Source organism: Bradyrhizobium sp. B117, from assembly GCF_038969555.1.
In the GTDB taxonomy this organism is placed as follows: domain Bacteria; phylum Pseudomonadota; class Alphaproteobacteria; order Rhizobiales; family Xanthobacteraceae; genus Bradyrhizobium.
Window position 1 is genome coordinate 8,307,037 of sequence record NZ_CP152414.1, and the last position, 922,746, is coordinate 9,229,782.

Annotated in this window: 761 protein-coding genes, 2 tRNA genes, 1 other RNA gene and 43 pseudogenes; 322 read left to right on the forward strand and 485 right to left on the reverse strand. The window is 61.6% G+C overall.

Annotated elements, in window-relative coordinates; all coding sequences use genetic code 11:
• Window positions 1-536 precede the first annotated feature (536 nt).
• Window positions 537-730 (reverse strand): annotated as a pseudogene (locus tag AAFG16_RS39860) (hypothetical protein); the annotation flags it as partial.
• A gap of 698 nt (window positions 731-1,428) precedes the next feature.
• Between AAFG16_RS39860 and AAFG16_RS39865 the strand changes: the two are divergent.
• The 3 genes and pseudogenes from AAFG16_RS39865 (at window position 1,429) to AAFG16_RS39875 (ending at window position 3,861) form a co-directional block, all read left to right on the forward strand.
• Entirely contained in the window at window positions 1,429-1,824 is a 396-nt protein-coding gene (locus AAFG16_RS39865; RefSeq protein ID WP_342734211.1) for a transposase, read from the forward strand.
• A complete protein-coding gene (gene tnpB / locus AAFG16_RS39870) occupies window positions 1,802-2,200 on the forward strand; it encodes an IS66 family insertion sequence element accessory protein TnpB (protein ID WP_342734213.1) in 399 nt (132 codons plus the stop codon). The genes AAFG16_RS39865 and tnpB (AAFG16_RS39870) overlap by 23 nt, the downstream gene beginning before the upstream one ends.
• 160 nt (window positions 2,201-2,360) lie before the next feature.
• A pseudogene (locus tag AAFG16_RS39875) lies at window positions 2,361-3,861 on the forward strand (IS66 family transposase).
• Window positions 3,862-4,402: 541 nt separating this feature from the next.
• Here the strand turns inward: AAFG16_RS39875 and AAFG16_RS39880 are convergent.
• The 5 genes from AAFG16_RS39880 to AAFG16_RS39900 form a co-directional block, all read right to left on the reverse strand.
• On the reverse strand, window positions 4,403-5,281 hold the full coding sequence (locus tag AAFG16_RS39880; protein ID WP_342734215.1) for an amidohydrolase family protein: 879 nt from the start codon (window positions 5,279-5,281) through the stop codon (window positions 4,403-4,405).
• A gap of 205 nt (window positions 5,282-5,486) precedes the next feature.
• Window positions 5,487-6,293: an ABC transporter permease gene (locus AAFG16_RS39885; RefSeq protein WP_342734217.1), complete on the reverse strand. Its 807-nt coding sequence runs from the start codon at window positions 6,291-6,293 to the stop codon at window positions 5,487-5,489.
• On the reverse strand, window positions 6,290-7,192 hold the full coding sequence (locus AAFG16_RS39890; protein ID WP_342734219.1) for an ABC transporter permease: 903 nt from the start codon (window positions 7,190-7,192) through the stop codon (window positions 6,290-6,292). Before AAFG16_RS39890 ends, AAFG16_RS39885 begins: the two co-directional genes overlap by 4 nt.
• Window positions 7,193-7,200: 8 nt before the next feature.
• Window positions 7,201-8,136 (reverse strand): ABC transporter ATP-binding protein, encoded by a 936-nt coding sequence (locus AAFG16_RS39895; RefSeq protein WP_342734221.1) that lies wholly within the window; start codon window positions 8,134-8,136, stop codon window positions 7,201-7,203.
• A gap of 306 nt (window positions 8,137-8,442) precedes the next feature.
• Window positions 8,443-9,309, reverse strand: coding sequence for an extracellular solute-binding protein (locus tag AAFG16_RS39900; protein ID WP_342741048.1), 867 nt, complete (start codon window positions 9,307-9,309; stop codon window positions 8,443-8,445).
• Window positions 9,310-10,488: 1,179 nt separating this feature from the next.
• Between AAFG16_RS39900 and AAFG16_RS39905 the strand changes: the two genes are divergently transcribed.
• From AAFG16_RS39905 to AAFG16_RS39915, 3 genes and pseudogenes are all read left to right on the forward strand, one after another.
• Window positions 10,489-10,674: a hypothetical protein gene (locus AAFG16_RS39905; protein ID WP_342734223.1), complete on the forward strand. Its 186-nt coding sequence runs from the start codon at window positions 10,489-10,491 to the stop codon at window positions 10,672-10,674.
• Window positions 10,675-12,522: 1,848 nt separating this feature from the next.
• A pseudogene (locus tag AAFG16_RS39910) lies at window positions 12,523-13,071 on the forward strand (aminodeoxychorismate/anthranilate synthase component II).
• A 457-nt stretch (window positions 13,072-13,528) separates the two neighbouring features.
• Window positions 13,529-13,675 (forward strand): hypothetical protein, encoded by a 147-nt coding sequence (locus tag AAFG16_RS39915; protein WP_342734225.1) that lies wholly within the window; start codon window positions 13,529-13,531, stop codon window positions 13,673-13,675.
• Between the two features lie 67 nt (window positions 13,676-13,742).
• Here the strand turns inward: AAFG16_RS39915 and AAFG16_RS39920 are convergent, their stop codons facing one another.
• Window positions 13,743-13,904, reverse strand: coding sequence for a hypothetical protein (locus AAFG16_RS39920; protein ID WP_342734227.1), 162 nt, complete (start codon window positions 13,902-13,904; stop codon window positions 13,743-13,745).
• Here AAFG16_RS39920 and AAFG16_RS39925 point away from each other — a divergent pair.
• The gene (locus AAFG16_RS39925; protein ID WP_342741049.1) at window positions 13,836-14,414 is read left to right on the forward strand and encodes a TatD family hydrolase; all 579 of its coding nucleotides are present in this window, start codon (window positions 13,836-13,838) and stop codon (window positions 14,412-14,414) included. The genes AAFG16_RS39920 and AAFG16_RS39925 overlap by 69 nt on opposite strands.
• A 404-nt stretch (window positions 14,415-14,818) precedes the next feature.
• Window positions 14,819-15,481, forward strand: a complete 663-nt coding sequence (locus AAFG16_RS39930) for an SDR family oxidoreductase (protein ID WP_342734229.1) — start codon at window positions 14,819-14,821, stop codon at window positions 15,479-15,481.
• Between the two features lie 198 nt (window positions 15,482-15,679).
• Here AAFG16_RS39930 and AAFG16_RS39935 read toward each other — a convergent pair.
• Window positions 15,680-16,285: pseudogene (locus AAFG16_RS39935) on the reverse strand (alpha-hydroxy-acid oxidizing protein).
• A gap of 891 nt (window positions 16,286-17,176) precedes the next feature.
• Between AAFG16_RS39935 and AAFG16_RS39940 the strand changes: the two are divergent.
• From AAFG16_RS39940 to AAFG16_RS39965, 6 genes and pseudogenes are all read left to right on the forward strand, one after another.
• On the forward strand, window positions 17,177-18,058 hold the full coding sequence (locus AAFG16_RS39940) for an acyl-CoA thioesterase II (protein WP_342734231.1): 882 nt from the start codon (window positions 17,177-17,179) through the stop codon (window positions 18,056-18,058).
• Between the two features lie 649 nt (window positions 18,059-18,707).
• A pseudogene (locus tag AAFG16_RS39945) lies at window positions 18,708-19,736 on the forward strand (IS4 family transposase); the annotation flags it as partial.
• Window positions 19,737-19,814: 78 nt separating this feature from the next.
• Window positions 19,815-19,970 (forward strand): annotated as a pseudogene (locus AAFG16_RS39950) (transposase); the annotation flags it as partial.
• 302 nt (window positions 19,971-20,272) lie between these two features.
• The gene (gene tnpB, locus AAFG16_RS39955; protein ID WP_342734233.1) at window positions 20,273-20,554 is read left to right on the forward strand and encodes an IS66 family insertion sequence element accessory protein TnpB; all 282 of its coding nucleotides are present in this window, start codon (window positions 20,273-20,275) and stop codon (window positions 20,552-20,554) included.
• Window positions 20,555-20,623: 69 nt separating this feature from the next.
• Window positions 20,624-21,992: pseudogene (locus tag AAFG16_RS39960) on the forward strand (IS66 family transposase); the annotation flags it as partial.
• A 347-nt stretch (window positions 21,993-22,339) separates the two neighbouring features.
• Window positions 22,340-23,449: pseudogene (locus AAFG16_RS39965) on the forward strand (IS630 family transposase).
• Window positions 23,450-23,475: 26 nt separating this feature from the next.
• Here the strand turns inward: AAFG16_RS39965 and AAFG16_RS39970 are convergent.
• The 7 genes and pseudogenes from AAFG16_RS39970 to AAFG16_RS40000 all read right to left on the reverse strand — a co-directional run bounded on the left by AAFG16_RS39970 (window position 23,476) and on the right by AAFG16_RS40000 (window position 31,124).
• Window positions 23,476-24,267: pseudogene (locus tag AAFG16_RS39970) on the reverse strand (IS630 family transposase).
• A gap of 648 nt (window positions 24,268-24,915) precedes the next feature.
• Window positions 24,916-25,308 carry a hypothetical protein gene (locus AAFG16_RS39975; protein WP_342734235.1) on the reverse strand — a complete coding sequence of 131 codons (393 nt, stop codon included), beginning with the start codon at window positions 25,306-25,308 and terminating at the stop codon, window positions 24,916-24,918.
• Window positions 25,245-26,192 carry an MBL fold metallo-hydrolase gene (locus AAFG16_RS39980; RefSeq protein ID WP_342734237.1) on the reverse strand — a complete coding sequence of 316 codons (948 nt, stop codon included), beginning with the start codon at window positions 26,190-26,192 and terminating at the stop codon, window positions 25,245-25,247. The genes AAFG16_RS39975 and AAFG16_RS39980 overlap by 64 nt, the downstream gene beginning before the upstream one ends.
• Window positions 26,193-26,608: 416 nt before the next feature.
• Window positions 26,609-27,430 (reverse strand): ABC transporter permease, encoded by an 822-nt coding sequence (locus AAFG16_RS39985; RefSeq protein ID WP_342734239.1) that lies wholly within the window; start codon window positions 27,428-27,430, stop codon window positions 26,609-26,611.
• A gap of 5 nt (window positions 27,431-27,435) precedes the next feature.
• Complete coding sequence (locus AAFG16_RS39990; protein WP_342734241.1) at window positions 27,436-28,686, reverse strand: ABC transporter permease; 1,251 nt, start codon at window positions 28,684-28,686, stop codon at window positions 27,436-27,438.
• Between the two features lie 214 nt (window positions 28,687-28,900).
• Window positions 28,901-29,962: an ABC transporter substrate-binding protein gene (locus AAFG16_RS39995; protein WP_342734243.1), complete on the reverse strand. Its 1,062-nt coding sequence runs from the start codon at window positions 29,960-29,962 to the stop codon at window positions 28,901-28,903.
• 67 nt (window positions 29,963-30,029) lie between these two features.
• Window positions 30,030-31,124: an ABC transporter ATP-binding protein gene (locus tag AAFG16_RS40000; protein ID WP_342734245.1), complete on the reverse strand. Its 1,095-nt coding sequence runs from the start codon at window positions 31,122-31,124 to the stop codon at window positions 30,030-30,032.
• 479 nt (window positions 31,125-31,603) lie between these two features.
• On the opposite strand from AAFG16_RS40000, the gene AAFG16_RS40005 reads away from it, so the two are divergent.
• The 3 genes and pseudogenes from AAFG16_RS40005 to AAFG16_RS40015 all read left to right on the forward strand — a co-directional run bounded on the left by AAFG16_RS40005 (window position 31,604) and on the right by AAFG16_RS40015 (window position 32,762).
• A complete protein-coding gene (locus AAFG16_RS40005) occupies window positions 31,604-31,792 on the forward strand; it encodes a hypothetical protein (protein ID WP_342734247.1) in 189 nt (62 codons plus the stop codon).
• Window positions 31,793-31,935: 143 nt separating this feature from the next.
• Window positions 31,936-32,163, forward strand: a pseudogene (locus AAFG16_RS40010) (IS630 family transposase); the annotation flags it as partial.
• A 185-nt stretch (window positions 32,164-32,348) separates the two neighbouring features.
• Complete coding sequence (locus AAFG16_RS40015; protein ID WP_342734249.1) at window positions 32,349-32,762, forward strand: hypothetical protein; 414 nt, start codon at window positions 32,349-32,351, stop codon at window positions 32,760-32,762.
• Between the two features lie 29 nt (window positions 32,763-32,791).
• Here AAFG16_RS40015 and AAFG16_RS40020 read toward each other — a convergent pair whose 3' ends face one another.
• The 4 genes and pseudogenes from AAFG16_RS40020 to AAFG16_RS40035 form a co-directional block, all read right to left on the reverse strand.
• Window positions 32,792-33,523 (reverse strand): transposase DNA-binding-containing protein, encoded by a 732-nt coding sequence (locus AAFG16_RS40020; protein ID WP_342741050.1) that lies wholly within the window; start codon window positions 33,521-33,523, stop codon window positions 32,792-32,794.
• Between the two features lie 573 nt (window positions 33,524-34,096).
• Window positions 34,097-35,660 (reverse strand): annotated as a pseudogene (locus tag AAFG16_RS40025) (IS66 family transposase).
• A gap of 50 nt (window positions 35,661-35,710) precedes the next feature.
• Window positions 35,711-36,064: an IS66 family insertion sequence element accessory protein TnpB gene (tnpB, locus tag AAFG16_RS40030; protein WP_342734251.1), complete on the reverse strand. Its 354-nt coding sequence runs from the start codon at window positions 36,062-36,064 to the stop codon at window positions 35,711-35,713.
• Window positions 36,061-36,522: a transposase gene (locus AAFG16_RS40035; protein ID WP_342734253.1), complete on the reverse strand. Its 462-nt coding sequence runs from the start codon at window positions 36,520-36,522 to the stop codon at window positions 36,061-36,063. The genes tnpB (AAFG16_RS40030) and AAFG16_RS40035 overlap by 4 nt, the downstream gene beginning before the upstream one ends.
• A gap of 211 nt (window positions 36,523-36,733) precedes the next feature.
• Between AAFG16_RS40035 and tnpB (AAFG16_RS40040) the strand changes: the two genes are divergently transcribed.
• Entirely contained in the window at window positions 36,734-37,015 is a 282-nt protein-coding gene (tnpB, locus tag AAFG16_RS40040) for an IS66 family insertion sequence element accessory protein TnpB (RefSeq protein ID WP_342741051.1), read from the forward strand.
• Between the two features lie 70 nt (window positions 37,016-37,085).
• A pseudogene (locus tag AAFG16_RS40045) lies at window positions 37,086-37,560 on the forward strand (IS66 family transposase); the annotation flags it as partial.
• A gap of 653 nt (window positions 37,561-38,213) precedes the next feature.
• Here AAFG16_RS40045 and AAFG16_RS40050 read toward each other — a convergent pair.
• Window positions 38,214-39,368: pseudogene (locus AAFG16_RS40050) on the reverse strand (IS3 family transposase).
• 1,576 nt (window positions 39,369-40,944) lie between these two features.
• Here AAFG16_RS40050 and AAFG16_RS40055 point away from each other — a divergent pair.
• Genes AAFG16_RS40055 through AAFG16_RS40075 form a run of 5 tightly spaced genes read left to right on the forward strand, consistent with a single transcriptional unit; the run spans window position 40,945 to window position 45,641 of the window.
• Window positions 40,945-41,346 (forward strand): SxtJ family membrane protein, encoded by a 402-nt coding sequence (locus AAFG16_RS40055; protein ID WP_342734255.1) that lies wholly within the window; start codon window positions 40,945-40,947, stop codon window positions 41,344-41,346.
• Between the two features lie 7 nt (window positions 41,347-41,353).
• Entirely contained in the window at window positions 41,354-41,506 is a 153-nt protein-coding gene (locus tag AAFG16_RS40060) for a DUF5989 family protein (protein ID WP_342734257.1), read from the forward strand.
• 3 nt (window positions 41,507-41,509) lie between these two features.
• A complete protein-coding gene (locus AAFG16_RS40065) occupies window positions 41,510-43,345 on the forward strand; it encodes a carbamoyltransferase (protein ID WP_342734259.1) in 1,836 nt (611 codons plus the stop codon).
• A 54-nt stretch (window positions 43,346-43,399) separates the two neighbouring features.
• Complete coding sequence (locus AAFG16_RS40070) at window positions 43,400-44,401, forward strand: SGNH/GDSL hydrolase family protein (RefSeq protein ID WP_342734261.1); 1,002 nt, start codon at window positions 43,400-43,402, stop codon at window positions 44,399-44,401.
• Window positions 44,402-44,435: 34 nt separating this feature from the next.
• A complete protein-coding gene (locus tag AAFG16_RS40075; protein ID WP_342734263.1) occupies window positions 44,436-45,641 on the forward strand; it encodes an SGNH/GDSL hydrolase family protein in 1,206 nt (401 codons plus the stop codon).
• A gap of 179 nt (window positions 45,642-45,820) precedes the next feature.
• On the opposite strand, the gene AAFG16_RS40080 is transcribed toward AAFG16_RS40075, so the two are convergent.
• The 5 genes and pseudogenes from AAFG16_RS40080 to AAFG16_RS40100 all read right to left on the reverse strand — a co-directional run bounded on the left by AAFG16_RS40080 (window position 45,821) and on the right by AAFG16_RS40100 (window position 54,111).
• Window positions 45,821-46,923 (reverse strand): IS3 family transposase gene (locus AAFG16_RS40080; protein WP_342734171.1). Its coding sequence is split into 2 segments (ribosomal slippage): window positions 45,821-46,662 and window positions 46,662-46,923, totalling 1,104 coding nucleotides; the frame shifts between segments, so codons are not numbered across the junction.
• Window positions 46,924-47,208: 285 nt separating this feature from the next.
• Entirely contained in the window at window positions 47,209-48,948 is a 1,740-nt protein-coding gene (gene atzF, locus AAFG16_RS40085; RefSeq protein WP_342734265.1) for an allophanate hydrolase, read from the reverse strand.
• Window positions 48,949-49,116: 168 nt separating this feature from the next.
• Window positions 49,117-50,112 (reverse strand): alpha/beta hydrolase, encoded by a 996-nt coding sequence (locus AAFG16_RS40090; RefSeq protein WP_342734267.1) that lies wholly within the window; start codon window positions 50,110-50,112, stop codon window positions 49,117-49,119.
• An 824-nt stretch (window positions 50,113-50,936) separates the two neighbouring features.
• Window positions 50,937-51,110 (reverse strand): annotated as a pseudogene (locus AAFG16_RS40095) (3-keto-5-aminohexanoate cleavage protein); the annotation flags it as partial.
• Between the two features lie 1,468 nt (window positions 51,111-52,578).
• Window positions 52,579-54,111 (reverse strand): porin, encoded by a 1,533-nt coding sequence (locus tag AAFG16_RS40100; protein WP_342734269.1) that lies wholly within the window; start codon window positions 54,109-54,111, stop codon window positions 52,579-52,581.
• Window positions 54,112-55,181: 1,070 nt separating this feature from the next.
• Between AAFG16_RS40100 and AAFG16_RS40105 the strand changes: the two genes are divergently transcribed.
• A complete protein-coding gene (locus AAFG16_RS40105) occupies window positions 55,182-55,871 on the forward strand; it encodes a flavin reductase family protein (RefSeq protein WP_342734271.1) in 690 nt (229 codons plus the stop codon).
• Between the two features lie 307 nt (window positions 55,872-56,178).
• Here AAFG16_RS40105 and AAFG16_RS40110 read toward each other — a convergent pair whose 3' ends face one another.
• Window positions 56,179-57,228 (reverse strand): extracellular solute-binding protein, encoded by a 1,050-nt coding sequence (locus AAFG16_RS40110; RefSeq protein WP_342734273.1) that lies wholly within the window; start codon window positions 57,226-57,228, stop codon window positions 56,179-56,181.
• A 726-nt stretch (window positions 57,229-57,954) separates the two neighbouring features.
• Between AAFG16_RS40110 and AAFG16_RS40115 the strand changes: the two genes are divergently transcribed.
• Entirely contained in the window at window positions 57,955-60,126 is a 2,172-nt protein-coding gene (locus AAFG16_RS40115; protein ID WP_342734275.1) for an acetate--CoA ligase family protein, read from the forward strand.
• A gap of 184 nt (window positions 60,127-60,310) precedes the next feature.
• On the opposite strand, the pseudogene AAFG16_RS40120 reads toward AAFG16_RS40115, so the two are convergent.
• The 5 genes and pseudogenes from AAFG16_RS40120 to AAFG16_RS40140 form a co-directional block, all read right to left on the reverse strand.
• Window positions 60,311-60,944 (reverse strand): annotated as a pseudogene (locus AAFG16_RS40120) (IS3 family transposase); the annotation flags it as partial.
• Between the two features lie 79 nt (window positions 60,945-61,023).
• Window positions 61,024-61,476 carry a transposase gene (locus AAFG16_RS40125; RefSeq protein ID WP_342734277.1) on the reverse strand — a complete coding sequence of 151 codons (453 nt, stop codon included), beginning with the start codon at window positions 61,474-61,476 and terminating at the stop codon, window positions 61,024-61,026.
• 546 nt (window positions 61,477-62,022) lie between these two features.
• A pseudogene (locus AAFG16_RS40130) lies at window positions 62,023-62,268 on the reverse strand (transposase); the annotation flags it as partial.
• Window positions 62,269-62,639: 371 nt separating this feature from the next.
• Complete coding sequence (locus AAFG16_RS40135) at window positions 62,640-64,103, reverse strand: 3-hydroxyacyl-CoA dehydrogenase NAD-binding domain-containing protein (protein ID WP_342734279.1); 1,464 nt, start codon at window positions 64,101-64,103, stop codon at window positions 62,640-62,642.
• A 12-nt stretch (window positions 64,104-64,115) separates the two neighbouring features.
• Window positions 64,116-65,009, reverse strand: a complete 894-nt coding sequence (locus AAFG16_RS40140) for a 3-keto-5-aminohexanoate cleavage protein (RefSeq protein ID WP_342741052.1) — start codon at window positions 65,007-65,009, stop codon at window positions 64,116-64,118.
• A gap of 680 nt (window positions 65,010-65,689) precedes the next feature.
• Here AAFG16_RS40140 and AAFG16_RS40145 point away from each other — a divergent pair.
• Entirely contained in the window at window positions 65,690-67,738 is a 2,049-nt protein-coding gene (locus AAFG16_RS40145; protein ID WP_342734281.1) for an MBL fold metallo-hydrolase, read from the forward strand.
• Between the two features lie 119 nt (window positions 67,739-67,857).
• Here the strand turns inward: AAFG16_RS40145 and AAFG16_RS40150 are convergent.
• From AAFG16_RS40150 to istA (AAFG16_RS40160), 3 genes and pseudogenes are all read right to left on the reverse strand, one after another.
• Window positions 67,858-68,417 (reverse strand): annotated as a pseudogene (locus AAFG16_RS40150) (IS5 family transposase); the annotation flags it as partial.
• Window positions 68,418-68,657: 240 nt separating this feature from the next.
• Complete coding sequence (gene istB, locus AAFG16_RS40155; protein ID WP_342734283.1) at window positions 68,658-69,425, reverse strand: IS21-like element IS1631 family helper ATPase IstB; 768 nt, start codon at window positions 69,423-69,425, stop codon at window positions 68,658-68,660.
• Window positions 69,403-71,175, reverse strand: coding sequence for an IS21 family transposase (gene istA, locus AAFG16_RS40160; RefSeq protein WP_342741053.1), 1,773 nt, complete (start codon window positions 71,173-71,175; stop codon window positions 69,403-69,405). Before istA (AAFG16_RS40160) ends, istB (AAFG16_RS40155) begins: the two co-directional genes overlap by 23 nt.
• Before the next feature lie 144 nt (window positions 71,176-71,319).
• Between istA (AAFG16_RS40160) and AAFG16_RS40165 the strand changes: the two genes are divergently transcribed.
• The gene (locus tag AAFG16_RS40165; RefSeq protein ID WP_342734285.1) at window positions 71,320-72,837 is read left to right on the forward strand and encodes an IS4 family transposase; all 1,518 of its coding nucleotides are present in this window, start codon (window positions 71,320-71,322) and stop codon (window positions 72,835-72,837) included.
• Window positions 72,785-73,198 (forward strand): annotated as a pseudogene (locus AAFG16_RS40170) (IS481 family transposase); the annotation flags it as partial. The gene AAFG16_RS40165 and the pseudogene AAFG16_RS40170, both read left to right, overlap by 53 nt.
• Before the next feature lie 276 nt (window positions 73,199-73,474).
• On the opposite strand, the gene AAFG16_RS40175 reads toward AAFG16_RS40170, so the two are convergent.
• The 3 genes and pseudogenes from AAFG16_RS40175 to AAFG16_RS40185 form a co-directional block, all read right to left on the reverse strand.
• On the reverse strand, window positions 73,475-74,524 hold the full coding sequence (locus AAFG16_RS40175; RefSeq protein ID WP_342734287.1) for an extracellular solute-binding protein: 1,050 nt from the start codon (window positions 74,522-74,524) through the stop codon (window positions 73,475-73,477).
• Between the two features lie 1,770 nt (window positions 74,525-76,294).
• Window positions 76,295-76,466: pseudogene (locus AAFG16_RS40180) on the reverse strand (IS256 family transposase); the annotation flags it as partial.
• Between the two features lie 321 nt (window positions 76,467-76,787).
• Window positions 76,788-77,690: an enoyl-CoA hydratase/isomerase family protein gene (locus tag AAFG16_RS40185; RefSeq protein WP_342734289.1), complete on the reverse strand. Its 903-nt coding sequence runs from the start codon at window positions 77,688-77,690 to the stop codon at window positions 76,788-76,790.
• A 1,701-nt stretch (window positions 77,691-79,391) separates the two neighbouring features.
• On the opposite strand from AAFG16_RS40185, the gene nodU reads away from it, so the two are divergent.
• From nodU to istB (AAFG16_RS40200), 3 genes and pseudogenes are all read left to right on the forward strand, one after another.
• Window positions 79,392-81,086: a nodulation protein NodU gene (gene nodU / locus AAFG16_RS40190; RefSeq protein WP_342734291.1), complete on the forward strand. Its 1,695-nt coding sequence runs from the start codon at window positions 79,392-79,394 to the stop codon at window positions 81,084-81,086.
• A 458-nt stretch (window positions 81,087-81,544) separates the two neighbouring features.
• Window positions 81,545-83,076: pseudogene (gene istA, locus AAFG16_RS40195) on the forward strand (IS21 family transposase).
• Window positions 83,077-83,087: 11 nt separating this feature from the next.
• The gene (istB, locus tag AAFG16_RS40200; protein WP_342734293.1) at window positions 83,088-83,819 is read left to right on the forward strand and encodes an IS21-like element helper ATPase IstB; all 732 of its coding nucleotides are present in this window, start codon (window positions 83,088-83,090) and stop codon (window positions 83,817-83,819) included.
• Between the two features lie 663 nt (window positions 83,820-84,482).
• Here the strand turns inward: istB (AAFG16_RS40200) and AAFG16_RS40205 are convergent.
• From AAFG16_RS40205 to AAFG16_RS40235, 7 genes are all read right to left on the reverse strand, one after another.
• Window positions 84,483-85,961, reverse strand: coding sequence for an IS66 family transposase (locus tag AAFG16_RS40205; protein WP_342741054.1), 1,479 nt, complete (start codon window positions 85,959-85,961; stop codon window positions 84,483-84,485).
• A gap of 123 nt (window positions 85,962-86,084) precedes the next feature.
• Window positions 86,085-86,441 (reverse strand): IS66 family insertion sequence element accessory protein TnpB, encoded by a 357-nt coding sequence (tnpB, locus tag AAFG16_RS40210; RefSeq protein WP_342734295.1) that lies wholly within the window; start codon window positions 86,439-86,441, stop codon window positions 86,085-86,087.
• Window positions 86,438-86,869, reverse strand: coding sequence for a transposase (locus AAFG16_RS40215; RefSeq protein WP_342734297.1), 432 nt, complete (start codon window positions 86,867-86,869; stop codon window positions 86,438-86,440). The genes tnpB (AAFG16_RS40210) and AAFG16_RS40215 overlap by 4 nt, the downstream gene beginning before the upstream one ends.
• 1,097 nt (window positions 86,870-87,966) lie before the next feature.
• The gene (locus AAFG16_RS40220) at window positions 87,967-89,577 is read right to left on the reverse strand and encodes a class I adenylate-forming enzyme family protein (RefSeq protein ID WP_342734299.1); all 1,611 of its coding nucleotides are present in this window, start codon (window positions 89,575-89,577) and stop codon (window positions 87,967-87,969) included.
• 517 nt (window positions 89,578-90,094) lie between these two features.
• Window positions 90,095-91,300, reverse strand: coding sequence for an acetyl-CoA C-acyltransferase (locus AAFG16_RS40225; protein ID WP_342734301.1), 1,206 nt, complete (start codon window positions 91,298-91,300; stop codon window positions 90,095-90,097).
• Window positions 91,301-91,396: 96 nt separating this feature from the next.
• Window positions 91,397-93,484, reverse strand: a complete 2,088-nt coding sequence (locus AAFG16_RS40230; protein ID WP_342734304.1) for a 3-hydroxyacyl-CoA dehydrogenase NAD-binding domain-containing protein — start codon at window positions 93,482-93,484, stop codon at window positions 91,397-91,399.
• A 1,358-nt stretch (window positions 93,485-94,842) separates the two neighbouring features.
• Window positions 94,843-96,375: a porin gene (locus AAFG16_RS40235; protein ID WP_342734306.1), complete on the reverse strand. Its 1,533-nt coding sequence runs from the start codon at window positions 96,373-96,375 to the stop codon at window positions 94,843-94,845.
• Window positions 96,376-96,794: 419 nt separating this feature from the next.
• On the opposite strand from AAFG16_RS40235, the gene AAFG16_RS40240 reads away from it, so the two are divergent.
• The gene (locus tag AAFG16_RS40240; RefSeq protein ID WP_271609636.1) at window positions 96,795-97,277 is read left to right on the forward strand and encodes a MarR family transcriptional regulator; all 483 of its coding nucleotides are present in this window, start codon (window positions 96,795-96,797) and stop codon (window positions 97,275-97,277) included.
• 77 nt (window positions 97,278-97,354) lie between these two features.
• On the opposite strand, the gene AAFG16_RS40245 is transcribed toward AAFG16_RS40240, so the two are convergent.
• The 5 genes and pseudogenes from AAFG16_RS40245 to AAFG16_RS40265 form a co-directional block, all read right to left on the reverse strand.
• Complete coding sequence (locus AAFG16_RS40245) at window positions 97,355-98,398, reverse strand: alpha/beta hydrolase (protein WP_342734311.1); 1,044 nt, start codon at window positions 98,396-98,398, stop codon at window positions 97,355-97,357.
• Between the two features lie 761 nt (window positions 98,399-99,159).
• Window positions 99,160-100,341 carry a Xaa-Pro peptidase family protein gene (locus AAFG16_RS40250; protein WP_342734313.1) on the reverse strand — a complete coding sequence of 394 codons (1,182 nt, stop codon included), beginning with the start codon at window positions 100,339-100,341 and terminating at the stop codon, window positions 99,160-99,162.
• A gap of 711 nt (window positions 100,342-101,052) precedes the next feature.
• A pseudogene (locus AAFG16_RS40255) lies at window positions 101,053-102,096 on the reverse strand (CaiB/BaiF CoA-transferase family protein); the annotation flags it as partial.
• A 56-nt stretch (window positions 102,097-102,152) separates the two neighbouring features.
• Window positions 102,153-102,272, reverse strand: a complete 120-nt coding sequence (locus AAFG16_RS40260) for a CoA transferase (RefSeq protein WP_342734315.1) — start codon at window positions 102,270-102,272, stop codon at window positions 102,153-102,155.
• Window positions 102,273-102,281: 9 nt separating this feature from the next.
• A complete protein-coding gene (locus AAFG16_RS40265; protein WP_271609272.1) occupies window positions 102,282-103,454 on the reverse strand; it encodes an acyl-CoA dehydrogenase in 1,173 nt (390 codons plus the stop codon).
• A gap of 346 nt (window positions 103,455-103,800) precedes the next feature.
• Here AAFG16_RS40265 and AAFG16_RS40270 point away from each other — a divergent pair, with 346 nt between their 5' ends.
• Window positions 103,801-104,724, forward strand: coding sequence for a LysR family transcriptional regulator (locus tag AAFG16_RS40270; protein ID WP_342734319.1), 924 nt, complete (start codon window positions 103,801-103,803; stop codon window positions 104,722-104,724).
• 130 nt (window positions 104,725-104,854) lie between these two features.
• Here the strand turns inward: AAFG16_RS40270 and AAFG16_RS40275 are convergent, their stop codons facing one another.
• The 3 genes from AAFG16_RS40275 to AAFG16_RS40285 all read right to left on the reverse strand — a co-directional run bounded on the left by AAFG16_RS40275 (window position 104,855) and on the right by AAFG16_RS40285 (window position 109,439).
• On the reverse strand, window positions 104,855-106,519 hold the full coding sequence (locus AAFG16_RS40275) for a thiamine pyrophosphate-binding protein (RefSeq protein WP_342734321.1): 1,665 nt from the start codon (window positions 106,517-106,519) through the stop codon (window positions 104,855-104,857).
• Between the two features lie 228 nt (window positions 106,520-106,747).
• A complete protein-coding gene (locus AAFG16_RS40280) occupies window positions 106,748-107,974 on the reverse strand; it encodes a pyridoxal phosphate-dependent aminotransferase (RefSeq protein WP_342734323.1) in 1,227 nt (408 codons plus the stop codon).
• 178 nt (window positions 107,975-108,152) lie between these two features.
• Complete coding sequence (locus AAFG16_RS40285) at window positions 108,153-109,439, reverse strand: VOC family protein (RefSeq protein ID WP_342734325.1); 1,287 nt, start codon at window positions 109,437-109,439, stop codon at window positions 108,153-108,155.
• A gap of 147 nt (window positions 109,440-109,586) precedes the next feature.
• Here AAFG16_RS40285 and AAFG16_RS40290 point away from each other — a divergent pair, with 147 nt between their 5' ends.
• Window positions 109,587-110,483: a LysR substrate-binding domain-containing protein gene (locus AAFG16_RS40290; protein ID WP_342734327.1), complete on the forward strand. Its 897-nt coding sequence runs from the start codon at window positions 109,587-109,589 to the stop codon at window positions 110,481-110,483.
• A 589-nt stretch (window positions 110,484-111,072) separates the two neighbouring features.
• On the opposite strand, the gene AAFG16_RS40295 is transcribed toward AAFG16_RS40290, so the two are convergent.
• The 5 genes from AAFG16_RS40295 to AAFG16_RS40315 all read right to left on the reverse strand — a co-directional run bounded on the left by AAFG16_RS40295 (window position 111,073) and on the right by AAFG16_RS40315 (window position 118,007).
• Window positions 111,073-112,254, reverse strand: coding sequence for a M20 family metallopeptidase (locus AAFG16_RS40295; protein WP_271609276.1), 1,182 nt, complete (start codon window positions 112,252-112,254; stop codon window positions 111,073-111,075).
• Window positions 112,255-112,813: 559 nt separating this feature from the next.
• Window positions 112,814-113,515, reverse strand: coding sequence for an aspartate/glutamate racemase family protein (locus AAFG16_RS40300; RefSeq protein WP_342734330.1), 702 nt, complete (start codon window positions 113,513-113,515; stop codon window positions 112,814-112,816).
• A gap of 934 nt (window positions 113,516-114,449) precedes the next feature.
• Window positions 114,450-115,625, reverse strand: a complete 1,176-nt coding sequence (locus AAFG16_RS40305) for a Xaa-Pro peptidase family protein (protein ID WP_271609278.1) — start codon at window positions 115,623-115,625, stop codon at window positions 114,450-114,452.
• A 588-nt stretch (window positions 115,626-116,213) separates the two neighbouring features.
• Window positions 116,214-116,588 carry a cupin domain-containing protein gene (locus AAFG16_RS40310; RefSeq protein ID WP_342734333.1) on the reverse strand — a complete coding sequence of 125 codons (375 nt, stop codon included), beginning with the start codon at window positions 116,586-116,588 and terminating at the stop codon, window positions 116,214-116,216.
• A 27-nt stretch (window positions 116,589-116,615) separates the two neighbouring features.
• Window positions 116,616-118,007 (reverse strand): FAD-dependent oxidoreductase, encoded by a 1,392-nt coding sequence (locus tag AAFG16_RS40315; RefSeq protein WP_342734335.1) that lies wholly within the window; start codon window positions 118,005-118,007, stop codon window positions 116,616-116,618.
• A gap of 632 nt (window positions 118,008-118,639) precedes the next feature.
• Between AAFG16_RS40315 and AAFG16_RS40320 the strand changes: the two genes are divergently transcribed.
• Complete coding sequence (locus AAFG16_RS40320) at window positions 118,640-119,347, forward strand: hypothetical protein (RefSeq protein WP_342734337.1); 708 nt, start codon at window positions 118,640-118,642, stop codon at window positions 119,345-119,347.
• Window positions 119,348-119,664: 317 nt separating this feature from the next.
• Here the strand turns inward: AAFG16_RS40320 and AAFG16_RS40325 are convergent, their stop codons facing one another.
• On the reverse strand, window positions 119,665-120,699 hold the full coding sequence (locus AAFG16_RS40325) for an extracellular solute-binding protein (RefSeq protein ID WP_342734339.1): 1,035 nt from the start codon (window positions 120,697-120,699) through the stop codon (window positions 119,665-119,667).
• A 161-nt stretch (window positions 120,700-120,860) separates the two neighbouring features.
• The gene (locus AAFG16_RS40330) at window positions 120,861-122,081 is read right to left on the reverse strand and encodes a Xaa-Pro peptidase family protein (RefSeq protein ID WP_342734341.1); all 1,221 of its coding nucleotides are present in this window, start codon (window positions 122,079-122,081) and stop codon (window positions 120,861-120,863) included.
• Window positions 122,082-123,218: 1,137 nt separating this feature from the next.
• Here AAFG16_RS40330 and AAFG16_RS40335 point away from each other — a divergent pair.
• Entirely contained in the window at window positions 123,219-124,613 is a 1,395-nt protein-coding gene (locus AAFG16_RS40335) for a M20/M25/M40 family metallo-hydrolase (RefSeq protein ID WP_342734343.1), read from the forward strand.
• A gap of 604 nt (window positions 124,614-125,217) precedes the next feature.
• Here AAFG16_RS40335 and AAFG16_RS40340 read toward each other — a convergent pair.
• The 4 genes from AAFG16_RS40340 to AAFG16_RS40355 form a co-directional block, all read right to left on the reverse strand.
• On the reverse strand, window positions 125,218-126,306 hold the full coding sequence (locus AAFG16_RS40340) for an ABC transporter ATP-binding protein (RefSeq protein ID WP_342734344.1): 1,089 nt from the start codon (window positions 126,304-126,306) through the stop codon (window positions 125,218-125,220).
• A gap of 12 nt (window positions 126,307-126,318) precedes the next feature.
• Entirely contained in the window at window positions 126,319-127,119 is an 801-nt protein-coding gene (locus AAFG16_RS40345; protein WP_342734346.1) for an ABC transporter permease, read from the reverse strand.
• Window positions 127,109-127,933, reverse strand: coding sequence for an ABC transporter permease (locus AAFG16_RS40350; RefSeq protein WP_342734348.1), 825 nt, complete (start codon window positions 127,931-127,933; stop codon window positions 127,109-127,111). The genes AAFG16_RS40345 and AAFG16_RS40350 overlap by 11 nt, the downstream gene beginning before the upstream one ends.
• 160 nt (window positions 127,934-128,093) lie before the next feature.
• Window positions 128,094-129,146 carry an extracellular solute-binding protein gene (locus AAFG16_RS40355; RefSeq protein WP_342734350.1) on the reverse strand — a complete coding sequence of 351 codons (1,053 nt, stop codon included), beginning with the start codon at window positions 129,144-129,146 and terminating at the stop codon, window positions 128,094-128,096.
• Between the two features lie 778 nt (window positions 129,147-129,924).
• Here AAFG16_RS40355 and AAFG16_RS40360 point away from each other — a divergent pair.
• Window positions 129,925-130,401 (forward strand): Lrp/AsnC family transcriptional regulator, encoded by a 477-nt coding sequence (locus tag AAFG16_RS40360; protein ID WP_342734352.1) that lies wholly within the window; start codon window positions 129,925-129,927, stop codon window positions 130,399-130,401.
• Window positions 130,402-131,156: 755 nt separating this feature from the next.
• Here AAFG16_RS40360 and purU read toward each other — a convergent pair.
• The 5 genes from purU to AAFG16_RS40385 all read right to left on the reverse strand — a co-directional run bounded on the left by purU (window position 131,157) and on the right by AAFG16_RS40385 (window position 139,145).
• Entirely contained in the window at window positions 131,157-132,029 is an 873-nt protein-coding gene (purU, locus tag AAFG16_RS40365; RefSeq protein WP_342734354.1) for a formyltetrahydrofolate deformylase, read from the reverse strand.
• A 52-nt stretch (window positions 132,030-132,081) separates the two neighbouring features.
• A complete protein-coding gene (locus tag AAFG16_RS40370; protein WP_342734356.1) occupies window positions 132,082-134,589 on the reverse strand; it encodes an FAD-dependent oxidoreductase in 2,508 nt (835 codons plus the stop codon).
• 595 nt (window positions 134,590-135,184) lie between these two features.
• The gene (gene folD / locus AAFG16_RS40375; protein WP_342734358.1) at window positions 135,185-136,141 is read right to left on the reverse strand and encodes a bifunctional methylenetetrahydrofolate dehydrogenase/methenyltetrahydrofolate cyclohydrolase FolD; all 957 of its coding nucleotides are present in this window, start codon (window positions 136,139-136,141) and stop codon (window positions 135,185-135,187) included.
• 165 nt (window positions 136,142-136,306) lie between these two features.
• Window positions 136,307-137,707, reverse strand: coding sequence for an aminotransferase (locus AAFG16_RS40380; RefSeq protein ID WP_342734360.1), 1,401 nt, complete (start codon window positions 137,705-137,707; stop codon window positions 136,307-136,309).
• A gap of 10 nt (window positions 137,708-137,717) precedes the next feature.
• A complete protein-coding gene (locus AAFG16_RS40385) occupies window positions 137,718-139,145 on the reverse strand; it encodes an NAD-dependent succinate-semialdehyde dehydrogenase (RefSeq protein ID WP_271609306.1) in 1,428 nt (475 codons plus the stop codon).
• On the opposite strand from AAFG16_RS40385, the gene AAFG16_RS40390 reads away from it, so the two are divergent.
• From AAFG16_RS40390 to AAFG16_RS40405, 4 genes are all read left to right on the forward strand, one after another.
• A complete protein-coding gene (locus AAFG16_RS40390) occupies window positions 139,044-139,373 on the forward strand; it encodes a hypothetical protein (RefSeq protein WP_271609310.1) in 330 nt (109 codons plus the stop codon). The two genes, AAFG16_RS40385 and AAFG16_RS40390, sit on opposite strands and share 102 nt — an antisense overlap.
• Before the next feature lie 16 nt (window positions 139,374-139,389).
• On the forward strand, window positions 139,390-139,866 hold the full coding sequence (locus tag AAFG16_RS40395) for an Lrp/AsnC family transcriptional regulator (protein ID WP_283081830.1): 477 nt from the start codon (window positions 139,390-139,392) through the stop codon (window positions 139,864-139,866).
• A gap of 561 nt (window positions 139,867-140,427) precedes the next feature.
• Entirely contained in the window at window positions 140,428-142,041 is a 1,614-nt protein-coding gene (locus AAFG16_RS40400) for an MFS transporter (protein ID WP_342734364.1), read from the forward strand.
• Between the two features lie 375 nt (window positions 142,042-142,416).
• Complete coding sequence (locus AAFG16_RS40405; RefSeq protein ID WP_342734366.1) at window positions 142,417-142,812, forward strand: hypothetical protein; 396 nt, start codon at window positions 142,417-142,419, stop codon at window positions 142,810-142,812.
• A 66-nt stretch (window positions 142,813-142,878) separates the two neighbouring features.
• Here AAFG16_RS40405 and AAFG16_RS40410 read toward each other — a convergent pair whose 3' ends face one another.
• From AAFG16_RS40410 to AAFG16_RS40420, 3 genes are all read right to left on the reverse strand, one after another.
• The gene (locus tag AAFG16_RS40410) at window positions 142,879-144,507 is read right to left on the reverse strand and encodes an IS66 family transposase (RefSeq protein ID WP_194482923.1); all 1,629 of its coding nucleotides are present in this window, start codon (window positions 144,505-144,507) and stop codon (window positions 142,879-142,881) included.
• A gap of 70 nt (window positions 144,508-144,577) precedes the next feature.
• Complete coding sequence (gene tnpB / locus AAFG16_RS40415) at window positions 144,578-144,925, reverse strand: IS66 family insertion sequence element accessory protein TnpB (protein ID WP_080134400.1); 348 nt, start codon at window positions 144,923-144,925, stop codon at window positions 144,578-144,580.
• Entirely contained in the window at window positions 144,922-145,326 is a 405-nt protein-coding gene (locus tag AAFG16_RS40420) for a transposase (RefSeq protein WP_080134401.1), read from the reverse strand. The genes tnpB (AAFG16_RS40415) and AAFG16_RS40420 overlap by 4 nt, the downstream gene beginning before the upstream one ends.
• A 96-nt stretch (window positions 145,327-145,422) precedes the next feature.
• On the opposite strand from AAFG16_RS40420, the gene tnpB (AAFG16_RS40425) reads away from it, so the two are divergent.
• From tnpB (AAFG16_RS40425) to AAFG16_RS40440, 4 genes and pseudogenes are all read left to right on the forward strand, one after another.
• A complete protein-coding gene (tnpB, locus tag AAFG16_RS40425) occupies window positions 145,423-145,614 on the forward strand; it encodes an IS66 family insertion sequence element accessory protein TnpB (protein WP_342734367.1) in 192 nt (63 codons plus the stop codon).
• Between the two features lie 162 nt (window positions 145,615-145,776).
• Window positions 145,777-146,508 (forward strand): annotated as a pseudogene (locus AAFG16_RS40430) (IS66 family transposase zinc-finger binding domain-containing protein); the annotation flags it as partial.
• Window positions 146,509-146,527: 19 nt separating this feature from the next.
• Entirely contained in the window at window positions 146,528-146,938 is a 411-nt protein-coding gene (locus AAFG16_RS40435; RefSeq protein ID WP_342741055.1) for a transposase, read from the forward strand.
• A pseudogene (locus tag AAFG16_RS40440) lies at window positions 146,877-147,053 on the forward strand (transposase); the annotation flags it as partial. The gene AAFG16_RS40435 and the pseudogene AAFG16_RS40440, both read left to right, overlap by 62 nt.
• A gap of 63 nt (window positions 147,054-147,116) precedes the next feature.
• Here the strand turns inward: AAFG16_RS40440 and AAFG16_RS40445 are convergent.
• A pseudogene (locus AAFG16_RS40445) lies at window positions 147,117-148,305 on the reverse strand (IS110 family transposase).
• A gap of 251 nt (window positions 148,306-148,556) precedes the next feature.
• Here AAFG16_RS40445 and AAFG16_RS40450 point away from each other — a divergent pair.
• Window positions 148,557-148,808, forward strand: a pseudogene (locus tag AAFG16_RS40450) (transposase domain-containing protein); the annotation flags it as partial.
• A 43-nt stretch (window positions 148,809-148,851) separates the two neighbouring features.
• On the opposite strand, the gene AAFG16_RS40455 reads toward AAFG16_RS40450, so the two are convergent.
• From AAFG16_RS40455 to AAFG16_RS40490, 8 genes are all read right to left on the reverse strand, one after another.
• Entirely contained in the window at window positions 148,852-149,670 is an 819-nt protein-coding gene (locus tag AAFG16_RS40455) for a Crp/Fnr family transcriptional regulator (RefSeq protein ID WP_342734368.1), read from the reverse strand.
• A gap of 973 nt (window positions 149,671-150,643) precedes the next feature.
• Window positions 150,644-151,387, reverse strand: a complete 744-nt coding sequence (locus AAFG16_RS40460) for an FAD-dependent oxidoreductase (RefSeq protein ID WP_342734370.1) — start codon at window positions 151,385-151,387, stop codon at window positions 150,644-150,646.
• Window positions 151,384-152,103 carry a class II aldolase/adducin family protein gene (locus AAFG16_RS40465; RefSeq protein ID WP_283081839.1) on the reverse strand — a complete coding sequence of 240 codons (720 nt, stop codon included), beginning with the start codon at window positions 152,101-152,103 and terminating at the stop codon, window positions 151,384-151,386. Before AAFG16_RS40465 ends, AAFG16_RS40460 begins: the two co-directional genes overlap by 4 nt.
• A 1-nt stretch (window position 152,104) precedes the next feature.
• On the reverse strand, window positions 152,105-154,783 hold the full coding sequence (locus AAFG16_RS40470; protein WP_342734373.1) for an SUMF1/EgtB/PvdO family nonheme iron enzyme: 2,679 nt from the start codon (window positions 154,781-154,783) through the stop codon (window positions 152,105-152,107).
• A gap of 19 nt (window positions 154,784-154,802) precedes the next feature.
• Window positions 154,803-155,417: a hypothetical protein gene (locus tag AAFG16_RS40475; RefSeq protein WP_342734375.1), complete on the reverse strand. Its 615-nt coding sequence runs from the start codon at window positions 155,415-155,417 to the stop codon at window positions 154,803-154,805.
• Window positions 155,418-155,422: 5 nt separating this feature from the next.
• A complete protein-coding gene (locus tag AAFG16_RS40480) occupies window positions 155,423-156,379 on the reverse strand; it encodes an NAD(P)-dependent oxidoreductase (RefSeq protein ID WP_342734377.1) in 957 nt (318 codons plus the stop codon).
• A gap of 16 nt (window positions 156,380-156,395) precedes the next feature.
• Window positions 156,396-157,133, reverse strand: coding sequence for an iron-containing redox enzyme family protein (locus AAFG16_RS40485; protein WP_283081843.1), 738 nt, complete (start codon window positions 157,131-157,133; stop codon window positions 156,396-156,398).
• A 2,955-nt stretch (window positions 157,134-160,088) separates the two neighbouring features.
• Entirely contained in the window at window positions 160,089-161,183 is a 1,095-nt protein-coding gene (locus AAFG16_RS40490; protein WP_342734380.1) for a KamA family radical SAM protein, read from the reverse strand.
• A gap of 1,296 nt (window positions 161,184-162,479) precedes the next feature.
• On the opposite strand from AAFG16_RS40490, the pseudogene AAFG16_RS40495 reads away from it, so the two are divergent.
• The 3 genes and pseudogenes from AAFG16_RS40495 to AAFG16_RS40505 form a co-directional block, all read left to right on the forward strand.
• Window positions 162,480-162,695 (forward strand): annotated as a pseudogene (locus AAFG16_RS40495) (transposase); the annotation flags it as partial.
• A gap of 187 nt (window positions 162,696-162,882) precedes the next feature.
• Window positions 162,883-163,164, forward strand: coding sequence for a helix-turn-helix transcriptional regulator (locus tag AAFG16_RS40500; protein ID WP_271609295.1), 282 nt, complete (start codon window positions 162,883-162,885; stop codon window positions 163,162-163,164).
• Between the two features lie 136 nt (window positions 163,165-163,300).
• Window positions 163,301-164,236, forward strand: a complete 936-nt coding sequence (locus tag AAFG16_RS40505; RefSeq protein WP_342734382.1) for a LysR family transcriptional regulator — start codon at window positions 163,301-163,303, stop codon at window positions 164,234-164,236.
• A 247-nt stretch (window positions 164,237-164,483) separates the two neighbouring features.
• Here AAFG16_RS40505 and AAFG16_RS40510 read toward each other — a convergent pair whose 3' ends face one another.
• The 3 genes from AAFG16_RS40510 to AAFG16_RS40520 form a co-directional block, all read right to left on the reverse strand.
• Window positions 164,484-165,020: a DUF2285 domain-containing protein gene (locus AAFG16_RS40510; RefSeq protein ID WP_342734384.1), complete on the reverse strand. Its 537-nt coding sequence runs from the start codon at window positions 165,018-165,020 to the stop codon at window positions 164,484-164,486.
• Between the two features lie 46 nt (window positions 165,021-165,066).
• A complete protein-coding gene (locus AAFG16_RS40515) occupies window positions 165,067-165,261 on the reverse strand; it encodes a DUF6499 domain-containing protein (RefSeq protein WP_128931960.1) in 195 nt (64 codons plus the stop codon).
• A 163-nt stretch (window positions 165,262-165,424) separates the two neighbouring features.
• Window positions 165,425-165,697, reverse strand: a complete 273-nt coding sequence (locus AAFG16_RS40520; protein WP_342734389.1) for a DUF2285 domain-containing protein — start codon at window positions 165,695-165,697, stop codon at window positions 165,425-165,427.
• A gap of 658 nt (window positions 165,698-166,355) precedes the next feature.
• Here AAFG16_RS40520 and AAFG16_RS40525 point away from each other — a divergent pair.
• Entirely contained in the window at window positions 166,356-166,727 is a 372-nt protein-coding gene (locus tag AAFG16_RS40525; protein WP_342734391.1) for a helix-turn-helix domain-containing protein, read from the forward strand.
• Between the two features lie 785 nt (window positions 166,728-167,512).
• Here the strand turns inward: AAFG16_RS40525 and AAFG16_RS40530 are convergent.
• On the reverse strand, window positions 167,513-168,400 hold the full coding sequence (locus tag AAFG16_RS40530; RefSeq protein ID WP_342734393.1) for a TauD/TfdA family dioxygenase: 888 nt from the start codon (window positions 168,398-168,400) through the stop codon (window positions 167,513-167,515).
• Window positions 168,401-169,715: 1,315 nt separating this feature from the next.
• On the opposite strand from AAFG16_RS40530, the gene AAFG16_RS40535 reads away from it, so the two are divergent.
• Complete coding sequence (locus tag AAFG16_RS40535) at window positions 169,716-170,624, forward strand: TIGR02391 family protein (RefSeq protein WP_342734395.1); 909 nt, start codon at window positions 169,716-169,718, stop codon at window positions 170,622-170,624.
• Between the two features lie 484 nt (window positions 170,625-171,108).
• Here AAFG16_RS40535 and AAFG16_RS40540 read toward each other — a convergent pair.
• From AAFG16_RS40540 to AAFG16_RS40555, 4 genes and pseudogenes are all read right to left on the reverse strand, one after another.
• Window positions 171,109-171,402, reverse strand: a pseudogene (locus AAFG16_RS40540) (diguanylate phosphodiesterase); the annotation flags it as partial.
• 54 nt (window positions 171,403-171,456) lie between these two features.
• The gene (locus AAFG16_RS40545; RefSeq protein WP_342734397.1) at window positions 171,457-172,029 is read right to left on the reverse strand and encodes a hypothetical protein; all 573 of its coding nucleotides are present in this window, start codon (window positions 172,027-172,029) and stop codon (window positions 171,457-171,459) included.
• A 19-nt stretch (window positions 172,030-172,048) separates the two neighbouring features.
• Complete coding sequence (locus AAFG16_RS40550) at window positions 172,049-172,321, reverse strand: hypothetical protein (protein ID WP_342734399.1); 273 nt, start codon at window positions 172,319-172,321, stop codon at window positions 172,049-172,051.
• Window positions 172,322-172,447: 126 nt separating this feature from the next.
• Window positions 172,448-172,564, reverse strand: a pseudogene (locus tag AAFG16_RS40555) (Flp family type IVb pilin); the annotation flags it as partial.
• 478 nt (window positions 172,565-173,042) lie between these two features.
• Between AAFG16_RS40555 and AAFG16_RS40560 the strand changes: the two are divergent.
• The 3 genes from AAFG16_RS40560 to AAFG16_RS40570 all read left to right on the forward strand — a co-directional run bounded on the left by AAFG16_RS40560 (window position 173,043) and on the right by AAFG16_RS40570 (window position 176,485).
• The gene (locus AAFG16_RS40560) at window positions 173,043-173,549 is read left to right on the forward strand and encodes a molybdopterin-dependent oxidoreductase (protein ID WP_283081855.1); all 507 of its coding nucleotides are present in this window, start codon (window positions 173,043-173,045) and stop codon (window positions 173,547-173,549) included.
• A 36-nt stretch (window positions 173,550-173,585) separates the two neighbouring features.
• Window positions 173,586-176,003 carry an EAL domain-containing protein gene (locus AAFG16_RS40565; RefSeq protein WP_342734401.1) on the forward strand — a complete coding sequence of 806 codons (2,418 nt, stop codon included), beginning with the start codon at window positions 173,586-173,588 and terminating at the stop codon, window positions 176,001-176,003.
• A gap of 230 nt (window positions 176,004-176,233) precedes the next feature.
• Complete coding sequence (locus AAFG16_RS40570) at window positions 176,234-176,485, forward strand: hypothetical protein (protein ID WP_342734403.1); 252 nt, start codon at window positions 176,234-176,236, stop codon at window positions 176,483-176,485.
• 353 nt (window positions 176,486-176,838) lie between these two features.
• Here the strand turns inward: AAFG16_RS40570 and AAFG16_RS40575 are convergent, their stop codons facing one another.
• The 5 genes and pseudogenes from AAFG16_RS40575 to AAFG16_RS40595 all read right to left on the reverse strand — a co-directional run bounded on the left by AAFG16_RS40575 (window position 176,839) and on the right by AAFG16_RS40595 (window position 179,575).
• Entirely contained in the window at window positions 176,839-177,357 is a 519-nt protein-coding gene (locus AAFG16_RS40575; RefSeq protein ID WP_342734405.1) for a 6-carboxytetrahydropterin synthase, read from the reverse strand.
• A 27-nt stretch (window positions 177,358-177,384) separates the two neighbouring features.
• The gene (locus tag AAFG16_RS40580; protein WP_342734407.1) at window positions 177,385-178,098 is read right to left on the reverse strand and encodes a GTP cyclohydrolase I; all 714 of its coding nucleotides are present in this window, start codon (window positions 178,096-178,098) and stop codon (window positions 177,385-177,387) included.
• Window positions 178,099-178,227: 129 nt separating this feature from the next.
• Window positions 178,228-178,359, reverse strand: a pseudogene (locus tag AAFG16_RS40585) (Flp family type IVb pilin); the annotation flags it as partial.
• 311 nt (window positions 178,360-178,670) lie between these two features.
• The gene (locus tag AAFG16_RS40590) at window positions 178,671-178,922 is read right to left on the reverse strand and encodes a hypothetical protein (RefSeq protein ID WP_342734409.1); all 252 of its coding nucleotides are present in this window, start codon (window positions 178,920-178,922) and stop codon (window positions 178,671-178,673) included.
• 263 nt (window positions 178,923-179,185) lie between these two features.
• A complete protein-coding gene (locus AAFG16_RS40595) occupies window positions 179,186-179,575 on the reverse strand; it encodes a hypothetical protein (RefSeq protein WP_342734411.1) in 390 nt (129 codons plus the stop codon).
• 987 nt (window positions 179,576-180,562) lie between these two features.
• On the opposite strand from AAFG16_RS40595, the gene AAFG16_RS40600 reads away from it, so the two are divergent.
• From AAFG16_RS40600 to AAFG16_RS40635, 8 genes and pseudogenes are all read left to right on the forward strand, one after another.
• The gene (locus AAFG16_RS40600; RefSeq protein ID WP_342734413.1) at window positions 180,563-181,723 is read left to right on the forward strand and encodes a hypothetical protein; all 1,161 of its coding nucleotides are present in this window, start codon (window positions 180,563-180,565) and stop codon (window positions 181,721-181,723) included.
• Window positions 181,720-182,565, forward strand: coding sequence for a hypothetical protein (locus AAFG16_RS40605; protein WP_342734415.1), 846 nt, complete (start codon window positions 181,720-181,722; stop codon window positions 182,563-182,565). The genes AAFG16_RS40600 and AAFG16_RS40605 overlap by 4 nt, the downstream gene beginning before the upstream one ends.
• Before the next feature lie 214 nt (window positions 182,566-182,779).
• A complete protein-coding gene (locus AAFG16_RS40610; protein WP_342734417.1) occupies window positions 182,780-183,961 on the forward strand; it encodes a ThiF family adenylyltransferase in 1,182 nt (393 codons plus the stop codon).
• 58 nt (window positions 183,962-184,019) lie between these two features.
• Entirely contained in the window at window positions 184,020-185,138 is a 1,119-nt protein-coding gene (locus AAFG16_RS40615) for a patatin-like phospholipase family protein (RefSeq protein WP_342734419.1), read from the forward strand.
• Between the two features lie 617 nt (window positions 185,139-185,755).
• Complete coding sequence (locus tag AAFG16_RS40620; RefSeq protein WP_342741112.1) at window positions 185,756-186,265, forward strand: hypothetical protein; 510 nt, start codon at window positions 185,756-185,758, stop codon at window positions 186,263-186,265.
• Window positions 186,266-186,744: 479 nt separating this feature from the next.
• Window positions 186,745-187,584, forward strand: coding sequence for a hypothetical protein (locus AAFG16_RS40625; protein ID WP_342734421.1), 840 nt, complete (start codon window positions 186,745-186,747; stop codon window positions 187,582-187,584).
• A 199-nt stretch (window positions 187,585-187,783) separates the two neighbouring features.
• Window positions 187,784-188,532 (forward strand): annotated as a pseudogene (locus tag AAFG16_RS40630) (transposase); the annotation flags it as partial.
• A 4-nt stretch (window positions 188,533-188,536) separates the two neighbouring features.
• Window positions 188,537-188,737 carry an XRE family transcriptional regulator gene (locus AAFG16_RS40635; protein WP_342741056.1) on the forward strand — a complete coding sequence of 67 codons (201 nt, stop codon included), beginning with the start codon at window positions 188,537-188,539 and terminating at the stop codon, window positions 188,735-188,737.
• A gap of 228 nt (window positions 188,738-188,965) precedes the next feature.
• Here AAFG16_RS40635 and AAFG16_RS40640 read toward each other — a convergent pair whose 3' ends face one another.
• Together AAFG16_RS40640 and AAFG16_RS40645 are read right to left on the reverse strand one after the other, a co-directional pair.
• A complete protein-coding gene (locus AAFG16_RS40640; protein WP_342734423.1) occupies window positions 188,966-190,360 on the reverse strand; it encodes an MATE family efflux transporter in 1,395 nt (464 codons plus the stop codon).
• On the reverse strand, window positions 190,353-196,829 hold the full coding sequence (locus AAFG16_RS40645) for an amino acid adenylation domain-containing protein (RefSeq protein WP_342734425.1): 6,477 nt from the start codon (window positions 196,827-196,829) through the stop codon (window positions 190,353-190,355). Before AAFG16_RS40645 ends, AAFG16_RS40640 begins: the two co-directional genes overlap by 8 nt.
• Before the next feature lie 4,149 nt (window positions 196,830-200,978).
• On the opposite strand from AAFG16_RS40645, the pseudogene AAFG16_RS40650 reads away from it, so the two are divergent.
• From AAFG16_RS40650 to AAFG16_RS40670, 5 genes and pseudogenes are all read left to right on the forward strand, one after another.
• Window positions 200,979-201,685 (forward strand): annotated as a pseudogene (locus AAFG16_RS40650) (IS1595 family transposase); the annotation flags it as partial.
• Window positions 201,686-201,966: 281 nt separating this feature from the next.
• The gene (locus AAFG16_RS40655) at window positions 201,967-202,191 is read left to right on the forward strand and encodes a hypothetical protein (protein ID WP_271609451.1); all 225 of its coding nucleotides are present in this window, start codon (window positions 201,967-201,969) and stop codon (window positions 202,189-202,191) included.
• A 181-nt stretch (window positions 202,192-202,372) separates the two neighbouring features.
• Window positions 202,373-203,209, forward strand: coding sequence for a hypothetical protein (locus AAFG16_RS40660; protein WP_342734428.1), 837 nt, complete (start codon window positions 202,373-202,375; stop codon window positions 203,207-203,209).
• A gap of 352 nt (window positions 203,210-203,561) precedes the next feature.
• Window positions 203,562-204,436, forward strand: a pseudogene (locus tag AAFG16_RS40665) (tyrosine-type recombinase/integrase).
• Between the two features lie 12 nt (window positions 204,437-204,448).
• Window positions 204,449-205,649 (forward strand): annotated as a pseudogene (locus AAFG16_RS40670) (IS91 family transposase).
• Between the two features lie 618 nt (window positions 205,650-206,267).
• Here the strand turns inward: AAFG16_RS40670 and AAFG16_RS40675 are convergent.
• The 4 genes from AAFG16_RS40675 to AAFG16_RS40690 all read right to left on the reverse strand — a co-directional run bounded on the left by AAFG16_RS40675 (window position 206,268) and on the right by AAFG16_RS40690 (window position 215,643).
• Window positions 206,268-206,942: a helix-turn-helix domain-containing protein gene (locus AAFG16_RS40675; protein WP_342734430.1), complete on the reverse strand. Its 675-nt coding sequence runs from the start codon at window positions 206,940-206,942 to the stop codon at window positions 206,268-206,270.
• A gap of 1,728 nt (window positions 206,943-208,670) precedes the next feature.
• Window positions 208,671-210,917: a di-heme-cytochrome C peroxidase gene (locus AAFG16_RS40680; RefSeq protein WP_342734432.1), complete on the reverse strand. Its 2,247-nt coding sequence runs from the start codon at window positions 210,915-210,917 to the stop codon at window positions 208,671-208,673.
• Between the two features lie 71 nt (window positions 210,918-210,988).
• Complete coding sequence (locus AAFG16_RS40685; RefSeq protein WP_342734434.1) at window positions 210,989-212,350, reverse strand: hypothetical protein; 1,362 nt, start codon at window positions 212,348-212,350, stop codon at window positions 210,989-210,991.
• Window positions 212,351-212,445: 95 nt separating this feature from the next.
• Complete coding sequence (locus AAFG16_RS40690; protein WP_342734436.1) at window positions 212,446-215,643, reverse strand: hypothetical protein; 3,198 nt, start codon at window positions 215,641-215,643, stop codon at window positions 212,446-212,448.
• A 2,284-nt stretch (window positions 215,644-217,927) separates the two neighbouring features.
• Between AAFG16_RS40690 and AAFG16_RS40695 the strand changes: the two genes are divergently transcribed.
• A complete protein-coding gene (locus AAFG16_RS40695) occupies window positions 217,928-218,311 on the forward strand; it encodes a hypothetical protein (protein ID WP_342734438.1) in 384 nt (127 codons plus the stop codon).
• A gap of 546 nt (window positions 218,312-218,857) precedes the next feature.
• On the opposite strand, the gene AAFG16_RS40700 is transcribed toward AAFG16_RS40695, so the two are convergent.
• The gene (locus tag AAFG16_RS40700) at window positions 218,858-220,663 is read right to left on the reverse strand and encodes a S8 family serine peptidase (protein ID WP_342734440.1); all 1,806 of its coding nucleotides are present in this window, start codon (window positions 220,661-220,663) and stop codon (window positions 218,858-218,860) included.
• A gap of 157 nt (window positions 220,664-220,820) precedes the next feature.
• Here AAFG16_RS40700 and AAFG16_RS40705 point away from each other — a divergent pair, with 157 nt between their 5' ends.
• The 4 genes from AAFG16_RS40705 (at window position 220,821) to AAFG16_RS40720 (ending at window position 237,219) form a co-directional block, all read left to right on the forward strand.
• Window positions 220,821-227,933: a hypothetical protein gene (locus tag AAFG16_RS40705; protein WP_342734442.1), complete on the forward strand. Its 7,113-nt coding sequence runs from the start codon at window positions 220,821-220,823 to the stop codon at window positions 227,931-227,933.
• On the forward strand, window positions 227,930-234,625 hold the full coding sequence (locus AAFG16_RS40710) for a hypothetical protein (RefSeq protein WP_342734444.1): 6,696 nt from the start codon (window positions 227,930-227,932) through the stop codon (window positions 234,623-234,625). Before AAFG16_RS40705 ends, AAFG16_RS40710 begins: the two co-directional genes overlap by 4 nt.
• Before the next feature lie 69 nt (window positions 234,626-234,694).
• On the forward strand, window positions 234,695-236,545 hold the full coding sequence (locus tag AAFG16_RS40715; RefSeq protein WP_342734446.1) for a hypothetical protein: 1,851 nt from the start codon (window positions 234,695-234,697) through the stop codon (window positions 236,543-236,545).
• Window positions 236,546-236,568: 23 nt separating this feature from the next.
• Complete coding sequence (locus AAFG16_RS40720; protein ID WP_283081883.1) at window positions 236,569-237,219, forward strand: hypothetical protein; 651 nt, start codon at window positions 236,569-236,571, stop codon at window positions 237,217-237,219.
• A gap of 217 nt (window positions 237,220-237,436) precedes the next feature.
• Here AAFG16_RS40720 and AAFG16_RS40725 read toward each other — a convergent pair whose 3' ends face one another.
• Both AAFG16_RS40725 and AAFG16_RS40730 read right to left on the reverse strand, forming a co-directional pair.
• Entirely contained in the window at window positions 237,437-237,955 is a 519-nt protein-coding gene (locus tag AAFG16_RS40725) for a S41 family peptidase (RefSeq protein ID WP_342734449.1), read from the reverse strand.
• 863 nt (window positions 237,956-238,818) lie between these two features.
• Window positions 238,819-239,022 (reverse strand): annotated as a pseudogene (locus tag AAFG16_RS40730) (transposase); the annotation flags it as partial.
• Window positions 239,023-239,262: 240 nt separating this feature from the next.
• On the opposite strand from AAFG16_RS40730, the gene AAFG16_RS40735 reads away from it, so the two are divergent.
• On the forward strand, window positions 239,263-240,375 hold the full coding sequence (locus AAFG16_RS40735; RefSeq protein WP_342734451.1) for an IS110 family transposase: 1,113 nt from the start codon (window positions 239,263-239,265) through the stop codon (window positions 240,373-240,375).
• Here AAFG16_RS40735 and AAFG16_RS40740 read toward each other — a convergent pair.
• The 3 genes and pseudogenes from AAFG16_RS40740 to AAFG16_RS40750 all read right to left on the reverse strand — a co-directional run bounded on the left by AAFG16_RS40740 (window position 240,358) and on the right by AAFG16_RS40750 (window position 242,830).
• Window positions 240,358-241,946, reverse strand: a pseudogene (locus AAFG16_RS40740) (IS66 family transposase). The gene AAFG16_RS40735 and the pseudogene AAFG16_RS40740 overlap by 18 nt on opposite strands.
• A 69-nt stretch (window positions 241,947-242,015) precedes the next feature.
• Entirely contained in the window at window positions 242,016-242,369 is a 354-nt protein-coding gene (gene tnpB / locus AAFG16_RS40745; protein ID WP_342734453.1) for an IS66 family insertion sequence element accessory protein TnpB, read from the reverse strand.
• Window positions 242,370-242,479: 110 nt separating this feature from the next.
• A complete protein-coding gene (locus AAFG16_RS40750; RefSeq protein ID WP_342734455.1) occupies window positions 242,480-242,830 on the reverse strand; it encodes a transposase in 351 nt (116 codons plus the stop codon).
• A 572-nt stretch (window positions 242,831-243,402) separates the two neighbouring features.
• Between AAFG16_RS40750 and AAFG16_RS40755 the strand changes: the two genes are divergently transcribed.
• A complete protein-coding gene (locus tag AAFG16_RS40755; protein ID WP_283087081.1) occupies window positions 243,403-243,807 on the forward strand; it encodes an SET domain-containing protein in 405 nt (134 codons plus the stop codon).
• Between the two features lie 734 nt (window positions 243,808-244,541).
• Here the strand turns inward: AAFG16_RS40755 and AAFG16_RS40760 are convergent.
• Entirely contained in the window at window positions 244,542-244,976 is a 435-nt protein-coding gene (locus tag AAFG16_RS40760; protein WP_342741057.1) for a M4 family metallopeptidase, read from the reverse strand.
• A 292-nt stretch (window positions 244,977-245,268) separates the two neighbouring features.
• On the reverse strand, window positions 245,269-245,691 hold the full coding sequence (locus tag AAFG16_RS40765) for a hypothetical protein (RefSeq protein WP_342734457.1): 423 nt from the start codon (window positions 245,689-245,691) through the stop codon (window positions 245,269-245,271).
• Here AAFG16_RS40765 and AAFG16_RS40770 point away from each other — a divergent pair.
• The 5 genes from AAFG16_RS40770 (at window position 245,681) to AAFG16_RS40790 (ending at window position 248,183) form a co-directional block, all read left to right on the forward strand.
• Window positions 245,681-246,076, forward strand: coding sequence for a hypothetical protein (locus AAFG16_RS40770; protein ID WP_342734459.1), 396 nt, complete (start codon window positions 245,681-245,683; stop codon window positions 246,074-246,076). The two genes, AAFG16_RS40765 and AAFG16_RS40770, sit on opposite strands and share 11 nt — an antisense overlap.
• Window positions 246,073-246,327: a hypothetical protein gene (locus AAFG16_RS40775; protein ID WP_342734461.1), complete on the forward strand. Its 255-nt coding sequence runs from the start codon at window positions 246,073-246,075 to the stop codon at window positions 246,325-246,327. Before AAFG16_RS40770 ends, AAFG16_RS40775 begins: the two co-directional genes overlap by 4 nt.
• Window positions 246,328-247,224 (forward strand): secretin N-terminal domain-containing protein, encoded by an 897-nt coding sequence (locus AAFG16_RS40780; protein WP_342734463.1) that lies wholly within the window; start codon window positions 246,328-246,330, stop codon window positions 247,222-247,224.
• Entirely contained in the window at window positions 247,221-247,808 is a 588-nt protein-coding gene (locus AAFG16_RS40785; RefSeq protein WP_342734465.1) for a type II and III secretion system protein, read from the forward strand. The genes AAFG16_RS40780 and AAFG16_RS40785 overlap by 4 nt, the downstream gene beginning before the upstream one ends.
• Window positions 247,809-248,009: 201 nt before the next feature.
• Entirely contained in the window at window positions 248,010-248,183 is a 174-nt protein-coding gene (locus AAFG16_RS40790; RefSeq protein WP_342734467.1) for a hypothetical protein, read from the forward strand.
• Between the two features lie 936 nt (window positions 248,184-249,119).
• Here the strand turns inward: AAFG16_RS40790 and AAFG16_RS40795 are convergent.
• The 3 genes from AAFG16_RS40795 to AAFG16_RS40805 are packed head-to-tail and all read right to left on the reverse strand — an operon-like array spanning window position 249,120 to window position 251,511.
• A complete protein-coding gene (locus tag AAFG16_RS40795) occupies window positions 249,120-250,298 on the reverse strand; it encodes a hypothetical protein (RefSeq protein ID WP_342734469.1) in 1,179 nt (392 codons plus the stop codon).
• Window positions 250,295-251,191: a class I SAM-dependent methyltransferase gene (locus tag AAFG16_RS40800; protein ID WP_342734471.1), complete on the reverse strand. Its 897-nt coding sequence runs from the start codon at window positions 251,189-251,191 to the stop codon at window positions 250,295-250,297. Before AAFG16_RS40800 ends, AAFG16_RS40795 begins: the two co-directional genes overlap by 4 nt.
• A complete protein-coding gene (locus AAFG16_RS40805) occupies window positions 251,188-251,511 on the reverse strand; it encodes a hypothetical protein (protein WP_129146370.1) in 324 nt (107 codons plus the stop codon). The genes AAFG16_RS40800 and AAFG16_RS40805 overlap by 4 nt, the downstream gene beginning before the upstream one ends.
• A gap of 1,515 nt (window positions 251,512-253,026) precedes the next feature.
• Here AAFG16_RS40805 and glmS (AAFG16_RS40810) point away from each other — a divergent pair.
• Window positions 253,027-254,853 carry a glutamine--fructose-6-phosphate transaminase (isomerizing) gene (gene glmS / locus AAFG16_RS40810; protein WP_342741058.1) on the forward strand — a complete coding sequence of 609 codons (1,827 nt, stop codon included), beginning with the start codon at window positions 253,027-253,029 and terminating at the stop codon, window positions 254,851-254,853.
• Window positions 254,854-255,371: 518 nt separating this feature from the next.
• On the opposite strand, the gene AAFG16_RS40815 is transcribed toward glmS (AAFG16_RS40810), so the two are convergent.
• From AAFG16_RS40815 to AAFG16_RS40875, 13 genes are all read right to left on the reverse strand, one after another.
• Window positions 255,372-255,653 (reverse strand): hypothetical protein, encoded by a 282-nt coding sequence (locus AAFG16_RS40815; protein WP_342734475.1) that lies wholly within the window; start codon window positions 255,651-255,653, stop codon window positions 255,372-255,374.
• A 1,040-nt stretch (window positions 255,654-256,693) separates the two neighbouring features.
• On the reverse strand, window positions 256,694-257,386 hold the full coding sequence (locus AAFG16_RS40820; protein WP_342741059.1) for an MIP/aquaporin family protein: 693 nt from the start codon (window positions 257,384-257,386) through the stop codon (window positions 256,694-256,696).
• Window positions 257,387-257,532: 146 nt separating this feature from the next.
• A complete protein-coding gene (locus AAFG16_RS40825) occupies window positions 257,533-259,566 on the reverse strand; it encodes a methyl-accepting chemotaxis protein (RefSeq protein ID WP_342734477.1) in 2,034 nt (677 codons plus the stop codon).
• A gap of 297 nt (window positions 259,567-259,863) precedes the next feature.
• Window positions 259,864-261,123, reverse strand: a complete 1,260-nt coding sequence (locus tag AAFG16_RS40830) for a Glu/Leu/Phe/Val dehydrogenase (RefSeq protein ID WP_342734479.1) — start codon at window positions 261,121-261,123, stop codon at window positions 259,864-259,866.
• Window positions 261,124-261,541: 418 nt separating this feature from the next.
• Entirely contained in the window at window positions 261,542-262,939 is a 1,398-nt protein-coding gene (locus AAFG16_RS40835) for an NAD(P)(+) transhydrogenase (Re/Si-specific) subunit beta (RefSeq protein WP_342734481.1), read from the reverse strand.
• 39 nt (window positions 262,940-262,978) lie between these two features.
• On the reverse strand, window positions 262,979-263,296 hold the full coding sequence (locus AAFG16_RS40840; RefSeq protein WP_014492434.1) for a proton-translocating transhydrogenase family protein: 318 nt from the start codon (window positions 263,294-263,296) through the stop codon (window positions 262,979-262,981).
• 11 nt (window positions 263,297-263,307) lie between these two features.
• Window positions 263,308-264,435, reverse strand: a complete 1,128-nt coding sequence (locus tag AAFG16_RS40845) for a Re/Si-specific NAD(P)(+) transhydrogenase subunit alpha (RefSeq protein WP_342734483.1) — start codon at window positions 264,433-264,435, stop codon at window positions 263,308-263,310.
• Between the two features lie 664 nt (window positions 264,436-265,099).
• A complete protein-coding gene (locus AAFG16_RS40850; RefSeq protein WP_342734485.1) occupies window positions 265,100-265,882 on the reverse strand; it encodes an SDR family NAD(P)-dependent oxidoreductase in 783 nt (260 codons plus the stop codon).
• A complete protein-coding gene (locus AAFG16_RS40855; RefSeq protein ID WP_342734487.1) occupies window positions 265,879-266,199 on the reverse strand; it encodes a hypothetical protein in 321 nt (106 codons plus the stop codon). Before AAFG16_RS40855 ends, AAFG16_RS40850 begins: the two co-directional genes overlap by 4 nt.
• A 282-nt stretch (window positions 266,200-266,481) precedes the next feature.
• A complete protein-coding gene (locus tag AAFG16_RS40860; RefSeq protein ID WP_342734489.1) occupies window positions 266,482-267,537 on the reverse strand; it encodes an LLM class flavin-dependent oxidoreductase in 1,056 nt (351 codons plus the stop codon).
• Window positions 267,538-267,882: 345 nt separating this feature from the next.
• Window positions 267,883-269,508 carry an ABC transporter substrate-binding protein gene (locus tag AAFG16_RS40865; RefSeq protein WP_342734491.1) on the reverse strand — a complete coding sequence of 542 codons (1,626 nt, stop codon included), beginning with the start codon at window positions 269,506-269,508 and terminating at the stop codon, window positions 267,883-267,885.
• 217 nt (window positions 269,509-269,725) lie between these two features.
• On the reverse strand, window positions 269,726-270,460 hold the full coding sequence (locus AAFG16_RS40870) for a GntR family transcriptional regulator (RefSeq protein WP_342734493.1): 735 nt from the start codon (window positions 270,458-270,460) through the stop codon (window positions 269,726-269,728).
• A 305-nt stretch (window positions 270,461-270,765) separates the two neighbouring features.
• On the reverse strand, window positions 270,766-272,286 hold the full coding sequence (locus AAFG16_RS40875) for a porin (protein WP_342734495.1): 1,521 nt from the start codon (window positions 272,284-272,286) through the stop codon (window positions 270,766-270,768).
• Window positions 272,287-272,614: 328 nt separating this feature from the next.
• Here AAFG16_RS40875 and AAFG16_RS40880 point away from each other — a divergent pair, with 328 nt between their 5' ends.
• Window positions 272,615-273,166, forward strand: a complete 552-nt coding sequence (locus AAFG16_RS40880; RefSeq protein WP_342734497.1) for a MarR family winged helix-turn-helix transcriptional regulator — start codon at window positions 272,615-272,617, stop codon at window positions 273,164-273,166.
• A gap of 98 nt (window positions 273,167-273,264) precedes the next feature.
• Here AAFG16_RS40880 and AAFG16_RS40885 read toward each other — a convergent pair whose 3' ends face one another.
• The 23 genes from AAFG16_RS40885 to AAFG16_RS40995 form a co-directional block, all read right to left on the reverse strand.
• Window positions 273,265-274,473: a dienelactone hydrolase family protein gene (locus AAFG16_RS40885; protein WP_342741060.1), complete on the reverse strand. Its 1,209-nt coding sequence runs from the start codon at window positions 274,471-274,473 to the stop codon at window positions 273,265-273,267.
• Between the two features lie 423 nt (window positions 274,474-274,896).
• Entirely contained in the window at window positions 274,897-275,820 is a 924-nt protein-coding gene (locus AAFG16_RS40890) for a 3-keto-5-aminohexanoate cleavage protein (RefSeq protein ID WP_342734499.1), read from the reverse strand.
• A gap of 150 nt (window positions 275,821-275,970) precedes the next feature.
• Complete coding sequence (locus AAFG16_RS40895; protein ID WP_342734501.1) at window positions 275,971-276,849, reverse strand: SMP-30/gluconolactonase/LRE family protein; 879 nt, start codon at window positions 276,847-276,849, stop codon at window positions 275,971-275,973.
• A 22-nt stretch (window positions 276,850-276,871) separates the two neighbouring features.
• On the reverse strand, window positions 276,872-277,660 hold the full coding sequence (locus AAFG16_RS40900) for an SDR family oxidoreductase (protein ID WP_342734503.1): 789 nt from the start codon (window positions 277,658-277,660) through the stop codon (window positions 276,872-276,874).
• Window positions 277,657-278,382: a GntR family transcriptional regulator gene (locus tag AAFG16_RS40905; RefSeq protein ID WP_342734505.1), complete on the reverse strand. Its 726-nt coding sequence runs from the start codon at window positions 278,380-278,382 to the stop codon at window positions 277,657-277,659. The genes AAFG16_RS40900 and AAFG16_RS40905 overlap by 4 nt, the downstream gene beginning before the upstream one ends.
• 167 nt (window positions 278,383-278,549) lie before the next feature.
• The gene (locus tag AAFG16_RS40910) at window positions 278,550-279,464 is read right to left on the reverse strand and encodes a DUF1028 domain-containing protein (protein WP_342734507.1); all 915 of its coding nucleotides are present in this window, start codon (window positions 279,462-279,464) and stop codon (window positions 278,550-278,552) included.
• Window positions 279,461-280,252, reverse strand: coding sequence for an alpha/beta hydrolase (locus tag AAFG16_RS40915; protein WP_342734509.1), 792 nt, complete (start codon window positions 280,250-280,252; stop codon window positions 279,461-279,463). The genes AAFG16_RS40910 and AAFG16_RS40915 overlap by 4 nt, the downstream gene beginning before the upstream one ends.
• 225 nt (window positions 280,253-280,477) lie before the next feature.
• Entirely contained in the window at window positions 280,478-280,987 is a 510-nt protein-coding gene (locus AAFG16_RS40920; RefSeq protein WP_342734511.1) for a nuclear transport factor 2 family protein, read from the reverse strand.
• Between the two features lie 462 nt (window positions 280,988-281,449).
• Window positions 281,450-283,906: a 5-amino-6-(D-ribitylamino)uracil--L-tyrosine 4-hydroxyphenyl transferase CofH gene (gene cofH, locus AAFG16_RS40925; RefSeq protein ID WP_342734513.1), complete on the reverse strand. Its 2,457-nt coding sequence runs from the start codon at window positions 283,904-283,906 to the stop codon at window positions 281,450-281,452.
• Between the two features lie 12 nt (window positions 283,907-283,918).
• Window positions 283,919-284,686: a 2-phospho-L-lactate guanylyltransferase gene (gene cofC, locus AAFG16_RS40930; RefSeq protein WP_342734515.1), complete on the reverse strand. Its 768-nt coding sequence runs from the start codon at window positions 284,684-284,686 to the stop codon at window positions 283,919-283,921.
• A complete protein-coding gene (cofD, locus tag AAFG16_RS40935; protein ID WP_342734517.1) occupies window positions 284,683-285,693 on the reverse strand; it encodes a 2-phospho-L-lactate transferase in 1,011 nt (336 codons plus the stop codon). Before cofD ends, cofC begins: the two co-directional genes overlap by 4 nt.
• Window positions 285,690-286,454, reverse strand: coding sequence for a coenzyme F420-0:L-glutamate ligase (cofE, locus tag AAFG16_RS40940; RefSeq protein ID WP_342741061.1), 765 nt, complete (start codon window positions 286,452-286,454; stop codon window positions 285,690-285,692). The genes cofD and cofE overlap by 4 nt, the downstream gene beginning before the upstream one ends.
• Window positions 286,455-286,695: 241 nt before the next feature.
• Window positions 286,696-287,172, reverse strand: a complete 477-nt coding sequence (locus tag AAFG16_RS40945; RefSeq protein WP_342734519.1) for an Lrp/AsnC family transcriptional regulator — start codon at window positions 287,170-287,172, stop codon at window positions 286,696-286,698.
• A gap of 25 nt (window positions 287,173-287,197) precedes the next feature.
• Window positions 287,198-287,860, reverse strand: coding sequence for an NADPH-dependent F420 reductase (npdG, locus tag AAFG16_RS40950; protein ID WP_342734521.1), 663 nt, complete (start codon window positions 287,858-287,860; stop codon window positions 287,198-287,200).
• 202 nt (window positions 287,861-288,062) lie between these two features.
• Window positions 288,063-288,296: a hypothetical protein gene (locus tag AAFG16_RS40955; RefSeq protein ID WP_342734523.1), complete on the reverse strand. Its 234-nt coding sequence runs from the start codon at window positions 288,294-288,296 to the stop codon at window positions 288,063-288,065.
• A complete protein-coding gene (locus AAFG16_RS40960) occupies window positions 288,293-290,566 on the reverse strand; it encodes a xanthine dehydrogenase family protein molybdopterin-binding subunit (protein WP_342734525.1) in 2,274 nt (757 codons plus the stop codon). The genes AAFG16_RS40955 and AAFG16_RS40960 overlap by 4 nt, the downstream gene beginning before the upstream one ends.
• The gene (locus tag AAFG16_RS40965; RefSeq protein ID WP_342741062.1) at window positions 290,563-291,057 is read right to left on the reverse strand and encodes a (2Fe-2S)-binding protein; all 495 of its coding nucleotides are present in this window, start codon (window positions 291,055-291,057) and stop codon (window positions 290,563-290,565) included. The genes AAFG16_RS40960 and AAFG16_RS40965 overlap by 4 nt, the downstream gene beginning before the upstream one ends.
• Entirely contained in the window at window positions 291,054-291,929 is an 876-nt protein-coding gene (locus tag AAFG16_RS40970) for a xanthine dehydrogenase family protein subunit M (protein ID WP_342734527.1), read from the reverse strand. Before AAFG16_RS40970 ends, AAFG16_RS40965 begins: the two co-directional genes overlap by 4 nt.
• Entirely contained in the window at window positions 291,926-292,966 is a 1,041-nt protein-coding gene (locus tag AAFG16_RS40975; protein ID WP_342734529.1) for an LLM class flavin-dependent oxidoreductase, read from the reverse strand. Before AAFG16_RS40975 ends, AAFG16_RS40970 begins: the two co-directional genes overlap by 4 nt.
• Before the next feature lie 62 nt (window positions 292,967-293,028).
• Entirely contained in the window at window positions 293,029-293,349 is a 321-nt protein-coding gene (locus AAFG16_RS40980) for a hypothetical protein (protein ID WP_342734531.1), read from the reverse strand.
• Window positions 293,331-294,914: a hydantoinase/oxoprolinase family protein gene (locus tag AAFG16_RS40985; protein WP_342734533.1), complete on the reverse strand. Its 1,584-nt coding sequence runs from the start codon at window positions 294,912-294,914 to the stop codon at window positions 293,331-293,333. The genes AAFG16_RS40980 and AAFG16_RS40985 overlap by 19 nt, the downstream gene beginning before the upstream one ends.
• Window positions 294,911-295,987 carry a DUF917 domain-containing protein gene (locus AAFG16_RS40990; RefSeq protein WP_342734535.1) on the reverse strand — a complete coding sequence of 359 codons (1,077 nt, stop codon included), beginning with the start codon at window positions 295,985-295,987 and terminating at the stop codon, window positions 294,911-294,913. Before AAFG16_RS40990 ends, AAFG16_RS40985 begins: the two co-directional genes overlap by 4 nt.
• A gap of 44 nt (window positions 295,988-296,031) precedes the next feature.
• Window positions 296,032-296,763: an IclR family transcriptional regulator gene (locus tag AAFG16_RS40995; RefSeq protein WP_342734537.1), complete on the reverse strand. Its 732-nt coding sequence runs from the start codon at window positions 296,761-296,763 to the stop codon at window positions 296,032-296,034.
• 402 nt (window positions 296,764-297,165) lie between these two features.
• On the opposite strand from AAFG16_RS40995, the gene AAFG16_RS41000 reads away from it, so the two are divergent.
• From AAFG16_RS41000 to AAFG16_RS41020, 5 genes are read left to right on the forward strand one after another with little or no spacing between them, the layout of a single operon-like run.
• Window positions 297,166-298,578, forward strand: coding sequence for an ABC transporter substrate-binding protein (locus AAFG16_RS41000; protein ID WP_342734539.1), 1,413 nt, complete (start codon window positions 297,166-297,168; stop codon window positions 298,576-298,578).
• A gap of 36 nt (window positions 298,579-298,614) precedes the next feature.
• A complete protein-coding gene (locus tag AAFG16_RS41005; protein ID WP_342734541.1) occupies window positions 298,615-299,631 on the forward strand; it encodes an ABC transporter permease in 1,017 nt (338 codons plus the stop codon).
• A complete protein-coding gene (locus AAFG16_RS41010; protein WP_342734543.1) occupies window positions 299,631-300,518 on the forward strand; it encodes an ABC transporter permease in 888 nt (295 codons plus the stop codon). Before AAFG16_RS41005 ends, AAFG16_RS41010 begins: the two co-directional genes overlap by 1 nt.
• Window positions 300,515-301,489: an ABC transporter ATP-binding protein gene (locus AAFG16_RS41015; RefSeq protein WP_271610468.1), complete on the forward strand. Its 975-nt coding sequence runs from the start codon at window positions 300,515-300,517 to the stop codon at window positions 301,487-301,489. Before AAFG16_RS41010 ends, AAFG16_RS41015 begins: the two co-directional genes overlap by 4 nt.
• On the forward strand, window positions 301,476-302,450 hold the full coding sequence (locus AAFG16_RS41020; protein WP_271610467.1) for an ABC transporter ATP-binding protein: 975 nt from the start codon (window positions 301,476-301,478) through the stop codon (window positions 302,448-302,450). Before AAFG16_RS41015 ends, AAFG16_RS41020 begins: the two co-directional genes overlap by 14 nt.
• 646 nt (window positions 302,451-303,096) lie before the next feature.
• Here AAFG16_RS41020 and ald (AAFG16_RS41025) read toward each other — a convergent pair.
• Entirely contained in the window at window positions 303,097-304,209 is a 1,113-nt protein-coding gene (gene ald, locus AAFG16_RS41025; RefSeq protein ID WP_342734547.1) for an alanine dehydrogenase, read from the reverse strand.
• A 220-nt stretch (window positions 304,210-304,429) separates the two neighbouring features.
• Here ald (AAFG16_RS41025) and AAFG16_RS41030 point away from each other — a divergent pair, with 220 nt between their 5' ends.
• Complete coding sequence (locus AAFG16_RS41030) at window positions 304,430-304,789, forward strand: hypothetical protein (RefSeq protein ID WP_342734549.1); 360 nt, start codon at window positions 304,430-304,432, stop codon at window positions 304,787-304,789.
• A 92-nt stretch (window positions 304,790-304,881) separates the two neighbouring features.
• Here AAFG16_RS41030 and AAFG16_RS41035 read toward each other — a convergent pair whose 3' ends face one another.
• The 3 genes from AAFG16_RS41035 to AAFG16_RS41045 form a co-directional block, all read right to left on the reverse strand.
• Window positions 304,882-305,583, reverse strand: coding sequence for a hypothetical protein (locus AAFG16_RS41035; RefSeq protein WP_342734551.1), 702 nt, complete (start codon window positions 305,581-305,583; stop codon window positions 304,882-304,884).
• A gap of 397 nt (window positions 305,584-305,980) precedes the next feature.
• A complete protein-coding gene (locus tag AAFG16_RS41040) occupies window positions 305,981-306,241 on the reverse strand; it encodes a hypothetical protein (RefSeq protein WP_342734553.1) in 261 nt (86 codons plus the stop codon).
• 308 nt (window positions 306,242-306,549) lie between these two features.
• Window positions 306,550-307,089, reverse strand: coding sequence for a hypothetical protein (locus tag AAFG16_RS41045; RefSeq protein WP_342734555.1), 540 nt, complete (start codon window positions 307,087-307,089; stop codon window positions 306,550-306,552).
• A gap of 908 nt (window positions 307,090-307,997) precedes the next feature.
• Here AAFG16_RS41045 and AAFG16_RS41050 point away from each other — a divergent pair.
• The 4 genes from AAFG16_RS41050 to AAFG16_RS41065 all read left to right on the forward strand — a co-directional run bounded on the left by AAFG16_RS41050 (window position 307,998) and on the right by AAFG16_RS41065 (window position 309,149).
• On the forward strand, window positions 307,998-308,201 hold the full coding sequence (locus AAFG16_RS41050) for a hypothetical protein (protein ID WP_342734557.1): 204 nt from the start codon (window positions 307,998-308,000) through the stop codon (window positions 308,199-308,201).
• 57 nt (window positions 308,202-308,258) lie between these two features.
• On the forward strand, window positions 308,259-308,402 hold the full coding sequence (locus AAFG16_RS41055; RefSeq protein WP_271610461.1) for a hypothetical protein: 144 nt from the start codon (window positions 308,259-308,261) through the stop codon (window positions 308,400-308,402).
• A gap of 72 nt (window positions 308,403-308,474) precedes the next feature.
• Entirely contained in the window at window positions 308,475-308,597 is a 123-nt protein-coding gene (locus AAFG16_RS41060; RefSeq protein WP_283081928.1) for a hypothetical protein, read from the forward strand.
• Between the two features lie 267 nt (window positions 308,598-308,864).
• Window positions 308,865-309,149, forward strand: coding sequence for a hypothetical protein (locus AAFG16_RS41065; protein WP_342741063.1), 285 nt, complete (start codon window positions 308,865-308,867; stop codon window positions 309,147-309,149).
• On the opposite strand, the gene AAFG16_RS41070 is transcribed toward AAFG16_RS41065, so the two are convergent.
• Complete coding sequence (locus AAFG16_RS41070; protein WP_342734561.1) at window positions 309,085-309,588, reverse strand: hypothetical protein; 504 nt, start codon at window positions 309,586-309,588, stop codon at window positions 309,085-309,087. The genes AAFG16_RS41065 and AAFG16_RS41070 overlap by 65 nt on opposite strands.
• A 2,484-nt stretch (window positions 309,589-312,072) precedes the next feature.
• On the opposite strand from AAFG16_RS41070, the gene AAFG16_RS41075 reads away from it, so the two are divergent.
• The 5 genes and pseudogenes from AAFG16_RS41075 to istB (AAFG16_RS41095) all read left to right on the forward strand — a co-directional run bounded on the left by AAFG16_RS41075 (window position 312,073) and on the right by istB (AAFG16_RS41095) (window position 317,991).
• Entirely contained in the window at window positions 312,073-313,191 is a 1,119-nt protein-coding gene (locus tag AAFG16_RS41075) for a hypothetical protein (protein WP_271610457.1), read from the forward strand.
• Between the two features lie 348 nt (window positions 313,192-313,539).
• A complete protein-coding gene (locus AAFG16_RS41080) occupies window positions 313,540-313,818 on the forward strand; it encodes a hypothetical protein (protein ID WP_271610456.1) in 279 nt (92 codons plus the stop codon).
• A 667-nt stretch (window positions 313,819-314,485) separates the two neighbouring features.
• The gene (locus AAFG16_RS41085) at window positions 314,486-315,037 is read left to right on the forward strand and encodes a MarR family transcriptional regulator (protein WP_271610455.1); all 552 of its coding nucleotides are present in this window, start codon (window positions 314,486-314,488) and stop codon (window positions 315,035-315,037) included.
• Window positions 315,038-315,713: 676 nt separating this feature from the next.
• Window positions 315,714-317,236, forward strand: a pseudogene (istA, locus tag AAFG16_RS41090) (IS21 family transposase).
• Between the two features lie 11 nt (window positions 317,237-317,247).
• Entirely contained in the window at window positions 317,248-317,991 is a 744-nt protein-coding gene (gene istB, locus AAFG16_RS41095; RefSeq protein ID WP_342734564.1) for an IS21-like element helper ATPase IstB, read from the forward strand.
• 411 nt (window positions 317,992-318,402) lie between these two features.
• Here the strand turns inward: istB (AAFG16_RS41095) and AAFG16_RS41100 are convergent.
• From AAFG16_RS41100 to AAFG16_RS41110, 3 genes and pseudogenes are all read right to left on the reverse strand, one after another.
• Window positions 318,403-318,589: pseudogene (locus tag AAFG16_RS41100) on the reverse strand (zincin-like metallopeptidase domain-containing protein); the annotation flags it as partial.
• An 887-nt stretch (window positions 318,590-319,476) separates the two neighbouring features.
• Complete coding sequence (locus AAFG16_RS41105) at window positions 319,477-321,600, reverse strand: prolyl oligopeptidase family serine peptidase (RefSeq protein ID WP_342734566.1); 2,124 nt, start codon at window positions 321,598-321,600, stop codon at window positions 319,477-319,479.
• Window positions 321,601-322,022: 422 nt separating this feature from the next.
• Window positions 322,023-322,202 (reverse strand): hypothetical protein, encoded by a 180-nt coding sequence (locus AAFG16_RS41110; protein ID WP_271609017.1) that lies wholly within the window; start codon window positions 322,200-322,202, stop codon window positions 322,023-322,025.
• 842 nt (window positions 322,203-323,044) lie between these two features.
• On the opposite strand from AAFG16_RS41110, the gene AAFG16_RS41115 reads away from it, so the two are divergent.
• Window positions 323,045-324,409, forward strand: coding sequence for an MFS transporter (locus tag AAFG16_RS41115; RefSeq protein WP_342734571.1), 1,365 nt, complete (start codon window positions 323,045-323,047; stop codon window positions 324,407-324,409).
• A gap of 1,896 nt (window positions 324,410-326,305) precedes the next feature.
• Here the strand turns inward: AAFG16_RS41115 and AAFG16_RS41120 are convergent.
• The 12 genes and pseudogenes from AAFG16_RS41120 to AAFG16_RS41175 all read right to left on the reverse strand — a co-directional run bounded on the left by AAFG16_RS41120 (window position 326,306) and on the right by AAFG16_RS41175 (window position 344,907).
• Window positions 326,306-328,552: pseudogene (locus AAFG16_RS41120) on the reverse strand (hypothetical protein).
• Window positions 328,553-329,146: 594 nt separating this feature from the next.
• Window positions 329,147-329,500: a hypothetical protein gene (locus tag AAFG16_RS41125; protein ID WP_271609019.1), complete on the reverse strand. Its 354-nt coding sequence runs from the start codon at window positions 329,498-329,500 to the stop codon at window positions 329,147-329,149.
• Window positions 329,501-329,779: 279 nt separating this feature from the next.
• Window positions 329,780-331,021: a cytochrome P450 gene (locus AAFG16_RS41130; protein ID WP_342734573.1), complete on the reverse strand. Its 1,242-nt coding sequence runs from the start codon at window positions 331,019-331,021 to the stop codon at window positions 329,780-329,782.
• Window positions 331,022-331,351: 330 nt separating this feature from the next.
• Window positions 331,352-332,233 (reverse strand): pantoate--beta-alanine ligase, encoded by an 882-nt coding sequence (locus tag AAFG16_RS41135; RefSeq protein ID WP_271609021.1) that lies wholly within the window; start codon window positions 332,231-332,233, stop codon window positions 331,352-331,354.
• A 192-nt stretch (window positions 332,234-332,425) separates the two neighbouring features.
• Complete coding sequence (locus AAFG16_RS41140) at window positions 332,426-333,907, reverse strand: pentapeptide repeat-containing protein (protein ID WP_342734576.1); 1,482 nt, start codon at window positions 333,905-333,907, stop codon at window positions 332,426-332,428.
• A gap of 871 nt (window positions 333,908-334,778) precedes the next feature.
• Complete coding sequence (locus tag AAFG16_RS41145; RefSeq protein ID WP_271609024.1) at window positions 334,779-336,503, reverse strand: ABC transporter ATP-binding protein; 1,725 nt, start codon at window positions 336,501-336,503, stop codon at window positions 334,779-334,781.
• The gene (locus AAFG16_RS41150; protein WP_342734579.1) at window positions 336,504-337,361 is read right to left on the reverse strand and encodes an ABC transporter permease; all 858 of its coding nucleotides are present in this window, start codon (window positions 337,359-337,361) and stop codon (window positions 336,504-336,506) included.
• A gap of 2 nt (window positions 337,362-337,363) precedes the next feature.
• Window positions 337,364-338,353: an ABC transporter permease gene (locus AAFG16_RS41155; protein ID WP_271609026.1), complete on the reverse strand. Its 990-nt coding sequence runs from the start codon at window positions 338,351-338,353 to the stop codon at window positions 337,364-337,366.
• Window positions 338,325-339,947 carry an ABC transporter substrate-binding protein gene (locus AAFG16_RS41160; protein WP_271609027.1) on the reverse strand — a complete coding sequence of 541 codons (1,623 nt, stop codon included), beginning with the start codon at window positions 339,945-339,947 and terminating at the stop codon, window positions 338,325-338,327. The genes AAFG16_RS41155 and AAFG16_RS41160 overlap by 29 nt, the downstream gene beginning before the upstream one ends.
• 101 nt (window positions 339,948-340,048) lie before the next feature.
• The gene (locus AAFG16_RS41165; RefSeq protein WP_271609028.1) at window positions 340,049-341,371 is read right to left on the reverse strand and encodes an NtaA/DmoA family FMN-dependent monooxygenase; all 1,323 of its coding nucleotides are present in this window, start codon (window positions 341,369-341,371) and stop codon (window positions 340,049-340,051) included.
• A gap of 23 nt (window positions 341,372-341,394) precedes the next feature.
• Window positions 341,395-341,787 carry a hypothetical protein gene (locus tag AAFG16_RS41170; RefSeq protein WP_271609029.1) on the reverse strand — a complete coding sequence of 131 codons (393 nt, stop codon included), beginning with the start codon at window positions 341,785-341,787 and terminating at the stop codon, window positions 341,395-341,397.
• A 1,930-nt stretch (window positions 341,788-343,717) separates the two neighbouring features.
• Window positions 343,718-344,907, reverse strand: a protein-coding gene (locus tag AAFG16_RS41175) for an IS3 family transposase (protein ID WP_342734582.1) whose coding sequence is annotated in 2 segments (ribosomal slippage) — window positions 343,718-344,658 and window positions 344,658-344,907 — 1,191 coding nt in all. Because the reading frame shifts where the segments join, the coding sequence is not laid out codon by codon here.
• A gap of 95 nt (window positions 344,908-345,002) precedes the next feature.
• Here AAFG16_RS41175 and AAFG16_RS41180 point away from each other — a divergent pair.
• The 3 genes from AAFG16_RS41180 to AAFG16_RS41190 all read left to right on the forward strand — a co-directional run bounded on the left by AAFG16_RS41180 (window position 345,003) and on the right by AAFG16_RS41190 (window position 347,762).
• Window positions 345,003-345,341, forward strand: coding sequence for a hypothetical protein (locus AAFG16_RS41180; RefSeq protein ID WP_342734585.1), 339 nt, complete (start codon window positions 345,003-345,005; stop codon window positions 345,339-345,341).
• Window positions 345,342-345,761: 420 nt separating this feature from the next.
• Window positions 345,762-346,691 carry a hypothetical protein gene (locus tag AAFG16_RS41185; protein WP_271609031.1) on the forward strand — a complete coding sequence of 310 codons (930 nt, stop codon included), beginning with the start codon at window positions 345,762-345,764 and terminating at the stop codon, window positions 346,689-346,691.
• 168 nt (window positions 346,692-346,859) lie between these two features.
• Entirely contained in the window at window positions 346,860-347,762 is a 903-nt protein-coding gene (locus tag AAFG16_RS41190; protein WP_342734587.1) for a hypothetical protein, read from the forward strand.
• A 350-nt stretch (window positions 347,763-348,112) separates the two neighbouring features.
• Here the strand turns inward: AAFG16_RS41190 and AAFG16_RS41195 are convergent, their stop codons facing one another.
• Window positions 348,113-348,553 carry a VirK family protein gene (locus AAFG16_RS41195; RefSeq protein ID WP_271609033.1) on the reverse strand — a complete coding sequence of 147 codons (441 nt, stop codon included), beginning with the start codon at window positions 348,551-348,553 and terminating at the stop codon, window positions 348,113-348,115.
• Between the two features lie 520 nt (window positions 348,554-349,073).
• Here AAFG16_RS41195 and AAFG16_RS41200 point away from each other — a divergent pair.
• The gene (locus AAFG16_RS41200; RefSeq protein ID WP_271609034.1) at window positions 349,074-350,039 is read left to right on the forward strand and encodes a hypothetical protein; all 966 of its coding nucleotides are present in this window, start codon (window positions 349,074-349,076) and stop codon (window positions 350,037-350,039) included.
• On the opposite strand, the gene AAFG16_RS41205 is transcribed toward AAFG16_RS41200, so the two are convergent.
• Window positions 350,015-350,449, reverse strand: coding sequence for a hypothetical protein (locus tag AAFG16_RS41205; protein WP_271609035.1), 435 nt, complete (start codon window positions 350,447-350,449; stop codon window positions 350,015-350,017). The two genes, AAFG16_RS41200 and AAFG16_RS41205, sit on opposite strands and share 25 nt — an antisense overlap.
• 1,580 nt (window positions 350,450-352,029) lie before the next feature.
• On the opposite strand from AAFG16_RS41205, the gene AAFG16_RS41210 reads away from it, so the two are divergent.
• The 3 genes from AAFG16_RS41210 (at window position 352,030) to AAFG16_RS41220 (ending at window position 354,844) form a co-directional block, all read left to right on the forward strand.
• Window positions 352,030-352,719 carry a response regulator transcription factor gene (locus AAFG16_RS41210; RefSeq protein WP_027563383.1) on the forward strand — a complete coding sequence of 230 codons (690 nt, stop codon included), beginning with the start codon at window positions 352,030-352,032 and terminating at the stop codon, window positions 352,717-352,719.
• Between the two features lie 69 nt (window positions 352,720-352,788).
• Window positions 352,789-354,201, forward strand: a complete 1,413-nt coding sequence (locus AAFG16_RS41215) for a type II and III secretion system protein family protein (RefSeq protein ID WP_271609086.1) — start codon at window positions 352,789-352,791, stop codon at window positions 354,199-354,201.
• Window positions 354,202-354,211: 10 nt separating this feature from the next.
• A complete protein-coding gene (locus tag AAFG16_RS41220; RefSeq protein WP_271609036.1) occupies window positions 354,212-354,844 on the forward strand; it encodes a CpaD family pilus assembly lipoprotein in 633 nt (210 codons plus the stop codon).
• A 196-nt stretch (window positions 354,845-355,040) separates the two neighbouring features.
• On the opposite strand, the gene AAFG16_RS41225 is transcribed toward AAFG16_RS41220, so the two are convergent.
• From AAFG16_RS41225 to AAFG16_RS41275, 11 genes are all read right to left on the reverse strand, one after another.
• Window positions 355,041-356,078 carry an EscU/YscU/HrcU family type III secretion system export apparatus switch protein gene (locus AAFG16_RS41225; protein WP_271609037.1) on the reverse strand — a complete coding sequence of 346 codons (1,038 nt, stop codon included), beginning with the start codon at window positions 356,076-356,078 and terminating at the stop codon, window positions 355,041-355,043.
• The gene (sctT, locus tag AAFG16_RS41230; RefSeq protein ID WP_271609038.1) at window positions 356,075-356,890 is read right to left on the reverse strand and encodes a type III secretion system export apparatus subunit SctT; all 816 of its coding nucleotides are present in this window, start codon (window positions 356,888-356,890) and stop codon (window positions 356,075-356,077) included. The genes AAFG16_RS41225 and sctT overlap by 4 nt, the downstream gene beginning before the upstream one ends.
• Before the next feature lie 677 nt (window positions 356,891-357,567).
• Window positions 357,568-357,843: a flagellar biosynthetic protein FliQ gene (locus tag AAFG16_RS41235; protein ID WP_027563378.1), complete on the reverse strand. Its 276-nt coding sequence runs from the start codon at window positions 357,841-357,843 to the stop codon at window positions 357,568-357,570.
• 1 nt (window position 357,844) lies between these two features.
• On the reverse strand, window positions 357,845-358,510 hold the full coding sequence (sctR, locus tag AAFG16_RS41240) for a type III secretion system export apparatus subunit SctR (protein ID WP_027563377.1): 666 nt from the start codon (window positions 358,508-358,510) through the stop codon (window positions 357,845-357,847).
• Entirely contained in the window at window positions 358,503-359,558 is a 1,056-nt protein-coding gene (gene sctQ, locus AAFG16_RS41245; RefSeq protein ID WP_271609039.1) for a type III secretion system cytoplasmic ring protein SctQ, read from the reverse strand. Before sctQ ends, sctR begins: the two co-directional genes overlap by 8 nt.
• A 5-nt stretch (window positions 359,559-359,563) precedes the next feature.
• Entirely contained in the window at window positions 359,564-360,091 is a 528-nt protein-coding gene (locus AAFG16_RS41250; RefSeq protein WP_342734602.1) for a hypothetical protein, read from the reverse strand.
• Window positions 360,067-361,422 carry a type III secretion system ATPase SctN gene (sctN, locus tag AAFG16_RS41255; RefSeq protein ID WP_271609041.1) on the reverse strand — a complete coding sequence of 452 codons (1,356 nt, stop codon included), beginning with the start codon at window positions 361,420-361,422 and terminating at the stop codon, window positions 360,067-360,069. The genes AAFG16_RS41250 and sctN overlap by 25 nt, the downstream gene beginning before the upstream one ends.
• A gap of 2 nt (window positions 361,423-361,424) precedes the next feature.
• Complete coding sequence (gene sctL, locus AAFG16_RS41260) at window positions 361,425-362,042, reverse strand: type III secretion system stator protein SctL (RefSeq protein WP_271609042.1); 618 nt, start codon at window positions 362,040-362,042, stop codon at window positions 361,425-361,427.
• Window positions 362,039-362,659: a nodulation protein NolU gene (locus tag AAFG16_RS41265; protein ID WP_271609043.1), complete on the reverse strand. Its 621-nt coding sequence runs from the start codon at window positions 362,657-362,659 to the stop codon at window positions 362,039-362,041. Before AAFG16_RS41265 ends, sctL begins: the two co-directional genes overlap by 4 nt.
• A 19-nt stretch (window positions 362,660-362,678) precedes the next feature.
• On the reverse strand, window positions 362,679-363,518 hold the full coding sequence (sctJ, locus tag AAFG16_RS41270) for a type III secretion inner membrane ring lipoprotein SctJ (RefSeq protein WP_342741064.1): 840 nt from the start codon (window positions 363,516-363,518) through the stop codon (window positions 362,679-362,681).
• 32 nt (window positions 363,519-363,550) lie between these two features.
• Complete coding sequence (locus tag AAFG16_RS41275; protein ID WP_342734606.1) at window positions 363,551-364,072, reverse strand: nodulation protein NolB; 522 nt, start codon at window positions 364,070-364,072, stop codon at window positions 363,551-363,553.
• 191 nt (window positions 364,073-364,263) lie between these two features.
• Here AAFG16_RS41275 and AAFG16_RS41280 point away from each other — a divergent pair, with 191 nt between their 5' ends.
• From AAFG16_RS41280 to AAFG16_RS41325, 10 genes are all read left to right on the forward strand, one after another.
• Window positions 364,264-364,965, forward strand: coding sequence for a secretin N-terminal domain-containing protein (locus AAFG16_RS41280; RefSeq protein WP_246790218.1), 702 nt, complete (start codon window positions 364,264-364,266; stop codon window positions 364,963-364,965).
• Between the two features lie 1,530 nt (window positions 364,966-366,495).
• A complete protein-coding gene (locus tag AAFG16_RS41285; RefSeq protein ID WP_342741065.1) occupies window positions 366,496-368,199 on the forward strand; it encodes an HrpF/NolX family T3SS translocon protein in 1,704 nt (567 codons plus the stop codon).
• An 868-nt stretch (window positions 368,200-369,067) separates the two neighbouring features.
• Entirely contained in the window at window positions 369,068-369,364 is a 297-nt protein-coding gene (locus AAFG16_RS41290; protein WP_271609045.1) for a hypothetical protein, read from the forward strand.
• A 71-nt stretch (window positions 369,365-369,435) separates the two neighbouring features.
• Window positions 369,436-369,669 (forward strand): nodulation protein NopA, encoded by a 234-nt coding sequence (locus AAFG16_RS41295; protein WP_271609046.1) that lies wholly within the window; start codon window positions 369,436-369,438, stop codon window positions 369,667-369,669.
• A gap of 113 nt (window positions 369,670-369,782) precedes the next feature.
• On the forward strand, window positions 369,783-370,673 hold the full coding sequence (locus tag AAFG16_RS41300) for a hypothetical protein (protein WP_342734610.1): 891 nt from the start codon (window positions 369,783-369,785) through the stop codon (window positions 370,671-370,673).
• A gap of 33 nt (window positions 370,674-370,706) precedes the next feature.
• Window positions 370,707-371,246 carry a hypothetical protein gene (locus tag AAFG16_RS41305; protein WP_271609048.1) on the forward strand — a complete coding sequence of 180 codons (540 nt, stop codon included), beginning with the start codon at window positions 370,707-370,709 and terminating at the stop codon, window positions 371,244-371,246.
• Between the two features lie 2 nt (window positions 371,247-371,248).
• A complete protein-coding gene (locus AAFG16_RS41310; protein WP_271609049.1) occupies window positions 371,249-371,671 on the forward strand; it encodes a histidine kinase in 423 nt (140 codons plus the stop codon).
• 8 nt (window positions 371,672-371,679) lie between these two features.
• Window positions 371,680-373,797 (forward strand): type III secretion system export apparatus subunit SctV, encoded by a 2,118-nt coding sequence (sctV, locus tag AAFG16_RS41315; RefSeq protein WP_271609050.1) that lies wholly within the window; start codon window positions 371,680-371,682, stop codon window positions 373,795-373,797.
• 31 nt (window positions 373,798-373,828) lie between these two features.
• Window positions 373,829-374,449, forward strand: a complete 621-nt coding sequence (locus AAFG16_RS41320; RefSeq protein WP_271609051.1) for a tetratricopeptide repeat protein — start codon at window positions 373,829-373,831, stop codon at window positions 374,447-374,449.
• A gap of 109 nt (window positions 374,450-374,558) precedes the next feature.
• Complete coding sequence (locus tag AAFG16_RS41325; RefSeq protein ID WP_271609052.1) at window positions 374,559-374,717, forward strand: hypothetical protein; 159 nt, start codon at window positions 374,559-374,561, stop codon at window positions 374,715-374,717.
• 177 nt (window positions 374,718-374,894) lie between these two features.
• On the opposite strand, the gene AAFG16_RS41330 is transcribed toward AAFG16_RS41325, so the two are convergent.
• Window positions 374,895-375,116 carry a hypothetical protein gene (locus AAFG16_RS41330; RefSeq protein WP_271609053.1) on the reverse strand — a complete coding sequence of 74 codons (222 nt, stop codon included), beginning with the start codon at window positions 375,114-375,116 and terminating at the stop codon, window positions 374,895-374,897.
• Between the two features lie 49 nt (window positions 375,117-375,165).
• A complete protein-coding gene (locus tag AAFG16_RS41335; RefSeq protein WP_092218283.1) occupies window positions 375,166-375,351 on the reverse strand; it encodes a hypothetical protein in 186 nt (61 codons plus the stop codon).
• A 1,183-nt stretch (window positions 375,352-376,534) separates the two neighbouring features.
• On the opposite strand from AAFG16_RS41335, the gene AAFG16_RS41340 reads away from it, so the two are divergent.
• The 6 genes from AAFG16_RS41340 to AAFG16_RS41365 all read left to right on the forward strand — a co-directional run bounded on the left by AAFG16_RS41340 (window position 376,535) and on the right by AAFG16_RS41365 (window position 383,353).
• Window positions 376,535-377,245, forward strand: coding sequence for a hypothetical protein (locus AAFG16_RS41340; RefSeq protein ID WP_342734617.1), 711 nt, complete (start codon window positions 376,535-376,537; stop codon window positions 377,243-377,245).
• Between the two features lie 440 nt (window positions 377,246-377,685).
• The gene (locus AAFG16_RS41345) at window positions 377,686-379,038 is read left to right on the forward strand and encodes a pitrilysin family protein (protein WP_342741066.1); all 1,353 of its coding nucleotides are present in this window, start codon (window positions 377,686-377,688) and stop codon (window positions 379,036-379,038) included.
• A gap of 59 nt (window positions 379,039-379,097) precedes the next feature.
• Window positions 379,098-380,471 (forward strand): pitrilysin family protein, encoded by a 1,374-nt coding sequence (locus AAFG16_RS41350; protein WP_271609090.1) that lies wholly within the window; start codon window positions 379,098-379,100, stop codon window positions 380,469-380,471.
• Between the two features lie 807 nt (window positions 380,472-381,278).
• Complete coding sequence (locus AAFG16_RS41355; protein ID WP_092218284.1) at window positions 381,279-382,028, forward strand: hypothetical protein; 750 nt, start codon at window positions 381,279-381,281, stop codon at window positions 382,026-382,028.
• 58 nt (window positions 382,029-382,086) lie between these two features.
• Entirely contained in the window at window positions 382,087-382,806 is a 720-nt protein-coding gene (locus AAFG16_RS41360) for a hypothetical protein (RefSeq protein WP_092218285.1), read from the forward strand.
• Between the two features lie 247 nt (window positions 382,807-383,053).
• On the forward strand, window positions 383,054-383,353 hold the full coding sequence (locus AAFG16_RS41365) for a hypothetical protein (protein ID WP_244553898.1): 300 nt from the start codon (window positions 383,054-383,056) through the stop codon (window positions 383,351-383,353).
• A gap of 143 nt (window positions 383,354-383,496) precedes the next feature.
• Here the strand turns inward: AAFG16_RS41365 and AAFG16_RS41370 are convergent, their stop codons facing one another.
• A complete protein-coding gene (locus tag AAFG16_RS41370; RefSeq protein WP_342734622.1) occupies window positions 383,497-383,724 on the reverse strand; it encodes a hypothetical protein in 228 nt (75 codons plus the stop codon).
• 1,426 nt (window positions 383,725-385,150) lie between these two features.
• Between AAFG16_RS41370 and AAFG16_RS41375 the strand changes: the two genes are divergently transcribed.
• The 5 genes from AAFG16_RS41375 to AAFG16_RS41395 all read left to right on the forward strand — a co-directional run bounded on the left by AAFG16_RS41375 (window position 385,151) and on the right by AAFG16_RS41395 (window position 391,648).
• Window positions 385,151-386,221 (forward strand): cytochrome-c peroxidase, encoded by a 1,071-nt coding sequence (locus AAFG16_RS41375; protein WP_092218288.1) that lies wholly within the window; start codon window positions 385,151-385,153, stop codon window positions 386,219-386,221.
• A 1,147-nt stretch (window positions 386,222-387,368) separates the two neighbouring features.
• Complete coding sequence (modC, locus tag AAFG16_RS41380) at window positions 387,369-388,493, forward strand: molybdenum ABC transporter ATP-binding protein (protein WP_194389705.1); 1,125 nt, start codon at window positions 387,369-387,371, stop codon at window positions 388,491-388,493.
• Between the two features lie 54 nt (window positions 388,494-388,547).
• Window positions 388,548-389,222, forward strand: coding sequence for a DUF2478 domain-containing protein (locus AAFG16_RS41385; RefSeq protein ID WP_092218289.1), 675 nt, complete (start codon window positions 388,548-388,550; stop codon window positions 389,220-389,222).
• 1,316 nt (window positions 389,223-390,538) lie between these two features.
• The gene (locus AAFG16_RS41390; RefSeq protein ID WP_092218291.1) at window positions 390,539-391,093 is read left to right on the forward strand and encodes a peroxiredoxin; all 555 of its coding nucleotides are present in this window, start codon (window positions 390,539-390,541) and stop codon (window positions 391,091-391,093) included.
• Window positions 391,094-391,099: 6 nt separating this feature from the next.
• The gene (locus AAFG16_RS41395) at window positions 391,100-391,648 is read left to right on the forward strand and encodes a carboxymuconolactone decarboxylase family protein (protein WP_271609055.1); all 549 of its coding nucleotides are present in this window, start codon (window positions 391,100-391,102) and stop codon (window positions 391,646-391,648) included.
• 230 nt (window positions 391,649-391,878) lie between these two features.
• Here the strand turns inward: AAFG16_RS41395 and AAFG16_RS41400 are convergent, their stop codons facing one another.
• The 7 genes from AAFG16_RS41400 to nifH all read right to left on the reverse strand — a co-directional run bounded on the left by AAFG16_RS41400 (window position 391,879) and on the right by nifH (window position 399,521).
• Window positions 391,879-392,175, reverse strand: a complete 297-nt coding sequence (locus AAFG16_RS41400; RefSeq protein WP_092218293.1) for a ferredoxin family protein — start codon at window positions 392,173-392,175, stop codon at window positions 391,879-391,881.
• Window positions 392,176-392,214: 39 nt separating this feature from the next.
• Window positions 392,215-393,522: an FAD-dependent oxidoreductase gene (locus AAFG16_RS41405; protein WP_271609091.1), complete on the reverse strand. Its 1,308-nt coding sequence runs from the start codon at window positions 393,520-393,522 to the stop codon at window positions 392,215-392,217.
• Between the two features lie 11 nt (window positions 393,523-393,533).
• Window positions 393,534-394,643, reverse strand: coding sequence for an electron transfer flavoprotein subunit alpha/FixB family protein (locus AAFG16_RS41410; protein WP_092218294.1), 1,110 nt, complete (start codon window positions 394,641-394,643; stop codon window positions 393,534-393,536).
• A 986-nt stretch (window positions 394,644-395,629) separates the two neighbouring features.
• On the reverse strand, window positions 395,630-395,971 hold the full coding sequence (gene nifW, locus AAFG16_RS41415) for a nitrogenase stabilizing/protective protein NifW (RefSeq protein ID WP_092218295.1): 342 nt from the start codon (window positions 395,969-395,971) through the stop codon (window positions 395,630-395,632).
• Between the two features lie 254 nt (window positions 395,972-396,225).
• Window positions 396,226-397,476, reverse strand: a complete 1,251-nt coding sequence (nifV, locus tag AAFG16_RS41420; protein WP_271609092.1) for a homocitrate synthase — start codon at window positions 397,474-397,476, stop codon at window positions 396,226-396,228.
• Window positions 397,477-397,722: 246 nt separating this feature from the next.
• Window positions 397,723-398,487, reverse strand: coding sequence for a nitrogen fixation protein NifQ (locus AAFG16_RS41425; RefSeq protein ID WP_194482998.1), 765 nt, complete (start codon window positions 398,485-398,487; stop codon window positions 397,723-397,725).
• A gap of 149 nt (window positions 398,488-398,636) precedes the next feature.
• Window positions 398,637-399,521: a nitrogenase iron protein gene (gene nifH / locus AAFG16_RS41430; RefSeq protein ID WP_092218329.1), complete on the reverse strand. Its 885-nt coding sequence runs from the start codon at window positions 399,519-399,521 to the stop codon at window positions 398,637-398,639.
• Between the two features lie 795 nt (window positions 399,522-400,316).
• Between nifH and AAFG16_RS41435 the strand changes: the two genes are divergently transcribed.
• The 4 genes from AAFG16_RS41435 (at window position 400,317) to AAFG16_RS41450 (ending at window position 404,083) form a co-directional block, all read left to right on the forward strand.
• Window positions 400,317-400,715 (forward strand): transposase, encoded by a 399-nt coding sequence (locus AAFG16_RS41435; RefSeq protein WP_271608649.1) that lies wholly within the window; start codon window positions 400,317-400,319, stop codon window positions 400,713-400,715.
• Window positions 400,712-401,059 carry an IS66 family insertion sequence element accessory protein TnpB gene (gene tnpB / locus AAFG16_RS41440; RefSeq protein WP_271608648.1) on the forward strand — a complete coding sequence of 116 codons (348 nt, stop codon included), beginning with the start codon at window positions 400,712-400,714 and terminating at the stop codon, window positions 401,057-401,059. The genes AAFG16_RS41435 and tnpB (AAFG16_RS41440) overlap by 4 nt, the downstream gene beginning before the upstream one ends.
• A gap of 46 nt (window positions 401,060-401,105) precedes the next feature.
• Window positions 401,106-402,758, forward strand: a complete 1,653-nt coding sequence (locus tag AAFG16_RS41445) for an IS66 family transposase (RefSeq protein ID WP_342733845.1) — start codon at window positions 401,106-401,108, stop codon at window positions 402,756-402,758.
• A 581-nt stretch (window positions 402,759-403,339) separates the two neighbouring features.
• On the forward strand, window positions 403,340-404,083 hold the full coding sequence (locus AAFG16_RS41450) for an OmpW family outer membrane protein (RefSeq protein ID WP_271609057.1): 744 nt from the start codon (window positions 403,340-403,342) through the stop codon (window positions 404,081-404,083).
• A 423-nt stretch (window positions 404,084-404,506) separates the two neighbouring features.
• On the opposite strand, the gene AAFG16_RS41455 is transcribed toward AAFG16_RS41450, so the two are convergent.
• On the reverse strand, window positions 404,507-404,854 hold the full coding sequence (locus AAFG16_RS41455; protein ID WP_271609058.1) for a (2Fe-2S) ferredoxin domain-containing protein: 348 nt from the start codon (window positions 404,852-404,854) through the stop codon (window positions 404,507-404,509).
• Window positions 404,855-406,251: 1,397 nt separating this feature from the next.
• On the opposite strand from AAFG16_RS41455, the gene AAFG16_RS41460 reads away from it, so the two are divergent.
• On the forward strand, window positions 406,252-407,352 hold the full coding sequence (locus AAFG16_RS41460) for an IS630 family transposase (protein ID WP_342734634.1): 1,101 nt from the start codon (window positions 406,252-406,254) through the stop codon (window positions 407,350-407,352).
• A gap of 37 nt (window positions 407,353-407,389) precedes the next feature.
• Here AAFG16_RS41460 and AAFG16_RS41465 read toward each other — a convergent pair whose 3' ends face one another.
• The 9 genes from AAFG16_RS41465 to nifB form a co-directional block, all read right to left on the reverse strand.
• Window positions 407,390-407,839 carry a Rieske 2Fe-2S domain-containing protein gene (locus tag AAFG16_RS41465; protein ID WP_271609093.1) on the reverse strand — a complete coding sequence of 150 codons (450 nt, stop codon included), beginning with the start codon at window positions 407,837-407,839 and terminating at the stop codon, window positions 407,390-407,392.
• Window positions 407,840-407,859: 20 nt separating this feature from the next.
• Window positions 407,860-408,081 carry a hypothetical protein gene (locus AAFG16_RS41470; protein ID WP_271609059.1) on the reverse strand — a complete coding sequence of 74 codons (222 nt, stop codon included), beginning with the start codon at window positions 408,079-408,081 and terminating at the stop codon, window positions 407,860-407,862.
• Window positions 408,082-408,432: 351 nt separating this feature from the next.
• Window positions 408,433-409,587 carry a DegT/DnrJ/EryC1/StrS family aminotransferase gene (locus AAFG16_RS41475; RefSeq protein ID WP_342741067.1) on the reverse strand — a complete coding sequence of 385 codons (1,155 nt, stop codon included), beginning with the start codon at window positions 409,585-409,587 and terminating at the stop codon, window positions 408,433-408,435.
• 41 nt (window positions 409,588-409,628) lie between these two features.
• The gene (locus tag AAFG16_RS41480) at window positions 409,629-409,898 is read right to left on the reverse strand and encodes a DUF6129 family protein (protein WP_027563341.1); all 270 of its coding nucleotides are present in this window, start codon (window positions 409,896-409,898) and stop codon (window positions 409,629-409,631) included.
• A gap of 34 nt (window positions 409,899-409,932) precedes the next feature.
• Window positions 409,933-410,292, reverse strand: a complete 360-nt coding sequence (locus AAFG16_RS41485; protein WP_271609061.1) for a DUF3024 domain-containing protein — start codon at window positions 410,290-410,292, stop codon at window positions 409,933-409,935.
• Complete coding sequence (locus tag AAFG16_RS41490; protein WP_271609062.1) at window positions 410,289-410,546, reverse strand: nitrogen fixation protein NifZ; 258 nt, start codon at window positions 410,544-410,546, stop codon at window positions 410,289-410,291. Before AAFG16_RS41490 ends, AAFG16_RS41485 begins: the two co-directional genes overlap by 4 nt.
• The gene (locus tag AAFG16_RS41495) at window positions 410,543-410,857 is read right to left on the reverse strand and encodes a nitrogen fixation protein NifZ (RefSeq protein WP_271609063.1); all 315 of its coding nucleotides are present in this window, start codon (window positions 410,855-410,857) and stop codon (window positions 410,543-410,545) included. The genes AAFG16_RS41490 and AAFG16_RS41495 overlap by 4 nt, the downstream gene beginning before the upstream one ends.
• A 356-nt stretch (window positions 410,858-411,213) precedes the next feature.
• On the reverse strand, window positions 411,214-411,438 hold the full coding sequence (locus tag AAFG16_RS41500; RefSeq protein WP_035730299.1) for a 4Fe-4S binding protein: 225 nt from the start codon (window positions 411,436-411,438) through the stop codon (window positions 411,214-411,216).
• Between the two features lie 11 nt (window positions 411,439-411,449).
• Window positions 411,450-413,006, reverse strand: a complete 1,557-nt coding sequence (gene nifB / locus AAFG16_RS41505; protein WP_271609064.1) for a nitrogenase cofactor biosynthesis protein NifB — start codon at window positions 413,004-413,006, stop codon at window positions 411,450-411,452.
• A gap of 456 nt (window positions 413,007-413,462) precedes the next feature.
• Here nifB and AAFG16_RS41510 point away from each other — a divergent pair, with 456 nt between their 5' ends.
• Complete coding sequence (locus AAFG16_RS41510; RefSeq protein WP_271609065.1) at window positions 413,463-413,597, forward strand: hypothetical protein; 135 nt, start codon at window positions 413,463-413,465, stop codon at window positions 413,595-413,597.
• A 13-nt stretch (window positions 413,598-413,610) separates the two neighbouring features.
• Here AAFG16_RS41510 and AAFG16_RS41515 read toward each other — a convergent pair whose 3' ends face one another.
• The 5 genes from AAFG16_RS41515 to AAFG16_RS41535 form a co-directional block, all read right to left on the reverse strand.
• Window positions 413,611-413,793 (reverse strand): hypothetical protein, encoded by a 183-nt coding sequence (locus tag AAFG16_RS41515; RefSeq protein ID WP_244553901.1) that lies wholly within the window; start codon window positions 413,791-413,793, stop codon window positions 413,611-413,613.
• Between the two features lie 401 nt (window positions 413,794-414,194).
• Complete coding sequence (gene nifT / locus AAFG16_RS41520; protein WP_271609066.1) at window positions 414,195-414,419, reverse strand: putative nitrogen fixation protein NifT; 225 nt, start codon at window positions 414,417-414,419, stop codon at window positions 414,195-414,197.
• A 5-nt stretch (window positions 414,420-414,424) separates the two neighbouring features.
• Window positions 414,425-415,597 carry a cysteine desulfurase NifS gene (nifS, locus tag AAFG16_RS41525; protein ID WP_342734641.1) on the reverse strand — a complete coding sequence of 391 codons (1,173 nt, stop codon included), beginning with the start codon at window positions 415,595-415,597 and terminating at the stop codon, window positions 414,425-414,427.
• Window positions 415,594-415,884, reverse strand: a complete 291-nt coding sequence (locus AAFG16_RS41530; protein WP_092218302.1) for a NifU family protein — start codon at window positions 415,882-415,884, stop codon at window positions 415,594-415,596. The genes nifS and AAFG16_RS41530 overlap by 4 nt, the downstream gene beginning before the upstream one ends.
• A gap of 39 nt (window positions 415,885-415,923) precedes the next feature.
• The gene (locus AAFG16_RS41535; RefSeq protein WP_092218303.1) at window positions 415,924-416,244 is read right to left on the reverse strand and encodes an iron-sulfur cluster assembly accessory protein; all 321 of its coding nucleotides are present in this window, start codon (window positions 416,242-416,244) and stop codon (window positions 415,924-415,926) included.
• A gap of 272 nt (window positions 416,245-416,516) precedes the next feature.
• On the opposite strand from AAFG16_RS41535, the gene AAFG16_RS41540 reads away from it, so the two are divergent.
• Window positions 416,517-417,107 (forward strand): hypothetical protein, encoded by a 591-nt coding sequence (locus AAFG16_RS41540; RefSeq protein ID WP_092218304.1) that lies wholly within the window; start codon window positions 416,517-416,519, stop codon window positions 417,105-417,107.
• A 9-nt stretch (window positions 417,108-417,116) separates the two neighbouring features.
• Here AAFG16_RS41540 and AAFG16_RS41545 read toward each other — a convergent pair whose 3' ends face one another.
• Window positions 417,117-417,512 carry a Rieske 2Fe-2S domain-containing protein gene (locus tag AAFG16_RS41545; protein ID WP_092218305.1) on the reverse strand — a complete coding sequence of 132 codons (396 nt, stop codon included), beginning with the start codon at window positions 417,510-417,512 and terminating at the stop codon, window positions 417,117-417,119.
• Window positions 417,513-418,355: 843 nt separating this feature from the next.
• Here AAFG16_RS41545 and AAFG16_RS41550 point away from each other — a divergent pair.
• Window positions 418,356-419,300 (forward strand): annotated as a pseudogene (locus AAFG16_RS41550) (IS630 family transposase); the annotation flags it as partial.
• Between the two features lie 638 nt (window positions 419,301-419,938).
• Here AAFG16_RS41550 and fdxB read toward each other — a convergent pair.
• The 31 genes and pseudogenes from fdxB to AAFG16_RS41705 form a co-directional block, all read right to left on the reverse strand.
• The gene (gene fdxB / locus AAFG16_RS41555) at window positions 419,939-420,235 is read right to left on the reverse strand and encodes a ferredoxin III, nif-specific (protein ID WP_092218306.1); all 297 of its coding nucleotides are present in this window, start codon (window positions 420,233-420,235) and stop codon (window positions 419,939-419,941) included.
• An 11-nt stretch (window positions 420,236-420,246) separates the two neighbouring features.
• On the reverse strand, window positions 420,247-420,447 hold the full coding sequence (locus tag AAFG16_RS41560) for a CCE_0567 family metalloprotein (protein ID WP_092218307.1): 201 nt from the start codon (window positions 420,445-420,447) through the stop codon (window positions 420,247-420,249).
• Window positions 420,444-420,920: a NifX-associated nitrogen fixation protein gene (locus tag AAFG16_RS41565; protein WP_092218308.1), complete on the reverse strand. Its 477-nt coding sequence runs from the start codon at window positions 420,918-420,920 to the stop codon at window positions 420,444-420,446. Before AAFG16_RS41565 ends, AAFG16_RS41560 begins: the two co-directional genes overlap by 4 nt.
• Window positions 420,921-420,926: 6 nt before the next feature.
• Window positions 420,927-421,322 (reverse strand): nitrogen fixation protein NifX, encoded by a 396-nt coding sequence (gene nifX / locus AAFG16_RS41570; RefSeq protein WP_271609068.1) that lies wholly within the window; start codon window positions 421,320-421,322, stop codon window positions 420,927-420,929.
• On the reverse strand, window positions 421,319-422,728 hold the full coding sequence (gene nifN, locus AAFG16_RS41575; RefSeq protein WP_092218310.1) for a nitrogenase iron-molybdenum cofactor biosynthesis protein NifN: 1,410 nt from the start codon (window positions 422,726-422,728) through the stop codon (window positions 421,319-421,321). The genes nifX and nifN overlap by 4 nt, the downstream gene beginning before the upstream one ends.
• A gap of 9 nt (window positions 422,729-422,737) precedes the next feature.
• A complete protein-coding gene (gene nifE / locus AAFG16_RS41580; RefSeq protein ID WP_194389717.1) occupies window positions 422,738-424,384 on the reverse strand; it encodes a nitrogenase iron-molybdenum cofactor biosynthesis protein NifE in 1,647 nt (548 codons plus the stop codon).
• A 94-nt stretch (window positions 424,385-424,478) separates the two neighbouring features.
• Complete coding sequence (gene nifK / locus AAFG16_RS41585) at window positions 424,479-426,035, reverse strand: nitrogenase molybdenum-iron protein subunit beta (RefSeq protein ID WP_342734647.1); 1,557 nt, start codon at window positions 426,033-426,035, stop codon at window positions 424,479-424,481.
• A 66-nt stretch (window positions 426,036-426,101) separates the two neighbouring features.
• On the reverse strand, window positions 426,102-427,604 hold the full coding sequence (gene nifD / locus AAFG16_RS41590; protein ID WP_342734649.1) for a nitrogenase molybdenum-iron protein alpha chain: 1,503 nt from the start codon (window positions 427,602-427,604) through the stop codon (window positions 426,102-426,104).
• 458 nt (window positions 427,605-428,062) lie between these two features.
• Entirely contained in the window at window positions 428,063-429,310 is a 1,248-nt protein-coding gene (locus AAFG16_RS41595; protein WP_342734651.1) for a cysteine desulfurase, read from the reverse strand.
• Complete coding sequence (gene sufD, locus AAFG16_RS41600) at window positions 429,307-430,629, reverse strand: Fe-S cluster assembly protein SufD (RefSeq protein WP_271609069.1); 1,323 nt, start codon at window positions 430,627-430,629, stop codon at window positions 429,307-429,309. The genes AAFG16_RS41595 and sufD overlap by 4 nt, the downstream gene beginning before the upstream one ends.
• Before the next feature lie 16 nt (window positions 430,630-430,645).
• The gene (gene sufC / locus AAFG16_RS41605) at window positions 430,646-431,398 is read right to left on the reverse strand and encodes a Fe-S cluster assembly ATPase SufC (RefSeq protein WP_271609070.1); all 753 of its coding nucleotides are present in this window, start codon (window positions 431,396-431,398) and stop codon (window positions 430,646-430,648) included.
• 64 nt (window positions 431,399-431,462) lie between these two features.
• The gene (sufB, locus tag AAFG16_RS41610) at window positions 431,463-432,959 is read right to left on the reverse strand and encodes a Fe-S cluster assembly protein SufB (RefSeq protein ID WP_271609071.1); all 1,497 of its coding nucleotides are present in this window, start codon (window positions 432,957-432,959) and stop codon (window positions 431,463-431,465) included.
• Between the two features lie 194 nt (window positions 432,960-433,153).
• Entirely contained in the window at window positions 433,154-433,348 is a 195-nt protein-coding gene (locus AAFG16_RS41615; RefSeq protein ID WP_035730311.1) for a 4Fe-4S binding protein, read from the reverse strand.
• Window positions 433,349-434,096: 748 nt separating this feature from the next.
• Window positions 434,097-435,209: an alanine dehydrogenase gene (gene ald, locus AAFG16_RS41620; RefSeq protein ID WP_271609072.1), complete on the reverse strand. Its 1,113-nt coding sequence runs from the start codon at window positions 435,207-435,209 to the stop codon at window positions 434,097-434,099.
• 375 nt (window positions 435,210-435,584) lie between these two features.
• On the reverse strand, window positions 435,585-436,631 hold the full coding sequence (gene hypE / locus AAFG16_RS41625; RefSeq protein ID WP_271609073.1) for a hydrogenase expression/formation protein HypE: 1,047 nt from the start codon (window positions 436,629-436,631) through the stop codon (window positions 435,585-435,587).
• The gene (hypD, locus tag AAFG16_RS41630) at window positions 436,628-437,770 is read right to left on the reverse strand and encodes a hydrogenase formation protein HypD (protein ID WP_342734657.1); all 1,143 of its coding nucleotides are present in this window, start codon (window positions 437,768-437,770) and stop codon (window positions 436,628-436,630) included. Before hypD ends, hypE begins: the two co-directional genes overlap by 4 nt.
• Entirely contained in the window at window positions 437,767-438,000 is a 234-nt protein-coding gene (locus tag AAFG16_RS41635; RefSeq protein WP_271609075.1) for a HypC/HybG/HupF family hydrogenase formation chaperone, read from the reverse strand. Before AAFG16_RS41635 ends, hypD begins: the two co-directional genes overlap by 4 nt.
• A gap of 2 nt (window positions 438,001-438,002) precedes the next feature.
• On the reverse strand, window positions 438,003-440,258 hold the full coding sequence (hypF, locus tag AAFG16_RS41640) for a carbamoyltransferase HypF (protein WP_342734661.1): 2,256 nt from the start codon (window positions 440,256-440,258) through the stop codon (window positions 438,003-438,005).
• Entirely contained in the window at window positions 440,255-441,211 is a 957-nt protein-coding gene (gene hypB / locus AAFG16_RS41645; protein WP_342734664.1) for a hydrogenase nickel incorporation protein HypB, read from the reverse strand. The genes hypF and hypB overlap by 4 nt, the downstream gene beginning before the upstream one ends.
• Window positions 441,211-441,552 (reverse strand): hydrogenase maturation nickel metallochaperone HypA, encoded by a 342-nt coding sequence (hypA, locus tag AAFG16_RS41650; protein WP_092216236.1) that lies wholly within the window; start codon window positions 441,550-441,552, stop codon window positions 441,211-441,213. The genes hypB and hypA overlap by 1 nt, the downstream gene beginning before the upstream one ends.
• The gene (locus AAFG16_RS41655; RefSeq protein WP_342734667.1) at window positions 441,545-442,639 is read right to left on the reverse strand and encodes a hypothetical protein; all 1,095 of its coding nucleotides are present in this window, start codon (window positions 442,637-442,639) and stop codon (window positions 441,545-441,547) included. The genes hypA and AAFG16_RS41655 overlap by 8 nt, the downstream gene beginning before the upstream one ends.
• 100 nt (window positions 442,640-442,739) lie before the next feature.
• Window positions 442,740-443,603, reverse strand: coding sequence for a hydrogenase expression/formation protein (locus tag AAFG16_RS41660; RefSeq protein WP_271609080.1), 864 nt, complete (start codon window positions 443,601-443,603; stop codon window positions 442,740-442,742).
• A gap of 597 nt (window positions 443,604-444,200) precedes the next feature.
• Window positions 444,201-444,491, reverse strand: a complete 291-nt coding sequence (locus tag AAFG16_RS41665) for a HypC/HybG/HupF family hydrogenase formation chaperone (protein WP_027557843.1) — start codon at window positions 444,489-444,491, stop codon at window positions 444,201-444,203.
• A 16-nt stretch (window positions 444,492-444,507) separates the two neighbouring features.
• The gene (locus AAFG16_RS41670; RefSeq protein ID WP_271609081.1) at window positions 444,508-445,089 is read right to left on the reverse strand and encodes a HyaD/HybD family hydrogenase maturation endopeptidase; all 582 of its coding nucleotides are present in this window, start codon (window positions 445,087-445,089) and stop codon (window positions 444,508-444,510) included.
• An 11-nt stretch (window positions 445,090-445,100) separates the two neighbouring features.
• Window positions 445,101-445,810: pseudogene (cybH, locus tag AAFG16_RS41675) on the reverse strand (Ni/Fe-hydrogenase, b-type cytochrome subunit).
• A 4-nt stretch (window positions 445,811-445,814) separates the two neighbouring features.
• The gene (locus AAFG16_RS41680) at window positions 445,815-447,599 is read right to left on the reverse strand and encodes a nickel-dependent hydrogenase large subunit (RefSeq protein ID WP_342734670.1); all 1,785 of its coding nucleotides are present in this window, start codon (window positions 447,597-447,599) and stop codon (window positions 445,815-445,817) included.
• Window positions 447,600-447,612: 13 nt separating this feature from the next.
• Window positions 447,613-448,713 (reverse strand): hydrogenase small subunit, encoded by a 1,101-nt coding sequence (locus AAFG16_RS41685; RefSeq protein WP_342734672.1) that lies wholly within the window; start codon window positions 448,711-448,713, stop codon window positions 447,613-447,615.
• A 348-nt stretch (window positions 448,714-449,061) separates the two neighbouring features.
• The gene (locus AAFG16_RS41690) at window positions 449,062-450,255 is read right to left on the reverse strand and encodes a DUF418 domain-containing protein (RefSeq protein ID WP_271609084.1); all 1,194 of its coding nucleotides are present in this window, start codon (window positions 450,253-450,255) and stop codon (window positions 449,062-449,064) included.
• 690 nt (window positions 450,256-450,945) lie between these two features.
• Window positions 450,946-451,152 (reverse strand): sensor histidine kinase, encoded by a 207-nt coding sequence (locus tag AAFG16_RS41695; protein WP_092216228.1) that lies wholly within the window; start codon window positions 451,150-451,152, stop codon window positions 450,946-450,948.
• 78 nt (window positions 451,153-451,230) lie between these two features.
• On the reverse strand, window positions 451,231-451,920 hold the full coding sequence (locus AAFG16_RS41700; protein WP_194394374.1) for a molybdenum ABC transporter permease: 690 nt from the start codon (window positions 451,918-451,920) through the stop codon (window positions 451,231-451,233).
• A gap of 613 nt (window positions 451,921-452,533) precedes the next feature.
• Entirely contained in the window at window positions 452,534-452,731 is a 198-nt protein-coding gene (locus AAFG16_RS41705; RefSeq protein ID WP_194389725.1) for a hypothetical protein, read from the reverse strand.
• A 355-nt stretch (window positions 452,732-453,086) separates the two neighbouring features.
• On the opposite strand from AAFG16_RS41705, the gene dctA reads away from it, so the two are divergent.
• From dctA to AAFG16_RS41725, 4 genes are all read left to right on the forward strand, one after another.
• Complete coding sequence (gene dctA, locus AAFG16_RS41710) at window positions 453,087-454,397, forward strand: C4-dicarboxylate transporter DctA (RefSeq protein ID WP_092216227.1); 1,311 nt, start codon at window positions 453,087-453,089, stop codon at window positions 454,395-454,397.
• A gap of 1,075 nt (window positions 454,398-455,472) precedes the next feature.
• Entirely contained in the window at window positions 455,473-458,148 is a 2,676-nt protein-coding gene (locus tag AAFG16_RS41715; protein WP_342734677.1) for a PAS domain S-box protein, read from the forward strand.
• Window positions 458,145-458,828 (forward strand): response regulator transcription factor, encoded by a 684-nt coding sequence (locus tag AAFG16_RS41720; RefSeq protein WP_342734679.1) that lies wholly within the window; start codon window positions 458,145-458,147, stop codon window positions 458,826-458,828. Before AAFG16_RS41715 ends, AAFG16_RS41720 begins: the two co-directional genes overlap by 4 nt.
• A gap of 85 nt (window positions 458,829-458,913) precedes the next feature.
• Window positions 458,914-459,291: a response regulator gene (locus AAFG16_RS41725; RefSeq protein WP_027565169.1), complete on the forward strand. Its 378-nt coding sequence runs from the start codon at window positions 458,914-458,916 to the stop codon at window positions 459,289-459,291.
• A 911-nt stretch (window positions 459,292-460,202) separates the two neighbouring features.
• On the opposite strand, the gene AAFG16_RS41730 is transcribed toward AAFG16_RS41725, so the two are convergent.
• The 3 genes from AAFG16_RS41730 to glmS (AAFG16_RS41740) all read right to left on the reverse strand — a co-directional run bounded on the left by AAFG16_RS41730 (window position 460,203) and on the right by glmS (AAFG16_RS41740) (window position 465,815).
• Window positions 460,203-460,541 carry a hypothetical protein gene (locus tag AAFG16_RS41730; protein ID WP_194389727.1) on the reverse strand — a complete coding sequence of 113 codons (339 nt, stop codon included), beginning with the start codon at window positions 460,539-460,541 and terminating at the stop codon, window positions 460,203-460,205.
• Window positions 460,542-460,916: 375 nt separating this feature from the next.
• Complete coding sequence (locus tag AAFG16_RS41735) at window positions 460,917-462,881, reverse strand: beta-L-arabinofuranosidase domain-containing protein (protein ID WP_194389728.1); 1,965 nt, start codon at window positions 462,879-462,881, stop codon at window positions 460,917-460,919.
• Between the two features lie 1,107 nt (window positions 462,882-463,988).
• Window positions 463,989-465,815, reverse strand: a complete 1,827-nt coding sequence (gene glmS, locus AAFG16_RS41740) for a glutamine--fructose-6-phosphate transaminase (isomerizing) (protein ID WP_194394375.1) — start codon at window positions 465,813-465,815, stop codon at window positions 463,989-463,991.
• A gap of 990 nt (window positions 465,816-466,805) precedes the next feature.
• Here glmS (AAFG16_RS41740) and gmd point away from each other — a divergent pair.
• Together gmd and AAFG16_RS41750 are read left to right on the forward strand one after the other, a co-directional pair.
• Window positions 466,806-467,891, forward strand: coding sequence for a GDP-mannose 4,6-dehydratase (gmd, locus tag AAFG16_RS41745; RefSeq protein WP_092218680.1), 1,086 nt, complete (start codon window positions 466,806-466,808; stop codon window positions 467,889-467,891).
• Window positions 467,872-468,849 carry a GDP-L-fucose synthase gene (locus tag AAFG16_RS41750; RefSeq protein WP_092218682.1) on the forward strand — a complete coding sequence of 326 codons (978 nt, stop codon included), beginning with the start codon at window positions 467,872-467,874 and terminating at the stop codon, window positions 468,847-468,849. Before gmd ends, AAFG16_RS41750 begins: the two co-directional genes overlap by 20 nt.
• A gap of 288 nt (window positions 468,850-469,137) precedes the next feature.
• On the opposite strand, the gene AAFG16_RS41755 is transcribed toward AAFG16_RS41750, so the two are convergent.
• Window positions 469,138-470,277, reverse strand: coding sequence for an MFS transporter (locus AAFG16_RS41755; protein ID WP_342734686.1), 1,140 nt, complete (start codon window positions 470,275-470,277; stop codon window positions 469,138-469,140).
• 403 nt (window positions 470,278-470,680) lie between these two features.
• Window positions 470,681-473,791 carry an efflux RND transporter permease subunit gene (locus AAFG16_RS41760; protein WP_342734688.1) on the reverse strand — a complete coding sequence of 1,037 codons (3,111 nt, stop codon included), beginning with the start codon at window positions 473,789-473,791 and terminating at the stop codon, window positions 470,681-470,683.
• Window positions 473,792-478,120: 4,329 nt separating this feature from the next.
• On the opposite strand from AAFG16_RS41760, the gene AAFG16_RS41765 reads away from it, so the two are divergent.
• Window positions 478,121-479,542, forward strand: coding sequence for a recombinase family protein (locus tag AAFG16_RS41765; RefSeq protein WP_342734690.1), 1,422 nt, complete (start codon window positions 478,121-478,123; stop codon window positions 479,540-479,542).
• Window positions 479,543-479,736: 194 nt separating this feature from the next.
• Here the strand turns inward: AAFG16_RS41765 and AAFG16_RS41770 are convergent.
• The 4 genes from AAFG16_RS41770 to mnmA all read right to left on the reverse strand — a co-directional run bounded on the left by AAFG16_RS41770 (window position 479,737) and on the right by mnmA (window position 482,487).
• Window positions 479,737-479,813 (reverse strand) — tRNA-Met (locus AAFG16_RS41770).
• Window positions 479,814-480,030: 217 nt separating this feature from the next.
• Window positions 480,031-480,393 carry a hypothetical protein gene (locus tag AAFG16_RS41775; RefSeq protein ID WP_342734692.1) on the reverse strand — a complete coding sequence of 121 codons (363 nt, stop codon included), beginning with the start codon at window positions 480,391-480,393 and terminating at the stop codon, window positions 480,031-480,033.
• Window positions 480,394-480,645: 252 nt separating this feature from the next.
• Entirely contained in the window at window positions 480,646-481,284 is a 639-nt protein-coding gene (locus tag AAFG16_RS41780; RefSeq protein WP_342734694.1) for a class I SAM-dependent methyltransferase, read from the reverse strand.
• A gap of 21 nt (window positions 481,285-481,305) precedes the next feature.
• On the reverse strand, window positions 481,306-482,487 hold the full coding sequence (mnmA, locus tag AAFG16_RS41785; protein WP_342734696.1) for a tRNA 2-thiouridine(34) synthase MnmA: 1,182 nt from the start codon (window positions 482,485-482,487) through the stop codon (window positions 481,306-481,308).
• Between the two features lie 346 nt (window positions 482,488-482,833).
• Here mnmA and AAFG16_RS41790 point away from each other — a divergent pair, with 346 nt between their 5' ends.
• From AAFG16_RS41790 to AAFG16_RS41825, 8 genes are all read left to right on the forward strand, one after another.
• Window positions 482,834-484,438, forward strand: coding sequence for a flagellar hook-length control protein FliK (locus AAFG16_RS41790; RefSeq protein WP_342734698.1), 1,605 nt, complete (start codon window positions 482,834-482,836; stop codon window positions 484,436-484,438).
• 13 nt (window positions 484,439-484,451) lie between these two features.
• Complete coding sequence (locus tag AAFG16_RS41795) at window positions 484,452-485,159, forward strand: flagellar hook capping FlgD N-terminal domain-containing protein (protein WP_342734700.1); 708 nt, start codon at window positions 484,452-484,454, stop codon at window positions 485,157-485,159.
• A 373-nt stretch (window positions 485,160-485,532) separates the two neighbouring features.
• Window positions 485,533-485,808 (forward strand): DUF1153 domain-containing protein, encoded by a 276-nt coding sequence (locus AAFG16_RS41800; protein WP_002714638.1) that lies wholly within the window; start codon window positions 485,533-485,535, stop codon window positions 485,806-485,808.
• A gap of 192 nt (window positions 485,809-486,000) precedes the next feature.
• Complete coding sequence (gene fliF, locus AAFG16_RS41805; protein ID WP_283082023.1) at window positions 486,001-487,614, forward strand: flagellar basal-body MS-ring/collar protein FliF; 1,614 nt, start codon at window positions 486,001-486,003, stop codon at window positions 487,612-487,614.
• Window positions 487,615-487,657: 43 nt separating this feature from the next.
• Entirely contained in the window at window positions 487,658-488,755 is a 1,098-nt protein-coding gene (fliG, locus tag AAFG16_RS41810) for a flagellar motor switch protein FliG (RefSeq protein WP_342734703.1), read from the forward strand.
• Window positions 488,755-489,378 (forward strand): FliH/SctL family protein, encoded by a 624-nt coding sequence (locus tag AAFG16_RS41815; protein ID WP_283082025.1) that lies wholly within the window; start codon window positions 488,755-488,757, stop codon window positions 489,376-489,378. Before fliG ends, AAFG16_RS41815 begins: the two co-directional genes overlap by 1 nt.
• A gap of 3 nt (window positions 489,379-489,381) precedes the next feature.
• Window positions 489,382-489,732 carry a flagellar motor switch protein FliN gene (fliN, locus tag AAFG16_RS41820; RefSeq protein WP_027560936.1) on the forward strand — a complete coding sequence of 117 codons (351 nt, stop codon included), beginning with the start codon at window positions 489,382-489,384 and terminating at the stop codon, window positions 489,730-489,732.
• A 39-nt stretch (window positions 489,733-489,771) separates the two neighbouring features.
• Window positions 489,772-491,154, forward strand: a complete 1,383-nt coding sequence (locus tag AAFG16_RS41825; RefSeq protein WP_342734708.1) for a sigma-54 dependent transcriptional regulator — start codon at window positions 489,772-489,774, stop codon at window positions 491,152-491,154.
• Between the two features lie 124 nt (window positions 491,155-491,278).
• Here the strand turns inward: AAFG16_RS41825 and AAFG16_RS41830 are convergent, their stop codons facing one another.
• Window positions 491,279-491,611: a GYD domain-containing protein gene (locus tag AAFG16_RS41830; RefSeq protein ID WP_092216794.1), complete on the reverse strand. Its 333-nt coding sequence runs from the start codon at window positions 491,609-491,611 to the stop codon at window positions 491,279-491,281.
• A 344-nt stretch (window positions 491,612-491,955) separates the two neighbouring features.
• Between AAFG16_RS41830 and AAFG16_RS41835 the strand changes: the two genes are divergently transcribed.
• Window positions 491,956-493,206, forward strand: coding sequence for a vanadium-dependent haloperoxidase (locus tag AAFG16_RS41835; RefSeq protein ID WP_342734710.1), 1,251 nt, complete (start codon window positions 491,956-491,958; stop codon window positions 493,204-493,206).
• Window positions 493,207-493,316: 110 nt separating this feature from the next.
• The gene (locus tag AAFG16_RS41840) at window positions 493,317-494,465 is read left to right on the forward strand and encodes a M20 family metallopeptidase (protein ID WP_342734712.1); all 1,149 of its coding nucleotides are present in this window, start codon (window positions 493,317-493,319) and stop codon (window positions 494,463-494,465) included.
• A 240-nt stretch (window positions 494,466-494,705) separates the two neighbouring features.
• Here the strand turns inward: AAFG16_RS41840 and AAFG16_RS41845 are convergent, their stop codons facing one another.
• The 12 genes from AAFG16_RS41845 to AAFG16_RS41900 all read right to left on the reverse strand — a co-directional run bounded on the left by AAFG16_RS41845 (window position 494,706) and on the right by AAFG16_RS41900 (window position 505,827).
• A complete protein-coding gene (locus AAFG16_RS41845) occupies window positions 494,706-494,861 on the reverse strand; it encodes a hypothetical protein (RefSeq protein ID WP_027560941.1) in 156 nt (51 codons plus the stop codon).
• A gap of 85 nt (window positions 494,862-494,946) precedes the next feature.
• A complete protein-coding gene (locus AAFG16_RS41850) occupies window positions 494,947-495,528 on the reverse strand; it encodes a flavin reductase family protein (protein ID WP_027560942.1) in 582 nt (193 codons plus the stop codon).
• 33 nt (window positions 495,529-495,561) lie between these two features.
• A complete protein-coding gene (locus AAFG16_RS41855) occupies window positions 495,562-496,410 on the reverse strand; it encodes an ATP-binding cassette domain-containing protein (RefSeq protein ID WP_283082031.1) in 849 nt (282 codons plus the stop codon).
• 19 nt (window positions 496,411-496,429) lie between these two features.
• Window positions 496,430-497,236, reverse strand: coding sequence for an ABC transporter permease subunit (locus AAFG16_RS41860; protein ID WP_342734716.1), 807 nt, complete (start codon window positions 497,234-497,236; stop codon window positions 496,430-496,432).
• Window positions 497,233-498,390, reverse strand: a complete 1,158-nt coding sequence (ssuD, locus tag AAFG16_RS41865; RefSeq protein ID WP_342734718.1) for an FMNH2-dependent alkanesulfonate monooxygenase — start codon at window positions 498,388-498,390, stop codon at window positions 497,233-497,235. The genes AAFG16_RS41860 and ssuD overlap by 4 nt, the downstream gene beginning before the upstream one ends.
• Before the next feature lie 10 nt (window positions 498,391-498,400).
• The gene (locus AAFG16_RS41870; protein ID WP_342734720.1) at window positions 498,401-498,523 is read right to left on the reverse strand and encodes a hypothetical protein; all 123 of its coding nucleotides are present in this window, start codon (window positions 498,521-498,523) and stop codon (window positions 498,401-498,403) included.
• 3 nt (window positions 498,524-498,526) lie between these two features.
• Window positions 498,527-499,477, reverse strand: coding sequence for a sulfonate ABC transporter substrate-binding protein (locus AAFG16_RS41875; RefSeq protein WP_342734722.1), 951 nt, complete (start codon window positions 499,475-499,477; stop codon window positions 498,527-498,529).
• Between the two features lie 541 nt (window positions 499,478-500,018).
• Window positions 500,019-500,843 carry a fumarylacetoacetate hydrolase family protein gene (locus tag AAFG16_RS41880; protein WP_342734724.1) on the reverse strand — a complete coding sequence of 275 codons (825 nt, stop codon included), beginning with the start codon at window positions 500,841-500,843 and terminating at the stop codon, window positions 500,019-500,021.
• A gap of 137 nt (window positions 500,844-500,980) precedes the next feature.
• On the reverse strand, window positions 500,981-501,937 hold the full coding sequence (locus tag AAFG16_RS41885) for an AraC family transcriptional regulator (protein WP_342734726.1): 957 nt from the start codon (window positions 501,935-501,937) through the stop codon (window positions 500,981-500,983).
• Between the two features lie 57 nt (window positions 501,938-501,994).
• Window positions 501,995-503,161, reverse strand: a complete 1,167-nt coding sequence (locus AAFG16_RS41890) for a cytochrome P450 (protein ID WP_342734728.1) — start codon at window positions 503,159-503,161, stop codon at window positions 501,995-501,997.
• A gap of 223 nt (window positions 503,162-503,384) precedes the next feature.
• Window positions 503,385-504,623 (reverse strand): hypothetical protein, encoded by a 1,239-nt coding sequence (locus AAFG16_RS41895; RefSeq protein WP_342734730.1) that lies wholly within the window; start codon window positions 504,621-504,623, stop codon window positions 503,385-503,387.
• 337 nt (window positions 504,624-504,960) lie between these two features.
• Window positions 504,961-505,827, reverse strand: coding sequence for a L,D-transpeptidase (locus AAFG16_RS41900; RefSeq protein ID WP_342741068.1), 867 nt, complete (start codon window positions 505,825-505,827; stop codon window positions 504,961-504,963).
• Between the two features lie 490 nt (window positions 505,828-506,317).
• Here AAFG16_RS41900 and AAFG16_RS41905 point away from each other — a divergent pair, with 490 nt between their 5' ends.
• Window positions 506,318-506,542, forward strand: a complete 225-nt coding sequence (locus tag AAFG16_RS41905) for a hypothetical protein (RefSeq protein ID WP_342734732.1) — start codon at window positions 506,318-506,320, stop codon at window positions 506,540-506,542.
• A 665-nt stretch (window positions 506,543-507,207) separates the two neighbouring features.
• Here the strand turns inward: AAFG16_RS41905 and AAFG16_RS41910 are convergent.
• The 4 genes from AAFG16_RS41910 to AAFG16_RS41925 all read right to left on the reverse strand — a co-directional run bounded on the left by AAFG16_RS41910 (window position 507,208) and on the right by AAFG16_RS41925 (window position 511,161).
• Complete coding sequence (locus AAFG16_RS41910; RefSeq protein WP_342734734.1) at window positions 507,208-508,122, reverse strand: hypothetical protein; 915 nt, start codon at window positions 508,120-508,122, stop codon at window positions 507,208-507,210.
• A gap of 48 nt (window positions 508,123-508,170) precedes the next feature.
• On the reverse strand, window positions 508,171-509,187 hold the full coding sequence (locus AAFG16_RS41915; protein WP_342734736.1) for an acyltransferase: 1,017 nt from the start codon (window positions 509,185-509,187) through the stop codon (window positions 508,171-508,173).
• 355 nt (window positions 509,188-509,542) lie between these two features.
• On the reverse strand, window positions 509,543-509,890 hold the full coding sequence (locus tag AAFG16_RS41920) for a hypothetical protein (RefSeq protein ID WP_283082043.1): 348 nt from the start codon (window positions 509,888-509,890) through the stop codon (window positions 509,543-509,545).
• Window positions 509,891-510,378: 488 nt separating this feature from the next.
• The gene (locus AAFG16_RS41925; protein ID WP_342734739.1) at window positions 510,379-511,161 is read right to left on the reverse strand and encodes a helix-turn-helix transcriptional regulator; all 783 of its coding nucleotides are present in this window, start codon (window positions 511,159-511,161) and stop codon (window positions 510,379-510,381) included.
• A 394-nt stretch (window positions 511,162-511,555) separates the two neighbouring features.
• Here AAFG16_RS41925 and AAFG16_RS41930 point away from each other — a divergent pair, with 394 nt between their 5' ends.
• Entirely contained in the window at window positions 511,556-511,717 is a 162-nt protein-coding gene (locus AAFG16_RS41930) for a hypothetical protein (RefSeq protein WP_283082045.1), read from the forward strand.
• A gap of 172 nt (window positions 511,718-511,889) precedes the next feature.
• Here the strand turns inward: AAFG16_RS41930 and AAFG16_RS41935 are convergent, their stop codons facing one another.
• The 4 genes and pseudogenes from AAFG16_RS41935 to AAFG16_RS41950 form a co-directional block, all read right to left on the reverse strand.
• The gene (locus AAFG16_RS41935) at window positions 511,890-512,384 is read right to left on the reverse strand and encodes a septal ring lytic transglycosylase RlpA family protein (protein WP_027560958.1); all 495 of its coding nucleotides are present in this window, start codon (window positions 512,382-512,384) and stop codon (window positions 511,890-511,892) included.
• Between the two features lie 215 nt (window positions 512,385-512,599).
• Window positions 512,600-513,805, reverse strand: a complete 1,206-nt coding sequence (locus AAFG16_RS41940) for an LLM class flavin-dependent oxidoreductase (RefSeq protein ID WP_342734742.1) — start codon at window positions 513,803-513,805, stop codon at window positions 512,600-512,602.
• A gap of 106 nt (window positions 513,806-513,911) precedes the next feature.
• Complete coding sequence (locus AAFG16_RS41945; RefSeq protein WP_342734744.1) at window positions 513,912-515,141, reverse strand: acyltransferase family protein; 1,230 nt, start codon at window positions 515,139-515,141, stop codon at window positions 513,912-513,914.
• Window positions 515,142-515,230: 89 nt separating this feature from the next.
• A pseudogene (locus tag AAFG16_RS41950) lies at window positions 515,231-515,620 on the reverse strand (helix-turn-helix domain-containing protein); the annotation flags it as partial.
• A 272-nt stretch (window positions 515,621-515,892) separates the two neighbouring features.
• On the opposite strand from AAFG16_RS41950, the gene napE reads away from it, so the two are divergent.
• The 6 genes from napE (at window position 515,893) to AAFG16_RS41980 (ending at window position 521,486) form a co-directional block, all read left to right on the forward strand.
• The gene (gene napE, locus AAFG16_RS41955) at window positions 515,893-516,078 is read left to right on the forward strand and encodes a periplasmic nitrate reductase, NapE protein (protein WP_342734746.1); all 186 of its coding nucleotides are present in this window, start codon (window positions 515,893-515,895) and stop codon (window positions 516,076-516,078) included.
• A gap of 25 nt (window positions 516,079-516,103) precedes the next feature.
• Complete coding sequence (locus AAFG16_RS41960) at window positions 516,104-516,418, forward strand: chaperone NapD (RefSeq protein WP_342734748.1); 315 nt, start codon at window positions 516,104-516,106, stop codon at window positions 516,416-516,418.
• 16 nt (window positions 516,419-516,434) lie between these two features.
• On the forward strand, window positions 516,435-518,948 hold the full coding sequence (gene napA, locus AAFG16_RS41965) for a nitrate reductase catalytic subunit NapA (protein ID WP_342734750.1): 2,514 nt from the start codon (window positions 516,435-516,437) through the stop codon (window positions 518,946-518,948).
• Entirely contained in the window at window positions 518,945-519,415 is a 471-nt protein-coding gene (locus AAFG16_RS41970) for a nitrate reductase cytochrome c-type subunit (RefSeq protein ID WP_283082049.1), read from the forward strand. Before napA ends, AAFG16_RS41970 begins: the two co-directional genes overlap by 4 nt.
• A complete protein-coding gene (locus AAFG16_RS41975; protein WP_283082050.1) occupies window positions 519,412-520,074 on the forward strand; it encodes a NapC/NirT family cytochrome c in 663 nt (220 codons plus the stop codon). The genes AAFG16_RS41970 and AAFG16_RS41975 overlap by 4 nt, the downstream gene beginning before the upstream one ends.
• A gap of 296 nt (window positions 520,075-520,370) precedes the next feature.
• A complete protein-coding gene (locus AAFG16_RS41980; protein ID WP_342734753.1) occupies window positions 520,371-521,486 on the forward strand; it encodes an ATP-dependent RecD-like DNA helicase in 1,116 nt (371 codons plus the stop codon).
• 323 nt (window positions 521,487-521,809) lie between these two features.
• Here the strand turns inward: AAFG16_RS41980 and AAFG16_RS41985 are convergent, their stop codons facing one another.
• Window positions 521,810-523,495, reverse strand: coding sequence for a caspase family protein (locus AAFG16_RS41985; protein WP_342734755.1), 1,686 nt, complete (start codon window positions 523,493-523,495; stop codon window positions 521,810-521,812).
• Window positions 523,496-523,802: 307 nt separating this feature from the next.
• On the opposite strand from AAFG16_RS41985, the gene msrA reads away from it, so the two are divergent.
• From msrA to AAFG16_RS42005, 4 genes are all read left to right on the forward strand, one after another.
• Complete coding sequence (gene msrA, locus AAFG16_RS41990) at window positions 523,803-524,507, forward strand: peptide-methionine (S)-S-oxide reductase MsrA (protein WP_342734757.1); 705 nt, start codon at window positions 523,803-523,805, stop codon at window positions 524,505-524,507.
• A 30-nt stretch (window positions 524,508-524,537) separates the two neighbouring features.
• On the forward strand, window positions 524,538-524,957 hold the full coding sequence (gene msrB, locus AAFG16_RS41995) for a peptide-methionine (R)-S-oxide reductase MsrB (protein ID WP_283082054.1): 420 nt from the start codon (window positions 524,538-524,540) through the stop codon (window positions 524,955-524,957).
• A gap of 108 nt (window positions 524,958-525,065) precedes the next feature.
• A complete protein-coding gene (locus tag AAFG16_RS42000) occupies window positions 525,066-525,230 on the forward strand; it encodes a DUF3309 family protein (RefSeq protein WP_235543602.1) in 165 nt (54 codons plus the stop codon).
• Between the two features lie 214 nt (window positions 525,231-525,444).
• Complete coding sequence (locus AAFG16_RS42005) at window positions 525,445-525,735, forward strand: hypothetical protein (protein WP_271597491.1); 291 nt, start codon at window positions 525,445-525,447, stop codon at window positions 525,733-525,735.
• Between the two features lie 266 nt (window positions 525,736-526,001).
• Here the strand turns inward: AAFG16_RS42005 and AAFG16_RS42010 are convergent, their stop codons facing one another.
• Together AAFG16_RS42010 and AAFG16_RS42015 are read right to left on the reverse strand one after the other, a co-directional pair.
• The gene (locus AAFG16_RS42010; protein WP_283082055.1) at window positions 526,002-526,559 is read right to left on the reverse strand and encodes a DUF4112 domain-containing protein; all 558 of its coding nucleotides are present in this window, start codon (window positions 526,557-526,559) and stop codon (window positions 526,002-526,004) included.
• 62 nt (window positions 526,560-526,621) lie between these two features.
• Window positions 526,622-527,047 carry a DUF5413 family protein gene (locus AAFG16_RS42015; RefSeq protein WP_283082056.1) on the reverse strand — a complete coding sequence of 142 codons (426 nt, stop codon included), beginning with the start codon at window positions 527,045-527,047 and terminating at the stop codon, window positions 526,622-526,624.
• 146 nt (window positions 527,048-527,193) lie between these two features.
• On the opposite strand from AAFG16_RS42015, the gene AAFG16_RS42020 reads away from it, so the two are divergent.
• From AAFG16_RS42020 to AAFG16_RS42035, 4 genes are all read left to right on the forward strand, one after another.
• Window positions 527,194-527,430 (forward strand): hypothetical protein, encoded by a 237-nt coding sequence (locus AAFG16_RS42020; RefSeq protein ID WP_283082057.1) that lies wholly within the window; start codon window positions 527,194-527,196, stop codon window positions 527,428-527,430.
• A gap of 35 nt (window positions 527,431-527,465) precedes the next feature.
• A complete protein-coding gene (locus AAFG16_RS42025; protein ID WP_283082058.1) occupies window positions 527,466-527,693 on the forward strand; it encodes a hypothetical protein in 228 nt (75 codons plus the stop codon).
• Window positions 527,694-527,951: 258 nt separating this feature from the next.
• A complete protein-coding gene (locus tag AAFG16_RS42030; RefSeq protein WP_283082059.1) occupies window positions 527,952-528,224 on the forward strand; it encodes a hypothetical protein in 273 nt (90 codons plus the stop codon).
• 127 nt (window positions 528,225-528,351) lie between these two features.
• A complete protein-coding gene (locus AAFG16_RS42035) occupies window positions 528,352-528,894 on the forward strand; it encodes a hypothetical protein (RefSeq protein ID WP_342734765.1) in 543 nt (180 codons plus the stop codon).
• A 4-nt stretch (window positions 528,895-528,898) separates the two neighbouring features.
• Here AAFG16_RS42035 and AAFG16_RS42040 read toward each other — a convergent pair whose 3' ends face one another.
• On the reverse strand, window positions 528,899-530,521 hold the full coding sequence (locus AAFG16_RS42040) for a hypothetical protein (protein WP_342734767.1): 1,623 nt from the start codon (window positions 530,519-530,521) through the stop codon (window positions 528,899-528,901).
• Between the two features lie 37 nt (window positions 530,522-530,558).
• Entirely contained in the window at window positions 530,559-531,851 is a 1,293-nt protein-coding gene (locus tag AAFG16_RS42045) for an adenylosuccinate synthase (protein ID WP_342734769.1), read from the reverse strand.
• Between the two features lie 426 nt (window positions 531,852-532,277).
• On the opposite strand from AAFG16_RS42045, the gene AAFG16_RS42050 reads away from it, so the two are divergent.
• Window positions 532,278-533,210 (forward strand): DMT family transporter, encoded by a 933-nt coding sequence (locus AAFG16_RS42050; RefSeq protein WP_342734771.1) that lies wholly within the window; start codon window positions 532,278-532,280, stop codon window positions 533,208-533,210.
• Window positions 533,211-533,218: 8 nt separating this feature from the next.
• Here AAFG16_RS42050 and AAFG16_RS42055 read toward each other — a convergent pair whose 3' ends face one another.
• Complete coding sequence (locus AAFG16_RS42055; protein WP_342734773.1) at window positions 533,219-533,623, reverse strand: hypothetical protein; 405 nt, start codon at window positions 533,621-533,623, stop codon at window positions 533,219-533,221.
• Between the two features lie 66 nt (window positions 533,624-533,689).
• Between AAFG16_RS42055 and AAFG16_RS42060 the strand changes: the two genes are divergently transcribed.
• Entirely contained in the window at window positions 533,690-534,310 is a 621-nt protein-coding gene (locus tag AAFG16_RS42060; RefSeq protein ID WP_342734775.1) for a TetR/AcrR family transcriptional regulator, read from the forward strand.
• A 252-nt stretch (window positions 534,311-534,562) separates the two neighbouring features.
• Here the strand turns inward: AAFG16_RS42060 and AAFG16_RS42065 are convergent, their stop codons facing one another.
• Window positions 534,563-534,964 (reverse strand): DUF1330 domain-containing protein, encoded by a 402-nt coding sequence (locus AAFG16_RS42065; protein WP_342734777.1) that lies wholly within the window; start codon window positions 534,962-534,964, stop codon window positions 534,563-534,565.
• A gap of 93 nt (window positions 534,965-535,057) precedes the next feature.
• On the opposite strand from AAFG16_RS42065, the gene AAFG16_RS42070 reads away from it, so the two are divergent.
• A complete protein-coding gene (locus AAFG16_RS42070) occupies window positions 535,058-535,993 on the forward strand; it encodes a DMT family transporter (RefSeq protein ID WP_342734779.1) in 936 nt (311 codons plus the stop codon).
• A 91-nt stretch (window positions 535,994-536,084) separates the two neighbouring features.
• Window positions 536,085-537,062, forward strand: a complete 978-nt coding sequence (locus AAFG16_RS42075; protein WP_342734781.1) for a tripartite tricarboxylate transporter substrate binding protein — start codon at window positions 536,085-536,087, stop codon at window positions 537,060-537,062.
• 345 nt (window positions 537,063-537,407) lie between these two features.
• On the opposite strand, the gene AAFG16_RS42080 is transcribed toward AAFG16_RS42075, so the two are convergent.
• Window positions 537,408-539,093 (reverse strand): methyl-accepting chemotaxis protein, encoded by a 1,686-nt coding sequence (locus AAFG16_RS42080; RefSeq protein WP_342734783.1) that lies wholly within the window; start codon window positions 539,091-539,093, stop codon window positions 537,408-537,410.
• 260 nt (window positions 539,094-539,353) lie between these two features.
• On the opposite strand from AAFG16_RS42080, the gene AAFG16_RS42085 reads away from it, so the two are divergent.
• The 6 genes and pseudogenes from AAFG16_RS42085 (at window position 539,354) to AAFG16_RS42110 (ending at window position 546,462) form a co-directional block, all read left to right on the forward strand.
• Window positions 539,354-540,397 carry a C-terminal binding protein gene (locus tag AAFG16_RS42085; RefSeq protein WP_342734785.1) on the forward strand — a complete coding sequence of 348 codons (1,044 nt, stop codon included), beginning with the start codon at window positions 539,354-539,356 and terminating at the stop codon, window positions 540,395-540,397.
• Between the two features lie 86 nt (window positions 540,398-540,483).
• On the forward strand, window positions 540,484-541,824 hold the full coding sequence (locus tag AAFG16_RS42090) for an extracellular solute-binding protein (RefSeq protein ID WP_342734787.1): 1,341 nt from the start codon (window positions 540,484-540,486) through the stop codon (window positions 541,822-541,824).
• Between the two features lie 170 nt (window positions 541,825-541,994).
• Entirely contained in the window at window positions 541,995-542,951 is a 957-nt protein-coding gene (locus AAFG16_RS42095) for a sugar ABC transporter permease (protein WP_283082072.1), read from the forward strand.
• Complete coding sequence (locus tag AAFG16_RS42100; RefSeq protein WP_283082073.1) at window positions 542,944-543,840, forward strand: carbohydrate ABC transporter permease; 897 nt, start codon at window positions 542,944-542,946, stop codon at window positions 543,838-543,840. The genes AAFG16_RS42095 and AAFG16_RS42100 overlap by 8 nt, the downstream gene beginning before the upstream one ends.
• 131 nt (window positions 543,841-543,971) lie before the next feature.
• A complete protein-coding gene (locus AAFG16_RS42105) occupies window positions 543,972-544,940 on the forward strand; it encodes an MBL fold metallo-hydrolase (RefSeq protein ID WP_342734789.1) in 969 nt (322 codons plus the stop codon).
• Window positions 544,941-545,080: 140 nt separating this feature from the next.
• A pseudogene (locus tag AAFG16_RS42110) lies at window positions 545,081-546,462 on the forward strand (esterase-like activity of phytase family protein).
• A gap of 256 nt (window positions 546,463-546,718) precedes the next feature.
• On the opposite strand, the gene AAFG16_RS42115 reads toward AAFG16_RS42110, so the two are convergent.
• From AAFG16_RS42115 to AAFG16_RS42140, 6 genes are all read right to left on the reverse strand, one after another.
• The gene (locus tag AAFG16_RS42115; protein ID WP_342734791.1) at window positions 546,719-547,549 is read right to left on the reverse strand and encodes an energy transducer TonB; all 831 of its coding nucleotides are present in this window, start codon (window positions 547,547-547,549) and stop codon (window positions 546,719-546,721) included.
• Window positions 547,549-547,995 carry a TonB system transport protein ExbD gene (exbD, locus tag AAFG16_RS42120; protein ID WP_342734793.1) on the reverse strand — a complete coding sequence of 149 codons (447 nt, stop codon included), beginning with the start codon at window positions 547,993-547,995 and terminating at the stop codon, window positions 547,549-547,551. Before exbD ends, AAFG16_RS42115 begins: the two co-directional genes overlap by 1 nt.
• A 3-nt stretch (window positions 547,996-547,998) precedes the next feature.
• Window positions 547,999-548,775: a tonB-system energizer ExbB gene (gene exbB, locus AAFG16_RS42125; protein WP_342734795.1), complete on the reverse strand. Its 777-nt coding sequence runs from the start codon at window positions 548,773-548,775 to the stop codon at window positions 547,999-548,001.
• Between the two features lie 26 nt (window positions 548,776-548,801).
• Window positions 548,802-549,305, reverse strand: a complete 504-nt coding sequence (hutX, locus tag AAFG16_RS42130; RefSeq protein WP_342734797.1) for a heme utilization cystosolic carrier protein HutX — start codon at window positions 549,303-549,305, stop codon at window positions 548,802-548,804.
• 23 nt (window positions 549,306-549,328) lie between these two features.
• Entirely contained in the window at window positions 549,329-549,661 is a 333-nt protein-coding gene (locus AAFG16_RS42135; protein WP_283082080.1) for an antibiotic biosynthesis monooxygenase, read from the reverse strand.
• A 99-nt stretch (window positions 549,662-549,760) separates the two neighbouring features.
• On the reverse strand, window positions 549,761-552,109 hold the full coding sequence (locus tag AAFG16_RS42140) for a TonB-dependent hemoglobin/transferrin/lactoferrin family receptor (RefSeq protein WP_342734799.1): 2,349 nt from the start codon (window positions 552,107-552,109) through the stop codon (window positions 549,761-549,763).
• Window positions 552,110-552,370: 261 nt separating this feature from the next.
• On the opposite strand from AAFG16_RS42140, the gene AAFG16_RS42145 reads away from it, so the two are divergent.
• Genes AAFG16_RS42145 through AAFG16_RS42160 form a run of 4 tightly spaced genes read left to right on the forward strand, consistent with a single transcriptional unit; the run spans window position 552,371 to window position 555,437 of the window.
• On the forward strand, window positions 552,371-552,577 hold the full coding sequence (locus AAFG16_RS42145) for a hemin uptake protein HemP (protein WP_027560996.1): 207 nt from the start codon (window positions 552,371-552,373) through the stop codon (window positions 552,575-552,577).
• Window positions 552,578-552,583: 6 nt separating this feature from the next.
• Window positions 552,584-553,534 (forward strand): hemin ABC transporter substrate-binding protein, encoded by a 951-nt coding sequence (locus AAFG16_RS42150; RefSeq protein WP_283082082.1) that lies wholly within the window; start codon window positions 552,584-552,586, stop codon window positions 553,532-553,534.
• Window positions 553,531-554,625 carry an iron ABC transporter permease gene (locus AAFG16_RS42155; protein ID WP_342734801.1) on the forward strand — a complete coding sequence of 365 codons (1,095 nt, stop codon included), beginning with the start codon at window positions 553,531-553,533 and terminating at the stop codon, window positions 554,623-554,625. The genes AAFG16_RS42150 and AAFG16_RS42155 overlap by 4 nt, the downstream gene beginning before the upstream one ends.
• Entirely contained in the window at window positions 554,622-555,437 is an 816-nt protein-coding gene (locus AAFG16_RS42160; RefSeq protein ID WP_342734803.1) for a heme ABC transporter ATP-binding protein, read from the forward strand. The genes AAFG16_RS42155 and AAFG16_RS42160 overlap by 4 nt, the downstream gene beginning before the upstream one ends.
• 120 nt (window positions 555,438-555,557) lie before the next feature.
• Here AAFG16_RS42160 and AAFG16_RS42165 read toward each other — a convergent pair whose 3' ends face one another.
• Together AAFG16_RS42165 and AAFG16_RS42170 are read right to left on the reverse strand one after the other, a co-directional pair.
• Window positions 555,558-557,237 carry a mucoidy inhibitor MuiA family protein gene (locus AAFG16_RS42165; RefSeq protein WP_342734805.1) on the reverse strand — a complete coding sequence of 560 codons (1,680 nt, stop codon included), beginning with the start codon at window positions 557,235-557,237 and terminating at the stop codon, window positions 555,558-555,560.
• 171 nt (window positions 557,238-557,408) lie between these two features.
• Window positions 557,409-558,029, reverse strand: coding sequence for a response regulator (locus AAFG16_RS42170; protein WP_342734807.1), 621 nt, complete (start codon window positions 558,027-558,029; stop codon window positions 557,409-557,411).
• Window positions 558,030-558,234: 205 nt separating this feature from the next.
• Here AAFG16_RS42170 and AAFG16_RS42175 point away from each other — a divergent pair, with 205 nt between their 5' ends.
• Window positions 558,235-559,272: an AraC family transcriptional regulator gene (locus tag AAFG16_RS42175; protein ID WP_342734809.1), complete on the forward strand. Its 1,038-nt coding sequence runs from the start codon at window positions 558,235-558,237 to the stop codon at window positions 559,270-559,272.
• Between the two features lie 3 nt (window positions 559,273-559,275).
• On the opposite strand, the gene AAFG16_RS42180 is transcribed toward AAFG16_RS42175, so the two are convergent.
• A complete protein-coding gene (locus AAFG16_RS42180) occupies window positions 559,276-560,487 on the reverse strand; it encodes an NnrS family protein (RefSeq protein ID WP_342734811.1) in 1,212 nt (403 codons plus the stop codon).
• 128 nt (window positions 560,488-560,615) lie between these two features.
• Between AAFG16_RS42180 and AAFG16_RS42185 the strand changes: the two genes are divergently transcribed.
• Window positions 560,616-561,326: a Crp/Fnr family transcriptional regulator gene (locus AAFG16_RS42185; RefSeq protein WP_342734813.1), complete on the forward strand. Its 711-nt coding sequence runs from the start codon at window positions 560,616-560,618 to the stop codon at window positions 561,324-561,326.
• Between the two features lie 86 nt (window positions 561,327-561,412).
• Here AAFG16_RS42185 and AAFG16_RS42190 read toward each other — a convergent pair whose 3' ends face one another.
• Both AAFG16_RS42190 and hemN read right to left on the reverse strand, forming a co-directional pair.
• The gene (locus AAFG16_RS42190; RefSeq protein ID WP_283082090.1) at window positions 561,413-561,610 is read right to left on the reverse strand and encodes a DUF1858 domain-containing protein; all 198 of its coding nucleotides are present in this window, start codon (window positions 561,608-561,610) and stop codon (window positions 561,413-561,415) included.
• A gap of 243 nt (window positions 561,611-561,853) precedes the next feature.
• Window positions 561,854-563,206 (reverse strand): oxygen-independent coproporphyrinogen III oxidase, encoded by a 1,353-nt coding sequence (gene hemN / locus AAFG16_RS42195; RefSeq protein ID WP_342734815.1) that lies wholly within the window; start codon window positions 563,204-563,206, stop codon window positions 561,854-561,856.
• Window positions 563,207-563,365: 159 nt separating this feature from the next.
• Here hemN and AAFG16_RS42200 point away from each other — a divergent pair, with 159 nt between their 5' ends.
• From AAFG16_RS42200 to AAFG16_RS42210, 3 genes are all read left to right on the forward strand, one after another.
• A complete protein-coding gene (locus AAFG16_RS42200) occupies window positions 563,366-563,572 on the forward strand; it encodes a hypothetical protein (protein ID WP_283082092.1) in 207 nt (68 codons plus the stop codon).
• Window positions 563,573-563,939: 367 nt separating this feature from the next.
• Window positions 563,940-565,034, forward strand: a complete 1,095-nt coding sequence (gene nirK, locus AAFG16_RS42205) for a copper-containing nitrite reductase (protein WP_283082093.1) — start codon at window positions 563,940-563,942, stop codon at window positions 565,032-565,034.
• A gap of 51 nt (window positions 565,035-565,085) precedes the next feature.
• The gene (locus tag AAFG16_RS42210; RefSeq protein WP_342734817.1) at window positions 565,086-565,964 is read left to right on the forward strand and encodes an SUMF1/EgtB/PvdO family nonheme iron enzyme; all 879 of its coding nucleotides are present in this window, start codon (window positions 565,086-565,088) and stop codon (window positions 565,962-565,964) included.
• A gap of 184 nt (window positions 565,965-566,148) precedes the next feature.
• On the opposite strand, the gene AAFG16_RS42215 is transcribed toward AAFG16_RS42210, so the two are convergent.
• From AAFG16_RS42215 to AAFG16_RS42225, 3 genes are read right to left on the reverse strand one after another with little or no spacing between them, the layout of a single operon-like run.
• Window positions 566,149-566,784: a GNAT family N-acetyltransferase gene (locus AAFG16_RS42215; RefSeq protein ID WP_342734819.1), complete on the reverse strand. Its 636-nt coding sequence runs from the start codon at window positions 566,782-566,784 to the stop codon at window positions 566,149-566,151.
• Window positions 566,785-566,806: 22 nt separating this feature from the next.
• Entirely contained in the window at window positions 566,807-567,457 is a 651-nt protein-coding gene (locus tag AAFG16_RS42220) for a CoA transferase subunit B (RefSeq protein WP_342734821.1), read from the reverse strand.
• Between the two features lie 15 nt (window positions 567,458-567,472).
• A complete protein-coding gene (locus tag AAFG16_RS42225; protein ID WP_018317833.1) occupies window positions 567,473-568,180 on the reverse strand; it encodes a CoA transferase subunit A in 708 nt (235 codons plus the stop codon).
• Window positions 568,181-568,452: 272 nt separating this feature from the next.
• Between AAFG16_RS42225 and AAFG16_RS42230 the strand changes: the two genes are divergently transcribed.
• From AAFG16_RS42230 to AAFG16_RS42245, 4 genes are all read left to right on the forward strand, one after another.
• The gene (locus tag AAFG16_RS42230; protein ID WP_342734825.1) at window positions 568,453-570,375 is read left to right on the forward strand and encodes an AsmA family protein; all 1,923 of its coding nucleotides are present in this window, start codon (window positions 568,453-568,455) and stop codon (window positions 570,373-570,375) included.
• Window positions 570,376-570,582: 207 nt separating this feature from the next.
• Window positions 570,583-571,968 (forward strand): ABC transporter substrate-binding protein, encoded by a 1,386-nt coding sequence (locus AAFG16_RS42235; protein ID WP_283082098.1) that lies wholly within the window; start codon window positions 570,583-570,585, stop codon window positions 571,966-571,968.
• A 93-nt stretch (window positions 571,969-572,061) separates the two neighbouring features.
• Window positions 572,062-572,934: a sugar ABC transporter permease gene (locus AAFG16_RS42240; protein ID WP_283082099.1), complete on the forward strand. Its 873-nt coding sequence runs from the start codon at window positions 572,062-572,064 to the stop codon at window positions 572,932-572,934.
• Window positions 572,931-573,782: a carbohydrate ABC transporter permease gene (locus AAFG16_RS42245; RefSeq protein ID WP_145680376.1), complete on the forward strand. Its 852-nt coding sequence runs from the start codon at window positions 572,931-572,933 to the stop codon at window positions 573,780-573,782. Before AAFG16_RS42240 ends, AAFG16_RS42245 begins: the two co-directional genes overlap by 4 nt.
• 59 nt (window positions 573,783-573,841) lie before the next feature.
• Here AAFG16_RS42245 and AAFG16_RS42250 read toward each other — a convergent pair whose 3' ends face one another.
• The 7 genes from AAFG16_RS42250 to AAFG16_RS42280 form a co-directional block, all read right to left on the reverse strand.
• The gene (locus AAFG16_RS42250; RefSeq protein WP_342734830.1) at window positions 573,842-575,869 is read right to left on the reverse strand and encodes a methyl-accepting chemotaxis protein; all 2,028 of its coding nucleotides are present in this window, start codon (window positions 575,867-575,869) and stop codon (window positions 573,842-573,844) included.
• Window positions 575,870-575,885: 16 nt separating this feature from the next.
• Window positions 575,886-576,869 (reverse strand): TRAP transporter substrate-binding protein, encoded by a 984-nt coding sequence (locus tag AAFG16_RS42255; RefSeq protein ID WP_342734832.1) that lies wholly within the window; start codon window positions 576,867-576,869, stop codon window positions 575,886-575,888.
• A 102-nt stretch (window positions 576,870-576,971) separates the two neighbouring features.
• Window positions 576,972-577,784: an ABC transporter permease subunit gene (locus AAFG16_RS42260; protein ID WP_342734834.1), complete on the reverse strand. Its 813-nt coding sequence runs from the start codon at window positions 577,782-577,784 to the stop codon at window positions 576,972-576,974.
• 4 nt (window positions 577,785-577,788) lie between these two features.
• On the reverse strand, window positions 577,789-578,703 hold the full coding sequence (locus AAFG16_RS42265; protein ID WP_342734836.1) for an ABC transporter permease: 915 nt from the start codon (window positions 578,701-578,703) through the stop codon (window positions 577,789-577,791).
• Window positions 578,700-579,866, reverse strand: a complete 1,167-nt coding sequence (locus AAFG16_RS42270; RefSeq protein ID WP_342734838.1) for an ABC transporter ATP-binding protein — start codon at window positions 579,864-579,866, stop codon at window positions 578,700-578,702. The genes AAFG16_RS42265 and AAFG16_RS42270 overlap by 4 nt, the downstream gene beginning before the upstream one ends.
• Before the next feature lie 202 nt (window positions 579,867-580,068).
• Entirely contained in the window at window positions 580,069-581,529 is a 1,461-nt protein-coding gene (locus tag AAFG16_RS42275; RefSeq protein ID WP_342734840.1) for a glycerol-3-phosphate dehydrogenase, read from the reverse strand.
• A gap of 136 nt (window positions 581,530-581,665) precedes the next feature.
• Window positions 581,666-584,353: an EAL domain-containing protein gene (locus AAFG16_RS42280; protein WP_283082107.1), complete on the reverse strand. Its 2,688-nt coding sequence runs from the start codon at window positions 584,351-584,353 to the stop codon at window positions 581,666-581,668.
• 202 nt (window positions 584,354-584,555) lie between these two features.
• Between AAFG16_RS42280 and AAFG16_RS42285 the strand changes: the two genes are divergently transcribed.
• Complete coding sequence (locus AAFG16_RS42285) at window positions 584,556-585,659, forward strand: NAD(P)/FAD-dependent oxidoreductase (RefSeq protein WP_283082108.1); 1,104 nt, start codon at window positions 584,556-584,558, stop codon at window positions 585,657-585,659.
• Between the two features lie 111 nt (window positions 585,660-585,770).
• On the opposite strand, the gene AAFG16_RS42290 is transcribed toward AAFG16_RS42285, so the two are convergent.
• Complete coding sequence (locus tag AAFG16_RS42290; RefSeq protein WP_025034152.1) at window positions 585,771-585,950, reverse strand: DUF465 domain-containing protein; 180 nt, start codon at window positions 585,948-585,950, stop codon at window positions 585,771-585,773.
• Between the two features lie 329 nt (window positions 585,951-586,279).
• Here AAFG16_RS42290 and AAFG16_RS42295 point away from each other — a divergent pair, with 329 nt between their 5' ends.
• The 3 genes from AAFG16_RS42295 (at window position 586,280) to AAFG16_RS42305 (ending at window position 587,120) form a co-directional block, all read left to right on the forward strand.
• Window positions 586,280-586,486 (forward strand): DUF465 domain-containing protein, encoded by a 207-nt coding sequence (locus AAFG16_RS42295; protein WP_342734846.1) that lies wholly within the window; start codon window positions 586,280-586,282, stop codon window positions 586,484-586,486.
• 141 nt (window positions 586,487-586,627) lie between these two features.
• Window positions 586,628-586,846 carry a hypothetical protein gene (locus AAFG16_RS42300; RefSeq protein WP_342734848.1) on the forward strand — a complete coding sequence of 73 codons (219 nt, stop codon included), beginning with the start codon at window positions 586,628-586,630 and terminating at the stop codon, window positions 586,844-586,846.
• A gap of 22 nt (window positions 586,847-586,868) precedes the next feature.
• Complete coding sequence (locus AAFG16_RS42305; RefSeq protein ID WP_027561025.1) at window positions 586,869-587,120, forward strand: hypothetical protein; 252 nt, start codon at window positions 586,869-586,871, stop codon at window positions 587,118-587,120.
• Window positions 587,121-587,122: 2 nt separating this feature from the next.
• On the opposite strand, the gene AAFG16_RS42310 is transcribed toward AAFG16_RS42305, so the two are convergent.
• Window positions 587,123-587,842 (reverse strand): GGDEF domain-containing protein, encoded by a 720-nt coding sequence (locus AAFG16_RS42310; RefSeq protein ID WP_342734851.1) that lies wholly within the window; start codon window positions 587,840-587,842, stop codon window positions 587,123-587,125.
• Window positions 587,843-587,983: 141 nt separating this feature from the next.
• On the opposite strand from AAFG16_RS42310, the gene purE reads away from it, so the two are divergent.
• Together purE and AAFG16_RS42320 are read left to right on the forward strand one after the other, a co-directional pair.
• A complete protein-coding gene (gene purE / locus AAFG16_RS42315) occupies window positions 587,984-588,472 on the forward strand; it encodes a 5-(carboxyamino)imidazole ribonucleotide mutase (protein WP_027561027.1) in 489 nt (162 codons plus the stop codon).
• Window positions 588,469-589,575 (forward strand): 5-(carboxyamino)imidazole ribonucleotide synthase, encoded by a 1,107-nt coding sequence (locus AAFG16_RS42320; RefSeq protein WP_342734854.1) that lies wholly within the window; start codon window positions 588,469-588,471, stop codon window positions 589,573-589,575. The genes purE and AAFG16_RS42320 overlap by 4 nt, the downstream gene beginning before the upstream one ends.
• A 36-nt stretch (window positions 589,576-589,611) precedes the next feature.
• Here the strand turns inward: AAFG16_RS42320 and aqpZ are convergent, their stop codons facing one another.
• Entirely contained in the window at window positions 589,612-590,334 is a 723-nt protein-coding gene (aqpZ, locus tag AAFG16_RS42325) for an aquaporin Z (protein ID WP_283082112.1), read from the reverse strand.
• 261 nt (window positions 590,335-590,595) lie between these two features.
• Between aqpZ and rpsU the strand changes: the two genes are divergently transcribed.
• Together rpsU and AAFG16_RS42335 are read left to right on the forward strand one after the other, a co-directional pair.
• A complete protein-coding gene (gene rpsU, locus AAFG16_RS42330; protein WP_027545547.1) occupies window positions 590,596-590,892 on the forward strand; it encodes a 30S ribosomal protein S21 in 297 nt (98 codons plus the stop codon).
• A 221-nt stretch (window positions 590,893-591,113) separates the two neighbouring features.
• Window positions 591,114-591,764, forward strand: a complete 651-nt coding sequence (locus AAFG16_RS42335; protein ID WP_342734856.1) for a tetratricopeptide repeat protein — start codon at window positions 591,114-591,116, stop codon at window positions 591,762-591,764.
• 27 nt (window positions 591,765-591,791) lie between these two features.
• Here the strand turns inward: AAFG16_RS42335 and AAFG16_RS42340 are convergent, their stop codons facing one another.
• From AAFG16_RS42340 to AAFG16_RS42385, 10 genes are all read right to left on the reverse strand, one after another.
• Window positions 591,792-592,760 (reverse strand): hypothetical protein, encoded by a 969-nt coding sequence (locus AAFG16_RS42340; protein ID WP_342734858.1) that lies wholly within the window; start codon window positions 592,758-592,760, stop codon window positions 591,792-591,794.
• A 94-nt stretch (window positions 592,761-592,854) separates the two neighbouring features.
• Window positions 592,855-593,139: a cupin domain-containing protein gene (locus AAFG16_RS42345; protein WP_342734860.1), complete on the reverse strand. Its 285-nt coding sequence runs from the start codon at window positions 593,137-593,139 to the stop codon at window positions 592,855-592,857.
• Window positions 593,140-593,150: 11 nt separating this feature from the next.
• Window positions 593,151-594,248, reverse strand: a complete 1,098-nt coding sequence (locus tag AAFG16_RS42350; protein ID WP_283082116.1) for an ionic transporter y4hA — start codon at window positions 594,246-594,248, stop codon at window positions 593,151-593,153.
• A 60-nt stretch (window positions 594,249-594,308) separates the two neighbouring features.
• Window positions 594,309-595,109, reverse strand: a complete 801-nt coding sequence (locus tag AAFG16_RS42355; protein WP_342734862.1) for an alpha/beta hydrolase — start codon at window positions 595,107-595,109, stop codon at window positions 594,309-594,311.
• Window positions 595,110-595,320: 211 nt separating this feature from the next.
• On the reverse strand, window positions 595,321-596,718 hold the full coding sequence (locus AAFG16_RS42360; protein ID WP_283081893.1) for an NAD(P)(+) transhydrogenase (Re/Si-specific) subunit beta: 1,398 nt from the start codon (window positions 596,716-596,718) through the stop codon (window positions 595,321-595,323).
• Window positions 596,719-596,757: 39 nt separating this feature from the next.
• On the reverse strand, window positions 596,758-597,075 hold the full coding sequence (locus tag AAFG16_RS42365) for a proton-translocating transhydrogenase family protein (RefSeq protein ID WP_014492434.1): 318 nt from the start codon (window positions 597,073-597,075) through the stop codon (window positions 596,758-596,760).
• A gap of 11 nt (window positions 597,076-597,086) precedes the next feature.
• The gene (locus AAFG16_RS42370; RefSeq protein WP_283082118.1) at window positions 597,087-598,214 is read right to left on the reverse strand and encodes a Re/Si-specific NAD(P)(+) transhydrogenase subunit alpha; all 1,128 of its coding nucleotides are present in this window, start codon (window positions 598,212-598,214) and stop codon (window positions 597,087-597,089) included.
• A 145-nt stretch (window positions 598,215-598,359) separates the two neighbouring features.
• Window positions 598,360-598,512 carry an aa3-type cytochrome c oxidase subunit IV gene (locus AAFG16_RS42375; protein WP_008136857.1) on the reverse strand — a complete coding sequence of 51 codons (153 nt, stop codon included), beginning with the start codon at window positions 598,510-598,512 and terminating at the stop codon, window positions 598,360-598,362.
• 141 nt (window positions 598,513-598,653) lie between these two features.
• Window positions 598,654-601,608 (reverse strand): patatin-like phospholipase family protein, encoded by a 2,955-nt coding sequence (locus AAFG16_RS42380; protein ID WP_342734866.1) that lies wholly within the window; start codon window positions 601,606-601,608, stop codon window positions 598,654-598,656.
• Between the two features lie 221 nt (window positions 601,609-601,829).
• On the reverse strand, window positions 601,830-603,734 hold the full coding sequence (locus AAFG16_RS42385) for a M3 family oligoendopeptidase (RefSeq protein WP_342734868.1): 1,905 nt from the start codon (window positions 603,732-603,734) through the stop codon (window positions 601,830-601,832).
• Between the two features lie 127 nt (window positions 603,735-603,861).
• On the opposite strand from AAFG16_RS42385, the gene AAFG16_RS42390 reads away from it, so the two are divergent.
• From AAFG16_RS42390 to AAFG16_RS42400, 3 genes are all read left to right on the forward strand, one after another.
• Window positions 603,862-605,358 carry a sigma-54 dependent transcriptional regulator gene (locus tag AAFG16_RS42390; protein WP_342734870.1) on the forward strand — a complete coding sequence of 499 codons (1,497 nt, stop codon included), beginning with the start codon at window positions 603,862-603,864 and terminating at the stop codon, window positions 605,356-605,358.
• 346 nt (window positions 605,359-605,704) lie between these two features.
• The gene (locus AAFG16_RS42395; RefSeq protein ID WP_342734872.1) at window positions 605,705-607,939 is read left to right on the forward strand and encodes a L,D-transpeptidase family protein; all 2,235 of its coding nucleotides are present in this window, start codon (window positions 605,705-605,707) and stop codon (window positions 607,937-607,939) included.
• A gap of 272 nt (window positions 607,940-608,211) precedes the next feature.
• Window positions 608,212-609,840: a DUF882 domain-containing protein gene (locus AAFG16_RS42400; RefSeq protein ID WP_342734874.1), complete on the forward strand. Its 1,629-nt coding sequence runs from the start codon at window positions 608,212-608,214 to the stop codon at window positions 609,838-609,840.
• Between the two features lie 57 nt (window positions 609,841-609,897).
• Here AAFG16_RS42400 and AAFG16_RS42405 read toward each other — a convergent pair whose 3' ends face one another.
• The 3 genes from AAFG16_RS42405 to AAFG16_RS42415 all read right to left on the reverse strand — a co-directional run bounded on the left by AAFG16_RS42405 (window position 609,898) and on the right by AAFG16_RS42415 (window position 611,201).
• Entirely contained in the window at window positions 609,898-610,323 is a 426-nt protein-coding gene (locus AAFG16_RS42405) for a DUF1801 domain-containing protein (protein WP_283082124.1), read from the reverse strand.
• A 107-nt stretch (window positions 610,324-610,430) separates the two neighbouring features.
• The gene (locus AAFG16_RS42410) at window positions 610,431-610,703 is read right to left on the reverse strand and encodes a DUF2312 domain-containing protein (protein WP_018641571.1); all 273 of its coding nucleotides are present in this window, start codon (window positions 610,701-610,703) and stop codon (window positions 610,431-610,433) included.
• A gap of 192 nt (window positions 610,704-610,895) precedes the next feature.
• Window positions 610,896-611,201, reverse strand: a complete 306-nt coding sequence (locus AAFG16_RS42415; RefSeq protein WP_283082126.1) for a DUF1244 domain-containing protein — start codon at window positions 611,199-611,201, stop codon at window positions 610,896-610,898.
• 173 nt (window positions 611,202-611,374) lie between these two features.
• On the opposite strand from AAFG16_RS42415, the gene AAFG16_RS42420 reads away from it, so the two are divergent.
• Both AAFG16_RS42420 and pyk read left to right on the forward strand, forming a co-directional pair.
• Window positions 611,375-611,971 carry a DUF1036 domain-containing protein gene (locus AAFG16_RS42420; protein ID WP_342734878.1) on the forward strand — a complete coding sequence of 199 codons (597 nt, stop codon included), beginning with the start codon at window positions 611,375-611,377 and terminating at the stop codon, window positions 611,969-611,971.
• The gene (gene pyk / locus AAFG16_RS42425) at window positions 611,968-613,404 is read left to right on the forward strand and encodes a pyruvate kinase (RefSeq protein WP_283082128.1); all 1,437 of its coding nucleotides are present in this window, start codon (window positions 611,968-611,970) and stop codon (window positions 613,402-613,404) included. Before AAFG16_RS42420 ends, pyk begins: the two co-directional genes overlap by 4 nt.
• A 152-nt stretch (window positions 613,405-613,556) precedes the next feature.
• Here the strand turns inward: pyk and AAFG16_RS42430 are convergent, their stop codons facing one another.
• On the reverse strand, window positions 613,557-614,237 hold the full coding sequence (locus tag AAFG16_RS42430) for a TetR/AcrR family transcriptional regulator (protein WP_283082129.1): 681 nt from the start codon (window positions 614,235-614,237) through the stop codon (window positions 613,557-613,559).
• A gap of 344 nt (window positions 614,238-614,581) precedes the next feature.
• Between AAFG16_RS42430 and AAFG16_RS42435 the strand changes: the two genes are divergently transcribed.
• Window positions 614,582-616,012 carry a hypothetical protein gene (locus AAFG16_RS42435; protein WP_342734881.1) on the forward strand — a complete coding sequence of 477 codons (1,431 nt, stop codon included), beginning with the start codon at window positions 614,582-614,584 and terminating at the stop codon, window positions 616,010-616,012.
• A gap of 263 nt (window positions 616,013-616,275) precedes the next feature.
• Here AAFG16_RS42435 and AAFG16_RS42440 read toward each other — a convergent pair whose 3' ends face one another.
• Window positions 616,276-616,440 carry a Flp family type IVb pilin gene (locus AAFG16_RS42440; protein ID WP_128949876.1) on the reverse strand — a complete coding sequence of 55 codons (165 nt, stop codon included), beginning with the start codon at window positions 616,438-616,440 and terminating at the stop codon, window positions 616,276-616,278.
• Between the two features lie 325 nt (window positions 616,441-616,765).
• Between AAFG16_RS42440 and AAFG16_RS42445 the strand changes: the two genes are divergently transcribed.
• Window positions 616,766-618,250, forward strand: a complete 1,485-nt coding sequence (locus AAFG16_RS42445; RefSeq protein WP_342734885.1) for a hypothetical protein — start codon at window positions 616,766-616,768, stop codon at window positions 618,248-618,250.
• A 336-nt stretch (window positions 618,251-618,586) separates the two neighbouring features.
• Here AAFG16_RS42445 and AAFG16_RS42450 read toward each other — a convergent pair whose 3' ends face one another.
• Window positions 618,587-618,904 carry a BA14K family protein gene (locus tag AAFG16_RS42450; protein ID WP_342734887.1) on the reverse strand — a complete coding sequence of 106 codons (318 nt, stop codon included), beginning with the start codon at window positions 618,902-618,904 and terminating at the stop codon, window positions 618,587-618,589.
• A 176-nt stretch (window positions 618,905-619,080) separates the two neighbouring features.
• Window positions 619,081-620,286, reverse strand: coding sequence for an ABC transporter substrate-binding protein (locus AAFG16_RS42455; RefSeq protein WP_342734889.1), 1,206 nt, complete (start codon window positions 620,284-620,286; stop codon window positions 619,081-619,083).
• Between the two features lie 254 nt (window positions 620,287-620,540).
• On the opposite strand from AAFG16_RS42455, the gene AAFG16_RS42460 reads away from it, so the two are divergent.
• Complete coding sequence (locus tag AAFG16_RS42460; protein WP_342734891.1) at window positions 620,541-621,398, forward strand: alpha/beta hydrolase; 858 nt, start codon at window positions 620,541-620,543, stop codon at window positions 621,396-621,398.
• Between the two features lie 122 nt (window positions 621,399-621,520).
• On the opposite strand, the gene AAFG16_RS42465 is transcribed toward AAFG16_RS42460, so the two are convergent.
• The 11 genes from AAFG16_RS42465 to tolQ form a co-directional block, all read right to left on the reverse strand.
• Window positions 621,521-621,664: a hypothetical protein gene (locus tag AAFG16_RS42465; RefSeq protein WP_342734893.1), complete on the reverse strand. Its 144-nt coding sequence runs from the start codon at window positions 621,662-621,664 to the stop codon at window positions 621,521-621,523.
• Between the two features lie 14 nt (window positions 621,665-621,678).
• Window positions 621,679-623,601, reverse strand: a complete 1,923-nt coding sequence (gene ftsH, locus AAFG16_RS42470; RefSeq protein ID WP_283082135.1) for an ATP-dependent zinc metalloprotease FtsH — start codon at window positions 623,599-623,601, stop codon at window positions 621,679-621,681.
• Between the two features lie 294 nt (window positions 623,602-623,895).
• Window positions 623,896-624,966: a tRNA lysidine(34) synthetase TilS gene (gene tilS, locus AAFG16_RS42475; protein ID WP_342734896.1), complete on the reverse strand. Its 1,071-nt coding sequence runs from the start codon at window positions 624,964-624,966 to the stop codon at window positions 623,896-623,898.
• Between the two features lie 64 nt (window positions 624,967-625,030).
• Window positions 625,031-626,107, reverse strand: coding sequence for a tol-pal system protein YbgF (gene ybgF / locus AAFG16_RS42480; RefSeq protein ID WP_342734898.1), 1,077 nt, complete (start codon window positions 626,105-626,107; stop codon window positions 625,031-625,033).
• A 185-nt stretch (window positions 626,108-626,292) separates the two neighbouring features.
• On the reverse strand, window positions 626,293-626,781 hold the full coding sequence (pal, locus tag AAFG16_RS42485; protein WP_283082138.1) for a peptidoglycan-associated lipoprotein Pal: 489 nt from the start codon (window positions 626,779-626,781) through the stop codon (window positions 626,293-626,295).
• A 280-nt stretch (window positions 626,782-627,061) separates the two neighbouring features.
• Complete coding sequence (locus AAFG16_RS42490) at window positions 627,062-627,793, reverse strand: hypothetical protein (RefSeq protein WP_342734900.1); 732 nt, start codon at window positions 627,791-627,793, stop codon at window positions 627,062-627,064.
• A 178-nt stretch (window positions 627,794-627,971) separates the two neighbouring features.
• Complete coding sequence (locus tag AAFG16_RS42495; protein ID WP_342734902.1) at window positions 627,972-630,308, reverse strand: EAL domain-containing protein; 2,337 nt, start codon at window positions 630,306-630,308, stop codon at window positions 627,972-627,974.
• A 258-nt stretch (window positions 630,309-630,566) separates the two neighbouring features.
• Entirely contained in the window at window positions 630,567-631,913 is a 1,347-nt protein-coding gene (tolB, locus tag AAFG16_RS42500) for a Tol-Pal system beta propeller repeat protein TolB (RefSeq protein WP_342734904.1), read from the reverse strand.
• Window positions 631,914-631,954: 41 nt separating this feature from the next.
• Complete coding sequence (locus tag AAFG16_RS42505; RefSeq protein ID WP_342734905.1) at window positions 631,955-632,914, reverse strand: protein TolA; 960 nt, start codon at window positions 632,912-632,914, stop codon at window positions 631,955-631,957.
• Between the two features lie 4 nt (window positions 632,915-632,918).
• Entirely contained in the window at window positions 632,919-633,371 is a 453-nt protein-coding gene (tolR, locus tag AAFG16_RS42510; protein ID WP_235543495.1) for a protein TolR, read from the reverse strand.
• 145 nt (window positions 633,372-633,516) lie between these two features.
• Window positions 633,517-634,233, reverse strand: coding sequence for a protein TolQ (gene tolQ, locus AAFG16_RS42515; protein WP_283087093.1), 717 nt, complete (start codon window positions 634,231-634,233; stop codon window positions 633,517-633,519).
• A gap of 649 nt (window positions 634,234-634,882) precedes the next feature.
• Here tolQ and ggt point away from each other — a divergent pair.
• Entirely contained in the window at window positions 634,883-636,619 is a 1,737-nt protein-coding gene (gene ggt / locus AAFG16_RS42520) for a gamma-glutamyltransferase (RefSeq protein ID WP_342734907.1), read from the forward strand.
• A 132-nt stretch (window positions 636,620-636,751) separates the two neighbouring features.
• On the opposite strand, the gene AAFG16_RS42525 is transcribed toward ggt, so the two are convergent.
• The gene (locus tag AAFG16_RS42525) at window positions 636,752-637,462 is read right to left on the reverse strand and encodes an SDR family NAD(P)-dependent oxidoreductase (protein WP_342734909.1); all 711 of its coding nucleotides are present in this window, start codon (window positions 637,460-637,462) and stop codon (window positions 636,752-636,754) included.
• A gap of 24 nt (window positions 637,463-637,486) precedes the next feature.
• Window positions 637,487-638,254 carry a serine acetyltransferase gene (locus AAFG16_RS42530; RefSeq protein WP_342734910.1) on the reverse strand — a complete coding sequence of 256 codons (768 nt, stop codon included), beginning with the start codon at window positions 638,252-638,254 and terminating at the stop codon, window positions 637,487-637,489.
• 305 nt (window positions 638,255-638,559) lie between these two features.
• Here AAFG16_RS42530 and AAFG16_RS42535 point away from each other — a divergent pair, with 305 nt between their 5' ends.
• Window positions 638,560-639,723, forward strand: a complete 1,164-nt coding sequence (locus AAFG16_RS42535) for a fatty acid desaturase (RefSeq protein WP_342734912.1) — start codon at window positions 638,560-638,562, stop codon at window positions 639,721-639,723.
• 134 nt (window positions 639,724-639,857) lie between these two features.
• Here AAFG16_RS42535 and AAFG16_RS42540 read toward each other — a convergent pair whose 3' ends face one another.
• From AAFG16_RS42540 to AAFG16_RS42570, 7 genes are all read right to left on the reverse strand, one after another.
• Entirely contained in the window at window positions 639,858-640,091 is a 234-nt protein-coding gene (locus AAFG16_RS42540) for a hypothetical protein (protein ID WP_342734914.1), read from the reverse strand.
• Between the two features lie 91 nt (window positions 640,092-640,182).
• Window positions 640,183-640,350, reverse strand: coding sequence for a hypothetical protein (locus AAFG16_RS42545; protein ID WP_283082149.1), 168 nt, complete (start codon window positions 640,348-640,350; stop codon window positions 640,183-640,185).
• Window positions 640,351-640,517: 167 nt separating this feature from the next.
• A complete protein-coding gene (locus tag AAFG16_RS42550; RefSeq protein WP_283082150.1) occupies window positions 640,518-641,006 on the reverse strand; it encodes a DUF2852 domain-containing protein in 489 nt (162 codons plus the stop codon).
• Between the two features lie 121 nt (window positions 641,007-641,127).
• Window positions 641,128-641,880: a TetR/AcrR family transcriptional regulator gene (locus AAFG16_RS42555; protein ID WP_342734917.1), complete on the reverse strand. Its 753-nt coding sequence runs from the start codon at window positions 641,878-641,880 to the stop codon at window positions 641,128-641,130.
• A 126-nt stretch (window positions 641,881-642,006) separates the two neighbouring features.
• The gene (locus tag AAFG16_RS42560; protein WP_342734918.1) at window positions 642,007-642,372 is read right to left on the reverse strand and encodes a hypothetical protein; all 366 of its coding nucleotides are present in this window, start codon (window positions 642,370-642,372) and stop codon (window positions 642,007-642,009) included.
• 57 nt (window positions 642,373-642,429) lie between these two features.
• A complete protein-coding gene (locus tag AAFG16_RS42565; protein ID WP_283082153.1) occupies window positions 642,430-642,834 on the reverse strand; it encodes a YciI family protein in 405 nt (134 codons plus the stop codon).
• Between the two features lie 226 nt (window positions 642,835-643,060).
• Entirely contained in the window at window positions 643,061-643,426 is a 366-nt protein-coding gene (locus tag AAFG16_RS42570; RefSeq protein ID WP_342734920.1) for a nuclear transport factor 2 family protein, read from the reverse strand.
• Between the two features lie 241 nt (window positions 643,427-643,667).
• Here AAFG16_RS42570 and AAFG16_RS42575 point away from each other — a divergent pair, with 241 nt between their 5' ends.
• Together AAFG16_RS42575 and AAFG16_RS42580 are read left to right on the forward strand one after the other, a co-directional pair.
• Window positions 643,668-644,456: an SDR family oxidoreductase gene (locus AAFG16_RS42575; protein WP_342734922.1), complete on the forward strand. Its 789-nt coding sequence runs from the start codon at window positions 643,668-643,670 to the stop codon at window positions 644,454-644,456.
• 161 nt (window positions 644,457-644,617) lie between these two features.
• Window positions 644,618-645,055, forward strand: a complete 438-nt coding sequence (locus AAFG16_RS42580; protein WP_342734924.1) for a hypothetical protein — start codon at window positions 644,618-644,620, stop codon at window positions 645,053-645,055.
• 429 nt (window positions 645,056-645,484) lie between these two features.
• Here the strand turns inward: AAFG16_RS42580 and AAFG16_RS42585 are convergent, their stop codons facing one another.
• The 4 genes from AAFG16_RS42585 to AAFG16_RS42600 form a co-directional block, all read right to left on the reverse strand.
• Entirely contained in the window at window positions 645,485-645,904 is a 420-nt protein-coding gene (locus AAFG16_RS42585; protein WP_342734926.1) for a VOC family protein, read from the reverse strand.
• 34 nt (window positions 645,905-645,938) lie between these two features.
• Window positions 645,939-646,475 carry an SRPBCC family protein gene (locus AAFG16_RS42590; RefSeq protein ID WP_342734928.1) on the reverse strand — a complete coding sequence of 179 codons (537 nt, stop codon included), beginning with the start codon at window positions 646,473-646,475 and terminating at the stop codon, window positions 645,939-645,941.
• A 232-nt stretch (window positions 646,476-646,707) separates the two neighbouring features.
• On the reverse strand, window positions 646,708-648,009 hold the full coding sequence (locus tag AAFG16_RS42595) for an RNA polymerase sigma factor (RefSeq protein ID WP_342734930.1): 1,302 nt from the start codon (window positions 648,007-648,009) through the stop codon (window positions 646,708-646,710).
• Window positions 648,006-648,374 carry a YciI family protein gene (locus AAFG16_RS42600; protein ID WP_342734932.1) on the reverse strand — a complete coding sequence of 123 codons (369 nt, stop codon included), beginning with the start codon at window positions 648,372-648,374 and terminating at the stop codon, window positions 648,006-648,008. Before AAFG16_RS42600 ends, AAFG16_RS42595 begins: the two co-directional genes overlap by 4 nt.
• 144 nt (window positions 648,375-648,518) lie before the next feature.
• On the opposite strand from AAFG16_RS42600, the gene AAFG16_RS42605 reads away from it, so the two are divergent.
• Window positions 648,519-649,484 (forward strand): glyoxylate/hydroxypyruvate reductase A, encoded by a 966-nt coding sequence (locus AAFG16_RS42605; RefSeq protein ID WP_342734934.1) that lies wholly within the window; start codon window positions 648,519-648,521, stop codon window positions 649,482-649,484.
• Between the two features lie 203 nt (window positions 649,485-649,687).
• Entirely contained in the window at window positions 649,688-651,655 is a 1,968-nt protein-coding gene (locus AAFG16_RS42610; protein ID WP_342734936.1) for a methyl-accepting chemotaxis protein, read from the forward strand.
• A 189-nt stretch (window positions 651,656-651,844) separates the two neighbouring features.
• On the opposite strand, the gene AAFG16_RS42615 is transcribed toward AAFG16_RS42610, so the two are convergent.
• Window positions 651,845-652,507, reverse strand: coding sequence for a TetR/AcrR family transcriptional regulator (locus AAFG16_RS42615; protein WP_342734938.1), 663 nt, complete (start codon window positions 652,505-652,507; stop codon window positions 651,845-651,847).
• Between the two features lie 105 nt (window positions 652,508-652,612).
• On the opposite strand from AAFG16_RS42615, the gene AAFG16_RS42620 reads away from it, so the two are divergent.
• Window positions 652,613-653,257, forward strand: a complete 645-nt coding sequence (locus tag AAFG16_RS42620; RefSeq protein WP_283082164.1) for a glutathione binding-like protein — start codon at window positions 652,613-652,615, stop codon at window positions 653,255-653,257.
• Window positions 653,258-653,331: 74 nt separating this feature from the next.
• Here AAFG16_RS42620 and AAFG16_RS42625 read toward each other — a convergent pair whose 3' ends face one another.
• The 12 genes from AAFG16_RS42625 to AAFG16_RS42680 form a co-directional block, all read right to left on the reverse strand.
• Window positions 653,332-654,099, reverse strand: coding sequence for a transporter substrate-binding domain-containing protein (locus AAFG16_RS42625; protein ID WP_283082165.1), 768 nt, complete (start codon window positions 654,097-654,099; stop codon window positions 653,332-653,334).
• A gap of 37 nt (window positions 654,100-654,136) precedes the next feature.
• Window positions 654,137-654,478 (reverse strand): cytochrome c, encoded by a 342-nt coding sequence (locus AAFG16_RS42630; RefSeq protein WP_342734940.1) that lies wholly within the window; start codon window positions 654,476-654,478, stop codon window positions 654,137-654,139.
• Between the two features lie 89 nt (window positions 654,479-654,567).
• The gene (locus tag AAFG16_RS42635; protein ID WP_342741069.1) at window positions 654,568-656,286 is read right to left on the reverse strand and encodes a PQQ-binding-like beta-propeller repeat protein; all 1,719 of its coding nucleotides are present in this window, start codon (window positions 656,284-656,286) and stop codon (window positions 654,568-654,570) included.
• Window positions 656,287-656,592: 306 nt separating this feature from the next.
• Window positions 656,593-657,897 (reverse strand): TRAP transporter large permease subunit, encoded by a 1,305-nt coding sequence (locus AAFG16_RS42640; protein ID WP_342734942.1) that lies wholly within the window; start codon window positions 657,895-657,897, stop codon window positions 656,593-656,595.
• Window positions 657,898-657,928: 31 nt separating this feature from the next.
• Window positions 657,929-658,522, reverse strand: a complete 594-nt coding sequence (locus AAFG16_RS42645; RefSeq protein WP_283082168.1) for a TRAP transporter small permease — start codon at window positions 658,520-658,522, stop codon at window positions 657,929-657,931.
• A 10-nt stretch (window positions 658,523-658,532) separates the two neighbouring features.
• Complete coding sequence (locus AAFG16_RS42650; protein ID WP_342734945.1) at window positions 658,533-659,531, reverse strand: TRAP transporter substrate-binding protein; 999 nt, start codon at window positions 659,529-659,531, stop codon at window positions 658,533-658,535.
• A 34-nt stretch (window positions 659,532-659,565) separates the two neighbouring features.
• Complete coding sequence (locus AAFG16_RS42655; RefSeq protein ID WP_342734947.1) at window positions 659,566-661,224, reverse strand: hydantoinase B/oxoprolinase family protein; 1,659 nt, start codon at window positions 661,222-661,224, stop codon at window positions 659,566-659,568.
• Window positions 661,225-661,226: 2 nt separating this feature from the next.
• The gene (locus AAFG16_RS42660) at window positions 661,227-663,311 is read right to left on the reverse strand and encodes a hydantoinase/oxoprolinase family protein (RefSeq protein WP_342734949.1); all 2,085 of its coding nucleotides are present in this window, start codon (window positions 663,309-663,311) and stop codon (window positions 661,227-661,229) included.
• Window positions 663,312-663,451: 140 nt separating this feature from the next.
• Window positions 663,452-664,270, reverse strand: a complete 819-nt coding sequence (locus AAFG16_RS42665) for an NAD-dependent protein deacetylase (protein WP_342734951.1) — start codon at window positions 664,268-664,270, stop codon at window positions 663,452-663,454.
• Between the two features lie 37 nt (window positions 664,271-664,307).
• Entirely contained in the window at window positions 664,308-665,438 is a 1,131-nt protein-coding gene (locus tag AAFG16_RS42670; protein WP_342734953.1) for a helix-turn-helix transcriptional regulator, read from the reverse strand.
• Between the two features lie 136 nt (window positions 665,439-665,574).
• Window positions 665,575-666,189: a hypothetical protein gene (locus AAFG16_RS42675; protein WP_342734954.1), complete on the reverse strand. Its 615-nt coding sequence runs from the start codon at window positions 666,187-666,189 to the stop codon at window positions 665,575-665,577.
• A gap of 16 nt (window positions 666,190-666,205) precedes the next feature.
• Entirely contained in the window at window positions 666,206-667,198 is a 993-nt protein-coding gene (locus tag AAFG16_RS42680) for a YadA-like family protein (RefSeq protein WP_283082175.1), read from the reverse strand.
• A gap of 648 nt (window positions 667,199-667,846) precedes the next feature.
• Between AAFG16_RS42680 and AAFG16_RS42685 the strand changes: the two genes are divergently transcribed.
• Window positions 667,847-668,953 carry a LuxR C-terminal-related transcriptional regulator gene (locus AAFG16_RS42685; protein ID WP_342734955.1) on the forward strand — a complete coding sequence of 369 codons (1,107 nt, stop codon included), beginning with the start codon at window positions 667,847-667,849 and terminating at the stop codon, window positions 668,951-668,953.
• Between the two features lie 29 nt (window positions 668,954-668,982).
• Here AAFG16_RS42685 and AAFG16_RS42690 read toward each other — a convergent pair whose 3' ends face one another.
• Together AAFG16_RS42690 and AAFG16_RS42695 are read right to left on the reverse strand one after the other, a co-directional pair.
• Window positions 668,983-669,819: a glucose 1-dehydrogenase gene (locus tag AAFG16_RS42690; RefSeq protein ID WP_342734957.1), complete on the reverse strand. Its 837-nt coding sequence runs from the start codon at window positions 669,817-669,819 to the stop codon at window positions 668,983-668,985.
• Between the two features lie 73 nt (window positions 669,820-669,892).
• Window positions 669,893-671,212: a solute carrier family 23 protein gene (locus tag AAFG16_RS42695; protein ID WP_283082178.1), complete on the reverse strand. Its 1,320-nt coding sequence runs from the start codon at window positions 671,210-671,212 to the stop codon at window positions 669,893-669,895.
• Between the two features lie 156 nt (window positions 671,213-671,368).
• Between AAFG16_RS42695 and AAFG16_RS42700 the strand changes: the two genes are divergently transcribed.
• The gene (locus AAFG16_RS42700) at window positions 671,369-672,703 is read left to right on the forward strand and encodes a dicarboxylate/amino acid:cation symporter (RefSeq protein WP_283082179.1); all 1,335 of its coding nucleotides are present in this window, start codon (window positions 671,369-671,371) and stop codon (window positions 672,701-672,703) included.
• 146 nt (window positions 672,704-672,849) lie between these two features.
• Here AAFG16_RS42700 and AAFG16_RS42705 read toward each other — a convergent pair whose 3' ends face one another.
• The 10 genes from AAFG16_RS42705 to AAFG16_RS42750 all read right to left on the reverse strand — a co-directional run bounded on the left by AAFG16_RS42705 (window position 672,850) and on the right by AAFG16_RS42750 (window position 683,094).
• Window positions 672,850-674,466, reverse strand: coding sequence for an ABC-F family ATP-binding cassette domain-containing protein (locus tag AAFG16_RS42705; protein WP_342734961.1), 1,617 nt, complete (start codon window positions 674,464-674,466; stop codon window positions 672,850-672,852).
• Window positions 674,467-674,731: 265 nt separating this feature from the next.
• The gene (locus tag AAFG16_RS42710; protein ID WP_018317734.1) at window positions 674,732-675,079 is read right to left on the reverse strand and encodes a RidA family protein; all 348 of its coding nucleotides are present in this window, start codon (window positions 675,077-675,079) and stop codon (window positions 674,732-674,734) included.
• A 14-nt stretch (window positions 675,080-675,093) separates the two neighbouring features.
• Window positions 675,094-676,215, reverse strand: coding sequence for an FAD-dependent oxidoreductase (locus tag AAFG16_RS42715; RefSeq protein WP_342734964.1), 1,122 nt, complete (start codon window positions 676,213-676,215; stop codon window positions 675,094-675,096).
• Window positions 676,212-677,630 (reverse strand): FAD-dependent oxidoreductase, encoded by a 1,419-nt coding sequence (locus AAFG16_RS42720; RefSeq protein WP_342734966.1) that lies wholly within the window; start codon window positions 677,628-677,630, stop codon window positions 676,212-676,214. Before AAFG16_RS42720 ends, AAFG16_RS42715 begins: the two co-directional genes overlap by 4 nt.
• Window positions 677,627-677,923 (reverse strand): (2Fe-2S)-binding protein, encoded by a 297-nt coding sequence (locus AAFG16_RS42725; protein ID WP_283082183.1) that lies wholly within the window; start codon window positions 677,921-677,923, stop codon window positions 677,627-677,629. Before AAFG16_RS42725 ends, AAFG16_RS42720 begins: the two co-directional genes overlap by 4 nt.
• Before the next feature lie 249 nt (window positions 677,924-678,172).
• Entirely contained in the window at window positions 678,173-679,309 is a 1,137-nt protein-coding gene (locus AAFG16_RS42730) for an FAD-dependent oxidoreductase (RefSeq protein ID WP_342734968.1), read from the reverse strand.
• A gap of 8 nt (window positions 679,310-679,317) precedes the next feature.
• Window positions 679,318-680,127 (reverse strand): ABC transporter permease, encoded by an 810-nt coding sequence (locus AAFG16_RS42735; RefSeq protein ID WP_342734970.1) that lies wholly within the window; start codon window positions 680,125-680,127, stop codon window positions 679,318-679,320.
• Complete coding sequence (locus AAFG16_RS42740) at window positions 680,124-680,999, reverse strand: ABC transporter permease (protein ID WP_283082186.1); 876 nt, start codon at window positions 680,997-680,999, stop codon at window positions 680,124-680,126. Before AAFG16_RS42740 ends, AAFG16_RS42735 begins: the two co-directional genes overlap by 4 nt.
• Window positions 680,996-682,036 carry an ABC transporter ATP-binding protein gene (locus tag AAFG16_RS42745; protein ID WP_342734973.1) on the reverse strand — a complete coding sequence of 347 codons (1,041 nt, stop codon included), beginning with the start codon at window positions 682,034-682,036 and terminating at the stop codon, window positions 680,996-680,998. Before AAFG16_RS42745 ends, AAFG16_RS42740 begins: the two co-directional genes overlap by 4 nt.
• A gap of 23 nt (window positions 682,037-682,059) precedes the next feature.
• Window positions 682,060-683,094, reverse strand: a complete 1,035-nt coding sequence (locus tag AAFG16_RS42750) for an ABC transporter substrate-binding protein (RefSeq protein WP_342734975.1) — start codon at window positions 683,092-683,094, stop codon at window positions 682,060-682,062.
• Between the two features lie 275 nt (window positions 683,095-683,369).
• On the opposite strand from AAFG16_RS42750, the gene AAFG16_RS42755 reads away from it, so the two are divergent.
• Window positions 683,370-684,269, forward strand: a complete 900-nt coding sequence (locus AAFG16_RS42755; protein WP_342734977.1) for a LysR substrate-binding domain-containing protein — start codon at window positions 683,370-683,372, stop codon at window positions 684,267-684,269.
• Here AAFG16_RS42755 and AAFG16_RS42760 read toward each other — a convergent pair.
• From AAFG16_RS42760 to AAFG16_RS42800, 9 genes are read right to left on the reverse strand one after another with little or no spacing between them, the layout of a single operon-like run.
• Window positions 684,266-685,639, reverse strand: coding sequence for an amidohydrolase family protein (locus AAFG16_RS42760; protein WP_342734979.1), 1,374 nt, complete (start codon window positions 685,637-685,639; stop codon window positions 684,266-684,268). The two genes, AAFG16_RS42755 and AAFG16_RS42760, sit on opposite strands and share 4 nt — an antisense overlap.
• Window positions 685,636-687,219, reverse strand: a complete 1,584-nt coding sequence (locus AAFG16_RS42765; protein WP_342734981.1) for an ABC transporter substrate-binding protein — start codon at window positions 687,217-687,219, stop codon at window positions 685,636-685,638. Before AAFG16_RS42765 ends, AAFG16_RS42760 begins: the two co-directional genes overlap by 4 nt.
• A 23-nt stretch (window positions 687,220-687,242) precedes the next feature.
• Complete coding sequence (locus AAFG16_RS42770) at window positions 687,243-687,899, reverse strand: aspartate/glutamate racemase family protein (RefSeq protein ID WP_342734983.1); 657 nt, start codon at window positions 687,897-687,899, stop codon at window positions 687,243-687,245.
• A gap of 8 nt (window positions 687,900-687,907) precedes the next feature.
• Window positions 687,908-688,792: a polysaccharide deacetylase gene (locus tag AAFG16_RS42775; protein ID WP_342734985.1), complete on the reverse strand. Its 885-nt coding sequence runs from the start codon at window positions 688,790-688,792 to the stop codon at window positions 687,908-687,910.
• Window positions 688,779-689,594 carry an ABC transporter substrate-binding protein gene (locus tag AAFG16_RS42780; RefSeq protein WP_342734987.1) on the reverse strand — a complete coding sequence of 272 codons (816 nt, stop codon included), beginning with the start codon at window positions 689,592-689,594 and terminating at the stop codon, window positions 688,779-688,781. The genes AAFG16_RS42775 and AAFG16_RS42780 overlap by 14 nt, the downstream gene beginning before the upstream one ends.
• A gap of 15 nt (window positions 689,595-689,609) precedes the next feature.
• Window positions 689,610-690,374 (reverse strand): amino acid ABC transporter ATP-binding protein, encoded by a 765-nt coding sequence (locus AAFG16_RS42785; RefSeq protein WP_283082195.1) that lies wholly within the window; start codon window positions 690,372-690,374, stop codon window positions 689,610-689,612.
• Window positions 690,371-691,228: an amino acid ABC transporter permease gene (locus tag AAFG16_RS42790; RefSeq protein WP_283082196.1), complete on the reverse strand. Its 858-nt coding sequence runs from the start codon at window positions 691,226-691,228 to the stop codon at window positions 690,371-690,373. The genes AAFG16_RS42785 and AAFG16_RS42790 overlap by 4 nt, the downstream gene beginning before the upstream one ends.
• Window positions 691,225-692,052 carry an ABC transporter substrate-binding protein gene (locus AAFG16_RS42795; RefSeq protein ID WP_342734989.1) on the reverse strand — a complete coding sequence of 276 codons (828 nt, stop codon included), beginning with the start codon at window positions 692,050-692,052 and terminating at the stop codon, window positions 691,225-691,227. The genes AAFG16_RS42790 and AAFG16_RS42795 overlap by 4 nt, the downstream gene beginning before the upstream one ends.
• 32 nt (window positions 692,053-692,084) lie before the next feature.
• Window positions 692,085-693,008 (reverse strand): N-carbamoyl-D-amino-acid hydrolase, encoded by a 924-nt coding sequence (locus AAFG16_RS42800; RefSeq protein ID WP_342741070.1) that lies wholly within the window; start codon window positions 693,006-693,008, stop codon window positions 692,085-692,087.
• A gap of 184 nt (window positions 693,009-693,192) precedes the next feature.
• On the opposite strand from AAFG16_RS42800, the gene AAFG16_RS42805 reads away from it, so the two are divergent.
• A complete protein-coding gene (locus tag AAFG16_RS42805) occupies window positions 693,193-694,119 on the forward strand; it encodes a LysR family transcriptional regulator (protein ID WP_342734991.1) in 927 nt (308 codons plus the stop codon).
• Between the two features lie 29 nt (window positions 694,120-694,148).
• On the forward strand, window positions 694,149-694,862 hold the full coding sequence (locus tag AAFG16_RS42810; RefSeq protein ID WP_342734993.1) for a type 1 glutamine amidotransferase: 714 nt from the start codon (window positions 694,149-694,151) through the stop codon (window positions 694,860-694,862).
• Between the two features lie 208 nt (window positions 694,863-695,070).
• Here the strand turns inward: AAFG16_RS42810 and AAFG16_RS42815 are convergent, their stop codons facing one another.
• From AAFG16_RS42815 to AAFG16_RS42825, 3 genes are all read right to left on the reverse strand, one after another.
• Window positions 695,071-695,538 (reverse strand): nuclear transport factor 2 family protein, encoded by a 468-nt coding sequence (locus AAFG16_RS42815; protein WP_027561108.1) that lies wholly within the window; start codon window positions 695,536-695,538, stop codon window positions 695,071-695,073.
• Between the two features lie 95 nt (window positions 695,539-695,633).
• Complete coding sequence (gene ybgC, locus AAFG16_RS42820) at window positions 695,634-696,083, reverse strand: tol-pal system-associated acyl-CoA thioesterase (RefSeq protein ID WP_254125426.1); 450 nt, start codon at window positions 696,081-696,083, stop codon at window positions 695,634-695,636.
• Window positions 696,080-696,370 carry a type II toxin-antitoxin system RelE/ParE family toxin gene (locus AAFG16_RS42825; protein ID WP_342734999.1) on the reverse strand — a complete coding sequence of 97 codons (291 nt, stop codon included), beginning with the start codon at window positions 696,368-696,370 and terminating at the stop codon, window positions 696,080-696,082. The genes ybgC and AAFG16_RS42825 overlap by 4 nt, the downstream gene beginning before the upstream one ends.
• Between AAFG16_RS42825 and AAFG16_RS42830 the strand changes: the two genes are divergently transcribed.
• A complete protein-coding gene (locus AAFG16_RS42830) occupies window positions 696,320-696,610 on the forward strand; it encodes a hypothetical protein (RefSeq protein ID WP_342741113.1) in 291 nt (96 codons plus the stop codon). The genes AAFG16_RS42825 and AAFG16_RS42830 overlap by 51 nt on opposite strands.
• A gap of 35 nt (window positions 696,611-696,645) precedes the next feature.
• Here the strand turns inward: AAFG16_RS42830 and AAFG16_RS42835 are convergent, their stop codons facing one another.
• The 5 genes from AAFG16_RS42835 to AAFG16_RS42855 form a co-directional block, all read right to left on the reverse strand.
• On the reverse strand, window positions 696,646-697,560 hold the full coding sequence (locus tag AAFG16_RS42835) for a metallophosphoesterase (RefSeq protein WP_342735000.1): 915 nt from the start codon (window positions 697,558-697,560) through the stop codon (window positions 696,646-696,648).
• Between the two features lie 146 nt (window positions 697,561-697,706).
• A complete protein-coding gene (gene ruvB / locus AAFG16_RS42840) occupies window positions 697,707-698,741 on the reverse strand; it encodes a Holliday junction branch migration DNA helicase RuvB (RefSeq protein WP_342741072.1) in 1,035 nt (344 codons plus the stop codon).
• A gap of 20 nt (window positions 698,742-698,761) precedes the next feature.
• Window positions 698,762-699,379, reverse strand: a complete 618-nt coding sequence (ruvA, locus tag AAFG16_RS42845; protein WP_283082202.1) for a Holliday junction branch migration protein RuvA — start codon at window positions 699,377-699,379, stop codon at window positions 698,762-698,764.
• Between the two features lie 178 nt (window positions 699,380-699,557).
• The gene (ruvC, locus tag AAFG16_RS42850; RefSeq protein WP_342741073.1) at window positions 699,558-700,085 is read right to left on the reverse strand and encodes a crossover junction endodeoxyribonuclease RuvC; all 528 of its coding nucleotides are present in this window, start codon (window positions 700,083-700,085) and stop codon (window positions 699,558-699,560) included.
• A 227-nt stretch (window positions 700,086-700,312) separates the two neighbouring features.
• Window positions 700,313-701,059: a YebC/PmpR family DNA-binding transcriptional regulator gene (locus AAFG16_RS42855; RefSeq protein WP_018646706.1), complete on the reverse strand. Its 747-nt coding sequence runs from the start codon at window positions 701,057-701,059 to the stop codon at window positions 700,313-700,315.
• A 205-nt stretch (window positions 701,060-701,264) separates the two neighbouring features.
• Between AAFG16_RS42855 and AAFG16_RS42860 the strand changes: the two genes are divergently transcribed.
• From AAFG16_RS42860 to AAFG16_RS42880, 5 genes are all read left to right on the forward strand, one after another.
• Window positions 701,265-703,007, forward strand: a complete 1,743-nt coding sequence (locus tag AAFG16_RS42860; protein ID WP_342735003.1) for a methyl-accepting chemotaxis protein — start codon at window positions 701,265-701,267, stop codon at window positions 703,005-703,007.
• 180 nt (window positions 703,008-703,187) lie between these two features.
• A complete protein-coding gene (locus AAFG16_RS42865; RefSeq protein WP_342735005.1) occupies window positions 703,188-704,612 on the forward strand; it encodes a methyl-accepting chemotaxis protein in 1,425 nt (474 codons plus the stop codon).
• A 656-nt stretch (window positions 704,613-705,268) separates the two neighbouring features.
• Complete coding sequence (locus AAFG16_RS42870) at window positions 705,269-705,733, forward strand: (2Fe-2S)-binding protein (RefSeq protein WP_283082206.1); 465 nt, start codon at window positions 705,269-705,271, stop codon at window positions 705,731-705,733.
• Between the two features lie 8 nt (window positions 705,734-705,741).
• Window positions 705,742-707,907 (forward strand): molybdopterin cofactor-binding domain-containing protein, encoded by a 2,166-nt coding sequence (locus tag AAFG16_RS42875; protein WP_283082207.1) that lies wholly within the window; start codon window positions 705,742-705,744, stop codon window positions 707,905-707,907.
• A complete protein-coding gene (locus AAFG16_RS42880; protein ID WP_342735008.1) occupies window positions 707,904-709,247 on the forward strand; it encodes a cytochrome c in 1,344 nt (447 codons plus the stop codon). Before AAFG16_RS42875 ends, AAFG16_RS42880 begins: the two co-directional genes overlap by 4 nt.
• A gap of 213 nt (window positions 709,248-709,460) precedes the next feature.
• Here the strand turns inward: AAFG16_RS42880 and AAFG16_RS42885 are convergent, their stop codons facing one another.
• Complete coding sequence (locus tag AAFG16_RS42885; protein ID WP_342735010.1) at window positions 709,461-710,558, reverse strand: cyclase family protein; 1,098 nt, start codon at window positions 710,556-710,558, stop codon at window positions 709,461-709,463.
• A 119-nt stretch (window positions 710,559-710,677) separates the two neighbouring features.
• On the opposite strand from AAFG16_RS42885, the gene AAFG16_RS42890 reads away from it, so the two are divergent.
• The gene (locus AAFG16_RS42890) at window positions 710,678-711,745 is read left to right on the forward strand and encodes a GTP-binding protein (RefSeq protein WP_342735012.1); all 1,068 of its coding nucleotides are present in this window, start codon (window positions 710,678-710,680) and stop codon (window positions 711,743-711,745) included.
• A gap of 364 nt (window positions 711,746-712,109) precedes the next feature.
• Here the strand turns inward: AAFG16_RS42890 and AAFG16_RS42895 are convergent, their stop codons facing one another.
• From AAFG16_RS42895 to AAFG16_RS42915, 5 genes are all read right to left on the reverse strand, one after another.
• The gene (locus tag AAFG16_RS42895) at window positions 712,110-712,934 is read right to left on the reverse strand and encodes a TIGR00282 family metallophosphoesterase (RefSeq protein ID WP_342735014.1); all 825 of its coding nucleotides are present in this window, start codon (window positions 712,932-712,934) and stop codon (window positions 712,110-712,112) included.
• Window positions 712,912-713,508 (reverse strand): 5-formyltetrahydrofolate cyclo-ligase, encoded by a 597-nt coding sequence (locus AAFG16_RS42900; protein WP_342735016.1) that lies wholly within the window; start codon window positions 713,506-713,508, stop codon window positions 712,912-712,914. Before AAFG16_RS42900 ends, AAFG16_RS42895 begins: the two co-directional genes overlap by 23 nt.
• Before the next feature lie 209 nt (window positions 713,509-713,717).
• Window positions 713,718-713,878: non-coding RNA, 6S RNA (ssrS, locus tag AAFG16_RS42905), on the reverse strand.
• Window positions 713,879-714,100: 222 nt separating this feature from the next.
• On the reverse strand, window positions 714,101-714,484 hold the full coding sequence (locus AAFG16_RS42910; RefSeq protein ID WP_060737138.1) for a cell division protein ZapA: 384 nt from the start codon (window positions 714,482-714,484) through the stop codon (window positions 714,101-714,103).
• Window positions 714,481-714,771 carry a DUF4164 domain-containing protein gene (locus tag AAFG16_RS42915; protein ID WP_011084341.1) on the reverse strand — a complete coding sequence of 97 codons (291 nt, stop codon included), beginning with the start codon at window positions 714,769-714,771 and terminating at the stop codon, window positions 714,481-714,483. The genes AAFG16_RS42910 and AAFG16_RS42915 overlap by 4 nt, the downstream gene beginning before the upstream one ends.
• A gap of 410 nt (window positions 714,772-715,181) precedes the next feature.
• On the opposite strand from AAFG16_RS42915, the gene tkt reads away from it, so the two are divergent.
• The 8 genes from tkt (at window position 715,182) to AAFG16_RS42955 (ending at window position 724,746) form a co-directional block, all read left to right on the forward strand.
• Complete coding sequence (tkt, locus tag AAFG16_RS42920; protein WP_342735020.1) at window positions 715,182-717,167, forward strand: transketolase; 1,986 nt, start codon at window positions 715,182-715,184, stop codon at window positions 717,165-717,167.
• A gap of 170 nt (window positions 717,168-717,337) precedes the next feature.
• Window positions 717,338-718,345, forward strand: a complete 1,008-nt coding sequence (gene gap / locus AAFG16_RS42925) for a type I glyceraldehyde-3-phosphate dehydrogenase (protein WP_342735022.1) — start codon at window positions 717,338-717,340, stop codon at window positions 718,343-718,345.
• Between the two features lie 141 nt (window positions 718,346-718,486).
• Window positions 718,487-719,683, forward strand: coding sequence for a phosphoglycerate kinase (locus AAFG16_RS42930; RefSeq protein WP_342735024.1), 1,197 nt, complete (start codon window positions 718,487-718,489; stop codon window positions 719,681-719,683).
• A 53-nt stretch (window positions 719,684-719,736) separates the two neighbouring features.
• The gene (gene fba, locus AAFG16_RS42935; RefSeq protein WP_035998315.1) at window positions 719,737-720,804 is read left to right on the forward strand and encodes a class II fructose-bisphosphate aldolase; all 1,068 of its coding nucleotides are present in this window, start codon (window positions 719,737-719,739) and stop codon (window positions 720,802-720,804) included.
• Window positions 720,805-721,062: 258 nt separating this feature from the next.
• Window positions 721,063-722,088 carry a class I fructose-bisphosphate aldolase gene (locus AAFG16_RS42940; RefSeq protein WP_342735028.1) on the forward strand — a complete coding sequence of 342 codons (1,026 nt, stop codon included), beginning with the start codon at window positions 721,063-721,065 and terminating at the stop codon, window positions 722,086-722,088.
• A gap of 3 nt (window positions 722,089-722,091) precedes the next feature.
• Window positions 722,092-722,766, forward strand: coding sequence for a thiamine phosphate synthase (locus AAFG16_RS42945; RefSeq protein WP_283082217.1), 675 nt, complete (start codon window positions 722,092-722,094; stop codon window positions 722,764-722,766).
• Between the two features lie 8 nt (window positions 722,767-722,774).
• A complete protein-coding gene (locus AAFG16_RS42950) occupies window positions 722,775-723,857 on the forward strand; it encodes a tetratricopeptide repeat protein (RefSeq protein WP_342735031.1) in 1,083 nt (360 codons plus the stop codon).
• Between the two features lie 97 nt (window positions 723,858-723,954).
• Window positions 723,955-724,746 carry an inositol monophosphatase family protein gene (locus tag AAFG16_RS42955; protein WP_342735033.1) on the forward strand — a complete coding sequence of 264 codons (792 nt, stop codon included), beginning with the start codon at window positions 723,955-723,957 and terminating at the stop codon, window positions 724,744-724,746.
• A gap of 174 nt (window positions 724,747-724,920) precedes the next feature.
• Here AAFG16_RS42955 and AAFG16_RS42960 read toward each other — a convergent pair whose 3' ends face one another.
• The 4 genes from AAFG16_RS42960 to AAFG16_RS42975 form a co-directional block, all read right to left on the reverse strand.
• On the reverse strand, window positions 724,921-726,048 hold the full coding sequence (locus AAFG16_RS42960; protein ID WP_342735035.1) for an AAA family ATPase: 1,128 nt from the start codon (window positions 726,046-726,048) through the stop codon (window positions 724,921-724,923).
• A 117-nt stretch (window positions 726,049-726,165) separates the two neighbouring features.
• A complete protein-coding gene (locus AAFG16_RS42965) occupies window positions 726,166-729,327 on the reverse strand; it encodes a multidrug efflux RND transporter permease subunit (protein WP_342735037.1) in 3,162 nt (1,053 codons plus the stop codon).
• Window positions 729,328-729,333: 6 nt separating this feature from the next.
• The gene (locus AAFG16_RS42970) at window positions 729,334-730,527 is read right to left on the reverse strand and encodes an efflux RND transporter periplasmic adaptor subunit (protein ID WP_342735039.1); all 1,194 of its coding nucleotides are present in this window, start codon (window positions 730,525-730,527) and stop codon (window positions 729,334-729,336) included.
• 230 nt (window positions 730,528-730,757) lie between these two features.
• Window positions 730,758-731,777: a cyclopropane-fatty-acyl-phospholipid synthase family protein gene (locus AAFG16_RS42975; RefSeq protein ID WP_342735041.1), complete on the reverse strand. Its 1,020-nt coding sequence runs from the start codon at window positions 731,775-731,777 to the stop codon at window positions 730,758-730,760.
• A gap of 257 nt (window positions 731,778-732,034) precedes the next feature.
• Here AAFG16_RS42975 and AAFG16_RS42980 point away from each other — a divergent pair, with 257 nt between their 5' ends.
• The 4 genes from AAFG16_RS42980 (at window position 732,035) to AAFG16_RS42995 (ending at window position 735,203) form a co-directional block, all read left to right on the forward strand.
• The gene (locus AAFG16_RS42980) at window positions 732,035-733,057 is read left to right on the forward strand and encodes a flagellar motor protein MotA (protein WP_342735043.1); all 1,023 of its coding nucleotides are present in this window, start codon (window positions 732,035-732,037) and stop codon (window positions 733,055-733,057) included.
• A 193-nt stretch (window positions 733,058-733,250) separates the two neighbouring features.
• Window positions 733,251-734,279 (forward strand): peptidoglycan -binding protein, encoded by a 1,029-nt coding sequence (locus tag AAFG16_RS42985; protein WP_283082223.1) that lies wholly within the window; start codon window positions 733,251-733,253, stop codon window positions 734,277-734,279.
• 165 nt (window positions 734,280-734,444) lie between these two features.
• The gene (locus AAFG16_RS42990; RefSeq protein ID WP_283082224.1) at window positions 734,445-734,891 is read left to right on the forward strand and encodes a GNAT family N-acetyltransferase; all 447 of its coding nucleotides are present in this window, start codon (window positions 734,445-734,447) and stop codon (window positions 734,889-734,891) included.
• Window positions 734,892-734,978: 87 nt separating this feature from the next.
• Window positions 734,979-735,203: a hypothetical protein gene (locus AAFG16_RS42995; RefSeq protein ID WP_342735046.1), complete on the forward strand. Its 225-nt coding sequence runs from the start codon at window positions 734,979-734,981 to the stop codon at window positions 735,201-735,203.
• A 155-nt stretch (window positions 735,204-735,358) separates the two neighbouring features.
• On the opposite strand, the gene AAFG16_RS43000 is transcribed toward AAFG16_RS42995, so the two are convergent.
• Window positions 735,359-737,209, reverse strand: a complete 1,851-nt coding sequence (locus AAFG16_RS43000) for an ABC transporter ATP-binding protein/permease (RefSeq protein WP_342735048.1) — start codon at window positions 737,207-737,209, stop codon at window positions 735,359-735,361.
• A 200-nt stretch (window positions 737,210-737,409) separates the two neighbouring features.
• On the opposite strand from AAFG16_RS43000, the gene rpmE reads away from it, so the two are divergent.
• A complete protein-coding gene (gene rpmE, locus AAFG16_RS43005) occupies window positions 737,410-737,637 on the forward strand; it encodes a 50S ribosomal protein L31 (protein ID WP_027553890.1) in 228 nt (75 codons plus the stop codon).
• 204 nt (window positions 737,638-737,841) lie between these two features.
• Here rpmE and AAFG16_RS43010 read toward each other — a convergent pair whose 3' ends face one another.
• A complete protein-coding gene (locus AAFG16_RS43010) occupies window positions 737,842-738,351 on the reverse strand; it encodes a DUF1465 family protein (RefSeq protein WP_283082227.1) in 510 nt (169 codons plus the stop codon).
• Window positions 738,352-739,031: 680 nt separating this feature from the next.
• A complete protein-coding gene (locus tag AAFG16_RS43015; protein WP_342735052.1) occupies window positions 739,032-739,223 on the reverse strand; it encodes a DUF1192 domain-containing protein in 192 nt (63 codons plus the stop codon).
• 112 nt (window positions 739,224-739,335) lie between these two features.
• Between AAFG16_RS43015 and AAFG16_RS43020 the strand changes: the two genes are divergently transcribed.
• The 3 genes from AAFG16_RS43020 (at window position 739,336) to AAFG16_RS43030 (ending at window position 743,864) form a co-directional block, all read left to right on the forward strand.
• Window positions 739,336-740,334 carry an NAD(P)H-quinone oxidoreductase gene (locus tag AAFG16_RS43020; RefSeq protein ID WP_283082229.1) on the forward strand — a complete coding sequence of 333 codons (999 nt, stop codon included), beginning with the start codon at window positions 739,336-739,338 and terminating at the stop codon, window positions 740,332-740,334.
• 153 nt (window positions 740,335-740,487) lie between these two features.
• Window positions 740,488-743,364: an EAL domain-containing protein gene (locus AAFG16_RS43025; protein WP_283082230.1), complete on the forward strand. Its 2,877-nt coding sequence runs from the start codon at window positions 740,488-740,490 to the stop codon at window positions 743,362-743,364.
• A gap of 110 nt (window positions 743,365-743,474) precedes the next feature.
• Entirely contained in the window at window positions 743,475-743,864 is a 390-nt protein-coding gene (locus AAFG16_RS43030; RefSeq protein ID WP_342735055.1) for a hypothetical protein, read from the forward strand.
• A gap of 191 nt (window positions 743,865-744,055) precedes the next feature.
• On the opposite strand, the gene AAFG16_RS43035 is transcribed toward AAFG16_RS43030, so the two are convergent.
• The gene (locus AAFG16_RS43035; protein ID WP_027561145.1) at window positions 744,056-744,319 is read right to left on the reverse strand and encodes a hypothetical protein; all 264 of its coding nucleotides are present in this window, start codon (window positions 744,317-744,319) and stop codon (window positions 744,056-744,058) included.
• 149 nt (window positions 744,320-744,468) lie between these two features.
• Here AAFG16_RS43035 and AAFG16_RS43040 point away from each other — a divergent pair, with 149 nt between their 5' ends.
• Complete coding sequence (locus AAFG16_RS43040; RefSeq protein WP_342735058.1) at window positions 744,469-745,968, forward strand: diguanylate cyclase; 1,500 nt, start codon at window positions 744,469-744,471, stop codon at window positions 745,966-745,968.
• Between the two features lie 122 nt (window positions 745,969-746,090).
• Here the strand turns inward: AAFG16_RS43040 and galU are convergent, their stop codons facing one another.
• Entirely contained in the window at window positions 746,091-746,966 is an 876-nt protein-coding gene (gene galU / locus AAFG16_RS43045; RefSeq protein WP_283082233.1) for a UTP--glucose-1-phosphate uridylyltransferase GalU, read from the reverse strand.
• A gap of 196 nt (window positions 746,967-747,162) precedes the next feature.
• Here galU and AAFG16_RS43050 point away from each other — a divergent pair, with 196 nt between their 5' ends.
• Window positions 747,163-748,557 (forward strand): lytic murein transglycosylase, encoded by a 1,395-nt coding sequence (locus AAFG16_RS43050; RefSeq protein ID WP_283082234.1) that lies wholly within the window; start codon window positions 747,163-747,165, stop codon window positions 748,555-748,557.
• Window positions 748,558-748,727: 170 nt separating this feature from the next.
• Complete coding sequence (locus AAFG16_RS43055; protein WP_342735061.1) at window positions 748,728-750,458, forward strand: DUF459 domain-containing protein; 1,731 nt, start codon at window positions 748,728-748,730, stop codon at window positions 750,456-750,458.
• 172 nt (window positions 750,459-750,630) lie between these two features.
• Here the strand turns inward: AAFG16_RS43055 and AAFG16_RS43060 are convergent, their stop codons facing one another.
• The gene (locus tag AAFG16_RS43060; protein WP_027561150.1) at window positions 750,631-751,002 is read right to left on the reverse strand and encodes a CsbD family protein; all 372 of its coding nucleotides are present in this window, start codon (window positions 751,000-751,002) and stop codon (window positions 750,631-750,633) included.
• A gap of 61 nt (window positions 751,003-751,063) precedes the next feature.
• Window positions 751,064-751,801, reverse strand: coding sequence for an SDR family oxidoreductase (locus AAFG16_RS43065; RefSeq protein ID WP_342735064.1), 738 nt, complete (start codon window positions 751,799-751,801; stop codon window positions 751,064-751,066).
• A gap of 97 nt (window positions 751,802-751,898) precedes the next feature.
• On the opposite strand from AAFG16_RS43065, the pseudogene AAFG16_RS43070 reads away from it, so the two are divergent.
• Together AAFG16_RS43070 and AAFG16_RS43075 are read left to right on the forward strand one after the other, a co-directional pair.
• Window positions 751,899-752,667 (forward strand): annotated as a pseudogene (locus tag AAFG16_RS43070) (SDR family NAD(P)-dependent oxidoreductase).
• A gap of 98 nt (window positions 752,668-752,765) precedes the next feature.
• Complete coding sequence (locus tag AAFG16_RS43075; RefSeq protein ID WP_342735066.1) at window positions 752,766-753,653, forward strand: TauD/TfdA family dioxygenase; 888 nt, start codon at window positions 752,766-752,768, stop codon at window positions 753,651-753,653.
• Between the two features lie 184 nt (window positions 753,654-753,837).
• Here AAFG16_RS43075 and AAFG16_RS43080 read toward each other — a convergent pair whose 3' ends face one another.
• Window positions 753,838-754,482: a YqgE/AlgH family protein gene (locus AAFG16_RS43080; protein WP_283082240.1), complete on the reverse strand. Its 645-nt coding sequence runs from the start codon at window positions 754,480-754,482 to the stop codon at window positions 753,838-753,840.
• A gap of 141 nt (window positions 754,483-754,623) precedes the next feature.
• Here AAFG16_RS43080 and AAFG16_RS43085 point away from each other — a divergent pair, with 141 nt between their 5' ends.
• From AAFG16_RS43085 to AAFG16_RS43100, 4 genes are all read left to right on the forward strand, one after another.
• Window positions 754,624-755,463 (forward strand): protein-disulfide reductase DsbD domain-containing protein, encoded by an 840-nt coding sequence (locus AAFG16_RS43085; protein ID WP_283082241.1) that lies wholly within the window; start codon window positions 754,624-754,626, stop codon window positions 755,461-755,463.
• A gap of 242 nt (window positions 755,464-755,705) precedes the next feature.
• A complete protein-coding gene (locus AAFG16_RS43090) occupies window positions 755,706-756,098 on the forward strand; it encodes a hypothetical protein (RefSeq protein ID WP_283082242.1) in 393 nt (130 codons plus the stop codon).
• A 327-nt stretch (window positions 756,099-756,425) separates the two neighbouring features.
• Window positions 756,426-757,784 (forward strand): flippase, encoded by a 1,359-nt coding sequence (locus AAFG16_RS43095; RefSeq protein WP_342741074.1) that lies wholly within the window; start codon window positions 756,426-756,428, stop codon window positions 757,782-757,784.
• Window positions 757,785-757,970: 186 nt separating this feature from the next.
• Entirely contained in the window at window positions 757,971-758,795 is an 825-nt protein-coding gene (locus AAFG16_RS43100) for a sulfite exporter TauE/SafE family protein (protein ID WP_342735069.1), read from the forward strand.
• Between the two features lie 139 nt (window positions 758,796-758,934).
• Here AAFG16_RS43100 and AAFG16_RS43105 read toward each other — a convergent pair whose 3' ends face one another.
• The 14 genes from AAFG16_RS43105 to cysG form a co-directional block, all read right to left on the reverse strand.
• Window positions 758,935-759,723: a 3-hydroxybutyrate dehydrogenase gene (locus AAFG16_RS43105; RefSeq protein ID WP_283082245.1), complete on the reverse strand. Its 789-nt coding sequence runs from the start codon at window positions 759,721-759,723 to the stop codon at window positions 758,935-758,937.
• Window position 759,724: 1 nt separating this feature from the next.
• Window positions 759,725-760,900, reverse strand: a complete 1,176-nt coding sequence (locus AAFG16_RS43110) for a patatin-like phospholipase family protein (protein WP_342735072.1) — start codon at window positions 760,898-760,900, stop codon at window positions 759,725-759,727.
• A 79-nt stretch (window positions 760,901-760,979) separates the two neighbouring features.
• Window positions 760,980-761,480, reverse strand: coding sequence for a CAP domain-containing protein (locus tag AAFG16_RS43115; protein ID WP_283082247.1), 501 nt, complete (start codon window positions 761,478-761,480; stop codon window positions 760,980-760,982).
• A 149-nt stretch (window positions 761,481-761,629) separates the two neighbouring features.
• The gene (locus tag AAFG16_RS43120; RefSeq protein ID WP_342735074.1) at window positions 761,630-762,625 is read right to left on the reverse strand and encodes a hypothetical protein; all 996 of its coding nucleotides are present in this window, start codon (window positions 762,623-762,625) and stop codon (window positions 761,630-761,632) included.
• Window positions 762,626-762,645: 20 nt separating this feature from the next.
• Entirely contained in the window at window positions 762,646-763,929 is a 1,284-nt protein-coding gene (locus AAFG16_RS43125) for a hypothetical protein (protein ID WP_342735076.1), read from the reverse strand.
• Between the two features lie 159 nt (window positions 763,930-764,088).
• Window positions 764,089-765,123, reverse strand: a complete 1,035-nt coding sequence (locus tag AAFG16_RS43130; RefSeq protein WP_342735078.1) for a sulfate ABC transporter ATP-binding protein — start codon at window positions 765,121-765,123, stop codon at window positions 764,089-764,091.
• Entirely contained in the window at window positions 765,113-766,024 is a 912-nt protein-coding gene (gene cysW, locus AAFG16_RS43135; RefSeq protein ID WP_283082249.1) for a sulfate ABC transporter permease subunit CysW, read from the reverse strand. Before cysW ends, AAFG16_RS43130 begins: the two co-directional genes overlap by 11 nt.
• A gap of 10 nt (window positions 766,025-766,034) precedes the next feature.
• Complete coding sequence (gene cysT, locus AAFG16_RS43140; RefSeq protein WP_342741075.1) at window positions 766,035-766,820, reverse strand: sulfate ABC transporter permease subunit CysT; 786 nt, start codon at window positions 766,818-766,820, stop codon at window positions 766,035-766,037.
• Window positions 766,821-766,907: 87 nt separating this feature from the next.
• Window positions 766,908-767,909: a sulfate ABC transporter substrate-binding protein gene (locus AAFG16_RS43145; protein ID WP_283082250.1), complete on the reverse strand. Its 1,002-nt coding sequence runs from the start codon at window positions 767,907-767,909 to the stop codon at window positions 766,908-766,910.
• A gap of 123 nt (window positions 767,910-768,032) precedes the next feature.
• Window positions 768,033-768,758 carry a phosphoadenylyl-sulfate reductase gene (locus AAFG16_RS43150; protein ID WP_342735081.1) on the reverse strand — a complete coding sequence of 242 codons (726 nt, stop codon included), beginning with the start codon at window positions 768,756-768,758 and terminating at the stop codon, window positions 768,033-768,035.
• Window positions 768,755-769,270: a DUF934 domain-containing protein gene (locus AAFG16_RS43155; protein ID WP_283082252.1), complete on the reverse strand. Its 516-nt coding sequence runs from the start codon at window positions 769,268-769,270 to the stop codon at window positions 768,755-768,757. Before AAFG16_RS43155 ends, AAFG16_RS43150 begins: the two co-directional genes overlap by 4 nt.
• Window positions 769,257-770,912, reverse strand: coding sequence for a nitrite/sulfite reductase (locus tag AAFG16_RS43160; protein ID WP_342735083.1), 1,656 nt, complete (start codon window positions 770,910-770,912; stop codon window positions 769,257-769,259). Before AAFG16_RS43160 ends, AAFG16_RS43155 begins: the two co-directional genes overlap by 14 nt.
• Before the next feature lie 11 nt (window positions 770,913-770,923).
• Window positions 770,924-771,241 (reverse strand): DUF2849 domain-containing protein, encoded by a 318-nt coding sequence (locus AAFG16_RS43165; RefSeq protein ID WP_092216576.1) that lies wholly within the window; start codon window positions 771,239-771,241, stop codon window positions 770,924-770,926.
• The gene (gene cysG, locus AAFG16_RS43170; RefSeq protein WP_342735085.1) at window positions 771,238-772,662 is read right to left on the reverse strand and encodes a siroheme synthase CysG; all 1,425 of its coding nucleotides are present in this window, start codon (window positions 772,660-772,662) and stop codon (window positions 771,238-771,240) included. Before cysG ends, AAFG16_RS43165 begins: the two co-directional genes overlap by 4 nt.
• A gap of 245 nt (window positions 772,663-772,907) precedes the next feature.
• Here cysG and cysD point away from each other — a divergent pair, with 245 nt between their 5' ends.
• The 4 genes from cysD to AAFG16_RS43190 all read left to right on the forward strand — a co-directional run bounded on the left by cysD (window position 772,908) and on the right by AAFG16_RS43190 (window position 778,540).
• Window positions 772,908-773,702: a sulfate adenylyltransferase subunit CysD gene (cysD, locus tag AAFG16_RS43175; protein WP_342741076.1), complete on the forward strand. Its 795-nt coding sequence runs from the start codon at window positions 772,908-772,910 to the stop codon at window positions 773,700-773,702.
• 20 nt (window positions 773,703-773,722) lie between these two features.
• Complete coding sequence (gene cysC, locus AAFG16_RS43180) at window positions 773,723-775,639, forward strand: adenylyl-sulfate kinase (protein WP_342735087.1); 1,917 nt, start codon at window positions 773,723-773,725, stop codon at window positions 775,637-775,639.
• Window positions 775,640-776,043: 404 nt separating this feature from the next.
• Window positions 776,044-778,209 carry a malate synthase G gene (locus tag AAFG16_RS43185; protein WP_342735089.1) on the forward strand — a complete coding sequence of 722 codons (2,166 nt, stop codon included), beginning with the start codon at window positions 776,044-776,046 and terminating at the stop codon, window positions 778,207-778,209.
• A 130-nt stretch (window positions 778,210-778,339) separates the two neighbouring features.
• A complete protein-coding gene (locus AAFG16_RS43190; protein ID WP_008546815.1) occupies window positions 778,340-778,540 on the forward strand; it encodes a CsbD family protein in 201 nt (66 codons plus the stop codon).
• Window positions 778,541-778,646: 106 nt separating this feature from the next.
• Here the strand turns inward: AAFG16_RS43190 and AAFG16_RS43195 are convergent, their stop codons facing one another.
• Window positions 778,647-778,802, reverse strand: a complete 156-nt coding sequence (locus AAFG16_RS43195; protein ID WP_042335954.1) for a Thivi_2564 family membrane protein — start codon at window positions 778,800-778,802, stop codon at window positions 778,647-778,649.
• Window positions 778,803-779,073: 271 nt separating this feature from the next.
• On the opposite strand from AAFG16_RS43195, the gene AAFG16_RS43200 reads away from it, so the two are divergent.
• Both AAFG16_RS43200 and AAFG16_RS43205 read left to right on the forward strand, forming a co-directional pair.
• Entirely contained in the window at window positions 779,074-781,167 is a 2,094-nt protein-coding gene (locus AAFG16_RS43200) for a HAMP domain-containing methyl-accepting chemotaxis protein (RefSeq protein ID WP_342735095.1), read from the forward strand.
• Window positions 781,168-781,539: 372 nt separating this feature from the next.
• Window positions 781,540-783,633 (forward strand): methyl-accepting chemotaxis protein, encoded by a 2,094-nt coding sequence (locus tag AAFG16_RS43205; protein WP_283082258.1) that lies wholly within the window; start codon window positions 781,540-781,542, stop codon window positions 783,631-783,633.
• A gap of 233 nt (window positions 783,634-783,866) precedes the next feature.
• Here the strand turns inward: AAFG16_RS43205 and AAFG16_RS43210 are convergent, their stop codons facing one another.
• Entirely contained in the window at window positions 783,867-784,520 is a 654-nt protein-coding gene (locus AAFG16_RS43210; RefSeq protein WP_342735097.1) for a DUF2865 domain-containing protein, read from the reverse strand.
• A 16-nt stretch (window positions 784,521-784,536) separates the two neighbouring features.
• Window positions 784,537-785,322 carry a L,D-transpeptidase gene (locus tag AAFG16_RS43215; protein ID WP_342735099.1) on the reverse strand — a complete coding sequence of 262 codons (786 nt, stop codon included), beginning with the start codon at window positions 785,320-785,322 and terminating at the stop codon, window positions 784,537-784,539.
• Between the two features lie 207 nt (window positions 785,323-785,529).
• Between AAFG16_RS43215 and AAFG16_RS43220 the strand changes: the two genes are divergently transcribed.
• From AAFG16_RS43220 to AAFG16_RS43230, 3 genes are all read left to right on the forward strand, one after another.
• Window positions 785,530-786,642 carry an AI-2E family transporter gene (locus tag AAFG16_RS43220; RefSeq protein WP_342735101.1) on the forward strand — a complete coding sequence of 371 codons (1,113 nt, stop codon included), beginning with the start codon at window positions 785,530-785,532 and terminating at the stop codon, window positions 786,640-786,642.
• 78 nt (window positions 786,643-786,720) lie between these two features.
• Window positions 786,721-787,092 carry a DUF883 family protein gene (locus AAFG16_RS43225; protein WP_283082262.1) on the forward strand — a complete coding sequence of 124 codons (372 nt, stop codon included), beginning with the start codon at window positions 786,721-786,723 and terminating at the stop codon, window positions 787,090-787,092.
• A gap of 82 nt (window positions 787,093-787,174) precedes the next feature.
• Entirely contained in the window at window positions 787,175-787,630 is a 456-nt protein-coding gene (locus AAFG16_RS43230; protein WP_283082263.1) for a hypothetical protein, read from the forward strand.
• 2 nt (window positions 787,631-787,632) lie between these two features.
• On the opposite strand, the gene AAFG16_RS43235 is transcribed toward AAFG16_RS43230, so the two are convergent.
• Genes AAFG16_RS43235 through AAFG16_RS43245 form a run of 3 tightly spaced genes read right to left on the reverse strand, consistent with a single transcriptional unit; the run spans window position 787,633 to window position 791,142 of the window.
• Window positions 787,633-787,815 (reverse strand): hypothetical protein, encoded by a 183-nt coding sequence (locus AAFG16_RS43235; protein WP_342735103.1) that lies wholly within the window; start codon window positions 787,813-787,815, stop codon window positions 787,633-787,635.
• Window positions 787,812-789,023, reverse strand: coding sequence for a PepSY-associated TM helix domain-containing protein (locus tag AAFG16_RS43240; RefSeq protein ID WP_342735105.1), 1,212 nt, complete (start codon window positions 789,021-789,023; stop codon window positions 787,812-787,814). The genes AAFG16_RS43235 and AAFG16_RS43240 overlap by 4 nt, the downstream gene beginning before the upstream one ends.
• Window positions 789,024-789,033: 10 nt before the next feature.
• On the reverse strand, window positions 789,034-791,142 hold the full coding sequence (locus AAFG16_RS43245; RefSeq protein WP_342735107.1) for a TonB-dependent siderophore receptor: 2,109 nt from the start codon (window positions 791,140-791,142) through the stop codon (window positions 789,034-789,036).
• Window positions 791,143-791,736: 594 nt separating this feature from the next.
• Between AAFG16_RS43245 and AAFG16_RS43250 the strand changes: the two genes are divergently transcribed.
• Window positions 791,737-792,879, forward strand: a complete 1,143-nt coding sequence (locus AAFG16_RS43250; RefSeq protein ID WP_342735109.1) for an OpgC domain-containing protein — start codon at window positions 791,737-791,739, stop codon at window positions 792,877-792,879.
• 276 nt (window positions 792,880-793,155) lie between these two features.
• Window positions 793,156-793,764: a TetR/AcrR family transcriptional regulator gene (locus tag AAFG16_RS43255; RefSeq protein ID WP_283087100.1), complete on the forward strand. Its 609-nt coding sequence runs from the start codon at window positions 793,156-793,158 to the stop codon at window positions 793,762-793,764.
• Here the strand turns inward: AAFG16_RS43255 and AAFG16_RS43260 are convergent.
• The 16 genes from AAFG16_RS43260 to urtA form a co-directional block, all read right to left on the reverse strand.
• Window positions 793,761-795,413 carry an HWE histidine kinase domain-containing protein gene (locus AAFG16_RS43260; protein ID WP_283082268.1) on the reverse strand — a complete coding sequence of 551 codons (1,653 nt, stop codon included), beginning with the start codon at window positions 795,411-795,413 and terminating at the stop codon, window positions 793,761-793,763. The genes AAFG16_RS43255 and AAFG16_RS43260 overlap by 4 nt on opposite strands.
• 300 nt (window positions 795,414-795,713) lie before the next feature.
• Window positions 795,714-796,337, reverse strand: a complete 624-nt coding sequence (gene ureG, locus AAFG16_RS43265) for an urease accessory protein UreG (RefSeq protein WP_342735112.1) — start codon at window positions 796,335-796,337, stop codon at window positions 795,714-795,716.
• A 39-nt stretch (window positions 796,338-796,376) separates the two neighbouring features.
• Entirely contained in the window at window positions 796,377-797,105 is a 729-nt protein-coding gene (locus tag AAFG16_RS43270) for an urease accessory protein UreF (RefSeq protein WP_342741078.1), read from the reverse strand.
• Window positions 797,086-797,727, reverse strand: coding sequence for an urease accessory protein UreE (locus tag AAFG16_RS43275; protein ID WP_342735114.1), 642 nt, complete (start codon window positions 797,725-797,727; stop codon window positions 797,086-797,088). The genes AAFG16_RS43270 and AAFG16_RS43275 overlap by 20 nt, the downstream gene beginning before the upstream one ends.
• Before the next feature lie 14 nt (window positions 797,728-797,741).
• Entirely contained in the window at window positions 797,742-798,041 is a 300-nt protein-coding gene (locus tag AAFG16_RS43280; protein ID WP_283082271.1) for a putative quinol monooxygenase, read from the reverse strand.
• 130 nt (window positions 798,042-798,171) lie between these two features.
• Window positions 798,172-799,887, reverse strand: a complete 1,716-nt coding sequence (gene ureC / locus AAFG16_RS43285) for an urease subunit alpha (RefSeq protein ID WP_342735116.1) — start codon at window positions 799,885-799,887, stop codon at window positions 798,172-798,174.
• On the reverse strand, window positions 799,884-800,432 hold the full coding sequence (locus tag AAFG16_RS43290; RefSeq protein ID WP_342735118.1) for a hypothetical protein: 549 nt from the start codon (window positions 800,430-800,432) through the stop codon (window positions 799,884-799,886). The genes ureC and AAFG16_RS43290 overlap by 4 nt, the downstream gene beginning before the upstream one ends.
• 20 nt (window positions 800,433-800,452) lie before the next feature.
• Window positions 800,453-800,992 (reverse strand): HD domain-containing protein, encoded by a 540-nt coding sequence (locus AAFG16_RS43295; RefSeq protein ID WP_283082274.1) that lies wholly within the window; start codon window positions 800,990-800,992, stop codon window positions 800,453-800,455.
• 157 nt (window positions 800,993-801,149) lie between these two features.
• Complete coding sequence (locus AAFG16_RS43300; RefSeq protein WP_026202067.1) at window positions 801,150-801,455, reverse strand: urease subunit beta; 306 nt, start codon at window positions 801,453-801,455, stop codon at window positions 801,150-801,152.
• Between the two features lie 133 nt (window positions 801,456-801,588).
• Window positions 801,589-801,891 carry an urease subunit gamma gene (locus AAFG16_RS43305; RefSeq protein ID WP_007605424.1) on the reverse strand — a complete coding sequence of 101 codons (303 nt, stop codon included), beginning with the start codon at window positions 801,889-801,891 and terminating at the stop codon, window positions 801,589-801,591.
• Between the two features lie 23 nt (window positions 801,892-801,914).
• Complete coding sequence (locus AAFG16_RS43310; RefSeq protein WP_342735121.1) at window positions 801,915-802,745, reverse strand: urease accessory protein UreD; 831 nt, start codon at window positions 802,743-802,745, stop codon at window positions 801,915-801,917.
• Window positions 802,746-802,779: 34 nt separating this feature from the next.
• On the reverse strand, window positions 802,780-803,475 hold the full coding sequence (gene urtE, locus AAFG16_RS43315) for an urea ABC transporter ATP-binding subunit UrtE (RefSeq protein ID WP_027561193.1): 696 nt from the start codon (window positions 803,473-803,475) through the stop codon (window positions 802,780-802,782).
• A 3-nt stretch (window positions 803,476-803,478) separates the two neighbouring features.
• On the reverse strand, window positions 803,479-804,240 hold the full coding sequence (urtD, locus tag AAFG16_RS43320; protein ID WP_283082277.1) for an urea ABC transporter ATP-binding protein UrtD: 762 nt from the start codon (window positions 804,238-804,240) through the stop codon (window positions 803,479-803,481).
• A 4-nt stretch (window positions 804,241-804,244) separates the two neighbouring features.
• Complete coding sequence (gene urtC, locus AAFG16_RS43325; protein WP_283082278.1) at window positions 804,245-805,411, reverse strand: urea ABC transporter permease subunit UrtC; 1,167 nt, start codon at window positions 805,409-805,411, stop codon at window positions 804,245-804,247.
• Window positions 805,408-807,015: an urea ABC transporter permease subunit UrtB gene (urtB, locus tag AAFG16_RS43330; protein ID WP_283082279.1), complete on the reverse strand. Its 1,608-nt coding sequence runs from the start codon at window positions 807,013-807,015 to the stop codon at window positions 805,408-805,410. The genes urtC and urtB overlap by 4 nt, the downstream gene beginning before the upstream one ends.
• Window positions 807,016-807,097: 82 nt before the next feature.
• Window positions 807,098-808,420, reverse strand: coding sequence for an urea ABC transporter substrate-binding protein (urtA, locus tag AAFG16_RS43335; protein WP_283082280.1), 1,323 nt, complete (start codon window positions 808,418-808,420; stop codon window positions 807,098-807,100).
• Between the two features lie 481 nt (window positions 808,421-808,901).
• Between urtA and AAFG16_RS43340 the strand changes: the two genes are divergently transcribed.
• The 3 genes from AAFG16_RS43340 to AAFG16_RS43350 all read left to right on the forward strand — a co-directional run bounded on the left by AAFG16_RS43340 (window position 808,902) and on the right by AAFG16_RS43350 (window position 811,299).
• A complete protein-coding gene (locus AAFG16_RS43340; protein WP_051378230.1) occupies window positions 808,902-810,503 on the forward strand; it encodes a DEAD/DEAH box helicase in 1,602 nt (533 codons plus the stop codon).
• Window positions 810,504-810,527: 24 nt separating this feature from the next.
• Window positions 810,528-810,818 carry a translation initiation factor IF-1 gene (gene infA / locus AAFG16_RS43345; RefSeq protein ID WP_008546913.1) on the forward strand — a complete coding sequence of 97 codons (291 nt, stop codon included), beginning with the start codon at window positions 810,528-810,530 and terminating at the stop codon, window positions 810,816-810,818.
• A gap of 268 nt (window positions 810,819-811,086) precedes the next feature.
• Window positions 811,087-811,299: a cold-shock protein gene (locus tag AAFG16_RS43350; protein WP_283082282.1), complete on the forward strand. Its 213-nt coding sequence runs from the start codon at window positions 811,087-811,089 to the stop codon at window positions 811,297-811,299.
• 123 nt (window positions 811,300-811,422) lie between these two features.
• Here the strand turns inward: AAFG16_RS43350 and AAFG16_RS43355 are convergent, their stop codons facing one another.
• From AAFG16_RS43355 to AAFG16_RS43370, 4 genes are all read right to left on the reverse strand, one after another.
• Window positions 811,423-812,037, reverse strand: coding sequence for a TadE/TadG family type IV pilus assembly protein (locus AAFG16_RS43355; RefSeq protein ID WP_283082283.1), 615 nt, complete (start codon window positions 812,035-812,037; stop codon window positions 811,423-811,425).
• A 23-nt stretch (window positions 812,038-812,060) separates the two neighbouring features.
• A complete protein-coding gene (locus AAFG16_RS43360) occupies window positions 812,061-812,633 on the reverse strand; it encodes a TadE/TadG family type IV pilus assembly protein (protein ID WP_283082284.1) in 573 nt (190 codons plus the stop codon).
• 210 nt (window positions 812,634-812,843) lie between these two features.
• Window positions 812,844-813,353: a pilus assembly protein N-terminal domain-containing protein gene (locus AAFG16_RS43365; RefSeq protein ID WP_342735130.1), complete on the reverse strand. Its 510-nt coding sequence runs from the start codon at window positions 813,351-813,353 to the stop codon at window positions 812,844-812,846.
• Window positions 813,354-813,520: 167 nt separating this feature from the next.
• Entirely contained in the window at window positions 813,521-814,348 is an 828-nt protein-coding gene (locus AAFG16_RS43370) for a sterol desaturase family protein (RefSeq protein ID WP_235543292.1), read from the reverse strand.
• Window positions 814,349-814,616: 268 nt separating this feature from the next.
• Here AAFG16_RS43370 and AAFG16_RS43375 point away from each other — a divergent pair, with 268 nt between their 5' ends.
• From AAFG16_RS43375 to AAFG16_RS43420, 10 genes are all read left to right on the forward strand, one after another.
• Complete coding sequence (locus AAFG16_RS43375; RefSeq protein ID WP_008546920.1) at window positions 814,617-814,781, forward strand: Flp family type IVb pilin; 165 nt, start codon at window positions 814,617-814,619, stop codon at window positions 814,779-814,781.
• A gap of 70 nt (window positions 814,782-814,851) precedes the next feature.
• On the forward strand, window positions 814,852-814,998 hold the full coding sequence (locus tag AAFG16_RS43380) for a hypothetical protein (RefSeq protein WP_283082286.1): 147 nt from the start codon (window positions 814,852-814,854) through the stop codon (window positions 814,996-814,998).
• A gap of 132 nt (window positions 814,999-815,130) precedes the next feature.
• Window positions 815,131-815,655: a prepilin peptidase gene (locus tag AAFG16_RS43385; protein WP_283082287.1), complete on the forward strand. Its 525-nt coding sequence runs from the start codon at window positions 815,131-815,133 to the stop codon at window positions 815,653-815,655.
• Window positions 815,656-815,784: 129 nt separating this feature from the next.
• Window positions 815,785-816,585 carry a Flp pilus assembly protein CpaB gene (cpaB, locus tag AAFG16_RS43390; RefSeq protein ID WP_283082288.1) on the forward strand — a complete coding sequence of 267 codons (801 nt, stop codon included), beginning with the start codon at window positions 815,785-815,787 and terminating at the stop codon, window positions 816,583-816,585.
• Window positions 816,586-816,596: 11 nt separating this feature from the next.
• Window positions 816,597-818,045, forward strand: a complete 1,449-nt coding sequence (locus AAFG16_RS43395; RefSeq protein ID WP_342735135.1) for a type II and III secretion system protein family protein — start codon at window positions 816,597-816,599, stop codon at window positions 818,043-818,045.
• A gap of 20 nt (window positions 818,046-818,065) precedes the next feature.
• Window positions 818,066-818,800, forward strand: a complete 735-nt coding sequence (locus tag AAFG16_RS43400) for a CpaD family pilus assembly protein (RefSeq protein WP_283082290.1) — start codon at window positions 818,066-818,068, stop codon at window positions 818,798-818,800.
• Window positions 818,797-820,062, forward strand: a complete 1,266-nt coding sequence (locus AAFG16_RS43405) for an AAA family ATPase (RefSeq protein WP_283082291.1) — start codon at window positions 818,797-818,799, stop codon at window positions 820,060-820,062. Before AAFG16_RS43400 ends, AAFG16_RS43405 begins: the two co-directional genes overlap by 4 nt.
• A 21-nt stretch (window positions 820,063-820,083) precedes the next feature.
• Window positions 820,084-821,553: a CpaF family protein gene (locus AAFG16_RS43410; RefSeq protein WP_283082292.1), complete on the forward strand. Its 1,470-nt coding sequence runs from the start codon at window positions 820,084-820,086 to the stop codon at window positions 821,551-821,553.
• 15 nt (window positions 821,554-821,568) lie between these two features.
• Window positions 821,569-822,546 (forward strand): type II secretion system F family protein, encoded by a 978-nt coding sequence (locus AAFG16_RS43415; protein ID WP_283082293.1) that lies wholly within the window; start codon window positions 821,569-821,571, stop codon window positions 822,544-822,546.
• A 9-nt stretch (window positions 822,547-822,555) separates the two neighbouring features.
• Window positions 822,556-823,530 carry a type II secretion system F family protein gene (locus AAFG16_RS43420; protein WP_283082294.1) on the forward strand — a complete coding sequence of 325 codons (975 nt, stop codon included), beginning with the start codon at window positions 822,556-822,558 and terminating at the stop codon, window positions 823,528-823,530.
• Between the two features lie 159 nt (window positions 823,531-823,689).
• Here the strand turns inward: AAFG16_RS43420 and AAFG16_RS43425 are convergent, their stop codons facing one another.
• The 3 genes from AAFG16_RS43425 to AAFG16_RS43435 form a co-directional block, all read right to left on the reverse strand.
• Entirely contained in the window at window positions 823,690-824,505 is an 816-nt protein-coding gene (locus AAFG16_RS43425; protein ID WP_342735139.1) for a tetratricopeptide repeat protein, read from the reverse strand.
• 93 nt (window positions 824,506-824,598) lie between these two features.
• Window positions 824,599-826,101 (reverse strand): metallophosphoesterase, encoded by a 1,503-nt coding sequence (locus AAFG16_RS43430; RefSeq protein ID WP_342735141.1) that lies wholly within the window; start codon window positions 826,099-826,101, stop codon window positions 824,599-824,601.
• Between the two features lie 299 nt (window positions 826,102-826,400).
• Window positions 826,401-826,604, reverse strand: coding sequence for a hypothetical protein (locus AAFG16_RS43435; RefSeq protein ID WP_018454690.1), 204 nt, complete (start codon window positions 826,602-826,604; stop codon window positions 826,401-826,403).
• A gap of 204 nt (window positions 826,605-826,808) precedes the next feature.
• On the opposite strand from AAFG16_RS43435, the gene AAFG16_RS43440 reads away from it, so the two are divergent.
• From AAFG16_RS43440 to AAFG16_RS43455, 4 genes are all read left to right on the forward strand, one after another.
• Complete coding sequence (locus tag AAFG16_RS43440) at window positions 826,809-828,182, forward strand: leucyl aminopeptidase family protein (RefSeq protein ID WP_342735150.1); 1,374 nt, start codon at window positions 826,809-826,811, stop codon at window positions 828,180-828,182.
• Window positions 828,175-829,017, forward strand: a complete 843-nt coding sequence (locus AAFG16_RS43445; protein ID WP_342735152.1) for an NlpC/P60 family protein — start codon at window positions 828,175-828,177, stop codon at window positions 829,015-829,017. Before AAFG16_RS43440 ends, AAFG16_RS43445 begins: the two co-directional genes overlap by 8 nt.
• A 255-nt stretch (window positions 829,018-829,272) precedes the next feature.
• A complete protein-coding gene (locus AAFG16_RS43450; protein ID WP_283082299.1) occupies window positions 829,273-829,554 on the forward strand; it encodes a hypothetical protein in 282 nt (93 codons plus the stop codon).
• A gap of 37 nt (window positions 829,555-829,591) precedes the next feature.
• The gene (locus tag AAFG16_RS43455) at window positions 829,592-829,822 is read left to right on the forward strand and encodes a hypothetical protein (RefSeq protein WP_342735154.1); all 231 of its coding nucleotides are present in this window, start codon (window positions 829,592-829,594) and stop codon (window positions 829,820-829,822) included.
• A 113-nt stretch (window positions 829,823-829,935) separates the two neighbouring features.
• On the opposite strand, the gene AAFG16_RS43460 is transcribed toward AAFG16_RS43455, so the two are convergent.
• The 6 genes from AAFG16_RS43460 to AAFG16_RS43485 all read right to left on the reverse strand — a co-directional run bounded on the left by AAFG16_RS43460 (window position 829,936) and on the right by AAFG16_RS43485 (window position 838,437).
• Entirely contained in the window at window positions 829,936-831,573 is a 1,638-nt protein-coding gene (locus AAFG16_RS43460) for an ABC transporter ATP-binding protein (protein WP_342735155.1), read from the reverse strand.
• Between the two features lie 4 nt (window positions 831,574-831,577).
• On the reverse strand, window positions 831,578-832,756 hold the full coding sequence (locus AAFG16_RS43465; RefSeq protein WP_283082302.1) for an ABC transporter permease: 1,179 nt from the start codon (window positions 832,754-832,756) through the stop codon (window positions 831,578-831,580).
• On the reverse strand, window positions 832,756-833,865 hold the full coding sequence (locus AAFG16_RS43470; RefSeq protein WP_283082303.1) for a microcin C ABC transporter permease YejB: 1,110 nt from the start codon (window positions 833,863-833,865) through the stop codon (window positions 832,756-832,758). Before AAFG16_RS43470 ends, AAFG16_RS43465 begins: the two co-directional genes overlap by 1 nt.
• A gap of 2 nt (window positions 833,866-833,867) precedes the next feature.
• Complete coding sequence (locus AAFG16_RS43475) at window positions 833,868-835,751, reverse strand: extracellular solute-binding protein (protein ID WP_342735157.1); 1,884 nt, start codon at window positions 835,749-835,751, stop codon at window positions 833,868-833,870.
• Window positions 835,752-835,765: 14 nt separating this feature from the next.
• Window positions 835,766-837,667 carry an extracellular solute-binding protein gene (locus AAFG16_RS43480; RefSeq protein ID WP_283082305.1) on the reverse strand — a complete coding sequence of 634 codons (1,902 nt, stop codon included), beginning with the start codon at window positions 837,665-837,667 and terminating at the stop codon, window positions 835,766-835,768.
• A 212-nt stretch (window positions 837,668-837,879) separates the two neighbouring features.
• Window positions 837,880-838,437: a cytochrome c family protein gene (locus tag AAFG16_RS43485; protein ID WP_283082306.1), complete on the reverse strand. Its 558-nt coding sequence runs from the start codon at window positions 838,435-838,437 to the stop codon at window positions 837,880-837,882.
• A gap of 221 nt (window positions 838,438-838,658) precedes the next feature.
• Between AAFG16_RS43485 and AAFG16_RS43490 the strand changes: the two genes are divergently transcribed.
• Window positions 838,659-839,399, forward strand: coding sequence for a 3-deoxy-manno-octulosonate cytidylyltransferase (locus AAFG16_RS43490; RefSeq protein ID WP_342735160.1), 741 nt, complete (start codon window positions 838,659-838,661; stop codon window positions 839,397-839,399).
• A gap of 37 nt (window positions 839,400-839,436) precedes the next feature.
• Window positions 839,437-840,294, forward strand: a complete 858-nt coding sequence (locus tag AAFG16_RS43495; RefSeq protein ID WP_342735161.1) for a prephenate dehydratase — start codon at window positions 839,437-839,439, stop codon at window positions 840,292-840,294.
• A gap of 123 nt (window positions 840,295-840,417) precedes the next feature.
• Here AAFG16_RS43495 and AAFG16_RS43500 read toward each other — a convergent pair whose 3' ends face one another.
• Window positions 840,418-841,431 (reverse strand): LLM class flavin-dependent oxidoreductase, encoded by a 1,014-nt coding sequence (locus AAFG16_RS43500; RefSeq protein ID WP_342735162.1) that lies wholly within the window; start codon window positions 841,429-841,431, stop codon window positions 840,418-840,420.
• Between the two features lie 386 nt (window positions 841,432-841,817).
• Here AAFG16_RS43500 and metF point away from each other — a divergent pair, with 386 nt between their 5' ends.
• Both metF and metH read left to right on the forward strand, forming a co-directional pair.
• On the forward strand, window positions 841,818-842,738 hold the full coding sequence (metF, locus tag AAFG16_RS43505; protein WP_342735163.1) for a methylenetetrahydrofolate reductase [NAD(P)H]: 921 nt from the start codon (window positions 841,818-841,820) through the stop codon (window positions 842,736-842,738).
• Between the two features lie 6 nt (window positions 842,739-842,744).
• Window positions 842,745-846,590, forward strand: a complete 3,846-nt coding sequence (gene metH / locus AAFG16_RS43510) for a methionine synthase (RefSeq protein WP_342735165.1) — start codon at window positions 842,745-842,747, stop codon at window positions 846,588-846,590.
• A gap of 407 nt (window positions 846,591-846,997) precedes the next feature.
• Here metH and AAFG16_RS43515 read toward each other — a convergent pair whose 3' ends face one another.
• A complete protein-coding gene (locus AAFG16_RS43515; RefSeq protein WP_342735167.1) occupies window positions 846,998-847,627 on the reverse strand; it encodes a glutathione S-transferase family protein in 630 nt (209 codons plus the stop codon).
• A gap of 152 nt (window positions 847,628-847,779) precedes the next feature.
• The gene (locus tag AAFG16_RS43520) at window positions 847,780-848,082 is read right to left on the reverse strand and encodes a winged helix-turn-helix domain-containing protein (RefSeq protein ID WP_027561229.1); all 303 of its coding nucleotides are present in this window, start codon (window positions 848,080-848,082) and stop codon (window positions 847,780-847,782) included.
• A 27-nt stretch (window positions 848,083-848,109) separates the two neighbouring features.
• On the opposite strand from AAFG16_RS43520, the gene AAFG16_RS43525 reads away from it, so the two are divergent.
• Both AAFG16_RS43525 and AAFG16_RS43530 read left to right on the forward strand, forming a co-directional pair.
• Window positions 848,110-849,093 (forward strand): threonine/serine dehydratase, encoded by a 984-nt coding sequence (locus tag AAFG16_RS43525; RefSeq protein ID WP_342735170.1) that lies wholly within the window; start codon window positions 848,110-848,112, stop codon window positions 849,091-849,093.
• 13 nt (window positions 849,094-849,106) lie between these two features.
• The gene (locus tag AAFG16_RS43530; RefSeq protein WP_342735172.1) at window positions 849,107-849,529 is read left to right on the forward strand and encodes a DUF6636 domain-containing protein; all 423 of its coding nucleotides are present in this window, start codon (window positions 849,107-849,109) and stop codon (window positions 849,527-849,529) included.
• A 254-nt stretch (window positions 849,530-849,783) separates the two neighbouring features.
• Here the strand turns inward: AAFG16_RS43530 and AAFG16_RS43535 are convergent, their stop codons facing one another.
• From AAFG16_RS43535 to AAFG16_RS43570, 8 genes are all read right to left on the reverse strand, one after another.
• Window positions 849,784-850,377, reverse strand: a complete 594-nt coding sequence (locus AAFG16_RS43535) for a GNAT family N-acetyltransferase (protein ID WP_342735174.1) — start codon at window positions 850,375-850,377, stop codon at window positions 849,784-849,786.
• 116 nt (window positions 850,378-850,493) lie between these two features.
• Window positions 850,494-851,999 (reverse strand): glycerol kinase GlpK, encoded by a 1,506-nt coding sequence (gene glpK / locus AAFG16_RS43540; RefSeq protein ID WP_342735176.1) that lies wholly within the window; start codon window positions 851,997-851,999, stop codon window positions 850,494-850,496.
• Window positions 852,000-852,268: 269 nt separating this feature from the next.
• Window positions 852,269-853,042 carry an SDR family oxidoreductase gene (locus AAFG16_RS43545; RefSeq protein ID WP_342735178.1) on the reverse strand — a complete coding sequence of 258 codons (774 nt, stop codon included), beginning with the start codon at window positions 853,040-853,042 and terminating at the stop codon, window positions 852,269-852,271.
• 157 nt (window positions 853,043-853,199) lie between these two features.
• Complete coding sequence (pimD, locus tag AAFG16_RS43550) at window positions 853,200-854,342, reverse strand: pimeloyl-CoA dehydrogenase small subunit (protein WP_342735180.1); 1,143 nt, start codon at window positions 854,340-854,342, stop codon at window positions 853,200-853,202.
• A 133-nt stretch (window positions 854,343-854,475) separates the two neighbouring features.
• Window positions 854,476-855,666: a pimeloyl-CoA dehydrogenase large subunit gene (gene pimC, locus AAFG16_RS43555; protein ID WP_283082322.1), complete on the reverse strand. Its 1,191-nt coding sequence runs from the start codon at window positions 855,664-855,666 to the stop codon at window positions 854,476-854,478.
• Window positions 855,667-855,682: 16 nt separating this feature from the next.
• Window positions 855,683-856,870 carry an acetyl-CoA C-acyltransferase gene (locus AAFG16_RS43560; protein ID WP_342735183.1) on the reverse strand — a complete coding sequence of 396 codons (1,188 nt, stop codon included), beginning with the start codon at window positions 856,868-856,870 and terminating at the stop codon, window positions 855,683-855,685.
• On the reverse strand, window positions 856,867-858,549 hold the full coding sequence (gene pimA, locus AAFG16_RS43565; RefSeq protein WP_342735185.1) for a dicarboxylate--CoA ligase PimA: 1,683 nt from the start codon (window positions 858,547-858,549) through the stop codon (window positions 856,867-856,869). Before pimA ends, AAFG16_RS43560 begins: the two co-directional genes overlap by 4 nt.
• A 125-nt stretch (window positions 858,550-858,674) precedes the next feature.
• On the reverse strand, window positions 858,675-860,771 hold the full coding sequence (locus AAFG16_RS43570; protein WP_342735187.1) for a 3-hydroxyacyl-CoA dehydrogenase NAD-binding domain-containing protein: 2,097 nt from the start codon (window positions 860,769-860,771) through the stop codon (window positions 858,675-858,677).
• A gap of 129 nt (window positions 860,772-860,900) precedes the next feature.
• Here AAFG16_RS43570 and AAFG16_RS43575 point away from each other — a divergent pair, with 129 nt between their 5' ends.
• The 9 genes from AAFG16_RS43575 to AAFG16_RS43615 all read left to right on the forward strand — a co-directional run bounded on the left by AAFG16_RS43575 (window position 860,901) and on the right by AAFG16_RS43615 (window position 871,121).
• Complete coding sequence (locus tag AAFG16_RS43575) at window positions 860,901-861,767, forward strand: IclR family transcriptional regulator (RefSeq protein WP_283087102.1); 867 nt, start codon at window positions 860,901-860,903, stop codon at window positions 861,765-861,767.
• Window positions 861,768-861,833: 66 nt separating this feature from the next.
• Entirely contained in the window at window positions 861,834-862,631 is a 798-nt protein-coding gene (locus tag AAFG16_RS43580) for an ABC transporter ATP-binding protein (protein ID WP_283082326.1), read from the forward strand.
• A complete protein-coding gene (locus AAFG16_RS43585) occupies window positions 862,628-863,341 on the forward strand; it encodes an ABC transporter ATP-binding protein (protein WP_008135694.1) in 714 nt (237 codons plus the stop codon). Before AAFG16_RS43580 ends, AAFG16_RS43585 begins: the two co-directional genes overlap by 4 nt.
• A 219-nt stretch (window positions 863,342-863,560) precedes the next feature.
• Window positions 863,561-864,439: a branched-chain amino acid ABC transporter permease gene (locus AAFG16_RS43590; RefSeq protein WP_283082327.1), complete on the forward strand. Its 879-nt coding sequence runs from the start codon at window positions 863,561-863,563 to the stop codon at window positions 864,437-864,439.
• 2 nt (window positions 864,440-864,441) lie between these two features.
• Window positions 864,442-865,461 (forward strand): branched-chain amino acid ABC transporter permease, encoded by a 1,020-nt coding sequence (locus AAFG16_RS43595; RefSeq protein ID WP_283082328.1) that lies wholly within the window; start codon window positions 864,442-864,444, stop codon window positions 865,459-865,461.
• 31 nt (window positions 865,462-865,492) lie between these two features.
• On the forward strand, window positions 865,493-866,728 hold the full coding sequence (locus AAFG16_RS43600; protein WP_283082329.1) for an ABC transporter substrate-binding protein: 1,236 nt from the start codon (window positions 865,493-865,495) through the stop codon (window positions 866,726-866,728).
• 116 nt (window positions 866,729-866,844) lie between these two features.
• Window positions 866,845-868,071, forward strand: a complete 1,227-nt coding sequence (locus AAFG16_RS43605; protein WP_342735191.1) for an ABC transporter substrate-binding protein — start codon at window positions 866,845-866,847, stop codon at window positions 868,069-868,071.
• Between the two features lie 242 nt (window positions 868,072-868,313).
• Entirely contained in the window at window positions 868,314-869,543 is a 1,230-nt protein-coding gene (locus tag AAFG16_RS43610; RefSeq protein WP_283082331.1) for an ABC transporter substrate-binding protein, read from the forward strand.
• A gap of 294 nt (window positions 869,544-869,837) precedes the next feature.
• Complete coding sequence (locus tag AAFG16_RS43615) at window positions 869,838-871,121, forward strand: glycerate kinase (RefSeq protein ID WP_342735193.1); 1,284 nt, start codon at window positions 869,838-869,840, stop codon at window positions 871,119-871,121.
• 37 nt (window positions 871,122-871,158) lie between these two features.
• Here AAFG16_RS43615 and nuoB read toward each other — a convergent pair whose 3' ends face one another.
• The 8 genes from nuoB to AAFG16_RS43655 all read right to left on the reverse strand — a co-directional run bounded on the left by nuoB (window position 871,159) and on the right by AAFG16_RS43655 (window position 879,305).
• Window positions 871,159-871,683 (reverse strand): NADH-quinone oxidoreductase subunit NuoB, encoded by a 525-nt coding sequence (gene nuoB / locus AAFG16_RS43620; protein ID WP_342735195.1) that lies wholly within the window; start codon window positions 871,681-871,683, stop codon window positions 871,159-871,161.
• Between the two features lie 3 nt (window positions 871,684-871,686).
• Entirely contained in the window at window positions 871,687-873,195 is a 1,509-nt protein-coding gene (locus tag AAFG16_RS43625; protein WP_283082334.1) for an NADH-quinone oxidoreductase subunit C, read from the reverse strand.
• A 3-nt stretch (window positions 873,196-873,198) separates the two neighbouring features.
• Window positions 873,199-874,638, reverse strand: a complete 1,440-nt coding sequence (locus tag AAFG16_RS43630; protein WP_283082335.1) for a hydrogenase 4 subunit F — start codon at window positions 874,636-874,638, stop codon at window positions 873,199-873,201.
• Complete coding sequence (locus tag AAFG16_RS43635; protein ID WP_283082336.1) at window positions 874,635-875,297, reverse strand: hydrogenase-4 component E; 663 nt, start codon at window positions 875,295-875,297, stop codon at window positions 874,635-874,637. Before AAFG16_RS43635 ends, AAFG16_RS43630 begins: the two co-directional genes overlap by 4 nt.
• Window positions 875,298-875,299: 2 nt before the next feature.
• Complete coding sequence (locus AAFG16_RS43640) at window positions 875,300-876,256, reverse strand: NADH-quinone oxidoreductase subunit H (protein WP_342735199.1); 957 nt, start codon at window positions 876,254-876,256, stop codon at window positions 875,300-875,302.
• Window positions 876,253-878,253: a hydrogenase 4 subunit B gene (gene hyfB / locus AAFG16_RS43645; RefSeq protein ID WP_342735201.1), complete on the reverse strand. Its 2,001-nt coding sequence runs from the start codon at window positions 878,251-878,253 to the stop codon at window positions 876,253-876,255. Before hyfB ends, AAFG16_RS43640 begins: the two co-directional genes overlap by 4 nt.
• Window positions 878,254-878,293: 40 nt before the next feature.
• Window positions 878,294-878,563 (reverse strand): transcriptional regulator, encoded by a 270-nt coding sequence (locus AAFG16_RS43650; RefSeq protein ID WP_283082339.1) that lies wholly within the window; start codon window positions 878,561-878,563, stop codon window positions 878,294-878,296.
• 220 nt (window positions 878,564-878,783) lie between these two features.
• On the reverse strand, window positions 878,784-879,305 hold the full coding sequence (locus AAFG16_RS43655) for a MarR family transcriptional regulator (RefSeq protein ID WP_342735203.1): 522 nt from the start codon (window positions 879,303-879,305) through the stop codon (window positions 878,784-878,786).
• A 177-nt stretch (window positions 879,306-879,482) separates the two neighbouring features.
• Between AAFG16_RS43655 and AAFG16_RS43660 the strand changes: the two genes are divergently transcribed.
• Genes AAFG16_RS43660 through AAFG16_RS43670 form a run of 3 tightly spaced genes read left to right on the forward strand, consistent with a single transcriptional unit; the run spans window position 879,483 to window position 883,025 of the window.
• Complete coding sequence (locus AAFG16_RS43660; RefSeq protein ID WP_283082341.1) at window positions 879,483-880,523, forward strand: branched-chain amino acid ABC transporter permease; 1,041 nt, start codon at window positions 879,483-879,485, stop codon at window positions 880,521-880,523.
• Between the two features lie 4 nt (window positions 880,524-880,527).
• On the forward strand, window positions 880,528-882,297 hold the full coding sequence (locus AAFG16_RS43665; RefSeq protein ID WP_342735205.1) for a branched-chain amino acid ABC transporter ATP-binding protein/permease: 1,770 nt from the start codon (window positions 880,528-880,530) through the stop codon (window positions 882,295-882,297).
• Window positions 882,294-883,025: an ABC transporter ATP-binding protein gene (locus AAFG16_RS43670; protein WP_283082343.1), complete on the forward strand. Its 732-nt coding sequence runs from the start codon at window positions 882,294-882,296 to the stop codon at window positions 883,023-883,025. The genes AAFG16_RS43665 and AAFG16_RS43670 overlap by 4 nt, the downstream gene beginning before the upstream one ends.
• 153 nt (window positions 883,026-883,178) lie before the next feature.
• Here AAFG16_RS43670 and AAFG16_RS43675 read toward each other — a convergent pair whose 3' ends face one another.
• Window positions 883,179-883,802: a pyridoxamine 5'-phosphate oxidase family protein gene (locus tag AAFG16_RS43675; RefSeq protein WP_342735207.1), complete on the reverse strand. Its 624-nt coding sequence runs from the start codon at window positions 883,800-883,802 to the stop codon at window positions 883,179-883,181.
• Between the two features lie 122 nt (window positions 883,803-883,924).
• On the opposite strand from AAFG16_RS43675, the gene AAFG16_RS43680 reads away from it, so the two are divergent.
• The gene (locus AAFG16_RS43680; RefSeq protein WP_342735209.1) at window positions 883,925-884,809 is read left to right on the forward strand and encodes a LysR family transcriptional regulator; all 885 of its coding nucleotides are present in this window, start codon (window positions 883,925-883,927) and stop codon (window positions 884,807-884,809) included.
• Between the two features lie 170 nt (window positions 884,810-884,979).
• On the opposite strand, the gene AAFG16_RS43685 is transcribed toward AAFG16_RS43680, so the two are convergent.
• Entirely contained in the window at window positions 884,980-885,399 is a 420-nt protein-coding gene (locus tag AAFG16_RS43685) for a PaaI family thioesterase (protein WP_342735211.1), read from the reverse strand.
• Between the two features lie 232 nt (window positions 885,400-885,631).
• A complete protein-coding gene (gene pobA / locus AAFG16_RS43690; RefSeq protein WP_342735213.1) occupies window positions 885,632-886,801 on the reverse strand; it encodes a 4-hydroxybenzoate 3-monooxygenase in 1,170 nt (389 codons plus the stop codon).
• Between the two features lie 262 nt (window positions 886,802-887,063).
• On the opposite strand from pobA, the gene AAFG16_RS43695 reads away from it, so the two are divergent.
• From AAFG16_RS43695 to AAFG16_RS43745, 11 genes are all read left to right on the forward strand, one after another.
• Complete coding sequence (locus tag AAFG16_RS43695; RefSeq protein WP_342735215.1) at window positions 887,064-888,080, forward strand: TRAP transporter substrate-binding protein; 1,017 nt, start codon at window positions 887,064-887,066, stop codon at window positions 888,078-888,080.
• 226 nt (window positions 888,081-888,306) lie between these two features.
• Entirely contained in the window at window positions 888,307-888,816 is a 510-nt protein-coding gene (locus AAFG16_RS43700; RefSeq protein WP_342741079.1) for a TRAP transporter small permease, read from the forward strand.
• Window positions 888,817-888,818: 2 nt separating this feature from the next.
• The gene (locus AAFG16_RS43705) at window positions 888,819-890,138 is read left to right on the forward strand and encodes a TRAP transporter permease (protein WP_283082350.1); all 1,320 of its coding nucleotides are present in this window, start codon (window positions 888,819-888,821) and stop codon (window positions 890,136-890,138) included.
• A gap of 218 nt (window positions 890,139-890,356) precedes the next feature.
• Window positions 890,357-890,815 (forward strand): DUF3237 domain-containing protein, encoded by a 459-nt coding sequence (locus AAFG16_RS43710; protein ID WP_283082351.1) that lies wholly within the window; start codon window positions 890,357-890,359, stop codon window positions 890,813-890,815.
• Between the two features lie 44 nt (window positions 890,816-890,859).
• Window positions 890,860-891,048 (forward strand): type II toxin-antitoxin system HicA family toxin, encoded by a 189-nt coding sequence (locus AAFG16_RS43715; protein WP_342735218.1) that lies wholly within the window; start codon window positions 890,860-890,862, stop codon window positions 891,046-891,048.
• A 5-nt stretch (window positions 891,049-891,053) separates the two neighbouring features.
• Complete coding sequence (locus tag AAFG16_RS43720) at window positions 891,054-891,452, forward strand: type II toxin-antitoxin system HicB family antitoxin (protein WP_342735220.1); 399 nt, start codon at window positions 891,054-891,056, stop codon at window positions 891,450-891,452.
• A 189-nt stretch (window positions 891,453-891,641) separates the two neighbouring features.
• On the forward strand, window positions 891,642-892,451 hold the full coding sequence (locus tag AAFG16_RS43725) for a crotonase/enoyl-CoA hydratase family protein (protein ID WP_011090568.1): 810 nt from the start codon (window positions 891,642-891,644) through the stop codon (window positions 892,449-892,451).
• Window positions 892,448-894,334: a feruloyl-CoA synthase gene (locus AAFG16_RS43730; protein ID WP_342735222.1), complete on the forward strand. Its 1,887-nt coding sequence runs from the start codon at window positions 892,448-892,450 to the stop codon at window positions 894,332-894,334. Before AAFG16_RS43725 ends, AAFG16_RS43730 begins: the two co-directional genes overlap by 4 nt.
• 25 nt (window positions 894,335-894,359) lie before the next feature.
• The gene (locus tag AAFG16_RS43735; RefSeq protein ID WP_212426096.1) at window positions 894,360-895,121 is read left to right on the forward strand and encodes an SDR family NAD(P)-dependent oxidoreductase; all 762 of its coding nucleotides are present in this window, start codon (window positions 894,360-894,362) and stop codon (window positions 895,119-895,121) included.
• Between the two features lie 85 nt (window positions 895,122-895,206).
• Complete coding sequence (locus tag AAFG16_RS43740; RefSeq protein WP_061029942.1) at window positions 895,207-895,626, forward strand: thioesterase family protein; 420 nt, start codon at window positions 895,207-895,209, stop codon at window positions 895,624-895,626.
• Window positions 895,627-895,717: 91 nt separating this feature from the next.
• A complete protein-coding gene (locus AAFG16_RS43745; RefSeq protein ID WP_235543200.1) occupies window positions 895,718-896,869 on the forward strand; it encodes an ABC transporter substrate-binding protein in 1,152 nt (383 codons plus the stop codon).
• A gap of 313 nt (window positions 896,870-897,182) precedes the next feature.
• On the opposite strand, the gene AAFG16_RS43750 is transcribed toward AAFG16_RS43745, so the two are convergent.
• Together AAFG16_RS43750 and AAFG16_RS43755 are read right to left on the reverse strand one after the other, a co-directional pair.
• Entirely contained in the window at window positions 897,183-897,911 is a 729-nt protein-coding gene (locus tag AAFG16_RS43750; RefSeq protein WP_342735230.1) for a glutathione S-transferase family protein, read from the reverse strand.
• A 37-nt stretch (window positions 897,912-897,948) separates the two neighbouring features.
• Window positions 897,949-898,209 carry a hypothetical protein gene (locus AAFG16_RS43755; RefSeq protein WP_027565052.1) on the reverse strand — a complete coding sequence of 87 codons (261 nt, stop codon included), beginning with the start codon at window positions 898,207-898,209 and terminating at the stop codon, window positions 897,949-897,951.
• 112 nt (window positions 898,210-898,321) lie between these two features.
• Between AAFG16_RS43755 and AAFG16_RS43760 the strand changes: the two genes are divergently transcribed.
• Window positions 898,322-899,020 (forward strand): YafY family protein, encoded by a 699-nt coding sequence (locus AAFG16_RS43760; protein ID WP_283082356.1) that lies wholly within the window; start codon window positions 898,322-898,324, stop codon window positions 899,018-899,020.
• 5 nt (window positions 899,021-899,025) lie between these two features.
• On the forward strand, window positions 899,026-899,340 hold the full coding sequence (locus AAFG16_RS43765; protein ID WP_283082357.1) for a YkgJ family cysteine cluster protein: 315 nt from the start codon (window positions 899,026-899,028) through the stop codon (window positions 899,338-899,340).
• Here the strand turns inward: AAFG16_RS43765 and AAFG16_RS43770 are convergent.
• Together AAFG16_RS43770 and AAFG16_RS43775 are read right to left on the reverse strand one after the other, a co-directional pair.
• The gene (locus tag AAFG16_RS43770; protein WP_342735235.1) at window positions 899,337-899,735 is read right to left on the reverse strand and encodes a hypothetical protein; all 399 of its coding nucleotides are present in this window, start codon (window positions 899,733-899,735) and stop codon (window positions 899,337-899,339) included. The two genes, AAFG16_RS43765 and AAFG16_RS43770, sit on opposite strands and share 4 nt — an antisense overlap.
• A gap of 281 nt (window positions 899,736-900,016) precedes the next feature.
• Window positions 900,017-900,364, reverse strand: a complete 348-nt coding sequence (locus tag AAFG16_RS43775) for a DUF3307 domain-containing protein (RefSeq protein WP_283087103.1) — start codon at window positions 900,362-900,364, stop codon at window positions 900,017-900,019.
• Between the two features lie 414 nt (window positions 900,365-900,778).
• Here AAFG16_RS43775 and AAFG16_RS43780 point away from each other — a divergent pair, with 414 nt between their 5' ends.
• The 4 genes from AAFG16_RS43780 to AAFG16_RS43795 all read left to right on the forward strand — a co-directional run bounded on the left by AAFG16_RS43780 (window position 900,779) and on the right by AAFG16_RS43795 (window position 904,705).
• The gene (locus tag AAFG16_RS43780) at window positions 900,779-902,224 is read left to right on the forward strand and encodes a TAXI family TRAP transporter solute-binding subunit (RefSeq protein WP_342735237.1); all 1,446 of its coding nucleotides are present in this window, start codon (window positions 900,779-900,781) and stop codon (window positions 902,222-902,224) included.
• A 232-nt stretch (window positions 902,225-902,456) separates the two neighbouring features.
• Window positions 902,457-902,675 (forward strand): hypothetical protein, encoded by a 219-nt coding sequence (locus tag AAFG16_RS43785; protein WP_092220713.1) that lies wholly within the window; start codon window positions 902,457-902,459, stop codon window positions 902,673-902,675.
• Between the two features lie 122 nt (window positions 902,676-902,797).
• Window positions 902,798-903,907, forward strand: a complete 1,110-nt coding sequence (locus AAFG16_RS43790; RefSeq protein WP_342735239.1) for a cyclic nucleotide-gated ion channel — start codon at window positions 902,798-902,800, stop codon at window positions 903,905-903,907.
• Between the two features lie 12 nt (window positions 903,908-903,919).
• Window positions 903,920-904,705: an enoyl-CoA hydratase/isomerase family protein gene (locus AAFG16_RS43795; protein ID WP_342735241.1), complete on the forward strand. Its 786-nt coding sequence runs from the start codon at window positions 903,920-903,922 to the stop codon at window positions 904,703-904,705.
• A gap of 198 nt (window positions 904,706-904,903) precedes the next feature.
• On the opposite strand, the gene AAFG16_RS43800 is transcribed toward AAFG16_RS43795, so the two are convergent.
• On the reverse strand, window positions 904,904-905,548 hold the full coding sequence (locus AAFG16_RS43800) for a glutathione S-transferase family protein (protein ID WP_342735243.1): 645 nt from the start codon (window positions 905,546-905,548) through the stop codon (window positions 904,904-904,906).
• Between the two features lie 87 nt (window positions 905,549-905,635).
• Between AAFG16_RS43800 and AAFG16_RS43805 the strand changes: the two genes are divergently transcribed.
• Window positions 905,636-906,616 carry a YafY family protein gene (locus tag AAFG16_RS43805; RefSeq protein ID WP_342735245.1) on the forward strand — a complete coding sequence of 327 codons (981 nt, stop codon included), beginning with the start codon at window positions 905,636-905,638 and terminating at the stop codon, window positions 906,614-906,616.
• 136 nt (window positions 906,617-906,752) lie between these two features.
• Entirely contained in the window at window positions 906,753-906,992 is a 240-nt protein-coding gene (locus AAFG16_RS43810) for a hypothetical protein (protein WP_027565063.1), read from the forward strand.
• 56 nt (window positions 906,993-907,048) lie between these two features.
• Here AAFG16_RS43810 and AAFG16_RS43815 read toward each other — a convergent pair whose 3' ends face one another.
• The 3 genes from AAFG16_RS43815 to AAFG16_RS43825 all read right to left on the reverse strand — a co-directional run bounded on the left by AAFG16_RS43815 (window position 907,049) and on the right by AAFG16_RS43825 (window position 909,982).
• Window positions 907,049-907,996, reverse strand: a complete 948-nt coding sequence (locus AAFG16_RS43815; protein ID WP_342735247.1) for a fatty acid desaturase — start codon at window positions 907,994-907,996, stop codon at window positions 907,049-907,051.
• An 8-nt stretch (window positions 907,997-908,004) separates the two neighbouring features.
• On the reverse strand, window positions 908,005-909,021 hold the full coding sequence (locus AAFG16_RS43820) for an alpha/beta fold hydrolase (protein WP_342735249.1): 1,017 nt from the start codon (window positions 909,019-909,021) through the stop codon (window positions 908,005-908,007).
• A 157-nt stretch (window positions 909,022-909,178) separates the two neighbouring features.
• Window positions 909,179-909,982: an MBL fold metallo-hydrolase gene (locus AAFG16_RS43825; RefSeq protein WP_283082367.1), complete on the reverse strand. Its 804-nt coding sequence runs from the start codon at window positions 909,980-909,982 to the stop codon at window positions 909,179-909,181.
• A gap of 175 nt (window positions 909,983-910,157) precedes the next feature.
• Between AAFG16_RS43825 and AAFG16_RS43830 the strand changes: the two genes are divergently transcribed.
• On the forward strand, window positions 910,158-911,357 hold the full coding sequence (locus tag AAFG16_RS43830; RefSeq protein WP_342735252.1) for an MFS transporter: 1,200 nt from the start codon (window positions 910,158-910,160) through the stop codon (window positions 911,355-911,357).
• Between the two features lie 12 nt (window positions 911,358-911,369).
• Here AAFG16_RS43830 and AAFG16_RS43835 read toward each other — a convergent pair whose 3' ends face one another.
• Window positions 911,370-912,377, reverse strand: a complete 1,008-nt coding sequence (locus AAFG16_RS43835; RefSeq protein ID WP_342735254.1) for an NAD(P)-dependent alcohol dehydrogenase — start codon at window positions 912,375-912,377, stop codon at window positions 911,370-911,372.
• Window positions 912,378-912,392: 15 nt separating this feature from the next.
• Window positions 912,393-914,006 (reverse strand): acyl-CoA synthetase, encoded by a 1,614-nt coding sequence (locus AAFG16_RS43840; protein WP_342735256.1) that lies wholly within the window; start codon window positions 914,004-914,006, stop codon window positions 912,393-912,395.
• Window positions 914,007-914,222: 216 nt separating this feature from the next.
• Here AAFG16_RS43840 and AAFG16_RS43845 point away from each other — a divergent pair, with 216 nt between their 5' ends.
• Window positions 914,223-915,428, forward strand: coding sequence for an ABC transporter substrate-binding protein (locus AAFG16_RS43845; RefSeq protein ID WP_283082371.1), 1,206 nt, complete (start codon window positions 914,223-914,225; stop codon window positions 915,426-915,428).
• 44 nt (window positions 915,429-915,472) lie between these two features.
• On the opposite strand, the gene AAFG16_RS43850 is transcribed toward AAFG16_RS43845, so the two are convergent.
• Window positions 915,473-915,961 (reverse strand): DUF2059 domain-containing protein, encoded by a 489-nt coding sequence (locus tag AAFG16_RS43850; RefSeq protein ID WP_342735258.1) that lies wholly within the window; start codon window positions 915,959-915,961, stop codon window positions 915,473-915,475.
• Window positions 915,962-915,996: 35 nt separating this feature from the next.
• Window positions 915,997-917,202, reverse strand: coding sequence for an OpgC domain-containing protein (locus AAFG16_RS43855; protein WP_342735260.1), 1,206 nt, complete (start codon window positions 917,200-917,202; stop codon window positions 915,997-915,999).
• A gap of 362 nt (window positions 917,203-917,564) precedes the next feature.
• Here AAFG16_RS43855 and AAFG16_RS43860 point away from each other — a divergent pair, with 362 nt between their 5' ends.
• A complete protein-coding gene (locus tag AAFG16_RS43860) occupies window positions 917,565-917,948 on the forward strand; it encodes a hypothetical protein (RefSeq protein WP_342735262.1) in 384 nt (127 codons plus the stop codon).
• A gap of 70 nt (window positions 917,949-918,018) precedes the next feature.
• On the forward strand, window positions 918,019-918,597 hold the full coding sequence (locus AAFG16_RS43865) for a thermonuclease family protein (RefSeq protein ID WP_342741080.1): 579 nt from the start codon (window positions 918,019-918,021) through the stop codon (window positions 918,595-918,597).
• Between the two features lie 55 nt (window positions 918,598-918,652).
• Here the strand turns inward: AAFG16_RS43865 and AAFG16_RS43870 are convergent, their stop codons facing one another.
• Together AAFG16_RS43870 and AAFG16_RS43875 are read right to left on the reverse strand one after the other, a co-directional pair.
• Window positions 918,653-919,534 (reverse strand): PhzF family phenazine biosynthesis isomerase, encoded by an 882-nt coding sequence (locus AAFG16_RS43870; RefSeq protein ID WP_342735264.1) that lies wholly within the window; start codon window positions 919,532-919,534, stop codon window positions 918,653-918,655.
• Window positions 919,535-919,798: 264 nt separating this feature from the next.
• Window positions 919,799-920,470, reverse strand: a complete 672-nt coding sequence (locus AAFG16_RS43875) for a TetR/AcrR family transcriptional regulator (protein ID WP_342735266.1) — start codon at window positions 920,468-920,470, stop codon at window positions 919,799-919,801.
• A gap of 42 nt (window positions 920,471-920,512) precedes the next feature.
• On the opposite strand from AAFG16_RS43875, the gene AAFG16_RS43880 reads away from it, so the two are divergent.
• Both AAFG16_RS43880 and AAFG16_RS43885 read left to right on the forward strand, forming a co-directional pair.
• Window positions 920,513-921,253, forward strand: a complete 741-nt coding sequence (locus AAFG16_RS43880) for an SDR family NAD(P)-dependent oxidoreductase (RefSeq protein ID WP_342735268.1) — start codon at window positions 920,513-920,515, stop codon at window positions 921,251-921,253.
• Window positions 921,250-922,422: an MFS transporter gene (locus AAFG16_RS43885; RefSeq protein WP_342735270.1), complete on the forward strand. Its 1,173-nt coding sequence runs from the start codon at window positions 921,250-921,252 to the stop codon at window positions 922,420-922,422. The genes AAFG16_RS43880 and AAFG16_RS43885 overlap by 4 nt, the downstream gene beginning before the upstream one ends.
• Before the next feature lie 113 nt (window positions 922,423-922,535).
• On the opposite strand, the gene AAFG16_RS43890 is transcribed toward AAFG16_RS43885, so the two are convergent.
• Window positions 922,536-922,612: transfer RNA gene (locus AAFG16_RS43890), tRNA-Met, on the reverse strand.
• Window positions 922,613-922,746 lie beyond the last annotated feature (134 nt).

Consider the following 922,746-nt stretch of genomic DNA (forward strand, 5'->3'; position numbering starts at 1 on the left):
TTCAGCGAAACGGAATATTTTGGCGTTCCGCGCTGGCATGTACATCTTGCGCCCGCGAGTTCGTCCTGGGCTCATCAGGTCCGGCCTCTTTGTGCACGTCACCGACAAGAAGATGCGGCGCGAGGTCCATCGCAGCGTCCAAAAGTTGTGCGCAGGAATTATGGATTCATTAGTCATTACGACCAAGTCAAAGAACCTCGTCCGGCAACGACACCATTGAACGCCTCTGCAGATATCCTGCTCGAGCGGAGGCATCGTTCAGGGCACATGGCAGCGGACAGATCGATGCGCGATTTCATCGCTTACGGAGTTGAGGATCTTCTTCATTCTGTTGATTAGCTCAGTCCAACTATCAGTACGTTGCTCGGTGAATGCCATGGGTTTGCAACCTCCCACAAACCAGTCATTGTCTTCCGGCAATGCGACCGATCATGGCGACCGGGACGAACTTAGTTGACTGCATGATCAGGGCATTTGATTGAGAGCATTAAGCGTGAGGCGCCCGGTTTGGCGCTGGAGGGTGCGACGGAGACGGCTTATGTCCGCCTAAAGCATGATGGCATTAGCTTATAGCCTGAGTTTTTGAGGTAGGTTGGGGCATTCGTCTGAAGTAAAGGCATCGAGTGCGTGGCTGGCCGATTGCAGAGCAGACGGCGTCGACGGTTCGCGCGGCAGCTTTGCGGACCGAGTGCTTAAGCTTCGCAAAGACCTGTTCGATGGGGTTCAGGTCTGCACGTATTTTGGCAGGAAGAAGAGCGTCCAGCCAGCACGGCGAATCAGAAACCGACTGATTTGGGAATCCAAAATCGATTAGACTAAACCCATCCCGCTTTAGAAGCGGCTGGGGACGCGCTGAAGCTCCTATCATTAGCGCAGAGGGAGGCAGTAGGCACGTCGACGAACTCCGAGCTACTTTTCCGGGATTGTAAATACTCTATCTGCAATAGCATCTGACTTAGCGATGCACGTCTAAGAAGCATCCTTTCCGTGGTACATGTTGATGAAAAAGTCCTCGGAACGACGCGCGTCCAATCCCAGAGGCGATCCGCGCAAAGCGGCTTGAGGAGCAAATCGTCGGCGACGCAGTGACCGCGGCTAATTGAGCCAGGGTCCCGCCTCTTTTTTGGAAGCCGTGCGATGGAGACGTCTGCCGCAGAAGGCAGGGCGGCTCATTCAAGCACGACATCTCCGTGCGAATCGCTGCGGTGCCTGCCTTCATCGCCAAGGCGGACTCTGCCGTCGTCACGATTCCGAGCGCACCACTGGGGGCGTTTCGCGCCATCTCCGCAACGGCACTATGCACTACAATGTCAGCCGGCCAGTCGGAGCGAAAAGCTGCGGAGTTAATGGTAAGCGCTAAGCGGGAACCCTTGCTTCGGGACTGGGATGGCTGTGCGAAGAAGCCTCCGGTTAGGACGGAGACTTCGGATGGGATTGGACAGCAAAAAGGACGTCTATTTGGACGGCTCATCCGCGGGGTCGGTGAGCCGGCTGGAAATTTTTGAAGGGCCGTCAGGACGTCGTGTGCGGTCGGAAGCTGAGAGAGCTCGGATCGCCGCGGAGAGTCTGTTGCCCGGCGTCCAGGTACCCGAGGTAGCGCGCAAGCACGGAGTGACGCGCTGGCAGGTCTACGATTGGCGACGGCGGCTTCGACAGCGAGGTATGTTGCCACCGTGCGAGGCGTCTCCACCAACGTTTGCGCCGCCGGTTGTGGAAGATGCGTTGAAGGAGCGTCAGGCTCCGGTGGTCAAGCTTGAGATTGCGATCGGCGATGTCGTGCTGCGGACTGACACAGCCATAGATGCTGACCAGCTATCCCGGTGATCCGTGCGGTGCGAGCGTCACGATGATCGCGGCCGGTGCTGATCTGAAGATTTACGTTGCCACGCGGCCGATCGACTTCCGCTGTGGCCACGACGGGCTTGCGGCGAAGGTACAGGAGATGCTTCGTCTCGATCCGTTCAGCGGCGCAGCCTTCGTGTTCCGATCGAAACGAGCGGACCGGATCAAGATTTTGGTAAGGGATCGAACGGGTCTGGTGTTGGTGCACAAACGCCTCGAAGGTTGCAAGTTCGTTTGGCCAACGATCGCGGACGGAGTGATGCGCATGTCGCCGGCGATGTTCGCTGCCTTGTTCGAAGGGCTGGATTGGAGATTGGTCCGCCCGGAAGAAGCACGGCGCCCGCAGGTGGCGGGATAACTGCGGCAGAATGACTCGGCAGCTATTTTGATCGTGGCACGGGGGGGCGGCGATGTGCTCGAAATAGCGCATGAGCATCGCGACACTGCGCGACGAAAACGAACGCCTAAAGGCGCTTCTGGCGCAAACGCAGGCGGCCTTGAGCTAGCATCAGGGGGCACTGGCGGCATCGGAGGAAGCGCGGCGTCGGCTGGAGGTCATTCTCGGCGAATTGCGACGCGACAAGTTCGGCTCGAAATCCGAGAAGCTACGACCAGATCAGTTCCATTTGCCGCTCGAAGACGTGGAGATCGCGCAAGGCATTCTGGACGCGGCGCAGGAAAGAGCCGAGAAGGTCATCCAGGGTCGATCGCGCAGCGATCCGGACGATCGAGGCTCCCATTGCAATCGCGGCTGTCTGCCTGGCCATTTGCAGCGAGTGGAACGGATCATCGAGCCTGCGAGCACGCTCTGTCCGTGCGGTTGCGGCGCCATGACGAAGATCGGCGAGGACGTCAGCAAGCGACTCGACGTGATCCCGGCGCAATGGCGCGTGCTGGTCACACGCCGCCCGAAATACATCTGTCGCCGCTGCTCGGGCCCTGTCGCGCAGGCGCACGCACCGGAACACGTCGTGCCCGGCGGGCTGCCGACCGAAGCGGCTATCGCTCATGTGATCGTCTCCAAGTTTGGCGACCACACGCCGTTTTATCGTCAGGCCGAGATCTATCCGCGTCAAGGCATTCGGCTTGATCGGGCGACTCTGGGCAACTGGTCCGGCCGCGCCTGCTTCCATCTTCAGCCCATCGCGGACCACATGCGCCGCCACCTGGGCATGGCGGATCGCCTGTTCATGGACGAGACCACGGCACCGGTGCTTGATCCGGGGCGAGGTCAAACGAAGAAAGGCTACTTCTGGGCGATCGCGTCAGACGACCGTGGCCACAGCGGTCCAAGTCCACCGATCATGTTGTTCCGATATGCCCCCGGTCGCAGCGGCGCCTTCGCGGAGCAGTTCCTGGACGGCTTTGGCGGAAGCTTCCTGCAATGCGATGCCTATGACGGATATGACCGGCTGACCGAAGTCGTTCGACCGCAAGGGCCTTGGACGCTCGTGCATTGCTGGAGCCATTTGCGCCGGCGCTTTGTGAAATTGGCCCGCAACAGCAAGTCGCCGATCGCCGAGGCCGCCATTCGGCACATCGCCCAGCTTTACGCCATCGAAGCCATGGTGCGCGGCGCATCGCCGGACATCCGGCTGGCCGCGCGCAAGGAGCCTCGCTGCCTATGGTCGCCGCGTTGAAGTCCTGGTTCGAGAAACAGCTGTCGATGATCTCCAGCGGTTCGACGCTCGCCGAGGATATCCGCTATGCGCTCAATCATTGGCAGGGGCTGACCCGCTTCCTCGAAGACGGGCGTCTCGAGCTCGACACCAACCCGGTCGAGAACGCCATCCGGCCGATCCGCTTGACCAAGAAAAAGCGCGCTCTTCGCCGGACATGAAATCGGGGCGGAACTGGGCTTTGCTCGCCTCGATCGTCGCCACCTGCAAACTCAACGACGTAAACCCTGCTGCCTACATCGCCGAAACACTCGAGGCAATCATCGACGGCCATCCCCACAGCAGGATCGAAGACCTCATGCCGTGGCGATTCCGCAAAGCGTCAAGCCTGCATCAATAGGGTGACGGCTAAGCGCTTACAGTTAATGGCACGCTGGGAGAACATAAACGCCGTTGTTTACGACATGGTGCGCAAGCCTGGCGGGCCGATTGGGCCGAGCACGGATTGGCGTGCTTAAGCGCCAGGAGTCGCTGCCATTGAAGGACAAGTTACTCATGCGGTTCATCAAGCGGTACTCGAACCGCTCGGGATCATGAATTTCGGCAAAGTACTATGACGATTTAAGATTGTAAGAGCGTCTCGCTGTGGATCGCGGGTCGGGTTGTTCCGAAGTATTGTGCCTACCAGAAATGGTCGGCGCGGACACGCCCATGGTGTTCCCTGCTCTTCGGTGTCTGCCAGCTGCCCAGGGCAGACCGCGGCACCGCTCCGGCGCTGCCTCTTGGAGTGCGGCGAAACCGGAAGCTAACGTCCAGCAGCACTAGGAGTCGGGAAATACGACGTGAAGCGCGGGCCAGCAAACGTTGCGCAGGCTCATTGTCTTGATCCAGCCGAATCCGACCCATACTATCATAAAGGCCGAAATCAGCGGCTCTCCACGCTATTCGCAAGTGAGAAATGGAACGCTCGCAGGTGGACGGAATCGATAAAGTGTCGCTGCCGATCCTTCGAGAATTTGACCTCTGACATCGGCCTCTGGCACGCAGCTGTGAAACCACTGCATGCTTTCGGCATAGGCAGCGCGGCGGTCGAGGGGAGCGCCAATATGCGGCCAGTCGGATCCCCAAACAAGGCGCTCCGGACCGAGAGTTGCGATGAGGCGCTCACATGCACGCGCTGCGTGCAGGGCAGTCGTTCGATACGGTGCAGAGAGTTTGACCCAGACTCGACGAGTTGCGGCTGCTTCGAGCAACGCTTGGAAGCTGGGATCCCTGTCTGGTCCTGCGTCGGGATCGAACATACCAAGATGAGCAAAAACGACGTTTGCGCCGCGTTTCAGCACAAATTGAAGAGCTTTGACGAGCTCGCTCCCGTGCACACCGAGTTCAACATGAATGCCGCAGGATGCTGCGGCGGAGAGCAAATCCGCGTAGGCGTCCCACTGAGGCATCTCACGAGAGTAAAACATCGGGAAGCGCAGACCGGCCACGCCCCGCGCAGCAAGTCCCGGAAGCTCTGCAGGATCGGTATCGGCGTCGAGCCAAATCACGCCACGCAAGTCCTGCGGCCGGCGTGCCAGCTCTTTCAAGAGATCGCTATTATCGAAACCGAGAAAGCTCGGCTGAGTCAGCACGTAACGTTGAATGTTGAACGACTTGCCAAGAAGCTCGAGTTGCGCAAGCGTCGCCGGCTCATCAGGGTGAGGAAAGCGCGGGGATACGACGTCTCTACATGAGCCGAAGACGTGAACATGACAATCGGCCGCCTTATTTGCTGGACGAGCGAGGCAGCGCAATTCGTTGAAAAGGCGTTCATTCATTGCTCCAACACCTATCGAGACCTCTCATAGACGCGCTTGAGGTTGATCGAGCCCATACGTGCGCGCCGCAACATCAGACCGGTCGCGCAAGGTCACTCTCCGCTCACGTCTCCCAGCGCAGGTCGAACGTGCAAACGAACCTTCGTTTTTCCCCAACCAAAATCCCATCATTAGCGCAAACGTTCCCATGAGGATCCCTGTCCTTTTAGACGATTCGCAGTTGCTCGGATCGCCTGCGCAGTAGATGCGTGGTCGCAAGCAGCAAGGCCGCCAGGAGGATCGTCAGCGTCGATACGGCCGCGATTGTGGGATTAATCTCCAAGCGCACATCGTCCCACATGCGCTTTGGCAACGTGACCGCGCCAGATCCGGACAGGAACAGTGCAACGACCACCTCGTCGAAAGAGGCGATAAACGCGAACAGTGAGCCGACGAGCACGCCCGGTCGGATTAGTGGCAAGGTCACTTGCCACAACGCACCGGCAGGCGTGGCGCCCAGACTGAGCGCCGCTTGTTCAAGTCTGGGATCGATACCAGCGAGGCTGGCGGTGACGCTGGTCACGACGAAAGGTACCGCGAGGCAGGTGTGCGCCAACACGATCGCGATCGGCGCACCGACGAGGCCATAGCGAGAGAATGTGTAATAGATGCCGATCGCTACCACGATTACTGGCACGATCAGCGGAGATAGGACGAGGCCGGTCGCGACAACCCGCAGAGGCCGCGGTAGGCCTGTGATGCCAATAGCAGACAGTGTTCCAAGCGTTGTCGATAACAGCACCACGACGGCGGCGATCCAGATGCTCAGCCAGGTTGATTCCAGCCAATCTGTGTTGCCGAAATACGCGGCGTACCATTTCAGGCTGAAGGCGGGTGGTGGGAAGCTCAGGTAGTTCGCCGACGAGAAAGATAGGACAAACACCACGATGATCGGGAAGGCCAAGAAGAGGAGGATGAGGCCGACGATCGTTGTCGGCAGCAAGCGGTCAATCGAATATCGAACGGCACTCATCGCAGGCTCATCCGAAAGGCGTTCCCGACGCCTGGCAGGCGTTGCGCCACCGCAATCAGACCGAGCGCGGTCGCAAGCAGCACAGCGGAGAGAGCCGCCGAATAGCCCCAGTTGAATTGTTCAACCTGCTGAGCGATCAACATCGAGAGCGTAACGTCCCGCGAATCGCCGACCATGGCGGGCGTGATATAGAACCCGAGCGCCAGTACGAACACCAGCACCACGCCAGCGGCCGCGCCGGACATCGATAAGGGCAGAATGACTTGCCAGAAGGTGCCCCGTGGCGTGGCACCAAGTCCCGAGGCGGCACGCGCCAGCGACGGGTCGATCTGCCGCAGCGCATTGGCGATAGGCAAAATCATATAGGGTAACAGGATGTGCGTCATAGCGATCTCGGTGGCAAGCGTTGTGTTGAGCAGGCGGATGGGATGCGCGATTAACTTGGGCGCCAGCAGCGCCTCGTTGATCAGGCCGTGACGGCCCAGCAGCACCATCCAAGCGTAACTGCGCACCAGGACGGAGGTCCAGAACGGCAGCAGGATGACCATCAGGATAAAGGGCGCGGTCGAGCGGGCGCGAGACAGCGCGAGGGCAACCGGGTAGCCGAGCACCAGCGTGGCGAGCGTAACGACGAGCGAGGTTCTGAGCGTAACCCAGAACACCTTGAGGAATACCGCGTCGTTGGGCAGCGCCGTGTAGTGATCAAAGGACCAGGTCGGATCGTTGAGGCTGCGCAGTAGCATTGAGACGACCGGCAAGGCGTAGAACGCCAGCATGTACAGCAGCAGTGGGGTCGTGAGCAGCAGCGGAATGCGCCATCGGATTGCGCCATGCCGCCAGTGCGCTTGCCTCCGTCGAACCGGGACAGGCGAGGGCGGAGCCGTGATCACCTCAACCATTGCTCGCCTTATACAAGAACAGTGTCCGCTACTGACCACGCAATGTCTGTGCGCTCACCGACCGCTCGGCGCCGCAGCGTGGCACTTGAGGGCTCCTTGAGCACCATCGTGGTCCCATCATTGGCTTTCAGCACAAAGCGGCAGCGCTCGCCGGAGAATACAGCCTCGGCCACGGTCACGCTCATGCGGTTAACGGTGGGCCCCGACTCGCCAGGCGTGTCGACGAAGCGCAAGCGTTCGGGCCTGGTCGTGAACGTAAGCTTGCTGCCGCTTGCCGGCTGTACGGAAGAGACGGCCCGCAACAGAACACCGTTCCATTCCGCGAGGACGACGCCTTTTTCGAGGCCGCGCGCGATAACTGGCAGAAAGTTGGATTCCCCGATGAAACTTGCGACGAAGCGATTGCAGGGCCGATCGTAAAGGTCCTCTGGCCGGCCGACCTGCTCTACGTTGCCCTCGTTCATAACCGCGACGCGATCCGACATGGTCAGCGCTTCTTCCTGGTCGTGCGTGACGTAGATAAAGGTGATGCCGAGATCGGCATGCAGCCGGCGTATCTCGAGCTGGAGATTCTCGCGCAGCTGCTTATCAAGGGCGCCAAGTGGCTCGTCCATCAGGAGCAGTCGCGGCTTGAAGACGATAGCGCGCGCAACTGCCACGCGCTGCTGTTGACCGCCGGAGAGCTGGCGCGGATAGCGCGCGCCATAGTCCGGCAGGCGCACCATCTCAAGCGCTTTGCCGACCAGTCTGGTCCGCTCCAACTTTGGTACTCCGCGCTGCTTCAGGGGGAAGCCGATATTCTCGGCCACGTTCAGGTGCGGAAAGAGGGCATAGTTTTGGAATACCATCCCGATATTGCGATGATGGGGCGGCTTTTCGACCACCGACACCCCGTCGATGGCGATGTCGCCCGTACTGGGAAGCTCAAAGCCAGCGATCATCATGAGCGTAGTCGTCTTGCCAGAACCGCTGGGGCCCAAGCGATCATCATGAGCGTAGTCGTCTTGCCAGAACCGCTGGGGCCCAATAGCGTAAGAAGCTCGCCCGAGCAGATGTCAAGCGATACCCCGGCCACGGCCGTGGAGCGGGCGTAACTCTTCGTCAAGTCGGTCAGAGACACCGAAGCGCCACCCATGCGATTGAGGCTTTGAGGCAATGCCCGAGGACGTAATACTTGCTCCATCGAATCCTAAATCCAATGATGGTTTCGTCCAGGGCCTTTCGCTACACTCTCTCGGCCGCAGAGCGGACTAGCCCAGCAGCCACTTATTGAACTTCGCCTGAATCCTGTCGCCATTCTCAATCCACCAGTCGACGTTATGAGTGATCATCTGTTTCTTGTTTTCAGGGGCGCTCGGCAGCAGAGCCAATCGCTGTGGTGGGATGTACTTATTCGCCCCTTCATTTGTAATGCCATATGGAATTGAGAGCGCAAAGCGCGCCTGCGGAATCGGCATGGTCGCAAACGCAACAAATTTCATGGCGTTTGTCTTGTTCTTGGCGCCCTTGAGGATAGCCCAGGCGTCGGCGTTCAGCATCCCCTGATTCCAGCAAATCGCCGCCGGCACGCCTTGCTCCTGCAAGGTCAGCATGCGAGCGTTCCAGACCGTCGTCATGGTGACTTCGCGGTCACTCAGCATCTGTGTGGGTTGGGCGCCGGTCTGCCACCACTTGACCACGTTCTTCTTGATCTTGTCGTAACTAGCCAAGGCCTTATCGACGTCGATTGGATAGATCTTGTCAGCCGGCACGGCAGCGATCAGCGCAAATTCCATCTCCGGGGGGACGTCCCCGATGCCGAACATCGCGCGGTCACCTGGAAACTTCTCGGTGTCCCAGAAATCGACCCAGCTCGCAGGTGCGACACCTTTAAAGGCGTCGGTGCGATAGGCCATCACCTGGGCCCATATTTGCATCTCCACACCGTATTCGAGGCGGTGTTCCTTGGGCACACCGTCGTCGATGAGCGAGTAATCGATCGTCTCGAAATAGTCTCCAGTCTTCATCAGCCTGGCGATCGTGGTGCGGCCGGTGTGGATCACGTCCCATTCGATATTGCCGGTGTCGACCATCGGCTTGATTTTAGCAGTGCTTGCGGGGAAGACGCGAACCTTGATTCCCGTCGCCTTCTCGAAGGGTTCATAATAAGCCTTCTGCTCGGCTTCCTGCGTTGTGCCCCCCCCAAGTGGCGACGCGGAGCTCTCCCGAGCCCTTCAGGATCTCCGGGACGGTCGTCTGCTCGGGCAAAGCGGATTGGGCACTTGCCGACCGCATGACGAACGGCGCCGCGGCTCCAGCGACAATCAGGCCGGTAGCGCGGCGACGACTGATGTTCCGGATTGGGTGTTTATCCATCAAACCCTCCTCCCCTTGTCGGTACAACTACCGGTCCAACCGCCTCGGCAGTTGGTACTGCTCGTACCCATGACACCGAAATGAAGTCCAAGAACGCTTTTGCGATCGCGCTCGATTGTTGAGGCCCGGGTCTAACATGCGGTTCGCCCCCTTCACCGGACACAGAATTGGACCATTATTTGCATAGCGTGCGTAATCGTAAGGGCCTGCTCACGATTAAAAACGCTGAAATTTCATCGAGCGTCAGGGAAATTCTGCGAAATAAGCACGCCTCCCGCTGTTCAGACGCCGATCCATTCACCGCGAACCGAACCCGTCGGCGCCGTACCGATGTTGAGACCTGTGCGTCGCCGCACCGCCCCCTCTCGAATGGAAAGCGCGACAATCACGATCGGCTGGCGATGTCAGATCATCCAAGGCCGATTTAGCGTCGCAATCAGCAGAATTCACTCCGAGATACAAAAGGGGACGATTGCTACGTGGCGTGCAGCCACGATCGTCTCCGCTCGCGCGTCAAATCCGGACGCGCCAGGCAGCCCGCGGTTGTTTCACAAGACTTCTCAAACTCTGGAATGACCAGGCGTTGAGCTCAAGCCGCTTGAACCCTTGCCAGGAACCCGTGTAATTCGTCTTGCAGCCGAGAGCTTTCCTGAGACAGGAGTTCGGCAGATCTCAGCACCTGCATGGAGGCGCCTCCAGTCTCCTTCACGCGCGGCCAGTAAGGGCGCGCTCGCTGCCACTTTCGGTGGTCCTAGCTGCGGCTTCCTGCAAATTAAACGCGATGTGCTTGCTCCTGGCTTCTTACTCCCCGATGGATCGGACCACGGTCATGGCGATCTCTGAGATACGGCCAATGATCGCGCCGATCTGACAGTAGCGGCGACCGATTCAGTTGTAGCAGCCTGGATGCCATCAATGTGCTCACTGATCTCAAGGGTCGCATGTGCGATCTCAGCTGCCAGCATTTTCACTTCCTGAGTGATGACGGCGAAACCTCTACCGCGGCGCGCGCGGCTTCAATCGTCGCGTTTAGCGCAAGCAAATTAGTCTACCGTGCACTTCCGGCTATCAACTGGATCACACTGCCAATCCGCTCCGCCGAGGTCGTCAAACTCACCAATCGCTGATCGCTAAGGTCGGCTTTGCCAACCGCTTCGCCAGCCGACTTTTGCCGCTTCTTCTTGTCGGCCAACATCGGATATGGTTGTCGCCATCTCGCCTGTCTCGGCCGCGCCACACTGGACGTTGATGGATGCCTCGACCGATGAGCAAGCGACTTGGACAGACAGTTGCCGGCTGATCGGCCGTGCAGGTAAGACTCCGTGCCGGAAACCTCAAGTTTCGAGGAGGCGCTTGAGACGATGTCGATCACATTGCCCACGACGATTTCACACTCGCTGGCCAGTCAAGCGAGGCTTTACGCTGCTCTTCGGTGAGACGATCCTGTTCGGCTTTAGCGGCGATCGCGAGACTGGCGCCAATCCTATTAGCAACCTTACTCATTATACCCCTTGAATGAGTTTTGTCTCGGCGTCGTTCGAGCGAGTGCGACCGGCATTCTTCGTATCGAGCTACACAACGCTAATCCGATCTGTTGGATCGATACGAGCAGCCAAATAGATGAGTTGATTTCGAATTCCTGAACCCCACGGTACATGACTGAAGCGCGGCTCTTCAACATGAATTACCTGCGCCGTGAATTGGCTTGTCTGCATCATGCGATGGAGCGACCATTATTGCACAAATGATGCGAAGCATGCGCGATGTTCGCGGCAATGCTGCAAAAGAACTCGACTATGTAGCTGGTCGTGCGCGGGATCAGTACCGGATCACGCGTGTCAGCGGCCCTTCGGGGCGTTTCCTACCTCACTTGGCCGCGCGGAATCTCCGCGCGGCCTTTTTTCAGACGCCGATTCAGGGCTGCGCCCAATTACAAGAGCGTTTTGTGTCTCGGTCCTTCGAAAGGTCCAGATCATTTTCGTGTGGCCAGGTAGTCGGGCAGCATCCTGCGCTCGACCTCATAGGGCATCCAATTCATGCAGATGCAGCGCTGTAGCTTACTCCGATAGTGATGTGTCAAGCAACGTCGCGGGCGAGGCGTCTTGGTTACGTCATTCCCCATCAATATGTCGCTCAACGCGTTTTGCCGTCTTGCGCGTCGATGCTGATTGTCATTGTCTGCGTCTCATCTAACGGGCTCGGGTCTAGTGGCGTGCGGTAGACTTCAGCGCCGTCGCCGCCGGTGACGGGAACCGCACGGCCCTTGGCCTCAGCTGAGGATGTACAACAGACGGTTCGGTCGCAAGCTGGTCTGCTCGATCGGCGGCAAGCTTTATATTATCGAGAATCAGTCCGCCTTGAGGTTCGTACCTCGCCAATCACAAGGTCAAACGAGTAGTACGGCATTCGAAATTCTCCAATTCGCACGATAGGCTCGATCGGATGTGCAGCATCCGCTTTGGGCCGGCAGATGGTTCAGTCGTAAGCATGGAGAGCGACAGCTAGCCGGACCGGCTACTGTTTAGTCCGGCCTCACCGTTCGGAGTGCTTCCATCTTTTGCGGTCATAGTATCGGGCCTCGAAAATCCAATTCGCTGACGCCCGGGCGCAATTTGAAGTAATTCTGCGCCAGCTTGCGAGATTAGAATCCTTTTTACGTGATCGACGCGTCTGGTGCAGGACAAAATGCGCGATTGGAGACTGTACCAATTATGGTAATTTCTCGGTCCATTCGAAGCGCCGATACACCTGTTCGGACCCGCGATTTCGCCTGCGTGTGGCTGCTCCAACTCAGTACGACGTTGTATCCACTTTGATTGAGTCGAGCCACTCCATCCACGCACGGGACTTCAGCGACGCTTCCGGAGCGCGCCCCTCCTGCGGCCCTTCCAAAGGATCTCATCGCCGCGAGTCGGCCGGCCGAGCATTGACAGCGGATTTCCTTGTCGCAAGTGGCAGGTCCGTAAACGGCGGGACTGAACGTGCCACCCTACGAGTCTTTTGTCTTCTACATTGCCCGCTATTTCCACAAGCTTGGTGCAACAACGGAGGTTATCCGGAACGACGGGATCAGCATTAGCGATCTTAATGCCCTCAACCCACGCGCATTGATCTCGCCGGGTCCCTGCACGCCGGTTGAAGCCGAAATATCAACAGCCGTCGTTCGCGAGCTTTCAGGTCGGATCCCTCTTCTCGGCATTCTGCCATGGACATCAATGCATCGGAAGCGTTTTCGGTGACGCATCGGGTGTGTACGACGCCCCATGCACGGTCGGTTTTCACATGTGACACATGATGGTGGAGGTCTGTTCAAGGGGCTTACGTGGCTCCTTTGCGTTGGGCGTTCCCACTCTCTGGCTGTCGAGCTCGACCGGCCATCCTAGCCATGCCTGTCGGTGAAAGGGCGCTCGCAGGAAGGGGAGATCATGGCCCTCGCAAACCGGCATCAGCCAGCATTTGGCGGGCAATTCCATCCGGAATCGATACTTACTCGGGAAAGGCACACGGTGCTGGCGAACTTCTGAAAGGCTGGCTGCCTGTGAGCACATAACCTCGTACTGCTCCAGCCTAACGCGCCGTCCAGCATCCGCGCTCATCCGAACAAGTTGGGGTAGGTTCTGGAGAAAGAGCGGGTGGAAAGCCGAACCCGGGCGCTTTCCGATTTCGTCGGAGCCAATAATCCAGCTCTCAGATCTGAGAAGCGCCCGGCCCACCGCAGAGAAGCGGCGGGTTTCCTGATGTAGCGCAGAACATTTGCTATGGAAGCTCTTATATCGGCGAAATTCGACATGAACGACGGTATATTCTCTTATCAGTGAAACGCAGATGCCTTGTCGGCAAGAAGCACCAAGCGATCGGCCAGTGCCCCAAGCCTGGCGCCGGAGTCGCGCTCGGCCATATCCTCAATGATCGATTCCCACTGCCACCTGCTCTCGGAACGGTACGCGGAAAAGCCGCCGCGGTTGTCGCCCGCGCAAATCCATGGCCGATGCGCGCGCAGCGGGCCTCGCTCACGTCATCGGCATCGCCTGCGAGCGCTGCGAATTGGAACCCTACCTTGCTTTCGCCGCAAGCACCCCCCACGTCAGCCTGGCGGTCGGTATCCACCCGTATTACGCGGCGAAGTGACCTCTTCTCACCGAAGCCGAGTTGGCGCCAAGCCCAAGGACGTCGCTTTCGGCGAAACCGCTCTTGACTATTCTGCCGACAACCCGGCCTTGAAATCCGCCCAGTACGCCGCCTCCACAGACACCTGCAAGCCGCGCAAAAGCCCGGCACAGTCATTTACATTTGGGATGCCGAGGAAGATACCCTCGGCATCCTGGCCGAACACCCCGGCGCGCCGTTCGTTCTCCACTCCTTCACCGGCACCACTGCTATGGCCCAATCCGCCGTGGAGAAGGGAGGCTACGTCAGCTTCTCCGGCGTTATTACGTTCAAGACGTCGCAGGAAATGCGCAACCTCGCCAGCCAAATCGCCCGCGAGCGCATCTTCATCGAAACCGATGCCCCCTCTCTCGCGCCGGCGCCCTTCCACGACAAGCGCAATGTGCCTTCGCCCTTGCCCGCACACCGCGGAAACCCTTGCCAGAGTGCGGCAGGTGAGCCCGAACGAAGTCTCGGAGATCAGTATTCAAAAGACCCGCCGCCTCTTCACCCGTTTGCCGATTGCCTGAGCTCCTCGATGGCTGGAAAAAGCGACGGTTTTAGCTTGTTTAAATCCTTCATCGGCACAGTCGACGGCTTAATCAACGGGATCAAGCTCGACGTCGCCAAGCGCGCGAGAACGCCGCATGGCAAGCCCGCGTGGCCGCACCGTCTCAGCCGGCCCTCTCATGAATGTCGTCCGCGAGCCTGCTCTTCGTAGGTATCTCACTCGTGATCGGCGGCACCGACGAGGGCAGGAGCTAACACGAGCTTATAGAATAGTCCGATGCGACCAAACGCCATGATCTCATCAAAACGAATATCGCCGCCTACAGGCGCGAGTGTTCGTTCTGCGCCCTGCAAGGTCGCGGCCGTTCTGTTCGAACGTACTGGTCCGTCGCGGTTTGCCCCGACGCACCCAATCGCGAGACTACACATCCACAATACCACAAGCTCTGTTGGATGATGATCGCGCCCGCTTTACTTGGCTATCACCTAGGAGAGTAACGAATGCCCAAGCATGACTATGAGAGCCACCAACAGCAGGCCCACCCGCGGGGATGGTCTCTGGAGGGCCGAGTCGCGCTCGTGACCGGAGCGACGGGAGGACTCGGGAAGGCCGTTATGGCTGAACTGTCTGACCGCGGAGCGGACGTGCATGGTGTGGACGTCGTCGGCGATGGTGTGTTCCACGCAGACCTCACCACTGCGAGCGGGAATCGGAACATGGTCGCCCACGTATTGAAGTCCGCTGGACGGCTCGATATTCTTATACTGAATGCTGGATTGCAGTTCATGGCACCATTCGATCAGTTTCCAGACGCCGAATGGGACCGGCTCAATGCGCTGATGTTGGACGGACCGTTTCATGCGCTGAAGGCGGCATGGCCGGTTCTGACGAAGGCCCCGGGTGGCCGGGTTGTAGTAACGGCATCAGTCGCTAGCTACGGCGGCGCGCGCCAGAAAGTCGCGTACTGTGCGGCAAAGCATGGAGTTCTTGGCCTGGTCCGCACCGCCGCGCTCGAAGGCGGTGCGCATGGCCTCACTGTCAACGCTGTCGCACCAGGCTGGATGGATACTGGGCTGATGCGTGGTCAGCTAGAGGCTCAGGCGAAGAATCGAGGCATGAGCAAAGACGAAGTCATGGCGGCTTTCCGCGCGTCGCAACCCGGAAATCGTTTCGTCGACGTTGGCGAGGTCGCTGCGACTATCGGCTTTCTCGCGAGCCCTTGTGCGTCCGGAATCAATGGCGAGTGCATCACAATCGATCTCGGTGCAAGTGCCTAGCCACTCTAGATAGTTCCGCGTTCAACGGTGCCGATCCTCGTCGCGTCTGCAATCGCGACAAGGATCGGTCTTAGTCACGCGTCGTTTTAGATTCGTGCATGTCGCGCACGAGAGATACATCAAGTTCCTCCAATCTGTTAATCCCCAGAAGCGCCATATCGCGATGTATTTCAGAGCGAAGGACTTCTATTACGCGTCTTACTCCCCTCTCACCTGCCACAGCCGCGGCGAAGTTAAATGAACGCCCATTGAAGACGCATCGAGCGCCAAGAGAAATCGCTTTAAGAACGTCCGTTCCCGACGAATCCCCGAATCCATCATCACGGTCAGCTCCGGTACCGCATTCACAATTTCGGACAGAACGCGCAGTGACGTGATCGCGTCGTCCAGCTGCCGCCCGCGGTGATTCGAAACGATGATGCCGTCAACGCCGATGTCAGCTGCCTTTTGCCCATCCTGCCATCTCAGGATCCCCCTAACGATCAGAACGTCTTTCCACATCTTACGCGCTGCCGTCAGGTGCCGCCAGGAAAGATGATCACGTGCTTTAAAATCACGCTCGACATCCGAAGAAAGGATCGTGGCCCCGCGCTCCGCGCGCCAATTCTCGAAATGCGGCTTGCCGTGCTTCGCCAGCGTCCGGTAAACGCACCAAAAAGCCACCGAGAATGCATAGTCCTGTCAACGCCTAAACGTAGGCTCGGACGCAATGGGGTTGAAAAACCCGTTTGCTGCATAGCGCTCTGGGTTGACTTGAACAGGTAAATCGACCGTAACAACGACTGTCTTAAAACCCGCCCTCATAACGCGCTCTATGAGAGCCTCGATGCGCGCATCGTCTCCTGCCACGTATGCTTGAAATCAAGTATTCGGTGCCGCTGATGCAATTGCCTCCATCGGAATCAACGATGCTCCGCTCATGATTGCGGGAATTGCCACTGCTCTGAAAATCATCGAGCGATCGGATCTGTGTCAGGGATGGCATAGCGTAAGGTCCAAGCAGCCAGTCAAACTCGCCATGCAGGTCGTTCTTTCCAAGCGGAGCTGGATTAAGCGTCTGCAGTCCAATAAAACGTGTTGTTACTGAATTGAAGAGTGGCGGCGCGCGATCCGGGCGAGCAAGATGCAAACCGTACCGCTCGTTGTGCGAATGATCACCCTAATGGCAGGGCTTTGAGTTTTTAATCACGAGCCGTCGAGCTTCAACTAGTCCATTGAGTCTTCCAAATCCGAATGAACGTAGCTTGACGACTCCGGCTTCTCCGCTCGGGTCTCGTCCAAATTTGTGCTCGTAAGATAAAAGGAATTAGAAGCCACGTTGCGCTAAAGTGAGCATTTGTGAAGCCGAAATCCTGCACAAACTGCAAGGGAGCGCAGTGCTTCGCTGTATCGGATTAGTTGGCTTTGACGAGGGGCTCGCATCGAGATTGTTGGCCACACGATGCCAAACGAATGCGGCCACACCTAGTATTCGCGCCTGCCAGTTGAGTTGATCGAGGAGAGACGCGCCTAAACGCAGGATTTAGCCGCCAACTCCCTGTTCATTGCACAAATCGAGATCGAGATATCTTTACAGTCAACCTCAACCATAGCGAAGCGTGTCGTTCGAGCGCGCCGCTTCGCTAAGGAGGCGTACACCAGCGTCAAGCTTGTCGGGCTCGAAAAGGCCGCGTCGAGAAAACCGAAAGCAAATCAATGTCGATAAGCCCGGCCGACTTGCTCGCGATCCTCGACCTTAAGTCGATCGAGCCGAACCTGTTTCTCGGCAACAGTCCGGATCCGGGTTTGAACCCGGTATTCGGCGGCCAGCTGATCGCGCAGTCGATGGTAGCGGCTTCGCGCACGGTGGAAGGCCGAATGGCGCATTCGCTCCATGCCTATTTCATTCAGCCCGGTGATCCCAAGGTGTCGATCCACTATAAGGTTGAAGCCCTGCGCGACAGTAGAAGCTATTCGACCCGTCGTGTCACCGCGATCCAGAATGGCAATACCATCTTCTCCACCATAGTGTCGTTTCACGCGGGCGAGCTGAGCGCCTTTGACCACCAGGATGCGATGCCTGGTGTGCCCGCGCCGGAAAAGCTTACAGTCGAGTCGTTATCCAGGCAGGCGATGTTCGCCGAAATGCCGGAACGAATCCGCCGGTGGTACGAACCCGATCGCCCGATTGACGCGCCCTCCCCTCCAATCGAAGTACGTGCGGTTGAGATCGGCCGCTATGTGGGGCAGAAGGTCCCTGACGGCCGTGTTGATTTCTGGATGAGGGTCGCTCAAAAGCTGCCCGACGATCCGGCGCTGCATATGTGCGCGCTGGCCTACGCCTCGGATTGGGCGCTGCTCGACGCGGTGTTGGCGCGCTATGGCCGCACGATATTCGATCGTAGTATGCTAGGGGCAAGCCTTGACCATGCGATTTGGTTTCACCGTCCGTTCCGGGCCGACGACTGGCTCCTCTATGCCGAAGACTCACCGAGCGCACAAAGCGGACGCGGCCTCGCACGCAGCCTGATCTTCAAGCGTGATGGCACGTTGGTGGCGACCGTCGCCCAAGAAGCCGCGATGCGCGAGCGACGCTGATTTTCATTTGCGCACGCACGCGTCTCCTTGGGCGATCAGATCGCTCGGCGCAAAGCGGTAAAGGGCGGCTCACTTGTAGAATGTCCTCGATCCCGAGCGACGCTTTGCGTCAAAACCCGTGAACACCGTTCATTCAATGCGCAGAAGGTCGCGATTGTTTGATCGAAAACGAGTGCTTGGTGGGCAGGCGGAGACCTGTTTCGGCTGCATACGCAGAGCCGCGCCCGTCACAGGGCACCGTGAACGCGTGGCACTGGCGAGCCAGTGCGTACGATAAGCCGCGTGTTCAGGGGTAAGAGCTCTCCGACGGCTAGCGGCCCTGAAGCTGAGTTCGCTGCTCAGGATCGGTTCCGGTGTCGGCTCTTGGTCGTGCTGCCTGGAACGTGCCGCCAATGGTTGTCGAAGAACCTCATTCGAGACAACTGCGAGTCGTAAACGAGGTAGTCGGGCAGGAGCTGCCAGTTCAGGTACCCGCCGGCGATTATCGCATCTGGGCTGCTACCTCTATGGATGCCTAAATTAGGTACCGCGGAGTGCCATCGGGGAACGGCACGGTGGCGATTAGGCCCACGCCTTCGCCCTTGAAAACCCGGTCGCCGACCCGGACCGACGCTTCTTCTCTAACGACCGGGTCAGCGAAGCGGACATTCTGGCCGGCCATTTCCAATCGACACGTGATCGTGCCACCGCCACTGAAGGTCTCGTTCTTGTGCTGCACGATACAACCGAGTTCAGCTATCAACGCGAGAAGTCAGAAGCGATCGGCATCACCAAGAGCATCAACAGTGGACGGGATAAGGCAGGTCGCCTCAGATCGCACACGGTTTGCGGCATCCTGATGCATTCGAGCCTCGCGGTTACAACCGAGGGGGTGCCGCTGGGGTTGGCGGCCGTTAAGTTCTGGACCCGGAAGAAATTCAAGGGGACGGCAGCGCTTAAAAAGAAGATCAATCCGACCCGGATTCCCATCGAGAAAAAAGAAAGCGTCCGGTGGTTGGAAAATCTCAAGCAGTCTACGCAACTCTTGGATCATCCAGGACGATGCATCCATACTGGTGATCGCGAGAGTGACATCTACGAGCTTTTCTGCGCAGCACAGGAGATCGGAACTCATTTCCTGATCAGGACTTGCGTCGATCGCTTGGCTGGAGACGGGGATCACACGATCGTCGACGAAATGGACGAGGTCGCCGTCAAAGGGCTCCATCGCATCGAAGTCAGAGACAGCAATGGCGATCCCGTCCAGGCCGTTCTTGAGATCAGGTATCGGAAGATTCGCATCCTGCCGCCGATCGGAAAGCAGAAGCGCTATCCCGCTCTGACCCTGACGGTGATCCATGCCAAAGAGCCCGGGACGCCGAAGAACAGAAAGAAGATCGATTGGAAGCTGATCACCGACCTGCCTGTTGGTTCCCGCACCGACGCGATTGAGAAGCTGGAATGGTATGGTTTGAGATGGAAGATCGAGGTGTTCCACAAGATCCTCAAATCGGGCTGCAAAGCTGAGGAGTCGAAGCTTAGGACCGCCCAGCGTCTGACCAACCTGATCTCGCTCTTTTGCATCCTGAGTTGGCGGGTCTTCTGGATGACGATGCTCAACCGTTCCGCCCCAGGCGCGACCCCAACCCTCGCGTTGACTGCGACTGAAGTTGGTGTGCTCGATCGCCTCGTCAACGACAAACCAAAAGCAAGACGGAAAACGCTCTCGCACCACCTGACCAAGATCGCCCGGCTCGGCTTTAAGGTCAGGTGGCGAATGCAGGTCAATGTGTTGGGCGCCGCGCGTCGTCGGCGATGGAGTTACGACGAGAAGGTTCGCCTTGTCGAAGAGACGTTGCAGGCTGGCGAGACAGTCTGCGGGGTGGCGCGCCGGCACGGGGTGGCTCACAGCCTGCTGTTCACCTGGCGTCGACAAGCGCGCCAGGGCCGCCTGGGCGGTGATGCGGTGCCAGCTCTGGTTCCTGTCGAGATCACACCTGCGCCGGCACCGGCATCGATCAGCACATCGCCATTAGCGACTTCGCCTCCTGCGCAACGCGCAAGGGCTGGAATCATCGAGATCGAGCTTAGCGGCGGCTGTCGTGTTCGCGTTGACCGCGAAGTCGACGGTGAGGCGCTGCAGCGGGTTCTTGAGCTCCTGCGGCGGCGATGATCCCGATCCCAAGCGGCGTCAGGGTTTGGATCGCCACTGGCCACACCGATATGCGTCGTGGCATGCGAAGCTTCGCTCTTACGGTTCAGGAGAGCCTGAAGCGCGATCCGCATGCCGGCGATCTCTACATCTTCCGGGGTCGCAGCGGCGATCTGGTCAAGATTCTTTGGCATGACGGGTTGGGCATGTCGCTCTACGCCAAGCGCCTGGATCGCGGCAAGTTCATCTGGCCCTCGGCGTCGGACGGCGCGATATCGATCTCGGCGGCGCAAATGGCTTACATGCTCGAGGGCATCGACTGGCGAAACCCCCAACTGAGCTGGCGGCCGCAGAGCGCGGGCTGAGCGCAGAATCTGTAGCTTCTTGCATTTTGGGGAGTCCTATCGCGTTCGATCTGTGATTCACTGCGTCGCATGGATGCCGACCGCGACGCTGTTCCGGATGACGTTGCCGCCCTGAAGAAGGCGCTGGCAGTCGAGCGCGCCAAGGGTTTGGAGATCGCGGCTGAACTCGCGGTCGCCCGCGCGAGAGCGTCAGAGGATGAGGCGCTGATTGCCCAGCAGAAGCTGCAGATCGCCAAGCTGAAGCATCAGATCTACGGCCAAGGCTCAGAGCGTTCGGCGCGGCTGATCGAGCAGTTGGCATTGGCACTCGAAGAGCTGGAGGCCGAAGCCACCGAGGACGAGCTGGCGGCGGAACGGGCCGTGGCCAAGACGACGACGGTGCAGGGATTTACCCGCAAGCGCGCCGACCGCCAGACCTTCCCCGAGCACCTTCCCCGGGAGCGGGTGGGGATTGATCCGCCGGCAGCTTGTGAATGCTGCGGCAGCAATCGCCTGCGCAAGCTCGGCGAGGACGTGACGCGGACGCTGGAAGTGGTGCCGCGCCAGTGGAAGGTGATCGAGACGGTCCGGCAGAAGTTCTCCTGTCGCGACTGCGAGAAGATCAGCCAGGCGCCAGCACCGTTCCATGCCATCGCCCGGGGATGGGCTGGCCCGAGCCTTCTGGCCATGATCATGTTCGAGAAGTTCGGTCAGCATCAGCCATTGAACCGCCCGGCTGAGCGGTACGTGCTGGAAGGCGTGCCGATCGCACTGTCGACCATGGCCGATGCCGTTGGTGCGGTCTGTGCCTCGCTGGATCCCCTGCTGCGCCTGCTGGAAGCCTATGTCATGCGGGCCGAGCGCCTTCATGCCGATGATACGACTGTGCCGGTGCTGGCCAAGGGCAAAACCGATACGGGACGATGCTGGATCTACGTCCGGGATGACCGGCCGTTTGGGGGCACGGATCCGCCGGCGGCGATGTTCTATTACTCACGCGACCGCAAGGGCGAGCATCCGCAGGGGCATCTGGCGGGCTATGCCGGCATCCTTCAGGCCGACGCCTATGAAGGCTACAACCAGCTCTATCTGGCGGGGCGCCAGCCGGGACCGATCCGGGCTGCCTGCTGGTCGCACGGACGGCGCCCGTTTGCATGGCTGACATCGAAGAGAACGCCCGGCGCAAGGCCGCCGGCAAGAAGGAAATCCCGTTCTCTCCGATCGCGATCGAGGTCGTGCGGCGGATCGATGCGCTGTTCGAGATCGAACGCTCCATCATTGGCAAGAGTGTCGAGGAGCGCCTTCAGCTGCGGCAGACGCTGAGCCTTCCCTTGGTCGATGATCTTCAGGTCTACATGCGGGAACAACTCGCCAACCTGGGCATGACCTGGCCAAGGCGTTCAACTACATCCAGAAGCGCTGGACGAGCTTCACCTTGTTCCTCGAGGACGGGCGCGTATGACCGCCTCGATCGCTTCCAGAATATCGATCTCGCCGTGGCCTTGGAAAACCGTCCCCCGCCCACGTCCCCCGGGCCTAAGCCAAATCGCAGGCTCATCGAGCATGACTAGATAGCGCCTACCAGCTGCAAGTGTCTCTTGGAGATGCGGATCGATCCCGGCTCTAGCTCCACGATGAGGAGAGCATCGTTGGACGAAATAGAAGGCGGCCCACAGACGCCCGCCTTCTGCACACTATCGTCAAGAGCGGAGCGGAATTCCACGACTTCCGCAGCGAACCTAGTCATCTGGAACGCAAGTTCGTCACATTAGTTGATAGCTCGAATCTCTACAGAGGAGAGAGCTTGTGGCGAATGCAGGTGAGCGAGGCCGGCCGATCGCGCCGTTGGTGCTTAGTCCGCCGGAGCGGGCGTACTTGGAGAGACAAGTTCGTCGTCATCGCGTTGCCCGATCGCTATCTGAGCGCTGCCGCGCGATCCTGCGGTGTGCGGATGGCTTGCCAAGCAAGTCTGTGGCTGTCGAACTCGGCCTCCACGAACACACCGTCGGCAAGTGGCGCCGCTGATTTTTGAAGGATCGCTGTGATGGCCTGCTTGACGAGGCCCGCCCGGGCCGCCCTCGAACCATCAACGACGATCAGGTTGCTGAGGTAATTGAGCGGACATTGCGTACAACGCCACCCGACGCGACGCACTGGTCGATCCGCTCAATGGCTGCGGAAACTGGCTTTTCCCACACCACGATCCGCCGAATGTGGACGGCGTTCGGCCTGCAGCCGCACCGCAGCCAGACATTCAAGCTGTCGAGCGACCCGCTGTTCGTCGACAAGGTCCGCGATATCGTCGGCCTTTACCTTTCCCCACCGAACCGAGCCCTTGTCCTCAGTGTCGATGAGAAAAGCCAGATCCAGGCCCTGGATCGCGAGCAGCCGGTCCTGCCGATGATGCCGGGCGTACCGGAACGGCGCACGCACAGCTATGTGCGGCATGGTACGACCTCGCTGTTTGCCGCGCTCGATGTCGCCTCTGGATTCGTCATCGGCAAATGCTACAAGCGCCACCGGGCAGTCGAGTTCTTGAAGTTCCTCAAAGAGATCGACGCTCAAGTCCCTGAAGGGATCGATGTCCATATCGTCATGGACAACTACGCCACTCACAAAACACCCAAGATCAAAGCGTGGCTCGCCCGTCGGCCGCATTATCATGTCCACTTCACGCCGACTTCCGCGTCATGGATCAATCAGGTCGAACGCTGGTTCGCTGAGCTCACCCGAAAGCAGATCCAGCGAGGTGTTCACACCTCCGTCAGGCAGCTCGAGGCCGACATCCGTACCTTCATCGACCTGCACAACAAAAATCCCAAGCCCTTCAAATGGACCAAGTCCGCAGACCAGATTTTGGCTTCCGTCAAACGCTTCTGCCACAAAGCCCAGCAGACTTTATGTGGCGAACTTTAGATTCACGTGACTAGAGCGCGATGGCATTAAGTTCGATAGCCTGAATTTTTGAGGTAGTTGGCACATTCCTTGGAAGTGAAGGCGTCGAGCGCGTGGCCGATAGCGGCGCAGTCCGCATGGACGGTTCGTGCGGCTGCTTTGCGGAGCAGGTGCTTGAGCTTTGCAAAGACCTGTTCGATCGGGTTCAGGTCGGGCGAGTATTTTGGCAGGAATAAGAGTTTGGCGCCGATCGAACGGATGAGTTGGCGAACTGCTTTGCTCCTGTGGCTGCCGAGGTTATCCAAGACGACGATGTCGCCGGGCTGAAGCGTCGGCAGAAGAACCTTCTCGACATAGGTGCGAAAGCTCGCGCCGTCGATCGGCCCCTCGATGAACCATGGCGCATCGATCCGGTCATGGCGCAGGGCCGCCAGGAAGGTCATGGTCTTCCGGCGGCCGTGGGGAACCTTGGCGTGAAGTTCGCCAGCCGCCACCTTTTTTGAAGCTGAGCTTCTCGGCATGCACGAAATCCCACACTGAGTGGTAGTCGACCTTCAGGCCGCGACCGGCAAGCTCGGCAACGAGGCCGCGTATGGTGAAATCGCCGTCCTTGATCCGCTGCGACAGCCAGACTGCGTCGTCTCTCCCGAAACCGCCTTCGACTTGTGACCACCCATCTGGCCAGGCTCAACGCTGCCGGTCTTCTCGACCCGCTGCATCCAGCCGATGGCCGTGCTGATCGCCACTCCAAACTGCTTGGCCGCCTGATTGCGGGACATCCCTCCCTTGATCGCAGCCACGACGCGCTTACGAAGATCCAGCGAATAAGGCTTACCCATCCATGCTGGCCTGCTTCCAGCCAGCATGGTGAATCAGAAACACGCTGAATTGATTCAACCTAACCCCATCACGCTTTAGACCCGTTCATCGGCTTGCGGCCGTGAATGCGTTGTTCGGTCCGGTCGACGACCGGCCGACCGGAGGTGCAGGCGTAAGCTGAGCCAGCAACATCATAGGCGCTCCTGCTAGGCACGGCTGCGCCGCCCCGTTGCGATCACCAACGCGTGGTCCTTACCATCGCGCTCGCCGGCGTGGGCCTCGACATAGGCACCGACCTCCGCTCGTGACCAGCATCGACGGCGCTCCCTCGCGGACCAGTATGTCGAGGTCCAGCTCCAGGCCGGACCTTTCCTTGTCCTGGACGACCAAGCTCGGCAAGGGCGTGACTTCTATCAAGGCCTCAGAATACGTCGCCCTCCTCATACCGACCTCGATCCACACTTGCCGGTTATTCCTTCGTCAATCTCCAGAAACTGCCACGAGGGCTTCACAAACAGGTCCCTGCGATACACCATCGATCAGAATCTCAGTGTCATGAATCTTCGACGCGGATCGGCCTGAGACGGCACCGTTGCCCCAAAGCACTATCTCGCCATGTTCCCCCGGCTGTAACGTAATGTGTTCCCACTCCCGATGCGTTGTCCAACCTAACGACGGCAGAAGGCAGCGCTGTAGACAGTCGTGTGCTCGAAATTGTTGCGAAGCTTAATCGTGTAAACGACCTCACTGTTCGGAAGGGTCTCGGAAAGGTATGGCAGCATTCGCGCCCAGAATAGATCAATGAACTGGTTTGCGGGTTCACCCACGATATTGCGGAAAGCAGCCTCCTTGCGTTCGATGTAGTCCGTGTACTCGACGACCCGCGACTGATCCATAGCAATGAGTTCTCCGTGTCCGGGGCATACGAGATCAGGCTTCATCGCCCCGATCACCTTCGCGCAGCGGCGGTGCATCTCCGACTGAAAGCTGTTGCGCATCACCGTAGTCTGCATCGCGATGTCGCGCTCAATTCCGTCGGCCTCGGGATTGAAGAGAACCAAGTTGTCGCCCCAAACACGATCCGCTTGCCATCGATGTGACCGAGAATCATAGCGTGGTATTCGCTTTGACTTGGCGCGCAATGAATCTCGAAGTCGACTCCTCTCCACTGAAATGCCTCACCATCCAGCAAAATCCGTTGCACGTCGATGGGCTTGTGGAAGCAGCACGGTGTACTCGCCCATGCGGCAGGATTGGCAATGACCGCGGCGACACAATCAAGAGCCCAGCACTGGGTGCCGAAGTGTCGCTGAAGGAACGGTATTCCGCAGATATGGTCGTTATGAATGTGCGTGGGAACGACGAGTTCAATGTGCTGCACTCCATAGTCGTCGCGCAGCTGATCGATATGATGTTCGATGAAGCGCAGAGCTTGCAGGCCGTCGTGATAGTTGCCGAAATGAAGATGCCCTACAGAGGTTAATCCGCAGTCGATCAGCATCGCGTGACCGCTGCCACTCAGCACAATGTAAAAATTAGAGCAGGTATACGGTCCGGCCCAGAGCAAGTGCTCCGTCATTGGCTGCAGTCGGCTCTCGCGAATAGTCTGCCAGTCTTTGAAGCCGATACTCCGGCCCGACGTAAGAAGTCTACCTATGCTAGCGAGTGTCTCGAGACTTGATTCTAGTCTTCCAATATCCGCCTTGACCTCAGTGATAAGCTTCCCATGCGATGGATAGCCGACCTCGACGTTTTCCTTCTTCAAGGCCAGGATTGATTGCATCGTGAATTCAACACCCAGAAGATCGCCATAGCTATACTTCATCGCATGAAGTTGATAGAGTTTGCCGCCGCTTGTCATTAGATCGCCTGTAAAGGCGACCCTGTTGCCATCCACGTCCGCGATAAGGCAGACCATGCCGTATGTGTGACCCTTGGCCGGCACGACACGGAACGTAAACTCCTTCCAGACAAACGTGCCATAGTCTTCGAGGACGGCATCGACAGGAAGATTTGTCCCTAGCGAGAAGAACGTGTTGCTGTCGTTGAGTTGTCGTAGATCCCCCCCGCCTGCCAGAGTGCCTCGACATTGTCGAACAGGTGACGTTCGTACTCCGGCACGGCAATTTTTGCGCCGGTCTCCTGAACAATGGACGTTCCCCAGCACTGATCCCTGTGGTGATGGGTGTGTAGAACCCAGTCGACTCGCTCGATACCGATAGCGAAAGATGCTGCATAACAGCGCCGGATCCAGTATCGATCAGCAGGCAATCCGCGCCACTTTTCAGAACGTAGACGTTGCAAGTATCGCGAAACTCCCAAAGGTTTTCGGCGCGTCGGATCAGAGACATCTGATTTCCTTCAGATGCCGCGCAGGCGTTCGGAACGCCGCCGCAGCAGCTCGACGCTGGTCAGCATGGCGATGGAAAACAGAATCAGAACGGTGGCAGCGGCGATAATAGTCGGACTGATCTCCTCGCGGATCCCGGAGAACAGGACCTTCGGCAAAGTGCGCTGCGCTGGGCCAGCGACAAAAAGAGCGACCACCGTCTCATCGAAGGAAGTGAGGAAGGCGAAAAGCGACCCGGAGATCATGCCCGGAAGTATAAGCGGCAGGGTGACCTTGAGGAAGACTGTGATCGGCGGCGCACCCAGCCCAGCTGCTGCGCGGGCCAGTGTATGGTCGAAACCCATCAGGGTCGCCGTCACGGTGATCACGATAAAGGGCGTTGCCAGCGTGACGTGCGCCATGATGAGCCCGGCATAGGTGTTGAGCAGCCCGACCTCGGCATAGAAGAAATACACCCCGACCGCAGTGATTACGATAGGAACGACGAGGGGAGAAATCAGTACGCCCATGACAGCCGCGCGCCAGGGGAAGTTCGGGCGGCTTAGTCCGAGCGCCGCTAGCGTGCCCAGAACCGTTGACAGCAGAGTGACAGATACGGCGACGAAGATCGAGTTATGCAGCGCGCCCTGCCAACGGTCGGTGAAGAAGAACTCCTCGTACCAGCGCAGCGACAGCCCCGCCATCGGATAGGTGAAAAATGGCACGGAGTTGAATGAGAGCGGGACGATGATTAGGATCGGCGCGATGAGAAAGAGCAGCACCGCCCCGCAGATGCACCGGTGCAGGTAGTACCAGCCCTTCTCCATCGGAGACGCATAGACGCAAGCGGCCATCATGCTTATCCCATCTTGATCCGGTCGACGCCGACCAGTTTGTTGAAGACATAGTAGAGCAGTAGCGTTGTGGTAAGAAGGATAGCGCCAAGGGCCGAAGCCATACCCCAGTTGAGCTCCTCGTTCGTGTAGTGCGCGACAAAATAGCTGATCATTTGGTCGGCAGGCCCTCCAACAAGCGCGGGGGTGATGTAGTAGCCGAGGCATAGAATGAAGGTCAGAAGGCAGCCGGCCGCGATGCCCGGCAGGGTTTGCGGGAAGTAGACCTTCCAGAAGGCGTAGAAGGGCCCAGCGCCGAGCGACCGGGCGGCGCGGACAAGACTCGGCGAAATCGGCTTCATCACACCGTAGATCGGCAGCAGCGTGAAGGGTAGCTGGATATGAGTCATTACTACAATGGCCCCGACTCGGTTGAAGATGAGCTCGGCCGGATGCGATATGATATGTAGCCCCATCATCGCTTCGTTGATGACACCGTGCTGCTGCAGGAGCACAACCCAGGCGGTCGTGCGCACCAGTACCGAGGTCCAGAGCGGCAGCACCACCATGATCATCAGCGGATTGCTGATCCTGGGTGGCAGTGTCGCAAGGAGATAGGCCACCGGGAAGCCGAGCAGCAGGGTCGCGGCGGTCACGCCGATGCTGATACCAATCGTGCGCAGGAAGATGTCGCGGAAGATCGCGTTCTCGGGCGGCGAAGAGACGATCTGACTGTCGGGGCCATACTGGTAATCGACTGAACGCAGCAGGTAGAGGGCCGTATAGGATGAACGTCCGCGCTCCAGCAGACTCCAAACGTCGTGCTGACCCCAAAGCGGATTGATCCCGATCAGGCCCGCTTTGTAGGGGCCGGCGGAAAGGGTGCTCGCCTTGCGGGCGCTCCACATCACCTGACTGCTGGCGCCGGGCAGCTCATAGTTGATCCGCTTGCCGATTGCACCCGCGGTCTTGTGGGCCCATGCCTGTTTGAGGTCTCCGACGAGAGCGGCATAGACGCTCTCGTCAGGCAGGTTCTTGCCGTCCCAACGGCTTAGCGCTGCCATGGTTTGTGGCATCAGCGCCGGCAGCGTATCGTCATGAATCGCGTTGAGCATCATCCGGCCGATCGGCAGGACAAAGGCCAGTAGGATCAACAGCAAGAGCGGCAGGACGAGGATAAACGCGCTCAGCCTGCGCCGGCGCTCGACGCGCTGCAGCTTGATCCGGAGCGGAGTGCTGTCAGTACTGTCGACGATTCGTACGGCCAATGTCGCCATCGACATCCCTCCTTCACTTAGCCCATTAAAGCCGGCGAGGAGAAAGAACTCCGTTCGCGGCGACTACTGCTTTTACTTGTTTGTGCACAAACAGCAGACTGACGCCTGCCGTAACGAGACAAGTGTGCAATTTCATCGCGGATGATGACCTCAGTCATGCTCACGCGCGACGGCTAGACGGTGGAAGCCGAACCGCCCATTCCCAGTTATGTTCTTACTTCGCGAGCCACGCAGTAAAGCGCTGGGTGAGCTCGTCTCTTCTTTCGCTCCAGAAGGCGGCATCGCTAAACAGTGTATTGCCCATGTTCTCCGGCGCGGTCGGAAGATTGGCAAGACTCGCCGGATTGACCAGCGCCATCGCCTCCTTGTTGGTGGGCCCGTAAGAGATATAGTTTGGTAAATTGGCCTGCACCTGGGGTGAGCTGGCGAAATCGAGAAACTTGTAGGCGTTCTCTCGATGCGCACTGCCCTTGGGAATAATCCAGACAGTCCTGCTGAACGCCTGGGCATCCCACACGATCGCGAAGTGCTTGCCAGAGTTCTTGTTAGCATCGGCGATGCGGCCGTTATATGATGAGGTCATGACGACCTGACCGTCGGCCAGGAGTTGCGGAGGCTGGGCGCCAGCCACCCACCAGACAACATCCTTCTTGATTGTGTCGAGCTTCTCAAAGGCGCGGTCGACGCCCTGGGATGTCCTGAGGACCTTGTAGACGTCGTTGATTGCCACGCCGTCGGCGATCAGCGCCCATTCGAGATTGTCCCAAGGCCTTTTTGCCAGTCCGCGCTTGCCGGGGAATTTCCTTGTGTCGAACAGGTCGGCGATGATCTTCGGACCGTTCGCCAGCTTGTCCTTGTCAAACGCAATAATCGTGGAACCGGAGAAGGTCGGCACCCCGCAATCCGGTGCGTTGCCCCCTATGAACTTGTCTCGACCGATACTCAGCTTTCTCCAGTCGATCGTCTCAATGATATCCTCGGCGCACATTGACAGCGCGCTCTGCTCGCCGATCTCGACGACGTCCCAGCTCACAGTGCCGGATTGGACCATGGCGCGGATCTTCGCGATCTCGCCGTTGTACTCATCTTCGGAGAACGTGATTCCGGTGACCTTCGAAAAGGGCTCGTAAATGGTCTTGCGTGCGGCCGCCTGTGCAGCGCCGCCATAGGAGACGATCGTCAGATCGGCCGCGAAGGCCGGTTTCGTCGGAACAAGCATGGCCGCTGCCAGGCCGGTGATGGTCAGCGCGCTGGCGATGATCAATGACTTTCTCATTGTATGCTCCTGATATGCCGCCCCAGCATGGAAGCGGCGTTGCTGCAGAGTTGGTCCGCTGTGATCGTTACGGCGCGTCGAGCGCTCGACAATCCTCCGTTTTCCAGCCGATAGTGATGGCCGCGCCGGGCTCAACCTGCGTCACCCCTTCCGAATTCGGCAGCTTGATCACAAAATCATCGTGGCCGCAGACCGAGATACGGGCACGCACGTGGTCGCCTAGATAGATCACGTCCGCGACCCGCGCGCTGAAGACATTGGGCAGCGAGCCCGGCATCGGATTTAGCTTCACTCGCTCCGGTCGCAACGACAATTCGGTAAGCCGACCGACCGCCTCAACGTTGATTGCCAGCGCCTGCACGCTGCCCGCACCCGCTATCTCCACCTTGCAGGTCGCGCCATTCATCGCCACGACCTTGCCGTGCATCCGGTTGTTCTCGCCGATGAACTGAGCGACGAAGGCGTTCTGCGGTCGCTCGTACAGATCGGCGGGCGCGGCGAGCTGCTGAATGACGCCGTCATTGAACACCGCTATACGGTCCGACATGGTCAGCGCCTCGCTCTGATCATGCGTCACATAGATTACGGTGACGCCGAGATCCTCGTGGATACGTTTGATTTCGAGCTGCATCTGCTCTCGCAGATGCTTATCGAGCGCGCCGAGCGGCTCGTCCATAAGCACGAGCTTTGGATCGAAAACGAGGGCACGGGCAAGCGCGATACGCTGCTGCTGGCCTCCAGATAACTGAGCGGGCCGGCGCTTGCCGTAGGAGCCCAGCCGGACCATGTCGAGCGCCCTCCTAATCTTGGCCTCGATCTCGGTCTTGCTGAACTTGCGGACCTTGAGCGGGAAAGCGAGGTTCTCCTCCACAGTCATATGCGGAAACAGAGCGTAGCTCTGAAACACCATGCCGATGTCGCGCTTGTGCGGGGGCATGTTCCCAATCGAGCGCCCCTCCAGGCGGATTGAGCCGTGGGTAGGAACCTCGAAACCCGCAAGCATCATTAGGGTTGTCGTTTTTCCGGAGCCCGAGGGCCCCAGCATCGTCAGAAACTCACCTCTGGCGATGTCCAAGTCGAGATTCTTAACGACCACCGTTTCGCCGTCGTATGTTTTCTGAACGCCTAAAAATTTTACAAAGGCATCGTTCGTGCCCGGCATGCCCCTATTCCCTCCCGAGCGCCCTGGCGCCCACGCAGTGCCCGTTGCAGCTTTCCTGCATGCACTATCGAGATCCACGCTCAAATGCTTGCGTGGCCTCTCCGGTTCTCCAAATGACTATTCCCCACCTGCGGTTTGACTCCGCGCCCTCCAGGACCGCCAGAAGTCACTTGTTGTTGACAGGAAATTAACAGCTGACTGAGCCGATTTTCATCAATTTGGCGCTTGGACAGGTGAAATTCTGCGCAGGTCAGTCGCGCTACGGCGAAGGCCGATCATCATTGCGAATTGGCCCGCGGCGGTGAGGCAGTTTGTGAATTCTGTAGGGGTGCAGGTGTCGGTGATGCGTTCGCTCACACCAAGCCACTGCCGGTCCCACGTTCGGCTGGAGCGGGTCTCGATCAGATTGAATCGTTTGGGATTCCCAAATCAGGCTGGTTCTGATTCAAGCTGTCCGCCGGCGAAGGAGGCCGGTGGGCATGCCGATATCCAATTCGGCCGATCTTTGTAATCGCGTAGTCGCCGCTGTTGATGGCGGTATGTCGCGTCGAGCGGCGGCGCACTTTCGCGTGGGCGCGTCGAGCGCGATCCGCTGGGTGACGCAGGCGCGAAAGACGGGCAAGGTAACGGCGAAGCCGCAAGGGGGATCGGCGTTCGCGGGCGATTGAAGCTCAGGCCAACCGTATCCTCGCGCTGATTGCGGCCAATCCTGACAGCACACTGGAGGAACTGAAGGCGGTGCTCGCCACCGCTGGATTGTCTTCAGCGTCTCCGCCTTGTCGCGCTTCTTCCAGCGCCGGAAGATCACGCTCAAAAAAAGACCGCGCACGCTGCCGAGCAGGAACGGCCGGACGTCGTGAAGAAGCGGGAGGATTGGGCCGGCGGCCAGCTCGCCTTCGACCCCGAAGGCTCATCTTCATCGACGACCAATATGGCGCGTACCCGTGGGCGCACGCCTCTCGGCGAGCGGCTACGCGCTTCCATCCCGCACGGCCATTGGAAGACGACGACCTTTGTCGCCGGCCTGCGACTGTCGGGCAGTATTCCTCCGGCGGCGCTTTCAATTACCCACATCGTCGACGAGTTCTGATTGAGAGGCCGAAGGCGATGTCGTTGAGGCGTGTTAGGCCTCGCCACACCACCATGTTTGCTGGCGGCGGATCGTGGTTGCGCGCGAGGTAGCCGCCCAGCATGGCAATCTGGAGCAAGTAGGTAGTGAGGGTCTTGCGCAAGATGCGCGGCTTGGACCGCGCCGCGTTGATGGCATCGAGCGTCGCGATTTCGGTTGAGGTGAGGACTCGTCTTCGGCGCAGTGTCGGGCTTCACTCGTGCGGACATGGTGAGGAAGAAGATGCGCCAGCTGACCATCGCGATGAGGGCGAGGAACTTGGTCAGCCGCTCGGCGGTCTCAAGCCTCGTTTCTTCGGCGCGGCAGCCAGACTTCATTACCTTGTGAAACACCTCTGCTTTCCAGCGCAAGGCGTACCATTCGAGCTTCTCGATGGCCATGGTGAAATCTCCGACCGGCAGATTGGTCACCAGCTTCCCGTCGATCGGAGGACGGCCCGCAGGCGGGTCGATCTCAAGGGCGTGAATGTAGGTGGGAAGCTGAGGACTGTATCGCTTCTGCTTGCCTAACGGCGGCAAGGTTTGTATTGCGGCGAACTTCACGTGCACGCACGCCGTCTCATCCTGTCCGATCGCGACGTAATGGCGTCCCGCCCAAGGCGTGGCCGAGAGCTGGGCGAAGACCCGATGAGCTCCATCCCGTGGCTCTGCGTCGGCGGGCGCGCTGGCCAATCGGTTGGTCTGCACTCGCAAGAGAAAGCGCGTGCCGAGATCCTGCGCCAGGCAAAAGAGCTCGTAGATGTCGCTGTCGCGGTCGGCCACATGCACGCAGCGTTCCGGCGTGCCCACGAGCGCCATCGACTGGCGCAGGTTCTCCAGCCAGCGATAGCTTTCCTTCGTCTCGATCGTACCCGCGTGGGGTTCACATGCCGCTTGAGCGTCCAGGTCCCCTTGAACTTCGTGCGTGTCCAGAACTTCGCTGGCGTCAGCCCGAGCGGCGTGCCGCCGAGGGTTACGGCCAGGCTGGAATGCATTAGCACTCCGCACAAAGTCACCACGTTGGGCTGACCCGCCTTGTAGCGTCCGGCGTTGATGGTCTTGGTGAAGCCGATCTTACCCGACTGCGCACGGCTGTAGATGAACTCGGTGGTATCCTGCAGAATGAGGATCGGTCCTTCGCTCGCCGCGCAGCGCATGGCGGTCGCGGCAAAATGGCCGGCCAGCATCCCATGCTCGGTAACGCGCTGATTATCGAAGAAGCTATAGGCCGCCTTCGTCGCCGCCCAGTCGCCGCACGCGGCCGGGACCGGTTGGCCAGGTGCCGTCGACATCTGATCAAGCAGGCGGCCAAATCGGCGCGCCAATCGCTTGTCCGGCAGCCCTGCCGAACGACTTCGTCGTCATGCCAGCCTGCAGCACCGGCTCCCGTGTCTCCGCTCATCTGTGACGCCTCCGCGAATCGGCGTCACAAACAGAATCACAGGCGATTCAACCGATGCAAATCCTACGCACGAGATGTGGGTAATCGAAAGCCGGCGGCGACCGGCTTGCGTAGTTTGAGATGCGGCCCGAGGATTTGACCTTAAGTCTAGCTTTTAAGGTCACGTGGCGAATGCAGGTCAATGTGTTGGGCGCCGAGCCTCGTCGGCGATGGAGTTACGACGAGAAGGTTTGCCTTGTCGAAGAGACGTTGCAGGCTGGCGAGACAGTCTGCGGGGTGGCGCGCCGGCACGGGGTGGCTCACAGCCTGCTGTTCACATGGCGTCGGCAGGCACGCCAGGGCGACTGGGCGGTGATGTGGTGCCAGCTCTCGTTCCTGTCGAGATCACACCGGTGGCGGCTCCGATCTCGAGCGACACGCCACGACTGGCGCCTCACCGCCGCGCAGCGCGCAAGGGCCGGAATCATCGAGATCGAGCTTGGCGATGGCTGTCGTGTTCGCGTTGACCCCAGTGCCAGGCGAGCAGCTCGTGCAGTTGATGGCTCTTGGTTCGCCCGGAGACGATGCGCTCCAGCGCGTCGGTCAGATAGGCCTGCGGATCGAGCTCATGGAGCTTTGCGGTGTTCACGAGACGCCAGGATGGCCCAGCTCTCGGCGCCGCCTTCGCTGCCGCTGAACAAGGAGTTGCGTCTTCCCATGGCAATCGGGCGCATGGAACGCTCGACTGTGTTGGAGTCGACCTCGACGCGGCCGTCGCGGAGAAACAGCGTCAGTCCGTCCCAGTGATTGAGCGCATAGTTGATCGCCTCTGTCAGCTTCGATTGGGAGAACAGCTGGCCGACCATCTCGGTCAGTCGCTCATTGAGCGCCGCCATCAACGTTGCGCTCCTGGTGCGGCGGGCGGCCAGCCGCTGCTCCGCACTACTGCCGCGGATCTCCGCCTCGATGGCATAGACCGACTGCAGGCGTTCGATCACCTCACGCGCGAATGGCGACTGCATCGTCTTGTAGACCTCGACGAATTTGCGTCGGGCATGGGCGAGACAAAAGGCGAGCTGGATCGCGCCGCCATGACGGCGGGCCAGCGCCTTGTAGGCAGCATAACCGTCCACCTGCAGAATGCCGGAAAAGTCCGTCAATTGTCCGGCGATCTGCTCCGTGCCGCGGCCGGCCGCGAACACGTAGGCAACCGCCGGCGGCGAGGGCCCGCCCCATGGCCGGTCATCCATGGCATGTGCCCAGAACTGGCAGATGCGAGTGCGATGTCGTCCGGGATCGAGCACCGGCATCGGGGTCTCGTCGCAGAACACGCGCGGCGCGGCCTGGATTGTGCGCAGCTGGAGCTCATAGAGGCTCTTGAGCCACCAGGCCGCACGCTTGACCCAGCCGGCAAGCGTCGACCGGTCAAGATGGACGCCCTGGCCGGCCAGGATCTGAATCTGCCGGTACAGCGGCAAATACCAGGCGAACTTCGAGACCACCACGTGGGTCACGAGGGCCGTCGACGCCATGCCGCCTTCAATCAGGCGCGGCAGCACTTTCGCCTGGACCACGCTATCAGTGCAGCCGCGGCAGCCGTATTTGGGACGGATCGTGCGCAGCACGCGCAGGATCGCCGGGATCACGTCCAACACCTCGCTGACGTCCTCGCCGATCTTGTGAAGCTGGCCCTGGCAGCACGGGCAGGCCGTCACCTCCGGCTCCAGGAACTGCTCACAGCGCGGCAGATGCTTGGGCAGCGCGCCGATGTTGCGGCGCGCCTTCTTGCGTGGCTTATCAGACGGCTTCGCCGCAGGCGCATCGTCGTTGGCAGCCGCAGGCGGGGTGGCGCCGGTCTCAAGATCGTCAAGATCAAGCGCGAGTCGCTCGGCCACGAGCGCGGCAAGCCGCTCCGAGCGCTTCCCGAAGATCAGCTCCTTGAGCGTCTGCATCGCAACACGCAGCTTCTCGTTCTCGGCGTCGAGCGCGAGCACCATCTCGGTTAGAGCGGCTGGATCAGTCGGGAGAACGTCCGGGCGAATCGCCATGAACGGACCATACATCCGCGCGCCACAGGCTCCAGCGAAATCCTCTTCTCTCAGCCGACAACGGCCGGCTGCTTCAGAGGCTTGGGTGAGACGCGCGTCCACTCAAGTCCGTCGAGCAGCATCGCGAGCTGCGTCGCAGTCAGATGCACCACGCGGTCGCGGATCGGCGGCCAGGTGAAACGCCCTTGGTGCAGCCACTTGGTCATCAGCACCATGCCGCTGCCGTCCCACGCCAGAAGCTTCACTCTGTCCATGCGTTTGCTGCGGAACACGAAGACGTCGCCGCAGTACGGGTTCGCGCGCAGCGCTTCACTCACTAGCGCCGACAGCGTGTGCACCGACTCGCGGAAATCGACCGGCCGTGCCGCCAGCACCACCTTGAGGTCGGACCGCAGCGCAATCAACGGATGTCCCGAAGCGCCGACAGCACCGTCGAAAGCGTCGCCAGCTCCACGCCTGACTCGGCCCGGATGCGCGCCCCACTCACCTCGATCTCGATCACCCCGCAGGCCTTGGTCGGCGGCGCGGCGATCTCCAAGGGCCTCGCCTGTGCCGACGAAATACACCCGGGCTCGCCAGCCGCCCCGCCGCCACTCTCGGCACCAATTTGGATCGGCACGAAGCTCGGCGCCTTGCCGGCCACCGCCGCCGCAACCTGGCGTCGCCACACCGTGAGCAGCCCGCGGGAAACGCCATTGCGCCGCGCCACCTCGGAGATGTTCGGACCTTCCTCAAAGCTCTCCGCTGCGATCCGGGCCTTCTCCTCGCCCGTCCACCGCCTCCGTCGGCGCTCCCCAGTGATGACCTCGACGCGACGATAGGAATCGCCTTCCTGCCTGGCATCAAGCATGGCATTTGCCATCGTTCCACCTCCAACGTACCGCTCATGCCAGGCTGTATCGCGCGCAAGCCGAGGGATGGCTAGGTGGGGGCGTCACGCCGGTTACCGTTGACCAGGACGTCGACGGCGAGGCGCTGCAGCGGGTTCTTGAGCTCCTGCGACGACAATGATCCCGGTCCCGAGCGGCGTCAGGGTCTGGATCGCGACTGGCCACACCGACATGCGTCGGGGCATGCAAAGCTTGGCGCTTGCGGTTCAGGAAAGCTTGAAGCGCGATCCCCATGCCGGCGATCTCTATATCTTCCGGAGCCGCCGCGGCGATCTGGTCAAGATTCTCTGGCATGACTGGTTGGGCATGTCGCTCTATGCCAAGCGCCTGGATCGCGGCAAGTTCATCTGGCCCGCGGCGTCGGACGGCGCGGTGTCGATCTTGGCAGCGCAAATGGCTTACATGCTCGAGGGCATCGACTGGCGGAATCCCCAACTGAGCTGGCGGCCGCAGAGCGCGGGCTGATCCAGGAAAATCTCCTAGTTGCCGGCATTTGGGGAGTCCCAACGCATTCAATCTGTGATTCACGCGTCCCATGGATGCGGATCGCGACGCTGTTCCGGATGATGTTGCCGCCCTAAAAGCGGCGCTCGCGGTCGAGCGCGCGAAGGGTTGGAGATCGCCGCCGAGCTCGCGGTCGCCCATGCGAAAGCGTCGGAAGACGAGGCACTGATTGCGCAGCAGAAGTTGCAGACCGCCAAGCTGAAGCATCAGATCTATGGGCAACGGTCGGAACGTTCGGCGCGGCTGATTGAGCAGTTGGCGATGACGTTAGAGGAGCTGCAAGCCGACGCCACCGAGGACGAGTTGGCGGCGGAACAGGCTGTGGCCAAGACGACGACGGTGCGCGGATTTACCCGCAAGCGCGCCGAGCGCCTGATTTTCCCCGAGCACCTCCCCGGGAGCAGGTGGTGATCGATGGTCCGACGGCTTGCGAATGCTGCGGCAGCAATCGCCTGCTCAAGCTCGGCGAGGACGTGACGCGCACGCGGGAAGTGGTGCCGCGCCAGTGCACGAAGACGTCGCCGCAATACGGGTTCGCGCGCAGTGCTTTCCTCACCAGCACCGACAGCGTGTATACCGACTTGCGAAAGTCGACCGGCTGTACCGCCAGAACCACTTTGAGATCAGATCCCAGTGCAATCACCGGATACTCCGAAGCTGGGCAGTACCGTCGAAAGCGTTGCCAGTTCCACACGCGGCTCGATCCCGATGCGTGCCCCACTCAGCTCGATCGAGATGTTTACATCTTCCTCAAAGCTCTCTCCTCCACGATCCGGGTCTTCTCCTCGCCGGTCCAGCGTCGCCGCAGACGTTCTTCGGTGGTCCCGCGACGCAACGACAGGAACCACCTTCCTGGCATCAAGCTGGCATCAAGCATGGCATTTGCCATCGTTCCCACCTCCACCTCATGCCGGCTGTATCGCGCGTTAGCAGAGGGATAGCTGGGTGGGGGCCTTAGGCCGATTATTCAAGGTCTGAGTAACTCGGCCCGGATTACTCGTAATTTTCTAGGCTGCAGTCTCGATAATCTCACAATTCGTGTATCAGACACTAAGGATTCTGATCACATAAGTTCCTGACGAGAAATCGTACGCGCATTGAGGTGGTCCCGGTTGTCTGAACAGCGATTCCGCGTCGATAAGTGGAGCTTCCGCCAAAATTAAGCTGCCGCGCGGAACGGCAGCGGCTTGAAGTAAGCTTGATCCGGGGTGCCGCCGTCAAGGCTCGAGTGAGGACGCCGGCCATTGTAAAAGCCGAGGTATCGGCCGATCGAGGCGCGGGCGTCGGACACGGTGTCGTAGGCGCGCAGATAGACCTCCTCATATTTGACGCTGCGCCACAGCCGCTCGACGAACACGTTGTCGCGCCAGGCGCCCCGGCCGTCCATGCTGATGGCGATGCCGTGACTGGCGAGCACGCCGGTGAACGCCGCGCCGGTGAACTGCGAGCCTGGTCGGTGTTGAAGATGTCCGGCTTGCCGTGGCGAGCGAGAGCATCCTCCGGCGTCTCGACGCAGAATGCGGCTTCCATCGTGATCGAGATGCGCCACGACAGCACCCGACGGGTCGCCCAGTCGAGGACAACAGCCAGGTACACGAAGCCCCGCGCCATCGGGATATAGGTGATGTCCATCGCCCAGACCTGGTTCGGGCGCGTGATCTCCATGCCGCGCAGCAGATATGGATAGATCTTGTGTCCAGGCTCGGGCTTGGTGGTGCGCGGCCGGCGGTAGAGCGCCTCTATCCCCATCCGCCGCATCAGCGTTTTGACATGCCGGCGGCCATTCTTGCTGCCCCCGGCAGCCAGCAGGTCTCGCAACATTCGCGAACCGGCGAAAGGAAACTCCAGATGCAGCCGGTCGAGCCGTTGCATGATTGCGAGGTCGGCGGGCGGCACGGGACGGGGTAGATAATAGCACTGCCACGGCTGATCTTCAAAACTTCCGCCTGCCTGGTGATCGGCAGATTGTGCTCACGATCGATCATCGCTTTGCGCTCAGCAGGCCGGCTTTGCTGAGCGCGCCTTCTAAAAAACTGAGCGGGCGCTGCGCGCCCCCTGTGGGATATAAACGGGTCCCCGATCTTGGCGTGCAGCGCTTTCACGTCCACCGCGGGCTCGCCATTCGGCTGCCTCCGCCAGCACCGAACACATCGGCCGCCGCTTCCTGAAGCTGGGCCTTCCACTGCGTGATCTGGTTCGGGTGCACGTCGAAATGCTCGGCCAGCTGGGCCAGCGTCATCTCGCCCTTGATCGCGGCTAACGCCACCTTCGCCTTGAATGCCGGTGCGTGGTGCCGTCGGGTTCGTCTGCTCATCGTCTCTCCTGATTCGCGGGGTCAATCTTGCCCGCCGTCAGGCAGAAACTCCACTTATCGCCCTGTCCAGAATTCCGGAGCCAGCTCTCATTCTCTGACAATCGAGCACTATCCCTTAAATGTGACCATGTGCGACGATCGACATATCCACGCCTTGTTGACTCTTGCTTGCCGATTCCGGCACTCCGCGACCTGAGTACAACTAGATGCAGCTCAGTCTTACAGAACTACATCGTGCTCCTTCATAGTCGCGACACCCGGCGCAAAGTCTCAAGGTTCTCGTCCGTGTTGTGCAACAAATCGTCTGGCCTGGGAGGCAACATGGCAACGAGGCGTCATTTGCGCCAAGTGTTCAGGCGCGGTTGAAGCGTTCGATCACGCTGTGTTGACCTTCGATTTTCAAGCTCGGCCACGGAGCCCATTTGATCAACTCGCGCTCTTGATGGCCTGATCTTTATTTCGACTGAAGGCTCGCGGCATTCGCCGGTTCCGTCGCGCCACTCACGTGGTGGGGGTGGATAGAGCGGAGAATCCTTCTAGCAAAGATCTAGTTGGTCAGATCACGATAGTGTTTGGCATCGACGTCGCGTTCAGATGGGGCACGACGCGACGGACGCCGCAGCACTCGGCCTTCAGCCGCGGGTTGAGCGAGACCTCGATTCTCGATCCTTGGCTATCCGGTCCATTTGCCTTGGCGGTTACCAGCAAACGCAGACGTTGTTGATCCGCGTGATGTCCGGTTAGCAACAGCGCTCTGCGGCTATGTCGATTTTACAACAACGCTCTGATAGGCCGTTCGCGCGCACTGCCTGCTTTCAGACGCACCCATCCACTGGCGCAGCACTGGCACGATCATTGCTAGCCCTTCCGAGTGCCGTCAACCGCAACAAGGAGCGCTGAGGGGAGCATGAGTGTCGCCACACCTCACACCGCCGCGGAAATCTGGGGCTGCGCCAAGCAACTTGTCCGCAATAAGCTGCTTATCGAGCAAAGGCTAACGGTCTACCTGGAGAAGACCACGAAGAGGTGCGCTTATCATCTCCGCTTCAGTCTTATGCACGGTAACGAGCTAGGCGGCAGGCCTCAGTTCATCCGTTGCTGGGACGCTGGGCAGCGTGGCCTCTCGAAAACGCTCGCAGCGGTCTTCAGAACTCTGCCTTGTGCGGATGCATTCATGCCAACGAGAGTTTTCGTGCAGGACGTTCTGCTAACCGGATTTCGGCATTCTCTGCTTTTTGTGACATTCACAGTTAAGCGATTGGTCAGGACATGGTTTCGGGATCGATCAATTGAATTGGCGCTCCGTCGAGTCTCCCGTCAACTTAATCTATATTCTGGGGTGGCGCCGTTTGGCGGCCGGTCGATGATCTCGCACGGCATCTACCTGTCCGTGCCACAGCGATTCTGCAGCCACCCATTCCAGGCAGGTTCTACTTTAAACGGAACAGTTGCCATGCCAGCCGTCCTTGGAATGATGTTTTTCGGCTTCTGGCTAAGATCTCCATGGTGGCGCGGTGGCGGAGTATGTTTCGCGCGGCCATTCTTTTGAGTCGCTATACATAGCACGGAGGACAGCATGAGGGTTCCGACTAAGCTGCCGACCGATCGACGCTTCGGCTTCACATTCTGCGTCGTATTTCTTGCGTCGGGCGCATACGCGGCCTTCAAGGGACACGGCGCTGCCGCTTACGCGTTGCTCTTTTCGATCAGTGTCGCATTCGGCGGCGTGGCATTGACCGTTCCGCGAATTCTCGCGCCGCTCAACCTACTCTGGTTCTTCTTCGGCGAGTTGCTTGGACGGATAGTCAGCCCGTTGATCTTGGGCATCATTTATTTCTGGCTTCTAGTACCGATCGCCCTCGTCGCTCGCTTGCTCGGGCGCGATGAGCTTCATTTGAAGCGACGACCGGTCGCAAGTTACTGGATTAGTCGTAACCTGCCAGGTCCGACAGGTCAGTCCTTCACACACCAGTTCTGAGGCGCATATGTATCTCTTCATCAAAGAACTCTGGGCTTTCTTGCGCGTTCGCAAAAAGATGTGGCTCGCCCCTCCAATTTTTCTCATGGTTGTCATAGCCGCTCTGCTAATTCTGGCACAAGGCTCTGTCATCGCGCCGTTCGTTTACACGCTGTTTTGACCAATGAACATCCTGGGTGTCTCAGCCTACTACCATGACTCTGCCGCTTGTCTCGTCTCAGACGGCGAACTGGTTGCTGCAGCGCAGGAAGAGCGCTTTACGCGGAAAAAGCACGATCCAGCCTTTCCTGCCTGTGCGGCCCGTTACTGCCTCCAAGCCGGAGGACTATGTCCAGTCGACGTCGACTATGTAGTCTTCTACGACAAACCCTTTAGGAAATTCGAGCGGATATTTGAAACCTATCTAACTTTCGCGCCAAAGGGATTTAAGAGCTTCGCAACGTCGATGCCGGTTTGGCTAAAGGACAAGCTGTTTCAAAGAACGCTAATTACGGGGGCGCTGAACGAGCACGTTGGGGGTGACATTGATTGGTCGACTCGACTCCGCTTTTCAGAGCACCATCTCAGTCACGCCGCGTCGGCGTTCTTCCCGTCGCCATTTCACGAAGCTGCAGTGCTAACGATGGATGGCGTCGGAGAGTGGACGACAACCTCTCTTGCGATCGGCAAGGGAACGGAACTATCGGTCCACAGGGAGATTCACTTTCCGCACTCGCTTGGCTTGTTGTACTCAGCATTCACTTACTACCTTGGTTTCAAGGTGAACTCCGGTGAGTACAAGGTAATGGGCTTGGCGCCTTACGGCGAGCCTAAGTATGTGAATCTGATAAAGGAGCACCTGATCGACATCAAGCCGGACGGGTCATTCCACCTCGACATGAGCTTCTTTAACTACTGTACTGGACTAACGATGACCAATAGTCGCTTCGAGAGGCTATTTGGTGGTCCGGCCAGACGCCCGGAGAGTAAGTTGACACAGAGGGAGATGGATCTAGCGGCCTCCATTCAGGCCATTACCGAGGAAATCGTCCTAAAGCTTGCAAAAGAAATCCGGGCCACAACCGGGCAGAGAAATCTCTGCCTCGCAGGAGGAGTGGCACTTAATTGTGTTGCGAACGGAAAGCTCTTGCGGGAAACACTCTTCGACAACATCTGGATTCAGCCGGCCGCCGGCGACGCGGGGGGCGCAGTGGGCGCCGCATTCGCAGCCTACCATCTCATGCTTGAAAAGCCCAGGAGCATTCATTCGGGCGACAGCATGAACGGCGCGTATCTCGGACCAGAATTCAGTCAGCGCGAAATCGAAGAGAGGCTGGGAAACTCCGGTGCGGTATTTACAACCGAATCCGATGAGGCACTGATTACCAATGTCGCACATGCGCTCGTCGAGGGTAAGGCGGTTGGGTGGATGCAGGGTCGGATGGAATTCGGCCCGCGAGCGCTCGGCGGACGCTCCATCATTGCGGACCCCCGCTCACCGACTGTTCAGAAACAACTTAATCTCAAGGTGAAGTATCGCGAGTCCTTCCGTCCATTTGCGCCGAGTGTTCTGCGAGAGGACTTGTCACAATGGTTTCAGCTTGATTCCGACAGCCCCTACATGCTCCTCGTGGCCGACGTGATGGGCACGAAGCAGTTGCCGATGTCAGAAAAGCAAAAGCAACTCTTCGGCATCGATAAGTTGAACATCGTGCGCTCGGAAATTCCAGCCGTCACACACGTGGACTACTCCGCGCGCGTGCAGACTGTGCACAAGACGACCAACCCGCGCTTTCACAGGTTGATATCTAAGTTCAAGGAGCTCACCGGGTGCCCCGTGCTCGTGAATACCTCGTTCAACGTGCGAGGGGAACCGATCGTTTGCACCCCAGAGGACGCGTTCCGCTGTTTCATGGGAACGGAAATTGAATTGCTTGTGGTCGGCGATTCGCTCCTGCGGAAGGAAGACCAGAGCGGAGTCTTAATGAGGGACTATCGTAGTTCCTATGAACTCGATTAGGGCGTCAAACTGTGCGCTCGGCAACCATCGTGATTTCGAGGGAATGAATCCCACATGGATGTAAAAACCAAAAGTACGATCTTCGGAATACTTTCAGTAGCTACTAGCCTGATCATGGCTGCAGGCGCACTGGAACTCTACGTGCGCTTGATGGAAACAGACGGCACCAATTTTGATATCGAAATGTGGCGATACGCAAAAGAGCTGAAAGAGGTCAGTGGAATACCCGGCGCAGGGCACGAACACATCCCTGGAAAGAGTGGGGTTTACATGGGGGTACCAGTGACAATCAACTCAGCAGGTTGGCGCGATCGCGAGCATTCCTTAGAAAAAGGTAATAGCACTATTCGAATCATGATGCTGGGTGACTCTTTAACGTTTGGATGGGGCGCACGACCGGAAGACGTCACGTCGTACCAATTGGAAGGACTGCTGAACGCGAACGAAAACAAGTTCGAGGTTATAAATACAGGGATTGGAAATGCTAACACAGCAATGGAAGCTACGTATTTCATGAAAAAGGCCTACGTATATGAGCCCGACATCGTCGTATTGAATTATTTTATCAATGACGCAGAACCGACACCGCGAAGGACAAGGAATGTTTTGTTAGAGCACTTTTATTCAGCAGCATTCATCGCGGGCCGTTTTGATGTCGTTATGCGAACATACTTCGGCAAGGCTGATTGGCAGCAGTATTACCGCGGTCTCTACCAAGAGAATCAACCCGGCTGGTTGGTCGCGCAGAGTGCTCTGAAGGAGCTCGCGAACTATTGTAACACTCGAAACATCAAGCTCATTGTAATTAACTATCCAGAACTACACGAGCTGTCCCCCTATCCGTTTCAAGATGTAACGAGTCTTGTTGCCTCCAAAGCGAACGCTCTCGGTATCCCATTTCTGGACCTTCTTCCCTCCGTTGAGAATCAAGCTCCAAATTCACTCTGGGTCACCAAAACAGACGCCCACCCAAATGGTAGGGCGGCGCGACTCTATGCGGACGCAATTAGGAAGTTCCTATTGACCCAATTCACGAAGACTTTCGATCGTCGATAAATTCAAAGGAAGCGCCCGTTAGCGGAAAGCCCCCATGGAAGCAAATGATCCGCTACTGAGAACATCCGCAGCGAGGAAAAAAGCTTTTCGCCTGGTTGCCCTATTGAAGGAAATATGGGCAACCTTTGGTGTTGCTCTTCTATTAATGACGCTTCTGGAAGTATTGCTGACCTCTCACTACGAGAGAGCTGACAAAAAAGAAATTCAAAGTGCCATTAATGCTGCAGCCAATTCTGGCGTATATGCAAATGCCGACCTAGCGGAAGGGTATTTCAAAGAACTCATCGATGCTACAGATTGGCCGTTGCCGTGGGCTTCATATACGCAATCACGCGAAGCAGACTATACGGGTGAATTTATTAATGTAAACGAAGGCACCAGAAGAACGTGGAATTCCGAGGCAATCAACGAGAGTAAGAGTACCAAACTAAAGATCTTCTTCTTCGGCGGGTCCACTGTGTGGGGGTTTGGATCTAGGGACGACTTCACCATTCCCTCTCATGTTGCCAAAAAGTTAGCCGAAAATGGGATCGACGCTGAAGTCACAAATTATGGAGTCTTTGCGGACGTAGCTACTCAAAGCTTGATTCGCCTCATTCTCGAATTAAGAAAGCGAAATGCTCCAGATTTGGTGGTCTTTTACGGTGGATTGAATGAGGCCGCCTCCGCATGCTATGAGGGAAAACCGGGCGTTCCGTATGATAGCTCAACCCTCGAAAGAATATCTTCTGAGTACAAGGCAAAAACGCGTATAGATATAAAGCTAGAGCGCTTGGCGCTGATAAGACTGCTCACCGGCAAAAAACAGCACGTAGGGTGCTCGAAGATATTAGACGAGCTGTCCGACGGAGTTCTGGATGTCTATCTAGGGAATGTTTGGATTATAGAGGCTATTTCAAGGAGTTTATCCTTTAAGACATTATTCTACCTTGAGCCCCAGTTGTCCGATAAAACACACAGGACGAAATATGAAGAGGATCAGCTTCTAAAATCAGAGAAACGGATTCCCGGAAAAAATGATCTTTACTCTCTGATGAGAAGCAAGTTGGTCAAAAGAGAATATGTGAGCTTGGGGCAAAACATGATTCATGACTTGCGTGCTGTCTTTTCCGATGTTGCAAGCCCGATTTATGTGGACGGCGTGCATTACGGCGATGATGGAAATGAGCGGATATCTCAGAAAATTGCAGCCGACATATTGGCGCTATACGCCTCCTCGAAACGAACAACAGCTCGCTGAGTAGCGAAAGTTGAAGTCGATGCGCACCGACACTAGGAGGTCTGTTGACCTTGTGACCTGCGACTGAAGCGGCGGTTCGCAGCGAGGCCGAACTTTGGACCACCCAGAACTAGAGTTTTGCGCTCTTTTGCAGCGAGACCGAACTTTGGACCACCCAGAACTAGAGTTTTGCGCTCTTATCACGTTGGCGGGCTGGTGGCGCCGGCGTGATTTTGCAGCAAAATCGGCGGCCGATTGCCGATGGCTCCATGGGGCCGCTCCTCGTTGTAGTATCTGCGCCAAGTCTCCACCTTTTCCCGGGCGTCCGCAAGCGACAGAAACCAATGGGCATTGAGGCATTCGGCCCGGAAGCGGCCATTGAACGCTTCGATAAAAGCATTGTCGGTCGGTTTGCCCGGGCGTGAGAAGTCCAGCGTGACGCCGCGCTGGTAGGCCCAGAGGTCGACGTCGCGCGACACGAACTCGCTGCCTTGGTCGACGCGGATCGTCGCCGGGAAGCCCACTTCGTTGCAAACCCTTTCCAGCACCTCCACGACATCGGTGCCGCGGAAAGTGTGCCGCGGCTCCAAGGCGGGCGAGAAGCGGGAGAAGATATCGATAATCGTGAGCACCCGGAGCTTGCCACCAGTTGCCAACTGGTCATGAACAAAGTCCATCGCCCAGGTCTCGTTGGCGCGCGTCGCTGGCCTGCGGTCATCGCGCAGCTTAGCCTTGACCCTCCGTTTCGGCGATTTATTGCGCAGTTGCAGGCCCAATTCGCGATAGATGCGACGGGTCTTGTTCTGCCCATGACCCCATCCCTCGCGGCGGAGCAGGACGTGGACGCGGCGATAGCCGTAGCGAACGCGAACATGGCAGATCTCCTTGATCCGAGCTTCGAGAGCGGCCTGGCCGGAGCGACGAGATTTGTAGTGGTAGGTCGATCGATCGAACTCGAGGGCCTCACAAGCCTTGCGGATCGAGACCTGCCACTCACCACAAACCTCATCGACGAGCTTGCGCTTCCGACCAGGCTTCATAGCTTTCGGCGGATCACGTCCTGCAACATCTCCTTGTCGAGCGACAGATCGGCCACCAGCTTCTTCAGCTTGGCGTTCTCGTCCTCGAGCTGCTTCAGCCGGCGCATCTCGGTCGGCAGCAGACCGTCATACTTCTTCTTCCAATTGAAGTAGGTCGCCTGGCTGATCCCGGCCTTGCGGCAGATCTCCGCCACCGCGCCCCCGTCGCTGCCCTGCTTGAGAATGAACGCCTTCTGGGCGTCCGAAAACTTCGAGGCCTTCATCGTCGTCGCTCCTCCCAGCCGAGGGATTTACGCCGCGAAAACTCTAGCCAAAACTGGTCCAGTTTGCCGGCCTCAGATCAATCGACGTCGAACTGGGAGCCGCGATCGGGCAAAACTTTATGGATAATTGGAAGCTCACCTTGCCGCTTACGCTTTAGAGAGCGAGCGTCGTTGAGCTCGGGCTCCGTGCCCCGGACGTGCATAAGCACGGGCCGCCGAGTCCCGAGTCGGAGGCGCGCCACTTCGCGCTGCGCTGGGTCCGGGCAAAAGAGCCTTTATGAAGCCTCAGCGTCCGCCATGAAGGCCCGCCAACCGCCATAGGCGGTGATGTCGTGGGCCCCACCAAGCACTTCTGGCTCGACGATGAAACCCTTCACGCCGCGGCTGTCCGCCAGCTTGACAGTGCCGATTGACAACGGCGGCGGGATGGCATTGACGAACTTGCCGAAGGCCGACGCGGACAGCGACCAGATCTCGAGCTCGATCGCGGCCCCCTTGCCCGCTTCGATGCGCAGCATGCCGGGCTTCGGCGGCTTGGTGTCGAGCGCGTAGAGCTTGTAGTCTGGCGCGGTCCTGGTTGCCTCGATGAGGCGCCCATTCAGCGCCTTCAACTCCGCGTTTGACCGCCATACCCGACAGATGCGCGCCGACCACAGCGATCGGAATCTCATTGCCGCCGCTTGCCGGCAGCGACGCAAGTAGCGGTTGGGCAACACTCCTCGCGCCAACGCTGAGTTTCGTATCGGCATGGAACGCGCGCCCGATGCTTGCGAGCATCGCGTCCCGGCCGGCAGACGCGAGCAAGGTAATGCCGAACGGCACGCCGTCGGGCCGCATCGCAGCCGGCAATGCAAGGCCGCAGAGGTCAAGCAAATTGACGAAATTGGTGTAGGTGCCGAGCCGACTGTTGAGTTCGATCGGATCGGCGAGCACCTCCGCGGTCGAATAGACCGTGGGCGCGGTGGGCAGCACCACCGCGTCCATATTGGCAAAGGTGAGCTCGGCGATCTTGCGCAGGCCTTGCAGGCGGTAGAGCGCGGAAAAGGTTTCGGCGGCACTGAGCCGCGCGCCGGCGGCGGCGATCTCTCGCGTCACCGGATGGATCGAATCCGGCGCGGAAGCGAGCAGGTTGCGGATCACGAGATAGCGCTCGGCGATCCACGGGCCCTCATAGAGCAGCCGTGCGGTCTCATAAAACGGCTCGAGATCGAACTCGACGAGCATCGCGCCAAGCGCGGTCCAGCGCCTCAGCGCCTCGCCGTAAGCTGCTTCCGATTTCCTATCGCCGAAGAAGATCAGTTGTCCGTTGCGCGGCACGCCCAGGCGAAGATTTGCAGGGAACGGCGTGATCGCACCAAGCGGCCGATCGCGCGAGAACGGATCGGACTGGTCCGGCCCCGCCATCACCGCAAGCGCAAGCGCAGCATCGTCGACCGTGAGCGCGAATACCGAGATGCAGTCGAGGGTGCGGCAGGCCGGCACGAGGCCTGTGGTCGAGATCATACCGAAGCTCGGCTTCAGCCCGACGATATTGTTGAGCATTGCCGGCACACGGCCGGATCCTGCGGTGTCGGTGCCGAGCGACAGCGGTACGAGGCCCGCGCCGACCGCCGTCGCCGACCCCGCACTCGAGCCGCCCGGAATGAGATCCTCCCGGATCGAATTTCTGGGAATGCCGTAGGGCGAGCGCACGCCGACGAGGCCGGTCGCGAACTGGTCGAGGTTGGTCTTGCCGATGATGACGGCGCCGGCCTCCCGCAGGCGCTTCACTGCGGTGGAATCACGCGTTCGGCTATAGGAGAAGGCCGGGCAGGCAGCGGTGGTCGGAAAGCCCAGCGCGTCGATATTGTCTTTGACCGCGACCGGCACGCCGTAAAGGGCCAGGCTGGCGGTATCCACGCGCGCGGCGAGTTTTTCGGCTTGCGCGACCGCATCCTTCTCATCGCACAGGCTGATGAAGACTGCGGGATCGCCATGGTCGCGGATGCGCTGATAGCTGCGCGCGATCGTCTGCGCAGGCGTCATTGTGCCCGCGCGGTGAGCGGCAAGAATCGCGCCTACCGTCTCAGGCTGGTCAGCCCCCATGGCAACAAAAGCTCCGGCGACGAATATTCACAGACACTACCAGCTGAGGTTGACATTTATAAAACTCCGAAGATGGATGAAGCTGTCGCTCGCCTGCGCTGTGCGACTTTATTTCGCTTCAAGATACCTGAGCATGAACTCCCGCATGGTGTTGTAAGCGTCCTCGATCTGCGCCGGATCGCCGCCGTCAAAGCAATGTTCCCCCTTGTCGATCGGTCTCAGAATATAGGGCACACCGTGCCGCTTGAATTGTTCGGCCATTTTCAGAGACTCTTCGAAGGGAACGTCCGTATCCTGCGTACCGTGAATCATCAAAGTTGGTGGATACTCGCGTGTGACATTCTGGACGGGCTCGTAGGGCGCTATGTCTCTACCAATTGATTCAGGGCTGAATCCACTCACTTCTTGAGGCCACAATCCGGTCTGGCGATAGTACATATAAATTTTCCCGCTGTCCCCTTTCCGAAAGCTAACATCCGAAATGACGCTTCCATCCGTTTGTTGCATCGCATCCTCCCTGGTAACTTTCTGCATGTTGTATTTGGGATACGGGTTTGGCTTGGTGTACCAATCGGCATTCAATTCACCGTAGCCGTACAGCGCAATGAGGGCCTTGGGTTTTGGGTTCACATGATAACCCGCAAGCAAGGTTAGGTACCCTCCCGCAGAATCCCCAACGACGACCATTCGATTGGTATTGAGATGAAAGCATTTGGCGCCTTCGCCACCCAACCAGGCAAACGCTGCTTCAATATCGCTGACGATAGCGGGAAGTTTTGTTTCCGGTGCGAGACGATAATCGATGGAAACAAGGGCATAACCATTTTCCTCTGCCAAGGAGAGCACTCGCGCTTGGACGTGGTATTCAGTCGTCAGTTGCCGGTTTCCCCTAATTAAGGCGCCCCCATGAATGTAAACGACCACGGGGCATACATTATTGCCTTTCGGCCGGTAAACATCGGCAAGAATCTCATGGCCGCCGACCTTCCGGTAAACCGCGGTCGTTTTTTTCGGGCGCGCCTGCGCCGGCGCCAACTCAGGGAGGCTAGAGCCGAACGTTGATGGCGCACTTGAAATCCCGTTTTGTTGGAAACTATGGGGCACGAGATGGTCTCCAAGTTGGATGATCACGCGGTGAGAAAAGGCTTGCTCGAAGCCAAGTTAATTCTGGCAGGCGATAGAGCGGTGATTTCTCGGCCGCTGCAACATGTCTAAGGTGATTTTCTCGCACTTCTAGCTTGCTCATCGAAACGTAATTGCTTCCCTTCGGCATCGACTACTCTCAGAAGGCCGTGGGGAAGGAGCGGACATCACGGATTAGACCGTTGCAAGGACAGGACTACGATAAGTGTGTCGACCCGGAAATTGAGACGAGGGCTTCACAAACAGGTCCCTGCGACGCACCGTCGATCAGAATCTCGGCGGTCATGAGCCTTCGCCGCGGATCGACCTGAGATGGCGCAGTTGCCTCAAGTGTTATCTCGCCTTGCTTTCCAGGCTGAAGCGTTACGCTCTCCGTCGTTCCATGCGTGATCCAACCTAATGCTGGCAGAAGGCGAGCGCTGTAGACGGCCGCGCGCTCCAAGTTGTTGTGGATCTTAATCGTGTAGACGACCTGGCTATTCGGAAGAGCTTCTGAAAGGTATGGCAGCATTCGCGCCCAGAATAGATCGATGAAACATTTGCGGGTTCACCCACGACATCGCGAAAGACTGCTTCCTTACGCTCGATGTAGTCCGCGTACTCGGCGATCCGCGACTGATTCATCATGATCAGCTCTCCGTATCCTGGGCATATGAGATCGGGCTTCGTCGCCCGGATCACGTTCGCGCAGCGGCGATGCATCTCCAACTGAAAGCTGTTGCGAATGACCGTGGTCTGGACAGCGATATCGCGCGAAATCCCTCTGGCCTCAGGATCAGCGCCGGATCCCGCGAGCCGCGCCGAGTCTCGGGATCACGCACGTGGATGTGCACCACCGCGGCCCCCGCCCGTGCCGCTTCGATCGCCGAGTCCGCGATCTGCTCCGGGGTCACCGGTACATGCGGAGTGCGCGGATCCCCCCCTGTGACCGCACAGGTGATGAACACCTTAGAAATCATTCTCAACTTCTCCACGCCAGACCAGCGACAATTTTCATTTAGAAGATGGTATCGGGCCGCGGGATCTGAATTTAGCTAATATAGCCTCTCGGGAAGCAGAAATTCTGCTTCTGATCGTCAGCCCATGAAGCTTTTATCGTTCAACTTTGGCTCTGGCGCGAGTATGCCACTATTACGCTCGGCTATGCATTCGTAAGGTTTCTCTTGAGCACGTTCTCGACTTCATGAATCTGGCACACAGCAGGCCGTGAAAAAGACGCAACCCCAAGGCAGTTGTGATTGACTGGACTGGGAAGCGACGGGTTGCTGAGCTACGACGAAGGGACGGCCGTTCTATTCATTTCAGTCGCATGTTCGCAAGAGCCATCTGCGTGCGCAACGGGACACACTAGCCACGTTCGCCGGCGAACTTACGAGTGCGTCATTGCAGCTGGGCGCTGCCGAAACTTTCGCCGGCGATGCTTCTGCAGGTTTTTATCCCATACATGAAGTGGACCCTGAGAATCGGACCGGTGACTAATTGCGTATTGGTCGTTCCGTCGCAACAGACGGAGCGGAGCATGACGTAGAGGACGAGACGGACGATTGACGCGGCGCTGAAGGCGAAGATCGCGCTGGAGGCGATGCGGGAGCTTGCCACGGTGGCCGATCTGTCCCAGCGTGATCAGGTGCATCCCGACCAGATTTAGGCTTGGAAGAAGCAGCTACTGGAGCAGGCGGCGCGGGCGTTCGAGACCGGCAGTGGCGACGGCGCAGCCGGGCACAAGCGCTAGGTCAAGAAGCTGCACGCCAAGATCGGGCAGTTGATTGTCGAACGAGATTTTTTGGCGAAGAGGTCCGCAAGACGAGCGCTCTGGACCGGCGTACGCCCATTGACCGCGACAACTGCGGCCTGCCGGTCCGGCGACGACAGTGCCAGCTGGGTGGCATCGCGGGATCGAGCGTCTATCGACCGTCGCCGCCAACAATGACGACAATCCAGCGCTGATGCGGCGGATTGACGAGTTGTTCACAGCCTGACCGTTCCTCGGCTCGCGGCGGATGACCGCAATGCTGCGAGCGCGTTCACCGACTTCGGAATCAGACTCGTTTTTGTTAGCAGGCGTGTGCGTGTAACCACAAGCTTGAGCTCATCCTGCTCGGGACGCAGGAAGCGCGAGGCGCCGAAAGGGTTTCAACATGGTGTGCGAGCAGGATTGAAAGTTTGGTCAACGTTGCTCGACCGTCCATAGGAGACGATATGCAAGCCGGTGGCTTCCTGCAGCCTGGTGCCGAAGCTTTCTTACCGAGGGACCGTCTGCGAATCGGATCAAGCCCAATCGCGGGCAGATATGCAGGTTCAGACGAACTCGAGATTCTGTTCAAATCAGAAGACCTCCGGCGGGCATGCCGGAGGTCTCCTTGGAGGTTTTAGCTAAGCTCTATAGAGCCGCTTCGTGTTCTCCTTTTTGCTGGTCGGACAGAAAACTTACCAGTTGCGCTGAGCACGGAGTAACAGCGTGAGGCTGTTCTGGTCCTTCAGCTCGTAGACAGCTGCCGGCTTGGCAGTGGCAGCGCTGCCCGCGTAAGCGACCGCACCAAAGTATTTCTGGTCCAGGCGGCTCCAGTTGATATCCGCCGAGAAGGTTAGGTTTTTGACGGGGGTCCAGCGCGTGATGACACCGGCCGACATGACATTGAAGTCCGGGTTACACGTCGAGCCGGATACGAGAAGAGCACCCATGGCGGTGCTACCGCAAATGAAGCCCTTCGCCGCATCGGTGTAGCGGACCGCAGCCCACATGCCATAGATGCCCGTATTCCAGTTCGGATCCCAGTTGTGGGTGTAACCACCGTTGAAGCCGTATGTCTTGATTGTCTGCAGTCCAGAGCCAGCGACAAAGACGGCATCAGGTGCACTGGCAAAGCCGACGCTTTGATACGCGCCAGCCAAACCGGTGCCGCCAAACATCGAGAACGCGATGGGGGCCAAGTCCTGAGCATTGTAGCGGGTCGCGCCATCCGTATAGACACCTTGGATGTTGATGGTGTCACCCGCACCAGTCGGGATGTTCTTGATGGACAAGGCCAATTGAAGCGCCCAACCCCATTTGTCGCCGGGATGACCAGTGGTCTCGTCCGCTCCGTAATAACCGGCATGATTGTCGTGCGCCGCTACTGATGCCTGGAAGAGACCCCAAGCCTGGTCGACGCGAACCATACCTACGAGGTCAGGAGACCGTGAACCACCGATGTCGTTCAAGCCATAGGCGCCACCGACGATGCCCGACGATGTAATGCCCGACACGTTGACAAGGCCGGCTTGATAGTACTGGACCTGATCCTGGGCCGAAATCGCGGCCGTTACGCCCTGACCAAAATCGGCGGTGTAGGTGAACTGGTTCACGCCAGTGACCGTGCCCCCGCCGCCCCAGAGACCATCGAAGTTGTTGGCCGGATAATTGGTCCAAGGAGCGCTGAACTGTGAAACGGCCTTACCCACTGTGAAGCCAGCGAACTGGATAAAGGCGAAGTAGACGCCTAGCGAACCGCCGGCGATCGACCCACTGCCGTTCGTGCCAGACGGAGCCGCGTCGTAAGCCGTCGCACCGCCAGTGAGGCCAGTACCGCTCCCAGCATAACCACCCGTCGTCCACGAGAACACGCCATCGAAGAAAGTACGAACTACGCCGTACTCCGTCGCGGTACGCGTATCGATGTTGAAATCTTCCCGCGAGCGCGCCGTGTAATAGTTGCTCAGGCGGTTGTGCGCGCCACCGACGCCACTGCTGGTCCAATTATAGTCACTGTTGGTGCCCAGCGCGACTTCAGCACGCAAGTAACCACCGAGCTTGATACAGGTGTCGGTGCCCGGAATGTAGTAGAAACCGGCACCATAGAGCGAGCAGATCTTCACGTACTCGACCGCTTTGGCCTTCACCGGAAGATCGGCTGCCTGCGCCCCGGTACCCGCCAACATTGCCGCAGAACCGAGGATAAGACTTTTCATCATTGGTTTCATAGATGAACCTCCAAAGCTGGAAATCGCCGTTCAGGGATCCGCTGCGGCTGCCTCACCTGGGCTGGACAGCTCGGCGGAACGACTTCGAGGCGCCCCCTCGCTGTCAAACGGACATCTATTTAGGATATACAATTAATGCAATTAATTAATTTCCACAACTCTTTATCGCCTGCAGTGTGTCTCCATTGAGCAACACAAACCACCATCCGGCCTTCGCTGACGTTAAAATGCAAAAAAGAGCCCCCAGGGGGCATCCCGGAGGCTCTCCTTGGAGATTTAACTATGACCGTCAGAAAAGAGCCTGAACGATCCAGGTGAATTAATAACATATGATAATTATATTTGTCAATCGTTAGGACATGCAGATCGAAGAGTTTTGCGGGCCATGACTAATGAGCCGTCGGAGTGGCCTGTTCCGCGTCGTTGGCGCTCAAGACGCGAAGATGGGAGGGCCGCGAGGAATCACGACGATAGGAGTACCAGGATGCTGACGGATAGCCGGTCCTTGATGTGAAGCGAATCCGCTTTCAGTGCCCGCCTGCGAGCGCTCTAATCAAGGGAATGACATTGAAGAGGCTGGACTTTCTCAAATGGCTTTCGGGAAAAACCACTCGGGCCTAGACGATCGACGGCATGCTTTCAGTACTAGGCCCGCGGGCGCCAACGCGCCCGCCGCCGGACAGATCTTGAAATCGAAGAGTTGTCCCTGCTCCGCATCGAACCAGCCGCACGAGCCGGCACAAAGGCTCACGGCCAGTTCTCGCGCAAACCGGCGCGCCGCGTTCAAAGGCACCTCAGAATCAGATTTACAAGAGGCCGTCTCGAGCGCCATGGAACATACTCTGACTAGGGCGTCGAGCATCTAGCAGTCCCGCCAGTTCGCGCACCGACACGAATTGTTCTTCCCCTGCCTCATTCTCTCGGCTAGGCGGAGAAAGCCGAGATGACGGACGCAACTACTTAATGTAGCCGAAGAACATGCAGGATCGCCGCGACGATTTTTGGTGAGCGGTTGGCGAGCGTACTTCGCAGTTGGGGCAGCCGACGCAACTTCATTGTGGAAACGTGCAGTGTCGCCGGACAAACGCGGAATTTCTGCAATCATGCCGGGCTTTTGCTCCATTTCCGCGGCGCTTTCACGTACCGTTTTCATCATGGAGATTGATGCAAAGACGCTGTCTTACGAGGCGGCTTACAAACTTATGATCGGCTCAGTTGTGCCGCGGCCAATCGCTTGGCTGACAACGGTCTCGCCGGACGGCATCGTCAATGCTGCACCGTTCAGCGCCTACACCATACTCTGCATTCGACCGCCGATGGTGATAGTGAATTGCGCGCGTCGTGATGGGGCGTCGAAGGACACCGCCCGCAATGCGGCCACCAGTGCCGATTTTGTGCTCAATGTCGTGAGCGAGGACCTTGCGGCAGTCATGCACCAGACTTCGGCATTCTATCCGCCCGGGGTGAGTGAGACCGAGGCGCTGGGGATAGCGGTCACCCCAAGCCGCATTGTCCGGTCTCCGCGCATCGCTGCCGCACCGATTAGCCTTGAATGCCGCCTGCATCAGATTCTCGAATTCGGAAGCGACCGGGACGAGAATCTGGTTGGCGAGGTAGTGTGTTTCCACATCGCCGATCATCTCCTAAAGGAAGGCAAGATCGACCAGGCGAAGCTGCGGCCGTTGGCCCGGCTTGGCGGACCAGTCTATGCCAAGCTTGGTGAGTTTGTCGTGATGCGAGCCCCTACGGAACGCCCCTGATTCCAAGTTTAGTCGGAGCGTGGAAGCACCGACTGCGGAGTGCGACTCTGCCCTAGATCCCCCTTCTGCCGTTCGCTCTGGCCGACTGCTGTCGGATGGCTGCGTCTTCGTGCGACGCCTCGGCACGCCTAAGGCTGTTTGGGCGGTCGGCGAAACGCGGCTAATGCCGATGGGATGGTGAGTAGCAGCGCGCCCGCCGGACGATGACAAAGCGCGCTTGCTAGGCGGGTCGGCGCTGATCGGACTGTGCCATAACAGTGCCCGATCAGCGGCGTAAGGCTTCTCGCTCGGCGGATCCAGGGACCACTTAGGTTCGAACGATTTTGTTGAATCGCTCGATGCGATCACTAAAGCCTGCCGAAAACAGTTCCCAATCGATCTTTTTCTTCAAGGCAATGCGCTCGGGAGTGGTGAACAGGAGTTGTTTTCGAAGCTCGTCCGGCAATTTGACGTCGGTGGTTACGTCCTGCCGGGACACTCCAGTTAGTGCGAGCATTCCTTCATCGGAAAGCAGATGCTCTGCAAAGGCGTGCGCGGCTTCTGGATACTTCATGCCGTTCACGACGTTGACATAGGTGAGCGTCGCGTAAATGCCTTTCTCCGGAACAACGAACTCGATAGGAAAACCTTTGTCCCTTAGTTGATTCGCACCGTCGTTCCAGAAGATGCCTGCATAGGCCTCTTCTGCTTGATACATTTGCAGTTGGGGAGTTTGGGATGGCGTGAGGGCGACAATATTCGGCTTCGCCGCTTCAAGGATCTTCCACGCGGGATCCATGTTCGAGACCGAGCCACCGTTTTCCTCGGCAAACGCAAGAAGATAAAGGCTGCTGGTCCTTGTGGTCGCAGCTATGAGGACCACGCGACTCTTCAGATCGGATCGGGCCATATCCGAGTACGATGTCAGCGGCTGCTTGATGTATTTTGGATTATACGCCGGACCGATGGCCGAGAGGCTGAATGGCACACCATAGTCGCCAAATTCGCGGTAACCGGGAAGAATCCGTTTAATATTGGGAACGTCTGACGCCTTGATCTCTTCGATGACGCCGGCCTTGAGGAGCTCGACCATGACAGAGCTGTCACCCTGAAACAGGTCAAAGGGGGGGCTGTCCTTCTCGGCGATTAGCTTCACTGTCTGCGCAGCTGAAGTGCCGACATCCAATCGAATCTTCAGCCCGTACTTCTCCTCTAGGGGGGCGGCCGCGTTCGCAAGCGCTGCGTCCCACCGGCCACCCCACCCATTCATACGCAATGTAATCCCGGCAAATTTTTTCGACTGCGCGTGGACGTAGGGTGCGGCCACAGCACTCGCAGCAGCCGCTGTCGTGAACTTTAAAAATGTCCGCCTTTTCATTTCCCGATCTCCTCGCAGTGAAGACGACAGTTACTTGCTTTGAAAAGTTAGAAGATGATCTTTTTTGGCCAAGCAGCCGCGCCTGCTGGTAAAGGCAGAAAGCGCGGCAAGCGGCGCGAGCAAGGGCTATGATCCTAGGCGAGGGTTTGAAGCCGAATTCGCCAAATTTTGGCCGGTCTTGTCGAAATCGTGCGTGGTATCTGCGGCCTGCGAAGCTTTGATGCGGTCAGGAGCCACCCCCGTTCGACAAAAGGATGCACGTGAGACCATCTGAGCGCGCTACAGTTAACTAGCCGGGCCTCCAACGTGCGCGGATCAGTCCTAGCGAATACAAACGCAACTGTCGTCGGAACGCGCGACTACGGACCGTGCAGGAGGATCGGCCACGGCGTCCTGTCGGCACAGATCCTGCGGGGGCATGCCGAGGCGGACGGCTAGGACGGCTGGGCGCGAAGGACTGCTGGCGCGTGGGCAAGAACGCTAGGCAAGGTCATGCCGCGCTGCACAGCATCAAGGGCCAATCGAGCCCAGGCCACCAGGACCAACAACCTGGCGAACTGGGACGCCTCGACCTGATGCCGCGCGGTACAGATTCCGGCAAGCGCATGTCACACCCCAGGGGCGGCGCGAAAATAATGTACTTCGCAGAATTTCGTCCCATCGCGCCCGAACTTTGCGGTTTCTTGGCATCGACAGGTCTTAAAGTTTCGGTTTCCCGGCAGCTTGATGCAGCCGCCCCATTGCAAAGAGGATGATTCGGTGCTTCCACGCTCCCGTTCCGCGAGATCGACGCAGGCTAGCCAGAGCGGGCTATCGGCACTCTTCCGGCCGAATTCGGTCGCAGTGATCGGCGCAAGCCCGACTTCGGACGTACGTCGTATAGCCCTCGAGCATTACAGGCGCATCGGGTACTCGGGGAAAGTGGCTGGGGTGAATCCCGGCTACGGAACGGTCGCTGGTTACCCGTGCTATCCGTCTCTCAAGGCCATGCCGTTCGTACCGGAGGCGGTACTCATCCTGCGAAACCGCGAAGCAACGCTGGCGGCCCTTGAAGAAGCCGCAGAAGTCGGGGTGCGGGCGGCGGTAATCCCTCAGATCGGATTCGGAGAGTCCGGAACAGAGCAAGGGGCGGCAGCGCAAGCACGGATTGTGGAAATCGCGCGTGCATCCGGGATGGCCGTTCTTGGTCCGAACTCTGGTGGCGTGATCAATTGGGTTGATCGCGTGCACGTCAACAGCGGACCATTCGACGTGCTGAGACCCGGCGGCGTTGCGTTTATTTCGCAAGGCGGAGGAACGAGACTCGCTTTGCTCGGAAGTAGGCGCGGGGTACGTTGGAGCCACGTCATCACCGCCGGAAACGAAGCTGTCACCGGGAGTGCCGATTTCCTTCGTTACTTCGTGGACGACCCGCACGTACGAGTGATTTGCGGCTTCATCGAAGCAATTCATGACCCCGAGCGGTTCTTCTACGAATGCGATCGGGCGCGTGCCGCCGGCAAACCCGTCATCCTTCTCAAACCAGGGCGCACGGAGGCATCTCGAGAGCTCGCTACTGCGCATACGGGCGCACTTACCGCGCCATACCGGTTCTATCGCGAGCTGTTCAAAAGACATGGCGTTGTGCAGGTGGACTCGTTCGAGGAGTTCCTTGCCTCCGTCATTGTTGCACAATCCGGGCGGTCTCCAGGCGAAGGGAGGCTTGGAATGGCCTGTTCGTCAGGTGGCATGGTCCAAATGTATGCGGACGAGTTGGAGAAGTGCGCATCGGTCCGTTATGCTGAGTTTCAGCCGCACACAGTGCAAGCGATTCGTAGCCTCCTGCCCGACAACATGGCCGTCAGAAACCCGCTGGATTTTTGGGGGATCAAGGACCTTGAGGAGGGCTCCAGGCAGATCTTTGAGACGATCGCGAGCGACCCGAATGTTGACATTTTCGCTACCCTGTATGATCCGAATCACTCCAACAGGAACGGCACGATAGCCGACATGTGGGGTGCCTGCGCGGCGGAGGCCGCCGCGAAGACCGGCAAACTCGTCACGCTGATTGCGCCGGTGGATGGTTCGATATCGTCTGAGAAGGTCGAGCATTTTCTGGACAAGAACGTCGTGGTTGTAGGTCAGCGGGAAATTTTTGGGGCTCTCGATCGCGCCGTGACATGGGCGCGGCCCGCGCTGCCCATCGCAGACGAGCTGCCGATCGACAAATTGAGCATGACAAAGCAACTCAAGGATTTCGGGGGAAAGCCGTTCGCGGGAAGGCCGGCCCTGGATTTCTTGGCCGCTGCAGGCATTCCGGTCGTCGACAGCCGTTTCGTAACGAGCGTTGATGCCGCTATTAGCGCGGCAAACGAAGTCGGATACCCGGTCGTTGCGAAGATTGGCGACACGGACGTGCTGCATCGAACCGAGCTATCCGGCGTCATAGTAAACCTGCGAGATGCGCAAGAATTGTCCGCAGCAGCGGCAAAGCTCTTCGCGGCCGGCGCGCAAGTCCTGATCATCCAAGCGTACGTACGGGATGGAATCGAGATGATCCTCGGTCTGGAGACCGATGACGACCTCGGATCATTCGTACTCGTTGGTCAGGGCGGGGTCTGGACGGAGATCATGAATGACGCAGCACTTCGCCCCTCGGGTCTTCGGGTCGGCGAGCCGGAGGAGATGCTCGCTGAACTGCGCGTACAGAAGCTTCTGCGCGGGTTTCGTGGCGCCCCTCCGCTCGACATAGAAGGTCTGATCGGTGCGGTGAGGCGGCTGGATACGATTGCGCGAAACCTGGGTGACCAAATACGTTCGATCGATATCAATCCACTCTTCGTGCGCAAGCAAGGTATCGTCGCCGTCGATGCGCTTGTCGTTCCCGCACCGGCTGGAAATGGCACAGATACGAAATGAGACAGATCTTGGCCGGACGACATCCGAGGTCGCTGTGCCAAATATGCTGAAACTTCGCGCAAGGCGTTGCGGTGCTACGCTTTAACGGCAGAATCAGGACTTCAATGTGGTTGGGACTATCGCCGGCTCGACCAGAGCGGCTTATCAGCGGCACCTCGTTCCGGGCTTCTTGAATTGCAGATCCTGAGCTATATGGGGAATTTGGTCGGATTGATGCAACAGTGCGTCCGGCTTGCCGCGTCGCCAGACGGCCATCAGCAGAGCATTGTCACCAATTGAGCTGTCATGGCGGCGCTCATCGACCAACCCACCACCCGGCGTGAGAACAAGTTGATCACTGCTGCGACGTACAGCTAGCCCTCGGCCGTCCAGAGATACGTAAAGTCGGCGATCCACTTCTGGTTCGGCCGCTCGGCAATGAACTGCCGGTCAAGGAGGTTCGCCGGCACGGCCTCGAGCTGTCGATCGCCGCTGTCCTTCGCCGAGCACCGGCGTCGCGACCGCGCCCGCAAGCCTTGCAGGCGCATCGGCCGTTCGATTTGGTGGAGGCCACAGTCCGCCCCATCGGCAAGCAGATCACGCCACACCCGGCGCGCACCATAGGTGCGGTCGCTCGCCATGAAGCTGGCCTTCACCTTGCCGCCGAGTTCTTCGTCGCTGCGGGATCTGGCGCTGGGCGAACGATTCAGCCGGGCATGGAAGCCCGACCGCGACACCCCCAGCGCATCGCATAGCCATGCCACCGGCCAGATCGCCCGGTGCTTCGCGATGAAGACGAACTTCATGTCGCTTCCTTCGCCAAGAAGGTTGCGGCCTTCTTAAGAAACAGTCACTTGGCCCCCCGGGTCCACTTGCAGGACGAATCCGAGTGACTTGGGACGTCGCCGCAGATCGATATTATTCCTCGTAGCAATCAGCATTCGGATCTTTGTAGGCCATGCCGTGCCTCGGCGTATTGTAGAACAGAACCGCGATTTTGCGCGCGGCCGCCGTCACCGCCTTTGCCTTACCCGCGCGCAAAACCATCTGTCGATAGAATGCGCCAAGCGCCGTATCGCTCCGCCCAACCGTCGTGGCTGCAAGCCGCAGCAGTGCCGCTGCTCGACTGGACGATCGTCGCGTGCGCGAAGATAGTATCTTGCCACCCGAGATCTTGTTACCTGGCGCAAGGCACAGCCAGAAGGTGAAGTGCTTGGCGGTCGGCCAACCCTTCACCTCCGTGCCGCCGTCGCGGATGAGTTTCAACGCGAGTGATGGGCCCAACCCATGGGTCTCAGTCAGATCAACACCGAGGACGCCGTAAACGCAACCGTAGGAATGAAGCTGGCGCAGCCAAGCGGCGTCACTCACATCAGTTTTGCGTCCAGGCACGTTCTTGGCGTAACGTGCGTTGACCAGAATGACCTCGAAACCCTCGCTGCTCGGGGATCTCGTAGACGGGGATCCAATAGACCCCCGTCGATTCCATCGCGACACTGACTATGCCGCACGCTTTGAACCAGTCCGCCAGTTCGTGCACGTCCTGCCTGGATTTGCCAAAAGCACGCACCGGCGTGTCGGTGCACCCTGACCGCTGCCATGTGCATTCTTGACCTAATGTCGATAGCGGCGGCTCCGACGTTGACCGGCTTTAACTCCGGGCGGCCACAGGCAAGCGTCTTCGGCATTGCAACTCCTCCGTCCAGTAATGGGGCTGGAGGGTCTGGGTTATGCCAACCGTCATCTTCCTAATCGGGATCGCCGTCCGAAAGCGTCAGCATTCTCAAGTTCGCATTCCACCCATGGACCACGTTTTTTTTAACGGGGACTGTGCCTCCGCTACCCTCCAGGTCGAGAAGATAGCATCGGCGCTGCCCGTTTCTACCGCGCACAGGCGGGCTTGGGCCCGTGATGGTTTTTTAGGATATCCCGCTCGGCCTTCAACTTGGCGACCTCACGGCGCAACTGCTCGATCTCCTGCTGCTCCGGCTTCATCTGCCCGTGCCGGGAAAGGCCTGCACCGGATCGGAGCCGAACTCTTTCGCCCATTTGCGCAGAACGTCCTCATGACCATCCAGGTCGCGCCCGGCCTGCGCCACCGACACCCCTAACCAGCTTGACCGCGTCGATCTTGAACTCACGACTGAACTTCTTTCTCTTCATCGCCCACCTCCAGCTTCATGAAACACCTAATCTCGGTGTCCATCAAGCCGGCAGCAGCTCACTGGCGCAAGTCGGATAGCCAGCGTATGCCAGGGCGAGCGCTTGACTATTCGGCTGCCAGCCCAATTGAACTGTCACGCCGGTCACAACGACTTCATCAAAGGCGCGGCGATCGTATTTTCCGAGCGGCGCAACCAGGTGATCGGTTCCTCGCGTTGGTGAACCAGCGGCAAGCGCCCCCACATCGCGATCTAGGTGCAATTGCCAGTGATACTAGCTAGAAGCAGGGTTGCGGTAGTCACTCCAGCGAAGGCTCCGGAGTGCAAGCGAGCTTCGCGACGATCGTCGCGTGCCGTCAATGATTTCGTGGCTCAGCGTAAGCGGATGCTCGCGCCAGCGCGTTCCGGACGAGACAGCTCTGCGTGCTTGCGCGCAAGCTCAAGCATGCGCTTGCGTACGCTTCCCTGCGCCGGTCCGCTGCGTCCGCTGCCGGCCTTCACGTGAATCAGCATTTGCTCGCCTGTGGCTGCCGGCTTCTCGTCACCCTCGCGCGTGAGGACGTGAAAGACATGAAGGCGCTTGTCGTCAGCACCGAGGACTTGCGTGAGCACCTGGACGCGTTCCCCGGCGTACAGCTCCCCGAGATGGGACAGATGTGTCTCGAGGGTATAATAACTGCCGAATTTTGAGCGGTACTCGGCGTTGATGCCGACATAAGTGAGCAAGTTGTCTGTGGCGATTCCACAGAGCTGGAGGTAGCGGCTCTCAGTGAGGTGGCCGTTGTAGTCGATCCAGTCAGACGGTATCTGCCGCGTCATCTCCAACTGGCCGGAAGCACGAGTGAGCTGAGGAGCGCGGTCCCTGAGCCCCTTTTCCCAGCGAGCGAGCGTCTCGCCTGCGCCGTAGCCTTGAGCGCGTAGCCCCTGCAGCACGGCGACGAGGCAGTCGTCACGTTTCTGTTGAAGCTCAGGTATTTTCTGGTTATCGTCTCGGGCCTCTGACTGCTCCGCGAGTTTATCTAAGAACGCTTCCGTGAGCTCGGGTGCGTCGGCGAGCTTCCTCCGGGGCAGGTTCAGCGTCACGGGCCCCCATATCGCCATGTGCTGGCGCATGCCGATTTCACCGGCGCCGATGCGGAAGGGGCCAAGGATCGGTGCGCGCAATCCAAAAGAGTAACAAATCGCGTCATCGACTTCCTGGACGGTTGCTAGATCGTCGTGGACGAGCCACAACGCCTCGCGCCATAGCGCCTCCTGCAGTCGATTCGCGACGAACCCGTCCACCTCTTTGCGCACCAGGGCCGGGTGCATTCCTACTGACCGGTAGATCTCGGCCGCCCGCTCGAGCGTCTCGGGCGCAGTAGCTGGTGCTGCGCACAATTCAACGAGTGGCAGCAAATACAGTGGGTTAAACGGGTGCGAGACGAGCAGGCGCTCGGGGTGATTCATCTCTTTCGCAAGCAAAGATGGCCGCAGGCCCGAGGTCGATGAACAAATCAGCGTCTCAGGGGTCGCCGCCCGGCTGGCGGAGGCGAGGAGCTGCTGCTTAAGCTCGAGGCATTCCGATGCGGACTCCTGCACGAGTTCTACGCCGCGCACCGCTTCCGCGACCGAGTTCGCCACGATCAATGCCCCCTCGGCGGGCAGGGGGGCCATCGTCAGCCGCTGATATGCCCGTCGTGCATTGGCTAGAGTCTCCTGCACGCGCTCGACCGCACCAGGCGCGGGGTCATATAGCTGCACGTGCACTCCGTTGAGGACAAACCGCGCCGCCCATCCGCCGCCGATGACCCCGCCGCCCAACAGCCCGATCGCTCGCGCCCGCGCCTCAGACATAACTTCCGCCTCCTACAGCTGGACTTTCAACGCAAGCTTTTGGCGCACTTCATCTGGGCTCATTACTCGCACTCCCATCCTGTCGAGAATCTCGACAGCCCGACCCACGAGCTCGGCGTTGGTCGCCAGCCGCCCGCGAGAGAGGTAAAGGTTGTCTTCCAAGCCTACCCGCACGTTCGCCCCAACCAAAGGGGCCAACGCTGCATATGGAAGCTGCATCCGTCCAATGGAGAAGGCCGAGTAGACTGCCCGGGACGGAAGCTGGTGCACCAGCGCCATCAGCGTGGTCGGATCGTCCGGCGCACCGTAGCGAATTCCCAAGCATAGCTGAATCAACGCCTGATCGTCGATCAGCCCCTCGTCGATCAAGTCGCGCACCAGCACCAAGTGACCGGTATCGAACACCTCGAGCTCTGGACGCACACCGAGCTCCTTCAGACGTGCGGCCATCGCGCGCACTGTCCCGGCGGTGTTCACCATAATGTATTGGCTGCGGGCACCCCAGTTCATCGTGCCGCAATCCAGTGTGCAAATCTCGGGGCGCAGCTCTTCCACATGCACCATCCGCTGAAGCGCGCCCGCCATGTCGGTCCCTGCCGGGTTCGGCGGCAGAGGAGACTCGGGTTCCCCCAATACCAGGTCGCCGCCCATTCCCGTGGTCAAGTTGATCACAGGATTCACATCTGACTTGCGAATCCGCTGCACCACTGCCCGATACAAAGCCGGATCACGCGAGCCTCGCCGGGTTTCGGGATCGCGAACATGGATGTGCACCACTGCCGCTCCTGCCCGCGCGGCCTCAATGGCGGACTCTGCAATCTCTTCCGGGGTCACCGGCACATGCGGGCTACTCGGCGCCTTGCCCCCCCCCGTGACCGCACAGGTGATGAATACCTCGGAGATCATCTTGATCTTCTCCTTCACTGACATGCTGGGAGGATAACTAGTACCGGCCCCGGAGGCTTGATATTCATCTATGTAGGCAGCAGCGAAGCAGAAAATCTGCGCCTTGTCGCCAAAACGGGAAGCTTTGTCTCGTCAACTTTGGCGTTGGCGCGAGCAAGCCACAAGGTCGCCCGACTTTCAGAAGGATCGCCGGCATGACGAGGATCTAGTCCTCGTAATCCAGCGCGGCAGCGGTAAGCCGGCGCTAAGTAGTCCTCGTCCCCGAGCTTCCAGATTTTAACCCCGATCGAGAATGCCTTCGCCAAACTCAAAGCAACTCCGGTCGGCGGTCTATGAGGTGCGGTCGGACCCATCATCGACACCTTACCTACACACTCACAAACCACTTCGCCGGCGCACGTTACTTACAACATGATTGGCTAACGCTTGACTGCCACTGAACTTTCATCCGGCAGGGGTTAGCGTTTCAAGGGTTTTGCAGCGAGACCGAAGCCTCTGACCAGGCTCAGGCGTCCTGCGGTAGAAAACGCCGTTGATACCAAAGCTCGTATTTACCTGATCTTCGCAGAATTTCGGCTGTTTGAGCGCCACATTGATAAAAATCAGCTCTATGGGTGCGTTTAATTCCGTGAAGGACAAAGTGACTTCTGTCGGAGATGTCGCGGAGTCACGCCAACGCGATGCTGATCACAGTCGAGCTGTTGCGGTGGCGCTCGGACAGGCTGCGCGGCATCGCAGTACCTGACGGAGATGAAATGTCTTTGATCCAACGCTCCAAGAACCTTTGGGAGTTTCGGGATACTTGTAACGTTTACGTTCTGAAAAGTGGCACGGAGTGCCTGCTGATCGATACGGCATCCGGCGCCATTATGCAGCATCTTGCTGCTATCGGTATCGAGCGTGTCGACTGGGTTCTACATACGCATCATCACAGGGATCAGTGCTGGGGAACGCCTGTTGTACAGAAGGCCGGCGCAAAAATTGCCGTTCCGGAATACGAACGTCACCTGTTCGACAATGTCGAAGCCTACTGGCAAGCGCGCGGTATCTATGACAACTACAACGACAGCAACACCTTTTTCTCGCTAGGGGCAAATCTTCCGGTCGATGCTCTTCTTGAAGACTACGGCACTTTTACCTGGAAGGAGTACGAGTTCTACGTCCTCCCCGCCAAGGGTCATACATATGGCATGGTCTGCCTGATCGCAGACGTGGATGGCGAGAGGGTCGCCTTTACAGGTGATCTGATGACCAGCGGCGGAAGACTTTATCAACTTCATGCAATGGAGTACAGCTATGGTGATCTTCTTGGTATTGAATTCACGATGCAATCGATCCTTGCCTTAAAGAAGGAGGACGTCCAAACAGCGTATCCGTCGCATGGAGTGCCAGTCGGTGAGGTCAAGGCGGATATTGGAAGGCTTGAATTGAGGCTCGAGACACTCGCTAGTATGGGCAGGCTTCTTACGTCGGGCCGGAACACCGGCTTCAAAGACTGGCAGACTATTCGCGAGAGTAGACTGCAGCCGATTACGGAACATCTGCTCTGGGCGGGACCTTACACCTGCTCAAATTTTTACGTTGTGCTGAGTGGAAGCGGCCATGCGATGCTGATTGACTACGGATTAGCCTCTGTGGGACATCTCCATTTCGGCAACGATCACGATGGCCTGCAGGCCCTCCGATTCATCGAGCATCATATCGATCAACTGCGCGACGACTATGGAGTCCAAGACATCGAAGTCGTCGTTCCCACGCACATTCATAACGACCATATCTGCGGAATACCGTTCCTTCAGCGACACTTCGGCACACAGTGTTGGGCTCTCGATTGTATCGCCGCGGTCATTGCCGATCCTGCTGCGTGGGCGAGTACACCATGTTGCCTCCACAAACCGATCGAAGTGCAACGGACTCTGCGTGATGGTGAGGCATTCCACTGGAGAGGCTTCGATTTCGAGGTTCATTACGCCCCAGGTCAAACCGAATACCACGCACTCGTGCTCAGTAACATCGATGGCAAGCGGATCGTCTTTGGGGGGGATAATCTGGTTCTCTTCAATCCGGAGGCCGGAGGGATTGAGCGCGAGGTCGCCATGCAGACTACAGTGATGCGCAACAGCTTTCAATTGGAGATGCATCGCCGCTGCGCGAACGTGATCCGGGCGACGAAGCCTGATCTCGTATGTCCCGGACACGGCGAGCTCTTTAATATGAACCAGGCGCGAATCGCCGAGTACACTGACTACATCGAACGTAAGGAGGCAGCATTCCGCGATATCGTCGGCGAACCCGCAAACCATTTCATCGATCTATTCTGGGCGCGAATGCTGCCATATCTTTCAGAGGCCCTTCCGAACAGCGATGTCGCTTACACGATTAAGCTTCGCAACAATTTCGAGCACACGGCGGTCTACAGCGCTCGCCTTCTTCCGGCATTCGGTTGGAGTTCGCGTGGACAGTGGGAACACATTACGCTTCAGCCGGGGGAGCATGGTGAGATAGTGCTTGGAGCAACTGCACCGTCTCAGGCCGATCCACGGCGAAGACTCATGACCGCCGAGATTCTGATCGATGGCGTATCGCAGGGACCCGTTTGTGAAGCTCTTGTCTCGGTTCCGGTGATCAACGAACTCGATCTTAGTCCACCCAAGATCAGATATGACCGGTCGGACCGAGGTGCAGAAGCAAAGAGCAGTGTGGCCGCGATCCCCCCTTGGCCAACTTGATCCCACGCTGCTGGCGCGTTTGGGTTGAACATCGCGCTGATCGAAAACCTCAGATTTAATTGCAGCTCTCCGTATCTCCGTATACGGCGCCGAAAGGGGCTCCCGCAGAACACCAAGAAAATCCCGACGACGGCGAAGTAATTTCGCGCCGTCTTTTTGTAGCGAGTTGCAAGGGGCCTGAACAGCTTCAATTTCGAGAAGCAGCATTCGATCAGATGACGCTCGACATAGAGGAGATTATATTTGATTGCCCGCGAAGGGTTGTTCGGAATGACGGCCTGGGCGCCTGTTGCGGCGATCGCGGATCGCAACGCATCGGAATCATAGGCCGCATCGCCTATCACGACCTCGGCTGGCAGCCCGTCGACGAGCGGCTGGGCCTGAGGCGCATCGCCGGCTTGGTCTGCCGTTAGAAAGAAGCGGACCGGGCAACCCAAGCCACGGACCGCCATATGGATTTTGGTCGTCAGGCCGCCGCGCGAACGTCCGATAGCCTGATTTTGAGCCCCCTTTTGCGCCGCTGGCGTGCTGGTCCGCTGGCGTACTGGTGGGCGCGGACGATAGACTCAACGATCAGGTATTCAAAGTCCGGATCATCTGCGAGTGCCTCGAACATAAGCAGCCAGCCCCCCTTGGCGCCCCACCGGCTGAAGCGTCGGAAGACACTGTTCCATTCGCCTGTTTAGTCCCAAGCTTTGTATCCGCCCGGTGAGGCTTTCAATTACCCATAACTTTGATCGCTCGGGCTGATCCGCTGATCGGGGAAATCTTGAATCGAAAGAATCACTTGTGATTCCTTTCTGAGCACCTGATTCGCGAGGGGTGCTCTATGGGCCTGACATTTCCCCGCGGGTCACTTCAAATTCCTCCGGGTATGGTCAGTCAAATTCCTCCACCCCGAGGCAGGACATGGTGATTGTTAGTTTGCCTTTGTTTCCCGGGCAAGAGTTTCAGCGGCCTCTTTGAGCCGATAGCTGCGTCCGTCGAACTCAAGCAGATGGCAATGATGCATCAGGCGATCGAGGATCGTCGTGCTCATGGTGTTGTCCCCCAGGTATGTCCCCCAGTCCTGCACGACGCGATTGGAGGTAACGATGACGCTGCGGCGCAGTTTGTAGCGCTGATGGATCAGGGTCTGCAGCAATGCGCCGGCGTCGTCGGGGATGGCGCGTGCGAGGAACAGATCGTCCAGCACGAGGAGATCGCAGTCGATGATGGTTCGCAGCCGGACCTCGCGTTGTGCCGAGGAGTTCATGGCGTAGCGGTGGAAGAAGTCGTCGGTCTCAAGATATTGGACCTTGTGGCTTTGCAGGATCGCCTGATAGGCAATCGCCTTGGCGATGTAGGACTTCCCGGTGCCAGGTTTGCCGACAAGCAGCGCGTTTTCGCCGGCGGCAATGAACGCCAGGGTGGGGAGCTGGAAGCAGGTCTGGCGCGGCAATCTGGGATTGAAGGACCAGTCGAACTCAGCGAGCGTCAGTTTTTCATCGAGCCCGGATTGCTGGTAGCGCCGCTCGATAAGGCGGGACTGGCGACGATCCAGTTCGTCCTGCAGGATCAAGGAGAAGGTCTCGAGGAAGGGTTGGTTTGCGCCCTGCGCCTGCAGCACGCGCGTCTGCAGCGTGTCGCGGACGCCCGACAGGCGCAGCTGTCGCAGGCAGCGTTCAATTTCCGGCATGGTCATCATGTGGTTTGGTCTCCAGTGTGAGGTGAGAAGCCGCGGGAGCGCTCGTGGCGCCGGAGCTGGCCGGGGTTGCGCAGGCGCCACGAGCGCGGGTTGCAGGGGCGCGGTCGTCGTGAGCCTCGGCCTGCCGGCCATTGTCGCCGGCATCGTGCCGCACGGCACGGCTGAAGAGATCGCCGTATTCGGCTGGAGCGCGGATCAGCGGATGATCCTGGGTGAGCGACGATGCCGGCTGTGGCGTCGCTCCAACCTGCGCGATCGCCTGTTCGAACAACCGCTCGACGGTCGCACGCACGTGCTTGTAGCGGTAGATGCGGTTCTCGACGGCGTGCGCGCAGGCCTGCTCGACCAGCCGTGCCGGATACTTCCGGCCCAGCCTGACAATGCCCCACATCGCGCGCTGTCCGGGGCGCCCCTCGGTGTCGAACACTTGCTGGCACAGCGCCCTGGTCTGCGGCCCGATGCGCTCGGCGCTCGCCAGCAGCACGGCGGTTTGCCGCGACGGATTGAACGGCCGTTCGCTGGTCGGCAGGACGACAGAACCGGAGTGCGTCATCCGGGGATGAACACGCAGCAGCGCATGGGTGTGGCGATCACGGATCTCGATCGTGGAGGCGTAGATCCGCACCACGACCTGACTGCCGATGGGCGCAGGCCGCGCGGCGTAATAGCTGCTATCAACACGCACGGTGGTATCGTCGCAGACGGTCCGAACGACCTCGGTGAAGATGCGGAAGGCAGCCACTGGCAACGGCCGCAGGTGTGGCCTCTCCTCCTGGAACATCGCCTCGACCTGACGACGCGTGCTGCCGTGGATGCGCTTGGAGGCCCAATTCTCTTCCCGGTGCCTCAAGAACTCGTTCTGGGCTTCCAGTGTCTCGAAGCGCCGTCCGGCCAGCGCGGTGCCCTGGGTATGTTGAATCGCACTCTCGACGCAGCCTTTCCGATTGGGATCGGCCACCCGCGCGGGATCGGCGACCACGGCGTAATGAGCCAGCATCGCGCTGTAAATCGGGTTGAGCTCGGGCTCGTACAAATCCGGCTTGAGGACGCCTTCCTTCAGATTGTCGAGCACGACATAGCTGGGGACCCCGCCAAAATACCGGAACGCCTCTTCGTGGAGCTGCGCCCAGACGTGTTGGCTGGACTGCCAGACCACCCGCCGGAAGCTGCGCCGCGAGTAGCGCAGCGTCATCACGAACAGGCGGGGACGGCGGTACCGGCCGCTCCTGGGATCAGTCGTCAGAGCGCCCTCGCCATAGTCGACCTGGGCCTCCTCGCCGGGCAGGAACTCAAGTCGATCAAACTGCTCGGGATCGCTGTGTCGCAACGTGCGCACAAACCGCTTGACGCTCTGGTAGCTGGACGGAAAGCCAAATTGGTCGACCAGGTCCTGGTAAATCGCCTGCGCATTCCGCTTCAGGCGGACCTGTTCTTCGATCCACGTCCGATATGGTTCGCAAGCCGAGCGGGCCAGGCCGCTGGTGACCGTCGCTCCCGATGCCTCAGAAGCCGGTGGTCGGGGTGGAGGAATTTGGCCGTCCACGCTCACCGGGCCGGTGGTCACTTCCCCGGGGGCCGCACCGGCCCGCAGCGCCCGGTAACGCCGGATCGTCTTGCGATCGATCCCCGTCAGCCTGTGGATCTCGCGCTGGCTGGCGTTGCGATCGAGTAGCGTAAATACCGTGCTTTGCAGGTGTGGCTTCAAGACGTTCAACTCCCCGGCCCCTTGCTGGCTAAAGGGACCGAAAATAAACGTCCTGCCTGACCGGTTACCGCTGTTCAGCGGCGCTGACCGCGATCATCAGGTGGGGGAGTTTCAGGTGACCACACCCGGGGGATTTTGACCGACCCACGGGGATTTAGGGATCGATCGGTAAAAGGCTGTTTGCGGTCCTTGGAAGGTGAATGTTGGATTGATCGAGAGAGTAGTGGATGCGAGTTTAGGGATGCGCGGCTCGGCGACAGATTCCGCAAACTGCTCTCGCAGATTGGAAGCGCCATGGGACAAAGCATTCCGCTCGTCTGCCAGGATTGGGCGAATACCAAGGCAGCTTACCGCTTCTTCTCTAACGACCGGGTCAGCGAAGCGGACATTCTGGCCGGCCATTTCCAATCGACACGTGATCGTGCCACCGCCACTGAAGGTCTCGTTCTTGTGCTGCACGATACAACCGAGTTCAGCTATCAACGCGAGAAGTCAGAAGCGATCGGCATCACCAAGAGCATCAACAGTGGACGGGATAAGGCAGGTCGCCTCAGATCGCACACGGTTTGCGGCATCCTGATGCATTCGAGCCTCGCGGTTACAACCGAGGGGGTGCCGCTGGGGTTGGCGGCCGTTAAGTTCTGGACCCGGAAGAAATTCAAGGGGACGGCAGCGCTTAAAAAGAAGATCAATCCGACCCGGATTCCCATCGAGAAAAAAGAAAGCGTCCGGTGGTTGGAAAATCTCAAGCAGTCTACGCAACTCTTGGATCATCCAGGACGATGCATCCATACTGGTGATCGCGAGAGTGACATCTACGAGCTTTTCTGCGCAGCACAGGAGATCGGAACTCATTTCCTGATCAGGACTTGCGTCGATCGCTTGGCTGGAGACGGGGATCACACGATCGTCGACGAAATGGACGAGGTCGCCGTCAAAGGGCTCCATCGCATCGAAGTCAGAGACAGCAATGGCGATCCCGTCCAGGCCGTTCTTGAGATCAGGTATCGGAAGATTCGCATCCTGCCGCCGATCGGAAAGCAGAAGCGCTATCCCGCTCTGACCCTGACGGTGATCCATGCCAAAGAGCCCGGGACGCCGAAGAACAGAAAGAAGATCGATTGGAAGCTGATCACCGACCTGCCTGTTGGTTCCCGCACCGACGCGATTGAGAAGCTGGAATGGTATGGTTTGAGATGGAAGATCGAGGTGTTCCACAAGATCCTCAAATCGGGCTGCAAAGCTGAGGAGTCGAAGCTTAGGACCGCCCAGCGTCTGACCAACCTGATCTCGCTCTTTTGCATCCTGAGTTGGCGGGTCTTCTGGATGACGATGCTCAACCGTTCCGCCCCAGGCGCGACCCCAACCCTCGCGTTGACTGCGACTGAAGTTGGTGTGCTCGATCGCCTCGTCAACGACAAACCAAAAGCAAGACGGAAAACGCTCTCGCACCACCTGACCAAGATCGCCCGGCTCGGGGGTTATCTCGCCCGCGCCAGCGATCCGCCGCCCGGCAATACGGTCCTGTGGCGCGGGCTGTCACGCCTCATCGACATCCCGGTGGGCGCTATGGTCGGAAGGAGAATTGGCGGGCCACCGGACGCGTACCAAGCTTTGATGGTTCAGTCTTATCGCATGATTCGAAGGATGCCCTATGGGACACGCCACCACGACCGACGCAGGCAGTCCGTCGAGCAATACAAATAGTCAAGAGAGCCTGAGAGGTCTCGCCAAGCGCTCCGGGATCAAGCAGAAGACTGTTGCGAAGTGGAAGCAGCGCGAGACCGTCGCCGCTCGTTCGACTGGCCCTAAGGAAGCCAGGTCGACCATCCTTTCCATCGAGGAGGAGACGATCATTGTCGCTTTCCGGCGGCATATGCTGCTGCCACTCGACGATTGCCTCTATGCGCTGCAGCCGACCATCCCGCATCTGATGCGGTCATCCCTGCATTGTTGCCTCCAGCGCCACGGCATCAGCCGATTGCCGGAGGTCGAAGGCGGCAAGCCCTTGAAGAAGAAGTTCAAGGCTTATCCGATTGGCTATTTCCACATCGACATCGCCGAGGTCGAGCGTTGCAACGTTCTTGGAAGCAACGTCGCTGCCAACTAACTAGGAATCTCTCTCGTCTGGACCATGCGCGCTTGACGCGGGGCGATAAGCGTATCGGCGACCACACCCCCTCGTGCACGAAGGGGGATGGTGGTTATTTAGGCCAAGCAGGTAGCAAGATCGCCGAGCGGAATGAGCGCGTTTGCCGGGTTAATGTGCGAGCTGATCGGGGGGCGGTGCCCGCCTCCCCCGATTAGCATCCTGGATTTCTCGGTCGGCGGATCAAGCGACGGCCTAGCTTCGAATGATTCTATTGAACTGCTCGATCCGAGCACTGCGGCCTGCCGTCCACTTTTCCCAGTCAACGCTCTTCTTCAGGGCAATGCGCTCAGGCGAGGTGAACAGGAGGTCCCTGCGAAGGTCTTCCGGCAATTTGACATCGATGGTTACCTCCTGTCGGATCGCCTCAGGTAGAGCGAGCATCCCTTGATCAGAGAGCAGCTGCTCCGCAAAAGCGTGCGCGGCTTCCGGAAACTTCATGCCCTTGACGACGTTAAGATAGGTGAGCGGCGCGTAAATGCCCGCGGCTGGGACCGCGAACTCGATGGCAAAACCCTTTCTCTTTAACTCATAGGCGCCACCATACCAGAATATACCTGCGTAGCTCTCTTCGCTTTGATACATCTGCATTAGGGGGGTATTTCCCTGCACGAGAGTGGCTATATTCGGCTTCGCCGCCTCAAGGATCTTCCACGCTGGCTCCATGTTTGAGATCGAGCCACCGTTTTCTTCGGCGAAGCCAAGAAGGTATAGGCTGGCGGTTGCGGTCGCGGGGTAAAGGGCCACGCGCCCCTTCAGATCTGGCCGAGCCATATCAGAATAAGATGTCAGCGGCTTCTTGATGAATTTTGGATTGTACGCCGGACCGATGGCCGCGAAGCTAAACGGCACGCCATAATCGCCAAATTCGCGGAAACCGGGAAGGATGCGTTCGACATTGGGAACGTCTGAGGCTTTGATCTCTTCGATGGCGCCGGCCTTGAGGAGCTCGACCATCACAGAGCTATCACACTGAAACAGGTCAAACGGAGGGTTGTCCTTGTCCGCGACTAGCTTGACGAACTGCGTTGCTTGTGCGCCGACAGCCATTTCGACCTTGAGTCCATACTTCTCTTCTAGTGGCGCCGCCACGCTCTTCGTAATGGCTTCGTCCCACGCCCCCCCCCATCCGTTCAAACGCAACGTAATGCCCGCAAATTTTTTCGACTGAGCGTGGACGTACGGCGCAGCCACAGCACCGGCAGCAGCCGCTGTCGTGAACTTTAGAAATGTTCGCCTTTTCATTTCCCCGATCCTCCTCCCAGTGAAGATGAAAGTGACTTTGTTCTCGGCAACTTAGAAAATGGCCTCCCCTTTTCGCGGCCGAGGCGTACCTACTCGTAAAGTAGGAACGAGCAGGGTTGTTGATCGTAGGCGCGGGTTTGAAGCCGAATTCACCAAATTTTGTCCGCTTTAGTCGGAATTATGCGTCCGATCGGAGGCGTGCGAAGCTTTAATGCGATCAGGTGCCGCATCATCCCACATCGGGAATGCACGTGAAGCGATCTGAGCGCGCTTCAATTGCCTAGGCGGACCTGTGCGGCGGAGTAGTTTTGGGTTGCCGACTGTAAGTAGACGCGCGCGCTAGACGCGGTGACAATAAGCGTATCGACGGTCGGCAACGCGCCCTCGCGCAAGAAGAGGAGGATGGTGTTAGTTTAGCCAAGTAAATTGACCGCCCGCCGCAGATCGGTGTTGAAGCGGCCTCCCCGATTAGCGTCCTGGGCTTCTATGCATTCCCGAAAGCCACTGAAGGGAACGACGCCATTGGAGGGCAGATTTCCGGCCGCGTGCCAAGCACAGATGTATTTGAGTGACGGGGAAAATTATCAAGAGTCGTGGATCGGCCGGTGATGATCACGCGACGTTCCTTTGGTCTTCTCGACTTTGGTTTCATCTACGAAGGTCGCGCCAGCGCGAACGAGCGCGACCAGGTAGGGGGTTGACCGCTTACCAGCGGTCCCGGCCTGGCTCCCGCAGCTCCGCGCCTGGAGCGACCATCCGGACACAGGGGCACTGTGAACGGGCGGCACTGGCAGGCCGGTGCGTACGATGAGCCGCGAGCTCGGGCTGTTAGGAGTTCCCCGGCAGGAAGCACCCCCTGATGCCGATTTCACTACTCAAGTCGGCACTGGTCTCGGCTGGTCGCCCTTGCGCCGGCTGGGACGCGGCGCAAGCGGTTATCGGAAGCCCCCCAATTCGAGGACACGCGGCGAGTCATAATCGATGTGTCCGGCAGGAGTCGCCAGTTCAGGTGCACGCCGGCGGTTATCGCGTCTGGGCTGCCTGCCGCTGTGGATGCCAACGTACCGCGGAGGGCCATCGGGAACGGCACGGTGGCGACCAGGCCCATGCTTCGCCCCTGAAGACCCGGTCGCCGACGCACACCGCGCCTCGCTCGATGAGGAGCCGCACTCGGTCGGCGAGGAGGCTATTAGAACTCGGCATCCCTTACGCCACCACATGAGTGGGACGGCTTCGCGGTCCGCCCGCCGGCGTCCCTGATGATCGAAAGTTCGTCCGCTCTGGCCGGAGACGCCTCCGCGCTGGATGCCGTTCCATTGCTTGCTTGAAAGAAACAGGATGCTCCGCGTGCGCACCACTCATGTGGAGCCGCTCGTTCTCGCGACGAGCATGGTCTCGGCAAAGAGATCGCTGCAGGGGCCGGAGAGTCTGGGGCGCTTCTTCCCGGGGGCTCGAGGTCAGCCACAAGCCTTTCGCCGTCCATCTCGCTGCGCAGGCCAAGGCCATTCGTGAGGTCGACGTCCTCAATCACGCGGCGTCGATCTGAATGCGGATGGCGCCCATTACTATCGCGGGTGGCCGGAGTCAGAGATGCCGCACGTTTTTGGTCTTCACGATCAGCCTAGACACAGGCGTAAAGAAGCGGCGCCCAACAACCATCAGCAGATGCTCCAAGCTGTGAAGCAACCAGCGATGATCACGCGTCGGCGTTCCTCGCTCGACCTTGATCCCGTCCAAGAAGGCCGCGCCCGCGGGACCAAGTGGGGTGCGGACCGCTCGCCAGCGGTCTCGGAGCGCCACCAGCAGCTTGTAGGCCATCGGTCAGTCCCTCGCTCAGGCTGCCCGCGCCCTCGGTCTTCTTGATGCGCAACCGCACCGTGGCGAAGGTGGACTCGATGGCGCCGGTCCTCCAAAGGTGGATCCGGTGCTCCGCCGGGTACTCAGAGTGGTGAGCAGCACCTCGCGCTCACGCCCGGTGATCCCATTTTGAAGCTCGCACGCAGCAATCCGAATAACGGCATCACCAACAAACCAGCGAGACCCAAGACAATGGCGCCAGCGAGCGCACCGGTTCTTAATGTGCGGGCAATTTCCAAGGAACGGCTTCACAGCGCACGCTCCGTCCCTCGCGCCTACTGAATTCGGCATTGGCGTTGCGTGGCCACCGTGTAAACGCCGCAGCGCGGGTTGAAGCACCTATGTACCGCGCCCCTATCGGGGCCGCGCACACCGCGAGTTGCTGGGAACATCTCTTGAATGCCAGTCAGCTCGCGCCATCGTCAGCCTTAGCCGGCTGTTTGGATGCGGTGCGCGAAGCAACCCATGATGTCTCGGATTCGAATGGCGCGAAGAGTGAGTCACGCCACTTGAATGCTGCTTTCGTACCCTCAGTGCGCTGCAACTCGCGGAAACGCTTAAACTCAGAGTCAGAATTGCTAATGAGCACGTCGGCGATGACGCTGTATCGCAGGGCAGAATCGAGCCCTGCCGCGAGGAGTGTATTGTTGAGTGCCTTCTTGCTCCACACCAGTGTTGGCAGCGCGACCCGAGACATACGCTTCGCGATGCGCGTGACCTCTTCCTCAAGGCGATCCTTGGGAAAGATACGGTTTACGAGGCCCAGCCGGCACGCCTCCTCGGCGTCGAACATGTCTCCTGTGTAAACCAGCTCGCGACAACGCTGACCGATCAGGTGCGACATGATCGGCAGTTCCGTGTCGCCAATTCCCATCCGTGCCTCGATCGCACCGAAGCGCGAATCATCAGAGCAGTAGCGGACGTCACACCACATAGCCAAGTCTAGGGCCCCAGCGAGGCAATAGCCGTTGATCATCGCGATGACTGGCTTGGAGCAGTTGAACACGGAACGCATGATCTTGTTGGCGTGATCGAAATACCTGCTCAGATCATCAAAGGTCCAAGTAGCACGATCCGACGGCCCGAACTCTGCTGTGTCTTGACTCAGGTCGAAGCCGCTGGAGAATGCCCGGCCGCCCGCTCCCTTGATAACGACCACACGCACATCTGGATCACGCTCGGCGATCGCGAGCGCATCTTGGAATTCGCCGCAAAGCTGGAGAGACAATGCATTGCTTTTGCTCGGGCGATTCAAAGCGATCCACGCGACGCGATCATCGGCTTCGTAGAGAATCGTGCTGTACGCCATCAGATTGTTCCTTAAGTTTATCGCCGACGTCAGGCCGATCACTTCATTCGGTCTCTGAAGCTTAGAATCGACCGCGGCCCGCCTTTATATGGGCTGCCTCAAACAGCCGAGCAAGCCAAACTATAGCGCCTGTGCACGCCAATAAACCGCAAATTTCGCGGGCGATTGGAGGAAAATCTGCGAAGTAGAATATTTTGACGCCGCGCACCGGCCCGGACCCAGCGCTTGCATAGAGTCAGTTCTAGTGCGGCATCATGCACGTTGGTCGACACGGCGCACGACCACCTTAGCTTTTCTAACACCCACCACTCTCGAGTCTCTTCGGGTGCCCCAGTGACACCGTGAGGCTCGGGTTCATGGCCCCGTCAAGCCGCGTCAAGCTGCAGTAGAAATGTGGGCACGCGCGGAAAGTTGCCGACCGCTCTCCGCCCCCTTCACGGCAGGCCCCCGGTACCATCCCAGGGCGGGCCATTTCGACCAACCCGGGGTCGCTGCGCCCGGCCGAATTGTTCAGTTCCGGCTGCGAAGGCTCGTCGCTGGTGACCGCATTCACCCACGCCGCGAATAGATTGAGGGGGAATCAGCGTCGCCCGTATTGCGGCGTCGCACTTAGCGGGGACAGCACGATGCGAAGCTGCGGCACCAAGGTAACTATGGACGATGGCAGCTCAGCGCTAGGAGGGCGGCGAGTCATCTCTTATCGGTTAATTCTCTGCGTCGGAGCCGCCAACCCGGTGGTAAGACAACCGAGTGTGCGGTGTCCGCTCGCTGGTCTCCTTCGTAAGCATCGCGATCTCGGCTCTTAGTAATAGTAGCGATTTTCGAGCCGTGCCGGAACAGTGACAGAATCGACGATCAGGCGATGAATCGGCCGGCGATCTCGTTCGGGCGACCGTCTCGGAGCTTGCGCACCAACATGGACCCGTTTTCTATTCTGTCGCGCTCCAAGCCTATCGGATTTGGTAGCTGCTCACGCGGCCTAATCAGTGGTTAAAGTTCGTTTGAAGCAAGGTGACGATCGAGCTGCTCGTAATAAGAACTTTTGGTTTGGATGGCGTCGCCCACTGATCTAAGCAGCTCGGCTGCTTATGCTTCGCGGATGGAAGGAGGGAAGCCGCTCTCCAGTGGTGATCGGCCCACCGGATGTCTTCGGAACATGGTCTACGCCGCCAAATAGGAGCCACCGGTACTCCGATGCAGCGGACGCGGCTAGCCTAATGGCGCCTCAGGGATGATCCCGAGCGGACGCACCTTTGGTTTGAGTGTGAGTTGACCGACGATTGTTGATTCCATGCGATGCTGCGACCTCGGCCACGGCATAATCCCGTGATGGTCACTGGCGCGATCGAGGCGCACTGGGCACGAACCCCGTCGATCTTCTGGCAAAGTTTGTATCAACTCTATCGAAGATGTTCTGCGCACGCCTGCTCGCTTTTTCGAATTAATAGACCCGACACTCTTCTGTTCCAATTGACGGCGGAACTAAGTCGGTCGTCGTTCGAGCGCCTTGCCACTTGTCGCTCGCCTATCGGAAGCTGGTGGTCACTGATGAAACGCGGGTGGAGACGAAACGCGGATAGAGGTCGAGGTGTGATCTGCGCGCAACGGTGTGTACCAACGGACCTTGGGTTTGCTCGCCTGGTTTGTGAATGCGATTCGTCTTTGGCCCAGTAAATGTCGGGCGTTAGACATGGAGGCACTATGCGCATCTGCGGTATCAAACTGACCCATGACGGAGCGATTGCTCTTGTCGAGGACGGACGGCTTGTCTTTAGTATCGAGCAGGAGAAGCGGGGTAATAATCCGAGGTATCAAGCCATCGACAATCTCAATGCAATTGTTGTCGCTTTGGCGGAGCAAGGTATGGCTGCGCGCGACGTTGATGAGTTCGTTATCGACGGCTGGACTGGAGACGCAGAGTCGCAATTCCAGGTTCTCAGTGGGGCCGCGCCTATCACCCTAAGAGGCGGGCCGTATGTTGAACAGCATGCCGAAGGCCTGCTCAATTCGCGCGACGGCTTTGGCCTCAGGCTGGATGGGAGAGACTTCCCTTACAGAAGCTTTCCGCACGTCACGGGCCATATAGCCTCCGCATACTGCACCAGTCCTTTTGCCAAGGCCAGGCAACCCGCGTTGTGCCTGGTGTGGGACGCTGGGATGTTTCCACGTCTCTACTATGTAGAACCCGGCGGCGCCCGGCTCCTTGAATGCCTGTTCCCGATGAGTGGGCGCGCTTATGTGGTGGCTGGTCATCATTTCGGACCTTACAAGAGAGCGAACTACACCGGCTGGGGAGACGGGAGCATCGCCGGCAAGGTGATGGCTTACATCGCGCTCGGCTCTGTTGATGAAGATATCGTGGCGGTGTTTCGGGAACTCTACGAAGAGCGGTTTGCGGGCAATGCGAGGCGTGCGCGTCATTATCGTGGCGACATCAGCAGCATGAACGCCTCAGTTGCGGCTCTACACGGCTTCTTCAATGCCAGCGCGCTTCGGTTGAAGACCAAGTCTCCCGAAGATGTGCTTGCATCGTTTCATTGTTTCCTTGAGCATCTACTCGTTCGCGAAATGGCGATTGCTTTTCATCGGCATTCGGCTCTTCCGGGATCGAGAAATTTGTGTATAGCCGGCGGCTGCGGTCTCAATATCAAATGGAACAGCGCACTACGGGCAACCGACTTGTTCGATGCTGTTTGGGTGCCGCCCTTTCCGAACGACAGCGGCTCAGCGATCGGTGCTGCTTGCTCAGCAATGGCGGAGCACAAAGGTTTCGCGCCGTTGGAATGGTCAGTCTACAGTGGCCCGGCTCTGCAAGCCAGCGGAGTGCCGCCCGAGTGGCAGACCTCGCCGTGCAGTATGCGTGAACTTGCTACCATCCTTGCCTACAACAAGCCTGTCGTTTTTCTTGCCGGCCGTGCCGAGCTTGGGCCACGGGCGTTGGGCGGCAGAAGCATTCTTGCGGCCGCGACATCGCCGGGAATGAAGGATCATCTCAATAGCATCAAACTTCGCGAACACTTCCGGCCAGTGGCGCCGATATGCCTGGAGCATCGTGCGCGGGACATTTTCAGCCCTGGAACGCCGGACCCATACATGCTTTTCGATCACCAGACACGAGCAGAATGGCGAGACAAAATCCCCGCCGTTGTACATCTCGATGGATCTGCCCGATTGCAGACCATTTCCAGAGCCTCCGAGCACAAAGTGGCCGAGCTTCTCGTCGAATATGAAAAGCTTACGGGCATTCCGCTACTTTGCAATACGAGTGCCAATCACCACGGACGTGGGTTCTTCCCGGATGCCGCAGCGGCTTGCCAATGGGGACGCGTTGAACACGTATGGTGCAATGGTCTGCTCTGGACAAAACGTTTGCACAGTGAGCCATCGTCGGCCTAACGGCTTCTTTCGAACTAAATTGAACGTACGTCCATCCCAAAGTTCGGCCGTATCCGCGTAAAAGGCCATATGGCGACGAGATCGTTAGCAATGGGCTTTCGTTGCCATTGCTCTGGGAAAGTGCTTCGCCCTGCGCGATGGCGCGACGATTCGGGTGGAGAAGGCGTATTGCCGGATCTGATGATATTCCCGATAGATCTTTTGTTGCCTCATCGGCATTACGAGCGCGACGTGCGGATTCCGATCGATGTCGCCCAGGATTCCGAGATGATCTCGCCCACCATTCCGATTTGAAGTCGCCCACCCATTCCGGGATGATGTCGCCCACCATTCCGGGATGATGTCACCCGGGTATCGCAAGAGCAAACCCGGGGTGACGAGACCTCTTCTGGCTCCCATAGGGTCAACCCTTTCAGCTTTGCGAAGGGGGACCCTGGATGCCGACGGAGAGGCTTGCGATGCGCCGTGTGCGCGATGTGATCAGGATGAAGGCGGCCGGGCTGCCGAGCCGCGAGATTGCGCGACGGGTAGGAGCTGCGCCCTCGACGGTACGGCTGACGATCCGGCGGTTCGAGGCTACGGGCCTGACCTGGCCGTTGCCCGACGAGCTCACGGACGCGGCCCTGAAAGCCCGCCTGTTCGCCAAGACCGGCAATGGCAACCGGCAGGGTCACCGCCGCATCGCCGAGCCCGACTGGGCGTCCGTGCACCGCGAGCTCAAGCGCAAGCACGTGACGCTGTCGATCCTGTGGGAGGAGTACATCGCGGCCGAGCCCGGTGGATACCGGTACTCGCGCTTCTGTGAGCTCTACCGCACCTGGGAGGGCCGCCTGTCGGTGACGATGCGCCAGGCCCACGCGGCCGGCGACAAGCTGTTCGTCGACTATGCCGGCGACGGCGTGCCGGTGGTGGTTGACCGCCTGACCGGTGAGCGCAGAACGGCGCAGGTCTTCGTCGCGTGCTCGGTGCATCGAGCTTCACCTACGCGCAGGCGACGTGGACGCAGGGGCTCGCCGACTGGATCAGCGCCCATGTTGGCGCCTTCGCGGCGATCGGCGGCGTCCCGGCGCTGCTGGTGCCGGACAACACCAAGGTCGCGGTCATCAAGGCGTGCCTGTACGACCCGCAGATCAATCGCACCTATGCGGAAATGGCGGCGCATTACGGCACCGCCATCTTGCCGGCGCGGCCGCGCAAGCCGCGCGACAAGGCCAAGGTCGAGCAGGCGGTCCTCGTCGTCGAGCGCTGGCTGCTCGGTCGCCTCCGCCATCGCACCTTCTACAGCCTCGCCGAGGTCAACGCGGCGATTGGCGAACTGCTCACCAGGCTCAACGAGGAGCGGCCGATCCGGCGGCTCGGCATGACGCGCCGCCGGCTCCTCGAAGAGATCGACAGGCCGGCGCTCAAGCCCTTGCCCGTGAGCCCGTATGTGCTCGCCGAGTGGCGGATCCGCCGTGTCAGCCTCGATTACCACGTCGAGGTGGAGAAGCATTACTACAGCGTCCCGCATCGCTTTGTGCGCGCCGAGGTCGAGATCCGGTTCACCGCCCGCACCGTCGAGATCTTCCACAAGGGCGAGCGGATCGCCGCGCATCAGCGCATGAGCGGCAATCACAAACACACCACCGTGCCGGAGCACATGGCCTCCAGCCATCGGCGCTACGCCGGCTGGACTATCAGGCGTATCCGTCAGGATGCCGCCGCGATCGGGCCGGCAACCAGCGCATTGTGCGACCTCATTCTCGACGAGCGCTCGCACCCCGAACAAGGCTTCCGCGCCTGCCTCGGCATCCTCAGGCTCGCCGCCTCCTATTGGCGCGAACGGCTGGACGCCGCGGCTGCGCGGGCGATCGACATCGGCGCGCGCACCTATGGCTCGGTCAAGTCGATCCTCGCCAACAATCTCGATCGGCGTCCTGCTCACCAGCGTTCCGCCGACGACGCGCCGATCCTGCATGCCAACATCCGCGGACCGCGCTACTACAATTAGGAGACCATCCCTTGCTCACTCATCCGACCTTCGATCGCCTCAACGCCCTCGGCCTCCACGGCATGGCCAAGGCCTTCGCCGACATCGAAGCCAACGGCCTTGGTCATGCCGAATGGCTTGCGCTGCTGCTCGAACGTGAAGCCTCGCTGCGCCACGACAAGCGGCTCGCCACCCGCTTGCGCTACGCCAAGCTGCGCCAGCAGGCGTGCGTGGAGGACGTGGACTACCGCACTCCGCGCGGTCTGGACCGCCCGCTGTTCGCCAGCCTCGTCGAGGGCCGCTGGATCGACGACCACGTCAATCTCCTGATCTGCGGCCCTGCCGGCGTCGGCAAGAGCTGGCTCGCCTCGGCGCTCGGCCACAAGGCCTGTCGCGACAATCGCTCCGTACTCTACCAGCGCGTCCCGCGTCTGTTCGACGACCTCGCTCTCGCGCGCGGTGACGGCCGACACCCACGCCTGTTGCGCGGTCTTGGCCGTGTTGATCTGCTGATCCTCGATGATTGGGGGCTCGAGCCGCTCGATTCCGGCGCCCGTCACGAGCTCCTTGAAATCCTCGAAGATCGCTACGGTCATCGCTCCACCATCGTCACCACCCAGCTCCCCGTGGATCAGTGGCATCTGCTCATTGGGGATCCCACCTATGCCGACGCCGTGCTCGATCGCCTCGTCCACAATGCCCATCGGCTCGACCTCACCGGTGAGAGCCTGCGCCGAACCCGGCAATCCGCCCGAAAGATCTGAGCGCTGTGGACATGCCGCTGCGCTTGGACAACGCAATCGCGTTGCCCACATGCCCACAGCAACCGCAGAAGAAAAAAGGTTGAAGTCGCGATTCCAGATTGACCGCGCGGCTTGACCGATGCCAGAGAACCAGCCGGCCAGAACGCCTCGTCACCGGGCGAGATCAAATCGGAAAGGTGGGCGACATCGTCTCGGAATCCATGGGCGACTTAATATCGGTACGCCTGGGCGACTTCGTCGGAATCCGCACGCGACGATTTCGCGCTCGGTCCTCGACCGAGCGCTTGCCAGGCCAAAAGGCAGGTGATCGGGCGTGGTCAAGGCTGGCAGCTGCTGAAGGCGGTGGCGCATCGAGCCAGCCTTTCGCACGCTCGATCACCGGTCCACCTCAGACCACCGACCCTGCCTCGAGCAGCGCAGGACTTTGCTGCTGCTCCGCCACGGCTCGGGCTGCCCATTCGCGTAACTGTGGCGTGGCCTTTGACGAGCGGATCGGCGTGTGGTCGCTCTCGCTTCGGCTCGCAAGTGGCCTGTTAGTCGGGCGTCCCGCTCCTTCTTTTCATGCTATTCGCAAGCTCGACAAGAACTGTTCAATCGACGGCGGCGCAGTTGGATGCCCTGCGGCGTCGGTGAGACTTGCCAAGTGCTCCGTAAGCGTCGTTCTCAGGCCACAGCTTTGAGGGCTTGAGCTCGGCAGGCCCAGGGCAGTAGCTGGTCGATGTCTCGGTTTGGATGCCCGTTGACGATCCTGGTCAGGACGTCGGTGAGATAGGCGAGCGGATCGATGTCGTTGATCTTGCAAGTCTCGACCAAGGTTGCGACGACGGCCCAATGTTCGGCGCCCCCGTCGGATCCGGCAAACAGCGCGTTCTTGCGACTGAGCTTGATGCCACGGATTGATCGTTCGACCGTATTGTTGTCGAGTTCGATGCGGCCGTCATCGATGAAGCGCGTTAAGCCTTGCCAGCGCGAGAGGGCGTAGCGGATGGCCTCGGCGAGCTTGATCTTCTGGCTGATGAGAGCCAGCTTGGCGCGCAGCCATACCTCGAAGGCATCGGCCAGTGGTCGGCTCTTCTGCTGCCGCACGTGGCGACGCTCCTCCGCGCTGCGGCCGCGGATCTCCTTCTCGATCGCGTAGAATGCGGCGATGTGCTTCAGCGCCTCGCTCGCGATCGGCGCGGGGCCGGCGGTGGCGAGTTCGTAGAAGTTGCGCCGCATGTGCACCCAGCAGAAGGCGAGCTCGACCTCTCCGCGATCGGCAAGCTTTGGGTAGGCGTTGTAGCCATCGACCTGCAGGACGCCCTTGAAGCCGGCAAGATGGCTGAACAGCCGCTCGGCTTTGCGGTCGGGTGCATAGACATAGGCGATGCCGGGCGGATCGAGGCCGCCCCAGGGCCTGTCGTCGGCGGCATAGGCCCAGAGCTGGCCGGTCTTGGTGCGCCCGCGACCGGGATCGAGCACCGGCACCGTCGTCTCGTCGGCGAACAGCTTGGACCTCGCGCGAAGCACCGTGAGAAGGCGCTGATGCAGCGGACGCAGATGGAAGGCGGCATGCCCAACCCAGTCTGCCAGCGTCGATCGATCGAGAGCGATGCCCTGGCGGCCATAGATCTGGGCTTGCCGATAGAGCGGCAGGTGATCGGCATATTTGGACACCAGAACCTGCGCGACGGTTGCCTCCGTCGGCAGTCCGCCCTCGATCAGCCGGGTCGGAGCCTCGGCCTGCATGACGCCATCCTCACAGGCTCGGCAGGCGTATTTGGGACGTCGGGTGACCACAACGCGGAACTGGGCCGGCACCATGTCCAGCCGCTCGCTCTTGTCTTCGCCGATCTGGTGTAGGTCGCCATTGCAGCAGGGGCAGGTCTTGTCATCGAGGTCGACCACGACCTCGATCCGCGGCAGATGCGCCGGTAGTGCTCCGCGATTGTTGCGGCGCTTGCGTGCGCGCTCCGCCCGGCCTTCCGGAGCTGTCTCGTCCTGGCTCGCTTCCGTACAGGCCGCAACCTGTTGGACGTCCTCGAGACCGAGCAGCATCTGCTCTTCGGGAAGCGACTCTGCCTTCCGGCCAAAGCGATGACGCTGCAGCTCTTTGATGATCTGGCGCAGCCGCTCGCTCTCGTGCCGCTCGGCCAGCAGCATCGCCTTCAGCGTCTCGGGATCATCAGGAAGGTTATCGCTCACACGCAAATCAGAGCATATTCGCGCCCGCCTGACGACGTGCTCGATGCCCCTGATTCACTTCGCCGCAGCGCGGCCCCACAATTATCCGGCCTGCGTCGGGACGACCGTCTCCCGTGCCGCGTGGACACGCCGCCAATCAAGCCCTTCGAGCAGCGCCGACAATTCTGCCGCTGACAAACGCATCACGCCATCCTCGATCTTCGGCCAGCGGAAGACGCCTTCCTCGAGCCGCTTGGCGAACAGGCACAAACCCGTACCATCCCAGAAGATCAGCTTGATCCGGTCCGCCCGCTTGGCACGGAACACATAAACAGCGCCTGAGAACGGATCGGCCTTCATGTGCTCGCGTACCAACATAGCAAGCCCCTCCATTCCCTTGCGGAAGTCGACCGGCTTGGTTGCCACCATCACCCGGACATTTCCGGACGGGCCGATCACCGGCTTGCCTTCAGCGCATGGACGATGGCCGCAATCATCGTCACGTCCGCGCCTCGGCCGACCCGGATAGTGACGCCTTCGGCTTCGATCTCGATGCCCCCGACATCCGGCTTGGCCTTGCGTCGCGCTGTCTTGCGCTCATGGCCAACAGCCACGGCCGGTACCATGGCGTCTACCACCGCAGGCACAAACTGCGGATCGTCAGCCATCGGCGTCGGCGGCCGGCGTGCTTGCCGGCGCCAGGTGAACACTTGTTGGGGGGTCAGCCCGTGTCGCCGGGCAATCTCGGAAACGACCGCGCCTGGTACCAGCGTCTCCTCGACGATCCGGGCCTTGTCGTCCTTGGAGAACCAACGACGTCGTCCCGTCTCCGTGATCACTTCCAGCCGACGCGGCGTTACGTCCGACTTAAGCGTATGGTCAAGCATAGACACAAGCCGATCCCTTCAAAGAGATCGTGAAACTCGCCTATCCCATGCGCCGCGAGAAGGTGGGAGCGGAACGACGCTTACAGTGCTCCTGCACGGTTCCGATAGTAAGGTGGCCGGATCCAGGCTGGCATAGATGTCATGGAGGCGGCGGTGGACGGCACTGAGCGTTCTTGCTTCGGCAACCAGCCGCTGATGGGTAACCGGTATGAGCTCCCACGTCCGCTGATCAGCGGGCGCGTGCATAGAGGATCGGCACCCATTATTGGCGCTAGGCCTCGTCGGCCGCTGGCGCGGCGGCCGATCTGACGAAGCGGTGTGTGTCTTGTCCCACTGGTAGCGACATCGCCGAGCTCGGTGAATTGATCACACAAGCAGGCAACAGCGAGCTCGATGCCGTCCGAGCGGCAAAAACGACCTCCTGTACAACCAGTCAGATCGAAGGTCAGATCAGCAGGAGCAAGGCATCAAACGACAAATGTATGGCAGGGCAAGCTGCCCGCTATTACGTCGACGCATCCTCTTGGCTGCTTGAGAACGATCGGGCAACAATATCTAACTCCGATCGTTCATGCAAAATATGCGTTAGAACCGCTGGTTGATGCTTCACTTCCACCCTGTTAGCCGCGTGGCAGCATTGCCTGGGCTCGCCATGATTGCCTCTTCCCGAACGCACTCCCCAGCGCCTCCGTCATCTCGGCCTCGATCGTCTCCTGCACTGCGGCCCCAATCAGCGGCTTGAGGAGCTCGTTACTCGACTTCAACAACTCTGCGGCACCAGATATATGCGCCCTAATCTTCGTCACGGTCATCATGAGTCCAAGCTCTTCTACGAGCGGTGATCTCTGCAAAACACGGGACTTACCATGGCGGCTTCAGCCTCTCAGTTCTTGCAGAGAATCCCGCAACCTCGCGCGGCCCTCATGGAGCGACTAAGATGACTCGATCGATCCGGCTGGGCAGGTCGGACGGCGGACAGAGAGGATGCCTAAGCCAAGCGGCAGCTGACGATCGGATCAATGGTCGCGAAGGTTGGCCGGACCCGAGCCCTACGCTCTCGACCTTCGTCTCTTCAAGATTGCCTGTCATCATTCCGTTCAGCGCCAGCATTGCTCCTCAGAGTCGTACGCGCCCAAGATCGGATCACCAATATCGATCAGCGCACGCTTGAGCACTTTGTTGCTGGTGTCGGTTCTCGGCAGCGCTGGCGTGAAAGCAATGTACCGCGGCACCTTGAACGGCGCCAGGCGTGCACGAGCATGGCTGAGGATGCGCTCCACCGGCAAATCGGCCGGCTTAAGACCCTCGTGCAATTCCACGCAGATCTTGATTTCCTCTCCGCGCTTAGCGTCGCGAACGGGAACCGCGGCCACGTCGGCGATCTCCGGGATCTCTCGGATGACAGATTCGACTTCGCGGGCAGCGATGTTCTCGCCCGAGCGCCGGATCATTTCCTTTTTGCGTCCTACGATCCAAAGGAAACCAGCATCGTCCTGGCGGAAGAGATCGCCGGTCTTAAACCATTCGCCTTCAAAGCTTTCGGCATTCGTTTCCGGCTTCTTCCAGTAGCCCAAGAACATGCCACGACCTCTCACCCACAGTTCTCCGATTTCACCGACTGGCGTCGGACTTCCGTCGTCGTTGACCAGCCGAGCCTCCCGAAATGGAGAGGGAATCCCGACGGAGCCAGTATCGTCCATCTCATCGAGGTCGTTGGGGAATTGCGTTCCGAATCCGATCTCCGTCATCCCGTAGGCGCTCTGGCCGCGCACGCCGAACCGGTCGCGGAATCGGCGCACCGTATCCGTGCTCCAACCGCCGGAAGTAGCCTCCTTCAGGCATGTCGATGCGATGTCCGCAGTTTCCGCTATCGGGCCCGGAAGCGGGCACCACTCTATTCGATACGTCTTGAGCCAATCAAGAAATCGCGTTGAACTAAGATGCTGCGCCAAGTACAGCGTTGTGCCCTGTAGATATGATTTCATGAAGATCGCTGGTGCCATCACATAGGAGAAGGGCGACCAACAGAGATGTGTCTTGTACGTTTGACGGTCTACTAGGACATATGCGTACCCCTGCACACCCCAGTAGTCATGCGTCAACATGCAGCCCTTCGGAAAGCCGGTCGTCCCGGAGGTGTATTGAATGTTCAACAGGTCGCCCGGGCAGACATCCCCTTCCACCCGCGAAAAGCTCGAGCCCCTGAGCAATTCATCAAGTGTCGTGGTCTCGCCGTCGGAAGGTTGTCCGACAAGGATAACCCGCTCCTTGGCGAGGTTTTGCGGCCAAAGATCCATCGCGGAAAACACTTGCCATACTGAGTTGTCCACGACGGCGAATTTCGCCTCTGAATCGCCCAGGACATATCCGACCTCCCTTGGGGTGTAGCGCATGTTGATTGGGACCAGCACCGCGCCGAGTTTTGCACACGCAAACCACAGAATCGGAAATTCAATCCGATTGGGCAGCATCACCCCGATGCGGTCCCCCTTGCACACCCCAAAAGCGCGCAATGCATGTGCATACTGGTTCGAGCGATGGTCCATCTCCGCGTAGGTTGCGCGCTCGCCGCGCTCGAAGATGTCGATGGCGATTGTTGACCCGTGGGTGCGCGCTCGTCTTGAAACCAGCTGAGCAACGGTAACGGTCTCGTACGCGGACTCCAGCTCTCTGAACTTGCGTAAGCCTTTTGCCACGCGGTCTTTCATCTGGTCTTGTCTCGTGTCTTTAGAGCTCATTGGGAGGATTCCCGTGATAGTTCCGTGCGAGCGACGGCCCCTCAGCGATCAATCGAACGCTTGTGCTCGTGATCGTGGGGAAATGCCGTTTGCCGCCTCGGCCGAACCCACGCCACCACATGAAATTCCGGATCGACGTGCGTAACGCTATCGTCTGCTTGATGGACCTGATCCACGCCCTCATATGCCCTGTTCTGGATTGCGGACGCCGATGACTTGGTTCACTGGGCGGACTCGCCCCGATATCGATTTTTACCCCATGCTTCTGCATGTCCTCGGCGTGGGCGTAATTGCGAAGGTTTCAACCCGAATACCGTAATGCGCAGCCGGATAGCCCCAATCATGCGTGACGGCCCGCAGCGTCCGAAGCTTCTCTACATATCTCTCTCGGCGCTTCATGAAGGAAGCTGCGCTTCCTCCATTCTTGCCATTGCGCAGGGATGCCAGTCCCTTCTAAAATAGCTCCCCCACGTAGTGTCTTCGAGTTTCAGTAGATCTCGAAGAGACCCGCAGCGCCCATGCCGCCACCGACGCACATGGTGACGACGCCGTACTTGGCGCCGCGACGCTTGCCCTCGTACATCAGGTGCGCGGTGCAACGGGCCCCGGTCATACCGTAAGGATGGCCAATAGCGATAGAGCCGCCCGACACGTTCAGCTTCTCGTTCGGAATGCCTAGCTTGTCGCGGCAGTACAGCACCTGGCTGGCGAAGGCCTCGTTCAGCTCCCAGATGTCGATGTCATCGATCTTGAGGCCATTACGCTCCAGCAGCTTCGGGATCGCGAAGACAGGACCGATGCCCATTTCCTCCGGTCCGCAGCCGGCCACCGCAATGCCGCGATAGGCGCCAAGCGCCTCCAGCCCGCGCTTTTCGGCCTCCTTGCGCTCCATCAGGAGCACAGCGGCGGCACCGTCGGACAGCTGGCTGGCGTTGCCCGCGGTGACGTACTTGCCTTCCTTCACATAGCGCCCGCCCTTGAACACCGGGACAAGCTTCTTGAGGTTTTCCAATGTGGTCTGCGGACGGTTGCCCTCGTCGGCAGAAAGGGTGACTTCCTTGTCGGCGGTCTCGCCGCTGTCCTTGTTGACCACCACCTTCGTGACAGTGGTGACCGGCACGATCTCATTTACGAAGCGACCTTCCGATTGGGCAAGCGCTGTGCGCTGCTGGGATTGCAGAGCATATTGGTCCTGAGCCTCGCGGCTGACGCCATAGCGTTCGGCTACAATCTCGGCGGTCTCAATCATCGAGGTCCACAGCTCGGGCACGTGCTCGTTCAGCCACGGATCGGATGCCATAAAGTAGTTCGCTTTGTCGTTCTGCACCAGGCTGACGGACTCGATGCCGCCGCCGATGGCGATTGGCGCACCGTCGTTGACGATGTAATTCGCTGCCATCGCCACTGCCATCAGGCCGGAACTGCACTGGCGATCGATGGTCATGCCCGAGACGGTTTTCGGCAATCCAGCGCACAAGGCCGCTTGGCGGGCGATGTTGTTACCCGTAGTGCCCTGCTGCATCGCGGCACCCATGATCACGTCGTCGATCGCGCCCGGGTCCACGCCAGCCTCGGCCACTACGGCCCTAATCGGTGCGGCACCGAGCGTTGCGCCAAAGGTGTTGTTGAAGGCCCCCCGGTAGGCCTTGCCAATGGGCGTCCGCTTGGCTGCGAGGATAACGGCTTCACGCATGAGAAAATGATCCTTTTGCTATCTTTGCCCGCGAAGTGCGGCAGGACCGCCCGCCCCAGAGCGGACGCTTGAGCGGCTACGTCAGATCGGCTGGGCTTACCGGGCCGGCTGCTTGAGTTCGCCGAACTTCTTGCCCTCAGCAACGAGGTTCTCAAGCAGGGGCGCCGGCTTGAAATCGTCACCCAGACTCGCGTGGAATTCCTTTAGCTTGGCCAGCACCTTATCCAACCCGATCTGGTCCGCCCAATACATCGGTCCGCCACGATAGATCGGCCATCCGAAGCCATACAGCCAGACCACGTCGAGGTCGCTTGGTCGCGACGCGATGCCCTCTTCGAGGATCTTCGCACCCTCATTGATGATCGGGTACATCAAGCGCTCGAGGACCTCATCGTCGCTAACGACGCGCCTCTTGAGCCCCAGGCGCTCGAGCGTCTCGCCAATCAGCCTCTCAACCTCCGGATCGGGCAGCGGCGCGCGCGAGCCCGCTTCATATTTGTAGTACCCCTTGCCCGCCTTCAGGCCGTACCGGCCCGCTTCGCACAGCGCATCCGCGATCTCCGATTTGACGCCTCGCTCTTTGCGTGAAAGCCAGCCGATATCGAGGCCTGCCATATCGTGCATCACGAACGTCCCCATCGGCATGCCAAATTTCGTCATGACCGCATCGACCTGCTGCGGCAGCGCGCCCTCAAACAACAACTTTTCGGCCTGCTTACCGCTTCGATCGTACATGCGATTGCCGACGAAGCCATGGCAAACGCCGACGACCACCGGCACCTTCGCGATCTCGCGCGCGATCGACACCGCCGTAGCGAGGGCGTCCGGGGCAGTCTTTGCCGCACGCACGACCTCGCACAGCTTCATCACGTTGGCCGGCGAGAAAAAGTGCATGCCGAGGACATCCTGCGGCCGCTTGGTCGCCTTGGCAATCTCGTCAATGCTGAGATAGGATGTGTTCGAGGCCAGCACGGCGCCCGGCTTGGCGTATTGATCGAGCTTGCTGAAAACCTCTTTCTTTACCGCCATAGTCTCGAACACGGCCTCGATGATGAGGTCCGCCTTCTTGACGTTCTCTAGGCCAACGACGCCGTTGATCAGCGCCATGCGCTTGGCGGGCGCATCCTGCGGGATGCCGCCGCGTTTTGCGGTTGCCTCCCAGTTCTTCTGCATGACGCCCATGCCCCGCTTAAGCTGCTCCTGGCTGGTCTCGACAAGGGTCACGGCAATGCCTGCATTAGCAAAAGACATCGCAATGCCACCGCCCATAGTGCCTGCGCCAATGATCGCGACGCGATTGACGGGACGCGACTCTGTACCCTCGGGCAGGCCAGCAATCTTTTTGGCTGCCCGCTCGGCGAAGAAAGCATATTGCTGAGCTTTCGACTGACCGCCAGCGAAGAGTTTATTGAAGCCCTCGAGCTCCCTTCTCAGACCTTCCTCGAACGGCAGGTCGATGGCAAAACCGACCGCTCCGGCCGCGACGAACGGCGCTTCCCGACCGCGCGCCTTCTTTGTCATCTCAGTTACTGCGTCGGTAAAGATCGAGCGGTCCGCCTTAGCCGCCGCAAGCTTGGAGTCGTCATCGCGCAGCCGGCGGAGCGGCCGCTTCTCAGCGAGAACCTTGCGGGCAAATGCCTCGCCGCCGGAAGCGGGATCCACGACGATCTCCTCGATCAAGCCGTACTTCAGCGCGTCCGCCGCGCTGATCGGATCACCGCCAACGATCATCTTGACCGCAAGCTCTGGTCCCACCGCGCGCGGAAGGCGCTGTGTACCGCCGGCGCCAGGCAGAAGGCCAAGCTTGACCTCGGGCAGACCGAGCTTGGCGTCCTGCGTCGCGACCCGAAAATGGCAGACCAACGCCACCTCGAGCCCCCCGCCAAGACCGTTGCCGTGGATCGCGGCGACGATAGGCTTTGGTGAGTTTTCCAGCACGGCCATCATCTCGTTCCAAGACGGCGGCTGGGGTGGCTTGCCGAATTCCTTGATGTCATCACCAGCGATGAAGGTACGACCCGCGCACGTGAGGACGATCGCCTTCACCTCGGGATCTGAGATCGCGGCGTTCACGGAGTCTACAAGGCCCCGGCGCACTGCGGCGCTCAGCGCATTCACGGGAGGATAGTTGATCGTGATGATAGCGATGACGTCATGACGATCGAGTTTGACTACTTGATTCACGCTTGGTCCTCTTGAGTCTGCATTTTATCCGCTTTTCCGCTGATGACTTCGCCGAGCGAGGCGAGCCGCCGCAGGTTACTTGTCGCGCCCGGAACAAGGTATCGATCATTGTCACCGCTCGAAATGGCAGCGAACGCTGTATCCCGTCGCGCATCCCAACGTCTCGCGCGCGGACGATTTCCTGATGGGCAACGGTAAGCGCTCCCCGCAAGCACATTCGGGCGCAAGTAAATTCACCCCCAAATGTAGAGCTGCTGGATATTGATTTGCTGCAATCGTAAGCGGCATCCACGCCGAATGACGGCAAAGATAGGGTCGGGATTAGAGAAATTCTGCGGACGAAGTCGAATTCGCGGATTCGTCTCCGTGCCATCCAGCCTTCACAAATTGCGCTTGTCCGCGCGTGCGAAGCAGTGTCGCTGGGCATCGAGACGTCCTGTCCGATGATCATCACCAACGTGCCAGCCTACGGGAACATTAAGCGGCGCCCGAGACCGCATCCTTGCCTAGCCGGCGAATCGTCGGTGTTAGGCAGCCAGTTGTTGGCCCGAAACTCACGGTGACCCACATCGCCTCGGCGACGCTTCGAACGCGAATCTAAATTAGCAAGCTAAGGGACTCAAGCTTACCTGATCGCCCCTCGCCGGCTTCCATCTTCGAGGCCCAAATTGAGCTGGCACGATCGATCAATGATTGGCGCAGACGATCCTCGATCGCGACCGGCCCGAAGGAGAAGTGATTGATCTTCGCGCAGCACATGTTCTCTGACTAGGTCGCGAAGATCGTCAACGACATTCGTTTCCGCGGCGATTGCGGTCGATGATGCGGCGAGCGGACGAGAGCCATCGTAGGCAATATGGAAGGTGGCAGACTTCTCCGGCAGTGAAACTGTCCGCGTACCGGTCGACGTCGTCGGCATTGAGGCGGATGTCGCTAGTTGCATTGCGGGCGCCCGTGCCGAGATTGCGACCATCATGGTCGAACGCACTCTGTTCGGACGCGAACCGCGCGTGAATGCCAGCGATACACCGCTGGTGCCAGTCCGAGGCACTTCGATCGTCGGGCCGCTAATCTGGCGACGCGTGAAACATCATCGCTCGGCTGTGCTGAGGCACGGACCGAAGAGTACCTCCTTCTATCGAAAGGCCGAGTGCGTTTCTCGGACGGCTCCAGGACTTGTAAAAGCTTGGATCTGAGGAGCAAACAACTGTCAATCCTTATGGCCAACAGCTCGCGGCGGACCTGCGAGACCGCTACTTGATTCGTATGTACGACAGATCAAATCGAAATAAAGGCCTCCAGCACGCATGCCGGAGGCCTGTTTGGACGTCGAGAGTAGATCCAGCTTCTTTTAAGAATCACCAGTTGCGTTGAGCGTGAAGCAGCATCGTGAGGCTGTTTTGGTTCTTCAGCTCATAGGCTGCGCCGGGCTTTGCAATATTCGCCTGCAGCGGGAGCGTTACAGTGCTTCCGCTTGCATATTTCTGGTCCAGCATCATGTAATTGAGCTCGGCCAGAAAGGTCAGGCCCTTGACTGGGGTCCAGGACGTGTATGTACCGATCGTCGCATGGTTGAAGTTGGGGTTACACCCAGCAAGCCCGCTCGACAGCGCAAGGTTCGTCACGACTGCACCGCAGATGTAATCCTTGGCCGTCCCGTTATAGCGCACAGCGGCCCACGACCCGTAGAGGCTGCTAGCCCAGTGTGGATCCCAGTTGTGGGTGAAGCCGCCATTGAAGCCATAAGTCGTGGTCAACTCCTGGCCGGCACCAGCCACAAACACGGAGTCAGGAACGCCGGCAAGCCCGACGCTCTGGTAAGCACCCGGCAAACTCGTGCCGCCGTACATCGCAAACACGTTGGAGTTATAGCTTTGGAAGTTATATCGGCTCGCTCCGTTCGTATAGACTGCCGACATGTTGATCGTGTCACCCGGACCAGTCGGGATATTCTTGATCGACAACGACAGCTGACCAGCCCAACCCCACTTGTCGCCCGGATATCCAGTGACCTCTGACACCCCATAGTAGCCGGCATGATTGTCGTGGGCAGCGACCGACGCCTGGAAGAGGCCCCAAGCCTGGTCAACGCGCAGCATGGCGACCAGATCAGGAGCGCGTGAACCGCCAGTGTCATTGGCGCCGTACTGACCAAAGGCGATAGCTGCGGGCGTCGCAGCGCTCACGTTCCAGATGCCGCCCTGGTAGCTGGTGACCTGATCCTGAGCCGAGAAGGACGCCGTGATGCCCTGGCCGAAATCGGCCGTATAGGTGAGCTGGTTCACGCGCTCCCAGCCGCCGCTGCCCGGCATCTCGTACCAGTTCGCCGGATATTCCGCCCAGGGCGCAGAAAACTGCGACTGCGCCCTGCCGATAGTGAAACCGGCAAATTGGATAAAGGCATCATAGACACCGAGCTTACCGCCCGCGATCGATCCGTTACCGTTCGTTCCGGTAGGGGCCGCATTATACGCCGTTGCCCCCCCCGTGAGGCCCGTACCCGCCCCGTTATATCCGCCCGTAAACCAACTGAAGACGCCCTGGAAGTAGGTACGGACCACACCGTATTCGGTCGCGGTCCGCGTATCGATGTTCAGGGCTTCACGAGAAAGCCATACATAGTCGTTGCTGAGTCGATTTTGCGCGCCCGCCAAGCCGCTGTCGGCCGGGTAAGCATACGAATTCGTGCGCAAGCCGACCTCGACACGAAGATAACCACCAAGCTTGACGCAAGTGTCGGTGCCCGGAACGTAATAGAACCCCGCACCATACAACGAGCAGATCTTCACATACTCGATGGCCTTCGCCTTTACGGGGAGATCGGCCGCCTGCGCCCCGGCGCCGACGAACATCGCCGCAGAAGCGAGGACAAGGGTCTTAGTCAATTTCATCGATGAACCTCCAAGTTGAAAAACGTGATTACTTTCCGGATCCGCCGCTGCAGCCGCGCCCAGTGGGTGCGTCTCGACCGATCGACTTCGAGGCCCCCCTCGCTGTCCACGCCTCAGTAATTTCATATATTAATTATTGCAATTAATTAATTTTCGTTCGCGATATTTGCAGCGGAGGAGTGACGATTCGGCAACAGCCGCACGTCAAGGACTGAATGTTTTAAAAATGCGACTTCAGGAGGAACGTTTAGGGGGTAAATCTGTGCGAGATCGCTGATTCAAGCCGATGATAGCAAATATAATTATTCCAATAAATTGAATAAATCAATTAATATATAGATTGCAAAATTGCCCCTAGGCTCTATGTCGGACGGCTAAAGCGGGTCCGGCCGCTATCGCCAGCGAAACGAAAGACCAACATGGCAGAGAATGAATATCCTGAGAGAGCGGTGCGGGATTTCATCTGGAACATTGTCGAGATCAACGCCCATCTCGCAGAAATACATAAGGGTTGGGCGCAGATGCTCGGGATCTCCGAATCGCAGTGGTTGATCCTGATGGCGATCGATGAGCTCGATGAAGGTCGCGGCGTTTCGGGAACAGCGGTTGCGAATAAGCTGCGAATCCATACCGCCTTCGTTACCACCCAAACGAAGAAGCTCGAAAAAATGGAATTCCTCGTCCGTGTGACATCGCCGGATGACGCCCGATTTCTGGAGATATCGCTGACCCAAAAGGCGCGGTCTGAAATCGCCAATCTGTCAATCAAGAGGCAGGCGCTCAACTCGACCATGTTTGCCGAGCTTGATGAGGAGTCACTTCGGTACCTGAACAAACGGCTCACCTCGATTGCCAAGAATAGCCGATTGGCATCTCAAAAACTGACCATAGGCATATTGTAGCTGCCGAATCCACAACGACTGCCCAAACTTGCCTTTCATGGCGTCCCTCGAGAAGGAGCACCACTAAGGCGACCTAATTATGGGACGGCCCGAATGTCGACAGCGTTGGCGAGGTCTTCACCTTTATACCGGCTGCCATGCCTGCGAATCTGAACCGCCGCGAGCTTGTTTTCAAGCCATCCAAATATACGATCGTCCGAGGTGACGAAGTTTTCGATCTCGCCCGTGGGGGTCTGGGCCACCGGTGATACGGCCACCTCAAGGTCGAGGCGCGCAGCGGTGCAGTCGGCTTGGAGGTTCATCGCCTCCGAGGTGCTGACCATGCCGCGCCCCCCAGCAATCACCAGGACCGGACATTTCAAATGTCGCGCGAACCGCAAACGACGGATCGACTGGACGTCCTCGTCTACGATATCGGCTGTCCTCGCCATCCAGCTGACAGATGCCACAGTTGAAGTCCAATTCCAAAGGCCACCGTCGCAGACCGCCGCAGCGATCCGGTGATCAAACACAGCGAAATCGGTGGCTAAAGCAGCCGATAATCCTTCTCCATACACGCCAATCCGAGTGGCATCCACGTCAGACCTGGCTGACAGGTAATCCACACAATAAGAAAAGAAGTTTTCCGGTTGGCGGGGCGAGTGATTTGAGAAGTCGTCGTGACAGACAACGAGGAGTGAAATGTCGCGGCCAACCGCCACGGGCAAGAGCCTTCCGAGCAATGTCGCCCGTGTCTCCCCTTCCCTGCTGATGCAAATGACCCCCGGGCTACGTTCATCGGATTTGGCGCCGGGCAAGAAGTAGGCTTCGAATTCGCCTTGATCAACACAGGCGAATTTTACCCGCTTAACCTTCTTGAGGGACGATCCGAATCTCTGAATGCCAGATTCGACCTTCGCCGAAATTTCTTCGCTTAGCTCATCATCTTCATCGATTAGCCGCCTGGCGACCTCGAAGGCGGTCAGCGCGCTAAGCCAAGCCTCGGCTGCCTCAGTGAACGCTCCCTTTTTGAAATTCAGATCACAAAGCAAGCACTGAGCATCGCCGATCTTGATCCACTTTGCGGCCCAGTTTTGTCGACTGCTTGCTGCCCAGATGCTCTCAAGCTTGTCCAGGAACACCGCGGCACCTCGCCGTGTGGACGCAAGATCCCCCCATATTTGGGGCCAAGCAGCGCAGAACATCCGGTTCGCCTCTTGATACCGAATCCACTATCAGATCACACGAATATTACTTTGCCTTCCCAGCCGAATTTCCTCAATGTCAGGCCTAGCGTTGCCGAAATTCTGCTTCCTATTTCGCAAGGCGCACGCTTTCCGTCTCGTGAGCACGACACGACGTAATCCTCGTTGAGCCCATACGATAAGCTGATGCGGAGACCGGAACGTTCTTGAAGTTCAGCGTCTTCAGGCCAGCGCCCCAGTGCGGGTTACGGCACGTCGCAGGCCAGATCAAGCCGGCGGGCATCCTAGGCGGAGTAGAACCCATCTTGAAAATGATCGCAAGGCGTTCCGCCAGCAGCCTGGAATTGAAGACTGCGCCGGGACAGCCATTCTCTCGAACCATTGCTGCTCGGGCTGGGAGCCCGAAACTGCTAACAGTTGGTGAGCCGACCTCTTTTCCTGTGCTCACGGTGAGGTGAGCCGTTTCGATTCCTGGATTTGCCTTGACGTTTTCACCTCACTCGCAGTCAGACACTTGGCCTTCCCCTTCTCCAAATGGCAGCCCATTCAACCCGGTAGGCGTGCCAGCTCCGTACGGACAGTCGAGTAGCCCCGTGGAGAGCGCAAATTCCTCTTCGATTTGAAAATTACCTTCGAAGCGGCTGATCTACGGCCAAGTCCCTGCTGCAGCGGCACCAGCGTGGATTGCTCGCAATCAGCTATTTGACAATCAGGCTGCGGGGCGTCGAGGTCAAGGACTCAAAACCGTTCTCGGTGACGGCGAAGGGTTGCGTGATGCAGACGCTCTTGTCGTCCAGCCAGAGGGCAGCCATCATGTGGAAGCACATACCTGGCTTAAGCACAGTATTGTCTCCCTTCCGCAAACTGGCCGTACGCTCAGCTGATGCGGGTGGATAGCCTATTCCTTGAGGATAGCCGAGCCTCGCCTCTTTTTCATATCCATGACGCGCGAGCGATTGGGCGTACGCTGCATGGACTTCCGAGCATGTACGACCGGGACGGACGCTTTCGAGGCCCGCATTTAGAGCTTCGACCGCAATCTCCGTGAATTTCTGGTAAGCGGGACTGGGCTTTCCGACGACAATTGTGCGAGCGAGATTGACTTGATAACGAAGACGAACTCCGTGAACTTCCATATAGACGGTTGTTGACGCCGGCAACGGATCGTCGGTCCAGGTCGGATGTGGCGCAAGGGCGCGTTCGCCCGCACCAAAGAACAGACAGGAGCTGTCATAGCCTCCTCCGAATTCTGGGGTACCCGCTATCTGCTGGTGATAAACGGCCGCCGCAATGTCGCATTCACGCACACCGGGCTCGATTGTATCGACGCCGCGTTTTATCATCGCATCGGCGATGCGGCCGGCTTGACGCATGCAAACAAGTTCGGCCGGACTCTTCACGATCCGGATCCAATTGACGAGCAGGTCGGCGTCTACGAACGTTGCAAGGGGCAGAGCCCGCACAAGATCTGCGTGTGCGCGCGCGGAATAATAATAGCCTCCCATCTCCACGCCAATTCGCGCCGCTTCGCCGTCGAGTTCTTTTACGATATCGGCCACAACGTCATATGCCGACAAACCAGCGTGCGAGTTTACATACTCGTCCGGATAGGTCCGGATATTCTCGGCTGCAAGATAAGTTCCCATCATTGCCTGCGGCCGTTCCATGAATCGCGCGATCCACACGGGTTCTTCGTGAGAGAGCGCTACGACCACCATTTGAGGCGTGTAGAACGATAGGCTATCATAGCCAGTTAGGTAATTTTGGTTGGGGGGCTCAGACAGAAGAAGAATGTCAATCCCCCTCTTGGCCATTTCTTTTTTTACCGCCGTCAAGCGTGCTGCGAATTCGGCTTGTTCAAATGGAAGTGGCTTTTGCATTCTGCTGTAGCTCCAGATGTTGATTGACTAGGTACGTGGTCGCATGCTCGCATGAGATCAGACCTAGCCATTAGGACAGAGTGTCGTTGTGAGGGGTTGCCGTCCAAGAGCTGTCCGCGGTAGTTGAGGCGACCACCTCGGCTATTTCCCGGCTGAGCCGCGCGCGAATTCATTCATCGCTTCTCTGTGGTCGAGCTTAGTGCATCGCCCCGCCGTTTTCCTGCTTGGAATAGCTGCCAGGCATATAATTCCTGCGCGGCAAATAGCTGTCTAATTAGTTGGCTGGTCAGTGGGCATCGTGACTATCGAGTTGTCGCCATCAAGGCAATGTTAAGAGGCAGTTCACGTCGAACTAGATCTCTTGGTTTGTGATGGAAGGGACCTGCCTCGCATCTTGCAACGATAGCGAGTAACTGCAGCTCTTTGAAGGGGTTGCGACCCGGCCCGGCGGTTAGGAGTTCGGAGTCAGCCAAAAGCGTATCAAGGCCACAGAGTGTCAAAGCTCGCCGATGGAACTGGTGCGACAAGCGGAGACTCACGTAAAGTTGGCCGCCGACCTCTTTCGGCCAGTCTCAAAATTGCAGGCGATCATGGGTGATGTAGATCTATCAAGCCATGCGTATGCCTGAAGACCGAGGCGAGAAGGTGAGCCTAGTGTGAAAAGCTCCGCGCCTTTGCTCCCGGATGGATCCGTAGGAAGCGCAACCGCGACTAGATGATTCCACGGAGTCTCAGTGTCTCGATGTCATCTTTCGGCACTCCCAACAGCTCGGAAAGAAGCTCCTCGGTATGTTGTCCAAGCACCGGGGGCGCCTGAGCCTCGGAAACTGGCGTAGCCGAAAACTTCATTGGAGAGCCTACGAGGCGAAGGTCGCCTCCGAAAGGATGAGCCACATTCACGCACATCTGACGGCGTCTGACCTGGGGATTGTCGAAGACCCGGTCCAATGTGTTGATCGGTCCGCAAGGGACGCGAGCGGCCTGCAGAACCGTTAGCCAGTGATCGGTCGAGTGTCTTGACGTCAGTGATCCGAGCTGTGGGATGAGGATGCCGCGGTTCTGCACGCGGGCCGCATTGGTCGCAAATCTTGGGTCCGCACACAGATCGGGTCGGCCGGCCACAGCGCAGAACCTGGCGAATTGCCCATCGTTGCCGACCGTAAGGACCATATGACCATCGGACGTCGGGAATGTCTCATATGGCGTGATGTTTGGATGGGCATTGCCGAGCCGGGTTGGTATTCTCCCAGACGTTAGATAGTTCTGAGCCTGGTTGGCCAAAGTTGCGACTTGAACGTCCATGAGCGATAGGTCGACATGCTGTCCATCACCGGTGCGTCGCCGATGTCCGAGCGCAGCAAGCATCGCGACAGTCGCGTACATTCCTGTGAACAAGTCCGTCACGGCGACTCCCGCCTTCACGGGACCACTTCCAGGCACTCCATCCGGAAGCCCCGTAACGCTCATGAGACCGCCCATAGCCTGAATCATGAAGTCGTAGCCGGCGTGATCCTTGTACGGGCCAGTCTGACCGAAACCGGTGATTGAGCAGTAGATCAAGCCGGGGTTCAGCTTGCGTAAATCTTCGTAGGCGAGTCCGTAGTTGGCCAGTCCCCCAGCCTTGTAGTTCTCGATCAGGAAGTCGGATTTCGTCGCCAACTTCTTCGCCAGCTCTTGCCCCGCCGGATCTTTCAGGTCGATGGTGACCGACTTTTTCCCGCGATTGCATGAAAGGAAGTACGCAGCTTCCGATGTTGGGCGGCCCGCGCCGTCTGTGAGGAAGGCTGGCCCCCAATCCCTGGTGTCATCTCCTACTGACGCTCAATCTTAATAACTTCCGCACCGAGATCGGCAAGTATCTGTCCGGCCCACGGCCCCGCAAGAACACGGCTCAGGTCCAGGACGCGAAGCCCGCTCAGGCACCCGCTCATTTGGGACTCCTAGTTGAAGGCCTGGATGCCAGTCTGCGCCCGCCCGAGGATGAGGGCATGGATGTCGTGCGTACCCTCGTAGGTGTTCACCGCTTCGAGGTTCATCACGTGTCTGATGACGTGGAATTCGTCGGAGATCCCGTTGCCGCCGTGCAGATCCCGAGCGAGCCGTGCAATATCGAGTGCCTTGCCACAATTGTTGCGCTTCACAAGGGAGATCATCTCGGGAGCTTCACGACCCTCGTCCATCAATCGGCCGACCCTTAAGGCCGTTTGCAGACCGAGCGCGATCTCGGTCATCATACTTGAGAGCTTGACCTGTACGATCTGATTAGCCGCGAGCGGCCGCCCAAATTGCTTGCGGTCCAGCGTATACCGACGCGCTGCGTGCCAACAGAACTCAGCAGCTCCCATCGCCCCCCATGAGATGCCATAGCGGGCGCGATTGAGGCAGCCGAACGGCCCCCTCAAGCCTTTGACGTTTGGTAGAACGTTATCTTCGCCTACGCGGACGCCTTCCATTACGATCTCTCCCGTAATGGATGCTCGCAGGCTGAACTTGCCTTCGATCTTGGGCGTGCTCAAACCGGCCATTCCTCTTTCGAGCACGAATCCTCGAATGAGGTCGTCATCCGTCTTGGCCCAGACGACGAACACGTCCGCTATGGGGGAGTTGGTGATCCACATCTTCGTGCCAATAAGCTCAAATCCGCCATTCACGGACCTCGCGCGCGTGATCATCGAACCCGGATCGGACCCGTGGTTCGGCTCGGTTAGACCGAAGCATCCAACCCATTCTCCCGACGCCAGCTTGGGCAAGTACTTGCGCCTCTGTTGCTCGGTCCCGTAGACGTATATTGGATGCATCACAAGGGACGATTGGACACTCATGGCAGATCTGTAGCCGCTGTCGACGCGCTCGACCTCGCGTGCAATCAGGCCGTAGGAGACATAGCCAAGGCCAGCTCCGCCATATTCCTCAGGGAGTGTGGCACCGAGAAATCCGAGCGCGCCCATTTCAGTCATGATCTCTCGATGAAAAGTCTCGCGCCGGTTGGCTTCGAGGATCCGGGGCATCAGGTTTTCCTGACAGTAGGAATGGGCCGTTTCGCGGACCGATCTTTCTTCCTCAGTGAGTTGCTGATCCAGAAGAAGCGGATCTTCCCAGTTGACGGTCTGCATGGGGTGCTCCGGAATCAGCGCGTGATGATGCTGAAACCGGACTATGCGCCTTCGTCTCAAACCGGAAGAATAGAATCTCGATGGTAGGCTTCTCGTTATGAGAAAGCTCGCTGGACTGGGGCCGAGCGGTATGGTCGAACTCCTGACCGCGCAAAGAGGCCGCTTTCGGCAGCACCAATTGGGTGGGGTGAAACCAATATTGTGGGTGCACTTAATGATTGCTCCGTATCGCTCCCGGTAAGAAGTCCTTGCCGAAGTATTAGCTGGATTGTTACCAGCTCTTGCGCGATCGGTACGTTTTGCAAACGGCGCAAATGTGCGTGTCACCCACCCTGAGAGTTCGTCCATGGACCTTCGTCAGCTCCGATATTTCGTTGGTATCGTGGAACACGGGTCTATTGCTAGGGCGGCTGATGAATTGCATGTTGCCCAATCGGCCATCAGTCTTCATCTGAACCGGCTTGAGAAGGAACTGGGCTGCAGTCTGGTTCACCGCACCCCCAGGGGCATCGTGCCGACAGAGAGCGGGGTTAGGCTTGCCAGCCGCGCCCGGTCGGTTCTGACCGATATAGGGACAATCTCAGAAGAGGTGCGAGGTATAGAAGCGGAACCGTCGGGCAGTGTGATCGTCGGAATGCCCACTTCGCTCGGCATCGCGTTGACGGTACCGCTTGCAATAACGATCCGCCGCCAGTACCCGCTCATCCGACTTCGTATCGCAGAAGGCTTGTCGGGTCATATGTCTCAATGGCTGCTGGCAGGCCAGCTCGATTTGGCGCTCGTGTTCGGCAGCAACATCATCTCGGGAATTTCGAAGGAGCTGCTCGCCAGAGAGCACTTGAACCTGGTGGGAGCTGAAGGCGCTGAGGCGGTGTCCTCGTGCAGCGAGATGCCTGTATCGGCACTGTTCGATTTACCCCTGATCCTCCCAGGCCGTCCGCACGGGCTGAGAGAGGAGGTTGAGCGGGCAGCATCCCGGCACGGCCACAGGCCCAATGTAGTCATGGAAATCGATTCTTTGGAGAACATAAAATCGTTGGTCGCTGAACGCATCGGATATACCGTGCTCTCTGCGCGAGTGGCCGAACACGGATCGATTTCCGCGCGCCTGAAGTGTCGTCCGATAGCGGAGCCACGCATCGAAAGGTCGATCTACCTGGCGCGCTCGTCCAAGACGCCCCGTTCCATGGCTGCGAGCAGCGTCACGATGGTGCTTTCGAGCCTGTTTGCCCAGTCGAACCGTTCACTGACGGACGACATCGGCGCGTGATCGTGTCGGCCACTTAATCACAGGGGAGATGGCGAGCCCGCTCAAGGCGGGAAGACATTGTGCCCGAGCCAGGCGAGCCTAGAGCGATGGACTGGCAACGATCGAGGTTCCACGGGCCTTGGATCCAGCTTCAGCGTGCTTTCGCCTGCGGCACGAAATCCTTGCCGACCGAGATCGCGCGCGGATCGATGATGCAGTGGAGGATCGCCGGCTTGCCCGAGGCCAGCGCCCGCTCGAACGCCGGCGCGAATTCTTCGGTGCGCTCGACGCGCTCGCCATGGCCGCCGAACGCCTTGGCATACATCGCGAAGTCGGGGTTCTTCAGCTGGGTGCCGACGACGCGCCCGGGATAGTCGCGCTCCTGGTGCATGCGGATGGTGCCGTATTGCGAATTGTCGACGACGATCACGATCAGCGGCGCGTCGTACTGCACAGCGGTCGCGAATTCCTGCCCGTTCATCAGGAAGCAGCCGTCGCCGGCAAAGGCGACGACGACGCGATCCGGATATTGACGCTTGGCCAGCACGCCCGCGGGCACGCCATAACCCATCGAGCCCGAGGTCGGCGCGAGCTGGGCGGCGAAGCTGTGGAAGCGGTGATGGCGATGGATCCAGCCGGCATAATTGCCGGCGCCGTTGCAGACGATCGCGTCCTTCGGCAGCCGATCGCGCAGCCAGGTCATGACCTGGCCGTACTGGAACGTGCCCGGCAGCTCGCGCGCCTTGCCGGTCCAGGCGAGGTAATCGGCGTGCGCCTTCGCCGCCTCGCCCTTCCAGGCCACCGCGCCTGACGGCTTCAGCGTCTCGACCGCGGCGGCGAACGCGGCCGGCGTCGCCTGGATCGCCAGCGCCGGCTGGTAGACGCGGCCGAGCTCTTCCGAGCCCGGATGCACATGGATCAGCTTCTGCTGCGGGGTCGGAATCTCGAGCAGCGTGTAGGACGAGGACGGCATCTCCGACATGCGGCCACCGATCAGCAGAACGACGTCGGCATTGTCGATGCGCGCCTTCAGGCCCGGGCTCGGCCCGATGCCGAGATCGCCGGCATAATGCGAATGGTCGGCATCGATCAGCGATGCCCGGCGGAACGAGGTCGCGACCGGAAGGTCGAACCGCTCGGCAAAGCGCGCGATGCTCTTGGTCGCTTCATCGGACCAGCGCGAGCCGCCGAGGATGACGAGCGGCGCCTTGGCGCTCGCGAGCATCGCGCCGACGCGCTCGAGATCTGATGGCGCCGGCCAGCTCACGGCCGGCTCGATGCGCATGGCATCGGCAACGGCGGCGGTTTCGGTCAGCATGTTCTCCGGCAGCGCGATCACGACGGGACCGGGGCGACCCTGCATCGCGACGCGGAAGGCGCGCGCGACCAGCTCGGGAATGCGGTCGGGCCGATCGATCTCGACCGTCCATTTCGCCATGGAGCCGAACACCGCCTTGTAGTCGAGCTCCTGGAACGCCTCGCGCTCGCGCATGCCGGTATCGACCTGGCCGACAAACAGGATCATCGGCGTCGAATCCTGCATCGCGATGTGGACGCCGTGGCTGGCATTGGTCGCGCCGGGGCCACGGGTGACGAAGCAGATTCCGGGCCGTCCCGTGAGCTTGCCATAGGCTTCCGCCATCATCGCCGCGCCGCCTTCGGCGCGGCAGATCACGACGTCGATCGGGCTGTCATGCAGCGCATCGAGCGCGGCCAGATAGCTCTCGCCCGGCACGCAGGTGACGCGCTCGACGCCTTGGGCAACGAGCTGGTCGATCAGGATCTGCCCGCCAGTGCGGGTATTACGAATCGTCATGACGGCTCTCCCCGTGGAAATATGTTCGAGCGCTTCGCGCAATTGTTGTCTGACGGAAGTAGCATGGAGAAGATGGACAAAATCGCACCCCCCTCGGCACAATGGAAGGCGACCTGTTGTTGGACGACAAGAAGATTGTATCGGCGTCGATCATCCAACTATGGTGCGCGCTCCGGCAAGTACCTTCATAAAGGTGAGAAGCGCGAATATGTGACAATCAGTATGAGACTAGGACAACTGACTTGTCGCAAGGGTGATTCGCTGGCATGCGTCCTCGAGCTGGCTAGCGGATGTGGCGTACGAGATCCGGAAATACGGCGCGAGCCCGAAAGCCGAACCCGGAACGACGGCAACACCAACGCTGCGCAGAAGATATTCCGCAAAATCGATATCGCTGTTGATGCATTCTCCATCCGGCGTCGTCGTTCCGATCAGTGCCGCACAGCCGGCAAAGGTATAGAACGCGCCCTGGGGCACCCGGCAGGTGATACCTTCGATCTTGTTTAAGGATCTAACGACCAAGTCGCGCCGCGCCTGGAAGGATCGGCACCGCTCCGTGACGATGTCCGCGGAACCATTAAGCGCCGCAATGGCGGCAGCTTGGCTGATTGACGAAGGACAGGAAGTTGATTGACTCTGAACAACGGCCATTGCCTGGATGAGGGCGCGTGGGCCGCCGGCGTAACCAATTCGCCAGCCTGTCATGGCATAGGCTTTGGAAACCCCGTTGATCGTGAGAGTCCGATTGCGTAGCGAAGGCTCGAGCGCGACGGGTGTGACGAAACGAAAATCGTCGTATACGATGTGCTCGTAAATATCGTCCACCATCAGCCATACATGCGGGTGCGCCAGCAACACGTCGAGAATGGGCCGGTAATCTGCCTCCGAATAGGCCGCGCCGGACGGATTGGACGGTGAATTGAAGATCACCCAGCGCGTACGCGGCGTGATCGCCCGCACGAGATCGTCCGCGGTCAGGCGGAAGCCATTCGCTTCTTGACATGGCACGAACACCGGCTTTCCGCCCATGATTAGCACGATGTCAGCATAACTCACCCAGTACGGGGTGGGGAGAATTACCTCGTCGCCAGGTTCGAGTGTAGCCATCATGGCGTTGAACAGGACCTGCTTAGCGCCGGCCGATACTGTGATCTCGTTCTGCGCGAACTCAAGGCCATTGTCCCGCTTGAACTTGGCACAGATCGCGGCCTTCAGCTCGGGCGTGCCGTCCAGCGCGGTATATTTTGTTGCGCCGTTATCCATCGCGCACTTCGCTGCGTCCTTGATATATTCCGGCGTGTCGAAATCAGGCTCTCCCGTGCCGAGAACGATAACATCTTTGCCGTTTCGCTTAAGATCGCTCGCAAGGGCTGTGATCCTCAGGATCTGCGACACTCCGATTGATGCAAGACGGCTCGCCAAGCGAAATTGGGGGTTTTGAACTAAAGCCTTCACGTTGTAATCCTTGATCAGAGAACATCAAAGTTGGCGTTCTGAGCGAGCGGCCAACTACGAGCGACAAATGGCCGCGCTCGCGGGCTGGCGCATATCCCCATTCCTTGCGCTGGATCGGGTCTTGTGTCTTTCAAGACTCTTGCTCAGGCAAAGGCGATTTGGGTCGCTCCGATTTGATTCAACGCTTGCTGCCGAAGCCCTCTCTGCCTGCGCATGGAACTCGACTTCGTCGTGGACACCGCACCAAGTACGGTTTCGAACTGCGCCCGGTTGGATTGCGCGGCGTAGTTCTTCTCGTTGTTGCCGAGATTGGACTGGAAGATGCCGGCTGCGCTGACGGGTAGGAAGTCCTCGTACACGATGAGCTGAAATTGCAGAAAAACTCCCTGACCAGTTCATAGACGGCTGCCGCCGCGCCCGGGCGGGTCGATGCCCGCCCGGCCGGAGTTGCCGAATAGCAAGAAGCCAAGCCCCTTGGAATGCAGTCCACCCCCCCAATCGTGCAGCAATGAACGAAAGCGCACCGAGAGCTCGACTCGTAGTTCGACGCGTTCAGACCCGCAGGGTCGTTTTGAACATTTCGGCGTACCGACGCGAGCAACTCATCATAGAACTTGCGTCCCTTTGCCGCCATCGCGCCGCCACGTTGCTTAATCTCGCCAAAAAGCGCAGTGCCTGCCGTAACCTTCTGAGTGCTTTGTCTGAAGACGATGCGCTCCTCGCGCGCCTTGAAGCTGTTCTTGCGCAACAGAACCGGACAGTTCCGACGCGGCGGTCCTTCAATGATTGCCTTGGGAGCGGTGCCGCATCCTGGCATGCCGGCTTGGAGGGCATCGATATCCAAAGTGCGCAGCGTCAGGTGATTGATGTGCGGGCCCTCGAAGCTGACAATGTCCGCGATCAGGCGAAGCGTGCTATGGAGCTTCCTATAAGTGGCAAAATAGACGGTTGGGTCACTGTGCCTACGAAAGGTCTCCAATGCCTCGCGCGCGAACTCTTGCGCTTCCGACAGCGTCAGCGCCCTTTCTGCCTCGAACACTCCAACTAGCTCGAGGACACGCCGCGTGAAGACCCGCCGAGCGGCCAGGATCGCCGCGGCCTCGGCGCGAAGGGCGAGGTCTTCGATCAAGTCGACCCGACGCAGGGGCGTGAAGACCCAGAAGGGATTTCGGCGGAGAGCATCTTCCGTGATCGGGCGAAAGGCGGTTGAGTGAACGGGGGCGCCGGCCACCGAAAGACCGTGATAGCCCACGGGGTCCATGCCCAGAACCGCGAAGAGACGACGAATGTCGTACAACTCTTGCGCAGTGCCGAGCCGGATGACGCCGTGACGCTCGACGCCAAGGACGTCAGCGACAAGCGCCAGGAGGGTCCCATATTGCGGAATCTCGGCGCGATACATGTCGGACATTGCGCGTGAGAACAGGTCGCGAATGTCATCAGGATGAGTTTGCCGCTCAGTCATCAAATCGCTCCGTGTTGGACTCTTCGGCATCCAACGACTTCCGCCAGGACCCATGCCGCTCTGGTATGTCCGACCAGAGATTATTGTTGTGTTTTCACTGCAATCAAACGATCTTTTGTCCTGAGATCATTCTCATGCGGAATGAACATGCATATGCCCCGCCGATTTCTGCCTTCGACCGCTCTGCTGGCCGCTTTTGAGGCCGCCGCCAGAACGAGCAGTATCACCTTGGCGGCCCGGGAGCTCAGCCTCACCCAGAGCGCGGTCAGCCGGCAGATCAAGCTCCTGGAGGGATTGCTCGAGGTCGAGCTCTTTGCACGCGAACGCCAGAGCATCCGATTGACCGCGGCCGGCGAAGCCTACGCTCGCGAAATCCGCGAAGCGCTACGGAAGATCAGCACAGCCTCCTTCAACGTTCGCGCCAATCCCGAGGGAGGGACCCTCAATCTTGCGATCCTGCCGACCTTTGGCACGCGTTGGCTGGCGCCGCGACTTCCCCTCTTCTTCGCGCAGCATCCGGGCATCACCATCAACCTTGCAACGCGCCTGACCTATTTTGATTTCAGGACGGACGCACTGGATGCGGCTATTCATTTTGGCCCGCGGGACTGGCCCGGCGCTGAGATGGCCTTGCTGCGCTCTGAAGAGGTCGTCCCCACCTGCAGCTCCAAGCTGAAGAACCAGTATGATTTTTGTGCAGCGGGCGACCTCAAGAAAGCCCCCCTGCTCGGCATCTCGACGCGGCCGGGCGCCTGGGACCAGTGGTTCTCGGCCCAGAACATCGTGGGCGGATCCGGACAGATGATGTATTTCGACCAGTTCGCGACCGCCGCCCAGGCCGCGATGGCCGGCGTCGGTGTTGCTCTGCTACCGATCTTCCTCATTCAGGATGAGCTAGCGAATGGCAAGCTTGTTCGCGCTCTCGACCTGCCAATTGAAAGCGCTGAGCGCTATTACCTTGTATGGCCAACTGAGCGATCGAGCCATCCCCCCCTTATCGCATTCCGGGACTGGGTGCTCGCGGAAAGCGCTGCAGACCGATGAATAGCTTTGCGTTCAATGGCTACGATGTGAGCCAAGAGATGCAGAAGCTGAAAGTGAACTCGCACGCTTCCCATACTTCGATCCTGAGCCGACTATGGCCTGCTAAAGGATCGGGTGCGTAAGTGCGCGATACTTCGATGATGGCGGAGCACTCATGCGCGATTCCGGCCACCTCACATCTGGCTGCTAATCCTGAGGATGCCTGAAAGAACCTGGACAGAGACCCAAAGCTAACCGACCATATCGCCGCGTTCATGATGGTGACGCTCCTGTCCATTTCCGGAATTCGCAGGTGACCCACGACTCGCTCAAATTGCTGCCTTGCCATTTTCGAACACAGGACCGCTATAGATTGTCCTGTTCACAATTCACCAAGCCCATCATGTTTCGATTAGTAAGAAGACATTGGAGCGCTCAGATCGGCATCGAAAAGGGCCCAGCGACCGTTCGTCGCGGGAGAGACATTATGGCGAACGAATTCGGAGGATTGTGGGAGACGAGCTCCTCTTAGACAGGAGGCGACAGGTTGATCAGGTTGAGCGGCTCGATGGCGGGCATTGGTCAGAATCAGTCGACGGCTGCGATCGACCTACGAGTTCAAGAAATCGAGGAGGTAGCGGACCGTAAGCTCAGTCGTTGGAATGATGAGGTCGTCCGACGCTCCAAATGTCGGCGTGTGAACATGTGACTCGTTGCCGGGCGCGCGACTGCCAAACCAGAAATAGATCGACGGCACGCATGCCGAGTAGAAGCCGAAATCGTCACTGCCCGCGATCTCTTTCCTATCATTGAAGGCGTCGCGACCAACACTCTCGTGAACGAGTTGTCGGAATCGCTTGACCATGTCGGAATCATTGATCACGGGAGGCTCGCCGGTCCGGATGACACAGTCGGCCTGGCCGCGGTGCATGGCAGCGACTCCGTCAGCTACTTCGCGCAGACGTTGCGAGAGCAGCGCACGGCGGTCCGGGCTGCGGGTCCGAATAGTGCCCTTCATGACAACGGAGGGGCAGATGATGTTGGCGGCGGTCCCACCATGTATAGTGCCCACCGTAATGACCGCGCCGTCGTCGGCAGGCATTTCGCGCGAAACCACCTTCTGTACCTCATTGACAAAGGCGGCAGCGATGGAGATCGCGTCGATGCCCTTATGTGGTGCGGCACCATGGGCCATTTTGCCAGAGATGGTGACGGTGAACTGGTCGGCAGATTTGCTTACCGCACCTTCACGGGCACCGAATTTGCCAGCCGGAATTTCCGGACTGACGTGAAAGCCGACGGCTCGGTCGAAGCCTTCGAGCAGCCTTTCGTCTGCCACGGTTTGACCACCGAGAGGCTCAGCCTCTTCGGCTGGCTGGAAGAAGACGCGTACCCTACCCGCGAAGTTGTCCCGCATTCGGTGGAATGCGAGCGCGGTGCCGAGCGCGATCGAGCCGTGCATGTCGTGGCCGCATGCATGCATGACCCCATTGATCTGGGATTGATAGGGCAGATCGTCTCGCGCCTCCTTGATTGGCAACGCATCGATGTCGCCGCGCACCGCAATCGATCGCTTTGGACCCGAGGCAGTGCCCTCGATGTCGACATAGAGGCCTGTATTGTGGAAGACCTTGATGCCCCTGAGGCCGAAGCGCTCCAGCACGCTGCGTATCCGTTCTTGCGTCTTCCATTCCGCATTGGAAAGCTCAGGCTCGCGATGCATGGCATGACGCAGCTCGATCACCGCGTCGCGCTCGGCATCGGATAGGAACGTGTTGCTGCGGCTGTTCATTCGGCTTGACTCCACCACGCCCTTCGACCAGGGCCCGTTTCAGCCGAAGATTACATTGGCTTAAGGAGGAAGATCGGCCAACTGCCTGCCAAGGGCGCATTTGTGAGGCGATTTCTCATCTCTGACGCAGAAGTCCATCGTGGAAATCAGCCATGGCTCGATCCCATCCAATTGATGCGAACAGCTCACCTTCAGCCAAGCGCGATACTGCCGCAAACGTCCGTTACGTCTTTTGGCTCACCGGCCGTAGCGAATGAAGCTAGTGATTGCGGTTGGCAACAGACGACAGCGCGGCCCCTGCTCGACCCCAGAGGTCTTCGCGACCATGACCAGGATTGAGCAGCGTCCCCCTCACCGGCCTTGCCCGTGGACGGTAGTGCCTGAGCCAGCGACGACTGGTTTGCGTCCTTGGCAGCCAGCAGGAGCCCCCTCAACTCGTGGCCAAGCCTAGGAACCACTAAGAGAGCCGTCGGCCTTTCGCGCGATGGCCCCGGATGCCTCGCGCCCGGATTGGCCTGTCGCTCTCCGCTCTTCACTCGGAGGCGCGCAGGCGGTCGCGCTAGATCGACTTGGGAGCTGCCATGTTGCGCCCGCTCATCAATAGCCTCGCATTGGTAACCGCGTCGAACACCGGCAGCTTCGTCTGCTCGCGAACCTGCCGAGCCGCTATTGGAAATCCCGCGCATTCGAAGAGGATGGCCTCGATGTCGTCGTATCGCTTGCGCATCGCCGCGATAGCGGACAGCACATCCTTTGTTAGCTGCTCAACCGTGTAATTGTTTTCAGGCTCTGACATCACCCTCCATGTCTCTGAGTTTTCAATCCCAGCGACGGCTACGCGCTCGCTCGACCTGACGCCGGCAAGTTTAAGCAGATCGGGGGTCAATGGCCTCGAATCGAACGTCAAGATGCCTATGCGCCCTTTGATGGTCGCAATGAGATACGGCAGGAGCAATAGGGAAGACATCGACACTGGCACCGACAGAGCCGCGGTCATTGCCCTCTGGAATTTGAGCGTAAATCCACAATTGCTGGTAATCGCGATTGCGCCCTCACGCACCAAATCCTTTGCCGTGCTTATGTACGCCGCCTCCAATTTGCTATCTTCACCGCCAAAGACGACATTCTTGGTCCAAGCGCCAAGAACAGGTCGGGAAATGGTTGGAAATGGAAAAGTGGCAGGATGGCTGAGCGACCCGTACATGGTCTGCGGAGTATTCTGTAACTGCAATATGCCGAGTGCACCGCCGCTCTGGGTCATGTCCGATCTTCCTCCCGTGAAAACAACGAGCTCATTGCCGTTTGGCGGAATATATGTATCGGCATCGCCGCCGATGGGTCGTCCCCATGAGATCTCGCCACATTGGGAGATCAAGAATGGCTGCCATCTTATAAAATACACGGCTCTAGAGCTGGAATTTAACTGATGTGGCGCTACACAGCAGGAATCCTGCGTCTTGGCGGCAAGGAACGACGTTTCGCGCTGCTGGCGTCTGGCCGGCGGTTAAGCGACAGAGATGACATAAGAAATTAGGTCGGAACTGTGTTCGATGACGCGATGAGCGAGCGCTTAGCCCGGATCAGGCACGCAGAAGATCGAAATGGGACTCGGCGTGTGTTTCCCGTTACAATGGGAGCAAGGTGTTTACCGCCGTCTTCCGAAAGCGAGATCGTTCGCAAAGCCCGACACAGCTGGACGCGCCCGGCGCGCCGTTGAGGAATGCGAATACTATGAAAGAGCCATACAGATCGCTTTTGGAGAGTCTATGCCCTACAGCTGATACGGCCGCCGTCTGCTCTCTGATCCGACAGACGTCGGCAGTCCATCGGAGGTCAATTGGACTAGGAGCGCCTTAGAATTTCGTTCCTTCTTGGCGTGGCCGGCGCACACGGACATCCATCGCATGTGCATTTTGGATCGATCGAGCTGACGTGTAACGGCGGTGATCGATGAGCGCGCGCGACGCGATGCTGAGTTGCGGTATTCGACTGGTGCGGCGACCAACTGGCCACAATGTGCAGCATGAACTCAAGACGACAGCACCGCGAGCAATAATCTCTCGCTGTGTGGGCTTCTGTCGCATCGAAGCGAAAACTCGGGCCTAACGGGGGCGCACCAGTCGCTCAGCGTGCAACTCGCAAATTGACACTAAGTAGACGGAGCGACTTGGCGTCCGAAAGACCCGCATAGACCACTAGACAAGCTCGAAAAGCTTTCGTGACACATTCGTCAAGACTTCGACGCCGGACTCAGTTACCCGCACGCACTCGCTGATCACGTAGCCGAAGTCCTCCGCGATAGCCCAGTTGCCAAGGTGCACATGGAACGTCATGTTCGGTTTCAGAACCGTCTTGTCGCCAACCTTGATGCTGGCGGTCTGCTCCTGCCAATCGATCCCAATAGGATAACCAAACCGGGACTCTTTCTTGACCCCGAACTTCTCGACCGCGCGATCGGCTGCCTCGGCGACCTCACCACAGGTGCGTCCTGCGCAGATTGTGGCAAGCGCAGCTTCCAGCCCGGCGGCCTGAGCTTCATGTACGCGGCGTAATCGGTCGGAAGGTTGGCCGATGGAGAACGTCCGACTGATCGGGGCAGTATAGCCATGGCGCACACCGGCGATTTCTAGATTGATCTGGGAGCCCGGGCGGAAGACATCATCGCTCCACGTGATGTGGCTCGTTCCCGTTCGTGGCGAGGAGCATAAATAGGGAGTTGCGATCCAGGTCCCGGGCTTGCCGTTTGCGCCGCGCGCCAACGTCGACACAATTTCTGCGATCGCATCAGCTTCCCGCACTCCCGCACGAAAGATCTCCGCCGCGCGCGCGACACCGGCGTCGGTAATGGCGGCCGCCTCTTTCAGGACAGATATCTCGAGTTCCGATTTAACCATTCGGATCCAGTTCACGGCGCTGGTGCAATCCACGAGTGTCGCGTCGAGCAGGCGCGTGTTGAATTTCTCTACCGCAGGTGCCGACAGTACACCCCTCTCGAATCCCACAGGGCGGTTAGCCAGGCCAGCCTCGCGCAAGAAATCGATGATCGCGTCGTAGCCGTCTTTGACCGGGTTGCCGACTAGCGACTCTGGATAACCGATGACCTTGTCCTGCTCCAGGAACGTCTGATGAAGCGCGGCGGGCGCGTCCATTTCCCGCATCAAGAACGTCGGCTCCTCCTGGTCCATCGAAACAACAAGGGCCTGGGGGACATACCCCGACCGAGCCGTATAGCCCGTGAGATAGGTTTGATTTGAGCTGTTGCTGACGACGAGCGCCTCGACGTTTCGCCGCGCCATCTCCGATTTCACCGCGGCAAGCCGGCGCATGTACTCGGTGCGAGGGAAGGCCTGCGGTGCTTTGCAGATCGTCATTGTCTTAGCTCCATTGAGATGCGTTGTGTCGAGATTGGAGGGCGGCAGAAGGGCTTCGAATGCGCAATTGAAGAGTCAGCTTCGCAGGACCGCCAAAGACCAGACCACTGGGTCGGCTCGGCAGGTGACTGTATCGTCTCATGCCACCATTATTATCGCCCCCGAATGCCCGATTTCGCTAATGTAGCGGGATTGATGGACGAAACCCTGCGCCTGCTTGGCAGAACGTGTGCCATTCGTGCGGAAATTAAGTCGAACAAGCCATTGCGGCTTCAGAAATGAACGCGCTCGCACGATGTATCCCTTGCCATACCAGCCGCTGCGAGCGAGGAACGGTAAGCTCTTTCCCGCAGTCGAAGCGAACGTCGGCCTGCAGTCGCGTTCTCCCAAAGTGACAGCGCGAAGGTGGCTGCCCCAGTGCAAACGTCCGGTGGATTGCCGGGCGATCTCCAGCGCGGATCACGCCAGCCATAGCTGTCCGGGCTTGACCTGGAGCCACCGAGATAAAGCGCCGACCGAGGTCGGCGCCCAGCAGCTTTGGCGTGATAATGTTTTGCTCCTATTCCGGCCGCAGAGTCCTCGCTCCGATCACAGAGGCCGGTGTATTGCTGGAAGAATGACGTAAACCTTCCTAACCGGCTCAGTAACATTCCACTCGCCATTCGTGTTCGGATGAAAATATATCGAGTCGCCGGCTTCGAGAGAGATTGTCGGGCCGTCGTCAGGTGTAAACGTGCAACGCCCTGATATGAAAGTGGAGAATTCCGCTTCCGCGACCTGACGGCGCCATCTTCCAGGTGAACATTCCCAAACGCCGGCGCTGGTCGCGTCCGTCGAGGACTTGAAGGCGACCTTGCTGCGCATGACGGAGATCGGCTCACCGATCGGGCGAGAAACCGGGCTGATACTGTCGAGTTCGTCTGTAGTCAGCTGGACAGACGCTTTGAGGACAAGCGGAGTCATGATCTGTTCCTGTTATTTTGTGCAATATCAGTTTCGCCTCGAAGGCACGTAGCCGACGGGAGCAAGGTTTGCGATCGCAAGCGTAAGGGGGTCGGGACTTCTGGCCCGATCTTCCAAACCTTCCTTACGGCGCAAGGCTTCGCGCACAACGATTGAGCCGGCATAACGAAAAGGCTCAATCGGGAATCTCTCGACATTCTCGCGCACCAGTCCGCAGTTGGACCATTGGTTCGCTTCGTCAAGAGCGAGTGACGCCAGTATCTTTCCTCCAAGAACGCTTGGCGCGACACCCTGACCGGAAAAGCCGATGCCGAACACTATGCCCGGGTGATTGTCTAAGCGGCCGAAGAACGGGAGACCGTTTACAGATCTGTCGATTGGACCGGTCCATGATGATTCGATCTCCATGTCACCGAGCGCCGGGTAAAGCTTGCGGAAGCTTTCTTCAACTTCGGCGGCTCTGGGTGAGGCCCCGTCGTAGTGATCATCGACCCGGCCGGCGAATGCGAAACGCCCAAGCGATTTGCCGAAGACGACACGGCCATCCGGTGTATTCCGGTAATAATTCAGGAACATCCGGGAATCACAGATCGCGACGCCTTTTCGAAAGCCGATCTCGTTTAGCTTTTCTGGTCTGGCCGTCGTTGCGATCATGTCGCTAGACACGATGGCGACCTTACGTCGCAGATAGGTGAACTGGGCTCCCCAGGCGTTCATGGCCAGAACGACGGCCTTGCTCGTGACCGAACCTTTAGGCGTTATCACCTTGGGCGTTCTGGTCCGCTCTAGACGGATCATAGGCGAGTGCTCGTAGATCGCCACACCCAGCTTTTGGGCGTGGTCTCGCAAACCGAGCGCAAGAATGGCCGGCTGAACCGTGGCAGCGTTCGGTTCGAACACCCCAGCCAGGTTGCGGTCAGTCCCCCCCAAGCGGGCAACATCTGCACCGTCGAGGGCCTGAAAGGGCCGAACATTGTGCTTGTCCAACTCGTCGAGGAGGATATTCCAGCAGCCGATTTGCGGCGCCGAAGTCGCGGTCCATAGCCACCCATCCGCCCGAAACTCCGCGCCGATGCCATTCTCCCGGCAAAAGGCGCCGATCTCCAGCACCGCCTCCGCCGAAGCTTTGGCTATCCTGGCCGCTTCTTCAGTACCGCATAGCTTGTGCAACGAGAGATATTTGGCCCAGTAGCTCGTGACGAATCCGCCGTTGCGGCCGCTTGCGCCCGACCCGCACACATCTCTCTCAACGACGGCGACGTTGAGAGAGGGCGAGCTTTCCTTGATACGGATTGCTGTCCATAAGCCCAAATAACCACCGCCCACGATCGTCACATCGGCCGTGACGTGCATCGACAATGATTGCACTCGTGGCTTTCCGAGACGATCGAACGCTTGTTTCAGCCAGAAATTATCCATTCCACGCCTGCAGCTTTCATCTTTGCGCCAATACTACTGCATGCTCTCGGGTGGTTTTCTCCGATCCTGCGACAGTCAATGCAGAAATTAACCACCTTTTTCCTGGACGACGAAGATTTCAATCACCAAGATGGCGAACGACACCGAGAATCGTACTTTGGTTAATGAACGATCGCACAACCAAATGTCGCGGCCTATTCATGTTGGCTCTGCTGGCACGGCAGCTTCTGAGCGCTTCCGGCGCGATATGCAGAGCCTTAGCAACCCGCGCCATGTGTTTGCGCGCGTGCCGAAAGCGATGCCGTGGGTGACGAGGGCGGTCGCTATTGGAGCGGATCGCTTGGAGCCGCAATACCGTGCACGAGGCGCCTTGCATTAGTAGACAGCAATATAGATAGCAGCAAGGCGAACGGCAGCCAGGAAGCTCCGCGATGCCCCTTCGAAGGTGGCTGCCAGCTTAGAAGTGCTCGTGTTGCGCTTGTCCGGCCAAAACCGGCTTCGGCGTTTGCTTTCTGCCGACCTCACGCAGAATTGCAGTCTGCGGGACGCCCACATTAGCGAAAACCTGCTTAGGGAATGCGATAATAGTTGCAGGAAAGACGAAGCCCTTCATTTCTGGTGGAAATCACGCAATGACATCGCAGATCCCGCGCTCGCTCGGAGTCCTGCTTCTCGAACGAGGGCTGCCGCCCGGGGCCCCGCCCCCACCAGCGGTGCCTGGCTCAATGCGGGATTCGGGCCTGCTCAACTTTCCCATCATCTCGGAAATTGTCCCGGGAGCTTGGGTCGAGAACGTCGTCCGGGGCGATCCAGCGTTGGAACCAGCCTACATCGCAGCCGCCCGCCGCTTGGTCGACCGAGGAGCCGTTGCAATCAGTTCGGATTGTGGCTTCTCTATCCGGCATCAGGAGGCGGTGGCCGCATCGGTAAATGTGCCCGTCGCGATGTCCAGCCTGCTCCTATTGCCGGCCTTGCTTCGCCAGCTGCCGAAGTCTGCCAAGATTGCCGTCGCGACCTACGACTCGACCCATTGCAGTGAGGATCTGCTTGGAGTGAATGACGAGACTGAGCGAGCACGAATTGTGATCGGCGGCATTGAAGGCGGCAAGTACTGGCATGACGGCCTCAAGCGCCCATTGCCACCGGCCGACGTGGCTGCTGTTGAGGCGGATGTCACCGCCTGCGTTGCGCGCCTGCGCGCGGCCCATCAAGGGATCGCGGCTATACTGTTCGAATGCACAGCCTTCCCGCTGGTCGCACCGGCAATCCGACGCACGACCAACTTGCCCGTCTACGATATCACGACCCTCTGCCGGTTGACGGTAGCGTCCGTCGCCTGAGGGCGTGATTATATTCGTGGAAAGGCTTCAGGCAGATCTAGGCATAAGGTGTCGGGCCGAATTGCAGCCTCACCCTTCGTCTTCAAGGGCTGAGTCATCGCCTACGTTTCCTCGCGTTCGTAAGGGGATGATCGTCGCTACGGCGTCCCGCATCATGCGCGCCCATCGCCATTAGCCCACCTCAATGAAGGCCCGGTACGGCTGCTGGGTCAATCTGTCGTTTCATAACCTATATGGACGTACTGACTATGCAGCGACGTTACCCCGATCATATTGAATCGGCGTAACACCGTCACTCCATTGAGCAGCCCGCCGATTTAACTTCTCACTATCTTGTTGATCCGTTCGATCCGAGCGCTTCGCGTTTCATTGAGCTTTTCCCAATCAATGGTCTTTTTCAACTTGTTGCGCTCGGCTGAGTTGAACAGAAGATCATTGCTAAGATTATCCGGCAACTTGACGTCGGTGGTTACGCCATACCGAAGCGCCTCAGGTAGTCCGAGCATGCCCTGGTCCGAGAGCAACTGCTCGGCGAACGCATATGCGGCTTCCGGATACTTCACCCCCTTGATGATATTGAAGTAGCTTGTCGTCGCGTAAACGCCTTTGGGGGGGACAACTGTCACGATTGGAACGCCCTTGGTGCGCAACTCGTGGGCGCGGCCGTCCCAGAAGATTCCCGCATACGCCTCTTCTCCTTGGAACATCTGTACCTCGGCCACATTCGACTGTGCGAGCGCGACGATGTTGGGCTTCGCAGCCGCAAGTATCTTGAATGCCGGCTCCAAGTCCGAGATCGAGCCACCATTTTCTTCCGCTATGCCCAGTATATAAAGACTGCTGGCGATTGTGTCTGCCGTTGGAATGACGGCACGACCGGCGAGATCAGGCCGGGCGATGTCTGAGTACGACGTGAGTGGCTGCTTGATGTATTTTGAGTTGTAGACCGGAACGACAGACGCGACGCTATACGGCACACCATATTCGCCAAATTCGCGGAATCCAGGAAGAATCCGCTTGATGTTTGCGACCTCCGTCACCTCGATTTCTTCAATGATGTTGGCCTTAAGTAGCTCCACCATATAGGAGCTGTCGGCCTGAAATAGATCGTACGGTGGATTGTTCTTGTTCGCGATCAGCTTAACGAGATCCGACGCTGTCATCCCGGCGTTGAATTGAACCTTTAGGCCGTATTTCTCCTCCAACGGTGCGACTACGCTCTTCTTGAGGGCGTCGTCGTAAAGACCGCCGTATCCGTTCACACGCAGCGTGATACCAGCGAACTTCCTGGATTGAGCGTGCACGTAGGGTGAGGCCAGAGCACTGGCCGCCGCCGCTGTCGCGACTTTCAAGAAAGTCCTCCTCTTCATTCCGGTCTCCTTTCGTTTATCCCATCAGCGAAGAATCACGATTTCGAGCCTCTCGCTCGCAACAGAATCACGCCACGCGTTAGAACTCCGTCGGTCGCAGAAAGCGGACGATGGCAGCAGTTATTCTCGCGACCATCCTTGGCTCAATGCTTCGCAAACAGCTTTCGTTCAAAGTTCGTCACGGTCTCGCAGCCGTTCTTTGTCACTAGAACGGTTTCGCTGAGCCCATAATTTGGATCGCCTTTGTTCGTACCGTCTCCGGTCCACATTCCGCATAGGAGGTGGAAGCACATGCCTTCCCGGAGTTCATCTTCCTTTCCTGGCTCTAAACTCGCCGTATATTCGCGCCAAGTCGGCGTATAATTCAGACCAAGAGTGTACCCAATTCGGGAGTGCTTCTTAAAGCCACTCGGTGATAACACGGCTTGCCACGCAGCCCAAACATCGTGACACGTTACTCCCGGCTTCATCGCCGCCATCGCAGCCGCATGACCTTCCTGCACGGTGTTGGCCAGGCGGACCAGGCGGTCGCTCGGTTTGCCGAGGCTAATGGTACGAGCCAGCGTGGCATTGTACCTGAGGTAGCACCCTGACAATTCCAGGACTGTAATGCTGCCGTCTGGAATGACGTCTGTTGTCCAGGGAGCATGGCTTATACCCGCATGCGTTCCGGTCTGAATGAACGGAATCATACACGGGTAACTAGCGCCAAAGTCAGCGTCACCTTCGATCTGCGCTTGAACAATCCGCGCAGCATAATCATTTTCGCGAATTCCTGGCCGAAGCGAATCGACCGCAACCCGCATGACTTTGTCGACAATCTTGCCAGCCCTGCGCATGAACTCGATCTCACTGGGAGTCTTGATCGTTCTCAGCCAATTGATCAAAACCCCGACGTCTACCAGATCGGCCTCGGGCAGACCCTTCTGAAGAGTGAAGAATCCACGCAGACTGAAAAAGAACGTATCCCCCTCATACCCGATCCGCCCGGTGTTCCAGCCGCGACGATTGATCTCGTCCGCGACCGCTTCCATCGCGTGATTCGGACTATTGTCCGCATAGGACTCGGCATAACCGACAATGTTGTCAGCTGAGAGCCAACTTGTGTTGTGCGCAGCTGCAACATCGAGACTGCGGCCGATCCAGACGGGCTCCAGCTCACTGCTCGGCACGAGCAGCGCTTGGGTATTTTGATAACTCCAAGCGTCGTATCCAGAGAGGTAGTTGAGATTCGCTGGATTCACCACCACCAGCAGAGAGAGACCCTTGTCATTCATTTGCCGACGCAAGCGTGTCAGCCGCTGTTCATACTCCACCTTGGGAAACGCGGATGCCATTCTTTCAATTCCTTTCTGCTCGTTCACACCGAGCCATCTCTCGACGCGAAAAGAGTGCACTAGCCTCGCTGAGACGCTCTCTATAAATCCGATCAGCGGGACGATTCCTGGCGTGCTTGGGCACTTGAGCATCACGATCACGAACCACGCCCGCTGATTCGCGGCTCCCGAACAGGTCGGCAGTTAGGTACCTCGTCGCGCGTCTCCATCGTCATCACAGCCGTCGCGTGCAGGTCCCGAAGCGAGATGGAGGCAGAGCCAGGCTTGACGGTACCATAGCCACCGCGATGGTCATGAGCCCATGAGTTCCAAGAGAGAAGCGATTCGCACGATAGATGCCGACCGCACCCTGTCCGCGCAAAGACGCGAGCTGGACAGTAAGTGTTTTCTAGCGCCGACCGTCCATGGATTATGCTCTCAATCAGGAGATCGAATGCGTCTCGAGGTAAGATCGCGCCCTGCCCAGGCTTTGGCAGCATGCCCCAGGAAGCCTCCCGCTCGAGATGGAGGATTCCAGCTGAGCAAGGATGTTGCGCCATCATATCTCGAACCATAGCTGAGATTAATGTCGCTTTCTCCGCTTTTGACGACCCTAGCGCCTAAAATACGCGCCAGATGGAAACACTCTGGAGATTTTATGCCAAGATGAGTCGTCATTGACGTTGGAGAAATGAGGCGGATGCCGGCCGGTCATTCAGGGCACCTCGATCTCGGAGCTCAAGGACAGAAGCCAGATCTAAGGCGCTGACCGTTTTGGCTCTCGGCATGATGTCGCTGATCTCATTTCTGGTTCGCGCCGATCGGCGCGCGCCCGCGCCGGGACATCCATGATCGGCGGTGAGCTCCCTGGAGCCGTGCGCACCGGGCTCGGCGGCCGCGGCTCTTCGAACAAACGTCGCCGCGCACTGATATCGATTACTCCGGGCCCGGAGCCGTCGCTCGCAACAGGGGGGCCACGGGCCGACGCAAAGGCAATCGAGTATGACCAGCCAACAACTGCTATACGTTTCCGCGAGCACATCCACGCGCGGAAGAACATCCCTGACAGCTCCAAAACGCAGCGTCCCTGCGAATATGTCATCCGGATAGGTGTATTCGCTACATCATCAAAGCTATGATTGTTGGCTAGTTTGAGTTGGTTGACTCAGATCGGAAGCGCCGCCGATGAATGTGAATACTATCCAGAGCGAGCGTCCTGAATTATCCAGAGTCTTTGAGCATATCGATGCGAACCGAGATCAGTTCGTCAACCGCTTGCTTGACTATCTGAGACACCCTAGCATCAGCGCGCAGAACATCGGCATGGGTGAGGTCGCCGAACTCCTTGTGAGCATGCTGACCCGGTTGGGGCTCCAAGCACAGATCATCCCGACGTCAGGCTACCCGGTGGTGATGGGGCGTTGGGAACGCGCACCTGGAGCGCCGACGATCCTGCTGTATGGTCATTATGACGTCCAGCCGCCGGACCCGTTGGGAGCCTGGATTAGTCCACCATTCGAACCAACGGTCCGCGATGGGCGCGTGTACGCGCGCGGCGCCGGTGACAACAAGGGCCAACACTTCGCTCAGCTCCTAGCCCTCGAGTCCCATCTGGCGGTCCATGGCCGCTTGCCATGCAACGTCCTGATCGTGCTGGAGGGAGAAGAGGAGACCGGAAGTCCCCACATCGCGGAATTCGTGCGCACGCACCGCGACCTACTTAGGACTGACTTAGTCGTAACAGCCGACGGCCCGCTGCACGAGTCGGGTCGGCCGATCATTACATACGGGGTCCGTGGCATAGCCGCATTTGAACTACGCGCTCGCGCTGCGAACCGCGATGTTCATTCAGGCAATTTTGGTGGGATCGTCCCAAATCCTATCTGGACGCTGGTGCAGTTACTGGCGACAATGAAGAATGCAGATGGGGAGATTACAATCAACGGGTTTCATGACGATGTCATGGTACCAACAGAGATTGAGCGCGCTGCTGCAGCGCAGTTGCCTCAAAATACTGAAGAGATCAAGCGGGACCTCGCACTTGCGGGGCTCGACTATCCAGCAGACAGGCCGCTTGCAGACAGACTCATGTTCTGTCCAACCATGACGATCAACGGACTCCACGGAGGCTATGGCGGACCTGGGTCGAAGACGATTGTACCACACGAGGCGTTCGTTAAATGCGATGCCCGTCTGGTCGAGCGACAAGATCCAGATGACATCCTACGCAAGATAGAGGCCCATGTAGGAAGACATGCTCCGGACGTCGAGTTCGTTCGCGTCGAGTCGACGCCGCCATCGAGAACGCCGCTTGATGCGCCGTTTTCGAGTGTTGTTCAATCAGCCGTGCGAACTGCGCATGGCATAGAGCCCCTCATTTATCCCTCTCTCGGAGCGACCCTGCCGGACTACGTATTCACGAAGATCCTGGGTGTCCCATCGTTCGTCGTGCCCTATGCCAATGCCGATGAAGCCAATCATGCACCGAACGAGAACATCAAAATTGACTGCTTTCTAAGGGGAATACGTACTGGAGCGGCTCTCTTGGACGCGGTGGGCGGAGTTATCCATTCAAGCTGAAAAGCCCCGTCGCGCACGGAACGGGTCCAAACCCGATCAGGCCACTACTAAGTTCCAACCGCGGGATTCTCTTGAACTAAGGAGTCTAGCTGGCGTACTCAACGGATGGCATCCCTCCTGTGTTTTGCAGGAGATGGCGAAGAAGCAATACTGTCCTGAACGTGTGGCGGGAGCCGCTTCTCTAAGTTCTCAATTCTGTCGACGAAATAACCGAGGAACGCTCAGCGGGCCACGTCGGAAACTTCAGCTCTGATTGCCTCCCGAGCTCACCGCGACCGGCCGAGACAAATTGGATACGCGATGAGTTGCCCAACTGAACGGCGAGGCGCACGTAAGATGGTAACCTGGATCGCCTACTGCAACACTGCAACCGTCGGCGACCGCACTTATCACAGCGATAACTACCCTTTTAAGCTGGGTCGTCCACCTCGCGCTGGACAGGCTAGCCCCCGATCAGCTCCGCGGATCTTTCCACTGCCCCATCGATACCCTAGCGTAGAAAACTCCGAGGGCTTGACTGCCGTCGCTCTGCATTGGCGACCTCGCCACGGAGATCGAGGGCATTGACGCAGATCCGCCCCACGCGTTGCTGCGACAGCGCGCGTTACTTTGACTGGATGACGCGAATATCGTCAGCAGAGATCACGATGGCGAGAACATCTCCCACCTTCGGTTGCCGTCCGAACGCGAAGCGATCCTCCATTGTCAATTGCTCCCCATTGACCTCCAGCAGGAGTCGCGTCGCGCCGCCATAATAGTGTGACTGCAGCACGAGGGCCGTCAGTGCTGTCCCTCTCGCTCCGTCGCTGGAAAGTTTGATTTGCTCCGGCCGGATGACCGCCGTGCCCGCGCCGGGACTCCAGTGACCTTTCAAGCGAAGCCCTCCGCCTGACGTGAAGACGCCGTCCGCGTCCACAATTCCGTTCAGCAATGAGCACCAGCCGATGAACTTTGCGACGAACGACGTCGAGGGCGCTTCATAAATTTCGCCCGGTGTACCTACCTGTTCGATCTGTCCGGCATTCATGACGACAATGCGGTCCGACATGGTCAGCGCCTCTTCCTGGTCGTGTGTAACGAACAGGGTCGTGACGTCAACGCCGCGAATGACCTCACGAAGCTCTTCGCGCATGCGAACTCGAAGCTGAGCGTCCAGATTTGAGAACGGCTCGTCGAGAAGGAGTACGGCCGGCCGCATAGCCAATGCGCGCGCAAGTGCAATGCGTTGCTGCTGACCTCCGGAAAGCTGGCTCGGCAGTCGCTGCGCCAGGTGTGGCAGCTCGACCAATTTGAGCATTTCGCTGACGCGCTTCTCACGGTCAACGCGGGCCCATTTCAAGTTTTCCAGGCCGAATGCGATATTCTCGGCTACGGTCATATGCGGAAAGAGAGCGTAGCTCTGGAACACCATTCCAGTATCGCGCCGATAGGGCGGCTGACGCGTCATGTCGACGCCGTTGATGCTCACGGTGCCCGAGGTCGGCTCTACAAATCCGGCAACCATGCGTAGTGTCGTTGTCTTGCCGCAGCCTGATGGACCTAGTAGGCAAACCAGTTCGCCACGACGCGCACTCAAGGAAGCGTTCGCGACAGCAACCGTATCACCATAGTGCTTGGAAACAGAGCGTAGCTCGACAACAAGATCACCGGCTTCTTGCACCGTGGTTTGCTCCTCTTTCGATAAAGCCAGCATCCTCTCCTACTCCTACGTTAGTCGTTCCGCGCCAATTAAGCGCTCGATCGTCAAAATGACGGCCAGTGTCACCAAGATCATAATGCTCGATATTGCCGCAACCATCGGATCATAGCTGGTGTCGATATATGTGAAGATCTGTACGGGCAGGGTTACATTGCCGCCGTAGGTGAGAAACGCTGAAACGGTCGCGTTTCCGAACGATGTCACAAAGGCAAAAATCGAAGCGGACAGCAAGCCGGGCAGAATGAGTGGCAACGTAATACGCCGAATGACTTGCAATGGCTTGGCCCGGAGATTCATCGCCGCATGTTCGAGCTGTTGGTCGTGCAGCGCGAGGCTCGCAAGGATCGTACGAACGACGTACGGAATGGCGAGAACAAGATGCCCCAAGAGCAACGGATAGATCGTCTGCGTAAGCCGCAACCACGAGAAGAGCTGTAACAAGCCTATTCCCAGTACGACGGCTGGAACGATCAACGGCGAAAAGGCCAAGCCCTGCAGGAGTGATTTCCCTCTGAAGGAAAAGCGGTTGATCGCGAAAGCCGCAGCGAAGCCAATCGCAAGGGCCATGATAGCAACGAGAACGGCGATGTATGTGCTCGTCCAAAGCGCCGTCATAAACGGCTCATTTTCCCATACCTTTTGATACCAGCGCAGCGAAAATCCCTTCGGAGGGAATTGCATTGTGTCACCGCTGGTGAACGATGACACAACCACCAGAATCGCCGGTAAGGCAAGCATCGTGTAGACGATAACCCGAATGACTGCGCCGGATACGACCATCACATAGTCGATGGGATCAGATCGCATAGCCGCGCCCTTTCATGATCAAACGTGATGCAGCCAACGCGTTGAACGCCGCCGTGAAGCCAAGTCCGCTAACGAAGAGGATAAAGGCCATGGCCGCGCCCGACGGCCAGTTCAGTTCCGCCATAATGCGCTCATAGATGAGACTTCCAAGCATGCTCACCCGACTTCCGCCAATGAGACGGGGCGTGACGAATGCTGAAATCGACAACACGAAGACAAGATTGAAGCCAACGAGAATGCCGGGAAGCGCGAGCGGAATGATTACCTTTCGGAACGTAACGAAACGATTGGCCCGGAGATTGGCAGCTGCCTGTTCGAGCACCGGATTTATCTGCGTCACGACGCTCATGACGGACAGAATCATGAGGGGAAGAAACTGCTGCACTAAAACGATGATCACGGCAGCTCGAGAAAACAGGAATATTTTCGGCGACGAAAGAATACCGATGTTCACGAGCAGTGCATTGAGGAGTCCGTTGCGGCCAAGAACGATAAGCCATCCGAATACGACAACCACAAGGCTCAGCGTCAGCGGCATGATAACGATGATTGTTCGCCAGCGCCGCGCCAGAGGTGGCTGGCGGGCAAGCGAATATCCGACCGGAAAGCCAAGTGCCAGGCAGATGAGGCTGACAAAAAGTCCATCCACAAATGTTTCAAATAGCACTGACGAGTAATAGGAGTCCGAAAAGAAGCGTACGTAGTGCGTCAAGCTGAAGCCGCCACCATCGAGAAGATGACTGGTTGGCAGAAAACTTGATCGCAACAATCCCAGCACCGGGACGACCAGGAAGCCAATGAGAAGCAAGACCATTGGGGCCAGCAAAAGGGCTGCGGTTGTGCTGCGCCTATTAAGGAGAGGTTCCTTCACACGATGGACCTTTCATAGTTGATATGACGCCTATGGGCGAAGCAGTGGGGGGCACGCAAGCCAGAGGCTCGGCGCAACACCAAGGTCGAACCAATTTTCTGAGCTAGCTTCGAACGATTCGGTTTACCCGCTCGATCATGGCGCTCCGGTTCGCCCACAGGGTATCCCAATCGATCTTCTTTTTCAGATTGCTGCGTTCAGGTGAATTGAGCAGAAGCTCCTTGCTGAGCTCATCAGGCAACTTGACATCGGTTGTTGGGCTGTACCGAAATGCCTGCGGCGTCGCGAGAATCCCCTGGTCAGAAAGCAACTGTTCAGCATAGGCGTGCGCAGCTTCCGGATACTTCGTGCCCTTGACGACGTTGATGTAGTCTGTCGTCGAGTAAATGCCTTTAGGTGGCACAACGGTCACGATGGGAGCGCCCTTTGTGCGCAATTCATGAGCGCGGCCGTCCCAACAGATGCCTGCGTAAACCTCCTCGTTCTGGTACATCTGCACGAGTGCGACCGTTTGTTGCGCGAAGGCAGCGATGTTCGGCTTCGCGGCCTCGAGCACTTTGAACGCGGGCTCCATGTTTGAAACCGAGCCACCGTTTTCCTCGGCGATTGCAAGAAGATGTAAGTTGCTGGCGATTTGTCCCGGCGCCGCAATGACGACGCGGCCTGCAAGATCGGGCCGGGCGATGTCGGAATAAGAGGTAAGCGGCTGCCTGATGTATTTTGAATTGTGGACCGGGACAATGGACGCAATGTCGAAAGGCACCCCGTAATCACCGAATTCGCGGAAGCCGGGCAGAATCCGCTTGAGGTTTGGAACGTCTGACGGCTTGATTTCGTCAACGACACCGGCCTTGACGAGCTCGACCATGAAAGAGCTATCGGCCATGAACATGTCGTACGGAGGCTGGTCCTTGTTGGCGATCAATTTGACAAGGTCCGTTCCCGTGCTGCCGGCGATGAATTGGACCTTCAGTCCGTACTTCTCATCGAGCGGAGCCACGACGCTCTTTTTAAGAGCCTCGTCGTAAAGGCCGCCATATCCATTGACGCGCAACGTTATGCCGGCGAATTTTTTCGATTGAGCGCGGACATAGGGCGCAACCAGGGCGCCTGCCGCAGCCGTCGTTGCGAACTTCAAGAATGCTCGCTTTTTCATTTCACAATTTCCTCGCTTGCCCCTTAGTGAAGTCGAACGAGCCAGTTAGCGTCAGCGGAAGCACGCGCCATGCGGCCCATGCTGCCTACTTACCGCGCTCCGGGCGTTTTGGGCTCCGAGATCCCGAAGACGTCAGCTGACTAGCCGCCCTTTGAGCCGGTAAGATGGTGCGGCGGAGGCAAGGCCGTCCGCAAATCGAAAGAGACCCTCACCAGGCGGCTCGACGCCTGCGAGAAAAATCGATTTCGTCGCGTTGCCCGAGCTGGCGATCGTTAGAACCCCGACGCAAGGACGACGCGCGGAGCAGCAGCACCGATTGCGCAACGTGCTCGCACGTAACCGCGATCTCCTATAGCGATCTCGCAAATTCTACCCCTCTCGCGCGTTGACTCCGCAAGCCTAGCAGCCGGAAGTTCCATCCCTCACGCAAATATTACCTCTCCGCCAAAATTGTTTTCCACTAATATACGGCGCGATGCAGCGGAAATTCTGCGCATTATCGCCGTACCCTGTCGGTTTTGTGTGCCAGTCGCAACGAAGCCGAGAGCGCTCTTTTGGCGGTAGTTTGCCGGGGGATGCAGGCCGACATCGAGTGAAGCAATCGTAGGGGATTGGAGGCCTATCTAGGCAGAGTTGTTACTTCCTACCCGCCGAAAATTGCCTACGCGTTCGGGATATGTCACGTTTGACGCATTTCCGCCGGACTTTCCCGCCGTTCGGATGATTTTCTGCATCTGACAGGCACTCTTCGGCGCATTCACTCAGGGTTGAGCCGAACATGCAGTATGATCAAATAGACGCCCGTATCCTTGAGATAGTGCAGAAAAACAACCGTCTAACCTCCGAGGTGATCGGCGAACTCGCCGGTCTTTCTGCTACCGCGTGTCAACGGCGACTCAAGAGGCTCCGTTCGGAAGGAATCATCGAGGCCGATGTCTCTATCCTGTCGCCGAAGGCGGTCGGAAATCCAATTCAAATGCTCGTGCTGGTCACTCTAGAGCGGGAGCGTTCAGACATCATCGACAGGTTCAAGAAGGCCATCAAATCGTCAGCTGAAGTCGTGAATGGCTTCTATGTCACCGGCGACGCGGACTTCGTCCTTTATATTACCGCGCGTACGATGGAAGACTACGAACAGTTCACACGACGATTCTTCTATGAGAAACGGGACATAAAGGCCGTCAAAACGATGGTCATAATGGACCGCGTAAAATCCGGCTTTGCTATTCCAATCGAGATTCCCCCAGAGGAGTAATGCGTTGACGTCGGCCACGCACCTGCGCTTTTTTGCGATCTCTCATCATGCTCCTCTGGCGCGCGTGAAGAAGCAGCATTGCGACATTAATGTAGACTACAGCTGGTACCGGGAGTGAGCTGGAGTCCTGGCCCAGCGAGCAGGCCGCCGGCTGGCTCGCCACCGAGATGCGGCGGCGCCGTCGTCCGCATGATTCGGGTAGCCACCGATCGTGCTCTTCGGGAATTGGAAGAAATTTACGGCAGCGACTACCTCATTCGGCTTCACGATGCATGCCTTCTACCACGCCATCGAAGTTAGGAGCTCGCCATTGGAGCGGCTCAGACAAGATCAACTGATGAAGAGCCAACTCGCTTCGTACGGAAGCGACGTCGATGCCACCCGGTTCTGAGCAACAGCGATTTCGAACAGGACGAGGGCCAGCAGGTCTTGGCCGACGAGGGCGCACTTTGCCGCGCCGGGTAGATCGTGGGACCCCACAGTTTTGTATAGGACTCGCTAACCCTTACTAAACGGCATCCAGCTTGATCTGCGAGCTTCCAAGATGTTGATCTCGGCGCAAGCAAGCTGGTCCCCAAACGGTGATTGCGACACTTTTAAGGTGTTCCACTGCGCAAAACTGCGGGAAGCCTACTGAGGCGTGGGGCAGGCGTTGTGCGTTCTTGCCTCTCTTTGGCGTCGGGATAGCTGGTGCATGTTCTTGGCCGCGGCATCGCGCTCGAACGGGGCCAATCGGCGCGTAAAATCAGTGCAGATCAGCCGGTGAAGACGACAGTCTTCTTGCCATTCAGCACAACGCGATCCTCCAGGTGATGGCGTACGGCGCGGGCGAGTACACGTCGTTCAATGTCGCGGCCCCTGCGGACCAAATCGTCTGGCGTGTCACGGTGAGAGATTCGCTCGGCGTCTTGCTCGATGATCGGTCCTTCGTCGAGATCGGAAGTGACGTAATGCGCTGTCGCGCCGATCAGCTTGACGCCTCGCTCGTGAGCCTGGTGATAAGGCTTTGCGCCCTTAAAGCCTGGCAAAAAGGAGTGGTGAATGTTGATGCAGCGTCCCGATAACTTGGCCGAGAAGCCGTCCGATAGAATTTGCATGTAGCGCGCGAGAACAACAAGATCCGTATTGGTCTCCTGAACGAGCTCCCAGATTCGCGTTTCTTGCTCCATCTTCGTCTGTTTGGTGACCGGCAAATGGTGGAAGGGAAGCTCGGCCAAATCGCTAGAGGCCAAATGCTCGCGGCCGTGGTTGGAGACGATCGCAGTCACCTCCATTGGCAGTTCGCCGATGCGCCATCGATAAAGCAGATCGGCCAGGCAATGGTCCAATTTTGAAACCAGGAGCATCACCCGCTTCTTTGTGGAACTTTTCCGCAAAGTGAAAGTCATGGCGAAACGTTTGGCGAGCTCCTCGATCGAGGCGGCGATATCTGTTTCAGGTTTGGCTTGCTCGAGACGCTCGAAGACAACGCGCATAAAAAAGTGGGTGGTCCCGGTATCCTCGAACTGCTGAGCATCGAGAATGTTGCAGCCCGACTCGAACAGAAGGCTCGAGACCGCGGATACGATGCCTGGACGATCAGGGCAGGACAACGCGAGGATCATGGAACGGTCGAACATAGCAGTCATTGCCCTACGGGGCCCCTCGTAAACTGCGTTGTGGCAAGCAAAAAGATGAGCATCATTCCCTAGAGCGTACTCTGAGGAGCTCTGGGGCGATGAGGTCATCGAGCTTCCGCCATTCGCCTTTCACTCGCGTACGATTCGAATCGTAGAAGGCACGAAGGGAGGCGATGGCCGCGTGCCGTTCGCCGGCGATCTCGATTTCAAAAGTTCCTTCGGACAGCCATGCGGCGTTCACACCGCTTTCGGAGTGGAGGTACCCCATGCCTACGCCGCACCCGAGGGTGTGGCCGAACCCGGCGGAGCGCAAGTATCCGACGAGCGATCCGTTGCGCCAGACAGGCTCTGTTCCGAACAGGAGCGGCACCGCGCGGGGAGCAGCAAGCTGGACGAGGCGTCGGCGCGGAGTCTGTCCGCGCTGTGTTTCGAGAACCGTCCGCCCAATGAAATCTTCACCCTTGTTCCAGGCGATTGTGAACCCCAATCCAGCTTCGAGCGGCGTGTCCTCATCACTGACGTCCGCGCCCCAGTCGCGGTAACCGGCTTCAAGGCGCAACGTATTGAGTGCCACGTAACCTGCGTGGCGCAGATCGAGATCGCGTCCCGCAGCGACCAGCGCATCGTAAATACCCAGCGTCTGGTCGGTCGGGATGTGCAGCTCCCATCCGAGTTCTCCGACGAAGGTCATGCGGAAAGCAAGGGCCGTACCATGGCCGATCTCGATTTCTCGCGCCGTCGCGAACGGAAACGCAGCTTCAGAAAAATCCGCCGGGCTTACGCGCGTGAGGAGCTCTCGCGAATGTGGCCCCATGACAGAGAGGCAGGTGTATCCGGACGACACGTCCGTGACGAATACGTGGCCGGCGCCTTTGGCATGCATTCGTAGCCAGGCGAGATCCCGGATGCGCTGCACAGCGGCTGTAACGACGAGGAATTCCTCATCTCCCGTTCGCGCGATTGTGACATCGGACTCCATGCCACCCCGCTCGTTGAGCCACGGAGTGTACACGATGCGGCCCACTGGGACGTCAACGTCGTTAGTGGAGAGGCGCTGAAGAAAAGAGAGCGCATCACGCCCCTGCACCAGTAGGTGCGCGAAGGAGGTTTGATCGAAAAGCGTGACACCGGACCGAGTCGCGTCGTGTTCAGCCCCACTCGACTTGAACCAATCGTCGCGACCAAATGTAGCATGGGCGTAGGCCGGCCCCTCGGGAGTGCCGAACCATTGCGCCCGCTCCCAGCCCGCGGCCTCGCCGAACTTCGCGCCTGCGGCCGCTAAACGATCGTGCAGCGGCGAGACCCGCACATTACGAGCCGTCTCAGGTGACTTGTGAGGCCAATGCAGCGCGTAAAGGAGTCCAACCGCTTCACCCGTTCGGTCGCGCAGATATCGCCGATTGCGCTGGAATGGCATCGCTCGGCGGACGTCCATTTCCCAATAGTCATTTGCGGGCATGCCGGTAGACATCCACTCGGCCACCACTTTGCCGGCTCCGCCGGAAGACTCGATACCGCATGAATTGAATCCCGAAGCCACGTAGAGGCCGGCGATGTCGGGGGCGGGTCCTAACAAGAACCGATTGTCCGGGGTGAAGCTCTCGGGGCCATTGAAACTGAGTTGCAACCCTACATTTTCCAGGGCCGGCACGCGCCGCATGGCATTGGCGAGGTGAGGCTCGATGTGCTCGAAGTCGTCGGGAAGCGAATCGAAACTGAACTCAACTGGGATCCCCGCCATCCCCCAGGGCTTGCCCTTCGGTTCGAAAAAGCCGACCAGCAGTTTACCCGCGTCTTCTTTTGCGTAGAAGCACGCATCAAGATCTCGCACAGTGGGAGTATCGGGTGACAAGCCCCCCATGGCCTCTGTCACGACGTAAAAATGCTCCGCCGCGTGCAGCGGCACTGTCCAATTGACATCGGCCGCTAACGTCCGACTCCACATCCCGGCGCAGATGACGACCTTTTCAGTACCAACGATCCCTTCTGCCGTCTCGACACCGACGATCCGCCCTTTCTCGACCACGAGGCGCGTCACTGGCGTGCGCTCCAGTATCTTCGCGCCACCCTGCCGCGCGCCAGTCGCGAACGCGCGCGCTGTGTCCACCGGATTAGTCTTACCATCGGACGCGATCCATGCCGCGCCCAGCACATCGGCCACATCGAGCAACGGCACACGTTTCTTAGCTTCGGCGGCGTCAATGATCTCGACATCAAGGCCAAAAGAGCGCCCCATCGAGGCACCTCGCCTCAACTCCTCCAGCCGAGCGGGTGTCGCCGCGACTGTGATCGACCCACATTGCCGAAAGCCAGTATGCTGACCCGTCAGCTCTTCGAGCTCGCGGAACAATCCCGCGGTGTACTGGGCCAGCTTCGCCATATTCTCGCTGGCTCGAAGCTGGGTGACGAGCCCCGCGGCATGCCACGTCGTACCGCAGGTCAGCTGATCGCGTTCGAGCAGCAGCACATCGCGATGCCCAAGCCGCGTGAGGTGATAGGCAGTGGACAGCCCAATAATGCCGCCGCCGATGACGACGAATTCCGCGTGAGTGGGCAGCTTGCTTTGCATTCCGTGACTCAAAAAAGTGGTTTCAAGCAGGTCTGAGCGTATCCCAAGGATGAACGAGAGGATGGCGCTCTAAGGGTGGCGGCGTGGCGGGTCGTGATATGCAGTTTGGTTGTTGGTTCCGCTGTGAACCTCATGAGCCATCGGACCCAAGCCGAGCCCCTTGCCGGAATGGTCCCGCCCGGTGGCCGCTTACGAACGAGGCGTGCCCATTCGAGCGCGCAGGCTGTACTGAACTATGCAAAACTTGAGCTCCTGCGCGCACATGATCGCGGACTGGTCAGCTGGAAGCGTCGTCTCGCCGAAAATAGTATCGAGCCGTCGATCAGAATTTCGCTATTGTAGCCCTCCATGAAAGAGAAATTCTGCGTCGGATAGAGAAAAGGGGAGATTTTGCGTCTTCACGCCGGTGGTTGACGCGCACAAAGCCACAAGCTTCTCGTCGGTGAGACACGCGGAAAATTGTTAAGTGCACAGGAAGGGAAATTGCTGACAGGGAGCCCGACACGATAAGCGGCGGATGCTGAGCCGCACGCATCTTTGTCCGAATTGTCCGGTGCTCTCGCAAGGACGCTTGAATCGAACGGTCGTACGCGACCTAAGTTGCCCGCTGCAGATCGACGTGCTCGAGCGCCACTCCCGTGGATGATGGCAAAACGTGGCGGACCTCGGGATTGAGCACCAACGACAAGCCTCGCCGAGAAACTGCCGCATTAACTGTGTTTGCGAGCAAATAGGCGACGGTCATGGGCCCAACACCGCCAGGCACCGGAGTTATGTAGCTCGCGCGCGTGCTCGCTTCGGCGAAAGCAACGTCCCCCACAAGCCTGACAGTTCCAGTCGTATCGATCGCACGATTGATTCCAACATCGATGACAACCACACCTGGTTTAAGCCAATCGCCGCGGACCAGTCCTGCACAACCGGCCGCAGCAACAACAATATCAGCCTTTCTACAGAGGTCCGGCAGGTTTCGCGTCTGCAGCTGCGCACCTGTCACGGTACATCCGGCATCGCCGAGCAAAACTGCCAAAGGTTTTCCGACGATATTCGAGCGACCTATGACGACAACGTCAAGCCCATTCAGGTCGCTCGCGACTGTCCTAATCAGATGGGTCACTCCCAGTGGAGTGCAAGGAGCGAGCGCTGGTCGACCCGCGGACAATCGTCCCACGTTGTAGGGATGGAAGCCGTCTACGTCCTTAGCCGGATCGATGGCCTCCAGCACGCGCCAGCGATCGATGTGTCCGGACAGCGGAAGCTGAACGAGGATGCCATCAATGGAATCGTCGGCATTGAGCCGGCCGATCAAATCCAGCAATACGGCTTCATCGACATTGCTTGGCAGCAGGAACTGTTGCGACTTGATGCCTACGGTTTGAGCCTGTTTGGCTTTGGTCTTCACATAAACCGAACTTGCCGGGTCTTTGCCGACCAGCACCACGGCCAATGCTGGTGTGACGTTGTACTCGGCCTGGAGCAACGCCACCTCTCGCGCAATGCGAGCGCGCAGGATCTCAGCGATGGCCTTTCCGTCAATTCGGATAGCACTCATGATTATGTCTAGAGATGTGATGCGACGAGGCTTGACGCTGCAACAACACGCCAAAGGATTCGCGGGCCGCATTCTTTCGATCGGCCCACGCGCAACTCATCAGCAGGGGAAAGGCGCCTATATCTTGCGTGTTTGGCGTTGGCTGCGCCGCACTGGTCTGCACATTCAAGCGATTGCTGACTCTTTCGCAAGTTCGTCCATGACTTGCTTGGTCGCCTGATAGGCCAGATCAACGATTTCGTCTATCTCAGACTCGGTTACAACAAGAGGCGGAGCAAATCCCAGAATGTCTCCATGCGGCATTGCTCGTACAATGAGCCCACGATCACGAGCAGCCTTGGAAATGCGCGGCCCGACCTTGAGCGCAGGGTCAAAGCGCCGTTTCGTCTGACGATCCGCAACGAACTCTATTGCGCCGAGTAAGCCGACACCTCGAACCTCCCCAACGATCTCCATCTGAGCAAAACGCTCCTTGAGTCGACGATGGAAGTGGGATCCGACGATCCTCGCGCGGTCGGTTAGGCGCTCTGTTTTGACAATGTCGAGAACTGCGTTGGCAGCAGCGGCAGCAATCGGATGGCCGGAATAGGTATAACCGTGCGAAAACGCGCCGACACGATCCGCAGCCTCCTCCATAACCGCGTAGACTTTTTCGCCGACGATAGCTGCCGAAAGCGGAACGTAGCCGGATGTCAGACCTTTGGCGACTGTTACCAGGTCTGGCTCAATACCATAGAGCATACTTCCGAAGTCTGCGCCGGTTCGGCCAAAGCCACAGATCACCTCGTCAGCGATCAGAAGAACGTCGTAACGCTTGAGGACAGCTTGAATCTCACGCCAGTAGCCAGTGGGAGGCGGTGTAATCCCGCCCGTACCCAGCACCGGCTCGGCGATGAAAGCACCGACCGTTTCCGGCCCCTCTTGCACAATCAATTGTTCAAGCTCGGCGGCACGCCTGCGGGAAAAGGATTCCTCTGTCTCGCCTGGTTCGGCTCCCCAATAATGGTGCGGCGTGCCGGTATGCAAAATGCCCGGAAAGGGAAGATCCATGTGATCGTGATAAAAGGACATGCCGGTCATTGAACCCGAAATGACTGAGCAGCCATGGTATCCTCGCTCGCGAGAGATAATCTTTTTCTTCTTCGGCTGCCCGCGTAGATTATTGTAGTACCAGACGAGCTTTGCCTGCGTTTCGTTGGCGTCTGATCCAGACAGCCCGAAGAACACCTTGCTCGGCTTGCCAGGCGCCATCTCTACGAGACGACCCGCGAGGATCGCCAGCTCCTCACTCGTGTGTGCCGCATACGTGTGGTAGTACGCGAGCTTGTAAGCCTGCCGGGCGATCGCCTGTGCCACCTCAGTGCGACCGTAGCCGATATTTACACAATAGAGCCCGGCAAAGCCATCGATGTAACTACGTCCCTGGGCGTCTTGAATGCGAATCCCTTGGCCGCCTGTGACGATCGTAGGATCACCGAGTTTTCCCTTCGCAAAGTCCTTGGGCTGAGTGAAAGGATGAAGAACACTGGAGCGATCGAGCTCAGCGATTGTCTTGATATCAATCATACCGTTTCTCCTAAGCCGCTAAATCGCCAAAACACACGTATTTCAGCTCCATGTATTCCGCCAAACCGTGCCGCGAACCTTCGCGACCGAGCCCAGATTGTTTCCAACCGCCGAAGGGAATGGGAGGGCCCGTGAACGACGCCGTATTGACGCCGATCATGCCGCACTCGAGTTGCTCGGACAGTCGGAGCCCTCGACGTAGGCTCTCTGTGTAGACATATCCCGCCAGCCCCATTTCGTTAGCGTTGGCGCGGGCGATAACTTCCTCTTCGGAATCGAACGGAAGTACAGCAGCTACCGGCCCAAATGTTTCCTCATGCGCGATGAGCATTTCTTCCGTGACGTCGGTTAGCAACGTCGGAGGTACAAAGTTGGGCCCCAGCGCCGCGCCGTGATGAGTGAAGAGAACCCGCGCGCCCTTCTTTACCGCATCATCGATTTGGGCCCTGCATTTGTTTGCGACGGCCAACTTGGTCATTGGGCCTATCTCAGTTGCGGGGTCTAGACCGTGACCGACTTTGAACTGGGCGATTAAGGCGGCAAACTCGTCGACAAAAGCAGGGTAGACGCCTCTTTGGACGTAGATGCGATTGGCGGCCAAGCAATCCTGACCCGAGGTCGCAAATTTCGCCTCTACTGCACCCCTGACCGCCTTCTTAAGGTCGACATCATCAAAAACGAGGAAGGGAGCGTGGCCGCCCAGTTCTAGCGACACCTTTTTAACAGTGTCGGACGCCCCCTCAAGTAATCGACGACCCACCTCCGTAGAACCTGTAAACGACAGAACCCGTATTCTTTTGTCACGCAACAGCGGCGTCGAAAGCTCGATCGGATTGCCCGTAAGCACTTGAAGAACGCCAGGCGGAACTCCGGCTTGTTCAGCCAACCGAGCGACGGCGAGTGCGGAGAGCGGCGTCTCGGGAGCAGGTTTCACGATCATCGGACATCCGGCTGCAAGAGCGGCCCCAGCTTTTCGCGTGATCATGGCGACAGGAAAATTCCACGGAGTGATGGCGGCGGCGACACCAATCGGCTGCATCCGGACGTAAAGCAGACTTTCGGGCTTATGGCTGGGGATAGTCTCTCCGTAAGCGCGCTCACCCTCTGCGGCGAACCACTCGAGAAATCCTGCACCGTACGCGACTTCCTGGCGCGCTTCGGCGAGCGGCTTGCCTTGCTCGCTCGTCACGAGGATGGCCAGCTCTTCCGAATGCTGCAGCATCAACGACGCCCAAGACCTAAGAATTGCGCCACGCCTTGCTGGCAAGAGCTCTCGCCACGCGGGAAACGATCGCTCAGCTGCCGCGATCGCCTGGTTCATGTCCGCGGCAGAGCAATGAGCAACATCCGCGATATCTTCGGCCGTCGCCGGATCGGCCACAACATCTCGCTGATCGCCAGAGATCCATCGGCCGTCGACCAGCGCCGCCCCCGCCAAGAAATCGCGGCGGTGCAGACGCTGCAGGTGCCTGGTAGCAAGGCCGACCAAATGCGAACTTTGGTGCCGAACGATTTGATGGGCCATTGGCGGGGTCCAAACGCGTCATTTGTTGAAATTGCCTCGGCAATCAGGATACTGATGTCGCGAACTGATTTGCATCGCATTTTCCTGCCGTCGGGAGGATTTCCTGCATGGCACAGGCACTTTGCGGCGAAGCACACCTGAAGGCTGGAGAGAGATCATGAACTACGATCGAATAGATGCCCGGATCTTGGAGATCGTGCAAAAAAACAACCGCCTAACTTCTGAGGTGATCGGTGAACTGGCCGGGCTTTCTGCGACGGCGTGTCAACGACGGCTGAAGAGGCTCCGCTCGGAAGGCATTATCGAAGCCGATGTCTCAATTGTCTCTCCGAAGGCCGTAGGAAGACCTATTCAAATGCTTGTGCTGGTGAGCCTGGAACGGGAGCGCTCAGATATCATCGACAGGTTCAAGAAGGCAATCAAATCGTCAGTCGAAGTCGTCAATGGATTTTACGTGACCGGCGATTCAGATTTCGTCCTCTACGTTACCGCACACAGCATGGAAGAGTATGAACAGTTCACGCGGCGATTCTTTTATGAGAATGCGGACATTAAGGGCGTCAAGACAATGGTCATTATGGACCGTGTGAAGTCGGGTTTTGCGGTTCCGATTGAGGCCCCTGCCGAGGAGTGAGTGCGTTACTCACGAGCGAACTCTGCGTTTGCGCACTTTTTATCGCTCCCTCGCGCGTAACACCGCAAATTCGGCACGCTCTCATCCGCTCACTGTGGTGTGATGTCCGAATTTAGATGAAAAGTATCAAGGAAGGTCCAGAGGTCGGGTATTGTATGTTGCCTAGTTGCGCGACCCAAACGCGACCTGGTCTTAAAGGACTGAGATATTGCCTACGATGTCCATCCAGAAGGTGAGCGGCATCAACTGGCTGGGACGCTTAAAATTTGCGCCGCATCCACGCACTGGGGCCGATGTTTTCATGCAAATGGTGAGGCATCACAGTGGCTTCCTGCCGCTCAGCTTCTCATGCCGAAAGACAGCGTCTGGCGATGGAGATGGGAATCCCCGATTGCGAGGGATGTCCCGACAAGCGTATCGGCCCCATGGGCGCTCCAGAGGCAAACTTTACAAAGTAGACAAGGTTGGAAACGCGCTAAGGCAGCAGCGCGCCGCGAGCACTCATCGGTCACTGCGAACCCCCGTCAGGATTGATAGGTCGGAAACCAGATTGGAGCTGTGATGACCGATCTGTCCAATGCCCAGGAATTGGCCACGGATCGGATCACTGCTCCGTTACGATTTCCAACATTTCGCCGCATCTGGCTCGCGAGCCTGCTGTCAAATCTTGGTATTTTGATTCAGGGCGTAGGCGCCGCCTGGGCGATGATACAGATGACATCATCGGCCGATAAAGTTGCGCTGGTGCAGACCGCGCTGATGCTGCCGGTCATGTTGATTTCAATGCCGGCCGGTGCGGTCGCCGACATGCATGACCGGCGCATAGTGGCACTCGTGTCGCTGGGTATCACGCTCGCCGCCGCGACTACGCTAACGATGCTCGCCTGGTTGAGCATGGTCACGCCGAATATTCTGCTTGCACTCTGCTTTACCGTCGGGACTGGCATGGCTCTGATGGGACCCGCTTGGCAAGCCTCGGTAAGCGAACAGGTGCCCTCCGAAGCCGTGCCTGCGGCCGTCGCGCTCAACGGTATTAGTTATAATATCGCACGCAGCGTGGGGCCTGCGATTGGCGGCATCGTCGTTGCTGCCGCGGGCGCGGTGGCTGCGTTCGCGCTCAACGCTCTGCTCTATTTACCCTTAATAGCCGCGCTGTTTCTTTGGAAGCGCATCACTGAACCGCCGACTCTTCCGCCGGAAACGCTTATTCGCGCAATGGTTTCTGGCCTGCGCTACATTATGAATTCGCCGCCGATCAAGATCGTTCTGACCCGCTCCATGGTCATCGGTCTGATCGGAGGCGCGATCATCGCCCTGCTGCCATTAGTGGCTCGCGATCTCTTGCATGGAGGCGCAGAAATATACGGTATGATGGCCAGCGCCTTTGGGCTGGGCGCGGTGATCGGGGCGCTCAACATCACCGAGGTCCGCAAGCGCATGAGCGGCGAGGCAGCGATCCGTGCTTGCGCTGTGTCGATGGGCGGGGCGATAGCTGGAGTGGCGCTCAGCCGCGAGCCAGTTTTGACTGCTATCGCGCTGGTGTTGGCGGGCGCCATGTGGATGATGATATGGTTGCTCTTTAGTGTTGGCTTGCAGCTCTCGGCGCCCCGCTGGGTAGCGGGGCGCTCGCTAGCGGCCTATCAGGCCGCTAGCTCCGGCGGGATTGCTATCGGCAGTTGGACTTGGGGCCACGTGACAGATGCGGCCGGGGTCGACGTGGCTCTCCTAGTATCAGCCGCCCTCTTACTTTCTTCGCCGCTGCTTGGGCTTTGGCTGCCCATGCCGCGCATCGGCGCGCGAGGCGAAGAGCCCGAGATGCTCGACGATCCTAAGGTTCGCCTGCCGCTGACCGGACGCAGCGGACCGCTTGTAGTGGAAATCGAATATCGCGTCCTGCAGGAGAATGCACGCGCCTTCCATAATGTGATGCAAGAGGTCCAGCTATTTCGGCAGCGCAACGGAGCCTATGGCTGGTCCATTGCTCGCGACATTGCAGATCCTGAACTGTGGACAGAGCGTTATCATTGCCCAACATGGCTCGATTACTTGCGCCAACGAAACCGCGCGACGCAATCGGAACGTGCGCTGGACCGGCAAGCCAGTGCGTTCCATATAGGTCCTGAGCCCGTACGCGTCCGACGCATGCTAGAGCGCCCGTTCGGCTCGGTACGCTGAAAGCACGAATCCGTGGATCAGGCTGCGAGCGAGGTCTTGCCCGGTGATCACGCCGTGGCTATCTCTGGCCACTACACGCGATCGCCTATCACGCGGGTCGCCGTAGGACCGCTAGGCAGTACGCCACACCAGCCACTTAGTTGCCCGTCGGATGCTGCCCGATGGAAGATCGGTGCGCCCCCTTTGCGAACTTGGACCTACTTGCTTGCCGACTTGGCCTGGTAGGAGAATTTGACGGAAGCCACTTCGCCGCGGTGATTGGGCCAAATCCGCAAAAGTCCGTGGGTACCGGCGTGCGGGTTAGGAAGCCTTATTTGTGATCCCAAACGGGTACGCGCCAGCTGTCAGCTCGGGTTTGCAGGGGTGAGACGAATTGTGCATCAAGCGATTCGCACCGATGAGCACGGGTTGCGGCTGGAGAACTTCGTTCTCGGCTACACGATGCGCGATGGCAGATTCTTGCTATTTCGCAACTCCGCCGCCGAGCAGGTCTCGGTACCCGTGATCTGCCAACCATTTTGCTCGCGCTGCTGCGATGGCGGCGCTCGTTTTGGGCCTGAGCCGAAGGATGCCGCCGATTCCCCTGGCTTCGTACCCGCGATGGTGGTCGCGGAAGCAGGTCCGACGCCCTGTCCAGTCGCGCCGGCTAGCAGCGGCGGGTCGATCGAGATCGAGTTTGCGGCCGGGGCTCGGATGCGGATCACGGGCGCTGTCGACGCGGCGACGCCGAAGGCCGCCGTGGCCGCGCTGGCGGATGGACGCCTACGGTGATACCCATTGCTCCGGGCGTGCGGGTGTGGATTGGTAAGCATCCGGTGAGGACCGCGTAGCGGTCACTCAGGCTGCTTGGTTGACTTGCTTATTTCGGTCGCGCCAATTCCAGGGCAAAAGTTCGTCGAGCCGTTGTACGGGATGTGCAGCGATGCGTGCCAGGACGTCGGCGAGCCAAGCTTGTGGATCCACGTCGTTCATTTTGGCTGTGACGATCAGGCTGTACATCATCGCGGCACGGTCGCCGCCGCGGTCGGAGCCACAGAACAGCCAAGACTTCCGCCCCAGGGCGATGCCGCGCAGGGCTCGCTCGGCGGCGTTGTTCGACAGGCAGATGCGGCCATCGTCGAGGAAGCGGGTAAACGCATCCCAGCGCTTGAGCATGTAGTCCATCGCCTTGGCAACGTCGTTGCGCCGGGAGAGCTTGGCGCGTTGTTCACGCATCCAGACTTTCAGATCGGCCATCAGCGGCGCGCTCAGCTCCTGGCGGACGGCCCGGCGCCGTTCGGGCGTCTCGCCGTTGATGCCTCGCTCGATCTCGAACAAGGCGTCGATCCGACGGACTGCTTCCAGTGCCAGAGGCGAGATCACCGCTGGCTTTTTGCCTTGTACCTTGCGGCGCGCATTCTCCGCCAGATCAGCCATCACGAAGAACGGTCGTCGGGCATGGACCCAACACGCCGCTTCCAGGATCGGACCTACGTTGCGGCTCGGGTCGTAAAGCTTGCCATAGCCGCCATAGGCATCGGCCTGGAAGATGCCGTTGTAGCCGGCCAGATGGGCCTGGGGATGCTCGCCCGCGCGATCGCGCGAGTAATAAAACACTGCTCCCGGCGGGGCCTGCCCGCCAAAAGGCTTGTCGTCGCGTACATAGACCCAGATGCGGCCGGTGTCGGTCTTGCCTTTGGCCAGGACCGGCACCGTCGTGTCATCCCCGTGCAATCGCTCGGCACTCAGCACATGGGCCTCGAGGCGCCGGAACAAGGGCGTCAGCGCAACAGTGCAGCCACCAACCTGGTCGGCGAGGGTCGACAGGCTGATCGGCACGCCTTCCTTGCCATAGCGTTCGGCCTGACGGTTCAGCGGCTGGTGCTGGCCGAACTTCTCGAACAGCACCATCGCCAGTAAGCTGGGGCCGGCCCAACCACGGTCGATGACGTGGAACGGCGCCGGGGACTGGCTGATCTTCTCGCAATCACGGCAGCTGAACTTCTCCCGGACGTGCTGGATCACCTTCCAGGACTTCGGGATCACCTCCAGCGTCTCGGTGATGTCCTCCCCGAGCTTGGACAACCTCGCTCCGCCGCAGCAGGCGCACGCCACAGGTCCCGGCACGAGCACCCGCTCGCGAGGCAGATGGTCCGGGAACGGCTGGCGCGACGGCCTCTTGCGCGTGAACGAGGCCACCTTCGTCGTCTTGGCCGCGGCCATTTCGGCAGCGAGTTCGTCCTCAGTCGCTGAGGCCTCGAGCTCCTCCAGCGTCAGTTCGAGCTGATCCAGCAGCCTTGCGGTACGCTCCGAGCGAGGGCCATAACGATCACGGTTCAGCTTTTCGATCTGCAGCTTCAGGTGAGCGATCAGAGCATGGTCGTCGGACTGCTGGGCGCGAACGCTGGCGAGTTCGGCGCGCGTCGCCAGCAACGCCGCTTGCAGCGCCTCAATGTCTTCCGGCAGCTTCTGGGGACCGTCACCCATGCACCGATGGAATCACAAAAGCGACGATTTGGCGTGCGCTTTTTGCAATCTCACGGGACTATTGCGCAACCTATCCTGCGCTCTGCGGCCGCCAGCTGTGTTGGGGATTGCGCCAGTCGATCGCCTCCAGCAAATAGCCCATCTGAGCTGCGGTCAGCGATACCACGCCATCCACCGTCGCCGGCCAGATGAAGCGGCCACGGTCCAGTCGCTTGGCGTAGAGCGACAGCCCGATCCCGTCGTGCCAAAGGGCTTTGATCAGGGTGCCAGCACGACCACGGAACACAAAGACGTCGCCGGCAAAAGGATCCCGCCCCAGCCCCTCCTGCACCAGCAATGCCAGACCCTGCATGCCTTTGCGCATGTCAGTGTGACCGGTTGCGATCCAGATCCTCGCCCCTGCCGCGATCGGGATCATCGCCGCTCCAGCAGATCCAATACGCGAGACAACGCGGTCATATCAACGCCGGCGTCCACGATCACCCGACAGGCCTTGCCGACGACAATCTCCATGCGTCCGCTCGCTGGCCCCGCTAAAGTTACTGGCGGCGCCGGCGGTTGGTCCGGCATCACCATCGCTGGCACAAACGCTGGCTGAGGTTGTTCAGTATTGCTCGTCCGCGTCCCAAACGATCGTCGCCAAGTCAACAGGAGCGAGCGCGAGATGCCGTATCGTCGTGCTGTCGACGAGACCGCGCGCGGGGCCTGCAAACTCTCCAGAACGATCTTGAGTTTCTCATCATCGGTCCAGCGACGGCGACGGCCAGTCTCGACAACCTCGAACCGTTCAATCTGAGCACTGAACTTATTGCTGTCCATAAGGGCTGTTACACAGCACTGGTATTAACCCGACAAGGCGGCCCTCACCGGAGGGAGACGTGGATTGCGACCGACCACACTGATATGCGTCGCGGCATGAACTCGCTGGGCTTGCTGGTGCAGGAAGCCTTCAAGCGAGACCCGCACGGCGGCGACCTTTATGTGGTCCGTGGCAGGATCGGCAAGCTGATCAAGATCCTTTGGCATGATTGGCTGGGCATGTCGCTCTACGCCAAGCGGCTGGAGCGCGGCCGCTTCCTGTGGCCGTCGCGGCTGATGGCGTGGTGACAATCACCCCAGTCCAGCTTGGCTACCTGCTGGAGGGCATCGATTGGGGGATGCCGCAACACACGTGGCGGCCGCAGTAGCCGGCTGACCGCTGGGATTTTGAATCCGTGGCACGATCAGCAGTCCGGACAGACATTGCGTGTTGTGATTCTCTGGTCGGCGATGGGCGCTGATGGTTCTCTCCCCGACGATGTGACCACGCTGCAGGCGATTCTGCGCGCCGAGCGAGCGGCCCGGTTGGCCGCGGAGGCGGAAGCCCAGGCGGGAACATTGTTGATTGAGAAGCTCAAACTCACGATCAAGAAGCTGCGGCATGAGCAGTTCGGGCAGTCCTCCGAGCGAGGCGCGTTGCTGGACCAATTCGAGTTACAGCTTGCCGACCTGGAGAACGCGGCGCAAGCAGAGACCGCGGCGAAGGTGGCAGCCGAGAAGATTGCGGTGCCATCGTTCGAGCGCCGCAAGCAAGCTCGCCGGCCGCTGCCGGAGCAATTGCCGCGAGAGCGCATTGTCTATCCGGCGCCGGCTACCTGCCCGTGCTGCGGCGACAGCCGATTGCGCAAGATTGGCGAGGACGTAACCGAGACGCTGGAGTTTATTGCGCGCCAGTGGAAGGTGATCCAGCACGTGCGCGAGAAGCTCGTCTGCCGGCCCTGCGAAGCGATGACCCAACCGCCGGCCCCCCTCGCATCCGATTGCGCGCGGGCGTGCAGGGCCCAAGCTGCTGGCCCATGTTTCTGTTTGCCAAGTACGGCTGCACCTCCGCTTCATCGTCAGAGCGATGTCTACCAGCGTGAAGGCATCGATCTCGACGTTTCGACGCTCGCGCAAGGGGTAGGTGCCTACGCGGCGACCCTGATGCCTCTGGTCGAGGCGATCCGGAGTCACGTCTTCGCGGCCGAGCGTATCCACGCAGATGACACCACGGTGCCGGTCTTGGCCAAGGGCAAGATCCGGCGGGCCGGCTCTGGATCTATGTGCGCGACGACCGTCCGTTTGCCGGCCCAGATCCGCCGGCGGCGGTTTCTTCTACTCGCCCGATCGTGGCGTTGCGCATCCGGAGCAGCATCTGGCGCGTTATGCCGGACTGATGCAGGCCGACGCCTACGCCGGCTTCGGCAGACTCTACGAGGCCAATCGCAAGGGCGGTCCATCATCGAGGCCGCGTGCTGGGCGCACGGCAGGCGCAAGTTCTTTGATCTCGCGCGCTCAGCAAGGCGCCGATCGCGGCCGAGGCGGTAAAGCGCATCGATGTTCTGTTCGCTATCGAACGCGAGATCAACGGTTTTACTGCGCAGGACCCTTTGCGTGTGCGCCAGGAGCGTAGCCGCCCTCTGATCATCGAGCTGGAGGCGTGGTTGCGCGAGCAGCGCGCCAAGCTCTCCAGGAACAACGACACGAGCAAGGCGATCAATTACCGCCTCAGCCGGTGGGATGCATTTAGCCGCTTCCTCGATGACGGACGGCTTTGCATGACAACGGATGGTGTTGAGAAGTCCTTAGCTTCAGTTCGTGGCAGCTTTTTTTGGTTTTTCCTTCCAGGCAGCCACCATGCGTTCGTAGGCCTGCTCGACGCGTGCGACGTAACCAGCTTCCCGTTCGCGGATTTCCTTGATCCAATAGTCCCGGCCCGGGCCAGCCTTGCCGTAGGCACGGGGAGCCCCAGCCTTCAGAGCCACCTTCCGGAGTTTCATCGCCGTGAACGCTGGCCGCGCGTAAGCGTAGTCCTTCCCGGTCGTCAGGACGTGCCAGATCATGACTGCGAGCTTGCGCGCCGTCGCGACGGCTGCGACCCCGGCCCCGTGCTTTTTCTGCGTTCGGTTGAAGAATGCTCGCAACGGACCCGGCGCCGTCTTGGCTGACCACGCCGCCTCAACCAGCATCTTGCGGGCGTCACGGTTGCCCTGCTTCGAGATCCGGCCATGCCGTGCCGGGTGCTCGCCTGACTGCCGAACCCGCGGAGTCAACCCGAAATAGCTGCTGAGCTTATCCGGCGACGGGAAGCGTGCGATGTCGCCGATGGAGGCCAGTACACTCGATGCGACAACCGAACTCACGCCGGGGATCGTCATCAGCTTGAGAGAGCCCGTGGATCTCCAGAGCCTGCTGGGCCACGACTTTGTCGATCTCCGACAGTTGCTTCGTCACGCGTTCGAGTTCCACGATCAGACGCCAGAGCATTGCACGCTCCTCCGATGGGAGAGGCAGACTGTCCAGCCAATGCTGTCCGCGCTTGCCGAAGAGATAGCCTTTGTAGGGCGGGATGAGGTTGGCATGCAGGATAGCCTTCATGCGTCCTTTAATCCGGATGATCTGCGCCAAGACGCCAGCGCGCTCGGCCATCTGGCGCCGGCGGCTGTAGGTGTCCTCGTCAGCAACCCAGACCTCCGGCAAGAAGCCGGCAGCATGCAACTTTGCCAGGGTCCCAGCATCGACCTTGTCCGTTTTGACTCGCGCATAGGCAATCGCCCGAACGAGCCTCGGATTGGCGACCGCGACGCGCTTAACGTGCGGGCGCAGAATACGTTCGACAGCCGCGCTGTTGCCCGTCACCTCGATGACCACCTCATCTTCGAGGCTGAGTGTCTTGGCAAAGGCGACAAGCCGATCGTGGACGAGATCTACGCGGAGCTGTCGGATTACTGTTCCGTCCTCCAGGATCGCCACGTGGGCGAACGATCGGTGGATGTCCATGCCGACGATTTGCATGCTTGGTTCTCCTTGTCTCAGGAGCCAGTGGCTTGCACGACATCTACGGATCCGCGCTCGCAGCGCAGCCGGGCAAGTCGTAGGGGGCGGCCAAGTAACAAAGCGAGCTCACAGCTCATGGTCATGGCGGCCTGCCACCGTTTCGTGCTCCAGCGCCCCTATCCCGGCTTCGACAGACTAATCCGGACGACCAGTCCTCTCCACCGGGTTTGAGCGCTGAAAACATCATGCCCTTTAACAATGCTCCCGAGCGTGAGCTACGGGCGCTCGCCGTGGGACGAAAGAATCGGACCTTCGCGGGCTCCGATGAGGACGGCCGACGTGCGGCCGCCATCTACAGCCTTATCGCCACCGCCAAGCTCAATGATATCGACCCGCAGGCTTGGCTTGCCGACGTGCTGGCGCGCCTACCGGATCACCCTGCCAAGCGCATCAACGAACTGCTGCCTTGGAATTGGCAGCCTCAAAGCGTCGCCCACGCCGCTTAAGCACCATCAGCCTTCCGCCTAAGAACGACCCTAGCCAGGGACCTTAGCCGGATGCGTACGATTCGCACGACGCATAAGCGTCTGAAACAAGCCTATAACAACCACATGCCCTTTGCTCGAGGCACTTGCGTTCATCAATCTCTAAGAGACCGCGCCTTTTGCGAATCAACTTCTGTTCTTCGAATTGGCTTAGAGTCTCAGTGACCCCGGCCCGGCGCAATCCCAGGACAGAAGAAAGATACTCATGGGTAACTGGAAGCACACGAGCGTCCACGGCGTCGCTAGCCAGACAGAGCCAACTCGCGAGCCGCCTTTCGCGGCCGTGCCGGACCCCGCACAATCCTGTCTGGGCGCAATGCAGGGCGAGTGCTTGATCGTACCTGGAAAGATGTTCCCGGATTTCAGGACGATCATTCATCACGCGGCGCAAATCCTCCACACGAATCCTGTGCGCATTTCCGGGAAAGAGCACAACAGCTTGATGCGTCGAGATTTGTCTGCCCATTAAAAGCGAAGCACCAATCGCGCCACGATACCCTATTACCGCCACCTCCAGGAGGCTACCTGTCGCGACAATCCTGAGTGAGACGAGCCCCGACTCGACAAAATAGACATGATCAAGGGGCCTTTTCGGCTCCTGTAGCAGGGTCCGTTCTTTCAGGACAATCGGCTCAAGGAACGGCCCTAGGGCCGCCAGGTCTTGAGGAAAACATTTCGCTAGAATTGCGTTTCTGACAAAGGACTGAGGGCCACGAGCCTTTCCAGGCCGGCGAAGCATTTGCTGTGTATCGGACACCTGTTTCAGGACGGCATCCGCGGGGCGGTCGAGCCCTTCCAAGATATCGGGCACGGGGTCGCTCATAGTGTGGCCTGTCTCTTGGCAATTGATCTAGCCGAGCAGCTGACTCTAGCGATTCTGCTATGTTGATTTGCGCAATGAGCCTCGTGGCAACGCCCAAATCCCGCATCAAATCGTCCTTTTCGGTGGATTCAACGCATCGAGCGTGGCCGACGGCCTTGCCGCCTTAGGCAACGCGCGGAGAAGCGCCTCTATGGATACGGATTGGGATAGTCTCCGATTAGCGGCCGACGTGATAGAAGCAGGCCGATGGCGACCTCGTTGAGAACGGGAGCTCAGGAGCATCCTGGACGCCGTGTCAGATTATTGGGCGGCGATCCGGGCTTCCGCCTTCCGCCATCGCCTGCACTTCGACAACGACGGCCGCCTCCACCTGCGCCGAAGGATGCCCACCTGGCGACGAATGGGTCTCCTACCAGAGAGAGTGGTGAGAGCTCGGCGCGTCTCACTCGCTCCGGCAGCCCACAGCAAGACGCAATCGAGATCGACTATTCAGGCGAGGCTTGATGAGGATCCCCAGCGATGTAGATGCCGCACCACTAAGCGCTGCAGTCCGCGACATTGGCAAGCTATGGCAGCGATGATCCCGATGCCGTCTCCCGGATGGATCACGACCCGCCACACCGCCTGGTTGCGTGAAGATCTGAGCAACCGTCGAGCTTCACGCATCCGAAGTTATTCCCGTTTAAGGTACTGGATTGATCAACCGATAAGGGCCGACACGGCGTTTGCGCATCCCCAAGAGAGACTAAATCCGGACCCACCGTGTCCGTAATTATGGACTACGCATGTACCCGTCTCTAACATCTCTCGTTCAAGCCTGAGGCCTGACGGCCTTACTGGCCGCACTCCGACGACGAGCTGCCGAGGCCGTTCGCTTGCACTATGCCGAACCCAAGGAACGTAACGGCCGGCCCGGGCTACCACGTCCGACCACTTGATGGTTTCGACGAGGTCATTCAGGCCAGCCTCCGCACTACCGCCAATCATGACCTCTCCCCCCCCTGGGTATCACGTAGGCCATGCCGTCTGGATGGTCGTCGTCTCCAATATATTCGATGGGCGATCCGTCATTGGATGCGACCACAAAGTATTGCCCTTTGTAAGGTTCAAAAGCTTCGTCGTTGACGAGGGTTGCGGCTCCCAATCCGGTGCAATTAACGACAATATCATGTTGACAGCTGAGATCAGCCAAGCGCTCGACGTGCTGTCGCCTGAACTGCACGTTCCTCCTCTCGGCCTGCTCGACTAGCCAGTTCAGATAAGAGGACATTTTCGCCGCCGGCGCCTTCAATCTGTACCCCCACTTCACAGGGGCATTCGAAAGTGAGCTAATGGAGCCATGGAGCGCGCCTTCCGGCTCATTAAATCTCTGCAGCTCGTCATCTGTTAAAAACGCGAACTCGGGTGGAATATGCGACCAGGCGGGCACATGCCTCCGCTGGGCTCTAAAGAGCTCAACGCCACCAATGATTTCAACGCCGGATTCCGGATAAAGACGGGATATATCAAGCAATCGTTGCAGCGTCACCGAAGACCACTCAAGTACTTCCGCGGTTTCAGGGACGAGATACACGTGCCACACAGCTGTGGCTTTGACCGAATCAGTATCGGCTCCGAACTTGTCAGCGATGATTTGCACTTCATACCGGCTGGCTAGTACGATTGCAGTGGTGAGACCGACGACACCAGCTCCCACGACGCAGATGGACTTTGTCATCGGGAAGCCCTCGTATTTAAGAGCACACGCTGAAACGCCTTGAACAATTTTTCTGCCGCCGCGGCACGATCTTTGCGCAACTCCGTTGCTGTCTGCGTCACAACATGACCCGGAGGCGTCAATGGAGATCCTCCCAGCGAGAGAGCCAGAATCTGCACTCTACATGCAACTTCCATATAGTGCTGCAAATAGACCGCTTCCTCGATGTTTGGGGCCACGACGAGGAGCCCATGGTTGCGCAGCAGGCCAACTCCTCCTGTCTCAAACAGTCGCATGAGGGCAGGGTCAATCTCTGCCTCACGGAACAGTCCCTGATACTCGACACAAATCGTTTCAGGAATGAGTTCGACGGCTGTCTGCGAGACTGGAAGAAGCCCTGCGGCGGTTGTGCCGACAGCCAAGGCATTTTCGGAATGCGTGTGCAACGCGCTACCTGGTCGCGCCCGTACCTTATGGATCAGCCGATGAAGCTTATATCCGTCGGCATTCACACCCAGCTTTTCTGGATTCAGTTTGTCAATTTCATCGAGAGGAACCGTGATCCAGTCCGATGGCGTCATTTCAACGGCAAGAACACCATCGGGATTCATGGAAACAAAGATGCGTCCTCGACCGTCGACCCATGCGGTTGAAATGTGATTAAATATTGCGTCAACGTAATTCAGCTTTCCAAGTATTCGCCATGCATCTGTCATCTTGGCGTTGACAAGGTGCATATCACTTCCCTCGTTCAGCGACGCAAAGTCTTATTCCAAGATCTTCATATGCATTGTATGGAGGATCAAAGCTTCTGAACGTTATTTCCGCCGCTTCGATCTCGGACGATAGCCACGAGGACCCGCGCGCAACCCGATCGTCCAGGCCACAGACGTCTGCTTCTTGCCGGAAGGCCTCTTCAGAGTATGGCTTTGCTTTTGAAAGCGTCCATTCCCAGACATTGCCGACGATATCATGAAGACCACTCGAATTGAACGGAAATAGCCCGACGGCGCAGGGCCGAAGGGCCCTCGCCTCCTCGTTACTTTCTGCGGCCCGCAAATGAGCGTTCTCGTAAGGAGCCCCCTCCGTCCAGGGATAGGGGTTGTCTCCACTCAGTTGCCGGGCCACGCTCTCCCACTCGGCTTCTGTCGGCAGACGTACCTGTTGACCTTTGTCCAGTTTTCCCTCCTTGCGAAGCCGGGCGTCGATCCAGCTCGCATAAGCCAGCGCCTCCCACCAATTCACCCCGACAACCGGTTGATTTGGCCTGTTGTGTGAAGGGGCGGACCAGTACATCGGGGAAGATCGCTTTATCATTCGCTCGCATTGATCCGGGAAGTCTTCAGCAATCAGGCGCTGCCCAAGCACTTCACTCGTGAGGTGCGTCGGTGCAACGTCCCGAGCACGGTTCAGGACGGCATTGCGGAAGTCATCATCACCGCTTGCCCACGTCCATCCTTCGGCACTCTGCCAGTGCTCCCGCTGCTTGTAGCCTCCATCATCCAGGAACTGCTTGTATTCGGCGTTGGTCACCAAGAACGCCGATAACGCATAGCGGCTTAGCATTCCCTTGATGGGAGGTGAGGCAGGAACGCTGGAATATTTCGTTATTCTCGTGATATGGTTGGTCGATCGCCCAATCTGCCTGGGTCCGGTCTCTAGCCAGAATAGCCTCGAACTGAACTCGGCCTCGAGCCTCGGGTCGCCTAACGTGCCCAGAAGATCGCCGTTCCGCATCCTCTTCGAGAACGGCAGCGAACGCCTGCTCAGCCACTTGAGCAACTCGGATTGGGTCGCCAGGATCCTCTGTTTGAGGTCCCGCATCAAGTTCTGACCATGCGTGACGGATACTACTTCGCTGAGCATTTCGGCTCGGGCCAGAGCAGCTTCGATCGTGCGGCTTCCAGGCCCACCTCTCAATTCACCAACGAAGGCGTTTATTTCGTTCTTTCCTTCTTCGCTTGCCGCCCGCAGTCCGGCCCAATACCGGATCGGCGGATGCCACTTCTCGAGCAATGCGTAACCGCGTCGCTGAGTGACCGGCCGCTTGGCTAACGCATAACCGGCCAGCACCTCCCGAAACACGTTGTGCGCGAAGTCGTATTCATTTCGCCGCAGCGGCGGCAAGATGCCATGTCCGCGCCGAATATGAGCCGCAATGCTCGTGATAAGGTTTTCCCGGGTCTCAAAGAGCGTCGCTTCCGAGAGCCGGCACGTGTTTTTTGAGACGCGCCGAAGGTCTTCGTCAGTCAGGATCTTTGTCCCGCCCTGTACGAGCCGTTCTTGCGCCGTGAAGGCGGCTTCCGCAAGCGCGTCCAGTATCCAGCTTGCATGTTCGGTAACGAGAAGCTTCTGTTCGCCGAACAGGTGCTTTTTGATGAAGAGCCGGTCAACAGCTCTGAGGCACAATTGACTCACAGATGAGGGGATATCGCGGCTCTCGTCCGAATAGATCGTTTGCAGGATGTTAAGCATCAACGGCGTCAAGCAAACAGCACCGAGCTCGGAGTTCGTCGAAATTGCACTGGCTACATCGAGTTTGCGCTTCTCCAGATCTGCTGTGTCAAGCCCTTCTTCTGCGCGAAGTCCAATCGCAACGTCGTGCCAGCGAACCACTGCTTCCCTTGCCTGTTCTGGCGAGAAATTGGAGATTTCAAACAGGGCCGCTGGCCTTATCTTGGTTCGATCGTCCTCGTGCCAGTCGGCCACGCGGCTGGTCACAATTGTGCTGAGGCCACCTGTCCGGAAGCTCTCGTTGTTTGGGATGTTGACGCTTCGTATCAAAGCGGCAGCCTCAATCCGTGTAGGTATCTGGTCGCCGGTTCCGTGCGTCAGTGGAAGCTCGTCCAGGCCGTCGAAAATCAACGTGGCGGTCTTCAGGGATTTTTCCAATTCGAGGAGCGCCCCTTCATCCAACTCGAGTTCAACTGCTCGCAGTGCACACTCTACGATCGCCCGCTGATTGGTCCTGTCTTTTAGCTTCAAAGACGCGAGTGGCACGTAGAACGCAAAGCGGTCCAACTTGCTTGCAAGAAATTCTTGAGCAAATCTGGTGGTCAGGAACCGAGCAAGGGTCGACTTGCCATATCCCGGATGGCCAATCACGACCGCACATTGCTCTGTGGTCGTCCAAAGAGCATTTATATCCCGCTCGACATTTCGTTCATCGGCAGTTCGGAATGTCGGCGGCACCCATAGCTCGCGGAGATTGCTACGCCGGGCAGCAGCCCGACCGGACCGATCGAAGACGAATTCGGCAGGGTCTCCGTACTCCAGGCTATCCAGCTTGGCGATCGCTGCAGCCAAATACTGTGCTTCGCCGTCGGCGAGTGATCTTCGAACGGAAGAGGATGATGGCGCTACTCTGATCACTTTCTCTTCAGGAGTTCGCTGCCTTTTCGGGCCATCGCCATCCATCTGTTCCTCGCAATATACTTTACGAACCTCGCATACACGGAAATTGACTCAGCGCCGTCAGAGTCCCGGTCGCGGAGCGTCTCCAACACCCCCCTTCCCGAGACACAAAATACAGGACCGGTTCTGGAATCTGGCTCGGCTCCCGATCGTCCAGCAGCGGCACATTGAATGTGTTCTGGTTGGGCAAAATCGGCCTTTGCGTATCCACCAAGGGCCGGCCCTCAGCTTCGACCCGCCAAACATAGATCGGCGCCTTTGTCAGGTTCTGTATTTCGAGATCCCACTGCCGGCCCCTCACCAGATCTGTGACATCCTCTTGCACGAGCTGCGACGTGAGCCAGAGATAGACCGCGGTCTGTTCATCAATCGACTTCTGTTCTTGTTCCTTCCGATTTTTCCCAAACTGCCAGATGAGCGACACCAACGCGGTCATTACGCCAAGAAACGTCGCGCTACCGGATACAACCTGGCCCCAAGAGCCGAATTTTTGATAATCAATTGCGCCGAGCCGAATGCCCCAGTAATTGACCGTAACCAGCATCAAACAGAAGAAGAGCAGCAGCAGAACAGCTACCCAAAGTAAGGCGAACACGATCTGGTCGGTCGTGCTGCGCCGCAGTTCAGGGCCGCGCATTTCGGTCACCTGACCCTATAGGGGTCCTTGCCAGACTTGATCATGTTGATGATCGACGCGACCGCCCGATTGGCCATCGCATCCCGCGCATCGCTGGTAAGCGAAGCAATATGGCCGGTTATCATTAGTCGTGTCGGTATGAGCAACTTGGCAGCAGCGGCGATCTCGGCCTGCTCGTAAAACCCATCGAAGGCTGCATAGCCGAGCTTTCCTGACAAAAGGGCGTCCAACAAAGCTGTTGGGTCAATGATCTCGGCGCGCGCGCTGTTGATCAGAATGAGCCCGGGCCTGAACCTGTCAAACTGTCTTCGCCCGATCAAACCGCGCGTTTCGTTATTGCCTGGTGTCATGACAATCAGGACGTCGACACTCTCCGAAAGCTCGTCAAGCGGCCGGTAAGTCAACCCAAGGCGCGCCTCCTCGGCTGGCTTTCGCGTTCTTGAGAAGTAAGAGACGGGACAATTAATGCCCCATCTCAGAATTTCAGCAATACGGGTGCCAATGCCACCGAGACCCACGATTCCGACATGCAGATTCGCCAAGTCTCTTTGTTTTTCTTCCTTCCCGGAATTTCCCTCAGAGTACGCCAGCGCGTATTGATGGATGCGGCGGGTCGAGTTCAAAAGCAGGCCGATTGTGAATTCGGCAACGGCATTGCTGAGAGTGCCCGGCGTGTTGGTGACTGCGATCCCACACCTGTCAGCCGCATCGGCATCGATAAATGATTGATACCCCATTCCAAGAAAGGCGATTATCTTGAGTTTCTTTGCGCCTTGAAGTGCCTTTGCTGTTGCAAACTCGTCTCCGCCCAAGAGGTATCCCGCCTTATCGGCCAGGGCTGCCGCGAGTTCATCCTCAGATAACAGATTTGTCGGGTTCTCGACCACAAATCCCGCTTCAACCAGCGGCTTTAGCAATTCCTCGCGAACGCTGGTGCCAGTTACCAAGATCTTGTCTGACATGGTCACTTCCTCTGTGTTAAACGCCCAGCTGCGCCTCGCGCAGCAGCTCGTCATAGTAGCGCACCCTGGCGCTGACGCCGTGCGACGCGCCGGCCAGATACTGCCGCGCGTCATAGCCTAGCTTTTCAAGCGCGGTCGCCGCTTCAGCGATGAGGCGGGTATGCGCCTCGTCTTCTCCAATGTTCGCGTGAAGGAAGCTCTTGTAGTCTGCTGTTGGCAAAGCGGTATCGAAACAAGCCTCCACCGCTCGATATTCGGCGAGAAGCATTTGCTCATTTCCGACGCCAAGAGCTCCAAGCGCTCGCATTGGATCAGCCTCAGTTTGCTGCAACGCCTCGATGAACGATGCTACCGCTTCGGTTACTTTGACCGGTCGATCTGATAGCCCAATGGACCTGCACAACTTCCAAATGAGCCACGGGTGAGAACGATCTGCAATCCCGCCACGGACTGAGCTGTGCTCGCCATCGACGACCGGCATCAGAAGTGAGCGAACGTGAACATTCGCAATCCTGGCAATTACTCGAAGCAGGATCTGCGAAAACGGGTTGGTGACCACAGCCTCCTGGCTCGCCCAAAGTGCTAGAGCATCTGGGTGATTCTTTGCGTACTCGAAAAAGGGATGCACCTCTATTCGAGCGCGCCGCTCAATCGCTTCCGCTTCAGCAATGAATGGGGCAATCGGCCAATGGACAATTGGCTGGAAATATTTGTCCACCGGAAACGCGGTCCTTGGCAAAGCATCGCTATTCATAGCTTCCCTCAGCATTCCGGGCACACCCCTCCGTGCGAGTTCATAACAGGATAAAAATACATATTCACCGCGATTTCATCGTCTTTCGCAGTACTCCAATCCGCTCAAGACTAAGAAGCACGCCCACCATGATAGATTGTAAAATTTGGGCCGCACGGCGCTCTTCATTTAAGATGCATCAACGCAATGGCGAGCGGCTGCGCGCCCCTTACAACAAAATGCCACCTATTGGTCCAATACCGCCTTCCTTGTACCGGCCCAGCCCATCCCGCCGAGCCAAACCGGAAAATGTTCGCAGATGGCTGCTTGCAAGACGTTGCGCAGTTTTGATTTTGATCACGAGATCGAAGCCCTATCTGCAGTCGCTGTTCGACCGAGTCTTTTTAATTGGAACAGCGACGAGAAGTTGCGAGACAAACGGCCACACGGCGCAGGAATTCACCGATTTTTGGGCCTCCGCGCAGCATCGAGGCCAACACCATCGTCTGGAGAAGGTCACGAGCTCGCGAGACAGCGCTCTGTCGGGACGCCCATAGGGAAATCGTGAGTCGAACTAGATGCTGATGAGGGGCGGGCAGCGCTGAGACCAGGTTCGAGGGTGAATCCGCCGCGTTCGCCTCGGGCGCTTCGCGTCGCGCTGAACATCGACGGCTGGCGCGTACGAATGGCGGGTTGGACACCTGGTCCAGATCGGACCATGGACAAGGTTTCGATCGCAGCTTCTGGCAACAGCCCAGCTTTTCATCGTTCAGTACAACGCTGGAGCCGCCCCAACATCTCCGCTATCTCGATTTTCTCAAGGGTGCGTAATGGCGCGCCCCAAGAAGGCGCAGCGCGAGCATCCGATCAACAGCTAAAGATGGAGAAAGTGACATGATAGCCGACTGAAAGACCGGCAGACGACCTGTGCGAGGACGTAAAAACAGGGAATGACCTGCGTTCTCTACTTATCGATCTTTGAGAACGTATTGATGACTGCAACAGAATCGCGGACGGCACGCGCGAGCGTCAAGAGATTGGATCAGACCACGGATATCTTCAAACGGCCCCTGGATCTATGGGGCCTATCCGGGCTGTAGCGAGAAGCCTTACGGTCTACCAAAGGGCTGGGCAAGGCGGGAGAGGATCATCCTTGGACGACCATGCCTGGTCTCGGCTCGCGGCAGCAAAGATCGGGGCTTAAAAAGGGGCACGCGGACCGGGGTGGTGGGACGACAGCAAAGTGGGCGCGTCTGCACGGTGCCCTCGACACCTTCCCTGCCTCTGAATCGAGATACTTGCAGATGCGCAGCGATGTGCGGCTGTGTGAGGCCGCCATCGGCCTGATCTGTCGAGCCTGCGTCGCGGCCCGCCTTAAGCGTTGTTGAGGTAGCCTCCTCGCCTCGCCACCGCGTTGCGCGAGTTCACCAACCGGCACATCCGTGCCAACCGCCATGACCACGTATAAGCCTTCCGAAAACCAGGAGCAGGGTAGTGTTCTAGGCCCAGGCGGGCCGGCGCAGCGCTCGCTGCCCCTAAGGTGCTTTGCGGGGCAACAGCCATGAAACATCCACTATGGACCTGGATAGTTTTCGAAGCGCAACCCGCGATATAGTCTCAGTCACGCGCCACTTCAGCCTCATGAGAGAACAGTCGGGTGGAAGAAGCATTCGCAATAGTTACTCTGCTAGCCATTCGACTTCGCTGAACCCGACGTCCACGTCGAGAGGCCGTTAAGACGCGGGAACGCGACGCAGCGCGGATATTCGCTTCGCTGTGGGGATGCTGTCGCAGCGAGCACGCAGGCAAGGAGACTGGCCGAGGATCAACAGGAGAGTGTACAACGAGAGTACTGCCAACAGCCCCTATGCGTAGGTTCGCGCCCGTCAGTTCGATCGGCCGGGTTATCTCGAATTGCAGGCTCGTCTGAGGCTGAGGCTACGCTGCTCGCTACAACAGTCTGAACGTAAGGAAAAGTCATGCCGGGACATCGTCGTAACGGATGTAATCGCTTCTTCCATGGTACAGATCGAGCGGCGTAATGAGGATTTCGGTGGTGTCATCACCGGCGTCGGCAATAGCCGACCCATTGCTATGGTATCACAGGATTCCCCGACCAAGCGCGCTCTCGGCGGTCGATAGGACTTTCATCGGCAGGACTGCTGTTCCTGGACACGTTCTTTCTGCCAAGGCAATTGCGCGGAAGGGGTTTTGGAAACGCGATCTTGAAGACATTTGAAGAAGAGGGCCGACAGTGCGGCTGTCGATCGACCTTCCTTTACACCGCCAATTTTCCGGATTTCTACATTCGGAACGGATGGAAGGTCTTCGGCCGAACGCCTTGCGACCCGCCCGGAGCATTCCGCGTTTTTATGACCAAGAGCCTGGAAGCGCGCTCATAGCCTGCTTAGGGCCCAACAACAGATGGATAGACCAGATAATTGCCCAAAAGAGCGCCCCACATTGCAAATTCGGATGGCTATGGTTCGCTGTTGCGACTCACAGCTGCGTGGATGTGGTCGGAAGAAGCGCGAAAACAGACGCATGGCGTGTCGGAACCGAACTCCAGAATGAACTGTATGCGTGCGACGAAGGCCTAGGCCGCATGCAGGCCTGAAATCGGATCAAGCCGAACAGGAAATGCACTTCCAAAGCTACGAATGCGGCCTACCGAGTAGGGTCGTCGCGACGCCGCACTCTCACCAGAACGCGTCCCAGCGTGGCAGCTGGAAATCTCACCCCCTGCCACAACTATCAAAGGCCGAAAGCATGTTGTTTCGAAGGACAGCTATCGGGAGCAAAATTCTCCAGCTCGGCGAGAGGGCCAGCAAGGCACATGTCGAGACTCCCGCACTAGTGAGGTGGGTTGCCCAGCACTACGCGACGGAGATTCAGCCGGGCTTGGCCGGCTCCGATGAGCGTCGCGGCGCGCTGCACTCGCTCGAGTTCGTAATCAGCGTTGAGCGCCGTTAGATCTCATTGTTCTGGCAGATCGTCCAACCAGCAGGCAGCCTCGACGTGAGGCCGGGAAAAGATTTGTCCGATCTTCTCGGGAACTTTGTTTTGGTGATATCGCATGTACACGCGGCCATCGTCTCCCAAATCCAGTATTTCGATCTTTCCTGTGTAATGAGACATGATGTATTTGAACGTCTTCTCGATGCCACTAAGGCGCTGGTTGACGCCGCGAGCAATCTCTATTCCCCGTCGGAGCGCAACCTGAAAATGAGAAGCGCCCTTCACGGGCCTCGCTTGAAAGAGGTAGTAAGGGCGCACTCCGGTGTCGTGGCATTTGGCGAAGGTTTCTGCGAGGATTTTGGGATCATCGTTGACCTTCGCGAGAAGTACGGCTTGGTTGAGGAACTGCACGCCTTGCGCCCGCAACGAGCGAACTTTGTGCTCCGCATCGGACGAGATCTCACCAACGTGATCGAAATGCGTGACGATTATTGGAGTTTTGCCTGCCTTGTGAATCCGCTCGAACAGTGTCGGCAGAGCAGAATCTTCAAACCGCCTTGGTTCATAGGCGAGCATTTTTGTGCCAAATCTGATCGAACTCAAATGATTGATAGGCAGCAGGTGGTCAAGGATCCTATTCAGCTTGGCCGTACTAAGCACGAACGGGTCGCCTCCCGATAGCAATACGTTGGTCATCTCAGGATGGCGCGCAATATACTGCGCGACCTGATCGAAGTCTGGTGCGATTTCATCGGAATCCTTGCCCACGATTCGCTTGCGAAAACAATAACGGCAATATGAACCGCAGCGTTCCGTCACCAGCAACAGGCCGGTCTGCGGGTACTTGTGCTGCAGTCCCGGAACGACCGTGTTGTCGTGTTCGCCGCTCGTATCCAAGGTGCCTGGGCTCTCGAACTCGTCCAGTGAGGGCTCTACAATGCGCCTCAGCTGATCGTAGTACCTGCCTTTGGCAATCTGCTCGCGATAGAACTTTGTGACATGATAAGGCGTGATGTTGTTGATTTGCAGTTCGCTCTCGCTAACTACGCGCGTTTCTTCGATGAAGTTCAGTACGCGTGCTTTGCAATCCTGCGGATCAGCTATGGTTTCCATTGCGACACCTCGTCTGTCCTGACCAGCGCGTTTGATGCGATACGAGCTGCTCGTCTACATTACAGCAACAACAGTGGATCGATACCTACCGGGTGTGGTGAGGGCTACCAGAGTCGGGAGTTGAGAGAGGCACTCTGTCCAGCTCAGCCGCACATTTGCAGGCGTCCGGTCGCCGGCGTTCAAGGCAGTCCAAGCAGCGGCTGCAAGCCCAATGCTCTGGTAGGCACCAGGCACGCTGGCACTGCCAAACATAGCAAAGTGCTGCGGAGCTAAGATCAAGATCTGGAAGTTGTAGCGGGTAGCACCATCGGTGTAGACCGCTTGCATGTTGATGGTGTCACCGGAGCCGGTCGGAAGATTCTTGATGGGCGATGCCAGCTGAGCAGCCCAACTCCGCTTGTCGCCCGGATGACGGCTCGGCTCGGTACGCACCGTAGTACGCAACATGATTGTTATGCGCTGCGACCGAGGCCTGAAAAAAGCCCCAAGCCTGATCGGCGCGGGCCGAGCCCTGGATATCAGGAGCCTCGTTGCGCCAAGGTCATTGGCGCCAAAGTTGCCAGAACAGCCTGCCACTGACGTAAGGGCGGCGCCGACATTATATAGGTTACTCTGGTAGTAACGGTCGGATCAACAGCCGAGATCGATGCAGTCCTGCCCTGGCCGAAGTCTGCGCAAAAGAAGTCGGGTCGACGTTTTCCGACGACGTCCAACTACTTTCGCCCCCAATTCATCATGACTTGCGGCGCCCTCTCGAACGCTACCGATGGATCGACGAGCTAACTAGCGTCGCGATACGGATGATTCCGCTCGCGCCAATCATGCCTGATCGAGCTCGTGAGAGGCGCAATAACTTTGTACGAAACGAACAAACGTGCAGGCTGGCTCCTCCGTTGTGATCAAATGGAGACACAACCGTCCGAGGCAACAGGTGACTCGAAAACTCGCTATGCGCTCGGCAACATTGCAACGCGCCAGGTCGGTGATGAGTGGGGGCACATCGATCTGAGCGACATATTGCGGAGCTCTTCGCAGTGTTCTCGGCGCCAGCATACTGATCGCGGTCACTACCAGCTGACGCTATCTGCGCGTGGATCGTGGTTTTGTGACCACAGAGCGTGGGTCCGATAGACCGATGCGCTGCCCCCTCTTGGGCATCGCGATCGCTCTCGATGGCGAACTCGCCATCGCGCTCATTCATGGTTCAAACGACTATCAGCGCTGCCGAATTTTGACCTTGCCCCAGGGGGTTAATCCAGTTTGAAGTTCGTTCTGGTCCACCACAAGAACCGGAGCATAGAGCGCAGTCGCTTCTCGGAAGAGCAGCATCGGGATTTGAAAGGAGCATGAGGCTGGCGTCTCTCGCCGATTTGTGCCGCAAGCATGGCGTCAGCGACGCTACAAATGGAAGGCCAAGTTCGGCGGGACGGGGAGGTATCCGAGGCCAAGCGGCTGAAGACGTTCGGGGACGAGAACACGCGGCTGAAGCGGCGGCTACCAGAGACCGTGCTCAAAATCTGCGCCGCCGCACATTGGTAGGCGGTCGACATACCAGCGCTTGTGCGGCCCGCCCCAGTAGCGTCCGGAACGGCGTTCGGTGACACACATCGAATAATTCGATCAAAACCTCCAGTTTGAGGCGTTTTTAGGTAGGTTATAGCCAGTGGTTTGATGACCATCAAAATGGCTGCTTCCGCGCATGAGAGCTCGTGCGCTTGTGGCTTACAATGTGCGCCGGATCCGCGTCGAACGCGGTATTCCGCAAGAGCAATTGGCCTACGATGCAGGTATTGACCGCTCCTACATGAGCGGACTTGAGCGCCAACAGGCAAACCCGACAATCGATCTTCTCGATCGCCTGGCCGAGACGCTCGGCGTGGCCGTCTCGGAGCTGTTTGTTCGGCCGTCCAAGGGTGCGCCGCCGCCCGCTACCTTACCTAAAGGTCGCAAGCCGAAGTCGGCACGCCGCAAAAAGACGTAGCCCCCATTACAGCACCGAGCTGTTGACGCAGATCTTCTGCGGTCCTGGACCACTATCAGTGGCCTAGCGTGGAGTTTAAGCGCAACCGACCCTTTATAAGCTGCAATCCCCCTGTGGACATCGAGTAATGTGATGAATGTTCATTCTGGCGCCGGAGCAGACAGTGGCGGCTCAAGACAACGAAGTTCCTTTGAACGCCATCCGCGCTTTTGTGACCGTTGCCCGCGAAGGCAGCGTCACGCGCGCCGCCACCACTTTGGGAACAACACAGAGTTCAGTCAGCCGCTATTTGTCTGTACTGCGGGACTATCTGGGTGCTGACCTGATCGAGCGGCGTGGACGGCGCAGTGATTTAACCGAGTTTGGGAGGCTATTCGCAAACGCAGTCTCTGAACCGATCGAAACGGTCGGCTTCACCGCGAAGAGAATGCGACGCCGTGCAAGCGCAGGAGGCAATCGGATTGTGGTCCGCACGTCACTATCGACCTTTGCTTTCTCTCTTCTTATTCCAAATCTGCAGGCGTTCTCTTCTGAAGCCGGTGGCGTGATCGTGGACATCGTCAGCTCGCTGGCGCCGCCGACATCTTCGGATGATTTCGATATTTTGATTACACGGGATCTTTCCGTCATCGAACCCGCCGACAGTTGGGAGATCTACAAAGAGGAGCTGGTGTGTGTCGGCCCGCCAAAGCTCGTCGGGGGCAGAGAGCTCTCGATTGTCCGCTCAACCCCTATACTGAACATCACGTCCCGTCCCGACATCCTGCCGACATGGCTGAGAGCCATGAACCTGTCTTCAAGTGACATACGAGCGGGCGCACGGTATGATCACAACTATCTTGCTTTGCCGGCCGTCATGACAGGAAAATGCCTTCTTGTCGCGCCGGAAATCATCGTCAGTGATCTGGTGCGAGGGGGCGCTTTGCAGATCGTCCCCGGCTCCCGGGCTCCAAGTGGCATGCAATATCGCGCCTATGCTGTGGATCGCAGCGCGCACCCCGAGATTGCACGTTCTTTCTGCCGATGGCTGGCTCGGCTTTGCAAGAAGGTCGCACTTGCACAGGCTGCCTGACGTCTAGCGGTCTCCCTCAATCCGGTACAGCAGGAGATCAATGTTCAAGTCGAGAGCGCTCAAGTTAGAAGCTATTCCAGCATAGCCGTCAAAGCCTACCCAGATGGCGCCGCTCGGGTGCAATAATCAAGACGCCCACAATGAGAGATCTGAGCGCAAAGTCTTTATGCTATCCGACATCGTGCCATGGCAGCAGAAGAATTGGCCGGCAGAACGGAAGGTAGGCCGCTTATCGCGCCGCAACCCTCTACTTGTCATCCCTGCCCCTGCGTTTGTTGAGCAATGCTCGCCAGCGAAGGCGCATGAGGCGACGCCCTAGCTTAACAAGTCGAACGGTTCGGCTGCGCAAATCGTCTGTTTTCCAGGCGCGCTCGGCCACACGATGACTTCCAAACAGGCCTTGCGCAATTTGGCGGTAGCTATTTCCTTCCTGCCATCCATCCACTGCGCGCAGCGCAAGGATCAGCCGACGCTGCTTCAAAGCCGGCATAGCAAGAGGAGGCTGTCCGAGCGGCCGACGCTCGAGGGCGAGCCAAAATCGACGTGCAGCCCCCAAGCGAAGCTCGAAATCGGCGTCGAGCGGAAGATCAAGGACGACAGCATATCCGCTCACTGGAGGCTCCTTCAGCCAAAGGCGATGCTTCGTACCCCCGAGCGGCACGATCGCATGCCATCCATCCGGCGCGCGGCGAAGCTCGCCGCCCGGCAGATTGTCGAAAGCGAGCTGATAGCTTTTGGGTGCAATGCAGTTGGCCGGCCGCACAGCCAGTACGGTCGGCAGCACCTCGGGTGCCCAAAAGACTGAATGCTCGTCGAAAGTCCTTTGCGGGTCAGCAGGAAAACGAGAGCCCCCACTTGCGTCGGAACTGGCCCGCCGCTGCGCTTGAACGTTCGCGGCGAGATAGCCGCTTATAATCCTCTTGGTAGTCGCGATCCCGGCGCAGCCATTCCCAGGCCAGGTCGGCAGCATCCGCCTTCTTCAGGCCGCTGTACGCTTCCTCAGATCTCCAGTCAGTATCCGGCATCGCACCCTTCCCGCATAATCTTCAGACGCGGCGAAATGCACCCGATGATTGTGGCTCTTTCCGGTGCTTCCTTACCGTGTGCGCGCCTTGCACGCACTTAATGGATGGAATGATCAACTTTTGCGATCGCGAGGCATTCGGGCGATCCTGACATCCGCGCTGATCATTGTTTTGGCCAACCGCTACGTAGCAGATCGCGATAGCCGTGGCCCGCTAGCCACTTGGCCCGCTTCAGATGACTTTCGAATGTGCGTCGCGCACGATCCGGTTCAACGGCGGGGTCAAGCCCAAGCACAATTCGCGCGACTTCGCGCCAGTCTGCCTTGTCCGCGTCCGCATCAAGAAGTCGCATGTAGGCAACAGCGTGCTCCTTGTCATATGACGTAAGCTCGTCGACGGTGGGCGCCAATTCTGCGACCTTCGGCTCGGCTGGCACTGCCTGAAAACTCCTACCCAGCTGAAAAATCGACCGAAATCAGAGCAACGATAACTAGTTTGAGGTCGTGTTGGTACCTGCCCAATGGTCGCACGCCAACCTCCTTTTCGCGCCAAGACGGCAATCGCATATCGGCTCACACTGACCTGGTGGCCTCCATCCTGCGCTTTCACGTTTTCATCGCAGTCCATACTGGAAGCGATTGCAGATGTGCCCGATAACAAGGTTGTCCTTGCTGTTCTGTTCCTCGGCCGAAGGCACGGTGGTCCCCAGTGACCGGCCCGGTCGCACTCGTGAAAGGCAATAACCAGAATCGGCCAATTGAAGAATATTCGTTTCTCTCTCGAGCCATATTTGAAGATTCGTCCTATCTAGTCGCGGTCCCGGGAAAACGCCGCAGGTTGCTCTGAACGCGATTTCTTCTCTGCCGCTAATGGCAAGCTATGGCCCCGCGAGAACGCTTGTGATGGTCAACGAGAAGGCGGGCACGCGCTAGCTGCGTCTGCATCTCACCGTTGCCTTACTCCTCGAAGCAATTGGGCAGCACAGCCACTGCTGCTCCGAGCTTATCGTAACAGTCCGGCTATAACCAGTGGTTTCATAATCATCGGAATGGCTGCCTCTGCGCATCAACGCTCGTGCGCTTGCGGCCTGGAGTGTGCGCCGGATCCGCGTAGAGCGCGGCATTCCGCAAGAGCAATTGGCCAATGATGCCGGGATCTACCGCTCATACATGGGCTGCATTGAGCAGAAGAAAGAGAACCCGACCATTGAGCTCCTGGACCGCATCGCCGTGCCCTCGGGTGTTCACTTGTCCGAATTGTTCGCTGAGCCGGTCAAGGATGCGACGCCCCAAGCCCGACGCAAACCGGCGCGCCCCCTGTCAGAACAGGAGGTAATTATTGTGAGAGCGATGTTTCAGCTAACGCGGGGAGAAGCGAGCCGGAGCGGCCCACATGCTTCATCGATCTACAGCCGACGCTTCCGATCTCCTGCTCCAGCCGATGTCGTCCAGCAGGGTTCCGCTTAGCGACCCCCGGGGCAGCCGGTCATAAGGCCGATTCTTCAAAATGAGGGTCGCCCCGCTCGCCGTAAACCTACCGACGGTCGCTTGAAACAGAGGTTTTCGAAGAGTCTGCTTGGAGCTGTGGTCGGCTGTCGGGTGGGGTCCGGGTGATCGCAACGCGGCAACCAAGAGACTTCCGCAAGGGCATGGAGGGACTTGCTACCCTGGTGCGCAAGAGCATGAGAGCAGATCCCTCGTCTAGAGCTGTCGGTCGGAGGATCAAGCTGGTGTGCGGCTTGAGGATGAGACCTCTCGCTGGCCGAAGATCGGGAAAGTGTGGTTTCCTTGCATGGGCGCAATTTAGGCGCTCCTGGAAGGCTCGACCGGCGGTCTGTTTACGGGACACGTAAGACGCCGGCACGATCGCGAGCGGGATAGTTTCAACCGGCGCCGGATGCGGTGAATCAGGGCCCTCCAACGCGTCGCGGGATGGTGGCGAATATGTTCTGAATTGGGTGTGAGCTACCCCCGGCCTGACTATCCCGATACGATGAAGGGGATGCTGCTCGCCGAGCGAGAGCCAACGGTTTCATCAGATCATCAAAAACGCAGTGTCACCGGTTTGACCGGCGAACAGAGACGATGCCTGAAGATTAATGCTATTGGGCCTGGAAGAAGTTGAGCAGGTGGCAGCTGCGCCCGTTAGCCGGTCTGGCGCATAAGAAACCCGGCTCCGCTCGACATTGCAGGGCCGCAACTTAGCGTTAGGTCTCCCGGCGTCTTGCGAAATCCGGGAGATGCGGACAATGTCAGGCAGCCTTTGCGGCCCTAGATTTTGGCCTCTTCACGTGCCGTACGCGGGCGTCAATCGCAAGCTGGTCCATGGCCCAGTGAGGACTGCCGGTATTGTTGACAGGATACGGCTCAGTGACGCGATTGTCCCAGATTACGACGTCGCCTGATTTCCAGTTCCAGCACAGGGTGTTCCGGGGCGCAATGAGATAGGATTGCAACCGTTCAAACAGTCTTTGGCTGGGATCGCGCTGCAGGCCGACGAAGTTGTTCACGGAACGACCGAGCGATAGCATGCGTTCGCCGGTCTCGGGATGAACACGAACAATCGGATGTGTCGTTTCGTAGATCGTTCCGGTGGATACGCCGTACCAACGCCGCTTGTTGGCTTCGCTGGCCCTCTCTGACGCAGTGAGATCAGATGCGACGAAGCTCACAGCCCAGAGGTTATCTGCGAGCATCCGCAGGGGATCGGGAAGATCAAGATAAGCGGCCGCCCTGCTCGACCAAGCAATGTCGCCACCAAAAGGCGGGTCCGCTGCGAGCCGCAGCACCGAAATGGCTGTGCGGACCTGCTCATCGTTCATCTGGTTGAGATGACTGCAGCCGCGATCAGACAGCTCTTGCCGGATCGTTGAACCGCGCATTGTGTCCGCCATTGCGGGATTCGGTATCAGCGAGCCGAGCCGGCGCACAAAGCGCTGCTGCTGTGCATCGTCGAGATGTCCCTGATCACGGAAGAAGATGACCTTATGCTCTAGCAGAAGCCGGTTGAACGCTACGATGACATCGTCAGGCAAATCGTCCGACAGCGCAATGTTCTTGATTTCGGCACCAAGCCGCTCCGCGTGCTTGACGATATCTGCTCGCGGAATGACATTTTCAAGAGCCATTGTTCCACTCATGACGGCGCCTCTTTCTGTGCATGTCCAAACAAGCTCAGTGGTGATCGCGTCTGGTGACAAACCCGGCAAAACCAGCTGGACGTACAGATCCGAATTGTCTGAGCTAGGATCACCGCGCCGCTCAATTAGGCGGCTGAATTCTGATACACACCACCAGCATCTTAGAATCCGACTCCCTCTGCGTGTCGAGACGGCTAGTGCCGTCCTCATCGCAGGACACTCGCATATGAGGCCCCCAGATCGATTTGCAGCCTCATCAACAGTGCAGATCATAGACGCAATCCATGTCCAGTCTATGAAACGAAACCAGCTTTCTTTTCGAGCTCGCGCAACGTTCTCCTCGTTCAGAACTCATGCTTGGAAAATCCTTGAACACGACTGCGCTGGACCTCATTCAACCCGCGCGACCTCATGGGCACGATGAAGATTGGAATGGCCTTGAAAGTTAGCTCTATCTCTAGATGTACACGCTAGCTCTATCTAAAGCTGTATACTACTTCCTCAACTACTTCAACGGGTTCGTAATCATTTTTCTGCGACTTAGAGTTGTTCATTGAGCGGCTTGTTTGATCAGCTGATCTTGCTGTCATCACTTGGAGTAGCGGGAGAGCCGCGCAAAGCGAGGAGGCTGCAACTTCCGATGCAGCTTAACAATGGACTCAATCCCTCCATTTTCTCCGAAATTTGCACTTGGCACGAATGCAGGTGCCCCGGCGCTGACCGCCTTTGGTTCCGCCCGGAGACGGTAGATTTTCCTTACTGAGTGCATGCCGTTTGGCTTTGTGGCAGTTGAGCACACATAATAGAAACAGAGCCCGACCGCCGAGGAATATCGCTCCCCTGAGACAACAAGGCGTCTTTTGCGCTCTCAGACTGCAAGCCGCAAATTCCTACTGGCTGTTTTTGCCTTTACGACACTGAACGCCACGCCAGATTTCAGATTCACAAGCCGGGCTTTCATCTTCCTCATGATCGCCCTCTCTTACTCACCTCCACAATTGTGAAGCACTCTTGTCAGTTTCATACTAAAAAGCACTCGCTGGAGGCTCTCCATAGCGCCGACGCAAAAGGCCCGGTGAACCCGCCGATAGCTCGACGAAACCGGGGAGACGGGCACTGCGACGATGAGGAAATTTAGACTGGACAAACTCGATCACGGCGGCGCGATGCCGGTACGCTGACTGACCAGGCGCTCGCGGGTCGGGCGCCTTCGCGTCTACTCCTCTACCAGTTGCGATGCTATCTTGGCCGTCAGCGCAGTGGCCGGGTTGTCTGCCTCAAATCGGCAATGTCGCTTCATTTGAAGGACTCCTGATTGACGACATCTAAATCAGCAGCCGCACGCCATTTGTCGCCCAAACGCTTGCACCCTCGTTTGGGTGAAGCCTGGCGCTCATTTAAGCACGAAGACTACGGCGCCGGGGTCTTCCTTGCAATGAAAGCCGTTGAAGTGGCCGTGCGCGACGCTGCTGGTATGTCGCCCAGCGATCTAGGGATGTCCTTGATGCGCAAGGCGTTCGATGTTTTTGGCGGCCCGCTGTCGGATTATAGTGCAGAATCTGCCGAACGACAGGCCCGCAGCGACCTTTTCGCCGGAGCTATCGGCTCTTACAAGAATCCTCATTCGCATAGAGACGTATTGCTCGACAATCCGGCTGAAGTAGCCGAGATAATGATGTTCGCGAACCACCTATTGCGAATTGTCGATGCAAGCGCAGCTCGCACGTTTGCTTCGATCGCCTCTCAGCCGCTTACCCCGCAAGAGGAGAGAATTTTACGCATGTGGTTTACGATCGACATGAACGATGGGCGCTCGCTGAAAGAAATAGGTTTACAATTCGGATTAGCGCCGAGAGAGGTTCAAACGATCATTCACAAGGCGATGCGAGAATTGAAGCATCGCTCCGTCTATAACCAGCTAATAGCGGCGCTTGCTAACACGAACCTAAAGGATATGCAGGGTTTGCTGGACAAGCTCGAGCAGTCCCAGCTTGGTAAGCAAGTATCGTCGTGGCTCGGTAAGGGCAAGAACTTGCCGATCACAGCTGATCAGCTTCGCGCAGCATTGGGCAATGATCAGGTCCAACAGCTAGCGATGTACTTTGATTTCGCGATGGATAAGATGCTGGCCGTTACCGCTGAGAATCTTCCAGATATCGTGGACAAATTGAGCCCTAACGGAAAGTTACAGCCGCTAGTGGTTGGCTATTGGGCAATGCTTTGATGTGATGCTGTCGAACGATCGGCATAGCCAGGCGACTTTTCGGACCGCAATTTCGCACTGAGTGGCATGACCGAAGTGCACGTTATGGCCCTTCGCGACCGACACCGTCCTATTCGGCTTGGGGCCAATCAAGACGGTTTAGCCTGATCTCTGTCATACCCGGTCTGCCGTCACAGCCGACATCCAGGCGGCGGGCCTGCCGCCGCTGGATGCAAGCATTACCGAACCGGTGACCGGCGCTCCTGGCTTCAGGGAATACGACGGGGTGTCTAGAAGGTTCTATCGTTTACAACTATCAGCCGATGGGATGTTATCTCTCAATTAAGGGGCGACACATGCGTTTGGTATCTGCCCATTTGTCGGTGGCTAACGCTCTCGCGGAGCGAGAGCGGCTTGCGGGCAGCTCTATCATTTCAGACGGTTCCAGAAAAATGAAATGCCCACTCGCGAAGCGGACCGGGCTTACTTTTGTCGGAGTTTTATCCACGCGCTCGCGCAGCGTGTCGGCGGCAACGGGCGTGTGAGCGGCGGCAACATCGCAAGGCCGTATTCCTTGCCCACCTGCTGCACCGCCTCCACGATGATTGAAGCGCGCGCGCCATAACGAGCACCTTGCCCTCGAAGTCCTCCCGCACCAGAATTTCCAAGGATTGACCGAGCTCGAGGCGGTAGGCCGCGATGCGAGCAGGATCAGGTCCGGCAGATCGGTGGCGAGCCCGGCCTGCAGCTCGTTCGCACTGCTGCACGCGCTGGTAACGAAGCGTCGTGCGCTGCTCACCTGCTATCGGCGAGCTTTCGAGGCTACCACAACCTTCAACATGTCGTACCTGCCTTATCTGATAGCCCAGGATCGCAAGGCAGTGACATCCGTCAGGCCTCGATCCATCAGCAGCGAATTCCACCTCGAAGTGACTTGCATCCGTTGTCTTCTCGATCGACAGGTCTCCAGCCGCCACATGCCCACATTTATGCAGGAGAAGAAACTGGATCGCGAAGAATCTAAGGTTGCTCCCAGCCTCAAGTGGGTACCGCCGGACGTCGGTGACAAGGGAATTGCGCCAAGTTTCCAGATCACGTCCGGCGTGTCAGCTGTCCCGAGGTGAACGTACCAGTGGATCATCATTCCGAACTGCCAGCCGATCTGTTTAGAGAACCGCTTGGCGAGGTAGGGCGGGGCATCTACGTCCCATTGCTTTCGTTCGGGTGCCGGCGGTACCGACTCCTTGTCGTCGAACCACAGCAAGATCAGCGTCTGGTCCCATTGCCCCAGATGACGGGTGTCTTCGATGAGCGCCCCGTCACGCTCCCAATCCTCGAACCGCGCATCAGGCTCGGCTTCCTCGAGGCCGGATAGGCTCTCGCCGGCGCGGACACGCACGCTGTAGGAATCGGCCGGCAGAGGCACACCCAGTCTGATCCAGACCTTAGCCTGACGGAGGCGCGCGCGCCGATCGGGCGCTGCAGCGGATCTTGCCCCCTTCCGAGACGACAAAGGCGCAAAGTTCGCGCGAGAAGGTCGCGAATCGCGAGCCGGTGGAAAGCAGCGACGCGTCGAACTCGTCGGCCAGTTCGCCGATCGCGGCGAGTCTTGTGCCGGCGCTGTCGACCCTGGCTTGAACCACTGGTAGGGCAGCAGCAGTTCGGCGGTGAAGACGTCGAGCGATGTCGCCCGGCGGTCGGCGCGCATACAGGCGCAAGAGTGACGCCCTATGACGAGGAACACTTCCGCTAAAGATCCCTAAGCAGCCCTAGTTGTCCCTGAGCGGGGACCGCTCCTTTGCTTTCGTAGTGGGAAAACGAAAGGCCGCCAAACCAAGGCGGCCTTTGATTATTTGAGAACTACTAATCGAACCGAACTTCGTGCTGAGTTTCGTGCCCAGCCCATTCACAGCTGCAATGATAGCAAGTGAGATACCCGCCGCTATCAACCCATATTCTATGGCGGTAGCTCCAGACTCATCGCGTAAACAAGAACTAGGATTTTCACGGTGCGCCCCTTCCCAAGGTTAAGCCTCAGGACTTTTCCAGCAATTTGTTAAAGTCAGCAAACGCTCGTTCGTTATTGGCGTGCAAACTTTGTACGGAACGGACCGAGATATGCGCGCGCTCTGTAAGGCCGCGGTCAACCTCTTATCGGCGAAGTCATAGCCGTAATTTGGTACAGGTGGCAATTTCGGGCTGGCCAATTCGGGCTTGTCGCCCAAGCAGCTCCGAGGCTCGAGGCTGCATTCAAGTAGCCGCTTTCGCGGCGACACAGAAGTGATGCGGCTTTGTCGACTTCGCCTTAGGAAACGAGTCACTCTCAAGTGCAAAAAGCCGGCACATGAGCGGCGCCTTTAGCAATTCCAGCAGAGGCGCAGTGTTAGTTCATCGCTACGTTTAACCAACCGCTCCGGGAGATCCCGCATGCCGACTCAGATGCGCCGCGTCGCAGTTAAAACGTTCGTTGTTACCGCCTGCGTGGCGTTCGCCTTCACTTGCTTGCCCAAGGCCGGCATGGCGCAGGAACAGCCGATCCTGACCATCAGCGGCAAGATCAATGCCTCCGACGCCGAAGCGGGTCTCACCTTCCGCCGCTCCGACCTCGAAGCGATGGGAATGGTGAGCTTCGAAACCAGCACGCCCTGGTACAAGCAGCCCGTCAAGTTCGAAGGCATTCGACTCGACAAGTTGATGCAGAACGTCGGCGCCACTGGTCAGCGTGTGATCGCTATGGCGCTGAATGACTACAGCACCGAGATTCCCGTCGAGGACTTCGCGAAATACAATGCTATCCTTGCAATCAAGCGCGACGGCGAATATATGCCGATCCGCGACAAGGGGCCGCTGTTCATCGTCTACCCATACGATTCGGACCCAGAGCTGCGAAGCCAGAAGTTCTACAGCCGCTCGGCGTGGCAGGTGAACCGCCTGATCGTGAAGTAACATGCAAACTCACGTGTCGCTCGACTGATGACAGCCATGTCGAACCTTCGCACGATCAAGATCTTGCTCGCGCTGGTCATCGGCGTGTTCGTTGCCGCCACCGTCTACATCTCCGCATTGGTGATAGAGCGCCAAAGCGCGCTCGAGCGCGTCTCGCGTTACAATGTCGCTTGGTTGGTCGGTCAGGCGACATCGGAGTACACGCGTCTCCAGCAACGGGTAAGCGCCTTTGGCCTCCCGGACAGCAAGGTCAGCGTGGACGAGGTGCGCCTGCGCTTTGACATCATCGTCAATCGACTTTCGCTCCTGCGCACGGGCGAGGTCGAGCAGTTCGTGAAAGAAGATGCGGAATACGCCGCGACCATCGACGCGCTCGCGCGAGCCCTTGATACCGTCCAGCCGTACCTCGACGATCTGAAGCCGGCGCATGTTCCGAGACTGCTGGAGATCCTGCTGCCGCTGGATGCCCGTCTCGCCCAGCTTGCTGCCGCTGCCAATCGCGTCGGCGGCGACCGCGTCGCGGACGATCAGCGTCAGCTGATCCGCCTGCACTGGAGCTTCTCGGCAATGGCGGCGGGGCTGATCGTGTGTGGAATCGCACTGATCATCTTGCTTGCCTGGCACAATCGCCTGCTACAGAGAGCCCACAACGAGATGCAAGCGCTCACCAACGACCTCCGGGTCACATCGGAAAACCTGGCAGAAGCTCATCAGAAGGTGCAGTTCGCCAATGCCGAGCTGGAGCGGCAGAACGAGACGCTTGTCCGCCGCGATCGTGACCTGCGCACGCAAAACGAAAGGTTCGAGGCTGCACTCGGCAACATGTCGCAGGCACTTTGCCTGGTGGACGCACAGCAGCGACTCGTCATCTGCAACCAGCGCTATCAAGCCATGTTCGGTTTCGACAAGACCCTCCTCAAGGCCGGCACGCCGATGCGTCATCTCGCTGAATTCCTTTCCGCGAGCGGCGAGAATGGCGCCAGCCTGTACCAGGTTTATGCCAATCAACAGCCTCTGATCCGTGAGAACCGCCCCCGGACCTACTTCGAGGAATTGGCCGACGGCCGGACCGTGGGCGTATCACATCAACCCCTCAGCGAGGGAGGCTGGGTGGCAACATATGAGGACCTGACGGAACGGAGGCGTGCCGAGGCGCGGATCGCGCACATGGCGCACCATGATGCGTTGACCGGTCTGCCAAACCGCACGTTGTTTCACGAGCGCATGATTGCGGCGCTTGAGCGTGCCGAAGATGGCGGAGCGTTTGCAGTCATGCTGCTTGACCTCGACCGTTTCAAGACGGTGAATGATACGCTTGGCCATCCGGTCGGGGATGCGCTGCTGAAATCTGTGGCGGAACGCCTGAGCGAGACCGTGCGGCCCATCGATCTGGTTGCCCGGCTCGGCGGAGACGAATTCGCCGTGCTGGCGATCGATGCATCGAATCACGACATTTCCCAGTGTGCCGACCGAATACTTCGGGCGATGGCCGAACCATTCGAGACCGGTGGACACCACATCAACATCGGAACGAGCATCGGCATCGCGCTCGCACTCGCCGACGGCAATGCTCCTGATGAGCTGCTCAAGAATGCAGACCTCGCCCTGTATCAGGCGAAGGCAGCGGGCCGGGCGACCTTCTGCTTTTTCGAAGCAGAAATGGATCTGGAGCTGCAGGCGCGCCGGCAGATCGAGTTGGACTTGCGGGTTGCGCTGGCGGAAGGTGAATTTCACCTCGTGTACCAGCCGCAGGTCAATCTGACCTCGGGCCGGATAACCGGATGCGAGGCGTTGCTTCGCTGGAACCACCCGGTGCGGGGACCTGTGCCACCGTCCGAATTCATTCCCATCGCTGAAGAAGCGGGCTTTATTCCTGCGATCGGTGACTGGGCGCTGCGTCAGGCCTGCCATGAAGCGGCTGGCTGGCCATCCGATGTCAAGATCGCGGTCAACATGTCACCTGCGCAGTTCAAGAATCCGAACCTTCCACACAACGTCGTGATGGCGCTGGCGGCCTCAGGTCTCCCAGCCGAACGGCTAGAGCTCGAGATCACTGAATCGCTACTACTGCAGGATAATGACACCACGATGGCTACCCTGCATCGGATGCGCGAACTCGGGGTCGGGATCGCGCTTGATGACTTTGGCACCGGATACTCATCGCTCAGCTATCTTCGGCGCTTTCCGTTCGACAAGATCAAGATCGACCAGACATTCGTCCGCGAGATGACCACCGATGCCGATTGCATGTCGATCATTCAGTCCGTAATCGATCTCGCGCACACGCTGCGCATGAAGACAACTGGTGAGGGAGTGGAAACGGTGCAACAGAAAGACAGCCTGCAAGCGGCCGGCTGCACCGACGCGCAGGGTTTTCACTTCTTCCGGCCTATGCCAGGCAAGCAGATTGCAGATTTACTGGGGCCTGGTGCGAACCACGGGGCGGCGGCCTAGGCGGAAGTTGGCGGGGCGGCGCTTTGCCCCGCCGCGTTGCACGGTTACTCAAGTCTACTCGCGATCGAGACAGCTTTTTGTGAAGCTGACGTCGGAATATATCTGCGCGCTGGGCAACAATGCCTCCTTTATTTGGCGAATCGATGGGCGCGCGCAGTAGCATTCAGCATTTGAATGGCTCATAGCGACAGCATTTGGGACGAGTATCTCGGCTCGATTATTCCGTCGCGTTGAAACTGCATCTCTACCAATACGTTTCGCGCATCGCCGAAGGTTACAAGCAATACAAGAGCAGTGGCCTCAACTACGATCCGACATTCCATTGGCTATCAAGACTTGAGTCCCTGGAACTTTACGTCCGGCACACCCGACCGGCGTTGAGCGATGTGCTCCGGCTCGTCCTGCCGTTGCTCGGTCCGGTACGCTATAAACTCTCGATGAAGCAGTTCGCTAATTATTATGAACTCTGGCGCGAGGCGTGAGCCATTGCGTGGCAGCATGCGGATGGAACTGGACGGACTCCTGGGCATCAACGTGCTTGCGATCGCGGCCCCTTGTGAAGTCAACGACTGTCCAGCCCAGCGAAGTCTACAGTCTCGACCCGGAATGCAAGTTCGATCGAAAATGTGATCCTCTCGCGTGATGGGCGTCTCGAGGAAGGACTAGGCGGCTTGCGGAGACGAATTCTAAGAGGATAGTCCCTCGTTTTTTCATTGGTTTCGTCCGCTCGCGACGGAAGTCGTGCGCCCTCTCGGGACATGACTCGGCGCTGAGCGCCGCCCACGGATTCACGCGAAGATGTCGTGCCGTCCTGAACGTTTGCGTCGCTGTGGCGTCAGGCTCCGGCCGGATTGCAGTAAATCGCGGAGTTGCCGCTATGTTCGCGGACTTCCACGCTTTCAAGCCACACCCTGGCCGAGGTCTTCTTCACGACATAGTCCGATACGTGATCGAAAGCGTACCTTGCAACCGCTTCGCACCCCACCGCCGGCAACACGCGAAGCTCTGCCAACCCCGCGCGCTGCAATGATTCAAAGGCGGTCAGGTGCGGATCGTCCGCCGCGGCCAGCGTCGTGTGATCGAACATGTGATGGAGCCACGCCTTGACCTCCTTCAGGCCGCCGAAATCGAAGCACCAGTTGTGTTTGTCGAGTTCGCGCGTGGCGAAGACAAAGGCGAAGGACAGAGCGTACCCATGCAGCAGGCTGCAATGCGAGTGCGTCGCGCGCCATTGCCGGAAGCAGCATGACAAGCCTTCGCTGTGACCGTACGTCTTGGTCGAACGGTAGATCGGACCGGCAGCGGCGGGTGCAAGCGGCGGCGAGGAAGGTTGAGACAGCTGGCCAGTTACCATGCGCAAGTCCTTGTCTTTGACGGACGCTCATGCGACGATGCGCCGTTCCAGCGCCAGCGCCTCGTGTAGGAATTCGTTCTTCAGATCTTGATTGTGCAGCATCTCACCGAAGAAGGCGCTGTTGATCATCCGGCTCTGCTCGCTCGCGCGGACCCCGCGGTGGGTCCTACACATGTGAACTGCGCTGATCCGGATGGCGAGCCCCTTCGGCGCGGTCGCGTCGACGATGTAGTTGCCAATCTGGGAGACGAGCTCCTCCTGGATCTGCAGTCGCGCGCAGAAGTACTCGACGATGCGGTCGTATTTCGACAGGCCGATGATCTTGCCCTCCGGCGATGGAAGCACGCCGACGAAGGCTTGTCCGTGGATCGGCAGGAGGTGATGCGCACACGTCGAGCGCACGTCGATTGGGCCGGTGATAATCAGACGATCATAGCGTTCGACGTTTTCGAATTCGGTGATTTTCGGCGGCGCATCGTAACGCCCGCGCAGCACTTCCTCAACGAACATCTTGGCGACCCGTCGCGGCGTATCGCGGGTGTTATGATCGTTGACATGGTCGATACGCAGAACGTCGAATAACTCCTCCAATTTCTGCGACGCTTCCGCGATCATCGCGGCTTTCGCCGCTCGATCGGCAAATCCCTCGATAGCTTCGTTGCAAAGTGCGGCGCCGTGCGGCGGCGGCCGCAATTTCTTGACACTGTTATCCATGCTATCCCCTACTGCGTTTCGTGCCATCCCCGGCTGCCGAGGAATGTCACTCGCGTAATCTGGCCGAACCCTTTACGGTTCAGTTTACGAGGCATCGGTTGATTCGGCGCGAGCGAGCCGGCGGGCGCCACCGGTCAGAAAGTTGCTCGAAGCGGACTTCGTACTGAGTTTCGTGCCCAGTCCATTCACAGCTGCAATGATAGCAACTGAGATACGCGCCGCTATCGACCCATATTCTATGGCGGTCGCTCCAGACTCATCGCGCAAAAAGCGAGCTAGCGTTTTCATGGTGCGCGCCCTTCCAAAGCCAAGCCTCAGGATTTTGCCGGCAATTTGTTAAGATCAGCAAAATCTCGGTCGTTATCGGCGCGCAAACTTTGTACGGAACGGACCAAGATATTGCGCGCTCAGTAAGTGGCGCGCTCAACCTCTTACCGGCGCAGCCGTCGCCGCAATCTGGTGCATGTGGTAATTTCGGCGGGTGGCCAATTCGGGGCTTGTCGCCCCAGCAGCTCGAGCTCGAGATCACTGAGTCCGTCTTCCTGCCCGAGACGGATGCTAATCTCGCCACCCTGCATCAGCTGCGCGGGCTCTTTTGGTCAAATGCTGCGCCAGGGCTGTTCGACAGCAAGCCTCTGCAATGCGCCGCGGCCCTTTTTGATCATGCGGCCCAGACGTCCGCTCAAGGAAAGGTCTGGGGGCGGCTTGGCGGATTCTAAGATGTGCATGAGATGCTGGCGGTCGGTGGGGATGCTCTTGATTTCAGTATCGACCGCGCTCTCCACCGCCACCATCAAATTATGCAGCCGCTTCCCCCAATCCGAACCATCAAGATCGATGCGCTTTCTCACCGCTTCCTCGATTCCATAGATTTCGGTGAGGCTCTCCTTCGCCTGCGCAATGCGATTGTGCTTGAACGCGTAGGTTAGTAACAGGCGTTGCTCGTCGAGCTAATCGAGCACCGTCGGGACCACAATGGCATAGGGGTCGCTGCAATCTCCGGCGCGCGGCGAGCTTTGTCGCGAGGTGGACCAGCTGCCACGGCGTTCCAGCCGCCTCGCGATGATCGTCAGCGCGAACGGCACGGCTTCGGCACGCTTCGCATGAAGCACATTCAAGAGATCGAAGACCTTGGCGAGCGTTTTCCCTCGAGATCGGCTATCTTAAATGGAAGCGCACGGGCGACTTCAGCAAGCTCCTGGCGGGCGTGCATCACCCGAATCATCTTGATCAGATCATCGAACGTGGCGCGCGAACTCGTACAGGCCTCAAACCCGGCGCACAAAGCGGTGATGCCGTCGTCGGTCTCGAGCATTCGGTCGAGGTAGGTCACGACCTTCTTTTGAAACGCCGCCACGATCCGCCGCGCCTCGGCTTGGCCGTTGACCACCATGACCTTTTGCGCGGTTGCAACGTACTCCCGGGCCATGCTCGGCAGCAGCTCTTCGGCCACAAGATTCCAGATCGGCGCAAGCGATCCGCTCGCAGTGGACTTGCCGATCATAGCCGCACCCGTGGCCACCTGGCTCCGCCGCCGTGTGCGCTCGAGCCCCAGCCGGGGCTGGCGCGGCTGGGCCTTCGGATGCGTGGTGCCCGTGTTGAGGCGGACACGGCCGAAGTCTAGCCGGCTTAAAGCGGTGCTTTCCGGCGAAACGATCCGCAACTAAGACGGAAAACGGCACGCTTTCTATGCGATACTTCACCTCGATCCCCTCCGGGATTGGCGGCGGCGAGGTCCGGCTGGGTTAGCCTCTGTTGCCGGGCCTCGCTTCCGGTCCTCGTGTTCGCTGGCGTGATCTGCGCAGCTGTTCTTGTCCGGGGCGAGTGAGGCGCATTCGAGCGCCAAACGCTGGCTGCCGCGAAGAATGCGAAGAAATTCCGTGTCACCGGTTGACTTGACAGATTTGCCGATCCGCGGACAGAAATCGTCGATAAGCTTTTCGGTTTTGCCGATAGCTTGATGCCAGCGGCGATATTGTCTGGAGAAACCTGGATGCGCACGCCTTGGCAGGTCAGCGGATGCCCTGGACGCTGAGGCAGATGGCTGTTGTGTAGAACAGCGCGCCCCCCCCGCAAACGCTGGCGCTGCGCTATGCCGAAGGCTCTGCGCCAGCTCCCGTCGCTCCCATCGCCCAACCGGGCAAATCCAACGACCGGGGCGAACTCAGAACCGGACAACACTTGGGGGCAAGGTCAATCGATATTACCCCGAGTTTCAGGATTTCTTCCGCAATGCGGATTCCGATGATCTCGCCTGGGTGTACCGGTTTGATCTCGCCCCCGTGGGGCCGCAAGGCCTGTGCCGAGTCCGGCCGCCCGCACCATTTTTCCACTGGACATCTGGCACTTTCTGCGCCACTGGCGTGGCTTGTATCTACGAAATCGATGTATATTTTTTGGCTGGCCGCAGCCGACCGTCCCATGGGAAACGCCCGCCTTCGCGCTGCCGGATTGCTTGAAAATCTAGTGCCAGCTCGGCCAAGGAGACGTGATGTTTTCAGACGTGAAAGGACCATCCTTCATTTTTTGGCCTGTTGGCTGCGGAGACAGCACGACTATTGTCATCAGTGAATCCGAAGTGCTCCAGATTGATTTGAACGACAAGGTCATGGCAGAGGACGACGATAACGAGCACATCCCGCTAGTTGATGAACTGGTCGCGAAGCTCCCCCAGCGCGACGGGAAACCCTACTTGTCTTGCTTCGTGCTCACGCATCCGGATCAGGACCACTGCCGTGGCTTCGCCGATCTGCTCAAGAGGGTTGTCATCGGGGAGCTATGGCATAGCCCGCACATCTTCCGGGAGTATGAAGACGAGAAGGTCCTGTGCGAGGATGCGGAAGTATTCCGTAAGGAAGCTCATCGTCGTTCGGCAACGACGATTAAGGTCGGCGGCGATCCCGGCGCCGGGAATCGCGTGAGAGTCATCGGTTACAACTCACTGTTCGAGCCTGGCGAAAAATACCATGATCTGCCGAAGCAGTTCTATACTCGCCCCGGCTCTTCAATCACGGTGCTTGATGGCGCGGACGTCAGCGACCGATTCCACGCCTTCATCCACGGCCCCTTCAAAGAGGGGGAAGCCGATGCCCGCAACGAGACCAGCGTCACGATGCGCGTGATCATCGGGTCTCAGGACCACCCGATGTACGGACTGTTCCTGGGCGACGTCTCCTACCCGACCTTGATGCAAACCTTTCAGCAGACGCACGATCACAACAATGATCCCATGTTGAATTGGAACGTGCTGCTTGCCCCGCATCATTGCTCGAAGAAAGTCATGTATGAAGACGATGTGCTTCAGCAGGACGCGATAGATGAGTTGCAAACGCCTCAGCTCGATATCGGTTACATCGTCGCCAGCTCGCCGGAATTCCCGGCGTCGAACTCCTCTGGCGACAACCCGCCACACGTAAAGGCGAGAAACCGCTATGAGGAGATCGTCAATACCGCTTTCCTGTGCACTGGCGAATACAGCACGCCTGAAAATCTGCGGCCGATTATCTTTACCGTGAATGAGAACGGCGTTTTCCTCGACGACGATGAATACGAGGTCTCTGATAGCGCGCGAGAAACTTTGGCAGCGGCCGTGGCAGCAGCTCGCGGGCGTGCAGCACCTCCAACCGCCAAAGTTGGTTTCGGCCGCGAATGAAATCAGAAGGACAGGCTTGGGCCCTCGGCCAATTAGCTGAAATTGCTCAAGCCTCCTCCGGATCGCTCGAGATTATCGAAATCGTCGAGCCGACCGCCCAAGGCGAGATGGTTTCCATCTCGCTGTCGGTGGATTGCTCAGGATATCCGCGCAAAGAGGGCGGCATTCCCCTTAAGGCGCGGGAACGCTTGCTTCTCAAGCTTCCGGCCAATTTCCCATTAGAATTGCCGCGCTTGCACTTCGCGCACACGCGCTATCGCGACTTCTCGCACGTACAGTGGGGCAACTATATTTGCCTCTATCAAGCGACGGATAGTGAATGGCAGCCAGAAGACGGGCTCTTCGGCTTTATGCAGCGGGTCGATGATTGGCTTCGAGCCGCCGCCGCGAACGAGTTAGATCCGGCCGGGATGCCGCTCCATCCGCCCGTCACCTATGGAGTCAGCGGCGTAAAGGTCGTCCCCTCACAGAATACACCCACGCCGGAACCGCCCTTCTGGGCAGGCTATGCCAAGATCACGCGCGAGAACGAGAACCGCATCGAACTCGGCCAATGGATTGAACACTCCGGAACTATCCCTGAGGGCCGGTTGGCCGCCGTCGTGCTTTTGCCAACAGGGATGCCGCACGAATATCCAGACACGCTCTCGGGCCTCCTGAAGGAGCTTAAAGCTCGTGATGTGCCCGTCGAGGTTATTCGGTTGATGATCCAGCTCGGCGTGCTGAGAAGTGAAAGCGGCAAGCCACTAATCTTCGTTTTGGGCGCCGCCATGCGAGGCATTGCTGGTGGACAACGTCTGCAGCACCTAGCCTGCTGGCAGATCGACGAAGCGCGTCGATGAAATCCGCGAGGCTATTAGGGCTCCTACGGACGATAGCCCGGTTGATATTGCCGATTTCTATATTTGGGCCGAAAAGGCCAAAATCGAGTGGTGCAGCGTCCTTGAGGACCGGCCCGAGATCGTTACGAGAAGGGATGCCGAAAGCGCTTCGGCATGGTGGGCTGGACGCCATGTTGTTCTGTTTGGTTGCGGAGCGATCGGGAGCGCTGTCGCCATGCTGCTTGCTCGGGCAGGCGTCGGCAAGCTGCAGCTGTATGACAAGGACTCGGTCAAGCCGGGCATCTTGGTCAGGCAGTTGTTCGACCGATATCAGATCGGCGTCAACAAAGCGAAAGCGACTGCTGAAAACGTCCGCTTCGCGAATCCTTCTGTCGAGGCTCTCCGGTCGACCGCGGATGTCGTTAGATTGCTTGAAAACGCCGAGAGACTGGCAGACGTCCTGGCCGCTGACGTAATCATCAATGCAACGGCATCGACGATGGTCGCGGCCTCACTCGAGAAGCAATATCGAGGCTGGCCCAAAACACACCCGCCAATCATCTCCATGGCTCTTGGGCACAACGCCGATCAGGCGCTAATGACGATGGCAGTACAAGACGCCCCCGGCATTACGCTGGACATTGACCGCCGTACAAAGATTGCCTTGTCCAATCTCCCCAAAGCAAGGCACATCCTTGACGAATTCTGGCCCATAAGTCCCGATCGAACGCGCTTGTTTCAGCCGGAACCTGGATGCTCCAGTCCGACATTCCGCGGTTCCGCTGCTGACGTTATGGCGCTTACGGCGCAAATGACAAATGTTGCGAGCCGATGGTTGGCAGATCCATCGGCCGTCGCCTCGCGCGCTCGGTCCTTTGATCTGACAGGACAACGCACAGGCGCTCTCCATGAGTTCGAGTTTGGCTGGCCGAGCGACGTCATTCTTCCCGACGGCCGTAACGATTACCAAATCCGAGTAAGTCAAGCCGCCCTTTCCGGAATGCGCTCATGGATGCGAAGATCGGAGCGGGTTAATGGTCGGCACGTTGAGACAGGCGGTATCCTGTTTGGCCACACCGATGAATTCTTGAAGATTATCTGGGTCGACGAGATCAGTGGGCCGCCACCGGACAGCATTCAGTCTGCCGCCGCCTTCATCTGCGGCACAGCGGGCGTTTCTGAAATGAATGCGGAAAAGATCAAGAGGACCAGGAAATCTGTCGCCTTTGTCGGAATGTGGCACACACATCCGGGGGGAATGCCGCTTCCAAGCCGAACGGATTATAGCGCGATGGCAAATCTCCTCACCGGGGATGAATTCCAGGCCAAGCGATTTCTAATGATGATCATCGGGGCTGACTCGTCGCGACCCCTCATTTCGGGGGCGGTCTTTGAGCGCGCCGACTACCAGTCCTAGTCCGCAGCCGAAGCGGCTGTTTATCGGACTCGCCTTGTCCGGAGGGGGCGCGCGCGCAATGGCGTTCCACTTGGGATGTTTGCGCGCACTTCACGACCGGGGCCTTCTCGACAAAGTGAGAGTGGTCTCCACCGTCTCGGGAGGCAGCGTGATCGGTGCGTGCTATGCCTACAGTTCGGATGATTTCACTACATTCGACAAGAAGCTGGTCGAGCTGCTGCAAAAGGGCATCCAGCGGATGATCGTGAAAGAGGTGCTGCTAAGCTCTCAGATTGCGAAAATCCTCCTGACGTTGATCATAACCGGACTGCCGACCCTTGCCCTGTGGTGCCTATCATCACTCTTCGCGTTACTGCGAATTTTCACCAGAATTCCGACGAGAGGGATTGAGCGTCGCCTGGCAACGTTTCGACAATCCCTACCCGTTTGGGGCAGTCTCACGACGGCGTTCGAGCAGGCTCTGAGCAGGCTCTTCGGATCGAAGACCGTCCGCGATGTTGCGCGCCCAGGATTGCATGTGGTCATAAATGCCTGTGACCTGAAGACGGGCACGGCGTTCCGATTTGGCTCGCAAAGGTCTGGAGGTTGGCGTTATGGCCAGATCGACGGTGTGGCTCCGACAGTCGCGAAGGCGGTCGCCGCTTCAGCAGCCTTCCCGATCATTCTGCCGCCGTTGATTGAAACCTTGCCGTTCACCAAGGCTGGTCGCACACAAACGCAGACCGTCGTCCTGACCGATGGCGGGGTGTTCGATAACTTGGGCGTGGCTGTACTGGAACCTGGTCGGGATAGCGACATTACTGACACATACCCCGTCACGCACATCATCAGCCTGAACGCAGGGCCCGGCCAGCTCGACGGAGGCGACCACCCGTTCTGGTGGGCCAGCCGTGTCTCAAAGTCTTTCGAGGCTGTGCATCGGAAGTCCCAAGACCACGTTTACTCCCGGCTTCACCGCCATGTTGAGACGGGCGACCTAGAGGGTTTTGGAATGGTCTATCTCGGCCAGCAGGACCGACGGTTGCCCCATCGTCCGGCTGACTTGGTGAGCCGCGACGAAGTGCGCCAGTATCCGACAGACTTTGCGCCTATCCCGGCCAAAGATCTGCATCTTTTGACCAAACGAGGCGAGCAGCTCACCCACATCATCATCGATCGCTATATGCCTCATCTCTGAAAGGCACTGGAGGCGGTCGCCGTGACAGTGCGGGTTTTCATTGTTGAAGCCTCCGAGCTAGGCGTCCTCTTGGCTTCTTTCTGTTAATGTACATGTTTTGTTCTTTACCGGCATTTGGGCTCGTGAGTACATACCCGCCGAGAGGTCGTCGAGTTCATCCTCGACCTTGTCGGCTACACCCCCGACAAGGCACTCCACGAGTTCCGACTTTTGGAGCCTTCAGTAGGTGGAGGAGACTTTCTCTTCCCGGCATTGGAGCGACTCTTGAGCGCTTACCGGCGGGGCAAGAACGCCGGAGAAGCGGTTTTCGCATTGAAAGACTCGGTACGCGCCGTCGAGCTCAATCGAGACGCCTACAATGCAACGCGGGACAAGTTGCTCTCGTTTCTCGATGGTGAAGGGCAAGAAGGTCGCGGCGAAAGCCCTCGCCGATGAATGGCTGCAGCAAGGAGACTTCCTTCTCACGAGCTTCTCACACGAGTTCTCCCACGTAGTAGGCAATCCCCCTTACATTCGTCAGGCGTCCGTCCCAGACATCCTCAAGAGTACCGCAGTCGTTTTTCAACCATCTAGACCGGGCGGATATCTACATTCCCTTCATCGAGCATGGTCTCTCCATGCTCGCAGCTAATGCCAAGTTGGCCTTTATCTGTGCCGACCGCTGGATGAAAAACAAGTATGGCCGCCCTCTACGGAAATTGGTTTCTCAGCATTTTCATCTCGAAACCTACGTTGACATGGTGGACACGCCTGCCTTGCTGTCGGACGTCATCGCCTATCCGGCTATTTTCGTCCTATCCAATCAGAAACCCGGTCACACCAGGGTTGCTCATCGTCCTGCTATCGAAGAAGCAGCTCTTTCCGCGCTTGCCTCGGCGCTTACGACCAAGGGCAAGATAAAGCACGACGCCGTGCAGGAACTTCCTCACTTGGCGCAGTCCGACGAGCCATGGGCCCTACGAACTTTGAGCAGGTCGCGATTGTTCGTAAGTTGGAAGAACAATTCCCCTCTATTGAGGTCGCTGGATGCAAGGTTGGCATCGGTGTCGCGACTGGTGCCGATCGGGTCTTTGTTGCGCCATTCGACGAGCTCGATGTCGAGGACGACAGAAAGCCCTCACTCGTAATGACGCGAGACATTAAATCGGGCCAGGTCGAGTGGCGCGGCCTCGGTGTCCTAAACCCGTTCAACGACAATGGCTCGCTCGTTCGATTTGAAACTGTATCGGCGCCATCCGCTTCCGCGTCGAGCAGTGCCAGATACGTGGTCAGGTGCTCCTTGTCATAGCTGGTCAGGTGGTCGGCCGTGGGGGCTGCGTCGGCAACTCCGGGGAACAGAGGGACATGGGGCCTCCCGCAGCTGAGGCAAGCAGCGTAGCTCGCCCGACTGTCCCGCATAGATACTCTTTCGGCACCACGTGGTGCTCTACGGCACCGCGCGCCCGGCTGGCCCCTATGCAACGTTGGGTAGCCTCGCTAAAATAGTGATCTTTATGAGCGTTGCGGTGGAACCACGCTCGCTGTTAGTTGCCTGGCTTTTGATCTACTGCCCGTGCGTCTCCGCGACGACGCTCCGATCACGATACGATTGAGCATAGGTGTCAACATGCAGAAGATGGCCGTAGTACGCCTGTCACTGCCGAGCACACTTCCTAGCGCAACCAGGAAAGACTTTTGGACCAACTATTGGCAGAGCAACAGCCCGCCTCTTCCCGAACGCGACGCTGGCGAAAATGAACGGGCGCTGATTGAAGACTTCGGACCAAAGCTTGCGCGGTTGCTTTCCCGTGCCGACGAGAGTTGGAGGGTCGAAATCAAAGTGCGCGGTATCCGGTATGGCTTCATCGAGTTAATGCTACTGGTCATCGGCGGGGAAGAGCTATTAAGCGAGATGTTTTGGACGGTGCTCGAATTCAGCGCGCCGGAGGCTTTCAACGAAACTGTGAATGGCAACGCCCCGCTGCAACCGCACGTCCCGCCGGGGCAAGGAGGCGGGCATGGCGGGGGCGCCGTCGGAGGACATGTAGCCAATCGAGTCCTTACGGCGGTCAGGACGCCGCTGGTCGCCCTCATACTCGGCGCCGTGATCATCATCTATCTTTTGATGTGGAGGCTGGAATCGCTCGAAAAGGAGTACATCGAGTTACACCACGACCACACCTCGGTGGTGAACAAGTTGACCGAGCAGAACAGTGCGCTGATTACAGGGCTGATGCTGAAGCTGGGCATTCCCGTGCCTCCTGGGAGAGACGAACACAAGCAAGAAAGTAAAGCTGAACCTTCACCCCCTCCGATTGCGTCGCACGGTGAGCAGAAGCGGTCTTCTCCCGTCTCTTCAATACCGTCTCCAGTGGTATCGCCGCCCACGAAGACGGAGACATCACCGTGCCCATCGCCGAAGGTGGACCCATCTCCTGAAGGCGAAAAACGCGGCGAGTCCCATTAATCTTGCGGACAGCGCGGCGGCAATTTGTATAGAGCGGCGTTGCAAAGCTACTACGCGAGTGCGTGCTAAATCAGCACCCTAGATGCCGTAATGGGCCCTGCTCCGAGCACGGGGTGATGATGGTGGCTGTGCCCCCATAGATGATGAAACGGGGTCACGACCTGAGTCGGCCCCAAGCATCTAGAGACGGAGGACAGCCGTGGAGAACTATGCCGGAATTGACGTGTCATTGGAACTGTCGAGCGTATGCGTTGTGAATGCCCAAGGTAAACTCCTGAAGGAAGCGAAGGTCGCGAGCGAATCCGACGCCTTGGTTTAATTTTTCGAGACGCTTGGCTTTGCAGTGAAGCGAATTGGGCTGGAGGCTGGGCCGCCGTCGCAATGGCTGCATGCGGGCTTGAAAAGAGCAGGGTTCGAGACGGTTCTGCTCGAAACGCGACATGTGAAGGCCGCATTGTCTGCAATGACGGTGAAGACTGATCGCAAGGATGCGCGCGGGATCGCCAGTTGATCGGGATGGGATGGTTCCGGCCGGCAAACGCAAAGTCGGTCGATGCGCAGGGGATCCGGCGCTCCTGACCGCACGTCGGGCGGCTGATCGACGTGGAGTTGAGTATCCGCGGGATTTTGCGTGGCTTTGGGCTGAAGGTTGGCCCTGTGACGCGAAAAACCTTCGAAGCGTGGATCCGAGAGTTAGTTGCGGGTCAGGCGACATTGGAGCGCGTTGCTACAGCGATGCTTTCGGCACGATCGGCCTTGAAGGCAGAGTACGGAAGGCTACACAAGGCTGTGCTGGCAATTGTGCGTGACGATGCGGTTCGTCGCCGGCTCATGACCGTGCCGGGCGTTGGTCCCCTGGTGGCGGTTACCTACAAATCGGCGATTGATGATCCTCGTCGCATCGTAAAATCGAAGGCGGCGGGCGCGCTGTTCGGGCTCATGCCCCAGGGAACTGTCGCAGGTCGCCGCGGCCAAGCTCGTGGAGATGAAACAGCCAGACCTCTCCAAGCTCCTCCGAGGTCAGCCCCAGCTGGTTTCGGTGGAAAAGCTGCTGCGGATGCTTACCGCGTTCGACCAGGATGTGGAAATCACGGCAAAGCCGCATCGTAAGCGCGGCGAAGCTGGCCGGATCACCTTCATTCCGGCAGCATAGAGGTAGACAAGGGGGGCTCATGAATTTGAAAGCAAGGGCCCCGCGCATGTTGCGTATGAGCCCAAGCCCGCAGTCGACCTGAACTCTTCGCTTAATCATTCCAAACGAACCAACCAACGTCGTTCTCGCCTAAGACGGCAACGACTTCGGCAACCAACAGCCCGGAACGGATGAGGGCTGGCTATTTCGCCCGCGAGGAAAGTATCAATTGGTCGGACTGATGCCTGATCAAGTCAAGGAGCACTTCCTGGCTGAATGTGCTGGTCCTCCCCGCCTGAGCTCAGCAAACTGGCGCAGCATGACGAATAGCGCGATTATTCCAGCGCCGACCTCAGCAATGGCTTGACTGGCCAACAATCCACTGAAGCCCGATATGACAGGGAATAGAAGTACCGCCGGTATGAAGAGATATCCTTGCCTCGCGAAAGATACGACCGCACTGAGGCGTGCTCTGCCAAGCGACTGAAGCATTGTCGTCACGAAACTCTGAATACCGTAAAGTCCAAAAAACAGGTGAAAGGCGATGCAGGTCAAGACGGCGATATCGGTGACCTTGTCGCTATCGCTGAACAACCTGACCAAAGGCCGGACAAAAAGCATGACGGCTGCCGAATATGCAAAGGAAAGCGCAACCGTGATAGAGAGCATGAACTTCGCAACCTTCAGCACACGGGCAAAGTCGCGGGCGCCCCAACCGAACCCCAGGACAGCTTGAGAGCCGATACAAAAGCCGGTGATCGGCATCGCCCCGATTGTCAAGATTCTTACAGCTATTCCCACGGCCGCAACGAACTCGTCGCCGAATCGGGCAGCGGCTCCGTACAAGAACATACTGGCAAGAGCCGATAAGATACTCGTCATCGTCGCCGGCGCTCCAATGAACGCGAGCTCTCTGATGCGATCCACCCGCAACGAGACCTGAGACATTCTGACGAAGGCAGTGCCGCACCGCTTGGTAAAATATCCGATGTAGAGGCTTATAGCGGCGATCTGAGATAGCAACGTCGCTAGGGCTGCGCCTCGCACACCCAAGTCTAGTAAGAATATAAAAAGGGGATCAAGCAAGGCATTCAATACGAAAGCGCTAAGCATGGTCCACATACTGAATCGTGTGTTGCCTTCAGCTCTCGCGATGAAGCCGCTGACGATGTTTAGGAGCATCAAAGTAGACCCCGGCAAGAGGATCGTAGCGTAGTCGAGCGCGATGGGCAGGATGGTTGGGGTTGCCCCGAGTGCGACGAAGATGCCTCGTAGGCTCAAAAGCAGGGCGACGGTCATGATCACGCCGATCGGAGCGGCGAGCGCGAGCGCCGTACTAGCGCCTCGACTCGCTTCTAACTCATTACCAGCGCCAAGATGACGGGATATGAAGGAGGCAGTGCCCACACCGATCCCCTCTCCCACCGCCGCAAGCAGAATAATGACCGGCATAGTCATGCTGACGGCCGCGATCGCCTGCGCACCAAGTGAGCCAACAAAGATAGCGTTGAGGAGCTGCTGTAGGGCGTTGATCGACAACCCGATAACAGATGGAATGGCAAGCCGCAGAAGAAGGCTTGGGAGTCTTTGGTCCGATAGATCCACGTACCGGTTTTTCTTTCGCATCGCATCGCGCTCATTCATGGTTGACTCTCGTGAGCGCTGCGAATTCATCGATCGTCTGCAACAGCTCTTGTTGCAAGACCGTGCAAAGATGGCGGGTCACCTCATAACCGACCTGGCTTGGATCATACCTCATATCAATCTGTAGACGGCCGGATTGATATCCGACATCGAACCAGAAGAGGTGGATCGCCGCCGCTTGAGCCATGTGTTCGCCGATCCAAAGTGGAGAAGGGTCTGCGTCTAGAAAACGGCGCGCGAAATGGCGCTGCAGACCGGCGCGATAATTGACCCCAATTCTGGGCAGTGGCAGGCGATCGAGCCGGCACCGCACGGCTGGATCTCGGTTTAGGAATTTTAGGGCTCGAAAGCCTATTCCCCCACGCGGCAGCGCATTGCGCTGCCGGTATATTGAACGAGCACGGCCGGAACGCGACTCCCTTCCGGTGACATTCAATGGAAGCGGGACGAGCTCGCTGATGAGGCCAATGATCTGAGATGAATCGCAATCGTCAAACAGCCGACCTCGTGTCGAGGTCAGGCTATCAATCCAGAGCGAATAGTTGCCGAACAGGGCTCCAAACGCACCGGACATCGCAGCAAGAAACACATCAAAGTCCTGACAATGCGCTGATCTGGCTCCAATACTGAGGAGACCGGCTGTCGCCTCCCCATCGATCTCAAGATGGTACTTGGCCTGATCTACCCGAAGTGAACGGCCGTTCGAAACCTCCCGCCGACCTCCGAGACTTGGATCGTGAAGCTCTCTCGCGCTTTCTTCGGCGACACTCGGGCCGCGCCATGATGCGTCGCTGACACGCAAGTTGAACTGATCGTAGTCAATGCCCTCCCAGTGCTTGAGTTCGTGTAGTGCTTCGCTGTTCGCGTAGTGCTCAAGGCGCTTCAACCAGGGAGAGAGCCTTTGTACGGTCTCAGGACCATTCACATCATGGCCTGCAGCAAGAGCGTTGTATGCGTCCTCCAATGCTTCGAGGAATAGCCGATAGCCTATTCCATCCACTACGAAATGATGTATCAGCAGCAGCAGATAGTAATCGCCGCTTTCCGAAATACGGAAGGCCGTAACGTGAACAAGAGGCGTGTGGCCGTCAAACCGAAACATGTGTTGACGTCTTGCCGAGACACTCTCGATTGTCCTGCGCTGGTCTGGGCCGGTCATTCGGACCAGATCGATCTCCTCCACGATGCGCTCGGCCGGACAAGGCCCAATTCCCAGCCGGAGTCCATCTTGGGTTCGGGCAACGCGCAGCCTGAGGCCTTCGTGCCGCTTGATGATATGGGCGAGAGCGCGGTCCAGGATCTTGATGTTCAGGATGCCACCGGGCAAGAAGAACAGATCCCCGATGTTAAAATGCTCGTCAAAGCCGACAAGAGAATTCCAATACGATATTACGGGAGGCACAGGCAGTAAGCCGTCCGCGAAATCGACGTTGTGGGGTGCCGCCTCCGCTTCCCCCGCCGCCAAATCCCTGATGGTCGGTGTTCGATAAAGTTGGTTGACGGTGAGATTAAGCCCGGCTTTGCGCGCCAGCGTGACGCAACGTACGCTCAGAAGAGAATCGCCTCCGATATCAAAAAAACTGCTGTCGATTCCCACCCCCTTGGCGCCTAATAGATCCTCCCAGATCCGAGCAAGAACTCGCTCGTTCCTGGTGCGGGGCTCAGCAGATGGATTGGTCTCGATCTCGCGGTAAGGAACGGAAGATAGGCGAGCTCGCTCTATCTTTCCGCTCGTCGTCAGGGGAATACTGTCGACCAACCGAAAGGCTGCGGGAATCATGTAAGATGGCAATTTTTTGCGCAGGTGGGCGAGAATCTCTCCAGAGCTTAGATTCTCCCGAGCAGGCACCACGCTCGCCGTCAAGCGGCGATCGTCATCGATGCCTTCTGCGAAGACCGCGGCCTTTGCGATTGCCGGATGAGACTCAAGGGCGCCTTCTACCTCCTCCGGCTCGATGCGAAAGCCCCTCACTTTGATCTGGTTGTCGGATCGGCCGCAAATCTCGAGAAGGCCGCTGGCTGAGATGCGTGCGATGTCCCCACTCCGATAAAGCACGTTGTATTGTCCGCAATCATACGGATTCGGCACGAAACAGCGGTCAGTCCGATCTTGATCCTGCCAGTACCCAGCGCTCAGACAGCGGCCCGCGATGCACAGTTCGCCGGGGGCTCCAACAGGCACTCTCTTCAATCGTGCATCGAGCACGTAGAGTTTGACGTTGTCGATTGGCCGCCCCACTGGGACAAGCGCCGAGTTGTCATCCGCATCCGATGTTTCGTGCACGGCTGCATTGGACGCACATTCCGTCGCACCATAGAAGTTCCACAGCGGCACACCCGGAAAAGACCTACGCCAGCGAGCGGGCAGCGAAGAAGGCATCGGTTCGGCGCTGCTTGTGACCAATCTCAAGGCGGTGCTTTGCGGTTGCCGTTCCTGAGCCCCGATGAGACCGGACAGGAGTGGTGGAGAGGCTAAAAAGCGTGTCACGCGATGTTTTGCCAAACTGCACAACAACAAATCCGGAGCTAGCACCTGCCCTTGGGTGAGGATCAGCGTGGGCACACCTCTCAGAAGCCCGCCAAAATACTCCCAAGCGGACGCAACAAGGCAGGCGGACTTCTGGACAACCATGACGTCGGTGCTGTCGAAGGGAAAGCGTCGCCACATCCAGTTCAGTCGATTAAGTATGGCCCATTCCGGTATAAGAACCCCCTTCGCCCGGCCTGTTGAGGAGGACGTGTATATGAGGTTCGCAATTGGGTGATCTGACGGTGTGTTGCTGGGCGCGAAATCATCCCTCGACACACTGCACGTTTCTAAGGCCAACAGACAAATCGAAGGTATCTCAAAGCCAGGCTCCGTGATATTCGCGTGAACCAAGAGCTTTGCCTGACTATCTCGCAGGATATGTTGGATCCGATCACGCGGATAATCCGGCGATATCGGCACAACGACAGCATCCAAGCCTCGCGCCGCAAGCATGATAGCGGCAACGTCCGGCGAGCGGTCAACAAGCATGGCGACCAGATCGCCGGCCCCCACCTCCATATTCCGCAGTGACGAGCGGATAGCGGCGACGCGCTCACGCAGCTGGCCGAATGTGACCTCCCCGAACTCGCCAAAATATGCTAAATTGCTCTGATTGGACAGGCTGATCTGCTCGAAGGCTTCAACAAGCGGACATTCAGATTCATATCGCTGGATCGACCCATCCAGCGAATCCAGTATAGTGAGGTCTGAGGAGCTGAGGCAGTTTAGTTCCTCAATGGGCACAAGCGGCTTATCAACGCAGGCGGCAATCAGACAGCGCAGAGTGTTGGCCATGCGAATAGCCAGATCACTCGAGATTATGTCTTCCGCATACGCCAGTTGGAGTGCAATTTCATCGCCCAGATCTTGCGCGTACAGTGTTAGGTCGAATTTGACATAGCCTGTGTCGTACTCGCGGAATGTCAGAGCCAACTCGTCTTGACCGAGTGGCTCGGCGCCTTCGGAGTACATGTTGAACATGACTTGGAAGATCGGTGATCGCCCCGGTTCGCGACATAACCTACTATCCCTGACCATCCATCCGAATGGATAGGCCGAATTTGCGATGGCATCGCTGACCAGGCCCTGGATGCGCGTGGCATGAGCAGCAAAGCATTCACCGCCATCGACTGTGGCACGGATTGGCAGCATATTCAGGAAAAAGCCGACGATGTCGGCGCTGCCAGGTTGATCCCGTACAGCGTGTGGTATGCCGACGACAATATCGTCCTGACCGCTATACATTCGTAGCAGTAGCTTGAAGCACGCCAGCAGTGTTGTCGACGTGGTGCAGCTGTTTCCGCGCGCAAATTCTCTTACGCGACTGGAGAGATCGTCGCCAAGCAGCACTGGATGCGAGGCGCCGCGGTATGAATTTGTCTGAGGGCGCGCTCGTCCCGTTCCAAGCGAAAGCACCGGCGGATCATCACCAATCTGACGACGCCAATAGTGACGTTGGCTCTGCAGCGCTTCTGGAGAAGCATGTTGTGCTTCCCACGCCGCGTAGGCCGAGAGTGATGCCCGGTTCTCTGGCCAAGGCGCCACGGCATCTAGATATTTTCGCTGAAGATCTCTGAGCAGAATAGAGATCGACCAGGCATCGAGGATGATTTCATGAGCGGTGATCAATATGAGATGGTTGTCGGGACCAGACCGGACCATACGCGCGCGAAACAAGCGGCCTTGTCGGAGGTCAAAACCGTCTTTCACCTCCGTTCGCCGCAGCTGTGCGATGAGCTCTTCAGCCTCGGAGGAGGTGAGATGAGATACATCGGTCAATCCAAGGCTAGTAGATGGCGGAGCATCGAAGCATTGAACCGGACCGTCTTCGTCGATGAAGCGCGCCGAAAGTGCCTGGTGGGAATGAATGACCTCGGCCCAGGCGCGAGTGAAGCGAGCTAAATCGATGTTTCCCCTAACTCGCAGGCCCCCTTGAATGATGTAGTTCCTTGCAGATGGATCGAGCTGCGAGAGGAACCATAGGTGCTCCTGGAGTCGTGTCAGAGGCGATCGGTTGAGCTTTCGGTATGTAAAAGCTGCGCGGGAATTGGGCTCGGCACTGTGCGCGATCGAAGCGGCAAGAGATCGAATGGTTCCGTGCAGGACTAGCCTGAAATCAGCTCTCACTCCGAGCAAAGTCTGCAACTGTCCCAATATGAGCATTGCGCGGAGCGAATCTCCGCCGAGGCTCATGAATTGGTCATTCACACCTATCTGGTCGATCCGCAAAATACCGGACCAGATTTGACGCAGCCGGACTTCGAGGCCTGTGCGCGGCTCCTCAAATGGCGTTGACAATGGAGGGCGAACAGTGGCCGGGTCAGGCAACGCTGCAAAATCGACCTTTCCGTTCCTGGTCAGTGGAATAGCGCTGACGTGGATGATTCTTTCCGGAAGCATGTAGCTGGGGAGTGCCTCAGCAAGAAAATTCTGAAGGTCGCTTTCCGCCAGTTCAGCTGGAGCTGACACATACGCAACTAGTCGCCGCGATCCGGCTTGCGCCTCGGCCCCACCTATATCTCGCGCGGTAAGCTTTACGCCTGCGCAGACAGAGGCGACTGCGACGGCGCCATGCACCAAGTGATGAGCGGACAAGCGAGCCTCGATTTCCCCCAGCTCGATTCTGTGCCCGCGAATTTTGACCTGACGATCCCGTCGACCGAGACATTCCAAAAGGCCGTCGGAGCGAAGGCGGCCAAGATCACCTGTCCGATATAGGCGCCGGAAGGACAGGTCGTTTGAGAACGGGTTTGGCCCAAACGCATCCTTGGTGCGGACATGGTCATTGACGTAACCGGCAGCGACGCCAACGCCGCTAACACAGATTTCGCCGACCTCTCCTACGTTGCAGAGCCGTGGTCCGTCCGCGATATAAACCTGAACGTTTTCAATTGGCCTGCCGATCGGTACATAAGGCTCCGCTAGCGCAGGCGGCACGGAAACCAGATGATGCGTCACGCCGTCCGCGCACTCGGTCGGCCCGTAGTGGTTGAGAATGGAAACGCGGGGATACAAGGCAAGCCACGCGCGCGCCAATCCCGGTGTTAGAGGTTCTCCGACGGTAGAAATAATCCGCAAGCCGTCCATGGCTCGCTCGGCCGCAGCAAGCGACTGCAGATACTCAACAAACACTGCCAGCACCGACGGAACGAATTGCACAACCGTGGCGCCGCACCGTTGAATTGCTTGAAGGAGCGATGACGGCGACCTCAGTGTCGCATCATCAATAATTGCCGTAGAGGCTCCGACGCAAAGCCCAGAAAGAAGCTGCCACAGCGAGATGTCAAAGCAGTGCGATGCGGTTTGCGCGATGCAATCCGTCTGAGTGAGACTTAAAGCATCGACCTTCGCCGCCAAATGATTGCTTAGGCCGGCGCGCTCGATCATTGCGCCCTTAGGCTGCCCTGTCGAACCAGACGTAAACAGAATATAGGCAAGTCCATCCACGTTCGGCGATGGCACAACAGACGAGGTCTGTACCCTGCGCAGTGCCGCCTCTATAGCTACGAATGGAGGGGCTCCTTTGCTGCTCTCCTGGGATAGGCTGAGCGACTCCGGCCGGTCTCGGCCTATCAGCAGAGCGCAGCGGCTCTGCTCGATCATGAATGATGTGCGGGAAGCCGGCAGCGATGGATCGAGCGGTAGGTACGTTGATCCAGCATTCAAAATTGCGATGACCGCCGTCGCCCAGTTGAGGTCGCGCCCCCCCCAATAGCCGACAACCGCCCCGCGAGCACCCTTCTCTCGTAAGGTCCTCGCAAGGGCATCCGATCTTGACCGTAGCGCCTCATATGTGAGTTCGTCTGCGCCGTGCCTCAGCGCAACTCTCTCCGGATCCGAACCTGCAAGCCGATTAATCGCCGTGATCGCGTCAACCGGTTGACGTTCCATAGACTGCTTCTTGCCTGATTGATTTTCCGTAGGCACGCGACCCGCCATTCGTCGCCTTCTGCGGCGCCCAAGTCGGAACGCCGAAGCTCGTCTTGTGCATGCGCAGCCACCCTGGCTTTCGCACGTCGTAAGGTTTTGTCCGTATGACCTTGTCGGTGTTCGCTTCTGGCTCGATGATCAGCAGAGGGACAGGAGGACGCTACGAGCCTGAATCCACTTTGGCACCTACCTACTCTTGTAGTGGACCTGCCATCGTCTGCATGGCACCCGTAATCAACGCGCCCACAGGCGCGTTACGGCTTGTGATTAGCGTAATTGTCCGATTTCGCGGCACTTGAGCCGGCACCACCTATCCCGTCGAAAGCGTGTTCGCCACCGGGTATACAGTTTGTCCGGGCAAAACGCTCCTTATCGCGGCCACCGCCAGACCGATGGTGTTCAAACGCCGATGATCGTCGCATCAAGGACCCGGCGGCGCTCAACACTAGAATGAATTATCGAAGCGTGAGCTGCCAGTCCGGCGGACGGCATTGAGGTCATCCAAGGGCTGGCACCGGCGAAGAAAACGCCTGATCACCTCCTCACCTAAATCCGCATAGCTCAGCCTATTTGGCCGTCATTCAACTGAGATTTCTTTATGACTTTGGATAACGAGAAGGACGCCCCACCTATCCACAGATGCGCCCTATATGCTCACCAAGCTATGGGGAGCGAAGATTCTCGATGATCCGGAGCTTGCGGAAAGCGCAATCCGAAAAGCCCTTCGACAGCGAGGGCGACACTACTCCACCTTCATGTTCACAAGTTTTGCCCCGGTCACGGCGTCTCCGCAATAGCCTTGTTGGCTGAAACGCTCATGACCCTACATACTTGGCCTGAAAGGTCTTCGGCCGCCGATGTGTTCGTATGTGGCGACAGTAATCCTCCGAACGCCGCGCCAGTTTTGGTGGACCGTTTCAGCCCGAACGTTCGTCGCTTCCGGAGAAGTGTGTCAAGCAAGCAAACGGGATGAAGGAGTGGTCGGTCACTTGGTATAGCCGCTCCTTTTTTGACTGTAGGCCATCTCCGAAGGTGGCTGACGGCGAGAAAAGGCGGCATATCGTATAATCACCCGCGACGACCTGCGTGAAGAGCGCGCAAGTCGGATCGGCCAAAGCGATCATCGTCTCAACGGATTTCTCGTCTGCGGCCGCACTGATACTAGGTCGCAGCAGTCCAGTCCGCCGGTACTAGATGTGATTGCGACCCTGGGTGGGCTGGGGGAGACTTGACACGTTTGGCGTTGGGCTGAGACTTTGTCCGCCAGCCAAACGCGCAACCTGGTGGCAGATTTGGTGGGGCAGCGCCAGCTGCTCGCATGGAAGGTGGTCGATGTCACGGGGCCTAAATGCCGCAGCGGGATCTCTCCCGGGCGATCGCGGCAAGGCCCAACATCACGTCGCGGTTGATGCCGAAATGGAGGCGATAGAGCCACCAGATTGCGCAGCACCGGTCGAGATCGGAGATGGCCCGAGCGCGCTTTATTGCTGCGGCCGTCCGCGCTATCGGCTTCATGCCACGTCTCATCTGGAAACCTGAACGTCTCGGGACCGGTGCTCTAAATTTGCTGAGTTTTTGGTCGGTGACGGCCCGCTCTCGCGCGCGTGCATCGGTAAAGAATTGGGAGCTGATATTCATGTTCGCTGTGGCACTGCTTTGCGCGTCTCGAAGCTGGATGGGAACACACTCATGTGCATCCGAACCTTTCCGTAACCTTACGATGCAAGTACTGCTTCCCAAACGCCCAGATCTGGTAGTGACAATTGACAGCGCACTTATGCGATAAGTACGCGGTGGCGCGCGTCAGCTCGCAGACCGGATGCTGGCGCATCGAATGGTTCGGAGTCGATGGCGTTGGCCGCAGCTCGGAAAACGGCGTAGGCTCTGGCGGCGCGGGCCAGGAGCCATGCGATATCGCCTCGACTCATCCATGGCCGGTTGACGGTCCTGAGCTTTATTCGCGCGTGATGAACCCGCCCCTCGCGAGCTGGCCGTTATTTGGAGGCGGTGATCCACTGCGACTTCATGCCGCTGTGGACGACGGGGTCAAGGAATGTGCATTCGCCATTTGAACAACTCGCCGGCCGACCACCCAACCGAATGGACACGCGATATAGCCAGGGTATACGGCAAAGCTGCGCGCCCATAACATTGGTCCGGCGCGGTCAACAGCACGTTGCGCAGCTTGAGCGGCCTTCGAATATTGAGGCCAAGCCAATACGAAGCCGTTGCGCACCACCCACCCTCTGAAGTCGAGCCCTTCAACTGCATATTACCAATAGATTATCATGCTGTGCGCACACGCATGCGCCACTTTTCTGGTCACCATGATTGGGGTTCGATGAGTCTGTACTTGCGGCGTCTATACCGCAGAGGAGATCCTTTGTGCCAGGCCTGTGAGCGAGCGGGTCCATTTCTGGCTGCGCGGCGATGGGGCAGTTCAGCGGCCGCCCGTGAGCATGGTCCGCAAGCGGCCACAAAAGCTGCTGTTCGTTTGTGAATTGCTGCACGGGTTTCGTCAGCTTTTGGAAAGCTAGCCTGAGTACAGACGCGCTGGGGTTAGCGACGTGGTAGAGACAGCGCCTTACCAGAATGGGACAGCGCCGAGTCACGTTCCTGCTAACCTCAATCTGCAGCGCAGGCGCGGCAGGGACGCTCCGATCTAGCCCCAACCGACCGGCGCCGAGTCGCGCCCGCGCTGCTTCCGGTGGCCGAGAAATGTCTCGTGCTGGCAGCACCGTCATGCTCGTTCCGGCATCGACAGCCGGTCAGCTTGTGCCGAGGGAGGCTGACGATGTTAAAGTTTGGGGCGCTTGTGGTCTTTCAAGCGTTTGCTTCCATGCCTCCCGTCTTACCCCGCCAGCATTCTCAACTCTGTCATGAGCGGCAGCGCGCAAGCCTTTTTCATGCAGCCGAGCGGTTTAGTATGCGGACATCTCCAATTTCTTCACGAGGCAGCGGACCAGCTTAAAAGTAGCAGACGATCCGACCAATTCAGGTAGGTGATTGGCAGTCGTGCTAAGCCTACAACTTGGGGCACCCCAGGGGGGCGAAGTGTCAGCGTTGATACCGAATGGGACAAGGCTGGCACCAAAGTTAGCGGCGCGTGGCAGGGACAGCGCTTTTCAGAGCCTTGAGCGCCGAGTCATGTCGCCGCTAACCTTTGACGTCGCTGGTCCGGTAGGGACAGCGTCGTCGTTAACGGCTTGCCCACCACTCCAGGTAGGTGCGCTTGCGGTAGCTCTCAACGATCAATTGGTAGCACTGTTGGGGATTGCCCCTCACGGGAGCAAAGGTGGCGGGCATTGGCCGACCACAGAGGCTTGCGGCATCTGTTAGGAACCTCGCTTCCAGGACCAGCGCTTACAGCGGGTTCACAACGCGAGCGCCGAGGCTACCCCCGCTGGTTTCGCTGGCATAGTGGGCTAGCAGGACCAGCATCGGATTCTCTCACATGGCGCCAGTCGCCTCGCGCGGCTCCCCGTCTCCCGCAACAACTCTTTCCTGACACCCTCATCGCTATTGCACATGGGCGTTTTTTTTAAATCGGACTTTCTCAGCTGACCGAGCTTGGCGTATGCCGGCTCCGCCGCGCTCGATTGGTACGGACCCGGCCAAAGGCGAAATCGCTTCGCCCTGGTCTCAACCCGGCGCTGAGTCGCAATTTGTCCAGGCTCAGACGTCATGGGAGCAAGGATACGCGTCGCTATCTGCTCATTTTGATACTGGCGGATCCAACCGCGACGTCTGCCCCCTTGCGCTCGCGCTCTCGCCTTGGGCGTTCTGAAGTCGCCACTGCGGGACTTTGGTCAGACCGCCGCTGTTGTGCAGTCAATAGCTCCCGCCAAAGTAGCTTGCGACTTGCCGTACCGGGTTCGATCTGAATTGGTCGTTGTAATCGGTAACCCAACCGTCGCGCGTTCCTTTTTTCAGCTGAGAGACTTCACCGTCTTGCGTTTTGAGCGGACGGGAGACGCTTAGCAATTCATGGACATGGTGCAACCATTCAGTATGTGCAGCTTAGTGGTTTCCCGCTGATGCAGGGCTGAAAACCCCTCTAACGTTTCCCGAACGGCTGTCGCTGCGATCTCAAAGCCTGGGCCGGTTCGTTCCTCGGGGCTGCAACTCGATTTTGTTGAACAGGCCACCACCAAGAGCGTGATGGAGAGCAGCCATATCAAGTTGCACATTGCAGGCGTTCTACCTGATGGCGTCCAGCAAGAAGGGCATTAGCGCCCACCAGCTCCATCGCATGCTCGGCATCACCTACAAGTCGGCTTGGTTCCTCACCCATCGCATTCGCGAAGCGATGCGCGCGGGCGGCCTGCTCCCGCCCATGGGCGGCGGCCGCAAGCCGGTTGAGGTTGAGGAGACTTTCTACAGCCGCCTTCAGGGTATGCCGAAAGGGCCGTTACGCTTGGGCGAACAAAAGCGTTTTGCTTACGCTTGTGGAGCGCGGCGGCGCTGCGCGCAGCTTCCACATTGACAGCGTTCGCGCTGGAGAACTCCTGCCGATCATCCGCGCCAACCTCAGCAAAGAGGTGCGCCTGATGACGGACGAAGCCAACGCCTACAAGTACATTGCCGAAGTCGAAGGTCTCAACCATGAGACCGTGAACCACTCCAAGGACGAGTACGTTCGCGGCGACATCAGCACCAACACGGTCGAAGGCTACTATTCGATCTTCAAGCGCGGCATGAAAGGCGTCTATCAGCACTGCGCTGAGAAGCACTTTGACCGCTACCTCGCGGAATTTGACTTCCGCGATTCAAACCGCTCTGTACCGGCGTCGGATGGGGAACGTGCGGACCTTGCCGTCAAGAGCGCGGTTGGCAAGCGTCTGACGTATCGTCAATCTCACTAAGCGCGATCTATCACGGCTGGCGCGGCGCTTCCTGCGCTGGCGAGCGAAGAAGTATCCGCCAAAGAAGCTGCGGAAGTGGTCTGCCACCACCTAGACTCGCAGCGGAGAATCGGTTCCACTTCTCCGTTGAGTCGAAAAGCCCGCCCTTCGCGGGGGCGGGCTTCCGATACCGCAATCAACATTAGGGGTCGATCGCGGTCCAATAGGGAATTCACATCTGGAAGAGACTCCAGATTCTCCTATGCAGTCAAGGTCGGCCCGGCATTCAGAAAGGGGCCGGAATGGCCTTCAAAGTGCAGAACATCAACGTCGATTTGATGAACGAACAAGCAACACTGGTTGCCTTCGACAATCCGACATCGCCCACTCCGGGCAATCCACCCCATATGCCAAAAATGCTCCAAGTCACCTTTCCGTTTGATCCACCTGCGCGAGAAGGCAAGGAGAAGGATCTGGCGATTGCGGAAGCGAAGAAGGTTCTTCAGCAGGCGCTGAACGAAATCTAAGCTGTCTTTCGAGTAACAAAACCCGGCTTTCCAAAAAGGAAAGCCGGGTCCTTTCGAGATTACCCATCACTCTGCTTCCGTATTTTTTGATGCTGCCTTTCTTCGCAGCCGTCCGGGGCTTTTCCTTCAGCGGCTCATGAGGCGTCTTGAGTGCGCCACTTAGCGCAGCCTAGAAACGCTTTTGAGCCTCCTTCTCGTCGTATGTGCCGTTCTTATCTTTGCTCATAAGGCCCTTACATGCCTCGCAATCGCGGAAAAAAAGGCGCGCGATAAGCGCGATTTCGTCACCAAGGAACTTACGCTCGAAGAGCGTAACGCCATGCTAGACGCCATCCTAACACCGCCGGTGGCCATCTCGTACGCCCTAATCGGCGCGCTAGCAGTCGAGCACGAACTAGAGCTTTCAATCAAAGCCAGACTTCGCCGCATTTCCCAAAACGAATGGGAAGCCATCCTTTCCGATAAGGACGGCCCGCTCGGCACGTTTGATCGCAAGATCAAGTTCGCCAACTACCTCGGCATTCTAGACAGCAGCATGCGCGCGAACCTGGATGTCATCAGGAACATACGAAACAAATTCGCTCACACCAAACGCCTCATGGACTTTGATCATCCATTTATCGCAGATGAACTAATCAAACTTTCGGCGCCGAAGGGGCAAAAGCGAAATTTCGCAAAGTCCAGCAAATACCCGCTACAATGGCGCTATGTATCGCTCTGCCTCCATGCCTTGCGGCTGATGAGCAAGAAGCGACACGGCAACAGATCGGCGGCATTTAAGGCGTGGTCGAAAAGGCAGGAAAAAAGAAACAAGCAGTCCTTCGGACTATTGGGAGGACTTTTTGCCTCCTCAGCACCTAGCGGAAGCTTTCCTGCGCCGCCCCCTCCTCCATCGCTTCTAACACCCACTCCGCCACTTCAGATGAAGAAAACAGAGTTCGATCCCAGCAATCCAACTCCCTACGGATTGCTTTCAGGACTACTTCCCTATCTCGAAGATAAAAAGGGAAAGACATAACCGCGGGCGCGCCGTGGACGGCGCCGAAGCACCGTCCACGGCGCCAGAACTAGATTCTGCGTGTCAAGTATATAATCTCCGGCTGAGCTCCGGCCAGCGCCCCGGAAAACATGCGCCGCAAACTGATAGACATTCGGTGCCGGCGGCGTGATGCGACTAAAGCAATGTCTGCTTTGCCCCCACAGCGACCGACTTCGTGCGGCAGCACAATATGTCGCGATGGGCCAAAGGACTAAACCGCTCGCGCGGTAGGACACTGCGGCGGGCGACACAGCCAAGAGGATAGCGCAACGGAGGCGTCCTGTTTTGAGATGAGGGGTTCGCAACCTTCACTCAAAACAGGAGCATCCCCATGACCGACGAGGCAGTGAGCCCGCTGCGCCGGCGCATGATCGAAGACATGACGATTCGCAAGTTCGCGCCCCAAACCCAACATGACTATGTGCAAAGGGTCAAGAACTTCGCGGCGTTTCTCGGGCGATCACCGGATACAGCGAGTTTCGAGGACGTGCGCCGCTACCAGCTCATCTGGCGGCGAGCGGCATTGGCGTGCCGACCATCAATCAAACGGTTTCGACGCTGCGGTTCTTCTTTAAGGTCACGCTGAAGCGCCACGAGATCGTCGAGCATACCCATGTCATTCACGAGCCGCGCAAGCTGCCAGTGGTGCTCCGCGTGGAGGAAGTGGCGCGGCTGCTCGATGCCGCACCGGGGCTCAAGTACAAGGCGGCGCTGAGCGTGGCCTACGGTGCGGGACTTCGTGCCACGGAAGTGGTCTCGCTCAAGGTCTGCGACATCGATAGCAAGCGCATGATCATTCGCGTCGAGCAGGGCAAGGGCGGCAAGGACCGGAACGTCATGCTGTCGCCGAGCCTGCTCGAGTTTCTGCGCGCCTGTTGGAGGGCGGCGCGCCCGCAGGGGTGGCTGTTCCCGGGTCGCGATCCGGCCCAGCCGATGACCACGCGCCAGCTCAATCGCGCCTGTCATGCCGCCGCCCAGATGGCGGAGATCAACAAGCGCGTCTCGCCGTACACCCTGCGGCACAGCTTCGCCACCCACCTCTTGGAGCAGAACATCGATGTTCGCGTCATCTAGGTGCTGCTCGGGCACGCCAAGCTCGACACCACGGCGCTCTATACCCGCGTCGCCACCAAGATGATCAGCGAGGTCATGAGCCCGCTGGAGCACATCGCCCTCAAGCTCAAGGAGATCCGGCCGCCCGGCTGACGCGCGGCGCTGGTGCCGCGCCCGGCCTTGGAGGTTGCGGATATCTTCCGCAGCCATGGCGCAGCATGGCGTCACGCCCATGCCGGCCATGTCCAGCCTCGAGAAACTGAAGGTGATGTCGGCGATCGAGCGCTGCCGCACGGCGGAGTTCGGCGGCCATGTCGCGCGCTGCGCGGACTGCGCCTACACCACCATCGCCTACAACTCCTGCCGCAACCGGCACTGCCCGAAGTGCCAGGGCGCCGCCGCAAAGGACTGGCTTGCCGACCGCGAGGCCGAGCTGTTGCCCGTGCCGTACTATCACGTGGTGTTCACGCTGCCTGCGGCCATCACCGACCTCGCCTACCAGAACAAGGCGGTGCTCTACGAGCTCTTGTTCAAGGTCTCGGCCGAGACCATGCTAACGATCGCCGCTGATCCGAAGCATCTGGGTGCGCGGATCAGTATCACCTCGGTGCTGCACACCTGGGGCTCGGCCATGACCCATCACCCCCGCGTGCACATGATCGTGCCGGGCGGCGGCATCTCCCCCGACGGCGAGCGCTGGGTGTCCTGCCGGCCGGGATTCTTCCTGCCTGTGCGCGCGCTCTCCCGCCTGTTCCGCCGGCTGTTCCTGCAGAAGCTCGTCGCCGCCCACCAGGCCGGCCGCCTCAGTTTCTTCGGCGGCCACGCCGATCTTGCCGATGCGCAATCCTTCGCGGCCTTCCTGGCGCCGCTGCACACGGCCGAGTGGGTCGTCTACTCAAAACGGCCGTTCGGCGGCCCTGAGGCGGTGCTGACCTATCTGTCGCGCTACACCCACCGCGTCGCCATCGCCAACAGTCGCCTGATTGCCTTCGACCAGCAGCACGTCACCTTCAAGTGGAAGGACTATCGCATCGAGGGCCGCGATCGATACAAGCGCGTGACGCTCGGGACCTTCGAGTTCATCCGTCGCTTCCTCATCCACGCGCTGCCCAAGGGATAGCACCGCATCCGCCACTACGGTCTGTTCGCCAGAAGCGCGTGCGCTGACAACATCGCACGCGCGCGTGAACTCCTTGCCGCTGTAAAACCGGAAGGCCAGCCCACCGCTGCTGCCGTCGATCCCAACAAGCCGAGCTGTCCATGCTGCGGCGGTCGCATGATCATCATCGAAGTGTTCGCGCGTGGTGCAACGCCATGGCATCAGCCGACGGCTCCACCGAACCGCATCAGAATCGACACCTCATGACCGTGTCACAGTCCGGCAAATCTGCCCCTCGCACTCGCTGGCTCTCGACCAGCCACGACAGAGCACACCCGGATGTCCGCCAGCCGTCGCAAGAGGTCGGACAACTTCTAGGGTCCGATCCCATTCGCCGTGCATTCGTCAGCCGCTTCACCGTCGCACCACTCGTTGCATCGGCTCGATCCAAATCAGCCAGCTCGCCTGCGACGCTCAAATCCCCATAGCGCCTGCCGCACGCCATTCCGTCCCTTAAGCGCGGTTTCCTCCCTTGGAGGTTTTCGGACGCCGGCCGCTGAACACGCGGCGCCGTCTCTCAAGCGGCCGGCATCCGAAACCCTTCACAGAAGGCGACTCCGCCCGGCGGTCACGCGTCGGTCCCGACTTGAATCCTGAAAACGGTCGTTGCCGCGCTCGTCTCCGAAAATGCGAATAGCCATAAGCAGGTCGCGGGCCCGGCCGCCTACGCGCTTTTGCCGTGCCGGTGATAACCCCAGTCCGCTTAGCCGCAGGAAGCGGGCCTCCTCCAGACGACGCGCAACTTCGCGGATGGCCACGAGCAGACATTCGTCGCTGCGCCGTCGCCTCATATCCTCCCTTTCCGAACGAGACGCTCCACGCTGGCTATTTTTGCAAGTCAAAGCTCTGGAGCATTTTCCTATCCAGAATAACAATCTGGCGCTGCGTATTGCCTACGAAACTAAGAACGCCCTCACAATGAAGTCGCGATACAGCCCGCGAGACCGTTTCTAGGGTTAGGCCGAGATAGTCGGCAATGTCGCGTCGAGACATTGGAAGCGACATCGTGTTCGCTCCAGTTCGGGCATCCATTTCGGCTAAAAAGGCGGCGACCCGTTCTACTGCGGTTTTGCGACCCAAGAGCAGCATGTGATTTTCCGCGTGCTCTAGGTTTCTGGTCGTCATGCTGAGCAGGTTGCGCGCGACCACTGCGTCTGCTTCGGCTATGACCTGGAGACTTTCTCGTTTGATCAAGCGGACGGTGGTTTCCACGACAGCTTCTGCCGTAAATCGATGCTTCTCGCCGTTTTCGAGCCCGAAGATATCGCCCATTAGGTGGAATGCCCCGATTTGTCGCCGACCGTCCGCGAGCAGCTTGTAGCTTCGGACGGCGCCACGCTTCACTTGATAGACGTGCTCGGCAGGTTCCTTCTCGCCGTAGATTTCGCAGCCCTTTCGATATGTAAATTCATTCAAGCTGACGGTGTGGCTCGACGCACTCCCGAAGCCGAAATCATCAATAGTATTGAGTTTGCGTCGATCCGAGGTACGCAACAACATAGGTAAGCTCCCCTACATATCGAACGACCGTGTGCGGAATGAGAGACGTTTCCCTGTCGAAGCCGGTCGAAGAAAAGTAGGGTAATCAATGATTGTTCTTTAGATCATTGTCTCAAGGTACAATGTCAGGTTGCTGGCCGGAGCCGGTACTTTGTCCGCTGAGGGTCATTTTCGAGGGATTTGGCAAAGATTGAGAGCTGGTTGATGTCCGCTCCTTTCCGTAAGCGCCGTACCAGGGTCGGGCCAGGAGCGTTGCGTTTGGCCGGACTGCCGTGATTCAACCCTTTGGGCAAGAGGTATTTACCTCGCTTCAGCCGCGAACGATCCCACGTCTTAACTCACGCTCTTCCAGCCTTTGACGGTGCAACACCGAAGCATCGAGCAACAGTCTCACAGCACTTTGCACCAGCGCACGATTGCTAATTTGTGTCGCCCGCACAATGCAGGCCCGCTCTCTCTCCAAGCCAAATAGAATATGGGCGTGCGCTTCCGTTCCGTTTTATTCAGCTAGAATAGTTTACTCGCGCTCGTCGCGTTCCATGCTAACCAAGCCGCCTTGGTACGTTGCGGGCTACTTGTCGATCGGCGGACCTGATTATGATCCCGCTCCGCAAGAGCGGTTGGCCAGTCCATGAATAGTCGGTTTAGCGCGGCTCATGCAGTCTCGTGCGCTTAGCGGATCAGTTTCCAGGACGGCGCGCTCCTTGAATGCTTGGATATCTTGATCATGGATCGAGACTGGCGTGCTTAATCCTGTTTGGTTGAACTGTCGCCGGGTTCGCCAGCATCGCTACTTTCGGGTGATCGACGACGAGCTTGCCGATGCCACATCGAAGGAGCGCTGGTTAACGCTTTCTGTCCGACTTGCCGGAGAACTTCGACGGACGTCTCGCCTCGCCAGGCGGCCTCTAGAATTTTGGAAGCGACATGCGTCCGGGTGCCGGTCTCGTTAGGGGATAGTCCTTGGCAAACCTCGTCCAGAACTCGACGAAGGCAGGCAGTTGTTTCGGAGTCGAGCATAGATGATCTTCTCCAATGGAGGGGTGCAATGACCCCACGGCAGGCGCGAACTTCATGACATAAATATTAGACTGGGCGGCGCCGACGGAAGGAAATGGCTTCTGTACTTCCCTACTTATGGTTGCTAAATCATACAATAAATTGTGTTGCGTGTCTTCTCCCTGATCTCTCAGCAAGATCGCCGACGAATTCCGAAAAGTGTTTCGACTAGTTTAATCTTCTCGATGCCAGGCGGGGCCGCGCGGCTGAAGAGATCGGCTCGCGGCGCTCACCAGTGATCGGCGATTTATTCGATATCGTGAACCCAACAAGCTCCGTTGGCGACGCGGATGACCGCGGGCGCGTCCAGTTCACGTTCCGAAGTGTCCGCGCAACCTGCCTTCCCAGCTCTAGCGCGTGAGCAACTCCTGTAGCAGCACCAAAAAACATCACGGCTCTACTCCTGATCAAGGCTCTAGTTCCGGCCAGCCTTGCTCTGTCTGAATTCATCAGCCAAGCCCGGCGCGGCTTGGCATGACTGGCAATCGACTGAAGAAGCGGCGCCGCCATATGATCCTCGGAGGGAAGTCGAAGTCCGGCTACGCCCGTTCAGGACAGTGAGTGACGCGTCCTCAGTGCGCACTTAGTTTACCTGGATAATGTTCTTGCCAAAAATCGCCCTCACCTAGCGCCCGGCGAGGAGCGCCGCGCATCCAACGTGATGGCCTCTCACAGCGTCTTCAAATACTCAAGAAGCGCCCGCCGCTCGGCGTCGGTCAATTCTGGCCCGATGACCCCCGGGGGCAGCTTCGTTAAATCCGTTTCCCGCCCTTGAAAGGAATGCCCGCGATTGCTGTTGCCAAGCAGCGATACGTTGAAGTCCGTCAGGCCGGCCGGGCAGGCGTCGTTCGCTCGCACTTTCGCAACGAGTCCGACGCTAACAGGATCGAATTTGCGGCTACCAACGCAGAAAGAACTTGGCCGCTGGCCCTGCGGCAATAACATGTCCTTCAGCGTCGGCACCGATCCATTGTGCAGATACGGAGCTGTTGCCCAAACTCCGTCCAGCGGACGTGCCCGGTACTGAGGTTCCAGAGTAAGGACATCTTCGTCCTTGCCGTTACGGCGCACACGCGCTCCAATATATGCTCGCGGGTTTTGGCAGTTCTTCCTCGGCCCCCACATCTGTTGCTTGGCTTTTTCGGAAGAGTTGTTGGCGAGGTTCCATTGATCGATCGTCTTACCCACGACATCCATCAGGGCGAGCACAAACAAGGGATTTGCCGCCTTATCGGCCGGAAGGCCGCACCCCCAAGCTTTGTTCAAGTCATCGATCGGATTGAGACCGAGTGCCTCGGGTAAGTGAACACGCCGCGTCATCAGGACATTGGATTGTTGACGATCGGTGCCGATGACGTTCACTGGTAGCTGAGCAACGTTGAAATAGTGGCGTCCGCCGATCTCCACCCAATTTTTCTCGCCCTTGGCAGAGCGATCTGGGTTCTCCGGCTTCCAGAACGAATCTTCCGGCCACTTTGCATCGAATGCGGGATCGTTGACGGGTCCACGGTGGCATTCAAAGCAGTGCGAGCGATAAAGATCGCGACCCTTCTCGACGAGGTTTTCGTCGATGGCCCAGGCCGGGTCGCCTCGAAACCTGTCCTGCGCATCCTTCCATCGTGGCGCGACAAGCCCGTTGAATTTCCTACCGCTTGCTTCCGGCGACGAAAAGGGATCGGTACCGCGCAAAAGCTCCTCGAAAACCGCAATATCCGACAGATGGATGGATGATTCAAAAAGTGGCCGTCCCGGCGCGGGTGCCCTCATGTTGATTTTCGCGCTGACGCCGAGCGCTTCGCCAGAATTGCGAACAAGCTCGTTGAGAACAGAGGCGTCATACTGCGCCCAAAGGAAGTACGGCGTGTCCCAGATTGGCGGAAAACTCACAGGAGCATCGTTGCGCGCGAAGTTGCCCTTGAGGAGCGGATCTGGGAGTTCTCCGGTCACAGGGTCGAGAAAATTGGTGTAAAAGACCTGATTGCCGATCCGGTTCAAGGCATCAAGTCGACCGAAACCCTCGTCGAGATTCGTGACGCCCTGCCTCGTCAAAAGGCTATCGTTTGCGGCCTTTTGCTTCTTGATCTTTTGAAATGCGAGCTCCAGATCACCTCGAAGCTTCTTGCGGTCGAGGCGTCGACCTTCAATGCTTTCCAGCCGGTCGGCGAAGCGTTCAAACCGCCACGGCAGTTTCAGCGTATAGCCGATTGATAGACCAGTAACCCTTTCAACCTCGCCAAGATTGACCATCGCCGGCCCACCATCGTAGCGAATGCTGACATTCTTGTACTCCAGATGACCCGTATGACAGGCGGCGCAGGTTAGTCCGATCTGATCTTCGTAGAAGCCCCCCGTTGTCGGGTCGACGCCCCCCTTCAGGATCGCGAAACCTACAGGCAAACCATTTGCATTGTCAGGCGTGCTCGCTGTCCAAGTGGAGCTAACGCCCTTGGCATCCTCCTGGTAGCCGTACGCAGGTGAGCTAGCGTCAAAGTCCTTTGAGCTCGGACTTGGGATGAAACCAAGGCGTCGCAGGTACTCGCTGTCCGCCAGGCTCGTGTAACGGACCGACAACTCAGGACGTTCTAAAGCCAAGAACCATCTATAGGGCACAGGAATGGTCGCCGTGCCTTGGGACGTGTGGTGGAACCAGTAACGCTGCCGCGCAGTCCAGTTCTGTGGCAGCCAGTATGCGCTCTCGATCTTCGATGGCGCAGGCAGTGTCGCGGGCAGCAATTGGGCAACCAGATTTGCGGCATTCTTGACCTTGAGCGCCGCGTCGCGCAGCTTCTCGGGTGCGAAATACGCCAGCCCTATTGACGCCACCGCGACGAACACAATGGCGAACAAGAGAGCGACGACATGAGGCCACCGCCTCACCAGTCCACCGATCCATGCGCTGAACGAACGCGCCCCCATAGCAACCTCTCCTTAATCTTAAAGGCGCCTGCAGCCGCGCGAGCGCCTGCCGAGTTCCGACATGGCACTTATTACCTGTTCAGCAATTGGCTATTGATGAAGGTGACGACGTCAGCGGTCTCGGCTGCCGCGCGTCGCGTTATGGTCGCGGCCGCTGGGCCACCATGCAAGAACGAGGGGAACCAACCGAAATTGCGAACATTCCAGTCTTCTTTCGGTAGAACGGCTCGGTTCACGCCGGACACCGCGAAGCCTTGCACTTTCCTGGCGAGTGGCTGCGCGGTTTCGGTGTGACAGCTCACGCAGTCCGTATTGAAGAAGTGGCTCTTCTTCGTATCGGCAATGAGATTGACGATCTCGAGTACGCGGCTATTTGGCACGTTGGCATCGATGAAATCGGCTGTCGAAACACCCTTACGATCGGCAAGAGGCAGGGGAGGCTTCTGCAGCGCAGCGTGGCGACACGTCGTCGGATTCTGGTTGTTCGTGGCAGGTCGCGGGACTACGTGCGTTCCGCCGACGATGCTGAACATCTGTGCGGTATGAAGGCCATCGAGCGTCGGGCCAGGCACTGGTATCAACCCGGCCTGCGGGACCCTTAGCATCGAGACGAACACCCAGGGTTCGGGTGGTGAAATCCCCATGACGGCCATGGTGTTAAGACGCTGCGGCGAGAGATGCTTTTCCAGCAGAGCTTTGACAGCATCACGAAATGTTTTTGCGGATGCACCGACAAGGCCCGGGTGCACGTTCATGTCACCGGCAGTCGAGACCTTGACATTGCCGAACTTTCCAGCCGCAAGTTGATCACGCAAAGATGCAACATCACGAACGATTGCCTTAAAGGCTTGATCGTCGGGTTTAAATCGCGGGAATGGCGCACAACCATCAAGAGGTGACTCCGGTTCGAGGTTGAAACTGAAGATAAGATGACCGGCAGTGTCATGGACCTTGAATCCTTGCGGACCATTGGTCACCGGCTGAATGATGAGGCGGATTTGCGGTTGCCGGCCAAACTGAGCGATGACATCGGCAGATAATCCCGGGGCTCCGGGATCGATCCGGATGCCCGCAACGAACCAGGCATCGACCTTTTTCACGACGTCGGGCAGCTGAATGCGACGCGCGCCCGAGTCCGGCACGCCGTCGCGTTCTGGATTTTCGGCGTTTGCGATAAAACGCGCGAAATCCTCATCGGACAAAAGCCGCTGCGGAGCCCCAGTGGGGCCGGCGAGATCGGACAGCGCGATCAGATTGACGAGGTCTGCTGACGCTTTCGGTGGCGGAAACAGGATGGACACATCGTTGGCCGAAAGCGGCTTGGATGGCGTCTCGGCCCGGGCTATTCCTGCTCCCGAGGCAATGGCGACGATCAGTCCCGCTGCTGTAAACAGGCGACCAAGCTTTGAGCGGCGGATTTCATCTTTTGCCATCGTCGGCAATTCCCCTGTAAGATTGAAAAGTCGAAAGTCCGATCTAGACCGCTTTCAGTCACATAATCTCCGCCCGCGGCCGGGGATCAGGATGCTTACTCGCTGCCGTAAAATTTGCTCTGCAATGTCTTGAGTTGCGTTGGATGTAACGCCTCTTCAATGCAGCCGAGAAACATCAGGCTTCTTGCATTGACACGCTCCCTATCGAGGGGGCCATGCTCCATGTCTGTTTGCAAGGCGCGCACGGCGATCCAGTCCTTCGAGCGATCCTTGAGCAAGTCAAACAGCGTTCGGTTCTGATAGAGATGAAGCCGAAAGTGAGCGAAAGCGACTTTGGCTGAGATCTTCGCATCACGCAGTGCGTCGGGAAGCGCGAGCAGATCAAGCCCCGCCAGTTCTCCGATCTCTTGCATCTGATTCTGCGCTTCCTGATATTGCTCGCGTCCCACTAATTGATACATTCCTCGTGGGCGAAACAGCCAACCGTCGTCCGTTCCCACCTGGTTTCCGAACGGGTTGCCCTCATAACCAAGAACAAAGTTGGCCAACTCCTTGGGATGGTTGAGCAATGCGTCCAAGTCGAGGGGCGGTTTGTTCGCGGCCGCTAGGTCGGCGTTGTTTTTTTCTATCCGATCGCGCCATTTGCGCGGCAGTTGCGCGACCGCGCTGTAAGAGAAGTCTTCGCTGCTGCGTGTAAAGTCGGCGCTGTCGTAGGAAATTGCCCCCAGGATATAGGCCAGGATCCGCGGATCCGTCTCCTCAATGCGGTCCCATTCCTGCAGCAAGGCTTTGACCTGCTCGGCCTGGAAATACGCCATATAGCTCTTTCGATATGGCGGCACTGGCGCAGGAGCCGGCGAATGGTCCTTGATCGACTGCGCCAGCTGGTGCTCGTACGCAGAAACTTTATCCTGGTATTTCTGATAGCCGCGGTCCTGCAACCACTTGCTTTCATAGCAGGCAAGTAACGGCTGCGGTTTAATCTTTGGAGCGGGCCTGTATTCTTGGTCTAACTCGTCAGCGTAAGCTGCCTGGGCAAGCTTGGCTTCTTTGAGCGTTTCAAAGGCGGATGCGACGGAGCCGTTCAAGATATGAAACAACTTCACTTGCAGGCAATCGGCATTGCTCTGCTTCTTGCGGGATTGATCGAAGTCATCGTTCGGCACACAATCCCAAAAGCGGCCGCTACTTAGCGAGATGATATCTTCGGTTTTCTGAGATAGCGTCCAACCAAGCGGCAGGTTGTAAAACGAGCCTGTTATGTCTATTCGGCCGAACGTTGGAAAGCGTTGCACGCTGGGCGTCACATCGCTTGTTGGCCGACGATCAATATTGCTCGCGTGGTTGAGGGCAACATAGGTCCGAGAGCTTCGCGTGCTCAAGAGCGCGCGCACCGGCTCCATGAGCTCACCGAATATGAAAGAGCCGTGATCTCCGAACTGACCGCTCACAAGCGACAGCAGATAAATCCGGAATTTTGGCGCGTCAGAGGTGCCCTTGATGCTGTTGAGCCGCTCAATCAAATCGAGCGCGGTCTCAATTCCGGAATTCTCGACATATCCTCCGTCCACGAGGCGCGCCTGCGGATTGGCGGTAATGCAATCATTCCGCAAGGAGACCGTCGCTGCCGGCGTCACCCATGGAAACCGCGCGCTGGTAAAGGCCGCAGCGCTAAGCGGGATCCGCAGCGAGTGGCTCTTGACAGTTTGATCGGCTCCGGTGCCGGCACGATCAAGCATCGAGAGAATACAGAGGTCTTTGTCTTTGGTGTGAAGCGGGTCGATATCAAAGGGAGAGACGACAACGCGTTTGCCGCTACCGGCATCTGTCGTGTTCAACAACAGCGCCGGCATATTGTTGGAAGGTGTCCAATGTGACTGAAAATCGGCCTTTAGCAGATTGGATTGGTCGCCAGCGCCCTTTTGGTTCTTGAGCATTCTGTCTGCAGCATTCTCCAGCGTGTACTCCAGAAAGCGCGCGCGATCAAAACTTGGGATAGCGAGTGGAGAAAACAGCTGGGTGAAGTCAGTAAACAGAAAGCCGGCAACCAAGGGCGAGAGAAAATCCGTCTCCAAGACACTTGCAACGCGCTGTTCTACCTGCCCAGGGGCATCGATATCCTCAGCCCGGCCGACGCCGGCCAGAAAGTCGGCGATCTTCGGGCATGTCTTTGCGTCGGGAGCGATCGCATCAAGTGGCGCATTGTCGGCATGAAGCGCAGCTGCGAAAATTGCCGAGCCGACGCTCCCTCCGGAGACGCCGCTTATCGCAAACAGATGCTGCCGAAATGCCGGACAGAGATCCTGCATCCTGGCAAGAAAGCGTGCCGCGTTGTTGGCGGCGTAGATGCCGCCGCCCTGGGCAGCTACAATGAATACCGGATATTCTCCGAGCCTCTCGGCCTCGGCCAGGCGCGGTTTTTGCCGAAGCCAATCCCGAAATGCTTCGACTGCAGAAATGCGCATCTCTTCTGATGGGGCGGTTGCTCTGGCCACGCTGCGCAGCCCGTGGTCATCGCCTCCGAACAATGAGGCAAGCAGGAACAATCCGCCAAACACAACCGGTATAAAAGGAAAATTGAACCTGATCGTCAGTAGCGCAAAGTGGGTGGTGAGACCGGCCACGCACATCGCAAAGAGAGCGATTACACCGAACGATCCGACGAATTGTGCAAGTCTGTCCGGAAACAAAACGAACCCGGTCGTCAACAGGGCGATGCCGCCGATCGTGAGCGCGAGAAATCTGTAGCGGATGAAATAGGTGATGTTGGCCCGGTTCGCGAGTGCGGCCGAGCGATGTTTTGACCCCATCTGCCAAGCGAATACAACAAACAAGGCAAGCAGGATCAACATGGCAAGCGCAAGGATGAGTAGCATGTTCCGCTCGAAGGCGAGCCATTGGTCCTGAATGCGGAAGATACTTCCGACTTCCTCGACCTCACCGATCTTTTCAGCCGGGCGCGAGGCGAGTTGACCCGCCGTCGCGGCGAGGATCGGCAGAGCCCCGAGCACAACGGGCGCGGCTTTGCTACAGAAGGCCATGCGTCCCTTAACGGGCGGGATATGAGGCAGGGTTGCGGCGCTTAGCTGAAAAGCGGCCGCCCAGATCGTTAGCGCAATCAGGCCCACGGCGACGAACTCCTTGAGCGTTACCCACCCAATGTCGTCAGCGGCTATCCGGTAGAGCTCCTGAATCTGATCTGGCAAGTACAGCAAAATTGAAATGACGACCGAAAGAACAGCAATCCACCGGAGGTTGCGCAACAATGTAAAAATCTGCTCGCGCACAGTCATCGCGTCAATGTCCCATAGTGTTATCGGAGATAGTCCTGAGCGAGCAATAGGCTTTGGATTCCAGAAATTCATACCGGCCCTCGTCGAAGGCCGGCGTGGTAGATAGCGGGCAGCCCGCAACAAATTGACCGGAGATCTCCTATCGGACACCGCTCTGAAAATTGAGAACGTAACCTACAGTAGTGGCGCGATTTATCTAACGTTCTCTTGAATCGTCAAGAGATTTTCGATGCCAAGAATCAAGACCCGTGATGTCGGCGTTTTTCGCTCTCGATCCGCCACCTTGCGCACTTTTTCTTCTCTCATTCGCTTAGAGCGCAATAAAGCCGCATGACCGCACCTCTCTCGTGATCGGTCGATCGCAGATAGTCATCACCGAGGACACGCGCGCTGTATGCAGACGCCTATGAGCGCAGCAGTTCGCTCTACTACGCGGGTAAACCAGCCTTCGAGCAGATACTGGCCGAGATTGGTAAGTGGACGGACAAGTTATAGCCTAGTCGTTTCGCCGCGCGTTCATGGCGTGTGCCGACCCAGCGTACCATCTTGGTAAGCACGAATGAGATCGGCATCGGGATCGGGGTGCTCGACCAGCGCCCCTTCAAAGATGCCCGAGCGCAGGCATTGTGCCGTAATCACCTCGAGATCATAAAGCGGATCGTCACCGCATTGCTCATAATATTGGTGCTACCTCTCGGAGTCGTAGACACCAGGCGCTCCTCCGTGGATCACCAAGTTGCGCAGCCGAAGAGGAAGTCTCAATCGATTATAGTCGAATCCATTTCCGCCGTTCTGCCCGATCGCATCGATGACTGCCTGGGTCGCGCGGCTTTGAATCCTCGAAAATTGCATCCAACGCCATAAACAGCCAGGGGAGGCGCTCGTGTGAATCAAGCGGCCACGCTCGATAGAAGTATTCGAGCGCGCGATTTGTCATCGCGTTAAATCGTCGGTCGGGCCAATTTGATCGGGAGCATAGTGAGCCAATCGTGATCGGATTGCCGAACAACTATGTCTTCGGACATAGCTCGCGTCCGCGGCTCACCAAATGTGATATTCATGCGCCCTCGTATGTCGAACGAACAGAAGCCACCGAACATGCTTCGCATCGAAAATTGATGCCGGTATTGGAGATGAGGCGTGAGCGCTAGGGCACCAAGACAGCTACTTTGATCTTGTTAGACGCCTGAATGTTGGGTGACCGTATGCCGAGCCAAGATGGCTGCTTTTTCGGTCCTTGCGTCCCAATTAGCTACGGGTGGAAATACTTCGGGCGAGAACCCGGGCACCTTTATGTTATGTCGAGATCACTTTCGCCGACTGAACCGGGCTGAAGGAGAAAAAAGGCGACGAACGAAATTCAGTCTCCACCACGACGGGCACCAGCGAATAGAGCGCAAGGCAACTCTTGGGTTGAATAGTTCTGATGCGGCGAGCAAATCGGCCAGCCTGATCTTTACGTCCTGCCCAATGAGCTCATTGTATGACTCCTCGAATTACCGCAGGAATGTTTCAGTAGCGAAAGAGCCGTGGTGCAAGGATCTGAGCTGGCTTTGTATATCGTTCATGGCTGCCGATCTGAGGTACGGCGGCCCGAGCGGACAAGAGCAGCTCGATGGCTTGCAAATTTGGAGTGTCAGACGTAGCTCCAGAATAGCGGAGTATTGCAGAACCCCCCTGACGGCTCCGTGGCCGAAACGTCGGTTCCCATTGTTGCCCACGCGCAAAAAAGGCTCATCAAATGGCCGCGCCTCGAGTCCTGCCTCTTCGCTCGTTATCGATGAGTGCCGTAACGGTTGCCAGTTCTCGAATTGAGATAAGTCCCGCCACGGTGTGATGAGCCGGATCCGCCCAAATAGCTGCCGCCATGACTGGTAGTGTGATGTCCGCCGCCGTAGCTGACGCGCCCTCCATGTCCTCCGCGTGCGTTTGCTTGTCCGATCACGCCGAGCAGCAACAGACCGGCAACTAATGCAATCAACTTCATATTTCGCCCACCCCTTTCGAATGTCGAAGCCTATCCAAGCGCAGCCGATGAGTGATAACAACCTTTGATACGCGCAAAATGTGCAGCTTTCCGCAGAGAACAACTGGAGCCGAGCCGCTTTCCGGCGAGTAAAGCGCGCGCTTGCCCCCGAAACGTCTCGATCTCCAAATGGAGTCGCTGACCTCGTCTGAATGCCCAATCCGATCGTGCAGAAATACCGCACACGAAGGACCCTCTACGCTGATTATCATCATGGCCCCGATGCTAACATAGGCCTGCTACTTCTCGGGGCCAACATTGTCATCGCAGGAATTTTCCACCCGGTCGACTGCTGCAGCCGATCGGGATCTAACCTTCGTAGTAATTGAGCGTCATCGCGAGCTGTCGGCGCATTACGATGCGGCCATGTCCATATCTGCGAAGCTCGACGGGCCCGAGTTTGATGCCGCCGACGAAATCAGCAGTCAAAGGAACCATGCTCTCGCGGAGCATGCGAATGTGCTCATCCGTTCAACGCCAACGACGATCGCGGGCGTTATTGCTCTGATCCGTTACGTAAGCAGCCTAAGAGAGTGGGAACTTCCCGATGATGATGCATGGTATGGGGTTTTCTTAGAAGGACTGGCAGACGCGGTCGATGGAATCGCCATGGCGCAGCGGCTTGGGCGAGACGGCGATTAACATGGCGCTCGCTGTCATCTTCCGCGGCATACTTTTCTGGGGCGCCATTGCTGCGCTTCTCTATTTCGTGTGGAATTTGCCCTTCTGAAGCCCGACGACTAGGGGCTCGCCCGAACCAGTGTGAGCAATGAGGAGCGGCGATCACTCGGCGGCCCTCAGGTAGAGCATCTCGGGTCGACGCCTGATGTGGATTGTAGTGTCCGCACAACCTCGACAGTGCCTGAGTTGGACACGGTCGCGCGGCTCAAAATCGTCTTAGCGTCAACAAAGACCCACGGCGGCACTATTGGCGCCAGGGCCGTTCCTGCTGTACGACCGGACGGGAAACTATCGTACCGACAACATGAGCGTACACGTCGACTTCAAGCATTACTTCAATCAGATCACGCCGCACCGCCGAGACTTGTTCGCTGACGATATCGAGCTCAATGGGAGAAGGCCAACTTTGGCGGTCGTCTATAGCTTTTTGGAGCTGTGTTCGGGCGGGGCAGGCTCGAGCGTGCCGCAAGGTCGAATTCGCTCCGTCGCGCCAAACTCGTGCTGCGATCAGCTTCCTACCGGTGCTTTCGCTGCGGTCACGGAATTCAGCGCATTGACGCGTCCGCGCCCCCAAATGTTCGGCAATGGCGCAGGCGGGGCGTCGGCATGGTCACCGAGCAGCTTGGCCACCTGATCTTGCTTGAGCGTGGGCTTCACCTGCAGCATTGCCGCAACCACGCCCGCAACATGTGGAGCCGCCATACTGGTACCCTGCTTGGCCGTAAATGGCTTGCCAGCAACATCGAACTCCGGGTGCGGCTCAGCGTTGATGGCCTTCGCCGAAATGATCAACTGACCGGGCGCGCAAAGGGTGGGAAATTGACGGTCGTCCAACGTCGGTCCCTGGCTCGAGAACGCCGCGGGCTTGTGCAGATCGGCGGACGGTCTCGTAACGTATGCTCCAACCGAGATGGCCTTGAGCGCGGTCGCCGGAATCGTACCGGTACTTGCGGCGCTCGTTTGCGACGAGGTGAACGCGGTTGCGGGAATCCCCTTGCGTCCTTTCGGGGCACGCAGATAACCATGATAAACGCCAGCGTCGGCACCGGTCCCCACCGTGACACCCGACAAGGTAATCGACCATGTCCCAGGAGCAATCCGCAGACCGTCCCGACGAATGGCGATGCTGATCCGGTTCTTGTCGTGGCGAGGAACGGCAATGGCGGATGCGAGACTAACGGTCGAGCGGCCGAGCGTGCGCCGCACCGAGCCCCCGCTTGCCGCGAGCGACATTGAAACTCCCGAAGGATCGGTGACAACTACATCGAACCTTTCCGCAGTCGACTTCAGGCCGTACCAGATTTCGATGTCCAGCTCCTTGGCCATCTGCCTGTCATTGATGCGGAAAGTGATCCGATCGGTGGCGCCGCGCGCGACCCTGCCCCGAACGTGCTTGTTCTTGTTTCCATCGTTGCCGGCTGAGACGACGATGGCGCGCCCCTCAGCCCCGAGCGCAGCATCAATCGCCTTTTCATCCAGGCTACGACCGTCGCGCGCGCCCAACGGTTGGCCCAAACTGAGATTGATAACGCAGGGACAGTTGCGCGCTCTCGCTCGTTCCTGGATGTATTCGATCCCCTGCCGTATCAGCGCGAAGTTGAACTTGGTCGCAACAACGATCAGATCCGCGGCCGGAGCCATTCCGACGAAAGCTGTCGCCGGGCCGCCGGGCGAAACGGCGCCATTGCCAGCGGCAATTCCCATGACATGGCTTCCGTGTGGATCGTCAGGCACGTCCTTGGTGCGCAGCGGCCGTCCACCCGTTCTCAACGCGTCATTTATGGCAGTTTCGGTGAATTCCACACCACTGCGAGCCGTACCGTCAACATTGTTTCCGGGAGAACCTTCCGAGGGAAAGCGGGGCGGACGACCCGGTCGTGCCGGCACGGGTTCGAGGCGCTGGTCCCAGATCGAGAGGATTCGGGTCTTGCCATCGGGTTTGCGAAAGCTCGCATGCGTATAATCGATGCCAGTGTCGACGATGCCGATGATCACCCCCTTCCCCACTTCGCTTCCGATCACGGGCTGCAGCACGTCAGCCTTGATGTCGGATCGGCTAACGTCGAATGGCGAGTATAGCGTGCGCGCGAGCTCTATATATTCGATGCCCAGGCGGTGGACCTCGGGCAGGCTCGACAGCGGCATCTCGGCAGAGATGATGCCACCGGCCGTCGCGTGCAGCCGCATTCCCAAGGCAACAAGTTCCTTAAGATCGCCATGCCATTCGAACGTGACCGGCACCCGCGTCGTCGCCCGCTCGTGTGCGGGCGTGTCGTCGTACATCCATTGCAGATGCGGATCGATGACCGTCATGTCGCTTCTCGCAATCGGTGGAGGGTAAGACACGTTCGATATTGACCGATCAAGCGTTCTACGGCAAGTTGCAAGAGGGATCCTTGGACCATTTCGTCCGACCGCATTTCTGGACTTCCTGTTTTCGGCACGACGTTTTTGCTTAGGGGATTGGACCATGGCGGGCGTCGCTGGGCCGGCTAGAATTTCCTTTATCGCCATTCGCGCGATGGAAGACAGGTCGGATGGACCGCTTGAGGCCGTCGTCATCGGCACCAACGATCTGGACGGAACCGACTGGCGCTACGTTTGCTACGATCTTGCGGTCTTCAAAAATCTTCTCAGGGATCGTGACAACCCGTTCGCTCCGAAGAACCCGCTCTACGGGGCGAATGCCCGTTATCACGACGGCAGCGACGCGAACGACCCGCATCTGGGTCACGCCGCCGTCGATGACGATCAAGACCCAGCCCCGCCAGCATCTGCGATCGAACTTCGCGGCATCGCTCTGTTCACGGCATATCGCGCGCCGACCAATTATGCGGCGGAGAAGGATCCGCTCAAGCGGCAGCAGAAGGCCTGGGACGTCTTCGACGAAGGTCCCCTCGCCCGCTTCGATACGATCGCCCTGGCCCGCACGCTGGCCGACAAGCCGGCGCCGCGATGGCAGGTTTCGAAGCTCGTCATTACGCCGGCGACTGGAAAATCCGGCAACTTCAAAGCGCTCGCGATCAGGCTTCAGGTTCGCCTCGCGTTGAACGGCCACTGGATCAGGCCGAAAGTCGCCACCTCAGGCGACCGCTATGACACCCGCTTTCACGTGGGCCTCGATGTGGTCCAGGCGACACCGACACAATCCTTGTGGAAAACCGCCGCCGCGCCGAGAGGCGCGCTTTGCCGGCTTATCCAGATCGCCCTCACGATTGGTCCATGGGATCGTGGAGAACCCGCGCTCAGCATCGTTCCACTACGCTATGCAGATAGCGATTTCATCGACGCGATCGTCAAACCCGATGACGGCAATCTCTCCGCCGATCAGGTCGACGTAATACCCCTGTTCGTCGATCAGGGCATTCCCAGTCAACCGCCCAACCGTCCGCGCCGCGAATTCGGGCTTCGTGCGGTCGAGCACCAATTCAACAAGGACACGGGCTCCCATGACATCATCCGTGTCGCTCTGCGCTTCGAGCTAACCCTTTGGAACTATAGCGGCAAGATCGGCAGTATCCTCAAGCGGTTCTTTTCCAAACCCGAGCTTCTGCCGGTCAAAGGCCGGGTCCGCTTCTCCCAAGAGCAACGCGTCGGTGACATCGGCGCCCGCGCCCTCAAGCCGTTCGTACCGGTGCAATGGATCGTCGCCGCCCGCCTCGATCCACTCAACGTCGATCCTAAAGCGGACCCAAAGCTTCGGCGACCCGATCAGATAACCGACTTCGTCATCGACGCGTTCGATGCCGTCATCGAGGATGAGCATGACAGTCTGCGCAAGGTCCGTGACGGGACGCCACTGAGCGTCATCCCTGCACTGGCCAAACGCAAGTCGGAACGCGGAACGCCGTGGCACGCAGTCGGGTTGCTGCGCGAGAATTCCGCCTGGCGCCGTGTCATCGTGCCGACCACCGGCACCGTCAAGGATGCGGCCGATAAGCGGCGCCAAACGGCTTTCCTATCCTTCGAGCCGCGGTTCATCCCCGATATGTGGCAGGGGGTCACCGCATTCGAGCTCGTCGAGAAAGGCAAGTCGGACGAGGATCCGCGCTTCGCCTCGCCTTGTACGGCGACGTTCGCTCGTATGATCGCAACGGAGGGCACGGCGCCGGTCTGCAAGGCGCGCATCTCCGCGCCGTTCGTCGCCGCGAGCACCGATGTCCAGCCCGGCGCGTGCACGGACGGACCGGCATGGCAGCCTGCTATCACGCAGACCGACGATCTCGGTACTGTGCCGACGATCAAGTTTGGCTTCTCGCTCGAAAGCACCGATGGCTCGGAGATAGCACTCGGCGCACTGGGCTTCTCGCTTCTAAAGGCGCCGGACCTCACGATGGTCACCAAGGCGGATCTGACCGGGCTTCTTGCCCGATCCGGTGGTGACGATCTGCCAGATGCGCAATTGCAGGCGGTCGTTAAGTTCCCGATCGAGCGCGTGAAGCCAATCGGCCAGGACGACCTGCCTCCTCAGATCCGCAGGCAGTTGCTCGGTCGCCCGACGCCCATTTCGGATGACCCTGACGAGCCGCTCCTGCTCGAACTGGACTACCGCGGCGGCTCCGAGCAACCCGATGACGAAAAGCTCATTCAGGCCTTGGTCGCCACGGAATCACTCGCGCCCGGTGAAAATCAGTCGGTCTCCCTTTCGCTGCGCGCGATCAGATCGACCACGACAACCAGCGCCGCTCCAAGGCGGCTCGCCTTGGTGATCGACCCGACCCCGTTCCGGGTCGCCGCCGTGGAGTATGTCGAACCCGCTCGGGCCGCCACCGATCAGAGCAACGAAGTCGCGATATGGAGCGACGAAGGTGACGTGTCCTGGCGCGTGCTTGATCCTTCCGAAGCGGTGCGGATGGTACTGCCGCCTCAGGTCATCGGCGAGGCGATGGAGAAGAACGCAACCGCAATCGTCGGCGCCCCAAAAGATATCGAACCAGGCCGCCCGGCGGCCGCGCGGTTTGGCGCGCACGCACGCCTGGAGGTCGACCCCACCTTTGCGGACACCAACTTCCGCGAGCCAGGCTGGAATCTCCGTCGTAACATGGGCTATCCGACCATGCGAACGCCGGGCTCCCGCTTGAAGGAGCTTCGGCTCGAGCTGCTCTACGGTTTGACGACGAGGATCAGCACCACCGACAAGAGCACCGAGGCCTTCGTCACCGAGATCGGCGCAACGATCGGAGCGCCCGTATCTCCCGTGTCCGATACGGCGAGCGCGTCTCGCGCGACACTAAAGAGCCACCTGCAACTCGCGAGCCTCGTGCTGCGGGCCCAGCGCAGGCGACTTGCCGTCGACAAGCTCTGGAGCGGTCACCCCGATGCCGAGCTGAAGATCGAGGACGGCGTAAGTTTCAGGCTACGCACCGGAGGATTGGACCCGGCGCATGGACCCGCGACCCCTCTTCGCTGGCCCGTACAAGGCGAAATCCCGGCAGATACCGGTGGTCTAATCGAATCGAAGAAGCTCGCGCAGACGTTTTCGACCAGCCAGGACGACCGGGAGAGTTTTCCCGGCGGGGTCGCCTGGGCCTTCGAGAGCGCTAATATCCTGATGAAGGTCTACAGCCGACCGGACGCGGACGGGGGTTCGGCGAAAGGCGTCCACCTCTCCGCGCACGGTGGCTATGGCGGCCAGCGGGCGCTGTTCGACGAGAAGAAGACCGTTGTCGAGACCGAGACCGGCCAGGGCCGCGTCCACCGTTACAAGCTCGAGCGCATCGGGCGCATCGGCGCTCTCTGGAATCGAGCCAAACACGTCATCATCTATGAGCGGTCCGTCGTACCTTCCGCGCAATTCTTCAATTTCGACCCGATCGGCCCGTTGCAGGACGAACACGTCGGACGCCCGATCCTTCGCAAGGTCGAGGAGTACGTCGAGCTGCTGCAGCCGGTGCGCCGCTATCCCGAGGGCGGCAAGTCGATCGCAGCCGCCGGATTTCTCGTCGGCGTCGAGTTCAAGTCGGGCAAAATCCGTGTCGATAGCCGCTGGGGCGGCGATGTGCGCCGTGAAGGCTGGCAAGTGCCTCTGTGGAACAGGGCCTTCGCGACCCTCCCTCCGGTATTGGCCCCCTCCAGGCCAGGCGATCCCCCGATTAATCCGGACGATCCCTCGCTGATCTATCCGAAGCCGCAGATTCGTTTCCTGCTGGCGGGAGAAGGCGACGGCGAAATTTCCGTCGAGGTCGACGAGCCGGAAAAGCTCGTCTTCTACACTTCCGTGGTCCACGGCGAAAGCGGCGACGACACCGATGCATGGCGATCGGTGCGCGATATCGATTTCATCGATCTACCGCCACCGGCCGCCGGCCGCATGAAACCCAACAGCGCCAATCTCACCGACGCCATGATGCCGTCAGAGCCGGCGCACGCACCTGGTTTCGAGCGGATGACCGTCGGCTTGGTCCGTGCGAAGGAGCCGGCTGTCCTCACCCACGGCCGGGCTCCCAGCGGCCCCGGCACGATACTCAAGAACATAACAATTGCCCGCGCCGCACCACTAACCGCCGTCGGCGCCCCAAGCCCAGTGACGATTTTCGGGCAGTCACTGACGCAGCATAGTTCCGACCTACGGGCGGCCATCGATGCCAAGGTCGGCCAAGCGCTCGGCGTCCTCGAGAAACTGGATCCCGAGAAGCCTCTCACCGATGTCAAAAACGACGCCGTCGCAGCCATCGGCGCGGCGCTCGACCATCCGAGTTTCGTCGGCGATCTCAGGTCCGCGACTTCCGACATCAAGAACTCGCTCAAGTCGATCGATCTGAGCAAGGTTGACCCAAAATCACCCTGCGCCTCGCTGGTCAACCGCCTGAAGGATGCTGCCGAGGGACAGGTCGACCGTCTGCGCAAGATCGCCGGCGAAGCGATCGATTCCACACTCGACGGTGGCCTGAGGCCGATCCGCAACATCGCCGGCATCGTTCGCGACGTCAGCGTGTTCCTCGACAGCGAGGATGCATGGCTATCGCCGGACGAACGCGCCGACCTGATCGACAAGCTGTCGGGACTGCAGAACCGGATTGCCACCGTGGCGGACGAAGTGCGAGCGGAAATCGAGCTCCTGTCAAAGCGGGTGACGGCCGATCTCGAGGCCGTCAAGGCAGTCGCCGGCGCCTCACTCGGTGAAGCGCAAGACGTGGCAATTCCGGCCGCACTCGGCAAGATCCACGATGCGTTCAAGACGCTGAAGGACGACGTTGGCACGGCGACGGTGGTCAACGATTCGATCGCGGCGTCCGCACGCGCGACGCTTGACGAGCTTCGCAAGCAAGCCCAGCAAATCGACACCGAACTTTCGCATATCGACGATACGGCAGCTCTCATGGCAGCGCGCCGCATCCTGCCGGCCATCCACGACACGTTGGGACAGGCAATCACCCTCTCCGATGGTCTTACTCACGTCGGTGCTGTGATCAGTGACAACGTGAGAGCGGCTCTCGCTTCCTACGAGGCGTCGCTCAAGCAGTTTGAGGACGCATTGAAAGCCCGTCTCGGTACCGCCGGCGGATCACTCCAAGCGCTCGCCACCAAACTCGATCAAATCATCGCCGAGGCACAGAATGCCGCGCGCGCCCTCGTCGTGTTTCTCGAAGACACGATCGACGCGGGCCTTGATGAGGCAACCAGCATCTTCGATCGGATAGCCGATGCGATCATTGCCCTCTCGGCTCCTGAAGATCCCGACGACGATGCCGATTCCACCGGCGCTATCCATCGGGCGCTGACGGCAATAGCTGACGCCAGCGGATTGATCGAGAAGGCCGTGGTAGCGCAGGGCGAAATTGTTGCAACCGCTCTACGGAAGACACTCGACGCGCTCGCTGCCGGCATCACCGCCGCGATCGACGACGTTGGGAAGGAACTCAAGGATGCCTGCGCGGTATTCGACAACTTTATAGGAGAGATACGGAAGGACGCGCAGAAGGTCGCCGATTGGCTGCAGAATGCCCTCGACGTCGACGGTTACAAGAGACGGTTGGACGATGCGGTAAAGCAAGCCATCAACGATGCACAGGGCTCCGTCGAAGACCTGAAGCGGCGTGCCGCGGAAGAAGCCGAACGCGTCACGCGCGAGGTCGAAAATCGTGCACGACAGATCTCCGGCGCGGTCCAGGAGACTTTGCGCGACGCGCTGGGAACAGATCCAGTGGAATTGGCCGACCAGGCCAATCGGCTCTATCAGGAAGGCAGCGATACCTTACGGCTACTTCGTGCCGTCGGTGACCCACCAAAAACGGATCGGCTCGGTTTCAATCGACCAGAAGTCGCCTACGTGCTCGCCGAGGCCAACAAGGTCGTCGACATGACCCCGGCGATTGCGCTGGTCAACCGGGTTTCGGATACGCTTGCGGCGGCCGACAAGGCCGGCAAGGCGGTCGGCGACATGCTTCAGTCGTTCGGCGTGCGGCTGCCCTCGAGTGGCGTTGCCGAGCAGTTCATTCCCGACAAACTGAAGCAACTGTCCGTGGCGGATCTCATACCGAATATGGGCGGTATCGATTTCCGCGGCCTGCTTCAAAGATTTGCCTTCCCGGATCTTGACGACTCCAAGGCCATCAGGGTTCAGCACGGTTTCAACAACGTCCAGATGCGCGCCTGGCTTCAGACCGACATCGACGTCCCCTTCACTGAGCCCGCGCCCCTCTTGTCGTTCGGCCCCGTCGAGATCGTCGTCGACGAAGCCAAGTTCAATGCCAAGGCGCGGATGTCGGTGGGCCGCGACGGGACCCAAAAGATATTCAATGGCCGCATCTTCGGCGACTGGCGAGTCGTGACCAGCGGACAGGACATCCTCACATTCCGTCAGACCGGCTTGTATTTCGACGACTCCGGCAAAATCGACTTCAAGATCGATCCGGAACGTGTCGAACTCGCCGACGCGCTGGCGTTCCTGACTGATTTTCTTGCCGCTTCCGGCGAGGGGGACGGGCTCGTCATTGAACCGCTGATGCGTGGCGGCGTGCCCGCCGGCATCGCAGCCACGCTCGACATCGATCTGCCGGACCTGCAGCTCGGCGTTTTCGGAATCTCAAATCTTTCGTTGCACATTCTGTTCGGCATCGCCGCAGTTCCTCAATTCGAGTTGATGTGTGAACTGTCGGTCGCCACCAAGACAATGCCATTCACGCTGAGCGTCTGGATCCTCAACGGCGGCGGATTCCTGACGCAGCGGCTATCGTTTCTTCCAATCGCCAAACCTCACCCGATCCTGACCTATTCGCTCGAGGTGGGTATCCTCGCCGGCGTTGGACTAGGCTTCAACTTTGGCGTGGTATCGGGTGGCGTCTGGCTTCAGGTCGGCTGTTCGATAACGATGACGTGGTCGACCGGCCCCGGTGGCAACACCACTGCAATTTCAGTTTTCATACTAGCGCGCGGCAACGTCGACGTCGCAGGCCTGATCACGGCTGCCATTTCGCTGCTGCTGGAGGTTACCTACGACGGCTCGTTGATGATCGGGTCCGGAACGCTCCGGCTGAGTTTCAAGATCAGCGTCTTCTACACGCTGCGCGTCTCCCAGCACGTCGAGTATCAGTTTGCTGGCGAGAAAAAGCAGTCTGAAGGTTATTCCGATTCTTACGCTTGATTTTGTTGTACCCCAAGGACCGATCGTCGATGGCTCCCGATCCGCGCAATCTCAGAATAAAGGTCCAGGCGGATCGTCTGCCGGACGTGAGCAACAAGGCTCAGATCTCGCTACGGGTAAGCGCGGTCATCGATGGTTCCGACGGAGCGCTTCTGACGGACGCGATCGGTGAGATCCTGCCCTGGAAGTGGCGCCTGGCGGATGGCAGCGGGACCTGGAATCCGCATGACGTCACCGCCTGGCGATTCTGGCGCATCGTCGACATCGCAGGAGTTCCTACCGTCCAGGATCTGGACGCCGGAACCACCGTCGCGGCGGCCGCCAATGCGCCGGTGGATTTCGATCTTCCCGGCGCCGACGGAAGCAGGCGCTTTCACCGCCGGCTCGAGGAGGAAATCGCCTCAATCGTCAACACGAGTGGCCTCGAAGCTGCCCTGTGCATGCCGGCGGGTACGGCAGAGGTGACTGGGCGCACCGTGTTTGGGATTGTCGAAAGCCTGACAGGATTGCCGAACCCAGTTCCGATTGCCAACAAGGTGTTCACCGTCTTCACGCTCGACCCAGCGCCTGACAAGAGCACGACTTTCATCGCGGCACCATTGTTCGGTCCGACCGGCGGCGGTACCTACACGCTCGATCCGGCCGGTCCCACCATGATCTCGGATCAAAACGGCGAGTTCTGTCGCGTCGACCTTGTACCGACGCCTGGTCCTGGTCCCGCGCCCATGTTCGCGGACGGATCCGTCGACATGCGACCGAGCTTGTCATGGGATGATCTCAGTCCGTCCGGCGATCCCCAGCGGCTCATCGACATGGAGACCATGCTGATCAAGAGGCCGGCCCTCGGTCACGGCTTGACCGATGAGGACTGGGCCGCCTCCCTCTCAAGACGGATCGCCGAAGTCGTTGATCCGTGGGCCCGTGTGTTCGGCGTGCTGGATGCGACTGTGACCAGTGAAATCACGAAGGTGGCGGGCGGCGACGAGCTGCGGCGCGCGCTTGCCCGGGATCTCGCCTCAGAACTGACGCCAAAGTTTCTCATGGCCCTTGATTCGATTTCATGGTGGGTCGTGGGCAGGCGCAGCGCCGCTTCCGCGATTGCGCTGCCACCCGGCTTCTCGATACTGGAAGGCCTCTCCCTCCGCCAAGCCCACTTCTGGAATCTCACAGCGGCCCTGATCCTGGGCGCCGCTGAACGTGACCCCGGAAGCGTCAGCAACAATCCGCTTCGAGCCCGCTTTGCTTCCGTCAATTCACGCAGGTTGAAGGGGCTGCTCGGTTTGCCGCTCGATCCTCCGGGCTCGGCCATAGCCCCCGAAATCGAGAGCATCGAGTCAGACGATGGCCTGCGGAAGTTCGTGGCACGCAATTGGCTCGGCGGACCGGATCTTTCGTCCGCCGGTCCTCATCCGCTGCTGATCGCTGCGCCTCGCGTGATCGCCGCACGGACATTGACTATTCCCCCCGACGCTCAAGCGTTCGGCCCTGGAGCCACCCAAGCAGTATCGAGCGCTGTGCTGGACCTTGGGCCGGCCGCATCCGCGGCCCCCATCGCGCCGGCGGCACCGACGAAAGTGGCGTTCGATCTCGCTCTCACGCCGCCTGCAGGCGATTTCAAGCTAGTCGTGGCGTTCGTGACGACGCCAGGTCGCCCCATCCCACCCGAAATTCGTATCGCCGGGATGGCGGCGTCTGCCACGTTGGACGTTGCCATCTTTCAGGATGGCGCCTCCGTCATCTCAACGACGCTCGCGCGTGGAGCGGCGATCCGCGTCGAGATTGCGATCATCCGACCCGACGCAAATGCGGCCGTCAGCGTCACGTTATCGGCCGGCGGTTCTGCGCCTGTGCCGGCCGACCGTCTGCTCGGGGCAGCCTTCTATCTGTCGATGAAGGCAGATGTTTCGGACATTCCGGACGTTGGCATCATCATGCCCGACGCGACTGCAACGCCGCTGCGTACCGCGTTGGACCGCATTACGACCGGACCCGGCCTTCGCGCCGATCTCGCATTGGCCGTGATCGGGCCGTACATTCCTGGACTGACGGCCGGACGATTGACATGGGACGCGCCCCAGCCTCAGAACGAGCAAGATGCGGCTGCGCAGCTTCCCCTCGACGAGCGGCTGGTAGCCAGCGTTGCCGCCCTCGTCGGCGCCGAGCGTGCCGACGGCAGCCGTCCCGCCGCGTCATTGTATGATCTGATCATCGGTGCAGCGCTCACCGATGCGGGCCTCACGGCTGCCAGTCCCGGGAGTGATGAGGAGAAACTTGCCAATTTGCTGAAAGCGATCGTCGAGGCCGCTCGCCGCGATGCCGTTCGTCACGCCGGCAGCCTCGTGCCATCAACGACAGACGAGTCAGGAAGCGGCGATGATTCCAGCCGCCGCCTCACCGTCGATTCGCCTCCACTGGTTTTCCGCTTCGACCAGCTCCAGAGCATTGCCGGTGCCGCCGACCTTTGGACCCGGCTGTCTGGTGTGGGAGCCCTGATGGCCCGTACCGACACCTTGAGCGATCCGATCCAAGCGTGGCGTAGCCTCAACGTTGCCACGCTGCATGCCCCCGACACTTCGTCGCAAGGTTCGGCGCGAGCTGCGCTCAGTGAAGCCAACGCGGTGATGGTCCGTAATCTTGCCTGGGCCAGCGGAGCCATCGTTGATCCGGTCCCACTGCAGGTCGGAGAGATTGGCGGCATACGGGCTGCCTTGATTTCATACGACAATCGCTCGCCGGTGGCCGAGATGGTCACCGATGCCGCGCTAGACAACGTTCCATCCTCGTTCGCGCGCCGCATCGAAGCCTATCGGTTTCCGCCGACCACGGGTGATGGCGCCACCGACTATCGCCTGTTCGCGCTATCATTCGGCTATGCCTTCCACGTCGTCCCATACGTCATCGGTCACGGCGGGACCCTACCTCCGATCTTGCGCAATGATCCCAATGATCCATTGACGATCCGGCCGATTGAAACGACCGGGCCGCTCAAGGGACAGGTTAAGATCGCAACAAACACGGATGCGGTGCGTCGGTCAGCGCTCTACCGACGAACACGTCCAATCGGCGCACCAAGGCTTGCGGGCGACCGATCCAAAGCGATTCCCGACGGCGTCGTGCCGCTCGCCGGTGAACTACCGATACGGCCAGCTCCCGTGACCATCGGAGGCGATGTGCAAGGACGTTTCTTCCTCAATCGGGAAGGACGTGCCGGCGTTCTCGAAGTCCGCGCCGGTCCCGACCCGGGTTTGCGGATCGACATCGGCCGCATGGAGTGGCCTGAAACAAACGAAGCGCGCAAGCTGTCCATCACGTTCCGGGGCCGCTCGGGGCCGAGCGAAGCCATCACCGACCTGCTGACATTGACGCACGACGTTGGCAGAAGCGGAGCGATTCGGGTCGAAGCGTTCACGGCCATAACGACGATCGCCGCGGGAGTTGACGAGCCCGAATGGGCCGAGGATGAATTTGATTTTCCGGCGGCAACGCAAGACTTGCAGCAGCCCGCCAGCGACATCGCGCAATGGCGAGACGTCCTGATCATTATCGCGACGGACAAGGACGTCGACATCCAACCCCCGATCGTCACACCGATCGTTAGTCAGCTCGACAGCGCGGGAAACTTCGCAAGCATCGCTGTCGGTAAGCCGCGAATTGCGCCGGAATCGGGCCATCAAATGCGCGCGACCTACGTGCTCGACGGCATCCAGGTCGGCGCCGCGACGGGCGCTCGCCAGATGACGATCCGATTGCAACGACCGACGGTGGAATTTGGTACTTACGGGCGATGGATCAACCCTCCCCTGTTCGACGATCGAGTTGTCGCCAGCCGACCGGTCGTTGCCAAGGCGCTCGACGCCGCGCTCGGCGTAGCAACGAGCCCAAACAAGACCAAGGACGATCGGTCCCTCGATGATCCGGCCGTGACACAATTGTACGGTGAACTGGTATGCATCTTTCCAACTTTTCAGAAGTTCAAGATGGCGGCAGTCGGAGCTGCCTGGACCTCCCTCGAGGACGTGCTCGGCTTCGATGGCTCTGGCCGTCGCCATGTCGCGCCGACGCCGTCCATGACCATCAAGGTCGATCCAAATGGACGGGAAGGTCTGACCGGCGATACTGCCACACTCTTGCCGGGTCGCATCTACGAGTTGCGCGTCTATGCAGGATTGCCGGACAAGCAAGACAAGCTTTGCCCTTTCACGCGCGACCAGCGGCTTTCGCCTGCTGTTAAGGCCACGCTCAGACACTGTCCGATCGACGCGAAGATGCGGCTGGCGGGCCCCCTGGTGCTGACGCTCGAAGTCGCGACCGAAAACGTGCCCGAGATCTTGGGAACACAGCCGCTGAACATCGACCTGCGCCGGGCCCCCGAATATGCCGAGCAGGCATGGATTTCATTGACGGCGGCGTTCACAGGAAGAACGTCGACGTATCCTGCCTTGCGCTATTGCCATCTCGCTGCGCTCGAATCGCAACGCTGGAGCTGGCGCGGCAGGCCGCAGGACGACCAATGGTACCGGCTGGCCACGACCGGAGCCGAGGCAATCGACCAACCCCGGTATCGGGAGCTGTTCGACACATCGTTCTCGGACCGTCGCAACGATGACGTTGGGGAAGTCTTCGAACGTCGCATCGAGCGTGCCCATGTCTATGGCGGATTGAGGCGGCGCAGCGATCCTGGCCCAAGCAACCCCATTCCACGCCTGTTCGACAAGAGCCTCGACTGGCGTGGCGGCATGAATTTGTGGCGCTTCGGTCTTCGCATCGTGAGCCGCTACAAGGCGATGCGGCCTGGACGGCCGGAATTCATGCGCTCCAGTCATCGGGGGCCGAACGGCAGCGCGATCTGGCAGAACAAGGTGCTGGCCGATCGCTCCAATGACCGTCGTCCCAAGCGTCCGGGTCTGGCGATCGTTCTGCCACTGACCGAACGCGCCATGGCGTGGGGAACCGTTCCTCCGCTCCTGGCCTTGTTTAACGAACCGCTCTATCCGAATTTCCATGTCGGAGATGGCATCGACGCCATGGTCGAAATGGCCCGGCATCCGATGACACGAGCCGAACGAAAAACGCGTGTCGCGACGATCGATAAGCTTTTGAATCCATCGGACGGCACCGCTCCGCCGACTGGAGAAGCGCTCGACAGATTGGTTGCGGAACGAGCTGCGCTTCAACGCAATATCGACGCCGGCACCGACGGGCCGACAGATGCCCTCAAATACTGGCAGGAGCACGGCCCGGACTCGATCCGGAGCGGAAGCGGGTCCGGCGGCGCGATCATACCGCTGCGGATCGACGGTCCCATCGGCTACACCTTCGACCTCGCAACAGAGGCCGGGCGTTTCGATCACGCCGGTTTGATGATAACGCCCGTCAAACCCGACGTTGTTCCCTGGTCGTTCGTGAAACTGAAGTTTCGTCGTTTCGAGGCTCCGGAGAGCATCGACCCTGCGACCGCCCTCACTGGCCAGGGCCTCGCTCCAGCATCGTACAATAAATTCTATTGCGAACCGCGCCTTCTGGCGATGAACGATGCATCCAACCGCTTCCGGCTGTCCAACAGCCGCAAGATTATGCGGGACTTTGCGCCGGTAGACTTCAAAGACCTCAAGGACGTCGTCGGCAAGGGCATCTTCCCCGCCGAGCATGAAGGGCTCGCGATCGACATCGCCAGCACGGAAGACCTGGACGGCTCGGCGATCCGCTTTCAATTCACTGACGACAGCGACAGCGAGTTCGTTCGTATCACATTCAGCGTGAAGGGCGACGGCGCAAAACGGAGCATCGCTTTCCAATTCTTCACGCAGTTAGGTGATGCCGGCACCTGGACGCTGGACGTCCCGGCCGGCGGCGACGTGCGTTTACGTCTGATCGTGTCGGCCCGGGACAAACCGGAGAAAGGCGAAACGTACAAGCCGGCCGGTGACATCGCTGTGCGCGCCCGAATCGCACGCGATACGACGGATGAGATTTTGTTACCGACCGAAAATCGTTGGCTATCGGTGGCGTGCCTGCCGCTGACCAGTGCAATCGAGGTTCCCATCAATCAGCCCCTCACGATGGTCATGAAGGCGACGGGAGCTCAGGCGGCCATTTCGCCGGCAAGGCTTTCTACATTTACACCATCGCTGTGGTGGCAGTTTGCCGAGCCCATGTCTCTGTTCGACGCTGTCATCGATGGAGTTGCGTCGACGGTGTCGACGGATGATCTCACCGCCTCAGTGACGGGGACCATAGTCTCAATCGAGCGCAAGCCCACCGCGCAAGGACGGGTGCAGAAACTGCAGTCGCTCGCGCCAGCGGTGGATCAGCAAGCGGGACAGCTCGAGGAAGTCCTCGTGCTGGTGCTGACACGCAACATTCACGATGCGCTCGATCGCGTTCGGGAGCGTCCAGTCGCGGTCAAGCTCTGGGACGGCACGTCCACATCGCTGGACCTCGCCAAACCCGATTGGCCAACATTCGAGGATCCGAACGAGGGGCCAAAGCTCGGCGATGGCGGGAAGATCCGCTTCCTCCGCATTCTGCGTCCAAAGACGCGCGCGAGGGGCGGCTATCTCGAGACCGCGCCGTCGTTTCCGTTGGATTTCTTTCAGTACGAAACGATCGAAGGGGACCTCGACATGAATCCTCCGGACGCCAAAGGAATGGTGCTCGGAATGTCGATGCCGATCCCGTGGAAACACGCGTGACGTGTTCAGGCATTCGTCAATCGTGACTTACGATCGCGAGACTAGCGGCAGAAATCATCGGGGGACCAAATGGCTGACGGGGACGTGGAGAGGCTCGCTAAAATCGTTTTGGGAGAAACGAGCGGATTGACCGCAAAGGGAACGGATTCAGCAAAATCGTTGGAACGCCTCTGGTCGGTCGTCGCAGGCATTGCAGTAGCTGCGCGCTGGAACGGGCTTCAGGATCAAATGAAAATCGCCGGCAACATGCTGCCTGCCGACGAAGCGGCGAACTACACGGTCATGAAGGCCGTTGCCGAAAAGATCTCGCAGAACCGCTACGACGGCGCCGTCGCATTGCCCAAGCAAGCAACGCTCTGGCAAATCGATCGAAATGGCGCGCCGTCGAAGGACGTCGGCACGCCGCCCGACTGGATCTACAAGACCGGCGGGACCGAGGGCCTCGAATTCCAGGACAAATCAGGCCTGACGTACCGCCTCTATGGAACGAGCGAAGAGGCTCCCGGCAAACTTGGCTTCACCTCGTCGTATAGCCTTACCGGCCTGGCGCCGCGATCATGGAGCGTTCCCAAGCCGATGAGGATAGCGGCATGGTGGCTCGGTTCGATCGCGGCCTTGATCTTCGTTTTCGGTGGCATCTCGGCCATATGGTCGGGACAGAGCGACGGCAATGCACGGAGCCAACTCCGAAATCTCGACATACAGTATCGTGTGCTCGACAAGCTGGCCGACAATTGCGTCTCGGATGCAGCTCTGCTTCCCAACTGGAAGCGGAGCGTTTGCAGCTTCCTTGATGCCGGCGGCAAGTACGTGAAGCCAGCCGCAGTTGCCCCTGCCGCGCCTCCGCCGGCCGCCCCACCGGCCGCGCAGGTGCCGCCGGCCGCCGCATCGCCTGCGCCGGCCGCTCCCGCTCAGCCGATCGTTCCGTATGGCCCGAAGGTCGGAGTGGCTCTCGCTACGATCCGGAGCTGCCTCGACCATGGGCCTTCCGCGGCGGACACAAATGCGGCTCCGCCGTCGAAGAAGCCGCCAGAAACAGATGGCGCGGCCGCAACGGACGCGACGCTGTCGTGCGAGCTTGTGGTGCGTAGCGCAGTCGATGCCGGCATTATCGCGATCACGCCGAATACGTCGATTTGGTCCGGCATCGCGAATGCGCTTCTCGGACTGCGAGACACTCCCGGCACGCGGTCGATCATCGTGCAATTTCTGGCGGTGACCCTCGGTATTGCCGGACTCGCCATCGCGCTTGGCCTGGGGACCAAGGGGCGCATGGTCGGCATCTGGGTCGACGAGCGTAACCGGGTATCCCTGGCACGCGCGCAAGTGACGCTCTGGACCATCGTCGCACTTGGCGGCTTCGCCACCGCGGCGCTTTTCAATGTTGGCCTTGGCGGACCAGGTACGTTCCCCCAAATCCCGGCATCCATCGCCGCGGCACTCGGGATCGCCTTTGCCTCACCGATGATCTCCACGTTAATCCTGAATACGAAGGCATTCGGAATGGTCGGCTCTCCGTCGGATCAGATCACGACGATCGGTGGCAGGCCAAAGGACAGTAACGACCAGGCCGATCGTGGCCTGCTGGCGGTGTCGAGTGACTCTTCAGCCGTCGAAGTCCGTTCGGACCCGACGATGGCGTCTCTTGCCGACGTCTTCGTAGGTGAACACGTGGCCGACTCGGGCGACGTCGATATTTCCCGGCTGCAAAATGTCGTGCTCACTGTCACCCTGGTCCTGGGCTATTTCGCGATGCTCGTCGAGCAACTCCGCGGACTCGCACCAGACGTGCTGCTGACCGGAATCCAGAGCTTGCCCGATCCCGGAGGTGCCTTCACGTCGGTGCTGCTGATCAGCCACGCGACTTACCTAGGGACGAAAGCCTACAAGGGAAGCGGGAAAGGCGACACCGCTCACTAGCGTTCACCATTGAGGACCCTGCTATGCCCGACTCGAATGCAGCAGCACTGATCGGTCTGGCTTTGACCGCAGCCGGTTTTGCCTTCGGCCTCTATCAGTATCGGATGAATAGCGAGCAAGCGAACTTGACCCGTCAGCGCGAGCGCGCGCTGGCGGCATCCGACCAAACAAAGGAATTCTTCGAAGATGCGGACGTGCGTTTCGTCATGCGCCTTTTGGACTATGGCAACGCCCAGTTTTGGAAGGAAGACACGCTGAAGGGCCAGACCTTCGGCGTCCGTGACCTGCCCACCGCGCTCGCCGTCCACTGGAAGCTGATGCCAACTGAAATCGAAAAGGAAACATTCACGGACCGAAATCTGGCCGTCCGCTCCGCTTTCGACAACTTTTTACTCTGGCTGGAGCGGATCGAACATCTCATTCGCTACGACGTCATCGGGGCGGTCGGCTTCGGCGAGCTCTTCTCGTATTGGCTGGTCCTGCTCGGCGAAATCCCGCAACCCGGTGACAGGATCAATCATCTCTCCAATGAGGGGCGTGCCGCGCTTTGGGAGTACATTCGAGCCTATGAGTTCAATTCTGTCGTTCGCCTTTTCGCGCGCTACGGTCGCGCCGGCCCCGTCGGAAGAGATGGATTCCTTCCCCGCAAAACGACCTCGAAAGAGGGGGGCTGACCACGTCACGCCGGACACGCTGTCCACTCCCGTCATTGCCTAGAACGATTTACCTAGAGGAGACGCAGCAACAATGCCAAACATAAGCCTGACCGGGAAAGCCATTGATGGCGATCCAGATACGTACTGGATTAATTTATTCGCCGCAGATAGCACCTGGCAGTCGGGCATCCTTGGGAAAGATTAGACTCCAAAACCGCTGAAGAAGCCGATTGATCTACTGCTTGACAGCAGTCGCGAGCAATGCCTCACGATAACCTACGTAACCGGAACGAAGGTCGTCGACGGTGATGTTGTAGAATATGTCTGGCGTCACACCAAGATCTTCAATCGGAGATCCGCTGCTCCGCCAGGCAAGTGTCCAAGTTAATTTGAAATCTGAAATGCCGGCTTTCTTGAAATCAGGCGAAAGTTCAACGGAGCGCACTAGCCCTCCGGCTCCTCCAGTTCGCTGACCAATAATGATAGCTTGATGGTTATCTTGCATAATTGCTGCGAGAAATTCGGCAGCGGAGAAGGATTTTTCATTGACAGCAACGACTACCTTTTTCGTGTAGTGATTTGGCGCTGGTGCAATCTCAGCGATGCCTCCAACGAAGCCCGGCCTCGTGTTCTTCGTCCTAAGTCCACGCCCCTCCTTTAGCTCGGAGAGTACGAAGCACGCGTATGCGACCGATTCAGATGTATCTTCAGATGTTAAACTACCTCGAGCCGTGGCATAGGGCGTGCAGTGCATTTGTTGCGTGGGAATTTCAGTGTCCCGGCTCAGGAATAAAGGGCGCCGCGTATTTTCGTGACACGAGTGTCGTCTTTCCTTGGGACACTCGGCGAGATTTCGTAACAGGTCAATGTAGGAGGAACTATTGAGCCACGAATTAACTCCGCAACGGTCCAGGTTCCTCGTACGAAGAGGGACCATCGGCTGGATGGTCTATGATCGAGAACGCAAGGCGCCGGCGCTGTTAAAGGATCATTGGCCGAGAAGCTGTCTAGGGAACGGGCCGAGCAAGTAAGGCACGCACTGGTTGACGGTTCGATTGACTGTTGGCTATGATCCCTTGAGGCTAATCCTTCGATTCCGGGAAATGAACGTCTACCTTGCGTTCAGCTCCGCTCTGGGGTCTCGACGCTGAGAACATAGCCATTCGTTCATGCGCCCCAGCCGGGGCTGGTGAGTTGCCTATCACCTTCCGACAATCGGCCTTCGAACGGCTCGCGCGTCGGACAAAACGCGTAGTCTTGGCCTTGCTTGCAGCACCAGCCCTTTTGCAAAGCCCCCGTCCGTCGACCGCTAAGCCCCAGACCGAGATGCTGAACCATAGACTCAGCCTCGCCGTGCGTCGCGCCGATGACGCCCATTTCGCCGGCGAAACGCTCAGTGAAGATCTGGCGCCCGCACAGGACGGCGTTGCGGCGGAAGCGGTGGGCGATCACCGGAGCTGTACGACCCAAACGGCCAGCGGCAGATCGGTCATGCGTCACCGCATCGTTCTTGGATACGCCGCGAAATTGTCCCCCATCCCGCAGCGGTTAGAGTCTCGGGCCTTTTGCAGCGAGAGCGAACTTTGGACCACCCAGAACTAGAGTTTTGCGCTCTTATCACGTTGGCGGGCTGGTGGCGCCGGCGTGATTTTGCAGCAAAATCAGCGGTCGATTGCCGATGGCTCCATGGGGCCGCTCCTCGTTGTAGTATCTGCGCCAAGTCTCCACCTTTTCCCGGGCATCCGCAAGCGACAGGAACCAATGGGCATTGAGGCATTCGGCCCGGAAGCGGCCATTGAACGCTTCGATAAAAGCATTATCCGGCATGATGTAGCCGGTGTCCCGTGTTTCCAGACTCGATCTAGCCCATTAGCGTAGACCGATCCGGGCCTCGGGGCACCGGGAGCACGCAAGTGCGGGCAGGCCGTCGCACTGACATGAAGTGCGAGTTCGAGGTCGTTATCTGGCCGCCCCTGCGACTAGCCCGGATGCGCTGCGAGCGCGGATCCGTAATTGTCGTGTTGCCCGCAGCTCCCTTTCGCACTGACCATGGAGGGAGAGATGCGCATCATTGGCATGGACATCCATCGCGTGGCGGCCGAAGCCGTGGCGCCGCTCGAGGGACATCTAACGAAGCTCGGCCGCATTCCCATGACTCGTGACAGCTTGGAGTCTTTCGCCAGGAAGGAACTCACCCATGACGGTCACGTGGTCGTCGAGGCGACTGGCAATGCCGCGGCCGTTGTCGAAGTTCTGGCGCCGTATGTCGACCGTGTTGTCATCGCCAACCCGAAGCAGGTGCGGTTGATCGCGCACGCAAAGATCAAAACGGATGCGATTGATGCCGCCGTGCCCGCGAAGTTGTACGCCACCGGATTTCTTCCGGAGGTCTGGGTACCCGATGAGCGCACTATGGCCCTTCGACGCCAAGTCGCGCGCCGTACGCAGCTCGTGCGGCAGCGGGTACGCTTGAAAAACCTCATTCAGTCGATCCTTCACGCCCACCTCATTCCGCCCTGTCCACACCTCAACCTTGTAGGGATCAGCGGTCGCAGGTGGATCGCCGCCCAGATAGTACCTCCCGACGGGCGTGCCGCAATCGAGCGGCACCTGGCGCAGATCGACCTGATCCAGGGTTCGTTGAAGGAGGTCGAGGCGGATATCGCGTGTGAAGCGATGTCCGATCCGGTCATTCGGCGGCTGATGACGCTCCCGGGTGTGGATATGACGGTGGCTTCGGGCGTGGCCGCGGCCGTCGGCGACATTCGGCGCTTTGCCGATCCGACCAGGCTGGTGAGCTACCTGGGGCTAAACCCGAGCGTAAGGCAGTCTGGCGAGGGCTCCGCCTACCATGGCAGGATCACCAAGCAGGGCCGCGGCCAAGCTCGCGGAATGCTCGTCGAAGCGGCATGGGCTGTAGCCCGTTCGCCGGGACCGCTGCGTGCATTCTTCCGGCGCGTGGCTTCACGACGCGGCAAGCACATCGCGGCAGTCGCGACGGCGCGGAAGCTGGCGATGATCATCTGGCATATGCTGACCAAGAGCACTGACTACATCTGGACCAGGCCGGCCTTGCTGGCGCGCAAGTTCCGGAGCATCGAACTGCGCGCTGGATTACCCACCAGCCATGTCAAGCGTAAGCGCTTAGCCGTCACCCTATTGATGCGGGCTTGACGCTTTGCGGAATCGCCACGGCATGGGGTCTTCGATCCTCCTGTGGGGATGGCCGTCGATGATCGCCTCGAGTGTTTCGGCGATGTAGGCAGCAGGGTTTACGTCGTTGAGTTTGCAGGTGGCGACGATCGAGGCGAGCAAAGCCCAGTTTTCCGCCCCGATTTCATGTCCGGCGAAGAGCGCGTTTTTCCTGGTCAAGCAGATCGGCCGGATGGCGTTCTCGACCGGGTTGGTGTCGAGCTCAAGACGCCCGTCTTCGAGGAAGCGGGTCAGCCCCTGCCAATGATTGAGCGCATAGTGGATATCCTCGGCGAGCGTCGAACCGCTGGAGATCATCGACAGCTGTTTCTCGAACCAGGACTTCAACGCGGCGACCATGGGCAGCGAGTGCTCCTTGCGCGCGGCCAGCCGGATGTCCGGCGATGCGCCGCGCACCATGGCTTCGATGGCGTAAAGCTGGGCGATGTGCCGAATGGCTCCTCGGCGATCGGCGACTTGTTGTTGCGGGCCAATTTCACAAAGCGCCGGCGCAAATGGCTCCAGCAATGCACGAGCGTCCAAGGCCCTTGCGGTCGAACGACTTCGGTCAGCCGGTCATATCCGTCATAGGCATCGCATTGCAGGAAGCTTCCGCCAAAGCCGTCCAGGAACTGCTCCGCGAAGGCGCCGCTGCGACCGGGGGCATATCGGAACAACACGATCGGTGGACTTGGACCGCTGTGGCCACGGTCGTCTGACGCGATCGCCCAGAAGTAGCCTTTCTTCGTTTGACCTCGCCCCGGATCAAGCACCGGTGCCGTGGTCTCGTCCATGAACAGGCGATCCGCCATGGCCAGGTGGCGGCGCATATGGTCCGCGATGGGCTGAAGATGGAAGCAGGCGCGGCCGGACCAGTTGCCCAGAGTCGCCCGATCAAGCCGAATGCCTTGACGCGCATAGATCTCGGCCTGACGATAAAACGGCGTGTGGTCGCCAAACTTGGAGACGATCACATGAGCGATAGCCGCTTCGGTCGGCAGCCCGCCGGGCACGACGTGTTCCGGTGCGTGCGCCTGCGCGACAGGGCCCGAGCAGCGGCGACAGATGTATTTCGGGCGGCGTGTGACCGGCGCGCGCCATTGCGCGGGGATCACGTCGAGCCGCTTGCTGACGTCCTCGCCGATCTTCGTCATGGCGCCGCAACCGCACGGACAGAGCGTGCTCGCAGGCTCGATGATCCGTTCCACTCGCGGCAAATGGGCAGGCAGACAGCCGCGATTGCGATGGGAGCCTCGATCCGGATCGCTGCGCGATCGACCCTGGATGACCTTCTCGGCTCTTTCCTGCGCCGCGTCCAGAATGCCTTGCGCGATCTCCACGTCTTCGAGCGGCAAATGGTACTGATCTGGTCGTAGCTTCTCGGATTTCGAACCGAACTTGTCGCGTCGCAATTCGCCGAGAATGACATCCAGCCGACGCCGCGCTTCCTCCGATGCCGCCAGTGCCCCCTGATGCTCGCTCAAGGCCGCCTGCGTTTGCGCCAGAAGCGCCTTTAGGCGTTCGTTTTCGTCGCGCAGTGTCGCGATGCTCATGCGCTATTTCGAGCACATCGCCGCCGCCCGTGCCACGATCAAAATAGCTGCCGAGTCATTCTGCCGCAGTTATCCCGCCACCTGCGGGCGCCGTGCTTCTTCCGGGCGGACCAATCCCCAATCCAGCCCTTCGAACAAGGCAGCGAACATCGCCGGCGACATGCGCATCACTCCGTCCGCGATCGTTGGCCAAACGAACTTGCAACCTTCGAGGCGTTTGTGCACCAACACCAGACCCGTTCGATCCCTTACCAAAATCTTGATCCGGTCCGCTCGTTTCGATCGGAACACGAAGGCTGCGCCGCTGAACGGATCGAGACGAAGCATCTCCTGTACCTTCGCCGCAAGCCCGTCGTGGCCACAGCGGAAGTCGATCGGCCGCGTGGCAACGTAAATCTTCAGATCAGCACCGGCCGCGATCATCGTGACGCTCGCACCGCACGGATCACCCGGGATAGCTGGTCAGCATCTATGGCTGTGTCAGTCCGCAGCACGACATCGCCGATCGCAATCTCAAGCTTGACCGCCGGAGCCTAACGCTCCTCCAACGCATCTTCCACAACCAGCGGCGCAAACGTTGGTGGAGACACCTCGCACGGCGGCAACATACCTCGCTGTCGAAGCCGCCGTCGCCAATCGTAGACCTGCCAGCGCGTCACTCCGTGCTTGCGCGCTACCTCGGATACCTGGGCGCCGGACAACAGACTCTCCGCGGCGATCCGAGCTCTCTCAGCTTCCCACCGCACACGACGTCCTGACGGCCCTGCAAGAATCTCCAGCCGGCTCACCGACACCGCCGATGAGCCGTCAAAATAGACGTCCTTTTTGCTGTCCAATCCCATCCGAAGCCTCCGTCCTAACCGGAGGCTTCTTCGCACAGCCATCCCAGTCCCGAAGCAAGGGTTCCCGCTTAGCGCTTACTGCCAAGCGTGGATCGGCCTATGATTACAACATCCCCGCGAAGAGGGCTGAGGAACGAGCACGCGTGGAATCCGCCGAGAAGGAGTACACGAGGTTCACGTCCCGGCGGCGGGCAAAGCCGCGATCCCGACGCCGCAAGGCTTCTGCGACATAGGGCTTGTCTACAACATCCGTGTCGGTCGGTTTGCCCGGGCGTGAGAAGTCCAGCGTGACGCAGCGCTCATATGCTCACGTGTCCAGATCGCGCGACACCATTCGCTGCGGTGATCGACGCGGCACGTTACCGGTACTTTCTTGCAGGCCCTCTCCAGCACCTCCACCGCGGAACCCGAACCGTGGCACCAGTCCTGCAGCAATTCCTCCTCGAGCGACAGCCGAGATCCCGATCCTAGCAGCCGCTGCCGAAAACGAATGCAGAGATCGAAGAAAAATCGAGATTGTGACGGGGGACGCGATTAAACGACCCTACCAATTTTTGCAGAAGATTGCACGGCTTAGGTTGGTTAGCTTGCTGATGTTAGTGACTTTGGGAGATATGTCAGTGTTGATTGTCGAAACTATTTTGAAGCCAGACCAGTTTGGCGGTATTGGACTTTTCTCTGCTACTCTTTTGCCTAAAGGTGCATTGATTTGGATTCACAATCCAATCGTTGACATTGCCGTGACACCTGAACAGTACGAAACTTTACCTCGAACATTCCAAGCTTTGCTTGACAAGCATGCCTATCCAAGAGACCTCGACGTTGACGATGGTATTCTAGAATACAATGCCGACAACGCCCGTTTCATGAATCACAGCAGTCAACCAAACACGTACCAAGACGATCATTGCCGAATTTTCACAGCCTGTGACGTACAACCGGGTGAAGAACTCACTTGCGATTACTTGTCTTTCGATCCAAGGTGCGATTTATCGTGGGCTAAAGTGCTATCGCCGTAATGTTGTTGCCGTAGCGGGCTAGGTGGTAGTGGATTGAGTTGCGTCTGCGACTTCGATTCCGTTGGCGAATTTACGCAGGGAGAGTTTTTCGGCAACGGGTTGTGGCCATCGACGCGCCCCAGCTTTTCTTGGCGGCCTCGGCGAGCTTGAGGATTGCAACGAGTCTTGTTCGACAGACATCCTGTGCACGGTGCGGCGACACACGGTCGGCAACGCGCTTCCGACGACGTTGGTCGTCGTCCTACGTAGAGTCCTCCACATGTGTTGTGCCAATCTAAGACTTCGTTACCGGCGCGCTTTTTCGCAAATGTCCACGATGAGTCCGGCAGTGACAACACTGGGCTGCTGTTATGTTCCCCGGTAATTGTCTAGGGGAATTGATGAGGCGCTTCATGAAGAAGCAGATCGTGGACAGCGGGCGCTGCAGCCCGAATAACTTTCGATGACCTCATTGACGAGAGCGACCTGTTCGGGTGATCGACGTATCTCTCGATGCGCTCGGTTTGGCTGAGATGAGCCGTGAGGTAGCGGAGCCAGCGGTTGGCGTCGCGCTCCCTCTGTTCTCCTCGAACTCCGCCAAGAGATGGGTTCTTCGACGCGAAGGCGTCGCCAGCGTGGCAGCAAGTTCAAGGGTTGAGTTCTTGCTGCATGGCGCTGGTTCTCTCCCAATCAATGCGCCAGAGATCCCTCGGCCCGAACGAGATCGGGTCCTCGCCGAGGAAGTCATACGCTTGTCAGTTTACCGAGCCAGCAGCGGTCGGGCCAGAGACACAGACCCAACGCGGTTTGTCTGCAAGCAACATCCCAGCGCCCTGGAATGCAGCCACGGCGCAACTAATCCCTACTTGATCAAATGCAAAGACGGCATCCTTGGTTTGATACTTCAGTTTATCCGCTGCCCGGAGCACCCCTTCGGCACCATTTTCAAACGTGGCGTTCATCGTCCAGTAGTCTTGATTCGCGACAACAAACGCGTGGAATGCCTTCTTGATATCCCAACCAGAGCGCTGCGATAAGATACAAAACACCTTGTTGTAAATTCCACTAGAATGGTGAACGCCCAATTTTTCATTGTATTTGGAGACATGGTCTATAGAGACGCCATCCTGTGGCGGGTCGCACATATATCGCAAGGACGTGCCAGCTTTTTTGGTAACATCCGCCCCCACCGTCAAGTCAGACCCCGATCTTCCGAATGTATCGCCATACTTGTGGAAGTAACGTACTCGGCAGCTTCTCCTGCCATGTCGGAAAACGACTCGTTCATTCCACCTGACTGGTACTTATATTCGAGTTGCGAATTCTGCTCTGTGAACCCGTGCGACACTTCATGGGCAACGACATCCAAGCCGACGAGAGGGTAGTACTTCGTTTCCCCGTCGCCAAACGTCATTGAGCTGCCATTCCAAAATGCGTTCTCTTCGTTGCTACCGTAGTGTACGCGCAAATGCAGTTTCTGCTTCAAAGAACGCCGTACCAGTCCTTATACAAGTCCACAACAACCTTCCCAAAGAATTTGGCATCATTGAGTGGTGAGAACACGCCATTGGTGGGGTCCTCTGCGTTGTTGTAACACCTGAACGTAAAGGGCTTGTTTGTACCATTTTCAGAATTGTGCAAGTGCTCGGTGAAAACATCTGGACTATCCATTTGGCAGGTGCTGCCCTGCTCGCTCACTTCGAAGGGCGGAACAGTTTCACTTCCATAGGTGTACTGGCGAGTCTTGGGATTTCCGCCAGGCCCCGTTCCTTTTTGTGCGTGTTGTATGTTTTCATAGGAATTCACCGTTTCGCCTGTGATAGCGTCGATAAACAATACAGGGCGTGTCGGACGTGGCGCTGCTGCGCCGCTCTCGAGAGTTGTAAAGAACGACGTGCGGTACACAAGCCGCACCTCGCCATCGCTCGACATCCTTGCGCGGGGCGAACAGCCGATCGCGGCTTTCCAAGCATCGCCCAAGGCAGACGGTGTAGCAAGCAGTACCTATTTGGGTTCAGATATCTCTGACGTCACGGAGGCGCGGCCGCAGCAGACACCAAATGGCCCCGGCTACGATCTGAACTTCGAGAACTTGCCCGTCGCCACCGTTCTAAAGGTGATGCTCGGCGACATTCTCGGTCTCGGCTATACCATCGATCCGCGCGAGCAGGCCACAATCAGCCTGGTGTCCGCGCGACCGGTGCCCAGATCTGACATCGTTTTGTGCTCGAGAGCGCGTTGCGACTTTCCGGCCTTGCGCTGGCACGCGATGGCGGCGGATACAAAGTGACGCCGCTCGGCAATGCCACTGGAGCCGGTCACGTCGATGCCGAAGCTCGTCGTTCCGAAGCCGGCTATGGAGTGTCAGTGGTACCGCTGCAATATGTTGCAGCGAAAACCATCCTCAAACTAATGGACAGCTTTGCAACGCGCGCCGGAAGCGTCCGTGCGGACTCCACGCGAGACCTGCTTCTGATCCAAGGGACGGGACCCGAGCGGCGAACGGCCGTCGAGACCGCCTTGACCTTTGATGTCGACTAGATGAAAGGGCAATCGGTGGGCATCTATCCCATTAACAATTCCGCGCCCGAGCCCCTGATCGCGGAGCTCGAGACCATCATCGACTCCGGCGACAACGGGCTTAGCCATGAACTTGTGAAGCTCCAGGTCATCTCTAGGTTGAATGCCATCATGGTCGTAACGCGCAAGCCGCCCTTGCTCCAGACCGTAGCGACTTGGATTCATCGACTCGATCAGGCAGACATGGCTCAAACCGGCGTTCGCGTCTATCGCGTCCACTATGGTGACACCCGCCACTTGGCCAAGGTGCTGACCCAGATGTTCGGCGGCAGCGCCTCGACGTCGACCGACATCGCCGATAAGGAGGTCGCTCGCACGACCTCGGTTGCCGAACGGCTGTCTGCCAATACGTTCCCCTCATCCGCCAGCCTGTCCACCCCCGGGTCGGGCGGCAACGGAGTAAGTACCCCATCCTCATCAGGCTTGAATTCGTCGAACGGAGCGGATGCCAGCAATGGACTTGACACACCAACCGGTGGTGGACCGCCGGCCATGCCCAACGTGCGGATCACCCCTGATGCCGTGAATAACTCTGACTTGATCTATGCCAGTCGCGAAAACTATCGGATCATCAGTTCCACCTTGAAGCAGCTCGATCAACCCGTGCTGCAGGTCGGCATTGAGGCGACGATCGCCGAAGTAAAGCTCACGAACGAGCTGAGTTACGGTGTCCAGAGCTATCTGACCAGCACGCAGGTTGGATTGAAGGCCGACCAGGGGTCTATCCTTACGACCTCGACCAGCGGTGCGGTGAATAAGGCAGCGAACGCTCTGCTAAATCGCACAATTCCGGGCTTCAACTTCTTGATCGGATCGGAGTCCCAGCCGGCCATTATCCTCGGCGCGCTGCACGGGTGACCAGCGTCAATGTGTTGTCCAATCCGTCACTCGTTGTCACCAACAACCAGCCTGCAACCCTTCAGGTCGGCGATGTCGTTCCGGTCGAGACTAGCAAGACGAATTATCTATCGCAAAGCGGCGCCACGGTTAGTACTATCGACTACCGCAACACAGGCATTATTCTTCGTGTTGTTCCCCGTATCACCACAAGTGGAAACGTCGGTCTTGAAATCGAACAGGAGATCAGCCACGTATCCTCGGCCGGTTCATCCGGGCTTACGCCGACCGTGTCCCAACGCAAGGTGAAGAGCGCGGTCTCTGTGGCAAACGGCCAAACCGTGGTCCTGGCCGGATTGATCAGTGAAGACCAGAAGGGGGATCGCAGCGGCATTCCGCTACTTGACGAGATTCCTGGTCTTGGTGATTTGTTTTCACACCAGAGTAAAAAGGGGCAGCGGACGGAGTTGATCATCTTCATTCGGCCCCAGATCATCCAGACCGGCAACGATGCGCATCAGCTGGCAGAGGAGCTACGTTCAAAGTTTCGCGGTGAAGTCGGCGCGAGCATTACAGATGACCTGCGTGTCCGCAACGTCCGCTGATCATTGTCATATGCCGCCGTTTGCTCGACGCAACATTATCTGGCTCGTGCCGGCGCAAATGACGGCTCTGCTTGTCGCGCTAGCGCCGGCACGCGCAGACCCCATTGCATCAGCACGGAGCGCCTATGCACATGGGAACTATCAAAGGCAGTCGGCCAGCTCACCCCACTTGCATTACGGGGCAACGCCCAAGCACAGGCGATGCTTGGCTTCATGTACGAAAACGGCTTCGGCGCACCAAAAGCCTACGATGCTGCAGTCGGCCTATATATTCAGGCCGCAAATGCCGGAATTCCATTTGCCCAGGCGATGCTTGGCCTGATGTATGACAAAGGTCGTGGCGTCCCGCAGGATGTCGTTCTCGCCTATAAATGAATGAATCTTGCGGCAGCTCAGGCCCGCAGCGCTCAAAGGGATTATTTTCTCCGCTTGCGCAACGCGATTGCGTCCAAAATGTCCATGAATGAGATCGCGCAGGGGCAGACATGCGCGCTGGCGTGGACACCAGGTCCATGGTCAGGCCGGACGCGCAGCTCCCCCTTGCAGTTCTCAAAGGACGAAGCGGCGCGCCGCGCAATTCGATCTAGAGGCGCTCGCGGTGGTACAGCCGGGAAGCCCTAGCTGAACCCACAGCGAAGGCGTCGCGCCTTCGAGCCGTAAAGGTCTTCTAGGGGGGGGACGATTGCCGGTTTCGTGCGGATGCGGCGGCACGGTCCCAGCCAATGCTACTAAGCATAGGTCACAAAGCGTCATTCGTGGCGCATCGATCCAGACGCTGGTCGCCGGCCCTGAGACGGCCTCGGCTCGAGCCGCGTCGTCGGACTCCTGGAATTGCTCCGGAACTATTGCTGGAGCAGAGACGCCAGCGTGTCACGCAGCGGCAGAGGAAGTTACCTAATCCGTTCATCTGATGCTTGGCAGTCTTGCCGCCACCTTCCGGGAGCACCCGATCGCGCGTAAGCCTGTCAACGTCAGGTGTGATCTCTCGCTTGCGCGAAGCAAGCAGCGCCCCCCGGCCGCCCTTTCGAACCGGTTCGCGGGTCCGCTGCGGCGTTGCCCCGCCGCGCTTGGAAATCACGCGAAATCTCGTGCCACAAAAGAGCTCGCTGCGGACCATCGAGACTCCAGTCAGCCATGTCATGGCGCCGTCGAGCACCGTGTACGGAGTGTGCGCAGCAGTTTCTCCTTAAGTGCCCCTTGGTCGCGCTCCGGTAAAGAACCGGCGCGCCATCTCCAGTCCAAGTCCTGGCGTCAGGCCGAGGGGCACCGTACCCTACCCAAGATCTCGGCGAATCTTGCTCAATCTCGCAGTTACTCACCCAGCACTTGATAACGCTCGACCAACTCCCAATCCCTGCAAAGATGGCCCGCAAACTGATCCTGATATTCTCTGGTCATGCGCAAATTGTGCCGTTTGACGTCAGAGTCGCAGATGTGCTGTTCACCAACGCTCTTGATGACGATCGCTTGCGGCTCGATCTTTGCCCCTCGGTTCACTTTCGCACGTAACGAAGAGGTAGAAAGCCGCAATGTCGTGAGACCGCGCGCCGCAGCGTAATCGAGGGGCTCGTAATAGCACAAGACGAAATATCTGTAATCCTTCAGATCGCGACTGTAGTCTGCCCCGAAGTAGCGCAAGTGAAGTGCCGTTCCAAAGCGATAGAAAACGGCCAGCCCGGTTATCTCGTTGTTGCACTCGGAAATTGCTGCGGCACCGAACTGCGACACACCCGCCTTTCTCTGCCCGGCGAGTATCCTTTCCATCCAGTCGCGACCCTGGGTGCTTCCGTGTCGAGACCTGTTTTGAGTTATGAGATCAGCGACTATGGAGTCATCGAGTTCTTCGGCTGAGGCCCATCCGATCTTCCCCCCGGCTCGACGGAACGCCGCGACCTCAGACCTGCTTTGATTACGATCATGCGCGCATGAGCGCGCCATCATCCCGGTCACCCCCGTATGCGGCACTTCTAGATAGGCTTCGGCAGAATGCAAAACGACCGTCCCACCGATATGCTCCGCGAACTCCACCGCCGCTGGGTAGGGCATGTACGGCATTACGACGCCGGTATATCCCCGCTCCTGAGCATAGTTTAGAGCGCTGCGTCCAAACTCGCCTAAAGCCTCGCACCTTCGCCTGCCCTGAATGCAGGGTATTTCGTTGTGGGTATTGCGCCGACCACCTAGCCAGAGAAAGCTTTGTTGCCAAGGGCCGGGAATTCCCGCCATGCAATCTGGTAGGAAGAACAAGCCAGGTGATTGGTCTCCCTCCCAAACCGTGCACGCAGCTACAACTCCGGCCGGCCCGCGGACCGCAAGCACGTCTGTTGCGCCGAACGAATGTTCGAGGGCTCGCAGCCACCGGTAGCTGTTATAGAAATTGTTGTCACCGACGAGGGCATCCCATTCATGCTCGTCGAAGCCGCATAGACCTTCCGTGACTGCTGAGGAGAACGGGGCTGAAAACGTGCTCCTGAATGGTACAAACGTCATGGGTGTCGTTCCGCATGGCGTGGGACACGGATGCCTTCAATGATGATGGCGTGCGGGCTTTGGAGATATGCATGCAGCTCCTTGGGAAGCTGATCTATATGGGCGTGCGTTGGCACAAACAGTTCTCGCCATTTCAACGATCGGAACCCGGCTTGTGCTAATGAACTCTCCAAAGAAGGAGCGGGCCAATGCCATGCGAATACCCCGCCTTGTTCTCCATTTTTGCAGAACTCGACCTTGATACGTCCACCTTCTAAATATGGGTTCTCAGGATCGTCCACGACGAGCCTGAAGCCACAGGGTTCGTACCAGTTTGGATGTGGATTGTAAGCTGGATGAGTCGACAACGATATCAAGCGCCCGCCCGGACGCAACAGCCCGCCCATTTCAGCGCACATGCTGTCCAGCTCAGTTTTGGTAGCGGCATAGGGCAGCACATAAGATGCAAGTACCAAGTCGAACTGGGCTGCCATGTTGGCATGGAGATGGGTCACGAAGGAGAGATTGATCGCCTCTTTCTCTGCGCGACGCCGCGCGTAGTTTAGCATGCCTGGCGCCGGATCATATCCTACAACATAGGCTGCTCCGCGTTGCTTAAGTATTCGCGAATATGCTCCTGCGCCGCACCCAAAATCTAGGATGGACAGACCACCAACATCGCCGATCACCTCTAATACGCTCGGCACTTCGATGTATTTCTGAAGGGGCCATTCAGTCATATTCTCGTGCAGGCTTGCAAATTCATCGAATTGGGCCGCGCTGTCGGACACAGACGCAGCTCTCGATTCGCCATACTCATGTTGGCACGAACCCAGTGTTTCTTCTTCGGGGGACGGGCAAGAACCGGCGGATAACGCGACTTTAGGTGTGAGCGGTGAGGATCCGAGACTCATGCTTCGATCCGTTCCGACCAGACCGACACTGTCTTAGATCTGTCGAGATACTTTTCGTAGAGTTCTTCGAGCATTTTCTTGCCGACGACGGCGAGCTCAGCTTGATAGGCTTTGCGATCGGTCACCTCAATGCGCTCGATATAGTCCCACGGCCCGCCTGATATGCCGGCGCCGGTTTCCGTGATGCGGTGCGTCGAATAGCTGACAATGGTCTTCAATTTACCGGCGACGACATAGTCGACCTCACGTTCGAAGCGTTCATACTCCGCTGCGCTGACACCCGGCTTCAGTGCGGCAAATACAAATCGGACAACAGCCATTTTCGATCCTTCTCGTGTCGTGGCATATCAAAGTTCAAGTGGTCAGCGCTGAGCCAAGAGACTAGGCGACGATCGCCTCGCTGCATTCCAGGGCGACGCTCTTGCGCTGCTCGCTTTAGCTGATGGACATCGCTCGGCGAAAGCGCTCGCGCAAAATGCGCAGAGCGCCTCGTCCCCTAAAGGAACAAACCGATGAGGTTGCCCCCGGTAACATGAGCGGTAGTTGGAGCGCGCTCGATGATTGCCGATGGTCGTCCGTGATGCTCGGCGCATTCCTACGCGTCGCTGCCGCTCTCCAGGGCGTAAGTAAGGGCCAAGTCCTGTACGGCACGAACGACAGAAGCAATCGCGGCGCACCCGACCGGTTTTCAATTGACGGCTTGTCGATCGCCTTGATGTGATTAACCGACTAAGCGCCATATGAACTCCGGGCTCGGCTATGTACCAGACGGCCACATTGAAACGAGTTTGCGCAGGGCCTCAGCAAAGTGCGTGCCACAAACGGCTTATGCAACTTGCGTAGCAGGCGGACACAACAACCACTTCCGCCGCACGGCGGAATACTTGGCCGGCCTTGTCGCATTTCGCACGCGCACGTCTTGATCCAGACACGCCTGAATATGACCACGGCGACTGCATGGCAGTCGCACTGCTATTAAGATCGCGAGGCAAGGTCATGGTCAGCCTGATTTCCTACCTCTTTGTCCAGTGCAATGTAGGAAGGAAACGCAAACAGTCGTCGAAAGCGCCGATAGCTGTGTTCCGCCTCAAAACACATCGGACCCACGAGACTCGTCTGCATAGAGAGACAGCTGTGAAGAGGGCGAGGAGAAAACAGTTCGAGGCGGCAAGCGCCTGCTCTCTTGCCCTGTGGATGGCGCTGAGGAAGGAAAATCGCGTTGCGCCGAGGGCGGCTCAGAGGTCTTGTGCGCACGAGGGAGAGTTGTGGACGAGGGTTTTGCCGAGCTGCAGATTTCGGCACGTTCGCCGGCTTCCGCCATGGCGATAAAAGAACAAGGCAAAGTGAGTGGACCGAATGTACCACGCCGGTGAACGTGAATTCCTCTCGGCTACTCACGACTACCGATCGATGTTGGATCGGGGCAGCGATCTCGACAGCGGATGTCGGTATCTGGCCGCGCTGACCGAAGCGTCTGGGCGCTTGCGCCGGCCCTGCTCCATTTAGGTGCCGATTCGTCAGCAGGGTCCCTGTCCGGCTTTGCAAGCCGTGTTACTCGATTGAGGTAGGCACCAGATGATCGGCCAGCGAGCCAGCGCTGTTTCGATTGCTTTCTGCTGAGTGCAGAATGCTTGCACAGCATTATCACATCCGCAGAACAGCGCGTCCGCGACGCGGCCCCGATAGCTTGTAAAGTCGCTCGGTACTGGCATGCTAATTGCTACCTGCGTCAGGCAAATGGGGGAGGAATCATTGACCTGCCAACGCCCTTAGCTTGCCGCCTGCGCCTCGAAAGACGGCTGGTTCAACGTTAGCTGCGGAGCCTATTGACCTACATGTGCGGAATTGTCGGCATTTTGGGACGCGGTCCAGTCTTTGAACAATTAGTCATTTCCCTGAAGCGGCTAGAGTATCGGGGCTATGACTCTGCAGGCGTCGCAACGCTGGACGGCCGTCATTTCTACCGACGGCGCGCCGAAGGCAAGCTCAAGGCGTTAGAGAACCGACTGCGCGCCGAGCCGGTGTCTGGGCATATCGGCATCGGGCATACCCGCTGGGCCACCCACGGAAAGCCGAGCGAGAAGAACGCCCATCCGCATGCGACCGACAATGTGTCGGTCGTTCATAACGGCATTATCGAGAACTATCTTGAGCTGCGCGCTGAATTGGAACGAAAGGGTGCACAATTCGCCTCCGAGACCGACACAGAGGTCGTCGCTCACATGGTCGAATCCCATCTGATTAAGGGCTATTCGCCTGAGGACGCAGTGAAGGCTTCGCTGCCCAAATTGCGGGGCGCGTTCGCGCTGGTTTTTCTGTTCAAGGGCTGCGACGATTTATTGATCGGCGTTCGCAACGGATCGCCACTTGCTATCGGTCACGGCGACGGCGAAATGTATCTGGCATCGGATGAGATTGCACTTGCGCCTTTCACAGATACCATTACCCATTTGGAAGACGGCGACTGGGCCGTTCTGACCCGCAACTCCTTCATGATCTATGACCTGCAAGGCGTCATCGTCCATCGCGAGGTGCTGAGATGTAGAGCGTCGCCGACCCTCATCGAAAAGGCAAACTACCCTCATTTCATGATCAAGGAGATTCACGAGCAGCCGGAAGTCGCCGGCCATACGCTGGCGCGCTATGTCGACCCGGCGGGCGATCGCGTCGCATTGCCTCAGACGCTCCCATTCGACTTCAATGACATTGGTCGAATACTGATCACCGGTTGCGGGTCCGCCAGCCATGCCGGCCACACCGCCAAATACTGGTTCGAGCGGCTGGCCCACATCCCCGTCGAGGTCGATGTCGCCTCCGAATTCCGCTACCGAGAACCGCCCTTGCGCGAGCGCGATCTCGTCATCCTCATTTCGCAATCCGGCGAGACGGCTGATACGCTGGCTGCGCTGCGTTTTGCCAAATCGAAAGGACTGCGCACGCTCTCCGTGGTCAACGTGCCGACGTCGACGATTGCGCGGGAGAGCGAGACTGTGCTGCAGACGCTGGCCGGGCTCGAAATCGGCGTCCCCTCGACCAAAGCCTTCTCGTGCCAATTGATCGTGCTCGCGGCTGTTGCGATCGCCACCGGGAGATCGCGTGGCGAATTGTCCAGGGCCAGCGAGGCCAGGCTCGTGCAAGAGTTGGTCGAAGTTCCTCGCCTGATGACAGCTGCACTTGCAACCGAATCACAAATCGAGAAGCTCGCGCCGCAGGTCGCCAAGTCGCGCGGCGTGCTATATATTGGTCGCGGCAGCTCCTTTCCGCTAGCGCTGGAAGGCGCGCTGAAGCTGAAAGAAATCGCCTACATCCACGCGGACGGCTATGCTGCCGGCGAGCTTAAGCACGGTCCGATTGCGTTGATCAGCGACGGTGTGCCAGTCGTGGTGATCGCCCCTCCCGACCCGCTGTTCCAAAAGACGGTCTCAAACATGCAGGAAGTTGCAGCAAGAGGCGGCAACATCATCCTAATAACCGACGCAAAGGGGGCCGAGGCAGCCTCTGTGAACCCGCTCGCGACCATCGTATTGCCTGACATGGGGACAAGCTTTACTCCGATAGTTTATGACATTCCGATGCAGCTCTTGGCGTATCATACTGGGTTGCTGATGGGCACAGACGTTGACCAGCCACGCAATCTCGCTAAGTCGGTCACTGTCGAATAGGTTGCCTCGATTTTCGCCGATCCGACGCTCATCACCGCTCGGCGTACTTGAGCGGTTGGTGACATCGGTGTTGCGTCCAGCGCGCCACAGCTAGGCTCTCGCCTTTGAACCTAAGCTGAACTGGAAGGCGCCGGACTTGGGCGATCGCCGCTCAGCACTTGCATCACCTAAATCAGCACCGCGCCAGCGCTCCCCTCGGGGCGAGACTATCCAGGATAAAGGTCAAGACTTCGTGGCATCGGGACGCTGTCTTTCGAACGGCGCTCAAAATATTCCGCTTTTCTTGGCCGCATCCGATCCCCCGCGTGCTGGAACTCGCCGGCACAACGGTTGAGGCGTGCTTATCTGCGCGGCGACCTCACTGTCATTCATTCGCTGGACGATGGACCTGGTTCGTAAGGGTGAGCAGCACCCAGAGCGCAAGTTTAAAAAGGCCGCTACGGTATACGTGTCAACGGACGATAATGAGATAGTCGGCCACGTCTGCTGCGGCGGACCCTTGGCTTTATTCAGCCAGGTCAGCACTGCTCCTCGATGAAGCGGCCCTGGCAGCGGCATAATTGAGATTCAATCCGGTACGGATCGATGACGGCGGCGTAAAGCTGCTGCTTGAGAACTGGGGTGGCGAGGCGACGTATTTCTGGCTCGAGGATGAAAGGCTTGAGAAGCTTGTCGCGGGCATGGGACGCGCTCGCATCTTCGAAGTTGCCGTTCCGGTCGAAAAGACCAACCAGTGGCTTTCTGCGGGCCGTGCAGTGGTTGGTGCATTCGCTCGAACGCTTGGCTGTCGGCCAGATCACGGCGCCTTCGACCTGTACACGATGGAGCCGTTAGGGGCGGCCGCGATCTTCGCTGTTCATACCGCCGGCGAGACGACGTTCAAGAGGGTCGGCAGAGGTTACTCGGCAGGATACAGGTCCATCCGCTGAGGTGGCGCGCTGAAGGCCCGCTCGCGGCCGGCCACCGCGAAGGGCCTATTTATGCTGCGCCGACAGGTTTTCCGGCGCCTGCAGTAAAAAGCAATTCCGCAAGAATCTGCCGAATGCGCCCGGTCAGAGCTTCGGATCCAGCTAAATAGTCGGAACGGTCGGTGATCGTCTCCCTCGATTTGAGGCCCAAATCTCTACGATCAAAGGATCTAAACTTGCATACATTTGCATATGGTCTGGTGACCTTGGGTTACCTGATCCTCTTCATCCTAAGCCTGGGCTCCTGATGCCAGGCCGCAGGGCGGCTTCGGGGCCCTAGCTTCCGTTGCGCCGGATATCGGCCGCTGCCGAATCCGGCCGGACACGCCCTGCGTCATGACCAGGAGCAGCTTCAATTCGTCGGGCGAGAAGGAAACATCGCGGATCGACTGTATATCGGTGACCACGCTGCCCTTGAGCGGCCGCACCGAGATCGTTGACGCATCGGTGTGCGCATATGCAGGCGCTCATGGAAGGCCGATTGCGCCTTGCCGTATTGCAGCAGTCTCTCCGGGAAAATGATGCTCTTCCCCCGCCCTCCGGCAAATGGACGAGCATAGGCAACAATCATCGTGGTCGTAAAGGCGATCTGTTGGATCGGCACGCTTCCCCGCCGCAGGAACGACAGGGAATGCCACCCGTCTTGAGGATATACTGGGCGCTGGAACTGGCTATCGCCAGGTCGCAGTGTGAGGCGTGCAATTTCTCATAGAGAGCGCGATCCCGCGGCAAGTCAAGTCTTCAATCATCGTGTCATCCGGGTATCACTTCAGGGCCACTTAGGGAGTTTCCATGACGGACATCTTAATTCTGGTCGATGATCGGCAAGGCCGAGACGATACATCCGTTGGATAGGCCGATCTTCGATCGCCTCAAGAATTCTCTTGGCTTTGACCTGCAGTGCCTGCCTCGCAATTAAACAACCCTGCAGCGAGCGTTGCGGCTGCCATGGCCCCAATCAGTTGCGCGATGATGAAGGGAACAACGCTACTCGGAGCGATGCCGGCAAAGGTGTCGGACAGCGACCGTGCGATCGTCACCGCGGGATTGGCGAACGAAGTGGATGCGGTGAACCAGTAAGCGGAAGTTACATACAAGCCAACGCCGTAAGGGACCGCAGCCGGAGTTCGGCTCGCGCAGCCGAAGATCGTGACGAGCAAACCGAACGTTGCGGCGGCTTCTGAGATCCACTGTCCGGCTCCCGTTCGTTGTGTGAGCGAGACCTGCCAGAGCTGAATATCGAACATCAAATGCGCCGCAAAGACCCCCGCGAGCGAACCGGAAATCTGCGCAAGAATATAGGCCCACATGGCTCGCCACGTCAGTTCGCCGCGCAAAGTCAAGGCCAGACTGACTGCGGGATTGAAGTGCGCTCCAGAGAGCGGACCGAAGACCAGGATCAGGACCACCAGGATCGCACCAGTGGAGATGGTGTTACAGAGAAGCGCGAGCGCGACGTTGCCCCCGGCGAGCCGTTGCGCCATGATCCCCGACCCGACCACGGCAGCGACAAGGAACGCCGTTCCGAGCCATTCCGACACAATGCGCCGTCCCATGGACGGCATCAGAATTGTCCGAGCGGCGCCTTTCGTTGGACCGATCTCCTTGAGTCCGCTCTTTCGCGCCATTTCATCTCGCTGATCATCGGCCTGCATTGACTGTTCCTGCACAAGAGACATTTTGGCTCGTCGATTGCTGCGCTGTAGGCCTTTCACGCTCGTCGCAAGGATGCAGTGAAGCGGCTCAATTCAGCCTTCAACTTAGAACTACCCTTGGACAGCGCCTGCGCCGACTGCAGGACGCCGCTTGCCGCTGTATCCGTGGTTCCGGCGGCATGGGCGACCTGGCTCATTCCGCTCGCAACGTCCGAGGTTCTCGCGACGGTCTGTTGAATGTTCTGCGCGATCTCGCGCGTTGCCAAGAGCTGCTGTTCAACAGACTCCGACACAGCACCGGAGATCTGCGAAATGCGGTCGATCGTTGCGCCAATGGAAGCGATTTCAATCACCGATTTGCGGGCGACAAATTGCATAGAGCCGATTTGCGCAGCAATCTCCGAGGTGGCATCAGAAGTCTGATCCGCCAGAGCCTTGACTTCCTGCGCGACCACCGCAAAGCCGGTGCCGTATTCGCCCGCACGAGCGGCTTCAATCGTGGCGTTGAGGGCAAGCAGGTTGGTCTGGCGTGCCACTTTCGCTATGAGCCGAACGACGTCGCCGATCCGTTCGGCCGCTTCAGTGAGCTCGGACATCTGCCTGTCAGTCTGCGTCGCCTGGCGGACCGCCTCCAGCGCAATTTTCGAGGATTCCTGCACCTGTCGCCCAATTTCGGAGGCGGAGGTCATCATCTGTTCCGTCGCGGCAGCAATGAGCTGGATGTTGGAAGAGGCGCTGTCGGATGCTGTCGAGACGTGGCTCGAAACGCCGGTCGTGTGTTTGGCCGATTGAGTAAGGCCAAGTGCCGCGCTTTCAAGCTGGCAGGAGGCGTTAGCCACCGTCTCAATAACGTTACCGACGGCCGCCTCGAAGCCATCAGCAAGCCGCACGAGCTCCGCGCGGCTTCGCTCGCCCTGCAGGCGGTCGCGCTCCAACTGTTCGGCAAGGTCGCGCTCGGCCTTCTGGCGCATGCCGTGCTTGAAGTCCTCGACCGCACGTCCCATGTCTCCGATCTCATCTTTACGATCAAGGCCCGGCAGAACAATCTCGAACTGACCGGCACCAAGCTGACGCATCGCCGCCGTCATCCGTGAAATGGCACTGCCAATGCGATGGCCGAACAGCATCGCAAAGGTCGCGACCAGGCCCATTGCCCCAAGCACCAGCCAAAACAGGAGATCGCGGGCATTTGCCGCGCGTAAGCCAGCCGCGGCGTTTCGGCGATCGGCTTCTGCGATCGCCTGTGCCAATGCCGGTCGATGGCTGCCATAAACCTTGGCAATATCCTCCATCTCATCGTTCAGCGACTGCTGGACCAACATGAAGGCAGAAAATGCGGCTTGATAGGCCTTGAGAAGCCCCTCGAGTTCAGCGCGAATACCCGGTGAGAGCTCTGAGGTGGCCAGCAGCCCGGCGAACTCGGCGCCAGCCTTGTCAAAATCCTGGCTGTATTTTTCTTCGCCGCGCAGCATGAAATCCTTCTCGTACCCGCGCATGGTCTCCATGAGCGCGGTCAACCTTGGCTGGTCGAGCTCGGCAAGCCGCCCTTTCAGCTGAAGCTCGGCTATGCGCAGCCCGCCCTGCAGCCCCTCCTCGCTCTTAAAACCGAGCGCGCGCTCGGCCGAGACGATGTTCTGAAACCGAGCGGCGTAGAGGTCGATCCCGCTCCGCAGTCCGGAGGAGCTCTTGAGAGGGTCGCCCTCAGGCAATCGCGCCGCAAAGGCTTCGATGTCGCCGAGCATCGCCATTTCTTGCTTGAGCAGCTCCGCATGGCGCTCAATCATTGCATCGTCGCGGCGACGCAAGAATTCGGTCGTCACATGTTGCGATTCCAAAAAGCTCTGGGAGAGCGCCGCAAACCGATCACGGACGCGAGCGGCCTCGTCCGCATCGCGCTGGACCTGCGCTGCGCGATTCAGCCCGACCAGGCAGATCGAGCCGGTCGCAGTGGCCGCGATAATGCCAAGCAGGCCGATCTTTAATTGCAAGGAGGCACTGAATGTTCGGTTGGCCAGACTAGGCTGCTCGAGCAAACGCCACAATGAAGTGCGTTTGAACGAGAGCGCGCGAAGCGTGAGAGCTGAGATCAATGCTTTCTTTCCTTCTAAATGGCGCGGCTTGCTAATCCTGCGGACGATGAAACACCGTAAGACGCGAGACAGTCACTCAACGCTGAAGAATGCTGCTGCGGAGGTCGGCCGCGGCCAGCCAAGTCTAGGCGAAGTGGCAGACAGATCGGCCTGCCAGTGGATTGGGTGTATCGGTGCTCGCAAAGAAAACCATCACGACGAGAGCACAGGCCAGTTAGAGCTCGTCATTCAAGTGGCTTGGCTAGCGGCAACATATCGGGGCCCACGGCGGTTGGGCGCGAGGGAAACACTAGGTTGTTACGGGAACAGTCCGCGTGTTTCCTTGGCACCGCGAACACGCTCGAGGCCTATTGCCATGGCCGCGGTGCGATTGAACAGATTTTCGCCTTTGCTTCGCGCCAGGACGCGATCGAAGGCTCGATCCAGGAGCTGATACTCCCGGCGCATGACTTCCTCCTCCTCCCAGAACAATCGCTGAAGGTCTTGCACCCATTCAAAGTAACTGACGACAACACCTCCCGAATTGCAGAGAATATCGGGAATGACGAACACCTCGTCCTGGCGTGCTTCCAGGATTCGGTCAGCTTCCGGCGTGGTCGGTCCGTTGGCGCCTTCGGCAAGGATCCGGCAGCGCAGCTTAGCGGCCATTCCAGCGTCGATGACCCGTTCGACGGCAGCCGGAACAAGCACGTCGCACGGCACGGTCAGGATCTCCGCAGGATCGAAAGCGAGCTCGTTGGAGTAGCCATCAAGGCTTCCTTGCGAGCAAGCATGCCGGACAAGTTGCGGTATGTCGAGCCCTTGAGGGCGGTAGAGCGCGCCGGTGTGATCGCTGACCGCGATCACTTTCACTCCCATGTTATGCAGCTCAAGCGCAGCGATCGAACCGACGTTTCCAAATCCTTGAACCACGGCCGTTGAGCCATTGAGACGGATTTTGAGTTCGTCCGCAGCGCGTCTGACCAGATGAGCCACACCCCGTCCTGTCGCTTCACGGCGGCCGAGCGTTCCACCGGCGCTGACGGGCTTGCCCGTCACGATCTCGGTGACGGTTTGGCCCTGGTACATCGAATATGTGTCCATGAACCAGGCCATGATCTGCTCGTTCGTACCGAGGTCAGGAGCCATAACATCGGTGTGCGGCCCAACGAACGGGATCATTTCCTGCATATAACGGCGCGACAGCGCCTCAAGCTCCCGCTTCGACAAGGTCGAGGGGTCGACATTGATTCCGCCCTTAGCCCCGCCATACGGCAATCCGACCAGGGCACATTTCCAGCTCATCCAAATGGCGAGCGCTGCAACTTCGCCGAGGTCGACTGTGGGCGCGAACCTGGTGCCCCCTTTTGTCGGGCCAAGCGTCAAATGATGCTGTACCCGGTAGCCCTCGAACACCGCGGTCGTGCCATCATCCCGGTGAATTGGACACGATACTGTGACAGATCGCTTCGGCAGCAACAGGCGCGGTCTGGCATCATCCGGTATGCTCAGGTAGTTCGCGATCACCTCGAATTGCTTTACGGCCATCTCGAACACTGGCCCACGATATGAAGTCACGCTAGCTCCTCAAGCTGGATATGAAAAATTGGATGCTCATGCGTCCGGACGCTTTTGAACCCTGAACGGTGATGTGGTTTCGGGAGGTGGAGATAGTCGGCGTTACCGCAAGAGCGCAGCTTGCGCTCACGCCCAGTAGAGGACTAATGCAACGACAGCGAGATTGATGAGAGTCGCCACGATCGCCAGCAACCAAGTGGTCGCAGGCGAAAGGTCTGGAGCATCTTGCGACTCTGGTATCCAAAGGGGCGGCGGCGGCATCTCAATGTCTCCAAAAGCTTGCATTGCAGCGGATCGAGCAAGCAAGATGAAATTGCCTCATGGCCATCAGGCGAGCCAGTTGCTCAAATCTAGGGCGCGGCCGCGCTGATCTTGATCAAGAGTCGATAGGCTCCAAACCATGCTTAGCTCCTGTCGCTTACATCGCCTTGACGATGTTCTCGGTGACCTTCTTGGCGTCGCCGAGCAGCATCATGGTGTTGTCGCGATAGAACAGCGGATTGTCGATGCCGGCATAGCCGGACGCCAGCGAGCGCTTGATGAACATTACGGTGCCGGCCTTCCAGACCTGGAGCACGGGCATGCCGTAGATCGGCGAGGTCTTGTCCTCTTCGGCCGCCGGGTTGGTGACGTCGTTGGCGCCGATCACGAAGGCGATGTCGGCCTGCGCGAACTCGGAGTTGATGTCCTCGAGCTCGAACACCTCGTCGTAGGGCACGTTGGCTTCGGCAAGCAGCACGTTCATGTGGCCGGGCATACGGCCCGCCACCGGGTGAATCGCGTATTTCACCTCGACGCCTTCCTTCTTCAGGATGTCGGCCATCTCGCGCAGCGCATGCTGGGCCTGCGCCACCGCCATGCCGTAGCCGGGCACGATGATGACCTTGGAAGCGTTCTTCATGATGAAGGCCGCATCGTCCGCCGAGCCCAGCTTGGCGGGCTTCTGCTCGCCGGTACCACCGCCGGCCGCGGCGGTCTCGCCGCCGAAGCCCCCGAGGATGACCGAGATGAAGGACCGGTTCATCGCGTGGCACATGATGTAGGACAGGATCGCGCCGGAGGAGCCCACCAGCGCGCCGGTGATGATCAGCGCGGAATTGCCCAGCGTGAAGCCGATGCCGGCCGCGGCCCAGCCGGAGTACGAGTTCAGCATCGAAATCACGACCGGCATGTCGGCGCCGCCGATCGGGATGATCATGAGCACGCCGAGGGCCAGCGCCAGGACGACGTTGAGCCAGAAGAACACGGGGCTGCCGGTGACGACGAGCCCGACGATGCAGGCGACCAGGGCGACCGCGAGCGCGATGTTGATAAGGTGCCGCGCCGGCAGGATGATCGGCGCGCCGCTCATGCGGGCCGACAGCTTCAGGAACGCGATCACCGAGCCGGTGAAGGTCAAGGCGCCAATGGCGACGCCGAGCGACATTTCGACCAGGCTCTGGGTGTGGATGTTGCCGGGGGTGCCGATGTCGAAGGCTTCCGGCGCATAAAACGCGCCGGCGGCGACCAGCACCGCGGCCATGCCGACCAGCGAGTGGAAGGCGGCGACTAGTTCCGGCATCGACGTCATCGGCACGCGCCGCGCGATGACGGCGCCGATCGCCGCGCCGATGGCGATGCCGACGATGACGAGCAGCCAGGCGAGGCCGTCCGCCGGCGGATGGTTGGCAAGCGTCGTCGCAACCGCGATCGCCATGCCGATCATGCCGAGCAAATTGCCCTGGCGCGAAGAGGCCGGGCTCGACAGCCCGCGCAGCGACAGGATGAACAGCACCCCCGCCACGAGATACAAGAATGCAGAGAGATTGGCGCTCATCTCAGGTCCCCATTGATCCCATCAGCCCGAGGTGGCCGCTTACTTCGACTTCTTCTTGTACATCGCCAGCATGCGCTGGGTGACAAGGAAGCCGCCGAAGATGTTGATGCAGGCAAAGATCAGCGCGACGAAGCCGAACGCGCGCGCCCAGCCCGAGCCGCTCGAGACATTGGCGACGCCGCCGGCAAGCAGCGCGCCGACCACGATCACCGAGGAGATCGCGTTGGTCACGCTCATCAGCGGCGTGTGCAGCGCGGGCGTCACCGACCACACCACGAAATAGCCGACGAAAACGGCGAGGACGAAGATCGACAGCCGGAAGATGAAGGGGTCGACGACCTGTGCAGCATGCTCCATGACGGGTCTCCTTAAACCTTCGGCTGGAAGTTCGGGTGGATCACCGCGCCGTCCTTGGTCAGCGCAGTCGCCTTGACGAGCTCGTCGTCCCAGTTGACGGCGAGCTTCTGCTCCTTCTTGTCGACCATGGTCTCGATGAAGGAGAACAGATTGCGGGCATAGAGGCTGGAGGCCGAGGCCGCGACGCGGCCGGCGACGTTGGTGTAGCCGACGATCTTGATGCCATCGAGGTCGACGACCTCGCCGGCCTTGGCGCCCTCGACATTGCCGCCGCGCTCGACGGCGAGATCGACCAGCACAGAACCCGGCTTCATCGACTTGACCATCTCGGCCGAGACGAGCTTCGGCGCCGGCCGGCCCGGAATCAGCGCCGTCGTGATCACGATGTCCTGCTTCTTGATGTGCTCGGCGGTGAGCGCGGCCTGCTTGGCCTGGTATTCCTTGGACATTTCCTTGGCGTAGCCGCCGGCGGTCTGCGCGTTCTTGAACTCCTCGTCCTCGACGGCGAGGAACTTCGCACCGAGCGATTCCACCTGCTCCTTGGTCGCAGGGCGCACGTCGGTCGCGGTCACGACGGCGCCGAGACGGCGCGCGGTCGCGATCGCCTGGAGGCCAGCGACGCCGACACCCATCACGAACACTTTTGCGGCGGGCACGGTGCCGGCCGCGGTCATCATCATCGGGAAAGCGCGGCCGAAGGCCTCGGCGCCCTCGATCACGGCGCGGTAGCCGGCAAGGTTAGCCTGCGAGGACAGCACGTCCATCACCTGCGCGCGGGTGATGCGCGGCATCAATTCCATCGCGAAGGCGGCGACGCCGGCATCGGCCATCGTCTTCAACGCGGCCTCGTTGCCATAGGGATCCATGATGGCGATGACGAGCGCGCCGCGCTTGTACTGCGCAAGCTCGGACGCTTCAGGGCGCTTCACCTTGATGATGATGTCGGCGTCCTTCAGCGCATCGGCGCTGACGGTGGCGCCGACGGCGGTGAACTCGGAATCCGGCAGGCCCGATTTGAGGCCGGCGCCCGGCTCGACCGCGACCTCGGCGCCCAGCGCCTTGAATTTCTTCACCGTATCAGGCGAAGCGGCGACGCGCGGCTCCGACGGATCGATTTCCTTGGCAACGGCGATCTTCATGAAACCTCCCGGCAAGCGCCGTCTGTTTTCGTACAGCAGTATTCCGAGGCCGCTGGCCTGCAGAACGCCCGAATTGGTTCGTAGTGATGACTTGCACGCACTGAATATAAGGCTCGTTTGGCAGACTCTATCGGGCGCCCTGCGCCGTCCCCTGGGGGCGCCGAGCCTTTCAAGCTCTCTCGACCGAGATCGACTTTGCACCGCTCCCCAGTCGGCCCGATCTGCCGACCACACTGTCAGTCTATCCGCTTCGTCCGGATGAAGAGACAATATTGCCGGCGCGTCATTCATGACAGGTTCATCCCGGCTTGGGCCGAGCCGGGATACCGTCCCTCGCGTCACGGGCGCAACGAAAGCTAGCTCACAATCGCAGCGGATGAGACCCAAGATCAGGCGCCAGTGCTGCGCGCAGCCGCCGATTGTGCGTCACATTCGCCCCCGTCCCATTGCACTTCCCCTCGCGTCACGGGCAAGCTAGCACTGGGAAGGCGTCGTTTCTCGGCGATCTGACTGCCTTCGTTGGAAACTAACGGTGAAATCCTACGAAAGATTGGAGGTGAGCGAACGATTTCTGCGAGATACGATGAATTTGGACCGCGCGATCGAATCAGCGTCGGAAAGCACCCGCGCCGAACGTCGCGCCCTCCTGGCGCAGCCGGGAGACCTAACCCGTCGTCGAGAGGTTGAGTTTCAGCGTGCGCGGCAGCGATCGTCCGCCGTCCATGACGATTGATTGTCCCGTCACCGCGGAAAACTCCGATGTACAGAGAAATGCCACCATCCGGGCGACCTCCTGTTCCGTGACCAGTCGCGCCATCGGCGTTTCCATGACGACGGTGGCCTTGTAGTCGGCCATCGTATCGGTACGCTCGCTGGCGATCTGGCCGGGCACGATCGCATTGACCGTGACGAGCGGCGCAAATTCGAGCGCGAGGCACTGCGTCAAATGGATCAAAGCCTCTTTGGCAAGCCCGTATACCGAATGCGACCTCGCATAGGCCGAGGTTGCGCTCACATTGATGATTCGGCCCCAGCCCATTCGCTCCATGCCTGTGATCGCGCTTTGAGCAAGCTGGTACGGAGCCCTCAGATTCACCGCCATGACCGTCTCCCATTCCGACAGGGGTAGTGACTGAAACGGCGTATCCGAATAGGGACCCGCATTGTTGACCAGGATGCCTAAGGCTCCCAATCGCTCTGTGACCTGGCATACAAGCGCTGCAGCCGCTTCTGGATCTCTTAGGTCAACGGGAAACAAAGTCGCTTTTCCACCGATCGCGGCGATGCGAGCGACAATGCTTTCGCCCTCGCTCAAAGCACGCCGGCAATGCACCGCGACACGCGCCCCACGCCGGGCGAGCTCGAGTGCGATTGCAGCGCCGGCGCCTGACGAGGAGCCGGTGACAAGGGCGACCTTGCCGTTGAGATCGCATTCGCCCGCACTCATGGATCGATTCTCCTAGACCAGATGAACTTCAGCTTCGACTCGTCCAGATACCTGTCGTGTATCAGGTCGATCAGATCCTTGGCGGATGTGGTCAGCTCCGCCTCATAGACGGCGCGATCGGTCACCTCGATGCGCTCGATGTAATCCCAGGGGCCGCCGTCGAACGGCACCGGCTCCGTCAGGCGATGGATCCGATAGCTGATGATCGTCTTCAGCTTTGCTGTAAACGGATAGTCGACCTCGCGCTCGAAGCGTTCGTATTCGTCCGGGTCGACACCGGGTTTCAAGGCGGTCAGGACATAGACGACCGTCGTCATCATTTACTCCTCAGGAATATTGCTCAAAGAGGACGAGCGAGCTTTGACAGCCTCGAAGCCAACCATCCGCCAGGAGATTTCAATGTTTGGATCAGCGGGCGCCGATAAAGTACCTCTGCGCGTCAAGAACGAGCCATTCATCCTCACCATCCCGCTGGTCTCCGGCGCCGAGCTACACGCGTCATCCGTCACATCCCTGGCGGTGCTTCGATCAGCGCGGCGCAAAGAGGCCCGCGAGAAGGGCTACCAGTCCTCTTTTCTGCAAAAAGGCTGGCTCGAGGCTTATGTCTGGCGTTCGCTCGACGCTTTCGCGAAAGCCGCCTTGACCGCCGGCCAGACTTGCATTCCGAAGCGCATGATCACGTCTTCGTAACTGACGCCAGGAGCCGGAACCGGAAAGATGTTGAAGCCGGTGACGCCGGCGCGGCGAAGGTCAATGACGTGCTGGGTCACCTCTTCGACAGTCCCGCAGAGGGTGAGAGCGTCGACATGGCGGTCGGTGACGAGAGGAAATAATGCGGCGAACGGGGCGACGCCGGCAGCATAAGGGACCGGACCAATGGCTTCGACAGCCTCTTTTGGCAACGTAAGTCCCTGTGTCTGAAGCGTGTAGAACCGCGAAGTGGCTTGCGCAATGATCCGCGTCACTGAAGGGCGCAATATATCGCGCGCCTGCTTACCGTCATCGGCGATACAGCAATCAAGGCGCGCGACAAGCTTGATCTCGCCCGGAGAACGGCCGGCCTTCGTCGCTCCCTCGGCGACGGCCGACGCGAAGGCCTTCGCTTCTTCGACAGAGCCGCACCCTTCCATCATCACGCCATCGGCGACTGCACCGCCCATTTTCTGACCGAGCGGCCCATTGCTTGCGACGCGAACAGGGACGCACGCGCGCGGCGGCGTGAAATTCAATCGGCCGCGGTGAAATTGAATGATCTCGCCCCGGTAGTCGACCTCCTGCCCGGCCATGAGCTGACGGATCAGATCGACGGCTTCGCAAATGGCGAGAGGCGGCTTGCGGGATTGGATCCCGAGCTCAGCGAAGCCGGAGACGCCCGCCCCAATGCCGAGAATGGCGCGGCCCTCCGAAATTTCATCGAGGGTTCCCAGGGCCATGGCAGTCAAAGCCGGGTGGCGCGCGAACGGATCGGTCACGCAGGGACCAAGCTTGACGCGTGAGGTTTGCCCGGCCAGATACGACAGACACGAGTAAGTTTCCCGGTAGAAGCGCTCATCCGCAAGCCAGACGGTTTCAAATCCGCTCTCTTCGGCAAGCCTGGTACGAGCGGCAAGGCGGGACACCGGTTGGTCGCCGAGCATCAACAGTTCTATCGACATGAACGTCTCCGAGAATTGCCTCCGTCCGCGCTCAAGCAGCTGATCCGGCCGAGAGGTGATGAAGAAAATGGCTTGACTTGCCGCCTCGCCGATCTCGCGGCTAGGTCCCTAACAGACGACGCATCCGATCCTTGCGGACGAATGCGCAATGACGCCGAGCGACGTATTCGGGCCTCGCCATGGCGCCGGCCCCGGCCTTCACGACGGCGGGATTACCGCGCAACAGATAGGCGAGGAGAAAGCCGATCACGCCGACGCCAAACAGGGTCGGCGCCAGCAGAGAGCTGCTCGGCGAAGCACGAAAGCGAAGAACGACATGACTTTGCCAGCGCGTCCAGGCCGCTCTCAACTCAGTTTCATTTTGTTGAAGCGCTCGAAGGAATCCCAGTACTTCGCAACGCCCGCGAGCTCGGAACGCGTCACCCTCGCCCAATTGTCATACCAAAGCAGACCCCAGGTCGCGTCATCCAGAAGAATCTTCTGCGCCGCCCTGACTGCGGCCATGCGCCTCGCTGGATCAGCCTCTCGGATATTCTCGTCGATGATCTTGTCGAGGGCAGGATTGGCGTAGCCCCCCTTGTTGGTCGCGCTAGCCTTGCTGTGGAAGTTCCAATAGAGATGATAGAATGGGTCGTTGATCCAGGACTGCCACGATTCGATCGACAGCTCGTGCCCGCCGCTCGATGACAGTTGGCGGAAGGTCGCGTCAGTCTCCTTCTCGATGCTGACCCGGAATCCGATCGTCTCGAGTTCGCGCTGAATCCATATCGCTGCTTGCTCATGCGGCGCATAGCCGACACGCACCGCGAGCTTGACCGGGATCGGCGCAGAGCCGAACCCCGCTTCCGCCATCAGTGATTTTGCTTTGGCGACATCATAATTGTACGGCGAGAGCGAACCATCATAGCCGGGCGTTTGCGCTGCAATCGGGCTTTTCATCTGTTCGCCATAGCCGTAGAGCACGTTCGGGATGATCGCGTGGATCGGCATCGCGTAGTTGATCGCCTGACGGACCTTCACGTTATCGAACGGTTTTTTCTTCAGATTCATGCAGAGGAAATTGCAATTGGTGTCGGGCAAGGACACGACGTTGAGGCCGGGCTCGCCCTCAAGGCTCTTGAGATTCTTCGGCGACATCGAGTTCGGTCCGATCACCATGTCGATGGCCTTGCGTTTAAGCAGGAGAATCCGGTCCGCTTCATTCGCCGTGGATTTGATGACGACGCGTCTGAAATAGGGGGGCGCACCCCAATAGCCTTGCGTGGCTTCCAGGACCACCTCGACACCCGGCTCGTTTCTGACGGGTTTGTAGGGCCCAAGCCCAGCCGTGTTTCGCTTGAGCCATTGAGAGGCCCAAGGATCGTCGGCGATCGCGTGCAGCTTGATCTCTTCGGGATCGAGAAGTGCGTTGTTGGACAAGGCCAGCACGTCCAGCAACATGGCACTTGGCGCCGGCAGGTTGATGGCAAAGGTGCTATCGTCGCGCACCTCGAATTGATCTGCCTCCGTGACCCCGATCATGGTCGGAAAGATCAGGCGCATGTATCCAGAGGATTGCAATCCACGGTCAAAGAGATATTTCACCGCGTTCGCGTTCACCGGCCGGCCGCTCGGAAACTTCAGGCCACGACGGATCTTGATGACAAGGGTTTTGTTGTCGTTCTCATATGTCCAGCTTTCGCCGATGCCGCTTGTGAAAACACCGGGCTTGGAAATCGCAAGGTTGGGCGATCCGGCGACTGACTCTGCACCCCAACCCAGCACCGTGTCGTAGATGTTTGCCTGAACGATATAAGCGCCGTCGGACTTGAACTGCGCCGGATCGAAGGAATCGATATCCGTGCCCCAGGCGACCGTGAGCGTCGGAACATCCTGTGCATTTGCAGAGCCGGTACAAAGGCCCGGCGTGAACATCGCAGTTCCGCTTGCCGCCAGCTTGAGAAAGTTGCGGCGTGATTGATGTCCAAACATTCAAGTCCCCCTGCGTAGATTCTGGATTTGCGTGAACAAGCTCGAATGACATGGATAGTTCTGTCTCGTGCGCACGAGTCTTCGAAGACGCTCCAGCAAAGGAGCGACCCAGAAGGTTCCGTTTGCGTCCGTACAATCGACGATCGCGGAGATAAAGGATGCGACTGACGTGCTCAGACGCACAGCTCGGGATAAAGCATGAACCGCTGCAGGATCCTCAGCCAGAGGCGCTTCCGCGCCTGCCTTTTGGAGTGGCAGCCGATCGTTTCTTTTCAGGATTATCGATAACGCGCGACAGGCAATTGGCCGCCTGCATGATGTCATCGGTCACAGCCGCGCGGGCGGCGGGGCCGTCGCGATGCGTCAGCGCATCAAGGATGCGGCGATGAGCATCCATGGAGCGGCGCAGGTGCGCGGCGTCGGGCGCAACGAGCACGAAGCACGGTCCCATCAGAACCCAGAAATTCTCGACCGCACCAAGGATGATGGGCGCTTGGGCGATCTCATAGATTCGCCTATGAAAGGCGAAGTTCGCCGATAAATAAGCGGGCACATCGACCGCATCGGCCGCTGCCTGGAGACGACCATAGAGCTGAGCGATCTCGCTATCATCAACGCCTGTCATGCGCACTGCTGCGCGCTCGGCCAGCAGTCCCTCAAGCGCCACTCGTGCATCGCGCACGTCGCGTAATTGCGCCGCTGACAGATGAACTACGCTCAGGCGCGCCGTGTCGCTGAACTCGAATGCACCTTCAGCCTGCAGACGGCGCAGCGCCTCGCGCACCGGCATCGGGCTCGCCCCCAGCGCCTCGGCAAGTCCGCGAATTGTCAGCCTCTGGCCCGGCGCGAAGCGGCCGGCCATCACGCCATCACGCAAATGTCGGTAAACCTGATCTGCCAACGAATCCCTGGCAACGGACGGCAGCGGCGGCAGCGGATTCTTGTTCTTCACCTTCGCGGGCCCCCCAATCTCTCATTTCGGATATGTGATCACAAATTTACGTCGACGTCAAGTTTGCAGGCTGGCCGCTTCGTCTTTTTCGAACGTGAAGTCCGAGAGTTGGCGGGTTATCGGCCAACGAGAGACTTCGGGCGGGACGGCGAGTGGCAAAGCACCGTGCGTCCCGCGGATCGCGGGCCCATTTCAAAGCCAGTCCTTAGAAAGACCTCCGGCGGGCATGCCGGAGGTCTTATTGGAGGTCAAAGTCGGTTCTAAAAGCCTCTTCCTTTCTGCTTCAAGCTAGTTGCCAAAACGGATCACCAATTGCGCTGAGCTCGCAGGAGCAAACTCACCGTGCTCTGGTCCTTCAACTCGTAGGTAGCGCCGGGTTTGGCGATACCCGTCTGCGTCGGTAACACCACAGTGCTGCCAGCGGCGTACTTCTGGTCGAGCATGCTGTATGCCAGATCGGCTGAGAAGGTCAGGTTCTTGACCGGAGTCCAGCGTGTGATCACGCCTGCGACCGCATAGTTGAAGTCGGGGTTGCAGCCGGCCGCGCCGCTCGAGAGCGCAAGGCCCGCGACGACTGCACCGCAGATATAGCCTCTCGCTGCGCCATTGTATCGTGCTGCAGCCCACGCACCGTAGATGCCAGTGTTCCAGTAAGGATCCCAGTTATGGGTATAGCCGCCGCGGAAGCCATAGGTGGTGGTCAGTTCCTGACCGGAGCCGATCACGAACACCGAGTCAGCGAGACCGGCAAGGCCGACGCTCTGGTAGGCCCCCGCAAGGCCCGAGCCGCCGTACATCGCGTAGGTGGTGGGCACGAGGTCCTGGAAATTGTAGCGGCTCGCGCCATACGTATAAACGCCTTGCACGTTGATTGTGTCACCCGGACCTGTCGGGAGATTCTTGATTGATAAAGCCAGTTGACCCGCCCAGCCCCATTTGTCGCCGGGATGACCGGTCGTCTCATCGGCGCCGTAGTAGGCGGCGTGATTGTCATGTGCTGCAATTGAGGCCTGGAACAGGCCCCAAGCCTGATCGACGCGAAGCATGGCGACAAGGTCAGGAGAGCTTGCACCGGCAATGTCGTTCGCGCCGTACGCGCCTGTTGCAAGACCAGCCACTGTCGCGCCGCTGATGTTCCAGATATTGGTCGTGTAGTATTGAACCTGATCCTGCGCCGAGAATGATGCAGTGATACCCTGACCGAAGTCAGCGGTGTACGTGAATTGATTCACACCTGTAACCGCACCGCCGCCGCCTGGCAGACCGTCAAAGTTGTTCGCGGGGTAATTGATCCAGGGAGTTGAGAACTGGGAGATGGTCTTGCCCATCGTGAACCCGGCGAACTGGATGAAGGCCAGATAGACACCAACTGATCCACTGGCGATGCCGGTTCCGCCATAAACGGTCGAGCCATTAACACTGCCTACGCCGACACCGGTATAGCCGCCCGAGCCCCAGTCGAACACGCCATCGAAGAAGGTACGAAGCATACCGTATTGTGTCGCGGTGCGCGTATCGATCGTCAGATCTTCACGAGCATTGGTGGAGTAGTAGTTGCGCAGCCGATTGCCCGCTCCGGGCGCACCATTCACCGCGCCCTGCGTGTAGATCGAGTTGGTGTTCAACGCCGCATCAACGCGCAGATAACCTCCGAGCTTAATGCAGGTGTCGGTGCCGGGGATGTAGTAGAACCCGGCGCCATAGAGAGAGCAGACCTTCACGTATTCAACCTGCCTTGCCTTGGCCGGCAGGTCGGCGCCCTGTGCACCGCCCATCAAGCTGAGCGCAGCGGCCGAACCGCAGAGCATTCGGATAAACGTCTTCATAAAGCCCTCCAAAATTTTCGGCGGCGCTCCCCCATGGGCGGTTGCCGGAGAATGAACCCAAGTTCACGACTGCTGCTTTTCGTCTCGCGCATCGACGTCTTCGCCATGCGCGAATGGATCGATCTGCTTGACGTGCGACCAAGGGGCGCCCGCGTCACGGCGTGAACATTATATAAGTTACTTATATATGCAACTGATATAAGTTAGCAAAGCGGTTGATCGGGAGAGGGTCGTGACATTCAAGCAACACCGATTGCGCCGCACTGTTGCTGTGTCTTGCAAAGCGGGTTAGGTAAGTAAGCGAAATAATGAAGAGGAGGTCTCGGATATGTCCCGAGATACGACCCGGCAGCAGCCCTCGCCCAGCGCGAAAGGCCACAGGACAAGCAAACAGACCGCGCCGTCAGACCGAATTATCGGAGAAGTCGGTTGGGACATCGCGGCAATCAATGTGCATCTGGAGGACATCCGGCGTACGTGGGCAAAGGCGCTTGGCGTCAGCGGCCCTCAATGGCTGATCCTGATGGCGATTGGGGATCTGGACCAAGGAGCGGGCGTTTCCGTCGGAGATGTGTCTGCGAAGATCAACGTCCGCTCACCGTTCGTGACCGCAGAAACCAAGATGCTGGAAAAGGGAGGCTTCGTAACTCGCACCGCCTCCCCCGCGGATGGAAGGGTCGTGTTGATGTCGCTGACCGAAAAGGCTCGTAAGGCGATTACAAGCCTTGCAGCCAAGCGCAGAAAACTGGATGAGACGATCTTTGCAGAGCTGGGGCACGAAAGGCTGCAAGATTTCAGAGAAGTGCTTTCGACCATCAAGCGCAGAATGGAGAAAGTGGCCCTTCAGCTCGAGCTGGATGCAAGCAAGCCTGACGTGTGAGTGGCTATCTTACAGGAGCCAATTCGGCTCCGAAGAATTTATGAGCAGATTGTGCAGGCTCAAGCGCGAGAGCGATTGATCCCGATTGAATTCGCACTCTAGGCGCTCGACGCAGTGCGAGTATCATTGACCGCCAGCTGCGGAGCGTTCTTTATGCAATTCTTTCGCGTTGGAATGGTAGGCGCCTGGTCCTTTCGATCAGGGCGCAGCTTGTCCCTTAGCCAATCGAAGATAAACTGCCGCCCGATGCTCGGATTGTCGAGTTGCCGGTGCGATGAACCGGTCTCCTCGCCGCTGAAGATCTTGAGATCCATGGGTACGCCCGCGGCGCGGCAGTGCTCATGCAAGGCAGTGATATCCTCCAGCCTGACGTAGTCGTGCTCTCCCACAACGACCAGGGATGGACATTTGATCTGACGGGCAAGCTTACGGGACGGGGATCGTTTTATACCTGCACCGAAGAGGCTGGCGGTGACATATCTTTGCTCGAGATCTTCCCAAAATCCGCCGTCGCAAACGGCGGCAGCCCACCTCATTTCAGTTGCCGCCACGCGCGTGGCGAGGGCTCCTCCAAGACCATCGCCTATCAACGCGATTCGCCTCGGATCGACGTCATCGCGGCTAAGTAGATAGTCCAACCAGCGGCGTAGAGCCGTGCCTTGATAATGGAGAACCGGGGACTCCTGAAAGCACTCGATCTCTTTCGGCAGATCGATAGCGAGCAATGACAGGCCGCTCGCAATGGCATGAGATTGAAATCTCACCAATAGGTCTTCTTTGGTATCTCTTTCCTCTCCGAACGCCACGACCACCGGGGATTTGCGTGGCGCGGCGGATGAACGAATGAGATAGCCTTGGAGCCAATCGGTGCCGAAGCGGATCTCCAGCACCTCTCCGCGCGGAGACAGCAGCTCCAGGAACGCTTCAGCACATGACCGGGCGATGCGAGACAGTTCGGCGATTCTCGGATCGCTGCGAATAAGAAAAGCGGAAGCTGTGCGATAGTAGTTCAAGGCGCGCAGCCATTCGTTCCTTGCCGTTGTAAAGTGGCCTTCTGCGCTTGACAGGCGCGCGCGCTTTGCGATCCGGTCGGCTAAGCCACGCCACTCTCCGAGCCAGCTCTCGTCGTCGCCGACAACGATCTTGCCCGCAATCATGAGGCACTCGGACACGAAGCTTGCGCCCTCTTGGGCATCTCCCAGCAGGCGTCTCAGCTGCGTGCTCTCGACCTCATGATCCGGCCAGTGGGTCCAGCCGTCAGCGTCATATCTGGGCGAGCAGTGGACACTTTTCGCCTGTTCTTGCATCACCCTGCCCTCCCTGTTAGGCCGCGTAGAACGCCTTTGTTCTTGGCGGTCGATCATTTTTTTCATCCGAGCGCTGAATTGAGCACGTGGCGACATGTCATATGGTACGGCGCGCGCTTGCGATGCTATTTGAACTCATGCTCGAATCAGAAGACCCGACGATGTATGCCGGTTGGTCAGATTGGATCGCCGTGGGCTCGGCGCGTGCGACGTGAGACCATTTCGTGTTCGACTACGCTCGGCGGAATCTAGCTGATGACGCCGCAGGCGCTTACTGCAGAGAGCCAGGCGCAATTCACAGCGATATCGCTACACCGAGCTCTCCGGTCGTCGCCTCCGGGCGCTGATCGGGAGCCGCCGGCGGGTGTCGTCAGAGCTGGCGCCGGTCTCATTCGCCCAAAGGGCGCCACACAGATCGGACGGTCAGAAGCCGACATCACTCGTCCCTTTCAGCTTCAGCATGGCCCGAGCCTCGTCCGGCGTTGCCGCCTCTAAGCCGATTCCTTTCAGGATCGAGCGGACTAGCCTTACTTGCTCCGCGCTGGAGGTGGCGAGCTTGCCGGGCCCTGCCCAAAGACTGTCCTCGAGTCCCACGCGGATATGGCCGCCCATCGCTACGGCCATCGCGCCTATGCGCATCTGCGCGGCGCCAGCGCCGAGTACCGACCAGACATAGTCATTGCCGAACAGCCGCTCGGCCGTGCGGCGCATGGTGGCGATGTCCTCATGATGCGCGCCGATCCCGCCGAGCAACCCGAAGACGGACTGGATGAAGAACGGCGGCCGTACAAATCCGCGGTCGACAAAGTGCTTAAGATTATAGAGGTGGCCAACATCGTAGCACTCGAATTCAAATCGCGTACCACCGGGCGCGCATAGTGTGAGGACCTGCTCGATATCGGCGAAGGTGTTGCGGAAAACGAGGTTGCGTGAGGACTCCAGATGCTCGCGTTCCCACTGGTGGGTGAACTCGTGATAACGCTTGAGCATGGGAAATAGGCCGAAATTGAAGGAGCCCATGTTGAGGGAGGCCAGCTCGGGCCTGAAATGTCGGGCGGGCTCCACGCGTTCGGCAACTGTCATGAATGGGCTGCCGCCGGTCGTAATGTTGATCACGGCCCCCGACCTGCGGCTCAACTCCGGCAGAATCTTCGCAAATCCTTCGACCGATTGGTCCGGCTGACCGGTTTTCGGGTTGCGTGCATGCACATGCAGAATCGCAGCTCCCGCTTCCGCAGCTCGCACGCCCTCTTCGATGATCTCCTCCGGTGTCACCGGGAGGTGCGGGGACATTGAGGGCGTGTGGATCGCGCCGGTCAGGGCAGAAGTGAGAATGACCTTGGCCATGTGAAACCTCCAGAGCAAATCGGTGATGGTAAGCGGCGGCCGCGGAATTTTCGGCTTTGACGGCAGGACGGCCGCCAGGACCAGGAGTGACACCGCGCTTGCGCACGATGGATCTCCTCGCCGCTGATTGATGAAGCAGCTTTTCGCGGGTCAGCTGGCGAACCGCGGCTCCGGAATGCCCTGGACACCAAGCCCTTTGATTGCAAATAGGGCCCCGCGCTGCTGTCCGTCATCGGGAAATCGCGGCAAGGGCGGCTTCGCCATGGAGGTCACGTACAGAATGTCGAGGTCGGGACCACCGAACATCACGCTCGTGACCTTGCGCACCGGCATCTCGATAACGCGCTCAACGCTGCCGTCGGGCGCGTAGCGCACGAGCTTTCCATCATAGACGAGCGCTTGCCAAAGAAATCCTTCTGCATCGACCGTGGCGCCATCGGCAGCACCGCCGTTTGAGCGATCAACTGGCGCGAAACGGCGCCGCTTGGTGGCAGCGCCGGTCTCGATGTCATAGTCGTAGGCCCAGACTTCCCCAGTCCAGGTGTCGGCGAAATAGAAGGTCCGGTCGTCCGGGCTCCAGCACGGGCCATTGGACACGATGATCTTATCGTCCAGAACGTGCAGCGAGAGATCGGGATCGAGCCGATAAAGGCGGCCGGAGGCCTCATCCTCCAGCGTATCCATGGAACCAAAGACGAAACGCCCGCGGCGATCGACTTTGCCGTCATTCAACCGATTGCGCGGCAAATGTGCCTCCGGTGCCGCGATCAACTTCAGCTCCCCGCTCTCCAGATCGAGATCATGCACGCCGGATTGTAGCGCGACGAGCGCATGCGTACCGTCACAACGAAGCGCCATCGAGCCGATTTTCGCCCCGACATCCCAAGCGCGAAGCTCTCGTCCATCTGCGGTCGCACGAAAAATGCGGCCATCGATACTGTCTATCCAGTACAGACGCTGCTGCTCGGTGTCCCAAAGCGGACCTTCGCCAAGCGTCGTCTTCAGATCCGCCATGATCTCGATCTGCAAGCCATCCCCCCAATCTTACGGTTCACAGGTATTCCACATTCCCGTCGATGCTGATCGCCTGGCCAGTCACGTTGCGTCCACCTGGCGAGCAAAGGAATAAGGCCATGGCTGCAACGTCCTCGGCCGTCACCATGCGACGCAGCGAGATCTTCTTGAGGTATTCCTGGCGCATCGCCTCGTAGCTGGTCTGGAGCTGCCCGGCGCGCGCGCGGATCACGCCCTCAATGCGCGGGCCCTCGACGATACCCGGCAAGAGCGCATTGACGCGGATGTCGTCGGGGCCGAGCTCGGCGGCAAGCGATTTGACGAGCCCAATGATGGCCCATTTCGTTGCGGCGTATGGGGTACGCCAGGCATAACCGAGGCGGCCGGCAACGGAGGCCATGCAGAGGATTTGCCCATAGCGAGATTGGCGAAGCATCGGGATAGCATGATGGGCGAAGCGGTACTGTGCATTGAGATTGATATCGATCGTTTGCCGCCAGTCGGTCTCTGAAATGGCATCGATTCCGCCGGTCGGTCCGGCAATACCTGCATTGTTGATGAGCACGTCGAGCCCACGCCAACGCGCAGCCTGCGCGCGAAAGACGTCGGCGACCGCGTCGCGGTCCGATACGTCGGCCTTAGTGGCAAGCACCTGCGGATGTTGATTGCGGAAGGTTGCAAGCGCATCGTCGTTGATGTCGCAGATATGCACATGCGCACCAGCCTCAACGAAGGCACCGGCAAGTGCGGCGCCAATACCCGACGCGCCGGCCGAGATCAGGACGCGCAGCTCGGGATGAGGCACAAGACGCTGCAGCACGCTCATGCCGGTCGCCCCCGTCTCGGAACGGCCGCGGCGCGCTCGTTGCCCGCATTATCGAGAATGCGGGACAGACAATTGGCGGCCTGCATGATGTCGTCTGTCACTGCAGCGCGTGCGGCGGGCGCATCGCGGTTCAAGAGCGCATCGAGTATCTGGCGGTGCGCGTCCATGGAACGCTGCAGGTGGGCAGCATCGGGAGCAACGAGCACGAAGCACGGACCAACGAGCAGCCAAAAATGCTCGACTGCGCCGAGAATCGCCGACGCCTGTGCGATTTGGTAGATCCGTCGGTGGAAGGCGAAATTGGTCCAGAGATAAGTGCGGCCATCGACTGCATTAGCGGCGCTCTGCAGCCGGCCGTAGAGTTGGGTCACCTCGGCATCATCGGCGCGCGTCATACGCGAAGCTGCGCGCTCGGCCAGCAGCCCCTCGAGGGCTACGCGCGCATCGCGCACATCGCGCAGCTGTGCCTCGGACAGCCTCCCAACGCTCAGTCGCGCCGAACCGCTGAATTCGAAGGCGCCCTCTGCTTGCAGACGGCGCAGGGCCTCGCGTACGGGCGTCGGGCTTGAACCCAGCGCCTCGGCAAGACCCCGGACCGTCAGCCTCTGACCCGGCGCAAAGCGTCCGGCCATCAGACCATGTCGCAAATGCCGATAGACCTGATCCTCCATCGAGTCCCGGACAAGGGCCGGCAATGGCAGCAAGGCGATGAGATTGCGCAATTCCGACGTCCCCTCTACGTTTGAGATATGTGATCACATCGTAAAAAATCCGTCAAGTATCGATCGGCGAGCCTGTCGGGTATTCCGAATGGCGCGGTGAGGCAGTCGCGGCCCGGCTCCAGCGCCAGTAAAACGCCTCGTAGAGGAGGCAAAGAGGGTTGAGCTTTTCACGCACCGAGGAGTTCGTTCGATGACAGCTGAAGGATGCCGACTGCGTAGAGCCCATCCACGAAGGTCCGGTACTGCGGTCGCGCCGCGGCGATGGCGGCAACGAGTCTCCTCCCCGAGGCAATTTCGCCGGCGCGGATCAGCAGCACGCCCTTCCAGAAGGTTGGCTCTGGGTCAGCGCCGATCAATGCCTGGGCCTCCGTGAGCATGCGCAGTGTCTCTGCAAGCTGCGGACCTGTCGCTGCCGCCTCGCCCGAGAGCAACCCAGGTGTGAAGACAGATGCGCCGAAGATCGTGTGTGCCTGAGAGAGCTTGGCGAGCCTGCGCAATTCGGCGAGTGGCTCGGGATGGTCGTCAACTCGCACATCGATGAGCCGGTTAGCCCAGGGCGTTGGAGCGATGGCGGCGGGCACCAAAAGGAGCGCGGCCGACATCCGGCCACGGGCGTCACCTCCAGCGGCTTCACCTGCATCCATTGCCGCGAGCATTCGGTCGAGAAGTGGGCCGCCAGTACCCTCGTACGCTGCTAGCATGGCGGGAACCACGGCGTCGCTGGCGAGCATATTTCCCAGCACGATAACGTTGCTGGCTTCGAGCTGAGCGCGGTGGGGAACACAGCGATCGCCAGTGAACATTGCTTTGCCGCCGCCGACATCAAGAAAGGCGACTTGGCGCAACTCTCGGTCTTCGTCCTTTGCAAGTAGGCTCGTGAGCGCCGTCGCCGCCGATGCGCCGGAGGCCATGAGATCCAGCCCGTTCGGCCCGTAAGCTGGATTAACGAACGACTGGGTCGCAACAACGCCAACACCGGCTCGCGCAAACGTCACAACGCGCCCGAGCGCGAAATAATGCGATTGGCTGGCAACACCCAATTCACCGGTGATGGGGTCTCGGGCGATAATCGAGTATGTCATCTTCTGGACTCCGCATGCGCAAGGTGTTCCTTGATTGCGGCGATCAAAGCCGGCGGATCCTCCAGCATCGGCAAGTGACCAATGCCTGGCAGGAGAACGTGCGGAGCACGCAGCGCGGCCGCCATTTCTGCGCCGGCTGCGAGAGGGCAGGTCAGGTCGAACTCGCCGGTCAGAACCGTCACAGGACAACTGACGCTGGCCACATGGGCACGGATATCGGCCGCGCAGGCGGCTCTCCACACGCGACGGATGTCGTCCTTTTCGTTTGGATTGCGCAGCGCAATGGTCTTGGCCACCACTTCGGCAGACGCGTTTGGACCGAGTGCATATTTCGGCAGGATGAGCTCAAACATCTCGTCGACGGTGTGATGCTCGAGGGTGGCTAGAACAGCCGCATTGTCAGGATCTTGCGAGTAGAGCTGACTGCCTACCGCGACAACCGAGAGAACCCGTTTGGGCTCGGCAGCGGCGAGATAGACCGAAATCGCTCCACCAAGCGAACCGCCGATGGCGTGGAAGCGATCGATGCCCGCCCGGTCGACGGCATCGATGCAGTCCTGCGCCCACCGGGCAAGGTCGTATTGTTCGGCCGGCGGCGAGTCACCGAATCCACGCATGTCGGGGACAATCGTGAACCGGTCGGCGAATGCCGGCACGATCTCCGCCCAGGCCCCGCCCTTGAGATTGATGGGATGCACGAACAGAATTGGCGGCCTGCTCGCGTCGGCTTCCCCATGGTAAGAAACCGCAATCGGACCGACCGGTCGCTTGATAGTGAGCCGCCTCATGAGTCCTCCACGGTCACGACGCTCCGAACGGCCGAAAGGACGCTCGATTGCGTGTCGCTTTTCCTTTCCAGTGAGGCTCGCGCACTACGGTCCATCCGCTTCTCGGAGGCCACATCGGGCGGCAACTTCAGCTGGAAAATCTTCTCTGGATGTTTTTCGCCCCGGCGGTCAGTCCGTCCGCCGGGTGCAGGATGCGCGGCCAGCCCGGCAGGGCGCTCGCTTTGATTACGGCCCTTGGTCGTCCGTAACCGAAAAGCTCTTGCCGAAGCGGGGCGGCAGATAGCCCACGCCGCGGCTGGCATAGCTATCGCCGAACGGCTGCCGGATCTTGTCTTTGGGCGCCATCTCCGAGCAGTGGAAGTGCCAGATCTTCCACTCCGGCTGCCCCTCTCCGTCGTTGCGCACGTAGATTTCGGTGCTGCGCAGGTACTGGTCCGGTTTGTCGGCTTCTTCGAAATTGCCCTCGCAAAGCAGGTAGGCCATGTCGCCATGGACGTCCAGACGCCAGATGTGCATGACCGCAGGCTTCGATCGCGGCCTGCCCTTGAACGACTCCCAAAAGGCGGTCAGCTCCTCCCGCCCGAAGTACGGATCGCCGCTAAGGTTAAAATTTAAGAACGCGGTGCCACTCGGGAAGCAGGTTCGCATCAAGGGGATATCCCACTTGTGATTGGCAATCCACCAGTCGCGGTGCACTTTCAAAATGGCTGCTCGGTCCTCATCTAAAGTCGGCATGGATGCTCCTGGGTGGTGTGATCGTAAAATTGGCCGCCGGGGAAATCCTGCTTTTATCGGCGGCCTCATCGGCCTCGGGTGCAAAGACCGAGGCAGATTCTCGTGCTTGATCCTCGGCCGCCGGCAGTCGCTTCGGGACAGCAGTTCTGAGCGGTTCAGCTGAGGGCGCGCCAAGGAGACGCAAAATCGCGAGAGCTAAAGCGGGACGACGCTGCTGTTCCTCGTGATCGACTAATGTCGCCGGCGGTTAGAATGCACTGGGACCGCTCACCAGTGCGCCAAACGCTGGCAGACTGAAGCTTGCTGGGCAATCAATGCCCAGCCGAAAGCGTGCGCTCGCATGATAATGTGGCTCACTCCAAGGCCCTCCATTTCTGATATGTGATCACAAATCAAATTACACGTCAAGACGAGCCCCGCACGCACTGGCATCGTCTGAGGCTCGCGCGCGACGCGCTCCGGCTAAGTCATTTCAAGAGCGCGGGGCCGAGGGATGTCTCCTCCATCCCGATGGGCGTCCAGTCCCGTAAGAATCGGAGTGAGCGGCGGAGGGTTCAGCGAGGCGAGATAACGATCATCAGCCACTTCGCCATAGAGCGTCGTACGTTGGCGCGGCAGGCGTGCCATGGCCCGGATGAGCTCTTCCATTTGTTTTGGAGCCATCTCGTGGCCATGCTGGGCGCCCGCTGAACGCGAGATCGTTTCGTCCATCAGCGTGCCACCGAGATCGTTCACACCAGCCTCAAGGCAGGCGCGAACGCCTTTTTCGCCGAGCTTCACCCAAGAGGTCTGGATGTTGGAGATTTTCGTGTGAAAGACGAGCCGTCCGATCGCATGCATGAGAACGACCTCGCGGAAGGTCGGCCCCTTGCGCGAGCGCCCCTTCAAGTAGATCGGGGCTTCCATGTGCACGAACGGCAATGGGACAAATTCAGTGAAGCCACCGGTCTCGGTCTGAAGATCCCGGATGCGCAACAGATGCTTTGCCCAATGCTCGTAACGGTCAACATGACCGAACATGATTGTTGCGGTGCTGCGCAATCCCGCTCTATGGGCCGCTGTCATGAGCTGCAGCCATTGCGCGGTGTTGATCTTATCGGGACACAGAATCGCGCGGACCTCGTCGTCCAGGATTTCTGCAGCCGTCCCTGGCAATGTACTAAGACCAGCGTCCTTCAATTCGCGCAGAAACTCCTCGATCGAAATTCCGAGCGTTTTGGCCCCCTGGAACACCTCGAGGGGCGAGAAAGCATGGATATGCATTTCGGGCGTGAACTGCTTTACGGTCCGACAGATCTCAACATACTTTGCGCCGGTGTAGGCGGGATGGATGCCGCCCTGCATGCAGACCTCGGTCGCGCCGCGCTCCCAGGCTTCGCGCGCGCGCCGTCCGATCTCATCCATCGAGATATCATACGGCCGCCCGCGCAAGTTCTCGGCGAGCTTTCCCTTCGAGAACGCGCAGAACTGGCACCTGAAGTAGCAGATATTGGTATAGTTGATGTTGCGGTTGACGACATAGCTGACCCCATCGCCATTGACGTCCCGGCGCAACTCATCGGCCGCGCGGCACACGGCTGTGAAATCGCGCTCCTCGGCAGCGAACAGCGATGCGATCTCCGCCTCATCGAGCCGCGCCCCAGATTGAGCCCTTGCGACGATTCTGCGAAAACTGCCGGTTAGGATGGCGGGCAAGCTGGTTTCTTCACGTAGCATCGCGAGGTCGCCGGCGGGCGGATCACACCTCGTTCCAGGGCACCATTCGTCCCGCCGCGGCCAGCCATGTCCGTCGACAAGACCGAGCAGGTTCTTCTGCAGCGAGGTGTCAGTCCAACGAGCATATTGACGCGCATAGGCTGGATAAACTGCGAGGCGTTCGACGAGCGTCTTGCCGCATTCAGCAGTGGCCTCGGAGAGACGTGCCAGATGCGGCCAAGGCGCCTCCGGATTGACATGGTCCGGTGTAACCGGGGATACGCCGCCCCAGTCATTGATGCCCGCGGCCAGGATCATGTCCAGTACGCCCGGGCTGAGATTAGGGGGCGCCTGGATGTTCATGTCGGGCCGGAATAGCAATCGCGTGAGCGCAATGGTCCACAGATGCTCTTCCATCGTCGGGGCGGCCGCGCCCCTCATGCGGGTATCCGGCTTCGGCTTGAAGTTCTGAATGATGACTTCCTGAATGTGCCCGTAGCGTTCGTCCAGATTGCGCAATGCAAGGAGCGACGAGATTCGCTCAAGCGGGGTCTCGCCGATCCCGATTAGCAATCCGCTCGTGAAGGGCACCGAGAGCTGGCCTGCCAGTTCAATTGTCCGCAACCGACTTGCAGGCTCCTTGTCAGGTGAGCCGAAATGTGGTCCCCCGGGCTCGCACAGCCGTGCCGAGGCGCTCTCGAGCATGATCCCTTGCGAGATGGAGACCTTGCGCAAGGCTTCGATATCCTCGGCCTCCATCAAACCTGGATTGAGGTGCGGCAACAAGCCTGTCTCGCGGAAAACCACGCGCGCCGCTTCCTGGAGGTACGTGAGCGTCGATGCAAAGCCCATCTCGTGCAGCTCTCGCTCGGCCTGGCGGTAGCGCAGCTCAGGCTTGTCGCCCAGCGTAAACAGCGCCTCCTTGCAGCCGGCCTCATGGCCGGCACGGGCTATTGCCAGCACCTCATCGATGGTGAGGTAGGCACGCTGCCCTTTTTGCGGAGGATGGGCGAATGTGCAGTAGTGGCAGACATCCCGGCACAGCTGCGTTAGCGGAATGAAAACCTTTCGCGAGTAGGAGATCTTTCTGCCGTGAGCCTCATCCCGCTTTGATGCCGCCATCCGCATGAGATCGGGAAGCGACACGTCGCTGACGAGAGACAGGGCCTCGGAAGCGGAAATGTCACTTCGCCTCAACGATTCCAGAAGCATCCGATCCACCATTCTCAGAACTCCTCACGCTCCGCGAAAAACGGCGGAGCTCTCTGCATTTTTGGCAACCAATCCCGAGCTCAACTCGGCCGCCGCATCGACGCTTGCGCGCCCCGTCTGGTCGGCGCCCATCCTCAGCCGCCTTTGCCCCAGATTAATCGAACGCAAATAGCGATCGGTGGCGGTGGACGTATTCAGGTCAAGAAAATCAAAGAGATCGGCGGGAGCATCGAGATCAAGCCCAATCCTTGCATTGCGGCACACGATAGGCTCAATGCCGAGCCGATCGGCTGCGGCCATGTGGCGGGCGAAGCTGTCGGGGCCGAAACACGGCTGCAACGGTCGGGCCAACGTGAATGCAACCGCGTTGGTGCCGCCATCGCGTGGCGCTGGGACGATCACTACGGCGTTGCCTTGCGCGGCTTGGAGAAGCGTCGAAACGTCCTCGCTCAAGATTGCCGGGACGTCACTCGGCAGAACAAGGACGAGTTCGTCCCCACGACTTTCGACGGCGGCGAGCCCGGCTGCCACTGCGGCGTTGGTTCCGTCCGCACCGCCGTCATCAATCACGACAGTCCCCAGACGAGCCGCCTCTTGAGCGACATCCTCAGCATTTGTTACCACAACGATATGATTCAATTTTATCACGCCGCATGCCGAGCTCAGAACATCGGCCAGCATCGACCGGGCCAACAGGGCGCGCTCGGATGGCGTCAGCAATGGAGAGAGCCGCTGCTTCGCGCCCGAGAACGATTTTGCCGGGATGACTACCCATGCATCACGTGTCGTCATGATGCGCCTCCCTTCGAAGGGGGCCTGCTCCGCCGTTCGTGCGTTGCGCGAAGGCTCTCGCCGAAGGCAAGCGCATGCTCGGCGAGCGTGATCTTCGACTGCAAGTCTGTCATGAGCGTAGGTGCCGGGTGTACATCGACGCCAAGGTCGGCCGAACCTGCGGCGTCCGCCGAGTCTATGACGAGACCATCGAGCAGCCCCGCATAATGCCTGGAAATTTCTGCGTTTGACGGCTCGAGGCCGAGTTCGTCCATGATCTTGCGCGTTGGCCCTTTGATTGCCTGACCGCCAATAATCGGGGAAATGGCCACAACGGGAACGCTGGTCGCACGCAGTTTTTCAGCCATCCCTGGAACAGCCAGGATTGGATCGATGCTGAGATACGGATTGGAAGGACATAGGATGATGAGCCGGAGATCCTCGGCATCCAATGACGCAAGCACCTCCTCGCTCAGGCGAGCGTTTTGCGCCCCGTTGAACCAGATCTGCTTGATAACGGGTTCGCAGCGACGTCCCACGAAATAACGCTGGAACTCGAGCTCGCCTTCCGAGCTGTCGACCATGGTGGAAAGCTTGTCATTGGTGACGGGCAGCACAGCCGAGCGAACACCGAGCCGGCGTGCAATGTCGCTGGCAATGGATGTGAGACTTTCGCCGCTTAAGCGACGGCGGGTCCGCTCGATATGCATCGCCATATCACGATCGCCGAGCAAGAACCAGGTCTCGCCGCCGATCTGCTTCAAAGCCTCCATGAAGTTCCAGGTCTCATCGGATCGGCCCCAGCCGCGCTGCGGGTCGCTGAGACCTGCGAGCGTATAAAGGACTGTGTCCAGGTCCGGTGAGATATGGAGTCCGAGATGCTCGAAATCGTCGGCCACATTGACGACCACGGTCAATCGTTCTCCGAGCACGTGCTGCAATCCAACAGCAAGCTTTGCTCCTCCGACGCCACCGCAGAGCGCCACAACACGCACCTCTCCCGGCAAAGACTGTGACCGTCCGTTCATCTGAACATGTCCCGTTCTTTCGCACGCAAGAGCGCGGACGCCGAATTGATGGGGGCACGAGAGGAGAATCCACGAACATGGACTACAGGTTGGCCTTCGGCCGCCTGTCCCATCAAGAGTGAGGCAGCGGCGGCCAGCTCATCCGCCACCGCGATCTCCGTCACCTGCATCGGCCGCCCGAACAGATCTGGCTTGCCTATCATGCTCTGAAGGGCAGGAATTCCAGCACTTCCGAGCGCCACACCTACGACGCCGTTGCGCCATGGGCGGCCGAAGCTATCGTTTATGATGACGCCGACATCGACCCCGAATTGTCGATCGAGACCGGCCTTGAGGCGCCGGCAACTGTCATCCGGATCCTCCGGCAGCAACAACAGGCGATGGCCGCGATCCTGCTCGATATTGGATTCATCTATGCCGGCGTTCGCCATCACGAAGCCGAGGCGGTGCGCAACGATGATCACATTCTGTCTTGCGCGAAGGACCTCGGTGGATTCTGAGAGCACCACCTCGATGTGCCGGGGATCCTTGCCGACCGTCTTTGCAAGCTCCTTGGCGCGGTCGGAAGGGCGCACATCATCGAGATAGACGTACCTGTTTTCCGCCTTGGACACGATCTTTTGTGCGATGACGAAAATATCGCCGGATGCGACGGCGATCTCTCCGGCCCTCGCGCCATCCGCGATGACAGCAACCAGATCGTCGCCGGCACCCACCAGAGGGATCCCGGGAAGGGCGGTGTATGTGATGCTCCTCGTCATCGCGACTTCTTCCTCCTTCGCTGCCCACATGTCTTGTTGTTTCTGGCGCGTGGGCATCTCTCCTCGAATATGATCGCTACGAGCCGTACCCGAAATCAGTTCTGCATCCTATCTGCTTCTCCTTAAGCAGGCCTAGCTAGCACACCTCCCGGATAAGGTCTTCGACGTTGGGATCCTGCAGGCGGCGCGTTTCCGCGCCATCTCCTGCCTTATTCCGAACTCCGCTTCGCAACCGGCGAGACTAGCCATGAAGCGCCGCCGGAGAAATTGACCGCTTTATGACGGTGCGCATTGCAAAGCTCGATTGCAGTCTTGCCACGCCTGGCAGACGTGACAGGTGCTGCTTATGAATGCGTTCGTAGTCCTCCATGTCGCGCGCCAGCACCGAAAGCCGATAATCGTCCGTACCGGACATCAGATGGCAGGCGATAACGTCGGCGCATTTTTGAATTTCGGCCTCGAAAACCCTGAGCGCGTCCTCGCTTTGGCGGTCGAGCGTGATGTGGACGATCACGGTCAGGGGAAAGCCAAGCGAGTTTGCATCGATCTCGGCTGAGTAGCCTTTGATGATCCCGGCTTTCTCCATTTGCAGCACGCGCCTAGCGCAAGACGTTGCCGAGAGGCCGACCCGTTCGGCCAACGCCAGCTGGCTTATTCGGGCGTCCCGAATGAGTTCGCTTAGGATTTTACGGTCCAGAGGATCGAGGGCTGTGAGCATCGCGAATGCCCGTGTGGTTTTCCATTCACGTCAGGCCGGAAATCGTGATGCCGGCACCCTTCACCTTGTATTTGCGGTTGATCGCGATCAGGACGGAGGTGAGAGCCTCGGCTGCAGCCGAGTTCGCGAGCGCACCGCCATCGATCCCGCGATTGCTCACCGCATCCGCCAGCAGCATCACCTCCTTGCGGGCCTCAGGATCATCGCTGAACACGAGAACGTCGCAGTCCGCCTTGCCTCCGGCATGGAGCTTCTGTGAGCCGACATTGTGAAACGCTCCGACCACCCGCGAGCTCGGATCAAGCTGCGATTGCGCGATCAGCGCAGCCGACCCGGCGCTCGGGAGTTGAACAACAGAGACCTTCGGCGGCACGAGCGGCACGACCGCGGTGACAACGATCTTGCCCTTGGCCGCGTCCTTGATCTCGGCCAAGCTTGTCTCATAATTGGAGAATGGCACGGCAATGACGACAATATCGCTCTTCGCTGCGGCAGCAGCGTTGGCGTCGCCGGTCACATTGGCGAACCCGTCGGATTTTAAGAGCGCGACTGCATCCTGAGCGCGCTCAATCGAGCGCGATCCAAGAATGACGGAGTATCCGGCGCGACTCCAGCTGCGCGCAAGGCCGGATCCGAGATCTCCAGTGCCGCCGACGATCGACAAAGTCGGAAGGGGCGCGTTCGACATTTGGCTTACACTCCTTTGCTTGCGGCATGACGTCTTGACGGTGAAAACTCTGCTTCGCTTGAGCGTGCCGGACCGTATTCACACCAGGCCGAACACTCAATAGGTCAATTGGCACCGCCTCTTCACGTGAACGATCTAATTCAAAGACGGCTCGGTCGCAGGTCAACAATTCTCGGCCCCTCGCCGACCAAAGAAGTTCATGCTAGCCGCCTTCAAGATAGGGAAAGAAATTGAGCTCGGCTCCCTCTTTGACTTCAGCCGATAACGGCACGACCATGTCACCAATCGAGGCCAGCCAGACCTCATGCTCAGCGCTCAAGCAGCCGATCACGTTGAGAACCGTCGCTCCCTCGGGGAGGTCAAGCTGAATGGATCCAACTCCATCGGGCAAGAACCGGCGAAGATTTCCATGCATGTTGACCTCGACGCGGATCATGAGTGCTGGGCTCGCATTGTGGCGGCAATCTTTTCAGCGGTCATCGGCAGCGAGTTCGGCCAGCAGCCAGTCGCCGCCGCGATCGCATTGCCGATTGCAGCGGGTGGCTCGATGCATGGAGGCTCTCCGACGCCCTTGGCACCGTAAGGACCGGCAACGGAGCGGCATTCGACGATAATGCTCTCGATCTCCGGGACATCCATCGCCGTCGGCATCTTGTAATCGGTCAGGTTCGCATTCATGACGCGACCATCTTGATAGACGATCTCTTCCGACAGGGCCTGGCCTATACCTTGCGCCACGCCACCCTCGATCTGGCCCTCGATATAGGTCGGATTGATCGCATATCCGACGTCCTGGGCCACGACATAGCGATTGATCGTCACTTTGCCCGTGGCTTGATCGACCGACAGGTCGACGGCGTGGGCATGGTAGCTCGGCGTATTCCAGACGGGGAGCGGATGGTTCTTGACGCGTGTCGGATCGTAGGCTGGCGCCGGCGAAATGGCCGTGCCATGCGCGATGAGCCCGCCACCGGCAAGACGCGAGATGCGCGCCAGCTCCGCGATCGAAATCGACTTGTTGCCGGCGACCACGTGCTTGTCCTGCAGCTTCATATCCTCAATCGGTGCTTCCAGCTGCTTGGCCGCGAGTTCGAACATCTGGCGCCGCAGCTCTTTAGCTGCGGCAAGGCACGCATTGCCGACAGAAAAGGTCGTGCGGCTGCCTTGAGCACCGTAGTCGAACGGCGCGGCCTGAGTGTCCACCCCGGTAACGTTGATGTCCGTCAAGTCGAGAGACAGCTCCTCGGCCAGCACTTGAGCAGCTCCCGTGATCGCGCCGGTGCCGATTTCGACGGCGCCGCTGACGAGCGTCGCACTCCCATCGGGATTGATCTTGACATAGACACCGGACGAGCCACCCGTCGTCATCCACCAGCTGCAGGCGATACCCTTGCCGCGTCCTGGCTCGGGATTACGATCCTGCCAGCCGATCGCATCGGCTGCCTTGCGCAGACATTCCTCGATGCTCACGGAGGTGTGCGTCTCGCCCGAAGGACCTGGATCCCCCTCCTTGACGACGTTGCGCAGGCGCATTTCGAGAGGATCCAGGCCGAGATCCTTTGCGATCATGTCGATCTGGCTTTCCATCGCGAAATTCGCCATCGGCCCTGCCGGAGCACGGAACGAGCCCGAATGGACCTTGTTGGTGTAGACAGCGATGCTTTCGAACGCGAGCGCTCCGGTCTTGTACGGACCTGCCATGACCTGAAGTGCGATTGCAGCCGTGCCTGGACCTGAGCCGGCATAAGCGCCACAATCCACGATGACCCGGCCGCTTCGGGCAAGAAGATGCCCGTCCTTGTCGACGGCAGTTTTGAGCAGAACCACGGAGGCCTGACGCGGAAGCGCGGCTGTGAGTTCCTCTTCGCTCGTCGACATGACCTTGACCGGGCGGGCGGTCTTGCGCGCCAGGAGAGCTGCGAAGTGCTCGACACCGATCCTCAGCTTGCCACCGAAGCCACCACCAATTCCTGGCACTGTCACGCGCACCCGCGCGGCCGGCAAATCGAGGATTTCGGCCAATGTCGTTTGCGTGTCGAACGGCAATTGGGTGTTGCACCAGACCGTCACGATTCCGTTCGCATCCCAATCCGCGGTCGCAACGCGCGGCTCGGTGTATCCTGGATGCTGCAGCGAGGTCGTGAACCGATGCTCATAGATCTTATGAGCCTTTGCGAAGGCTCCTTCGACATCGCCGACGTGAATACGGGCTTGACCTGCGATGTTGTCCTTGCGCGAAATGATCGGGAGCGCCTTGTAGGTTTCCCAATCAGGATGGATGCGGATATCGCTTGTGAGCGCCTCCTCCGGATCGTACAGCGCCGGTAGATCCTGGTATTCAACCTTGATGGCTTCAATCGCGCGCTCGGCGATCTCGCATGAAGTGGCAGCTACCGCGGCGATTGCATGTCCCATGAACAGGACACGATCGGTTGCAAACACGGTCGTGTCGCGCACCGCCGTTCCATAGCGGACCTGCGGGATGTCAGAGGCGGTGATGATGCCGCGCACGCCTGCGATCGCAGCCGCGCGCGAGATGTCGATGTTCTTGATCAGAGCGTGCGCGCGAGCACTGCGCAGGATCTTGCCGTAGAGCATACCGGGCAGCTTGAAATCTGCAGCATAAACGTGCTTTCCGGTAACTTTGCCGACACCATCCCGCCGCGGCAGGCGGTGACCGGCAACGCGATGGGTTTGAGCGTTCATTGCTTGGCTCCCGAAAGTGCGATGCGGTCTGCCGCGGTTTCCACGGCATCGATGATCTTGCGATAGCCGGTACAGCGGCACAGAGTTCCTGCGATGGCTTCCCTGATCTCGTCGCGCGAGGGCCGGCAGCCCGGATTTTCGTCCAGAAATGACTTTGCGGTCAGGATCATTCCCGGGATGCAGTAGCCGCACTGAACGGCACCGCATTCGATGAATGCTACCTGAAGGGGATGCAGATGCTCGGGATCGCCGATCCCCTCGATCGTGGTGATCGAGCATCCCTCAGCTTGGCCCGCGAGCAGGATGCAGGAATTGACGGCCCTTCCATCAAGCAGCACCGTGCAGACCCCGCACTCTGCTTCCAGGCAGTTCTCCTTGGTGCCCATCATGCCGATCTCGTTGCGCAGGACCTGCAGCAGCGTCCAATGGGGCTCAATGAGCAGCTGATGACTCTCGCCATTGACAACGATATTGAGAATTTTTCGGTTCATTGATCCTGTTCCCGAATTCGTTGCAAACACGTCTCAAGAACGCGCTCGACCATGACCGCGACAAGACCACGGCGGTAGCCGGCCGACGCGCGGACGTCGGAGATCGGACTGGACGCCTCTGCAGCGAGCCTGCCTGCCTCCGCAAAGCTTTCCTTCCCGGCGGACTGGCCAAGGAGATAGCGCTCCGCCTGTTCGGGACGGAACGCCTTTGGGCTTGCAGCGCCGATGGCGAGGCGCACGGAGGAGCAGCGCGAGGTGGAAGCCTCCAGCGTCAAACAAGCAGCAACACAAACCACCGATATTTCCATGGCGCGCCGGCGACCTTCCTTCAGGAAGGCGGTTGCGGATCTGGCCGGAAGCTTGGCAAACCGGATGTTGGTCACGATTTCGGCGGGCAAGAGACCTGTCTTTCCCGGACCGACGATGAAGTCGCGCAAGGGGGAAGAGCGCCGTCCATTGGGACCTGCCATGTCGACACTGGCATCGAGCGCGAGTAGCGGCGGCACAAAATCGGCGGCAGGCGAAGCATTGACGATGTTGCCGCCGATGGTTGCGATGTTTCGTACCTGATGGCCACCGACGACGCTGGCGGCCTCTTGCAGTGCTCGCAGATTACCTCGAAACGCAGGATGCGTTTCGATCGCACGGTACCTCGTCAGCGCCCCAAGAGTGAACGCGTCGGCAGTCTCGGTTATTTCGTTCATGCCGGGCAGGCACGCGACATCGATCAGATGTACGGGATCGATCTTCTTCCGATTGATCTGGATAACCGTGTCGGTCCCGCCGGCGACATAGCGCGCGGTCGGCGCAAAGCGTTGAGCAAGGTCGATAGCTTCAGTGACGGTGGCCGGCCGATGGAGATCAAAGCTCATGGCATGCTCCCTTGCTGGGCACGGGCGGCAGGCCACACCTCGGAGCCCATTTTGGCGATCGTGTCCTCGATCATCCCCCCTTCGGGAGCGAAGGGCATGATGATAATCCCGTCGACGCCGGCCTGGCGCAGTTCGATCACACGCGCGGTCACCTCCTCCACATTGCCGGCCAAGGTGAAGGCGTTGATATGGCGATCGGTCACGTATGGCAGCAGAGGAAGGTAAGGCGTCACCCCAGCGGCGTAATGGGCGCCCTGGACAGAGGCGAGCACGTCCTCCGGCAAGGTCAACCCCTGCTCTTCGGCTGTCTCAAACTTAAGACGGCCTGCACCGAGAAGTCTTGCAACCGTCGGACGAAGCGCGTCACGGGCGGCCTGACCGTCGGAGGCAACACAGGCATTAAGCCGAACGATCAGCCTGACGGATTTGGGATCGCGGCCCGCCTTCCTGGCCCCTTCGTCCAGTCTGGCACGGAAGGCCTTGATTTCCGGAGCATTGCCGCCCGCCTCCATGAACGCGGCATCGGCGCAAGCGCCGGCCGTCCGTTGGCCGAGCGGACCATTGCTGGCCACATAGATTGGGATATCGGCGCGAACAGGGGTGAAGTTCAGCTTGCCCTCTTTGAACTGAATGACCTCTCCCTCGTAGGTGACGGTCTCGCCGCGCAGGAGCATCCGAATGACCTCGATCGCTTCGCTGATAGCGCGCGCCGGCTTCTTCCGATCGATGCCGAGCTCAGTGAAGCCGGAAATACCGGCGCCGAGGCCGAGAATTGCGCGCTTGTTCGAAATCTCGTCGAGCGTCGCAATCGCCATGGCCGTCAGCGCCGGATGTCTGGCGTAGGGATCTGTCACGCAAGGTCCGAGCCTGACCCGAGACGTATTTTGCGCGAAATATCCCAAGCACGAATAGACCTCCCGATAGAACCGTTCATCGGCAAGCCAGACCGTGTCGTATCCGCTCGCTTCGGCGAGCTTGACGCGATCAAGCATCTTGACCATGGGCGCGTTGCCGAGAATCAGCAGGTCGAGGGTCATCTTGTTGGTGTCCTGTTTGCGCTTACGTCTTGGATCGGGCAGAGCTCAACGCGGAGAAGGGATCATTCTATCTCGTCGCTGACGAAATAGATGTTCTTCGAGCGATCGAGAAACTTGCCATAAAGCTCCTCTCGCAGTGCAACACCAGCCGGTGAGGCAAGGTCCTTGTCGTGTTGCTCCAGGCTCTTGACTTCGATCCTTTCGATGTATTGCCACGTTGAGTTTTCGGCGCCCTGGATGGGGCGGCGAATGCGATGAACCTTGTAGCTCACGTAATTGTCGAGGCTACGCACGAGAGCGTAGTCGCGCTCGCGGACCCAGGCCTCATATTCCGCTGGATCGACTCCTTCCTTGAGCGTGCTGATCAGGAAACGGACTGGCATGTGACTTTCTCCTTGGCTGTTTGCCCAATTCGGGTTGATCGAATATTGCCGACGACTTTGACACGCACGCGCATGGCATTTCCGGGCAGATAGGCGATCGGCGTATCCTCTGCCTCGACCAGGGCGAGCGATTCCGAATCCGCGCCGGCCTCCACTGCCCGGGACTCGGCAAGCTTGCGCGCTGAAGCAACCGCCTCGTCGCGCGTCAGCCCCTGGAAGACTTGATCGACTTCACCACTGACCTGCGCGATGGCTGCGCCAACCGCATTCGCGCAGCCCCCGTGCTGAACGCGGACCACCCGCCCGACACCCTGCAATTCTTCAGGAACAAGAAACGCGCCGCCACCGACCGCAATGAGCGTGACGTCTGAAGCGTTTGTCTTCATCCGGTCGACGTTCTCTTCCAGCATCTCCTTGGAGCGGCGCAAAATCCTCTTCACGTCATCGGCAGTGATGTGTGCCACACGGTTGCGATCGCCAAGGTCGATCAGTCCGGCGGCAACACCGATGTCGGTCGCCGTCACGCGATTGCCGCCAAACACCAGCGCTTCCGTGGACAGACGATATCCGACGCTGAGCGGCCCGATGGTTGCCGCTTCAAGTTCGATATGGCTGCCGCCACCGAGTCCGATCGAAACGAGATCCGGCATACGGAATAGGGTCCTAACACCTCCTATATGTACGACGGTGTTGGCTTCACGGGGAAAGCCGTTCCGCAAGTAGCCAAAGTCCGCCGTCGTGCCGCCGACGTCGACCACCACCGCATCTTTGAGCCCCGAAAGATAGGCCGCACCGCGCATCGAGTTGGTTGCACCGGAGGCGAAGCTGAACACGGGGTAGGTAGCGGCACGCGAGGCCTCCGCGACCGTGCCGTCGTTTTGCGTGACAAAAAGGGGCGCGTTAAGTCCGACCTTTGACTTGGCATGCTCAAAGGCCGTGATGGTTTCCCGTGCAAGCGCAATGAGAGAGGCATTGAGAATGGCCGCGTTCTCACGTTCGAGCAATCCGATCCCGCCGAGCAAATGTGCGCAGGTCACCGACACATCGGGGATTTCTTCGCGCAGGATGGCGGCGACCGCTTCTTCGTCGGACGGATCAAGCGGAGAGAACAGTGCGTTGACCACGACGTATTTGAGGCCGAGATTGCGGATTTCGCGCGCAATTCGCCTGGCTGCCGCAATATCCAGAGGGGCGAACCTGCGCCCGTCGTAGTCGTGACCGCCTTCGATTTGCCAGACCCCGCCATTGGCGAGCTCAGCCAGCCCAGCTGGCCAATCGGTGAAGGGCGGCAAGGAGCTCGTGGCGGGAAGTGCGACCCGGATCACCGCCACTTTCGTCAGATGACGGCGCTGAACGACCGCATTGATGAAGTGCGTCGTGCCGATCATCAGCGCGTCGAGACCGCTCGCATGCTCGGCACTCAGATCGAGTGCCTCGATGGCCGCAGCCACACCACTGGTGACGTCGGCCGTGGTGGCGACCTTCACGCCTTGCACGACCTTTCCGCCGTCGATCAGCACGGCATCCGTATTGGTACCACCTACGTCAATCCCAATGCGTCTCATGAGCAGAATACCGACTTGAAATCGATGTCATAACCAAAGGCGCGGGGGCCGACATGGTCGAGCCCGCGTGGCGAGAGGAAGACCGGAGCCGCCGGCAGCGCGATCACGGTTGTCCGCTGACCGTAGCGAATGGTTTCCGTTCCGATCGCTTCGCCGGATTCACTGTCGAGAACGCAAATGAGGTCGGGCGTCGAGACGAGCGCCTGCCCATCACGCCACACGACGATCCACTCGTTCTGGAAGTCGATCCGGATCTGGCTCCCGTAATCATCGCCAAGCCCCTCCACGACTGTGCGGCCGCGCAGGAAGCCCTCCGTTGTCCGCCGCTCGACTTCAACGATCTTGCCGGAGAACAGGAACTTGCCGGATTCCGCTTTCAGAATGGCTGCAATCGGGTCGGCGTGCTGCCGGTTGGCCTCGGCAACCGCCCGCCCGAGATTGATGGCCTTGGATGTGGTACGGGGAATGGCCCATTTCTTCACCTCAGCACCGGTGCGCGGCGCCTTGCAGGTCGCGACGATGGATCCGAACTCGGTACAAAGCTTGCGGCTCACACGCTCCATCCATTTCCAGGAGGAGGTTTTGCCAACGATGGCCTCATTACCGCGCGGGTCTACGGAGGTCAGCGGATAGGGAGCGAGACCGCCCACCGCAAAGCTCGTCATTTGCGCCTCAGGATAGGCACGTCCCATCGCATCGGCGTCGACAACTGGAATTTTCAGGTGGACGGCAGCGAGCAAGGACTGCATGCCGTTACCGCCACCGATTTCGACTGCCATCACCGCCCTGAACTTGCGACCAAGATGCTCCTCCATGGCCGATACGGCGCGAGCGATCAGCCTGCTGTCGACCAGACGCTCCTGGAAAACAAGCGGCGCGCCCATGATGGAGACAACCGCGATCGCATCATCATCGTCCAGCTCGTCGGGATCGATCAGATCGACGCGAACACCTTCATTGTAGAAGCGCCGCAAGTTCAAAAGCGCGTGATACGGACTACCGCCGCCACCCGTTCCGAGAATCCAGGCGCCGACGGAGAGCGCCTCGATATCCTCCGGACTCAATTGTCTCATCTATAGCCTCCGAGCCGCGTCAGTTGCGGCGATAAAAAACCAGATCACGCAGCAACCGGGCCACCGCCGCCAAGAGCGCGCTGCGCCCGCTGCAAGAGAAACTGATCGCCGAAGCGGTGCGCGATACGCTGAGCGGCAGTCGTAAGCAGCGTGATCGCGCGATTCCTCTCCTCATCGCTCATGTGCGAGGCTGGATAGGAAATACAGAAGCCCACCGTCTCGCGGATTTCTGGATCGGAGACGCTCACCGAGATTGAGCCGACCCCGGGGATCGCCTCATCGAGGGCCTCGGCCCAGCCGAACCGGCGCGGCTGATCCAGCGCCGCCACCAGTTCGTCGACATTTTGAGGAGCGCGCGGCGAAGGCGGAGTGACGCCTTCAGCATGAAGGGAGCGCACCACACTATCCGGAAAGCGCGAGAGCAGACTGCGCCCAATCGCAGTCGCAAATGCAGGAGCACGCTGGCCCAGCGGCGTGAAGACACGCAAGGCGTGGGAGCCCTGATGCATCCGGATGACCAGAACATCCGCACCATCAAGGATCGAGACATAACCGGTGTGCCCGGTCTCTCGAGTGATCTCCTTTACGGCCTCATCGACGGCGTCAATCAGGGAAGAGTTCAGCTTGTAGAGGCGCGAAATCTCGAAAAGCAGATTTCCGACCTTATAGCGCGGCGGATTCTCCGAGCGCGACAGCAGCCCCTCAAGCAGCATCGTCTTCAGCAACCGAGATGCTGAACTTTTAGGCATATTCAACAGCTGCGAGACATCTGTCACCGAGACCTCGAGCCTGCCCGGCCCGAAAAGTCTAAGGATTTGCGCTGCGTTTTCTATTGAGCCCACTTTTTAATCACCTAGTTTCGTATATTGAAACTGAGTTGACAATAACAGAACGATGACAATAATGCAAGCCATCGCGCACCGGATGACCGGCAAATCTTCGCGTAAAGTCAGGAGGGGAATGAGATGACAAGCGACACACGCCGTCGAGATTTCTTGAAGTTTGCCGCAACGAGCGTCGCAGCCCTTACATTCACGAGCACAGCTCGCTTGGCTGCCGCTCAGGAAAAGCGAACGCTGACAGTCGCCTGGGATGCCGATATCGACACGCTCGATCCGGCGTCCTTCAAGACGTCGGCCGGCTACACCGTGCAGGCCAACGTTTACGACAGCCCGCTGATGTGGAAGGTGCAGCCGGTCGACGGAAAGCCGGGGGTGTCGCAAGCAAAGCCTGGCGAGATCGAGGGTGGCATCGCCCAGTCCTGGTCCTTTGAAAATGGCGACGCCACGCTGGTGCTGAACATCCGCAAAGGCTTGAAATTGCCGAGCGGCCGCGACGTCAACGCCACTACCCTGAAGTATCTCCTCGACCGCGGGCTGCAGTCGCCCGGTTATATGCGTCTCCTGTTTCCGCGCCTTCTCGGGGTAACCAAGCCCGAGCAATTCAAGGCGCGCGACAACTTCACGATCGAAATCAACATGCCCTCGCCAAGCCCGATGGCGCTGGACATGATGGCGCTTATGAACAACGCGCTGCTTGATCCGGAAGAGGTCAAGGCGAATGCGACCGCCGATGATCCCTGGGCCGCCAACTGGTTGAAGCGAAACACAGCCGGGCTCGGGCCGTACCAGCTGGTGAAGAACCAGCCAGGCGTCGAGGTCGTGTTGGAAGCGCAGGCCGATCACTGGCGTGGTCGCCCCTATTTCGATCGGGTCGTCCTCAAGTATGTGCCGAACGAAGCTGACCGCGTGCTGCTGCTCAAGCGCAAGGCCATCGACATGGTGGTCGGCAGATCAACGCTATCTCCGCGCAATGTAAAGAGTCTCGAGGCGGAGCCAGGTTTGAAGACCGTCTCCGTGCCGGACACCCTGTGTCACTGGCTTTGCATGAACACGCAGAAGGCGCCGCTTAACAATGTCAAAGTGCGCCAGGCCATCAATTACGCCATCCCGGTGCAAGCCATCATACCGAGCGTGCTGTATGGTTTTGGCACCGAGATGAAGAGCCCTGTGCCGAGTTTGACGCCCGGTTACGACAGCACGATCAGTCCCTACAAGTACGACATCGCAAAGGCCAAGGAGTTGATGCGCGAAGCGGGCTTCGGCAATGAGCCTATTCCGATCGATCTTGCGGTACGCGCTGGATGGCAGCCGCACGAGCAGGCCTCGGTCTGGCTTCAGACCGAGCTGGAGAAGATCGGCTTCAAGCTGAACATCGTCAAGGAAACCGAAGCCACCTTCCGCCAGATCGCAACCAAGGGCGATCACCAGCTTTCGATCGAGTCTTGGCAGTCGTGGATCAACGATCCCTTTTATCACCTGTTCTTCAACTTCCACAGCACAGCGAAAGGAACCAACACCTCATTCTATTCCAATCCGGAAGTCGACAAGCTGATCGATGAGAACATGCATGAAACCGACACCAGCAAGCGTCTGGCCGCGGCAAAACGCCTGCAGGAGATCATTATCGGCGACGCCGTCTGGGGGCATCTCTGGTACGAGAACTGGACCCGCGTCATGCGATCCGACCTCATTGGTATTGAGAAGCGCTGGGATAGTTATGAGCGCTTTTTCAGCATGAAGCTCGCCTGAGCACGTCGTCTTCGTCTCAATAGGGAGAGCGCTTCAATGGGTTTCTTCAATTATGTCATGCGACGGTTTGCGCTGGCTCTGCCGACCTTGTTCGGCGTTAGCGTGATCTGCTTCACCCTCACCTACCTGCTCCCTGGCAATCCGGCCATGGTCAAGGCGGGCCCGTTCGCCACGCCCGAACATCTCGCTGAAATGGAGCACCAAATGGGCCTGGATCGCCCGTTCCCGGAGCAATACTACCGCTACGTATCCGGCATCTTCAAAGGCGATCTTGGTGAGAGTGCCTCGACGGGACGGCCGGTTTCGCAGGACTTTCTTCAGCGCCTGCCCGCCACTCTCGAGCTCAATCTTGCGAGCCTTCTCATCGCGATCGTGATCGGACTGCCTCTTGGGGTCCTTTCTGCGGTGCATCGCGACACATTGATCGACCATATCGGACGCGTGGTCGGCATCATGGGTGTCGCAATGCCGAGCTTCCTGACTGGGCTCCTGTTCGTTTACGTCTTCTTCTACATGCTCAACCTGGCCCCCTCACCGCTGGGTCGCCTGGGATCTGGCATAGAACCTCCCGCACATATAACAGGGCTTTATGTGATCGACTCCCTGCTTACCGGCAACTGGACAACCTTACGATCAAGTCTGAATCAGCTCATGCTGCCTGCAGCGACCCTCGGGCTTAGCGCAATCGCGCCAGTCGCGCGCATGGTGCGGTCCACCATGCTTGAGATCCTCGAGTCCGACTACATCAAGGCGGCATGGGCGGCCGGATTGCCGCGAAGAACTGTGATCTATCGGGACGCGCTGCGAAATGCGCTGATTCCCGTCATCACGATTTCCGGAATTGTTTTTGGATTTCTAATGGCCGGGAATGCGGTCGTCGAAAGCGTGTTCTCATGGCCTGGTATCGGCAATTACGCGGTGACTGCATTGCTTACGAAGGACTCGGCTCCGATCCAGTCTTTCATCCTGTTCGTCGCAGTGACGTGTGTCATGGTCAATTTGGCGGTCGATATTGCGTACGGTCTCATTGATCCCCGGATTAGGTTCAGCTGATGTCCTCATCATTGTCTATCTCCTCTTCGATTTCGCAACCAGCGGCTTCATCACTGGTGTGGCAGCGGCTTCAGCGCAATCCCGTCTCCTTTGCGGCACTGTGCGTGATCGTGCTGATCGCGGCGGCGGCGATATCGGCGCCGATCGTGGCGCCCTACGCGCCCGACGCCACCGACCCCGCAGCCTCTTTGCAGCCGCCTTCCTGGCATCATGCGCTCGGCACTGACGAGTTCGGTCGCGATCAACTCTCGCGGATCATTTTTGCCGCGCGTGTCGACCTCCTGGTTGCCTTTGCAGCAACGTTTGTTGCCGTTTCAATCGGGGGATTGCTTGGAGCGGTCGTCGGCTACAGCCGGGGGTGGGCTGATACGATCGCGATGCGCGTCGTCGATGCTCTGATGGCTTTCCCGGCCTTTGTACTGGCTATGGGCATCACGGCGGGCCTTGGCAATTCCACCACCAATGTCGCAATTGCTATCTCGATCACGCAAATCCCGGCCTACCTGCGGCTGACCCGTGGAGAGATGCTTCGGCTCCGCGAGATGGAATATGCCGATGCTGCTCGCACTCTCGGCAATCCGACCTGGAGGATTGTGTTGATTCACCTGCTGCCGAACTGTCTTCCGCCGCTGATTGTGCAAGCGACGCTCTCGACGGGCTTTGCCCTTCTGACGATGGCCTCGCTCTCCTTCATTGGACTTGGAATTCAGCCGCCACAGAGCGAATGGGGCGTGATGACCGCAGAAGGTGCCTCACAGATCGTTACCGGAGAATGGTGGCTGTTCCTGTTTCCCGGCCTTGCGATCATGACCTCCGTTCTCGCATTCAACCTTATCGGTGACGGATTGCGTGATTTGCTGGACCCGCGCATGAGGGGTTTGAGATGACCGAGCTGCTTGAGATCTCTGATTTGACCGTCCATTTTGAGATCAACCAGGGCGCCATCGAAGCAGTCGACCACATCAACCTGACCATCCGCCGGGGGGAGGTTCTCGGGCTGGTCGGCGAGTCCGGGTCGGGAAAGTCGGTCACGTCTTTTGCCATTCTGCGCCTGATCCGTCCGCCAGGGCGTGTCTCCGGAAGGGTTCACTTTGACGGCGTAGACCTTGGCACGCTTTCTGAGGAAGAGATGCGGCGCATGCGCGGCGGAAAGATCGCGATGGTATCGCAGACGCCGCGAACCGCGCTCAACCCGCTCCTGACCGTTGGAAAGCAGATTTCACGCTTGCTGATGGTGCACGCCGGCTTGTCGCCACGAGAGGCCGACAAGAAGATGCTCGAGATGCTGCGCCTTGTCCGCATTCCGGCGCCCGAAAAGCGAGCCAAGCAATACCCGCATCAGCTCTCGGGAGGAATGTGTCAGCGGATCATGATCGCTATGGCGCTTGCAACCTCCCCTCAGCTCCTGCTCGCGGACGAGCCAACGACCGGGCTCGACGTTTCGATCGCGGCCAAGATTCTTGATCTGCTGCGCGAATTGAGCGCGAAAACAGGTGCGGCGATCATGCTCGTCACGCACGATCTTGGCGTCGTTGCCGAGATCTGCGACCGCGTCGCCGTTATGCATGCCGGCCAGGTTGTTGAATGCGCGCCCGTGCGGGAGCTGTTCCATAATCCGGCCCATCCCTACACGAAGGCGCTCGTCCGATCGATACCGAGGGTCGATCGCGACGTCGTTCTAGAGCCCATACCAGGGTCGGTTCCTTCCCTGGTCAACCCGCCGAGCGGGTGCCGTTACGCAGGGCGCTGTGAGTGGGTGATGGATCGCTGTCGCGCCGCACGCCCTACGATGATCGAGGCCGGTCCCGGCCATGTTGTAGCATGTTATGGATTCGAGGAACGCCGTGGCACTTGTTGAGATACGTGATCTGCAGATGCATTTTCCGCTCGGCGGGGTGGCCGGCACTCTCGCGCGCCTACGCGGTCAGGAACAGCCCGTCGTGCGGGCGGTCGATTCAGTCTCCTTCGATATAGAAGCCGGCGAGACGGTTGGATTGGTTGGCGAATCCGGCTGTGGAAAATCGACCGTCGCGCGTTGCTTGGTTCGGCTAGTCGAGCCGACGGCGGGATCCGTCCGCTATGATGGCACGGACATAGCGAGGCTTGATGCCCATGCCATGAAGCCGTTGCGCCGCGATATCCAGATGGTGTTTCAGGATCCTACTGCCTCGCTCAATCCTAGACTAACGGTGAGACGGATGGTCGAGGAGGCCCTCACGCTCCATACCAAGCTTCCGGCGAAGGAGCGGCGCGAGCTCGTCGAGGAGCTCATGCAGGAGGTGGGGCTCGGCCGCGATCTGTTGGACCGGTATCCGCACGAGCTTTCGGGCGGTCAACGCCAGCGGGTCAATATCGCCAGGGCGATTGCAACGAATCCCCGCTTCGTTGTTCTTGACGAGCCAACCTCCGCACTCGACGTATCGCTACGCTCGCGGGCAATTCTCCTGTTGGAGAAACTGCGCGAGCAACTCGGGTTGTCTTACCTGTTCATTTCACACGATCTGGCCACTGTGAAGTACCTGGCGAGCCGCGTTGCCGTGATGTATCTCGGCAGCATAGTGGAGATGTCGGGCACCAAGGATCTGTTTGCAAAGCCCTTGCATCCCTACTCGCGCGCTTTGCTAGCGGCCGTTCCAGTTCCGGATCCTGACGCAAAGCGCGACGATTTCGCTTTGTCGGGCGAAATTCCAAGCCCTATCGATATCGCGCCTGGATGCAGACTGAGAGGTCGCTGTCCGTTGGCCAAACCTGTATGCGCGGAAAGACCGCCTTTGAAGGAGGTTGCGCCCGGCCGGTTCGTGGCCTGTCACCTGGTCTGATAAGGACGTCTATAAATGTTAGAGCCGCGGTGCTGAGGAGCTCGAGTTCAAGATGGCTGTTGTCCGGTTTGTTTTTGCGGCATTGAAGCCTTGAGGTCAGCGCAGTTGACTATGAACGAGTCGAACGCGACGTGGATTGTGTGTTTCCTTCGAAGTTGAAGTTGATCGTGAGCTATCGCACGCATCGAATCACCGAAACGACCTCTCCTGTGGCCCGCGGGACTATTGAGCGTAGACCGATCGTGCGGTCTGCGAGGCTGAACTCGCTGTCGCAGGCAAGCGAACTGATCGACGAACTTTACGAGAAGCATTTGGTTGGATAAATCGAAGACGGTATCGGTCTGGTCGGAACGTATCGAGCCGTGACACCCGCGACGAGGCGCTTGGTCTGGATGCGTCTGCTTCGGATCTACTCGTTCTGATGCACCTACGCCCTGATCATCCGCGCCGGTTCTGAGGAAGAGCCCGGGGGATGCTTCACGTAGATTCAATCACCCTATAAAAGGGGCCAAGCCAACAAACACGAATTCTCGGCTTCGGCTGGGCAAGGTTGCAGGCCGGATGCCCTTCGCGTCCTTAAAAAAAGGGCCACTCCAAGGAGCGGCCCTTAAGTGAGGGAGGAAACGTCCCATAGGGACTTCTGGGATCAGGCCGCAGCCTGTTCGATCGGGGAGAATGGCAGGCCTAGGCTCTCGGCTACAGTCCTGTAAGTGAGCCGGCCGCGATAGATATTGAGGCCAGCGCGCAGATGCGGATTTTCGAGGACCGCCGCGAAACCCTTGTTGGCGAGCGCCAACCCGAACGGCAGTGTGGCATTGTTCAGTGCTTGGCTTGACGTGAGCGGGACGGCTCCGGGCATATTGGCGACGCAATAGTGAATTACGCCATCGACCTCGTAAGTTGGATCCGCGTGCGTGGTCGGGCGCGATGTTTCGAAGCAGCCCCCTTGATCGATGGCGACGTCAACGATGACGGAGCCCTTGCGCATTGATGCCAGCATGCTGCGGCTGACGAGTTTCGGCGCGCTTGCACCGGGAACGAGGACCGCGCCGATGACAACGTCTGCTGCAAAGACTTCCTCTTCGACGGCGTCTATGGTCGAGAATCTGGTACGAACGCGGCCTTCGAACAGTTCATCCAGCTCGCGAAGGCGCGGGATCGAGCGGTCGAGGATCGTGACCTCGGCACCCAGGCCGGCGGCTATTCGGGCCGCATGAGTCCCAACGACGCCGCCTCCGATCACGACGATGCGAGCCGGCTGCACGCCAGGAACGCCGCCAATCAACAGCCCCCGCCCGCCGGTATAGCGCGTCAGGGCGCGGCCTGCCGCTTCGACCGCAAGCCTTCCCGCAACTTCGCTCATCGGCGCGAGCAGCGGAAGCCCGCCATGCGCATCCGTCACCGTCTCATAGGCGATGGCGGTGCATCCAGATTCGAGGAGTCCCTTCGCCTGTTCCGGGTCTGGCGCCAGATGCAGGTAGGTGAAAAGGATCTGCCCCTCTCGCAGCTCAGTCCATTCGGAGGGTTGGGGCTCCTTCACCTTTACGATCATCTCGCTCGATGCGAAGACCTCACGAGCTGAGCCGACAATCGATGCGCCGGCGTTGCGATAATTGTCATCGCTCGCGCCAATGCCGGCACCCGCATTGGTCTCGACCAGTACACTGTGACCGGCAGCTACATATTCTCGGACGACGCCAGGGGTTAGACCCACGCGGTATTCGTGCGTCTTGATTTCCTTAGGCACCCCGACCTTCATATGCAATCTCCTCGTTGGACGCCCCCCTTCTAGTCGAAAGGCCAAGTTGTTTCTCTGCAAAATCGGGGAGAACGGGCGGCATAACGGCGAGAATCTCCGCTCTCCGAGGGCATCTTGCAGAATTCCAAGCAGTCGTTGTCCTGTCCTTTCTCAGGGGGCGCGGCGCGCGGCCAGAATCGCTCGGGGCTCAGTTCTTGAGGCATGCGCCACAAGCGTCCGATTGCTGCTGATGATACAGCCAAAGGCGAAGGTGCGCCTGCCCGTGGCGTTTTCCCGCCCAGAGCCGGCTCAAGGGCAGCAGCGCCAGCGCAGCGACGCCAGCTGTTCCTGCATGACGGGCTCGTTGCAATCGTGCAGGGGTACCGAGCGCGCGCATGACGACGGCAAGGGCTTCAACGTCGATCTGATCGGCCTACCCGGCGGCGGACGGCGCGCCATCCGCGTGCGTAAGGAAGCAGTGGCTGATCATATCATCAGGAGCCTGAGGACACCGACGTGGCTCTGTGCGATTCTTCCCGGAGCAGCGGCGAGGCCCGCTGTCGTGGCAAGGGAGACCATCCTCAAGCCTTGGAATGGTTGAAGTCCGTTGAGAGCTGATGACCCGCAAGGTCCAGAGCTACTTGCCCCGCATTGGCAATGATGCGGGGCACTTTTGTTGAACTAATTTCGGGCTCAGCCTTTAGGTTCGCTGCATTTCAGAGATGCATCAGAAGTGGTCGCCTTTGCTGGTGAAGCACCTCCGACGGAGTTTTTGAGCAGATCGCCAAATCTTTGTTTCTCCTCGGCAGGGCCGATTACCGCCCAGTACGAGACGATCGTGCAGTGCCCATCCTTGTCGTGGCCCCACCCGGTAAGGTTTCCAATGAAGATGTCGTCGTTATCCGTTTCGAGCCGCTGCCCAACAAATGCGCCCATCCCTAGCTTGTCAGTGCTCGAAATGTACGTGAACATCAAAAGATCTCCGGAACGGGAGCCCTTCACTTTGAAGTTGCGGGGATTCCCTTTTCTGTTGGTACGCTCGGCAACGTCTCGATCCTGGATCATCCTTCCAGAGGCCAGAACGTGCCGGGACACTAGGAATTCGTATTGATCGGCAGGACCATCAGAAGGATCAGTGTAGATGTACAGCGCCTGCTCAAGACTCATCAGCCGTATGAGCCAAGGGATGACGTTTTGCTCGAACGGGTCACGAATAAAGCCGACGACAACGGCTGCCACGACAAAACCTAGCGCTGCTTTCAGGCCCTGACGCGCCAGATCAGGCGCCAGCGGCCGCACCGCGTCGCGAGCCCGCTTCCAATACCATTTTGCGAGCAGAAATCTCGGAGGTAATACGAGCTCTTTGCCAGCTCGTGTCTTGCGCGAATTGCCCATGCTCCCACCCCAAAGAACTTCTCGGGCGCAAAACGCCCGAGAAGCCTTTTGCATCCTTAACCGCCGCAGAGCGTCGAGTTTGCCCTGACGATGACCGGTGCCGACGGACGAGAGCTGCGCATCAGATCCTCCATGCGAGCAGTAGAGTTGCTCGCTCTCATCATGTTGGAAGGCGAAAGGAGCGGTTCAAGAGAGTCGATAAAAAAACCAGAGCTTTCCGGTAAGTGCCGGATATTATTTGCTTCCCATCACCTACCGCATCGCAAACAGCTACTATAGTCCTATGCTTACCGCGACATTACAGGCGCGCCCCACGCCATCTGCCATTCGAAAACAGCGAATACTCGGGCAACTCGAGTCGGAGAATTTCAGGCGTTTCGCCACGACGTCCGCGCTCCTACCAGTTAAAAAATAAAACAACCGTCTGACAAAGAGCCGAAGCACCAGCTGCGCTAGCGGCCAAGGCATTGAAGGTGCTCTGCAGGTTATAGGCAGCTCCCAGGGCGTTGAGCTTTTCAGCCTCTTCCCTCATCCCAATCGTCCCTTTGACTCCAGCAAACTTGTTTCCTGAATTCACCTTCGCAGACAAGAACCACAAACTGGCGGCCAGGATCGCTAGAGCGGCCGTCGCCAAATTGAAGAAGTGCTTCGCTGTCAATCTTTCCCCCGTATGTTTGCGAGCCGCGGGGCCATCTAACGGCAGCGCACCTTCGCATAGATGGTGCAGCCCTGCGTCCCGTCGCAGAACAAGACCTCTTTCCATCCGGAGGGGTCACAGTCGCCCTCCCAGCATTTATGGTTCGGAGGAAGGGTGCTGCAATCCCGGTGCGGGCCGTCGCGCAGAATACCGGCGATGGCTCCCGCCCTCATTATTGCTTGCGCCTCTTCAGGCGTCTTCCGCTCCGTTGCGTAGCCCAGCTGATGCGCTTCCTCGACCGACTGCGGAATCCTTACGGCGCCTGCCATTTACGGCCCTCCTTTGCGAATGGCTGCCGCGACGGCTTGTCCGATCAGTGCGGCGTTGTGGATTGCGGCGGCTTCGGCGGCGGCGGCGTCCCCAGGCGGTGCGATGGTGATTGTCACATCGTGGGTACGTGTGCGCGTAGCGTTCACGAATGGAGAGTCCGGGTTGGCCGTAAACTCCACCAGCTTCCACGTTGGCGTAACCGAACCACCATAAACAACCACGAAGGTCACCTCGTAGCTGAATGCGCTGTAAGGACCAATGATTGTTCCTGGCACGGTCGACAAGAAGATCTTCTTATCCAGGAACTGGCCGATCTTGAGATCTCCCTCGATCAGTATCTCTCCTGGCCTCTCGCACGGATTTACAATCGGCCTTGCTGAGCGCAGCTCCCTGAGCGGGTAAGTGAAGGAGATCGTTTCAATTCTTGTCGCTTCTGAAGAGGCATTCACTCCAGCGCCGAGCGTGAATGACCTCGTATCGGAAAGAGTTCGCACCCACGACAGGCCTGGGTTCGCGCTGCCCTTCTCATCAACGGTCAACTTTAGAGTAACTGTTGCCAACCAGTCTTTGATCCAATCAGCCCTGTTGCCGCTCCGTTGACCCGCCCCATAGTATTTCCGGATCGCATCATCCGCTCCCTTGTGCAGCTCGCACTTGATGTGGTTGATGATACGATTTCTGTAATTTTCTGGCTTTCAGGAGGCTCGTGCCACTCCTGCATCTCCGGGACGTAAGCCCCGCAGCCCCCAAAAAGGGCAATAGCTGCCGCGCAAAGCAGAAGCCCACAAATCCGCATGATGAAAACCGCTCAACGAAAACTAGACTACTGCATGTCGACACAATCTCGGCTTGGTCGCAACGGCTCCCGATCGGGCGGCATCACAGAATCTTCAGTTGTATCAATTTCGCAACATTGGGTTGAGCCCTGCTCAGCTTGCACTTGCGACGCCGCTAAAACGCGAAATCGCATCTGCCGGTAAGACAGAAGGCTCAGGCGATCCTTTTATCGTGGCCTGCCAGCCAACCAGCATCCATCGCACGATCTGAGAAGCCACGCCTGATCGTGCCTTGAGGCCGATTTGATCACCCGCCTCCGCCTACGGTGCGAAACGTTCGGCGGCTTAACGATCAGGGTCCATTCGCAGCTGGGATTCAGTAAGCAGTATCCAGACGCCAGGGCGGCGAAGATGACCAGGTCGGCCTGTCTTCGCCCATGGACCAACAAACTCATTCTGGCTCGGTTCCGCGTCTCAGGCCCACTCCCGTGTGAAGGCTGCATAGAGGACTGGGAATTTGGACCCGAAGCGCATCAGGGCAAGCCATCCGACTGTCTGCCGGAGGGTCCCTCGGTCGGAACCTCCTTGCCCCGCCGCTCATCCTTCGTGTCCTATGACTTCCCGTCCGGCAACGAATGGCGCGGCCGGTTAAACCAGCGGGAGTACGAAAGATGAAACGCGACGAAAATTACCAAGCGCCGCATGGGGTCTATATGGTCGAGGGAAGGCGAAGCCTTCTGGACCAGGATCGGCACAGCATGGCCTCACAAAAACGCCAAGGGATTCAACATCCACCTCAGCAGCTTGCCACTCACGGACGCCTCGTCATCCGTGAGCCGAAGGCAGCCAAGGGCGACGCGGAGGTGGGGCAATGAGCCCCCGCCGCCACGCGGCGCTACCGCGTCCGTCTCAACGACAGGGATTTTCGCGACATGATTGTCCTCGCCATCAGCAAGGAAGCGGCAATCGTCAAGTCAATTGCCATCAACGACCTAACTGGCCTCGGTCAGTTGTCCACCAGCCCGAGCGATGTGGATTGGGATGCGAGCGTTGTCAGCCTGCAGGTGCTCTCATGAGCGACCTCTTTCGCAACACAGTCGTTCACGGAAACTGCATCAATGTGATGCACGAGATGAAAGTCCGCCTGGGTGGACTTCATCCTCACCGCCCCGCCCTACCTGTGCCGCTACCAGTCCCGCGATGGGCGGACCATCGCCAACAACGACCGCGACGGCTGGCTGATGCCTTTGCCGAAATGCACCGCGTATTGAATTGTGCCTAGCTTGTACGGCTGGAATGCCGCCGACAAGCTCATCGGCGCCTGCGCAGCGGGATGCCGAATGGTGGGCCATATCGTCTTCACCAAGCGCTACGCTTCCTCGTCGCGCTTCGTGCTGCGCAAGCAGGAGCGGCCCTACCCGCTCGCCAAGGGTGAGCCCGCGCGACCGTGAAAGCCAATCGACGACGCGCGCGACTGGCGCTACACCGGTAATCGGCTTCATCCAATTCAGAAGCCAATCAAAGTCTTCCGTCCTCTTATTGAAGCGCTCTGTCCAGCGAGCGGGCTGGTGCTCGACCCGTTCTACGCGTCGGTCTTCACCCTGATCGCCGCGCAAATGACGAGCCGTGATTATGCCGACATCGAATTGGATGCGCAGCATTGCGAAACTGTTCGTATGCGGGTGGCCTGCAATGAGTTGCGCAGTTTCGCGACCTTGCCCCGGCTCGCGAGCCGAGGCACATCCTTTGCGTTTCGGTCTAGGAGCGCTCCGAGCACGTCTGCCCGGCAGGCTTCTTGGCAACGTCCGGACGCATCTCCTTAACTGCTTTCGCTAAACTCGCTAACTCCTTATACGCATCTGGGCTGTTTATTTGTCGCTCATCGATGATCGGCTTTATCCTATCAAACTGCTGACAGTACCAATTACCCGATATCTGCTTGAAAGTTGCTAGGTCATAGACGCCGGAATTTACGCCAACTGAAAACGCCTCTAGAGTTCTCAGTTGGGCGCGGAGTTCTTTCTCCGGGGTCTCTTTGTTGAGATGAGGTAAATCGAGCTCGCTTCTAACCTTCATCCAAGCATCTACCGTTGCTTGGATTTTGCGATTGAGGCTGTCTTCCCTAGCTGATTTAGAAAGAATATTTGTTGCTCTGACTAGCAAGGCGGTAGCGACAACCAGCAGCAACGTAGCCACCCCAGTTAAGAACTCTCCCGGATTTGCCTTTGCATGTTCCAGCAGCTTTTCGAAAGACTCCTGCATTGCGCCTCCTGTGTGAGTGCAGTTACAGAGCTAGGATGCCATTATGCGGCTGCGATTTAGCTTGACGCTGTTCTATGGTGCGAGGAGCCGTCTCAACTTTAGCAAGGATCAACGAAATAGCCAACACGATTAGCCCTCGGCGTGTCGCTGCTTCGGTTCGCCACTCGCCGCGCGAATTGCCTGCTGGCACCTTCGTTCCGCGGACCTGAAGGGCGTCCGGGGGCTTTGCCCTGCGAAAACATCGGACAATACATGTCCGCTGAAGGCCATGCGCCTGGGTCCGCTCCCGGCTTCTGACCAACACTCTCTTTTCTGAGCCCTGTTGCAGGATTGCAATGCCAGGAGGCGAGTAAGAGTGTGCAGCAAACGGAATGGCGCACTTATACATCGCTACGCGACATAGATGCACGGCCAGCGCAGGCGCATGGCCGTAAGGCGTCGCTCCGCAAACAGAAGCGGAGCGACATGGCGTCTTATCATTTCTCTGTTCAGCCGGTTAAGCGCTCGGACGGGCGCTCCGTGCTGGCGATGCCGACCTACCGGGCTGGCGAACGGCTGAGGGATGAGCGGCGCTGGATAGACGTTGACTTTTCAAGGCGGCGCGGTGTGGTGCATGCTGAAGTCCTGCACCCGAGGACGCAGCCGAATGGCTGCTTGATCGCGCGTCGCTTTGGAATGGCTTGGAGTGGAAAAGCGCCGTGATGCCCAGCTCGCACAGGAAATCAACATGGCATTGCCTCACGAACTCAGTACGGATGAGCAGCTTCACATTAGCCGCTCGTCCTCTCCGCTATGACCTCATAGCAGGCGCGAGTGGAACATGCGTACCCTGCGCGCAACTTCAAGGCGTCCAGCAAGATGGTGACAACGACTGGGGCTCGCCGAACCACGATGAGGAAGCAACTGGAGAAGTACGAGCCTATCCTGCAGCTATAGACTCCTCCGCCTGCCGCTTCGCCAGGTCGCGTGCACGCCCTGTCCGGCTGGCAAGCGTCTTGTCCTCCGAAGCACCTTGTTATGAACCCGTCCGCAAGCCGCGTGACGAGGCATTGCGGATCATCGACCAGCTGGATCGCCTGTTTCTCGCCCTGCTCGGCGTCCGCGAGTCTCAGCTAATGCGCCACACCAAGTGGGCAAACCGGCTCCGGTGGCGCCGGTCGCATCTCATTGTGTCCCTGCCAGTGCTTGGGCGCTTTCGCAGCCGCTTGCCGTCTTCCTAGGCCAGCTGTCGTACTTGCCCCACTAGTGGACATTGCGCCAGGAGCGGTAGTTGACCTTCCTGGCCAGCAATGCGAACCGCAGTATGTCGGAGCGGTACAGCACGATGGAGCGCTTGCCCGGAAGCCTCAGGACGTCCGATGGGTCGAGCAGGCCATCAGCTTCGCCAGAGCTTGGGCGTCATCCCGCTCATGCCAGGTGCCGGTTCGCACCATGTCGAGCGGATTGAATTTGTCCGAGCAGACGGGTTTCAGGGTGCGAGCGCACGCACCCTACCCCTCTTCCGTCGCTGGCTTCCGTGAAAGCGCGGCTTTCGCCCTTGATGTCCGTGCAGACGACCGAGCCCTTATAGGACAGAGGTTGGATATGACGATGCCTGTTCCTTTGCCCGCGCTCATCGGCGCGAAGACCGGGGACATGCCGTCCTTGTTGAAAGTAAAAAAGAATGGTCGATCCGGCCGACTATTGGTCCATTCTCCCTCCGTACGCCGGATAGCAACATTTCCCAGTTGGTGGCTGTGACGAGAACACGGGCGCGGCTTCCGCTGCCCAACACCACAATAATGATTTTGCCGAAGAAACAATCCCATGCACAAGCAGGAGAAGGGCCAGCAGGGTTTTGCGGAGGCACCACCCCATGCCTCAGCTTGACCGTAACAGAATGATGTTGGCCAGGCCTGAAGACCAATGCGGAAAGCATTTCCGCTTCCAGCCTGATCGTAACGTCCCAACAGTCTGTGGTATTACGGGGGTACCCATCGCAAGGGGCTTAGCATTGGCGCCGATGGCCCCGCTTACAAGAACACGTCGGCGCTCATTTGGGTCTGCATTGCGGATCAGTTTGCGCAGCAAGGGCAATTTCATCCGGAACGCAATAAGTGATGCCATCGTAGAGAGAGGCAATCTTGACCAAATGCTCTGACGCCACGGCTTTTGAATCGCGTTTATGGCTTCCATATCCTCGCGGTGTCGTGGTCGTCCGATTTGAAAAGATAGCTGTACCGGTCCATTTTAACCTGAACGGCTATGCCGGCAAAGATCTGAACTGGTGTTCGCTTAGTTCGCACACGATCCAGGAGGCCCCCGCGAAGGCCGCAAGGCGTGCTAATTGAAGCGCAATACGGCAACTTGCCGCGTTTCTCGAGCAAAGTGTGGAGATCGGGCAGGCCCATTTGGCTCACCGAATTCTCTGGGTGCGTCAGCTTGTCGACAGCTGGTCCTAATAGAGCGAGAACCAGAGAGCGACCCATTCGAACCGAGGGGGACATGGACCCATTTAACCGCATCAACCCATTCGACCCAGAGTTCTCTGCTTACAACCCCGCGGTGCCGCAAGCGCAACAGCAGCAAGCGGAGTTTGAGCCGTACTTGGATGAAGTGCCTCAGCTTGGTACCTCTACCGTCGCAGAGAATCCGGTTTCTCCTGATCCCTACTATCCTCATCTGTCTGAAGAAGGCCTCAGGCTCGCCGAGGCCTTGGGACTTGAGCACCAGAAGGCCGACGGTTCTCATTCCGAACACGCAGTCACCGGACGCGAGGACGCCGCTGCCCTGATGGGCGAGGGCTACGCCTGCCAGTTGAGGCCTACGAAGAGGCAGAGGACACTAAGCCAGACGGAAGGCGATGCCATTGAGCGCCAGCCCACCGAGCCTAGCAATTCAGCCGCTCGCGAGCTGATTGAAGACGCCGGCACACCGTTTCGGGCCAGCGATCCGTTGATCCTTCCTGTGCAAGACTACGATCAGGATCTGCTGTGGGCGATGCTGGGAAACGCCGGCTCATCGTCGTCTCTCGAGGCAACCGCCCCTCATGACCACGCCTTGGATTCAGGAGCGGCCGTTCGTTCCGTCAACTCGCGGCAGGACGACCCGCGCACGTCAGCTGCGCATGAGGGTAGCAGCGTCCCGCCAAGCCAGGACAGCCCACCCGCTCCTTTCATAGTTCATAACGACCGCTTCACGGCGCTGTTCGTACCCGCGGCGGCGATGAGGGGCGGCTCTCCACTCAATCTATCAGGCGCAACCATTCATTTCGGATCTCGCCCGGAAAGCGTTTCGCAGCCGAGCGCACAGCCCGCGAATCGGCTCTCGCCAGCACTGCTTGCGCAGACGGTGGAGCAAGCCGCTCCGGCGTCCGCCAGATCTGAGACGACGCCGCCCGCGGCCCGCGAGATTTACGCCGCATCATTCGCCGTTCCTGAGGGCTTTTCGCACGGGACCCAACCCGCCCCAATCACCATGATCTCAAAGCTCGCCCGCTGGGGCCTCTTGCCGGACGCAGCGCAGCCGATGAAGCAGTACAACATTCGCGGCGAGCGTTACACGGCTCTCTTGGGGCCGGGCGGACCGAACGACGTTCGGCTCATCCACCATCCACAGATGTAGACACCAGGGACAGTCGCTACGTGAGGGGCCAGTCCAGATAGATCAAGTAGCGGATTCGTTGATGGACGATAGCTTGCTTCAGCGACACTTGCGAGCTTAGTGAGGTTCTGCGCGGTGGGGATAAGCGCGGCAGGCCCCGATGAACTTGCGGGCGCCATCGCTCAGCGGCTCCTTGTTGAGCCGAACAGCGATGGCTCCTTTTTGTTTGCGAAGAGCGTGATCACGTTGCGGGCTGGTTGGGGCGAGGTGATAGTGCAGAAAAATCAGAGGTGACTGCCGCCCCCCAGGGGACCGCCGTCGCTAAATGTGTGCCCTCGTGTCTCCACCTTCTTTCTAGCAAGGCACGGAATGGGCATTGACGCATTCGGCCGCTGCTCTTACCGCGAGAAAGTCCAGCGCCGCCGCGCTGAGAGTCCACAGGTCGCGATCGCTCGCCCCTTTGATCGGCGCGGATCTTTACTCGGAATGCGACCGACCTGCAGCCCCTTTTCCAGCATTACCACGATCGCGGTGCCGCAGAGGGCGATCCGGAGCATGCAGCCGAAACGGATCCCGGAGAAAGTCCAAATGGTGATGAAAGCGCGGATTCCCTACCAGTTCGTGCAGGAGATTTCGCAGCTCACGTAGTTAGCTTACCGGGGTGTTAGTGACTTTGGAAGATTTCTTCGGTGTTGATTGTTGAAACTATTTTGAAACCAGACAAGTTTAGCGGTGTTCGACTTTTCTCAGCGACTCGTTTGCCTAAAGGCGCGTTATTTCACAGCCCGTGACGTACAAGCTAGTGAAGAACCTACTTGCGATTACTTGTCTTTCGATCGAGGGTGATCGTGGAATAAGGAGCCATTGTCGACCCCCGACCCTGCTTTCGAAGCAGCGCGGAGCCGGCTCCGACAGGTTAAATCCTGCGCTGTACGCGTTGTTCTGTGATTCAGTGAGCAGCTCTCGACACCCTAAAAATCTCGCCGTCCAATCGCGCGGCGGAGCAGTGTCGCTTTTGGAGCGTACTCGCGACGTTTAGGGCATTACACGCTGTAATCGAGTGCAAAAGCAATTCATGAAGCCAAAATTCTGCACAGGGAAGTTGTTTTTTGAGTGATTTCACCGGGATGAGTGTGTGAAGGTGCTTTGCACCTAGGCAGCTTCGGCACCAGACGTGTCTGCCAAGAGAGTTGGCACGGAAGCGATTGCTTATTGCCACGAGATTCGACGCTTCGAACTCGGCGCATATGTTGTCGCCGGCAACTGCGCTCTGCTCGCCCGGAATAGTTTTAAGATAGAGGCGCCCTGAAATCTGATGCCGTCCAAGCTGCCAGGATTGAAAAGACGAATCCAGAAGTGCCCTGTCGCGAGTCAGGATGTACTCAGGCGATTCACGTGGGAGATCAGAGCCATTAACCTGTGTCTGGACGACCTTCGCTATTTCCAGGCGCATGCGCTGGGCATTGCTGCACCACAAATGATGATCTTGATGGCGTTGATCGACTTGGAACAGGACGACGGAGTTCCGGTCAACGTGGTTGCAAAGTTGATGAAAGTTGAGTCCGCCTTCATTACGAGGCATTCGAAACAGCTTGAGGATAAGCGATTTGTGCGACGTAAGCGCTGCGCGAGCGATGCACGAATCGTCAATCTGTCGCTAACCGACAGCGCTCGCAGACAACTTGCGAGCATCGCGGCGCAGCAGGAAGAACTCGATGAGTTTGTTTCTGGTTATCTCGATATTACGAACTTTGCAAAGCTGGCTAGTTGCCTTAGCGGAGTCAGGCAACGGCTGGAAAAGGCTCGCCTGCACGCAGCGTTAAAGATGCGAGAACCTTCAAGAGAGCAGCAGCTGCGGGACGCCTAGCCGGTCAACAACTTGAGCCTACGAGCCTACTCGCCGCGGCGATCACAACGAGCACAACCCATCCTGGATCGCGAGCTGGATTTACTCTGCCGCCGTGCAACACAGCTCAAGCCGGACCCAAGTGATCAAATTCGGTGCTCCAAGCTATAGCTGTGCGCATGCTGAAGGAGCCATGCGCCGACAGAAGCTGCAACGCAGCGATTTACGTCGACTCTAGCAATCGTTTCTGCATCTTGTTCCGTGAGACGATGATAAGCGATAACTCTGCGGCATTTGGCCAATCCTTTGCTCGGAGGCGCAGTATTCTACTAGCGCCGCCTCAGAGCGGTATGAGCTATCCCCGGGACAGCTCGTCGCGTCGTTCTCGGTTGCGCCGTTTGGACTAATCGTAAGTATGATTTCACCGTCCCGTGCGAGGACAACTGACCGAGATGCGTTCATTTGCACGAGGCAGCACCACCGTTGCTTGATACTTCTCTTCTGTTAAGAACGCATTTGCGGATTCCGCTCGATGTCGCCCAGCATTCCGAGATGATCTCGCCCGCCATTCCGATTTGAAGTCGCCCACCATTCCGGGATGATGTCGCCCGGGTGACGAGGCCTCTTCTGGCTCCCATAGGGTCAACCCTTTCAGCTTTGCGAAGGGGGACCCTGGATGCCGACGGAGAGGCTTGCGATGCGCCGTGTGCGCGATGTGATCAGGATGAAGGCGGCCGGGCTGCCGAGCCGCGAGATTGCGCGACGGGTAGGAGCGGCGCCCTCGACGGTGCGGCTGGCGATTCGGCGGTTCGAGGCCGCGGGTCTGACCTGGCCGTTGCCCGACGAGCTCACGGATGCGGTCCTGGAACTCCGCCTGTTCGCCAAGACCGGCAATGGCAACCGACAGGGTCACCGCCGGATCGCCGAGCCCGACTGGGCGTCCGTGCACCGCGAGCTCAAGCGCAAGCACGTGACGCTGTCGATCCTGTGGGAGGAGTACATCGCGGCCGAGCCCGGCGGATACCGGTACTCGCGCTTCTGTGAGCTTTACCGCGCCTGGGAGGGTCGCCTGTCGGTGACGATGCGCCAGGCGCACGCAGCCGGCGACAAGCTGTTCGTCGACTATGCCGGCGACGGCGTGCCGGTGGTGGTCGATCGCCTCACCGGTGAGCGCAGAATGGCGCAGATCTTCGTCGCGGTGCTCGGCGCCTCAAGCTTCACCTACGCGCAGGCGACATGGACGCAGGGGCTCGCCGACTGGATCAGCGCCATGTTGGCGCCTTCGCGGTGATCGGCGGCATACCGGCGCTGCTGGTACCTGACAACACCAAGGTCGCGGTCATCAAGGCGTGCCTCTACGACCCGCAGATCAATCGCACCTATGCGGAAATGGCGGCGCATTACGGCACCGCCATATTGCCGGCGCGGCCGCGCAAGCCGCGCGACAAGGCCAAGGTCGAGCAAGCCGTCCTCATCGTCGAGCGCTGGCTCCTCGGTCGCCTGCGCCATAGCATTTTCTACAGCCTCGCCGAGGTCAACGCGGCGATCGGCGAGAGGCTCAATGAGGAGCGGCCGATCCGGCGGCTCGGCATGACGCGCCGCCAGCTCCTCGAAGAGATCGACAGGCCGGCGCTCAAGCCCTTGCCCGTGAGCCCGTATGTGCTCGCGGAGTGGCGGATCCGCCGCGTCAGCCTCGATTACCACGTCGAGGTGGAGAAGCATTACTACAGCGTCCCGCATCGCTTTGTGCGCGCCGAGGTCGAGATCCGGTTCACCGCTCGCACCGTAGAGATCTTCCACAAGGGCGAGCGGATCGCCGCGCATCAGCGCATGAGCGGCAATCACAAACACACCACCGTGCCGGAGCACATGGCCTCCAGCCATCGGCGCTACGCCGGCTGGACCATCTCGCGCATCTGCCAGGACGCTGCCGCGATCGGGCCGGCGACCAGCGCGTTGTGCGACCTCATTCTCGACGAGCGCTCGCATCCCGAGCAAGGCTTCCGCGCCTGCCTCGGCATCCTCAGGCTTGCCGCCTCCTATGGGCGCGAACGGCTGGACGCCGCGGCTGCGCGGGCGATCGACATCGGCGCGCGCACCTACGGCTCGGTCAAGTCGATCCTCGCCAACAATCTCGATCGGCGTCCCGCTCATCAGCGCTCCGCGGACGATGCGCCGATCCTGCATGCCAACATCCGCGGACCGCGCTACTACAATTAGGAGACCATCCCTTGCTCACCCATCCGACCCTCGACCGCCTCAACGCCCTCGGCCTCCACGGAATGGCCAAGGCCTTCGCCGACATCGAAGCAACCGGCGAGGCCGCAAGCCTCGGTCACGCCGAATGGCTTGCGCTGCTGCTCGAACGTGAAGCCTCGCTACGCCACGACAAGCGGCTCGCCACCCGCCTGCGCTACGCGAAGCTGCGCCAGCAAGCGTGCGTCGAGGACATCGACTACCGCACCCCGCGCGGCCTCGATCGCCCGCTGTTCGTCAAGCTTGTCGAGGGCCGCTGGATCGACGACCATGCCAACCTGCTGATCTGCGGCCCGGCCGGCGTCGGCAAGAGCTGGCTCGCCTCGGCGCTCGGCCACAAGGCCTGCCGTGACAATCGCTCCGTGCTCTATCAACGTGTTCCGCGGCTGTTCGATGACCTCGCTCTCGCGCGCGGCGACGGCCGCCATCCGCGCCTATTGCGCGGGCTCGGCCGTGTCGATCTGCTGATCCTCGATGACTGGGGGCTTGAGCCGCTCGACGCCGGTGCCCGTCACGACCTCCTGGAAATCCTCGAAGATCGCTACGGTCATCGTTCCACGATCGTCACCAGCCAGCTCCCCGTGGACCAGTGGCATGTGCTCATTGGAGATCCCACCTATGCCGACGCCGTGCTCGATCGCCTCGTCCACAATGCCCATCGGCTCGACCTCGCCGGCGAAAGCCTGCGCCGAACCCGGCAATCCGCCCGAAAGGCCTGAGCCGTGACGCTGTGGACATGCCGCTTCGCTTGGACAACGCCAAGGCGTTGCCCACATGCCCACAGCAACCGCAACAGAAAACACAACAGGTTCAAGCCGCGATTCCAGTTGACCGCGCGGCTCGCCCAGTGCCAGAGAACCTAGGCAGCCAGAACGCCTCGCCCCCGGGCGAGATCAAATCGGAAAGGTGGGCGACATCGTCTCGGAATCGGTGGGCGACTTCATATCGGTACACCCGGGCGACATCGTCTCGGAATCCGCACGCATTATTTTGCAGCCACGACGCGCCATCGAATTGCGGCGAGCACCATCGTCGATGTCTTACAGCAGAGAAGCCGGGATTTCCTGGACAACGGTCCGCCGCGACGGAATTTTTGGCCCGAAACCGATACAGGAAGCCTGCCGCGTCTCGAAGATCGCGCGTTTGTCGTTCTTCAGCACCTTGATCCAAGAGGGGATACAGGAGGCGTGCCCCTCCCTCACCTCCGGTGTCAGGCCGACATCGGCGGACAGGAAGGTCGCGCCAAGCTCTGCGAGCAACTTTTCCAGCGTAGCCTTCATCGCCGAAGCGCTTGCGACCGAACTCGCGATTCAGGCGGCTCTCGTCGCGGTATGTAGTGTCCAACGCCACTCATCGCGCGCGTCGCGGCAGAAATGGAATACGTGGCCCTCGCCTTTTCAGGTGGTGTATCGACCTGCGCCAGAGTACCTGCGATGCTTGTCGAGATGGCCACCGCGATCAGTTGGAGCGAGATGTAAAACAGTGCGGGCGCGGCTCGGTGCTAACCGGACCCGGGGGCTGAAACCAGGCCAACTAGTCCCTACCACATCCGCACTGCCGTTGAGACTAGCGGGAAGGTGACTCGGCGCCGATCGATCTGGAGCAATAGCGCTGTCCCTGCCACATCCCGTTAACCCCAAACGGCTCTGTATCTGTGATAGCTTACCGCAAGCTGACAGGCCTTTTGCGCAGTCGGTCAATGGTACGTGTGAGCTATCATTACCCGCTCAATGTGCCACGGAAATTCCTGCAACCACTCAGACATGCTCTCAATGCAGTCGGCCGTCATGACTTCAGGATCACCCGGAAGGTTCAGGCTGCCAATCAGTGACACATTGTCGGTTGCGGACCGTACCATCGTAGATACTGCACCCGTTAGAGGCAGGTCTCGCTGTGGCGTCAGATCGCGAATTCGGTGCTTTGCGCCCGCCCATACCTCTGCCTGCATATTGTACTGCCATGTTCGTCGCAGTCTGTGTATCGGTCGACTGTCGCAGTACGTTTGTGGAATTCCAGCAAGCCTCAATCTGGGATACTGCGGATTAACGAAAAGCGAGAGAGATAGGCGAGACTGAGGCGTAGCTGATCGCTCGGATTCATCCCCAGGCAGATACCAGAAAATGAGCAAAGACTGGCTTGCCGACGCCCGGCCGATAACGTCGTCCGCCAAGCGTCATCATTGAAGGAGTTCTTAGTCCTCGACATCACTCATCGACAAGCCGCCGGGATGCATAGGTATATTCTAAAGCGATCCGGCGTGCCTGTTCAATGAGGTTGGCGGCGGCGCTATGCCCCCCATCGGTATTCTCATAATAGAGGTACGGTTGGTCCAACGCAGCGAGCCTCGCCGCCGCCTTGCGGGCATGCGCCGGATGCACGCGGTCGTCCTTGGTGGACGTGAGAATGAAGGGGGCCGGGTAGATCTTTCCTGGCACCAACCTGTGATAGGGCGAGTAGGCCTCGAGCCACTTGCGCTGTTCGGGAATGGTGGGATCGCCATACTCGCCGATCCAGGAGGCTCCGGCGCCTAGCTTGGTGAACCGAACCATGTCGAACAGCGGAACCTGTAAGATGGCCGCATTGAAGAGCTCGGGTCGTTGGGTGATTGCGGTCCCTACCAGGAGGCCTCCTTGGCTACCGCCGACGACGCCCAGCCGGCGGGGAGAAGTGATCTTGCGACGGATCAAGTCCTCCGCGACAGCGATAAAATCATCCCATGTGCGTTGCTTCGTTGCGCCTTGAGCAGTCTGGTGCCATTGAGGCCCGAACTCACCGCCACCGCGCAGGTTCGCGACAACATACGCGTTTCCCTGCTCGAGCCAAAGTCGTCCCGTGAGGCCCGCGTAAGAGGGGCAGAGCGGAATCTGAAACCCACCATAGCCATAGAGAAGGGTTGGAGTTGATCCGTCAAATCTTGCGCTCTTGGGTCGTAGCAGAAAGTAAGGAATGCGGGTGCCATCGCGCGAGATTGCCTCGAACTGTTCGACGACAAGTCTCGAGGCGTCGAACCTAGGAGGTGTCGCCTTCAGTGTCTCAAGGCGCTCGGTTGCAGCGTCGAAGTACCAGAGCATCGTCGGGCTAAGAAAGCTGGAGACGGTGAACATCGCCTCGTCCGTTTCATGCGATGCCGCAGCCAGACCGACAGTCGCATTCTCTGGAAGCGGGATCGGCGTGACCTGCCAGGCGCCCTGATGGTACTTGTAGACGAACGCCCTACTCTGAACATTGTCGAGAATCGCTAGGATTAACAAGTTTCTTGTGGCCGTGAATCCGCTGAGCGCTTGTCGAGGCCCAGGCTTGAAAACGAGCGTGGGTCTGGCGTGCAGCGGATCCTGCTTCCATTCGGTCAGGTCATACGAGATGATCGATCCGGCTGAGAAGGGGGTGTCTCCGGACGGTGGCATCCAGTCTTCGTTTAGCGTCACCAGCAGGCGACCACTCGCGATGCCCCCAATGGTCGCCCTCTTTGGCAGATTGAGCTTAGTCGGCTTGGACCCAAAGAGAACATACTCATGCTCAAACGCACTGATGCTGCGGATGGCGCCCGTCGCATGGATCGTGCCTTCACTGTCGCGCAGCACGAATGGTGTGGCCTCGACATCGGTCGGCTCTCCACGGAAGACCTCGTGCGCTTCCACGAGTGACTGAGCGCGCTTGAGCTCCTTCACAACGAAAGGGTAACCAGCTTGCGTCATGGTCCCTTCGCCCCAATCTCGTGCAATTAGGACCGTGTCACTGTTTACCCAAGTGACCTCCTGTTTTCCTTCAGGAAATTCGAAGCCGTTCGTGACGAAGGTTTTGGCGACTGCGTCGAACTCCCGGACGAACACAGCGTCTTTTCCGCCCTCGGACAGGTTGAGCAAGCATAGGCGCTCTTCAGGCGGAAGGCAGCTCACCCCTTTAAGAACCCAGTTCTTCTTGTCCGCGTCAGCGAGAGCATCGACGTCGAGGATGGTCTCCCATCGAGGGCTCTGGGTGCGATAGCTTTCAAGCGTCGTACGCCGCAAGACGCCGCGCACCTGGTTCTCGTCCTGCCAGAAATTATCGAGACCGCGCCGTCCCAATGACACGTACGGAATCCGGTCCTTGGCCTGAAGAACGTAGAGGGCTTCGCCGTAGAAGCGCTGGTAACGTAGATCGGATTGGAGCGCACTGAGTGTCTTGGCGTTCTCGGTGTGAGCCCAAGCCAGTACGCGCGGCCCTTCGATCTCCTCAAGCCAAAGAAAAGGATCCTCGGTGCCGGTCGCAGGCGCTAGCGTCTGGGACAATCCCGCGGCCATCAAACAGCTCATGGATAGCGACGCTGCGAGAAAAAGCGAACTTTTCATGGGAGTCGTCCTGAAGTTAGCCAGCCGGACTTGAGTGTCTTGCTAGGTGAGGGGAAGAATTCGGAAGATGCATACTCGGCAAAGCGCGGGCATGCGGGAATTGCGTCCGCTGGCTGTTGATGGAGCAAGCAGCGTGCCGTTTGAATATTGGAGATTCTCCAGGCGTTTCCGCCTCATGTAAGTGGCGACTTTTGGACGTCCGTCTCAAACCTGACAGTCGGTTCTTAGTAAGGGCGGCATGTTGCGCAGCGGCCGCGTTGCTCATCGTCGCAGTGCGTAGATCCTCGAGGATCGCTTGCGCCGTCCGTTCGGCCACTCACAACTCTGCTAGGCGTGAATTGCCTTGAGCATGTGGCTCACCTCGCAAACGTTGGAAGGGGTATCGCTGGAAGCATTGCGGTAAAATTAAACCATGTAGCGTTTTAGACGCGCATCGAGCAGGAATCGGCGAAGCTCTCGACAAGGCCTCTGTAGCCGTCCGAAATGACCGTTCCGGTTCCGGCAAAGATCGCGGTCGATTTTCTTGAGAGGTAGCGCTCCATGCGGAGCTGTTCGTTCTCCTGGCGCAGGCGGGCGATCTCCGAAGCCTGGTCCGCCGACATTAGCGGCGCATGCGTTGTGGGGCGCCACGCCGCCAATTTCGGCTCCTGCCGGAGCTTATCCACGCAGCGTCGTAGCACCGAGTCGCGCAGACCTAGTTCCTTGCTCCTACTGGCAGAAGTGCTAGAGCAAGTCTCTTCTCTCTGTATTGGCTTTCGCCCAGGGTTTGTACCCGGCTAGTGAATCAAGACAGAAACCGTCCTTTCACGCCGGGAACGCGGGAAAGCTGCGTCGACCTCGATCTACGTGTCTCGGTCAAGCGCGAGCGTTCGCAATTTGGCGCAAATGATGCGCAGCTGAGGAGTAATTTCACGGAGCTCTTCCGAGAAACATGCTGCTATGCACGCAGAACGCGAGAAGCGAACGGGCAAGCATTCTCGAGTAAACGTGGCGATTGGTGTCGCTTGCGCCCGGGCGCACTCCAACCTTGAGCGGCGGCAAGCGCCTTGGCGATGAAGGGCCTAGCCCATTGGCGCCTTAGGGAGCGGACGCAACCTGGCCCGAGGCGGAATGGCTCGAGTCATCGTCAGTGGTGTGCGACGCCCGTCAATCTTGTCGCACACTCGCCACAGCAGCGCAAAAGTCTGCAGCCACCTGACGAATGCAGCAGGTTCGCATATTTGTCTTTGCCGTCCAGGCCAGCGATCAGATCACGGGCTAAATGGTGGCGGAGAGGCCGGCATTTTTATTGCAGACTTTACGGTGAGCTTCGTCGTGACACGCTTCAGCCGACATATTGCCTGGCGAAATGGCCGTGAGGGACGGGAGCGGGCAGCGCAATGCAACGGGGCGTCCTGTCTGGCCAAAATCTTGGGTCGGAATCGCGCTTCAGATTAGGTCGAGGGTGTCGAGGCAATCTACTCGAGAGAGACTGGAGCCGGTCCTCAATCCCGCAGAGGAACGCTTGACGAGCCGCGCCGTGTTGGGCGCAACCATCGGCAATATTCTCGAATTCTACGACTTCGGGACCTACAGCTTTTTCGCGATACAGATCGGCCAAGCGTTCTTCCCGACAACCGACTCTTTCGCTAGCCTCATGCTTTCACTCGCAACTTTCGGCGCAGGTTTTGTAACCAGACCGATCGGGGCCATCGTGCTCGGCTCGTATTCGGATCGGGCCGGCAGACGGCCCGCGATGACCGCCAGCTTTACCATGATGAGTGCCGCGGTCCTAGTGTTAGCTCTCACGCCATCGTATGAGACAATAGGGCTTGCCGCTCCGTCACTGGTCGTCTTCGCACGCTTGCTCCAAGGCTTTGCTCTCGGAGGTGAAGTGGGTCCGGCGACCGCCTACTTGATGGAAGCGGCCCCCGCTGAGGCGCGCGGTCTTGCTGTCTCCTTTCAGCCCGCGAGCCAACAGATAGCTGCGACGGCCGGAGCGTTGGTTGGAGAAATACTCTCGCTCACCATGACAAGCGAAGCGCTCAATGCGTACGGATGGCGGATCGCGCTGTTGCTCGGCGCCGCTACGTTGCCGTTTGGACTTTGGCTGCGGAGCGGCTTACCCGAAACGTTGCACCGGCCCGAGGCGCACGTTCTGGTCACCCGGCCCGAAGGCCAATCGCGTGCCGATCGCCGCATCATGAGCTTGGGATTTGTCATCTTGGCCAGCTGCACGATCACGACTTATGTGACGGGATTTATGATCACCTACGCGATGAACACCCTCCACGTTTCTGCGCCGCTTGCCTTTGCTACCACGCTCATCAGCAATGCGGTCGGAATTGCTGCAGCACTGCTGGGCGGCCTGCTCGCCGACCGCGCAGGCCGTCGTCGCATCATGATATGGCCGCAGGTCACCGCATTGCTGATGACCTATCCGGTATTCTTGTGGATTGCAGAGAGCCGCAGTGCCTTCGCCCTTCTAGGAGGTCTCGGCGCCCTCACCCTGATCGGAACGATTCCGTATAGCGCCTTCTACGTGAGCATGGCCGAAGGTTTGCCCAGGAACATTCGTGGTGGCGCCTTCGCGACGATCTACGCTTTTGCGATAGTGGTTTTCGGAGGCACAGCTCAACCAATCGTCGCTTGGCTGATCCACCTTACCGGGAGCGCACTCGTGCCCGCATGGTACATGCTTTTCGCTGCCGCGGCCGGGCTCTTTGCCATGCTCATGATGCCGGAGACGGCGCCACTCAATTTGACGCCCGACCATAAACGAACCTTCCTAATGCCACGACGGCTACCTCGGCATAGCCGGGAAGAATAGACATCCATGACGTCCGAAATGCGAACCATCGAACCGAAGGGCGCTACGGGCTTGACATGGAATAGCTATAGAAATTCGACTAGTTTTAGATCGAGCTGCGGCTCGCATGGGAACACAGCATCGGGATCTAAAACGACTTTTCCCGTTTACCCAACCTACGCCGATGCGGCGGCTGCGCGATTGGCGGTGGTCAACGATTGGCTGAAAGTGAGCAACCGCTTTGATCAACTTAAGAGAATTAAGATGGCGCCACTTGCACCATCTGCCAGCGTAACCGTGCGGCACGAGGACGCGGCCGCAGTCGGAGCAAGCGGCCGCACGAGGCTCGATCCTCGTTCTCTGCTTGATTTGTTTTCCGTCCTCAGTGTCGCACGCACGAGGGATCGGTCAAACAAAAGAACAGGTCGCAGATACCTTCCAACGGGTCGTCCGCGCACTGAGGATATGATGTATCGGCTACCCCCACCCTGCCGGCAACCGGTTGCGCGGCAACTTTTGCAGCAAAAGGAGGCACCGCCGCCGTTGCAAGCGCGAGGGCGCTCGCCGTCACTAACACAGACTTTTTCATTCGAGAAATCGCTTCCCTAGGTTAGCCCCAACCGTCCTCAAGGGTCTATATGACGACCCTGTAAGCGGTAAAATTGATTTTCTTGATCAGATCTATCTACGGAATGGATAAGCTCGGACATCACCGTATGGCTCAATCTTAACCCGCTCGGAACCTGCAAATCTGCTTCGTGATCGAACGCTCGACGAGCCTCGGAGCCGTCAATGTATGTCTCGTGGTGCTCGAGCAGAGTGTTTTCTTGGATCATTCTTTTCAACGTCCGAGCGAGACCATAGCCGTTTTTCATGGTTGCGAACATGCGCTTCCCCAAACTCACTTGCGTCACGGTTGGACGCACGATTGCTCCTCAGCGCGTGGGAGGAGTGCGAAGATCGTCGAGGCAATGGGCGACGAGTTTCACACGCGGCTTAAACAACGGCTCGCCGAAGCAGGCCTAACGGGGCGATACCGATGCCGAGCGAACGTTAGGACCTCAAGTCGTTAGCGAGATCGCCCGCGAGATCAAAGGCGCGGTGCTGCACCGGGTGCTTAGGGCGCATGGCATCGAGCTGTAAAAGACGGTCAGACCTATTTCGCTGTCGTGAGCTCGGGCCCTGACTCAATGGACAGTCTCCGCCAAGCTGATCGGGCGGAGGCCCTCTTCGGGCGATGCCGCCGGTCGGTCGCTCGTGACGGCGACTGAACAAGGAGCGACATGACTGACCATGCGTTCATGTATTGGGATTGTCGGGGCGGCTCGGCGCGCCATTGCAGTTGAAGCAAAGCACCTTTGACGTCACTCGGCTCGAGACGCTCAAGGAAGAACGACGAGCCCCAGCATCTTTTGGGGGCCAAGGAGGCGTGATGCTGGGGCCGTCGTAGCCCTTTGCAAGAGTAGCAAACAGGCAGCGTTGTTGTGCACCGCCCGGTTTGATTCGTCAAAGCGGCCCGGATAGTCAGCTCCCCTGCACCCGGACCATCCGCGATCTGTTGAAGCTCTGCCGATGGTTTGCGCGCCAGTTTGCCGCGGCCAGGCAGGTGAAAGCACTGTTACATCCGGCGGGCCGCCGGCATCAGGTACATGTTCTCCATCTGCAATACTCGGCGGCCTAACTGCCCGCATCGGCGCCGATGTTCGCCACTGCCCGGAATGGCAGCTTGCTTCCGGAACAACCAACAATCCTCCGGGCCGCCGGCTGGCAACCGTGCCGTGAGGTGTGCTCTCTCCCAGGCGCCGTTCTTCTCCAAGATGGAGCTGAAGGACCAAGGCGCTGCTCAGGCAATGCGCCGAGCCGATTCTAAGGCATGAACGCTGCCACCGAACGGCTCACCGCCGCAAGACAACCAGCTCACTCGATCCGCAGTTGAGCCAGCTGCGTTGAAACGTGCTGCGGATCGGCAAGCGGCTGCCACCGCTGGCCAGCGGCGGTGCTCAACAAGGACCTACAGAACGCAGGGGTGAGCTTGCCGCGGTGGATCACGACATTCTCGTGACCCTCGGCGGCTCGCGCGTTCTGTCAATGCTGATTGTATCCGCGCTGTTCGTCGGACTTCACGTGGCAGGCGGCGAATTCGCGATCGCTAAGCGTTGCCAATTGCCAGGCATGAACCGGCCGCTCGGTATGTATGTGCCCCCACATCGGCCTTGGCATCGCGCCGCTGCGCAGCGCCCTGGGCTGCAGCTTGATCTCGAATAGCTTCCCTGGCTCGCCCTTCAAGGCGCGCGGCGGATCCACTGACTCGAGTTCCCCCGCCGCGCGCAGCTGTTCGAGGTACTTTTGCGATGGAAACGGGTAGGTCTTCATGCAATCACTCGTGATCACTGCTCTCTGCGCTTTCAATGATCTTGCCTGTCCCTGCAGCTCGGACAACATCCCATTGAGCCGGACTATTTTGTCGTGCACTTCGGGAACTTGCGAAGGCGTGAGCAGGCCACGTCGGCGAGGCTCCTGCAGCGCGGTAACACAGGCCCCACTTTCGTCGGCCTGCGTCTGCAAGCGCGTAATGACCCGACCCAAGACGTGTTCGGCATCCTCGGGCTTCATCTGGCGCACCTGCGAGACCGCGCTCTGCTGAGCCGGCAGATCGAACTGCAGCAGCTTGTCCAATCGCTCAAGTAATCCCGCCAGGGCTTCCTTGGACGGCGGCGCCTGCCACATCTGGAGGTGCTCGGTTGCAGCGGATGAGGCGCGTGCTTCCTCCATGGTGGCGAGCTTCTTGGTACCGAGATCTGAGCGCACGATAACCTTGCGCGTCGGAGCCGTAGCGGTATCGGGCCTGGCGAGTTGCGGCTCGGATGAGCTGGCCATTGAACTCCCCTCGCCTGCAGCCGCCGCGCGCCTTCCTTTTGCTTTTGCTTTTCCTTTTCTGCCTGAATTGCCTTGGCTCACCCCGGCAGTATTTTCCAGCAGCTCAGCCCAAGCCGGCGGTTCAATCGTGGCTGGCGTAGTTGGCTGCAATGCCAGCAGCCGCATGACCTCGTTCGCGGTCACCCACGCCCCTTCCTCGATCTCGTCCAGCAGCTGCAGGGGAACTTTAGTTCCCGTTCCGACCTGCCTCAGGCTGGCAACCAAGCCGCTCAGCCCAGATGCAAATTCCGAAAGCCGCTCCATGACTCCTTCCAGAACGGCGCGATGCTCCGCGTCGAGCACTGCTCCATCGCGGTGCAGAACGGCGTCGCACGTGGAGACGAATGCCGGAAAAACATCCCCGACGAAGGTCTCGAGCAGACGCACCCGCCCGCTCTCGTCCATCAGGGCATCGCGCACGTCTGGGTCGAGCGTGCTCGCTCGCGAGTCAATCAAGAGCTCCGCGAGAGCGATCCGCGTTTGCAGATACACGCACCTCGTATTGAGAGCCCAGCCAGTATGCAGTCTTAGTGCGGCCTCTTCGGCCTTGCGCATCTCGGGCGTGCTGCTTGGCAAGTGGGCAGTAGCCGCACAGACAGACTGTATCCACTCTAGGCGCAACACCTTCTTTCCCCACCATTCCATGTGGGCTGCATAGTGGTTCGCCACGCTTTTATACGAGCCGCTCACCTGGACGGGCGTACCGGCGCCTTTGATCCTCTCGAGCCAGCCTAATGCTTCCTTTCTTTTCTTCTCCAGCTCGTAGACAATCTGGGTGGCGACTGCGTTACATTCTTCGGCCGCGTCCAGTGTGTCGTCGCGTAGGCGGCGAGCCCGGTCGTCGGGCAGAATGCGACGCGCCAAATTGGCAGGCAGATCCGCGTAGTACTCCAGAACTGTTGAGCCTGCTTCGACGACTTGATCGATCAGCTCTTGCGCCTCTTGCAAGTTCTGGGCGCGCGTGGCCGCTCGACGACTAGCTTCAAGCTCCTCAAGCAGGCTGCCCATTTTTTGCCTTGCTGCCTTGATCTCGTCCCGCGTTGGCGCCGCCCCATCCGAAGTTGAGTTGCCAAGCGCCGCGATTCTGTCTTGAGGTCCAGAGCGCATCCGCTCCAAGACGGCATCGAAAGATTGACTGCGTGCTCCCGGGAAGAGGCTGGGCTCCATGCTCGAACCGCTCACGTCTTCGGTGTTGCCGGCTCCTACGGCCCCAACTTCCGATGCGCCGGGTCGGCCAATGCCTGTCATGCTTCGTCTTCAATAAAAGTCGCGAATGTGCAGCCTGTCTGGATAGACCGCCTGACTGACGACTAGCTGACCAAAAGCGGTCTTGCGCATGCACAAGAAAGCCGATGTCACCTGAAGTTCCATTTCCGCCGGAGCTCTGATGTTGCTGAACAGAGCGATGCGGGTAACCGCGTCGGTGTAAGCAGCCGAGACGTGACCGCGGCTGAGGCTTCCCTGGCCGTGACGCGATCCGGTACGAATCCTGCCCCTTTTGCCGGCGGCTCCGTCCACGCCAACTGGGTCAACTCGTCCCACAAGTTCGCAGGTAGCCGGGAGAACACTCGCAGCCCAATCGGCTAATGATGGTCAAGCAGAAATGGCCAGCTTATATAGATTGGCAGACCTACGTTCGGCGCGCGCGTGCTGCTAACGGCAAGGCGACTTTGACAGAAGAGCTTAACAACCTAGCGGCCGTACACCGATGACGACGAGATGCAGAAGGTCGATCCAGAAGCGATATTTTCCTCGTTCGAACCGGCTGAATCGATCTTTCGCAGATCCTCACGCTGCATTTCGCAAAAGTGCGGCGCCCATCCGGGTCCGGTGAGATCACCTTCATAGAAACATTGCAGCGAGCACACCAAACGCACCGAGAACCAGCCCAATCAGCGAACCGGCGGTCGGCACGTCTCTGAAGAGCAGAACCGTGAGTATCGGTTCCACGACCAGGATCGCTCCCACCGATATCGCTACAATGATCCAAATATTCTTCAGATGCATGTAGCCTAGCGCGTATCCGAGAACGAGCAGGATGCCACCCAAGCATACAAGGAGAAACATCGGCCAAAGCATCGCCAGATCGCCACCGGCCTTTCCGAATTGCCTTGAGGCAATTAACTCGGCGAATATCGAAAGAGCTTCTCCAAGGAAAATCGCTGCCACAGCTACAATTTTCAACATCAAGGTCATTGGCCTCTATGCTTTCGGCTATTCGAGTGGCCCGGGACCTGCATCGGAGTGGCCGTTGAGGTTCAATTATCGGCATGCCAAGCGTTTGCGAGTCAAGACGCGCGCCTCACCTGTCGCTTCCCGCAGTCCTTCCAAGCGTCTGCCGGCCGGTAATTCGCTTCCGCCATGCAGCATTGTTTCCCGTCGATCATCCCATCTGCATTGCTTGCAGAAACCAAAGATGGTTCAGGACAAGCCCGCCCCGCCGCCTGCCCTCTGCGTGAGCAGAGCAATTTGGGCCTAAGCTGCAATCCGCACGGGGAGAGCGGAATAGCCGTGCACGAAGTTAGATGCAATCCGCTCGGGTTCGCCGACAACCTCGCACCCCAATTGCGCAGACAAAATCTCTTCCCAGAGGACTCTCAACTGAAGTTCCGCAAGATGTCGACCAAGACAGCGATGGATGCCGAATCCGAACGAGAGATGCTGCCTCACATTTTTGCGGTCGATCATGAAATTGTCGGCGCCCTCAATAATCTCTTCGTCCCTGTTACCGGAGATGTACCACATGACGACCTTGTCGCCTTTCCTGACCTGTTTTCCGCCTATGATGCTGTCGATCGCGGCGGTACGGCGCATATGTGCGATTGGCGTCTGGTACCGAATAATCTCGGACACGGCGCTTGAGATTAGCTTGGGATTGTCAATTAGCTTTTGCAGCTCGGAGGGATATTGACTCATGAACAGGAGGCCTCCGGTAATTGAGTTGCGCGTGGTGTCGTTTCCCCCAACGATCAGCAGAATCAGATTTCCGAGAAACTCGCTCGGCTCCATCTGGCGTGTGACGGGCGAATGCGCCATCAGGGAAATCAAATCGAGGCGCGGCTCGGCATTGATGCGCTCGTTCCAAAGCCGGGTGAAATACTCCAGGCACTCGGACAAGATGGTGCTTCGCCTGTCCCAGCTGTCGATTGCATGGCCTGCTTTCGGAGCTGTAACAGCAACGTCTGACCAATAGGTCAGCAGTCGCCGATCCTCAAATGGAAAGTCGAACAGCGTGACGAGCATTTGCGTCGTCAACTCTATGGACACCATGTCCACCCAGTTAAAGGCCTCATTGCGCGGCAAGCCCGCGAGAATCGCCCTGACCCGAGACCGGATTAAGCTTTCGAGCTTCGTCAAGCTTTCCGGTCCGACGATCGGGCTCACGGTATTGCGCTGCTCGGCGTGCTTGGGAGGCCCCATCTTGATGAAGCTCGGGGTCCAGTGCTCGCCAGGCACGTCGACAATAGTGACACCTTGTTCGGACGAGAACGCTTTGTGGTTTGTGTCGACGGCTACGATATCCCGGTATTTCGTCACGGACCAATATGGACCATGAGCACTGTCTTGACAGTAGTGAACGGGATCTTCCTTTCGCAACCGCTCAAAGCAAGCCCACATGCTGTCGTCTTGAAAGCGCTTGCCGTCGCTTACATCCAGCTTACTGAGCGGGATAACACACGAATCCTCAGCCCTATAATCTTCCGATCGCCTTGTCATGATCATCTCTGCAGATTCTGCTCTCGAGAGTTTACGGCGTGGTGCGATTCGTCGCCTTCGAGCTGCCGCAGCGCTTGGCTGCGACGGGCCGCTCGACCAGGCTACCTCACAGTGCAACTAGCCTCGCCCTACCATGTCGGGCAGTAAGGATCGCATTGACTTTCCAAGTCGATGTACTCAATGGATCAATGAGTGCTCTCAGCGCTGGTTAGAGATGGCTATGCGCTGGAGGCAACATCAAGCCGAGTACACCTTCATAAGGTGACGCTCGCTTTGGGATACGGCCGGAACGGATAGCTTTCTCAAGGTCATGGATGAATAATCGTCTGGCTAGAACTGTTCAGGCAGATCGATCCAGATATCCGAAGGACCCTTCACGAGAGTATCTTGATCTGGAACGTAGATATTATCGAAGATCCTGAGACCATGAGCCGTTGCCGCTCCAAAAATGATGAAAGGGAGCTCGACTTGCTCCAGGTCTTCGAAGTTGTCGGCGCCGACGATTCGAACAAAATCGAGATTAAACTGCCGGAACTTGATCTGAGATGTGGCCGACGCGACCAAATCCTTCACACTAGATACCCCTCGGGCGATCTCTTTCCTCGAATGGTTGAGTGCCGTGAAAAGGCACGACAGTTCATCAAGCTCGGAACGGCTAAATCGCCTCAAACGCGACGAAATGGGCACTCCGTTCTTGTATCTCACGGTCGGCACAAACCTTATCTCGCAATCCAGAAGGAGGTCTGCGACGGCGCGCTTCACCAGGATCGCCTGACCGATATCTTTCAGGCCGAAGTAGCTGCGAGTTGGCCTCGCATAGCAGATCCAGCGGACTGCCCCGCTAACGGCTTCCTTCAAATAGGCGTCAGGCCCCCCTAGACGCAAATGACAGTCGCCTTGCGATACAAAGGTTCGATAGCCAGGCGGGAACATTTCGGTGTCGTTCGAGGAAATTACGGCAGTTGCTCCCGAGCGCAATGCAAGTCCAATATCCTCGTCCAAATTGAAGTCGTAGCTCCCACCCGGTCTAAGCTGGATCTTGTTCGGGTAGACTGTGACGATCGCGACGTCATTTTCCGATGCCGCCCTTTTGATCAGTTCTGCATGCCCAAGATGCAGGGCTCCGAGAGTATGTACCGTCCCGATAGTCTGCCCTGTTCTCGCCACCTCCCGGATGAACGCTTTGCCTGCGGAAAGACATGCCAGATGCATTTTCTACTCCAGTCTCTTTGAATGCCAAAAGAGCTTCGGTCGGATCGCAAAGGTCTGCCCTGCCTCTCGTATCCGACGATGCCAGGGAGCCCCATAGCGCTTAAGCGCTCGCTCACAGCACGAACGACCGCCCAGACCTGTCCTAAGCTCGCCGACACTGCATTGCCTTCTATTTTGCAGTCCCCGAATCCGTCAGGTAGACCCTTCTCGACCCCGTCTGATCAAGGATGAGAATTCAGTCAGATAGCTTAATGGCTCGCGTGGCTGATCCCCCTTCAGAGCGGCCTGTAGGCCCGGACATCGGTCTGCAAAGAACGGTGGCTCGAATGTGGTTATCTTAGCGCCCGAAAAGTCCACCTTTACGAAGCTGGCCTGGAACGGCGACATCCCACTCAGGTTCGCCTCGCGCAAGGACGATTGGTTCATGCGAACGTACGCGGCCCGCGTTGCCTCCAGATTGGTTCTCGTCATTCCTGCGGCGAGATATGCCTGAACGAGATTCGATCCTTCGAGATTTGCCTCATCCAGTGCCATTGATTGCGGGGGATCACCGGTGATCATCGACCTGTAAAGGTAAGCATTGGATAGGTCTGCACGTTCGAGATCGCAGTCGCGCACAAAGCTAGAGCGGCCACGAAAGCCCGATAATTTGGCGGCTCGCATTGTGCTCTCTGTTATAGAAATGCATTCGCCTGATGCCAGAGACAGGTCCGCTCCGTCGAGCTCGCAGGAATGAATGGATGCACTGTTAAGCACGGCACCGGCGAGGTTTGCGTTGGACAAGCTTACGGACAGAAGCCGTGCGTCGGTCAGGTCCGTCTGCTCAAGCTCCGCATTTGGAAGATTTGACAAGTGAATATCAGCAAATGGTGCGCACATGCCTCTCGCTGCGATGCGGCCGCTTACCTTTGAGAGTCTCAGATACGGAAGATGAGCGCCTTCCAGGACAAGACCATCGACCGAGGTGGGACGCACAATCGATAAACAGTTCCCCTTTGACTGGAAGAACGAGCAAGACGCCAGATGTGATTTCGTGATCGTGAGTTGGCTCAGCTTGGCAAAGCGGAAGGAAGCGGAAGGAAGGAAACATTCATTAATGGTCGAACCCTGTAGCTCCGCGCCATCGAATACAGCATCACTCGCGTCGCATTGGTAAGCGAGAAGCCCGCTGAGCATGGCGTTATCGAAGCGTGTCCTTTTCATGCTGCAACCGTGAAACAGGCTGCCTGTTGCATCAATTACATTGCGCAGACTGGCATCGTCGAAGTTGCACACCTGCGCTGCAATCGCATGCATATACGCATAATCGAGCTTGGCCCCACGGAAACTTGCCCTCTCTAGCCCCGGACAGATAAGATTCGCCCCAGAAAGGTCTGCCCGATCCAACATTGCTCCGTAGAGCTGCGCACGATTGAGGGTACAGCGTCGCAACGGGAAGTCTGACAGGTCGTGACCGTTAAAGTTCTCGGACGATAGCTGCAAGCCAATCCCGGTCCTTCCGATCGCCTCTTCGGTTCGCCTCCCAACCGCAGCCACCGCGCGCAGCCGATCGGCAGCTCGGCTCCAGTACCGAACAAAGTCGCCATCTGATGATAGATTGTGCTTCGGATCTGACCAGTGCTCTGCCCCTTCATTCGCGGTGCACTCACTATCAGGGCCGATCGTTTGCGACATGACGATTCCGTATTGCCCGGATTACGGGGGGCCTGTTATCGACCTCTCTTGCTCCGCCTTGAATTATGCGACCTGTGGCGAACTCGTCGGCGAAATGACGACACGATGCCTCGATGAGGCGCCTATTGTGTCGGTGACCTCCGCAGCCGGCACGCTTGAGCACGTCATCCGAATTCTAGTCATGCGCCCCCGCTGCAGCGCGCTGACGTTGTTCACCGAGTCCGGCAACGTTGACAACGCAACCGTCTTTTGACATTGACGTCCAGTCGTTGCGATTTGTCTCGTCGGCTCTTCTAGGCAAATCCAATTCGCTCTCCATCAAACCGAATGCGAAAGCTTCAGGGCCTTGCTTGTTTTTCAGAATGGACCCACGGCTTCCGGGGAAAAGTGATCGTTCACAGGGCTGAAGTGGGCCCCTACTCGGCGTTGCCTCATTTCTGATAGCAATGACCGTGCCAGCCGCATCAGTCGCAATTAACGGCTGAATAGGCGTCTTGAAATCATTATTGACGCCGAATGTTTTGAACCTGACAAACACACTCTCGTTGTCAGGGACCGCACCATGATGGCAAGGCTATCGTGAAAGCGAAGATTGCGAGCTCGTTTGCAGGGGCGCAAGAGCCGCCTGTCCTTTGCGAGCACGCAATCGATGACTTGCAATCCGACATTTGCGGATCGCCGAGCTCAGGGTTAGAACTCGACTCGCCCTGCTCCGCGCGCCGACCGGTCCATCTAGTGGGAACCCGTGCCACGGACTGTCCTGTTCGAGCGGTGAATGAGCGCGTAATCGTGACCAACTCGGCGCGCAAAGGCGAATGCCCCGCGATCGGAGATAGACAATTTTATGATAAAGAATCGGATTCGAAGGCGTTCATGCGATGCCTTCTTCGAGGATAGTAGCTGAACGACCTATCTGGTGGTCGCGCACAAGACGCGGCATGGCGGCGATAAGGCTCTTGGTATATTCAGACTCTGGATTGCGAAATATCTCTTCAGTGGCGCCACTATCGACGATTCTCCCCCGGCGCATAACTATGACGCGATCGCTGATGTGACGAACAACACTGAGATCATGCGAGATGAAGAGATAACTTACGCCGACGCGGTCCTTCAGATAGCCGAGCAGGTCCAAGACCTGGGCCTGGATCGAGACGTCGAGCGCCGAGACCGGCTCATCGCAGACGATGACGGCAGGATTTGGCGCGATCGCGCGGGCGATCGCAACGCGCTGGCGCTGACCGCCCGAGAGTTCGAGCGGTCGTCGGTCCAGCAAGGCCTGGGGTAGCCCGACCAGATCGAGCAGCTCGATAACGCGCTCCTGCCGCTTGCGCCGCGTCTCAACGTCGCTCGAAAGGCTGTCGGATATGATGCGTCCGACCGTCCAACGTGGATCAAACGAGCCAAGAGGATCCTGGTAAATGGTCGATAGTGACCGCCGCCGAGCCCGCCGTTCGCGCTCGGCGAGCGCGGTCCAAGGCCGGCCTGCAAACTGAACGGCTCCCTCGTCAGGCTCCTCGAGCGCCAGGACCATGCGCGCCATCGTTGACTTTCCTGATCCGGACTCACCTACGATGCCCAAAGTCTCGCCGGATCGCAGTTCGAAGGAGACGCCGTCCACAGCCGTCCGTAAAGTGCCATCCGGGCCCTTGAAGCGCTTCACCAGACTTGTCGCTTCGAGCAGGATGGGACGAGATTTCGGTGGGGATTGCACTTCTGGCTGCGTTTGCCGGGCAGGCGCACGCACAATAGCGGATGGTGAGAGGCGTGAGCCGCGCGGCCGGCCTGATGGCACGGCGTCCAGCAGCTGCTTAGTATAGGGGTGCTCCGGATCTTTGAATATTTGGCCGGCGTTACCGCGTTCGACGACCTCGCCTTCTCGCATGACGAGGATCTCATCCGCCACGCGGGAGACCACTGCCAGATCGTGACTGATCAGAATCAGAGCCTTGCCCCTCGTTTTGGTCTCCTCAAGGAGCGACAGCACATGAGCTTGCGCCGTCACATCGAGAGCGGTCGTCGGCTCGTCGGCGATCAGGATGCGGGGATCGAGCGCAAGTGCCGAAGCGATGAGAGCCCGTTGACGCTGGCCGCCGGATAACTGATGCGGCAGCTGCTTGGCCTTGGTCTCGGGGTCGGGGACACCGACGAGCTTAAGAAGAGCAATGACGCGCTGCGCGAGTTCCTTGCGCGATGATACCGCGCCGTGGAGGAGCAAGCCTTCACCGATCTCTTTGCCGATCCGGCGAAGCGGATCAAGTGAGACGAGTGCATCTTGTAATACAAAGCCAATCTCGTTGCCGCGGATGCGCCGCCAAGCACGATCGCTAAGACCCATCAGGCTCGTTCCGTCGAAGCTTAGCTGGCGTGCATGAACATTGGCGTAGCGACCAGCGAGGCCTATGAGAGCCCGCGCAGTCACGCTCTTGCCCGAGCCGGATTCACCGACAATCGCGAGACACCGTCCCGGTCGGAGGGAGAAGGATATGCTGCGCACAACCGCTTTCTCGTCGGTGGCGCGACCGAAGGAAACACGCAGCGAATCGACCGTGAGGAGGTCTGGCTGCTGCGCGACAGGCTGTAGGCGACCCTGTGACATTCACGTTTTTCCTTCCAGACGGTCCTGTAGATGGCGCCCGATGATGGTGAGGCTGAGGGCAAACGCCGTAACTGCCAAACCGGGTATGATCTCCAGCCACCAGGCGTAGATTACATAATTGCGCCCGGCATTGAGCAGCGCGCCCCATTCAGGCGCCGGGGGAGCGACGCCGAGACCAAGAAAAGCAAGACCGGAGGCCCATATAATCGCCTGACCTACGCCGATCGTCATCATTGCCGTCAGCGGGTTCATGGCGTTGGGAAGTATATGCCTCCAGACAATACGGGGAAATGGATGGCCCAGCACCTTGGCGGCCTCCACATACCCTGTCCCCTTGATGGCAAGCACCTGGCCCCTGATCATGCGCGCATAGCCTGGCGCTGTGCTGATTCCGACAGCTATGACCTCAGTCAATACCGACGGCCCAAAAACGGTCACGAACACAAGGGCGAGCAGGAGCGTGGGAATTGCGAAGAGCATATCGACAATCCGGCTCAGGATGCTGTCGCATACGCCACCAGAAATTGCGGCGGCGACGCCGAAAACGATCGCAATGGACATGCTCAGCGCCGTCGCGCCTAGTCCAAGAGCCAGCGATTGGCCTGCCCCCTCGACTACTCGAGAGTAAAGATCTCGACCCAATTGATCAGTTCCCAACCAATGGGCGATCGACGGAGACGGCAATGACGATCTCAAATCAATAGCGAGCGGATCGTGCGTCTGCAGCACCTTTGGCGCCACAGCCGCGAGGGCAAAGAGGCCAATGATGATAAGACAGGCGGCAACTCGGAACGGAACATGGCCGACGATTGCCAGGACCTCTTTGAGCGAACGAGACACGGTGGCTTCGGCGAACATGCTTATGTCAACCTGATCCTCGGATCGACCACCCGGTAAGTCAGATCGACAATCAAACTAACAAGAACGAACAGGCCCGCAGAGACCAGAACAGCTCCCGAGACAATCGGAACGTCTCGCGAGGACGTTGCAGCAACAAGGACTCCACCTAGGCCTTGACGGGCGAAAACCACCTCGATCAAAATCGCGCCCGAAAGCAGTTTGCCGAGCGCCCAACCTGATAAACTAATGCCAGGCAATGCGGCATGGCGGAGGACGTGGCGAAGCCTGACGCCGAAATCACTCATGCCTCGGGCCCGCGCGGACGTAACGAACGGCTGCTCGAGCACGCGCGTGAACTCGTTCTGAACGACTTGTCCGAAAAAGCCCGATAGTTCAAGAGCCAACGCAAGTGTCGGCAGAATGAGCCCGGCCGGAGAACTTCCACCGATGACCGGAAAAATGCGCAGCTTTACCGCAAAAACAACCAGCAGAATTGTGGCCAGCCAATAGGGCGGCGCGGTCGCAAAAAAGACCTGCGTGTCATTGAGCAACTTCGCCCACATGTTGTCTCTGCCGGCGATGAACAAGCTCGTCAGGACTGCGATAATCCATGCGAACAGCAGCGCGGTGACCGCCAGAATAATGGTAGGGCCAATCTGTTCCGCGATGATCCCTGCGACAGGCCGATGCTGCTGGTACGACTCGCCAAAGTCTCCATGCAGGCTTCGCAGTATGTATTTTCCGTATTGAACCGCGAGCGGTTGATCAAATCCGTATTTCGCATTGATCGCCGCAAGTTCCGCCGAGGACGCGACTCCGACGTTGCCGCTTGTCGCATTGATGATGATCTGGGCGCGGTCCCCAGGGAGCACACATTGGATCAAAAACGCGAAGGTTGCGGCAGCCCACACCACGACCACACCGGAGAATATCCGGCGCGCGAACCAAACAATGGGATGATGGGCTGCTATTTTCACGGCGTCACTTCCCATCATCGAAATGAGCGTCATAGAAAACGGGTTCGCCGACCGAGCCGCGGTCCAGCCAAACGTCTTTGAGGTTTGGCTTGGTCGCCAACGTTACGTCCAGCACCGTGAGGCCAATCACAGGAGCCTCATCCACGATCTTCCGTTCCGCCTGCTGATAGAGGGCGACACGTTGCGCCCCATTGAGTTCCTGCTCCGCCCTTTGAATGATGTCCCAAAGCGTCAGATCTTGATAGCGTGAGGGATTGAAGCGATTAGTCTCGCCCTTCTGATCGGGCTTCCACGAGATCCGGAATATCTCCGCGCCGGGGGCAACCCAATAGAGGAGAACAATCTCATAATCATCGGGTCCGAGGTTTTTTCCTGCGAAGAAATCAGCTGGATTGGTAGGCTGAAGACGTACGTCAAAACCGGCCGCTCTTGCCTGCTGCTGGATAACTTGCAAGGCTTGCTCGCCATCTGGCTTCAGAAAAGCGTTCGAATAGGACACGCGCACGATGAGCGGGTTGCCATTCTTAACACGAACGCCGCTAGGATTACGCTCGGTCCAACCCGCCTGGTCAAGCAATTGATTGGCCTTCCGAATATCGTACGTATACGACTGCCCGAGCTCAGGCAGGTATTCCGGCGAGCTCTGACTCAGCGCACCGTTGCCTTCAAATGGCAAAGAGCCAAGGAATGATGTGTCGACTGCGGCCTTCCGGTCAGTAGAATAGGCAAACGCCTTGCGGACGAGCACATCGTCAAATGGGGGCCGTGCCGTATACAACGCCAGGCGCAGAGGGGTACCGCCAGTAATGTGCCGCAATAATGGAAAACGGGAATTGGCCTCCTTCCATGCGATAGCTGGGATATCGTATATGGCATCGGTCTCGCCCGCGATGAACGAGCCGTACCGCACGGTCTGATCTGGCAGGAACTTCCAGCTGATTCCGTCAATGTAAGCCGGCCCTTGATGTTTGGCGGTGGCCGGCGCCGAGTTGTAGTCGGGATTGCGGCGGAAGGTGACCTCCCGTCCATGACGCCATTTGTCGACAATGAATGGACCTGAGCCGACTGGGTTCTCGCAGTTTACCGCAAGTCCGCGTTTGAGCGCGGAAGGTGAGAGAATGCCTTGCGAGGATTGAGCAAACACGTTCAGCAAGGGTTGAAATGGCACCTTCAAGGTTACCTGTAACCTCAGAGGAGCGATTGCTGTTGCCGATTCGAAGCTATCGCTAAGATACGGAGCAGCAGTCGGATTACGCAGATCAGGGTCGTTGCTAAGCCATCCGTTGATGTTGTCCGCAATGGCTTGCGCATCCAGAGAAGTGCCATCCGTGAACTTCACATTCGGCTTTATCTCGAATGTGTATATCTTCTTGTCATCGGAAATTGTCCATGACTCGGCCAGCCATGGCACAATCTTGCCATCCTCGCTGCGGGCGACCAGATTATCGCTGTACTGGCGTTGCAGATACCATTGCTGCACCCATCCTCCGAAGAGGCACGCCGGCTCCTGAAAGTGCCCGTAACGAATAACGCCTCCTCGCTTTACGCTCCCGGCTACCCCTTCTTGAGCATGAATACTTGACGGCAGTTGCGACAGGCCCAAGAGCACGAGGAGGGCCGCCTTCACGGTTCTTGCTGGATAGTCCGACTTTCCAGTGAATCGCCTCGTTGACCGCGCATTCGACAAATGCATATCCAGTCTCCAAATCATTTGATGTTGAGGAAGCGTCATAGCGGTGGGCTAGCTGTGGCTCGTGCCGGCCCGAAAGGAATGGAAAGCCCGAAATGCTCTCGCAGCGTCTGCCCACGATATTCTTTGCGAAAGAGCCCGCGCTTCTGCAGGATGGGGACCACATTGTCGACAAACGCCGAAGTGCCATCTTGCAGCACGTCCGGAATGATGTTGAAACCATCAACCGCGCCAGCGCGAAACCATGCCTCAATCGAGTTTGCGATCTGCTCGGGCGCACCCACGAGCGCGCGGTGGCCAAACGCTTGAACGCTGCTAATGATTTCGCGAACCGTCCGACCTTGACGCGCCAGAGTCTCAATCGTGCGATGGTGACCGACAGAAAACGGAACATCATCTGCAGCAGGCAAGATCTCCTCCGGGATTTGCCTTTCGAGGCTGAGCTTCTCGACTGCCACGCCCATGCTTCGTGCAAGAGCAGCGATGGCGCGCTCCATATCGAGGAGTCCGTCAAGGTTTTTCTTGCGACGAACCGCTTCTTCCTCGGTACCCCCGATACAGGTGACAAGGCCTGGCAGGATGAGCGGGGCCGCAGGGCGGCCGAATTGCCGAGAAAGCGCGCGCAGGCGCTCTGCCTCCTGCATCGCCGTTGACAAGTCGCCGGCTGCCGCAAACACGACATCTGCACTGCGGGCGCCAAGCCGTAATCCGGGATCCGAACCGCCAGCCTGAACGATGACTGGGTGGCCTTGAGGCGAAGCGGGATGCGTAAGTGGGCCCCGGATGCCGAAACTATTGGTAGCGGGATCGAGCAGGCGAAATTGGCTCTGATCTGCGTAAACGCCCGCAGCCTGATCGGCGATGACTATCTCGCCGCTCCAGCTCAGCCAGAGAGCACGGACCGTTTCAACGAAGTCCTCCGCACGTCTGTAGCGATCCGCTCGCCCAACCTCTCGGCCGCCAAAGTTCGCAACCGTCGCCGGACTCGACGTCGTGACCGCATTCCACGCAACGCGCCCGCGGCTGATGACATCGAGCGATTGGAAGCGCCGGGCAAGATTGTATGGTTCGTTGTAGGTGGTCGACGCCGTCGCAATCAGACCAATTCGATCCGTTTCACGTGCAATCACAGCGAGAACCAGCGTCGGTTCGAGCCCATTAAGCGGCGGCTGGTGCGTGATGTCGGAACTTATCGCGGGGGTGTCGGCGAGGAATACAGCATCCATCAGACCATGCTCCGCAATCTTCGCAGCGCGGACGTAGTGCTCGATGTCGAAAAAGGCGCTTGGATTCGTCCCCGGCCAGCGCCATGCGGCGGAATGACCACCGGCACCATGAAGATTTAAGCCAAGATGAAGCATGGAGTTACCCGAAGACATAACCGTCACTCATGCGGCGGCATCTGAGCTGCTTGGCCGGCCTTGTGGACAGCCAACCTGCGCTTTCGCGCAAGCGCACCTTGCATGTGCTCCGGGCAGCCAATTTGAGGCATAGACAACAAACAGCCGGCTGATGTGAGAAGAATGTCACCAAAGAAGCTTTTGGTAGGTCTTGCGATCTTCTCCGAGCGGGCGCGGCCAAGAAGAGCTTCGACCACGCTGGTTGCCGATTGACACCGACCTGACAGCTTGTCTCCAGCGGCGGGTTGCTTCCACACGAGTACATTCACATCGGCTCTCCAGAATTCATCAAGAAGCCAGCTCCTTTTCAGGAAGATGTTTGGATGGGATTCGCGATCGAAACGTTTGGACTCCCGACCGAGCGAGCTAATGATCATGCTAGAGGATCTTTAGAGGTCCAGACCATGCAAACGCAATAGTTGAGTATTTCAATCTACTATCGTCCCTTGGCATCCTCTTCTATTGCCGTTTCTAACCTTCCCTCGCGTAATCCCAAGCGTTCTCTGATCAGGCTCACCGAACACGCGCTGCGTAATTGCAGCAGCTGCAATTGGGAGCGCCGGCGCGTCCGCGAAAGAGATAACCGCGATGCGGTCGAGAACACGGCAACTTTGGCGCGACACGATTGGTCGACCGCTTGCTGCCGCGCTGCAAAGTGACATCCGATCAATAAGGCGTCGCCAAGCACCAGCATCTAATAATGCGATGAACCATTCGAGATTATAGATGCCGCGTTACGGCAACGCTTCGAAGCTGCGCTGGATTCGAGGATGCTGGAGCGTCGTTAATTCTCGCGCGCGCGGCGCATGTCCTCGCGTACTCTACGGGTGTGATGACGCACCGCCAAGTTGCCAAAAAGGCCCGTCTTGACGGCCCCACGACCGCGCCGATATGTGCACGGGACTCAGCTACCTTGGACACGGCCGCCTTGAGCATCAAGAATCGCGGCGCATCAACGTCGACGAAATCACCCAGCTGGATATCGGACCGCCTCACTTACCGGCACATGGGAGTGGGACGCCTCTCGGGATGGATCGTTCGTGGTCATGTCACGTCTGGTTGGCGATCCAACGTCTCGCGGCGGATGTCTGGATTGAATTGCATCGAGCGGGTCGTGTTTTGCGACCAGCCTTCACCGCGCCCGCGCAACTCCTCGCCCCAAACAGCAGTCCCAACAAAGCACAATGAGCTTCACGCCAGACCGGCGCAATCACGAGCCCGATGGCTGCGGCATCGGCTACTCGGATCAGAGCTAGCCCCTGGACGAGCCTTTCAACGACATCGACTTGCGCACAATGCAAGCTGACGCAGATAAACTTATCCACCCAGCGCAAGCTCACCGATTGCAGCTCTTTCGCGCACCGCTTCTCCCAGACCATTCACACCGCGCTGCCGTGGAGCTGGACAGGGGCGAAGGGTCCATCTCGCCAAACTCAACTCTGCAATGAACAACAGGCCCGCCAGCACAGCTGGCAAGGGCCCGGACTTTACTTCAACCAATGGGCCTGGTCAGCTATTCGACAGCTAAGCCCTTTAGCATAGTAATATCTCTATCGGACTAGCAGGCCCACTTGATGGCTCAAGACCTGGAGGAGAAGGACCTGGATCCTGGCTCAGCCCGTTCCGCCCCCCTCAACTTACCGTCCGCTGCAATTTTATCGAGAGTTGCGCCCGGCTCAGCCTCTGATCCTCATCGGACCAACTTTGCTCGATGATATTGACAAGGCAACCAGTGAGAATGGAATGGACCCATTTGACAAGGTGAACCCGTCCGCGGCTCGCATCAGTTGCGTCGAGCCGCAACAGGAAGAGACCGCGCCGCAAGCAGACTTTGAGCTGCGACTTAGAGAGCACCGGCCAGTCCTCCCAGCACCAGCTTCAGCCGGCGCTGGATCGACCCGAACTGCAACGGATGGCAATAGGAGAGCGGACCTTATCCCGAAGAACGAACGGTGCACAGCCGCATCCTTTGTAACAGCGCGCGCTCAACTCGCCGTAACGCTGACCTGCGCGAGCCTTGCGGAACTCAGAAGGGAAATCGAACTCGCCGCGCAGACGTCAATGCCATGGTCAGGAGCGACTGGACCGTCGACCGGCGGCGTGGATAGTAGCCGCGTTCACGACGACGTGGTGGCATCCTCATACTTGGAGCTGCAGCGCTTCCAAAACCACGCTAGCCATTGCAAGCCGCGCGGGTTCGCCAATCAGAGTGCAATGGCCCATTTGCGTTCCATGGCGGCTTCGCGTTTCGACGCCGCCCCCTGGAATATCTGGGGAGGCCAACGACTTTGACCTTGCCCCCAAGTTTTATCCAGTTCTGAGTTCGCCCCCGCCGTTGGATTTGCCCGGTTGGGCGGTGGGAGCGACGGGGGCTGGCGCGGAGCCTTCGGCATAGCGCAGCGCCAGATCCCGGCGCGGGTGACAGGTCATCGCGAACTCGGACGGAGTTTTCCATCCGAGCTGCGAGTGTGGTCGTGTGTCGTTGTAATCGGCCCGCCAGCATCCAAGTGTGACGCGGGCTTGTGCCAGTGACGTGAACAACGTCTCGTTCAACAGCTCATCCCGCAGCCGGCCGTTGAAGCTCTCGATGAAGGCGTTCTGCATGGGTTTGCCCGGCGCGATGTAGTGCCATTCGACATGGCTCTGGTCGGCCCATACCAGGATGGCGTTGCTGGTGAGTTCGCTGCCGTTGTCGCTCACCACCATCCTGGGCTTGCCGCGCTCGATCATCAGCCGGTCCAATTCCCGCGCCACACGGACGCCGGAGAGCGAGGTATCGGCCAACAGCGCCAGGCACTCACGGGTGCAATCATCGACGACGGTCAGGATGCGGAAGCGGCGGCCGTCGGTCAGCTGATCCGACACAAAGTCGAGCGACCACCGGTCGTTCGGCGTCATCGGAACCAGCATCGGCGCCCTGGTCCCGATCGCCCGCTTGCGGCCACCACGGCGACGCACCGTCAGCTTCTCTTCCCGATAGAGCCGGAAGAGCTTTTTGTGGTTCATCAGATACCCCTCCCGCCTGAGCAGAACATGCAGCCGCCGGTAGCCGAAGCGGCGGCGCTCCTGGGCGATCGCCCTCATGCGCTGACGAAGGCTGGCATCGTCAGCCTGGGTCGTCCGGTATCTCATGGTCATGCGGCAGCAGCCGATGGCTTTACACGCCCGCCGTTCGCTCATCCCGAATGCCTCGCGCAGATGGACGACAGCTTTCCGCTTCCCTGCGGGCGTCACCACTTCTTTCCCAAAAGATCCTTCAGCGCCGCATTGTCCAGCATGGCCTCGGCAAGGAGCCGCTTCAGCTTCGTGTTCTCGTCCTCTAGCGTTCTCAGCCGCTTGGCCTCGGAGACGTCCATCCCGCCGAACCTGGCCTTCCATTTGTAGATGCTGGCGTCGCTGACGCCGTGCTTGCGGCACAGATCGGCCACCGAAACCCCGGCCTCGTGCTCCTTCAAGATCCCGATGATCTGCTCTTCCGTAAAACGATTGCGCTTCATGCTCTGGTCCTCGTCTTGGGCCAGAGCGAACTTCAAACTGGATTAAGCCCAGGGGGCAAGGTCAACTTGATCTGGGTCGCGCAGCGGCAGAGCACATGAGGGGCGACACCACTTCTTCGCCGTTTGTGTCGCTGTCCGAGGAGGCCTCCCAATTGCTCCTCTCGCCAGACGACGACAACGAGTATGGCGCCAAAGTGATCGCGGAAAATGCGAATGAGTTGCACACGTACACGGTGCCAAGGATCACCGCTTGGACGGCCGACGAGATCGTCAGTATTCTTGAGGACGGGACTGAGGATGATGAACCCAATCTGGCCTGGGTAAGTGATACCCCAACTGAGGAGCGCGAGGTACTGTTTTTGGGCGGGAATCTGGATGACTATCGGACCGCGAGCGCGTCGAATCCCTACAGAAAGTCAGGGAAAGAAGATTAAGGGTGGAGGCTTAGCACAACTTGGCTGTTTTCGATGTTCGGAAATCGAAAGCAGCCTTCGCTCCGTCTATACTGCTCCCGCCGAGCTGGCCATCAGGGGAGGTGGCGCGCGTACCGCACCTGGAAAATCAGAATTTCAGCCGAAGCCTGTACCGTCTTTACGTTCGCCGCCTCGTCGTCGGGTTCGAAAAGGCAGTTGCCGACCAATATTCATTCTTACTTTCCGCCCGGCCAGATCAGGTTTTGGAAAGCTAACGTGGGTAGCGAAAGAACGAGGGAACGAAGCGAGCGGACTGCAGCATGGATCGAAACAACGCGATCAACCCAGCGTATAAAGATTCCGCTACGTCAGATACCACGGTTGAACAACCCAAAGAACCGCAAGCGGTGTTCGAGCAACACTTGCGAGAGGTGCGACAGCTTGGCCCGGTATATTCCCATCGCGGGCTTTATGACATCACCGAACAAAGACGATCGCCTCATCCAGGCAGCGTCTGGTGCTGCCCTTCACCGAGGCCCACCGCCAAATGCGATTACAATTGAAATCTATGACCGTCGGCTTCGCAAATTGGCAGAGCTGCTGAAGCAGTCTGGTCACTCGATTGCTGAGTTCGATGACGACACGTTGCTCGAGCGCTCCAAGACGCTACTGCCAAAAGACAAGGTGATCTTCTCTGCATCGTCAATGGTGAGTAGGTACCGGGAGCCCATCGATACCGCTCCGCCGCTCAGAACACATTATCGTCCGTCCAAGGAAGATACCAATCTCATCAGAGAGGCGACCGAGGCGGCCTTTGGTCGAGCAATGGACGCAAAAACCGCTGGAAATTACGCTAGCAGTCTCCGCAAGCTAGCGGCAGCACTGCGCCCCTTGTCGATTGCCAAGCTCAGCCACAAAGCGCTGCTCGGCTATGCCGATGCTTTGTTTCCGAACGACAAGAAGCTCATCTACGCGTTGAACAGGGTGAACGACTACCGCCGAACCGCGGGGCGGGACAACTCGCCGAGTTACGTGGGCGATTCGCGCCGGTCAATGCAGCCGGCCGCCGATTTGCCCGTCCAGCTTTTCGAACGTGAGCAGCCTTTAGGGAACGCGGACGGGCTCATTGCCGGCGGGCGGCTTCAATGCTCAGCAGTTTTGGGAGAGAACGGGTTTAACCGCTCGCTCTCCCGCGCAACGTGTCGCCCAGAATATGCTTTTCGACGCTGTGCGCCAAAACAATGTGCCTCCACCTTCGATTGCGTGCCGCCCCCTCGCCCCTGCAGAGTTTCGCTCAGGAAGCGCTTTTCGATGCGGCCGATCGCGAGGGCCTGCCGCCAGTCAATGCACCGATGCTTTGGCCGAGCATGAGTTCGGTCGCCTACTCACCCGTGCAAGATGTCGCCCAGGAACAGCTTTTAGGTGCGGCTGATCGCGAGGGCTTGCCGACGACGTTCTACGATGCGCCGGTGCGCTGGCCAACTGCCGGTTCAGTCACCCATTCGCACGTGCAAAGTGTCATCCAGCAAGAGCTTTTCGATGCCGCGGATCGAGACCAGTTTGCGCCTGCTTTCGATCTTCAGGCATCGAAGTTATCGTGTTAGGACCGCGTGGGGTAGCGATCTTCAGCTCATCCATCTGCGCTCTCCTGCTGTTGGCGATACATTTGACGTTTCATTCGCAGTGCCCAACGATTTTTCTCATCGTACCCAGCTCGCTCCCGACATGATGCTTTCCAAGCTGGGCAAGTGGGACTTCTTGCCTAATGCGCAATATCTGCTCATGAACTATGAGATTGGTGGGGAACGCTATACGGCCGTGCTGGGGCCGAGAGGATCCAATGACGTTCAACTCATCCATCACCCAAGGTTCGCTTCGGGGAGTGAAGCTGCGTCGGTGACTCCGATGGCTTCCCCGCATACCTACGACGGCCTCGCATCTGGGCTTGATCGGCCCTCCGGGTTCGAATTGCAGGCGGCGAACCTCCAACCGCCGTCCGCCGCGCCCCCCTCGGGCCACCACCCGCTCCCGCAAGTTCCTGAACTCGGAGAGTGGTTCGGCCTAGACTGGGGGCACGGCCCGCGAGAAGCTTCGACTCTCGTGATTGACATGCTCCAAAACCTGGGCCTTCTGCCGAGCCAAGACTTCCCCATGACCCGCTTTTTGATCCATGGCGAGCCCTACACGGCTGAAAGCCTACCCGGTTGCCGCGTGTTCTCTTCCATCGGCCGCAATCTGGCTGAACGATATGCTGTCAGCACCTCGGGCAGCCCCACAAGCTCCCGAATCCACTCGGATCGCCTATTTTCGGAAATCCGAACCGCGTCCGAACGACAATTGAGACGGCGAGTAAACCCCGTAGCCGCCATTCACAGCATGATCTTAAGCGGGGTGGTTCAATCACCCTGCGGCTGCATTCGGCAGCACGGAAGGTTCAAGTGAAGAACGCCAAAAGACGCGGCATGAAAGATACCGGCTCATCCTGAGCGGGCCGAGGTCGAGCGAAATCATCGCGAGCCCGCCGCTTGATCGGCTTGTAAATACACTCCCAACAGGACCGCGGAGAGCGTGGGGACGTACCTTGCCCCGCTCATCTGGAGCGTTCGACTGAGAAGCCGGGGCTCCAACCCATATGATGACATCCCGAACCGCCGATCCTCCAATCGCTGAGACGAATGGAGATCGACGGCCCTCACGCCCAACGTTGGTCAAACAGCAGCAACTTGGCGCAACTCGGATCCTTCACGATTCGGATCAACTCTTCGGAGCGCCCCTTTTCTCTGTGCTCTTCGTTACCAGATGAACTTTGCGCCATCCGGCAGTTCGCAGATGAATTCGCCTTGGTTCACAAGCTCGGCGGTTCCGACAACAAGCTTCGAAGCTCGCACCGTCAGCTTGCCTTCGCGGCTAAGGCTATGGCGGATGTACTCGGTCACGGCATGTCCAGAGGTGTCGACCGTTTGGTGAGCATTGGAGAAGCTGATTCCATTCTGGACCGTCACCCTGAATGCATTGATAACCAGACCGGCCTGCGTTGCCGATGCAGGTTTGCCGCCCTCCGCGGGGCTACAGTGGCTCATGTCCAGTATGAGCTTCACATTCTTCCCCGCCTGCAGGGCATTGAGCACCTCAGTGTATTTCGGCGAGGGCTCATCGGCTCTCGCCAGAGCGCTAGCGCTTGCGACCGAAAGCAAGGACAACAGGATCGTCAGTCCTTTGCCGGTAATCTTCATATGCTCTTCTCCCTCGATAAGTACTACAGCTTACGTTGTTCAAGATGTCGTGCTCGCGCGTTGTTTGGCTTTCATTCAGCAAGCGCGCTCGCGCCTGTACAAAAACAGCCTGCCGCAATCAGGCGCAAGTAGTTGCGACGGCTATTCCAACATCACAACCTCGTAGGTCAGGTTCTGGGGGCATTCGCCTTGCGGGCGTTGACAACGATTTGTTCGATGGTCGGCCGCTTGGAAACCACAAACGACGAGCGGTCGCGCTGGTCCACCCGGGCGTAATGAGCGAGGACATGCAGCCGTCACATCTGCAGGAGCAGACGATCTACGAAGGAAGCACTCGATCAGCCGCATGCGCTTGCGTGTCCCTCTTAGTCTGCAAGGACTGTCTGCCTTAGGCGACAGGTGAAGCGAACGCAGCGCGGCGGTCGAGGAACCCGGTCTCAGCTTAATCGTTGTCAGCTTCTCGAAAGCTGCACCTGCGACAATCCACGCCGATAGGCGGCACTTCGAAGGGAGTAGAGAGATGAATGTTGATCCACAGAATGCCGCAGACAATTCGTTTGAGGTTCAGCGGCCGCACCACGTCGGTCGACAGCAGGACGAGCTTAGCGCCCAAACCATCGCAGCGAGAAGTTCAGAAGACCAAGCAAACTTTGAGCAGCAGCTGAATGACTTGGCTCTTGATGACTTGGATTCGGTCTACCCCACCGCGGCGCCAGTCTCCTTAGCGGCAGATTCCGCGAGCGCCGCGCCCTCATCTGCGCCAAACGAGGCGATCTCGGAACCCAGTCGATATCCAGCCTCATCATACGTCAGTGGGCGCGCTCAGCTTGCCGCAACACTGACGGGTGCCACTCTTGAAGCACTTCGGAACGAGATCGAACTTGCCGCGCAACAGGCAGCACGCTGGTCATCGGCGACCGACGCTGCCATTGATCGAGATCGCGTATTCGACGACGTGGCGAGGTCATCATATGTCACACTGCGGCGTTTTCAGAATCAGGACACTGATTGCAAGCCGCACACGGAAGAAAACACGAGTGCAATATCTCATGTCCGCAACACGGCTCGAGATCATTCTTCCGTTGGAGATCCTCTGGAGCGGTATCCCCTGGACCGAGCCCGCCAGGCTGGTTGGCATATGCGGGGAAAGACTACAGTCTCAGCCTTCGTATCGTTAGTCGAGGATCCGTCAAAACTTGTCGCCTCTCGCGATCCGTGGGCGAGAGCGATTGCCAACAATGCGGACGCGCTACACACCTACACCGTACCGAAGACCACAATCTGGACGCCCGACGACGTGCTGAGTAGCATTGGGCTTGGAATGAACGCCGAGGATCAGGACACCATCGATGGAGATGTCGATTTGATGTGCTCACTGGGCAGAACGCCGACCCGGGAAACCGAGCGCCTGTTCCTTGGAGGCAATTTGGAAAGCTACCGTACCAGTAGTGAAGCAAATCCCTACAAGCGCGAGAGTAATGAGTAGATGGTCGATCGCGCCATTTGGCAGGTTCGTTGGCGACCAAGCGCCACAACACCCTGCAACGAAGAAAGGCGGCGCATCAGCTCCGCCTCATGCAACAACAGACGGAGCGTAAGGGGGGCGACCGACGGCCCGATGAAGGCGCCGATCGAGCCGTACAGCGGTTGACAGTTCCGACGGAAGGTCAGGAGGACACCGATGTTGTCCCCTCGTCCGTTTCCGCTCGTTGAAGCATCGTGGCATCTTGGGTGCATTGTGTCGCGAGGCAGGAATTTATCAGCCGGCTTCAGGGGTTGGCAGGCGGATTTGGCGAGGTAAGCCGCCGAAAGCGCAGCATCCCTCGCGTTAGCTAACTCTTTCTGACAATGATCGCGCGTCAACCAACAGTGTTCGGCCGCGATGGCATCATACATTCACTCACCCGTAGCAAGCGGCGCTATGGCATTACAGCCGATCCGCAACCTGGATGCGTTCCATCAAAACAATCGATTTTGCCGAGCATGCCTAAAGGCCTCATAGTCGATCGAAATGTATGGAGATCGCATTCAAGATGACGTCTGGCAATCGATTCTCTCCTCAGTCCCCTACCAAACAACTTGGCTCGAGCGATCGGCAGTCTCGCGTCACATCGACGTCCCGCGCCCGCCCCGATTTTCCCACTAAATTGCCGAGTATGAGGCAGATCGGATTGGCCGATCTTTGGCGTCATAGCCGAACGACTGCCTCTTCGCGCGCTTCAAGGCGTTATGGCGCTACGCTTGATTGGACAGACAAATGCTCACGACCTTGGACATAGCGCGATTGACCTTCGCACAGCTCGACAGCATGGCCCCACTGTGTCGTCATTGCCTCACAAGGAGTCCGATGTTGATGGCGCCGATACAAAGAGCCCTTAAAGGCGCTTGAATCTCACCCAGCGTCAGATTGTAGGAATTACGACAGTCTCGCGACAGACTCCACACGCGTGAACTCTTCCTGACAGGTAGCGACAATTGCGAACGTCTCAGAACCTCGATGCTCGGCCGATACGGCTTGGGACACTTCTCGACTGCTCCGATTCAGATCTTGCATCGTTAATCTGCTTTGTGAACGCAAGACGAAGCGCGCTCTTCGCAGTCAGGCGAGGATCCAGCGCGCGAGAACAAGGCGAGCAATCGCCGTACCGATCACAGGCTGAGTCCAAGCTCGAGACTAGATCGTTCTTGCGCCGTTCAACCCGTCTGACGAAATTGAGCCGGCCTCACTGCCTCAGACAATGCGCGACAGCAATGCCAGGCTCAATTTGTTCTTCCTTGGCAGCCTTCGCTCGGCTGGCGCGGAGAAGATCTTGGAAGTAACCGAGCTTCAGGACGGTTGACATCATGTTTGGCCATTATCACCGGCTGGCGAGACAATGTCTAACCCGCCCATGGGCGTGTTGAGCGTTTCATCGCTCTTGGCCTTTTACAGCCTGTCGTCCGCCGCATAGCGCGTAAACTGTCTTAGACGCGGAAAACTTGTATCGTAGTGACTTGACGACACTACGGGCTCAACAGCCTTGCAGGACTGACCGCGGATCAAGACGATTTGGGAGTTCCAATGTCGGTTTCGCAAGTCCGTTCGGCGGCAAATACAGCCGCTCTCGCCTGCGCTTTCCTTTCACTCCGCGAGTTTGGCGCGATCGCCACTGCAGGCGTTCGCGTAATGCATGCAGCCATCGCTATGTTTAGTCCGCAGATGAATCAGCACATCGCCAGGGCTCTCGTCCTCGTGAGAGATTGCCGATCACTTGCCGGCGTAAAGGAGATTTTGAGCCCCGCCGCGGGCTGGAACCATCCGCCGCAGGCCCCCGCCTATCCGCCGACGGCGGACGTGCACTGCCTGCCAACAGGCTCTTGCGTATCGCGCACGGGTTTTCGAATTCACGCCAAAGCGGCATCCTCTGGGTTCCGCCGATCGTCATGGTCAAGCGTGACACGCTCAAGTCCTGCCAAGGATGGAGGAGAGGCGATGAATGCGAATTCTCCTGGTTGATCATCATGCGGACTTTGGCCGCGCCGTGAAGGAAACGCTGCTGAATTGCGGGTTCGCCGTCGACGTGACGCGGACGCTCGATGAGGCGTCGGCCGCGTTGGATTGCGCGAACTACCACATGATACTGCTCGACTCCTTCTTGCCCGATGGAGATGGTTTGGACTGGTTGAAGCAGTTGCGGCGCGAAGGACGATCAATGCCAACTATGATGATGAGCAATCTCAATGATCTCAGTCGGCGGATTGCGATCTTCAACGCCGGAGCGGATGATTTTCTGCCCAAACCCGTTTCTATCGACGAGCTCGTTGCTCGCATGCGAGCTATTCTGCGACGATCAACGCAGATGACGGCGCCGGTGGTGACATTCGGGAATCTGCATTTCGATCCGATCGCGAGACAAGTCTCCGTCGGTGGACGAGTACTGAGAATTGCGCGCCGCGAAGTGTGCATTCTTGAACATTTGCTCAACCGCGCGGGCCGTACCGTGCCGCGCGCATCGCTCGAAGAAAGCTTGTATGCATTTGACGACGAGGTCTCGACCAATGCGCTGGAAGTCGGGATTTATCGCCTGCGCACGCATTTGAGCCAGGCGGGTGCAACGCTCAGGATCAAGACCGCGCGCGGTGTCGGTTACACACTTGAACTAGTTGGCGCAGCATCGGCTGCCTAGCCGATCGAACTTGAAAGCAGCACTTCCTTGAACTTCGTCAACAATGACGCCGGCGCTGATGGACCGTCGATGGTCGCCAGCGGCTCGCATTATGCCGCTTTTCCCCGCCTCTGCTACGCCCTGTGCGCAGTTGCTCTGCTACTTCCGCTTGCTGCCGCGGCTCAGGCAAAGCGAGATGGCAAAGGAGAACCGCCACGAGCCGCGCCTGGCAGCACCACCGGCACGCTCAACCTTACCTCCTCACAGGGAAAGACAGTTCATCTGACCGGACCGGCTGCGAGCATTTTTATTGCCGACCCTGCCATTGCGGATTATCAGGCGCCGTCGAACACCACGATTTTCGTGTTTGGCAAAAAGTCGGGACGGACTAGCCTGTTCGCCCTAAACGACAATGGAGAGGCTCTCGCCGAGCTGCGTGTTGTCGTCACCCAACCGATCGAGGATCTGCGGGCCGCGCTGAAGGCCGAGGTCGGCGACTATCCGATTCAGGTCAGCTATACCCCGCGGGGCGCGATCCTTAGCGGTACGGCGCCTAATGCCGAGGTCGTCGAGACCGCCAGGAAGGTCACTGAGCAGTTTCTTGGGGCTGGCGCGCTGGTTGTCAACAAGATCCAGGTCGCCGGCTCATTACAGGTGAATCTTAGCGTACGGGTGGCAGAGGTCTCCCGCATCGCCGCCAAGGATCTCAACATCAACTTCACCGCCTCGAGCCCAAACGGCGCTTTCCTTGTCACCGGCAAAGGGGGAGGGTCCGGCGCAGCCGGCGGCGGCGGCACGATCGGGATTGGATTTAGCGCCGGCAACACCAACTTGAGCGCTGTTCTGGACGCTCTCGCAAGCGAGCACCTCGCCTCAATCCTGGCTGAGCCGAATCTGACGGCGATGTCCGGCGAAGCCGCAAGCTTCCTCGCCGGCGGCGAATTCCCTATTCCGGTGATGCAGGATAACCGGCAGGTTTCGGTCCAATTTCGCCAGTTCGGCGTGAGCCTCGAGTTCGTTCCAACGGTTCTCAACAATAATCAGATCAATGTCCGCGTGAAGCCCGAAGTCAGCGAACTGTCGAGCGAAGGCGAAGTCAAAATCAATGGCATGGCGGTCCCTGCCCTCTCCACTCGGCGGGCGAGCACCGTCGTCGAGCTCGCCAGCGGTCAGAGCTTTGCAATCGGCGGCCTCATCAGGCGCAACTTCAACACTGATATCGGCGAGTTTCCCTGGCTCGGCGATGTGCCAATCCTGGGCGCGCTTTTTCGCTCCTCATCGTTTCAAAAACGTGAAACCGAGTTGGTCATTATTGTCACGCCCTACATCGTGCGGCCCGGCCCGAATCCGAACCGGATGAGTGCGCCGAGCGACCGCATCTCACCACCCTCAGACGCGGGGCGGATTTTGACGAACACGGTGGCCCGGCGGCCGCGAGAGCGCGATGCGCCTCGCGCCAGCGCACCAGGATCGACCGGCAGCGCGGGCTTTATTATCGAATGAGGATCGCCAAATGACTTTGCGACATCTGTGCTACCCGATCGTTATTGGAACAACATTGGGGGGCTGCGCAAATACTGCCTCGATCCAGCCCGGGCCGGCTGACCAAGAGATCCAGGTCGAGCAGAAGAGTAACGTGCTGTTCCTGCAGAGCCTTCGTGGCTCCGAACGGCATCGGCTGCGAAGCTTTATTGCAGCGACCAGTCGCGGCCGGCTGGATGCCCTCCATGTGGGTGTCATCGGCCCGCCCAGACTCATTGCACAGGTGGCCCACGAGGCTCGCGCCATGGGCGTTGCCACCTACAACATCCGCCTGTCCGCTTCTCGTGTGGATTTGCCGGCTCGTTCCGGGGTGAGGATCGAAGCGATCACTTTCGAAGCCCATCCTCCGGTCTGCCCATCGCTCTCCATCGTCGGTCCTACAGTGAACGACAATTCGTTCAATCCAACCCTTGGCTGCTCAGTCCGGAATAACCTTGCGGTCATGGTCAATGAACCTGGCGACTTGTTAGGCAATGGCGCTGTCATGCCGACCAGTGGTGATCGTGCAGTGCTTCCCATCACCGCACGTGGGGCCACGTCGGGGGGCAACAGGAGCAATTTGGAGGATGAAACGCATAACAGGGTTGCGCCAGAAACCCAATAAGCGGCTCGTAAGACCCGAGCAGCATGAACGTCGGTTGGCCATTCTTGTCCATATCAGTCTTGGAATCGGCCGACGAGCCTCCGGGAATCCAATCTTTGCTCGATCCTTTTCTTGGGATCGTGCAGCTTACAGATCAGGTTTTGGGACAGTTGGATCGTTGACCAGAGATTTGAGCGCATCGCTGTTTTGTGCGACGCTAAACTAGGCCGGCGGCAAAGACTGCCTTTGCAACCCTCTCGAAACACTCCATCGGAACGGCCTTGCCCATCGCACCTTTTCGGATCAGCTGACGCGCCAACACATGATCCTCGACAATGCTCAGACGTTGGGCGCGCGCCTCCGCCAGTAACTGTGAAGCCGTTTCGCCCTCGCCGCGGCACACCAGTACCGGGACGCCGGTCTCGCCCCGAACGTAGCGCAGCCCAATCAATGTCGCTCGCCCCGTCAGTATCAATGTCGCCCGATGGATGCCGAGCGGAGACCCGTTCGCCGACTCCCGACGGAGCCTACGGTGTTCACCCTTGATCTGCGGATTACCATCCTGTTCCTTGGACTCGCGCTTGGCTTCGCTCTGCGTCATGCGCATGTCGCGCAAGAACAACCAACGTTGAATGAGCAGATCGGCCAAGCCGCCAATCAGAAGAGCGCCGGCAGCAATCGCGATCAGCACTTTGAGCTCTTTAAAGACAAAACCAAAGCAGCTCAAATCGCACACAGGCAAGTATACCAGTGCCCTCCAACTTGCGAGCACAGTGAAAACGAACGCGGCGCCAAGAACCAAAACTTTGACAATAGACTTTCCAAGCTCGACAACCGACCGCTGGGAGACAATCCGCTTCAGCCCTTTGACGGGATCCAATTTCTCAAAGCTGGGTTTAAGCGGCTCAACCGAAATCGTCAGCCCCCCGCCGGCCAAGACACCGGCCAGAATCGCCGCGACAACCGCCGCACCTAGGATGGGAGCCGCGGCTGTTATAGAAAGGTCCATAAATCCGACCAGCGCCTGCCGGGCCGCACTGTTGAAGGGCTGTTCCTGCAGCTTGTCGGTGAGCCGCACGGCTTCGCGCCATCCGTCTTGGATCGAGCTGGCCCTGAAGCACAGGCAACCGAAACCAGCGCAAAGGCTTGCCGCGGTAACAAAGTCGGCGCTGCGCGGGCTCTGCCCCTTCTTACGCGCGTCTCTCAGCTTCTTGTGACTTGGTGGAAGGTTTTTCTCTTCGCTCGTGTCGTTCATTTCAAGAACTTCTCGAGCCACTCCAGCACGCCGTTGAACCGAATGATCTCTGCTCCCATATATTCGATGAGGAAGACGGCGTAGCTGACCATAATGATTCCAAAGGCGGCATTCTTGATGGTCGGAGAGAGATCGTTCAGCTTGATTTGCGGCGCAAAGCGCCCGAGCAGCATGAGGGATACGTCAATCAGAAGCAGCAGAGCCAGCACGGGCCCGGCGACCACGAGAGTCGTATGCATGATATGGTCGAGAAGCCCGATAAACTCCATTGCCCCTTGCTGGGTCAGCGGAGGTAGCAGCCGATACACGGGCCAGATCAGATAACTTCCATAGAGGCATCTGACCATGGTCTGCAGACCTCCTGATACAACGAAGATCGTAACCGCGGCAGTCCCGAGAAAGAGCCCCATCGCGGCGGTTTGACTGCGTGTCGCAGGATCGTCCAGCTGGCTGGAGATGCCGCGCTGGGTATCAATGATGTCACCAACGGCCTGGATGCTCCAAAGTGGTATACTAAGCAGAAAACCAAACAGCAGGCCGATAAATATCTCCTTCAAACCGAGGAGCGAGACCGCAACCATACGGGTGCCCGGATCTAGTGTCTGCAAGCCGTTCCTGATCTGCATCAAGCAAGGCAATCCAATCACAATCGTCGCGCTTGCGCGGATAATCCCGCCAATGTGCGGTCGCGTGAATACCGGAAGAACCAGCATAATGCCGAGGGCCCGGGCCGCGCCAAGACCGGCCGCAACGACGAACTCGACAGCAGTCTGAATCAGAGCTTGCGTCTCGGTGGGTGACAAGGCATCCATTTGAACTCAGCTCGTCGCGCCTTCAGCCAATGCAACCGTCGCACTCACGTCGCCATGATGTGAGACGTCAAGAACTCTGCAGATCTCGTGTCCCAGCGGTTGCAGAGCGACAGGCCTCCCAGGGCAGATGACTTCGGCTTCAACTATCCATATGACTACCGCCATCCGGCGCAGAGGTATGGCCATTCAATGAGAGCACCCGCGAAATCGCGCGCGGCCTACAAGCCACGCTTCTTCCGCTCTCACCGGCCGCAGCGCGGTTTGGAGATCTGAGGGCCAATTTCGCAGTCTATGGAGATCGGTCTCGAGCGGCACCTCATTCGCAGGCTCATTCACCAGAATGCCAGAAACTTGGGGCCGCTTGCAATCAAAGCGGTTGCCCGTTCACTTGTGTCGACAACTCGCCAGGCTGTGCATCGAGGACAGGTCTCAGCAGGTAATTCCATTACATCGTAAGCACACCTGAATCGAACGGATAGAAATTCCAAATGGAGTCATCCTTCCTCCGAATACGGCGGGCTCATAGAGCCGAACAGGACAGTTCGGCTGTCTATCCGTCTCATAATAGTGAGGCGAGCTTTCGATAAGATGACGAACTCGCCCTTTTGTGGTTCGCAATGAAGGCCAACAAACGAGACGCTAAGCTGAAACGTAGACAGGCTTGCGTTCCGCGCGCACTAATACCTCGCTGTGAGCGCGGGGAACTCAGTAAAGATACGCTGGGCTTGCTCGATCAGGGGCGCGCTCAGCACCGGAGCAAACAGAACGAGCACGGCGACGACGACGAGGAGCTTCACGGTAAGCGGCAAGGTTTGATCCTGGAGCTGGGTTGCTGCCTGCACGATGCCAATACCCAATCCGGCCACGAGGGCTGCCAGAAGCGGCGGTAGAACCCAGATCATGAACAGGACTAATGATCGGCTCAGGTGGGTGAGAATGCTGGCCTCGTCCATCTCACCCCCCCGGGGATGCGTAGCTTAAGACCAATCCGTGCATGAGCCGCGACCAGCCGTCGATTGTGACGAACAGAAAGAGCTTGAAAGGAACGGATATCATTGTTGGTGATACCATTGACATGCCCATGGCCATCAGAATTGTCGTCACAATCAGGTCGATCGTGATGAACGGAAGATAGAGAAGGAAACCGATTTCAAACGCACGCTTAAGCTCCGAGATCAAAAAAGACGGCACGAGGATCGCAAAATCGTCGGCTGTTGCGTTGGCGCGCATCTCCTCAGACCAGATATGTTCCGTCGACGACAAGAAGAACGTGCGCTGCTCCTCAGTGGTGAACTTTTTGAGATGGGCGCGCAGCGGCTCGCTGCCTTCCTTGGCGGCGGTCAACCAGTCATCGGCGGTTTGGTAACGAAGTTGCGTATCGGTCACGCGGTTGTAGGTTTGCTCGAATACTGGGGCCCCTATGAACACGGTAAGGATCAATGCAGCACCATACAAAACGATGTTCGGTGGTATGGACTGAGTGCCGAGCGCGTTGCGGATCAGGAAGAGAACGACGGAAACCTTGATGAACGCCGTCGTTGTGACAACTGCGAACGCCAGCAGGCCAAGACCGGCGGTCGCCGCAACAAGCGCAAGGATGCTCGGTTGAATGTCAACCATTGACCGCCAACTTGCTCAGTAACCGGATGCCCAACGCTTCACCGACACGTACAATGTCGCCGCGGCCGATCAATTGACCATTGGCAACAATGTCGACCGGACCGTCCACCGGCCGGCCAAGCTCGAACACGTGCCCCTCGTTGATGCTTCTCAACGTACCCAGCGTGATGGGCCAGCGGCCGCATTCGAACACAAGCGTGATCTCAACACTGTCGATGTCGGCTTCCGAGGGCGGGATTGCTTGTTCAGCTTGGGGGCGTATCGTCATATTTGCATACCTTAGAGGATGGGACTGCAGGCGGAATGGTCCCCGAAGGATAAGTCTGTCGCCCGCCACCTGCGCCGGCGCCCACAACTTGTCCGCAGCGAGGATGAGCTGGCCATGGGCAAAGGGAATGACCTCGGGCAGCAGTGCGTCGCCGGGCTGTGCTTGGCGAAGAAGCTTGATGGGCGCGCGCAGCGAGCCGATCTCTCTCGCAATTACGACCGGCAATTCCGAAGAAATCTTACCTAAATCTCGCGGTAATTGGCCGATCAACTCGCCTAAGACACGAAACGCAGACGGTACCCGACCGTCAAGAGGCGCGAACAAGAACAGGCGAGCCTTGGCCGCCAGCGGCCCGAAAGTAACGTCGAACTCCAAATAGGGGTCTTTGGCCGTTGTGTCTTCGACGCGGATCAGCTGCAAATTCCGCGCGAGCACGATCTCTAATGCAGCGAGCCAAGGTTCCAGTGCAAGTTCGAGAAGGAGCGAGCGAGTTGGGTCGGAAGGTAAAGTAAGGCCATGCTGGACCGTTGAAATCAGTGCCTCGACGAGAAGGCGGGGCAAGGACAACACAGCGGTCTCGCCTTCGGCGCAAAATACGCAGTCGAGCACCGACGTGGCATATGGCTCGGCCTGCCAAACAAGCCGGCTCACACGGATCGATAGCGGCTTATCGCCAATGCGGCTCTGCAGAACCGTGCGCGGTGCGGCGGTCTCGTTGAGCCAGGAGACCACTTCATGCGACAGCTTTGCCGCTGGCTGATATAGTGCGGGTTCACCCATGGCATTTATCGACAGGTTCCGCGGGCGCAGCTCGCGTGATATCGGAGCAAAACCTCATCGTCGGCATCGATTTCGGCTGCAAACTCCGAACCGACAGCGGTAGTGCGCTGGACATCGCCCTCAATCTCCTGCCATTTCTGGCTCGCCGCCGAACGCTTGGCCCATATAGTCCGCGCCTCATTCACCGCCCGCTGGGCCTGCTCATGCGCGATGCGCGCCTGCTCACGCGCCTGACGTGCCGATTCGATCTCTGCTGCCAGCCGCCCAAGGACGAGTTGACAGCGACGATCGAGCTCGGTCACGGACATCATCTCGAGCGACGCCAGGTCCTGATAAAGTTCAGCTTCGGCCTTGGCGCGACGATTCTCCGCGCCTTTAAGATTCTCAGACGCTCGCTGCAGCGCTGCGACCGCAATTTGGCGCCTGGCTTCCATGTTCGACAATTCACGAAGCGCGCTTCGCTCTCTCATGTCTTTCACTAGCCGCAATTTCGACGCTTGCACGAGATTCAGGCCGTCAGACGCGACATCCATGAAACGGTCTCCTCAAAGCTCGACGGCTCGTCCTGTGCCTGGCGCAAGAATGCGCGCAGTTCCTCGATTGACTCGATTGCCCGATCAGTCAGTGGATCGTTGCCCGGCTTGTATTCACCGACCTTGATCAGGAACTCAGCCTCATTGTAGCGCGAGAGCAGATCGCGGAATGCGGATGCCGCCTTGCGATGTGGACCAGAGGCGACCGCATCCATGACACGACTTCGGCTCGACAGCACGTCGATGGCGGGAAAATGCTCTCGGGAGGCCAGCGCGCGCGAAAGAATGATATGACCATCGAGAATGCCGCGCGACTCTTCGGCGATCGGATCGCCCGTGCCGTCACCTTCGACAAGCACGGTATAGAATGCCGTGATCGAGCCCCGCTCGCCCATACCGGCTCGCTCCAACAGACCAGGAAGCAGCGCAAAGACGGAAGGAGGAAAGCCGCGCCGGGTGGGAGGTTCTCCGGCGGCAAGGCCGATTTCGCGCATCGCACGGCTAAAGCGGGTCAGCGAATCCATCATCAGAACGACCTGCAGCCCTTGATCACGAAAATACTCGGCGAGTGCGGTCGCCATATGAGCGCATTGCGCCCGCTCCATTGCCGATCGATCGGATGTCTCAACGACAACGATCGTGCGAGCGAGGGCATCTCCAAGATGACGTTCGATGAATTCACGCACCTCGCGCCCTCGCTCCCCTATGAGAGCAACTACGGTGACATCGGCGGCCGCGCCTTTTACAATTTGCGACATCAGCGTCGACTTACCGCAACCGGCATCTCCATAGATTCCGATGCGCTGACCTTCGCCACACGTCAGAAGTCCATCCAGAACGCGAACGCCGAGCGGAAACGGCTGCTCGATGCCACGCCGCCTCATCGGGTTGGGCGCCTTCCCGCGGAGCGGACAAGTGTGGACCGTCCTTAGCGGCCCCTTGCCATCGAGTGGACGGCCGAAGCTATCGATCACGCGGCCGAGCAGGCCAGGCCCGACTGACACTTCCTGCATGCGCCCTGTTGGGAGCACTTCCGCGCGGTGGGACAAGCCTACCATATCGCCAATGGGCGTCAGCAAAACCCCGTCCGGCAGCAAACCGATGACTTCCGCTTCAAGTGACCATCCGGAAGCGTGATCCTGCAATAGGCAAAGTTCTCCAACACGGGCCCCTGGCAACACGGCATGGAGCAAGGTACCGATCGCACGCGTGATCCGTCCCCGCACGGCACGCGTATCGACCTCCTTTGCTGCGAATCTCAGAGATGCTATCGCCGCATGCACATCTCCTTCTCCGCCGGCTTGATCATGGCCTGATTGTTGCGTCGTCACGGTTAGCTTTCCTGAGAAGATGGATCAAGGCCGAGACGCAATGTGCGGAGCTGCGCGGCAAGTCCTAAATCGACACTGCCGAACTCACTCCACAGAACGCACTGGTCCGGCCCCACGGCAGGGTCCGGATCGATTCTGACTTTCGGCCGACTATTCGTTCCATCGAACGCCAGGAATTCATGTCTTAGTGCATCAGCGTTCACAGGAGACACGTGAAGGCATATTTCTGCGCTGCCATATCTTTTCTCGACAGCGTGACGAACGGTTCTTACCAACATCTCACCCGGATCAAAGGAGCCCAACAAATCGGTCAATATCTCAATGACGAGCTGTGGTAACTCCTGTTGCAGAACAGCTTTTCGACCGGCCACATCGGAAGCAGCTCGGGCAATCAGCTGTGCCATTTCGTCCGAGCCTGACCTTAGACCCTCGCAGTGCCCGCGCTCCCGCTCCTGCTGATAGGCCTTCCTTGCCCAACTGCGAACCTGCCGAAGGTATCGCTCGGCTAGCGCGCGCGTCTGCACCGCATCGTACCAGATGCCAAGTTCCGCGGCTGGTATGAGCGGACCGAGCGGCCGTATGTGCGGGCTATATGGCAAGATTGTTTCATTGGCCGTCATGCCGCTGGCTCCTGCGTGGCCAAGTGGGCCACCACCAAAGACAGTAACTGACCCGCTGAGTTGTGGTGTTCGGCTGCTGGAGATTCGGCGGTGGTCCCCACAGGTAAGCGGAGAAGAACGCGCACACGGTCAAGTTCTGATGCGTCCTTGAGCCAAGCGCCAAGGCAGGCAAATCCGTCATTTTCAATCTGGCTCGCGAGCTTCTGCGAATCGTCAATCGATGTGGTTGCGACGGCGCTGGATAAGTGTCGGATTGCGAAAGCATGTGCTTCGGCACCAATGTTTTCGATCAGAATCGCTACATCATGCCTTGACACAAGCTTCAGCACCGAACGGGCATGCCAGATACTGCCAGCGAGCAGCGCCGCCCGACGCGGCTCATGCCCGAGCAGAACGTCCCTACCCCAGTCGGTTCCGCTCGAAACCAGCTCACTACCTAGCAGCAATTCGACCAGTCTTTGCTGCAGTCTTGGAGACTTCTGCAACTGCAGCACTGCGGCGTCCGACAGAAGCCCATCAAGATGGCCGGCAAACCGGCTGGGATGGATCAAAGCGGCAAGCTCGCGCAGGCGATCGGAATGCGGGTTGAGTGAATAAGTTGGGTTAGTGGATGCCATCGATACGGACCTGCTGCCGCTATTTCGGATCGGAGGAGAGCGTTTTGCCGGCGGACTGGCCCGCTGGCTTGCTGGCATCTCTGCCGAAACTTGTCACTTTGAGCCAGGATTGACGAAGCTGTCGCCCACGTGTGCTCAGCAGCACGTAAGATAGAATGCCCAACGCGGCGAGCCCACCTCCTGCACCAATCGCAATGTGGGTTGCAATGAACTTCGTTGGTTCGGTGGAAGCTGCTGCTGGCACAACGGAGACCTCATGCTGAGCCCGCTCAACCGGCACGAACACGACCGCCACCTTGTCGTATGATAGACCTTCGATGCTGTTGGCGACGAGCATCTTGATCTGCGGCAGCAAGGCTGAGAGCTTCGCATTCGAGGCGTATCGAATGAACACCGACGCCGAAGACGGGGTTGCATCCTGTCGCAAAAGATCATTCTTCGGCAGAACGACATGAACACGGGCGGAGAGAACCCCATCGATATCGTTGATCGTGCGCGACAATTCTTCACTGAGAGCATAGACGTAGCGGGCTCGCTCCTCAACCGGAGAGGCAACGAGGCCCGCCCCCTTGAACACCTCACCAAGGCTCTTGAAGGGTTGGCGCGGCAAGCCCTGGTTATTCAGAAGCTCGATTGAGTAGGCGAGCTGCTTTTCTTCCACCTGAATTGTGCTGGTCCCATCCTTACCGACAACACGGATGGCATCGACGCCCTTGCTCAGGAGCAGCCCAAGCATCTCGTTGGCTTCGCGTTCTTGCACTTTGGTATACAGATCAGCTTTGCAACCGGCGAGGGTCAGCAAAAGCGGCAACAGGACGAGAGCATGAAGCCGCTTTCTTGCGGGACAGCCGTTACCGATCTTGTCTTTCGTCAAGACAGCCAATGGCCCGCTCAGCCCGCCGATAGAAGCTTGTTCAGAGATGAACTGACAGCACCTGTCCCCTTGGAGACGAGCGAAACCTGGATAACGCCGTTGTAAACATCCCGCAGATTCGCCAGCGCCGAATCGAAATGATCCGCACCTTCCGGTTTGCCCGCCGGATGTACCTCGACTTGCTGCACACGCAAGACTGGCTGCGCTGCCGGCCCAAGCTGGAGACCCTTGGTAGGATCAGGCTCGCCGACGAGCGTCGGCGAAACTGCACCCGACGGAAATGGTTTGCCCTGATGGATAGCAGAAATGCTCTGAAGGACACGATCGCCGAGCGGGCTCGGCGACATGACTGCGCGCGATACTTCCGGCAGCAATGGAGCTGGCGCGCGCTCGCTCACAGAAGAGGCGGCACCTTGGTTCGAGGCCGCCTGCGCAAGACTCTCATCAAACTGGGCGTGTGCCGGCGAACAGCCGTTGGAGGCACACTCGACGGAGTTGACAGGGGTCGGCGTAATGCCAAACAACATGGAGGAAATCATTTCTGTCACGTAGTGAGGTGAGCCATCAGTTCACACGAACGGGCCGGCACCTTAGAGAAGCAAGCTGACCAAAAACTGACGAGCAGCTGTCATCTAATGATCACGGTCAGCTCCCAATTTTCGACGAGGCAGCGGCTTCCAAATTTTGGGACGAATTCCAGTGCTTGTTCTCAAGCGAAAAAATAGCGGGAATGCTCATTCCATCTACAAGGCGGCACATCTTGAAGAAACTTCTCTATGCTGGTGTTTTCATTTGCTTGGGCGTCGTCGAGGCGCTCGGCGCTCCCCTGGCGCTGCCATCGACGCCTTATAGTTACACAGTTCTGGATCAGGACCTCGCGGCCGCACTGCAGGAATTCGGCAACAACCTAAACATCAGAGTCAATGTCAGCGCCGGGGTGAAGGGGCGGATTCGCGGGCGAATGTCCGATCTCCCACCGCGAGAGTTCCTCGAACGGTTGATCAATCTCTACAATCTTCAATGGTACTACGATGGGATGGTGCTCTATGTATCCGCCGCGCATGAGGCGCAAAGCCGCCTTTTGGTCTTGAGTCCGATCAGCTTTGATGCGTTCAAGGCGGCACTCGATGCGCTCAACATCTCCGACGAGCGTTACATCGTGAGAGCCGTACCGGGAGATGGCCTCGTCTTCGCCTCTGGTCCACCCCGCTTTGTCGCGCTTGTGGAGCAAACACTCAAAGGACTTGCGGCGGAGGCACAGGCACGGCGAAACCCGAGCGGTGACGAAAAGCCACGGCACGAGTCGGTCTTGATGCTGTTTCGGGGATCCTCCAGCGTGGTCGTTCGCGAAGGACGACCGAATGACGCTCCTTCGCCGGAGGCACCACATCAAGACGGCATGGTCCACCTACCCGACGCAGGTAAGAAATGACCTCAGACAACAGGTCGCCTACGAAGAGGTGCAATGCGTCTGTTTATGCCCTCTCTCAGCTTTTCGAAAGCTACTGCTGCCATTGTCAGAGTGCGGATATGTAGATGGCCGATGCCGCGGGGCGGCGCAATAAACGCCCGGCCGGAGCCGCGGATGTGAACCAGAGTCCTGGCCAGCAGCATCGGTGACCGCGCTTTGCCGCTTTAGCACCTCGTGCGAGCTTTTGAACAACTCAACGAACTCTGCCATGCAAAGGAGCTTCGTCGCAAAAGATTGAAAGCCCCTCCGTTGTCCAAAAGGAGGAGCAGCATGGAGTTCAACGCGCTAAGCCCGGCGGACAACAGCCCAGCGCCCCACTCGTCCTCGTCGTCCGCCTGTCCGAGAGAGTCGCATTGATAAAATACCCGAATACAGCCAGGATCTAATTTGGCAGGAACTCGGAGGCAGATTATCGCGTGTCGAGCTATCATTGAGCGGCGGCGAGCGGACCAATTCCCAACAGCCGATCGCTCAGCACCGCGTGGACGCCTCCGATTTCGGCCACGATCCGGGTCACCTCACGCCGGACCGTCTCAAGCGGAGCTCGCGTTGCCGGCACAGGTTGCTCCGCCGGAACTTGGAGATTTCGAGATGCTAAAAAGCCGCGATCTCATACCGACCAGGGCTGCCCGGACAACCATGTTCACCAACCTGGGTGTGCCTCACGGGGCGGAATGGCGAGAAGAAGGTTTTATTCGTCTTAAACCATCGCTAGACGCTGACCTTTGGCCTGTAGGTTCGAGCGAACACTCGCCAAGCGGATAAGCATGATGACATAAAGAATGCCAGGCGCAGCCGAGCTTCGATCCGCTCGGGGCAACATGGTCCGCACAATACCGTTGACTCTTTCGAGCATCTACGCCAGCCAATCTGATACGATCATTCTGTATCTGGCTCATCGGGCAGACGCCAACACTCTCGTTGGGCGCAGGCGAGGTCGCTAGGCGTGGGTGATTTCACCATAAGATGCTGCGGAGACCTGCGACGTTGTTGCAGGAATTAGCGCACGTGACCATCCGCAGAGCGGCAGACTCGGATTCATTAATTCGACCTAATTGGCGTGGAGGCGAGCGATCGAAACAAAGCAGGTAAGCCGATTCCGATATCAAGAACCATGACCGCCTTTCACACTGTCATTTCGCGCTTCGTTATGAAACCTCTGAATGCCGTCAGCTTTTGGAAAGCTAATCGAACCTACCATACGGCGTGAATATCTAGACGGCGATGTGCCTATAGATTGTAGCGGAACTGAGCGCTGGGGCGCACTGAGCAATCGGAAGCAAGTGGTAGGAGCCATCGAATCCCATCAACATTTATTGCTCGTTGTTCGTCGCGATTCTCGGGCTGCGCCACATGACCCGGCTTGTGGTGCGATCTCAAATCAGAGGACGTATAATGTCAGTCAACAACCTGTCGCTAACCGCGAGCTCCACTTTGTCAGGGCTGGCGCCTGGGCCCTCATCGGCGCGGGATCTTTCAAATTTCGAGGCGATGCTGGCTAGTTTCTCGTTGAAAGACAAGGTCGATGACCATTCCGCGCCGCAGGAGCCGACGGCTGCAGACTCAGCCAAGCAGCTGACGGAGGAACTCACGCAGGAGGTACGGAACATCCTCCCGCCGGAGATCAAGGCCGCACTGGACGCATGTCAGCAGGCGCCAGCGCCATCCGCCACGGAGTCCTCCTCCGCTGCGAGCGCACCGAAGATTGCAGAGGCACCCGTACAAAGCTCCAGGATCACGTGGAACAGCGGCACGTTGACTGATGCCGAGCTGGTGATTGTGTCGGTGCTGAACCGACACAAAGACAAATGCCCGCTGGATTGGAAATCTCTCGGCGATCTGGCCAACGATCCCTCCACACCGCCGGATCTAAAGGCGGCGATCGAGGCGTTGCAACAGGACCCAGAGCTCTTCTATGCGATAGGCTCGCAAGGTGACGGCCGCTGCGGCGGGAAGATCAAAGCAGGTGATCTCTCCGGTTTCTCCGATCACCACCCTCAGGTTGCTGCTTTCCAGGAGCAGCGGGCGGAGAGCTATACGCAGAACTATATCCCTTCCGACGGCACCCGGAATGGCGAGCCATCGGTTATGACCCAGACCGATGCAGTGCGCGAGCTCTATCGCTATGCCGACAACCTGCCTAAGAACCTGAGCCTTGCGGATTTCAAGCGGATCGTCGACGGCGAAGCCAAAACCGGCAAATGCCCGCCACAGGTCCTCGCTGCCGCTCAATACTTCCTCGACCACCCGGATGAATGGAAGCAGTTGTACGGTGGCTCGATAGACAAGGTCCACAAAGAGGACTTCCTGCAGGTTGCTTCATCATCGATCAATCTCACGCAAGCCGAGCTCGATACGCTCAATACGATCAGCAAGAACCAAAACGCTTTCTTCGGGAAGGGTGACCTGACCCGGGAAAAGCTGGCGAGCATGGTCGATGATAAGAGCCTCGCGCCCGAGGTGCGAAAGGCGGCCTCCCAGCTGCTCTCCGATCCTGTGTTGTTCGGGTTGATGAACAACGCGATTACGGGCTACAAAACCCACCACAAGTTCTTCGACTTCGGCGGCGGCCATACGGTCGATTCCGGCAACATCAGCAACAGCGACTTCGACCAGTTCTTCAACAACATGTCGGGTGCGAACCGCACCGTTCACCAAGTGAAGACGCATGCCGTCCGAACGCCTGCCGAGCAGGACGCGGTCGCGGAAATGACGACGGGCATGGCAGACCAGCCCGACATCAAGTCTCCCAAAAAGAACGGTGGCGCCTTCATGCACGCACTTAACGACGTGCTCAAAGTTGGCTCTAAGGTATTCGACTGGGCCGCAACAGCAGTCGGTGTACTTGGATTCATTCCAGGCTTGGGTGAATTGGCCGATCTGGCGTCAATGGTGCTCGAAGCCGAGGCGCAAGCTGCAAATCTTCTTCACACTGCCATCAGTGGCGGCAACATAAAGCAAGCGCTGGAAGAAGCCGGGCTGAGCCTTGCGGCACAGGCGGTGGGCTGCATCGCCGGACCTGAGGTCAAATTAGCAATGCGAGAAGGCTTGGTGAAGCAGGCCATTCAAGAAGCCGCGACGGCAGGCATCAACCTGCCGGTTTCGGTGGCCCAGTCCTACGCGGAGGACTATTTAAATAACCTGAAGGCTCGCATCGAGTCCGAGCGCTTGCAAGCTGCAGGCGCTTACGCCTAGGCGGAGCGACGCTATCCTCTCAGGATGACGCTCGAAACTGAGCTTGCGCGACCTCCGCGCGTCGCGCAAGCTCCACCAGCACACTTGAGACCGCCCCCGAATCCGAGGAACTTATTTCGGCCCTTCGCTGCGCACAAACTATGTCGGCCGCACTCGATCGTTCGAATCCGGCCTCAAACCCAGTCTGCCGCTGTGACGTTCCATTGACTGCATACGCCGCCTGTCAACATCGCGATGTATTAACAATACCCTACAGACGGCCACAGCCGAGGAGCCAGCCGATTGCGCAAGGATCGAGAGCACATTGGTCCAGAGCGGTAGAGCCGAAGGGCTCTTTCTCGAGCAGCGGGCTCCTGCTCGGTCTCCCTGAAATGGGTCGCGATTGACGGATCTGCCATGGGCCAGCTAGGGCCGATGGACCGCTCTGGCCGCTGGATCGGCCGTCACTCTGGCTTTCAGCCTCGCTCCCGACGAGGTCAAGCTCCGTGCCGCATCGCCTGACCGCAAGCAAATTGTCGAAAGAGCTCGGAAGCATCGCAAGAGACATGAGCCCGAGATTGCAGCACGTCGACCCCAAAACGCTTTTATTAGTGGCGGCTTTGATATTTCGCCAATTGAACGCTTTCGAAGCGATGAGCAACGTGCTCACCCGATCAAGCTCCACAAACGATTGTTTGTCTTAACCATCTGATCTCCAGCTTTGGCCGGCAACCTTTCAAATACGGTTTGCTGGTGAAACGTTTAATGACGACTCACCATCGGCTCATTGTATTTTCTACGACTCGTCAGCTTGTCGAAAGCTAATATTCGCATAGTGGAGGGTGGAAACTGCCTCCATTGGCACATCGAATTGACATAGGAGAACTCCATGCGCGTTGCGAGCTCTAGCGCCGCTGGACACGTTGATGCTGACCTCCATGCGGCTGGCGGCAAAGGCGGCGGCAAAAAGGGATGGCAAAAGCCTGGCGAGCGCGACGATCATGGCCGATCGCCTGATGCCAACATTCCCGCAAACGGCGGCGCGTCCAATCCGGGCACTAACTCGCATGAAGCCGCTATGCAGCAAGCGTTCAACGTCGCTCTGGGAGCCATTGCTCTCCAATTTGCGAATAGTGCAATGAGCCGTTTCGACGATGTCATGGCCGAGACAGAGGAGGATTCCTGACGTCGCATGTTGCGACGTTAGGAAATAGGAGCCGCACGTGGGCGGCGAAATCGAGCAAACAGGAGAATAGTATGAGTAAAGGAGTTGGTGCGTCTGGTACCTCGACTGCAGGTGGGGCAGCCGGCACCGCTACTGCTGCAGCCGCTTCCGCGGGTGCTGAAGTTGCTGGAGAGGCGGCATTCCAAAAGCAAATCGCCGCTCTGACTGCGACCAGCACAAAGGCTGCTGAGAGGGATGTGGAACTTCGCATTGTCTCGACTGAGCTTTCGACTGTCAAAAAAGCGGCCGATGAGCGGGTGCAGTAAGGGATGAGATGGGGCGGCTTCGCCGCCCCACTTTCCCCGGCTGCTTAGTCTGTGAAGTCGCAAGGGCCGTACGGCTTGCCGTACGGTCCCGTTCACTGTTCAGGAAACCGACCGTGAATGAACCAAATTGCCTGCATTTCGAAGTGCTGTCCGGGTGTTATTCTGGGCTGACAAGTAAAGTGGGGGGCGGATCGTGTCTGATTGGCAGCAGCCTCGACGCAGACTTAATCTTCGTCGAACAAGGCCTCGAACCGCACCATCTTCGTGTTGCCCCGCATTTCAATTCAATCGAGATCGAGGCCCTTGCGAGGGACGTCAGGATCGAGGGGCACGAGACTGTTTTAGCTAATGAGCCCATTGTTGTCTCTCTTCCTGTCGTTTTGCATGCCGGGGCGATGTCCATCCGCTGGACGATCGAGGACTACAAACAAGCTGGCTCCATCGGCCGCCGGCGTATATCGCTCGCCGTTCTCACTTTGGTCCTGATCAGCTCTGCCGCGGTTGGCGCAGTCTCATCCAGTTTTGTCGAGACCGACACCACCTTGGCGTCAAGTCCGTCGTCCCCTGCTACGGACATTGCACCCAAGCTGGCGCTCAGCGCTCCTGATGCTCTGGCCACCGATGCAGCTGCCGAGCGGCTGCAAGAGGAAGTTGATAGAGCGGGTCTTGTCGGCATCAAGGTCGGCTCTGGGGTGGGCGTTGTCACCGCCGACGGCACCGTTACGCCCGCCTCGCTCGCCACATGGCGAGACGTCCAGCAGCGGTTTGATCAAAATAGCAATGGCGCTTATACGCTCGTCAATGCGGTCGCCATCAAGGATGAGAAGACGCCCCCCGCAATTGAGGTCCAAGCTGTTTGGCGCGGGAGCGAACCCTATATTGTCATTGCTGGTCAAAAGTATTTCGTCGGCGCGCTCTTGAGCAATGGATGGACCGTCTGCGGGATTGAGGAAGGGCGTGTTCTGCTGATGCGGGATGGCCGGCTTGCCACCCTACCCTATTAGCGGTTTAGCCCGCAGGTAAGAAAGCAAAGTGCCATGACTAGGCTGCCCCCGAATCCCGTCAAGCCTGGCACCTCTTTTCAGGAGCCAAACGTCGATCATCATGCATCTGCCATCACGCCGGTTAGTTTTCGAGGTAAGTCCATCGGGATTGATCGGAGGCGTGGCAATGATAACAAGAGCCACACCTCAATTTCTCTTCACAGCGACGTGCTGGATCCGTTGGTGGACGCCACGATCGAGAGCGCGCTCGAGCTCAGTTCGATCGATGCAGTTTCGCGCGTCAATCTCGACGAGGCGCGCGCCCCGCCAGGTCAGGTCGAGCCAGGCTCGGAATTCGCTTGGCTTAATGAGCCCAATCTCGCGCACGGTCTGCTCTCCTTCGTGACGCCGCGCTTACGTCACTCGCATGTTCTGCGTCCAGAGCAACACGGCCTTCTTCTGGAGCGTTTGGCTGATACGCTATCAGCTGCGCCAGAGGATTTGGTGTCACGTGAAGGGGTCGCGCTTCTACAACTGGAGCTGCAGCGATTGATCCTGCTCCGGCAGAGTCACAACGGCTTGATCAAAGGCTAGCGATGGACGGGCCAGATAAAGCGCAACACTTCACATCTACACAGCGCGTTTCCGAAGCCGGCGCTGTCGAGCTGATCTCCGGGCCGGAGCGAGATTTGCTCTGCGTGCTTTCTTATGTCTACCTTGCCTGCGGACAGAGCGACAAGAGCCTGGCTCTGTTGCGGCTGGTCGCTCACGAACAGTCCCAAGACATCGGCTTGCTCCGCATCCTGGCCTACGCTCTCATCTCGGAGCGTCGCGGTGACGAAGCACTGTCGGTGTTGGACAAGCTTGACAAACTGGATGACGAGCCGTCTTCGTGTCTGCCCTTGATGCTGATGCGCAGCCACGCGCTGCGTCACGCTGGCTGCATGACCGAAGCGCAAGCCGTCTTCAAACGCTATGTTTTGTTGCGGGGCAGCACAGCTTCAATCGAACAAAAATAAGGCTTCTCATGGCCAACCTTCTACGAAATCTCATCACGCGCGCGCCGGCTCACCCGGACTTGATGGTCGCGTTGATGCTTCTTCTGGCGATCGGAATGATGATCATGCCGATCCCGATCATCGTGATCGATATGCTGATTGGCTTCAATCTAGGGTTTGCCATATTGCTGTTGATGGTAGCCCTGTATCTCAACACGCCGCTCGACTTTTCGTCCCTACCGGGCGTCATCCTGATCTCCACCGTCTTTCGTCTCGCTCTTACCGTTGCAACGACGCGACTGATCCTAGCCGAGGGCGATGCCGGCAGCATCATCCATACGTTCGGCGATTTCGTCATATCCGGCAACATCGCCGTCGGCATTGTCATATTCCTGATCGTGACCATGGTGCAGTTCATGGTTCTCGCCAAGGGCGCCGAACGGGTGGCGGAGGTATCGGCGCGCTTCACGCTCGATGCGCTGCCGGGCAAGCAGATGGCAATCGACGCGGAGCTGCGCAACGGCCATATCGATCAGCACGAAGCCCGCAGCCGGCGCGGCGCGCTCGAGCGAGAAAGCCAACTGCACGGCGCGATGGACGGCGCTATGAAATTCGTGAAAGGCGACGCCATAGCCGGACTTATAGTCATCTGCATCAACATGCTGGGTGGCATCACAATCGGATCACTCTCCAAGGGCATGTCCCTCGAGGAGGCGATGCATCAATACACCATCCTGACGATCGGTGATGCGCTCATTTCGCAGATTCCGGCTCTGCTGCTGTCAATTACGGCAGCAACCATTGTTACTCGTGTCAACGGTCCTTCCAAACTCAATCTCGGCGCCGATATCGTCAACCAACTTACGGCCAGCACACAAGCGCTACGCTTGGCCTCCTGTGTCTTGCTTGTGATGGGGCTCGTTCCTGGCTTCCCTTTGCCCCCCTTTGTCATACTGGCCGCGCTCTTCTCCGCCGCCAGCTTTCTCAAGGTTGGCGTGCAAGAGGGCAAGACCGCTCCCAAAGCCGGCGCCGGTCCCACCGGTTCGGCTCCCGCTTCCGCACAGGGTCAGAAGCAAGCCGTGCCCGCGGAGGCACTTCCAATTACGCTGTTGCTAGCGCCGAGCCTGATGCAGGCAATCGACGTAGGGGAACTTGAGCAGTGCGTCGCCCGGGTTTCGGCACTGGTTTCAGCTGATCTTGGCATCACAATTCCACGCATTCCCGCCCAAAGCGCAAAGCACCTGGCCCAATTGCAATTCCGGGTGGATGTCGAAGGAGTGCCCGTGGAAGAGGGCGCCATTGACCCTACACAACTCTTACTTAATGACGACGTGGCGAACATTGATTTGAGCGGGATCCCCTTTTGGCACGACCCAGACACGAATCGGATCTGGATCAAACAAGTCCATGCGCCTGCTCTCAACGCTGCCGGAATAGGGCACCACCGTCCGAGCGAAATCATCGCCTTGCGCGTCCAGTCAACGTTGACACGCTATGCACAGCGCCTGGTGGGCATTCAGGAAACGCGTCAGTTGCTTGGCCGGATGGAGCAGGAATATGCCGATCTGGTGAAAGAGGTGCTGCGCACGACACCGATCCCTCGCATCGCGGATGTCCTACGTCGCTTACTGGACGAGGGCATCCCGATCCGGAACACCCGTTTGGTTTTGGAGGCGCTTGCAGAATGGAGCGAACGGGAACAAAATGCCGTACTGCTCACCGAATATGTGCGCTCCGCTCTGAAGCGGCAGATCTGTCACCGCTACGCCAACGCCCATCGTGTTGTGGCGGCTTTTATCGTCGAGCGCGAGACCGAGGATATCGTGCGTAGTGCCGTGCGCGAGACAGCTGTCGGTCCCTATCTCGTTTTGGAGGATCGGCAAAGCGAGATGCTGCTTTCACAATTTCGCCAGATCCGTTCGAGCATCGCACGTAGTCAGAACCAGCCAGTTATCCTGGGATCGATGGATATCCGGCGCTTCGTCCGCGGCTTTCTCACCCGCAATGGAATAGACCTACCTGTTCTCTCCTATCAGGATCTCGCCTCGGATTTCACCGTCCAGCCGATTGGCTCCGTCAAACTTGCGCCTGGCAAGGACAAGACTCCTACAGGCGGGCATCGTGACCTCCTCCCTGCGGCCGGCTGACGAGCACAGGTTTGGGGTCGTGAGGTCGCTTATGAATTCATGTAAGATTAACGTTCTGCGGCGCTGGCGTAACATTCGTCGCCATTTGTGCTCGGCCTTTCTTCCCATGCTTGCCATTGTGCTGCTTGCGGGTTGCGTTAACTCGCGCAAGTCGGATCTTTCAGAGCAGCCGACGTCTGCGGCAGAGCTGGTCGGGGCCAAGGAGGTCGATCCAGCTATGCGCGAGCGCATCGCTCTCGCCCTCGGTCCCGATGTTGACGAGAAGGCTTTGCGCGATGCGCTGAAGCAACGACCGGATAATGTTGATGCCGCGATTCCTCTTGCGCGGGCTTTGCTGGCACGCAAATGCCCGAATGATGCGCTTGAGGTGCTCGACGGGATCTTATTGGCAGCCCCTGGCGACCTGCGCGCATTGAATGCCAAAGCAGTTGTTCTCGATCACGAGGGCCGACATCGGGAGGCCCAAGAACTTTACCGCCAAGCTCTCGCAGCGGAACCCGCAAACCCGATGCTGCGCAATAACTTCAAACTGTCCCTCGCTCTTGAAGGTAAGACGGAGACCGGCGGCGCCAACCCAGCACCACAGGCGGACGGCCCGCACTTCGCGGCGCTATCTCGAACGAGCCCATGCGGGACCGGATCGGAACGGTAACGTCTTGATGCTTAGCTATCAGCATGCCGACAGCTAGGCTTACCATCAACGCGGAACACTCAATCGGCGAGCAGCCCCGGCGACCTCGTCGATACAAATGGGAGGCTTCATGTTTCAGCGCACCAGAAATTTATCCGATATCAAATGCGCTTCCGAGGCCGATGAAATGAGAACGCGCGCGACTAATGACTGGTACTACGCGCATCGCCAAAATTTCGCCGGATATACTCTCATTCCTGAATTCGGCGCCATCGAGTTTCTCCTCTGATTCATTTTCGACTGCAGTCCCGCCATACGCACTGGTCGAGAGCCACCAGTGGAGCGCCGGGCTCCTGAGAACGGAAGCCGGAGGATCCTGCCGCAACTTAAGACAAGAGCGGCAACGCCAGGTGTACCGAGAGTGCGGCAAAGCCCGCCAGCGATCCGCATGATGATGAATATGACTTTATGTAGAACGCATAGGCTCTACACGAAGATAACCGATGTCATTGGCCAAATCGACTTTAGGGAGGTCAGCCTCGCATCTCATGCCCTTCGCCATATAATTCTTGATCAATGATTTCTGCATCCGCACGGGATGGCGGAATTGAGCTTGATAAGCGCAGGTTCCGCTTTCCTTGCGCGGCGCAACATCGGAAACTGGATCGTTTGGCGAATTGCCTGTCATGATCCGACCTATTGGCCAGGTGGTGGATACTTTTCATCGTCGAGCGCAATCAAGCAGGACGTGCAGCAGAACAACTGAAGTATCTCTCGATCTCTGCGATCGCGCGCTCCTCCCACTCTGCAGCTTGCGCTAGCAATGAGTCCCGTTGGATTGGCCGAAATGTGGCTGACTGACGGCACAACGAAGCTATCGCGCGATAGCGGCGCACGTTTTCCATAACGGCCGGTCCGCTCATGTGTGGATCTCCTCCCCTGCTATCCCGGGCAAGAACTTGCTCGAAAACCGTTTTCGATCCGTTAGCGGTCGGAGTCGAAGCCGTGAATGGTTGGCAGAACCTTGCCGGCATGACGGGGCCGAAAAAAGAATGTTTTCCACAAGGATCACATCCACATAAAACCGCTCGGCAGTGCTCCATCCGGGCGCTTCTGCACCCGTTGGCTCAGCTTATTGGTTGGATAGCGGAGTTAGCAGCAGCTAGCGCGAGCGAGGCACGTTTCGGCTTGCAATCTCAATCAGGATAACTGTGAACTGGCCTGTCTTTGGGTTCCTCACTAACTAATTTGAGCAATCCGTTTATTGGTGATTTGAAAGACAGAGAGCCGGTGCTTTGTCGCCATCCTTTTTCCTCCATAAACAGCAAACGGCACGCAACTGTGACTTCCTCCGTCTCATCGAAAGCTAGCGAGATTGAGCAGCTGTTTACCTCGCCGGTCGACAACCGAACTGCTGCTTGCGACGGATCCTCTCAACCCTCGGCAATCTACCAGGTAGCGTAAGCTTATCGCATAACTTTCCGAGTCTCTTCCGTAGCTCCGTTTACTTGATTTAGCGGTGCGCTTGCGCGGCCGGAGTGCACAGGGATTTCACTGAGAATTTAGCAGAATCGAAGAAGGCCAGAGATACTCATCGATACTCATGGGAAGTAGTATCGCCGCAATCCCGAAAATTAAAGGGTTATGGGAACGAGACTAACGTTCGGGATCCAGTTGGACGCAGACTACCACCATTGGTCCACACCCGATTGATGCCGGGCCTCCCATCGGATGCCACGTGTGCCGCAAATTGTGCTTCAAAACGTGCCGCAGTCCTACCCCTCAATATGCAGCACCGTCGATCTGGTGAAACTATCGTGACTGTCAGCATGGCGGCCCGCCAGAGCGCCCTCGCGAGGTCAAGTGAGGCCGTTTTAGACCCGGAACTAGCAATGACAAGTGTCCCTGGTTTTGCGGCCGCGTGGATCACAAAAGGCTAATGCGCCATTCAAGGGGACGCTTCAGCCGGCCGAAAGACCTCTGGCCATCAGCCTACCAAAACAAGGAGACGACGGGCTCTTGTTTGTAGCATATGCTCTGCGCTCGTACGGACGACAGCAATTGTGCGCCGGCGCGCTCGCATCCTACGGGTTTAGGGGCACTTGGATGATCACGCCGTTTCGACGGAACTGGAGTCCAAAAGAGTTATTCAATACTCTGACGCCAGCGATGTTCGCCGCCGAGCCGCCGGCTGTCCGCGCACGTTGGGACAAATTGTGGCCTGATCTGTACACTGAATATGACGCCCGGTACTTGAAACAAGAATTAGTCGCGAGAAATCTTATCGCTTCCGATGAAGCTGCTGCATTCTTTAACGCCTGGGCGATTGACGAAGAGCGCCACACCGACGGATTCATCCGGATCATTGAACTTGTCGCCAATGGATCCGAGAGGACTCTTCGGGAGAGATTGGAGGCTCGATCTCATGATTTTGGGCTGATCGTTCAACACTTGAAGGACGAGTTTTCCGTGATGGTTATGATCGCATTTGATGAAATGTGCACTTGCCGCGCCTATGCAGCAGAAAAGCCGTTTTATGACGCCCTTGGGAACATCACGTTCCATCATTGGCTGCGGCAGGTAATTGCTGACGAGGCGGTCCACTCGATGAACGCCGTTAATGTTATCCGCTCGCGCTATCGCGACCGCATTGGCCAAGTCGGCACAATTCTCGACAACCTAATCCGCGCGGCGGATAACCTATGCTATTCTGGCACCTTCGTCCTGGACTACTTCGGCGCAGTGTACTCCAAGGAGCTGCTGGCAGACTCCCGCCTCGCTACCATGAGAAATATTGCCAAGCCACTCATCGTGTAGAGCGAGATCTGTAACCGCGAGCCTACGGACAATTGTTCGGACGTCATACCGCCAGCTCAATCCAGCTCTTCTGCAAGTTTTCCATTGTGCCAGTTGACGCCAGGTTATCCCTGACGCGTTGTCTGTAAATGTCGTGTTGACGACATGTCGACGGTTCACCTTTTGACAGGATGGTAGGTGCCAGTTCCGTTTTGTATCAACTTGGCGTGCGCGCGGCCGTGAGTACACCACTCCAGCAACTGGTCCGGTCTTTGCTCTGCTGTTTGGCAGACAACGAGCGGCTCCGCGCTTTGTCGGATTTGTCTGCCGTGAACGTGGATCAGCATGGAATGAAAGGCGCTACCATGAAGAATCTGATTTCGGTCACCGCCGAGGCAGGAGGTACCGCCGCTAATACTTCCGGCTCGACGACGCCCACCGCGCCGGCGGTCGAGCACAGGATGGATGACAGCACTGACTTATATCTACCTGAAGAGGAGAGCGTCCTTGCCGACAGGGTCAGATCGGATCGACCCGCTTGCTTCACGCTTCAGAACGGCCTCCAGGTGCTCGTGATCCCAGATCATCGCACACCCGTTGTGACTCAGATGATCTGGTATAAGGTCGGCTCCGCCGACGAGCCGCCTGGCAAATCGGGGCTTGCGCATTTCCTCGAACACCTGATGTTCAAGGGCACCTCCAAATATCCGGCTGATGCCTTCTCCACGGCCGTCCTGCGCGCCGGCGGCAATCAGAACGCCTTCACCGGGCTTGACTACACCAGCTATTTCCAGCACGTGCCGCGCGAGCACCTCGGCAAGATGATGGAATTTGAAGCCGATCGCATGACCGGTCTCATTCTCAAAGATGAGGACGTGCTTTGTGAGCGCGACGTCGTACTGGAGGAATTCAATATGAGGGTCGCCAACAATCCACGTGAACGTCTCGCCGAGCAGATGATGGCGGCGCTTTACCTCAACCACCCCTACGGTCGCTCCATTATCGGGTGGCGCCATGAAATCGAAAATCTTACCCGAGAGGATGCGCTTACCTTCTACAAGCGCTTCTATGCACCGAACAACGCGATCCTGATTGTCGCTGGCGACGTCGCCCCCAAGGAAATCCGCTCGATGGTGACGGAGACATTTGGCGGCATCCCCACGCAAGCATCAATTCCCCTGGAACGCCTGCGGCCGCAAGAGCCGACGCCGGCAGCGCCGCGCACAGTGACGTTGGCCGATGCCCGCGTCGAGCAGCCAGCCCTGCACCGCTATTATCTTGTACCATCGGCTCGCACCGCGGCCGCGGGCGAGGGTCCAGTGCTTGACGTGCTCGAGCAGTTGATGGGCGGCGGCGTCAACTCATACCTCTATCGCTCGCTGGTGGTCGAAAAGCAGCTCGCCGTCACTGCCGGAACGAGCTACCACTCTGCCGCGCTCGATCCCTCGCTATTCGCGATTTTTGCCCTACCAAAACCCGGCGTCAAACTCAGCCAGATCGAGCGCGCCATCGACGAGGTAATAGCCGACATTGCGAGTAATCCCCCGAGCACCGAAGATCTCGAGAGGGTCAAGACGCGGCTGATCGCGCAGGTGACCTATGTCCAGGACAATCAGGAAATGCTATCCCGCTGGTATGGCCGCGGCCTGACAACGGGACTATCCGTCGACGATATTCGGGGATGGGCCGACGGCATCCGCGCGGTCGGTGCACAGCAGGTGCACGACGCCGCGCCGAAATGGCTCGACAAGAAACGATCGGTGACCGGCTATCTCATCAAAGAGTCCACCCCAAAACAGGGGGAGAAGCTCTAATGATCCATCCTTGCACACGACGTGAGATCCTCCTCGGGGGAGCCTCGCTCTCAATCGCGATGCTCGCTTCGCCCAATTCGCTTGCCGCCACGAGGACGCTTGCCCGGACCGGGATCAAGCGCCTGGTTTCGTCTTGCGGTATAGAAGCCTGGTTCGTGCAGGATTCCACTGTCCCGTTGATCGCGATGGAATTTGCCTTCACCGGCGGCGCGACTCAGGACCCCGAACAAAGACCTGGCGTGAGCCACATGGTCGCTGGCCTGCTCAAGGAAGGTTCCGCCGGGCTTGACTTCAAGACCTTCCATGAGCGGCTCGACCATCGTGCCATTGATCTGCATTTTCACTCGACCCATGATCACTTCCGAGGTTCCTTGCGCACGCTCAAGGACAACGCAGACGAAGCCTTCGACCTTTTACGGATGGCGCTAACCTCGCCCCGTTTCGACGCGACCGACGTCGAACGGATCCGTGCCACTGTGCTTGCGCGCCTTCGGCACGACTCGACCGATCCTTCGTCTCTGGCCCATCTCAAGTTCCTCGAAGTCGCCTTTAGCGATCATCCTTATGCTCGCCCAGCCGGGGGCTCGCTGGAGAGCGTGCCGAAAATCGAGATCGCGGATCTCAAGGGCTATGCCCGGCGCGTGATCGCAAAAGACACTCTCAAACTTGCGGTGGTCGGCGACGTCCGTCCAGAGGTCCTCTGCAAACTGCTCGACAAGACCTTTGGCAGCCTGCCGACCGAAGCGGAAGCGGCGCCGGTTCCTGAAGTCGTTGCAGCAAAGCCGCCACGGCGGCTCTTTATTCCGCTCGACGTGCCGCAGACAGTTGTGACTTTTGGCGGTCCAGCCTTCCGTCGCAGCGAGCCCGATTTCATGGCAGCCTATGTCGTCAACCACATCCTCGGCGGCGCCGGCCTGACGTCGCGTCTGTTCCGCGAAGTCCGCGAGAAACGCGGACTGGCCTATTCGGTTCGTGAGAACCTGGTCTGGCTGGATCATTCAGCCATGTTTCTCGGGAATAGTGGCACCTGCGCCGATCGTGCCGACGAAACGGTCGAAGAAATCGAGAAGCAGGTCCGCGACATCGCCGAGGAGGGACCCACTCAGCAGGAACTCGATGATGCAAAGTCCTACCTGAAAGGGTCGCAAATACTGGCTCTCAACACATCATCAAAGCTTGCGCGGACGCTGCAGCAGCAGCAGCTTGACAAGCTGCCCATCGACTATTTCGAAAAGCACAACGCCGTGGTCGATGGGGTGACGTTGGCGGACGCCAAGAGAGCGGCACGGCGGTTGTGGGGCGATGGTCTGCTCACAATTATCGTCGGCCGCTCCCCCAGGGACGCAGCGCAACCGACCACCATGCCACCGGCGACCACACCTCCGCCAGGCGCTCAGCAACTAGACGCTTCCCCGACGGCTCCACCGAATTGACGTTTTAGCAGCCCAGGCGCTTGGCAAGCCCCTGGCTGTTGCGCGCAGACTGGGTCTAACCACCGGCTTCAGCCTGCAGAGATATTCGCTCGTGGACAGTTACCATGCGGCCGCTCAAGCATCGTTTTTGCTCAAGCGCGTTGCCAAACAAGCAGTCCGGGTTGAAGTCTTTAGGACAACCAAATGCAAGATAGAAATCGGGGCTCCGCGAAGACTAAGTTGAGGCACTGTCGTCCTGCCATTGGGCAATAGCTCGGACGTGGAGATAACCGCTTACCAAATGGCTTGTCCTAATTCTTTTCATTTCCAGCCCAACCAGCGATGGCCGGATTTTCAGGATCATCTCAGTACTTGTCTGCCGAAAAGACGACGATCTGATCCAGCAGACCCTTTGATGATTGTCCAAGCCATAGTCCTACCGCGTAACACCGCCTTTACTCTTGGCTGAGCTCGCAATCTGACGCTACGTAAGATTCGGTTCCTTTATGCCGATCTAGATAGCGCGTCGATAGATAACCTATGGCGATGCGACGACCACAGGCATACCGCTGGTTCTTGGCGCCTTTTCAGCCGCTTACAAACCTCACGTAGATCACCACCACAAGTGATTCACTCCCCATTCACGGTGTGCGTTGTCGTTGCCATCTAAGGACGTCACTCGCTTGATGTTGACAATGTTCATCGGTTGAAGAGCTCTCGCGTCCGAAGGGTCATTGCCCCTTCTTTCTGCCATGTTCGAACCCAAAGCAGAGACGCGCCGGTTGCGCAATTTGCGCGCGGCAATAGCAAGTGTCTCAGGAGATTTCCATGGTGAAGCCAGTTGTAATTGTGGTAGGTGCGGACAAGGGAGGAGTCGGCAAAACGACCGTATCACGAACGCTACTGGACTACTTCAGCGTCAACAACGTGCAAACACGCGCATTCGACACGGAGTCGCCTCGGGGAACGCTGAAGCGCTTTTATCCCGAGATCACCGAGATCGTTGACATGACGGTGACAGCGGACCAGATGAAGATCTTCGATACCCTGAACTCAGGGCTGTCCGTTACTGTCATTGATGCTCGCGCAGGCTTACTGTCCTCCGCGCTGGCTTCCTTGCGCGACATCGGATTTCTGGACTCGGCGCGGTCTGGCCAGATAACGTTCGCGGTGTTCCATATCCTGGGATCATCCATCGCTTCGTTAGACGAGATCGCGGAGACCGCGACCTTCATGAACGGCGCAAAGTACTACCTAGTCAAGAACTTCATCAACGACACTCAATTCTTCCAGTGGGATCAAGCGACCTATAATTCCTATTTTCACCGCATCAAACATGCGACTGAGTTGGTCATACCGAAGCTTAACGAGATGGCTTATGAGCAGGTGGAAGTCGCATCCGTCCCATTCATAGACTTCGTCGCGAACAAGGGGCGGAACGATGAACCCGCGAACAACTCCTTCGTGCTGCGCGGCTATGTCCGTCACTGGCTGGCAAATGTCTGGAGCGAATTTGATCGCATCAACTTGACGGAATTGGCCGGCGCCAAGTCCGCCACCCGGGCCGGCGAGAAGTAGTCGCATATCGGCGAGCTCAGGTCGGGCCCACGTACGAAACGAAATTGATCTGCCGGCTATGTTAGCGACCCCCATCTACATCATTTGCTCTCCTAGCCCGCAGGTCGGTAAAACTCTCATCGCTCGGGCCATGAGCGAGTTCTTGCTGCTGAAAAATGGCACAGCACTGTCGTTTGATGTCAACTTGAAAGAGCCGTCGTTGCTCGACTACCTCCCCAACATCACGGAGACCGCGGATGTGACCGACACTTATGGCAAGATGCAGCTGATGGACCCTCTTATCATCCACGACCGGGTAGCCAAGGTAATCGATCTCGGCTTTCACGCCTTCGACGAATTCTTCAGGATGTGCGAAGAGATCGGCTTCATGAAGGAGACGGCGCGCTGCTATGTCGCCCCCATCATTCTCTTCATCGCGGGCGCTGACCGCATCTCCTTTCGCGGTTATGAAATGCTGCGGCGGCGAATTCCGGCGGCATCGCTGGTCATCGTCCACAATGAATTCGTGCTTCGTAGCGAATTACCTGAAGCGATGGATGGCGAGCGGGTGCTTCGGATTCCCGCTCTTCCGCTGTTCCTCAAGAGATATATAGACCGGCTTGGCTTTTCATTCACTGGATATCTACGGAACGAGAATGACTGGTCCACCGAGCTGCATCAATGGATTCGACGGAACTACAGCATGTTTCGCGATCTGGATACGAGTGTGATGCTGAGAAAGGTCTATCGACCTCGGGGCACGGATATCGACAGCCTACGTTGCACAAGAGCCACTTGAGATTCCGATCTGCCTACCATCTATTCGTCCGGCCTATGGGTTGGTCTTCGATGGCGCTCTCAACGGTCTCGCACGCATGAATTGCGATTTACGACCCTTCAGTGGACTGCGCATCTTTGCTCACCGAACGAACGGGCGGGAAAGTCGCGAGTCTTCGGATGCAATTATTCGGCAGGAATGCGGGGCCAAGGAATGGCCGCTCGATGACCATCGCTATGCTTGATACTCCAGGGACGAAGCATCTGTGATGACTTCAATTGATGATGCGTTAAGTGAGATCAGATCGCTGCGGAGCGAAATCTGGCGGTGCCGTCGACTCCTTAAAACGGACCTACCTGGCGCGGAGCGCGAGGCCGTTGAGAATCGTCTGGTTGAACAACTTTCTGCCTTTGAACGGCTCTTGTCGACGGCGTTTCCTTTGACCTTGAGCCCGAAACGGTATTCGGCCAAGAGCATCACGATCGGGCAAACTGATTCCCTTGAAGCACCCATCGACAACGCCGCAATGGCATCAAGCAGTTCCTTCGGGAAGTCGATGGGCGGATAACAAAAGAGGTTTCCTGCTCTATCTGTATCTTGAGCCCGGCAGTCGAAATCAGGCTATTCGCCAGCTGAGAAACCTGACGAAGAGCACGACGGAACAACCTCCAACGCTAACGTTCCGGCGATGTTTTGCCAGTTATAGCCGACTTAGCCACCTGCCGGAAAATACTTGGTTGCCGACCACAACGCCATAGATTGATGGGCAGCACAAATTCCTGCAGATGTCCTGCCGTAACCACCGCAGTTACGCAGATTGTCCTTCCGACCAGCTACGACCAAGCCGATGGCAATCTCACGGCGGGCCCAAAGTCGGCGGATCGCTGCAGCGCTGAAGAACGCAACTGCTTCAGTACGAAATTGAAGTTCAGAGCGCATTGCAATCTCGTATCACGCGTGGGCGCACATCGATCGCTGATCGGGGCTAATCGATTCACGGAGCTCAGCCCCCGGATAGATGAACTGCGGCGCGGTCGGCTGATGCTTCAGCCCGATCGACTTTAGGCCACGCTGGCCAAACTCTGGCCCGTAGGTCTGAACACCTCACTGTCGCTCAGTTTCTGCAACTGCCACTCGGACGCCTCACTCTCGATGGAGGACGACCGGAAGCCTATTGAGACGCCGTCTTGGTCCTTCGTTTCTCTCCGCCGCAATTGGCATCATGCGGCGGCATTCGCCGCGTAAATTGTTGAAATTGTCCCTAAGGCAAAAGATGGCTACCTCCACATCGCGAGGCCCTCTAAAGCGGTCACAGAAGCGCATCACGTCTAGTCTGCATGACATTAAGACTTGCTCGGCCCCACGATCTCGCGCACGAGCTTGTTCTGTGCACCACGTGGCTGCGATCGCGATCACGATCGCAGCGAGGGCGGATGCACAGCAATGCGCATTGCAAATCCAGCTCATTCGTCGCTCTTGATTCACCAAACCTGTCTTAAGCCGCATATCCTTCACTATTATTCTTTGCCCCGCGAGCGAAATCTGTTTGCCGGATTGGGCGCCTCGGCAGCCATGATCGAGCCTGCTGCGGGGCAGCCGCAATGATTACGGCCCCCGAATCATCGTCCCGCCACGCGCAACGCGCTCTTGCGAAGACGGAGGTACGACAAGATCGGCCGTTTAGAGCATGTGTGGCGATGCTGTCTCCCCGGTGGCGTTCTGCTTCGCAATGCCTACAACCTGACGCCACGGTCGATTCAAGCACTTTGAGCGTCCGGCAGGTGTGAATACGTGCTGAGACGGGCTTACCCACATTGGTGGCAGTAGGACGAACTCCCGACAACTGCACGCCTGACTGACGGCCTTCAGGTAGGAACGTCACCGATGTTGGTGGCGATTAGCTTAGTGTGGGGGTGGAAGGCTCAAAGCGCACGCATCGAGGCGAGCAGCGACAAGCTGCGCCGGCGCAGCTCGCTTTGTTCGCGGTTTCAGCCAGCTGACCTGCAGAGTCAAATAGTGCCGTACGGGTGAGTTTCCGAGAAGCACGGAGGCTTGGAACCGACAGGCCGGGATTCCTGTGGCTGGATGATGATTTGTCGCACCCGTCACGTACCGTCGATTCGACAGCCTCAAGCCGCTCGCTGCAATTCACAGCGCGCAATTGCATGAAACCAGCCCATCAGGCTTCGCCCTTGGGCCCTGGCACGCCGGTTGCTATAGCACCGGCGGAGCGTCGGCCTGGGTGCAGCCTAGCCTAGCATACGGAAGACACCATTCGTTGACTGCTGCACGTCGTTCTGGGGGCGGACGCGGACCGAGCGCTATGTTTGCGATTCCAGGATCTAGGAGAAAAGCGAGACATCACATGAGGACAATAGTGTTAAGCGAGCTTTCCAGGGCCTGCAGGTTAAGTGTTGTGGCGTCAGCCATTCTGGTTTCCCCAGCAGCCGGCGCCAATGAGGATCTGATGCGCGCCGCCAAGCGGATTTTCAAGCCGATTCCCTCAGTCGTTCCAGCGGTGAAGGACAATCCTATCACCCATGAAAAGGTCACGCTTGGCAAATCCTTGTTTTTCGATTCGAGGCTATCTGCAAGCGGAGTTATCAGCTGCAACACGTGTCATAACCTTGGGACGGGCGGGGTAGATGCCGGCCCGAGATCGATTGGTCATCGCTGGCAGCTGGGGTCTCGTCGTGCGCCAACAGTCTATAACGCAGTCTTCAACGTGGCGCAGTTCTGGGATGGGCGAGCGGCGGATCTCAAGGCGCAGGCAGCAGGCCCTGTCCAGGCCAGCGTCGAAATGAATGCGACGGCCGATCGCGTACTCAGCACATTGAATTCAATGACCGATTATGTCGTTATGTTCAGTAAGGCTTTTCCCAACGAAGCGGTGCCCCTTACGTTTGAAAACTTCGCCAAGGCCATCGAGGCTTTCGAAGCGACCTTGATTACTCCCCACGCCCCCTTCGATCAGTACCTCGAGGGCGATGAGTATGCTCTCAACGATCAGCAGAAAGCCGGGCTAAAGCTATTCATCGAAAAGGGATGCTCCTCTTGTCACAACGGAATCAACGTCGGCGGACAGGATTATTTTCGCTTCGGCATCATCAAAAGGCCAGCCGAAAGCCAGCTTCCAAAGGAGGACAAAGGCCGTTTTGCCGTCACCAAGGACCTCGGCGACGAGTATGTTTTCCGCTCGGCGCCGTTGCGCAACGTCGCATTGCGTCCGCCCTACTTTCATTCTGGTCAGGTTTGGAGTCTTAAGCAAGCGGTCGGCGTGATGAGTGAGGTTCAGCTTGGAGCAGAGCTCAGCGATGAAGAAACTGACGAAATTGTCGCCTTTCTGAATTCGCTCACCGGACAGCTGCCGAAGATCGAGTACCCGATACTGCCCACGCGCACCATTGCAACGCCAAAGCCCTCCTTAGACAAATAGGCCTTCAGGATAGCGACACGCTATGCGGTCCAAGCTGGAGCATTCAGCAGGCCCCAAATTGCGGGCGTCGAGCCCCAACCCGTTCGTCGCCGACGCCAGAGTTCCTTAGGGGCAGGTCAAATCATCCCATCTTGGGCAGCTCAATCCTTCGTCGACTCGCGAGTCGACGAAGGCCCGCGCGCCCTGAAATATGTCCGTAACCCGTGCTGCTAGCAAGACGTTCTGCCGTAGCTCGCGGGCACCGCATATCATCTCACATCAGCCCTTTTTTCAAGCGCCCGGCCCCCGACCTTCTCCTCCGCACAGATCGGAACGTGCGCCAGATCGGATGGCATGCACTTGTCCCTCATTGAAGAGTTTTACGCTCATGTTCGCCACAGCACCATCCCCAATCCAAAAGGCGACGGATCATCCTCAGCTTCCATGTGGTAGCTCCTACATGTGCGCATGGCGACGCGAGCGTCCACAGTCCTACAATAAGATGCGGCGACTTAAGACGTCGGGTGAAGACCGATACAAAACCTCGCTTGCCGCAAGACGCGCAGAAATTCCTTGAAACGGCACGCGGATTGCTGGGTAGGAATCAACCAGTCGCCGCCAAGGAAGGAGCGCGGGGAGAGTTTCAATGAGATTTATCCGATTCATCCTGATCGATCTGGCTTTGATGTGCTCGCACCCGAGAATGCAGAAGCCATGACCGTGGCTCCCGGCGCAAACTTCAAATCGGCTAGCAAAGCCGTGGGATCCTTGATGCGGATTTCCGGCTCCGAGCCAGTATTCAGCTCTGGCCTGAGCCGACATCTTTACCGCCAAACCTCTCAAGCCGCGCCATTTGGACATTCAGCAGAAGCCGCCGGACCGGCGAAGCAGGCTGAAAACCTCGCGCTAAGGGACAGGCGCTTTGCCTCTCATTGGCAAGCGCACTGGGCAGCGTCCGACTGTCACGATCGTCGCGGCGCGGAGATGCTCAAGAAGCCTCTGATCTTAACACAGATCTGCAGTCCGCCGCCGCAGCTTACGCCCTCAGGCGAGCAGAGACGCCGTGCTGGAGCGGCACAGGCCGGATTATCTGAGGCATGGCGATCATCTCTGTTGCAGCGATTGTGCTCGTGACTTGGATGGGAAGACACAGCACAGGCGCAGGTTCATGAGAGAAGCAAAAGCGGGCTACATTGAGGTTGCGTTCAACGGCTCTCTCGCGAACATTCCGTTAGATGCGCAATTCAGGCTGCCGGCCAAAGGCGTCACGGCAATTTTTGGTCCGCCCGGGTGCGGCAAGACCACACTCGCGCGCTGCATCGCTGGCGTGCAGCATGTGCCGACTGGATTTTGTGCGGTCGATGGAGAGATTTGGCAGGATGAGACGACCTTTCGACCGCCTCATCTGCGTCCCGTCGCATATCTATTCCGACCACCAATTCCTCTTTCTCATTGGTCTGTACGGCGCACCCTCCTATACAAGGCGTCAACATCGACACCAACACTAATCGATTTTGATGGAGTGGTCGAATTGCTCGACTTGTCACCGCTGCTCGAGCGTTCGCCGTCACATCTTTCCGCGGCCGAGCGACAGCGACTTGCCCTTGGCAGCGCGCTGTTGGGCCAGCCCCAGCTACTTTTGCTAGACGATCCACTCATTGTGCTCGATCGCGCCGCCAAATGCGAGATCCTGCCATTTCTCGAGCGCATGCGGGAAAAGCTCCCATTGCCGATGATCTACATCACCCAGGATTACGCTGACATCGAGCGTTTTGCCGATCATCTTGTCATGATGAAAGATGGCGTCGTGACTGCGGCCGGGCCGCTCAACGTCGTTCAGAGCGATCCGGCGCTAGCCGGGCGCGGCGAAGCGGCAGTCTGTCTTGATACCTTGGTCGGCGGTTATGACGGGCGCTATGGGCTGATCATGCTTCGCCTCAACGGGGCGCGCCTTCTGATACCTGGAGTGCCGCTTAGACCGGGCGCGCAGCTGCGGCTGCGCATCGCAGCCGGCGATGTCAGCATCGCGTGCGAGCCCCCACGTGCAAGCTCTATTCTCAATGTATTTCCGGCACGCATCAAAGCCTTTCTGCCGTTCAACGAGGCGGAGGTCACCTTGGCTCTGGCTCTTGAAACTGGCCGTTCCGGCGTGCCGCTTTTGGCGCGCATCACGCGCCGCTCCTTTGATGCGCTACGGCTCAGCAATGGGGCGAACGTTTTTGCGGAGGTCGCGCGCGCCGTTCCGCTAGCGGCTGCCGAGCGGTGCTTGCAACGCCTGCCACGATCCGCATGAGAGCGTTCGACAGCATTGCCCCGATAGGAGAAACACATCAACAGGAACCCGGCCGTGATCGATAATCTGGATGAGATAGATCCGAATAGTGTGGGGGCTATTCTCTACCGTCCAAAAGACGATGTGGATAGGCTACTCGCCGATTTCGCGCAGGATATCGCGCAGCAAGGGGTACGCATCGGCGGCATCGTGCAGCGACACGCGAGATGCGCAAATGGCACGCACGTCATGCTCGCAATCGACGTTGCGACAGGACAAGAGATCTCGATTTCCCAGCCACTCGGCAGCGGAGCTATGTCCTGTAATCTCGATACAAATGGGCTTGCCGAGGCCGCAGCTGTCGTTTCCCAGGCACTTCGCAAAAAGATCGATCTTCTCGTGATCAACAAATTCGCCAAACAAGAAGCCGCTGGCCGGGGCCTGCGCGCCGAATTCGTTGACGCGATCACCCAAGGCGTACCAGTCCTGACAGCCGTTCCGAAAAAACGCCTTGGCGACTGGCGAACCTTCACCGCGGGCGTTAGCACGCTGCTGCCTTGTGATCGTCAATCCTTGGAGCAGTGGTGGCGCGAGATCTCAAGGCGCCGGGCGCGCGGGGCCATCAGCACCAGCTCCGGTTATTTGGGGACGATGATACCGGATCGCTTGATGACGACGATGAGACTGTCGACAACTTCGTCCCCGAAATCGCCCATCGGGCTCTTTCGCCGCCTCCGAAAACAGCCTTAGCTCTTGCGTCCGCTCCCACGCTCTGCGTCCCGCGATGCCTTGCGAACGTGCCGATTGCGGACCTTCTATGGCGAGAGTTCAACCAGCTGCCCGTTCAGCGGCGCTGTGTAGCGCATGCTGCTGAACGGCCTTGTCCCGCAAGTCAGATTGGTAATCGGTTGCGGCCGAGCCAAGATGAGCGTGCGGAACATCGACGCTATAACGCGTGCTGCTGAAGGAACTGTACCGCAGGTTGGACCTTGGCGGCACCGGAATCGAACCACCAATATCCTTACGGCGGATATTTTCATGCGACCGGGCGGCTGGAGCCTCGGGGGAACTCGCCTCAGGCAAACTCTGCTCAGAAGAGCGGAGCTGCAGCTCGCCAACTGCTGCTCGAAGCCAGCTTGATCCGGAGGCTCGGCATCGGCCTCTTGCGCACGCTGCTCATGTTGCTCGGCGCACCAGCGCATCCAATAGTTCGGATCCGCAAGACCGCATGCCGCACATCTGGATCGAGATTGGGCTGATCAATTGCCGCTGGAAGACCCACCGTGATTTGATACTTGCAACGGAACGTCCCGCTTCGCATTCGATTCTTCACGCCAATGCCCTCAAATCCCCGACAAATCGGGTCGTGCCTGCACAGCCACATGCCTAACGCACCTAAGATCTTGAGACATTGAGGTCTCTCCTTCTCATAAAGGAGCTTCAGAGTGATCGCCGCATGTATGATCCAGACTGTACAACCTGACGCCACGTAGAGTCCAAGCCCCAATCGCCGCCGAAGGCGAGCCCGGTTGGCTTTGAAGCGTTTCAGGATCCGGCAAACCCTCGAGCCTGGCGATCTAGCGCCGCTTGAAGCGCCTCAATGCGCGAAGCGCCGTAGCCTATGATTACTCGCACCTTGTTTGGTAGCCGCGAGCATCTGGCCTTACTGGCGCAATCTGTTGTCGCGGCGATACAGCCGCTCTTGTTTGCGCTAGATGCTACGAACCTCGCGCCTCGTCAGGTTCCATATTTCCATTAGATCTCGGCAGGCCGGCAATCAATTATCACATTGATGGCGAGATGAGGAAGTTTGCTCTAAGGGACGCAGAACGGTCTTTGCCCAGACGCTTGCAGTGCGAACATCTCAGGCGGCCGCGCAAAGCAAGACTGTTTTCATGAGCCTTGGTAAGGAAGCGCTTGGCTACAGATTTTTCTCGGATCGACGCTCCAAGCGCCCGGGTATGCCTGTATCAAAGCCGCTGGACTCCACTCCTGAGAACGCATGGCACATAGCTTGCTTCAACAGTGAAGCCACCTTCTACAGAGAGCGAATTTGTGAGGACAGCATGCTCGGAATTGGAAGTCAGTTGCCGCCGTTCGAAATCACAGGCGTGAAGCCCGGTTTTCAAGCGCAGGAAGAAGGAGGACAGAGTGCATTCGAGACGCTGACCGAAGCGAGCTTTCCAGGAAAATGGAAGATCATCTTCTTCTATCCCAAGGATTTTACCTTCGTCTGCCCGACAGAGATCGCTGAGTTTGCCCGGCTTTCCAAGGAATTCGCCGACCGCGACGCGGTGGTACTGGGTGGTTCGACCGACAATGAGTTTTGCAAGCTCGCTTGGCGGCGCTCACATGTCGACCTACACGAACTTCCAATCTGGCAGTTTGCCGACACAAAGGGAACGCTCGTCGACGGTCTTGGCGTGCGTTCACCCGAAGGGGTTGCCTATCGTTACACCTTTATTGTTGACCCCCAAAATACGATCCAGCACGTCTATGCGACGAATCTCAGCGTCGGGCGCAGTCCTAAGGACACGCTCCGCGTTCTAGACGCGCTGCAAACCGACGAGCTCTGTCCCTGCAACCGCGAAATCGGCGGCGAAACCTTGAAGGTTGCTTGAGGCAGCATGTCGTCGATCAAACAACTAAGCGACCAGATTCCCGATTTCGCGAAGGATGTCAGGCTGAACTTGACCTCCTTGATGGCCGATGAGACGCTTTCGCCACAACGAAAATACGGGCTGCTGCTGGCGAGCGCGATTGCCACTCGCAATGCAGTCCTGATTGCCGCTATGGAATCGGCTGCGTCCGCTGTGATGACATCTGTGGCGATTGCCGCAACGAAAGCCGCAGCCAGCCTCATGGCAATGAACAACGTTTACTACCGCTTCGCTCACCTTGTCTCCAACCCGGAATACAAAACGATGCCGCCACGGCTGCGTATGAACGTGATCGGCAATCCCGGCGTGGACAAGTCCGATTTCGAGCTGTGGTCGCTTGCGGTCTCCGCCATAAACGGCTGCGGTGCCTGCATCGATGCCCATGAGAAGACACTCAGAGCCGCGGGCGTCAATTCCGAAGCGATCCAGACCGCCGTGCGCTTTGCCGCGATCATGCAGTCAGTGGCAATCGCAATCGAGGCCGCTGGGCCCGACCCCTCTCAGGCGAGGGGCTGATCCTTCCTCTACCATCCGGTTGACTGCGTTGTGGCGCCACTCAGTGAGGTCACAACCAGTCCTTCGCGGCTCCCGAACGAGCGGCACATCTGCACGTTATGGCTTGTGCGGCGTTCCCCCGAAGAGTGTCTTGCTCGAGGTCCCGGCGCCGCGCAAGTGACGCGGAATGCGCCAATGATGCGGTGAAGCCCTATCGCCTAACTCGGTCGCACCACGGCTCTGTTCCGCTATCAGCCAAACTTGAACTGCACTCCATATCCGCCGCGCGGATGGCTCCATTCGATGTCGCCGGTGGGCTCGGCGATCACGCGGCAGGTACCGCACTCGATGCAGCCGTCAACTGTTATCTCGACTTGGCCGTTGTCGTTTAGCTCGTAGCATCGCGCTGGGCAGGCTTTCAAAAGTGCAAGGAGCTGCGGCGATGGCGTCGTGTGCGCACGGACCTTGACGTGAGGGTGACCGATGTCGACAAGATAGCGATTATAATACAGCTTGTCTTCGACGCGGACTGGCGATTCGACATTCATGCTTTGACCTTCCATTGTTGGGCTTCACAACTGTCGCGGTCAGCGCCAGGCCCGGGCAAAACGACAAGCATCACCGAACAGACCTGCCCATGACCGCGCCTTGACAAAGGATTTCAGGGTCGCCTTCTCCTTCTCAGCCTTGGGCGTACCATCGACGCGCACGAAGTTTTGCATCGCCTTGGAGATGAGCTGCGGATAGGTGAGAAAGAAGTTTTGTGACTGGGTATGCATTAGGGGCGGCAAATCCTTGTACTTCTTTAGATCTTTGATGACGAAGGAATCGTCTAGCATCTTCTTGTAGATCGACAGATTTGCTGCACTCATCGGCTCGCCGCGCGATTTCACCAGACCTATCGCTTCGGCGGCGATGCGGCCGGAAGTCATCGCGAGGTTGGAACCCTCACGATGAATGGCATTGTTGAGTTGGGCCGCATCGCCCACTACGACCCAGCCTTCCCCATACAGCTGCGGGATCGACTTGTACCCGCCTTCAGGAATGAGATGGGCCGAGTACTCCTTGACTTCGGACCCTGCTACCAGGGGTGCCACGGAGGGATGGCTCTTGAATTGATCGAGCAGGCCGTATGGCGTCTGGCCCGTGCGCTGGAAGTCGGCGACGAGACAACCGATGCCCAGCGAAATGCACTCTTTGTTGGCATAGATGAAACCCATTCCGGTCATGCCGCGGGAAATGGTACCGGCCGCCTCGATCACGACGCCTTCATCGCCCTTGAGATTGAAGCGCGCCTCGATAGTCTCGCGGGGCAAGAAGTGCATCTCTTTCACCGCGAGCGCAACGTTGTCGGGTCTCGGCCGCGCGCGCAGGCCCGCGCGCGTCCCGAGCAGGCCATTGACCCCCTCGGCCAGCACGACGACATCGGCATGTATTTCGCCGTCTCGGCGATCTGTACGAACACCGACGATTCTTTCACGCTCGTCCCGTACGAGCTCGGTGACGGTCGTCTCGCACAGTAAGGTCGCGCCAGCCTCCCGCACCTTGGAAGAGAACCATTTGTCAAATTGGGCGCGTATAATCGTGTACCTGTTCGGCCGTTCCTCGTTGAATTCGTCTGAACGGTAATGCATGCCGACATGGGAACGATCGTCCATCATCCAGAACCGCTGCTCAATCACGTGACGTTCGAGCGGCGCCTCCTCTCGAAACTCGGGGATCAGCTTTTCCAGCATGTCGGCATAGAGGATGGCGCCCTGCACATTCTTCGATCCTGGATATTCGCCCCGCTCGAGCTGCAGCACCTTCATGCCGCGCTTAGCCATGGTCAATGCCGCCGCGTTGCCGGCCATACCGGCTCCAACCACGATCGCATCGAATCTCTCTTCAATCATCATCATCTCCTCTAGACCGCGATCCGGGCGCGCGAGTTCGGCAAAAGGCGGGCGCGAAATGCGGCCGTCAGCGCGGGTAGCAGTTGGATGGCGTCGCTCACGATCGCGAGATGGGCAAAGTCGAAGATCGGAGCATTCTTGTCAGTATTGACGGCGACGATCAAATCCGCGCCCTCGACGCCAACGCGGTGCTGGATCGCTCCGGAAATGCCGGCGGCAATATAGAGCTTTGGCCGGATGGTTTTCCCCGTCTGGCCGATTTGCCGGTCAGACGTAACCCACCCTTTTTGTACCAGAGGACGCGAGCAGCCATATTCAGCGCCAAGCAGAGTTGCGAGCTCGCGCACCAACCGAAAGTTCTCAGGCGATCCCAATCCCAGGCCGCCCGCAACCACGACATCGGCATAGGCCAGATTGGAGGTTTCTGCATCGCGGTCGGGTAGAAACGACAATACCTTTGTGGCAATATCATCTTCGAGAAGACCGAGCGGATGGACGATGATACGAGCGGCATCGCGTACGACGCGCTCAGGCATCGGCATGACCCGCGGGCGGACGGTTGCCATCTGCGGACGATAATTCAAGGTATAGATCGTGCAGAGCAGCGAGCCGCCAAAGGTCGGACGCGTCGCCGCGAGCGAACCATCGGCGTCGACGTCGAGCGCGGTGCAGTCGGCAGTGAGCCCCGTCGACAGAGTCGTCGCCACGGAACCTGCGAGATCGCGACCGAGCGTCGTCGCCCCCAACAGCAGGATCTCGGGCTTGTAGGTGTTGACGAGTTCGGTTAGCGCTTTGGTATAGGATTCGTTTCGGTAATCCGACAAAACGTTGTCGCTCACGAGGTAGGCCAGATCGGCGCCATAGCAAAAGGCGTCAAGCGCGGCGTTACGTGTGTGCTGCCCTTCCGGACCGATAACGACAGCGGCAAGATTCACCTTTAGCCTGTCGGCCAGCCTGCGGCCCGCACCCATGAGCTCCCATGAAACCGGATGCACCTGGCCACGCTCCAGCTCGACGAAGACCCAGACGTGCTTGTACGCCTTGAAGTGCTCCGGCAGTTCTTTTTTGGCTGCTGCGCGCCCGGCCGGCGCCGGCATGATCGTTCTGGTGACATTGCTCATACTCTAAATTCCCCTCAAAGATAGGCGCGCCCGCGCCACAGGTTGCTTTTTAGCTTCCTTAGCTGAAGATCACTTTTGGTCAGCAAGTGGCCGGCTGCTCTGCCCCGTCTGCTTGGTCCGACCGGCCTCACAACAAGACGCGTCGTCGCGATAGACGTACCGGTCCGGCCGGATTTGGCGAGGTCTTCCACACTGAACGCTTGCGCGCCGCGTTTGACGAGCGCCACCGCGGTGGCCAGGGCGCCGCGGTGATTCTGACCATTCGCTTCCATGCCCGAGTTGGCGATTCCGTTCGCTGCGCAATACTTGCGCCTCAGTTTCCGCCCACCAGCTCCACATTGACTGTGACGACGAGCGCGATACCGGCGACGCACCTGTCACGCGATCCATGCCGAGCCTCCAGCGCGGACAGCCCGTATGGGCCGACGTTGGCCCTGTTCCTGACGCATGTTGCTATCCAGCATGAGCTGGATACAAATCTGAGCGAAATCCAGGGCCGATTTGATGCGGGCGACGCTGTGCATACCCTCTCCAGGTGTAGCGCGAACGGGCGACTTATCCATTGACCACCATCTCACCGTCCATATGGAGCCTTGATCGCGTCAAAGACCGTTTCGAGCGGACCTGGCGCGATCGTACGCCACGAGATGATGGCGCAGGGCTCGGCAGGCACTAAAAGCAGCATCATGGGTCTTCCTTCAATCTCATCTCGGACGCCTACCATCCGTCGGCATCGACGATCGGGTCGGCAGGACAGCAGCAAGTGTCGTACCAGTTCAAAAAACACTGAAAGTCAGTCGAAAGTAATGGTTTGGCAGACACTTGAAATCCGCTGATACCTGGACACGACCAGTCCAGACATGGGTCGGGAATACGACAGCCGCCGCTCGGGTGATAGCTGCAGAGAGTTGACCCGGATAAAGACGAAGGCCGCACATCGGGTTGCCACGGTGCCCGTCGGGCACACCTTGCAGTGGAACGCTAGATCACTTCAGCTCGCTCAATGGGACAAAGGCCGCCGCCTTCTTAGGGTCTGCGGCCCCCTCCTTCAAAACCTTGAACACTCGCTGGTCGATCGGTGACGATGCCACGAAATCCGCATAGGCCCGCTCCAGCATCGCCTTGCACCGAGCTCTGATTTCCGGCTCTGCGGCACCAGCAAATTGCTCTTTTGCAAAGTATTGTCCCATGCGCTTTAAGATGTGAAGGCGCGCGACATTCACGATTTTAGGGTCGTAATCGACGCCAAGTAGCGAAAAAAAATCCTCCGCCGATGAGGCCTTGCTGAGCCGATCCAGGATACCGGCTGCCGGGGATGAGTTGATCATGAAAAATTCTCCTTCGGATTAGCTCTGGACGGTAACTGCTGGCGGGATCAATGGCCAAACCACGATCGAGGCTGACGCTCGTCAGGACGGTCGCCGGACCGGAACTCAGCGCGAGAAGACGCCGATTGGCAGTGCGGGGCGGCTCGCCATTAGGTAGGAGGTCACAGCATGTATGGCGGAACGGGAAGTAAGATCTGGAGATGAGATCGCGCCAGGGGATCTGACGTGCGAAAGCTGGACGCCGTGCGGGCCCATCAGCGATATCGGACGCCATCCTTGCGGCCCGTCTGTTTACGCAAACGCTGCTGGACACGGCTTTTCACGCGGGGGGGTGCCGGGCATCCGCACACGTCGCGCCAGATCGCCGCCACGGTTTCGCGCTCGACCGAGCGCTTGTGCTCGATGGCATATTTGCGGACTCGCGACAGAATCTGTCTGGCTTGATCGGCGTTGGCGACGAGCTGCAGTTCATCGAGTAACGCGGTGATCGCCCCAAGTCCGGAATGCTTGCCGATCACAAAGCGGTTGCAGCGGCCAAACAAAACGGGATCAAGCGATTGATAGGTGCGTTGATCCTTCAAAAGGCCAGCGACATGAATGCCGGATTCGTGCGTAAATACATGCTCTCCGACGATGGCCTTGTTCACAGGAATCGCACGTGCGGCGGCGGCTGCTACCACCGCGGCGACGTTCTCGAGCTCCGGGAGTATGATGCCAGTCTCGCGCCCGTAGAGCTGTTTGAGTGCGACCGCGATTTCCTCGAGCGGGGCATTTCCGGCCCGCTCGCCCAGCCCGATGACGGTCACTGAGGCGTGGCTCGCGCCGGCCTTGATAGCGGAGAGCGTGTTGGCGGTTGCGAGTCCGAGATCATCGTGACCGTGAAATTCGAGTTCGAGATCGGTGGTCGCACGCAAATTCCTGACCAGCACGTAGGTTGCGTCGGGATCGAGCACACTGAGCGTATCTGCAATACGAAAGCGACGCGCGCCCGCGGCTTTTGCAGTTGCCATCAGTCTGATGAGAAAATCGATGTCGGCGCGGGAGGAGTCCTCACCACCGACGGCGACCTCAAGTCCGCGCGCACAGGCATAGCCTACCAGGCGCTTCACCCGTTCCAGCGCCAGGTCGCGATGACCACCTAGCTTGGCCGCGATCTGGACGTCGGAGGTCGGGATCGACATATTGATCATGGATACCCTTGCTTCGATGGCCGCGTCGACATCCGATTCCCGCATCCGGCACCAGCCTATGGTGGTCAGCGGAAGATCTGCTTCGACAATGGCGCGAATGGCGGAGATCTCCTCGTTGCCCATCGCCGGCGTTCCCGCCTCGATCTCCGTGACTCCGGCCCGCGCCAGCGCCTGCGCGATCGCTAGCTTTTCCTCTGTGGTGAACGCAACGCCAGGTGCCTGCTCGCCGTCGCGTAATGTCGTGTCGTTGAGCACGGTGGGCTTGGCGCGCAACTGGTCGGACCAAGACGATTTTGCAGCGGCGCTAGCGGCAATCACGCGAGAGCTCCTCATGGTTTGACCTACCTAAGCTTCAGCAAATCGATTGTCGTAAATGCGACAGGCTCATGAAGCGGATGCCTTGCCTATTGCCCCGCCGAGTTCGAACTTTGGTGCAGTTCTACGGCAGGCCAGGATGTGAGAATTGTTGCGGAGCACTTGAGCCCGCCGCCTTGGACACATGGTCGCTCGCTCGAAACGGCGTCAGCCGCGCCCTCAGCCTTCCGCGCGGCTTACCAAATCCTACGAGGCTTTCTCCGATGATGGTGCGATCTCGGACCCTTGTGGCAGCTCAGATGGCCAGTCGCCGGCAACGACCGGCCGAGCGGCCTGCAACAGAAAATCGCGCCGGCGCTCGGCCATCCGGCTCTCACCGCTTTCTTCGCCGAAGCAAATGTTGAAGTCGTCACATTGGTTGCACACGGGTGTCGTGCACATCACGAGGCCTTCATTCTCGCAAAGCATGCGGTAGAAGAAGCGCTTCCAGCGCATATTGTTGACATTGCGCGCGGCGAGCGGCGCGAAATGGAGCCTCAGCAGCCGGGAGAGTTCGCCGCGATTGCGCAAGCCGAGAGCTTCCCACAGATGGCCTGGCTCAATGGCGCGCCGCGCTATCATGGCAGCCAGCCAGCGCCCAATATCCCGTTCCGTCGAGCGTTGCTTGAGCAAGAGATCGCGCAGCATTGCGATCTCTTCGTCCCCTTCGCACCTGAAAACCGAGAGCTGCTCCGCGAGCTTGATCTCAAGCGAGGGAAAGTACTGCTCCAGCAAGGCCGCCAGTTCAAGGCCGGACAGGCCGGCCTTCTCGGGAAGGGAGCCACCATCCATTGTGGCAGCCGCCAAGATAGACGCTAAGACATGGCAATCGAAATTGCTGTCAATGGCAATATCGGCATCTGCAGGAGGCACACCGGTGAGTAGGCGGTAGGTTGCAATTCCCCTGTGCATCTGACTGTTGGCCTCAACGGCACAATCAGCCATCAACGGAAGGAAGTGCGCTTCGGACATAATTTTGCGAGTTTCCACAACGGTCTGGCTTGCGCTGCCGCATCCTGGTTTTGATCAGGGTCGATCGTCAGAATGCCGGCCTCCCGGGATGGGCGGTGAGGGAGACCGGCATTCGTCGCGCGCCTTCGCAAGGCCGCGACTCGCGACCTTTACGAGGCCGCGAGTTCGGCGGCGGTCTTGCCGACGATGGATTCGTCCACGGGCTTCATAATGCCATGCTCCATCAGCATGTCCTCGAGCTCGTCCATGGAGATTGGAGTCGGGATGATGCCTTTGCCGCCATTTTTGTGAACCTTGGTCGCAAGATTGCGATAGTGATCGGCCTGCTTGGAATCGGGTGCATACTCGAGCACCGTCATGCGGCGTAACTCGGCATGCTGCACCACGTTGTCGCGCGGCACGAAGTAGATCAGCTGAGTGCCTAGCTTCTTGGCCAACGCTTCCGCCAGTTCCAGCTCCTTGTCGGTCTGCCGCTCATTGCAGATCAGACCGCCCAGCCGCACACCGCCAGAGTTTGCGTATTTCAGGATTCCCTTGGAAATATTGTTCGCGGCATACATAGCCATCATTTCACCGGACATCACGATATAGATTTCCTGCGCCTTGTTCTCGCGGATCGGCATCGCAAAGCCACCGCAAACGACGTCGCCGAGCACGTCATATGAGACATAGTCAATGTTTTCGTAGGCGCCGTTCTCCTCCAGGAAATTGATCGAGGTAATGACGCCGCGGCCGGCGCAGCCGACACCCGGCTCAGGACCACCAGACTCCACGCAGCGAATGTCCTTGTAGCCGACCTTCATTACGTCCTCGAGCTCGAGGTCCTCCACGCTGCCGGCACTCGCTGCAAGGCTCAAAATCGTGTCTTGCGCCTTGGCGTGCAAAATGAGGCGGGTCGAGTCCGCTTTCGGGTCGCACCCTACAATCAGGATTTTCTGACCCATCTCAGCCAGCGCCGCCAGCGTGTTCTGCGAAGTGGTCGACTTGCCGATGCCGCCCTTCCCGTAGAACGCGATTTGTCTCAGTGAAGACATGTTGCTCTCCATCAACCGATTTGCCAAAGTTGCGCGCTTCTTGCGCGCGAGCTTGTTTCTCTCTCAGAAACGGGGCACACGGGTTTAAGGGAAGGAGCACATCGCTCGTCTTACGCGTCGGCGTGCACTCAGCCCTCACTCAGTGTTGCTGCCGCTTATTAGCAACCGCCGTGCCAACGTTTGACCGCGCTCCTTAACCTTCTGATTACGTTTCCGAAAACCAACTAGCTGGTGAGCAAGGTCCTGGCTGTTTTGGATCTAACAGGATCCGCGCGGCTGTCAGAAAACTAACAACGACTACAACCATCACCGCGAAAACACCGATTTGGCGCGCCTGTTCCGATGCCTTCAGTTGTGGAACGGAAGTTGCTCCGATCTCACGATAGTGAATATGCCGGTCGGGCCCGAAACCTGGCGCACCAGCGACGAGGTTGCATACATGGTACGGCGCTTGGTGTGCTGACTTTGAAGAAATTGAACGGGCTCCCGAAGCAGCCGCGGCTTGCCAATCGTTCAGCTCCGGCGCGCCTACATAGGTATGTCGTGGCGACAATCATCTTATATCAGAAGCCCGGCTGCGCCACTAACGCGCGCCAGATTCAAGCGCTGAAGTCCGCCGGCGCCGACGTGATAGCCCAAGACATCTTGAGGAAGCCACGGGATGGGGAGGAATTACGTAGGTTCTTCGGCCATATGCCCGTCGGCTCCTGGTTGAACGTATCCCTCCGCCAAAGGCCGTCTTGTTTGAGGGACGCGAGGGCTGCAGGTCCTAGGGGTAATCCTAGGAGAAGCGCTATGACGATTTCGCGGGCAGAGGTGATCACATCGGTCGAGCGGCGGCGCCGGTGGTCGCAGGATGAGAAGGAACGGCTTGTTGCAGCATCGCTCGAGCCCGGAGCCAGTGTTTCCGAGGTGGCTCGCATGGCCGGCCTTCATGTGAGCCAGCTGTTCAGGTGGCGCAAAGAGCTTTGCAAGCACGGTGAAGCGAGTATAGCGCCGTTCGTGCCGGTCGAGATTGGGCCGTCTGTGCCGCCGCGGGAGGTGGCCGAAGCGCCATTGACGACGGCGGCGCGTCGACGGAAGAGCCAGGGCATCATCGAGATTGATCTTGGTAGCGGGCACCGCATCCGGGTCGATGGCGACGTTGATGGAGACGCGCTACGTCGCGTTCTCGATGCTCTGGTACGCCGATGATCCCGGTTCCGACGGGCGCGCGAGTGTGGCTGGCGACAGGCTACACGGACATGCGCCGAGGCTTTCCGTCGTTGGCACTCCAAGTGCAGGAGGTGCTGCGCAAGGACCCGCTCAGCGGTCATCTGTTCGTGTTCCGCGGTCGCCGAAGCGATCTTGTGAAGGTGATCTGGCACGATGGCCAGGGAGCATGCCTGTTCACCAAAAGACTCGAGAGAGGAAGGTTCATCTGGCCATCGGTTGCGGGCGAAGCGGTGACGATCTCACCGGCGCAGATGAGCTACCTGTTGTCCGGAATCGATTGGCGAAACCCTCAAGAAACGCTGCGACCAACGCGGGTCGGATAGCCGTTTTACGGTTTGAATCTGCAACGTGATCTGATTCAATGGCTTCATGATATCGAAGCCGGACGACCTTCCATTGGACCTCGTGAGTGCCCTGGCGGCGCTGCAGGCCGAGCGTGAGGCGCGGCTGCAAGCCGAGGCGGTAGCTGCCAGTGCGCGGGCGGAGCTGTCGGCCAACGAGGCGCTGATCGTGCACCTTGAGCTGCGGATCGAGAAGCTCAAGCGCGAACTGTACGGGCAGCGCTCCGAGCGCACGGCGCGGCTGATCGAGCAATTGGAATTGGAGCTCGAAGAACTCGTCACCACGGCGAGCGAGGATGAGCTTGCCGCACGTACCGCCGCGGCGAAAACCCAGGCCGTGCGCGCCTTCACACGCAAGCGGCCGGTGCGCAAGCCGTGGCCGGACGACATCGAACGCGAGCGCGTCGTCATCGAGGCCCCGACGAGCTGTGCCTGCTGCGGCGGATCGCGCCTGGCGAAGCTGGGCGAGGATGTGACCGAGACGCTGGAGGGGATCCCGCGCCGGTTCAAGCTGATCGAGACGGTGCGGGAAAAGTTCACCTGCCGCGATTGCGAGAAGATCAGCCAGCCGCCGGCACCGTTCCATGCCACGCCGCGCGGCTTCATCGGTCCGCAATTGCTGGCGACAATCCTGTTCGACAAGTTCGGCATGCATATCCCGCTCAACCGCCAGAGTGTGCGCTTTAGGGCCGAGAGGATCGACCTGCCGTTGTCGACGCTGGCCGACCAGGTCGGCCACGGGACCTTCGCCGTCATGCCGCTGTTCCAACTGATCGAGCGGCATGTGCTGTCGGCCGAGCGCCTTCATGGCGACGACACCACCATCCGCATCCTGGCCAAGGGCAAGTGCACGACCGGGCGGATCTGGACCTATGTGCGCGACGATCGGCCCTACGGTGGGCCTGCGCCGCCGGCGGCGGTCTATTACGCCTCGAGCGACCGACGGGGCGAGCATCCCCAGAAGCATCTGGCCGCCTTCGCCGGGATCCTGCAGGCGGACTGCTACAGCGGCTTCGAGCCGTTGTTCGACCCACAAAGGAAAGCGATACCGATCACGCCGGCATTTTGCCTAGCCCATGCGCGGCGGGGCTTCTTCGAACTGGCTGACATCGAGAAGAATGCCAGAGACGGCCGCAAGGGCAAACCGGTCTCCCCGATCGCGCTGGAGGCTGTCAGGCGCCTCGATGCGTTGTTCGAGATCGAGCGCGCCATCAACGGCCGCAGCGCCGACGAGCGGCGTGCCGCGCGCCAGGAGAGAAGCAAGCCGCTTCTCGACGACATGCACGCCTGGCTACTCCGTGAACGAGAAACCCTCTCGCGCTCCTCCGAGGTCCTGAAGCCCATGAACTACATGCTCAGGCGCTGGGACGATTTTGCCCGCTTCCTCGACGATGGCAGGATCTGCCTTAGCAACAACGCCGCTGAAAGAGCGTTGCGCGGCATCGCCTTGGGGAGGCGCAACTGGACCTTCGCCGGCAGCCTACGTGGCGCTGACCGCGCCGCCATCATGCTGACGATGATCACGACCTGTCGCCTGAACGACGTCGATCCCAAAGCCTGGCTCGCCGACATCCTCGCCCGTATCGCCGATCTTCCCGCATCGCGTCTGCACGAGCTGCTGCCCTGGGAATGGAAGCTCCTGCGTCAGGCCGACAACCCCACCGATCAGCAAGCCGCCTGACCTTCACGCATCGCCATCATAGAACTCGCCGTGCCCGCGCGCATGCGTCAATCAGGCGGTCTTCGTCGTATGCGTACGGTTGAACCGAGCTGCGGCACGTATCAAGTCAGGCTAAGTCAATCCCGATACTATCGACGCGGCAAGCGCACTCGCATTGATGGTGGGCGATCCGCTCCTGATACGACGACCGCTGATCGACATAGGCGGGGCACGATTTGCCGGGCTCGATCATGAGTCCGCGCTGTCGCTGCTTGGCCGCAAGACGCAAGAAGATCTCGCTTGCACGAAGCAAACCCCACGCGTTGTCCGCAGACCTGAGGAAACGAAGAAGCCTCCCCCAGGGCGCCTAACAAGCCAAAGATGACGCTTCCCACTCTCGGCTTTCTGCGGCTTCTTGAAGAGACCGGCCTCTCTTGAATTGAATAACGATCAGGACAGATCTCGACGCTTCGCGACCGTGATCCTTATGCAACTTAGCGGCATAATTGCGCTCTGCTCGCTCCATTTTGATCGGCATCAAATCTCCGCCATTAGCCTTGTGTGACAGAGATCTCGCGCGGCTCTTCGCGCGATGTTTTGGAATGGAGAATTCAATGAGAACAAGGAGAGTTCTGACGAGGGCATCACTCCTCGCGCTAGCAACCTCGTTGGCCAGCACCCCGGTACAGGCTGCCGATCTGGCCCGGGCGCCGATCTACTATAAAGCGCCCCCGATCGAATCCTTCAATCCATGGATGATTCGCCTGCGCGTGCTTGGCGTTTTGCCGGATACCTCAGGCAGCTCAGTCAGCGTCGCCGGGGCGCCCTCGCTGTCCTCACCAAGTTCTGGGCTTTCGATCAGCGATCAAGCCATACCCGAGCTCGACATCACCTACTTCTTCACGCAAAACGTTGCCGCCGAACTCATTCTTGGCGTGACCAGCCATCACATCAGCGGCAATGGCGCGCTCACTGGCCTCGATATCGGCAAAGCCTGGCTGTTGCCGCCAACATTGACCCTGCAATATCACTTCACCGATCTCGGCGCGCTCAAGCCCTATATCGGCGCGGGCATCAACTACACCGCATTCTTCAACCAATCGGCAGCCAATACGTCGCTCGGCGGTCTTGCCGTTACGGATTTGCGCATCAGCAACCAATTCGGCGCGGCGGTCCAATTCGGCTTCGATTACATGCTTAATCGTAACTGGGGCCTCAACTTTGACGTGAAGAAGCTATGGCTGCGGCCGGAGTACTCCGCGACCGTAAACCATTCGATTCCCGTCACCGGGCGAGCCAACATCGATCCATGGCTCGTCAGCGGCGGCGTCACTTACAAGTTCTGACGCTAGGACAGGACCAGAAAGAGAAATCCGCTTGATCAACCCGGACGCGGCGAGCTCATCCAGCGCGTCCCCTAACCTCACCGCAGTGAAAGCAGAGCGAGATGACGCGTCAAGGGCGCGTCATTTCGCGAAACGCCGGAGCCATTTGCAGCAAAGATCTTGCTGTGAGCTACGAATCGCGCGGCATGGAGTGACCGTACACAAACAGATTGACCTAGAATGCGCGCGTTGCAAAGGCGCCATTTGCCGATAGGGCCGGAGAAGAAGGGCGGCAGGCGCGGAAACGTCAATGACTTGCTGTTCTCATCCGGGGCGTGATAGCTACGCTCAATCTCTGACGATCTGACCTCCGAGCGGCCAGCTCATCGCCGGACAAGCCGTCGATGCTTGCTAGCCCGGGCAAGTGGCCGCTAATCGAGGCGTCTAGCTTCGCTTTAACACCATCACAAGGCGGTCGACACGTTTTCCCTGCTTGAGGTGGGAGTTTACAATTTCGTCAATATCCTCAGGCGTGATCGCGCAATACCACACTCCATCGGGATAGACGACCATCAAGGGACCAGAGTTACAAAAGCCAAGGCAGCCTGCCATCGTGAAGCCAATATCGTTGAGGCCTTCCGCTTCGATCGCCTTGGCCATTCGATCCCACAGGGCTTGCGCGCCGGAGGCGCCACAGCTGCCGTGCGGATGAGTTGGCGGACGCTGCGTGTTGCAGGCAAATACATGATGCCTATAAAGTTGAGGAAGCTCGAATTCGGTTTCTGTGTTCATGCGCCTATCCTGTGATCAATGTGCTTCATCTGAGAAGAGACAAGATGCGAGCACATCGCAACCCTCTTACGATTGAACGCCGCATCAACCGAGTGATGCTTATGATTCCCACTCGCGCTTGCCAAGGCAGGCAAAATGAACGAGCGCCATAGTGATTGTCGTCGCTGAAGATCAGCGATAGATATCTTCGCGTCCAGAGCAACCTCCTCGATCAACTTCAACCTCTTCTGCTCTCATCACGATCTTTCTGCTCCCGCATCACTTGCTCACCATCCAACTTCTGTAAAGCAAGTTGCGCACCAGAAGCGTAACGTTCGTTTCTGCAACGAACCTTGCTTTGCGCGACTCATAATGATTGCGAAAGTTGCGACAAGGTCGTTCGCTACTGTCTCGGACACGACAAACCTCGCACTGCGTTTGACCTCCCGCTTCACCGTTCTGCAATTTGTACGCAGAATAACCGAGAAGCTCGGTTATTTTTCCAGCTCTGCGCTATCAAATCTTGGAATGAGCAGCGATCTTCATGACCGTCAAGTCGCCTAGCGAGGAGCTCGAAAATCGTGCGGAGAATCGAGCGCCGTGTTCTGCCATGGGTGATCGGCTGGCCGCATTGACTGGCGCGAGCCCACAGCATCTTTTTCGCCCTGAAGCTTGACGCTGCGTCGCGCCGCTGCCCATCTATAGAGCTGCCGCGAGAGCCCAACGAGGCAGGGATGATCACCGAGTCACCTTTGAGGCTGCAGACCAGGCCGGTCGCAATTCCGATCGGCAGCACCGCTAAACCGCAACACATTGGGATCACGCTTTCATACGGCCGGTCAAGATGCGCTTGCAGTGGAGAATGCGGAACAACATGCACGTGCAAATGAATGCATTTGCTCCTAACCGGTCCTAACCGACGATGGTGTCGCCAATCGCTAAGAGCGTCGCACGAACCGCGGTTTGGCATGGCAGTTGCAGCGCAGGCAACAACGCCAGCTGCACCGGCCGGCCTTCTGACACAGGATCGTCGTTCCTCATCCCCCAAACGATCCTGTCAGTCTGGGTCCCGCCATTTTCCAAGCCCAGACGATGCCCTCGGCGAACTTCCAGCCGCCGAGGGCATTTCCCCTCAAACATATCGACGGCGATAGGAAGCGGGTCCCGCCTGCCGGCCTCGATTTGACGAGCCAGCGCAAGAGCAGCTTGTTGGTGCTGCGGAGGTCGCGGAGTGCAAGTTCGCAATCCGACGAGGTGGCCGTTTTGTCTCACCCAATCGAAAGCTGTGACTCGCGTCTACCAACGCTCACGAGTACAATGGCCTCATTCGAGGGCAAAGCGCCTCAGGCAGCTAGTCATCTGGAACGCAAGCTCGTCACATTAGTTGATAGCTCGAATCTCTACAGAGGAGAGAGCTTGTGGCGAATGCAGGTGAGCGAGGCCGGCCGATCGCGCCGTTGGTGCTTAGTCCGCCGGAGCGGGCGTACTTGGAGAGACAAGTTCGTCGTCATCGCGTTGCCCGATCGCTATCTGAGCGCTGCCGCGCGATCCTGCGGTGTGCGGATGGCTTGCCAAGCAAGTCTGTGGCTGTCGAACTCGGCCTCCACGAACACACCGTCGGCAAGTGGCGCCGCCGATTTTTGAAGGATCGCTGTGATGGCCTGCTTGACGAGGCCCGCCCGGGCCGCCCTCGAACCATCAACGACGATCAGGTTGCTGAGGTAATTGAGCGGACATTGCGTACAACGCCACCCGACGCGACGCACTGGTCGATCCGCTCAATGGCTGCGGAAACTGGCTTTTCCCACACCACGATCCGCCGAATGTGGACGGCGTTCGGCCTGCAGCCGCACCGCAGCCAGACATTCAAGCTGTCGAGCGACCCGCTGTTCGTCGACAAGGTCCGCGATATCGTCGGCCTTTACCTTTCCCCACCGAACCGAGCCCTTGTCCTCAGTGTCGATGAGAAAAGCCAGATCCAGGCCCTGGATCGCGAGCAGCCGGTCCTGCCGATGATGCCGGGCGTACCGGAACGGCGCACGCACAGCTATGTGCGGCATGGTACGACCTCGCTGTTTGCCGCGCTCGATGTCGCCTCTGGATTCGTCATCGGCAAATGCTACAAGCGCCACCGGGCAGTCGAGTTCTTGAAGTTCCTCAAAGAGATCGACGCTCAAGTCCCTGAAGGGATCGATGTCCATATCGTCATGGACAACTACGCCACTCACAAAACACCCAAGATCAAAGCGTGGCTCGCCCGTCGGCCGCATTATCATGTCCACTTCACGCCGACTTCCGCGTCATGGATCAATCACTGGTTCGCTGAGCTCACCCGAAAGCAGATCCAGCGAGGTGTTCACACCTCCGTCAGGCAGCTCGAGGCCGACATCCGTACCTTCATCGACCTGCACAACAAAAATCCCAAGCCCTTCAAATGGACCAAGTCCGCAGACCAGATTTTGGCTTCCGTCAAACGCTTCTGCCACAAAGCCCAGCAGACTTTATGTGGCGAACTTTAGATTCACGTGACTAGAGCACAACAAAGCGATAGGCCCGTTAGTCCGGATGGATCGTAATATCCATGGTCTCGTCGCTGTCCCCGAAGGGGTCGGCAAACCGATCGTCCTCCAGCAGCTTGACGCCGCACAGGCAGACGTCACCTTCGATCACGGCGAGCGCTACCAGCTCAAGCGATTGTCCGTCACAGGGGCCGTCGATGCACATCCCAGTGTCGATCTCGAATCTCGCTCCGTGCCGGCCGCATCTAAGAAAGGAGCGGTCCGTCGAGAAAAACGTACCGGAGCCGATGTTCAGCCAGACGCTCTCATGCGGACAACGATTCACGTAACCAAAATAGTCATTGCCGAAGGTGCGCACCACAATAATCGGAAACGGCCGGCTCTCGCCCCTATCGTCAATCCGCGACAGGCTAAAGCTCATGGCCCCACTCCGCTCGATGGCATCGGCCGGACAGACGACAAAAACCTCGATCTGACCGCTCACCAGGTTATCGATTATAGGTTCGCTCATCCCGGCCTCGCAGTTTCCTGCTTGAAGGCTTCGATCGCAGTTCGGCTCAGTTGAAAAATCCCACGACCACGAGCGAGCGCTCGATAGGCGGAGCTGGCACGGGTGTTGAGGACGTCAAACCACTGGTTCGGCGTGAGCTTCGCCGGACGCTCGCTGATTTGGATCACCCTTCCGTTCGGAGCGAAGCGGACGTGGATGACGACTTGTTGCGAGTTCATACCGATCCCCCGTTTTGGTAACTCTAAAGATCCTGAGCGGAGACTCTCGACTTTGATGTGCTTGGCTTTGGGCGCTTGACGCGTAGGCTCTCAAGCCGCGCCTTGGACGCGCCGCCTTCTCTGCTATCGAGCAGGTCTTCTTCGCGCTCGCTAGGAGCATTTCTCTTGCGGTCTTAAGTCGAGTGCATACCTCCAGCGGCATGCGGCACGCTTCCGGCATGTGCGGCACGATGTATCCGACAACGCTGCCACAAAACGATCCTCGGTCCGTTGCTCATCTCTTGCGATGAGACCTACGACGCTCATCGCAACTTCAACCCTCGTTCTTCCGTGTCGTGGATGACAATCATCTTAGTAAATCGCGGCACCCGCTCCCACGTTTATCGACGCATCTTTCATGGTCTCGACGATAAACTCGATCTGCTTGTTCGTGAGATGGGTGTGAAACGGAAGCGCAAGAGCGCGATCTGCTATTTTTTCCGCAACCAGGAAATCGCAACGCCGATAGCCAAAGTCAAAGTAGTGGCGTTGCAAGTGCAGCGGTTGGCTATAGGCGGCGGATTCAATCTGCGCGCCGCGCAGATCTTCGATAATGGCGTCGCGCCCCGATCGCGTGAAGTGCGTCCCCAGATGAACGAGATAAAGCAACCAGTTCACCTCGGTTACATCAGGGCCAACATAAGGCGGCTTGATGCCCTCAAATGATTGCATATGCGCGTTATAGAGCTGCTCGACGAACCGACGGCGCTCCAGGATTTCATCGAGACGTTTGAGCTGCGCTAGGCCCAAGGCAGCCGTGAGATCGCTCATGCCAGCCTGATAAGGTGCCGTGCTACCGACGACAACGGAAGAGCGCTCGTCCACGCGATGGGCGCGATGGCGACGCAAGCCGAGCGCGATGTCGATATCGTCGGTCACCACCATTGCGCCTTCGCCACAGGTCAGGGCCACCGGCTGAGCAAAGTCGAACACCGCGGTGTCGCCAAAGCGGCCGACGAGCTCACCCTTGTAGCTCGATCCGATCGCCTCGGTGGAATCCTCCAAAAGCAGCAGCTGATGGCGCTGCGCGACCGCGCGCAGCTCCGACCACGGCGCTGGATGACCGTTGGGATTGCCGGCGACAATCGCCCGCGTGTTGGCCGTGATGCGCTCTTCGGCCTTCGCTGGGACTAATGCTCCCGACCAATAGTCGATATCTGCAAATACCGCTCGTGCGCCTGCGAGACTGATGGCATGCGCGGTCTCACGAAAGGAGTAGGGAGAGGCGATAACCTCGTGCCCGGGGCCAATGCCGAGCGCCCTCAGCGTAAGGAGGAGCCCTATGGTACCACTCGAGACCGCAACAGCATATTTGCGACCAAGATAGGCGGCGAAAGCGTGCTCAAACGCCTCAGTAGTCCGCCCGTTGGAGATTTGCGGCGAACACAGCAGCGTTTCAACGGCAGAGAGCTCGGCGAAGGTGATATCAGGATCGGACAGTGGAATGAATGATGTATTCTCCTCCACAGTGAGCGCGCCATCAAGCCGATACTCTGCTAGTGCAGTGCTCACCGCTCAACATTCCTTTTGGCCAATACGATGCCGGTGGCCCGCGTCGGATCGGCCGTAATCTGCACGCAGTGGTCCGATCCATCGATCAGATGAAGGTCGAAACGCGGAAACTGCCGAAACGGCTGATCCGCCACATCCGACGCATCACAGCGCACCCAAGCAAGTTGCGGAAAGCGGCGGCGCAGCTCGACAAACGGACCCATCTCGGCGCCCTCGGCTGCAAGCAGCCGCTCAATTTCGATCACTTCCTCCGCGGTGAGCGCCATCGTGGCTCCTCTTTGACTCCTAAAAGGCGGGTCTTCATTGCCAAAACAGACGCTCCGGATCCGCGTTCAATTCGTCGATTGCAGAAGTCAACCGATGGCAAAGGCTGTAAAATTCCCAGATTCCTCGCGCGTGGTTCTTGCGAAACAGCTTCCAGACCCCGCACACGGTATCATAAAGAATCAGCGCGACATCGATGAGAGCGCCATCCTTGTTGACGTTGCGCGAGCAACATGGGCTCTCGACGAGGTAGCCGCCCCTCACCGGCGTCACGTTCGGCGAGACGTAGAGATAGCGCCTGCGTGAGCTCAAGCCGCGCTCGATCCGTTTTCGATCGAGCTCGTTGGGGTGAGGCACCAGCCCGACTTTTATCTTTCTCATCAGCGCAGCATTCATGGCGAACGCCTCCATTCAAAGCACTGTGATTTCTTCCTTAGACAGCCGATGAGCAGCTGCTTACCAAACTCGACAACGTGGATCGGCACGTTCGCTTCGGTATTGATCGCGACGTTGATGATCTCTCCGCTCGCTCCGGCGGCGAGCAAGACTCCCTCGGGCTCTGTATCGGGAAATGAGTGGTCGTTAACGAGGTCGACTGCGGTCTTGGCCCGCTCGCCACGCCAATATTTTGGAAAGCCGCGCTGCGTCATGACTCCTCCGGCAACGGCGGATCATCGACCTCCACGCAGGTGTCCACCGGCTCCAGTTCCCTGCGCTTCATGCCAACCCGGTAGCCGCCTTCCAGATATTCGACGCCGTAGATGTAGAATTGCTGCAGAAACGTGCCGATCGATACGACGTAACCCACCTCTCCCTTCTTGACGAGAACGTCGCCAATCTCCTTGCCGCGATAGGTGCCATCATTGCGGATGGTGCGATTGGCTCGCACCTTTTCGCCAAAGCTGAAGGCAGGCGGCTCGGTGAGCTCGACGACGTCGCTGTCCCGAACGATGCTGTTCATGTATCGCTCCTCATGCTTCGCTCCTTTGGAGATGCGGGGAGCCGCCGCGCCTACCGCAGGCAAGATCCTGCATCATTTCATGATCGCGCGGCATCGCTAGTTACATCGACGATGGCAGCCCTGGCGAGAACGCCGCTCTCGGCAGCGCGAACCGCCTTTGCACCACCGCGCGGAATGAAATGCCCGCCAAGGCCGTGCTGCCGACCAGCTACAGCACGAACGCACGGCAATCCAGCGCAGTCCTCGTCCGTGATGGAGGACCGAACGTCGGCGCCTGCGCCGCCGCCAACGCGCAGCACGTACCTAATGACGCTTTCTGAACCAGCTATTGGCATGCCACTCATGGGCCTCACGCTTTAAGCTGGCGCCTGGTAGCGAGGCAAGGATGTGTCAACCACGCAGGTGTTGTCGACCGGACAGGCGGCGACACATTGCGGCTCGTCGAAATGGCCAACACATTCAGTGCATTTCGCTGCTTCAATGACGAAGCTCCCCCCCTTCTCGGAGATGGCATCGTTCGGGCATAAGGGTTCACAGGCTGAGCAGCTCGTACACTGCGAGGCGACAATCTTGAACGGCACATATTCCCCCTTTACGCTGCAGAGATCCCAGATCCTTGCCGGATCGCGGCGCCGCCGCGCTGCACGTGCTGGATCTCCCCGCGTTTCACCTTGTCCAGATAGGATTTGAACCAGGCGATCGCCGACTTCTCAATGAACTCATGGGCGTATTGATCGACGGGCTCGATCCCCGCCTCGATCAGTTTGCTTTTCGGGCAGCCGCCGATCTTGGACACGAAGACCGCATGGCAGTCATGGATGCCCCCCATGATGGCGGAAAGCCTGTTCTCCTCGCCATAACCACCCTGGCAGTAAACGTCCACGCGGCGGTGGCCGACGAATTTGGCGCCGGATGTAGAGAGTTCGTAAACCTGGAATTCCTTTGCATGCCCAAAGTGCTCGTTGATCAACCCCGAGCCCTTGGTTGCGACGGCCACTAGAAGAGTGATCGCGCTCATCTCTCCGGCACATTCGGCAAGCTCCTTTTGGCCGGCCGCGACTTTGGCGGCACGCTCACGGTCTACCCTGCCCTGATATTCCTTGCGCATGTCTAAGTCATATTGGACGTCCATTTTCATGACCTGATCGGTGGTGAACTCTGCGCTGCGATCCTCCCCGAGTAGACCGACCGCATCGGCGCGGCACTGGCGGCAATGCCGCATCATTTTTATCTCCCCTTCACAAGCATCTTGCAGCGCCTTCAATTCCCACGCAGTCGGTCCGCGCTGACCGTTTAGGCCAAATACGGTGCCGTGCTCGGGCGCGGAGATCAGTGGCATGATATTGTGAAGGAAGGCACCGCGCGACTTCACCGCCTTGTTGACCTCGACCAAGTGGCGGTCGTTGATGTTCGGGATCATCACCGAGTTGACCTTGCACAGGATACCTCGTTCGCTAAGCATCTCGAGGCCTTGCAGCTGGCGATCGGTAAGTATTCTTGCCGCGTCGATGCCGGTGTAGCGCTTGTGGTTGAAGAAGATCCACGGATAGATCTTGGCGCCGATTTCGGGATCGATCGTGTTGATAGTGATGGTGACGTGGTCAACTTTGGACCTAGCGATGGTATCAATATGGTCCGGCAGAGCCAGTCCGTTGGTTGACAAACAAAGCTTGATGTCTGGAGCCGCCTTGGCGACCAGCTCGAAGGTCTTGAACGTCTTTGCCGGATTGGCCAGGGGGTCGCCGGGACCAGCGATGCCAAGGACCGTCATCTGCGGAATGGCGGTCGCGACCGCGAGCACTTTTCTTACCGCCTGCTCGGGCGTGAGCTTCTCGCTTACCACACCTGGACGCGATTCATTGGTGCAGTCGTATTTTCGATTGCAGTAATTGCACTGGATGTTGCAGGCAGGCGCGACCGCGACATGCATGCGAGCGTAATGATGATGCGCTTCTTCGCTGTAGCAGGGATGGTTCTTGACCTTTTCCCAGATTTCGATCGGCAGATCGCCTTGCCCTGCCTGCGAGCCGCAGCTCGCCTGCCCGGTGTTGGCGGAAGCGCGGCAGCCCTTATGCTCGGCGGCGGACTTCATCTTGCCGCCATCCACTGCAGCTTTGACATATTTTCCGCGTCCCACGACCGCGTTCATTTTCATTTTTCCCTTCAGGCACCATCGGCCCCCAAGACCATCCGTGAGCCAGCCTCAAGAAGCTGGGTAGCAACTTGCATGCCATTGCGGAGACGATGAAATTGCAGCCATACGCCCACGAATTGGCGGAAACGATGGGCGCTGACTCATTTAAGAACATGCAATGATGCGCTTGTTGTCAGTGCGACAGATACGTCGTCATTCTCACGCAGCGCTTCCTGGTTTGCGCATTCATTCTCGCGCTGAGCTCACCGGAACCCGGCTCCATCTGAACGGATCTTCTCGCGTTGCGGCCCTCGCAAATAACTCGACACGAGCTGGGGGATTCGGGCTTCACAAGGACGCTAATGCGTGATCAGTATCTCAACCGCGCAAGGGAGCCCGGTCGCAAGCGGTGTAAGGCCTTGCTCGAGAAGCTCGTTGCGAGAGAGCGCGTCCGGGATCCACGATCGGATAGTGGGTGTCGGCCGAGCGCTTGATGATCTGCCGGGCATACCTACGCAAGGGCTGATCGTTGAAGCGACAGCCGATGAAGAAAAAGGTCTGTCCGGTGTGCGCCTTTCCTTGATGATGTCCGGAATTGGTGTCTGAATGTCGATTTCGGTCAACGCCTCGACATGTGTGCGTCGGAAATAAGGAAGTTGTTGGCCGGCTGCACGCTGCCATGCGGCTTGTACAACACCGTCGCCGAGCTGCCGGCCACAGCACTGACGACCTCTTGGCCAAATGAATCGTAAAAGCGATACCAGCAATTCTCGTCAATGGCGATGCGGGTGATACCCTGCACTTCGCCCTATCCATCGCACTCACCCAGCACGTCCGCATAGCGGCATCATACCACGGGTCGACTACGACGGGCAGGGACAGGGACGCAAGATGATGGTGCAAACGCGTCGGCTCGACTGGCCGAGCGAAGGCCTGCGTCATCAATGCCGTCATGGCGGACGGTGTTTGCTGATCTCGATATGCTGCGCCCACGCATTGTCGCTAGCCCGCCGCGGCGGCGTAACCTCGCTCGCGAAGAAGCTGGCCAACGCCTCTGGCGTGGTCGGCATATCGGATCTGCACGATTCGGCGAGGCCAGGACCGAGATAGGGAATGGCGCGCGCGGCCCTCAACCCGGCAGCGATGTCCACGAGCTCGCCTTTGCATCGGCACCATCGACAAAGTCGATCAGTGGGGGCGCCTTCACGGATCGTCCCCCTTCCCGCACCGTTTTTTAGCGTTAATTGTGATCGGTAACGGTGTGCCGCTCGGCATCTCAGGCAGATCAAGCACCCAGCCATTAGCTACTTTGATCCAGCCGCCCCATAGCGTCTCGTACTCCGATTCAACGATTGGCTCTTCGAGATCCTTTTTTGGCACGTAGATCGACAGGCCCGCGTCCGGAGACCGGCGGATCATGATTTTCACGAGGTCTACTCCCTGACTGCGACGGGGGAGGTGGCGCGCAGGCGAGCCACGATGTCGGACACTGCGCACACGACCTCATCGACCTCCGCGACAGAGGTTTCACGCGACAGGGAAAAGCGCACGACGCCGTGCATCCGCCAGTGCGGCACCTGCATGGCACGCAGAACATGCGATGGCTGAATGGAGCCGGAGTTGCAGGCGGATCCGAGCGACACAGCGATGCCTGCCCGATCGAGATGGTGGGCGATGGCTTCGCCTTCGAGATTGTCGAAGGCAATATTGGTCGTGTTCGCTAACCGATTGCCGGTGTCGCCGAGCACAACGCACTCGCCACTCTTCAAGATTCCCTGTTCAAGACGGTCGCGCAAAGCGCCAATGCGAACGCGTTCGGGTTCAAGCCGCTCCGCCGCAAGCTCGGCGGCTTTTCCCAGGCCGACAATGCCGGGAATATTCTCAGTCCCGCCTCGGCGCCCTCGTTCCTGTGATCCGCCGCAGATCAGCGGCCGGAATTTTGTTCCTCTGCGCAGATATAGCGCGCCGGTCCCCTTGGGGCCGTGCAGTTTGTGCCCGGATAGCGACAGCATGTCGATCGCACTGTCCCTCAGGTTCACGCACACCTTACCGATGGCCTGGACCGCATCAGTGTGAAACAGCGCGCCGGCCTCCCGGGCCAACCCGGCCAGAAACTCCACGGGAAACATCGTTCCGGTCTCGTTGTTGGCCCACATAACGGAGGCAATCGCTGTGCGTGGCCCGAGTGCACCGCGAAACGCCTCGATGTCGAGCCGGCCGCGGGAATCTACGGGCACGATGTGCGTCTTGACTCCTCTTGTCTCCAATTGCTCGGTTAGCGCAAGAATGGCGGAGTGCTCAACTGACGTGGTGACAATCTCGTCGCGGTCTTCGTGTGTCGCAAGCGCAGAGAGGATCGCGGCATTATTAGCCTCGGTCCCTCCCGAGGTAAAAACGATCTCATGATCGCATGCGTTCCCTAGCATGATACGCAAGCTACGCCGGGCCTGCCTCACAGCAACTGCGACCTCGCTGCCAAACGCATGCGTGGACGATGCATTTCCGAACTTCTCGGTGAAAAACGGCAACATGGCTTGCACGACGGATGGATCGGTCCGAGTCGTTGCATTGTTATCGAGGTAGATCAGCATTGGATTTTCGCTCAATCCGCCACCTCGCCTGCAGCCACGACGGGGATCAGGCGACCCAATTCGTCGCGTTTATCGACAAGCCGCGCCTGAATACCTTTCAGCGTCACGCTCGAAAGCTTACACAACGTGCGCGCAGCGGACAGCCTGACCATGACCCTACTGCGATTGATCCCGATCAGGTGACAGTCGCGATCATCGCGTCTCAGATTGGGTCGGATCTCTTCGATAGCGCCGCGAATGCGGCGCTCTCGGCCTGTCGCAATGGGCGACGATTGCCTCAGTTGTTCCGGTTGGGCCGGCATGCTTCGATGTCCTCCTCATCAGCTGAACGATCTGTTTCATCAGCCAAACGATTTTCCGCACGAGCAGTTCGCGGTGGCGTTCGGGTTGTGAAACGTAAAGCCAGAACCCTCCAGTGCCATTACGAAATCGATGGTCGTCCCGATCAGATGCTCACGGCTCTTGTTATCGACGAACACCTTCAGCCCATCGCATTCGATCACGGCGTCGTCAGGATTCGGTTCTTCGACCAGACCCATCTTGTATTTGAATCCATTGCAGCCGCCCGGTTCGATCATGACGCGCAGACCGCCGGTCGGGTGCGTCGACGATGAAATCGCGCTCTTGATTGCGTTCACTGCGCTGTGCGTCAGGTTGATCACGGCTTTCCCTCATCATCTTGGATCTAGCTGCTAGGGGCAAGTCACGTGCCAGCGCGCAGACGCTTGATGATGCTCACTTCTTTGAATCGCGACTGTTGGTGTTGGAAACCGGTGTCGGGTTTCCGACAAGGCTCCGTGAGCCGATGGCAGGCACTGACGCGTTTTCTTTTAAGTTACGGCGAAGGCCGCTACGCATGGGACGGCAAGCAATTTGCATCGCATCTAGCACCGGCCAAGGCGTCGGTGAAGAGTTTAGATCGAGGAAGAATTTAATGACTGCAATCGAGAACACCGCACTCGGCAGACTTGAGAAGGAGGGCCGCCTGCTCAATGCTGTACTCAAAGGCGGGACTACGAAGGCAGGCCGGTTCGGCTTCCGCGGCGACGTGGCACTACAATTCCAGAATCAGGTCGCGGACGAGAAACGACCGCCAGACTATTCGATTGAGCAGGTGTTGACGATCGCGCAGGACGGCGAACGCACTATTCCGGTGCTGGCCGGCTACCTGCATTCCTTCGCCTATCTTGCTGACGTCGCAACCGTCCTTGACGGCGCCTTAAGCCCAACCGGCCGCTACTTCATGTTCTGCAACAACATTGATTTACTGGCGAAGTACCGAGTGAAGATCGGTGATATTAGCTTTCACGTCCTACCGTGCGATGAATCCACGGTCTGGAAGGAGATGATGGACCTGGTTGGGCTCAACAAGGACGACATCAAGAAGCTCGATCCGGGCGGCAAGCTTGATTACCTTCTCGATGCCGCAAGGGATCTCGACCTGTCCTGTGAGGAGATCTCGTACGACGACGGGCTAAAGAGGATGGAGCCTGTGAAAAACCGCAACGAGAACCGTCCGGTCTGAGCGTGATCTTCAGTTGTTGGCCGATGCATCCTCTTCGACAAGATGAACACCAGCGACGCAGATATCACCATCCAGAACTGCCAAGGCGATCGGGGTGAGCGCCCTACCTTGACATGGACCTTCGACGCACCGGCCGGTGCCAAGTTCGAAGGTCGAACCATGCTTGCCACACATCAGCCTGATACCGTATGGATCGAGGAATTCGTTTCGCACCCAGTCCAAATTGACGCCGTTGTGCGGGCATTTATTGGTGTAGCCAAGCACCTTTTTGCCCCAGCGCACCACAACGATGGACCACGGCCGGTGATTTCCGCGATCATCCACGGCCATAAGATGGAATCCCATAGCTTGGCGGCTCGGAATGTCGTTAAAGCTGCAGATCGCGTAGACGGGATTTGGCTTCATTTATCGCCCATTCATTGCAAGACGCTTTTCATTGTCGCTGTGCAAGCAACCTGCAAGAACCGTACAAGTGCCGGGCTGATAGTGTCTGTGGTAATCCAACGCGCAAGCCAGCCATTGCTGGCTCACCCAATTACCCGCGTAGTCCAGACCAATGAGTTCGACAATTTTGGACTTGCTGCCGTGTCCATGGCGGCCGCGCAGCTGCAGCTTTCGGGTCCAGGCCCTCTGCACCATTTGCCGGATAGCTACCTGCGGTGGCTGATCGTTGCTGCTCGTTGATGGTCACTCCGTAGGGAGCCCCCCGTTACGCCCCTCGGATCGCATCCCACCGCAGTTCCGTAAGCGCCTTCGGAGAAAGATTGAACGACCGTTTCAGCCGACGGGGACGACGCAGCGAGCGTGCGCCCCTTTGAAGCAAGACCGTTGAGCCCGGGACAGAACGGTTAAATGTTCGTCATTTCAGGCCCGCTGCTGCTATTGCAGCGGATTTACTCCATGTGCATCTCCCTAAGAGCGCGCTCCAAGTAAAATGAAGGGTCATCGTCCGATGAGTCCGTTTCGTAGCTTCTCTGAGGACCGACATCACTGCCCCCATCTTTGGAAAGATACTTCGTAGGCTTGCCTACCCGCTGCCACTCATCGTTCTCGTTCTTCGCCCACACATCGGGGCGCTGGTGAGGATCAAGCGCCCAGTGGTTACGACCTACGGGAACAAAACCCATATCCGCTAGACGAGGTTCCATGCCTGCTAGTGTCCCGAGTCACAAGTTCGCAATCGTAGATTCGCGTTAGGTTCGCGTCGCTGTGCCAGAGATGGCGGCTTCAACAGCGACGGAGGATATGATGGCGGCCCAGCGACTTGTCCCCCTGATATTGAGCGATGATGAGCGTGCTGAGCTTCAGTCGCTGACAATGCGGCGAAAGACGGCGCAGGCGCTGGCTCTGAGAGCCCGGATCGTGCTGACCTGCGCGGAAGGCGGTCAGAACAAGGAAGTGGCGGCCAAGCTGGGCCTAGAGCGGGGAACGGTAGGCAAATGGCGGCGGCGGTTTGTGGAGCAGCGCGTGGCCGGGCTGCACGATGAGCCGCGCTCGGGGGCGCCGCGCACCATTGACGATGGTCGCATCGAAGCCGTGATCGTGAGGACGCTGGAAAGCTGCCCAGAGAATGCCACTCATTGGAGTTCCCGCGGCATGGCAAAGGCCAGCGGCCTTTCGGTGTCGACGGTGCAACGTATCTGGCGGGCCTTCGGGCTCCAGCCGCACCGGCTGGAGACATTCAAGCTCTCGACCGATCCGAACTTCGTGGCCAAGGTACGCGACGTCGTCGGCCTTTACGTCTCGCCGCCGGCACACGCCATCGTTCTGTGTGTAGACGAAAAGTCGCAAATCCAGGCGCTGGACCGCAGTCAGCCGATGTTGCCGATGCGTCCCGGCCAGCCGGCCCGAAGGAGCCACGATTACAAAAGGCACGGCACCACATCGCTGTTCGCCGCCCTCGACATTGCGACCGGACGGGTTATTGGCAAGTGCTACGGACGGCACCGTGCCGCCGAGTTCCGCAAGTTCTTGGACGAGATCGAGGCCGCTGTGCCGCGCCAACTCGACGTCCATCTCGTCATGGATAACTACGCTACCCACAAGACCCCGCTGATCCGGAAATGGCTGGCTAAACGGCCGCGTTGGCATGTGCACCTGACCCCGACCAGTTCGTCATGGCTCAATCAGGTCGAGCGCTTCTTCGCGCTTCTTACCGATAAGAAGATCAGGCGCGGTGTCTATCGGAGCGTAGCCGCCCTTATGACGCCGCTGGTTCGGATGATGTCCCACCTCGCTCCATTCCTGCAACTGTTTCCGCAAACCGGGGACTATGTCCCGCTTCTGACGAATCGTCAGTTTGGTTACCGGTTGTAAACTGGCTGGATGAGCCAACGCTTCTGCCATACATGAGAGCGCTCTCCTATCGGCAAAGTTGCACGCAACTGAGCTCGTGCCGTGCAAGCTCTGTTGTTAGGATAGGATTCCTAGCTGACCACAACCTGACAAAAATACCCTGCGCTTCGGCGTGACTACCTCTGCGCGTGAGCTACAAATGTCGCTGCGACAAGCCGCGATCTGTGGGTAGAATCGCACGTAAGATCGCCGGCTGCCGATCCGTCACAGAGACCGACGTCTAATGATGATGACTCGCAGATTCCCTATCAGCAGATGGGTACCAGGCTAGCGCTGCGGGAGGCGCGACTCGCCTTCCACGAATAGGCAGACCTTGAAGAGGAGTGGTTTGTGAGCAGCGGCTGTTGTATCGGCATAACATAGCTGGCCCCAACCAATCGAGATCCTTGCGCGGTTCTCACCATGAGTTCACCTGATCAAAATTGCACCTTTCCTCACCTATATCTCGCCTGCCGCGACAGGACGAGTGTGTTCACTCACGCCGCTTCAGGTATAGCTGATGTGTGAGTCTGGCAGTTGGCCGGGCAAACCCTGGCGCATGCACCGCAGCCAATGCAGGCGCCTTGATCATTCAGAACCATGACCTTCTTTTCGATCTCATCGTCGTTGTCATCGAGGTTGACAAATTCGCCATCCTCGCTGATTCCTTTCAACGTCATGACATCACGGCCGCAAACTTTGAAACAGCGACCACAGCCGATGCACTTCTTGGCATCGATCGAGATCAGGTATTGTGGCGTCCAGTCGCGTCCGTCTCGTGTTTGAAACGACATGCGTTGCCCCTTTAAGTTTTTTCAAGCGCCTTCAAGTCGAGGCCCTTCCGCTCAAGTTCGGCATAGGCATCGTACGCCTTCTGCGCCACCAGCATGATCGAGGTCCAGTTGATGGGTAATTCTTCGGAAAGGTCGTGCAGATCCATCTTCGCCTGTATCGCCTTCGCCGACACCTTCCTTAGTTCCGCCTTCAATGTTTCACGATCGCTCATGAGTATCCCCAATAGTTTGCCACGTCCGGAAATTTCCGAATCAAGTCGATTCCGTCGCTGACGTACTTGTCGCCCTCCTGCGCGAGCTTTACGAAATTATCAAATCCGAAGCGATGGACGTCGCGCAGCTGCTTGTTCACGGCGATCAGCCGACCTGAGATGAGCACCATGCGGCCGAAGCCTTCATGATGCAGATCCAGAATCGGCTGGATCATCCCGCCGGTCTCCTTCTCGATCGAGAGCGCGACCGCATCGAAGAACAGCTTAAGCCGCCACAGTGTATCGGAATCGGGATCACCGATAATCGGCAATGCGCGCCTTTTCTGCTTGTCCAGGATATAGGGTTCGAGCAGGTCAAGATCACTCTTCGCCTCCCAGGCTCCGTTGGTATCCTGAGCACGCCAAATCTTGATCAACTCCTTGAGAAACGGCGCGTCGACGGCGCTGCCCTGTTGCTCGATTTTTGCGGTCATATCACCTCATTCTTCGAACTCGAACGTACGCCCTCGGTCCTTTGCCATGGCCTTGCGTAGCCAGGGAGGTGGCGTGCCCTTCAGTACGCGCTCGAGTTTTTCGAGCAACACCAGAATGCTTTCTGGCTTGTCCACCTTGATAGGATGGATCTTGTTGGCCACCACTCGCGCAGCCCCGGCACCACCAATGGCGGCGACGTAAAGGATTGCGCAATCCTTGATCGCCTCGATCTTCGGCGCCAACTTGTCGTCGTTGCCGTCTTCCTTTAGATCGCCCTCAAACTCGATCGCTTTGAGAAGCACGTGCCCTCCAGGCGTGACATCGTAGATTGCGATATTCTTTGCCCAACCAAAATGGGCGTCGACTCGTTTCAGGTCCTGAGTGGCAAACGCGACCTTCATCCAATCGACCCCGCAGCCGCGCCGGTGGAGCTGCGATAGCCCGAGCAAAGTGGCAGCCGGGACGCAGTCCGCCACTTATCGGGCGTAGGCCGATCGTTTTCCTCGCGGTGCGCGATCACGAGGTTGGCGATTTCAAAGATCAGATTGCGGGTACCACGATAGCCCACGGATAGTTGATGTCCCGCACCAAGTCGATCGAACATCGGAAAACCCGTGCGATAGAAAGGCAATTTCAGCCGAGCCGCCGCTTGCCTGCCATGCGAATGCGTGATCAAGAGGTCGCAATGGTGTGTTTTGGCAAGCCCTTCCAGATCCTCGAGATCGCCAATGAGTACCTCGTTGGTCTTGATCCGCTCGATCACCTCCGACTGAGTGGTCGTCACGACCGCTGTCACCTGCGCGCCCATGTCGTGCAGCATGCCGGACAGATCGAACAGAAGATCTGGCTCAGCGCCGATAGCAACTTTGCGACCGCCAATATGGAAATGTGCGTCCAGCATTGCATCGGCGAGCTGACCGCGCTGGCGCCGATATTTCAAGGGTATGGGGCGGCCGCTGATCTCGCTCAGGAAGGTCATGAATTCGTCGCTCGGACAGAGACCACACAGCCGCTCGAAGACACGAAAAGGCACGCCGGTTTTGACCTGCATGACCTCTGCCGCACGCTGCATCTGCGCCCCGATTGCAATCGTCCATCCGGCGCGCCCCATGCTCGCAATTTCGTCGACGCCGATGCCGCCGGTGGTCGTTGGCGTATACTCATCGGGGATATGCCCATCGAGCGATCCGGCCAGGTCAGGGAGGAAGGACGGGCACAAGCCGAAATCCTCCACTATGGCGCGGAGTTCATCAATGTCGCCGGGCGTCAGGTGACATCCTGGCAGAACATTCACTTTCAATGGGTCCCTCAGGCCATTGGCGCTGGGCCCTTCCACCAGCACCTCCACAATGCGTGCCACAGCCTTCTCCCACCCGTCCTGAAACGCGCCCTTGAAATCAGGCGTCGAGACATACACCATTGGCAACTTTGCGAGTGGCGGGTGCTTGTTGCGGATTAGCTTGAGGTAGGCATCCACATCGTCGCCATTGGTCTCGGTGACACCGGTCGAGCAGATACCGATGACCTTTGGCTTGGTACGGTTGTAGATGTTCAGTATCGCCTGCTCGAGATTCTCATAACCGCCGAGTACGGTCGCGACCTCGCTCATCGCCGTGGTCTGCAGCGGTACTGCCTCTTTGAAATGCCGGACGAAGAGCGTGAGCCCGAAGGATGTGCATCCCTGGGAGCCGTGCAGAAGCGGCATCGCCCCGCGCAGCCCCATGAAGGCGAATGCGCCGCCGATCGGCTGACTCATCTTCAGCGGGTTGACAGCGCAGGCTTTCGTCGGCGCCGTGACGATGGCCATGACGCCTCCCTATTCTGCGGCCTGTCGCATGGCAGATGGCTCGGACACCAAGATACCTTCGATGCGTCTCTGGCAGCAGCCGCCGGCCGCATTGGTATGCTCTCTCACCGCTGCGACGCTCCTCAGGCCGTGCGCGTAGATTGCATCCTCAATCGTGCCCAAATCGACCGCGTTACACACGCAGATCTTCCTCGCGCGGCGCGCGGTTTCGGCGAGCGCCGGATCGCAGGCGATCGCGGCCACGGGCGATTGCATCTGCTCCATCGCCTTGGCCAATACATCCCATGGGGCCGGTCGACGTAGCTGCTCCCACATCGGACTCGAGAGTGACTTATCGATCTCCTCCACCAGCTTGACCATTCCGACATAGCCCATATAGGCGTGGCAACGCTCCTGATTGATATCGAGCCATGGCATCGCCGCTTTCAGCGCGACGAACTGCGACTTGCCGCCCGATAGCATGATGTCCGCTTTTGCGTCCTTTAACATCTTAAACATCTCGCGCGGCGTCATGTCCTCAATCATGTGGGCGTCCTGCCCCATGAGCTCCTTGATGCGCTCCTTGTCTTTCCCGGTTGATTTCTTGACGCTGGTTCCGACTAACTCAAGCCCAGATTCCTGGAGTGCCGCAACGATCGACCATGACTTGACGCCGCCGGTGATCAATAAAGCCTTCTTGCCTTCGAATCGTGGCTTGTACGGCCCTATCGCAGCCCGGGCCCACGCTTCCTCGCGCGCGATCACCGATTCAGTGCGCCCGAGCAGATCTGCAGGCGCACCGCGCTCAACCAATAAGCGGGCAAGCTGACGCAGCGATACGCTCGAATCTTGAATACCGTAGAACGCCCCCTCGAAGAACGGAATCCCGTAGCGTTGCTCCATCTTGCGTGCGACGTTGATCATGGACTTTGAGCACACCAACATCGCCGCCCGCGCGCGATGGGCTGAAGCGACTTCGCGATACTTGCCATCGCCGGAGATGCAGGAGAGAATCCGTATTCCAAGTTCGTCTAGCAGTGGCTTCACTTGCCAGAGCTCTCCCGAAAGGTTGTATTCTCCGATCAGGTTGATATCGTACGGGGTGGTGTAGTCTGGCTCTTGCGTCCCGATCACATAGTCGAGCAACGCCTCGCCGGCGAGCTTGTTACCGAGGTTCTTCGAGCCGACGAAGCCCGGGGAATTGATCGGGATCACCGGCTTTGCGAACCTTTGAGATGCGGCCTTACAGACTGCGTTGATATCGTCGCCAATCATCGCCGGGATGCAGGTTTGATAGACGAAGATCGCGGGCGGGTCGCACTTGTCGATGATCTCCTTGATCGCTTTGCAGAGCCGCTTCTCGCCTCCGAATACAATATCGGTTTCGCTCAAATCGGTTGTGAACGAGGTGCGCCACAGATTCGAGCCTGACGACGCCGCGCCGCGATTGTCCCAGGAATTCCCTTCGCACGCGATCGGACCATGCACCAAGTGAGCGACATCGGTGAACGGCTGTAGCGCAACCTTGGCGCCATCGAAAGCACAGCCGCCCGCAGCGCTACCCGGCTGCAGTTGCTTGGTGCAGCCGTTCTTGCGTTCAGCCTCCGACTTACTGCCGTTCTTGGCGCAGCCCGGCTCGTCAAAAATATTCTGGACCGTGGCCGCTAGTGATCTCATCCTTTTTTCCTCTCAGCGCAAACTAATTGCATGGTCAACGGTCATGTGCTTGTGCCATCGCAGTTATTGCGATGGCACGCGACACGGTCGCTCATCAACGAATGATGTCGAAGCTGTAGTCAGTTTTGCCAAGAACGTTCGTCTTCTTGTCCATTTCATCGAAGACCTTGTCCAGGATCTTCACGAGTACATTCAGGCCGCCCTGATAGCCCCATAGGGGGGACCGGTGATGGTGATGCCGATCAAAAACCGGAAAGCCGATGCGGATCAGTGGCGTTCCAGTATCGCGCTCCAGATACTTGCCATAGGTGTTGCCAATCAGAAAATCGACTGGCTCGGTGAACAGGAGTGAGCGCATGTGCCAGAGGTCCCGGCCCGGATAGGCTTGGCAGCCCTGCCCGAATGGCGAGCTTGCAAGCAGCATCTGCATTTTTTCGTGCCATGCCTTGCTGCCGTTCGTGGACAGCACATGGGTCGGTTCGGCGCCGAGTTCGAGCAGAAACGCAGCCAGCCCATAGCAAAGATCCGGATCGCCATAGATCGCGAACTTCTTGCCATGGATATGCGCGCTGGAGTCAGCGATGGCGTCGACCAAGCGGCCACGTTCTCGCGCGAGCTGCTCGGGAACCTCCTTGCCGCTGATGCGTGACAGCGCCACGATAAAGTCATCCGTTGCGGATAAGCCCACCGGGTAGTTGAAGGATACGATGTCCTGCCCATGGTCAGCAACGAATGGCAGCGTTTTTTCGGTGCACCACTGCTGCATGGAGATTGTCGCCTTGGCGTGAACCGCGTTGGCCGCATCTTCCAGCGTCGTGCCTCCGTCATACATCCGGAATTCGCCGTCTGTCGGAGTATCGAAGACTTCAGAATTATCAGCGAGAATCGTGTGCTGGATGCCCATCAACGCCAAGATGCGCTTGATTTCGCGAAGGTTCCCGACGGTATAGCCATCGAACCCACCAATGATGTTGATCGCCCCGTTCTGCTTGCGCTCCAGCTTCGGCGCTGTTCCGGCCTTACCGTCCCAAAAATGCTCCAGAATGCCCTTGAGCGCATTGTCATAACCGGTGACGTGGCTCCCGACGAACGCCGGCGTATGGGCGAATGGCACGTCGAAGTCCGCCGGGACCGAGCCTTTTTCTTTCGACGTTTTGATGAAGGCATTGAGGTCATCGCCGATCACCTCGGCCATGCAGGTGGTCGAGACCGCAATCATCTTGGGTTTGTACATGTTGTAGCTGTTCGCGAGCCCGTCGATCATGTTGTTCAGACCGCCGAATACCGCAGCGTCTTCCGTCATCGACGAGGAGACGCAGGAAGAAGGCTCCTTAAAGTGCCGCGACAGATGGCTGCGGTAGTAGGCAACGCAGCCTTGCGAGCCGTGGACGAAGGGCAGCGTGCCCTCAAAGCCAACAGAGGCGAATACGGCGCCAAGCGGCTGGCATGCCTTGGCCGGATTTACCGCTAGCGCCTCCCGCGCAAAGTTCTTTTCGCGATATTCGGCCGTCTTCGTCCATTCCTTGATGCGTTCGACCTCGGCGGGATCGCGCGGATTCTCGAATATCTTCTTCTTGGCCAGCATCTCCTGGTATTCTGGACCTCGGAACAGTTCGAGATGATCGAGCACGTGTTCGGCACTCTGCGCCATTGTTGAAATCCTTCACAATCGAGATTGGTGTCGCCCCGGCCTTCGCGCAGACCGAGATGAGTTGGTTTATTCTGCAGCCAGGAGCTTGGCCCTCGAAGCTTCCTTCCAGGGGGCCTTCGTTTTCTTCCAGACGGGCGAGTTGATGGCCATGTCCATGTCGCGGGCAAAGATGGCAAAGCCGTCATAGCCGTGATATGGGCCCGAATAGTCCCAGGAGTGCATCTGCCGGAACGGCACACCCATCTTTTGAAAAACGTATTTTTCCTTGATGCCCGAGCCGACGAGGTCAGGCTGGAGCTCTTCTACGAAGCGCTCGAACTCATAGCCATTAACGTCATCGTAGATGAGCGTGCTGTCCTTTACGTAGTGCTGAGCTGTGCGCTGATAGTCGTCGTTGTGACCGAACTCGTATCCGGTACCAATGACTTCCATCCCGAGGTCCTCGTATGCGCCGATCACATGACGCGGACGGAGCCCTCCGACGTACAGCATCACCGTCTTGCTCTCCAGGCGCGGGCGATATTTTGCGATCACAGCGTTCACCAGCGGTTGGTACTTTTCAATCACCCGCTCGGCGCCTTCCTTGATCTTGTCGTCGAAATAGCCAGCAATCTTGCGCAGCGACTCTGCGATCTTTGAAGGCCCGAAGAAGTTGTACTCGCACCAGGGGATACCGAACTTCTCTTCCATGTGGCGCGAGATGTAGTTCATAGAACGGTAGCAATGCAGAATGTTGAGCTTTGCCTTCGGCGTTGCCTCGAGCTCAGCTAGTGAACCGTCGCCGGACCACTGCGCTATCACCCGCAGGCCCATCTCCTCTAGCAGAATTCGCGATGACCAGGCGTCCCCGCCGATATTGTAGTCTCCGATGATCGCAACATCGTACGGCGTCGGCTCAAACTTTGGTTGGCCATCGGACTCGAGCTGGTCGAAAATCCAATCGCGCACCGCATCGTTGGCGATGTGATGGCCTAGTGATTGCGACACACCCCGAAAGCCCTCACAACGGACCGGCACGATGGTCTTGCCGCCGTATTCCTTGGACTTCGCTCTCGACACGGCCTCGATGTCGTCACCGATCAATCCGATCGGGCATTCCGATTGGATCGTGATGCCGTTGTTGAGCGGAAACAGCTCCTGGATTTCGTCAAGAATTTTGACCAGCTTTTTGTCGCCACCGAATACGATATCCTTTTCCTGGAAGTCGGAGGTGAACTGCAGGGTCACGAAGCTATCGATCCCCGTCGTGCCAACGTAATAATTTCGTCGGGAGCCCCACGAATATTGACCGCAGCCTACCGGGCCATGGCTGATATGGACCATGTCCTTGATCGGTCCCCAGACCACTCCCTTTGACCCTGCATAGGCGCAGCCTCTGATTGTCATCACGCCAGGTATGGATTTGATGTTGGACTTCACCCCGCAATCTGACTTGCCGGCTTGGTGAACGTTGAGGTGCTTGGCACGCCGTTTCGCGGTTTTCTCCGGATAGACCTTCAGCACCTCCTCGATGAGCTCTTTATTGCGAGCCCTGATTTCTGCGATGCTCTGGGTCGTGGCGAGACTCATCTGATGTCCTTCAAAAGTTAGCTGTTGCGAGGGCGGCCTCTTGGGCAAGACTTTTGCAACCAGCATGCCAGCGCATCATAAGCACCAAAAACTTAGCAATCAAAATCGCTTAGCGCGCCTCGTGCGTTACGATGGCTGGTGTTGCGAACCCGACATTACGCTTGGGGCAGAGAACTCTTGGCTTGGCCCTGTTCGAAATTGAACAAGGGGTGGCTACGTGAAATTGCCAGCCCAATTCTCGAGCGTGTTCGCGATCGCAGTACTCTGCGATCGACCTCGCCGAAGGCGCCGCACTGGAAGACCGGCCGCAAGAGCGGCTGGCCGACACAGGCCCATCAATCCTATGTATGCTTGTTGCGACCTACAGGTGCTTACCTGCTATTATGCGATGAGGTGCATGACCTCATCCTCCAGGCCTCAATGCGAGCTGCCCACCTGGAGATCGCAGGCTCGCCGAATCACGAGAACAGCTGCCGCGCCTTGATGAGCGCACGCACGAGCACATCGATCTCCTGACGTGTATTGTAAAGTCCGAGGGACGCGCGGCACGTTGCCAGCACGCCGAAGCGCTTGAGCAGCGGCATCGCACAATGGGTCCCCGCCCGCACCGCCACGCCGGCGCGGTCGATGACGGTGGCAATATCATGCGCATGCGCCCCCTTCATATCAAAGGAAACGATCGGTCCCTTGTGTGCCGCGGTCCCGATCATGCGCATGAAATTGATCCCCGCCAGCCTCTCCTGCGCGTAAGCGAGCAGTACGCTCTCGTGCCTGCGGATTTGCACCTTGCCTATTGAATTGATGTAATCGATAGCTGCCCCTAAACCGATGGCTTCGACGATCGGCGGCGTACCTGCTTCGAACCGGTGTGGCGGATCACCATAAATGACGCCGGAACGCGAGACCTCGCGGATCATCTCCCCGCCGCCGTTGAAGGGCGGCATCGATGCCAGATGCTCAGACTTGCCGTAAAGAACACCGATCCCGGTCGGACCATAGAGTTTGTGGCCTGTCATGACGTAGAAATCGCAATTAATGTCGCAAACGTCGGCGCTCAGATGGACGCAAGCTTGCGAGCCGTCAACCAGCACCGGGATATCACGAGCATGCGCGATCCTCACCACGTCTTTCACCGGCAATACCGTGCCGAGCACGTTCGACATTTGTGTGATTGCAACCATCTTGGTGCGCGGGGTCAGCAGTCGCTCAAACTCATCGAGCAAGAAGTTTCCGTCATCATCCACTGGCGCCCATTTGATCACTGCACCGAGTCGTTCCCTGAGAAGGTGCCATGGCACAATGTTCGAATGGTGTTCCATAATGGAGAGTACGATCTCATCACCCGACTTAATGCGTTCACGGCCAAAAGTCTGGGCGACCAGATTGATTGCCTCCGTGGCGCTCCGAGTGAAGATGATCTCTTCGTTTGTACGCGCGTTCACAAACCGCGCCACCTTGGTACGGGCGCCTTCATACGCCTCGGTCGCCGCGTTTGCGAGGTAGTGCAAGCCGCGATGAACGTTGGCGTATTCGCTGGAGTACACCCGCATCATACGGTCAAGCACCGCGTTTGGCTTTTGCGAGGATGCAGCGTTATCGAGGTAAACAAGCGGCTTGCCGTACACCGTCATGGCGAGCGCGGGAAAGTCCGTACGTATACGGTTGACGTCGTAACTGCCATTGCTCACGGCGGGATGTGCGCTCATCGCACCGCCTGCAGCCAGTGTTCAGCTTGAGCTGTCACAAAATCGCGCAGATTCTCGGAAGTGATCTCCTCAATCGACTCGCCAAGGAACGCCTTAATCAGCAACGACTTCGCATCCTTCTCGGGTAGCCCTCGAGCGCGCAGATAGAATACGAGACTGTTGTCCAGCGCACCCGATGTCGCTCCGTGGCCGCAGGTCACGTCGTCAGCCAAGATTTCAAGTTCCGGCTTAATGTCGGCCTCAGCCTCGTCGGATAAGAGCAACGCTCGCGTCGTCAGGGTGGCGTCCGTCTTCCGGGCGGCAGGACGAACGACAATTCGGCCCTGAAATACCGAGCGGCCTCGATCGTCGACGACCGCGCGGAACTTCTCCCGACTGGTGCAATGTGGCACGGCATGGTCGACCACCATCGTTGTGTCGGCGTGAAGCTCGCCCCTGATGAGATTAACTCCATTCGCCGAGACCTCGGTTCCCTCGCCAGCCAGCGAGATGAATCCCTGATAGCGGCTGATGGAGCCGCTGCAGGTCATGCTGAAGAGGTCGAGCTTAGCCCTGGCGCCGACTGCGATGATCGCCGACGAGATATTCACGGCGTCAGAGGCCGCGGCTGCGACGCGGATATACGAAAGGCTCGCCTCGTTACCGACTAGGGCGATTATCGCATCGTTGGCTTGATAGCCGCTCGCGCGTTCAGCCGAGACGAAACTTTCCACGATGGCCGCACGCGCGCCTTTACCAAGCTGTAGATACGAGCGTGTAAAGGTGGACACCGACACGCCGGTTGCAACGTGAACGATTTGAATTGGACGCTTCACCGCGTTGCCGTCGGAGATCGTAATCACCAGGCCATCTGTTGCCATTGCGGCGTTGAGCGAGATAACGGAATCGCTCGTCGTCGACAGCACCAGACCTGCCATGTCGCCAGGGACCGAATGCTCCAGAACCTCTCGCAGCGACCGCACAACAAGTCCATTTTCCAGCTTGCCGAGATCGGATAGCTCCGGCACGAATATACCATCCACCAAAACCAGTTTGACCGCCTGATCGGCAGACACATGCTCGGCCGACACCTTTGCGCGCACTAGTGCCTCCGCATCCGGTCGCGGAGCGAGTGGCAGCACCTCGCCGATCAGGGCGCGCAGATCGGTGTATTTCCAGTCCTCCATGCCCCGATGCGGAAGGCCGGTACGCTCGTAGACCTCAAATGCGCTCGCCCGGATTTGAGGAACAAGGCCTGCACCAGGCAGCCGTCCACGCGCCGCAGCGAAAACATTGCCGCTTGTGCGTTCGGGGTCGGCTTTGGGCAAAACCTGCTTCATCGGGTCCCTAGAGCCGTCAGGCCGCGTCTTCGAATTGGCCGTAGCCACAGGCTTCGAGCTCCAGCGCGAGTTCCTTGTCGCCGCTCTTCACGATCCGCCCTTTAGACATCACGTGCACAACGTCCGGCACGACATGGTCGAGAAGCCGCCGATAGTGCGTGATCACGATCATCGCTCGTTCGGGCGAACGCAAGCCGTTGATGCCATTGGCGACGATACGCAGCGCGTCGATATCGAGGCCGGAATCGATCTCGTCAAGGATGCACAGACTCGGCTCGAACAATGCCATCTGCAAAATTTCGTTGCGCTTCTTCTCGCCGCCGGAGAATCCGACATTAACGCCACGCTTGAGCATATCCTGGCGAATGTTGAGTGAACCGGCCACCTTGCGGACTCTTTTCAGAAATTCGGGGGTGGAGAATTCCTGCTGGCCCCGCGCCTTTCGCTGGGCGTTCAGTGCCGCCCGCAGGAAGTTCATGGTGGTCACGCCAGCGATCTCGACCGGATACTGGAATGCCAGGAACACGCCCGCGGCGGCGCGTTCGTCCGGCTCCATCTCGAGAAGGTCCTCGCCCTTGAACAGGATCTGGCCGTCGATGACTTCGTAGCCGGGTTTGCCGGCAATGACGTGCGACAGGGTCGATTTGCCGGAGCCGTTCGGTCCCATGATCGCGTTCACCTCACCCGCATGGACGTTAAGATCGAGGCCGCAAATAACTTCGCGGTCTTCGACACCAACATGCAAATCTCGGATTTCGAGTAGCGCCATTCTAATCTGATCCCTGAAATGTCATCTGGCGAGCCGCATTCGGGGCGGCTCGCGGGAGGTTGGGTTATCCGACAGATCCGTCGAGCGAGATCGAGATTAGCTTCTGCGCTTCCACTGCGAATTCCATCGGCAGCTTTTGCAGAACTTGCTTGACGAAGCCGTTGACGACGAGGCCGACGGCCTCTTCCTGCGAAAGACCGCGCTGCATGCAGTAGAACAGCACGTCCTCGGAGATCTTCGAGGTCGTCGCCTCGTGCTCGAAGGTCGCGGATGAGTTCTTGGCCTCGATGTACGGCACGGTGTGCGCGCCGCATTTGTCGCCGATCAGCAGCGAATCGCAGGCGGTAAAGTTGCGCGCGCCGGTCGCTTTCCGGTGCGCGGTGACGAGACCGCGATAGGTGTTCTGCGACTTGCCCGCTGCGATGCCCTTGGAGATGATGCGGCTCGACGTGTTCTTGCCGAGATGGATCATCTTGGTGCCCGAATCGACCTGCTGGAAGCCGTTCGAGATCGCGATCGAGTAGAACTCGCCGCTCGAATTATCGCCACGCAGGATGCAGCTCGGGTACTTCCAGGTGATCGCCGAGCCGGTTTCGACCTGGGTCCAGGAGATCTTGGAACGATCACCGCGGCAGTCGCCACGCTTGGTGACGAAGTTGTAGATGCCGCCCTTGCCTTCCGAATTGCCGGGATACCAGTTCTGCACGGTCGAATATTTGATCTCGGCGTCATCGAGCGCGACGAGCTCGACCACGGCGGCGTGCAGCTGATTCTCGTCGCGCTGCGGCGCGGTGCAGCCCTCGAGATAGGAAACGTAGGAGCCCTTGTCGGCGATGATCAGCGTGCGCTCGAACTGACCGGTGTTGCGCTCGTTGATGCGGAAATAGGTCGACAGCTCCATCGGGCAGCGCACGCCCGGCGGCACGTAGACGAACGAGCCGTCGGAGAACACTGCCGAGTTCAGCGTGGCGTAGAAATTGTCCGAGGTCGGAACCACGGAGCCGAGATATTTCTGCACCAGCTCGGGATGCTCGCGGATCGCCTCCGAGATCGGCATGAAGATCACGCCGGCCTTCTTCAGCTCAGCCTTGAACGTGGTCGCAACCGAGACCGAATCGAACACCGCGTCTACCGCGATCTTGCGGTTCGGCGTCTGCTCGCCGCCGGGTGGCGGCTCAACGCCCTCGAGCGCCGCGACCTCGCGCAGTGGGATGCCGAGCTTGTCGTAGGTTTTCAGGATCTGCGGGTCGATCTCGTCGAGCGAGGTCACCGTCTTCTTCGGCTTCGGCGCCGCGTAATAGTAGATGTCCTGGAAGTCGATCTTGGGATACTCGACACGCGCCCAGGTCGGCTCGGTCATGGTCAGCCAGCGCCGATAGGCCTCCAGCCGCCACTGGAGCATCCAGGCGGGTTCGTTCTTCTTCTGTGAGATGAATTTTACGATCTCTTCCGACAGCCCCTTCGGGGCCTTCTCGGACTCGATCAGGGTCTCAAACCCATAACGATACTGGTCGACGTCGATGCGCTTCACGCGCTCGACTGTCTCTTGTAAAGCTACCATTGTCCGCTCCACCGGGGCAACGACAACTCCCGCCGGCGGGGACTCCGCCGCAATCGATCCAAGCGGATCGCGCAAGTCGCCGGCAACTCGGGGCCAGCGAGTGAGAGAAACAGAAGACGAATCCGACGGACGGCCGCTGTCGATAGCGTCTTCATCATGTTTCGCGCAGGAGCTCCCCTCATCGACTACTCCACCTATGCCGGCACACAGGTATCTGGCACCGGGCAAACGACCGCGCATTGCGGCGCGTCAAAGTGCCCCTCACATTGGGTACACTGGGTCGGATTGATCACATATATATCGTTCTTCAGGCTGATCGCGGCATTGGGACATTCGAACTCACATGCACCGCACACTGTGCACTGGGATGCGATTATCTTGTAGGCCATCACTGCGATTCCATGAGCGAAAGTTGCGGACAGTTTCTTGCTTTCAAGTCTTGTGCCAAACAGTTTAACCCGATTTTGCCTGAGCTATTTTTGATAACGCAAGTCGCGGCCTCGACACGGTGTCGCAAATCCCACAGCGCGCATGACAGTAGCTTGTGCTGGATGCCGTGGTTTGCGCATGGTCCATCTCACGGCAGTCAGCGATCAGGTGAACCGCGTTCGCCAAACCCAGGGAACGATCTGCGATCCTTGCTAAGGCCGCCGCGCCGCGGCGATGATGGATGCGCCGCGCGACTTCAAAAAGTTCTCCGCCGGTGTGTCGGGTCGACCCCGAGCCGCCTCTTGATGGTTCCACTCGCCGGTACAGTGGCGGCGCCGGCGACAGCACCACGGTAAAACCCGCGGCAGTCATCACCGGCCCGGTTGGCGTCTCCACAGCCAGTCAGATTGGCGGCGATCGAGCCAGACAAAGTCGCTCCGGTGATCGCGGGCCCTCACGGGCGCATTTTCAATTGGCTCGGATTACCTAAAACCGGCATTCATATGCGCTATATGGGCGAATGTACATTGTCTCGCATCGCATCGTGCGGGGACTAAAGCGAGGGGCTCGTCTGGCGATCCTTCGCTTCGCTCCACGTTCGAAATGCATGCCGGCGCCGGTAGCAGATCGATGGAGCCGAAAAAAAGAAGCCACCCCGGAGGAGGGTGGCCTAAGTCAGGGAGGAAATGCCCATAAGGGCCTCTGGGATCAGGCCGCAGCCTGTTCGATCGGTGAGAAGGGCAGTCCAAGGCTTTCGGCCGCCGCTTCGTAAGTTAGCCGGCCCCGATGGACGTTGAGACCTGCGCGCAAATGCGGATTTTCGAGCACGGCGGTAAAGCCCTTGTTGGCCAGAGCCAAACCAAACGGCAGCGTCGCGTTGTTCAGTGCCTGGCTCGAGGTCAGCGGCACGGCCCCGGGCATATTGGCCACGCAATAATGAATGATGCCATCCACTTCGTAAGTAGGATCAGCGTGAGTGGTTGGGTGCGATGTCTCAAAGCAGCCGCCCTGATCGATAGCGACGTCCACGAGCACCGCCCTCTTGCGCATCGAGCTCAGCATGCTCCGGCGGACCAGCTTCGGCGCGCTCGCACCTGGAACGAGCACCGCACCAATCACCACATCCGCCGCAAATACCTCTTCCTCCAAAGAGTCGATAGTCGAAAACCTAGTGCGAGCGCGTCCTTCGAATAGCTCGTCCAACTCGCGGAGCCGGAGTATCGAACGGTCGATGATGGTGACCTCTGCGCCCAGACCAACCGCCATCCGTGCCGCGTGCGTACCAACGACGCCACCTCCGATCACCACGATTCGGGCAGGCTGAACACCAGGCACTCCACCGATCAACAGCCCTCGTCCGCCTGCACTCCGCTTCAGTGCGCTGCCCGCCGCTTCGATCGCAAGCCTACCCGCGACCTCGCTCATCGGCGCCAGCAGCGGAAGACCACCATGCGGATCAGTTACGGTCTCGTAGGCGATCGCAGTGCATCCAGATTTCAGGAGGCCCTTGGCCTGCTCCGGGTCGGGGGCCAGATGCAGATAAGTGAACAGGATCTGATTTTCCCGCAGCTGACACCACTCGGACGGCTGAGGTTCCTTAACCTTTACGATCATCTCGCTCGATGCGAATACCTCAGCTGCGGAAGTTAGAATCGTTCCCCCAACAATGCGATAATCTTCATCGGTTGCACCAATGCCAGCGCCGGCATTGGTCTCGATCATCACGCGGTGGCCCGCTGCCACGTATTCGCGGACAGCTCCCGGGGTAAGGCCCACGCGATATTCGTGCACCTTGATTTCCTTGGGGACTCCGACCTTCATTTGAAAACTCCTGCCTGAAGCGCCTTTTTAATCGGAAGCGAGCGGCGATGCTGCGACGCAGCCGTCAAAATGGCGCAGAAATTCAACGATATTTGACAAGGTTCGCAGGATTTCAAACCCACGGGTGCCGAGCGGATCGTGTGACCATGCGCTGCGCAACCGTCGAAACTGCGCGATGGCCGTGAATCGTTTCGAATTGCGTTCTCGGCTCGTGGAAAAACTAACAAGCGATATTCAGCACGCCCAAAGAGCAAACTCGCAGTCTGCCGGTGGGCAGATTGCCCATAGAAGGGATGGTTTCCAGAGCTGATGGGTGATGGCTCACGACCATTGATCATAAACTTGGTTTCCAAAAGCTGGACGATGCGCAGCGTGTCAACAGATCCGAGGCAATTGTTCGCCCCACAACCAGTCGACGATTCGTCGACCGCCGAAACCGGTTGCCATCTGGACAAATTTCCGATTGTCAGCCACCGCTTCGCCAATATCAGCTGCATCGGACCCGAGCGGGTGTGCCTTCATGGCTGCAAGCACGGCGTCAGCCAAATCAGGTGCGACGATGGCAACGAGCTTGCCTTCATTGGCGACATGGATGGGATCCAGTCCAAGGAGTTCGCAGGTAGCCGCAACAGCCGGCTTCACCGGAATGGATGCTTCGTGCAGATGGAACCCGAGCTCGGATTGATGCGCAATCTCGTTGAGGGTCGCGGCAAGCCCACCCCGCGTGGGGTCGCGCATCACCCGGATGCCGCTACCGCCGGCGGCAACCATGACCGCCACGAGATTATGCAAGGCTGCGGAATCCGAGCCGACCTCGGTCTGAAAAGCGGGGTTCTGACGTTTTGACATGATCGTCACCCCATGATCGCCGAGGCTACCGGACACCAGCACACGGTCCCCCACCCTAGCCTTGTCGGCGGAGAGATCGAGCCCATCGGCCACAATCCCGATCCCGGTTGTAGAGATGAACAGACCATCCGCCTTGCCGCGCTCAACAACCTTGGTGTCTCCGGTAATGATGTGAACGCCGGCACTGCGCGCTGCCGAGCCCATCGAATCCGCGATCACCTTCAGATCAGAAAACGGGAAGCCTTCCTCGATGATAAAACTGGCCGACAGATAGAGGGGACGCGCGCCGGACATCGCGACGTCATTGATGGTGCCGTGCACAGCCAGTGACCCGATATTGCCGCCGGGAAAGAACAGCGGCGAGACCACATAGCCGTCGGTCGTCATCACCATTCTGCCCGCCGCAACCTCAAACGCTGACTGATCATTGCAGCGGGCGAGCCATTCATTACCAAAGGCTTGGTGAAAAAGGCCGGAGATCAGCTGTGCCATGGCACGGCCCCCGGATCCGTGGGAAAGATCAACGCGTCCGTTTTCGAGGTCGAGCTTGCGCTGATAGCCCTTTACGCTCATGACGTCCGCCTCAACGGTTCATCGCGAACTCGGCCATAGGTCCAATACGCCGCGCAAGCGCCTTCCGACGATACCATGCAGGACCCTATGGGAGTTTCCGGCGTGCAGACGGTTCCAAACAGCTTACAATCGATTGGCCGCTTGGCGCCACGCAGAATCGCGCAGCACTCGCAGGCTGGATTGTCTCCGACACGCAGGTCGTGGATCGCAAAACGCGTCTCAGCGTCGAATTGCGCGTAAGCCGGTTTCAGCTTCAGTCCGCTGTTGGGTACGAGTCCGAGCCCACGCCATTCAAACTGCGCACGCAGTTCGAATATCTGCGATACCTCGTCTTTGGCACGCCGATTGCCTTCACGCGTCACCACGCGACTGTACTGGTTCTCCACCTCATTGCGATTTTCGTTCACCTGCCGCACCAGCATCAGGATAGCCTGCAACACATCGAGCGGCTCAAATCCCGCGATCACGATCGGCTTGCCAAATTGTTCTGCCAGGGGCTCGTAAGGCTGCGTACCAATAATGGTGCTGACATGTGCAGGCCCGATGAAGCCGTCAATTGGAACCCCGCCGGTGTCGCGGATTTTGGGGTTCTCGAGAATGCTGTGCATCGCAGAGGGTGTAAGCACGTGGTTGCAGAACACGCTGAGGCCCTTCAGCCGCTTCTTCTCGGCAGTTCGGATCATCACCGCCGTCGGCGGCGTCGTAGTCTCAAATCCGATGGCAAAGAAGACCACCTCGCGGCTCGGTGCCTGTTCGGCGAGACTGATAGCATCGAGCGTCGAGTAGACCATCCGAATGTCGGCGCCGAGCGCTTTAGCTCGCAACAGGGACTGTCCTTGAGACCCAGGCGCGCGCATCAGGTCGCCGTACACGCACAGAGTGACCTCTGGTCGGTCGACAAGCCGGATCGCCATATCAATTCGACTGGCGGGCAGAACGCAGACCGGACAACCGGGCCCGTGGATCATGCGGACGTTCGCGGGCAGCAGATCCTCCAGGCCATAACGGGAGATCGCATGAGTGTGCCCGCCGCAGAACTCCATGAACCGATAGGCCCTTTGCGAACTAACCTCGCCGCCAATCGCACGCGCAATTCCTTGAGCGATGGCCTTGTTGCGAAATTCGTCGGCAAATTTCATGATCGGCGTTCCCCTGCGCTGCCTAGCTCCTGCAGCAGCTCCAGCGTGCGCGCGGCTTCCACCGGATCGATCTTGGCCAACGCATAGCCCACATGGACAAGGACGCAATCACCGACCTCGAGCTCGTCGACGAGAGCAATCGATATCTCTAGGCTGATGCCGTCGATGGACACTATGGCCATGTCGTTGGGAAGAATTTTTGCAATCTTTGCCGGAACCGAAAGACACATAGTCAGGCTGATCCTCCCCTGGCGGACGACTGTTGAGCTATCTGCAGAGCGGCAATCCAGGCCTGGCCAAGGCTCAAACCGCCATCATTGGGCGGCACCCGCCGTGGCACGAGCGGGATAAGGCCGGCAGCGCTGCAACCGCGCGGGATTTCATCCGCCAGCGCCGCGTTCAGGAAGCAGCCACCGCTCAGAACGACCGTGTTAACGCCAATTGTCCGCGCAGACCGCGCGACCCAGTCAACGCAGGCGGCGGCGAAAGTGCCATGAAACAGGCCGGCTCCGCCCACCGCGTCAATGTCATCTGCAATCAACCGCGCAAACAGCGGGCGAAGCGACAGCACGCCACCATCGATCGTCCAGCCGGCTTCGAGAATCGCAGTCCGCCGCACCAGCGCCTCGAGCTTCATCGCCGCTTCGCCCTCATAGCTCTGCAAACTCGCAATCCCCAGCAGCGCCGCTGCGGCGTCGAACAATCGGCCCGCACTGGTCGTGGTGGCCCCGCCCGGCTGTTCGAGCAACGCCGACATACATCCAGCCTGCCGTTGTGCCGCAAAGCGCAGCCCGATTTCGTTACCCCGACCGAGTCCGTGTAATACTGCGCTGGCCATCCGCCACGGCTCGCGGGCTGCACGATCTCCACCGGGCATTTGCAGGGGCGCTAAGTGCCCGATGCGTTGGCACCCCGCCCCTTCGCACAACAATAGCTCGCCACCCCAGTTACCGCCCTCGGAGCCAAGGCCATGGCCATCCAGCACCAGGGCAAGCGCAGGTCCCGCATGACCGTGCTCGGCGATCACTGCGGCAGCGTGTGCGTGGTGATGCTGGACAGCGACCAGCGCGCGGCCATTGGCTTCCGCAAACCGGGTAGAAGCCATATCAGGATGCAGATCATGGGCCATGGCGACAGGCTCTACATCAAGGCTCGATGTAAGGTGTCGGATCGTCTCCTCGAACGCGCGGATGCCTTCGGCCGTATCCAGATCGCCAATATGCTGGGAGACGAACGCTTGGTTGTCCCGCGTGATGGTGACGGTCGATTTCAGTGCGCCGCCGACGGCGAGCACGGACGGCACCGACTTCGCAAGCCTGATCGGTTCGGGAACATAGCCACGGGCACGACGAATGAATCGCGGCCGGCCAGCCACCACCGAGACCACGGAGTCATCAGCACGTGTCACTATATCGCGATCATGGGTCACGATAAGGTCGGAGATCCCCTTGAGCCGCCGCAGCGCCTGCGCGTTGTCGATCAGGAGCGGTTCGCCGCAAAGGTTGGCGCTGGTGGCGACGATGATCGGGCTGGTCCGCGCACATGCCCCTGCCGAGCGAAGCGCATGAAGGATGAGGTGATGCAGCGGCGCTACAGGCAGCATGACACCCACGCGCGATAAGCCCGGAGCTATGGCGGGCGCCAAATTGTTGCGCGAACACAGAAGGACGATGGGGCGTGCTACGGATTCGAGCAGCGCAAGCTCGGGCGCATTCGCCTCCGCGATGTCGCTGACCCGCTCTATGGAATCGACCATAACCGCGAACGGCTTCTGAAGGCGCTGCTTTCTCCTGCGCAAACGCTGCACGGCATCCTGGTTACGCGCGTCGCAAAGAAGCTGGTATCCTCCGAGCCCCTTGATCGCCACGATTTGTCCGCCCGCGATTGCCGCGGCAATGGCGCTGATCCCATGGCTGAGCCGAGGCCCGCATGTCGGACACGCGATCGCCTCCGCATGGAACCTGCGGCTCGCCGGATCGGCATATTCGGCCGCGCAGGCAGCGCATAGCCTAAAAGCCCGCATCACGGTGTTGCGGCGGTCGTACGGAAGCCGTTCGGCGATGGTGTGCCGTGGGCCGCAATGGCAGCAACTGACGAAGGGGTAAAGGTAATGCCGACTTTCTGGATCGAACAGCTCGCTGAGGCATTGCTGGCAGGCAGCAGCATCAGCGACGATCTGAGTTGACAATTTGCCGGCTTCGCTGGTGCCGATCGAAAATTCTTTCGCCTCCTGCGCCGCCGTCTCCTGAACGCAGATGTGGTCGATGCGTGCCAATGGAGGTACCTCGAGCGGCAACGTTGCTACAAAGTCCGACGCACGGTTGCCCTCGACCTCGATCGTAACGCCCTCGGGGCCATTGATGACAAACCCAGCCAATCCGTAGCGCACGGCGAGTCTATAGACGTAAGGACGAAAGCCGACCCCTTGCACGGCCCCAGCCACGCGCACGCGCAGTCGCGTTCGGTCGCAGGTGGTTGCGGCGCTCATCGCCTTATGTCCTCTACGGCGCGCCTTTGATGCCATGCCCGTCTATCGATCCAGGCGTAGACCGCACCAAGACCCTCGCCCGTACGAGCCGAAACTAAAAGCACCTCGATGTTTGGATTGACTCTTCTGGCGTATTCGATCGTCTTGCCGAAATCGAACTCAAGCAGCGGGGCCAGATCAATCTTGTTGATCACCATGAGCGAAGAAGCTGCAAACATATCAGGATATTTGAGCGGTTTGTCTTCACCTTCGGTAATGGATAGCAGCACGATCTTGCAGGCCTCGCCAAGATCGAATGCTGCGGGACAAATCAGATTACCGACGTTCTCGATGAAGAGAATACCACCCGTGAGCAGTGGCAACTGGCGATAAGCCTCGCCAATCATCACAGCGTCGAGATGGCAACCCTTGCCGGTGTTAACTTGAATGGATGGCACGCCGGCGGCCCGAATGCGTTCGGCGTCGTTCGAGGTGTGCTGGTCGCCCTCGATAACCCCAACCGGCCGGCTGCGCTTGAGCTCAGACGCCGCGCGGACGAGTAGCGTCGTTTTACCTGCACCGGGACTGGATAAAAGATTAAATACAAGCAGGTCATTGGCGAGAAAGAGTGCGCGGTTGTGCGCCGCAATCCCATTATTCTTGCTAAGAATATCGCGCTCGATCTGAATGACCCGCTCTCTGCTCATACCCGCCACCTTCAAGCCAGCCGGCCCGGCACCGCTCAGAAGCGCCTGCCCACCATGAGCCTGGTGATGGGCAGAGCGAGGATTGCGACTATGACTATCGCCAGCATGGTTCGAACGCTGCCGCCCTTGGTCGTCATGCGGACGGGCACAATGGCGATCGCAATCGCCCTGCATATGGGCATCGTATCCCTCATGGCGCTCCGCATCATGCACCTTGGCGCGTTTGGTCGACGGCGTCCCTTCGGTGCAGCCGCAAACGGTACACATCAATCGATCTCCAGCTCTTTCACGCGCATCTGTTCGCCCGCGGTTACCTGCAACTGATAGCTGCCGCAGCAAGGACAGCATTCACCGCGTCGCGCAATCTCGACGCTCTTCGAACAGCTCATGCACCAGGCAACGCCTGGCAGTTCGACGATATTAAGGACTGCCCCCTCGGCGGCCGTCCTCGTTGCAACGACAGCAAAGCAGAACCTGAGCGCTTCAGGCGCGGCATGGGTAAGCGCTCCCATCTCTAGACAGACGCTCCGCACCCGCGAGAACGATCGCCGACGTACCTCCTCCTCGACGATTTGAATGATGCCGAGACAAATCGCCATTTCATGCATCGCCAACTTCGCGAAAATTGAGGGTGAACCCGACGCACGGATCGAGCGATGCGATCACCGCATCGACTGCATCCCGACGTCGTCCAGCCGTCAGCACCGCTCCCTGCAGGCTGCGGGCAAGCGGTCCGCACGGGTGGAAGTTCCACTCCGTCGGCGCAAGGAATTCGAAGCGGGATATCCGGCCTTGAGGATCGAGCTCAACCGCCTGGTAGAGACGGCCCCTGGCGCATTCGACCGCGGCCGCCGCACGGCCGGGCCCTAACTTGTATCTTTCGATAATCCCGTGCTCTGCCGAGTCAATCTGAGCACCGGCCTTGAGCCAGGCACATAACCGGAGCGTTTCAGCAATTCTGGCCCTCAGCCGCTCGGCCGCACCGGAAGGGCTGTGCGAGAGTCGATCACGCGTCATTTGGCGCGCCCATGGACCCGTCTCGGGCACGTTTCCGTCAAGATCCGGACAATAGCAAAACCTCGCGCCATCCACGAGCAGCCGCGTAACGATGTTGAGGTCGTCAGCAACGGACAGGAACGAGTGCTCCGCCGGAATTCGCTTAACGTCGATCTCATCAAGCGCTGCAATGCGAAGCGCCAATGGGCTACCGGACCTCACCGCGCCCCGCTCATTCGTCATGCCGAGCGCGTTCAGCGCAGCCACGATCCGCGCTGTTGCTTCGCATTGAGCGGAGTGCCGGGGTGAGTGTGCGCTGCCGAGAAGCGCTGATATTGCCCGCATCAGGGAGCGAATTGCCGCCGCACTGGCGATGTCTTGCGTAAGATGTCCGACAAACAGGGCCCGTAGCAAATCCGCGATGCGCTCGATAACGATAAGCGTAATACGACGCTGTTTTGTTGTACGAGTGATCACTTCGTCCCGCGCCGTCTCGACCGCGGACAGCAGTGCAGTTTGCTGTGCAGCGGCACACAATGCGAACAGCCGCGGCAGCACCTTGAGCAGCGACGAGACTTGCTTGCCAGCAAACAGCCGTGCCAGCGGCGGCCTGACTCGCGGAAGGATCTCGATCGCGGCGACTACGTCGGCAGCTAGCGATACGGTGACATCGATTTTGTTGCCGGCAGCGAGGCTCATGCGCACCGCTCCACCAACATCCTGGGCGAGGTATGCCGGCGGTCGCCGCGCCCGCTCCGTCTATGGGATCCCTCCAGAAGGCGAACCTTCTCCAAGCTTTTCATGTGAAGTACGCCTCAATAATTTCCTGCATGCGCTCGGCAGAGTCCTGCAAATCCTCGTCGGCGGCCAACGCTAGCATCGGCACGCCGCCGACCTCCAACGTATCAAGGATGATATTGTCCGTAGAATTGAAGAACTGGACTGACCAGACGTTCCTGATCCCGGTCGCCTGCACTCGGCATGTGCTGTAGCCGCGGAAGATGAGTTGGACCGGACCATTCCCCAGGCTTTGCTGGAGGAATGCCAGGTCGATAACGCTCATCGGCAGCAAGGTGAGATTGATGACATGCGCGCGCATTCCAAAGCGCCAGACGCGGGCCCGTTCGCGTATTTCGGCGAGGACCGGTTGCACGTTCATCGCGCCGTCGGGCGCGGGGCCGATCGCAAGGTCGGCGGAGGTCAGGTCAGTTGCGGCGCGCCGGACAATCTGCGGGATCGCTCCGACCTCAAGATATTCGCGCGCCGGCTCGCTTCCGATGAGCACGCGCCAAATTCCTGCAAGCACGGACTCACGGATTTGCGCCAAAGAGCCATCTGGCAGCGCAACCACCCCAGCGACCTCACCGGCTCCGAGCACTTCGCCTATCAGCTTGCGCTCGGGATCGCTGAGATTCGCGAGTCCGTACAGTTGTGTCCGAGCGCCGCTCTTCTGTCTGCCAACGGCAGCGGCGGCATTTGATAATAGCGCGGTGGCATTCGGATAGGCCCTTGCAAGCTCGTCGCCGTCGCGCCAAGCGCGCTTGGCGAGCGCACTCGCACTCGTTAACCCGCTGTAGAGTACATCGAGACTTCCAGAGCCGGTGGCAAGGTCATTCGCCGCCCCGTAGGCGACGTCGGATACAACGCGGATCGCTGTTTTCATAATGCGATGTTCCGTTGGCTGCATCGTGAGGCAATGCACTTGCCGACACAAGCGCTGCCGGCGTGTGGCCGGACCCTCGGTACCGAAACGCGATCCATCGCGACGAAACGGACCGGTCTCCTACCGATCAGGCGGAGTGTATCGTACCGTCGGGTGAGGATCGGCGTCGACGGGCCTCGCGGGTCGAGCCACTCAACCAGTTCGCCACTTACGGCGCGCGCAGGCACTGCCCCTTGCCTGCGCCGCCGAAACGTCTTGACCATCTCAGAAAGTAAGAATGCGACCTGGATGATGCGGAGCAAATATGTGGGATCAGCCGCCGGCAGCGGCATCACGGCCGCTTTCACGGGAGCATGCGCGACCAGGCGCGTATCGACGCTGACGCGCTCGGCGTCGGACGGAGCGGGCCGCGCCAGACCATGCTGCGCCGGCTGCAACTTCATCACACGCCTTTCTGATACTGTTCGGTTCTGCTAGGAGGGTAATAGCAAGGCGCGTGCCAATCAGAAGCGCCTGACTTTTTCCATGCCGAGGTTACGTGCGACTGGAATTCGATTTGTGAGCAAGCGTGATCGGCGCAACTGGCGAGCGGAACTGCTAGCGTAGGTGCTCGGGCAATTGCGGCTCATGACCGATCAAGTCCGCAAAGAAGCGATCGCAGTCCTGGCCGTTGAGGGTGGCCTCAAGTCCTTCAAGTGCTTCCGAGATCAGCCTTGCTTCATTTTCATCCAAAAGCCGCACCGCGGTATCGATATGAACGAGCACCTTGGCGCCGGCCGAGGCGTCGGAGAGCAGCATGACCGAGACGCGCCGCTGTTCATTGCCATACTTGCAGAGCGCCACGATGCCGTCGGTCTCGACAATCGTCATTGGCAGGCCAAGGCACATGGTCAGTCGCGGGCCGCTAGATCGGCTGCGCCCCCATCTCATAGTTTGCACGGTCGATATTGTTTGCCAACAGCCGTTCTGATGCAGGCAGCGGCGCGGTCCGCGGCTTTGCCGGCGAGCCCCACTGCACCAGGAGTTTGCAAGCCAGTTTAATCGCAGGCGCAATCTGGAGGCGTACCGGGGTGGTCAGCGGACCGCCCCAATGCTCCAGGTTCATCGGCTGACAGCCGATGAGAGCGAGCTCTCGCGGGCGACGGCCAAGCAGATCGGCCGCACTCAAGACCTCCTGAAAGCCGGTCTGATGTAGGCTTACCTTCTTGACGGCGGTAAATTTTGGCACTTCGTCATCTCGCACCAGCTTCAACTGCCCGGGCAGCAATCCATAGTCGACGGCATCGAACACGATCAGGCAATCGGCCTGCTCCAGAAAACTGACGAGGTAGAGTCCCTGTGTGCCGCCATCGAGGACCGTTACGTTGTCATCGATCACGTAGTGCCGGTGAAACTCCTCGACCGCCCGCACGCCGAATCCCTCATCGGCCCACAGGATATTGCCGATGCCGAGCACCAGGATCCTTTTCTTGTTTTCCGGTTGCATCCGCTTTCCAGTCAATCGCGAAACCCACACTCACCCGATATTACAGAAGCGATGCTGCGGCGCGACATTAGTCTTCCCGGACGGCCGCGTAGATGTGGACCAGCGCAAAGGTCACGATCACCCACAGGCCGAGATGATGCCAGGTATGGACGTCCTGACTGTTCGGCCAAATTGAAAATACCCAGCCGAATAGCGTGTACTGCCAACTGTCAGTGCCGGCACCTTGCCCATAAAGTGCAAAGCCTGTGACGACCATGAACGTAATTGTCTGCGTAAACATGAAGAACATCGCGAGCTGAGCAAGACGGTTGTGCCCGACGAGCCTCCCGGGCTCAACTGTCAGGAACGCATACCGGCGAATCTCGTGGTACACTTCGCGCCAAAAGCACTTGCGCCAGAGCGGCACCCAAAAGATCTGCACGGCATACGCGTTTCCGACTAACGCCCAGTAGATCCGCAGAAGAAAGCCGATACTGAGCACATATCCCGCCGAGAGATGAGCAAAGCGGATATAGCCGAACAGGAAATTGCCGCTTGCCTCTCCCGACATTGCCGGTGTCCCGGTTCCAATGACATAGCCACTTAAACTCAGCATCAGAATGGCCGCAGCATTAACGCAATGCCACAGTCGCACCGGCGCGTAAGCGATGGCAGCGCCGATGCTGCCTTCAGTGGGTTCCGCATCGACGGCGGCAATGAGCTTCCGAGCTCTGTCCAGCATGTCGTTAACGAACATTCACTGAGGCCATTTCCTGGCCGTCAGGACTCATCACGTGGGTCGAACAAGCCAAGCACGGATCAAAGGAATGGATCGTGCGCAAGATCTCCAGGGGCCGCTGCGGATCGACCATCGGGGTACCGATCAGGGCGGCTTCAAAAGCGCCAATATTGCCCTTGTGATCGCGAGGAGATCCGTTCCACGTCGTCGGCACGACACATTGATAATTGTCGATCTTGGCGCCCTTGATCTTGATCCAATGCCCAAGCGCGCCGCGTGGGGCCTCACTGAACCCGTAACCCTTAGCCTCCTTGTGCCAGCTTTCCGGCTTCCACTTGCTGACGTCGGCAGTTGCCGTATTGCCTGCCTTGATGTGGATTACCAACTTATCCTGGAAATAACGCATCTGATGCGCCGCCCACTGGCATTCGAGCGCCCGCGCCGCAGTACGGCCAAGCGTCGAGAACAGCGCAGTCAGGGGAAGATTGAGCCCCTTGAGTAGTCTCTCGGCCGGCTCCTTGAACTCGGCTTTGCCTTGCGCATAACCGATGATGTATCGCGCCAACGGCCCGACCTCCACGGCCTGGCCGCGCCAGCGCGGCGCTTTGATCCAGGAATACTTGCCGCCTTCGTCGAGTTCCTTGATATCTGTCTTGCTGCCTTTGAGTTTTGGCCCAAGTTCAAAAGACGGCTCGGTGATACCGTCCCAGGGATGCAGTCCACAACGATCACTGGGGTATCTATACCATGAATGCGCGACGAATTCCTGGATCTGCTCGGGATCACCATGGTCGATCGGAAGGATCTCCTTGAGATTGCCACCAAGAATGACCCCGCGCGGCAGCTTGAAACAGGAAGAGTCATTTGCGTTTTCGGGGATATCGCCATAGGACATCACGCTCTTGCTCGAAAGTCCGCCGCCATGGAGCCAGTCCTTATAGAACGAGCAGATCGCGACAATGTCGGGCAGGTAGACCTGCTCGACAAACTCGATCGAACGGTCGATGATCGAGGAGACGATGTTCAGTCGCTCCATATTGATTGCACCCACCGCACCAGTTCCGTCGATGTTGATCGCGCAGGGCACGCCGCCGACCAGCCAGTTCGGATGCGGGTTCTTGCCACCATAGATGGCTTGGATCTTGACGATCTCCTTCTGGAAGTCCAGCGCTTCCAGATAATGCGCTACAGCCATCAAGTTCGCTTCCGGTGGCAGCTTGTAGGCCGGATGCCCCCAATAGCCATTCTTGAACGGACCGAGCTGCCCTGATCCGAAAAATTTGGTGAGCCGGATCTGCAAATCCCTAAAGTAGCCAGGGGACGACAGCGGCCAGGGCGAGATAGACTGCGCGAGCGCCGAGGTGGACTTGGGATCGGCCTTGAGCGCGGAGACCACGTCAACCCAATCCAACGCGTGCAGGTGATAGAAATGTACGAGGTGATCATGCACGAGCAGACACAGCTGCATGATGTTGCGGATCGAATTGGCATTCTCCGGAATGGCAATTCCTAGTGCATTTTCAACCGCGCGCACGGAGGTGAGCGCATGGGTGCCGGTGCAGACCCCGCAAATCCGCTCGGTGAACGCCCAGGCGTCGCGCGGATCGCGTCCGCGCAGGATGACTTCGATGCCACGCCACATCGTCCCGCTTGAGACCGCATTGCGGATCACATTGTCCGAATCGAGATTGGCTTCGACACGCAGGTGGCCTTCGATCCGCGTCAGCGGGTCGATGACGATTCGCCTGCCTGAACGATCGAGATTGAACCCATTCGGTGTCTGGACGGCCAACGTCGCCCCCTCCTCAACTCAGTTTACCTTTGGGGGCTGCGCGATCCGACTTGTGGGTCAACCGCTTCACTGCGGTGACCGCCGCATGGGCAGCGACCGTTAGCCCAACTACGCCAGCAGCGGCCATGCCGATCTGGTCGGCGTTCTCCTCGATGCCGAACTGCTTGATGGTTGTGAGACGGTCGTAAAAAGACCCATTATCCCAGAAGCCGTCTTCGGAACAGCCGAAGCAGCCGTGCCCGGATTGAATCGGAAATGAGACGCCGCCGTTCCACCGAATGGCCGAACAGGCATTGTAGGTGGTTGGCCCTTTGCAGCCCATCTTGTACAGGCAATAGCCCTTGCGCGCGTACTTATCGTCCCACTCTTCGACGAATTGGCCAGCGTCGAAATGGGAACGCCGATAGCACTTGTCGTGAATGCGCTCGGAATAGAACATATTTGGACGCCCTCGGCGATCGAGCTCCGGAAGCTTTCCGAACGTGGTGATGAAAGTCACGAGGCCACTCATGACCTCTGCGATAGGCGGGCACCCGGGCACCATAATGATCGGCTTGTTGGTGATCACCTTATCGATCGACGCCGCGCCAGTCGGATTGGGCTTGGCCGCGTGCACGCATCCCCATGACGCACACGTGCCCCAAGCGATGATCGCCATGGCCTCTTCCGCCATGCACCTGAGCTTTTCAACGAACGGCTTGCCGCCGTCAATGCAGAACATGCCCCCCTCGTTCAGCGGTGGATTGCCTTCGACGGCGAGCACATACCTGCCTTTGTACTTGGCACGAGTTTCCTCCAGGATGGCTTCGGCCTGGTGTCCCGCCGCCGCCATGATCGTATCGTCATAGTCGAGCGAAATCATCGAGAGCAGCGCGTCCTTGATCAAGGGATGGGCCGAGCGGATAAAGCTTTCCGAGCAGCAGGTACATTCGAGCCCGTGCAGCCAGATGACGGGCACACGTGGTTTGGTCTCCAAGGCGTTGGCAATACTGCTTGCGGCGAGCGGACCAAGTCCCAAGCTCGCGGCAGTCAAAGTGCAGAATTTGTGAAAACTACGACGCGTCATACCTTGGCGTCTGATCACGCTGTAGAACGTTTCCGTTGGACCACCCATAAAGCCTTCCGTGTGAGTGTCGTCGGCCGTAACGAATTACTGACGTTCAGCAAGAAACAAGCCAGCGAAGCGAAACACTTGACTGATACCAAGTCACCGCTTCAGCACTGCGGACTGTCGAAAGCAGCGAGCCACAGGCTGCGCCATTGATCTTTCATGCAAACGGTGTCCGGTTTTGGACGTTCATGTGAGCACTTCTACAGAGCAGCAATATAGTTCATCACTGCATGGCGACTACGTCATGCTCGCTTTGACACCTCCGGAGGTCGCTGAAGGCACAAAATCAGCCGTACCCGCTTGGGCGGCTTCCACTTGAAGCAGAACGCAGCTTGGGTATCGGGGCCCGCATCAAACTGCTATAGTCGCGCGCATGATGGCTGAATTGACCGTTGCCCGGATCGGCTGCGGTACCCCATACATGCACGAGCGCCAGAGCCACTCGACCGGACCGAACCGATAGCGGCGCAGCCACCAAGCGCTGAACACCACCTGCGTGACATACACGAAAATGCCGATCGCCAGTGTCGCGGTCACGCCGAGGCGGCCAAATTGGCCTAGACCATAGCCGTAGAAGATCCAGCCGCAGATCACAGATTGCGCCAGATAATTGGTGAACGCCATGCGGCCAAGCGGCGCGGCCCAGCCGAGCATTCTCCGCCCGCCCGGGAGGTTCACAGCGGCGATGACTGCGGCGGCATAACCCAGGGACATTACGACAACGCCCAGCTCTTCCACCAGAAAGCGCGCGCGACCGAGCGACGGCCAATCGAAGAACTCTTGTCGTGCTGCCGAGAGACTCAATCCGCCGCCGAGAAGAATGGCGGAGGTTGCGATGACGAACAGCAGGCGCCGGTTCGCCGAAGCCCGACGCAAAACTCCGCTGCGCCACGTAAGGGCGCCGATGAGGAACAGCGCGACAGTGCGCGGAAACACCATGACGTGCAGCGGAAAAATAGCCGGCACCTCGCGGATCCGAAACGCGAGCACATCGAAAAATCCGCCCGTGCCGTACACACGCGTCGCCTCCGCGGCAAGAGCGGCCATCTCGGCCGCACCCGGCAGCGGCACGATCGGCGATAACAGCGGCATGGTCACGTAGAGCCCCAGGAGCAGCAAGGCTGCACCTGCCATAAGCCACCGCGGGCCGCCGAGGAAGAGCAGCACCACGAAGCCCGCCAGCGCGTATTCGACGAGAATGTCCCCGTTCCAGATTAAATAGAGATGCACCAGGCCAATAGCCAGCAACACCAGCAGCCTGCGCACGAGCAAGATCATGCGCCGTGCATTGCCGGCAAGCCGCTCGAATTGGATCGCAAGGCCAACCCCGAACAGCAGCGAGAGGAGCGAAAACGCCTTCAACTCGACCGTAACCGTCAGCACAGCCGCCACCACCTGGTCGAGCGGCCCCGCCCGCTCCACGTTCGGTAAGAACAGCGCGAAGATCGAGATCCGAAATATGGTCACGATGTTCATCGCGAGCACGCCGAACAGGGCCACGCCCCGCAGCACGTCAATCGCGTCGAGCCGCTCCGACGGGCTCATAGGCTTTCTTGACGCGTCACTCGCCGGCGCAGGTTGCGAGCCTATGCTTCCGCCGGTCATTGCAGGATTCCCCCCATTTGCGATGGAGAGATTTAGAATGCCGCCTCGTACCGCGTCAAACTACCAGAATTGGGCAAAGTCTCACATTGCGCTCGATGTGAGTTCGGGGTTTTGTCGGATCTAGCCGATGTGGTCCGGATGGGAGGCAAGGTCCGGTTGAGGTTCAAGGCTCCCCTCGACAGCCAGCATGCCCTTGGTCGGGTCATCTCTCGGACGAGGACATCGCCGCGCTCTGAGTTAAGGTCAGCCACGCGTCACAAGCTGACATGCGCGACCGAGAGAGGCGAGCAACTAAGGGGGCACTGCGCTCAATTATCTTCTTGGCAAGGCCACCTGATGTAGCGGATCGGTCAGGTCGAGCTGAACGAAGAGACAGGTAAAAAAAGCCGTAGCTTCAGGTGATTGCTTCTGTCAGCTTAGCTCCCAAGTTTCGGGCATAGGTCGTAAAATGAACCTCCAGGCCAGATGTTTTCGTTGGCCAACTTGGTAATTCCTCCGAAGTCATGCGCAAGAAGTATCTCGATCATGTGACTGCCGAAACCCCTCCTGGTCGTTGGGCCGCCGGTTTCCCGCCAAGAGAAGCAGAACTCCTCCCCCTCGAAAGCCCAACCGATAAGAACATAGCCTTCATCACAGGAAAGGACCCCATGCTTCACCAGCGTTCGTCGCGAACTCGTGGATCGCCATCGCAAGGGACAGAGCCTGCTTTGACTTCAGCTCCACTGCTGGACCCGACAACCTTAAGCGATCGGCGCTCGAACCGTACGGTGCGAGGAGCGGAGTGCACTGAATTGAGCCGATTCCAGCAGCCGCCGCGGCCATAACAAACTTGTTCATTGTAGCCTCGCAAGGATTGATGGATCTGGCTTGCAATACTGCTGCTCGGTCGTGATCGGATATGTCCGACCCGCTAACCTAAGACCGTTCGGTGCCTCTCCTGGCATAGTGTCGGTCGATGAGGGCTAAGGTGGAGATTGCCGCAAAGGCGAACATCACCATACCGCCGGCAACTACACTCGCCTCGCGCCAGCGCGATGCTTGGACGTAGTCTACGACGTAGGCTGACAAAACCTTGGTGCGCCCAGGAATGTTGCCGCCGATCATCATCACGACGCCGAATGTGCCGATCGTATGAGAAAAGCCAACCACGGCGGCTTTAACAACCTCCAATCGCGCCAGCGGCCCCCTGATGGTAATGAAGGCATACAACGACGAAACGCGCCCCGTAGTTTCCAAGCGGCGATCTCCTATCCCAACAAAGGCGTTACGGATCGGCTGCACCACCAACGGCAACGCCGAGAGGACCGATCCGATCACAATTCCTGCGAAGGTAAAAGCGAGCGTGCGCTCGCCCCACAAAGTGGCGAGAACGCCACCCGGCCCGTTTGGGCCGAGCAACACGAGTAAGCAAAAGCCGAGAGCTGTCGGCGGTAGCACCAGCGGCAGGGCAATCATCGTCGTCACCGCCTCACTCAAAAGAGTCTTTGAGCGCGCTAGCCACCAAGCGAGGGGCACACCAATCACGAGGAGGATCACGGTCGTTACGGCGGCTAGCTCAATCGTGAGCGCAACAGATTGCGCAATCTCTGCCGAAAAGACATCCATGTGCGTCAGCCCAAAAGTGAAAGCAGGTCGTCTTACGGTTCCAGTGATCGCCTGCACGTCCGGCTCGCCCAGGCATGTGGCGCGGGTCGCCTTTTAGTCGCGCCGCGCTTCATGGCGGCCGCCACATTTACGCGCGTCGTTTCTACGAGCAAGAGCAGCGTCGCAGGTCTCATCGACAACTCCTGTAACAGGGCCGCCTCCATCCAGGTGACGGCGGCACCTCCTCGTTTGAAATCAGCAATTCCTGTGCCGCGTGCAAACGGCGCGGCGCGCTATGCGCGACATGGGAGAAATTCGCATAGACGTCGACGTCGCCGTGGCGCGGAACTAACGCTATGTCAGATTTCTGGCATCTCTGTTGCCGAGCAGACAGGCACGGTCAAGCAACGGAACGGCAGAATTTGATGCGGCCAGAGATGCCTAGGTAGTTTGTCGGTAGCTCAAACACCGTCCTCGTTGGGCCGATAATAAAACGGATCCAGGAGGCCTGCCCCTTGGCAGCAACGCGAACGATCTAGCTGAGTAATCATCGTAACGCTGCTTCTGCGACGCGGCAGAAGGCGCGGGCCGAGAGCGAAGGCGGAATCACGACCAACCTGCCTAATGCGCATCGTTAGCGCAGGCTGGAGACAAATGCCCCGTGCACGACGAGCTTTGCCGCTAGCGACAAGGCAGTGCATCGATTCAAGATATTGTCACGCAATCGAGCTCCTAAAAGGCTTCCATCTCGTGGATGAGTGCGATCCAAACTATCAATTTTACCGATCTCATCTACTGTTGCATCCATCAGCAGTTGGCGCATATCGATCACGCTCGGGCTTCTATCCCGAGACGGGACTCCGCTAATGCGCTCAGCCGATCAAGTTGCGCGTCTCGCTGCGACTTTTTGTTTCGACCTTGCGAACGCGGGCCGAGCACCCAAACCGATACCGCCCGGAGACAGACGGTTTGTCCGAGACTGCTTAATCGGGCGCACTTTTAGCAACTGGTGCATATCTTGCTTAACGAGAAGGGATAACGCAACTAAACGCCTGCCTTTGGAACGACGCGCCGGCTCTCGGAACCGTCTTCAATCGGACACGGCTAAAATGATGAGTCTCGTATGACGCTGTCGTCTCTCAATGACGCGGCGGCTCGCATTCGAGTATATTCGGGAAGGAAGCGTCATGACCACCATGGCAACTGCGGCGCCCGCACGCGCGTCGCAAGCTTGGTATAAGATTCTCTACGTGCAGGTGCTGATCGCGATCTTGATTGGCGCCATGGTCGGTTGCCTATGGCCCTCTGTCGCGACCAACGACTGGGTCAAGGCGCTCGGTGACGGATTTATCAAGCTCATCAAGATGGTGATCGCGCCGATTATTTTCTGCACCGTCACATCTGGTATTGCGCATATTCAGGATGCGAAGAAAGTCGGGCGCGTCGGCGTCAAGGCGCTGGTCTATTTCGAAATCGTCTCCAGTTTTGCCTTGGTATTGGGCCTGCTTATGGGCAATCTGGTCCAAATCGGTCATGGCCTTGCGGTCAAGCCGGACGCGGCGGCGGTCGCCAATTACGTCAAGCAGGCGGAAGCCTCGAAGACCGTCGATTTCTTTCTCAACATCATTCCGGATACCGTAGTCGGCGCCTTCGCCCGCGGCGATGTTCTGCAGGTTCTCCTGTTCGCGATCCTATTCGGCTTTGCACTGATGGCGCTAGGAACCCGCGGGGAGCGACTGCGAGGCATGATTGACGACGTCGCGCACGCGGTGTTCGGCGTGATCGCTATCATCATGAAAGCGGCTCCGATCGGCGCCTTCGCGGCCATGGCCTTCACTATCGGCAAGTTCGGGCCGGCAGCACTCGGCAATTTGATCGGTCTGATCGCGCTGTTTTACGCGACGGCGGCGTTGTTTGTCGTGGTGGTGCTCGGTTTGATCGCGCGCCTCGTCGGCTTTTCAATCTTCAAGTTCATTCTCTATATCAAGGACGAGATTTTGATCGTGCTCGGCACATCGTCCTCTGAAAGCGCGCTGCCGCAATTAATGGAGAAGCTCGAACGGCTGGGCTGCTCCAAGCCCGTGGTCGGCCTGGTGGTGCCAACTGGCTACTCCTTCAACCTCGACGGCACCAATATCTATATGACACTTGCGACATTGTTCATTGCCCAGGCACTCGGGGTCGATCTCACCTTTGGCCAGCAGCTCACGATCCTGCTCGTGGCAATGCTAACGTCGAAGGGAGCAAGCGGCGTCACCGGCGCGGGCTTCATCACGCTCGCTGCGACGTTGTCGGTGGTCAGCCCAGCGCTGGTGCCGGGCATGGCAATCGTATTTTCGATCGACAAGTTCATGAGCGAGGTGCGCGCCCTTACTAACATCACCGGCAATGGCGTCGCCGCCGTGTTCGTATCCTGGTGGGAGGACGAGCTCGAGCACACGACGCTGCAAGCTCGGCTCAACCAGCCCAACGTTTCCACCACTATCGACACACGATGAGATAGGTCCCGGATCCTGACCGCCGCCATTCAAAGACGGGTTGAATGCAAGCGCAGCGACATTTCTCATAGTTTGAATCGAGACAGCCGACTTGACGAGCCGGAACTTTCACGGGCGATCGCCAGTGCGCAGCCCTTGCCCCACCTCGCCCGGGGCCAGCCGCCCTGAAAAGATTCCCGTCGAGCAAAAGAGTCGGGCTTTTTTACCAGTCATTTTCAAGCGCGTCTTTCACCGTAAGCTTCCAGCCATCTGAACGCTTCTGCGACATTTGCCGCGCCCGATATCAGGACTGCGACAGAACGGGTCGGCCTGACAAGCTAGTTCTTGCTCCGCGCACAATCGCATGTGTGCGGTCACTGCGCTTGCCTCGTCCGGCCAACGACGTGGGTAGCGATCCTGCGACGCGACTCACTCCCTTGTTAAGGCCCGCGCTGTCGCATTAGATCAGATGGTGTGTGATCAGCACGGATTAGATGGCACCTTGACAGAGCTGTCGCGGGTCGCAGACGGCTAGGTCGGTTCGGCGTCGCTGCGCGCGCGCTCGGTTCCGGCCAACGCCCCGGAGGCAAGTCCTCCGCACCGAGGCGTGAGGCCGCAGGACATACAAAGCAGTCGCGTAACTTCGCCTTCGTATCTCCGCACATGACCATTGCGTTTTCTTCCGCATGACCGATCGTACCGGCGAGATGAGTGGTTCGGCAGCTTGTCTTTGTTCTTTCCGGTTCGGCCAGGCGCCCCTGATTGTTCCGGCTCAACGTCTTGACTGAACTGCAGCCGCTGTCCTCCTGCGGCTGGTTATCCCGGCTGCAGCCTCGAGCGCCTGCCCGGAGTTATCGGCAACGGAGGAAAGCAGGCACCTGAGCATCGATTGCAGGCGTGTCACCGCGCCATATTGAAAGGTTTAGGACGACTATACGTACGTCTGTAATGCAATTTTTCTCTGCGCGTGCTCAGTTCACCACCAAGCAATCGAGCGGAACCGCTCACCAGCGGGTGCGGGTGCTGAGTATTGCCCTATTTTTGCCTAAAATGTTATAGCTCCCCCGCCGGAGAAAAGAGGCCGGACGGTATCAGAATGCGTAGCCCGATCAGCAGTTTAGAACGTTCAGCCCCTCAGCTTACGTTCGGCAGCATAGCGCTGGCCGTGGTAACTCTGGCTTGCTTGTACCTTCACGCCCATTTCGCCGCGACGGCGTTCGCCTATTTGTTAGTGGTATTGCTGTTTTCGTTGATGGGAAGCTTCATTGCGTCGTCCGCGCTTTGCATCATAGCCATCGCTGCTCTCGCTTACTACTTTGCGCCGCCGGCGTTCAGCCTGCGTATCGATGACCCCCAAGATCTGCCGGTGGTTGTTGCATTCTTTATCGCCTCGATTGTGGGAGCGCACCTGATCGGAAAGCTCCGCCAGGAAAGAGAGGCTGCGCGTGTCGTTGCGGCCAAGCTTCAGCGGAGTGCGGCCGATTTGGAGGATCGCGAAAAGCGGTGGCGCGCCATCTTCGAGCACAATCCCGCCATGTACTTCATGGTCGATGAAGCCGGCACTATCCTCAACGTCAATTCACTCGGCGCGACACAACTCGGCTATGCTCGTGCTGAACTGATCGCTCGATCAGTGCTGGACGTATTTCTCGAGGAGGATCGCGCTTTCGTTCGCGAATGCGTTCGGACGTGCCTTGAGGATGTCGGACAAACGCGCACTTGGGACGTCCGGAAAGTCAGGAAGGACGGCTCGGTGTTGTGGGTACGTGAAAACGCCAAAGCCATGCTTTGGGGCGATGAGCAGCCCATTGTCCTTATCGCCTGCGAAGATATCACGGAGCGAAGGCGGACCGAACTTGCCCTGCAGCGGAGCGAAGCACATTTAGCCCAGGCGCAGGAATTGAGTCACACAGGCAGCTTCAGCTGGAACCCCACTACGGGCGAGGCCTTCTGGTCAAAGGAAACATTTCGCATTTTCCAATTAGATCCTGACACAGTGCCGCCGGGGCCGCAGCTCGTCGTTGAGCGCACTCATCCAGATGATAGGGCTTCAGTTAAAGAACTTATCGATCGCGCGATGCGAGACCCGAGCGATTTCGAGCACGAATACCGGCTCCTGCTACCGGACGGCTCGGTAAAGCACATCCATGCGCAGGCGCGAGCGACGAGAACAGCCTCTGGTGACATCGAGTTTGTTGGGGCAGCTACGGATATCACGGCGGCGAGGCGAGCAGAACAGCAGCTGCGCCGCAGCGAGGCCTATCTGGCCGAGGCTCAGCATCTCAGTCACACGGGCAGCTGGTCCTGGGACGTCTACCGTCTGGATTTCATATATCGGTCCGCCGAGGTCGATCGTCTGTTCGGCTTTAGCCCACAAGAGCCGGTATCGATCGAGACCATTCGATCGCGCATCCATCCGGACGACTTGCCGCGGCTACAGGAGGTGCAGCGCCAGGCGATTGAACACAAGGAGCGGCGGTTCGAATATGATTTTCGTATCCTTCTACCGGATGGCGGGATAAGACGCATACACTCCGTTGCGCACGTGGTGGTCGGCAGCGATGGCAACGTCAGCGAGCTGATCGGAACACATATGGATGTGACCGAGCAACACGCAGCTAGGGAACGCCTGGAAAACACACTTGTCGCGCTGCGCGAAAGTGAACAGCGCTTTCGCGACTACGCCGAAACAGCTTCCGACTGGCTCTGGGAGACCGGGCCGGATCATCAGGTCACTCACTTATCCGAGCACACCAGTGCTGCGGGAATTTTGGCGACAGGATTGATCGGCCTGCTTCGCTGGGACATTGCGTGCGACCTCGAAGAGGAACCCGAGAAGTGGCGGCAGCATCGGGCGACATTGGAGGCCCATCTTCCGTTTCGGGATCTCGTCTACCGCACCGTGAATCGGGCAGGTTCTCCGATCTACGTCCGCACGAGCGGCAAGCCTTTTTTCGATGGAAAGGGCAATTTTCTCGGCTACCGTGGCGTCAGCACTGACATCACCGCCACCATTCGCGCCGATCAAGCCGAACAAGAACTACGAAGGGCACAGTCGGAGCTTGCGCATGTGACGCGTGTAACGACATTAGGAGAGCTGACAACCTCCATCGCCCACGAAATAAACCAGCCACTCGCCGCTATTATCAGCAACGCCGATGCGTGCCTCGGTTGGATGGGCCGGGAAGCGCCTAATCTTTCCGCCGCCCGCTCTTCGGTGGAGTGGATCATCGAAGACGCAATCCGGGCAAGCGAGGTGATCCGTCGTATTCGCGCGCTCGCAAAGAAGGGCGAGATTGAGATGGCGCCGCTCGATATCAATGAGGTCGTTAAGGACGTCATTGCGCTGGTAACACGAGAGCTGGTGAGCCACCGAGTGACGTTACGAACCGAGTTGACGGCAGGGCTGCCTAGGATCCTCGGCGATCGGATTCAGCTACAACAGGTGATCATCAATCTCGTGATGAACGGAATCGAAGCCATGGATGCAGTTACAGAGAGGACACGCGAACTGCTGGTTCAATCATCGAAGGACGATGTGGGGCACGTCCACCTTGCCGTGACCGATTGTGGCGTCGGCATCGCCGAGAACGACGCGGACCGCGTCTTGGATCCCTTCTTCACCACCAAATCGACTGGCCTTGGAATGGGTCTTTCAATCTGCCGGTCGATCGTGGAAGCTCATGGAGGACGACTGTCGATGGTCCACAAAAATGGACCGGGTGCGACGTTCCAGTTCGCCTTACCGCTGCATAAGGAGGCCGTCTCGTGACTGCACGATTTGGCGCGCCAGATGAAGGCAGCAATGCCGAGGCCTCGACAAAGGCGGTTGTCTTCGTCGTCGAGGATGACATCTCCATGCGTCGCTCGCTTACGAACCTTTTTCAATCGGTAGGGTTAGGCGTCATTGCATTCGGATCGGCGCGCGAAATGCTGCAGAGCCCAATCCCGGACATTATTAGCTGCCTAGTTCTTGATGTCCGGCTGCCAGGCTTGAGCGGCCTTGACTTCCAGACCGAGCTCGCGAGGTTGAACATACATATTCCGATCATTTTCATTACCGGCCATGGCGACATTCCAATGACTGTCAGGGCCATGAAGGAAGGAGCGGTCGATTTTCTCAGCAAACCGTTTCGCGATCAGGAACTGCTTGATGCCGTGGTTGCGGCGACCGAACGCGATCGCAAAAGGCGGGAGGCTCAGCAGACGGTCGCGAACCTGCAGTCTTTATTTGAGACCTTAAGCCCGCGCGAGCAGGCGGTGATGAAACTGGTCGCTGCCGGCCTGATGAACAAGCAGGTCGCCGCCGAGCTTGGGCTCGCCGAGATTACGGTCAAGATCTACCGGGGACACGCAATGAAAAAGATGCGTGCACGCTCGCTGGCCGACTTGATCAGAATGACTGAGACGCTGGGAGTTCGCACTAATCGTCCTGAACAAACGCAAGTATGATTTTACAAGTTCATCAGTCGAGCCCACTTTTCGCGCAAGGTGGCTAATGCTTGCAGCCGCTATTCCCGCTTCAGGAGGGCTCGTCTTGTCCACGCCTTTGATTTCCGTCGTTGACGACGACGCCTCAGTCCGTGCGGCGACAGAGAATCTTTTGAAATCGCGTGGCTACATCGCCCAAATATTTGCGTCGGCCGAGGAACTCCTGAGGTCCCCGCAATTGGGCGAGACATCCTGTGTCATTACCGATATGCAGATGTCGCCTATGAGCGGCCTGGAGCTGATGGCAGAGATGCGGACACGGGGTTACGACGCACCATTCATTTTCATTACCGCTTTCCCCAACGACCGCGTGCGCGCGTCAGCGCTGGGTGCCGGAGCGATTGGCTTCCTCGCCAAACCCTTTGCCGGACAAACGTTAATCGAGTGCCTCGACACCGCGCTGAACGGCCGAGGCGGCATCTGATGCAATCAACATGCGGCTTGAATTGCTGTGCGATCTAAACGCTCCACGCGTCGATCTCGCCACCGATCAACCTCTTCGGAGTCAAACACGCTAGTTGCTCTAAAAAGCGAACGAGAGGACGAATTGTTGTCCTGTCCACGCTTTACCAACTATCGCCGGGCGGCTAGTTTGGCGCAGAACAATCTTATCGCCGCGAGGACCGGAAGGGCACGTGAGCTCGGCTCATTCTGTAGGTCAACGTTCAACTTAACGCTCACGCAGTCGGCGACTTAAGCACTTCTTAACGCGTCTGGATCGAGGCTATATACTTCACCGCAGAGTGGAGCTGGCGCAAGAGCGCTCGGTAAAGCAAGAGATTGGCTGTTCGCAGCCCGACTGCAGTGACGATGATAACGGTGCTTCGCCAGGACAACCGCCTCGCGTGTTGTGTTGAGCCTTTTCTGGTGAAAGAGCTCTGCACGATGCGCGCTCACGGCTTCGTTATGTCCGTTGACGTATGCCGGCCGTCTTGCCCATAAACGCCGCTTCGCTGTGCATTTCCTTGCCGACCGACTCACGGCAGGCGCGACGCGCTTACTACTTCGTAGGCCGTCCTCTGTAGGGGGCTTCTGCCTCCAAGCCGCCCAAGGTGCTCGGCGCAACACGCCAGGCCCCTGGGGGGCCGGGCGCACTTTGGCGGCACCCCATGCAGGTCCTCGCCGCAGCGAGCATTGCCGTATTGCCTTGCGCAGTCAGCCCCCTACTTCCAACGCTCAAACAACTCAGCAACCGCCGGGCCAAGGAGCACTCTGGGGGCAGTCTTCTGAGCCAACTCAGAGGAACTCTCAGCCGAAAAGGCGATAAGCACAGAGGAGCCCGGAGCAGGCTAGATTAGTCTACTCCATCGGGCCCAATCTCCGGTGATCCCATGGTCACATAAAATCATCCTCATAATCGTATGCTGAGCGGCTCGCTGGGATCTCGGTATCACTACCTTCACTGTCGTCAGCTTTGGAACGATACCGCGCAGGAGCGCCTTTTCGCTGCCATTTGCCGTCGCTTTTCCTTACCCACTTGTCTGACTTCTCCGGGTCGAGAACCATGTTGTCGGCGTCAACCTCGATGAATCCCATCTTTGCCGCACTGGCTCTTGCTTCCGGATTAGCCGGACGCGAATTGAGCAGCGGCTGTTCGCCGTCCATTCGAAGCTGGTGCTCGAGCAGGATATCGCCAGCGTTCTCGACAAGCGGATGAACGACTCGAAAATCCACAGTAGAGGTAGTCCCGTGGTGGCATCTAGTTTTGGCTTCTTGGGCTGATAGGGAGCCTGGCTTAGCAAAACTTGACGTGGCCGCCCTCACGTTGGCTTGTCGTAGGACTTCTTTCTGAACGACACGGGGACACACGCTCGTGCCGTTGGCATTCGCCAGGTTTTGATGAGAGGTCGCGAACAGCTCCGAGGAAGCTCCTTTATTAGGAATTTGGTTGATCGCCGTCTCATATCCGGGTTTTCTTTTCGACGTTCCAGTGGAACTCGCGGACCGCCTTCAACGGATTGGCCCATTTCCAGAATTTGAGCAACGATATCGCCTGCCCAGAAACGTAGCCTAACGTCGGCTCGTAGAAGCGCGACCGGGCGTTCGGCGTCAACGCTCATTTACCCAAATCCGCATTTCGCCTTCGCCGCGGTTAGCCCAGCTGAACAACGGAATGAATGTCAGCTGCTGCGGTTCTAGCTGTCCAGGCACTTTGTCGTAGTGATAAAGCGCCGCTTCTTCATAATGCGTGTGTTGCAACCGCGTCCCGTCGGCCTGCAGCAAGATCTTGCCACTAAAGAGACCAGTTCCTTCGATAAGTGAGAACCGACTGTCTGCATTAAGCCAAAGGTTGTGTAACTCGGTCCCGTTGTCGGCCTCCTCCAGACAATAAATTAAGGGCCCACGCTGGATGGCCACCTTGCCGGCCAAATTGCGAAGTTGTGGATGGCCGTATACGCGACGCACTTGCATTGGCAGCGATAGTTTGACGCGATCTCCCTGCCGCCACGTTCGGCGAATGTGCAAATAGCCCTTGCGCGGCTCGCAATTCACGGGCTCGCCGTTCACGCTCGCCTGCGGCGCGCTGCACCATTCCGGCAGGCGCAGGGCGAGCGTGTGGGCAATTGGCGGCGCAGATTCGACGGCGATTTCCACCTGGTCTCTCCAGGGATAGCTGCCGCTTATGAGCAACCGCAGCGCATGTCCGTCGACGGATATTGCCACCCTAGTACCAACGTAGAGATTTACATAGAGCGCGTCGGTGCTGGGCGTGTAGATGTAGTGACCAATCGATGTGAAAAGGCGCGCGATGTTCGGTGGGCAGCACGCGCAGCCAAACCATCGTCGTCGAACCGGCGAGACGTGATTGTAGATGCCATTAGACCTCAGCGTTTTGGGATGCACTTCGAGCGGGTTAACATAGAAATAGTGACGCCCGTCGAACGCGATGCTGCCGAGAACGGTATTGTAGAGCGCGCGCTCCATCACGTCGGCATAGCGGCCGTCCAGTTCCATCTCCAACATGCGGCGCGCGAACATCATCAGGCCAATCGACGCGCAACTTTCCGCGTACGCCGTATCATTTGGCAAATCGTAATCGCTGCTGAACGCTTCGCCGGCGCCTTGCGAGCCGATGGCGCCGGTAATATAGATCTGGCGCTGAACCATGTTTTGCCATAGCCGCAGGCAAGTTTGGCGCTGCTGCTCGTTCTGGCGCAGACGCGCGAGATGAGCTACTGCCGTCATGAGGTATACAAAACGAACCGCATGACCGGTTGCGGTCCGCTGCTCCGAAAGCGGCAAGTGCGCTTGGCTATACGCTTTGTTTTTTACCATCCAAGGCGCGGCATCGGATTTGGCCACGCAGGATTGCTGGCGCTTCTCGTACTCAATGTCGTAGAAGTGTGGCTCCGTGCCGCGTTGCTCTACGAAATAATTAGCCAGCGTGAGATATCGCTGCTCTTTTGTCGCTTCGTAGAGGCGTACCAACGCAAGTTCGATTTCCGGATGGCCATCATAGCCGTGCAACTGATCGCACTCTGGGCCGAAAACTGTGCAGAGGTGGTCAGCAAGCCTGCAAACGACCTCCAGCAACCGCCGTTTGCCAGTCCCCTGAAAGAATGCGACACCCGCTTCAATCAAGTGGCCAGCACAATAAAGCTCATGGCACTCCGTTAAGTTGGTCCAGCGCTCCTGAGGCGCGTTCAGTATGAAATAAGTGTTGAGGTAACCGTCGCCGCTTTGGGCAGCCGCAATCAATTCAACCAGCTCGTCGACGGCTTTCTCCAGCTCTGGATTTGGTGCCTGGCATAGCGACCATGCAGCCGCCTCAAGCCATTTTGCGACGTCACTGTCCTGAAAAACCGTGCCATGAAACTCGCCGCTCGCACGCCCGGCAGCAAGGCGGAAGTTCTCTACCGCGTGACTCGGTATCACCTCGGGATTGCGATCGTTTAGCACCTCCCATTGGTAGGGAATTGCCACTTCCCTGACCAGCTGCTGGCATTGCCCAATCAGTGGATCCGAGACCTGTAGGTTGTGAAGATCGACTTCGCCCACATTTCGTTCATTCATCGCGTTCCTCCTTGAAGTGTGGCGAGCGGAGACCTAGCTCGGCAAGCCATCTCACCACGATTGCGTTGTTGAGCTTGTCGCCCGGAGATTTTCGGCTACACACTCGTACTCTCGGGGCGAGGCTTCAAAACGATCAAATGGAGAGCTGCCCTAAGGCGCCGCCCTCCCAGACATGCGTTGAGAGCAGTCCGTCGAGGAGCGGGACAGCAAATCCCGTGCCCGGAATAAGGAGCGGTTCTTCTGGTCAACCAGATCTGCGGCTCCCCGTAGGAGCCCAATGCGATTGCTGCCCACCAACCGGATTTGCCAGTCGTGCTAAATCCCGCGTCGCTGCAAGGCTGGTTGATCCTGCTATATGAGCGGGTCGGCCGTCGCTGGATAGAATAGTAGTACTCTCCTGCCGCTAAAGCCGGGAGCACCGCGTCTTTCCGGTGCGACGCCCCCTGCACTTGATTATAGGCCCTCGACCTAGCGCGAGAATGTTCGGTTTCTAACAATCCATTTGATGACACGTAGCAGCTGGGAGGGCCGCAGTGACGCGTATGGTCCAACAGGATTGCGTGAGCCGCTGCTAGGCGCCGAAGCGACAAACTGGACTGCTAATCCTAAGCAATCGTCGCAGGGAGTCGAAGTGCATGCTCGACGTGCCCGACATGTGGGCGGATGTGGGCAATCGGGAAAAGTAGGTTGTTGCGCGTATGCGCCGCCAGTGAACAATCCGCGACGGAGCGGCTCGAAGCTGTCGTGTGCACCGACTTGCTCGTCGGCTTCGGCAAGGTGGGAGGATGAGTTAGAGAGTCACTTTTGTGCACCGAGCTTCAGGCTGATTTGGCCCTGCAAAGCAGATAGCAGGCTGGATAACCGAGAGCCGACTTGGATCTCCCAATTGTGCGTAATTCCCACTTGTTATCGACCGTTCCGCTCGAACGACAGCATGGTAACGTCCACGCCATTGGCGTTGGCCGGTTAACGATGATGACGGAAGCAGGACTGACTCTGCTCATCGAGCTGGATCGGTCTACGATTTAGCTGTTGATAATGGGATCGTTCTCCTTGAGCTCGCCCACTCCATTAGTGGCCTCGCCGCTCAAATATGACACTGCCGCCTCATTCCACAGTCACCGATTTTGCTAGATTACGCGGCTGGTCCACGTCCGCGCCCCTTACGAGCGCGGTATGGTAAGCCAAGAGCTGAACCGGAATGGCATAGACCATTGGCGTAAAGCCTGCGACCATCTCCGGCAGCACAATGGTCATGAGTGTGTCCACCGTTGCTTCCAAAGCACCCTTCGAATCGGTCATCAGGATGATCTTGCCGCCCCGAGCCGCAACTTCTTGCATATTCGAGACGGTCTTCTCGAAGACCTCGTCATAAGGCGCGATCACCACCACAGGCACTGCCTCATCTATCAGCGCGATCGGTCCGTGCTTGAGCTCGCCGGCGGCATAACCTTCTGAGTGGATATAGGCAATTTCCTTCAGCTTGAGTGCGCCCTCCAGTGCCAGGGGGGCCGATGTGCCACGACCTAGATAGAGCACGTCCCTTGTGTCGGCGATATAACGCGCGAGCTTCTCGATCTGCGGCTCAATCAACAATGCCGTAGCAATCAACCGCGGCACTTCGATAAGCGCACGCACAAGCTTCGTTTCCTCGATCTCAGACAGTTTATCGCGCTCTTTGCCTGCTGCGACGGCAAGCGCGGCCAATACCATCAGCTGGCAGATGAATGCCTTGGTGGAGGCGACGCCGATTTCTGGCCCCGCCAGCGTCGGCAGAACGGATTCGCTCTCCCGCGCAATCGTCGACGTCGGGACATTGACCACAGATATCGTGTGCACGCCCTGGTCCTTGGCGTATCGCAACGCAGCTAACGTGTCAGCGGTTTCGCCCGACTGCGAGATGACGATCGCGAGATCGCCCCGGCGCAATGGCGCCTCCCTGTAGCGGAACTCGGACGCTACATCGATCTCGACAGGCAAGCGCGCCAGCCGCTCGAACCAGTATTTGGCGATGTGCCCGGCATAGCTTGCAGTGCCGCACGCCGTAATTGAGATGCGCTGAATGGATTTAAAGTCGAATGGCAATGTGAGCGGCAGGGCGACGCGCTCGGCCGCCGTGTCGAGATAATGCGCCAATGTCTTGCCGGCCACTGTCGGCTGTTCGTGAATTTCCTTGGCCATAAAGTGGCGATAATTCGCTTTGTCCACAAGGAGGGACGATACGCCAGACTTTGATGTTTCCCGCTCGACGACAGATCCGTCTACGCTATAGATCACGTACGTCGTGCGCGTAAGCACGGCCCAGTCGCCGTCTTCAAGATAGGTGATGGTGTCGGTCAAAGGCGCGAGCGCGATCGCATCCGATCCTAGATACATTTCGCCGTTACCATGCCCGATCGCAAGGGGCGACCCCCTACGCGCGCAGATCAAAAGATCGTCGTGGGCCTTGAACAGGAACGCCAGCGCGAAGGCACCACGCAGCCGGGGCAGCGACGCTTGTACCGCATCCTGCGGCGAGTAACTCTTCTTGAGATAAGATTCGACGAGATGCGCCACCACCTCTGTGTCTGTCTCTGAATTGAAATGGGCTCCATTCCGCTCCAGTTCGGCTCGCAACTCGCGGAAATTCTCAATGATCCCGTTATGAACGACCGCGACATTTTCCGTCGCATGCGGGTGAGCATTGCTCTCGGTCGGCTTTCCATGGGTCGCCCAGCGGGTATGACCGATTCCCGTGTGACCCGACGGCGGATAATAGCGCAGCCGCTCCTCAAGGTTTCTCAGCTTACCTTCAGCGCGGCGGCGCTCGATATTGAGACCTTCGAGAGTCGCGAGGCCTGCGGAGTCGTAGCCCCGATATTCCAATCTCTTGAGCGAGGCCAGCAACTGCCCAACGACCGGACCACGCCCCAAAATACCAACAATTCCACACATATCGATCAATGCAGCCCAAGTTTAAGGAGTCAGGAACCCGGTCATGAAATTCGCTTACCCGATGGTAACAGGTGTCGAGTTCGGTTTTCGCGACCGCCTGTACCGCCGCCGCATTCACAAGCGTGAGTTAGATCTCTTTCAGCCATCATCGCTTCGCGCGGCTACATTCCACTTGTAACTGGCGATCGAGTACAAACGGCGCAGCAGCTCTAGCTTGAATTGTTCCGCGTTACTGGATACGTTTATCCAGCGCGGGTTTAGGAGACTTATCATACTTGAACCGAGGCAACTTACGCTCGGCCAGGTTAAAGTATTGGCGCCGAAGCTCCATTGTACGAAAGTAAGCTCTCGATATCGAAACGTTCGTCGATCTATACCAACGTTTGCTACTCTTTCTCACTTTGTCGCGCCTCGCCCCTCACTGCCTGCCGCGAGCTGGACATTAGCAACGGCACAGATCATGGTTGATGAGTCGACCCAAGATTGCGTGTTCTGTTCGGAAGTTAAAAGCGCTTTGTAGACTGCGGTTCTATGAGCAAGTTTTGGCTGTGTTCTGACTTGCGTGCCGCCATTCCGACAGATGCATTGACGAATGCGACGTCGCTCTCCCACGCCATGACGAGACCGCACGAAATGCACACTTGCTCCTGAGGACAGATAAGGAGCACAGACCGCCGCTTCTATCTCATTACAAATGTCGCCCAGGGGCAAACGCGCCGCGAGCACGCGTAAGGGCGTTTTGCCATCCATCTCGCCTGCTTAGGAACATCGCGTCGCTAGGGTTACTGGGCTTCATTTTTGAAGCTCAATGTGTTGGCATCCTTCAGTCCAGATATAAATGAATGTATATAGTGTGCATTCCTACATGATGTGTATGACTGAGCTAACGATCGCTTTCTTTTAATTGCGGGTGGAGCGCGTGTGCGCATCTAGATTTTTCGAGAAACGGCTTCGCAATGGTGTTTCTTTGCGGCGCTACTAAGGGAAACTATGGCGGCTCAGGAGTCAAAACGGCGCGTTGCGCTGATTACGGGCGTCACCGGGCAGGACGGCGCCTATCTCGCCGAATATCTGCTGTCGCTTGGCTATATCGTGCACGGCATCAAGCGCCGCTCGTCCTCGTTCAACACCGCGCGTGTCGATCACCTCTACCAGGACCCGCATGTCGGCAACGGGCCGTTCCTGATGCACTATGGCGACATGACGGATTCGACCAATCTGATCCGGCTGATGCAGCAGATCCGCCCCACCGAGATCTACAATCTCGCCGCGCAGAGCCACGTCGCCGTCAGCTTCGAGAGCCCGGAATATACCGCCAATGCCGACGCCATCGGCGTGCTGCGCCTCCTGGAGGCGATCCGCATCCTCGGCATGGAGAAGCAGACGCGGTTCTACCAGGCCTCGACCTCCGAGCTCTACGGCCTCGTGCAGGAGATCCCGCAGAAGGAGACCACGCCGTTCTATCCGCGCTCCCCTTATGGCGTCGCCAAGCTCTACGGCTACTGGATCACGGTGAACTACCGCGAAGCCTATGGCATGTTCGCCAGCAACGGCATCCTGTTCAACCACGAGAGCCCGATCCGCGGCGAGACGTTCGTCACCCGCAAGATCACCCGCGCCGTCGCCCGTATCGAAGTCGGCCTCGAGGACACGCTCTATCTCGGCAATCTCGAAGCCAAGCGCGACTGGGGCCATGCCAGGGATTACGTCGAAGGCATGCACATGATCCTCCAGGCCGACAAGCCTGGCGATTTCGTGCTCGCCACCGGCGAGACGCGCTCGGTGCGCGAGATGGTCCAGCTGGCCTTCGCGCAGGTCGGCCGCCGCGTCGCATGGCGCGGGCAGGGTGTCGACGAGACCGGCGTCGACGAGACGACCGGCAAGACCGTGGTGAGAATCGATCCTACCTATTTCCGCCCGACCGAGGTCGATCTCCTGGTTGGCGACGCCAGCAAGGCGCGCCAGGTGCTCGGCTGGAAGCCGAAGCGGACGCTTGCAGAACTCGTCGAGGAGATGGTGGCGAGCGATCTGGCGGACGCGAAACGGGACGTCGGCCGTGGCAAGCACAGCGTTTGAGCTGAAAGATAAAAGCGTCTACGTCGCCGGCCATCGCGGCATGGTCGGAGCCGCGCTGGTGCGCCGGCTCGAACGGGAGGACGTCAAGCTCGTCACGGTGGATCGCCGCGAGGTCGACCTCTGCAATCAGGCCGCCGTGTTCGACTGGTTCGCGCGCGTGCGGCCGCAGGTGATCTTTCTTGCCGCCGCAAAGGTCGGTGGCATCGTCGCCAACAACACGCTGCGCGCCGAATTCATCTACGACAACATTGCGATCGCGGCCAACGTGATCCATGCCGCGCACCAGAACGGTGCCGAGAAGCTGATGTTTCTGGGCTCGTCCTGCATCTACCCGAAGCTGGCGCCGCAGCCGCTAGGCGAGGATTCCGTGCTGACAGGCCCGCTGGAGCCGACCAACGAGCCTTATGCGATCGCCAAGATCGCGGGCATCAAGATGGTGGAGGCCTATCGCAGCCAGTATGGCAGGGACTTCATAAGCGTGATGCCGACCAATCTCTACGGTCCCGGCGACAATTATCATCCCGAGTACAGCCACGTGGTTGCCGCCCTGGTCCGCCGCTTCCACGAGGCAAAGCTCGCGGGCTCGAAGAGCGTTGTGGTCTGGGGCACCGGCACGCCGCGCCGCGAATTTCTCTACGTTGACGATCTCGCCGACGCTTGCATCCATCTGATGAAGACCTATTCCTCGCCGGAATTGGTCAATATCGGTACCGGCGAGGACATCAGCATCGCCGAGTTAGCACTCATGGTTGCGGCCGCCATCGGTTTTCGCGGTGAGATCAGATTCGACACGTCGCGCCCTGACGGCACACCGCGCAAGCTGCTCGACGTCGGGCGGCTGTCCAGGCTCGGCTGGCGCGCCACGACCTCGCTTGAGGACGGCATTCAGCTGGCGTACCGGGCGTATCGCGCCGACGGCGATGAACGGTACCAAAGTGATCTGCCTGTTCCGGGATAACGGGCCCAATCCTAGGCATCAATCCGCGGTGAATGTCCAGCCGAGCGCACTTGCCGCTCACGTCCTCCAACTTTGCTTCGCAGTTGACAAGCGTTCATTGTCACCGGGCTCGGTCGGACGCCAAGAACCCAAGTGACGCGATGTATCATAGCTACGACGCAGCATGGCCATGATCGAGACCTGCTACCATGAAGTCGAGAGCTCATCGTCTCAAAGCCGCTAAGTGCCGACCGCTGGACGGTCATTAGTCGGAAGCTTACTGGTGTCCCTTTCCTCTCGGCCAAGGCCTTAGCGATGGTCTGTCATCATCCTCGCTGACAGCGTAACGATGGACATGAGCGCGCCCAATATCCCAAACGCCACGCGCAAGCCAAACATGTGTGCGACGAGCCCAATGCCGGCGGGTCCAACGAGTATACCCGCGTAGCCGGCTGTCGTGACAACCGCGATCGCAACGGCTGGCGGCATTATTTTCTGTTTGCCGGCGCGTCGACAAAGTACAGGTACAACATTAGAAATGCCCAATCCAATGAGCAGGAACCCCGCCATAGCAATTAACGCAACGGGCGCGGCCACCACAGCCAAGAATCCTGTTACGATCGGCAGAGTCCCAAGTATCAATATGGCACGGTCACCGATTCGCGCCACCACGGCATCTCCACCGAGACGCCCTGCGGCCATTGCGATTGAGAAGAGCATACAACCAATGCCCCCATGCGCTTCCGCGAGAAGATCTCGTTCAACGAGAAGCAAAGCGCTCCAATCGAGCATTGAAACTTCGACAAGGAAAGTGATAGCCGCGAGCACAGCTATTAGCAACACACTGCGATTGGGCAAAACAAACGATGGCCCCTGCTGCCCCGCCCCCCCCGCGAGCAACCCCGGCCAGGCCGATACAATCGCGATCGTCATCAGCGCCGAACAGACCAACGTCGAAAAAAGCGGGCCAAGCTGCAGCGACAGGAGCGAGGTCACGGCGGCAGAGCCGGTGAATTCCCCAATGCTGTACTGGGCGTGGAAGCCAGACATCAATGGACGGCCCGTGACGCGCTCCAATTCAATCGCGTGAATGTTCATGGCTACATCGATCGAGCCCAGTGAAACGCCGAAAGCAAACAGCGTAGCACCGAGCCTGACAGGTGTGTTGGCAATTCCAAGGCACGGCAATAAGATCGCGAGTCCAAGTCCACCCCCAAGGATAATGGGCTTGCTGCCGTACCGCGCATTCAATACGCCGGTCAAAAGCATCGCGATAACGGATCCCGTTCCGAGACAGAGCAACAGAAAACCAAGCATGCGGTCACCGACCGCGAGCCGCTCCTTGGCGAGGGGCACCAAAGGCGCCCAGGCCGCGAGGCCGAATCCGGCCACAAAAAATGCGAGCCGGATCCCAAGCAGGCCGGCAGACCAATTAGCAGGCAGGATCACGGGCGCTCCTGAGAGAACGGGGTCGCGAGCGCGACGCCCCTCATCCTGCGTGCGTCGCCTGCAGGCGGCGCTATCGACAATGATGGCCTCAAGCTGGCATTCTTTATCCCTGCAAATGCAATGCCGTCACAAAATTAGTAGACCACCTCACTAGTCAAGCGGACGGTGATCGTCGAGCCCGTGGATAGGGTGTGTCGGTTGTTCCTTCCCGGTTAAGCTGGCCATAAGAGGGTGACAGTTTTTGCTGATCTGCGACAACCGGAGGCTCAACGCTCACTGTGGCTTTGTCGCAAAGCCTACAAACCTCGCAAAGCCAACGGGGCGTGAAGATCTCGATTTGTAAGGTAACGTGAAGCGATCGCGGGCCCCTTCGCGTACCACACTGAGCGAACCTGGATTGATTTTATCGTCTTTGCTTGGCCATCTGGGCATCAGCAGCGCCGGTGAGGTCGAGATCGGCAGCGATCTTCGCGCGGCCGGAGCTCGCATCGGCACGATGATCGGACGCGATCGCGACATAGACCGCCGGCAGCACGAAGAGCGTGAACAGCGTGCCCACAGACATGCCCGCGACGAGCACGAGCCCGATCGAGAAGCGACTCGCGGCGCCAGCTCCCGTTGCGGTCATCAGGGGTATGAAGCCCGTGACCATCGCCACAGTGGTCATCAAGATCGGACGCAGTCGGACGCGCGCCGCCATCTCTATAGCCGAGCGACGGTTAAGTCTCTCTTTGAGCTGCAGCTCATTGGCGAACTCAACCATCAGGATGCCGTGCTTGGAAATTAACCCGACCAGTGTCAACAGTCCGATCTGGGTGTAGATGTTCATCGTCGCCCAGCCAAAGAATGGCGGGATCAAGGCGCCGACGATTGCCATCGGCACGCTGATCAGGATGATGAGGGGATCGCGCAGACTTTCGAACTGCGCCGCAAGCACCAAGAATATGATTATGAGTGCAAATGCAAAGGCAATGGCCAGTTGGTTACCCTCGTGCACATATTGGCGCGCGTCGGCAAGGAAGTCGTGACTGAATCCTGCGGGCAGTTTCTTCGCCTCCGCTTCCAGGAAGTCCACAGCCTGACCGATCGTGACGCCGGGCATCGGCACAGCCTGAAAGGTCGCGCAGTTGAGCTGATTGTAGTGGGTGAGCGCGTTCGGATCGGTTGCAGTCTCGATGGAGACTACGGTCGAAAGCGGAAGCATCGAGCCCCCCGCAGTCTTCACATAATAGCTCCCGATTGCTTGCGGCGCCAGGCGTTCTTCGCGGGGCACCTGCGGGATCACCTCGTAAGAGCGGCCCTGCAAATTGAAGCGGTTGACGTAGTTTCCGCCGAGTAAGGTGGCGAGCGCGTTTCCGATGGTCTGCATGGTGATGCCAAGCTCGTTGGCCTTGGATCGATCAACCTTGATTCGCACCACCGGCCGGTTGAACTCGAGGTCGGAGTCGCTCACCATGAATAGACCGCTCTTCTGCGCGGCTTCCTTCAGCTTCGACATCTGCTCGTAGACGGATTGGAAGTCAAACGTCGAATTGATCACCATCTGCACTGGTAGGCCATCCGAACCGCCTGGAAGTGGCGGCAAACTAAAGGCAAACGCGTTGATGCCTTCAATTTTGGACAGCTCGGCCTGGAGGAGCGACTTAAGCAAGATCGATGAGCGCTTGCGCTCGTCCCATGCCTTGAGCAACATGCCGGCCATGCCACTCTGCTGGCCGCCAACACCATTGAGTACAAAGCTCAAATCGGTCTCTGGAAATTTTTGGAGCGCGTGTTCGAGCTTGGTGCCGTAATAATCGAGGTAGTCGATATTGGCGTATCTCGGCGCCTTGGTTAAAGCGAATACGATACCTTGATCCTCCTCGGGTGCGAGTTCCTTGGAAGTATTCACATAAAGAAAGCCGACGAGGCCCAGCATGGTCAGCGCAAACAGGCCGGTAATCGGACGATAGTCGAGCGAGCGGTCGAGCTTTCGGCCGTACCATCGTGTCATGGTGCTGAACCCGCGGTTCACAAATGTTGCAAACCGCCCCCCCTCTGCGCGCCTCAGGAAGACCGAGCACATCATCGGCGATAGGGTCAAAGCAATCACGCCCGACACGATCACCGCTCCTGCCAGCGTAAACGCAAACTCGCGGAACAGCGCGCCAGTGAGGCCGCCGAGAAACCCGATTGGAGCATATACCGCAGCCAAGGTAATCGTCATGGAGACAACGGGGCCGACGATCTCGTGCGCGCCCCTTATAGCAGCCTCTAGAGGCGGCGCACCTTCTTCCAAATGGCGATGAATGTTCTCCACCACAACGATCGCGTCATCGACCACGAGACCGATTGCGAGAACCATCGCAAGGAACGTCAGGAGATTGAATGAAAACCCCAGCGCCAGCATCATGCTGCAGACACCAACAAGCGAGAGCGGAATAGTGACCACAGGAATGATGACCGACCGCAGCGACGCCAGGAAAAGGAAGATTACCGCCACCACGATCACGACGGCTTGGATGAGCGTCTTCTCCACCTCATCGAGCGACGATTGAATGAATTTGGTGGAGTCGTAGGCCACGTTCATCTTCAGTGACGGCGGCAGGTTACGCTCCATTTCTGGAAACAGCGCCCGAACGCCTCTCGCTATGTTTAGCGGATTGCCTTGCGGGCTTGCTCGGACGCCGATAAAGACCGCGTGCTCGCCGTTCATAGCGACGCTAGTGTCAGTGGTCTGCGCGGCAAGCTCGACTATCGCAATGTCCGCTATGCGTACAAAGCCACCGTCATTGGATTTGACGATCATGCGCTTGAAGTCATCGACACTCCGCAGATCCGTGTTTGCCGTAACATCGGAGATAGTGAAATAGCCCTTGGTCTGGCCGGCCGCGGCCTGGAAGTTGTTAGCGGCGAGTGCAGCCGACACTTCGGCCGGCGACACGCCGTGCCCTGCCATTTTCGCGGTATCGAGCCATAGCCGCATCGCAAAGCTCTGGCCGCCCAGGATGTCTGCCGCTGCGACGCCGTCGACCGTTGACATAGCGGGCTGCACAACGCGCGAGAGGTAGTCGGAGATCGCGCTGGCCGCCAGTTCCTCGCTGGAGAAGGCGATATACATGACAGCGGTGGCCTGACCGGTCGACTTAGTGACGACCGGATCGTTCGATTCCTTCGGAATTAAGTATTTAACTGAGTTTACCTTGGAGAGCACCTCGGTGAGCGCTTCATTGGGATCAAAATTGAGCTTGATGTAGACTTGGATCGTGGAGGTACCGAGCACCGATGAGGAAATAACGTAGTCGACGCCCTCGGCGGAAGCGACTGCCTGCTCCAGGGGAGTGGTGATGAACCCCTGGATCGTATCGGCCGAGGCCCCAGGATAGGAAGTAGTGATATTGACGACCGTATTAGATAGCTTGGGATATTGCCGGATCGGCAGTACCGTGGCCGCGCGAACGCCGATCAGTAAGATCAGGCAACTAACAACGACAGACAATACCGGACGTTTGATGAAAATCTCGGTAAATGCCATCTCGACTCGCATTTCAAGAGGGGTATGCAAATTCGCCGGCAACGTACACCAGCGATGATCATCAATGCGGCGACTGTACTAGAGACCCGAGCACAAGCGACACGTTATTGGCTACTCTAAGAGCTCACGCGCTGGCGAGCGCGGACGCCCTGTCCTCCGCTTCCAATTTCGTCGCTCAATAAAGTGCTATTCCGCTGATCTGGTGGCTGATCGGGATCTCGATAGTGGCACCTTCCTGCCCTTTTTGCGTGCAACAAGATGTTCGTCTCAACACCTGATTGGAACGCGCCGACTTCTGGCAGGGCATCAGTTCAAACTTCGCACTGAACCGCAGATCGAATGATCTAGGTTCGACATCGAAAGTACAAACGATCTAACCGGCGCTCAACTCTACAAAGGTAAGTGGGTGATATAGCATCGGCTGCAAAGCACTAAACCAAGGTTTGTCGAATTGGCCGCTGATGGCCGCCAACAGACTTACAGGGTTGCCGGACACAACGTTCACGGCCCCACACATTCCGTGCGCACGCACTGTCGCTTGGCTGACGCGCCGAACAAATTCGTATCGGCGCTCGCCCTCTGCTACCAGCTCGATCCGCCTCTCGTAACAGTGGCTTGAGTGTTTCTTGCTCGATACACTGCGCACGGTTTGGCCACTCATTACGCTACCGGGTTGGCAACGCCAGTATTACGTTGTCGATCAGCCGCGTTGAGCCAACATAGGCGACCGCACAAAGCGCCGCGGAGCGCAGCAGTGGCCTCGGTTTCGATCTGTTGCACCTGTGTGACGCGGTCGTCGAACGCTCCGACTTCCGGGCACGTGGCAGCCAGGGTTTTTCGCGGAACGCTTGGCCATTTGGTGAAACTGCAGCGCGCCGCAATCTTCGTCACGCCACCTTACGATTACGCTTGGCACTATGGCCCCGCGGCCATTCCGCGTCCGAGGCGCATTCTTATGGGTATCCATCCGATCCTCACGGGGGTACTCTTCAGCTTCCTCGTTCAGGGATGGACAACCGACCGAAAACTCACATCTAAGTGGTCTCACAGGCATCCTATTCGAAGCGGCTGCCCCTTGCGGCCCTCTAGAAGCGCGCGTATGCGCGCAGCGATCTGCCGTGCTTCCTTCGGCCGCAGGTTGGGCGTCATGCAATCGAGTATGGCTAGCATCGCCTGAACTTCGTCGATGTTAAGTATTGCGGCGTCGCGATCTGATGGTCCCAGCGACTGATCGGCGGCACGGGCTTGATTGGCCGCAAGCACCGCAAGGGCTTGCGACCGCAAGGACATGATATGCCGCTCGAATATATGCATTTATCGGCCTGAGCTGCCCTGTGGGCATAGTGCCGCAAGCGCTGGTGGCCAACCCGGTCACGAAGACTGGAGCTGGCCACCTTTGCTCCCGGGAGGCTCAAATCCTCAAGGCTATCAACTTGTATCTTCTAGAAGTACCGAAGGGCACCTACCAAAATCGGTCGGTCCCATCCTCACCGGCGGCTCTCTAAGCTAGGTCTTCGCCCTGGATAAGTTGGAGACACCACCATGCCCAGACACGTGCGCTGTGCATAAACAAGAATGAACGGCCAAACGCGCATGAGAGACGCGAGAACGTAGACGGAGTAAATCCAGACGGAGCGCGATAGAAGCAGTCCCTCTGGAAAGATTATCCGAGACCTCGAAAGCCACGACAGGGAGTACCGGCAACGCAGTCGGCGTCGTCGTCGCTACACATGGCGGACACAATTGCACCAAGATAACCGCGGCCGCTGCTTCGCAGGCAACCTCCTTCCCTTCCAGAGGGGTTGGTGATGATTGATCGGAAGCAGTGCGGCGCGGCTCGGCGCCGTTTGGTGGCACTGGACAGACGTTGTCCCTTGCCCGCCCCATTGCCAATTGAACTTAGCACTCGGCGCTCGTCCCCCACGGGGCAGCGCTGTCCCTGCAATCCCGCTAACAGGCTCCAAGCTCAGCTAGCGGTGGCAAAATGCTAATCGGGAGCTTAGCGCTCGTAAAACGAGTAATATTGCCAGAACGAGACCTAGCCCGTGAGTCGGAAGCAGTGCGAACACGGCTCGGCGCCTGACGGCCTGGGGGCATCATGAAGCACGATCTCTGCCGCATCCGCGGTGCAATGAGCTTAACGGAAGCGTAACTCGGCACATGGTGGTCCTTCAGCTCATGCGCTGTCCCTGCCACGCCCCCGTTAAACCCAACGATTGTTTATCGGGGTTGGCTTACCGAAAGCTGACAGACCTGCGCAGCAATTTATATGACGAAAAGCAGCCCAGGTGGCCGCTTGCCGCCCAGAGCAATATCGACGTTTACTCCTCGGATAGTAGCCACTCGGCATGTTTGCGACCAGCGGCAGCCGCTCCGGGGCGACGCGCCGGATAGCGCGCAGCCAATCCACTGCACGTTTATGACTGAGTGACCTCACGCCCCCCGGCTCGTGCCGGCTTTTTGACCGCGCAGGACTGGCCATTCGGATCGCGCATCAGTTGCTTTCGAACCCGAATACGCCGCGCCGCTTACCGGGGCCCGCTCCACGCTGGGTTCTCGTACCGAAGATGATTGTGTCCGTTTCGTCAAAATGCGCTACCACGCCTTCATGAGGCCCATTAGCCTGTAAGCGTCTAAACTAGGCTGAATTTGCGAGTTCGACAGAAAGTAGCGCGGATGCGACTCGGCGCCTATATCAAGGAGCTTTCCCTATCACGTGCCGCTGGCTCAGTAGTTAGCTCCGGGGATCACAAGGTAAGGCACCCGGCTTTCCTGCGAGGGCCGTCGCATCAGGGTACGGTGGGACTTTAGCGATAGAGCGTCCTCGGGTGGCCTACCAGCATTGGTGGTCATGCACAGCAATCGAAAAGCTGCTGGTAAAACTTGAGGATATGCGCGTTTACCCCGCTAATCCTGGGCAGGTTGAACTTCCCCCCTGCTCCGGTGGGTGCCCAGATGGATAGCTGATTAGGTGCCTCCTCAGCATAGATTGCCCGCGGTGCTTCTCACCTCAGTTAAGCAAGTGATGGGTTCTGGGATCTGACGCTGAGGTCGATCGTATATCGGTCGTTCGATGCGCGCCACGGCTGCCGTGAGCAATACCACTACGTTGTAAACCGTCGAGAACAGCGCAACACTGGAGCCGTTTTCGCGGTGGCGGACGTATTGAAGACGCATCAGAGCTCATCGGCACGATGAGACCCCAACCCTCAATGCAATCGGAATAGGAACGGTCGCATCAAAGTCTCTTTGACAACGAGTTTGATACGGTCGCCGCCTTTGGCCGTCACAGAGAGGCATGTAAAGCAAAGGAGGACATCAATTGATCAGACCTTCGGGCCTCATCCTGCGGCTCGCCATTCCCGCCTCTCGTCGGTGCATCTTACGCTCATGGGACAAAGGGTCGTGGGCCAGCGAAAGGCATCGATTTCGTCAAAGATCGGTACCTATGGTGGGCTTTGCTGGTTCGAACGCCTGTTTCATCGAGGAAGTTATCTGGTGGCGAAGGGCCACGAGGTAACTACGCCAAACTCGGAGGTTGTCTCTCGACGCCGGTGACGATTACCTCAAGCGCGCGGGTCTTACCGCCTGCCGTCGGTCCCTAGACCAAGGTGCCGCTCGTAAGCTGTGACTGCGGCGAACAATATAGTTCCCGACGCGCTTGGCCCTTCAGTTACGGCGAGATTGTCAGGTAAGACAAGGACTTCGGGTGCCACGCACGCGGCGACGCGGGAGATATCGAGAATCCTCCAAAAGAAGCGGCTCCAAAGACTAAATTTCCTCCCGGAACCGTTTTCACGCAATATCCAGGCTCATAGGCTTGGCCCTAGTAGTCCGCCGATCATTGCCCGAACCGCGATTTCCGCTCGCCTGGATAGACCTGCTAGAGACATTTCAGCCATCGGGTCCAATCAGAGCGAACTGGTGGCGAAATCGATAGCTGGAACAGAGTCCCGTGACGGAGCCCGGAGTTTGCACCCTGGTATTCGCTAGATTGAGACGCTATGCCCCCTCCGAGCAGTATCAATTCGGCGCAAGCAAAGCCGTTCGCTGCTCTCTTTTCCATCGATTAAGCACCCGATTGCACGACGAGCTCATAGGGGCCGTTGCACTTAGTTATCACCCGAGCAGGATGCTCGAGATGATCAGTCCCCACCACCTCTTGTCGACTGGCGCCAGCGCAGGTGCGTGCACCTCGTTGAGCCTCGCGATGACGTAGAGGCTCGATCGTGCGGGAAGCTGATCGCAAAATTGTCTTGCAGACGAATCCAGACAAGGCGATCTTGCGTCTCGCGCGAGTACTTGCTCGTGTGGCCGCGAGGGAAGATCATGAAAGAGAGCTCGCCAATCGAAGAGACGACAAGGAAAAGAGCGACGATCTATGCTCGATTCTCAACCGATCTGCAGAACGAGCGGTCGATTGAGGATCAGCTTTCACTTTGTCAAAGCTATGCCGAGCGCGAAGGTTTAACTGTTGTCAGTACCCATGAAGATCGGGCTCGTTCAGGCGGGTCCGTCATGGGCCGCGAAGGCCTTCTGCGGATGTTGGACCAGGCGCGAGAGAGATCCTTCGACGTGGTAATCGTCGAAGCGCTCGATCGCCTCTCTCGCGACATGGAAGATCTCGCTGGCATTCATAAGCGGCTGTCATTTCTCGGGATAGAGATCCGGGCGGTCCACGAGGGAGTCGTTAACACCGTGCTGGTCGGCCTTCGCGGTTTGGTCGGACAACTCTATCGTGAGGACAATGCGCACAAAGTGCGTCGCGGCCAAGCGGGGCGGGTCAAGCAAGGTTTGGCTGGCGGCGGCCTGACATACGGGTACGCCGCGGTCACCGGAAGAAGCGGCGAACGAGTGGTTGTCGAGACCGAGGCACAAGTGATCCGGCGCATATTTCAGGAATACGTAGACGGTCGTACGCCTCGGGAAATCGCGCATGATCTCAATAAGGAGAGGGTATCACCTCCGCGGGGGCGCGCCTGGAATGCCTCAACAATCAATGGCAATCATGAGAGGGGCGCCGGCATTCTGCTGAACGAACTTTATATGGGACGCCTTATCTGGAACAAAGTCAGGATGGTGAAAGATCCCGACTCGGGAAAGCGCCTGTCACGACCGAATCCGAGGAGTGACTGGCAGGTGGCTGAAGTGCCCCATCTTGCAATTGTCAGTCCAGAGTTGTTCACAGCTGCCCAGCAACGCAAAGGGGAGCGCAGCCACGGCCACCCGACCCATCAACGACGGCCCCGTCGGATGCTATCTGGCTTACTCCGTTGTGGTTCATGCGGCTCGGGTATGGCAACGAATGGACGGGACAAATCGGGGCGCGTTCGGATTCGCTGCTCAGCGGCGACGGAGAGCGGCACGTGTCCGGACGCCAAGACTTTTTATTTGGACACTGTCGAGAGCGCGGTCCTCAACGGTCTACAGGCCGAATTGCGCGCGCCGAAGGTTATCTCAGAATACGTACGCACGTATCTTGAGGAACGGAAGCGCCTCGCGGCCACCTCACATGCAAAACGGCAGCGCCTTGAGCAGCAGCTTGGGCAAATAAACCGGGAAATCGAACGACTGGTGGATGCGATCGCGAAAGGACATGGCGATCCATCCGTTCTAGGACCGCGATCGACTGCCTTAGATGCCGAACGAAAGCGGATATCTGAGGAGTTGCAGAGTGAACCACCCGCCCTGAAGGAAGTCGCGCTGCATCCGGCCATCCTCAAACGCTATGAGGCAACTCGATCGGCTTGAAGACGCACTGGGCAAAGGCGTCAGTGGGGGCGACGGAGAGGCCGCGGAAGCCATCAGAGACCTAGTCGAGACGGTCACCGTGTTCCGCGATCCAGGCCGCCCAGGTGGTGTAGCCGTGGAGATAGCAGGCCGGCTAAACGCCCTGCTTGGGGAAAAGGCCTATCCAAACCAAGTCAAAGGAGTGTGGGGAAAGGTGGTAGCGGGGGAGGGACTCGAACCCCCGACCCCAGGATTATGATTCCCGTGCTCTAACCAGCTGAGCTACCCCGCCACAGGGATCGCGGCGGCGAACAAGGCCGATCTCGCGAACGCGCGGCATATAAGGAAGGGGGCGGCGGGAAGTCAAGCAAAGTGGGGGCGATTGAGGGCGTGATTTCGCAGGCGAAATCGCCCCGTTTGGGACCGAACTCGCCCATTTTCCCGCACTGGACTCGCGGAGAATCCCCCTCACCCGGAATCCGCGCGCGAGGAGAGGCGAAGGAATCCACCTATTTCGGCCGTACCGTCGGGTCGCCGCCGGGGCTGCCGGGGGGCGGGATGACGGGCATGCTGCCGTCCGTGCTCGGCGCGGGGGCGTGCATTTCGGGGTCGACGCCCGCGGGCGGGCAGATCACGCCGTCGGATTTTGCCAGTTTGTCGCCGAGCGGTTCCCGGGCCTGGCCGGTGGTGGTGCCGTCAGGCGCCGTGGCGCGGTTCGGGCGGTCCTGCGGGGTGCAGTTGGCCGCATGTTGCGGGGATGGCGGCGCGGTCTGTTGCGGCGGCGTCGCCGGGGCGGGCGGAGCCTGCGCGATCGCACTGCCTGAGGCGGCGATCAGAAGGCTGACCAGGATGATGTTTGATGTCGTGCGCATGGGAGGGAAACGCGCAGGCCGCGCGGGGCGTTCCCGGGTCGAGTGCGATGTGATCGGGGTTTGGGATTGATCCCCGGCAGCAGGATCTCTCCGCAGGCCGCAGTCTGGATTGCTTCGCTGCGCTCGCAATGACGTGAGGGCTTTATCCGCTCGTGAGATATCGCGGGCGGAGAGAGCCCTCTCCCCAACCCTCCCCCGCTTGCGGGGGAGGGAGCGCACTGCCGGCTTGGCCGGCTTACGCGCGTCCCAACATCACGATTTGCGGTAGCGGATCAGCGAGAAATGGCCCATCGGCGGCATCGGCCTGCGCTCGGTGAGCGTGACGCCGCCGTGCCTGGCGGCCCAGCCTTCGAGGCGGGCCCACGGGAATTCCGGACGCCAGCCGAGACGGCGGGCGAGCGGCGCGAAGGCGAGCTCGGAGAGTTTGCGAAAACCCTTCTCGGCGCCGATGTGGTTGACCAGGATCAACTCGCCGCCGGGCTTGAGCACGCGCACGAACTCGTCGAGCGTGCCTTCGGGGTCGGGAACGGCGGTGATGACATATTGCGCGACCACCGCGTCGAAGAAGTTGCCGGGGAAGGCGAGGTTCTTCGCATCCATCACCGAGAGCACTTCGACGTTGCTGAGGCGCAGCGCGCGCACGCGCGCCTGCGCCTTGCGCAGCATCGGCTCGGAAATATCGACGCCGCAGATTTTTGTGGTGCGCGCGTAATCCGACAACGACAGACCGGTGCCGACACCGACATCGAGGATGCGGCCGCCGATGCGGTCGGCCTCCGCGATGGTCGACTGCCGGCCGGCATCGAAGACCTTGCCGAACACGAGATCGTAGACCGGCGCCCAGCGGCCATAGGCCTTCTCGACCCCGGCCCGCGAGATGTCTGCTGCCATGCCCCCTGCCCCGGAAATTACTTAGCCGCGGACGGCTTCCGCGAGTGGCCTCGCTGAACTCGCCGTCACCTTCGCGGCGGCGCTCTGGATAAAGCCACCGCCGAGCACGCGCGCCTGCCCAGACGGCGCGTCATAGAACACGCAGGCCTGTCCCGGCGAGACGCCCTCTTCGCCGGCGACGAGCTCGACCTCGTACTGACCGTTCGCACCGCGCAGCCAGGCCGGCTGCGGCGAGCGGGTCGAGCGCACGCGCACGAACATTTCGAGGCCGCCTCCGATGGCGCGATCGATGTCGCCGCCGCCGATCCAGTTGACGTCGCGCAAGCTGATGCGGTGCATCTTCAGCGCATCACGCGGGCCGACGACGACGCGGCGGTTTGCGGCATCGAGCCGCACCACGAACAGCGGCGCGTGGGCCGCAATGCCGAGGCCGCGGCGCTGGCCGACGGTGAAATTGGCGATGCCGTTGTGCCGGCCGAGCACGCGTCCGTCGAGATCGACGATGTCGCCGGGGTCCATCGCGTTCGGACGCAGGCGCGTGATGATGTCGGTGTAGCGGCCCGTCGGCACGAAGCAGATGTCCTGGCTGTCGTGCTTGTCGGCGACCGCGAGACCAAAGCGGCGCGCGAGCTCGCGCGTCTCGGGCTTGGTCATGTCGCCGAGCGGGAAGCGCAGGAAATCGAGCTGCTCCTGCGTGGTCGCGAACAGGAAGTAGCTCTGGTCGCGGTCGCTGTCTGCGGCGCAGACCAGCGCACGCGAGCCGTCCTCGCGGCGGCGCGAGGCGACGTAATGGCCGGTGGCGAGCGCCTGCGCGCCTAACTCTCGCGCGGTCTTCAGCAGGTCGCGGAATTTGACGGAGCGGTTGCACTCGATGCACGGCACCGGCGTCTCGCCGAGCGCATAGCTGTCGGCAAAGTTGTCGATGACGGACTCGCGAAAGCGATCCTCGTAGTCGAGCACGTAATGGGGAATGCCGAGCTTGGCGGCGACGTCGCGGGCGTCGTGGATGTCCTGGCCGGCGCAGCAGGCGCCCTTGCGGTGGGTCGCCGCGCCATGGTCGTAGAGCTGGAGCGTGATGCCAACGACGTCGTAGCCGTCGGCCTTCAACAGCGCAGCCGTCGTCGAGGAATCGACGCCGCCCGACATGGCAACGACGACCCTGGTGTCCTCAGGACGGCCTTCGAGATCCAGACTGTTGAGCATGGCTTTAAAGTTTGTGACGGCGGCGTTCGGCGATCCGCGATTTGCTTCTGACCGGGACATCGGCGGGCCCCGGGAACTTTGGTTCCCGAAGGGCACGGCTTGCCCGGTCGAAAGCGGCTGAGAGCTGCCTCTTTAATATAGGCGCCATTCCGGTGAAGCAATCACGCCGGCCGGACGCTTAGGGCAATTCTTGCCGGGGCGGCAGAAATGGCGGGGGCCGGAAGGAGGCGCGCGCGGCGACATCAATTCATCAAGGCATTGATTTTATTACATAAACTGAACATCAGGGAGGCTGGCCCGCTCCTTGCTCCCTCCTTACGCCGAAGATGTTTCCAAGAGGTCGCCTGTGGTCGGTCGGACGTCAGATGTAGCCGCCAGCGTGCAAGTTCCGAGCGCGCAGCAAAAGCCTGCGAAGCCGCAGAGCAGCAAAGATGCGTCGGACTCCTTCGGCTCGCTGGTCGACAGCAACACCCAGGCGATCAGCAACAACGCGGCCTCGCAGGACACCGCCCCGCGCCGGACCGATTCCGCGACGTCGTCCGCGTCCGCCTCGGACCGGAGCACGCGCGAGCCGTCATCGACCGAGCCCTCCTCGCAGAGCAAGGCGCGCGACGACACCGATTCGTCCGCGAGCGCCGGCACGGACACGACGACAGATTCGGCCAAAGCGGCGGACAAGACCGGCAAGACCAAGGACAAGTCCGAGACCTCCGACGCCAAGCCGGCAGACAAGTCCGACGAGACCAAGGCTGACAAGACCGACACCAGCGACGGGCTTGCCGCCGCCGTCGATGCCGCAGCGGCCGCGCAGACCGACGCGACGCAGGCGGCTGCGCCCGATCCGAACGCGATTCCCGTTGCCGCGCCCGTCGTGCCGGTCGATCCGAATGTGGCCGCGGGCCAGGCCAGCGACGCCGCATCTTCGCCGCTGACGATCGCCGCTGCCGGCCTTGCCGCCAGCGCCTCCACCGCGGCGCAGATCGCGGGCACCAAGACCGACACCGCAACGCCGGGCGACAAGAGCGCCAAGACGGCCGGCGCCAAGGTCGATGCCGACACCTCGGCAACGCTCGGGGATACGGCCGCCACCACCGATGGCACCGCGACCGATGCCAAGACCAGCGGCGGCCTGATCGCCGTGGCCGACCTCGGCACGCCAAAAACCTCGTTCAAGGCCGCCGCCACCGCGCAAGGCCAGACCGACGTCTCCAATATCGGTCAGGACGCCGGCAAGGCCAACGCCACACAAGCTCAGGCGGCGACGACCGCCAACGCCGCGCATGCGCAAGGCACCAAGCCGCAAGCCGATTCCAGCCTGGTCGACGCCAAGGCCGATGCGAAGGCCGGCGCCACCGATGCGACACCCGCCACCACCACGCACCATGCGGGCGCGCAAGCCGCCGTGCCCACGACCGACACCAGCGCGCAGGCCGCCTCCGCCATTCAGACGCCGCTGACCAATACGACGTCGGCGGCGACCGCTTCGACCGCGACGCTGACCGCGACCGCGGCCACCAATGCGGCCGTGCCGCTCAACGCGGTGCCGATCGAGATCGCCGCCGCCGCGCGCGCCGGCAAGACGCGGTTCGACATCAGCCTCGATCCGGTCGAGCTCGGCCGCATCGACGTGCGCATCAATGTCGACCGCAACGGCCAGGTCACCTCGCATCTCACGGTCGAGAAGCCGGAGACGCTGGCGATGCTGAAGCAGGACGCGCCGCAATTGCAGCGCGCGCTCGACGATGCCGGCTTCAAGACCGGCAGCAACGGGCTGTCCTTCAGCCTGCGCGACCAGAATTCATCGGGCCAGCAGTCCGGCCAGAACAACGACAACGGCGGCAATGCCCGCCGGCTGATCATCAGCGAGGACGAGACCGTGACTGCCGCGCCGGTCGGGCGCGGCTACGGCCGCATGCTCGGATCGAGCAGCGGCGTCGACATCAGAGTGTGAGGAGTATTCGATCATGACCACCACGAATGCCACCACCGCGCCTACGCCCGTCTCCGGCACGACCGACGTCCCGAAATCCGACTCGAAGTCGTCGCTGAGCTCGAGCACGGGATCGACGCTCGCCGGTAACTTCCAGACCTTCTTGACGCTGCTGACGACGCAGCTGCAGAACCAGAACCCGCTCGATCCGCTCGACACCAACCAGTTCACCCAGCAGCTGGTGCAGTTCGCCGGCGTCGAGCAGCAGCTGAAGACCAACGATTCGCTGTCCCAGCTCGTCACGTTGCAGCAGACCACGCAGGCGACCCAGGCGCTGGGCTTCGTCGGCAAGACGGCACTGGTCGACGGCTCGACCGCAACAATGACGAAATCGTCGGCGACATGGCACCTCAACGTGCCGAGCGACTCCACCGTCGACATCACCGTCGCCAATGCCAGCGGCCAGACCGTGTTCACCGGCAAATACACTGCCTCAGCCGGCACCGACATTCCCTTCACCTGGAACGGCCAGGGCAATGACGGCACGCAATGGCCCGACGGCAAGTACACGATCTCGGCCACCGGCAAGGACGTCGCGAACAACAATGTCGGCATCGCCGCGCAGGTCCAGGGCGTGGTGTCCTCCGTCGACCTCACCCAGTCGCCGCCGCTGCTGACGATCGACGGCGCCAGCTACACGCTGAGCCAGGTGAAGAGCATCATCGCGACCAGCAGCAATTGAGGGTGCGACACCTCTCCCCAGCGGGGAGAGGTCGGATTGCGGAGCAATCCGGGTGAGGGGCCGCGGCGCACGGTGAGACCGTAACCCCTCACCCGGATCGCATCCTTCGGATGCGACCCGACCTCTCCCTTCGGGAGAGGTGGATCAGAGTTCCGGGCCTCGCGCCGAGCCCGCAAAAGTCGTTCGCCGTTAGTAAAGTATTTACCTTCTGCCCCGCCCGGCCCGCCGAAACCGCGTTTTCGGCCCCCGGGCCGGCCGCGTTCCCGCAAGATTCAACGAGAATTGTATTGAAGCCTTAGGCTTAGCGGATTTTTAAGCCGCCGGGCGTAGGGTTACCGCGTGAGTTCAGTGGTTGAGAGTTTGTGAGTACGCCATGACAGAACCCCATCGCCCGAGGGTAAAATACGTCATCGGGCCGGACGGCAGTCCGCTGACGATCGCAGATCTGCCCGCGCCCGGCACCAAACGCTGGGTCATCCGCCGCAAGGCCGAAGTCGTCGCCGCTGTGCGTGGCGGGCTTCTCTCCCTTGAGGAGGCCTGCAGCCGTTATACCCTGACGGTCGACGAATTCCTCTCCTGGCAGTTTTCCATCGACCAGCACGGTCTGGCGGGTCTTCGCACCACCCGCATCCAGCAATATCGCCAGTAAGCGATCCGGAAATCTGCTGCTTTTGAACAAAATCGGCCTCGCCCCGCGAGGCCGATTTTTTTCATGTTTGCTTTTGGCACCACTTTTGTCCGACCTCTTAACCTTCGTTAACCATATCGAAACCATCACCTAGGCAATAATTGCCCAGTCGGCCGCTCTTGGAATGCGGGTCGAAGCTGTCGGGGCGGTTGCTTGCAAGGTCTTGCGGACTTCTTAAAAAGTATCGGCGCCGCCCGGTTCGGGGCGATGATCGCGGTCACCGCCGCGCTCATCGGCTTCTTCGCCTTCGTCATCATGCGCGTCACCACGCCGCAGATGACGACCCTGTTCACCGACCTCAGCGTCGAAGATTCCTCCAGCATCATCAAGGACCTGGAACGCCAGGGCATCCAGTTCGAGCTGCGCAACGAGGGCAGCATCATCATGGTGCCCAAGGACAAGGTCACGCGGCTGCGCATGAAGCTCGCCGAGGGCGGCCTGCCCAAGGGCGGCGGCGTCGGCTACGAGGTGTTCGACAAGTCGGACGCGCTCGGCACCACCTCCTTCGTCCAGAACATCAATCACCTGCGCGCCCTCGAGGGCGAGCTCGCCCGCACCATCCGCGCCATCGACCGCATCCAGGCCGCCCGCGTCCACCTCGTGCTGCCCGAGCGCCCGCTGTTTGCGCGCGAGGCGCCGGAGCCGTCGGCCTCGATCGTGGTGCGCGTCCGCGGCGCGCTGGAGGCGCAGCAGATCCGCGCCATCCGCCACCTCGTCGCCTCCGCCGTCAACGGGCTGAAGCCGCAGCGGGTCTCGATCGTCGACGAGGCCGGCCAGCTGCTCGCCGACGGCGCCGCGACCGACCCCGAGCAGGCGGTCGGCGACGAGCGCCGCATCGCCTTCGAGAAGCGGATGCGCAAGCAGGTCGAGGACATCGTCTCCTCCGTGGTCGGCTCGGGCCGCGCCCGCGTCCAGCTCTCCGCCGATTTCGATTTCAACAAGGTCACCCAGACCTCGGACAAGTTCGATCCCGAGGGCCGCGTGCTGCGCTCCAGCCAGACCCGGGAAGAGAGCAGCCTCACCGCCGACAACAACGGCCAGGTCACCGTCAACAACGAGCTGCCCGGCAACCAGCAGAACAACGGCGTCGCGGCCAAGGACCAGAGCAAGAAGACGGAAGAGACCAACAATTACGAGATCTCCCGCACCACCAAGACCGAGGTGACCGAGGCCGGCCGGGTCAACCGCATCTCGGTCGCGGTGCTGGTCGACGGCATCTATTCCAAGAACGAGAAGGGCGATCTGGCCTATCAGGACCGCACCAAGGAGCAGCTCGACCGCATCGCCGCGCTGGTGCGCTCGGCCATCGGCTTCGACCAGAAGCGCGGCGACCAGGTCGAGGTCGTCAACCTGCGCTTTGCCGATGCGCCCTCCACTGCCCCGATCAGCGAGCCCTCGGGCTTCCTCGGCATGCTCCAGTTCACCAAGGACGACGTGATGTACTTCGTCGAGCTCGGCGTGATGATGCTGCTCGGCCTCGTCGTGATGTTCATGGTGATCCGCCCGCTGGTCAAGCGCATCCTCGCTTCCGACGAGGTCGCCGCCGCCATCTCCGGCGTCCTCGCCGGCCCCGCCGCGAGCGACGAGGCCGCGCCCGCCGGAAGCCAGCCGCTGTTGCCGGGCGGTGCCGCGAGCGCGATCGACGTCGCCACCATCCAGGGCCAGGTCCACGCCCAGTCCGTTCATCGCGTCGGCGAGCTCGCCGAGCGCAACCCCAACGAAACCGTCGCCATCATCCGCCAGTGGCTCACCGAGCCAGCCAAATAACCTAAGCCAAGTAACTGCCAAGTGAATCAAGAAGTGATCTGACATGGCCGCCACACTGCAAAACGCCAACTCCAACGACATCACCAGCGTGATCTCCACGCTCGGCCAGCGCGCCGGCAGCCGCGCCAAGGACGGCAAGGGGGCCGAGCAGCTGTCCGGGCCGCGACGCGCCGCGATCCTCATGCTGGCGCTGGGCGAGCAATATGGCGGCAAGATCTGGTCGCTGCTCGACGACGACGAGGTGCGCCAGCTCTCGCTGGAAATGTCGACGCTCGGCACCGTCGAGGTCGACACGGTCGAGGACATGCTGCTCGAGTTCGTCTCACGGATGTCGGCCTCGGGCGCGCTGATGGGCAATTTCGACGCCACCGAGCGCCTACTGCAGCAGTACCTGCCGCCAGAGCGCGTCAACGGCATCATGGACGAAATCCGCGGCCCTGCGGGCCGCAACATGTGGGAGAAGCTCTCCAACGTGCAGGAAGAGGTGCTCGCCAACTACCTCAAGAACGAATACCCGCAGACCATCGCGGTGGTGCTGTCGAAGCTGAAGTCGGAGCACGCGGCCCGCGTGCTCGGCATCCTGCCCGAGGAGCTCGCGCTCGACGTCGTCAACCGCATGCTGAAGATGGAAGCGGTGCAGAAGGAGGTGATCGAAAGCGTGGAGAAGACGCTGCGCACCGAGTTCATGTCAAACCTGTCGCAGACCCGCCGCCGCGACGCCCACGAGGTCATGGCGGAAATCTTCAACAATTTCGACCGCCAGACCGAAACCCGCTTCATCACCTCGCTGGAGGAGGACAACCGCGAATCGGCCGAGCGCATCAAGGCGCTGATGTTCACCTTCGACGACCTCGTGAAGCTGGATTCCGGCTCGGCCCAGACCTTGATGCGCAACGTCGACAAGGACAAGCTCGGCGTCGCGCTCAAGAGCGCCAACGAGGACGTCCGCAATTTCTTCTTCGGCAACATGTCCTCGCGCGCGGCCAAGATGCTCCAGGACGACATGGCGGCGATGGGCCCGGTGCGCCTGCGCGACGTCGACGAGGCCCAGGCGCTGCTGGTCAACCTCGCCAAGGACCTCGCCGCCAAGGGTGAGATCATGCTGACCAAGAACCGCGCCGACGACGAGCTGGTGTACTGATGGCGGCTCCGGCAAAATTCCTGTTCGATACCGACTTCGCGGCGCCCGAGCGGACGACGCGCGAGAAGGCCGCAACCGCGGCCGAGATCGCCCAGAAGGTCGCCGAAGCCGAGGCGCGCGCCTATCAGGACGGCTTTGCCGCCGGCCAGCGCGAAGCCAAGGCCGAGAGCGACCGCCGCGTCGCGCTCGCCATGGAAGAGATCAACATCGGCATCCGCGGCGTCGCCGCCGGCATCGGCAACATCGAAAGCAGGATGGAGACCGAGGCGGTCGAGGTCGCGATCGCGGTGGCGCGCAAGCTGTGCGCCGACCTCGTCGCCGCCGAGCCGCTCGGCGAGATCATGGCGCTGGTCAAGGACTGCTTCGCGCATCTGGTCGCGACGCCGCATCTGGTCGTCCGCATCAACGACGCGCTCTACGACGCCGCGCGCGAGAAGATCGAGCGGCTCGCCAAGCAGAGCGGCTTCGAGGGCCGGCTGGTGATCCTGGCCGAGCCTGAAATCGCCACCGGCGACTGCCGGATCGAATGGGCCGATGGCGGCGTCGTGCTGGAACGCGGCGTCATCGCGGCCAAGATCGACGAAATGGTCGGACGCTATATCGCGTCTCGGAGGGGGAGCTAAGCCATGAGCGACACCGACGGACAGGTCCCGCTGCCCGATCTCAACGGTCCGCTGCCGCCAACTAACGCGGATGTCGGCTACAACGAGGACGAATATGCGGCGCGTGCCGCCGCCGACCTCGAAGCCGTGTTCGACGTGCCGGTGCAAGTCTCGGCCGTGCTCGGCCGCTCCAAGATGGACGTCGGCGAGCTGCTCAAACTCGGGCCCGGCACCGTGCTGGAGCTCGACCGGCGCGTCGGCGAGGCCATCGACATCTACGTCAACAACAAGCTGGTCGCCCGCGGCGAAGTCGTCCTGGTCGAGGACAAGCTCGGTGTGACCATGACCGAAATCATCAAGACCGAACGCACGTGATGACGCGCAACAGCGCGACCAGACGGACAGGAGACTGACATGCGGCTTCTCATCGTTGGCACATTGAAGGGCCAGCTCACCACCGCCACCAAGATCGCGATGGAGAACGGCGCCACCGTGACCCATGCCGAGGATCACGAGCAGGCGATGCGCGTGCTGCGCGGCGGCAAGGGCGCCGACCTGCTGCTGGTCGACGTCGCCCTCGACATCCGCGACCTCGTGATGCGGCTGGAAGCCGAACACATCCACGCCCCGATCGTCGCCTGCGGCATCACCAACGACGCCCGCGCGGCGGTCGCCGCGATCCACGCCGGCGCCAAGGAATACATCCCGCTGCCGCCGGACCCGGAGCTGATCGCCGCGGTGCTCGCCGCCGTCGCCAACGATTCCCGCGAGCTGGTCTATCGCGACGACGCCATGGCGCGCGTGATCAAGCTGGCGCAGCAGATCGCGGGCTCGGACGCTTCGGTGATGATCACCGGCGAGTCCGGCACCGGCAAGGAAGTGCTGGCCCGCTACGTCCACACCCGCTCCGCCCGCGCCAAGCGCCCGTTCATCTCGATCAACTGCGCCGCGATCCCCGAGCACCTGCTGGAGTCCGAGCTGTTCGGCCACGAGAAAGGCGCCTTCACCGGCGCGGTCGCCCGCCGCATCGGCAAGTTCGAGGAAGCGACCGGCGGCACGCTGCTGCTGGACGAAATCTCGGAGATGGACGTCCGCCTGCAATCAAAGCTGCTGCGCGCCATCCAGGAGCGCGTGATCGACCGCGTCGGCGGCACCAAGCCGGTGCCGGTGGACATCCGCATCATCGCGACCTCGAACCGCAACCTGGCCGAGGCCGTGCGCGAGGGCACGTTCCGCGAGGATCTGCTGTTCCGCCTCAACGTCGTGAATTTGAAGATCCCGCCCCTGCGCGAGCGTCCCGCCGACATTCTCGAACTCGCCCAGCATTTCGTGAAAAAGTACGCCGAGGCTAACGGCGTGCCGATGCGCCCGATCTCGGCGGAGGCGCGCCGCGTACTCTCCACCAACCGCTGGCAGGGCAACGTTCGCGAGCTCGAAAACACCATGCACCGCGCGGTGCTGATGGCGCAGGGTGACGAGATCGGCCCCGACGCAATCATCACGCCGGATGGCGACCGCCTCGACCTCGCCAAGACCGCACCCGCCGTTGCGCACGCCACCATGGCTGCCGAGCAGGTGACGCGCGCGCTGGTGGGACGCACCGTCGCCGACGTCGAGCGCGACTTGATCCTGGAGACGCTCAAGCACTGCCTCGGCAACCGGACCCATGCCGCGAATATCCTGGGCATCTCGATCCGCACGCTGCGCAACAAGCTCAACGAATACGCCGACGGCGGCATCCCGATCCCGCCCGCGGGCACGCCGGGCGAGTATCCGCGCATGCCGGCCATGGGTTGAGCAACAGCTCATCGATCTCGTCAAGCCCGCCCGGGCATTCGCATGAAGCGTGCGAGTGGCCGGGACGAGCCCAGCCACCGCTACCGAGTGTCTCGCCTCATGGCGCCGTCACGCTCACAAGAGGCTACTTGCCGGGCGGAACGTAGACGCTTGCAAGCTTCGCGGCCTTTTCCGCGACGCTCTTGAATTCACCCATCTTCCAGGCGCGTACGGTTTCGATTTTGGCGATGGCGCCGCTCGCCGCGGCCGCCATTCCGAGGGCGACAGCATCGGCTCCATCGGGGAACTCCGCAACGATGAGCGCGTCGTGTGCGCCTGTTGTCATGAACGCTCCCTGGAGCTTTCCGCCGGCTTTTTCGATAATCGGTCCGATGACCGCGCTGCGATCGGACGGTTTGTCGACCAATCCTTTGATGCCGGCATTTGAGTACGAGACGTATGAGATGAACAGCGGCATGTTTTCTCTCCGTCGAAGTTAGAGCGACAACACCTGTGGTTTTGGAAAGAGCCCTCCGAGCGAGAGCAAGGCACGGCCTGCCGACGGCACGCGAGCTGCCTTGAAAATAGAGCTGCGGACCTCGGCACGTCCAACTGGCAGCTTGTGCCGACTATAACCAACTCCGTAATACGGCGCGAACGGTAAGCCAAGCCTACCCATTTGGGGCGCGACTATCGTGCCGCCGCGAGTGAAGCAGTTCACTATCGATACGCATCAGGACCGATAGAATTTTGGAGTGAGGTGATGTCGGCCACGGACCGCGTCCGCCTTCGCAAACGTGGTTCAACTCGAAAGGGAAAGCCATGGAATACTCCTCGTGGACGATCTCCCGCCTATCGATGATCGTTATGCTGCTCGCCGCCTCGGTGACGCTTGCACGCGCTGACGTGATCATGGACTGGAACGCCAAAGCTGACGCGATCGCCGCCGAGAAGCAGATACCTCCGGCGCCCCACAGCCGCGCCTTGTCCATGATGCACGTTGCGATGTTCGAGGCGGTCAACGCGATCGACCACCGCTACGCGCCATACAAGCTCTCGCTGTCCGCGGACCGCTCGACCTCGCGCGAAGCGGCGGCGTCGATTGCGGCTCACGACGTGCTGCTGTCGATCTATCCGGACCTCAAGCCGGACCTGGATGCAACGCTGACCAATGCTTTGGCGCCGATCACCGACGGCGACTCCAAGACCGCCGGCATCGCGCTCGGCAAAGAGGCTGCGGGGCAGATCATCGAGCTTCGTGCCAAGGATGGCAGCAGCGCCGTGGAAACGTACCGGCCCCTGACCACGGCGGGCGCCTATGTCCCGACCGTGGTCCCGCTCTTCTCGACCACGGGCGCGACGACGCCCTGGGTCATGACATCGGGATCGCAGTTCCGCCCCGGACCGCCGCCGGCGCTCGATTCAGAAGTTTGGACCAAGGACGTCAACGAAATCCGCGAGGTTGGCGGCCGAGGCAGCCCGACCCGGACGCCCGAGCAAACCACGATCGGCCGCTTCTGGTTCTTCGTCGGCGCCCGCACCTACAACCTCATCGTGAGGCAGGCTGCGATGGCCAAGGGCATGGATCTCGTCGACTGCGCCCGCCTGTTCGCCTTGACGTCGATGACCGGCAACGACGCCATCGTTGCCGTGTTCGACGCGAAGTACACTTATAATTTCTGGCGACCGATCACGGCCATCCGCAATGCCGATCTGACGGCGAATGCCGCAACGCCCCGCGATCCGTCCTGGCTGCCGCTCGGCGACACGCCGATGCATCCGGAATATCCCTGCGCGCACTGCATCGTCTCGGCCGCGATTTCGACCGTGCTGCAAACTGTCGTTGGAGATTTTGGCGAGTTCTCGCTGACCAGCCCCACCGCACCAGGCGTCACACGCAAATGGTCGCGGCTCCAGGACTATAGCGACGAAGTCGCCAATGCGCGCATCTGGGCCGGCTTCCACTACCGCTTCTCGACTGAAGTCGGCAAAGACATGGGCCGAAAGATCGGCGCGTTGACCGTCGCGACGCAGCTTCGCGGCGTGGAGGCAATGGCGCAGCCGAGCCGCTAGGCCGGCTGCCTTTTTCGAAGCGCCGAACACATGGCCGCACCGCATCCGGCGACTAGGTCATGCCTGCGCAAGGCTCTATAACCTCGCGTGAGAACCACGCGAGGATATACATGTCTCAAGCTCAAATCACGGACTGGCTGACGCAGCAGAAGCAGGCCATGATCGACCTTCTGCGAGATGTCGTGAACATCGATTCCGGGTCCTATGACAAGGCAGGCGTCGATGCGGTCGGGGCGCGGTTCGAGCGGCACTTTGCCGAGCACGGCATTCCGGTCCGGCGCGAGAGCGATGCCACCTTCGGCGATGCCATTCATGCTGAGGTGGCAAAGCCCGGCAGCAACGAGAAGCCGGTGCTGTTGATGGGCCATCGCGACACCGTGTTCGGCAAGGGCGAGGCCGGGCGGCGTCCGTTCACGATCAAGGACGGCCGCGCCTATGGGCCCGGCGTCGCCGACATGAAGTCCGGCCTCGTCATGAACGTGTTCGTGGCGACCGCCTTCCACAAATTCGGCGGCGCGCCGCATCCGATCAAGGTGCTGATCACCTCGGACGAGGAGATCGGCTCGCCCTCCTCTCGCCCCGTGATCGAGCGCGAGGGACGCGCGGCCCGTGCCGTGTTCAATTCCGAGCCCGGTCGCCCCACCGGCAACATCGTCACCGGCCGCAAGGGCGGCATCTTCATGCACATGGCCATCACCGGCAAGGCCGCGCATTCCGGCGCCAATTTTGCCGCCGGCGTCAGCGCCATCGGCGAGCTCGCGCAGAAGATCATTCACATCCATGCGCTGACCGATCTCGACAAGGGCATCACGCTCAATGTCGGCCTGGTCTCGGGCGGCCAGTCCGTCAACACCACGGCGCCTTATGCCGAGGGCCAGATCGACCTGCGCTATGTCGATCCCGCAGATCGCGCGCGGATCATGGGCACCATCGAGAGTATCGTCGCGACGTCTTACGTGCCGGGCACCAGCGCGACGCTGACGATCAAGGGCGAGTTCGTGCCCGTGGTGCAGAGCGCGGACTCGAAGGCACTGTTCGAGAACTATCAGGCCGCGGCAAGGCAGGTCGGCCTCACGACGCTGCAGGGCGAGTTCTCCGGCGGCTGCGCCGATTCCGGCTTTACCGCGGCGGTGGGTACGCCGACCATCTGCGGCCTTGGCCCGGTCGGCGGCCTCGCGCACACGCCGGAGGAATATCTGGAGATCGACAGCATCGTGCCGCGCGCACAGGCGCTGGCGCTGGCGATTTTGCGGGGATGAACACAGGTGCGGTAGGGTGGGCAAAGCGAAGCGTGCCCACGAAGCTTTCGCGGCCGCAGAGAGGTGGTGGGCGCGGCGCAAGTGCGCCTTTGCCCACCCTACGAGACTGGCGATCTTGAGAGGCTAGCCGCCGCACACTCCGTCGTCATGCCCGGGCTTGACCCGGGCATCCACGTCTTTCCGAAAACGCCGATGCACGTGGATGGCCGGGTCAAGCCCGGCCATGACGAGGAGAGAGCCTCACGAATAACTCGGCGCGTCGGGCTTGCGGAAGATGTGGATGGGGTCGCCAGGGATGATCGGCTGGCCACGGAAGGTCGCATAGGCATAGAGCGCGAGATAGGCGATCGCGAGCGCGCCGATGGCGTAGAAGGCGAAGGTCGCGACGCGCTTCATCGTTCCGCTCCATTGCCGTCCCGGCGGGACGGCTCAGGGCGCTTCTAGAGCGATGATGGGGAAAAGACCAGCCTGAGGATGGCGATCAAATGCCGCGCCGGCTGCGCGCGGGCACACTGACATCGGCGAGCCTCGCCGCATCCTCGTCCTGATCGACCGCCACATACTGCCCGTGCCAATAGGCCAGCGCAGCGTTGCGGGTCGAGTTCCTGACGTCCCTGACACGACCGATGACGATGCCGTGCGAATGACGCTCGAGGATCTCCTCGACCTCGCAGTCGAACACCGACAAGGCGCCGACCAGCAGCGGAACGCCGGAAACCGCCGTCACCCAGTGGCTGCCGGCGAAGCGATCGGCGCCCTTCAGCCCGCCCTTGCCGGCGAAGCGCTCGGCGACGTCGAGCTGGTCGGCATTGAGGATGCTCACGCCGAAGGCGCCGTGGCGCTTGATCAGCGGGAAGGAAGAGGCATCGCGGTTGATGCTGACCAGCAGCGTCGGCGGCTCGACCGACAGCGAGGTTACGGATGTAACCGTCATGCCGGTGATGTCCTTGCCCCGCCCGGCGGTGATGATGCTGACGCCGCCGGTGAGGTGGCGCATGGCGCCGCGGAAATCGGCGGGCGAGACGGGGATTTCGGTCATGAGGTCGCGGGGCACTACATTCATGGCATGCTCCCCGAAGCGGGGGTTCCTCTTTATTTAGGTACGATCGTCCGCCGACAACAGGTGGCTCAGGATCGAGCCTTCGAGGCCGGCGAGCTCGGCCGAGCCGCGCTCCCGCGGCCGGGCGGCGTTAACCGTGACGTCATGGGCGATGCGCCCCTCCTCGATCACCAGCACCCGGTCGGCCAGCGCGACGGCTTCAGAGACGTCGTGGGTGACCAGGATCGCGGTAAACCCTTGGTCGCGCCAGACCCGCTCCAGGAGGCGCTGCATCGAGATGCGGGTCAGCGCGTCCAGCGCGCCGAGCGGCTCGTCGAGGGCGAGCACGCGCGGGCGCGACACCAGCGCGCGAGCGAGCGCGACGCGCTGCTTCTGGCCGCCCGACAGCACCGACGGCCACTGGTCGCGCTTGTCGGCAAGACCGACCTCGCTCAGGGCTTTCTCGGCGCGCGCATGCGCATCCTTCGATGCACGATCGCGGCCGAGGCCGACCTCGACATTGGCGAGCACGCGCGCCCAGGGCAACAGCCGCGGCTCCTGGAACATCACGCGGATGTCTTCGGCCTGAACGTCCTGGCCGAAGCTGACGCTGCCGGCATCGATCTTTTCAAGGCCGGCGATGAGACGCAGCAGCGTGCTCTTGCCGCAGCCGCTCTTGCCGACGATTGCGACGAACTGCCCGGCCGGGATGTGCAGGTCGATGCCGCGCAGCACCTCGTTGTCGCCGAAGGATTTGCGCAAGCCGCGGATGCTGAGCGGCAGGCCGCTGGTCTGCACTCGGCGTTCTTCTTGCCGCTCCTCGCGCACGACGCGCGCCGTTGGCGCGAAACTGGCGCGGTTGGCGAGCTCGGTCTCGGGAAGGGAGGTACGAAGCGCTGTCTGCATGTGATTCCCAGTATTCTGCTCAACGTTTCTGGAAGGCGGGGTGCCAGGAGAGCGTGAGGCGCTCCAGCACGCGGGAGGCGCTGTCGGCGAGCTTGCCGAGCAACGCGTAGATCAGGATCGAGAGCACGACGACGTCGATCAGCATGAACTCGCGCGCCTGCATCGCCATGTAGCCGAGACCTGACGACGCCGCGATGGTCTCGGCGACGATCAGCGTCAGCCACATGATGCCGAGGGCGAAGCGGATGCCGACGAAGATCGAGGGCAGCGCGCCTGGGAAGATCACGCGGCGAAACAATTCGCCGTCGGTCATGCCGTAGATGCGGCCCATCTCGATCAGCTGCGGATCGACGGTGCGGATGCCGTGCAGCGTGTTGAGATAGATCGGGAAGAAGACGCCCAGCGCCACAAGGAACAGTTTGGCGCTCTCGTCGATGCCGAACCAGAGGATGACCAGCGGGATCAGCGCCAGATGCGGCACGTTGCGCACCATCTGCAGCGTGGTGTCGGTCAGCTTGGCCGAGAGCTGCGACAGGCCGTTGGCAAGGCCGAAGGCGAAGCCGATGCCGCCGCCGATCAAAAAGCCGATCGAGGCGCGCCAGAACGAGACCCAGATGTTGCGGCCGAGTTCGCCGGAGAGCAGCAGCTTCCAGCCGGCGAGCGCGACGTCGCTCGGCGCCGGCAGCACGCGCGTCGGCACGAAGCCGGTGACGCTCGCGACCTGCCAGATCGCGATGATGGCGAGCGGCACGATCCATTGGACCAGGCCATCGACGCGCGGCAGGCGGAAGCCCCGCGGAAGTGAAGCGCTGTCGATCAGGCTCATGACTGCGACACCCTGTGTTGCGGACGGAAGTCGCTGCCGACCGTTTCGCCGAAGGGACCGCCATTGAAATGAAGCTTCGTCACGTTGGAGGGCTGCTCCAACGACAGTAATGGGAACACCAGCTCGGCGAAGCGATAGGCTTCCTCGAGGTGTGGGTAGCCCGACATGATGAAAGTATCGATGCCGAGATCCTGATACTCCTTGATGCGGGCCGCGACAGTCTTGGCATCGCCGACCAGCGCCGTGCCGGCGCCGCCGCGCACCAGGCCGACACCGGCCCACAGGTTCGGGGCGATCTCGAGCTTGTCGCGCTTGCCGCCGTGGAGCTGCGCCATACGCTGCTGGCCGACCGAGTCCATGCGGGCGAAGTTTGTCTGTGCCCGCGCGATGGTGTCGTCGCTGACATGCTTGATCAGCTCGTCGGCGGCGCGCCAGGCTTCTTCATTGGTCTCGCGAACAATCACGTGAAGCCGGATGCCGAAGGAGAGCTTTCGGCCGCGTGCGCTCGCGACCTCCCTCACCTTCGCGATCTTCTCGGCGACGAGCGCCGGCGGTTCGCCCCAGGTGAGATATTTGTCGACGGTGTCGACGGCGACGTCGATGCCGGCATCCGATGAGCCGCCGAAATACAGCGGCGGGCGCGGCGACTGCACCGGGGGAAACAGCAGCTTGCCGTCCTCGATGCGGATGTGCTTGCCCTCGACATTGACAGACTTTCCGGCGAGCAGGTCGCTATAGACGTTGAGGAACTCGCGGGTGACCTCATAGCGCTCGTCATGAGCGAGGAAGATGCCGTCGCCCTTGTTCTCGACGGGATCGCCCCCGGTAACGACGTTGACGAGAAGACGTCCATTGCTGATGCGATCGAGCGTCGCGGTCATGCGCGCGGCCACACTCGGCGATTGCAGACCGGGGCGAACGGCGACGAGATAGCGCAGCCGCTCGGTGAACGGCGCAACGCTCGAGGCGACGATCCAGGAATCCTCGCACGAGCGCCCCGTCGGCAGCAGCACGCCGTAATAGCCGAGTTGGTCGGCGGCCTGTGCGACCTGACGGAGATAGTTGAAGTTGACCTCGCGACCGCCGATGCCGGTGCCGAGATAGCGGCCGTCACCGTGGGTCGGCAGGAACCAGAGGATGTTGGCGTTGCTCATGGATGTGCTCCTAGCCGTAGGTCGTGCCGACGGCGGCCGCGACGATGCCGACCGACAGGGCGATGACAGCGATCACGCGCTGAACGATGCGCTTCATGTTCACACCTCTGGAATTGGGAAGAGTGGTCGGCACGCTTCACACTGCCGGATTGCGCCAGACGATGTCGCGGATGACGATTGGCCTCGGGATCAGGCCGAGCTTGTGGAAGCGGTCGGCGACGCCCTGCTGGGTCGCGACGATGTCATCGGTGACGGGGCCGACCACGAAGGACGAGCGGTTCGCCGCGATGGTCTGGATATCCAGGGGAATGCCGGTGACCGCAGCGAGCGATTTGGCGACCTCGTCGCGGTGCTGTTCGGCCCATTTGGCGGTCGCGGTCGTCACGTCGACGATCTGTTGCAGGATCGCGCCATGGCTCTTCGCGAAATCGCGATTGGCGATATAGAAGGAATTGGTCTTGGTGACCTCGCGCGCATTGATCAGGATGCGGCCGTTCTGCTTGGTCTCGCCGATCGCAAAATATGGATCCCAGATCGCCCAGGCTTCGATGCTGCCATTGGCGAAGGCGGGGCCGGCGTCCGGCGGCGTGAGATAGACCGGCGTGATGTCGGCATAGGTGAGGCCCGCCTGCTCCAGCGTCTGCACCACGATGTTGTGGGCGCTGGACCCCTTGGTGAAGCCGACGCGCTTGCCTTTCAACTCGGCGATCGTACGGATCGGCGAATCCTTGGGCACCAGGATGCCCTGGCCGTTGGTGATCGGCTGTCCAGCGGCATAGACGATTGCCGCGCCCGCGGCCTGCGCGAACACCGGCGGGGAATCGCCGACCGCGCCGTAATCGACGCTGCCGACATTCATCGCCTCCATCATCGGCGGGCCCGAGGAGAACTCGACCCACTTCACCTCGATGCCTTGCGGGGAGAAATGTTTTTCCAGCGCGCCCTGCTGGCGCGTGATGACCAGCACGCCGTTCTTCTGGTAGCCGATACGAATTTCCTTCACCGCGCCTTGCGCGATCGCGGGCGATGCCAAGGCAGCGGCGGCGGCCGTTCCGACGGAGAGCTTGAGAAAGTCACGACGCTGCATTCATCACTCCCGGCCGCACGCGGCCGACGTTCATTGCGATGCGGGAATGATGGTGTGGGTCGGCGGAGCTGTCGAGACATCGGGAAAAATAGCGATGCGCGCACTGCGCGCGTGGCGGCGCGCATGATTAATCTTTCAATCGCGCGCAATGATGCAGACGGAATTTTTCCGCACGCGAATGTGAGAGCGGCACAGACTTTTGTCCGACGCTCGCGCGATCGGAACAAAAACGCGAAAACAACCCCATGCACAGTAGCCGGGGTATGCGAAATCAAGCACTTACGAATTATCCGAAATTTTCGTTGACTCGTCGGGCAAAGCAGGGGCATAGTCGCATCATGGCGGACTGAGAACTGCGGCGGCCAGAGGCCATCGGCAACCTCGCCGTCATTCCCCGCGAAAGCGGGGAATCCAGTATCCCAGAAGCGTTTTTGCTTCACGACACTGCCGCGGCGTACTGGATCGCCCGCCTTCGCGGGCGACGACACCAAATTTGTGGGGAGAGGCGGGCCACACGCACCGGGGTTATGCGCCCCCGTCCCTACGGCATGATCTCGTGACGCTGCGCTCCGAGATTCGCGATGCCGCATTCGAGCACGTCCCCGACCGCCATGTAGCGGTTCTTGCCGAAACCGACGCCGGGCGGCGTCCCCGTCGCGATGAGGTCCCCTGGCAGCAGCAGCATGTGCGTGGAGAAATAGGCCACCATCTCGTAGACGTCGAATAGCATGTCGCTGGTATTGCCCTGCTGCTCGACCTTGCCGTTCAGCTTGGTCCACATCTCCAGGTTCATTCCATCCACGCCAGTGGTCAGATACGGGCCGATGGGGCAGTAGGTCGGGCGCGATTTGGCACGCACCAGGTGTTGCTGTCCCTCCGCATCCACCTGCGTCGATCGATCGGAGACGTCGTTCAGGCACAGATATCCGAAGATGTGACTGGCGGCCTGGGCGGCAGTGACATCCTTCGCCTCCCGGCCGATGACGATCGCAAGTTCAGTCTCCCAATCGAGCTTCACCCCCTGATTGGGGCCGCAGGAGATCGGGTCCGACGGTCCGGCGAGCGAGGACGTTGCCTTCAGGAACACCTCGGGTTCGGTAGGCGGCTTCATGTGAAATTCCGCGATGTGCTTCCTGTAGTTGAAGCCGGTCGCTGCAACTTGGCGAATGCCTTCAATCGGAACGAGATAGGAGAACTTGCCGGAGACCGGAGATAGACGCGCAGTATCGATGTTGGCCAGGGCACCGGCGGCGATGATATCAGGCGTAATGTCCGGTATGGCCGGACGCAGATCGAGGTGTTCATCGCCTTTCAGGATGACCGGAACGACACCTTTGTCCGTAAGTACGCGCGCGAATTGCTGCATGGTTCACCTGGCTCCTTATCGCTGACGCCCGATCTAGGTCGTCCGAAGAGGAGAAGTGAATTCACAACGATTCGACCTTGCCGTTTCGTCGTATGTTCAGAACAATCGCCCGAGTTTTGAACGAAGCCGGCGCGGTTTCACAGCCAATGCATCCGCCGCCACGCCATCGGGCTGAGGCCCGTCTCCTTCTTGAAGGCGACCCCGAATGCGCTTTGATTTGCAAAACCGACAAGCTTCGCGATCGATGCGAGACTCATCTCGCGGTGACGGAGCAGAACCTTGGCCTTGTCGATGCGCTGGCGGCGCAACCATGCGTGTGGTGCGATCCCCATCGACTGCTTGAAGGCGATCGAGAAATGCGACGTCGACAGATTGCACGCGCTCGCGACCTCGGACAGCGACAGGTCGTCGGCCAGACGGCTAACCATGTACTCGCAGGCGCGGCGCAACGTATTCGGCGCGAGTCCGCCTCGGCGCACGAAGGCGACCGCGTCCGGATGGTTGGAAAAACTTCGGAAGACATGCAAGGCGAGCAGTGTGACGGCAGTCTCGGCATAGAACAGGCCTTGCCGCGCCTCGCTTTCGCATTCCGCGGAGATGATCTGCGCAAGCTCCCAGGTCAGAGGGTGGTTATAGTCCCACGCTTCCACGAACTCGACGTCGTGGCGGTGCTGGAGCTCGACGGTGCAGAGCAGGTATTCCGGCTCAAACTCGATCGCCAGGAAACGATAATTCGACTTCTCCTTGATCCGGAATTCCACGGCTGTCTCGGGCGGCAGGATCAGGCCGTATCGAGGCCTGTTCTTGTAGGCACGAAGCTCTTTGCCTGATTCAGCATCCGCCTCGACATAGCCGGAGTTCCACGAAAATTGCAGCGCGAGCGATCGCGTGCGAATTTCAGCGGCGCCAGTGACTTTGCCGATGCGGTGCGCGGCGGCGATCCCGCCGGCCCACCTGATCTGCCGCGATTGAAGCACGCTTCCTTTGACATCGGACCAGACGGTATCGCGGTGTCCGGGCGCACTGAACATGGCGACGGGAGGTCCTGCTGGCGGCGGTGGCGCGGCGCGCTGTTGCCCATCCGAATCTGACATGTCCGCCTCCTCGTCCGTACGGCCTCGGCGATAAAATCGTTGTCCCGGATCCAGGCCCTAATGTAACCACCTCACCGGCAAATTCTGCAAGCCCCGGAAGGCCCAGCCGCCGATCCGCACCGGCTCGTCGTCGGCGATCTCGATCCGCGCCGCGCGCGCGAACAATGTCGGCAGCGCGACATCGGCGATCATGGCGCGCGAGGCGAAGGCGCCGGCGCAGAAATGGGGGCCGGCGCCGAAGGCGACGCTCTTGGACGTGTCGCGCCGCACGTCGAACTGGTCGGCGCGCTCAAAATGCGTCTCGTCGCGATTGGCGGAGCCGAACATCAGGAACACGCGCTCATCCAGCTCGAAGGATACATGGCGGATGCTCCACGGCTTGGCGATGCGCCGCGGCGACATGCCGATCGGCGAGATCCAGCGGGCGTACTCCTCGAAGGCCTGGAGCCAGGACACTTCACCGCGCAGGACCAGATCGAGCTGCTCGGGATGGGTCAAGAGCGCCCACACCGTGCCGGCGATGGCCTTGCGCGGCTCGTTCTGGCCGCCCGAGATCGCGAGTTTTACATTTGCGCGCACGCTCTCCATGGCCATGCCGGAGGCGAGGAGCACGCCAAGAATGCTCTGGTCGGGATGCTTGCGCATCACCGGCAGGATGTCGTCGATCGCAGCATCAATGCCCGATGTCGCGGCGTGGCAGCGCGCCTCGACCGCGGGATCGCCGGCATAGTTGGCGATGCCTTCGATCATGCCTTGCGACCATGCATCCATGTCGGCAAAGCCGATATTGGTGAGGCCAGTGATCGACTTCAGGCATTCGCCGGAGAACGGCAGCGCGAAGTCGCGCATGAAGTCGATCCGCCCCGGCGCGATCGCATCGATGATGCGGTCGGCATGGGCCTGGAACAGCGCGGTCCAGTGCGCCTTCACCGTCTTCGGCGAGATCGTCGGAAACATCGCGCGCCGCTCGGCCTGATGCGCCTCGCCGTCCTTGCGCATCATGTTGTGGCCCATCAGGCGGTTCATCAGGCCCGCGGGCTGGTGCGAGGAGAACACGTCGATCTGCTTCTCGGAGATCGAGATGTCGTCGCGGCTCGTCAGCAGCGTCGAGCCGAGCTGCGGCACGAAGGCGATCGGCGCCTCCTTGCGCATTTTGGCGAGCATCGGATACGGGTCGGACCAGAACGCAGCCGGGTCGATGTCGATGCGCGGCGCGGTGCTCAAGGCTGGCTCCCCTGGGTTCTCGTTTCCTCCAGGCGAGACTAGCGAACTCGGTGGCCGGCGTCTGTCCCTAGCGATAGGGACAGGAAGCAAAGGTTCGGCTAAGCATCGGGAAGGGATCACGCCGCGCAAAGGATCGACGGCATGGCCTGCGCCTATAGCTGCTCACGGCCGAAGGATCGAGCCGCCATCCGCGAAGCTTGCGCAAGGCGTCTACCGACCGCGTCTAAGGACCAGGGGTGGACGCTGCCTTATCAAGCGAAAATCCGCGATTTCGCAGAATCGTTTGGATCGTCTTGTCGTGCTGGTTCAACTTTGCGGCGGCTAGCACCTCGGTTGCAAACGCCTTTGGCGCGCTGGTGTTGGAGGGGTGGTCCAACAAAGATCGCCATGCCTTCATAAGTATCGGATCAATCACATCCCCGGTTAGCCGATTGCGCATTTCCCAGAACGCACCGCCCCAAATTTCGCCGGCAGTCCAGGGATCATCTTTCAAAGCCTTTGTTGCCTTGAACTTCAGCCTGTTGTCGAGGCAGCGGACATATGGCTGACCGGGGCGGATGACCTCAGCGGAAATTTCACCCACCCGCGGGTTGTTCAAGAAGCTTGCCGGAAAGTAGTCGGCAAGGCCCGACTCGATCCCGGCGAAGTTTCCCGTCCATGGATTGTTGGTTTTCGACGTCAGAGCGTGATGGCTATATTCCCGCAAGGCCACAAAAGCATCGCGGGCGATCCTAGAGTCGATTTCGAGCGTGTTATTTTGGTACTGGGCATAGTGCCCGGGCACCGTACCAATCTTGATCTTCGCCTGAACCAGGTCGGGCGGCGAACCAATCTTGTCGAGGTAAGCAATGTATGCCTCGAGTTTTTCCTGGAGCTCGGCTTGAATGTCCGCTGTCAGATCAGTTGTAGACTCAAAGGCAAATCGTCCCGGCGATGGTAGCGACGGACCTTTGCCCGGCTGCCGACGATCAAGATACTCTCGAAGAGAGGTGGCTAGATCTGTCTCGACCACCAAGCCTGCTCCGAGCAAAAACTCCAGATTCTTGGCCGCGGCTTCGGTGTCGCCGGTCTTGATCATTTCAAGAATGCGCGTGGACTCCGCCTTGCTCGTCTCAAGCTTCAGCTGGGTCCTCCCGTTGAAAAAGGTGACTAAGAGGTTTCCCAATGCAGCCAGGGCGGCGGCGCAAATCGCGACAAAGAGAGGATTGAACCATTTAGAGCTGACTTGCTCGCCTTCGCGAAGCGAAAGCTCTCGTTCCTTGAGAGCAAGCTCGCGCGCGTGCATCTCACGCTCGTCGCGCCATTTCTCCTTGTCGAATTCAAGCCGAAGAGCCTCGCTACTCAGCTCGTTCTTGGCTGACTGCGCGAGGCTTCTGGAGTTCGCAAATGCAAGGGCAAGCGCCGCGATTGGCCAAGCCGCCACCGCACCGGCTAGTTGCGTGACAAAATCGCGACGTCTCATGTCGGGACTCGCTCCTCCCCCGAGTTGACAACGCGCCCGTAGATCTGTCTGCGAAATGCCTCACATTCCGAGGGCCGTGAACGAGGTTTTTGCGACCGAAGTCGTCCAATTCAAGTGCCGGGCCTCATCCGCCGCCCCCTCGATAGGGCGGGATGATACGATGCCATCCCAAGCCATCGAAGCGATGAACCGCTCGCTTTGATTGATCCGCGATTCCGCAACGGCGGACATCGACAAACGCATGAGCGAACGTTCGCTGAGGCGGGAAGCCAGCTTAAACGCGACGTCTTGAATTGCCTCCTCGTCCTCAGTTGCAGACCGAGGACGGCGGACCGAGTTACTGGGCCTCGGCGATCCTCGGTCCGGATGACAGCATCTGCGCGTTGGCCGCCAAGGGCCGCTTCGATGGCGACGCCGGGTCCGGCAACCTGAACGCGGAGTCGGTCGGCGCCCCCTGGGAAGGCCGGCGGGCTGCGGTTGCCGGAAGCACGATCACCTTCGCTCCGACTTTCACCCGCTCATAGAGGTCTACGACGTCGTCATTGGTCAGCCGGATACAGCCGGACGACACCCGCTTCCCGATCGTATCGGGGTTGTTGGTGCCGTGAATGCGATATTCGGTCTCGCCCAGATACATCGCTCGGGCGCCGAGCGGGTTGCCGGGACCGCCTGCCATGAACCGCGGCAGATAAGGCTGACGCCCGATCATCTCTGTGGGCGGATGCCAATCCGGCCATTCTGCTTTACGGGCCACAGTCTGCTCACCGGACCATGTGAAACCCTCGCGGCCGACACCGATGCCGTAGCGCATCGCCTGCCTGTCGTTCAGGACGAAATAGAGGAATGTGTTTCCGGTATCGATGATCACGGTGCCCGGCGCCTGGTGGCTGGCGTAGTCGACCACCTGCCGGACAAGTGCGCCGGGACCGTCAGCGGCTTTTGGCGGCTCGACCAGAGGCGCCGAGGCCGGAAGCGGGGCTGGGGCCGGGGCCGGCGTCGATGCATGAACTGGAGTTGCCACATAAACCGGCGTTGACGACGCCCTGGCTTGGGTCGCGGGCGGCTTCTGCATCGGCTGATTGCTCGCCGAGCCAGACAGCAAGCCGTACCCCAATGCGGCGACGGCCACGGCACCAATCGCAACTCTTGCGGCCATTGGCAGTGCAAGCGTCTCCGCCTTTCCACGTTTGGCCCGCTTACCCATATCTTTCCCCAGGTTACTGCCTGGAAGAGGTACCCAGCAAAATTTAAGAAACTTCGAAGCGATGTCGCTCAGAAGGGAGCCGTTCGCTATGGTTAACGCGAGCTCTTGTTCGGCAACATGAACAATGGGCGTATTGCTGGTTATGTCGCGACGGGGACGACGCGCTTCCATTGCGAAAACCAGCGAAGATCAGAATCGCCCGGCGGAGCGGACACGCTCCGACCTTGGCCCGCTCTCAGTCCGACAGCCGACATTTTGACGCCCGAGACGGAGGACAGCTAACGGCCCATTAGCGGACTCCAGAACTTGCATCTCATTCTGTCCAACAAGGAAGCCGCGAGCTTTGGAAAAGTGCGTGTGATCTTCTTCGAATGTGGCGAGAGTAATTACAGCTCTTGGCGCCCTCTGTTTGGTAGCGCCAGCACATAGTGAGGGATTTCTTTACAGCGACGGCTCCTACACCGCAAAATGCTCGCACGGAAGCACAAGGATGAGCGCCAGATCGTCGGCGCTTCTTCAAACGGTAGTGCCACTTTTGGTTTCCAATACAGCAGCGGCGGCGGTGCGGACCAATGCTGAATCCCACGCCGCCGCGCAATCGGCTCTGCCGAAAATGCCTCCTTCAACGCGAATTGACATCGACAAAATAACCCCTCTTCAGGAACTCGAAGTCGTCATCCTTAGTAGAATAAAGCGCATACCGGTGCTCAATTAACGCCCGCGACCGGCAGTCCTTATCCTCTAGGCTGCAAGTTACAGCAACCCCGCTCACCAACAGTTCTTTTGCTACGTCACGACGAACATACATTCGTGTGCTGTCAATGATGAGGGGTTCATATGACCGAGTAAATGACGCTAGCTTGTGGAGCCTTGGAATCTCTGCCCACATCTGATGGGCCTCGATTACCTCGGGGCGCTCGGTAGATATGACCTCGTCGAGTGCGCCGTACCCTTGATGGGCAAGGATTCGGTTCGCGAGAAGGCCTAAATCCACGATCCTCACGCGTGAGCAACAAAGGCCGACACCACCCACGTCTGGCGTCAGAAAGCTAATACTCGCCCTGCCTGTCAATTCCCGGATCCGATCCACGGCAAGTCCGGTCAGTCGGTAGGATGCTGGCGTTACACCGAGTGGAGCAGACTGCGCCTGTGATCTGATTGTCAGATAAGCTTGCGAGAGCGGAGGCTTGGCGCTTGACCACCAGCTGACTACAACCGTAACTATTGTGGCAATCAAAACATATGAGCGTTGCAGCTCACTGCGAAACAACTCAAGTTTCTTAGACCAAAATGCGAATAGAAGAAGTGCAAACGGGAAAGCGAGCGTTTGCATTCGCCCCACGTAACCCCAATTAGTCCCTATTGCAGAGTTGAACGCAATTACTCCGAACATGGGGCAAAGAGATATAATGACTTGGTGAATAGCTCCGTTCGCTGATTAAACGCGTCTAAAAAGCAAGCAAAGTGCAAATACACTATGATAGCTATGGACGAGAACAACAGTGGCATCGCCCTTACGACCTCGAATGCCGCAGAGACCTTTTTGACTAACTCCCTCAGGTTGTCTCCGTGATAGGGAGGCTGCATTTTGGCGTAGATGGTGTTAGGAACCCAATCCGAGAAAAGCCAGAGCCGCAGGGCCTCTGTCCCACCCAGCACTGCCGTGCCTGTAAGCGCCAGGATTACGAAGTCTTTGGTCCGGCGCTCGTATAAAAGCGGTGCAAGGATGAATGCGTAGTAGACCATTGCCTCAAAACGAGTAAGGAGGAACACACTCCCGAAGGCTGCTGCCCGCAACAGATTTGGGCGAAAATATAAATTCCGTACGACTCCAACTCCCGTGAAACACAAGAGCGGCATTTCCATTCCGTTCGCGATTTCGCTCAAAGACATTCCGAGAGCAGCGTAAGTCGAGAGCAACAGGGCCGAGGCGGACTTGTCGAGTTTAAGATCCTTGGTTAGCAACCAGATCTGAAGGATCGAAAGGCAGAAGAAGAGCCCCGTCATGCCCTGAGCAACGGCGATGGCAGTAGCAAAGCTCGGCTGGAACAGGGCCACGAACGAATTAATTAGGAACCACGCGATAGTGGAAAACCCCTCCACCTGTTCCGAAAGCGGCGTCAGTGCGATCCGGCCGGTCGCAGCGAAGGTCTTCGAGTAAGCGAGTGTGATCGCGCCGTCGTCCCACCCCCGTGTTCCGACTAAGAGGACTACAGCCATCGTGATCGCCACCTGCATTGCAATCGGCACTGCGATCGCAATTTTAGTGTTCGAGTTTCGAATCTCACGGTTCATCTCACGCCTGCCATGTCATCGAAAGAGGATCGTTGAGGCAGTCCCGGACTAGCGCAGACGATCATGCTGGCGGGGCTCTTTATGGCACCGGTCGGGCGTCGATCGGTTACTGTGCATCAGACTCAACTTGCGTCCCCAATTGAGGATCGGCGCTTCAATGACGACGTGCAAGGCGGACGCGAAACCGATGGAAAGCAGAATGCTGGCGATGATTGTCCCGACGGTGGATAGTCGCCACAACCCGGAAAGGTTGGCGATCCCATTCACCAGCAGGTAATGGACGACATACAGCGAGTACGAAATCTTTCCGAGCCGTTGCAGGGCCGGCGAGAAGGATCGCCCTTCGATCTCGGCAGCTATCACGGCATGGATGAGCAATCCTGCGCCAAGGCCATAGGTCAGGACGCGTGCGAATTGTGGATCGGTCGATCCGTGCACGAAGATCCAGTACCAGCCGGCCACGAACAGGCCCGCAGATATGGTTAGAAGACGGCGCGAAAATCGCAATCCGCCGTTTCTCGCGAGAGAGGCGATGCCAACTCCGGCGCCGAATTCCAGCACCATTGGATGGGAGTAGATTCCAATCTGCAGGTGGAGGACGAGAGCAACGATGACCACGCCGAGCGCCGCGAACAAGAGCTCGAATAGTCGGTTCGGCTTGATCGCCAGGATGAGCGCGACCGCGGCATAGAAGTGCAGCTCGAAAGCAAGTGACCATGCTGGCGCGAGGTACCAGTTGGGATATGTCCACGCGAAGATGAGTCCGAGGTCAAGCGCCGGGCGCTTCTCCGGCGACAGATCGATCCAACAGGAACTGATCAACGCCGCCAGCAACACGAACCAGTAGACCGGATAAATCCGAATGGCTCGTCTGAAAACGAAATCCAGCGGGTTGTCTTGTGTCGTCGCAGTGATTGCGATGATGAAGCCGGAAATCACGAAGAAGATATCGACGCCGCTCGCAAGAATGGTCAGTGCGCCCTCGGCGAGCCTCGACCCGACCATATCGGGTCGCGCACTGATTGCATGTCCGCAGACCACCGACAGCGCAGCAATGCCGCGCATTGCCTGTACACCCGCGAAGACCCGCAAAACGGCCCCAACACGTTCATTCCAAACCCAAAACAATCTAAGCGGGAAAAATATTAACGAACGGTTGTATTGATGCGAGAAGATATCAAAGGAGGTGCATCAAACCGGGGTCCGAGCGGTATCCGCCAGGTCGGCTTCGGGGCAAAAGCCGATGATCCCGGCGGCAGAGGCCCTGTCCGCTTTGCCCGCGGAAGCCGATATCGCGGACTTGGAGTCCCCGTTAGTTCAGGCTGCGCGGCCCCGCGAGCAGGCCCTGCACGATCGCAAACAGTTCGAACAGCGCGGCGAAGTTCGAAGCGCCGTCTGGGGTGTCAGGGCATCAACGCCGCTAAGTTCGCGGCGTCGGCTGCGACGGGGATGGCGTGGCAGGCTGCTGCGAAGATGGAGCAGGAGGTTGCTGCTGCGGAGTGGTGACCGTCTGCTGATCGCCGCCACCATGCGGGACACACGTCCCCACGTTGCTCAGCAGTCGCTTGGCCTCAACATCGCGGGCCTTTTTGTAGTCCCTGCGCCGGTCGATCCTTGCTGCAGCCATGCGGTCCCACGCATCGAACGCATCGGCATAGTGCTGCCGCATCTGCTCCTCGGCGGCGAGACAGTCGCTGAACCTATCGAACACCAGATCGGTGTTGACGGGAGAGACCCCGCCTACCAGAACTACCAGCATCCATTTCATAACATCCGCCTACGTTCGTGCCCGCTCACCGGGAACGACGAGGCATCGGCAAAGTTCCGAGCCGCGAGGCTGCTTGGGTCACAGGACACCCAAGCACATGCACGGCGATCAATTGCACACTTCTCTCATCCGGCCAGCCATCACCGAGGCACCATCCATGCCGATGGGAGCCGATTCTATCCTGCACCCTTTGCCGACCGGACGGCATCCGGCAGAATTGCAATATACTTGGCCAGATGCTTGCGGCTTCGATGGCGACGATTCAACCTGCTTCCGATCAGCGGCTTCGGAGCCGGGCTTCTTCTCTGCTGCCTGCTTGTCGGCCAGAGCCTTCGCAACAGCGGCCTCAATCTCTTTGCGCCGTTGCTCGGCTGCGGCGGCTTTCCGGCGCGCAAACGTCCGCTTCGGGTCGAAGCGCGAGGATCCTGGCGGCAGACGGCCTGTCCGCTTTGCTCTCGGAAGCCGATATCGCGGACTTGGAGTCTATCTCAGTTCAGACCCTGAGGCCCCGAGAGCAGGCTCAGCACGATCGCAAACAATTCGTTCTGCGAGGAGATGCCGAGCCGCTCATAGGCGCGCTTGCGGTAGGTCAGGGTCGAATGCAGGCTGATGCCGAGTCCTTGCGAGATCGCCTCGGAGCTGAAGCCGAGCAGGATATGGCGGCAGACCTCCTGCTCGCGCGGCGTCAGTGCGCAGAGCGGCGCGCGCGTTGCGAACAGCGCGGCGAGGTTCTGGTCCGGCGTTGCGGCCTGCTGGAAATGACGGGCGACGCTGGCGCCGATCGCGGGCGCAATCGCCTGAAGCCGCGCACGCTCGGCATCGCCGAAGCGGCCCTGAGACGTGATGCGGTAGAAATTGACGTAGAAGCAGATGTCGCCGGTCCAGATCGCGGTGGCGCATTTGTCGACGATGTCGGAATCGTTGAAGAAGATTTTTCGGTAACGTGCACTGTACATGCGCGGCGCGAACGCGGGCAGCATGATCGGCGCACCGCCCTCGCCCTCGAACAGCGCATCGCGATTGGGATCGGATTCGTGGAATTGCCCGGCATAGGCCGCGCCGAGATCGGCGCCGGTCGGGATGTTGCCGGCATCGAGCAAACAGCTCGCCGCGCCGGCACGCGTCAGCGCGAACACCATGCAATGGCCGACTCCGGCCTGCCGGCGCAGCGTCTCGATCAGGACCTTCGGGAAATCGGGGCGGCCGATGGCGAGCACTGCGGACGCGACGTTGCCCACCGCCAAGCCTGAGCCTGCCCCATGGGATCGCATTGCTTCCTCCGTCAGACGCTTTTGTTGGAGGATAGCAGCAAGAGGATTTTACCGGAAGCTGGCGAGGCCGGCGTACGCAGCGGCTAGGTCGACCGATTCCGATTCACTAGTCCAAGCCTACCTAAGTATGGCCCCTCCATACCCCTGCGCAATGGCGCCATCCGAGTGCCTGATGCTACCAATAAATCCAGAGTGAAAAGCAACGGAACCGGTCTTGCGAGCCGGCAGTTGCGGGGCAGGGTCGGCGGCGTAGCGCCCGCCGGCCTTTCTCGACCTTTAGGTTTTACGCACGATCTATCCGGAAAACCGCTTCGCACTTTTCCGGATCGTGCTTTAGCGGCGCGTTGCCGCTCAATTGGTGTCTACTGCCACGCTTGGCCGCAGAGAGTACGCCATGAGAAACATCGCCGATCTCCTGATGCGGTTCTGGCAAGGAAGCCAGTCCACATCCCATGCAGAGGTTGCGGTCGTTGCCGAAAACCGAGATCAATCCAGCATGGCTGATTTTGTCCGGATCCTGCAGTCCTACGATCAAGACCAGTACGGCAGCAGCTGAAGCGGAACGGCTGGTGTTCTCGCTTGCGGAGACACCCTCTCCCGCAAGCGGGAGAGGGAGCGCACCTCCCCCGTTGCCGCATCAAACTTCATCGCGCTTCGCCAGTCCGTCATACGATCGTCCCAGCAGACGATTTGTCCGAGACGTACACGACGTCTCTTGCGTGAGACGTTCAGCCCACCGGCCCCGGTGTCCAGTCGTCGCCTGAAAGCGGGCTGACTTTGACGTCCTGGATGACTCCGCGCTCGAGGCTTGGATCGAAGTGCCGCATCGTGCGCTCGTTGAAGTCGATGATGCGGCCGGGCCTGAGTGGTCCGACGTCGTTGATCTTGACGATGACCTTCTTGCCGACGGCCTCGACGAGGGCGTATTTCGGCCGCTCACCAAATAGGACCCCACCAAATTTCCTGCGCAGACTCGTCTTGATGGCCGCGGTCCACTCCGAGGGATTATAGCGCTCGCCGGAAGCTGTGCTCGGCCCGCCCTCCTCCTTGCCGGGCTTGAATGGATTGTACATGGATGCAGCGCCGACGACTGCATTTCCGGAAGCGGCATCAACGACGGTGCTTGAAGGAACCCCACGCGTTTCACCCCGGGCAACGGTAACAGAAACGGCAAGCGCAACCAGGGCGCCGCAAACTGCGGCGCTCGAGCGGAACGACATCATAACTCCTGTGATTTTTTAGATCGCCGGTTCCCGACACCGCAAACAGCGCAAGCGAACGCGGACGCGTTCATCAAGCTTGCACCGGACTTTTACGGATTCGTGCCAACCCCTTGGCTATGGAACCGTCGTGCGAACCCGAGTGGTTCCCACGCAGTGTTTTACGTTGTCGCCGGTTAAGACAGAGAATGCGTCAGCAACATGACCTGACGAACAGCCTATTCCGCCACCGCCTTGGCTGGTGCGACATTGATCGCGAGCTTGCCGTAGCGATCCGTGAAAGCCTCAGTGTCGATCTCTTCCAGCTTGATCTCGCCGCTCATCACACCCTGCTTCCACGCGGCCTGCGCGGGATCATTCTGGAATTCCGGCATCACTTCGCGGCCGAACAGCTCGAGCGATTCGCAGATGTGCTCGTGGCTGTTCTTGCCCGCTTGATTCAGCAGAATGACCTGATCGATATGCGAGGACTGGAAGCGCTTCAGCTTCTTTCGGATCGTCTCGGGCGAGCCGATCAGACCGCCGCGCAGCGCAGCCTCCTGCGCTTCCGGGTTGTCGCGCTTCCACTTGTTGTACTCGTCCCACATGTTGACGGTGTAGGGCGCGGGACGCTGGCGATTCTGCGAGGCGCCGTAGAAGCGCAGCGCGAACTGGAAGAAGGTGGCGCCGTCGGCGCGGGCGCGCGCCTCTTCATCCGTCTTGGCGCACATGAAGAACGACACCAGCGCCATGTTCGGATTGATCTCGTAGTCGGCGAGCTTGTGCAGCCGCTTGGTCATGGCATTGTAGTAGGCATGCACCCAGGCATGCGCGGCATCGGCGCTGACGAACTGGAAGCCGAGCGCGCCAAAGCCGTGACGGCCGGCGCGCTCGATGGTCGGCAATTGCGAGCAGGCCATCCAGAGCGGCGGATGCGGCTTCTGCACCGGCTTCGGCACGACATTGCGCAAGGGGATGTCGAAATACTTGCCGTGGTGCTCGCTGCCTGCGTCCTTGAACATCGGGAAGATCGCGGCGACGGCCTCCTCGAACACCTCCTTCTTGGTCTCCATGTCGCGGCCGAACGGCGTCAGCTCGGTGATCGACGCGCTCTCGCCCATGCCGAATTCGCAGCGGCCGTTGGAGAGCAGATCGAGCACCGCGACGCGTTCGGCGACGCGCGCGGGATGGTTGGTGGTGAGCTGGAGGATGCCGTGGCCGAGGCGGATGTTCTTGGTCCGCTGGCTCGCAGCTGCGAGGAAGGATTCCGGCGACGGCGAGTGCGAGTATTCTTCGAGAAAGTGATGCTCGACGACCCAGGCATGGTCGTAGCCGAGCTTGTCGGCGAGATCCATCTGCGAGAGCGCATTCTGGTAGAGGGCGAGCTCGTCCCCGGCGCCCCAGGGCCTCGGCAGCTGCAGCTCGTAGAAGATGCCGAACTTCATGACGCCTCTCCCAGTTTTCTTGCCCGGTTTTCTTGTCCAGTTTCTTGTCCAGTTTCTTGCCCGCTTGTTCTTGTTGCGGGCATCTTAATGGGTGAGGCGGCGCTGTCTACGCGGTCGCAATTCCGCTGCGCGGGAGAACGCGCTTTTCCGCGCGGCGGCCATTCAGCACCGCGCCGATGAAGGTGAAGCGCACCATCAGATGATAGCTCGCGAGCATCGGCGGAATCGCGACGACGAGAATGATCGCGAACTTGACCAGAGCGGGCCAGTCGCGTTGCGACAGCACGAGCTGGAGCGCCATCACGATCGGCATGTGGATCAGATAGAGCCAGTAGGAGGCATCGGCGAGGTAGCGCCGGGTCGGGCTGAAGCCCGACATGAAGCGAAGCGCGAGCCCCATGACCGCGAAGGTCGCAATCCATATCGCCAGTGCGTAGAGAACGGCGGAGACATGCCTGAGTGTCGCGAAACTGATGGGCAATTTCGGCGCGCCCGGCGCAGACAACATCACACCTGAGAGCACGAAGCTGATCAGGATCAGGACGATCACGAGAAGGAGGTGCGCAAGCCAGCACCGCTCGATGAGCCGCAGCAGGTCGATCTGCCGATGCAGCAGCCAGCCGGCGGCGAAGGCGGTGCCGAAGCCGATCCAGGCCTGCGCATTGGTGATGAGCGATTGATCAGGCGTCCTCACACCCATCACATTGATCCAGCGTTGGTCGAGACAGAAAGCGATGCCGATCGGGATCGCCAGAACAAGGGGGGCCAGCGGACTTCTCATGATCCCTGCGAAGAGGCGATCAATCACCGCGCGCCACGCGCCCGATGCATCGAGCCAGACAAATGCGCCGCGCAGCAGCAGCATGGCGACATAGAGCTCGAGCAGCACGTAGATGAACCAGAGATGGGTCAGGGGGAAATTCGGCAGCACCGGCGGCCAGCTGCGGGACCAACCGCCATTCGGGAAATGAGACGCCCAGATCGCGATGAGACTCATCGGGACGAACAGGATCGGCCAGCCGATCACGAGCGGCAGTCCAATCCTCTGCAGCCTGTCCCGGACAAAACCTCGGGTGCCGCGGCGATGAAAGCTCATGCGCGCGAAGAAACCCGCCATCAGGAAGAAGGTGGTCATCCGGAAGACGTGGATGGTGAAGGACAACAGGCCCAGGAGCAGGCTTGGATGGGTGTCCTGAATGAACCAGAACCGGGGCGTGGCAGGCACGAACGACAATGTCGCGTGCAGGACGATGCCGAGCAACAGGGCCCCTCCCCTGAGCGCATCGAGAGCGTGGAGCCGTTCTGATGTCGGGGCGGCGGCGGGCAAAGGAGACATGGGTGGGCTCATTGCGGCTGGCGAGAAGGTTTCTCGCCGCCCAGTCTGCTCCATCGGGATGGGGCACTCTCGCCCGATCCAAAAATCGGCTAGCCGATTTCTCGACGCGGTTCGCTGATGTCAGCCTGATCCGGCCGGCTCAGCGCATCGCGCCGGAATTCGGTCGGGGTCACGCCGGTCTCGGCCTTGAAGGCGCGGTTGAACGGTCCGATCGACTGGAAGCCGGCATCCATGGCGATGGTCAGCACCGGGACGTCCCGCTGCGCCGGGTCGGACAGCGCCAGCTTGGCCTCCTCGATGCGGTAGTGGTTGAGGAACGCGTTGAAGTTCCGATAGCCGAGGCCTTCGTTGATGGCCTGGCGCAGCCGGTGCTCGGGAACGCCGAGCCGTGCTGCGAGCGCCCCGATCGCAAGACCTTCCTGCCGGTAGGTTCGCTCCACCGTCATCAGATGGTCGAGACGCCGCAGCAGGATGGGATCAGGAATACGCCGCCCGTCGCGCCGCGCAGCCCGAGATCGATGGCCGTGAGCCCCATCACACCTTGTCGTCTCCGTCAGGGAACTCGACTCTCGCATCGCCTTCGCGCCTGCACAATCTAAACTTGCGCTTGTGGTCGTGGCGGCGCCCCCTCGTTGCAACCGGACAGCTTGATCCAGATCAACGCGTTAGCGGTGCTGCTGCATTTAAGGTGGAGCAAGGCAACGGCCCGGATGCCGTCCCGATTCCCAATACCATTTCAGAGAGACCGAATATGTCGGCCCCTGACGACACGACCCCGCGCGTGCGCCGTAAGCGCATGGAGATTTTCGCCTTCCTGTTCCTGACCGCGGTCGTGATGCCCGTCCTCGCGGTCGGAACGGTCGGCTCCTATGGCCTCGGCGTCTGGATCTACCAGATGTTCGCCGGTCCGCCCGGCCCGCCGCCCTCCCCGCATTGATCCCGACAAGCGAAAGACAGGCATCATGGCCCAAACCACACTCAACCGCCGCGCCTTGATCACCGGCCGGGTGCTCAGCACCGAGCGCGTCATCTCCCCGCCCGGCTGCGAGATCGCCAGCATCGTCGTGCAGGCGCGCCCCGAGCGCCTTTCCGAATTGGAAGCCGAGATCGCCGCGCTTCCCGGCTGCGAAATTCACGGACGAGATCCGCGCGGAAAACTCGTCGTCGTGACCGAGGCGCCGGATGCCGGCAGCCTCGGCACCCTGCTCAACACCATCCAGTCGCTGCGCCACGTCTATTCCGCGGCGCTCGTCTTCCACGCCATCGAAACGACTTAAGGGCCGGAGAGCCATCATGACATCGCCGAAGCTCGACCGCCGTCAGATGCTGAAGCTGGAAGCCGCCGCCATCGCGGCCGCCGCTGCCGGCATGCCTGCGCCGTCGCTTGCCGCCAATCTCGTCACCGAGCGCGACAACAGCGAATTGAAATGGGACAAGGCCGCCTGCCGCTTCTGCGGCACCGGCTGCTCGGTGATGGTCGCGACCAAGGACAACCGCGTCGTCGCCACCCATGGCGACATCAAGGCCGAGGTCAATCGCGGCCTCAACTGCGTCAAGGGCTACTTCCTCTCCAAGATCATGTACGGCCATGACCGCCTGACGCAGCCGATGCTGCGCAAGAGCGGCGGCAAGTACGACAAGAACGGCGACTTCACGCCAGTGTCCTGGACCGAAGCCTTCGACATCATGGAGGCGAAGTGGAAGGAGGCGATCAAGAAGCGCGGGCCGAACGGCGTCGCCATGTTCGGCTCCGGCCAGTGGACGATCTGGGAGGGCTATGCGGCGTCAAAACTGTTCAAGGCCGGCTTCCGCACCAACAACATCGATCCCAATGCGCGGCACTGCATGGCCTCGGCCGTGGCCGGCATGATGCGGACCTTCGGCATCGACGAGCCGGCCGGCTGCTATGACGACATCGAGGCCACCGACGCGTTCGTGCTGTGGGGCTCCAACATGGCGGAGATGCACCCCATCCTGTGGACGCGCCTCGCCGACCGCCGGCTGTCCGCGCCGCATGTCCGGGTCGCCGTGCTCTCCACGTTCGAGCACCGCTCGTTCGATCTCGCCGACATCGGCATGGTGTTCGTGCCGCAGACCGATCTCTACATCCTCAACGCCATCGCCAACCACATCATCACGACCGGCCGCGTCAACAAGGATTTCGTCAACGCCCACACCATCTTCCGGCGCGGGCAGACCGACATTGGTTATGGCCTGCGGCCCGAGCATCCGCTGCAGAAGAAGGCGACGGGCGCGGCGAAGGCCAACGACTCCACCGAGATGAGCTATGACGAGTTCGTCAAGTTCGTGTCGGACTACACGCTGGAGAAGGCGGCAAAGATGTCCGGCGTGCCGCTCAATCGCCTGGAGGCGCTTGCCGAGCTCTACGCCGATCCCAAGACAAAGGTGGTCTCGTTCTGGACCATGGGCTTCAACCAGCACACCCGCGGCGTCTGGTGCAACAACCTCGTCTACAACATCCATCTTCTGACCGGAAAGATCTCCTCGCCCGGCAACAGCCCGTTCTCGCTGACCGGCCAGCCCTCGGCCTGCGGCACCGCGCGCGAGGTCGGCACCTTCTCGCACCGCCTGCCCGCCGACATGGTCGTGACCAACAAGGCGCATCGCGATCACGCCGAGCACATCTGGCAGCTGCCCGAAGGCACCATCCCCGACAAGAACGGCGCCCATGCCGTGCTGCAGAGCCGGATGCTGAAGGACGGCCTGATCAATGCCTATTGGGTGCAGGTCAACAACAACCTGCAAGCCGGCCCCAACGTCAACGAGGAGACCTATCCGGGCTTCCGCAACCCCGACAATTTCATCGTGGTCTCGGACGCCTATCCGACCGTGACGGCGCTCGCCGCCGACCTGATCCTGCCGACCGCGATGTGGGTGGAGAAGGAAGGCGCCTATGGCAATGCCGAGCGCCGCACGCAGTTCTGGCACCAGCTCGTCAATGCGCCGGGCGAAGCCAAGTCCGACCTCTGGCAGCTCATGGAGTTCTCGAAACGCTTCAAGATCGAGGAGGTGTGGCCGGAGGAGCTGATCGCCAAGAAGCCGGAGGTTCGCGGCAAGACGCTGTTCGACGTGCTCTACAAAAATGGCCAGGTCGACAAGTTTCCGACCTCGGAGATCGAGGAGGGCTACGCCAACGAAGAATCCAAGGCGTTCGGCTTCTACGTGCAGAAGGGCCTGTTCGAGGAATACGCCCAGTTCGGCCGCGGCCACGGCCATGACCTCGCGCCGTTCGAGAGCTACCACAAAGAGCGCGGCCTGCGCTGGCCGGTGGTGAATGGCCAGGAAACGAAGTGGCGCTTCCGCGAGGGCAGCGACCCCTATGTCAAGCAGGGCACCGACGTGCAGTTCTACGGCTATCCCGATGGCAAGGCGCGCATCTTCGCGTTGCCTTTCGAGCCGGCGGCGGAATCGCCTGACCAGGAGTACCCGTACTGGCTCTCGACCGGCCGCGTGCTGGAGCACTGGCATTCCGGCACCATGACGCGCCGCGTGCCCGAACTCTACAAGGCATTCCCCGAAGCCGTCTGCTTCATGCACCCTGATGATGCGCAGGACATGAAGGTGCGGCGCGGCGACGAGGTGAAGGTGGTCTCGCGCCGCGGCTACATCCGCGCCCGCGTCGAGACGCGTGGCCGCGACCGGCCGCCGAAGGGTCTCGTGTTCGTGCCGTGGTTCGACGAATCCAAGCTGATCAACAAGGTGACACTGGACGCCACCGATCCGATCTCGCTGCAAACCGACTTCAAGAAATGCGCCGTGCGCATCGAGCGGGTGACCCAGTCATGATGAAACGATTTGGCATAGCGCTGCTCGCGGTCGCGATCGCGGCCGGCGCGAGCTCGCTGACCGCGCAGACCGTGACGTCGGGCCTGCGCGGCCCGGCCCCGCTCAATGACGAGGGCCCGGCGCCGCCGATGCTGCCGAACCGCAACACCTCCGAGCGGGAGTCGCGCAACTATCCGGAGCAGCCGCCGGTCATTCCGCACACCATCGACGGCTACCAGATCGACCTCAATGGCAACAAATGCCTGTCCTGCCATGCGCGGGCGCGCACGGCGGAATCGCAGGCGCCGATGGTCTCGATCACGCATTTCATGGACCGCGACGGCCAGTTCCTGGCCTCGATCTCGCCGCGCCGCTTCTTCTGCACCGAATGCCACGTGCCGCAGAACACCGCGACGCCGCCTGTCAGCAACGATTTCACCGACATCGACACGCTGCTGTCGCGCGCAAGCCCGGGTGGCCGGCGATGACGACAACTGCTGACGGGCCCAACGAAAAGCTGGAGCAGGAGAAGGCCAAGCGCGGCTTCATCGCGCGAAGCTGGGACTTCGCGCTCGAGCTTTGGGGCGTGCTGACGCGGCCGAGCACGGTGTTCGCATTGGGCACATTGGTGCTCGCCGGCTTCATAGCCGGCGTGATCTTCTGGGGCGGTTTCAACACCGCGCTGGAGCTCACCAACACCGAGAAATTCTGCACCGGTTGCCACGAGATGAAGGACAACGTGTACGCCGAGCTGAAGTCGACCATCCACTTCACCAACCGCTCCGGCGTGCGCGCCACCTGCCCCGATTGTCACGTGCCGCACAACTGGACCGACAAGATCGCGCGAAAGATGCAGGCCTCCAAGGAGGTCTGGGGCAAGATCTTCGGCACGATCAATACGCGCGAAAAATTCCTGGATCACCGGCTCGAGCTCGCGGCCCATGAATGGGCGCGCTTCAAGGCCAACGATTCCCTGGAATGCCGCAACTGCCACAGCGCCGATTCCATGGACATCACCAAACAGTCGCCGCGGGCGTCAGTCGCGCACCAGCGCTTCCTGTTCACCGGCGAGAAGACCTGCATCGATTGCCACAAGGGCATCGCGCACCACCTGCCCGACATGCGTGGCGTTCCCGGCTGGCAGTAGGGCGATCGCATCTGACTTGGCTTCGGGTGCCAAAGCCTCCACACCGTCATGGCCGGGCATAGCCGTCCGAAGGACGGCGTCGCTTCCGCTCGCCTATGTCCCGGCCATCCACGTCCGACCACGCGGTACGAAGAATGTGGATGCCCGGGACAAGCCCGGGCATGACGACCTATTGCGCCGGCATATATGGGATTGCCTGCTAATAGTAGGAGTAGCCCCGCGCTTGAACGGGCGGGGCGAATGGTTAGTTTTGGGAGACGGCGAATCGCCTCGTTTCGCCCCTCCTCAAGACAGACATGGCCACCTTCACCCCGCATCAGGACGCCGCGCTCAAGGCCGTTGGCGACTGGCTGAAAGCAAAACCCGGACGAGGCGGCACCCCGCCGGTGTTCCGCCTGTTCGGCTTTGCCGGCACCGGCAAGACCACGCTGGCGCGGCATATCGCCGAGGGCGTCGACGGCGAGGTGAAATTCGCCGCCTTCACCGGCAAGGCGGCGCTCGTCATGCGCAACAAGGGCTGCGACGAGGCCTCGACCATCCATTCGCTGATCTACCGCGCCCGCGAATCCGGCGAGGAGCAGCCGAGCTTCGAATTGTGGGACGACGCGCCGGCGTCCAAGGCCAAGCTGATCGTGATCGACGAATGCTCGATGGTCGATGCTGAATTGGGCCGCGACCTGATGTCGTTCGACTGCCCGCTCTTGGTGCTGGGCGATCCCGCGCAGCTGCCGCCGATCCAGGGCGGCGGCTTCTTCACCAATTCCGAGCCCGACGCGATGCTGACCGAGGTGCACCGCCAGGCGCAGGACGATCCGATCGTGCGGATGTCGATGGACGTGCGCGAGGGCCGCGAGCTCGACATCGGCCGCTATGGCGAGAGCGAGGTGGTGTCGCGCAAAGAGCTCGATCCCGATCGCGTCATGGGCGCCGACCAGGTGCTGGTCGGCCGCAACAACACCAGGCGCGCCTACAACATGCGGGTGCGCCAGCGGCAGAACATCGAGGACCAGTTTCCCGTCGCCGGCGACAAGCTCGTGTGCCTGCGCAACAACCGCAAGAAGGGCCTGTTCAACGGCGGCCTCTGGCGCGTCAAGTCGCGCAACACCTCGCGCTCAAAATCGCGCATCCTCTCGATGCGGCTGTCGCCCGACGAGGACTTTGGGCACAAGGTGACGAAGGTCTCCGTGCGCGCCGACTGCTTCGAGGGCGGCGTCGAGCAGATCGCCTGGGAGCAGCGCAAGCCCTACGACGAGTTCGATTACGGCTATGTGCTGACCGTGCACAAGTCGCAGGGCTCGCAATGGGACGACGTCGTGCTGTTCGACGAGAGCTTTGCGTTTCAGGACAGCCGGGCAAGGTGGCTGTACACAGGCATCACGCGGGCGGCGAAGCGGTTGAGTATCGTCGTGTGACGCTGCCGTAGGGTGGGCAAAGGCGCGCAGCGCCGTGCCCACGCTCTCCTTCATAAACGATAAAATGCGTGGGCACGCTTCCGCCTTCGCTCTTCGAGCTACGGCGGACAAGTCGCTTTGCCCACCCTACGGCACCGCTGCCTCAATCTCCGCTGTCGTCCCGGACAAGCGAAGCGTAGATCCGGGACCCATACCCACAGGAAGATGTTTTGCGACGACTCGGAGTGGGCGCCTTGCCCCGCACTTCTCCCTGGGGTTATGGGTCCCTGCGTTCGCAGGGACGACAGCGCAGATTGACGCTCCGCCATCCCACACGCAAACCCTCACTTCCCCGCCGCGAAATAAAAATCCTCTCTGCCCGGCGGGGAGCCGTAGGTGAACGGCTGCTGCTCGTGCTTGGTGGCGGCCCAGACGTCGTCGCGGATGATGTCGAACAGCTTTCGGATCTCGACCTTCGGCTCCTTGATCTCGCGGGCGAGCGCGGTGGCGAAGGGACTGTCGGCGCCGCCGTCGCCGTCCATCGCGGTCTCGCCGTGCTTGGCGGCGTAGACCACCATGAAGCCGGCGCCGGGCTCGATGTTGGAAAAGCCCTTGTCGACCAGCTTCAGCGACAGCGTGCGCTGCATGGTCGGCGCAAACGGATTGTCGCGGCAGGCATCAAGCATCACCAGGCGCACCTTTCGCGCAGCACCGACGGCGGCGATGACCTGCTCGAGCGCAACCGCCTGGCTCTCGGCGTCCGTGTCGGCGGCGAGCTTGGCGTCGACCGGAACGAGATAGTTCACCCCGCCGATCTCGAAGCCGTGGCCGGCGTAATAGACCACGGCCCAGTCGGCCTTCTCCGCTTCGGCTGCGAACCTCTGCAGCGCTTCGAAGAACTTGTCGCGGGTGAGATCGCTGACGGAGATCACGGTCTGGAAGCCGACATCGCGCAGCGCGTTCGCGATCAGTTTTGAGTCGCGCGGCGGATTGGGCAGCGCGTGGACGTTCTTGTAGGCGCCGTTGCCAATCACGAGCGCGACGCGGCGCCCAGGCGCGCCGGCGGGCGCCTGCGGCGTCAGCGCGGCGAGCCGCTCCCGCGCGATGGCGCGGGCGCGCGCGACGTCGATCTCGTCGAAATTCGTCAGCGAATAGGCCGCCGAGCGATAGTCGGCGCGGGCCTGGGCGAGATCCTTCTTCCGCTCGTAGATCTGGCCGCGGCCGGAATGGGCGCGGACATTGTTCGGATTGAACTGGATCGCCGTGTTGTAGTCCTTCAGCGCGACGTCGAGATCGCCTTTCATCATGCTGACGTCGGCGCGATTATTGATCGCGTAGACGTTTTTCGGCTGCCGCTCGATCAGGGCATTGCAATCGGCAAAGGCCTGGTCGTACTTGCCCATCAGGCCATAGGTGATGCAGCGGTTGCTGGCGATCTGCGGCGCGGCCGGATCGATCTTCTCGGCCTCGGCGAAATCGGCGATCGCGCCGTTGTAATCCTTGATCAAGGTGCGCGCGCGGGCCCGGTTGGTCCAGCCGAGCAGGAATTTCGGCGTGTACTTGATCGACAGGTTGAAATCGTCGATTGCGCTTTGTATCGCCCCGCGGCGCAACTGGATGACGCCGCGATTGTTGTAGGGCACGCCGTAGGTCGGCCGCTTCTGGAGCGCGAGGTTGTAGTCGGCCATCGCGAGATCATCCTGGCCCTTGCGCTCGTAGGCGAGGCCGCGGAGGTTGAGCGCGATGACGTAGTCCGGATCGAGGTCGATGGCCATGGACAAGGTCTCGATCGCGTGGACGTAGTCGCGCTTGTTGAGCAGCGTGTTGCCGCGCACCGAGAGCGCAATGGCCTTGTCCTTGCCGGTGACACGGTCGGCATTGAGCAGATTGTCGCAGGCTTTCGCGCGTGCCTGGGCCTCGCCCTGGCGGTCGCGGCAAATGGCGAGATCGTCGCCGGCTTGCGGCTCGGCCGCGGCGATCGCGGCCCCCGCGACAAGGACGACGAGGGTCAGGGAAACGACGCGCAGCATGTTGTCAGGTCAGCTCCAGCCACCACTTTTCTAAGTCGATCGTCGATCGTGCGGGTTCATCTGTTGTTTGAGCATGATCTTTGCGCAAAACCGCTTCACACTTTTCCGGATCATGCTCTTAGCCCGGAGTTCCACATCTCGCCAAGCCGGCCGTCTCACTCGGCGGTCTTCACAGCCTCGTGTGCCTGACGGCGTAACAATCGCCGGCTCTGCCCGTATCTTGGATGACGCGAAAACGCGGCCGGGCGGACTGTTCGCCCGCCGCCAAGCGCCCTAGACTGCCAGCCCTTCCGAAAGAGGATCCGCCATGCGCCGACCTGTCCTTTTGTCCCTGCTCGCCGCCACCGCCGCCGCGACGCTGGCCCTTGCCATGCCGTCGCGGGCCGCCGAGGACGCGGTCGTGATCCCCGCTCCCGCGATGGACGCGGCGCCGGCAACCGGCATCCAGACCGCGGTGGTCGCCGGCGGCTGCTTCTGGGGCGTGCAGGGCGTCTTCCAGCACACTGCAGGTGTGGTCAACGCGGTCTCCGGCTATGCCGGCGGCACCAAGGCGACCGCCGATTACCAGACCGTTTCGAGCGGCCGGACCGGCCACGCCGAGTCGGTCGAGATCAAGTACGACCCGAAGAAGATCTCGTACGGAAAAATCCTCCAGATCTACTTCTCGGTGGTGCACGATCCGACCCAGCTCAACCGCCAGGGCCCCGACACCGGCACGCAATATCGCTCGGCGATCTTCACCACCTCCGACGAGCAGAAGAAGGTGGCGGAGGCCTATATCGCCCAGCTCGACAGCGCCAAGCTGTTCAATAGGCCGATCGTGACCAAGGTCGGCGCGCTGGAGGCGTTCTACCCGGCCGAGGCCTATCACCAGGACTATCTGACGCTGCACCCGAACCAGCCCTACATCGCCTACAACGACCTTCCCAAGGTCGAGAACCTGAAAAAGCTGTTCGCGGATAACTACATTGAGAAGCCGACGCTGGTGAGTGCCAGCAAGGCCACCAACTGATCGCGAGTTCACAGAAGAAACGGGAGACCCATGCCCGACACCAAGGCAAAAACCACCGACGACAAGGTCATCAAGAGCGAGGAGCAGTGGCGGCGCGAGCTGACGCCGATGCAGTACGCAGTGCTGCGCGAGAAGGCGACCGAGCGTCCCTTCACGGGCGAATATGAGCACGACCCCCGTGCCGGCACCTATGTCTGCGCCGGCTGCGGCAATGTGCTGTTCGAATCCGATGCCAAGTTCGATTCCGGCTGCGGCTGGCCGAGCTTCACCCAGCCCTCCGTCGAGAGCCATATCGACGAGGAGCGCGACGTGAGCCACGGCATGATCCGCACCGAGGTGCTGTGCTCCAAGTGCAGCGGCCATCTCGGCCATGTCTTCCCGGATGGTCCCGGGCCGACCGGGCTGCGCTACTGCATCAACTCGGCGGCGCTGAAGCTCGAGCCGAAATAATATTACGCGCCATCGGGTTCCATGATGGAACCCGATGGCACTCATATGGTTTTCTCTCCTGGCGGTGCGGCCGATGCGCACAGTCCGGCGGCCGCCAGGGAGGATGCCATGACGCTTGGGACCATCCTGATCATCCTGGTGATCATCTATCTCTTGGGCGGCTGGTCCGGCCGGATCGGCGGCTACGGCTATGGCATGGGCCATTCCGGCATGGGGATCGGCGGCGTCGTTCTGGTGGTGCTGATCGTGCTGCTGCTTCTTGGCAAACTGTAAACCATACAAGTATTTGAAATTACTTGATTTATCGCGCCTGCGGGGCTGCCATGCATGGATTCATCATCTCCCATCGCAGGGGTCGCAATTTTGTCAAATCGGCCTATATTAGTGGGCGAAAATGACATGTGCGGCGGGCCCGCTCGATTGCGGCCCCTGCCCTCCCAAACCCCACGCGCTTAAAGCCCCAGAGAAGATCACGAGGTCTTTGACCATGCGTCCACTGCGTCCGTTCAACTTCAACACTTCCGCCGAACTGTTCCCCGCCGCGATCCGCAAAAAGAAGCGCGCGGGCTTCACCTATCGCCGGTTCGGCACCGCGGCCGAAGCCGTGCAGTTCGCGATGGAGCAATTGCCGACGGATTCGCTGAACGGCGCCTATCTCCAGGTCGAGGAAGCGCGCTTCGACCAGAACGGCATCCGCTCGCTCTATGAGAGCGAAGCCTTCCCGCTGCCCCGCCGTCCCAAGCCGGCGCCTGCCGAGACCGACGCCGACGCGGCGTAAGTTATTCGCAAAACTTCGATGTGCGCAGGAGCGCGATGGCCTGGAGGTCATCGCGCTTTTTGCTTTTGGGGGCGATGGTTGCTTTCATCCGTCATGGCCGGGCTTAGCCGTCCGAAGGACGGCGTCGCTTCCGCTCGCCTATGTCCCGGCCATCCACGCCTTGCCTAGCGGAACGAAGAACGTGGATGCCCGGGACATCTAGCGCGAAGACGCGCTTCGCGCTTCTGCCCGGGCATGACGACCAATACTGAATGCGGAAACAGAGCCTACATCCGCGGCTGCTTGTCGAGCCAGCGGCGCAGCAGGCGCACGTTGCGCATGTTGGCGCGGAACATGACGTCGAAGGCATCGCCGGCGAACGGCACCATGCCGACCACGCCGTCGACCGCGACATTGCCGAGCATGCGCGCGGTGATGTACCAGGGCGCGCCCAAGGCGCGCGCCTCGCGCACCAGCCACAGCGAGATCGCGGTGGTGATGATGTCGCCGATGACGGGGATAAGCCCGATCAGCCCGTCGATGCCGTAGCGGATATTGGTGCCGGGCAGGATGAAGGCGACGTCGAGTAGCTTTGCGATCGCCTCGAGCCGCGCGATGCGCTGCTCGCGGGTGAGATTGCCGAATGGACTACCGGTGAATGGATTGTCCTTGCCGAACTCGAAGCGAAACTCGCGAAAGCCCTGGTCGAGCGTCTCGGGGCGGATCTCATGCCCCTCCTGGTCGATGATCGGCCCGCGCGCCTCGCGGTCCGAAAAACGCGCGCGCGAGCGCTCGCCCGAACGGGATTTGCGCGGAGCAAGGATGTCGTCGTCGGACATGGTCATGGTCTCTGGAGAACGCGCCATCGCGGCGAGGGTTGCTGCACCGCGCCCAAAAGGCCGCGTGCTCAGGTCGGGGCCGCCGCCGGCCGCGGCTCCTCGACATATCTATGCACAAGCCAGGACGAAAGCACCGCCGGCACGAACCCGACCAGGCCGTACAGGATGAACTGAACCGCGCCGGAATCCGGCCCGCGCGAGCTGTAGGTCAGCGAGGCCAGCACGAAGGCGAACAGGCCGACCAGGAGCATGCGCACGACCGGGCCGATCCGCCTGACATGGAGCAGGATGTCGTCGACCGCGCCGATCATCAGCGAGGGCAGGAAGCCGAACAGGTAGCTGTATTGCAGGGTCTTGAAGAACACCACGAACAGCTTGCCGACCTCGCCGAGATTGGTCTGGGCCCAGTAGCCGGACTGGTAGGTGGTGGTCAGCAGCAGCAGGAATCCGCCGACGAACGGACCGACCAGCGCAAACACCAGATAGCGTTTCATCGAACACCCTCGTTACTCCACCCCCGTTATAGCAGCGCCGCGGGAACCTTGAACAGCGGGCGCGGGCGCTGCCTCGAGGGGGAACAAGTGGCAAGGCGCCGAGTTCAGACAGGACCTGAAACATTCCTGCCGGATTGGAGCCGCCGATGTCCCGCAAACTTGTTCTGGCGACGATCACGCTGGTCGCCATGAGCGGCCTATCCGCCGCTCTTGCACAAGGCCACATGGGCACGCAGCAAGAGCAGAACGCCTGCTCGCGGGACGCATCGCGGCTCTGCCGCAAGGACCTCGGCAATGACGGCGCGGTGCAGAGCTGCCTGCAGGCCAACCGCGCCAAGCTGTCGCGCGCCTGCGCCAAGGTCTTCCAGAGCCACGGCATGTGAGGATCGCGCCCCCGCGGAGATCGGAGACGTCAGACATGCTGCGCGACGAACAACTCTCGATCCTCAGGGACATCAGCCAATCCGTTGCCTTCGCCGATGACCGGCACGGCAAGATCGGCGAGCTGATCGCCGACGGCTACGTGATGAAGGACGGCGATCTGTTCGAGCTCACGCCAAAGGGCATCAGCGCCGTCGAGGAACACGCGGCTGCGCTCGGCGCTGATGACGCGGACGAAGCGAGCGCATCGTCCGATCGGGTCTGACCGCGCGTTGCTGCTTTCCGCGTGACGCGCGCGCAACAATCGCGAATTCCTTCACGTTGACCATTGCAGCTGCGTGACAATGGCGCATACTCGAATCGGGCGGCGCAGCACTTTTCGATTCGGACATCAGGAAATCGAGCGACTACATGCGGGAGCAGGCTCCCGGCGTGAAGGCTGTGACATGCGGCAGATCAAGCCGCGTGCGGCGCCCCAAAATCAAAATGGCTCAAGCCCTAGGGAACTCGGGGACGTATCTGCATGTCACGCTATCACACCATCGTTTCGCTGTTGGCCTTCACCGCCGCCATCGCACTCCAGACATCACCCGGCCTCGCCTTCTCGTCGGAAGCACAGCAGATGTGCTCCGCCGACGCGATGCGGCTGTGCTCCAGTGAAATCCCTGACATCCCCAGGATCACTGCCTGCATGGTCCGGAACAAGTCGCATGTCAGCCCCGGCTGCCGCGCCGTGATGGACCGCGAGCACGCGGCGGCCGCAGCCGCGCGCAAGCGGGAAGCTGCGGCGCAATAAGCGCTCGGCCGCCGACAGCCTCGAACAGCGGCGGGTGCGACAACGCGCTCGCCGCGTGCTCGACGTCACGGGAACCATTGTTGGGTTCCCGACATTGATCCGTTTCGAACGAGCATCGGAGGGGATCATGGCTTCACGGACATGTGGAACGCTGGTCGCGATCGTCCTTGCCGGCATCGTCACGCCGGCCCTTGCGCAAGGCACGAGCGGAGCTGCCGCCGGCTCGGGCGGTACCGGTTCCGCGAGCGCCGCTGCTGCAGCGGGTTCGACGGGCGCCTACGGGAACGGGGCCTATGGGGCGGGTGGCTACGGCGCATACAGCGGAACCAACACCATCAGGCCGGCGACCAATTTGGGAATAACCGGCGGCACCGTCGGAACCACAGGCCGCACGACGGGAACCACCACAGGCCCAATCTTCACGCCAAGGAAGGCGACGAACTATTTCGTGCCGTCCGATCCATCGCTCGTTGGTCCAAGCGCGACGGCGTCCGCTCAGAGGAGTACGGCCATCAACGGTTCGAACACGGCACCGGGAGCGGATCAATCAACGGGCGCCGTCGGCGCGGCCGGTGTCGGCGTCGGTCATACCGCCAACGGGCAGCCGATCGGCAGCTCCGGCTCGGGCCTTGGCTCTCCCGAGAATCCGATCGGCTCGACGTCGAGGTGATGGGCTAATCGCCCCACTGCGCGAAGGCGTCGTTGAAGGCGCGCTCGCCGGGGGCGCCCTTCTCGATGGCGATGATGGCGCGGCGCTGGTTGGCGTAGACCAGCGGCACGTCGAACCATGAGCGCTCCTTCAGGAGCTGGACGTTGCGGGCGCGGTCGGCATCGACGTTGGAGAGGCCGACCAGGAAGAAGCCGTCGGTGACCTTGACCGCGAGGCCGGCGAGCGGCGTGCCGCGCGCCTGCTCGTTCGACTTCATCAGGATGCCCGGCACGTTGGAGACGCTGCCGCCCGGGAAATCCGGCGGCAGGATGAAGGTCAGCTCCGCGGTGTGGCTCGCCGGCAGCGAGGAGTCGGTGTTGCGGCGGAACGACATCGTCATCTTGAACTTGCGGTCAGGAATCTCGATGTCGGCGCGCACGGCGACGTCGGCCTTCTGGTTGCCCGACGCCTTGATCGGCTCGAGCCGCCACACCACCGAGCCGACATATTGCTTGCCCTTCGGATCGGACGGATCCTCGTCATAGAGCACGACCTTCTGCGCCACCGGCGCAACCGGCTGGTCGCTGGCCGAAGGCTGGCCGACGCGATCCGGAATCTTCGGCTTGCTCTGCGGCTGCGACGAATCCTTCGGCGCCTCCACCACCTGGGTCGGTGAGGACTTGAACAGATTGGTCGCGGTCTGGACCAGCTGCTTGCCCCAGAGGATGCCGGCGCCGACCAGGATCAGCACGATGCCGACAGCGATCGCGCTCTTGAACGGGAACATCGAGCCGGTGCGGGCGCGCTTCTTGGCCTCGCGCTCGGGCGCGATGCGCGGACGCGGCGATGGCGGCTGCGGCGCGTAGCGCTCGGCCTCCTCGATCGACTCGTCGTAGGAATAGGGCGCGTCCTGCTCGCCGGCGCGGTTTTCCAGGCTCGGCTCCAGCCGGTCGAATTCCGGCGAGGGCGAGGGCACGTTGGCGTAGGTGCGGCGCGCGGCGCGATTGGCCTGCGCGGCGGCGCCGCCGAGATCGTTGGCGTCCGCGGTGATGTCGCGGAAGCCGCGCACGCCCGGCGCTGGCGGCAGCGGCGGCGGGGGTCCGATGTCCGGCGGACGGCGCCCGCCGGCACGATCGCGCCCGGCCTGCGCAGGCGCCGGCGGCTCCGGCATCGGTGGAGCGGGGGGACCCGGCTGGCGCGGGGCGTCGAAACGCGGCGCCCGCGGCGGACGCTGGGCATCGCCCTGGTCATCGACGTTGAAGGACGGACGATCTGCCCGCGGCGGTGGCGGGGCCGGACGGGTGCGCGGCGGGGCACCGGGCTGAGGTGCGGCCGGATTGCCCTCGGCGGCGCGGGTGCTGGCTCTCCGGAACGCATCGCCACTGCCGCCACGCCCACCGCCGCCCCCGCCGGGGCGGGAGGCCTCGCGGGCGCGCTGGGCGGCCTCCGATTCGACCTTGCGAACCGCCTCTTCCAGCGACAGCCGTTCGCGGGTGATCTCGGACTCGGAGAGCGGCGGCTGCACGCTGCGCAGCTGCGCGATCAGCGCCGTGCGCGCGCGCTCATAGAGCGCGCGACGGCTCTCGCCGGGAGCGTTCGGGTCCAGGGCAGCAATAGCGCGGGCGATCAGCGGATAGTAATCAGCCATTTCTACTCAACTATACGCGCGTCCCGGTAAGATTTCGTTAAGCCTCAAACGGATTTTGCACCAGGATAGTATCTTCACGTTCGGGGCTGGTGGAAAGCAGCGCCACCGGGCACCCCACCAATTCCTCGATCCGGCGGACATATTTGATGGCCTGGGCCGGCAACTGTGCCCACGACCGTGCATTGGCCGTCGGCTCCTTCCAACCCTCGATGGTCTCGTAGATCGGCTCGACCCGGGCCTGGGCGCCCTCGCCGGCCGGGAAATGGTCGATCTCCTTGCCGTCGAGCTTGTAGCCGGTGCAGACCTCGATGGTGTCGAAACCGTCGAGGATGTCGAGCTTGGTCAGCGCGAGGCCTGTGATGCCGCAGGTCCGCACGGTCTGGCGGACCAACACGGCGTCGAACCAGCCGCAGCGGCGCTTGCGCCCGGTATTGACCCCGAACTCGCGGCCCCTGCGGCCGATCTCCTCGCCGATCTCGTTCAGCAGCTCGGTCGGGAACGGGCCCTGACCGACGCGGGTCGTATAGGCCTTGCAGATGCCGAGCACGTAGCCGACCGCGCTCGGGCCAAGGCCCGTTCCGGTCGCAGCCTGCGCCGCCACCGTGTTGGACGAGGTGACGTAAGGGTAGGTGCCGTGGTCGACGTCGAGCAGCGCGCCTTGCGCGCCTTCGAACAGGATGCGCTTGCCGGCGCGCCGCTCGGTGTCGAGCAGGCGCCAGACGGTCTCCGCATAAGGCAGCAGCTGCGGCGCCAGCGCGCTCAGCTCCTTCAGGATCTCGTTGCCGTCGAACTCCGGAAGGTTGAGGCCGCGACGCAGCGCGTTGTGGTGCGCCAGCAGCCGGTCGATCTTGTGCGGAAGCGTGTCGAGATCGGCAAGGTCCATCAGGCGGATCGCACGGCGGCCGACCTTGTCCTCATAGGCAGGTCCGATGCCGCGACGCGTGGTGCCGATCGCGGTCGCCGAATTGGACGATTCACGAAGCGCATCGAGCTCGCGGTGCAGCGGCAGGATCAGGGTCACGTTCTCAGCGACGCGCAGATTCTCCGGGCCGACCGCGACGCCCTGGCCGCGCAGCTTGGTCACCTCGTCGAGGAAGGCCTGCGCATCGAACACGACGCCATTGCCGATCACCGACAGCTTCGACGAGCGCAGCACGCCGGAGGGCAGCAGCGCGAGCTTGTAGGTCTCGCCATTGATGACCAGCGTATGGCCGGCATTATGGCCGCCCTGGAAGCGCGCGACGATATCCGCCTGCTCCGACAACCAGTCGACGATCTTGCCCTTTCCTTCGTCGCCCCACTGGGCGCCGACGACGACAACATTGGCCATTCGCGGGTAATCCTTCGAAGATTTCTCTGTAGGTGGCACGATCCAAACGGAAAACCGGAATCCGCTTTTCCTAAGATCGCGCCTAGCGCCCAGCCCAATTCCCGGCCCAAGGCCGTTCGCACGCGAGGCAGCCCCACCGGATAAAGGAAGCGGCCCCTCTAGGCAAGCAAGAACGGGGCTTTTTCGCGGCTCGAAAGCCCTTCCAAGCCTTTGATATACCCTTAAAATCTCGCAACCTTGGCGGCCGGCGCCATGGCTTCGACCAAAGCGTGAGAAGCCGCCTTCGTCGCTGCATGGTCGCGATGCATCCGCCCCCCGTTGATGCAACCGCGATTTCCGTGTCTTTGAGCCAGGCCGGGCTATCAGCCAGCCTGGACAGCGCCGGGCCGGGGCCTCGGCGCATGACGCGGGGCCATAGCAATCACAATGACCGCCACCGGGCAGACCACAGGCGCGGAGACCTCCGGCCACAACTGGATCGCCAACCAGCCTTACCTGCTGCTCAGCATCACCGCGCTGTGTTGGGCCGGCAATGCCATCGTCGGGCGTCTGGCCGCCGGCCACATCCCGCCGGTGACGCTGTCGTTCCTGCGCTGGACCTTCGCCTTCCTGATGGTGCTGCCGTTCGCCTGGAAGCACCTCGCCCAGGACTGGCCCGCGATCCGGGGGCGGCTCGGCCTGATGATCACGCTCTCGATCATCGGCATCGGCGCCTTCAACACGCTGCAATATTGGGCGCTGGAGCATACCCAGGCGCTCAACACGCTGCTGCTGCAATCGGCCGCGCCGCTGCTGGTGGCGCTGTGGTCGCTCGCCATCCTCGGCGTCCGCCTCACCGCAGGCCAGGCGTTCGGCGTGCTGCTGTCGATGTGCGGCGTGCTGACCATCCTGCTGCATGGCGATTTCACCGCGCTGTCGAACATCGCGTTCAACAAGGGCGATCTCATCTTCATCGTCGCGCTGATCATCTTCGCGCTGTATTCGGTGCTGACCCTGAAGCGGCCGCCGATGCACGGCCTGTCGTTCCTCGCCTTCACCTTCGGCGCCGGCGCCGCCTGTCTCATTCCGCTCGAGATCTGGGAATTGTCCGCGCGCCCCGTCATGAAGCTCGACGGGCCGAACCTCTTGACGCTGTTCTATGTCGCCGTGTTCCCGTCGACGCTCGCCTACCTCTGCTTCAATCGTGGCGTCCGCCTGATCGGCGCCAACCGCGCCGCGCCGTTCTTCCACGTCGTGCCGGTGTTCGGCTCGATCATGGCGATGGCGTTCCTCGGCGAGCACCCGCAGGCGTTCCACTTCATTGGATTTGCGCTGGTGCTGTCGGGCGTGTTCGTGGCGTCGCGGAAGCAGACGACGTAAGATCGCCCTCAGATATAACGCGCGGCGCCCATGCAGAGCGCGGTGATGCCGAGCAGCCCCGCCGCCACGCGCTGCGCGGTCGCAATGCGCGAACGCACGCCCTGGAGATCGCCGGTGCCACGACGCAAGGTGATCACTGCGCGAGGGCCGATCGCCGCCTGAACGCCGACGGCGATCAATGCGCACACCGCGCCGAGCGCCAGCACCTGCTCCGTCGTGCCGAAGCTGCCGGCATGAACGAGATGGCCGAGATAGCCTCCGGTCACGATTGCGATCGTGGCTGCGCCAAGCTGTGGAAAGACGAGTTGCTCCCCACCGGCAGCGCCGGTGCGCGCCAGTGCGAAGCTTGATCCCGCCCAGAACACGGACGACAACACATGAAGCGACAGCGCGATCACGAGGGCAGTCTGCATGGCAAGCTCCGGCTTTCCAATTTTAATATACATTATGTATAGTCAATTTATGGACACCGCAAGGCCGTGACGAAGCGCAACTACGTCAGCCCGGCGAGGGCCTCTGCGGCCGCGGAGACGCGCGAGCGCATCATCGCAGCCGGCGCGCGTCTGTTGCGCAAGGACGCCGGCATCGCGAACTTCTCCCTCGACGTCGTGGCGAAGGCGGCCGGCGTCACGCGGCTCACCGTCTACAACCAGTTCGGATCGCGGGGCGGCTTGCTGGAAGCCGTGTTCGACCACATTGCCCGCGAGGGCGGCCTGTTCGAGCTGGCCGAGGTGATGACCATGGCGGACCCGCGCGCCGCGCTCGACCGCGTGGTCGCGATCTTCTGTCGATTCTGGTCGCACGATCCTGCCATTGGCGGGCTCAATCAGGCGATCGCGACCGATCCCGAATTCGGCGACTCGCTGCGCGAACGCAACGAACGCCGGCGCGAGCTGCTAACCGGGCTGTTGCCGCGGATCGTCGGCAAGCAGGCCGCAAAGGGCGCCGTGCAGGATGCGGTCGATCTGATCTTCGTGCTGACGAGCTATCCGACCTTTGCGGCGCTGAGCCGGCAGCGATCGGTGGAAGATGTCTGCCGCCTGTTGCAGAAGGCGTGTCGGGACGCCGTGGATGCGCTGGCGGAGGAGCGGAGGAAATGAGGGTATTGCGGCGCCGCCTCTTCTTCCTTCTCCCCTTGTGGGAGAAGGTGGCATAGGCGGCCTTTGGCCGCCGTTCCTGAGAACGCCGAAGCAGAGCTTCGGCTATGGCGCCGGATGAGGGGTCTCTCTCCGCGTATTCAATGAGAGTTGGATTCGCTGAGAGAGACCCCTCACCCGTCTCGCCGCTGTCGCGGCGAGCCACCCTCTCCCACAAGGGGAGAGGGGAAGAAGCGCCCCCCGCGACTGACATCGCTATTTCGTCTTGAACTTGCTGTAGGCCTCGCTCGTCGCGATGATGACGTGCTCGGCGCAGGCGTTGACGCGGTGCGGGTCGGCTTCACGCTCGTAAGCCTCGGACGTCATCATGTCCAGGAACGCCGCGACGGTCGGATAATAGACCAGCGCGACGAAATCCCAATCGTTGCCCGCATGCGGGCCGAGCGCGATCGCCTTGGCCTCGCCAGTCCACTGCAGCGTGCCGCCGCGCGTCTTGATCATCGGCACTGTCACCGCGCTGTAGCGGAGATAGGCATCCCAGCCCGAACCGTCGCCATCGCGCGAGCGCGCGTGGAAACGCATCAGGTTCAGCATCACCACAGGCGCGTTCCGGTCGAGCCGTTCCAGGCCTTCGATGTTCAACATATTAACCGCCAATGACACCTCCTCGGCTGGTGCGCGCATTGTAGCATTGCGGCGGCGTGACTTGTGCCGTGACGGCGGTCCGGCGCAAGCTCGTATCCAACGCCCATGACGATCGCTTCGCCCGCGCCACCGGCCGCCAATCCGGCCAGCTGGCTCAACAACCAGCCTTATCTGCTGCTCAGCCTGAGCTCGCTGTTCTGGGCCGGCAACATCGTGCTCGCGCGCCATGTCGGCGCGCATGTGCCGCCGCTGACGGTGACCACGATCCGCTGGTTCGGCGTGTTCCTGATCCTGCTGCCATTCGCCTGGCCGCATCTGAAGCGCGACTGGCCCGCCCTGCGCGCGAGCCTTCCCTTGATGCTGTTCCTGTCGCTGGTCGGCTTTGCCTTCAACAACGCGATCTCGTACTGGGCGATGCAGTACACGGAGGCGCTGAACGCGCTGCTGATCCAGTCGGCAGGTCCCCTGTTCGTGGCGCTGTGGTCGCTGGTGCTGTTCGGCGTGCGGCTGACCGGCGGACAGTTCGCCGGCATCGCGATCTCGCTGCTCGGCGTGCTGATCATCATCCTGCGCGGCGATCTCGCCGCCCTCGCCGGCATCAGCTTCAACAGGGGCGACCTCATGTTCGCCTCCTCGCTGGTGGCGTTCGGACTCTACTCCGCCTTCATCCCGCGACGGCCGAAGATCCACCAGCTCTCCTTTCTCTCCTTCACCACCTGCTGCGGCGCGACGATGCTGCTGCCGGCCGCGATCTGGGAGACCTGGAGCGGCAGCGTGCTGCAATTCGACACCGTGACGCTGATGACGCTCGGCTACATCCTGATCTTCCCCTCGACGCTCGCCTATCTCTTCTTCAACCGCGGCGTCGCGCTGATCGGCCCGAACCGCGCCGCGCCGTTCTTCCATCTGGTGCCGGTGTTCGGCTCGGCGATGGCAATCCTGCTGCTCGGCGAAAAGCTGCAGCCGTTTCATCTGATCGGCTACGCCCTGGTGCTCGCCGGCGTCGTGATCGCCTCGCGCCAGGGCTCTGCGGTGAAGTAATTCCGCGCCGCGGGCGACAAACTCCCGCCTTCCGATTTGAGCGAAGAGAAGCTAGGTTCCCCGCCAACGAAAAAAGAGGGAACGTCCGCACATGCTGTCATCACTGATCCGGGCCCTGCGCATCGCCGGCGCGGCTCTGTTTTGCCTCGCCGCCGCATCCGCCGCGCAGGCCGATACCTGGCCGAGCCGCAACATCACGCTGGTGCTGCCGTTTGCCGCCGGCAGCGGCACGGACACCACGACGCGGCTGATCTCGCAGCATCTGTCGCAGGCGCTCGGCGTCGGCATCGTGATCGAGAACAAGGCCGGCGCCAACGGCATGATCGCCGCGACCTATGTCGCGCGCGCCGCGCCCGACGGCTACACGCTGCTGGTGACGACCAACACGACGCATTCGGCCAATCCCTATCTGCTCAAGAGCCTGACCTACGACCCCGTCAAGGATTTCACGCCGATCGCGCGCACCGGCGATCTGCCCTTCATGCTGGTCATTCACCCCGACGTGCCGGCCAAGAGCGTCGCCGAGCTCGTCGCCTACGGCAAGGCCAATCCGGGCAAGCTGAGCTACGCCTCGGGCTCGTCCTCGGCGATCGTGTCGGGTGCGACCTTTGCGCACAATGCCGGGCTCGACCTGCTGCACGTGCCCTACAAGAGCTCGCCGCCGGCGCTCAACGACGTCATGGGCGGCCGCGTCTCGATGATGTTCGTGGACATCCTCACCGGCCTGCCCCACGTCCAGGGCAACGCGCTGCGCGCGCTCGCCGTCACCACCAAGGACCGCACGCCGCTGATCCCGAACCTGCCCTCGATGCAGGAAGCCGGCGTGCCTGATTTCGACATCTCCTCATGGCAGGGCTATTTCGGCCCCGCAGGCATGCCCAGGGAGATCGTGACACGGCTCAATGCCGAGATCCGCAAGATCGTCGAGAAGCCGGAGATCAAGGCCCAGCTCGCCACGCTGGGCATGGATGCGTTCTCGGGCACGCCGGAGGAGCTCGGCACGTTCGTGAACGAGCAGCTTGTGCTGTGGGAACGGCTGATCCGCGACGCGGGGATCGAGAAGCAGTAGGGTTCTAGGAAGGTGTCATCGCCCGCGAAGGCGGGCGATCCAGTATTCCGAGACGGCAGTGATTGACCCGATGGGCCGCGGCGTACTGGATGCCCCGCCTTCGCGGGGCATGACAGCAAGTTCAAAAAAGAAAAAGTTGGGCAGGTCGCTTTGCGTCTTTGCCCACCCTACGAATTCGGCATTCTCCGTCATGGCCGGGCATAGCCGTTCGAAGGACGGCGTCGCTTCCGCTCGCCTATGTCCCGGCCATCCACGCCTGTCCGCGGATGAGGTGCTCAAGAACGTGGATGCCCGGGACAAGCCCGGGCATGACGTCGTGGTTGGTAGCAGTACTCGCGCGTTGAGCTACGCCGCACGAACCTTGGCGAGGAAGCTGTCCACCGCGCTGCGCAGGGCGCCGGACTGGCTGTCCAGCTCGCGGGCGTTGGTGAGCACGTCGCCGGCCGCCGCGCCGGTCGCTTCCGCGGCCGAGGTGACGCTGCCGATATTGGCGTTGATCTCGCTCGAGCCGGCCGCGACCGACTGGATGTTGCGGGCGATCTCGCGGGTGGCTTCGCCCTGCTGCTCGATCGAGGCGGAGATGCCGGCGGTGATCTCGCTCATCTCGGCAATCGTCTGCGTGATGCCGGTGATGGCCGCAACCGCGTCGCTGGTCGAGGTCTGCATCGCCGCCACTTGCGCCGAGATCTCCTCGGTCGCCTTCGCGGTCTGGTTGGCGAGCGCCTTGACCTCGGAGGCGACGACGGCGAAACCGCGGCCGGACTCACCGGCACGCGCCGCCTCGATGGTGGCGTTGAGCGCCAGCAGGTTGGTCTGCGCCGCGATCGAATGGATCAGCTTGACGACCTCGCCGATCTTCTCGGCGCCGGAGGAGAGCACCTGGACGGTGGCGTTGGTGCGCTCGGCATCGTTGACCGCCTTGCTCGCCACTTCGGTCGAGCGGGTGACCTGGCGGGAGATTTCCGCAACCGAGCTCGACAGCTCTTCGGCGGCGGCGGCAACCGTGCCGACATTGCCGGAGGCCTTTTGCGAGGCCGCGCCGACGGTGGCCGCGCGCGAGGAGGCATCGCTCGCGGTCGCGGTCATCGACTGCGCCGTCGACTGCATGCCGGCCGCGGCCGAGGAGACCGAGCGGACGATGCCGTTGACGCTGCGTTCGAAATCGTTGGCAATGCCCTCCATCGCGCTGCGACGTTCCGTCGCGACGCGCTCCTTGGCGTCCGCCTCGGTCTTCTCGAGGTCGCGGATGCGCACTGCGTTGTCCTTGAAGATCTGGACGGTGGACGCCATCGCGCCGACCTCGTCGCCACGGCCAACGCCGGGGATCTCACCCTCGAGCTTGCCGTCGGCGAGATCCTTCATGCGGGCGCCGAGCAACGCGAGCGGACGGCTGATGCTGCGGCCGATCATCCAGGCGACGCTGCCGGCGACGATGACGATGCCGAGCATGGCGAAGCCGAGCATCCAGTAGACCGGTCCCATCTTGGCGTCGATGTCCTCGAGATAGGCGCCGGTGCCGAGATACATCTCGAAGCCGGGGACAGCGACCGCGTAGCCGAGCTTGCGGATCGGCTTCTCCTGGCCGGGCTTCATGTATTCGTAGAAGAGCAGGAGTTCACCGTTGGCCTTGACGCCGTCCATGAACTCGCGGGACAGCTTGCGGCCGTTCGTCTCCACATCCATGCGGTTCTGGCCGATCACCCTCGGATCGGGCGCAATCTGCGTGATGCCGTCATAGCTGGTGCCGAACAGATAGCCGGAGCCCTTGTCGTAAGTCATCGCGCTGCCGTAGCGGCGCAGGTCCGCAAACGCGGCGTCCTTGGTCATCTCGCCGGCATTGACCCGCTTCATCAGCGTCGCGGCATAGTTGCGGGCCAGTTCGACGATCGCCTTGGTCTGGTCGATGCGGGCATTCACCATCTCCTGCTTCATCAGGTACCCGGCCAGAACGCCGGAGATGCACAGACCGAACAGGGTGACGCCGACAAGGATGCCCAGCTTCGGGGCGATCTTCAGATTGCTCAACTTCACGGGATGGCTCCGGCGAGAAAGGGATACGGCAAGCGAGTGAATCGATACAAATTGAATCAACTTTTAGTGTGAGACCTCTTAGCAAGTTACTTACGCGCCTCCGTAGAAGCCCGGAACATGCCGTTGAAATCGGCAAATATCCTCGCAGCGGACAACCGGGAATTGTACGCGCCCGGACCGATTTCGCGTAAAAGACGCAAAGGCCCGCTCAAGAAGGCCGGGTCGCAACAAGAACCGACAAACCAAATCGGGAGCAGGACATGCCGAAATACAGGGTGGTGACGCCGAAGGGCGCGAGCTTCACGGTCGCGGGCAGCGATTATTCCTACGAGCGCGAGGCGCTCGATCCGATCGACGCCGAGATCGTCGAGGCCCCCGCCAACGAGGCCGAGTTCATCGCCGCCGCGAAGACCGCCGACGCCATCTATGCCAAGGGCATCCCGATCACCAAGTCGATCATCGACGCGCTGGACAATTGCAAGGTCATCACGCTCGGCTCGGTCGGCGTCGACAGCGTCGACGTCAAGGCCGCCACCGCCCGCGGCATTCCCGTGACCAACATCCCCGACACCTTCATCGAGGAGGTCGCCGACCACGCCATGATGCTGCTGCTCGCGGGCTTCCGCCGCCTTGTCGAGCAGGATCGCATGGCGCGCGACGGCCGCTGGGCCGAGGGCCGGCCGGCGCTCTTGAAGATCCCCAGGCTGATGGGCCAGACGCTCGGCTTCATCTCGTTCGGCCGTGTCGCCCGCGCGGTTGCGAAACGCGCAGCGCCCTTCGGCCTGCGCATGATGGCCTACGATCCCTTCATCCAGGAGACGCTGATGTACGATCACGGCGTCATCCCGGCGACGCTGAACGAGGTGCTGTCGCAATCCGACTTCGTCTCGATGCACGCGCCGGCAAGACCCGAAGTGCATCACATGCTGACCGAGAAGCACTTCCAGCAGATGAAGAAAGGCTCGGTCTTCATCAACACCGGGCGCGGCGCCACGGTGGACGAGGAGAGCCTGATCAAGGCGCTGCAGGAGGGGTGGATCGCGCATGCCGCGCTCGACGTGCTGGAGAAGGAACCGCCCTCGCACAACAACCCGCTGCTCGGCATGGAGAACGTCACCCTGACCGCCCATGTCGCCTCGGCCTCGGCACGGTTCGACGAGGCGCGCAAGCGCCGCGTGGGCTACGAATTGTCACTGGTGCTTCAGGGCATGTGGCCGGTAAGCTGTGTCAATCCGTCGGTGCTGCAAGACACCGCGCTCCGCCGCTGGCAGCCTGTCAGCATGGATCGCGGACCGAACAGCTAGGCGGACGGCGCGCAAAGGCGCCACAGACGGACGAGACCCTTCACCGGCGATCAACGCCGGGAGGGGACGACAACAGGGAGGAACTGATGAGGAACGACCTTACACGTCGTGACGCCTTGGCGCTGGGCCTGTCCGCCGCAACGCTTGCTGCCACCGGTGCTGCAGCGCAAACATCCACTATCAAAGCTGCCGATGTTCCGGCACCCAAGCTCGAGATCGAGAAGGGCGCATCGCTGCGCATGCTGCGCCCGGTGCGCTTCGTCCAGGCCGACGAGGACGTGTTCCGCGCCAACGCGGCGAAATTCAGCAAGGAGACAGGCGTCGAGGTCAAGGTCGACTTCGTCGGCTGGGAAGACATCAACCAGCAGACCGCGGTGACCTCGAATTCCGGCGCCGGCCCCGACATCATCATCGGCTTCTCCGACGCGCCGCACATCTATATCGACAAGCTGATCGAGCTCACCGACGTCGCCGACTATCTCGGCAAGCGCTATGGCGGCTGGCAGCCGCTGGCGCAACGCTACGGCAAGAAGAACAAGAGCGATGCCTGGATCGGACTGCCGTTCGGCGCCACTGCCGGTCCCCTGATCTACCGCAAGTCGGTCCTGCAATCGGTCGGATTCGACAAGGTTCCGGAAGATCATGCCGGCGTGGTCGACCTGTGCCGCAAGCTCCACAAGGCCGGCAAGCCGGCCGGCTTCGCACTCGGCAACGCCAAGGGCGACGGCAACGGCTTCGCCAACTGGGCGCTGTGGTCGCACAACGCCTCCCTGCTCGACGAGGAGGGCAACGTCACCATCAACAGCAAGGAGACGATCGCCGCGCTGAACTGGGTCAAGGAGCTGTACCCGACCTTCATCGCCGGCACGCCGTCATGGAACGACGTCAGCAACAACCGCGCCTTTTCCTCGCAGGAGATCTCGCTGACGGCCAACGGCGTCTCGCTGTACTTCTCGCTCAAGAACGACCCCGCGACCAAGGCGATCGCCGAGGATAGCGAGCATCAGCTGCTGCCCAAGGGCCTCGCCAAGGTCTCTCCGATGGCCGGCCTGACGCTGAACGCCATGGTGTTCAAGCACAGCCCGTACCCCAACGCCGCAAAAGCCTTCCTGCAGTACATGATGGAAAAGGACCAGTACGAGCCTTGGCTAAATGCCAACTCCGGCTACTGGTCCCAGCCGCTGGCCGCCTATGCCGAGGCGGCCGTGTGGTCGCAGGATCCCAAGGTGAGGCTGTTCAAGGACACGATGAACAGCACCTATTATGACGGCTACAAGGGCCCGATCTCGACCGCGACCGGCGCGGTCAGCGCCGATTATGTGCTGATCCAGATGTGCGCATCCGTCGCAACCGGCGCTGCCACGCCGGAGGCCGCGGCGGCCGAAGCTGAGCAGCGCTGCAAGCGGTACTTCCGGCGGCAGAAGTAGTGCGCGACGATCGAGCCATCGTCATTGCGAGGAGCACGTGACAAAATTGCGAAGCAATTTTGCACTGAAACGACGAAGCAATCCAGACTATCACTTCGAAAACAGACTGGATTGCTTCGCTTCGCTCGCAATGACGGTGTGGTGACTTTCAAAGACAGGACAACGCCCTGATGTCCGTGACTACCCTCTCCTCCCCCGCACTGGCGCAGCGGCAGCCGAACTGGGTCGTGCGGCTGTTCGATTACAAGCCGTTTCTGATCGCGATGTGCCTTGCACCGGCGCTCGGGCTGCTCGCGGTGTTTCTGACCTATCCGCTCGGCCTTGGCATCTGGCTCGCCTTCACCGACACCACGATCGGACGGCGCGGCATCTTCGTCGGTCTGGAGAACTTCCAGTACCTGCTGACCGATCCCCTGTGGTGGAACGCGGTGTTCTACAGCGTGTTCTACACGGCGGTCGCGACCTTCGGGAAGTTCGCGCTCGGCTTCTGGCTCGCACTGCTGCTCAACAATCATTTTCCGTTCAAGAGCCTCTTGCGCGCCATCGTGCTCCTGCCCTGGATCGTGCCGACGGTGCTGTCGGCGCTGGCGTTCTGGTGGATCTACGATCCGCAATTCTCGATCATCTCCTATCTGCTGGTCGACGTGTTGCACTGGCGATCGAGCAATATCGACTTCCTCGGCTCGCCCTGGCCGGCGCGGTTCTCGCTGATCGCCGCCAACATCTGGCGCGGCATTCCCTTCGTCGCGATTTCGCTGCTGGCGGGCCTGCAGACCATCTCGCCCTCGTTGTACGAAGCCGCGATGCTGGATGGCGCCAGCGCCTGGCAGCGCTTCCGCTACATCACCTTCCCGATGATGATGCCGATCCTCGCCATCGTCATGACCTTCTCGATCATCTTCACATTCACCGACTTCCAGCTGGTCTATGCCATCACCCGCGGCGGGCCCGTCAACTCGACCCATCTGCTCGCGACGCTGGCGTTCCAGCGCGGCATCGCCGGCGGCGAGCTCGGCGAAGGCGCCGCGATCGCGGTATCGATGATCCCGTTCCTGGTGTTCGCGACAGTGTTCTCCTATTTCGGCCTGGCGCGCCGCAAATGGCAGCAGGGAGAGAGCAATGACTGACACCGTCGCGCAAGGCTCTGCCGTCGCCAAGGCCGCTCCCGACACCATGGCCTGGGATTCCGGGCTGCGGCGGCTGATGATGATCTACCTGCCGCTCGGCTGCTTCGTGCTGATCCTGCTGTTTCCGTTCTACTGGATGGCAATCACCTCGTTCAAGCCGAACGCGGAGCTGCTCAACTACAAGGACCATAATCCGTTCTGGATCTCCTCGCCGACGCTGGCGCACATCAAGCATCTGCTGTTCGACACCTCCTATCCGCGCTGGCTGAAGACGACGATGCTGGTCGCGATCGGCTCGACCACGCTGTCGCTGCTCGCGAGCACGCTGGCGGCCTATGCCATCGAGCGGCTGCGCTTCCGCGGCAGTCCTTATGTAGGCCTCGGCATCTACCTTGCTTACCTCGTGCCGCCGTCGATCCTGTTCATTCCGCTTGCCACCGTCGTGGTGCAGTTCGGCCTGTTCGACTCGCCGCTTGCCCTGATCCTGGTCTATCCGACCTTCCTGGTGCCGTTCTGCACCTGGCTCCTGATCGGCTATTTCAAGTCGATCCCCTACGAGCTCGAGGAATGCGCGCTGGTCGACGGCGCGACGCGGCTGCAGATCCTGCGCCGGATCACGCTGCCGCTTGCGGTGCCCGGCCTGATCTCGGCCGGCATCTTCTCCTTCACGCTGTCCTGGAACGAGTTCATCTACGCGCTCGCCTTCATCCAGAGCGGCGCCAACAAGACCGTGCCGGTCGCGATCCTGACCGAGCTCGTCACCGGCGACGTCTACCAATGGGGTGCGCTGATGGCGGGCTCGCTGCTCGGCTCGCTGCCGGTCGCGATCTTCTACTCGCTGTTCGTGGATTATTACGTGTCGTCGTTGACCGGCGCGGTCAAGGAGTAGCAGCGTCCGCGCGACCACGGCTTATCGTGCTATCGTGGTAGATCGCTTGCCTTCTTTGGTGCTACCACCCGTCCCTGCGGCCGGTTCGATCGTTGGCGCCGCCAATAAGCATCGAGGAAAGCGAGCATTGCATGGGATCGCCAGAACTCCCTTCGTTGTCCCGACGGGGCTTTTGTCTGTGCTGCGTCGGCGGCGCCTTTGCCGCGACAACGGGTTGGCTCACGCCGCGACAGGCCTTCGCAGAGGCGCGCGGCCTCGTCAGCCTGATCAAGGACAGCGCGGCAACGTCCCCGATCACGACCTACAAGCTGCGCAACAATATTAGCGTGCTGGAAGGATCCGGCGGCAACATCGCCGTCCTCACGGGACCTGACGGCAAGCTTCTGGTCGACGCCGGCATCGGCGTCTCGCGCCCTCAGCTCACCAAGGCGCTGGCCGAGCTCGGCAAGGAGCCGATCGCGCACCTCATCAATACGCACTGGCACTTCGACCATGCCGACGGCAATGAATGGCTGCAGGCGGCCGGCGCCAAGATCATTGCGCACGAAAATACCCGCAAGCACCTCTCCGTCGTTCAGCGGGTCGAGGACTGGGACTATAATTTCCTCGCCCTGCCCGCCAGCGCCGTCCCGGCCCAGGTGTTCGCCAAGGAGCATGATCTCAAGGTCAACGGCGCATCGATTGCGATGAGGTACTACGGGCCGGCACATACCGACGGCGACATTTCGGTGATGTTTACCGAGGCCAACGTCCTTCATGTCGGCGACACCTACTGGAACGGCATCTATCCGTTCATCGACTATTCGACCGGCGGCAGCATCAACGGCATGATCGCGGCGTCGGATGCCAATCTGGCGGCGGCCAACAACGACACCATCATCATTCCCGGTCACGGCAAGCCCGTCAGCAACAAGGCGGAGCTGCAGGCATTCCGCGACATGCTGGTCGCGATCAGGGACAATGTCGGCAATCTCAAGAAGCAGGGAAAGTCGCGCGACGAGATTGTTGCTGCCAAGCCCACGGCCGCATTCGATGCGAAATTTGGGCAGTTCCTCGTCGATCCCGGCTACTTCACCAGGCTGGTCTATGAGGGCGTGTGATGCCGGCTGCAGCGCTTGCGATGCGCTGCGACTGACCCGCGCGGTAAGGGAGTAACCGGGCCCTGCGGCCATTCGCCCGGTTTCACAAAACTGCAACACGCAATCCGCATAAGGCGTCGTCCGCTTAACAGGAGACGCACATGCGCGCGACTTTTCTCTCTACCGTCGCAACGATCATTCTCACAGGGAGCACCGCGCTCGCGCAGAGCGAGGGCGAATTCCCGGCCAAGCTCGCCGGCCACGTGGTGATGCCGGCCGCCACCTTCATCGACGCGCCGGCCGACGCGCCCGCCGATCTCAAGACCTCCGGCAAGTACACCACCGGCAAGCGCGTTGACGCGCTCGGCACCGTGATGGGCAAGTCCTATGAGCGTCCGACCGGCGTCTCGCTGCCGTTCAAGGGCCAGCCGCTGCAGGGCCATTCCGGCATCAAGCACATGGCCGACGGCAGCTACTGGGTGATCACCGACAACGGCATGGGCGCGCGCGCCAACTCGCCGGACTCGATGCTGTACCTGAACCGCTACAAGATGGATTGGGCCAGCGGCAAGATCGAGCGCCAGGAGACGGTCTTCCTGCACGATCCCGACAAGAAGGTCCCCTTCCGCATCGTGCACGAGGACACCCAGAAGCGCTACCTGACCGGCTCCGACTTCGACACCGAAGGTTTCCAGATCATCGGCGACGTCTTCTGGATCGGCGACGAGTTCGGCCCCTACATCCTGAAGGCCGACAAATCAGGCAAGATCCTCGGCGTGTTCGAGACGGTTGCCGACGGCAAGCCGGTGCGCTCGCCCGACAATTGGGCGGTGGCAACGCCGGGCGCGCCGGGCCAGACCTACACTCGGGCGCGCCGGGCCAGACCTACACCAACGTCAATCTGCGCCGCTCCAAGGGCTATGAGGGCTTTGCCGCCTCGAAGGACGGCAAGTTCCTCTACGGCCTGCTCGAGGGACCGCTGTGGGATGCCGAGAAGAAGGACTGGGAGAAGGTCGACGGCAAGGAAGCCTCCCGCATCCTCGAGTTCGACGTCGCCGCCGAAAAATTCACCGGCCGCTATTGGCAGTATGTGTTCGAGCAGAACGGCAACGCCATCGGCGATTTCAACATGATCGACCCGACGGACGGCCTGATCATCGAGCGCGACAACGGCGAAGGCACCGCCGACAAGGCCTGCCCGCAAGGCCAGCGCGGCGAGAACTGCTTCCCTGACATCGCCAAGTTCAAGCGCGTCTACAAGATCGAGCTCTCGGACGCCAATGTCGGCAAGCCCGTGCGCAAGATCGGCTATATCGACCTCTTGAAGATCCAGGACCCCGACAAGAAGGCGCGCAAGCCGCTCAACGACGGCGTCTACACCTTCCCGTTCTTCACCATCGAGAACGTCGATCGCGTCGACGACACCCACATCATCGTCGGCAACGACAACAATTTGCCGTTCTCCTCCAGCCGCGATCCCAACAAGGCCGACGACGACGAGTTCATGCTGCTCGAAGTCGCGGATTTCCTAAAGGCGAAGTAAGGCGAGGCGCTCTCTCCGCTCCCTCTCCCCGTTCTTACGGGGAGAGGGTTGGAACCGACAGCGGCGCCTCACCGTCCGTCATTGCGAGCGCAGCGAAGCAATCCAGACTGTCTCTGCGGAAAGATTCTGGATTGCTTCGCTGCGCTCGCAATGACGAGGATAGAATTCCATTCCCGTACTCTCGATGAGTTTGCTGAGACAGCCCCCACCCCACCCTCTCCCCGTAAGAACGGGGAGATGGAGTGAGACAGCGCCGTCACCTCACCGTAAATTCCACCGGGATCGAAAAGCTCATCGCGCCGTTCTTGATCTCCTCGGGGATCGGCGGAAACGGCGAGGCCTGGCGGACCATCGACATCGCCTGGGCATCGAACGCGGCAACGCCGGACGAGCCGCCGAGACGGCTCGATGTCACCTGCCCGCTGCGGCCGACGGTGAAGCTGAGCCTTGAGACGCCGCGCTGGCCGTTGCCGCCGGACGGGTAGGAGTGGAAGCGCATCAGATGCGCGCGGACGCGTTGATTGTAGGACGCGATGGCTGAAGCGACTGCGCCGGCGCTCATGGCCGATGCCATCGGCGCCGCGCGCTCGGCGCGCGGCGGGGCGCTGGTGCGCGGCGCAGGCGTTGCGTCCGACGGTTTCTTCGCCTCGCGGCGGACCACCTTGGGCTTCTCGGGCGCTGGCTTTTCGACCGGCACGATCTTCGCCGGCTCGGGCCTCGCCGGTGTCGGCTCGAGCTTCTGCTCCGGCGGCGCCACCACATCCGGCTTTTCCTGCGGCGGTGTCGGCGCAAGCATCTCCTCGACGACCTGCTGCTGCACCGGCTCCGGCGGCGAGACGTCGGCTTCCTGCATCAGCGGCCCCGGCGCGACGTTGTCCAGCGTCGGCTGCGGCGCCGAAGTGACCGGCGACATGTCGATCATGATCGCCGGCAGGCTGACGCCCTGCTCCGGCGGCGACCTGATCCAGTTTATCGCGAGCAACGCGGCGGCGACATGCAACGCAACGATCACCGCCGCCGAGACGCCCCACCGCGCGGTTTCGCGCTCATGAAGCGGCTCGTGCAGGGCGAACGCGTTGGCCGTCATCAGCTGCGTCCGTCGAGGCCGACGAGGGCGACCTTGAGATAGCCGGCATTGCGCAACGTGTTCATCACCTCCATCAGGTCGCCGTAGCTCACGGCCCTGTCGGCGCGCAGATAAATGCGCTCGTCCTTGCGGCCCTTGGTGGCGGCATCGAGTCCCGCGGCGAGACCATCGCGCGCCATGGTGTCCTCGCCGACGGCGACGGTCAAATCCGGCTTCACCGTCACGAAGGTCGGCTTGTCCGGCCGCGGCTGCGGCTCGGCGGCCGTCGCCGGCAGCTCGACGCCGATGTCGACGGTGGCGAGCGGGGCGGCCACCATGAAGATGATCAAGAGCACCAGCATCACGTCGATGAACGGCGTGACGTTGATCTCATGGGTGACGTCGAGATCGCCGGGGTCGCCGCGCCTCCGCGGTGATCCGGTGCGTGCGCCGAGTTTCGCAGCCATGGCCTACTCCGCCGCCCGTGCCAAACGGAAGTCCCTGTGATCGCGCTGGCGGCTGACCAGCAACATCAGCTGCGCCGAGGCGTCCCCAAGCAACGCGCGGTAATTGGCGATGCCGCGGACCAGGTGATTGTAGATCACGACTGCCGGGATCGCGGCGACGAGGCCGAGCGCGGTGGCGAGCAGCGCCTCCGCGATGCCCGGCGCGACGATCGCAAGGCTGGTGGTGTGGCTCTCGGAAATGCCGATGAAGGAATTCATGATGCCCCAGACCGTGCCGAACAGGCCGACGAACGGCGCGGTGGCGCCGATGGTCGCGAGCACGCCGGTGCCGCGCGCGATCTGCCTGGACATCGCCGCCTCGACCCGCTCCAGCCGCAGCGCGACGCGCTCCTGAAGGCCGTCATCGAGCACGCCGCCGGAGAGCTCCGCCTCTTTGGCGCAGGACTGGATGAGCTGGGCGACCGCGTCATGCGCATCGCCGGCCTTCTCTGCCGCTTCCGCCAGCCTGATATTGCCTTCGAGCGCGCGCGTGCGCCGCAGCGCCAGCGCGCCCTTGCGGCGCAGCTCGACGCTCTTGGCGAGCCACACCGTCCACGTCACCAGCGAGGCGATGCCGAGCCCGACCATCACCGCCTTCACGACAATATCGGCACCGAGGAACATGCCCCACGGCGACAAATTGCGCGGCAGCAGCGCCTCGTCGATCGCGAAGGCCGGCGCCGGCGCAAGCGTCAGCGCGATTGTCACGATCATGTGCCGAAGCCTGAAAATGCCCTGCATCCTGATCTCCCGTCGATAGAAAGTGGCTACGCGGCGATGCGGTCCGCAAGCTGCCGGAAGCGCGCCAGCTGATCGCTGCGCAGCGCCCGGGTCTCGTCGCGGCCGACGAACACCTTGAACATGATGCCGCCGTCGGCATTGACGAAGGCAATGAAGGCGGACGTCTTGCCCATGAAGGGACGCTCTACGAATACAACGGCCGCGCAACGCTCGTGGCGGAGATGGCCGTGCAGTCCCTTCGGCTGCATCAGGTTGAAATAGCCGCGGCCGATCTCGCCCGCGGGAATGCTGCCCGTGAACTCGAAGATCGCATCATCCGTGTGGACGATCAGCGTGACCTCGCCCCATTGTGCGATATCTTGCATCGCGGCGCCGAAATGCTCGCCGCCGCCGATGCGCACCATGGACGGCGGCAACGCCTCGATCACGGCGCACGGGGTGACCTTGCGCTCGCGCGCGACGTCCTCGATCACCGCGCCGGGATTGTCGGCCATATACGCCTTGAGCTCGGCGAGATCGGTACTCAGCATGTCCGGCTCCTCTCCCGCACTATCTAAGCGGCCGCGGCCTTGCGCTCGCTCTGAATCACTTCAAAGCCTTCGAACTTGGGGTGACCAAGATAGAGGCTCTCGCCGGTCCTGTTGTCGGCGCGCGCATGGGCGCGGCGGAATTCCTCCGAGCGCGTCCAGGCCTCGAAGGCTGCCTTGTCGACCCAGGTGGTGTGCGACGAATACAGCGTGTGGTCCTCGGCTTCCGGGCCCCTCAACAGATGAAATTCGACGAAGCCCGGCATGTTGCCGAGATAGGATTCGCGGGTAGCCCAGACGGTCTCGAACGCGGTCTCCGCGCCCTTCTTCACCTGAAACCGGTTCATGGCGATGAACATAAAAGTCTCTCCTTCTTCTCAAGACGAAAGTGCGCCGAAGCCGCGCTGGAGCATCAGCGCGGCCCGGTGGAAGTTTGTGGTGTTGCGGCGCCCCAGGGCTTACGCACCTCCGAAGTGGATCCTCAGGCCGGCCTTGTAGACCCTGCCCGGACCCGGACTCGTCCACAGCACGTCGTTCTGCGTGGTGCCGTCGGTCGAGCTGCCGGGAATGGCATAAGGCCGGTAGTACTGGTTCAGCAGATTGTCGATCGAGGCCGAGAACACGATGTCCTTGGTCGCGGCGTAGGTCATGTAGAGGTTGATCAGGTCGTATCCGGTCGAAGGCACATAGCCGGCGGGGATGTCGTTGTTCGGGCCGTAGGACGCCCACTGCGCCGACAGGACCAGGCTGCGATCGAGCAGGCGGACACCGCCTGTGGTCACGACCTTGGTCGGGGTGATGGTCGCGAGCCCGATATTGGTCTGGACGTTCTTGCCCTTGATGTAGTGGCCGGCGAGGCCGACGAACCAGTCGCCGGCATCGTACATCGTCTCGGCCTCAAAGCCCTCGATGCGGGCCTGCGCGATGTTCTGGTATTGGTAGAACTGGCTGAACGAGCCAAACCCGGTCGGGACCGGCGTCGAGGCGACGAGGTCGATGTAGTCGCTGACGTCGTTACGGAACAGATTGATCTTGCCGCGGAAGGAGTCGGAGGCGGTGAAGATGTTGTCGTATTTCAGGTTGATGCCGATTTCCTTGTTCTTGCCGACCTCGGGGCGAAGATTCGGGTTGGGCAGGAAGCAGAACAGACCGGTCGTGCCGTTCGGACAGACGAAGAAGGCCGGTCCGCCGCCGGTCGCATGCGCGCCGGAGATCACGGTTTCGGTGATCGAGGGCGCGCGATAGCCTTCGGCATAGCTGACATAGGGCTGGAAGCCCGCGACCGGCGTGACGCCGAGCGTGATCTTCGGCGAGAAGCGGTCGCCACCGGTATTCGTCGTGCCCGACTGCAGATTATAGCGGTCGTAACGGATCGCACTGATGGCTTCGAACCATGTGTCGTAATTCTGCTTGAGCTGCAGGAAGCCGCCCGACACGGTGCGGATGCCGCTCGGCGTCGTGATGTTGGAGTTGCCGCGGCTGTCGGTCGTGATCACGTCGTCCTGGAACGCATCGACCCCGTAGGTCACGGCATTGCGCCAGTCACCGACATTGAAGCGTGTGGTGTTGTTGGCGTCGAAGCCGACGGTGTTGAGCGTGTAGCCGCGCTTGTCGCCGACGCAGCCCGAGATGTTGTTGCCGAAATTGCCGGCGCCGCAATAGGCCGCGCCTGAGGTCGAATAGTGATAGGTCTTGGTCTGGTCCTGGTCGGTGCGGTTGCCGTAGACCGATACGTGCGTGTCGAACAGATTGTCGCTCGGCAACGAATAGTTCCAGGTCAATGTGCCGGTGTAGTTCTTGACGTCGGAAGCATAGACCGACGATCCCTGATAGAGCGCGCGCTGCGCCGCGGTCGCCACCGGGCCGGTGTTGAACTGGCCGATATTGTATTGATAGTCCTGGAAGGTGGCGCCGAACTTGACCTCGTGACCGAGCGCAGGGCGCACCGTGAGCTTCAGCAACCCGGCTTCGACCTGGTTGCCGGTGTTGCCGATCTCGGTGCCGTTGCCGTCCTTGTAATTGCCCTGCGTGCGGTAGACCGCGCCGCCGAAGATGTCGACGTCGGGCGTGGCGCGCACGCCGCCAAACACCGAGCCGAGGCCGCGCGCATTGTTGGTGCCGTAGGATCCGGAGAGATCGACGCCCCAGCGCTCGCCGGGACGCAACACGTCGTTGATGTCCTTGGTGCGGAAGGAGACCAGGCCGCCGATCGCGCCCGAGCCGTAGATGTTGGCGGTGGGTCCGCGCACGACGTCGACGCCGCCGATCAATTCAGGATCGAGGAAGAACGAGCCGTTGGCGTTGTGGCCGGTACGTTGGAAGTTCTGCCGCGCGCCGTCGACGACGACAGCAACGCGGCCGAAATCCTGCAAGCCGCGGATGTTGATGACGGTCGCGGGATCGTCGCCGCGCTCCTGGAACGACACGCCGGGCACCGCATAGAAGATGTTCGACAGCCGGTTCGGCTGCAGCCCCTGGATTTGGTCGAGCGAGATCGAGCTGACCGGCGCGAGCGCGTCGATCGCGCGCTCCTTGGTCTTCGTTGCGGCGACAGTAATGGTATCAAGCACCTGAACCGGCGCCGTGCCGCCGGCCTGCGCGCGGGCATTCATGACATCAGCCGTTGCCTGCTGCGCAACTTGCGGGTTGGCCGGCTTGCGCCTGGCCTGCTTCGGCCGTTCCGACGACGCACTTTCGACCTGCGGCGGAGCGGTCTGCGCGAGACCACTCTCCGTCACCACTGCCGTCATTGAAACCACCGACGCACCCAAAATCAGGGCGCGCGAATACCTAGCTCCGTCAGCCATATCAGCCCCAGCCTGCACTTCACTTCAGTTTTTGGAGTCGTTTGGCTGGCGTGCGTTCGCAAGGCGAACGACTGGCTGGCTGATTTTCTCGAGTCGCGGACCTGCTGTCCGCTGTCACAATTGGTTACGTGGCAACACTCAGGCGGTCAATGACGTCAGGTTGCAGTTTATATCGATTGTAAATTGCGGCCGTTGGAATGCGCTTCGCGCCGCTTATACAAACAGGCAGCACTCAAGCATTCGAAAGCGCATCACACGACCATGTCGGCAGCGTCCGGAGACAATAGCGGCGATGCGGCAGGGCCGACACAAAGCCCTTCTGCAACAACGAGAACCTTGACCATGCGAGGAAGCCGGATCGACAGCCGCGAGCTGTTTGCGGCGGAGCGCGAGATCATCATCACGCATGGCGAGGACAGCTATCGCCTTCGTCTGACCTCGCAAAACAAGCTGATCCTGACGAAGTAGATCGCAATGGCATTTTGTCGCACCCTCGCAAACCTCCTGCTGTCAGGCACGATCGCGCTCGGCTCCTCGGCGCACGCCGCCGGCATCACCGTGCATGATGCGCGCAATCGCGATGTCACCGTTGCCGACTTCGCGCGCACCGTCTCGATCGGCGGCGCCATTACCGAGATCCTCTATGCGCTCGGGCTCGAGAGCCGGCTGGTCGGCGTCGACACCACGAGCCTCTATCCGGCGGCAGCGCTGCACGACAAACCCAATGTCGGCTACATGCGCCAGATCTCGGCCGAGGGCGTGCTCGGCCTCAACCCGACGCTGATCCTGGCGATCCAGGGCTCGGGCCCGCGCGAGACCATGGACATCCTGGAGACCGCGAAGGTGCCGCTGGTGCTGGTGCCCGAGACCTTCTCCGAAGACGGTTTGCTCGCAAAGATCAGGCTGGTCGGCCACGCCATGGGCGTCGATGCGCGCGCCGAATGCCTGAGCGCCGCGGTCGGCGCCGATCTCGCCCAACTCCGCGCGCTGCGCGCCAAGGTGACCAAGCCGGTGCGCGTGATGTTCGTGATGTCGCTCCAGAACGGGCGGGCGATGGTCGCCGGCCGCAAGACCGCGGCCGACGAGATCATCCAGCTCGCCGGCGCTGCCAATGCCGTCGACGATTACGACGGTTACAAGATCATCGGCGACGAGGCGATCGTGGCAGCCAAGCCCGATGTTGTCCTCTCGATCGAGCGCGGCAAGGATTCGCTGCAGGCCGACGCGGTCTATGCCCATCCCGGCTTCGCGCTGACGTCGGTCGCCGCCAACAAGAGTTTTGTCACGATGGACGGGCTCTATCTGCTCGGCTTCGGGCCGCGTACGGCGGCGGCGGCGCGTGATCTCTCCGTAAAGCTCTATCCGGCATTGGCCGAGGGCGGCACGTTCACATCGACCCTGTCGTCGGCGAATTGCCGGCAATGAGCGTGGCGGTCGGCACCGAGGGACGGAGCCCACGACGCGCCGGTGCAGGCCGTCGGTTCACATCGGTCGCGATTCCCCTCCTTCTCGCCGTGCTGGTCGTCACCGCCATCGTTGCGCTGACGGTCGGTGCGGCTGGCATTCCTCTCACTCGTCTGTCTGCGGCGCTCGGTTTTTCCGGCAGCACACCCGCCGATGCCATGACGGCGCGCGACCAGCTCGTACTGTGGTCGATCCGCATTCCCCGGATCGCGGCCACCGCGATGGTCGGCGGCCTGCTCGCCGCAGCCGGCGCGATCATGCAGGGCCTGTTCCGCAATCCGCTGGCCGATCCCGCGCTGGTCGGCGTCTCCAGCGGCGGCGCACTGGCGGCTGCAAGCGCGATCGTCTTCACGGATTCGCGCTTCGGCGAGACGCTGCGCTTTTTCCAGACCGAGCTGTTGCCGCTCGCGGCCTTCGCGGGATCGCTGGCCACCACCGCGATCCTCTACGGCATCTCCAGCCGCGCGGGACGGACTTCGATTGCGATCTTCCTGCTCGCCGGCGTCGCCATCACCGCCATCACCAATGCCGGCATCGGGCTCTTGGTGTTCATCGCCGACGATCGCCAGCTTCGCGACATCACGTTCTGGATGCTGGGCTCGATGAGCGGCGCGACCTGGACCAAGGCCGCCGTGCTCGCGCCGGTCCTCGTCATTGCGCTTGCCGCCTGCGCGTTCATCGCGCGCGGTCTCGACCTGCTGGTGCTCGGCGAAGCCGACGCGTTTCACGGCGGCGTCGATGTCGAGCGCCTGAAGCGAATCTCGATTGTCATGGTCTCCGCCATGACCGGTGTCGCGGTGTCGATCAGCGGCGTGATCGGCTTCGTCGGCATCGTGGTGCCGCATCTCTTGCGCCTCGTCATCGGGCCGGCGCATCGGCTGCTGCTGCCGGCATCAGTCCTGCTCGGTGCGATCCTCATGGTCGGCGCCGACACGCTGGCGCGCACCATCGTGGCGCCGGCGGAGATGCCGATTGGCATCCTGACCGCGGCGGTCGGCGCGCCCGTCTTCCTCGGCATCCTGCTGCGGCAGCGCGGGCTCGCCTCGCTATGAGCGCCGTGATCGAGGCGCGGGGCTTAAGCAAGCGCGCCGATCGCGCGACGCTGCTCGACGGCGTCGGCCTGACGGTCGCGGCCGGCGAGATGGTCGCGATCATCGGCCCGAATGGCGCCGGCAAGTCGACACTGCTGCGGCTGCTGTCCGGCGATCTGCGCCCGAGCGCGGGCGAGGTGCGGTTGAAGCAGCGCGACATCGGCAGCTATACGCCGCGCGAGCTTGCGGAGCGCCGCGCAATGCTGTCCCAGCACATCAACGTCACCTTCCCCTTCACGGTCGAGGAGATCGTGCTGATGGGCGCGGGCGAACGCAGCGCGCGCGATGCCGGCGCGCTCGTCGACGCCGCGCTGGACGAGGTTGGCCTCTCGCATTTCCGCGACCGGCAATTGCCGACGCTATCAGGCGGCGAGCAGCAGCGTGCCCATTTTGCCCGCGTGCTGGTGCAGCTCGCCTGCGGCGAGGCCGAGCACGGACCGGGCTTGCTGCTGCTGGACGAGCCGACCTCGAGCCTCGACCTGCGTCACCAGATCGACCTCGTCGAAGCGGCGCGCCGCCGCGCTGGCACCGGCACCGCCGTGATCGCCATCCTGCACGACCTCAACCTCGCGATCCGCTTTGCGAATCGGCTCATCGTGCTGAACGGCGGCCGGCTTGCCGCCGACGGCCCGCGCGTAGACATCGTCACGCGCGAGATCATCCGCGACATCTTCGAGATCGACGCCGTCGTGCACAGGGACGACGACGGTGTGCCGTATGTGCTGCCACAATCGATGCGGGCGGCGGTGCAAGCTGAACTGCCACCGCGGTGAAGCTGCGCTCCCTCCCCCGCTTGCGGGGGAGGGTTGGGGAGAGGGTGTCTCCGCAACGGGACAATCTCCTAGAGGACAGAGCCCTCACCCGCAAGCGGGAGAGGGAGCGCGGCTAGCATCCTAGCCCGCCGGCGCGATCACCATGCCCTTGTCCTTCGGCCAGCGGACGCGCCAGGCGAAGTTGATGTCCTTGACTTCGCCGGGCTTGGCGTCGAACGACCATTCCAGCACGCCGCGCTTGTCGCGGATGTTGCTTGCTGTCGGCGGCGTGGTCGCGGGCAGCATCTCGACGACGATGTCCTCGTTCTCGCTGACCGGCAGCTGATCCTCGATCGCCACGCGAATCGGGAAGTCGTGGCCGTTGCGGATCGTCGTCTTGAACGAACGCTCGTCGGTCTTCGACGTCGTCACGAGCAGGCCGGCCGAGCCTTCGTTGCGCTTGAGCACGGCGCGCTCGATTCTAACCTTGTCGTCGGCACCGAAGCCGAGCCGCACGATGTCGTCCTTGGCCGACGCCGAGAGCTTGCCGCGGCCGACGAAGACGCCATCGCGATAGATCGCGACCTTGCCCGGCAAAAGCGCCGTGTCGTCGGTCTGCTTGAAGCTGGCTTCGAGGAATGCGGTCGGGTCGATCACCGGCGCCGCGCGGACGGCAAGATCGGCCGGCACGTTCATGGAGGCGATGCGCAGGCTCTTGGCGCCTTCGGCGGCGCCAAGGCTGACGCGGCCGGGAATTTTGAACGTGGCCTGGAAGTCGCCGATCTCCGCGACGGCCTGCTGTTCGTCGGCCCGCTCACGCGGCTCGGGCGACTCCGCGACCTTGGCTGCGAAGGATGGGCTCTGCATCTGTCGCGCTACTGGGGCGGGCCGCGCCAGGTCTGACGCCGCGCCGAGTGCCATCGGCTTGGGAATTTGCGGATATTGCGCCACCAGCGAACCCAGCTCCGGTGCACTGCCGCCGCGGCTGATGCGGACCGTGGAGACGCCGAGCGTCACGTTGAACCAGTCCTCGCCGGTCGATTGCGTGACCTCGGCGCGGCGGACCAGCTCCAGCTGCGGCTTCCGATCCTTGGCGCCGGTGTCGAGCCGGGCGTCGTAGAGCGGCAGCCAGCGCGCATTGCGCACATTGTAAGTGACCCGCAACGTCGCCTTGGTGGCGGCGGGCGAAGCAATGTCCATGCGGACTTCGAGCTTGCTCGGCGGCTTGGCCTTGCGTTCGACTTCGAGCTGGGCGATCTGCCGATCGATCTCGCGCAGCTTGCGCGTGGCGTCGCGGACGGCGGTATCGGCGCTCGCGATTTCCTCGCCGACCGCGGCAAAGGCCGCGCGCCATTCGGCGATCGGCCGCGCCTCGCCCTTCTCGCCGATGCCGACGGGGGACGCTTCCGCAAAGTGCTCCGCGAACTTGCGTCGCGCATTCGCCGCGTCGATCGCGCCTTGCAGGTCGGTCCGCTGGTCGTTCAGGGCCTCGATGCGCTTGTCCAGCTCGGGCAGGTTGACCGGTGCCGCGCGCGGCGGCCGCGCATCGATCGTGCCGATGGTGAGTTTTGACCCGCCCTCACCCTCGACGCGGATGGAGGAGCTATCGAGACCAAGCGGAAAGTCCTTGGCGACCAGGGTCGTGTCGCCGGACGGCAGGTCGACCGAGATGATCCGAGTGACCGTGGCGCCATCGGGATAGACGGTGACGGCGTCGATGGCCGATGTGGCGTCCACATCGGCGGCCCATGAATGCGACGCGAACACCGTGGTCACCAGAACCAGGCTCGTCGTTGCCAAACATCTTGCGGTGATGCGCATGAATTCCTCTCTACCGGTATCGCCGCGCCGCCAGCCGGACGCGCACGATCAAATGCCTCGCCAACATGGTTGGACGCGGCAGGGAAGGAACCGGTTCGATTGAGGTTTCCATGGGGCGCCGCTACGGCGGCACCATGGCCGCGGAACGGGTCGTCCCGCGGCGGAAGGCCGTCAGCCCTGATTGGGCGAGCCCTGGCCGAAGATGCGGCGGAGCAGATCGGTTACGTTCTTGGCTCCGGCCTTCTTCAAGATGCTGGCGCGGTAGCCCTCGATCGTCCGCGCGCTCAGATGCATGCGCCGGGCGATCTCCTTGTTGGTGAGGCCGGCGGCGAGATGCTCGAGCACCTCGCCTTCACGCCCGGTCAGGGGCTCGCAGCCCGGCAGCCAGCCCTGGCGGTTCGAGGCAGGCTGGCCGAACTCGTCGATGGCGGCATCGATCCGGCCGACGATGTCGTGGGTGCGGAACGGCTTCTCGATGAAGTCGGCCGCGCCGCTCTTGATGGCGTCGACCGCCATGGAAATGCTGCCGTTGGCCGAGGTCACCAGCACCGGCGCCATGCAGTTCTCCTCGCGCAGGCGCTTGAGCACGTCGAGGGCGGAGCGATCGGGCGGCATCTCCAGCAGCACGCAGGCCGGCATCCGCGCCTTGGCTTCCGACAGCAGCGATGCGCCATCGGCGAAGCAGATCACGTCATACGCGCTCTGCTGGAGCGCGTTGGCAAGTTGTTCGCGGGAGGCGGCGTCGGTGTCGATGACGAATACCTCACCCTTGGAAAGCATGTTCCCAGGCATAATCCCGATCCAGCAATGTCTTGGTCAAATGGGTCCGAGACGGAGGCGGGCCCCATCGCCCTGCCACGCCGTCGTGAGCACGGCATTCACGCCGGTGCTTCGGTTTCCCTTATGTATGTTCCGTCGTGTTCCCGGATTTGACGGATCGGGACAGAAACTTTACATTTCGGGACATCTGCGGGAATGGCAGGCAGGAACGGTTCACATGACCGACCTCATTCGCAGCGCAGGCTTGAGCTACTACGCGGAGGTCGCCCGATCAGTCGGGCTCGACCCTAAACAGATGATGCGCAAGGTCAGGCTGCCGCTGGCCGTGCTGGACAAGCCCGATACGCCCATTGCCGTGACGAGCCTGCGCCGGCTGCTCGAATTGTCGGCAGAGGCGTCGGGTGCCGAAGATTTCGGCTTGCGGCTCGCCGAGCGCGGCGGCCTCACCAATTTCGGCGCCGTCGGCCTGATCGTGCGCGAGCAGGCGACCGTCGGCGAGGCCATCGCGGCATTCTCGCGCTTCATCCATGTTCATCACGACGGCATGAAGCTCGACGTCATCAAGGACAAGCAGACGGTGACCCTCACGCTGCATCTGCGCGGCAGGCGGCCGACTGCGCCGCGGCAGTCGATCGACATGGCGCTCGGCAGCGTCCATCGCATCATCCAGTCGCTGTTCGGCAGCGACTGGCGGCCGCAGGAGGTGCATCTGCACTATCCGCCGCCGCATGACCGCAAGCGCTACCGCGATTTCTTCGGCTGCCGCGTGGTCTTCAATGCCGATGAGGATGCGATCCTGCTGTCCGCGCACGACATGGAGCGGCGGATCCCGAGCGCGCATCCGCTGATCGCGAGCTATTTGCGCAAGCGCATCGAGGCGATCGAGACCCGGCCGGCGAGCTGGGAAGGCAAGGTCGACGAGGTCGTGCGCAGCCTGCTCGCCAGCGGTGACTGCACGGTCGAGCGGGTGGCCGAGCACCTCGCCTGCACCCGCCGCACCATCCATCGGCATCTCGCCGAAGCCGGCACCAGCTTCTCGGCGATCCTCGACGCGCAGCGCGCCGATCTCGTGATCCAGCTGATCGACGATCCCGACCGACCGCTGGCCGACATCGCCACCCAGCTCGGCTTCTCCGCACAGAGCGCGATGGCGCGCTGGTTTCGCGGTCGTTTCGGCTGCAGCATCACCGAATGGCGGCGCGGCGTGCGGCCGCTGGGCAAGCCGGCCGGCGTGCCATCGGCCAGCGCGGCCTAGACCTCAGCGGGCGGGCGCCGGCACGCCCATGATGGCGAGTGCGCGCCGCGGGCTGCCGGCGAGCAACGGCCCGAACGCGACCGCAAAACCGAGGAAGGCGACGATCCAGCCGCAGGCGGCGATGTGCAGGAGCACATCGCCATGCGCCGGCAGCACCACGGCGGCGACCCGCGCCAGCGCTGCAATGATGATCGCGACATAGATTCCTTGCGTCGCGGGCGAGGCCGTCAGCGCCTGCCCGGTATGGCCGAGACTTGCGCGCGTCATTACCGCGAGCGTCATGGTGCCGGCCGCACCGGCCATCCAGGCATGAATGCCCGCGCTCGGCGGCAGTTTGCCGAAGGCGGCCAGCGCATTCAGGATGAAGCCTGATGGCACGAAGACATAGCCGACATGCAGGATCAGCAGCAGCCGCTCGCGCGTGGTGCGATCGCCGGCCCAGCGTGCGAGGCGCACGAGGTGCAGCACGCCGATGAGCGCCATCAGCGCGCCGGTGATCATGTTCAACGGCGTCACGATCCACGCGACGAGCGCGAGCGCGCTCAATCCGATCACCGCGCCGTCGAAGCGGCCGAACGGCACCGGCAGGCGGCCGGGATTGAACTTGACCAGCCAGTTGCGGGTGAAGCTCGGGATGATGCGGCCGCCGATCAGCGCGATCAGCAGCATCACCACGCTGATGCCGACGCGGATGCTGACATCGGCGGCGCCCTCATAATGCGCTTCGAGATGAAAGCCGACATTGCCCGCGAGCAGCACGAGCACCAGAACCACCACCGGCAGATTGCGCCAATTGCCGCCCGCGATGATCTCGCGCGTTGCGGCGGCGACGACCAGCGCCAGGAAGGCGGCATCGACGACAAGGGCAAACGCCCATCCGATCTCGGCGGACAGTGTCACCGCGACACGTCCGGCAAGCCACACCACCAGCAGCGCGCCCAGCGACGTGCCCTGGATCGGCAGCCGCCCGGTCCAGTTCGGGATCGCCGTGAACAGGAAGCCCGTGATCACCGCCGGCAGGAAGCCGTAGAGCATTTCGTGGACGTGCCAGTCGCGCGGTGCGAAAGCTGATGTCACCGATAGCTCGCCATAGAACATCGGCAGCCAGGCCAGGATCGACAGTGCGGCCTGGATCGCAGCGAGCAGGAAAAAGGGCCGAAAACTGTTCGCAAACAGCGGCCAGCCCTCAAAATTACGGGATCGGGCGCCAGCCATGGGGCAACTCCTGTGAATTCGGACCTTTGTCTGGAAAAATACTGCCGTCCGGCCGGCCCGTTTTGCGCTATCGCAAACTGCCTGACGATTGCAGGTGCCATCACACTCCCTGATGCCAAGGAGGCAGAATGGCCAAGGTCGACACATCGCTGGTTGCGCATTTGCCGCTGTTCGCCGGCGTCAGGCCGGAGGACTTCGAGGAGATCCTGCGCGAGGCCCGCTCGGCGCGCTATCCCAAGAACACCGCCATCTTCGAGCAGGGCGCGGACGCGCAATCGTTCTTCCTGCTGCTGCACGGCCATGTCCGCGCCGCCAAGACCACGCCGACCGGCGAGCAGATCGTGGTGCGCTATGTCGCGCCCGGCGAGACTTTTGGGCTCGCGATGGCGATCGGCACCGCGCATTATCCCGCGACCGCGATGGCGGTCGATGACAGCGTGGTCCTGATCTGGCCGAATTCAGCCTGGCCGCGGCTGGTCGAGCGATTTCCCTCGCTCGCCGCCAACACGCTACAGACCGTCGGCGCGCGGCTCCAGGAGAGCCACACCCGCATCCTGGAAATGTCGACCCAGCAGGTCGAGCAGCGCGTCGCGCATGCGCTGCTGCGGCTCGCCAAGCAATCCGGCAAGAAGCTCGACCACGGCATCGAGATCGACTTCCCGATCAGCCGCCAGGACATCGCGCAGATGACCGGCACCACGCTGCATACCGTGAGCCGCATCCTGAGCGGCTGGGAGAGTCAGGGCCTCGTCGAGAGCGGCCGCCAGCGCATCATCCTGCGCGATCCGCACCGGATCGTGGTGCTGGCGGAACGGACGGCGGACAGCGGGCCCTCATGAAAATTGGGGTGAGGGCGCTTCCGCTTACGGCGAAAGACCGCCCTCACCCGGGGAATTCGCGTGACACGCGCGAACTCCAACCCACCTCACGCCGGCACGCATTCGCACAGCGCGGCGAGGAATTTGTCCTGGTCGATACCATGCTCGCGGCAGGCGTCCTCCACGGTATGGAAGGTTGCGATCGGACAGCCGACACAGGCCATCCTGAAAGCGAGGAACACGCGGATCGAGTGCGGCGCCGTACGCATGATGTCGTCGACCAGATCGTCAGATCGGAAGGGCATGGACAACTCCGTTCCGAAGTGACGATAGCGGAGCTGACCTGAGTTTCTTTGTTGGAGCGCAAGCTGGTGATTGCTTCTCCCTCTCCCCGTTCTTACGGGGCCGCGACGAGCTACGCTCGCGCTGGGAGGGTTGGGGTGAGGGACCTCTCTCCGCAGATGAGATCGTCGAAAGACCTGTACCCCCTCACCCGGAATTTGCTTACGCAAATTCCGACCTCTCCCCGCAGGCGGGGAGAGGTGAAACTACACTGCCCGGCTGTGCAGCTGCTTTCCCGGATCCAGATGCGCGTCGAACGCGGCGGCGACGCTGCGCACCAGGAAGCGCGAGTCGTTTGCGACCGCGAGGCGGTCACCGTCGAGCTTGACCACGCCGTCCGAGATCAGCGGCTTCAGGCGCGAGGCCGATTGCAGCATCGCCTTGGGCTCGGCGCCATGGCGCGCGCAGATGTCGCCGAGATCGGCACTGAATTCGCACATGATGCGCTCGATGATGTCGGCACGCAGCCGGTCGTCGTCGGTGAGCCCGTAGCCTTTGGCCGTGGCAAGACGGCCCGATGTGATGCTCTGCGCATAGGCGCCGATCTGCACTTCATTCTGGACGTAGCCTTGCGGCAGATGTCCGATCGCGCTGGCGCCGAAGCCCATCAGGACCTCGCCGCGGTCGGTGGTGTAGCCCTGGAAATTGCGGCGTAGTGTCCGCTCTTCGAAGGCGACGGCCATGGCGTCGTCGGGGCGCGCGAAATGGTCGAGGCCGATCTGGACATAGCCGGCCTCTTTCAAGGCATTGGCGATCGCGCAGGCCTGATCGTGACGCGCAAGGCCGTCCGGCAAGGCCGCCTCGTTGATCATCCGCTGATGCTTCTTGAAAGCGGGCACATGCGCATAGCCGAACACCGAGAAGCGGTCGGGCCCGAGCTCGAGCGCGCGCCGCACGGTGTCGAGGCAGGAGGCCACGGTCTGATGCGGCAGCCCGTAGATCAGATCGAAATTGATTCCCGCGATACCGGCCTGCCGGAGCATGTCGACCACGGACGCCGTCTGCTCATAACTCTGCACCCGGTTGATCGCGCGCTGCACGACCGGATCAAAACTCTGCACGCCGAGGCTGGCGCGGTTGACGCCGGACAGCCGCATGGCCTCCACCATCTCCGTGGTCAGCGTGCGCGGATCGATCTCGACCGCGATCTCGGCCGAAGGCAGCACGAAGAACGAATGGCGCATCGCCGCCATCAACTCCGCAAAGGCCTCCGGCGCCATGATCGTGGGCGTACCGCCGCCGAAATGGATGTGCTCGACCTTGATGCGGCGGCCGATGGTCTTCGCGACCTCCGCGATCTCGCTGCGCAGCGTCCGCTGATAGGCGGCGATCAAGCCGTCGCGGCGGACGATCTGGGTATGGCAGCCGCAATACCAGCACATCTCGCGGCAGAACGGCACGTGCAGATAAAGCGACGCGCTGGCGCCCGCGGGCAGCTCGGACAGCCATCTGGCGTAGGTGTCCGCGCCGATCGCCGACGAGAAGTGCGGCGCGGTCGGATAGCTGGTGTAGCGCGGCAGGCGTTCTTCGCCATAACTCGCTGCGAGATCGGTCCTCATGTCGTACCCATGCGTAGATCGATGCCGCACGATGGGGCGGCAAAACCCGAATGGCACTGGATTACCCGTTTCCGGAGGCGCCACCTTGCGCTTCCTCAAAGTCCGAGCGCCTGATCGGGTCCATGGTGACGTTTGATCGTTACCCTCTGGAGATAGGCCATGGCGTCGTTCGCGCTCGATCTCGTTCTCTGGCTGACCGGCATTCGCGGCCATATCCCCCGCTTCGACGATTTTCGTCCCGTGCCGGCCGCGCCCGCTGCCGGCGCAAATCATCTCGTGCGCGTGCTGGCCGTCATGGCGGCGGTCTTCGCCGCGCTCTCCGTCGCGGTCTGGGGCACGGTCTGGATTGCGATCCATCTGCTCTAAAGCGCGATGAGATCAGGATGAATCGTCATCGCGCTTTAGCTTGTTGTTTGCGCATGATCTTTTCGGAAAGCCGCTGCGCACTTTGCGCTAACGCGGCCCTTCGGATCCGGATCATGCTTTAGCCGGCGCATCCAAACATTCGCGATCAGACGCGACTGAACATGCGAACGACTTGCCGCTGGCGCGGCTGATGTCGCGCCCGTGCGCCGTCGTGCTCTTCGCATCGCCGACATCGCTTCGGCGGACCGCTTAAGCAATTCACCGGAGCCGAATCCGGCAAAAGCTTGTCGCAGCGCAAACACTCTTGCCATAACAGGCGCAAACTGCATCCGTCATCAAAACCCTTTCACATGAAGGATGCTTTCCGATGTTCACCCGCAGAGCCGCATTGATCAGCGCCGCCGCGACCGCCCTGATGCTGGCGACACCCGCCCTGGCTGCCGACGATCTCAAACTGCCGCGTCAAAAGGTCGAGCTGGTCGCTCCGCCGTTCGTGCATGCGCACGAGCAGGCGACCAAGCAGGGTCCCAAGATCATCGAGTTCAAGCTCACGATCGAGGAGAAGAAGGTCGTCATCGACGAGAAGGGCACGACCTTCCAGGCCATGACCTTCAACGGCTCGATGCCGGGCCCGCTGATGGTCGTGCATGAGGGCGACTACGTCGAGACGACGCTGGTCAATCCCGCGACCAACACCATGCCGCACAACATCGACTTCCACTCCGCGACCGGCGCGCTCGGCGGCGGCGCGCTCACCCTGATCAATCCCGGCGAGCAGGTCGTGCTGCGCTGGAAGGCGACCAAGACCGGCGTGTTCGTCTATCACTGCGCGCCGGGCGGCCCGATGATCCCCTGGCACGTCGTCTCCGGCATGAACGGCGCCGTGATGGTGCTGCCGCGCGAGGGACTGAACGACGGCAAGGGCCACGCGCTGAAGTACGACAAGGTCTACTATATCGGCGAGCAGGACATGTATGTGCCGCGCGACGAGAAGGGCAACTTCAAGTCCTACGACTCGCCGGGCGAGGCTTTCACCGACACCGAAGAGGTGATGAAGAAGCTGACGCCCACCCACGTCGTGTTCAACGGCAAGGTCGGCGCACTCACCGGCAAGAACGCGCTGACCGCCAATGTCGGCGAGAACGTGCTGATCGTGCACTCGCAGGCCAATCGCGACAGCCGTCCGCACCTGATCGGCGGCCATGGCGACTATGTCTGGGAGACCGGCAAGTTCGGCAATGCACCCGAGGTCGGGCTCGAGACCTGGTTCATCCGCGGCGGCTCGGCGGGAGCGGCGCTGTACAAATTCCAGCAGCCCGGCATCTACGCCTATGTCACGCACAATCTGATCGAGGCCGCCGATCTCGGCGCCACCGCGCATTTCAAGGTCGAAGGCAAGTGGAACGACGATCTGATGATGCAGGTGAAGGCGCCTGCGGAAATCCCGGCCGCCACCAACTAGAGACGACGAGGGGCCGGTCATCACCGGCCCCTCTTCTTTCGGGGGACGACGATGTTGATCGCATTCAAGCTGAAACTGCTACTCGCTTGCGCCGCGGGACTCGCAGGGCCGATCGCGGTGGCGCCACTGGTCTCGGACATGGCGGTGCACGGCACGGCGACGGAGCCCGCCATCGTCAGGGTCGCGCCGGGCAGCTTCGCCTATCGCGAGGCAGGCGACTTCACCCGCGCCGGGCAGCAGGCGGAAGTACCGCTGCGCGCGATGCGGTTCGAGAGGCCGCTGCACATCATGCGGAATCAGGTCTCGTCATCCGACTATCAGATCTGCGTGCAGGACGGCGCCTGCCGGGCGCTCGATCGCGGCGTGGCGGTCGCCATCGATCGTCCCGCGGTGCAGGTGAACTGGCACGACGCCGAGGCCTATGCCGGCTGGCTGTCGCGCAAGACCGGCAAGCATTACCGCCTGCCCAGTGACGAGGAATGGGCGTTTACAGCGGGCTCCCGATTCAAGGACGATGGCGCGCCGGTGGACCAGGACAATCCTTCGAAGCGCTGGATCAGCCGCTATGAGCGCGAGTCCGAGCGCGACCCCTTCGACACCGCGGCTCATCCGTTCGGCAGGTTCGGTGCGAACGAGCATGGCATCGAAGATCTCGCCGGCAATGTCTGGGAATGGACCTCGACCTGCTTCGTGCGCGCGCGGATCGACGAAGCCGGCAATGCCGGCCGCCCGACCGTCAACTGCGGCGTGCGCGTCGCCGAAGGCGCGCACCGTGCCTACGTCACCGACTTCATCCGCGACGCCCGCGCCGGCGGCTGCGCGCAGGGCGTGCCGCCCGCCAATCTCGGCTTCCGTCTGGTGCGCGAAGAGCCGTCGTGGGTCGCCAGCGTGTCGGCGCGTTGGGGCAAGGTGTGGGCGGCGAGGTCGTAGCGGGGCCAGACGCGCGAATTGGAAGGGCCGCCGCGCGTCCTCGCGCTCCGTCATTGCGAGCGCAGCGAAGCAATCCAGAATCTTTCGGCGGAGACAGCCTGGATTGCTTCGTCGCAAGAGCTCCTCGCAATGACGGGATTGGAGCGCGCGCTTGCGCTCGACTGTCACCGCTCATGCGGCGAAGTCAAATCGCCCGCGCGAACATGCGAAAGCCGGGCGCACCGATGATCGCCTCGAAGGCCGGATCGCGCTTCTCTTCCGCGAAGGCGAAGCCGGCCTTGGCGTAGGCGCGCTCGGCAGGCATGTTGCCGATCAGGAACGATATCGTCGTCCGTTTGAATCCGGCCGCCCGTCCCTGATCCAGCGCGTGCGCGATCAGCGCCTGCACGAGGCCGCGGCCACCATAGGCGGGATCGGTTGCGACATGCTCGATCATCCAGTCGCCCTCGCCGCCCTGAACCCAGCAGGCGCGCGTGTAGGTACCGCGCTGGCGGATGGCGGCGAGCTCGGAAGCAGGGAGCCCGGTCGCGGAAGCGACCTCCTCGATCGCGCGCCAGGCGGCAGGACCGGTGCCAGCCGCAGGCACGGCACAAAGCGCCGCGCCCGGCTTACCATCGACCTCTGCGATCCAGAACTGCGAGACGTGCCACATCGACACGGCGCGCGCGACCGCGACGCGCGCGATGAAATCGAGGCATTCCGCTTCGGGCCAGCCGAGCGCGACGTCGAACCAGCCGTGCGGCCGGTAGCCGCGCATCGATCGCAGGATGGTCAGTGCGATGAAATCGGCGTCGTCGGGACGCGCAGACCGTATCGTCATGCGCGCCCCCTTCGCGATCGCCTTACGAGTTCGTCAGCGCGACGCGGAATTCGGCTTCGGTCTTGGCCTTGACCTCGTCGAGCGAGACCCCGTCGGCGAGCTCGATCAGCGCCATGCCGCCGTCGCCGTGCTTGTCGATGGTGAAGACGGCAAGATCCGTGACGACCATGTCGACCACGCGCTCGCCGGTCAGCGGCAGAGTGCACTGCTTCAGCAGCTTCGAGCCGTCCTTGGCCGAATGCTCCATCACCACGACGACGCGCTTGACGCCGGCAACGAGATCCATCGCGCCGCCCATGCCCTTGACCATCTTGCCAGGGATCATCCAGTTGGCGAGATCGCCGTTCTGGGCGACCTGCATGGCGCCGAGGATCGACAGGTCCATGTGGCCGCCGCGGATCATGCCGAACGAGTCCGCGCTCGAGAAATACGAGGTCGAGGGCAGCTCGCTGACGGTCTGCTTGCCGGCGTTGATGAGGTCGGCGTCGACTTCGTCCTCATAGGGGAACGGCCCCATGCCGAGCATGCCGTTCTCGCTCTGCAGGCTGACGTCGACCCCCTCGGGGATGAAATTCGAGACCAGCGTCGGAATGCCGATGCCGAGATTGACGTAGTAGCCGTCGCGCAATTCCTTCGCGGCGCGCGCAGCCATCTGTTCACGGGTCCAGGCCATGTGATTCTCCTGCGCTTAGGCGGCGGTACGCGGGCGGGTGTTGCGGAATTCGATGCGCTTCTTGGCCGTGCCGACCTCGACAATGCGCTTCACGAAGATGCCGGGCGTGTGGATGTGGTCGGGATTGAGTTCACCGGCCGGAACCAGATGCTCGACCTCGGCCACGGTGATCTTGGCAGCGGTCGCCATCATCGGGTTAAAGTTGCGCGCGGTCTTGCGGTAGATCAGGTTGCCGGCTGTGTCGCCCTTCCAGGCGTGCACGATGGCGAGGTCGGCGAACAGGCCGCGCTCCATCAGGTACTTCTCGCCGTCGAACTCCTTCACTTCCTTGCCTTCGGCGATCAGCGTGCCGACGCCGGTCTTGGTGTAGAAGGCCGGGATGCCGGCGCCGCCGGCGCGGATGCGCTCGGCCAGAGTGCCCTGCGGATTGAATTCGAGTTCCAGCTCGCCGGCGAGGAATTGCTGGGCGAACAACTTGTTCTCGCCGACATAGGACGAGATCATCTTCTTGATCTGGCGGGTTTCGAGCAGGCGGGAAAGGCCGATGCCGTCGACGCCGGCATTGTTGGAGACCACCGTCAGGCCCTTGACGCCGGACTCGCGGATCGCGTCCGACAGCTCCTCGGCGATGCCGCAGAGGCCGAAGCCGCCCGACATGATCATCATGTTGTCTTTGAGAATGCCAGAGAGAGCCGACTTGGCGTCGGGATAGACCTTGTTCATGCAAAAAACCTTCGACTGAACCTTGGGCTGGCAGGCGTCGCGCCTTATTGGCGGCGATTATTAGGCGAAATCGTCCGAAGCCGTCAATGATACGGGGTTCTCCGCTCCGAGCGCCGGTGGTAGAAGCTGCCCACACCGTGGGCAGACCCGCCCGCGGCCTTGAAAGCGACAAGAAAACCCATCAAGTTGCGGGGGTTGGGAGTGGGCACGCAGGTTTCCCGGCCCGCCCTTCCGGCTCCAACGACCAACCCGACCAGGACATGCCATTGACCATGGCCCAAGGAATAAAGCGCCTCGGGACGCCGATCGCGGCGCTGCTCGGCGTCGCGCTGATCGCCCTGATCGCGACCTCATGGCTCATCAACCGCGACGCGCTGCGCAAGGCCGTGGAGGCGCAGATCCGCGACGTCACCGGGCTCGAGCTCAATGTCGCGGGCAACATCGACATCTCGGTGCTGCCGGCGAGCTACATCTCGTTCCATGACGTCGGCCTGAAGGGCGGCGGCACCAGCGATCCCGCACTCCATGTCGACGTGCTCACCGCCAATCTGCGGCTGCTGCCGCTGCTGCTGCAACGGTTCGAGATCGCCGACCTGACGCTGCTGCGGCCGCGCATCCATGTCAGCCTGAAGCCGGACGGCGAGAGCAACTGGACGCCCTTCATCCAGACCATCGCGCGGACCATGAAGCCGGGCGCCGACAACCAGGTCTCGTTCTCCGAGATCCGGATCCAGGACGGCGTCCTCAATTACGAGGATGCCGCCACCCACGCCACCGAGAAGTTCGAGGACATCGACCTGTCGCTGGCCTGGCCCTCGATCTCGCGTTCCTTCGCCGCGACCGGACAGTTCGACTGGCGCGGCGAGCGCGTCGACGGTTCGATCAGCTTTTCCGATTTCGTCGCCGCCCTCTCCGGCGACCGCTCGGGCCTGAAGGCGCGGATCGCCAGCACCCCGCTCAAGCTCGCCTTCGACGGCAGCGTCGCCAACCGCACCAGCCCGATGATGGAGGGCACGCTCACCATCGACAGTCCGTCCTTGCGCAACGCGCTGCGCTGGACCGGCCAGCCGCAGCCCGGCAGCGGCGGCTTCGGCCGCTTCGCGCTGAAGGCGCGCGCCAACGTCGTGGGCGCCTCGATCGCGCTCACCAACGTCAATGTCGAGCTCGACGGCAACACCGCCGAGGGCGTCATGACCTACGCCAACAACGGAAGGCAGACGCTGCAGGCGACGCTCGCCGCCGACGCGCTCGACTTCACGCCCTATATCTCCACCTTCCGCCTGCTCGCGAGCGGCGCGCGCGACTGGAACAGGCAGCTGTTCGACCTCAACGGCCTCTCGACCACCGACCTCGACATGCGCCTGTCGGCCGCCAGGCTGACGGTCGGCGCATCGAGGCTCGGCCGTACCGCGATCGGCGCCAATTTGCGCAACGGCACGCTGGCGCTTTCGGTCGGCGAGGCCCAGGTCTATGGCGGCATCGCCAAGGGCTCGTTCGGGATCGCGCGCTCCGACACCGTCGCCGACGTCAAGGCGCAATTCCAGTTCACCGATGTCGACCTCCAGGCCTGTGCCTCCGAGCTGTTCGGCCTCAACAAGCTGTCCGGCCGCGGCAACATCAACGTCTCCCTCGTCGCCTCCGGCTCGAGCCCGTTCGGCCTCGTGCAGTCGCTCGACGGCACCGCCACCGTGACCGGGCATGACGGCGCGATCGCCGGCATCAACGCCGAGCAGCTTCTGAAGCGGCTGGAGCGGCGGCCGCTGTCGGGCGGCGGCAATTTCCGCAACGGCTCGACGCCTTACGACAACCTCACCATCGCGTTGAAATTCGCCGACGGTGTCGCGACCGCCGAGGACATCCGCATCGAGGGACCTTCGGCGAAGATCACGCTGACCGGCACCGCGTCGGTGCCGACGCGCGAATACGACATGAAGGGCGTCGCGAGCCTCAACACGGCCTCGGGCTTCCAATTGCCCTTCGTGGTGCAGGGGCCCTGGGACGATCCCCTGATCTTCCCCGATTCGGAAGTCCTGATCCGCCGCTCGCCCTTCGCCGCGCCGCTGCTCAAGGGCAAGGACGACAAGAGCGGCGACACGGTGCGCTCGGTCATCGAGAAGATCACCGGCGTCAAGCGCCCCGCGCCCGCGGACTCGCCGACGGCCGAGAACACCAAAGAGAACGCGAAATCCAATTGAGGACGGATCGGCCGGCATCGGCCGATCGGCTGCGAATTGATCCGGCCGAATTGATGCGGCGATTGGATCGATGCACGCATTAAGCATCTCATCCCGTCCGCGCCCCCACGACCTAGGTCTGACAAGATGCCGCTAGATCGGCTCACCGCCATGCGCTAGTGTTTTATACGACCGGTTAAAAACTCCGGCCGTTTGAGGGAGAAAAACGTGAGATCCAAGGTTATTGGCGCAGTGTCACTGGCGGTCGCTGCGGCTGGGCTGTTTGCCGCCACTGCACCTGCCTTTGCGCAGCAGAAGACGATTACGGTCTGGTGGGGCAAGGGCTTCTACCGCTCCGAAGACGACGCGCTGATCGAGACGATCAAGAAATTCGAAGCCAAGACCGGCATCAAGGTCGAATTGTCGCAATACGCGATCCAGGACATGATTCCGAAGACGGTCGCCGCGCTCGATGCCGGCACCGTGCCCGATGTCGCCTATTCCGATTCCTATGACGTGCAGGCGCAGGGCAAGTGGGCCTATGAGGGCAAGCTCGAGGACCTCACCGACGTCATGGAGCCGATCAAGGACCGGTTCGTGCAGAACACGCTGGACGCCTCGATCCTGTACAACGACGTCACCAAGAAGAAGGCCTATTACGGCTTCCCGCTGAAGCAGCAGAGCATGCACGTCCAGATCTGGAACGACATGCTGGAGAAGGCCGGCTTCAAGGTGAGCGACATCCCGAACGACTGGTCGGGCTATTGGACGTTCTGGTGCGACAAGGTGCAGCCGGCGATCCGCAAGGCGACCGGCCAGCGCATCTATGCCGTCGGCCAGCCGATGGGCGTGGAATCCACCGACGCGTTCCAGTCATTCTACACCTTCATGGACGCCTACCACGTCAAGCTCGTCGATAATGACGGCAAGCTCCTCGTCGACGATCCCCAGGTGCGCGAGAACCTGATCAAGGCGATGAAGGACTACACCGACACCTACATCAAGGGTTGCACCCCGCCCTCCTCGACCACCTGGAAGGACCCGGACAACAACGTCGCCTTCCACAACAAGACCATCGTGATGACCCACAACTTCACGATCTCGATCGCCGCGAAGTGGTACGAGGATTCGCAGAACCAGGCCCTGACCCAGGAGCAGCGCGACGCCGGCAAGAAGGCCTATGAGCAGGACATCATCACGGCGTCCTTCCCGAAGGCGCCGGATGGTTCGACCATCCGCTACCGCTCCGACGTCAAGACCGGACTGATCTTCACCGCGGCCAAGAACAAGCCCGAGGCCAAGCAGTTCATCAGCTTCCTGCTCCAGGAAGAAAACGTCCGTCCCTACATCGAGGGCGCACTCGGCCGCTGGTTCCCGGTGACGAAGGAAAGCCAGGAAAGCCCGTTCTGGCAGGCTGACAAGCACCGCAAGGCTGTCTACGCGCAGTTCAAGGGCGGCACGGCAGCGTTCGACTTCACCAAGAACTGGAAATTCACCATTCTCAACAACGAGAACGTGTGGGCCAAGGCGATGAACCGTGTGGTCAGCGAGAAGGTCCCGGTCGACAAGGCCGTGGACGAGCTGATCGCCCGCATCAAGCAGGTCGCAGGTTAAGTCGTGCTACCCTCTCCCCGCTTTGCGGGGAGAGGTGTAAGAACAACACCGGCCGCGTTTCGCGGCCGGCTTCTCCTTGAAGAGTCCTAAAGAATGGCGATCACGCTCTCTGGCGATCAGGCACTCCCCGGCCCGCCCCTGTCGTCGCGGCTGACCCCGGCGCAGGTCTGGGGCATCATTCTGCTCGCGCCCTATCTGCTGGTTTTCCTCGCCTTCGTCGTCTATCCCGTCTGCTATGGGCTATGGCTGGCGCGCGCTCCGGCGAACTATGTCGCGCTCGCCAATGATCCGATCTTCGCGCGTGCCGCGGTCAACACGCTGATCTTCCTGGTCATCGGCATCAACATCAAGATGCTGATCGCGCTGTTCCTGTCCGGCTTCTTCGCCATGCAGCGCACCTGGATCAAATGGCTCTCGGTGATCTTCATCCTGCCCTGGGCGGTGCCGTCGATCCCGACCATCCTGTCGGTGCGCTTCATGCTCAACCCCGAATGGGGCGTGATCAACCACCTCATCTTCTCCTTCACCGGCGATGACGGCCCGAACTGGCTGAACGACCCGACCGTGGCGCTGAGCATGGCGATCGGCGTGCACATCTGGAAATCGCTGCCGTTCTGGACGCTGATCCTGATCACCGGACGCCTTGCGATCTCGCACGACCTGTTCGAGGCCGCCGAGGTCGACGGCGCGAGCTGGTGGCAGAAATTCCGCTACATCACCTGGCCGTCGATGCAGACGCTCTACGTCACCTGCACGCTGCTCTCGATGATCTGGACGCTCGGCGATTTCAACAGCGTCTATCTGCTCACCGGCGGCGGTCCGGCCGACCTCACGCATGTGCTGGCGACGCTCGGTATCCGCTATCTCCGGCTCGACCAGCTCTCGCTCGCGATGGCCTCCATCGTCTGCGCGATGCCGTTCGTCCTGCCGCTCGTGTACTTCATGATGAAACGGTTGTCGCGATGAAGCTTCCCTCTCTCCGTGACGTCGCGACGGAAGCGCGGCTGCTGCTGATCGGCATTCCCGTCTTCCTGTGGACGATGATCCCGATCTACCACATGTTCCTGTTCGCGATCTCTCCGAAGGAGGACGCGTTCTCGGGCAAGCTGTGGCCGGACCATCCGACGCTGCACAACTTCGAGATCGTGTTCAAGCAGCAGCACTACTTCTTGCGCGACTTCTACGTGCAGTTCTGGAATTCGACGCTGATCGCGGCCGCCGTCGGCGTGCTGACGCTGTTCATCGCGACCGCCGCGGCGTTCTCGATCTCGCGGCTGAAGGTGCCGGGCGGGCGCATGGTGCTGAACCTCGCGCTGTTCACCTATTTCATCCCCGCGGCGTTCCTCGCCGTGCCGATGTACCGCACCATGGGCAATTACGGCCTGCTCAACAATCACTGGTCGCTGATCCTGGCGATGGTGACGATCGCCAGCCCCTACGCGATCTGGGTGCTCAAGCAGGCCTCCGACAAGCTCCCCGTCGAGCTGGATGAAGCCGCGGTGATGGACGGCGCCACCACGCTGCAGATCTTCCGCCTGGTGTACCTGCCGCTGATGATGCCCTCGCTGGTCGCGATCGGCACCTATGCGGTGCTGCTGGCCTGGAACGAATATCTCTACGCGTTCCTGCTGCTCTCGAACGACCGCCAGATCACCCTGCCCGTGGCGCTCGGCAACTTCCTCGCCGCCGACGACTCGCCCTGGGAGCTGTTGATGACCACCGGCTTCATCTACGCGCTGCCGCCGGCCGCGGTCTATTACGCCTTCCGCCGCTACATGGTGGGCGGACTCACCGCGGGCGCGGTGAAGTCGTAAGCTTCAGAAGCACGCTCCCCGCGGCGCGCCCGTAGAAGGGCGGCCGCGGGGAGATGCTCTCATCCCGCCTTGCGCACCGTCTGCAGAAACTCCGCGACGTCCTTCTTGAGCGCGCGGGCCTGATCCTGCAATGCCGACGCGGCCGTGAGCGCGGCTTCGGCGCCGGCATCGGTCTCACCCGCCACGGTGCGGACGGCGCCGACCTGGTCGGTCACGGCAGTCGTGCCGTTCGCCGCCTGCTCGACATTGCGGGCGATCTCGCTGGTTGCCGCACCCTGTTCCTCGACGGCGGAGGCAATCGTCGTCGCGATCTCCGTCATCTCGGCGATGGTTCTGCCGATCTGGCCGATCGCAGCGACCGACTGTCCGGTCGAGTTCTGAATCTCGGCGACGAGCCCTGCGATCTCCTCGGTGGCGCGCGCGGTCTGGGTTGCGAGGCTCTTCACCTCGTTGGCGACCACGGCAAAGCCCTTGCCGGCGTCGCCGGCCCGCGCCGACTCGATCGTCGCATTGAGCGCCAGGAGGTTGGTCTGGCTCGCGATCGCCTGGATCAGCTGCACCACCGTACCAATCCGCTCGGCGGAATCCGAGAGCGCGCGCATCAGCGCCTCGGTCCGCGAGGCCTCTTCCTTGGCCTGGTCCGACACCGATACGGAGCGCGCGACCTGGCTCGAAATCTCCTTGATCGAGGCGGCGAGTTGATGCGTCGCGGCCGCAACGGTCTGCACGTTCGAGGACGCCTGGGCCGATGTCGCGGCGACCTGCTCGGCCAGCGAGCGGCCCCGCTCGGCGACGCGGGCGAGACTCGCGGCGCTCTGCCCCATCTCCTCGGCACGGCTGGAGACGCCGCCAATGACGCCCTCCATGCCGCTATCGAAGCGATCGGCAAGCTGCGCCATCATCGCCGCACGCTCTGTCTCTGCTGCGGCACGCTGCGCGGCAGACTCCTGCTCCATGCGTCGCACGGTCTGCGCGTTCTGACGGAACACTTCGACAGCGCCAGCCATGTGACCAATTTCGTCACCGCGCCCGCCGCCGGGGATCACCTCATCGAGCTCGCCCGCCGCGAGGCTCTGCATGCGCATGGTCATCTGGCCGATGGGCCGCGACACGCTGCGTCCGATCAACCAGGCCAGCAATGCGCCCAGCACGAGCGCGGACGCTGCGACTGTGAACACGAGATTGCGGGTCTGATCGACCGATCCAGCCGTCAACCGGCTCTGCTCGGTGCGCGTCGCGCCCAGAGCCCGGCTGATCTCCGCGGCCTTGGCGTCGATCGCACTGCTGGACTTGACCAGATCGGCCTGCGCCTTGCGCAGCTCGCCCATCGCGGCAGACAGCTCCGCCAGCGTCGCCGATTGGTCAGTGAGCACCTTCTTCAGGGCCGCGATCAGATTCTTCAGTCGCGGCGCCTCGATGTTGGCAATCTCCGCCTCGCTATCGGCCACCGCGGCCAGCACATAGCCAATCGTCAGCCCGGCATCGTCGGCATCGACCTGGGCCTGGGTGATAGTGTAACGCAGCACCGAGACCCGCATCGCATCCACCGTGCCGACCAGACGCAGGGGCTGGAGCAGACGGTCGGGCTGGTTGGCAAGCGCGACATTGATCGCGCCGACATCGAGACCAGCCGTGGCACCGAGCGCCTCGCTCTTGGTGCTTGCGTTGCGCAAACGGTCGACAGCGCCCGCGACTGCCGTGAAGGATTTTCGATAGGTCCCGAGCGCCTCCACCAGCGCGGCGCGGCCGGCGGCAATCGCCGGCAGGCGGCCGAACTGCTGATCGACCTGATCAAAGGTCTGGCCAAAGCCGTCGATCGCCTTGATGGCGCTGTCGCGATCGCCGAGATTGCGTGTGCGGACGAATTTCTCGACGGTGACGTTCGCCGTGAGCAGCGCAGCATGCACGCGCGCCATGCCGGCATCGCCGTCGGCGCTGGTCACGAGCTCTCCGACGGTGCCGCCAATCTCGGACAGCCGCATGACGGCGAGCAGCGCCAGCACGCAGAGGAAACCCAGCACCAGCGCGAAGCCGCCGAAGATGCGCGGGCGGATGCCGATGCGTGACAGGATCAATGACAGGTTCATGATGTTTCCCGCGCGATTACGGCGTCGCCCGGATCCGGGCGAGCAGATCCTTGCCGAAGCGCTTCTCGAACTCGGGCTCGAGAGGCTTCACGGCATCGATGAAGGGCTGGCGGTCGACCTTTTCGATGATCTCCATGCCGCCCTTGCGAAGCTCCTCGATTTTCTTCGTCTCCTCCGCGACGCCACTCTTCCAGGTCGCCTCCGCGCCGGCCTTTGCCGCGGCGATGATCGCGGCCTGGTCCGCGGGCGTGAGAGCCTGGAACGCATCGCGATTGGCAACGAAAGCAATGGGAGCGAAGAAATGCCCCGTCAGGCTGGCATATTTCTGCACCTCCTCGAGATGGCTGGCAGCAATCGTCGCGACCGGGTTCTCCTGCCCGTCGATACGGCCGTCCTTCAGTGCGGAATACACCAGCGTGAATTCCATCGGCACGACCTCGGCGCCCAGCGCCTTGAAGGTCATCTGATAGACCTCGTTCGGGAGCACGCGGATCTTCAGGCCCTTGAGATCCGCAGGTGTCTGTATCGGCCGCTTCGAATTGGTGACGTTGCGAAAGCCCTGCTTGCCGATCGCGAGCAGCACCAATCCCTTGTCGGCAAAATGCTTGGCGAACAGCGCGCCGACCGGCCCGTCAGCGACCGCCTTGGCCTGCGCCGCATCGCGGAACAGGAACGGCACGTCGAACACGCCGAACTCCGGCACGGCCGAGCTGACCACCGAGCCGGACAGCGTCGCCATGTCGACCACGCCACTGCGCATGGCGGCCAGGATCGCCGTCTCGCTGCCCATCGCGTTGCCGGCGCGTGCATCGAGGATGATGCGGCCCTGTGCGGTCTCGGCGAGCCTGCGGCGGAATTCGTCGGAGCCGATCTGCTGCGGCGACTGCGGCGAACCGTTGTACACCAGCGACACCATCTGCGTCGCAGCAGCCGACGGCCGAACAGTGAGACAGAGTAACGCCAGAACAATGCTGGCCACACCAATATAAAGCCGCTTCATCGCCCTCTTCCCCAAGCGAGGCGACAATAGCCAGATAAGCTATATGAATTGTTAACTATGTTAGGTGGTGCCTGAGCACCATATATATGATGAGTTTTACGCCTACAGCGGCGCCGCGCTCTCGCCCTGCAAGCTCGACAGTTTCGAGGCGAGCGAGGCGATCACGATCACCACCGCGATCAGGCCGATCACCAGCGTGCAGATCGCGTTGATCTCCGGCTTCACACCGAGCCGCACCTCCGAATAGATCCGGATCGGCAGCGTCGCCGAGCCGGGGCCGGTGGTGAAGCTGGCGATCACGAGATCGTCGAGCGAGAGCGTGAAAGCCAGCATCCAGCCCGCGACTATCGCGGGCGCGATCAGCGGCAGGGTGACGGACACGAACGCGCGGACCGGATTGCAGCCGAGATCCATCGCCGCCTCCTCCAGCGAGCGGTCGAGCGAGCCGAGACGGGACTGCACCACCACCGCGACGAAGCACATGGTCAGCGTGGTGTGGGCGATCGTCACCGTCCAGAAGCCGCGCTCGGCGTTGAGCGCCACGAACAGCAGCAGCAGCGACAGTCCCGTGATCACCTCCGGCATCACCAGCGGCGCATAGAGCATGCCGGAGAACAGCGTGCGGCCGCGGAACCGCTCGCCGCGCGAGAGCGCGACGGCCGCGAGCGTGCCGAGCAGCGTCGCAATGGTCGCGGAGGCGACCGCGACCCGCAGGCTCATCCAGGCCGCCTCGATCATGGCGCGGTCGTTGAGGAACTCGCGGTACCAGCGCAGCGACCAGCCGCCCCACACCGTCACCAGCCGCGAGGCGTTGAAGGAATAGATGACGAGGATCAGGATCGGCAAATAAAGGAACGCCAGCCCCAGCGCGAGCGAGGCGATGTTGAAGCGGGACAGGCGGGAGACCTTGCGCATCGCCTCAGCGCCCCTGTTCCAGCTGCCGCTTCTGCAGCCGTTCGTACAGCAGCAGCGGCAGCAGCAGCACCACCAGCAGTACGATCGCCGCGGCGGAGGCGACCGGCCAGTCCTTGTTGGTGAAGAATTCGAGCCACAGGGTCTGGCCGATCATCAGCGAATTGGAGCCGGCCAGGAGGTCCGGGATCACGAACTCGCCGACGATGGGAATGAAGCACAGCAGCACGCCGGCGCCGACGCCGGGCAGCGACAGCGGAAAGGTGACGAGCCAGAACACCTGCCAGGGCGGCGCGCCGAGATCGGAGGCCGCCTCTTCCAGCGCCGGCTCCATCTTGGCGAGCGTGGCGTAGAGCGGCAGGATCATGAACGGCAGATAGGAATAGACGATGCCGATATACATCGCGCCGTCGGTGGAGAGCCACACCACCGGCTGGCCGACCAGATGCAGCGCCAGCAGGATCTGGTTGAGCAGGCCGTCATGCTGGAGGATATTGATCCAGGCATAGATGCGGATCAGGAACGAGGTCCAGAACGGCACGATCACCAGCACCATCGCCACCGCCTGCCAGCGCTTCGGCAAGCGCGCCATGCCATAGGCGATGGGATAGCCGATCAGCAGCAACAGCGCGGTCGCCGTGACGGCGACGGTGAGGCTGCGCACATAGGCGAACACGTAGATGTCGTCGGAGCCGAGCAGCCTGAAATTGTCGATCGACAGCGCGCCAAAGGCGGACTTCAGCGCCTCCCATCCCGCGGTCAGGTCGAACACCGGCTCGTACGGCGGCTGCGCGATCGCGGTCTGCGACAGGCTGATCTTCAGCACGAAGGCGAACGGCACCAGGAAGAACAGCACCATCCAGACATAGGGCGCGATCGCGGCGAAGCGCGCAGGCCTTGCGAAGATGCGGCGGGCGCTCATGACGGCAGCACCACGCAATCATCAGGCGTGAACCAGGCGACGACATGCTGGTTCAGGCTGAAGGCGTCAACGTCGAGGCGCGCGCTGTTGGCGACGGAGGCCTCAATCATCCCGCCCGTGTCGAGCTTCACCTTGTAGGTGGTGGTGCCGCCGAGATAGCAGATGTCGGCGATCACGCCGTCGAGCGCGTTGATCGCGGTTTCACGACCGGCCTCGCTCACGGGCGCACGCCGCGACAGCTTGACCTTCTCGGGGCGGATCGCGATCGCAAATTTTCCTGCGCCGACCGGTTCGCGCGGCTCGGCCACCACCAGCGGACCCGCATCACGCGTGCCGATGACCAGACGATGACCGTCGCGCAATTTGGTCTCGCCGTCGAACAGGTTGATGTCGCCGACGAACTCAGCGATCCAGCGCGAGCGCGGCGCCTCGTAGAGCTCGCGGGGACGCGCGACCTGGGCGAGCTTGCCTGATTTCATCACGCCGATCCGGCTCGCCATCGTCATCGCCTCCTCCTGGTCGTGGGTGACGATGATGAAGGTCGTGCCGAGCCGGCGCTGCAGCTCCATCAGCTCGCCTTGCGTGCTCTCGCGCAGCTTCTTGTCGAGGGCTGCGAGCGGCTCGTCGAGCAGCAGGAGTTGCGGCCGGCGCGCCAATGCACGCGCCAGCGCCACACGCTGGCGCTGGCCGCCGGAGAGCTGGTCCGGCTTGCGCTTCTCAAGACCCTCGAGCTTCACCAGCGCGACCATCTCGGCAACGCGGGTGGCGATCTCGGCACGCGCCATGCCGGCACGCTTCAGGCCGAAGGCGATGTTGTCACGCACGGAGAGGTGCGGGAACAGGGCGTAGTTCTGGAACATCATGTTGATCGGACGCTCATGCGGCAGCGCCTGCGCGATGTCCTTGCCGTCGAGCAAAATGCGTCCCTCGTCCGGCGACTCGAAGCCGGCGAGCATGCGCAAGAGCGTGGTCTTGCCGCAGCCGGAGGGCCCGAGCAGCGCAAAGAACTCGCCGGCCTTGATGTCCAGCGAGACGCCGTCCACCGCCCGGAACGTCCCAAAGGTCTTGGCGACGTTCTCGATGCGCAATAGCGGCTGGCCCGCAGAAAGCGCATTTCCGCCGGCTGCCGCCGCGGCGCCTGTTCTGGGCAACTCGTCCGTCATGGTCCCTGCCAACCCCGATTCCGCCGCACGCTAGCGGCCGATCGGCCCCAGCTCAACCGCTTCGGGGGGAAGACCGTCCCAGATAGGCGTTCGTACATTGCAGCCCTGTAGCCCGGATGGAGCGTCAGCGTAATCCGGGGCAGTCCATCGTTGGTAAGACTTTCCCGGATTGCGCTTCGCTCCATCCGGGCTACGGCACTGCCTAGCTCACATTCGCCATGAACGCCGCCAGCGCATCGCGGTCGGCGGCCAGCATCGTCAGGCCAAGCTTGGAGCGGCGCCAGAGGATATCCTCCGGAAAGCGTGCCCATTCGTGGGTCATCAGGTAGCGCACCTCGGCGGCGGTCAGCTCGGGACCGAAGGCCTGGCCGAGATCGTCGCGGGTCTTCGCCTCGCCGAGCACGGCCGATAGCCGCGAGCCGTAGGCCGCGACCAGGCGCTGGGCCTGCGGCTCGGTGAGAAAGCGCCAGTGATCGCGGGCGAGGTCGACCTCGGTGTCGAAACGATCCCAGGCGAAATCGCCTCCGGGCAGCGGTGCACCCGCCGTCCAGGGGCGCGACATCGGATAGAACGGCGTCAGGCGCGTCACCGCGCGCTCGGCGCGCAGGCGCGAGGTGGTGACGTCGCCGCCGAACATCGTGATCAGCGGCGCCTTGCGCCGGCGTGCGTGGAACAGCGTCGTGCCGTCGCGCCCGCGCGCGGACGCCAGCGTCAGGTTGACGCCGGAGACCGTGCGGACCACGTCGGTCGGGGCGACGCGCTCGCGGAAATAGCGGCTCGCCGCCTCGCAGAGATAGCTGACGTCGGCTCCCTGCATCGCCACGATGGCGGGATCGCCGGTGAACGCATGCGTGACCGTGCCGATCAGCGTGAAGTCGCGCTCGAAGGGCTGTGCGAAGATCAGCCGTCCATCGCTGTTCTGGAAGACGTAGACATTGTCGGACTCGAATAGCCGGGGCACGATGATCTGGCTCATCTGCGTGGCCGCCATCGCAGGCTGCGGCTGCCGCAGCACGGTGTCCGCGACCAGCGGGGTCCAGGCGCCGGTGGTGTTGGCGAGCGCACGCGACGTGATGGTGCGGCGATGGCCGCGATCGACCACCGCGAGCCGCCAGGTGTCGGTCCTGTCGGCCCGCACGCAGCGCGCCCCGGTGCGGATCGCGGCGCCGCGTTCGGCTGCGTCCAGCGCCGTGAGCACCACCAGGCGGGAATCGTCGACCACGCAGTCCGAATATTCGAACGCCATGCCGAACGGGCGCTTCAGCGCGTTACCGACCGGATGATGCGTGATGTCGAGGGTCCCTGACGGTAGCAGGCCGCCTCGCTTCGTTAGGCCGTCATAGACATAAAGGCCGGCGCGCAGCAGCCAGGGCGGGCGTTCCTCGGAATGGGCGGGGATGACGAAACGCATCGGCCGCACCAGATGCGGGGCGATGGCGAGCCAGGTCCGGCGCTCGGCCAGCGCCCGGCGCACCCGCCAAAAGCCGCGGCGTTCCAGCACCGACAGATCGCCATGGATCAGCCGCGGCGTCGCCGACGAGGCCGCGCCGCCGAGATCGCCCTGTTCCAGCAGAATGACGCGCAGGCCGCGGCCGGCCGCATCGCGGGCGAGACTGACACCGTTCAGGCCGCCGCCGATGATCGCAAGGTCGTAATCCGCCATGAAGCCGTCAGATGAGAGGATAGGCTCTCATCACTAGAGCCATTTCCGTTCCGATGAAATCGGAACGGGGCTCTAGATTTTTGCTTTTTACGCGTTTTCCTGACGCGAACCGGCGGCCACTTCGCTCGAAAACGCACTAGCCGGTCTTGAGCGCAAGCTCCATGGTCTCGGCGCGGCCGACGAGGCCGGCATATTTGCCGATCGGCAGCGGCTTGCCGAGCAGATAGCCCTGCACGCCGTCGCAGCCTTCCTTGGCGAGGAAGGCGAGCTGCTCGACGGTTTCGACGCCCTCGGCAATGATCGACATTTCGAGGCCGTGGCCGAGATCGATCACGGCGCGGACGATCGCGGCCGATTGCGGATTGCGGCCGAGATTGATGATGAAGGCGCGGTCGATCTTGATCTTGTCGAACGGGAACGCCTGGAGATAGCTCAGCGAGGAATAGCCGCTGCCGAAATCGTCCATGGAGATGCGCACGCCGAGCGCCTTCAGCCGGCGCAGCAGCGCCAGGCCGCGATCAAAATCCTCGATCAGCACGCCCTCGGTGATTTCGAGCTCGAGCCGGCCGGGCGCGAGGCCCGTCTCGATCAGGATCGAATGGACGAGCCCGACCACGTCGCCGTGCATGAACTGCGCCGGCGACAGGTTGACCGCGACCTGGAGCGGATTCGGCCAGGACGCCGCCTCACGGCAGGCCTCGCGCAGGATCCACTCGCCCATCTCGACGATCAGGCCGCTCTCCTCCGCGATCGGGATGAATTCGGCCGGCGAGACCTGGCCGCGCACCGGATGCTGCCAGCGCGCTAGCGCTTCGAAGCCGATGATGTCGCTTTCGGCGACGCTGTGACGCGCGACGCCCTGCGGCTGGAAGGCGAGCGAGAGCTCGCCGTTCTTGATCGCCATCGACAGGTCCTGGTGCAGCACGCGGCGGTCGCGGATCTGCTGGTCCATCTCCGGCTGGTAGAGGCTGATCGTGCCGCGCGACTTCTGCTTGGCGCGGAACAGCGCCGCACCGGCATTGGCGAGCAGCGAGGCGGCGTCAGCGCCATTGTGCGGGAAGATCGACATGCCGGTGGTGACGCCGGCGCGGACCGGCCGGCCGTCGATCTGGAATTCCTGGGCGACGGCCTCGCCGATCTGCCGCGCCAGCGAAAGCCCCGCCTCCGGCTGCTTGCCGTCGATGATGAGACCGAATTCGTCGCCGGACAGGCGTGCCACCACGCCGCCGCGTGCGGAATCCTGGAGCCGCTGGGCCACCTCGATCAGGAGCTTGTCGCCAAGCGCATGACCGAAGACGTCGTTGACCTCCTTGAGGCCGTCGAGATCGACGCAGAGGACGGCGAACTCCTCGCCGGTGCCTTCGCAGGCCTCGATCATCTGGGTCAGCGCCTGGAGGAAGGCGGCGCGGTTCGGCAAGTCCGTCAGGCCGTCGTGATAGGCCATGTGCGCCATGCGCGACTCGGTCTGCCGGCGGTCGGTGACGTCCTCGTGGGTCTTGATCAGATATTGCGGCTCGCCGGCATCGCTCAGCACCGTGGCGCGGCGGGTCAGGAACAGCCGCAGGCCGTCCTTGGTGGAGATCGGATGCTCTTCCGTGATCATGCCACGCTTCTTGATCGCGGCCTCGTCGCGCGCGATGATCAGCTTGGCTTCCTTGGCATTGAAGATGTCGGACGCCGTCAGGCCCGTGGCTTCCTCGCGCCTGCGGTTGAGGATCGTCTCGGCGCTGCGGTTGGCGAGCAGATAGCGGCCGTCCTTGACCTGTTCGACGATCAGCGCCACCGGGATGTTGTCGACCACGAGCTCCAAGAACTTCTTCGTGCTCTCCAGCTCCTGCGACAGCGAGCGGCGGTCGGTGATGTCCTCGAACACCAGCATCAGGAATTCGGGCTTGTTGCTCTCGTTGCGGACCACGATCCGGATCGAGGCCACCATGCGGCGCTCGCCGCCGCGCTCGACCTCGAACTCGTTGCGATATTGGCCGTCCGGCGCCAGCAGTGCGGTCCGGTCGGTCGCCTCGATGCTCGCGGCCGATTTCGGCGCGAACAGCTCGCGCGCGTTCTTGCCGACGACGTGGTCGCGCGAAAAGCCCCAGAAGCGCTCATAGGCGCTGTTGGCGAAGATGTAGCGGCCGTCCTCGATGTTCTTGGCCGCGACGCAGGCCGGCACGTTGTCAAGCACCGTTTCCAGGAACTGCTTGGTGGAGGCGAGCTGCCGCGACAGCTTGCGCTGCTCGCTGACGTCGAGATGGGTCGCCACCGACCCGCCGTTCGGCAGGATGAAATATTTGACCAGGATGGCCCGGCCGTCAGGCAGCTCGGTGACCAGGCCGTTGGGGCTCGCCGCCTTTTCGTAGAACTCGTCGTCGGAGGCGCCGCCAAGCACGCCGCGTTTGCGGCGCAGCTCGAGGAGCTCGTAGCCGTTCATGTCGGCCCAGAGATCCGACCGCGAGAGGCCGTAGATCTCGAGATAGCGGTCGTTGCAGAAGATGATGCGCCGCTGCGCATCGGTCATCACCACGCCCTGGTTGAGATTGTTCATGGCGGAGGAGACGAAGGCATTGCGCCGCAACTGCAGGCGCCTGGTCCGCCGCAGCGAGGAATGGATCCACAGCACAATCGCGGCGAGGAACGCGCAGATCGCGATGCCCGCGATCAGGGCCTCCCACACCACGTTGGGATCGAGCTGGCCGAGATAGCTCGGCGGGGCGAAGCTGTCCGAAAGGGCATAGGCGCGCGCGGGCGCCACCGCGCCGGCCAGGCACACGACGGCCTGCACAGCAATCGGAAGCGTGCTGCCCTCGTGCCAGTTCTTCTCAGCCATCAGCCACCCGCGATTTCAACGTCGGATTGTCTGGCCTCGCGCGTTTGGATCGGGTAAACGCCTGTACGCGCAACAGAAAAATGTGACGTGAAATACGGCAATTGCCCTGACATGATAAATGCTTCCTTAATGGAAAACGGCCCCGCGCCGTCGCAGCCGGGTTTGGTGCCACCAGCGCTTCCAGCGGATATGCTGCACAACCATGGATAGGGTCGACTGTGTCGTCATCGGAGCCGGCGTGGTCGGCCTCGCGGTGGCTCGAAAGTTCGCCCAGGCCGGGCGCGAGGTCATCGTGCTGGAGGCAGCCGAGGCGATCGGCACCGTCACCTCCTCCCGCAACAGCGAGGTGATCCATGCCGGCATCTACTACCGCGCCGGCAGCTGGATGGCGCGCATGTGCGTCAGCGGCAAGCACGCGCTCTACCGCTACTGCATCGAGCGCGGCATCCCGCACAAGAATTGCGGCAAGCTGATCGTCGCGACCAGCCCGAAAGAGACCGAGAAGCTGCAATCGATCAAGGCGCATGCCGAGGCCAATGGCGTGCTCGACATGCAGCTGCTGTCAGGCGAAGCGGCACGCGCGCTGGAGCCGGCGCTGGCCTGCGACGCTGCGCTGCTGTCGCCGTCGACCGGCATCATCGACAGCCACGCCTACATGCTGTCCCTGCGCGGCGAGGCCGAGGAATCCGGCGCGGCCTTCGCGTTTCACACGCCGCTGCTCCGCGCCAAGGCGGCCGGCGGCGTGATCGAGATCGACGCCGGCGGCGAAGCGCCGATGACCTTGCAGTGCGGCCTGCTCGTCAATGCCGCGGGGCTCTCGGCAACCATGGTGGCACGCCACATCGACGGCATGCCGATCGACCGGATTCCGCCGGCCTATCTCGCCAAGGGAAACTATTTCAGCTGCAATGCCAGGGCGCCGTTCTCACGCCTGATCTATCCGGTGCCCGAGCCTGGCGGACTAGGCGTGCATCTGACGCTGGACATGGCAGGGCAGGCGCGTTTCGGTCCCGACGTCGAGTGGATCGAGACGATCAATTACGAGGTCGATCCGTCACGCGCCGAGCGCTTCTATCCGGCGATCCGCAAATACTGGCCGACGCTGCCTGACGGCGCGCTGATGCCGAGCTATTCGGGCATCCGTCCGAAGATCGTGCCGCCCGCGGTCGCCACGCAGGATTTTCTGATGCAGGGTCCGCGCGATCACGGCGTCGAAGGCCTGATCAATCTGTTCGGCATCGAATCGCCGGGACTGACCTCGTCACTCGCGATCGCCGATCACGTCGCCGAGCTCGCAGGACTCTAAGCGCCGCGCAAACATCCTCGCGCGGTTTCGCACCTTCCAGCAGGGACGAGCGCAACAGCTCTCATCCCTGCGTGAAGGGTGCGGTCAAACTCTACACTGTTACGGGGGTTACTAGTGGAGCGTATCGCCTTGCTTCAGACGCTCGATCTGGTCCTTGACCATCAACTTCCGGCGCTTCAACTCAACAATTTGCAGGTCGTCTGTTGAAAGGTGCACGAGAGCTTCGTGCAATTCGTTTTCGAGAAGCTTGTGCTTCCGCTCCAATTCAACAAGATGTGCCTGAATTGTCATTCGAAACCTCCTCGGTAGGGTTGAACCTCAGGATTCGATCCGGACGCGCAAGTCTACATCACCGATTCGTTCTGTCGATAAGTATCCGCCGAGCCAGCTTCATTTTTGAAAATTCATATGTAACGATCGGTGAGTAAGGAACCGCGCTGGAAAAATCCATGATATCAATGCGCTTGCGCAGCGCTGCCGCGAATCGCCTGAAATATCTCGCGGAAGATCAGTGAGCAGCGGCCCGAGATCGCTTGCGATCACGCCGCGCAAGGACGATAATTTCCACAGGGCATCCACAGCCTTAATCTCAAGCCCATCGGTTTTCGGCCACCGCAGACATGACCAATGAACACGAGCGTGAGCTCGAAGCCGAGCTCACCCGGTTGCAGCAGGAACACCGAGATCTCGATGCGGCGATCGATGCACTGCATCAATCGCCCGCCCCCGACCTGTTGCGGTTGCAGCGGTTGAAAAAACGCAAGCTGTTGTTGCGCGACCGCATCGCGTTCATCGAAGACCAGATCACGCCCGACATCATCGCCTGACCCGCGCCGGCGTTTCGCAGCGGCCTTTCGCGCCTCTGAATCCGCTTGACTCCAAAAGAACAAAATAGGAACATTTAAGCACCCTACGCCCCCAGGAAACGCCCAAGGGCTCCGCAAGGAGACCACACGAGGACAACGCAGATGTCGGCAACCGCCCTTCTCGACAACAGCCACTATGAACAGGCCTGCGATCAGGCAATCGCGATGTGCGACGGCAATCTGCGCAGCACCATCAAGGCGCTGATCATGGCCAATGAATATCTCGAAGCCGAGCTCGAGGAATTGCAGGCGGCGATTGCGGCCGGCTGCATTCCAGAGACCTCACGCAGCAAGATGCGGAGCAACAGCAGCGCCGCCTGACTTTTATTCCCGGAGCAACGCCATGTCGGACGTGACCTACTACGTTGCAATGCCCTTCCTGATCGATGCCGACGGATCGCCGGTCGCAGGCACCGCGGAGGAATGCCAGAGCTCGACGGCCGCGTTGCGGCGCGCCGAGATCATGGCGCACGTTGCAGGCCATATCGGCGCGGTCGCGTTCAGTCGCAGCGGCGATCCCATGACCGGCGAATTCGGCGACGCCACGCTATTGCGCAAATTCGGCAACGTGCCGGAAGATCTCGCGACGCTGTAGAGTCAGCTGCTCACGAGCCTGATGCGCGGCTCGTGCCGCCGGCGCGCCTTGCGCACATACATGGCCGCATCGGCCTCCTCCAGGGCGCGGCCTGCATCGGACTGTGCTCCGAGCAATGCAACGCCGGCGGATGCGCCGGCGGTCACGCCCTGGCCGCGAAAGCTGAAGGACAATTCGTCGATCGCCTGCTCCAGGGCCGCGGCTTTCGCCTGGGCATCGGTCTCGCTGAGATTCCAGAGCAGCAGCGCGAACTCGTCGCCGCCGAGCCGGCCGACCACGTCAGAGGCGCGGACCTGCCGCGTCAGCGTGGCCGCGATCGCCTTGAGCACCTCGTCGCCGGCCGCATGGCCGAAGGAATCATTGATCGGCTTCAGGCGGTCGACATCGAGCACGATCAGCGCGCCGCTGGCGCGATAGCGCTTCATGTAGGCGATGGCGCGCACCAGCTCGCGCTCGAAACCGCGCCGGTTCGGAATCTCGAGCAGGAAATCGGTATCGGCAGCGGCTTCGAGTTCCGCAACCCGCAGCAAGGCCGCCTTCAGCTTGCCCCGCAGGTCGCGGATAGTTTTTGCGTTCTCCGTCGCGCCGCCGTCAGACGCTCCGCGCCGCGCCGGCTTGGCAGAATGCCTGGCGGCGCGCATGGGAGCGGCCTTGGATCGGCTGGCGCTGGTCTTGGGGCCCCTTTTGGCCTTCGCAGCACGCGCCCTTTTTGGTTTCTTCATGGGCATCCTGCTCAATGAAGGCTTGCGGGGATTCACCAAGACAGGATAGTGCATTCCCTTCTCCTTGCCACCGCCTTGCGAGCCGCCGGCCGGAACCATTAATCTGGCCTATCTTTCTGTTTTCCGAGCACAATTGACGTCATGACCGCGCCGATCGCCATCATCATGGGAAGCCAGTCGGACTGGGAGACGATGCGGCACGCCGCCGACACGCTCGCAGCGCTCGGCATTGCCGCCGACACCCGCATCGTCTCGGCGCACCGCACCCCCGACCGGCTGTTTGCCTTCGCCAAGGGCGCCAAGGCGGCCGGCCACAAGGTCATCATCGCCGGCGCCGGCGGCGCGGCCCACCTGCCCGGCATGGCCGCGGCGTTGACGGAACTGCCGGTGTTCGGCGTTCCCGTCGAATCCAGGACGCTCAAGGGCATCGATTCGCTCTATTCGATCGTGCAGATGCCCGCAGGCATCCCGGTCGGCACCCTCGCCATCGGCAAGGCCGGCGCGATCAACGCGGCGCTGCTTGCCGCTTCCGTGCTGGCATTGTCCGACCCGGCTCTGTCGGATCGCCTCGCCGCCTGGCGCAAGGCGCAGACCGAGGCGGTTGCCGAGCGCCCGGAGGACAAGGCGTGACTGACGCAAAGCAGGTGAAGCTGAAGCCCGGCGACACCATCGGAATCCTCGGCGGCGGACAATTGGGGCGGATGCTGGCCATGGCCGCCGCGCGGCTTGGCCTGCGCTGCCAGATATTCTCGCCCGATCCGGATTCGCCGGCCTTCGACGTGGTGCTGAACGCGACCTGCGCCGAATATGCCGACGTCGAGGCGCTGGAGCTGTTCGCGGGCGACGTCGACGTCATCACCTATGAATTCGAGAACGTGCCGTCGGCGGCTGCGATGGTGCTGGATGCGCGCCGCCCGGTGCTGCCGAACCGCAAGATCCTCGAGACCACGCAGGACCGCCTCGCCGAGAAGGATTTCGTGACCAAGCTCGGCATCGGCACCGCGGCCTATGCCGACGTCACCTCGGTGGCCTCGCTGCGCGAGGCGATTCTGAGGATCGGCCTGCCGGCGGTGCTGAAGACCCGCCGCTTCGGCTATGACGGCAAGGGCCAGGCCATCATCCGCGAGGGCGACGACATCGCCAAGGTGTGGACCAGCCTCGCCACCAAATCGGCGATCCTGGAAGCCTTCGTGCCCTATGAGCGCGAGATTTCCGTGATCGCCGCGCGCTCGGCCACCGGCGAGGTCGAGTGCTTCGACGTCACCGAGAACGAGCACCGCGACCACATCCTGAAGATTTCGCGCGCGCCTGCGCCGATCCCGGATGCGCTCGCCGAGGAAGCGCGCAGCATTGCCGGCAAGATCGCAACCGCGCTCGACTATGTCGGCGTGCTGGCGGTGGAGATGTTCGTGCTCGCCAACGGCACCGGACCGAAGGTGCTGGTCAACGAGGTCGCCCCGCGCGTGCACAATTCCGGGCACTGGACGCTCGACGGCGCCTCAGTCTCGCAGTTCGAGCAACACATCCGCGCCATCGCCGGCTGGCCGCTCGGCAAGCCCGTGCGTCACGGCGAAGTCGTCACCATGACCAATCTGATCGGTGACGAGATCCACGATTACGACAAGTGGCTGAGCGTGCCGGGTGCGACCGTGCACGTCTACGGCAAGGGCGCGCCGCGCCCGGGCCGCAAGATGGGCCATGTCACCGAAGTCAGGCCGCCGAAGTTCAAGTAGCGGGACCGCAGCGAATGCTGCGATCCCGCCTGTCGGCTAGGCCGTCTTCACACCGGCGACGACGCCGGCGGGCTCCTCGCTGAGCCAGCGATAGATCACTCCGCCCAGCGCGCCGCCGATCAGCGGTGCGACCCAGAACAGCCAGAGCTGCGCCAGCGCCCAGCCGCCCACGAACAGCGCCGGGCCCGTGCTGCGCGCCGGGTTCACCGAGGTGTTGGTGACGGGGATGCTGACGAGATGGATCATCACCAGCGCAAGCCCGATCGCGAGCGGCGCAAAGCCCGCGGGCGCGCGGCCATGCGTTGAGCCCATGATGACGAACAGGAACATCATGGTCATCACCACCTCGGTGATGAAGCACGCGACCATGCTGTACTGGCCGGGCGAATGCGCGTCATAGCCGTTCGAGGCGAATCCCTTGGTAATGTCGAAACCTGGGGCGCCGCTTGCGATCACATAGAGCAGCTCGGCGGCGACGATCGCACCGCAGACCTGTGCGATCACGTAAGGCAAGATCTGGCCCGCCGGAAAGCGCCCGCCGGCGGCAAGCCCGATGGTGACGGCCGGATTGAGGTGGCAGCCCGAGATGTGGCCGATCGCATAGGCCATGGTGACGACGCTCAAGCCGAACGCCAGGGAGACACCGACGAGGCCGATGCCGACCTGGGGGAACCCGGCCGCGATCACGGCGCTGCCGCAGCCGGCAAATGTGAGCCAGAATGTGCCGATGGCCTCGGCGGCGTATTTCTTCATATCCATGTGGCGTCTCCCCTGATTGCAAGATCTCCGGATCAACTTCCGGAAAGCGGCCCGTCCTGGGCGCCAAATCACCCCAAAATAGGACCGCATAGGGCATTTTCGCCGCATTTAATGGCTGAACTTGGCCCGAAAACCCGCTTGGCCGGTGGACATCAGGGGTTTTGTCTGATACATCCGCGCCCTCAGGTTAAGGGCTTGTGCGTTTTGCCATCCCCTTTGACTTACCAGAATTCAAATCCGATCCACTGAAGAGGATGCCGCGTGCAGGTTCTCGTTCGCGATAACAATGTCGATCAAGCCCTCAAGGCGCTGAAGAAGAAGATGCAGCGCGAGGGTATTTTCCGCGAGATGAAGCTCCGCGGTCATTACGAGAAGCCCTCCGAGAAGAAGGCCCGCGAAAAGGCCGAAGCCGTGCGCCGTGCGCGCAAGCTGGCCCGCAAGAAGCTGCAGCGCGAAGGCCTGCTGCCGATGAAGCCGAAGCCGGTGTTCGGCGCCGGTCCCGGCGGTGAGCGTGGCGGCCGCGGCGGCCCGGGTGCTGGTCCGCGCGGACCGCGCTGATTTGCCGAACTTGTAAGATCTCGGTTTTCGATGACGCGGGCCCCTGGCCCGCGTTATTGTTTTGTGAGCGGTGCCTTGCTGGGACAGGGCACTACCGATGCGGCACTGACGCGCGACGAGACCGGATGAATCGTCATCGCGCTTTGGATTGTTGTTCGGGCATGATCCGGAGGAGCGCTGCGCACTCTTCCGGATCATGCTCTAGCGCGAGCGAACGGTAGATGGCCTCCCTTTTCCCCGAGCGCGGCTTGGCGCGGCTCCGCCAGATCTGGCAGCAGCCGCTCGCGCTGGCTTTGATGGGAGTTGTGCTGTGTGGCTGCTCCTTCGACCTGGGATCGCTGATGCCGGAGAAGGACAAGCCGCAGGAGGCGCCCAAGGCGGCGGCCGCTGCCGAGAGCGCGGTCAGCGCCGGCAACGTCACCGAAGCCCAGGCCCACACCGCAAAAGCCCAGTCCCTCGCCAAGTCGGGCGAGACCGCGGCTGCGCTCGACGAGTTCAATCGCGCGGTCGGGCTCGACCCCTACAATGCGCAGGCGCTCTATGGCCGCGCCCTGATCTACCAGAGCAATAATCAGCACGACTTCGCCATCGCCGATTTCAGCGCCGCGAGCGGACTCAACCCGCAGAAGGTCGAGCCGCTGCTCGGCCGCGCCAACAGCTTTCTCGCGCTCGGCAAATTCAAGGAGGCCGCGGCCGACCTGGACGAGGCCTCCGAGGCCGATCCGCACAATGCCCTGGTCTGGACCGCCCGCGGTCAGGCCTATGAGCGGCTCGGCGACAAGGCCAAGGCGGCGGCATCCTACAACAAGGCGGTTGCTCTGCGTCCACGCGACGATGCCGCCCGCAGCGGTCTTGCCCGCGTCGGCGGCTGACAGTCTTGGCGCCGCGCAGGCGCCCTCTTAATCGGGAGTCCCGCTCTTCGGCAGAACGGCGTGGAACATCGACTTCATGCCGGACAGCATCTCGTCGGCGACATTGCTCTTCTTCGTCCGCGGCATGGTCGCGCCGGCGTCGGCGCGCAGGTCGAGCGGCGGTGCGATCACCGGCACCGGAATGTCGGCCGGTGGCGTCAGCCGGTTCGGATCGTCATTGCCGACCGAGGCCGTATAGGGCGGGTTCGCCTGTGACGCGCCGTCGTTGCCATACATCTCGGTCGACGGCGTCGACACCGTGATCGGCGGCGGCAGCGGACGCACCGCGGACGGCTCCGTCATCGCGCGCGGGGCTTCTGGGGTACGGGACGCTTCCCGCACCGCAGGCTCCGCCGGCTTCTCGGCCGGCTTGACCTCTGAAGACTTGGTTTCAGAAGACTTGGTTTCAGAAGACTTGGTTTCGGAGGATCTGGCCTCGGCAGCCTTGCCCTCAGGCGATTTGCGCAGGCGCTCGATGGCGGCGCGCGCGAGATCGTTGGCGTCGGGGGTTGCGGCCGGGGATGCCGCGGCCGGCGCCGAATTGGCTTCCACCACCGGAGCGACAGGCGCAGCCGCCGCGGGGGTCGACTTGGCGGCGGCCTTCTCGCGCGCGCCGTTGCGGCCGCGCGGACCGGTCTCGGCGGGAGCCACGTCGGCGGCCTTTTCAGCGCTCTTGGATTCGGCCGGATGGTCGGCAGACTTGTCAGCAGGCTTCTCGGCCGCTGCCTTGTCGGAGACGCTCTTCTCGGAGACACCCTTGGCCTTGACGCCGGGCGCCGGGAGGTTGGCGACGTCGGCGGGCTTGCCGCTCTTGCCGGCGTCGGCGGGGGCGACCACGGCCGCAGGGGCGTCGGCCGGCTTGGCGTTAATGTAATGATTAACGATGTAGGCCCCGATGATCGTCGCGAGCACCGAGGGGAAAATATCCATCGATATTTTAGCGAGGTATTTCAGCATTTCTCGGCCACTCCCCGCGCGATCTGATGCGGGAACTTTGGGGCATTGTAAGGGATCAACTGCGACGGATCGATGGCAAAAGGTAACCCGCGCCTTACGGCTTCAGCTCGATTTCAAGGAACACGATCTCGGTTGAGGTTTCGTTAAGTACGTCGTGTTGGACGCCGGCCTTGCGGAAGTAGGATTTTCCCGCCCTAAGCTGCGCCTTGGACCGCTCGCCATTGGGCGCCACGATGGTCATCTCCCCCGCCACCACGGGCACGATGACGTAGTCCATGCCGTGGGTGTGATGCCCCGTGGCACTGCCCGGCGCGAGCCGCCACTCGGTCACCCGGACCTGCTCGTTCTCGATTTGAACCTCGGATTTGGCGGCAAGCATCGGGAATCCTTCTACGGGACGAACACCATGAACACGTAGACGGCAAATACCACCATATGGACCAGCCCGAACAGGACGTTGGTCCTGCCGGTGCCGAAGGTCAGCATGCTCAGCAAGAATGTCAGGAACAGCAGCGCCGTGTTCTGGGGGTTGAGGCCCAGCACGAGCGGCTGGTCGAGGGCATAGGTGGCGATCCCGACCGCCGGGATGGTCAGGCCGATCGTTGCAAGCGAGGAACCGAGCGCCAGGTTGATGCTCTTCTGGAGGTCGTTCTTGCGCGCCGCCGCGATCGCCGAGACGCCCTCCGGCATCAGGATCAGGAGCGCGACCAGGAGGCCGGCAAAGGCCGGCGGCGCGCCGATCCTGACGGCGACGGCGTCGACCACCAGCGAGAATTTCTTGGCGAGAAGGACGACGGCCAGGAGCGAGATCAGCAGCAGCGCGACGCTGAGCGCCAGCATCTTGCCCGACAGATGCGCTTCCGCGCTTTCGCCCTCCGCCCGCTCGTGGACGAAGTAGTCCTTGTGCAGAACGGTCTGGGTGTAGAGAAACACGCCGTAAAGCACGATCGTCACGAGGTCGACGAAGCCGAGCTGAAGCGTCGAATAGATCGGGCCCGGCGTGGTCAGCGTGTAATTGGGCATGATCAGCGTGATGGTCGCCATCGCGGTCAACACGCTGAGATAGACGTTGGCGCCCGAGACCTGAAAACCCTGCTCGCGGTAACGCATGCCGCCGATGAAGACGCAGAGACCGACGAGGCCGTTGCAGACGATCATCACCACCGCGAAGACGGTGTCGCGCGCAAGCTCGGGGGCCGGCTTGTCGCCAAGCATGATGGTGGTGATCAGCGCGACCTCGATGATGGTGACCGCCAGCGTCAGCAGCAGGGTGCCGAAGGGCTCGCCGATCCGCTCCGCGATCACCTCGGAATGGTGAACGGCCGCGAACACGGTGCCGAAAAGAATCACCAGCAGCACGATCGCGAACAGGCCACCGCCGGCCGACAGCGTGAAGCTGTAGCCGGTCGCGGTGACGATCAGGAACAGCAGCACCGCCAGAGCGGGGAAGATCCATGACGACCGCGGCATCGGTCCGTGTGCGCTCATACAGGCGATTCCTTCAATAGACAGACGGATTATGCGCGAGAAGATCGCGCCCGTCAGCCCTCAGGAGCCATTGATGAACTGGCGCGCGATCTCGATGGCGCCAAAGTTACCGAGATCGTCATGCCCGCCATTGGGAATGCGAACGAACCGCTTCGGCTGGTGAGCCAGCGCAAACAGCTTCTCGCCGAATGCGATCGGGACGGTCTGGTCCTGCGCGCCGTGCATGATCAGGAGCGGCACTGTGACGCGTCCAATGCGCTCGTCCGAGTGAAACGTGTCCCGTATCAGGAGACGAACCGGAACGAAGGGAAAATGCGCGCCGGCGATGTCGGCGATCGAGCTGTAGGGCGCCTCCAGGATCAGCTTCCCGACCGGATGCTCGGATGCGACCGCGACCGCTACGCCGGTCCCGAGCGAGAAGCCCCAGGCGACGATGCGCTGGGCGTCATAGCGTTCCGCCGCGAATGAATACGCAGCCGCGCCGTCACGCAGCAGCCCGTCCTCGCTCGGCGCGCCGCTGGAGCCCGCATAGCCACGATAGGACAGCGCGACGAGCCCGGTGCCGTCGGCCGTGATGGCCTTGAAGCGGCCGGCCAGGCCGGCGAGGAAATCGCCGTTACCGTGGAAGAACAGCACCACGGCGCGGCCGGGCTTCGGCGGCACGTGCCAGAGGATCACCTTCTCGCCATCGGACGTGGTGAGAACATGCTCCTCGGCTTGCGGAAATCCCGCGGCGGCAGGTGCGGTGCGCTCAGTGGTCGGGATCGGAAACAGCATGGCGCGCTGCTTCACGAACAGCAGGACGAGGCCGGCGCAATAGCCGGCCGCGAGGATGATGGCCGCCCATTTCAGGAATGTCATCGCGGCCCTGTCATTCCACGGCTCAGGGCTTGCGGCGACGCTTGAGCAATTTGAGGACGTCGGTGCGGATGCTCAAGGGGATCTCGCGACAGCCGCACGCGGTAGCATGTGCGGCATGCCATGCGACGCGCTGCTCGCGCGTCGCCTTCTGTGGCATGCGATGGGAGCGGTGCCATTCCCTGTTCAGGGCCATGGTCCGCTCCCCCTGCGATTACATCGCCTTGACGATGTTCTCGGTGACCTTCTTCGCGTCGCCGAGCAGCATCATGGTGTTGTCGCGATAGAACAGCGGATTGTCGATGCCGGCATAGCCCGACGCCAGCGAGCGCTTGATGAACATCACGGTGCCGGCCTTCCAGACCTGGAGCACGGGCATGCCGTAGATCGGCGAGGTCTTGTCCTCTTCGGCCGCCGGGTTGGTGACGTCATTGGCGCCGATCACGAAGGCTATGTCGGCCTGCGCGAACTCGGAGTTGATGTCCTCGAGCTCGAACACCTCGTCGTAGGGCACGTTGGCTTCGGCCAGCAGCACGTTCATGTGGCCGGGCATGCGGCCCGCGACCGGGTGAATGGCGTATTTCACCTCGACGCCTTCCTTCTTCAGGATGTCGGCCATCTCGCGCAGCGCGTGCTGGGCCTGCGCCACCGCCATGCCGTAGCCGGGCACGATGATGACCTTGGAGGCGTTCTTCATGATGAAGGCCGCATCGTCCGCCGAGCCCAGCTTGGCGGGCTTCTGCTCGCCCGTACCGCCGCCGGCCGCGGCGGTCTCGCCGCCGAAGCCGCCGAGGATGACCGAGATGAAGGACCGGTTCATCGCGTGGCACATGATGTAGGACAGGATCGCGCCGGAGGAGCCCACCAGCGCGCCGGTGATGATCAGCGCGGAATTGCCCAGCGTGAAGCCGATGCCGGCCGCGGCCCAGCCGGAGTACGAGTTCAACATCGAAATCACGACCGGCATGTCGGCGCCGCCGATCGGGATGATCATGAGCACGCCGAGGGCCAGCGCCAGGATGACGTTGAGCCAGAAGAACACGGGGCTGCCGGTGACGACGAGCCCGACGATGCAGGCGACCAGGGCGACCGCGAGCGCGATGTTGATAAGGTGCCGCGCCGGCAGGATGATCGGCGCGCCGCTCATGCGGGCCGACAGCTTCAGGAACGCGATCACCGAGCCGGTGAAGGTCAAGGCGCCAATGGCGACGCCGAGCGACATTTCGACCAGGCTCTGGGTGTGGATGTTGCCGGGGGTGCCGATGTCGAAGGCTTCCGGCGCATAAAACGCGCCGGCGGCGACCAGCACCGCGGCCATGCCGACCAGCGAGTGGAAGGCGGCGACCAGTTCCGGCATCGACGTCATCGGCACGCGGCGCGCGATGACGGCGCCGATCGCCGCGCCGATGGCGATGCCGACGATGACGAGCAGCCAGGCGAGGCCGTCCGCCGGCGGATGGTTGGCAAGCGTCGTCGCAACCGCGATCGCCATGCCGATCATGCCGAGCAAATTGCCCTGGCGCGAAGAGGCCGGGCTCGACAGCCCGCGCAGCGACAGGATGAACAGCACCCCCGCCACGAGATACAAGAATGCAGAGAGATTGGCGCTCATCTCAGGTCCCCATTGATCCCATCAGCCCGAGGTGGCCGCTTACTTCGACTTCTTCTTGTACATCGCCAGCATGCGCTGGGTGACAAGGAAGCCGCCGAAGATGTTGATGCAGGCAAAGATCAGCGCGACGAAGCCGAACGCGCGCGCCCAGCCCGAGCCGCTCGAGACATTGGCGACGCCGCCGGCAAGCAGCGCGCCGACCACGATCACCGAGGAGATCGCGTTGGTAACGCTCATCAGCGGCGTGTGCAGCGCGGGCGTCACCGACCACACCACGAAATAGCCGACGAAAACGGCGAGGACGAAGATCGACAGCCGGAAGATGAAGGGGTCGACGACCTGTGCAGCATGCTCCATGACGGGTCTCCTTAAACCTTCGGCTGGAAGTTCGGGTGGATCACCGCGCCGTCCTTGGTCAGCGCAGTCGCCTTGACGAGCTCGTCGTCCCAGTTGACGGCGAGCTTCTGCTCCTTCTTGTCGACCATGGTCTCGATGAAGGAGAACAGATTGCGGGCATAGAGGCTGGAGGCCGAGGCCGCGACGCGGCCGGCGACGTTGGTGTAGCCGACGATCTTGATGCCATCGAGATCGACGACCTCACCGGCCTTGGCGCCCTCGACATTGCCGCCGCGCTCGACGGCGAGATCGACCAGCACAGAACCCGGCTTCATCGACTTGACCATCTCGGCCGAGACCAGCTTCGGCGCCGGCCGGCCCGGGATCAGCGCGGTCGTGATGACGATGTCCTGCTTCTTGATGTGCTCGGCGGTGAGCGCGGCCTGCTTGGCCTGGTATTCCTTGGACATTTCCTTGGCGTAGCCGCCGGCGGTCTGCGCGTTCTTGAACTCCTCGTCCTCGACGGCGAGGAACTTCGCACCGAGCGATTCCACCTGCTCCTTGGTCGCGGGGCGCACGTCGGTCGCGGTCACGACGGCGCCGAGACGGCGCGCGGTCGCGATCGCCTGGAGGCCGGCGACGCCGACGCCCATCACGAACACTTTTGCGGCGGGCACGGTGCCGGCCGCGGTCATCATCATCGGGAAAGCGCGGCCGAAGGCCTCGGCGCCCTCGATCACGGCGCGGTAGCCGGCAAGGTTAGCCTGCGAGGACAGCACGTCCATCACCTGCGCGCGGGTGATGCGCGGCATCAATTCCATTGCGAAGGCGGCGACGCCGGCATCGGCGATCGTCTTCAGCGCCGCCTCGTTGCCATAGGGATCCATGATGGCGATGACGAGCGCGCCGCGCTTGTACTGCGCAAGCTCGGAGGCTTCAGGGCGCTTCACCTTGATGATGATGTCGGCATCCTTCAGCGCATCGGCGCTGACGGTGGCGCCGACGGCGGTGAACTCGGAATCCGGCAGGCCCGATTTGAGGCCGGCGCCCGGCTCGACCACGACCTCGGCGCCCAGCGCCTTGAATTTCTTCACCGTATCAGGCGAAGCGGCGACGCGCGGCTCCGACGGATCGATTTCCTTGGCAACGGCGATCTTCATAGGCCCTCCGGCGGCGCGGGACAGCGCGCGCACAAAAAAACAGCGTTACTCCCGCAACGTTCGTTACCGGTTTTGGAACCGGCTTGGATGCAAATAGTGTGGGCAGCTGCCGCCGCAGGCGTAGGCAGCCGCCGGGTCGATCAGGTCAGGTCAGGAAGATCGCCATCAGGATCACGATGAGCGCGACCGACGCCGTGCCGTATTTCACGAGCTTGATGAAGCCCTCATAGGTCTGCTCGTGCGCGACGTAGTCGTTGCCGTCGGCGGTGGTGTACGCCACTTCGCTATGGTCAGCCATGGATTGTCCCCAGTCGAAAGCCGAATTATTGGGCTGGGATACCGCAAACCTTCCGGCAGGGCAACGGCAGGCAGGCGCGGTTTTGCCGCAAATCAGGTCATTTGGAATTCCGATTGCCGGGAATTCAGGTTCTTGCGCCGCTCAGCCCTGATCGATCATCGTCACGGTGACGCTCGCCGCCGGTCGCTGGCATATCGCAAGGCCGAGCGCCGCGCGGACCGCGTCGATCGCCGGCTCGCCCGCTTCGGTAAATCGGGCCGTGTGCGGATCAATACCGCAACCGACCGCGACCGGATTGTCGCCGGACAGGAAACCATGCGCCATGTGGAAGCCCAGCGCGCGGTAGACCTCGAACTGCTCCTCGGAAAAGAACTGGTCGCCCGTGGTCTCGTGCGGGAACGTGGCGTGCCGTCGCGCATAGTCGCGGATGTAGTCGTTCTCGTCACCGGTCAGGGACGACTTGAGGTAGACGAGATAACCGGTGTCGCCGGCACCGTAGTCGATGGTGCCGATGGCGACATGAACGTGATCGATCTCCTCGTCATCGTGCCGGTGCGGCGTCGCCGCCGTCTGAGCGCTGCAAGCCATCAGCGCCCGCGTGCGGTCGCGGATCGGCGCCCAGGGCAGATCGATCCGGACTCCGAGATCGATGCGGGCATAGCGCTGCAGCGTCATCAGCGAGGCGAAGTTCATCGGCGTGTCCGCTTCCGCATCCACGGCGATGATGACGCGGCAGCGCCGGCGCAGCAATTCGTAGACGCCGAGATTCTCGATATGGCCGCCGTCGGTGAGATAGACACCGTCGCTGTTCTCATAGAGGCGGCCGGAGATTTCTGACCAGAAATAGAGCGGCGAGAAACGGCGGAACGAGCGTGCGTTGACATAGCGCGGATTCCTCAGCCAATAGCCGAGCCGGACGTTCAGAAGGGCGAGCGTCGGCGTTAGCGCGCGGATCGAGTTCGACCCCATGTTCGAGGACGCCGCGGCTCCGGAGATCGCCATGGCCGTGGCGAGGTCGAGACTCTGCTCGGCCCGCTCCACCGCCAATGTCGCCGCGTAGCCGGTCGCCTCGCTGCCGACATTGCGCGGCGAAAACACGAAGAAGTCGGCGTTGCGGCCGCGCCGGTTGGCGAAATCCGAGCCCTGGATGTTCAGCGCGGTGTTGATGAGGTGATAAGGCGCCAGCAGCCTCGAGCCGGCTTGCTGACCGTCCGCCGAACCGTCTGCAACAGCATAGAGGTCGCTCAGCTTCATGCGATCGAGCGCCTTGAAGTCGCGGCCCTGGTCGAGACTGGCCTCGGCGCGCGCGATATCGCTCTCGGCCGGGCGGGTCGGGTCGAACAGGAAGGCCTTGCTCAAGCGGTCGCGGTAGAGCCGGTGAAGCGAGTTGGCATTCGGCGTCAAAAGCCAGGAGACCAGGAATAGCAACAGGCCGGTCAGCGCATACAGGACGATCACCGGCAGGGTGAAGGAGTAGGCTGCGTCGGACCCCGATCCCTGGAACAGGTCCGGAAAAAATGGCTGAACCCTGTGTGCGACCCATTGTGCCGCGGGGTGGAGCCAGGCCGGCGCGTGCCAGGTCGCCAGCCGGTCGGAGTCCATACTGATACGCGCCTCGGTGACCGGAGCGGCGCTAGGTTCAACGAGCTCGATGGCGGCGTTGCGGTCCAGCTGCACCTTGCCTGCCAGCGCTCCCGGGAGCGAGGCGTTCAACTTTGCCTTGGCAATGCAATCCCTCTGCTCGGTCTGGGCCGAGCAATCCCTGAAGATGTCGTTGGAGATCCCCCAATAGGACAGATTGAGATAGGCGACCCAGATGATCAGCGGCAAGGCGAGCCCGGCGATCCAGAGCGCGGCCTTGGCGACGACCGCGAGGAGCATCGATCCCCACTGCGAGGAAACGCTGTTGCCCTTGAGCAGCTCCAGGAACTGTTGCCGGAACGCGGTGACGAACACCCCGATCGGCGCCGCAACGGCGGCAAGCGACTGGATCCAGATGACCGCGACGCCCCCGACCGGCCCGCCGATCACGTGGCTGTCGGCGACATCGAACATCTGTCGCAGCATGAACGGCTGAAACTCGAAGAAGGCGATGGCCGCCAGCAGGACCAGGAAGGTCGCGGCCACGGTCGGCAGGTGCGAACGGAATTCCTGGCGCTTGTCCGGCCCGGCGAAGGACCGGACGATCGCCCACAGGAAGAACAGAACGACGACGATGATCGCCGTTGCCAGAGTGAGCGCGAAGTTCTTCACCTGGAGCATGCGCGCCACGTCGCAGGCGGCGCCGACGACAAGGAATATACCGGCCGCATAGATGCAGACGATGGCAGGACCACTTCCTCTTTCGGACCGCGAGCCGAGATAAGCCAGCGCGCTGCAGGCGAGCAGGATCGCGGCGGCGATGACGCCGATCATGGTGAATCCGTGCTGATTGACGAAGCTGAAATCGTGCAGCTCGCATGTCTTGGAATCGGCGAAGCTGACGCCGAACAGATTGGCGACCGTCAGGCATGTCCGGGTCGGGGTCGACCAGATGGTGACCGCGGCCAGCATCAGGATGATCGGAAGGATGATCCCGATATTGGCGATCAGCCCGCGCACCACGATGGCAATTCCGGTGAGGAAATCACGCACGCCGGCGGGGATCAGGTAGTTGGAGTAATTCCTGATGTGCCCGACGGAGGCCGTGTCGCTGATCTCGTTCGCGGTCGCGGTGCCGCCCGAAGGCCTTTCCCCGAAGACGAAGCGCTGCGCGACCGTCATGGTTGCGCTGAGCGAGGTACCGATATAGCCGCCGCCGGATACGGTCGACAGATAGTCGATCCGCCGGAACAGGTTGTGGTGATTCAACGCCTGAAGAACGCCGAGGCAAAGGGCGGAGGAGCGAATGCCGCCGCCGGACAGGGCGAGCCCTGTAACATCCAGCATCTGGCAGGATTGCAGACCATCCGTGGGAATCTGGCGCGCTTCCTCGCGCCTTGTGTTGATCGCCTCGATCTCGTCGCGGACGATCTGATGGTGCTTCTCGCACCAGGGCATCTCCTCGGCGGACCGCGGCGTCCGCGCGGGCTGCGTAGGCTGAACCTGATCGAGCATGCGTGCCTCCCCGAAGCGGCGGAGCACCGGCAATCAAAGATTGTGAAACCGATAAAAAATAGCCTTATGAGGATTTGTCTCGCCGGGGATGCAAACGTTCAATCTCGCATCGCAAGCGCGTGCGCCTCGCCCAAAAAGGTCGAGGCGCCGAATGGAACTCGGGCCGGTGCCAACTCTCGCGAAAGTGTGCTGCACCGCGCTCTGGAGAACGGCCCGCCCTCTCAGCCCATCGCCTCGAGCTCGTCGATCATCCCGGCGATGACCGAGAGGCCGCCGTCCCAGAATTTCGGGTCCTTGGCATCGAGACCGAACGGCCGCAGCAGCTCGGAATAATGCTTGGTGCCGCCGGCGGCGAGCATGTCGAGATAACGCTCGGCAAAACCTTCGGCCGCGTGCTCGTAGACGGCGTAGAGCGAGTTCACGAGGCAATCGCCGAACGCGTAGGCGTAGACGTAGAACGGCGAATGGATGAAGTGCGGGATGTACATCCAGTAATTCTCGTAGCCCGCCTTGATCTCGATTGCGGGTCCCAGGCTTTCGCCCTGCACCGACAGCCAGAGCTCGCCGAGCCGCGTTGCGGTGAGCTCGCCGTTCTTGCGCTCGGTGTGGACGGCGCGCTCGAAGGAGTAGAACGCGATCTGCCGCACCACGGTGTTGATCATGTCCTCGACCTTGCCGGCGAGCAGCGCCTGGCGCTGCTTGGCGCTCTTGGTCTGCGCGAGCAGCCGCCGGAAGGTCAGCATCTCGCCGAACACGCTCGCGGTCTCGGCCAGCGTCAGCGGCGTCGGCGCCATCAGTGCGCCGTTCTTGGCCGCCAGCACCTGATGCACGCCATGGCCGAGCTCATGGGCGAGCGTCATCACGTCGCGCGGCTTGCCCTGATAGTTCATCAGCACGTAAGGATGCGCCGACGGCGTGGTCGGATGCGAGAACGCGCCCGGCACCTTGCCCGGACGCACCGGCGCATCGATCCAGCGGTCGGTGAAAAAGCGCTCGGCGATGTCGGCCATATCAGGCGAGAAGCCGCGATAGGCGGTCAGCACCATGTTGCGCGCATCGGGCCAGCCGATCACGTTGGTCGCGGCAAAGGGCAGCGGCGCGTTGCGATCCCAATAGGCCAGGCGCTTCTTGCCGAACCACTTCGCCTTCAGCGCGTAATAGCGATGCGACAGCTTTGGATAGGCCGCGCGCACCGAGGCGACCAGCGCATCCACGACTTCGCGCTCGACGCGGTTGTTCAGGTGGCGGGAATCCGCGACGTCCTGAAAGCCACGCCAGCGGTCGGAGATGTCCTTGTCCTTGGCGAGCGTGTTGGTGATCAGCGCAAAGGTGCGCTCATTGGCCTTGAAGGTTTTCGCCAGCGCTTCCGCCGCGGCCTTGCGCTTGGCGCCGTCGCGGTCCTGCAACAGATTGAGCGTCGGCTCGATCGCGAGCTCTTTTGCGCCGACCTTGAAGCGCAGGCCCGAGATGGTCTGGTCGAACAGGCGGTTGAAGGCGGAATAGCCGGTCTGCGCCTTCTCCAGGAACAGCTGCTCGAGCTTGTCGTCGAGCTGGTACGGCTTCTCCTTGCGCAGATCCTCGATCCACGGACGGTAATGCGCCAGCTCCGGCGCTTGCATCGCGCGGTTCAAAATATCGTCATCGACACGATTGAGCTCGAGCGCGAAGAACAGCAGATGCGTGGACGCCGCCGTCAGCCGCTCGGACACATCGCCGTAAAACTTTGAAATCTTGGGATCAACGCTGTCGCCGGCATGGACGAGGCCGGCATAGGAGCCGAGGCGGCCGGCAAGATCGTCGATCGCCTCATAGCGTCGTACGGCCTCGGCGAGCCATTTTCCGCCATTTTCGTTTGCTGTCCCTGTCGCGAGCTTGCCCTTGTAGTCGGTCTCGAACGCGACGCAATCGGCGTCCATCTTTTCGAGGTCGCGCGCCACTTCCGGCGCATCGATCCCGGAATAGAGATCGGCGAGGTTCCACTCGGGAAGCTTGCCGGCCTTGCTCGGAGCTTTGGAGGGTTTTGCCTTGGCGGCAGATTTCTTGGTGCTTGGCTTGCGGAGTGCGGGCTTGGCGGCGGGCTTCTTGAGAGCAGACTTGTTCAAGGCGGACTTGGAGCGCGAATTCATTGCGTGGGAAACCTGTGTTCAACAATCGCGACGGCGGGCGGGGGCGGCAAGGTTTAAGAGTGCGTTAATCGGCTTCGGCCAGAGTGACCCGATTCGAGACAGATAGTAGTAGCGTGCGGGGAACACCATGGCTGCCTGTATTTTGATCGCCGACGACGACGCTGTAGCCCGCCGTCTGGTCGAGAACATGGTGCAGAAATGCGGCTATGAAACGGTGGTCGTCGACTCCGGCGACGCCGCGATCGCCACCCTCACCGCCCCCGACGCACCGGCCATCGACGCCGTCATCCTCGATCTCGTAATGCCAGGCCTCGACGGCATGGGCGTGCTGGCGAAGATCCGTGACGCCGGGCTCAGCATCCCCGTCATCGTGCAGACCGCCCATGGCGGCATCGACAACGTGATCTCGGCGATGCGCGCCGGCGCGGCCGATTTCGTCGTCAAGCCGGTCGGCGTGGAGCGGCTCCAGGTCTCACTTCGCAACGCGCTCAACACCAGCGCGCTCAAGGGCGAATTGCAGCGCATCCGCCACAGCCGCGAGGGCCGGCTGAGCTTCTCCGACATCATCACCCGGGCCGAGGCGATGACCCCGGTGATGCGCGCCGCGCAGAAGGCGGCGGGCTCCTCGATCCCCGTGCTGATCGAGGGCGAGTCCGGCGTCGGCAAGGAGATGTTCGCGCGCGCCATCCATGGCAGCAGCGAGCGCAAGGCCAAGCCGTTCGTCGCGGTCAATTGCGGCGCGATCCCCGACAATCTCGTCGAGTCCATCCTGTTCGGCCATGAGAAGGGCGCCTTCACCGGCGCCACCGAGCGGCACACCGGCAAGTTCGTCGAAGCCCATGGCGGCACGCTGTTCCTGGACGAGGTCAGCGAGCTGCCGCTGACCGCGCAGGTCAAGCTGCTGCGCGCGCTTCAGGAAGGCGCGGTCGAGGCGGTCGGCGGCCGCAAGCCGCTGAAGGTCGACGTGCGCATCATCTCGGCGACCAACCGCAAGCTGCTGGAGCGGGTGAAGCAGGGCCACTTCCGCGAAGATCTGTTCTACCGGCTCCATGTGCTGCCGCTGACCATCCCCTCGCTGCGCGCCCGGCGCGAAGACATCCCGCATCTGCTGCGGCATTTCCTGGCGCGCTTTGCCGCCGAGGAGAACCGCGCCATCACCGGCATCAGCGGCGAGGCCGTGGCGCATCTCGCCCAGCTCGACTGGCCCGGCAACATCCGCCAGCTCGAAAACGCGGTCTACCGTGCCGTGGTGATGAGCGATGGTGACCAGCTCGGCCTTGGCGACTTCCCGCTGCTAAGCACGCAGCCGCATCCCGCAACCGAGATCCCGACCGCTCCGCTGATGCTGGAGCCGGTGGCTGCGCCTTCGTTGGTGTCGGGTAGTGAAATACCGATCGCGCCGCTGCCCTTGGCTGGATCGCTCTCCATGCTGACCCCGAACGGCGACGTCCGTGCGCTGGAGGACATGGAGAACGAGATCATCCGTTTCGCGATCTCGCATTACCGCGGACAGATGTCCGAGGTGGCCCGCCGCCTCAAAATCGGCCGATCGACCCTCTACCGCAAACTCGACGAGGCCGGGGTTCCCGGCCATGGCGGCAAAAGCGGTGAGGAGACGCACTGAGCCTGATGCGAATGGAGGTTCGCCTGACCTGACGATGCCACCGCAAGCCGTTGAATTACGGCAAAATTCGGCGGCCATTCGAACCGTGACTTGGAAGTGACAGACACAGGGAAAAGCGCGCCGCGGGGGCGCACAATCCGTTGCAAACAGACCTCCCTGAAGTCAGTTTGTGGTGAGTTGCCCTGGGGAGCGCTGGCTGCAAAACCGGGGCCTGTGTATCGTCTCTGTGGGAGTCGTTGCGTGCAGGCGTGCAACTTTCGCGAGGCCGGCGCGGTTTAGCCGAAGCTCATTTGGACGATAACGAAGCTGTTCCATGCGGAACAGTTCACCCAAGGGGTGCGACACAATGCGTGACTGTTTGAACCACCGTGCAGGTTTTGACCGTGTCTTGATGACGGTCGCGGCGACCTTCCTCACGGTGTCGGCCAGCTCCGCCCTGGCGCAGGATCAGGCGCGCAGCAGCGCTGCCGAGCTCGCGATCGAAGCCGCGATCCCGCGTCCCGAGCCCGCCAACGTCCCGCCCCCGACCGCCGCCGATATCAAGCTCGACACCACAGCCACGGTTCAGGACAACGCCAAGGAACTAGGCAAGGAACTAGGCAAGGAACCGGGCAAGGAGCCTGTGAAGGCTGACGCCGCTCCCGCGCCTGCCGCGGAGAAGGTCGAGACCAAGCCTGCCGATGTCGCCACCACGCCCGCCTCTGAGGCGCCGAAGAGCGAGACCGCAAAAACAGAGCCTGCGCAGACCGAGCCTGCAAAGACCGACCCCGCCAAGGCCGACACCGCAACGGCAACGCCGGCCGTTCCCGTGGCCCCGGCTGCCGCGGCTCCGGCCCCCGAGCCGGTGAAGGCTGCCAGCAATGTGCCCGCCGCCGACCAGCCGGTCGCCGACAAGCTGAAGGACCTCATCGGTGCCAAGGCCTCGCGCCATTTCGACCGCAAGAACGAACGCGCGGCGATCGAGAAGTTCTACGGCGCGCGCGATTTCGCGCCGGTGTGGACGCAAGGCGGCAGCCTGACCGCTGCGGCCAAGGGCGTGATCGCGCGGCTGAAGGACGCCGCGTCCGAGGGCCTCAATCCGGCCGACTATCCTCTGCCAGATTTCGCCGCCGCGACGACGCCCGATGCGCTCGCCGACGCCGAGCTGAAGCTCACCGCCAGCATGTTCGACTATGCGCGCCAGGCGCAGAGCGGCCGCATGCACTGGTCGCAGGTCAGCGCCGACATCCTCTATCCCGAGCATCCGGTCGACCCGAGCGAGGTGCTCGCCAAGGTCACGACCGCGGCTGACGCGTCCGCGGCGCTCGACAGCTACAACCCGCCGCAAAAGCTCTACAAAGAGCTGAAGGCCAAGCTCGCCGAGCTGCGCGGCCAGGGCAACGGCGCTGCGATCGAGATTACCGACGGTCCGGCGCTGAAATACACCCCGGCCGGCAAGAAGCAGGCCGAGATCGTCGTGGACGATCCGCGCGTGCCGCAGCTGCGCGCCAAGCTCGGCATAGTCGAGAACGCCAGCGACACCCGCTACGATGCCACCGTCGCCGAAGCCGTGCGCAAATTCCAGAACGGCGCCGAGATGAAGCCAACCGGCATCCTCGACGACAAGACGGTCAAGGCGCTCAACACGCCGAAGCGCGACAAGCAGATCGACGTGGTGCTGGTGAACATGGAGCGCTGGCGCTGGCTGCCGCGCGACCTCGGCGTGCCCGCGCTGGGCGATGCCTATGTCATCCTCAACATCCCCGACTACACGCTGAAGGTGATGCAGCACGGCCAGCAGGTCTGGACCACCCGTGTCGTCACCGGCAAGCCGGGCCAGCACGCAACGCCCCTGCTGACCGAGACGATGAAGTACATCACGGTCAACCCGACCTGGAACGTGCCGCCGTCGATCGTCTACAACGAATATCTCCCGGCGCTGCAGCAGGACCCGACCGTGCTCCAGCGCATGGGCCTCAAGCTCGAGCAGAACCGCGACGGCTCGGTCCACATCTCGCAGCCGCCCGGTGAGGCCAACGCGCTCGGCCGCGTCCGCTTCAACTTCCCGAACAAGTTCTTGGTCTATCAGCACGATACGCCGGACAAGAACCTGTTCGCCAAGGAAGACCGCGCCTTCAGCCATGGCTGCATGCGCGTGCAATATCCGGATCAGTACGCCTCTGTGCTGCTCAACATCACCATGCCGAACGAGAAGTACACGCCCGAGCGCGTGCGCAGCATGTACGGCAAGAGCGAGATCGACCTGAAATTCCCCACCCCGATCCCGGTCAACATCACCTATCAGACCGCGTTCGTGGACGACGCCGGCAAGCTGCAATTCCGCAAGGACGTCTATGGCCGCGACGCGACCATGCTCAACATCCTGAGGAACGGCCGCGGCAAGGACCTCGAGAACGTCGTCGCCCATTCGCAGCCGAGCTATTCGCGCCCGGCAACGACGCTGCCCTCGGGTGTGGCGATCGCCAACAATGGCGGCGGCTTCGGCTCGTCGGGCCCGAACTTCTTCGAGCGCCTGTTCGGAGCGCCGACCCCGCCGCCGGCTCCGGTCGGCCGCCGGCCGCAGCGGGTGTTTACCCGCTGAGCCCGGCCAAGCGCCTCATTTCCTGAAATTCTGCAATGAAATCAGCGACCCTGTCCAAAGACGGGGTCGTTTAACGTTAACCATTCTGCAACCCGCCCTCGGGCACCGGGCGTTTTTTTGCCACAGTCAACCGTTTAGGTTCGTATTCTGACTTGGTTTGGGGGCGGGAAGGTCAACCTCGAATTAACCTTCTCGCTTTAAGAAAGCGTTCATCCTCTTTCGCGCGCTAACGGGGTTGGCGGGAGAGTCCATTTTGAACGCTCGTCGACTGGGTGGGCTCATACGTGCTGATTTGTCTCGCACGCCAATTCGCTGTGCTGTCGTTGTCCCATGCGGGAGTGAAGGCCGGATCCCGGATCGGCCTTGCTTCCGTGCTGCTGCTTGCCGCCGCGGGCTCGGTCCATAACGCCACCGCGCTGAACGAGACCAAGACGCTCTCGTTCCACCACACCCATTCCGGCGAAGACCTCACCATCACCTTCAAGCGCGACGGCCGCTACGACGACGCGGCGCTGAAGCAGCTCAACCACTTCCTGCGCGACTGGCGCACCCAGGACGAGACGGTCATGGACCGTCACCTCTTCGACATTCTCTGGGAAGTCTATCGCGACGTCGACGGCAAGCAGCCGATCCAGATCATCTCCTCCTACCGTTCCCCCGCCACCAACGCCATGCTCCGCCGTCGCTCCTCCGGCGTGGCGCGCTTCAGCCAGCACATGCTGGGGCATGCGATGGACTTCTACATCCCCGGCGTGCCGCTGGAGCAGATCCGCTTCGCCGGCCTGCGCCTGCAGCGCGGCGGCGTCGGCTTCTATCCGACCTCCGGCTCGCCCTTCGTGCATCTGGACACCGGCAGCATCCGGCATTGGCCGCGCATGACGCATGACCAGCTCGCCCGCGTCTTCCCGGACGGAAAGACGGTGCATCTGCCGACCGACGGCGTGCCGCTGAAGGGCTATGAGTTCGCCAAGGCCGAGATCGAGCGCCGCGGCAGCGGCGATGATTCCGGCAGCAAGCCGAACTTCTTTGCCGCCCTGTTCAGGAGCAAATCGGCGCCTGCCGCCACGAGCAGCGACGAGGACGATGAGGGCGCACCTGCCCCGGCCGCCAAGCCCGTGGCGCCGACCGTGGTCGCCGCCGCGGCCAAGCCCGCCGATCCGGTGCCGACGCCGCGCGCCAAGCCCCAGATCGCAGCCGCCCTCCAGCTAGCCTCGGCCGATGCGCAGCTGGTTGCGCCGCCCAAGCCGAAGCCCGCGCCCGTGGCTGAGAAGCCGGCGGCCGGCAAATCTGCCGACGCCAAGCCCGAGACCCCGGCCGACATCATCAATGCCCGCGGCTTCTGGGATGACATCCCGGCGGCGCCGCAGCAGGCGACGCCGGCGCAAGTGGCGGCGCTGAAGGCCCGCCAGGCGCTTGCAGCCGCGACGGATCCGCAGGCAACAGCGAGCGTCTCCAACGCAACGCTTCAGGCCCTGGCTTACGCGCCGGCTGCCTCCCCGGTCGACCGCACCAATGTCGTCGCCGCCTCGGCGCCGATCCCCCGCTCCACCCGTCCCGGCTCGCGCGGCGCCGCGCCCGCCACCGAGATCAACAGCGTGGTCGGCAAGAGCGTCGACGGCCTGGTCGCCACCGCGACCCGGCTCTCCGCGGCCAAGGGCGAGAGCATCTGGCTCAAGATCGTGATGCTGTCGCCGAGCGCCAGCCGCGCGATGTCGGTGACGCTGATGGGCGAGCTCGATATGGCCGCGCTGCGCAGCTATTTCGTCAAGCCACAGACCGTGATCGCGAAGGGCTTTGTCGACGACCCGATGCAGGGCCTGTCCTGCGACAGCTTTACGGGCAGTGCCACCGCGAAGCTCGAGACGACGTCGTTCGTCGTACGCACGGCCGCGCTGCGCTGAGGCGGATCGCCTCTACTCTTCCCAAGAAGTTAGTCTGGTAGCCCGGATGCGCGACCTCTATCGCGCTTTCTTCCGCCGCCGATCCAGATGATACGTCAGCGCCAGCGACAGGCAGACCGAGAGCTCCCGCTTCGGCAGCTTACCCGCCACCGGTAACAGCAGCGCCCGCGTCTGCCGATATTCGAACTGATCCGGAAAGCGCTCGCGGAACGTGTCGACCAGCGTCGTCTTGCAGTTGAACAGGACGGCCGCGTGCTCGGAGTCCTTGAGGCGACCGAGGCGAATCGTCGAGCCGCTGCCACTCTCATCGGTGAGGTAAGCAGGCTCGCCCCATTTCAGCGTTTCGGTGAGGCGGCCGACGTCGTCATGCGTCGCGGCCGTCGCGAAGATCAGCTCGCGCACTTGCAACAGCCGCTTGCCGATCGGCGCCGGAAGGGCGCCGAAGGCACGGTTCACCTCGCGCGGCAGCGGCGGCGCAGGCACGGCGGTCTCCGTTCACAGACGAAGTGCAACACGCGCAATTTGTGGCCCGGAGGGAGCCGAGCGCAATCCCGGCTACCGGCCAAAGTGGTGCCTGAGGCGCGAACGCCTCAGAGCATCCCCAGAGCCTGCATGTAGGTCTCGAGAATGGTCTCGGCCTCGGCGCGCTCGTTCGGGTCCTGCTTGCGCAGGCGCACGATGGTACGCAGCGCCTTGACGTCGTAGCCGTTGCCCTTGCTCTCGGCATAGACGTCGCGGATGTCGTCGGAGATCGCCTTCTTCTCTTCCTCCAGCCGCTCGATGCGCTCGATGATGGATTTGAGCTGGTCCTTGGCAAATTTCGTCGCGGGCTCGTCGTCGCGGACGGCGGCGGAGGTGGCCATCTTGGTACTCCCAATGGAACTGGCAAAACGAGGTGACGCCGGCATCCACCGCGCGTGCTGGCAAAACCCTTAGGGTTCGCACCCCCTGCGTTCAAGCAAGCATCGCGCTCGTCCACAGCGCGCCCACACCTTCCTGCGGGGAGCTCAAGAAAGCTGTTGTGTGGTGCGACTCAGAGGCCGCGAACGAGGCCGTCAGTGGCCGTGAGGATGGACCTTCTTCATCGCCTCGATCTGCTCGGGCGTGGCCGATCCCTGGTATTTCGACTTCCAGGTCTCATAGGGCATGCCGTAGACGGCCTCACGGCTCTCGTCCTTGCTCAGCGCGACGCCCTGGGCGTCGGCGGCGTCCTTGAGCCAGTTCGACAGGCAGTTGCGGCAGAAGCCGGCCAGATTCATCAGGTCGATGTTCTGGACGTCGGTCCGCTCACGCAGATGATCGACCAGGCGGCGGAAAGCGGCCGCCTCGAGCTCCGTTCTGGTTTTGTCGTCGATTGCCATGGCTGGATCCCTGAATTGGCTCTGACCCCTGATCGGGTCACCCTTACGGGATCAGGTGGGTCCTGTCACAGATTTTGCCATATCGCGGGTCACACGAGCCCCTGCGGGCCTGACGGGCGGTTCCCCCCGGCCCTACGCCAAATCGTCAATCATCTGGTATACGTTCCGCGACAATGATCGCCGAATCTTCCCGCTTCCCCGTTCGCCTGCTTGCCCGGTTGGTCCCGGTGCTGGCGGTTGCCCTGCTATGTCTTTCGGCAAGCCCGGCCGCCGCCGATTTCCGCCTCTGCAACAATACCTCGAGCCGGGTCGGCATTGCGCTCGGCTACAAGGACGCCGAGGGCTGGACCACCGAGGGCTGGTGGAACATCTCCTCCCGCTCCTGCGAAACCCTGCTGCGGGGAACACTGGTCGCCCGTTACTATTACATCTACGCCATCGACTATGACCGCGGCGGCGAATGGTCGGGGCAGGCCTTCATGTGCTCGCGCGACAAGGAATTCACGATCCGCGGCACCGAGGATTGCCTCGCGCGCGGCTATGACCGGACCGGCTATTTCGAGGTCGATACCGGCGAGCAGCGGGCCTGGACCGTGCAGCTCACCGACGCCAACGAGCAGCCGTCACAGCAGCAGCGCGTGCCCGGCCTTCCGGGTCCGGTCGGCCCGGGTGGGGTGCCCGGTTTGCCCAATAGTCCGCCCGGTGGTACGCCCCCCGCCGCGCCTGGCCTCCCGCCAGCTCCCTCGCCCCCATCTGGAAATAAGCCATGAGGCGTCTTCGCCGTATCAAGATTCTCGCGACCCTCGGACCTGCCTCGTCGGACCTCGCGATGATCCGCCGCCTGTTCGAGGCTGGCGCCGACATCTTCCGCATCAACATGAGCCACACCCCGCATGACAAGATGCGGGAGCTGGTGGCGACGATCCGCAACGTCGAGAGCAGCTACGGCCGGCCGATCGGCATCCTGGTCGACCTCCAGGGCCCCAAGCTCCGGCTCGGCGCTTTCGCCGAGGGCGCGGTGCAGCTCCAGAACGGCCAGATCTTCACGCTCGATTCCGACAAGACGCCGGGCGATGCCACGCGCGTCAACCTCCCCCATCCCGAGATTCTCGCCGCGCTGCGGCCCGGCCATGCGCTGCTGCTCGACGACGGCAAGGTGCGGCTGATCGCGGAGGAGACCTCGAAGGAGCACGCGGTGACGCGCGTCGTGGTCGGCGGCAAGATGTCCGACCGCAAGGGCGTCAGCCTGCCCGACACCGACCTGCCGGTCTCGGCGATGACATCGAAGGACAAGGCCGACCTCGAGGCCGCTTTGGTCACCGGCGTCGACTGGATCGCGCTGTCCTTCGTGCAGCGCGCCGACGACGTGATCGAGGCCAAGAAGATGATCCGCGGCCGTGCCGCCGTGATGGCCAAGATCGAGAAGCCGCAGGCGATCGACCGCCTTGCCGACATCATCGAGGCCTCCGACGCGCTGATGGTGGCGCGCGGCGACCTCGGTGTCGAATTGCCGCTGGAGCGCGTGCCGAGCCTGCAGAAGCAGATGACGCGGATGGCGCGCCGCGCCGGCAAGCCGGTGGTGATCGCGACCCAGATGCTGGAATCGATGATCCAGTCGCCGGTACCGACGCGCGCCGAAGTCTCCGACGTCGCCACCGCCGTCTATGAGGGCGCCGACGCCATCATGCTGTCGGCGGAATCGGCCGCCGGCAAATTCCCGGTCGAGGCGGTCTCGACCATGAACCGCATCGGCGAGGAGGTCGAGCGCGACCCGACCTATCGCTCGGTGGTCGCCGCCCAGCGCCCCTCTCCCGAATCTACTGCCGGCGATGCCATTGCAGACGCCGCGCGGCAGATCGCCGAGACGCTCGACCTGCCGGCCCTGATCTGCTGGACCAGCTCCGGCTCCACCGCAGTGCGCGTGGCGCGCGAGCGGCCGAAGCCGCCGATCGTTGCGATCACGCCCAACATCACCGCCGGCCGCCGGCTCGCCGTGGTCTGGGGCGTGCACTGCGTGGTGGCGGAGGACGCTCGCGACCAGGACGACATGGTGAGCCGCGCCGGCCAGATCGCGTTCCGCGACGGGTTCGTCCGCGCCGGCCAGCGCGTCATCATCGTCGCCGGCGTGCCGCTCGGCATCCCCGGCACCACCAACATGGTGCGCATCGCCTCGGTCGGCCCCGAGGGCGACGCGAATATGTAGGTCGGCAAAAGCGGCCAAAACAAAAAGGGCGAAAACAACCCCATGCACAGTAGGCCGGCCAGTCCGGCCGTTGTGCTCGGGTTCTGCGAAAAGGCGTGCTCAGGCAATGATCCGCGCGCGATCAGGTCCCGGCCTCGGTCGCACCGGGCCTTTCAGGCCCCGACCAGCGCCTTGGCGGTCGGCAGCAGCGTCTGCTGCACCACCAGGCCCCGGGCGCGGGCGTCCATGACACCGACCGCGCGCAGCGCCAGCAGCGTCACGGTCTGCACCGCGTCGCGCATCTTCACGGGATCTTCGAGATTGTCGGGCGCGAGTGGCCCGACAAGGGCCTCATGCAGCGCGCCGAGCAGGGCGGTTGCGGCGAGCGCGGTATCCTGCGCCGGCAGATGACCGGCACGGACGGCGGCATCGATCCTGGCGGCAATCTCGCCTGCGATCTCGCGCCGGCTGGCCAGACGTGACGCGCTGACATCGACATCGACCGGCTCAGCCAGGATGCCCCAGGCCAGGCGGCGCTGCGACAGGGTGTGGACGGCCACGGTGGTGACAGCGGCGGCCAGCGCCGAGGACGGACCTGGAGCCGCGTCGGCTGCCCGGCGAATCGCCGCGAGCTCATCGCGGGAGACCTCGCCGATCAGTTCGGAGATCAGCTCAGCCTTGGAGGGGAAGTAGCGGTAGACCGTCCCGGCCGCGACATTGGCCCGGACCGCGACCGGCGCGATCTGCACCGCCGCCATGCCGCCCTCCGCCGCCGCCTCGCGCGCCGCCGCCAGTATCGCACTGCGCCGGGCCGCCAGGCGCTTAACCACTTGATGCGTCCGCCGATAAACCATGGCGCGCTTCCTGTCCCACACGCCCGCCACACGCCCTGCGGCCGAACGCTTCGTCACTCAATTCGTTGCAAATCGTCCCGCAAGGACTGAACAACTATTCAGAGTGGATGACAAGATGCAAATGAACATACGGCCCGCCCGCAATTTCGAGCCCCAAACGAGCAACTCGTAAACGCATCCTTGCGCAGCGTGACCCCAGCGACCCGGTCCGAGTTTACAACAACTTAAAGGAGAACATGCTCAGGTGCCGACGCATTGTTGCGCGTGGTCGTTCAACTCCCGAGAGTCCAATGTCGGTTTCCACAACAAGCAGCGTTCCCGTCCGCGGTGTTGCGCGCTGGCTCATGCCGTTCTGCATCGGCGCCATCGTCTACGCGTTCTTTCTGGGCATCGGCGACGTCATGCTGCGCGACACCGATACGTGGTGGCAGATCAAGATCGGCCAGTGGATTCTCGAACACCGCGCGCTGCCTGACCACGACATCTATTCGTTCACGCGGGCCGGTGAAGCCTGGATCTCGAGTTCCTGGCTGGCGCAAGTCCTGTTCGCACTTGTTTACGAGCCATCGAACTGGTCGGGCGCAGTCATCCTGACATCGCTCGCGATCGGTGCGACCGCGGCGATTTTTGTCTACCTGCTCGAGCCTTATCTGGAGCCTGTACGCGCCTTTCTGCTCCTCATCCCCATCCTCTGGATGTCGGTCGGCCACTTTCTCGCTCGTCCGCACATGCTGGCCCTGCCTGTCATGCTGGCCTTTGTCGGCGGGCTGCTGGTGGCCGCCGATCGGCGCGCCGCGCCTTCCTGGCTGCTGCTGCCCTTGATGGCGTTATGGGCCAATCTCCACGGCGGCTTCGTCCTGGGGCTGGTATTGATTGGACCCATTGGCCTCGATGCGATCGCGTCCGCCGATCGCAAGGATCGATCTGCGCTGGCGGCGCGCTGGGCCTTGTTCGGGCTTGCTGCGATTGCCGCGAGCTGCTGCACGCCCTACGGCTCGGAGACGCTCCTCGGAGCCACGAAAATCCTCAGCCTCGGCAAGCTGCTCTCGTTGATCTCGGAGTGGACGCCGGCCGACTTCAGCTCGTTCAGCCTGTTTGAAGCCGTCCTGCTGGGTTTGATCGGCATCGGCTACTACAGCGGGCTGGTGCTGCCGTGGACCCGTATTCTCCTGCTGCTCGGCCTGACCTGGGCAGCACTCACCCACGCCAGAAACATCGAGGTCTTCGCACTCTTGACCCCGCTCGTGGTTGCGAAGCCGATCGCAGAACAATTGCGATGGACGAGAGATGTCGCGTACCAGGCGCGGTCCTCCTTGGCAATGACCGCAATCGCGGCGCTCGCGATCGTCGCGGCCGCCTGGGGTATCACGCGCTCCTACGCCACGCCGTACCGGTATGCCTTCTCCGGCGTCAACAGTCCTACGGCTGCGGTCGACCTGCTCGAACGGCGGCACGCGCAACGGATATTCAGCACGGCTCCGATCGGCGGCTATCTGATCACCCGCAACATGAAGACCTTCATCGATGGCCGGGCCGAGCTATATGGGGAGCAGTTTGTACTCGACTATTTCGACGCCATCGAGGGCAAGAACGTGGAGACTCTGCTGCGTCTGCTCGAGACCTACCGGATCGACGCGACGCTGCTGAATCCCACCATTCCCGCAGCCAGAATCATGGACCATTTGGCGGGCTGGAAGCGGCTCTATGCGGACGATATCGCGGTGGTTCACGTCCGCGACCACGCACCGGCGCAGCTTCCTTCCGAGTCACGGTGACAAGACAAGGCCACCGGCTGTCGCGTTCCCCGGCCACGCACACGAGGAAACTGCGGCGGAAAGCCTGCCTTCGAGACACCCGCCTGCGGCCCTCAGGACGAGGTCGGGTTTTGCAAGCCTGCTCATGGTGAGCAGCCTCCCGCCAAAGCGGCGTGCATCGCCGGGCGAACCATGCAGGGCCGGATCATGCTCTAGCGCAACCGCCCCAAAAGAAGAGAGCCCCGTCAGTGACGGGGCTCTCGAAATTCCCAGGTCGTCCGATCTTACTTCAGGCTGGACGAGATCGAGCCGAACTTGGTGTTCAGCGTGCTGCCGAGGTTGTTGACGACGGTGATGATCGCCAGCGCGATGCCGGCGGCGATCAGGCCGTATTCAATCGCGGTGGCGCCGGATTCGTCCTTCACGAAACGCGAAACGAGGTTCTTCATAGACTGCTCCAAAGAGTACACGAGGCTACAACTGATCTGGTCTTTTCGGCTTCCCAGCGCCGCCCGACCATGGAACCAAACGTAGAGGCAAAGACTTGCGTCGCAGTTAACTTGGCTGCGTAAACACGGAGCGGTTTGCGCGTATTCGCCGATAGTAAAGGGGAATTGAAAACAATCCGTTAAATTGTCGGCATTCGCAGCGAAGCCGGCCTTGCAGGTTTACCCGAAGTTATGACAGGCCGTGCTCCAATGCCGCCTGACGCGCGATGGGATAAATCGCTCATCATGCTCGAGCCGACAAGAACAAGCAGGACGACGAGGCGGCATGTCCCTTTCCTTCGCCAACAGCATCGCGGTGCAGAGCCGCGCGCGCGCGCTGGTGCCGCTGTGCGCCGGTGCCGGCGCCTACCTGTTCTTCCTCTATGTCGGCGACACGCTGCTTCAGGACTCCGACTCGTTCTGGCAGATCAAGATCGGGCAATGGATCCTCGATCACGGCGCGGTGCCGTACACCGACTTCTATTCCTTCACGCGGACCGGAGCGCCGTGGGTCTCGACGTCGTGGCTGTCGCAGGTCCTGTTCGCCTTCTCCTATGCGCAATGGGACTGGGCCGGGCCGGTGATGCTGACCGCGATCGGGATGGCGCTCACGGTCGCCATCTTCGTCCATCTGCTCGACGCGCAGATCGTAGCGCCGCGCGCGGTGCTGTTCGCGATGCTGGCGCTGATGCTGTCGATCCATCACGTGCTGGCGCGGCCGCACATCCTGGCGCTGCCGGTCATGGTGGCCTGGGTCGGCCTGTTGATGGCCGCTGCCGACCGCAGAACCGCACCGTCATGGACCTGGCTGCCGCTGATGGCGCTGTGGGCCAATCTGCATGGCGGCTTCGTGCTGGGCCTCGCGCTGATCGGCCCGATCTCGCTCGAAGCGGTCGAGCATGCCGAGAAAGGACAGCGGCTTTCGCTGTTCATGCGCTGGGTGCTGTTCGGCATCGCCGCGCTGATCGCGAGCTGCTGCACGCCCTATGGCTGGCGCACGCTGATGGGCGCGACCAACATTCTCAGCCTCGGCGAGCTGCTCACGCTGATCTTCGAATGGATGCCGGCGAACTTTGCGACGTTCACCGCGTTCGAAGGCGCCCTGCTCGGCCTGATCGCGCTCGGTTATTATCGCGGCCTCGTGCTCTCGGCGCCAAGGATCTTCCTGATCCTGTTCCTGACCTGGAGCGCGCTGAGCCATGTCCGGAGCATCGAGGCTTTCGCCTTCCTGGTGCCGCTGGTGCTGGCAAAACCGCTCGGCGAGATGTTCCCGCGTCCTCAGCTTGAGACCGTCGGCGTAGACCACTGGCCGGCCCGCTATGTCACCGCGCTTGGCGCGCTGATGATCGTGGCCGCGAGCTGGACCACGACCGCGCTCTACATGGGCCACCATCGCTTTACCTTCACGATGACGCAGACGCCGGTTGCGGCAGCGGACCTGATCGAGAAGCTCGGCGCCAAGCGCATCTTCAACGCCTATCAGTTCGGCGGCTATCTGATCTCGCGCGGCATCCCGGTTTACGTCGACGGCCGCGCCGAGCTCTATGGCGAGAAATTCGTCATGGACTTCTTCAAGGCAACGGAAGGCAAGAAGCCCGCGCTGCTGCCGCGCCTGCTGGATGAATACAAGATCGACGCGACGATCCTGGTCGCCGATGCTCCGGGCCCGGAGATCCTCGACCAGCTCAAGGGCTGGAAGCGCATCTATGCGGACGACATCGCGGTGGTCCATGTGCGGGAGAATGCGGGAGGGGCGGCGCCACCGAAGTGAGGACACGGCTTGAGGTGCATCATCAACACGTAGCACCTCTTCCCGAGCTAGCACTCCCCCTGGCCGTCCCCCGCAAGTGCGAGGGCAATGAACATTCACCAGAGAACGTCATGCCCGGGCTTGTCCCGCCTGCGCGGCCGAAGCCGCTTCGGCGAGGCGAAGGCCCGGGCATCCACGTTCTTTGTGCCATTCGGCGAGGCGTGGATGGCCGGGCCAAGTGTTTAGCCCGGTCATGACGCTGTGGGAGCTTCAGTGCCCCAAGTTCTTTGGCCATATGCGATAGCCCTCCCCGCAAGGGGAGGGACACACCTTCGTCGGAGCACTCAGCTGGTCCTGTTACCTGCAGGGATGGCGGTTGCCGTCGAAACCGAGATAGGTCCCCGTCGCCGGATCGAACGACCGGAAGCGCTCGGCGCACGAACGCAACGTAGCACCGTCGGCGCGCGCCAGGACGTTGCCCACGCCTGCTGCGCCGTCCGGCAATTCGAGGCCACGCCGGCCCGCCGGCGTCAGCGTGCCGTTCAGATTGCGATTGGGGTTCTCCGCTTCGTACGTATCCGGATGGCTGCTCGCAAAACCGGATTGCGCGTAGGCGGTGGTTGCAGTCAGGGCCGACAGCACAGCCACGGCAGCGAGGATTTTCAGTCCAGTCATAGTCGATCTCCATCATTGGCCGGTGCAGCGTGCGGCCGGTGCGATGGGAAGTGGATCGACACGGTGTGTAGGACAAGCTCGCCGCGCTCCAGATTCGCAACCAGGCGCGATCTGACCGTTCAAACACAGAAAGAGTCGTTTGCTTATGCAATGCGGCAAGCTCGCAACGACGGGAATCAATTCCCCGTCTGCAGCTCGCCAAAGCGCTCCCAGCTCTTGCCGTTGAAGCGCATGAACTGCATCTGGTCGACCGGGACGTGGTCGGTCGGGCTGGTGTTGACCTTGATGCCGGGCAGCAGCATCGGCAGCTCGAGATCGCGGATCGCATAGGCCTGCTTCAGGATGTTCTCGGTCGAGAGGTCGTCGCCGCAGGCCTTCAGCACCGCCTCCAGCGCCATCGCGCTGTTGTAGGAATTGACGTAGTTGGTGTCGTGCTGATCGGCCTCGGGCACATATTTGGTCATGAACTCGCGCCAGCCTTTCACGCCGGGATCGTCCTTCCAGGCGGGATCGTCGGGGTCCTTCACGTAAGCCGTGGAGAGAATGCCGGTGCCTGCCTCTAACCCTGCGGGCTCCATCACCGTCGAGACCCACACCGCGACGTTGGAGAGGAACGTCATCGGACGCCAGCCGATTTCGAAGGACTTTCGGATCGCTTGCGCGGCGAATTTCGGCGTTGCCGCGATCACGAACACGTCGGCGCCTGACGCTTTCAATTTCACGATCTGGGAATCGATGGTCGGATCCTGGATCTCGTAGGTCGCGTTGGTGACGACAACATCGTATTTCTCGCCGAGCACGTCCTTGAGGCCGGCGAGATAGTCGCGGCCGTAATCGTCGTTCTGCGAGATCACGGCAAATTTCGCGTTCGGATTCTTCGTCAGCGCATAGCGGGCATAGAGCCGCGCCTCGTAGCGGAACGGCGCCTGCACGCCCATCGTCGCCTGCGGATATTGCGCGATGTCGGCGAATTTCGAGGCGCCGGAGCCGATGAACAGCTGCGGCACGTTCTTGGACTGCAGATACTTTGCGATCGCCGTGTTGTGGGCGGTGCCGATCGAGGAGAAGATCAGTGCGACCTCGTCGCTCTCGACCAGTCGGCGCGTCTGCTCGACCGATTTCGGCGGCGCATAGCTGTCGTCGAGCGAGATCAGGTTGACCTTGCGGCCGTTGATGCCGCCCTTCTCGTTCAGCATCTTGAAATAGCCGACCTCGCCCTTGCCGAGCGCGCCGAAGGCCGACACCGGCCCACTATAGGGCATGGTCTGGCCGATCCTGATTTCGGTTGCGGTGACGCCACGCATCTCGGCGGCGACCGAAGCTGCGGGCAATGTTGCAATTGAAACGGCGCCAAGCGCGCCCAATGCCCTCGCAAAGCGCATCGGCTTCCCCTCCCCTTTGTTGGTGCGATGGTGCCGCACCTTTATTTGAAGGGAGCATGCCATGACATTGCGGCGAACTCCAATCATTATAAGTGACGGCGATCGTAGGGGGCAAAGCGACTTGTCTCGCCGTAGCTCGAAGAGCGAAGGCGGAAGCGTGCCCACCACTTCTTTGCGGTAACTGAAAGATGGCGGGCACGGCGCAAGCGCGCCTTTGCCCACCCTACGACCGATCGCTAACAGGAATAATCATCATGCTGCTTCGCAATCTCTTCGCCGCGCTTCTCGTCACGATCTCGCTCAGCGCGGCGCATGCGGCGCCGCGATGGCTGAACCTGCCGCCGACGCCGACATTGCCGAAGGCGGCGCAGAGCGGCTTCGCACCCGTCAACGGAGTGAAGATCTGGTACGCCATGTTCGGCCGCGGCGAGCCCGTGGTCCTGCTGCACGGCGGCCTCGCCAACGCCAATTACTGGGGCCACCAGGTCCGCGCGCTGCAAGGCCGCTATCAGGTCATCGTCATGGACAGCCGGGGGCATGGGCGCAGCAGCCGCAACCAGGAGGCCTACGGCTACGATCTGATGGCCTCGGACGTGGTCGCCCTGCTCGACCACCTGAAGATCAAGAAGGCCGTGATCGTCGGCTGGAGCGACGGCGCGATCATCGGCCTCGACATCGCCATGAAGCATCCGGAGCGGGTGAGCAGGCTGTTCGCCTTCGCGGCGAACTCGGATCCGTCAGGCGTTGCGGACATCGCTTCGAGCGAGGTCTTCAACGCCTACATCGCGCGGGCCGGCGAGGAGTACAAGCGCCTCTCGCCGACGCCGACGGAGTACAAGAGCTTCGTCGCGGAGATTACGAAAATGTGGGAGAACCAGCCGAAATGGACGGCCTCGGACCTCGCGGCGATCAAGGTCCCGACCTGGATCGTCGACGGCGACCACGACGAGGCGATCAAGCGCGAGAACACCGAGTTCATGGCGGCGAACATTCCGGGGGCCGGCCTCTTGATCCAGCCGGAGGTCAGTCACTTCTCGTTCCTGCAGGATCCCGAGCAGTTCAATGACGATGTGCTGCGGTTTCTCCAGCGCCGAGATGCAGCACCGAAGTGAGATGCCGTAGGGTGGGCAAAGCGCAAGCGTGCCCACCACCTCTATCGGGACCGCGGAGAGATGGTGGGCACGGCGCTACGCGCCTTTGCCCACCCTACGAGATCGGTGCCGCATCGTTGGAGCTAAATTGCATCCACATCGTCATTGCGAGCGCAGCGAAGCAATCCAGACTGCCCCTGCGGAAAGACTCTGGATTGCTTCGCTGCGCTCGCAATGACGAGGCCAACAAAAAAACGCGGCGTTTCCGCCGCGTTTTTCGATTTCATCTGCCGCTCCGCGATCAGGCCTGCGGCTGCGGCTCCAGGCCGGGATCCGGATCGGGGCGCGGGCGCGACTTGCCGGCCGGGGGCACGGCGGAGGCGCGCGGCGTGGTCGGCTCGAGCACGGACTCGCGGTTCGGCTTCTTGCCCTTGAGCAGGTCGACGATCTCGTCGCCGGTCAGCGTCTCGAACTCGAGCAGGCCCTTAGCCAGCGCTTCGAGGTCGGCGTGCTTCTCGGTGAGGATGCGGGTCGCTTCCTTGTAGCCTTCCTCGACCAGGCGCTTGATCTCGGAATCGATCTTCTGGACGGTGGCCTCGGACGCGTTCTGCGTGCGCGACACCGACATGCCCAGGAACACCTCGTCCTGGTTCTCGCCATAGGAGACGGTGCCGAGCTCTTCGGACAGGCCCCAGCGCGTCACCATCATGCGGGCAAGGCGCGTGGCCTGCTCGATGTCGGAGGCGGCACCCGAGGTGACCTTCTCGCGGCCGAAGATCAGCTCTTCGGCGACGCGGCCGCCCATCATGATGGCAAGGCGCGAGGTCATCTGCTCCAGCGACATCGACAGCTTGTCGCGTTCGGGAAGCTGCATGACCATGCCGAGCGCACGGCCGCGCGGGATGATGGTCGCCTTGTGGATCGGATCGGTCGCCGGCACGTTGAGGCCGACGATGGCGTGGCCGCCCTCGTGATAGGCCGTGAGCAGCTTCTCTTCCTCGGTCATGACGAGCGACTTGCGCTCGGCGCCCATCATCACCTTGTCTTTTGCCTCCTCGAACTCGGCCTGGGTCACCATGCGCTTGTTACGGCGGGCGGCGGTCAAGGCGGCCTCGTTGACGAGGTTCATCAGGTCGGCGCCGGAGAAGCCCGGGGTGCCGCGCGCGATGGTCTTGAGGTTGATATCGGGCGCCAGCGGCACCTTGCGAACGTGAACCTTGAGGATCTGCTCGCGGCCGACGACGTCGGGATTGGGCACCACGACCTGACGGTCGAAGCGGCCCGGACGCAGCAGCGCGGGATCGAGTACGTCGGGGCGGTTGGTGGCGGCGATCAGGATCACGCCTTCGTTGGCCTCGAAGCCGTCCATCTCGACCAGCAGCTGGTTCAGCGTCTGCTCGCGCTCGTCATTGCCGCCGCCGAGACCGGCGCCACGGTGACGACCGACCGCGTCGATTTCGTCGATGAAGATGATGCAGGGCGCGTTCTTCTTGGCCTGCTCGAACATGTCGCGGACGCGGCTGGCGCCGACGCCGACGAACATTTCGACGAAGTCCGAACCCGAAATGGTGAAGAACGGCACATTGGCTTCGCCCGCGACCGCACGCGCGATCAGGGTCTTACCGGTGCCGGGAGGGCCAACCAGCAGCACGCCGCGCGGAATACGGCCGCCGAGGCGCTGGAATTTGCCGGGATCGCGCAGGAATTCGACGATCTCCTGGAGGTCCTGCTTGGCCTCGTCGACGCCGGCGACGTCCTCGAAGGTGACGCGGCCATGCGCTTCGGTCAGCATTTTGGCGCGCGACTTGCCAAAGCCCATCGCCTTGCCGGCGCCGCCCTGCATCTGCCGCGACAGGAATATCCAGACACCGATCAGCGCGATGAAGGGCAGCCAGGAGACCAGCAGCGAGACGAACCACGGCACGTTGTCGCCGGGCGGCTTCGCGGTGATCTGGACCTTGCTGTCATAGAGGCGCTTCACCAGCGTCGGATCGTTCGGCGCATAGGTCTGGAAGCTTGAGCCATTGGTGAAGGTGCCGTGGATCTCCGGCCCCTGGATCACGACGTCGCGCACATTGCCGCGATCAACTTCGCTCAGCAGCTGGGAGAAGGCGATGTCCTGCGAGGAGGCGCGCTGACCCGGATTCTGGAAGAGCGTGAACAACGCCAATAGCAGCAAGACAATGATGACCCAGAGGGCGAAATTGCGCAGATTGGCGTTCATCGATCTTCCTTCGTGGTCGCGCGGATCGCGGCCCTGATCCTTCGGGAGCTAATTGCCCATTTATCTGGCCCAGTTACCGTGGGCAATGCGAGGAAATCCCCAAGGAATCCCCATCGTTAGACGTATACAATTTAGGTGCCGCCCCCGTCGCTGCCAAGGGAACGAGATGGGACTATTTATCCCATCTTAGAGCGATTCCCGCTGAAATAATGGCGAGCTGGCCGGGGTTTTTCCTGCCTGGTTAAGGTGTCCTGACGCGGTACGGCGGGAAACGGCCGGTGTCATGATTCGCTGTCATCCGCCCTTGGATCGCCGAGCCGGCGCCGGCGCGATGTGGATACGCCCCCCGGCAAGGCTGATCAAGGCTCCCGCAAGGGTTTGCTTCAGGATCGCACGGCCATTTGCGGGTGCACGGGGGTTTGCCGGCCGATCGGTGGCGATGGCCCGATCGAGCGCCGCCAGGAGGGTTTCCACCTTGCCGAGTTCCGCCGGCCCTTCATGGCCGAGGGCGTCGATGGCCCGCAGCAGGAGCCGCAGCCGGACTTCCTCCGGAAGCAGGGCAAAGGCCGAAGCCTCGAAGCTTCGGCGAGGGGCCTGCGACGCATCGCCGCGATCCCGCAGGCGAAGGAAGCGCTCGGCGCCGTCGGCCAGCACCTCGACCGCCGCATTGGCGCGGGCGAGCCTGCCTGCAAGCCGCGCCAGGCTGCGGGCATCGCCGCCCTCGGCGGCGAGCTGCGGCAGCAGCGCGCGCAGCCGCGGCCGGGTGAAATTCGCATCGCGGTTGGTGGGATCGTCGGCGAAGCCGATCTTCGCCCGCCGCAACGTCGCGATCAGCTGCGACTTCGGGACGTCGAGCAGCGGACGGGCCAGCACGATGCCGTCGCGCATCGACAGACGCGCCATCGCCGACAGTCCGGCCAATCCGCTGCCGCGCAGCATCCGCATCAGCAGGGTCTCGGCCTGGTCGTCACGGGTGTGGGCGGTCAGCACATGGCTCGCGCCGGCCTTGCGCGCGGCCTCTGCGAGGAGGCGGTAGCGGGCCTCGCGCGCCGCCGCGGGCAGCCCCGTCCTCGGCTTTTCGCCGCGCCAGCGCAGGGTCCGGTGCGGCAGGCCGAGCTCGGCCGCGAGCCGCTTGACCTCGCGCGCCTCACGCGCGGCTTCCGGGCGCAGGCCATGATCGACGGTGACGACAAGGAGGCGCGGAGCGCGCGAAAAACTGCGCTGCCAGCGCGCCGCAAGCCACATCAGCGCGACGGAATCAGGGCCGCCGGAGACCGCGAGCACCAGCGCGGGTGCGCTTTTCAGCCCGGCGAAGAGCTGCTTCGCCTCGCGCGCCGAGATCGGTGAATTGTCGTCGTCTGACATGACGCTGCAATCGTCCGCGGATGGATCGACTGTTTAGCGCAACGCCGTCGGCTTTGTCAGCGGATCAGCACTTCACCCGCTTCTGCTCGCGATCGACCGCGGCTTTGACGCCGGCCGAGGCGCGCGGATATTTACGGCCGACCTCGCCGAAGGCGGCGCAGGCGGCTTCCTTCTCCTTCAGCGCCGCCAGCGACTGGCCGAGCCGCAGCAGCGCATCGGGCGCCTTGGCCGATTTGTCGTATTTGGTGGTGACGGCGAGGAAGGCCTCCGCGGAGTCGCGATATTGCTGGCGCTGGTAGTAGCTTTCGCCGAGCCAATATTGCGCGTCGCCGAGCAGCGGGTCGTTCGGATGTTTCTGCGCAAAGTTCTTCATGGTCTGCTCGGCGAGCGCGTAGTCCTTGCGCTGCATGTAGCCGATGCCGAGGTCGAACTCGTCGCGCGGCGTTGCCGAGGGCGGCAGCGTCGTCAGGCCGGCGCCGCCTGATGGCGCGGGATAGCCCTGTTGCGCCGGGGGATAGCCGGGCTGTGCTGCCGGCGGCACGCCTTGCTGGTAGCGCGGGCTGGTGTTGGCGAGATCGATCGGCTCGCCGGCGTTGCGGCCGCCGGGGGCACCGACCTGGCCGGTTGCCGGCATCGGCTGCTGGCCACCGCCGAGCGCGCGCGGCGCGCCGGGCGCATTCGGGCTCTGGCTCGGGTCGAAGGCATCGCCGCGGCGGCGCGTGCCGGGGGCGCCGGGCGCCGGCTGCTCCTGAACGATCGGCGCGGGAGAGGCGGTCTGGGGCTGCTCGTAGCCCGGCTGGGCCGGTTGCTGTTGCGGCTGCTGCTGGCGGTAGGGCGGCGCGACCTGAGCCGGCGGCATCGCCGCGACATTGGGCACCTGTCCGGGGGCGGCTTGCGCGCCGCCCTCGAGCGCGCGCAGGCGCTCTTCGAGCTGGCGGTTGCGATATTGCAGCTCTTCGTTCTGGCCGGTGAGCTGGCGCAGCTGGTTCTCGAGCCGCTCGATCCGCATCTCGGGATCATCATCCGACTGCGCCAGAATGGACTGCGCCAAAACAGGCGAGCTCAAGACCACGGGCGAGCACAAGGAGAGCAGCGCGGCGATCGCCGCGGTGCCGGTAAAGACCTTAAATCTGGATGACATCTTGCCCTGACGACGAAAGCGAAATGGCCTGCGACGGAACCTCGACGCGCCACACATTGAAGTGGAGTACGCCAAAAATGTGACTGCTACAAAGGGGTTTCGGTCACAGATCGCTGAAACGAAACCGGCGCCCGTGAGGGCGCCGGATCATCCAATTCCGAAGCTGAACGGCAGCTGACTGGTCGCTACGAGCTCGCGTTCAGCACGGTGACGGCGCGCCGGTTCTGCGACCAGCAGGAGATGTCGTTACAGACGGCGACGGGCCGCTCCTTGCCGTAGGAGATCGTGCGCATGCGGTTCGGATCGATGCCGCGCGAGGCGAGGAACGAGCGCACCGACTGGGCGCGGCGGGCGCCGAGGGCGATGTTGTATTCGCGGGTGCCGCGCTCGTCGGCATGGCCCTCGATGGTGAAGGAGTAGCGCGGATAGGTCTGCAGCCACTGCGCCTGCTTCTCCAGGGTCACGATCGCCTGGGGGGTCAGATCGGTCTGGTCGCTCTCGAAGAACACGCGGTCGCCGACATTGACGACGAAGTCCTGCTGACTGCCGGGCGTCGCCGCGCTCGCATTTGCATCCAGGCCCCCGTTCTGCTTGGCGCAGGCGCCCATCGACAGCGCGATTACCACCACTGCGGCCAGCTTCAATCCCTGGAGGATACGCATAGGATAGTTCATTCGGAGCCTCCACGCTCACGTTCGTCCACTGCTGTCCGGTCTACAGGGGGTTGGTTAAGCGAACGTTCCGTCAACCTTGACGGAACCTTGCCTCACACGGTCAAATGCCCCCAACCCGCGAAAAGCACCCGTCATAGTTAATGGGTTGTAAATGTGGCGCGAGGGTGAAGGCAAGTCGCGCCGGGGCGCAAAATGCCGGGTTTTGCTGGAATTTTGGACAGGAGAGGCTAAGCGGCCACGGAATGCCCGTGAGAAACCCCCATCAGCCCGGGGACACGACTCAAGCCGGGCTGAGCGGCGCTGAAACGAGCATCGGCCGGGACACGGCCTGGCGCTGGCTGGCACGATCGAACAGCATCCGGCGCTCGAAAGCGCTCGAGCGCATGATCGGAAAGCGGGTCAGGACCCGCTCGCGGAGCTTGGCGAAATCCGAGGCCATCAGGACCACCTGGCGCGAATGCCAGCCCGGAAACGGCCGCGGCTCGGTGAGGGTCTCGTGCAGGAAGACGCGTCGATAAAACGCCTGGTGGTCCGTGCGCACCATCGCGAGCCCGAGATCGGCCTTGAAATGATCGCAGGCCAGATAGGCCAGCCGCAGCGTCAGATAGGGCAGCTCGTGAAACCGCTGGCTCTTTTCCGGGTCCGCGGCAAACCGCGCCGGATCGACGAAAACCTCGCCGCGATCGAGACGAGGGTGAAGAACGTCGCCGAACAATTCGGATGTGTAGGACATCGGCTGCTCAGACGTCAGGACGTGAAGGCGAAGAGAGCTGCAGAGTTCGCCGTCGAGATAGATGCCGAAGATCCAGGCATTGGGCGATTCGTCGTAGACGTCGACGATCCGGTGAGAGTCCGACGGCGAGATCAATCCGCCGTGCAGATAGGCCCGGTAGCGCATCTCATAGACGGCATCTCGTTCCTCGGGAGTCTCGATGAGACGGTAGTCGACGCGGTCGAACAGCCCGGCCCCCCGCATGTCCTGCGGTGCTCGCGGTTCGGCTCCTGACTTCATCTGGTACTCCCGACACTGCAAGCAACTTCCGCGAGTGCAGGGGAAGATTAATGAGTCCTTAATAAAATTGCAAAGGATTAGGGCCTTTACGGTTAACTTTCAGGCCCGCAAGACTCCGGTGACGTGCCAGAAACATACTGGAAATACAGGAGAAAACAGGAGGGCTGCGTGCGCGCCGCTAGGCGAAGTAGCGCGAGGAGATCGCGATGACCTGGGCGTCCGCGATGCGGCGGCCATGCGAGGCGTCGAGCAGCTGACGAATCCGGATCGCCGGCACGGGCCGACTGAACAGGTAGCCCTGCCCTTCGGAGACGGTGCCGTCGGCGCTGATCAGCTCGAGCTGCTCGTTGGTCTCGATGCCCTCGACCACCACCGCCATGCCGAGGTCGGCGGACAGCCGCGCCACGCCGCGCAACAGCGTCAGCGGACGGTCGGTGTCGATCCCTTCCAGGAAGGAGCGGTCGATCTTGACCTTCTGCATCGGGAAATTGTGCAGATAGCTGAGGCTGGAATAGCCGGTGCCGAAATCATCGAGCGAGATGCGCACGCCGAGCGCATGCAATTGCGACAGGATGTCGTGGGTGAGCTGGGTGTTGCGCAGCAGCGAGGACTCGGTGATCTCGATCTCGAGGCGATGCGCCGGCAGGCCTGAGACCTCCAGCGCATAGCGGATCTCGCTCAGCACGTCGCGCTGGTGGAATTGCTGCGGCGAGAAGTTGACGGCGACGCTGACGCCATCCGGCCACTTCATGCATTCCATGCAGGCGCGGCGCAGGATCCAGCGGCCGAGATCGACGATCAGCCCCATGTCCTCGGCGACCGGGATGATGTCGACCGGCGAGACCGTGCCGCGCACTGGATGATTCCAGCGCAGCAGCGCCTCGCAGGTGGTGATCTTGCCGGATTTGAGATTGACGAGCGGCTGGTAGAACAGCTCGAACTCCTCGTTGGCGAGCGCCTTGCGCAGGTCGAGCTCGAGGATGCGGCGCGCCTCGACGGTGGCCGCCATCTCGTCGCGGAAGAAGCAGAAGGTGCCGCGGCCGTCGGCCTTGGCGCGGTAGAGCGCCATGTCGGCGTTCTTCAGCAGCGTATCGGCGCTGACTCCCTCCGGCGAGGTCAGCGCGATGCCGACGCTCGCGCCGATCTCGACCAGATGATTGTCGATGCGGTAGCGCTCGCTCAGGCGTTCGACGATGCGGCGCGCGAGCGCTGCGGCATCCTCCGGCGCAGTGAGGTTCTGCTGGAACACGACGAACTCGTCGCCGCCGAAGCGCGCGACGAAATCCTCCGGACGCAGCATCTCGCGCAGACGATTGGCGACCGCGCAGAGCAGCTGGTCGCCGCAGGGATGACCGAGCGTGTCGTTGACCTGCTTGAACTGGTCGAGATCGATGAACAGCAGCGCCGACAGCCGCTCGGCCGAATGCGAGGCCGCCAGCAGGCACTCGATCTCGTTGCGGAAATGGACGCGGTTGGGAAGCGCCGTCAGCTCGTCGTAGCGGGCAAGATGGGTGATCTTGGCCTCGGCGTTGCGCCGCTCGGTGACGTCCTCGAGCAGCACCACCGCGCCCCCATCGGCCATCGGCTGCACGGTCCAGGCCAACGATCGGTTTCTCTGCGCGTCGGGATCGACGGTCACGATCTCCTTCGCCCGCGAACTCTCGATCTCGGCAACGATCGACTCGCCGCTTGCAGCCGAGATGGAGCCGGAGGAGACGCATGCCGCCACGATATCGCGCGCGCTGACGCCGCTGCGCACGAGCGTGTCGGGCAGGTCCAGCATTTCGCCGAACCGGTGATTCATCACCGCGAGCTGCCTGTCGACGCCGAACATGCACAGGCCGTGCGGCATGTTGTTCAGCGCGGTGTCGAATTGGCCGGCGAGCGCCGCCTCGCGCTCGCGCGCCACGACCGCCCGCATGAAGATTTTGTGCAGATTGGCGGAGAGCTGCATGATCGCCAGCAGGAACGCGGCGCTCACGATCGACATCGCCACGTAGTAGGGCGTGGCGTGCCATGCCAGCGCCACGACCGCCGGCGCGAACATGAGCGCGGCCTGCAGATGGTAGATCGACGGACGGCCGTAAGCCCTCCCCGCACCCCCGCCGACAATCCCGGTGGTGATGGACAGCGCGATCATGTGGACGACGGCGTCGTCGGTGCTCACCAGAGCGAGGGAGCACCACGTTCCGATCGCGGCAGCCTGGATCACCGCGCCGACCAGATAGCGCTTCTGCCAAAGCGCAGCTTCTTCGGGGGTCAGGCTCGATTTGCGAGGCAGGAATCGCCACAGATCAAACAGGCGGATCGCTCCGGCCAGTATGATCAGGCCCAGGGTTGCCCACGTCAGGAGCTGCCCGGTTCTCAATGCAGTGATGGCCGCTCCGATGGCCACGAAGATGATTCCGGCGAGCAGCGGACCGGGGGCCTCGAAGAGAGAATCGATCTGCGCGGTCGACGCCTTCGGCGCGGCCTGTCCCCGATCGGGTTCTCCGGTCTGGCTTGCGAACTGCATCTGGTTTGTACGCGCGTCCTGTTTGACGCGTACTTTTACCCAGACCAGATGAAGTCTTTCTGAGGGAACATCGTTAAAGTCGAGTTGTTTTTCGGCAATAACGAATCTATTTCCGCTTATATATCAATTAGCTAGGCAAGCCTTGCCGGGCACAAGGTAAAGGAACACTTGCGGCTGCGCGGGGGACGCGAAAAAATCGGTGCTTTTTTTCGAAAACATCGCGCGTCTGAACGCGCGATGTTTTAGCCGCGTGCGCGCTTATTGGCCCGCGGTCGAGGACAATAGCGGCGACCATGCCGGATCAGAGGCGAAGCCCGGCGTCGGCACCTTCAGCTCGTTGCGGCCGGAGATGTCGACCGAGTACAGCGACGGTCCGGCATTGCCGCCGGGGTCGCGGAAGAACATCAGCACGCGGCCGTTCGGCGAGAAGGTCGGCCCTTCATTGTGGAAGCCGGAGGTGAGCAGCCGCTCGCCCGAGCCATCCGGCTTCATGACGCCGATCGAGAACTGCCCGCCGCCTTGCCGGGTGAACGCGATGTAGTCGCCCTTCGGCGACCACACCGGCGTCGAATAGCTGGCGTTGGTGTCGTCCTTGGAGAAGGAGATGCGCTGCGCCGCTCCCCCGCCCGCGCCCATCACATAGATCTGCGACCTGCCGCCGCGATCGGACTCGAAGCAGATGCGGGTGCCATCAGGCGAATAGGAAGGCGAGGTGTCGATCGCCGGCGTGTCGGTGAGGCGCGTGGTCGAACGCGAGCGCAGATCCATCACGAACAGGTTGGAATTGCCGCCCTGCTGCAGGCTCATGATCACGCGCTGGCCGTCCGGCGAGAAGCGCGGCGCAAAGGTCATGCCGGGGAAGTTGCCGACGATCTCGCGCTGGCCGGTCTCGATGTTGAAGAGATAGACCTTCGGATCGCCCTGGCCGAACTCCATGTAGGTGATCTCTTGCGAGTTCGGCGAGAAGCGCGGCGTCAGCACGAGGTCGGAGCCGCGGGTGAGGTACCGCACATTGGCGCCATCCTGGTCCATCATGGCAAGCCGCTTGACGCGGCGCTCCTTCGGCCCGGTCTCGTCGACGAACACGACGCGGCTGTCGAAATAGCCCTTCTCACCGGTCATGCGCTCGTAGATCTGGTCGGAGATGATGTGGGCGATGCGGCGCCAATATTCCGGCGAGGTGAAATATTGCTGTCCCGCGAGCTGCTGGCCGGAGATGACGTCCCAGAGGCGGAATTCGGCCTTGAGCCGCCCGTCCGGCTGTCGCGTCATGCGGCCGGTGACGAGGGCCTGCGCGTTGAGGGTCTTCCAGTTCTGGAATTGCGGGGCGACGTCGATGTTGCTGATGCGCTCGATGAAGGCAGCCTGGTCGATCGGGGCGAACAGGCCCGAGCGCTTCAGATTGTTGGTGATGACCTGCGTGACGCCGTTGCCGACGTCGCCGTCGGACGGCGAGCCCGGCACGAAATTGGAGATCGCGATCGGGATCGGCTGGAATTCGGTGGGATCGATGCGAAGCCGCGGCTGACTCTGCGCGAAGGCGTGTCCGCCCCCGAGCATCGCGAGCGTCGACCCGGTCAGGGTCATGAAACGACGGCGGTTCATCGATCGAGCGTCATTCATTGCAAAATTCTTTTGTTCGGATGTCACAACATGTCTTTCAGGCCGAAAGTCATCGGAATGAGCTTCCAGCTCTCGTATTGCTGCTTCGGCATGAACGAATAGACCTGGCATTGCACGATGGCGCGCTTGGCGCTCTCCGCCACCGCCTGCGCGATCGAGCGCGACGGCCCCCTCACCGCGACGACGATGGGCTCTGACGCGAGCGAGCCGTCGATCTTCATGGGAATGTCGATGTCGGCTTCGTACTGATCCGCATCCTGCCCGTTATAGGTGGGTGTGAAGCAGCGCTTGACCGCCCCCTGGAACGCACCGCGCCAGGTCGCGACGTTGTTGGCGGCGGTCCCGGTTGCCGCTCCCAGCGACGCCGATGCATTCAGCGTGGAGCCGGCGAGCTCATGCCGGGTCGCGGCGCGCTTGTCGAGGTCGCGCTGAATCTGCGCGGGATCGAAGCTGCGCTCCTTGGGCTTCGGCTGCTGCTGCGGCTGGACCGCGGCGACCTTCTGCTCCACGGGCTTGGGCGGCGGCTTCTTCGTCTCCAGCTTCTTCTGTAGCTCGGCGATCGGATCTTCCTTGGCCGGATCAGGCTTCTTTTCCTGCGGCTTCGGCTCTTCCTTCGGCTTCGTCTCGGCGACGGGCTTCGGCGGCTCGGGCTTCTTCTCGACCGGCTTCTCGGCGGGCTTCGGCGGCGGCTCGGGCGTCGAGTTGGTCTTGATCAGCTCTTTCTTCTCGGTGACCTTGCCGACGGCATCGTCTTCCGGCTTGGCTTCCGCGATCTTCTCGACCTTGGGCTTCAGCTCTTCCTTCTTGCCGGTCTTCTGCCCCGCCATCATCTGCGCGAGCTGGTCGGTGGAGATGATGTCGACCGGAAGCGACTCTTCCGGAGCGATGTAGGCCTTGCTGCTAAAGGTGACGAGTCCCCATCCCAGCACGAGGACATGGAGGGCAATCGACGCAACGAGTGTCTTGTCGACCTTCACCTTCACCGGCCTAGGACCCCTGATCCGCTTCCGTGACGAGCGCCAGCTTCTTGAATCCGGCTCCCGACAGCAGCCCCATCACCTTGGCCACCGTGCCGTAATCCGCCTTCTTGTCGGCGCGGAGATAAATGCGCTCCTCGAGCCCGCCACGCGCATCCGTGATCGCCTTCAGCTTCGGCACCAGCTCGTTGATCGCGATCTCCTGGTCGTTGATGAACACCTTGCCCTTGATGTCGACCGACATCTGGATCGGCTTCTGGTCGTTCTGCTCGAGACTCTTGGCCTGGGTCTGCGGCAGATCGAGCGGCACGCCGACGGTGAGCAGCGGCGCCGACACCATGAAGATGATGAGCAGCACCAGCATCACGTCGACCATCGGGGTGACGTTGATCTCGGCCATGACCGGCTTGCGCCGGCTGCGACGGCCGCCGCCTCCGGACGAACTCGCGACGTTCATGCCCATGGTCTGGTGCCCAAATTGCCCTTCACACTAAAGACCTTTCCGTTCCGATGGAATCGGAGCGAGGCTCTGTATCCTTGTTTTGACGCGTTTTCTTTACGCGAACCGGTACCCACTTCGCTCGAAAACGCTCTATACATGCCGTCCGTCAGCCCCGCTCGTCGATCTGACGCGACAGGATGGCAGAAAATTCATCCGCGAAGCCCTCGAGCCGCTGCGCCTGCCGGTTCACCTCGGACGTGAACTTATTGTAGAAAATAGTGGCAGGAATGGCGGCGATAAGGCCGACTGCGGTCGCAAACAGCGCTTCCGCAATACCGGGGGCCACCACCGCCAGAGAGGTATTTTTCGACGCCGCGATCGACTGGAAGCTCGACATGATGCCCCAGACCGTGCCGAACAGGCCGACAAAGGGGCCGGCGGAGCCGACCGTGGCGAGCACCAGGAGCCGGCGTTCCAGCCGCTCGACCTCGCGCGCGATCGAGACGTTCATGACCTTGTCGATGCGCATCTGAAGGCCGGCGACCGAGCGGGCGTGGCTCTCGAACGAGCGCTTCCATTCGCGCATCGCCGCGACGAAGCAGGCGGCCATGGAATGCGTCGGCTTGGCCGAGAGGGTGCGGTAGAGCTCCTCGATCGACTCGCCGGACCAGAAGGCCTGCTCGAAACGGTCCATCGAGCGGCGGGTGCGGGAAAACAGGAAGATCTTGTCGATGGCGATCGCCCAGACCCAGACCGAGCAGGACAGAAGTCCCAGCATGACCCCCTTCACGATCCAGTGAGCCTGCCAGAACAGCGCGATCAGCGACACGTCCGCGGTAGCGGCAACCGGAAGGGCTGACTGAGCCACGTCGGCCGGATTCATAAGCAGTATCCTCTCAAGGCGATCGTTACCTGATGTCCGTGACAGCAAATGGCTGCCGGTTCCCAATTGCCGCGCCAGCACCGGCGCGGCCGGCAAGCCCGCTCAAAGCCTTGTCTGTCTGGGGTGCAGGGGCTGGTCCAAAGCCGGCCGCCTGCATTCCCTGCCAAGATGTCAAAACTATGGGCCTCGACCTCGGGCTTTGGGCGCGATTGTCCGTGAATACCAGACCCCGCCGATGGTTAATGCCGGGTTACCAGGGGTGAATTTGGCTGCCGGAAAGGTAGGCAGCGCAGGGGGATGGCCGTCTTGCCGCGGCGAGGGGGTGTGGGGCGCGGCGGCTGACTTGGGCGCGCCGCCGCCCCCGGGCGTAATCGGTTCCCTCCCCCCTTGCGGGGGAGGGTTAGGGAGAGGGGTGCCACACGGGGACTCGTTCTGAGGCGCGAAGAAATTGGAGGCACGCAACGAACACCTTTTTCCGGGCCACCCCTCTCCCCCGCCCTCCCCCGCAAGGGGGGAGGGAGCGCAGTGCGGCCCGGGGCTGACATCGCGCGTCACCAGATCCTCGCACTCCCTCAGCGGGCACGAGCTGATAGGCTCCGCTCGCGGACAACAACGTGCCGATGTCATCGGCCAGCCCTAAGGAACTCCCATGCCGAAACCACAAACAAATGTGCGGTGGATGACCGCCGCGATCGTATCGGTCAGCCTCGTCACGTTCAGCCCGGGTCGCGCCGCGTCGGTTTCGCCGGTCGCCGCGGAAAACGGCATGGTGGTCTCCGCGCAGCATCTGGCGACGCAGGTGGGTGTCGATGTGCTGAAGCGCGGCGGCAATGCCGTCGATGCCGCCGTGGCCGTCGGTTATGCCCTGGCCGTGGTCTATCCAGCGGCCGGCAATCTCGGCGGCGGCGGCTTCATGACGATCAATCTCGCCGACGGCCGCAAGACCTTCCTCGATTTCCGCGAGACCGCGCCCAAAGCGGCGACGGCCAACATGTATCTCGACAAGGATGGCAACGTCATCAAGGGCATCTCGACCAAAGGGCATCTGGCCGTGGGCGTGCCGGGATCCGTCTCCGGGATGGAATATGCGCGCGAAAAATACGGCACCATGAAGCGCGCCGACCTGCTCGCCCCGGCAATCCAGCTCGCCGAGCAGGGCTTTGCACTGGACCAGGGCGACATCGACTTGTTGCGCACCGCCACCGCGGATTTTCGCGACGATCCCGCCTCAGCCGCGATCTTCCTCAACAACGGTCAGCCGTTCCAGGTGGGCGAGAAGCTGGTGCAGGGCGAGCTCGCCAAGACCTTGCGCGAGATCAGCAGCAAGGGCACCGACGGCTTCTATAAAGGCTGGGTCGGCGGCGCCATCGTGGCGTCGAGCCAGGCCGGCAAAGGTCTGATCACGCAGGACGATCTCGACACCTACAAGACGCGCGAGCTCGCGCCTGTCGAGTGCGACTATCGTGGCTATCACGTGATTTCCGCACCGCCACCGAGCTCGGGCGGCGTCATCATCTGCGAGATCCTGAACATCCTGGAGGGCTATCCGCTCAAGGAGCTGGGCTACCACTCCGCGGCAGCCGTGCACGTGCAGATCGAAGCCATGCGGCACGCTTACGTCGACCGCAACAGCTACCTCGGCGATCCGGACTTCGTGAAGAATCCGCTCGACCGCCTGCTCGACAAGAATTACGCGGCCAATATCCGCGCCGTGATCGATCCGAACAAGGCTGGCGTGTCCAAGGACATCAAGCCGGGCGTCGCGCCGCACGAGGGCAGCAACACGACGCACTATTCAATCGCGGACAAGGACGGCAACGCAGTCTCAGTGACATACACGCTGAACGACTGGTTCGGTGCCAAGGTCACCGCGGCCAAGACCGGCGTGCTGCTGAACGATGAAATGGACGACTTCACCGCCAAGGTCGGGGTGCCGAACCTTTATGGCCTGGTGCAGGGCGAGGCGAATGCCATTGCTCCCGGCAAGCGACCGCTGTCCTCGATGAGCCCGACCATCGTCACCAAGGACGGCAAGACCGTCATGGTGGTGGGCACGCCCGGCGGCAGCCGCATCATCACGGCGGTGTTGCAGACCATGGTCAACGCGATCGACTACGGCATGAACGCGCAGGAAGCCGTCGACATGCCGCGCATCCACCAGCAATGGCTGCCCGATCTGACCAACGTCGAGACCTATGCGCTGTCACCGGACACGCAGAAGATTCTGGAGAGCATGGGCCACAAGTTCGCGCCGCCGCAACCGGCCAACCATCTCGCAGTCATCATCGTCGGCGCGCCGTCACTGAACGGCGAGCGGGTCGGCAACAATCGCTATTACGGTGCCAATGATCCGCGCCGCAACTCGGGACAGGCGGCGGGGTATTGAGGGAACGCGTAGGGTGGGCAAAGGCGCAAAGCGCCGTGCCCACCATCGAGCGGCGCGCTCTAATCGAACGTGGTGGGCACGCTTCGCTTTGCCCACCCTACGGGAGAACGGCTCGACGGACAGTCGCGCCCCTCACCACTTCTCCTTCGAGGTCCGCACATCGAGCTCGAACGACCAGGCGCGTTCGGGCTGGCGGTAGAGGAAGGCAAAGGCATCGACGATGCCTTCGATGTCGATCAGGCTGTCCTCGCGGCTGGCGGCATCAGGAAAGCGCGAAAAGATCTTGTCGCCTGCGATGGCGCCGTCGACCACGACGTGGCCGACATGGATGCCGTCGGCCGCGTATTCCTTGGCCATCGCCTGCGCCAGCGTGCGTAAGCCCGCCTTGGACGAGTTGAAGGCGCCGTAGCCGGAGCGGCCGCGCAGCGAGGCGCTGGCGCCGGTGAAGAGCAGCGTGCCCGATTTCTTCGGCACCATGCGGCGGACCGCCTCGCGGCCGAACAGGAAACCGCCGAAGCACACGACGCGCCAGGCTTTCTCGAAATAGTCGGCGTCCATCTCGATGATCTTGCCCGGCGTGTTGTTACCGGCGTTGTAGATGGCGAGGTCGAGCTCTTCGCCGGCGGCATCGAACAGAGCGGCGATATCGCGCTCGCTGGTCGCATCGGCAACAACAGGCACGGCCGCGCCGCCCGCTTTCGTGATATCGTCCGCAACCGCCTGCAGCGCGGACAGCGTGCGGCCCGCGACGATCACCTTGAGGCCGTCGGCCGCAAAGCGCTTGCAGAGCCGGGCCCCGAGCCCGCGGTCCGGGCCGACGCCGATCACGATTGCCGTCCTCATGGGACTCTCCGAAGCTTGATGGGATCACGCCGCCGAGGCGGGCTCGGGGCAGTTGGTCAGCCGCGCGGGATTGCCGATCGCGGTGCAGCCGACGGGAATGTCTGACGTCACGACCGCATCGGCGCCGATCCTGGCAAAATCGCCGACGCTGATGTCGCCGAGAATGGTCGCGCCGCCGCCGATGTAGACGCCGCGGCCAATGCGCGGCGAGCGCGCCGGCAATTCACTGCGGCGGCCGATGCTGACGTTCTGAAGAATGGTGACCTCGTCGGCGATCACCACATTCGCACCGATCACGATGCCGGTGGCGTGGTCGAGATAGACCGACGATCCGATGCTGGCGGCCGGATGAATGCTGACTTGCAAGACGTTCGACGCCTCGTTCTGAAACAGCAGCGCCGCGTCGCGATAGTCATGACGCCACAGCCAGTTCGAGACGCGCCAGGCCTGCAGCGCGACATAGCCCTTGTAGTGCAGCAATGGCGGCAGCAACTCGGTGATTGCGGGATCGCGGAGCGCAATGGCCCTGAGGTCGCGGCCGGCGGCTTCAATCAGCTCGGGTTCGCTGCGAAAGGCGTCGCGGGCAAAGGACGTGAAGCGCGCGCGCTCAGCGGCGCTGGCGCCGAGGCGCTGGCCGATCAGATCGGCCAGCGCCGCGGCAAAATCGTCATGAGCGAGAATGGCGCCAGCAACAGCTTTGCCGAACACGGGATCGGCGGCGGCCGCGCGCTGCGCCTCGCTGCGAAGCTTCCGCCAGAGGCTGTTGCTCGCCATGATCGCGGCTTCCGCCATTGTCGCCTCCGGTGTTCCTGCTCAGGTGCCGAATATAGGGCGTGGGTGGCCCCCGCGCCACGGCGCACGCGTGGCCCCCGAGCAACATGCCGCAGCTCCCCGTGAGGCTACGAGCTTGCATGCCAGGCACCCGCGACCATATAGTCGGTTCGCAATTCGGCCGACGCTGTGTCGGCCGGGGATGTCCACGCAGAGCATCTCAAGCCCCCGCGGTGGTCCGCCATCCGCGGGTTTTTCGTACCCGGCGTCCGTCTGAGCAGCCGGCACGGGATCCTGATCCCCTCACCCAAGGTCAACGCCAAGACATGTCGCCTAACACGCCTGCCGACGATCATCACGACGACGTCATGTACCCCTCCGCCATACCGTTCGTGCTGGTCCATCTCGGCTGCTTCGCGGCCATCTGGTCGGGCGTCACCTGGGAGGCCGTCACGATCTGCGCTTCACTCTATGTCGCGCGCATGTTCGCAATCGGGGCCGGCTACCACCGCTATTTCTCCCACAAGGCTTTTGCGACCGGCCGGGTGTTTCAGTTCATCCTCGCTTGTCTTGCGCAAAGCAGCGCGCAGAAGAGTGTTCTGTGGTGGGCGGCCAAGCACCGGCACCATCATCTGCATTCCGACACCGAAATGGACGTGCACTCACCGCGTCACCGCGGCTTCCTGTACAGTCATGTCGGCTGGATCTTTTACCGGCAGCACGACGCCACCGACCTCGTGAAAGTCGGCGATCTCACGCTCTATCCGGAGCTGATGTGGCTGCACCGGCTGGAGCTCCTGCCCGCCGTCGTGCTTGCAGCGCTCTGCTTCCTGGTTGCAGGGTGGTCGGGTCTGGTGGTCGGCTTCCTGTGGAGCACGGTGCTGCTCTATCACGCGACCTTCTGCATCAACTCCCTCGCCCATGTGCATGGACGCAAGCGCTACGTGACGGGCGACGATTCCCGCAACAACTGGCTGCTGGCGCTACTCACTCTCGGTGAGGGCTGGCACAACAATCACCACGCCTATCAGAGCAGCGTACGGCAAGGCTTCCGCTGGTGGGAAGTCGACGTGACCTATTACGTCCTGAAGGTGCTGTCCTGGTTCGGCGTGGTCTGGAACATGAAGGCGCCGCCCGAACTCGTGCTGCGCAACGAGCAGCCGCTCGGCGCACGGGTCATCAATCGGGCGGCCCGTCAGCTTGCCGGACGGTTCGACGCTCACGCGCTGGCGCACGCGATTTCGTCGGCGCTGCACCGCGCCGATCTCGCCCAGCTGCAACTGCCGACGCTGCACGACATCCTCAATCGCGCCCATGACAGCGTCGATGCGCTGACGCATCTGCACCTGCCGAAGATTCCGACGCGCGAGGAATTTCTCACTGAAGCCAGGGCGATGTTCGCGCGGACGCGATCGCTCAACGAGATCGTGGACCACGCCTACGAACAGTTTTTGACGTCGGTTCGCGCGCAGCTCGTCACGGTGCGCTGAACTTTTCGGCGCCGCTTGTGCCGCCGGGACGCGTCCCCTCGCACGCGCGGCCCGGCTGGGCCCGCTTGCGCAGGCTAAGCGCATGAAGCCAGCCGCCCGCCGCAGGACGAAGAGCACGAAATCGCGGAGCAGGATCATGGGGCAAGCTCCGCTGTCGCAAACTTGACGGCGCGCCGCAGCGCGAACGCCGCAAGCTCGTAGAGGGCGCAGCTGAGAAAGATCTTCCAGGCCTCGGTGGTCACGAGGTCCTGGTAAGACTTGATCTCCGTCGGCCAGTGGTTGAGGAACGCGATCGCGAGCGGCACTGAGACGCCGAAGCGATCGAACAGCCCAGAAGCGCGCTCGAGAAGCGCGAGTCGCCGTCTCATCTCTTTGCGTTCGACACTGGTCACGGTCGGCCCTGTTGGCGCGCGGGAAGCGCGCTGTCACGGCTTGGTCGGGCCGGGCGCGGATCGGGTTCTATCGGCCCTGCACATGTGCGTGATCGACGCCACAGAGCGAGCGCCCGCCGGCGCAGAGCCGGAAATGGCAGTCGGGATCGAGCGCGCAGCCGCCATAGACGAAGCTGATATAGCCGAGCACCGCGAAAGCGGTGATGCCAAGCAGCAGGCGGGTGGTGAGGTCCATGCGCTTTTAGTGTCGGTGAACCGTGGGACGGTTCGGGGACCCGATCTACCCTCTCCCCGCAAGCGGGGAGAGGTAAAAAACCAAACCGCCCGCCTGCGGGTTGCGCAGACGGGCGGCTCGGGGCCATCAGGACTTTGGGGGCATGCGCCTGAAGGCTTTGAGAGGTATCAGCCCTGCTGCTGGTCGGTCGGCGGCGGGGTTGGACGCGTCTTGTGCTGGGCCATGAACTGGTCGAACTCTTCCTTGTCCTTGGCGTGGCGCAGACGGTCGAGGAAGTTCTTGAACTCGACCTGCTCCTCCTCGAGCCGGCGCAGCGTTTCAGTGCGGTATTCGTCGAAGGCGCGGTTGCCGGAGGACGGCGGACCAAAGCCAAAGCCGAAGCCGCGGCGCTCCATGCGGTCACGCATGCGATCCATCTTGTACTGCATCCGCTCCATCTTGTTCTGCCAGCGATCCTGGTGGCTCCAGCACGACATTCTTCTGCTCCCGAGTGTGAAAAAGAGAAGGGCAAGTCCGATCGGCCACCAGATGATGAAGCCGAGAATGGTCACGGCAATCCAGCCAGGATGCCAGGGCGTATCGAGCATGTGGGGCCGCTCGTACTGCTGTTGGTCCGAGGGGCCGCGCCAGCGATTGACATCAGCGGTGTAGGCCATTTCCCTTCTCCATCACGGCACCAGCGCCGTTGTGAATGTAAATAACATTTACATAGCTAGACCATCCCGCGATTTTGTCAAGCTGGCCACCCGACACGCCCGCGGAATTATTTGCGCAACTTTATTTCGGCTTGCCCCAAGGACCACCTGGAGTGCCGCCCGGCGGCACCCCAGAACCGGAGGAAGCCTCCGGCGGGACCGGCGGCGGCTCGGCGCTCTTCGCCGCCGGGCGGCGGTCGGTCGGGAAGCCGAGGCCGCGCAGATAGATCAGCACCTCTGCCTCGAGCAGCTCGTCCGGCGACATCGGCAGCTTGCGCCGCGCGGCATCGCCGCGGGAGAACAGCGAGGCGACGCCGTGCGCCATCGACCAGATGTGCAGCGCCATCATCATCGCCGGCGGACGCGGCGTGCCTGGAGGCGCGAGCGCCGCGAGACGCTCGGCGGCAGCGCGAATGACGTTAAAAGCGCGCTCGCTTGCGGCCTGTAGCGCCGGATTGGCATCGACCGGCAGGCCGGATTCGAACATCGCGTTGTAGAACGCGGGCTCTTCGCGGGCGAAGGCGAGGTAGGCCCGGCCCACACGCTCGAACGCGGTGACGGTGTCGGGGCGCCCGTCGTCCCAGGCTGCGGTCAGACGCGATTCAAACTGTTCAAAGCCGCGCTGGGCGATCGAGGACAACAGCTCGTCGCGGTCGCGAAAATGCCGGTACGGCGCCGCCGCGCTGACGCCGGCCATGCGTGCGGCATCGGCGAAGGTGAAGCCGGCCGCGCCCTTCTCGGCGATCAGCCCGAGGGCGGCCTGCAACAGGGCTTCCTTCAGATTACCGTGGTGATAGCCGCGCTCGGCGCGGCGCTGCTCCTTGCGCCAGCTCATGTGAACGACTTTTACATGAGCCGCGCGTGAAGGTCACTAGCACAGACCGGGTTTGATTAACCCGTATTTTCACTGTCATTCCGGGGCGATGCGAAGCATCGAACCCGGAATGACGGTGACTGGAGGCTACATCTGCGGAATCGCCAGCACGGGCATGACCTCGACAGCCTCGCCCGGGAAGATTGCAAAATGCGGATGGTTCGCGAACAGTTTTGCGGCCTCCTCCTGCGAGGCGGCCCGCACCACCGTGAAGCCGGTCAGCGCGTTGCTGATCTCGCTGATGCCGCTTGCGTCGATTCGGCGGGTCTTGCCGAGCGGGCCGCCCATCTCGACGATGACGTCCTTGTGCTTCTCGACCCAGCCATGCCAGGCGGCCATGCCCTCGCGCTCTTTTGCCTTCCGTTCGGCTTCGGGCATCGCGTGCCAGGCTTTCATTTTTTCGCCGCTCGCGCTGCCAAGATAGACGGCGAGGAATTTGTGTTCGGTGCTCATCGGTTCTCTCCTTGTTGATCGATTGACGGCCGCCGTGAATTCACGGCGGCATGGTGGCTACTTCTTGAGGTCGCCAAAGCCGGCGGCGGCCGCCTGCACGTCAGGCGGAAAGTCGCTCATCTCCTGCACCTGCCGGATCTCAATGACCTCGTTGGCCGAGGCCGGGCACTTCTTGGCCCAGGCGATCGCCTCGGCGCGCGAGGCAACCTCGATCATCCAGTAGCCGCCCAGGACTTCCTTGGCCTCTGCGAACGGGCCGTCGGTCACGACGGGCTCGCCGGTCGCAAACGAGACGCGCGCACCCATCGACGGCGGGTGCAGGCCGTCGAGCGTGATCAGCACGCCGGCATCCTTCAGCGCCTCGTTGTAGCGCATCATCGCGGCGACGCGTTCGGGATCGAGTTGCACGTCCGGCGGCGCGGTCTCGTAGCCGAGCGGGATCATCAGCATCATGAATCGCATGAGGGTTCCTTGCTTTCGCTGTCGGAGAGAGGGGCGCTGAGCCGCCCGGCCTCACCTCCAAGACGAGCGGGATCCTACGGAACCGACAAGGCGGCGAAAATTATTCGGCAGGTTATTACGCGGCCCTGAAGCGCGGTGAGATCAGGATGAATCGTCATCGCGCGTTAGCTTGTTGTTTGCGCATGATCTTTTCGGAAAACCGCTATGCACTTTTCCGGATCATGCTTTAACGCGGCTGCGGAAGGAAACGGCCGTCCTGCCGGGCAGCGCCGAAATAGACGTCAATCCGGCGGACCTTGCCTCCGGCCAAGGTGAAGAACTCGGTGTTGCGAAAGCTCCTGCCATCTCTGGCCAGGCAGTGATAGGTGACGAAGGCCTCGTCGCCGCGGACGAAGATGCGCTCGATCTCATGGCGCGCGATCCAGCCGGTATCCTTCCAGCAGCGTTCGAAATAGGACGCCTTGTCGAGATCGTCGTCGAACGGGCTGGTGAAACGGAAATCGTCGGCGAGCGCATCGCTGACCCGTTGCCGGTCGTTGGCGAGATAGGCGTCAAACAGGTTCCGAATCACGCGTTCATTGTCATCGGGCATCGATCGTCTCCGCGGTGGATGTCTCTGCTGATGGAAGACGATTCACCCCCGCTCACACCGACATCGCCCATCGCTGTCGCAAGAAATGATGCGTATGCGCGCCCGTAGGATGACGGCCCGACCTATGGACTTCGCCGTGCATATGAATCCGGAAGACATGGTCTTTCTCCTCCAGACCAAAGCGCAGTAAAAGGAGCCCGCACTCACGCGCGTTCCCTTTGTACACAGGACAGATCCCCCCATGCCCCCTGCCCCGCAAAAAGTCGCCCTCGTCACTGGAGCCGCGCGCGGCATCGGGCTTGCGACGGCGAAGAAGTTCCTGGCCGAGGGCTGGCGCGTGGCGCTGCTCGACATCGAGGGCGAGTTGCAGGCGCGCGCGGCCGCGGCGCTGGAAAAGCCCGATGACACGCTGGCGATCAGCTGCGACGTGTCCGACGGGTCGGCCGTCGGAGCTGCAATGGCCGCAATCATGAGCCGGTTCGGCCGGCTCGATGCGCTCGTCAACAATGCCGGCCTCGCCGTGTTCGCGCCGGTACTGGAGACCAGCGACGCGGACTGGACCAGGATCATGGCGGTCAACCTCACCGGCCCGTTCCTGTGCACCAAGGCGGCGGTGCCCTTGATGCGCGAGCTGGGCGGCGGCGCCATCGTCAACATCACCTCGATCTCGGCGGTGCGCGCCTCGACGCTGCGCTCGGCCTACGGCACCAGCAAGGCCGGCCTTGCGCACCTGACAAAGCAGCTCGCGGTCGAGCTCGCCTCGCTCAACATTCGCGTCAATGCGGTGGCGCCGGGGCCGGTCGACACCGCGATGGCGAAGCAGGTGCACACCAGGGAAATCCGCGCCGACTATCACGACGCCATTCCGCTCAACCGCTACGGCCTGGAAGAGGAACTCGCGGAGGCGATCTACTTCTTCTGCTCGGAACGATCGAGCTACATCACCGGCCAAATTTTGGCCGTTGATGGCGGCTTCGATGCTGCCGGCATCGGCCTGCCGACGCTGCGCGGGCAGCGGCAGAACGGGTAGGCACGGGATTAGTAGGGTGGGCAAAGGCGCAACGCGCCGTGCCCACCAATTCTCCCAATTTGCGGCGCGATTGGTGGGCACGCTAAGCCCGTCATCGGGCGCGCATCCGCGCGACCCGGTGGCTTTGCCCACCCTACGAAAACCGAGTTGGTGGAGAGTTCATGCAACGCATCACCTTCCTCAATGCCTTGATGCTCGCATCTGCGCTGCTCGCCGCCGCGCCCGCCGCGGCCGAAATCCGCATCATCCAGTCGCAGGGCGGGCAGGTCGGGCCGTTCCTCGATCTGTTCGAGCAGGTGCGTGAGAGCGGCGAGCGCGTGGTGATCGATGGTCCGTGCCTGTCAGCCTGCACGCTGGTGCTGAGCATCGTGCCGGGCGAGCGCATCTGTGTAACAAAGCGGGCGGTGCTCGGCTTCCATGCCGCGCGGTCGGTTGATCGGCGCGGGCGCTTCTATGCCGAGCCGGAAGCATCCGAGGCGGTGCTCGCCGCCTATCCCGGCCCGGTGCGCGACTGGATCAGCCGCCGCGGCGGCCTCACCTCGCGGCTGCTCTTGCTCAAAGGGCGCGATCTCGCCGCGATCTATCCGCGCTGCCGATGAGGTGTGTTCGCGGCCGGCTGCCCCTGCCCGCACAGAGCGCGGCGGGCACCGGCGGTTCCTCTAAAGCGCGATGAGATCAGGATGAATCGTCACCGCGCTTTAGGTTATTGTTTGAGCATGATCTTTTCGGAAAAGCGCTGCGCACTTTTCCGGATCATGCTCTAAAAGAGAGTCTGGATCAACGGCGCCAGCTTCAAGCTTGCGCAGATGAGCATCCCCCAAAGGGCAAAATTAATCTGTAGCGCCGCTGCCATCGGTCGCTCCCCCTTCCAAGTCCGTTCATCCCGGTTTGTCGGTCTTGTGAACCAGAATTAACGATTTTGTCACGGAGATGACAGCTCAATCTTGCGCCAATTGTTGTGCGCTGCGGTCCGCGCCATATGACGCGAACCGCAGTTTTCGTTGACTGCATCAAGCGGCCGAGCGGGCCTACATGCCTTCGGCGGGACAGTTCACCATCCAGGGAATGCCGAACTTGTCGACGCACATGCCAAAACCCTTGGCCCAGAAGGTCTTGCTGAAGGGCATGGTGACGGTGCCACCATCGGCAAGGGCTTTGAACTTGCGCTCGCCCTCCGCGGGATCCATCACCGTGAGCGAGATCGAAAAGCCCTGCGGCTTGTGAAAATGCTCGGGCGGCGTGTCGGAGCCCATCAGCACGGCGCCGCCAGGTAGCGTCATCCGCGCGTGCATGATCGTCTTCTCGCGGCCGGGCGGGCCGGGAGGCATATCCGACGGCGGCGCTTCCGAGAGGCGCATCATGGCGTCGATGTTGCCGCCGAGAATCTTGGCGTAATAGTTGAACGCCGCTTCGCAGGTGTCCTGGTAGAACAGATAGGCGCTGAGCATCGTTTCTCTCCTCTTCTTCGCTTGCTTGAGGGCGTTACTTCTCGGTGAGCTTCTTCAGGCTGGCGAGACCGGCCTCGAAGTCCTTGCCGATCATGTTGTCCATGTTGATGAAGACCTGCATGAGCTTCGACATGAAGGGGGCCGGACCGTACATCGCCCATGTGACCAGTGTGGCATCGCCTTGCGGCACAAAGGTGAACTCGGCGGTGTTATGACCTTCGAACGGGCGCTCGAAATCGAGCTTGATACGGAGCTTTGACGGCGTATTCGCCTCGAGGATCTCCATGTGGCCGGCGCCGACATTGTTGTTGCCGTCCCAGGCATAGGTCGCACCCTTTCCTGCCGCGGTTCCGCCGTAGGTGCGCTTCATGGCGGGATCGCGGTTCTCGTAAGGTGACCAGCCGGTCCAGAAGCGGAAATCGGAAACCAGCGGATAGACCGCAGCGGCCGGCGCTTTCACGGCGATCGAGCGCTCGACACGGAACGTGTCGGGTTTTGTCAGGGCGAAGACGAGGACGGCCGCAATTCCGACGGCGACCACGACGGCGACAATGGCAACAGCTTTCAGCATGAATGGCTCCCTTGATATGGGATTAAGACGAAGGGGAACGGCGGGGGCCGACAATTCGGAAATGGATTTTTGGGGCGCAGTCCCCACCCCACGTCATGGCCGGGCATAGCCGTCCGAAGGACGGCGTTGCTTCCGCTCGCCTACGTCCCGGCCATCCACGTTCTTGGCTCGGACGGAAAGAACGTGGATGCCCGGGACGAGCCCGGGCATGACGATGAGGAAGCAGACGAGCCTATTTCGCCTTCGCGCTTTGCCTGGCGCCGCCATTGCCGCCCTTCGGCTGGCTGTCGCGGATCAGGCGGTCGAGATGCATGCGGATGTGGGCGGCTTCCGCGGAGGTGTTGGCGAGCGCGATGGCGCGGTCGAAGGCGATGCGGGCTTCGTCGTTGCGGCCGAGCTGCATCAGGAAGGCACCGCGCACACCATAGAAATGGAAGTAGTTGGCGAGCTTCGGCGCCAGCGGCTCGATCAGATCGAGCGCGGCTTGCGGCCCGCGCACCTTGGACACCGCGACCGCGCGGTTGAGCGTCACCACGGGCGAGGGCTGCACTACCTCCAGCGCGCCATAGAGCAGGTCGATCTGGGTCCAGTCGGTTTCCTCCGGCGTTGCCGCGCGCGCATGCAGCGCGGCGATCGCGGCCTGGATCTGATAGGGCCCGGTGCGGCGATGGCGCATCGCCTTGTCGATCAGCGCGAGGCCCTCCGCGATCATGCTGCCATTCCACAGCGAGCGGTCCTGGTCGTCGAGCAAGATCAGCGAACCATCGGCGGCAAAACGCGCGGCGCTGCGGGCATGCTGCAACAGGATCAGCGACGTCAGGCCCATGATCTCCGGCTCGCTTTGGAACAGCCGCAGCAGCAGCCGCGCCAGCCGGATCGCCTCCTCGCAGAGCGGCTTCCTGATCTCGGCGGTATCGCCGCTCGCCGAATAGCCCTCGTTGAAGATCAGATAGATCATCGCGGCGACGCCAGCGAGCCGCTCCGAGCGCTCGACCGCGCCGGGCGCCTCGAACGGCGTCCCCGCCTCGGCGACCTTGGCCTTGGCGCGGGTGATGCGCTGCTCCATCGCCGCTTCCGACACCAGGAAGGCACGCGCGATCTGCTTCACCGTGAGGCCGGAGACGATGCGCAAGGCGAGCGCGATCTGCTGCGTCGCCGGCAGTTGCGGATGGCAGCAGATGAACATGAGCCGCAAGATGTCGTCGCGATAATGCGAGCCGTCGAGCCGCTCGGCGAGCGCGCCTTCGGCGTCGTCGAGATCGGAGATGGCCTGGTCGTCCTCCGGCAGCGGCTGCTGCTTGCGGGCGCGGCGCACCTCGTCGATCGCGACGTTGCGGCCGACCATGATCAGCCAGGCCGCGGGATCGCGCGGCGGCCCGTTCTGCGGCCAGGTCTTCAACGCGCGCAGACAGGCGTTCTGAAAAGCCTCCTCGGCCGTGTCGAGATCGCGGAAATAGCGAAGCAGCGCGCCCACCGCCTGGGGTCGCGCCGAGGTCAGCGCAGTCTCGATCCAGGCGGTGTCGGTATCGCTCACGCCGAAATTCCTCCGGGCCGGAACACGCCGACGGGACGCACCTCATAGGCGCCGCCGGGATTGGCAGCGCCAAGATCGCGCGCAACGTCGAGCGCGTCGTCGAGATTCTTGCAGTCGACGATGTAGAAGCCGAGCAGCTGCTCCTTGGTCTCGGCATAGGGACCGTCGAGCACCAGCGGCGGGTCCTCCTTGCGCAAGGTCGCCGCCGCCGTGGTCGGCAGCAGCCGCGCCACCGGGCCGAGCCGGCCCTGCTTCGAAAGGCCCTCCTGCACCACGGCGAGCTTCTTCATCACGGCCTCGTCCTGCTCCCTGCTCCAGGAGCCGACGAAGTCCTCGTCGTGATAGCAAAGGATCGCATAAAGCATGGGCAGCACTTTCCCTGAACGCTTGTTTTGAAGACGATCCACTATGCCCCGCCCCGACAGTGCTGCGGAAAAAATTTGCGAGAAAAATCCGGCAGATCGTGCCAAGGAGGGTTTTTGAACGCGGAACCGACGAGGCACTTCGAAATGAGCATGGGCACACTGGCCGTCCTGATCAACAGCACGCAGCAGAACTGGCTGCCGGAGCGCTGGAAGGCCCGGTTCGATGCGGTCTGCGGCGGCCGCCGCGTGGTGCTGCTGCCGGATGCGTCCCTCGATCCGGCCGAGGTGCACTATGCCGCGGTGTGGAAGCCGGTGCCGGGCGACCTCGGCTCCTTCCCCAATCTGCGGGCGATCTTCAATCTCGGCGCCGGCGTCGACGCGCTGATGGCGGACAAGAGCCTGCCAAACGTGCCGCTGGTCCGCGTCGCGGTGCCTGATCTCACCAACCGCATGACCGAATATGTCGTGCTGCACGTGCTGATGCACCACCGCCAGGAGCTTTATTTGCGCGAGTCGCAACGCGCGAAGCGCTGGGAGCCGCAATATCAATGGCCGGCGAGCGCGGTGACGGTCGGCGTCATGGGATTGGGCACGCTCGGCGCTGACGCGGCCGACGTGCTGCGCCGGCTCGGCTTCCGCGTCGCCGGCTGGAGCCGCAGCCCGCGCACGATCGCGGGCGTCGAGTGCTTCCATGGCACGGCCGGCATGGACGCGTTCCTACGCAAGACCGACATCCTGGTGTCACTGCTGCCGCTGACGCCTGACACAAACGGCATCCTCAACCGCGATGTGTTCGCCAAGCTCAACCGCAAGAGCCCGCTCGGCGCGCCCGTGCTGATCAATGCCGGCCGCGGCGGCCTGCAGAACGAAGCCGACATCCTGGCCTGCCTCGACGACGGCACGCTCGGCGCCGCCTCGCTCGACGTGTTCGTGCAGGAGCCGCAACCGAAAGACAGCCGGTTCTGGACCCACCCGAAGGTGGTGCTGACGCCGCACAACGCGGCCGACACGGATGCGGATGCGATCTCGGCCTATGTCGCCGAGCAGATCGCGCGGTTCGAGGCGGGCGGGGTGCTGGAGAACGTGGTGGATCGGGCGCGGGGGTATTAGGCCCTCGGGATTTCGCGAACGCTGGCGCCTCATATTCAGTGTCGTCCCCCATTCGCGGGACGACACCGTTGGTTAGGCCGGTAGCCCCGCGCATAATTGCTGCCACCGCGCCCCACAACCACCCCGCGCCCCCGTCCCGTTCACCCTCTCTTAGCGAGAAGTTGATAGGCGTTGTTAACCAACGCTCAAACAACGAGTCGGACATGCGGGCGAGCCTCGGCCTCAGGATGCGGATCACGGTTGCGCTGGCGGTGACGGCGGCGGCGACCGCGCTGTTTGCCGTGCTGGGCGCGATGTGGATCATCTCGGGGATCATCGACCGCGCCGACCAGCGCGAGCTGCGCAGCCATTATGATGCGCTGCTGTCACGCATCGCCGAGGAATCCCGCCGCGCTGCCGCCATGAGCACGGTGGTGGCCGCGATGCCGGCGACGCAGGATGCGATGGCGAAGCAGGACCGCAACGCCCTCGTCGGCCTGTTCGGGCCGGTGTTTGCCGCGACCAAATCGGACTACGGCGTCGAGCAGTTCCAGTTCCATGTGGCACCAGCCACATCGTTCCTGCGCGTGCATCAGCCGGCCAAATTCGGTGACGACCTCTCCGGCTTCCGCAAGACGGTTCTGATTGCCAACCAGGAGCGCAAGGTCGTGGTCGGCCTCGAGGGCGGTGTCGCCGGCCTCGGCATCCGCGGCGTGGTGCCGATCGCGCAAGGGACCAATCATCTCGGCTCGGTGGAGTTCGGCCTGACCTTCGGTCAGTCCTTCCTCGACGACTTCAAGACCAACCGCCATGTCGACGTCGCCTTCCATCTCGCCGACGGTGCCGGCTTCAAGCTGTTCGGCGGCACGCTGAACGGCAAGAGCTTCTTCGATGCGGCGGATTACGCCCGCGCTGCCGGCGGCGATTTTACGGTGCGGCAAGGGAAACTGGACACGACGCCAGTCGCCGCGCTGCTCGGACCGATCAAGGACTTTTCCGGCAAGCCGCTCGGCGCGGTCGAGCTGGTGATGGACAATGCCGATTATGTCGCGTCCGCCGATCGCGCCTGGTGGCTGTCGCTCGGTATCGCCACGCTCGGGCTGGCGCTGGCTGCGATCGTCGGCTACCTCATCGCCCGCAGCATCTCGCGCCCCATCCTCTCGATCACGAGCGTGATGCGCGAACTCGCGGACGGACGGCTCGATGTCGAAGTTCCCGTCAACAAGGCGAACGACGAGGTCGGCGCCATGGTGAAGGCGGTCGCGGTGTTCCGCGACAATGCCGTCAGCTTCAACAAGCTCCAGGCCGATCAGCTCGAGGCCAAGGCGCAGTCGGAAGCGGAGAAGCGGCGCGCCTTCGCCGCGCTCGCCGACAATTTCGAGGCATCGATCCGCGACGTCGTCACCACCGTGTCTTCGGCCGCAGTCGAGATGGAGCACACCGCGCGCTCGATGTCAGCCATCGTCGAGCAGTCGCGGCAGCAGACCCGCAACGTGTCGTCAGCCTCGGCGCTGGCCTCGGAGAACGTGCAGACGGTGGCTGCCGCCGCGGAAGAGCTGTCCTCGTCGATGACCGAGATCAGCCGCCGCCTTGCGCACGCGACCGAGGTGGTGGGTAAGGCCGCCAGCGACGGACGGGCGTCGAATGCGCGGGTGCAGAGCCTTGCCGATGCCGCGCAAAAGATCGGCGACGTCGTTTCCTTCATCAACGGCATCGCGGGCCAGACCAATCTGCTGGCGCTGAACGCGACGATCGAGGCAGCGCGCGCCGGCGAAGCCGGCCGCGGCTTTGCCGTGGTCGCTTCCGAAGTGAAGGCACTGGCAACCCAGACCGCGAAGGCGACGGAAGAGATCGGCGCGCAGGTCACGGCCGTGCAGGGTGAGACATCAGGCGCGGTGGACGGCATCCAGTCGATCTGCGCAACGATCCAGCAGGTTGATGAGATCTCGGCGGCGATTGCCGCCGCCGTCGGCCAGCAGGGCACGGCGACGCAGGAGATCGCGCAGAACGTCCAGCAGGCCGCCGCCCGCACCGGCGAGGTCTCGCAGAACATCGCAGGCGTCACGGACGGCATCGCGGCGACCGGCACCGCCGCTGAGGAAGTGCTGGGCTCGGCCATCGAGCTGTCGAAGCAGTCGCAGCGGCTGCGGGACGAGGTGGATCGGTTCCTAGCGCAGATTCGGGCGGCGTAGTAGCCACGATCTGTCCCCAGTACAGGTGTCGTCCCCGCGAAGGCGGGGACCCATAATCACAGGGAGAAGTTGTTAGGCGAGCCGGTAACTCCGAGTCTTCGTCAAACTCCTCCCTGTGGTTACCGCGACGCGCGCAAGCGCTCGCGCTGGGGTCCCGGGCTCGCGCTACGCGCGCCCCGGGACGACAGCTTACGGCTTGGCTCCCACCATCACGTCGATCGCGCCCTTCACGATCGCCTCGAGCTCCTTGCGCGAGACGCGGGCGCGCGAGCGGATGGCGATGGTGTGGACAGTGGCGGAGGCGATCTGCGCCAGCGCGACCGGATCGGCGCTCTCCGGCAACTCGCCCTTCTCCCTGGCGCGGCGGAAGCAACTCGCAAAAGCCTTGTCGAGCCCTGTAAGACCGTCGAGCACCATGGCGCGAATCTCGGGATCGCTCACGGCCTCGGACGCCGCGGTCACCACCGTGAAGCAGCCGCGCGGGCCGGTGTCGCCGGACAGATAGATGTCCAGCGCTGAAGCGTAGATGCGCTCCAGCCGCTGGCGCAGCGGCATCTCCTGGCGGAATATCTCGACCATCGCCGCGCCCGCTTCGTCGCGATAGCGCTGGTAGCTCTTGATGTAGAGCTCGCGCTTGTCGCCGAAGGCGCCATAGAGGCTCGGCCGGTTCATGCCTGTGGCTTCGCTGAGATCATCGAGCGAGGTCGCGGCAAATCCCTGCTTGCGGAACAGGTCGAGCGCCTTGCCGAGCGCGACATCGGGCTCGTAGGTGCGGGGCCGTCCCCGGCGCTTAGGTTCGCCGCGGCGCTCGGGTTCACTGGCAGCAGCTGGCGGCTTCGATTTTTGTACCATTTCGCAAAATAATCCTTGACCGTCGATATATTATGCAAGATGGTACAAAAATCAATCTGGCCAGGTTGAGCGACACCCAAGAGGAATTGCCCAAGGAGGCCCAAGATGGATCTTTATTTCTCGCCACTCGCCTGCTCCATGGCGACCCGCGTCGCGCTCTATGAAGCGGGTGCGGACGCGAACTATCTCGAAGTCGATCCGCCGACCAAGAAAGTGCTGAACGACGGCACCGACTTCCGCACCGTGAACCCGATCGGCCTCGTGCCGACCCTGCGCACCGACGAAGGCGTGGTGCTGACCGAGAACGCCGCGATCCTGCAATATGTCGCGGACCGTTTTCCGCAGTCCGGCCTCGGCGCTTCACAGGGAATCGAGCGCACGCGGCTGCATCAATGGCTGTGCTTCATCGGCACCGAGCTGCACAAGGGCCTGTTCATCCCCGTGCTCGACCGCAAGGCGCCGCAGGAAGCGAAAGCCTATGTGCTGGAGAAGAACCTGTCGCGGCTCGACTATCTCGACAAGTATCTGGAGGGACGCGAGTTCCTGCTCGACCATTTCAGCGTGGCGGACGCGTACCTCGTCACGGTCATCAACTGGACCATGGCGACGCCGCCGATCGAGCTCGCCAAATGGCCGAACGTGAAGGCCTATTACGAGCGCCTGCGCCAGCGGCCGTCGGTGGCCAAAGCGATCGCGGAGGAGTTCGAGCTGTACAAGGCTGAGCAGGCGCGGAAGAAGGCGGCGGCTTGAGGCCAAAGCGATATCTACGCGTAGCGACGTCGTCCCGGCCAAACCGTGACGGCGTCGTTCTTTCAGCGATTCAGCTATCTCGGCGCCTGCAGCGCGATCCCGTAGCGAGCGTAGATCCGATCGATCGTGCCATCGTTGCGCAGCCGATCCAGCGCTCCGTCGATCGACTCGCGTAACGCATCATCCGGGCGAACCATGCCGACGGCGACATTCCAGTTGAGGTCGGCCACGCCCTCGTCGCGATCCAGGATCCGGAGTGCCTTGTCCGGATGGGTCAGATTGAAATAGCTGGCCGCAGTGGGCGTCACCGCAGCCGCATCGATCTCATGATTTGATACGGCGTCGAGGCTGTCGGTCTCGAAGCCGAAGGTCGACGTCGGCACGCGCCGTTGACCGATGATCATGGCGGCGACAGAGCCGACCTGCACCCCCACCTTGGTATGCCCGCCGAGGCTCTTGAACGATGTCAGCGCGCTGGATGACGGCACCGCGAGCGCGACACCCGTGCGATAGTACGGTTTCGAGATTCTCAAGCGGGTTTCGCCCTGGGCTTCGCGGTCGGCGATGACATCCAGCAGAATGTCACAGCCGGCGCTGCGCATCTGATACTGCGTGATGATCCAGTCGAGCCGCAGCGAGACACCGAGTTCGCGCGCCAGCGCCCGTCCCAGCTCGACCTGGAAGCCGGGCGGATCACCGGCCTTGCTCGCGAAGGGAAGCGAGTTGGGATGCGCGCATAGTCCGAGCGCGCCACTCGCGCGGATCGCGTCCAGGGTTCGCGCCTGCGTCGGCTCCGACAGAACGATGGCGGCAGCGACGATAGCCAGGACAATTGCCTTCATTCCGCGTCCTCATCTGCAGGGATCAGGTCTCGGCGGGTCAACCCGCGCGCGGCTTCAAGGCGCGGATGTATTTGATGATCTGGTCGATCTGCGCGTCATTGAAGCTCTCGCCGAATGCCGGCATCGCACCTTGCTTGCCGGTCTTGATGCGGTTGTGCAGAAACTCGTCGTCGCGTGGCGAATTCATCAGTTGCGGTCCCCTGCCGGCAGCCCGGCCGCCGTCGGAGTGGCAAAAGCCGCAGGTCCCCGCGAACAACTGCTCGACATCCAGCGACCCGTTGTCCGGCGCAGGCGCAGCAGCTTGTGCTTGAGCCAGCACGACGCACAGCAACGAAACACCCAGCGCCGCCGGATACGACTTCAAATGCAGTTTCAACACGTCCGCTCCATTCCCAGGTCACGCGCGGCCGCTGCAATCGACCGAGGAGCGGGTTCGCACCCGCTCCTCGGCAGATCGTTCAAGGCGGCCTATTTCAGGCTGAAGACGATGAGCGCGCCGTCGTCACGCGGCATGCTCTTGTAGACGCCACCGAAGTTCGGCGCATATTCGTCTGCCAGCATACCGCCGAAGCCTGCGGCCACGGCGATATATTGCTTGCCGCCCACGGAGTAGCTGACGATGCCGCCCTGGTGGCCGGTACCGTTGTTGTGCTTCCACAGCTCGGCCCCGGTTTCGGCATCATAGGCGTGAAGGACACCGCGGGAATCAGGCACGAACACGAGATTGCCGGCGGTCGACAGCACGCTCCCGAGCGGCGGCTCGGGGTAGCGAACCTCCCATTTCTTTGCTCCCGTTATGGGGTCACGCGCGTCCAGATGTCCGTAGATCTCGCCGTTCGGAGGCGGCGCCATCTTGAAGTCGGCCCCGATGTTGAGCTGGACCTGCGGCGCGGTGACCGGCGTCGTCTTCTGAATATCCAGCGTCATGCACCATTCCTGGCCGAGCTTGTAGTAGAGACCGGTCTTCGGGCTGTACGACCCGGCATTCCAGCTGATGCCGCCGCCGATGAACGGACAGAGCGGCACTTCAGTGACTTTCCCGACGGGGAAATCGCGACGGCCGATCAGCGCGCCTGTCTTGGGATCGATATCCTTGACGAAGTTGATGTTCTCAACCAGACGCCAGACGTTCTTCACGCCGAGATTACGGTCGTAGACGAACACGAATCCGCCCTTGTTCGGATGGACCACGTATTTTTGGCCGTCGCGCTCGAGCATCACGAACTCGCCGACGGCGCTGTCGAAGTCCCAGGCGTCGTGCGGCAGTTCCTGATGGTAGGATTTCAGCTTTCCGGTATCGATATCGAGAGCGATAACCGAACTCGTATAGAGATTGTCGCCGGGCCGCGCACCTTGCGTCTTGTAGTCGGCGCCCGACCAGTCGTAGAGCGGCGCCGGGTTCGCCGTGCCCCACAGGATGGTGTTGGTCTCGGAGTCGTAGGTGCCCGGCATCCAGCCGCCGCCACCGCCAGTGCGCCAGGAGTCGTTACCCCAGGTCTTCATGGCTTCGTCGGTGCCCGCGACCGTCAGGAACTCCCACTTCTTCTTGCCGGTGGTGGCATCGACGGCGAAGATCGGGCCGCGACCCGGCCATTCGCCGCCTTGCGAGCCGATGATCACGCTGCCCTTCGCGTAAAGCGGTGCGCCGGTGAAGCCGACCGTGAGCTTCTGCGAGTCGATCAGCCTGGTTTCCCAGAGAACCTTTCCCGACTTCGCATCGAGGCCGAAGAGACGACCATCCATCGTACCGACGAAGACTTTGCCTTCACCAAGAGCCACGCCGCGGTTGTAGGGCGAGTGAGTCTGTCGGCTGATGAGCGCTTCATCGAGTTCCGGAAAGAACGACCAGATGACCTCGCCCGTCGCGCCGTTCAGCGCAAAGACCCGGCTGTAAGAACCCGAATAGTAGAGTACGCCATCGGCTACGAGCGGCATTGACTGCAGGCCGCGCGTCGATCGCCCGGGAATGTGCATCCAGGCGACGCCCAGATTGCCGATGTTGTTCGCATTGATCTGCGCGAGTGGGCTGTAGTGATGGGACTTGTAAGAACCGTGATAGGTGAGCCAGTCGTTCTGGCCGGCGGCCTCGATACGGGCCGTATCCACAGATTGGGCCAACGCCGCCGATGCCGCAAATGCCGCAACGGCGAGAACAGGTAGGCCCGAGTTGAGCCACTGCTTCCTCATATGCACTTCCTCCCGCTTGTGTTTATTGATTGAGTCTCGTGAACGCCGCTGCGAGGAATGTTTGCAGTTCAGTACGCGTCGATTGTTCTCCATCGGAGATGAACTGCCAATAGATCTCCCTCTCCCTCGGCGATCGCTAAAGGAGCTGCGTTCACTGGCGTGGTTGCTGTCGCACGTCTGCATGCACAGCGTACGACGGATTACAGGGGCGTGCAAAGACGGAATGCGCGCGGGGGGCGAATTGGCGCAGAGGGCGAATGGAAACGACAGCAGCACTGACCGTTCGATCTCCGTGGGAGCAAACGGCTATCCGTACAACACCCGCGGCAGGATCGTGACGATGCCGGGCCACAGCGTCAGCAGCAGCACGAAACCGATCATGATGACGAGATAGGGCAACGTGACGCGCGCGATGTAGCCAAGGCCGTCTTCGGTCAGGCCCTGGATCACGAACAGGTTGAAGCCGACGGGCGGAGTGATCTGCGCCATCTCGACGGCGAGCACCAGGAAGATGCCGAACCAGATCTCGTCGAAGCCGGCGCCCTTCACGATCGGCAGCACGATCGGCAGCGTCATCACGATCATCGAGAAGCCGTCGAGGAAGCAGCCGAGGATCAGGTAGAAGATGATCAGCACCACGATCAGCATGAAGGGCGAGAGGCCGAGGCCCTTGACGAAGGCGGCCACCGCCTGAGGAATGCCGAGGAACGCCGCGGCGTTGCCGAGGATCGAGGCCCCTAACACGATCAGCGCGATCATCGAGCAGGTCACGACGGAGCCGATCAGCACGTCGCGCATGACCTGCTGCGACATCGAGCCTTGCGCCCAGGCGACCAGCCCGGCACCGAGCACGCCGACGGCGGCGGCCTCCGAGGGCGTCGCGAGTCCGCCATACATCGAGCCGAGCACGCAGGCGATCAGGAACAGCGCCGGCGCGAGATCCTTCAGCGCGGCGAAGCGTTCGCCCCACGGCACCTGCGAGAGCTTTGCTTCGGTCTCCGGCACCATCGCAGGCTTGAGCGAGGTGTGCAGCATCACCCAGCCCATGAAGGTCGCGGCCAGGAGCAGGCCGGGCAGCACACCGGCGGTGAAGAGCTTGAGAATGGAAACGTCGCCGAGCACGCCGTAGATGATCATGATGTTGGACGGCGGGATCAGGAAGCCGAGCGTGCCGGCGCCGGCGAGCGACCCGATCGCGATGTCACGGGAATAGCCACGGCGCAGGAGCTCGTTGAGCGACATGCGGCCGATCACCTGCGTGGTCGCCGCCGACGAGCCCGAGATCGCCGCGAAGATGGTGCAGCCGATCACGTTCACATGCAGCAATCGGCCGGGCAGAAGGCCGGCCCAGGGCGCAAGTCCCTGGAACAGCGAGCGCGACAGGCGGGTGCGAAACAGCAATTCGCCCATCAGGATGAACAGCGGCAGCGCCAGCAGCTCCTGCGTGGTCAAAATATTCCAGGCGTATTGCGGCAGCAGCTTGTCGAGCGGGATCGAGCGGAACATCGCGAGCAGCAGCGTCGCGGTGAGCGCGAGTGTAAGTCCGATCCAGACGCCCCCCGCCAGCAGCGCGAACAGAATCCCGAACAGGGCAACGACTTCGATGGTCATGCGATCTTGAATCCAGTGGCGAGCAAGGCGGTCATTCGACGGGGGAGGCCTTCATGCGATGATCCTCCAGTGGCAGGCCGAGCACCGCCTGGATCGCGCGCGCCAGGAACTGGAGCGTGAGCAGCAGCATGCCGAAGGTGACGACGGCTTCCGGAAACCACAGCGGCGTATCGCTGGAGGTCGAGACCTGGCCGCGCAAATAGGCGCTCCACGCGAACTTCGCCATGGACGAGGTCAGGAATGCCATGAAGGCAAAACCGGCCGCCGCCGAGAGGATCTCGATCGCCCGCTGCAGCGGGGGCGACACGTTTTTCAGAAGCAGCACGACGCGGATGTGGCCGCCAACGCGGAGCGTCATGGCGGCTCCGAAGGTGAAGGATGCCGCCATCAGATAAGAGGAGTATTCCCAGGCGATCGAGATGGTCGGCGGGAAGAACGGCAGGAAGTTCGAGAGGAAGCGGGTGGCAACCTCGCACAGCATCAACAGCGTCAGCGTGAGCAGGCAACCGCCACCGATCCAGCCGTCGAGCCGGCCAAGACGGTCGATGCCGTCGAGCAGGATGCGCAGCGGCGCCGGCGCCGCCGCGTTGAGACTTTGCGGAGCCGCCGGTGAAACGCTGGTCATGAGCTCGACCTCAGCGCTTCATTTCGGCGAGATAGGCCCGCACCGGCTTGTCGGCCGCCGGCACGCGCTTGAGGAAAGCATCGAGCTGCGGCGCGGTCTTGGCGCGGATGTCCGTGATCATCGCGTCAGACACCGGCACCACCTCCATGCCGCCCTCCTTGAGGCGGTTGAGGCTGTCGACATCGGCCTTGAGCGAGTTCGCCCAGAAGCCCGGCTCCATCTTCGCTGCGATATCGGCGACGAGCTTCTGCTGATCGGCGCTGAGCGCCTTCCAGGAATCGAGATTGACGGTGAGCATCTGCGACGACCAGACGTGATTGGTCGGATAGATGTATTTCAGGAACTCCCAGAACTTGCCGTCGACGCCCGACACCGCCGAAGTGGACACGCCGGAGACTGCGCCCGACGCCAGCGCAGGGATGGTTTCGCCCCAGGGAATCATCACCGGCGCCATGCCGACGACGGCCAGCATGTCGACCGCATTCTTGTCGGGGACGCGGATCTTGATGTTCTTCAGGCCCTCGACATCGGCGACTTTGGTCTTGAGATGCAGATACTGCGTCGGCCACGGCACGATGTAGAGGATCTTCTGGTTGTTGCGCGCGGCGACCTTCTCATATTCGGGCCGCACATATTTGTGCAGCACCTTGAGCTCGTCCATCGAGCCGCACAGGAAGGGGATGCTCTCGACGCCCATGAAGGGCTCGTCGCCGACCTGCTGGATGTTGAGGACGTCGGCGAGCGGCACGAGGCCGTCGCGCACGGCGCGCAGGTGCTCGGGACCCTTGAAGCCGAGCTGGCCGCCGGCCTTCACGGTGATGGCGACCGAGCCGCCGCTCTGCTTCTTCACCTCTTCCGCAAACGCCATCGCGTTCTGGGTGTGGAAATTGCCGTCGGGCCAGACCGTCGACATGTCCCAGCTTGTCGTTGCCGCCCGCGCGCGGGTCGAGATATGGCCGGCGGCCAGCAGCGTGGCTGCGCCCGCGGTGAAGTTCCGTCGCGTGATCATCGAACCCCCTCCGTTTATCAAGCGCGCTGATGCATCAGCGCGCGTACCCATAAACTGCAACCGCATTGTCCGCGGACACAAGACCGCTTTCGATGTCGTCTTTGACCGCGGCGCGATCGCGCATCGTCGGCGCACCGATGCCGGCGCCCCCGGGCGTCATCACCACCAAGCGGTCGTCCGGCGGCACCTGCTGAAAGCCTTTGCCACGCAGCTTCTTGCCGGACTTGAGGCCCACATAGCCTGCCTCGCCGTTCTTGCCGCCGTCGCGCCCCCGCGGCGGATGATCGATCCGGTCGAACGCGGCGAGGATGTCGAACGGCGCATCGACGCCGCTGCCGACCTCGATGATCTGGCCGAGGCCGCCGCGGGTGCGCCCTGCCCCGCCGGAATCCGGACGCAGCTCCTTGCGCCAGAAGATCAAAGGCGTCTGCGTTTCCGCGATCTCGACCGGCGTGCCGCGCACGCCGCTGGGATAGGCGGTGGCGGAGAGGCCGTCCTTGCCGAACCGCGCGCCGGTGCCGCCGTTGGAGGTCACCGCCATCGAGAACCCATAGTTGCCGCCGACGCCGGAGCGGGTCTGGCCGCGCACGTTGAGATTCCACAGGCAGGACGTGCCTTCCGCCGGCACGCGTTCGGGGATGATCTGGCGCAGGCTGCCGAACACCACGTCGGGCAGCATCTGGCCGATGATGTGGCGCGAGGCGACCGGCGCGGGCTTCGGCGCATTGAGGATCGCGCCTGATGGCGCCGACACCGTCAGCGGCGAGAGCGAGCCGGCATTGTTCGGAATCTGCGAGGCGACGACGCAGCCGAGGCCGAACACGGTGTAGGCCGTGGTGTAGGACAAGGGGACGTTGATGCCGAATTTCGATGCCGCCGAGGTACCGTCGAAATCGACGTGAATGCCTTGATCCGAGATCGTCAGCGTCGCAGCGAGCGTGACCGGCGCGTCATAACCGTCGACCACCATGGTGTTGCGCCAGCTTCCCTTCGGCAGTTTTGCAATCTCGGCCAGCACGGCCTCGCGCGAGCGGTCGCAGATGTAGTCGCCGAGTGCGTCGAGCGTGTCGATGCCGAACTCGGTCATCATCTCGACCAGCCGCTCGCAGCCGACATCGTTGCAGCCGGCGAGCGAATAGGTGTCGCCCTCGGTATCGATCGGCAGCCGCGTGTTGGTGCGGATCATCGCCATCAGCGTCTCGTTGACGACGCCCTGGTCGATCAGCTTCAGCATGGGGATGTAGAGCCCCTCCATGAATACGTCGGTGGCATCAGGGCCGAAGCCGATGCCGCCGATGTCCATGAGATGGCTGGTGCAGGAGAACAGCGCGACGATCTTGCCGTCCTTGAAGCAGGGCGTGGTGACGACGAAGTCGTTGAGATGGCCGGTGCCCATCCAGGGGTCGTTGGTGATGTAGGCGTCGCCCTCCTTCATCGTCTCCAGCGGGAAATGCGCGATGAAGTGCTTGACCGATTCCGCCATCGAGTTGACGTGGCCGGGCGTGCCCGTCACCGCCTGCGCCAGCATGCGTCCCCTGAGGTCGAACACGCCGGCCGAGAGGTCGCCGCATTCGCGCACGATCGGGCTGAAGGCGGTGCGGAGCAGCACCTGGGCCTGCTCCTCGACCACGGCGATCAGCCGGTGCCACATGATCTGAAGGTCGATCAGGCTCGCGCCATTTGCCTTGCTCATGATCAGGCCGCCTTCCGTTCCATGACGATGCTGCCGGCACCGTCGATATGGGCGTCAAAACTGGTGGAGACGAAGGTGGAGGTCTCGTCCTCCGCGATTACGGCAGGGCCCGCGATGGTCGCGCCCGGCGCCATGTCCTCGCGGCGATAGAGCGGGATCTCGATCACCTCGCCGGCGCGGCCGTCGAAGAATTTCCGACTGCCGGACGCCTTGGCTGCGGACTTGCGCGCGACGGCTGCAACGGGCGGCGGATTGCGCGCTTCAGTGGTTGCGAGCACCGACCAGCTCAACACCTCGATCGCTGCGCCCGGGATCGGGCGCTCGAACATCGCGGCATAATCCGCCTCGAACTTCTGGCGCAGGCCGGCGAGGTCGGCTGACGTCAGCGGCCGGTTCGGCAGTTCGACGCTGATCTCGTGGCCCTGGCCGACATAGCGCATGAAGGCGGCGCGGCGCTCGCGCACCGGCGCACCCGCCGCGCCGGGCTCGACCAGCGCGCGGGCTTCGCTCACCATCTCCTGCAAGAGGTCGGAGACCGCTTCGGTGTCGAAATCGTCGAGCCGGACATGGCGGCTGCGGACCAGCTCATAGGCGATGGGCGCCGCAAGGAAACCGACGGCTGATCCGACGCCGGCATTCGACGGCACGATCACGCGGGAGACGCCGATCTTCTCGGCAACGCGCGCCGCATGCAGCGGCGCCGCGCCGCCAAAGGCGATCAGCGTGTGCTGGCCGACGATCTCGCCGCGCTCGACCGCATGCACGCGCGCCGCGCTCGCCATGTTTTCGCAGACGACCTCGTGCACGGCATAGGCCGCGGTCTCCGCGGAAAGGCCGAGCGGCGCGCCGACGTCGCGCAGCAGCGCCTGCTTCGACAGCTCGGGATCGAGCTTGATCGTGCCGGCCGCAAAGGCATCGGGATCGATCATGCCGAGCGCAACGTCCGCGTCCGTCACGGCCGGACGCTGGCCGCCGCGGCCGTAGCAGGCAGGGCCCGGCTCCGACGAGGCGCTCTCCGGGCCGACGGTGACACGCTTCATCGCGTCGATATGCGCGATCGAGCCGCCACCGGCGCCGATCTCGACCATCTCGATCACGGGAATGCGCACCGGCAGGCCCGAGCCCTTCAGGAAGCGCGCCGCGCGGTCGACTTCGAACACGCGCGAGGTCTCGGGCTGGTACTTTTCGATCAGGCAGATCTTCGCGGTGGTGCCGCCCATGTCGAAGGAGAGCACCTTGCTCTCGCCAAGACGCGCCGCGATCTGCGCCGCGAAGATGGCGCCGCCGGCCGGGCCGGATTCGACGAGGCGCACCGGAAAGCGCCGCGCCGTCTCGATCGAGGTGACGCCGCCGCCTGACGTCACGAGATAGATGGCACCGCGGAACTGCTCGACCTGCAAGGCATCGGCCATGCGGGCGAGATAGCCGTCGATCAACGGCTGCACATAGGCGTTGGCGACCGCGGTCGAGGTGCGCTCATATTCGCGGATTTCCGGGCAAACGGCAGAAGACACCGTCACGGAGATGCCTGGCATCTCTTCGCTGATGATCGCGGCGGCGCGGCGCTCGTGCTCGGGATTGGCATAGGAGTGGAGGAACGCGATCGCGACGCTCTGGACGCCTTGCTCGCGCAATTTCGGCGCGAGTGCGCGCACGGCCGCTTCGTCCAGCGGGAGGCGGACGACGCCATGGGCGTCAATACGCTCGGGGACAGTGAAACGCAGCGAACGCGGCGCCAGCGGCTTCGGCTTGTCGATTGAGAGATCATACTGATCGTAGCGGCTCTCGGTGCCGATATCGAGCACGTCGCGAAAGCCGTCGGTCGCGATCAGCGCCGTCCTGGCGCCGCGCCGCTCGATGATGGCGTTGGTCGCCAGCGTCGTGCCGTGAATGAAGACGTCGATGTCGCTGATATGGGCGCGCGCGTCAGTGAGAATAAGCCGCATGCCCTCCAGCACCGCCTGCTCGGGCCGCTGCGGCGTCGTCAGCACCTTGCGCGTCTTGCGATCCTGCCCCACGTCCAGCACGATGTCGGTGAACGTGCCGCCGATATCAACGGCAAGCCGCACCTCGGCTCCTTCAAGCATTCCAAACTTCTCCGGCTGATCGTCAAGAGTGGGCCAAAAGCGCAGCAATTTCCATGCCATGGACGACGAGGAGAACGCCGCGCCCGGCTATTCTGCTTGGCACCTATGCAATAGGCAAGGCATGTTCGCCGCCTGCGCGATCAGAGCAGGAATGCAAGCGCCGCTTCGCAGCGCTCCTCGACCTTGAGCGTCAGCAGATCGTCGGCGCGGGTGCGGCCGAGATTGACGGCGGCGATCGGAATGTTGCGCTGCGCTGCCGCCTGCACGAAGCGGAAGCCGGAATAGACCATCAGCGAGGAGCCGACGATCAGCATGGCGTCGGCCTGCGCCAGATGATCCTGCGCGGTGGCGACGATGTCGCGGGGGACGTTCTCGCCGAAGAACACCACGTCGGGCTTGAGGATGCCGCCGCAGGCCTCACAAGGAGGCACGCTGAACGACGAAAAGTTCGCGTGCTCCAGGTCGGCATCGCCATCGGGCGCATCGGCGGCATCGAGCGTCAGCCATTCGGCATTGACGCGGCCGAGCCTGTCCTGGAATTCGCTGCGCTGCGTCTTCGCCCCGCAACCCATGCAGCGGACGAGGTCGAGCCGGCCGTGCAGGTCGATCACCTGCCGGTGGCCGGCGGATTGATGCAGCCGGTCGACATTCTGGGTCAGCAGCATGCCGCAGCGGCCGCTCGCCTCGAGCCGGGCCAGCGCATGATGCGCATCGTTCGGCTTCGCCTGGCCGAACCGGCGCCAACCGATCATGCTTCGCGCCCAGTAGCGCTGGCGCGTGTGCTCCTCCGACATGAAGGCCTGGAAATTGACCGGCTGGGTCCGCTTCCAATTGCCATGGCTGTCGCGGTAGTCGGGAATGCCCGAATTGGTGCTACAGCCGGCGCCGGTCAGCACGAACAGATTGTCGTGCCGGCCGACGAAATCTTCGAGCGGGGAATTTGCCGGAGGGATTGTCATGGCGCAGATGTAGTCTGCGCCGGCCGGTTTTGCCAGATCACTCCCGCGCCGGCGGCTCGAACCCGGCAATCAGCTTGACGAGCTCGCTCTGCCGGGCGGTGCCGGTCTTGCGGAAGACGTTGTGGAGATGGGTCTTGACGGTGGCCTGCGTCAGCCCGAGGGCCTCCGCCAGAGCTTTCACCCCGCTCACCTTCATCACCGCGTCGATCACGCGGATCTCGCTGGCCGTGAGTTTATACATCTTTGCCAACGCCTCCAGCGGCGGCGGGCTTGCCGGCGAGGTCCTGCGGACGAAGACGGCAGCCACCGCGGAATGCAGCGCGACGGTGCGCTGCCGGTTGCCGGAGGTCAGCGGCAGGACATTGGCGAACCAGCCCCCTTGCAAGGTCGCGAGCGGAATCGGGCCGCCACCGTCCATTGCCGCGTTGCCGTTCTCGGCGGCGAGACACGCTTCGCGCAGCGCGCGTTGCGCATCGGGTGCAACGGCGAACAACAGTCCGTTTCTTTCGGTGAGCAGTGCGGCCTCGTCCAGCACCGCGCGCCCCGGCGCGTTGGTGAAGACGAGCCGTCCGTTGGGCCCGACCAGGAACACGGCGGCCGAGACGTTGTCGAGTGTTTGGGTCAGGACCGCCTGCGCGGACTTGCTCTGATCGAACAACCGCCCAATCGATACCGCGCGCTGGAAGTGCGGTACGATCAACCCAAGCCGGCGGCGGTTGTCCGTATCGACAAGTCCATCGCTTTCATGCATGCGGACGGCAATGATGGACGAACTGGTCGCGCCCTTTTCAAGATTGGCAGCGACGAGGTCGATGATGCCCTGCGGCTTCATCCATTCTTCGTAGAAGCGTGTCTCCACCATCTCGTCGAACGGGACGAGATCGGTGGATCCATAGACGTGACCGGCGTCGCAGAAAGCGGCCGCTGGAAAACACGGATTTAGAGGAATGTATTTCTCGAAATAGAGCTTGGTGTAGTGCGGTTCGTCGTTGAAGAGACGCAGCACCGCGGACTCTTCGGTCGCCGCGTCGTGCCAGAACAGGTTTCCTGAAGAACCGCCCACGAACCGGCACGTCTGCTCCAGAGCACGCGGCCACAGGGTGGGATCAAGCGCGGCGTCGTAGACAAGACCGATCAGCTCCGACAGCAAAGCGGATTCAGACGCCACGACCAACCTTCATCATTCCAAACGACATGCAGGGCATTTGCGCCTTCAGTACCACGCTACCATAAGTTTTGCGACGAAAGCAAAACGTCGCAGGGCGATCGCCTTGCTTGATCCTCGTGCAAGCCGCATCCGGCCCTCATTGCGTCGCAGTCGGAGCGGGCTGTCTCGAAGGCCCCACCGGCTTCGACGGCGCAGCCTGCTTCTGCGAGGCGACGGCCTTGCTCTCCGGCGGCTCGGGCGCAACCGGCGCGGTCTGGCCGACCAACAGCGACACGCCGAACACGCGCCATTGTCCTTCGACCGGTGCGAACAGCAGTTCGAAATTCACCTGCGAGGGCACCGACGGGAAAAATCCTGCCATGTGCAGCATTCCGTTCGGCTCGATCTGCGGCAACAACGACAATTGCGGATCGATGACGGTCACGCCAGAGAGATCGAGCTTGTCGCCGCGCTGCTTGGCGAAGATCTCCGCAAGTTTTGCTGCGGTGTTGACCTGGAAGCCCGGCGCGCCGAGATCGCGCAGCACGGTATAATTCCCGGTCTTGTTGGCGTGATCGAGCGCGAGCAGCGTCGAGCGGACCAGCATCAGCACGCCGTTGCGGTCGATGTTGGCGGGCTTGGCCGCCTGCTGCTGTGGCGCCGCCTGGTGCGGCTGCGACGGGGTCTGCTGCGCAGATGTCGTCACGGCCCCCAGGAGCAGGAGCCCGATCATCAGAAGACCAGGGCCTGCACTCGGCCAACGCAGCGTCATGAGCAAGGCGTTCCGGCTACCACTGGATCGACACGGCACCGCGGCCACCGGCAACGTTGCGCTCGAGCCCGATGCCGCCGCCGGCATTGGCGATGACCGCATAGCTCTTGCCGTCATAGAGCAGCGCGGTGGCACCGAGCGCAAACGCGTTGGCGCCCTCGAAATTGCCGTAGCCGGCGGAGAGCGCGAATTTGCGGCCCGGTTGCAGCGCCGGCATCGAGCCGGCCGCGAGCGCCACTGCCGTGCCGCTACGCGCCTCCAGCCGATTGTCCATCACCTGCGACTGCAACGATGTCATCTGGGATTGCAGCGATGTGAACTGCGATTGCAGCGAGTTGATGCTCGCCGGATTGAAGCTCGACGTCGCGAGATTGCCGGCCGCGTCGGTGGTCACGAAGGAGACCGGTCCGGTCTGCGCGGCGAGGCTCGCTGCGGACGCCACACCGGCCATACGATAGGTGTTGGTCGCCGTGCCGATCGCCATCTGATTCGCCGTTGTCGCGGTGGCGCCGGATCCGATAGCGGTGGAGTTCGCAAGGCTCGCGGTGGCGTTGGTCCCGATTGCAATTGCATTCGCGCCGGTTCCGGCGGTGGCACCATCGCCGATCGCGACGGCACTCGCCCCGGTGGCATGGGAGTTATTGCCCGCCGCGAAGGAATTGGTGCCTGACGCGGTGACCGTGTTGCCCAGGGCGACGGCGTTCGTGGCGCTGGCGGTGGCTCCGCTCCCAATGGCCGTCGAGGACACCGCCGCCGCGGTGCTGCTAAGGCCGATCGCAATCGATTTGTCGCCGTTGGATTGCGCGCCCGTGCCGGCCGTTCCGTCGCCGCCAGCCCCGATCGCGACGCTATAGTTTCCTCTCGACATGGGCGCGTAGTTTACGCCTCCGGTGATCACCCCGGAGCCGATCGCGGTGCTGTACTGACCGACTGGAAACAGACTGGTATTGGCGTTTGCGCCGATACTCGTGGTGCCGATGGTGCTCCCTATGCCTGCGGCATCTCCCACCGAAGTGGCTCCGGCTGCAATCGCGCCGGCGGCGGTGCCGATCGCCGTCGCGCCTACACCGGTGCCGCCGGACGTGCCGTTAGCGACTGCGCCGTTACCACACGCGAGATCGCGCGTAGCGATTGCAACTCCGCTGCCGCAAGTCTGTTGGGCCGAGGCCGAACCGGCGAGCGCCACAGCCGCGACAAACGCTATCGCGGCGATCGCGATGCTTAAGATTCGAGCATCGCTCGCGACAGATCTGACAGGGCCATGATGAAAAGGACGAGGCATTTGCGCTCACAACTCCACGACGCCGCAGCTTCCAACCGGCGACCGAGCGCGACTGTGGGCCAGGGCAATAGGCCGGACATCAACCGTTCGGTTGAACTTGGCCGGCGGCATCTTCCTTTTTTCGGAGTGTTGCTGAATGGCATCGGAAAGCATCGATCATCCGCATAATCGCCAAGAGATGGCGGGAAGCTCCGACATTCCAATAATCACGATCGCGCCGCCTTGAACTTCAAATACATTCTGCAATAGTCGTGCAAGCGATCTGCGGTGGGCTGTTTGCTGCCGCAGTCAGGCGCAAATGCCGAGAATACCGGGAATGCATGTTCGATACAGTTTGGGTTGGCCGTGACGTCTGAAGCCTCGACGCTCTCGGATTTGATCGGCGATATCTACGACGCGGCACTTGATCCGACCTTGTGGCTGCGGGTGCTGGAGCGCTCCTGCAATTTCGTCGGCGGCTCTTCGGCCGTGCTGTATTGGCATGATGTCGCCAGCGAAAGTTCGGCCGCGCTGCATCTCTTCAACGACGATCCGCACTACACGCGGCTGTATTTCGAGAAATACATGCCGATGAATCCCGTATTCCCAGCCGCAACCTTCATCGAATCCGGATTGATCTACACGCCGACCGACATCGTTCCCGAAGCAGAGCTCTTCGATACACGCTTCCACCGGGAGTGGGTCCAGCCGCAGGGGATCACCGATGTCGTCTGCGTCAACCTGGAAAAGGGTACGACGAGCTCTTCCGTGCTCAATATCCGCAGGGACGAAACCCACGGGATCGTCGACGACGCGGTGAGGCAGCGGGCGGCACTGCTCGTGCCGCATTTTCAGCGCGCGGTCGCGATTGGCCGGCTGTTCGACCAGCGCAAGACGGCACAGGCGGTCCTCACCGAAACGCTCGACAATGTCGAGGCCGCCATCTTCCTGTTGGGGCTGAACGGCCGGATCGTCTTTGTGAACGAGCTGGCGCGCACCATGCTCGACGAGGGCGCGCTGCTGCTGGAGCGGCGAGGAGCGTTGGCGGCGGTCGCGCCCGACGCACAGCGCATGCTCCGTGAGCTCGTCGTCGCGGCCGAGAGCGGCGACCTGGCGGCTGGAAGCCGTGGCGCAGCGATACCGCTTTCGGATTCGCCCTCGCGCCGCTGGTTCGCGCATGTCTTGCCTCTGACGGCAGGCGACCGCCAGCGGGCCGGCGCGCTGCATTCGGCGGTGGCGGCGGTGTTCGTTCGCAAGACATCGCCGGCCAGCCCGCCGCCGCTGGAAGCGCTGGGAAAGCTGTACAGCCTCACAGCCAGCGAAATCCGCGTGCTCGACGGCATCATGAAGGTGAGCGGTGTGCAGGCTTTGGCCGATCTCCTCGGATTGTCGCAGGCGACGGTGAAAACCCACCTGCATAACGTTTTCCGCAAGACCGGAACCGCGCGGCAGAGCGAACTGGTAAAGCTGATTGCCGGCTTCGAACGGCCGGCGACCGATTGATCTTCAGCGGAAGCTGGTCCGCCCACGCATTAGCTTGCCCAGTTCTCGCGAAACTCCGGAAACAGCGTCAGCCCACCGCAGGCGTAGATGGTCTGCCCGGTGATGTAGCTCGCTTCATCCGAGGCGAGGAAGGCGAACACGGCGGCAATCTCCTCCGGCGTGCCGACCCGGCCGAGCGGAATGTGGCTGGTGACGACGCCGCGCTTTTCGGGATCGCCGGTCCAGGCCGCGTTGATCGGCGTGTCGATCGCACCGGGACCGACCGCGTTGACGCGGATGCCGCGGCCGGCGAATTCCAGCGCCAGCGTGCGCGTCAGATTGGCCATGCCGCCCTTGCTGATCGAATAAGCGAGATAGCCGGGCTTGGGAATGATCTGGTGAACGCTGGAGCAGTTGATGATGCTGCCGCCGCCACCGCGCGCGACGAAATGCGCGAGCGCCTTCTGCGCGCAGAGCACGGCGCCGTTGAGATTGACGTCGATGATGCGGCGATAGGTGTCGATGTCGAGCGCTTCGCTCGGCGATTCCCGTTGGAAGCCGGCATTGTTGACCAGACAGTCGAGGCGCTTGAAGCGCGCCAAAACCGTCTCGAACATCGCAGCGACCTCCTGCTCGTTGCTGACGTCGGCCTTGACGACGATATGATCGAGCTTGCCGTGACCGCGGTCGCTCGAAGCCGTTCGTGCCAGCGCCAGCGACTCTTCAGCCTTTTCGGGATGGTCGGCATAATTGATGGCGACAGTCGCGCCCTCCTGGGCGAGCCGGACGGCGACGGCGCGGCCGATGCCTTGCGAGGCGCCGGTCACCAGCGCGTATTGGCCGACGAGGCGCGAAGCAAAAGGGGTTGAGCGGTCGGTCTGTGGCATGAGCTTTCTCCGGGATGCTTCATCATGGATGGAACAGGCTTTTTGTTCCATCCCGTCAGCGCATCTCTGGGATTCATTCCGCGCGGCGCGCGAGGGGCGAGGTCAGGATCTGGTAGAGGATGATGGCGCCGAAGGTCGCAGTGCCGATGCCGCCGATCGTGAAAGCGCCGAATTTCAGCGTGAGGTCGCCGGCGCCCGCGGTCAGCGCCACGGCAACGGTGATCAGATTCGCCGGATTTGCAAAGTCGACCTTGTTCTCGACCCAGATCCGCCCGGCCATCGCCGCGATCAAGCCGAACAGCACGATCGAGAGGCCGCCAATGACGGGGCCCGGGATCGACAGGATCAGCGCGCCGAATTTCGGCGAGAAGCCGAGCAGGATCGACACCGTGGCCGCGAACGCAAACAGCAAGGTCGAATAGACCTTCGTCGCCGCCATGACACCGATGTTCTCGGCATAGGTGGTGACGCCGGTGCCGCCGCCGCAGGCCGCGACGATCGTCGCAAGGCTGTCGGCGAACAAGGCGCGGCCGAGATAGGCATCGAGGCTCCGGCCCGTCATGGCGCCCACGGCCTTGATGTGACCGAGGTTCTCGGCGACGAGGATGACCGCGACCGGCGCGATCAGGAAGATCGCATCGGCCTGGAACGTCGGCGTGGTGAAGCTCGGCAGGCCGATCCACGGCGCGGCCGCAAGTTGCGCAAAATCGATCGGCTTGCCGAAGCCGAGACCGTTCGCGAACAGCAGGTACAAGAGATATCCGCCGATCGCCCCGAGGATGATCGGCAGACGGCGCCACAGGCCCGGCGCGGCCACGGCCACCACGCCAATCATCAGCACGGTCGCAAGGCCGATCCAGGTGTCGAATGCGCCAGCGCTCACCGCCTTGACCGCCACGGGCGCGAGGTTGAGGCCGATCGCGGCGACCACGGCGCCGGTGACGGCCGGCGGCATCAGGCGCTCGAGCCAGCCGACGCCCGACCACATCACGATCAGCGCGATCACGCCATAGAGCACGCCGGCGCCGACGATGCCGCCCAGCGCAACGGAGATATTCGGGTTCGGCCCATGGCCGGCATAGCCGGTGGCGGCAAGGACGACGGCGATGAACGCGAAGCTCGAGCCGAGATAACTCGGCACGCGCCCCGCGACGATGACGAAGAAGATCAGCGTGCCGATGCCGGAGAACAGGATCGCAACATTGGGATCGAAACCCATCAGCAGCGGTGCGATGATCGTCGAACCCGACATCGCTACGCAATGCTGGAGACCGGAGACGACGGTCTGCCCCCATGACAGCCGCTCCTCGGGCATGATCACGCCCGAGGTCTTGAGTTTCCAGCGCGGGAAATAGCCCTGCCCTTGCTCGTCCGAGCTTGCCGTCGTTGTCATGTTCCCCCCGTTGCGGTGCAGCGACTGATCTTCGTGCGATCCGACAAAAATGTGATTGTCGCTTCTGCGGCGCCCATCACATGATGCAGGACATACAAGATTCAAATCTTGCCCGACTCAAATCTTGCAAAATCAATGCGTCCCGGGGCCCACAATATGACACAAGTCGCGATCCAGCCAGCCGTCCATCGCCGGCATCAGCCCTGGTACAAGATCCTCTACGTCCAGGTGCTGATCGCGATCGTGCTCGGGGTGCTGATCGGCTATTTCTATCCCGATCTCGGCAAGGCCTTGAAGCCGCTCGGCGACGGTTTCATCGCGCTGATCAAGATGATGATCGCGCCGGTGATCTTCTGCACCGTGGTGCACGGCATCTCCTCGATGGGCGACCTCAAGCGGGTCGGCCGGGTCGGGCTGAAGTCGCTGATCTATTTCGAGACGGTCTCGACCGTCGCGCTCGCCGTCGGCCTCCTGGTCGGCGAGATCCTCCAGCCCGGCCACGGCTTCAACATCGACCCGGCGTCGATCGATCCGAAATCGGTGGCGACCTACGTCACCAAGGCCAAGGAAGAGGGCATCGTCGCCCATCTGATGGCGATCATTCCCGACAGCTATGTCGGCGCGATCGCGCGCGGCGACCTGCTCCAGGTGCTGCTGATCTCGATCCTCTCGGGCTTCGCCATCGCCTTCCTCGGCAAGGCCGGCGAGCCCATCGCCGAGGCGATCGACAAGGCGGCGAAGATGTTCTTCGGCATCATCCGCATCATCGTGCGCGTGGCGCCGATCGGCGCCTTCGGCGCGATGGCCTTCACCGTCGGCGCCTACGGCCTCGGCTCGCTGCTCAACCTCGCCGCCCTGATCGGCACGTTCTATCTCACCAGCATCCTGTTCGTGCTGATCGTGCTGGGCTCGATCGCCCGCCTCGCCGGTTTCTCGATCCTGCGCTTCATCGCCTATATCAAGGACGAGCTCCTGATCGTGCTCGGCACCTCGTCCTCCGAGACGGTGCTGCCGCAGATGATCCAGAAGATGGAGCATCTCGGCGCCTCGCGCTCGGTGGTCGGCCTCGTGATTCCGACCGGCTACAGCTTCAACCTGGACGGCACCAACATCTACATGACGCTGGCGACGCTGTTCCTGGCGCAGGCGACCAACACCCATCTGACGATCTGGCAGGAGCTCGGCATTCTTGGCATCGCCATGATCACCTCGAAGGGCGCCTCGGGCGTGACCGGCGCCGGCTTCATCACGCTTGCAGCGACGCTCTCGATCGTGCCTGACATCCCGATCCAGTCGATCGCGATCCTGGTCGGCATCGACAAGTTCATGAGCGAGTGCCGCGCGCTGACCAATCTGATCGGCAACGGCGTCGCCTGCGTCGTCATCAGCATCTCCGAAGGCGAGCTCGACCGCGAAGCGCTGCACGAGACCATGGCCCATCCGCTGGAGATCGGCGAGGCGCTGGAGCCGGGCGGCAGCGCGGCATCGTAGGCCGCACTGGGCGGGCTCGCCCCTGCTCCGACGCGGTAGTTTCCCGGAGTAGAAAAAGGTCACGGCGCGCGTCACAACAGTGGCGTTGGGATCACTGATTGATACTCATTTTCCACCCGACGCGCTGGGGGCAGGGCGTCGGGTTTTTATTGGTCGAATGACGGGCGCCTGGATTCACGCTCGCCCGCGAGGTCAAGCCGCCGCGTGATCCCGATCGCCTGCAAGAAGGCCTCATCGTGACTGACGACGAGCAACGCGCCGTCATAGGCTCTCAAGCCTGCTTCGACAGCTTCGATGGACTCGATGTCGAGATGATTGGTCGGCTCGTCCAGGATCAGCAGGGACGGTGGCGTCACCCCGTCAAGCACGCAAGCAAGTCCCGCGCGAAGCAGCTGTCCGCCGCTCAGGTTTCCAACGATCTGCAAAGCCGCGTCGGCGCGAAACATGAAGCGTGCCAGGGCGGCATGGCACTCGTTCGTGCCGGCCTTCGGATTGAGGCGCCCGAAATTCTCCAGGATGGAGAGCGAGGGATCGAGCAGGCTGACCTTCTGGTCGAGCAACGCGACGTCCGGCCTGATCCGCACGGCGCCCGATAACGGGCGCAGCTCGCCGGCGATGACTCTCAGCAGCGTCGTCTTGCCGGAGCCGTTCGGCCCGACCAGCGCGGCCCGTTCCGGCCCGACGATGGCAAATGAGAGATCGCGCAAAACCGGCTGCTCCGGCCGGTAGCCGGCGCTGATGCGGTCGAGCGAAAGCACCTCCCTGCCCGCCGGCAGGTTCGTCGCCGGCAATTTGACGGACAGCGGCTGAAGAATCTCGATGCGCCGGCGTGCCGTGTCGACGGCCTCAACGGCCTCCACGCGCCGCCGCTCGGCGATTTGCGCATTCCTGCCGCCGCTATCCTCACTGCGGTCCTGGCGCGCGCCGGCGAGTATCCGCGGCATGTCTCCCTTCGCGCCCTTCTTCCGGCCGCCGCTATCCCTGCGCGCCTTCCTCTCCGCAGCTTCCTGCGCCTTGCCATCGATCTCGGACAGACGCCTTTCGGCGTGCGCGAGGTCGTGCCTCGCTGCCGCCAGCTCGACGGCCTTCTGTGCGCGGAAACTGCTCCAGTTGCCGCCGTATCGCGTGGCGCCCAGCGACGTCAGCTCAACGATCGCATCCATGGTTTCAAGCAAATCCCGATCGTGGCTGACGACGATCGCACCGCCGCGCCAGGCGGCGAGGAGATCGGTCACGGCCTTGCGTCCGTCCCGATCGAGATTGTTGGTCGGCTCGTCCAGCAGGAGGAAGTCGGGCTCGGCAAACAACAGCGCGGCGAGACGAACCCGCGTGATCTGGCCGCCGGACAGGCAGGACAGCTCCGTATCGGGAGATGGATCGAACCCGACGCGCGCCAGTGCGGCCTCGAGCCGCGCTTCGAGCGTCCAGTCGATCGCAGCAATTTCGTCGGCAGAAGCATCACCCCGCTCGGCACGGCGCAGCAGCTCCAGTGCCTGCCGCACACCGAACAGATCGGCCACGGTCGCGCTCGCAAGGACCTGCACGTCCTGTCGCAGCAAGCCGATGCTGCCCTTGGTCAGGACACGCCCGGACTGGGGAACATGATCCCCGGAGATCGAGGCAAGCAGCGTCGTTTTTCCGACGCCGTTGCGGCCGACGAGACCGGTCCGCTCGGCCGCGAATGTCAGATCGATGCTGGAGAGAAGAGAACGGCCGTCAGGCGTGGACAGCGACAGGTTCGACAGGATGATTGAAGCAGGCATGGAATTCCCCGTGAGCAAGGCGGATGGGCTTTGCGGTCGGGGTGAAATCCATGGCTTTCGAATATCCTGATCGATGAAGTCTCTTACTAGCCTCGCAATCGGGCGAGATCAAGTCGCGGGGACGGCAGCGCCGGGCGCTGACGTCCCTCCTAAAGCGCGATGAGATTTGGATGAATCGTCATCGCGCTTTAGGTTGTTGTTTACGCATGATCTTTCCGGAAAACCGCTTCGCGCTTTTCCGGATCATGCTTTAGGAAGGTTGCGATCAGCCCTTGAGCGCGGTGACCACCACCTCGATCAGCGCACTGCCGCCGAGATCGGCGACGCCGACGGTGGCGCGGGTCGGCAGATTGTCGCCGAAGAACTCGGTCCAGGCCGCGTCCATCTCCTTCTTCTTCGAGAGGTCCGTGACGAAGATCGAGGCGCTGACGACGCGCGACTTGTCGGTGCCGGCCTCCTTCAGATAGCCGGCGATCTTGCCGAGGATGTTGCGGGTCTGCTCACCCATCGAGACCGAGGTGTCGTCGGCGATGGTGCCGCCGAGGAAGACGAAGCCATTGGCCTCGACGGCGCGGTGCATGATGGGCGTGCGGATGCTGCGGGTGATGCTCATGAAGTCCTCTTTGGCTAGAGCGTGGAAGGATGGAAGCGGTCGATGCCGAGATCGCTGACGCGGGTCTGCGTGCCGCCATTGACGATCAGCTCCGCCATCACGGCGCCGGCGCCGGGGCCGAGCTGGAAACCGTGCAGCGAGAAGCCGAACTGGTGATAGAGCCCCCTGTGGCGGGAGCTCGGCCCGAATACCGGGATATCGTCCTTCATCTTTGCTTCGATACCGGCCCAGGCACGCACGATCGTCGCGCGGCGCATCACCGGGAACAGTTCGAACACGGTCTGCGCGCTGGTCGCAAGGCTCTTCCAGTCCAGCACCGTCTCGTTGCGGTCCTGGTCGGGCGTCGCGAGATGGCCGCCGCCGATCAGCACGGTGCCGTTCTTGAACTGCTTGAAGGAGAGCTTTCGGCCACGCAGGATCACGACGGGGTCGATGAAGTGCGGCACGCGCGATGTGATCATCAGCATCGGCGCCACGGTCTCGACCGGCACCGGCTCTCCCAGATCCGCCGCGATCTTGCCGGCCCAGGCGCCGGCGGCATTGACCAATACCGGAGCGGCAAAGCTCTCCGAACCCACATCGACATGCCAGAGGCCGTCGTTGTAGCGGATGTTGCTGGCGGCCACCCCTTCGCGCACGGTCGCGCCGAGTTGCTGGGCCTTGCGCCGGAATGCGGTCGTCGTCTGCGCCGGATTGGCCGCGCCGTCGCGGCGCGAAACCACGCCGCCGGGACAGGTCTCGGCAACGGCCGGCACGAGGCGCCGCAGCTCGGCCGCGTCGATCAGCTCTTCATGGGTGAAACCGAGCGCGTTGAGCTCGGCGACGCGCGCGCGGCAGACGGCGAGCTCCTCCTCGTTCTCGGCGACGAGCACCTGGCCATAGCTCTCGAAGCTGCAATCGTCGTCGAGGAGATCGTTGATCTTCTCCCAAATTCCCATCGAGCGGATCGACAGCGGAATTTCGGGAATGTGTCGCGCGAGCTGGCGCACGCCGCCGGCATTGACGCCGGAGGCATGGCGGCCGGCATAGTCCTTCTCGATCAGCACCGGCTTCAGGCCGGCGAGGCACAGATGCAGCGTCGTCGAGCATCCGTGGATGCCGCCGCCGACGACGATCGCATCCACGTTGTGGCTCATCCGCGCACCACGGCCTTGACGTCGGCCTCGCTCTTCGGGACGGCGGCGAGCTCGGCGAGCGTGATCGGCTTCACCGGCGCACGCAGCCGGTAATAGCCGATCTCCTGCGGGGTCTTGCCGCGCGCCTGCGCCATCAGCTCGGTGACGGTGAGGCCGCAGAGCCGGCCCTGGCAGGGACCCATGCCGGTGCGACGATAGGCCTTGAGCTGGTTCGGCCCGGTCGCGCCGATCGCGACGGAATCGAGAACGTCCTTGGCGGTGACCTCCTCGCAGCGGCAGACGATGGTGTCGCCGGAGGGAATCCGGAATTGCGATGACGGGCGGAACAGCGTGTCGAGGAAGACGCGGCCACGTTCGGCCTTGGCGAGATCGGCGCGGAGCGTTGCCGTCGCGGGGAGCTTCGCCGCGGCCGCGGGCGCCAATGCGTCCACCGCCGCGCGGGCCGCGATGCGGCCGCGGACCACGGCGGCATTGGCACCGCCAATGCCGGCGCCGTCACCGGCAATCGCAATGCCTGCGACCGATGAATTGCCGCTCGCGTCCAGCACCGGCGACCAGCACAGTTGCAGATCGTCCCAGCGATGTTCGACACCGGCCGCCATCGCCAGATTGACGTTGGGCACCACACCCTGATGCAGCAGCAACAGATCGACAGGGATCGTTTCGCGCTTGCCGCCAGCGACGTAGCTGACGCTCGCGAGCTGGCCATCCCCGGCCGCAGCAAGCTCGGTGACGCCGGAGACGACCTGCACCTTCGCCTTCACCTCGCGCATCATCGACAGGCCCTTGGCGAAATAGGGCGAGGTCAGGAAGGCGAAGGCGTGCGGCAGCGCTGCGAAATAGTTGCCGCGCTCGGTGGTATCGAGAATGCGGTCGATGCGGCCGCCGAGGCGGAGGATCTGTGCGCCGAGCAGCCAGAGCAGCGGCCCCTGCCCGGCGATCACGGTGCGGCCATCGGGCACCAGCGCCGACGATTTCAGCATGGTCTGCGCCGCACCCGCGGTCATCACGCCCGGCAGCGTCCAGCCGGGAATCGGGAACGGCCGCTCCAGCGCACCGGTCGCAAGGATCACGCGCTTTGCCTTGACGAAGGCTGACGCGCCGCCGATCGAGACGGCGATCTCGAGATTGCGGTCGAGACTCCAGACCGTGGCGCGATGGATCACCTCGGCATTGCTCGCGCGCAGCGACTGCACGAGATCTGCACCGACCCAATAGTCGGCGCCAAGCTGACTGCGGTCGGTCACCGGCGTCGAGGAGATGGCACGGAACACCTGCCCACCGGGGCCGATATTCTCGTCGAGCAGCAGCGTCGAAAGACCTGCTTCAGCGGCGGTCGCGGCCGCGGCGAGGCCAGCAGGGCCGGCACCGATCACCACGACGTCGTAGTCTTCGCGCTTGGGAGCCACAGTCATCGTCCGATCTCCCGCTTGCCCTTCTGGATCTCGATCTGCATGCCCTCGGCGACGGGCACGAGGCAGCCCTGGCGGTTGCCGACGCCGTCGATGGTGACGAGGCAGTCGAAGCACACGCCCATCATGCAGTAGGGAAGACGCGGCGCGCCGCTGACCGCAGTGGAGCGCCGTGCGTCAACACCAGAGGCCAGCAGCGCGGCAGAGACGGTGTCGCCTTGGCGCGCCGCGACGGCGACGCCGTCGACTAAGATCTGCACCTGTGGACGCTTGTCCTGTTCGGATCTCTTGAACATGGGGATGCCTCTTGGCTCCTTTTCTAAACTCGATGGAGCGTGGGAAAATCAGGAGCCGCCGCTATCGCTTCACCTCTCCCCGACGGGGAGAGGTCGGATTGCGAAGCAATCCGGGTGAGGGGCCGCAGCACGAGGTGAGGCCGTAACCCCTCACCCGGACCGCATCTTACGATGCGCTCCGACCTCTCCCTATGGGAGAGGTCATCCGAGTTCCTGGCCGCCATCGATTCAACCACAGACATTTGCACCTCAGTAGCCGCTGTCGTTCACAGCGCCAGCGCCGCCAAAGCGGCTCGCGGAGAACGCGCCGACCAGCTCCGGCTCGAGCGCGCCCTGCGCCACCATGCGCGCGATCTCGAAGGCGTGGTTGGAGGCGAGCGTCACGCCGGAATGGCAGCAGGCGACGAAGGCGCCGGGATGCGTTTCCGACTGGTCGTAGATCGGAAAGCCATCCTGCGGCATGACGCGGATGCCGGCCCAGCTCCTGACCACGTTGAGCCGCGACAGATGCGGGAACATGCGCTGGGCGCGATCGGCCATCACGCCGCTGATCGAAGGCTTCATCGTGCGTTCGTCGAGCTCGTCTTCCTTGCTGTCGCCGATCATCACCGTGCCCTCGTCGGTCTGGCGGATCGTGGTGAGGGGATGGGGCAGGAACGGCATGGTGCGTTCGGTCACCACGATCTGGCCGCGGGTCGGTCCCATCGGCGCGTACAGGCCGACCATCGGCGCAAGCGTCTGGTTTGCATTGCCCGCGGCAAGCACGATCTTGGCGGCACGCAGCTCGCCCTTCGGCGTGGTCAGGCGGAATTCGCCGCCGCTCTTGCTGATCGCCGAGACCGGACGCTCCGGGAAATAGTCGATGCCGAATGCCCTGAAGCCGGTGTGGAAGGCGCGGAACGTGCGCAGCGAATTGACGTGGCCGTCGAGCGGGCAGTAGCTGCCGCCGGAAACCTCCGGCCCGATCAGCGGCAGCGCCTTCCTGATCTCGGAGGGCCGCAACATCTCCATCTTGTAGTCGGCGGCGCCGACCTGGTTGTGCATGCGCTTGACGAGCTCGGTGCGCTGACCGAATTCGTCCTCGCCGAGCGTGAGGTGAAAGCCGCCATTCTGCTGAAGGGCAACATCGAGCCCCGTCTGCTGCTTCAGCTCGGAGGCAAGCCGGCCCCATGCCTGCGATGCCTGCACGGTCCAGACCGTATAGGCGGGCATACCGAGCCCCTTGCTCTGCACCCAGACCAGCGCAAAGTTCGCGCGCGAAGCGCGCTTGGTGATGTCGCCTTCGTCGAGCACGGCGACGCTCTTGCCGAGACGGCCGAGGCCCCAGGCAATGGCGGAACCGAGCAAACCGCCGCCGACCACGGCGACGTCGTAATCCCTGGACATGGGTTCTCCTATCGTCCGGTATCGCCACCCTTGCCGGCGAGCACGCGGTCGAGCCCGTAGAAGCGGTCGAGCAGAATGAGGGCGGTCATGGTGATCGCGATCACGCAGGCCGAGACCGACGTCACCAGCGGATCGATGTTGTCCTGGATGTAAAGAAACATGCGCACCGGCAACGTCTCGGTGCCCGGCGCCGCGAGGAAGACGGTCATGGTGAGATCGTCGAAGGACTGGATGAAGGCGAGCGCCCAACCGCTGATGACGCCGGGCAGGATCAGCGGCAAGGTCACGCGACGGAACAGCGTCCAGCCGTCGGCGCCAAGCGAGACCGCCGCCATCTCGACCGAGAGATCCATGCCGGTCGCCGCCGCGAGCGTCAGCCGCAGCGCGAACGGAAACACGATGATGACATGCGCGATGATCAGCGCGGCAAAGCTGCCGCCGAGCCCAGCCGAGGTGAAGAAGCGCAGGAAGGCGATGCCGAGCACGACATGCGGGATCATCAGCGGCGACAGGAACAGCGCCGCCAGCGCATCACGGCCGCGGAAGCGATAGCGCGCGATCGCCAGCGCCGCCGGCACCGCGAACAGCAGCGCCACGAGGGACGACAGCGCGCCGAGCCCGAGGCTGACCCAGAAGGCGTGGATGAATTCAGGGTAGTTCGCGATGGTCCTGAACCAGCGCAGCGAAAAGCCGTTGGTCGGCAGCGACAGAAAACCCTCGGGCGTGAAGGCGACGAGGCACACCACCAGGATCGGCGCCACCATGACGATGACGAAGATGGTGTGGAAGATCAGCGCGAGCGGCCCGTTCCGTCTCATCGGAACACCTCCGCATAGCGCCGCTCGATCAGTGCGTTGCTGCCGACGACGATGAGGACCAGCGCAACGAGAAGGAGCGTCGCGACCGCGGCACCAAGCGGCCAGTTCAGCGTGTTGAGGAATTCGTCATAGGCGAGCGTCGCAGCGACCTTGAGCCGGCGGCCACCGATGATCGCCGGTGTCGCGAAGGCGCTGGCCGAGAGCGAAAATACGATGATCGCGCCCGACAGCACGCCCGGCATGATCTGCGGCATGATGATCCGGCGGATGATGGTCACGGGTCCGGCGCCAAGCGACATCGCGGCATTCTCGATCTGCGGATCGAGCCGCTGCAGCGCGGCCCACACCGAGAGAACCATGAACGGCATCATCACATGCGCGAGCGCGACGACCATGCCGGTTTCGGTGAACATGAAGGGAATGGGGAAACGGATCACGCCGAGCGACATCAAGAGCTTGTTGACGAGCCCGTTGTTGCCGCCGAACAGCAGCGCCCAGCCGAGCGTTCGCGCCACCACGGAGATCAGCAGCGGTCCGAGAATGACGAGCAGGAAGAAGCTTTTCCAGCGGCCGCTCATGCGATTAAGGATGTAGGCCTCGGGAGCGCCGAGCACGGCGGTCAGCAGCGTGGTCAGGATGGCGATGCGAAAGGTGCGCCAGAACATTTCGGCGTAATAGGGATCGGTTGCGATCTCGTGCCAGTTCTTCAAGATGAAGACCGGCTCGATGCCCTTGTACTGGCCCCAATCGTGGAACGACAGCATCACCGTCATCGCGAGCGGAATGAGCAGCACGCCGACGAACAGCATCAAAGCAGGCGCCGTCAGCGCCCACGGCGCACGCGCGCTGCGTTCCTCCGCGGCCGCGCTCATGCGCCGGCCCTCGCGCGCACGCTCATGTCCTCGGGCCGCCAGGTCAGGCGAACGGCGTCGCCTTCGGCCGGCTGCGCTTTCCCGTCATTCTGCCGGATCACGATGGCCGGGCCGCATTCGCTGTCGCACTGGAACAGCCAGTGATTGCCCTGGAAGATACGCGTGATGATCTTTGCGCTGAGCCCTGTGTCGCCAAAGCCGATCCTTTCGGGGCGAACGCTGACAGTCACGGGACCGCCAAACCCGGCGGGCGCCGGTGCACGCCAGGAGCCCGCCACCAGCTGCGTCGGCGAGACGGTCCGGTCGATCGTTCCGGCAAAGTCGTTGGTCTTGCCCAAAAACTGCGAGACGAAGGCCGAAGCCGGCTTCTCATAGGTCTCCTGCGGCGTGCCGATCTGCTCGATCTTGCCCTGGCTCATCACCACGATGCGGTCGGACAGCGACATCGCCTCGTTCTGGTCGTGGGTGACGAGGATCGTCGTTGTGCCGATGGTGCGCTGGATCTGGCGCAGCTCGATCTGCATCTCCTCGCGCAGTTTTGCGTCGAGGTTCGACAGCGGCTCGTCGAGCAGCAGCACGCTCGGCTTGATCACCAACGCGCGCGCCAGCGCCACGCGCTGCTGCTGGCCGCCGGACATGCGGCGGGGATGGCGGTCCTCGTAACCGGCGAGGCCCACCATCGCAAGCGCGGCGCGGACGCGCTCGGCACGCTCGCTGCGCGGCACGCCCCGCATCTCGAGGCCGAACGCGACGTTCTCCGCCGCGGTCATATGCGGAAACAGCGCGTAGCTCTGGAACACGATGCCGAGCCCGCGCTTGGCCGGATGGATCGCGGTCAGGTCCTTGCCCTCGAGGCGGATCGCGCCGCGCGTGGGATCGAGGAAGCCCGCGATCATCTGCAAGGTCGTGGTCTTGCCGCAGCCGGACGGGCCGAGGAAGGAGATGAATTCCCCCTTCCCCACCGACAGGCTGAAGTCGTCGACCACAGTCTGCGCGCCGAACTGCTTGGCGACCCGATCGAGCTCGAGATAAGCCATGACGTTGTCTCCGCTGCGACCGATCAGCGTTCGACCTCGCGATTCCAACGCTTGGTCCACTCCTCGCGCTTCTCGTTGATGACGGTCCAGTCCGGATTGTAGAGCTTGGCCGCGCGTTCGCCGATCGGCGCCATCTTGCCGAGCTCCGGCGGCACCTTTAGCGATTTCAGCACCGGCCCGTAGCCGTAGTCCTTCAGCATGACGAGCTGGATCTTGGGATCGAGCAGCATCTTGACGAAGCTCGAGGCCAGCGGCGAGGCGCTCGGCTTGTTGATCGGACAGGCCGTCGTCAGCAGCGTCGCGGCGCCTTCCTTGGGATAGACGAAGTCGACGGGGAAGCCGGTATTGGCAAAGCTCTGCACGCGGCCGGTGCCCCACACCGCGATCACGGCCTGGCCGGACTGGAACAGCTCGGTCATCTTGCCCGGCGACGGCTCATAGGCGAGCACGTTCGGATTGATCTGCTCCTTGAAGATCTTGAAGCCGGAATCGACGTTGGTCTCGCCGCCGCCGTTCATCTTCGAGAGCATCACCAGCGCTTCGAGGCCATAGGTGTTGTTGATCGGCGGGATCACGAGCTGTTTTGCGTATTTCGTGTCCTTCAGGTCGTTCCACGAGGTCGGCGGCGCCCAGCCTTTCTCGGCGAACGCCTTGGTGTTGTACATCAACCCGGTGGCGACGATGCCGATCGCGACCGCGCGATCGTCCTTGAAGCGCGCGGTGTCGTAGAGATCGGCCGGCAGGCCATCGAGCTTGCCGCAGAAGCCGAGCTGGATCGCCTGGTACATCGGACCGTCGTCGACGATGGCGACGTCGATCTGCTGGTTGCCCTTCTGCGCCTGAAGTTTCGCCAGCGTGTCGGTGGAGTTGCCGGCGACGTACTCGACCTTGACGCCGTTCTCCTTCTCGAAGGTCGGGATCACCTCGTCGCGGATGGTCTTCTCGAACGAGCCGCCATAGCCGGCGACATAGAGCGTCTTCTGCTGGGCCGAGGCGACCGACGGGGCGGCAATGAGCGCCGCGATGCTGACCGCTGTCAGGAGGCGAAAAGTCTTCATATGGACCGATCTCCAATACCGGAATGAGGTGACGTGCCGACGAGTCTCGCTGGCTGGAGTGCGTTGCCGCGTTTCCTTCCGCGCCAATCCATTTCCGATCAGGGCTCCGGCCCCCATTCGGCGGTTTTGGCGCGATCTGGAGGTTTGAACCCCTCCAATCTGCCGAAAAAGCGGGCTGACCCCAGTCCTGATGAAAAAGATCGCAACCTATACTTCCATCGTCCAATGAATAATGGCACCCTTTGCATGCATAAATGTTATGATTGGAATCCGGCATGGTGCGGATCAATTCGCGGCAGGTGGAGGCCTTCCGCGCGACGATGCTGACCGGCAGCGTCACCGAGGCGGCGAAGCTGATGGCGGTGACGCAGCCGGCGGTGAGCCGGCTGCTGCGCGACCTCCAGGCACTGCTCAAGATGGAGCTGTTCGAGCGGCGCGGCACCGGTCTCGTCCCGACCGCCGCCGCGATGGCGCTCTATACCGAGGTCGAACGCTCCTTCGTCGGCCTCGAACGCATCACCGCGGCAGCCGAAGAGATCCGCGGCCGCCGCACCGGCTCGCTTCGCATCGCCGCACTGCCGGCGCTGGCGAACGGCTATCTGCCGCGGCTCGCGGGGCACTTCCTGATGGAGCGGCCCAACCTCAACCTCGCCTTCTTCGGCGTGATCTCGCCGATCGTGGTCGACTGGGTGCTGAACAATCAATGCGACATCGGCTTTGCCGAGGTGCCGATCGCCCATTCCGGCCTGCCGAGCCAGCGGCTGCCGGCCTTGGCGCGCGTCGCGGTGCTGCCGACCGGTCATCGCCTCGCAGAGAAAGAAGTGCTGGAGCCGCGCGATTTCGAGAGTGAGACCTTCATCTCGCTGTCGGCGGGATCGTCGAGCCGGCATCTCGTCGACCAGGTCTTCCATCGCCACGATGTCCGCCGGGTGCTGCGCGTCGAGACCACGCTGTCGGAGATCATGTGCGGCATGGTCTCGTCGGGGCTTGGGGTTGCTATCTGCGATCCCTTCACCGCGCAGGAATTTTCCACCCGCGGTGTAATCGTGCGCCGGTTCCTGCCGCGCATTGATTTCGAATTCTCTGCGGTGTTTCCGGCGCAACGTAGCGCCTCGCCGATGGCACTGGATTTCGTCGAGACGGTGCGCAAGGCGCTGGTCGAATTCGATAACTAGCCGTTGAAAGCGGCCTGCGCCTCCGGCAGGTCCCAGATCTTGCCGATCGCGGCGCTGCCGGCGGCGGTGATCGCCGCCTCATCCGCGCCGAGATAGCGGCCGGTATCGACCAGCATGCGGCCGTCGACCATGACCTGATCGATATTGGCGCGGTTGGCGAGTGCGATCAGCGCGCGGCGCGGGTCGAATAGCGGCTGAAGATGCGGATGAGTGAGATCGACCACGGTGAGATCGGCGGTCGCGCCGGGCTCGATGCGGCCGAGATCGGGCCGCTTGATGACGTCGGCAGCGACCGCCGTGTTCGCCTCGATCAGTGCGGGCGAGTTCGCGACGTCGGGACGCGCCGAGGTGATCTTGGAGATCAGCGATGCCGCATTGAGCTCGCCGAGCAGGTCCATGTTGTAGCCGTCAGTGCCGACCACGGTGCGCACACCATGCTCGGCGAACCGGCTGAACGCGGCGGTGACGCCGGCGCGGGCGAACACGCGCGGGCAATTCAAGACGGTCATGCCGCGCGCGGCCATCAGCTTGAGATCGTCGTCGCTACTGAACATGCAGTGCGCCGCCATCAGATCTGGCGCCAGCAGGCCGAGCCAGTCGAGGTACTCAGCCGGCGTACGGCCGCCATAGCGCTTGCCGATGGTCTCGACCTCGGCACGGCTCTGCGCCATGTGCGTCGTGATGGGCACGCCGAGCTCGCGGGCCCGGGCGGCGCAGGCCTTCAAGAGATCGGGGCCGCAGGTGTCGGTGGCGTGTGGGCTCATCGCCAGGTTGATGCGGCCGTCGCCACGGTTGTTCCAGCGCTGATAAAGCGCATCCCAGGTCGCCATGTCGGCGGCGCCGTCGTCGCCGGAATAGTGCACCACGCCATCGGTGCCAGCCTTGGCATCCGATGTCGAGAACAGATAGGGCGCGCCGTAGAAGCGGATGCCCATCTCTTCCGCCGCGTCGAACATTTCAGGGATCGAGTTGCGGAACGGCTCCATCACGGTGGTGGCGCCGCCCTTGAGCAGCTGGAGGATACCGAGCCGCGCGATGGCGAGGCGCTCTTCCGCCGACAGGATATCGGCGCCGCGCTTGGTCAGCGGCAGCAGCACCGTGTAGACGATGCTCTGGTTGTTCTTGCGGCCGTTGCCGTCTTCGGTGTGGCTGCGCGCCACCGCCTCGGAGAAGCAGTGATTGTGCAGGTTCAGGAGACCCGGCAGCACGAAGCGCCCGGGGCGGTCGTAGGCCTGATCCGCACTCGGCTTACTGCGCGTGATCGCGGCAATCCTCTTGCCTTCGACCAGAACCCAATGGTCGCGCAGCACATCCTGCGCGCCGTCTTTCCGTGACAGCACATAGCTGCCGAAGATTGCTGTGGTGCTCATGCGGGGCGTACGTTCCAGAACACGGCGGTGCCGTCGAGAATGCCGGTGATGGCTTTGCGGTAGGCGGTCGGCTGCTTGTACAGGCCGATCGGAATATAGGGGATTTCCTCGAATGCGACCGCCTGGATCTCGCGGCAGATGCGCTGCTGTTCGGCGAGTTCTGAGGCCGCCAGCCACTGGCCGCGCAACTCGCCCATCTTATTGCTCGCATACCAGCCGGCGACCTTGCCTTCGCCACGGATGTTGGTGTTGCCGGCCGGGTTGAGCCAGTCGATGCCCTGCCAATTGCCGACCGCCGCGCTCCAGCCGCCTTGCCCGATCGGATCCTTCTTCAACTGGCGCTGCAGCACCACGGCGAAATCGAGCCCGGCATACTCGACGTTCATGCCGCCCTTGCGTAAGCTGTCCACCGCGATCTCACCGAGCGGCTTCTGCGCCAACGAGTTGGTGGGGACGAGCAGCACGATCTTCTCACCATTGTAGCCGGCGGCCTTCAGGTCAGCCTTGACCTTGTCGTAGTTACGCGGGCCGCGGAACACGTCGAGGCCGACATCGCTCGCCATCGGTGTACCCGGCGCGAAGAAGCCGATCGGCGAGACCTGGAAGGCGGGATCGGTGCCGGCGACCGCCGTCATGAATGCAGACTGGTCGATCGCGCCCAAGAGCGCACGGCGGATGGCGGGATTGTCGAATGGCGGCTGCAGATGATTGAGCCGCAGCATGCAGGCGTAGCCTCTGGGATCGAGGATGCGCGTCTCGATGTCGCCGGCCGCCTTGATCACCGGGAGCAGATCGTGCGGCGTGGTCTCCTGCCAATCCTGCTCGCCGGTCTGGAGCGCGGCGACGCCGGTGCCGGCATCGGGCGTCGTGGTCCAGACCACGCGGTCGTAGTGCACGATCTTGGGTCCCGCGGTCCAATCCGGCTTGCCGTCCGTGCGCGGCTGGTAGCGCTCGAATTTGGCGTAGGCATTGCGCGCGCCTTGCACCCGCTCGTCGGCGAGATAGCGGAACGGTCCGCTGCCGATCACCTCGGTCAGCGGCTTGAACGGATCCTGGCTCGCCAGCCGCTCCGGCATCATGAAGCAGGCGTTGATCGCGGCCTTGCCGAGCGCCTGCGGCAGCAGCGGGAACGGACGCTTGAGACGGAAGCGGATGGTGCGGTCGTCGGCAGCCGACAGCTCCGCGGTCGCCTCCAGCAGCTCGCCGCCAAAGCCGTCGCGCGCCGCCCAGCGGCGAATGCTCGCGACGCAGTCGCGCGCGAGCACGCGCTCGCCGTCGTGCCAGAACAGGCCGTCGCGAAGCGTCAGGTCCCACTGAAGCTGGTCGGCCGAGATGGCGTGGCCCGACAGCATCTGGGGCGAGACCTGCAGCGACGAGCTCATGCCGTAGAGCGTGTCGTAGACCATGAAACCGTGGTTTCGCGACACCTGCGCGGTCGAATAGATGGGGTCGACGAAGGCGAGGTCGATGACCGGGATGAAGCGTAGCGTGGACTGGGATTCAGCGCGGACGATGCCCGGCAACGACAACGCCGGCACGGTGGCGGCGGCCTTGAGGAGCGAGCGGCGGGAGATAGGCATGACAAGAGGCTCCTGAAGGTCTCTTACGTGTTCAACAAGACTGCGCCGATCGCAGCCGCGACGGCTTGCTGTGCGGGCTCAACGACCGGCACGCCGATCGCATCCGCGATCGCCGCACGATGCGAGGCCATCCCGGCGCAGCCCATCACCACGACATCGGCGCGGCATTGGGTGACCAGCGCACGGCCGGCCTCGATCAGACGTCCGCGGATGTCCGCGCCCGCCGTCTCCGCGGCGCTCGCGCCGACCGACCAGCTGCCGGCATAGCGGCTGTCGACGCCCATCACCCGCGCCATGCGCTGCTGGCGGCGGATGCTCGACGGCGACAGCGCGATGATTCCAAAGCGCTCGCCGAGCATCAGCGCGCGAAAGATCGCGCACTCGGCGATGCCCATCACCGGGCGGCTGCCTGCCGCCTCGCGCACCGCATGCAGGCCGGGATCGCTGAAGCAGGCGAGCACGAACGCATCCGCATCGTCGCCCGTGACGCGACCAACCAGCGGCATGACGACGCTGTCGGCATCGCGCTGCGTGCTGATGCCCGGCGGGCCCTCGGCAAGGCCGACCACCTCGATCTCGGGCCCACCGGCGATCCGCAGCGGCGCGACCGCGTCGTCGATCGCCGCCGTCACCGGCGCCGACGAGTTGGGGTTGATGACGAGGATGCGGCGGCGGGTCATGGCAGGGCTCAGCGGTTGCCGGCTTCGTGCCGCAGGAAGTTCTCCGAGATCTTCTCGCCGGTCGTGATCCAGACGTCCGGGCACGATTTTGCGTAAGTCAGGAACTCGCGCAGCAGCCGCAGCCGCATCGGACGGCCACTGCATTGCGGATGCAGCACGGTCGTCACCATCGCGCCCCAGTCGCGCACTTCATCCAGCTCGTCCTTCCACATCGAGAGCACGTGCTCTTTCGGGAAGATCGAGCGCGGGCTGAAGCGTGCGGAGAGGCCGTGCATCCAGTCGTCGTAGCTCGCCGTGACCGGCAGCTCGATCGTGCCGGGCTTGCCGTCGGCGAGGCGATGCCGGTAGGGCCTGACATCGTCGCGGAACGAGGACGTGTAGACGATGCCATGGCGCACCAGCGCGACCCGCAGCTCCTCGGTGAACTCGCCATAGGGCGCGCGATAGCCGGTCGGCCTGACACCGAGTCGGCGCTTCAGCGCCTCGAAACCGCGCTCCAGCTCCTCCTCGATCCAGGGATCGCCGGGATCGGGCAAGAGATGGTGATAGCCGTGATGGCCGATCTCGTGACCGGCCTTGAGGATCGATTCGGCCATCGCCGGATGCGCATCGACCGACCAGCCGGTGACGAAGAACGTCGCCTTGAGATCGAGCTGGTCGAGCAGCTCCAGCAGCTTCGGCGTGCCGACGCGCGCTTCATAGCCGCCATAGCTCATGGTGATGAGCCGCTGCGCATGCACCGCGTCCTTGCTGGTCCAGGCGCTCTCCGCGTCGACGTCGAAGGACAGGAACATCGCGGAGGTGTACGGCTTCGGCCAGGGATATTCGGGCGCGGGATCCGCGGTATTGGCTGGGGTGAGCGGAATGCTCTGGAGTGCCTTACTGTCCAGCATTGATGGTCGCCTTTTCGAGTGCGTTGTCAGTCAGTTTCCACTTGGCAAGCAGGGTCTTGTAGGTGCCGTCCGCGATCAGCGCGTCGACCGCCTCCAGCATCGCCTGCTGCAATGCCTTTTCCTTGACCGGCAGGGCAATGCCGGTGAATTGCTGCGCGATGGGCTCGCCCACAGTCGCATAGGTGTTGGGCTCGAGGTCCATGATGTAGGGCAGCGTCTCGTTGCCTTGGGCTGCCGCATCGATGCGGCCCTGCCGGAGCTGGGTGCGTGCGTCGGCCGAGCCGTCGGTGCCGACGAACTGGATCGGGCTGCTGCCGCAACTCTTCTCGCTCCAGGCCGCGATCTGTGCCGGAAACATTGTGCGGCGGCTGGCGCCGACCTTCTTGCCGCACAGCGCCGCCGCATCCTTGAACTCCGCCTTGCGCGACTGCTGCACGAAGAACTGCGGACCGCTGCGCAGGTAGTCGACGAAGGAGGCAATCTCATGCCGGCTTGCATAATCCGTGAAGCCGGACAGGATGGCATCCACCCGCCCCGTCGAAACCGACGGCATGAACTCGGCAAAGCTGGTCTCCGTCCATTCGATCTTGACGCCGAGCTTGCGGCCGATCGCCTCGCCGAGATCGATGTCGAAGCCCGTGAGCGCGTTGGTGGCGGGATCGCGAAATTCCATCGGGGGATAGTTCGGCACCAGTGCCACCTTGAGGCTGCCGCGCTTGGCGATGTCAGGCGGCAGCTCGATCGCCATCGCTGAGGCGCTCATGGCGCCGAGAAACGCCGCCGCAAGCAAAAATCTCTTCATCGACACGCCCCCATTTCAGATCACAGCCGAAAGAAATGCTTTTGTGCGCTCCTCGCGCGGCGCGCCCAGCACGTCCGAGGCGCGCCCCTGCTCGACGATTGCGCCCTGGTCCATGTAGACGACGCGGTCGGCGACCTCGCGGGCGAAGCCGAGCTCGTGCGTCACCACCATCATGGTCATGCCGCTCCTCGCCAGCTCCTTCATGACCGCAAGCACCTCGCCGACGAGCTCGGGATCGAGCGCGCTGGTCGGCTCGTCGAACAGCATCAGCATCGGCTTCATGGCGAGCGCCCGCGCGATCGCCACGCGCTGCTGCTGGCCGCCGGAAAGCTGGGCGGGATACCAATCGGCCTTGGCCGCAAGTCCGACGCGACGAAGCAGTTCGATGGCTTCCGCGCGGACCTCGTCGGATTTGCGCCCCTGCACCTGGGTCGGACCTTCGGTGATGTTCTCCAGCGCGGTCTTGTGCGGAAACAGGTTGAAGCGCTGGAACACCATGCCGGTCTTCAGCCGCTGCCGTCCGATCTCCCACTCGCTGAGACGATAGAGCTTGCCGCCCCGCTCGCGCACCCCTAACAGCTCACCGTCGAGCCAGATGCCGCCGGCGTCGATCACAGCCAACTGGTTGATGCAACGGAGCAGCGTGGTCTTACCCGAGCCGGAAGCGCCGATCAGACACATCACCTCGCCGGGCCAGACGTCGAGCGAGACGCTCTTGAGAGCCTGGAACTCTCCAAAACTCTTGCTGACGGAGCGGATCGCGACGAGGGGTTTTGTCATCGCGCCAGCCGCAATGTGCCGCGTGCAAAGCGGCGTTCGAGCAACATCTGGAGCGGGGTCAGGATCGAGACCACGAGCAGGTACCAGAGCCCGGCCACGATCAGAAGCTCGATGACGCGGGAATTGGCGTAGTAGATGTTCTCGGCGTTGTGCAGCAGTTCCGGATACTGGATGACGCTGGCCAGCGAGGTCGCCTTCACCATGCTGATGAACTCGTTGCCGAGCGGCGGGATCACCACGCGCATCGCCTGCGGCAGCACGATCCGGCGCAGCGCACGCAGCCGTCCCATGCCGATCGCCTGCGCCGCCTCATACTGCCCAATGTCGACCGACAGCATGCCGGCGCGCATCACTTCCGATGTATAGGCGCCCTGGTTGATGCCGAGCCCGAGCAGTGCCGCAAGGAACGGCGTCATGACGTCGACGGCGCGCGCGGACCACAGGCCGGGAATGCCGATGGTCGGAAACACCAGCGCGAGATTGAACCACAACAGCAGTTGCAGGATCAGCGGCGTGCCGCGGAACAGCCAGGTGTAGCCGGCGGCGACCGTCTTCAGCACCGGATTGGGCGACAGCCGCATGATCGCGACGACGATGCCGAGGACGATGCCGAGCGCCATCGCCAGCACCGCCATCACCATGGTGTTGACGATGCCTTCGAGGATGACCTTGGCCGTGAGGAAGCGGCTGACATAGGACCATTCGATCTGGCCGTTGGCGAAGGCGCGCGCAATCGCCGCCAGCACAAGGACGATCAGGGCCGCGCTGATCCAGCGAAACCAGTGCGGCTCACGCGCGATCCGCATACCCGACAGATCGGGGAAACCTTCCGCGAGTGCCGGCGCCGGCCTCATTGCGGCGCCGCGTTCAGCATGGGCTTCTCGACTGCGTTGGCACCAAGGCCCCATTTGTCGAGAACGGCCTTGTAGGCGCCGTCGGCGATCATCGCCGAGAGCTTCTCCGTCACGACCTCACGGAGCGCGGCATCGTCCTTGCGGAACATGATGCCCTGATAGCCTTTCGCAAACGCCTCGCCGACGATGCGGTATTTGCCGGGCTCCTGCGTCTGCGCATAAGGCAGCGTCTCGCTGCCTTGCACAGCGGCTTCGATGCGGCCCTGCTTGAGCTGGTTACGCACGTCGATCGAGTTCTCGCCAGGAACGTACTGAATCGCCGGCTTGCCGGCCGCCTCGCAATTCTGCTTGCTCCACTTCTCGATCTCGACCGGGAAGCTGGTGCTGCGGGTGGTGCCGACCTTCTTGCCGCAGAGATCGGTCGCGTCCTTGGCCGCGTTATCGGCCATGACGAAGAACTGCGGGCCGGTCGCGAGGTAATCGACGAAATCGGCCGTCTCGCGTCGCGAGGCGCGGTCGGAGATGCCGGAGATGATGAAATCGGCGCGCCTGGTCTGGAGCGAAGGGATCAGCTCGGCGAACGGCGTCTCGCTCCAGACGATCTTGAGTCCGCCGAGCCGCTTGGCGAGCTCGTTCGCCAGATCGATGTCGAGCCCGACCAGCTCGTTGCTGGCGGGATCGCGGTATTCCATCGGCGCGTAGGTGGAGTTGACCGTGAGCTTCAGCGTGCCCGCCTGCTTGATTTCCGCCGGCAGCTCGGCGGCCTGCGCGGACGTCACGGCAGCCAAGGCTGCGGACCAGAGGAAATGCGAGAGGCGTGTCATGTCAGCTCCTTTGCCAGCGCCGTGCCACTTGCTCAGTCCGCGTCGAGAACAGCCGGCTCGATGACGCCGGCGCGTTCGGTGATCACCCTGTATTGCTCGGGCCGCCGGTGGGCGGCGAAGTTGAACATCTTGTCCTTGCCCTGCCGGCAGAGATCGAGATCGATGTCGGCGACAATGACCTCGTCGGCCAGCGTCTGCGCCTGCGCGACGATGCGGCCGTTGGGATCGACGATGCAGGAGCCACCGATCAGGCCGGAGCCGTCCTCCTCGCCCGCCTTCGCCACCGAGATCGCCCAGGTCGCGTTCATGTAGGAGTTGGCCTGGGTCACCAGCGTCGAGTGGAAGGTGCGCAGGGCTCCGTCTTCCGTCGTGCCGCCGTTGGGATCGTAGGCGGCCGAATTGTAGCCGATGCAGACGAGCTCGACGCCCTGCAGGCCGAGCACGCGCCATGATTCCGGCCAGCGGCGATCGTTGCAGATCATCATGCCCATGATGGCATGGGCCCAGGCCGAGCCGGCACGGAAGGCGGGAAAGCCGAGATCGCCATATTCGAAATAGCGCTTTTCGAGCTGCTGGTAGCGAGCGCCTTCCCGAGGCTCGACCGAGCCCGGCAAATGCACCTTGCGATAACGGCCGAGGATCTCGCCGTCGCGATCGACCAGAACGGCGCAATTGTAGCGGCGGCCGTCCGGCGTCAGCTCGGCATAGCCGACATAGAAGCCGACGCGAAGCGCACGCGCGCGGTCGAACAGCTTTGCCACCGCCGGGTTCGGCATGCCGCGCTCGAAATACTGGTCGAGCGCCTTGCCTTCGAGCAGCCAGCGCGGAAAGAAGGTGGTGAAGGCGAGCTCCGGAAACACCACAAGGCTGGCGCCGCGACCGGCCGCCTCCTCCAGCAGTGCGAGCATCCGCGCCAGCGTATGCTCTCGCGTATCGGCTTTTTGCGTCGGCCCCATCTGGGCGGCGGCGGCGCGAAGGACACGAACCAAGATTGCCTCCAATCTGTGCGCAATGCTGCCTCAATGGGCGAATGAACCCTTTGATGCGACGCGCAAATCCGCTGCCATTACGGGGAAGCAGGGCTGCAAAATCAATTCGCTCTGCTATGATGTTTTGGCCCAGAGTATAATCGGCAGTGATATGAACCTGCGTCAGCTCGAAATCCTGCGTGCCGTCATCCGCCACCGCACCACGGTGGCGGCGGCCGACGAGCTGGCGCTGTCGCAGCCCGCCGTCAGCAACGCGCTGAAGACGATGGAAGCGCAGGCGGGCTTTGCGTTGTTCGAGCGCGTCAACAACCGGCTGTTTCCGACGGCGGAAGCGATGGCGCTCTACAAGGAGAGCGAGGCGATCTTCGCGCTGCACGCCAAGCTCGAGAACCGCGTGCGCGATCTGCGCGAGAACCGCTCCGGGCATCTCGCCATCGTGGCGACACCCCCGCTCGCCTACAGCATCATCCCGTCCGCATTGTCCGGCTTCCTGCGCCGCCGCCCGGAGACGCGCGTGTTCTTCGACGTGCGACGCTACGAGGGCATCATCGAGGGCGTGCTCAGCCGCGTCGCCGAGCTCGGCTTCGCGCTCGGGCTGACGCATCATCCGGGCATCGCGCATGAGGTGGTGCATACCGGCGAGATGGTCTGCGTGCTGCCGCCGCAGCATCCGCTCGCAGGCAAACCGGTGATCTCGGCCGGAGACCTGTCCGGCCTGCCCTTCATCGGGCTCGAACGCGGCACACGGCTTGGCGAAGCCGTGCGCGACAGTTTTGCCCGAGCCGGTGCGCCGTTCCGGCCGACCGTCGAGGTGCGCTACTGCAACACGGCCTGCGTGCTCGCCGCCGCCGGCGTCGGCGCCGCGGTGGTCGATCCGTTCTCGCCGCGGCAGAACGGCGGCAGCGGCCTCGTGGTGCGACCGTTCGCGCCGACGACGCACGCGGTCGCTTACATGCTATGGTCGGAAGCCGAGCCGCTGTCGCGACTCGCCAAGGCGTTTCTCAACGAGGTCCGCAAGGAGAGCGCGCATCTCGAGCGCACAGCGCCACACCAGCAACATGGGGCAGGAAGCGGCTGAGCTTCGCAACCTTTTCATCCGGGGGGCACATGGCACGCATCACCATCATCGAGACCGGGCGGGTTCCGCAAAAGTATCGCGAGCGTCACGGCTCGTTTCCGGACATGTTCGAGCGCATGGTCCGCGCCGAGGATCCGACGACCACGGTGGACGTGGTCAGCATTCCCAATGGCGATGCGCTGCCCGATCCGCGCAAGCTCGAAGCCGTGCTGATCACCGGCGCGGCGGCCGGGGTCTATGACGGGCTCGACTGGATCGCGCCGCTCGAAGACTTCGTCCGCACCGCCTACACCAACAAGACGCCGATGGTCGGCGTCTGCTTCGGCCATCAACTGATCGCGCAGGCGCTCGGCGGCACCGTGCGCAAGTCGGAGAAGGGCTGGGGCATTGGGCGGCACGTCTATCGCGTGCTGCCGGAGAACGGCGTCGTCGATGGCGAAGCGGTCGCGATCGCGGCCTCACATCAGGATCAGGTGATCGAGCCGCCGAAGGACGCGCTGACAATCCTGTCCTCGGACTTCACCCCGCATGCCGGCCTGCTCTACGCCAACGGTTCGACGCTGACCGTGCAGCCGCATCCGGAATTCGACGCGGCGTTCGCAGAAGTGTGCTGCGAGCTACGCGACGGCAAGGCGCCGGACGATGTCGTTGCCACGGCCAGGGCGTCGCTGGCGGAGCCGATGGACAACGCGAAGCTGGGCGGGGCGATTACGCGGTTCTTGGCGAAGCGTACGGCGACCTAAGATTTAGTTCGCAACAGTCACCGCACGGCCTCTTCCCTTCTCCCCTTGCGGGAGAAGGTGGCGCGAAGCGCCGGATGAGGGGTGCTATCCGCACGCTAGACTACTCATGGGGGTAGATACCCCTCACCCGTCTCGCCGCTACGCGGCGAGCCACCCTCTCCCGCAAGGGGAGAGGGTGCAGTGCACTTGCCGCGCTATTTCGCGAAGATCAAAATGGATCCGTCCCCAGCCCCGGCACGTCGGCCGGCCGCGGCCCGGGCGCGGCCCAGTGAAACCGGCGATCCTTCTCGGCAATCGCGATGTCGTTGATCGAGGCCTCGCGCCGCTTCATCAAGCCGTGCTCGTCGAACTCCCACTGTTCGTTGCCGTAGGAGCGATACCACTGGCCTTTTCCGTCGTGCCATTCGTACTGGAAGCGCACGGCGATGCGGTTGCCGTCGAAGGCCCAGAGGTCCTTGATCAGGCGATAGTCGTGCTCCTTCTCCCACTTGCGGGTGAGGAAGGCGACGATGGCCTCGCGGCCCTGGAACACTTCGGAGCGGTTACGCCAGCGGCTGTCCTCGGTATAGGCGAGCGAGACTTTCACCGGATCGCGCGAATTCCAGGCATCCTCGGCCATGCGCGCCTTTTGCGCGGCCGTCTCACGGGTGAAGGGCGGGAGTGGCGGGCGCGACATGGTAGCCTCATCGGGTTGGTGGCGGCCGCAAATCTATCCCCGCACGCGGTGGAGTCGATAGGCTGTCAGCTATTGGCCGATCACTTATCGGGCGATCAGGAAATCAAATCGGCTTTCATCAGCGCACGGATCGATTTCGGGATCGGCTGGGCGCGGCCGCCGCTGATGAAGGCGACGCGGACCTCGGCTTTCACCAGCACGTCTTCGCCGCGCCGCACCTCCTGCGCCAGCATGATCGAGGCGCCCTTCACCGCGACCGGCCAGGTCACGACGTCGAGCACATCGTCCATCCGTGCGGGCTTGAGGAAGTCGAGGTGCATCGAGCGAACCACGAAGGCAAAGCCGGCGCCTTCGGTCTCCACCTGCTCGAACAGCGCCTGCTGCTCGGCGCCCATCAGCCTGAGATGATTGGTGCGCCCGCGCTCCATGTAGCGCAGATAATTGGCGTGATAGACGATGCCGGAGAAATCCGTGTCCTCGTAATAGACGCGGACCTGCATGTGATGGCGGCCGTCACGGATCTCGCCGTCGAGATGGGCAGTCATTTCGGAAACTCTCGCTTTATGTCTCGACGTCCATCCAAGACCCGCACAATGACTATGCGATCAGTCTGGACGAGGTAAAAGGCAATATAACCATCGATCGACAGCCCGCGAAGCGACGCCTTTAGCTCACTCCGATCTGGTCCTAGAAACGGGAATTGTCGCAACTCATCGAATCGCTCCGAGAACCTTGCAGCCAATCGATCCGCTGCCGCTAGGCTACGCTCGGCGAGATATGAATGGATATCAAGAAGGTCCGTGCGAGCGCGCAAGGACAAAACGACCTGCACGCGCCCCTACCGCTTCGCCCGAGTTTGCTTGAGAAACTCGTCAAGGTCCCAAGGGACCACGCGCTCAGCCTCTACGTCCGCCATCCCTTCATCGATCGCATCTTTGAGAGCCCGAAACTTCTTGGCTTGCGACAACAAATAATCGGCCGCGGACTCCTGCAGTTCCTCAGGCAGCAGCTCAAGAGCTTCGACAGCTTTCTCGATGGCAGAACTCATCGCATCAATATAGCGCAGCCTTAGACGGGTGCCCAGATGCCTCACCCGAAATTTGAAGGCTACACCACCAGCGGTCCCCGCCCCAGCGTCACCTCGACGATCTCAGGCGGTACGCCGACGCGGATCGGCATCAAGCTGCAACCGAGGCCGCCGGAGATGATGACGTCGCATTTCATCCTGACATGACCATAGGCGAGCTTCCCGCTATTCGGACCCCTAACGGCCGGCGACCAGCCGAGCAGGCGGACCTGGCCGCCATGGGTGTGGCCGGACAGCTGCAGCGCGACGCGCGCGGGCACGCGCCAGGCGATGTTGGGCTCATGCGCGAGCAGGATGATTGGCGCATCGTCGGTGACTTTTGCCAGCGTGCCCTCGAGATCGTCGGCACCGAACCGCGCCGTGCTCCGGAAGCGCTGCGCCGGCGCAAAGGCGAGCTGATCGCCGAGACCGGCGAGCCAGAAGGAGCGGCCGTCCTTGGTGAGGCGCACGGCGTCGTTCTCGTAGACGGGAATGCCGGCCGCCTCCAGCGCGCGATGCGCGATGGTCGGCCCGCGCCCGGCCCGCTGCACGGTCCTGTCATCCCAATAATCGTGGTTGCCCATGACGGCATGGACGCCGAGCGGTGCCTTGAGGCCGGCCAGCACCCTCGCCCATTCGCTCGACGGAATGATGCGCGTGACCTGGTGAACGCCGGCGACGTAATCGCCGAGCAGCACGATGAGGTCCGCATTCAACGCGTTGGTACGATCGACGATCGCCTCGATCCGCTCCAGCGACATCCAGGGATCGCAGGCATGGATGTCGGCGACCGCCGCGATCTTCAGCCGGAAATCCGCCGGCCATTGCCGCGGGGTGGGATGATAGCGGGTGACGCGGAGCCGCATCGGCTCGACGCCGACGCCATAGGCGGCGGTCGAGACGCCGAGGGCGGACAGGCCGCCGATGGACCGGATGAGATGACGACGCGAGATCATTCAAGCCTGCTTCTGATGCCGCGTTTGATGCGGTCCGATTGAAGCGGAATTGGGGTGTGCCGGTGCAGACCGCCCGCATCCTCGTGCAATTGCCTGCACAAAGATTACCGGAAGTTCATGACAACCGGACCTTTGCTTCGACGCGATCAGTCGTCGCTCTCGTCCGTGCCGAACAGGCCGAATTGTGCCGCAGCATCGCGCGAGGGCTCGGCGATGCCGAGGTGGCGGAAGGCGTGCGAGGTGAGCAGCCGGCCGCGCGGCGTGCGCTGGAGATAGCCGCACTGGATGAGATAAGGCTCGATGATGTCCTCGATCGCATCGCGCGGCTCGGACAGCGCCGCGGCCATCGTCTCGACCCCGACCGGGCCGCCGCCATAGTTGAGCGCGATGGTCGAGAGATAGCGGCGGTCCATGGCGTCCAGGCCCGCCGCGTCGACCTCGAGCGCGCTCAGCGCGTGGTCGGCGATCTTGCGGTCGATCTTGTCGGCATTGGCGGCTGAAGCGAAATCGCGCACGCGGCGGAGCAGACGGCCGGCGATGCGCGGCGTGCCGCGGGCGCGGCGCGCGATCTCGTTGGCGCCATCAGTGCTCATGCCGACATTGAGCACGCGCGCGCCACGAGTGACGATGCTCTCGAGCTCCTCGATCGTGTAGAAATTGAGCCGGACCGGAATGCCGAACCGGTCGCGCAAAGGATTTGTAAGCAGGCCGGCGCGCGTGGTGGCGCCGACCAGGGTGAATTTCGACAGCTCGATCTTCACCGAGCGCGCCGCCGGTCCCTCGCCGATGATGAGGTCGAGCTGAAAGTCCTCCATCGCGGGATAGAGCACTTCTTCGACCGCGGGGCTGAGGCGATGGATCTCGTCGATGAACAGCACGTCGCGCTCTTCGAGATTGGTGAGCAGCGCGGCGAGATCGCCGGCCTTGGCGATGACAGGGCCTGACGTCGCACGGAAGCCGACGCCGAGCTCCTTGGCCACGATCTGCGCCAGCGTGGTCTTGCCGAGGCCGGGCGGACCGACGAACAGCACGTGATCGAGCGCCTCGCCACGCTTGCGCGCCGCCTCGATGAAGATCGAGAGGTTCTTGCGCGCCTGCTGCTGGCCGACGAAGTCGGACAGCGATTGCGGTCGCAGCGCAGTGTCGCCGACATCGTCGCTGCGGCGCTCGGGCGAGACCATGCGATTGGCCTTGGAGTCGCTCACTTCGCGAGCTCCTTCAGGCCGAGGCGAATGAGCTGCGCGGTCTCGGCGCCTTCACCCGCGCTGCGCGAGGCTGACGCGATGGCCGCGGCGGCCTGCGGCTGGCCATAACCCAGATTGACCAGGGCGGAGATCGCATCCGCAACGGGGCGCGGCGCGCGCTGGTCGTCGACGGCACCGGCAAGATGAACCACGGCCGGATCGACATTGGCAAAGGCCGGCGCCTTGTCCTTCAATTCGGTGACGATGCGCTCGGCGACCTTGGGTCCGACGCCGGGCGTACGCGCCACCGCGGCCTTGTCGCGCAGCGCAATGGCGTTGGCGAGATCGGCCGGCACCAACGTGCCGAGCACCGCGAGCGCGACCTTGGCGCCGACGCCCTGCACGGTCTGGAGCAGGCGAAACCACTCGCGCTCCTGATCGGTGCGGAAGCCGAACAGTTTTATCTGGTCCTCGCGGACATAGGTCTCGATCGACAGCACGGCGGCTTCGCCGGGCGAGGGCAGATGCTGCAGCGTGCGCGACGAGCAGTGCACCTGATAGCCGACGCCGCCGACGTCGAGAATCACAAAATCCTCGCCGTAGGAATCGATCAGGCCCTTGAGCTTGCCGATCATCGTGAGACCTCGGTCGCGGCAGGCGCTTCTCTTTCGTCATGGCCGGGCTTGTCCCGGCCATCCACGACTTCGCGATCAGCAAGAAAGAACGTGGATGCCCGGCACATAGGCGAGCGAAGCGACGCCGTCCTTCGGACGGCTATGCCCGGGCATGACGGCAGTGATACGCGGCGTACGATCATAACCCCGCCACCTTCAGCCTGAGCGCCGTGCTTTGGCGGTGGTGGGCGTGGGTGATGGCGATGGCGAGCGCGTCGGCGGCGTCCGCGGACGGCGGCTCGGCTTTCGGCAGCAATATCTTCAGCATCATCGCAATCTGTTGCTTGTCGGCGTGGCCGGCACCGACCACGGTCTTCTTGACCTGGTTCGGCGCGTATTCGGCGACAGAGATGCCGAACATTGCGGGCGCCAGCATGGCGACGCCGCGGGCCTGGCCGAGCTTCAGCGTCGCGACGCCGTCCTTGTTCACAAAGGTCTGCTCGACCGCTGCTTCCATCGGCCGGTGGCTGGACAGGACGGAAGCGAGCCCCTCGTGGATCGCGAGCAGTCGGCTCGACAGCGGCAGATCGTCCGGCGGTTCCACCGAACCGCAGGCGACGTAGATCAGACGATTGCCCTCAGCCTCGATCACGCCCCAGCCGGTGCGGCGCAGGCCGGGGTCGATGCCGATGATGCGAACGGGGCCACGAATCGGGAGCGCGGTCATGGGCCAGTGATAGCGGCTGGCTGCGATGGGGGAAACAGAAACAGAACGGAAGTAACAGGGGAAAGGCAGATGGTCGGATGGCATCCGCCCTGCATTCCGCCGTCATACCCCGCGAAAGCGGGGTATCCAGTACGCCGCGGCCTATCCGTACCCCTCAGGCGTCTCGGAGTACTGGATCGCCCGCTTTCGCGGGCGATGACAGCGAATGTGGGGCAGACGATCGAGCCTTAGCCGCCCATCTTCGCGACCAGCGCGTCCGACACCTCGAAATTGGCATAGACGTTCTGGACGTCGTCGTGCTCGTTGAGCAGGTCCATCAGCTTGAGCAGCTTCTCGCCGGTCTCGTCATCGACGGCGACCGTGTTCTGCGGCTTCCAGATCAGCGCGGCCTTGCGCGGCTCGCCGAACTTGGCCTCCAGCGCCTTGGCGACGTCGCGATAGCTCTCGGTCGAGGCGTAGATCTCGTGGCCGCCTTCGCCGGAGACGACGTCGTCGGCACCGGCCTCGATCGCGGCATCGAGCACTGCGTCGTCATCGGCAACGCTGCGATCGTACTCGATGATGCCGGTGCGGTCGAACATGAAGGAGACCGAGCCGGTTTCGCCGAGATTGCCGCCCGACTTGGTGAAGAAGGAGCGGATGTCGGAGGCGGCGCGGTTGCGGTTGTCGGTCAGTGCCTCGACGATGACGGCGACACCGCCCGGGCCGTAGCCCTCGTAGCGGATCTCGTCATAGTTCTCGCCGTCGCTGCCGAGCGCCTTCTTGATGGCGCGCTCGATATTGTCCTTCGGCATGTTCTCCTGGCGCGCGGCGATCACGGCGGCGCGCAGGCGGGGGTTCATGGCGGGGTCAGGCGTGCCGAGCTTGGCGGCGACGGTGATTTCGCGCGCCAGCTTGCCGAACAGCTTCGACTTTTGCGCATCCTGCCGCCCCTTGCGGTGCATGATGTTCTTGAATTGGGAATGTCCGGCCATGCGTGGTCTCGTAAAGGAATCGTGCGCCAAGGTGAGCTTAGGGAAGCGCGGCCTTATAGGCCGTCCACCCACCGGAATGAAAGGGGCTCTACGACTTTAAGGTAACACCGTATTGGCCCCTGCCTAGAGGTCAGGCACCGTTAACCCTGATTTCATTCCGGACTGCGAAAATAGCGCCCGACCGTTCCCCGACAAGAGAAACCCGATGGCGTTCGGACTATTTCGGAAGCGTCTGCCGGAGATGGCTGCGCCCGCCCCGGAGGCTGCACAGCCGGCGGCCCATTCCGAGCCCACGCCGGCTGCCGAGGCTGATTCGGCCCGGGAGATCCTGGAACTGCTGGAACTCGAGCTCGGGGCGATGATCCGCCAACTCGAGCGCGCCGCCAATTCGGTGGCCGGCGGCGCCGAGGCGACCGCCGCGACGCTGGCCGCCATCCGCGACCGTACCGACGCCCTCACCGGCCGCACCAACGCCGCGCAGTCGACCGCCTCGACCTTCGCCCATGCCGCCGACAAATTCACCCAATCCGCGCAAGGCATCGGCGCCCAGGTCCGCGCGGCTGCCAAGCTCGCCGACGAGGCCAGCACCGCCGCGCAGGAAGCCCGCGCCAATGTCGACCGCCTGCGCGAGTCCTCCGCGGCGATCGGCAACGTCGTCAACCTGATCGCGCAGATCGCGCGACAGACGACGCTGCTCGCGCTCAACTCGACCATCGAGGCCGCGCGCGCGGGCGCGGCCGGCAAAGGCTTTGCGGTCGTCGCCACCGAGGTGAAGGCGCTCGCGGTGCAGACCCAAGGCGCCACGGAAGAGATCTCCAAAAAGATCGACGCGCTGCAGCGCGATGCCGCCGGCTCCGCCGACGCCGTGCACCGCATCTCGCAGGCGATCGAAGCGATCCGCCCGGTGTTCGACACCGTCAACGGCGCGGTCGCCGAGCAGAACGCCACCACCAGCGAAGTCTCCGGCAATGCCGCGAGCGCGTCGGAGTTCATCATCTCGGTCGGCGAGAGCGCGGCCGAGATCGACGCCGCGACGAAGGCCGCCGAGACCCATGGAGAGAACGTCGCCAGTGCCGGCAAGGCCGTCACCACCTTCGCACAGAAGCTGAAATCGCGCTGCGCGGTGCTGCTGCGCCAGAGCGAGCACGACGACCGCCGCAAGACCGAGCGGCTGCCCTGCCATCTCAAGCTCGAAACGACGCGCGGCGTGATGCCGGTCTACGAGATTGCGATGGACGGCGTGCTGATCGGCGGCGCCGACGCTGGACGGCTGGCACCGCACACGATGATCGAAGGCAGCCTCGAAGACGTCGGCACCTGTCGCCTGCGCGTGATCGAGCAGTCCAAGGCCGGCGCCCGCGCGCAGTTCGTTGCTCCCAATGCCGAGCTCACCGAGAAGATCGAGGACAGGCTCTGGTCGATCCACGAGGAGAACACCGAGTTCGTCACCCGCGCCATGGAGGCGGGCAACGCGCTGACCCAGATCTTCGAGCAGGCAATCGCGCGCGGCGAGGTCAAGGTCGACGACCTCTTCGACACCGATTACGCGGACATCGCCGGCACCAATCCGCAGCAATACCGCACCCGCTATCTGGACTGGGCCGACCGCGCGCTGCCGCCGTTCCAGGAGGCCTTTCTGGCCAAGGAGCCACGGATGGCGTTCTGCGCCATGGTCGACCGCAACGGCTTCCTGCCGGTGCACAACAAGATCTATTCGCATCCGCAGCGGCCGGGCGATGTCGCCTGGAACACGGCCAACAGCCGCAACCGGCGGATCTTCAACGACCCGGCGGGGCTCGCCGCCGCGCGCAACCTGCGATCTTACCTGGTCCAGAGCTATGCGCGCGACATGGGCAACGGCAACACCGTGATGATGCGCGAGATCGACGTCCCGATCCGCATCCGGGGCCGGCACTGGGGCGGATTCCGCACGGCCTACAAGCTCTAGCGCATGGCCCGCAGCGGTCTTTCGACCAGACCATGCGCACTCCAAAGAACCAGGGCGCAAATTGCGCCCTAGTGCACGCTCAGGCAAGACGCCCGCCGCGAATCATCCTTTAAGGTCGGATTTGGAATGGGAATGCCGCGTGGAGCCGGCGTACGGCTCCGACTGGAGGACCCTCGAGACATGTCCGTCGCACAACTTGCAGTTATGGACACCGGCTCCAACCGGACGCTGGCTGAACGGCTGATCGACCAACTCGCCGACCGCATCGGCGGCCTCGGCGTCGAGCTCGCCGACATCGCCGGCAACGTCCAGGAAGTCGCAAACCGCGTCGCCAACCAGTCGGAACGGTTCCACCATCTCCAGAAGACGGCGGAGACGATGGTCTCGGCCAATCACGACATCGCCAACGCATCGCAGGCGGTGCAGTCGACGACGTCGGCCGCGGTCGGCGAGATCGCGCAGTCGCGCAACGCGGTCGACACCGCCGTCAGCCACATCTCCGAGCTGGTCGCAGCCGTCGAACGTATCGAGGCTCGCTTGAGCGCGGTCGGCTCGGCGCTGGCGCAAGTCGCAAAAGTGTCCGGCTCGATCGAGGCGATCGCCAAGCAGACCAACCTGCTTGCGCTGAACGCAACCATCGAAGCGGCGCGCGCAGGCAATGCCGGCCGCGGCTTCGCGGTGGTCGCGAGCGAGGTGAAGAACCTCGCGGAGGCCACCCGCCAGGCCACGCACCAGATCTCCGACACCGTGCGCGACCTCGATGGCCAGATCGAAGGCCTGATCGGCGAGAGCAGCGATGCCTCGCAGCGCGCGAAGACCGCAGGCGAAGGTGCCCAGCAGATCTCCGGCATCATCTCGCGCGTGCAGCAGGGCTTTGCCTCGGTGGAAGCAGAGATCGACAGCGTCACGCGCGCGGCGACCTCCAATCTCGGCCATTGCGACACCGTGATCAGCGAGCTCAACGAGCTTGCCAAGGGCGTCGACCTGTCCTCGCGCGACCTCGGGAATGCCGACCGGCGGATTGCCAAGCTGCTCGACACCTCCGAAGGGCTGATCGCGCTGATCGCCGACAGCGGCGTCGAGACCTCGGACGCGCCGCTGATCCGGGTCGTCGTCGAAACCGCCAAGCGCATCTCGGCCGAGTTCGAAGCCGCGATCGACCGCGGCGAGATCACGCTCGACCAGCTGATGGACGAGAACTACCGGGAGATATCAGGCACCGATCCCAAGCAGTACAACACCGCCTATGTCGACTTCACCGACCGCGTGCTGCCCGCGATCCAGGACCCGATCCAGAAGTCGGATCCGCGCATCGTGTTCTGCGTCGCCTGGGCCAAGGGCGGGTATTTGCCGACCCACAATCCGAACTACCGCATGCCGCAGGGCAAGGACCCGGTCTGGAACAACGCCAACTGCCGCAACCGCCGCCTGTTCACCGACCGCGCGGTGAAGAAGGTCGCGGCGAACACAAAACCCTTCCTGCTGCAAACCTATCGCCGCGACATGGGCGGCGGGCAGTTCGTGCTGATGAAGGACCTGTCCTCGCCGATCACGGTGCGCGGCAAGCACTGGGGCGCGTTCCGGATGGGTTTTCGGCAGGGCTGATGGCCGCTCCTGCGTCCTTGAATCAAAAATCTGAAAACAACCCCATGCACAGTAGCCGGGGCGTGGGGAATCAATGGCTTGCAGTCGGCGGGCCTGGCGCGGCTTGACGCGTCGGGCAAAACAGGCGCACAATGCTATTGTTCCGAAATTGCTACCCCTTCTCCCCTTGTGGGAGAAGGTGGCGCGAAGCGCCGGATGAGGGGTCTGTCTCCGCGGTAGAGCTGCCTAAGAACGGGAGGGCGTCATACGGGGATAGAAACCCCTCACCCCAACGTGCTCGTGTCTACCGACGTCGCCGCCCTCTCCCACAAGGGGAGAGGGCACAGCAATGCCGCGCTCGCCACCATCCCGACTTTCCCAATCGCACGAAATTCGTCATCGCATGTTTTTGCGCGTTCGCACGATCATCTGCGTCGATCGGTGACGGGCGCATTGAAAATGCGTCAAAATATGACGATTATCATATCAATTAGCCCAAGATCGCCGTAGTGATCGCCGCACAAATTCGTGAACGTCATGGCCCGACGCTTGGTTCGCGCAAATATGCATTGCGAGAAATAACGATGCTTCATCGTTTTGCATCGGTATGATTATGGTCGCGCACGAGTTCGCGAACTGGATCGCCGCAAGCGATCCAGAGAGCACAGGGGATGCATATGGCAACGACACTCACCATCAACGGCGAACAAAAATCCTTCGACGCGCCACCTGAGATGCCCTTGCTGTGGGTGCTGCGCGACATCCTCGGGATGACCGGCACCAAGTTCGGCTGCGGCATCGCGCAATGCGGCGCCTGCACGGTGCATGTCGACGGCAAGGCGGTACGCTCCTGCGTGCTGCCCGTCAGTGCGGTCGCCAACCGCGCCGTCACCACCATCGAGCACGTCGGCAGCACGCCTGCCGGCGCGAAGGTGCAGAAGGCCTGGCTCGAGGCCGAAGTGATCCAGTGCGGCTATTGCCAGTCCGGCCAGATCATGGCGGCCGCCGCATTGCTGGCGGCAACGCCGAACCCTGATGATTCCGACATCGACGCCGCGATGGCCGGCAATATCTGCCGCTGCGGCACCTATGTGCGCATCCGCGAGGCCATCAAGCACGCGGCCAACGGCCGTCAGTCGTGAGGTCCGCCATGAATGCACACAACAGCGTCTCCCGCCGGTCGCTCCTGACCGGGGGCCTCGCCACCGGCTTCCTGCTCGCCTTCCATCTGCCGCTGCGCGCCGCCGCCAACGAGCCGGTGCAACGCGATGTGACCGACGGCAAGTTCGCGCCCAACGCCTTCATCCGCATCGACGAGACGGGCCGCACCGTGCTGATGATGCCGCAGGTCGAGATGGGCCAGGGCACCTACACGTCGATCTCGGCCGTGATCGCCGAAGAGCTGGATGCCGACTGGAGCAAGGTCGAGGTGCAGCATGCCCCGCCCAACGACAAGCTCTACGGCAACCCGACCTTCGGACTGCAAGTCACCGGCAATTCCAACTCGATCCGCGCCTGGTGGCTGCCGCTGCGCAAGGCCGGCGCCACCGCGCGCGCGATGCTGGTGCAGGCCGCAGCCAGCCAGTGGGGCGTCGAGCCCGCCAGCTGCACGGCGTCGAAGGGCGAGGTCGCGCATGCCGCGAGCGGCCGCAAGCTCGGCTATGGCGAACTGGCGCTCGCCGCCCAGGGCCAGACGCCGCCGAAGGACGTCGCCATCAAGGATCCCAAGGATTTCGTCCTCATCGGCCAGCCGCTGAAGCGGCTCGACACGCCGGACAAGGTCAACGGCAAGGCGCTCTACGGCATCGACGCGATCCTGCCCGGCATGAAGATCGCCGCGATCGCCAATTGCCCTGTGTTCGGCGGCAAGGTCGGCAAGGTCGATGACAGCGCCGCGATGAAAGTCGCGGGCGTGCGCAAGGTCGTCGTGCTCGACGACGCCGTCGGCGTGATCGGCGATCACATGTGGGCGGCAAAGAAAGGTCTCGAAGCGCTCAAGATCGAGTGGAACGAAGGCCCGAACGCTGAGATCACCACCAAGGACATCTGGGACGATCTGCGCAAGGCCAGCCAGAAGGACGGCGCGGTTGCGAAATCCACCGGCGACATCGCCAAGGCGCTCGCCAGCGGCGACAAGTTCGAGGCAGCCTACGAGCTGCCGTTCCTGGCGCATGCCTCGATGGAGCCGATCAACGCCACCGTCCACGTCAGGCCGGATGCCTGCGAGATCTGGACCGGCACGCAGATCATGACCCGCGTGCAGTCGGAGGCGGCGAAGGCCGCCGGCGTTCCGATCGACAAGGTGATCGTCAACCAGCATCTGCTCGGCGGCGGCTTTGGCCGCAAGCTCGAGCCAGACATGGTCGTTGCGGCGGTGAAAATTGCAAAGCAGGTCGACTATCCCGTGAAGGTGATATGGACCCGCGAGGAGGACATCCAGCACGACGTCTACCGTCCGGTCTATCGCGACCAGATCACGGCATCGCTGGTCGACGGCAAGGTCGCGGGGTGGAAATACAAGGTCGCGGGCTCCGCCGTGCTCGCGCGCTGGCTGCCGCCGGCGTTCCAGAAGGGCATCGACATCGACGCGATTGATGCCGCAGTGGATGCGCCTTACGACTTCGCCAATTTCCACGTCGAATATGTCCGCGCCGAGCCGCTGTCGGTGCCGACCGGCTTCTGGCGCGGCGTCGGCCCGAACAACAACGTGTTCGCAGTCGAATGCGCGATGGACGAGCTCGCGCGCAAGGCCGGCAAGGACCCGATCGAGTTCCGGAAGTCCATGCTGACCAAGAACCCGCGCATGCTCGCAGTGCTCGACCAGGTCGCAGAGAAATCCGGCTGGGGTCAGCCATTGCCCGCCCGCGTCGGCCGCGGCGTCTGCGTGCAGCCGTCATTCGCAAGCTTCATCGCGACTGTGGTCGAAGCGGAGATCGACGATTTCGGCGAGATCGTGCTCCGCCGCGTCACCTCGGTGGTCGACACCGGCATCGCGGTCAACCCCGATACGGTGAAGGCGCAGATCGAGGGTGGCCTCATCTTCGGCCTCACCGCCGCGCTCTATGGCGAGATCACCATCGACAAGGGCCGCGTGCAGCAGTCGAATTTCCACGACTACCGCATGATGCGCATCAACGAGACGCCGAAGATCGAGGTCACCGTCGTGAAAAGCGGCGAGGCCCCCGGTGGCATCGGCGAAGCGGGGGTCAATGCCGGGCCGCCGGCACTGCGCAACGCGATCTACGCCGCAACCGGCGTGGCGCTGCGGCGCCTGCCCATCGATCGGAAACTGCTGGCTGCGGGGAAGAAGGCATGAGCAGGACAATGCGTATCCTCGGAAGCCTCGTCGTGATCGCCATCGTGGTGGCGGGACTCGCGGTCTGGATCATCCGCGGGCCCGGCCCGCTCGACTTCGCCGGCGGCACCAAGGTGGCGCTGGCGGACTACCGCGCCGGCAAGCCGACGGGCGTACCGGCCAAGCTGGAGAAAGCGAGCCTCGTCGAACGCGGCGAATATCTCGCCAAGGCCGCCGACTGCATGGTCTGCCACACCAAGCCGGGCGAGAAGGACTATTCCGGCGGGCTCGCCTTCAAGCTTCCGTTCGGCACGCTCTATTCGACCAACATCACGCCGGACAAGGACACCGGCATCGGCAATTACAGCGATCAGGATTTTCTGAACGCGGTGCAGCACGGCAAGCGTCGTGACGGCGCCCGGCTCTATCCGGCGATGCCCTACACGTCCTACACCTACATGACCGACGAGGACGTGCTCGCGGTGAAGGCCTACCTGTTCAGCCAGCCGGCGGTGCGTGCCAAGGCGCCGGACAATACGCTGTCGTTCCCGTTCAACCAGCGCTGGGCGATGATCTTTTGGTCGGCCGTGTTCAATCCGGACACGCGCTTCACGCCCGACACGGCAAAAAGCCCGGAGTGGAATCGCGGTGCATATCTTGCGGAGGCGCTGGCGCATTGCGGCGAGTGCCATACGCCGCGCAATCTCGGCTTCGCGCTGGATAACCGCAAGAAGTTCGCCGGCGCCATCACCGCCGGCTGGCGCGCCTTCAACATCTCCTCGGACAAGGCGACGGGTCTCGGCAACTGGAGCGACCAGGATCTGATCTCCTATCTGTCGCTCGGCCACGCGCCAGGCCACGGCTCGGCGTCGGGTCCGATGGGCGAAGCGGTCGACCACAGTTTTAGCCAGTTCGCGCCCGAAGACATCAGCAGCATCGTTGCTTACCTGCGCAGCGTGCCGCCGCAGCCCTCGCCCGACCTGCCCGCCACCACGGCGCCCGTCGCGCCCGCCTCGCACAAGGAAGGCGTGACAGCGGACGCGCGCGGCAAGAAAGTGTTCGCCAGCGCCTGCGCCAGTTGCCACGGCTGGAACGGCGAGAGCCCGGTCTCCCCGATGGCAACGCTGACCGGTACCTGGGCCGTCAACGACCCCGCCGCCACCAACGTCGCGCAGATCGTGATCTCAGGCACCAAGCGGCATACGCCTGACGGTGCGCTGTCGATGCCCGCATTCGGAAGTGCGTATACCGACGACGAGATCGCGGCGGTGGCGAACTACGTGACGGCGCGGTTCGGCACCAAGGGCTCGAAGCTGACGGCGAAGGACGTCGCGGAGCTGCGGGAACAGACGGCGGATTGAATTTAGCCGCAACCGCCGCTGCCCCTTCTCCCCTTGTGGGAGAAGGTGGCGCGAAGCGCCGGATGTCTCTCCTCGCTCTCAAGCGCCAGACGACTCGCGGAGGCAACCCCTCACCCGGCTCGCCGCTATGCGGCGATCCACCCTCTCCCACAAGGGGAGAGGGTGCACCGTCAATGCCGCCCGAGAACGATTAGGAAGCCGACTCTAACCGCCTCACGTAAGCGCAATCGGGCAGCCGTTGCTGCCCGTGGCGCCCTTGATCGGGGCCGGCGCGAAGCAATAGACGAACTGGTACTTCTTGTCGGCGATCAGATCGTCGAAGATGAGGTTCTCGTGGTTGTGGATGCCGTGCTTGGTCTGCAGCTCGGAGTGGACCACGAAAGCGAGCGACTTGTCGGGATTGGGCACCACCTCCACCGCCCAGGTGTCGGCGCCGGTGAGCGCGAGATCCTTCTCGATCACCCATCTGGCCGCATCCATGCCGATGCCCGGCTCGCCGCTGTTGAAACGGTCGTTGTTCTTCATCCACAGCGAGCCCCAGCCGGTGTGGAACATGATCGCATCGCCCGGCTTGATGTCGCTCTCGGGAATGTTCTGCTTCGCCAGCGCGGCCTTGATGTCGGCCGCGGTGATTTCCTGGCCGACATCCATCATCCCGCCCTTCAGCGCGACCATGTCGACCAGATGCGCGCGGGTGAACAGCGGCTTGAGCTTCTCGACACCGAGCTTCTTCAAACCGTAGGCGTCGCTGATCTCGGTTGCGGTGAAACCATTGTAGAACCGCATCTCGTTCTTGTCGCCGTCCTTGCCCAATTGGATTCCGATATGGCCGAGGCCATCGAATTGCGTACCGGTCTGGCCGATCTCGGTGGTCAGGAATTCGTCGTGATAGACCATCTTGTTGTCGCCGAACGGGCCGCCGGTCGGGCTGCCGGGAATGCGCAGCGTGAACGCGCGCGGACCGAACAGCGGCATGCCGCCTTCGTAGACGCGACCGATCTTGTAGATCTTGCCGTCCTTGATCCATTTCGCGGCATCCAGGACCTTTTCGGGCGTGATGTGATTTGATGCGCCGGACTCGTCGTCCTTGCCCCATTTCGACGGCCACCACGGCTTGTCGGTGCCCTTGGGCATGGAGGTCGCGGTCTGCGCCTGGGCTTCGCTGATCGGTGCAAGCGAGAACTTGCCGTGCATCGAGCCGGCGAGAGCGGCACCCGCGACGCCGGCGATGCCCGCGGTGCGGAGCAGGGTCCGCCGATCGGTCGTGGAGCCGCTCTCGTCTTGATCTACGTTGTTGATCTCATTAGACATTGCACCCTCCCAGGTTGTGGTCAGAACAAAATCTGACTCTCAAATTGTTTCCGGCTACCCTCCTCCTCCGCTACGCTGTTGTCCAGCGACAAAAATAAGACTGATGGCGCGAGTGTCCCATGAGCCTGTTCGAAAGCGACAAATCCGCTCAGCGGCTACCGGTGTCGCTGATCACCGGCTTTCTCGGCAGCGGCAAGACCACGCTGCTCAATCGCCTGCTGCGCCGCGACGACATGAAGGACAGCGCCGTCATCATCAACGAGTATGGCGAGGTCAGCCTCGATCACCTCCTGGTCGAGCGCGTCGATGGCGAGGTTGCCGTGCTCGCAAGCGGCTGCATCTGCTGCACCATCCGCAGCGACCTGGAACAGACGCTGCGGGACCTCCTGGTCAAGCGCGACCGGGGCGAGATTCCGCCGTTTCGCCGCATCCTGGTCGAGACCACCGGGCTCGCCGATCCCGCGCCGATCGTGCAGCTGCTGCTCAACAACCCGCTCGTCTCGCACTTCCTCCGGCTCGACACGATCGTGACCACGGTCGACGCGGTCAATGCATCGCATCAGCTCGACCGTCAGTATGAGGCGGTGAAGCAGGTCGCGCTGGCGGACCGGCTGTTGATCACCAAGCGCGATCTGGTCGACGACGTCGGCTCGCTGGAGCTGCGTCTACGTCAGCTCAATCCCGGCGCGAGGATCGAAACCGTTGATCATGGCGAGATCGATCCGGCCCATCTATTTGGTGCGGGCCTGATCGATCCCGAGAAGAAAAGGATCGACGTTGCGCGCTGGCTGAATGAGCACGCCTTCGCCGAGCCGCATGCGCATGCCGGCCATTCGCATCATGACCGTCACGCGCATCATGACCATGATCATCACGATCACGACGCGTCCATCACCAGTTTCATGCTGGCATTCGACGAGCCGCTCGACTGGATGGCCGTGACCCACTGGCTCGCGCATTTGCGCAACGCGCGTGGCGCGGATCTCTTGCGAGTGAAGGGGATTCTCAACCTTCACGGCGAGGCTGCGCCGGTCGTGATCCACGGCGTGCATCACGTCTTCCACCCGCCGGTGGCGCTCGCCGCCTGGCCCGACCGCGATCGCCGCTCACGCATCGTCTTCATCACGCGCGGCATCTCGCGCGCGGACGTGCTGGAGCTTTGGCAGGCAGTTCGCGCGGCGGCGTGAGGCGGCCGGTTGAAACGAGCGCTAGCGCTATCCCTTCTCCCCTTGTGGGAGAAGGTGGCGCGAAGCGCCGGATGAGGGGTCTTTCTCCGCGCGTTCAGATGCGAGAGATTCACTCGCGGAGAGAAACCCCTCACCCGTCTCGCCGCTATGCGGCGAGCCACCCTCTCCCACAAGGGGAGAGGGTGCACCGTCGATGCCGCTCAAAATTCAGCGTCGTAGGGTGGGCAAAGCGACTTGTCCGCCGTATCTCGAAGAGCGAAGGCGGAAGCGTGCCCACGCACTTGCGAACATGGAGAAAGATGGTGGGCACGGCGCAAGTGCGCCTTTGCCCACCCTACGATTTCCGATCGTGTAGCTTCGTTCTTCAGCTCAGCCAGAACTTCGGCGTGGCCGGCTCCAGCCTTCCACCAACGCGCACCGGCGCGATCTTGAGCGCGAGGCCCGTGGCATCGTCGGTCTCCACCGCAACGCCGCTGAGGGTCGCGACGCCCGCGGCCGGCTCGAAACGGCCCGACGGAATCCCCGATGTGAACCGGCGCAGCGGTTCTTCCTTCTGCATGCCGATGATGGAATCGTAGTCGCCGGTCATGCCGGCGTCGGTCATGTAAGCGGTGCCGCCGGTGAGGATCTGATGATCGGCGGTCGGCACATGCGTGTGCGTGCCGACGACGAGGCTGGCGCGTCCATCGCAGAAGAAGCCGATGGCCTGCTTCTCGCTGGTCGCTTCGCAATGGAAATCGACGACGATGGCATCCGCGGCAACGCCGAGCGGACAGGCGCCGAGCTCGCGCTCGAGCGCGGCGAACGGATCGTCGAACGGGGTCATGAAGACCCGGCCAAGCGCGTTGACGACGAGCGCATGCTTGCCGTTCTTGGTCTCGACCAGAGCGGCGCCGCGGCCGGGCGTTCCGCGCGGATAGTTTGCGGGACGGACAAGGCGGTCGGCGCGCTCGATGAACACCAGCGCCTCGCGCTGGTCCCAGGAATGGTTGCCGAGCGTCACCGCATCGGCGCCGGCCTCGACGAGCTCCCGGTAGATCGCTTCCGTGATGCCGAAGCCGCCCGCGGAATTCTCGCCGTTGACGACGACGAAATCGAGCGACCAGTCCTTGACCATGCCGGGCAAATATTTGGCGACGGCCTCGCGCCCGCTACGGCCGACGACATCACCCACGAAGAGAATGCGCAACTTCAGAACTCCGGAAATCGAACACGTCCGATTCCGTTAGCACATAATGCAGCGCCACGTCGTGGGATAGTGCCGGAACCGCCTCGATCTCCTGCGCTGCAAAAGCAAGCCCGATGCCGACAATGTGCTTGGCCTTGCGCAAATGCGCGAAGGTGAAATCGTAATGCCCCGCGCCGTAGCCGATGCGATGGCCGAGGCGGTCGAACGCCGCAAGCGGCGTCAGCATGATGTCGGGAATCACTTCGGCGGCTGCCGGCGACGGCTCGGGAATGCCGAGCGGGCCGAGCATCAGGCGGTCGTTCGGATGGAAGATGCGGAAGATCAGCGCCTTGCCGCGCGTGGTGACGCAGGGCAGCGCCAGCCTTGCGCCCTCCTCCGCCAGCTTCTTCAAGAGCGGCATCGGATCGATCTCGCTGCGGATCGGCGAATAGCCCGAGACGATGCTGCCGGGCAAGAGGTCGAACGGCAGCCCGCGCTTGGCGAGCTTTGCAGCGGCGGTCGCGCGCTTCTTCTCGCTGAGCGCGTCGCGCTTGGCGAGGGCTTTGGCGCGGAGTTCGGCTTTGGAGTTGGACATGTGCTTCGGTCCCCCAAGGTCATCACCCGCCTTGTGCGCCCTTGCGCACTGGGGCGGGTGATCCAGTATTCCAGAGACGTCAGTGCAAGAACCTCGACGCCGCGGCGTACTGGATGCCCGGTCGAGCCAGGGGCATGACACCAAGACTGAATTGAACCGCAAGCGTGTCGGGGACGCAAATTCGACAGGCACGAACCAGAAGGAAACAGTGCGAAGCCGCGGACGCCGTTGAAGCACTCGATCCCGGAGTTCCCTACGAAAGTAGGTGGGCACCATATGTCCGAGCCCACGGGCCCGGCCAGGGACAGTTCCCTAAAGGATCGATAAGGCCCCGGGGATATATGGCTCCTGACGCGCGTCGCAGCTTCGCTCGGGCAATGTAACAACGATGTTGACGAATCGCCAGCCCGGGCCGCGGCTGGTCCCCACCTCTCCCGCTTGCGGGAGAGGTCGGCGCGAAGCGCCGGGTGAGGGCTCGCTCCTCTTGGGGGTTCTTCGTTGTCGAGACACCCTCTCCCCAACCCTCCCCCGCAGGCGAGCGAGGGAGCGCACCGCGGGCGTGGCAGAAATGGGGACTGGGCCTTCCGCAGCCCTACCCGATCGCAATCCCATTGCCGACGGTCCGGTTCAGCACCTGGGTCGACTTCTCGATTCGCTCGGCCGCGGCATTCAGCGCGTTCACCACGGCGGTCTGCGTCATCCTCGCGCGCTCGACGGCGGCGTTGCGGAAATCCCGAAGTTCGGTCAACTCCTGCTCGAGGGTTCGGACACGGTTGCTGGTGTCGACCAGCTCGTCGCAGACGGTCAGCGCGGCCATCACGGTCAGCCGTGCATCGCCGATCTCGCCGAATTTTCCGCGCAGCGACTGGATCCGTGTCTCCAGGGTTTCGGCGAGCTTAAGCAGCCGCACCTCCTGGCCCTCCTCGCAGGCCATGCGGTACTGCCGGCCGTTGATGGTGACGTTGATGTGGCTCATCCATCCTCTCCGGTATCGAGCACCGAACGTATCGTGACGATTGCGGAATCCAGCCGGTCGGAGATCTCGCGATTGGTGCGCTCGAGCTTGCGCGCCTTCACCAAGGCTCCGTCGAGCTCGTCGGCAAGCCGCGAGCGATCGGCGCCGAGAGCCTGGATCCGCGCGGCCAGCTCGTTCTCGTCGCGATCGGCATCGCGCCGCCGCTCCACCGCGCTTTCGAGCGCGTCGAGCGCCGCCATCAGCCTGCGCGTCGCGATCTCGATCTCGACGGCCGAGGACTCGGTCATGGCAGAGCTGTTGGAAACGCGATCGTTCATGCAGTCAGCGGCGGAACCTACCGGCCTTTACCCAGTGGCCTTTCCCTGGAGCTTGCCGTCCGGCAAAAGACTCGGTTCGGCAAGCGCTTAGAAGCAGAAATTTACGTGGCAAGCTAGCCAAGCGCAACGCCGGCGCGAAACTATGCACCGATCCTTGAGGGCATGATCCCCGCGCGAACACCCCGCGTTTGTCGCAAGCAACACAGGGCCGCCACTTTTCCAGAGCCCGCATCACGCAACTTTTGCGGCCAAACCGGCGTTTGATTGCCTTGGACTTCCGGAACCGAGGTGCTATCCCAGCCCGACCTTACGCGGCCGAGAGGCCCCCTTCCCGCGCGGGCGTCCACCGCCAAGCGCCTCATTCCAGACGGATTTCAGACATGACGCAGGTCGACCACACCCGTATGGCCAACGCGATCCGCGGCCTTTCGATGGACGCTGTCGAGAAGGCGAAGTCGGGCCATCCCGGCCTGCCCATGGGCGCCGCCGACATCGCCACGGTGCTGTTCACGCAGTTCCTGAAATACGATGCGGCCGTGCCGTCCTGGCCCGATCGCGACCGCTTCGTGCTGTCGGCCGGCCACGGCTCGATGCTGCTCTATTCGCTGCTGTATCTCACCGGCAATTCCGAAATGACGCTGGACCAGATCAAGCAGTTCCGCCAGGTCGATTCGCTGACCCCGGGACACCCGGAGAATTTCCGCACCAATGGCATCGAGACCACGACCGGCCCGCTCGGCCAGGGCATCTCGACCGCAGTCGGCATGGCGCTCGCCGAGAAGATGCTCGCCGCCGAGTTCGGCAAGAAGATCGTCGACCATCACACCTATGTGCTCGCCTCCGACGGCGACCTGATGGAGGGCGTGTCGCAGGAAGCGATCGCGATGGCCGGGCACTGGAAGCTGAACAAGCTGATCGTGCTCTACGACGACAACGGCATCTCGATCGACGGCCCGACCTCGATCGCCGATTCCGTCGACCAGGTGAAGCGCTTCAAGTCGGCAGGCTGGGCCGCCGAGAAGATCGACGGCCAGGATCAGGCCGCGATCACCGATGCCATCACGCGCGCGAAAAAGTCGAACAAGCCGACGCTGATCGCCTGCCGCACCACGATCGGCTTCGGCGCGCCGCACAAGGCGGGCACGTCGAAGGCGCACGGCGAGGCGCTCGGCGCCGACGAGCTCAAGGCCGCCAAGGAAAATCTCGGCATCTCGCTCGAGCCGTTCTCGGTGCCCGAGGACGTGCTGAAGGCCTGGCGCGCGGCCGGCAGCCGCGGCGCATCCGCCCGGCAGGAATGGGAGGCGCGGCTCGGCGAGCTCGGCAGCCGCAAGCGCGCCGAGTTTGAGCGCCGCCTGCGCCATGAGCGGCCGGCCTCGCTCGCCAAGGCGGTGCGCGCCTACAAGAAGGAGCTCTTGGAAAAGCCGATGAATGCGGCCACCCGCAAATCCTCGGAAGCCGTGATCGAAGTGATTGCCGGCGCGATGCCGATGGAATTCCTCGCCGGCTCGGCCGATCTCACCGGCTCCAACAACAACAAGGCGAAGTCGGCAACCGCCTTCTCCGCCAAGACGCCGAAGGGCCGTTTCATCCATTACGGCATCCGCGAGCACGGCATGTGCGCGGCGATGAACGGCATCTTCCTGCATGGCGGCTTCGCACCGAACGGCGCGACGTTCCTGGTGTTCACCGATTATGCGCGGCCGGCGATGCGCCTTGCCGCGCTGATGGGCGCCGGCGTCGTCTACGTGATGACGCATGACTCCATCGGCCTCGGCGAGGACGGTCCGACCCACCAGCCGGTCGAGCATCTCGCCGCGCTTCGCGCCATCCCGAACATGCGCGTGTTCCGCCCCTGCGATGCCATCGAGGTCGCCGAGTGCTGGGAGCTCGCGCTGAACCGCATCGACGGCCCGACCGTGCTGGCCTTGACGCGGCAGAACCTGCCGCAGCTCCGCACCACCGCGCCGAACGACAGCCCTTGCGCGGCCGGCGCCTACGAGCTGGTCGCCGCGCAAGGCGAGGCCAAGGCGACGCTGTTCGCCTCCGGCTCCGAGGTCGAGATCGCGGTCGCCGCCCAGAAGCAGCTCGCCGAGCGCGGCATCGCGTCACGGGTGGTCTCGGTGCCCTCGCTCGAGCTGTTGTTAGCGCAACCAGAGGGCAAGCGCGCCGAGATCATCGGCAACGCGCCGGTGAAGGTCGCGATCGAGGCTGCCGTGCGCTGGGGCTGGGATGCCGTGATCGGCCAGGATGGTGAATTCGTCGGCATGCATTCCTTCGGCGAAAGCGGCCCGGCGAAGGACCTTTTCAAGCATTTCGGCATTACCGCCGAGGCTGCGGTTAACGCTGTGCTGAAGCGCGTTTCCTGAGAGTTGAGCTTGCCAAAAAAAAGGACTACGTAACTCCTCATATGATCAAGCACCGCCCGGCCGAACCGGGCGTCCGTCTAAAAAACCCTCGCAAGCGCGCCAAGCGCGTTGTGCGGGACGATGGGGTTATTGAACAGCCGTCACTGAACGGTCATTGAAGGAGACGAAACATGGCAGTCCGCGTCGGAATTAACGGTTTTGGCCGCATCGGCCGCAACGTGTTGCGGGCTATCGCCGAGTCCGGCCGCAAGGACATCGAGGTCGTCGGCATCAACGATCTCGGTCCGGTCGAGACCAACGCCCATCTTCTTCGCTTCGACAGCGTCCATGGCCGCTTCCCCGGCACCGTCACCGTCGACGGTGACTCGATCAACCTTGGAGGCGGCAAGATCAAGGTGACCGCCGAGCGCGATCCCTCGAAGCTGCCCTGGAAGGATCTCGGCGTCGACATCGCGCTGGAGTGCACCGGCATCTTCACCGCGAAGGACAAGGCCTCCGCGCATCTGACCGCCGGCGCCAAGCGCGTGCTGGTCTCCGCCCCTGCCGACGGCGCCGACGCCACCATCGTCTACGGCGTCAACCACGACACGCTGACCAAGGATCACCTGGTCGTCTCCAACGGCAGCTGCACCACCAACTGCCTCGCACCGGTCGCCAAGGTGCTGAACGACCTCGTCGGCATCGAGACCGGCTTCATGACCACGATCCACGCCTATACCGGCGACCAGCCGACGCTGGACACGCTGCACAAGGATCTCTACCGCGGCCGTGCGGCTGCGATGTCGATGATCCCGACCTCGACCGGCGCTGCCAAGGCGATTGGCCTCGTGCTGCCGGAGCTGAAGGGCAAGCTCGACGGCGTCGCGATCCGCGTGCCGACGCCGAACGTCTCGGTGGTCGATCTCAAGATCGTCGCGAAGCGCGCCACCGACGCCAAGGAAATCAACGCGGCGATGAAGCGCGCCAGCGAGCAGCAGCTCAAGGGCATCCTCGGCTACACCAATGCGCCGAACGTCTCGATCGACTTCAATCACGACCCGCACTCCTCGACCTTCCACGAAGACCAGACCAAGGTGCAGAACGGCACGCTGGTGCGCGTGATGTCCTGGTACGACAACGAGTGGGGCTTCTCCAACCGCATGGCGGACACCGCCGTCGCGATGGCGAAGGTGATCTAAGAACGTAGGTCTCGTGTCCCGGACGCGGTGCAGCGCGCTTGCGCTGCTCCGCAGAGCCGGGACCCATCTCCCCGCGTAGGTCCCGGTTCTGCAGCGCACCGCTTCGCGCTGCGCAGCGCCCGGGACAAGAGAGAGTGTCCGATGGCGAACAAATTCCGCACCCTCGACGACGTCGATGTGAAGGGCAAGCGCGTGCTGCTGCGCGTCGATCTCAACGTGCCCATGGACAACGGCCGCGTCACCGACGCGACCCGGCTCGAGCGCGTCGCGCCAACCATCACCGAACTCTCGGACAAGGGGGCTAAGGTCATCCTGCTGGCGCATTTCGGCCGGCCCAAGGGACGCGATCCCAAGGAGTCGCTCAAGCCCGTCGCGGAAGCGCTGTCGAAGGTCGTGAAGAGGCCCGTCGCCTTCGCCGACGACTGCATCGGCGAGCCCGCGGCCACGGCCGTGGCCGCCCTGACGGACGGCGACATCCTCTGCCTGGAAAACACCCGCTTCCACAAGGAAGAGGAAAAGAATGATCCCGCCTTCGTCGCGGAATTGGCAAAGCTCGGCGACATCTGGGTCAGTGACGCATTCTCGGCCGCGCACCGCGCCCATGCCTCGACCGAAGGCCTCGGCCACAAGCTGCCGGCCTATGCCGGCCGCACCATGCAGGCCGAGCTCGATGCGCTGGAGAAGGCGCTGGGCTCGCCGACCAAGCCGGTCATCGCCATCATCGGCGGCGCCAAGGTTTCGACCAAGATCGACCTGCTGGAAAATCTCGTGACCAAGGTGGACGCGCTGGTGATCGGCGGCGGCATGGCCAACACCTTCCTGCACGCCCAGGGCGTCGCCGTCGGCAAGTCGCTGGCCGAGAAAGATCTCGCGCCGACCGCGCTGCGCATCATGGAGAAGGCGGAAGCCGCCAATTGCGCCATCATCCTGCCCGTCGACGCCACCGTTGCCTATCATTTCGCGGCCAATGCGCCCTCGCATGCCTACGGCCTCGATGCGATCCCGGCCGACGGCATGATCCTCGACGTCGGCCCGCAATCGGTCGCCCGCGTCCACGCCGCGATCGACGACGCGGCGACGCTGGTCTGGAACGGCCCGCTCGGGGCCTTCGAGATGCAGCCCTTCGACCGCGGCACGGTCGCGGCCGCCAAGCACGCGGCCGAGCGTACCAAGGCCAAGAAGCTGATCTCGATCGCGGGCGGCGGCGACACCGTTGCCGCGCTCAACCAGGCCCACGTGGCCGGTGATTTCACCTATGTCTCGACCGCCGGTGGCGCGTTCCTTGAATGGATGGAAGGCAAGCCCCTGCCCGGCGTCGAAGTTCTGCGCACCAAGTAATTAGAACGGCAAGCAAGAAGCGGCCCTGTAGGCCCAAACGGAGAGAAAGACAGATGGCTCGGATCACGTTGCGTCAATTGCTCGACCATGCGGCTGAGAACGATTACGGCGTACCGGCCTTCAACATCAACAACATGGAGCAGGCGCTGGCGATCATGGACGCCGCCAACCAGGTCGACGCGCCCGTCATCATCCAGGCCTCGCGCGGTGCGCGTTCCTACGCCAACGACGTCATGCTCAAGCACATGATGGACGCGGTGACCGAAATTTATCCGCACATCCCGGTCTGCGTGCATCTCGACCACGGCAACGAGCCCGCGACCTGCATGACCGCGATCCAGGCCGGCTTCACCTCGGTGATGATGGACGGCTCGCTCAAGGCCGACGGCAAGACCCCCGGCGACTGGGGCTACAATGTCGGCGTCACCAAGACGGTGACCGACATGGCCCATCTCGGCGGCATCTCGGTCGAGGGCGAGCTCGGGGTGCTCGGCTCGCTGGAGACCGGCATGGGCGACAAGGAAGACGGCCACGGCGCCGAGGGCAAGCTCAGCCACGACCAGCTCCTGACCAACCCGGACGAGGCCGTGAAGTTCGTGCAGGAGACCAAGGTCGACGCGCTCGCGATCGCGATGGGCACCTCGCATGGCGCCTACAAGTTCACCCGCAAGCCTGACGGCGACATCCTCGCCATGAACGTGATCGAGGAGATCCACCGCAAGCTGCCGAACACGCATCTGGTCATGCACGGCTCCTCCTCGGTGCCGCAGGACCTGCAGGACATCATCAACGCCTATGGCGGCAAGATGAAGCCGACTTGGGGCGTGCCTGTTGCCGAGATCCAGCGCGGCATCAAGAACGGCGTGCGCAAGATCAACATCGACACCGACAACCGCATGGCGATGACCGGCCAGATCCGCAAGGTCCTCAAGGACAATCCGGAAGAGTTCGACCCGCGCAAATATCTGAAGCCGGCAATGGAAGCCATGACCAAGCTGTGCAAGCAGCGGCTCCAGGAGTTCAACACGGCGGGCCAGGCCTCCAAGATCAAGAAGGTCCTCACCACCGCCGAGATGGCCAAGCGCTACGCCAAGGGCGAGCTTGACCCCCGCGTCGCGTAAGCGATCGCGGTGGCGTGATCCGCGGCGCACTCTCTCCGTCATTCCGGGGCGCCGCAAAGCGGCGAGCCCGGAATCCATAACCACGCCCTGAGGTTATGGATTCCGGGCCTGCGCCTTTCGGCGCATCCCGGAATGACAGTCTTCTTTTGGCACGACGCTCCCTCCCCCTTTACCCTGCGACCAACGTTAACTCGGCAATTGCCCGAGAACGGTCTATTTTCACGGGCAAGGGCAGAATCGTTTTGGGAGGACCTCTCGATGAATCTGACTGAGCTCAACAGGATCGCGACCGCCATGGTCGCCCCCGGCAAGGGCATCCTTGCCGCCGACGAATCCTCCGGCACCATCAAGAAGCGTTTTGACGCGATCGGCGTGGAATCGACGGAGACCAACCGCCGCGACTATCGCGAGATGCTATTCCGCTCCAAGGACGCCATGAGCCAGTACATCTCCGGCGTGATCCTCTATGACGAGACGATCTGGCAGGATGCGAAGGACGGCACGCCCCTAGTCAAGCTGATCGAACAGAGCGGCGCCATTCCCGGCATCAAGGTCGACGAGGGCACGCAGGCCCTGCCGATGTGCCCGGGCGAGCTTGTCACCGTCGGGCTCGACAAGCTCGCCGAGCGCTTGAAGAAATATTACGAGCGCGGCGCGCGCTTTGCCAAATGGCGCGCGGTGATCGACATTGGCAGCGGCATTCCCTCGATGACCGCGATCCGCGTCAACGCCCATGCGCTGGCGCGCTATGCCGCGCTATGCCAGGCCGCGCAGATCGTGCCGATCGTCGAGCCTGAGGTGCTGATGGACGGCGATCACGACATCGACCGCTGCTATGAGGTGACGAGCCGTGTGCTCAACAAGACCTTCCAGGAGCTGCGCGTGCAGCGCGTTGCGCTCGAGGGCATGGTGCTGAAGCCGAACATGGCGATCTCGGGCAAGAAATGCGCAAAGCAGGCCTCCGTCGAGGAAGTTGCGGAAAAGACGATCCGGCTGCTCAAGGCCTGCGTCCCCGCCGCGGTGCCGGGCATCGCCTTCCTCTCCGGCGGCCAGTCCGACGAAGAGGCGACCGCGCATCTCAACGCCATGCACAAGCTCGGTCCGCTGCCCTGGGGCCTGACCTTCTCCTATGGCCGCGCGCTGCAGGCCGCGCCGCAGAAGGCCTGGTCGGGCAAGGCCGAGAATGTCGCGGCTGGACAGAGCGCGTTCAGCCATCGCGCCCGCATGAACGGTCTCGCCTCCAAGGGCGAATGGCAAAGCAGCCTGGAAAAGAAAGCGGCCTAGATCTTGTCGAACAAACCGCCTCCGCCGCGCCCGGCGCCGCGTCTCTATCTCGCGACGCCCGTTGTCGATGATCCCGCGACGCTCGTGGCCGAATTGCCGGGCCTGCTCGCCTCCGCCGATGTCGCCGCCGTGCTGCTGCGACTGAAGGAGACCGACCAGCGCACCATGATCTCGCGCGTCAAGGCGCTGGCGCCGCCGGTGCAGAAGGCGGGCGCCGCGCTGCTGGTCGACGGCCATGCCGAGCTGGTCGCGCGCGGCGGCGCCGACGGCGCGCACCTGCCCGGCATCGCCGCGCTGAAAGAGGCGCTGCCATCGCTCAAGCCCGATCGCATCGCCGGCGTCGGCGGGCTGACGACGCGGCACCATTCCATGGATGCGGGCGAGATGGGCGCCGACTATGTGCTGTTCGGCGAGCCCGACGCGAAGGGACAGCGACCGTCGTCGCAGGCGATCGCCGAGCGGCTCGACTGGTGGGCCGAGCTGTTCGAGCCGCCCTGCGTCGGCTTTGCGACGTCGCTGGAAGAAGCCTACGACTTCGCCGCCAGCGGCGCCGATTTCGTGCTGGTCGGCGAGTTCATCTGGGCCGATCCGCGCGGACCGAAGGCTGCGCTGATCGAGGCCGACGCCGCGATCAAGAAGGCCCATGCCACCGCGCCTGCGGGTCAGGAGCACGGCTAGCGCCCGACATGAAGCTCCCGTGCATCACCATCCTGGCCACGCTGCTGTTGACAGTGCCCGCGGCCGCACAGCTCCAGATCACGCCACCGGCGACAGTCCCGAGCCCGCCCGCCGAGAAACAGAAGCCCAAGCCGCCTCCCGCTGCCAAGAAGAAAGAGGCCGCGCCGGCGCCGAAACCGTCGGCTTCGCCCAAGCCGGCCGCTTCCCCAAAGCCTCAACTGCCCGCAACCGTGATCCCGGCGCCGCCCACCGACACGCCGGGCGTCGATCTGGTGTTCGGCGCCTATCAGCGCGGCCAGTACAAGACCGCATTCGATCTCGCCAGCGCGCGCGCCGCGACCGGCGATCCCAAGGCGATGACCATGCTCGGCGAGCTCTATTCCAACGCCATGGGCATCCGCCGCGACTACGCCAAGGCGGTCGAATGGTACAAGCGCGCTGCGGATGCGGGCGACCGCGAGGCGATGTTCGCGCTGGCGATGCTGCGCATGGCCGGCCGCGGCGGCGCGGTGGACAAGGGCGAGGCAGTCAAGCTGATGGCGTCAGCCGCCAAGCTCGGCGAGCCCAAGGCGGCCTATAATCTCGCGCTGCTCTATCTCGACGGTCAGACCCTGCCGCAGGACGTCAAGCGCTCCGCCGAGCTGCTGCGCCAGGCTGCGGACGCCGGCCTGCCCGAGGCGCAATACGCGCTCGCGACCTTCTACAAGGAAGGCACCGGGGTCCCGAAGGACCCCGAGCGCGCGGTGCGACTGCTCCAGGCCGCCTCGCTCGCCGACAATGTCGATGCCGAGGTCGAATATGCCATCGCCATGTTCAACGGCACCGGCACGCCGAAGAACCATCCGGCCGCCGTCGCGTTGCTTCGCAAGGCCTCCCGCCAGGGCAGCGCGATCGCGCAAAATCGCCTCGCCTGGGTGCTGATCAACGGCATGGGCGCGGCCGTGGACAAGGTCGAGGGCTTCAAATGGCATCTGGTGGCCAAGACCAGCGGCAAGGGCGATCCGGAGCTCGACAAGCAGCTCTCCGACCTGCCGGCCGAGGACCGGGCCAAGGCGGAGGCCGCCGCCAAGAAATGGCTCGGGACCAAATGACCTGACGCAATGACTTGACCTGAGGGCCCCCGCAGGGCACCCAATCCCTCAAACAGGCGTGCTTTCCCGCCCTTTCCCCCGACAAGACCCAGAGCTCATGCTTTATTCCGCAACTATCAACGTCATGGTCAAGGCCGCGCGCCGCGCCGGCCGGAGCCTCAAGCGCGATCTCGGCGAGATCGAGCATCTCCAGGTCTCGCTGAAGGGACCGGCCAATTTCGTCTCGCTCGCCGACAAGCGCGCCGAGGAGATCATCTACCAGGACCTCGCCAAGGCGCGGCCCGGCTACGGCTTCATCGGCGAGGAAGGCGGCACCCGCGAGGGCACCGACAAGAGCCACACCTGGATCGTCGATCCGCTCGACGGCACCACCAACTTCCTGCACGGCATTCCGCAATTCGCGATCTCGATCGGCCTCGCGCGCGAGGGCATGGTCATTGCCGGCGTGATCTACAATCCCGCCAATGACGAGCTCTACATCGCCGAGCGCGGCAAGGGCGCCTTCCTCAACGACCAGCGCCTGCGGGTGGCCGGCCGCCGCCAGCTCAACGAGTGCGTGGTCGCCTGCGGCCTGCCCCATATTGGCCGCGGCGACCACGAGGAATTCCGCCGCGAGATGACCGCGATCCAGGACCGCGTCGCGGGCCTGCGCCGCTTCGGCGCCGCCTCCCTCGACCTCGCCTTCGTCGCAGCCGGCCGCCTCGACGGCTATTGGGAGCGCAATCTGCAATCCTGGGACATCGCCGCCGGCATGCTGATGGTGCGCGAAGCCGGTGGAACGGTGTCGGGCGTCCAGGGCAATGACGATCCCCTGCTGACCGGCCATGTGGTGTGCGGCAACGAGTTCGTGCACGGCGAGCTGGTGAAGATTTTGCGGAAGCCAGCGTAAGGCGAAAGCTCGCGCTCTCCACATTCCGCCGTCATCACCCGCGAAGGCGGGTGATCCAGTATTCCGCGGCGTCTCGGTTCAATCACAGGCGCCGCGGCGTACTGGATGCCCCGCCTTCGCGGGGCATGACAGTTTTGCCTTACGGCTTGTCCACAGCAGCTCGACCTGCAACGACTAAGCGTCGTCTTCGTCGGATTCCTCGTCGCGATATTCACCGCCGAGGGTCAGGCCCTCGATCGTCGTGGCGCCTTTCGGCTTGATGACCCGGCGAAGCGGGACCGAGCTCTCGCTTCGCAATGCCTCCATCAACTGTTCCGAATGCGTGACGATCCAGATGTCGGCGCGGCCCGATGCCTTGACGATCAGCCGGGCCAATGGGGCGAGCAGCGACGGATGCAGGCTGGTCTCGGGTTCGTTCAGCGCGATGAACGGCGGAAGCCGATAGCCCATGAACACCGCGAGCAGACAAATATATTTCAGCGTCCCATCGGAAAGTTCATGAGCCCTGAACGGCCGCAGCATATCCGTCAGTTGCAAATCAAATTCACATAAGCCGTTCTCTTCCCATGCGCGGAGCTCGGCGCCCGGGAATGCATCTTCGATTACGTCCTGCAGCTCGGTGGCGTCTTCCCGAATGGTGTAAAGCGTCGCCAGGGCCGCGGCCAAATCACTCCCATCGGCACTGAGCGAGGGCGTCGTGATCGCGAGACACGGCTTTCGTAGCGGCGAGGCCGGATCGGTGCGAAAGTCGTGATAGAAGCGCCAGCCCAGCATTGCGTTTCTGACCAAATCGATTTCGGGGCATTCCTTGCCATCGGAAAAGCCCGCAAGCGCCGTCTCGGACGGCAGCACCGCATCCTTGTGGCTGCTCCATGCGCCGCTCTCGCCGCGCACGCTGACGAGCGAGTTTTTTCGCTCCATCAATTGAACCGTTCGTTTGCCCTGCGTCGCCTCGATACTTTCGGACTTGATCATCGGCTCGCCGGAAAACGCCGCCTCGAGCGGGCCAGGAAATCCGATCTCGATGGAATATCTGAATCTATCGAATTTGGCCGACAAACGTAGTCGCCCATCTTCGCCTTTCTTGCGAAGACCGGACCAGCAGACCGAACTCAATCCGCCTTCCTCGGCGATCGTGCGCGTGATTCGACCTGCCGCCGCGTCGCGCAACAGCGACAAGGACTTGTAGAGATTGGATTTGCCGACGCCATTCTCACCCACAAACACGGACAGGGGGTGGATTGGTATGGAGAGCCGCCGAATGGAGCGATAGTTGGAGATCGCAACGTCGGTCAGACGCATTACATGCTCGCAATCGGCAGGTTGGCCGCGCATTCGCGCCGCGGTGCGAATACATTTCAATCCAGAGATGCAGTCTGGATTGACGCCCCCGAGAAAGCAAGCCGGCCGATCCGGCGTTCAGTGGCCGGCCCTCGCCGGCGCCGGCGGCCCATACGGCTCGCCTTCCTTCGCGGCCTTCGGCTCCCGATCCCCCGCCAGCACGCGCTGCACCGAGACGAAGAACACCGGCACCATCAAGAGCGCCAGGATCACGACCGCGATCATGCCGCCCATCACGACGCTGCCGAGCGCCTGCTGGCTGGCCCCGCCGGCGCCGTGGGCGATCGCCATCGGCAGCACGCCGCAGATGAAGGCAAGGCCGGTCATCAGGATCGGGCGGAAGCGCAGGCGGCAGGCTTCGATGGTGGCGTCCACCAGCGGCTTGCCTTCCTTTCGCAGATCCTTGGCGAACTCGATGATCAGGATCGCGTCCTTGGCGGCAAGGCCGATGATGGTGATGAGGCCGACGGTGAAATAGACGTCGTTGGGCAGGCCGCGCAGCATCGCGGCGATGACCGCGCCGACGATGCCGAGCGGCACGGTGAGCAGCACCGCGAGCGGGATGGTCCAGCTCTCGTAGAGCGCGGCCAGACACAGGAAGACCACGAGAACCGAGAGGCCGAGCAGGAACGGCGCCTGCGAGCCCGACAGCTTTTCCTGCAGCGACTGGCCGGTCCATTCGTAGCCGAAGCCGCGCGGCAGCCTGCCCGCAAGCTTCTCCATCTCGGCGATGGCATCGCCCGAGGTGAAGCCGGGCCTCGCTTCGCCCGAGATGCGCACCGCGGGATAGTAGTTGAAGCCGGCGATCTGCGTCGGACCACGCGCCCATTCGACCGTGGCGAAGGAGGAGAACGGCACCAGCTGGCCGCGGCTGTTCTTGACGTTGTAGTTGAGGATGTCCTCGGTCCGCATGCGATCACGGCTATCTGCCTGCACCACGACGCGCTGCATGCGGCCGCGGTTCGGGAAGTCGTTGATGTAGTTCGAGCCGAGATTGGTCGAGATCGTGTTGTTGATGTCCTCGAAGGTGACGCCGAAGGCGCCGGCCTTCTCGCGGTCGATCACGAGATTGACGACGCCCGCCTCGGGCAGGCCCTCGATATAGACCTTCTGCAGCACCGGGCTCGCATTGGCGTCCGCGATCAGCTGGTCGGCGGCACGCATCAGGGCGGAATAGCCCTTCTGGCCGCGGTCCTGGAGGCGGAACGAGAAGCCCGAGGAGTTGCCGAGATTGTCGATCGGCGGCGGCTGCAGCGCAGAGATCTTGGCGTCGCGGATCGACGACCCCAGGTCGCGGTTGATGTCGTTGACGATCGCCGCAGCGGAATCCTTCGGCCCGCGCTCGGACCAATCCTTCAGCGTGATGAAGGCCTGCGCGGTGTTCATGCCCTGGCCGGAGAAGCTGAAGCCGGTGAGGAAGGTGACATCCTTCACGCCCGGCCGCTCGGCGAGATATTTCTCGACCTTCTCGATCACGGCCTCTGTCCGCGGATAGGACGAATCCGACGGCGTCTGAACGTCGGTGGTGACAAAACCCTGGTCGTCGATGGGCAGGAAGCCGCCGGGCAGGCTGACGAAGGCCCAGGAGAGACCCACCAGCAGCGCGGCATAGACCATCATCAGGCGGCCGGTGCGCTTGAGCGAGAAGCCGACGGTGCGGGAATAGCGCTCCTTGCCGCCTTCGAGCATGCGGTTGAACCAGCCGAACACGCCCCGCTTCGCGTGGCCATGACCGGCCGTGACGGGCTTGAGCAAGGTCGCGCACAGCGCCGGGGTCAGCGACAGCGCGAGGAAGGCGGAGAAGCCGATCGCGGCGACCATGGTCACCGAGAACTGGCGGTAGATGATGCCGACCGAGCCCGGGAAGAACGCCATCGGCACGAACACCGCCATCAGCACCAGGGTGATGCCGATGATGGCGCCCGATATCTGCGACATCGCCTTGCGCGTCGCCTCCTTCGGCGACAGCCCCTCCTCGCTCATGATGCGTTCGACATTCTCGACCACGACGATGGCGTCGTCGACGAGGATGCCGACCGCGAGCACCATGCCGAACATCGAGAGCATGTTGATGGAGTAGCCGGCGAGCAGCAGCGTGGTACAGGCGCCCAGAAGCGCCACCGGAACCACGATGGTCGGAATGATGGTGTAGCGGATGTTCTGGAGGAACAGGAACATCACCACGAACACCAGCACCACGGCTTCGACCAGCGTCGACAGCACCTTCTTGATCGAGGCCTCGACCACGGGCGTGATGTTGTAGGGGATCTCGTAAGTGATGTTGGCCGGGAAGAAGCGCGACAGCTCCTTCATCTTCTCCTCGACCGCGCTCGCGGTCGCCAGCGCATTGCCGGTCGGCGACATCAGCACGGAGAGACCGGCGGTCGGCTTGCCGTTGAGGCGCGTGTTGAACTGATAGCTGAGGCCGCCGACCTCGATGCGCGCGACGTCGCGCAGGCGCACGGTCGAGCCGTCGGGATTGGCGCGCAGGATGATGGCGCCGAATTCATCCGGCGAGGAGAGCTGGCCCTTGACCAGCACCAGCGCGGAGGTGCGCTGGGTCGCGGTCGACGGCTCGGCGCCGATGCTGCCCGAAGCGACCTGCGCGTTCTGCGCGGCGATCGCCTTGTTGATGTCGTCCGCGGTCAGGCCATAGCCGACGAGCTTTGCCGGATCGACCCAGACGCGAAGCGAGCGCTCGGTCGAATAGAGCGTGGCGCGGCCGACGCCGGGGATGCGGCGGATCTCGCCGAGCACGTTGCGGATCATGAAGTCGCCGAGGCCGACCTCATCCAGGCTGCCGTCGGTCGAGTTCAGCGTGATGATCTGCAGTACCGCGCTGGAGGCTTCCTCGATCAGGATGCCCTGCTGGATCACTGCGCGCGGCAGGCGCGCCTCGACGCGCTTGATGCGGTTCTGCACCTCGACCGAAGCCGCGCTGGTATCGGTGCCCGGTTGGAAATTGGCGATGATCTCGACCTGGCCGAGCGAGTCGCTGGTCGATTCGAAATTGAGGATGCCGGAGGCGCCGTTGAGCTCCTCCTCGATCAGGCGCGTGACGCTGTTGTAGAGGTTTTCGGGCGAAGCGCCGGGATAGCTGGTCGAGATCGAGATCGAGGGCGGCGCGATGATCGGATATTGCGCGATCGGCAGCAGCGGCACCGCGATCGCACCGATCAAGCAGATGAACAGCGCGACCACCCAGGCAAAGATCGGCCTGTCGATGAAGAAACTCGCCATGGCGGATTACCGCGTGACTTTCTCGGCGTGCCGGTTGTCCGCGGTCGCGTCCGCTTCCGACCAGGATTGCGGCTTGACCTTGTCGCCGGCCGCAAACTTCTGGAAGCCCTCGACCACGACCTTGTCGCCGGCCTTCAGGCCCTCGGTGACGAACCAGAAGCCGTCCTGCACCGAGCCGGTGCGCACCGGCTGCACCGCGATGCGGTTGTCGTCCTTGACCACGAACACCTCGCTGCCGCCGCCGCCATTGCGCTGGATCGCCTGCTGCGGCACCGCGATGGCATCGGAGTCGAGGCCCTGGTCGATGCGAACGCGGACATACATGCCCGGCAGCAGCTCGCGCTTCGGATTGCGGAACTCGCCGCGCAAGGTCACCTGCCCGGTATGGGCGTCGACCTTGGCGTCGGAGAACAGCAGCTTGCCGTCGAGCGAATAAAGCGTGTTGTCGTCGAGCACGAGGCGCACCTTGGCGGCATCGGCGGCGATCCGCTCGAGGTCGCCGCTCTCGAAGGCGCGGCGGAGCTGGTTGAGCTCGGTCACCGACTGGGTGAAGTCGGCATAGATCGGGTCGAGCTGCTGGATGGTGGCAAGATTGGTCTCGTTCTGCACCGCGAGCGCGCCCTCGCTGACGAGGGCCGCACCGACGACGCCGTCGATCGGCGCGCGCACGGTGGCATAGTCGAGATTGAGTTTTGCGCGCGCGAGCTCGGCCTTGCGGCCTTCGACCTCGGCCTGGGCCTGACGCTCGGCGGCCACCGCCTTCTCGTTCTCGGCTTCGGGCGCGGCGCGCTGGCTGGTCAGCGTGGCGATACGGTGCGCCTGCTGCTTGGCCTGCATCAGCGCAGCCTCGGCCTTGGCGAGCCCGGCCTCGTTGGCCATCACCTCGACCTCGAACGGGCGCGGATCGATGCGGTAGAGCGGATCGCCGGCCTTCACCTCGCTGCCCTGGCGGAACAGGCGCTCGACCACGATGCCGGAGACGCGCGGCCGCACGTCGGACATGCGCGTCGGCGCGATGCGGCCCGGCAGCTCGCGCACCACGGCACGGGCTTGCTGCTTGACGACGACGATGCTGACGTCAGGGTCGGCCGGCGGAGCGGCGGAGACGGCCGAGCTCGATTCATCGCAGCCGGCGAGCAGCGGCGCAAAGGCCGCGAGCATCATTGCAACGCATGCCGATCGCGCGCGAAGTCCTGACATGAAGGTAAGTGCCCCGATGTTGTTGAAACTGGTCACACGCCGCGCCGGCCCGTTCTGGGCAATTCCGCGCGGCTGATGCCGTCAAAATAGAATGGAGCTGCTGCGACGCAACGCATCCAGCGGGCGGCTCAATGTCACACGGCCTATCACGCTGACTTCTGGGGACTTTTTTGGATTCACCGGATTGTGAGTCCGGTTCCATCACGGCGTGCTGCGACGGAACATCGCAATCACTCCGCGGCCTTCATCCGGTACTGGCTGACGCCCCATTCGGTTCCGTCGGCATAGCCGAACGCCCCTGAGGTCGCGAGCAGGAACCAGCGCCAGCGCCGCATCCAGAGGCCTGTGTCCTCGCCATGGATTTTGCGCAAGGACGCTTCGATCGCGTCGCGATGCGCATCGAAATTGCCGAGCCAGTCGTTGGCGGTGCGCTGATAATGCGTGCCGCTCCAGCACCATTCCTTCTCGAGCGCGAAGATGTCGTCGAACTGCCTGACGAGGTGATGGCTCGGCATCAGCCCGCCGGTGAAGACATGCTGGGCGATCCCGTCCTCGCGATCGGTCCGGTCGAACAGATCGGAGCCGGCGCGATGGGTGGCGATGTGCATGAAGAAGCGCCCCTCGGGCGCGAGCCACGACCGCAGCCGCGTCATCAGCTTGCGCCAGTTCATGACGTGCTCGAACGTCTCGACCGAGACGATGCGGTCGAACGCGCCTTCGGGCGCGAACCCGCACATGTCCGCATCGACCACGCGCAGGTTCGACAGCCCGCGCAGCCGCGCCTGCTCCGCGACATGGGCGCGCTGCGCCTGCGAGTTCGACACCGCGGTCACCGTCGCGTGCGGAAACTGCCGCGCCATCCACAGCGACAGCGAGCCCCAGCCGCAGCCGAGATCGAGGATGGTCTGGCCGTCGGCGATGCCGGCGTGCTCGACGGACTGCCGCAGCGCCTCCTCCTCCGCCTCCTGCAAGGTGGTCGCATCGGTCTTGTAGAAGCAGCATGAGTATTTGAGGTTGGGGCCGAGCAGCTGCGCAAAGAACGCCGCCGGCACCTCACGATGTCCGGCATCCGCTTCGCCAGCGATCGGCCGCAGGATCATCCGCCCGGCGAAGGCGGCATCGTCGGCTGCACCCAGCGTGGACAGGCGCGAGGCCGTGCGCGAGCACAGGCGCTGGATCGCGGCGCGGATCACGACGTCGGGCAGCGGCACGCGTTCGGCAGTCCCGATGATGGCGGAGACGACGCTCATGCGACCACTCCCTTGGCCAGGTCTTATGGGGGCAGCGGAGGAAAGAACGCAGATGCCGGCAACAGGCCGGAGACAGCCCCAGGGCATCGGCGGCCTGGGGATGGGCAAACCTTTTGCAGACAACGCGTTATCAAAGCACGGTTTCCGCTTTGGGTTCCGGGCGCTGTCCACGAAATCGGCTCATCCGGCGCTTTTTTTGGGCTGGCGCTGTGCCATAGTGCGCACTGCAATCACGTTCGTAACGGATGATACCGGCCATGCCGCCTGGCGCCCCGCCCCGCTCCTCCATGGATATCGAGTACACGAAACTGTCCTCACCCAGCGTCTTCCTGGTGCGGATGCTGGTCTTCCTGGTGCTGTGCACCCTGGTGGGCGTGGTGCTCTACAGGCAGATCATCCAGGCCTTCTTCGCCAATCCCGGGCTCAATGCCCTGATCGGCGGCGTGCTGTTCATCGGCATCATCCTGGCCTTCCGCCAGGTGATCCGGCTCTATCCTGAGGTCTCCTGGGTCAACAATTTCCGCATTGCCGATCCCGGCCTCGCCCCGTCCCGCCACCCCAAGCTGCTGGCGCCGATGGCCGCGATCCTCGGCGGCGAGCGCTCCGGGCGGATGAGCATCACCCAGACCACCATGCGGCATTTGCTCGATTCGATCGCGACCCGCCTGGATGAAGCCCGTGACATCTCCCGCTACATGACCGGGCTCTTGGTCTTCCTCGGCCTGCTCGGCACCTTCTGGGGCCTGATCGAGACGGTCGGCTCGGTCGGCAAGGTGATCGACGGGCTCAAGGTCGGCGGCGATTCCGGCGCCCTGTTCGACACGCTGAAAGAGGGCCTCGCCGCTCCGCTCGGCGGCATGGGCATTTCGTTCTCGAGCTCCCTGTTCGGCCTCGCCGGCTCGCTGATCCTCGGCTTTCTCGATCTGCAATCGAGCCAGGCGCAGAATCGCTTCTACACTGACCTCGAAGACTGGCTCGCCACCACCGTGCGCGAATATGGCAGCGGCGAAGTCGCCGTCGCTGCCGCCGCTGGCGGCGGTGTGGCCAGCGGCGAGCTTCAGGCGGCCGTCGAACGCTTACGCTCCGTGCTCGAGGAGGGCAGCGGCAGCCGCGGCACCACCGCGGCGATGGCAAGCCTTGCCGAGGCGATCCAGGCGCTGGTCTCGCATATGCGCACCGAGCAGCAGATGATCCGCGAATGGGCCGACGGCCAGGGCGAGCAGAACCGCGAGATCCGCCGCCTGCTGGAACGGCTCGCGCGCCAGCCCGAGAAGGGTTGAGGACATAACGAAGGTTTCGTGCCCCGGACGCGATGCAGCACCAGAAGCGCGTTTACGCGCGTCTTCGACACGCTATGGTGGTGCATCGCTGAGCCGGGGCCCACTACCTTCTGAGTGACAAATGGGTCCCGGCTCTGCGCAGCAGCGTTGCACGCTGCAGCGCGTCCGGGACACGAAAGTGGAGAATGACGACATGGCTCTAGCGCGCGGCCGCCGCAGCGAAGGCGCCTTCAACTACTGGCCCGGCTTCGTCGACGCGCTGTCGACGCTGGTGCTGTCGATCGTGTTCCTGCTGTCGGTCTTCCTGGTCGTGCAATTCTTCCTGTCGCAGGAAGTCACCGGCAAGGACAAGGCGCTGGAGCTGCTCAATGCCAAGATCGCTCAGCTCAACGAGCTGCTCTCGCTGGAGAAGCTCGGCAAGCTCTCGCTCGACGACCAGGTCTCGCAGTTGAAAGCGGGCCTTGCCTCGGCGGAGTCCGAGCGCGACCGCATGAAGGGCCTCTATGAAGGCCTTGCCAACGCCGGCAACGACGCGCAGGGCAAGACCGCCGAGCTCGGCAAGGCGCTGGACTCGGAAAAGGCGGTCTCGGCACGGGCGCTGGCGCAGATCGAGGTGCTGAACCAGCAGATCAGCGCGCTCAGGCGGCAACTGGCGGCGCTGGAAGAGGCGCTCGATGCATCCGAGAAGCGCGACAAGGAATCGCAGAATCGCATCGCCGACCTGGGTTCTCGCTTGAATGTTGCATTGGCGCAGCGCGTGCAGGAATTGTCGCGCTACCGCTCGGAGTTTTTCGGCCGCCTGCGCGCGATCCTGGGTAACCGCCCCGACATCCGCATCGTCGGCGACCGCTTCGTGTTCCAGTCTGAAGTGTTCTTCGACACCGGACAGGCGACCTTGCTGCCCGAGGGCCGCGCCGAGCTCGAGACATTGGCGACGGCGCTGATCGATCTCGACAAGAAGATCCCGAACGAAATTCCCTGGGTGCTGCGCGTCGACGGCCACACCGACTTGCGCCCGGTCACCGGGGTGAACTTCAAGTCGAACTGGGACCTCTCCGCGGCCCGCGCCATCTCGGTGGTGCAATACCTGATCTCGCTCGGCGTCCCCGCCCAGCGCCTCGTCGCCGCAGGCTTCGGCGAATTCCAGCCGCTCGACACCGGCAACACCGAGGAAGCCTACAAGCGCAACCGCCGCATCGAGCTGAAGCTGACGGAGCGGTAGTGTGAGGGTCGCGCGATACTCACCGCACCGTCATGGCCGGGCTTGTCCCGGCCATCCACGATCTTCGGTCCGCGCTGATAGAAAGGCGTGGATGCCCGGGCATAGGCGAGCGGAAGCGACGCCGTCCTTCGGACGGCTATGCCCGGGCATGACGACCTTCGTAGAATGAGCGCGCTCCACCTCCGCCCCTATCGGCCCGAGGACGAGGCAGCCTCGATCGATCTCTGGCATCGCACCTGGCAGCAGGCCTATCCGCAGATCGATTTCGCCGCGCGCCTCGCATGGTGGCGCGAGCGCTGGCGCAAGGATCTGGTGCCGAAGGCCCAGATCGTTGTCGCCGAGCAGGACGGCGCGCTGACCGGCTTCGTCACCATCGACGGCGAGGGCTATCTCGACCAGCTCGTGGTCGATCCCGATCGCTGGGGCTCGGACGCGGCGCGATTGCTGGTGGATGAGGCGAAACGGCTGTCGCCGTCGGGCATCACGCTGCTCGTCAACAAGGACAATGCCCGCGCCATCCGCTTCTACGAGCGCAACGGCTTTGCCCACGCCGGCGACGACGTGAACCCGACCTCGGGCCGGCCGGTGCTGAAGATGATCTGGAAAGCGTGATCTAGCGGGCGTGACGCCGATCACGCGGGGATCCCGCGCCGCCGGTTATTCGTTGTGTCAGCGATGGCACGCGGATGGAGATGGTCGATGAAGCTGAGCGAGCTCGCCAAGGGGTCCTCGGTGATGCTGGGCGTCATCGTCGCCGGATATGTGTCGACGAGCTATGTCGACCAGCGCTTTGCGGTATCAACGACGGCGAGCGCCCCTGCGCCAACGAACAGCCCCGGACCGTCGGCCTGCGTGGACGCGGACGGGAGCTGGAAGAACTGGCTTTGGCCGAACGTGCCGACGCTCTCGCCGAAGTGCCGGTGATCGCGGGTTCTTCCCTAACACTCCGCTGTCATGCCCCGCGCAGGCGGGGCATCCAGTACGCCGCAGCCCTTCCGCATCTCACCAGCTTCTCGGAGTACTGGATTCCCCGCCTTCGCGGGGAATGACACTGTGGTTGTGGTGACGATCACAGAGCCTCACGCCCCCTCGAACTGCAACCGCGCCAGCCTGGCATAGAGCCCGTTCGCCGCGACGAGCTCGGCATGCGTGCCCTGCTCGACGATCCTGCCCTGGTCCATCACCAGGATGCGGTCGCAGGAGAGCACGGTGGCGAGGCGATGCGCGATCACCAGCGTGGTGCGGTGCTTCATCAGCTCTTCGAGCGCGGTCTGCACCAGAGTCTCGCTTTCGGCATCGAGCGCGGAGGTCGCTTCGTCGAGCAGCAAGAGCGGCGCGTCGCGCAAAATGGCGCGGGCGATCGCGATACGCTGGCGCTGGCCGCCTGACAGCGTCACGCCGCGCTCGCCGAGCGGGGTCTCATAACCTTCGGGCAGGCGGCGGATGAACTCGACGGCGTGGGCGAGCTCGGCGGCGCGCTCGACCTCGGCATCGGTCGCATCGGGGCGGCCGAAGCGGATGTTCTCGCGGGCGCTCGTGGCGAACACGTTGGACTCCTGCGGCACCAGCGCGATGCGCGAGCGGAAATCGCGGGGATCGGCGGACTTGACCGGCACGCCGTCGAGCGAGATCGCGCCGCTGCGCGGATCGTAGAAGCGCAGCAAGAGATGGAAGATCGTGCTCTTGCCGGCGCCGGAGGGGCCGACGATCGCGACCTTCTCGCCGGGGCGGATGGTGAACGAGACGGCGTCGAGCACATTGACATCGGGCCGCGCGGGATAGGCGAAGCTGACGTGATCGAAGCCGACCTCGCCGCGCGCCGGCACCGGCAGCGCGCGCGGCGATGCGGGCGCTGCGATCTCGGGCTGCACGTGCAGGATCTCGAACAGGCGCTCGGCAGCGCCCGAGGCCGCCGCGACCTCGCCCCAGACCTCGCTGAGCTGGCCGAGGCCTGCCGCGGCGAAGGCGGCATAGAGCACGAACTGGCCGAGCCGGCCCGGCGAGATCGCGCCGGTCAAGACGTCATGCGAGCCGATCCAGAGGATCGCGACCACGCTTGCGAACACGATGAAGATGATGATGGCGGTGAGCACGGCGCGCGCCTGCGTCGAGGTCCGCGCGGCCTCATAGGCCTGCTCGACCTCGCCGCCAAAGCGCTTCGCGGCCAGCCCCTCGCTGGTATAGGCCTGCACGGTGCGGATCGCGCCGACCAGCTCGCCGGCATAGGCGGAGGCGTCGGCGAGCGTGTCCTGCGCATTGCGCGACAGCCGCCGCACCCAGCGCCCGAAGGCGACCAGCGGCAGCACGATCAGGGGAATGGCGAGCAGCACGAATCCGGAGAGGCGCGGGCTGGTGATCACCATCATCGCCGTGGCGCCGAGAAACATCATCAGGTTGCGCAGCGCGATCGAGACCGAGGCGCCGACCGCGGATTTGATCTGGGTGGTGTCGGCGGTGAGGCGCGACACCAATTCGCCGCTGCGCGCGGAATCGAAGAAGGAGGGCGAGAGCGAGAGCAGATGGGCGAAGACGTCGCGCCTGAGATCGGCGACGATGCGCTCGCCGATCGTCATCACGAGGTAGTAGCGCGAGGCGCTGGCGAGCGCGAGCACGGCGACCACCGCGATCATCACCGAAAAATAGCTGTTGATCAGCGCGATGCCTTCCGGCGAGAGACCGAAATCGATCATCCGGCGCACCGCGATCGGGACCAGCAGCGTGGTCAGCGCCGCGATCGTCAACGCCACGAAGGCGAGCGCAGCACGACCGCGATAGCGGGCCACATAAGGCGCGAGCGCCAGCAGCGGCCGCAGCCTGGCACGGCCCTTGGCGGGCTGCTCGATCAGTTCGGCTTCGATCGACGGGGCTTCGGTCGGTGCGCCGTCGCGCTCGTCGCGGTACTGGTCGTCAAGCCGTTCCACAGCGCTCATGAGATCCGGACCCAGGAAGACAAGTCAGCTCCACATAGGCCGGTGAAAGGGGAGTGGCAAATCCGGGATGTCCCTTAGGGGACGGCCCGGTTCTCAAGCTCCCACAATGGCTTGTTTTAAGGGGGCCTGTGGGGTATAGAGCCGCCAAATCCGTCATTCGATAGTCACTCAAGCAAGGCGCCGGGCGCCGAGGAATTGCCATGAAAGCCGAAATTCACCCGAATTATCATACGATTACGGTCGTCATGACGGACGGAACCGAGTACCAGACCCGCTCGACCTGGGGCAAGGAAGGCGACAAGCTGCACCTCGACATCGACCCGAAGTCGCACCCGGCCTGGACCGGCGGCTCGGCCCAGATCATGGATCGCGGCGGCCGCGTCTCGCGCTTCCAGAAGAAGTTTTCGGGCTTTCTCAAAAAGGATTGATCCGGCCCGCAAGGCTGGTGACGAAAAACGCCCCCGGAGGACCGGGGGCGTTTTTGTTTTTGCCCGTCATTCCGGGGCGCCTGAAGGGCGAGCTACGATGCGCAATTGCGCATTTGAGAATCCATAACCACGATCGGGAGTATGGATTCCGGGCCCGCGCCAAGTGGCGCGTCCCGGAATGACGACCGAGACTGTTGATACACCTTACCGCTCGAACGCGGCCTTGAGCGCGTTGAGGTGCGGCACCAGCGGATTGCCGATCGCGACGTGATCGGTCGGCGGGGTGTGGATCGAGGTGTCGAGGCGGCGGACGCGGGTCTGCAGGCTCATCGAGCGATGGATCAGGTCCTGCAGCTGGGCCGGCAGCTTCTCGACGGTGTCAGCGGGGCCGGGATCGGCGGCGGTGAGCTTGACCTTGGTCTTCTCGCGGTTGGCCTGGACCAGCGTCATCTCGCCTTCCTTGACCGCGCGATGCAGCAGCAGCCACGAGGCGAGCTGCATCAGGCGGGTGGTGAGGCGCATGCTCTCGGTCGCGTAGGTGAGGCTGACGGCACGGTCGAGCGCCTTGGCCTCGGTGCGGCCGGCGCCGTCGAGATAGGAGGCGGTCTCTTCGACAAGGTCCATGCCCTCGCGAAACAGCGCGCCGAACGCCGCAGAATTGGTGAACCGCTCGCTGAGTTGAACGAGAGCGCCGTCGGCCTGCAAACGTTCCATGGTTAACGCCCCTTACGCAACTGTTTACCCACCCGGCCTTGGCGCCGGATTATGATGAACAAATCATTGCGCGGGCGAAGCGCGGAGTCCAGCGACAAGCGCGGATATGGTTTCCGCGGGTCTTTCCTCGGAATTCAACCGAAGGGAGACTCTTGTTTTGACGCGTTTTCTTGACGCGAACCGGTACCCACTTCGCTCGAAAACGCTTTGGACCAAAAAAAGAGCCGCCGGAGACCGGCGGCTTTGAAAGTTGATAACAGGGAGGCGTCAAACAGAGTGGACAGGAGCCACTCGGTGTCCAAACGAGGACGGTTCCAGTCATAAAGCGAAAAGCTTAATCCGGAGTAAACGAGCTAATTTTTTGAGGGTTCGTTAGCCATCTCGGCCAGAGGCCGAGTGCGGTGCGGAACAAATCGTCCGCCATGCTCGGGAAGTGATCGCGCTTCCCTCTCGCCGTCATTCCGGGGCGCGACGAAGTCGCGAGCCCGGAATCCATAGCCACAGGAAGACGGAGTTGCCCGCCTGCCCGTTTCAACGTCCTGTGGTTATGGATTCCGGGCTCGGCGCTGCGCGCCGCCCCGGAATGACGACACGAGATATTTTTGCGCGAGACGAGACATGGGTCCCGGCTCTGCGGCGCAGCGCTACGCGCTGCACCGCGTCCGGGACACGAGATCCGACTACGACTTGAAAAAACTGTTCGCCGCATCGCGCGAGGCGCGCTTCTTGGTGGCGGCTTCTTCCAAGCGCGCGATCTCGGTGTTCAGCAGAGCCACGCGCTCGGTCAGCTCCTCCACCGACAAGAGTGAGAGATCCTGTCCGATTTCATGGCTGATCTTCTTGCGCGGGCGGTCGTCGTCTTCGATCGGCATGCTCGTTCCTCCTGCGTTCGCGCTCGCACACGGCTGAGGCGGTTGCCAGCTTGGGCCGCGCTGGCTAAGCAAAGGCCTCGTTTCCTCCCGCACCTTTGCTCAAGGACACATCATGGACAAGCTGCCCGCGCAAATGACCGTGGTCGCCATCTCCAAGCCCGGCGGACCGGAGGTGCTGGTGCCGGAACAACGCCCAGTGCCGCAGCCCGGTCCGGACGAGATCCTGATCAAGGTCGAGGCCGCCGGCGTCAATCGGCCCGACGTGGCGCAGCGCTCCGGCGCCTATCCGCCGCCGCCCGGCGCCAGCGATTTGCCCGGCCTCGAGATCGCCGGCGAGGTGGTCGCGGTCGGCAGCAACGCCAAGCGGCACAAGGTCGGCGATAAGGTGATGTCGCTGGTCGCCGGCGGCGGCTATGCGCAGTACTGCATCGCACAGGACGCCCAGGCCATGAGCGTGCCGCCGGCGCTGTCGATCAAGGAAGCCGGCGCGCTGCCGGAAACCCTGATGACGGTCTGGCACAACGTGTTCGAGCGCGGCGGCCTGAAGGCCGGCGAGACGCTGCTGATCCATGGCGGCTCCTCCGGCATCGGCACCATGGCGATCCAGCTCGCGAAAGCGTTCGGCGCAAAAGTGTTCGTCACCGTCGGCTCGCAGGACAAGGTCGATGCCTGCCTCAAACTGGGTGCCGACCGCGCGATCAATTACAAGACCGAGGACTTCGTCACTGTCGTCAAGGAAGAAACCGGCAAGGCCGGCGTCAACCTGATCCTCGACATGGTCGCCGGCGACTATGTCGACCGCAACTATGACGCCGCCGCGGTCGACGGTCGCATCGTGCAGATCGCGACCCTCAACGGCCCCAAGATCACCGCCAACATCGCCAAGGTGATGGTCAAGCGCCTCACCCATACCGGCTCGACGCTGCGCCCCCGTAGTAATGCGGACAAGGCAGCGATGGTGGCCGCGATCGAAGCCAAAGTGATGCCGCTTTTGCGCGAAGGCCGCGTCAAACCGGTGATGGACAGCTCTTTCCCGCTGGAAAAGGCGGCCGACGCGCACCGGCGCATGGAGACGAGCGCACATATTGGCAAAATTGTGTTGGAGGCCTAGGCCGCCGACCCACAGGGGACGGCGGAAACCCTTTGATTTTCCTCGCTTTCGTGGCATCTATCGCGACGCGCCGAACCACTTCCGGTCCGGTTTGAAATCGTCCTTTAGAATCGCCTTGCACTCGCAGTTTGCGTCGAACGCGGAGAACTGACCTTGCGTCTGATCAGGTGCCTCGCGTCCATCGCGCTGGGCCTCATGATTCTTGTCGCCGCGTCGCCTGCACGCGCGCTGGATGCTGTCAGCGTCCGTAGTGACGCGCCCGCGATCGACCTCACCGGCGTGATCGAGCATCAGCGCAGCGATGCCGACCGCATCCAGGTCTCCACCGCGCCCGGCACCGACGGCATCGTCCGCCGCATCGAGGTGCGCGCCCGCGAGGGCGGCGTGAACTGGGTGGTGTTCGCGCTCGCCAACAACACCGACGACCAGCTCGACCGCCTGATCGTCGCGCCGCATTACCGCATCGTCTCCTCGGGGCTGCTCTGGCCCGATCTCGGCCTCTCACGCATCGCGACCATCACGCCGTCGATCGGCGACCGCCCGGAGCGCCAGGAGAGCGCGACGGCCGACGTCTTCCGCATCACGCTCGATCCCGGCGCCGTCGTCACATTTGTCGCGGAGTTGCGCACCGACAAGCTGCCGCAGCTCTATCTGTGGGAGCCCGAGTCCTACAAGGACAAGGTTAACTCGTTCACGCTGTACCAGGGCATCGTGATCGGCATCTCCGGGCTTTTGGCCCTCGTTCTCACCATCCTGTTCGTGGTGAAGGGCAGCATCATGTTCCCGGCCGCCGCGGCGCTGGCTTGGGCGGTGCTGGTGTATATCGGCGTCGATTTCGGCTTCTGGGGCAAGGTGCTCGACATGTCGAACAACGCCGAGCGCATCTGGCGCGCGGCGGGTGAAGCGATATTGGCGGCAACGCTGCTGGTGTTCCTGTTCGCCTATCTCAACCTCAGTCGATGGCATGTGCGCTATTCGCACATCACGGTGGGCTGGCTGGCGTTCCTGGGCTCCCTCGTCGCGCTCGCTTTGTTCGACCCGGCGGTGGCCTCCGGCATCGCCCGCATCTCGCTGGTGCTGATCGCCTTCGCAGGTTTTGCGCTGATCGTTTATCTCTCCACCCACGGCTTCGACCGCGCGGTGCTGCTGATCCCGACCTGGTTCCTCCTGGTGGTCTGGGTGGTCGCGGCCGGCATGACGGTGGCAGGCTCGGTCACCAACGACATCGTCGGCCCTGCCCTGCTCGGCGGCCTCGTGCTGATCGTGATGCTGATCGGCTTCACCGTCATGCAGCACGCCTTCGCCGGCGGCGGCGCCACCACCGGCGTCGTCTCCGACATCGAGCGCCGCGCGCTGGCGCTGGCCGGTTCCGGCGATCTGATCTGGGACTGGGACGTGTCCGCCGACAAGGTGTTCACCAGCCCCGAGACCGAAGCCCTGCTCGGCCTCAAGCGCGGCACGCTGGAGGGCCCGGCGGCATCGTGGCTCGAAGTGCTGCATCCGCTCGACCAGGACCGTTTTCGCGCCGCGCTCGACAGCGTGCTCGACCAGCGCCGTGGCCGCCTCGTCCAGGACTTCCGCCTGCGCACCCCGGACGGGCACTTCATGTGGTTCGCGCTGAAGGCGCGCCCGGTGGTCGGCTCGGACGGCGAGGTCTCGCGCGTGGTCGGCACGCTCACTGATGTCACCGAGCTGCGCAACGCCGAGGAACGCCTGCTGCACGATTCCGTGCATGACAACCTCACTGGCCTTCCCAACCGCAAGCTGTTCATGGACCGGCTCGGTGCAGTCGCGCATTTCGCCAAGACCATGCCGACGCTGCGGCCGACGCTGATGGTGATCGACCTCGACCGCTTCAAGCAGGTCAACGATTCCGTCGGCATCGCGGTCGGCGATTCCATCCTGCTGACGCTGGCCCGCCGCCTCACCCGCATCCTGAAGCCGCAGGACACGCTGGCCCGGCTCGCCGGCGACCAGTTCGGCCTGATCCTGCTCTCGGAGCAGGACCCGGCCCGCATCACCGCCTTCGCCGAGACCATCCGCAAGACCATCCGCGCGCCGATCGCCTTCAACGACCGCGAGATCTTCCTCACCGCCTCGATCGGCCTTGCGCTGTCCGATCCGCAAACCCAGCTCACGGACGAGATCATCAAGGACGCCGAGCTTGCGATGTACCACTCCAAGCGCATCGGCGGCGACCGCATCGACGTCTACAAGCCGGCGATGCGTGCGCGAAAGACCGATCGCCTGACGCTGGAGAGCGAGCTGCGCCGCGCCATCGAGCGGCAGGAGATCACGATCCTGTATCAGCCGATCGTGCGGCTGGAGGATCGCTCGATCGCCGGTTTCGAGGCGCTGTCGCGTTGGGATCACCCGAAGCTCGGACGCATGGCGCCGTCGGAATTCATCACCATCGCCGAGGAGACCGGCCTGATCGTCGACCTCGGCATGTTCGTGCTCGACCAGACCGCAAAGCAGCTCTCGGTGTGGCAGCGCGCGATGCGCTCGCGCGAGCCGATCTTCGCGAGCGTGAACGTCTCCTCGCGGCAGCTGCTGCGCCACGACCTCATCCACGACGTCCGCACCGTGCTGTCGCGCTCCTCGGTGGCGCGCGGCACGCTCAAGTTGGAACTGACGGAATCGCTGGTGATGGAGAATCCGGAGCACGCCGCGCAAATGCTGACGCGCATCCGCGAGCTCGGCACCGGCCTGTCGCTCGACGATTTCGGCACCGGCCATTCGTCGCTGGCCTATCTCCAGCGCTTCCCGTTCGACACCATCAAGATCGACCAGTCCTTCGTCCGCACCACCAGCCGCGGCACCCGTCCGGTGATCCTCAAGTCGATCATCGCGCTCGCGCATGATCTCGGCATGGACGTGGTGGCGGAAGGCGCCGAGACCGATTCCGACGCCGTCGAGCTCTACCAGATGGGCTGCGAATACGCGCAAGGCTTTGCCTTCGGCGAGCCGATGGACGCGGACGCGGCGATGCGCCTCCTGACGGAAGTGCGGCTGGAAGCGGCGAGCTGACCTCCCTTCCCTCCTTGAGGGGCCGCCCGCGAAGCGCGCGGGTGAGGTGCCGATGAGGCCCTGCTTGATCCAGATCAATGGGCCGCTGCTCAACCGCCGCGAAAAATGGTGTGCAGCATTCGATCCAGAACGGTTTCGTCATCGAGGTCGCTGGGCTCGCCACCGTCGTTCTCGGCGTGCCGCGCGCGTCAAGCGCAACGGCTGGGATGAGCGGACCAGCGCGTCCTTCTCAGGAGTTACGGATGACCCGGCACCTTTTCCACGCGATCACCCTCATAGGCACCGGAATGTTCCTCGCCTCGTCGGCCGAAGCCGTGACGGCGGCACGATGCGAGGATCGCGGCGCAAACTGCATCGGCTCATGTGCCATCTACACCGGCGGTGCCGGTGACTTTCGGGGCCGCCAGAACGTGTGCATGCGCACCTGCGACCAGCAGACGACCAGATGTCTGATACGAGCACACGCCGATGATGAACGCTGGTCCCGGTGGCGCCAATGAAGGCCTTGGTTCGACACCTTCAGGTTATTGTTTGAGAACCGTAGGGTGGGCAAAGGCGCACTTGCGCCGTGCCCACGACCCAACATTGCAACTGGAGTGGTGGGCACGCTTCGCTTTGCCCACCCTACGATACTGTCGCGCTGCGAAACGACCTTCCCCTCCAGAGCAGGGCAGCAGCCTCACTCGCCGTACTACCGGCGCCGGTCGTTCTTTCGCTTCGTAAACCGCACGCTCTGGCCATCCGGCATCCGCGTCGCGACGAAGCCGGCGGCGAGGCAGGCTTCGCGCTGCGGCATCTGGATGTCGGGGCTGCGCAGGCTGTCCCACCACGAGGCGCGGTTCGCCGCCCGCGGCAGGGCCGCGCCGATGATCTCCTCGATCTGTTCGAATGTCAGGACGAATTCGGCCTGCTTCTGCCGCATCAGATAGTCGCGCAACGCATCGTAGTCGTTCACAATCGTCCTCTCGTCCGGGCTGGGTCTCTTCGAGACCTGCCGAAAAACGCTAGCCCATTAAACCGATTCTTAACTCATCGCGGCTTCGCCGTCGCGGCTTAAACACTACGCAAGCTTTCGGGCGCATCCATCAGGGTCGGGAGCTAGCGATGCTGTCTGGATGGCGCGAAGTCACGGCCCGCCGGCCGTGGCGTATTTCGGCGAAGCTGCTGATCATCTCGTCCGTCGTGACGGTGATCGGCTTTTCAGCCATTTGCGTCAACGTCATGCTCGACATGCGCCGCGGCGAGGAGGCGCTCGCCCGCCAGACGCTTGAGAACCTCGCGACCACCATCGAGTCCGACATCAGCCGCAACATCGAGATCTACGATCTGTCGCTGAAGGCGGTCGCCGGCAACATGCTGCTGCCCGAGCTCGCCACGGTCTCCAAGCCGATCCGTCACCTGATCCTGTTCGACCATGCGACCACGGCGAAGCATTTCGGCGCCATCCAGGTGTTCGATACCGAAGGCCGGCTGACCATCGACGCCTCCACGCTCGATCCGCTGCCGGAGAACCGCGGCGAGGAGGATTACTTCACGGTCCATCGCGACAATCCCGGTGCCGGGCTCTTCATCAGCCGGCCGATGCTGTTCCGCGGCGCCTATTCGATCGTGCTGAGCCGGCGTATCAGCGACGACGACGGCGGCTTCCTCGGCGTCGTCGCCGGCTCGATCCGCTTCAGCTATTTCCACGAATTGTTCGAGCGGCTGAGCCTCGACCCCGACGACACCATCACCGTGCTCAAGCGCGACCGCACCATCATGATGCGGCGGCCGTTCGATCTCGACATCATCGGAAAGAACCTGAACGAGCGTCAGACGACCTGGAAGGCCGACAATCTCCGCATCGGCACCGCCTATTCGGGACAGGGCCCGGTCGATCCGACGCCGCGGCTCTATGTCCGCAGCGCCGACAACGGACCACTGTTCGTGGTGGCGGGCAAGCCGCTCGCCGCGGTGTTCGCGCTCTGGCAGAAAGAGGCGTTTCGCATCGGCGCCGTGGTGCTGGCGCTGGCGCTGTTCGTGCTGGCATCGACGCTGGTGCTCGCGCGCGAGATCGGCCGGCGCGCTGCGGCCGAGCACAAGCTCGAGGAGATGGCGACGACGGACGCGCTCACCGGCCTGAAGAACCGCCGCAAGTTCGATTCCGTCATCGACGTCGAATGGCGCCGCGCGATGCGCCAGAAGACGCCGGTCGCGCTCTTGATGATCGATGCCGATCACTTCAAGGCCTACAACGACACGTTCGGCCACCAGGCCGGCGACCAGGTGCTGGTCGGCATCGCCATCTGCATCTCGGATTCGGTGAGCCGTGCCGGCGATTGCGCCGCGCGTTATGGCGGCGAGGAATTCGCGGTGCTGCTGCCGAACACCTCGGCCACCGACGCGTTCAAGGTCGCCGAGACCATCCGCGCCAAGGTGCAGGGCTGGTCCGACGACCAAACGACGTCGACGGTGTCCTGCGGCATCGCCAGCCTCGTGCCCGCGAGCGGCATGGACTGGTCGATCCTGGTCGCCGCCGCCGACAAGGCGCTCTATGCGGCGAAGGCGGGCGGCCGCAACCAGTCGGTGGTCGCGAGCATCCCAAAACTGTCGCTGGTGGCGTGATCGACGCTCTTGCCGTCATTGCGAGCGAAGCGAAGCAATCCAGACTGCCTCCTCGGGAGTAGTCTGGATTGCTTCGTCGCTTCGCTCCTCGCAATGACGAGTGGGGAGATAGCGTCGCCCGCTTACTGCCCCAGATACTTCTTCATTTCCGCGATCAGCCCATCGCGCAGCTCAGGGCGCTTCAGGGCGTAGGCGATGTTGGCGCGGAGGAAGCCGGGCTTGGAGCCGCAATCATGGCGCTCGCCCTCGAACTCGACACCGTAGAATTTCTGCGTCTTGGCGAGGCCGATCATGGCGTCGGTAAGCTGGATCTCGCCGCCGGCGCCGCGCTCCTGGGTCTCCAGGATCTTGAAGATCTCCGGCTGCAGGATGTAGCGGCCGGTGATCGAGAGGTTGGAGGGCGCGGTGCCCTTGGCCGGCTTCTCGACCATGCCGTCGACCTCGAACATCTTGCCGTTGCGCTTGCCGACGCCGCAGATGCCGTATTGATGGGTGAGATGGTCGGGCACCGCCTCGACCGCGATCAGATTGGATTTCTCGCCGAGCGAGGACGCCATCTCGATCATCTGCTTCAGGCAGCCCGGCGTGTTGAGCACGAGCTCGTCCGGCAGCACCACCGCGAACGGCTCGTCGCCGACGATGTCGCGCGCGCACCAGACCGCGTGGCCGAGGCCGAGCGGCGCCTGCTGGCGGGTGAAGCTGACGGCGCCGGCGTCCGGCTGGTTCTGCGCCAGGATCTCCTGCTCGGCCTTCTTGCCGCGCGCGGCCAGCGTGGTGTCGAGCTCGAACATCTTGTCGAAATGATCTTCGATGACATTTTTGTTGCGGCCGGTGACGAAGATGAAGTGCTCGATGCCGGCTTCCCTGGCCTCGTCATAGACGTACTGGATCAGCGGCTTGTCGACGATGGTCAGCATTTCCTTCGGCATCGCCTTGGTGGCGGGCAGGACGCGGGTGCCGAGGCCGGCGACGGGGAATACGGCTTTGCGAATCTTCATGGGATTGATCGAATACCTGAGGAAGGGAGCAATGGTATCTTGCTAGCCTGTTTGCAGCCGCCAACAAAGGCGGATGTGGGGCCCCGCGCTCATAGAGTTAAGAAAAAATCAGCCACCAAAATTTCACCTTTGTTAAGCTATTGGCAACCGTCGCCAGGCCTCTTGACGGGCGGATTTTCGGCCGGACGGACAGGACATGACGCAATCGATGGCAGCACTGACGAAACTTGCCGGATCTTTGACCGGAGTGATTGTTGCAGTTGCAATAGTGCTGCCGGACAGCGTGAACGCCCAGTCGCAAAACGGCCTGTCGAACCTGTTTGGCGGTATTTTCTCAGGCACCAATCCGGCGCCCGCGCAGGCCCCTCCCGGCCCCGGCGGCGCGCAAACGGGAGTCCAACCTTGGAGCGGCGAGGACGGCGCCTCCGGCCATCCGCTGATGACGGCCGCAGCGATCCGCGAGGCGGCCGGCAATTTTGACAATTGCGTCGCCGGGATGTGGCCCGATGCCGCACGGCGCGGCATCACCCAGGACAATTTCCAGCGCTTCACCGCGGGGCTCTCGCCCGACCTGCGCATCATGGACCTGATGGACTCGCAGCCGGAATTCACGAAATCGATCTGGGACTATCTCGACATCCTCGTGAACGACAATCGCCTTGCCAAAGGCCGCGAGGTGCTCGCCAAATACAAGGCGCAGTTCGACGCCACCGAGAAGGCGTATGGCGTCGATCGCTACATCATCGCCGCGATCTGGGGCATCGAGTCCAACTACTCGACGCAGATGGGCGACCGCAGCGTGCTGCAATCGACCGCGACGCTCGCCTGCATCGGCCGCCGCCAGGCCTATTTCAAGGACGAGTTCCTCTCCGCGCTGGAAATCCTCAACCGCGGCGATCTCAGACCTGAGCAGATGCGCGGCTCATGGGCCGGCGCCTTCGGCCCGACCCAGTTCATGCCGACTGCGTTCAAGCGCTTTGCCGTCGATGGCGACGGCGATGGACGGCGCGACGTCGTCGACAATCCCACCGACCTGATCGCGTCGACCGCCAACAATCTGAAGAAGGACGGCTGGCAATCGGGCCAGACCTGGGGCCTCGAGGTGGTGGTGCCGCAGGGCTTCAACTACATGCTGGCCGATCGCGCCAAGGCGATGACGATCGCGCAGTGGGAGAAGCTCGGCCTCAAGCGGGCGACGGGCCAGCCCTTCCCGCATCCGGGCGAGAAGGCCTATCTGCTGGCGCCGGCGGGCGCGCAAGGCCCGGGCTTTCTGATGCTGCAGAACTACCGCGTCATCATGAAGTACAACCCGGCCGAGGCCTATGCGCTCGCGATCGGCCATTTCGCCGATCGGCTGCGGGGCGGGCAGCCTTTCGTGCAGCCCTGGCCGCGCCAGGAGCGCGAATTGTCCCGCACCGAGCGGCTGGAGCTCCAGCAGCTGCTGGCCCAGCGCGGCTTCTACAAGGGCACCCCGGACGGCCAGTTCGGCGGCCAGACCCGGGAAGCCCTGCGCAATTTCCAGGCCTCGATCGGGATCCCCGCCGACGGCTTTGCCTCCTCCGACGTGCTGGACCGGCTGCGCGGGCGGTAAAATCGCGCCAAAAGTAACCTTGAACAGGGATTTTGACTGGCAGCCTTGACGGAGGCGGCAGTTCCCCGGTGTATGGGCAAAGAATCTGTGACGGAATCTGCCCGTTTGGCGCCTGATTCCGTTATTATATCGAGCCTATCCCAATCCCCATTGCGCGTGCCCGAGATCGCATGTCGAAGCCCAGGCCCCAGTCCAAGTCCTTCTTGAAGGCGCTGACCGAGACCGGCCCGTTGATCGCGCTGGGGACGGCGCTTGCGATCCTGGTCTCGATCGCGGGACCCGCCTCGGCGCAGTTCTTCAACTTCCCCGGCTTCGGCGGCCCGCCGCAGCGCCAGGCCCCGCCGCCGCGCCAAGGCGGTGGTGGCGGCGGCTGGTTCGGCGGCGACTTCTTCGCGCCGTTCCAGCAGCCACAGCAGCAGGCCCCGCGTCAGGATTTTTCGCGCGCGCCGGCACCGGCCAAGCGCGACACCACGCCCGACAAGAACGTGCTGGTGATCGGCGACGCCATGGCCGACTGGCTCGCCTATGGCCTCGAAGACGCCTACACCGAGCAGCCCGACATGGGCGTGATCCGCAAGCACAAGACCACCTCGGGCCTGATCAAGTACCAGCCGAAGGGCGAGCCCTCGGACTGGGCGGCGGCTGCGAGGGGCATCCTCGAGACCGAGAAGCCCGACGTCATCGTCGTCATGCTCGGCCTCAACGACCGCAGCTCGATCCGCGAGCCGGTTGTCGACAAGTCGGACAAAGACAAGGACAAGAAGAACGACAAGGGCGCGCGCGCCAAGCCGCAAGCCAAGCCGGGCGAGGCCAAGTCCGGCGACGCCAAGCCCGGTGACGCCAAGCCGGACACCGCCGCCAAGCCCGACGACAAGCCGGTCGATACCGATCTGCCGCAGGACGACGCCGACAACGCCGATACGCCTGCGGCCGCGCCGGAAAAGACCGCGCGCAATCCGAACGGCGTCTATGAATTCCGCGACGAGCGCTGGGTCGAGCTCTACGGCAAGAAGATCGAGGAACTCGCGGGCGTCCTCAAGGCCAAGGGCGTGCCGGTGCTCTGGGTCGGCCTGCCCGCGATCCGCGGCCCGAAGGGCACGGCGGACATGCTGTTCCTGGATTCGCTCTACCGCGAGGGCGCGGCCAAGGCCGGTATCACCTATGTCGACGTCTGGGACGGCTTTGTCGACGAAGCCGGCCGCTTCCTCCAGAAGGGCCCGGACTTCGAAGGCCAGATCCGCCAGCTGCGCAGCGGTGACGGCGTCTATTTCACCAAAGCCGGTGCGCGCAAGCTCGCACATTATGTCGAGCGCGAGATCACGCGCCTGCTCGCGGGGCGCTCCGGCCCGATCGCGCTGCCGAGCGAGCCGGCGACGCCCGACACCAGCGCCGAGCCCGGCAAGCCGGCGCCGCGGCCGCTGGCCGGCCCGATCGTGCCGCTGGTCGCGGCTTCGATCTCGACCGATCAATTGCTGGGCGGCCCGGGCTCGCGTCCCGCCGCCGTCGATGCGCTCGCTGCGAAGACGATGGTGAAGGGTGAGCCGCTGACGGCGCCCGCCGGCCGTGCCGACGATTATGCCTGGCCGCGCCGCGAAGTCGGCCGCGAACAGGCCAAGGGCGACACGCCGATGGCTGCGACAACGCCTGAGGGCGGTACTGCGCCGAGTTCGGCAGGCACGGGCGCCGCCGCCGCGATCGCGCCGCCGAAGCTTGCGCCGAAGAAGCCGCCGGCACCGCCACAGCAACCGGCGCAGGCCGCGCCGTCATTCCGTGACTTCTTCGGCTTCGGCTCGCCGCAGCCAGCACCGCGTCAATTCGCGCCGGGGCCGCGCAATCCGAATCCCACGATCCCGCGTCCGCCTGGCAATGTCGGGCGCTCGGCCGAGATGTTCCGGTGGTAGATCAAAGTCTCGTGTCGCGGACGCGGCGCAGCACCTCTTGGTGATGCGACGCAGAGGCCGGGACCCAGCTTGTGACGACATGCACAAGAAAGAATAGGCCCCGGCTCAGCGACGCAGCGTTTCACGCTGCATCGCGTCCGGGGCACGAGAGATCAGGCTTCGGCAGCTAACTTTAGTAGCGCCAGCGCGACGGCGGGGGACGACGCGCGGGACGCGACATCAGCAGCGCGAGTGCGAAGCCGATACCGCCGGCGACCAAGAGTGCGCCGAGCGGATTGTCCTGCACCTTCTTCGACAGCGCCTGTGTGCCATCGCGGAAGGTATCGCCGCTGTTCTCATAGGCGTCCTTGGCGTAGCCCGTCGCGGTGTCCGCGGCATCGCGCACGGCATCCTTGGCCTGGCCGTAGAGATTCTGCACCGTGCCCGCGGCTTCGCGCGCCTTGCCCGATGCCTGCGTCTTGGCGTCGCCTGCCATGTCTCCGACTGCGCCTTCCGCGCGTCCGGCATATTCCTTCGCCGATCCGACAATCCGATCCGTGTCCATGATGCTCCTCCTCAGGGGTCAGCCCAAGTAACCGATCAGGCGCGACGGGGTTCCAGCGGGGCTAGAGAATGAGTCCCCCATCGACGACCAGCGTCTGGCCGATGATGTAGGACGACAGCGGCGAGGCCAGGAACAGCGCGGCGCCCGCCATGTCGGCCGGCGTGCCCAATCGCCGCAGCGGAATGCGCAAAAGTGCACCTTCGAGCCGCTTGGGATTGTCGGTCGTCACTTTCGTCATCTTGGTGTCGACGAGGCCCGGCGCGATGCCGTTGACGCGGATGCCGTCCTCGGCCCACGCCTCGCCGAGCGTGCGCGTCAATCCGACCGCGCCGGTCTTCGAGGCGTTGTAGGCGGGATTGCCCATGGTGGAGTGATAGGCCGCGGTCGAGGACACCATGATCAGCGCGCCCTTGGCATCCCGCAACATGGAATGGAATCGCGTTGCGCAAGCCATCAGGCTCATCAGATTGACCTCGACGACCCTACGGAAGCCGCTCATCTCGAACTCGCCGCGACGGTAGATCACCGCGCCCTGCGCGAGCACCAGGATATCGAGCCGGTCGAAGGACGGCGTGAACGCCTCGATCGCACCGGCATTGCTGACGTCGAGCTGCGCGTAGGCAAGACCGGTGAGATCGGAGCCTTCCGCCGCCGAATATTCCGTTGCGTGAGCACGCGTGCCGCAGACCGCTACGCTAGCGCCCCTGGCACGAAACGCTTGCGCGATGCCGTTGCCGATGCCGCTGGAACCGCCGACGACCAGCACCTGCTTGCCTGAGAAATCGAGCTCGTTCGCCATCGCGGCCTCCCTTCTTGTTTTGCTTGTTTGACCTGTCTGCGGATCGATGCCAGCCTTGTCAATCATAACAACAAGCAAGACGCCGCGAGGAAACAGCATGACCGAGTCTAGAGAGCTCAGCCGGTCGGTGAAGGGCCTGACCGTTATCGTCACCGGTGCGGCCAGCGGCATGGGGCGCGCGACCGCGCGCGTGTTTGCGACCGAGGGCGCGAACGTTGCCGTCACCGATCATGACGAGCAAGGTGCGCTATCCGTTGCCAAGGAGATCGCGGCGAGCGGCGGCGCGGCGAAGGGGTGGAAGCTCGACGTCGCCGATGCCGGCGAGATCAAGCGCGTGGTCGGTGACGTAGCCGCGTATTTCGGCGGGATCGACATCATCGTCAACAATGCCGGCATCTCCGTGCGCGTCGCAATCGACGACGAGCGCCTGGGCCAAGGGCATCGCCGTGATGCTGACAGCGCATCCGCGCATCATCCGCGCCGCGCTGCCGCATTTGCGCAAGTCGAAGAGCCCGCGCATCGTCAACATCGCCTCGACCGAGGCGCTCGGCGCCACCGCGCTGCACAGCCCCTATTCGGCGGCGAAGGGCGGCGTGGCGAGCCTCACGCGCTCGCTCGCGGTCGAGCTCGGCCGCGAGGGCATCACGGTCAACTGCATCTGCCCGGGGCCGATCCGTACCGCGATCACCGATCGCATCTCGGAGGAGCACAAGACCATCTACGCCAAGCGCCGCACGGCACTCGGCCGCTACGGCGACCCCGAAGAGGTCGCGCATATGACGCTGAGCCTGTGCCTGCCGGCGGCGTCGTTCCTGACCGGTGCAGTGATTCCGGTCGATGGTGGGTTGATGGCGCGGAATGCGTGAGAGCCATGCGCGCCGCGCGTTGACAACTCCGAGTGCAGGAGTAGCTTTTTCACTGACAGAGCGGGACCAACCGCTCGCAGCCCGCGGGAGAAAACGCCATGACGATTGCCATCCGGCAGCTTCAGAAGCATTTTGTCGGCGAGGTTTCCGGCCTCGACCTGCAAAAGCCGCTCACACCGGATGAGGCGCGCGAGGTCGAGGCCGCCATGGACAAATATGCGGTGCTCGTCTTCCACGATCAGGACATCACCGACGAGCAGCAGATGGCGTTCGCGCTCAACTTCGGCCAGCGCGAGGATGCGCGCGGCGGCACCGTGACGAAGGAAAAAGACTACCGTCTCCAGTCCGGCCTCAACGACGTCTCCAATCTCGGCAAGGACGGCAAGCCGCTGGCGAAGGACAGCCGCACGCATCTGTTCAATCTCGGCAACTGCCTGTGGCATTCCGACAGCTCGTTCCGGCCGATCCCGGCAAAATTCTCGCTGCTCTCGGCGCGCGTGGTCAACCCGAAGGGCGGCAACACCGAATTCGCCGACATGCGCGCGGCCTACGACGCGCTCGACGACGAGACCAAGGCGGAGCTCGAGGACCTCGTCTGCGAGCACTCGCTGATGTATTCGCGGGGATCGCTCGGCTTCACCGAGTACACCGACGACGAGAAGGAGATGTTCAAGCCGGTGCTGCAACGGCTGGTGCGCACCCATCCGGTGCATCGCCGCAAGTCGCTGTATCTGTCATCGCACGCCGGCAAGGTGGTCGGCATGAGCATGCCGGAAGGACGCCTGCTGCTGCGCGATCTCAACGAGCATGCGACGCAAGCAGAGTTCGTCTATGTCCACAAATGGAGGCTGCATGACCTCGTGATGTGGGACAACCGCCAGACCATGCATCGCGTCCGCCGCTACGACCAGTCCCAGCCCCGCGACATGCGCCGGGCGACGGTGGCGGGGACCGAGCCGACGGTGCAACAGCAGGCGGCGGAGTAGCGAACATACTCCGCTGTCGTCCCGGACAAGCGAAGCGCGATCCGGGACCCATAACCACAGGGAGGGGTTTGGCGAAGGCACGGAGTTACCAGCCTGCGCAACAACTCCTCCCTGGGGTTGTGGGTCCCCGCTTTCGCGCGCTTTCGCGGGGACGACACCGAGGGTGGAGCGCGACTGCGCCAGCCTACGCGTGCCCGGCCTCGTTCGAGAGCATCCCGGGGTCGATGCCGATCTTGCGCAGGGCCCGGCCGTATTTCTCTTCGACGTCGTCGCCGAAGATCAGGTCGGCATCCGCGTCGCAATGCAGCCAGCCATTGCTCTGGATCTCGGTCTCGAGCTGGCCCGGCGCCCAGCCGGCATAGCCGAGCGCGAGGATGGCGTGCTTGGGACCGGAGCCGTTGGCGATCGCGCGCAGGATGTCGACGGTCGCGGTGAGGCAGACACCGTCGTCGATGCGCAGCGTCGCCTTCTCGATGTAGAAGTCGCTGGAATGCAGCACGAAGCCGCGGCCGGTGTCGACGGGACCGCCCTGCAATACCTTCATGGTTTCGGCATTCCCGGGCAGCTTGATGTGCTCGCCCTTCTTGATGATGCCGAGCTGCTGCAAGAGCTCGGGAAAATCGATGCTGCCGGCCGGCTGGTTGACGATGATGCCCATCGCGCCCTCGGCCGAATGGGCGCAGAGATAGATCACCGAGCGTTCGAAGCGAGAGTCACCCATCACGGGCATTGCGATCAGGAGCCGGCCGTCGAGGTATCCGGCCGAGCTGGGGAGCGCAGGGCCTGCGCTGCGGGTGCCTTCCCCCGTCCTCTTGCCTGTAGGAGCCATGGTGAAGCACTCCGGTTTCAATTCCTATCCTGATGTCGGGCCGGGCCGCTGTCAAATCAAGGCTTGCAGAGACTTGGTTCGAGTGCATCCATCACAAGCAATTCAATGGTTTGGCCCAGGGTGACCCTGTAAAGACGTGACATGCTGACAAGAGTTCCCCCGCGTGCGGCGTTTGGCGTCGCGACAACCTTGCTTGCGTCGTCGCTGGCGTTTGCTGCCCATGCCGATGACGCCTCGCCCTGGCAGCGCGACGGACATTCCGCGGTGCGGCTGGTCGCGGGCTCGCGCAGCGGCGCGGTGCTGCTCGGCGGTATCGCCTTCCAGATCCAGCCCGGCTGGAAGACCTATTGGCGCATGCCGGGCGATTCCGGGGTACCGCCGCGGTTCGACTTCTCGAAGTCGAATAATGTCGAGGCGGTGACTGTGATGTGGCCGGCGCCGCAAAAATTCGCCGACGGCGCGGGCGGCCATTCGATCGGCTATCACGACCAGATCGTGCTGCCCTTACGCATCGTGCCCAAGGCCGCCGACAAGCCGGTGACCTTGCGCGCCGAGATCAACTACGCCGTGTGCGAGAAGCTCTGCATTCCCGTCGAGGCCAGCGCCGAGCTCGGCTTCAACAACGTCGCCTCGACCGAGGACGCGAACCTGCGCGCTGCGCTCGACACGGTGCCGAAGCCGGCCAATATCGGCGATCCCAATCCGCTGACCATCCGCGACGTCAAGCGCGACGGACCGAAGAACGTGGTGGTCGACGTGGTCGTGCCTGACAGCCGCAACGTCAACCTGTTCGTGGAAGGGCCGACGCCGGACTGGGCCTTGCCGATTCCGGCCCCGGTCGACCATGCACCGCCGGGCGTGAAGCGATTTACCTTCGAGCTCGACGGACTGCCGCCGGGCGCCAAGGTCGAGGGCGCAGCGTTGAAGTTCACGCTGGTTGGGCCGGAGAAGTCGTACGAGTTCAACACGAACCTGGAATGATGCTTCCCGATCGCCCCCGCCCCCGCGCATGATGCACACGAGAACGTGTACTCGAGAAGGCGCAGACGTCAGGCTCTGACGCTCAAGCGGAAATCTCACGATCAGCCAGAGCATTACCGTTCCTGGACCCAGAGCAGTCCCAATTTTGGCGATGCGCAAGCAGCATGGTCAGTCTCGCGAGCGTCGTATAGGCTCTCCCAGACGTGGCATTCAGCGCCACGTCAAACCACAAGGAGCAAGCCATGATGAATCGATGGATTCTTGGCGCGGCCGTGGTTGCGGCATCCGCCCTGTTCAGTTCTGCCGCACCAGCGCAGTGGGCCCAATCCAATCCGGATCTCTGCCAAGCTGAATTCGCCAACTGCACGGGTCTTGGAACCGGCAGTACCCCAACCGGCCCCCGGTATCGGCAAGTATCTCGTCGAGCGGCGTATCAACAGCCGGCGCCAGTAACCGGTCCCCTCGGCGGCACGGCCTATCCCGGCAGCTGGGGCAATTCCTACGCGATGTACGGCGGCGGCGGCGAGTACGGCTGGAACGGCAGCTGGTCTACATATGCCGCCCGCAACGGCATCGTCTGCAAGCCCGGCACCTATTACAAGGGTGCCGACGGTCTCCGGCATCTCTGCCAATAACCCATCCGCTCTGAGGCTACATCAGGCGGCCCCAAAGGGCCGCCTGTTTCATGCTGGACCGTGGTTCTCGTCCTGAGTGGGCCAACGTGGAGGCGGCCAGGCGCTTGTCTTCCAGCGATGGTCGCTGGCCCCTCTCGGCACAGCGCTCACCTCATACGCGCCCTGACCACCACGCCAGTTCATGAGCACGCGCCCTAGGCCGGGACAACATCGTTGACCCAACCGTATCTTAACGAATGGTTGCTAGGTCAATGGCTGCCGCAGCATGCGGAACGCTTGGTGCGGGACGCTTGCTACGGGACGCTTGGGGATCTCGACGTGGCCGTGATGGATGCAGAGCCAGCAACGACCGGACCGGCCGGACTGATCGCGCGGCTGCGCGGCAAGCTGTCGGGCGGATCGAGCGAGGCGTCGCTGACGCGGCGGCTGGCGGGCACCATCTTCATCATCCGCGTCATCAGCGCCGGCCTTGCCTATGTCTCGCAGGTGCTTCTGGCGCGCTGGATGGGGACCTCCGACTACGGCATCTACGTCTATGTCTGGACCTGGGTGCTGCTGCTCGGCAGCATGATGGATTTCGGCATATCCGCCTCCGCGCAGAAGATCATTCCGGAGTACCGCACCAGCGGCGAGCATGCGCTGCTGCGCGGCTTCCTCTCCGGCAGCCGCTGGCTCACCTTTGCGGTGTCGGCGCTGGTGTCGCTGGCCCTTGCCGGCATCGTCAGGCTGCTGTCGCCCTGGATCGACCCGGCCGAGGAGTTGCCGCTCTATATCGGCTGCATGACGCTGCCCGCCTTCGTCGTCGCCAACACCCAGGACGGCATCGCGCGCTCGCATGACTGGATGCAACTCGGGCTGATGCCGCAATTCATCATCCGCCAGGCGTTGATCATCGGCATCACGGCCGCGGCGTTCCTGCTCGGCTATCATCTCGGCGCGGTCGCGGCGATGGTCGCAAGCCTCGGTGCGGTGTGGATCGCGATGACCGGACAGATGGTGGTGCTGAACCGCAAGCTCGCCGGTCACGTCGAGCCGGGCCCCAAGGCCTACGACATCAGCGGCTGGCTCGCGGTGTCGCTGCCGATCCTGCTGGTCGAGAGTTTTTATCTGCTACTGTCCTACACCGACGTTCTGGTGCTGCAGCAATTTCGTCCATCCGACGAGGTCGGCGTCTATTTCGCTGTTGTGAAGACGCTGGCGCTGGTCTCCTTCATCCACTACGCGATGTCGGCGACGACGGCGCATCGGTTCGCCGAGTACAACGCACTCGGCGACAAGGCGCGGCTGTCGGCTTACGTCGCGCATGCCATCAACTGGACGTTCTGGCCCTCGCTGGCGGCAACCATCGTGCTGCTCGCGCTCGGCAGGCCGCTGCTCTGGCTGTTCGGGCCGCAGTTCGTGGTCGGCTACGACATCATGTTCGTCGCCGCGATCGGCCTCGTGGTGCGCGCCGCGATCGGCCCGGTCGAGCGGCTGCTCAACATGCTCGGCCAGCAGAAGATCTGCGCCCTCGCCTACGCGCTGGCCTTCGTGATGAATCTCGTGCTCTGCATCTCGCTGGTGCCGCGCTACGGCGGCCACGGCGCTGCGGCAGCAACCTCGATCTCGCTCACCTTCGAGACGGTGCTGCTGTTCTGGATTGTGCGGCAGCGGCTGGGGCTGCACGTGCTGGCGTTTGGAAAATAGGCGCCGCGCGCCTGCCGGTGCGAGGGAACGGCCATTTCGCGGCACGCGTGCCGCGGAGGTGAAACTCCTACCATCTCCCGCCCCGCAGAACGATTTTTCTTATTCCATCCAAGCAGTTGCGCCCTAGGGAAAGTTTATTCTACGTCATATTCCCCAACTGACGAGATAAACCTAGATTCACCCGACATGATCGATCCGCTCTATGTCGCCTCCGGTTTCGGCGTCGGCCTGCTTGTCGGGATGACCGGCGTGGGGGGCGGCTCGTTGATGACGCCGCTCCTGATCCTGCTGTTCGGCATCCATCCCTCGACCGCCGTCGGCACCGACCTGCTCTATGCCGCCGCCACCAAGACCGGCGGCAGCGTGGTGCATGGCTGGTCGCGCAGCGTGCACTGGCCGGCGGTGCTGCGGCTCGCCTGCGGCAGCATTCCGGCGAGCGCGCTGACGCTGCTGGTGCTGTGGAAGCTCGACCTCAAAAGCGATTCCGAGCGCAGCCTCGTCAACGTCGTGCTGTGCTTTGCGCTGCTGCTGACCGCGACCTCGCTGATCTTCCGCAAATCGATCATGGAGCGCTACCGCAAGCGCCTCGAAGGCGTTGACGAGCGCACCACCGCGATCGCGACCGTCGTCACCGGCATCGTGCTCGGCGTGCTGGTCTCGATCTCGTCCGTCGGCGCCGGGGCGGTCGGCGTGACCGTGCTGCTGCTGCTCTACCCGCGGCTACCGATGGCGACCATCGTCGGCTCCGACATCGCCCATGCGGTGCCCCTGACGCTGGTCGCGGGCGCCGGGCACTGGCTGCTCGGCTCGGTCGACTGGGGCCTGATGGGTGTTCTGCTGCTGGGCTCGCTGCCGGGCATCATCCTCGGCAGCTACAGCGCGACCCGCGTGCCCGAGACGGTGCTGCGCGCCGCGCTCGCCTGCGTCCTCGTCGTGGTCGCCGGCAAGATCATGTTCGCGGAGCTGAACCTGTCGTCGGCGATCGTAACGGCCCTGGCCTGGAGCCATTGAGCGCGAGGCTTGCGCCTCGTTGTTGCTCTCGTAGGGTGGGCAAAGCGAAAGCGTGCCCACCATCTCTCTCCATCAGACAAAGCGGTGGGCACGGCGCTGACGCGCCTTTGCCCACCCTACGGCACTCGTTCCGGAACCGTTACTCCGCGGTCCAGCCGCCGTCGATCGACAGATTGGTGCCGGTGATCTGCGCGGCGTCGTCGCTGCACAGGAACAGGGCGAGCGCGGCGACCTGCTCGGAGGTGACGAACTCCTTGGTCGGCTGCGCGTCGAGCAGCACGTCGTTGATGACCTGCTCGCGCGTGAGGTTGCGGGCCTTCATGGTGTCGGGGATCTGTTTCTCCACCAGCGGCGTCCAGACATAGCCGGGGCTGATGCAGTTGCAGGTGATCTTGTGGGTCGCCACTTCGAGCGCAACGGTCTTGGTGAGACCGTTGATGCCGTGCTTGGCCGACACGTAGGCCGACTTGAAGGGCGAGGCGACCAGCGAGTGCGCCGAGGCGGTGTTGATGATGCGGCCCCAGCCCTTCTTCTTCATGCCGGGAACGGCGGCGCGGATGGCATGGAAGGCCGAGGACAGGTTGATCGCGATGATCTGGTCCCACTTCTCGGGCGGGAACTCCTCGATCGGCGAGACGAACTGGATGCCGGCATTGTTGACGAGGATGTCGACCGAGCCAAAGGTCTTCTCGCCGAGCGCGATCATGCCGGCAATCTCGGCCGGCTTGGTCATGTCGGCAGGCGAATAGACCGCCTTCACGCCGAAATCGGACTCGATCTTCGAACGCTCCTTCTCGATGTCTTCAGGGGAGCCGAAGCCGTTGATGACGACATTGGCGCCGGCGCCGGCGAAGGCGCGCGCATACGCAAGCCCGATACCGCTGGTCGAACCGGTCACGACGGCGTTCTTGCCTGAGAGAGTACCCATCTTATTCGCTCCTTTTTGCCGGGGGCGCGGTGACGTCCCCCGTGAGATCGTAGGTCACCATGGTCTCGCCGGACTGCGGCTTCTCCAGCCAATCCTTGTGGCGCATCGACAGATGCACGTCGCGCACGCCGGCTTCCCAATGCTCGACCATGGCGACGTGCGAGAAGTCGTAATCCTTGGACGAGGATTCGTAGTTCTTGCTGCGATAGATCAGATGCACCACGGTGACGGTACTCTCACGTGCCGCCTTCGCAAGGAATTCGACGGAAGGATCGTTCTTGAGATAATCGGGCAATTTGGAAATCAGGTCGCGCACCGCCCTGCGGGCGTTGTGGATCTGCTTGTTCTTGTCGGTGTTCATCCGCGTGCGGCTGGAGAAGCGGATGTCCTTCTCGCGCTCGGTGGCCTCGAGCAGCGAATTCGGCAGGTCGCCGCGGGCGCTGAACAGGTCGACCTGGAAGATCAGCATGTCGCGCACGAGCTCGGCATCGAGCACGAAGTCGAGCGGGGTGTTGGAGGCGATGCCGCCGTCCCAGTAATGCTCGCCGTCGATGACGACAGACGGAAAGCCGGGCGGCAGCGCGCCGGAGGCCATGATGTGCTCGGGGCCGATTTTCTTGCCGAGCTTCTTGAACTCGTAATTGTCGAAATATTTGAAGTTGCCGGAGGTGACGCCGACGGCGCCGACCGACAGGCGCGTCTTGAGGTCGTTGATGCGGTCGAAATCGACCAGACGCTCCAGCGTCTTCTTCAGCGGCGCGGTGTCGTAATAGCTTTCGGCTTCGCGATGGCCCGGCGGCCAGAGTGGCGCGGGCGGCACGCGCGGGACGAAGAAGCCGGGCACGCCGAAGGTCGCGATCAACGCGGCGCTGGTCGAGTTGAACAGCTCGCGGCTGTGATCGCTCTTGCCGATCGGTTTCCACGGCACCGGCGCGGAAACCATCTCCCAGAATTCCTTCAACCGCTTGACGCGGATGTGCCCCTCGTTGCCGGCGATGATGGCGGCGTTGACGGCGCCGATCGAGATGCCGGCGACCCATTCCGGCTCGAAACCGTAGCCGCACAGCGCCTGATAGGCGCCGGCCTGGTACGAGCCGAGGGCGCCGCCGCCCTGGAGGACCAGGACACGTTGCGCATTCGCGGGGACGCTGGCGGATTCCGGGCTATGGTCGGTCATACGAGAACAATAGCAAAAGGCGAGCCACCGTGGCGACAGTTTCGCCACCGCGTCAATGCATCCCGGGATCAAGTCTGGCTTATCGGTCCGTCGAGGCCAGGATCATGGTCCAGAACACCTTGTATTTGGTGCCCGGAGCATAGCTCGCCGCTATGCCCAATTTTGTGACACCGTTCTTGAGCATGTTGGCACGGTGCGGAGGCGAGTCGCGCCAGCCGGAAAACGCTTCCGCCAGCGTATGATAGCCGGCCGAGATGTTCTCGACCGCCACGGTCGCGGGGTAGCCGCCGGCGGTCAGCCGCTTGGCCAGCGGAGCGCGCACGTCGTGGTCCATCTTGTTAGCCGCCGCCATGGCCTGGGACTGGGATTCGGCAAGCAGCATCAAATCGGGATCGACCACAACCGTGCCGAGCATGTTGTTCTGGCGGTATTGCGAGATCATGATCGCGGCCGCCTGGGCATCGAGCTTGGAGCCGGGAACGGCCATGTCGGCATACATCGACGGCTGCTGGACCGGCGCCTCATTGCCGGCGCAACCGGCGAGAAGCAAAAGGATGAGAATTGCGGCCGCAGCGCGCATGGATCGGGGCCCCCAAATGAGGGGCCGTTGTTGCATACCAACCGTGGCTGAAAGGTGAATTTTCCGCCAACGACACGTAATTAATTGAAATGTTGGGTACAATCGCGATCCAACAGGATCAAAACTCTCCTGATCGGAGCTGCCGATCCTTAGGCTTCAAATTTGACGCTATAAGTATCCTTGTCCTCTTCGCCGAATCCATCCACCCAGGATTTCACGCAACTAGCGAACGCTGCGCGAGCCGAATCGAAGGCCGCGACCGACAATTCTTCCACGGTCGAAATTATGTCCGGATCACTTTGAATTTGCATGTGATCCAGATCCTCACAGGCCGGCATTCGGACATGCAAACAGGTATAGGGCGCCTCTCTGCGTTGCTGACCGACACTAGCGATCTTTTCGTGCCAGACTGGGCATTGCGTCAAATCATTGCTCGTCTCTTCGACAATTCCGTCGTGAGGCCGTTCAAATCTGATCCCGAAGAATGGATAGATTGCGCTCAAGGCCTCGCTTCCAACCGCGAGCACGCCAAACAATTTAGAGCGGCCGCCACGAAAGTACTCCACGATCCCTTGATCTTTATGAAACACCAATCCCGGAATTGAGACGTAGCATACCTCTCGAGCATTCGATGCTCCCTCCCTGGAGTACCCGCGAAGAATCTTGCTGGCACGCGTGAGATCGGCGATTCCTGACACCCGAGGGAATAGAGCGAAGACAACGCCCAACTGCTCCTGAATGGCGCCCGATAGCAAACCAAGCTGCGCCAAGCGGACGGCGCCCGAATTCGGGGTGCCAAGAAGAAAGACGAGCCTGACGAAGGACAGCCGACTACGGACCACGGCCAACCGCGATACGAGGCCGCCCATACTATGCGCGATAATGACAACTCGGCAGCCTGCACCGAAATTCGTTGTGAGCAGCGAAGCGAAACGCTCTCCATTCGATTCGAGCGAGTCGTAGAAATCATAGTCGTAGTACCAAAACTCAACCCGTCGACGCACCAGCTCCGGCGCTGTGCTCAAGTCCCTGAACATCTGCTCGAACGTGGCCACGGACGAAAAAATCCCGTGAATAAACACTATGGCAAAGCGGTGCTCCTGTTTGGCCAGGTTGGCATCGGGCGCATCGTGCAGCGAATGCATGTGATCGCGTATCCAAGCCATCAGTGCACCTTCTCGGCCAGGCCAACCACGCAAACACGCATCTCGGCGGTCCCTGTTGTCGCGAAGCTCTCAAGATAGCCAAAGCAGTTCACCCTAAATTCAACGGCCCCGGACTTCGTTCGCTTAAACGCCACACACGGGAGAGCCAGAGTGGACCACGAATGATTTGCGCTGAGTCTAAGCTGCATGATCAGGCTCAATCGTCGTTCATCAAACCCGACCCAATCGCTTGTGAACTTTTGTGGAATTCTGAAGTGAAGAAATTCGATTGCACCTCCCTCCGCACGAACAACCGATGGTGCCGCGCCGGGTCTCAGAGCCATCTTCGGCGAAACCAGGAGCATCTCCTGACCTGGGCCTAGCCTAATATCCACGTCAGGCGCCTGCGGCGTCCATGCCTCGGTAGACAAGGGAACCCGAGGAATATCTCCAACAGTACAGGAAGACGACGAGAGGACCGATGTCACAGGTGGGCTCGACGTCGTTAGCTGGCCGAGCGTGATCGAGTCAGGATTATTTGGCAGCGAGGATTGAGCCGACGCAATGAATTCCTTTAATCCAACCTGTTCGGCCGCTGCGAAAAACTCCGCGTCCGTCGGAGCCGACGCAAATGCATTTAGCAAGAGATATCGAAATCGCGCACGGAGGTAAGAATGTTGTTGAAGGCGGGCCAGCGTTTGAAATTGGCCGTGGGTTGAAAAAACCTGCTTTGCCGCGTGCCATCCATCTTGGTCCTTCATCTTGTCAGCAGGCACTGAGGCTTCGAAAAGCGTCTGCAAGTAGAGCAGCGCAGATAGTATCGGAAGATCTTGCCCATTCTTGTAAAGCTCGGACTCCTTGAAGAAAGGGCTCACATGATAACGGTAGTTGGATGTCGCAATATCGCGAGAGCCGGATGTGGGGTCTATTAGCTCGGTAACTCCGTCGTCGACGAGAGAAAGTGTCCTCGCTGGGACAACGCCTCCCACACGCAAGGATCTCTCGTAGACCCGTTGGGACGCCTCGCTACGGATTTCCCAACGAAAGCAGTCTGCGTCAGGAACAGCTTTGAGCAAAGCTTCGAATACGGCCGGGGTTTGCGTGTCCGTACCTGAGTGAACGAGGTCAATGTCCGCAGCGAAGGGGGTCAGCTCAAATAGATCGAGCGGCTTATCGACCTGGCTCTGAAACTTCAACCGAACGCAACGAAACGCGACCCCGCCGTAGAGGCGAAAGTCGATTGAGAACTGCCGAGCAACGGCACCAAGATAGCTTAACTGCTCAATGTCTGAAATGTATGCCATGGAAGCGAACCTGGCATCAAAGTTGCGGAAACAATAAATCGCAATTACAATCTATAGTATATCACTCGCAAGTGCGCTCGCAACAGTGCCGTTCCTGGCCCGCAAACAGCCGGAGGCAGGTCTATCCGAGGGAGCGGACGTCATACGAAACGACGAGCACTACCCGCCAAATATCCGGTAACGCCTCAGCTCGAGGCCGATAGTGTCGCCGGCGCGGAGTTCCTTGTCGCGGGGGGCATCGATCTCGATGGTTTCGCCGCCTGACAAGGCGACCTCCGCCCGCTGCACCGGGCCGAAATTGCGGACGTGCTGGACCGCGCCCTCGAAAGCGCCGCTGCCGGGTGGGCCGACCAGCATGTCATGTCGCCGCACGAACAGTTTTGACGCGCCAGGCGCAAGCCCGTCCGCCGCAAGCGGAAGCTGCCGGTCGCCAAGCCGGATCACACCGCCGTCGACATGCACCGGCAGCTCGATGGATTCGCCGATGAAGCCGTGGACGAAGGCGGTCGCCGGCGTCTCATAGACGTCGTCGGGCGAACCGATCTGCTCGATCTTCCCCTTGTCCATCACCACGACGCGGTTGGCGACCTCGAGCGCCTCCTCCTGGTCGTGGGTGACGAAGATCGAGGTGACGTTGATCTCGTGATGCAGTGAGCGGAGCCACCTTCGCAGTTCTTTCCGCACCTTGGCGTCGAGCGCGCCGAAGGGCTCGTCGAGCAGGAGGATGCGCGGCTCGATTGCAAGCGCGCGGGCGAGCGCGATGCGCTGGCGCTGGCCGCCGGAGAGCTGGCTCGGATAGCGATCGGCCAGCCAGTCGAGCTGCACGAGGTCGAGCAGCTCCTTGACCCGCGCACGGATAGTCGCCTCGTCCTTGCGGACCGCACGGGGCTGTACGCGCAGGCCAAAGGCGACGTTCTCGAACACGCTCATGTGGCGGAACAGCGCGTAATGCTGGAACACGAAGCCGACGTGCCGCTCGCGCGCGCCCTGCGCCAGCGCGTCCTCGCCGTTGAAGGAGACTTCGCCGGAGTCGGGCCAGTCGAGGCCTGCGATGATCCGCAGCAAGGTGGTCTTGCCGGAGCCGGAAGGGCCGAGCAGCGCCAGCAACTCGCCATTGTCGACCCTGAGGTCGACGCCATCGAGCGCGGCAAAGCTGCCGAACTTCTTGACGAGATTTTTGACTTCAATGGTCATTGACGTCGTGTCCTTCGTCGAGGTGACGTTCGAGAATTGTCTTGGCGATCAGCGTGATCAGCGCCAGCATCGCGAGCAGCGAGGCGATCGCGAAGGCCGCGACGAACTGGTACTCGTTGTAGAGAATCTCGACCAGCAGCGGCATGGTGTTGGTCTCGCCGCGGATATGGCCGGAGACGACGGAGACCGCGCCGAACTCGCCCATCGCGCGGGCATTGCAGAGCAGGACGCCGTAGAGCACGCCCCATTTGATGTTGGGCAGCGTGACGCGGAAGAAGGTCTGCAAGCCCGAGGCGCCGAGCGAGATCGCCGCCTCCTCTTCCTGCGTGCCCTGCTCCTGCATCAACGGGATCAGCGCGCGCGCCACGAACGGGAAGGTGACGAAGGTGGTGGCGAGCGCGATGCCGGGCACCGCGAACAGGATCTGGATGTCGTGATCCCTGAGCCAGCTGCCGAAATAGCCCTGCGCGCCGAACAGCAGCACGAAGACCAGGCCGGAGATCACCGGACTCACCGAGAACGGCAAGTCGATCAGCGTGATCAGGAAGGTCTTGCCCGGGAAATCGAACTTTGCAATCGCCCATGCCGCGACGAGGCCGAATACGAGATTGAGGCCGACCGAGATCGCCGCGACGATCAACGTCAGCTTGATCGCCGCCATCGCCTCCGGCTCGGCGAGCGCGGCGAAATAAGCAAGGACGCCTCGCGAGAACGCCTGCGCGAACACCACGACCAGCGGCAGCACGACGAAGACGGAAAGGAACAGCACCGCCAGCGAGATGATGATGGCGCGCACCGCGCGCGGCTCGGTCCGCAGGCTGTCGCGTGCCGCGGCCGCGTGGGCACGCGCGCGCGCATCGGGCGACGTCAGCGACACGGTGTCTGCGATCTGCATCGTCATCGGATCCCCCTCAGCGCGCCGGAATCCGGCTCTGCGCCCAGCGCTGGAGCCGGTTGACGGCGAAGATGACGACGAAGGAGACGACGAGCATGACCACCGCAATCGCGGTCGCGTCGGCGTAGCGGAATTCGGAGAGCCGGATCACGATCAAGAGCGGCGCGATCTCGGAGACGTTGGGCAGATTGCCGGCGATGAAGATCACCGAGCCGTATTCACCGACCGCGCGGGCAAAGGCGAGCGCAAGTCCCGTCAGCAGCGCCGGCGCGAGCGAGGGCAGGATCACGCGGATGATGGTCTGCCAGCGGCTGGCCCCCAGGCTGCCCGCGGCCTCCTCGATCTCGGGATCGAGATCCTGGAGCACTGGCTGCACCGTGCGCACCACGAACGGAATACCGATGAAGATCATAGCGACGAAGATGCCGACCGGCGTGAATGCCACCTTGATACCGAGCGCGGCGAGCGGCGCGCCCAGCCAGCCCTTCTCGGCGAACAGCGCGGTCAGCGCGACACCGGCAACCGCCGTGGGCAGCGCGAAGGGCACATCGACGATGGCATCGAAGATGCGCCGGCCGGGAAACCGATAGCGGACCAGCGCCCAGACGATGATGCTGCCCATGATGAGGTTGACGCAGGCCGCCGCGAAGGCGAGGCCGAACGAGACCCGGAGCGCATTCAGGGTGCGGCGACTGGAGAGGATGTTCCAGAATTGCTCGGGACTGAGCTCGAGCGATCTCAGGAACAGGCCGGCGAGCGGAATCAGGATGATCACGGACAGCCAGGTCAGCGTCAGTCCCATCGTGAGACCGAAGCCCGGCAATGTCCGGCGTCGTGCTGCGAGTGCGCTCACCAGGCCCCCTGTTAAAGCCCCTTCGACAGCGCCCGATCAGTTCTTGTAGATCTGATCAAAGACGCCGCCGTCGGCAAAATGTTCCTTCTGCGCCTTGGTCCAGCCGCCGAAAACGTCGTCGATCGTGAACAGCTCGACCTTGGCGAAAGAGTTTTCGTGCTTTTTGGCGATCTCGGGATCGCGCGGCCGGTAAAAATTGCGCGCGGCGATCTCCTGACCTTCCTTGGTGTACCAGTACTGGAGGTAGGCATCGGCGGCGTTGCGGGTGCCTTTTTTGTCGGCAACCTTGTCGACGATCGCGACCGGCGGCTCGGCGAGGATCGATTGCGGCGGCGCCACGATCTCGAATTTCTCCGGACCGAATTCCTTGAGCGCAAGGAATGCCTCGTTCTCCCAGGCGAGCAGCACGTCGCCGACGCCGCGCTCGACGAAGGTCACGGTGGCGCCGCGCGCGCCGGTATCGAGCACCGGCACCTGCTGATAGAGTTTGCCGATGAAGTCCTTGGCCTTGTCGGCCGAGCCGTACTTCTTCTGGGCAAAGCCCCAGGCCGCCAGGTAATTCCAGCGCGCCCCGCCCGACGTCTTCGGGTTCGGCGTGATCACGGCAACGCCGGATTTAAGCAGATCGTCCCAGTCCTTGATGCCCTTGGGATTGCCCTTGCGCACCAGGAATACGATGGTCGAGGTATAGGGTGATGAATTCTGCGGCAGACGCTTCTGCCAGTCAGCCGCGGTGAGGCCTTTGCCGGCGATGGCATCGATGTCATAGGCGAGCGCGAGCGTCACCACGTCGGCTTGCAACCCGTCGATCACCGCGCGCGCCTGCGAGCCGCTGCCGCCATGCGACTGCTTGATCTCGACGCTCTTGCCGGTCTCCTTCTGATAGGCGGTCGCGAACGCCTTGTTGAACTCGGCATAGAGCTCGCGCGTCGGATCGTACGACACGTTCAAAAGATTGATGTCAGCGGCGAGAGCCGAGCTTGCCACGAGACTCGATACGAGCAGTCCTGCAGCGAGCGGAACGATACGGCGCATCATGTCCATCTCCATTCACTTCGACGACGCCAATGTCAGCGAAGGCATGCAGCGAAACTCGTGGCGAAACGCGCTCAAGTCAACGGAACCGGATTTTCTTGTTCGCAGCGTGGCAGATCGACTGTGCTACGAAGTCTTCATCGTGTGGATGCCGCATTCTGTCTTGGCGCGGCCACGCCAACGACCCGCGCGCTCATCCTCGCCCTCGGCCGTTCTGCTCGTGCAAGGCATACACCCGACCGAGCGAAAACCGGACGCCGCAAGTGGGTGACGCGGCAATTTGGCGCGGACGAAAATCGCTTCGAGTTCCTCGCGCGAGACATTGGCAAACGGATTGAACTTCAACCGCGCGCCATCGTCTTCTACAACCGGAATGTCGGCGCGCGCATTGCCCTGAAAGCGCTTGCGCCCGTTGAGCCAGGCATCGAACGGTTTCAGCGCGCGCGCCAGCGGTTCCACCTTGCGGATGCGGCAGCAGGCGTCGGGATCGGAGAACCAGAGCTCGCGCTCGGGATCCTCGCGCGACAGCGCTTCCTCCGCCGGCTTGATCGAGCGGACGTCCTTGAGGCCCAGCGTTTCGATCAGCGTGTCGCGATAGGCCAGCGTCTCCTCGAACAGCCAGCCGGTGTCGAGAAAGATCACGGGGATGGCGGGATCGACGTCCGCCATCACCTTGAGCAGCGTCGCCGATTCCGTGCCGAACGACGACACCAGCGCGAGCTTGTCGCGCCCGACCGTCTTCAGCGCCGCCGCGATGATTTCCGCGGGCGAGGCATCGCGCAAGGCGCGATTGAGCTCTTCCGCCGAGGGCAGCGCAGAGACGGATGAGACCTGAGGCGCGATCGCGTTCACGTACCGACACCTTCGGAGTGACGCAGCTGCATGCGCCGATGCAGCGCCGTGATGCGGCCGTCGCCGGTCGGCTGGTAGAACACCGAATAGCGCTTGGCGGTCTGCATGAAGGCTTCCGCATCGGCCTGCTTCTTGACCTCGAAGGAATCGAAGCCGGCGCGCAGCATGAACACGAACTGGTCGCGCAGGATCTGTCCGGTCGCGCGCAGTTCGCCGCGGTAATTGTAGCGCTCGCGCAGCAGGCGTGCCTGACTGTAGGCGCGCCCGTCGCGGAAGGTCGGGAACACCAGCGCAACCGCGGCGACCTTACCGAGATACGGCACCAGCTCGTCGATGTCGCGGTTGTTCGGCCAGATCACGCCGACCTTGCCGGCACGCTTGAGCAACGTTTCGGCGTCGCCGAGGAAGCGCTCGGCCGGCACCAGGATGTCGCCGCTCTCGGGCAGCGGCGTGTCGACGGCAAGCTTGACGAAGCTGTCGTCGGCGATCTTTCCGCCGTTAACGAGTGGCATAGACGCGCTCCTTGAAGGGTTCGACGCCGAGGCGCTTCACGGTGTCCATGAACAGCTCTTCGGGCCGCTCGCGCAGCGCGAGATAGGCTTCCACGATGTCCTCGACGACGTCGGCGACCTCGTCGAACTTGACGCCGGGACCGATCAGGGTGCCGAGCGCAGCGTTCTCGTCGGCACGGCCGCCGATGGTGATCTGGTAGACCTCCTCGCCGTTCTTCTCGACGCCGAGAATGCCGATGTGGCCGACATGGTGATGGCCGCAGGCATTGATGCAGCCGGAGATGTTGATGTGGAGCCGGCCGATCAAATTGGCGAGCTCATGGTTGGCGAAGCGCCGCGTCAACTCCTGCGCGATCGGGATCGAACGTGCATTCGCCAGCGAGCAATAGTCGAGCCCCGGGCAGGCGATGATGTCGGTGATCAGATTGACGTTCGGCGTCGCAAGGCCGAGCTTGTCGAGCGCCTTCCACAGCGCCGGCAAATCGCGCTTGGCGACGTGCGGCAGCGCCAGGTTCTGCTCGTGGCCGACGCGGATCTCGCCGAAGGAATATTTATCGGCGAGGTCGGCGAGCGCATCCATCTGCTCGGCCGTGGCATCGCCCGGAGGCCCGCCGGTCGGCTTCAGCGAGATCGTGACGATGGAATAGCCCTGCACCTTGTGCGGAGCCACCGAGTTCTTGCGCCACGCCTCGAAATCGGGATCGGCCGCGGCCTGGCGCAGCTCGTCCGGCATGTGCGGCAGCTTCTCATAGGCGGGATAGGTGAAGCGCGAGCGGATGTCCTCGATCACCTCGTCGTCGATCTGGAGCGAGGAGTTGCGGATATGCTGCCACTCGTCCTCGACCTCGCGCGAGAATTTCTCGATCCCGAGCTCGTGCACCAGGATCTTGATGCGCGCCTTGTAGATGTTGTCGCGGCGGCCGTACTGATTGTAGACGCGCAGGATCGCCTCGATGTAGCTGAGGATATCGCGGCCATGCACGAAGTGCTTGATGGTCTTGGCGATGAATGGCGTGCGGCCAAGGCCGCCACCGACCAGAACCTCGAAGCCGGTCTCGCCCTTCTCGTTCTTGATCAGGCGCAGACCGATGTCGTGGATCCTGATCGCGGCGCGGTCATGGTCCGACGCGGTGATCGCGATCTTGAACTTGCGCGGCAGGAACGAGAATTCCGGATGCAGCGTGGTGTGCTGGCGGATCAGCTCCGACCAGATGCGCGGGTCCTCGATCTCGCCCGGCGCGACGCCGGCCCACTGGTCCGAGGTGACGTTGCGCATGTTGTTGCCGGAGGTCTGCATCGCATGGATGCCGACCTGGGCAAGATCTTCAAGCGCATCCGGCAGCTCGGCGAGCTTGATCCAGTTGAACTGGATGTTCTGCCGCGTGGTGAAATGGCCGTAGCCGCGATCGTATTTGCGCGCGACATGGGCGAGCGCACGCAACTGGTTCGTCGCCAGCGTGCCATAGGGGATCGCGACGCGGAACATGTAGGCGTGCAGTTGCAGATAGACGCCGTTCTGCAGTCGCAGGATCTTGAACTCGTCTTCGGTGAGCTCGCCCGAGAGGCGGCGCTTCACCTGGTCGCGGAACTCCGAGACGCGCTCGTTGACGAGCGTGCGGTCGATTTCGTCGTAAGCATACATAAGAAAGCGCCTTAAGCCTGGGCCGACGACCCGATGGTCACACCGGTGCGGCGGATCTGTTCGCGCAGGTTGCCGGGTTCGATCTTGCCGTCTGCGCCGACCTGCACCGGGGCGATATAGGGGCCGATGGCGCCGACGTCATCGGCCACCGACTCCGCAAGCAACGCTTTGGCCTCGTCGGAGTTGCGCACGATCGCGGCTTCCGAGAGGTCGGCGGACCAGCTCTTGGCGGCGGTGCGGTAGACCACGATGCCGTCCCAGGTGCGGTTGGCGGTCACGACCGAGGGGCCGGCGATCTTGATCTTCTTCTGTTCGAGCGGGGAGGTCATTCGGCTGCATCCAATAGGTCAGAGATGATTTGTTTCGGGGTTTGACGGCGAAGCGAGCCGGCATGCCGGACCACGTCGCCGATGATGAGGATGGCGGGACCGCCATGGGTTCGTCGCACGAGCTCGGGCAGATCGCGGAGCGTGCCGATCGCGCCTTGCGCGTCCGGCCGCGTGACGCGGGCGAAGACGCCGACCGGCGTTTCCGGCGAGCGGCCGGCGGCGAACAGGCCCTCGCGGATCGCGGGCGCGGCGGTCATGCCCATGTAGACCACGACGGTCATCCTGGTGTCGGTCAGCGTCGACCAGTCCACGGCTTCCGCATCGCGCGCCTTGTGCGCGGTGAGGAAGGTGATGCGGGTTGCTTCGTGACGGAAGGTGAGCGGCACCTCGAAATCGGCGGCGCCGCCGAGCCCCGCCGTGATGCCGGGAATGATGGAGTAGGCGACACCGGCGGCACGCAGGGCCTCGACCTCTTCGCCGCCGCGGCCAAACACGAAGGGATCACCGCCCTTGAGCCGCACCACGCGCTGGCCGGATTGCGCGGCCTCGATCATGCGCTTGTTGATGGCGTCCTGGCCGATGCCGGGCTTGCCGACGCGGCGGCCGACCGCAACGCGCGTGGTGTCGCGGCGGATGCGATCGAGGATTTCGGGCGAGACCAGCTCGTCATGGAAGACGATATCTGCGTCCTGCAAGGCGCGCAGCGCCTTGATGGTGAGGAGATCGGGATCGCCGGGGCCGGCGCCGACCAGCGCGACAGAGCCTTCCGGCTTGTCCGCGCGCGCAAATGCCGACGGATCAGAAATGGACTTGAGCGCCGCGTCCGCCTCGCCCTTGCGGCCAGCGAGCACCGAAGCGCCGATCGGACCGTCGATGACGCGCTCCCAGAAGCGGCGGCGCAGCGGAAACTCGGCGATGCGCTCATTGATCGATTTGCGGAAGGTGCCGATGAACTCGGCAAGCTCGCCGATGCGCGCCGGCAGCAGCGCCTCGATCTTCTCACGCACGCGCCGCGCCACCACCGGTGACGTTCCGCCGGTGCCGACCGCGACCACGACATCGCCGCGGTCGACGATGGCCGGGAAGATGAAGCTCGAATGTTCCAGATCGTCCATGACGTTGACGGGCAGGCCGAGCGCCTTGGCGCGGGCCGACATGGCGACGCCGACATCACCCGCACCGGCGCAGACGATCGCAATGACGCCGGCGAGATCGGCGGTCAGGGGATCGCCGCTGGCGAATTCAACGCGCGCCGCGTCCTCGGAGCCGAGGCCGAGGTCATGATTGCCGTCGATCGCATGCACGCGGATGCGCGCGCCGGCAGCGGCGAGCACGCGCAATTTTGCGCGCAAAAGCTCACCCGCACCGATGAGGACCACCGGACCGGCCTTGAGATCGAGAAACACCGGCAAGAACCGCATGCGATACTCGCTTCCCCCACATCCGGGGTTGACTGGAATTATTTTCTATATATGTGTCGTTTCGAGCGCGCAAAGAGAAAATTTTTTCTTCTCTTCTGCACCGCAACTATAGAATTTTCGCCTCCAAACGCAAAGTGGCAGAGATGCATCTTCTCAAGGACGATTCCGCAGTTGTCGGTGTGAGCAGCCAGGCCCTCGTCAGCCGCGCGGGCTCGCAAGAATTTTCTGCTGATCTTGCCCCCAGCATGGATCATCTCGACCAGCTCGAGGCTCAGAGCATCTACATCTTCCGCGAAGCCTTTGCCCGCCTGAAGAAGATTGCCCTGCTGTGGTCGCTCGGCAAGGACTCCAACGTCATGATCTGGCTGGCGCGGAAAGCCTTCTTCGGCCGCATGCCGTTCCCGGCCCTCCATGTCGACACCGGCAAGAAATTTCCGGAGATGTATCGCTTTCGCGATCATTACGGGAAGGAATGGGATCTCGATCTGCGCGTCGAGCCCTGCCCGCCGATCGACGCCGTCGACCCGACGCTGCCGCCGGCCGCCCGTTCCGCCGCGCGCAAGACCGAGGGCCTCAAGATGGCGCTCGGCAAATACGGCTTTGACGGCCTGATCGCCGGCATCCGCCGCGACGAGGAGGCCACCCGCGCCAAGGAGCGCGTGTTCTCGCCGCGCGGTCTCGAAGGCAATTGGGACGTGCGCGACCAGCCGCCGGAGTTCTGGGATCACTTCAACGCCTCGCCGCCGCAAGGCGCGCATCTGCGCATCCATCCGATCCTGCATTGGACCGAGGCCGACATCTGGGCCTACACCAAGCGCGAGAACATCCCGATCATCCCGCTCTATTTGTCGAAAGACGGCAAGCGCTATCGCTCGCTGGGCGATCAGGACATCACCAATCCCGTGAATTCGACCGCGTCGACCATCGACGAGATCCTGATCGAGCTCGAACAGACCAAGGTGCCGGAGCGCGCCGGTCGTGCGCTCGACCATGAGACCGAGGACGCTTTCGAGCGCCTGCGCGTCGCCGGCTATCTCTGATCTTAGGACGCATCGCGGTCATGAACTTGCTCGTCACCCCCACCTCGCCCGCCACGCCGAACGGCACCACGCGTCCGCAGGTCCGCATCGTCATCGTCGGCCATGTCGATCACGGCAAGTCGACGCTGGTCGGCCGCCTGCTGCACGAGACCGGCAGCCTGCCCGAGGGCAAGCTGGAGATGCTGAAAGCCGTCAGCGCGCGGCGCGGCATGCCGTTCGAATGGTCGTTCCTGCTCGATGCGCTGCAGACCGAGCGCGACCAGGGCATCACCATCGACACCACGCAGATCCGCTTCCGCACCAATTCGCGCGACATTGTCCTGATCGACGCGCCCGGCCACGCCGAATTCCTGCGCAACATGATCACCGGCGCCTCGCAGGCCGACGGCGCGGTGCTGATCATCGACGCGCTCGAAGGCGTGCGCGACCAGACCCGGCGGCACGGTTATCTCCTGCATCTGCTCGGCGTGAAGCAGGTCGCGATCGTCGTCAACAAGATGGACCGCGTCGATTTCTCCGCCGATCGCTTCAAGGCGATCAGCGACGAGATCTCCGCGCATCTCAACGGCCTCGGCGTGACGCCCACGGCGGTGATCCCGATTTCCGCGCGCGACGGCGACGGCGTCGCCGAGCGCACTGGTCGCATCGGCTGGTACAAGGGACCGACCGTGGTCGAGGCGCTGGACCGGCTCGAGCCGGCGCGGCCGCTGGAAGCGCTGGCGCTGCGCCTGCCGGTGCAGTCGATCTACAAGTTCGACGACCGCCGCATCGTGGCGGGCCGCATCGAATCCGGCAGCCTCATTGCCGGCGACGAGATCGTGATCATGCCGGCCGGCAAGATCGCCAAGATCAAGACGGTCGAGAGCTGGCCGGTGACGCCGGTGGCGAGACGGCAAGGCGCAGGCCGCTCGGTCGGCATCACGCTCGACCGCGAATTGTTCATCGAGCGCGGCGACATCATCGCGCATGCGAATGCCGCGCCGCGCGAGACGCGGCGGCTGCGCGCACGCATCTTCTGGCTGCACGACAAGCCGCTCAATAAGGGCGACCAGCTCCTGGTCCGCTGCGGGCCGAAGGAAAGCCGCGCCACCGTCGTCGCCATCGAGAAGGCGGTCGATCCCGGTGAGCTCTCCAGCAGCGAGAACAAGGCGATCGGCCGCAACCATGTCGGCGAGATCGACATTTCTCTTTCGAATCCGATTGCCACCGATCCCTACACCGAGAACCCGCGCACCGGGCGCCTGGTGATCGAAGTGTCCGGGCGCATCGCCGGCGGTGGTCTCGTGCTGTCGGTCGATGCCGGCCAGCGCGCCGAGCCCGTCGACATCGTGCCGGTGGAATCCGCGCTGCGGCTAGATGAGCGCTCGGCGCGCTATCGCCATAACGGCGCCGTGGTCTGGCTCACCGGCCTTCCCGCCTCCGGCAAGTCGACGCTGGCGCGGGCACTGGAGCGGCGTCTCTTCACCAATGGCGGCTCGCCGATCCTGCTCGACGGCGACACGCTGCGCGCCGGGCTGAACAGCGATCTCGGCTTCTCCGCTGCCGATCGCAGCGAGAACATCCGCCGGCTTGCCGAAGTTGCGACGCATCTCGCCCGCAACGGCCACATCGCGATCGTCGCCGCTGTCTCGCCGGCCCGCGAGGACCGCGCCACGGCGCGCCGCATCGCCGACACCGCCTTCCGCGAGATCCATGTCGCCACGCCTGCGGAGGTGTGCGAGGAGCGCGATCCCAAGGGCCACTACAAGAAGGCTAGGGCCGGCGCGCTCGCCTCGTTCACCGGTATCGGCAACGACTACGAGGCGTCGCAGGCGGCCGAGCTCGTGATCGACACGTCGAAGCGGACGGTGACCGAGGCGGCCGACGAGATCGAGCAGATGCTGAAGACATCAGGCGTGCTGTTCGACGAGCTCGTGGACCTCGCCGCGAATATTTGAGCACACTTTCGTTGGTGCATTCGCTGCCACCAAAAATGCAGTGCGTTCCCTCCCCCCTGCGGGGGTGGGTTAGGGAGAGGGGTCCACACGGGGACTCTCTCCATCGGCGTGAGCTGATTTCACGTCGAACTCAGACACACCGTTTACTGGGCCACCCCTCTCCCCCGCCCTCCCCCGCAAGGGGGAGGGAGCGCAGTTGTACGTGTGGCGCGAAGCCGGGCCCCATCGGTTTGTAAAACGAGCCAGCCGCCTCGCCTTGACATTTTGACAAACCTTTGGGGGTCTTCTCACCGCCTCGATTTTGGGGCTAATAGGGCCCCGAAAGCCGCCCCCTCGCGGGCGCATTTTGCTGCTGTCGGGTCAAAAGCAGCCAAAAACAGCCATTTCCAACAAGAAAGCCCATCATGAAACGCGTCGATGCCCACGGATTGAAGATCGCTCCCGTCCTGTATGACTTCATCGCCAAGGAAGCGGCCCCGAAAACCGGGATCGCGCCGGATGCGTTCTGGGCCGGGGTGACAGGCATCATCAGGGAGCTGGGGCCGAAGAACCGCGAGCTGCTCGCCTTCCGCGACGCGCTCCAGGCCAAGATCGATGACTGGCACCGCGCCAACAAGGGCAAGGCGTTCGACCTCACTGCCTACACCGCGTTCCTGAAGGAGATCGGCTATCTGGTCCCGGAGCCGGCGACGCAGAAGGTCGAGACAGCCAATGTCGACGAGGAGATCGGCAAGATCTGCGGTCCGCAGCTCGTCGTGCCGCTCACCAATGCACGCTATGCGCTCAACGCGGCGAACGCGCGCTGGGGCTCGCTCTATGATGCCTTCTACGGCACCGACGCGATCCCGCACGATCCCTCCGAGGGCGGCAAGGGCTACAACAAGGCGCGCGGTGACAAGGTGATCGCGAAAGCCAAGGCGTTCCTCGACGCCGCCGCGCCGCTCGCGACCGGCAGCCACACTGACGTCACCACCTACAGCGTGGTCGCGGGCCAGCTCGCGGTGAAGCTCAAGAGCGGCAACGCCACCGCGCTGAAGAACGCCGCGCAGTTCGCCGGCTTCCAGGGCGATGCTGCCGCACCGTCGGCGGTGCTGCTCGTCAACAACGGCCTGCATGTCGAGGTGAAGATCGACCGCAGCAGCGCGATCGGCAAGGACGATCCGGCTGGCGTCGCCGACATGATCATGGAAGCCGCCGTCTCCACCATCCTCGACATGGAAGACTCGGTCGCCGCGGTCGACGCCGAGGACAAGGTGCTGGTCTATCGCAACACGCTCGGCCTGATGAACGGCACGCTGTCGGCGGATTTCGAGAAGGGCGGCAAGACGCTGACGCGTTCGCTCAATGCCGACCGCGTCTACAAGACGCCGGACGGCAAGGGCGAGCTCAAGCTGCACGGCCGCAGCCTGCTCCTGATGCGTAATTGCGGTCACCACATGTTCACCGACGCGGTGCTCGACGAGAAGGGCGAAGAGGTCCCCGAAGGCCTGCTCGACGCCGCCGTCTCCGGCCTGCTTGCGATCCACGACCTCAAGGGCAACTCCAAGGTCAAGAACAGCCGCACCGGATCGGCCTATATCGTCAAGCCGAAGATGCACGGCCCCGACGAGGTCTCGCTGACCTGCGAGATTTTTGATCGCGTCGAGAAGATGCTCGGCCTGCCCGAGAACACGCTCAAGGTCGGCATCATGGACGAGGAGCGGCGCACCACCGTCAACCTCAAGGCCTGCATCCAGCGCGCCTCCAAGCGCATCATGTTCATCAACACCGGCTTCCTCGACCGCACCGGCGACGAGATCCACACCTCGATGGAAGCAGGTCCCATGATCCGCAAGAACGAGATGAAAGCGCAGGCCTGGATCAAGGCCTATGAGGACTGGAACGTCGACATGGGCCTGATCGACGGCCTGCCCGGCCATGCCCAGATCGGCAAGGGCATGTGGGCCGCGCCCGACAAGATGGCGGACATGCTGGCGCAGAAGCTCGCCCATCCGCAGGCCGGCGCCACCACCGCCTGGGTCCCCTCGCCGACCGCCGCCACGCTGCATGCCCTGCACTACCACCAGGTCAACGTGATCGCGCGCCAGCAGGAGCTGACCACGGGCGGTCCGCGCGCAAAGCTCTCGGACATCCTCACCATTCCGGTGTCGAAGTCGAACTGGGCGCCTGATGACGTCAAGCAGGAGATCGACAACAACTGCCAGGGCATTCTCGGTTACGTCGTGCGCTGGATCGACCAGGGCGTCGGCTGCTCCAAGGTGCCTGATATCCACGATGTCGGCCTGATGGAGGACCGCGCCACCTTGCGCATCTCCAGCCAGCATCTCGCCAACTGGCTGCACCAGGGCGTGATCACCGAGGCGCAGGTGATGGAGTCGCTCAAGCGCATGGCCGTCGTTGTCGACAAGCAGAACGCTGGTGACCCGATCTACAAGCCGATGGCGCCAGCCTTCGACGGCGTCGCCTTCAAGGCCGCCTGCGACCTCGTCTTCAAGGGTCGCGAGCAGCCGAACGGTTACACCGAATACATCCTCACCGCGCGCCGCCGCGAGGCCAAGGCGGCGGGCTGAGCGAGGTCACAGAAACGTCAAAAGCCCCGGTGCAAGCCGGGGCTTTTTTGTTGGACGAAACGCCGCGGCGCGTCGCGGAACGGCTGCGTGTGCCTCGCGTTGTTCGGCCATCAACCAACGGGAGAGGGTCATGGACTGGAATCGCATCGAAGGAAACTGGAAGCAGTTCAAGGGATCGGCCAAGGAGAAATGGGGCAAGCTCACTGACGACGATCTCCAGCTGATCGAGGGACGCCGCGAGCAGCTCGAGGGCCGGCTCCAGGAACGCTACGGCAAGGCCAAGGACCAGGTCCGTCAGGACGTCGACGACTGGCTCAAGTCGCTGCACTAGCACCGCACGAACGAAGCCCCGGCTCGCGCCGGGGCTTTTTCGTCGGGCACGTGTAACCCGGATGGAGCGAAGCGCAATCCGGGTTACGAGGCCCAATCGCCGCCCGCTAGAACACGGTGAGATATTTCAGCAGCGACACCACGCCGATGATGATCACGATCACGCGCGCGATCTGCTTGGCGCGGCCGTCCATCGGCAGCATGTTGATGAGATAAAGCACGAGAATGACGACGAGAAAGGTGACGAGTACGCCGACCAGCATCGCGATGCCCCCTTCAGGCAATTGCCAACGGTAGTCCTAACGCAGATCTCGCGCGCCGGTTCCATCAGGGCAACCCACTACAACTTCTGGTAATTCCGTATTTCTACAGTGCGGCCGGCTGCCTAAAACTTTACCCTTTTCCTTTCAGATGCGGAAACCGTACGGGCTCCGAGCCGCAAACGGTATGCGATTGCCGATCTGCGCGCCCAATGTTTTCGATTTTGCCGGGCGTCTTCACGACTTTTGGAAATGGGACTTTGGGGGGACTTCGATGCTCAATCGTCTGACCGTATCCGCGCTGCTGAAGGCGGTGATCGCGCTCACGTCGGTCTGCGTGGTGATTGCGCTCTCGCTCACCGCCTACGAGTCCTGGGACCGCCTCAAGACCGCCAACCGCATCTCGCAGATCGCGGATGCTTCCGCCGATCTGTTCAAGGCGATGCACAATCTGCGCACTGACCGCGCGAGCACCAACCGGCTCCTCAATGCGACCGAGCCCATGGATTCCGAGATCGAGAAATATCTGCGCACGACCCGCGACGCCGAGATGCCGGCGATGGCACGCGCGCTGGAACTGCTGCCGAGCATGGATTTCCCGCAGTCGGGCACGCTGGTGCCGGAGCTCGCGCGCCTCTACAAATCCGCGAGCGAGCAGCAGAAGCAGTTTTGGGAAGAGGTCGCCAAGCCCAAGGACCAGCGCCGCGCCGGCCTGCCGAAGGAATACATGGAGACGACGCAGGGCCTGCTCGAGACGCTCGACAAGCTCTCGAACATCCTGGCCGCCAGCGTCAACCATCAGGACGCGGAGATCGACCAGCTGCTGTCGATCAAGCAGAACGCTTGGCTGCTCCGCAACACCGGCGGTGAAGCCTCGCTGATCATCTCGAACGGGCTCAACGCCGGCCGCATCACGCCGGAGGCCCGCCTCGCCTACATCCAATATGTCGGCGGGACGGCCGCGGCATGGAAGGCGCTGGAATTGTCGGCTTCGGGCATGCAATTGCCGCCGGCCCTGTCCTCCGCCATGGCGACGGCCAAGACCGGCTATTTCGATCCGCAATATCTGGCCCTTCGCGATCGCATCGCCAATACGCTCGCAAATGGCGAAAAGGCCGAGATGACTGCGAACCAATGGACCCCGGTCACGGTGGGCCGCCTCGCCAGCGCGGTCACCGTGGCCGAGACCGCGCTCGATGCCGCCAAGAGCCATACGCTGGACCAGCGCAGCGCGGCTCAGCGCGCACTGATCGTGCAGCTTACGCTGCTGGCGCTCGCCATCGGACTTGCCGCCGGCGCGATCGCGCTGGTCAGCCGCCGCGTCATCCATCCGCTCACCACCATCCGCGACGCCATGCTCAAGGTCGCCGGCGGCGACCTCACCGTCGACAGCGGCTATCTCGACCGCCAGGACGAGATCGGCGCGCTGGCCGGCGCACTGGAGACCTTCAAGCAACAGGCGGCCGAGAAGCTCAAGATCGAGGAGCACGAGCGCGAGCGCAATGCGGGCGCGACCGCACGCCAGCGCGCGGTCGAAGCCTATGTCGGCGAGTTCGAGGGGGCTGTGCGCAAGACGCTCGGCGAATTGAGCGAGGCCTCCGGGGAGATGCGCAAGACCTCCGGCGATCTCTCCGCGGTGTCGCGCCAGACCAACGACCGCGTCCAGGTCGCCGGCAAGGCCTCGAACGACGCCTCCATGAGCGTCGACAGCGTCGCCGCCGCAGCCGAGGAGCTCTCGGCCTCGATCAACGACATCAGCCAGCAGGCCGCCCATGCCGCAGGCATCGCCGGCCGCGCCGTCACCCAGGCGCGCGAGACGGACGGCACCGTGCAGGGCCTGGCGAAGTCGGCGGGGCGCATCGGCGAGGTCGTCGGCCTCATCAACACCATCGCGGCGCAGACCAATCTGCTCGCGCTCAACGCTACGATCGAAGCTGCACGCGCCGGCGAGGCCGGCCGCGGCTTTGCCGTGGTCGCCTCCGAGGTGAAGTCACTGGCGAGCCAGACCGCGAAGGCGACGGAGGAGATCTCCGAGCAGATCGCCGACATCCAGAAGGTCGCGGGCGACGCCATCAACGCGATCCAGACCATCGGCGGCATCATCGGCGAGGTCAACGAGGTCGCCACCGCCATCGCGGCCGCCGTCCAGGAGCAGGGTGCGGCGACCCAGGAGATCACCCGCAGCACGCAATTCGCGGCGCAGGGCACCAAGAACGTCTCGGACAACATCACCGGCGTGAAGGCCGATGCGGACGCTGCTGCTGCCGCCGCGGACAACGTGAAGCAGGCTTCGGAGATGCTGGAAAGCCAGAGCCGTCAGCTCGGCCACGAGGTCAGCGACTTCCTCGGCAAGATCCGCGCGGCGTAAGCTGCGGGTTGTAGCCGCAGCCGGCGCCACACCCTCGGTGTCATCCCCGCGAAAGCGGGGACCCATACTCCCAGGGAAAAGTTGTAGCGCGAGCAGGCAACTCCGGGTCTTCGCCAAACCCAATCTTGTGGTTATGGGTCCCGCTTTCGCGGGGACGACGGCGGAAATTGGGGAGGCGGCGTCGCGCATCCTAACGCCCCGTAATTATACGTCGGGAACACTGGCTAAGTTTTTACCCTTTTCGGGCCAAATGCGCGTCGAGCGCCTGCCCCCTGGGGCATGCGCATCTGCGCGCATCCCCTTTGGTCGTTCGAGGTTCGCGGGGGCTGCCGTTCGGGGCCACGAACTTCGAAACGCATACCGGGGTGTCCGATGCTCAACCGCTTGACCGTCTCCACGCTGCTGAAGGCGGTGATCCTGTCCACCGCACTCGTCGTCGTCATCGGCTTCTCGATCAGCGCGTGGAATTCATGGGGCCGGCTGCAGCAGGCCAACCGGATCGTTGCGGTCTCGGCCGCTTCGGCCGAAGTGTTCAAGGCGATGGCGAACATCCGGGCCGACCGCTCGACCAGCAGCCGCCAGCTCACCTCCGACGTCCAGGTGGACCAAGACATCGAAAGATACACCCGCGGCATCCGCGACATCCTGATGCCGGCGCTGGCGCGCGCCGTCGAGATTCTTCCGTCAATCGACCTGCCGCAGGGCGAGACGATGGCGTCCGAGCTCGGCCGGCTGAACAAGGCTCTGCTCGAGAAGCAGACAGAATTCTGGACCGAGGTCGCCAAGCCCAAGGCTTCGCGCCGCGTAGCACTCGCCAAGGAATATACCGACACCGAGGACGGATTGATGGCGATCCTCGAAAAGCTGGCGCCGATGCTGGGCGCGAGCGTCAATCACCAGGATGCAGTCATCGACCAGCTTCTGATGGTCAAGCAGATGGCCTGGCTCTTGCGCCTGAGCGCCGGCGAGTCGTCTCTGATCGTCGGCAACGCGCTCGGCACCGGCAAGATCACGCCCGAGCTACAGCTCGCCTATACGAAGTTCGTTGGCGGCACCGATACGGCCTGGAATGCGATCGAGCTCGCCACGGTCGGCCTGCAACTGCCACCGCCGCTCGCCGCGGCGATGGCGAACGCCAAGGCCGTTTATTTTGACCCGCAATACGCCGCCACACGCGACGGCATCATCGCCGCGGTCGCCAAGGGCGAGAAGCCATCGATGACAGCCAACCAGTGGAGCCCTTATTCGGTTGGCCGCATGGCAAGCGCGATCAAGCTCGCCGACGCGGCGCTGGAGGCTGCCAAGGATCATTCAGCGGCCCAGCGGGCGGCCGCCGTGCAATTGCTGATCGTCAACACCGCGCTGCTCGTGGCCGCGATCGTCCTGACCGGCGCCGCCATGCTGGCGGTCAGCCGCCGCGTGATCACGCCGCTGCACCGGATTCGCGACGCCATGCTCGAGGTCGCCGGCGGCGTTCTCGGCGTCGACAGCGGCTATCTCGACCGCCAGGACGAGATCGGCGCGCTGGCCGGCGCACTGGAGACCTTCAAGCAGCAGGCGATCGACAAGCTCAAGATCGAGGCGCAGGAGCGCGAGCGCAATGCCGGCGCCGCCGCGCGCCAGCGCGCGATGGAGGCCTACGTCGGCGAGTTCGAGGGCGTGGTGCGGAAGTCGCTGGGCGAGCTCAGCGAAGCCTCCGGCGAGATGCGCAAGACCTCGGGCGACCTCTCCGCAGTGTCGCAAAAGACCAATGAGCGCGTCGAGATCGCGGGCAAGGCCTCGAACGATGCCTCGATGAGCGTCGATAGCGTCGCTGCCGCCGCCGAGGAGCTCTCGGCCTCGATCAACGACATCAGCCAGCAGGCCGCCCATGCCGCAGGCATTGCCAGCCGTGCCGTCAACCAGGCCCGCGAGACCGACAGCACCGTGCAGGGGCTGGCGCAATCCGCAGGCCGTATCGGCGAGGTGGTCGGGCTGATCAACACGATTGCGGCGCAGACCAACCTGCTCGCGCTCAACGCCACGATCGAGGCGGCGCGCGCCGGCGAGGCCGGCCGCGGCTTTGCCGTCGTCGCCTCCGAGGTCAAATCGCTGGCAAGCCAGACCGCCAAGGCGACGGAGGAAATCTCCGGGCAGATCGCCGACATCCAGAAGGTCGCGGGCGATGCCATCAACGCGATCCAGTCGATCGGCGGCATCATCGGCGAGGTCAATGAAGTGGCCACTGCGATTGCCGCCGCCGTGCAGGAGCAGGGCGCGGCGACGCAGGAGATCACTCGCAGCACGCAATATGCGGCGCAAGGCACCAAGAACGTCTCGGACAACATCACCGGCGTTAAGGCCGACGCCGACACCGCGGCTGGTGCTGCCGAGAACGTCAAGCAGGCCTCCGAGACGCTGGAGACGCAGAGCCACCAGCTCGGCCAGCAGGTCAGCGATTTCCTGGGCAAGATCCGCGCGGCATAGGCACGCTGGCGCGACACCCTCGGTGTCGTCCCGGACAAGCGAGCGGAGCGAGCGCTGATCCGGGACCCATAACCACAGGGAGTAATTGTAACGCGAGCTTGTAACTCCCGATCTTCGCCAAAGCCAATCCTGTGGCTATGGGTCCCGGATCTGCGCGCGCTTTGTGCGCGCTTGTCCGGGACGACACCGGAGATTGGAGCGCAAGCATCGCATCACCCGTGATGCCGCCCGCCCTACTCCTTCGCGACCACCGGCACCTGGCGGAATTTGGCGCGGACTGATTGCGGCAGCGGGGAGAAGTTCATCGCAACGCCGTGGCGGTCGTTGGCGTTGCGGTTGGCGACGACGAGGCCGTCGGCGCCCGCGACGATGTCGCCCTTGCGCAAGGTGGGATCGTCCTCGACCTTGACCTGGGCGAGCCCGACCGGATCCTTGCCGTTGCAGGTGCAGCCGGCCACCAGCTCGTTGCGATAGCGAAAGGCGTTGGGCAAGTCGGAATAGGATTTTCCGTTCTCTGTCGTGGCGTCATCGATATTGCTGCCATAGACCAGCGAGGTCTCGGACGCAGGGCAAAAACTCTTGCAGGATTGCGCCTTGCTCTCGGCATCGCTGCCCTGCGCCGGGAAGTAACGGCCATCGCAGCCGCGCACGCAATAGGCCGAGCCGCCGCCATAGCTGGCGCGCGAACGCGGTGCCTCATAACGCGGCATGTCGTCGTTCGGGAACGGGATACGGATCTGCGGCGGCGGACGCATGCGGAATCCGCCGAACAAGGCCGAGAAGAAATCCTCCGCATGCGCGGACGGCGTCAGCGCGAGGCCGAGGGAGGCGACGGCGAACAATGCCGCCGCGCCACCGGCCAGTTTGCCGATCGAACGTCTGTTCATGTGACCTCTCGCATTCCTAGTTCACGGCCGACGACGGGATGTTCAGCGCCTGCCGACCCGTGGGCGACGTCGTCACCGCCGGGCGCTTGCGCACGGGGTCGCCGCCTTTGGCCATCAGCGGGGCATTCTTCGGCAGCACCACGACCTTGGCGCCGATATTGACGCGGCTGAACAGGTCCGTGACGTCCTCATTGGTCATGCGGATGCAGCCGGAGGAGACGAACTTTCCGATCGTGGTGGGATCGTTGGTGCCGTGGATGCGGTATTCGCTCGAGCCGAGATACATCGCCCGCGCGCCGAGCGGATTGCCCGGGCCGCCGGCGACGAAGCGCGGCAGATAAGGCTGGCGCGCGATCATCTGGGCCGGCGGATGCCAGTCCGGCCACTCCGCCTTGCGGCTGACGTTCTGCACGCCCGACCAGGTAAAACCTTCGCGGCCGACACCGACGCCGTAACGGATGGCGCGGCCGTTGCCGAGCACATAGTAGAGATAGGTGTTGCCGGTATCGATGACGATGGTGCCGGCCGGCTCGCTGCGGTCGAAGCCGACGATCTGCTTGCGCAGCCGATCGGGCAGCGCGGCATCCTCATCCGTCGCCTGCGGCTGGGTGACATAGCCCTGGCTGGCATAACCTCGCGAATAGCTCGGGTCTTGTGGATAGAGCTGCGGCTGCATCGGCGCATAGCCGAAGGTCTGAGCGCTGGCGCCGCCGAACGGCACCGTCAGTAATGCTGTCGCAAAGGCAAAAGCGGTTACGCCGCGCAGCGAGAAGCGGCGACGGAAGGCAAGGAACGTTGTCATGTGCTGCCCCGTTGGATGTGTGCATCAGGGTGATGCGGCTTTCCAACAAACGCAGCCGAGGCGACTCAAGTTCCGCCGCCGTCTGAGGCAGCGACGTCACAGTCAAGCGAGCACGACTTCACGAAGCCGCGATGGAACCGCGGCGCCGCACGGGCGTTGGATCATCAGCAGTGGCGCGCGGAGGCTTTTCCGGGCGGGAGAGATATTGTGCGCGTCATTCCCAGTGAACGTCTGATTTCCGGTAACGGCGAAGGCGCCCCGCTCCCCGACAGCCATAGCGAATTGCCGCCGGTGATCCGCCGCACCGAGTTCGTTGCCTTCGCGCTCGCGGGCCTGCTGCTGATCGCGGTCGTGGCCGTGCTGTATGTCGGCAAGGCGTTCTTCCTCCCCGTGGTGATGGCCTTCGTCACCGGCACCATGCTGTCGCCGGCGGCGACCTTTCTCGAGAATCGCAAGGTGCCGCGCGGGCTGGGCGCCGCGCTGATCGTGGTCGCCGTGACCGCCGTGGTCGCCTTTATCGTCGCGCTGATCGCCTCGCCCGTGATGGAATGGAGCTCGCGCCTGCCGGAGCTCGGCGCGCAGCTCAAGGACAAGCTGCACGTGTTCGACCGGCCTCTGTTGCTGTGGCGGGAGCTGCAGACCATGGTCGGCGGCTCCGAGGGATTGCCGAGCTTCCAGCTGCCGAAATTCGAATGGGTGCAGCCGACGCTGGAATTCCTGTCGCCGACCTTCACCGAATTCCTGCTGTTCTTCGTCACGCTCATCCTGTTCATCGCGAGCTGGCGCGATCTGCGGCGGGCGCTGATCATGACCTTCAACGATCGCGACGCGCGGCTGCGGACGCTGCGGATCCTGAACGAGATCGAGGTCCATCTCGGCAATTACCTGCTGACGGTCACACTCATCAATGTCGGCGTTGGGGTTGCCACCGGCATCGTCTGCGCGCTCACCCACATGCCCAATCCCGCCGGCCTCGGCGCACTCGCGGCAACCCTCAACTTCATCCCGATCATCGGGCCGATCGCGATGTTCGCCGTCCTGGTCGTGGTGGGGCTCGTCGCCTTCCCGACCATCAGCAGCGGCCTGCTTGCCGCCCTCGCCTTCGGCGGTATCACCTTCCTGGAGGGACACTTCGTCACGCCCACCATCATCGGGCGGCGGTTGGCGCTGAATGCGCTCGCCGTGCTGCTCGCGCTCGCGTTCTGGACCTGGCTGTGGGGGCCGATGGGCGCGTTCCTGTCGTCGCCGCTCCTGATCGTCGCCCTGATCCTGAAGGAGCATCTCCTGCCGCCGGATGCGCCGCAGCTGCCGCAGGACTGACCGGTTTCCGTGAACGGAACTTCCCCGGCGACGAAGCGTTTTCCGGCTATCTCAGCCGTCAACAGTTCGGAGCTCCTGATGTCCACGCCCAATGCCGATGCCGGGATCAGAGACTGGACCGACAAAGCCACCAGAGAACGCCTCGAGAAGGATGTAGCAGCCGTGAAAAGCGATATCGCCGCCCTCACCGACCAGATTACCGACGCGCTCAACACCTTTGCCAATTCCACCAGCAAGCAGGCTCGCCGCGGCTATCGCCAGGCGCGCGAGAACATGGATTCGGCGATCGACGACATGTCGGACCGCGGCAGCGCGATGATGGGTGCTGCGCAGGACGCCTACGGGTCGATCGAGGAGACGCTCGAAGAGGCGATCACGCAGCGGCCGCTCGCGACCGTGGGCCTCGCACTCGGCATCGGCTTCCTGATCGGCGCCGCCTGGCGGCGGTAAGGTCCGCGGAACGGAATCGAGATAACGGCGGCGCGCTGTGGCGCCGCCGGCGGCGGCTTGTGGGGATTTGAGGAGCAAGGCCATGTTTCAGCGCATCATCGACGGGATCAATGCATCCGCCGGAACGACAGTGCGGCTGACCTCCCTCGCCGCAGGCGCCGCATTCGCGCTGTTCATCACGACCTGCTTCCTGTGCGCGGCGGCGTTCATCTTCGTGCTCGACAAATACGGTCCGGTGCAGGCGTGCCTCGCGGGGGCCGGCGTTTTCTTCCTGCTGACCCTGACCGCGGCGGTGAGCTATTGGGCCTACAAACGGCAGTTGCGCAAGGAAGCCCACATCGCGGCAGAGCGCGCCGCGAAGTCGGCGGCGCACAGCATGCTTGCCGATCCCATGCTGCTCGCCACGGGGCTCCAGATCGTTCGCGCCATCGGGGTCAAGCGGCTCTTGCCGATCCTCGCCATCGGCGGCGTCGCACTCGGAATCATGGCGAGCCGCGCCGGCGTATCCGACGAGGCCTCGGCCGAGCCGGCGGAGTGACGTCACGCCCGGCTGCGGCCGATGCAGACCGCGGCGACCGCGAGCGGCGCCGCCAGCGCGATCCAGGACAGCGGCAGCCAGAAGTCAGTCTGACCAAGCAACGCGGAGAGCAGGCCGAAAATGCTCGAGACGGCGAGCAGCGACGGCCAGCGCCAGATCAGGGCTAGCGAACGGCGTCCGCTCATTCCGCGGCCCCTGGCGATGTCAGCGGCATGGCCGCCGCAGGCCGCTCCGTCCTGCTGGCCCGCGATCGCACGAACCAGAGATAAACTCCGCTGCCGAGCACCACGATGGTGACAAGATCGAGCAGCACCCAGATGATCTTCAGCGGCATGCCGCCGTAATCGCCGAAATGCAGCGGACGCGACAGCTCGAGCGCGCGCAGATACCAGGGCATGGTGACGGCGGATACCAGCGCGCCGCTTCTCGCATCGACCAGCACCGGGCTGAACAGGCGCGAGGTCAAGGGCTCCCTGCCCTTGGTCCAGACCACGTAGTGGAACGGCGAGCCGAACGGCGCGCCGGGATACACCACGCTGGTGGTGGTCATGTCGGGGAATGCGGCCTTCACCGTGTCGTAGGCGGCCTGTGGCGAGGACAGTTCGGAAGTCTGCGGCACCGGCTTGCCTTGCAGCGGCGCCAGCATCGCGCGCACGTCGGTCTGCTGCCACAGCGCGAACAGCGGCGTCGAGAGCTCGTTGATGACGCCGGTGGCGCCGACCACCAGTGCCCAGCCGAGCGTGACGACGCCGAGCAGATTGTGCAGGTCCAGCCATTTCAGCCGCCGCGACCTGGCCGCACGCACGGTGCCGAAATCAAGCTTGCGCATGAACGGTCCGTAGATCGCGATTCCCGAGACGATCGCGGCGATGAACAGCAGCGCCATCGCGCCGAGGAACAGCTCGCCCGCGAGCCCCGCAAAGAGATCACGATGCAGCGACAACATCAGTTGCAGGAAGGTGAGCCCGTCCTCGCCGAAGGGTTTCGTCTGCTTCAGCACGTCGCCGGTGTGGGCATCGAACCGGATCGAGTGGATCGCTCGCCGATTGGCCTTGAACGCCTCCCAGGAGCTCGCCATGAACACCATGATCTTGGGCTCGTCGTCGTCGACGAACACCGAGATGATGGTCTCGCCCGGATACATCTTCCGGCTGGCCTCGACCACCCGGTCGAGACTGACGTTGGATGTGCCCTCCGCCACCTGCGCATAGGGCAAGGCGTCGTCGAGCAGACCGTCGATCTCGTCGCGCAGCACCAGCGGCAGGCCGGTGATGCAGATCAGCAGCAGGAACAGCGTGCAGATCAGGCTCGACCATTTATGCACGAACAGCCAGCGCCGCAGTGCCGGCGTCCGCTCGTAGACACGTTGCCCGGAGATCGCCTGCTCGCTCATCACGTTCCCCCTACCAGCGGTAGCGCAGCGTCGCAATCGCCCGCCGCCTCAGGCCGTAGTAGCAACCCGTGTCCTGGCAGAGCTGGACGTAGGTCTTGTCGAACAGATTGGTGACGTTGGCGCTCGCGAGGAAACCCTTGAACTGCGGACCGAGGGCGGACAGATCGTAATGCAGGCCGAGGTCGACCAGCGTGGCGGCGGGGACGTCGAACGTATTGAGCGAATTGCCGGGCGAGGCGCCGAGATAGCGCACGCCGCTCGACACGCCAAAGCCGTCAAGGACGCCGCCATGGAACGTGTAGTCGGCCCATAGCGCGGCGGCGTGCGGCGGTATGCCGGAAACGCGCTTGCCGAGATTGGTCGAGTTGGACGCGGTGTTGACGATGTCGGTATAGGTATAGGAGCCGAGCATGGTCAGATTGCTGTTGATCTCGCTCTTGCCCTCGAGCTCGACGCCGCGTGAGCGGACTTCGCCGGTCTGCACATTGGAGCGAACGCCGCCGACGATATGGGTCGGGTCCGGATCCGGAGTGAGCACGTTCTGCTGCGTCAGGTCGAAGACGGCCAGCGTGATCAGCGTCTTCGGATCGGGCTGGTACTTGACGCCGACCTCCTCCTGCTGGCCCCGCGTCGGCTTGAACGCCTGGCCGAAGAAGTTGGTGCCGAGGCGCGGCTGGAACGATTCGGTGTACTGGATGTAGGGCGCGACGCCGTTGTCGAACTTGTAGAGCAGCGCCGCGCGCTTGGTCAGGGCGCCGTCCGATTTCGGCGCGGTCGTACCGGCCAGCAGATTGTCGGTGTTGAGGTCGGCCTGGTCGTAGCGCAGGCCCAGCAGCGCGACGAAGCCGCCGCCGAACTTGATCTGGTCCTGGCCGTAGAACCCGACCTGCTCGAGCCGCTGGCGGTTGTAGGAAGTGACGGGCGGGGTCGGCAGCGGCAGGCCGTACACCGGATCGAAGGCATTGATCGCCGGCACGCCCGTCGTCGTGCTGCGGCCGAGCGCGGTATCGACCGAGTTGCGATAGTCGATGCCGACCAGCGCGGTGTGATCGAGCGGACCGGCCTTGAACTTGAACTCGCCCTGGTTGTCGAGCGCGAGCGAACGCAGCGTCTCATAGGTCGCGTAGACGCCGCGCGGCAGGCCCAACGGGTTGGTCAGGACGGTTGGAGAGACCACCGCGAAATCGGTGCTGTTGTCCATGTAGCGCAGGTTCTGCCGGACCGTGACCACGTTGTTGAAGTGGTGCTCGAACAGATAACCGATCGCGCCCACCGTGCGGTCAGTCTTGTCGAAGCCCGGCTCGCCCGAATAGAAGCTGGTCGGGATCTTCGCGCCGCCGGCAACGGGAAACACCGTGCCGTTGGCCGGCAGCAGGTTGAAGAAGCCGGCCTTGGGATCGCGCTGATAGGTGCCGAGCACCGTGAACGTGGTCTGGTTGTCCGGCCGCCATGTCAGCGACGGCGCGATCGAGACGCGTTGATAGCCGGTGTAATCCACCTGGCTGCCGACATCGTATCCCGACGCGGTGAAGCGGTAGAGAAACTCCTTGTTCTGGTCGATCGGACCGGACAGGTCGACGCCCGCCTGGGCACGGCCATAGCTGCCGGTGGAGACGAACATCTCGTGATAGGGCTCCAGCGTCGGCCGCTTGGAGACGAGATCGACCACGCCCCCCGGAGAGGCTTGGCCATAGAGCACCGAGGCCGGGCCATGCAGGATCTCGACGCGCTCGAGGTTGAACGGCTCGACGATCGGATAGGCGAAGATGCCGGCATTCATCAGCCGCAGCGAGTCCAGATACTGATCGGCGAGGAAGCCGCGAATGTAGATCTGGTCGAAGCGCGCATCCGCACCGGTCGGCTCGACCATCACGCCCGAGACATACCGTACCGCTTGCGAGACGCTCTGCGCGCCCTGGGCCTGGATCTGGTCCTGGGTCACGACGGAGATTGCGACGGGCGTCTCGATCAGCGCCGCATCGGTCTTGGTACCGGTGCCGCTGCGGGTTGCGACCATGCCATCGACATGGCCGAAGGCCGATTCTTTGCGGCCCGCTCCGGATCCAGCCTCGGTTGCGGCCGCAGCAGCGGCGCCGGCGGGCGCATTCGAGCGTCGCACCGTTCGCGCGCGGGCCGCGCTGCTTCTGCGCGAAGGTGAGGCGCTCGCACCTTTCGGAGGTGCGCTCCCCTGCACGGTGACCGGGCTGAGCTCGGTGGGCGCTCCGATGGACGAAGCCGCCGTCGATGATTGTGCCGCCGCCCCCGTTGCAATGATCAAAACGACTGAGCTGACGGCCCCCATGAGCCGCCAGCGCCGCACTTCCAAAACGCCCACCGCAACTTCCCCAATTCCAACGGCTGCGCATCCATGCAGCCGGATCAACGAGGTACCGCAGCGGTACAACCTTGCGTGCTAGAAGGCCTCCAGACTGGAGATTTTCCATTTCTAGACTTGAGAGGTGCTGCAACCACGAGCAGAATCATGCAGCATCTCTGCGCAAGGTCCCTCGTGAGCGGAGGCAAGATCGGCCCCCTTTTCCGAAAATTGCGTCCCGGACGGGGGATAAGCGGCGATCCGCCAACACGCGGGCACGCCTTGCGCAATTTTCCACCAGCCCGGGGCGAACCGGCCTCGCTCACGCAAACGCTACTCGGAGAGGCAGGCGGTTGCCGCTAAAAGCGTCGCCCCTGATTCCTAAAGAAATATTTAGCAATGAAGCCGTCGGTCAAGGCGAACCTCGCCGCATTCCATCACGACGCCAGGCTCTATTTGACGCTCGGTATCGCCAACTGGTCGGTGTTCGTCGACCACATCCCGAACAACGTCGTCAATTTGCTGACGCTGCGCAATTTCGGCTTCAGCGGTGCCGCGGACCTGTTCGTGTTCGTGGTCGGCTATGGCGTCGCCATCATCCATGGACGGATGGCGCTGGAGCGCGGCTATCTCGTCGCGGCGACGCGCATCTTCCGCCGCGTCTGGCGGCTCTACGCGGCCTATGTCGTGCTGTTCGTGATCTATATCGACACCATCGCTTATGTCGCCTCGCAATCGATGGCGCCGGAGCTCATTCACGAATACAACATCTCCGGGATTCTCGAGCACCCGCTGCGCATTCTGGTGCGCGGCCTCGTGCTCCAGGAAGAGCCGCGGAACCTCGACCTGTTGCAGCTGATGATCCCGCTGATGGCATTCTTTCCGTTTGTGCTGTGGGGCCTGCTGCGGCGGCCGAACGTGACGCTCGGCGCATCGGTCGCGCTGTATCTGGCGGCACGCTGGTTCGACTGGAATTTCCGGGTCTATCCCGATCAGGAGTGGACCTTCAATCCGCTGTGCTGGCAGATGCTGATGGTGCTGGGCGGCTGGTTCGCCGTGACGGGCGCGCCCGGCCGGGCGCTGCGCGGCATGTCCTGGCTGCGGATCCTCGCCGGCACCTACCTCATCTTCGCGATGGCCGTCACCCTGATGCGCCATTCGCCGGCCTTGTCCGCCTACCTGCCGGACGCCCTCCTCAGCGGCATCACGCCGACCGACAAGGAAAACCTCGCGCCCTATCGCGTGGTCCATTTCCTCGCGCTCGCCTTCCTCGCGACCCATCTCGTTCCGGCCGATCATCCCGGCCTGAATTGGCGGCCGCTTCAGGCGGTGATCACGTGCGGCGAGGAATGGCTCGCGGTGTTCTGCATCGCCGTGTTCCTGTCCTTCGCCGGCCATCTCATCTTGATCACCGGGCCGAACCTGGTGGCGATGCAGATCGCGGTGAGCCTCGTCGGCTTCGCCGCGATGACCGGAGTTGCCTACTACATATCCTGGTCGAAGCGGCAGGACCTGCCGGCGGCCTTGCGCCAGCAGGCCTAAAGCGCGATGAGATCAGGATGAATCGTCATAGCGCTTTAGGTCGTTGTTTGAGCATGATCTTTTCGGAAAACCGCTGCACACTTTTCCGGATCATGCTCTAGAGCTCTGTCCCGATGGACTCGCAACGGAGCCTTGGATTCTTATCCTGACGCGTTTTCTTCACGCGAACCGGGATCCACTTCGCTCGAACGCGCTGCCAAAAGAATCGTGCGATTCTGCTAGGCCGAAAGCGGCCGCTGCGCTATGCCGAGGGTCGTGAGGAGACCGGGCGTGGCGATGGCGAAAGGTGACAATGAAGAAGCCGGCAGCGCGCCCCGGCGCGGTCGTCCGAGGTCGATCGAGACCACCAACGCGATTCTCGAAAGCGCCTATGCGCTGATGGCCGCCACCGGCCTTGCCGCCACCACCATCGACGCCGTCGCGCGCCATTCCAGCGTCTCCAAGATGACGATCTACAAATGGTGGCCGTCGCGCGAGGCGCTTTTGATCGACGCCTTCCTCCATCACGCCGCGCAGATGCTGCCGCTGCCGCCGGCGAGCGCCGGCAGCCCCGCGGCGCGCACACGCCGCCACGCCGCGGCCTATGCCGAGGCGCTCCAGGGCGAATTCGGCAAGGTCCAGCTCGCCGTCATCTCCGAATGCATTTCGAAGACCGGCTCGGCCGGGCTGTTCTACGCCCGCTATCTGCAATTCCGCCGCGACGCGCTGGTGGAGATCATTGCCGCAGGCCAGAACGACGGCAGTGTCCTGGCCGAAGGGCCGGCCGGAGATCTCTACGACGCGATCTATGGCAGCCTGTTTTACCGCTACGTCTTCGGCATCACGCCGATCACGCCTGGCTACGCGCGCAACCTGGTCGACCTGATCTTGCGGCCGAAAGCCTAGCGCACAGGCCTTACCGGCGCCGAGAGCTTGTCGGTGCGATCGCGCTCGGTCATGTCGACCACCGTCTCCATCGGCGCGGTCAGCTCATAGACATAGGAGACGTCGGTGAAAAAGCGCTTGGCGGTGCCGCCGAGCGCCTCGGGCGCGACGCGGTCGAGCAAGATCAGGCCAAAATCGGAATCCGGGCGGCGCGTCGCCTCGCTGGTGTTGAACTCCTCCCAGCGGAAATGGAAGACTTCGTCGGGCGCCTCGCCCGTCACCGTCCAGTTGGCGGTGATGTGCGGATGCTTGCCGACGAGCGACAGGCCCTCGTCGGAATGCGAGGCGAGCTCGAAAAACAACAGCGACAGGCTCTGCGCCGCGCGCGCGCTGACCGCGATGTCGGGACCGGTGACGGCGATGCGGTCCGCATGCGGGATGGCCCGCGCCTCGAACAGGCCCTTCAGCTTGACGCCCTGCCACTGGCTCTCGCTGAGCAGCGAGACCACGTTGGACATGGCGTGGATGCGGCCGATCAAAAGCTCGCGCGCGACGTCGATGTCCGAGCCGTGACGCAGTGTCCGCGTCACGATCGACTGGATCACCGCAAGGATGTTCTTGACCCGGTGGTTGAGCTCGTCGATGACGGCGGTCAGCCGGCGCTCGAAGCCGATCCGCACCTGGATTTCGCGGCTGAGCCGCAGATTGTTGTAGGCGACATAGCCGAACAGGCCGCACACCATCGCGGTGATGGCAAAGCCGATCGCGGCCACGATGATCGCGGTCTGCTCGGCGCGGCGCGCCGAGTTGGTCTTGGCGTAGTAGCTGAGCTGCCAGTCACGGCCACCGAAGCTCACCGTGCGCGTCGCCGACGGCGCCGGCCCGTCCGCCGCCGCCCTGCGCGTCGAGACCACGCCCTGGTCGTTGGCGATCAGCTCGCCGCCTTCCCTGCGCGGATCCTTGAGCGCGACCGAGAACAACGACATGTCGTCATTGGTCAGCATCAGCGAGGCGAGTTCGTAAGAAAATGTGACGAAGCCGACCGGCACGGTCGCGCCTTCGGGAATGACCGGAGCTGCGACGATGACGCCGATCGGCCCGTTCGCTTGCAGGAGCGGCACCGGGTCGGAGGCGACCGACCTCTTCTCGACCCGCGCGCGGGTGAGCATCGCGCTGCGCACCGGGTCCTGATCATAGCTGCGGCCGGGCAGCATCTTGGTCTCGTCGCTGCGCGGCTCGAGATCCATCAGCACGTCGATCGGCTGGGTGAGGCCGGTGATCGGCTTGTCGTTGTAGTCGCGGATCTCAGGCCTCGGGAAGCCGGCGGCCGCGATCGCGGCCTGCGCCGCTGCGAGCTCGTTCGGCTGAAGGCGGGCGACCCAGCCGGCCACAACGAAATCGGTCTTGAAGGCGTAGATGGCCGAGCGCAGCGGCTCCAGCATGCTTGGCTTGAGCACCGATGGCGTGCGGAACAGGCCTGAGGCGACGCGCGCGAGCAGCTCACGCTCGGTCAGCCGGTCCTGAACAAGGCTGGCATGAACGTCGATCGCACGCGCGAGCGCGATCCGGTCCAGCGCCAGCTCCTGGTCGTGAACGCGATAGGCCGCCAGCCCGGAGAGCAAGGCTCCGAGCAGAGCGATGAAACCGATGATGAAACCCAGCCGGACCACGCGACTACTCAGGCGAAAGCAGCAGGTCGACAATAAGCACGGAGCATATGAACGCCGTTCGAACGGCCATGTGCCGAAACAGGGTGAACCCCAGTGGCGGAGATAATGAAGGAGGAGGCATCAGTACGCAACTTGGGTCGCCCGACAAGCTTAATTCCGTCCGGCCGATGGTCTGGCCGGGATGGATCTGCCCCGGGCACCGGAGGTAATTAATCGCCGTGTCCGAAATTTGTTCCGCCGGGTACCGTTCTGCCCCAGGTGTTAACGGCGAAAAGCGCCTGCGTTACGTCGTCGCGTCCGTCAGCCCGCCCGTTTCAGGCCGCCTTTGGCCTCGATGAAGGCGACGATGCGATCGAGCCCCTCGCTTTTCTTCAGGTTGGTCATGACGAAGGGGCGCTCGCCGCGCATGCGGCGTGCGTCCGTATCCATCTTTTCCAGGGAGGCACCGACATGGGGCGCGAGGTCGATCTTGTTGATGACCAGCAGGTCGGACCGCGTGATGCCGGGGCCGCCCTTGGACGGGATCTTGTCGCCGGCCGCCACGTCGATGACGTAGATGGTGAGGTCGGCCAGCTCGGGGGAAAAAGTGGCAGCGAGATTGTCGCCGCCGGATTCGATCAGCACGAGATCGAGCCCCGGGAATTTCGCGCGCATGTCGGCGACCGCCGCGAGATTCATCGAGGCGTCCTCACGGATCGCAGTGTGCGGGCAACCGCCGGTCTCGACGCCGGCGATGCGGTCCGGCGTCAGCGAGCCCGACCGCACAAGGAATTCCGCATCCCATTTGGTGTAGATGTCGTTCGTGATCGCGGCGATGTCATAGTGCTCGCGCATGGTCTTGCAGAGCAGGTCCATCAGCGCGGTCTTGCCCGATCCGACCGGGCCGCCGACGCCGACACGCAAGGGGCCGTGGGATTTCGACATGTGACTTGCTCTCTCTTGATGGATCGAAGGCCGCAACGCTCACGAACGGAACAGCCGCGTGTATTGTGTCTCGTGGCGCAGGCTGGCGAGATCGGCGCGGAACGTCGCGCTGCCGAGATCGTCCAGTGTCGCATTCAGCGATCGATTGGCGGTGGCAGCCACATTGGCTTCCAGCTTCACCAGCACGCGCTGACTGTCGGTCTGGCCGAGCGGAATGAGGCGGCTTGCCGCCGAAATCCAGTTCGAGACCAGCGCATGCAGGAAGGCGTGCAGCGTCGGTGCCAGCGCAACGCCGTGCATCGCTGCGACCACGCCGACGGCGACAGGATAGACCAGCGGCGCACGGCATGCCCCAACCACGGCATCCAGGCCGTCGGCATTCCACGCGGCCCGGGCGATGTCGACGAAGGCGCGCCCCTGCGAGGTCGTCTCCAGCTGCCGCTCCCGCGACGGCACATAGGCCGCGGCGAGCTCGGCAATATCGTTCAAGGCGGCATCTTCACCCGCTTCGGCGGCACGATAAGCGTGGATCAGAAAGGTCGCATCGCAAAAGCCGGAGCCATCGGCGAGCATCGCCTCGAGCCAGTCGGCGAGCGTCGCGACGTCGGTGATATCGCCTGCCTCGACCGCCCATTCGATACCACTGGAATAGGAGAAGCCGCCGACGGGAAACGCCGGCGACAGCCAGGTCATCAGCCGGTATAGCGCCGCCGCCTCGCGCGCGGCGAGGTCACCGGCACTGGCCGGCTCATTTGTGGTCATGAGCATGCTTGTGGCCGTGGTGATGGTCTGGGTGGTCGCAATGCTCGTCGTGGTGATGGTGGTGATCGTGACCATGGTCGTGCGCGGCATGATCATGGTGATGGTGGTCGTGGCCGCGATGATCGTGGTGGTCGTGACCATGATCGTGGTGCGCGTGATCGTGATGGGCGTGATCATCGTGCCCATGCGCATGACCTGCATCGGCATAGGCGCCGCCTTCGGGATCGAACGGCGCCTCGATCTCGACCACACGCGCCCCGAGCCCCTTCACCATGGCCTCGATGACGTGGTCGCGGCGGATGCGCAAGGCCTTGGCCATGATCTGCGTCGGCAGATGGCGATTGCCGAGGTGCCAGCCGACGCGGATGAGATGGTGCGGATCGCGGCCGCGGATCTCGAGCAGCGGCTCCGGCGCCGCGACCACCTCGATCAGCCGTCCGTCCTCCAGCACCAGCGCATCGCCGCCGCGCAACGCGACGGCGTTCTCCAGGTCGAGCAGGAATTCGAGCCCCCGCGTCCCCGTCATCGCCATGCGGCGGCGGTGCCGATCGTCGAAATCGAGCACGACGGTGTCCGCTGGCGCTTCCGTGAAGCGGTGCTGTCCCTTAACCTGCGTCGCCCGGATCATTCGCTTCTACCCTGTTACCGTACTTCGACCTTCTCGGGCGTGATCACCTCGATCTTCGGCGGCGCCGTGAAGCACTTCACCGCGACGCGGCCGAATGTCTTCATGTGCTCCATGCCGCGATGCGGCACCAGCGCCTCGGCATTCTCCCACTGCTCGACGAACACCATCTTGCTGGGATCGGTGACGCTCTCGTGCAGATCATAGGCGATATTGCCGGGCTCCTTCCGCGTCTCCTTGATGCAGGCGGTGGCGGCTGCAATGAATTCGGCGCGCGTCTCGGGCTTGATGGTCAGGGTGGCAACGACGTAGATCACGAGAAATCCTCCCGGCTTTTCTTCTAAAAGGTTACGATACCGGGCGGGACATTAGACCAGGCGGGATCGAACGCAAAACCCGAAAAGCCGTCCCCGGATATGTTCCGGGGACATGCGTTGAGCCGCTATTTCAGTACATGAAATATCGCTGCGCCATCGGCAGCACATCGGCGGGGGCGCAGGTGAGGAGTTCGCCGTCGGCGCGGACCTCATAGGTCTCCGGATCGACCTCGATATCGGGCGTGGCGTCGTTGTGGATCATGCTCTTCTTGGAGATCTTTCCGCGGGTGTTCTGGACCGCATAGAGCTTCTTCTCGATGCCGAGCTTTCGCGCGAGGCCGCCGGTGACCGCGGCTTTCGAGGTAAAGACGACGGAGGACGCGGTGCGCGCCTTGCCGAAGGCGCCGAACATCGGCTGGTAATGCACCGGCTGCGGCGTCGGAATCGAGGCGTTGGGATCGCCCATGGGCGCGGCAACGATGGTGCCGCCCTTGACGACGCAGTCCGGCTTGACGCCGAAGAAGGCCGGCGACCACAGCACGAGATCGGCAAGCTTGCCCTTCTCCACCGAGCCGATCAGCTTTGACACGCCGTGCGCGATCGCGGGGTTGATGGTGTACTTGGCGATGTAACGCTTGACGCGGAAATTGTCGTTGTCCTTGCCCTTGTCCTGCGGCAGCGACCCGCGCTGCTTCTTCATCTTGTCCGCGGTCTGCCAGGTCCGGATGATAACCTCGCCGAGCCGGCCCATGGCCTGCGAGTCCGAGGACATCATCGAGAGCGCGCCGAGATCGTGCAGGATGTCCTCCGCCGCGATGGTCTCCTTGCGGATGCGGCTTTCCGCGAACGCCAGATCTTCCGCGATCGAAGGATCGAGGTGGTGGCACACCATCAGCATGTCCAGATGCTCGTCGATGGTGTTGCGCGTGAAGGGCCGCGTCGGATTGGTCGAGGACGGCAGCACGTTCTTGAGCCCTGCGACCTTGATGATGTCAGGGGCGTGACCGCCGCCGGCACCTTCGGTGTGGAAGGCGTGGATGGTGCGGCCCTTGAAGGCCTTGATCGTGTCCTCGACGAAGCCGGATTCGTTCAGCGTATCGGAATGCAGCATGACCTGGATGTCGTAATCATCGGCCACCGACAGGCAATTGTCGATCGCGGCCGGCGTCGTGCCCCAGTCCTCGTGCAGCTTCAGCGCACAGGCGCCGGCCTTGATCATCTCGACCAGCGCAGCGGGACGCGAGGCGTTGCCCTTGCCGGAGATGCCGAGATTGACCGGGAAGGCATCGAACGACTGGATCATCCGCCCGATGTGCCACGGCCCCGGCGTGCAGGTCGTTGCGAAGGTGCCGTGCGAGGGACCAGTGCCGCCGCCCAGCATCGAGGTGACGCCGGACATCAGCGCGTGCTCGATCTGCTGCGGGCAGATGAAATGGATGTGGCTGTCGAAGCCGCCGGCGGTGAGGATCTTGCCCTCGCCCGCGATCACGTCGGTGCCGGGTCCGATGACGATGGTGACGCCGGGCTGGATGTCGGGATTGCCGGCCTTGCCGATCGCCGAGATCATGCCGTCCTTGATCGCGACGTCGGCTTTCACGATGCCCCAATGATCGACGATCAGCGCATTGGTGATGACGGTGTCCGCCGCGCCTTGCTTGTTGGTGACCTGCGACTGCCCCATGCCGTCGCGGATCACCTTGCCGCCGCCGAATTTCACCTCCTCGCCATAGGTGGTGAAATCCTTCTCGACCTCGATGATGAGGTCGGTGTCGGCGAGTCGCACCTTGTCGCCGGTGGTCGGGCCGAACATGTCGGCATAGACGCGGCGGGAAATCCTGGATGTCATTTTGAAGCCTTTGGTCTGTCAGAGGGCTTTCGGCACGCCGATTGAAATTCTGCTATTTTGTCGAGGCCGGATTTGATGCCACCCTGAATTGGAGCACCGCCGATCTTGAACTTGAAAATGCCGGTCTTCCTAAACAAGTCGAATGCCGGCGTATCCGCGCTGATCTGGAAGCTGTAACCCCATCCACTGGCGTCCGAACTGGTTATGGCATCGAGGGAGGATTTCTCAGGTCCAGGACTGAGCTCCACGGTCGGATAGCCATCATCGAGAACCAGTTTGGCAATCGCGGCGCGCTCGCTCTTGTCCTTGATGTCCTTGTCGACCTTCACGAGGTCGGATCCGGCTTTGCACTCGAAGTGCAAATAGCCGATCGCATCGGTCGCCTCGTTGGTGTCCGCCGTGTAGAGCATCAACGCGTCGCCGGTCAGTTTTACCAGACGCCACTCGACTTCATGTGCAATGACGGCGCCGGAGGTCCAGCCGAGGATCAACGGGCTCAGAACGAGGGAGTTGACAACCCGACGGATGTCAGAGGCTTGTCCCACAACTCGATTCTTCCTCGCCCTCACAGCAAAGCCCTCGCTGCTTTCACGGTATCGTCGAATTTGGTGTCGAGCCATGGATTGCCGCCGCGACAGCCGGCGACGACCTGCTCGGCCCAGCCGGTGTAGTCGGCGAGGTCCTCGCGCTCCTCGTTGGTCGGATCGGACTGAATCCGCGCGCCGATATTGCTGACCTTGTCGGCGATCTTGATCAGCTTGGCGCCCGGAGATTTGTGCGGAGCGTCCTCGATCTGCTTCTGCCGCCGCTCGGCTTTCGGCAGGCTCATGTCGTCGGTGCATTCGACGACGAGCGAGGCGACACGCTCGGAGAATGTCTGCGCGAGCTCCTCGCGTGTGGTGTCGGTGTCCTCGATCGCATCGTGCAGCCAGCCTGCCGCGACCAGCTCGGCATCGGCGCCGTCGGTCGCGCTCGCAAGCAGGTTCGCGACCTCGGCGAGATGATTGATATAGGGCTCGTTGCCGCGCCCCTTGCGCGCCATGCCGTTGTGGCGGCGCGCAGCGAATTCAGCAGCTTCGGAGATGAGGCGGATTGGCGACAGCATGTTTATTGCCCCTCCAGACCGTTGGGCGCAACATGCCATATCACTCCCGTCGGAGTGCACAGCATACCCCTCTCCCCAACCCTCCCCCGCAAGGGGGGAGGGAGCCTGACCGGCGTGCTCACCTCACCGTAGATCATGGCACCCATCTCGGCTTACGTCACAGCTTCCCCATGACGTCGCCGCGGAAGCCGTAGATGGTCTTCTTGCCGGCCATCGCGACGAGCTGGACGTCGCGGGTCTGGCCGGGTTCGAAGCGGACGGCGGTGCCGGCGGCGATGTCGAGGCGCATGCCGCGGGCTTTCTTGCGGTCGAACTTCAGCGCCGGGTTGGTCTCGAAGAAATGGTAGTGCGAGCCGACCTGGATCGGCCGGTCGCCGGTGTTGGCGACCGTCAGCGTCACGGTCTTGCGGCCGGCATTGAGCTCGATCTCGCCGTCCTGGATGAAGAGTTCGCCGGGGATCATGTCTGCTACCTCGTCTTGCTCCGCCGCGTCATGGCCGGGCTTGTCCTGGCCATCCACGTAGCGCCACCTGGTTCGAAGGTCGTGGATGCCCGGGACAAGCCCGGGCATGACGTCGTTGATACGATGTCGCGCCTCACCTGATCGGCTCGTGCACGGTGACGAGCTTGGTGCCGTCCGGAAAGGTCGCCTCGACCTGGATGTCGTGGATCATCTCGGGAATGCCCGGCATCACCTGGTCGCGGGTGAGCACCTGCGCGCCGGATTGCATCAACTCGGCGACGGTGCGGCCGTCGCGCGCGCCCTCGAGAATGAAATCGGAGATGATCGCGATCGCCTCCGGATGGTTGAGCTTGACGCCGCGATCCAGCCGGCGCCGGGCCACGATGGCGGCCATCGAGATCAGAAGCTTGTCCTTTTCGCGGGGAGACAGGTTCATGAAAATCTCTTCCGTTCAACGCATCAATTCAACCAGAGCCGCGGCAAGGCGGCACCGGTGCGCGCCAGCACGGCCATCATGTCGTCGCGCAAACTCGCCGCATCTTGGGCACAGAACCGCGCCATTGCAAAGCCATTCCAGGCGGAGATTCCGACCTCGCCGGAGAATGAATCCGAGGCCTCGCGGATTTTTTCGACCAGGGCCTCATCGCCAGGGACGATCAGCGCCGTGCCGATCGCGGCGCCGCCTTTGGCGATGGCGGACCGACCAAGTTTGGCGCCGATATCGCCGTCGAGCCTGACGGTCTCGGCGAACACCAGCCTGCCGCCGCGGCGTAGCCGCCAGCGGTCGACGAACTCGCCCTGCTCCATCCGCTCGCCCATCGCGGTGCGGCCGAATACGACAATTTCACAAAGCAGGAGCGAAGCGGCCTCGTCGAGCTCGATGTCGAAACGGCGATGGACCCGGGCGCGATCGAACAGGATCGTCTCCTGGGGCAGCCAGGCAAGATGCGCGCCTGCGGCGACCTTCAAGCCGATATTGAGCTGCGCGGCCGCGCCGGGCGCGCGATAGACCTTTTCGGCGGCCGCCGTGGTCAATGTCAGACGTGCAGCGTCGGCGGCCGAGATCTCGATATCAAAACGATCGCCGCCGGCAACCCCGCCGGCCGTGTTGACGAACACGCCGGAGAGCCCCTCGCCTTCCGGCGAGGGAAAGCGCACGCGCAAGGAGCCGGACTCATGCAAGGCGCCGCGCCGCGTGACGCCATCGCGCGCATGCACGTCGAAGCGCACCGCGCCGCGGGCGCGGTTCGCCTCGAAAACTCCTGATGTGACTGATAGCTCGCTGCGCATCCGCCTCCCCAGCCGGTCGCGGCAAATTCCCGGGCTACAGCGCCATCTGGCGGCTGATCTCGCTCGGGTCGAGATTGGAGCGGTCGCAGGTGAACTTCACCGCGCCGCGATCCATCACGGCAAAACTGTCGCCGAGTTCGCAGGCAAAGTCGAGATATTGTTCGACCAGCACGATGGCGATGTTGCCGAGGTTGCGGAGATACGAGATGGCGCGGCCGATGTCCTTGATGATCGAGGGCTGGATGCCCTCGGTCGGCTCGTCGAGCAGCAGCAGTTTTGGCCGCATCACCAGCGCGCGGCCGATCGCGAGCTGCTGCTGCTGGCCGCCGGAGAGGTCGCCGCCGCGGCGGCCGAGCATGGATTGCAGCACTGGAAACAGGGAGAACACGTCGTCCGGAATGTGCTTGTCCTCGCGCTTGAGCGGGCCGAAGCCGGTCTTGAGGTTCTCCTCGACCGTCAAGAGCGGAAAGATCTCGCGGCCCTGTGGCACGAAGCCGATGCCCTTGCGGGCGCGCTCATAGGGCTTGAGGCCGGTGATGTCGCTGCCGTCGAGCACGATCGCGCCCGACGAGATCGGATACTGTCCGACCATAGCGCGCAGCAGCGAGGTCTTGCCGACGCCGTTGCGCCCGAGCACGCACGTCACCTTGCCGGGCTCGGCCGAGATCGAGACGCCGCGCAGCGCCTGCGCCGCGCCGTAGAACAGGTTGATGTCCTTGACCTCAAGCATCGCTCAGCGTCCCAGATACACTTCGATGACCCGCTCGTTGGACGAGACCTGGTCGATGGTTCCTTCCGCCAGCACCGTGCCTTCGTGCAGGCAGGTGACCTTGACGCCGAGCTCGCGCACGAAGGTCATGTCGTGCTCGACGACCATCACGGTGTGGGTCTTGTTGATCTCTTTCAGGAGCTCGGCGGTGAGATGCGTCTCGACGTCGGTCATTCCCGCGACGGGCTCGTCGACGAGGAGCAGCTTCGGATCCTGCGCCAGCAGCATGCCGATCTCGAGCCATTGCTTCTGGCCGTGGCTGAGGCTGCCAGCGAGGCGGTTGCGCGCGTCGGTGAGGCGGATCGTCTCCAACACCTTGTCGATGCGCTCGGATTCCGCCTTGCTGCCGCGCCAGAACAACGTGCCCTTGACGCTGTGGTCGACATTGAGCGCCAACAGCAGATTGTCCTGCACGGTCTGGCTCTCGAATACGGTCGGCTTCTGGAATTTGCGGCCGATACCGAGCTCGGCGATGCGGGTCTCGTCGAGCCGCGTCAAATCGGTGACGCCGTCGAACAGCACGGTGCCCTCGTCCGGCTTGGTCTTGCCGGTGATGATGTCCATCATCGTGGTCTTGCCGGCGCCGTTCGGGCCGATGATGGCGCGCATCTCGCCGGGCCCGAGCGTCAGCGACAAATTGTTGATGGCGTGGAAGCCGTCGAACGAGACGTGCACGCCGTCCAGGTAAAGCATCGCGGAAGTCGCGCGGGTGTCCATGACGTTCATCGCGTTACTCCGCCATCTTCGGTTGGGTGACGCCGTCTTCGGCCGCAGCGCTCGCCGTGGTCGCGGCGCGCTTTTCCTTCGACTGGTCCCACCAGGCGTTGAAGGTGCCGACGATGCCCTTCGGCAGCAGCAGCGTCACCAGGATGAACAGCGCACCCAGCATGAACAGCCAGTACGGCGCGAGCACGCCCGAGGTGAAGAACGTCTTGGCGTAGTTGACGACGACGGCGCCGAGCGCAGCGCCGACCAGCGTGCCGCGGCCACCGACCGCAACCCAGATCACCGCCTCGATCGAATTGCCGGGGGCGAATTCGGATGGATTGATGATGCCGACCTGCGGCACGTAGAGCGCGCCGGCGACGCCGGCCATGCACGCCGACACCGTAAAGACGAACAGCTTGTAGGATTCGACGCGGTAGCCGAGGAAGCGCGTGCGCGATTCCGCATCGCGCACGGCGATCAAGACCTTGCCGAGCTTGGACGAGACGATGGCACGGCAGATCAGGAAGCCCACGATCAGCGCCAGGCAGCTCAGCGCGAACAAGGCGGCGCGGGTGCCCTCCGCCTGCACGTTGAAGCCCAGGATGTCCTTGAAGTCGGTGAGGCCGTTATTGCCGCCAAAACCAAAGTCGTTGCGGAAGAAGGCAAGCAGCAGCGCATAGGTCATCGCCTGCGTGATGATCGACAGGTACACGCCGGTGACGCGGGAGCGGAAGGCGAGCCAGCCGAAGCAGAAGGCGAGCAGGCCGGGCACAACCAGCACCATCAGCGCCGCGAACCAGAACATGTCGAAGCCGTACCAGTACCAGGGCAGCTTCTCCCAGTTCAGGAACACCATGAAGTCGGGCAGGATCGGATTGCCGTAAACGCCGCGGGTGCCGATCTGCCGCATCAGATACATGCCCATGGCGTAGCCGCCGAGCGCGAAGAAGGCGCCGTGGCCGAGCGAGAGGATGCCGCAATAGCCCCAGATCAGATCGATCGCGAGCGCGAGGATTGCGTAGCAGACATATTTGCCCCAGAGCGCGACCAGATAGGTCGGCACCTGCAGGAACGAGCCTGCCGGCAGCAGCAGGTTGGAGAGCGGGATGAGGATGCCGCAGGCCGCGACGATCGCGAGGAAGATGGTCGCGCCGCGGTCCAGCGATCGGGTCAGCATGTGAGGGGTCATGCTTCCACCGCACGGCCCTTGAGCGCGAACAATCCGCGTGGGCGCTTTTGAATGAACAGGATGATGAGAACGAGGATCGCGATCTTGCCGAGCACGGCGCCGGCGACCGGCTCCAGGAACTTGTTGGCGATGCCGAGCGTGAAGGCGCCCACCAGCGTGCCCCAGAGATTGCCGACGCCGCCGAACACCACGACCATGAAGCTGTCGATGATGTAGCTCTGGCCGAGATTGGGGCTGACATTGTCGATCTGCGACAGCGCCACGCCGGCGATACCGGCAATGCCCGAGCCGAGGCCGAAAGTGAGCGCGTCGACCCGCGAGGTCGCGATGCCCATCGAGGCCGCCATGCGGCGGTTCTGCGTCACCGCGCGCATCTCGAGACCGATCGCGCTGTAGCGCAGCATCGCCAGCAGGATCGCGAACACGGCGAGCGTGAAGCAGAGGATCCAGAGCCGGTTATAGGTGATGGTGATCTGGCCGAGTTCGAAGGCGCCGCTCATCCAGGAGGGGTTGCCGACCTCGCGGTTGGTCGGGCCGAACATGGTACGCACCGCCTGCTGCAGCACCAGCGACAGGCCCCAGGTGGCAAGCAGCGTCTCGAGCGGACGACCGTAGAGGAAACGGATGATGCTGCGCTCGATCAAGACGCCGATGGCGCCGGCAACCAGAAAGGCGAGCGGCACGGCGATCAGCAGCGAATAGTCGAACAATGCGGGATAACGCGTGCGGATCACCTCCTGCACCACGAAGGTGGTGTAGGCCCCTATCATCACCATCTCGCCATGGGCCATGTTGATGACGCCCATCACGCCGAAGGTGATGGCAAGGCCGATCGCGGCGAGCAGCAGCACCGAGCCGAGCGAGAGGCCGTACCAGGCGTTCTGCACCGTGGACCAGACCGCAAGCGAAGACTGGATCGAGCTGATCGCGCTGGCCGCGGCCTTGGTCACCGAGGCCGGCTGGTCGCCCATGCCGGTGAGCAGCGCCAAGGCCTCCTGGTCGCCGCGCGCCTTGAGGGTGGCGACCGCCTCGAGCTTCTCGACCTCGCTGGCATCGGACTTGTACAGCAGGATCGCCGCGCGGGCTTCGCCGAGCGCAGCCTTGACGGATTTGTTGGTCTCCTTGGCGAGCGCGGCATCGACCGCATCGAGCGCGGTCTCCTCGTGCGACTTGAAGACGGATTGCGCGGCCTGGAGGCGCGTCGCTAGGTCCGGCGATTGCAGCGTCAGGCTGCCGAGCGCGGCGTCGACGCTGCGGCGCAGGCGGTTGTTGAGACGCACCGCGCTCGCGCTGTCGGGAACGCTGGCGACGGGCTCTCCCGTCGCGGCATCGATCGACTTGCCGTCGGTGTCGGTGACGTAAACCTTCTTGCTGTCGGGGTCCGCCATGAGGCGGCCGTCCTGAAGCGCGCTGATGATGGGGAACGCCAGCTTGTTGCCGCTGGCCGCGACAACGCCGATCGCCTCATCGGTATCGGAAAAATCGTCGTTGGCGAACTTGGCGACCGCGTCCTCGAACGGACCGGCGAAGGCCGGCAGTGCGAACGCGACCAGGAATAGCGAGAGAACAAACGAACAGAGACGTGCGGACAGAATGGTTGGCACTGTGAATCACCCCGGCAGAAGTGGGGAGAAGGCGGCGGAATAGCCGCCTCCTCCCGTCGTGCAATGAACCTTCAGATCCGGATCAGGAGCCCGAGCCGAGGCACTTGTTGGTCTTGGTGTTGAAGTTGCCGCACTTCTTGCCGACCCAGTCGCCGATCAGGTCCTTGGAGCCGTCAAGCTCCTTCGACCAAGCATCGCCGGCCACGAGGCCCGGGGTCTTCCAGACCACGTCGAACTGGCCGTTCGCCTTGATCTCGCCGATGAACACCGGCTTGGTGATGTGGTGGTTCGGAAGCATCTTGGAGGTGCCGCCGGTCAGGTTCTTGGCTTCGATGCCCGGGAGAGCGTCGATCACCTTGTCCGGATCGGTCGACTTCACCTTCTCGACCGCCTTGACCCACATGTCGAAGCCGATCACGTGCGCTTCCATCGGATCGTTGGTCACACGCTTCGGATTCTTGGTGTAGGCCTGCCAGGCCTTGATGAACTTCTCGTTCTCCGGCGACTTGATCGACTGGAAGTAGTTCCAGGCGGCGAGGTGGCCGAGCAGCGGCTTGGTGTCGATGCCGGCGAGCTCTTCCTCACCCACCGAGAACGCGACGACCGGGATGTCCTTGGCCTTGATGCCCTGGTTGCCGAGCTCCTTGTAGAAGGGAACGTTGGCGTCGCCGTTGATGGTCGAGACCACCGCGGTCTTCTTGCCGGCCGAGCCGAACTTCTTGATGTCGGCCACGATCGTCTGCCAGTCGGAATGACCGAACGGCGTGTAGTTGATCATGATGTCTTCCTGGGCGACACCCTTGGACTTCAGATAGGCTTCCAGGATCTTGTTGGTGGTGCGCGGATAGACGTAGTCGGTGCCGGCGAGCACCCAGCGCTTCACCTTCTCGTCCTTCATCAGATAGTCGACGGCGGGGATCGCCTGCTGGTTCGGCGCAGCGCCCGTGTAGAACACGTTACGCTCGGACTCTTCGCCCTCGTACTGCACGGGGTAGAACAGGATGTTGTTGAGCTCCTTGAACACCGGGAGCACCGACTTGCGCGACACCGAGGTCCAGCAGCCGAACACGACCGAGACCTTGTCCTTGGTGATCAGCTCGCGGGCCTTCTCGGCGAACAGCGGCCAGTTCGAAGCGGGGTCGACGACGACGGCCTCGAGCTTCTTGCCGAGCACGCCGCCCTTCTTGTTCTGCTCGTCGATCAGGAAGAGGATCGTGTCCTTCAGCGTGGTTTCGCTGATGGCCATGGTGCCGGACAGGGAATGAAGCACGCCGACCTTGATGGTGTCGTCCGCGGCCTTCGCACCGGAAATGGAAGCCAGGCCGAGCATCAGGCCGGCGGTCGCGGCGAGCACGCCGCGGCGGCTGAATGATGCCGCTATATCGTGAGTGGATTTGCTAAACATGATTGTCTCGTCTCCCTGACGCAGGCGTGAATACGCTGCGAAACGGCCCCACGGCCGCCTGCGATTAACGGAATCGCAAGAACCATGCCATGCTTGAGGCACCCATCAAGCTTTTGTTATTGCTTGGAAAATCATCAGAAATCGAAGTTTCGCCGCAGTCATATCGCCTAAATATCAGGCAATTGAAATGTATGCGAAAGCGGCAGGCAGATGATTTTGTAAGCAAAATGCGGCTTCTGGCTAAATTTCCGGCATAACTATTTCTGCACCGCAATCGTTGTTTCGGGCGCGCTTGCCTTGAAAGCGCCCCCTCGATGTTCCATATGAACGGCCGAGACCTCTTGCGAATCAAAGGGGTCGTAGCGAGCCGCGTGTTCTTAAGCCCCCTTCGGGCCTCTGGCTTGCCCCATATCTCCCAAGCCATCCGACACCCCAAACACGCAGGTGTCTTCTCGACACCCTTTTGCGCGCGCCGCGCTAGATGCGCCGGGCGTCCGCTTTTGACATGGAAAGAACCCGTCTTTTGACTTCGTTTCAGGACTTCGGCCTCGCCGAACCCATCGCCCGCGCTCTTCGCGAAGAGAATTACGTCACTCCCACCCCGATCCAGGCCCAAACCATTCCGCTGGCGCTGACCGGCCGCGACGTGGTCGGCATCGCCCAGACCGGCACCGGCAAGACCGCGTCCTTCGCGCTGCCGATCCTGCATCGTCTGCTCGAGAACCGCATCAAGCCGCAGCCGAAGACCGCCCGCGTCCTGGTGCTGTCACCCACCCGCGAGCTCTCGGGGCAGATCCTCGACAGCTTCAACGCCTATGGCCGCCACATCCGCCTGTCCTCGACGCTCGCCATCGGCGGCGTGCCGATGGGCCGACAGGTCCGTTCCCTGATGCAGGGCGTCGACGTGCTGGTCGCGACCCCAGGCCGCCTGCTCGATCTCGTGCAGAGCAACGGGCTGAAGCTTTCGAGCGTTGAGTTCCTCGTGCTCGACGAGGCCGACCGCATGCTCGACATGGGTTTCATCAACGACATCCGCAAAATCGTCGCCAAGCTGCCGATCAAGCGGCAGACGCTGTTCTTCTCGGCCACCATGCCGAAGGACATCGCCGAGCTTGCCGATTCCATGCTGCGCGACCCCGCCCGCGTCGCGGTGACCCCGGTCTCCTCGACCGCCGAGCGGATCAACCAGCGCATTCTCCAGGTCGATTTCTCGGCCAAGCCGGCTTTCCTGACCAAGCTGCTGAAGGACGAAGAGATCAACCGCGCGCTGGTCTTCACCCGCACCAAGCACGGCGCCGACAAGGTGGTGAAGACGCTGGCCAAGGCCGGCATCGCCGCCAACGCCATCCACGGCAACAAGTCGCAGAACCACCGCGAGCGCACGCTGGCGCAGTTCCGCTCCGGCGAGATCCGCACCCTGGTCGCCACAGACATCGCCGCCCGCGGCATCGACGTCGACGGCATCAGCCACGTCATCAATTTCGACCTGCCAAACGTGCCCGAGACCTATGTCCACCGCATCGGCCGCACCGCGCGCGCCGGCGCCGACGGCACCGCGATCTCGCTGGTCGCCGGTGGCGAGGAGCTCAGCTATCTCCGCGACATCGAGCGGCTGATCAAGGTGGCGCTGCCGCGCGAAGATCTTCGCACCGACGCCGGCCGCCGCGATGCGGGTCCCCCGGCGCCGCAACAACGACAGGGCCGGCCGGGCGGCCGCCCGGGCCAGCGTCCGCAGGGCGCACGGCACGGTGACGGACGGCGTACCGACGAAAGGCATGCCGACGGCCGACACCACAGCGCCGGCAGGCAGGGCGAAGGACGGCATGTCGACGGACGGCCCGGCGAAGGACGCCATGTCGAGGGCAGACCTGTTGATGGCAGGCCCGGTGAAGGCCACAAGGCCTCCAAGGGGTCTCGCCGTCGCCGCGGTTCCGGTGGTAAGATGAACTCCTCACCAACCGATCGGTCGGAACAGCGTCCCGCGCATAGCGCAGGCAAGCCTGATGGAATACAAGGCGTTGCCTTTTTGCGCCGCGAGAGTCGTCCCGCCGGTCGACCGAACCGCAATCCTCATTCGCACTAGCCGTCCACGACTGGAGACAACCACATGGCTAAGGAAGAGCTGATCCAGTTCGAAGGACTGGTCACCGAAATCCTCCCCGACGCGCGCTACCGCGTGCAGCTCGACGCCGGACACGAGATCGTCGCCTACACCGCCGGCAAGATGAAGAAGAACCGCATCAAGACGCTGGCGGGCGACCGCGTGACGGTGGAGATGTCGCCCTACGACCTCGAGAAGGGCCGGCTGATTTTCCGCCATAAGGACGAACGTCCTGCAACGGCCGGTGGACCGCCGCGAGGCGGGCCGCAGCGCGGCGGTCAGTTCCGCCGCCGCTGATCGACTCCGTCGCGCGAGCGCGGAATTAAAATTCAAGTCTGTATGCTGATCCGCCGTGCGCATCGCGGCGGATCAAAAAATCGTGCACGTCAGGATTGTTCTGAGGCCCTATTTCCAATAAAATGAATTAATCGATTTTCGGCCGGACGACATTAGCATCCACCGGTACAGCCGGTTCAGACACGCTGACGACCCTTCCAAAAATTCGATCTAACCTGCCTGCGCGAGCGGGCTTTTACATTGTGTGTATCTGAGAAGGGACGCCCCCATGAGCATGGGAACCGTGAAGTGGTTTAACGCAACCAAGGGCTATGGATTCATTGCGCCCGACGACGGCGGCAACGACGTGTTCGTTCACATCAGCGCCGTCGAGCGCGCCGGCCTCGGCTCGCTGCGCGAAGGCCAGAAGATCTCCTACGAGATCGTGGCCGACCGCCGTTCCGGCAAGCAGGCAGCCGACAACCTCCGCGCCGCCGGCTGAGTTACCGCTCACGGCCAAAAGGCTCGAGCGAACACGTCAGCAAATCGACAAGTCAGACAAAGTCAAAAAAAAGGCCGGGCGTAGCGCACGGCCTTTTTTCATATTCGCGCCCGCGCGCAGATTTCAGCACGACGACGGTACGTTGTTGTAGGGAACGCAGGTGGTCTGCCGCGGCCGCGTGTAGGCAACATCGCTCAGCGGCAGGCTCGACTTCAACACGTAGCCGATCGTGGGTGAGTAGGTGTAGCTCGCCTCACCGAGAATGAGGTAGGTCGACGGAACCAGGAGCGTCGCGGGGATTATCGAGGTGACCTTATCGCCGGCCTTCCGGGCAGAGGTCGCCAGCGTCGCTTGCGTCGCTCCGCTCGCAATGGTGCCGGCCTTACTCCACTGCACCGTGGCGATGCTGTCGGTATCGATGTAGATCTGCGAGATCGTGCCCTTCACGAGAGTACCGTCGTAAGGCTGGATGATCGATATGCTTGCCGTGAACGTGTCCAGCATGTCGCTATCGGCGAGCTTGACCGACTGCGACGTCAAATCGGACAGGGTTCGTGCGATCAACGTGATCTTGCGATCGATCGCCACGGCCGACGAGAACTCGACGGTGCCGAAGAACATCACCAGCATGACCGGAACGATGACGGCGAACTCGGTCGCCGCGAGTGCGCGCCTGTCGGCGACGAACTCGCGCACGGAGCTACGGGCATTCCTCCAGATATTCGCAATCGCCTGCATTGGTCAGCTCGGATCCATCTGTCTCAGAACGGTTCGTTCTTGAATGCGGCGGTCGCCGCCAGCAACCGCTTGTTGCCACACCCCATGTTGAAGCCGAGCCCGGTGACGATGAGCGGCCACTGATAGAACAGGCGCACCACGACGACCTGGCCGGAGCCTCCGGGACTGTACTGCACGCCGCTTGGGCTGAAGCTGCAGGAATCGCCATAATTGGTGAGGCTCAACGCTCCGAACGAGCCCGCGCTCACGACGTCGATGGACAGCTTGCTGCAATCAAACAACGCCGGGATCTGGCTGCAGACGAAGGTCTTGAATGTCGCCTGCGAACAGGGAGTGCTCACGCCGGATACCGCGCAGGCCGTCACCGTGCCGGATTGCGCCTGCCCGGTCAGCAACACGCGGGCGGAATTCTGCGTGACCGTTTCGAGCACCTGGCCTGCGAAGAACATGATCGCCACCTCGATGATGGCGAACAGCAGCGCGAAGAAGATCGGTGCGACCAACGCAAACTCGACGGCGGCGGAGCCGCGGCGGTTGCGGCGAAACCGGCGCAACGCGGCGAGCAGCGTCAACCTCGTAGGTGCAGGCGATGGCATCGCGTCAAATTCCCCAGCAGCGGACGATCATCTGCCGCGATCAATAGCGGAAACTGATTGTTTAAGTGTTTCAGGCGATCCGCACCCGCCGGACCGCACCGTTAACGGCGCGCTAACCATGAGCGACTCGCGGAGACGAGGCTCGCCGCAAGCGAACGTTGCGGGCAGGACCAGCGATCCTGCCCGGGCAAATCGTGCCGGTTCGTCTTGCTAGTTGGTTTTGGCGGGGCCACCACCACCGCCGCCGGCATTGCCGCTGGCAGTGCTGCTCAGCGAACCGGCCTGGCTCATGGTGTTGTTGAAATAGGTGTCGCTGTCGCCCAGCGTCACGCGGCGCTGGCAAAGCGGCATGCAGCTGTAGGACTCGCGCTCGATCCCGCGGTAGACGGTGACGAGCCGGTCGCTCGGGCCTTCAACCTGGATCTGGCGGTCGACCAGGATCTCGCCGCCCCGGTCGAGCGCAATGAAATTGGTGGCGCCGTAGCCCTTTCCGGTCACGACGATCATGCCGCCGGGCTGGAGCGTGACGTCTGCGATCAGGGGATTGCCGACCACGATGGTCGCCACCTTGCCCGGAAGCCGGACCAGCTTGGCCTGGTCGACATTGACCGCGATGGTATCGGCAGTCGGCTCGGCAAGGCCGGCAGAAGGCGATGCCAGCACCGCGGCCGCAACCAGAAGACAGACGCGCGCCTGACGGCGCAGCAACTCTTTACGCATACTCTTACCCCCGGGACGTCACAAACCGGCAGAAGCGAACAGATAACAGCGGAGCCGGTGCCCGACCCGGCTAACCTGCCTTTAATTCGTGAACGTTCCGCAAATTCGCCGACCATTGTTTGAACGGACTGGCATTTTGCGGCCCGCGAGGGTCCCGGACCCCGCCTCTAGCGCCGGAACGGATAGGCGAGCTGGCCGGCGATCTCCTTCGGCATGGTCGCTTCGTCCTTGCCGTAATCCTTCGGCAGCTCACCCTTCGGCATGCGGAAGGTGCCGAACAGCACGTCCCAGACCGGGAAGGTGCCGGCGAAATTGGTGTCGCCGCCTTCCTCGAGCGACGTGTGGTGCCAGCGGTGGAACACCGGCGTCGCCAGCACGTATCTGAACGGCCCGAAGGTCCAGTTCAGGTTGGCGTGCACGAAGGCCGAATGGAAGGTGGTGAACGGACCGACCCAGATCATCACGTTCGGCGAGATGCCGGCCATCAGCAGCACGACGTCGACGCCGATCGTGCCGAGCACCAGATTCACCGGATGAAAGCGGGCCGCCGAGATCCAGCTGATCTCCTCGGAGGAGTGATGGATGGCGTGGTATTTCCAGAACTCGCCGCCGTGAAACAGCCGATGCAGCCAGTACAGCATGAAGTCGGCGAGCACCAGGAATAGCACGCCCTGCACCCAGAGCGGCAGTTGCGAGAGCGGGCCGTGACCGTTGTCGTAGAAGGCGATCAGCTCGTCGGCGTCGTGGATGTTGAAGACGATGCCGGCGGTGACGATCAACAGCCCGATCCGCATGGTGCGGGCGAATACCGGAACGAAGAACCAATAGCAGATGTCGGTGACGATCTCCCGCTTGCGCCACCACGACGGACCGGGATTGCAGGCCCAGAAATGTTCGAGCACCGTGAAAACCACCGCGAGTGCGAAGGTGACGGGGATCACCTTCTCGATGGTCTCGCCAAGCATCAGGGCGACTTGCATGGGCAGGCTCGACATCGTCGCCTCTCTTCTTAACTCTCGTCTCGCTTAGGCCTACTCCGCGAAATTTAAGGGAGGGTGAAGCCGACGCGGCGCATGCGGCAGGTCCGGAACCGACGCGAATTGGAGCTTGCTCTTAAGGCGACATTCACTCTGGCCAAAAGCGACGTGCAGGACGCGTGTTTGCGCGATCGAATTAACTCTACCGAAAGAGCTCGGCTCTCATGTTCGGCGCGTCAACGACCGCGCCGAACGAGGCGAACACACACCAGATGGAGTTACGTTCATGAAGAATCTGATTGCGCGTTTCGCGAAGGACGAATCCGGCGCCACCGCCATCGAATACGGTTTGATCGCCGCCGGCATCGCGCTGGCCATCATCACCGTCGTCAACAACCTCGGCAGCACGATGAACACCAAGTTCGGCTCGATCAGCTCCTCGCTGAAGTAAGCCCCCGAGATACGACGGCAAAAGCCCCGGACCTCCGGGGCCTTTGTTTTTTCGAAGACGGCGAGTTCCAGTGGCGTTGCGCAAGTACAGAACCGATGCCGCGGTCGCGGCGAACGAGGCCGAGGCGGCACAGACCGGCTCGCCGGCCTATTGGGTCTGCCTTGCGCTGCTGCTTGCGACGATCGCGCTCGCCGCGCGCATTGCCAGCTTCTGGTGAACGCGCTTTCGGCGGACTTCTGCCCCCAAGGCCGCGGCCGTCGTTGTCGGTTTGTTTAGCACTGCCGGCTAGCATCGCGCGAAGCCCGATCCCGCGACGAACCCAGGCTCAAGAACAGGCCTCAAGACGCCCATGATCCTCGACCTTGCGCGCCTTCTGCTCTTTCCGGCCCTGATGGCCTTCGCCGCAGCGAGCGATCTCTTCACGATGACGATCTCGAACCGCGTGTCGCTGGCGCTGATGGCGGGCTTCTTCGTGCTCGCTTTCGCCGGTGGCATGGCGCCTTACGAGATGCTCAGCCATGTCGGCGCCGGCGCGCTGCTGCTGGCCGTGGCCTTCACCTGCTTTGCGATGGGCTGGATGGGCGGCGGCGACGCCAAGGTCGCAGCTTCCGTCGCGCTGTGGTTCGGCTTCGCGCCCCTGATGGACTTCCTGCTCTACGCCTCGCTGTTCGGCGGTGCGCTGACGCTGCTGCTGCTCCAGTTCCGGCAATGGCCGCTGCCCTTTGGCCTTGCCGGCCAGGCCTGGCTTGCACGGCTGCACGACAAGGAAACCGGCATTCCCTACGGCATCGCGCTCACGCTTGGCGCGCTGATGGTCTATCCGGAGACCGAGTGGGTGAAGGCGATCGACCTTACTCACTTCGCACTGCGTTGAACACGCCGGGTAAACCAGGCGTTAAGGCGATTTAGATACGCCTCATTAACCATGCTTTGACGAATAGCTGGTCAACTGCCGATTACGGGCGGCGGCAGCGTCGCGGCGTTTTGTTGGAAAGTGAAGCGTATGAATAGGGCACGCATTGTCGTCCTGACGGTTGCCATCTGCGCCGGCGGCGTCGCCGCGTATCTGGCGAGCGGCTCGGACAATTCTGCGCCGATTCAAGTGGCGCAAGCCCCGCAGCTTCCGACCGTCGACGTCCTGGTGGCCAAGAACGACATCGGCCTCGGCCAGACCGTGAAGCCGGACGACGTGCAATGGCAGACCTGGCCGGCCGCGACCGCCAGCCCCACCTTCATCCGCCGCAACGAGCGTCCCGAGGGCGCATCCCAGGTGACCGGCTCGATCGCGCGCGCGCCTTTCATCCAGGGTGAGCCGATCCGCGACCAGAAGCTGGTGAAGGCCGAGGGCTCCGGCTTCATGGCGGCCATCCTGCCGACCGGCATGCGGGCGATCTCGACCGAGATCTCGCCGGAGACCGGCGCGGGCGGCTTCATCCTGCCCAACGATCGCGTCGACGTGCTTCTGACCCGCCGCCTGAAGAACCCCGACCAGAGCAGCGGCGCGCCCGATATCGTCACGTCCGAGATCATCCTGTCCAACGTCCGCGTCCTCGCTATCGACCAGGCTCCGAAGGAGAAGGACGGCCAGAACACGGTGGTCGGCAAGACCGTCACGCTCGAGCTCAATCCGGCGCAGACCCAGGCGCTCTCATCGGCCCGTCAGGCCGGAACGCTGTCGCTGGCGCTGCGCAGCATCGCCGACGTCAAGATGAGCGAGATCACGCTCGACGATTCCTTGCAGAAGCGCGATGGCGTTTCGATCATTCGCTACGGTATCCCGAGCTCGACCGCGAAGGCACGATGAGGACTGTCGATATGAAATGCAGGGCAGATTTGGCGACGATGCGAACCTCACTGGTCCGCGCCCTGTCGTTCTCGGCCGCTCTTGCGCTGACGCTGAACCCGGTGATCGCCGCCGACTACCGCCCCGTGGCGCCGGTCGCGGCCGACGGTCAGATGAACGCGCGCTTCCTCTCGCTCGGCGTCGGCAAGTCCGTCGTGATCGACCTGCCGCGCGACATCAAGGACGTGCTGGTCGCCGACCCCAAGATCGCCAATGCGGTGGTCCGCTCGGCGCAGCGCGCCTACATCATCGGCGCCTCGGTCGGCCAGACCAACATCGTGTTCTTCGATTCCGCCGGCCAGCAGATCGCGGCCTATGACATCGCCGTCAAGCGCGATCTCAACGGCGTGCGGGCCGCATTGAAGCAGGTCCTGCCGAACGCCGACATCCAGATCGACGGGCTCGGCGACGGCGTCGTGCTGAGCGGCACGGCGGCGAATCCGGTGGAAGCGCAGCAGGCCAACGATCTCGCCGCGCGCCTCGCCGGCGGCGCTGATAAGGTACTGAACTCGATCGTGATCCGCGGCCGCGATCAGGTCATGCTGAAGGTGACGGTCGCCGAAGTCCAGCGCAACATTGTCAAGCAGCTCGGCATCGACCTTTCGGCAAACCTCAATTACGGCACCTCGGTGGTGAACTTCGCCAACACGAACCCGTTCTCTGCGCTTGGCCATAACCTCGTGGACGGCAACAGCCTGAGCGCCAAATTCGGCGCCACCCCCTCGGTGCAGGCCACCCTGCGTGCGATGGAAGCCGCGGGCGTGATCCGCACCCTGGCCGAGCCGAACCTGACCGCGATCTCCGGCGAATCGGCAACATTCCTCGCCGGTGGCGAATTCCCGGTTCCGGGAGGCGCGCCCTCTTGCGCACCTAGCCCGGGGGGAGCCTTTCTCTGTACTCAAACGGTCACGTACAAGAAATTCGGCATTTCGTTGAATTTCACGCCGGTCGTGTTGAGCGAAGGGCGTATCAGCCTGCATGTGATGACGGAAGTATCAGACGTGTCGATGCAGAACGCGATCACCCTTGGCGGAGTTACCATTCCTTCGCTCACCACCCGCCGGGCCGAGACCTCGCTGGAAATTCCTTCCGGCGGCGCCATGGCAATGGCCGGCCTGATCCAAAACCAGACCAAACAGGCGATCAACGGACTGCCCGGCATGATGCAGCTTCCGGTCCTCGGTACGCTGTTCCGCAGCCGCGATTTCGTCAACAACGCGACCGAGCTGGCCGTGATCGTGACCCCTTATATCGTGCGCGCCGTGGCGCAGAAGGACTTGTCGCGGCCCGATGACGGCTTCGCAGCGCCCGCCGATCCACAGGCCGAGCTGATCGGCAACATCAACCGCATCTACGGCGTGCCCGGCCGGACCGAACCGGCCAAGAATTACCGCGGCACTTACGGCTTCATTACCGACTGAGGCGGAACGGGGACTTCACGATGATGACAAGACCACCCCAGCTTCGCAAACGCGCCATCCGCCTCGGTGGCGCGCTCGTCGGCATGGCGCTCGCGCTCGGCGGCTGCCAGCACGACGAGGTGACGACCGCCTCGATTCCCGACGACTACAAGCAGCGCCATCCGATCGCGATCGAGGAGCAGAACCGCTCGATCGTCGTCTTCGTCGGCCATGCCCGCGGCGGATTGACCGCCGCCCAGCGCGCCGACGTGATGGGCGTCGCGTCGGCCTGGCTGCATGAAGGCACCGGTGCGATCCGCATCGACGTGCCGTCCGGCACGCCCAATGCGCGTCCGGTCGGGGAGACGATGCGTGAGATCCAGGCCATGCTGGCAGGAGCCGGCATTCCCCCGCGCGGCATCAACGTTCGTCCGTATCAGCCGGAAGACAGGCGCTTCCTGCCGCCGATCCGGCTCACTTATTCCAGGATCGCCGCGGTCGCGGGCCCCTGCGGCCTGTGGCCGGAGGATATCGGCCCCTCGATGAAGAACAAGGGCTGGTTCGAGAACAAGGACTATTACAACTACGGCTGCGCCTATCAGCGCAATCTGGCGGCGATGGTCGACAATCCGTCGGATCTCGAGCAGCCGCGGCCTGAAACACCGCCCTACACAGCGCGTCGCATCACGGCCTTCGAGAAATACCGCAAGGGAACGACGACGGCGACGACCTATCCCGAAGCCGACAGGGCCAAACTCAGCGACACCGGCAAATGATCAGCTACGCTCGCCAGACCCAAGAAGAGCAGCCGGAGGCCCCGCCGCCGGTCGAGGAGCATATTGCGCCCGCGCCGCGTGTCTCGGTCCAGGCCTTCTGCGAGACCGTGGAGACTGCGGCCGCGGTGCAGTCGGCCGGCGAGGATCGCCGTCTCGGCAAGGCCCATCTGAAGATCCAGATGGGCGGCATGGCAGCCGCGATCGAGGCCTACCGCTCCGCACCGACACCGAACGTGATCGTGCTCGAGAGCGACGGCCGCAACGATCTCCTGGGCGGGCTCGACCAGCTCGCCACCGTCTGCGACGCCGGCACCCGCGTGGTCGTGATCGGCCGCATCAACGACGTCATGCTCTACCGCGAGCTGGTGCGCCGCGGCGTCAGCGATTACGTGCTCGCGCCGGTCGGCCCGATCGACGTCGTCCGCTCGATCTGCAACCTGTTCTCGGCGCCGGAAGCCAAGGCAGTCGGCCGCATCATCGCCGTGGTTGGCGCCAAGGGCGGCGTCGGGGCATCCACCATCTCGCACAACGTCGCCTGGGCGATCGCGCGCGACCTCGCGATGGACGCGGTGGTCGCCGATCTCGACCTTGCCTTCGGCACCGCCGGGCTCGACTACAACCAGGACCCGCCGCAGGGCATTGCCGATGCCGTGTTCTCGCCTGACCGCGTCGACACCGCCTTCATCGACCGCCTGCTGTCGAAATGCACCGACCATCTCAGCCTGCTGGCGGCGCCGGCGACGCTCGACCGGGTCTATGATTTTGGCACCGACGCCTTCGATGCCGTGTTCGACACGCTACGCTCCACCATGCCCTGCATCGTGCTCGACATCCCGCACCAATGGTCGGGCTGGACCAAGCGCGCCCTGATCGGAGCAGATGACATCCTGATCGTGGCGGCGCCCGACCTCGCTAACTTGCGCAACACCAAGAACCTGGTCGATCTGCTCAAGGCCTCGCGCCCCAACGACCGGCCGCCGCTTTACTGCCTGAACCAGGTCGGCATCCCCAAACGGCCCGAAATCGCGGCGGCAGAGTTCGCCAAGGCGATCGAGAGCCAGCCGGTGGTCTCGATCCCGTTCGAGCCGCAGATCTTCGGCTCGGCGGCCAACAACGGCCAGATGATCGCGGAGATCTCCGCCAACCACAAGTCGATCGAGATGTTCCTTCAGATCGCCCAGCGCCTGACCGGCCGTAGCGAAACGAAGAAACAAAAGTCGTCCCTGCTTTCACCGCTGATTGAGAAGTTGCGGGGAAAATAGGCCGCCGCATGGAGTCGTTAAGTGTTCGGTAAGCGTAGCGGAACAGACACCGACCTTCGGGCCCCCAAGCCCGGCGCCGTGTCGCCAGAGCCTGCCCAGGCTCCGGCGCCCGCCGTGTCGCGCGCGCCGACCCCGCCGGCCGTCGCCTCGCCGCCGCTTGCCCCTGCCAAAGCCCCGCCTCCTCCGGCCATGGAGAGCCGCCGCTCGGACAATTATTACGAGGTCAAGGCCACCATCTTCGGGGCGCTGATCGAGGCCATCGACCTCGCCCAGCTCGCCAAGCTGGATTCGGAATCGGCGCGCGAGGAAATCCGCGACATCGTCAACGAGATCATCGCGATCAAGAACATCGTGATGTCGATCGCCGAGCAGGAAGAGCTGCTCGACGACATCTGCAACGACGTGCTCGGCTACGGCCCGCTCGAGCCCCTGCTGTCGCGCGACGACATCGCCGACATCATGGTGAACGGCGCCAACACCGTCTACATCGAGGTCGGCGGCAAGATCCAGCGCACCGGCATCCGCTTCCGCGACAACCAGCAGCTGCTCAACATCTGCCAGCGCATCGTCAGCCAGGTCGGCCGGCGCGTCGACGAATCCTCGCCGATCTGCGACGCGCGTCTCGCCGACGGCTCCCGCGTCAACGCCATCGTGCCGCCGCTGTCGATCGACGGCCCCGCACTCACCATCCGCAAGTTCAAGAAGGACAAGCTGACGCTGGATCAGCTCGTCAAGTTCGGCGCGATCTCACCGGAGGGCGCCGAGATCCTCCAGATTATCGGCCGCGTCCGGTGCAACGTGCTGATCTCCGGCGGTACCGGCTCGGGCAAGACCACGCTGCTCAACTGCCTCACCAACTACATCGAGCACGACGAGCGCGTCATCACCTGCGAGGACGCCGCCGAGCTCCAGCTGCAGCAGCCCCATGTGGTGCGGCTGGAGACCCGGCCGCCCAACATCGAGGGCGAGGGCCAGGTCACCATGCGCGAACTGGTGCGCAACTGCCTGCGTATGCGCCCCGAACGCATCATCGTCGGCGAGGTCCGCGGACCCGAGGCGTTCGACCTGCTCCAGGCCATGAACACCGGCCATGACGGCTCGATGGGCACGCTGCACGCCAACAACCCGCGCGAGGCGCTGTCGCGCTGCGAATCCATGATCACGATGGGCGGCTTTTCGCTTCCTTCGCGAACCATTCGCGAGATGATCTGCGCCTCGATCGACGTCATCATCCAGGCCGCGCGCCTGCGCGACGGCTCGCGCCGCATCACCCACATCACCGAGGTGATGGGCATGGAAGGCGACACCATCATCACCCAGGACATCTTCCTCTACGACATGGTCGGCGAGGACGCCAACGGCAAGATCATCGGCCGGCACCGCTCGACCGGCATCGGCCGTCCGAGGTTCTGGGAGCGGGCCCGCTATTATGGCGACGAGAAACGCCTTGCCGCCGCGCTCGACGCTGCGGAAGTGGCGCCGAAGACGTAACCAGGTCAGCGCGCCATGAACATGCAGGTCCTCGCCCTCGCCTTCCTCGCCACCGCCGCCGTCGGCGGTATCGCCTGGGTCTTTCTCTATCCGCTGCTATCGGGGGAACGGAAGGCCGAAAGCCGCCGTGCCTCGATCGCGCGCGCCGAGGCGCCGACCGCGCGCCAGGCCGAGAAGACGCAACGTTCGCGCCGCGAGCAGGTCGAGACCACGCTCAAGGATCTCGAGGCACGGCGCCTCCAGGAAAAGAGCGCCTCGCTCAGCGTGCGCCTGTCGCAGGCGGGGCTCGACTGGACGCCGCAGAAATTCTGGATCGTGTCCGCCGTCGTGGCGGGCGTGTGCTTCGCCGCCGTTATGTTCGCCGGCGGCGGCCTGCTCGGCGCCGGCGGCTTCGCCTTTGCCGCCGGCTTCGGCCTGCCGCGCTGGGCGCTCGGCTTCCTGAAGAAGCGCCGCGAAACCAAGTTCCTGCAGGCGCTGCCCGACGCGGTCGACGTCATCGTGCGCGGCATCAAGGCGGGCCTGCCGCTGTTCGAATCGATCAAGGTCGTCGCCGCCGACTCACCGGAGCCGCTGCGCAGCGAATTCCTCGCCATCATCGAGACGCAGGCGATCGGCATGCCGCTCGGCGAGGCCTGCTCGCGGCTGTACGAGCGCATGCCGCTGCCGGAAGCCAATTTCTTCGGCATCGTGGTGTCGATCCAGCAGAAATCGGGCGGCAACCTCTCCGAAGCGCTCGGCAACCTCTCCAAGGTGCTGCGCGACCGCAAGAAGATGAAGGAGAAGATCCAGGCGATGTCGATGGAAGCCAAGGCCTCCGCCGGCATCATCGGTTCGCTGCCGCCGATCGTGATGTTCCTCGTCTATCTCACGACGCCGCAATACATCTCCCTGCTTTGGACCCATCCGACCGGCCAGTTCATGCTGGTCTGCTGCGTCATCTGGATGTCGATCGGCATCATGGTGATGAAGAAGATGATCAATTTCGACTTCTGACGGTGCCCCATGGTCGAGTTCCTCATTACGAAACTGCATGACGCACGCTTCATGACCATGCTGCTGGCGGCCATCGCCGCCAGCGCCACCGTGTATACCCTGGTGATGCCGCTGTTCGCCGGCGAGGGCCTCGCCAAGCGCATGAAGGCGGTGGCGAGCGAGCGCGAGCGCATCCGGCAGCGCGAACGCGACCGCCTCAACAAGAGCGAGAAGGTCTCGCTGCGCCAGACGCCGAAGCAGATCGTCTCCAAGGTCGTCGAGGATTTCAACCTCACCAAATGGCTCGCGCAGGAAGCCGCGCGTGACAAGCTCATCATGGCGGGCTATCGCGGCCAGGCCCCCTACATCACCTTCCTGTTCGCCCGCATGGTCGCCCCGATCGTGCTGTTCGTCGGTTCGGTGATCTACGTCTTCGTGATCGCGCACATGGAGCAAGCGATGCCGATCAAGATCGGCATCTGCATCGGCGCGGCCTATCTCGGTCTCCAGGCGCCGATGCTGTTCCTCAGGAACGCGATCTCCAAGCGCCAACTCTCGATCAAGCGCGCTTTTCCGGACGCACTCGACCTGCTGCTGATCTGCATCGAATCCGGCATGTCGGTCGAAATGGCGTTCCGCAAGGTCGCCACCGAGATCGTCGGCCAGTCGATCGCGTTGTCGGAGGAGTTCACCCTGACCACGGCCGAGCTGTCCTATTTGCAGGATCGCAAGGCCGCTTATGAGAACCTGGCGCGGCGCACCGGCCTTGAGGGCGTCAAGTCGGTGTGTCTTGCGCTTCAGCAGGCGGAGCGCTACGGCACCCCGCTCGGCCATTCCCTGCGCGTCATGGCGCAGGAAAACCGCGACATGCGCATGAACGAGGCGGAGAAGAAAGCCGCCGCGCTGCCGCCGAAGTTGACGGTGCCGATGATCCTGTTCTTCCTGCCGGTGCTGTTCGTGGTCATTCTCGGACCGACCGGCATCAAGATCTCCGAGCTGCATTAATGCGCGATGGCATGAAGATGAATCACCATCCGCTTTAGGTTATTGTTTGAGCATGATCTTTTCGGAAAACCGCTACGCACGTTTCCGGATCATGCCCTAATGCGAATGCGGGCCGCGCACGGCCCGCATATTGGCTTCAAATTGGAAGATCTGGTTTGATCAGTCGGCCTGGCTGAGCGAAGCGACCGGCGTGCGCTTCGGTGCGCCGCGCGCTGTGTCGCTGCGGCTTAGCATGTCCTTCAGATAGGCGACGTTGGCCGCGGCCTGGTCCGGCGGCAGGTCCGCCTTCACGATGGTCTCGGCTTCGGCGAAGCGGCCCTGCAGACCGACGACCAGGCCGAGGTTCTGCCGCACCCGGCTGCTGGCGCGCGGCGAGGCATAAGCCTGCCGCAACGCCTCTTCGGCCTTGGGCAGATCCTTCGACAGCATGTAGGACAGGCCGAGATTGGAGAGCACGCCGGGATCGCCCGGCGCGATCTTCAGCGCGCTCGCATAGTAGGAGCGCGCCTCCTCATGGCGGCCCATCTGGTCGAGCGCGGTGCCCTGCACCGAGAGCAGGCGCCAGTCCGGATTGTCGGGTGTATGCGCCTTCGACAGCACGTCGAAAGCCTGCTGAAAATTACCGTTGTCGGCGAGCGCGCGGCCGTACTGGGCAAGCAGCGCCTTGTTGCCGGGATTGGCGATGGTCGCCTGCTCCAGCACGGCAGCGGCCTGGGCACGCTGACCGTTGGCGCGCAAGGCCTGGCCGTAGCCGAGCGCGGCGTCGGCGTCCTTGGGATTGGCGCGGTAGCGCTCGCCATAGACCTCGACGGCGCGCGCGGGATCCGCGGGCGGCGCGGCCTCCGCCTTCGACCCGATCGAGCCGGTGACGTCGGAGAGCTTTGACATTGCCGTGCAGCCGCCGAGGCCGGTCGCCACCATCGCGATGAGCGAGGCAGACGCGAGAAGCCGGGCAGGACTGAACCGTTGACGCATGACGCTTTGACTCTCGAGCCGATTGATCGAGCCGAACGCGTCAGCAATAGACTGTTAACCCTAACGGCCGGTTAACGTCAGCCTGGCTGCCCCTTAAGGCTGCGTCTGCCGTGACGTCTCGCCGCCGAGATCCAGATCGAGACCAAGCCGCTTCACTTGTTCGTCCAGGTCTCGCAGGGATTGAATCCTCTGCCGCGCCTCCGCGACGACATCGATGTCCGTGCACGGCATCCCCGGCAATTCGCGCTGAAGATCGTCGCGATGCACCAGGCGCCTGGCGCGGAGCTCATCGAGCTGATCGTCGTCGATGCCGAGCACGGCGGCGGATTGCGCGATCAGCCGCCGCAGCAGCAGCGTCACGGCTGCCAGCGCATCGACCTCATGCTTGCGCCCCGACCTCTCGAATTTGCTCGCAAGGTCGGCCCAGGCATGGGAGGTGACGAGATAGACGTACAGCGCGCTGGCCCACGACGCCTCGCCATCGGCGTAGAAGGCGCCGCGCATCAACAGCCGGCGGACCAGTGCTGCGACCTGATCACGCGACAACGTCCGGCATGCGCCGATCTCGATCATCGACTGAACCGCCGGGTCACGCGAAAAATCCCGCCCTGCCGGCAGCTTGATGACGCCGTCCCGGAGGTTGGAGTCGAGCGACCTGAACGCGCCGTCGTTGCGCGGACGCGAATAGCGGGCGATCGCGAAGCGATACGTCGTCTCGCCTGCATCGGACGACGGGCCGAAATGGACGATGTTGAAGCCGGCATCGTCGCCCGCCTGGCCGGTCGAGGACGGACAGGAGAGCACGTAGATCGTGCGCCAGAACGCTTCACCGCCGTCGCTCGACGTGGCGCGCGGATCGGGAATCGAATAGCGCGTCAGTCCCTCGACATGGCGGTGACCATGCAGCACCAGATTGACGTTGAGCGAGGTCGCAGCTTCGAGGAAGGTCGCGGGCGCAGCCAGATACATCAGCGGCTCGTCGGGCGGGCCGAGAAAGCGCTTTCCTTCGCCGGTCGCCTGCGGCAGCGGATGGTGATGCAGCGCCAGCACGCGCACCAGGTTTTCCGCCGGCTCGGCATAATCGGCGCGCCCCACCGAGCCCATGCTGCCGGCGAGCTCGACGCTCAGCCGGGCCGAATCTGCAACCAGCGCGTGGTAGGCGTTCTCGTCGATATCGCCGCTCGCCAGCTTCGAGATGCTGGCGCTGTTGGAATCCAGCAGCACCAGATCGAGTCCGGCCTGGCGGTAATAGACGCTCTTCGAGGTCCGCGGCAGATGCAGATGATCGTAGACGTCGTGACGACCCGCACGCTGACTCGGGCGCTTGACGTCGTGATTGCCGGCAACGGCCTGGATGTCCGTGAACAGCCCGGTCTGGCGGAACGAGGCGATGACGGCGAGCGCTTCGTCGAGCGCACGCGGCGTCGGATCGTCGACGAGATCGCCCGTGATCAGCAGGATGCGATCGGGAACGTCAGCGACGTCTGCCATCGCTTCGCGAATTGCGGCACTGAGCGCCTCGATCATCGTCAACAGCCGGCCCGACCCGTCCAGATGCAGGTCAGAGATGTGCGCAATAACGAATGATCTATCCATTTTGCGCCGCTCATTCGCGAATGCTGCGCCGCCTAAACGATCGGAAGAACGCCTTGGACGAAGAGATCGGGACGAACAGATCAGACCGGTATCGAACCCGGCAGGGATGACCCGGGCAGATAACGCGTGCCGCTGCGCGCCTACTCTCGATACGTGCAGAAACACACGGCACAATCTAAAATATTCGTCAATAATGCCACAACCGCGGCGCTAGTAAAGCCCTGCGGCTGCGCCGTCGTGAACGGCAGTTCTCAGCACGAGATACGAGAGCTCCCCGACGAACGTTTCGTCGGTCCCGATCAATATTCGATGGCCAGGCGCTTGCGGATTTCGTCGATGCGCTTGTCGAGCGCATCGAACCGCGCGTGGACGGAGCGGTCGTGGAGATAGAAGACGTAACCGCCGGCAAGGAACGCGAAGATCCAGTGATGATGCTCGACATAGCCAAAGATCGCTTCGACGGCCTGGCCGATGAATGTGACCACGCTCCACACAAATTCCATCGCATGTCCTCCCGGCAGGCTTCGTCGTCGGCCGCTGGCGATCCCGGCACAGCTGACGTCCACTCTCCGGAACCTAGCATGGCCCCCTTGCGGCGAGTAGCGGCTCGCTGAACGGTGGCAGCAAAGCCGATTGCGGCCACGGCAAAACTCTGCGAAGTCTCGTGCCTTCGCATGACCTGTCGATCTGACGATCCGGACCCGCCAATGCCTTCTGTCTTCGAGACATCGTCCACCGCCATCCCGATCACCTTCGTCACCAAGTCAAGCTGGGATGCGGTGCGCGAAAGCTTGCCGCCGGCACAACGCCAGTTCGCCACAGCCAGCGCTTATGCCGCCAAGCCCGGCGGCTATCTGGCGCTGCCGGCGCCCGACGGCGCGATCGCGCAGGTGCTGTTCGGCCTCGAGGACGAGGGCGCACGATCGCGCGACCTGTTCCGGCCGGGCGCCCTGCCCGGCCTGCTGCCGCCGGGCACCTATCGCTTCGTCAATGCGCCGCACGACGCACGGCTGGCGGCGCTCGCTTTCGCGCTGGGATGCTACCGCTTCGCGCGCTACCGCAAGGTCGATCGCCCGGACGTCCGGCTGGTGCCGCCTGACGGTGTCGATGCCGCCGAGATCACCCGCATCGCGGATGCCGCGATGTTGGCGCGCGACCTCATCAACACGCCGTCTAACGACATGGGGCCCGAGGAGCTCGCTGCGGCCGCACAAGACCTCGCCACGGAGTTCGGTGCAAGCTTTGCCTGCACCATCGGCGAGGATCTGGAGAAGGATTTTCCGCTGATCCACGCCGTCGGCATGGCCTCCAGCCGCGCTCCGCGGCTGATCGACATCGGCTGGGGCGACCTCGATCATCCCAAGGTGACGCTCGTCGGCAAGGGCGTCTGCTTCGACACCGGCGGGCTCGATCTGAAGCCGTCGAGCGGCATGCTGATCATGAAGAAGGACATGGGCGGCGCCGCCAACGTGCTGGCGCTGGCGCGCATGGTGATGGATGCCAAGCTGAAGGTGCGGCTGCGCGTGCTGATCCCGGCGGTGGAGAATGCGGTCGCCGGCAACGCCTTCCGCCCGCTCGACATCTTCACCTCGCGCAAAGGCATCACGGTCGAGATCGGCAACACCGACGCGGAAGGCCGGCTTGTGCTCGCCGACGCGCTGGCGCTGGCCGACGAGGAGAAGCCGGACCTGCTGATCGACCTGGGCACGCTGACCGGCGCGGCGCGCGTTGCGCTGGGACCGGATTTACCGCCCTTTTACACCAATGATGAGACGCTCGCCGCCGACGTCGCGCGGTGCGCGGTGAAGGAGAACGATCCGTTGTGGCGAATGCCGCTGTGGCCGCCTTACGATGCGTGGCTGGATTCCAAGACCGCCACCATCACCAACGCCCCATCCGGCGGCTTCGCCGGCTCGATCACCTGCGCGCTGTTCCTGCAACGCTTCGTCGAGCACGCCAAGAGCTGGCTGCATGTCGATATCTACGGCTGGACGCCGTCGGCAAAGCCCGCGCGCCCCGAGGGCGGCGAATGCCAGGCCGCACGCGCCATCTACAAAGTGCTGAGCGAGCGCTATGCATGATCCGCGATTGACGCCGGCGCGGGGTGACCTCGCCGCCAAATATCTCGAAGGCAAGGTGCAGGCGGAGCGCTTCGTCACCGGCGAGGAGTTCGAGGTGATCGATGCGGTCGCGCCGGTGCGCGAGCAGCCGTCGTCGAATGCGATGCTGATGACCGAGGCGCTGCGCGGCGAGCGCGTCACGGTCTACGATCGCAACGGCGAGGGCTGGGCCTGGGGCCAGCTCAATGGCGATGGCTATGTCGGCTGGCTGCCGGATGCGGCGCTGATGCGACCCGCAGCCGCGCCGACGCACAAAGTGAGTGCGCTCCGAACCTTCGCTTTTCCCGGTCCCTCGATCAAGCTGCCGCCCGCCGACACGCTCGTGCTGGGGGCAAAGCTCGCGATAGCGCGCGAGGACGGCACCTTCGCCGTGACGCGCGACGGGATGTATGTGCCGAAGGCACATCTTGCATCGCTCGATCATCGCGAGCCGGATTTCGTTGCGGTGGCCGAGCGCTTCATCGGCACGCCCTACCTCTGGGGCGGCAAGAGCAGCCTCGGCATCGATTGCTCGGGCCTCGTCCAGGTCTCGCTGACATCAGCCGGCACCGGCTGCCCGCGCGACAGCGACATGCAGCAGGCCGGCCTCGGCCGCGCGCTGGAGCCGCACGAGCGCAGCAGCTTGCTGCGCGGCGACCTGATCTTCTGGAAGGGACATGTCGCCATCGTGCGCGACGGCAGCACGATGGTTCATGCCAACGCGCATCACATGGCGACGGTGATCGAGCCAATCGCGCCGGCGCTCGCGCGGATCAAGCAGGCGGGCAGCGCAGTCGCGGCGATCAAGCGACTGTAGGGCCTGTATTCATAATTCGCCGCGAGCGAAGCCGACAGCGACAACTCCGGCACAGAGAACCGGAAATCTCGTGGGTTCCCCCAGGCTCTTTCTTCAGGGAACTCACGCACGATCATTCGAGCAACCCGACACTCGAAAGGCATCCCGCTCCCGGCTAACGGGCACCTCGCGCCGCAGCGACGGAACAACGTTACAATTGAGAGGTTCGCGGAACGAAACGCGCCGTCAGTCTTTCTCTGGCTTTGGGAGGTGCCCATGAGTTCTCAAGCGAGGGAAGGCGCGTGTGCATTCGCTTGGCGAAACTACTTGCTGATCCACAGCGGTATCAGCGAGAACGACAACAGGCGTTCCGCCCTCTACAGCTACATCACCAATCTTCGCGATACCGGCGAAGATGACTTCGACCTCTTGCAAATAGCCGCAGTCGCCTACTTGAAAAAGCTGGATGAATTGCACGACGACCGAGGCGCGCGACTCGCGGCAGATCAAGTTTTGGCCGAGTGTTTGGAAGCACGCAGCTCACAATCCGAGAGGTGACTTCAGGCCATAACACCGGAGCAAAGGAGCGAACAGCATGGCCGACAAGACCGCTACTGAAAACCGCTTCGCGCACGACCCGCAACGACGCATCGCCGCAGCGACAGCAATCGGCATGCATGCCTTGAAGCCGATGATCCACTTTCAGGTCTCAATGCTGAGGATGTGGGCCGACAGTATCGAACGGCTCGCGGGCAATTACGAAAAGGGCCTGGAAGAAAGAGCGAGCACGGCCGAGGAACAATCAGACAGGGAACGCGCCGCATAGATCGACGCGATCTGGTAGGCGCAGTCCGCTTTGGCCATAAGCAGGAGCGTCCCCGGGGGCCGCGCTATCGCGTGCCCCGCGGATGCGTTATCGCGCACCGCGGGATGACTGGATCAGGTCGCCACTGACCCGTTCCCCGCCGTCTCCAGCCGGAACGCCGCCGCAAACAGCGCGCGCGTGTAATCGGTCTTCGGGTTCTTGAACAGCTCGGCGGCTTGGCCTTCCTCGACCACCTTGCCGCCACGCATCACGATGAGGTGGCTGGCGAGCGAGGCGACGACACGCAGGTCGTGCGAGATGAACATGTAGGTGAGTTCGCGCCTGCGCTGAAGCTCGCGCAACAGATCGACCATCTGCGCCTGGATCAGCATGTCGAGCGCGCTGGTGGGCTCGTCGAGCACGACGAAATCCGGCTCCAGCACCACCGCGCGCGCGATGCTGATGCGCTGGCGCTGGCCGCCGGAGAATTCATGGGGATAGCGGTAGCGCGTCTCCGGCTTCAGTCCGACATCCTCCAGCGCCTTGACGACGCGCGCCTCGCGTTCCTCGCGCGACAGCTTTGGCTGATGCACGGAGAGGCCTTCGGCGATGATGTCTGCGACCGACATGCGCGGGCTGAGCGAGCCGAACGGATCCTGGAACACGATCTGCATGTCGCGGCGGAACGGGCGCATCTCCTTGAAGCGCAGGCCCTGGATGTCCTTGCCGAGGAAGACGATACGGCCGTTCGAGGAGATCAGCCGCAGCAGCGCAAGCCCGAGCGTGGTCTTGCCGGAGCCGGATTCGCCGACGACGCCGAGCGTCTCGCCCTTGCGCACGGCAACGCTGACGCCGTCGACCGCCTTGATGTGGCCGACCGTCTTGCGCATCAGGCCGCGCTTGATCGGAAACCAGACCTTGAGATCGTCGGCGGACATCACCACCGGCGCAGCCGGCTGCGGTGGCGCCGGGTCAGGCTTCGGCTCGGCCGCGAGCAGGTCGCGGGTATAGGGATGCTTCGGGGTCTTGAAGACCTGCTCGACCGGCCCTTGCTCGACGATCACGCCGCCCTTCATGACGCAGACGGTGTCGGCGATGCGGCGCACGATGCCGAGATCGTGGGTGATGAACAGCAGGCTCATGCCGAGCCGCGCGCGGATCTCGGCGAGCAGCGCCAGGATCTGCGCCTGCACGGTGACGTCGAGCGCCGTGGTCGGCTCGTCCGCGATCAACAGGTCCGGCTCGTTGGCGAGCGCCATCGCGATCATCACGCGCTGGCGCTGGCCGCCGGAGAGCTGGTGCGGATAGCTGTTCAGCCGCGTCTCGGGCTCGGGAATGCCGACCTGCGTCAGCAGCTCCAGCGTCCGCCTGCGGGCCTCGGCATTGCTGGTCGGATTGTGCAGCTGGATGATCTCGCCGATCTGCGCCTCGATCGTGTGCAGCGGATTGAGCGAGGTCATCGGCTCCTGGAAGATGATGGAGATGTCGCTGCCGCGGATCTCCCGCATCTGCTGCTCGCTCTGGTCGATCAGCTCCTGCCCCTTGAAGCGGATGCTGCCGGAGGGATGCGAGGCGTTCGGATAAGGCAGCAGCTTCAGGATCGAGAGAGCGCTGACGGACTTGCCGGAGCCGGATTCGCCGACCAGCGCGACGCATTCGCCGCGCTTGATCTGGAATGAGACCTTGTCGACCGCGAGCGTTGTGGCGCCGCCCTGATGGAAGGCCACCGAGAGGTCGCGCACGCTGAGCAGGGGCTGGTTGATCGCGTCCATGGCCTTACCTGAACGTCTTGCGCGGATCGAAGGCGTCGCGCACGGCTTCGCCGATGAAGATCAGGAGCGACAGCATGATCGCGACCGAGAAGAAGCCGGAAAATCCGAGCCACGGCGCCTGCACGTTGGCCTTGGCCTGCGAGAGCAATTCGCCCAGCGAAGGCGATCCCGGCGGCAGACCGAAGCCCAGGAAATCGAGCGCCGTCAGCGTCATCACCGACGAGGAGACGATGAATGGCAAGAACGTCATGGTCGCGACCATCGCGTTCGGCAGCAGGTGACGGAACATGATGACCGGGTTGGAGACGCCGAGCGCCCGCGCCGCCTGGATGTACTCGAAGTTGCGCCCGCGCAGGAATTCGGCCCGCACCAGACCGACCAGCGAGACCCAGGAGAACAGCAGCAGGATGCCGAGCAGCACGAAGAAGCCAGGCACGAGGACCGAGGACAATATCAGGAGAAGATAGAGCGACGGTATCGCCGTCCATATCTCGATGAAGCGCTGGAAGATGAGGTCGACCCAGCCGCCGAAATAGCCCTGCACCGCGCCTGCGGCAATACCGACGACGGATGAGACGATGGTGAGGCAAAGGCCGAACAGCACGGAGATGCGGAAGCCGTAGATCAATCGCGCCACCACGTCACGGCCCTGATCGTCGGTGCCGAGCCAGTTGTATTCGAGATCGCGGCAGCTCTTCAGCCCCTTCTTCTCGACCACCGGCTTGCACTGCGCTTCCGTCAGCATCCAGGTCGGCGGCGACGGCGCCGGGGTCGGCAGATCGAGATTGTGGGTGTCGTAGGAATAGCGGATCAGCGGCCAGACGATGACGCCGCCCTTGTCCTTGATGAGCTTCTGCAAATAGGGGTCGCGGTAGTCGGCGGCCGTCTCGAAATCACCGCCGAAAGTGGTTTCCGAATAGGTCACGAAGGCAGGCCAATACAGACGGCCGTCGAACTTGATCAGGAAGGGCCGATCGTTGGCGATCAGCTCGGCGAACAGCGAGATCACGAACAGGGCAATGAATATCCAGAACGACCAGTAGCCGCGCCGGTTGGCCTTGAAGTTCTGCCATCGCCGCCGGTTGAGCGGCGAAGGCGCGAACGGCTTGCCCGTGATCGGAACGACTTCTCCCAGGGGAGACTGGGTCGTGGTCTCGATCGGCGTCGGTGCGGTGATTGTCATCAGACCTCCCGCGCCTCGAAATCGATCCGGGGGTCGATCCACATATAGGTCAGGTCGGAGATCAGGTTGATCACAAGTCCGACCAGCGAAAAGATGTAGAGCGTACCGAACACCACGGGATAGTCGCGGTTGAGCACGCTCTCGAAGCTGAGTAGCCCGAGCCCGTCCAGGGAGAAGATGGTCTCGATCAGAAGCGAGCCCGAAAAGAAGGCGTGGATGAAGGTTCCGGGAAAGCCCGCGATCACGATCAGCATGGCGTTGCGGAAGACGTGGCCGTAAAGCACCCGGTTCTCGCTGCAACCCTTGGCGCGCGCGGTCATGACGTATTGCTTGCGGATCTCGTCCAGGAACGAGTTCTTGGTCAGGAACGTCATGGTGGTGAACGCGCCCAGCCCCATGGCGATCAGCGGCAGCGTCAGATGCCAGAAATAATCGATGATCTTCCAGTACCAGGGAAACTGCGACCAGCCGTCCGACGTCAACCCGCGCAGCGGGAACCAGTTGAAGAACGAGCCGCCGGCGAACAGGATGATCAGGAGGATCGCGAACAGGAAGCCGGGAATGGCATAGCCGAGCACGAGCACGGTCGACGTCCAGGTGTCGAACCGCGCGCCGTCGTTCACGGCCTTGCGAATGCCGAGCGGGATCGAGATCAGATAGGTCAGAAGCGTCAGCCAGAGGCCAAGCGAGATCGAGACCGGCAGCTTCTCCTTGATGAGCTGAAGCACGCTGACGTCGCGGAAATAGCTCTTGCCGAAATCGAAGCGGGCGAAATTCCACACCATCAGCGCAAAGCGTTCCGGCGCCGGCTTGTCGAAACCGAACTGCACCTCCAGCTTCTTGATGAAATCAGGATCGAGGCCCTGCGCGCCGCGATATTTCGAGTTGATGGCATCGCCGCCCGCGCCGAGTTGTCCCGGCGCACGCTGCGCAAAATCGCCCCCGCCCGAAATGCGCGAGGTGCCGCCGGTGTCGGCACCGGAGAGCTGTGCGATGACGCGCTCGACCGGGCCGCCCGGCGCGAACTGCACGACGACGAAGGAGACAAAGAGGATCCCGAGCAGGGTCGGGATCATCAAGAGGATGCGGCGGGCGATATAAGCGCTCATGACTATTTCGCCTGATCGAGCTTGGCCGCCTTGCCGCCGTCATGCCACCAGATGTCGGGGGCACCGACGCCGTTGGCGTAACGCGGCAGCTTCTGCGGATGAGCGAACTGGTCCCAATAGGCCAGGCGGTGCGTCTTGTTGTACCATTGCGGCACCCAATAGCGGCCCGCCCGGAACAGGCGGTCGAAGGCGCGGCAGGCGATGGTCAACTCCTCGCGGCTGTCGGCGGCCATGATCTTCTCGACCATGGCGTCGATCGCCGGGCTGGCAACGCCCGCGAGATTGTATGATCCCCTGGTGTTCGCGACCTGTGAGGAGAAGAACGCGCGCATGGCATCGCCGGGCGTCGCCGACATGCTGAAGCGCTGGATCGACATATCGAAATCGAAATCTTCTTGCCGCGCCTTGAATTGCACCGCATCGACGAGACGCACACTGGCCTCGATGCCGAGCGTCGCGAGATTCTTGATGTAGGGCGCATGGTGCGGCTGGAACGAGGGTTCGTCCAGCAGGAACTCGATCTTGAACGGCTCGCCGTTCGGCAGCACCCGCTTGCCGTCCTTGATCGGCACGCCGGCCTCGTTCAGCAATTGCTGCGCCTTGCGCAGCAGGCTGCGGTCCTGCCCGGAGCCGTCCGTGACCGGCGGCGTGAATGGCGCTGCGAAGACGTCGTCGGGGACCTTGCCGCGGAACGGCTCCAGCAGTTTCAGCTCTTCCGGCGAAGGCGGACCATCGCTGGCCATGAGATCCGAATTCTGGAACGGCGACACAGTGCGGGCATAGGCCCCGTACATGATGGTCTTGTTGGTCCACTCGAAGTCGAACGCATTGATCAGAGCCTCGCGCACGCGCGGGTCTTTGAACTTGTCGCGCCGCGTGTTGATGAACCAGCCCTGCGCGCCGGACGGTGTATCGTCGGGCACGACCTCCATCTTGACGCGACCATCCTTCGCCGCCGGGAAGTCATAGCGCGTCGCCCAGATGCGTGAGGTGAACTCCTCGCGATAGAGGTAGCTCTTGCCGGTGAAACCCTCGAAGGCGACATCGCGATCGCGGTAAAATTCGTAGCGCACGACATCGAAATTGTAGCTGCCGCGGCAAACCGGCAGATCAGCCGCCCACCAGTCCTTGACCCGCTCGTATTCGATGTAGCGATTGACCTCGAAGCGGCCGACCTTGTACGGGCCCGAGCCGAGCGGCGTGTCCAGCGTCGATTCATCGAAGGCTCGTGTGGCGTAATACGCCTTCGAGAAGATCGGCAGGCCCGCGACATAGAGCGGCACGTCGCGCGCGCGTCCCTTGGCAAAGGTGACGACGAGCGTCGCATCGTCGAGAGCTTCCGCGCTGACCATGTCGCGCATCTGCACGGTGATCAGCGGATGTCCCTTGGTCTTCAGCGCCGTCAACGAAAACGCTGCATCGTGCGCGGTGAGCCTGGTGCCATCGTGGAATTTCGCCTCCGGCCGCATCGTGAAGCGATAAGTGAGCTTGTCCGGCGATATCTGCACGGATTTGGCGGCAAGCCCGTACATCGCGTCCGGCTCGTCGTTGGCGCGCACCATCAACGGCGCGAAGGTCATGTCCATGCCTTGCGCGCCGTCACCCTTCAGGATGAAGGCGTTGAGCGAGTTGAAGGTCTGGTAGGACTGGTTGTACGACCGCACCGAGGGGATGAGCGAGAATGTCCCGCCCTTCGGCGCGTCCAGATTCACATAGTCGAAATGGTGGAAGTCGGCGGGATATTTGAGATCGCCGAAGGCGGAGATGCCATGGGCCTCAGTGGGCATCTCGGAGGCCGCCGCGACGCGCAACAGCGGTCCGCCCAGGGATGCACCGAAGGTGCCGACACCCAGGGCCAGCACGTGGCGGCGTGACATCTGCCTCATGCGGGAAACGTCCTTCACGATTTCTTTGCGATCCGCGCCGCCTTGTCCGCGTCGTACCACCAGATGAACGGGAAGCCGGATTGGCCGTATCGGGGCAATTCCGAGGGCCGGCCGAAGCGATCCCACCGCGCGGTGCGGATCTTCGTGTAGGTCCATTGCGGCACGACGTAGTGATTCCACAGCAGCACGCGGTCGAGCGCCTTGGTTGCCGCGACGAGATCGTCGCGATCCCTGGCGTAGATCAGCCGCTCGATCAGCTTGTCCACGGCCGGATTCTTGATGCCGGCGATGTTGCGGGACCCGGCGATGTCGGCCGTCTTGGACGACCAGAACTCGCGCTGCTCGTTGCCCGGCGACTGCGACTCGCCCCACGAGTTGGTGACGACGTCGAAATCCCAATCGCGCGTCCTGTTCTCGTATTGGGTCGGATCGACCGTCCGCACGCTGACGGCAATGCCGAGCCGCTCCAGCGACGGCTTGTAGAACAGCGTCACGCGCTCGAAGCTCGGGTCCTGGTTCAACAGTTCCAGAGAGAACTGGGCGCCGGTCTTGACGTCGACCAGCTTGCGGTCGCGCACCTCGTAGCCGGCCTCCTTGAACAGGCGCAGCGCCTCGCGCAGATTATCGCGCACGGCTTCCGGACTGCCCCCGACGGGATTGGTGTAGGCCGTCGTGAAGACTTCCGGCGGGACCTCGGCGCGGACGGTCTCGAGAATCTCGAGCTCCTTTCCTTGCGGCAAGCCGGTCGCCATGAGCTCGTCGATGCCGTCGAAATAGCTGGTGATGCGCTTGTACTGACCGTAGAAGATCTGCTTGTTCATCTCCTCGAAGTCGAACGCGTAGTTGAGCGCACGACGCACGCGGGGATCGCTGAACTTGGCGCGACGCAGGTTCGGCACGAAAGCCTGCATGACGCCCGAGCTGCGATTGGCAAATTCCTCGAGGATCACGCGCTTTTCGGCGACGGCCGGGAAATCATAGGCGGTCGCCCAACTCTTTGCGCTGTTCTCGGTGCGCCAATCCACCTGATCGGCCTTGAACGCCTCGATCGCCACGGTGGCGTCGCGGAAATACTCGTAGCGCAGCTCATCGAAATTGTTTCGGCCGACATTGGCGGCAAAGTCGCGCCCCCAATAATCCTTGACGCGCTCCAGCGCGATCGAGCGACCGGCAACGAATTCCTTGATCTTGTAGGGGCCGGAGCCGAGCGGCACTTCCAGCGTGGTCGCGGAGACGTCGCGCTTGCGGCCTTGCGCGTCGGTGCCCTCCCACCAATGCTTCGGCAACACCGTGAGCTGCCCGACGATCTGCGGCAGCTCGCGGTTGCCCGGCGCGTCGAACACGAATTTCACTTCGCGCTCGCCGACCTTTTCGGCCTTCACCACATGGCTGTAATAGGCCGAATACATCGGATGATGCTTCTTGAAGGAATCGAGCGAGAAGATCACGTCATCCGCGGTGACCGGCTTGCCATCGTGCCATTTGGCCTCCGGCCGCAGCCGGTAGGTCACGAAGGAGAAATCGTCGGGGTGGCTCACGGCTTCAGCCAGCGCGCCGTATTCGGTCGAGACCTCGTCGAGCGCGGGCGTCAGAAGCGATTCATAGATGAACGCGACGGCCCCGGCGACCTGCCCCTTCACACCGGAGACGACGATGTTGAAATTGTCGAATGTACCGACGGCAATCTGGCGCGCGACGCCGCCTTTGGGTGCTTCCGGATTGACGTAGTCGAAACGTTTGAAGTCTGCGGGATACTTGACCTTTCCGAACAGCGACAGCGCATGGCGCCAGGGTAACTCACTCGCCGATTGCGCCTCGGCGGCGCCGACGACGGGAATGCCGGCAACGGAGCCGAGAACGGGAAGCGCGGCAGCAGCGGCGCCGGTGAGCAGGAGATCGCGTCGGGTAATGGCCAAATCAATAGTCCTGTCTTGAAGGAGGCTACTCCTTTAAGGTCCCAATATAGGCGAGGTTTCGACGGAATATGTTGCTTTTTCCTCATGTTGGAAGGCCGGACGGCCTCTCGGATGCGGCCAAACGCCCCGATAACGCAATCGCGAGGCCCGGATAAGGAAACGGCCAGGCTTTTCAGCCTGGCCGCATGTTCCAGAAGAGGTTTTTGACGCCCTTACTTCGACGCCGTCGGGATCGGCTGCGGATGCTCTGACAGCGAATTCAGATAGGCAATGACGTCGGCGCGCTCGGAATCCTTGGGGATACCGGCGAAGCCCATCGCCGTGCCCGGGATGAAACCCTTCGGACTGGCAATGAACTTGTTGAGGTCGTCGAACGTCCAGGTGCCGCCCTTGGCCTTCATGGCGGCCGAGAAGTTGAAGCCGTTGCGGCCCTCGCCCCTGGCTTCACCGACGACGCCATAGAGGTTCGGACCGACGCGATTCGGGCCGCCCTTCTCGAAGGTGTGGCAGGCGCCGCACTTCTTGGCGGCGGCAGCGCCCTTCTCGACGGAAGCGGTCTGGAGCAGCTTTTCGATCGGTTCGGACGATGCGGCGGCCGCGCCACCTTCCTTGCCACCGTGGCCGGCATCTTCCTTGACCGCGATCTCGAAGCCCGGCTTTTCCGGCATCTTGGGCGAGAACAGCGCCTGGGCGGTGAAGCTCGTCACCAGCAGGATGAGACAGGTGCCGAGCACGGCACCGAGAATCTTGTTGAGTTCGAAAGAGTCCATTTCCGGCCAGGCCCCACACCGCAAGAAGGAAACAGCGGCCCAAGCGGGCCGCCAGGACGAGCCTCGGGAGAATCAAAACGTTCCTTGTTGTTTCCCCGAGTTTTGCCATTGAGATATCGGTTTGCCCGGGGTCTGGCAACCCGTATAAGCGACCCGGCTTCGAACCCGTCCCCACCCCATTTCTCGGCGCGGAAAACGCCCCGTTTCCAGGCCCTTGACCGATGATCGATCCCCGCATTTTGGTGCTGATCCCAGCCCGCATGGCCGCCACCCGCCTGCCCGGCAAGCCGCTCGCCGACATCGCGGGCCTGCCGATGATCGTGCATGTGCTGCGCCGCGCCGAGGCCGCTGCAATCGGCCGGGTCGCGGTCGCAACCGACACGGACGAGATCGCCTCGGTGGTGACGGCCCATGGCGGCGAGGCCGTGATGACCCGCTCTACACACCCCTCCGGCTCCGACCGCATCCACGAGGCCATGCAGAAGCTCGATCCGGACGGCAAGGCCGAGATCGTGATCAATCTCCAGGGCGATTTCCCGACCATCACTCCGCAGACCATCCGCGAGGTGCTGCCGCCTTTTGACGACCCCGCGGTCGACATCGTGACACTGGCTTCCCAGATCCACACCGAGGAAGAAGACCTCGCTCCGAGCGTCGTGAAGGCGATCGGCTCGCCGATCGGACCGCGGCGGATGCGGGCACTTTATTTCACCCGCGCCACCGCCCCCTACGGCAACGGACCGCGATACCACCACATCGGCCTCTATGCCTATCGCCGCGCCGCGCTGGAGCGGTTCGTGTCGCTGCCGCCCTCACCGCTCGAAAAACAGGAGAGCCTGGAGCAGCTCCGGGCGGTGGAAGCCGGCATGCGCATCGACATCATGATCGTCGACACCGTGCCTCGCGGGGTGGATACGCCGCCCGATCTCGAAACCGCGCGCGGCATCCTTTCCAAATCCTGAGCCGCTGCTACAAGGCCGACCAGGAGCACTTCAAGACATGAGCAAGATGAAGATCGCATTCCAGGGCGAGCCCGGAGCCAATTCCCACATCGCCATCGTCGAGGCCTATCCCGACGCCGAGCCGATGCCCTGCGCCACCTTCGAGGACGCGCTGTCGGCGATCTCCTCGGGCGAGGCAGATCTCGGCATGATCCCGATCGAGAACTCGGTCGCCGGCCGCGTCGCCGACATCCACCATCTGCTGCCGGCCTCCGGCCTTTTCATCATCGGCGAATGGTTTCTCCCCGTCCGCCACCAGCTGATGGCGGTGAAGGGGACCAGGCTCGACGACATCAAGAGCGTCGAGAGCCATGTGCATGCGCTCGGCCAGTGCCGGCGCATCATCCGCAAGCTCGGCATCAAGCCGATCGTGCATGCCGACACCGCCGGCAGCGCCCGCGACATCTCCGAGCGCAACGACAAGACCGTCGCCGCGATCGCCTCGCGCCTCGCCGCCAAGATCTATGGCCTCGACATCCTTGCCGAGGACATCGAGGACGAGGCCCACAACACCACGCGCTTCGTCGTGCTGGCGCGCGAGCCGAAATGGGCGGTCCAAAGTTCGGGCCCGCTGGTCACGACTTTCGTCTTCCGGGTGCGCAATTTGCCGGCCGCACTCTACAAGGCGCTCGGCGGCTTTGCCACCAACGGCGTCAACATGACCAAGCTCGAGAGCTACATGGTCGACGGCAATTTCTTCGCCACGCAGTTTTATGCCGACGTCGACGGTCATCCTGAAGACAAGGGCCTTGCCTTTGCGATCGAGGAGCTGAAGTTCTTCTCGCGAGAATTCCGCATCGTCGGCGTCTATCCCGGCCACCCGTTCCGCGCGACGTTCAGCGAGGCACAGGATTAGTCTCGTGTCCCGGACGCGCGAAGCGCGAGCCGGGACCCAGGGGCTGCAATTCACAGGACTTCGATGGGCCCCGGCTCTGCAGCGCATCACTGCGCGCTGCGCTGCGTCCGGGGCACGAGAGATTTACGCTGCAGCGCGAAGCCCAAACGCCTCCGCCAGCAGCGAATACGACTTCTTCCGCGCCTCGTGATCGTACACGGCCGTGATCACCATCAGCTCGTCCGGCTTGCTGGCATCGATCAGCGGCTGGAGCTTCTTCTGCACGGTCCCGGGACTACCGACGAACAGGCGCGAGCGGTTGCGGGCAATCGAGACGCGCTCGGAATCCGTATAGGGATAAGCCAGCGCTTCCTCGACGCTCGGCAGCGGCAGATATTGACCGCGATCGCGGCGCAGACGGTTGAGATCGAACGAGGTGGCGAGCTTCTCGGCCTCTTCATCGGTATCCGCCGTGACGATTGCGACCGCGAGGATCGCGTGCGGGCTGGCGCTCCAGGCCGAGGGCTGGAAGTGGTTGCGATAGTGCACCATCGCGTCGATCGCATCATGGGACGCGAAATGATGGGCGAAGGCGAAGCCCATGCCGACCTGGGCGGCGAGCTCCGAGGAATAGTCGCTGGAGCCGAGCAGCCAGATCGGCGGCAGCCGCGTATCGTCGGGCATCGCGACGACGTTGTTGTAAGGATGTCCCGACGGGAATTCGCGTGTCTCCCACAAAATCAGCTCGTGCAGCCGCTCCAGGAAATCGTCGCCCTCGCGGCGGTCGAGCCGGCTGCGCAGCGCATAGGCCGTGGCACCGTCGGTGCCGGGCGCGCGGCCAAGGCCAAGATCAATGCGGCCGGGAAACAGCGCCTCCAGCATCTTGAAGCGCTCAGCCACCACCAGCGGCGCGTGGTTGGGCAGCATCACGCCGCCGGAGCCGACGCGGATGTGCTTCGTCACCGCCGCAATCTGCCCGATCATCACGTCGGGCGCGGGGCTCGCGACCGAAGCGAGGTTGTGATGCTCGGCGAGCCAATAGCGGACATAGCCGAGCCCATCGACATGGCGCGCCAGGTCGATGCTGTTACGCAACGCCGCGGCGGGTTTTGTGCCTGTGGTGACGACCGAGAGGTCGAGGACTGAAAGCGGGATCATGGCGCGGTAACGTAATGGAGGCCGGCGCGGCAGCAATGGGCAGACTGCGCAGGTCTGGCGTGTGCCGGCCACGAGCGCCGGCGGCGGGCGGAGTCATGGGAGTTGGGACGAATTTTCCATCCGCAATAAAGGATACACATTGCCCACACGACAAAATAGCTGCAGCAGCCACGTTCATTCGCTTAATACACTGATATATATGTCAATTACCTATCTTTCCCGTTTCCCACTCGATCGCTCACAATCGCAACAAATCTCATGATTCGCGGCAAAGTGGGCCACTTCCCACGTCCGATGGGCTGTCGAGCCCAACCGCTTTGGCTTATCTTAGCCTCTCGCAATCTAGACCTGACCGCCGGCCGCCAAAATCTGGAGTGAGTGGTGCCATGACCGACCTGACGATTCCTGCCCGCAACGACGGGCAAGATGGGCACCTGAAGCGGCCTGCGATCTCGTTCGAGTTCTTTCCGCCCAAGACGGAAGATATGGAGCGGAATCTCTGGGAGACAATCAATCGGCTGGCCCCGCTCGATCCGAAATTCGTCTCGGTAACCTATGGCGCCGGCGGCTCGACCCGTGAGCGGACGCATTCGACCATCTCGCGCATCCTCAAGGAAACCGCGCTGCTGCCGGCGGCGCATCTGACCTGCGTCGGCGCCTCGCGCGGCGAGATCGACGAGATCGTCGACCGCTATCACGAGGTCGGCGTCCGCCACATCGTCGCCCTCCGCGGCGACCCCGCCGGTGGCATCGGCACGCCCTATTCCAGCCATCCCGACGGCTATCAGAGCTCGGCCGAGCTCGTCGCGGGGATCAAGAAGCGGCACGCGGACATCGAAGTGTCCGTGTCGGCCTATCCCGAGAAGCATCCCGAGGCGCGCGACTTCGACGCCGACATCGACACGCTTCAGGCCAAGGTCGACGCCGGGGCGACGCGCGCGATCACCCAGGTGTTCTTCGATAACGACCTCTACTTCCGCTATCTCGACCGGGTCCGCGCCCGCGGCATCAATATCCCGATCGTGCCGGGCATCATGCCCATGCACAATTTCAAGCAGGCCCGTAATTTCGTCACCCGCGCCGGCACCACCGTGCCGGATTGGTTCGCCGCGAAGTTCGAAGGCCTCGATGACGACGCCGAGACTCGCAAGCTGGTCGCGGCGACCGTCGCCGCCGGCCAGGTGCAGAAGCTCGCCAAGCACGGCGTCGACACCTTCCATTTCTACACCATGAACCGCGCCGATCTCGTGTTCGCGATCAGCCATTTGCTCGGCATTCGCGCCAAGAGCGCCCAGAAGGCTGCGTAAGAGAAAATGACCGTGCCCGTTTCCGCCAAGCGAACTGCCCTGCTCAACGCCGCGCGCGAGCGCATCCTCGTGCTCGACGGCGCCATGGGCACGATGATCCAGAACCTGCAGCTCGACGAGGCCGCCTTCCGCGGCGAGCGCTTCAAGAATTTCCATCGCGACCTGCGCGGCAACAACGATCTCTTGATCCTGACCCAGCCGCAGGCGATCGAGGACATTCACGCCGCGTACCTGCGCGCGGGCGCCGACATCGTCGCCACCAACACGTTCTCGACGACCTCGATCGCGCAGGCCGATTACGATCTCACCGACATCGTCTACGAGATGGCGCGCGAAGGCGCACGGCTCGCCGGCAATGCCGCCCGCCGCGTCGCTGCCGAGGACGGCAAGCCGCGCTTCGTTGCCGGTGCCATCGGTCCGACCAACCGCACCGCCTCGATCTCGCCCGACGTCGCCAATCCCGGCTACCGCGCCGTCACCTTCGACGATTTGCGCAAATCCTATGGCGAGCAGATCCGCGGCCTGGTCGACGGCGGCGTCGACCTCCTGCTGGTCGAGACCATCTTCGACACGCTCAACGCCAAGGCGGCGCTCTATGCCATTGCCGAGATCACCGAAGAGCTCGGCATCGACATGCCGGTGATGGTGTCGGGCACCATCACCGACAAATCCGGCCGCCTGCTGTCGGGCCAGATGCCGGAGGCGTTCTGGAATTCGGTGCGGCACGCAAAACCCGTCACCATCGGCTTCAACTGCGCGCTCGGCGCCGAAGATCTGCGCGCGCACATCGCCGATATCGGGCGCGTCGCCGACACGCTCGTATGTGCTTACCCGAACGCCGGCTTGCCCAACGAGTTCGGCCAGTATGACGAGACGCCGGAGTACATGGCGCGCCTGGTCGGCGAATTCGCCCGCGACGGCCTCGTCAACATCGTCGGCGGCTGCTGCGGCACCACGCCGGACCATATCGCGGCGATCGCCGCCGCGGTCGCCCCGCACAAGCCGCGCATCGTGCCGGAGATCGCACCAAAGCTGCGGCTTTCCGGCCTCGAACCGTTCGTGCTGACCGACGCGATCCCGTTCGTGAACGTCGGCGAGCGCACCAACGTCACGGGCTCCGCCCGCTTCCGCAAGCTGATCACCGCCGGCGACTACACCGCCGCGCTGCAGGTCGCGCGCGACCAGGTCGAGAACGGCGCGCAGATCATCGACGTCAACATGGACGAAGGCCTGCTCGACTCCGAAGCGGCGATGGTGACCTTCCTCAACCTCGTCGCCGCCGAGCCCGACATCGCCCGCGTCCCCGTGATGGTCGATTCCTCGAAATTCTCGGTGATCGAGGCCGGCCTGAAATGCGTGCAGGGCAAGCCGGTCGTCAACTCGATCTCGATGAAGGAAGGCGAGGAGAAGTTCATCCACGAAGCGAAGATCGCCCGCCGTCACGGCGCGGCTGTCGTCGTCATGGCGTTCGACGAGGTCGGCCAGGCCGACACGTTCGCGCGCAAGACCGAGATCTGCAAGCGCGCCTACGACATCCTGGTGAACAAGGTCGGCTTCCCGCCGGAAGACATTATCTTCGATCCCAACATCTTCGCGATCGCGACCGGCATCGAGGAGCACAACAATTACGGCGTCGACTTCATCGAGGCGACGCGCTGGATCCGCCAGAACCTGCCGGGCGCGCACATCTCGGGCGGCGTCTCCAATTTGTCGTTCTCGTTCCGCGGCAACGAACCGGTGCGCGAGGCCATGCACTCGGTGTTCCTGTATCACGCCATCAAGGCCGGCATGGACATGGGCATCGTCAATGCCGGGCAGATGATCGTCTATGACGACATCGATCCTGAATTGCGCCAGACCTGCGAGGACGTCGTCCTCAACCGCGATCCCGGCGCGTCCGAGCGCCTGCTCGCGCTCGCAGAAAAATTCCGCGGCAAGAAGACCGAGAGCAAGGAAGCCGACCTCGCCTGGCGCGAATGGCCGGTGGAGAAGCGTCTGTCGCATTCGCTGGTGCATGGCATCACCGAGTTCATCGAACAGGACACCGAAGAAGCTCGCAAGAGCTCGTCGCGTCCGCTCGACGTGATCGAGGGACCGCTGATGGCCGGCATGAACGTGGTCGGCGACCTCTTCGGCGACGGCAAGATGTTTTTGCCGCAGGTGGTGAAGTCCGCCCGCGTCATGAAGCAGGCCGTTGCCTACCTCATGCCGTTCATGGAGGAGGAGAAGGCGCGCAACCTCGCCAACGGGATCGGCACCGAGGGTTCTTCTTCCGCCGGCAAGATCGTGCTTGCGACCGTGAAGGGCGACGTCCACGACATCGGCAAGAACATCGTCGGCATCGTGCTCCAGTGCAACAATTTCGAGGTCATCGACCTCGGCGTGATGGTGCCGGCCGCCAAGATTGTCGAGACCGTGAAGGCGGAGAAGGCCGACATCGTCGGTCTCTCAGGCCTGATCACGCCCTCGCTCGACGAGATGGCGTTCTTCGCCGGCGAGTTGCAGCGCGAAGGCCTCAAGCTGCCGCTCCTGATCGGCGGCGCCACCACGAGCCGCGTGCACACGGCGGTGAAGATCGACCCGAGCTATCGCGCCGGCCCCGTCGTGCATGTCAACGACGCCAGCCGCGCCGTCGGCGTCGCCTCCTCGCTGCTCTCGCCGGAGAAGCGCGAAGCCTATGCTGCCGAGGTCCGCGCCGAATACGCCAAGATCTCGGACGCGCATCTGCGCGCGCAGGCCGACAAGAAGCGCCTGAAGCTGGCAGACGCCCGCGCCAACCGCGTGCCGGTCGACTTCGCCGCGAACAAGCCGGTGAAGCCGACCTTCCTCGGCACCCGCAGCTTCGACGAATACGATCTCGCCGAGCTCGTGCCCTATATCGACTGGACGCCGTTCTTCCAGACCTGGGAGCTCGCGGGACGCTTCCCCGCGATCCTCAAGGACGACAAGGTCGGCGAGGTCGCGCGCTCGCTCTATGACGACGCGCGCAAGATGCTCGACACCATCGTTAGGGAAAAATGGTTCCGGGCCCGCGCGACGGTCGGCTTCTGGCCGGCGAATGCGCAAGGCGACGACATCGTGCTCTATGCCGACGAGAGCCGCATCAAGAGGATCGCGACGCTGCACACGCTGCGCCAGCAGCTGGAGAAGCGCGAAGGCCGCTTCAACGCTGCCCTCTCGGACTTCATCGCGCCTGCGGGGGTGCCCGACTATGTCGGCGGCTTCGTCGTCACCGCCGGCATCGGCGAGGACGCGGTTGCCGATCGCTTCAAGATGGCGAACGACGACTACTCCTCGATCCTGTGCAAGGCGCTGGCCGACCGCCTTGCAGAGGCTTTCGCCGAGCGCATGCATGCCCGCGTGCGCCGCGAGTTCTGGGCTTACGCGCCAGACGAGGCGCTCTCCAACGAGGAGCTGATCCTCGAGAAGTATCAGGGCATCCGCCCCGCGCCCGGCTATCCCGCGCAGCCCGATCACACCGAGAAGGCGACGCTGTTCGAGCTGCTCGATGCGGAAGCCACCGCCGGCGTGAAGCTGACCGAGAGCTTTGCGATGTGGCCGGGCTCATCCGTATCAGGGCTCTATTTCGCGAACCCCGAGAGCTATTACTTCGGCGTCGGCAAGATCGAGCGCGACCAGGTCGAGGACTATGCCGCGCGCAAGGGCATGACGGTGGCGGAGACTGAGCGCTGGCTCGCGCCGGTGCTGAACTACATCCCGTCGCAACAGGACAAGGCCTTCGCTGCGACGCCTGCGAACGACGAGACGTCAAAGGATCTCGCCTCGCATCCGCCCGGCTGCACTTGCGCGGTGCATCTGGTCTGGCAGAAGAAGCGGGTGGGCGCGGGATAGGCGCGCCCCGCCCCAAAACATGAAAATGAAAAACAACCCCATGCACAGTAGCGATGGGGTTGAAAGGGCTACGCAATTTCGGTCTTACCGAAAACAGCTTGCACCGTCGGGCAAAACACCTGTAATATTCCATCATCGCCAGCCGCGTCGGTGTCGTACTGCGGCAGATGCGAGTGTCCCTCATCTCTCGCCCACACGCACGGTCCCCATCCTCCCCTGGAGGGCTATCGCATATTGCGATTTACACGAGGTCGTCATGCCGGGCTTGTCCCGGGCATCCACGTTCTTTGTGTCGCGGGGGAAACGCGTGGATGGCCGGGACAAGCCCGGCCATGACGCCGTGGAAGCTTCAGTGCCCACGCGCACATATATGCGATAGCCTTACCCTCCAGGGGAGGGTGGGAGCCTCACCCCTTCGGCGGGGCGAGCGGCTGCACGATCTCTTGGAAAGGCGGCAGTGCCTCGCAGCGATCGGAATGAGCAGACAGCGCCGGATAGCGCGCCGCATCGAACAGTTGCGGATGGGCCTCGCGGGTGAAGCGGGTGACGCAGGCCACCGCCACGTCTGCGTGGCCGATGCGATCGCCCAGCCAGTACGGCGTCGTCACCTTGGCGCGCTTGGCCTCGAGCACACCGAGCACGTCGGAGATCTGCGCCTGGCAACGCTCGACCCACAACGCGAGCTGCTCCTTCCGCAGCACGCGCTCGTAGAGCAGGCTCACCGCCTTGTCGCCGAGGCCTGAGGCGAGCGCGCAGATGCGCAAATGCCTGCGCCGATCGGCGCCGCCGCGCGGCAGCATCGCCTTCGCCTCGCCGACGAGCTCGTCGAGATAGTCGAGGATGACAGTGCTCTCGATCAGCGCCTCGCCGTCGTCGAGCACCAGGGTCGGCACGCGGCGCAGCGGGTTGTACGGCGCGATCTTGTCGGCATCGCCGAAGGTCGACCACGGCTTGTGCTCGAAGGCGAGCCCGTAAAGCTTCAGTGCAATGGCGACGCGGCGGACGAAGGGGGAATCATATTGGCCGATCAGGAACATGGTTCGCGCTCTTCTCGTTCAATGGGCACGGCAGGGCCGATCAGTATCCGCGAGAGGAGCGCTGCGGCGCAAGGAAGATATTGAACATGGAGCATTGAGCCGGATGCAACGGCGCGCTCGACTGCGTCCCGTGCAGCTCACGCGCGGCGCGCTCAAAGACCGTCCCGGATCTCGCGCTTGATGGCGGCGATCGCGGTCTCGTCGCGCTTGTACATCGTCCACTGCTTGATCCGCTTGGCACGCACCAGCTTTGCCGCCGTCAGCACCCGCATGTGCTCGCTCAAGGTCGGCGCGCTGACGCCGAGCTTTTCGGCGATCAGCAATCCGCAGACGCCGTCCTCGACCAGGTCGCCATCGGCCTGCTCGCGGAAATGCTTTCGCGGATCCCGCAGCCAATCCAGGATCTGCAGGCGGCGCTCATTGGCCAGCGCGCGCAAGGCGACTGCGAATTTCATTTAGCCATTTTGCTAATTACCTAATTGATGTCAACTCTCCGATGCGGTATGAAGGCTGCCATCATGACAGCGACAATGGACATCAATCGGGAGCGGATCGCGGCGACCGAGGCGGTCATCCGTCCGCATATCAGGCGCACGCCGCTCATTCAGGCCGACCTCGCCGATTTCGGCCTGCCGGCGGCGCCCGTCACGTTCAAGCTCGAGATGCTGCAGCATTCCGGATCGTTCAAGGCGCGGGGCGCCTTCGCCAATCTGCTGCTGCGGCAGGTGCCGGCGGCCGGCGTCGTCGCGGCATCCGGGGGCAATCACGGCGCGGCCGTCGCCTATGCGGCGCAGCAGCTCGGCATTCCCGCCACGATCTTCGTGCCCGACATCACCTCACCGGCCAAGGCCGAGCGCATCGGCGGCTATGGCGCCAAGCTCGTGATCGCCGGCAATCGCTACGCCGATGCGCTTGCCGCCAGCGAAGCGCATGTCGCGCAGACCGGCGGGCTTGCGGTCCATGCCTACGACCAGGCCGAAACCCTGCTCGGCCAGGGCAGCGTCGCCCTGGAGCTGGAGCAGGATGCGCCCGGCATCGACACGCTGCTGGTGGCCGTCGGTGGCGGCGGGCTGATCGGCGGCATCGCGGCGTGGTGCGCCGGCCGCACGCGCATCGTGGCGGTCGAGCCGGAGCAGTCGCCAACCCTGCATGCCGCCTTCGCGGCCGGCGCGCCGGTCGATGCGCCGGCCGGCGGCATCGCCGCCGACAGCCTCGCGCCGCGGCGCGTCGGCGCATTGATGTTTCCGATCGCGCGATCCCATGTCGAGCGTGTCGTCCTCGTCAGCGACGACGCGATCCGGCAGGCCCAGGCCGCGCTGTGGTCGCGCTTGCGCCTCGTCACCGAGCCCGGCGGCGCGGCCGCATTTGCCGCGCTGCTGTCCGGCCGCTATCTTCCCGCGGCCGGCGAGCGCATCGCGGTGCTGGTCTGCGGCGCCAACACGACGGCGGTGAATTTCGACAGCTAGTTGCGGAGATTGCATGATCAGGCCGGGCACCGTTTTCCTGATGTCGATCCTGCTTGGATTGCCGCTTGGCCGCGCCCAGGCGCAGGAGCGTCCCATCGGCTTCCTGACGCCGTCGCGAAACATCGTCTGCCAGGTCTTTGCCGATAACGGCCAGGGTGTACTTCGCTGCGACATCATGGTGACCGACACGCTGCCGCGCCCTCCCTCCGATTGCGAGCTCGACTGGGGCCACGCCTTCGAGATGAGCACCAAGGGCAGCGCCAGCCGCATCTGCGCCGGCGACAGCGTGATGGACGCCTCGCTGCCGGTGCTCGCCTATGGCGAGGTGTGGCAGCGCGCGGGCTTCACCTGCCGGTCGGAGCAGACGGGAGTGACGTGCTTCAACGCCATGCAGCACGGGTTTTCGCTGGCGCGGGCTGAGCAGAAGGTGTTTTGAGGTCGCAGAGAGAAGTGACATCCGGGAGAAGGTTTCCCGGATATCGCTGCGCTCATCCGGGCTACGGTCCTGCCGCAAGCTCAACCGTCATCCCCCACGCAACCGCGGAGCGTGTGGTGGCAGAGAATCGATACCGGCGCCCGCACTCCGTCATTGCGAGCGCAGCGAAGCAATCCAGGATCTTTCGGAGGAGGCAGCCTGGATTGCTTCGTCGCAAGGGCTCCTCGCAATGACGGTGAGGAGGCAGCCGCGCCCTATTCGATGATCGGCACATGCTTCGCGGCATCGCGCGGCGCCATGCCGTCGAGCCGCGGATCGTCGGCCACCTCGATCTGGCGGCGGAAGGGCCGGAAGCCGGAGCGCTGGTAGAACGCGACGGCGGAGAGATGATCGAAGGTGCAGGTGTGCACCCAGACGCGGTGGAGGTCGCGCGACCACGCGATCTCCAGCGCGCGGTTCATCAGGAAGCGGGCGGCGCCGGTTCCGATCAACGCTGAAGTGACGCCGAAATAGACCAGCTCGCACTGGCCGGGCTCGCGGAAGTCCAGCTCCAGCAGGCCTTCGTCGCGGCCGTCTACGACGACCGCGTAGACCTCGACGCCCGGCGCGCGGATAACCGCGGCGAGCTCGGCGTCGCTCATGCGCAGCCGCGAGAACCACAGCCATTCCTGGCCGACGCGGCGGTAGAGATCGCGGTACCAATCAAGCGCGGGCTGATCGACCTTGCGCAGGGTCCAGCTGCCTGGCGGATCATCGCGGCGTGCGGGAGGTGCGGTCATCTCCAGATGGGTGACGACCGCCGCGGTTTTCCCGGCGAGGACGTCGGAGTAACCATCAGGGAGGATCATTTTCTCACAACCATGTAGCCCGGATGGAGCGAAGGGTAACCCGGGAGTCGTGCCACAAGCGACAGCAGTCCCGGATTGCGCTTCGCTCCATCCGGGCTACGAAGTTCACCCTAGCGCTACCCCTCCCCCTCATCGCTCGCGAGCACGCCCTTCACTGCCCGCGCCCAGCCCGCGAGCTTGCGCTCGCGCGTCGCCTCGCTCATGTTCGGCTTGAAGCGGTGCTCGAGGCGCCAATTGTCGGCGAACTTCGTCGGCTCAGGATAGACGCCAGCGTGAAGGCCGGCGAGATAGGCGGCACCCAGCGCCGTGGTCTCCTGGATTACGGGGCGATCGACCGGCGCATTCAGGAGATCGGCGAGGCGCTGCATGGTCCAGTCGGAGGCGGTCATGCCGCCGTCGACGCGGAGCACGACGCTGGCGGTTTCCGAGCTCGGCCAGTCCGCGCGCATCGCAGCCCAGAGGTCGAAGGTCTGATAACAAACGCTCTCCAGCGCGGCATGGGCGAGCTCGGCGGGGCCGGTGTTGCGGGTGAGGCCGAACAGCGCGCCGCGCACGCGTGGATTCCAATAGGGCGCGCCCATGCCGACGAAGGCCGGCACGAGATAGACGCTCTGCATGGAGTCGGACTGGTCGGCGAGCGGTCCGGTCTCGGCGGCGTGCTTGATGATGCCGAGGCCGTCGCGCAGCCACTGCACCGCGCTGCCGGCGACGAAGATCGAGCCTTCGAGCGCGTAGGTGCGTTTGCCATCGAGCTGGTAGGCGACGGTGGTGAGCAGCTTGTTGTTGGAGACGACCGGCGTGGTGCCGGTGTTGAGCAGCGCAAAGCAGCCGGTGCCGTAAGTGGATTTCATCATGCCCGGGCGGAAGCAGGCCTGGCCGATGGTCGCGGCCTGCTGGTCGCCGGCGATGCCGGAGATGGCGATGGCGCCGCCGAACAGATCCGGCGTGGTCTCGCCGAAGCGGGCCGAGGAATCCTTCACCTCGGGCAGCATCGAGCGCGGCACGCCGATGATCTCCAGCAGCTCGTCGTCCCACTGGCCGGTGTGGATGTTGAACAGCAGCGTGCGCGAGGCGTTGGTGGCGTCGGTGGCGTGCACCTTGCCGCCGGTGAGGCGCCAGAGCAGGTAGCAGTCGATGGTGCCAAACATCAATTCTCCGCGCGCGGCGCGGGCGCGCGCGCCGGGAACGTGGTCGAGGATCCAGGCAACCTTGGTGCCGGAGAAATAGGGATCGATGATCAGGCCGGTCTTCTGCGAGATCACGGGCTCGCGACCGTCGGCCTTCAGCTTGGCGCAGATGTCGGCGGTGCGGCGGTCCTGCCAGACGATGGCGCGGTGCACGGCCTGGCCCGTGGCGCGGTCCCACACCACGGTGGTCTCGCGCTGATTGGTGATGCCGATCGCGGCGATGTCCTTTGCGCTGATGCCGACCTGCTCGATCGCCTCGCGGCAGACGATCACGGTCGAGGTCCAGATGTCCTCCGGCTCGTGCTCGACCCAGCCCGAGGCCGGGAAATGCTGCGGAAACTCGGCCTGCGCCTTCGCCGCAATGGAAATATCGCCGCGAAACACGATCGCGCGCGAAGAGGTGGTGCCCTGGTCGATGGCAAGGACGAAAGACATGGCGGCTTACCCTGGCGTTTACCCTTGGAGGGGTCATTGTGTCGCGCCAAAGGGAGCGGATTGGAGGCGGAAGGTCAAGGTTGGATGCAGGGCGCGACTGCCCTACCCTTCTCCCCTTGTGGGAGAAGGTGGCGCGCGGAGCGCGCCGGATGAGGGGTCTGCTTCAGCGCATACAAATGTGAGAGCATCACCCCGCGGAAGCAGACCCCTCACCCGTCTCGCCGCTTCGCGGCGAGCCACCCTCTCCCACAAGGGGAGAGGGAAGAAGGCTACACCGCCGCCGTCGTCACGCCGCCGTCGATGACGATGGTCTGGCCGGTCATGAAGCTCGAGGCGTCGGAGGCGAGGTAGGCGACGGCGCCGGCGATCTCGTCGGGTTCGCCGATGCGGCGGAGCGGCGTGGTGGCGGTGCGGCGCTTGAGCATGGCTTCGTCTTCCCACAAGGCACGGGCGAAATCGGTCTTGACGAGGCCGGGGGCGATGCAGTTGACGCGGACGCCTTTCGGGCCCCATTCGCCGGCGAGCGAGCGGCACAGCGCGAAGTCGGCGGCCTTGGAGATGCCGTAGGCGCCGATCACGGTGGAGCCGCGCAGGCCGCCGATCGAGGAGATGATGACGACGGAGCCGCTGCCGCGCTCGGCCATCTGCGGGATCGCGAGCGCGGAGAGCCAGATGTTGCTCTTGACGTTCGAGCCCATGATCTTGTCGAAGGCCTCGTCGGTGATGTCGAGCAGCGGGCCGTAATAAGGGTTCACCGCGGCGTTGCAGACGAGGATGTCGATCTTGCCGTAGTGTTTTGTGGCGCCCGAGATCAGCGCCTCGACCTCGTTCTTGCGCGCGATGTTGCAGGGGATGACGATGGCGTCACCGCCTGATGCGTTGATGCCGTCGGCGACTTCCTTGCAGGCTTCCGCTTTCCGGGAGGAGACCACGACCTTGGCGCCGAGCTTGGCGAGCAGCTCGGCCGAGGAGCGGCCGATGCCGCGGCTGGAGCCGGTGACGACGGCGACTTTTCCGGTGAGATCGAACGGGGTGTTTTTCATTGTTGTTGCTCCGCTGATGCCGCTTGTTCGGTGTCATCGCCCGCGAAGGCGGGCGATCCAGTATTCCAGAGACAGCTCGGCTGGAATCGAGAAGCCGCGGCGTACTGGATCCCCCGCCTTTGCGGGGGATGACAGTGTTGGTGTGGTCTAGATCAACTCAGACCAACCCACCCGCATCCGCGACGCGGCGCTGGTGGTAGTCGGTGTCGCCAAAGGTGTTCTCGATCATGGTGAGGCGCTTGAAATAGTGGCCGATCTTCGCCTCCATGGTCATGCCGATGCCGCCGTGGAGCTGGATCGCCTGCTGGCCGACGAATTTCAGCGACTTGCCGATCTGCACCTTGGCCGCGGCGATCGCGTTGCTGCGCTCCTTGGCGTCCTCGAAATCGTTCGCCATGGTCGCAAACATCGACATCGAGCGCGCCTGCTCAGTGGCGACGAACATGTCGGAGGCGCGGTGCTGCAGCGACTGGAACGAGCCAATCGCGACGCCGAACTGCTTGCGCGTCTTGATGTACTCGACGGTGGTCTTGAGCGACTCGTCCATCAGGCCGACCGCCTCAGCGCAGAGCGCGACACGGGCTTCGTCGACGACGCGCTCGATCAAAGCGAGCGAGTCCTCGGGATTGCCGATCGCGGCGTCGCTGCCGACTTCGACACCCGTAAAAGTGATGTCGGCGGCGTGCAGGCCGTCCTGGGTCGGGTAGGACTTCTTGGTGACGCCCTTGGCACTGGCCGGGACCAGGAACACGCCGACGCCGCCCTTGTCGCGGCGGTCGCCCTTGGTGCGCGCGGTGACGATGAGCGTGTCGGCGTTCTCGCCGTTGAGCACGACGAATTTCTCGCCGTCGATCACCCAGCCGTCGCCCTTCTTCTTCGCGGTCGTGGTGACATCGAACAGATCGTAGCGCGAGTTCTTTTCGAGCTGGGCGAAAGCCAGCGTCTTGCTGCCGTCGATGATCCCCGGCAGGTGCGCGGCCTTCTGCGCATCAGAGCCGGCATGACGCAGGAAGCCGCCGCCGATCACGACCGTTGCCAGATACGGCTCGAGCACCAGCGCCTTGCCGAGCGCTTCCATCACGATCATGGTCTCGACACCGCCGCCGCCGAAGCCGCCATCGGCCTCGCTGAAGGGCAGGCCGAGCAGGCCCTGCTCGGCGAGCTTGCCCCAGACGGCCTGGCTCCAGCCGCCCTTCTCCTTCATGTATTTCTTGCGTTGCTCGAAATCGTAGGAATCGGTCAGCAGGCCGTCGATGCTTTCCTTGAGAAGCCGCTGCTCCTCGTTCAGGTCAAAATCCATTTTATCTACTCTCCCGGTATCTGATTTCGTCATGCCCGGCCTCGTGCCGGGCATCCACGTTCTTCGTGCCGTTAGGCGTGGATGGCCGGGTCAAGCCCGGCCATGACGGCGAGTGCGTGGTGGCGGGCAGAAATCAAAGCCCCAGCACTGCCTTGGCGATGATGTTGCGCTGGATTTCGTTGGAGCCGCCGTAGATCGAGACCTTGCGGTTGTTGAAGTAGCTCGGCGCGATCTGGGCGGTCCAGTCCATGGCTTCGTTGGAGCCGTCGTCGCCGTGCACGTCGTAAGGAGCCGCGAACGGGCCGATCACTTCCATCAAGAGCTCGGTGGTGGTCTGCTGGATCTCGGAGCCCTTGATCTTCAGCACCGAGGAGGCCGGATTGGGCTTCCCCTTGCCGTGCTTGCCCTCGTCGGCGACGACGCGCAGCTGCGTCAGCTCGAGCGCCTTCAGCTCGATCTCGCAGGCCGCAAGCTTCTCGCGGAAGGCTGCGTCCTGGATGACCGGCTTGCCGCCCGACTCGACCTTGCCGGCGAGATCGCGGATGCGGCGCAGCCGCTCCTTGGAGACGCCGACGCGGGCGATGCCGGTGCGCTCGTTGCCGAGCAGGAATTTTGCGTAGTCCCAGCCTTTGTTCTCCTCGCCGATCAGGTTCTCGATCGGGACTTCGACGTCGTCGAAGAAGACCTCATTGACCTCGACGCCGCCGTCGATGGTCTGGATCGGGCGCACGGTGACGCCCTTCGACTTCATCGAGAACACGATGAAGGAGATGCCCATCTGCTTCTTGGCATTGTTGTCGGTACGGCAGAGGCAGAAGATCATGTCGGCGTGCTGGGCGAGCGTGGTCCAGGTCTTCTGGCCGTTGATGATCCACTTGTCGCCACGGCGCTCGGCCTTCGTCTTGAGCGAAGCAAGGTCGGAGCCGGAGCCCGGCTCGGAGAAGCCCTGACACCACCAATCGTCGACGTTGGCGATGCGCGGCAGGTACTGCTTCTTCTGCTCCTCGTTGCCGAAGGTGTAGATGACCGGGCCGACCATGCTGACGCCGAAGGCGAGCGGCTGCGGCGCCGGATAGGACTGCAGCTCCTCGTTGAAGATGTAGTGCTGCACGGAGGTCCAGCCGGTCCCGCCATATTGCTTGGGCCAGTGGCTGACGCCCCAGCCCTTCTTGTTGAGGATGCGCCACCACGTCACCATCTCGTCCTTGGTGAGGTGGCGGCCCTCGACCAGCTTGCGCCGCGTATCCGGCGGCACGTTGTCGCGGAAGAACGACCGCACTTCCTCGCGAAACGCCTGCTCTTCTTTCGTGAATGCGAGATCCATCGGATCCTCCTGTGAATTACTGCAACACTTCGAACAAGCCGGCCGCGCCCATGCCGCCGCCGACGCACATGGTGACGACCGCATACTTGGCCTTGCGGCGGCGGCCTTCGATCAGGGCGTGGCCGGTGAGGCGCGCGCCGGACATGCCGTAGGGATGGCCGACCGAGATCGCGCCGCCATTGACGTTGATCTTCTCGGGGTCGATGCCGAGCTTGTCGCGGCAATAGAGCACCTGCACCGCGAAGGCTTCGTTGAGCTCCCAAAGGCCGATGTCGTCGACGCTGAGGCCGTGGCGCTTGAGCAGGCGCGGCACGGCGAAGACCGGGCCGATGCCCATCTCGTCCGGCTCGCAGCCGGCCGAGACGAAGCCGCGGAAGATGCCGAGCGGCGCAAGGCCGCGCTTGGCGGCTTCCTTGTCGCTCATGATCACCGAGGCGCTGGCGCCGTCGGAGAGCTGGCTGGCATTGCCGGCGGTGACGGTGAAGCCGTCGCCGCGCACGGGCTTGAGGCCGGCGAGGCCCTCGATCGTGGTCTCTGGGCGCGGACCTTCGTCCTGCGACAGCGTGACTTCCTTCATCGACACGGCGCCGGTCGCCTTGTCGGTGACCGCCATCTGCGTCGTGATCGGCGCGAGCTCGTCCTTGAACTTCCCCCCCTGCTGCGCGGCGGCGGTGCGGCGCTGGCTCTCCAGCGAATATTCGTCCTGGCGTTCGCGCGAAATGCCGTAGCGCTTGGCGACGACCTCGGCGGTGTCGATCATGGGCATGTAGACCTCGCCCTTGATCTTGAGCAGCGCCGGATCCTGGGCGTGGAAGCCGTTCATCTTGTCGTTCTGGACGAGCGAGATCGACTCGCCGCCGCCGCCGACCGCGATCTCGACGCCGTCGAAGATCACCGAGCGCGCGGCGAGCGCGATCGCCTGCAGGCCCGAGGCGCATTGGCGGTCGATGGTGGTGCCGGCAACGGTGACGGGAAGCCCGGCGCGGAGCAGCGCCTTGCGCGCGATGTTGCCGCCGGTCGCGCCCTGCTGGAGCGCTGCGCCCATCACGACGTCCTCGACCTCCTTCGGATCGACCTTGGCGCGCGCGACGGCTTCGCCGATGGCGTGGCCGAGCAGCGTTGCGCCCTCGGTGGCGTTGAGCATGCCGCGATAGGCCTTGCCGATCGGGGTGCGGGCGGTGGAAACGATGACGGCGTCGGTCAAGAGCGACCTCCTGATGCAAGTGGGGTGGATTGCGGTGGTTTCTGCTGCTGGCGCAATTCGTGGCGCGACAATTTTCCGACCGGCGTGCGCGGCAGGTCGGCGACGAACTCGACCGCGGCCGGCAGTTCGTGCTTGCCGACCTTGCCGGCGAGCTGCGCGCGCAGTTCGTCGAGCGTGAACGGCTTGGCGTCCGGCTTCAGCTTGATGAAGGCTTTCGCGGCCTCGCCGCGATACTGGTCGGGAATGCCGAGCACGATCACCTCGTGCACGCCCGGAATGGTGTAGATCGCCTGCTCGATCATCTGCGGATAGACGTTGAAGCCGCCGGAGATGATCATGTCCTTCTTGCGATCGACCAGGAAGAAATAGCCGTCGGTGTCGACATAGCCGATGTCGCCGGTGAGGAAGCGGCCGTCGATGAAGGCCTCCGCGGATCCCGCCGGCTTGTTCCAGTAGCCTTTCGTGACGTTCGGGCCCTTGATGCGGATCTCGCCGACTTCGCCGGGCGGCAGCACGCGTGTCGGATCATCCAGCGCGACGACGTCGAGCTCGATGCCGGGCAGCATCAGCCCGATCGAGCCGGGCTTCTCAGGACCAACAGGCGGATGGCCGGTGCCGGGCGAGCAGGTCTCGGTCATGCCCCAGCCGCTGCGCAGCTTTTTGCCGACCTTGCGCTCGAAGAAATTCGCGATCTCGACCGGCAGCGGCGCACCGCCGGAGCCGATGGTGGCGAGCGACGAGAAGTCGCGCTTGTCGAGATCAGGGAGCGCGGCGATCGCGATCCACATCGTCGGCACGCCCGGAAAATAGGTCGCGCGCTTGACCTCGATGTCGCGCATCACGGCTTCGACGTCGAAACGCTGATGGATCGAGATCAGATTGCCGCGGCTGAGCGAGGACAAGAGCACGACGGTGAGCGCGTAGATGTGGAACAGCGGCAGCACGCAGATGACGCGTTCGATCACATCGGCGCGCGCGGCGCGGTTCGGCTTGCCCCAGACGTCATAGATCGACACCGCCGAGGTGAGGTTGCCGTGCGTCAGCATGGCGCCCTTGGGCAGGCCGGTGGTGCCGCCAGTATATTGCAGCAGCGCGACGTCGTCGGCCGTGACTTGCGGCCATTGCGAAGGTGCAGTGGCGCCCTCGACAAAGGTCTTGAAGGTGACGATGCGGGGATCCCCGGGGATCGGCGCCTGCGGCGTGCCGACCTTGCCCCAATCGTCGTCCTCGCAGACGACGAGGCGATCGATCAGGCCCTTCTCCAAAAATTTCAGCGCGGTCGGCAGCAACGCTTGGAGGTTCGAGGTGACGAGCACGCGCGAGCCGGAGTCGGAGACCTTGTGGGTCAGCGCGATCTCGCCGTCGAGCGGGGAGAGATGCGCGACGCGGGCGCCGGCTTTGAGCGCGCCGAAGAAATTGACGGGATGGTCCGGTGTGTTGCCGAGGAACAGCGCGACAGAGCCGTTCTTGCCGATGCCTTCGCGCAGGAACGCCGCAGCGGCGCGCTCAGCCATCGCGGCGAGCTCGGTATAGGTGATCGGGCGCTCCCGGAACTCCAGCGCGGTGCGCGGGCCGTAATCGGCGGCGGCTTTCGACAACAGGTCTGGCAGCGAGCCCTGGGCGATGGTGTCGTCCCAGTGCACGCCCTCGGGATAAAACTGTTCGCCGGGATGGGTCATGGAGTCCTTAAACCGCACAAACCGTCATTCCGGGGCGATGCGAAGCATCGAACCCGGAATTTCGAGATTCCGGGTTCGCCCTGCGGGCGCCCCGGAATGACTGAGAGTTGGAGCACAAAGCTCCCTCAAGCCGCCTTCGACGCCGCGGCCAGCGAGGCAAACGTCTTGCCCTCGGCCGCGAGCCTCTTCAGCAGCGGCGCGGGCTCGAGGCTGGGGTCGTTGGTCTCCTTGGCGTAGAACGACAGGCGATCGGCGATGTGCTTGAGGCCGACGCTGTCGGCCCAGAACATCGGGCCACCGCGATAGATCGGCCAGCCGTAACCGTAGAGCCAGACCACGTCGATGTCGGAGGGACGCGCCGCGATGCCCTCTTCGAGGATCTTCGCGCCCTCGTTGATCATCGGGTACATCATGCGCTCCAAAATCTCCTCGTCGCTGACGACGCGCTTCTTGCGGCCGAGACGCAGCAAGGTCTCGTCGATCAGCTTCTCGACATCAGGATCGGGCAGCGGCGCGCGGGAGCCGGCTTCGTACTTGTAGTAGCCCTTGCCGGTCTTCTGGCCGAAGCGGCCGGCTTCGCACAGCGCATCCGCGATCTCCGACTTGATGCCGCGATCTTTCCGCGAGCGCCAACCGATGTCGAGACCGGCGAGATCGCCCATCGCGAACGGTCCCATCGGCATGCCGAATTTTGTGACGACGGCGTCGACCTGCTGCGGCAGCGCGCCTTCGAACAGCAGCTTTTCCGACTGCTTGCCGCGCTGGGCGAGCATGCGGTTGCCGACAAAGCCGTCGCAGACGCCGACCACGGCCGGCACTTTTGCAATTTTACGCGCAATCGTAACGGCCGTCACGAGGGCATCCGGCGCGGTCTTGTCCGCGCGCACGATCTCGCACAGCTTCATGACGTTTGCCGGCGAGAAGAAGTGCATGCCGAGCACGTCCTGCGGACGCTTGGTCGACTTCGCGATCTCGTCAATGTTCAGATACGAGGTGTTGGAGGCCAGCACCGCGCCCGGCTTGACGTATTGGTCGAGCTTGCCGAACACTTCCTTCTTCACCGCCATGGTCTCGAACACGGCTTCGATGACGAGGTCGGCATCGCCGACATTCTCGATGCCGACGACGCCGTTGATCAGCGCCATGCGCTTGGCCGGCGCATCGGCCGGGATGCCGCCGCGCGCCGCGGTCGCTTCCCAGTTCTTCTGCATGATGCCCATGCCGCGCTTGAGCTGCTCCTCGCCGGTCTCGATCAGCGTGACGGGCACGCCGGCATTGGCAAAGGACATCGCGATGCCGCCGCCCATGGTGCCGGCGCCGAGAATGGCGACACGGTTAACGGGACGCGCCTTGGTGCCTTCGGGCACGCCCGCGACCTTGCTGGCCTCGCGCTCGGCGAAGAAGGCGTAGCGCTGCGCCTTGGACTGGTCGCTGGCGACGAGCTTCAGGAAGCCCTCGCGCTCCTTCTTCAGACCTTCGTCGAACGGCAGGTCGATGGCGTAGCCGACGGCGTCGGCCGCCGCGAACGGCGCTTCCAGGCCGCGCGACTTCTTGGTCATTGCGGCGACCGCGTTGGTGAAGATGGAGCGGTCGGCCTTGGCGGCCGCGATCTTGGAATCGTCGTCGCGCAGGCGGCGCAGCGGGCGCTTCTCGGCGATGAGCTTGCGGACGAAGGCCTCGCCGCCGGAGGCTGGGCCTTCGATGATCTCCTCGATCAGGCCGTTCTTCAGGGCTTCAGCGGCACCGATCGGATCGCCACCGACGATCATCTTGACCGCGAGCTCGGGCCCGACCGCGCGCGGCAGGCGCTGGGTTCCGCCGGCGCCCGGCAAGAGGCCGAGCTTCACCTCGGGCAGGCCGAGCTTGGCTTCTTTCACCGCACCGCGGAAATGACAGGCGAGCGCGACTTCGAGGCCACCGCCGAGCGCGGTGCCATGGATCGCGGCAACGACGGGCTTCGGCGAATTCTCGATCTCGGCGAGCACGTCGTTGAGCGCGGGCGGCTTCGGCGGCTTGCCGAATTCGGTGATGTCAGCACCGGCAATGAAGGTACGGCCGGCGCAGGTCAGCACGATGCCCTTGATGGCGGGATCGGCGATAGCGGCCTTGATGCACTCCAGAATGCCGCCGCGGACTGCGGCACTCAGCGCATTGACCGGAGGGCTGTCGACCGTGACGATGCCGACTTCATCATGACGCTCAAGCTTGACCACTTCGCTCACGGTGTCCCTCCTTGTGGGGATTTACTTTTGTTCGATTTCGCGGTGCGGAATTTAATTCCGCATCTTGACGGCAGGGTTATTTTGAAGCACGTGGCTTGTCAACGACTCCGCGCAAGAAGCAGATCAGGGATGAAGCGTACAGCAAAGAAGACCGCGACCGATCGGAATTTCGTCGTCGCGCTTTCCCGCGGACTGGACGTATTGCGCGCATTCCAACCCAATGACGGCCTGCTCGGCAATCAGGAGATTGCGGCCCGCACCAACCTGCCGAAGCCGACGGTTTCGCGCCTGACCTACACGTTGACGAAGCTTGGCTATCTGACGCCGGTTCCCCGCTTCGAGAAGTACCAGCTCGCGCCTGCAGCGATGTCGCTCGGCTACGCCGCGCTCGCCAATCTCGGCGTTCGGCATTTGTCCGAGCCGTTTCGCGAGGAAGTGATGCGCGCGACCGGCGGCGCCGTGGCCGTCGGCGGCCGCGACCGTCACAGCATGATCTATTTCGGGCAGAGTCGCGGCAGCGAGACGGTCGGCGTTCAACTTGACGTCGGCTCCCGCGTGCCGATTGCAACCAGCGCGATGGGCCGCGCCTATTTCTGGGCGCTCGACGACGAGGATCGCGCCGAATTGTCCCGCATGCTGCGCGAACATTACGGCAGCCGCTGGCCCAAGATGCGCGACGGATTGGAACGCTCCGGCGAGACCGTCGCGAAATACGGCTTCGCGATTTCGGTCGGCGACTGGCACGACGACATCGGTGCCGCCGGCGTCGCGCTCAGGCTCAACGACGGAACCGGACCTTACGCATTCAACTGCGGCGCGCCCGCATTCCGTTTCACGGAAGAGCGTTTGATCAACGACATTGGACCGCGTCTGCTGGCGATGGTAAGGAACATCGAAGCGGCACTCGGGGGATTGATGCCGCAATCCAAAAAAGAAATCAGCAAAAAGCTGAAATCAGGAGGGAAAGTTGCGCGTGTGGCCGAGGGGATCAGATAGCCTTTGTCATCACCGGGAGCGGTTCGCATCGCCCCTTCGCCCGCTGAACAAAGTGGGCGAGACGAGATGACGCAGGCACAGCTCGCGCAGGGAACATCGCCCCTGCTCGCGGTTCGCGACGTCAGCGTCGTGTTCGGCGGCATCGTCGCGCTCAATGGCGTGTCCTTCGACATGCACAAGGGCCAGATCCTCGGCTTGATCGGCCCCAACGGCGCCGGCAAGACCACGCTCTTCAACTGTCTCTCGCGGCTTTATCAACCGTCGTCCGGCGACATCCTGATGGAAGGCGTGAGCATCCTGTCGCGCCCGCCGCACCGCATCGCCGAGATCGGCATCGGTCGCACCTTTCAGAACGTGGCGCTGTTTCCGAACCTCTCGGTGATGGACAACGTCCGCGTCGGCGCCCATTCGAAGACCTCCAGCGACATCATCAGTGACTCCCTTCGGCTCGCCTGGGTCCGGCGCAGCGAGAGCGACGTCAACAAGAAGGTGCACGAGATCCTCGCTTATCTCGACCTCGAGGACGTCGCCCACACGACCGTCTCCGGCCTGCCGTTCGGCACGCAGAAGCGCGTCGAGCTGGCGCGGGCGCTGGCGGCCGATCCGAAGATCCTGCTGCTCGACGAGCCCGCCGGCGGCCTCAACCACGAGGAAGTCTATGTGCTCGGCGACCTCATCCGCCGCATCCGCGACGAACGCCACATGACCGTGCTGCTGGTCGAGCACCACATGGGCCTCGTGATGTCGATCGCCGACCATGTCGTCGCGCTCAATTTCGGCAAGAAGCTCGCGGAAGGCACCCCTAGCCAGGTGCAGGCGGACCCCGACGTCATCAAGGCCTATCTCGGGAGCAAGGACCAATGACGACACTGCTCAACGTCAAGGACCTGCGCGCCTATTACGGCCAGGTCCAGGCGCTCCATGGCCTGTCCTTCTCGCTCAACGAGGGCTCGCTGACGACGCTGCTCGGTGCCAACGGCGCCGGCAAGACCACCACGCTGCGCGCGATCTGCAACATGGTGCGATCCACCGGCGGCATCGAGTTCGACGGCAAGCCGCTCAACAACCGCTCCACCGAGAGCATCGTGCGCTTCGGCATCGCCCACGTGCCGCAGGGCCGCGGCACCTTCACCACCATGACGGTGGAGGAGAACCTCCAGCTCGGGGCCATCACCCGCAAGGACAGCGCCGGCATCGTCTCCGACATCGAGCGCATGTATGCGCATTTCCCGGTGCTGAAGCAGCGCCACACCCAGCAGGCCGGCACGCTCTCCGGCGGCGAGCAGCAGATGCTCGCGGTCGCCCGCGCGCTGATGCTGCGGCCGCGCCTGATGCTGCTGGACGAGCCGTCCTTCGGCCTTGCGCCACTCGTCGTGCGCGATCTGTTCGGCATCCTCGGCAAGATCAACCGCGAGGACAAGGTGTCGATCCTGGTGGTCGAGCAGAACGCCCAGCTCGCGCTCGAGCTCGCCGACCAGGCCTATGTGATCGAGACCGGACGCATCGTGATGTCGGGCAACGCCAAGGACATCGCGAACAACGAAGAAATCCGCAAATCCTATCTGGGTTACTGAGGAGCGATGATGGCAGCGATCTGTCCGCGCGCTCGTTACACCTCTCCCCGGCGGGGAGAGGTCGGATTGCGAAGCAATCCGGGTGAGGGGCCGCAGCCTCGCCGTGAGACCGTAACCCCTCACCCGCGCCTTCGGCGCGACCTCTCCCTAAGGGGGAGGTGGACCTTCGACGCCGTTACAGCTCAAACCCAATCTGGCAAGTTTTAGGGAGCCGGCACGATGGAGCTTTTCACCAACCAAGTCCTGGCCGGCATTGCCACCGGCGCGATCTACGCCTGCATGGCGCTGGCCGTGGTCATGATCTACCAGGCCATCGACCATCTCAACTTCGCGCAAGGCGAGATGGCGATGTTCTCGACCTTCATCTCCTGGCAGCTGATGCAGTGGGGCGTGTCCTATTGGGCCGCCTTCCTGATCACGCTGGCCTTCTCCTTCGTCGCCGGCATCGCGATCGAGCGGATCCTGTTCAAGCCGCTGGCGAAGGCGCCGGTGCTGACCAACGTCGCCGGCTTCATCGCGCTGTACGCGATCATCAACTCCTCGGCCGGTCTGCTCTGGGACTTCACCATCAAGCAGTATCCGACCCCGTTCGGCTCCGCGCCGTTCCTGGGCAGCCAGCTGATCTCGACCCACCAGGCCGGCATGATCGGCGTCACCGTGCTGCTGCTGCTCGGCCTCTACTTCTTCTTCCAGTACACCAGGATCGGCCTTGCCATGCGCGCCGCGGCCTCGGTGCCTGAATCGGCCCGCCTCGTCGGCATCAACACCTCCTGGATGATCGCGCTCGGCTGGGGCATGGCGACCGCGATCGGCTCGATCGCCGGCATGCTGATCGCTCCGGTCGTGTTCCTCGAGCCCAACATGATGGGCGGCGTGCTGATCTACGGCTTTGCCGCCGCGGTGCTCGGCGGCCTCACCAGCCCGTTCGGCGCCGTCGTCGGCGGCTTCCTCGTCGGCATCTTCGAGAACCTCGCCGGCACCTACATCCCCGGCGTCGGCAACGAGCTGAAGCTCCCGATCGCGCTCGCGCTGATCATCTCCGTCCTGGTCGTCAAACCCGCTGGCCTGTTCGGCCGGCACATCGTCAAGCGAGTTTGATCATGAGCGCTGCAGAAGAAGTCGTTGCAGAAGGCCACCAGGCGGTTGAGGCCGTTCCGAAGCGCGCCATGACGCTGGGCACCGGCACCTCGCTGGTGGTGCTGGCGGCGCTGATCATCGCACCCGTCTTCGTCAAGAACTTCATCATCTTCCAGATGACGATGCTCCTGATCTACGGGCTCGCGGTGCTGGCGCTCAACATCCTGACCGGCGGAAGCGGCCAGTTCTCGCTCGGCCAGAGCGCGTTCTACGCCGTCGGCGCCTACACGACCGCGGTGCTGATGGAGCACTTCAACGTCAATTATGCGCTGACGCTGCCGGTTGCCGGCGTGGTCTGCTTCGGCTTCGGCTTCCTGTTCGGACAGCCGGCGCTGCGGCTCAGCGGCGTTTACCTCGCGCTCGCGACCTTCGCGCTCGCGACCGCGATGCCGCAGCTGCTCAAGCTGAACTTCCTCGAGCACTGGACCGGCGGCGTGCAGGGCCTCGTCGTCACCAAGCCCGACGCGCCGTTCGGCCTGCCGATGTCGCAGGACATGTGGCTGTACTACTTCACGCTCGTCGTGACGATCGCGATCTACATCTTCGCGGTGAACCTGTTGCGCTCGCGCTCGGGCCGCGCCTTCATGGCGATCCGCGACAACGAGATCGCGGCCTCCGCCATGGGCGTCGACGTCGCGCTCTACAAGACGCTGGCGTTCGGCGTCTCCGCCGCCATCACCGGCATCGCCGGCTCGCTCGGCGCCATCGCCGTGCAGTTCGTCGCGCCCGACAGCTACACCATCACGCTCGCGATCTCGCTGTTCCTCGGCATGGTGGTCGGCGGGGTCGGCTGGCTGCCCGGCTCGATCGTCGGCGCCGCCTTCATCATCTTCGTGCCGAACATCGCGGAGGGCATCTCCAAGGGCCTCTCCGGCGCCGTGTTCGGCGTGCTCCTCTTCCTCGTCATCTACCTCGTGCCGCACGGCGCAAGGCAGGTCGCGATCCTAGGCCAGCAGCTCGCCGGCAAGCTCAGGAAGACCTGAAGACCCGTTCGTTAAACCAAGGAGACCCGAATTGCTTTTTGAAAGAACACTCCGAGCCGCCGCGCTGGTCACGGCAACGGCGGCCTTCACTGTCACCTCCGGCGCGGCACTCGCGCAAAAGAAATACGACACCGGCGCTTCCGATACCGAGGTCAAGATCGGCAACATCATGCCGTATAGCGGGCCGGCGTCGGCCTACGGCATCATCGGCAAGACCGAAGAAGCCTATTTCAAGATGATCAACGACAAGGGCGGCATCAACGGCCGCAAGGTCAATTTCGTCACCTATGACGACGCCTATTCGCCGCCGAAGGCGGTCGAGCAGGTCCGCAAGCTGGTCGAGAGCGACGAGGTGCTGGCCGTGTTCAACCCGCTCGGTACACCCTCGAACACCGCGATCCAGAAATACCTCAACGCCAAGAAGATCCCGCAGCTGTTCGTCGCCACCGGCGCCACCAAGTGGAACGACCCGAAGAACTTCCCCTGGACCATGGGCTGGCAGCCCTCGTACCAGAGCGAAGCGCAGATCTACGCGAAGTGGCTGATGAAGGAGAAGCCGAACGCCAAGGTCGCGATCCTCTATCAGAACGATGATTTCGGCAAAGACTACCTCAAGGGCACCAAGGATGGCCTCGGCGCCAAGGCCTCGTCCATGATCATCCTGGAGGAGAGCTATGAGGTGTCCGAGCCGTCGATCGACGGCCACATCGTCAAGATCAAGGCCGCCAATCCCGACGTGCTGCTGATCTATGCGACGCCGAAATTCGCCGCGCAGACCATCAAGAAGACGGCCGAGCTCAGCTGGAAGCCGCTGCAGATCCTCACCAACGTGTCGATCTCGGTCGGCAGCGTGATGAAGCCGGCGGGCTTCGAGGCCGCGCAGGACGTGCTGTCGGCGGCCTATGCCAAGGACTCCACCGACCCGCAGTGGAACAACGACCCCGGCATGAAGAAGTGGAACGAGTTCGTCGACAAGTACATGCCCGGCGCCGACAAGACCGACACCGGCATGGTCTACGGCTACGGCGCAGCCTCGACGCTGGCCAAGGTGCTGGAAATGTGCGGTGACGATCTCACCCGCGCCAACCTGATGAAGCAGGCGGCCTCGTTGAAGGATTTTGCACCGGACACCCTACTGCCCGGCGTCAAGATCAACACCAGCGCCACCGACTTCGCCCCGATCGCGCAGCTCCAGATGCAGCGCTTCAAGGGCGAGAAATGGGAACTCTTCGGCGAGATCATCAGCGGCGACGTCGCCTCCGAGTGACAAGCTGACGCGACAGTCCGAAACAAGAAGCCCCCGCGAACGATCGCGGGGGCTTTTTGTTGACGTCGGGCGCCAATCTTGTTCAATGCGCCGATCCGAGCCCGGGTAGGAGAACAATGACTGCCGTTCGTCTTCAGGTTGCGTCCCCGTGGGTCGCACTCGCGTTGTGCATTGCGATGACCGGCCCTGTGCTGGCGCAAAAGAAATACGACAGCGGCGCTTCCGATACCGAGATCAGAATAGGCAACATCATGCCCTATAGCGGGCCGGCCTCCGCCTATGCCGCGATCGGCAAGGCCGAGGAAGCCTATTTCAACAAGGTCAATGCCGAGGGCGGCATCAACGGCCGCAAGATCAAGTTCATCTCCTATGACGACGCCTATTCGCCGCCGAAGACGGTGGAGCAGGCGCGCAAGCTGGTCGAGAGCGACGGGGTGCTGCTGATCTTCGGCTCGCTCGGCACCTCCACCAACACCGCGATCCGCAAATACATGAACGAGAAGAAGGTGCCGCAATTGTTCGTGGCGAGCGGCGCCTCGAAGTGGAACGATCCCAAGCAGTATCCGTGGACCATGGGCTGGCAGCCGAGCTACGCCAGCGAGGCGCGCATCTACGCCAAATACATCATGAAGGAGAAGCCGGACGCCAAGATCGGCGTGCTCTATCAGAACGACGATTTCGGCAAGGACTATCTGAAGGGCTTGAAAGACGGCCTCGGCGCGAAGGCGTCGATGATCGTGATGGAGGACGGCTACGACACCGCCGAGCCGGCGATCGACGAGCACGTCGTGAAGCTGAAGGCCTCGGACGCCGACGTCTTCATCAGCATCACCACACCGAAATTTGCGGCCCAGGCGATCAAGAAGGCGGCCGAGATCAACTGGCATCCGGTCCACATCATCTCCAACGTCTCGGCTTCCGTCGGCGGCGTGCTCGAGCCGGCGGGCATCGAGATCTCGCAAGGCATCCTGTCGGCGACCTACACCAAGGACGGCTCCGACCCGCAATGGAACTCCGATGACGGCATGAAGAAGTTCTATAACTTCATCGCGCAGTACGACCCCAAGGCCAACAAGCTCGATGCCGGCGTGGTGTTCGGCTATGCCGCGGCGCAGACCATGGTGAAGGTGCTTCAGATGTGCGGCGACGATCTCACCCGCGAGAACGTCATGAAGCAGGCGGCGAGCTTGAAGGATTTCGCGCCCGACACCTTGCTGCCGGGGATCAAGATCAACACCGCACCGGACAATTTCGCCCCGATCGAGCAGCTCCGGATGATGCGCTTCAAGGGCAAGAAATGGGAGCTGTTCGGCGACATCATCTCGAGCGACCACGGCCATTGAAGTCCAGACAACTCTAGATCGCTCGTGACTTGTTAAACAACTCCAGACAGCTGCGCCGTCTCGCAATCGCACACGGGCGCGCGGCCGCCACTGACTACTAAAGACGCAGCCCCCGCGACGCCGTTGCGGGGGCTTTCTGTTGAAGGCACCTGCCAAATCGTATTGAATTGCGGCCGCGTCACCAAAAACAAGCAAGACAAGAAAAGGAAGCGCACACACACCAAGAAAATAGGGAGATTGGAATGCCCGCTGTTACCGGCAAACTTGCGGCCGCGTCACTGGCGCTCGCGCTCATTGCGGCCTCGACCTCCACTGCATCGGCCCAGAAGAAATACGATACCGGCGCCACCGACACCGAGATCAAGATCGGCAACATCATGCCCTACAGCGGACCGGCCTCCGCCTACGGCATCATCGGGCGGACCGAAACCGCCTATTTCAAGAAGATCAACGACGAGGGCGGCATCAACGGTCGCAAGATCAACTACATCTCTTACGACGACGCCTATTCGCCGCCGAAGACGGTGGAGCAGGCGCGCAAGCTGGTCGAGAGCGACGAGGTGCTTTTCATCTTCAACTCGCTCGGCACGCCGCCGAATTCGGCGATCCAGAAATACATGAACTCGAAGAAGGTGCCGCAGCTGTTCGTCGCCACCGGCGCCACCAAGTGGAACGATCCGCAGAACTTCCCGTGGACCATGGGCTGGCAGCCCAACTACCAGAGCGAGACGCAGATCTACGCGAAGTGGCTGCTCAAGAACAAGCCGGACGCCAAGATCGCCGTGCTCTACCAGAACGACGATTACGGCAAGGACTACCTCAAAGGCCTGAAGGACGGCCTCGGCTCGAAAGCGGCCTCGATGATCGTGATGGAGGAGAGCTACGAGACCTCCGAGCCGACCATCGACAACCACATCGTCAAGCTGAAATCGACCGGCGCCGACGTGTTCATGAACATCACGACGCCGAAATTCGCGGCCCAGGCGATCAAGAAGAACGCCGAGATCGGCTGGAAGCCGCTGCACTTCCTCAACAACGTCTCGGCCTCGGTCGGCAGCGTGATGAAGCCCGCCGGTTTCGAGAACGGCCAGGACATCATCTCGGCCGATTATCTCAAGGACGTGTCGGATCCGGAGTGGAACAACGATCCCGGCATGAAGGAATTCCTCGCCTTCATGACCAAATACTTCCCCGAAGGCGACAAGCTCGACAAGGGCACCATCGTCGGCTACGCCGTGGCGCAGACGCTGGTCCAGGTGCTGAAGCAATGCGGTGACAATCTCACCCGCGAGAATATCATGAAGCAGGCCGCCAGCCTGAAGGACTTCCGCACCGAGGCGCTGCTGCCGGGCATCCAGATCAACACCTCCGCGACCGACTTTGCGCCGATCAGCCAGCTCCGGCTCGAGAAGTTCAAGGGCGAGCGCTGGGAACTGTTCGGCGATGTGATCAGCGCCGACGTCGGCGGCTAAAGCGCGATGAGATCAGGATGAATCGTCATCGCGCTTTAGGTTGTTGTTTACGCATGATCTTTCCGGAAAACCGCTTCGCACTTTTCCGGATCATGCTTTAGCCGGACGACGCCCGCGACGCTTCAAGCCCCCTGCGAGACGATCGCAGGGGGCTTTTGCTTGCGCGCCGATTATGATCACGCGATTGCACAATCGAATGATGGTAAAGCCTGCTTACGCTTTGGCGCCCGATGCGCTAGGCAGGGGAACGGCGACCTCGCCGCCATCGCTTCTGTCCGCTGAGGGCTTTTCGTCATGACCGACCGACGTCCCCTGCTCCGCGCGCTCTACGACGCCGCCGTTGCCGCCGCCCATCCGAGCACGATCCTGGCGCCGCATCTGCGCCCCCTGCCCAAGGGGCGCGTGATCTGCCTTGCCGCCGGCAAGGGCGCCGGCGCGATGGCCGCCGCGGCGGAGCGGCATTATCTCGACACGCTGGGGCTCGCGCCGGAGCGCCTCGTCGGCATCGCCACCACGCGGCACGGCTACGGCGTGCCGACGCGCCGCATCCGCGTGGTCGAGGCCGGCCATCCCGTGCCGGACGAAGCTGGCCTCAAGGGCGCGGCCGACACGCTCGCGCTCGCGAGCGAGGCCGGCCCCGATGATCTGCTGCTGGTGCTGCTCACCGGCGGCGGCTCGGCGAACTGGATCGCGCCAGTGGACGGCATCAGCTTTGCGCAGAAGCAGGCGGTCAACAAGGCGCTGCTGCGCTCGGGCGCGCCGATCGGCGAGATGAACACGGTGCGCAAGCATCTGTCGCGGATCAAGGGCGGCAGGCTCGCGCGCGCCGGCAAGAATGCCGCCGAGATCGTCACGCTCGCGATCTCCGACGTGCCGCATGACGATCCCTCCGCGATCGCCTCCGGTCCCACCGTGCCCGATCCGACCACGCTGGCGGATGCGCGCGCGATCGTGGCGAAATACAAGCTCGCCATCGACGATGCCGTCCGCCGCGCGCTCGACGTTCCCGCCAACGAAAGCTGCAAGGCTGATGATGCCGCCTTCGCGCGCGCGACGTTCGAGCTGATCGCGCGTCCCAAGCAGTCGCTCGACGCGGCGGTGAAGCTTGCGCAAGAAGCCGGCTACGAGACCATCGATCTCGGCGCCGACCTCGAGGGCGAAGCCCGCGAGGTCGCGGCCGAGCACGCCAAGCTCGCGCTTCAAGCCCGCGCGCGAGGCAAACGCGTCGCGATCCTCTCCGGCGGCGAGCTCACGGTCACCGTGCGCGGCAATGGCCGTGGCGGCCCCAACCAGGAATATGCGCTGGCGCTCGCCGACCTGCTGCAAGACACGCCTGACATCGCGGCGCTCGCCGGCGACACCGACGGCGCCGATGGCGGCGCCGGCCACCCGACCGATCCCGCCGGCGCGCTGATCGATGCGGCGACGTTTGCCAAGATGAAGGCGCTGGGGCTTCAGGCGCAGGCCTCTCTCGACAACAACGATGCCACCACGTTCTTCGAGGCGACGGGGGATCTCTTGCAGCCGGGCCCGACGCTGACCAACGTCAACGACATCCGTGTGATCCTGGTGGATTAGGCGCGCCCTGTTCGACGCCACCGCGGCCTGACCCGGCCTACCGCTTGCCGCTGACGTGCTCCAGCAGTGCAAGCAGGCCCTTCAACAGGTCCGTCGGCGCCGGCGGGCAGCCCTTGATGTGCAGATCCACCGGAATGGTCTCGGACACGCCGCCAACGCAGGCGTAGCTGCCTCTGAAAAGACCGCCATCGATAGCGCAGCCGCCGACCGCGACGACCCATTTCGGATCGGGCGTCGCATTGTACGTCCGCTCGAGCGCCTGTCGCATGTTTTTCGTCACCGGACCCGTGACCAGCAGCACGTCGGCATGGCGTGGCGATGCGACGAAGCGCAGGCCGAAACGTTCGACGTCGTAGAAGGCGTTGGACAGCGCGTGGATCTCCAGTTCGCAGCCGTTGCAGGACCCGGCATCGACCTCGCGAATGGCAAGAGAACGCCCCAGCGTGGCCTGGGCAGCGCGATCGACTTTCGCGGCGAGCTCGGCCAGTGCCGAATCGTCCGGCGCCGGCGCGGGCTCCGTCAGCGAACCATAGGTGAGGCTTTCGAGCAGGGTCTTGCGCATGGCTTAGAGGTCCGCGCCGGAATAGGAACAGTTGAACGACTTATTGCAGAGCGGGAAGTCGGCAATGATGTTGCCCTCGATTGCGGTCTCCAGCAGCGGCCACTGGAACCACGACGCATCGCGCAGATGGCAGCGTTCGACGCGCAACTCGCCATCGAGCCGCAGCCACGCCAGAACGTCGCCGCGGAAGGCCTCCGTCAGCGCCAGACCTTCGCATCCGCCGCGCCCTGCCGGCGGTGCGTTCCTGATCTCGCCTGGCTCCATCAGGTCGAGCATCTGCGCGATCAGTTCGACGCTCTGCTCGACCTCGCGGATGCGGATCCAGACCCGCGCGTTGACATCGCCGGCTTCCAGCACCGGCACCTCGAACGACAATTGATCGTAGGGCGCGTAAGCAAACGTGCGGCGTGCATCGAAATCGCGGCCCGAGGCACGGCCGACATAGCCGCCGGCGCCGAACTGCCGCGCATAGTCCGCCTTCACGATCCCGGTCGTGACGGTGCGGTCCTGTAAGGATGCGGTGTTGTCGTAGAGCTCGATCAGGCGCGGAAATACCTTTCGGATCTCGGCGAGCAGAGCCCGCATGGCGGGGATGCCGTCCGCCGAGACGTCGCGCGCCACGCCGCCGGGTACGATGACGTCCATCATCAGGCGATGACCGAAGGCCGTGTCCGCCGCCCGCAGGCAGCGCTCGCGCAAGATGCCGGTCTGGGCGTGCATCAGCGCAAAGGACGCGTCATTACAGATCGCGCCGATATCGCCGAAATGATTGGCGAGCCGCTCGACTTCCGCCATCAGCGCCCGCAAAAAGATCGCGCGCCGCGGCACCTGGATGTCGAGCGCCGCTTCCGCCGCGCGGGCAAAGGCGAAGGCGTAGGCCACCGCGCTGTCGCCGGAGGTACGGTTGGCGAGCTTTGCCGCGGCCTCGAGATTCGCGCCTTGCATCAGCAACTCGATGCCCTTGTGGGTGTAGCCGAGCCACTGCTCCAGCCGCACCACATGCTCGCCATTGGCGGTGAAGCGGAAATGGCCGGGCTCGATGATCCCGGCATGGACGGGGCCGACCGCCACCTGGTGTAACGCCTCACCCTCGGCCGGCAGGAACTGGTACGGCCGCACTTCGCGCGATGCGTTACGACCGGAGAGCGGATAGGATTGGCCCCAGGCATCGTGATCGAGCCATGGCCGCAGATCGTCGGCGGCACTTGGAACAAGCCCGAACAGATCATGGATGGTCCGTTCCAGCCGTAGTGCGGGCAGATGACGGCTGGCGACGCTTGGAAATGCGCCGGCCGTACACTCGTAGGTGACGACCGCGACATCGGCCGAGCCGCCATCGAGCAGCGCCAGATGCACTGCGGCTGGCTCGCCCCAGAAGCCAAGCAGTGTGAGGCCTCCCTCGACCAGTCGATCGATCGCGGCCTGCCAGCCCGCCTCCGTCACGACCGCGCGCGGCCAGGGCCGGTGCGACAAGATCGCATTGACATGGGGGATACTGTCGAGGATGCCCATCGCTTACCCCAGGAGCTTCGCGACGTTCTGGAAGCCGGTGACCAGCACCGGCGGCAGATAGATGCCGGCCATCATGACCAATCCGAGGTGCGTGAACATTGGCACATAGGAAGCCTCCGCGGGCGCCGTCTTGCCTTTAGGCTCGCCGAACATCACCGCGCCGATCCGCAAGACAAGCCCGCCGAGCGCGATGATGATGCCGAGCACCAGGATCACCGTCAGCCAGGGCGCGCGGGCGAAGGTCGAGCTCACCACCAGAAACTCGCTCATGAAGATGCCGAGCGGCGGCAGCCCGACGATGGCGATGACGCCGAGCATCAGGCCCCATCCGAGCACGGGATTGGTCACCGTGAGCCCGCCGATGTCAGCGATCTTCTGTGTGCCCTTGACCTGTGCGATGTGGCCCACCGCGAAGAAGATTGCCGACTTGGTCAGCGAATGCATGATCATGTGCAACAGCCCTGCGAAATTCGCGAGCGGCCCGCCCATGCCGAAGGCGAAGACGATGATGCCCATATGCTCGATCGAGGAATAGGCAAACATCCGCTTGATGTCGCGGCGCCGGTACAGCATCAGCGCGGCGAAGATCACCGAGATCAGACCCATGGTCACCATCAGTGGACCCGGCGTGATCGCCGCGGAGTTGACCGCGAGCATCATCTTGAAGCGCAGGAGCGCATAGAGCGCGACATTGAGCAACAGGCCGGACAGCACCGCCGAGATCGGCGTCGGGCCCTCGGCATGCGCATCCGGCAGCCAAGCGTGCAGCGGTGCGAGACCGACCTTGGTGCCGTAGCCGAGCAGGAGGAAGACGAAGGCGACGTTGAGCAATGCCGAGTCGAACTGTGCGGCGTGCTTCACCAGCACCGTCCACACCATGCCGTCCATCCCCTCGCCCACCACGGGGCGCGCCGCCATATAGACCAGGATCGTCCCGAACAGCGCGAGCGCGATGCCGACGCTTCCGAGGATGAAATATTTCCAGGCCGCCTCCAGCGCCTCATGGGTGCGGTAGATGCCGACCATCAGCACAGTCGTCAGCGTCGCCATCTCGATCGCGACCCACATCAGGCCGATATTGTTGGCGATGAGCGCGAGGTTCATCGCGAACATCAGCATCTGGTACATCGCGTGATAGAAGCGCAGGAAGGCCGGCGTCAGCCGCCCGATCTCGATCTCGTGATGGATGTAGCTCGCGCTGAACACTGATGTCGTGAAGCCGACGAAGGTCGTCAGCACGATGAAGACCTTGTTGAGGTCGTCAAGCAGCAGATATTGTCCCGACGTCGTCTCGATCACGAACAGCAACAGCGAGGTGAGGAACGTCGCGAGCGCCGCAACGACGTTGAGCTTCGCCGTCAGCAGGTAGCCTGGCAGGATCGCGAGCAGCGTGGCCGAGATGGCCGGGATCAGGAGGATCGCACCGAGCGCATCGATCGTCATCGCCGCTCTCCCCTGAAGCGATCGAGCGCCTGCACGTCCACGCTGTCAAAACGCTCGCGGATGCGGAACAGGAAGATGCCGATCACGATGAAGGCGATCAGCACCGAGAAGGCGACGCTGATCTCGACCACCAGCGGCATGCCTTTCGCGCCGGTTGCCGCCAGCACCAGCCCGTTCTCCAGCGACATGAAGCCGACGACCTGGCTCACCGCGTTGCGCCGCGTCACCATGATCAGGAGCCCCAGCAGCACCACAGACAACGCAAAGGCAAGGTCCTCGCGCGCCAGCGCGTCGGCACCCGGGGTAACGCGCAGCATCACCACCATCGACAGCGCGACGAGCCCGATGCCGGCCATCATGGTCAGCCCGATGCTGATCACGTTCTCTATCTCGCGGTGGATGCCGAGCCGCTTGATGATCCGGTGCAGCGCGACCGGGATGATGATGGCCTTGAAGACCAGTGCGATCAGCGCCGTGACATAGAGATGCGGCGCGTGCTGCACATAGGCCTGCCAGGCGACCGACAGCGCCAGCACGCCGGCGTGCAGCGCATAGACGTTGAGCAGCGCATAGAGCCGGTCCTGGTAGAGCATCATGAAACTTGCCAGCACGAGAGACCCGGCGAGCAGATGCGCGATATCGAATTGCAGGCTGCTCATCACTAGAGACTCCCGGACACAAAGCGCAACAGGGTGGCAAGCAGCGCCAGCATCAGCGCCGCGCCCAGGAACTCGGGGATCCTGAATACCCGCATCTTGGCGATCGACGTCTCGAAGACGGCGAGCAGGAAGCCGAGGACCACGAGCTTGCCGAGATAGAGCAGCGCACCAAGGCTCAATCTCGCAACGCTTGCATCCGCTGTCGCCGTTCCCCAGGGCAGGAACACGCAGGCGATCAGTGAAACATAGAGCAGGAGCTTGAGCTGCGACGACAGGTCGACCAGCGCGAGATGCCGCGCCGAATATTCCAGCACCATGGCCTCGTGCACCATGGTGAGTTCGAGATGGGTGGCCGGATTGTCGACGGGGATGCGGGCATTCTCCGCCAGCGCCACGATGGTCAGCGCGACGAAGGCCATGCCAAGCGACACGCGCAGGCCGACCGCGTCCGAGCCCATGAATTCGGCGACGTAGGCGAGCTGGGTTGAGCCCGCGATCATCGCGACCGAGAAGACGGTGATCAGCATTGCAGGCTCGGCGAGCGATGCGATCATCACCTCGCGACTGGAGCCGATGCCGCCGAAGGCGGTGCCGACGTCCATGCCGGCGAGCGCCTGGAAGAAACGCGCGCTGCCGAGCAGTGCGATGATCGCGATAAGGTCGGCGGTCCAGGAGAACAGGAGCCCGCTGCCGAAGGTCGGCACCAGCGAGGCCGCGACCCAGGTGCCTGCGAACATCAGATAGGGAATGACGCGGAACAGCCAAGAGGCGTTGTCTGCCAGCACGACGTCCTTGCGCATCAGGCGGATGAGATCTCGATAGGGCTGCAGGAGCGGCGGACCGCGCCGACGCAACAGCCGCGCCTTCACCTTGCGGACGAAGCCGGTGAGCAATGGCGCAAGCAGCAGCACGAGGCACATCTGGACGCCTTGCGAGAGGATGTCGCGAAGCGTGGTCATAGCGCCACCACCAGGAGCAGCACGATCAACGCGGCGAAAACGAGCGTCAGATAGCGGCGGATGGTGAGGAATTGCAGCAGATTGATGCGCTCGGTCACAACGCCGATCACCTTGGCGATCGGTGCGTAGAGCGCATCCCAGATCAGGTCGCGCATGTCGACGGTGAGCCGTGCCGGCGCGGGCGACAGGGGCTGCGGCATCTCGCCGATCTCGCGCGCAGCGAAGATCACGCTGCCGAACACGCGGCGGATCGGCTGCGAGAAGCTGGAGGCGGAGTATTGGATCACGGGGTTCGAATCCGGATAGCCGCAATCCCAGGCCGGTGCGCGACGCAAGCGATCCGACGCGAGGCGATGAATGGCGGTGGCTGCGGCCATGCCGCTGAGCGCTGCAAACAGAAACACCAAGAGGCCGTTATAGGAGCTGCGGCTCTCCGCGATCGGAACGATGGTCAGCCACTCCAGTCCAGTCTGGTGCGGCATGACGTTGCCGACCATAGCCTTGCTCACCGGCCCGAGCGCGTCGATGAAGAGGCCGGGCAGGATGCCGGCGACGAGGCAGAGAGCGGCTAGCGCGAACATGGCGGAGAGCGAGAAGAGATCAGTCTCGTGCGCGGATGCGGCAACATCCGAACGGGGACGGCCGAGGAAGCTGACACCGTAGAGTTTGACGAAACACGCCGCGGCGAAAGCAGCGGCGAGCGCCAGCAGTCCGCCGACTGCCGGGACGATCAACTTCAGTCCCCAGTTCGGTAGTTGCGGTGAGAGCAGGATCGCCTGGAAGGTCAGCCATTCCGAAACGAAGCCGTTGAACGGCGGCAATGCCGAGATCGCGACGCAGCCGACCAGCACCGCGAACGCCGTCTTCGGCATGCGACGGATCAACCCGCCGAGCTTCTCCATGTCGCGCTCGCCGGTGACTTCCAGCACGGCGCCGGCGCCAAAGAACAACAGGCTCTTGAATAGCGCGTGATTGAAGACGTGCAGCAGCGCCGCAGTGAAGGCGAGCGCGGCCACCCAATCGAGCCCCTGGGCCTTGAAGGCGAGCGCCAGCCCGAGGCCGGTGAAGATGATGCCGATATTCTCGATGGTCGAATAGGCGAGTACGCGCTTGATGTCGCGCTGCATCAGCGCATAGAGCACACCTAGCGTCGCGGTCGGCCCGCCAACCAAGAGTACCACCACGCTCCACCACCACACCGGTTCGGGCAGAAGATCAAAGACGATACGCACGAAGCCGTAGACGGCGACCTTGGTCATGACGCCGCTCATGAGGCCGGAGACGTGGCTGGGCGCGGCGGGATGGGCGAGCGGCAGCCAAGCGTGCAGCGGCACCAGGCCAGCCTTGGAGCCGGCACCCAGCAGCACGAGGATCACCACCATGCCGGTCAGCGCAGCGGAAGGATGCGAGGCTCGGATCGCATCGAAATCGTAACCGGCGCCGCTCGCGAGCAGGCCGAAGGCGAGCAGCAGCGCCAGCGTGCCGAAACTTGCCATCAGAAGATAGACATAGCCGGCGCGGACATTCCCGGCCTCCCGGTGATGCGACACCACCATCGCCCAGGAGGTCAGCGACATGAATTCCCAGGCGACCAGGAAGCTGAAGGCATCGTTTGCCAGCACGACGACGTTCATCGCCGCGAGATAGGCAGGATAGAACGGTAGCACGCGGCCTGGGGAGTCCTCGTGCCTGGAGTAGCCGAGCGCGAACAGGCTCGCAGCGGCGCCGCCGAGATTGACGACGACGAGGAAGAAGGCGGACAGTGCATCGAGCCGGAAATGGGCACCGAGCCAGGGCAGGCCGATCGGCAGTGTCGCGCTCAACACGGGATGGGCGGGATCGAGCAAATGAAGGAGCGCGGTAGCGCAGAGCGCCGCAGTGATGACGAGGCAGGCGCCATAGAGCACGACCGAGCCGCGCGGGCGCATCGACAGCACGATTCCAGCCGGCGCCAGCGCCAGCAGAGCCGCCACTGACCATAGCGCCACGGCGATCATGGCCGCTCCTCGATCATGATTTGCGCGCGCGTCGCCATCGCTATTGGCCGCCGGCGCTCGGTCGCGGAGACTTCAGCCGCACACCGCGCCCCCCGGAACTCGACGCCGCCCCCTCGGCGATCAACTCGATGCCGGCAACTGACAGCCCCTCGACCAGCTTCACCAGGGAATCGACATTGCCGCGGATCACCCCTTCGGAGGCTTCCATGCGCTGAATCGTTGGCAGCGACAGCGAACAGAGCTGCGCGAGTTCGCGCTGGTCAATCCTGAGCAAGGCACGGGCGGCACGAAGCTGCGCGGCGGTGATCACGGGGCGAATGTCCGTGGCAGTTACAGGGATCAACTTACCAAGCGTAGGGCGCGCAAAATGACGTTTCAAGCGTCATTTTCTATATGCGACGCATCATTGCGTTCGAGGCCCTCGAAGCTCGCGCCCTCGCGCTAATTCAAGCCCGGGCATGACAACCGCGCAAATGCGGCGCGAGCTTCCGCGGTCGCGCTCGCACGCACCCAAGAATGATTGGTCCGCCTCAAAACTCGTTCGCGATCTTCGATAGCATTTCCAGCAGCGCCTCGCGGTTGGCTTGCCCGAGCAACTCGTTCAGCCGCGCCTCGTGCTTGGTGGCGACGAGCTTCTTCGCCCGCGTCAGCACGGCCTTGCCCTTGTCGGTCAGGACCAGGATGTGCGAGCGGCGGTCGTTGGTGGAGCGGATCCGCGCGCAGAGGTCGCGGCTCTCCAGATTGTCGAGCATGGCCACGAAGTTCGGCCGGAGGATGCCGAGGGTCGAGGCGATCTCGGTCTGGTTACGGCCGGGGTTCTTCTCCACCAGCAGCAGCACCGAGAACTGCGCCGGCGTCAGCTGGAGCGAGGCCATGCAGCGCAAGAAGTTCTCGAACACCTTGAGCTGCGCCCGCTTCAGGACATAGCCGAGCTGCTCGGAGAGCTCGCCGAGCTGGAGGGCCTCGGCCTGCGGCTCGGCCGCGTCCTTGCGGCCCTTGGCCGCGTCGGTGGCCTTTTCGGAAGACTTTTCAGCGGTTTTGGAAACGGTCATCGCCTCTTGCTCGTAATCCCGCTAAATTCAGGACGGGTCGTTTCCCGCCCTTGAAGTTATATTTGATAATTGTTATGGACCATATCAAATATCGTCAGCGTATTTCAATGGCTGTGTGGGGACCATCCACCGCAATTGCGGAGGCCGGTCCTCGATCTTGAGGGGGAGCGTCCGGTCTTGAACACCACTATCATGCTGTTCCTGGTGCAGGACGGCATCACCAATGGCGCGATCTATGCGCTGCTCGGCCTCGCCCTGGTGCTGGTATTCGCCGTCACCCGCGTCATCCTCATTCCTCAGGGCGAGTTCGTCACCTATGGCGCGCTGACCTATGCTTCGCTCGCCGCCGGCCAGATGCCGGGCACGGCGAAGCTGGCGCTGGCGCTGGGCATCGGCGCGTTCGCCTTCGACCTGTTCGTGGCACGCAAGGCGCTGCACGGGCGGCTGATTGTGCGCAGCCTCCTCACCAACGTCGTGCTGCCGGCCATCGTGCTGGCGCTGACGATTTACTTCGCCGCCCAGAAGCCGCCGGTCGCCATCTGCATCGCGCTCGCGCTGGTGATCGTGGCGATGATCGGCGTCTATCTCTACCGCATCGCGTTCCAGCCGCTGGCGCACACCTCGGTGCTGGTGCTGCTGATCGCCTCGGTGGGCGTCCATCTGGCGCTGCAAGGCCTCGGCCTGTTGTTCTTCGGCGCCGAAGGCCAGCGCGGACCTGCGGTGCTCTCGGGCGCCTTCACCGCCGGCGCGCTGCGCTTCACCGGCCAGAGCATCACCGTCTACGCCATCACCATCGCTTTCATCGTCGGTCTCTGGCTGTTCTTCGGCCTGACGCTCTACGGCAAGGCGCTGCGCGCCACCGCCGTGAACCGGCTGGGAGCGCGGCTCGCCGGCATCCGCACCACGCTGTCGGGGCAGATCGCCTTCCTGCTCGCCTCCGTCATCGGCGCGCTGTCCGGCATCATGATCGTGCCGATCACGACGCTCTACTACGACTCGGGCTTCCTGATCGGCCTCAAGGGCTTCGTCGCCGCGATCATCGGCGGGCTCGTCAGCTATCCCCTCACCGCCGTCGCGGCGCTGGTCGTCGGTATCGTCGAGGCGTTCTCGTCCTTCTATGCCTCCAACTACAAGGAAGTGATCGTTTTCATGCTGCTGATCCCCGTGCTGCTGCTGCGCTCGCTCGCCGCGCCCGCGGTCGAGGAAGAGAAGGACTGAGCGCATGCAGAGCCGGCTTCCCATTCTCGCCTTCGCACTGATCATGGCGGCAATTCCATTCGTCCCTGGCATGCCGCCGTTCTGGATCGTGCTGCTCGACAATATCGGCCTTGCCGCCCTGGTCGCGATGGGCCTCGTGCTGCTCACCGGCGTCGGCGGCCTCACCTCGTTCGGTCAGGCAGCATTCGTCGGCTTCGGCGCCTACACCACGGCGGTGCTGACGACGACCTATGGCCTGTCGCCGTGGCTGACGCTGCCGCTGTCGCTCGTGGTCAGCGGATCGCTGGCGGTGTTGCTCGGGCTGATCACCGTCCGCCTCTCCGGGCACTATCTGCCGCTCGGCACGCTCGCCTGGGGGCTCGGCCTGTTCTACCTGTTCAGCAAGCTGGAGTTTCTCGGCCGCAACGACGGCATCTCGGCGATCCCGCCGCTGTCGGTCGGTGCGTTCAAGATGCTCTCGCCCGGCTCGATCTATTACGCGATCTGGGTCGCCGTGATCGTCTCCGCGCTTCTGACGATGAACCTGCTGGACTCCCGCACCGGCCGCGCCATCCGCGCGCTCCGGCGCGGCCATGTCGCGGCGGAAGCGTTCGGCGTGCACACGCCGCGCGCCAAGCTCCTGGTGTTCATCCATGCCGCGGTGCTCGCCGGCCTCTCCGGGTGGCTCTACGCCCATCTCCAGCGCGCGGTGAACCCGACACCGTTCGGCGCGCAGGCGGGCATTGAATATCTCTTCATCGCGGTGGTCGGCGGCGCCGGCTACGTCTGGGGTGGCGTGCTGGGCGCGGCGATCGTCGTGGTGCTGAAGGAGGTGCTGCAAAGCTATCTGCCGCTGATCCTGCCGGGCTCCGGCCAGGTCGAGACCATCGTGTTCGGCATCATGCTGGTGGCGCTGCTGCAGCTCGCGCCCGGCGGCGTGTGGCCCTGGCTGATGTCGTTCCTGCCCGAGCGCAGCGGTGGCAGGAAGCCCGACACCTCGTTGAAGCTGGAGCACCGCCCGCGCTCATCCGGCGAGTCCCGCATCCTCCTTCAGGTCGAGAAGGCGCGAAAACAGTTCGGCGGCGTGGTTGCGGTCAACAACGTCTCCTTCGACGTCCAGGCCCGCGAGATCGTCGCGCTGATCGGCCCGAACGGCGCCGGCAAGAGCACGACCTTCAACCTGATCACCGGCGTGTTGTCGGCTACATCAGGCTCGATCTCGGTGCTCGGCAGGAAAGTCGACAAGGCGCCGCCGCAGGAAATCGTCAAGCTCGGCATCAGCAGGACCTTTCAGCAGGTGAAGCTGGTGCCTGACATGACCGTGCTGGAGAATGTCGCGATCGGCGCGCATCTGCGCGGCCATTCCGGACCCGTTTCCTCGATGCTGCGGCTCGACCGCGCCGACGAGGCTAAACTGCTCGCCGAGGCTGCCCGCCAGATCGAGCGCGTCGGCCTTGCCGACCAGATGCACCAGCTGGCGGGCTCGCTGTCGCTCGGCCAGCAGCGCATCGTCGAGATCGCCCGCGCGCTCTGCGTCGATCCGATGCTGCTGCTGCTCGACGAGCCGGCGGCAGGGCTGCGCCACATGGAGAAGCAGCGGCTCGCGACGCTCTTGCGCGAGCTGCGCGACGGCGGAATGTCCGTCCTTCTGGTCGAGCACGACATGGGCTTTGTGATGAACCTCGCCGACCGCATCGTGGTGCTCGATTTCGGCACCAAGATCGCGGAAGGCACGCCCGCCACGATCAAGACCAATCCCGAAGTCATCAAGGCCTATCTCGGAGTGGCGGCATGAGCGCCCTGTTGTCCGTCACCGACGCGCATGTGTCTTACGGCAAGGTCGAAGCCGTGCGCTCGGTCTCGCTCGAGGTCGGCGCCAACCAGATCGTCACCATCGTCGGCGCCAACGGCGCCGGCAAGACCACGCTGCTCTCGGCCATCATGGGCATCCTGCCGCTGAAGGGCCGCGTCGCCTTTGCGGGCCAGGATCTCGCCCGCCTCGACATCGAGGATCGCGTCGCGATGGGGCTTGGCCTCGTGCCGGAACACCGCGAATTGTTCGTGACTATGAATGTCGAGGACAATCTCGAGCTCGGCGCGTTCCGGATCGAGAAGAGCAGGGCGAAGACCTCGATCGAGCGGATCTACACGCTGTTTCCGCGCCTGAAGGAGCGCCGCAAGCAGCTCGCCGGCACCTTGTCCGGTGGCGAGCAGCAGATGCTGGCGATGGGGCGTGCGCTGATGGGCGAACCAAAGCTCCTGATGCTGGACGAGCCGAGCCTCGGCCTTGCCCCGATCATCGTCGCCGACATCTTCCGTATCGTCACCGAGCTGCGGGCTGCCGGCGTCTCGGTGCTGCTGGTCGAGCAGAACGCGCAGGCCGCGCTGAAGATCGCGGACCACGCCTATGTGATGGAGCTCGGCGAGTTCGTGCTGAGCGGCAAGGCCAGCGACATCGCCGCGAACGAACGGGTGGCGGCGAGCTATCTCGGCTTCCAGCACGAAGCCGCGAGTGTGATCTAGCGCTGAGACGCCTCCTCAAACTTCGCTGTCATCGTCCGCGAAGGCGGACGATCCAGTACTCCGAGACGGTTCTGATTGAACCGCGACGCCGCGGCGTACTGGATGCCCCGCCTTCGCGGGGCACGACACCGGAGGGTGCGGCGAGATGCGCACCTAAAGCCCCGCCTTCTTCCCCTTCAGCGCCGCCACCTCCGCCTCAAGCTCGGCGATCCGCTGATCCCGCGCCGCGAGTGCCGCTGCAACATCCGGCGCGTCGAACTTCTGCGGGATGTGCTGCGGGCAGTTGGTGTCCCAGGCTGCGATCTTGAACAGGATCACCTGCTCCGGCCTCGCGCGGTAACCCTTCGGCATCAGGGCCGTCGTCAGCGCCTCGTCGTCCTCGACCACGCGCGCCTCGCCCCAGATCTTCACCCTCCGGCGATGGGCGTAGTCCATGACGAAGATGTAGGCCTTGGGATTCTCGGACAGGTTTCCCTGGGTGATGTACTGCCGGTTGCCGGCGTAATCGGCGAAGGCGAGCGTCTGCTTGTCCAGCACCTTGAGAAAGCCCTTCGGGCCGCCGCGGTGCTGGATGTAGGGCTGGCCGTCGGCCGAGGCCGTCGCAAAGTAGAAGCTGTTGGCGTCGGCCAGGAACGCCGCGAGGTTCTCGTCGACCTCGGTGCGCCATCCCCGCTGCTCGGCATGGGCATAGCCCTCGCGCGATCCCTTTCGGGTCTGGATCGATTTCACGGCCGGCGAGAAGGCGACGTCGCTGGCATAGGTGTGGACTGCGGTCATCGGAACATCTCCTGAAATTCCGGCGCATTTTCTGCGTCTTTCGGTCACTAAAATGGACCCTCCGGCGATTAAAACAATCTCGCCGCTTGACACTTCATCATTGCGTAATATGCAATAATGCCATGGACCGCCTTGAGGCCATGCACGTCTTCGTCACCGTCGCCGATCTGCGTGGCTTTGCGCCGGCGGCGCGAAAACTGCGGCTGTCGCCCTCGGCGGTGACGCGGCTGATCGCGGCGCTGGAGGAGCATCTCGGCGCCCGGCTGCTGCAACGGACCACGCGGCAGGTGCGGCTGACCGATGTCGGCACGCGCTATCTGGAGCGCGCGCGGCGCATCCTCGCCGATGTCGAGGAGGCCGACGGCTCGGCGCGGGAGGAGCGCAACCGGCCGAGCGGACGCCTCGTGGTGTCGGCGCCGGTCGGCTTCGGCCGCCTGCATGTCGGGCCGGTCATGACCGAATATCTGAAACGCTATCCCGAGGTCGCTTGCGAGCTCAGACTGTCCGATAATCTCGTCAATCTCGTCGAGGACGCGGTCGACGCCGCGGTGCGCATCGGCCATCTCGCCGATTCCTCGCTGGTTGCGCGCCAGGTCGGCGAGATGCGGCGCATCGTGGTGGCCGCGCCGGGCTATCTCAAGCGCCATGGCGAGCCGAAGACGCCGGAGGCGCTGCCCGACCATCAGACCATCCAGTTCGGCCCGTCGGCCGGCTGGCGCTTCGAGCAGGACGGCCGCGAGATCGAGGTGACTCCGTCGCCCCGCTTCACCAGCAACAGCGCCGACGCAGCGCTGCAATATGCCGAGGCCGGCGGCGGCGTGACGCGCGTGCTGGCGTATCAGGCCGCCGAAGGCCTGAAGCGCGGGCGGCTCAAAATCGTACTGGCGAAATACGAGCAGCCGGCGCTGCCGGTCCACATCGTCTACCCGACCTCGCGCCTGCTCTCGGCCAAGGTGCGCGCGTTCATCGATCTCGTGGTGGAGACGGCGGAGTGGCGGTTTGGGTGAGGTCTCGTGTCCCGGACGCGCTGCAACGCGTAGCGTTGCTGCGCAGAGCCGGGACCCAGGAGGCCACGCCGTAAGCTGCGGATGGATGGGCCCCGGCTCTGCAGCGCACCGCACCGGACGATGCTACGCATCGCCGGGAGCGCTGCGCCGCGTGCGGGGCACGAGACCGGCTACCCCGGCTTCGGCACCACCCTAAACGTCCCGCTGGCGCGCGCGATCACGACCTCGTCGGCTTTCACCAGGGCTTGCGCGAAGCAGATCGTCTTGCCGGTCTTGATCACGTCGCTCTCGATCGAACACCACTGGCCGATCTCGGCGGAGCCGACGAAATCGACCGAGAGCGAGACCGTCACGAATGACGTGGTCCAGCCCGTCGCCTGTGCGCAGCTATAGCCCATCGCGTTGTCGGCGAGCGCGGTGATGAGGCCGCCATGGATCAGGCCGCGGCCGTTGGTGTGCGGCCTTGCCAGCCGCAGGCCGATGATGACGGCCTTGTCGGTTTTCTTCGCGTATAGCGGCTCCCAGGGTTCGGTGAGCGGGCTCTTGCGGAACAGCGGCTCGAAGCCGTCGGGGATGTCTGCGGAGGTCATGACTGTCTCGCGTGTCGTTGGCTGCCGCCATTGAACGCGATGTGGATGACAGTTTCACCGCCTACAAAGTTTTAAACGGGATTTGCGCGGGTGTTTGAAACGGATAGCACCGCAATGACAGAGCCGTAGGGTGGGCAAAGGCGCGAAGCGCCGTGCCCACGATCTTCCCATCATTGCGAAAGCTCGTGGGCACGCTTCGCTTTACCCACCCCACGGCACCGATTGCTCCGCCCTAAAACGGCAGTCCCACGTAGTTCTCCGACAACGAGGTCATGGCGGCTTGCGACTGCGTGACGTAATCGAGCTCGGCGAGCTGGATCCGTGCGCCGATGGTGCCGGTGTCGGGGAATTTGTGCAACATCGAGGTCATCCACCAGGAGAAGCGCACGGCCTTCCAGACCCGCGCCAGCGCCGTGGCGGAATAGGCGTCGATGCCGGCGCTGGATTTCTCGTCATAGAACTCGCGCAGCGCGCTGGACAAATAATGCGCATCGCTGGCCGCCAGATTCAGGCCCTTGGCGCCGGTCGGCGGCACGATATGGGCAGCGTCGCCGCACAGGAACATCTTGCCGAAGCGCATCGGCTCGGCGACGAAGCTGCGTAAGGGCGCGATGCTCTTCTCGATCGACGGGCCCGTGACGAGACTATCGGCCGCCTCCTGGTCGAGCCGGCTCTTCAATTCGTCCCAGAAGCGGTCGTCCGGCCACTGGTCGACATGGTCGTCGAGCGAGCACTGCACGTAATAGCGGCTGCGCTTCATGGAGCGCATGGTGCAGAGCGCGAAGCCGCGGGCGTGGTTGGAATAGATCAGCTCATGGCTGACCGGCGGCGTCTCGGAGAGGATGCCGAGCCAGCCGAACGGATAGACCCGCTCGAATTCCTCGATCGCGGAGGCCGGCACGCTGGCGCGGCTAATGCCATGAAAACCGTCGCAGCCGGCGATGAAATCGCAATCGAGGGTATGGGTGACGCCATCCTTCACATAGGTTACGCGCGGGTGACCGCCGTCGAAATCATGCGGCCGCACGTCCCTGGCTTCATAGACCGACACAAGACCGGCGGCCTTGCGCGCATTCATCAGGTCGAGCGTGACCTCGGTCTGGCCGTAGATCATGACCGTCTTGCCGGTCGCGCCCTTCATGTCGATGCGGTGACGGCGGCCGGAGAAGGCGAGCTCGATGCCCTCATGTACGAGGCCCTCGGCATGCGCCCGCGCGCCGGCGCCGATCTGATCGAGCAGCGCTACGGTTCCCTCCTCCAGGAGGCCGGCGCGGATGCGCCCGAGCACGTAATCCGGGCTCTGCCGCTCCAGAATGACATTCTCGATGCCGTATTGATGCAGCAGTTGCCCAAGCAACAATCCGGCCGGACCGGCCCCGATGATTGCGACTTTTGTCCGCAATACTTGCTCCTCCCGATTTTGTAGAGTGCCGCGCGGTCACGCTTGTCGCGTCGATCCGCAGACGATAATTATATCATATAATCGTTGGGCAAAAGGGGACCGCTCGTCGCCGCACCGCGACAAACCCGTGCAACATGGCTGACGTAGATGACGCGACGGTGCGCGCCAGTTCCGGCTTGAACCAGCCGGCCAATTAGATAACATGTTAACTAACGAGACCGGGCCAGCGAAGCCCGCGGTCAGAAAGAGGGAGAGACGTGTGATGAGGAAAGCCTGTCTGGCTTTGCTGCTGGCAGCAAGCGTGACGCCCGCGTTCGCGCAGGACAAGACCTTCGACCTGAAGGTTTCGCACTGGGTGCCGGCATCGCACCCGCTGCAGAAATCCCTGGAGGACTGGGTGGCCGCGGTGAACAAGGATTCCGGCGGTACCATCACGGGCAAGGTGTTCCCGGCCCAGCAGCTCGGCAAGGCATTCGACCATTACGACATGGCGCGCGACGGCATCGCCGACGTCACCTACGTCAATCCCGGCTACCAGCCCGGCCGCTTCCCGATCATCGGCGCCGGTGAATTGCCGTTCCTGATCTCCGACGCCAAGGGCGGCTCGATGGGCCTGGACGCCTGGTATCGCAAATATGCCGAGAAGGAGATGAAGGACGTCAAATACTGCCTCGCCTTCGTCCACTCGCCCTCCTCCTTCCATTCCAAGACCAAGAAGATCGTGATGCCGGAGGATGTGAAGGGCCTGAAGATCCGCCCGGCGCACGCCACCATGGCGAATTTCGTCACCTCGCTCGGCGGCACCAATGTGCAGTCGTCCGCGCCGGAAGTGCGCGACATCATCGAGCGCGGCGTCGCCGACGGCGTCACCTTCCCCTGGGGCTCCCTGGTGCTGTTCGGCATCGACAAGGTGACCAAGTACGACATGGAGGCGCCGCTCTACACCACGACCTTCGTGTTCGTGATCAACAAGGACAAGTACAATGCGATGTCCGACAAGCAGAAGGCCGCGATCGACAAGAACTGCACGGTCGAGATGGCCGGCGCGGTCGGCGAGCATTGGGGCAAGTTCGAGGATGCCGGCATCGACAAGGTGAAGGCGGAATCCGGTCACGAGGTCTACAAGCTCACGGCGGAACAGACTGCCGCCTGGAAGAAGGCGTCCGAGCCGCTGGTGAAGACCTGGGGCGACGGCGCCAAGAAGGCCGGTGCCGATCCGGATGCGGCGCTTAGCGAGCTGAAGGCCTCGCTGAAGAAGTACAACGCGCTGGCGGAGTGAGGCCGCGACGCGATCGGTCTTTCCTCCCCCTTCTCCCCGTTCTTACGGGGAGAGGGTTGGGGTGAGGGGCTGCTTCTACAAAGACGGTGACAGCGCGTTCACGGAGAGTCCCCCTCACCCGAATTCGAGCTGCGCTCGAATTCGACCTCTCCCCGCAAGCGGGGCGAGGTGAAGTCCGCGGCGAGACCGGGATCAAACAATGAGCTCACACGACGACACACTTCCCATGAAGCGCTCCTGGATGGACCGCATCATCGACACGATCGAATGGATCGCGGCCGGCTTTGTCGGCATCGTTGCGCTCGACATCTTCCTGTCGGTGCTGTTGCGCAACACGCTGAACTATTCGATCCCCGACAGTTTCGACATCGGCCGCATGCTGCTCGGCATCCTGATTTTCTGGGGCATCGCCGCGACCTCCTATCGCGGCACCCACATCACCGTGGACCTCGTCTGGGGCAATGTCGGGCCGCGCTATCAGCGCTGGATCGACGTGTTCGCAACCCTGGTGCTGCTGTTCGTCGTCACGGTGCAGACCTGGACGCTGTTCGACAAGGTGCGCGGCACCTACAACGACAACGTCCAGACGTTCGACATGCACATGCCGACCTGGCCGTTCTTCGCGATCGCCTGGCTCGGCGACGTCTCGGCCGTGCTGTTGATCGCGATCCGCACTTACCGGTTGATCTTCCATCCCGAAGAGATGCACGACCCCAAGCTGAAGGCGACGGAGTAATCATGAGCACCGATGCCGTCGCCGTTATCGGCTTCGTTTCCCTGTTCGTCCTGATGCTGCTGCGCGTGCCGGTCGGCATGGCCATGGGCCTCGTCGGCGTGTCCGGTTTTGCCTATCTCGTCAACGGAACGGCGGCGCTGAAGCTGGTCGGCCAGACCTCGATGCGCACCGTCACCGACTACACCTTCGGCGTCATCCCGATGTTCCTGCTGATGGGCTCCTTCGTCAGCCATTCCGGCATGAGCCGCGAGCTGTTCCGCGCCGCCAACGGCTTTGTCGGACATTTGCGCGGCGGGCTCGGCATTGCCACCGTCGGCGCCTGCGGCGGCTTTGCCGCGATCTGCGGCTCGTCGGTGGCGACCGCCGCAACCTTCTCCGCCGTCGCCTATCCCGAGATGCGCCGCTTCGGCTATCCGCAGTCCTTTGCGACCGGCGTGATCGCCGCCGGCGGTACGCTGGGCGCGATGCTGCCGCCCTCCACGGTGCTCGCGGTCTACGGCATCATCACCGAGCAGGATATCGGAAAGCTCTTCATCGCCGGCATCATTCCGGGCCTCTTGGCGATGACCATGTACATGATCACGATCTTCCTGATCGGATACTTCCGGCCCGACTTCCTGCCCAAGGGCAAGGTGCTGCCGTGGCGCGAGCGCTTTGCCGGCCTGAAGGACATCTGGGCGCCGGTGCTGCTGTTCGTGTTCGTGATCGGCGGCCTCTACGGCCTGCCCTTCCTGCCGCGCTTCACGCCGACCGAAGCCGGTGGCGTCGGCGCGGCCGGCGCGTTCATCATCGGCGTCGTGACCGGCCGCCTCGACCGCGAGAAGATCCTGGCCTCGCTGCTCCAGGCAACGCGCACCGCGGCCGCGGTGTTCACCGTGCTGATCGGCGCGTTGATCTTCGGCTATTTCCTGACGGTGACGCAGACGCCGCAGAAGGTGACGGAGTTCCTCACCGGTCTCGGCCTCGGTCCCTACGGCGTGCTGGCGCTGATCATGGTGATGTATCTCGTGCTCGGCTGCCTGATGGACGCCATGGCGATGATCATCCTGACCGTGCCGATCATCTTCCCGGTGATCACCCATCTCGGCTTCGACCCGATCTGGTTCGGCGTCATCATCGTGATGACGGTCGAGCTCGGCCTGATCCATCCGCCGGTCGGCATGAACGTCTTCGTCATCAAGAGCGTGGTGAAGGACGTGTCGTTCTCCACCATCTTCAAGGGCGTGATCCCGTTCGTGGCGACGGACCTGATCCGGCTGCTGATCCTGATCGCGTTCCCGCTGCTGGCCACCTGGCTGCCGACGCGGATGATGGCGCATTGATGGGGTCTGTATGAGTGCGCGCCGCATGGCGAGCTCTCTTCCCTCTCCCCTTGTGGGAGAGGGTGGCTCGCCGCGAAGCGGCGAGACGGGTGAGGGGTCTCTCCGCATGCACACTTGCCTTTGCGGAGACAACCCCTCATCCGGCGCTTCGCGCCACCTTCTCCCACAAGGGGAGAAGGAAGGGCACCACGCTTGGCGCGATGGATTGGAGATAACCAATGGCTCCCACCCTCGAGACAAAATACGTCTTCACTATCACCGCTCGCATCGGCGACGTCGTCACCGCCGGCGAGACCGGGATCGGCGTTCGCCGCATCATCCCGATCATCGGCGGCGAAGTCACGGGCACGATCACCGGCAAGGTGTTGCCGTTCGGCGCCGACTTCCAGACCATCCGGCCGAACGAGCTGATCGATCTCGAGGCCAAATACGCCTTCGAGACCGACGATGGCGCGACCGTCTATGTCGAGAACAAGGGCCTGCGCTTCGGCCCCGTCGAGCTGTTGCAAAAGCTCAAGCGCGGCGAGCCGGTCGATCCGAAGCTGATCTATTTCCGCACCGTGCCGCGGTTCGAGACGGGGCACGAGAGATATCGCTGGCTGATGGAGCACATCTTTGTCGGCTCGGCGGCGCGGCATGCGGACCGGGTGGTGATCGACGTGCATCAGGTGATCTGACCTGTTCGTTGACAGATATACGTAGATGTGTATAAATACACACCATGAATAGCCGAGACATCATCTCGGCCCTTCAGAGGGATGGCTGGGTCCAGGCGGCTCAAAAAGGCAGCCACGTCCAACTCAAGCACCCAACGAAACCAGGTCGCGTCACCGTCCCTCATCCGAAGCGGGACATCCCGCTTGGGACATTAAAGAGCATCGAGCGGCCGTCCGGCCTGAAGCTGAGGTGAGCGCTATGCGTCATTACATCGGTCTCATCCATAAAGATGCCGACAGCGATTTCGGCGTGTCGTTTCCTGACCTGCCGGGCCTTGTCACCGCAGGGACCACGCTCGATGAAGCGCGCGACATGGCCGAGGAAGCGCTAGCGCTTCATCTCGAAGGCATGGCTCAAGACGGCGAAGCCATTCCCGCGCCATCGTCGCTCGAGGAGATCATGTCGGATCCAGAGAACCGCTCGGGCGTTGCCATTCTGGTGTCGGTGAAGGACGCGCAGCCAAAGATCGTCCGCGTCAATGTCACCTTGCCCGGCGATGTGCTGGAGCAAATCGATAAATACGCTGAGGCCCACGGCTACACGCGATCGGGCCTGCTTGCGCAAGCCGCCAAGAAGCTGATGACCGAGACGGTCTGAGCAGTAACCTCGTCATTGCGAGGAGCAAAGCGACGAAGCAATCCAGACTGTTTCCGCGGGGGCAGTCTGGATTGCTTCGCTGCGCTCGCAATGACGGAGGATGCGGCAACGCCCGCACTTTACACACCGGCGCCATATTGACTCCCCCGAAATTCGTTATACAACATAACTATTCTGACAAGGACGCAAATGACACAGGGAAACGCCGAGACCGCTGATGCGGGCGCCTCCGGGCTGTTGAGGATCGAGAGGGCGGACCGGGTTCTGACCGTGGGTCTGAACCGGCCGGCCAAGCGCAATGCGCTCAATGACGGCATCATCCTGGAAATCGGCGAATGTTTCGCGTCGCTGCCCGAGGACATCGGCGCGGTCGTGATCCACGGCATCGGCGATCATTTCTCCTCAGGCCTCGACCTCTCCGAGCTGACCGAGCATGACGCGACCGGCGGCCTGCTGCATTCGCAGATGTGGCACCGCGTGTTCGACCGCATCCAGTACAGCCGCGTGCCTGTCATCGCGGCGCTCAGGGGCGCCGTGATCGGCGGCGGACTGGAGCTCGCCTGCGCCGCGCATATCCGCGTCGCCGAGCCCTCGACCTATTTCGCGCTGCCGGAGGGACAGCGCGGCATCTTCGTCGGCGGCGGCGGCTCGGTGCGGCTGCCGCGGCTGATCGGCGTTGCCCGGATGATGGACATGATGCTGACGGGGCGCGTCTACAGCGCGACCGAAGGCGCCTCCTATGGTTTCGCGCAATATCTGACCGAGGCCGGCAACGGGCTCGGCAAGGCGCTGGAGCTTGCAACCAAGATCGCCTCCAACGCGCCGCTGACGAATTTCGCCGTGCTCCAGGCACTGCCGATGATCGCGGAGGCCAATCCTCAAACGGGTCTGTTGATGGAGTCGCTCATGGCGACCGTCGCGCAGAGCGACAAGGAGGCCAAGCGCAGGATCCGCGAGTTCCTCGAACACAAGACCGCCAAGGTAAAGCCGAAGTCATGAGCGCGCAGCCGTCCTCTTCGTCCAGCATGGAGCGCGGCGCGAGCACTTCCCCGCTGCGGCCCATTTCGTTCGGCGATCCCGTCGTCAACATCGAGCGGCGCGACGACGGCACGATCTATCTCAGGCCCAAGCATCCGCTCGGCGATTACCCGGCCCGCATCACCGACCGCCTGCATCATTGGGCGACGACGACGCCGGACCGCGTCTTCATGGCCGAGCGCGACGGCGGCCGCTCCTGGCGCAAGATCACCTATGCCGAGCTGCTCACCGCGAGCCGGCACATCGCATCGAGCCTGATTGCGCGCGGCCTGTCGGCCGAGCGGCCGGTCGTGATCCTCTCCGGCAATTCGATCGACCATGTGCTGCTGGCGTTCGGCGCATTCTATGCGGGCGTCCCGTTCTGCCCGGTGTCCCCTGCCTATTCGCTGGTGTCGAAGGACTACGGCAAGCTGTCTTACCTGATGAAGCTGCTGACGCCCGGCCTCGTCTTCGCCGACGATGCCGGCAAGTTCGCCGACGCGCTCGCGGCCAATGTCTCGCTCGGCACCGAGATCGCAGTGTCTTACGGCAGCGTGCCCGGCCGCGACGTCACCCTGCTCGCCGATCTCATGGCGACGCCGATCCGCGACGACCTCGACGCAGTGCATGGCAAGATCGGGCCCGACACGATCGCAAAATTCCTGCTGACCTCGGGCTCGACCGGCAATCCCAAGGCCGTCATCAACACCCAGCGCATGATCTGCGCCAACCAGGTGATGCTGCGCGAGACGCTCGCCTTCCTCAAGGACGAGCCGCCCGTCATCATCGACTGGCTGCCCTGGAACCACACCTTCGGCGGCAACCACAACATCGGGCTGACGCTCTATAATGGCGGCTCGATGTATCTGGACGCCGGCAAGCCGGTGCCCGGCGGTATCGAGGAGACCGTGCGCAATCTCCAGGAGATTTCGCCGACGGTCTATTTCAACGTGCCCAAGGGCTATGAATCGCTGCTGCCGTACTTGCGCGACGACCAGGGCCTGCGCGCAAAATTCTTCGACCGCCTGCACGCGATGTTCTTCTCCGGCGCGGCGCTGTCGCCGTTCGTGTGGAACAGCCTCGACGAGCTCGCGGTGAAGGAAAAAGGCTATCGCGTGCCGATGCTGACCGGCCTTGGCGCAACCGAGACCGCGCCGTTCTTCATGTCGGTCAATCCGCGCACCAGCCGCTCCGGTCATGTCGGCCTGCCCGTTTCCGGCAACGACGCAAAACTGGTGCCGAACAACGGCAAGCTGGAGGTCCGCGCCAAGGGGCCGAACGTCATGCCCGGCTACTGGCGCCAGGCCGACATCACCGCAAAGTCCTTCGACGAGGAAGGATTTTACAAGTTAGGCGATGCGCTCAAGCCGTCCGACCCTGATGATCTCAACGCCGGCTTCGATTTCGACGGCCGCGTCAGCGAGGACTTCAAGCTCGCCAGCGGCACCTGGGTCAGCGTCGGCCCGCTGCGTGCACGCCTCACCGCCGCCTGCGCGCCGCTGGTGCGCGACGTCGTCATCGCCGGCATCAACCGCGACGAGATCTCCGCGCTGGTCGTGCTCGACCTCGACGGCTGCCGCCTGATCAATCCGACGCTGCCGGCGGACGATCTCGTCGTCGCCACGCGCGACCGGCTGGTGCGCGAGGCTTTCCGCGAGCGCCTGACCCGTTTCCTTAGCCAGGCCACGGGATCCTCGACCCGGATCACACGCGCGATCCTGATGGACACGCCGCTCTCGATCGACAAGGGCGAGGTCACCGACAAGGGCTCGATCAACCAGCGCGCGGTGCTGGAGCATCGCACGGCATTGATCGACGAGCTCTACGCTGCCAATCCGTCGGACCGTGTGATATCGGTCGCTTAAGAAATCATCGCCACAGGAGAACGCCATGTTGTTGAAGGATCAGGCAGCCATCGTCACCGGCGGCGCATCGGGACTGGGCGCGGCGACTGCGCGAAAGCTGGCGGCGCAGGGCGCCAAGGTCGCGGTGTGCGATCTCAACGCCAAGCTCGCTGAAACCGTTGCCGCCGAGATCAAGGGCGTCGCCGTGACCTGCGACGTCTCCGATGCGGCCTCCGCTGAAGCCGCGATCGCGCAGGCGACCAAGGCCCATGGCCCGGCGCGCGTGCTGGTGAACTGCGCCGGCATCGGCGTTGCAAAACGCGTCGTCGGCCGCGACGGCCCGATGGCGCTCGCCGATTTCGACAAGGTCATCAAGGTCAATCTGATCGGCACCTTCAACATGCTGCGCCTTGCCGCGACCGAGATGTCCAAGCTCGAGCCGCAGGCATCAGGCGAGCGCGGCGTTATCATCAACACCGCCTCCGTCGCTGCGTATGACGGCCAGATCGGCCAGTCCGCCTATTCGGCCTCCAAGGGCGGCATCGTCGGCATGACGCTGCCGATCGCGCGCGAGCTGGCGCAGTTCGGCGTCCGCGTGCTGACCATCGCGCCCGGCCTGTTCCTGACGCCCCTGCTCGCCAACCTGCCGCAGGAAGCGCAGGATTCGCTCGCGGCCGCGATCCCCTTCCCGCGCCGGCTCGGCAACGCCGACGAATTCGCCGCGCTCGCGCTGCACATGGTCGAGAATTCGTACCTGAACGGCGAAGTGGTGCGCCTCGACGGCTCGCTGCGCATGGCGCCGAAGTAAATGATGAGCGGGATTGCAGCAGCGATCTCGACCTTACCTCTCCCATTGGGAGAGGTGTGGCGCAGCGCTAGTGGATAGATAACGCATGTTCGTGAACCGGCGCGAGGTCCAGATCCAGTGGGGCGATTGCGACCCCGCCAACATCGTCTACTACCCGCGCTATTTCGCGATGTTCGACGATTCGACCTCGACCCTGTTCGAGGTCGCCGGCTTCTCCAAGCAGGACCTGGTCCGCAAATACGGCCTGGTGGGCATCCCCATGGTCGACACGCGGGCCAAGTTCTACATCCCCTCGACCTATGGCGACTGGATCACCATCGAGACGAAGATCGAGAGCATCAAGCGCTCGAGCTTCGAGGTGAAGCACAATGTCTACAAGGGCGAGGCACTGGCGATCGAGGGTTTCGAGACCCGCGTCCTCGTCGGCCGCGATCCCGTTAACCCCGACAAGCTGAAATCGGCACCGTTTCCTGCGGAAATGGTAGCCAAATTCACCGGGAGCTAGGCCTGGAGCTAAATCGCCGCATCACCAAAAGACGGGGCTGAATTCACGTCCGATTTCTGCTTTCAAAGAAAACACGTCAAGGGAGGAATAGATGAAACGCTTTTACCTGACCGCCGCCATTGCCGCCGCGACGCTCGCCCTGCCGGCGCTGCCAGCGCTGGCCCAGACCGCCGAAATCACCATCGGCATCACCACCACCACGACCGGCCCGGGCGCGGCGCTCGGCATTCCCGAGCGCAACGCGCTGGAATTCGTGCCGAAGGAAATCGGCGGCGTGCCGCTGAAGGTGATCGTGCTCGACGACGGCGGCGATCCCACCACCGCGACAACCAACGCCCGCCGCTTCGTGACGGAATCGAAGGCCGACATCATCATGGGCTCGGCGCTGACGCCGCCGACCATCGCGGTCTCCAATGTCGCCAACGAAGCCGGCATTCCGCATTTTGGTCTGGCGCCGTTCCCGATCACGCCGGAACGCATGAAGTGGTCGGTGGCGATGCCGCAGCCGATTCCGATCGTCGGCAAGGTGCTGTACGACCACATGAAGTCCAAGGGCGTGAAGACCCTCGGCTATATCGGTTATTCCGACTCCTATGGCGACCTCTGGTTCAACGATCTGAAGGCGCAGGCGGTGCCGATGGGCATGACCATCGTTGACGAGGAGCGCTTCGCTCGTCCCGATACGTCGGTCACCGGACAGGTGCTCAAGCTCGTCGCCGCCAATCCCGACGCGATCCTGGTCGGCGCCTCCGGCACCGCGGCCGCGCTGCCGCAGACCGAGCTGCGCGAGCGCGGCTATCAGGGCCTGATCTACCAGACCCATGGCGCCGCCAGCATGGACTTCATCCGCATCGCCGGCAAAGCGGCCGAAGGCGTGCTGATGGCGTCCGGCCCGGTGATGGACCCCGAGGACCAGCCGGACGAAGCCGCCACCAAGAGGCCGGGCCTCGCGCTGAACTCGGCCTATGAGGCCAAGTACGGCCCGAACAGCCGCAGCCAGTTCGCCGGCCATTCCTACGATGCCTTCGAGATCCTGAAGCGCATCATCCCGGTGGCGTTGAAGACGGCCAAGCCGGGCACGCCGGAATTCCGCGAAGCGATCCGTCAGGCGCTGCTGTCGGAGAAGGAACTCGCGGCGAGCCAGGGCGTCTACAACTTCACCGAAAAGGACCGCTACGGCGTCGACGAGCGCGCGCGCATCCTGCTCACGGTGAAGAACGGCAAGTACACGCTGGTGAAGTAGGCCTAGCGACAGTTCGAGACGACGAGAGCCGGCCCATTGGGCCGGCTCTTTTGTTTTTGGATCTGAGATTAGCGAGCGTGAAGTCGAATCGGGTTCGGCCAAAAGCAGCGCTCTCTTCGTTCCCTCCCCCCTTGCGGGGGAGGGTCAGGGAGAGGGGTGCCACACGGGGATTCTATCGATCCCGCACCTGCTCTTGGCGCCTCATCGACAACCGGCACCTTTTGCTGGGCTACCCCTCTCCCTAGCCCTCCCCCGCAAGGGGGGAGGGAACGCATCGTCACTGCAGCGCGAGTCTGGTCTCATCCATCAGGCCTCAAGCCGCCTGCCGCAGCGGGGTCCAGGCGAACTCGGGATAATAACTGTCCATCATGCGGTCGACATAGGCGGTGAGGTTCGGAAATCCCTCGGCGCGCTGGCGAAGTCCGGATTCGAAGAACGGCGTGAGGATCCCCGCGAGCGTGCCGAAGGCGGCAGCATCGACGCCGCAGGGCTTGTTGCCCATCAGATAGGCCTTGTCGCCGAGCTGCACCGACAGCGCGAACAGCGAGCGCACGGCAAGATCGACGTCATCATCGGGCGCGTGGCGGCCGAGGCCCGAGAGCAGATAATTCTCGGCGACGCGGAATTGCGCGTCCTCGCGCAGCTTCTCGCGGTTATGTTCCGGCGCGCCGTCGAAGAAATGCGACGGGCCCTTGGCGAAGTTGACCGGATCGACCCAGCGCGCGCCGACCAGCGCCCAATAGACGTGATGCTCGATCATCCGCTCGAACGCCCAGGCCTGGGCGCGCCCGGCCAGCGACAGGCCGGCGTCGAAATCGAAGCCGTAGCGGCGCTCGATATGGGCGCGGATGAAGGTGGAATCGGCCACCGCCTCGCCGCCATCGTCGATGAAGGGCAGCTGCCCCTTCGGGGACGCGGGCGGCATCGCGCGCTCCTTCCGGTAGGGCAGCCCTGCCATCTTGAGCTGCACCTCGGTCTTGGTGACGAAGGGGCTGATTTCCGGCAGGCCGAAGCCGGTGCCAAAGCCGTAAAGCGTGATCATGCGCGTTCTCCTGGTCTACCGAAAACTTTGACGGAACCTAGTGCCGGGCTGCTGCCACCATGGTGGCAGCAGCCGTGATATCTTCTGCGAAACGGGCCCCCCGCCAGGCGCGGGCCATGACGTGGCGGACCAGCGCGTCCGCAGCCTGGGTCAGCGAGCGTGCCACCACGCTTGCGAGGGCAAACCGGAGGTCGACGGCCATGAGATCGAGCGAAACGAGGCGGCCGAATGCCGATGCGGACCACGCCTGTGCCCGCAGCATCGGAAGTGCCGGGCCGAAATGGGTTGGAATGATCATGGACAAATCCTCTTCAGTCGATGTGTTGTCCCGGTATAGAACCCCCCTGCTGCCAACATCCTGTCAGCAGCAGCGCGCCGCTATCTGATCCAATCCTGATAAGAGAATTGTCATGAGACGCGCCGACCGGCTGTTTCAGATCATCCAGGTGCTGAGGCGCACGCGTAAGCCGCTGACGGCGGACGCGATCGCGGCCGAGCTCGAGACCTCCAAGCGCACGATCTATCGCGACATCGCGACGCTGATGGGCCAGCGCGTGCCGATCCGCGGCGAAGCCGGCATGGGCTATATCCTGGAAAAGGGTTTTGACCTGCCGCCCCTCATGCTGACACCCGACGAGATCGAGGCCGCGGTGCTCGGCGCGCAATGGGTGGCGGGCCATGCCGATTCCGCGTTGGCGCGTGCCGCCGAAGATCTGATGGCCAAGATCGCAGACACTGTCCCGGAGCGCCTGCGTCCCTTCGTGCTGGAGCCCGCGAGCCGCGCGCGGCCGAGCTGGAACAGGGAGCCGGATCGCCTCGACATGGTGCGCACGCGCACCCAGATCCACGAAGGCAAGAAGATCATGCTGCGCTATCGCGACGAGCAGGGCCGCCCCAGCGAGCGCATGATCTGGCCGATCTCGGTCGGCTATCTCGAGGCCGTGCGCCTGCTTGCGGCGTGGTGCGAGCTGCGCAGCGACTTCCGCAGCTTCCGCACCGATCGCGTGGTGGAGGCGACCTATCTCGACGAGAAATATCCTGAAAGGCGCGACGTGCTGCGCGCGAGATGGCGGCAGAGCCTGGTCTGGGGCCCGCCAAAGGACACGTGAGGACGATGCAAGAGATCGATCTGTCGAGCTACTGCCAGAGCTGCGGCGCGTGCTGCGGCTATTCGGAGAACTGGCCGCGCTTCTCGATCGAGAGCGACGAGGAGCTTGCGGCGATTCCCGAAGCGCTCGTCAATGCGCGTCAATCCGGCATGCGTTGCGAGGGCGATCGCTGCTCGGCCTTGCAAGGCGAAATTGGAAAGGCGACGGCGTGCGGCATCTACGCCGTGCGGCCGGAGGTGTGCCGCACGTGCATGCCGGGTGATGCCGAATGCACGATGGCGCGGCGGAAGTTCAGGCTTCCGGCGATCGAACCAACTTAGGCCGGAACGACTTCAGCGATCTCGTCGTCGAGCTCGTCGTCCAGCGGTGCGAGCACCGAGAGCGGCTTGGTCGACAGCGTGATCGGCTTGCGGCCGCCCGATAGCGACGGCGACGATTTGGCCGAGCTCGCACGTGACAGCGCGTAGAGCGTCGAGCCGACGCGGCCGCCGTTCTCGATCAGGTCGCGCTCGCTGCAGCTTGCAGCGATGGCGACCGCCAGCGAGTGCAGATGGCTGCGGCGATAGCAGAACAGCGCCAGGCGGGCGCGTGCCTCAGGGGAAACACTCTCAACCAACCTCGGCAGGCCACTCTCGCTGGCGCGATACATCTCGCCAAGGAGTTCGTCGCGAACCGGGCAGAAATCGCTTTCAAAAGCGTCGCGGCTTGAAAACATTGCAGTTCTCCCTCGTGGTGCGGAAGATGCAGCGCAATTCTCTAATGAAAGGTTAACCACGCTGCCCGGTAGTCACCCGGGGTTCTTGCGCGCCGGCCGCGAATCAGAGGGGCGCTAGTGAGGGGTCAAAGGCTCCACGGCGTCATGGCCGGGCTTGTCCCGGCCATCCACGGAGAGCCAAGCGGCGCGAAGAACGTGGATGCCCGGGACAAGCCCGGGCATGACGACCTTCTGTGCCGATAGCGACTGCCTCCACCTGGAGGCCGAGAAAAGGCCCAGCCTCAGTTCGCCGCCATGAAGATGGAGAGGCCGAAGCCGGTGAGATGGTGCAGCGCCTGGTCGACGCCGATCAGGGTCCAGAACCAGGGATGATGCAGGTCGACACCGAGATTGGCCGAGACGAATCCCTTCGCGCGATCGATGGTGATGTGGATCACGAAGTCGATGAAGGCGACGAACCAGAATCGCGGCGCGACGAGCAGGATCAGCGGCAGCGCAACCGCAAGGTGAATCAGGCAGTGCACCAGAAGCGGCAGGGCCCAGCCGTGTTTCTGGTCCTTGCCCTGCGCCATCCAGGCGGTCTGGAGCACGAAATCGGCGATGATGTGCTTGAAGGTGAGCAGCAACATCCAGCCAATGAGCGCTTCGACCGGAACCGCCGATGACATGGGTGGAAACGACAAAGCTGACGCCTCATTGACGTGACAAGAAAGATCGGAGCGTTCAGCGCAACTTCTTCTTGGACCGGTCAAATCGCCGGGACCTCCAATTTATGACATCTCCTGCGGCAGAATGCAGCCGGGGGGAACCGGAAAATCGCCAACTGTGGCTAACTGGTGATAGGATGACCAATCGCCGCGGTCGGGAGGAGTAAGGTTACCTTCGGCTCGAAATTTGCATTCCGGTTGCGGCGCGCTATCATCGAAGACAGAGAATATCGTTCTTTTTTCAATCGCTTAGAAATTGCACGGCGCGCGCCGCAGACCACATCCGCGAGCCTGCCGCCCAGGAATAAGGCCAGCGTGCTGCCATGAGTACTGAGCATGAGTACTGAGGGCCCCGCCTCGTCACCGTCAGAGCCGCAGCCGCGGCGTCCCAAGGTGATCAAGACCAACCAGCAGCAGGTCTTGCTCTACGTCGTGCTGACCCTGCTGCTGTCGCTCGCCACCGTCTGGGGCGGGCGCGCCATGCTGCACAATTCGGAGACACTGACCTTTGCGGTCGGTGCCCCGAACAGCGACGAGGCCCTGTTCGCGGCCAAGCTCGCCGCGGTGCTGAAGAACAACGCCTCGCGCTTCCGGATCAAGATCGTCAACAGCCCTGACAATACCAAGGCGCTCGCGCAGTTCGACCGCAAGCAGGCCGACCTCGCCGTGCTGCGCACCGATGCCAAGGTGCCGCTGCGGGCGCGCACGCTCGCGATCCTCGAGCACGATCTCGTGCTGTTGCTCGGGCCCGGCAACAAGAAGATCAAGTCGCTCGCGGAATTGAAGAAGAAGAAGGTCGCCGTCCTCGCCGAGAACGACTCCTCGCTCGCCTTCGTGCGCAGCATCCTCGACATCCCCGACGGGCCCGACGCTGCGAAGATCCAGATGGCGCCGCAGGGCGCGACGCTCGACAAGCTGTTCGCGCCGGCGAACGGATACGGCGCGGTGATCGCCGTCGTCCACGCCTCGAAGGCGGTGCGTGACAAGGCCTATGAGCACGTCGCCAAGCGCGGCGGCTTCACCTTGAATGCGATCGACGAGACCAAGGCGCTCGCCCGCAAATTCCCTGGCATTTCCGACGAGACGCTGACCGCAGGCACGCTGTCGGCCTCGCCCGAGATTCCCGACGACGATCTCGAGACGATCGGGCTGGAATGGCTGCTGGTCGCGCAATCCAGGATGTCGGCGACCACGGCCGGCGATCTCGCCCGCATCGTCTACGAGAACAAGTCGGCGCTCGGGCTCGACAACGGCTTTGCCAGCAAGATCGAGCCGGCCTCGGTCGAGAAGGACGCCTACGTGATGGCGCATCAGGGCGCGGCCGATTACATCAACGACGACACCAAGTCGTTCATGGATAAGTATAGCGACATGATGTATCTGGGCGCCGCCGCGCTCAGCGTCATCGGCTCGATCTTCGCTGCGATCTACGCCAAGATCACTCGCATCGCGCCGGAGAAGGCCGGCGAGCTGTCCACCGCCGTCCTCGACATCGGCGAACGCATCGAGCACGCCCATTCGCTCGATCAGCTCGAATGTCTCCAGGACGAGTTGGAGGGCATTTTGCGCGGCGCCGTCATCGGTCTGCGAGACGGTACGATCAGTACCGACGGGCTCGACACCTTCAAGCTCGGCTACGAATTCGTCCGCGACGAGATCGGCATGCGCCGCGACTATCTCAAGCGCCATTGCGACGAGGCCGACAAGGTCGCAGGCCCCGCCGCCCTCCCCCCGCCCGAGGACAGCAAGGTCGTGGTGGTGAAGACCGCGCAGAGCGCCTGATCCGAGGGTCGCGCACTCCCACTCTCGTGTCCCGGACAAGCTGCAATGCCGAAGGCATTGCAGCGCCGAGCCGGGACCCAGGAGGCCGCACGCACGCTGCTGCATGGGCCCCGGCTCTGCAGCGCATCACTACGGCCGCCGCTGTGTCCGGGGCACGAGACCGGATCATGCGGAACCCGGGAACAGTCTCCTTCCGCAACCGTTGGCTCCGGTTACAACCGGAGAACGCGCCATGCGTACACTCCTCATCATCTTCCTTCTGGGAATGCTGGCGGCGGTTGGCTATTTTGCTTATTCCGCGATGGCGGTCGAAGGGGACCCGATCCCGACCGAAGGCTATGTCGCCCTGGCGCTGGGGGCCGGATTCTCCGTCATCGTCGGCATCGGCCTGATGATCCTGCTGTTTTTCAGCAGCCGCCGCGGCTACGACGAGCCGCCGCATTTCAGGTAACCCCGCCTCCATCTCGCGATTGGCGACGCCGAGCCCGTCGTTGACGACCCCGGCCCGGGCAGGCACTTTGGCGCCGCGGTCCCAGCCGGGACCGCAAAAGCCAAACCGAGCCGCTCTCCCGCATGTCCAAGCCGCTGATCTCTGCACTGGCCCAGTTCGCGGCCGCCACGGCCGGCCGCAACATGACCAAGGCGGCCTATGTGGCGGTGGGCGTCGGCGTGCTCAGCATGGTGCTGCTCACGATTGGCCCGGCCTACGAGGCGGCGCATCACTGGGTCGACTCCCTGCTGTGGGCTTGCCTCGCCTATTTCGTATTCGAATGGGTGGTCCGGCTGCGCCACATGGCGCGAACGGAGCGCCTGTCGCTCTATTTGTCCTCCTCCGCCGGCATCGTCGACGCGATCGGTGCGTTGGCCGTTCCCCTCGCGCTGACACTCGGCGTCGAGCCAAACACGGCCTGGTTGCTCAGCGTGCTCTGGGTGCTGAAGGTGGTGCCGGGCATTCCCGGCCTGCGCCAGCTTCGCCGTGTGCTGGTGCTGGAATCCGGGCCGCTGGTGAGCGTGCTCGTGATTTTCCTGATGGTGGTGTTCCTGGCCTCGGTTGCCGAATACTTTCTGGAGCGGGACGTGCAGCCCCAGACCTTCGGCAGCGTGCCGGCCGCGTTGTGGTGGGCTGTCGTCACGCTGACCACGACAGGCTATGGCGACGTCGTGCCGGTGACGCCGCTCGGGCGCATGGTGGCGGCGCTGGTGATGATCTCCGGCCTCGGCGTGTTCGGCCTCTGGACCGGTGTTCTGGCGACCGGCTTTGCCGCCGAGACGAGGCGCGACAATTTCCTCAAGACCTGGGAATCCGTCAGCAAGGTGCCGTTCTTCGCCGCGCTCGGACCTGCGGCGATCGCCGACGTCACCCACATGCTGCGCACCATGGAGCTGCCGGCGCGCACCATGATCATCCGCAAGGGCGCGCAAGGCGACTGCATGTATTTCATCGCCGCCGGCGAGGTCGAGGTCGACCTGCCCGGCAAGAAGGTGCAGCTTGGCGAGGGCGCCTTCTTCGGCGAGATGGCGCTGCTGGGCAACAACATGCGCGGCGCCAATGTCTCGACCACGAAGGTGTCGCGGCTCCTGGTGCTCGACCTCGTCGATTTCCGCGTGCTGATGGCACGGCATCCCGATCTCGCCGAAACCATCGACGCCGAAGCAAAGCGCCGCGCGCTGGAAAATAAATAAAAGGAGACAAGAATGTCGGATCACGCCGACGCGGCTTCCGGCCCCGTGCTCGAGATCAACGGCGCACGCGCCACCGTCCGCCTCAACCGTCCAAAACATCTCAACCGACTACAGGTAGAAGACCTTGGCGAGCTGCTCAGGCTGTTCGACGCGGTCGAGGCCGATCCTGCGATCCGCGTACTGGTGCTGACCGGCACCGGGCGCGCCTTCTCGGCCGGCTATGACCTCAACTCGGTCGCCGAGCGCGCGGTCAGCGCGACCGAACAGCAGAGCGCGGGCTCGGCGTTCGAGGTGGTCGTCAATCGGCTGGAGGATCTCGGCGTGCCGACGATCTGCCGGCTCAACGGCGGCGTCTATGGCGGCTCGACCGACTTGGCGCTGGCCTGCGATTTCCGCATCGGCGTCGACACCGCCGAGATGTTCATGCCGGCGGCGCGGCTCGGGCTGCATTACTACAGGAGCGGCATCAAGCGCTACGTTACGCGGCTCGGCGTCGACAATGCGAAGAAGCTGTTTTTGACGGCGCAGAAGATCAGCGCGCCGGAGATGCTGCGGATCGGCTATCTCACCGCGATGGTGCCGGAGGAGACGCTCGATGAGGAGGTCGATAAGCTCGCCACTATCCTCGCCGGCAATGCGCCGCAAGCGATGGCTGGCATGAAGCGCGCTATCAACGAATTCGCCCGCGGCGAGCTCGATGACGCCGCCGCCGACCAGCGCCACCGCGACAGCATGCGCGGAGATGAGATCAAGGAAGGGATCAAGGCGTTCGCGGAGAAGCGGGTGCCGCGGTTTTGAGAGGAGGAAGACGCACCTCCTACTCGGTGTCGTCCCGGGGCATCGCGAAGCGATGAGCCCGGGACCCATAACCACAGGGAGAACTTGTCGCGCAGATGCGGTCACTCCGAGTCCCCGTAACCACTCCTCCCTGTGGTTATGGGTCCCGGGCTCGCGCTTTGCGCGCCCCGGGACGACGGCGGAGGTTGAGGCGCTAGCTCAGCCCCCGACAGCCTTGGCATGCTCAGCCGCCATCTCGTCATCCGCCGCAGTGATGCGCTGGAACGCCGGGCGCGAGGTCATGCGCTCGGCATAGCGCACGAACACGTCCTTCTTCGGCACGATGCCGAACATCATGGTCCAGCTGAATGCGATGCCCCACAGCACATCGGCGGCCGTCATGCGCTCGCCGAGCAGATACGGCCCCTTCGCAAGCTGCGCCTCGAGTGCACCCAGCATGGTGTCGTAATCGGCATAGGGCGACTGCGTGATCGGGGCCGGCTCGCGCTGCATGAACTTGTCGATCAGGGCCGGCTCGAACGAGGCGCCGTAATAGGCGATCCAGCGCAGGTAAGGACCGCGCAGCGGATCGCTCAGCGCGGGCGTGAGGCCGGCCTGCGGAAAGAGATCGGCGAGATAGATGGTGATCGCGACCTGCTCGGTCACGAGCGCCTCGCCGTGCTTGACAGCCGGCACCTTGCCGAGCGGATTGATCGCGAGATAGGCCGGCTGGCGCTGCTCGCCGGCCTTCATGTTGAAGACGTGAAGATCGTAGGGCGCGCCGAGCTCCTCCAGCAGCACCCGCGTGCCGGTGGCCCGGCTCTGCGGCGCATAATACAGGGTGATGCGATTGGAATCAGTCATGGCAGGTCTCCATCTGGCCGGCTGGCGATGGCTCAGCTTGTAACGGAGGATACCTGACATCCTGTGTCAGGTATGGTTTAAGGGATCATGCGCGCGAGCCGGATGCTGTCGATCCTCACCACCCTCCAGGCCAGGGGGCAGGTCACTGCGCCCGAGCTTGCGGAGGCCTGCGAGGTCTCGGTGCGCACGATCTATCGCGACATCGACGCGCTCGCGGCCTCCGGCGTTCCTGTCTATGCCGACCGCGGCGCCGAGGGCGGATATCGGTTGCTCGACGGCTATCGGGTGCGGCTGAACGGGTTGTCGCAGAGCGAAGCGGGCGCGCTGTTCCTCGCAGGGCTCCCCGGGCCGGCCGCGGCGCTTGGGCTCGATGCGGCGATGATCGCCGCGCAGAACAAGCTGATGGCCGCGCTGCCTGCCAATCTGCGCGAGGACGCCGGCCGGATGCAGGAGCGCTTTCATCTGGATGCACCTGGCTGGTTCGGCGAAGCGGAAGAGCCGAAGCACCTGCGCAGCATTGCCGGTGCGGCTCTGCGCGGCACCTTGATCAAGATCCGCTACCGGAGCTGGCGCGCCGAGAAGCAGCGCCGCGTGGCGCCGCTCGGCCTCGTGCTGAAAGGCGGCAGCTGGTATCTCGCCGGGCAGGTCGACGGCAGCGTGCGCACCTATCGTGTCGCGCGCGTGCTCGACTGCACCGCGCTCGACGACCGCTTCGATCGTCCCGCCGATTTCGATCTCGCCGCCTATTGGCAGGCCGCGACGCTGCGCCTCGAGGCCGAGATGCATCCCAATGTCGCGATCGTGCGGCTGTCGCCGTTCGGCGTGAAGCTGCTCGACGCGCTGAGCCAGCCTTACGTCAAGGCGCGCACGCAGCTTGAAGAGACCGCCGATGCCGACGGCTGGCGCATCGCGCGCCTGCCGACCGGCAAGACCTCCTGGCACGCCGCGTCCGAATTGCTGCGGCTCGGTCCCGAGGCGGAAGTGCTGGAGCCCGCCGATCTCCGCGAGAAGATGGCGGAGATGACGCAGGCCATGGCCGCGCGCTATCGCGCGGCGCGGAAAGCCTGATATCGGCGCACCTCGCCGCAGCCCACGAAACATTCCTGAAACACGATTCTCGGCTCGCGTCGTGAACGCATTCGCGTTTCGACCCGACGGAGATGCAGGGACACAACAACGGCCTTAGCGCCACTGGAGAATGAAAATGTTTCGTAAGCTTGCTCTCGGTCTGATCGCTGCCGGCTCGCTCGGTGCTGCCGCTCTCGCGCCCACCGCCGCTTCGGCCCACGGCTTCCATCATCACTGGGGTCCCGGCTGGGGCTTTGGCTATGGCGGCCTCTATGTCAACACCGGCATCAACAACTGCTACCAGGAGCGCGTCGTCCAGACCCGCCACGGCCTGCGCGTTCGCGTCGTGAATGTCTGCGCCTACGGGATCTACTGATATCTCACCTCTTCGACAAAGCTCCGGTCGCACTGCGGCCGGAGTTTTGCTTTGAGCTAGATGCTCTGCCGATACCGGCGAAACCAGCCCCAGGTCTCGCGCGTCGTCTGAATGTAGCCGCGGCCGCGATGGACGATCTCGTCGTCGACGATCGCATTCAGCTTCGGCAGCGCGTGAAACGGGATCGAGGGATAGGCGTGGTGCTCGACATGGTAGGGCATATTCCACGCGATCCATTTGACCACCGCGCCGGTATAGGTGGTGCGGGTGTTCTGAAATGCGCTGCGGGTGCGATCGCAGCCGGTGTGCTCGGCATAGAGATAGGGCCGCAGGAAGAATTGCCCGATGACGAGCGGCACGATCCAGATCCAGAGCAGCAGCGCCGAGGAGAACCACAGCGAGAGCCCGAGCAGCAGCGCATAGAGCGCGACATAGGCGCGCGCCTCGGCCACGATGGTGGCGCGCTTGGTCTCGGGGATCCAGGGCACGACGACCTTGCCGGTGACGGCATGGCCGAGCATCAGCCGCAGGCGGCCGGCGACCTGCAACAGGCCGCTATAGGCGATCGCGAGCTGGGTGTCGGATCTCGGCTTCACGCCGACGATGAGCTCCGGGTCCTTGTCGGGATCTTGGGTGTAGCGGTGATGGTCCCAGTGGAACAGGCAGTAATATTCGTACGGCAATCCGATGATGAAGGCGGAGAGATAGCCGACCGCGAGGTTGAGGCCCCGGCTCTTGAACGCGGTCTTGTGCGCGGTCTCGTGCACCGCCATGAACAGGAAGGCGACGAGATAGCCCTGCGCCACCACCAACGGCAGCGCCCATAGGATGCCGTAGCGGGACGTGACCATCCAGATCAGCGCGCCGACCAATACGATCATGCCGTAATGACTGATGCTCTGCGCCGCGCCCCTGAGGTTCGAGCGCACCGACAATTCGCGCAGCATCGCGGGCGTGAGCGGCTTCAGGCGATGGCCGGGCTCGGAAACGGTCGCGTCAGTCATGATCGGCCTTACTTGCTGAGCAGCGCCGCGACCTCGGCCTTGAGAAAGGCCGTGTCGCGCGGATTATTGACGGGGTTGCCGGCGCGATGGCCGTGTTGCGAAGGGATCGGATGCAGCACCGCCGATTTGGCGTTGACGAGCTTGGGAAGCTCGGCCTCATTGTCGCGCGCGTCGAAATAGCGGTCGGTCGCGCCCGGCATCAGCAGCATATGCGCACTGATCGCGGCCAGCGCCTGGTCGAGATCGCCACCGAAGGCCGCGCATGCGCTGATGTCGCCGCGCTGCCAGATGCCGGCGTGCGTCAGCAGGTCGTTGGCGTCGCGGCGGGCGAAGGTCGTGTCCCAGTTGCGGACGAGATAATCCTCGAGCGAGGTGAAGCCGGCCTCGCGCCAGAGCTCGTCGCGGTAGAAACCGTGCGACATCGCCCAGCCGGCATAGACGCGCCCCATGGCGCGATAGCCGGCAACCGGCTTCTCGACGAAGCGGCCGTCGCGAAAGGCGGGATCGGCTGATAGTGCGGCCTTCACGCTTTCGAGGAAGACATGATTGTAAGGCGCGCAGCGCGCGCTGCCGCAGACCACAGCGGCGCGCGCGACCATGTCGGGATGCAGCGCCGCCCAGTGATAGGTCTGCATGCCGCCCATCGACCAGCCATAGACCAGAGCAAGCCTTGTGATGCCGAAGCGCTCGGTGAGGAGACGATGCTGGACCGCGATCGCATCGTGATAGGTGATCGCAGGATAGGGGCCGGCGGTGTTCGACGGCGAGGACGACAGGCCATTCCCGAACAGGTTGGGGATGATGATGAAATAGCGCGTGGGATCGAGCACGCCGTCAGGCCCGATCAGCCATTCGGTGTCGAAGTGCTGGGCGCTGAACGAGGTCGGATAGAGGATGACGTTGTCCTTGGCCGCGTTGAGCGTGCCATAGGTCTTGTAGGCGAGCTTCATCGCGGGGAAGACGGCACCGGACTGAAGCGTGACGTCGCCAGCATCAAATATCTCGTAGTCGCGCTGCCCGGTCATGGACCAACTCCCTCGCGCGGCCGCAGAACGCGCCCGCCGAGGCAACGATGCATCGATCGTGCCGGACCGGCAAACGCATCGTTGCGCCGCACCTAATAACTGTACTTGTAGTACATTTATTAGAGCAAGGCAACGCGGATTTCGGCCGTCGCGCAGCTCACGCGATGGCAGCGATGTACCGCTCCACCGAGGCTGCAAAGGCGGCCTTGGCCCCTGCGGCGATGTTGCGGCCCCACCAGGCGCCGTAGATGCGGTCGAAGGCGAGCGGCGCGACGGCGGCCGCAATGCGCCGCACCGCGGCGGCATTGAGCGGCATGTAGTTGGGATAGGAGTACATGAAGCTGACGAAGCGGCGGTCCATCGTCACCTGCGCGATGTCGCCGGTGAGCAGCGCGCCCTTGCCGTCTGCGCCGCGCGACCAATGCAGCATGGTGGCGCCGGCGAAATGACCGCCGGTGCGGAGCAGCAGCACGTCGTCGGAGATGCGATGCTGATCGCCAGTCCAGTGCACGATCGAGGGATGCGGTCGTGTCACCCATTGGCGATCATCCGCGTGCAGATAGACCGGCACGCCGCCGAAGGCCTCGCTCCAGTCGGCGAGTGCGCCATAATAATGCGGATGCGAGATCGCGATCGCCTTCAGGCCGCCGAGCGAACGCACCTGTGCGACCGCCTCCGGCGTCGCCAATGGAATGCAATCCCACATCAGGCAGCCGTCGGTTAGCGGCACCAGCAGCGCGCGCTGGCCGATGGCGAAGCTCGGCTCGAGCGCGAGGCCGGTAAGGCCGAGATCGTCGCGCCAGACCAGGCGATGGCCGTCAGCCAATGCTTCGCGCGTGAGAAAGGTCTGCCCTTTCCAGCCGACGAACTGCCGTTCGTCCTCGCAGATCGGACAGGACGCCGGCGGCTTTTCGCCGGCCGGAAATTGCGCGCCGCAGGTTTCGCAGGTCCAGAGAGGCATGGTCAGGATCCAAAAAGATCGCGCGACGCGACATTGTCCCGCAGCCGCAAGTGGGAAGGAACCAACGCTGTCAACGCAGGTTACGTTTTCGTCCATGCCGGCGCAATCGGCCGGTCAATCACGATCAGCTTTGCACGAGACCTCTCTCGACCGGCAGGAACATTTCAGCGTCTCGATGACATCACGCTCCTCACCACCCCGCATCTGGCCGCTGTTTGCGGTCAATTTCTTCATGGCCGACATGCAGTCGGGCATCGGGCCGTTCGTCGGCGTGTTCCTGCAAGAGCGCGGCTGGGCGACCGGGCTGATCGGCACCGCACTGACGGTCGGCAACGTCGCGGGCATGCTGGTCACGACGCCGATCGGCGGCTTCATCGATTCCAGCCGCAACAAGCGGCTGTGGGTCGTCATCCCCGGCATCTGCGTGGTGCTGGCGTCCGCGATCATCCTGCTCTCGCAGAATTTCTGGGCGGTGACGTTCTCGCAGGTCGCGCAATCGCTGGCGAGCGCCGCGATCGTGCCGGCGGTGACCGGCATCACGCTCGGCATCGCCAAGCAAAAAGGCTTCAACGCGCTGAACGGCCGCAACCAGGCCTTCAACCACGCCGGCAACATGGTCGGTGCCGCGCTGTCGGGCTATCTCGGCTACAGATACGGATATGTCGCCGTGTTCGTGCTCGCGGCGGTGTTCGGCGCGATCGCCATCGCCTGCGTGCTGATGATTCCCGCCAAGGCCATCGACGATCGCCAGGCCCGCGGCAGCAAGGAGGACGAGAGCAAGAACCCGCCCGACGCCATGTCCGTCCTGCTCAAGCACAAGCCGCTCCTGGTGCTGGCGCTCGCGCTTGCCATCTTCCATCTCGGCAATGCGGCGATCGTCCCACTCTATGGCCTGGCGGCCGTGGCTGAGGGACAGGCCAATGGCCCGAGCTTCGTTGCGACCACCGTCGTCATTGCGCAGGGCGTCATGGTCGTGACGTCGCTGGTCGCCATGCAGGTCGCGGGCAAACGCAACTATTGGCCGGTGATCCTGGTGTCCTTCATGTTTTTGCCCGTGCGCGGCGTGCTCGCCTTCTTCGTCACGGGGTGGTGGGGCGTGGTGCCGATGCAGGTGTTGGACGGCATCGGCACCGGGCTTCAGACTGTCGCCGTCCCCGGCATGGTGGCACGCTCGCTCGACGGCACCGGCCGCATCAATCTCGGCCAGGGCGCCGTGATCACCGTGCAAGGCGTCGGCGCCAGCCTCAGTCCCGCACTCGGCGGCTGGATCGCGCAATGGATCGGCTACGGTCCGACCTTCCTGCTGCTCGGCAGCTTCGGCCTTGCGTCGATGGCGCTGTGGCTGGCGTTCGGGACGCACGTGAAAAAGTACTGAGGCGAAGAAGCCTTAGGGAAACTCCACCACGATCTTGCCGAAATGGCCGCCCTGTTGCATCAGCCGCAGTGCATCCGGCACGGCATCAAAACCGAACACGCGATCGATCACCGGCTTCGTGCCGTTGCGTCGGATCGCAGCCGTCATGCCTTCGAACATACGCCGGCTGCCGACGGAAAGGCCTTTCACATGCAAATTCTTGGCAAACAAAGTCGGGATCGCGATTTGCTGCGAAAAGCCCGTGAGCACGCCGATCACCAGAATGGTGCCGCCGACCCGCGCCGCCTCCAGCGATTGCGCAAACGTGTCTTTGCCGCCGACCTCGACGACATGGTCGACGCCGCCGCCGGTCCACTCCGCCGCGGCCTTGCCCCACTCAGGCACCGAGCGGTAGTTGATGGTGTGGTCGGCGCCGAGCGCCTTCGCACGCTCGAGCTTGTCGTCGCTCGACGAGGTCACGATCACGCTCGCGCCGGCGAGCTTTGCGAATTGCAGCGCGAAGATCGAGACGCCGCCGGTGCCTTGCACCAGCACGGTGTCGCCGGGCTTTACATCTGCTTCCTCGAACAGTGCGCGCCAGGCCGTGAGCCCGGCGCAGGGCAGCGTCGCGGCCTCCTGAAATGACAGGTGAGAAGGAATGCGGCTGACGCCCTCGGCGTCGAGCGCCATGACCTCCTGCAGCACGCCCGGCCGCGTGCCGCCGAGCGCGTAGCGCCGGCTGGTCGCCGACACCTTTCCGTCGATCCAGGACTGAAAGAACATCGGACAGGCGCGATCGCCGACCGCGACGCGCGTAACGCCCTCGCCGACGGCAATGACTTCACCGGCACCATCCGAGAATGGGATCAGCGGCAATCTACTGACGCCGCCCTTGCCCTGGATCGTGAGCAGATCGCGATAGTTCAGCGATGCCGCCTTCATCCGCACCGCGACCTGGCCGGGGCCGGGCGTCGGCTCTGGCAGATCGGCCAGCTCCATCCCCTCGATCGACCAGTCGCGCGCAACCTGCCAGGTCTTCATGGGACGCGCTCCGCCTCAGGTGCCAAAACTCTTCTGGACCGCCTTGTCGAGTGTCTCGCTGCCGACGAAGCGCTGGCGCAGCTCGCGCTTGAGCAGCTTGCCGCTCGGATTCTTCGGCAAGGCATCCACGAAGATTACGCGCTTGGGCACCTTGAAATGCGCCATCTGGCCGGCGCAGTGCTTGATGACGGACTCTTCATCCAGCGTCTCGCCGGTCTTGACCACGACGATCGCAGTCACCGCCTCGATCCAGCGCGGATCGGGCAGGCCGACGACCGCGACTTCGGAGACCTCAGGGATACGGTAGACCATCTCCTCGACCTCGCGGCTCGCAACGTTCTCGCCGCCGGTCTTGATCATGTCCTTGACGCGATCGACCACGGTGATGTGGCCTTCAGCGTCAACGGTGGCGAGATCGCCGGAGTGAAACCAGCCGCCGCTGAACGCTGCTGCCGTCTTCACGGGATCGTTGTAATAGCCCGACAACAGATGCGGCGAGCGGTGCACGATCTCCCCGACCTCGCCGACTTTCACATCTTCCATCGACGTGTTGACCACGCGCGTCTCGACATTGAGCACGGGCTTGCCGGCAGAGCCCGCCTTGCGGAGTTGGTCCTCGGGACGCAGCACGGTCGCGAGCGGCGCGATCTCGGTCTGGCCGTAGAAGTTCCAGAATTTGACGTTGGGCAGGCGGCGCTGCAGCTCGAGCAGCACCTCAACCGGCATGATCGAGGCGCCGTAATAGCCCTTCTGAAGCGTCGACAGATCGGTCTTGTCGAAGTTCGGCGAGCGCAGCATCGCGATCCAGATCGTCGGCGGCGCGAAGAAGGACGTGATCTTGTGGGCCTGGATCAGCGCCAGGATGTTGTCGGCGGTCGGCTTGCCCGTGATGACGCCGGAAGCGCCGAGATAGATTTGCGGCCCCAGGAAGACATCGAGCTGGGCGCAGTGATAGAGCGGCAGCGCGTGCAGGAACTTGTCGTCCACGCTCATGCCGCCGTCGATGATGCAGCTGACATACTGCCACATCACCGCTTCATGGGTCAGCATCGCGCCCTTCGGCAGGGATTCGGTGCCGCTGGTGTAGACGATCTGCGCGAGATCGCGGCCGTCGATGGAGACCTCCAGGAACGAGCCATCGGCATGAAGCAGATCGTCGAAGGTGGTGAGACCGGCGGGCGCGCTGGCGGGATCCTCGCCCGGCAGCCAGATCATCTTCTCGACGGCGCAATCCTTGGCCGAAGCGGCCTTCGCCGGCTCGACGAAGTCAGGCCCGGTCGCGAGCAGCTTTGCGCCGGAGCTCTTCAGGATGAAGTTGATCTCGTCCGGGTTGAGCATGAAGTTGATCGGCACCAGCACCGCGCCGATCCGCGCCACCGCAAAGCGCAACGCGGCAAAGGCGTGCGAGTTGCGCGAGAGCACCGCAACACGATCGCCCTTCCCGACGCCGAGCCCGAGCAGGCCGCGGCCGAGCCGATTGCAGATCGCGTCCACCTCGGCGAAGGTCCAGCTCACGCTGCCGCAACTCACCGCGAGCTTGTTCGGCTCGCGGCCCGCGGAGCGGCGCAAGAGATCGCCGATGGAATGCTCGCGCGCTTTCGAGATGGTGGCTGCGGTGTCGCTCGACATTTTCGTTTCCCCTGAGCTCTACGATTTGCGCAGATGCCAACCTTGACGCTCGTCAGGTCCTGGCACGCGCGCACTTTTGAGTTTGCGAGAAGCGTAGAGGGGGCCAACGTGCGCGTCAAATCGGCCGGTGGACTGGCGCCATCACGCAAGATTTGACGCCTGGTCGGAGCAAATCTAGGCTGCGCACCAATCATAAACATAAAAGGGGGAATGTTCATGTACCGGAATACTCGCGCCGTGCTCGCGGCCGGATTGCTTCTTGCATGCTTTGCTAGTCCATCTTCCGCCCAGCAGACGCCACTCAAGATCGGCGTGCTCTCCGACTTCTCCTCGGTCTATTCCGACATCGGCGGCCAGGGGAATGTCGAAGCCACCAAGATGGCGATCGAGGATTTCGGCGGACAGATGTTCGGCAAGCCGATCGACATGGTCTCGGCCGACGTTCTCAACAAGGCGGACGTCGCCTCCACCATCGCGCGCAAATGGTGGGAGACCGAGGGCGTCGACATGATCATCGACCTTCCAACCTCGGCCACCGCGCTTGCGGTGATGGAGCTGTCGAAGCAGTACGAGAAGATCATGATCGTAACCGATGCGGCGAGCTCCGACATCACCGGAAAGTCGTGCTCTCCCTACACCGCGCACTGGACCTACGATACCTATGCCAATGCGCACACGGTCGGCAGCGCCATCGTCAAGAACGGCGGCGACACCTGGTTCTTCCTCACCGCCGACTACGTGTTCGGCCATTCGGTCGAGCGCGATACCGGCGACGTCGTGAAGGCGGCGGGCGGCAAGGTGCTCGGCAGCGTCAAGCATCCGCTCAACACGGCGGACTTCTCCTCCTTCCTGCTGCAGGCCCAGGCCTCCAAGGCCAAGATCATCGGGCTTGCCAATGGCGGCGGCGACACCATCAACGCGATCAAGCAGGCCGGCGAGTTCGGCATCGTCGCCGGCGGCCAGAACCTCGCCGCGATCGTGATGTTCATCTCCGACGTGCACAGCCTGGGGCTGAAGCTCGCGCAGGGACTGATCATCACCGAGGCCTATTACTGGGACCTCAACGACAAGACCCGCGCCTTCGGCAAACGCTTCCTCGAGCGCGTCAAGCGGATGCCGACGATGAACCAGGCCGCGACCTATAGCGCGACCCTGCATTACCTCAAGGCCGTGCAGGCCGCCGGCACCAAGGACACCAAGACGGTGATGGCGAAGATGCGCGAGCTGCCGGTGAAGGATGCCTTCACCGACAACGGCATCCTGCGCGAGGACGGCCGCATGGTGCACAGCATGTTCCTGTTCCAGGTGAAGAAGCCCGAAGAGTCGAAAGGCCCGTGGGACTATTACAAGCTGCTCGCCGAGGTGCCGGCCGACCAGGCCTTCCGGCCGCTGAAGGACGGCGGCTGCCCGCTGGTGAAGTGAGCAGGCGGCGCGCGCGAGGCATCTCACGCGCGCCCTCCCCGCACTCAGAGTTTATGCCCCTTCTGGCGCAGTGCTTCGATGAGGCGCTGCTTCAATTCGTCGGCGGCCTTCTGGCTGACATCCTGGCTAATTTGCGCGCTCGCCTGCGCCAGTGCATCCGACTTCTCCAGAAACTTCTTGCCGGCTGGCTGGGCGTAGAAGGCTTCGATCTGGCGCAGCTCGTCCACCGTGAAGCTTTGCGCATAGAGCGCTGCGATCTGGTCGATCATGGACGCGACGAACGGGGCATAGATCTCCGAGCCCGGGGCCGTCAGCGCATCATAGTCGCGCTCGATCTCCGGCCTGTCCTGGGCGACCACGGGGCGGAGCTTGAGCAGCAGCTGCGGCAGCTGCGCGCGATACTGATCCGCGATCTTCAGAGTGACCACGAGCTTGCGAGCCGCGCTCATCGCCTCCGGCGAGGGCGCTTGCGCGGAGGCCCCGCAGACCAGGAGCAGGAGAGCGCCGGCGATCGTCAACACAGGTCTGAACATGGCCCTCTCCACGAGAATACGGGCTGGCGATTGCATCAACGGGCTGCGGGCGTCGCGGCCGACGCCCTGTCCAAGTCGGTGTCGGCCTCCTCGACCTCCGTCACCTTCACGAACAGGTTGGGCACCCGCCCGGCGCGGTCGAGCAGCCAGGCCGCGCCGATCATGATGACGATGCCGACGACGGAAACGGCGAGCTGCTCCCAGACGCCCTTGGTGTACTGGGTCAGGATCCAATGCGCGGAGAACGACAGGAACACCCCCAGGCAGAAGATCGGCAGCGAGTGCTGGCCGCAGAGGATCACGGGGCGCAGCCAGGGCGCGTGCAGCGCCCGCCATTTGCGCGGGACGAAATGGGTCACCCAGATCGCCAGCGCCAGAAAATGGGTGAAGCGCAGCATGTCGAGATCGGTCTTGTCGATCGGGTAGATCAGCTTGATCATCCATTTCGGGATCAAGGCCTCGAGCGCGGGGATGTGCCAGGTCATCACGATCAGGAACGCGAACACCAGCCAGGCCGCCGCCAGCGCCATCGCGGCCCTGGACCACACCAAGGTCGCGATCCTCTCGATCTGGCCGATGCCGCACCAGGCCGCGAACACGAACATCAGCTGCCAGCAGAACGGGTTGAAGTACCAGGTCGTGCCGGGCGGATAGGAGGCGACGTTCCAATCGAACCAGCGCGACAGCAGATAGAGCACGACGGACGCGGCGAGCGTCAGGGTCGGCCGGCGCACCAGGCACCAGACGATGAAGGGCGAGGCGAACACCAGCGTGATGTAGAGCGGCAGCACGTCGAGATTGACCGGCTTGTACTTGAGCACGATCGCCTGCCCGATCAGCTCGTCCGGATGCGCGAGGAAATTGAACACGTTGAACTCGTGCTCGTACATCGGATTGTCGAAGCGGCGCGCGGTGCGCGCGATCTGCGCCGTGAACAGCAGGAACAGCATGATGTGGGCGACATACATCTCGGCCGCGCGCCGCCATAGCCGCTTGACGGCGGCGAGAAACCAGCCGCCCGCAACGATCGGCCCGTAGATCCAGCCGACGAGGTAACCCGAGATGAAGACGAAGAACTCGGCGGCGTCGCTGAAGCCGTAGTTGCGCAAGGTCAGCCAGGCCACGACGTCGTGCGGGATGTGGTCGAGGAAGATCATCCACAACCCGATGCCGCGGAAGAGATCGAGCCGCAGGTCGCGCTCGACCGGCGCCAACAGAGCTGACTGGTCCCGTGTGATCATGGCCCCGCCTCGCTTGCTGGGCGTCGCGCCGTCGCGGCGCCGAAAAATCGGATGCTAAAAAATCGCGATCAATACGTCACCTAACCCTGCGGCTAGCGTACCAACGGTAGCCGACCTTGAGGCCCGCGCAAGGGATTTTGTGGACACGCCCGCCGCCGTCGCGGCGGCTTCCGCCTTGCGCCGCACAAGCGGCGGGCGACCGCCCTGGCGGCCAACCCCTCTACAGGGTCGCCCAACAACGTATCGCGCCTGTCCCATCTGCCGTCACTGGCCTGTCGCATGAAGATGATCCGTTGTCTGCCGATTGTGCGCGCGAGTCGCCGTGTCAAAGCGACCGACGCGCTCATGGGGAGGAGCGGCCGATGCCCGTTGGACTGCTGGAAGTCGAAGGCACCATCGATGTCAGCCAGTTCTGGCCGGAGGGCCGGTCGGACGCCGACACCACAAAGGTGATCGTGAACGTCGCGCCCGACGCGATCCGCTTCCGCAAGAGCGACACGGCGCCATTCCATCCGACCCATGTCTTCGACAACGCCAAGGTCAAGGGCCGCACCGCGACACCGCCGATCAAGAACGGCAAGCTCACCATTCGCCTGCATCGATGCGCCCGAGCTGCACTATATGCCGTCGCCGCTCTCGGCCGCCGAGAAGAAGGGGCTGCCGGATGCCAAGAAGCAGGCCTATCACGAGGTCACCCATTCCTACCGGCAATTCCTCGGCGCCACCGCGAGCAAGGCGCTGCATGATTTCCTCAGCGGCCCCGGCGAAGCGGCGCTCGCCTGCCGGGTGTTCACCCATGTCGATACGCCGAACGAGGTGTTCGACACCTATGGCCGGTTGGTCGGTGACATCGAGGTGACGGTCGGCGGCAACAAGGTCGACATCAACCACTGGCTGGTCGAACAGGGTTTTGCCTATCCGACATTCTACTCGTCGATGAACGACGACGAGATCAAGGCCTTCCTGGCGCTGGCCAAGACCGCGCGGGCAAAGAAGCTGCCGGTCTGGAAGCATCTCGCCAAGACGATTGGGGCGTTCGACTTCGACCTGATCGAGCCGAAAAAGAACGAGACCAGTGTGCTCGCGACCGACAAGGGCCCGGTGATCCTGCCAAAGCTCTACCGCCGCTACACCAACTGGTCGGCCCGCAAGAAGGCCAAGGTGACGAGCCAGAATTTCCAGAAATTCCTGAGCGAAGGATCCGGCGGCAAGCCCGACACCTGCTACGAGACCACGGACTTCCTGGCCAACGGCGTGCACTCGGCGACGCCGCGCAATTTTGCGGAGTTCGTCGAGGGCGGCAAGACGATCAAGTTTCAGCCTGATAGCCTGGTGTTCGGCGAGGCCCCGTCGACGCTGGTCGGGGCGGACGGGAAGCCGATTACGAAGTTCTGAGCGGCGCGGGCCTAAAGCACGGCATGGTGCCGCGATCATGCTCCAGCGCAGCCTCTCAGGGCTGCAAGACATGCGTCTCCGCGCGCGTGACGGAGCCGCCGAGCAGACAGCCGACAGGCCTGTCGCCGGCGAAGCCGAGGCGCACGCCGATCTCGGACAAGGCTCCCATCGCCCGTCCCTGCATGATGGTGATCCGCTCGCTGTTGCGCTCCACAAGGCCGTTCCTGAGCAGTCCGAACGCAAGCGCCGCGGCAGCGATACCCGTGGCCGCATCTTCCGGGTAGCCCGACGATTTCGGGAATTGTCGCGCCTCGAAACGTCGTTCGGCCTGTTGCTCGATGGCATAGGGATAAAGGCCGGTGGACCCAATCCGGCCGCAGCACGCCTCGATCTGCGCAGGCGCCGGCACCAGCGCGTTGAGCTCGCGGACGCCTTTCATCGGGATCAACGTCTTCACGCGCGACGTGACGGCGTTCTGGATCGGCAGGTCGAGCAGATCGCTGCGTGACAGCTTCAGCGCCGACAGCACGTCCTCCTCGTCGGCACGCGAGAGATCGACGACCTTGCCGGCCGGCTGGCTGATCTCGACAGATGGCTCGCCCGAGCCGGCGCCATCGACATAGCCCGTCACCGGCCCACTGCGCGTCTCGATGCGAACGTGCTCGACGGGCAAGCGCCCCTTGGTCGCAAGCACCCACAGCGCGCCGATCGTCGCGTGGCCGCACATCTCCATCTCGTGCCGTGGCACCCAGAACCGGAAGACATAGTCGGACTCGGGCCCTGCTGCCGGCAGGACGAAACCCGACTCGTGCCCAAAGTGCCGCGCCACCGCCTGCATCCCCTCACCTGCAAGATGCGATGCATCGATCACGATGGGACATGGATTGCCACCGGCGCCTAAGTGGGTGAACACGTTGACAAGCTCGATCTCGGTCATGGGATGGCTCACGGTCATGATGGCGCGACGGTGGCGTCAGCGTCGGTCGCAAGTTCGGGGCGCATTAGAATGCAAAAGCCCCCGAAATCGAAACGGTTTGGAGGACTTATTGTGTCCTTGGTCGCGGGGAGGCGCAACCACCGATAGCGACGTTCGCTGATCGTGGCCGTTTGCATGATGTCTAAAGGAGCGCTCGGCCTCATATGGAGCGGTCATCGCGACGCTACCCGATAGCTAAGTTTTGATATTTGACTGATCGCTAAGCTAGTCAGACGCACCGGTGAGCGACTTCCAGGCGGCGAGCGCAGCGCCCGCAATATGCTCCAGGTCCCGACGGCTAGCGCCGTCGCGCGCCTGGATCGACATGCCCTGTTGGACGGTTACATAGTATCTGGCAATGGCAGCGAGATCGGCCTTAGGCGAGATCTCGCCAGATGCAACGCCCTGTGCCAGACGCTGTCGTAAATCTTCAACGGTCTTGGCTCGCATCACGATCAATTCGCGCCGCACCATTTCCGACTGATCAGTGGCGTGCAGCGCCGCCAGCACGACGAGGCACCCCGGCGGCCGGCTCCGCCGTGTGAAGGCCCGCGCGGTCTGCATGAGAAAGCTTTCGATTGCCTCAAAGGCGGTGGGCGCCTGCCTGACCCCATTCCAGATCTCGGGCCCTTCGGTGGCCACGTAATATTGCAGCGCCTGTCGGAACAGTTCCTCCTTGCAGCCGAAGGCGGCGTAGATGCTTGGCGAGGCAATTCCCATGGCAGCGGTGAGATCGGCCATCGAGGCGCCTTCATAACCTTTGGCCCAAAACAGCTCCATGGCGCGCTTGAGCGCGACTTCCTTGTCAAAACTCCGGGGCCGACCTCGTTCCATTCCGTCCGCTCGATTTCTGTGTCGATCGATAAAATAATTCACTTGACGGTTCGGCGCAACCATCGCTATTTTTATGTCGATCGTTACATAAATAGGAGAAACTCCATGACCGCACTCCGAGGAAAACGGGCTCTGGTCACCGGCGGCAGCCGCGGGATCGGCGCTGCAATCGCCAAACGCCTCGCCTCCGACGGCGCCGATGTTGCCTTCACCTACGAGCGTTCGGCCGACAGGGCGCAAGCGGTGGTTGCGGAGATCGAAAAACTCGGACGACGGGGGCTCGCCATCAAGGCCGACAGCGCCGATGCCGCCGCCGTCAAGGCGGCGGTGGATCAGGCCGTGGAGGCGTTCGGCGGCCTGGACATCCTGGTCAACAATGCCGGAATCTTCAGAGGCGGCCCCATCGAGACGATGACCATCGAAGACGTCGACGCGACGCTCGCGGTGAATGTTCGAGCAGTGGTCGTGGCATCGCAAGCCGCGCTCGCACATATGGGCGATGGCGGGCGCATCATCTCGATCGGCAGCAATCTCGCGACGCAGGTGCCTGCCCCCGGCATGAGCCTTTATTCCATGAGCAAGTCGGCACTGATCGCTTGGACGCAAGGTCTCGCGCGCGATCTCGGCGGCCGCGGCATCACCGTCAACATCGTGCACCCGGGCTCGACCGATACCGACATGAACCCAGCCAACGGCGCGCAGGCCGAAGGGCAACGCTCGCGCATGGCGATCCCGCAATACGGCAAGGCCGAGGACGTTGCTGCGCTGGTTGCGTACGTGGCCGGACCGCAGGCGCGCTCGATCAATGGCACCGGCCTGACGATTGACGGCGGCGCCAACGCGTGACGAACTCCAGTGCGACCGAGGCGCGCGAACTCCCGCTCGCGCTCCTGGTCGTGGCGACGGCAAGCGCCATTGTCGTCGCGACCGAGTTCATCGTCATGGGTCTGTTGCCGGTCCTGAGCAGGGATTTCGGTGTGTCGATCGCCACAGCCGGGCGGCTGGTCGGGGCCTTCGCGCTCTCAGCCTCCCTGCTCGGACCGCCGCTGACGCTCGCCACGGCGCGGATGTCGCCACGGAATGTCCTGATCGGCACTCTGCTGCTGTTCGCCACAGCCAATCTCGCGGTCCTGCTGCAGCCAAGCTTCGGCACGATGCTGACGGTGCGCATGATCCAGGGCGCGGCGCTGCCGGTGTTCATTGGAGTCGGCGCCGAGATCGTCAGCCGGTTGTCGCCACCGGAACGACGCGGCCGATCCCTGGCGCGCGCCAATACCGGCTTTGCAGTCGGCGTGGTCTGCGCCTTGCCCGCCGGCGTCGCGTTGGCCGAGGGCGGCCTATGGACACCATCCTTCGTCGCGCTCATCGTGTTCGCCGTGGCGGCAGCGGGACTGGTGGCACTGGGCCTGCCGCGCATCAGCGGGAATAGCGCGCCTCGCGCGGAGCAGGCGTGGCGCCTTGTGTGCGAACCGCGGTTCGTGACGCACCTGATGCTGTCCATCGCGGTGTTCGCCGCGATGTTTTCGGCCTACACCTATCTGACGGCCTGGTTCGCGGAGCGAGCGGGTTTCTCCAATTGGCAGATCGCGCTGGTTCTCCTGGAATTCGGGGCCGCGGGCCTGCTCGGCAACGCCGCGGCCGGCCGCGTGGCGGACCAGGCGCCGCTGTCAGCCACTGCACTGGCGGTCATCGTGGTGACGCTTGCGGCACTTGCGCTTTCGCTCGTGGACGCCCCCCTGTTGCGTCTTGTCGTGATCGGCATCTGGGGTATGGCGCACACCGCCTGCGTGACGCTGTGCCAGGTGCGCGTCACGCTGACCGGACGGTCCATGCCGGCATTTGCGATGGCGATGAACATCTCGGCCGCCAATCTCGGAATCGCGCTCGGGGCGTTGGTCGGCGGCTGGGTGGTGACGCGCTGGGGCGTGAATGCGATGGGATGGGGCAGTCTGGCTCTCACCCCGGTCATGCTTGGCCTCGCCGGGCTCCTGGGAGTTCAAGGCGAACGCGCATAGCCGATCCCCGCCTTTGCTGCGCCTGCCCGCAACGCCCGACGATCGTTCCGCCAAAACAAAAATGGCCCGCGTTGCGCGGGCCATTTTCGTATCGGATCCGGTCAATCCGAATTTGGTTGCGGGGATAGGATTTGAACCTATGACCTTCAGGTTATGAGCCTGACGAGCTACCGGGCTGCTCCACCCCGCGTTAAACCGTTGCGCGCCTTCAGCAAAATCCCGGGGACGAAGGGGTAAGGCCGGCGCTGTTCGCGTGGCTTGTCGTCCGTCCCAAAGGCTTCCTTGGAAGGCAACCCCGGGGCAAAGCCCCTCGGGTGCGAGGCG

Excerpts from the sequence above, each read along its gene's own strand:
- AAFG16_RS39865 (WP_342734211.1), top strand. The coding sequence starts at position 1,429 with ATGGGATTGGACAGCAAAAAGGACGTCTATTTGGACGGCTCATCCGCG.
- tnpB (WP_342734213.1), top strand. The coding sequence starts at position 1,802 with ATGCTGACCAGCTATCCCGGTGATCCGTGCGGTGCGAGCGTCACGATG.
- AAFG16_RS39880 (WP_342734215.1), bottom strand. The coding sequence starts at position 5,281 with ATGAATGAACGCCTTTTCAACGAATTGCGCTGCCTCGCTCGTCCAGCA.
- AAFG16_RS39885 (WP_342734217.1), bottom strand. The coding sequence starts at position 6,293 with ATGAGTGCCGTTCGATATTCGATTGACCGCTTGCTGCCGACAACGATC.
- AAFG16_RS39890 (WP_342734219.1), bottom strand. The coding sequence starts at position 7,192 with ATGGTTGAGGTGATCACGGCTCCGCCCTCGCCTGTCCCGGTTCGACGG.
- AAFG16_RS39895 (WP_342734221.1), bottom strand. The coding sequence starts at position 8,136 with ATGATGATCGCTGGCTTTGAGCTTCCCAGTACGGGCGACATCGCCATC.
- AAFG16_RS39905 (WP_342734223.1), top strand. The coding sequence starts at position 10,489 with ATGTGCGATCTCAGCTGCCAGCATTTTCACTTCCTGAGTGATGACGGC.
- AAFG16_RS39915 (WP_342734225.1), top strand. The coding sequence starts at position 13,529 with ATGGCCGATGCGCGCGCAGCGGGCCTCGCTCACGTCATCGGCATCGCC.
- AAFG16_RS39930 (WP_342734229.1), top strand. The coding sequence starts at position 14,819 with ATGGCTGAACTGTCTGACCGCGGAGCGGACGTGCATGGTGTGGACGTC.
- AAFG16_RS39940 (WP_342734231.1), top strand. The coding sequence starts at position 17,177 with ATGTCGATAAGCCCGGCCGACTTGCTCGCGATCCTCGACCTTAAGTCG.
- tnpB (WP_342734233.1), top strand. The coding sequence starts at position 20,273 with ATGCGAAGCTTCGCTCTTACGGTTCAGGAGAGCCTGAAGCGCGATCCG.
- AAFG16_RS39985 (WP_342734239.1), bottom strand. The coding sequence starts at position 27,430 with ATGGCCGCTTGCGTCTATGCGTCTCCGATGGAGAAGGGCTGGTACTAC.
- AAFG16_RS39990 (WP_342734241.1), bottom strand. The coding sequence starts at position 28,686 with ATGGCGACATTGGCCGTACGAATCGTCGACAGTACTGACAGCACTCCG.
- AAFG16_RS39995 (WP_342734243.1), bottom strand. The coding sequence starts at position 29,962 with ATGAGAAAGTCATTGATCATCGCCAGCGCGCTGACCATCACCGGCCTG.
- AAFG16_RS40000 (WP_342734245.1), bottom strand. The coding sequence starts at position 31,124 with ATGCCGGGCACGAACGATGCCTTTGTAAAATTTTTAGGCGTTCAGAAA.
- AAFG16_RS40005 (WP_342734247.1), top strand. The coding sequence starts at position 31,604 with ATGCCGATATCCAATTCGGCCGATCTTTGTAATCGCGTAGTCGCCGCT.
- AAFG16_RS40020 (WP_342741050.1), bottom strand. The coding sequence starts at position 33,523 with ATGTCGACGGCACCTGGCCAACCGGTCCCGGCCGCGTGCGGCGACTGG.
- AAFG16_RS40035 (WP_342734253.1), bottom strand. The coding sequence starts at position 36,522 with ATGGCAAATGCCATGCTTGATGCCAGGCAGGAAGGCGATTCCTATCGT.
- tnpB (WP_342741051.1), top strand. The coding sequence starts at position 36,734 with ATGCAAAGCTTGGCGCTTGCGGTTCAGGAAAGCTTGAAGCGCGATCCC.
- AAFG16_RS40055 (WP_342734255.1), top strand. The coding sequence starts at position 40,945 with ATGAGGGTTCCGACTAAGCTGCCGACCGATCGACGCTTCGGCTTCACA.
- AAFG16_RS40060 (WP_342734257.1), top strand. The coding sequence starts at position 41,354 with ATGTATCTCTTCATCAAAGAACTCTGGGCTTTCTTGCGCGTTCGCAAA.
- AAFG16_RS40065 (WP_342734259.1), top strand. The coding sequence starts at position 41,510 with ATGAACATCCTGGGTGTCTCAGCCTACTACCATGACTCTGCCGCTTGT.
- AAFG16_RS40070 (WP_342734261.1), top strand. The coding sequence starts at position 43,400 with ATGGATGTAAAAACCAAAAGTACGATCTTCGGAATACTTTCAGTAGCT.
- AAFG16_RS40075 (WP_342734263.1), top strand. The coding sequence starts at position 44,436 with ATGGAAGCAAATGATCCGCTACTGAGAACATCCGCAGCGAGGAAAAAA.
- atzF (WP_342734265.1), bottom strand. The coding sequence starts at position 48,948 with ATGACGCCTGCGCAGACGATCGCGCGCAGCTATCAGCGCATCCGCGAC.
- AAFG16_RS40100 (WP_342734269.1), bottom strand. The coding sequence starts at position 54,111 with ATGAAACCAATGATGAAAAGTCTTATCCTCGGTTCTGCGGCAATGTTG.
- AAFG16_RS40110 (WP_342734273.1), bottom strand. The coding sequence starts at position 57,228 with ATGAAAAGGCGGACATTTTTAAAGTTCACGACAGCGGCTGCTGCGAGT.
- AAFG16_RS40115 (WP_342734275.1), top strand. The coding sequence starts at position 57,955 with ATGCAGCCGCCCCATTGCAAAGAGGATGATTCGGTGCTTCCACGCTCC.
- AAFG16_RS40135 (WP_342734279.1), bottom strand. The coding sequence starts at position 64,103 with ATGTCTGAGGCGCGGGCGCGAGCGATCGGGCTGTTGGGCGGCGGGGTC.
- AAFG16_RS40140 (WP_342741052.1), bottom strand. The coding sequence starts at position 65,009 with ATGATCTCCGAGGTATTCATCACCTGTGCGGTCACGGGGGGGGGCAAG.
- AAFG16_RS40145 (WP_342734281.1), top strand. The coding sequence starts at position 65,690 with ATGCTGATCACAGTCGAGCTGTTGCGGTGGCGCTCGGACAGGCTGCGC.
- istB (WP_342734283.1), bottom strand. The coding sequence starts at position 69,425 with ATGATGACCATGCCGGAAATTGAACGCTGCCTGCGACAGCTGCGCCTG.
- AAFG16_RS40175 (WP_342734287.1), bottom strand. The coding sequence starts at position 74,524 with ATGAAAAGGCGAACATTTCTAAAGTTCACGACAGCGGCTGCTGCCGGT.
- AAFG16_RS40185 (WP_342734289.1), bottom strand. The coding sequence starts at position 77,690 with ATGGCGTACAGCACGATTCTCTACGAAGCCGATGATCGCGTCGCGTGG.
- nodU (WP_342734291.1), top strand. The coding sequence starts at position 79,392 with ATGCGCATCTGCGGTATCAAACTGACCCATGACGGAGCGATTGCTCTT.
- AAFG16_RS40205 (WP_342741054.1), bottom strand. The coding sequence starts at position 85,961 with ATGCTGCTGGCCGAGCGGCACGAGAGCGAGCGGCTGCGCCAGATCATC.
- AAFG16_RS40215 (WP_342734297.1), bottom strand. The coding sequence starts at position 86,869 with ATGCTTGACCATACGCTTAAGTCGGACGTAACGCCGCGTCGGCTGGAA.
- AAFG16_RS40220 (WP_342734299.1), bottom strand. The coding sequence starts at position 89,577 with ATGAAAGACCGCGTGGCAAAAGGCTTACGCAAGTTCAGAGAGCTGGAG.
- AAFG16_RS40225 (WP_342734301.1), bottom strand. The coding sequence starts at position 91,300 with ATGCGTGAAGCCGTTATCCTCGCAGCCAAGCGGACGCCCATTGGCAAG.
- AAFG16_RS40235 (WP_342734306.1), bottom strand. The coding sequence starts at position 96,375 with ATGAAATTGACTAAGACCCTTGTCCTCGCTTCTGCGGCGATGTTCGTC.
- AAFG16_RS40240 (WP_271609636.1), top strand. The coding sequence starts at position 96,795 with ATGGCAGAGAATGAATATCCTGAGAGAGCGGTGCGGGATTTCATCTGG.
- AAFG16_RS40250 (WP_342734313.1), bottom strand. The coding sequence starts at position 100,341 with ATGCAAAAGCCACTTCCATTTGAACAAGCCGAATTCGCAGCACGCTTG.
- AAFG16_RS40260 (WP_342734315.1), bottom strand. The coding sequence starts at position 102,272 with ATGAGCGGGTGCCTGAGCGGGCTTCGCGTCCTGGACCTGAGCCGTGTT.
- AAFG16_RS40265 (WP_271609272.1), bottom strand. The coding sequence starts at position 103,454 with ATGCAGACCGTCAACTGGGAAGATCCGCTTCTTCTGGATCAGCAACTC.
- AAFG16_RS40270 (WP_342734319.1), top strand. The coding sequence starts at position 103,801 with ATGGACCTTCGTCAGCTCCGATATTTCGTTGGTATCGTGGAACACGGG.
- AAFG16_RS40275 (WP_342734321.1), bottom strand. The coding sequence starts at position 106,519 with ATGACGATTCGTAATACCCGCACTGGCGGGCAGATCCTGATCGACCAG.
- AAFG16_RS40285 (WP_342734325.1), bottom strand. The coding sequence starts at position 109,439 with ATGACTGAGCGGCAAACTCATCCTGATGACATTCGCGACCTGTTCTCA.
- AAFG16_RS40290 (WP_342734327.1), top strand. The coding sequence starts at position 109,587 with ATGCATATGCCCCGCCGATTTCTGCCTTCGACCGCTCTGCTGGCCGCT.
- AAFG16_RS40295 (WP_271609276.1), bottom strand. The coding sequence starts at position 112,254 with ATGAACAGCCGCAGCAACACGTTCCTATCCGATGCCGAGCGCGACGCG.
- AAFG16_RS40300 (WP_342734330.1), bottom strand. The coding sequence starts at position 113,515 with ATGACCCAGAGCGGCGGTGCACTCGGCATATTGCAGTTACAGAATACT.
- AAFG16_RS40305 (WP_271609278.1), bottom strand. The coding sequence starts at position 115,625 with ATGACGATCTGCAAAGCACCGCAGGCCTTCCCTCGCACCGAGTACATG.
- AAFG16_RS40310 (WP_342734333.1), bottom strand. The coding sequence starts at position 116,588 with ATGACTCCGCTTGTCCTCAAAGCGTCTGTCCAGCTGACTACAGACGAA.
- AAFG16_RS40315 (WP_342734335.1), bottom strand. The coding sequence starts at position 118,007 with ATGGATAATTTCTGGCTGAAACAAGCGTTCGATCGTCTCGGAAAGCCA.
- AAFG16_RS40320 (WP_342734337.1), top strand. The coding sequence starts at position 118,640 with ATGACATCGCAGATCCCGCGCTCGCTCGGAGTCCTGCTTCTCGAACGA.
- AAFG16_RS40335 (WP_342734343.1), top strand. The coding sequence starts at position 123,219 with ATGAATGTGAATACTATCCAGAGCGAGCGTCCTGAATTATCCAGAGTC.
- AAFG16_RS40340 (WP_342734344.1), bottom strand. The coding sequence starts at position 126,306 with ATGCTGGCTTTATCGAAAGAGGAGCAAACCACGGTGCAAGAAGCCGGT.
- AAFG16_RS40345 (WP_342734346.1), bottom strand. The coding sequence starts at position 127,119 with ATGCGATCTGATCCCATCGACTATGTGATGGTCGTATCCGGCGCAGTC.
- AAFG16_RS40350 (WP_342734348.1), bottom strand. The coding sequence starts at position 127,933 with ATGGTCTTGCTTCTCATTGGCTTCCTGGTCGTCCCGGTGCTGGGATTG.
- AAFG16_RS40355 (WP_342734350.1), bottom strand. The coding sequence starts at position 129,146 with ATGAAAAAGCGAGCATTCTTGAAGTTCGCAACGACGGCTGCGGCAGGC.
- AAFG16_RS40360 (WP_342734352.1), top strand. The coding sequence starts at position 129,925 with ATGCAGTATGATCAAATAGACGCCCGTATCCTTGAGATAGTGCAGAAA.
- purU (WP_342734354.1), bottom strand. The coding sequence starts at position 132,029 with ATGACTGCTATGTTCGACCGTTCCATGATCCTCGCGTTGTCCTGCCCT.
- AAFG16_RS40370 (WP_342734356.1), bottom strand. The coding sequence starts at position 134,589 with ATGCAAAGCAAGCTGCCCACTCACGCGGAATTCGTCGTCATCGGCGGC.
- folD (WP_342734358.1), bottom strand. The coding sequence starts at position 136,141 with ATGAGTGCTATCCGAATTGACGGAAAGGCCATCGCTGAGATCCTGCGC.
- AAFG16_RS40380 (WP_342734360.1), bottom strand. The coding sequence starts at position 137,707 with ATGATTGATATCAAGACAATCGCTGAGCTCGATCGCTCCAGTGTTCTT.
- AAFG16_RS40390 (WP_271609310.1), top strand. The coding sequence starts at position 139,044 with ATGAGCAACATCCGCGATATCTTCGGCCGTCGCCGGATCGGCCACAAC.
- AAFG16_RS40395 (WP_283081830.1), top strand. The coding sequence starts at position 139,390 with ATGAACTACGATCGAATAGATGCCCGGATCTTGGAGATCGTGCAAAAA.
- AAFG16_RS40400 (WP_342734364.1), top strand. The coding sequence starts at position 140,428 with ATGACCGATCTGTCCAATGCCCAGGAATTGGCCACGGATCGGATCACT.
- AAFG16_RS40410 (WP_194482923.1), bottom strand. The coding sequence starts at position 144,507 with ATGGGTGACGGTCCCCAGAAGCTGCCGGAAGACATTGAGGCGCTGCAA.
- tnpB (WP_080134400.1), bottom strand. The coding sequence starts at position 144,925 with ATGATCCCGATCGCGGCAGGGGCGAGGATCTGGATCGCAACCGGTCAC.
- AAFG16_RS40420 (WP_080134401.1), bottom strand. The coding sequence starts at position 145,326 with ATGGACAGCAATAAGTTCAGTGCTCAGATTGAACGGTTCGAGGTTGTC.
- tnpB (WP_342734367.1), top strand. The coding sequence starts at position 145,423 with ATGAACTCGCTGGGCTTGCTGGTGCAGGAAGCCTTCAAGCGAGACCCG.
- AAFG16_RS40435 (WP_342741055.1), top strand. The coding sequence starts at position 146,528 with ATGACACCACGGTGCCGGTCTTGGCCAAGGGCAAGATCCGGCGGGCCG.
- AAFG16_RS40455 (WP_342734368.1), bottom strand. The coding sequence starts at position 149,670 with ATGAGCGACCCCGTGCCCGATATCTTGGAAGGGCTCGACCGCCCCGCG.
- AAFG16_RS40460 (WP_342734370.1), bottom strand. The coding sequence starts at position 151,387 with ATGACAAAGTCCATCTGCGTCGTGGGAGCTGGTGTCGTCGGTCTCACC.
- AAFG16_RS40465 (WP_283081839.1), bottom strand. The coding sequence starts at position 152,103 with ATGCACCTTGTCAACGCCAAGATGACAGATGCATGGCGAATACTTGGA.
- AAFG16_RS40470 (WP_342734373.1), bottom strand. The coding sequence starts at position 154,783 with ATGGATGGCGATGGCCCGAAAAGGCAGCGAACTCCTGAAGAGAAAGTG.
- AAFG16_RS40475 (WP_342734375.1), bottom strand. The coding sequence starts at position 155,417 with ATGCGCGGCCCTGAACTGCGGCGCAGCACGACCGACCAGATCGTGTTC.
- AAFG16_RS40480 (WP_342734377.1), bottom strand. The coding sequence starts at position 156,379 with ATGTCAGACAAGATCTTGGTAACTGGCACCAGCGTTCGCGAGGAATTG.
- AAFG16_RS40485 (WP_283081843.1), bottom strand. The coding sequence starts at position 157,133 with ATGAATAGCGATGCTTTGCCAAGGACCGCGTTTCCGGTGGACAAATAT.
- AAFG16_RS40490 (WP_342734380.1), bottom strand. The coding sequence starts at position 161,183 with ATGGAAACCATAGCTGATCCGCAGGATTGCAAAGCACGCGTACTGAAC.
- AAFG16_RS40500 (WP_271609295.1), top strand. The coding sequence starts at position 162,883 with ATGAGAGCTCGTGCGCTTGTGGCTTACAATGTGCGCCGGATCCGCGTC.
- AAFG16_RS40505 (WP_342734382.1), top strand. The coding sequence starts at position 163,301 with ATGTTCATTCTGGCGCCGGAGCAGACAGTGGCGGCTCAAGACAACGAA.
- AAFG16_RS40515 (WP_128931960.1), bottom strand. The coding sequence starts at position 165,261 with ATGCCGGATACTGACTGGAGATCTGAGGAAGCGTACAGCGGCCTGAAG.
- AAFG16_RS40530 (WP_342734393.1), bottom strand. The coding sequence starts at position 168,400 with ATGAGTGGAACAATGGCTCTTGAAAATGTCATTCCGCGAGCAGATATC.
- AAFG16_RS40560 (WP_283081855.1), top strand. The coding sequence starts at position 173,043 with ATGCGCCGCGTCGCAGTTAAAACGTTCGTTGTTACCGCCTGCGTGGCG.
- AAFG16_RS40565 (WP_342734401.1), top strand. The coding sequence starts at position 173,586 with ATGTCGAACCTTCGCACGATCAAGATCTTGCTCGCGCTGGTCATCGGC.
- AAFG16_RS40575 (WP_342734405.1), bottom strand. The coding sequence starts at position 177,357 with ATGGTAACTGGCCAGCTGTCTCAACCTTCCTCGCCGCCGCTTGCACCC.
- AAFG16_RS40580 (WP_342734407.1), bottom strand. The coding sequence starts at position 178,098 with ATGGCACGAAACGCAGTAGGGGATAGCATGGATAACAGTGTCAAGAAA.
- AAFG16_RS40595 (WP_342734411.1), bottom strand. The coding sequence starts at position 179,575 with ATGATCGGCAAGTCCACTGCGAGCGGATCGCTTGCGCCGATCTGGAAT.
- AAFG16_RS40600 (WP_342734413.1), top strand. The coding sequence starts at position 180,563 with ATGTTTTCAGACGTGAAAGGACCATCCTTCATTTTTTGGCCTGTTGGC.
- AAFG16_RS40605 (WP_342734415.1), top strand. The coding sequence starts at position 181,720 with ATGAAATCAGAAGGACAGGCTTGGGCCCTCGGCCAATTAGCTGAAATT.
- AAFG16_RS40610 (WP_342734417.1), top strand. The coding sequence starts at position 182,780 with ATGCTGCTTGCTCGGGCAGGCGTCGGCAAGCTGCAGCTGTATGACAAG.
- AAFG16_RS40615 (WP_342734419.1), top strand. The coding sequence starts at position 184,020 with ATGGCGTTCCACTTGGGATGTTTGCGCGCACTTCACGACCGGGGCCTT.
- AAFG16_RS40620 (WP_342741112.1), top strand. The coding sequence starts at position 185,756 with ATGCTCGCAGCTAATGCCAAGTTGGCCTTTATCTGTGCCGACCGCTGG.
- AAFG16_RS40625 (WP_342734421.1), top strand. The coding sequence starts at position 186,745 with ATGCAGAAGATGGCCGTAGTACGCCTGTCACTGCCGAGCACACTTCCT.
- AAFG16_RS40640 (WP_342734423.1), bottom strand. The coding sequence starts at position 190,360 with ATGAATGAGCGCGATGCGATGCGAAAGAAAAACCGGTACGTGGATCTA.
- AAFG16_RS40645 (WP_342734425.1), bottom strand. The coding sequence starts at position 196,829 with ATGGCGGGTCGCGTGCCTACGGAAAATCAATCAGGCAAGAAGCAGTCT.
- AAFG16_RS40655 (WP_271609451.1), top strand. The coding sequence starts at position 201,967 with ATGGCCTTCAAAGTGCAGAACATCAACGTCGATTTGATGAACGAACAA.
- AAFG16_RS40675 (WP_342734430.1), bottom strand. The coding sequence starts at position 206,942 with ATGTTGTTGCGTACCTCGGATCGACGCAAACTCAATACTATTGATGAT.
- AAFG16_RS40680 (WP_342734432.1), bottom strand. The coding sequence starts at position 210,917 with ATGGGGGCGCGTTCGTTCAGCGCATGGATCGGTGGACTGGTGAGGCGG.
- AAFG16_RS40685 (WP_342734434.1), bottom strand. The coding sequence starts at position 212,350 with ATGGCAAAAGATGAAATCCGCCGCTCAAAGCTTGGTCGCCTGTTTACA.
- AAFG16_RS40690 (WP_342734436.1), bottom strand. The coding sequence starts at position 215,643 with ATGACTGTGCGCGAGCAGATTTTTACATTGTTGCGCAACCTCCGGTGG.
- AAFG16_RS40700 (WP_342734440.1), bottom strand. The coding sequence starts at position 220,663 with ATGACGGTCATCGATCCGCATCTGCAATGGATGTACGACGACACGCCC.
- AAFG16_RS40705 (WP_342734442.1), top strand. The coding sequence starts at position 220,821 with ATGGCGGGCGTCGCTGGGCCGGCTAGAATTTCCTTTATCGCCATTCGC.
- AAFG16_RS40715 (WP_342734446.1), top strand. The coding sequence starts at position 234,695 with ATGGCTGACGGGGACGTGGAGAGGCTCGCTAAAATCGTTTTGGGAGAA.
- AAFG16_RS40720 (WP_283081883.1), top strand. The coding sequence starts at position 236,569 with ATGCCCGACTCGAATGCAGCAGCACTGATCGGTCTGGCTTTGACCGCA.
- AAFG16_RS40725 (WP_342734449.1), bottom strand. The coding sequence starts at position 237,955 with ATGCACTGCACGCCCTATGCCACGGCTCGAGGTAGTTTAACATCTGAA.
- AAFG16_RS40735 (WP_342734451.1), top strand. The coding sequence starts at position 239,263 with ATGCGCATCATTGGCATGGACATCCATCGCGTGGCGGCCGAAGCCGTG.
- tnpB (WP_342734453.1), bottom strand. The coding sequence starts at position 242,369 with ATGATCGCGGCCGGTGCTGATCTGAAGATTTACGTTGCCACGCGGCCG.
- AAFG16_RS40750 (WP_342734455.1), bottom strand. The coding sequence starts at position 242,830 with ATGGCTGTGCGAAGAAGCCTCCGGTTAGGACGGAGGCTTCGGATGGGA.
- AAFG16_RS40755 (WP_283087081.1), top strand. The coding sequence starts at position 243,403 with ATGTCAGTGTTGATTGTCGAAACTATTTTGAAGCCAGACCAGTTTGGC.
- AAFG16_RS40780 (WP_342734463.1), top strand. The coding sequence starts at position 246,328 with ATGAAAGGGCAATCGGTGGGCATCTATCCCATTAACAATTCCGCGCCC.
- AAFG16_RS40790 (WP_342734467.1), top strand. The coding sequence starts at position 248,010 with ATGCTTGGCTTCATGTACGAAAACGGCTTCGGCGCACCAAAAGCCTAC.
- AAFG16_RS40795 (WP_342734469.1), bottom strand. The coding sequence starts at position 250,298 with ATGACGTTTGTACCATTCAGGAGCACGTTTTCAGCCCCGTTCTCCTCA.
- AAFG16_RS40800 (WP_342734471.1), bottom strand. The coding sequence starts at position 251,191 with ATGAGTCTCGGATCCTCACCGCTCACACCTAAAGTCGCGTTATCCGCC.
- AAFG16_RS40805 (WP_129146370.1), bottom strand. The coding sequence starts at position 251,511 with ATGGCTGTTGTCCGATTTGTATTTGCCGCACTGAAGCCGGGTGTCAGC.
- glmS (WP_342741058.1), top strand. The coding sequence starts at position 253,027 with ATGTGCGGAATTGTCGGCATTTTGGGACGCGGTCCAGTCTTTGAACAA.
- AAFG16_RS40820 (WP_342741059.1), bottom strand. The coding sequence starts at position 257,386 with ATGCCGTCCATGGGACGGCGCATTGTGTCGGAATGGCTCGGAACGGCG.
- AAFG16_RS40835 (WP_342734481.1), bottom strand. The coding sequence starts at position 262,939 with ATGAGCGCCAATCTCTCTGCATTCTTGTATCTCGTGGCGGGGGTGCTG.
- AAFG16_RS40840 (WP_014492434.1), bottom strand. The coding sequence starts at position 263,296 with ATGGAGCATGCTGCACAGGTCGTCGACCCCTTCATCTTCCGGCTGTCG.
- AAFG16_RS40845 (WP_342734483.1), bottom strand. The coding sequence starts at position 264,435 with ATGAAGATCGCCGTTGCCAAGGAAATCGATCCGTCGGAGCCGCGCGTC.
- AAFG16_RS40850 (WP_342734485.1), bottom strand. The coding sequence starts at position 265,882 with ATGAGTGCGGGCGAATGCGATCTCAACGGCAAGGTCGCCCTTGTCACC.
- AAFG16_RS40855 (WP_342734487.1), bottom strand. The coding sequence starts at position 266,199 with ATGACGACGGTCGTCTATGTCCTGACCGCCTTGAAACCCGGTGTCGAC.
- AAFG16_RS40860 (WP_342734489.1), bottom strand. The coding sequence starts at position 267,537 with ATGTCGATAGAACTGTTGATGCTCGGCGACCAACCGGTGTCCCGCCTT.
- AAFG16_RS40865 (WP_342734491.1), bottom strand. The coding sequence starts at position 269,508 with ATGTTTGGACATCAATCACGCCGCAACTTTCTCAAGCTGGCGGCAAGC.
- AAFG16_RS40875 (WP_342734495.1), bottom strand. The coding sequence starts at position 272,286 with ATGAAGACGTTTATCCGAATGCTCTGCGGTTCGGCCGCTGCGCTCAGC.
- AAFG16_RS40880 (WP_342734497.1), top strand. The coding sequence starts at position 272,615 with ATGTCCCGAGATACGACCCGGCAGCAGCCCTCGCCCAGCGCGAAAGGC.
- AAFG16_RS40885 (WP_342741060.1), bottom strand. The coding sequence starts at position 274,473 with ATGCAAGAACAGGCGAAAAGTGTCCACTGCTCGCCCAGATATGACGCT.
- AAFG16_RS40890 (WP_342734499.1), bottom strand. The coding sequence starts at position 275,820 with ATGGCCAAGGTCATTCTCACTTCTGCCCTGACCGGCGCGATCCACACG.
- AAFG16_RS40900 (WP_342734503.1), bottom strand. The coding sequence starts at position 277,660 with ATGAGCGTGCTGCAGCGTCTTGTGCCTCATCCCGAGCTGCGCGTCCTG.
- AAFG16_RS40910 (WP_342734507.1), bottom strand. The coding sequence starts at position 279,464 with ATGACATACTCGATTATCGCCCGAGACCCCATCACCGGTGAATTGGGT.
- AAFG16_RS40915 (WP_342734509.1), bottom strand. The coding sequence starts at position 280,252 with ATGAGGCGGCTCACTATCAAGCGACCGGTCGGTCCGATTGCGGTTTCT.
- AAFG16_RS40920 (WP_342734511.1), bottom strand. The coding sequence starts at position 280,987 with ATGCCGACTTTAGATGAGGACCGAGCAGCCATTTTGAAAGTGCACCGC.
- cofH (WP_342734513.1), bottom strand. The coding sequence starts at position 283,906 with ATGGTGGATCGGATGCTTCTGGAATCGTTGAGGCGAAGTGACATTTCC.
- cofC (WP_342734515.1), bottom strand. The coding sequence starts at position 284,686 with ATGACGACACGTGATGCATGGGTAGTCATCCCGGCAAAATCGTTCTCG.
- cofD (WP_342734517.1), bottom strand. The coding sequence starts at position 285,693 with ATGAACGGACGGTCACAGTCTTTGCCGGGAGAGGTGCGTGTTGTGGCG.
- cofE (WP_342741061.1), bottom strand. The coding sequence starts at position 286,454 with ATGACGAGGAGCATCACATACACCGCCCTTCCCGGGATCCCTCTGGTG.
- AAFG16_RS40945 (WP_342734519.1), bottom strand. The coding sequence starts at position 287,172 with ATGCTCACAGCCCTCGATCCTCTGGACCGTAAAATCCTAAGCGAACTC.
- npdG (WP_342734521.1), bottom strand. The coding sequence starts at position 287,860 with ATGTCGAACGCGCCCCTTCCGACTTTGTCGATCGTCGGCGGCACTGGA.
- AAFG16_RS40955 (WP_342734523.1), bottom strand. The coding sequence starts at position 288,296 with ATGATCCGCGTCGAGGTCAACATGCATGGAAATCTTCGCCGGTTCTTG.
- AAFG16_RS40960 (WP_342734525.1), bottom strand. The coding sequence starts at position 290,566 with ATGAACGCTCAAACCCATCGCGTTGCCGGTCACCGCCTGCCGCGGCGG.
- AAFG16_RS40965 (WP_342741062.1), bottom strand. The coding sequence starts at position 291,057 with ATGAACCGAAAAATTCTCAATATCGTTGTCAATGGCGAGAGTCATCAG.
- AAFG16_RS40970 (WP_342734527.1), bottom strand. The coding sequence starts at position 291,929 with ATGAGCTTTGATCTCCATCGGCCGGCCACCGTCACTGAAGCTATCGAC.
- AAFG16_RS40975 (WP_342734529.1), bottom strand. The coding sequence starts at position 292,966 with ATGACCCTCGACCTGCTGATTCTCGGCAACGCGCCCATGGTCAAGATG.
- AAFG16_RS40980 (WP_342734531.1), bottom strand. The coding sequence starts at position 293,349 with ATGCCAGTCCGTTTCCTGATCAGCACGCTCAAGGAAGGAGTCGATCCA.
- AAFG16_RS40985 (WP_342734533.1), bottom strand. The coding sequence starts at position 294,914 with ATGAGACGCATTGGGATTGACGTAGGTGGTACCAATACGGATGCCGTG.
- AAFG16_RS40990 (WP_342734535.1), bottom strand. The coding sequence starts at position 295,987 with ATGAGACAATTGAGTCCGGAGGATATCGAGGCGCTCTCCGTCGGCGCC.
- AAFG16_RS41000 (WP_342734539.1), top strand. The coding sequence starts at position 297,166 with ATGTGGAAGGTGCAGCCGGTCGACGGAAAGCCGGGGGTGTCGCAAGCA.
- AAFG16_RS41005 (WP_342734541.1), top strand. The coding sequence starts at position 298,615 with ATGGGTTTCTTCAATTATGTCATGCGACGGTTTGCGCTGGCTCTGCCG.
- AAFG16_RS41010 (WP_342734543.1), top strand. The coding sequence starts at position 299,631 with ATGTCCTCATCATTGTCTATCTCCTCTTCGATTTCGCAACCAGCGGCT.
- AAFG16_RS41015 (WP_271610468.1), top strand. The coding sequence starts at position 300,515 with ATGACCGAGCTGCTTGAGATCTCTGATTTGACCGTCCATTTTGAGATC.
- ald (WP_342734547.1), bottom strand. The coding sequence starts at position 304,209 with ATGAAGGTCGGGGTGCCTAAGGAAATCAAGACGCACGAATACCGCGTG.
- AAFG16_RS41035 (WP_342734551.1), bottom strand. The coding sequence starts at position 305,583 with ATGGGCAATTCGCGCAAGACACGAGCTGGCAAAGAGCTCGTATTACCT.
- AAFG16_RS41050 (WP_342734557.1), top strand. The coding sequence starts at position 307,998 with ATGAAACGCGACGAAAATTACCAAGCGCCGCATGGGGTCTATATGGTC.
- AAFG16_RS41055 (WP_271610461.1), top strand. The coding sequence starts at position 308,259 with ATGATTGTCCTCGCCATCAGCAAGGAAGCGGCAATCGTCAAGTCAATT.
- AAFG16_RS41070 (WP_342734561.1), bottom strand. The coding sequence starts at position 309,588 with ATGCAGGAGTCTTTCGAAAAGCTGCTGGAACATGCAAAGGCAAATCCG.
- AAFG16_RS41075 (WP_271610457.1), top strand. The coding sequence starts at position 312,073 with ATGGACCCATTTAACCGCATCAACCCATTCGACCCAGAGTTCTCTGCT.
- AAFG16_RS41080 (WP_271610456.1), top strand. The coding sequence starts at position 313,540 with ATGGGCATTGACGCATTCGGCCGCTGCTCTTACCGCGAGAAAGTCCAG.
- AAFG16_RS41085 (WP_271610455.1), top strand. The coding sequence starts at position 314,486 with ATGCCGTCCAAGCTGCCAGGATTGAAAAGACGAATCCAGAAGTGCCCT.
- AAFG16_RS41105 (WP_342734566.1), bottom strand. The coding sequence starts at position 321,600 with ATGAAAAGTTCGCTTTTTCTCGCAGCGTCGCTATCCATGAGCTGTTTG.
- AAFG16_RS41110 (WP_271609017.1), bottom strand. The coding sequence starts at position 322,202 with ATGTCGGCGGACCAGGCTTCGGAGATCGCCCGCCTGCGCCAGGAGAAC.
- AAFG16_RS41125 (WP_271609019.1), bottom strand. The coding sequence starts at position 329,500 with ATGACCTTGATGTTGAAAATTGTAGCTGTGGCAGCGATTTTCCTTGGA.
- AAFG16_RS41130 (WP_342734573.1), bottom strand. The coding sequence starts at position 331,021 with ATGACAAGGCGATCGGAAGATTATAGGGCTGAGGATTCGTGTGTTATC.
- AAFG16_RS41135 (WP_271609021.1), bottom strand. The coding sequence starts at position 332,233 with ATGCATCTGGCATGTCTTTCCGCAGGCAAAGCGTTCATCCGGGAGGTG.
- AAFG16_RS41140 (WP_342734576.1), bottom strand. The coding sequence starts at position 333,907 with ATGTCGCAAACGATCGGCCCTGATAGTGAGTGCACCGCGAATGAAGGG.
- AAFG16_RS41145 (WP_271609024.1), bottom strand. The coding sequence starts at position 336,503 with ATGTCACAGGGTCGCCTACAGCCTGTCGCGCAGCAGCCAGACCTCCTC.
- AAFG16_RS41150 (WP_342734579.1), bottom strand. The coding sequence starts at position 337,361 with ATGTTCGCCGAAGCCACCGTGTCTCGTTCGCTCAAAGAGGTCCTGGCA.
- AAFG16_RS41155 (WP_271609026.1), bottom strand. The coding sequence starts at position 338,353 with ATGACGCTCATTTCGATGATGGGAAGTGACGCCGTGAAAATAGCAGCC.
- AAFG16_RS41165 (WP_271609028.1), bottom strand. The coding sequence starts at position 341,371 with ATGCTTCATCTTGGCTTAAATCTTCATGGTGCCGGTGGTCATTCCGCC.
- AAFG16_RS41170 (WP_271609029.1), bottom strand. The coding sequence starts at position 341,787 with ATGATCATTAGCTCGCTCGGTCGGGAGTCCAAACGTTTCGATCGCGAA.
- AAFG16_RS41180 (WP_342734585.1), top strand. The coding sequence starts at position 345,003 with ATGAGGGGCGACACCACTTCTTCGCCGTTTGTGTCGCTGTCCGAGGAG.
- AAFG16_RS41190 (WP_342734587.1), top strand. The coding sequence starts at position 346,860 with ATGCCGCGGATCGAGACCAGTTTGCGCCTGCTTTCGATCTTCAGGCAT.
- AAFG16_RS41195 (WP_271609033.1), bottom strand. The coding sequence starts at position 348,553 with ATGAAGATTACCGGCAAAGGACTGACGATCCTGTTGTCCTTGCTTTCG.
- AAFG16_RS41200 (WP_271609034.1), top strand. The coding sequence starts at position 349,074 with ATGAATGTTGATCCACAGAATGCCGCAGACAATTCGTTTGAGGTTCAG.
- AAFG16_RS41205 (WP_271609035.1), bottom strand. The coding sequence starts at position 350,449 with ATGTATGATGCCATCGCGGCCGAACACTGTTGGTTGACGCGCGATCAT.
- AAFG16_RS41210 (WP_027563383.1), top strand. The coding sequence starts at position 352,030 with ATGCGAATTCTCCTGGTTGATCATCATGCGGACTTTGGCCGCGCCGTG.
- AAFG16_RS41215 (WP_271609086.1), top strand. The coding sequence starts at position 352,789 with ATGGTCGCCAGCGGCTCGCATTATGCCGCTTTTCCCCGCCTCTGCTAC.
- AAFG16_RS41220 (WP_271609036.1), top strand. The coding sequence starts at position 354,212 with ATGACTTTGCGACATCTGTGCTACCCGATCGTTATTGGAACAACATTG.
- AAFG16_RS41225 (WP_271609037.1), bottom strand. The coding sequence starts at position 356,078 with ATGAACGACACGAGCGAAGAGAAAAACCTTCCACCAAGTCACAAGAAG.
- sctT (WP_271609038.1), bottom strand. The coding sequence starts at position 356,890 with ATGGATGCCTTGTCACCCACCGAGACGCAAGCTCTGATTCAGACTGCT.
- AAFG16_RS41235 (WP_027563378.1), bottom strand. The coding sequence starts at position 357,843 with ATGGACGAGGCCAGCATTCTCACCCACCTGAGCCGATCATTAGTCCTG.
- sctR (WP_027563377.1), bottom strand. The coding sequence starts at position 358,510 with ATGGTTGACATTCAACCGAGCATCCTTGCGCTTGTTGCGGCGACCGCC.
- sctQ (WP_271609039.1), bottom strand. The coding sequence starts at position 359,558 with ATGGGTGAACCCGCACTATATCAGCCAGCGGCAAAGCTGTCGCATGAA.
- AAFG16_RS41250 (WP_342734602.1), bottom strand. The coding sequence starts at position 360,091 with ATGGATGTCGCGTCTGACGGCCTGAATCTCGTGCAAGCGTCGAAATTG.
- sctL (WP_271609042.1), bottom strand. The coding sequence starts at position 362,042 with ATGACGGCCAATGAAACAATCTTGCCATATAGCCCGCACATACGGCCG.
- AAFG16_RS41265 (WP_271609043.1), bottom strand. The coding sequence starts at position 362,659 with ATGGCATCCACTAACCCAACTTATTCACTCAACCCGCATTCCGATCGC.
- AAFG16_RS41275 (WP_342734606.1), bottom strand. The coding sequence starts at position 364,072 with ATGATTTCCTCCATGTTGTTTGGCATTACGCCGACCCCTGTCAACTCC.
- AAFG16_RS41280 (WP_246790218.1), top strand. The coding sequence starts at position 364,264 with ATGCTCATTCCATCTACAAGGCGGCACATCTTGAAGAAACTTCTCTAT.
- AAFG16_RS41285 (WP_342741065.1), top strand. The coding sequence starts at position 366,496 with ATGCTGGCTAGTTTCTCGTTGAAAGACAAGGTCGATGACCATTCCGCG.
- AAFG16_RS41290 (WP_271609045.1), top strand. The coding sequence starts at position 369,068 with ATGCGCGTTGCGAGCTCTAGCGCCGCTGGACACGTTGATGCTGACCTC.
- AAFG16_RS41295 (WP_271609046.1), top strand. The coding sequence starts at position 369,436 with ATGAGTAAAGGAGTTGGTGCGTCTGGTACCTCGACTGCAGGTGGGGCA.
- AAFG16_RS41305 (WP_271609048.1), top strand. The coding sequence starts at position 370,707 with ATGACTAGGCTGCCCCCGAATCCCGTCAAGCCTGGCACCTCTTTTCAG.
- AAFG16_RS41310 (WP_271609049.1), top strand. The coding sequence starts at position 371,249 with ATGGACGGGCCAGATAAAGCGCAACACTTCACATCTACACAGCGCGTT.
- sctV (WP_271609050.1), top strand. The coding sequence starts at position 371,680 with ATGGCCAACCTTCTACGAAATCTCATCACGCGCGCGCCGGCTCACCCG.
- AAFG16_RS41320 (WP_271609051.1), top strand. The coding sequence starts at position 373,829 with ATGAATTCATGTAAGATTAACGTTCTGCGGCGCTGGCGTAACATTCGT.
- AAFG16_RS41325 (WP_271609052.1), top strand. The coding sequence starts at position 374,559 with ATGTTTCAGCGCACCAGAAATTTATCCGATATCAAATGCGCTTCCGAG.
- AAFG16_RS41330 (WP_271609053.1), bottom strand. The coding sequence starts at position 375,116 with ATGACAGGCAATTCGCCAAACGATCCAGTTTCCGATGTTGCGCCGCGC.
- AAFG16_RS41335 (WP_092218283.1), bottom strand. The coding sequence starts at position 375,351 with ATGAGCGGACCGGCCGTTATGGAAAACGTGCGCCGCTATCGCGCGATA.
- AAFG16_RS41340 (WP_342734617.1), top strand. The coding sequence starts at position 376,535 with ATGATCACGCCGTTTCGACGGAACTGGAGTCCAAAAGAGTTATTCAAT.
- AAFG16_RS41345 (WP_342741066.1), top strand. The coding sequence starts at position 377,686 with ATGGATGACAGCACTGACTTATATCTACCTGAAGAGGAGAGCGTCCTT.
- AAFG16_RS41350 (WP_271609090.1), top strand. The coding sequence starts at position 379,098 with ATGCTCGCTTCGCCCAATTCGCTTGCCGCCACGAGGACGCTTGCCCGG.
- AAFG16_RS41355 (WP_092218284.1), top strand. The coding sequence starts at position 381,279 with ATGGTGAAGCCAGTTGTAATTGTGGTAGGTGCGGACAAGGGAGGAGTC.
- AAFG16_RS41360 (WP_092218285.1), top strand. The coding sequence starts at position 382,087 with ATGTTAGCGACCCCCATCTACATCATTTGCTCTCCTAGCCCGCAGGTC.
- AAFG16_RS41365 (WP_244553898.1), top strand. The coding sequence starts at position 383,054 with ATGACTTCAATTGATGATGCGTTAAGTGAGATCAGATCGCTGCGGAGC.
- AAFG16_RS41370 (WP_342734622.1), bottom strand. The coding sequence starts at position 383,724 with ATGCGCTCTGAACTTCAATTTCGTACTGAAGCAGTTGCGTTCTTCAGC.
- AAFG16_RS41375 (WP_092218288.1), top strand. The coding sequence starts at position 385,151 with ATGAGGACAATAGTGTTAAGCGAGCTTTCCAGGGCCTGCAGGTTAAGT.
- modC (WP_194389705.1), top strand. The coding sequence starts at position 387,369 with ATGAGAGAAGCAAAAGCGGGCTACATTGAGGTTGCGTTCAACGGCTCT.
- AAFG16_RS41390 (WP_092218291.1), top strand. The coding sequence starts at position 390,539 with ATGCTCGGAATTGGAAGTCAGTTGCCGCCGTTCGAAATCACAGGCGTG.
- AAFG16_RS41395 (WP_271609055.1), top strand. The coding sequence starts at position 391,100 with ATGTCGTCGATCAAACAACTAAGCGACCAGATTCCCGATTTCGCGAAG.
- AAFG16_RS41400 (WP_092218293.1), bottom strand. The coding sequence starts at position 392,175 with ATGAATGTCGAATCGCCAGTCCGCGTCGAAGACAAGCTGTATTATAAT.
- AAFG16_RS41405 (WP_271609091.1), bottom strand. The coding sequence starts at position 393,522 with ATGATTGAAGAGAGATTCGATGCGATCGTGGTTGGAGCCGGTATGGCC.
- AAFG16_RS41410 (WP_092218294.1), bottom strand. The coding sequence starts at position 394,643 with ATGAGCAATGTCACCAGAACGATCATGCCGGCGCCGGCCGGGCGCGCA.
- nifW (WP_092218295.1), bottom strand. The coding sequence starts at position 395,971 with ATGATCAACTCATCCCCGGCAGCCGGTATCCTGGATCGGCTCAGCAAG.
- AAFG16_RS41425 (WP_194482998.1), bottom strand. The coding sequence starts at position 398,487 with ATGTCCGAAGCGCACTTCCTTCCGTTGATGGCTGATTGTGCCGTTGAG.
- nifH (WP_092218329.1), bottom strand. The coding sequence starts at position 399,521 with ATGTCTTCACTGAGACAAATCGCGTTCTACGGGAAGGGCGGCATCGGC.
- AAFG16_RS41435 (WP_271608649.1), top strand. The coding sequence starts at position 400,317 with ATGACGATTTCGCGGGCAGAGGTGATCACATCGGTCGAGCGGCGGCGC.
- tnpB (WP_271608648.1), top strand. The coding sequence starts at position 400,712 with ATGATCCCGGTTCCGACGGGCGCGCGAGTGTGGCTGGCGACAGGCTAC.
- AAFG16_RS41445 (WP_342733845.1), top strand. The coding sequence starts at position 401,106 with ATGATATCGAAGCCGGACGACCTTCCATTGGACCTCGTGAGTGCCCTG.
- AAFG16_RS41450 (WP_271609057.1), top strand. The coding sequence starts at position 403,340 with ATGGAGAATTCAATGAGAACAAGGAGAGTTCTGACGAGGGCATCACTC.
- AAFG16_RS41455 (WP_271609058.1), bottom strand. The coding sequence starts at position 404,854 with ATGAACACAGAAACCGAATTCGAGCTTCCTCAACTTTATAGGCATCAT.
- AAFG16_RS41470 (WP_271609059.1), bottom strand. The coding sequence starts at position 408,081 with ATGAACTCGCAACAAGTCGTCATCCACGTCCGCTTCGCTCCGAACGGA.
- AAFG16_RS41480 (WP_027563341.1), bottom strand. The coding sequence starts at position 409,898 with ATGGCGCTCACCGCGGAGGAAGTGATCGAAATTGAGCGGCTGCTTGCA.
- AAFG16_RS41485 (WP_271609061.1), bottom strand. The coding sequence starts at position 410,292 with ATGAATGCTGCGCTGATGAGAAAGATAAAAGTCGGGCTGGTGCCTCAC.
- AAFG16_RS41490 (WP_271609062.1), bottom strand. The coding sequence starts at position 410,546 with ATGACGCAGCGCGGCTTTCCAAAATATTGGCGTGGCGAGCGGGCCAAG.
- AAFG16_RS41495 (WP_271609063.1), bottom strand. The coding sequence starts at position 410,857 with ATGAACAGCATCGTTCGGGACAGCGACGTCGTCGAGCTCACCGAGCCG.
- nifB (WP_271609064.1), bottom strand. The coding sequence starts at position 413,006 with ATGAACGCGGTCGTGGGACGCGGAAAATATGTCAAAGCTGCAGTGGAT.
- AAFG16_RS41530 (WP_092218302.1), bottom strand. The coding sequence starts at position 415,884 with ATGCCGGCCCAACCGGAACAACTGAGGCAATCGTCGCCCATTGCGACA.
- AAFG16_RS41540 (WP_092218304.1), top strand. The coding sequence starts at position 416,517 with ATGACTGCAATCGAGAACACCGCACTCGGCAGACTTGAGAAGGAGGGC.
- AAFG16_RS41545 (WP_092218305.1), bottom strand. The coding sequence starts at position 417,512 with ATGAAGCCAAATCCCGTCTACGCGATCTGCAGCTTTAACGACATTCCG.
- fdxB (WP_092218306.1), bottom strand. The coding sequence starts at position 420,235 with ATGTCGTTTCAAACACGAGACGGACGCGACTGGACGCCACAATACCTG.
- AAFG16_RS41560 (WP_092218307.1), bottom strand. The coding sequence starts at position 420,447 with ATGAGCGATCGTGAAACATTGAAGGCGGAACTAAGGAAGGTGTCGGCG.
- AAFG16_RS41565 (WP_092218308.1), bottom strand. The coding sequence starts at position 420,920 with ATGACCGCAAAAATCGAGCAACAGGGCAGCGCCGTCGACGCGCCGTTT.
- nifX (WP_271609068.1), bottom strand. The coding sequence starts at position 421,322 with ATGAAGGTCGCGTTTGCCACTCAGGACCTGAAACGAGTCGACGCCCAT.
- nifN (WP_092218310.1), bottom strand. The coding sequence starts at position 422,728 with ATGGCCATCGTCACGGCGCCGACGAAAGCCTGCGCTGTCAACCCGCTG.
- nifE (WP_194389717.1), bottom strand. The coding sequence starts at position 424,384 with ATGAGATCACTAGCGGCCACGGTCCAGAATATTTTTGACGAGCCGGGC.
- nifK (WP_342734647.1), bottom strand. The coding sequence starts at position 426,035 with ATGGCGCAGAGTGCCGAACACGTGCTCGATCATCTCGAACTGTTCCGA.
- nifD (WP_342734649.1), bottom strand. The coding sequence starts at position 427,604 with ATGAGTCTCGCCACGACCCAGAGCATCGCAGAAATCAGGGCTCGCAAT.
- AAFG16_RS41595 (WP_342734651.1), bottom strand. The coding sequence starts at position 429,310 with ATGAGCGCACATCCCGCCGTGAGCAATGGCAGTTACGACGTCAACCGT.
- sufD (WP_271609069.1), bottom strand. The coding sequence starts at position 430,629 with ATGAAGCAGGTTTTGCCCAAAGCCGACCCCGAACGCACAAGCGGCAAT.
- sufC (WP_271609070.1), bottom strand. The coding sequence starts at position 431,398 with ATGGCGCTACTCGAAATCCGAGATTTGCATGTTGGTGTCGAAGACCGC.
- sufB (WP_271609071.1), bottom strand. The coding sequence starts at position 432,959 with ATGGTAGCTTTACAAGAGACAGTCGAGCGCGTGAAGCGCATCGACGTC.
- AAFG16_RS41615 (WP_035730311.1), bottom strand. The coding sequence starts at position 433,348 with ATGGCCTACAAGATAATCGCATCCCAGTGCACAGTGTGCGGTGCATGT.
- ald (WP_271609072.1), bottom strand. The coding sequence starts at position 435,209 with ATGAAGGTCGGAGTCCCCAAGGAAATCAAGGTGCACGAATATCGCGTG.
- hypE (WP_271609073.1), bottom strand. The coding sequence starts at position 436,631 with ATGAGCGTAAAGGGCTATCAGCGCAAGCTCGACCTCGAAAACGGACGC.
- hypD (WP_342734657.1), bottom strand. The coding sequence starts at position 437,770 with ATGAAATTTGCCGACGAATTTCGCAACAAGGCCATCGCTCAAGGAATT.
- AAFG16_RS41635 (WP_271609075.1), bottom strand. The coding sequence starts at position 438,000 with ATGTGTCTTTCGGTTCCGGCAAAGATTGCAAAAATTCTTCCCAACGAC.
- hypF (WP_342734661.1), bottom strand. The coding sequence starts at position 440,258 with ATGAGCGCCGCAACCACCTGCGACCGAACGCGACTGCGCGTGCGCGTG.
- hypB (WP_342734664.1), bottom strand. The coding sequence starts at position 441,211 with ATGTGTACCGTTTGCGGCTGCACCGAAGGGACGCCGTCGACCAAACGC.
- hypA (WP_092216236.1), bottom strand. The coding sequence starts at position 441,552 with ATGCATGAAATGGCGATTTGTCTCGGCATCATTCAAATCGTCGAGGAG.
- AAFG16_RS41655 (WP_342734667.1), bottom strand. The coding sequence starts at position 442,639 with ATGAGCCTCGCTGCCGGCAACAAAATCGATGTCACCGTATCGCTAGCT.
- AAFG16_RS41660 (WP_271609080.1), bottom strand. The coding sequence starts at position 443,603 with ATGAAAACAGCGATCCGCGTTGTATCCGACGTCGCCTACGGGGCGGCG.
- AAFG16_RS41665 (WP_027557843.1), bottom strand. The coding sequence starts at position 444,491 with ATGTGCCTTGGCCTGCCAATGACGATTGTCGAGACCGACGGCATCGTG.
- AAFG16_RS41670 (WP_271609081.1), bottom strand. The coding sequence starts at position 445,089 with ATGCAACCGGAAAACAAGAAAAGGATCCTGGTGCTCGGCATCGGCAAT.
- AAFG16_RS41685 (WP_342734672.1), bottom strand. The coding sequence starts at position 448,713 with ATGGGTGGTCCAACGGAAACGTTCTACAGCGTGATCAGACGCCAAGGT.
- AAFG16_RS41690 (WP_271609084.1), bottom strand. The coding sequence starts at position 450,255 with ATGAGCCCGTCGGAGCGGCTCGACGCGATTGACGTGCTGCGGGGCGTG.
- AAFG16_RS41695 (WP_092216228.1), bottom strand. The coding sequence starts at position 451,152 with ATGAACAAGTTTGTTATGGCCGCGGCGGCTGCTGGAATCGGCTCAATT.
- AAFG16_RS41700 (WP_194394374.1), bottom strand. The coding sequence starts at position 451,920 with ATGGATGTCTTTTCGGCAGAGATTGCGCAATCTGTTGCGCTCACGATT.
- dctA (WP_092216227.1), top strand. The coding sequence starts at position 453,087 with ATGACCACCATGGCAACTGCGGCGCCCGCACGCGCGTCGCAAGCTTGG.
- AAFG16_RS41715 (WP_342734677.1), top strand. The coding sequence starts at position 455,473 with ATGCGTAGCCCGATCAGCAGTTTAGAACGTTCAGCCCCTCAGCTTACG.
- AAFG16_RS41735 (WP_194389728.1), bottom strand. The coding sequence starts at position 462,881 with ATGAATGAACGAAATGTGGGCGAAGTCGATCTTCACAACCTACAGGTC.
- glmS (WP_194394375.1), bottom strand. The coding sequence starts at position 465,815 with ATGTGTGGAATTGTTGGTATTTTGGGGCGTGGTCCGGTCGTTGGGCAG.
- gmd (WP_092218680.1), top strand. The coding sequence starts at position 466,806 with ATGGCGGCTCAGGAGTCAAAACGGCGCGTTGCGCTGATTACGGGCGTC.
- AAFG16_RS41760 (WP_342734688.1), bottom strand. The coding sequence starts at position 473,791 with ATGGCATTTACCGAGATTTTCATCAAACGTCCGGTATTGTCTGTCGTT.
- AAFG16_RS41765 (WP_342734690.1), top strand. The coding sequence starts at position 478,121 with ATGAAAGAGAGCTCGCCAATCGAAGAGACGACAAGGAAAAGAGCGACG.
- AAFG16_RS41775 (WP_342734692.1), bottom strand. The coding sequence starts at position 480,393 with ATGCGCACGACATCAAACATCATCCTGGTCAGCCTTCTGATCGCCGCC.
- AAFG16_RS41780 (WP_342734694.1), bottom strand. The coding sequence starts at position 481,284 with ATGGCAGCAGACATCTCGCGGGCCGGGGTCGAGAAGGCCTATGGCCGC.
- mnmA (WP_342734696.1), bottom strand. The coding sequence starts at position 482,487 with ATGCTCAACAGTCTGGATCTCGAAGGCCGTCCTGAGGACACCAGGGTC.
- AAFG16_RS41795 (WP_342734700.1), top strand. The coding sequence starts at position 484,452 with ATGACCACCACGAATGCCACCACCGCGCCTACGCCCGTCTCCGGCACG.
- AAFG16_RS41800 (WP_002714638.1), top strand. The coding sequence starts at position 485,533 with ATGACAGAACCCCATCGCCCGAGGGTAAAATACGTCATCGGGCCGGAC.
- fliG (WP_342734703.1), top strand. The coding sequence starts at position 487,658 with ATGGCCGCCACACTGCAAAACGCCAACTCCAACGACATCACCAGCGTG.
- AAFG16_RS41815 (WP_283082025.1), top strand. The coding sequence starts at position 488,755 with ATGGCGGCTCCGGCAAAATTCCTGTTCGATACCGACTTCGCGGCGCCC.
- fliN (WP_027560936.1), top strand. The coding sequence starts at position 489,382 with ATGAGCGACACCGACGGACAGGTCCCGCTGCCCGATCTCAACGGTCCG.
- AAFG16_RS41825 (WP_342734708.1), top strand. The coding sequence starts at position 489,772 with ATGCGGCTTCTCATCGTTGGCACATTGAAGGGCCAGCTCACCACCGCC.
- AAFG16_RS41830 (WP_092216794.1), bottom strand. The coding sequence starts at position 491,611 with ATGCCGCTGTTCATCTCATACGTCTCGTACTCAAATGCCGGCATCAAA.
- AAFG16_RS41835 (WP_342734710.1), top strand. The coding sequence starts at position 491,956 with ATGGAATACTCCTCGTGGACGATCTCCCGCCTATCGATGATCGTTATG.
- AAFG16_RS41840 (WP_342734712.1), top strand. The coding sequence starts at position 493,317 with ATGTCTCAAGCTCAAATCACGGACTGGCTGACGCAGCAGAAGCAGGCC.
- AAFG16_RS41845 (WP_027560941.1), bottom strand. The coding sequence starts at position 494,861 with ATGAAGCGCGTCGCGACCTTCGCCTTCTACGCCATCGGCGCGCTCGCG.
- AAFG16_RS41850 (WP_027560942.1), bottom strand. The coding sequence starts at position 495,528 with ATGAATGTAGTGCCCCGCGACCTCATGACCGAAATCCCCGTCTCGCCC.
- AAFG16_RS41855 (WP_283082031.1), bottom strand. The coding sequence starts at position 496,410 with ATGCAGACAGCGCTTCGTACCTCCCTTCCCGAGACCGAGCTCGCCAAC.
- AAFG16_RS41860 (WP_342734716.1), bottom strand. The coding sequence starts at position 497,236 with ATGAGCCTGATCGACAGCGCTTCACTTCCGCGGGGCTTCCGCCTGCCG.
- ssuD (WP_342734718.1), bottom strand. The coding sequence starts at position 498,390 with ATGAGCAACGCCAACATCCTCTGGTTCCTGCCGACCCACGGTGACGGC.
- AAFG16_RS41875 (WP_342734722.1), bottom strand. The coding sequence starts at position 499,477 with ATGCAGCGTCGTGACTTTCTCAAGCTCTCCGTCGGAACGGCCGCCGCC.
- AAFG16_RS41880 (WP_342734724.1), bottom strand. The coding sequence starts at position 500,843 with ATGCAGCAATTCGCGCGCGTACTTACGGACAAAGGTGTCGTTCCGGTC.
- AAFG16_RS41885 (WP_342734726.1), bottom strand. The coding sequence starts at position 501,937 with ATGTCAGATTCGGATGGGCAACAGCGCGCCGCGCCACCGCCGCCAGCA.
- AAFG16_RS41895 (WP_342734730.1), bottom strand. The coding sequence starts at position 504,623 with ATGAGACGTCGCGATTTTGTCACGCAACTAGCCGGTGCGGTGGCGGCT.
- AAFG16_RS41900 (WP_342741068.1), bottom strand. The coding sequence starts at position 505,827 with ATGGGTAAGCGGGCCAAACGTGGAAAGGCGGAGACGCTTGCACTGCCA.
- AAFG16_RS41905 (WP_342734732.1), top strand. The coding sequence starts at position 506,318 with ATGAGCGCCAGATCGTCGGCGCTTCTTCAAACGGTAGTGCCACTTTTG.
- AAFG16_RS41910 (WP_342734734.1), bottom strand. The coding sequence starts at position 508,122 with ATGAACCGTGAGATTCGAAACTCGAACACTAAAATTGCGATCGCAGTG.
- AAFG16_RS41915 (WP_342734736.1), bottom strand. The coding sequence starts at position 509,187 with ATGCGCGGCATTGCTGCGCTGTCGGTGGTCTGCGGACATGCAATCAGT.
- AAFG16_RS41920 (WP_283082043.1), bottom strand. The coding sequence starts at position 509,890 with ATGAAATGGATGCTGGTAGTTCTGGTAGGCGGGGTCTCTCCCGTCAAC.
- AAFG16_RS41925 (WP_342734739.1), bottom strand. The coding sequence starts at position 511,161 with ATGCGATCCCATGGGGCAGGCTCAGGCTTGGCGGTGGGCAACGTCGCG.
- AAFG16_RS41930 (WP_283082045.1), top strand. The coding sequence starts at position 511,556 with ATGAGAAACATCGCCGATCTCCTGATGCGGTTCTGGCAAGGAAGCCAG.
- AAFG16_RS41935 (WP_027560958.1), bottom strand. The coding sequence starts at position 512,384 with ATGATGTCGTTCCGCTCGAGCGCCGCAGTTTGCGGCGCCCTGGTTGCG.
- AAFG16_RS41940 (WP_342734742.1), bottom strand. The coding sequence starts at position 513,805 with ATGAAGTTCGGCATCTTCTACGAGCTGCAGCTGCCGAGGCCCTGGGGC.
- AAFG16_RS41945 (WP_342734744.1), bottom strand. The coding sequence starts at position 515,141 with ATGTCTCCTTTGCCCGCCGCCGCCCCGACATCAGAACGGCTCCACGCT.
- napE (WP_342734746.1), top strand. The coding sequence starts at position 515,893 with ATGTCGGCCCCTGACGACACGACCCCGCGCGTGCGCCGTAAGCGCATG.
- AAFG16_RS41960 (WP_342734748.1), top strand. The coding sequence starts at position 516,104 with ATGGCCCAAACCACACTCAACCGCCGCGCCTTGATCACCGGCCGGGTG.
- napA (WP_342734750.1), top strand. The coding sequence starts at position 516,435 with ATGACATCGCCGAAGCTCGACCGCCGTCAGATGCTGAAGCTGGAAGCC.
- AAFG16_RS41970 (WP_283082049.1), top strand. The coding sequence starts at position 518,945 with ATGATGAAACGATTTGGCATAGCGCTGCTCGCGGTCGCGATCGCGGCC.
- AAFG16_RS41975 (WP_283082050.1), top strand. The coding sequence starts at position 519,412 with ATGACGACAACTGCTGACGGGCCCAACGAAAAGCTGGAGCAGGAGAAG.
- AAFG16_RS41980 (WP_342734753.1), top strand. The coding sequence starts at position 520,371 with ATGGCCACCTTCACCCCGCATCAGGACGCCGCGCTCAAGGCCGTTGGC.
- AAFG16_RS41985 (WP_342734755.1), bottom strand. The coding sequence starts at position 523,495 with ATGCTGCGCGTCGTTTCCCTGACCCTCGTCGTCCTTGTCGCGGGGGCC.
- msrA (WP_342734757.1), top strand. The coding sequence starts at position 523,803 with ATGCGCCGACCTGTCCTTTTGTCCCTGCTCGCCGCCACCGCCGCCGCG.
- msrB (WP_283082054.1), top strand. The coding sequence starts at position 524,538 with ATGCCCGACACCAAGGCAAAAACCACCGACGACAAGGTCATCAAGAGC.
- AAFG16_RS42000 (WP_235543602.1), top strand. The coding sequence starts at position 525,066 with ATGACGCTTGGGACCATCCTGATCATCCTGGTGATCATCTATCTCTTG.
- AAFG16_RS42005 (WP_271597491.1), top strand. The coding sequence starts at position 525,445 with ATGCGTCCACTGCGTCCGTTCAACTTCAACACTTCCGCCGAACTGTTC.
- AAFG16_RS42010 (WP_283082055.1), bottom strand. The coding sequence starts at position 526,559 with ATGACCATGTCCGACGACGACATCCTTGCTCCGCGCAAATCCCGTTCG.
- AAFG16_RS42015 (WP_283082056.1), bottom strand. The coding sequence starts at position 527,047 with ATGAAACGCTATCTGGTGTTTGCGCTGGTCGGTCCGTTCGTCGGCGGA.
- AAFG16_RS42020 (WP_283082057.1), top strand. The coding sequence starts at position 527,194 with ATGTCCCGCAAACTTGTTCTGGCGACGATCACGCTGGTCGCCATGAGC.
- AAFG16_RS42025 (WP_283082058.1), top strand. The coding sequence starts at position 527,466 with ATGCTGCGCGACGAACAACTCTCGATCCTCAGGGACATCAGCCAATCC.
- AAFG16_RS42030 (WP_283082059.1), top strand. The coding sequence starts at position 527,952 with ATGTCACGCTATCACACCATCGTTTCGCTGTTGGCCTTCACCGCCGCC.
- AAFG16_RS42035 (WP_342734765.1), top strand. The coding sequence starts at position 528,352 with ATGGCTTCACGGACATGTGGAACGCTGGTCGCGATCGTCCTTGCCGGC.
- AAFG16_RS42040 (WP_342734767.1), bottom strand. The coding sequence starts at position 530,521 with ATGGCTGATTACTATCCGCTGATCGCCCGCGCTATTGCTGCCCTGGAC.
- AAFG16_RS42045 (WP_342734769.1), bottom strand. The coding sequence starts at position 531,851 with ATGGCCAATGTTGTCGTCGTCGGCGCCCAGTGGGGCGACGAAGGAAAG.
- AAFG16_RS42050 (WP_342734771.1), top strand. The coding sequence starts at position 532,278 with ATGACCGCCACCGGGCAGACCACAGGCGCGGAGACCTCCGGCCACAAC.
- AAFG16_RS42055 (WP_342734773.1), bottom strand. The coding sequence starts at position 533,623 with ATGCAGACTGCCCTCGTGATCGCGCTGTCGCTTCATGTGTTGTCGTCC.
- AAFG16_RS42070 (WP_342734779.1), top strand. The coding sequence starts at position 535,058 with ATGACGATCGCTTCGCCCGCGCCACCGGCCGCCAATCCGGCCAGCTGG.
- AAFG16_RS42075 (WP_342734781.1), top strand. The coding sequence starts at position 536,085 with ATGCTGTCATCACTGATCCGGGCCCTGCGCATCGCCGGCGCGGCTCTG.
- AAFG16_RS42085 (WP_342734785.1), top strand. The coding sequence starts at position 539,354 with ATGCCGAAATACAGGGTGGTGACGCCGAAGGGCGCGAGCTTCACGGTC.
- AAFG16_RS42090 (WP_342734787.1), top strand. The coding sequence starts at position 540,484 with ATGAGGAACGACCTTACACGTCGTGACGCCTTGGCGCTGGGCCTGTCC.
- AAFG16_RS42095 (WP_283082072.1), top strand. The coding sequence starts at position 541,995 with ATGTCCGTGACTACCCTCTCCTCCCCCGCACTGGCGCAGCGGCAGCCG.
- AAFG16_RS42100 (WP_283082073.1), top strand. The coding sequence starts at position 542,944 with ATGACTGACACCGTCGCGCAAGGCTCTGCCGTCGCCAAGGCCGCTCCC.
- AAFG16_RS42105 (WP_342734789.1), top strand. The coding sequence starts at position 543,972 with ATGGGATCGCCAGAACTCCCTTCGTTGTCCCGACGGGGCTTTTGTCTG.
- AAFG16_RS42115 (WP_342734791.1), bottom strand. The coding sequence starts at position 547,549 with ATGACGGCCAACGCGTTCGCCCTGCACGAGCCGCTTCATGAGCGCGAA.
- exbD (WP_342734793.1), bottom strand. The coding sequence starts at position 547,995 with ATGGCTGCGAAACTCGGCGCACGCACCGGATCACCGCGGAGGCGCGGC.
- exbB (WP_342734795.1), bottom strand. The coding sequence starts at position 548,775 with ATGCAGGGCATTTTCAGGCTTCGGCACATGATCGTGACAATCGCGCTG.
- hutX (WP_342734797.1), bottom strand. The coding sequence starts at position 549,305 with ATGCTGAGTACCGATCTCGCCGAGCTCAAGGCGTATATGGCCGACAAT.
- AAFG16_RS42135 (WP_283082080.1), bottom strand. The coding sequence starts at position 549,661 with ATGTTCATCGCCATGAACCGGTTTCAGGTGAAGAAGGGCGCGGAGACC.
- AAFG16_RS42140 (WP_342734799.1), bottom strand. The coding sequence starts at position 552,109 with ATGGCTGACGGAGCTAGGTATTCGCGCGCCCTGATTTTGGGTGCGTCG.
- AAFG16_RS42145 (WP_027560996.1), top strand. The coding sequence starts at position 552,371 with ATGTCGGCAGCGTCCGGAGACAATAGCGGCGATGCGGCAGGGCCGACA.
- AAFG16_RS42150 (WP_283082082.1), top strand. The coding sequence starts at position 552,584 with ATGGCATTTTGTCGCACCCTCGCAAACCTCCTGCTGTCAGGCACGATC.
- AAFG16_RS42155 (WP_342734801.1), top strand. The coding sequence starts at position 553,531 with ATGAGCGTGGCGGTCGGCACCGAGGGACGGAGCCCACGACGCGCCGGT.
- AAFG16_RS42160 (WP_342734803.1), top strand. The coding sequence starts at position 554,622 with ATGAGCGCCGTGATCGAGGCGCGGGGCTTAAGCAAGCGCGCCGATCGC.
- AAFG16_RS42165 (WP_342734805.1), bottom strand. The coding sequence starts at position 557,237 with ATGCGCATCACCGCAAGATGTTTGGCAACGACGAGCCTGGTTCTGGTG.
- AAFG16_RS42170 (WP_342734807.1), bottom strand. The coding sequence starts at position 558,029 with ATGCCTGGGAACATGCTTTCCAAGGGTGAGGTATTCGTCATCGACACC.
- AAFG16_RS42175 (WP_342734809.1), top strand. The coding sequence starts at position 558,235 with ATGACCGACCTCATTCGCAGCGCAGGCTTGAGCTACTACGCGGAGGTC.
- AAFG16_RS42180 (WP_342734811.1), bottom strand. The coding sequence starts at position 560,487 with ATGGCTGGCGCCCGATCCCGTAATTTTGAGGGCTGGCCGCTGTTTGCG.
- AAFG16_RS42185 (WP_342734813.1), top strand. The coding sequence starts at position 560,616 with ATGGCCAAGGTCGACACATCGCTGGTTGCGCATTTGCCGCTGTTCGCC.
- AAFG16_RS42190 (WP_283082090.1), bottom strand. The coding sequence starts at position 561,610 with ATGCCCTTCCGATCTGACGATCTGGTCGACGACATCATGCGTACGGCG.
- hemN (WP_342734815.1), bottom strand. The coding sequence starts at position 563,206 with ATGAGGACCGATCTCGCAGCGAGTTATGGCGAAGAACGCCTGCCGCGC.
- AAFG16_RS42200 (WP_283082092.1), top strand. The coding sequence starts at position 563,366 with ATGGCGTCGTTCGCGCTCGATCTCGTTCTCTGGCTGACCGGCATTCGC.
- nirK (WP_283082093.1), top strand. The coding sequence starts at position 563,940 with ATGTTCACCCGCAGAGCCGCATTGATCAGCGCCGCCGCGACCGCCCTG.
- AAFG16_RS42210 (WP_342734817.1), top strand. The coding sequence starts at position 565,086 with ATGTTGATCGCATTCAAGCTGAAACTGCTACTCGCTTGCGCCGCGGGA.
- AAFG16_RS42215 (WP_342734819.1), bottom strand. The coding sequence starts at position 566,784 with ATGACGATACGGTCTGCGCGTCCCGACGACGCCGATTTCATCGCACTG.
- AAFG16_RS42220 (WP_342734821.1), bottom strand. The coding sequence starts at position 567,457 with ATGGCCTGGACCCGTGAACAGATGGCTGCGCGCGCCGCGAAGGAATTG.
- AAFG16_RS42225 (WP_018317833.1), bottom strand. The coding sequence starts at position 568,180 with ATGAACAAGGTCTATCCCGACGCCAAGTCGGCTCTCTCTGGCATTCTC.
- AAFG16_RS42230 (WP_342734825.1), top strand. The coding sequence starts at position 568,453 with ATGGCCCAAGGAATAAAGCGCCTCGGGACGCCGATCGCGGCGCTGCTC.
- AAFG16_RS42240 (WP_283082099.1), top strand. The coding sequence starts at position 572,062 with ATGGCGATCACGCTCTCTGGCGATCAGGCACTCCCCGGCCCGCCCCTG.
- AAFG16_RS42245 (WP_145680376.1), top strand. The coding sequence starts at position 572,931 with ATGAAGCTTCCCTCTCTCCGTGACGTCGCGACGGAAGCGCGGCTGCTG.
- AAFG16_RS42250 (WP_342734830.1), bottom strand. The coding sequence starts at position 575,869 with ATGAACCTGTCATTGATCCTGTCACGCATCGGCATCCGCCCGCGCATC.
- AAFG16_RS42255 (WP_342734832.1), bottom strand. The coding sequence starts at position 576,869 with ATGAAGCGGCTTTATATTGGTGTGGCCAGCATTGTTCTGGCGTTACTC.
- AAFG16_RS42260 (WP_342734834.1), bottom strand. The coding sequence starts at position 577,784 with ATGCGCAAGGTCTCCCGCCTGTCCCGCTTCAACATCGCCTCGCTCGCG.
- AAFG16_RS42265 (WP_342734836.1), bottom strand. The coding sequence starts at position 578,703 with ATGAGCGCCCGCCGCATCTTCGCAAGGCCTGCGCGCTTCGCCGCGATC.
- AAFG16_RS42270 (WP_342734838.1), bottom strand. The coding sequence starts at position 579,866 with ATGACGGACGAGTTGCCCAGAACAGGCGCCGCGGCGGCAGCCGGCGGA.
- AAFG16_RS42275 (WP_342734840.1), bottom strand. The coding sequence starts at position 581,529 with ATGGCGGATTACGACCTTGCGATCATCGGCGGCGGCCTGAACGGTGTC.
- AAFG16_RS42280 (WP_283082107.1), bottom strand. The coding sequence starts at position 584,353 with ATGGCTGAGAAGAACTGGCACGAGGGCAGCACGCTTCCGATTGCTGTG.
- AAFG16_RS42285 (WP_283082108.1), top strand. The coding sequence starts at position 584,556 with ATGGATAGGGTCGACTGTGTCGTCATCGGAGCCGGCGTGGTCGGCCTC.
- AAFG16_RS42290 (WP_025034152.1), bottom strand. The coding sequence starts at position 585,950 with ATGACAATTCAGGCACATCTTGTTGAATTGGAGCGGAAGCACAAGCTT.
- AAFG16_RS42295 (WP_342734846.1), top strand. The coding sequence starts at position 586,280 with ATGACCAATGAACACGAGCGTGAGCTCGAAGCCGAGCTCACCCGGTTG.
- AAFG16_RS42300 (WP_342734848.1), top strand. The coding sequence starts at position 586,628 with ATGTCGGCAACCGCCCTTCTCGACAACAGCCACTATGAACAGGCCTGC.
- AAFG16_RS42305 (WP_027561025.1), top strand. The coding sequence starts at position 586,869 with ATGTCGGACGTGACCTACTACGTTGCAATGCCCTTCCTGATCGATGCC.
- AAFG16_RS42310 (WP_342734851.1), bottom strand. The coding sequence starts at position 587,842 with ATGAAGAAACCAAAAAGGGCGCGTGCTGCGAAGGCCAAAAGGGGCCCC.
- purE (WP_027561027.1), top strand. The coding sequence starts at position 587,984 with ATGACCGCGCCGATCGCCATCATCATGGGAAGCCAGTCGGACTGGGAG.
- aqpZ (WP_283082112.1), bottom strand. The coding sequence starts at position 590,334 with ATGGATATGAAGAAATACGCCGCCGAGGCCATCGGCACATTCTGGCTC.
- AAFG16_RS42335 (WP_342734856.1), top strand. The coding sequence starts at position 591,114 with ATGGCCTCCCTTTTCCCCGAGCGCGGCTTGGCGCGGCTCCGCCAGATC.
- AAFG16_RS42340 (WP_342734858.1), bottom strand. The coding sequence starts at position 592,760 with ATGCTGAAATACCTCGCTAAAATATCGATGGATATTTTCCCCTCGGTG.
- AAFG16_RS42345 (WP_342734860.1), bottom strand. The coding sequence starts at position 593,139 with ATGCTTGCCGCCAAATCCGAGGTTCAAATCGAGAACGAGCAGGTCCGG.
- AAFG16_RS42350 (WP_283082116.1), bottom strand. The coding sequence starts at position 594,248 with ATGAGCGCACACGGACCGATGCCGCGGTCGTCATGGATCTTCCCCGCT.
- AAFG16_RS42355 (WP_342734862.1), bottom strand. The coding sequence starts at position 595,109 with ATGACATTCCTGAAATGGGCGGCCATCATCCTCGCGGCCGGCTATTGC.
- AAFG16_RS42360 (WP_283081893.1), bottom strand. The coding sequence starts at position 596,718 with ATGAGCGCCAATCTCTCTGCATTCTTGTATCTCGTGGCGGGGGTGCTG.
- AAFG16_RS42365 (WP_014492434.1), bottom strand. The coding sequence starts at position 597,075 with ATGGAGCATGCTGCACAGGTCGTCGACCCCTTCATCTTCCGGCTGTCG.
- AAFG16_RS42370 (WP_283082118.1), bottom strand. The coding sequence starts at position 598,214 with ATGAAGATCGCCGTTGCCAAGGAAATCGATCCGTCGGAGCCGCGCGTC.
- AAFG16_RS42375 (WP_008136857.1), bottom strand. The coding sequence starts at position 598,512 with ATGGCTGACCATAGCGAAGTGGCGTACACCACCGCCGACGGCAACGAC.
- AAFG16_RS42380 (WP_342734866.1), bottom strand. The coding sequence starts at position 601,608 with ATGCTCGATCAGGTTCAGCCTACGCAGCCCGCGCGGACGCCGCGGTCC.
- AAFG16_RS42385 (WP_342734868.1), bottom strand. The coding sequence starts at position 603,734 with ATGAATTCGCGCTCCAAGTCCGCCTTGAACAAGTCTGCTCTCAAGAAG.
- AAFG16_RS42390 (WP_342734870.1), top strand. The coding sequence starts at position 603,862 with ATGGCTGCCTGTATTTTGATCGCCGACGACGACGCTGTAGCCCGCCGT.
- AAFG16_RS42395 (WP_342734872.1), top strand. The coding sequence starts at position 605,705 with ATGCGTGACTGTTTGAACCACCGTGCAGGTTTTGACCGTGTCTTGATG.
- AAFG16_RS42410 (WP_018641571.1), bottom strand. The coding sequence starts at position 610,703 with ATGGCCACCTCCGCCGCCGTCCGCGACGACGAGCCCGCGACGAAATTT.
- AAFG16_RS42415 (WP_283082126.1), bottom strand. The coding sequence starts at position 611,201 with ATGGCAATCGACGACAAAACCAGAACGGAGCTCGAGGCGGCCGCTTTC.
- AAFG16_RS42420 (WP_342734878.1), top strand. The coding sequence starts at position 611,375 with ATGATCGCCGAATCTTCCCGCTTCCCCGTTCGCCTGCTTGCCCGGTTG.
- pyk (WP_283082128.1), top strand. The coding sequence starts at position 611,968 with ATGAGGCGTCTTCGCCGTATCAAGATTCTCGCGACCCTCGGACCTGCC.
- AAFG16_RS42430 (WP_283082129.1), bottom strand. The coding sequence starts at position 614,237 with ATGGTTTATCGGCGGACGCATCAAGTGGTTAAGCGCCTGGCGGCCCGG.
- AAFG16_RS42435 (WP_342734881.1), top strand. The coding sequence starts at position 614,582 with ATGCCGTTCTGCATCGGCGCCATCGTCTACGCGTTCTTTCTGGGCATC.
- AAFG16_RS42440 (WP_128949876.1), bottom strand. The coding sequence starts at position 616,440 with ATGAAGAACCTCGTTTCGCGTTTCGTGAAGGACGAATCCGGCGCCACC.
- AAFG16_RS42445 (WP_342734885.1), top strand. The coding sequence starts at position 616,766 with ATGTCCCTTTCCTTCGCCAACAGCATCGCGGTGCAGAGCCGCGCGCGC.
- AAFG16_RS42450 (WP_342734887.1), bottom strand. The coding sequence starts at position 618,904 with ATGACTGGACTGAAAATCCTCGCTGCCGTGGCTGTGCTGTCGGCCCTG.
- AAFG16_RS42455 (WP_342734889.1), bottom strand. The coding sequence starts at position 620,286 with ATGCGCTTTGCGAGGGCATTGGGCGCGCTTGGCGCCGTTTCAATTGCA.
- AAFG16_RS42460 (WP_342734891.1), top strand. The coding sequence starts at position 620,541 with ATGCTGCTTCGCAATCTCTTCGCCGCGCTTCTCGTCACGATCTCGCTC.
- AAFG16_RS42465 (WP_342734893.1), bottom strand. The coding sequence starts at position 621,664 with ATGAAATCGAAAAACGCGGCGGAAACGCCGCGTTTTTTTGTTGGCCTC.
- ftsH (WP_283082135.1), bottom strand. The coding sequence starts at position 623,601 with ATGAACGCCAATCTGCGCAATTTCGCCCTCTGGGTCATCATTGTCTTG.
- tilS (WP_342734896.1), bottom strand. The coding sequence starts at position 624,966 with ATGTCAGACGACGACAATTCACCGATCTCGGCGCGCGAGGCGAAGCAG.
- ybgF (WP_342734898.1), bottom strand. The coding sequence starts at position 626,107 with ATGTCATCCAGATTTAAGGTCTTTACCGGCACCGCGGCGATCGCCGCG.
- pal (WP_283082138.1), bottom strand. The coding sequence starts at position 626,781 with ATGAACTATCCTATGCGTATCCTCCAGGGATTGAAGCTGGCCGCAGTG.
- AAFG16_RS42490 (WP_342734900.1), bottom strand. The coding sequence starts at position 627,793 with ATGAAGTCAGGAGCCGAACCGCGAGCACCGCAGGACATGCGGGGGGCC.
- AAFG16_RS42495 (WP_342734902.1), bottom strand. The coding sequence starts at position 630,308 with ATGCAGTTCGCAAGCCAGACCGGAGAACCCGATCGGGGACAGGCCGCG.
- tolB (WP_342734904.1), bottom strand. The coding sequence starts at position 631,913 with ATGAACCGCCGTCGTTTCATGACCCTGACCGGGTCGACGCTCGCGATG.
- tolR (WP_235543495.1), bottom strand. The coding sequence starts at position 633,371 with ATGGGCATGAACGTCGCGAGTTCGTCCGGAGGCGGCGGCCGTCGCAGC.
- tolQ (WP_283087093.1), bottom strand. The coding sequence starts at position 634,233 with ATGAATCCGGCCGACGTGGCTCAGTCAGCCCTTCCGGTTGCCGCTACC.
- ggt (WP_342734907.1), top strand. The coding sequence starts at position 634,883 with ATGCCGAAACCACAAACAAATGTGCGGTGGATGACCGCCGCGATCGTA.
- AAFG16_RS42525 (WP_342734909.1), bottom strand. The coding sequence starts at position 637,462 with ATGAGGACGGCAATCGTGATCGGCGTCGGCCCGGACCGCGGGCTCGGG.
- AAFG16_RS42530 (WP_342734910.1), bottom strand. The coding sequence starts at position 638,254 with ATGGCGGAAGCCGCGATCATGGCGAGCAACAGCCTCTGGCGGAAGCTT.
- AAFG16_RS42535 (WP_342734912.1), top strand. The coding sequence starts at position 638,560 with ATGTCGCCTAACACGCCTGCCGACGATCATCACGACGACGTCATGTAC.
- AAFG16_RS42540 (WP_342734914.1), bottom strand. The coding sequence starts at position 640,091 with ATGAGACGGCGACTCGCGCTTCTCGAGCGCGCTTCTGGGCTGTTCGAT.
- AAFG16_RS42545 (WP_283082149.1), bottom strand. The coding sequence starts at position 640,350 with ATGGACCTCACCACCCGCCTGCTGCTTGGCATCACCGCTTTCGCGGTG.
- AAFG16_RS42550 (WP_283082150.1), bottom strand. The coding sequence starts at position 641,006 with ATGGCCTACACCGCTGATGTCAATCGCTGGCGCGGCCCCTCGGACCAA.
- AAFG16_RS42555 (WP_342734917.1), bottom strand. The coding sequence starts at position 641,880 with ATGAGCTGGCGCAAGGAGCAGCGCCGCGCCGAGCGCGGCTATCACCAC.
- AAFG16_RS42560 (WP_342734918.1), bottom strand. The coding sequence starts at position 642,372 with ATGAGCACCGAACACAAATTCCTCGCCGTCTATCTTGGCAGCGCGAGC.
- AAFG16_RS42565 (WP_283082153.1), bottom strand. The coding sequence starts at position 642,834 with ATGCGATTCATGATGCTGATGATCCCGCTCGGCTACGAGACCGCGCCG.
- AAFG16_RS42570 (WP_342734920.1), bottom strand. The coding sequence starts at position 643,426 with ATGCCCGATGACAATGAACGCGTGATTCGGAACCTGTTTGACGCCTAT.
- AAFG16_RS42575 (WP_342734922.1), top strand. The coding sequence starts at position 643,668 with ATGCCCCCTGCCCCGCAAAAAGTCGCCCTCGTCACTGGAGCCGCGCGC.
- AAFG16_RS42580 (WP_342734924.1), top strand. The coding sequence starts at position 644,618 with ATGCAACGCATCACCTTCCTCAATGCCTTGATGCTCGCATCTGCGCTG.
- AAFG16_RS42585 (WP_342734926.1), bottom strand. The coding sequence starts at position 645,904 with ATGCTCAGCGCCTATCTGTTCTACCAGGACACCTGCGAAGCGGCGTTC.
- AAFG16_RS42590 (WP_342734928.1), bottom strand. The coding sequence starts at position 646,475 with ATGCTGAAAGCTGTTGCCATTGTCGCCGTCGTGGTCGCCGTCGGAATT.
- AAFG16_RS42600 (WP_342734932.1), bottom strand. The coding sequence starts at position 648,374 with ATGCTTTATGCGATCCTTTGCTATCACGACGAGGACTTCGTCGGCTCC.
- AAFG16_RS42605 (WP_342734934.1), top strand. The coding sequence starts at position 648,519 with ATGAGCATGGGCACACTGGCCGTCCTGATCAACAGCACGCAGCAGAAC.
- AAFG16_RS42610 (WP_342734936.1), top strand. The coding sequence starts at position 649,688 with ATGCGGGCGAGCCTCGGCCTCAGGATGCGGATCACGGTTGCGCTGGCG.
- AAFG16_RS42615 (WP_342734938.1), bottom strand. The coding sequence starts at position 652,507 with ATGGTACAAAAATCGAAGCCGCCAGCTGCTGCCAGTGAACCCGAGCGC.
- AAFG16_RS42620 (WP_283082164.1), top strand. The coding sequence starts at position 652,613 with ATGGATCTTTATTTCTCGCCACTCGCCTGCTCCATGGCGACCCGCGTC.
- AAFG16_RS42625 (WP_283082165.1), bottom strand. The coding sequence starts at position 654,099 with ATGAAGGCAATTGTCCTGGCTATCGTCGCTGCCGCCATCGTTCTGTCG.
- AAFG16_RS42635 (WP_342741069.1), bottom strand. The coding sequence starts at position 656,286 with ATGAGGAAGCAGTGGCTCAACTCGGGCCTACCTGTTCTCGCCGTTGCG.
- AAFG16_RS42640 (WP_342734942.1), bottom strand. The coding sequence starts at position 657,897 with ATGACCATCGAAGTCGTTGCCCTGTTCGGGATTCTGTTCGCGCTGCTG.
- AAFG16_RS42645 (WP_283082168.1), bottom strand. The coding sequence starts at position 658,522 with ATGACCAGCGTTTCACCGGCGGCTCCGCAAAGTCTCAACGCGGCGGCG.
- AAFG16_RS42650 (WP_342734945.1), bottom strand. The coding sequence starts at position 659,531 with ATGATCACGCGACGGAACTTCACCGCGGGCGCAGCCACGCTGCTGGCC.
- AAFG16_RS42655 (WP_342734947.1), bottom strand. The coding sequence starts at position 661,224 with ATGAGCAAGGCAAATGGCGCGAGCCTGATCGACCTTCAGATCATGTGG.
- AAFG16_RS42660 (WP_342734949.1), bottom strand. The coding sequence starts at position 663,311 with ATGCTTGAAGGAGCCGAGGTGCGGCTTGCCGTTGATATCGGCGGCACG.
- AAFG16_RS42665 (WP_342734951.1), bottom strand. The coding sequence starts at position 664,270 with ATGACAATCCCTCCGGCAAATTCCCCGCTCGAAGATTTCGTCGGCCGG.
- AAFG16_RS42675 (WP_342734954.1), bottom strand. The coding sequence starts at position 666,189 with ATGACGCTGCGTTGGCCGAGTGCAGGCCCTGGTCTTCTGATGATCGGG.
- AAFG16_RS42690 (WP_342734957.1), bottom strand. The coding sequence starts at position 669,819 with ATGCCACAGACCGACCGCTCAACCCCTTTTGCTTCGCGCCTCGTCGGC.
- AAFG16_RS42695 (WP_283082178.1), bottom strand. The coding sequence starts at position 671,212 with ATGACAACGACGGCAAGCTCGGACGAGCAAGGGCAGGGCTATTTCCCG.
- AAFG16_RS42700 (WP_283082179.1), top strand. The coding sequence starts at position 671,369 with ATGACACAAGTCGCGATCCAGCCAGCCGTCCATCGCCGGCATCAGCCC.
- AAFG16_RS42705 (WP_342734961.1), bottom strand. The coding sequence starts at position 674,466 with ATGCCTGCTTCAATCATCCTGTCGAACCTGTCGCTGTCCACGCCTGAC.
- AAFG16_RS42710 (WP_018317734.1), bottom strand. The coding sequence starts at position 675,079 with ATGAGCATCACCCGCAGCATCCGCACGCCCATCATGCACCGCGCCGTC.
- AAFG16_RS42715 (WP_342734964.1), bottom strand. The coding sequence starts at position 676,215 with ATGAGCCACAACGTGGATGCGATCGTCGTCGGCGGCGGCATCCACGGA.
- AAFG16_RS42720 (WP_342734966.1), bottom strand. The coding sequence starts at position 677,630 with ATGACTGTGGCTCCCAAGCGCGAAGACTACGACGTCGTGGTGATCGGT.
- AAFG16_RS42725 (WP_283082183.1), bottom strand. The coding sequence starts at position 677,923 with ATGTTCAAGAGATCCGAACAGGACAAGCGTCCACAGGTGCAGATCTTA.
- AAFG16_RS42730 (WP_342734968.1), bottom strand. The coding sequence starts at position 679,309 with ATGTCCAGGGATTACGACGTCGCCGTGGTCGGCGGCGGTTTGCTCGGT.
- AAFG16_RS42735 (WP_342734970.1), bottom strand. The coding sequence starts at position 680,127 with ATGAGACGGAACGGGCCGCTCGCGCTGATCTTCCACACCATCTTCGTC.
- AAFG16_RS42740 (WP_283082186.1), bottom strand. The coding sequence starts at position 680,999 with ATGAGCGCGGCCGCGGAGGAACGCAGCGCGCGTGCGCCGTGGGCGCTG.
- AAFG16_RS42745 (WP_342734973.1), bottom strand. The coding sequence starts at position 682,036 with ATGGCTTATCTCGAGCTCGATCGGGTCGCCAAGCAGTTCGGCGCGCAG.
- AAFG16_RS42750 (WP_342734975.1), bottom strand. The coding sequence starts at position 683,094 with ATGAAGACTTTTCGCCTCCTGACAGCGGTCAGCATCGCGGCGCTCATT.
- AAFG16_RS42755 (WP_342734977.1), top strand. The coding sequence starts at position 683,370 with ATGGTGCGGATCAATTCGCGGCAGGTGGAGGCCTTCCGCGCGACGATG.
- AAFG16_RS42760 (WP_342734979.1), bottom strand. The coding sequence starts at position 685,639 with ATGAGCACCACAGCAATCTTCGGCAGCTATGTGCTGTCACGGAAAGAC.
- AAFG16_RS42765 (WP_342734981.1), bottom strand. The coding sequence starts at position 687,219 with ATGCCTATCTCCCGCCGCTCGCTCCTCAAGGCCGCCGCCACCGTGCCG.
- AAFG16_RS42770 (WP_342734983.1), bottom strand. The coding sequence starts at position 687,899 with ATGACCCGCCGCCGCATCCTCGTCATCAACCCCAACTCGTCGGCGCCG.
- AAFG16_RS42775 (WP_342734985.1), bottom strand. The coding sequence starts at position 688,792 with ATGCTGGACAGTAAGGCACTCCAGAGCATTCCGCTCACCCCAGCCAAT.
- AAFG16_RS42780 (WP_342734987.1), bottom strand. The coding sequence starts at position 689,594 with ATGAAGAGATTTTTGCTTGCGGCGGCGTTTCTCGGCGCCATGAGCGCC.
- AAFG16_RS42785 (WP_283082195.1), bottom strand. The coding sequence starts at position 690,374 with ATGACAAAACCCCTCGTCGCGATCCGCTCCGTCAGCAAGAGTTTTGGA.
- AAFG16_RS42790 (WP_283082196.1), bottom strand. The coding sequence starts at position 691,228 with ATGAGGCCGGCGCCGGCACTCGCGGAAGGTTTCCCCGATCTGTCGGGT.
- AAFG16_RS42795 (WP_342734989.1), bottom strand. The coding sequence starts at position 692,052 with ATGACACGCCTCTCGCATTTCCTCTGGTCCGCAGCCTTGGCTGCCGTG.
- AAFG16_RS42800 (WP_342741070.1), bottom strand. The coding sequence starts at position 693,008 with ATGGGGCCGACGCAAAAAGCCGATACGCGAGAGCATACGCTGGCGCGG.
- AAFG16_RS42805 (WP_342734991.1), top strand. The coding sequence starts at position 693,193 with ATGAACCTGCGTCAGCTCGAAATCCTGCGTGCCGTCATCCGCCACCGC.
- AAFG16_RS42810 (WP_342734993.1), top strand. The coding sequence starts at position 694,149 with ATGGCACGCATCACCATCATCGAGACCGGGCGGGTTCCGCAAAAGTAT.
- AAFG16_RS42815 (WP_027561108.1), bottom strand. The coding sequence starts at position 695,538 with ATGTCGCGCCCGCCACTCCCGCCCTTCACCCGTGAGACGGCCGCGCAA.
- ybgC (WP_254125426.1), bottom strand. The coding sequence starts at position 696,083 with ATGACTGCCCATCTCGACGGCGAGATCCGTGACGGCCGCCATCACATG.
- AAFG16_RS42830 (WP_342741113.1), top strand. The coding sequence starts at position 696,320 with ATGGATATCAAGAAGGTCCGTGCGAGCGCGCAAGGACAAAACGACCTG.
- AAFG16_RS42835 (WP_342735000.1), bottom strand. The coding sequence starts at position 697,560 with ATGATCTCGCGTCGTCATCTCATCCGGTCCATCGGCGGCCTGTCCGCC.
- ruvB (WP_342741072.1), bottom strand. The coding sequence starts at position 698,741 with ATGGTCTCGCCCGAGCGCCGCAGCGACGATGTCGGCGACACTGCGCTG.
- ruvA (WP_283082202.1), bottom strand. The coding sequence starts at position 699,379 with ATGATCGGCAAGCTCAAGGGCCTGATCGATTCCTACGGCGAGGATTTT.
- ruvC (WP_342741073.1), bottom strand. The coding sequence starts at position 700,085 with ATGACCGCGCTCCCGATTCGTGGCCCCGTTCGCATCATCGGCATCGAC.
- AAFG16_RS42855 (WP_018646706.1), bottom strand. The coding sequence starts at position 701,059 with ATGGCCGGACATTCCCAATTCAAGAACATCATGCACCGCAAGGGGCGG.
- AAFG16_RS42860 (WP_342735003.1), top strand. The coding sequence starts at position 701,265 with ATGGCGTTCGGACTATTTCGGAAGCGTCTGCCGGAGATGGCTGCGCCC.
- AAFG16_RS42865 (WP_342735005.1), top strand. The coding sequence starts at position 703,188 with ATGTCCGTCGCACAACTTGCAGTTATGGACACCGGCTCCAACCGGACG.
- AAFG16_RS42870 (WP_283082206.1), top strand. The coding sequence starts at position 705,269 with ATGGCAACGACACTCACCATCAACGGCGAACAAAAATCCTTCGACGCG.
- AAFG16_RS42875 (WP_283082207.1), top strand. The coding sequence starts at position 705,742 with ATGAATGCACACAACAGCGTCTCCCGCCGGTCGCTCCTGACCGGGGGC.
- AAFG16_RS42880 (WP_342735008.1), top strand. The coding sequence starts at position 707,904 with ATGAGCAGGACAATGCGTATCCTCGGAAGCCTCGTCGTGATCGCCATC.
- AAFG16_RS42885 (WP_342735010.1), bottom strand. The coding sequence starts at position 710,558 with ATGTCTAATGAGATCAACAACGTAGATCAAGACGAGAGCGGCTCCACG.
- AAFG16_RS42890 (WP_342735012.1), top strand. The coding sequence starts at position 710,678 with ATGAGCCTGTTCGAAAGCGACAAATCCGCTCAGCGGCTACCGGTGTCG.
- AAFG16_RS42900 (WP_342735016.1), bottom strand. The coding sequence starts at position 713,508 with ATGTCCAACTCCAAAGCCGAACTCCGCGCCAAAGCCCTCGCCAAGCGC.
- AAFG16_RS42910 (WP_060737138.1), bottom strand. The coding sequence starts at position 714,484 with ATGAGCCACATCAACGTCACCATCAACGGCCGGCAGTACCGCATGGCC.
- AAFG16_RS42915 (WP_011084341.1), bottom strand. The coding sequence starts at position 714,771 with ATGACCGAGTCCTCGGCCGTCGAGATCGAGATCGCGACGCGCAGGCTG.
- tkt (WP_342735020.1), top strand. The coding sequence starts at position 715,182 with ATGACGCAGGTCGACCACACCCGTATGGCCAACGCGATCCGCGGCCTT.
- gap (WP_342735022.1), top strand. The coding sequence starts at position 717,338 with ATGGCAGTCCGCGTCGGAATTAACGGTTTTGGCCGCATCGGCCGCAAC.
- AAFG16_RS42930 (WP_342735024.1), top strand. The coding sequence starts at position 718,487 with ATGGCGAACAAATTCCGCACCCTCGACGACGTCGATGTGAAGGGCAAG.
- fba (WP_035998315.1), top strand. The coding sequence starts at position 719,737 with ATGGCTCGGATCACGTTGCGTCAATTGCTCGACCATGCGGCTGAGAAC.
- AAFG16_RS42940 (WP_342735028.1), top strand. The coding sequence starts at position 721,063 with ATGAATCTGACTGAGCTCAACAGGATCGCGACCGCCATGGTCGCCCCC.
- AAFG16_RS42950 (WP_342735031.1), top strand. The coding sequence starts at position 722,775 with ATGAAGCTCCCGTGCATCACCATCCTGGCCACGCTGCTGTTGACAGTG.
- AAFG16_RS42955 (WP_342735033.1), top strand. The coding sequence starts at position 723,955 with ATGCTTTATTCCGCAACTATCAACGTCATGGTCAAGGCCGCGCGCCGC.
- AAFG16_RS42960 (WP_342735035.1), bottom strand. The coding sequence starts at position 726,048 with ATGCGTCTGACCGACGTTGCGATCTCCAACTATCGCTCCATTCGGCGG.
- AAFG16_RS42965 (WP_342735037.1), bottom strand. The coding sequence starts at position 729,327 with ATGGCGAGTTTCTTCATCGACAGGCCGATCTTTGCCTGGGTGGTCGCG.
- AAFG16_RS42970 (WP_342735039.1), bottom strand. The coding sequence starts at position 730,527 with ATGTCAGGACTTCGCGCGCGATCGGCATGCGTTGCAATGATGCTCGCG.
- AAFG16_RS42975 (WP_342735041.1), bottom strand. The coding sequence starts at position 731,777 with ATGAGCGTCGTCTCCGCCATCATCGGGACTGCCGAACGCGTGCCGCTG.
- AAFG16_RS42980 (WP_342735043.1), top strand. The coding sequence starts at position 732,035 with ATGCCGCCTGGCGCCCCGCCCCGCTCCTCCATGGATATCGAGTACACG.
- AAFG16_RS42985 (WP_283082223.1), top strand. The coding sequence starts at position 733,251 with ATGGCTCTAGCGCGCGGCCGCCGCAGCGAAGGCGCCTTCAACTACTGG.
- AAFG16_RS42990 (WP_283082224.1), top strand. The coding sequence starts at position 734,445 with ATGAGCGCGCTCCACCTCCGCCCCTATCGGCCCGAGGACGAGGCAGCC.
- AAFG16_RS42995 (WP_342735046.1), top strand. The coding sequence starts at position 734,979 with ATGAAGCTGAGCGAGCTCGCCAAGGGGTCCTCGGTGATGCTGGGCGTC.
- AAFG16_RS43000 (WP_342735048.1), bottom strand. The coding sequence starts at position 737,209 with ATGAGCGCTGTGGAACGGCTTGACGACCAGTACCGCGACGAGCGCGAC.
- rpmE (WP_027553890.1), top strand. The coding sequence starts at position 737,410 with ATGAAAGCCGAAATTCACCCGAATTATCATACGATTACGGTCGTCATG.
- AAFG16_RS43010 (WP_283082227.1), bottom strand. The coding sequence starts at position 738,351 with ATGGAACGTTTGCAGGCCGACGGCGCTCTCGTTCAACTCAGCGAGCGG.
- AAFG16_RS43015 (WP_342735052.1), bottom strand. The coding sequence starts at position 739,223 with ATGCCGATCGAAGACGACGACCGCCCGCGCAAGAAGATCAGCCATGAA.
- AAFG16_RS43020 (WP_283082229.1), top strand. The coding sequence starts at position 739,336 with ATGGACAAGCTGCCCGCGCAAATGACCGTGGTCGCCATCTCCAAGCCC.
- AAFG16_RS43040 (WP_342735058.1), top strand. The coding sequence starts at position 744,469 with ATGCTGTCTGGATGGCGCGAAGTCACGGCCCGCCGGCCGTGGCGTATT.
- galU (WP_283082233.1), bottom strand. The coding sequence starts at position 746,966 with ATGAAGATTCGCAAAGCCGTATTCCCCGTCGCCGGCCTCGGCACCCGC.
- AAFG16_RS43050 (WP_283082234.1), top strand. The coding sequence starts at position 747,163 with ATGACGCAATCGATGGCAGCACTGACGAAACTTGCCGGATCTTTGACC.
- AAFG16_RS43055 (WP_342735061.1), top strand. The coding sequence starts at position 748,728 with ATGTCGAAGCCCAGGCCCCAGTCCAAGTCCTTCTTGAAGGCGCTGACC.
- AAFG16_RS43060 (WP_027561150.1), bottom strand. The coding sequence starts at position 751,002 with ATGGACACGGATCGGATTGTCGGATCGGCGAAGGAATATGCCGGACGC.
- AAFG16_RS43065 (WP_342735064.1), bottom strand. The coding sequence starts at position 751,801 with ATGGCGAACGAGCTCGATTTCTCAGGCAAGCAGGTGCTGGTCGTCGGC.
- AAFG16_RS43075 (WP_342735066.1), top strand. The coding sequence starts at position 752,766 with ATGACGATTGCCATCCGGCAGCTTCAGAAGCATTTTGTCGGCGAGGTT.
- AAFG16_RS43080 (WP_283082240.1), bottom strand. The coding sequence starts at position 754,482 with ATGGCTCCTACAGGCAAGAGGACGGGGGAAGGCACCCGCAGCGCAGGC.
- AAFG16_RS43085 (WP_283082241.1), top strand. The coding sequence starts at position 754,624 with ATGCTGACAAGAGTTCCCCCGCGTGCGGCGTTTGGCGTCGCGACAACC.
- AAFG16_RS43090 (WP_283082242.1), top strand. The coding sequence starts at position 755,706 with ATGATGAATCGATGGATTCTTGGCGCGGCCGTGGTTGCGGCATCCGCC.
- AAFG16_RS43095 (WP_342741074.1), top strand. The coding sequence starts at position 756,426 with ATGGATGCAGAGCCAGCAACGACCGGACCGGCCGGACTGATCGCGCGG.
- AAFG16_RS43100 (WP_342735069.1), top strand. The coding sequence starts at position 757,971 with ATGATCGATCCGCTCTATGTCGCCTCCGGTTTCGGCGTCGGCCTGCTT.
- AAFG16_RS43105 (WP_283082245.1), bottom strand. The coding sequence starts at position 759,723 with ATGGGTACTCTCTCAGGCAAGAACGCCGTCGTGACCGGTTCGACCAGC.
- AAFG16_RS43110 (WP_342735072.1), bottom strand. The coding sequence starts at position 760,900 with ATGACCGACCATAGCCCGGAATCCGCCAGCGTCCCCGCGAATGCGCAA.
- AAFG16_RS43115 (WP_283082247.1), bottom strand. The coding sequence starts at position 761,480 with ATGCGCGCTGCGGCCGCAATTCTCATCCTTTTGCTTCTCGCCGGTTGC.
- AAFG16_RS43120 (WP_342735074.1), bottom strand. The coding sequence starts at position 762,625 with ATGCATTCGCTGCACGATGCGCCCGATGCCAACCTGGCCAAACAGGAG.
- AAFG16_RS43125 (WP_342735076.1), bottom strand. The coding sequence starts at position 763,929 with ATGGCATACATTTCAGACATTGAGCAGTTAAGCTATCTTGGTGCCGTT.
- AAFG16_RS43130 (WP_342735078.1), bottom strand. The coding sequence starts at position 765,123 with ATGACCATTGAAGTCAAAAATCTCGTCAAGAAGTTCGGCAGCTTTGCC.
- cysW (WP_283082249.1), bottom strand. The coding sequence starts at position 766,024 with ATGACGATGCAGATCGCAGACACCGTGTCGCTGACGTCGCCCGATGCG.
- cysT (WP_342741075.1), bottom strand. The coding sequence starts at position 766,820 with ATGGGACTGACGCTGACCTGGCTGTCCGTGATCATCCTGATTCCGCTC.
- AAFG16_RS43145 (WP_283082250.1), bottom strand. The coding sequence starts at position 767,909 with ATGATGCGCCGTATCGTTCCGCTCGCTGCAGGACTGCTCGTATCGAGT.
- AAFG16_RS43155 (WP_283082252.1), bottom strand. The coding sequence starts at position 769,270 with ATGCCACTCGTTAACGGCGGAAAGATCGCCGACGACAGCTTCGTCAAG.
- AAFG16_RS43160 (WP_342735083.1), bottom strand. The coding sequence starts at position 770,912 with ATGTATGCTTACGACGAAATCGACCGCACGCTCGTCAACGAGCGCGTC.
- AAFG16_RS43165 (WP_092216576.1), bottom strand. The coding sequence starts at position 771,241 with ATGACCTCCCCGCTCGAACAGAAGAAGATCAAGATCGCCGGCCCCTCG.
- cysG (WP_342735085.1), bottom strand. The coding sequence starts at position 772,662 with ATGCGGTTCTTGCCGGTGTTTCTCGATCTCAAGGCCGGTCCGGTGGTC.
- cysD (WP_342741076.1), top strand. The coding sequence starts at position 772,908 with ATGGATCATCTCGACCAGCTCGAGGCTCAGAGCATCTACATCTTCCGC.
- cysC (WP_342735087.1), top strand. The coding sequence starts at position 773,723 with ATGAACTTGCTCGTCACCCCCACCTCGCCCGCCACGCCGAACGGCACC.
- AAFG16_RS43185 (WP_342735089.1), top strand. The coding sequence starts at position 776,044 with ATGAAACGCGTCGATGCCCACGGATTGAAGATCGCTCCCGTCCTGTAT.
- AAFG16_RS43190 (WP_008546815.1), top strand. The coding sequence starts at position 778,340 with ATGGACTGGAATCGCATCGAAGGAAACTGGAAGCAGTTCAAGGGATCG.
- AAFG16_RS43195 (WP_042335954.1), bottom strand. The coding sequence starts at position 778,802 with ATGCTGGTCGGCGTACTCGTCACCTTTCTCGTCGTCATTCTCGTGCTT.
- AAFG16_RS43200 (WP_342735095.1), top strand. The coding sequence starts at position 779,074 with ATGCTCAATCGTCTGACCGTATCCGCGCTGCTGAAGGCGGTGATCGCG.
- AAFG16_RS43205 (WP_283082258.1), top strand. The coding sequence starts at position 781,540 with ATGCTCAACCGCTTGACCGTCTCCACGCTGCTGAAGGCGGTGATCCTG.
- AAFG16_RS43210 (WP_342735097.1), bottom strand. The coding sequence starts at position 784,520 with ATGAACAGACGTTCGATCGGCAAACTGGCCGGTGGCGCGGCGGCATTG.
- AAFG16_RS43215 (WP_342735099.1), bottom strand. The coding sequence starts at position 785,322 with ATGACAACGTTCCTTGCCTTCCGTCGCCGCTTCTCGCTGCGCGGCGTA.
- AAFG16_RS43225 (WP_283082262.1), top strand. The coding sequence starts at position 786,721 with ATGTCCACGCCCAATGCCGATGCCGGGATCAGAGACTGGACCGACAAA.
- AAFG16_RS43230 (WP_283082263.1), top strand. The coding sequence starts at position 787,175 with ATGTTTCAGCGCATCATCGACGGGATCAATGCATCCGCCGGAACGACA.
- AAFG16_RS43235 (WP_342735103.1), bottom strand. The coding sequence starts at position 787,815 with ATGAGCGGACGCCGTTCGCTAGCCCTGATCTGGCGCTGGCCGTCGCTG.
- AAFG16_RS43240 (WP_342735105.1), bottom strand. The coding sequence starts at position 789,023 with ATGAGCGAGCAGGCGATCTCCGGGCAACGTGTCTACGAGCGGACGCCG.
- AAFG16_RS43250 (WP_342735109.1), top strand. The coding sequence starts at position 791,737 with ATGAAGCCGTCGGTCAAGGCGAACCTCGCCGCATTCCATCACGACGCC.
- AAFG16_RS43255 (WP_283087100.1), top strand. The coding sequence starts at position 793,156 with ATGGCGAAAGGTGACAATGAAGAAGCCGGCAGCGCGCCCCGGCGCGGT.
- ureG (WP_342735112.1), bottom strand. The coding sequence starts at position 796,337 with ATGTCGAAATCCCACGGCCCCTTGCGTGTCGGCGTCGGCGGCCCGGTC.
- AAFG16_RS43270 (WP_342741078.1), bottom strand. The coding sequence starts at position 797,105 with ATGCTCATGACCACAAATGAGCCGGCCAGTGCCGGTGACCTCGCCGCG.
- AAFG16_RS43275 (WP_342735114.1), bottom strand. The coding sequence starts at position 797,727 with ATGATCCGGGCGACGCAGGTTAAGGGACAGCACCGCTTCACGGAAGCG.
- ureC (WP_342735116.1), bottom strand. The coding sequence starts at position 799,887 with ATGACATCCAGGATTTCCCGCCGCGTCTATGCCGACATGTTCGGCCCG.
- AAFG16_RS43295 (WP_283082274.1), bottom strand. The coding sequence starts at position 800,992 with ATGCTGTCGCCAATCCGCCTCATCTCCGAAGCTGCTGAATTCGCTGCG.
- AAFG16_RS43300 (WP_026202067.1), bottom strand. The coding sequence starts at position 801,455 with ATGATCCCCGGCGAACTCTTCATCCAGGACGGCGAGATCGAGCTCAAT.
- AAFG16_RS43305 (WP_007605424.1), bottom strand. The coding sequence starts at position 801,891 with ATGAACCTGTCTCCCCGCGAAAAGGACAAGCTTCTGATCTCGATGGCC.
- AAFG16_RS43310 (WP_342735121.1), bottom strand. The coding sequence starts at position 802,745 with ATGCGCAGCGAGCTATCAGTCACATCAGGAGTTTTCGAGGCGAACCGC.
- urtE (WP_027561193.1), bottom strand. The coding sequence starts at position 803,475 with ATGCTTGAGGTCAAGGACATCAACCTGTTCTACGGCGCGGCGCAGGCG.
- urtD (WP_283082277.1), bottom strand. The coding sequence starts at position 804,240 with ATGAACGTCATGGACACCCGCGCGACTTCCGCGATGCTTTACCTGGAC.
- urtC (WP_283082278.1), bottom strand. The coding sequence starts at position 805,411 with ATGACCCCTCACATGCTGACCCGATCGCTGGACCGCGGCGCGACCATC.
- urtA (WP_283082280.1), bottom strand. The coding sequence starts at position 808,420 with ATGTTTAGCAAATCCACTCACGATATAGCGGCATCATTCAGCCGCCGC.
- AAFG16_RS43340 (WP_051378230.1), top strand. The coding sequence starts at position 808,902 with ATGCGCCGGGCGTCCGCTTTTGACATGGAAAGAACCCGTCTTTTGACT.
- infA (WP_008546913.1), top strand. The coding sequence starts at position 810,528 with ATGGCTAAGGAAGAGCTGATCCAGTTCGAAGGACTGGTCACCGAAATC.
- AAFG16_RS43350 (WP_283082282.1), top strand. The coding sequence starts at position 811,087 with ATGAGCATGGGAACCGTGAAGTGGTTTAACGCAACCAAGGGCTATGGA.
- AAFG16_RS43355 (WP_283082283.1), bottom strand. The coding sequence starts at position 812,037 with ATGCAGGCGATTGCGAATATCTGGAGGAATGCCCGTAGCTCCGTGCGC.
- AAFG16_RS43360 (WP_283082284.1), bottom strand. The coding sequence starts at position 812,633 with ATGCCATCGCCTGCACCTACGAGGTTGACGCTGCTCGCCGCGTTGCGC.
- AAFG16_RS43365 (WP_342735130.1), bottom strand. The coding sequence starts at position 813,353 with ATGCGTAAAGAGTTGCTGCGCCGTCAGGCGCGCGTCTGTCTTCTGGTT.
- AAFG16_RS43370 (WP_235543292.1), bottom strand. The coding sequence starts at position 814,348 with ATGTCGAGCCTGCCCATGCAAGTCGCCCTGATGCTTGGCGAGACCATC.
- AAFG16_RS43375 (WP_008546920.1), top strand. The coding sequence starts at position 814,617 with ATGAAGAATCTGATTGCGCGTTTCGCGAAGGACGAATCCGGCGCCACC.
- AAFG16_RS43385 (WP_283082287.1), top strand. The coding sequence starts at position 815,131 with ATGATCCTCGACCTTGCGCGCCTTCTGCTCTTTCCGGCCCTGATGGCC.
- cpaB (WP_283082288.1), top strand. The coding sequence starts at position 815,785 with ATGAATAGGGCACGCATTGTCGTCCTGACGGTTGCCATCTGCGCCGGC.
- AAFG16_RS43395 (WP_342735135.1), top strand. The coding sequence starts at position 816,597 with ATGAAATGCAGGGCAGATTTGGCGACGATGCGAACCTCACTGGTCCGC.
- AAFG16_RS43400 (WP_283082290.1), top strand. The coding sequence starts at position 818,066 with ATGATGACAAGACCACCCCAGCTTCGCAAACGCGCCATCCGCCTCGGT.
- AAFG16_RS43405 (WP_283082291.1), top strand. The coding sequence starts at position 818,797 with ATGATCAGCTACGCTCGCCAGACCCAAGAAGAGCAGCCGGAGGCCCCG.
- AAFG16_RS43415 (WP_283082293.1), top strand. The coding sequence starts at position 821,569 with ATGAACATGCAGGTCCTCGCCCTCGCCTTCCTCGCCACCGCCGCCGTC.
- AAFG16_RS43420 (WP_283082294.1), top strand. The coding sequence starts at position 822,556 with ATGGTCGAGTTCCTCATTACGAAACTGCATGACGCACGCTTCATGACC.
- AAFG16_RS43425 (WP_342735139.1), bottom strand. The coding sequence starts at position 824,505 with ATGCGTCAACGGTTCAGTCCTGCCCGGCTTCTCGCGTCTGCCTCGCTC.
- AAFG16_RS43430 (WP_342735141.1), bottom strand. The coding sequence starts at position 826,101 with ATGGATAGATCATTCGTTATTGCGCACATCTCTGACCTGCATCTGGAC.
- AAFG16_RS43435 (WP_018454690.1), bottom strand. The coding sequence starts at position 826,604 with ATGGAATTTGTGTGGAGCGTGGTCACATTCATCGGCCAGGCCGTCGAA.
- AAFG16_RS43440 (WP_342735150.1), top strand. The coding sequence starts at position 826,809 with ATGCCTTCTGTCTTCGAGACATCGTCCACCGCCATCCCGATCACCTTC.
- AAFG16_RS43445 (WP_342735152.1), top strand. The coding sequence starts at position 828,175 with ATGCATGATCCGCGATTGACGCCGGCGCGGGGTGACCTCGCCGCCAAA.
- AAFG16_RS43450 (WP_283082299.1), top strand. The coding sequence starts at position 829,273 with ATGAGTTCTCAAGCGAGGGAAGGCGCGTGTGCATTCGCTTGGCGAAAC.
- AAFG16_RS43455 (WP_342735154.1), top strand. The coding sequence starts at position 829,592 with ATGGCCGACAAGACCGCTACTGAAAACCGCTTCGCGCACGACCCGCAA.
- AAFG16_RS43460 (WP_342735155.1), bottom strand. The coding sequence starts at position 831,573 with ATGGACGCGATCAACCAGCCCCTGCTCAGCGTGCGCGACCTCTCGGTG.
- AAFG16_RS43465 (WP_283082302.1), bottom strand. The coding sequence starts at position 832,756 with ATGACAATCACCGCACCGACGCCGATCGAGACCACGACCCAGTCTCCC.
- AAFG16_RS43470 (WP_283082303.1), bottom strand. The coding sequence starts at position 833,865 with ATGAGCGCTTATATCGCCCGCCGCATCCTCTTGATGATCCCGACCCTG.
- AAFG16_RS43475 (WP_342735157.1), bottom strand. The coding sequence starts at position 835,751 with ATGAGGCAGATGTCACGCCGCCACGTGCTGGCCCTGGGTGTCGGCACC.
- AAFG16_RS43485 (WP_283082306.1), bottom strand. The coding sequence starts at position 838,437 with ATGGACTCTTTCGAACTCAACAAGATTCTCGGTGCCGTGCTCGGCACC.
- AAFG16_RS43490 (WP_342735160.1), top strand. The coding sequence starts at position 838,659 with ATGATCGATCCCCGCATTTTGGTGCTGATCCCAGCCCGCATGGCCGCC.
- AAFG16_RS43495 (WP_342735161.1), top strand. The coding sequence starts at position 839,437 with ATGAGCAAGATGAAGATCGCATTCCAGGGCGAGCCCGGAGCCAATTCC.
- AAFG16_RS43500 (WP_342735162.1), bottom strand. The coding sequence starts at position 841,431 with ATGATCCCGCTTTCAGTCCTCGACCTCTCGGTCGTCACCACAGGCACA.
- metF (WP_342735163.1), top strand. The coding sequence starts at position 841,818 with ATGACCGACCTGACGATTCCTGCCCGCAACGACGGGCAAGATGGGCAC.
- metH (WP_342735165.1), top strand. The coding sequence starts at position 842,745 with ATGACCGTGCCCGTTTCCGCCAAGCGAACTGCCCTGCTCAACGCCGCG.
- AAFG16_RS43515 (WP_342735167.1), bottom strand. The coding sequence starts at position 847,627 with ATGTTCCTGATCGGCCAATATGATTCCCCCTTCGTCCGCCGCGTCGCC.
- AAFG16_RS43520 (WP_027561229.1), bottom strand. The coding sequence starts at position 848,082 with ATGAAATTCGCAGTCGCCTTGCGCGCGCTGGCCAATGAGCGCCGCCTG.
- AAFG16_RS43525 (WP_342735170.1), top strand. The coding sequence starts at position 848,110 with ATGTCAACTCTCCGATGCGGTATGAAGGCTGCCATCATGACAGCGACA.
- AAFG16_RS43530 (WP_342735172.1), top strand. The coding sequence starts at position 849,107 with ATGATCAGGCCGGGCACCGTTTTCCTGATGTCGATCCTGCTTGGATTG.
- AAFG16_RS43535 (WP_342735174.1), bottom strand. The coding sequence starts at position 850,377 with ATGATCCTCCCTGATGGTTACTCCGACGTCCTCGCCGGGAAAACCGCG.
- glpK (WP_342735176.1), bottom strand. The coding sequence starts at position 851,999 with ATGTCTTTCGTCCTTGCCATCGACCAGGGCACCACCTCTTCGCGCGCG.
- AAFG16_RS43545 (WP_342735178.1), bottom strand. The coding sequence starts at position 853,042 with ATGAAAAACACCCCGTTCGATCTCACCGGAAAAGTCGCCGTCGTCACC.
- pimD (WP_342735180.1), bottom strand. The coding sequence starts at position 854,342 with ATGGATTTTGACCTGAACGAGGAGCAGCGGCTTCTCAAGGAAAGCATC.
- pimC (WP_283082322.1), bottom strand. The coding sequence starts at position 855,666 with ATGGATCTCGCATTCACGAAAGAAGAGCAGGCGTTTCGCGAGGAAGTG.
- pimA (WP_342735185.1), bottom strand. The coding sequence starts at position 858,549 with ATGACCCATCCCGGCGAACAGTTTTATCCCGAGGGCGTGCACTGGGAC.
- AAFG16_RS43575 (WP_283087102.1), top strand. The coding sequence starts at position 860,901 with ATGAAGCGTACAGCAAAGAAGACCGCGACCGATCGGAATTTCGTCGTC.
- AAFG16_RS43580 (WP_283082326.1), top strand. The coding sequence starts at position 861,834 with ATGACGCAGGCACAGCTCGCGCAGGGAACATCGCCCCTGCTCGCGGTT.
- AAFG16_RS43585 (WP_008135694.1), top strand. The coding sequence starts at position 862,628 with ATGACGACACTGCTCAACGTCAAGGACCTGCGCGCCTATTACGGCCAG.
- AAFG16_RS43590 (WP_283082327.1), top strand. The coding sequence starts at position 863,561 with ATGGAGCTTTTCACCAACCAAGTCCTGGCCGGCATTGCCACCGGCGCG.
- AAFG16_RS43595 (WP_283082328.1), top strand. The coding sequence starts at position 864,442 with ATGAGCGCTGCAGAAGAAGTCGTTGCAGAAGGCCACCAGGCGGTTGAG.
- AAFG16_RS43605 (WP_342735191.1), top strand. The coding sequence starts at position 866,845 with ATGACTGCCGTTCGTCTTCAGGTTGCGTCCCCGTGGGTCGCACTCGCG.
- AAFG16_RS43610 (WP_283082331.1), top strand. The coding sequence starts at position 868,314 with ATGCCCGCTGTTACCGGCAAACTTGCGGCCGCGTCACTGGCGCTCGCG.
- AAFG16_RS43615 (WP_342735193.1), top strand. The coding sequence starts at position 869,838 with ATGACCGACCGACGTCCCCTGCTCCGCGCGCTCTACGACGCCGCCGTT.
- nuoB (WP_342735195.1), bottom strand. The coding sequence starts at position 871,683 with ATGCGCAAGACCCTGCTCGAAAGCCTCACCTATGGTTCGCTGACGGAG.
- AAFG16_RS43625 (WP_283082334.1), bottom strand. The coding sequence starts at position 873,195 with ATGGGCATCCTCGACAGTATCCCCCATGTCAATGCGATCTTGTCGCAC.
- AAFG16_RS43630 (WP_283082335.1), bottom strand. The coding sequence starts at position 874,638 with ATGACGATCGATGCGCTCGGTGCGATCCTCCTGATCCCGGCCATCTCG.
- AAFG16_RS43635 (WP_283082336.1), bottom strand. The coding sequence starts at position 875,297 with ATGAGCAGCCTGCAATTCGATATCGCGCATCTGCTCGCCGGGTCTCTC.
- AAFG16_RS43640 (WP_342735199.1), bottom strand. The coding sequence starts at position 876,256 with ATGACCACGCTTCGCGACATCCTCTCGCAAGGCGTCCAGATGTGCCTC.
- hyfB (WP_342735201.1), bottom strand. The coding sequence starts at position 878,253 with ATGATCGCCGTGGCGCTATGGTCAGTGGCGGCTCTGCTGGCGCTGGCG.
- AAFG16_RS43655 (WP_342735203.1), bottom strand. The coding sequence starts at position 879,305 with ATGACCGTTTCCAAAACCGCTGAAAAGTCTTCCGAAAAGGCCACCGAC.
- AAFG16_RS43665 (WP_342735205.1), top strand. The coding sequence starts at position 880,528 with ATGCAGAGCCGGCTTCCCATTCTCGCCTTCGCACTGATCATGGCGGCA.
- AAFG16_RS43670 (WP_283082343.1), top strand. The coding sequence starts at position 882,294 with ATGAGCGCCCTGTTGTCCGTCACCGACGCGCATGTGTCTTACGGCAAG.
- AAFG16_RS43675 (WP_342735207.1), bottom strand. The coding sequence starts at position 883,802 with ATGACCGCAGTCCACACCTATGCCAGCGACGTCGCCTTCTCGCCGGCC.
- AAFG16_RS43680 (WP_342735209.1), top strand. The coding sequence starts at position 883,925 with ATGGACCGCCTTGAGGCCATGCACGTCTTCGTCACCGTCGCCGATCTG.
- AAFG16_RS43685 (WP_342735211.1), bottom strand. The coding sequence starts at position 885,399 with ATGACCTCCGCAGACATCCCCGACGGCTTCGAGCCGCTGTTCCGCAAG.
- AAFG16_RS43695 (WP_342735215.1), top strand. The coding sequence starts at position 887,064 with ATGAGGAAAGCCTGTCTGGCTTTGCTGCTGGCAGCAAGCGTGACGCCC.
- AAFG16_RS43700 (WP_342741079.1), top strand. The coding sequence starts at position 888,307 with ATGAAGCGCTCCTGGATGGACCGCATCATCGACACGATCGAATGGATC.
- AAFG16_RS43705 (WP_283082350.1), top strand. The coding sequence starts at position 888,819 with ATGAGCACCGATGCCGTCGCCGTTATCGGCTTCGTTTCCCTGTTCGTC.
- AAFG16_RS43710 (WP_283082351.1), top strand. The coding sequence starts at position 890,357 with ATGGCTCCCACCCTCGAGACAAAATACGTCTTCACTATCACCGCTCGC.
- AAFG16_RS43715 (WP_342735218.1), top strand. The coding sequence starts at position 890,860 with ATGAATAGCCGAGACATCATCTCGGCCCTTCAGAGGGATGGCTGGGTC.
- AAFG16_RS43720 (WP_342735220.1), top strand. The coding sequence starts at position 891,054 with ATGCGTCATTACATCGGTCTCATCCATAAAGATGCCGACAGCGATTTC.
- AAFG16_RS43725 (WP_011090568.1), top strand. The coding sequence starts at position 891,642 with ATGACACAGGGAAACGCCGAGACCGCTGATGCGGGCGCCTCCGGGCTG.
- AAFG16_RS43730 (WP_342735222.1), top strand. The coding sequence starts at position 892,448 with ATGAGCGCGCAGCCGTCCTCTTCGTCCAGCATGGAGCGCGGCGCGAGC.
- AAFG16_RS43735 (WP_212426096.1), top strand. The coding sequence starts at position 894,360 with ATGTTGTTGAAGGATCAGGCAGCCATCGTCACCGGCGGCGCATCGGGA.
- AAFG16_RS43740 (WP_061029942.1), top strand. The coding sequence starts at position 895,207 with ATGTTCGTGAACCGGCGCGAGGTCCAGATCCAGTGGGGCGATTGCGAC.
- AAFG16_RS43745 (WP_235543200.1), top strand. The coding sequence starts at position 895,718 with ATGAAACGCTTTTACCTGACCGCCGCCATTGCCGCCGCGACGCTCGCC.
- AAFG16_RS43750 (WP_342735230.1), bottom strand. The coding sequence starts at position 897,911 with ATGATCACGCTTTACGGCTTTGGCACCGGCTTCGGCCTGCCGGAAATC.
- AAFG16_RS43755 (WP_027565052.1), bottom strand. The coding sequence starts at position 898,209 with ATGATCATTCCAACCCATTTCGGCCCGGCACTTCCGATGCTGCGGGCA.
- AAFG16_RS43760 (WP_283082356.1), top strand. The coding sequence starts at position 898,322 with ATGAGACGCGCCGACCGGCTGTTTCAGATCATCCAGGTGCTGAGGCGC.
- AAFG16_RS43765 (WP_283082357.1), top strand. The coding sequence starts at position 899,026 with ATGCAAGAGATCGATCTGTCGAGCTACTGCCAGAGCTGCGGCGCGTGC.
- AAFG16_RS43770 (WP_342735235.1), bottom strand. The coding sequence starts at position 899,735 with ATGTTTTCAAGCCGCGACGCTTTTGAAAGCGATTTCTGCCCGGTTCGC.
- AAFG16_RS43775 (WP_283087103.1), bottom strand. The coding sequence starts at position 900,364 with ATGTTGCTGCTCACCTTCAAGCACATCATCGCCGATTTCGTGCTCCAG.
- AAFG16_RS43780 (WP_342735237.1), top strand. The coding sequence starts at position 900,779 with ATGAGTACTGAGGGCCCCGCCTCGTCACCGTCAGAGCCGCAGCCGCGG.
- AAFG16_RS43785 (WP_092220713.1), top strand. The coding sequence starts at position 902,457 with ATGCGTACACTCCTCATCATCTTCCTTCTGGGAATGCTGGCGGCGGTT.
- AAFG16_RS43790 (WP_342735239.1), top strand. The coding sequence starts at position 902,798 with ATGTCCAAGCCGCTGATCTCTGCACTGGCCCAGTTCGCGGCCGCCACG.
- AAFG16_RS43795 (WP_342735241.1), top strand. The coding sequence starts at position 903,920 with ATGTCGGATCACGCCGACGCGGCTTCCGGCCCCGTGCTCGAGATCAAC.
- AAFG16_RS43800 (WP_342735243.1), bottom strand. The coding sequence starts at position 905,548 with ATGACTGATTCCAATCGCATCACCCTGTATTATGCGCCGCAGAGCCGG.
- AAFG16_RS43805 (WP_342735245.1), top strand. The coding sequence starts at position 905,636 with ATGCGCGCGAGCCGGATGCTGTCGATCCTCACCACCCTCCAGGCCAGG.
- AAFG16_RS43810 (WP_027565063.1), top strand. The coding sequence starts at position 906,753 with ATGTTTCGTAAGCTTGCTCTCGGTCTGATCGCTGCCGGCTCGCTCGGT.
- AAFG16_RS43815 (WP_342735247.1), bottom strand. The coding sequence starts at position 907,996 with ATGACTGACGCGACCGTTTCCGAGCCCGGCCATCGCCTGAAGCCGCTC.
- AAFG16_RS43820 (WP_342735249.1), bottom strand. The coding sequence starts at position 909,021 with ATGACCGGGCAGCGCGACTACGAGATATTTGATGCTGGCGACGTCACG.
- AAFG16_RS43825 (WP_283082367.1), bottom strand. The coding sequence starts at position 909,982 with ATGCCTCTCTGGACCTGCGAAACCTGCGGCGCGCAATTTCCGGCCGGC.
- AAFG16_RS43830 (WP_342735252.1), top strand. The coding sequence starts at position 910,158 with ATGACATCACGCTCCTCACCACCCCGCATCTGGCCGCTGTTTGCGGTC.
- AAFG16_RS43835 (WP_342735254.1), bottom strand. The coding sequence starts at position 912,377 with ATGAAGACCTGGCAGGTTGCGCGCGACTGGTCGATCGAGGGGATGGAG.
- AAFG16_RS43840 (WP_342735256.1), bottom strand. The coding sequence starts at position 914,006 with ATGTCGAGCGACACCGCAGCCACCATCTCGAAAGCGCGCGAGCATTCC.
- AAFG16_RS43845 (WP_283082371.1), top strand. The coding sequence starts at position 914,223 with ATGTACCGGAATACTCGCGCCGTGCTCGCGGCCGGATTGCTTCTTGCA.
- AAFG16_RS43850 (WP_342735258.1), bottom strand. The coding sequence starts at position 915,961 with ATGTTCAGACCTGTGTTGACGATCGCCGGCGCTCTCCTGCTCCTGGTC.
- AAFG16_RS43855 (WP_342735260.1), bottom strand. The coding sequence starts at position 917,202 with ATGATCACACGGGACCAGTCAGCTCTGTTGGCGCCGGTCGAGCGCGAC.
- AAFG16_RS43860 (WP_342735262.1), top strand. The coding sequence starts at position 917,565 with ATGCCCGTTGGACTGCTGGAAGTCGAAGGCACCATCGATGTCAGCCAG.
- AAFG16_RS43870 (WP_342735264.1), bottom strand. The coding sequence starts at position 919,534 with ATGACCGAGATCGAGCTTGTCAACGTGTTCACCCACTTAGGCGCCGGT.
- AAFG16_RS43875 (WP_342735266.1), bottom strand. The coding sequence starts at position 920,470 with ATGGTTGCGCCGAACCGTCAAGTGAATTATTTTATCGATCGACACAGA.
- AAFG16_RS43880 (WP_342735268.1), top strand. The coding sequence starts at position 920,513 with ATGACCGCACTCCGAGGAAAACGGGCTCTGGTCACCGGCGGCAGCCGC.